Raw genomic sequence first — 922,746 nt, 5'->3', positions numbered from 1 at the left:
ATCCATGAGGACTTCACCAAACATGTTGCCCCCGACATGGTTGTCAGGGCCCTCGAGAGGCTACACAGCTGATGGCCATCAAAGGCAGAACCAACAGCCCCTACGTGCCGCCAACGTTTTCCACAGAAAATCCTGTCAAGCCCCAAAACCACTTAACCCCATCAAACAAAACCACTTCCAAGTGGCAGAGTAGTTTCTCTAATTCTGTACAATAGAAATAGTGACCAGAAAGCCCCGGGCGAACCCGGGGCTTTCCCTTTTAGAATCAAGATTTTGAGCATTAAACCCTTTGGTTGCAATATCTTAGCGAACGCAAATTCGCTAAGCCATTGCAACCATTTGACTTTTAACGCGACACGGGGGGAGGGGGCACCCCCCCCCCACAGCGACCCCAAGGACTCGCCAAGGAGAAGCCATGAAGATGAAGGTCCAGCTCTGCCGCCACCTCAAGACCAACGGAACCCAGTGCCAGTCCCCGGCCATGCAGTACGGTGGTAGCTCGTACTGTTACTTCCACGACCGCCTCCACGAACGCCACAAGCGTTTCCGCTATACCGAGGAAACCAAGGGGTACCTCATCCGCGGCCGCCACATCCAGCTCCACCCCGTCGAAGACGCCGAGTCCATCCAGCTCGCCATCTCCCTCGTGGTCAATGCCCTGGCCACCGGAGATCTCGAACCCCAGCGCGCCACCGCGCTCCTCTACGGCCTGCAGCTCGCCTCCACCAACGCCCGCACCCTCGCCCCCAAGCCCAAGCCCGAGGAAATCGTTCGTACGATCGCGACCTCGCCCGACGGCCTCGACATCGCCTTCCCCTCAACCTACCTCGCCCTCACCCCCGACAAGGAAACGGCCGAGCGCCTCCAACGCGAATATGACTTCATCAGACTCCACGGCCTGAAGGAGGAAACCGCCGCCCTGCCCGACGACACAGCTTGACCGATTTCGTCGCAGAGACTTTTCGAAGATGAGGGCGTTACTCGCTGAGTTTGGGTGGGTTTATCCCGCGTCGCCTGATGAGTTCATCCTGCAATTGATGGAGAACCTCCTTTGGCGAAAAACTACAACCACAGTGGGCAAGGATGGGGGTCTCAGGTGCGGGCTTGAGGTGTTTCTTGACCTCGGAGATGACGAAGGAGTTCTGCTTACCACACTCTGGGCAGGGGAGGACAAGGGTTCTGGGTCCGCGTGGGAACCGAGGAAAATGGGGGAAGAGGCTCTTTGCCATCGGTATGCTCTCCAACCTTTGCCACGTAGACCGTTCTGGAACCACGCTACCATTTAGTCGCCAATCTCACTGAACGGCTTACCCCGGAAGGCGGCTCCAATGCCGAGCAAAACCAAGAAGGTCACCAGGACCACAGTGCCGATCCGGTCGGCCAGATCGAGCGTCCAGAGTTCCCGCACCACGATGTAGGGCAGGACGAGGAGGAATATCATGGCGACCACAGCCGAGGATATAGAGAACCGCCGACGTTTCATGGGTGGCAGCATAGAGGGAAGCACTAGAATAGCGCAGTGAATCAGAACATTACCGTACATAAAGCCAAATTCGATGCCGTCCTTCAGAGGCTCATCGCCAGTCCACCAACCAGCATGGAAGCTGCCAAGGCAGTCCCAAAAGTTAGAAAAGACGGGCAGTTGAAACGGACGAAGACGACTTAGAACTTTGTCAGTTCCTCGATACAATCTGCGCGCAGCAGGGAGTCTACCCACTCATGCCGTTCTCTCAGGACACGCTCACAACTATCAACGCTTCGCTCGTACGATACACTTCGGCACAAACGATATCGAAGTGCCTTTCATCGTGTGCGGCAACGGCGGTCACAATGTAAATCGCATGGTGAAAGGCCGCCGCGGAGAGCCTGCTCAGGAGCCTAACTACGGCGCAGACGTCAGCTACCTGGAAGCCAGGAAACCCGCGGTCCAGGCAAAGAAGCTCATCCTGAAACACTATGACGACACGACCTATGGATATCTGAGAGTGACTGTCGACAAAGAACACCTGACAATTGGTTTCCATCAAGTCTCCAAGTCAAGCGTCACGCAATCTCGCGTCGACCTTGTCACTGTAGATCTCGCAAAGCATCAGGTGGTTGCCAACTGACCGGTCTTCCCCAAATCAATATCTCTAGCTCGAGAGAGACAAAACTCAAAGCACACCAAATGAAAAAGCCCCATCTTCGAAAAGATGGGGCTTCTAAATTAATGCCGGCGATCACCTAATCTCCCACACACTTTCGCGTGCAGTACCATCGGCCCAACGAGGCTTAACTTCCGTGTTCGGGATGGGAACGGGTGTGACCCTCGCGGTAAACTCACCGGCAAACTTGAGAAATCTCGCTCGCGCGATCTTCCACAACTGAATAGATTGAGTAGACGTTACTTGGTGTATAACTACATGGCTTGTGTCGAGAATCATCAGAACAGCGAACTAACAAACGCTCACTGCGCAGAGTAAATTCTATGGACAAGCCGAACGGGCGATTAGTACTGGTAAGCTACACGCATTACTGCGCTTCAACCTCCAGCCTATCAACCAGGTGGTCTTCCTGGGCCCTTCATTTCCCTTACGGGTTGGGAGATCTCATCTTAGAGCGTGCTTCCCGCTTATATGCATTCAGCGGTTATCACAACCGAACTTCGCTACCCAGCCGTGCCTTTGGCAAGACAACTGGAACACAAGAGGTTCGTCCATCCCGGTCCTCTCGTACTAAGGACAGCCCTCTTCAAATCTCCTACGCCCACAGCAGATAGAGACCGAACTGTCTCGCGACGTTCTGAACCCAGCTCACGTACCGCTTTAATAGGCGAACAGCCTAACCCTTGGAACCTTCTACAGCTCCAGGATGCGATGAGCCGACATCGAGGTGCCAAACCATTGCGTCGATATGAACTCTTGGCAATGATCAGCCTGTTATCCCCGGCGTACCTTTTATCCGTTGAGCGATGGCCCTTCCATACAGAACCACCGGATCACTAAGGCCTGCTTTCGCATCTGCTCGACTTGTAGGTCTCGCAGTTAACCACACTTATGCCTTTGCACTCGACGGTCGATTTCCAAACGACCTGAGTGTAGCTTCGCGCGCCTCCGTTACAATTTAGGAGGCGACCGCCCCAGTCAAACTACCCGTCTTACTATGTCCCTCTCCCGGATCACGGGAGTAGGTTAGAGTCACAACAATCGCAGGGTGGTATCTCACCGTTGGCTCCACCGAACCCGAAAGTCCGATATCAAAGCCTCCCACCTATCCTGCGCAGCAATTGCCGTAACCCATAGTAAAAGTATAGTAAAGGTGCACGGGGTCTTTTCGTCTAGCTGCGGGTAACCGGCATCTTCACCGGTACTACAAGTTCGCCGAGCAACTCGTTAAGACAGTCGTACGATCGTTACTCCATTCGTGCAGGTCGGAACTTACCCGACAAGGAATTTCGCTACCTTAGGACCGTTATAGTTACGGCCGCCGTTCACCGGGGCTTCAATTCAAAGCTTCGCCTTGCGGCTAACCTCTCCTTTTAACCTTCCGGCACCGGGCAGGAGTCAGCCCCTATACGTCGTTTTAGACTTTGCAGAGACCTGTGTTTTTGTTAAACAGTCGCCGTACGCGCTTCACTGCGGCCCACCCGGGCTTGCACCCAGGGGGCGACCCTTCTCCCGAAGTTACGGGTCTAATTTGCCGAGTTCCTTAACAAGCTTTCACTCGAGCGCCTTTGGATATTCTCCTCGTCTACCTGTGTCGGTTTGTGGTACGGTTCCCAATCTCTCTCCTTAGAGGTTTTTCTTGGCAGCATGAAATCGGCAGCTTTCAGCCATTCGGCTTACTGCTTTGCGCCTCACTGTTAAGTCTCTCCGGATTTGCCTAGAGAAACCAGCTTACGCGCATCGAGCCCCATAGCCATAGGAGGCCCTGCTTATCCTTCTGCGTCACCCCATCGTGCTAACGAAAAACTGGGAGGTCCGGAATATTAACCGGATGTCCATCGTCTACGCCTCTCGGCCTCGACTTAGGGACCGCCTAACCCTGAGCGGATTAACCTTCCTCAGGAAACCTTAGACTTTCGGCGGGAAGGGTTCTCACCTTCCTTATCGCTACTTATGCCGGCAGGGTCTCTTCTCAACGCTCCATCAGTCTTCTCAGTCTGACTTCATCGCTGTGAGAATGCTCTCCTACCACGCACACCATAGGTGTGCATCCGCTGCTTCGGTATACAGTTTTAGCCCCGTTGTATTGTCGGCACCGGACCGCTTGACCAGTGAGCTATTACGCTTTCTTTAAAGGATGGCTGCTTCTAAGCCAACCTCCTGGCTGTCTGAGCGTTCCGACTTCCTTTCCCACTTAACTGTAATTTGGGGACCTTAGCAGGCGGTCTGGACTGTTTTCCTCTCGACTGTGAAGCTTAGCCCCCACAGTCTGACTCCCGGGCTGGTTGTAATTGGCATTCGAAGTTTGATTGGATTCAGTAAGCCGGAAAGCCCCCTAGTCCATCCATGTCTCTACCACCAATCCAAATCACCCGAGGCTAGCCCTAAAGCTATTTCGGAGAGAACGAGCTATCACGGAATTTGATTAGCCTTTCACCCCTACCCTCAGCTCATCCGAGCTTTTTTCAACAAACACCGGTTCGGTCCTCCAATGGGTGTTACCCCATCTTCAACCTGGCCAAGGGTAGATCATCCCGCTTCGCGTCTATTCCTGCCAACTTATCGCCCTATTCAGACTCGCTTTCGCTGCGGCTCGCTCACGCTTAACCTTGCTGACAAGAATAACTAGCCGGCTCATTATGCAATAGGCACGCGGTCAGACATTCCCTTACGGGCATAGTCCTCCCACTGCTTGTAGGCACACGGTTTCAGGTACTTTTCACTCCCCTCAATGGGGTGCTTTTCGCCTTTCCCTCACGGTACTGGTTCACTATCGGTCAGAAACGAGTATTTAGCCTTACGGGATGGTCCCCGTGGATTCAAGCAGGGTTTCTCGTGCCCCGCCTTACTCAGGTACCTGCTTCGAGTCTGGATCAATTTCGTCTACGGGTCTGTCACCCTCTATGGAGCCCCTTTCCAGAAGCTTCGACTATCGACCAGATTGGTAACTCTACTGTTGCAGGCCCTACAACCCCCGAACTACCGAAATAGTACGGGTTTGGGCTGTTCCGATTTCGCTCGCCACTACTTTCGGAATCGAGGTTTCTTTCTCCTCCTGGAGGTACTGAGATGGTTCACTTCCCTCCGTTCGCCTATTCCAACCTATGAATTCAGTTGGATATACCCAGGTTTTGCCTAGGTGGGTTTCCCCATTCGGAAATCTCCGGATCAACGCCTGTGTGCGGCTCCCCGAAGCTTATCGCAGCTTGCCACGTCCTTCATCGCCTGTTTCTGCCAAGGCATCCACCGTGCGCCCTTAGTAGCTTGACCATAGAATTTACTCGCACGCAGCAGAGCAACTACCTCTGCGACTTACAGAGCAATCTACGTTTGTCCATTCGCCTGTATCGCCCAACCAGATCTTCAACTTACTGAGACCTAATCGTCGATACGAATATTCTAAAGACACTCAACACTGATTGACAGCTTTCTCCGGAAACAACCCGAAGACATGCTGCTCAGCCTTGTAGTTATATTTACCCAATCTATTCAGTTGTCAAAAATCGTCGAGCGAACCGCATCGCTGCGTTGTCGCTATCGCGCCCTCAGGCGGCTCGAGCATTCCTGCTCAAGGTTCAAACTCCGCTTTCGCAGAGCCTCAACCTCAAGCAGACATCGCTTGATAAAACCAAACTTCGAGAGTTGGATGGTGGAGCTGAACGGGATCGAACCGTTGACCCCCTGCTTGCAAAGCAGGTGCTCTCCCAACTGAGCTACAGCCCCATCACCATCAGTTTACCTGATGGCTGCGATAAAAGTGGTGGGCCTGGGTAGATTCGAACTACCGACCTCACCCTTATCAGGGGTGCGCTCTAACCAACTGAGCTACAGGCCCGGCACCGCGCCGATGCCAGGCATCGAATCGCATGCTGCTCTGTTGTTGAACTCGCGGATACCGCGGCTCAAAGTCGAGCTCTCTCGAAAAGGTTTCGAGGACACAGTTGAACGTGCGAGGCAGCTACGCTGCCTCTGACCATCGATGTTGAAGATATCGACAAAGAGAAGGTTTAGTTCAGGCTCATCTCCGGTAAACGTAATGACCGGAGACGGTACATGACAACATCCCAGACTACTCAATCTCAAGGATTGCTCGCGATCGCGAGACGTAGCTGAGTGCCATGACGTTCTCTCTTAGAAAGGAGGTGATCCAGCCGCAGGTTCTCCTACGGCTACCTTGTTACGACTTCACCCCAATCATGAATTACACCTTGGGCGGCTGCTCCCTTGCGGTTAGCGCACCGACTTCTAGTGCAACCCACTTTCGTGATGTGACGGGCGGTGTGTACAAGGCCCGGGAACGTATTCACCGCAGCATGCTGATCTGCGATTACTAGCGATTCCAGCTTCATGGAGTCGAGTTGCAGACTCCAATCCGAACTGAGGCCGGCTTTTTCCGATTAGCTCCCCCTCGCGGGTTTGCAGCGGTTTGTACCGGCCATTGTAGCACGTGTGTAGCCCTGGACATAAAGGCCATGAGGACTTGACGTCATCCCCACCTTCCTCCCCGTTATCCGAGGCGGTTTCGCCAGAGTGCTCAACTAAATGGTAGCAACTGGAGATAAGGGTTGCGCTCGTTGCGGGACTTAACCCAACATCTCACGACACGAGCTGACGACAGCCATGCAGCACCTATATACAGACCCATTGCTGGGAGACGATATTTCTACCGTTGTCCTGTACATTTCGAGCCCAGGTAAGGTTCTTCGCGTTGCGTCGAATTAAACCACATGCTCCACCGCTTGTGCGGGCCCCCGTCAATTCCTTTGAGTTTCAGCCTTGCGACCGTACTCCCCAGGCGGATTGCTTATCGCGTTAGCTTCGGCACGACAGGATTGGGTACCTGTCACACCAAGCAATCATCGTTTAGGGCTAGGACTACCAGGGTATCTAATCCTGTTTGCTCCCCTAGCTTTCGCGCCTCAGCGTCAGTTATGGTCCAGTGCGCCGCTTTCGCCACAGGTGTTCCTTCCGATATCTACGCATTTCACCGCTACACCGGAAATTCCACGCACCTCTCCCATACTCAAGCCCGGCAGTTTCTCATGCAGACTTCGAGTTGAGCCCGAAGATTTCACATAAGACTTGCCAAACCGCCTACGCGCCCTTTACGCCCAATAATTCCGAACAACGCTTGCCCCCCTCGTATTACCGCGGCTGCTGGCACGAAGTTAGCCGGGGCTTCTTCTTCCGGTACCGTCATAATCGTCCCGATCGAAAGGAGTTTACATCCCAAGGGATTTCATCCTCCACGCGGCGTTGCTGCGTCAGGGTTTCCCCCATTGCGCAAAATTCCCCACTGCTGCCTCCCGTAGGAGTCTGGACCGTGTTTCAGTTCCAGTGTGTCCGTGCGCCCTCTCAGGCCGGATACCGATCATCGTCTTGGTGGGCCATTACCCCGCCAACTAACTAATCGGCCGCGAACTCCTCTCCAAGCGCATTGCTGCTTTGACTCGTAAGTGTTATGCGGTATTAGCTAAGATTTCTCTCAGTTATTCCCCACTCGGAGGTAGATAATTCACGTGTTACTCACCCGTGCGCCACTTTACTCATGGATTGCTCCACTTTCTCGTGCGACTTGCATGTGTTAGGCACGCCGCCAGCGTTGATTCTGAGCCAGGATCAAACTCTCGTTTAATCTTGGTGTGTCCGCTCCCAGGACGGAGGTCCGGGAGTCAGACGCCCCCACTCGCTCGAAAGGAGTGGAGGATATAACTAGTGAGAATGACTAAACCAAATTTCGCATCATCTCACGACTGGCACGTTCAACTATGTTGTCAAAGATCCTGACTGCATCCACCTAAGCGGGCAGCTTTGGATCAAGGACCTACTCGGCTCAAAGCCTGAGTCGTGTCCTCGAACTTGTTTGCGCTGTTGTCGTCTTGATTTGCCGCTCGCAGGGCCCTCTTGCTTGCCTCTGCACATACCTCTCTGCGGCGTTCGACGTTTTAGCGAACTTTCCAAGATTATCGAACCTTGCAGTTCGTGTCAACCACTTTCTCACTTTTTTCTGAGAGCGGTTTTGCTCTCAGAAAATCGCTAGCGGCGACCTCAATCGGTCCATAGTTCGCTCAGCACAAGATGTCAAAACATCGAAACGGCGCATAATCTGCCGCGGGACCTAAGTCCCTTGAAAACTTTTACTTGCAGTGGCTTGGGTTTGGTGGCGGCTGGCACTCAGGCTCATTGCCGGATCAAACGCTTGGACTGCGCTCCGTCTTCCCTGCTTACGGCCTCAAAATAGCGCCCAGGTGCGAAGCTGTCTTACTCACTCAGAGTACCGTGCTTTTCACTTCCGTGCAAGCCCGTTTCCCTTTGTGACTTCCCGAGATTATCGTGCTTTTCACTTCCGTGCAAGCCCGCATCTCGTTGCGACTTCCTGAGATTATCAACGGACGCCCTGCTGTGCAAGCTCTCAGCCTGTTAATATCTCCAATTTCCTGATGAAAACTGCGTTTCGACCAATAACGACGCGGCTTTAACAATCTTGAAAAATCTTACTGGCCACCTCTGGCCCCATCGTCCTACAATCCCCCCAATGCCTGAGCCCCACGAAATACAGGAGTTCTCCGAGCACCTCAGGGAAGCCAACGAGGGCGGCGGAGGATCGATTAGATCCATCTCGCTCGCTATCTCCGTCCTCGCCGTTCTCGTCGCCATGGTCACTGTACTCGGGCATCGCACCCACACCGAGGCCGTCCTGATGGAGGCCCGCGCCAGCGACACATGGAACGAGTACCAGGCCAAGAAGATCCGCATGGACAACCTCCAGGTCACCACCGATATTCTCGCCCTCCAGCCCTCCGGCGATCCCGCCCGCGTAAAGTCCAAAATTGACGAGTACAACGCCCACATCGCCAAGTGGAAGTCCGATCTGGCCGAAGAGCAGCAGCAAGCGCGCGAGTACGAAGCAGAGGTCTCCAGTGCCGAGAAGAAAGCCGCCCGTTACGATCTTGGCGAGGCCCTCCTCCAGATCGCCGTCGTCCTCTCGTCCATCACGCTCTTTACGCGCAACCGGACCTACTTCGTCCTTGGGATTGCTCTGGGAGCCACAGGGCTCCTTGTAGCGAGTTCAGCCCTGCTCGTCCATTAGGTAGGTCTGGTGTGAACTACCGAGCTATCGCACTCGGAAGCTCTGCAGCATCGCCGTAAAGACTGGCCGCATCGCCTCGAAATCAGGCTCCGGCGCAATAAAGACCAGGTAGCTCACGTCGCCATCCGGACGTGCGACCGTCACCAGCCAGTCCCGCTCAGCAAGGGCACTCCCTCCGTCGACCACGGGAGACTTTCCACGAAGCTCAACCGAGTTTCCCATCCGCCCATTGACGTTGATGGACGAGATCCGGCTCGCCTGCTGCAACCCGCCGTTGTCCCGGCTCAACTGTTGCGCCAGCGCCTTCGTCGCCTGCTCCAGCGAGTTCGCATCCCCCACGCCACCCTTCCACCTCGCGCCGTCGATGACCACGCCGTATGCGATCCCTGCCTGCCCGGCGCCATTCTGCGGCACCAGGGCTACGCTCCCGTTCTGGCCGGTCCCCTTCTGCCAGCTTGCGGGACAGCTCACCGCAAACCCGCTCCCCTGAATCGTCACGAAGTTATCGCTCAGCCCCAACGCGCTGCGACTCAGCCTCACACCAGTGCCGGAGGCTCCAGTCGCCTGCACAGCCTGACCAGCGATCACCTGCGCGGGTCCGCCCGCCACGGCTGCATAGTGTCCGGTCTGCCGCCACGCCCCCGTCTCCACCTCTTTCGCCGTGTAGACCTGCTCCTTCATGGCCAGGGCCCGCACCCGCGTGAATTCAGCAGAGGTCACCTTCGGGTTCTGCTGCGGGGGCAGCGTCGCAATCTCAGCCGTCACATATTGCGTGCGATTCCCAGGATTTGGGTGGTCGCTCAGCAATTGCGCTCCGCCCTGTCCGTACTTAGCTTCAATCGTCTCGAAGAACTGCGGCATTCCGCGTGGGTCGTAGCCGGTGTCGTATAGAATTCCGGTCCCCAGCAGATCGGCCTGCTTCTCGTAGTCGCGCGACATTCGCAGAAAGCTTAGGCCGGTTGCAATGCCGATTCCCTTTGTCGCCATCGAGCCCAGCGCACCGTCTCCCAGAAGAATCGCCGCCCCCAGCTGCCCCAGTCCTGCAAACGTCCCAATCTGCTGCTGTTTGGTGAGGTTGCAGGTCGAGTGGCGCATCACTACGTGCGAGGTCTCATGTGCCATCACCCCTGCCAGTTGCGCCTCGGTCTCGGCCGCGCGAATCGTCCCCATGTTCACGAAGATCGATCCGCCGGGAAGCGCAAAGGCGTTGATCTCCTCACTGGCGACGACGTGGAAATCGTACGGCCACTTGTACCCCGGAGCATGGGCAACCAGCCTGGCTCCAAGCTGCCGGACATACTGCGACACCGGCGAGCTGTCCGGCAACACCGGCATCTGCTGAAAGACCTGCGCTGCCACTTTGCGGCCTTCCGTAATCTCCTGCTCCTCGGTAAAGGCGTTCTTGCAGGTCACCGGTTGGAACCGTGCCCATGCCGACGGCATGCCAATACAACTCAGCAGGACCAAGCCAGCTAGAAAACGATTCAGTCCCCTTACCCGATCCATGCTTGCCTCCGAAATTTATGAGATGCGCAAACCCGCCGTGACCCTCAGTCATCCCGGATACACTCTATCGAACCCGGCTAGTCGTCTATGGGTAGGTTAAGAATAGTTCGTTGCTGGCTCTTCGTGGGAGCGTCGTGAGGTCTTTGTAGGAGCGGAAAACTCAATAGAAAAGCCGCCCTTTCGAGCGGCTCCTATAGGGAAGGACAAGACTTAAGCAGCAAGTTTTCTGCGCACAACCCCGGCTGCCCCAACGATTCCCGTGCCGAGAAGCAAAAGAGAACTCGGTTCTGGCGCATCAGCGGTTGTCAACCCATCCAGGAGGACGGTACCTGAACCGTCGGCCTGTATGGAGACGAACTCGTCGCCCGTTATAAAGTTGGGAGTCGTAAATGGATCAGAGCCCGGATCAGGGAAATCCCCACAGCCGCCTAGGACACCAAGCGTGTTCGAAAAGCAGAGATGGAACCCTTCAACATTCTGCGTGCTGCCGATCAAAAAGGAAAATGGACCTGAAATGTTGGCGAGATCCAGCTGGATGAAGGTCGTGCTCGTAATCTCATTGTCGCTGTTGCGGGCGATACCCAATCCGTGCTCTGACCCGCCTTGATTCTTTGCATAGAGCAAATTACTTCCACCAAAGGCGTATGCCGTCACGCTGTTTGGGCCGGGGTTATAGACTTGTGAATGACCGAGGGTAACGTTTGGACCTCGAAAGTCAATTGTGTCTCCGAAAGCGGTGCCAGCGCACACGGTTCCTAGAGCCAAGGCGACTGCAAGACTTAACTTCATAAGTGACTTCTCCGTTTGGGTTTATCTGTCTGTGTGTCAACAGAAACCTACATGCTTCTTTCTTAGGAAGGCATTTCGTAGGCCAACCCCAACTCGATCAAAACCTGCAAGCATCGCCCCTTGTAAACTATTTATAATGTGAAGGATAGATACATGTTTGGCCCACTGCGCAGCACCTATCCCTATACGCAACCGTTTTGCTAATTTGCAGCATCTTGCGGTCCCTTCCCCGGGAAAGGGGCATCCATTTTCGCTAATCCGGATTACGTCGGTTTCAGCAACTCGACGGAGACAGCTCCCGTTTATGTTTGCGGGGTGGCTCAATTGGCTCCGCCATTATTTGCGAGCGAATGAAACCCGCAGCCGATCGAGAATTCCGTCAGGGCCCAAAACCGCCAGGCTCTAGTCACGACGGCTTGGTAATCACACCGAGGTCTGCCATCCCATTCACGAAATACTGCACCGCCAGCGCCACCAGCAGCAAGCCCATGATGCGCACCAGAATGCGAATTCCCGTCTCACCCAGCGCCCGCGCCACGCGGTCCGAGTTCCCCAGCACCAGGTAGCAGACCACTGCCGTAATCGCAATCGACGACAAGATCGCCACCATCTGCCACTTCGTCTGCGCCTGCCCCACCAGCACCATCACGCTTGTAATCGCGCCTGGCCCCGCCAGCATCGGAATCCCCAGCGGAACGATCCCCGCATCCTCCTTGCTTGCAGCCTCCGTCGCCTCTTCGCTCGACTCCTGCGTCGCCGACCGCTTCGCCTCCAGCATGTCCAGCCCGATCAGCAGCAGAATCACGCCGCCCGCGATCTCAAACGCCGGCAACGTAATCCCGAACATTTTGAAGATGTACTGCCCGCCCAGCGCAAACCCGCTCAGAAACACCAGCGCCGTCAGCGACGCCTTCCACGCCATCCGCCGCCGCCGCGCCTGGTCGCTCCCCGCCGTCACCGCAAGAAAAGTAGGCAGAGCCGCAAACGGGTCCACCAGAAAGAAGATCGAGCTCAGCGCAAGCACGGAGAACCGCACATACACTGACTTTTCCAGCAGCGAAAGATCAACAGAATGAGGATTGAACATCACTCTTCATTCTCCCATGCGGGTCAGCGAGTTAGCGAATCAGCAACATAGCAAGTCAGCAAGTCAGCGAAGCCATATGACTCACCAAACCCGCACCAATCCGGTCGACTCTCCGGCTTGCCGCCCCTGACTCGCTATAATTTAGCCAAGGAGCCTACATGCCCGTCCAACCTACAGCAAACATCTGGCACAACGGCAAACTCATCCCCTGGGACAAAGCCCAGATCCACGTGATGAGCCACGTCGTGCACTACGGATCCTCTATCTTCGAGGGCATCCGCTGTTACACACAGCCCTCAGGCGCCAGCGTCTTCCGCCTGCAGGAGCACATGCAGCGCCTCATCGACTCCGCCAAGATCTACCGCATGCCGCTTCCCTACACCGTTGACCAGCTCTCGGCTGCGGTCATTGATGTCATCGAAGCCAACGGAATCGCTCCCTGCTACGTCCGCCCCATCGCCTTCCGCGGCTATGGCGAAGTCGGAGTCAATCCGCTCAAGTCGCCCGTTGAGGTCTACATCGCCAACTTCCCCTGGGGCAAGTACGTTCACGGCAACGACGGCGCCGACGTCTGCGTCTCCTCGTGGTCGCGCCTCGCGCCCAACACGATGCCGTCGCTCGCCAAGGCCGGCGCGAACTACATGAACTCGCAGCTCATCCGCATGGAAGCCGAGATCAACGGATACGCCGAAGGCATCGCGCTCGACGTCAACGGCTATCTCTCCGAGGGCTCAGGCGAGAACCTCTTCCTCGTCCGCAACGGCGTCCTCTACACCACGCCGCTGGCCAACTCTGTGCTTAACGGAATCACGCGCAACTCCGTCATCACGCTGGCAAAGCAGCTCGGCATCGAAGTCGTTGAGCAGGCGCTGCCCCGCGAGCTCCTGTACATCTGCGACGAAGCCTTCTTCACCGGAACCGCCGCCGAGGTAACACACCTCCGCTCCGTCGACCGCATCCTCGTCAACGACGGAAAGATGGGCCCCATCACCACCGCGCTGCACGACGAGTTCTTCAACATCGTCAACGGCCTCAGGCCCGACCGACACAACTGGCTAACGCCGGTGAACGTCAAGGTCGTCGAGACGGCAAACGTATAACTCAATTCCAGATAAACGAAACGAGGCGGCCCTTACAAGCTGCCTCGTTTCGCTTTTGCACTCAGTTCTTTCGCACGTCAATGCTGTCGCTCTTGTCGTTGCCTTTCTTGTTGTCATTCCGTAGCGCAGCGAAGGAATCTGCTTTTGTACCACTCACTAACTTCTCTCGAAGCTAACTCCCACAAAAAATAACCTACAAAAATCCCGGGTAGCTACTTGCTATTTCCCCAACACCTATTCAAAGTAACTCCTGCGCAGGAGAAGCCCGATGAACATCAAATCGCACAACACGATGCGTAGGTCCCCAGAGAGAGTCAGCCTCTGCGGCGATCGCCGGGCATGGTTCCTGCTTGGTCAGAGTTACTAAGCCCAGCTCCTACGCTAGACCGAACGCACAACCAGCATTCCTGAGTGGCGAAAAGGCCAGTTCCTTCGACCTGTCTTCTCGCTCATTCCCTGGCATAGCATCGCTCGTAGTTTCAACTAGGTTCGACCTGCGGCGTAGATAGCAGTTGCTTCGATCGCAGGTTCGTTTCCTGTCACAAACGTAAGTTTGTGCAGCTTAGCGGAAGAGCGCACTGTTATCGCCTGTTCCCCAGCCAATGACTACCGGTCAACTCCCGGTTAGAAAGAAGCCTTGCCATGAGCAAGACCTACATCAAGAACGGAACGCCCGTCGGCTCAGAGTCGTTGTGCAAGACCTGCTCTCGCGCGCTGATCATCACCGGCTACCGCGAGTCCGAGCAGATCACCGTCTGCTGCTACGTCGAACCGAACATCATGCTGCCCTTCACGGTCCACGAGTGCACCGGCTACTACGACAAGAACCGGCCCACCTGGCAGCAGATGGAGAAGCTGGCCATCGATGTCACTCCCGCGCCTCTCAAGCCGGTCGGTTTCAAGGTCGGCGTTGGCTTCCACGAAGCCGCAACCGTCCGCACTCGCATCAACGTCGACGTCGATCAAGACGACTTTGACGAAGACGACGACTAACCCATTCGCCAGTGGCGAAGACAACGGCTAACCAACAACCCAGGCAGGCCGGAGACACCTCCGGCCTGCCGCCTCAAACTTCTTGAATGAATTGAAAGTGGGCGTGCAGCTACCCCTTCATCAGGTTCTTCGGGAAATTCCTGATCCCGAGAACATGGAAGTCCTTGAGCCCGCGCTTCAGCACGTAGACGAGCCGGTTGTTGCCATTCGGATCGGTCGGCATCAGGAAGAAGCCGTCCTCGAGCACAAAGTCCCGCGTGTTGCCGATGATCCCCTCGATCATCTCGTTGTCGTAGAAGTACACCCTCACCCAGAGACCAGGCGTAATCGGCGAGTGCTCATGGAAATGAAGCGCCTTATGACTCTCATTGCCATCGAAGGTCTTTACGAAAAAGACCGCCTTCGCTTCGCTGGTCGCAATCTCTTCCACCTGTTGCGTATCGAGCAGCTTCAGGCGAACAGAGTCGAGGCGGAACTGGGGATCGTTTCGCAGCAACTTCTCGATCGACCCCAGTTCACTCACGTCCGCAAACCCACGGATCGTCCGGTCTTCAAAACGGAGGATAACCTTGTATGCGCTGTCCGCCGCAGCCGCAGGGCCCTTCGACGCTACGACGCGCGATTCGGAGGCGTCAGATCGTACTGCTTGATCTTGTACAGCAGCGCTTTGTAGCTTATCTGCAGATCGTTTGCCGCTGCCTTCCGGTTCCATCCAGTCCCCTCCAACACCTGTGCGATCGCCGCGGACTCAGCGTCACCCTTCAGATTCTTCACGAGCGCCTTCAACCCGGCGCCCGATGGCTCTGCGGTGACAGCGGCAGCCGCCTGCGCCTGTGGTTCAGGTGCAAGCTCTTCCATAATCGCATGCTCATCCCCAAGAACGAGATAGCGGTTCACTACATTTTCCAGCTCTCTCAGATTGCCCGGCCAGTTGTGCTCAGATAACGCATTCAACAGATTCTGCGAGAACGGCAGCGGATTGCGGCCGTACCGCTTGGCTCCCTTCCGCATAAAGTACTCCGACAGCACCGGAATCTCATCGCGGCGTTCACGTAGAGGAGGAATGCTCAGCGTGAATCCATTCAACCTGTAATAGAGGTCCTCGCGGAAGGTCTTGTTCGCCATCGCTTCCTTCATATTGATATTGGTCGCGGCGATCACGCGCACGTCAACCTTCATCGGCGAACGGCTTCCCAGCCGGGAGAAGGTGCCATCCTGCAGCACCTGCAGCAGCTTGGCCTGCAGCAACGCGGGCATCTCGCCGATCTCGTCCAGGAAGATCGTGCCTCCCGTGCAGATCTCGAACTTGCCCGGCTTGGTCTTGATCGCGCCAGTGAAGGCGCCCTGCTCGTAGCCGAAGAGCTCGCTCTCCAGCAGGTCCGCCGGCACAGCGGCGCAGTTGACCTTCAGGAACATCTTCTGGCTGCGGGCCGACATCATGTGCGTGAACAGCGCGAGGATCTCCTTGCCCGTTCCGCTCTCGCCCAGAATCAGCAGAGGAATGTCCGCCCGGGCGACCAGTGAAGCCTGCGACTCCAGCTCGCGCATCCGCTTGCTCGACCGCACAAACGAGTGCGTCTCGTTCAGCGGAATCTCACGCGGAGACTCGGTGGCTCCGTTGCTCTTCGGCACGCTCGCCAGGTGCTCCTCGATGGCCTGCTCGATATCGCTGCCCACGAACGGCTTCATCACGATTGCGCGCACGCCGAGACGGATCACCATCTCGAGATCGCGCAACTCCGCCGAGCACGACAGCACGATTACCGGAAGGTGAGGCTTTGTGCACCGGATGTGTGTCAGCAATGGAAGCGGATCGCGGCTCCCATGCGTCGCCAGCAGCAGCAGATCAGCGTCATCCTTGCCCTCGAGACGATCGAGCAGAGACTGCTCCTCGGAGAAAAGGCTGAGGGAATATTGATCACCCAGGGTCAAGCGGAGATAGTCAAGGACCGCCAGGTCAGGTTCGAGGATGAGAATCTGGGACCGCTTCTTCGCGCCCGATTTGAAACCAGAGACCGTATACGACAGCGATGCAGACATACAACACCCCTATGTGCCGGTCTGGATCAAGTTCGTCCAAACCTTGCGAGACTCGTAGACTCACGGACAAACCGCCCGCCTACGTGAACCATTGGTTCCACCCCCGCCGGGAAAGTGGGGAGGAAATCTCCCACGGCGTGTTTACTCTGCGAATTCTAGCCCGAGTTAACTAAACAAAGACACAAAAATGTTAAGAATTTTGCCGACAAAAGAGATAAACGTTTTCCCATCCCCTCTGTCGGTATGGCCTAGCTTACATGCAAACGACCTCATAACCGAGCGAAAAAGCGCTAATTTTCCTCAAAGTTACCTTTTTGCAAGACGTGGAGGTGACCGCGAAAACCCCTGTAAACGTGAGGTTACGGGCAACCCTTTCATGCGCATCTTACAAATAGATGGTTCCGGGCCAGCTTTCCTCAACCGAAAACTTGCCCCCACCCGCGAGATTGGTGCTCAACGTGCACATGTGAAGAGTATTGCAGTGTTGCGGTACTGCACCTTCATCGACAGGAAAACATGACCTTGGTCTCCAATGCCGAATCCGCCGTCTCTTTCAGCCTCCCCCCGCTCGATATCATCTTCGGCAAGACGCCAGCTATGCAGGCGGTCCGAAATAAGCTGGAGAAGGTAGCAGAAACCGACGTACCCGTTCTAATTCAAGGGGAAAGCGGCACTGGAAAGGAGCTCTGCGTCCGGCTTCTTCATGCCCTTTCACTCCGTGCGCGAGGCTCCCTGGTTAAGGTGAGCTGCCCGGCCATCCCGCACTCCCTGATCGAAACCGAGCTCTTCGGCTACGAAAAAGGAGCCTTCACCGGAGCCATGGCCACCAAGCTCGGCCGCGTCGAGCAGGCGCACATGGGAACTCTTTTCCTGGACGAGGTCGGCAGCCTCGACCTCGGGGTCCAGTCCAAGCTCCTGCAGGTCCTTCAGGACGGAACCTTCGTCCGCGTAGGAGGGCATGAGCCTCGGAGCATCACCACCCGGCTGGTCTCCGCCGCTAACAGCGATCTCCGCAACCAGGTCGAAGACGGCACCTTCCGCCTGGACTTCCTCTTCCGCATCAATGCGGTGACAATCAATCTTCCCCCGCTGCGGCAGCGCATCGCCGATCTGCCGATCCTGATCGACTACTTCATCGAGCACTACGCCAAGGTCTTCCACCATACTCCCGAGCTGCTCTCCAAGAGCGCCGTCCGCATGATGCAGAGCTATCACTGGCCCGGAAACATTCGGCAGCTCGAAAACCTGATCCGCGGTTACGTCCTGATCGGCAGCGAGGAGGCGCTCGTCGCCGAGATGATGCCAGAGACGCCACGCGACGGCATCACCACGGAGCTCGATCTAAGCGAGCCCGTCTCCCTGAAGAACATCACGCGGAAGGCCACGCACGACCTCGAGCGCCAGATCATCCTCAAGGTCCTGCAGGCCAATAGCTGGAACCGCCAGAAGACCGCCAAATGGCTCCAGATCAGCTACCGTTCGCTTCTCTATAAATTGAGCGAGATCGGCATGCCGGAGGTTCCGCCACGTCCCCTCCGCATTCCCACCCTCGTCAAGAAGAGCGAGCCCCGCTCCGTCAAGACCGCAGCTTCGCGAAGCCGGGTCTTTTGAAACAGCAGGAGGGCGAAGAGGCTCAGGCATCAAGCCTGGGCCTCTACTCTTTGCCGCCTACTGCGAGCCCTGACGCCGGATGATCGTCTTGATCGTCTCGAACATGATCAGCAGATCCAGTCCGAGAGTCATGTGTTTGATGTAGTAGAGATCAAACTCCAGCTTCTCCCGGTTCTGTTCCAGCGTCGAGCCGTAGCCGAAGCGCACCTGCGCCCAGCCCGTCAGCCCGGGGCGGATCATATGCCGGAGTTCAAAGTAGGGGATCTTCTCCACAAGCAGAGGAACAAACTCGGGGCGCTCCGGCCGCGGGCCGACAAACCCCATGTCTCCCCGCAACACGTTCCACAACTGCGGAACCTCGTCCAGCCGTACCTTTCGCATGAACCGGCCGATTCGCGTCACGCGCGGATCATCCTTGGTAGCCCACTTGGCGCCGGCCGCCTCGGCATCCGTACGCATGGTGCGAAATTTGTAGACCGAAAAGTTCTTCCCGCCCAGCCCCACTCGAACCTGGCGGAAGAAGATCGGCCCCGGCGAAGATAACCGGACCATCAGCACCACGAACGGGAAAAAGGGAAGAAACAGAAGCAGCCCGGTCGCCGCCGCCAGTGTAGAGACGATGCGCCGGGCGATCTGCTGCGAAGGCTTGATGCGAAACCCCTCCGCGTAGATGAAGCTGCTCGGCCGCAGGCTATCCAGGTGCAGCTTGCCTGTGAGTCTTTCGAGCAGCGTGGCCGCCTCCTCAATGACGACCCCGTGGAAGCGCAGCTTCAGCAACTCATTGATCGGCAGCTCTCCGCGCCGGTCTTCCAGCGCGACAATCACTCGATCGACCACAGGCTTCGGAGCCAGGAAGGGAGCCAGCGCAGAGGTGAACGCCTGCTTGCGTTCACTCTTTCCCAAAGCCGTCTCTCCCCAGCCGACGACCTCCATGCCGACGTCCTTGCGCGCCCGCAAAGTCTCAACGACGGCGCGGGCGCGCTCCCCGCCACCCAGCACATACACCCGCTCGCGAAAGATCTCATGCCCGATGATCCACTCATACGCGCTGCGCCACATGAACAGCGCCACCGTAAGGAAGACAAGGCCCAGCACAAGAACGTAATGTCCGATATCAACGGCCGGAAACAGGTAGAGGACCGCTGCAAGGAGAAAGGAGATAAATCCAAGCACCAGCAACAGCCGGAAGTAGATCTCCCATCGGGCCGAGATCCGCTGCGGCTCGTACAGGTCGAAGTAATAGGAGCAAAGCAGAGTGAGGACCGTAAGGGCAAGAATCTTCAGCGCCCCGTACTCGTAGTTCAGGACGAGGTAAGTATCCGGTCCCAGGCAGATCGCGGTGGCCAACAGAAAGGAGCCGCCAGCCAGGAGAGCCTCGCACAAGAGCAACACAAACGTGCGAGTGGAGTAATACACATTGAAGAGCCGAATCATTTAGGCAACTGACTCCCTGCTAGCTGCTGCTGTGGCCATATCCGTAATAGCTGTTCAGGTCCGGAGGATTGTCGGACGCATTGAGGACGAAACCGAGAACGTTTGCGGCCTTCATCTCACTCTGCGCCCGCTGTGCAACAGCAAACTTCGTGACTCCATGACGCGCTACCAGAAGAGCGCCATCGCAGGCGCGCGCCAGGTTCACGGCATCCGAGACAGGAAGCACGGGGGACGAGTCAACCACAATCCAGTCAAAGTAAGGCGAGACGCTTTGAATCAGTTCCGCAAAGCGAGGATTTCCTGAGAGGTCCGCGGCTTTGTCGCCTCCGTTTCCTCCCGGAATGAACGTGAGATTTGGCAGCGCGGACGCGCGGTCCTTATCCTGGACCTGGGCCCGCTGCATCACGTCTGATATCTCCGCTCTGCCCGCCAGGTAGTCCGCCAGTCCCGGACTGGACGTAGTCCCAAACACCTCGTGGAGCGAATAGCGGCGCATGTCCCCATCAATCAACAGCACTTTGCTGCTCTTGTGTCGCGCAAGGCTGATCGCCAGATTCGAAGCGACGAAGCTCTTGCCCTCCTGCGGGAGTCCACTCGTAATCAGAATTGACTTCAGCGGCTTGATATCGCGAAGCTCAAAGAGCCTCGACCGCAGGCTGCGAAACTGCTCCACCGCAGAGCCGCGTTCCATCAGAGCCGGGAGCCGGTTGACGAGCGGAGCCCACGGAAGCTCGCGAACTCCCTCCAGATCGCGCGTCAGAGCAGCTGACGTGACCACGGGCGCGTCCTCCAGCATGGTCTCCGGCTCCATGCGGTCCGCCACTGCGGTCTGCCAGCGATGAGGCTCCTGCGCAACTTCGTCCTGCAGGGGCGCAGGCGATGCAGGAGATTGCTGCTGAACGCCACGCTCTGTCTTCCGCTCTGATTCTGCCTTTTGCAGTGCTTCGTATATCCGGCTCATCGATCTTGCCTTCCGTTAAAGTCACGATTGAAAGTTGCGACTGCTCCCGATCCCTCTCCGGCCGCAGTTCGCATCAGAGGATCTCTCCCGTTCAATGCTGCTGGAGAGATCAAAAATGGCTGTGTTTCCAATTCAAGCTCCAGTGCAACTCCTTCGACGATCGCAGGAGTTACCTGCTTCACCTGCTCCACAAAAGCCACAACCAACGAGTGTTCACAAACCAGATTGATGACACGGGGAATCCCGCGCGAATAACGGTGAACGCGCTCCAGCGCCTCCTGCGAGAAGATCATCCACGACGCGCCGGCAATCCGCAGCCGCTCGCCGACGTAGGCAAACGTCTGCGTCTCCGTCAGAGACTGCGTCCTGCACCACAGCGAAACGCGCTGCCGTAGCTGTCGTACGCTCGGATGCTTCAGCTTCTCCTCAAGCTCGGGCTGCCCGGAGAGCACAATCTGCAGCAGCTTCTCCGAAGACGTCTCGAGGTTGGTCAGCAGGCGAATCTCTTCCAGCAGGTCCCATGACAGGTTCTGCGCCTCGTCGACCACCACAACACAGGTCTCCTCCATCCGGAACCGTTCAATCAGCCAGCGATTGAGCTGCAGCAGCATCCCGGACTTGGTCCGCGTCGTCGGAACAACGCCGAAGTCCGTCAGGACGAAGTCGAGAAAGTCCAGAACGTCGAGCCGCGGGTTGAAGACGAACGACGTCGAGATCCTTCTGTCCTGGAAGGAACTGAGCGCGCGGCGCAGCAACGTCGTCTTGCCCGTGCCTACCTCGCCCGTCAGAACCGTAAAGCCCTTCCTCGCGGAGATGCCATACTCCAGGCACGCGAGGACCTCCCGTGTATGCGGCATCATGTAGAGGAACCGCGGGTCGGGACTCGTTCCAAACGGATTGCTCTGCAGCCTGAAGAAGGTCTTATACATCGTTATGAACCTGAAGACATCGCTGGCTTACTGCCGGCAGTAAGCGTTGGTTTTCGACGGCCAAAGCCAAATCGCCGCTTCGGTCCGGCCATATCCTCCTGCTCCGTGAACGCAATCACGGCGAGCGTAGGAAGCTTGGTAAAGGCCCAGATATCGCGTTCGCTCCGCACTTCGGTGTTGCGGTACTCCAGCAGCGCGCTGACCAGCAGGCCGAGCAAAGCGCCTGCAAGGAGCCCACCGCCCAGAAAGATGGCGCGATTGGGAGACGTCGGCGCTTCCGGAAGATTCGGCGCATCCATCACCTTGAACTGCTCGCCCTGCTGCCGTCGTTCCAGGTCCGTCGCCATCTTGGATTGATTCATCTTCTTCAAGAGATCGTCGTAGAACGTCTGAGCTGTCTGATAGTCGCGGGTCAGGTTCTTGTATTGCTCCTGAACCATCGGGCTGGCCTGAATGCGGTTCTGGTACATGGCAATCTGGTCCTGGAGCTTCGCCTGATCGCGCTTCTTCTGCGCAATTCCCATATCAAGCGAATGGAGCTGCGCTCGGAGCTGCTGGATGCTTGCCGGCTCTGGGCCGCTGACGGTGGGAGCCGCCGACTGCGTTGCAGGGGCCTTTTCCATCTCCGCCCGCAGATCTTTGATCTTCCGGCGCACCGCGACAACATCCGGATAGTCATCTGTATAACGGGCCGTCAGATCTGCCTCCTGGGTCTGCAGCTGTTGCAACTCCGCCTGCTGGACCTGAGGCTGCACTTTCGTCTGTGGAGCCTGCAACTCGCGAACCTGCTGCGCTAGAATCGTCTCGCCGTAGCTCTTGTCCTGCTCCATGCGGGACAAGGCCTGGGTCGTCGCATCAAGCTGCGTGTTCAAAGTCATCAGCATATTCATGCTGGTGCTCTCGTCTCCAGGCAACTTCCCCATGTAGGTCCGCTGAAAGTCAGCCAGTTTGGCGTCCTGGTCGTCCAGGTTCCGCTTGGCATCCTCCAGTTGCCCCTTCAGAAAGTCCGTTGTCCCCATAGCCGACTGCTCGCGGTCTCGCAGGTTCTGGCTCAGGAAGAGCGAAGTAATCTCGCTGCACACCGATTGCGCCGTGTGCGGATCGCCCGCCTTGAAGGAGATGAAGAATCCAGGCAGGCCATTCGCTCTCGCAATCTGCGACTGGATGGGCTTGATGTCAATGTCCTTGCGGACCTTCTCAATGCGCTCATCCATCCCAAGCTTGTTTGCGCCATAGAGATTGAAGCGTTCAATGATCGGCTGCAGTCTGGAGCGGCTCAGAATCTGCTCCTGCATCGACGACAGGCGGGCGTTAAGGTCCTCCGAGACCACCGGCTTCACGTAGTCATCCGGAACCTTCTGCTGCTCGATCAGAACCAGAGTCTGTGAGACGTACACCGGCTGCACAAAAAACGTAATCGTAAACCCCACCAGAGCCAACAACAGCATGGGGACCACAATCACCCACCATCTACGCTTCAGAATCGCTGTGTAGTCCTGCAACGTCAAAACACGATGACCAAGCATTGCCTTACTCCTTAAAACTGCCCGAGCCGGGTTGAGCGAGGGGCATAGGTGATGCCGATGCCGATGATGTTGGCAGTTCCATTGAATACATTCGGCACTGCGGCCGAGGTGAGAGAGTTCGATTGATTCTCAATCGTGTAACTCGCATAGCAGGATGCGTGCCTGCCAAGCGCGCGTGTCACCTGAACTCCCCCGTAAACGCTGTTGTAGGTCCCCCTGATTCCCAAAGCAGCATTGATGGTGGGGCTCTGAATCAGTCCCTCGCTGTGGGAATAGCCTAAAGTGGCTGTGGCCTGCCACAACGAGCCGAACTCTCGCATGAGCGACGCCCCGACGACGTTGGCAATCGTGCCCTGCTGGACTCCGGAACCGCCGTTAGCCCCGCGGATAAAACTCAGCGCCGCCGACGTCACTTTGCGGGTGTAGAAAAGGCTGGCCGTGGAGCTTACCGTCAGCCTCGATGGCGCCACCGCCTTGTTGGATGAGGTGATCGATTGCGGCCCGGCCGACAGGTTCATGCTGAGCGACCGCGTCAACAGTCGCTGATAGGAAAGATTGATCCCACGAGACTGGAAGGAGAGGCCGTTGAGGCCATACGCATTACTCACGTCGCCATAGTACGTACCGTACGTGAAGATCGAGTAGCTCGCATTGACGCTCACTGTATTGCGCGCATCCAGGCGTCGATTGAGTGCCGCAGTGCCTCCAACCGAAGTCGTGTCCAGACCGACGCCATCGAGAAAGCGCAGAATATCCCAGTTGCCCGTTCCGCTCACCGAGGTAGACGCTCCGAGCTTGCGCTCGATGGTTCCCGACAGCCCGTTGCTCAAGCGCTTGCCGTAGCCGGTGAGAATTCCTCCCGCCGGTCCCGTCGCGGGCCCCACCAGTGTTCCCAGATCGCCAACACCCGCAATTCCCGAATAGCCTGTCGTCGGCGACTGGGGAAGATAGCTGACCGAGTCCGAGACTCCGAAGATCCAGTGCCGGGTCACGAGCTGCTGCGTAAGCGCAGCGTTCTGGAATGTCTGAATCCTTTGCCCGCTGTAGCTCGTCACCAGAAGACCGCCGGTGTACAGAAGGCTGAACGGCCGGTTCTGGCTCGACGATATATAACCTGCGCTTCCCGAAAAACTCGTCGTGTAATCCGTCGTTGAGCTCGTGTACAACCCATGCTGGATAATCTCCGAAGCGCTCAGTGAATAGTGCACGGCACCGTCTGTCACCGATGCGCCCTGCGACGGCGAGAGAGCGGAGCCTCCCGAAGCCACAGCCGTCGGCGTCGCCTGCCCGTACGAGGCCGCGCTCATGGACATCATCGCCGTAAGTATCGCAATCCCTGTCTTCATTCGAGTCCTCATGGAACAACGATCGTGTCACCGGGAAGCAGCGTAATGTCCTGGTGACTGTCGCCCTTCAGTGCCGCTTTATAGTTGAAGGGGATCTTCTGCTGCTTGCCCTGCGCGCCGCGAAGAATATAGATATGCTTCGAATTCGCGAACGGGGTCAAACCTCCCGCCGCCGAGATCGCCTGCAGCGGAGACATACCCGCCGTCAAAGGAACCGGGCCGACGTGGCCCACTTCGCCAATCAGAAAGATGCGCTGGCTGTTCACCGCCGTCACCACCACGGAGACGCTCGGGTCCTGAACGTACTTCTTGAGACGCACAGAGATGTCTCCCGCCAGCTGCATCGGCGTCCTGCCAGCTGCGGGCATGTCCCCAACCAGCACAAGCGAGATCATTCCGTCCGGCCGCACCGGAATCGTCCCGGACAGCGTCGGTTCTCTCCACACCGTCACCTGCAGAACGTCTTCGGAGCCAATGACATAGGTCGACGGATCAGCAAGCGCCGACTGGACTGGCTTGTTTGCAGCCGGTGGCGCCGGCGCAGCGGCAGCGGGCGAAACCGACCCAGCCGGCGTCTGCGGTTGCGCATTACTCTTTATCGTCACGATCAACAGAAACAAGGCCGCATAGACCGCATAGACATAGAGCCGATTCATCAGGTAACTCCGTTTATCCATTGCTTCTATCTTCAAGAAAATCCATCCCTGCAATTTGAACATTCGTTGTAGACTTGCTGACACTGAGAAGTGGCCAGTCGAACGACTTTGCGTTAATGAAGTCAGTACTGTGGGGTATCGAGAAGTACGTTTTGGGGAGCCCGCAGAAGACATATTGAACCAGTAAGCACGACAGGTTCCAAACTCGTATTCCCGAGGAACAACGAGGACCCAAAAGACGCATTTTCTAAAGAACGTAGCCTAGGCATGGTGTTGCCACGCTCCAATGTGTCTAAAACTTTACTTCTTATGCGGCAGCCTACCAGCAACTGTGAAATGTTTTTCCTATTTTTGTGGACTGTTTTACTGCTACTTGGTACTGAATCAGGATGCTACCGCGGATAAAAGGGTAATCTCTCGGGTGGAATAAGAATTGCTTAAAGGTGAATCGTGAAGTATACCCTTCAATCGTCTGGAACTCCTGGAGCTCCACTAGACGCATTCGCCACAACGGGTTCCGTGGAGACACGGCCGCTTGAACCCGCTGAAAATACAGGGGATTCGCTGACGCTCTTCCAGCGCGGCCGGCTCCCCACCCTCGTCATCATGCTTCTGCTCGTCGCGATCTACTACCGGATCGCCGGCAAGCTCATCTTCGACTGGTACGATCTCCCGGACTACTCCCATGGCTTCCTCGTTCCCTTGTTTTCCCTCTTTCTCCTCTGGGAAAACCGGGCAGCCATCCGCAATACCCCCCTCAAGCCTTCATGGGGAGGTATTTGGCTCATTCTATTCGGGATACTAGTCCTGATCCTCGGCGTCTACGGCGCTGAGCTCTTCCTCTCCCGCGTCTCATTCCTCTTCGTCCTGGCCGGTCTCATCTGGAAGCTGCTGGGTCGCCCGATGCTCAAGGCGGTAAGGTTTCCACTCCTTGTCCTGTTGCTCGCGATTCCCTTCCCCCAGATCGTCTTCAATCAGATCACCTTCCCCTTGCAGCTCCTGGCTTCGAAGGTTGCCAGTGCTGTCCTCCCATTGTTCGGAGTGCCGGTCCTCCACGAAGGCAACGTCATCGAGCTCCCGGCCATGAAGCTTGAGGTCGTCGAGGCCTGCAGTGGAATCCGCTCGCTCATGAGCCTCTTCACCCTCGCAGTCTTCTACGGCTACTTCATCGAGAAGGCAACCGCCCGCCGCGTGATCCTTGCTCTGGCAAGCATTCCGATCGCGGTCGTCGCCAACGCCGCCCGCATTACCGGGACCGGCCTTTGCGTCCAGTACTGGGACCCCAACAAGGCTATGGGCTTCTTCCATGAGTTCTCCGGGTGGGTTATCTTCGTCGTCTCTCTCGTGTGCCTCTTTCTCTTCCACCGCATCATGCGTCTCTTCTCCCCTCGCAAATCTGAGGCGAAGGTGACTTCCTTATGACATCTCCCCGTTACTGGACAGTTGTTCTGCTCCTCCTGGCGACAGCGATCATGCTGCACAGCCGCGGCGACGTCGATCAGGTTCCCGCCAGTGAGCCCCTGAGCAAGATGCCCCAGACCATTGGGGCATGGACGAACACTCGCGATATCCCGCTCGACGACGAGGTTCTCGCCATTCTCGGCAAAGGCGACTTCCTCAACCGCGTCTACGCCAGCCGCTCCGGCGGCTCAACCGTTGCTCCTGCAGAACCGGTCAATAGCACAGCTCCAATCAGCCTGTTCATCGGCTACTTCCCCACCCAGCGCACAGGCCAGTCCATCCATTCTCCTCAGAACTGTCTTCCCGGATCCGGCTGGACCTTCGAATCGCAGAAGTACGTCGAACTCACCGCCCAGAACGGAAAACCCTACCGCGTTGGAGAGTACGTTATCAGCGACGGCAACAGCCGGCAGTTTGTCCTCTACTGGTATCAAGCCCACGGCCGCAGCATCCCCAATGAGTACGTCGCCAGGGCCTACATGATCGCCGATGCCATTCGGCTCAACCGCACCGACGGCGCTCTTGTGCGGGTCATCTCACCTATCCTGCCGACTGAGCCGGTCAACGCTGCCCGCGACCGGGTCGTCGCCTTCACCAGTCAGTTGGCTCCCATCCTGCCAAGATTCATTCCAGACTAGCCGCATCCACCCTGGCGACTGACGCCAGGCTTCGAAATTCGCAAGGAATTTGTAACTAAAGGACACTGCAATGAGAAAGCTACCGATCCTGAGTCTTCCGATCACTGCTTCACTGGCTGCAACGCTTCTGCTCGGCGCTTCTCTCGGCTGCCATCGCGATCCTAACGTCGTGAAGCAGAAGTATCTCGAGAGCGGCAAGCGTTACGCGAACGATGGGAAGTACAAGGAAGCGACGATTCAGTTCGCCAATGCCCTCAAGATCGATCACAACTTCGCCGAAGCCCATTACCAGCTTGCCAAAACCTTCCTCAAGACCGGGTCTGGCGCGCAGGCATATGTCGAACTGAGCCGCACTGTGGACCTTCAGCCAAGCAACGTCCAGGCCCGCATTGATCTCGGAAATGTCCTGCTTAGCGGACGACAGCCGGCGCGGGCCAAGGAGCAGGCCGACGCGGTTCTGGCGCTCCAGCCCAACAACGCTGACGCCTATGCTCTCCTCGCTGGAGTCGCTACGGCCGGGGGCGATCGCGCCACCGCAATCGAGCAGATTCAGAAGGCCATCTCGCTCGACCCGGGCAAGAGCTCGTTCCATGCCTCGCTCGGGCTCCTGCAAAGCTCCGATCCTTCTACAGAGGCCTCCGCTCTGGACCAGCTCAAAAAGGCTGTCGATCTCGATCCGAAGAGCGCAGGACCTCACATGGTGCTCGCCGGTCTCCTTCTGAAGAAGGGCGACACCGCCGGCGCGGCCGAACAGGCAAGGGCCGCGGTTGCAGCCGATCCCAAAAACCTGATGGCGCGTTCTACCCTCGCCGACCTCTACACACGCGCAGGAGACACCGCAAAGGCGGAGGAGGCTCTTCATCAGACGGCCGAAGATCTCGGCGATACAAAGAGCGGCGCGCAGCTCCTCCAGAGCTACTACCTCGCAACCCATCAGGTCGATCACGGAGTCGACGTCTACTCCAAGCTCGTCGCAGAGCACCCCAAGAGCACGGCTCTTAAGGTGAACTACGCAAAGCTCCTCATCGCCCAGAAGAATATCTCCAAAGCAAAGAACACGGTTGCCGAGCTCGTCAAGGCAGACCCCGGTGACGCCGACGTCGCCTTTCTCAACGGCATCCTCCTGCTCAACGACGGCAAGACCAACGAAGCCTTCAACGTCATCCAGAAGGCATCGAAGAACAACCCCGAGAATCTCCAGCTCAGGCTGCTGCTTGGCAGCACTGCCGTGGCCAAAGGTGACATTGCAACCGCCGAACAGAGCTACCGTGACGCCACCCGCCTGAACCCCCGGAGCCTCGAAGCCCAGAACGGCCTCGCTCAGGTCGCTCTCAATCGACAGGACTTTACACTCCTCACCCAGGTTGCCGAAGCCACCCTCGCCGTTGCTCCTCAGTCCTCCATGCCCTACGTATGGCGGGGACTCTCCGAGGCCAGCCAGAAGCAGAACGACAAGGCCGGAGCCGACTTCCAGGAGGCGATCAAGATGGACCCGAAGAACTCGATCGCCTACTACGAGCTAGCTCAGATCCGCCTCGCCGAGAAGAAGGTCCCCGAGGCCCGAACCCTGCTGCAGCAGTCACTCGATATCAATCCGGAATCCTCCCGTTCCCTGCGCCTGCTCGTCGTGCTTGATCTCTATGACAAGCAACCCGCAAAGGCAATCAGCAGAACGCAGGCCCAGATCGCCAAGGCTCCCAACAACAGCGATTACTACGACGAACTCTCCGACCTCCAGCGAATCACCGGAGACGGAAAGGGCGCGCTCGCCAGCGCCGAAACAGCGATGAAACTCAACCCCTCCGACGATGCAGCCGTCGTGGCCTACACCCGCGCACAGCTGACACTAGGCAATACCGGCGTCGCCGTCGATTCCTGGCAGAACTGGATCAAGACACACCCCAACGATGCGCGAGCCTACGCCATCCTCGGCTTTCTGGAAGAGGCGCAGGGCAACCGCGACAAAGCCGTCGCCGCCTACAAGAAGTCTCTCGAGATCCAGCCAGAGCAGGGAGTCGCTGCCAACAACCTCGCCTACCTGATGCTCGACAACGGCGAGAACGTCGACGTAGCCCTCACACTCGCTCAGACCGCGCGCCGCATCATGCCGAACTCACCCAGCACGGCGGACACTCTGGCCTGGGCTTACTACCACAAGGGGACCTACTCCTCGGCGCGCGACCTGCTCGAAGACGCAATCAAGACTGAACCCAACAACGCCGCGATGCACTACCACCTGGGAATGGTGTACAGCAAACTCTCCGACAAAGCCGACGCAACGCTTCACCTGAAGAAGGCAGCGGAACTCGCCCCCAACAGCCAAACCGCAAAGGACGCCCAAAAGGAACTCGGCTCACTCAGCTAATCCGTGAGTCACGGCTCGACTTCCGCCGCTCCGGTCGCCATGACCTTGTCGTTCCGGCCGGAGCGAAGCGGAGGCGTCGCACTCACATCTTCTTCCTGATCGCCTCGCTCCACGTCTCTCGCGCACCCGGCTCCATCGTCTGAGCCACCCTGAGCGCTCTGGCATAAGCCGCGTGTGCCTCCGGTCCGCGCCGGGCCGCTGCGAGCGCATCGCCCAGCGCCATTTGTGTCTGCAACGCATCGGGAGCAATTGCAACCGCCTGCTGTGCCTCAGCCAGAGCCTCGTCTTTCTTCTGCTGCTTCAGCAACTCAGCCGAGCGCAGCACATGACTCATCGCGGAAGCCAGCGGAACATGAAACCCACCCTCAAAGACAAGCACGCCATCCTGGATCATCGCCGACGGCTTCAATCCCTGAAACTCGCGATACGGATTCATGACATTCGACCCCGCCTCGAACCACGTCAGATCGCCTGCACTGAGAAACACAGGCCCCTGGATTACCGGCGGCACCGGATACTGCATCTTCGACCAGATCGCGTCCGGCGTAGGCAGCGGCCTGCACGGAATCCCATAGTCCCGCGGCCGCAAAAACGGATCGGCAAAATAAGCGAACCAGCACTCCTTGATTCCCTTTTCATCTGTGTACTTCTTCACGGCAAGCAACTGCTGCGCCCAGTCCGTATTCGAGTCCGTCAGCACTTTGTGAGTCTGCGAAGGCCCTCCCCACAACTCGTTCGAGTAGGCCATGTAGTTCGGATAAGCCCGCGCCGTCGAGACGACATGCGCCATCAGCAGCACACCCACAACCGCGGCCCATCCTCTGCTCCATCCGTGTGTCTCTGCTCCGCTGCCACGCTCAATCCACGCCCAGCAGCCTCCCGCAGCAAAGACGCACAGAAACGCGTAAACCGGCAAAATATGCCGCGCGCCGATGTTCAGGCTCGAGCCCATCGCCACCCACAGATACACACCCGCAGGAACCAGCACGAACAGAATCTCGCGCCAGCGGCGTAGCTTTCCCGCAGCTAGGGCCGCAAACGCCAGCAGCGCCAGCGCTAGGAACCCAAGCGTTGATTTGATCACCAGCACAGCCGGAAAGTAGAACCACACTCCGTGGTCATACACTCTGCCGAAGATAAAGCTTGGCATGCCGTTCGCCATCGCCCGCACATCAGCCAACCCGTACAGATACGACTCCGGCAGAATATGTAACTTGGAAAGAAACAATATCCCCTTCGCTTCCACAGCCTTCAGCGGATGGACATACTCTGCCAGCGAAGGATCGAGCCGCAGCGCACCCGGCCGCGCGTCGTAGCGGAAGCCGTAGAAACCCCACAACACCACAACCGCGATCCCGGCCATCGCGGCAAGCGCACGGCACAACCGCACAGCGCGTCTCGCCCGAGTCTCATCCACAGCGACTCCACTCTCCGGAAACCGGAAAGCCACCTCCGCCGCTGCCAGCAGCCCCACCATCGGCAGCAACAACACGGCCGAGTGCTTCGTCGCCAGCGCCAATCCTGCGGCCAGCCCCGCAACCACCATCCGCCCGACAGACGGCGATTTGCAGTACCGATAGAACGCATACACCGTCGCCAGAAAGAAGCACGACACGCCGACGTCGGTCGTCACCAGCGCACAATGGGCCAGCACATTCGGCTCAAACACCAGCAGCGTCAACGCGAGAAAACCCGCTCCAGCGCCGAACATCTCCTGCGCCGCAAGAAAGACCAGCAATCCTAACAGCATCGCGACGATTCCCGTCGCCATCCGCGCGCGAAACGTCAGCGTCTCCGCACTATACGCAGGCCCGCTGCCAAAGAGCATGTCGCGCCCATCCAGATACGCCTCATCCTTGAAGAAGCGATGCTGGTCGGCAGGCACATGTAGTGGAAGCCCCAGCAGAGGCACGGTCGCCAGCATCTTCATCAGCGGAGGATGCTCCGGATTCAGCCCATAGTCATGCGTCTTCCACGACATGTACCCGGCAAAGATGTGGTCGCCCTCATCCCACGTCAGCGACTCCTGCTTCACCACAGTGACAAACTGCAGCGCAAACACCAGCAGCAGAAGCGCCACCCCACCCACTACAAAACCACGACGCGACCACAATCTCATACGCGCCATAATAAAACGATTTAGGCCATCTCCGTCCAGTGTCGCGGCGCATGTTTGATTAGCCCCGATCAACGAAACAAGGCCGGTCCCGCTACGCGTTCAATCAATAAAAATAAAACGGCGGAGAGCATAGGCTCTCCGCCGCTCCTCTAAGACAGAGGAAAGGGTTAGAAGTTCAGCTTCAGAGCAAACTGCCCGAAGCGACGTTCGTCGTTCGCGCCATTGTTTGCCCCGATACCGCCCTTGGAAGCAAGAATCGCGTTGCCGCCGTTGGCAACGTCAAACTGGCTCTCCTGGAGGTACAGGTTGTGATGGTTGAGAATGTTGAAGCCCTCGGCGCGGAACTCCATGTTGAACCGCTCCGTAAGCTGGAAGGCCTTGCTGACCGACGCATCGAACTTCCACGCGCCAGGCCCGCGGAAGGCGTTGCGTGCAGTCATCGTCGCCGGGTACGGACCCCAGTCGGAGTATCCAAGAAGAGCCGGATTTCCCCAGGAGTTCGCGTCCGGCAGGTTTCCAAGCACGTAGGTGTTGCCGCCAAGATTGCCCGCAGTCCCACTCAGTGGGTTCTTGAACGTCCTTTGCGAAACCACACCCTTGGGAGTGTAACGGACATAGTTATAGCCGGAGTCGTTGTTGGTGCTGTCGTAGTAGGTGAACGGTGTGCCTGTGCGCACCGTATAGATCCCCGTCACCTGCCAGCCGCCGAACGCCTCATTCCTCAAGCTGCGCTTGCTGCCCCCAAAGTACGGAGTACGGTACATAGGTGCGAGGACGAGGCGGTTCCGGACATCGAGGTCGCTGTTGCCGCGATCGAGCGCCGGGTTGAAGGGGTTCGTGTAGCCAAGGTTGAATGCGTTGCTGTTGGCTGATGTCTCAGAGAAAGTCGAGCTCAGGTCGTCCAGCGTGTGCGAGTAGGTGTAGTTCGCCACAACGCTGAGGCCTGTGTGGTGCAGGTTCGTGCTCTGGAACTGAACGTTCATGCCCTGGTAGTACGAGTCGCCGTTCGATCCACGATTGTTGATGTTGGAGTACTGCGGGTTCAGCCGCGTGAGCTTCTGATACACGGACCCTGTCGAAGGATCGATGCGTCCCTTCGGATCGGTGACCGGATCGCCAAGCATCGCGTTGCCGCTGCCCAGCCCGTTGTAGTTCTTGATGTCGTACAGGTGAAGGCCACGCGAGCCGGTGTACTGGAGAGACACGACCGTGTTAGGAGCAAGCTGCTGTTCGATCGCTGCGCTCCAGAACTGCGTCTGCGCGGTGCGGATGTTCTGGTCGACGTTCCGGAGGCTGGTTGGAGGCAGAGGAACGTTCCCCGAAGCGCCCCCAAGCGGACCCGCGTTGTTGCTCGTCACGGTCGTGTTGTTCACAACCACAACCGCATAGTTCGGGGGGTTCTGGATGATGTTGAAGGTGACGTTGCCAAAGTTACGCTCGTAACTGATGCCGTAGCCGGCGCGGAACGAAGTCTTTCCGTTGCCGAAGACATCGTAAGCGAAGCCCACGCGAGGAGAGACCGTGCCATACTGCGGCTTCCACAGGCCGCCGCCGATTGGGCTCTTCGGGCTGGTGTAAACCTGACCCGAACGGATCTGCGCTGCAAGGCTCGAACCCTGACCAAAGAAGAAGTTTGAGTCCAGACTGCGGTTGTTGTTGTGCTGCACGCCGAAGTACTCGTACCGCACACCGTAGTTGACCGAGAGCTTCGGAGTCGCTTTCCAGGTGTCCTGTGCGTAAGCTGCCCAGTCGTGGAAGCGGTCGCTGCGGGCGAAGCTTGGGGCTGACGCCGGCAGATTGATGGAGCAACCCGGAGTCTGCGTCAGGGCGCCCGAGTACGGGTCCTTCACGCAGGGCAGTGCGCCGTTCGGATTGACTGCCGCCTGGAACTGATACAGGTTTCCGTTCTGCAGCGCCTGAAGTCCCTGGGGCAGATTCTTTCCAAGCGTCTCGCTGGCCTGTGCGTAAGCGCCGTACGCGTTGTTGTCCTGGATGTAAAGGATCTGCGCACCATACTGCGTGGCGTGCTTCCCTTTCACAAACGAGAGATCCTCGTTGATCTGGACCGTGTTCTGCGGACCGCCGTACGGAAGGCCGCCGTTTCCAGGATTCGTGTCATAGAAACCGGGAAGCGTAATGTTGGTGCTCGTTCCCGGGATCTGTGCGTTCGACGACACGATGAGCGTCGGCACATTCTGCAGAGCAGTGTTGTAGGAGTTGGAGGTGTTGAAACGGCTGAAGCTCGCCTTCGTAATGCTCGAGAGGGACGGACTGAACTCGTGCGCCACATTCAGAAGATAGGCCGAGTTCTTCAAGCTCTCTCCGACGTTGTACTGAGCGTAGGGAGAATTGAACACGGAACCCGACTGATCGATCTCGTTGTAGTCAACCCAGCGGAAGAACATCTGCGTCTTGTTGCTGAAGTTGTAGTCCACACGGCCCACCAGGTTGTAGGTGTTCTGCGGAACACCACCACCCGCGTCCGCAGGAGCGTTGTAGCCGACGATACCGAACGCCGGCGTCGATGCCGGTACTCCGCTGATGCCTGCTGCGCCTGCCGAGACCGTGCTGATGTACTTGGAAGGAGCATTCGTGCCGTACTTGCTGAAATAATCCTGGACATTCGGTGCGCTGAGCGCCAGGAACTGCGGCGTCGGAATTGCACCCTTCAGGCTCGCAGAGCTGCGAACGCGGGTCCATTCTCCGCTTCCGAAGAAGAAGAGCTTGTCCTTCAGGACCGGGCCGCCCACCGCGAAACCAAACTGGTTGCGTGTGTACGTTCCCTTGGGGAGGCCAGTCTGCGCATTCGTGACCGTATTGGCCGTGTAAGCCGAGAGCCGGTTGAACTCCCATACCGTGCCATGGAATGCGTTGGTGCCTGTTCTCGTCGTGACGTTGACGACTCCGCCAGAGGCGCGGCCGTACTCAGGACCGAAGTTGCTGGTGACCACCCGGTATTCCTGCACAGCGTCGACAGGAACCTGAATTCCAACCGAATCGCCAAAGACGCTCATATTCTCCGCTCCATCCAGAAGAATCTCGGTTCCGCTGGAGCGCTGGCCGTTCAGGCTGAACCCGACGCCGCGATTGGTGGAATTCTGGGACCCACCGCCTCTTCCATTGCTGTCCGGCGAGGAACTATCTCCACTGGAGACGTTTCCGGAAAGTGCAACGAAGTCGTACGGATTGCGGGTAAGGCTGGGAAGCTGTGAGATCTGGTCATGGCTGACGACCTGCGAAAGCTCCTGGGTCGTCGTATTCACCTGAGCGATACCATCGGCAGCAACCTCCACAGTGGTCGTCGCCTCACCCACCGTCAGCCTCACGTCAACGGTCAGCTTTCCGCCTACCGTGACCTCGACCTTGGATACAAACCGGTTGAACCCGGCCCCTGTCGCGGACAACTCATACAATGCTGGGGAAAGACCGGTGATGACATAGTCTCCAGCCGCGTTCGTCGTCACGCTGCGAGTAGCATTCGTGCCAAGGTTCTTGACCACGACCTGGGCGCCGGGAATCATAGCGCCAAGGGGGTCGGTTACCGCTCCGGCGATCTGGCCAGTCTCCTGCGCTCGTGCCACAGGAACCAAACCCAAAATGATCGTCAGAACCACACTCAAGAGAAGCGATGCTTTTTTTTCAAAGAGCCCGCCGAACATTGTTCGGTTGATACGTAACAAGGGGAGTTCTCCAGTCCTGGGTTATTACAAAAAAATCACTCCGCTGAAAGATTTCAACGAAAAGTTACAAGATGGTAACGATCAAGCAACTCAGTGGCCAAACAGGCCCATTGGTGACAAAGGGCTTATTTCCAGGGATGAATGGCAATTCATATTATTTTTATAGAACAATCCCGAATTTCATAACTACGACGCATCTCTGGCTAGAGCGTCAGTTACCGGAGCAGACTCAAAGCTAAAGCCGCACTCCTCACCCTCTCGGTTCTCGGCTTCTACGCGACCGCCATCACTTTCCACCGCGCTCACGGACCTTGTTGGCCTGCCAAACGCAAAAAGAATGGGGAGGTCATAACGACCTCCCCATGAGTTCTGGGACACTGCTGTTTTTCTTCTCAGAAGGTGAACTTCACCGCCAGACGAAGCGTGCGTGGCAGCTGATACGACAGCGGCTTGCCATACAAGCTGTTGATCGTAATTGGCTTGCCGTGCTGGTTGTTTTGGCCGTTTAGGCCGTTCAAGGCATCGCTCACACTGTACGGATGCTCCGCAGCCGCGTAGAACGCCGTGCCTTTGGTGAGGTTCAGTCCACCAGGCTTACCGTACTGCGTGCCTCCGCCGTAGGTCGAATCAACCTGCTCGTTCAGCGCGGTGACCGAGTGCTCGTTCAAGAGGTTGGCAAACGTCGCCGTGAACGACAGCGCCTTCGCCTCGCTGATCTTGTAGGCCTGCTGGAAGTTGAAGTCCGTCTGGTTGTACCAGGGCATCCGGAACGTAGTCGGATTTCCAACCGTGACAACTCCAGTGCTCGCGTCCTGGGTGATGTTCGCCCACTTGCCACGGTTGAAGACCTGCACCGGGAACGCGTTATAAGGCAGACCGATGTCCATGTAGGTCGTGTTCGGCGAACCCTCGTAGAGCGTCTGGAAGATACCGAGGTCTGTCGTGAACTTCCTCAGGAAGCCAAGCTCGTAATAAGCGTAGCCCTTGAACGTGTTCGGACGGTCCGTCGGCAGCAGGCCGCTGGACGAGCCTCCCATCGAGTTGTACTGGAAGTACGGCTCGTCGAAGGCGCGGCTGTTGTTCGGAGAGTTACGGCCACCAACTCCGCCATCCGAGATATCCGAGCTCGTCAGGCCGGTGTAGTTGCCACGGAGGTGGCTGTACGTATACGAGACAAGGCCGTACCAGTGGTCGCTCATCGCCTTGGTGACGCGGAGCTCCATGCCGTCATAGCTGCGAGCAGCCGGAACCAGCTGGTTGGGAGGCGTCTGCCCGTTCGAGGAGGCGCAGCCCGAGGGGTCCGAGCCATACAGGAAGTTGCAGAATCCCGTATAGTTCGAGGCAACGTCCTGACCGGGGTTCACCACAACGAAGGTCTCGCCCACAATCGGGTTATAGATCGCGGCGTCTTCAATCACGTGATCGAGACGGCGCCGGTCATAGCGGGCCTCGAACGCAATGTTCCGCGAAACCTGATAGTCCACGCCGAAGACCGACTCATGCTGACGGTAGGGCTTCAGGTTGGGAGCAACACCTTCCTGCAAGGCGCTGCAGGTCGAGCAGGTCGTCGGAAACGCGCGATTGTTCAGGTTTTCGATAAACGTCAGACCGGCAGGCGTCTTGCCGCCACCGAAGTTCGCCTCGTTCGTGGCGTCCGCACCACTGCAATAACGATGGTTGCTGTCGAACGCAAGGTTGATCGAGCCCAGATCGGAGGTATTCAGGGCATAAGCGCAATTCTGCCAGTACTGGCCACCGAACGAGCTGATCGCGAGGTTGAGCTTCATCTGGTCATAGAACACGCCATAGTCGCCGAAGACCTTCATCTTGCCGTTCCGGAAGACGTCCCAGGCTGCGCCAAGACGGGGAGCGATCTTGTCCGTCCAACTGAAGTTGATCGGCTTCGCCGGAGCTCCGGCGCCAACAGCCTCACCCGGCAGGTACTCCTTGTCGAACCGGATGCCGAGATCAAGCGTCAGGCCGTGACCAACAGTCCAGGAGTCCTGGGCGAACAAGCCATGGTTGTAGCTGACCGCGTGGCCGCCCGTACCGAAGTCGTATGCAATGATGTAACCGTACTGGCCACCGCAGTTGCCGTTGTACTTCGCTTCGAGCGTGACGCAGACCGCATCTCCTTGGGGACTTCCGGCGGAGTAGGACTGGTTTCCAGCGAACACCTGGAAGTAAGGCACGTTGTTGGTCTGGCTGATGATGTTCGAGAGTCGGTTCAACTGATAGCCGAACTTGAAGTTATGCGTCCCAGCCCATCCGCTCTTGAAGAAAGCCACGTCCTGGTCGAACTGGACTCCCTTGCTCGCGTTGTAGCCCGTGTAGTTCGGATTCAACGCGATGTTCTGTGCATTGAGACCCTGCTGCAAGGATGCCGGCAACGGCTTGCCGTAGGCGTCGGTCGCGCCGTCGCTCGACAAACCGCTTGTCTGATAGATGTAGGCAACACCCGTCCGCGGATATCCGAAGTCGTGGTAGTTCTCAAAGTAGTAGCCGAAGCGCGACGTCGACACAATGTTATGCGTCAGCGTGATGTCCGCGCCGGTGTTCACCGTCAGATTAGGAGCGACAAAGCCCAGCGAGTGAGCATAGACCGAAGGATCGTTGCCCGCCGAGGTATTCACGATGCCGTTTGAGGAGTCGCGAAGAGGAAGGTTCTCGCCATTCTGGCGCTGCAGCTGATAGAGCCACGAACCGAAGACGCGAATCCGCTCCGAAACCTTGGCGTCAATGCGAGCCGTCGTATAGTAGGTGTTCGTGTTCTGGCTGAAGGGAAGGATTCCAAGACCCTGCGAACTGTAATCAACCTTGCGCGCCACCCTGTTCAACTCGGGGTTGAAGCCGGCGAAGAAGAACAGGCGATCCCGCATGCGCGAGGAGAACGGAAGCAGCGGCCCACCGACGGTAAAGCCAGGGAAGACGTCGCTGAACTTGTCCTGCTTGTTCTTGTAGCTCACAAAGTTCGGGTCAAGCTTACCCCAGCTGGTCGGGGTCTGCGAGGCCGAAGGATCTAACTCTGACGTCGGGCTCGGACCCGCGTCCATCGCCTGGGTCTCAAACTGCGTAAACACGGACCCGTGATAGTGCGTCTCGCCCTTCTTCATGATGACGTTGACGACGCCGCCGAGCGAACCGCCGTGCTCAGCCTCAACGCCCGAACTCTTGATCTGGACTTCCTGAATGAAGTCGAAGGGAACGTTGGTGTGAGAGTAGCCGCCGATAAGGTTGGCCGTCTCCTGGCCTTCCACAAGGTACGAGTTCTCCGAGTCGGAACCGCCCGCCACCGAGTAGCCAAATGAGTTTCCGTTGCTGCCGTTGCCAGGAGAGACGCTGCCGCTCCCGTTCGTCGTCGTGTTGCCCATCAGCGGCTCATTGCGCGCCGCCGGAGCAAACTGAATCACCGACTGGTACGAACGCCCGTGCGGAACCTCCTGCACAACGTCCTGCGTGATGTTCGTCAGGGTCGTCGTCGTTGTAACGTCGATCGCGGGAGAGTCAGTGTTCACCTCGACCACCGTCTTCTCCGCGCCGACCGTCAGCGTCAGATCGACCGAGGGGAGGTGGCCCACCTCCAGAATCAGTCCCTCACGCTTAAGCGTCGTGAAGCCCGCAGAGGAGACCGTAATGGTGTACGGTCCGGGCGGAAGGTTTGAGAAATGGTAGTAGCCCTTGTTGTCGCTCGTCGTCGCCTTGCCGCCCACTAGCGATGGGCTGGCTACTGAAATCTCGGCATTGGGAACGACTGCGCCTGTGGCATCCTTCACGGTGCCTTGCAGACCCGCGGTTGTTTCCTGACCAAACAGGAATGTGGATGCGAATAAAATGCAGACACTAAGGATATAGAGCGGAAGCTTCCAGGACCTCAGATTCATGAAGAGCCTAAAGGCAATTCAGCCTCCAAAATCATCTAATACCGGATACTAACCATAAAGCACCTATTTACATAAACTTATACATATAAAACAGGCATGGGCTCAGGAATTAATCTACAAACAAACACAGAGCAACCAAGCTGTAACTTGTGACCAGCAGTCATATGCAAGGGACGAACCGCCCAAAACCAGGGACGAACTGAAAATTTCCTTTAGACCCAAACTCTCGCGGCTAGTTGCGCCACAAAGGTCGTAGGAGCAAAATACTTTCGAATTACCTCACTAAAGACTCCCGCGAAGCACCCTCCAGCCCAATGAACGTCAATTCATATCGTTTTTTCAGCAATCTACAGAAAACAGAATACTTACCGGAATCTCCCTCCCCAGTACACACGAGGATTCCCTCGCCGAGCTGAACGCCCCCACCGCAAAGACCCTCTATAATAGATAGACGTACATGGCAGACGATCAGAATCCGCAACTCCCGCTAGGCCCCAACTCAGACAACCCAAACGGCTCGGACGGCTCCAACGTCCAGGGTCCGGGCGCGGCCTTGCTCCTCCCCGTCAATATTGAAGACGAGATGCGCCGGTCGTATCTCGACTACTCCATGTCCGTCATTATCGGACGTGCGCTCCCTGACGTCCGCGACGGCCTCAAGCCAGTGCATCGCCGCATCCTTTACGGCATGCAGGAGATGGGCCTCCAGTTCAATAAGAAGTACACCAAGTCCGCCAAGGTCGTCGGCCACGTCATGGGTAACTACCACCCCCACGGCGACTCCGCCATCTACGACACCATGGTCCGCCTGGCCCAGCCATTTTCCCTCCGCTACACCCTCGTAGACGGCCAGGGCAACTTCGGCTCCATCGACGGCGACCCACCCGCCGCCATGCGGTACACCGAGTCGCGCCTCACCCGCATCGCCGGTGAGATGCTCGCCGACATCGACTCCGACACCGTCGACTTCGCCCCAAACTACGACGAGTCCGCGCAGGAGCCCACGGTCCTCCCCGCGCGCATCCCCAACCTCATTGTGAATGGCTCGGGCGGTATCGCCGTCGGCATGGCGACCAACATCCCGCCGCACAATCTCACCGAAGTCATCAACGCCTCCATCGCGCTCATCCAGAAAGAAAAGTCTGACCACCGCGCCGACATTGCGCTCGTCCTCGAGCACGTCAAAGGCCCCGACTTCCCCACTGGCGGCTACCTCTACGGACGCGCCGGTATCGCCCAGACCTACAACACCGGCCGCGGACGCTTCATCATGCGCGCCAAGGCCGCCATCGAGAACGTCTCCGGCGGACGCCAGGCCATCATCGTCACTGAGATTCCCTACCAGGTCAACAAGTCCAAGCTCATCGAGCGCATCGCCGAACTCGTCAACGAGGGCATCATCACCGACATCGCCCGTGACGACTTCCGCGACGAGTCCGACCGCGCCGGAATGCGCATCCACATCGGCCTCAAGCGCGGCGCCGAAGCCCAGATCGTCCTCAACCAGCTCTACAAGCACACCCAGATGCAGGAGAGCTTCTCGATGATCTTCCTCGCCGTGCACAACGGCCAGCCCAAGGTCCTCCCGCTCGACCAGGCCATTCGCGCCTTCCTCGACCACCGCATCGAAGTCGTCCGCCGCCGCACCGCCTTCCTCCTCGGCAAGGCCCGCGACCGCGAGCACATCCTGCTCGGCTACCAGATCGCGCTCGACCACCTCGACAACGTCATCAAGATCATCCGCCAGTCGGCATCGCGCATCGAAGCCCGCGAGAACCTCTTCAGCTACTTCTCCAACAAGCGCATCAACCTCCGCGGCACCGAGCTCGCCGGAGTCTCCCTCGACCCCGCGAAGTACAACGTCGACATGACGTACTCGCAGACCGGCACGCTCATCCTCAGCTACCGCCAGGTCGACGCTATCCTTGAGCTGCAGCTCTACCGCCTCACCCAGCTCTCCATCGACGAGCTGCTCAAGGAGCTCAAGGAAGTCCGCGACAACATCGCCGAGTTCGAGTCCATCCTCGCCTCCGAGAAGAAGCTCCGCAAAGTCATCGTCAAGGAGCTCGAAGAGGTCCGCGACAAGTACGGCGACGAACGCCGCACCCAGATCCTCGACGAGACCACCGAGATCCAGCTCGAAGACCTCATCGCCGACGAGCAGGTCGCCGTCACCGTCTCCCACACCGGCTACCTCAAGCGCACACCTATCTCCACCTACCGCCAGCAGCGCCGCGGAGGCACCGGACGCCTCGGCATGAAGACCCGCGAAGAGGACTTCGTCGCCCAGCTCATCGTCGACTCCACACACGCCTACCTGCTCTGCTTCACCAACACCGGCCGCGTCTACTGGCTCAAGGTCTACGAGATCCCCGACGTCGGAGCCGCAGGCAAGGGCAAGGCCATGGCCTCGCTCGTCGCCCTCCAGCCCGGCGAAAAGGTCGTCACCATCCTCGGCATCCGCGACCTTACCGAAGTGGGCAAGTTCATCTTCTTCGCCACCCGCAACGGCACCGTCAAGAAGACCCCGCTGCCCGACTTCTCCAACGTCATGGCCCGCGGAATCATCGCCATCGGGATCGACAAGGACGACGAGCTCATCGGAGTTCGTGTAACCGGCGGCGACGACATCGTTCTCCTCGCTACCCACGAGGGCATGGCCGTGCGCTTCTCCGAGGCCTACGACGCCGAAAAGAGCGGAGGCCTCCGTCCCATGGGCCGCAACGCCGCCGGAAACAAAGGCATCACCCTCAAGAAGGACGACTACGTCATCGGAACCGCCGTCACCCCATCCCCCGAGTACCGTGACAAGCGACGCGACGAATTGGCCGCCGAGAAGAAGCTCACCGCCGAACTCGTCAAGGTCCGCGCCGCCATCGCCGCCGCCTCCGAAGCTCTGCAGGAGGCTCGCGAGGCCTCCGACAGCGACAAGGAAAGCGAGCAGGTGAAGGCCGCACGCCGCAAATACGACGAAGCCTACGAGAACCGCGACAAGCTCGACGAAAAGCTCGGCCTCAGCCCCTGCCTCATCCTCTCCGTCTCCGAAAACGGCTACGGCAAGCGAACCAACGTCGAAGAATATCGCCTTACCAACCGCGGAGGCTCCGGCGTCATCAACATGAAGACCACCCCGAAGATCGGCAAGGTCTCCAGCATCAACCTCGTCGACGAGACCAGCGAGCTCATGGTCATCAGCCAGTTCGGCAAGATCATCCGCATCGACACCAAGTCCATCCGAGCCGCCGGCCGCTCCACTTCAGGAGTAAAACTCCTAGACCTCGACGCCGACGACAAGGTAGCCGCCGCCGTAGTCATCCCACCCGACGAATCCAAATCGGAACCGGAGACGGGTACGCTGCTACAGTAAAAGCATGTCAAAAGAAAAACCGAGGTTCCAGATTCGTGTGTGGAGAAATCAGGAAAAATTCTTTATTTCTGCCGAAAATCCACTTAAATCACCTGTCTCTGTTCACATCCTTCTTGCCGCCTCTGCCCGCTTGTTCACAAATTTGAATCGCATTCCGGCTGTTCTTTCAATCCCACCGGGATGGAAGACCATCGCTCAGTTGGACATCAATTTACTCGGAGATGACCCCAGCATGGTGGAAGCATGGAACTCCAATATAACGGTGACGGTATCTGAAGCGACAGGAACGCAGGTCGACCCAAACAGGATGACAATCGTAGCGAAAGATGTGGAGACCGCCTCTTATTAATTAGAGGCTTCTACAGATTATCTTGCTCGAAAGAGAATAGCCTCGGCCGGATTTTTCAGAGCAGACAAAATATTCTCAGCGATCTTTTCGATTAACTTGTTGCCCCAAAACGGATCAGTCATATCGTAATAAATCACCCTAACGTGACGAATATCGAATGGAACATCCTCCTCGTTGGAGGACACAAGGACAACCGGTTTTTCTAATGCATGAGCAATCCCGAGTTCATACAATACATTCGGATTTCTGCCTGTTAACTCGGCCACAAGTATTCTTGCCGTATGAATACCGTTCCAAATCTGATCTATTATTTTTCCCGTCCCATATATTTCAGCGTCCGCCCGTATCGCTCTAAGTTGGGCTTTTTCTATAGCTGGCTTATATATGCTTGCATAATAGCCGCCGAGTGGATCGGCAAAGGGCATCATGACGAAGCACGTATCAGAAGCACTGATACTTAGACCCTTCGAAAGCTTTTTTATCTCCTCTGTGACGACTGAAGATGACGTTGAAGGTGATTCGGTTATATCGAGAACCCTTTGCTTACCTCCAGCAACATCTTCGAGCAACTCCGCTTCCTTCAGAGATTTCACGAATACTTCTATGAAATCGATCGCTCTTTCTTTTGGCACCGAAAAAGAATCAATTGCCGTATTTAGCAGGAACTGTTCTTCCGGAAGGTTTTCACCTCTGTAACGTTTGTAAAAGTCGGAAATGACAGGAGCATTCAAGATAGCTTGGCGCAGTCCGTCTATTCGGTCATTTGCCGCTTGTGGACGAAGAATCCGTCTCGCTAATTCGGTGGGCCTAACCTTACCTGGGGATGGCCTTTCAAGCAGACCGTATTTGAGCGCAGAGCTTATCTCAACCGCAATTTCGCCACTCCAGCCCAACTTCGCAAATTTTGCTGCGTCGCGATCCACACATTCACCGCCGGCGTTCTGGTCAAGAATTCCAGCTGGAATTCTCAGGCAGTTAAGGATCGTATGCTTCGGAAAGGCGAGTGCTCCGCGCTTGAGCCCCGCTCCATTGTCAGAATCCCTTTTCTTAGAGGGCTTAGAAGTACGCTTTCTCGCCACTACCCTTTTTTCGCGCTTTTGGAGAGTTCGAGGCTTAGCTTTGGATTTCGGGTTATCTAACTCAGAAACAGCTTCCGTCTCATTAGATTGTTCTTCAACCATGGGCAGTCCCTTCGTCCGTAAATATTCACAGCCGGGTGCCCCATCTTCGCACCGAAAGCGCTAAGATGAGGCAATTTTCGCGGCAACGAAAATCCGGATACTACGCTGACACTCGGCCATCGTGCTCGGATTAAACATTACTTCGCAATCATTTCTGCGCTGAGGTGAATGGAACCGCTGGCAACAACCATGTTCCGCGTCCAGTCTTGGTATCCTGTTTTCTTAACAACGATCTGGTGTTTGCCAGGTGTCAGATTGATCGTGGATGGTGTATTTCCGACAAAATTCCCGTCAACCTCGATGTCACAGTTTGCGGCATTTGCGTCGACGGTTACAGCAGACTGAGCCGCGGACGCCGTTTGTACCCCACCATATCCACCCTGACCGTACCCGCCCGCGCCATAGCCTCCAGAGGCCGGCTTCAGTTCGCTAGCGTGCGCACTCCAGTGTGTCTGGATCGCGGAACATGCATCCTCTACAGCACCACCAACCGAAAGAGTCGACTTGCTAAAGATTGAATCACCGGTCTTCTGAGCAAACACGGCAATCTTATCCTTGTGAGCGAACACGCTCTTGCCGCCTTCGTGGTCCAGCTCAACAACATAATTGCTCGCGTCGACGCGATTGTTAACCAGTACCTGTGGGCATTTCTGTCCGAAAGTCTTGATGATCTCAGCGGTCTGAGGACGTGCTCCACCGTAGGAGGAACCTCCGAAAGACCCATTTGAGCCGCCAGCGCTCCCGCCGGCCGACCAGGAGTTGCTATCGGTGATGAACACTCGCGGCTTATCGGCGTCGGATGGTGAAGCAGTTGGTTGTTGAGTGAAGGCAGAATTACTAAAGAAAAGTACTGCAGCAAGCACAAAAAGGCGGTTCATTTCTAGCTGACCCTTTCTCTATTGTTGGGGCCAGTTAAACCTAATTGCAAAAAAGAAATTGCACAACCACAAAATCCTTACATTCAATAGATTAGGCGAGCGGGTGGCCCACCCATCAAACCCAGCCAACAAATCGGGTGCCCCATTCATCGCGGCCTCATCGCGATGGGTGGGTTCCGCTCTGCCCTGAGCGCAGTCGAATGGGCGGGAGTGGAGGCGTAGCCGGAACGACTGAATCGCCTTTCTCTCCCCAGACCCACACTTCAAATCCGAGCGGATGCCGCGTGCCCCATCCTTCGCGCATTTTGCGAAGGGTGAGAATGTACAATCGCCACCATGCCAAAAGAAGAGATCCGTCTCGGCCAGTTAGTCGTCCGATTCCTGCTCGACGGTCCCGCCTCCAACAACTCGATCGCGATGTTTGAGCTCGACGTCCCCGCCGGAGCCAAGGTCCCAATCGCCCACAGCCACGACGCCTACGAAGAGACCCTCTACGGACTCGAAGGCGTCCTCACCATGACCGTCGACGGCCGCCCCACCGAGCTCGGCCCCGGAGACGTCCTCTGCATCCCCCGCGGAGTCGTCCACCGCTTCGACAACTTCCACTCCACCACTTCCAAAACACTCGCCGTCATCACTCCCGGCATCCTGTCCCCGGACTACTTCCGCGAGATCGCCGCCGTCGCCCGAGCGGCCGCAGCAGCCGGAACCCCACCCAATCCCGCAGCCATCGGCGAAGTCATGCGCCGCCACGGCCTCACCCCCGCAGTAAGCCAACCGCGCGCTTCAATGTGAAAAAAAATCCCCAAAAATTCCTGTCAAGCCCCCAAACCACCCAACCCCATCAAACCAAACGACTTCCCCGTGGCAGACCAGTTATCCAAATCCGCTATACTTAAATCAGTTGACCAGAAAAACCAAAAGCCCCGGCCAAGCCGGGGCTTTACCCATTAGGAATGAATACTTTGCCACACATCATCCTCAAAAACTCAACAAAACCAATACTTTGCATCAACTGGAAAAACGAAGTCCGGACCTAAAGCATTTCGATTGAAGACTTTGCACACATTAAGGTAGGAGGGGGGGGTATCTCCATCGCTCCTGAAACGACACGTCAAATTGCGCAAGCTCCTCACATCAGATACCTTCATCTCGCATCGAGAGGTGCCGGTATGACATCGCGCAGCGCCTTACATCTCTCATTCCAAGCCGGACTCTGTCTGCTCCTGACCGGGGCCCTCACCGCAACCCAGCTCGCGTGCAACCGCGGCAAAATCCCGCAAGGACTCCCTACCTTCGAGTTGAAAAGCGCCAGCTTCTCCGGCGACACCATCCCGAACCAATACTCTTCCTGCGGCGGCGAGGCAAACGACTCTCCCGTACTCACCTGGCAGTCGCCGCCCGCCCGCACCCAAAGCCTCGCCCTCATCGTCACCGACCCCGACGCCCCCATCGGAAACTTCACCCACTGGGTCCTCTACGACCTCCCCCCGGACACGCGCGAACTCCCCCAGGCAATCCTGAAAAAGGAACAACTCCCCAACGGCTCCCGTCAGGGCGTCAACGACTTCGGCGAGATCGGCTACGACGGACCATGCCCACCCGACCCCTCCGCCCACCGTTACGTCTTCGATCTCTACGCCCTCGACACCAAACTGAACCTCCCCGCAGGAGCATCGAAGAAGCAGGTCATAGCCGCAATGAACGGCCACATCCTCGCACGCGGCCAACTCACCGGCCGCTTCCAACGCTGATTCGGGGCAAGGACGGGCGGCCCACCATCCAATCGAACCCGGAAACCACCGAAGAACAGGAGGCCTCAAAATGAGCACCAAAGATCCAGCAGCACCTGGTTTGAAGGAGAGAGCCGTACAGGAGTTCAAGGACTATCTCATCATTTCCTTGTATCTGGCCTTTTTCTTCTGTGCCCTCGTGGCCTACACCAACCTGCTGATGAGTAAGTATGACGTCACCCCTCTGAACTACACCTTCGGGATCTTCAATGCTCTCGTCATCGGCAAAGTCATCTGCGTTGGAGAAATGGTGAACGTTGCCAAGCATGCCGAAGCCAGACCGGTGTATCAGTCTGTTCTCATCAAGGCAGTCATCTTTAGCCTGCTGGTCCTCGCCTTCCACTTCGTCGAGGAGTTCGTCAAACGCGTCATTCGCGGCGAGCCTTACGGAACTGTCTGGCACCATCTCAACCCCGACCAATTAATCGCCCGGTCGATCATCATATTCAGCACGTTCATCCCTCTCTTCGCCTTCATGGAACTTCGCCGCGTGATGGGCGAGGAGGAGTTCTACGCGCTGTTTGTCAAACGCGCGGACAATCCGGGCCTCTCCGCCAACTGACCCTTAGGTCGGATGACTCGGGTGTCCCACAGAAAACCCTGTCAAGCCCCCAAACCACTCAACCCGTTCCCCATCAACAACATACGAGTGGCAGAGTAGTTCCCTCAATCCTATACAATAGAAACATAGCCACAAAACCAGAACGCCCCGGCCAACACCGGGGCTTTTTCCTTTTGGAATGAAGACTTTGCGAGCGAACCGCAAACAAAAACCCAGGAGAATCAATACTTTGACGATCAGCCAAACCCGAAGTCCGAACCTAACCCAAATCGAATGAATATTTTGCACAAATTGCCGGGAGGGGGGTACCTATCGCGCTCCACCCCGAAGCGGCTGCAAGTCCTGGTCCATCATCCCGGCCAGATCACGCGCCAGGTCAGACCCCTTCGGCTCGGTGTACGTCCCAAGCTCGCCCTTCAGCTCGACGTCCTTCTTCGTGCTCCCAAGATCCTCCACGCACGGAGTCGACGTCATATACGACGCCGTGAAACCAATCGTTCGCTTCCCCAGCGTCTGCTCCTGGATCACCACATGCAACGCCCGGTCGGCGCTCGCCGCCGTCTCCACCAGGTCCACGCCTGCCAGCGAATGCACCGCCTGACGAATCTCCACTGCGCGCTGCCCGGTCGGATCGTCGCCCGCAACGGTCACCAGCACCCGCACCCTGCCCACCACCACCGTGCCTGCCGGCGAGCACGTCAACACACCTTTTTTCGAGACCTGCGCCGCACTCACCAGCGCATCCAGTTGGGCCTTCGTCAGCCGGTTCAGCCCGACAGCGTTGAAGTCGCTCGCCGCAACTCCCAGCGCCTGCTGCACCGCTGGAGTCCACACCGCCACGTTCTTCGTCGTCGTCGTCGTCGAACTCCGCGGCTTATGACTCGCCGTCTGTCCCGAAGCCGAAACCCCGGCAAGAACCGCACCCGCCACGAAAATCCTAAAGAGACCAAACCCCGTCATCAGCCTTCCCTTCCCGAACCTCAACGATAGACCACATCCCACATCCTTTCGATGCAGAATTCAGCCATCCCGTCGGCATCCAACAGATATGAGAGAAGGGAGCCCTCCAATGAAGCCCCTGCGACTCAGCTCTCTCGCCCTCGCGGCAACGTTGCTTCTCACCGGCTGCACGCCCCCGCCCAGGCCGGTACCCACACCGCCTCCCCGTCCCACTCCAACTCCAACCCCGAGGGCTGACACCCGCCTCTTCTCCGGCGATTCAGGGTTTGGCGGCATCCTGCGGAATGATCGCTCCGGCTCGAACCCAGCGCTCGACCGTAGCAATGTCAGCATCCGATAACTTCGACCTCGGCGGCATCGGCATCGGGTCGTCCTGTGGCCCCTCATGCCGGATCAGCCGCACCAGCAGGCTCTTCGCCGGATCGCCCGGCACGATCACAGCGCCGTCATGGCCGCCTTTGAGGATTCCGGCCCTCGTTGCGAGGCTCAAGCCGCCACGATGGTTCATCCCGCCGTGGCAGCGGTAGCAGTTCGACTCAAGGATTGGCTGCACCTTCGCGGTGTAGAACTCCTGCTTTGCGGCCTCTTCGTCCGCCGCGGCACGCGTCCTGCCAGGACGCAGGGTGAATGCCGTCACGGCAAGAGCCACCAGAGAAAAAACCCGAACTGCCTTCATCAATCCTCCAACCCGCCCGTTATAGAAAAGTACACAGAATCGCCTTGATTACTTACGCTGGAGGCGAGCTCTCTCTAGCATAAAAGATGCTCTGGCGTTCCGCGCCTCCAGAAACACTGATGCGCCTGAACGTCTTCCAATCTGCCGCTTTGGTCTTCGCAGGGCTCTTACTGATGCCCGCGACGCTGCTCGCCAAGCCAGCGCACCACGTTGCGCGTCACGCCGCGCATCACTCTGCCGCTGCGCCGACGGCCGCGAGAAAGCGCACCCACGAGAGAGCGGCCGACGACGCCGCAGCCAAGCCTCATAGACGGCGCAAGAAGAGCCGGCGCCGCCAGCAGGACACACTAGAACCAGTCAACATTAGCCGCGTGCGTGCCCGCTCACACGCGCAAGCTGCCGGAGACGCAACTCACCTCGCCTCGACCGAAGACGACGCCGCTCCCTTGAGCGCCGCCGACACAGCTCCGCGCAAGGCGACCTCTGAGGACTTTGTCCGCGCAGCCTCCGGTCTTCCGGCCGAGCCTGACAACACCGGAAAGTCCGCCACGGGAGTCTCGCGTCCGCAGGAGGACAACGAGGCGGCCCCGCGCACGCCTGCGACCGGCACAACGCCGCCCGCTGCCGAGCCCTCCGCTTCGGAGGCGAGTGTTCGCCGTCAGGCAGTGAAGCCAGCGCAAGAGGCCAATCAGGACGACGCGTCAGCCCCAATCGTTCAGCCGACGCTCTATAACCGGCGTGGCCGTCTCATCGTCCCTCCGCCTCTCAAGGGCTCGCATGAGATCCTTGTCCGGCAGAACGTGGTCGCAGACAGTGAGGGTCTCAGTCGCATCAAGGATGACGACGACCTGAACGACATGCGCGCGCAGCGGCTGCTGGTCTCGTTGCCCGTCAGCAACACCCTGCAGGTGGATGATCGCCTTCCCGCAAACCGCCGCTATTGCAGGCCGTGGACGGCTCGGTTTCTCGCTTCGCTGGCGCAGGCGCACTATGCGCGCTTCCACACGCCGCTGCAGGTGAACTCGGCAGTTCGCACGGTGGAGTTTCAGCAGCGGCTGCAGCACGTGAATGGAAACGCCGCGCCCGCAGAGGGCGAGACGGCATCGCCGCACCTCACCGGGCAGGCAGTCGACCTGGCGAAGCATGGCCTGTCGATGACGGAGATCGCCTGGATGCGCGGATATCTGCGTCCGCTCGTGCAGCAGGGAAAGATCGACGTCGAGGAAGAGTTCCAGCAGAGCTGCTTCCACATCAGCGTGTACAAGCGGTATCTGCCGTCGCCCGCAGCAAAGACTCCCCGGCGTGACGTGGCCACGACGCGGCACGGAGGGACAACAACAGCTTTGGCGGCTGCTATTCGTTAGCCAATTTTCTGCAGGTGAGTGAAGAGAGCCGCGCATTCAGCGCGGTTCTCTCTTTTTTGCGGCAGCATTTGCTTTATGCGCGCCGGCCGGCTCGCGCTGGCCGGTCTGCCAGCTCAGGAAGGCAGCGTCGAGGGCCTGCATGTTCCGAATACCGTCGGAGCCTGGGGCTGCGAAGCTTCCTTTGCCTTTGAGGGCCTGGGCAAAGCTATCGAGCATGCGGGTGTAGCCGTCGCCGTTGTCAACCGTAGCCGTCTCGATGACCTCTCCGGCGCGACGCATGACGAGGTCGACCGGGCGATCGACGGTGAGGCCGTTTTCTGCGATGAGCACGCCGTCGGAGCCGGTGATCTCGACCAAAGTGCGGTACGGCGCGCGTGCGCTGCAAGTGATATTGGCGAAGACGCCGCCCGTCATCTCAAGCTGAAGCGAGGCGATAGCTTCGACTTTTTCCCGCACGTGGAATCTACTGGCCAGTGTGCTGATGCTTCGTACATCCTCGCCAAGGACGAAGCGAAGCGCGTCGATGCAGTGCACTCCGACGTCGGCGATGGGGCCGCCGGTCGCGAGCGTGGGGTCCATGATCCACTTGCGCTGAGAGCGATCGGCTGGATAAGCGAACTCGGCGTGAGCAAGCTGGGGTCTGCCGATGTGACCGGCCTTGATCCTGTCGCGCATCCACTCGAGCGAGCGGTTATAGCGGAAGTTCTGGGCGACTCCGAAGAGAACGCCGGCCTTCTCTGCCGCGGTGTTCATCTCGCGGGCCTCGGCAGCATTCATAGAGAGTGGCTTCTCGCAGAGCACGGCCTTGCCGCTTCGAACAGCGAGCAGAACGTCGTCCTTGTGCATGGCGTCGGGCGAGGTGATGAGGACGACATCCACCTCCGGCGAGGTGCAAAGCGCCTCACGCGTTGGGAAGTTGTGCGGGATGCGGTACTCGGCGCTGTTCAGCGTGGCGGCTGCCTGGTCGCGGCGCCACATCCCCGTGAGCGAGGCGTAGCGACAGGTCGGGAAGGCGGGAAGGAGACGGCGAACGGCATGATGACCGAAGCCCAGGATCGCGAAACGAACGCGTGGCGATGGCATTGAAGTTGTTCTCTCTCCACCTGGGAGGGTGCTTGATTCATCTTGTCATATCTTGCGTTTCCTTGAGTGAGAACACGAAGAAATGAGCTGCCGCAGTTGTGACAGTGAAGGAACTGTCACAGGCCATTAATGGAGGCCAAGGCAGCTATGCGCGTGTCCCTAGCGGAAAGCTGCCGGTGTAGGACCCGCCCCCGGGCGTTGCTTCCGGGCTCTTGTGGGGGGCAGCGCTTGGCCATGCAAAGAACATTTTGTTGGTCCGGTCGTCTACCGGCATCCTTTGCCCTGTTTTTCCGCTTAAGAGGTTAGGAAGGGGGGAGGAGAATATGTCGAACCATTCATCACACTTCGGATTCTGCCTGCCCTATCACGGCATGCGTTTGGCCGCATTTCTACTGACCACGGTGTGCGTCATGCAGACCAAGGGCTTTGGAGCCGCCGTCGGTGGTGCCGTCCTTCGCCTTCTCTGGCCCTCCTGCCGCAAGTTCGTGCGATCATGGGCGCGGCAATCGTGTCCGTTCTCTTCGAGGCGTAAGACGTACCAGCTTCTCTCCGACGACTCGCTGGACAGGATCGAAGCGGTGGCTCTGCCCGGAGTGCGAGACAGCATACCTGGCATTGGTACAAGCCGCTAGTGGGCGGCGTTCTTGAAGATCTGCTCGGCGAAGAAGTTCTCGACCTTGGACTGGTCGCGAAGCATCTCGAAGTAAGCGGCCTTCAGCAACTGCGAGCGGCCGTCGCGGAGCTGCTGGCGGATGGCCTGCTGGACGCGAGGGTCGTTGAGGTCGCGCTGGCCCGCCGGCTCGCGTGAGATGAGCTTGTAGATGGCATAGCCGATCGGCTTCTTCGTCTGCCCATCGATCAGAGGAAGTATCTCGGTGACCTGGCCGGCCTTCAGCTTCGAGATCTCGGTAAAGATCGCGGGATGGTCCGCGTGCAGCCTGGATTCGGGCACGAAGCCAAGGTCGCCGCCACTTGACGCCGCCTCAGGGTCTTCCGAGAAGTTCGCAGCCAGCGAACCAAAGTCTTCGCCGCTGTCGAGACGGCTCTTCAGCGCCTGAATCTTCTTCTTCGCCTCAACGTCATTGGTCGCCTTGCTGCCCTGCAAGTTGACGGGCTGCTGCGACGGCACAGCGGTGACCTGAATCTGAGCGAGGTGGTACTGCGTCTCGATGAGGTTGAACTCGGCCTTGTGCTTGTTGTAGTAGCTGGTGACGTCGATGTCGGTGACCGTGATCTTGGAGTCGATCTCCTTGGTGAGCAGCTTGTTAATTGTGAGGCTGCGGCGGATATCGTGCTTGACATCGTCGAGGGCGTGATTGGAGGCCTTCAGCTTCTCCTGGAACTGCTCCTCGGTATAGGGCGCCTTCATCTCAGCGAGCTTGGCGTCAACCTCTTCGTTGGTGGCCGTGAGGTTCATTTTGGCGGCGCGCTGCTCGACGATCTCCTCGTCGATGAGATTGCGGAGGACGCTGAGGCGGAGCGCGTCGGCCTGTTCGGGCGAGGGCTGCTGCTGAGATTCGCCGAGCTGGCCCTGATAGGCCTTGTCCATCTCGGTGTGCATAATCGCCTTGCCGTTGACCGTCGCGACAACGTCAGCACTGTGGCCGCGATTGCAGCCGGCGATGGGCAACAGGGCCGCTGCCGCGGTGAGCAGCGCAACAGAATGCAGTGTGCGGGCCGAAAACCGTGAGGGAGAATTAGCCTTTGCTTCAGTCAACCAGTTCGTCACGTAAAAACTCTCCTGCATTCATTAAATGCTAGTTTCCGGGCTTGCCAGCAGGGGGTACCTGCGGCGATGGGACGGGCGCAGCCGGAGGAGGGGGCGGCGGCGGTGTCTGACCGGATGCAACCAGAGCATTGTCAATCATCTTGTAGACATACTCAAGGGGCACGGCGCCCTCGAGCTTTTCTCCGTTGATGAACAGCGCGGGAGTCGAGTCTACCCCAAGCTGCGTGGCCTCTTCGATGGAGGCCTTCACCGCGGAATCGTCCTGCTTGGCGATGCAGGCGTCAAGCGCGACGGAGTCGGCCTTCAGGCGTTTGCCCTCGTCGCGGGTGAGCGTGTCGAGGGTCTCGTGGGCCTTGGCGAGGCTCTTCTGTTCTCCGCCCATCTCGGCTGCGTGGGCGTGGATGTAATCCACGAGGTCCCAGTAACCGGCGGGGTTTTGCGCAGCGAGGCAGTTGGTGTCGATGGCTGCACGCATTGCCCAGGGATGTTGATCGAGTGGAAAGTCGCGGTAGACGATGCGGACCTTGTTTCCGTACCTATCCAGCAAAGCCGGAAAGAGCTGCGCATGCATCTTCGCGCAAAACGGACACTCGAGGTCGTCAAAGCCGACGATCAGGACCGGCGCATTGGAAGGACCGCCGCGCGAGGGACGTCCCTCGCCGCTGACCAGCGTCCTGGGGTCTTTGCTGATGTCGAATTTGTTGAACTGGGCCAGCGACTTGTTGTCCTTCGAGAGAAGGAAGGTCATGGGCTTGGAGGTCTTGCCAGCGGAGAAGAAGGTGACGGTGATCTCGTCATAGCCGGGAACGCTGCTTGGATTGCGAGGGCCGATGAGAACGTCGTAGTCCGGAGGCAGGCTGGCGCGCGAACGAATGAGCACCTCGACGCGGCGGGCAAGATCGGGAGGCAGCCTGTCGCCGCTCGCGGAGGCAGGCTGTCTGCCGGCGGAACTGGCAGAAGACTGACCGTTTGCGGCCCCCTGCAGATGGAGAGGCACCTGGGCGTGACATCCGGCAGCGGCCAGGGTAAAGGCAAAGAGCAGTGGAGAGAGTTGCTTCAAACCGGTCAACACAGAACCTCGCCCGATTATCTCACGCGGAGGCTGGCGGAATGTTCGGAACCCAGCCAGCGATCTCGAGACTCAGAAGAGCCGCTCGGCCCGGCGAAGATTGCCGGCTGAGCCGATGTTGGCCAGCGTGAGGTTGAACCGGTAGGCGTTCTCGTTACGGACCGAGCCCAGCTCGTACTTGCGATACTCCACGCTGAAGCCGCAGCAGTCCCAGTTCCACGAGGTCTGCAGTGCGCCGTACTGCACGGTGGAGAGACGGAGATCGAGCCCAACATTGGCAGCAACGCCAAGGCCCTTCCGTGTAGGGGCTCCGTAGCCGAGCAGGAGCCTGACCTGATTGAAGTCCGAGACCGGCGACGAGGTCCCCTGGCTCGAGCCGAAGGGCTGCGTGTAGAAGCGGCCGGGAGCGTTGAGCCGCGCATAGCTGAAGCCGGAGAAGACGTTGCCCTCGTGGAAGTCGATCAGGACGTTGTTGGAGGTGAACTTCCTCGCTCCGGTATCGACATCGAAGTCCCACTCGAGGTCGAACTTGTCCGAGGGCTGAAGGCGGAGCCGCGAGATCAGAGGAGAGATGTTGCGCGGCTCGGTGAGAAAGGCGATTCCCGAGAGATCGAGCGTCGTCTGGAAGATGTTACGCCGTTTGGCTACGACCGCCCCCCCGAAGGTCGGGTCGAAGAAGTACTTCTGGGTGACCTTCCAGCTGATAAGCTCGCGGTTGCGGCAGGGAGCGGAGGGTGCTTCATAGCTGGTGTCGTAGCCGGGTGCGGCGGGCATGGCGAGCGCGTTTCCCTCGCTGGCCGCGCAGGCGCCGGCCTTCTTGCGCTGGCGCACAAAGATCCGCTGCACCACTCCGTACTGCACTTCGTTGGTGTTGCTGACGATATCGGAGTCGTCAAAGCGAAGGATGTTGGGGAAGTTGTCCACGCCTGTGACATAACGGTAGGTGACCTCGGGCTGAATGGTGTGCTTCACGTCAGAGCCAAAGAGCCTGTGCACGAGGGGCGAGCTGAAGGTGCGCTCGAGGACGGGCGCACGCACATCCATCTGCAGTTCCAGATCGGCGCGGTTGACGGCGCTGACCGTCTCGACGGGTATCGGCGAGGTGTAGGGAGTGTGCCGGCCACGGGTGTAGATGGTCTCGCGCACGCCGATCGAGGGCATGAAGCGCCAGCCATCGGCGCCGAGAGGAAGCGCGAGCTGCGGGTGCAGGTCGAAGCGCCCGGTGAGGCCCGTCGTCGAGAAGTTGGGCTGGACACGCTTGAGCCCGGCGAGGGAGCCGTCGGCGCTCCAGAGAAGATGCGATCCTCCGATGGGGTGGTCTGTGGTCGCAAGATCGAGTGAGGGAGCGTGGAAGATGTGGATCTCGCCCTCAGGGAGCGTGGCCGTCGCGACCTGTTTCAGCCCCTGGTAGCGATCGGCGCGCAGTGAGACCGAGTAGCCGTCGGCCTCGTGGGTGGCGTAGCCGATCGAGAGGATGTCGCTGGAGACTGCCTGGTTGAAGTTCTCACTGAAAGCCTCGCGATAGGCGAAGGAGCTGAGGTACTCGAGATCGGCGGCGACGCGCGTCTGATCGGAGAAGTCGTAGCGGCCGGAGAAGACAACATCCTCGCCGCCCTGGTTCACGTACTTGCCGCCGGTGTAGTAGCCGCGATCGAGCAGGCCGTTGTAGTGGGCCGTGGCGAAGTTGTTACCCAGGCCGCGATAGCGGAAGGTCGCCGACTGCTGCCATCCGCGGCGCGAGAAGTACTCGGCTCCCACGGTGAGGTCGGTGCTGCGATTGATCGCCCAGTAGATCTGCTCGCCAAGGACAATGCCCTTCGTCGAAGTATCTCCGATGACCGGAATCAGAAAACCACTCTGACGCTCGGTGGTGTCAACCGGATGCGACACGTAGGGCAGATAGAGCACCGGCATATTGATCACGCGGAAGACGCTGTTGCGCGCCGTGGCCTTGTCGCCATCGACCGAGAAGCGGCCGGCGAAGAGCTGCCAGTCCGGGTTCGGAAGCTGGCAGGAGGTCACCGAACCGTCGTAGATCTCATACTGCTGCGGGCCGGTCTTGACGACCAGGCGGCCGGCGAAGAGGAATGGATTGCCGTTCGAATAGATGACGCGGTGTTCGGAGTCCTTGAGTCCGACAGAGCCAGTGACGTCATAGAAGCGTCCGGTCTGCTGCTTGAGATTCATAGTGCCATGGCTGGCGCGGATGATCTCGTGGTTCTCGCCGCCAGTGGCTTTGAGGTGGCCCGCGGCGTTCAGTTCCTCGGTGGAGCTGTCGTAGTCGATGTGGTCGGCCTCGATGCGGCGGTCCTTGTAGGTGATGACAGCGTTGCCGTCGAGGGCATAGCGGTTGCCGGTCTTCGACTGCCGGTCGGACACGATGCTGACCAGCGTAGTGCCTTCGGTGTCCGGGAGGACGACAGCCTCAGGGTAGCGTTCCAAAGACGCCGCAGGGTCAGGGACATCGGGCAGCGCGGTCGGCGCCGGAGAGGCCTGAGTTGCCTGACTCGGCACCTCCTGCGCAATCAGCCGCGACTGTGGATGACTTGCCTGAACCAGCGTGATAGTTATCAGGAAGTAAACGGCCCTGAAGGACAGAGATGTGCGGGTTCGGGCCTTGCGGCTGATGAGGCCTTGCGGCAGCAGAAAAGAGCCTCGGTTCGGTTCGGGTTCGAAGGTTGTGAAACGCACCACTCTCTGAGGCTAAACGATTTCAAGGAAGCAGGTTTGGTTTTGAGCGCCATGAGCTCAGCACAGCGAGAGATACAGCCAGTTGACGAAGCCAGTGTTGAAACGGAAGCTTATGAGCCGTTTGCGCTGAAGCAGCAGATCGCCGAAAAAGTCGCCGCGCACCGCGCCCGCAGAACGCAATCGACCGGGCCGCAGCTAACGACGGCGGCGGCTTCCGGTTCGGCCGCTAAGGCCCGCTCGGCGCGCATCGCCGCGGCGGTCGCGGAGCGCTACGCGCAGTCGCAGAGCTACCGCGCTTTTCTGGCTGAAGAAGCCGAGAAGGCGATCCGGCAGGCGGAGGCCGCGGCCGAAGTAGCCCGGCGCAGCGCTGAGGCCGTTGTGGCCGCGCAGTATGAGCTGCTGGCCGAGCTCGACCAGAACACCGCAGAGCCGGCTGCTCCGACATTTGTTCACGATCCGGTGAAGACACCCGCTAGCGCGGGAGCAGCGCCCGTCGCTCCGAAGGCCCCTGCTCCAGAGGCTGCGGTCCCTTCCGTTGGATTGAGGGTGCAGCTCTTCGAGGATGTCTCGCTGAGCTCGCCGCAGCCAGTGGTCGCAGCGCGTGCCGGGCAGGCTCCTTTCATCGACGACGACGAGCGGATGGCGCTTGATGAGGAGATCGCCTTCCGGCAGTCTCCTGTCTTCGAGGAGACGGTCCCTCCGGTCGAGATTCCGGCCAACCTGATCGAGTTTCCCCGGCAACTGGTCGCAGCGCGGCGAGCGCGGCCTCGCCTTGCCGAAGGGCCTCTGCGCGACGAGGCAGACCACGCGCCGGATGCCTCGCAACTCCGCATCTTCGAGGTGGAAGCGACGCAGATCTCGACCGCGCCTGTGGTCGAGTCCGCCGCGCCGGAGTGGTCTTCGATCCTGCTGAGCGCGCAACCGGAGCCAGTGATGGTCCAGGCAGCGCTGGAAGAGCAGTACAACCCGGCGATGGTCCCGCAGACGGCGCCCCTCAGCCTGCGCCTGATGGCAGGGATCGTCGACGGCGTCCTCGTGACGGCGACCGAACTCATCTTTATCGCAGTCTTTGCATTGACCGCGAATCACTTCAGCCAGCCGGGAACGCTGCAACTTACCCCACAGGCGGCAGCCATCGCGGCCATGGGGACGCTGGCGATCCTCGGTCTGCTCTATCAGCTCCTGTTCTTCACCTTCTCGGAGGCGACGCCGGGAATGCGCTACGCCCGCATCGGGCTGTGCACTTTCTCGGACGACAACCCGACTCGTGCGGCAATGCGCCGCCGCATCTTTGTGCACCTGCTCTCGGCCTGCCCGCTTGGAATGGGATACCTGTGGGCTTTGCTCGACGATGACCGGCTCGGCTGGCACGACCGCGCCACGCGCATGTACCAGCGCAGCTATTAGGCCAACGACTCACTTCTATCAAACCAAAAACAGCAGAGGCCCGATGGGGCCTCTGCTGTTTTTGGTTGTGACGCTTTGGTTAGAAGGTCGTGCTGACCGTCAGGCGGAAGGTCTTGCGCGGTTCGCGAAGGTGGTAATCCGCTCCATACAACTGCAACGCCTCCTGATAGGTGAACTGGCCAGCGCCTGAATCCGGGAAGAGGTTCTTGAAGCAGGCCGTCGATCCCGGCGGGCAGGTGTTGGGCAACGCGAGCTGCTGAGGAACGGTCTTGTAGAGACGCAGCGGGTTGTACGCATAGTAGATCCGGAACGGCGCGTTGACGATCGGCAGGATGACCTGCAGCTCGGCGCCGTTCGACATGCGCGGCACGTAGTTGGTGCCAGGCAAAACCTTCAGAGGATTCGGGAAAGAGACCTGCTGGCCGCCGAAGCAGGCGCCGTTGACGAACTGCGGGCATCCGTAGAGCGGGCTTGTGATCGTAGCCTGGCCAGCGACGCTCTGGCGAAGCTGGTCGGCCCGCGCGTCGAAGGTCAGGTTGAAGTCCGTGAAGAATGCAAACGTCACCTGGTTGATGATCGGGATGCGGTACTCAAGGTTGCTCGTAAGGCTGGTGTCGCCTCCGACCGAGACCAGACGATAGATCGGCAGAGGAATCTGGACGTTGCCGAGCAACGGATTGGTGGGATCGCGCGGAACCGTGGTCCCATCCGGGTTCGTCAGGTTGAACATGACCTTCGTGGGGATGAGGGTGTACGGCGAGGCCGAACGGATGTCGAAGCCGCGGACGTCGGACTCGCCACCACCGTAGATACGGTTCGTGGGAGGAGCCACCTCGCCGCCGAAGCCGGAGATGTGCGCAATCTGCACGCGATAAGCCAGAACGTTGTGGCCCTCGCGATTTATCTTCAGCCCCTTGATGGGATAGAACTGCCGGTACGTCGCCACCGGCTGGACGTACTTGACGTTGCCGCCCACGCCGGCGACCTGCACGGCGACGTTCAGGTCGCGGCCAGAGTGTGGCCCAACCGCGCGGTCGAGGCTCGAGTAAGTGAAGCTCGGCGTGAGAGTCGAGGTAATGATGCCGGTGAGCTGGTTCGGTCCCTGCACGCCGGAGCGGAAGGCGAGCGCCTGGAAAACATTGCGCGTGTTGTCGTTGAACACCGACACCGACGACCGCGACAGAGCATACGACAGGCCGATGCGCGCGACGCCGCTATGCGCCCAGAGGTGACGCAGCGGCTCGCCGGCCGAGAGAGTCAGGCCCGTCGAAGACTGGTTGTAGTTGGTCAGCAGCGACTGCTGCGCCGTCGTCAGGTTCTGGCTCTGATTGCTGGAGATCGAGTAGGCCTTGGCCGGATTGAAGTCGTACTTACTGGTGAAGACCTGAATTCCCAGCGAGATCGGCTTGTTGCGGAAGTACGGCTCCGTGAAGCCGAAGCTGAGGTTACGCGACAGATCGCCTACGTTGGCCTGCACCGAGAGCGTCTCGCCCAGGCCGAGGAAGTTGTTGGTCTCGTAGTTGAGGCCGATGAAGGTTCCCGACAATCCGCTGATGCCGCCGTTCAAACCGATCGAGTTCTTGCCCTTCTCCTTCAGCTTGAGCAGCAGGTCGACGGTCTGGCTGTCGGCGTTCTGGCGGCTCTCGGAGTCCTGATCGGCCTTGAGCGGCTCGAAGTAGTTGAGCTGGTTCAGGCGCAGAATCGAGAGCTCCCAGAGCTGGTTGTTATAGACCTGCCCCTCTTCTAGCAGCAACTCGCGGCGGATTACCTTGTCACGCGTGATGGTATTGCCGCTGAACTCGATGCGCGAGACGTAGAAGGGCTTGCCCTCGTCAATGTCGATGTTCAGGCTGATCGTCTTCTTCGCGTCGTCGATCGCCGGAATCGGATTGCCGACAAAGTTGATATAGCCGAGCTGGCCGTAGGCCTTGCGGAGCTGCTCGATGCCCTTGCCGAACTTGGAAGCGTCAAACCATTCGCCGTCCTTCTGGGCGAACTGGGCGCGGAGGACCTTGGTGTTGGTCACAGCCTTGTTTCCGCTGAAGGTGATTCCGCCAAGGCGATACCGCTCGCCCTCCTCCACCGGCATGAGGATATCGATGCGCTTTCCCTTGGAGGGCCGCAGCGTGAAGGGATTCAGTCCGCCGGCGTCGCGAACTTTCGTCGTGGGTTCGCTGGTCAGCGCCTTGAAGTAGCCGCGATCACGATAGGCCGCGCGCACGCGCTCGGTGTCCTCGTCGAGCTTGCTGGCGTCAAAGGTGCGGGCAAAGAGGTTCTCAAGAATGATGGAGTGCGGAATCCCGATGGGTTTCAGGTTCTTCATTGCGGCACGAAGTGTGCGGTTGTTCAGGTTGTGATTGCCATCGAAGGCAATCTTACCCACCTTCACGGTCGGGCCTTCCTTCACGCTGAAGGTAAGTGCGACGGCCGCCGGAGGGATTTTCTTGATCTCGGTCCGGACCGTGGCGAACTGGTGTCCATGCGCGGACAGCAACTCCTTAATAACGACCTCGGCCCGCTTGATCTTGGTGGGGTCGTACTGGCTCTCAACGGAGAGGCCGACCTTCGCCTTCTTGAAGGCATCCAGAACGTCGGATTGCGAGACGGCGCTGAGGCCCTTGTAGTTGATCTCGCGAATGGTCGGCTTCTCGAGAACGAAGATCGTAAGCTGGAGGCACTTGCCTGTGGTGCCCGGGCTGCGCTCGATGCGAACATCCTCGAAGTAGTTGCTGTTCCACAGCGAGTTGAAGTCGCGTTCGACCACCGCGGGGTCATAGACGTCGCCCTGGTGCGAGAAAATCCGTGCCAGAACCGACTCCTTGGGAATTCTGCGGTTACCGATCACCTGGGGCTGGCACAGTGTCTGCGCAGCCTGGTCCTGCGCACGGAGCGCCGGTACCGCGGCAGCCAGAAGCGTCGTAAGAAACAGGGCCTTAGCGATGCGGAAGCGGCTGGAGCGCGGGCGCACGGGCTTGGTCATGCAATTCAGGGAGCTTCCGCTCTCTCGATCTACGGTAAAGATACGCACACCCTCACTGCTTGAAAAAATCGCACCCCGCGAATTCCTTGTGGGGAGATTCCGATTATATGGGAGCAGCCATTGGGTTAGCGAGTTCACCCGCCGATTCATCTACTGATTCTTTTGGCCCATAGCCGTCCCGGAAGGGCGAAGACAGGCAAAATGCTCCCAGGCCCGCGTGCAACGCAGCGCGGACGTAAGATAGTAGGACATACGAACACTAGTGCAGGAGCGCAACGCAATGGCGCAGGCAGAGATTGCCGTAAACCGCGGACTGGGATTGAGCGAGCTCGCCCCGCGCATGGTGCAGTCGGAGATCCGCGCCATGAGCGTCGAGAGCGACCTCGTGGGCGGCGTCAACCTCGCCCAGGGCGTCTGCGACACCGAGGTTCCTCCCGTAGTCGCCGAGGCCGCGATTGCGGCAATCCGCGAGGGCCACAATATATACACCCGGCTCGATGGAATTCCCCGCCTGCGCCGTGCCATCTCCGACAAGGTGGAGCGAACGCTGGGGCTGGTCGCCGACCCGGAGCGCGAGGTGCTGGTGACCAGCGGCGCAACCGGAGCCTTCCACGCCGTGGCCATGGCGCTGCTCAATCCCGGCGACGAGGTCCTGCTCTTCGAGCCGTTCTACGGCTATCACGTGGGAACCCTGAAGTCGCTGCGCGTCTCCCCGGTCATCGTGCCGCTGGAGGGTAGAGACTGGCGGCTGGACCTCGCGCAGGTGCGGGCGGCCATTACGCCGCGGACGCGGGCCGTGGTGGTCAACACGCCGTCGAACCCCGCAGGCAAGGTCTTCACCCGGGCTGAACTCGAAGGGCTGGCCGGTATCGCGCACGAGTTCGACCTGTTCGTCTTCACCGACGAGATCTACGAGCACTTCCTCTATGGCGATGCGGTCCATGTGAGCCCGGCCACAATTGAAGGCATGCGCGAGCGGACGATTGTGATGTCCGGCTTCTCGAAGACCTTCTCAGTGACCGGTTGGCGAATCGGCTACATCATCGCCGACGCGAAGTGGATCGGGGCGATCGGGTACTTCCACGATCTGCTGTACGTGTGCGCGCCATCGCCCTTCCAGCACGGCGTGGCCGCGGGGCTGGAGCAGCTCGGGCATGGCTTCTACGCGAAGCTGGCGCTCGAGCACGAAGAGAAGCGCGCGATGCTGGTGGACGCGCTGCGTGCCGCCGGAATGACTCCGCACGTCCCCGACGGCGCCTACTATATTCTGGCCGACGCGAGGGGGCTGCCCGGCGCCACCGCGGCCCAGAAGGCCCGCGCGCTGCTGGCGAAGACCGGCGTGGCAGCCGTGGCCGGCTCTGCATTCTTCCGCGCGGGCAAGGGCGAAGACCTGCTGCGCTTCTGCTTCGCCAAGAAAGACGAGGACCTGCGCGAGGCCTGCCGCAGGCTGACGAAGTAACAGACGGTACAGCGCTCCTCTCTTCGGGAACGATTTCCAGTAGAATTTGCGTTGGCGCAACAGCGCACGAGGAAACGAGTTATGGCATCAGCGATGGCGAGTATCGAAGCGTTGAAAGGAACCCACCTGGAGTTGAAGAAGCGGATGGAGAGGTCGGTGGACGACTTCCGGGCGCACCTGCTCGCGGCGCGCACGGGACGCGCGAACGTCCACATGCTCGACCAGGTCAAGGTGGACTACTACGGCACGGACACCCCGGTCGCACAGATGGGGCAGCTCAGCACGCCAGAGCCGACCCTGATCCTAGTGCAGCCCTTCGACATGAGCATGATCGGCGCGATCGAAAAGGCGATCCGCACCTCGCCCGTGGGACTCAACCCGATGTCCGACGGCAAGGTGATCCGCGTTCCCGTCCCTCCGATGACCGAGGAGCGGCGCAAGGAGGTCGTCAAGCAGCTCAACAAGACGCTCGAAGACCACAAGACCGCGATCCGCAACATTCGCCGCGACGGCAACGACCTGATCAAGAAGGCCGCCAAGGACAAGCTCATCTCCGCCGACGACGAGAAGCGCGCCAACGAAGAGGTTCAGCAACTGACCGATGCTGAGATCAGGCGAATCGAAGACCTCTTCAAGGCGAAGGAAAAAGAGATCATGACCGTCTGAAGAGATTCAGTGATCACCAAAACAAAGAGGCCGGGCGAGATGCCCGGCCTCTTTTGCTGGAAGAGAGTGCGGCTTACACGCCCTGATAGACCAGCTTCACGAACATCTCCGGCTGCACGAAACCCTTGCCCCACTTTTCGTCGAACTGCGCAGTAGGCTTGGCTGCGACCGCCTCGTCTACCGTCTTACCCTGCTTCTTGAGGGCAGCAACCTTGTCGCGGATGGCGGTGAGCATGTCGAGCGACTGCGAGAGCTGGTCCTTGTCGCCCACAGGGCCGTGGCCGGGGATGACTATCGTCGATCCGGTTCCGGTGGCGAGGTTGCGCTGCGTGGCGCGGATCATGCCGTCGATGTGGCCGCCGGTGGAGTAGTCGATGAAAGGATAGACGCCGTTGAACCAGGTGTCGCCGGTGTGCAGCACGTCGGCGTCGGTAAAGAGGACGGAGATGTCGGTGTCGGTGTGGGCCGGGTCGTAGTGACTCAGCAGCAGCGTGGCTCCGTTGGTCGTCAGCGTATCGGTATCGGTAAAGATCTTGGTCGGAAGAGCGTCCGCGGGCAGCGCGGGAAAGGTTGCGTTGAAGGCAGCGATGACCTGCGGGCTGCTAAGGCGTCGGCGCGTCCTCTCGTGCGCAATGATGGTCGCCCCGGCCGCGTGCATCCACAGGTTGCCGTCGGTGTGGTCCCAGTGCCAGTGCGTGTTGACCAGGTGCTGAATGGGGTCGGGGCTGATGGCGGCGAGGGCCTCGGTGATCTGCGGCTTAGAGGTCGAGATGCCCGCGTCAACCAGCAGCTTGCCCTCAGGCCCAGGCAGCACAGCGATGTTTCCGCCAGAGCCAAGCAACACGCTGACGTTGCCTTGCAGCTTCTGTGTTGTAATCTTCGCCGTGGCTGCGGCAGCTCGCCCATGAACAACCATCTCGGGCTCCTGCACGTCCTGCTGCGCGAAGAGATTGCGCGGAGCGAGCCACGCTGCTGTAGCGGCGGTGGCTGAGGTGGCGAGGAAGCGGCGGCGGGTGATCATGGCTTCAAGTGTACGTCGTTCCCTGTTCCCCAGGAGCGGTCTTCAGGGCCCTTAGCCGGTCGTGTGGTCCACGATGATCTTCCAGCCCTTGTCAGTCTTCTCGAAGACGAGCGAGAAGATGCCCTCGGCGTTGCCGCCGTCCTTCTTGCCGCGCTCGAGATGATACTTTCCAATGGCGACGGCGAACCGCTCATCGAGCGGGTGCACCTCAAGGTCCGAGAAGCCCAGCGTTCCCATCGCAGCCTTGGTGGGATAGTCGCGGCGATAGGCATCGACCATGCCGGCAAAGCCGCGGTTGACGATGTTGGTGATGAAGAGCGTGTCGGGCGAGTCCTTGTACGCCTGAGAGAAGGCCTCGAGATCGCCGCGGTTCCAGGCCGCCTCCTGCGCAAGCAGCACCTTGACCACGTCGAGCTGCTCATGGCTCACGGTCGTCAACTGTTGCATGTCCTGCGCGTGCAGACAACAGGGGGCGAAGATGACTGCAAGAACTGCGGCAAAGAGGCAACGGCGAAGCATCACGGAATCACCTCGGAGGATTACCGACCACTGTAGCAAATGTGCTGTCCGTCGTTGAGAATCCCTCAGGGACCTTTCAGGCGCTGGTTTGGCGCGGGGTTACGCGCACCATTGGACTAAAATAGAGGGATGAGCACGAATCCCACTGTCGCGACGCGCGTGGTTCATGCGGTCTGCTCGCATGACTGCCCGGACTCGTGCGGCGTTCTGGTGACTGTGGACGAACTGACCGGCCGCGCGGTGAAGGTGCAGGGCGATCCTTCGCATCCGGTGACGCGCGGCTTTCTGTGCGGCAAGGTTGCGAAATATCTGGATCGCGTCTACTCGCCCGACAGACTGCTCTATCCGATGCGTCGCAAAAAGGGTGTTGCGAAGGGGCCGCTCGAAAAGGGCCGCGAGGCTGAAGCGTTTGAGCGCATCTCGTGGGACGAGGCACTTGATGAGATTGCTGCGCGGTTGACGTCGATTGCAGCAGAACATGGTCCGGAGAGCATCCTTCCTTACAGCTATGCCGGAACCATCGGGCAGCTTGGCTACGGATCGATGGACCGCAGGTTCTTTCACCGGCTGGGAGCCTCGCAGCTCGACCGGACGATCTGCTCGACCACGGGAGGCACGGCGCTGTCGAGCGTTTACGGCGTGAAGCTGGGAACGCCGCCCGAAGACTTTGCACACGCCGGGTTGATCATCGCGTGGGGCGCGAACATTCACGGCAACAATATTCATCTGTGGCCCTTCATCGAAGAGGCGCGGCGGCACGGCGCGAAGCTGGTCGTGATCGACCCGTACAAGACGCGCACGGCGGCGCTCGCCGATGAGCACCTGGCGATCAATCCCGGAACGGACGCGGCGCTCGCGCTGGGGCTGACGCACGTGATTCTGCGCGACGGTCTTGAGGACCGCGAGTACATCGCAAGTTGCACGCACGGCTTCGAGGAGCTGCGCGCGCATGCGCTGAAGCCTGAGCACGCGCCTGAAGCAGTTGCTCGCGTGACGGGCATTGCAGCCGAAGCGATCGAACGGCTGGCGCTTGCTTATGCCAACTGCCTGCGCGCGACCGGCAAGCCTGCGGCGATCCGGCTAAACTATGGCATCCAGCGCAGCGAGAACGGCGGGACGGCCGCGCGCGCGGTTGCGATGCTTCCGCTGCTGACCGGCGCATGGCAGCATCGCGGCGGCGGATTGCAGCTCTCGACGTCGGGCTCGTTTCCGTTCAACTCAAAAGCACTGCAGATGCCCGAGCTGATGAACGCGAGTCCGCTGGGACGCGTGGCCCGCGTGGTGAACATGAGCCGGCTGGGCGAGGCGCTGACTTCGGCGGACGCAGGCGTTGGCGGGCCTCCGGTGAAGGCGATCTTTGTTTACAACTCGAATCCGGCGGCGATCGCTCCGAACCAGAACGATGTGCTGCGCGGGATGCGGCGCGACGATCTGTTCATGGTGGTCCATGAGCAGTTCTTTACTGACACGGCGGACTACGCGGACATTCTGCTGCCTGCTCCGACGTTCCTGGAGACGAAGGACGTGCAGGGCGCTTACGGTCATCTCTACGCGCAGGTCAGCGAGCGGGCGATCGCTCCGCTGGGCGAGGCGCGAAACAACGTCACGCTCTTCGGCGAGCTGGGCCGCAGGATGGGCTTTTCTGAGGCTTGCTTCGACGATCGCGAGGACGAGCTGATTGACCAGGCGCTCGGCTCGCAAGACCCCTGGTTTGCGGGCATCACGCGCGAGCGGCTTGAGCGCGAAGGTCACGTCCGGCTGCCGCTTCCGGCGAACGAGTCCGGTGAAGTGCTTCCCTTCTCCACGGCTGCGTGGTTCCACACGCCGAGCGGGCGCGGCGAACTGGTTCCGGTTCCGGTGTTTGTGGCTCCGGCGGAGTCGCGGGCGAACGCGAAGGAGTATCCGCTGGAGTTTCTGCCGCGCAAGGCGGACAACTATATGAACTCGACCTTCGCTAACCTCGGTGTCCATCAGAAGATGGAGTCGCGTACAGCGGGCGTGCTCGAGATGCATGCGACGGACGCTGCTCCTCGCGGTATTGCGACGGGCGACGAGGTCGAGGTCTTCAACGGGCGCGGACGCATTCTGCTGCGCGCGGTTGTCGATGGCCGCGTAGGTGCGGGCGTTGTGGCGGCGCGGCTGGACTGGAACAAGCTCTCGCGCGATGGCGCAAATGTGAATGCGCTGACGAGCGAGCGGCTGGCCGATATCGGCGGCGGCCCTACGTTCTACTCGACGCTGGTCGAGGTCCGGAAGGCTGGGTAGCGAGTCAGCTTTGAGGGTACCCCCCTCCCCCCTGTTTTTGCGTAAAATATTCATTTTATTTGGTTTAGCTTTGGACTCCCCGTGCAAGATATTCATAATAAACAAGTTATAGATCAAGATATTGAATTCAAATGACTTAGTGGCGGAAAAGAGAGCCCCGGCTTGGCCAGGGCTTCTTTCTTTACGTGCTGGTTTTATTTTAGCGGCTTGAGGAGAACTACTCTGCCACTTGGAAGTGGTTTATTTTTATGGGTTTAGATGGCTTTGGGGCTTGACAAGCATTTTTTCTGAGGTTTTGGCTGATTTACTTCTTGTAGGGGTAATAAATCACTTGACGCACAGGCGTCAGGGCGTTACCTCGTGGCTAGTCTGGGGGAAGGTCGGCTTTGGCCTTTAACTTCATGGCTTTACCGTCCCCCAGAAGGGATGGACAATGACGCATGGCTAGTTTCAAAGAGAGAGTCGCGCAAGGCTGGAAGGAAATTCGCGGAAACCTTGCCGTTGAATTGGCGAAGTGGATTGGAGGCTCTACGGTGATAGGGGCGATCTTCAAGGCCATATCGCAAGCTGCTCACCGGATCCCGGTGGACTGGGTGCTGTTTGCATGTCTGCTCATACTCGGAGTGCTGCTAATTGTCTTTTCTCTTTACCGTAAGGGAGAGCAGAAGCAAGAGCATCTCCCAGTTTCTTCTACGGCAGCTTTGGCATCTCCCCCTGACCACGCCGACGCCGATCAAATGCGGAGGGTGGAAGCCGGGCACAAGGCCGACTTGTGGCGAGCGCAGGAGAGCCGAAGACTATGTGACGAAGAGAGGCGCGAAGCTATAGGGCAGCTGGAAGAGGTGAAGGCGGTAGTTTCTCCGTTCCAGCTTGAATCCCTTCAGCTAGCCAAAGAACTGCGTGACCTCTACGCCAGTTTGGGGCCATATCCCAATGACATTCTTGATCCTAACGAAACAGATCCCGCGAAGGCGGCGGAAGCCATGGCTGCTCGCTCGCTGAAGAAGATCAAGTGGCAACAGAAACTCCTCTATGCATATACGGATAAAGATTTTGGGAAGAGAATAACTTCTCTAATGCATCGGTTGGGAGAGCGATACGATGACCTTCCACTGTGGTGGACATCAGACCAAGCGGAAAAAATAAGTCCAACCGAGAATGTGCTGCCCAGGATGGCGCAACAGATGGAAATGATTGTGGTATGGATAAATCGTAGAGAACGGAACGAAGTTCACCTACTCGGATGCAAACATGAAGCACCAATACCATGAAGGCCCGGAAGCGAAAGAGAGGTTCGAGAAGTTTTCCGCGTCCTTGCCGCCACTTAGTGTGAGGTAGCACTGCCAGCGCCGGTAAGCTCGTTGTATGTGAGCCTCTTTCCTGCGACCTGTGAGAGAGCCTTGTTGAACCGCTGCTCGTCCGTCTTATTCTGGCGGTTGTTGAACCGGAACATCTGCTCGTCAAGATAGCGGTCAAGGTGGAATGGTTCGACAGCTACATAGGTTCCTGCCAGATTGCGCTTCATCAGCGACCAGAAGTTTGGGGCATCCGGCGGTTGGCACTCGGCGGGCTAACCCTTCAAAGCAACAGACAGCAAAGCATCGGGCGGCCTAGCGACTTGCTTTCCAACCCTTCCTCACCCCAGTGAGCAAGCTCTCTGGGGACCCGATTCACGATGAGACTGCGAAGGATGGGGCACCCAGGCGTTCGACTGCCCCCCGCATTGTCGCGATGAATTGACAATTCCCTTACAATTCCCAGACATTTGGTTCGGTGCAACTGGCTACTATGCAACTGGCTAATATTCGACCTGACTTGGTATCCCAGTCCGCAGGGGCAGCCTTGCGTCTGCGGAAGAAAGCGAGTGCGTCGCGATGCGAAATGAAGGCCTTCTCTCCATCGTAGCCTTCGCTGCCATATGCCTGCCGGCAGCGGGACAATCGTATAAAGTGACCAACATTGTTTCGGACGGCTCCGTGCCTGCCACGACGATGGACGCCAACTTCATCAACCCGTGGGCCGTCACCTCCAGCCCAGTGTGGTGGATTAGCGCCCAGGGCACCGGCTTCGCCTACATCGTTACGCCCGCTGGAGCCATTCCCTTCAAGGTCATCGTACCGGCCGCGTCCGGGGCGGTAGGTGCGACGGGTATGCCTGCCGGCGCCGTCACGACGGCTGGAGCCACCGGGATGGTTCTATCGAACGGCAGCAAAGCCAATTTCCTCTTCTCGACCCTCGACGGCACAATCTCGGGGTGGAACAGCAAGCTCGGTTTTGCCAACTCCATCTGCGAGATCGTGATCAACAACCACGCCTCTGCCTACACGGGTCTGGCGATCCTGAACATCGCCACCGGCGGAGTCACCACCAACAGCTATATCCTCGCGGCGAACTTCGAGGGTAACGCGATCGAGGTATACGACAACACCTTTAAGCCGACGAAGCTCGCCGGCAGCTTTACCGATCCGAGTCTTCCCCCGGGCTACTTTCCCTTCTCGGTGCACGTTTTAGGCACGCAGGTCTTCGTCACCTATACGTTGCGTAACATTGCCAACTACGGAGCGGGTCCCGGCCATGGCGTCGTCAACGTATTCGACACGACGGGGAAGTTCGTTTCCCGCGTGCTTACCTTCGGCAATCTCAACGCGCCCTGGGGAATCGCCTTCGCCCCCGCCAACTTCGGCATCTTCAGCAATGATCTGCTCGTTGGGAACTTCGGTAATGGAATCATCAACGTCTACGACCCTAAGACGTTTGCCTACCTCGGGCAACTGATGGACGCTACTGGTAAGGCTCTCACCTACGGCGACTTGTGGGAGCTTCTTCCGGGCGGCACGACTGTCACCGGCACGACTTCCGTCAGCGGCGGCGATACCAGCACGGTGTATTTCACCGCCGGACTTGCCAACATGGCCCACGGTCTCTTCGCCGGGATCACAAACACGACAACGGCCGGCGGTACACCCACCTTCGGCTTCAGCGCTTCCGAAGGTGCGGCCACAGTCACCGCAGGCAACTCGACCCAAGCCAACGTCAGTGTCACACCCGTGAATGGTTTCAGCGGATCCGTCAGCCTGGCCTGCAGTGGTTTGCCAGCAAAAGCCACCTGCACTTTTTCTCCCTCGTCGCTCACCGTGTCGCCTACTGCCCCCGCGACGGGCACCGTCACCATCCAGACCACGATGTCCACTACAAGTCGGCTACAGCGACATCTTCGGAGCACGTACGCCGCAGGGATCACTTCAGCACTGCTTTTGCCTTTCGCGTCTATCCTGGCGATTCGGCGCCGGCGGTCACGCGGCAACGGAGTTTATGCCATTCGTCTGCTGGGTGTAATGCTTCTGTTCGTTGCGGTCGCAGGACTCATCGCGGGTTGCTCCGACAACAAACACACTGTGCCAGGTACCCCTGCAGGACAATCGACGGTGGTCATGACCGCCAGCGCCGGGTCAGTCATGCAGCAGACCTCCATCGCACTTACCGTGCAATAGATATAGATATGGCGGTACACAACATCCGCTGCTCGAACCGTCTATCGTAGCGTTTCGAGGACCTTCTTTGCGGTTTCGGCTCCCTGGATGGGGAGGGTTGGGTCGTTGAGCACGCCTAGTTGTTTGAGGACAGAGGCCTGATCCCAGTAGATGTGTTCGTGGGCGAGTTTGCCATCGCGAAAGTGGACGATGGCGACTAGCGGGACCTCGACACGGCGGCCGGTGGGAGCGATGCCGGGGAGCATCCAAGGCATCTCGATGGTGTGGGTGAAGGAGAAGATCATCTCGTCGACGAGCTGGTCGGCACCGACGGTGCGGGAGACCGGGGTGAGGGTGGTGTCGGGCGGCATGCAGGGGATGAAGTCGTGGCCGTAGAAGCCGCGGAGGGCCTCCTTGCCGTAGCCGCCAGTCATGGTGGGGATGTGGTTGACGTAGGCGTCGTCGACCATGGTGTCGAGGGTGGACTGGAGATCGCGGGTGACGAATTCGTGGCGGGTGTGCTCTTCCCAGAGGGATTCCAGCTCTTGTGCCGTCATGCGTGGGAGTGTAGGCCCGCATGACGGACGTGACAACAGTAGAGGGTTAGCGGCTGAGCTTGACGGCGAACTGCGCGACGCGCGGGTCGGTGGTGGTGCTGGTGATGCTGCCGAAGGCTGCGGCTCCGAATGAGCCGTTGGGCTGCGAGAAGGCGGGGGTGTTGGTGACGTTGAAGAGCTCGGCGCGCAGCTCGACGTCGGTGCGCTCGCCGATGCGGGTGTGCTTGACCAGAGCGAAGTCGGCGTTGCGATAGGCGGGGCCGCGGACGGGGTTGCGCGATGCGTTGCCGAAGGTGAACTCAGGCGCTGTGGCGAAGGCGGCGGTGTTGAAGAAGTGTGCCGGGGTGCGCTGGCCGGGCGATAGAGCGGGGTTGGCGGTGAGGTTAGGGCGCCGCAGGACGACTCCGGCGAAGCTGTTGAGGTTGGTGGCCTGGGTGACTGTGACGGGCATGCCGCTCTGCAGGCTGACGATGGCGTTGAGGGTCCAGCCACCGAATGCTTTCGTGGCGAGGCCGTGGCCGGCATAGCGGGGGAGCTCGTAGACTCCGCTGATGGCGAAGACGTTGGGCATGTCGCCGTTTGAGGAGTCGCGCTCGAGATAGGGACGGTAGGTGTCGGCTGCGATGAGCGACGAGCTGTTGGGGGACGAGAGCACGGTGGAGGAGAAGACGGAGGATGCGTCGTCGATTAGCTTGGAGTGGGTGTAGCTGAAGAGGAAGGATAGGCCGTGGCTGAGGCGCTGCTCGGCCTTGGCTTCGATGGCGTTGTAGTTGGTGGTGCCGCTGTTGTTGCGGTAGATGGCGACGTTCTGAAAGCGCGGGTAGGGTTTGAGGAGCTGGGCCGCGGCCACTTTAGGACCTCCGATGCTGCTGGATGGGGGGATCAGGCCGTAGTAGGGGTTTGTGACCTGCGCGGTGAGTGCGGTGGGGTTGGTGAGGCCGGTGGCGAGCTGCGCGGCGGTGAGTTGGTTGAGGTTCGCGTCAGGGATGCCAACGTGGACGATGTGCGAGCCGACGTAGGCGATCTCGACGGAGAGATTGTTCGTGATGGAACGCTGCACGGCGAGGTTCCACTGCTGTACGTATCCAGAGCCGGCTTTGCGGTTCGCGGTGTAGACGCTCTGGCCGAGACCGGCGTCGGGCGTGAGGGGAATGGGTGTGACGGTGGGGCCCTTCGAAAGCTGGAAGGCCGGGACGAAGCCGTCGGTGGTCTTCTGCTGGACGTTCTGGATGAAGGGATACTGCGGCGTGGTGAAGGGCGTGGTGATTCCGCTCTGGTCGATGAAGACGATTCCGAAGCCGGTGCGGAGGACGGTTTTGGGATCGACGGCGAAGGTGAAGCCGAGGCGCGGGGCCACGTTCGCCCAGTGCAGCTCGCGGGCGGTGCGAGGGTAGCCGTTGACGCCGAGGTAGTCGAGCTGCTGGGTGGCGAGGTTGAAGACGGCTCCCTGGTTGCGGGTCTCGGTGGAGGGGAGATGGAGCGTCCAGCGTGCGCCGATGTTGAGGGTAAGACGCGGGGATATGCGCCAGTCGTCCTGGGCGAAGAACTCGTAGATGTAGTCGCGGGGGCGGATGGTGCGGTTCTGGAGGTCGATGGAGAAGGTGTCGACCTGGCCGAGGAGGAAGCCGGCGAGTGCGTTGCCGCCGGTAGAACCTTTGGCGCCGGTGGTATTGGTGCCGGTGTTGGTGAAGGAGAAGGAGCCGGTGGGGTTGGGAGGTGAGATGGCGTTGAGCTCGTAGCGGCGCATGTCGGCGCCTGCCTTGAGGGAGTGCGCGGCGTGGGTGAAGAGGACGGTGTCGATGAGCTCGGAGACGGAGGTCTGGTAGCGGGCGGAGGTGCTGGCGTTGGCTCCGAGCTGCTGGAAGCCGGTGAGTGTGAAGAGGGGCAGCACGTTGTTGAAGGAGGCGTTGGTGGGGATGCCGGGGATTCCGAGCGCGTCCGATGCGGTGCTGCTGAGAGTGGGGCCGGACTGCGTGTTGCCGCGGCGCGTATAGCCGAGGCGGACGTCGTTGACGACGCTGGGGGAGAAGGTGTGGGTCTCGCTGAGGACGATCTGCTGGCCGAGGATGTTGGAGAGTCCGCCGACGTTTCCGGTGCCAATGACCGAGCCGCCGATGGCTCCGGAGCCCTCGGGGAGCGGGGTCACGGGCTGCTCGACCTCGTTGTAGTAGGTGTAGCGGGCGAAGCCGCGGTCGCGGCTGCCGTGCGCGGCGTCGATGCGGAGGTCGAACTGGTTCTGGTGGTCGTCGTCGTTTGCGGTGCGGGTGAAGTTGTTGGCTGCTCCGCCGCTGGTGGGGAGTGGGTAGCGCGCGAGAAGCGCGACGGCGGCGGGATCGAGCGGCTTGTCGATGACGTCGTTGGGGAACTCGGTGCGGATGACCTTGCCGTTGACGACCTGCGTGGTGGTTGGATCGTAGATCTTTGCGACGCCGGTGAAGATTCCCCGGCGCTCGGCGAGCGTTGGCACGGTCGAGATGCGGGTGACGCCGATGCGCTGCTTGATGCCCTGATAGTCGCCGAAGAAGAAGAGGCGGTCGTGCAGGATGGGGCCGCCGATGGTGCCGCCGTAGAGGTTGCGGCGATACTCGGGCTTGCGTGCGGCGCTGCCTGCGAAGTAGTTGCGCGAGTTGAGGGCTTCGTTGCGGAAGAACTCGTAGAGGCTGCCGTGGAACTGGTTGTTGCCACTGCGCGTGGCGACGTTGACGACTCCGCCGTTGAATCGGCCGAACTCCGCGGGAACGTTGTTGGCCTCGATGGTGAACTCGGCGATGTCGTCGATGATGGGGAAGAAGGCGACCTGGCCGGGCTCGGGCTGCAGGGCGGAGATTCCGTCGTAGAGGTACTCGTTGGTGCGGGGACGGCCGCCGTTGATGCGCGGGAGGAGGGTTCCGGGTGGCAGTGCGACGCCTGGTGCGAGGGTGCTCAACTGGACGAAGTTGCGCGAGTTGAGGGGGAGCGCGACGACGGTGCTTCCGGCTATGGTGGTGGCGATGTCGCTGGTGGCGGTCTGGAGCAGGGGCGCGTCGGCGTTGACGGTGATGGTCTGGTTGTCGGGGCCGGGTTGCAGGGCGAGGTCGAGGTTCACCGTCTGGCCTACGGTGACGGTGATGCCATTGCGCTGAAGGCGAGCAAAGGAGGGGCGATCGACGGCGATGCTGTAGGTGCCGGAGTTCAGTTGGGTGAAGTCGTATTCGCCCGCATCGGTGGTCGCGGCGTTCTGACGAACGCCGGTGGCGGTCTGGGTGAGCGTGACCTGCGCGCCGGAGATGGCCGCACCGGATGGGTCGCTGATCCGGCCCTTGAGCTCACCTCGAACCTGCGCGCTCACGGGCGCGGCGACCACACAGGTAGCGACCAAAGACAGCACAATTTTGGTCGTAATAATTCTAGTCATATCGTCTCATCGATTTTAGACGATTTTAATCGAGGTCACTTTTTGAAGCCGCGCCATGCGCAGAAGCCGGAAGGTAGTAGAAAGGCTGGTCCACAGGTACTGCGGGGATGACGGAAAGGATGACCGGAGTCGGAGTTCGCTCCGATCCACGCATCGCAATTACGGAGTAGAAGAGTTCGGGGCGGCGCTTTCTTTCAGGAATCGGATGAGGTCGCGGCGCTCCTGCGGCTTTGCTACGTGGAAGTCCATGTTGTTTCCGGGGAGGTAGGCGTCGGGGTCGGTGAGCCAGCGGTCGAGGGTGAGCTCGTTCCAGACGATGTGCGCATTTTGAAGGGCCGGGGAGTATGTAAAGCCGGGCGCTTGTCCGGAGGTTCGTCCAAAGACTCCACTGAGATTGGGGCCTTCGCGGTTCTGGGCAAGCGAATGGCATCCGGTGCAGCGCTTCTCGAAGACGAGCTTGCCCTGGACTGCGCTGCCTTCGGTGGGGAGCGGCTGGCTTGGGTCTGTTGCGAGCGGCGACGACTGATGTGCCCACTGGGTGAGGAGCTGCAGGTCGGCCGCGGTGATGGCGGAGTTGCGGTGGATGTTTCGGTATTGGGGCAGAGGCATCTTGCCGGCTCGGGTCTGCTGGATGATCTTCGCCTGGAGGGTTTGCTGCTGGTCTGAGGTGTAGGTGTCCCACGCGGAGAGGTCCATGTGTTTGCGGCCTTCGAGGATGTCACGCTCCATGAACCACGAGATGGGCGCGAGGCGGCCGTAGAGGGGTGCTCGAGTCTGAGTGGAGTGGCAGTCGGCACATTTGGCAGTGAGAAGATCGCGCACCTGAGGCGGTACAGAGGAGTGTTCCATGATGGGTGCGGGCGAGGGGTTGGGGGTATAAAGGCCCGCGTCACCGAAGGGGTGAACGCGGGCGAGTAACAGCGAGGACAGCAATGCAGTGGCACAGACGGCGGAGATGCGGAGGCGGGTCATACTGTTTCCGCGAGTGAGGAGTCGACGAGGGCGAGGTGGCTTTGCCGGGCGATGTAGCGGACCTGGGTGATGCCGAGGACGCTGCGGAGTTTGCCGGCAGGGACGACCATGGGTCCGGCGCTTGGAGCCTTGCCGGGTGCGGGTTGTGGGAACGCTGTCGAAGTGGCGGTGTGGAAGGCTACGTTGCCTTCCACCTTCTGGACGACCTGGTGGATGTGTCCGTTGAGGACGGTGACGGAGCCGAAGCGCTTGAGGTAGGAGAGGGCCTCGGCGCCGTCGGCAGTGCCCCAGCCCCACTCGGGATAGACCATCCACAGAGGGAGGTGGGCGAAGATGACGATGGGGGTGGAGGCGGAGAGCGAGGCGAGATTCTGTTTGAGCCACGTGAGCTGCTCGGGGCCGAGCTTGCCGAGGGCGTCGATCTGGAGGCAGTTGTTGAGGCCGATGAAGTGCACGCCTTTGTGGTTGAAGCTGTACCAGCCGCTGCCGAGGGTCCCTTTGCCGAAGCGCTCGCGATAGAGGGCGCCGTCGTCGGACGCGGTGTCGTGCTCGCCGGGGACGTAGAAGATCTGGCCGACGCGGGCGGCTTTGACGAGCTGCTCTGCGGTGTCGAACTCGGTGGCGCGCGAGGCGTGGCTTATGTCGCCGGTGTGCAGGAGAAGTTCGGGCGTAGTGTGAAGTGCATTGATTTTATCGATGGCGAGCTTGAGGGTTCCGGTAACGTCCTGATTGGCGGCTTTGTTGAAGCCGATGTGGCTGTCGCTGATCTGGACGAAGCTGAAGCCGGCCGCGGCTTGGAATGCGGAGCCTGCGGTTGCGGCAAAGAGTCTTGACGTGGGAACGCCGCCGGCCATCGTCCAAAGCAGACCGGTACCGGCCCAGGCCATGCAGGAGAGGAAGTTGCGGCGGTCGATTCCGTCGCTTGCGGGCTGGGGCTCGGATATGGGTTGGGATGACGTGGGTTCGGATATGGGCCCGGATGTGAGTTCGGATGTGGGTTCGGATATTTGAGGCCGTGTTCGTACGGGTGTAACGTTGTCGTTGTCCTTCATCGGATAGAACCTCCGCACATGCAAACTGGACTGTGCATGGTTTATTCCGTTGATATTTCTTGGAAGAGGACGGAATAAATTTGCGGGCTGGCAGTTTTCATCTTTGGAGCGAGGGCAGATATCTGCTGAGCGATGACGCTACTGCCATGGAAACGCGCGGCGCGTGAGAACGGTCCTCAACCCAGTGGGTTTGAGGATCTCGCGGCTCCGTTGCTGCCTGCTCTGTACAACCTTGCCCACTGGCTGGCGCGGAATCCGGCTGATGCAGAGGACCTTGTACAGGAGACGTTTCTCAAGGCTCTGCGGGGGTTCAGCAGCTTTGAGCCGGGGACGAACTTCAAGGCGTGGATCTTTCGGATTCTGCGGAATACGTATCAGACGTCGCGGACGGGATTAGCTGCGATGCGCACGGTGGCTCTGGAGGATGAGCTGGAGAGTAGCGACGCGGGGCCGCCGCTTTATCCTGAGGGCGCGATCGAGCGGGAGACTCCGGAGAGCAACCTGATCCGGCTGAGCGACCGGGCAGCGGTGGAAGAGGCGATGGAGCAGTTGCCACCGAGGTTGCTCGAGGTGATTCTGCTGTGCGATGTGGAAGAGATGAAGTACAGAGAGATTGCAACGGTGCTGGAGATTCCGATGGGTACGGTGATGTCGCGAATTGCGCGTGCGCGGATGGCGCTTCGGCAGGAGCTTGGCCGAAGGAGGGAGACGCGAGTATGACAGAGCATCTGACGCCGAGCGTGCTGAATCTGTTTGCCGATGGCGAGCTCTCCTCTGATCAGGTTGCCGGAGTGAATGAGCATCTTGCCGCGTGCCAGGCGTGCACGGCGAGTGCGCTGTCGCAGATGGTGTTGAAGTCTACGGCGGCGCGGGCTGGGAGTCGTTACGTAATTCCCGGAGATCTGCAGAAGCGGTTGTTGCCCCAGGCCTCGGAGAAGGCTTCAGAGGTTGAAGGCACGCAGAGTCGCGGTGTGCGGGTGACGGAAGCTCGAAGAGCCATGAGGTTTGGCCTGCTGGGTTGGGCAGCGGCGGTGGCGCTGCTGCTGGTCTCGGTGGGCATCGTATCTTTGCAGCGGGGTGCGGTGGCACGTGTCGATGAGGCGGCGCTGGTGACTGAGGTGCTCGATCAGCATATTGGTACGCTGGCGGCGAACCAGAAGCCGCAGGTGCTCTCCTCGGATCGTCACACCGTCAAGCCGTGGTTCCAGGGCAAGATCCCTTTCACCTTCAATCTTCCGGAGGGGTTGCCGGAGGATACGAGGCTGGATGGGGCAAATCTGGCTTATCTGCACAATCAGCCGGTGGCGCAACTGCTGTACAGCATCGGGAGGCATCGGGTGTCAGTGTTTGTGCGGGAGCGAGGAGGGGCGAGTGTACCCGGCGAGCTTGTCACGGAGCACTCGGGCTTCCATATAGTCCGTGTCGACACTCCGGAGCTGGAGTTTGTGGCGGTAAGCGATGTGGATCCGGGCAGGCTGCGCGGTCTGGTTGCTGCTATCGGGAAGGCGCAGATGAAGGGACAGTAGCGGAGAGTGTCTCCAAGCGGGCCTTGTCGATTTGGAGGAGAAGCTATTGACGGGCGGATTTCTGGAAGGAGGCCGGCTCGAGCGGAGGTTGCGCGGGCGCGGAGGAGGACTGCACGGGGATCTCGGCTGTGGCGGCGAAGCGCGTGGTGGGGAAGGCGTTGGGGTAGTTCTGCTGGATGTAGTTGATCATCTGCTCGCGGACAAGGCAGCGGAGGTCGAAGCTGTCGCTGGAGTTGCGGGCGCTGACGAGGCAGCGAAGCTCCATGGTGCGGTCGGTGAGATTGGTGACCTGGAGGCCGCAGACATTCTTGTCCCAGAGAGGTGAGGACTCTGCGATGCGCTTGAGTTGCTGGCGGAGGTCTTCGACGGGGATGGAGTAGTCCACGTAGAGGAAGGCGGTGCCGAGGAGGTCGGTGGCCTCGCGTGTCCAGTTCTGGAAGGAGTTTTCGATGAAGTAGGACAAGGGCACGATGAGGCGGCGGAGGTCCCAGATCTTGACGACGACGTAGGCAGAGTTGATCTCTTCGATGCGTCCCCACTCGCCCTGGATGACGACGACGTCGTGGATACGGATGGGCTCGGTGAAGGCGATCTGCAGACCGGCGAAGAAGTTGGCGGCGGTGGAGCGGGCGGCGGTGGCGAGGATGACGGAGGCGACTCCGGCGGAGGCGAGAAGGCCGGAGCCGTAGTGCAGGATGCGGGGGTCGTTGAAGGTCCAGAGGAGCGCGCCGATGTCGATGATGACGACGAGGGCGATGAGCATGCGGCGGAAGAGCTGGAACTGGGTGTGGACGCGCCGGGCCTGGATGTTGTTCTCCGCGGTGAGGTCGTAGCGGCGGAGCATGATGGCCTCGAAGACGTAGATGCTGCCGACGGCGAACCAGCCGAGCGCGACGACGATGGCCATGGCGATCCCTTGGCGGAGGATGGCGTAAAGGTAGTCGGGCACGCCGGGAACGAGGGGAAGAACAATGGCGAGACAAGTGAAGGAGAAGATGGAGCGCGCAGGGCGGCTAAGGTGCTCCCGAATTCCCCAGCGGGTCGTCTGCTGCTCCTCTTGCTTGCGGAGTACGCGGAACAGGATGTAGTGCCCCAGATTGGAGACAACAATGCCAGCGCAAAGGACAAAGATGGCAAGGAACCAGGGGTGCCGGAAGTTGATGTGAGCGAGCATAGTAGAGTGGGCTGCGGCCAGTTTCGCACAGCTACTTGTTGAGGATGATGCGAGCGAGGGAGCGGTTGCTTGTGGGCGCGCCGCTCAGCGATGAGATTGGAGGTAGTCGAGACCTTCGAGGACGGTCTGCTGGAGGGCGATGCGGTGGTCGGAGTAGGAGTGGTCCGTGGCGTAGTGGACCTCATTGACCTCGGGGTCACCGATCTTGCGGAGGTTGGCGACCAGGGCGTCGCTGGCATCGGCGAGGCCGTCATCTGAGGTGACGACGAGGACGGGGCGCGCGGAGAGCTTCGGCGCGAGGTCGGGGAGGTTCCACTTGGCGGCGTTGGCGAAGAGATCGCGGGCGAGGGACTCGGGGGTGCATCCGGCGAGTGGAGCGATGCCCTCGGCGGCGAGGCCCTGCTCGATGCGTGGGAGAGCGGCCTCCTGCTGGTTGGCCTTGACGACGGGGAGGGCAAAGCCGGCCATGTTGGCGGCAGAGATGAGGCCGAGGCCACGGATGGCGGGGTCGACGGCGGCGACGTTGGCGGCGACCATGCCTCCCATGCTGTGTCCGATGAGGACGATGTATTTCGGATCGGAGCGGAGTTTGGCTGCGTTGGCTGGATCGCGGAGGTAAGCGATGGCGGATTGCGTGTCCTCGATGGCGTGGGTGAAGGAGAAAGATCCGGGCGAACCCCAGGCTCCGCGGTAGTTGAAGTAGAGGACGTCCCATCCGGCGCGGCGGATCGCCTGGGCGAGGTCGAGGTTCTTCTCATTTCCGGGGAAGCCGTGAAGAAGGATGACGATGGGGTGCGGGCCGGGACCGGAGGCGACGTAGACGATGGCGTTGAGGAGCGCTCCGTGGCTGGGGAGCTGGAAGGATTGCATCGCGGCGGGGTTGGCCTTGTCGGGGGCGGGATCGGTGGTGATGGCTGCGGGGGCCTGGGCTGCGGCAGCGAGTGAGGCGCAGAGAAGTGCGGCAATGGCGATGAGTTTGCGAGTGGGCATGCGGTGATTGTAAAGAGAGTTCCAGTGGGTTTAATGATGAAGTTGCGAAAGCCGCAACTTCATCGGGCCACTGTCGCATTCACGGTTTTCTGCAGCGGCGGCACCTATGGGTTCAGAAGAGACTTCCCGTAGCCCACAGGAATAGCGAAATTCGATCCGCCGAACTCACGCACCATGGCGAAGTTAATTCCTATAACTTTGCCCTCATTACTAAAAAGAGGACCGCCAGAGCCGCCCGAGGTGGTTTGGGCATCATAGACAATCTTGTCAGGCAGCACGTCGCCGATATGCCCCTGGGTGGTGGTAGGCCTGATCAGGTTGCGGCGGGCGAGCTCTTCCATCACCTGCTTCGGATCACCTTTGGATGCAGTCGCAATGGACTGGAGCGTCTCAGCGCCTGCCCGAGCCAGAATTGCATCAAGAGCAGTCGGATATCCAAGCAGCACGACGGGCCCTCCACTGACGGCCGAGCCGCGGCCCTCGGCAAGAGTTATCTGTTTGATTCGCAGTCCTGAGACATTTCCCCTTACGACAGCAACGTCCGCGGTAGAGGAAATCCTCTCCGTGTTGATGGCAATGCCGTGTGGAACGCCGGGGAAATATGCTGTCATCTCAACAATCGCTGGCTCAAGCCCTTGACTTAGCAGTTCCTTCAAATCGTCGTTCTGCCACCAGGGCTCGGCCACATGATGATTGGTGAGGATTTGTCCGCCGGCAGAGGCGAGAAACCCAGTACCAAAAACATCCAGGCGTACTTCCGGACCATCTCCGTTGAGGCTCAGGAGTGGGTTGTTGTGTTCATCGGTCGTTGGCTCGCCACTGCTCGTTAACCCAGCGTAGTGCAATCTCAATCCGCTAGTGTGGTCGCGGAAGCCAAGCACAACGTGAATGAGGCAGACACTCGGCTCATAGGACTGGATAATCGTCTGCGCAACCTTGCCCTCGGACTCGAGCTTCTGAAGGCGGCCTTCTACTACGGTTAATTGATTTTGCAAAGCGGAAGCGTCTTCTGCCTGGCTACTTGCGATTTGCGCTCTCAGATCTTCGCTCTTCTTCTTAAGTTGGAGCTTTTCTGGATCTGTCGCCAGGGATGGGCCGCGTTGCCCGTCTTCAAGGGCCCGACGCGAGCGCTCCATCAACTGTTGCTGCGTCAGCACGCCAGTCTGCAATCGGGTGAGCGCAGCATAGACCCGAGTATTCTGCTGCTGGGTGCGACGGTAGAAGAAGAAAGCGGCCAGGCCGGCAACGATAAGAACGGCAACAATCACAACGCCGCCAACTCGCAGCGTCCGCCGTTCTTCGTTGACCGCTGTCACCACCTGCTGGGTAGCGTTTCGATTCTCTTCGGCTTTGCGCAGCCGCTCTAGAGACTCGTCCTCGACGAATTTGTTCCGCAGTTGCGAGCGCAGACGGGACAGCAATTCGTGTGGGTCGAAGGGCAGTGACAGCACATCGTCTGCCCCGAGATCCAACCCCCGAGTCCGTTCGGCAGACTTGCCTGGAGATAGCATCACAACGCGTATGTTCCGCGTGCGCTCGGAACCCTTGATTTCAGAAAGAAGGTCACAGCAGTCGAGCTGGGGAGGATCGGCACCCATGACAACTGCGTCGGGATTGAAGGCGAGAACTGCCTTCAGTCCTTCCCGGTAGTCGGTCGAGACCTCATATCCCGCATCGCTCAGCACCATGACGATGTGTTCCCTGAGAGCATCGTCAGACTCCACCACCAGCAACTTCCCTGCCTTGTCGTTCATAAATCCTCTTCCTTAGGCCCGAATTACTCTGGTCGCGAAAACGGGGTACCTCCAAGAAATCTACTCCTTTCCTTTGTTGAACGCTTAAGAGCAAAGGTGGGTAAGTTCGTTAAGTTTATGAGCTCAGCGAATTGCTCATTCGCCGTCTAATTTGGTACCAAAGCTACGCTCAAGTCTCTCAAAATGCTGTGTTGACGGAAGCCAATGCTGTGAGTCCGAGGCCGCGACTGCAGTCTGTGGCGTAGATGATCGTCGTCGAGGTCAACCAGGCGGGGGTGTAGGCGTTGCAGTCTCCTGAGGTGAGCACACTCTCGTGGCGCGAGACTGTGTCGAATGAGACAAGCTGCCAGCGGTTGCGCCGTAGCTCTGTAAGAGCGACGAGACGCTCGTCCGGCGAGATCGAGAAGGACGCGATTTCTTCGTCCGCCGAGAAGAAGGGGACGGGTTGGTTGCCAGGGACTACGGTGAAGAGTCCCATGCGGCCGCGATGCTTCGCTAGGAAGAGAAGAGCGCCGGAACGCAGGAAGGATGCGCTCCGGACGTCGTAGTTATCGTCCTCGACGATGTGCGTCGGTGAATTTGGCGGCACAACACTCGCGCGGCCTTGTGGCTCGTCGAAACTCGACATCCAAAGACTGCCACGCCCTTTGGTTTCCCGAACAAAGGCGAGGGTAAGACCGTCGGCAGATAGGGCGGGTGACTCCGCGTCCTGGGCCACGAGCGATGCGTCAGAGGCGCGGACGATGCGTGAACCGGCGGCATCAGCAAGCTCCAGGAGCACGGAATGGTCTACGCCGATGGCATAGGTGAGTTGGTCCGGGGACTTCTGCGCCCTGGCTTGGGGAGTGAGTTGGCGGCCCTGCTTGTCGAGCACGCGGTAGCCATCGGGCAGCATAGCGACGAAGAGATAGCCATCTCGTTCAGGGCGTGGCTGAGTTGCGAGGTAGGGCGTCGAAGGCGCCGGAATGCGGTGACCCATCTCCTGCTGTCGATGGAAGAAATGATGTCGGTAGCCGGCGATGCTCAACATCAAGGCCACGGCAGCGGACACGAGCAGCAGGGCGAGGCGGGACGTTGAGTGCTTGCCTGATCCGCCGGAAGGATATCTCCACAGGCAGATAATGAAGAGCGCGGAGAATGCGATCCCGAGCCAGAGACGGGAGAAGGCAAGCGATGTTGCCATGGCGGCGCCGAGATGCGGGGAAGGCTTAACGAGGTCAGCCGCAGAGATGAGGAAGTAGAGAGTGACTGCGAGGGCCGCCAGTCGATTTTTGTTTCGTCTGAGAAGAGAGTCGACGAGCAGGACGATGGAGAGGATCATCACGACAAAGTGATAACTGGACGGAACGGGCGACAGAACAAGGAGAGCGATGAGGAAGGCTGACCACTCCAGCTGCTCGCGGTCAGGCTCGGCAGGCGCAGGCCGAAGCAGAGCGAACAGTGGAAGGAAGATCGTCATCTGCCAGAGCGGATACAGGATGGCGTAGAGGGAAGGCGAATCAAGGGGCGGCGCTGGATTGAGCTCAGGCTCGAAGAGAAAGAGTCGGTGAAAGAGCGCGGCGCCGGATGCGGCGTGAAGATTGTAGGGATCGAGCACCTCTCCCTGCATGCTTCGCGGAAGGATCTGAGTGGCGTAGGTATAGAGCAGACCCCCGCCCATCCACAGACTTCCGACGGCGACGATGATGACGGCCGTGCCGAGTGTGGAGAGTGCCGCGCGCCACTGCCGCTTCCAGAGGAAATAGAGGAGGAAGAGCAGAGGGTACACCTTGAGCGCACCGGCAAATGCAACACATGCGCCGCAGGCGAGCTCCTGGTCGCGGTGGTGAAAGTAGTAGGCCAACACCAGCAGGAATAGTACGAGCAGATGCATCTGCCCGTAGAGAAAGCTGACGCGCAGCGGAAGGACGGCCAGCAGGCAGAGCAGCCAGATGCGTCGGCGGCCTAGCGACGTCGATCGGTGCAGCAGCTCTGCGCTTGTTGCAAGAAAGATCAGGTTGGCGACAATCCAGATGCGCTTCGCGTTGAGGGCGGAGAAGATCGACAGCGGGACGATGGGAAGCGCGGAGAAGGGCGTGAGGCCGGCGAAGCCGACGAGGCTCTGGTCCAGACCCCAGTGGTCTTTGATTCGCTGGAGCCATACCCAGTCGTAGATGCGGTCGAGGCTGTAACCCTCGCGAAGCAGGCGGGCGACGAGATAGTAGTTGGGGAAGTCGGTGTTGAGCGCCTGCCATGCGGGGAGGATGCCCTTCCAGAAGAGGAAAATGGCGAGCGCCGCGCACAGTGCAGTTTCAAATCCTGGCTGAAATGAGAGCTCGTGCTGAAAAAGCCCTTGAGATACGGGCCTGTCGCGCGTGATTTCGCTCGCCATATGGTTTGAGCTTATGCTGCGTGGCACGAATTTTGAGATGAAGGCAAGAAAATTTACATCTTCAAGACAAGTCGATTCCTGGACTTACGATGCGGTCGGGAGATCTCGTTTTAGGAACTGTTTTGAACGGACAGCCTAAAATAGAAGTGATGGCTTTTACAGAACAGTACGATGTTGTCGTTGTCGGCGCGGGGCATGCCGGCTGTGAGGCGGCGATGGCGGCGGCACGCATGGGGCTGCGGACGGCGCTGTTTACCCTGAACCTTGATCTGATCGCGCAGATGAGCTGCAATCCGGCGATTGGCGGGATCGCCAAGGGGCATCTTGTGCGTGAAGTCGACGCGCTGGGTGGTGTGATGGGCGAGGTCGCCGATGCGTGCGGGATTCAGTTCCGACTGCTGAATACGAGCCGCGGGCCGGCGGTGTGGTCTCCGCGGGCGCAGTGCGATAAGGCGCTGTATCGCGTGAAGATGCGCGAGGTGCTGGAGGGCCAGAAGAATCTCTTTATCAAGCAGGCTGAGGTAGTGGACCTGATTGTTGAGGAGGCGGCTGGACATTCTGGACGCTCCGAGCAAAATGCGGGGGTTCTTCGCTCCGCTCAGAATGACGATCATGTGGTTGCTCACCCCAGAGTTGTGCGTGGGTTGAGGCTGCGGGATGGACGTGAGGTTCGTGCTGCGGCTACGGTTGTCACGACCGGGACGTTTTTGAATGGGCTGATTCATTGCGGCGAGCAGCAGTACACGTCTGGGCGCAGCGGTGAGCCGGCAAGCGTGTTGCTCGGCGAGAACCTGAAGAAGCTGGGGTTGCGCCAGTGCCGGCTGAAGACAGGCACGCCGCCGCGGCTGGATGGGCGGACGATTGACTGGTCGCGGTTTGAAGAGCAGCCGGGGGACGATGATCCTACGCCGTTTAGCTTCAGGTCAGCGGGTCGACTGGCCAGCACGGCGGCGAGTCATCACGGCAGCGAGACGGCTCGGTGGACGCCGCAGCTGCGGCAGGTGAGCTGCCACATCGCGTATACGACGGACGAGACGCTGCGGTTGATTCGGGAGAATGTGCACCGGTCGCCGATGTATACGGGGCAGATTGCGGCGATTGGGCCGCGCTATTGTCCGTCGATCGAGGACAAGATCGTTCGCTTCCCGGACAAGACGAAGCACCAGTTCTTCCTGGAGCCCGAGGGACTGAACACGCATGAGGTCTACATCAACGGCATGAGCACGAGCTTGCCGATGGAGGTGCAGGCGGCGATGGTGCACTCCATTCCAGGGCTTGAGAACGCGGAGATGCTGCGGCCCGGATATGCGATTGAGTACGACGCGATCGATCCGACGGAGCTTGATCGCGCGCTGAAGGTGAAGAGCTACGAGGGGCTGTATCTCGCCGGGCAGATCAATGGCACGAGTGGATATGAAGAGGCCGCGTGCCAGGGGTTGATGGCGGGGATCAATGCGGCTCTGGCGGCGAAGGCAGCCCTGAGCGGAGAGCCTGTCGCGGCGTTCACGCTTGATCGCACGGAGGCTTACACCGGGATTCTGATCGATGACCTCATCAGCAAGGGCACGAATGAGCCCTACCGGATGTTTACTTCGCGAGCGGAGTTCCGGCTGCATCTGCGCATTGATAACGCCGATCGCAGATTGACTCCGCATGGGCGTCGGCTGGGGCTGATCGACGATGAGGCGTGGGCGGAGTATGAGGCGAAGCAGGCTCGGGCGCAGGTGTTCGGCGCACTGCTGCAGGCGACGAAGGTGAAGGTGGAGGAGCTTCCGGCTGCCGTGCGCGCGAAGATCGAGGGCACGAGCGGCTCAAAGTTTGAGGGGGGCCAGACCTTTGCGCAACTGCTGAAGCGGCCGGAGGTGACGATTGAGGAGCTGGCTCCGGCGCTGCGCGGAGTGATGGTGCAGGCAGGCGAGCTGGCAGGTTGGATTGCCGCGATGGATGCGACGGGCGGCGAGCGGCTGCCGGCTTGGGTGCGGAACGAGATGAAGACGGTCGAGACGGAGATCAAGTTCGCGGGGTATCTCGACCAGCAGCGGCGCTCGATGGAGAGGTTGAAGCGCGCGGAGCAGCAGGTGATTCCGGAGTGGTTCGACTACGGCGCGGTGAGCGGGCTCTCGCGTGAGATGCACGAGAAGCTGACGCGCGTGCGTCCGCAGACGATCGGGCAGGCGAGCCGCATCTCGGGTGTGACTCCGGCGGCGGTTAGTTTGCTGCTGGTGTACATCGAGATTCAGGGGCGGCAGCAGCAGCAAGTCGTTGCGTGAACGCGGGCTTAACTCTATCAACGGCCTCATTTGTGACCTTCGGGGACATACCGACATCTAAAGAATGATTGTTAAGGTCCGGAGGAGACGCGATGAAGAAATTTGCGGTTTGGCTGCTGTTTGCGGCTTTGGGAGTTGTGCTCGCGGGCCTGCTGACAAGAGGAGGACGAACGATGGCGATTGCAGCAGAGAGGAAGGAGCCGATTCCGGCTCCTGTAGTGAATGAGCCGGCTAAGGGGCATAGCGAGACGGCGGTCTTCGCCGGCGGATGCTTCTGGGGTGTGCAGAGCGTCTTTCAGCGCGTGAAGGGCGTGACTGCGACGACGGCGGGATACTCGGGCGGGACGAAGGCAACGGCGAACTATCGCGATGTGTCGTCGGAGCAGACGGAGCATGCCGAGTCCGTGAAGATCGTGTTCGATCCGTCGAAGGTGAGTTACGGCACGCTGCTTAGGATCTTCTTCTCGGTCGTGCATGATCCGACGCAGTTGAATCGGCAGGGGCCGGACGTCGGGACGTCGTATCGCTCGGCGATCTTCTACACGACGCCAGAGCAGCAGAAGGTTGCGGCGGCTTACATCGCGCAGCTCGACGCGGCGCATGTGTTTCCGAAGAAGATTGTGACGCAGCTTGTACCGCTTCAGGCGTTCTACGATGGCGAGGACTATCACCAGGATTATGCCGAGAAGAATCCGGACAACCCGTACATCCAGGTTTGCGATATTCCGAAGATCGCTGGACTGAAGCAGCAGTTCCCGGAGTTGTTTGAGGAGTACACGCGGAAGTAACGCCGGTGCAAATCTCCGGCTTTGTGTGGAATACCGAAGAAACGGGTGGGCTATCAACAAAGGAGCGGCGATTTCCTCGCTGCTCCTTTGTTGTTTGTGTGTGTGTGTTCGCTGAGAATAGAAACATCCCATGGCTTCCTTTGCACAACTGACCGCTAACGACGATAGTCTTCCCTCCTCCGTACACGCCGAGACCGCGATTCTCGGGGCGATGATGCTGGACAGCCTTGCGATCAACGACGCCACGGCGCGGCTGATCGCCGATGACTTCTCGCTCGACTCGCACCGGCGCATCTATGGCGCGATCATGGAGCTTGCGACCCTGGGGCATGGCGTGGACTTCATCACCGTGCGCGAGGTGCTGGCGAAGAAGAAGGAGCTGGACTCGATCGGCGGGCCGGCGTATCTCACGTTTCTGACTGAGGGGATTCCGCGGAACCTCAACATTGAGAGCTACGTCCGCATCGTCAAGGACAAGAGCCTGCTGCGGCAGCTGATGAGCATCTTCAGCGAGGGGGCGACGCGCGCGTCGGACCAGTCGGAAGACGCAATCAACGTGCTGGGCGACGTTGAGGCGCAACTCTCGAGCGTGGCGGACAGCGCGATTCAGCGCGGGTTTTCGGGAATCGGCGAGATTGTGGCTTCGTCGTTCGGGTCGATCGACAAGCTGTATGAGCAGGGCCGCGAGATCACAGGCCTCGCCACGCACTACATCGAGTTCGACCGCATGACGAGCGGGTTGCAGGAGTCGGACCTCATCATCATTGCGGCGCGTCCTTCGATGGGCAAGACTGCGTGGGCGATCAACATCGCGCAGAACTCGGCGGTGAAGGATGGCAAAGTGGTCGCGGTGTTCTCGCTCGAAATGTCGAAGGAGAGCCTGCTGCGGCGTCTGCTGGCGAGCGAGGCGATGGTGAACTCGCGCAAGATCCAGACGGGCTTTCTTCCCAAGGAAGACAAGGGCAAGCTGCTGGCCGCGCTCGAGCGGCTGATGGAGTCGAAGCTGTTTATCGACGACACTCCGGGCATCACGCTGGCGGAGATGCGCGCGAAGGCGCGGCGGCTGAAGCAGCAGGAGGGCGCGCTCGACCTGATCGTGATCGACTACCTGCAGCTCGTCACCGGAGGCTCGTCGGGCCCGGGCAAGAAGGGCTTCGAGAACCGCAACCAGGAGGTCTCGGCCGTCTCGCGCGGACTGAAGGCGCTGGCCAAGGAGATGAAGGTTCCAGTGATTGCGCTGTCGCAGTTGTCGCGTTCGAGTGAGCAGCGCGGCGGCGACAAGAAGCCGATGCTCTCGGACCTGCGTGAGTCCGGCTCGATCGAGCAGGATGCCGACCTCGTCGCCTTCATCCACCGCGATTCGTACTACAACAAAGACGAGAACGGCGATGAAGATCCGGAGTCGAAGGGCAAGGCGGAGATCATTATCGCCAAGCAGCGAAACGGCCCGACCGGGAGCGTGCATCTTGCCTATCTCTCGGACTTTACGCGGTTTGAGAACCTGACTGAGGGTGGGTTCGGCGGCGGCGGTTACTAGCTTCCGGAGTTGTGCATCCTGATCGATGAGGTTCATACTTCAGCGGGCAGGCGTTTATGGCTATCCGACACGCTGGGACTCCGGGATTTACGGACGATGGCTCGCATTGGCCGGCGGCGGTGGCTTCGCTGGCTGTGGGGGCTTTTTTCTTTTCGCTCTGGTTCTGGCTGCTGCCTTCGTGGCTGGGCTTTCAGGTTGAAGCCGAGAGGGCCGCTCCATGGCGGTGGATTGCGGTTGTGCCTTCGGTGCTTGGGTTTGCGGTCGCACTGCGCTGCGTGTGGGACTTTGGCTGGACGGGACATGGAACGCCCGCGCCGTTTGCCCCGCCGCGGAGACTGGTTGTGGTGGGGTTCTACCGGTATGTGCGGAACCCGATGTATGTGGGGTTCTTTATGGGGTGGGCCGGGCTGTGGGTGGTCTTTGGACGCGCGAGCGCGTGGGCGATTGCCTTCGCCATCGTGGCTGTGATTGGCGTGAATCTGTTTGTCATGTTTTATGAAGAGCCGCATCTGCGACGGGTCTTTGGTGCGGAGTACGAGGAGTATTGCAGGAACGTGAACCGGTGGGCTCCGAGGCTGCATCCGTGGCGAAAATTGGACTGACCTCTACCCCTGAGCCTGCACTTCATCACAAAATCTTGACCCTACTGACATGAGGCTGTCAGCATGGGTTCGCTATGCTCCATGTTAGAGAGAGAACGATCAGAAGGAGCATGTCATGAGCACCCAGACGCCAGAGCAGGCCATCGCGCAGACGCCAACCGAGACGGCCGTGCGGACCCATGCGATCAACTGGTTCGAGATTCCGTGCGACGACCTCGACCGCGCCACCGAGTTCTATGAGACCGTGCTGGGCGCGAAGATGCATCGCGAGAGCCAGTCGGCGAGGTCGATCTTCGCCACGGACCCGACAGGCACCGGCGGCATGCTGGTGAAGCGCGGCTACCGCAGACCCGGCCGCGGCGGGGCGCTGGTGTACCTGAACTGCGACGGCATTCTGGACGCTGTGCTTTCGCGGGTGGCGCGGGCCGGAGGGCTGATCCTGATGCCGAAGACGGAGGTTCCGGGCGGGTACGGTCACTTTGCCTGCATGAGAGACTCCGAGGGAAACCACATCGGGCTGCACTCACACTAAGATTTTGAGATGCGACGTGCCGACCGCCTCTTCCGCATCGTGCAGTTTCTTCGCCAGGGCCGCCTGCTTACGGCGCAGATCCTGGCGGACAAGCTGCAGGTCTCGCAGCGCACCATCTACCGCGACATTCAGGACCTGCAGCTCTCGGGCACTCCAATTGAAGGCGAGGCAGGCGTGGGCTATACGCTGCGCCGCGATATGGACCTGCCCCCGCTGATGTTTACTCGTGGCGAATTGACGGCTCTGGTGCTGGGCGCGCGGCTGGTGCGTGCCTGGGGCGGCTCAGAGAACGTAATAGGAGCGACGCAGGCGCTACAGCGCATCGAAGCCGTGCTACCGCCGGAGCTGCGCACCGAGTTCGACTCCATCCTGCTGTACGCACCGGGCTTTCGGATGCGGCAGCCTCTGCGCGATAGGCTCGATGCGCTGCACAGCGCCTGCAAATCGCGCCGCGTCGTCTCGTTCGGATACGCGCGCGAGGACGGGGAGCGCAGCCACCGCAGCGTGCGTCCGCTGGCTCTCGCATTCTGGAGCGGCGTGTGGACGCTGATGTCGTGGTGCGAGCTGAGGGACGACTTCCGCGACTTCCGGCTCGACCGCATGGATGAGGTCGAGGTGCTGGAGCGCACGTTTACAGCTCACCGCGGCCAACGGCTGGAGGACTATCTGAAAAAGGTGATTCCGGACGCGGCGGAGCGCAGGCTCTACATATCGCCCGGAGTTCTTCCCTAGCCGCCGCTATTGCTGACTCTGCGGCAGGAGCGCGCGGCCGGCCTGTTGCATAGCAGCGGCGGGCAGTTCGGGCGCTGTGACGTGTCCGCCGAGGTGCGCCGCGATGTTCGGCGGCCATAGCGGATCGGCTGCCGCGACCGCGCTGAGCGAGACGTCGGGGATCTTCGTGCCGATGCTGGTGTTCATCGCGTCGATGAAGGTGTTGGCGACGACGGCGTAGCCGGTGTTGGTGGGGTGAATGCCATCGAGCGTGAAGACTCCGCCGAGGAAGCCGGTGGTTCCGGTGTATCCGTTGATGGTTACGCCCTGAGACGCGATCTGGGTGAAGAGTGCGTTGATGTCGACCAGCGTGGCTCCAGCGGCCTTGGCCTGTGCGGCGATAACCTGGTTGTAGGAGGCGACCTGCGCCTTGACGGTGACGGCCTCTGCGGCAGTGAGGACGCCGGCATCGCTGAGCTTGGTGGTCTGATGATGGGTGAGGATAGCGGTGATCTCCGTGAGCCCCTGGGGGGTTACGAAGTCTCCCGGGGAGATTCCAAAGAGGGCGCTGAGCACAGCTGTGGGCAGGCCGGTCGCGGCGGAGTACTCACCCAGCACGAGCGCCGCGGGCGTCAGGTAGGGCACCAGGGTGACGTCAGGGACATTGCCGATCACCAGATGCGCGCTGGTCTGCGTGGACAACTGCTGCATGAGCTGTGTGTACTGCGCGGTGAAGTTGGCCACCGAGGTCATCGCTGCCGGCGTGCCCGTGAGAGCGGCGACCAGCGCGTCGTTGTTGCCGATCCAGAGAAAGATTGTTGTCGGCTGCATCTGGATCGCCCAGCCGAGCTGGCTGTAAGTCTGTCCGTACCCCAGCCCGGGGAAGCCCAGCACGAGCTGGTTAATCTGCTGCTGGCCCGGAGCGGGATTCACCAGCGGCACCGTGCTGAGAACGTCGTTGACGAAGGCCCCCGGCACAGCAAGGTCGGTGGGCTGCGCGGCGAAGTTGTCGCGGCCGGTTGTCGTCCCCGAGACCGGCGTGATGACCGGCGGAGGCCCCAACGAGACAAGTTGCAGCACGTTCGGCGCGCCGGGATAGGCGATGAGCGGCTGCACGATGTTGAACTTCGCCTGCGCTGCCACCACCGGCGCCCAGCCATGGACCTGCTGGGTATCCAGCAGTGAACCACTCTGGAAGCCGGCGGTCAGGGAGTCGCCAAGAAAGACGGTCGTCGTGAAGTTGCCTGCATTCTTCGCCTGCGCAGCCTGAATCGCTTCAAGCGGGTTGGAGCTTCCGCTGGAACAGCCGCTGAGCGACAGGGCGAGTGCTGCAAACGTGGCGGAGAGGAGCGATGCTGAACGAGTATTCATTTTCATGACGACAGACGTATCCCTTCAAATGGAGCAGCACGGCACTTTGCCGGACGTGGCTTTGTATCACACCAGAGGTGCGATGGGGAATACGTGATTCAGTCCGGTAGTGGGTCAGTTTGACACTATGAGATGGAGTTTCATAAACCGGCATGATAGCTTCCGGTTTGCCCGTTAACCGACCGGAATTGGCATACGATGCGCTGCTTGGAACATTCCTGGTGAACTGAATTCGGTGTCGAGTATGATATGAATCTCGCAGCGTGCGATCGTTCTTGGCCGCGCCTGTGGCTTCCCTGTTCCTGATTCTGACGCTACGCGGCTTTTGCGATTCATTCGGAAGAGGAGAAATACATGCACGTTCGCGTAGCTTTGCGAGGTAGCCTGATCACTCTTGTTGCGGTCTTGCTGGGAACGCCTTCGCTATGGGCGCATTCAAAAAAAGGCACGCCTGCTCCTTCTTTAGATACTCTGAAACTGCTGCAAGCCCCTTTGGGAGCGAGAGCAGACTGGGCAAGCCTCAAGGGTAAGGTTGTGGTGCTGGAGTTCTGGGCCACCTGGTGTTCTCCCTGCGTGGCGAGCCTTCCGCATCTCAATCAGCTTGTGGAGTCGCTCGATCCGGCGAAATTCCAGTTCATCTCCATCGACGACGAGGACCTGAAGGCCGTACAAACCTTTTTGACCAGGAAGAAGATGTCTGGCTGGGTTGGCGTCGATGCTTCGGGCGCCGTCTTTGCCCGGTATGGAGTCGAATCAAGGCCGACGACCATCATCGTCGATGGAAATGGGAAGGTTGTCGCGGTCTCAGAGATTGATTCAGTGACTACCGCCGATCTGCAGGCAGTGGCAGAAGGAAAAAACGTAGCGTTCAAACCGCCGATGGAGATCACCGAGGCAACCGTTCCATCCAGCCCGGATACCGAGCGGCCTTTATTTGCCGTGTCTGTTAGTAAGGCTTCGTCCGATGCAAGGACGACCCTGATCAAACATCCTCCAGCCGGATGGGACTTGCTTGGAGAGGACGCCGATAGCCTTATAACGGACCGCTTCAACGTATTCGAAAATCGCTACGTTCTGAAGGACCCGCTGCCAGAAGGGCGCTACGATCTCCGCGTGAATTCTGTTGACGTGCCCCAGACTGTGAGCGATTCGGTTGTCCAGCAAGCCGTCCTCGCCGCTTTGCATTTGCAGATCCAGTCAAAGACGCTGACCAGACAGGCGTATATTCTCCGGGCCACCGATGCGAGTAAGAAACTATTGAGTCCGTCGGCTTCGACACACGCGGTGAAGCGAGGCTACTGGCACGGCATCTTTATTCTGATGAACGGGACGATGGACGATCTGGCCTATCTGCTGGCAACCGGGCTGGAGAACCCTGTATTGAACGAGACAGGCATCGACGGCACCTATGATGCACGATTCAAAGTTGCCGGGGGAGACGTGGATAGCCTGAATGCCGTCCTCAAAGAGACTCTGGGGCTGGAGCTTGTCCCGGGCAACCAGGAGATGCCGATTACCGTGCTCGAAGTGAGCAAGCAGGAGATGAGTAAGCCGTCCCCATCAACGAAGACACAAGAAGTCAAGCATTAAGGGCGCGCGTATTGGCATCAATCGGCGGGTTGGGCTCAGTGGGTGCGTACAGGCCAATGCGTTCATTGGCAAGTTCCGGGCGTGTTGTCGGCCACTCGGAAATTGGCACATTACTTCACCGCTGAATTCGCAAAGCCATCAGACCGTGTCCGGCTCCATCTCGGCAAGCAAAGAGCGCGCACGGTCAAGTGCCGCTTGCACATGCGGCAGGATGTTCTCCCTTCCGACCCGCTCTACAAACTCCGACTGCTCCAGCAGCTTCGCGGGCTGAGACCGCGCGCCGCAAAGCAGGAGCATTCTTCCGGTAGCGTGCAGCCGGTCGGCGAGCTGCTCGATCGCGTGCAGTCCGGTTGCGTCCAACGCTGTCATGTTGCGCAACCGCAGGATCACAACCTGCTCAAACATCTCCAGATCCTTCGTCGCCTCGGTCAGCTGCTCGGTCGTGCCGAACAGAAACGGGCCGTGGATTCGGAGAATGGTGATCTCTGGGGGAATGTCTTTGTCCTGCAGGATGTGCGGCTGCCCCTCGCGCAGGTACTCGCTTGTCACAGGCTCCACCGTCGTGGTCTGGGCGATGCGATAGATATACAGCAGAGCCGCAAGAGCCATGCCAACTCCAACCGCAACGGTGAGATCGGCAAAGACGGTCAGCGAAAACGTCGCCAGCCACACTGCGATGTCCGCTTTCGTAAGCCGAAGAATGGTGCGGATCTCGCGCCACTCGCCCATGTTGTAAGCCACGACAAACAGCACTGCAGCCAGCGAGACCAGAGGCACAAACCGGGCCAGAGGAGCCGCCACTAACAGAATCCCCAGCAACGTCAGGGCATGGACCATCCCTGCCACCGGCGTCTGCGCGCCCGACCGTATATTCGTGGCGGTACGTGCAATCGCACCTGTCGCCGGGATTCCGCCGAAGAGCGGCGAAGCCAGATTCGCCACGCCTTGCGCCACCAGCTCCATGTTGGAGTTGTGGCGATCTCCCGTCATGCCATCGGCCACAACCGCCGACAACAGGCTCTCCACCGCGGCCAGCATCGCTACAGTAAACGCCGAAGGCAGCAGCGGAATGACATGCGCTGCCTCAAAGTGTGGCCAGGCAAATCTGGGAAATCCCTGTGGAATGCCGCCAAACTTGGTCCCGATCGTCTCCACCGGAAGATGCAGCCCCACCACAGCGAGCGTACACACCAGCAGCGCGATGATCGATCCCGGGACCCGTGGCGCAAGCTTTCGCAGCGCCACAATGATCGCCAGCGAAATCACTCCTAACGCCAGTGTTCGCCCATCGATCGTCTGGATGTGCGTCAGCAGGATCTTCATGCGGCCGAGAAAATCGCCGGGGACGGGAGGCGTCCTGAGGCCCAGAAAATCCTTAATCTGCGTTGAGGCGATCAACAGCGCGATTCCGTTGGTGAAGCCGATCGTCACAGGACGCGGAATAAACTTCACGGCCGCCCCAAAGCCGGTTGCGCCCATTACGATCAGCAGCACTCCCGCCATTACGGTCACGAGCGCGAGGCCGGCGATCCCAAAGCGGGCTACGATTCCAGCGACAATCACGACAAACGCGCCGGTAGGTCCGCCAATCTGCGTCCGTGAGCCTCCCAGGGCTGAGATCAGAAAGCCGGCGATGACCGCGGTATATAGCCCAGCCTGCGGCGTTACCCCGGAGGCGATGCCGAATCCCATCGCCAAAGGCAAAGCGACCAGACCTACCGTCACACCGGCGATCAGGTCGTGTCCAAACATTGCCGCCGTGTAGCCGCGCAGACTCTGGATTGAGCGGGGAAGCCATTGTTCCGGAACTCTCATCGCGATGACTCCATCAGGTCGCTCTCCATCTCACCCAGCGCCTCCATCGCCTCGCCGACATGCTTCTGAAAGTAGCGCCGCATCAGCGCCAGCACTTCGAGGATGATCGGATCGCGGACCGAGTAGAAGACCTGGTTTCCGGCCCTCCGGTTCGCCACGATCTGCTTCGCCCGCAGGACGGCAAGGTGCTGGGAGACGTTGGCCTGTTCCATGCCAAGCTTCTCGATCAGGATCCCCGCCGAGAGCTCCCCTGCGCTCAGCAGCTCGATGATGGCGATGCGCGTCGGATGGGCCAGCGCCTGGAAGATGTCTGCCTTAAAACGCCGAAGGGAGTCGGGCATGTGAGACCACCTATCAAATATCGAATATTCTAATTTACTAATATAGCTGATCCGTCAGGTCAGTTTGAAATTTGAGGAATCCGCAGTTATTGGGAACCTCGTTTTCGAGGAACTTCGCCGGCGACAGAGACACGATAGTCTCCGAATAGCCGACCAACCACCAGGAATGCCACAAGACTCCCTGTTCCGGTTTCGATGAGTGACTCGCCCTGATGTTATCGCCATTGAGATCAGGAGCGATAAGCATGTCGAGATGGCAAGCTGGTCAACCAACGTTTGTTGACCTCTGAGACGTGCTTCGCACAAGACAGACGATGTTCATTCGATCTTAACAAGTATTGAATTGACCCCTCTTAGCGCCCAGCGTAGAATCTGCCCGTCGCGTAAGTGATCTTCCCTTGCGACTCTCGTCGGCCCTGGTCTCTCCAGAAATCTATCGACCCCCTCGATCTCCCAGGAATCCACCGGCTACCTGATTCATTGCACTAAACCGGCGCCTCATCGAGAGCCCTCATCCGCTCTCGAAAAGCTGTCTACGCATGCTGCATCCAGCTAAAGAGGCCCTGAAACAGGGCCAGGTCAACCATTGTGCAAACTCTCAGTTATCTCCGGTGTGGGTGCCATACCGGCTTCGGCCTCTCCGAATTTCACTCTCAGCAGCAACGAATTTCATCGATTGGAGGATAGACAATGAAACGCAGAGATTTTCTGAAAACCACCGCCGCCGTCGCCGGCGCAAGTGTAGCCAGTCGCCTGGGCTTCGCTAAAAACACAACTGAACCGGGCCCGCAACCCAACATCCTCTTCATCCTCGTCGATGAGCTGCGCTGGCCAACAGTCTTTCCCATGGGCGTCAATGACGCGGAGAACTACTTCAAGCGCTTCATGCCCAACCTGTACAAACACATCTGGAAGAAAGGCGTAAAGTTCTCCAACTATTACACCGCGGCATGCGCGTGCACGCCCTCTCGCGGCACCATCATTACCGGCCTCTACTCCCATCAGAGCTGGCTCATCGGCACCATCACCACGAATCCCAACGTTCCGGTCCTCAATCCTGCTTATCCTACCTTCGGCAAGCTCCTTCAGGCAGCCGGCTATACCACGCCATACTTTGGCAAGTGGCACGTCTCCGTTCCTAACGGCCCCAGTGACACAGCCCCCTACGGGTTCGCCTGGGACAGCCCCCCGGACCCCACCGGATACAACTTGCAGGGAACCTACGGCGCCCCCGCCATGCCCCCTGATACTCCCGTGTTCAACAACGACGCCTACACCACCGGCCAGGCCATCGCCTACCTCGAGAACGTCAAGACCACCGATGCCCCATGGTGCCTGACCGTCGGCTACGTCAACCCGCACGACCGCGAGTTCTTCCCCGCCGGCACCGAGTTCCTCACCTTCACCAACCTCTTCGCGAGCTACAACCAGAACAAACCTACAAGCGCCCAGCTCAAGCAGGTCGTCGACTATACCAACACCCCGCCGATCGTGAACTGGGACACCAACGCGACCAAATCCCCACCCCCCTTCGGCTACCCCAACCTTCCGCCCAACTGGCAGGACCCCAGCAACTATGCCGCAGCCGGAAAACCCACCACCCATACCTACATGCAGCTTCTTCAAGAAGCCGTCTGGGGAGGTGTTACAGCTAACCAATCTCAGCAGGGATTCCAGGTCCTTCCTTACCCCGACGGACCCCAAGGGCCCACCGGCTTCGGCGTAGGCTTCGCGCCGTTCACTTATTGGCAACGCGGCCTCGACAGCTACACCCAGATCACCAAGTTCCTCGATGATCAGATTGGCGACCTCCTCGGTGAGCTCAACAAGCTGCCGCAGAGCATCATCGACAACACCGTCATCATCTTCGCCTCCGACCACGGTGAGTACAACGGCGCACACGGCTTCGTTCAGGGCAAGATCGGAACCGTTTACGAGGAGTGCATGCACATTCCGCTGATCGTCATGGATCCCAGCGGCCGTTTCACCGACGATACCAACGTCATCCGCACCGGCCTCTGCTCCTCCGTCGACCTGCTGAACATGTTCGTCACCCTCGGCAACAAGGGCGACACAACCTGGCTAACGCAGTCTCCCTATAACCAGATCTACAACAACCGGCACGACATGTACTCCATGCTGAAGTCGCGCTTCGCTCCCGGCCGGTCTTACCTCCTCTTCGCTACCGACGAGATCGCTCCCGGCTACTTCAATTTCAACGGGTCCCCAACCAACATCCTCGCCCTCCGCACTGAGGACACCAAGGTTGGTGCCTACTACGACTGGTTCCCTCTCTCTACCAAAATCAATCCCGCGACCGTGCAACTCGAGTTCTACGACTACTCCACCAAGGCCGGCCAGCTCGAGCTCAACAGCGACCCCGACGACCCCCGTGCCGAACAGGGCTACGACGCGCTCGTCAACAACTACCTTCCCAATGAGCTCGCCGCGCATCTGCCCGGCAGTCCACTCGATCCAACCTCGCTGCGCTTCCAGCAGATCAAATCCGAGATCGCACACGTAGCATTCCGCGACCTCATCGCGCACCAGCCTCCTCCCACATGGCAAAGTGGCGGCCTCAGAACGCTGCTCGGCTACGGTGGGCAATTCTAAAGAGTCGGCTACACCGCACACACTCACAGGGAGGCGCTCATTCCGCGCGCCTCCCTGCTTTCTTTCTGTTCAGCGCTGCGAGACGCCCTATTTGCTATGGCGCCTACTGGAAGTTCTCCGCCATCGCGATGGAGCTGTGGAAAGTACCCTGAGCGATGAATACAGTCCGTCCATCGCGCGAAGCGGCTAGATTTGCCGTCCACGGGATAGGGTTCTTCTCGAGTTGCATCACCGGTGTAAGCAGGCGCGTCTGGAAGCTGTAGAACATGACCGTGGGCCTGGGGAACGCATCAGCATCGAGCAGGTAGAGTCCCGCCTCCGTCACCGCAAAATGGCCCCAGTAGCCAAGATGTAGCGCGTCAGTTATCTGCTTTTCCTCTCCTCCGCCTACCGGTGTGCTCCAGATGCCTCCGCCTTCAAACTTCGAATAGTAAATAGTCTTCGCATCGTAAGCTTCGAAAGCTGCAAAGCCGCCGTGATGGGTCACCTGAGTCTCTCGTCCGGTCGCGAGATTCTGCCCCCAGACCTGCCAGCTTCCAGTGCGGTTGGAGGCGAAATAGACGGCGGTCCCATCGCGCGACCACCCAGGCACAACATTTTCGTAGTTGCCCGATGCGATCAGGTGCAGGTTGCGGCCTTCGGAGTCGATCAGATAGATCTGGCCGTGTGTCGCCGTGTGATGGTCGACGGCGATCCATTTGCCGTCGGGCGACCAGCGAGGGGTGCCGGAAAAGCCATTGTCGAAGAAAGTCATCTGCAGCGGCTTGCTGCCATCCGCGGCTGTTCTCCATACCTCGCATTGCCCCGAACGGCAGCTCTCAAATGCGATTTGTTGTCCATCGGGCGACGGCTGCGGCGCGGAATTCCAGCCGGCGGACTCGATGATCCTGTTTCGCGAAACAACCTGTCCTCCCGGGCTGGAGAGCGCCGTACGCCATATCTCCCAGGAACCCTCGCCCGTTGGATAAAGATATGCCAATCGTCGCCCGTCCCGCGACAGCGCACCCGTTGCCGGATAAATGGTTGCAGGCTCAATCGCGCCGCCTGCTGCGGGGACTCGCCAGACCCGGCCAAGTCCGACTCGACTCGAGTTGAAGATAAAGATGATGTGTTGTCCGTCTGACGACCACATTAGATTCCCCACTCTATTACCTTCGTGGGTCAATTGCCGTAGATTTCCTCCCGAGAGCTCGACAGTGTAGAGCTCAGACCGGTTCGGTGTGGACATTCTGCTGAAAGCCACGGTCTTGCCATCCGGGGAGATGGCAGGGAGCATATCCCCCGGCTCACTGTAAAGTGGAGGAGCGGTCAGGCACCGCTTCTCTCCTGTTTCCAGGGAAAACACCACAATGCCTCCTGGACCGTCAGGCACACAACGATCCACAATCAATAGCGATCTTCCGTTGCCGATCCACTTCGGGTATCCAGCCCTGCCAAAGTGGCATACAACGTCGGTGAGTTTGCGCTCCGGACCACCCAGCGCCGGAACCGTGAAGACCCCACCACCGCGGTCATCGCAGCGGCCGAAGGCGATCTCCCGTCCGTCTGGCGACCAGTCCGCGCAGCAGATATAACCACTGCTGGTGTGGGTGAGCCGGAGCGGACTCTCCCCGCCGACCAGTTGCACGTATAAGTCACCCTTAACCGGATTTTCGCCGTCCCACATGAAGGCAATCTTTTCCCCATCCGGCGAGAAGGCCGGCCACCTAACCTCGCCCGGAAAGGTGGTAAGCAGGACGAAGTGCATCCGCGATGCTGTGGTGTTACCAGCGGGCCGAATTGCATTTCCGCGGGCCTCGCGATCGCGAATCGCGCGGTAGACAAAGAATCCTGTGACGAGGATTAGAAGTGCGGCCGCGATCGATCCCGGAACAAGCAGTCTCTTCGGCAATCTCTCTCTTCGATCCGAAGGCTGCTCGACCTTCTCTTCCACTCGATCTTCGGCGGCAGTTTGGATCTGTGAATGATCGGGGCTTATCCGGTCTCCATTGGTTCCCCTCGGCGGTTCCGATTCCTTACGGCTGTTCGCCGGTTGCGGCTCAGCCGTCTCAAGCCCTTCGAAACCATCTTCCGCAACCTTCACATCGCACAAAAAGCGATAGCCGACGGTAGGCACCGTGGCGATGTAGCGCGGCTCCCGCGTGTCATCCCCAAGCAGACGCCGCAGCAACGCTATACTCCGCGTCAGCGAGTTTTCGGTCACGGCGGAATCGTTCCAGACCGCATCCAGAAGCTCGTCTTTCCCGATCAACCTGTGGGGATTGCGAACAAGGAAAAGCAGGACTCGAAATGCCTTCGGCTCAACCGGCAACACCTCGCCCGACTTAACGATGCGGAACTCGCGTTCTCGAACCTCCACATCCGCGAAGGTGAAAACAAAGGACTTGTGCGCAATCACGAATTCATCACCCCCATTCAGGGAATGATCATGAACCCATCATGACCATGCAGGGACACGGCCGCAAAGTTCTCCCAGCCTATTCGGCTGAGGAGATCTCCGATGTCTACCTTCAAATGGATCGCTTCCATAACACTCGCAACGACGATCCTGCCCGTGCTTCACGCAGAACCACACCGCCCGGGAAATGCCGCTAGTTTACGCTTCCGTGTCGTCCAGCGCTCCCTAATGATTGTTCCGGTCGAGATCAACCACACCGGTCCGTACGACTTTCTAGTGGATACAGGCGCCCAGGTCACCGGCGTCGATCCAGCGCTGGCCGCCGAACTTCACTTGAAAATCGAGGGCATGACAATGCTCATCGGCGTCGGTTTCCGCGCGCGTCCTTCGTTCGCGCACCTCGACACACTGGAAGCCGGCTCGCATGCTATAGCAAACCCTCTGGTTGTCGTTCAAAACATCGAGCATCTCCAGGCAGCCGATCCGCGCATCCGCGGAATTCTTGGCGGTAACTTTCTGAGGCATTTCGACCTGCTCATCGACTACGCCAATGGCTTGCTTTACCTCGACGAAACGAAGCTGATGCAGCCTGAAGTGAAAGGGAAACATATCGCGCTGGTGATGCCGCCTCATTCCGAAGGCGGGGGTTTGGTCACAGAGCGCCTCATCATCTCGATCCACCTGTCCCGCATTCCTGGCAGGCCACTGCTCCAGCTACTTGATTCCGGCGCGAATGTCCCGTTCTTGTTCGACTCTGGCAAAGACATGGTGGGTGGATTCTCGGTAAGTGCGCAAATACGCGACCGCGGTCCAGACGGGGCAGAACGCGTCTTTGCCGTCCTGCCGCCTCAAGACATGCAGATCGGCACACTAACCCTTCATCAATTATCCTTCGTAACCCCCACGGTCACGAGGAAAGATCTCCCCAAAGTAGAAGAGGTAGATGGGCTCCTGCCAACCGCGCTCTTCCGACGCGTCTACATCAGCTACGCGGATCGCTTTGTCATCCTTGAGCCGTGGTAGGACAAAAAATCCTCGGGTCGCCGGAGGTAGTCAACTATTGCAAAATCACTTTCCTACGAATGGAGCTGAGTTAAGAAAGGCCCGCCTAGCCAGCGGGTAGTGGGTCGGTTTGAAATTTGAGGAATCCGCAGTTATTGGAACGTCGTTTTTCGAGGAACTTCGCCGGTGACAGAGACACGATAGCCTCCGAATAGCCGACAATACTGGCAACAACAAGAGGTGGCGCTGGCAAATGAGGATCAAACGTGGAAGAGAGGTAGCACGGAACATGAGTTGTCCCGTCGGCTGAGTGCAGCGAAGCATCTAACCGATGTATCGAGTGCCACAACCGCCAGCTATCGCACACAGGTGCAACGCCCCGCTTGCTATTCCTAAAGAATGATTGGTGGATCACTTCGCAATGGTAAAGGACCGTTCTGGGCGGATGGACCGGCAATCCAGAAGTTTCGTGGAACCGGGTCGAAATGTCCGGGTTGCCGACAATACATCCGTTAGGTAGTCAATGAGTGCATTGCCCTTCTCAGCGAGTGAATAATCGCCGATACACTCACCGAGATTCTGCGGAACTTGGCTTTAAAGAGGATTGTGAGGCCCTGAACGTCAGGACATGGACCTAAATGCAAGAAGAAGCCCGTCTTTCGGACGGGCTTCCCTTTCTTCCTACTGTTTCTATTTTAGGAATTGGCACAAAACCAGCCGGTGTCCCTGATATTGAGACGGCGGTTGTGACCTTTATCGATCGAGCTTCAGATGGTCACGACGGTTCTTTTGCCAGCATTCCTCGTTATCGTCCGTGCAGAAGGGCTTCTCTTTGCCGTAGCTGATTACGCGAATGCGGCTGGCTTCCACTCCATCGTCGGTAAGAGCCTTTCGGAGTGACTGCGCACGGTTGTCTCCCAGGGAGATGTTGTATTCGGCCGAGCCGCGGTCATCGCAGTGACCCTCGATGAGGATCTTCCAGCCGGGGTGGCTCTTCATGAACGATGCATCCTGCACGGTGGTCGATTTATCGGCGGGACGGAGGTCGTACTTGTCGTAGTCGAAGTAGGTGTCGCGAATGTTCTGCGCGAACAACTCTTCGTCGGTCGAGGATGGAGGTGCGGCGGCCCTGGCCGGAGGCGGGGTTACGGTGATTCGCGTAACGGCCTGCACGGGCACACCACTGGCTCCGGTGGCGGTGAGGGTGTAGTCGGTCGAACTAGCGGGAGTGACGGTGCGCGAGCCGTTTGGCGGAACGGTTCCGAGGCCGGTGATGCTTACCTGGGTCGCGTTCGTCGTGGTCCAGGTGAGAGTTGAGGACCCGCCTTGCTCGATGGCTGATGGACTCACCATGATGTGGGCAGTTGCCGCGGGCGGTGGCGGGGGCGGCGGCGCAAGAGGCGCTGATGCGACCTTCTTGTGGCATCCCGAAAGGACTAGAGTTGTTGCAAAGAGAAAGGCTGCGGAGCGCAGCTTGAGGCGATGGACTTTCATTCTTAAATCTCCCTATTTTTCATGTGCTTATAATTTGTCGTTGTACCGGCAGGATGTGTTCCAAGGCTAAGTAGTCGGGAGCGACGAACAAGGCGACCAGTGATCCGGGTTCCGTCAAGCACCGCAGCTGGTTGCACTGAACTCGTTGCTTTGAGGGACAACTCTTTGCCGATCGCTGGGATCAGGCGCTGACAGAACCAGAAGGCTCCGGAGAGAAGCCGCTAGGCGAGGGAGGGAGGCGGAGGATTGGAAAAGACGGAGACGGAACGGGCAAAGATCTCAGACAGGAGGGGCGGAGGCCCCGGCTGGTCTTTGAGAATCTGCCAACCGGGCGACGCAGCCGACTCAATGGCGATGAACCAGCCGTGATCCCTGGCGACCACGCGCAGATGGGACCGGCCCAGATCAAGGCATTCATCGAAGGTTTCGAGGTTCTGCTCGTTGGCGTCGAAGAACGCAATGGTGGCGGGATCGTCGGTCGTCGAGGAGTGATATTGCGCCACCCTGGAACCGAGGCGCCATGCAAATAGCGAGAGGCACAGGAAAAACAACAGCCAAGTGGTAGGCCTAGTCAGTCTTGCTTTCTCAGGCTGTGACAAATCTGAGTCCACCTCGTGCGCCGGGTTCAAATACCACAATAACATGGTATTCCTAGCTCTTCCTGCACATTCGCGGCACGCTCTTCCTCCCGTATTGCCGACCAACTGCCCAAAATCACCGAAATGCGCTGAAGAAGCGGCCTTTTGTTCCAAGCTGGTGTACAGTGTCGAACATGTTTCGATTCATTGCTATCCTCGTCCTTCTGACTTCTGGCCGAGCATTGGCTAACAAGGATTATCGGCAAGAGCCCTGTAAGAAGCCTGAGACGGCCCAAAGCTGCGTACATGTCCATGGGAGGCTTTCGGCTGGCAACGGCACGCCCTCAACTAGGCTCTGGCAAATCGGAACCCACCACATCTACGGCATCTACAGCAACCGATATGGCTTCACCCACGACAGTCAGACACTCGACAATGAAGTGCCCGAACTGCATTTCGCGCTACCCAAAAACACACCCAATTTAGGTGGGTGGAGAGTCTACGGAGACTTCGAAGTCTGCCCTTTGGAACCTCCTATCCAAGGCCACATGCAAGCCGTATGTATCGCTAGTGCCGCCCATATCGTCACGCCAAAGCAATGACGCGAGGTTGTTCTCGAACCAAGCTTGCGGTTCACGCGGAAGGTCCCAGCCATCAGTGAGCTTGCCTACGTGTACTGGGAGCATTACCGGCAACTCGGAAACAATCGTGCCGGTTACGAAACTCCATCTCACAGTGTCAAACTGACCCGCTGCTCGCTAGCGGCACGTTCAAATTTCCACAGCCCAGACTTGACGCCCCTGATAACCTTAAAGCAGGAACAAAAAGAAGCCCGGCCACCAGGCCGGGCTTTCTGCTTCCTATCAGAGTGGCATAAAACGTGCGTCGCGAAGTCCGGACTTAAAGTATCTACTTTGAATATTTTGCATACTTCAGGTGGGGAGGGGTACCCGGAAGGTAGGATGAAGGAGTGAACAGTTGGGTGGAGCTCTCAGAGAGCAGGCTGGCGGCGAACTATCGCGCGCTGGCCGAGATGGCCGGTGTTGAAGTAATGGCCGTTATCAAGGCAGATGCATACGGACACGGAGCCCCGGCGTGCGCACCAGCACTGGCACGCGCCGGGGCCCGATGGCTCGGCGTGGCCGACGTCGCAGAGGGAGTTGCAGTGCTCGCTTCGCTGGCCGGAGTCGAGCCGCGTCCGCGAATCCTCATCATGAGCGGCCTTCTCCCCGAGGACGCTCCCGCCATCGTCGAGCACGACTTTGCCCCTGTGGTCTGGACGCTTCCGCAGCTTGAGAGCCTCGCCGTGACAGTCAGCCGCGCGGGTGCAGCGCCTCTTGGCGTTCATCTCGAGATCGACTCCGGCATGTCGCGGCAGGGTGTCGCTCCGGGGCCCGAGTTCGACGGCATTCTCGCGTGGCTCGTTGCGCATCCACAACTCACGCTCGAGGGCCTGATGACCCACTTCGCTTCTGCGGAGATCGCGGGCTCTCCGCAGACGACGCTGCAGCGCGAGCGCTTCGAGCAGGCGTGTCGCGCAGTTGCAGCTTCGGGATTGCGTCCTGCGTGGGTCCACGCCGGAAACACCTCAACCATCGACAACGGAGCCGAGGCCGATCCGATGGCGTGGCTCGCTCGCGTGGCGCGCACACTCAGCGCGCGTCCCATGGTGCGCAGCGGGATCGGCCTCTATGGCTATTCCCTTCCCATCGAACGCGCTCCAGGCTTCAGCGGCCCGGTTGCGGCGCGCGTCCACGACAGGCTTCAGCCGGTGATGACGTGGAAGACACGCGTCATGGCCCTGAGCGATGTCGCCCCGGGCGAGGCCGTCGGGTATAACGGCGCCTTCATCGCGCAGCGCGCCATGCGCCTGGCGCTGCTGCCCGTGGGCTACTCGGACGGCCTGCGGAGGTCGCTCTCAGCAACGAACGGCAGCACTGGCGGCTGGGTTCTCATCAACGGCCAGCGCGCAAATATCGTTGGCCGAATCTCGATGAACCTCACCGTTGTCGATGTCACGGGACTTAGTGGTGTCAACGTCGGCGATGAAGCTGTTCTGCTGGGCGATGGCATCACCGCCGACGATCACGCGAGCATTGCCGGCACGATCTCCTACGAGATTCTCTGCGGAGTCCGCGCCAGGCAGCGTCTTGCGTGAGGCAGGGCTGAGCCTACTTAGGCAGCGTCTGCTCTCCGGCGATCTCAAACTTCGCGCTTTGACTCCCCGCCTCGGGCTGCGATCCTCCCAGCGAGACGAGATACTCGCCCGGGACGATGACTCGGTTTCCCTTCTCATCGACTTGGCCGAGCGAGCGCGGATCGAGCGTGAGCCCAACTTGCGCCGTCTGGCCGGGGTCGAGGTGAACGCGCGTGAAGCCCGCCAGCACACGCAGCGGCGTCTCAAAGGCCTTCGGCTGCGTGAGGTACAGCTCGACGACCTCATCGCCGGCGACCGAGCTCGTGTTCTTCACATCGCCTTCGACCGTGACGGGCTCGCCCGCCTTTACGCTGGCCGCTGAGACCCTGACGTTGCTGTAGGCAAACGTAGAGTAGCTGAGGCCATAGCCGAATCCATAGAGCGGCTTGCCCGCGAAGTAGCGATATGTGCGGCCCTTCATCGAGTAGTCCTCGAATCCGGGCAACTGGTCGAGCGACGAGTAGAACGTCAGCGGGAGGCGCCCCGCGGGATTGTTGTCGCCCGCAAGCGTCTCGGCGATGGCCGTGCCGCCCTCTTCGCCGGGATACCACGCCTCGAGGATCGCCTGCGCGTGCTCGGCGGCCCAGTTGACTGCGGGCGCGCTGCCGTTCTCGAGCACGACGATGAGCGGCTTGCCCGTTGCGGCGACGGCCTGCAGCAACTCCTGCTGCACGGCCGGGAGATCGATCGCCGTGCGATCACCACCGCTGAAGCCCGCAAGCTTGACCGGCATCTCCTCGCCCTCAAGTGACGGCGACAGTCCAACGAAGGCAATCGTCACGTCTGATTGCTTCGCTGCCCGCACGGCCTCCTCGCGCAGCACGCTCGCTGGTGCCTGCCATGTGAGGTCGATGCCAGCCGAACCGGTGCCGTGCAGATACTCGACTCGGATGGGGTGCGGCTTCGTGTCGGCGAAGTGCACGGCAGCATCGACAGCCGCACCGCGTTCACCGGTCTTGCCCTTGCTTTCCAGAATCAGCTTTCCGTCGAGGTAGAGCCTGAAGCCCTCGTAGTTCTGGCACGTGTAGCAGTAGTTCACGCGCGCGCCCAGCTTGTAGTCGCCGGCGGCGGGCGGCGTCAGCGTGCCGGTCCAGCGCACGGAGTAGTTGTTGCGCGAGAGGCCTTCGACGGGAACAACCTTGTCCCAGTTGAAGTTGATGTTGCGGTCGTTGCGCGTCAGCACGGGCGTTCCGCTCAGGTCGGCCGAGTTGAAGTACTCGCCTGTGAGCCCGCCGCCCTCACCCTTAGCAGGGTGCAGCGCGGTGTGCTCGATGGGCATGGCCAGCCCTTCCACCAGACTCGAGCCCTGCGCATAGCTCACCTTCGCAGACGAAAAGCGCTTCTCGATTCCGGCGACCGGATAGACCGGCGACGGGGGCGTTCCGTTGTAATTGCCCTGCAGCGATTCCACCAGCTCCGCCGTTGGGCCTATGACAGCGATTCGCGCGATGCCGGGCTTCAGCGGCAGCATGTGGTCCTGGTTCTTCAGCAGCACCATCGACTCTCGCGCTGCCTGCAGGGAGAGCTGGCGATGCTCCGGAGAGTTGTTCTCTGTCATTGCGATGCGTCCGTAGGCGTAGCTCTCCGGCGGATCGAACATTCCCAGCCGGAAGCGCGCGGTGAACAACCTCCGCAGTGCGGTGTTGAGCTCTGCCTCGGTGATCAGGTTCTGGTGCACGGCATCGACCAGCGCGGCAAACGCCTGCCCGCACTCGAGATCGGTGCCCGCCTTTGCTGTTGCGGCTGCGGCGCGCGCCATGCCTGCCGCGTAGTGGTGGCCGGTGTTGACGTCGGCCACGGCGCCACAGTCGCTCACCACATAGCCGTCGAAGTGCCACGCGTCACGAAGATGATCCCGCAACAGCATCGTGTTCGCGCACGCCGGAGCGCCATCGATGGCGTTGTAGGCGCACATCACCGACTGTGCGTGCGCCTCCGTCACCGTTGCGCGGAAGGCCGGCAGATACGTGTCTTCAAGATCGTGCGGCGAGACATCCACGTTGAACTGGTGGCGCAGCGGCTCCGGCCCGCTGTGCACGGCGTAGTGCTTCGGCGTCGAGACGACCTTGAAGTACTTCGGATCGTCGCCCTGCATGCCGGTTACGAATGCCACGCCCATGCTGCCGGTGAGGAACGGGTCTTCGCCGTAGGTCTCCTGGCCGCGCCCCCAGCGGGGATCGCGAAAGATGTTGATGTTCGGAGCCCAGAAGGTGAGACCGAAGTACATCTCATAGTGGTCGTTGCGCATGGCCTCGTTGTACTTTGCGCGGGCCTCGGTCGAGATGGTCCGCGCCATCGCGTGCACCAGCCGCGTGTCCCACGTCGCCGCCATGCCGATGACTTGCGGGAAGTTGGTCGCGTAGCCTCCGCGGGCGACGCCGTGCAGGCCCTCGTTCCACCAGTCGTACTTCGGCACGCCCAGCCGCGGAATCGCCGGAGCATGGTCGCGCATCTGCTCGACCTTCTCCTCAAGCGTCATGCGACCGATCAGATCATCGACCCGCTGCTCCACCGGCAACGCCGGATTCATAAACGGAAGCGATCTCACATCAGGCTGCTGCGCGTGCAGCGAGATCAAAAAGACTGTGAGCACAGCGAGGAGACGCGAGAAAGAGCGGACGCTCAGGCGAGTCATGAAGGCATCAAACTCCTGTTAGTAAATCGTTTCAGTAGCGAGCCTGCCAATTATATGGGGAGCCCTAAGGGCGCGCATCATAAGATTGATGGAGATGCGAAACATTCGGGTTCTGATCATGCTGCTCGGCCTTATGACGTTCATCCCCTCACTCTTTGCACAGGCGGCCCCGGGGACTGCCGAGCAGACATTGCTGCAGTTGACGAACCAGAGCCGGGCCCAGCACGGTCTTCCGCCTCTGGGGTGGGACGCCGCTCTGGCGCGTGCGGCGCGAGGGCATGCCATTCGCATGAGTCGTGAACCTGGAGAGATCGAGCACCAGTATCCCGGCGAGCCCGAGTTGACGACGCGCGCGTCGCAGGCAGGCGCGCACTTCACCACCATCTCGGAGAACATCGCAGCCGCAACGGCCGGCGTCGCAGAGATCGAACGCGGGTGGATGAACTCTCCCGTGCACCGCGCCAACATCCTGAATCCGCGCCTGAATGTGGTCGGGATCTCCGTCATCGATGTTCGCGGAACGCTCTACGCCGTGCAGGACTTTGGGCGAAGCAATCCCGTGCTGGGCCGTGAGGAGATCGAGAGCCTCGCGCAGCAGGCCCTGCGCGAACGCGGCATCAGGGTAGAGCCGTCGGCCGCGACCAAGCAGGCCGCCCGCAGGAACTGCGAGTCGCCAAACAGCCCCACCACGGGCGTGCTTCTCGCGATGCAGTGGGACGGCCCCGATCTGAGCCAGTTGCCCACAACCGTGCTACAAGGGATGCCACAGGTACGCGAGCACGCAGTCGCCGTGGGAGCCTGCCCAAGCACGCGAACCGGCGAGGGCTTCACCACATATCACCTGGCTGTGCTGATGTATTAGTCGCCGCTACGGAGAAAACCACCAATAGATATTGCTTCCGTAATACCTCTGTTGCAGGTGCGACCGGCGGGCTGCGGGCAGTCCGTCGCGGATGACGTAGATCATGTCGTAGAGCACGAGGACGCTATCCGCGAAGTACGAGTGTCCCACGAACCCCGGGTCGACGGCAGAGGCGTCGATCGTCTCGACGGGGGGAATAATCGTCAGGGTTCCGCTCTGTCCTGCACGCGCATAGTGGTTGAAGAATTCAGACCACGCCAGCGCCTGGTCTTTTGAGGAAGCGTAGAGAGTGATGTGGTCTGCGGCAGCCTGCACAATCGGAATCTGTTGTACAAAGTGAGAGCGCGCGACATCCGGGGCCGCGAGAACGACCTGGCCGAAGTGGATCTTGTCCTTCTCGCGAATCATCGTCTCCACGGCGTTCAGCAGAGCGCGATTCCCCATGCTGTGGGCGATGACATGCATTGTCGTGGCGCCGGAGCGCGCCTGCACATCCTCGAGGAAGTCGATCAGGTGCTGCGTGGTCCATTGCACGCTCTCCTCATCCGCAAGATAGCCCTTCCACGTGCCGCGAGAGGGCCAGCTGTAAAGGATGGGAGTTCCGGTAAATTCCATATCGTAGGTGATCTGAGCGGTGCGAAGCGCAGCCTCCTGAAACGTATTGTTGTAGCCGTGAATGAAGATCAGGACCTCTTTGCGCGGAGCTGCCGCTACTGCGCCGCTCACATCGGCGAAGAACTCCTCCTTGCTCTCTGCGGCAACATGCTCGAGAACGATATGTTTGGCCGGGTTCTCAGGAAGTTCGATCTTCCAGAAGGAAAAAGGCCGCTCCAGTTCGCCCGGCACATGCCCCGGCGGAATGCTGACGGTCAGGGAACCATAGGCCAGTGAGTTCGTTGCGTTCTCATCCGGTCCGTAGGCGACGCCCTTTACCGTCGGGTTCGTAGTTGCGCGGTCGGTCGCATAGAAGACGCGGACTTTAACGATGCTCCTTTTCTGCTTGCCGCCCTCGCCCACGCCCACCTCCGCGGGCGGTGTCGCCGCTGCGGAGGCCGTCGCCCTCGTGCGGGTCACCTTCACAGTCGAGACATCCGCAGTCTTCACAGAAGGCTTCTTCGGCGTGCCCGAGCCAGGTTTGGATGGTAAAGTGGCAGACGCAGACGCCGACGACGATGATGCAGGCGCCCGGCTCGCCGATGGGGCGGAAGATGATGAGCCTGTCATGCTGCTCTCAGTCGTTGAGCTGGACTTTCCGTGGTCGCGCTTCGGCGAAACGGAGTAATTGCTCTTGCAGGAGAGTGCGCCAGCAAGGCAAAGAGAGAGAACAGAGGCCAGAATCCAACAAAGGCGGGTAGGAGTGCGCAACATAGGAAACCCTCCTGCGGCAAGAAGGACGCGCCAGCAGAGGATCTCGGGCGCCTCCCCTGAAGATTGTTGGGCCCAATGCAACTATGCTGCTGAAGCGATGAATTAGCAAGCATCTTTTGCGGTTCATCACGATGAACTGCGCAATCGGACGATGCAACTCCGTCGCCATTTGCACCCATGCCACGCACCCCTTAACATCTCTTTAGATACAGAGAGGAACCCGATACATGGAAGCCACTAACCTTGCTGCGCGCCGAACGGAAGACATCGCGCTTGACCTGCTGAAGTTCATCGCCGCGCACGCCAACGTCGGAGCCAAGGGCCCCGGCTCGACCGGCTTTGTCCCCTCCCCCACCGCCAAACCCGAGGAGCAGATCAACCAGCTGCTCGAGCTCTATGGGCGCTGCCGCCAGGCTGTTGAGGCACCCGTCAAGTAAGTGACTCCCGCAACTCCACTCCGTGTGGCCGTCGTCGGAGCGGGAGTCTTCGGACGCAACCACCTTCGCGTCTATCGCGAGCTTGAGCAGGCCGGGGCTGATGTTCGCCTCGCCGCCGTCATCGACCGCGACGACGCCGCGGCACAGGCCGCTGCGGAGAAGTTCGGCGTCCCCGGCTTCAGCTCCATCGAGGCCTGCCTCGCCGGGACGCAGCTCGACGCAGCCTCTGTCTGCGTCCCCACGGTGGCACACGCCGAATCTGCTGCACCGCTGCTGACCGCCGGAGTCGATCTGCTGATCGAAAAGCCGCTTGCCGCGAACCTCGAGGACGCCGACCGCATCCTCTCGCTCGCCTTCGAGCACAACCGCATCGTTCAGACCGGCCACCTCGAGCGCTTCAACCCCGCTGTCACCGCCGCGCGGAAGCACCTCCACCAGCCGATGTTCTTTGAGGCGCACCGGCTCAGCATCTTCACGCCGCGCTCGCTCGATGTGGATGTAGTGCTCGACCTCATGATCCACGACCTCGACATCGTCCTCTCGCTGGTGGACTCGCCGGTGCGCGAGGTCCGTGCCGTCGGGCTGCCTGTGCTCTCGCGCAAGGTCGACATCGCGAACGTCCGGCTTGAGTTTGTGGACGGCTGCGTCGCCAACTTTACGGCCAGCCGCGTCAGCACCGAGCGCGTCCGCAAGCTGCGCTTCTTCCAGCCCCACCAGTACCTCTCGCTCGACTTCGCACGCCAGGACCTGTTGATGATCGACGTCACAGCTGCGGCCAAACTCGACCCCGCCCAGCTCGCGGCGATGACGCAACTCCTGCAGGCATCGCAGCAACCCGGCAGCCACCCCTCGCCCGGCCTCTCGCTCTCGAAGGTCCCGGTCGAGCCCGGCGAGCCGTTGCGCCTTGAGATTGCGTCCTTCCTTGAGGCTGTCCGCAACCGCACTGCGCCGCTGGTCACTGGCGAAGACGGCCGCCGTGCCCTTGCGCTCGCGCTGGAGATCAATCGCGCCATCGCCGACCACGCCCGCCGAACCGGTCTCTGAGCCAGAGGTCCTGCCACCCGGCGAGACCACAGACGCAGGAGCAAGTTCATATCTTTCAATAGATTGCATCCCTGCGAAACTTCCCTCACCCGGAATGCGTCATACTAAACACCATGACAGTTCAGGAGCTACAGACGGATCTGTACGCGCTTGAAGAGCTCTTGCTCCATCCTGACCGTACTGCCGACCGCACGATGCTTATCCCGCTGCTCGCCAGTGACTTTAAGGAGTTCTGCACGACAGGCCGCGTCACCAACCGCCAGGAAACCATCGACGATATGCTATCGTCCCACGGTCGCGCGGCCACCATCCACTACTATGTCGTGACGCCGCTCTGCGACAACGCCGCCCTGGCCACCTACCGCCTTACCACCGTCACCTCCGTCTCCTACCGGTCGTCCCTGTGGGTGTACCGAGACAAGCGCTGGCAGCTCTTGTTCCACCAGGGAACGGTCGTCGCGTGAGCTTTACTTCTTCTCTTCGTGGTACTCCTGCTCAGTGTTGATGCTCCAGAGCGCCGCTTTGTCCACGTGCCCCGCTACAATCCCATCCACCACGGCCATCGCGGTCAGCATGCTGTGGTCCTGATTGTTGTACTTGTGCATCCCGTTCCGGCCCACTAGAAAGAGGTTCTCGAACGAGTCGGTAAACTGCCGCAGCTCGTCGAAGCGGTCGTACGTTCCAAAGTAAGCCGGGTACGTCTTCGGAACCCGCACCACATGGCCGTCGCTGACGTCTTCCGCGTTGAGTATCCCGATCTTCGCGACCTCGGCGATGGCAAACCGCTTCAGGTCCTCATCGGGCATCTTCCACAGATCGTCCGTGTCGTAGCAGAAGTACTCGAGCCCAATCCACACCTTCGACGGGTCTGCCACGAGATAAGGGCTCCAGTTGTTGAAGATCTGCAGCCGTCCGAGGAGAACATCCGGCTCCTGCACGTAGATCCACGTGTCCTTCAGCAGGCCTCCGTCATGCTCCCTCACCTTGAGCCGGTCGGCCAGCAGCCCGACGGTGATGAAGTCGCGATACTGCAGCCCTTCGCTCACCTCGCGCACGTTCTGCGGCACGGGAGCATCTAGCGCCTTGACCAGCTCCTTCATCGGCATCGTCGAGAAGAAGTAGTCTCCTGCGAAGGTCTGTCTCTCTCCGGCGCCGTTCACGGCCTCAATCGAGACAACCTTGTCTCCCTCGCAGTGCACTCGGTCCACGCGCCAGCCCATGTGAATCTCCCCGCCTCGCTCGCAGACCAGATTCGCCACATGCTCCCAGAGCTGTCCCGGCCCGAACTTCGGATACATGAAACGCTCGATCAGGCTTGTGTCCGTGGACTTCTGCTTCAGGTCTCGGGAAGGCTGCCGCTTGAAGGCCTTCTTCACGAAGTGCTTCACGGCTGTCGTCAAGCTCAAGCCCTTGATGCGCTGCGCTCCCCACTCCGCGCTGATCTTGTCGCAGGGAGTACCCCACACCTTTTCGGTGTAGCTCTTGAAGAAGGTGAGATAGAGCTGGCGACCAAAGCGGTTGATCAGAAAGTCTTCGAGGCTCTTCTCCGGCTTGATCTGGCTTACGCGCGACATCATGTAGCTTGTGCCGACCTTGATCGTTCGCGCCAGGCCGAGATTGCTCAGCGTCGTCGCCGTCAGCGTGATGGGGTAGTCGAAGAACTTGCGCAGGTAGTAGATGCGGCTCTTGCGCGGACGGATGAGCATAACGAGATCGGACGTGGGAGCAGCAGCACTGACGATGCTCGCAGTGTGTCCGTGCTCCGAGGGGTGCGGCTCGCCCGTGGGCCCGGTCTCGTCGGTATCGGTCTCGATGACGATGGGGCCAGCGCCGCGAATCACCGGCTCCTGCGTCAGATTCGCCGGAACCGCAACCAGGCGGCGATTGCCCTGGTAGCTGATCTCCTGCTCCGACTCCGTTCCGTTGCCGTTGTTCAGCTCAGGAGGCATCAGATCGATCCACCACTGCATCACTCGGTCGCTCTTGGAGAAGAACCGGTGGCCGCCGATATCCATGCGGTACCCCTTGTACCGGATGGTTCGCGAGATTCCGCCGATCTCGCCGGAGGCCTCAAGCACAATGGGCTTCACGTCGGTTCTGCGCAGCAGCTCCAGCGCTGCCGTCAACCCGGCCGGACCCGCTCCGATGATGATCGCTCTCTTGCTCATCCAGATTTCAACTATACGGTGACCGAACCCTATTCTTCAGGGATTGTCGTGTTTCCGGCACACTGGAGCATTCGCCAGATCGGGGTCTCATTGCGGCTGGAGAGAGGCGGCCTCATTCCAGAGACGCACCCTCTTCGCGATACGTTTGCCAAGGCGCAACGACGGCTCCTCTACCAGAACGCAGAACACGTGCGACACCAGCAGGACGGAAGCAAGGTAGATGATGGCCAGAGTCGTCCGCGATATCTTGCCGCAGAACAGATATGCGCCGGTGCCGGATCGGGTGCCGGATTAATTTTCTGGATGCGGTACTATTCGGAACATGACCCAATGGGAACGATTCAGGGTGTGGCTGCTCCCCTCCTCCCCCAACACTGGCAACAACAGAATCGATAGGCTGGACGGTCTTCGAACCGTCGCTATCCTCATGGTCGTCTGCTTCCATACGACCCGCCTTGGCCCCCCGTTCGGCTACAGCGGCGTTGACTTGTTCTTCGTGCTCTCCGGCTACTTCATCACCGGGATACTCCTGGGGACGAGGAGCAAACCGAACTACTGGTCTCGCTTCTACATCCGGCGAATCGCCAGAATCCTGCCGCCAGTTATCCTTTTGCTGGCGCTCTATGTCTTGGTCACAAAGCATGTTCAACCGCTTACCGTTCTGGGATATGGGCTATTCGCTGGCAACCTGACGAGTCTTACCCGCTTCAGTAGGGCCATGCTGAATCCTCTGTGGTCATTGGCGGTTGAGGAGCACTTCTACCTGCTGTGGCCTCTGGCCGTCGCGTTCTTTCGTAGGCGCACTCTCCTTATGTTGCTTCTGGCAATCCTCGTCACAGAGCCGATCCTGCGGGCAATGGCGACTCCCCACTTCGATTCGTGGGCCTATATCTACTATCTGACGCCATTTCGACTGGACAGCTTGGCGGCTGGAAGCCTCTTGGCGTTGCTGACGGAGGCGGGAGCCGCGTTTCCCTGGCAGCGTTGGTGTGGCTGGGCAGTGTTGGCGCTTTCCCCCTCCTTTCTTTTCTGCTCCACTACCGTTCGCGATGTGAACTCGGTGACGTACAACGCGCTGGCGTATTCCTTTTTCGCGGCCATCTACTTCTGTCTGGTTGCATGGGTACTCATGCTGCGCCGCGGCGTTGTCTACGATATTCTCTCTAGCCGTCCAGTCACCTACCTCGGTCGCATCAGCTATGGGGTCTATCTATTTCACATTCCCGTCAATCAGGTGATGTTACGAGCCCTACACCGCGATCCGTCCCCGGTTGACCTGATTCTAACGCTGGGTCTCGCGTCAGTAATCTACTTCGTGATGGAGCGGCCGATCATTGCGTATGCCCGGAGGCTAACCAACGATGTCCAGAAGAGTTTTGCGGAGTCGTTTAGTTGATTAGATTTGGCGCCCAAGCCACTCTTCTTCAAACTCGTCCTCATTGCAGAACCACCCATAGACTTTATTGTGATACATCCGGGTTTTAGAGACGACCGCGACGCACTGCTGGCAGGTCGCCGTCTCCGAATAGTGTTGTGGCCAGAACCAACGCAGGAAGCGATCTAGCATCTATTCACCTGTCGAGGATGGAGGCTTGCTCATATCATAGTAACTCATCATCATCGGGCCGCGAGACGCTGGTAGGCGAGCACGGCGATGGGAGAAAGCGGGGACGTCGCTGGCGGAGGAATGACTTACTTGGGCTGCGCTACCTTGAACTCGAGGCCGTTCTTACCGGCATCGATAGTGACATGGTCGCCGTGCAGCACCTCGCCGTCGAGGATCCTGATGGCCAGCTTGTCCTGCACCATGCGCTGGATCGCGCGCTTCAAAGGCCGCGCTCCATACGCACGATCGTATCCGGCCTTGAAGATCGCCTTGCGCGCCGCGTCCGTAAGCTCGAGCGTGATCTTGCGGTCCGCCAGCAGCTTCTGCACGTCCTTCAGGCGCAGATCGACGATGTGCGTCAACTGCGACTCGTCCAGCGGACGGAAGACAACGATGTCGTCCACGCGGTTGAGGAACTCCGGCCGGAAGTTCTGCCGAAGCACCTCCATCACGCGGCCTCGGGCCTCTTCGAAGCCCTCCGGGCCTGCGGCCCACGCCGTCGACAACTTGTCCGCACCGATGTTCGACGTCATGATGAGCACGGTGTTCTTGAAGTCGACTGTGCGGCCCTGCGAGTCGGTCAGCCGGCCATCGTCCAGCACCTGGAGCAGGATGTTGAAGACATCCGGATGTGCCTTCTCGATCTCGTCGAAGAGGACGACGGCGTATGGCCGCCGCCGGATCGCCTCGGTTAACTGTCCGCCCTCGTCGTAGCCGACGTATCCCGGAGGCGCACCGATCAGCCGCGAGACGGCGTGCTTCTCCATGTACTCGCTCATGTCGATCCGCACCATCGCGGTCTCGTCATCGAAGAGGAACTCAGCCAGCGCACGCGCGGTCTCTGTCTTTCCTACGCCTGTGGGCCCAAGGAAGATGAACGACCCTATCGGACGTTTTGGGTCCGATAGGCCAGCCCTGGACCGGCGAATCGCATTCGCAACCGCGCTCAACGCCTCGTCCTGTCCAACGACGCGCTCGCGCAGACGCTCCTCCATCTTCACCAGCTTCTGCGTCTCGCCTTCGAGCATCTTATTGACCGGGATTCCGGTCCACTTCGAAACAATCGCAGCGATGTCCTCCTCGTCGACCTCCTCCTTGAGCATCCTCCGCGGAGCCACGGCTTTGGGTGCGCCATCTCCCACTGGGGCATGGGAGGCAGACGCAGCATCCTCGCGAACTGCCGCATCCTGCAGCGCGGTCAGTTCGCGCAGTTCCTTCTCGAGGTTCGGAATCTCGCCATACTGCAACTCCGCAGCACGCTGCAGGTTTCCCTTGCGCGTCTCCTCCTGCATCTGGAAGCGCAGGTCCTCAAGCTGTTGCTTCAGCTCGGCGATACGACCGATTGCGCCGCGCTCCTTCTGCCAGCGCGCACGCAGCGCGGCCGCGGTCTCCTTCACCTCGGCCAGCTCTTTCTCCACGATCTCCAGCCGCTCCATGGAGTTCGGATCTTTCTCGCGCTTCAACGCCGTCCGCTCGATTTCGAGAGATGTGGCGCGGCGCTCCAGGTCGTCGATCTCAACCGGTACGCTGCCAATCTGAATCGCCAGCGCAGCCGCCGCCTCATCGACCAGGTCAATCGCCTTGTCGGGAAGAAAGCGATCAGAGATATACCGGTGCGATAACACCGCTGCCGACACAATCGCCGAGTCTTTGATGCGAACCTTGTGGTGCGCTTCGTACTTCTCCTTCAGGCCGCGCAGAATCGCAATCGTGTCCTCGACGTTCGGCTCGCCGACGTAGACAACCTGGAAGCGCCGCTCGAGCGCCGCATCCTTCTCGATGTACTTGCGATACTCGTTGAGCGTCGTCGCGCCAATCGCGCGCAGGTCGCCGCGAGCCAGCGCCGGCTTGAGCATGTTGCTCGCGTCCATCGAGCCCTCGGCCGCGCCCGCGCCGACAAGCGTATGCAGTTCGTCGATGAAGAGGATGATCTCGCCGTTCGAGCCCTCGATCTCCTTCAGCACAGCCTTCAGGCGGTCCTCAAACTCGCCGCGGAACTTCGCCCCTGCGACCATCGCTCCGAGGTCGAGCGCGCAGACGCGCTTGTTCTTCAGAATCTCCGGCACGTCGCCCAAAAAGATTCTGCGAGCGAGTCCTTCGACGATGGCCGTCTTGCCGACTCCCGGCTCGCCGATCAGCACCGGATTGTTCTTCGTCCGCCGCGAGAGCACCTGGATGACACGGCGAATCTCCTCGTCGCGCCCGATCACAGGATCGAGCTTGCCTCGCCGCGCAAGCTCGGTGAGGTCCTTGGCGTACTTCTCCAGCGCCTGAAACTTGCCCTCGGGGTTCTGGTCCGTCACACGTTGCGAGCCGCGGACCGCGCTCAGCGCCTTGAGGATCGCATCATGCGTCGCCCCGAAGCTTGCCAGCGCACTCTGCACGCCATCGCCCTTCTGCTTCGCCAGCGCGAGCAGAAGATGCTCGGTCGAGACGTAGTCGTCCTTGAAGTTCTCCGCTTCCTTGAAGCCCTGCTCCAGAACCTTCTGCAGCGCAGCCGACAGTCCGGGTTGCGCGCCTCCCTGCACCTTCGGCAGCTTTGTAATCGCCGAGTTCACCCCGCTCAGCAACTGCTCCACCGGAACCCCGACCTTGTCGAGTACCGGGATCACCACTCCCTCGCGGTCCTCGAGCAGCGCCGCCATCAGGTGAAGCGGCAGCACCTCAGGGTTGCCGTTCTCCGCGGCATGGCCCTGCGCCCCCTGGATCGCCTCCTGGGACTTCACTGTCAGTTTTTCCCACTTAATCGCCATTCAAATCCTCCACACACTCCGACCCCCAAATACTAGCCGGGCTTATTCTTTTGATGCCTCACTGGCTATAAAAAACGGGAGACCGTTTAGCCTCCCGTTCCGGAATCGTTCGAACGAACCTTAGGCCGCTGACGCCTCTACCTGCTTGGGCTCCGGCGTGGAACCTACTGAGATCTTCACCTGCTTTGGCTTCGCCTCCGCCTTCTTGTTAAGGGAGATCGTCAACACGCCGGCGTCGTAAGAAGCCGCGATTGAATCGGTGTCCACCGTCTGCGGAACAGTGAAGCTCCGAACGAAGCTGCCATAACTGCGCTCGATGCGGTGAAAGTTCTCTTCCTTCTCTTCCTTCTCGAACTTCCGCTCACCCTTGACGGTCAGAGTCTGGTTTTCCAGACGGATGTCCAGATCCTCCTGCTTGATGCCCGGGACTTCGAGCTTCAGCACGACCTTATGGGCATCCTCATAGACATCAACCGGGGGAACAAAGTTTCCGGTTGAAAGGCTCTCGGTCTCGCCAGAGACACGAGGGAATTCATTGAAGATTGAGTTCAGCCTGTGCTGCAGCAGCGCCACGTCGCTCAGCGGCGCACGAAACGGAGCAAATCGAGTGATCGTCATACCTTACATCCTCCTGATAATTCCTTAGATTTGTCGCCGGTTGACCGGCCAGCTATCTATAAGACGCATGATTAGCGTAAAGGTTGCATATTATTTGATACAAACACACTCATATATTTCACCCAACGCCCGTAACCCTTTATCCCTCAATTGTGGGAGATACTTTCCCACCCTGCTCGGATATGCTTGGCCCAGCGCGAAAATCGCTCGTATCTCGCGACCTCCCGGGGACTTAGCCGGTTGGCGCGACTCTCAGGACCACTTTCTGTGAAGCGCTTGCTGCCCATCCTGCTACTGGTTCCCGCCCTGTTGACAGGGTGCGGCGTAACTCCTTCCCAGCTCGCGCCGCCCGTCGCGACGAGCCACTCCCTCAGAGGAGGGGTCCACGGTGGACAACAGGGGGTCGCCGGAGCGCACGTCTATCTCTTTGCAGCCAACACCGCAGCCTACGGCGCGGCGAGCCTTCCGCTACTCATCCAGTCTGATCCGCGCGTCTCGACCGATGCTCTGGGGCCTTACGTAACCACCGATGCGAATGGCAACTTTTCCCTCTCCAGGGGATACGTCTGCTCAGCCGGACAAGAGGCCTACGTGCTCGTCATGGGAGGCAATCCCGGGCTTCAGTCAGAGGTGACCAATCCCGGCCTCGCGATGATGGCCGTGCTGGGGCCATGCCCGAGCGATGGCAATCTGGGCGATAACGTGCCCTACCTTGCCGTCAACGAGGTTACGACCATTGGAGCGGTGTACGCGCTCTCCGGGTTCATGACGGATCTGACCCACGTCAGCTCCGGACCATCGGCGGCCTCAAAGCAGGGGCTTGCCAACGCCTTTGCCACGGCAGGCAATCTGGTCAACGTCGGCGCCGGAACCGCCAACGATCAGAACCTGGTCGGCAACGGCTCGGTGCCGCAGGCGGAGATCAACACACTGGCCGACATCCTGGTCCCCTGCGTCAACTCGGACGGCACAACCTCGGCCTGCTCCACACTCTTCAACAGCGTACGCGCGGCGGGCGACACCTCCACGATCGCCGACACCGCGACCGCAGCCTTGAAGATCGCACGGAACCCGGCCCTGAACATTTCCGCGCTCTTCAACCTTGTGCCCTCCGCCGCGCCCTTTCAGCCGACGCTGGCCACGGCGCCGAACGACTGGACGATCGGAGTCACCTTCTTCTCCGAGAGCATGGGAGGGCCATACTATCCTGCCTTCGATTCAGCCGGAAACCTCTGGGTGCCTTCGTACACGGCCAGCGCCCTGTTTGAATTCGACCCCTTGGGGACGCCGCTCGACGGAGGGTACGGCTTCAGCGGAGGCGGGCTGAACGTGCCCTTTGCCGTGGCCGTGGACTCGCTGGACAACGTCTGGGCGGTGAACTTCTGGCCCCTCGGCTCGTCCAGCGTCTCGCGCTTTCGCGGCAACGGTTCCCCGGTGACCTCGGCAGCCTACGCCTGTTCTTCGGCCTGCTACTTCCCTGCCGTTGACGCCTCCGGAAATCTCTGGGTCTCAGGCCAGACTGCCACGACGGTGCTCAGCCCGGGCGGAACGAAGGTCGCCACCTTCCTCGCCAACTCGTATAACTCCGGGATGGCGATCGACTCGGGCGGCCACGGGTGGACCCTGGGCCACAACCAGGTCCTCTACCGGTTTGACTTGTCGACTGGAGCTTCCACGCAGTTCTCCGAGTCCGTCACGGCGGCCTCGGGCAAAGATCTGACACCTATGGCAGTGGATGCCTCGAACCATCTTTGGCTTGTGAGCAACCGCAACAACGCCATCGGCAAGCTCAACAGCAGTGGAACCCTGATCTCCCCGCCCGGAGGTTACACCGGCGGAGGGTTGAAGGGCCCTGCGGGGATTGCCGTGGATGGCTCGGGAAACATCTGGGTCGCGAACCGCGATGGCAACTCCATCTCGGCCTTCACCAACACCGGCACGGCGATCACGCCTTCCACCGGGTACCAGGCGCAGTATGTCAGCGGCCCGCGTGGGATCGCAGTCGATCTCTCGGGGAACGTGTGGGTCGCAAACTTCACCTACAACTCGGTGACGGAGTTTGTCGGCGTGGCGACTCCCGTAAAAACTCCTATCACGCCCTCAATGCTGGGACAGCGCCCGTAGTCGCCAGCCAGCCGCTAGGCGTAGACGCCGATCAGCCTCAACTGCTCCGCAGAGTACCCGAGCAACGAGAGCTGCTCGAAGGTGACGGTCCAGGTAGTGGCTGGATTCACGGGAGAGGCGATCTCCTCGGGCAGCCCTGCGCGACGCAGCCGGTTGAGAAGCTGGATGCTGTCTTCGAAGTGGATGGCGGCGTAGCGGGGATCGGCGATTCTATCGTCCGGAGGCATGCACCGGAGAATGCGCAGCGGATGATCAACGTCGAACCGAACCTGGCAGGTGTGCATCGCGCTCGCGGGTCTTCGTGGCGAATGGTAACACCAAAAACCCCGATGCGGCTACTGCTCGCATCGGGGCTAAACGCGGAGTAAGAGAGTCTCGTTACTTGGGATTGTTGTTATCGGCGTTGACGACCAGCAGCGCATCAGAGACCGGCGTGAAATCGCTGTGGAACTGGCCAACGTGCGAGAAGACCACCTGCCGATTGGGGTTGATCAGGAAGGTCGAGGGATAGACTGTCTCGTCCGTCGCGTTCCAGCGCAGGCCATACAGGTTAGTGAAGCTGTAGTCAGGATCGAGGACGAGGTGAACGTTGGAGGGCAGCGCCACACTTCCCAGGAGAGATGCGGCGTCAGAGGCGAGGTTCTTGTTCGCGGCCCCGGGAAAGACAACGAGCATCTGCGCACCAAGCGCGGCAAACTGCGCGGCGTACTGCTGGTAGCTATTAAAGATCTGCTGCGAAAACGGGCATAGATAGCCTGGATATCCACGCAGAACGACGAGAACCACCGGGCCTCCGCTCCTGGCAAGAGAGCTTAGAGTGATGGCGCTGCCGCTGAGTGTGGGAAGGGTGAAGTCCGGCGCGGTCTGGCCCACAGCCGGGGGCGCGGCTACGGCCGGAAGCGAGACAGCAAGCAGAAGGACGGGGAGGAGGAACAATCTGCGCATGCTCATACCAGAGATTGTAGGAAGACCCACGGGTGGCTGTAATACAACTTTCGGGTGCAGGGGAGGGGCAGAGATGGCGGCTGGGTTGCTTCCACGGGGCATTTGCCTCATTCCAGAGGGGGTACCGCTCCTGTAGGAGTGGAGTACTCTTGGGGCAAAGGAGATCGCTCAGGATGAAAGCTGCTCGAATTGGCCTGCTCGCGGGTCTGCTGATGGGGGTAACGCTCTCCGGAGCCGCGCAGCAGGACACAAAGACACTGGCTGCCCAGCGGGCCGACATGACGTGGCTCGCGCTCGTCGACTCCGAACAGTACGACCAGAGTTGGAAGGATGCCGGCCCCGCCTTTCAATCGGCCGTGACGCAGGAGAAGTGGACTGAGACCATCAAGCGAGTCCGCGATCAGATGGGCAAGCTGGTCGTCCGGCGGCTGAAGAGCGCCTCCTACTCGAAGTCACTGCCCGGCGCGCCTGACGGCGAGTACGAGGTCATCATCTTCGAGACCAGCTTCGAGCACAAGCAGGTGGGCTACGAGACGGTCATCACAAGCGTCCAGAAGGACGGCGCCTGGCGCGTGGTGGGCTACTACATTAAGTAGGGCTAGAACCTATCCCATAAATAAATTGACGAGCCGGTTTGGCCCGCCCTCGGCATAACTTCCGGATTGCCGGTGATACGTCGGGTTCATGGTTGCGTTCTGAATTCCGCGTTGGCGAGCGCCCTTTTTGCTCACAAACAGCGAGGTGGGCAAAAAACGCAAATTATGACGCGTTCGGCAACAGTACAGTTCTGTTCAGCATCTCTAGTTCCTAAAGCGAGGGCGTGGCAACTGCGATTTCGGTGCCAGCGTTGAGCGGCAGTGGGCCCGTATGAGAGAGTCGTAGCTCCCCTATTACGACCACCACACGGATGCCCCGCGACCGTTAATGCCCATGCGGAATGACGGAGGAACAAGAAGATGAGCAAAACTACTTGGCTGGTCACTCCTGTCGTGAGCGCGATTCTGACCCCGTTGCTCACTGTATCTGTTGCATCCGCTGCGACGGTCACCCAAACGAATGTCAGTCCTACCGCGGCTCATTTTCCGCAAAACAAACAAAACGAGTCACCGATGGCGGCCAATCCCATCGACGCAAGTAACGCGATCAGCGGGGCGAACGACGAAATCCAGGAACCGGACTGCACGCCCGCGACTGGAGGCTCTTCCAGTTGCCCCTTCTCTCCCACAGTGCAGACCACCGGCGTCTATGTGACCAAGGATGGCGGCAGTTCGTGGTCGAAGACAATCCTGGATTGGAGCAGCGCGAATCTCCGCTCCGACGGTGATCCGGTCGTCGCATTTGGTCCCAAGCCCAATGGGACCGGCGGCTTTACATATGCTAACGGTGCGCGCGCCTACTTTGGATCGTTGGCCGGAGTTCTGGGCGTTTCCTCCGCATCACCACAGGAGTTCATCGCCGTGGCGACGTCGGATGATCGTGGCACGACATGGAGCGCGCCTGTCGTCGCCACCTCGCGGACGAATCCGGTTGACTTCAACGACAAGATCGCGATCTGGGTAGACAACAACCCAACCAGCCCCAACTTTGGAGTCGTGTACGTCAGCTGGACGCTCTTCAGGGGCGTGGGCAACTTTGGCAAATCGAACACCTTCTCTCCTGAGCCGATCATGTTCGCGCGATCCACTGATGGCGGGCAAACATTCGAAAATGCGAAGCAGTTGACGCAGGCAGCGAACAATGGCTCCGTGGGCGGACGGCAAGGTTCGACGATTCGTTCGGCGCCCAATGGCGACGTGTTCGTCTTCTGGGATGGTGCCCTGAAGGGTCAGAGCGCGATCCTCGCCGCACGTTCGACCGACGGTGGCGTCAGGTTTACGCGACCGTTCCTCGTCAGCTTCAAAAACGATGTGCCATCACCGTTCCCCGGCGCTAGTTTCCGCACCGACAGCTTTCCTATGGTGGACATCGATGCATCGGGAAACCTCTTCGTTGTGTGGACGGATTCCACCAACGGTCACAGCGTCGTCAAACTGGCGAAATCGACGGACAGCGGAGCGTCGTGGGACGTGAGCGTTGCGGCGGACGTGACGGGGCGCAGTGCCTTCTATCCGGGGGTCGCGGTTAGCGCAACCAACGTCTTTATCGGCTTCAACGCAATTGACGACAAGCCGGCAGGTACCGCGCCCGGTGCGGGTGTCGTGTTCTATGACTCCTACTTTGTGCTCTCAAGCGATAGTGGCGCGTCCTTCGGCTCGTCAGTGAAGATCAGCACGGTAAGTTCGGATCCGGATGTCTCGACGACAAATGGGTTGGGCTCGCAATTCTTGGGCGATTACAACGGCGCGGCTGCAAGTTCGGATGGCTCGTTCTGGTTTTCGTGGACCGACACGCGCAACGGTGCGACGTGCTCCGCGATTGACGCATGGCGTGCGTCCGGATTCACGACGACAAAGCCCAACATCTACGATTCGTGCTCGCCAGGCTTTGGCAACTCCGATATTTTCGTTGCACATGTAACGCCGTAAAGCAGGTAAGAGTCTGGGACAATCGGCGGGCCGGCAAGGGTCAGTCCCAGCGCAAGCACCTAAGCTGAGTGGCACTTCCTCCAGGCGGGTGCCCTCAGCATGCAGTTCTCGAATTGGCTCCCTATTGTCAATCAGCGCCACAGGCGCAAAATAGGTCGCATCGAACCAGTTCCGAACGGATGGTCGGCAATACGGAAGTAATTCTGCCAAGTTTCGCCGACCAGAGGCAATTATGAGATGGGTTCTAGTCTCTGGTGCCTCGTCCGGCATAGCGGTAGATGGCGCATAGCTCGTCGCCGGTCGAACCGTACTCTTCCTGCTGGGCGATGGCCTCAAGGTCCGCAGCATGGTCCTCGGGCGACATGGCGACCTGGCCCTGCCAGAGCTTTCGGAAGCCGGGATGGCGGTCGAGCGTGGCGACGTGCTCGGCGTTGACGTAGAGGATGTCGAGGTCGCCGGGGCGTCGCGCAAAGGCGCTCTCAATGCGGCGGAGGAGCGCAGCGACGACGGGGTCTTCAAAGGGATGGAAGAGAAAGACGACCGTGGGGGTGGCAGGTAGCTCGAAGTTGAGGGCATCCTCGTGCACGACGCGGATTGGGGAGATGCGCTGCGCGGTGGAATCGGTCGCGTGTGCATGGGTCCACAGATCGACGTTATGCTGAGCGATCGCAGCCATCGAAGCGTTCAGCTCGACCCCAACTACCTCGCGGAAGCGGAACTCGCTTGCGAGCAGAACGGCGCGGCCCTTCCCTGCTCCCAGGTCGAGAAAGGTGTAGGTCGCGGGCGGATGCGGCGGCGGCGTCTCGCGCCACTGCTCCACGAGCGCGCGAAGGATGCTCGGCGCGACGCCGTAGTAGGCGGTGACGTGGTCGTCATTCGGGTGTCCGGTGAAGAGGTCAGCGGCGGGGACAAGGCCGCTGGTGTCGGTACCGTGAATCTGGTCGAAGGGATGAATGGGTTTGGTGGTCGCGCGAAGCAGGTCGCGCGGACGCTTTGCGACAGGTGGCGGATCTTTCTGCGGGGCGAGTTGGGCCTTTTGCTTGGGCATGGAGTCGCTTCAACGGATCTGAACCAGGTTAGGGTTGCCGTCGAGGCCTAAGATGCGGCGGCCCGCAGGAGTGATCTGCAGCGGAGTCCACGGCGGTTCGTTCAGGATGACGACGATCGTCTCGCCCGCTTCTTCCAACCCGGCGAGACGGTTCTGGATCTGCGCGGTCACTTGGGCAGCAGCTTCATCGGTTGGACTGGTCAGCACAAGCTCAATATAGATGCGATGTTTCCGCGGAACCCCAGGGATTCCTGCGCCCGGAGCCTCGGGGTCGTGCTGGATGCTGATCGAGCGGACAAGGCCAAGATCAACGACGTTGCACGGCAACGCAGGGTCGTAGCAATTGCGCAGCGCGGAGAGGATTTGGGCCTCGGTGAGCATGAGATGTTGCAGCTTTCCCCCATAAAGTAGTGTACCCTCCGCCATTGAGGACGGAGGGCAGGCATCACAGGACAGCCTTCAGAGGTTACTCAACGCGGTAGCGAATTTATCCGCAATCAGAGGGAAGCCGTTTTCGTTCGGATGGAGCTCATTCCCCCATACCTGCTGGTACGCATCGTCTGCCAGTTTGGTAGACAAGGTATTTCGCAGATCGACGTGGCGAACATTGGCAAAGTCAGCCAGTTGAGGAAGCGTCTGAAGCATTGCGTTGAATCTGTCGATCAGATCGTGCATGGCATCAGTATTCTGCTGCAGATCGCCAAAGCGCTTCTCGTTGAAACCGGGCTGCAACCACGGTCCCGGCAGCGGCCACAAGCCCAGAACGCCTCTGCCGTCAGGAACGGGGTAGTCGTAACCGTGAATGAGAACAGGCAGGACCTTGCCCAGCGAGGAACTCTTGCAAAGCTGATTCACGCCGGAGAGCATCGCGGTGTAGGCCGCCTTCAGCCGCTGGTTGATCAGCCCATCAATCATCTCATCGTTCCAGCCGGCGATTACGGAGTCCTTGCTGTTCAGCAGCATGCCGAACTCTTTGCCTGCGATATCGTTGCCGCCCCCGGAGATGAGTACCGCCTGGGGCACGGCTCCCTGATCGAGGACCTCCTCCAGGCATTCCTGCAGCTTGTAAAGCTGCGAGTCGTGCTCAACCATGGCCTCAATCCTGTCTCCCGCATGTGCCGCAGAGCGAACGGTGTAGCCATAATGTTCTTTCAACTGCTCCAGGATGTCTCGATCGAAATAGTCGAACCATGAGTCTCCGGCGGCGATCAGGAACCCGGTTGTTTGATGTGCCGTATCGACGAAGCCCACTGCCGGCTGAGCAAAGCCCGACATCTGAACATTGAACCTGATCGGGCTGGTGTGTTTTGCGATTGCTGCTGCACGGTTGGCACGCGCAATCTTACGGCGTGCGAGAACTGCATCGGCTGATTTTTGACCATTTGCGATTGCATCGATGATGTGCTGCTCTGCCATGAATCACCTCGACCGCATCTTCGGCCTTTGGCCCTGACCCTGTGCGGAGTTGCGGCAAGACTAACAGCAGGCAGCAGATTGGCGTTGCCTTTTTTGCCATCGATTTACAAGAACTTTCGCAGCAGGAGAGGATCAGTGCTTGCGTTCAACCAGATAGTTCGCAACCGCCTTCAGCGGATTGGCTGCCTCTCCAAACGGTGCGAGAGCATCGAAGGCGTCGGCGATAAGCTCCTCGGCATCCTTCAGCGAGCTGTCGATCCCGAAGACGGCGGGCCACGTGGCCTTGATGCTGGCCGTGTCCTTGCCGGCGGTCTTGCCAAGCTCCGCAGAGCTCTGCGTCATGTCGAGGACGTCGTCGACGATCTGGAAGGCGAGGCCAGCCTTTTCGCCGAAGGTGCGCAGGCGGGAGATGGTGTCTTCGTGGCCGGCGGTCTTAGCGTTCGCGAGGCCGAGCAGGCCACCCGAAACGATGCTCGTGGTGATCAGCGCGCCTGTCTTAGCGCGGTGGATGGACTCCACCAGTTCGGCGGTGGGCTGCTTCCCTTCCGACTCGATATCGACGACTTGGCCGCCGATCATTCCAGGAGGAAGCGGACTGTGGGTGCCGACCCCGGTGCCGATGGCAAGCGAGACCTCGCGCAGAATCGCAACTGTCGTGGCCGGTGGAATAGGAAGCGCAGCGATGGTCTGGAAGGCGAGCGTCTGCAGCGAATCGCCCGCGAGGATGGCGATGGCTTCGCCGAAGACGACGTGGCATGTAGGCTTGCCGCGGCGCAGGTCGTCGTTGTCGAGCGCCGGCAGGTCGTCATGGATCAGCGAATACGTGTGGACCATCTCGATGGCCGCGCCGAGGTCCGCCGCGCCTTCGGGGATATCCTTGCCGCCTGCGACCATGCGGGCGGCCTCCATGCAGAGGATGGGACGGAGGCGCTTGCCTCCAGCAAACGTGCTGTGCCGCATGGCCCGGTGGATGGAGTGCGGAAGCGTATCGGTCGCGGGCAGCAGGCGTTCGAGGGCGTCGTCAGCAAGCTGCGCGCCGGATTGAAGCAGGGCGTGTACGTTCGGAGACATCAGACCTTGATGATAAATGCTAGAACGCTGGCGAGGTTCTGCGGAGTCGCAGTCCATTGAGCCAGATGAGGATAATCACTCCAAGTGAAAGCACACTGATGCTGTCGCCGAGGGTGTGGTCCGGGCCGTTGCTCCAGGTGACACGGACGTGTGCAGGGCCAGCAGGGAGCGGAATGGCGATGAGTCCGTCATCGCGACTGACCTCCTCCCGAACCTCTCCGTTGACCTTGACGCTCCACGCGGGGTAGCGGCGCAGGTCGAGGATAAGGGTCTCGGGGGAGGTCAGATTGAGGTCGAGGGCGAGCGGAGCCGGGCTGGCGGCTTGCGTTGCCGCGACGTCAGGTGCTGGCGCGCTCGGGTCAGGCGATAGCCACCACGACGGATCGGTGTGCGCGAGCGAGTCGTTGTCGGCGGTGGTGGGAGTGTACTCGTCCGTTGGGTCGGTGCCGGGGTTGGCCGAGCGGAAGAGTGCAAGCCGCGCCGCGACGGTGTCCTCGGAGTCGCAAGGCTGGCGAAAAGCCCGGTAGGACGGAAGCGCAAGCGCAACAGCGGCCAGCAGGGCCACCATGGTCGCCATCGCCGGGGTGAGCCTGATACGGGAGAGCGCAGCAGCGAGCGCAATGCCAAAGACAGCGGCGAGGACAGCGAGAAACCGCCACGGGAACTGCAGAAAGGCAAGCTCAGGAGTGTAGCTCCAGAGCGGCGCGGAGACCGGGGTGAGCAGGACGACGACGACCAGCGCGAGGACAGCGAGCGGCAGTAGAGGCTGCGCCTCTGGATTCAAGGCGGGCTCCGGCTGGCGGCGGCTGCGGGCGGCGAGCAGCAGCGCGGCGGCAGAGAGACCGATCACGATGACGGCAACGACGGAGGCAGTGTGCAAGACGAGGTCATGGTCGGGATCGCTGGTGTGGCCGAAGAGGAAGTTGTCGCGGAAGCTCATGCCCGCGATCGTGGCCATGGCGGCCTGGACCCAGCGGCGCTCATACGCGGCGGGCACGATGTAGAACGCAGCAGAGCCGAGACCGAGCAGCGCTCCCGCCACCGCGCTCGCGGCAAATCGGGCGCAGTCGCGCAGGTTGTGTCTACGGCGCCACGTAAGAGCGAGCCGGACGATCCCAACGAGCGCGACGGCATAGCAGCCCATCACCGCCGCCGGCGCATTCGTGAGCCACAGCAACGCGATGGGAATCGCGACGCGCAGCACGGAGACGCGTGGGCGCAAAACAGAGTCGAGCGCGAAGGGGAGGATCGCCGCTGCGAGCAGCTCACCATAGGCCGTGCGCTCGTACGCGGTGAAGAGCGTGTAGGGGTTCGCAAGATAGACCACAGCGGCCAGCAGCGCGGCGGCAGGCGGCACAGACCGTCGCACAACGGTGTGCAGCGCGAGTCCTGCGGCGGTCAGCGCGAGCCAGGTATAGACGATGGGAGTCCACGTCCACGGCAACACGAGGCCGAGCAGTGCGCCGAGCATCCACGAGAGCGGAGGGTAAAAGACGAACCGCGGCTCACCCGCTCCCCACGCAGGCGTGAAGGCCCACTGCGGATAGAGTGTCCCGTGGCTGAACTGCCGCGCGGCCTCAAACCAGTTGAGGAGGTGGAAGTCGAAGTCGTGGCCGCAGGAACAACCGTGCACGATGAGAGGGTGGATGGCGAAGAACGCGACCAGCGGAATAAGGATGTAAGGGAGCCGGTCGCGCTTCATGGGTTGAGAGTATCAACAAAGGCTGCTTGCGGAGCCTATTCGGACGATGCCTCGTGCTCTGCGGAGGCGACAAGCGAGAGACGCGGCTGCCAGTCATCGCTGATCAGCGGGCGCGGTTGGATGGCTGCTGGCTTGATCTCCGGTAGCTCCTGCTCTCCGATCTTCAACTCGCGTAGCCGGCGATTAATCGAGAACAGCCCACCCTGGCCCTCGGCGCGGATGAGCATGTCGTCGTACGCCTTGCCTGCGTTGCGCAGCGCCTTGCCCAGCGCGTCGATGGAGGCGTGCAGGCCGGCGAGCTTCGACTGCACTTTGAGCGCCTCGTCGCGAATGAGCGCGGCATCGCGCGCGATCTGCGACTGTTGCCAGCCATAGGCGACCGCCTTCAGCAGCGCGATGAGCGTCGTCGGAGTCGCGAGCAGCACGTTGCTCTCAGCACTGTGCTCCAGCAACGAGGGGTCCTGCTCCAGCGCGGCGCTGAACAACACCTCGCTGGGAAGGAAACACACGACGAAGTCCGGTGAGTCCGGGAACTGCTTCCAGTACGCCTTGCTGCACAGCGAGTCGAGATGTTTGCGTACGTGGGCTGCATGCGCGGCGAGATGGGCGGCGCGCGCCGTCTCGTCCTCGGTGGCGCTGGCTTCGAGGAAGGCGTCGAGTGGCGTCTTGGCATCAACAATAATGCTGCGGCCATTGGGCAGCTTGACGACCAGGTCAGGACGGATCGCCTGGTCCTCGCCCTTCACGTACTTTTCGACGTCGAAGGAGGCGTACTGCACCATGCCCGCGAACTCGACGCAGCGGCGCAGCTGCATCTCGCCCCAGTTGCCGCGCGCCTTCGGAGCGCGGAGCGCCTGCACGAGCTGCGTCGTCTCCTTGCGCAGGTCGGCGTGCGAGCGCTGCATGTTCTGTATCTCCGTGAGCACGGCCTGGTAGGCTCCCTCGCGTTTCGTCTCCAACTGCTGGGTATGCGTCTCCAGCTTGCTCAGCGACTCCCGCATCGGCTCGAGCAGCTTCTCGATCGAGGATTGTTTTTGCGAGAGGTCTTTGTCGGCCTCGGTCTGCTGCTTTTCGAGCTCTCCTTTGGCGAGCGCGAGCAACCGCTTGCTGTTGGCGTCGAGGGCGCTGGCAGCCAGCGCGTCGAAGCTTGCCTTGAGGTTCTTCTCCACCTCAAGGAGGTTCTGAATCTTCTCGTCCGCCGCCTTCTGTCCGGTCTCGAGCTCCGCCCTAAGGGCTGCGGCGCTCTCGCGGGCGGCGGCTGCGGCTCTACGCTCCTCGGCGAGCTCCTTCTCACGCAGGGCGAGCGACTGCTCCCTCGCCGCAAGCGTCTCGCGCAGGTGTGTAGCCTCCTTCTCGCGCAGGGCGCGGTCAGCCTGAGCGACGGCGCGTGCGGCCTGCACGCGGCCATTCACCACCAGCCAGCCGATGACAACACCGGCGACACAACCGAGGAGGAACCAGAGCATCTGCATCCCCTCAATTTACGCTTAATCTTCGCCATCCCCAAGCTAAATCTTCACGGGGTAGCCCGCCAGGTACTTAGGGTCGAAGTGATCGAACGTAGCAGCGATAGGCTTGTGCTCTCCGTTTCGAAACGGAGATAATCCCTCGCGAATCTTGAGCTTCGGGGCCTGAGCGGAGTTTTTGTGTTCTCCCCGGGGTGTCAAACGCGGGCGACATGCTTAAAAGCAGATGGGCGATGGTGATAGCAAATACACTTACTTCGATCAACTGCCCTAATCAAAGACCCTTGGGTGCAGGAAAATGCACTCCCCGGGAGCAGAAGGCTTCCCCGGAAATGAAGAACTGGCATCCCCTTGCAGAAGACCGGAACAAGGAAATCCGGAAGATCTGTTTTGGACTGTGCAAGTTGCGGCATATCTGCTCGTTGCCGGGACGCGCCAACGTTGTTGCGCGCCGCCCACTTTGCTTTACACTCGAAAAGGCGCTCAGTATTCTTGAGGTTTGCGGGGACGTGCGCCCGGACTTTTCTAAGGCAAGACAGGAGATACGACATGGCAGCAGTGGATGAGAAGGTAAAACAGATTATCGTCGAGCAGCTTCAGGTGGATGAAGCCGAAGTGACCCCCGGCGCAAGCTTTCAGGAGGACCTTGGTGCCGACTCCCTCGACGTGGTCGAGCTCGTCATGCAGTTCGAAGAAGCCTTCGATATCCAGATCCCCGATGAGGACGCCGAAAAGATCAAGACGGTGAAGGACGCCGTCGATTACATCGAGAAGAACCAGAAAGCGGCAAAGTAAACCAATGGAACAGCGTCGTGTTGTTGTAACCGGCCTCGGGCTGATCTGTGGCGTAGGCAACACCGCGCCCGAGGTCTGGGCCGGCCTGCTGGCGGGCAAGAGCGGCATGGCCGAGATCAAGGCGTTTGATCTCACCGGTCATCCCGTCCGCTTCGCAGCCGAGGTCAAAGACTTCGACCCGCTGAAGTTTATCGAAAAGAAAGAGTCCCGGAAGATGGGCCGCTTCATTCACTTCGCGCTGGCCGCGGCGGAGGAGGCGATGCAGCACTCCGGGCTCAAAATCACCCCTGAGAACGCGGACAACATCGGCGTTCACATCGGCTCGGGAATCGGCGGGTTCGACGTTATCGAGCGCGAGCATACCGCGCTGATGAACGGCGGCCCGCGCAAGATCTCACCCTTCTTCATCCCTGCCTCCATCGTCAACCTCGCCGCCGGACACGTCTCCATCCGCTACGGCGCCAAGGGCCCGAACGAGGCGACTGCGACGGCCTGCACCACCTCGGCGCACTCCATCGGCGATGCCTTCCGCATCATCCAGCGCGGCGACGCCGACGCGATGATCGCCGGTGGGGCCGAAGCCGCCATCACGCCGATGGGCGTAGGCGGGTTCGCCGCCATGAAGGCGCTCTCCACCAAGAACGACGATCCCGAGCACGCCTGCCGCCCCTGGGACAAGGACCGCGACGGGTTCGTCTGCGGCGAAGGAGCAGGAATCCTCATCCTCGAGGAGCTCGAGTTTGCTAAGGCGCGTGGAGCGAAGATTCTCGCCGAGATCATCGGCTACGGCATGTCCGCCGACGCCTTCCACATGACCGGAATGGCGCCGGAGGGCGAGGGCTGCGCGCGCTCCATGAAGCACGCGTTGCGGGTTGCTGGAATCGAGCCGGACAAGATCGACTACGTGAACGCGCACGCCACCTCGACTCCGCTGGGAGATGCCATGGAGTCGAAGGCCATCGAGACCGTCTTCGGCGAACGCGCACTGAACCACACCCTTCTGGTCAGCTCCACCAAGTCGATGACGGGCCACCTGCTGGGCGGCGCCGGAGGCCTCGAGGCGGGCATCACCATCCTCGCTATGTGCAACCAGATCGCCCCGCCGACCATGAACCTCACCGACCCCGACCCCGAGTGCCGGCTGAACTACGTTCCCAACAAGCCCGTATCGGCGAAGATCGACTACGCGCTGTCGAACTCCTTCGGCTTCGGAGGAACCAACGGTTCGCTTATCTTCAAGCGCTGGACGGAATAAGCAACAGATTCAGTCACAAATCAAAGCTACGGCTTCGGCTGTGGCTTTTTCTTTCGCTACATCGTGGGGCCGGTCACGCGCCACGGCGAGACCGTGTTCCACTTCTTCAGCTCCTCCCTTGCCCAGGCGTTCGTCTTGTCCTTGTGGCATGAGGTGCAGGGATTCGGAATGTTGGCCTGCTCCGTGAGTGTGGGCGTGATGAAGCGGAAGGTGTGGCTGGCGACGTAGTTGTCCTTGATGGTCTGGGCGATGAGCGGCATGTGGCAGGCAACGCACTCGCTGCCCTTGCTGCCTTCAGCGTGGTGAGTGTGCTCGCTGACGCTTGTGCGCAGACCGGCCGGGTTCTGAACGTTGGGAGCGTGGCACTTGAGACAGAGCGCATTCCCCTTCCTCAACAGGAGACGGGGGTTGTCGTTGTTGTGGACCTCGTGGCAGTCGAAGCAGCGCATCTGGCGGTGGTACATCGTGCTCTGCACGAAGTCATTGCCCTGCATGCGGTTTTTGTGGGCGGTGAGGTCGGCGTACTGAAAGAAGTTGGTGACTCCCGGCTTCAGCTCCTCAAGCTGCCAGTAGTCGGCGAGGCGTTCACCGGGCAGGAAGCCTACGGGCCAGTCATACCGCTTGCCCGCAAAGCTCTCCTTCAGCGGCCTTCCTTGGCTGTGGCACTGGATGCAGGTGTCATTCCCACGCACGTAGTCGAGGGTCTCGGGATTGACGATATTCTGCCGCGTCGGTTTGGCCACGTGCGCGCTGCCGGGGCCGTGGCACTTCTCGCAGCCGACGTTCCACTCGGTCACCGCGTGCGTTTCGATGTTGTAGTTCACCGAGTGGCAACCGTCGCACAGCGGGCCGGTAGGCCGTTCGAAGTTGCTCTCGCCGTAAAAGGGGACCCACCAGTCGGTACCTTTTTCGACGTGATACGGGAGCCACCTCTTCTTTGCGACGTCCCACTGCGCGGGCTCAGGGTAGTAGTCGTTGCCGCGCTTGGTGAAGAACCGCTGCTTCCACCCGCTGCCGTAGACGAACGCGACGTCCTTCAGGTCGAAGGTGACGAGCGGGTCAGCATGAGTGAAGTCCGCGAGAACGGCGTCCGGATGCTCCTTCGGATCGCGCACGACATTGGCCATGCGGGTCTGCTTCCAGCCGGTGTACTCCGCCTCGTGACATCGCTTGCAGCTCGCTGAGCCGACGAAGTGAGGTTTCGCTTGAACACTCTGCGTCCATCCACACGCAGGCATCGCCATCAGCAGCGCGAGCAGCCGCAGGGAACATCTCATCAGACCCAACCCTCCGCTGGTTCGAGCCTAACTGGTCGCCGCCGTTATTCCAACCAGAACCACCATCCCCACCAGCCACCATCCCACAATCACGGTCGCGGCCTTGCCTCGCGAGATCTTCGCCACAATCGCCGTGCCGACGATCAAAAGCGCGAGCTGCCACAGCCCGATGATGTCGAAGAAGCTAAGGAAGACTTTCAGCCAGGGCGCAGCGTCGGGCATGTAGTACGCCAGATTCGTCCCCACCGGGTTGCGAAGGTCAAAGGACTCCGCACTGCCCCCAAGCAGCAGCGTGACAATGCTCAGCAGGCCGATCAGCAGCCGGGGCAGCCCCGCGTACATGCACACCGCGAACATCTGACCATAGGTCGTCCGCGCGCCAAAGCCAAAGTTGACGCTGGCCCAATAGAGCAGCGCCGCGGCCGCGACAAAGATGAGGATGATCACGAACGACAGATACGTGGTGTAGCGGGTCACCGCACCGGCCACGCGAAGCTGCTGGGCCTTCTGCGCCTCGGTGAGGGTTGAGAAGCTCTCTTCCTGCTTGGGGCTCTGGTGGATCTGGTTCTCGGCGGCGCGTTCAAATCCCACCTGACGGTCAATAACAAAAGCCATAGCCAGTGTGACCACGACCATAAGCACGAACGGCAGCCACCAGCTTGCGCTCCGCAGAATGTCAGTGAAGGTCTTGTTGGGTGCGACAAAGGTATCAACGACACGCTCAACCTGACTAAGGCCTGCTCCCTGCCCGTCCACGGCCACATCTACGCTGTCAGTCATCAGCCCTCCTCAAGAAGTTACCGACGCTTCCTCACTGCCGATCAAAAATCCCGTAGCCGGATTGTAGCTTGCCGCCCGTTGTCCAGGGGAGGTTCGTTATATTGTTACGCATGCGTTGCAAGCAATTCCTGGCGATCTCTGTCTGCACTGTTGCCCTCCTCACACCCTTTGCTCCCGCGCAGTCCGGACTCTCCGCGGCTCCCGCGGAAGGGGTGCTCCAGCGCCTCATGCCTCAGCTGGCTCCGCAATTTCAACTGGCCGTCACCCCCAGGCCTGATCGCAAGGATTACTTTCGCATTACAGGCACGCGCGGCCATATCCGGGTAGAGGCAGCTACGCAACCCACTCTTCTGTATGGAGTCAACTGGTATCTGAAGTACGTCGCCCACCTGCAGGTTTCACCAAACGGCCTCCAGCTTGGCCCCGCCAACTTTGTATTACCCGCCCCTTCGTCCCCAATCGAAAAGACCGCTCTCTATCCCTGGCGCTATGCACTGAACGAGAATGTTGACGGTTATTCGGCCCCCTACTGGGACCAGAAACGCTGGCAGCATGAGATCGACATCCTGGCTCTCACCGGTACAAACGCCATCCTGATCGAGCGCGGCACGGACCTTGTCCTCTATCAGACCTTCCGTGACTTCGGCTACTCTGATCAGGCGATCCGCGATTGGATCGTGGAACCTGCCCACCAGAACTGGCAGCTCATGGGCAACATGTGCTGCTTTCAAGGCCCTATCTCGATCGAACTTCTGAAGAAGAGGTCAGAGTCGGCAAAGAAACTGATTGCCGAGTTGCGCAGCCTCGGCATCACTCCAGTCTTGCCCGGATACTACGGCATCGTCCCGGCGGACTTCGCCTCATTGAACCCCGGAGCACACGTCATTACCCAGGGCGATTGGAACGGCTTTACCCGCCCCGGCTGGCTCGATCCTCGCGACCCGCACTTCGACAAACTCGCTGAATCCTTCTATCGCCATCAGCACGATCTCTACGGCGATTCTGCGATCTACGACATGGAGATCTTTCAGGAGGGGGGCACCGCGGGCGACGTTCCAGTCTCGGAGGCCGCAGGAAAAGTGCAGCAGGCGCTTATGCGGGCCCACCCCGGAGCGCTCTGGATGCTGCTCGGCTGGCAGCAGAATCCTACACAGGAGTTGCTCTCGTCGATCGACACCAGTCATGTCCTCGTCGCTGAAATTGAACAGGGCCGCATTCCGCGCGAGGACCGCGACCGGGAGTTTCGAGGAGCATCCTGGCTCTATGGCGGCCTTTGGGAGTTTGGCGGGCGTACTACCCTGGGGGCTGCTCTCTACGACTACGCCGTTCGCCTCCCGCAGATGGCCAAACGCCCCGGCAGCCGCATCGTCGGGACCGCTATCTTTTCTGAAGGCCTCGACACCAATCCTTTCGCCTTCGATCTCTACACCGAAATGGCATGGCACACCGATCCCGTTGACTTGATCCAATGGACGGATGCTTACGCGGTACGCCGGTATGGAGCAGACGATCCACACGCCCGCCGCGCCTGGCAGATTCTTCTAAACACCGCCTACGGCTATCGCGCCGACGGCAACATGCAGCACGGCGAGCGGGACGCCGCACACGATTCCCTCTTCAACGCTCAGCCTTCCTTGAAATTGAAACACGCCGCCACGTGGTCGCCTGACGTTCTCCGGTACAATCCAGCCGACATCGTCCCTGCGCTCACTGAACTCCTCCAGGTCGCTCCCGCATTGCGATCCCAGGAGACCTACCGCTACGATCTCGTCGACGTAGCCCGGCAGGTCATGGCGAACGAAAGCCGCCGACTATTGCCATTGATTGACCAGGCCTACGAGTCCAAAGACAAAGCCGCGTTCGCCAGACTCACACAAGAATGGATGCGCGACATGCAACTCCAGAATGATCTACTCGAGACCAACTCTTTCTTTCTGCTTGGCAGATGGCTCTCCTTCGTCCCTCCGTGGGCCTCATCTCCCCAGGAGACGGATCGCCTCAACTACGACGCGCGCTCGATCCTCACAACGTGGGGAGACCGCAGGGCCAGCGAGTTTGGACTCCACGAATACGGCAATCGCGACTGGGCCGGCCTGACGAGTGACTATTACATGCCTCGCTGGCAGATGTACTTCGACTCCCTGTCCGCCTCACTTGCCACGAGTGAACCTCCAAAGACTATAGACTGGTATGCCTTTGGCGACCGATGGAACCATAGCCGAAAAGCTTACACTGCCGACCCGCAAGGCGATCCCTACGTCGCCGCACTTGCGATCGCGCGTACCCTTCATCTTCTCCCTAGCCAGACGCACGCGGCGGAGCGATAGCCCATGACAACGACCAGCGCACCTTCGACCTTCACCATCCCATCGCTCACGGCGAGACCACCGAGACTCATCAGTCTCGACGTCTTACGTGGCCTCACGATCGCCTTCATGATTCTCGTTAACAACAACGGCAACGAAGCCGCTGCCTATTGGCCGCTCAAGCACGCGGACTGGAATGGGTTCACCCCGACCGACCTGGTCTTTCCGACCTTTCTGTTTCTTGTCGGCGTCTCGACCGTCTTCTCCACTGCCTCGCGGCTTGCCCAGGGTGCAACGCGGCGGTCGCTGTTTTTGCACGTCGTTCGTCGGTCCGTCATTCTTTACCTGCTCGGCCTCGTAGTGAACAGCTTTCCCTACTTCCATCTGCATACCATGCGCTTCTATGGAGTGCTCCCCCGCATCGCAATCTGTTACCTGATCGTGGCCTCGCTCTATCTCATCAGCCTTGGCTGGCGCAGCCAAACGGGCCTGGCAGTCGCTGCGCTCGCGGGGTATTGGATCCTGATGCGCTTCGTTCCCGTCCCCGGGCATGGCCTCCCCGGCCATGACATCCCCCTGCTCGACCGCGACGCCAATCTCACCGCCTGGCTCGACCGCCAGATCTTTCCGGCCTCCCACCTTTACGAACGCACGCGCGACCCTGAGGGACTTCTCAGCACTCTGCCCGCGGTCGCTACAACTCTCTTCGGCGTTCTTACCGGTCTATGGTTACGCACGCAGCGCTCACTGACTGCTAAAGCTGGAGGAATCGCCATCGCTGGCGTTAGCAGCGTTCTTTTGGGAAGCCTATGGAACCTCTCCTTTCCCATCAATAAGAAGCTCTGGACCAGTTCCTATGTTCTCTTCGCGGGCGGTCTCAGCCTGCTCCTCCTCGCTCTCTGTCTCATGATTGTGGACCTGCCCGAAAAGAGCTCACTCAGGCCACGCTCCGGTTTCCTGATGCCCTTCCTCGTCTTCGGGACGAACGCCATCTCGGCCTATGTCCTATCGGAGCTCCTTCAGTCGACGCTCGGGAGCATTCACCTGCATCACGGCCTCAACCTCCAGCAGCTACTCTACCTTGCCATTCAGCGCGTCGTACCGGGCCCGGCAATCGCCTCCCTGCTCTACTCGCTGGGATTCGTCGCAGTCTGCTGGCTCTTTATGGTCATACTCTACCGTCGCAATATCTTCATCAAGGTCTAGCCGGTCGATCCGCGATAATCTCTGCCGTGGCTCTTCTTGTCGTCGTTCCGTCCAGAGCGAAGCGAAGGAATCTGCCGTTGTCCGTAGCGGGCGTTCACTCAACCACCGCAAGGACGTCGCCCGAGCCCACAGTATCGCCCACAGCAATGCCGACGCTGACGACGCGCCCCGCCTTGGGAGACTTCAGTTCGTTCTGCATCTTCATCGCCTCGATGACGACGACGCCCTGATGCTCGGCGACCTCGTCCCCCGGAGCGACTAGCACCCGCACCACGCGACCCGGCATCGGCGCCTTCACGGGACGCGGCCCCGCCGCTCCACCGCCTGCGCGTCGCCGCCCGGCCAGCGAGCGCGGGTCGTCGAGCTCGAAGGTGCTCCTGCGGCCGCCGACGATCACCGCGTCGCCATCGAGCACGCAGCGATACTGGCGCCCTTCAACAACCAGCGACATCACGCCGGGCTCGAGCATGCACGCATCGAACGTGACGGGAACGCCGTCGACGAGGCACTGCCGCTGGTCTTCGGCGGACGGCGACGGAAGATCGATGCGCCGCTTTGTTCCATTGAGGACGATCCAAAGGGTCATGCGCGCAGCCCCTCCCGGCGGCCGGCATCGGCCCACCGGCTCTCCGGCAGCGAGGCGGTCTCAGCAGGCGCGCTCCGCTGCATTGACGCCGTGAGCAGAGCCGCCGCCAACGCCACGATCTCCTCTGGGGCCTCCGTGACCTCGTCCGAGTTGGAGACCGGGTCCGCGGCAAGCAGTAGCTCGAGGTAGCCTGTGTCGATGCGCGCCGCACGGAAGTCCGCATCCTCGAGGATGCGGCGGAAGAACGAAATATTGGTGCGGATGCCGCCGATGACGTACTCGCCGAGAGCGCGCAACATCCGGTCGATGGCGACCTCGCGAGTCGCCCCGAAGGCGACCAGCTTCGAAAGCATGGGATCGTAGTCCAGCGGCACGACCCACCCCGGATAGACCGCGCAGTCCTCGCGGATGCCGGGACCTCCGGGCTGCACGAGCCGCGTGATCATGCCGGGTGAGGGGAAGAAGTTGTTTTCCGGGTCTTCGGCGTAGATGCGGCACTCGATGGCGTGGCCACGGAGCCGCACCTCCTGCTGCGCAATGCCGAGCGGCTCGCCCATCGCGACGCGAAGCTGCATCTGCACAAGATCAAGCCCGGTGACCATCTCGGTGACGGGATGCTCGACCTGCAGGCGCGTGTTCATCTCGAGGAAGTAGAAGTTCAGCTCCTCATCCACCAGAAACTCGACCGTGCCCGCATTGACGTAGCCGGCTGAGAGCGCAAGCCGCACCGCAGCCTCGCCCATCCTGCGGCGCAGATCGTCGCTGACGACAGCAGACGGCGCCTCCTCGATCACCTTCTGGTGGCGCCGCTGCACCGAGCACTCGCGTTCGCCGAGGTAGACGCAGTTGCCATGCGTATCGGCGACGATCTGGATCTCGATGTGGCGCGGCCGCTCGATGAGCTTCTCAAGGTAGACCTCGCCCGAGCCGAAGCTGCGCTCGGCCTCGCTGCTCGCCGCCGCATAGGCCCCAGGAAGCTCTTCGGCGCGGGCGACGGCGCGCATTCCCTTGCCGCCACCGCCGGCCGCGGCCTTCAGCATGACGGGATAGCCGATGCTCGCCGCAACGCGCACCGCCTCCTCCACCGAAGCCAGCCCTTTGACGCTTCCGGGGACGCGCGGCATCTGCGCCGCATCCGCGGCCTGGCGCGCCCGCGTCTTCGAGCCAAGCTCGCGCATCGCCGATGCCGGTGGCCCGATGAACGTGATACCTACGCTCTCACACGCCTCCGCGAAACCGGCATTCTCGGAGAGGAAGCCGTAGCCGGGATGAATCGCATCGGCTCCGGAGCGGCGCGCGATCTCGAGGATGAGGTCGCCACGCAGATAGCTCTCGGTCGCCGGAGCCGGTCCGAGCCGGTAGGCCTCGTCGGCCTCAAGCACGTGCAGCGCTGCGCGGTCGGCGTCGGAGTAGACCGCAACGGTCCGCAAGCCCATCTCGCGACAGGCGCGCATCACGCGCAATGCAATCTCTCCACGATTGGCGATAAGGACTTTTTTCATCGGCATTCGCAAGCGCCAATTTTACGCTATGACCAAAGAAGAGAGCCTCCCGCTGTGGGAGGCTCTCTGGCTTCGCGAAAGAAACAACGGTCTACTGCAGCGATACGCCGCCGCCGGCCTTCTCTTCCTTCTTGCGCTCGTTCTCCTTGCGGGCTCCCATGGCCTTCTGGATCCACTCGTCGGCCTTGGCAAGATCGGCCTTGCGGGCCGCGTCATCGCCGCACTCAAGATCGGCCTTGCGCCGGTAGGTGAGCTGCAGGTACTGCATGGCGTCGTCGTAGGTCGGGTTGATCTCGATCGCCTTCTGGAGATACTGCAAGCCCTCATTCACCAGTTCGGTGTTCGCCTGCTGCAGCTTCTGACACGCGCCCTTGCTCTTCTTGGCGTTGCCGTTGCCATCGTCCGTCAGGCCATCGGCAGCAAGAATGTTCAATGCGCTCTTGTACGCCAACGCCCAATCAACAAAGCCCACGGTATAGTGAGCCTCTGCATCGTTCGGAGACACGGCGATGACCTTCTTCTCGTACTCCTTCGCCTCATCGAATTTCTTCGTGTTGCGATAGATCGAAGCGATCTGCTTCAGCGCTGTCACGTCGCTCGGGTCGTGCGCCAGCACAGACTGGAATCCGTCAATCGCCTTCTGCGCGGTCTTCAGGTTCTCCGGAGTGTCGAGGTTCGGCACAACCTGGTAGGCATAGGCCGTTGCGAGATACAGCCTCGCCTGCTCATACTTGGGATCGAGCTCAATCGACGTCTGAAAGTGGTTGACGGCCTCTTCGTAACGGGCGTTTTTGAACGCCGCAATACCTTTGTTGAGCTGGTCGCGCGCCTTCAGGCGGTTGCATCCGGTTACAGAACTAAGCAGAAGCGCCAGCATCGCGGCCGTAACCGGAATACGTGCAGTCAATTTCATGGGACGTGGTATCTCCTTCTCCTGGGCGCAAATCAACAATCCTACGGGGCGGTTATATGGATGAAACAGTTAGTCTGCCGTCTGATTGTACTGGCATACAACCTTTGGTGACCAGAGGTTGTAAGACCATTTGTGCATATATCTATTATCTCTCGACCAGAGCGTCCGCCGGAAACATCGCCCTGAAAAGGCTCGGGCGGCCGCCATCATAGCCGAGCCGCCCGTGAAGACACAATTTTCTAAGCCAGCGGACTACTGACCAGCCTCAACCCGGGGGGTAATGAGACCGATATTGTCCACGCCTGCCTGGTGACCGTAGTCGATGACTTCGGCGATCTTGCTGAAGTCAAGGTCCTTGTCGCCCTTGACGAACATGACCTTCTCAGCACGGTTTGCGAAGATCTCCGTCAGCTTCGGCTCGATGTCAGCCTTGTTGAAGGCCTGCTCGTTGATCTTGTACGACGGGGCCGCGGCACCATTGGACAGAACCTGCACCACGATCGTGCGGGTGTTCTCTGGCTCTGCGGTCTTGTTCTTCGGCGGCTGAGGCACCAGTGTCTCCAGCCCCTTCGGGGTCACCGGCACGATGACCATGAAGATAATCAGCAGCACCAGCAGCACGTCGATCAACGGCGTCACGTTGATGTCAGAGACCGCTCCACCTGAACTTCCAGAAGTCATTCCCATAACAAAATCTCCTTCAATCCGGACGGCAGCTCCTCAGGAGCTGAATGCCTTCCTGGGGTCGTTGCTACTTAGTCTCGCGCTTTTCCGTCAGCAGACCCAGCTGGCTGACTCCGGCTGCACGAATCCCGTCCACTGCGTCCATGACCTTGCCGTAGTTAGCACGGCTGTCGGCGCGCATGTAAACCTCTTTGTCGGTCTTGCCCTCGAGCTTCGCGGCAATCTTCGAGCCGAGATCATCGAGAGTGACCTGGTCGCCGCCGAGGAACGTTCTGCCGTCGCGCGTCACCGCCACGACCACGGCATCTTCCTTGTTGGCGTTTTCCATCACGATGGCGGCATCGGCCTTGGGAAGGTCGACGTTCACCTTGTTGTTCAACATGGGAGTGATGACCATGAAGATGATCAGCAGTACCAGCATCACGTCCACCATCGGCGTGACGTTGATATTGGAGTTGACCTTCTTGCCCTCTTCCCTCTTTGCCATTGCCATAATGTTTGCTCCGTCCGGTTAGCCTGATTTGCTCTGCCTGCTGGATCTCTCTGTTCTCCGGATGCCGTTCGCTTTGACGGCATCCGGAGACGCTGGAGATCAGGATTCTCACAGGCCCGCTTTGCGCTGCCGAAGCAGACTTACCGGTGGCTCTGCTTGATGAAGTAGTCGACCAGTTCGCTCGAGCTGTTGTCCATCTCGACGTCGAAGGCCTCGACCTTGTTGGTGAAGTAGTTGAACGTCATAACGGCGGGGATGGCCACGAGCAGACCGAAGGCGGTCGTAACCAGGGCCTCAGAGATACCGCCGGCGACTGCGCCGATACCGGAGGTCTTCTGCGTCGCAATCTGCTGGAAGGCGTTCAAGATACCAACGACGGTTCCGAACAGACCGATAAAGGGGGCCGTCGAACCGATGGTGGCCAGACCACCGAGGCCGCGCTTCAGCTTGGCGTGAACGATTGCCTCAGAGCGCTCGAGGGCGCGCTTGGAGCTCTCTACCTGCTCAGGGGTGATCGCGCCGCCCGAACCGAAGCTGCGGAACTCCTGCAGGCCGGCGGTGACAACCTCGGCCAGGTGCGACTTCTTGCTGCGGTCAGCGATCTTGATCGCCTCATCGAGGCGGCCGTCCTTGAGGGCGCCGGCAACCTTCGGGGCAAACTCACGCGACTGCTTGCGGGCAGCCGAGAAGTACAGAGCGCGATCGATGATCACGGCCAGCGACCAGATCGACATGATGAAGAGGATGACAACAACTGCACGGGCAAGGTTGCCCATGTTGCCCCAGAGCTGCAGAGGGCTGAATCCAACCTGCGCCTCTTCAAAGAACATGGCGAGGGACGCGGGTGCATGAGCGAGATTGGTAAGATGAGCGAGAATCACTGAGTATTTCCTCCTGATGGAACTCTAACTTTCTGAATCCGGGTCGTGCACTCCCCAAACGGGTTACGCCTGTGGAGCGCGGAGACAAGGGTCGTTGCGGTGAAGGTATGGCTCAACCGCCGAAGTTGAAGTTGACGGTAATCGTCGTCTCTACCTCGGTGGGTTCGCCGTTGAGGACGTAGGGCTTGTAACGCCAGTTACGGACAGCATCGAGCGCGCTGGCGCGAAGCATCTCAGGACCACTCATCACTTCCAGCTTGTCGATCGTGCCCTGCTTGGAGATGATCGCGTGCAGCACAACCGCTCCGGAGACGTGGGCTGCCTTGGCGATCGGCGGATAGACCGGCTTCGGCTGCGAGATCGCGTTACCGGCAACCACACCGCTCGACACGCGGATCGGGCCCTTGGGCTTCTCAACCTTCACAACAGGCGCGGGCGCAGTTCCGATGCCGCCCATCACGCCGCCAGGGACGCCAGAACCGCTGCCCATGCCCGCCATACCAGCGACACCAGCCATCTGCGGAGGAGGCGCAGCCTCTTCCTTCAGCATCTTAATGTCCTTGGGGATCTTGGTTGGCGCATGCAGACCCTGATCGATCTCCGAAACCATCTTGATGGGTTTGACCACCTGCGCCGGCGGAGGCGGCGGGGGCGGAGGAGGAGGCGGAGGTGGCGCCGTCAACATGGCGGTCAACGATGTCTTGGGAAGCGCCTCGGGGTACAGCAGGGGGATCAGAATAAGCGTCGCAAGAATGGCAATGTTGAACGCGAAGGTCGCGATCATCCAGTACTTCGACTTCGTCTTGATCTTGCCGCCGGACTCCATCAATGAATCTTCAAACATATGCTGCCTCGCTTTGGTGGAGAAGAGCTATTGGTTTATAGACACCACGCTCTTCCAATTTGTTCCCGATTTTTAACCCAAAGTTTATGCTTTTTTGAAACTCAGGCCCTGGCGCGTTTGCCAGCTGGAAGCGAAACCGCCTTGCCCCTGCTGGCTCGCCAATCTTGGTATGCAACCAGCATCGGCGCAGCGACTGCAATGGATGAGTAGGTGCCGATCAGAATACCGACAACCAGCGCAAATGAAAAGCCGTGCAGCACCTCGCCGCCGAATAAATAAAGGGAAAGCACCGTCAGAAAGGTCAATCCCGAGGTCAACACGGTCCGGCTCAGCGTCTGGTTGATGCTGCGGTTGACGACCTCAGACAGCGTCTCGCGCCTGGAAGTGGCCAGATTCTCGCGGATACGGTCGAAGACCACGATCGTGTCGTTCATCGAGTAGCCGATCAGGGTCAGGATCGCCGCGATGACCGTCAGCGTAATCTCCTGATTTGTAAGGCTGAACGCGCCCACCGTGATGAGCGTGTCGTGGAACACCGCCACCACCGCCGCCACGCCATAGATCAGCTCAAAGCGGAACCACAGATACACCAGCATTCCGATGAGCGAGTAGACGGTCGCCAGCCACGCCTGCTTCTGCAACTGCTTGCCGGCCGTCGGCCCCACGATCTCCACCTGCTCGATCTGGAACTTCGAGTCACGGTAATTCGCATTCAGCGCATTCTCCACGCTCTGCCGTCCGACGTCGTGCGCCTGGTCGCTCGCCGACGCAATCGGCAGGGCGATGATGACCTTGTTCGCCGCATGGCCACTGGGATCGCTGACACGCTGGATGCTGGCATTATGCACGCCGCCGCGGTCGATCGCCTGCCGGATGTGGTCCTCGTTCGGGTTCTGGTCGAAGGCCACGCGAATCTGCGTGCCGCCCGTAAAGTCCACGCCCTTCGGGATCCCATGCCAGAACAGCATGCTCAGCACGCCGGAGACGGAGAAGATCAGAGAGAAGCCCAGGAAGTACCACTTCTTCCCAAGCCAGTCGATATTAGTGCCACGAAAGAATTCCACGTTACCTTCCTCAATCCATGCGGCGCTTCCCGCACCGTCCTTCACTTGCTGACTCGCTAACCCGCAGGCTTGCTGGCCGCTCCTATATCGAAAGTGCCGCCCCGCGCTCCTTGTTCTTCAAATGCGAATCGAAGATCACGCGCGAGACAAACACCGCTGTAAAGAGGTTCGCCAGCAGGCCGAACGTCAGCGTCACGGCAAAGCCGCGCACCGGCCCCGTGCCGAACAGAAACAGAATCAGCGCCGAGACGATCGTCGTCACGTGCGTGTCGATGATGGTGATCCAGGCGTGCGCGAAGCCCTGCTGCACGGCCGAGGCCGCCGCCTTGCCCGCGCGCAGCTCCTCACGGATCCTCTCAAAGATCAGCACGTTCGAGTCGACGCCCATACCAATGGTCAGGATGACGCCCGCGATGCCCGGCAGCGTCAGCGTAGAGCCCGTGAAGCCCATGAATCCAAGCAGGATCAACAGGTTCAGGATCAGCGCCAGGTCGGCATTGATTCCTGAACCGCGGTAGTAGATCAGCATGAAGATCATGACCGCAGTCATGCCGGCCACCGCCGCAATAACGCCCTGCCGGATCGACGCCTGGCCCAGGCTCGGCCCCACACTGCGCGTCTCCAGGAACGAGATCGAAGCCGGAAGCGCACCGGTGCGCAGCATCAGGCTCAGATCGGCCGCCTGCTGCTTGGTGAAGCCGCCAGTGATCTCGCCGCGGTCGCGAATCGCCGACTGAATTCCCGCGACCTCGCGGACCCTGTTGTCGAGAACGATCGCCATCGAACCCGGCGAAGCGCTCGAGCTCGAGTGCTCGCTCGTGTACTTGTAGAAGCGGTCACCAGCCTCAGTCGTCAGGGTGAAGGTGATGTTCGGGCGGCCGTTCTGGTCGTTCGAAGGCTGCGCATCGCGGAAGTCCGTGCCTTCCACCTCGCTGACGCGCTTCAGCAGCCAGACCTGCTCCGGAGATTCGGCAGTCGCGGATCCCTTCACGAGCACCGCATCGGGAGGAATGACGCCGTTGTTGGCCTGCAGGGCCTCCTGATCGGTCGCGTACGGGCCGCCGGCGACTGCGTGAATCTCAAGCTTGGCCGTCGACTGAATGATCTCCTCGACGCGGCCAGAGTCAGAGATACCCGGCAGCTCGACCAGGATCTGGTTCTCGCCAAGGCCGTACTTCTGGATGATCGGCTCAGTGACGCCCAGCTTGTCGATGCGCTCGCGAATCGTCTCGATCGAGGTATCGACCGTGCGCTCGCTGAGCGACCGGATCGCTGCCTGCTTCATCGTCAGCGTCACGGTTCCATCGGCAGCCGTCGTGGCCTCGTAGTCGCCATAGGTGTTGCCGCTAAAGACGCCGCGCGCGTCCGTCATCTTCCCGATGGGAATGCCGCTGACGGTGATCTTCTCCGGATGCGTCGAGTCGGTCTTGCCCGCCGTCACGCCCGAGATTCCCGCCGTCTGCAGGTCCTGCGTCAGTCGCACCGCGTCGCGGTCGGTGGCCGATGCAACCGCCTCGGCCACGTGAACCTCAAGCACCAGGTGCGTGCCGCCCTTAAGGTCCAGTCCCAGGTGGATACGGTCCGTAATGGACTGCTTCAGGCTACCGTGGGGGATTCCCACGATGCCGAAGCAGAAGATCACCAGAACCGCTACGATGAATGCCGTCTTGCCGGCCAGATTTTTACCCATGATCTTGATTGCCTATGCCTGATTGCGTGATTTGAAGGAGCAGCCCCTGTCGCCCGTCACCGGGCCTCCCTGCTGTTCCTGTCTCTTCCTCATCCGTTCGAAAACGGTCGAATATCTTTTGCCGCTCCTTAATTACTTCCTTGCCGCCTACGACGCCTGTTCGTCAGTCGTTACCGCGGCGATCGAGTTCTTCACAAACTCCAGCTTGACGCCGTCTGGCTGAACCCGCAACACCACGGCGTCGTCCTTCACCGTGAGAATCGTCCCGCGGATGCCGCCGTTAGTCGTGACGCGGTCGCCGGCCTTTAACTGGCCCAGCATCTCCTGCCATTTTTTCTGCTTCCGCTGGTTGGGTACGATCATCAGAACGTACAGCACCACAAAGAACAGCACGGGTAGCGCAAGCCCGCCGAGACTGCCAAGCCCGGACGGTGCGCTTTGAAACCAGATTGCCAACATCAAGCGCTCCATTTCTTACAAAGCAACACCCGCTCGAGCGCAAACGTCCGCACGACCGTGCCCACAGGCCGAAATAGGGTGCCTAGCCCTTTAGCATCGCGTAACCGAAACCCCATGTCAAGGAACCCCCGCCCGCCTTAGTATTCGGAGGGAGCGCAGGGCTTCAGCCCTGCTAAAGATCAACAAGTTATGAGGGGGCTTTTAACCCCGGGCCTTCGTCTCCGCAATCGCCAACTGTATTTTCAGCACCCTCTACAGCTTCTCCGGCCACTCCTTATCCGGACTCACCGGAAGCGGCTGATCCATCCCAAGATTCTCCGCGCTAATCTCCGCAAAGATGAAGTTCTCCGGAGCCACCGGACAGCCCGCAAGCCTCCGCAGCATCGCCAACTGCCCGGCATGTGTCATCGCATCCGAAAACGGCCCCTGCAGCATCACCTCCGGAGTAATCCCCTGGAACTCCGTCCCCGCCTCCAGATGCCGCGCCAAGTCCTCCAGAACCCCGTGGAAATCGGCGATCGCCTCAGCAAACTCCGCATGCACCCGCGGCCGGTAGCTGCCCCCTATCAGATAGGTCCGCGCATACCCCAGCACGCTGTCCATATGACGAACCAGCTCATGCGGAGTCCGAACCTTCAACCCCGCCTTGAAATCCCCGAAACCCTCCGGAGCATCCCGCAGCGCCTTCTGCGTCCTGTAGGCCAGCGCTGCCAGAAAATGCCGCAGCATCATCCTCTTCTCATCCATCTCGCGCCTCTCACCTTGACTCGTGCCTATCGTTATACAAAATCCCTGCCCCTCTATAATTCCGCTCATGCCAAACCCCGCCGAGCAGGACCCGCGCGTCTACTTCGCCGCCGAGCGAACCCTGCTCGCCTGGATCCGGACCGGCGTTGCTCTCATGGCCTTCGGATTCGCCATCGCCCGCTTCGGCTTATTTCTCCGCCAGATGCAGGCCGCCCGGACCGCCACGACCGCTCACAGCATCTGGGGCTCGCCCCTCACCGGAGTCGTTCTCATCGCCCTCGGCATCCTCGTCAACGTCAGCGCCTCCATCAACCACGTCCGCATTGTCCGGCAGCTAAGCTCCGGGACCTGGATTCCCGGCAAGATCTCAAAGACCGCTATCATCCTCTCCGCCCTCCTCGCTGTCCTCGGCACAGCCATGGCAATCTACCTTCTCCTCATCCACTGAACGCCTGACGCCCTCTCGCCCGCCCTTTGCTTCCCCTCGACGCCAGTCCCGTTGCCTTACCCCTACGCCCTCCAAAAAAATGAGTCACTTACGCCAGACCAACACTCAGATACCCGGAGGCTGCCGCATGAATCCCATGGTCCCCCCAACGATCCCGCTCCCCGAAGCCACAGCCGCCCACCGGGCCGCCTTCCGCCAGCTCCACGAGAGCGGCTTCTTCGTCATCCCCAACCCCTGGGACGTCGGAACCGCCCGCATGCTCCTCGCGCTGGGCTTCAAGGCGCTGGCCACGACCAGCTCCGGCTTCGCCTTCAGCCACGGTCTTCCCGACACCGACTGGGCCGTGCCCCGCGACCTCATGCTCCAGCACATCGCCTCCATCGTCGCTGCCGTTGACCTCCCCATCAACGCCGACTTCGAAGCCGGCTACGCCCACGCCCCCGAGCAGGTCGCCGAAAACGTCCGTCTCTGCGTCGAGACCGGCGTCGCCGGCCTCTCCATCGAGGACGCCACCGGCGACTCCGCCAAACCGCTCTACGATCTCCCCCTCGCCACCGAGCGCATCCGCGCCGCCCGTGAGGCCGTCGGCAACTCCGGAATCCTGCTCACCGCCCGCGCTGAGTGCTTCCTCGTCAACTGCCCCGACCCACTTGCCGAATCCATCCGACGCCTCCAGGCCTACGCCGAAGCCGGAGCTGACGTCCTCTACGCCCCCGGAGCACGCACCCGCGAGCAGATCCAGGCCATCGTCGCCGCCGCCCACCCCAAACCCATCAATGTGCTCGTCACCTCCAGCACGCCCATGTCGCTGTCCGAACTGGCAGACCTCGGAGTCCGGCGCGTAAGCACCGGCTCCGCCCTCGCCCGAGCCGCCTGGACCGGCTTCCTAAAAGCCGCCCGCGGAATCGCGCACGAAAACACCATGGCCGGACTCGACGGAATCACACCCTTCGACGAGATCAACAACTTCTTCCGCAAAGACCTCGCCTGCCGAGCCATCGAAGAAGCCGACAAAACGTAAAACAGAAAATCACCACAGAGAAGATTCAGACGAAGCAGACGTGTGGATGGATCAACTCGCAGATCATCCGCGCCAACGGCGGCTTCGCTTAATCCCCCACATCTTACCCAACGAAGAAGCGGACAAACCCTAAAGCTGCACGCGCCAAAGAGTGACGGTGCAGCTTCTGGATCTGTCCGCAACCTCAGCCGATGCAACCTAGAAGACGAAGCGCATCGAGAGTTGAGCCTGCCGGGGATCACCGACTCCGACACGCAGGAAGCCGCTGAAATCGAAGAGAGGCACCGAGCTCAGCGGGTTGAGATTGTTCTTGTTGTTGAAGGTGTTGAACATCTCGACGCGAGGAACGAGTTCCCACTTTCCGTCATGGAACTTGAAGGGACGAGCCACGCCGAAGTCGAGCACGAAGAAGGCATTGTCTTTGCGAAGGTGGTTGCGGCCGCAGTCGATGCCGTTGACGAAACGCGTCAGCGAGTTGTTGAAGCTGCACGGCGCTCCGGTTCCAGTGCCTAAAACGTTGTCGGTCTGCGGTTCGGCGGAGTGCTGCTGGATGCGAAGGTTGCCCTTGAAGCCCCAGGGTAGATCCCCAAGTGCGAACGCGTTGAACTTGTGCGCCTCATCGCGGTCCGAGAGGGAATACTCTGACGCAAGATTGTAGAGGTTGGCGTAACGGAAGGTGAATGGATCGCGCTCGTTGGAGTCGTCGTCACGGTCATGCGAGTAGGTGTACTGTGCTTCGACCTGGAAGTGGTGTGTGAAGTGCTTCCGAACCCCGAAGGTGACACCGCGATAAAGCGACTTGGCATTGCTGATGGTATTGGTGACCTGGCCAAGCTCCTGGCCTTTTATCAAAAACGGCGCGGGGCCCGCGTAAGACACGGTGTCAGAATCGCAGGCGGGGCCGCACTTACCGGGAAGTACCGCGGTCGGTCCCACGTTGGGATTGACGAAGCGCGTCAGATACACGCCCTTCGAGTCCGTGAAGTCCACGAAGGCCACGAAGTCCCGGAAGATCTGCTGCTCGTAGCCGACGTTGAACGCAAGGATGCGGGGGTTGTGGTAGTTCCTGTCGAAGACGGTAACTCCGGCAAAGGGGCAGCCGGTAACAGGACAAGGGGAGACGGGAAGACCCTGGCCGTAGGTCGGATTGCCGAGTCCCGAGAAATTTGTGAGGGTCTGTTGCTGCACGCCGTTCGTGGTGATTGCTCCGACTTGGGTCAGCATGTTCTGCCGTGCGTAGAAGATTCCGGCGCTGCCGCGAAGCACCGACTTGCCGCCGCCGACGATGTCATACGCAAAGCCGAAACGCGGCTGAAACTGCGTCTTCTGATTGGGAATGTGGCCTGTCGAAGGAAAAGGTATGGGTAAGGACGAATTGTTGATGTACGGTCCATACAGCGTCTTTGAGGGCGCGACCACCGGATCGGGGAAGATCTGCGCGTCCCACCGCAGGCCGTAGTTGAGGGTCAGCCGCGGCAACACCTGCCAGGTGTCCTGAGCAAAGACTGCCGGCTCATGGTTGCCGATGTCGGAATAGCCGGCCTGCTGGACCGTCTGTCCTGCCCGCGTGCCCGCATCCTGAAGGTACAGGAGAAGCGGGCTGCCGAAGTTCGTCGTCCCTGCCGGGCAAGACGCTGGAGCTGTGACGTAGGAGCCGTCAGAACATGACTGCGTGTTCGGCCCAAAACCGTTGCCTGCACTCGCTGCCGTTGCGTAGTGCAGGAAGCCGACGGTGTCACCGAAGATGTAGCGGCCCAGAGCGAACCCGTCGAAGATCTGCGTATTGTGGCTGTAAAGATATTCGCCGCCAAACTTGAGCGTATGCTTGCCGACGATCCAGGAGAAGTTGTCTTTGAAATCCAGATGGTAGAAGGTCTCGCTGGCGCCCGGTCCCAGGAAGAACGGCTGGCCAAACCGGAACGACGGAAAGAATCCGATGCCCGTATCGCCCACCGCGTTCCCGTTGATCGCCGACCGCGGACGCGTCTCATGCCCATAGGTCACGTGCGCCTCGTTCAGGTGTCGCTCGTTTAGCGTCGACGTCAGGTTAAAGTTGAGTGTCTGGATATGGGCCCCGCCTTCCACGCCGTTGGCAGTCGTGCCATACGTGGCGACGTCGAAGGTCTGGTTGGGATTTCTCGAATAGTCAAAGTTGTAAGAGCCGAAGAACTGGTTCTTCGGGTTAATCGAGTAGTCGATGCGGCCGAAGAACGCCCCGTTGTGGACCACGTGATCGACAGGCAGGCCCTCGTTCTGATTGAAGTTGGTCTTGTAGAAGTTGAGCAGCACCTGACGTTGGCAATCGCCGTTAGCGGCGATCTGCGCTTCAGTGATGTTGGAGCGAAACACGGGATTGGACACCGGGCAAGGGCTCGAGGCCAGAGCTTTTGCGTTATAAGTGCTCAGGTTCGTCCGCAGTAGGTTTTCGTCGATGCCCTCGGCCGCCCCGAAGAAGAAGAGCTTGTCCTTGATGATGTGGCCGCCCGCGCTGCCGCCGAACTGCTCGCGATGAAAGTTCGTCAGAGGCGTGCCGTCGGAAGTAGCGGCCGTCAAACCCTCAAGCCGCTGGTAATAGAAGGCGCTGCCATGAAGGTCATTGGTACCGGACTTCGTGATGACGTTCACGACACCGCCACCGGTCCGGCCGAACTCCGCGTTGGCGCCGGTGGCCACAACCTGAAACTCCTTGACAGCTTCAAGAGTGATATCGACTGCCGCGCGCTGGCCGCCCGACTGCTCGCCGAAGAAGCCGTTGTTATAGTCGCCGCCATCGAGGCTGATGTTGTTGTAGATGCCGCGCTGCCCGTTGATGTTGATCTCGTCGCCGTCCGGCCCCTGCGAGATGCTGACACCCGGTGTCAGGGTGAGCAGGTCCTCGAACTTGCGGCCGAGAACTGGCGTCGTCGCAATCATCTGCTCCGCCAGTGTCGTGGTCGAAGAGGTCGTAACAATATCCAGCAATGGCGCGGAGGTCACGATGATCTCGGTCGTCGTCCCCGCAACCTGCAGCGTCATTCTGAGCGATATGGTGTGGCCTATCAAAAGCGTCAGGTTCTCCTGGATGGTCTGGGCGAATCCAGGCTTCGAGATCTTGACAACATAGGGCCCCGGTTGGAGAGAGAGGAACTCGAAATGACCTGATCCGTCCGTGACCGCCTGATGAGCTACAGCGGTCTCGACCTCGTCCGCCTCAACCGCAACGCCAGGAACCATCGCCCCGCCTGCGTCCACAACATCACCCACAATGCTTCCGTTAATCGCCGTTGCCTGAGCACACAGACCCACCGTCCCGATCCCGAACAACAGGATCGCGAATAGAGAGAGTTTTCTTGAAAGATTCGTCATTTGGGCTCCTATAAATTACTGCAATATTCCGATGTGGTTCAGCCATGCAACGTGCGACTGAAAGAATCGTTGAACAATGACCGGTTCCGGCTACGCGACAGCCTTCCAGGAACAACGCGGAAGTGAGAGACCGAAGAGCGGTCCCTCAAAAAACGACTTCGTAGCCACTTTTGTTTGTGAAGACACTATCACTTAAGTATAAGAAAATGAAGAAAAATTGAGATCGCCCCCCACAAAGGCCCATCTCAGGCCCACAGACCACCTAACTCCCTAAAAGCAAACCACTTCCGAGAGACACGCCCCTAGCTACTCGCGCGTGAGTGAATTGCCAGCGAGCGATGGGTGAGCGTACGAAATTTGCCGTACAAGAGGTGTTCGCAACCTGAGGAGGACTAGCGTCACCCAAGCTCCGCCCAAAGGCTAGGTAGAAGGTTCAACTCTTGGATGTCAGCTGAACTGTGATCGCGGCGCGATCCACATCGGCTGGAAAATTGCTAATTTGAGTCGTCCCCAGGCTGCGGGACCGCATCTGGTTGATCAAGAAAAAAAGTCACAACCTCTTCGAATACTTCTTTCCCAACATTCACCGCGCGGTGGACGCGATTGCTAGGCTCCGCCCAATCTACTTCGCCAACAGAAATCTTCCACGGCTGAGTTTCTCCGCCGTCGCGGAACTCTATGTTCAGGAGGGCACCGCTCAGGACGACGGGCACTCGATGAAAGGGTCAGGATGACATTGTGAACAAATAGGAATGAAAAAGCCCCAGTAAAACTGAGGCTTTTCGTTTTTCCTTTTCCAGCCAGTCTGCCGCCGGTGGCCGGGGGTCACTCTTTTACACTACTGAGAGTTGGGTGCGCTATCGGGCAGAGGGAGTTTTTGCCTGGATGAAGGCTGCGCATTGGAGTTCGCAGCCTGATCCGTGGCTGGCGCAGGATGATTGCCTCCATTGGCCATCGCAGCCAGATCCGACTGCTGATACTTTGGCGCGCTGACGTATCCGTGGATGTGATCCTTGCTGATGCTATTGATGACGATCTCGACTGGCCGCTGGCTGTCGGGTTGATAGAACATGACGGGCTGGTAGAGATTGACATGCTTCTGAGACAGGTTGCGATCATCCACCATCAACTGCAGGTCGGCATACTGATGCTTGGTGTCGGCTTTTCTCAAGCTTATGCTTATGGCGCCTTCGCGCTGGAACTGCTTAGATTTCTGGAGGTCGAACTCAGAGTAGTTGCGCTCGCCCTTCTTCTCCAGCACGACAAGCTCGTCATGGGTGCGCGCAATCGATCCGGTCAGCTCGGTGCTGGTGTTTGCCAGATTATTGCGGGTATCCTCGATCGCCTTGCCCTGGGCATCTACCTGCGATTGCAGCTTTTTGAAGCGCAGGTCCGCGGCACTGGCATGATGAGTTGCATGAGGATGGCTGGTCGCCATCGCGACGGAAGGTGCTGACGGTGCGGCGGCCTTTGCTTCGTTGCTTACGGCAAGCGCATTCACCTTTGCGGCGAGAGCATCCATCTGGCCCTTCGTGGCGCTGAGTTGGGCCGTTACCTGGCCATTCTGTGCTGCCAAGGTCTGCGCGCTGTGGTGCTCATGTACGGCGTAGCCAATGCCTGCTCCGGCGACAACCACTGCAACGATATAAGGGACCACGCGCTTCGCAACCGGCGCAACCCCTGTAATAAGGGAATCTTCCATAACGTGCCTCCGGAGACACCTCCTTATGGAGACACCTCCCTATATAGATAAGCACGTTCGATTCCACATCACTGAAACTGCAAGTTATTGGCTGCCTGTGGGTTCCAGTCTATGACGCTACGAGACCTCGGGCAGAAAATTCTCGACCGCCAGAAATTCTTGCTGGCCGACGGGACAAGCCATGTTCCGTGCCGGGCGAATTGGCCGCAGAAGCTCCACTGAGTGTCCACTACCTTTTAGTGGACACCTCGGAGATGAGATTAAGAGACTTCGGCAGCCATGTTCCAGGGCAACAGTTCCTCAATCCGGCTGAGGCGTCCGGCCTGCATCTTAGGGTCCTGGAACATCATCTCCACCTGATCACGGATGCCCTTGATTAGTTTCCGAATCTTTAAGAGTCTGCGGGCTTCTGGAGAGCCCTCGCAGAGAATCATATTGATAGCGCACATAGCCGCGACGCGTCGACTTGCATATCTGCTTGCGTGACGAAATGAGTGTATGCTCCGATCGTTTGATGGAATCCGTAAGGAAGGAAAACGGAACATATGAGCTTTCAGCCTATTGAGAATTACGGCGTTATAGGCAACATGCGGTCGATTGCATTGGTAGGCATGGACGGCTCGATCGATTTTCTCTGCTACCCGGATTTCGATTCGCCCACTGTATTTGTTGCGCTGCTCGATGCAAACGAGGGTGGCCGGTTCCAGATTCAGCCCCAGCTCACGAACATGCGAATACGCCAGCTCTATTTGCCGGATACAAACATTCTGCTGACGCGATTTCTTGCCGAGGAAGGTGTAGCCGAGTTGACGGATTACATGCCGATTGAGAAGGACGTGGAACAGCCGAATGAAATCATTCGGACGGTCTCGGTGATCAGAGGCAACGTACATTTCAAAATGCATTGCCAGCCACGATTTAACTATGCAAGATCAGCGCACCGGACGGAAATCGCGGAGCGCTGCGCGACGTTCTTCCCGATCGACGATATTTGCCCGCCAATGGCTTTGTACTCCACTGTTGCTTTGGAGCAGCACTCCGAGGACGTAATCTCACACTTCGACTTGCAAGCCGGCGCAACCGCAACCTTTGTGCTCGGTGGACTCCGTCCCCGCGATCAACCACCTGAGATGGAGTTTGTAGGGCAGCGCTTCCAACAAACAAGCGGCTTCTGGAAGACATGGATTGCGAAATCGAAATACAAGGGTCGCTGGCGAGAGATGGTCAACCGCTCGGCTTTGATGTTGAAGTTGCTGATTAGCCGAGAGCATGGTTCATTAATCGCAGCGCCTACATTTTCTCTGCCGGAGAGTATTGGGGGAGTGCGGAATTGGGACTATCGCTTCACGTGGTTGCGAGATGCGACATTCTCGCTTTATGCACTGATTCGACTCGGATTTGTCGAAGAAGCGGAGGCATTCATTGAATGGCTGAAGGGGCGGCTGGGTGATAACGCGGAGCGAGGACCATTGCAAGTAATGTATGGAATCGATGGCAGACAAAAGCTCGACGAGCTGACGCTGGACCACCTGAGCGGGTACGAGGGTTCACGGCCAGTACGCATCGGAAACGCCGCTTATCAGCAGCTGCAATTGGATATTTACGGTGAAATGATGGACGCCATTTACCTGGCAAATAAATACGGCGATCCTATCTCATATGCCGGATGGCAGGATGTTCAGCGCATCCTCGAATGGTTGAGAAAGAACTGGCAACGGCCTGACGAGGGAATATGGGAAGTTCGCGGTGGAGGAAGAGGATTCCTCCACTCTCGCGTAATGTCTTGGGTTGCCTTCGATCGCGCTTTGCGTCTTGCACAGAAACGCTCGCTTTCGGGCCCTCTCGATGAGTGGCAACGCACGCGAGACGAAATTCGGAACGACATCTTTACGAACTTCTGGGATGACCGACTCCAGTCCTTTGTGCAAGCTAAAGGGACGGAAGATTTGGACGCTTCGGCGCTGCTGATGCCAATGATGAGGTTCATTAGCCCCGTGGACCCAATGTGGATCTCGACTCTGAGAGCCATAGAAGGAAGACTGATCGAAGACACGCTTGTCCGTCGCTACGACGTGAAACGCACACATGTAGACGGCCTTCCGGGTGAGGAGGGGAGTTTCATCGCGTGCTCGTTTTGGTATGTGGAATGCCTGGCCCGTGCTGGTGACCTGGAGAGGGCCCAGTTATTGTTTGAAAAGCTCTTGGGATATGCCAATCATCTCGGCCTGTATTCGGAGGAACTTGGTGCGAATGGGCAACATCTTGGGAATTTCCCCCAAGCGTTGACACATCTTGCGCTGATCAGCGCGGCAACCTATCTTGACAGGGCCCTCTCGGGAACAGGAGAGACGGTGTGGCGCTAGATCCCGAAATAGGCTCCTTCCCCGTGTTCAATGTTGAATAGGAAGCAAATCACAATAGAATGTGAAGCAACATTAGGGGTCCGTAGAACCGGAGTTATCGAGCCCGGCTGAAAAACAGTTAACCCTGCCGACCACAAACGGAGACACACGCACGGATCGTTTCGGAGACAGGCGCTCGCGTAGCCCATCTACCCTACCGAGCACGCGCCCTATACCTACTGGGTGAGGTCTATCGAGCAGGGGAATCAGGCCAATACGTCGAATTCTCCGCTATCGTGGTCGCACCGGCTACCGAGATGGCAATCCGCTCGCCGTAGCTGACTCCGAGATGCCTGAATTGCTGCGTCACTTGGGATTGTGGCAGCCTGGCGAGGCGTTGCCTGTTCCTGCCCACTTGCCCCCAAGGATGCCATCATCTGTTTATGCGGCAAGGCGAAGAGTGGTGCAAGCGATGAGTGTGGTCGGTCTGCACGCCAGCCATACCTACTGATCGTTGCTGGCGTATTGTCGGCTATCCGGAAGGAATCACTGGGCCGCGAAGCCGGCTAGTCGGACAAGCACCATCATTCTCAGTTGCCGATAACAGGCCTCTTCATGAACTGGCGCTACCCGGAATCGACCAACGGATCGCACCCGTCGTGATCTGTCTTGACTTTGCCGCCGGACTAAATCTGCAAGCGACTCATTCCAACGCCCTTACAACTGCATTCCCAAAATTTCTCAGCAAAAACCCATGTCAAGCCCCCAAACCACCTAATCCCATAAAAACAATCCACTTACGAGTGGCAGAGCACTCCCTGCCATATTGCTAAAATAGACCTAGCAGAAAAAAGCAGAAGCCCCGGTCACCCGGGGCTTCTGCTTTTTGCGCCGCTAACTCCTTTCGATGGAATATTTTGACCCCTAACCCCTTTACCATGAATATTTTACGAGCCAGTAACCACATTATGTTGCTGAAACAAAACAACTTAACATCGCTACATAGGGGGAGGGGGGTGGGGGGTGCCCAACAGCCGCTCCGCCAGCTTCTCCACCGTGTTCTCCGGTTCCTCGCAGATGCCGCTATGCACCGGCGAGACCTGGATGATCGTGCTGCGCGGCGAGACCAGCCAGTGGAAGCGCTCCCTCTGCGACAGCTTCGCGATCGGCCCCGCCGAAGGATCGCCCGCCGCGATCTTCGGGATAGCCTCCAGGTGCTTCCGCACCAGCTCCACATCGAGCTGCGGCCACAACGCCCTGAGCCGCGCCTCGTCGACGAAGACGCGCGCCTCCAGATACCTCCGCTCGAGGCAGAAGACGATCACGCCCGCGTTGATGAACTCCTCGCGCTCCACGCGAGGCACAACGCGCACCAGCGCATAGTCAAACGAACTCGGCACGGGCACGTTTCGCCTCCTCCACAAACTTCGACGAAGCCTTCAGCCGACGCAACAGAAAATCCAGATATATGTGCCGCTTCTCGCCGGCCGCAAGACCGTCGTTCTCTCGCAACAGCCACTTGTCGGGCACAGCTTCCAGCACCTCCTCGAAAAACTCGGATCCCAGCAGGCCGTGCGCTTTCTCGTCCGCCTGATCGAGCGAGCGCGCCCACGGCAATAGAATATGGTTCCTGCTCTCGCGGAACGGGCTCTTTGCCTTCTCCAGCATCGTCTCCCAGTCGTGGTGATAGTAGAGCGCCGCGCCGTGGTCGATAAAGTAGAGCTCGCGGTGCCAGTTCAGCAGGTTGGCGTTGCGCGGCGTGCGGTCCACGTTGGCCACGAACGCATCGAACCACACCGCCAGCGAAGCCGTCGCAGCGTCAGCCTTGTCTCCGGCCGCCGGATCGAACATCGTCGAGCCGGGCAGATAGTCGAGCCCCACGTTCAGCCCGACGCTAGCCTTCAGCAGATCGCGAATCTCCCGGTCTGGCTCGTTGCGGCCAAGCGCGGCGTCCACCTCGACAAACACCAGTTCCGGAACATCAAGCCCCAGCGCGCGGCCGATCTCGCCCGCCACCAGCTCCGCCACCAGCGCCAGCGGCCCTTGTCCCGCGCCGCGAAACTTGAGCACGTACATCCCGAGATCATCCGCCTCGATGATCGCGGGCAGCGAGCCGCCTTCGCGCAGCGCTGTAACGTACTGTGTCGCCCGAACCGTCCGCAGCTCCATCCGCTCCAGTGTAGCGGCTCGCGCATGCTGTCCAGGCTGGATTTATGCTTCTCGCATGGCCATCAGCAACGACATCGAACTCATCCAGCGGCAGGAGGCCGAACTGCACTTGCCCCGCTTCGACCACGACACCGCCTGGAGCCTCGGAACCACGCTGCGCGATCTCGCACTCGCGCGCAACCACAGCATCGTGATCGATGTCCGCCGCTTCGGCCAGCCGCATCAGCGGCTCTTCTACACGGCCCTCGACGGAACCACGCCGGACAACGCCCGCTGGGTCGAGCGCAAGGTCAACGTCGTCGCCCGCTTCCACCGCAGCTCCTATCAGGTCGGCCTCTACCTCGAGCACCTCGGCAAGAGCTTCAGCGAACGCTACAACCTTCCCGAGGAAGACTACGCCGCACACGGCGGCTGCTTCCCCTTGCACGTCACCAACGCGGGCGTAGTCGGAGCTGTCACGGTCTCCGGCCTGCCCCAAAGCGAAGACCACAACCTCGTCGTCGAGGCGCTCTGCCTGCACCTCGGGCGCGAGTACGCCTCGCTGCGCCTATAAGCGCTCGCACATCCCACAAAAGTCGCGGCGACAAGCGAGCGATGTCTGTGATCTTATAAAGCCTCTCATTCGAAAGCCGATACGATCTGTATGTTGACTCGAGCATCCACGCGACCTGGCATGTACCTGGGCTCAGCGCTCATCGTCCTTGCCCTTGCGGCGGCGCTGGGAGGCTGCGGCTCAGGCATCCTCTCGTCTGTCTCGACGAATACCTCTCCGGTGGGAGCCACTCCCATCCGGCATGTCGTCATCCTCATGCAGGAGAACCGGACCTTTGATAACCTCTTCAACGGCTTTCCCGGAGCCGACACCGTCCAGACCGGCATGAGCCACGGGAAACCAGTCCCGCTCGTGCCGGTCTCGCTGACCGATCCGCGCGACCTCGGCCACAGCCACCCCGACTGGTGGAGGGATTGGAACAACGGCACGATGGACGGCTTCGCTGTACGCGGAAGCAGTCCGACCGCGGCCTACTCCTACGTGCCGCATAACGAGATCGTCCCCTATTGGACGCTCGCCCGGCAATATACCCTCGGCGACCGCATGTTCCAGTCCAACACCGGCCCAAGCTTCGTCGCCCATCAGTACATGATCGCCGCGCAGTCCGGCAACACCTCGGAGAACCCGAGCGGCGGAATCTGGGGATGCGATGCCGCGGCCAACTCCCGCGTCGCGCTCGTCGGCCCCAACGGCACCGACCTGCCGGGAGTCTACCCCTGCTTCGACTACCAGACGATGGCCGACCTGCTGGACGCAAAGAATATAAGCTGGCGCTACTATGCCCCCGGCGATGGGCAAAACGACTACTTCGCCCTCTCCGCCTTTCAGGCCATTCGCCACATCCGCTACAGCTCCGACTGGAGCGCCAACGTTATCGCGCCCGAGACCAGCATCCTGAGCGATATTGCCAAGGGCGAGCTGGCCGCGGTCACCTGGGTTATCCCTTCGTTTGCGCACTCCGATCATCCGGGCTCGCGAAGCACCGAAGGGCCGGACTGGATCGCCTCTATCATCAACGCCATCGGCGCCAGCAAATACTGGGAGTCTACCGCCATCTTCATCGCATGGGACGACTGGGGAGGCTGGTACGATCACGTCTCTCCGCCACAGGTCGACAAGATGGGACTCGGCTTCCGCGTCCCCGTGCTTGTCGTCTCGCCCTACGCCCGGCACGGCTACGTCTCGCACGTTACGCACGAGTCCAGCGGCTTCCTCAGCTACATCGAGGCCATCTACGGCCTCCCCAGCCTGGGCGCGCGCGACGCTTCCGCCGACAACTTCTCAGACTGCTTCGACTACACACAGCCGCCGCAACCCTTCATCCCGCTCCACACCCAGCGCACCGTAGAGTACCTCATCCACGAAGGACCCTCAGGCCCGCCTGACGACGACTAGACCCGGCCCGGCTCGCAGCAACGAGGATCGCAGCCATGCACCTTCCTTCCCTCAACCCGATAAGCCGCGCGCACCTCGACGCCCTCGTCTGGGCCTCCGGCCTGCTGCTGCAATCAATGCTGCTCACCGTGCTGTTCACGCGTGGACTGGCGCGCCGCGCTCCTTACTTTACTGGCTTGATCGCGTTCTATCTGGTGCGTTCCGCGACGCTCTACCTCACCTACGGCCTCCTGAATGCTGAGGCATACCGCAGCCTCAATGACCTCTCGCAATCGTTCGAGGTCCTGGCCGACTTCGGCATGGGAATCACGTTCGCGGCCTTACTCGTCTGCGTGAAGAACTACTCTGAGGGCCACACCCGTGCTTCCCGCATTCTCGTTGCTGTCGCACTGGCCATCGCTGCCGCTACGCTCACCGAACTCACCGGCCATGTTCCCCGCGCCACGGTGCAGCCCGACCGCGCGCAGATCTTCTTCGCCGTCTTCCTCCTTCTGCTCTGGAGCTGGAGCGTGATCCTCCGCACCGTCGCCGAGCCCACTCGCTCTCTTCTGCGAGGATTCGCCCTCTACAGCGCAGCCAGCTTCGCCGCCAGTCTGGGCCGCGCCCGCGCCTCGCTCCACCACAGCAACGCGGAGTATGCCGCGTGGTCGTACGGACTGGCATTGGCCTATCTGGGGGTTGTTGTCTTCTGGATTCTCCATCTGCTCCGACTCCCCGAAGAGGATCCTGAACTCATTGTGGAAGCTGCCGTAGTTAAAACAGACACTGTCTTTGCGGAGAGGTGCAGGCAAGATTGACACTGTTCCCTTCAGCCTGCACAGTCCAGTCGCTTCGTATCCGACTTCACTGCCCCGGCAGCGACAGCATCAGCCGCACCAGCTCCGTTTGGCGGCGGGCGCCGGTCTTAGTCAGCACGCGTTTCACGTGGAACCGTGCCGTCTCGAGCGTGATGCCGGACCTCGCCGCTATCTCGCCGACCTCTCTGCCGCCGGCCAGCATGTCGGCGATCCGAGCCTCGGCCGGCGTGAGCCCGAAGAGGCTACGCAGAATGTCGCACCGGGAGGGCATCGCCGCCTCCGGATCGCTGACGAAGACCAGCGCCGCCAGTTGCCCGTAGTTGTCCAGCAAATGCGACTGGTAGGGAATCACCGTCACCCGCAACGAGCAGCGCCCCGGCCTGCGGCTTAGCGACAACGAACCGCCGGACGAGACTCCGATTCGTGCCCCCGCCGCGACGGCCTCAGAGAGCTGCGCCTGCAAAAGGCTGTTCTCTTTCGGAAAAGTAGCTGCAAGGCGTCCGTTGATCAGCCGGATTCCGTCTCCGTTCGCCGCGATCTTCTCCGCCTGCCGGTTCGACAGCACCACACTTCCCTGGCGATTTACCCCGAAGACGGCATGGCCGAACACATCCAGTCCGGCCTCCAGTCCCTCGGCATTCAACCGCAACTGCGACATCTTTAAATGCAGCATCAGGGCCCGCTGCAAATGCGGCATTAGCGTCTCGAGAACAGTTCCTTCGCGGTCTTCAAATGGGTTGTTATGTTTGGGCCGCATAAACGTAACATACGCAGGCTCCAGACCGCCCATAGGGATCTTCAGCCCCATGGAGTAGTGCATGTTATTCGGCTCAAAGTAGTCATTGTAGAACTCTGTCTTTTCAAACTCGTCGTTCGGCACCGCTCGATGGGCATAGCGAGCCGTGCCATTGGGAAACATGGCATCGCACCGCTCCGCCAGCACATTCACCGCATGGTAGTGCTCCGCGTAGGGCACCAAAACCTCAGGATCCATACGTGCCAAACACGAGACATTGGGCGTGGCTGGATCGGGAAAACTGGCAAACAGCAACGACTCTCTGCCCTGTATCGTTTCGGCTATCTGGTCCAGAACAACCGGCCAGAGTGAAGCGTCATCAACCGCGCTGTAGACCAGTTCGATCAGTCCAAGCAGCTTACCGATCCCACCAAGCACCTCTTCCGGATTCTCGTACACCTTCATCCTCGGCTCTGAAGCTCTGCACTAAACGCAGGACCGTCCGTGAAACAAGTTTTAGGGGAGTTTTCCGATTGTGCCACAGATATCTCCCATATGGGAGATGCCATTGCGTGAATTGTTGGGAAAGATAGGAGGACGCTCAATACCACTCTTGGAGAACTGCCTTGCGATCGATATTCCTGTCTGCCTCGCTTCTCATCCTGCCGGTGCCGCCATTCGCCATCCTGCTCGCCTGCGGTTCACCCGCCGTCTTTGCCCAAACCCCGGTATCGCCGAAGCTCTTTGCTATCGAGCCAGCGGTCGCGGCTTTCAGCAGCAGCGTTACGACCAATACGACGGATACGGAAACAGCATCCGACAAGCAGACGCCGGTCCTCACCTCCGGCGCTCACCTTGTCGCCCCGACCCGGCCGTTCTCCACTGTAGGCGCAGCCGTCTCCGTAGGGACGCTTGGGATTGGAGGCCAGGTGGCGGCTCCACTCTCACAGCGAACGAACCTGCGGGTAGAGGGCAATTTCTTTTCCTACAACAGCGCAACTTACACCAATGACGGCATCAACTACACAGGAACCCTGAAACTCCGTTCCGTCGAAGCATTACTGGACTGGTTCCCGTTTGGCGGCTCGTTTCGTGTGAGCCCCGGGGTGCAACTTTACAGCGGACTGAGCGCGGCCGCAAACCTAGCCGTGCCATCCGGCCAATCATTCACGCTCAACCATACATCCTATGTAAGCAGTACCTCTGTTCCAGTCACTGGAAACGCGGCGCTCACAACTCGTACGGCATCGCCGATGTTCACCTTTGGATGGGGCAATATCGCTCCCAGGCACGGACACATCAGCGTTCCCCTTGAGCTGGGATTCGTCTATCAGGGCGCACCGAAAGTGTCGATGGTTCTCGCAGGCAAGGCATGCAATCCTTCCGGCTTGAACTGCCGCGATGTGGCGACGGACACCGGTATCCAGTCCAACCTGGCCGCACAGCAAAAGATTGTCAGCGACGATATTGGCCAGTACTTCCGGTTTTACCCTGTCATCTCCATCGGCTTCGGCTACAAATTTTAGGTTTCACCATAAATATCTCCCCACAATGGGAGATGCGATTGCGTGAGTTGTTGAGAAATCCTCCCCAATTTTAGAAGTGGAGATTGAGTCAAATGATCAACCAAAGTAAGTGGATCTTCGCTGGAATCCTTTGTCTGGCGTTGCCCATGTGTAATCCCGCCCTTGCCGATACCTTGCCACCAGCCACCGCCACTCAGATTCTGACAGTTATAGGGGGACCGGTCGGCGGTGGCGGTGTGTACCAGGGATTCTCGCCATATGGCGATCTGGTCGTCCACAGTGCCGGCTTCATTGGCAGCTCAAGTGCGGCTACCGCAGAAACCCAGGGCGGCGCCGACCCGACGGCAATGAGTCGCGTGACCATCTCAGGGCAACCCGGCGGAACTGGACCAAGTCAGAGTTTAGACTCCAGGACGATCATCCGGTACGAGCTTGAAGTCAACGGGCCCGCTGGAACCGTTGGGGTCAACGTCGCAGGTGCGGGAGACGCCTATGCGTCTGGCGCGTTCTCAAACCTTGGCTCCGAGGCCATCTTTACCGTCTCGCCTGCGAGCGGTCCAGCAATGATCGATGACATGGCTTGCGCGGGCGACACGTCCAGTCTGGTCAACCCCTGCTCGGGTAGCACCAGCTTCAACGTCAATACGACATTGCAACTTCAAACCAACACCGCCTATGTCGTAAACCTCTTGACCGAATCCCATTTCTCGATTGTCCTAAGCGGCGGTAACCCTAACATAGGGTACCTGGAGACCTTTGCCGGAATAGATCCAACCTTCACTCTTGCCACCACCGACCCTGACTACAGCCTCAGCTTCAGCCCCGGCTTAATCCCCGACACGACACCAACCCCCGAACCATCCAGCCTTGCACTGCTGAGCACAGGTGCCCTCGGCGCTTTCTGCACGTTTCGGAGGAGGCGTGGCAGGTACCCCATATCGCGGCGACTTGAAGTGTGCGCTACGGCCAAAGCCTGACACAAAACTGAACGGATCGCTACAAAACAGCCCGCTCCGCGGCATTTGCCAGTTCCGCCCGCACCCGCTCCATCGTAGCCAGGTAGAAGTGCAGGTTGTGGATGGAGTTCAGCGAGAGCCCCAGCGGCTCACCCGCAACAAACAGATGCCGCAGGTAGGCACGCGAGTATCTGCGGCACACCATGCACCTGCACGCCGCGTCGATCGGCCCCTGGTCCTCGGCGTACTCTTTGCGCTTGATGTTCATGCGCACGACGCTGCCGTCGGCCTCGCGCGCGAAGAGCAGACCGTGGCGTCCTGCGCGTGTCGGCAACACGCAGTCCATCATGTCGACGCCCATCTTCGCGTATTCCTCAATCTCGTCTGGATAGCCGACTCCCATCACGTAGCGCGGCTTATCCTTCGGAAGCAATTCGAGCGTGCGGGCGATCATCTCCCGCGTTACCTCGCGCGGCTCACCCACGGCAAGACCGCCGATCGCGTAGCCGGGAAAGTCCATCTCCACCAGCCGCTCGGCAGATTCCTTGCGCAGATCGGCGTACATGCCGCCCTGCACGATTCCGAAGAGGCTCTGCGTCGCGCCATTCAGCACTTCGTGCCACGGCACGCGATGCGCATTCGCGGCGAAGTGATCGTGCGACCGCTGCGCCCATGCGTGCGTCAGGCCCATCGACTCCTTCGTGCGCTCCCAGCTCGCCGGAGTCTCCACGCACTCGTCGAACGCCATGGCGATGTCCGCGCCAAGAGCAATCTGCACATCCATCGAGTGCTCGGGCGAGAAGAAGTGCCTCGACCCATCGAGATGCGACCGGAACTCCACTCCATCCGGCGTCACCTTCCTGAGTTCACTCAGGCTGAAGACCTGGAAGCCGCCAGAGTCCGTCAGCATCGGCTGATCCCAGCCCATGAACTTGTGCACGCCGCCCAGCCGAGCGATCAGCTCATGCCCCGGCCGCAAGTACAGGTGATACGTGTTCGCCAGGATGATCTTCGCGCCGCTGCCTTCATCGCCCAGCGTCTCCAGAACACCCTGCTCCACCGCCTTCACGCTCGCTGCTGTTCCTACCGGCATGAATACGGGCGTCTCGACGACTCCGTGCGGCAGCGCAAGCCTTCCTCGCCGTCCGCCGCTGCCGGCCGTCCGCAAAACTTCAAACTGTAAAGCCATCTCTTCATTTTACGTTTGGCCACGTCGGCCTTCGCAGAGGGCCACCGAAATCTACAAGTCAGGGGAATTGGAACGCGCTAGACTAACGCTCAAATCACCGCCATGCCCGATCTCCCGGACAACCCGGCAACAGAACCGAACCCCATGCTCAGCGAGCCCGAGTTAGTCTCACCGTTCGAAGGCTCCGCTCTGATGCCGCATCCTCCAAAGGGCCGCCGCGCCGCCGCGGCCTTCATCTTCCTCACCGTCTCGCTAGACATGCTCGCCCTCGGCATGATCGCGCCGGTCCTGCCGCGCCTCATCGAAGGCTTTCTCCACGGCAACACGGCCAGCGCCGCGCAGATGCTCGGCCTCTTCGGGACCGTCTTCGCGGTCATGCAGTTCTTCTGCTCGCCTATCCTCGGCTCGCTGTCGGACCGCTTCGGCCGCCGCCCCATCGTGCTGCTCTCGAACTTCGGCCTCGGCTTCGACTATCTCCTGATGGCCTGGGCTCCCGCGCTGCACTGGCTCTTCCTCGGCCGGCTCATCTCGGGCGTCACGTCGTCGAGCATCCCCACCGCCATGGCCTACATGGCCGACGTCACACCGCGCGAGCGCCGCGCCGCCGCCTTCGGCATGTTGAGCTCGGCCTTCGGTCTCGGCTTCGTTCTCGGCCCCGCTGTCGGAGGCATCCTCGGCAACATCAACCCGCGACTTCCCTTCTGGGTCGCAGCCTGCCTGAGCCTCGTCAACGGCCTCTACGGCATCTTCGTGCTGCCTGAATCACTCTCCGCGGCAAACCGTACTGCCTTCTCCTGGCGTCGCGCCAACCCTGTGGGTTCGCTCACGCTGCTGCGCCGCCACTCCATGCTTCTGATGTCGAGCGTGCTTCTGCTCGGCTACATCGCGCAGCAGTCGCTGATGAACGTCTACGTCATCTACGCCGATTACCGCTACGGATGGACCAACCGCACTGTCGGCCTGTCGCTCGCCGTCATCGGAATCTGCAGCGCGATCTACGGCGGGCTGCTCGTCAAACCCACCGTCGCGCGCCTCGGCGAACTACGCACCATCATGATCGGACTTGTCGGCGGCGCGCTTGGCTACACCGCCTTCGGACTCTCCCGCACAGGACTGCTCTTCTGGTTCGGCATTCCTCTGCTCAACATGATGTCGCTGACCTGGCCCTCGGCGCAGAGCGTGCTCTCCCACAAGACCAGCCCCTCGGAGCAGGGCCAGCTTCAGGGAGCCATCAACGGCCTGCGAGGCATCGCCGGGCTGATTGGCCCTGGGACCTTCACCTGGATCTTCAGCAAATCCATCGGAGCCGACGCGTTGATTCGCCTGCCGGGCTCGCCGTTCTTCTTCGCCGCATTTCTGCTTCTGGCCTCGCTTCTTCTCACGCGGCTAAGCGAAGCACCGCAGCGTCCTCACGCCTGACGCTTCTCGCAACCTTTGCTCAACGTCAGCGCGGCGCTCGCTGAGGCAGCCGCAGCCAGCCCCCCTGCGACCCACACCACCACGCGAAAGCTTGCAACAAAAGCTTCTTCCACAGCTGCTCTGCCAGACGAGTCGCTCGTCTTAATCGCGCCCAGCTTGATCCGCTGCGACTCTACCTGCTGCACAACCTCCACCGAAGCACCAGCCCGCTCAAGCCCATGCGAGAGCGATGGAGCGAACACATGGAAGAAGACCGGTGCAAGCACCGCCAGCGCCAGCAACGCAGCCACTTGCGAAACGGCGTTGTTGACTCCCGATGCGACACCCGTCCTGCTCTCATCGACCGAACTCATCACCACCGTCGTGAGCGGAGCTACGCTCACCGTCATCCCCAACCCCAACACCAGAACTCCGGGAAAGTATGTCGTCCAGTACGACCCACCGACCGATGGCCGCGCCAGCAGCACAAAGCCCACCGCTGCGATCAGTGGACCAGTGATTAGCGGAAGCCGCGCGCCGTGTCGTGAGATTAGCCCGCCCGCCCAGCGCGACAGTAGAAACATCAGCAGGATCAACGGCAGCAGCGAAGCCCCGGCGGCCGTCGGCGAATATCCCTGCGCCTGAATCAGATTGAGCGGAAGATAGTACAGCGCTCCGCCGAACGCTGCGTAAAGAAAGAACGTCAGCAGATTCGCTCCGAGAAAGCTACGGCAGCGAAAGAGCTCCAGCGGCATCATCGGAGAGCTCGACCTTTGCTCCGCCGACAGAAACGCGGCCAGCAACATGACCCCTACGATGCCGGCAAGCCACACCCAATGCCCGCCATGCGAGCCCTCGATCAGCGCATACGTAACGCCGCTAAGCCCACCTGTCGCCAACGTGACGCCCGTCCAGTCAAGATCCCGCAATCCACGTAGGGGCGATCTAACAGCAATCTCCGGAACCCTCTTCATAACAATCCACACCGCCACGAGCGCAAGCGGCACATTGATAAAGAACACCCACCGCCACGATCCATGCTGCGTCAACCAGCCGCCCACAACCGGCCCGACCGCCGTCATCATCGATGCGAAGCCCGACCACGTCCCAATGGCCCTGCCTCGCCCGTCCGGCGGAAAGCTCGCGCTCAACAGAGCCAGGCTGTTCGGCACGAGCAATGCGCCTCCCACTCCCTGCAGGCTTCGCGCCGCGATCAGCTGTCCTATGTCTGAAGCAGAACCGCACCACACTGAGGCCGCAGCAAACAAGACAACTCCAGCAACAAATACCCTTCTCACTCCAAGCCTGTCGCCGAGTGATCCGCCCACCAGCAGCAGAGCCGAAAGAAACAGTCCGTACGCCTCCACCACCCACTGCGCCTGCGTTCCGCTTGCGCCTAGCCCCGTTTGAAGCGAAGGCAGCGCGACGTTCACTACCGTGCCGTCGATGAACTCCATGCTTGAGCCCAGCACCGTCGCCGCCAGCACCCACGCTCCGTTGCTCACCACGGTCGTTCGCAGAGGCTTCGAGAGAACCTGTGCGTCATCGCACGGCAGTCGTCCGCAGTTCATCCAGCGCTCCTCTCGTTTGCTGGCGCAGCTTGGTTCAAGCTACACCATCCCTCGAATGCAAAAGAAAAAGCCAGCCGCTTGGAAGCGGCTGGCAGGGAGGAAGCGTTTCTTGTGGTTCTAGAACATCACCTTGAGACCGAACTGAATGATGCGCGGCTCAAACGTGCTCGTGATCTGCCCACCGCTCGTGGGAGTGCCGGAATTCGCAACCGATCCATTCGAGCTGAACGACTGCAATGTTCCACCCAGACCGCTGCTGGGGAGATACAGATTGGTGTGGTTGAAGATGTTGTAGAACTCCGTGCGGAACTCCACCTTCAGGCTCTCGATGGGCGTGCTGAACTTCTTGTTCGCCGCGAGATCCGTCTGGTAAAACGCCGGCGTGCGCCCGGGGTTGCGTGATGCATTGCCAAACGGACTGAGCAGAGCGCCGGAGGCGCTCTTCGTCGCTGGCAGCACGAATGCGTTGTAGTTGATGTAGTTCACATAGCCAGTACCTGCAGATCGTGAGGAGCGCCCCTGCGTGACCTTCTGGCCCTGAACACGGTTCGGGCGATACTCGTTGGCGCCGCGATACGTCGCCCCGATCTGCGGGGAGGCTGCAGTTGCGGAGTTCGGCGAGTAGACCAGGTTGAAGGGGGTTCCCGCCTGCGCGGTATTGATGGCACTGATCTGCCATCCGCCCAACACGCTGTCGATAAGGCCGTTGGCGCCGCTGAGGTACTTACGCCCGCGGCCAAAGGGAAGCTCGTACACAAGACTCGTGACGTTAGCGATTGGAAGGTTGTAGTCGGACTGCGAGTAATCAGCCCTGATGTTGTTCGCGTCCTGAGGCGAAGGCGTATTGCCTTCGAGCGATGCGCTGGCGTTGTCCAGCGAGTGCTCCCAGCTGAATGAGTTCAAGAGAGTCAGGCCGCCGACCATGCGCTGCTCATAGCGCACCTGCAGCGCGTTGTAGTTCGAGTAGAACTCATTCACCGCCGCCGTGATGTCGCTCGGCCAGTTGGCATACGGCCGAGTGAAGCCCAGCGACGGGTTCTTCTGGTTCGCATTCAGGAAGCCCTGCAGCTTCAGCCCATGGTTTCCGACGTACGCAACATCGAGAAGGATGTTCTTCGAGAGCTCGCGTTGCACGCTGAGGAAGTAGCTCTCGACGTAGCTGTCCCGGGTGTCCTTCGGGACCCAGGTGATGTTGTCGGTGGCTGGGTTGAATGTCGTCACCAGAGTGGAGGGGTAGCCCTGGTCGGCGGTGACGTAGCAGTTTGTGGCGGGAGCTCCATTCGGACACTTATTCGCCGGGTTTGGCGCCAGAGACCCCGTCTGGGGCACCGAGACAAACAGCGCCTGCGGAGCGTTGATCGCCAGAATATCGCCCGAACCAGCGCGCGTGTAGTGCACGAAGTTCATGCCGAAGCCGCCGCGAATCGAAGTATTCGCCTGAGGCGCATAGGCAAAGCCGACGCGCGGGCCGAAGTCATTGAGATCGGGATTGACCAGCGTGCTGCCGTAGACTCCGCCGCCATGGTACGGCGTGATGCCGTTCCCCGCCGTGGCGCCGGGTGAAAGGGTCAGCACGGTCTGCGAGATGGGGTCGAAGTTAGAGATGTAGTTGTGCTGCTCCGAGTAGGGCGAACCGTACTCCCAGCGCAAACCGAGATTCAGCGTCAGCTTCGGAGTCACCTTCCAGTCGTCCTGCGCGTAGACGCTTTGCATCGTTTGGCGGAGATGCGCGACGAAGTAGTTGGCCAACGAGTACGCGCTCGTTGTGCCGAAGAGGAAGTCCGCCCAGTACGTATCCGAAACCGTCGAACCGGACGCGCTATATCCGCCGCCGTACGTGTAGGAGCCGTAGAGTGGATTGTTGTCGTTGACGGCCATCCAGATGTGCTCGTACTCGTAGCCGAACTTCAGCGAGTGCTTGCCACGAGCCCAGGTGAAGTTGACCTTGGGATCAATCAACGCGGGGTTCTGCCACTGCGGATTCGTGCTCTGCCGGCCAAACCCGGTAAAACCGGTGATGCCGATCGAAGGCAGACCGCCAGCGACAACCGGGTTGCTGGGCAGCCCTGGAATCGTGAAGGCGTTGTTGCCGATCGATAGCGTGTACTTTCCGGCCTTCGTGCGCGAGAGCCCGAGACGGGCGTCAATGATCTTGTCCGCGCCGATGAGGTGCGTGTAGCCCAGCGCGACCTGCTGGTCCAGAATCCTGATCTTGCCATTCGTCTGGCCGTCCAGCGGAAGAGGAATCGTCGGATTGTTGACCGCATTTTCCTTGCGGTCACTGATGCGCAGGAACCACGAGCTGCTGGGGTTCTGCTGGTAGTCGAGGCGAAGGTCGCCCTTGTCTGCATTGTCGGTAAAGGGAGCCTGCACTGCATAGTCGTTCGAAGCCAGGCCGGTCGAAGCCAGACCGCTCACCGGAAGCCCGGGGATTTGCTTGAAGTACGAGACAATCTGCCGCGAGAGCGGATTGATCGCTGCGGCGGGGATCGGCGTTCCCGCCGCGTAGACAGTGCCCGTCGTGGGGTTCTTCACCGGCACCACGAGGATGCCATTGAGCTCATTTTGGGTCGGCAGCGTAAGAACGCTGAGGGGCTTGAGCGTCTGGCGGAAGCCCTCGTAGTCAAGAAAGAAGAACAGCTTGTCGTGAACGATGGGGCCGCCGACGTTCATGCCGAACTGGTTGCGGTTGAACGTGGACTTCTTGAAGGGAACGACGCTGCCGGTGTTGCTCACAATGTTCGGCTTGAAGAAGCCGGCTGCGTTCAGGTCCGTGTTGCGGATGAACTCGTACACCGCGCCGTGGAAGCGATTGGTGCCGCTTGCAGACGCCACGTTGATCGTCGCTCCCGAGGATCGGCCGTACTCCGCGCTCTCGTTGTTGGTGACGATGGCGAACTGCGCGACCGAGTCTGGCGGGACGGCGATGATCTGGTTGTCGAAGCCCTGATTGCTCTCGCCGTAGGCGTTATTGTCCATACCGTCCAGCAGATAGTTGTTGAACATGCTGCGCTGGCCGTTGACGTTGTACGCACCGGCGCGAACAAGGCTGCTGATCGAGCTGGTGGTTGCTGCCGTTGGCGCCTGACGCGCTCCCGTCACCAGCCCCAGCAGGTCGGAGTAGTTGCGGCTCACCAGCGGAAGCGCCGCAGACTGGTACTGCGTCACGATCTGTTCGCGCTGACTCGTGTCGGTCTCCACCTGCAGCGAGACGCCCGTGACCTCGACCGTCGTGCTCGTCTCGCCGACCTTCAGCGTCAGGTCGATGCGCTGGCGCGTCGCCACGGAGACCGTGATGTCGGTCGCCCGCGACGATGCGAAGCCGTACTTCGACACGTCCACGTTGTACTGGCCAACACGCAGTTCAGGAACCTCATAGTCGCCGCTGTCGTTGGTCGTCCTCGTGCTGACAATGCCCGTCGCGCTATTTGTAACCTTCACAGTTGCACCCGGAACCACAGCTCCTGTGGCGTCGTGCACCGTGCCCACGATGCTGCCGTTTTCGTACTGCGCCAGCAGTGCGACGGGCAGAAGAAAGAGGCACACAAGTGCCAGAAGGAGAAGGATGGATTTGCGCATGGCTACAAATCTAGCCACGTAATATGTCGCAGACTTCACTGGATGATGAATAGAGTGTTTCATCGAGCTCTCCTTAAATGGAGCGCCTCACGCGCGCCCAGTCATTTCGCAGCGTCAGACGTCCGCAGAGTCTCCGGAACCAGCTCCGTGCTCAGGGACTTGCCGCCGCTTGTCAGGTAGTAGGTGGGGATATTGGGATGCTGCTCCTCCACCAGAATCAGCGTCCGAAAATCAAAGCTCTGCACCTCGGCACGCGACTCCATATGGTTGCTCACGATTGCTCCGCACAGCGCATTCACAAACGCCTGCGGCCCAACAGTGTGGTTCCTGTACTCCTCTGGATCTTTCGCTCCCGCCGGAACCGGAAGGTTCTCCGGCAGAAGCTTGGTCTCCATGTTGAACCGCACGTGCGCCGCGTTCTCAGCCCGCTCCTTCGCATGCGCCTGGCCCCGACCCGGGCCCTTGCTGTAGTACTCCACGTAAAAACTCACAAACCGGAAGAGCTGCGCCGCGTATGTCGGAACATACGGGCTGATCAACCCCTCCTTCTTCGCAAACGCCGCCGCAACCGGCGACAGCGAAAGGTCGTTCTTCTGGTCTGGCCCAAAGTAGAGCTTGTCGCAGACGAAAGTCTTCTGCGCGTCCGCGCTCGAGATGTCGCGCAGATACACGCGGTTCTCCATTGTGTACGGGGCGCCATCGGCTCTGCGACACGAGCGCGGACTCAGAAACTGGTCATGCCATATCAAGGAGACGCCATCCTTCGTCACGCCCGTGTCCGTCTCGAGCGTCGTCGCCAGATGGTCCAACCCCGCCTCGAACGACGGCAGCGTATTCTCCGGCCGCAACCCGCGCCCTCCGCGATGCGCCGAGACATCGAAGCTCTCCAGCGCCTTCTTTTGCGCTTCAGTCGCCGCCGCGCGCTCTTCGGTAAGAACCTGCTGCAGAATATCCGGCCGGTCCGAGATGATTCCGTCCACTCCCATGCGAATGAGCTGCCGCATCTTCTCCGGCTCGTTCGTCGTCCACGGAACGACCTTGAAGCCCGTCGCCTGCAGCTCCTTCAACGGGACCTCGCCGTTCAGCACTGTCGTGTCCTGCGGAGAGAGCACTGGCTGTAGCGCGCCGTGCGCCTTCGCATGGTCTCCCGCCTTGGTCATCAGTTGCAGGTACGGATTCGTCTCTTGCGCCAGCATCGTCGTCGCCGTCAAACCAGCGCAGAAGACTGCGCCGCATAGAATTCGTATGGCCATGAAACCACAGAATCCTACACGAACGTTATGTAAGCGTTAACGGAAATCAGATTTGTGACGGCCCGGCCTACTTCTTACCCGCCGGAACCGCCTTGCCAGACCTCTTGCCAGCGCGCTTGTTAGACCGCTTCAGCCATCCCACCAACTGCTTCCAGTCGGCCTCCGTCTGGTCCGCATACACCTCGCCGAACCGCACCACACCCTCGTCAAACCGCGGTGCCTTGCCCAGGTAGCCAGCCAGTTGCTGGCAGTCGCCCGACCGCGCATGGCCGCGTGCCAGCAACTCGCCACACACCTCGGCGTACTCCATCAGGCTCGTCGCTCTCAAGTCCTCCACCTGAATCGATGCCTTGTGATCATTCAACTGCCGCACCAGGTAGTCCCGCCCATCGAGCGTTGTCCAGCCCAGAAACGGGTCTGACTGCACCTGCATCGCGCGCTCTCCTTCCACCACGCGACGCCCCTGATGACTCGACTCTTTCCATGCGCCATGCAGCTTGCCCACATACGGCGCATACGCCGAAGATACCTCTTGCTTGATCTGTAGAAAGAGCGGATCGTTCGCCCCGTTGCCCTGCAAGTACACGCAATAGTCGCGCAATCCCACCGAGCCCGTGCCCACGACCTTGAATGAGACATCCACTGGCCTATACTGTGCCAGCAGCCGCCGCCGCTCCGGCTGCAGGTTCACTTCGTAAGACTTCAGTGCGGCGAGCACCTTGTCGGCCATCGCGCCCGTCAACCGCGTCAGTACAGGCGGCGATGTCTTGAAGACCCTGTCCTGCGTCGTCGTCTTCGCTGCAGCCTTAGCCGATTCTTTCTCCGCAGCGGAGTTCTTCGTCACCGTCTTCAATTCTTTTGCAGCCTGCTTCTTCTTTCCCGCAACAGCAGCGTTCTCCTGACCCCGCACCTCTGTCAGCGACATCAGCGTATGCATCGGAATCGCGCGCTCCGCCAGCCGCAGAATCCCCTCCAGGGTCGCGATATCCCTCAACCGGTGCACCTGGTAGCGCGCCATCTCAATCACCGGCAATTGCGCGAACTCCAGCATGCTCATCCGGTACCGCTCGGCAAATACCATCGCCGCGTCGCGGCAGTGCACATTCTTCGACCCCGCCTCACGGCCGGCGAGAACCAGGCTTGCCGCCATCCGCTTCACGTCCCACTCAAAGGGCCCTGCGATCGTCTCATCGAAGTCGTTGATGTCGAAAACCAGCCTTCCATCCTGCGCCGCGTACGCCCCCAGGTTGCGCACATGCGCGTCGCCGCAAAGCTGGCACACGATCCCCGTGTTGCCCACCAGCGACAGGTCATACGCCATCACCGGAACCGCGCCGCGAAAGTACCCGAACGGCGAGGCGGCCATGCGCTCATACTTCAGCGCCACCAGCGATGGCACCCTCTCGCGCATCGAGGCCTCCATCAGCTTCAGAGGACTCTCCTTACGCTTCTTCCCATCCCAGCCGCCGTGTTCCAGGCGTCGAATCTGCTTGCGCCGCTTCTGCCCCAGAGCGCGACGCTCCTGGGGCTCGGGAGACATGCTCATAACTCGTTCCTCTCCAGCAAAAATCAGCAGTTCAAGCCTACGCCTCTCAAAACACTTTTCTTAGACAAAAAGAAGAGGCGCCTCAAGCGCCTCCGGAGAGCATTTCATTATGCAGAAGCAGAATAGATCTCCTCCGATCCCATGTCATGGCCCAAAGGTCGGGCCATCCATTCCATCTTTTGGTGGAGATCCCTCACTCAAACCTCCACCGCGCACCCCGCCATCAGAAGTGATGCGACAAAGTCACGATCACGGTGTAGTCGGCAAAGAACGCATCGCCGTTCGGGGTGTTGTTCTCAATCTCCGGCACGCTCGGCGGTCTGTTCCTGTACAGCGCCCACGGCCCGTTCACTGAGAGCGTCGTCTGCCGCACATTCAGCATCAGCCCCGGGTCGAGCGAGATGATCGTCCCCGGCCTGCGAAATCCATCGCTCGCGCCCAGCAGATCGCGAACGGGAACTCCTTCGCCGCGAACCCCCAGGCTCAGCGCCAGCCCGCGCACCCTCGGAACTCCCTGCGACACCCCCAGCCTGTACAGATACTGGTCCGTCACCGACATCACGCCCTGCCCCGGCTGCTTACGGAACGTCGGCACCCCATTTGTATCCCGCGGATTGAACAGATACTGCCCTTGTCCGTAGAGGTCCGCCCTGCGCCACAGGTTCTTGTAGCCCTGCGTCCCCAGCACGAAGCCCCAGCCCCCGTCGCCCGGCTGCATCGACTGGTCGGCCGTCGCCTTCACGGTCTGTCCCTTGTACAGCGCCGAACCTGTCGCATCATCGATGCCCGTAGGAATCTTTACCGATGCACTCACCGCGATGTTGCCGCCGTTCTCCGCCGGCGCCCGGAAGATCCATCGCTGCGCTCCCAGCGTGAGATCGCCAATCCCGCTCACCTGGTAGATCCCGCTCGGCGAGTAGAGCTGGTTGCGCGTGCCGTCAAAGACCGGAACATCCGCGATGAGGGTCCACTGCTTGTTGAGCTGGTACTCCAAGCCGATGTCGAAGATGTTCTGGTGGTTCCTTACCGCCGTCGGCCGCGGGACCTCCTGGTCGCCGATGAAGTACTTGTTCGAGTTGAAGACGCGGTACCCGATGTCGACCGTCAGGTTATGAATCGACCATCCCTGCCGCGACCCGCCGTCATACAGCTTCACCAGCTCATTCATCGAGCGCTGGTTCGAGTGCGCCGCGACGCAGCCCTGCGCCAGCGCTCGTCCACTCATCCATCCCACCATAGCGATCGCAATCAGCCACGCCGTGCGTTTCTTCATCGCTGCCTCCAGAGTTGAAACCTGCACCCTCATCTGCTGCTGTGAAGCAGAGCTGAGCGAATCTGTTTTTGTGTGCGTCACAACCCTAGACGGTTGACCATCATGCCGTCTTCCACCAAAAGGTGGGGTCCCATCTCCACCTCACCCACGTCAAGCCGTACCGTTGTCGTACGGAATGCGCAGCCCGCCTAGCCCACCCGGCAGATCAGGCACTTCAGATAGTTCGTCTCCGGCAGCGTTAGCACATCCGGATGGTCCGGAGCCGCGCCCCGCACCTCCATCACCTGCACCCTCTTGCCTGCATCCGAAGCAGCAGCCGCCACCACTCCGCGAAACTCCTCCGGAGAGACATGGTGCGAGCACGAGCACGTCACCAGCGTCCCGCCCTCCCGCAGCATCTTCATCGCGCGCAGGTTCAGCTCCTTGTACCCGCGCAGCGCTCCCTCCACGGCCCGCTTCGACTTCGCAAACGCGGGGGGATCGAGCACGATCGTATCGAACCGCTGCCCTGTCGCGTCGTACTCCCGCAGCAGCTCAAACGCGTCGGCCTCAATCCAGTCGACCTCTGCCACCATTCCCGCATTAAGCGTCAGATTGCTATCTGCCACTTCCAGTGCCGCGCGGCTCGCGTCCACCCCCGTCACCCGCTTGCAACGCTGCGCCAGATGCAGCGCAAACCCGCCCTGATACGTGCACACGTCGAGCGCCACGCCTTTTGCATACCTGGCTGCGGCCGCATAGTTCAGCCTCTGATCGAGAAACGCTCCCGTCTTCTGCCCGGCCCCGGCGTCATAGTTGAACCTGACCCCATTGATCGTGAATACCGTCGTCGTCTTCGCCACTCCGCTCGAATACAGCGGCTTGTCCGATGGGGCCGCCAGCTCTTCGAGTTCCCGAATCCTTGGGTCCGGCCGCTCCCACATCGTCGCCTCAGGGAACCGTTCCTTCACGACCTCCACCAGCACGCGCCGGACGTCTTCCTGCGCCGTCCCCTGCGTCAGCAGTTGCAGAATCACAAGGTCGTTGTACCGGTCCGCCACAATCCCCGGCAGCCCATCCGCTTCGGAGAAGATCAACCGGCAGGCATCTCCCTCTGCGACCAGGTCCTCCCGCAGCCGCAGAGCCGCGCCTGCCCGTTCTCTGAGTGACGCCAGATACTCCCCGCGCCCCACCGGCGCCGCACCCGACACCATCCTCACCGCAATCTGCGACGCCGCGCTATACAGTCCGCTTCCCAGCGGAATCCCGCGGCCATCCAGCACAGACACCAACGACCCGCCGGCGATCTCCACCGCTCCCACCGCAGGCACCAGCGTCTCCACATCCGACCGGTACACCCACAGGTGCCCCGCCCGGAGACGATCCGCTGCCCGCCGCGCTATCACGGCCGCCGGCCCATGCGCCGCGCCCTCAGCCACACGCGGCTCAGAGGCCCGCGCTCTCTCCATATTTCGTCGAACCATACCTTTCGTATGGTCGCACAATCACACCGCAACCCACCGGAGGAGCAATCCGACGGACGCCTAGGGACGCTGGCCCAGCGCCGTGTTCTGCACCGCAAGCGACAGCGGCGTCACCGCCGGAGCCGCCACGCCAACGATCTGCGTCACCATCCCTGTCCCCGCGGTAGTCGACCCCAGGTTTGCCACCCACACGCTCCCCGAGCGATCGATCCCCAGCCGGACAGGATTCTGCAGCGCCGCGCTGCCAAATCCCGAGCTCCCCGACTGCGCCTTGCCCGTGCTCAGAAACTCCGAGACGCTGCTGCTCCCCGAGTTCACGAGCCACACATCTCCCAGCCCATCCAGCCCCAGGTCGATCGGCGAGTTCATCCCGCCGCCAAAGTACGGGCTTCCCGCGACCGCCGCGCCGTCGCTCGTCAGCCGGCTCAGGCTGCTGCCCACGCGGTTGGCTACCCACACGCCGCCCGCCGAGTCCACAGTCAGCGCAAACGGCCCGCTCAGTCCACCCGTCATATAAGGCGAGCCCGGAATCCCCCCGCCTGAGTTGCTCATCACGTCAATGGAGCTCCCCGCACTGTTTGCCGTCCACACGTTGCCCAAAGTGTCGAGCGCCAGCGCCGCCGGCGGTCCCGACGCGCCCGTGGGGTAGCCCGCCGCCGGAGACAGCACCGCGCCATTCGCGCTCAGCTTGCTCACCGTCGACGTATTGTTCGCGATCCACACGTTGCCCGAGCCGTCGAAGGCCAGCGCCCCCGGCCCCTGAATCCCGCCGCCCGTGAAGGGGTTCGACGACACGCGACTGCCGCTGCCGTTCAGCTCCGTCACACTCGAGCCGATCGTGTTCGTCAGCCACGGGTCGTCAAACGGATCCAGCGCCATCCGCGCGAAGACCGACCCCGACTGCGGAAAGGTCCCCGAGATGCCGTTCACGTTCAGCACACTCACGCTCGAAGAGCTGGCCGTGTTCGTCAGCACCCACGCGTTGCCCTGCGAGTCGATCGCCAGGTCGCTCGGCGTCTGCAGGGCAGGCGAGTTGTAGTTGATCGAGAGCGTCCAGTCCGGCGGCGCGGACGTCAGAGCCGGCTGGTACGGAGCCGTCGGGGTATACACGCTATAGATCGAGCTCACATTGTGGCCCGGGTTCTTCGCAATATCCAGCGCCGCGGCGATCGTGTCCGTCGGGGTCGCGCCGCCCGAAGGCGTCGCCGCGGTAAATAACTTCCCGCAAGCCGCCGTCGATGCCGTGCTGCCATTTGAGTTGATGCACGAGGCCAGAATCGCACTCAGTGTGTTGATCTCCGTCACCGGAACCGTCGCAATCGAAGGAGCCGTACCCGGAGCCGTGCCTGTATTTACGCTCACCATGCTTTGAGCCGTGGCAAACGCGTTCAGCAGCCCTTGCACATTACCCGCACTCGTGCCCACGTGCGCATAGTCCAGCATGAAGGGAGCCAGCGACCACACCGCCGACACCGTCGTCAGCTCGCTCACTACAAAGTAGCTCGTCGGCGTCAGATCGCCGCACTGCCCGATTAACGCCATCATCGCCAGCACCGGGTTATTCGTGCCCGTCGAAAGCCCCGGGTTCCCTCCCGTCACCACCAGGTACACCGGAGTCGAGGCCGAGGGACACGTATACGCCCCCGTAAACGAGAAGTTGCCATTCGCGTCCGTGGTCACCGTGCGGTTGAACAGCGGCGTCGAGGCCGAGCCATATCCAGTCGTTCCCGGAGAGTAGAGCTGAAGGTTGGCATTCGCCACCGGCTGTCCGCCGCCGTGCACCACTCCCTGCAGCGCCGCGCCCGTCACGGGAAGCGAACCACGCGAAGAAGCTGCTCCACAACCCGCCAGCCCGGCGCAGACAATCGCCGTCGCGGCAACAAGAAATCCCGTGGAAGACCATGATTTGAAAGAGTGCATGGGGGGAGGCTCTCCTTTAGAAGGTGGTTCTGACCAGAAGGAGAACACGCCCCCACCTGGGGTCCAATGACCCATAAGTTGCATACTATAGATAAAGCAATCGCTGATGCCCTGCCCCCACACAAGCCCCTCGGAGAACGCGTGCAAACCTGCGATGTAGTAGTCCTGGGAGCAGGCGCCGCCGGTCTCATGTGCGCCATCGAGGCCGGACGCCGCGGCCGTCGCGTCCTCGTCCTCGACCACGCCGACCGCATCGGCAAGAAGATCCTCATCTCCGGCGGAGGCCGCTGCAACTTCACCAACATCAACGCCCGGGCGGAGAACTTCCTCTCCGCCAACCCCCACTTCGCCAAGTCCGCGCTCGCCCGCTACACCCCGGCGGATATCCTCGCGCTCATCGAAAAACACGGCATCCCCTGGCACGAGAAAACCCTCGGCCAGCTCTTCTGCGACCGCTCCGCCCAGGACGTCATCACCATGCTCGAGCGCGAGTGCGCCGCCGCAAACGTCGAGATCCGCCCTGGTACGCGCATCCTCTCCGTCTCCCGCGACACCGGGTTCCTCATCGAAACACTCGCCGGCCCCATCCGCACCTCGGCCGTCGTCGTCGCCACCGGAGGGCTGTCGATCCCAAAGATGGGAGCCACCAGCTTCGGCTACGATCTCGCCCGCCAGTTCGGCCTCCGCATCGTCGAGTGCCGCCCGGCCCTCGTCCCCTTCGTCTTCAATCCGGAAGACTGCAGCCGCTGGTGCGACCTCACCGGCCTCTCCACCGAGGTCATCGCCTCCGCCCAAACAATCGCGGCCACCATCACCGCGCGCGGCCTTCACCCCAGCTTCCGCGAGAAGATGCTCTTCACCCACCGCGGCCTCAGCGGCCCCGCGATCCTGCAGATCTCCTCCTACTGGAAGCCCGGCGAACCTATCACGCTCGACCTAGCCCCCAACTCCGACGCCAGCCCTGAAGTCTTCGCCCCACTCCTAACCACCAACGCCCGCCGCGATCCCGCGACCGCGCTGCAGGCCCTTCGTGCCGCGCTCCCCGCGCGCCTCGCCGAGCGCTGGCTCACTCTTAACCCTCCTGCGCGCTGGACGAACACCGCCCTCGCCGACTCAGAGCGCGACCTTCATGAATGGCAGATCACCCCCGCCGGAACCGAGGGCTACGCCAAGGCCGAGGTCACCGCCGGAGGCATCGACACCAACGAACTCGACTCGAGCACCATGCAGAGCAAAAGAGTCCCCGGCCTCTACTTCATCGGCGAGGTCGTCGACGTAACCGGCTGGCTCGGCGGCTACAACTTCCAATGGGCTTGGGCCTCAGGAGCCGCCGCCGGCCGCGCCATCTAGCTTTTGCCCTTCGCTTTTGCATTTGCCTCTCGCCTTTTGGTTGTCATCCCTGAGCGAAGCCGAACGGGGATCCGCTTTTCGTCCTTGCTGTTGCGCGGTAACTGTAAATATTGTGAGACTTCCATCAGAACTACCCTAATCAAAATCATTTTGACGATTTTGACCGTTTCACGCGCATAATGATGCAGCGGAGACGACCTATGAAGTTGCGTTTTGTGCAGGTTCTGGCTCTTTCCTTAGCCTTTGCGAATTCCGGATGCCCCTCCACTCTTCGGGCGCAGGAGGCGTCAGTCGCTCCGGATACCGAAACGGATCGTTGCGTGAGATGGATGAAGGCAACGGTATCTGGCGAAACAACAAGTATCCTCAACCCCGCCGACTTCTGTTCAGGTGTTAAAAAGGGGAACGTAGGCGGCTGGTATTCAATACGGAAATGCGGCGACCCAACAGCTCAGCTCACGAATACAGCTCCCAGGTATTGTTCGTCGTCTGGTCAAATCACTGGGGATGAAGCTTGGGCGGCCGGATTCAGCTCCTCGTCGATCGATGGTCGCGAACTTCTAGACGAAGTCCCCAATACCACGAGGGACCCGCAGCATACCGCAGTTGTGTTTTACAGCAGAACAGCAGTATGGATGGAAGGCCTCAGGGTGCCCGCAGGAATGTACGAACTTATGCCATCCAAGTCGCCCGAAGGGTGGAACCTTGCCGTTGCCAGGCAGGAGGAAGCACCGAGCGGTACCAGGCATCCGCTGGGAAGCGTCAGTTTGAAGGGGACAGCGTCTAATGACCGTACAGGGAAGTACCTCGTGATCTCAACCAAACCTTGGTCCGAGAGGTGCCCCGGTCCGTCCCCGGATACCCACATTCGCGAATTACATTTCATGTACGGGAGCACTGATCTTTTCGTGTGCATCCGCCCGGACCAGGCGCGCCTGAGTCAACAAGCGTATACGATGCAGAGCCACCCCCCTACGAGGTAGAACTATTCGACAAAGAACAATGAGTCGCCAAAAGATGTGGGATTCGCGTGATGTTCGGGGCGACTCACAGAAATCCAAACGCCTACTGCACCACCAAAGTTAGATTCACCGTGCGTACCAACCCCGCACTAGCCCCCGAGACCACAATCCCATAACTCCCCGAAGGCGTAGCCGAAGACCCACCTGGCCCTCCCGGACTTCCCGACCCCGGAATCAACCTCCCCGACCCGCACCCCGCAGCAGCCATCACCACACACAGTAGCAACGCCGCCAGCCGCTTCCGTCGCAAGGCCAGCAGCCCAACCGGCATCATCAACGCGAACCAGAGCGCCTTTCTCACGGTCGCGGAGGAAGACGTCGTCGTCACCCCTGTCTGCACTGTTACCGAAACCGTCGTCTGTGCCCCAAGCGTCGCCGTCCCCGGCGTCACCGTGCACATCGCATTCGCCGGAGCCCCCGAACAGCTCAACGTCACTATGCCGCTCACGTTCCCGCCCGAGCTCAGCACCAGCGGAAACACCGCGCTCTGCCCGCTCGTCACCGTAACCGACGCCGCACCGTTCGCCCCCAGCGTAAAGTCCACGCCCGCCCCGCTCAGCTGCAGCGACTGCGGCGAAGCCGGGGCATTATCCGTCACCACCAGGCTCCCGGCCCGCGCCCCGCCCGCCGTCGGGGTAAACACGACCTGCACGGTACAAGCCGCGTTCGGCGCCAGCGTCGAGCCGCAGCTATTTCCACCTGCCGCAATCGCAAAGTCCCCCGTCACGCTCACGCCGCTGATCGACAGCGGCAACCCGCCATTGTTCGTCAGCGTCACCGTCTGGGCCGCCGAGCTTAGCCCTACGCCCGTCGCCGCAAAGCTCAGCCCCGACGCTGGCGCCAGCGACACGCCCGGCGGAGCCACCCCCACGCCGCTCAGCGCCACCGTCTGGGTCCGGTACTCATCCGACACCGTCAGTACGCCGTTCTCCTGTCCCACATTCCTCGGGTTGAAGACCACATTCATTTCGCAGCTCGCATGCGCATTCAGCGAGTTTCCGCAGCCGTTCACCACGCTGAAGTCCCCGCTCGTCGAGGCCGCGATCAGCGTCAGTGCCACATCTCCCGTGTTCGACAGCGTCACCTGCTGGGCCGCAGACGCCATGCCAAGCTGCTGCGCTGCAAAGGTGAGCGCCCCGGGCGCAAGTCCATCCGTCGCAGGCAGCGTCCCCGTCCCGCTCAGCGCCGCCGTCTGGGTCCCCGCGTCATCGGTCACCGTCAGCGTTCCCTGCCGCGCTCCCGAAGCCGTCGGCTTGAAGACTACCGCCACCGTGCATCCCGTCTGCGCCGCCAGCGTCTCCCCGCACGTATTCGCCGCAATCGCAAAATCCCCACTCACCTCCGGAGTCCGCAGTTCGACCGCGCTCCCGCCGGTGTTCGAGACCGTCACATTCATCGCATTGCTTGCCGCCCCCACCGTCGTCGCAGGAAAGCTCACCATCACCGGACTCAGCACCACCGCGCCCGCAGCCGTTGCCGTTCCGCTCAGCGCCGCCGTCGCCTGCCCGCCCGCAACGTTCCCATACACCGTCAGCACGCCCGCGCGGCTCCCCGTCGCCGTCGGCAGAAACCTCACCTCCACCGTGCAGCTCCCGCCCACTGCAATCGACGTGCCTGCGCAGTTATCCGTCTCGCTGAAGTCCCCCGTGACCGCCACCCGGCTCACCAGCAGCGGCGCGTTTCCGGAATTTGTAACCGTCACAGTCTGCGCCGCGCTCGCGGTCCCCACCGCCTGACTCGCAAAGCTCAGCGACCCCGGACTCACTGTCATCCCCGGCTGCGCCGCCGTCGCCGCCGTCAGCAGTGGAATCTCCCAGATTCCGCGCCCATACGTCCCCGCCCGCAGCTCGCCCGCACGCCCATCCCCCGTGGCCATCCCCTGCGCCGCCGCGAGTTCCACTACCGGAGCATTCGGCAGCCCCGTCCCATAAACGCTCCAGCAGTTCGCCATCGAACAACTTATAACTTGTGTAGTTACATAAACCCCAGTGTCCATCGCCACGTACACCGTATTGGCATCATTCGGGTCCACGACCACGCTGTTTGCCGGAGCATTCGGCAGATTGCTCGTGATATTCGTCCAGTGCGCCCCCGCATCCGCCGAGCGGTAGACTTTGGGCGCATTAACCCCGTTCCCCGAAAACCCCATGACCGTCGCATATACCGTCCCGCCCGTCGCATCGTGTCCATCCACCGCAATCGACGACACATCAAACCCACCCGGATTGAACACTCCCTGGTCCGCCGCATCGTTGCTCACCGGCGAGGCCGCCAGGTCCGTCCACGCCGTCGCGCTGCCCGCCGTTCCCGCGTTCTTCGTCCCAAACAGATGCCCGCCTGCGCTCCCACCGCCATCCAGCGCCCCGGCCATCCCTGCGTAGATTACCTGCGACCCCGCATTCTGCGGCGCCGTCGCCCCGCTCACCGCGCCTCCGGCCGTCAGCGACCGCAGCACCGGATTCCCCGTCCCGCACGCCGTCCCTCGAGTCCCGCCCAGCAGCCTGCTGATCGCGTTCGACCCCGACCACAGCACCCCGCTCCCCGCCGGCCCGCGCCAAACCCTGCACGTCCCTACAATCACATCCGAGTCCAGCGCCGGATCGAGCATCCACGGAGCATCAATCGCCGATGCGTCCTCATCCACCTGCGCCGCCCCAATGGTCGGAGCCCCCGCAAAGTCAGCCGCCCCGCACCCGCTCCCGTTCGAGCACTGCCGGATGCTCACTCCCGCCGCCGTCGAAACATACCACTGCGACGGCGCACTTGGGTCGATCGCCACCAGCCCGCCCTCGCCCGCCGAGACCTGCGGCCACGCCCCTCTCGCCGCCGCAGAACCCGTCGCCGCAGTACCAATCGCGCCCAGCCCCACCAGCAACGTCCCCGGACTCACCGGGTCCTGTGCAAAGCTCACCACCTGCGCCAGCGACCCCAGACCGCCGTTCAGATTGTCAAAGTGACTCGCGTCCGTAGCCGAGCACGGCGTCCCCGACTCGTTCACTCCATCGACCGACCGCCAAAGCCCGCCATCGTTCCCCACAAATACCAGCGGCTGCCCCGCCGTCGCCATCGTGGCAATCGCATGCTGCGCCGGAGCCACCTTCGCCGGAGCCGCACACCCGTTCAGCGCATTCGTCGTATTCCGCAACACGCATCCCGCCGCCAGCGAGCAGCGATAAAGGTCCACCGTCCCCGCATACAGCAGCGTATCCTGCGCTCCTCCCGACCCTACTCGCACCGCCGCCAGTCCAAGATCATAGTCGCCCTGCAGAATCGCCGTGCTCCCACCGCCTGCCTCCAGCGCCGCCGAGTTCAGCCGCTTCCCGAACGCCACATTCCCGGTACACCCCGACCCCGTCGAAGCACACACGTCCTGCCAGAGCCCCTGATCTAGATTCCCGCCATCCACCGTCAGGGCGAACATGTCTCCTGTCACCGGCTCGACCGCCAGCGCCCCGCGAAAGATCGGGCACCCCGGGCTACCCGCCAGCTCCGGATTCGACGGACACGCCGCCATTGTCAGCCCCGTCCCCGGCTGCTGCGTCAGCCGCGTCCACGTCACACCATCGACCGACTCGTAGTACCCGTGGTACCTCACCGCCGCATAGAACCTCTGCCGCACCGGATTCCACGCCACCGCCGTTGCCGCATTGCCTCCATGGTTCCCGCCCGTCGGGAGTGGAGTCTGCACTGTCGCGCTGCCATCCACGAGCACGCCCATCTGCCACGTCGCGCCGGAGTCCGTCGAGTAGTACAGCCCCATCACGCTGTCCGTCCCGTTCACCGCATTCACCAGCACGCCTTCAGCCGCCTGCGACACCGCCGCCACCACCGTCCCCGGTGATGCGGTGCTCCAGGCAAATCCCGCAAGGCCCAGCCCCACGAAGCTGTAGCTGCTCGCCCCGCCCGCCGCATTCCGTATCAGCGTCCACGTCACGCCGCCATCGACCGAGCGCAGCAGGCCGCTGCCATAAAACGAGTCCGTCGCATCGTTTGGATCGCCCGTCCCCGCGAGCATCACGCCGTTAGCCACGCTCAGGGCGCCGATGCTCAGCGAAGGAATCGCCGCCGTCCCCGCATTCGCGCTGAAGACCGGCAGCGTATCGGTCAGCGGAGAAAACGTCACACTCCCCGCAGGCCCCGCCGCATTGGTCGACTTCCACACTCCCCCGCCCGTCGTCCCTACATACACCGTGTTCCCCGAGGCATCCGCCGGATCGATCGCAACCGAGGTCACCCTCCCAGTCACATTGCCGTAATTGAGGCTCGCCACCTGCCCCGGCCCCACCGCCTGCCACGCCGCACCCAACCCCGTAAGCCGAGGCTGAAGCCTCTGCTGACTCAGCAGCATCGCATGCTGCGCCCGCGCCTCCATCAGCGCCTGCGCGCCCGGCGCCGCATTCGCCATCGTGCGCCCGCGGAGAAACCGTTGCGCCCGCTGAGCCGGAGCCGCAGTTCTCACCGCTGCCTGACCTTCAACCCCCGTCCCCATCTGCGGCGACTGCCCCCACGCAGACGCAGCCAACCCGCAAACCATCAGCGCAACCAGCCGCGCCAATGCGGCGCAGCAACGGCGAGATTCTATTGGAAGGGAAGAGTTCGGGCCCATTGAAGACACGTGTGCGGCTCTGCTGATGTCTGCCTCGATGCTCAAGGCTCAATCCGCTTGCGTCAACATCGAATGCAGATTAAAAACCATACCCGCCCCAGAAGCGATAAGAGGTCTCTCATCTTTCCGCATATCAGTGAACAGGGCTTCAGATAGCTCTGAGCCGTCAGTTCCCCAACAGGCGGGGGACTCACAGCCCCGCAGCCAACACCTCCCTGACTTGCTGACTCCCGACTCGCTGACAATGCTAGGCTGGCAATGATGACTTCACCGCCTCACCGCAGGTACTGGATGGCCATCGGCCCGGCCACTCTTCTGCTGCCCTTTCTCGCGGCCTGCGCCAGCCCCGGACCGCCGCGGCCGCCATCGCTGAACCTCGCCAGGACCGTCACCGACCTCGCCGCCGAGCGCGTCGGCGACGAGGTGAATCTCCGCTGGACGACGCCCTCGAACACCACCGACGGCCTCGGCGTCAAAGGCCCGCTGACCGCGCAGATCTGCCGGGAGACGGCTCCCACGCGGCCACACCCCATCTGCACTCCCGTGACGCGGCTGCACGTCAAGCCCGGCCCTTCGCAGGCAACCGACGCGCTGCCCGCAGCCCTGACCTCCGACCCAGAAACGCTGATCGCCTACCAGGTGCAGATCTTCAACGCGAACGACCGCGCCGCCGGCCCGTCGCACCCGGCCTACGCCGCAGCCGGAGCCGCGCCGGCGCCGGTCGAAGGCCTCCGCGCGGAGCCCTCGCGCGAGGGAGCCACCATCGAGTGGCAGCCTCAGCCAGCCTCCGCCTCATGGGTCGAGCTTGAGCGCACGCTGCCGCCTGCCTTCAGCAAGACCGGAACACCAGCGAAGCCCGCAGCCCCGAAGTCTCCGCTGCGGCTAAGCCCCGACGAGCCCGCCAGCCTCCGCCTCCAGACCCCGAAGGACGTCTCCGACCGCGGCGGAACGCTCGACCGCACCGCGCGCAAGACCGAGACCTACAGCTACCGCGCCCAGCGGGTCCGTTCCGTCACATTCGAAGGCCACACCGTTGAGCTGCGCAGCGCCCCCTCCGGCGCTGTCACCGTCCGCATCGCCGACACCTTCCCGCCGCAGCAGCCCGCGGGACTAGCCGCCGTACCCGGCGAAGCCGCCGGATCGATCGACCTTTCCTGGCAGCCGCTCCCCGACACCGACCTCGCCGGATACCTCGTCTACCGCCGCGCCGCCGCCGGATGGCAGAAGCTCACGGCTAGCCCCGTGGTCGGCCCGGCGTTCACCGACAGCACCGCAACCGGCGGCCAGGCCTACACCTACCGCGTGACCGCCATCGACACAACCGGAAACGAGAGCCAGCCCAGCCACGAGGTCGAAGAGACCGCGAACCAGGAATGAAGCAGGAACCTCCCGCACTGCACACCAAGGAGCAAGATGAAGTACTGCCGATATCTCTCGACTGAAGGAGCGGACCGTATCCCGCGCTATGCCCTTGTGGAAGCTCGCGAAGGCATTGTCTGGGCCGTCCGCCCAATGGAGCCTCCGCCGGAAGACCTTGCTGCCCGTCTCGCGCCTCCTCCCGGAGAGTTCCATCCAACGCCGCTCGCCGGCCTCGAGCTTCTCGCGCCGGTGACGCCCTCGAAGATCCTCTGCATCGGCCGCAACTACCGCGAGCACGCCGCCGAACTCGGCAACGAGGTCCCCAAAGAACCGCTGCTCTTCCTCAAGCCTCCATCGTCGCTGCTCGCCTCCAACGGCATCATCCGCATGCCCGCACTCTCCAAACGCGTCGACTACGAGGGCGAGCTGGCCATCGTCATCGGCCGCCGCTGCTCGAAGCTCGGTCACGGCGAGGACGTCCGCCCCTACATCCGCGGCTACACCATCGCCAACGACGTCACCGCGCGCGACCTCCAGAAGAGCGATGGTCAGTGGACCCGCGGCAAGGGCTTCGATACCTTCTGCCCCGTAGGCCCCATTGTCGCTATGCAGGGTCCGGACGAGATCGACCCCATCGGGCCAGAGGAGACAGGCGGCACACCCGTCACCGTCACCACACGGCTCAACGGCGAGGTCAAACAGCACGGCTCGACGGCCGACCTGATCTTCTCCATCCCGTTCCTGCTGCGCTACATCTCCACCGCCATTACACTGGAGCCAGGCGATATCATTCCGACAGGCACACCCGCCGGAGTCGGCCCCGTCCAGCCCGGCGACGTCGTCGAAGTCGAGATCGACGGCCTCGGAGTCCTTAGAAACACATTCACAGCAGAGTAATCCTCCAGCGAGGAGCTATTGCAACGCAACCCGGCAGAGCTTGCTAAAATCAAATCAAAGCAGCGAAGGAGCACACAATGGCATCGTTACTCGAACAGCTTCGTGGCATGACCACCGTTGTCTCTGATACCGGCGACATCAATTCTATCCACCAATACAGGCCGCAGGATTCGACCACGAATCCTTCACTCATTGCAGCCGCTGCTGCGATGCCACAGTATCAATCGATCGTCGATGACGTCCTCAAGCAGGCACGTGAGTCATCCGGCCCGAAGGCGTCGGACAAGGAAGTTGCTGCGGCAGCCTTCAAATCGCTTGCCGTGGCCTTCGGTCTGAAAATCCTCGAGATCATCCCGGGCCGCGTCTCCACGGAGGTCGACGCCCGCCTCTCGTACGACACGGAGAAGTCGATCGCGACCGCCCGCGACATCATCGCGCAATACGAGAAGGCGGGAATCTCGCGCAACCGCATCCTTATCAAACTCGCCTCCACGTGGGAGGGCATCCGCGCCGCCGAGATCCTCGAGAAGGAAGGCATCCACTGCAACATGACGCTGCTCTTCGGCCTGCACCAGGCCGTCGCCGCCGCCGAGGCCGGCGTCACCCTCATCTCGCCCTTCGTCGGCCGCATCCTCGACTGGTACAAGAAAGACACCGGCAAGGACTACCACGGCGCCGACGACCCAGGCGTCCAGTCGGTCACGAAGATCTATAACTACTACAAGCACTTCGGCTACAAGACCGTCGTGATGGGCGCGAGCTTCCGCAACACCGGCGAGATCATCGAGCTGGCCGGCTGCGACCTGCTCACCATCGCACCCAAGCTGCTCGGCGAACTCCAGTCGACCGAGGGAACGCTCGAGCGCATGCTTGACGCCGAGAAGGCGAAGAGCATGAATATCGACAAGATTCCGATGGACAAAGCCACCTTCGACAAGATGCACGCCGCCGACCGCATGGCGAGCGACAAGCTGAAGGAAGGCATCGAAGGCTTCTCGAAGGCGCTCGAAGACCTGGAGGTCTCGCTTGTGAAGCGGCTCTCCGAGATCGGCGAACCGGCTACTGCTCGCTAACCTTCCACAATCTTCAAGACAAAAGACCGCGCTTAGGCGCGATCTTTTTGCTGACAGCATGGGATTTATCCGCGTCCGGCTGCTCCGCGTTCTTTCCTCCTGTGCGATTCACCTGAATCGAAAGTCAGCTTTGTTGAATGCGAGCATCCGCAGACACTCAGGCCTCTTTTGCCGATGCGTTGAATGTCGCGGCATTCTTACTGACGAACTCCCGCACGCTCAGCGGCCCTTGCCCCGTTAGCGTGAGCACGTCGTCCGACATCCGGTCGTAACGTCCCGCGCGGTGCAGATCGGCCATCGTCGCGAGGTGGTTCACCAGGTGAACCGGCAAGCCGAGTTTGAGCAGCGCGTCGCGCCACGGCTCGACGGGAATGTCCTGAAAGGTGATGGTGCGGCCAAGAGCCTTCGAATACTCCTGTGCATAGAAATGCATGTTCTCGGACTGCGGGCCGGTCAGGTGATAGGTCTTGCCGATGTGCGGCTGCGGATTGACGAGAAGGGCGGCGAGTACACGTGAGACGTCTTCCACCGAGACCGGCGAAGTCTTGCCGTCGCCGAACGGGAGTTTGATCTGATTTGATTGTTTGACTGACTCCGGAGTGAGAATCAGGAAGAAGCCGTCGAGAAGCACTGTGGGCCGCACGTGTACGACGGGGAGACCGGACCAGTTCAGCGCCTGCTCGGCGAGCCAGTGCTGCTTGTGCTGCGGGCTCGGGGTGGTTTCGGTAATGCTCATCTGCGCGAGCGTCATCTGCGACATATTGATGAACGCCTTCACGCCGTGATGCTTCGCCACCGCCGCCGCATTGACGGTTGCCTCCAGGTAGGTATCCGAAACCGACATGCCGAAATACATCGTCTCGACGCCGGCAATCGCCTTGTGCATCGAATCGAGGTCTAGCAGATTGCCGACCACGACCTCCGCGCCCATGTCACGCAACGCCTGCGCGCGTTCGTCTTCCTTTCGCACCATCGCACGCACCGCTTTGCCTTGCTTCAACAACTGTTCGGTGACCGTGCGCCCTACCGCGCCAACGCGACCCGCCGCGCCGGTGACCAGAATGGGATTTGCCATGTTTCTTCCTCCTATGCGTTTACCTCAATCGAAAGACAGATTTGTTCCATGCGAGCGTCCACCAGCAGGAATAGATGCGGTTGTGATAACTACACGCTTTGTAGCAGGGGTGTGGAGTGCGGTGGGCCCGAGATCCTTAGTGCACCCGAAAAAGCAGAGTACTTCTGCCCTCTCGCAAAGGGTTCGTCATGGCGAATTATAGGCGTCCGGCTGCTCCGCCAAACGGCGTTCCCGTGAAGCCCCCATCGACGAACAGTTCGACGGCCTGCACATAGGAGGAATCATCCGAGGCCAGAAAGAGCACGGCCTTCGCGATCTCCTCGGCCTCGCCCATTCGGCCGAGCGGAATGAGCTTCGAGAGTTGCTGTTCGAGTCCGTTCAGCTGTTCCTGCGTGCGGCCATTGCGGCCCCAAATGGGAGTCTTGGTCGCTCCGGGAGCCACAACGTTGACCCGGATGCTTCGCGGAGAAAGATCGGCCGCGAGCGACCGGGCCAGCGCGCGAAGACCAGCCTTCGAAGCCGCGTAGGCCGCATAAGCGGGCTGACCCAGCGTTCCGATGACCGAGCCGTTGAGGATGATCGACGCGCCTTCATTGAGATAAGGCAGCGAGTCCTGCACGGTGAAGAAAACCGAAGTGAGGTTCGTGCTGATGATCTGTTCGAAAAGCTCTTCGGTGGTGGTGCCCGCCGGAGTATTGCCGCCAATACCGGCATTGGCGAAGACAACATCCAGCCTGCCGAACTGGTCGGCGATCTGCTTGAAGACCTGCTTGCGGGCGGCGGAGTCAGTCACATCCGCGCGAAAGCCATGTGCGTTCGCACCAAGCAGCTTGACCGCCTCGTCCAACGTCTCCTGGTTGCGGCCAGTAATGAAGACCTCTGCCCCCTCTTCGACGAACAGCTTGGCCGTCGCGAATCCGATACCGCTATTGCCCCCGGTGATAAATGCCTTTTTGCCTTGAAGTCTCATTGCGTCTTTTCTCTCCTGAGGATTACTTGGAAATCTTGCAGCCAGGGTTTTGATGTAAGCAGGTAGTTTCAAGATGCAACTAGTCTTGATAAAATGACTCCATGAGGTTGCTATGAAGCACAAGTCGAATGAAACCAGCTTTTGCCCGGTGGCCCGGTCGCTGGATGTCATCGGCGAGTGGTGGTCGCTGCTGATTGTCCGCGACGCCATGAGCGGAGTGAAGCGTTTCTCCGACTTCCAGCGCAGGCTCGGCATGGCGAAGAACATCCTGAGCGCGCGGCTGAAGCGGCTGGTCGAAGCCGACGTGCTTCAGGTCGTCCCAGCCTCGGACGGCAGCGCCTATCAGGAGTACAAACTCACCGAAAAAGGGAGAGCGCTATTGCCGACGCTCGTTGCGTTGGGCCAGTGGGGAGCGCAGTTCATGTTCTGCCCCGGCGAGACGCACAGCAGGCTCGTGGATGCAAAGAATCACAAACCGCTCGCGAAGCTTGAGGTACGAAGTGCAAGCGGCGAGTCACTCGGCGTAGACGATATCGATCTTGTCATCGATACGCCGACTAACCCGACGTAAAATCTGTCACGATTCCGTCAGCGAATCACTCCAGAAAAAGATGCGCCGGAGGATGCCCCCGGCGCATTTGTTCCTAATTAGAAGGACTTTGGTTCTACTCGGCCGACGAGTTCCAGCGCAATCCAAATATGACACTGGGATGGTAGTACTCGCGCTGGATGGGATATTGCTTGCTTCCCTGGTAGAAACCGAAGACCTCGTTGCTGAGGTTCAGCCCGGATACGACGAGCTGAAGTGCCTTCACCAAACGATAGCTGCCTTGTACGTCGTACTGGGTGTGTGCGTAGAGGTAGACATCGCCTCCGGGGCCCTTCAACCCGATAACCGGATCTTTGATGGCGGTCGCATCGCCGGAGTAGTTGTAGGCATAGATGTTTGCGTCGTTATGGCTGAGGCCAAAGCGCCCTGAGAAGCGCGCTTTGTCGTAGGTCATGCCGACGTTGTACGTGTTGGGCGCCTGGCGTTGGAGGGACGGGTGATCGGGTCTGCCGCCGCCGAAGCCGGTGGGGAAGTTGACCTGTGAACTGGTGTAGCTGTAGTTAGCCGAAACCCCGAGGCCATTGAACAACCCCGGCAGACGAGACAGCCGTTGCTCCACCGCCGCCTCGAAGCCAAGAATATGGCCGTTCGGGCCGTTGATCGCCTGGTTTACGCGGTAACCATTGAACGGGGAGGTGGGATCACTGATCACGAAGGCAGTGGGGTAAATCGGGTTGGAAAGGTCCTTGTAGAAGAACCCCGCCTGCACCTGTCCGAGAGACTTCGAGAAATGCTCCACCAGGACGTCGTAGTTGTTCGCGCTGGTCGGCTGCAACCCCGGATTGCCTCGTACCAGGCTGGGAGGGGTCGTATTCGGGTCAACCTGCTGCGACGGCACAATGTCGGAAAAGTTGGGCCGCGAGATGCCTCGCCCGTACGTCGCACGCAGTGTGGTGTTGTTGTCAACCCGGTACTGCATCTGGACACTTGGCAGGATGTTGATGTAGCCCGAACTTCCAGTGATCGGAACCGTGGAATCATACGCCCCATTGTTCAGCAGTACCTGGTTCGCATTGTAGGTAGTGTCCGTGGCTTCGATGCGGAGTCCGGCCTGGAACCTGAACCTGCCGATTCCAATGGTGTTCATCGCATAACCTGCGTACACGCGTTCGTTCGCTGCGTAGACGGCAGGATCTGACTGGATACGGCTAGCGTCCACGTCCACCGGCCCCAACGCTCCGGGCGTCTGGTTTAGTTGCCTGACGATCTTGTTGTAGTCCGTGAGATGTCCGAACTTATAGGAGTTGTCGTAATAGTTCGGTGCTGTCTGTACGCTCAGCAAGTTGCTCAGCGGAATAGGGGACGGCGATTTGTAGATCTGATCGTTCTGGAACTGCGTCTTGTGCGCGTTCCGTATCTTGATGCCTAACTCCAGCGTGCCGTAGTGCGATGCAACGTTGTAGCTACGCGCAGCCGAAAGCGCGCCTTGGAAGTTGAGTTGTGTGCTGTGGTAGTGGGGAATAAGGGTCTTGCCGACGGTGTACTGCGTTGGATCGTAGATGGACGTTCCTGCCAACGACATCCCGTTGGGCGCATTGAACTGTGGCCGGCGTGGATTGCTGAAGTCGCCCTGGAAGTCCACGTTCGGACCGTTGAAGTTGGTCGTCGGAAAATCCTGCCCTCCGATATTGTGCGATCGTGAGCCTGCGAATTCATAGGTGATCAGTGTTGCTCCTCCGATCTCCTGATGGAGTCCCGTCAGCACGCTGAAGATCTGCTGGTCCGGCCGCCGGATATAGTGCCGGAACGCCATATTGCCGGCAGAGCATTGTGGCAGAGAGGGGTTCGCGGCGTTGTAGGCGTCGCATTCCGCTGAAGTGTAAAAGTTCGCTTTGGAGCCGCTAACGGAGTGGACCATGTTAATGGTCGCGCCAGTGGCGTCGGTAAAGCTGCTTCCCGTCGGAGAATAAACCCATGTGTCTCCGTAGTCATGGAAGTCCGAGTACAACCCCTTCACATAGGCGTTCACCTTGTCGTTGAAGTTGTAGTCCATGCCGCCGGCAAAGCCGTAACGAGTGCGGTAGTACTTGTAAGTGCGAAGGTCCGCTGTCGCGAAATAAGCTACATTGTTTCCGTTATCATCCGTACCCGCTACCGGCAAAGGCTCCAGGTCGTCGATGCCGCGTCCATTGAAGTCATAGGTCGTGCCCAGCAGGAATCCAAACTTCTTCTTCGCGCCATACCTCCTTCCGTACGTCGCGTCGAAGGAATTGAGCCAGCGACCATCCTGGATCGGCGTATAGCCGCCCTGTGCTCCGATCGTAAACGTGGGCCGGTCACCCGCAGACTTGGTCACCAGATTCACCGAACCGCCGATGGCATCGCCATCCTGGTTCGCTGACAGCGTCTTATTTACCTCGATGCGATCCACGAGACTGGACGGGATGACGTCGAGTTTGATGTTGCGGACATTGCCTTCGGGAGAGGGAACGTTGACGCCATCGATGGTGGTGTTGCTAAGGCGCGGCTCGGTTCCACGGATCTGAACGTACTTGCCTTCGCCCTCATCGCGTTCCAGCGTCACGCTTGGAAGACGGCCAACCGCGTCAGCGATGTTCGTGTTGGGGAGACTGGTGATGACCTGAGCGGGAAGGACCTGCACAATGTTTTCTGCGGTTCTCTGGATGTTAATTGCTTCGGCTTGACCATGTAAGCGCTCGCCGGAGACAAGAACCTCATCGGTCTGCGAACCAACCTTCAGCGCGGAGTCTACTTTCGTCACCTGTCCGCTAGAGACCGTTACGGCAGTAGTAAGCGACCTGAACCCGATATAGGAAACTGAGAGGGTGTACTCACCCGGAGCCACGTCGGTGATTTTGAATTGACCCTGGGTATCTGATACAACCTTCTTTCCCAATGGCAAGAGTTCGACGAGGGCACCCGGCAGTACGGCTTGACTCGTGTCCGTAATGGTGCCGGCAACAGCGCCCTTCCCAGTCTGTCCGCTTGCTCCTGTGATGCACAGCAAGCTAAGAATGAAAAGCATGCACACGGCACTGGCAATATGTTTTGCAGGAACTCTGAAAGACATGGTGACTCCACGACTTCTTGAATGATTGAAGGGGTTGATCTCGGAGACGTCGTGCTCGGTGTCTTGCATGCTTCCATGACTGATCGAGAAGCAGCAGAGGACTTTCCCAACGCTAGGCACTGTACTTTGCACTAGAGTTAATATCCGGTGACAAGCGCATAAAGCCCTCTTAAGCTTGATTTAAGCTTCGATTCCGCTGGAGCGTCTTTGCGTGGGGATCTTGAGCTGATTGATGCGTCGGCCGGGCCTGATCGGACTCTCTAGCGCGAGAGCTGCTGCGCAAAGAAGTTCGCCATCAGGCCGTAGGCCTCTTTCGTTTCAGGCAGACTGACATCATTCCAGAAGGCGTGGGGGAGGCCTTCAAAGACGACGAGGCGAGCGTCGTCTCCGCTGCGCAGAAAAGCGCGATGGAGGATTGTCGTGCCACTCAACAGAAGGTCACGCCCACTGGTGATGAAGAGCGCAGGCGGCATACCACGGAGGTCGGAGTATAGGGGCGAGAGCACTGGGTCTTTGGGATCGGTTGAGCCGATATACTCCGGGAGAATCGGCTTGCCGTCAGGCAGCGGCAGCGCGCCAGTCAGGCCGCTAAGGCCGTACATCGCCTCAGAGTCTCCAGCCTGGCTGAAGTCGCCCATGCCGGAGAAGACGCCGAGCGCGCCGGGCAGCGGCAGGCCGAGCTGCTTCAGCCGCACGGCGACCTCGGCCGAAAGAATCGCGCCGGCGGAAGTGCCGTACAGAGCAATATGCGCGGGCTTGTACGTCTTCAGCAGTTCACGATAGACGGCGACGGTGTCATCGACGGCCGCGGGAAAGGGATGTTCCGGGGCGAGACGGTAGAGCACCGAGACGACGCGCGTATGCGTCAAGTTCGCCATCGGAATGCTCTCAGTCAGAGAACCCGAGTCCACGCTGAAGCCGCCTCCGTGGACATTGAGCAGCACACGATCGGGATGCTGCGGAGTAGCATCCAGCGGAGTCACATCGCGCACCGGAACCCCGCCGATGGTCGCATCCTTGATATTCACCGGATACATCTTCCGCGAAGCCTCACCCGCACGAGCCTGCCACGCATCCGTCCCCGCACGCCGCTGCGCCAGCGTCTCCTCACCGCCACGATCAGCCCGCCGCAAAACCGCCTTCGCCTCCTGACTCAGCGACGGAGGCACGGGAATCACCCGCGTAATGTGCGCCGTGCCGTCAGTATCCAGCGTGCTCGTGTTCGTCTGCGGAACAGACTGCTGCGCTCGCAGCATCGAGCCACAGAGAAGAACTGGAGCAATAGAAAGAAGAGAAACTGGTCGCGGGAGCATGCCACAAACGATATCAGCTTCGCTATTCCGCAACAGCCCCGAAATGGTTAATCGTGCTCGGTGGAGTCCAGCAGGCGCTAAGATGGGCAATTTCGCCGCCGCGAAAACCCAATGCTCTAAAATCCTTCTCGTGCCCGCGACGCTCAGTATCCGTGAAGCTCCTGAAGGCCTCGTCTTTCAGACCCATGAAGCAAGAAATCTTGGTCGACTTCTGCTCAGTCTTGCAGTCACCGGCGCCTTTGGCTTTTTCCTGTTTCGATCAAGCGATTCAATCCTTCTACGGGCAGCTTTCGGTATATTCGCAGCGTTCAGCATCGTCCGCGATCTCATCAGCCGCTTCCGAGGTACCCATGTGACGTTAACCGTTACGAATCTCGACCTGATCAGCACCGGCCACGCCCCCGACGGATATAGTCCGTCCTCCATCCCCAGAGCCTCCATTTACAACCTCGAGTTCCGCGAAGCATGGGGAGGAGGGGGAGAAGACGCGCCACACCCAAGTGGCCTCTACGTCGAACACCAGGGAGTCCTCCACGACCCAGTCACCTGCGTCCTCCCCCACATCGACAGCACCCAGACCGACCGAGCCATCGAAACCATCCTCCGCCGCTTCCCCGACACCGAAAGCCTCGCACCCCCAAGGAAGGCCTACCCATCCGACCTGACGACCCTCAACTTGAACAAATGAATTTAGGGGCCCACCCATCAAACCAAGCTACTAAATCGAGTGTCCCTTTCATGGCGCGGTTTTATTGCGACATGGGTGGGGTCCTCGTTTCAATATGGCCAAATGTTTGGAGACATCATTCAATTTCCACAACCCGCGCTTGACGCCACTGATAACCTTAAATTGAGGACAGCAGAAAGCCCGGCAACCGCCGGGCTTTCTGCTTCTATGAAGAATGGCACGAAACGTGCGCTTGGAGGTCCAAAGCTAAAGCATCTGGTTTGAATACTTTGCACAAAAACAGGGGGAGGGGAGGCCCCCAGCCGTAACGCACGGACAACCGGCAACGAGACTACAAGATGTACCGCGACAGGTCCTGGTCCTTCACGATCGTGGCCACCTGCTGGCGGACGTACTCGGGATCGACGACGATGACCTTCTCCGTGCCTGTGCTCGTCTGGCGCTCGATGACCGGCAGCGGCGGCGCAGCCACCTGGCCGGCTGACGCTGCGACCTGAGCGACGACGCCCTCTTCGGTCGCCTCGGCGCGCGGGCTCTTGAAGAGGTCCGGCGCCTGGAAGCTGATCTCGTCCAGCACGCGCTCGAGGATGGTGTGCAGGCGGCGCGCGCCGATGTTCTCCGTCGTCTCGTTGACCCGGAATGCGAACTGCGCCATCTCTTGAATCGCCTCTTTGGTGAACTCGAGCTTCAGCCCTTCCGTCTCGAGCAGCGCGGCCGACTGCTTCACCAGCGACGACTTGGGCTCGGTAAGGATGCGGACGAAGTCTTCGACGGTGAGCGACTGCAGCTCGACCCGGATGGGGAAACGGCCCTGCAGTTCAGGGATGAGGTCGCTCGGCTTCGAGACGTGAAACGCTCCCGCAGCGATAAAGAGAATGTGGTCGGTCGAGACCATGCCATACTTCGTGTTGACCGTCGTGCCTTCGACGATCGGCAGTATGTCGCGCTGGACTCCTTCGCGCGAGACGTCGGGCCCGTGTCCGCCCTCGCGCCCGGCGATCTTGTCGATCTCGTCGAGGAAGACCATGCCGGAATCCTCGACGCGCTCGACAGCGAGCCGCGTGACCTGGTCCATATCGACGAGGCGGTTCTCTTCCTCCTGCACAAGGTAGTCGAATGCCTCGGCGACCTTCATCTTGCGCTTCTTGGTGCGCTGGCCGAAGAGCCCCGGGAGCATGTCCTTGAGGTTGATGTCCATCTCCTCGGTGCCCTGGTTGGTGATGATCTCAAAACTCGGCGTGTTGCGGTCGCGGACATCAAGCTCGACGATGCGCTCGTCCAGCTTGCCCTCGCGGAACTGCTGTCTCAACTTTTCTCTGGTCCGTTGCTCTCGTTCACCTGGCTTCTCGTCGCCTTCAGGCGTTACAGCGGGAAGCTGGATGACATTTGAGCCGGGCTCGTGCGTGACCGCCGCGGCGGTGGCTGCGACAGGCGTCGGTGGAAGCAGCAGATCGAGCAGGCGGTCTTCGGCGCCAAGCTCGGCCTTGTCCTCGACCTCCTCCATCTTCTCTTCGCGCACCATGTCGATGGCGATCTCGACCAGGTCGCGCACGATGGACTCGACGTCGCGGCCGACATAGCCGACCTCGGTGAACTTCGAGGCCTCAACCTTGAGGAACGGCGAGTTGGTGAGCTTCGCAAGCCGCCGCGCAATTTCCGTCTTACCGACACCCGTGGGCCCGATCATGATGATGTTCTTCGGCATGATCTCGTCCGCCAACTCAGGCGCGAGCTTCTGGCGGCGCATGCGGTTGCGCAGCGCGATGGCGACAGAGCGCTTGGCGGCCTGCTGACCGACGACATACTTGTCCAGCTCGGCGACGATCTCGCGTGGAGTCATCTCATCGAGTGCGAGGGCCTGATCTTCTGCGGTTCCGGGTAGATAGATTGCCATGATGCGGGTACTCCGTATTCAATAGAGCGTTGGACGCGGTCAGAGGATGATACGCGAGCGACGCTCTCGCGGTTCGTCTAAGCCTTCAACTCTTCAATCGTGAAGTTCAGATTTGTATAGATGCAGATATCGCCTGCAATCTTCATGGACTTCTCCGCAATCTCACGCGCGCTAAGCTCTGTGTTTTCCATCAGGGCGCGTGCAGAGGCCAGCGCGTAGCTCCCGCCGGAGCCGATAGCGCATATTCCCTCATCAGGGTCGATCACGTCGCCCGTTCCCGAGAGCATCAGGGTCTGGTTGATGTCGGCCACGATCAACAGCGCCTCCAGCTGGCGGAGCATCTTGTCGGTGCGCCAGTCCTTGGCCAGCTCGACGGCGGCGCGGCCCAGGTTCCCGGCGTACTGCTCCAGCTTGGTCTCAAACCGCGAGAAGAGCGAGAAGGCGTCGGCCGTGGAGCCAGCGAAGCCGGCCAGCACCTTGTCCTGGTACAGGCGGCGGATCTTCTTCGCCGAGTGCTTCATCACCGTTGCCCCCAGCGACACCTGCCCATCGGCCGCCATCACGACCGAGTCGCCCCGCCGCACGCAAATGACGGTGGTGGAACGGATACGGCGGCCTTCGCCGAGATCGAGAGGGTGGGCCAGGCTGGACGGAGGGATGCTCAGGGGGGCGGAGTCCTGAGACAAGGGAAGAGGCGGGTTTTTAGGCACGTCCCCAGTATATCGCTCTGGCCGCAGCGCAAAGAGGAGAGCCGCACAGCGGGGCCTCCTCTGGGCTGGGCCGGGGACTCCGTGTGCAAGTATCCCCGCCTATACCCTTTACGGGGCATTGATCCCGCAGGTAGCCAATTTAGACTATGCTTTCTGCCAGGGGAACTGTGGATTCGTTGATTCCAGGTTATCTGTCTTTGCAGTTGCGCTCCCCAAGGAATGTGGCTGCGTTTGTCACCGGAGCGGCCGCAGTCGCCGGGGTCACGTGGTATCTGCTGCGCCGTCCGCGGCCTACCGCCGAGGAGATGGAGCATCTGCGGCGGGAGCAGCTTGCCGCGAGCGGACGCATCACCGACGGCAGCATCATCGACGCGCCCCACAAGCAGGAAGACCCCGCAGCCGCCCAGCAGGTCATCGTCTACAACTACCGCATCGGCGGAGTGAGCTACGAAGCAGCGCAGGACGTCAGCGCCTTGAGGGAACTCGTGCGCGACGTCCGCACTGACCTTCCCATTCAGGTGCGCTATGCGCCGCACAATCCGGCCAACAGCATCGTCGTCTCCGAATCGTGGAGCGGCCTGCGCCTCAGCGCCGATGCTCCCCGCCCCGTCCTCGGCATCCATCGCGAGATCGAACAGCACCAGAAACAAGCGGCTAACGGTCATTGAAGCCCGCTTGCAGCGGAGAATACACTTAAGCCATGCACATGGTGGCCACACCGAGCAGAAGGATGCAGAGGGTCCTGCAGCTTTCCATGGGATTGACGGCGGCCTACGTCGCTGCCACGTTCTTCTTTGGCCTGCGTGCGCACTCCCTGGCCCTGATCTCCGAAGCCGGACATAACCTCAGCGACCTCGCGGCGATCGCCCTGTCGTTCGTCGCAGTCTACTTTCAGGCGCAGCCTGCGACCGAACGCAAGACCTTCGGCTACCAGCGGGCGGGCGTCCTGGCGGCCTTCGTCAACGCCGCAACCCTGGTCGTGCTCTCGGTGTGGATCGCGATTGAGGCGATTCACCGCATGACCGCTCCCGTAGCCGTGCAGCCGAAGCTGATGATGTACGTCGCAGCCGCGGGCGTCCTGATGAACGGAACCGTGGCGACGCTGCTCTGGAGGTTCTCGCGCGACGTGAATATCCGTAGCGTCTTCCTTCACATGCTGGGCGACACGCTCTCGACCGCCGCGGTGATCGCCGGCGGCGCTGCGATCCTCTTCACCGGGCTGACGTGGATCGACCCGCTGCTCTCCATCCTGATCGCCGCAATGATTCTCTGGAGCTCCATCGGAATCATCCGCGAGACGCTGAACATTCTGCTCGAAGGCACGCCCCGCAGCCTGCAGCTAGGCGCCGTGCGCGAGGCGATGCAGTCGGTCACGGGCGTACTCGACGTGCACGACCTCCACGTCTGGAGCCTCGGCTCGAACTCACACGCGCTGGCCAGCCACGTCACCATCGCCGAGATGCCGATGTCCGAGTGCTCGAGCATCCTCACCGACATCAACTGCGCGCTCCGCGACCGCTTCCACATCACCCATACGACGATCCAGTTCGAGATCACAGGCTGCGAGACGACGGATGGATGCAGCGCTCCACCGCCGCGGGAGGCCGTCGGCGCACATGGCCATCACCACCACCACGGCCACGATCACGCGCACTAGGCTGCAGAAGCTTCTTCTGGGCACGGACGCAGGGGCGCAAGCGGCCGAGAACGTCCTCGGCCGCATTGCCTACGGCGTCTCTAGCTGACGAAGCTTTGCCCTTTCGAGGCCCGGGTTCAGTCTTTAGACCAGCTTCGCGTCGAGCGTGATCTCCGCCTTCAGCACCTTCGACACAGGGCAGCCGGCCTTGGCCTTACCGGCCAGTTCGTCGAACTTCGCCTTGTCGATACCGGGAATCTTCGACTTGTTGGTCAGGTGAATCTTGGTGATGGTGGGGGCGTCATGGAGATCGAGCGTAACGACGGCTGAGGTCTCGATGGTGTCAGGCTTGAAGCCGGCCTCAGTGAGTTGCGCGTCCAGCGCCATGGTGTAGCAGCCGGCGTGGGCTGCGGCGATCAGCTCCTCCGGGTTGGTTCCGACGCCTTCGGCGAATCGGGCCGCGAAGCTGTATTGCGTATTCGACAGCGTCCCACTCTGGGTTGAGATCGTGCCTTTGCCCTCTTTCAACGTGCCGTGCCAGATGGCGCTTGCGCTACGTTCCATAGTGCTCTCCTTGTCTGTTTTTTTGCTTCTGCAACAGTACATGGTTCGATGCGTTCTGCGCCCGGACAGCTGTTGAAAATTTCGCAAACTCAGATAACCTTACGGAGATGCCGCCCGAAACACATCCCGAAGCACCGGCTCAGCAGCCCGCGACCTGCCCGCTCACAACGGAGCACCACCAGGTCTACTGCCCCACCTGCTCCTCGCGCCTCGAAGACCGACGCTGCAAACTGGTGTGCCGTACATGCGGCTACTTCCTCAGTTGCGCAGACTTCTACTAGACCCATCTCATAAATCTTCATGGAACAAATCGAACACGCGAGTCATCGAACTGGCCTGAAGAGTAGAGATGCCGTGTCCGGTGTTGCCGTGTCCGGACAGGCTTGCCATCTCGAATCTCATACTCCGTGATGCGGTAGGCAGTTTCGCAAGCTTCACACATGCCTTCATGCAGGTTGTCCCAAACTCTGACGTGGAGCGGGTCAGCCGCGAAAACGTCGACAATTCCGCCGGAAAACATCGGAAGGGTGGATACCTCATAACCCTGTGCGGATGGAACCACCACGACCACAAGGGCCGGACTGGTCACATCGCCCGTATACTGCATCGTGACGAAGTAGATTGGACCTTCACTCGCACAGGCATGAGTCACGGCAACGGTCCTAAAACTCTCCGAGAACTCAGAATCTTCGTGCCGAAACTCCGGCAGTGCCCGGAGCGTGACGCTCTGCATCCACTTTCCGTCCCGTGCAATCACAAAGCCGAGATCGTACGGTCCGATTGTAGTCCCGGGATCTTCATGTGACCGTATCAGGAGTGAGTCGGAGGAGGACAGGGAATACTTAAACCGGACAAAGTCCCGGGGCCTGCTAGCTGCCTTCATAGCAGGGATTGGCAGCATTGTGATGTGGTTCGCACATTGAGCGAGAGCAGGTGCAGTAGTAGCACCTATAACGATGAGCCCACTGAGAAAAACGAGGTTCCTGAACATACCGGGTACTCGTGAGTCTACGCGCAATATTGACCTGAAGATGCCCGGAAGTATGCTGAGGACAAATAGACCATCTGGAGTCGACTTACGAGATAGGTTCTAGTCTCATCCACCTCTGCTAACGTTATCTCCGATGGCAAATCGCGTTATCGCTTCCGCAAAGGCATTTTCAAGACTTCTCCTCGCGGCAACACTCACGGCCTCCGCCGCCCCTCCCGACGCCGTGCAATGGGTAAACCCGTACATCGGCACCGGCTCCGGCCCCATCGGCTACGGCGGCACCATGCCCTTCGTCACACCGCCCTTCGGCATGACAGACTGGACGCCGCAGACACGCCAGAACAAGCTCAGCATCGTCTCCTACAAATACGAAGACACCAGCATCTCCGGCTTCATGGGCACGCACCAGCCCGCAATCTGGATGGGCGACTACGGCTACGTCACCCTGATGCCCGAGATCGGCGCGCTCAAGACCACACCCGACGACCGCAAACTCGCCTTCACCCACGCCGACGAGATCACGCGGCCCGACTACTACTCCGTGTCCATGGACGCCAGGAACGGCAAGCGCATCCGCACCGAGATGACCGCCACCGAGCGCTGCGCCTATCTCCGCTTCACCTTTCCAGCCGGGGAAGCCGCTCGCGTTCTCGTGGAGGCATCACGCCCCGGAGTCGAAGGCAGCGCGAGGGTGGACACCGCAGCCCATGAGATCACCGGCTACAACCCCGACCGCATCGACCGCGACCTCGGCCCCTTCACTCTTCCCAACTTCAAGGGCTACTTCGTCGTCCAGTTCCACACAGCCTTCAGCAACGCAAAAGCCTACGGCCTGGAATCCGATGGCGCACGCGGGGCCTACGCCGAGTTTCCGGGCGGCGGAGTCGTCGAGGTCCGCATCGGAACCTCCTTCCTCAGCATCGAGCAGGCCCGCGAGAACCTGCGCCGCGAGATCCCCGCGTGGGACTTCGACGCCGTGCAGAAAAAGCTGCGCGCCACCTGGAACGAGAAGCTCAGCCGCGTCAGCCTCGAAGGAGCGAGCGAAGACCAGCGCCGCATCGTCTACACCGCGCTCTACCACGCGCTGCTCTACCCGCGCATCTTCTCCGAGTACGGCCGCTACTACAGCGCCTTCGACGATCAGGTTCACGAAGGCGAGTCCTACACTGCCTACTCCATCTGGGACACCTTCCGCGCCGAGAACTCCCTCCTCACCCTCACGGCCCCCGAGCGCATCCCCGGCATGGTGCAGGCGCTGCTGCAGAACTACAAAGAGGGCGGCTGGATGCCCAAGTGGCCCAACCCCTCCTACACCAACATCATGATCGGTACGCACGCCGATTCGCTCGTCGCCGAGGCGATGACGAAGGGCTTCAAAGGCTTCGACTACTCGACCGCATGGGACGCCGTCTATAAGGACGCGATGACTCCTCCCGACGGCGACACCACGCGCCGCTGGGCCGACCGCGAGCCCCACACGCCCTACGAAGCGCGCGGTGGCCTCACATACTACAAGCAGCTCGGCTATATCCCCACCGACAAGACCGACGAAGCCGCCTCACGCACCATCGAAGACAGCTACGACGACTGGTGTGTCGCTCAGGTAGCAAAGGCCCTGGGCAAACAGAGGGACTACGAGTTCTTCCTCAATCGATCGCTCAACTACAAAAGCCTCTTCAACCCAGCCATCGGAATGATGCAGGGCAAGACATCCACCGGAGCATGGGCGCCCCTCGGCGGAGACCGCGACTCCGACACCAACCGCTCCGCCTCAGGGTGGACCGAAGGCAACACCTGGGTTTATACATGGTCGCCGCTGCACGATATCCCCGGAGTCCTGGATCTCATGGGCGGCCGCGACAACTACAACGCCAAGCTCGACGAGCACTTCGCCGGCCACCACAACGTGCACAGCAACGAGCCCAGCCACCATTACGGCTACCTCTACGACTTCAGCGGCCAGCCCTGGAAGACTCAGGCGAAGGTCCGCGAGATCGCCAACGCCGAGTACGTCAACCTCCCTTCGGGCATCGACGGCGACGACGATTGCGGCCAGATGTCCGCGTGGTACCTCTTCACGGCCTTCGGCTTCTATCCGGTCAATCCCGCCTCAGGCGAGTACATGATCGGCAGCCCGCTCTTCAGTCGCATGTCGATGCGGCTGGCGAACGGCAAGCTATTCACAGTCGTCGCAAAGAACAACAGCGCAGCGAACATGTACATCCAGTCCGCGAGGCTCAACGGCAAGCCGCTCGCAAAACCAGTAATTCGCTACGAGCAGATCATGCAGGGCGCAACGCTGGAGTTCACGATGGGCCCCGCGCCCTCGAAGTGGGCAAGCGAGTGGCATCCGAAACCAATAGCGTCAGCCGGCGCCCGCTGACGCTACTTCTCCGACGCCTTGCGCGCGGCCTCGAACTCGTCGCCCGCGTTCCACCGAATGCCGTGCGGCGCGGAGATAGCCTCCCAGCCCAGCTCCATGCCGAAGCGGTCGAGCTTCGCATTGCCCCGGAAGTCCCAGTCCTCGTGATAGTTGTCGCTGAAGTTGTGGTAGTCGTGCTCGACGAAGTCATTGAACTTCTTCGCGCCCCACGTAAGATCGTGCCCCTCAAACAGCTCGCCCTCTTCGATCGAGAACGCCGGAATCCCGACACGCGACAGGCTGAAGTGGTCTGAGCGGTAGTAGCTGCCCGCCTCGGGATGCGCGTCGGGAACGATCCCCAGTTCAAATCGCTTCGCCGTAGCCTCCACTGCGGGGTAAAAGTCCGTGCGCTGCGCTCCGTTCACGTTTACCTGCTGCGGAATCCCGAGCGGAAGAAGCATGTCGTAGTTGATGTCGAGCGCGATCTGGCTCGCAGGGAGGGGAGGATTCTGGCCGAGGTACTCCGATCCGAGCAGACCCTGCTCCTCCGCCGTCACCGCCGCAAAGATGACCGAGTGCGGCGGCTTGATTCCCGATGTCGCCCCCAATTGAGACCAAGCCCGCGCCATCTCCACCACCATGCCGCACCCGGTGGCGTTGTCCGCCGCGCCGTTGTAGATGTTGTGGCCAGCCATCCCCGGCTCAAAGCCGAGATGATCGAAGTGCGCCGTGTACATCACCGCCTGATCGGGCTTGTGTTCCGCAATATTCGCGCCCGGAAGAATGCCGACGACGTTGGGCGACTCAAAGGGACGCACGGTGCTCTCCACATGCGCCTGCAACCGCACAGGCAACTCCACTGCCTTGAAGCCCTTCTTCCCCGCCGCTGCCATCTCCGTATCGAGGTCCATGTGCGCCGCCTTGAACAACTGCCGCGCCACCTCAAGCTGAATCCAGCTCGCCGCCTCGAGCTGCGGATCCTTGTCATCGCGCAGATATGTCTTCTCGCTCGTGTTCGAGTTCTTCACCACGTCCCAGCCATAGCTCGCAAGATCGGTGCGATGAATAATCAGCGCGCCCACTGCGCCCTTGCGAGCGGCCTGCTCGAACTTGTACGTCCACCGCCCGTAGTACGTCAGCGCCTTGCCACCGAAGAACTTCGGATCATCTGACGGAGGATCGCCCACGATGCACAGAATCACCTTGCCCTTCACATCGACACCAGCATAGTCATCCCAGTTGAACTCAGGGGCAGTGACCCCATAGCCAACGAACACAATCGGCGCATCGATATCCACGGTCGGAGTCAGCGTGCGGTTGCTCACCGTGTAGTCGTCGCCGTACTTCAGATCGTAGGAGTACAGCTCAATCGACACCCCACCCTCAGGCTTCTTCGGAACGAGCGAGAAGTGCGTCTTGTCGGCGATGACCTTCATTCCGACGAACTTCACCTGCTGCAGATACGTCCCGTTGTCGCCGCCCGGCTTCAAGCCATCGAGCGCGAACTGCGTCGCGATGTACTTGGCCGCGAGTTCGCTGCCGCGCAGCCCCGGGCCGCGGCCCTCCAGCAGATCGTCGGAGAGAAACTTCACGTGTGCGCGAATCTTCTCTCCGTCGATCGACGCTTCGGCGGCCTTCACAGCAGGCGGAATCGACTGCGCCACAAGCCCGGGAGCGAACGAGAGGAGTGAGAGGGTGACGGCAGCGGCGAAGTGAATCTTACTCACGTGGAATCTCCTTGAAATGACAAATCTGCTCCGTCCAAAATCCTACCCGGACAGTCTACTCGCGGGAAAGCTACTCGATCTCTTCCGGCTCAGGCATACGAACGGGGCTGACGTCCATGACGTCGAGCCGCCGCAGCACCTTGCGGGCGAGTCCGGTCAGCGGCAGCGAGCTGAGCCTGCCGGTGCGGACCCAGCGCAGGTCTTCTCTTGCGGCGGGAACGGCACGGCGCAGCGCACGGTCGCGAGGGCCACGTGGAGCGTAGATCTGCACATAGTAGTTCGTGTTCGTGATCGCATGGCGCAGCCGCAGGATGGGCTCGCGGCTCTCCACCGCGTCCTGCGAGAGCGGCGGCAACTCGTACATGCCGGGCATCAGCGAGAGGTCCTCCGCGCGCTTCTCGAGCAGCACCTCGGTGACGGTGCCTCGCTTGCGCAGGCTCAGCAGATACGCCGCGGGACGGCTGCGCTGCACAGTGCGCGGAGTGGCGATGTGCTCGCCGCGCGTCCTGCACATAGCGAAGACAGGGCAATGGAGGCACAGCGGCGCGCGAGGCAGGCAGATCGTCGCGCCAAGCTCCATCATGGCCTGGTTGTGATCACCGGCGGCGTTGCCCCTGCCGTCGAGACGGCGCCGCGGAACCAGGGCGCCAGCCTGCTGCTGCAGGAAGGAGCGGCTGGCAGCGGTTCCGCTGGCGGCGCGGCCGGTGAGACGAAGCAGAACGCGCTCCACGTTGCCATCGACGACAGCGACGCTCTCACCGAAGGCGATGCTCGCGATGGCGGCGCAGGTGTACTCACCGATGCCGGGCAGCGTGCGCAGCTCAGCGGCGGTGCGTGGCAGCACGCCTCTACGCTCCTTCACGATGAACTGCGCGGCCTTGTGGAGCAGCCGCGCGCGGCGGTAATAGCCGAGCCCGGACCACGCGGCGAGAACATCGTGCTCGCCCGCGAGCGCGAGAGCCAGAATCGTCGGAAACCGACGAAGAAAACCCTCATAATGCTCGATCACCGCGGCGACGCGCGTCTGCTGCAGCATCACCTCGGAAACCCAGATGCGATACGGATCGCTGGTGCCGCGCCACGGCAGCGCGCGCGCATGGCTGCGATACCAGCTCATGAGCTTGCGCCGAAAGAGAGCGGGTTCCAGTTCGGTCGCAGGCTGCGGGGAGGCCCATCCTTCGAGTTTCTCCACGGCGGCAGATCGGGCGGGTGCGTGCATTCGGTCGAAAATATAGCGTGAAAGCCAAGGCTACACTATCGAGGCATGAGGTCGCGACGACACCGGTTGCTGCGGCGAGACTTCCTCACGCTGGCCGGACTCGCACCCGCATAATCGCGCACATAGTAGAAGGGTGGGAGAGTATCAATCAGGCCTGCGGTTTTCTGCATAACCTGTGCTCTCGCCACCCTGTCCAAAAAACAACTTCGGATTGCCGACATTGTTCCTCCCTTTACCCAGTTAAAGCAAGTGCCAGACGCCGGGTGCCCAGGCGCAGCGACGCCACATACTTCGACTGCAGGCCAGACCAGCAAATCCAATCCTGAAAATAGTCGCCGTAAGCCCCTTGATTTCCGTGCATAACAGGCCGATACTTCAAGCCCACTCCCCAGGGCCAGCGATTCCCGCGCATTAAATGTCTAACCCAAGCGAAAGGAAAATCCATGCCTCAATATTTAGTGCAAGTCGCATATACCTCCGAGACTATGGCTGCCTTGGTCAATAACCCGCAAGACCGCGTCGCAGTCGTCTCCAAGGCCGTGAAGAAGCTAGGCGGAAAAGTAGTCGGCGGCTGGTTGTCGTTCGGAGAGTACGACACTGCCCTCATCACGCACCTGCCCGATAACGTCTCAGCAGCAGCATTTTCCATTGCCGTCAGTGCCGGCGGCGCCTGCAAGAGCGTCAAGACGACACCGTTGCTCTCCGTCGAGGAAGGGATCGAAGCGATGAAAGCCGCTGCAACTCTCGGCTATAAACCGCCCGCCGCATAGAGCCACACACACCTACAGCCAGCGATCACGTGGCTCCTCCTCGTAACTGTGGAGCCACGCGAAGGCATCACATCACGCATTCACACTTCGCACGAGCGAATCCACCAGAGGCAACTGGCCCTTCAGAATCCGCTCTCGCGCCTCAGCAATTGAAAACCACTCGCCACGATCCACCTCCGGAAACTCCACCAGACGTCCCGACCGCGGAGGCCACTCCATCTCGAACACGTTGCTCTTCAACTCGCCCGGATCACACTGACCCTCAAACGCCCACGCCGAGACAACCTTCCCGCCTGCCTGCTTCACCGCACCCAGCTCAAGAAAATCCCCCTGCGCCACAAATCCGGTCTCCTCCTCGAACTCGCGCTTTGCGGCCTCAAACGGCTCATCACCCTCCGCATATTCGCCCTTTGGAATGGACCATGCCCCAAGATCCTTCTTCGCCCAGAACGGCCCGCCCGGATGCACAAGAAAGACCTCCATCTCGCGATCCCGCCACCGATACATCAACAATCCCGCGCTCAGCTTTGGCATGCGCGCTCAGCCTTGGCACGAATGATCTTCACCACGCTCCGGCCACCCTCAGCAGTTCTGATCGTTCACTCAGCCGCCACGATCACTACAGCAACCAGCGAGTCCGCGCATCCGTAGTACAGGAACCATCTCTTCTCGAAGAACACAAGCCCTTCGGCAAAGGTCGTCCCCGCCGCATACTGGCCCGTTTTCTCATACGGCATCATCGGCTTCAGCACCGGTTCGTCCGTCTGGGCCAGCAACTTCGCCGGATCGCTCCCGCTGAATAACGCCTCGCCCGCGGCATAAGCGTTAGCCCCAATCCCCGCGTCGCCATCCACCGAGGCGTTCTTGCCGTTATAAACAACAACAATTCCCGCCTTCGTCAAAATCGGCGGTGGCCCGACCTCCGGAAACGAGCTGTCGAAGTGCCCCGCACGTGGACGCAGCACCTCAACCGGCGCGCCCTTCGCATCCTCCACCGGAGTCCAGTCAATCAGGTCGCTCGATGTAGCCAGATGGATCGCCCCCTCACCCCAGTACATCCAGTACCTTCCGCCCACTCGCGCGGCGATCAGCCGCCCTCCCGCAAGCTGCGTCACGATCCCCGCCGACTTATATTTCAAGTCTTCATACTTTCCATTCGCAGCTTTGGCAAAAGCAGGTCCATGCTTCGTCCAGTGCGTAAGATCCTTTGAGGTCGCAATCCCCACGCTGTAGGTCTTCCCGTTCCACTGCGTGTAGGTCAGCACATAGGTACCATCCTCTGCCTCGACGATGCGCGGATCCTCCACCCCGCCCGGCCACTCTCTCGCCTGCTGTGTATCCGGCGCCGGATAGAACACCGGATCGGCGCGCCGCGTAAAGTGCACTCCGTCCGCACTCTCCGCCAGCCCCAGCCGCGACGTATGGCCGCCAATCGACATCGAACCCGACGCATCCTCCGCGCGATACAGAACATACACCTTGCCGTCCCTAACCACCGCTGCCGGATTGAACGTGTGCAACGCCTCCCACTTCACCGCCGTCTTCAGCATCGGATCGACGAACGTCGACTCCGGCCGCGGCGTAATCACTGGATTCCCGTTCGCCGGCCGGGTGAACGGACCAATCTCCCATCTCTCTTCTGCGTTCTGAGCATGCACCGCCAGAGCGCAGGTCAAAAAAGCCGCCGACAGCCATCTCTCTCGTCTCTTCTTATCCATAATCAGTGTCCGGAAGATCACAGCGCCCGCGCCCCGTCAGCAGTTCTGATACTTCCAGTTGCGCTGCTTGCCCTCGGCGATCCACTCGACCGCCTGCGCCACGCGCTTCTCCTTCGTCTCGGCGCGCTTCGCCTCGGTGATCCACTCCACGTACTCGCGCTGAGCACTAGGGCTGAACTCCGCGAAGACCTTTGCTGCGGTCTTGTTCTTCTTGAGAGCTGCGGCGAGTTCGGCGGAAACTTCGGGCGCGGCCTTCGGTGTCGCCGGTTTTGTGCGCACCATCGTCCTGCTGCCGCCGTCGACGAATGCCGCAGCCTGGCGGATGTAGCCCAGCATCGCCTTGTCCGAGGGAAGGTCTTTGAGGCTGGTGAGCCTGCCCAGCGAGCCCATCCCGTCCTCCGCCTTCAAGCCATCCTTCTTCAGCACCGCGGCGATGTCCGCCCCGTGCAACCCGAAGCTGCAGTGCTGTTTGAACGCCGCCATGTTGCCAAGGTTCTGTCCGTGGTAGACGAAGAAGGGCATGCTCCACTTCATCGCCTCCTCGGCCTCAGGGCATGCCTTGTGGAACAGCTCGCGCAGGTGATTCAGGATGGGCTGCGCGAAGGGCGCGGCCTTCTCGATATAAGCGTCAACCTTCGGATGCATGGCAGGAGCGGCAGTTTTCATGACGCGAACAGTCTATAACAGTGCCCTGGAAGCCATCTGTTCAAAGCCAGTGGCCAAAGCCTGCGCCGAAGGTTGAACATGTCAGCGAATACTTTGCCGCCCGCCTGCATTTCGCCGCTTATCGAAACCACGAGAGCCAGGGAACCAACAGAAGTGGCGGGGGTCAGGAGATCTCCATGAAGACCAGAACAGACAACTCCATCTCGCGCCGTTCGTTTGTATCGCTGGGATGCGGCGCCGGAATCGCGCTCGTATCCCGTAAGGCCTCCGGACTAGCCTTCGCAAAGCGGCATGACGACGATGCCCTCCTCGACGATCTTGCCGAGCGATGCTTTCGCTACTTCTGGGATGCAAGCGATCCGGAGACCGGAATCTGCATGGATCTCATCCACGGCGACCCCGCCGACAACGCGCGCAAAGGCGACCAAAGCCGCGGCAGCACAGGTGTCACCGGCTTCTGCCTTACCGCTATGTGTATCGGGGCGGAACGCAAGTGGATCTCGCGCGAGCAGGCAAAGGATCGCGTCCGCAGGGCCCTGCGCAGCTATACAAACGGCAAGGTCGTAGCCGAGCATGGGTGGTTTTATCACTTCATCGATGTACACACCGGCCAGCGCTGGCGAGACGTTGAGATGTCGACCAGCGATTCCATCTGGCTGCTTGCCGGCTCGCTCACCTGCCGCCAGTACTTTCACGAAGACCACGAAATCAACGATCTCGCGGCCTTGTTGTACAGCCGTTATGACTTTCCCTGGATGACGAACGGAGATGGCAAGCTGCTCTCCCACGGCTGGCGTCCTGAAGGCTTCATCAAGTTTCGCTACGAGAAGTACAGCCAGCTCGCGGCCATGTACCTGCTCGGAATCGGTTCGCCCACACACCCGCTGCCTCCGGATGCGTGGTACGCATGGGGGCGCGAACCGAACAGCTACGGCCAGTACCACTACATCGGCAAATCACTCCTCTGGACTTATCAATACCCTTTCTCATGGTTCGACTTCCGCAGCCGCCGCGAGAACCGCGGAACCAAAATGGACTGGTTTGCGAACTGTCAGACCGCAACCCGCGCGCATCGCGAGTGGTGTTACACCGATCTGGCAAAGGAGTTTCCTGGATACACCCAAAACATCTGGGGGATCACCAGTTCGTCCAGCCCCACCGGATACAGGGCGTGGGGTGGGCCTCCGCGACAGTCCACCATTGATGGCAGTGTGGTCCCATGCGCGCCGGGTGGTTCGCTGATGCTCACGCCCGACATATGCATACCGGCCATGCACGCTATGAAGGACAAGTACGGAGACAAGATCTGGGGCAAGTACGGCCTCGCCGACGCCTTCAATCCCGGCACGGGTTGGGTCGCTTCCGACACGCTTGGCCTGGACGCCGGAATGACGCTGCTCAGCGCAGAGAACCTGCGGCACAGTAGTGTCTGGAGCTGGTTCATGGCCAATCCCGAGCCGCAAAGAGCCATGCAGCTTGCAGGCATCGAAAAAATCTAGCCCATGCCTACTCACGCGGTCGCGGGCCTCGCCATTGCGAGCAGTCGAATTCCACCCGCAACTCGCTGACTTGCCGGCTCGCTGACTTGCTGACTTGCTCGCCTTATAATCGCCCGATGGCAAGCTCTCGCCCTCCCGATCGCATGGATGGCCCCATCGTTCGCCTCAATCGAGAGAGTCCTTATCTGCGTCTTCAAAGCGCGACGGTCTACGTTCGCAATCAGGACCTGAGTCTCCGGTTTTACGTTGACCAGCTCGGATTCCGTGTTGCCTATGATGTTGAGATTGAACCTGGATTTCGATGGGTGGCCGTTGCACCTCCGGACGGCGACGCGGTTCTTGCAATCGTCGCCCCTTTGCCCGGCGAGGAAGAATACAACCTTATAGGCCGTGCCAGGCATGTCGCTTTCCTTACTGAAGACGTCGCTGCCAAATTCCAAGAATGGTCTGAACGGGGAGTCCGCTTTCTACATCCGCCGAAGGTGCCCAGTTGGGGCGGCATCTTCACCGTATTCAAGGATCCGGATGGGAACGGTTTTGCACTGGCTGGTTTCGATTATTTGACGCGGCAAGTTGAAGCGCAACGCCGTGCGGTGACCGAGAAGTTTGAAGCGGAACGCCGCGCTGCCCAGGAACTGGAAATCGCAAAGCAGGTCCAGGCAAGACTCTTTCCTCAAATGCTCCCTGCCCTCAGGACACTCGACTACGCGGGTGTCTGTATCCAGGCTCACGCGGTCGGTGGCGATTACTACGATTTCATGGTCTTAGGCCGAGGACGGCTGGGGCTGGTGATCGGCGATATCGCAGGGAAAGGAATCGCCGCCGCTCTCCTGATGGCCAACCTGCAGGCGAATATCCGCAGTCAATCGGCGATCGCTTTGGATGACCCGCAATGCGTGTTGCAGTCTGTGAACCGTCTCTTTTACGAGAACACAATCGACAGCGCCTACGCGACGCTCATCTTCGCCGAATACGATGACAACCTTCGGCGCCTGCGTTACGTAAACTGTGGGCATCTCCCGGCTCTTGTCCTCAGGCGCGACGGCACAGTGGAACGGCTTCATTCCACATCCACGGTCCTGGGGCTCTTCCCTCAATGGGAGTGTTTGTTCAGTGAATCCCAACTGTCTTCGGGAGATATTCTCGTCCTCTACACCGATGGTGTGACAGAAGCATGCAACGATGCAGAAGAAGAGTTCGGCGAAAACCGCCTCATCGAAGCGCTGCGGCGATATCGTGACCAGCCAGCGGCAGAACTGCTGGCCTCCGTCGCCACCGAGGTCCAGCGGTTCTGCCCGAATAGCCAACGCGACGACATCACCCTCATCGTCGCCAAATGCAGATGATTCCGAATGGTCGGCCGAAAGGGGATACCCCTACGCCGTATCCCCCGGCTTAGCCTTCGCCGCCACAGGCTCCGGCTTGACCGGGTACGGAGGGCCTTTGGTGAGGACCTGCTGGAGCTCCTGGTCGTAGTCGTAGATGTCGTCGAAAAAGTTGACGGAGCCGTCGTCTTCAGCCCACGCCGTCGCATAGAAAATCACAATCGGGAGCGGCGTCTTGAGCGCGATCGTGTGGTTGTCCGGGCCGTTGAGCATCGCCTCGTGAACCTTGTCGAGATCCCAGTCTTCGTGGTCGATCTGCTGGCTGTCGAGAACCCAGGCGGCCAGCTCATCGGCCTTCTGCACACGAACGCAGCCGTGGCTGAAGTCCCGCCGAGACCTCTCGAAAAGAGAGAGAGCCGGCGTCGAGTGCAGGTAGATGTCGTACTGGTTCGGGAACATGAACTTGACGAGGCCCAGCGAATTCTTCGGGCCGGGCTTCTCGCGGACCATCACGCCGCCCTGCGCAACCTGCCGGGTCGTGTAGCTGGTAAGCACCTGGCCCTTGCTGTTGACGACCTCGTAGTTATGCGCCTCGAGATACCCGGGGCCGGCGCCCTTCAGGTGCGGCACCAACTCCTTGCGCGCGATGTCGGTCGGCACGTTCCAGTAAGGCCGGAAGACCAGGTAGCGCATCATGTGAGCGAAGACGGGAGTCTCGTGCTCGCCAACCACCTTACCGACGACGACCTTCATGGTGAAGTCGAGCGTGTGGTCGGCAGCGTAGCCGCGCAGGACGAACTCCGGCAGGTTCACGATCAGCCGCGGATTGATGTACTGGTCCGGCAGCCAGCGCCAGCGCTCGAGCGAGTCCTGCAACTGCGTGACGCGGTCGCTGAGCGGTACGTTGAGCGAATTGATGGTCTGGCGCGTGAGCTTGCCATCCTCAGCGATGCCGTGGCGGTGCTGGTAGCTCAGGACGCCTTGCGAGAGCTGCCGCGTGAAGAGCTTCGGCTGGGGGTTCTGAACCTCCGCGGCGTCGATGTCGCCTTCGAGCTCGAGGCGCTTGAGGAGCTGCGGCGCGGCGGGGTACCCCTGGCCGGGTGAGAGCGGCGCGGCAACCGTGGGGAGCGGAAGGTCGTCCTCCTCCTGCTGCTGCTTCGCGAGCTGAAGGTAGCGGGCCAGCGCCTGTTCGGCAAGGCGATACTCGTCGGAACCGGGCTCGACGGTGGAGATGAGCTTCGGCACCTCGGTCACATCGACGGCGTTGTCCGAGACAAACTCAGCGAGGTTGTACTTCTTCTGCGCGACGTTAATGTCGAAGTTGAAGTGCTGCGGGTTGACCCGGCCCATGCGCAGATCGGAGATGTACCGCATCACCGAGATCGTCATCGCGATGTCGAACTGCGCGACGGCGTCCTCGGCCTGCGGGGAGAGCGAGGCGAGGCGCGCGGGCCAGCGGGAGCTGTCGTAATCGTCAGGGCTGAGGCCCTTGGCATCGGCGTCCGCGAATGCCCTGATGAAGCCGAGGGCGGCGGCAGTCGGCTTGCCGTCGCGGGTCCACGCGATCTCGTAGTTGCGGTCGTCGTAGAAGGTTTTGACGAGTGGCTGGTAGTCGGAGATGTTGGGCCAGCGCAGAAACGACAGCTGCGTGGAGGCCACGAGCGGCTGCAGGTTGTCCGAGTAGTCAGTGGTGTTTGGCGCCGAGGTAGTCTTGCGAGGCTTGCGGCATCCGCCCGCGAGCAACAAAAACGTCAGGACGCACACAGTGCCTGCACGTCGAATCGAGATCTTCATAGCAGAGAGCGGACCATCCTTAGGGCGGGAAAACTGTGCCTCGCGCTCGACTATTATGCAGGACTTTCACCGGAATGCAAGCACACGACAAGAGACTGCGCAGATGCAGCCGGAAGTCCTGTCTTGTTAAGGGCACGGCTTCAGCCGTGCCGCAGGCGCTGACCAAAGAAAAGGGGCTTTAGCCCCTGAGGGCCCCCAGAAATGGCCTGAGCTACCTCGCTATGACAGGTAGCAGGCTGACGCAGACAAGCGCCTGGGTGGCCAGAACGGCTCCGCTGAGACCAAAAAACATCCTCCGGGACCTGGTCTCGAGGGCATCGGCGAAGACCCCGCCGACAAAGGTGAACAGGAACGGCAGCGCCCAGAGCCACGGCGTGCTGACCACCTGCGTGGTGACCAGAGGAAAGAGCAGCAGCGTCATGATCAGCGGCACGGTGTTGCCGAAGTAGCGGCAACGGGGGACTCCGACGTAGAGGATTGCAGCGACGAGAGTCGCCGCGGCGATCGGAGCGTTGCCGAAGCTGAGGAAGAAGCCGCGAAGGCCATTGAGCGAGAACCAGAAGCGTCCCGCGCCGCCGGTAAAGACGTAGCTGAAGGACGCAAGCCGGAAGGCGTAGAAGGCGAAGAGAATCACCAGCGCGCCCACGGCCGAGAAGACCAGCGTCTGCATGACGTAGCTGCGGCGGCGCTCGGCGAGATACATCATCAGCACGATCGCGGCGACGAAGCCGATCATCGCGGCAAGCAAATGCGCCGCAGCCGTCAGGCCGAGGGCTGCGATGAGAAGGGCGATTCGCGGACGCCACTTGTCCTGCGGCCCCTGCATGGCGTGAGCGACGCCAATCGCGGTGTAGACGAGGCCGTAGAGCCCCCACATCGCGAGCACGTCGTTGTTGGGAGTAACGGCGTAACGGACGACCTCCGGACAGAAGCAGTAGAGGCCGAGCGCGAAGAGGCCGCCGTCGTTGCCGAACAGACGCCGCGCGACCCACCACAGGCCGGCGCCGAGCCAGACGGCGAAGAAGACGAACGGCAGGTGCATCAGCCAGGTGATGCTGCCGAGCTCGTGCCGCGCCTCCCAGGTAGAGCCGTTGATCGAGCTGGAGGCGTAGAGGCGGTCTTCGGGCGGGCGAAGCCGGTCAACGGCAAGAAGCGTGAGCCGCTGCGCGGTGAGCGGAAGGCCGGCGGCGCGGTAGGCGAACGTGCCGTCGCCGTTGAGGTTGCCGCAGCTCGTAAAGTAGCCGGCGAGCGGCGAAGGCCTCTCCCACATCTCGCGGCCGCAGCGGGCGTAACGGTAGTCCTCGGGCGAGAGCTGCTGCCGGTTAACGACCCAAAAGCACTCAGCGAGGAAGCACAGCAATAGCAGTGCAGCGAGCCATTGCGGCCGGCCGATGGTAATCTTCAGAAACTTCAAGCCTTGCCCTTCTCTGTTACGAGGTCCATCACGAAGCGAAAAGCACTAACACCTGCTTCTATCGTATCGTGAGATATGCAGTCGCTTTCCTTTCTCCCAGGCCGCGCCTTTCTTTCCTCCGATTCGCCAACCGTTCCGTGGACAGTAGTGTTTGAGGATGAGGGCATCGCGGCGTACTTCTATGCCTGCGACCGCTCGCAGACGACGCACGAGGAGAGGATCCTCGACGCCATGCTGATCTATAACGTCAGCGCGCTGCAGAACCCCGAGAATGAGCGGCTGGCCGCGGTCGAATGGTCGCGCGACGGCCTGCAAGCGGTGCTGTACCTGGACGGAACCGCGCAGGCGCTGTTCGACTTCGCGGCGCGCGAGGGCTACTGCCGCCTGAACTTTCCAAACTTCCTCAGCGAGCCAGGCGAGGCCTGGCGGAAGTCGTCGCACGCCTGGTCGGAGGCGGCGTTTGAGAGGTTCGAGGCGAACCTCTACGCCTGAGCGACCGCGGATTGAACGGATTAGAACAAAGAAGTGGAGAGACCCAGGCTGCGATGCTGATCTCTCCATTTGATCGTCTTGCTTTAAATCCTGTTTTTAAATCCGCGCTTATCCGTGTGAATCCGTGGTCGGCTCGGTGAGCGGAAGCTCCATGAAGACGTTGGCGCGGACATACGGCGACTGCTTCGACGGCAGGTGGCGGAAGCCCAGCGATTCGTAGAGGTGGATTGCGTTCGCGAGCTTGCTGTTGGTCTCGAGGTAGAGCTTTGTCGCGCCCATGGCTCTGCCCTCTTCAATGGTCCGCGCCAGCACGCGGCGGCCGAGACCGCGGCCTTGATACTCCTCGGCGACAGCCATCTTGGCGACCTCTAGCACTCCAGGCCCGATGGGGATGAGTGCACAGCAGCCGACGGCTGTGTCACCTGCCACGGCCATGATGATCTGGCCGCCGCGACGCAGGATGTAGCCCTCAGGGTCGCCGAGCATCTCGCGGTCGTGCTCCTCGAGACCGAAGTGCTTGCGGATCCAGGCCTCATTCAGCGCACGGAAGGCCTCGGCGTCCTGTGGCTGAAAGAGGCGCAGTACGATGGGCGCTGCTTGCATAGAGAGATTCTCGTTCGATGGTATGTCGGACAGAGTGAGCGTCGATGCCATGGCTGGGTTTCCTCTAAATCCGAGGCTAGGCGGATTGCAGTGATATGTCCAATATCTTGTTTGTTGCGATTATGATGTTCTGAATATGGATCGCGATATCGAACTGCGCCATCTGCGGTACTTCGTCGCTGTAGCCGAGGAGCTGCACTTTGGCCGCGCGGCACAGCGGCTGAACCTGGCGCAGCCTCCGCTATCGCAGCAGATCCGCAAGCTCGAGGATATCCTTGGCTATCCGCTGTTTGCACGTACCTCGCGCGCAGTAAGGCTGACGGCTGCGGGCGAGGTCTTTCTCGATCGCGCGCGGCGCACACTGCGCAATGTGCAGGAGGACATGGACGAGGCGCGCAGCATCGGGCGCGGCGACGTCGGCTTTCTGCGGGTTGGATTTATCGGATCGGCCATGCTGACGCCTCTGCCGGCGATGCTGGGTCAGTACCGGCAGAGGTATCCGAAGGTCCAGCTTCGGCTGCACGAGTCCTTCTCCTCGGCGCTGCAGCAGTCGCTGCTGAAGGGCGCGCTGGACGCGGGGTTTCTTCGCGACGGCGATCCGCTTCCGGGGCTTGCGATCGAGCCGATGTTCTCGGAACCGTTTGTCGCCGTGGTGCCGGTAACGCATCCGTTGGCGAGCCACAAGAGCATCTCTGCGGGGCAACTGCGCGATGAGCCGTTCGTCTTCTTCACGCCTGCGGCAGGCAGCCGCGCGTATAACAAGACCGTCGCGCTGTGCCTCGAGCATGGCTTCCGCCCGAACGTGGTGCAGGAGGCTCCGCAGTGGCTTACGATTCTGCGACTGATTGGGGCCGGACTGGGTGTGACCATTGCGCCGGCGTGCGTGAAGCAGATCGCCTCGCCGGCGGTGTGCTGCCTGAGCCTGCGAGGCGCAAAGGTCTGGAGCGACATCGAACTCGCTTACCGGCCGAACGACGATCGCGCAATTCTTACGAGCTTTGCTGCGATTGCCCGGGAGAGCTTTCAGGCCGCCCCTCAACGTTCGAAGCGGCGAGAGGCGAAGGCAGGCTAGCCAAGAAAAAGCTTCTCGACCTCAAGCCAGTTCTTGACGCGCTTGAAGTCCTTGACCTTCAGGTTGTGCGGCGAGGTGTAGAGGATGCCCTCCCCCTGGAAGCGACGAAGCTGACGCGGGTTGTCGTCGATCAAGTACTCGGCGCGCAGGATGCCCTTGTCGCCGCAGTAGACGATGTGCGACGGCGGGATGAAGGGAAAGTTCCGCTCGAGCCAGCGGTATTTCTGGTGGAAAGACGTAGGGACCTCCATCGCCGCGGTGGCGATGAAGACCTCGTAGGTCTTCTGCAGCCGCTCGAGGACACGCTGCGACTCAGGCATCACAGCCAGGTGCTCGAAGAAGTCCTCAGAGCGAAGGTATCCCTCAAGCACGGGATGGCGGTCGACCGAGACCACGTCCCACAGCCACTTACCCTCGAGATCGGCTGCGGAGATCTTCTCGTCGTAGTCGCGGTTGTAGCGCCGCAGATGCTCGCTCAGAGCATCTGCCATGACCTCATCCATGTCGACACAAATTCTCTTCAAAGCGCTCTCACGATCGAAGCAGCGATGCTCTCGTTCTGGACACTCTTCTTCTGCGGGGCGTCGCGTGCGGGGTCCCAGTAAAGCAGGCGGCCGCAGCTCTCGCAGGTCAGCATCGTCTCGTTGTTGCTGCGCTCGCGCAGGTCGTTCCAGCGCTGCGGACGAACCATCATCTGGCAGGCAGAGCACTTTTGGTCGATGCCCTCGGCGAGTCCGGTTCCCCTCGTCTTAACGATGCGGTCGTACATGGAGAGCGAGTTTTCGCCGATCTCGGGACGCAGCGCGGTGCGGCGGGCTTCCACCTCGTCGAGCGCCGTCTTGTCGTGCGCAAGCGTCTCTGCGGCCCGGGTGCTGTGGTCGGCGTGGGCCCGCTCCGTATTGGCGAGGGTCTCTTCGGCGTCAACCTTTGCGGCTTCGAGCTGCTCACTGCGCTCCATGCTCTCGAGTTCCTCGTCTTCGAGGCGCCGCACTTCGCCTTCCGCAAAGGCGATCTCATGCTCGAGAGCGGCCGCCTGCGCGGTGGTGGTAACGATGTCCATCTGTTTGCGCAGACGCGCGGCCTTGTGCTGGTGGTCCTTGATCTCCAGTTCGAGCCGGCGGCGCAGGGACTCTTCTTTGGCGAGGCTGCTCACGGTGGAGTCGAGCCCAGCCTTCGCCGCCTTGACACGGGCCGCCAGCTCCGCAGTGCGCTCGGGAAGCGCGGCGATCTCCTCCCGCAGGCGCCTGGCCTCAACGTCAAGCCCCTGCAGCACAATCAGCTTCTCAAGATCCGGATGCATTAGCGTCCCCTTTCGTGAGTAGTTGGCACGAGACCTGCTGCGGATGCACGATTCACGCAGAGGCACAATGAACCCCGCTCGTGCGGGGAAAATCGAAGTCTAGCACGGCGGCTCGCGTCTTCGAACCGGGGGTGCGGCGAGAGGTTCCTTTTGCGTTGAGAACACGGACACGATAGAGCATAATGAGAGGAATTGTGAGGCGCTTGCCCGTGCACGATTCTGGGGCAGCAAGTGCGCCCTTTGCATCGCTGACGGGCTGGATCTCCTTCCTTGGGTCTTTTCTCTCTGTAAATTCTCCCAAGGGGCGGTGCCTGCAATGCAACTTTGGAACGACTACGAAGGAAGAACGATCGCGAAAGCGTATCCCCTGGACAAACTGCTTCGACCGGAAGGTCGCAGCGCATTCTTTACTACGACAAACGGTACGGGCAGACAGTCAGTCATTCGGCTGATCGAGGCCCACTTTGATGAATCGGAGATTCTGCGCCGGTGGCGGGTCATCTCCGAGATACAGCAGCCCAACCTCGTCGGAATCCGGAAGTTTGGCGAGGCGGAGCTCGACGGAACTGCTCTGGTGTATGCCGTCATGGAGCCGACCGAGGCGAATCTCTCTGAGGTGCTCGCAGCCCGCACGCTGACGGTTGAGGAGGCGCGGGAGCTTGCCGAGAGCCTGATCGACGCGCTCCAGGCGCTGCACGAGCGCGGTCTCGTGCACGAGCATATTCAGCCCGAGAACATCTTCGCCGAGGGCGAGACGGTGAAGCTCCGCAGCGACTGCATCCGCGAGGCGACAGCCGGGCTGGACGAGGGAAGCCCTGAGGCCGCCGAGAGAGTGGCGCGCGACGTGCACGATCTGGCCGTCGTCTTGCTCGAAGCGATGACCGGACGCCGCTCCCTGCAGGGCTCGGCCACCGTGCTGCCGACTCCGTTCGATGGAATTATCCGCAATGGACTCAGCGGCAAGTGGGGACTGGCACACATGGCAGCGGCGCTGCAACCGGCGCGACCCACGACACCTGCTGCGCCGACGACGATTCCATCTGCAGTTACCTCTCCGAAGGCGGTGGCGGCGACGATCGCTGAGCGTCCGGCTGCTCCGCAAGCCGCGGCTGTCTCAGCGAGGATTGCCCCTGCACAAGCCCCTGCACAACAACCGATGAGCGAGCGCAGGGCCGTACAACAGCCCGTCGCGCAGCAGCCCGTCATGCAACAACCTGTTGGGCGAAGGAAGGTCGAGCCGGTACGGCCCAGCATTGCGCCCGATGTGCGGCACCGCATCGTCAAACCGGTTGTAGAGAAAGATTGGTTGAGAAACAAAAAGACTTGGCTGGCCGGCGCGGTTGCAGCCCTGGTGCTCTTCCTCGGCTGGTATCTGTTGCGCGATGGAAATAAGGCGGCGGAGCAGACTCCCATACCAGCCACGACGACGAACACGCCGGCACAGAAGACGAGCACTCCGGTACAGGCTCCGGTGCAGACAACACCGGTGCCTGTGCGGACGCCGAAACCCACCGCAGCAGCACTGGCCGAGGCAGCGGGCAACGCGGCCTCCGCACGCCCGCAGCAGTGGCGCGTTGTGGCCTACACCTACAACCACGAAGACCAGGCACAGAAGAAGGCCGCCTCCATTGCAAGCCGCAATCCTCAACTGAACCCGCAGGTGTTTTCGCCTTCGGGGCGCGCGCCTTATCTTGTGACACTCGGCGGGCCGATGAGCCGCGATGAGGCTGCCGCCTTCAGGAGGAAGGCCGTCGCTTCCGGCCTCGCTTCCGACACCTATATCCAGAACTTCCGCCGCTGATAACCGGTTAACTGACGGGTAACCAACAGTTGACGGGAAAGTTCCGCGGAAAAAGTGAATCGCGGCATCCTGGGCGGAATCGAAATAAAAGTCCCATGTCCACGACCACCCTTGAGCTCCCCAGCGGGCAACTAGCTGGCGCACATCCCGAGTCCCACACGGTTGATCGTCCGTGGCGGCCCCGCGTCAATCCGTGGATCGTTGCGATGACGGTTACGCTTGCGACGTTCATGGAGGTGCTGGACACCTCCATCGCCAACGTCGCGCTGCCGCACATCGCAGGCGGGCTCGGCGCCACGCAGGATGAGGCGACGTGGGTGCTGACGGCGTACCTGGTGGCCAACGCCATCATCCTTCCAGCCGGCGCGTATATGACCACCTTCATCGGCCGGAAGAAGTTCTACATGATCTGCGTTGCGCTCTTCGGAATCTCGTCAGCGCTCTGCGGACTGGCCCCCTCGCTTCCGCTGCTCGTCTTCTTCCGCGTGCTGCAGGGTATTGGCGGAGGCGGCCTCGCGCCCTCAGAACAAGCCATCCTCGCCGATACTTTCCCACCTGCCAAGCGCGGGCAGGCCTTTGCGATGTACGGCCTCGCCGTCGTCGTCGCCCCCGCCATCGGGCCTACACTCGGCGGCTACATCACCGACAACTTCGACTGGCGCTGGATCTTCTTCCTCAATGTTCCGATCTGCCTGATCTCACTCTTCCTCACCTCGCGCATCGTCGAAGATCCGCCATGGGTCAAGACGCAGGTCGCGCAGGCACAGAAGGGCGGCATCAAACTCGACACGCTCGGCTTCGGACTGCTTGGACTCACCTTCGGCTCGCTCGAGTTCGTCCTCGACAAGGGCCAGGAGGACGACTGGTTCAGCTCGAAGATCATCACCTTCTTCATCGTCACCATGATCGTCGCCTTCATCACCATGATCTGGTGGGAGCTCAAGCAACTGCGCGACGGTCACCGTCCCATCGTCAACCTCACGCTGTTCAAGCGGCGCAACTTCTCCATCTCGTTTCTGCTGATGTTCGTGCTGGGCTTCTCCTTGTACGGCACCACCATCCTGATCCCGCAGTTCGTCCAGACCTTGCTCGGCTACACGGCTGAGCTCGCCGGCATGGTCCTGTCGCCTGCAGGCTTCATGATGATGGCGATGATGCCCGTCGTCGGCTTTCTCTCCAGCAAAGTCGACCCGCGCAAGCTGATCGCCTACGGCTTCTCCATGCTCACGCTCGCTCTCATCATGATGCACACCATGGACCTCAACATCAGCTATGGACGCCTCGTCTTCCTGCGTGTCTTCCAATCCTCGGGACTTGCCTTCCTCTTCATTCCGATCAACATGATCGCGTACATCGGCGTGAAGCAGTCGGAGAACAACGACGTCTCCGGGCTGACGAATCTTGCCCGCAACATCGGCGGCTCGTGCGGAACAGCCTTTGTGGCGACGCTGCTGACCCGGCGCGCGGCGGCGCATGAAACGAACATGACCCGCAACCTCACGCCGGGCAATCCGGCCTTTGTGGATCAGGTGAGGAGCCTCAAGACCACGTTCGGAGGCGGCCACGGAGGGGGCAATCCGTTCGTAGGCTCGGGCTCACACAAGGCGCAGGCGTGGATCTACCAGCAGATGCACCACCACGCGGGGATGCTCTCGTATCTCGATATCATCCAATACCTCGCGGTCTTCTGCGCGTGCATGTTGCCGCTGCTCTTCTTCATCCCCCGCCCACCGAAACACGTGGAGGTCTCAGCCGGGCACTGAAAACAATTACCGCTTGTAAGACCTCACTTAGGCAAATACCTGGGCGGGCTTTACTCTGGGCTGTGCAACATTTGCGTTGCATGCGAATATGGTGTCTACCGCCACAGAGAGAACCGGGATATGCCACCAGAGAGACGCAAGCCGAGTCACGCGGAGATGGACGTCAGACCCCTGGACAAGATGGGCTTTGTGCCTCTCTACTTCCAGATCCAGCAGGAGCTGATCAAGTCCATCGCCCAGGGACGGCTAAAGGAAGGGACGATGCTCCCCTCCGAGGACGAGCTCTCCCGCAAGTACGACGTCAGCCGGATGACGGCCCGCCAGGCCTTGCAGGGCCTCAAGCTCAACGGCCACGCCTACAGCGAACGGGGACGCGGAACCTTCGTCAGCCGCCCCAAGCTCGAGAAGAACATCCTTCATCTTCAAGGCTTTACCGAGGAGATCGAGCAGCAGGGCAGAACGCCCCACTCTCGCATCCTCGAGCGGACCATCCTGCCCGCGACCCCGGAGCTTCAGATAAAGCTTCAACTAGGCCCCGAGGAGGAGATTCTGTCCCTCACCCGCCTTCGCATCGCCGACGAGGAGCCGGTGGCCCTCGACATCTCGCACCTTCCGCTCTCCCGCATGCCCAGGCTGCGCGATATCGACTTCACGACGAATTCCATCTACCGCTCTATCCGCGAACAGCACGGCATCCGTCTGGCATGGGCCGACGAAATCATCGAGGCGATTGCAGCCTCCAGCGAAGAGGCCGAACTCCTCGGTGTGCCTTGCCATTCGCCAATCCTCTCCATTCAGCGGGTCGTCTTCTCGGCCGAGAAACTCCCCGTGGAAGTCGCCTGGACAAGGTATCCCGGCAGCCGGTACCGCGCCTCCATCCACCTGCCCTTCACCGCCTAGCACCAGATCTGAGCAAGTCTAAAGGACCAGCGACGTTACCTTAGCGGCCTTTGCGTTCGCAGCTGCCGTTGCCCTTGCGTTTGTCTCTGCCGTTGCCGTTACCCCCTGAACCAAACGGGGTCCCGTCCCGCCTCAAATTGCTCCGTTTCTGGCGTTCTACCCGCACCGCTGCGATACTGTAAGACGTCTAATCCAGCTAGAGATGGCACTCACGCTCTCCAGACCGACCTCCTTCGAACGCACGCTCGCCAGCGCGCGCTCCACCATGATGTTCAGCGAGATCGTGCTCCTGGCCATCGATAGCTTCCGCGCCAGCAAGGTTCGCTTCCTGCTCACCATGCTCGGCATGATCATCGGCTCGGCCTCTATCATCCTCGTCGTCACCCTCGGCCTCACCGGCAAGCAGTACGCCCACAACCTCATCTCCTCCATCGGCCCCAACATGATCGAGATGCAGTACAACGGCGGCAGCGTGGTCGGGCCCGACAACACCACCACACCCGACTTCATGACCCGCGACGACATGCAGGCCGTCGTCGACCAGGTTCCTGGAATCATCGCCTCCTCGCCCATGCTCGAGGACCACGACCGCGTCAGCATCGGCGGCGGCGTCGTCAAGGAGACCATGATCCTCGGCGTCTCTCCACAATATAAGGAGGTCCGCAATCTTGTCGTCCTCGGCGGCCGATTCTTCGACGACCAGGACGCCCGCTCCCACACCAAGGTCGCCGTCATCGTCGCCTCCTTCGCCAACGAGCTCTATGGAAGCCCGAAAGCCGCCGTCGGACGCTCCGTCAGCATCCACGGCATTCCCTTCGTCATCATCGGAGTCTTCAAAGAGAGCGTCGAAACCTTTGGTACCTCCGAGATCAGCGACCAGACCATCCTCATCCCCTACGAGGTCGCCCGCTACTTCACCGGAACCAACACCGTGAAGCAGATCTTCTTCACCATGAAGGACTCGAGCCTCGTCCTTCCTGCCTCGCACGAGGTCCTCGACATCATCAAGAGCCGCCACCGCGCGACCTCCGTCTACACTGCCTTTAACCTCACCCAGGTCCTCGGCGTCATGGACAAGATCGCCAACATGCTCACCATCGTCCTCACGCTGGCCGCCGCCATCACGCTCATCGTCAGCGGAGTCGGCATCATGAACAGCATGCTCGCCAACGTCGCGGCCCGCATCCGCGAGATCGGAATCCGCAAGGCCATCGGAGCCACCAGCCGCGAGATCCGCCTTCAGTTCCTCACCGAAGCCGTCTTCCTCTCCCTCTGCGGAGGCTTCGTCGGAACCGTCCTCGGCCTCGCCATCCCGCTCTCCATCAGCTTCCTCACGCCCTTCAAGATTCCCGTCTCTCCCTGGTCCGCGGTGATCGCCCTCGGAACCTCAGTCCTCGTAGGAGTCCTCTTCGGAACCCTCCCCGCCAACCGTGCCGCCCGCCTCGACCCCGTCCAGACCCTCAAATACGAGTAAGCCCCTCTGCTTGTCATTCTGACCCTGAGCGCAGCCGAAGGGGAAGAATCGTTAGCTTGTCATCCTGAGCGAAGCGAAGAATCCCGGTATTTCGCTTTTCCGCGATCGGGGGATTGCCCCTCATCCCAATCGCGTCACAGCTTTTGCACATCCTCCCCAGCCTCCAGCATCTAAAGTGAGGCATGTACAACGCCAAAGCCTACTCCGCCGCCAGTTCGACTTCGCCGCTTGCATCCACTACGATCGCGCGGCGCGATCCAACCGAGAACGACGTCCAGATCGAAATCCTCTTCTGTGGAATCTGTCACTCCGACCTCCACCAGGCCCGCAACGAGTGGAGCGGCGCTCTCCCCACCGTCTATCCCTGCGTCCCCGGCCACGAGATCGTCGGCCGCGTCACCAAAGTCGGCTCAGCCGTTACCAAATTCAAACCCGGCGACCTCGCCGCCGTGGGCTGCATGGTCGACTCCGACGGAACCTGCCCCGAGTGCAAACAAGGCCTCGAGCAGTTCTGCCCCCACATGACCCTCACCTACAACTTCCCCGACAAGCACACCGGAGGCGTCACCTACGGCGGCTACTCTGACTCGATCGTCGTCACCGAGCGCTTCGTCCTCAAAGTCCCCTCGAACCTCCCGCTCGCCGGAACCGCGCCTCTCCTCTGCGCCGGAATCACCACCTACTCGCCCCTCCGCCACTGGGGAGTCACCAAGGGCAAAAAGGTCGGCATCGTCGGACTCGGCGGACTCGGCCACATGGGCGTCAAATTCGCTCACGCTCTCGGAGCCCACGTCGTCCTCTTCACCACCTCGCCCAACAAGAAAGACGACGCTTTCCGGCTCTGTGCCAACGAGGTCGTCATCTCGACAAACGCAAACGAGATGGCAAAACACGCAGGCAGCTTTGACTTCATCCTCGATTGCGTCTCTGCCGACCACGACATCAGCGCCTACCTCAACCTTCTTCGCCGCGACGGAAACCTCACCCTCGTCGGCGCGCCCGAAAAGCCACTCTCCATCCCCGCCTTCAGCCTGCTCTTCGGCCGCCGCAGTCTCTCCGGCTCGCCCATCGGCGGCATCGCTGAAACCCAGGAGATGCTCGACTTCTGCGGCAAGCACAACATCACCGCCGACGTAGAAATCATCCCTATCCAGAAGGTCAACGAAGCTTACGACAGGCTCGTGAAGGCCGACGTCAAATACCGCTTCTCCATCGACATGGCTTCACTCAAATCCGAATAACCAGTCCGAATAACCTGTCCGAATAACCAGGAGCAACGAGAGAAATTGCCGTCAAGTTGAAAGGCGGGAGTTCGGCTCTGCGGTCCTCCGCTGAGCCGGACTCTACCTGGGCAGATGACGCATAAATACCGCGGTCAAAACAAACGGAAGCGCCGCTCCAAGAGCAATCACGGCAAGCACAGCCCACGACCACGGATGGCCGAAGTTCAGCGTGTATCCAATACCAAAACGCTTCGGCACCAGAAGCGCCGGATCGTCGCGATTGGAATAAAACAAGCCATTCCACGCCTCATCCGGCGGCCTTTGCCCCTTCGGAGCCAGGAGCAGAACAAGCGAGATCACCACGAGGGACAGAACTATGCCAAGAATGATCCAGACCGGAACGACGGCTAATCGGTGCGGCATAATCGCTCTCTAATCGCACCCATTGTAGCCCGCAGATAGGATCGCCCCTCAGGAAACCGTCCCCACCTGCACCGGCAAAGGAGCCCCTTCAAGCGCAACGAACCTCGCCGGCTGGCAGCAAGCGCGGCTCAACCGGGCCTCATCGCCCTGCATCACAGCCTCTTGCTCCAGCGAGGCCAGTACTGCGTCGAGAATCGACGCCGCAGCCACATCCCCCGGCCGCACCATCCTGTAGTGCATCCACTTCCCATCTCGTCGTGCATTCACAATCCCAGCTCTCCGCAGGTAAGCGAGATGCCGCGAGATCTTCGGTTGACTCTGCTCCAATATCTCGACGAAGTAGCACACGCACACCTCGCGCCCCCGCATCAGGTTCAACAACCTGAGGCGTGTCGGGTCGGCAAGTGCTGCAAACAGGCGAACCAGGTCAAAAGGTTTAGCACGGCGGCTCATGCCGAAATTATATACGCCTTGACAGATATATCACGTCGGAATACATTTGCCTTAACGTATACGAGGACGCGAAACCATGGACACCCAATCCGCCATTCGCGAAAAATACGGCTCCATCGCCCAAAGCGTCACCACCACAGGATCGCAGGCCTGCTGCGACCCCGCGCTCCGCTGCTGCGACCCCATCACCAAAGACCTGTACAGCAGCTCAGAGCAGGGCACCCTCCCCGAAAAGGCCGTTCTCGCCTCCCTCGGCTGCGGCAACCCAACTGCCCTCATCGACCTCAAGCCCGGCGAGACCGTGCTCGATCTCGGCTCCGGAGGCGGAATCGACGTCCTTCTCTCCGCCAAACGCGTAGGCCCCACCGGCAAGGCCTACGGCCTCGACATGACCGACGAGATGCTCACCCTCGCCCGCGAAAACCAGCGGCAGGCAGGCGTCGCCAACGTCGAATTTCTCAAAGGAGAGATCGAGAACATTCCCCTCCCCGACAACTCCGTCGACGTCATCATCTCCAACTGCGTCATCAACCTCTCCACCAACAAAGACCGCGTCCTTCGCGAGGCCTTCCGCGTCCTGCGTCCCGGCGGACGCTTCGCCGTCTCCGACGTCGTCGTTCGCGGCGAAGTCCCCGAGTCCGTCCGCAAAAGCATGCTCCTCTGGGTAGGCTGCATCGCCGGTGCGCTCGAAGAGCAGGAGTACCGCGCCAAACTTCAGTCCGCCTGCTTCGAAAACATCGACCTCGAGATCACCCGCACCTACAACATCGAGGACGCCCGCCACTTCCTCACCGAAGCCGGAATCAACGTAGACGAGATCGCCCCACAGGTCGAAGGCAAATTCGTCAGCGCATTCGTCCGCGCCACCAAGCCTCAACAATCCTGCTGCGGCACAATTAACGGCCCAGCCTGCTGCGCCAGCACTCCACCGTCCCTCCCATAAACCCGCGCCCTTAGCGCATAACTTCGCGTACTTTGCGTTCGTCTTATGCCAATACCCACGCCGCAACACTACAACATCCTCTTCCTCTGCACCGGCAACTCGGCGCGCTCCATCATGTCCGAAGGCATCCTCAACCATCGCGCCAAAGGAGCTTTCACCGCCTACAGCGCAGGCAGCCATCCCTCAGGAACCGTGCGCCCCGAAGCCCTCCACCAGCTCGAACTCGCGGGAATCCCTACCACCGGCTTTCGCAGCAAATCATGGGATGAGTTCGCCGCACCCGGCGCGCCGCAGATCAACTTCGTCTTCACCGTCTGCGACAACGCCGCCCACGAGGTCTGCCCCATCTGGCCCGGACACCCCATGACCGCTCACTGGGGAGTCGCCGATCCCGCCGCCGTCAAAGGCACCCCCGAAGAGATCGAGCGCGCCTTTCACGACGCCTTCACCCACCTCGACCGCCGCATCAGTCTCTTCCTCTCTCTTCCCCTATCGACCCTCGAAGACATGGCGATCCAGAGAGAGATCGACCAAATCGGCCGCCAATGAAGCCTGACTTACTGCGGCGCGTCGCTGCCGAATTTATCGGAACACTCTTTCTCCTCGCCGCCGTCGTCGGCTCCGGCATCATGGGTGACCGCCTCGCCGCAGGCAACGTAGCCATCGCACTTCTGGCAAACTCGATCGCAACCGGCACGGCCCTGGTCGCCATCATCCTCACCTTCGGCCCCATCTCCGGCGCACATCTCAATCCAGCAGTAACGCTGGCGGATGCCTGGCAGGGCGGCATCGCATGGCGCGAAGCTCCCGCCTACCTCCTCGCCCAGCTCACAGGAGCCGTCGCCGGAGTCGCCATCGCACACCTGATGTTCGGCCTCCCGCTCTTCGCCGCCTCCACCCACGCAAGAAGTGGCCCCGCGCAACTCATCAGCGAGTTCATCGCCACCTTCGGCCTGCTCGCCGTCATCTGGGGATGCGCCCGCCAACGCCCCTCCGCCATCCCGTTCGCAGTAGGAGCCTACATCACCGCAGCCTACTGGTTCACATCCTCGACATCCTTCGCCAACCCCGCCGTCACCCTCGCCCGCGCCCTCACCAACACCCTCGCCGGAATACGCCCCGTCGACGTCGCACCCTTCATCGCAGCCCAACTCACAGGCGCCCTCGCCGCAACTCTCCTCTTACGATGGCTGGCCCGCTGAAATCCTGAGCCATCTGGATGTACGAGAGTCCGACGCGAACCTCAACCCCTCAAGCCTTCACCCCCACAACCATCGAGTCCGGCCCCATGAGGTGCTCCACGTACGCCTCGCTGAACCCGGCCTCCTTCATCCATCCAATGCACTCCGCGCCCGTGTAATCGAACCCTCCCGCAGTTTCGATCAGCATGTTCAGGCTCATCATCAGCCCAAACGCATTCTTCCTCCGGTCGTCGTCGATGATCGCGTCATACACCACCAGCGAGCCTCCCGGATTCAGCGCATCGAACGCCTTCTTCACCAGCATCTTCTTCTGCCCAAGATCCCAGTCGTGCAGAATGTGACCCATCGTGATCACATCCACCTGCGGCATCGCATCCGTAAAGAACGACCCCGGCTGAAACCGCACCCGGTCGCTCACCCCATTCTCCTCGACGTACTCCTCAAAGATCGGCCCGCACTCGGCAAGATCGAACCCGATGCCCTTCAGGTGCGGATTCTTCAGCACAATCTGCGTCGCCAGATCTCCCTGCGCCGCGCCCATGTCAGCAAACGTCTTGTACTTCGCCCACGGAACCTTCGCGGCGATCGCCATATTCGCTCCACGGCTTATCCCCGTCATCGCCCTCAAGAATCCCCTCAGCCTCGCCGGATCGGCATACAGTGCCTCGAACGGCGAAGCATTCGCTCCATTCTTCGACTCATTCTGCTGCTGCCCCGTCCTCAACGCCTCCGTCAGATGGCTCCAGAACCCGTACAGCCGCACGTTCGCCATCTCCAGAACCCCGCCAATGTAGCTCGGCTTCCTCCGGTCCAGGAACAGGTCCGTCTCCGGAGTGTTCGAGTACGTCTCGCCCACGCGCTCCAGAAATCCCAGCGCCACCAGCGCATCCAGAAAATCCCGCGCCGACCGTGGATGCAGCCCCAGCCGCCTCGCCAGCCTCTCAAACTTCTCCGGCCCCTCGGCCAGCTCCGTAAACACGCCCATCTCCACCGCGCTCAGCAAAGTCTTCGACTCCCAGAACGCGAGACCTGTCTGCATGATGTGATCCGGTGTCGGACCCACGCTTCCCTCCTCGTATTTTTCGGGAGGATGGCCTTCTCCCGTTCAGAGCACAAAACCACCCGACCGCAACTCGTGTAGTTCCAGTCAAATAGCGTTGTCAAGCCGTTGAGGCTTCCACCAAAATGCACTCCTGCCCATAAATCGATAAAAATAGACAAGTTATCCGCCAAAAATAAGCCTCGTACATATGGCAGAACCAGGGTGCCCCATTCGTGCCGCAGTTTTATCGCGGCATGAGTGGGAATGAATCCCGCATCCCAGCCCGAAAGTGCATATGCTTTTACATCCTTTCTGGCATGATGGTTGGGCATCTACTCTACCGTAAAACTATGACGAAAAAGAAGCCCAACCTTGCTCTCGCCGCGACTGCGCTTCAGGAGCATTTCCCCGGCCTGCCGTTGGAATCACTCGTCTCGTCCAATCGGACATTCCCGATAACGTCGCGCGTCGATCTGCAGCGCGCTCTTGATCAAGTCTTTCAAGACTCCCAAACAAAGCTCCACGGCCTGCACGCTCGGTATGCGCATGAAACAATCACCGTCGCTCATCTGCTCATCACCGATCAATTTCCTGTCGTCCTCAGCCCCATCCAGCAAGATGACGTCGATTGTGGCGATGCAGTCCCGACTCGCTGCCTGCAACGTGCGCTCTGGCTTGCAGAGTCCGATGGAATCCGCTTCGCCTGCCTCCTCGGCCCTGCCGTCCAGTTCGGACGCGGAACTGGAATTCATTTCGAGATCACTGTGCCTGCGGGAGAGGAAGCTGCTCAATTCGTCAACAATCTCTTCGCTCACATTCAGAAAAAGGTTCACGAAACAGCCTCCTATCGCGGCAAAGTAATCTCGCTTGAATTCATGCCGGACTTCTCAGGAACTGCAGGCAACATTCGCGTCCATAAACTCCCACGTATTTCTCGCGAGAATGTGATCCTTCCGACCAGGACACTCGAACTGCTGGAGCGAAATGTCACTGGCTTCGCTCAACAGCGAACCGAACTTCAGCGGCTCGGCCTGCCCGTCAAGAAGGGACTGCTCTTCTACGGCCCTCCGGGAACCGGCAAAACCTACACCATCCAATATCTGGCGACGCAACTTCCGGACCATACCACGCTCCTCATTACTGCAGAGCACGTTGCGCTTCTGGATCAATATTTCCAACTCGCAAGGCATCTTCAGCCAGCGGTAATCGTCCTCGAAGACGTCGATCTCATCGGTCGGGCCCGTGAGACGATGGACGGAGCATGCGAGGAGTCCATGCTCAACAAACTGCTCAACGAGATGGACGGTCTTCGCGAAGACGCCGAGATCTTCTTCGTTCTCACAACCAACAGGCCCGAACAACTGGAAGCCGCCCTCGCCTCCCGCCCTGGCCGCATCGACCAGGCCATCGAATTTCCTCTTCCCGATGAGGTTGGCCGCCGTCAGCTAATCCGGCTCTACTCCCGCGGCCTTGTCATCGCGGATGAACTCGCACAGACGGTCGTAAAGAAGACGAGCGGAGTAAGCGCCGCCTTCATCAAGGAGCTCATGAGACGCTCCGCGCAGTTCTACCTCCAGGCAAAGCGCACCGGAGACCTCACCCAGCAGGACGTAGACGATGCCCTCGACGAGATGCTCTTTGCCGGAGGCTCTCTGAACCGAAAACTCCTCGGAGCGTTCGGGAGTGAGCTTTCTCATTGAAATAAAATGATTTAACAATTTGTTTGCCGAAAATGCCAACAAAATCGCATGTCAACCCCCAGGATCGGCTAAACCAATAAAATCCAACAACTTCCGAGTGGCATAGTAGGTCCCCCAATTCCGCTAAAATAGAACCAGAGAGAAAAGAATGAGCCCCGGACACAACCGGGGCTCTTTCATTTAACCCACAACCCATTTATTTCCAATATTTTGACACCTAACCCCTTTAGATGGAATATTTTGCATAGTTGGTCCAAAGCTAAATCACTATTTATGAATACTTTACACAAAAACAGGGGGGAGGGAGGGGATGCCATTCAGAGACAAAAAGACGCACCCGGCATCCCAGGCCAAAGGCCTGCGAACCAGGTGCGTCTTGTCTCGAAAAACCGAGAAAACTACTCAGTCGCAACGGCGGTGGTGATGGCCTCAGCCTCAGGCTGATCGCCCTTCACCACAACCTTCACGTGGCTGGTCACCTCGCGGTGCAGCTTCACCGGAACGTAGTACTCGCCGATCGTCTTCAGCGGATCGTCGAGCGCGATCTTGCGGCGATCGATCGTGTAGCCCTTCGCCTCAAGCTCATGCGCGATGTCGCCCGAGGTCACCGAGCCGAACAGGTGGTCATGCTCGCCCACCTTGCGCTCGAACACCAGTTCGACCTCGTTGAGCTGCTGCGCCAGCGCCTCGGCGTCGACCTTCTCCTTGGCGGACTTGCGCACAGCCGAAGCCTTCATCTGCTCGATGACAGCCTTGTTCGCTTCCGTTGCTTCAATCGCAAGCTTCTCCGGCAGCAGGTAGTTGCGCCCGTAGCCGTCGGCGACCTTCACCACATCGCCGCGATGCCCGAGCTTCAGTACGTCTTCCTTAAGAATTACTTCCATTGCAATCTCTCCGGTTCTGTCTGGCGTCGCTCTCCCGAGCCGCCGTCCTTGAAGTTAGAAGCGCGCGGCAAAGGCAAGCAGCGCGATGTTGCGCGACTGCTTGATCGCCTGGCTCAGGCGGCGCTGGTGGCGCGTGCAAACGCCCGTCAGGCGGCGCGGAACGATCTTGCCACGCTCGGCAACAAACTGCTGCAGCAGGCGAACGTCGCGGTACGAGATCGCTTCGATCTTCTCCGTGCAGAACTTGCAGACCTTCTTGCGGCGGAAGAACTTCCGTCCGCCAGGTCCGCCGGGACCACCAGGGCCGCCCCCCGGACGCGGCCCGCGAGGTCCGCCAGGGCCGGAAGGACGCGGCGTCGGAGCGCTCTGCTCAGTGGAATGCGTGCTGTTGATTTCGTCAGCCATCTTCAATTTCCTCTCAGTCTTCGTTGTGCCTGCCTGCGCTCCAGACACGCTCTGGTGTCTCTGGATAACTCGATCTCCTCAACGAGGGTTCGAGCAGAAGCGCCGGTCGGCGGATGATGATGCCTCATGCGCTGCCGAATCCATCCGGCAACGCCAATCCCAAAGTCCCTTTAGACGGCGTGAGCCTCGGCAGCAGCAGGAGTCACAGCCGCGTGCTCCGCGGCGCTCTCGACCACAGCAGGAGCCGCAGGCTGCGCGCTGCGCTTCACCTTCGTGTCGCGAATCGCCTTGACCTTCGCCAGGCGCTTCTCTTCCTCGTCGATACGGACCGTGATGAACTTGATCACCTGCTCGGACACGCGCAGACGTCGCTCGATCTCAGCGATCAGCGAGCCGGCAGCAACGACGGTCATCAGGACGTAGAAACCGTCATTGAACTTGCGGACCGTGTAAGCCAGCCGGCGGCGGCCCATCTTCTCCGTGCTCTTCAGCTCGCCGCCACCATCGGTGACGTTCTTCTCAAAGCCTTCGATCAGCTTGTCCAGGTCTGCCTCTTCAACGTCCGGACGAACGATGAACATAACTTCGTAAGTGCGACTCATGCGTTTCACTTCTTTCTGCGAAGTTCTGCTTCGCACCGCGCCGGCGTCTGTTCTGCCAACCCGGTATGGAATCTACTGCGTTGTACTGCTTTGCAATTCTCTAGAACTACTTCTCTGCTTACTGCTTTTCCTTCGACTCCTCCGAGCCAGGCTCATCGGGTCTCCGGTTGAACTCACTCATCGCGGCGCTGACGCCCTTCGTCAACACCATCTCCACCGCGCTCTTCACGCGATCGAGCACCTCATCCAGCACCGCAAGCTCCTGCTTGCGCATCGGCGAGAGCAGATAATCGCTGCCTCCCGCCCTAACCTGTTGCCCGCCCTCTCTGCCATCGGCCAGCGCGGGCTTGCCGACGCCAATCCGAATCCGCAGCCACTCTTCGGTTCCAAGCGCTCCCGAAACCGACTTCACTCCGTTGTGCCCGTTCGCCCGTCCATTCTGACGAATCCGAATCGTGCCCAGCGGCAATGCCAACTCGTCGTAGAGGACAATCACATCCTCCGAGACGTTCTCAATCTCCAACTCACGAACCAGCGCGGCCACTGAAAGCCCGCTCAGATTCATGAAGGTCTCCGGCTTGGCCAGCAGAACATCCTGCCCTCCCAGCTTCACCTTCGCCGTCAGCGCTCGTCCCCGGCGGTTTGCCATCACCACGCCGCAATCCTCCGCGATGCGATCAACCGCCAGAAAACCCGCGTTGTGAGGTGTGAACTGATATTCGATCCCAGGATTTCCCAGCCCGACAATCAGCTTCACGCGAACGCTTCCCTTCCAAACAGCACGCGAGCGGCCCCGAATCTCAGGGCCGCCCTCGCATTACTTCTTCGCAGCCGGAGCAGCAGCTTCAGCCGTCTCAGTCTTGCCCTTCTTCGCGACCTCAGGCTCAGTCGGAGCAGCTTCCACAACCTCAGCCGGAGCCTCTTCCTTGACGATCCCGACGTGCGCAACTGTCGCATTCTCATCCGCAAGGAACTTGATGCTGCCTGAGTGAGGAAGATCCGAAACGTGGATCAGACCATGCAGAGGCATGTTCGTCACATCGACATCGAGGTGGCTCGGAATGTCTGCCGGCAAGCACTCAATCTCGACCTCACGCATAACGTGCTCGAGGATTCCGCCATGGTTCTTCACGCCATCAGGAATTCCAACCAGCTGGATCGGCACGGAGACGCGCATTGCCTTGTCCATCGCGATCCGCTTCAGATCGATGTGCAGCAGCTTGCCCTTGATCGGCTCATGCTGCCAGTCCACAATCATCGCCTTCGTTCCCGCGCCGCCCTCGATCGTCAGATCGAAGATCGTGTTGTGGCCCGACTCCGAGTGCAGAATCTTCGTGATGACCTTGGGGTCGACTGTGACCGCCACAGGCTCCTGCCCCGCGCCATAGACGACCGCGGGAATCTTGCCCGCGACGCGAACGCGGCGAGCCGCATTCTTGTTGAACTTACCCTCGCGAGGAGTCGCGACCACTGCCTCTACTGCCGTTGATGCTGCCATTGTCCTTCATCCTTTCGGGCACAAGGTTGAGCCTTGCTCCCTTTACTGATTCCCGGTCCCGCTGCTAACTGAACAGCGTGCTAACACTGGTCTCCATGTGAATGCTCTCGATCGCCCTGCCCAGAAGCCCGGCAATGGAAAGCACCTTAATCTTTCCCACCTTCGCTGCATCTTCCTGCAGCGGGATGGTGTTCGTCACGACCACCTGCTCCAGCCGTGAGTTCATAATCCGCTCCACCGCCGGGCCCGAGAGCACAGGATGCGTTGCGCACGCATAAACCTTTGCCGCGCCCTGTTCCAGCAGCGCATCCGCCGTCTTCACCAGCGTTCCGGCGGTGTCGATAATGTCGTCGAGGATCAGACACGTCCGGCCCTCTACATCGCCGATGACGTTCATCACCTCGGTCACATTAATGTCGGTCCGTCGCTTATCCACGATGGCCAACGGTACTTCCAGCTTCTTGGCGAAGAATCTCGCCCGCTCCACGCCTCCCGCATCCGGCGAGACCACCGTCAGGTTCGGAAGGTTCATCTCCCGGAAGTAGCTCACCAGCACCGGGCTGGCGAACAGATGATCCACCGGAATATCGAAGAACCCCTGGATCTGTGCTGCGTGCAGATCCACCAGCAGAGCCCGGTTCGCACCGGCCCTCTCCAGAAGGTCTGCCACCAGCTTCGACGTGATCGCCACCCTCGGTCGGTCCTTGCGGTCCTGCCTCGCGTAGCCGTAATACGGAATCACAACCGTGATGCGCCCGGCGGATGCGCGCTTCAGCGCGTCGATCATGATCAGCAGCTCCATGAGGTGCTGATCCACCGGCCAACACGTAGGCTGCACGACAAAAACGTCCACTCCGCGGACGTTCTCCAGCAGCTGAAAGTGAACCTCGCCGTCGGAGAATCTCTGCAACCGGGTCTCGCCCAGCGGCACACCGACGAACTTGCAGATCTCCTCAGCCAGAGGCTGATTCGAAGATCCGCAGAAGATCTTGAAGCGCTTTGGCTCGGGAATCCGTCCCGCGCGCTTCGGGCTTGTTTTGGCCTGTCCGCCGGGCTGACCCTGCGCGGAGCTGGCTGGCACAGGCTGGGAGATCGTCTCCGTCTCCTCAACCTGCACTATAGGGGAAAGAACTGCAGTCGTGTTTTGTTCGCTCACGTTGAAACCCTCCAGGTTGGTTGACCTTGGTTAGTTCCTGCTGCTTCGTCTACCAGGGCCTTGTTGCGGCCCCGTACTTCCAAAAATCCTTGTTGCGAATCCTCGAAAAACCTAAGACTTCTCTTCCTTCAAACCTCGACTCTGTGCTCCCGGCCGTTTCTTCTTTTTATTGTCTGCGGCCGGCAGAACTTGCGTCGTTCAACTCTTTCGCGGCAAGTTGTTGCCGCCTGAGAACCCTAAACCTTGCTCCTCGCATTCGACGAACGACTTTTTTGGTTGGGCGACTAGGATTCGAACCTAGACAAAGTGCGTCAAAGGCACTTGACCTACCGTTAGTCGATCGCCCAGCAAACGGCCGTGGTTCGTTTCACCCGGCCGGGTCACCCTGCGAACATTCTCGTCCAGTAATCCCGGCGAGGCAAGGTCTTCGTAATCAGAGCCTTGGTCCCTGCCTCCTGGACGCGCCGTTGAGCCGCTCGTGCATCCGCCTCGGACCGGTAAAGTCCAAACAGAGCCGAACCCGAACCCGAGAGCGCAGCATAAAGCGCAGACTCCGAGCCGGTACCCATCAATTGACGCTTGATTTCACGCAAGGAGGGATAAGCAGGAAAGACGACCCGTTCAAAGTCGTTTTCAACCCCGGTGCGGACAAGCGAGAGAAGGGTATTCTCCGCCAGATCATCCACTTGGCCGCTCTGAGACTTGTCAGAACCTCCCTGCTTGTTTCCAGGGTTCGAGCCACGGATAATACCGGAAGTGCCTAGCTCCGCATACAGAGATGCGTAAGCGAGACTCAACTCATCTAGTCTATCGGGCTTATCCCCACGAGTCAACCCAGCCTGTCCAGCGACCGATCCTCGCTTTGTTAAGGGCACGGCTTCAGCCGTGCCACTACCATCCCCATCAAACGAAGGGGCTTTAGCCCCTGAGGTACCAGCCACCAGCGCATCCCAGTCCCGAAAAGCCTGCGGAGTCGAAACCCCAACCTCCGGAACCGCTACCACGCAGAAAACACTGGGCATATCCGGCAGAGGAACCACCATCTCCCCGCGCCCAAGCCCCAGCACCGACCCTCCAAGCAAGAAAAGCGGCACATCCGACCCCACCTCACCCGCCAGCCGCAGTCGCTCGGCTCCGGCCAAGCCTCCTGAATCCGGCCCCACCCCCAACTCCCGCTCCAGCCCGATCAGTGCCGCCGCCGCATTCGCGCTCCCGGCCCCCATCCCACCCTGCACCGGAAGCCGCTTCTCTATATAGATAGAGACCTCAGCCGCCAATCCCAGCCGCTCCAGCCCCCGCTCGACCATCTTCCACGCGGTATTCCGCCCATCCACAGGAACCCGCGCATCATTCGTAGTCAGCGAAATCTTTGTAGCCCCCGCCCGCCGAGCCTCGACCGTCACCACATCATGCAGCTCCAGCGTCTGGTAGACGGTCGTCAGCCCATGAAACCCATCCGGCCGCACCGGCCCAATCGCCAACCCCAGGTTGACCTTCGAATACGAACGAACATGCGTAGACATAGACACCTATTTTAGGTGTCAAACAGGTCTTGGAACGAAGCTTTACCGGTTCGATCTGAGTTATCCCCTGTCCCGCCCTCACCACATTCGCCGACCAGCACATGGTAGTAAACCGTAAGACGTGCACTGTACCCTTGTCACCGTACTGAGCGTGCTCTGTTACGCGGGAGTCGAACCCGTAGGCCTCGGCTCTTCGAAGCCACCATGAGTGCCAGCTTTACCCCTGGCAGGGCTTGTGCTCACTTCGACGAACGAAGTTACCAACTGCCTCAGATCAAATCCGTCTTCCAGTTCAACTCCTGCAATCGCGTATCAACATCGCGAAATTGCTTTGCGAGTTGATCCACCTGCTTTTGCAATTGACCAATCGGTACGGTTGCAACAAACTTCACCTCCGACTTCGAATACCGATCCTGGCGTGTGCTAGCTGCATCGGCAATTCCAGTAAGCAAATCCCTCTTTTTACCGAGAACATCCCTGGTCGCAATCGCATCCGAAATCGTCTGCGTGTCATTGAAGGCCGTCCTCGCGTTCGTTCGATTGATCGCACTCACTAACTCCAGCAGGCGGCCAAACACACGCTCGATTTCCACCAACAGCTCCGCTGTATCTTCCGCCGGAGCTTCACCCTCTTGAACTCGTGCCGACCTGATGAGACGCTTCTTCAACTCTTCCAACCGAATCTGGCAGTCGCTGCGTTCTGCAAGCGCTTCAGCTAATTTCAATTTCGACCTCCTGAGACTCGGCCAGTCTAATGTATAAACGCATTCAGCCTGAATATTTCAGAATATCTGGAAGTTCACCACAACATACATCTCAACCGTGACCGGCTTCCCATTCTCCATCGCCGGCTTGAACCGATACTGCTTCACCGCCTCAATCGCCCTCTCATCCAGTCCCAATCCCATCCCGTGAACCACACGCACGTGCGTCGGCTTCCCATGCTCATCCACCCATAAGTAGACCGACACATCTCCCGACACTTTCGCCTTCCGCGCCTCCTCCGAGAACTCCGGCTCAACCAAGTACAGCACCTCAGGCGCAGTGACCGATCCGCCCACATGCCGTAGCCCGCCCCCTGTATTTCCGCCTGTGCCCGGCCCAATCCCCGGACCATCCCCCGGCCCAATCCCCGTACCCCGTCCATCGCCCATCGACGCACCCACGATCGGCGAGTTCGGCAATCCCAGGTTCGGCAGCATATTGTCCGCGAGCTTCAGGTCCTTCTGCACCACAACACTCGGTTCTATTGCTATCTTTGGCGCAATCTTCGGCGGCTGCATCGGCGGAACAATTTGCTCCTGCTCTAGCTTCGGGAGACGCCCCTTGCTCACCGGAGTTTCCCCATGCTGCCCCCCTCCCCCTCCCATCTGCTGTGCAGCCTTCGCGACAATACGCAACACTGGAGCATCCATCAGCGGAGTCACGCTCCGTACCGGATCCGTTTCACGAATCTGCGCTCGCACTACGAACCCTATAAGAAGAATCGCCATCGCATGTGCGCCTAACGCGTAAGCTGTCGACGAGTAGTTCCGCTCAACAGCCATCCGGTTAATCACTGGCACCTCCCGCGACTCCAGCACCAGTGGCGGCAATCTGTCAGGAGCGATCAACTCGCGCAGCCCACGCCAAAGCGAAGCGACGACGTTCTCCTCCTTAATTCCTCCTGCCAATAGCAACGAGTCAGCCAGAGCATCCTGACCTACTTCTAAAGCGCTCCACCGTCGCGTCAACCTCTGCTCCAGACCTTCCATCGGATCAGGATTCGCAACCTCGCACAGCACCGTATTTAGCAGCTCATCGAATTCGATCTGATCATTCATCGTTGCAACTCCCTCATGGCCTCAAACCTCTTCCGTAGCTCCGCCTTCGCTCGCATCACCCTCGTCCGCACCGTCCCCTCAGGAATCCCCATCACCACAGCCACCTCAACCGAGGTCATCTCTTCAATCGCGCTCAGCACCAGCGGCCTTCGCAAATCCTCCGGCAGCCGATCGATCATCTGCCGCAACAACTCCCGCTCATCGCCGCTCGCAGCTAACTCTTCAGGGCTCTCATCCAGCGAAGCAATCTCCACCTCCGCGACATCGCGATCACCTTCACCACACCGCGGCAACTTATCCAGCGCTACCCGCCAAACCGTCCGCGCCAGAAACGCCCTCTCGTCCTCCATCCGCCGCCATCCACCACCGCGATGCAGCTTCAGAAAGGCCTCCTGCACCGCATCTTCGGCGTCATGCGAATTGCGCAACAGGCTATACGCCACCCGAAACATCCGTCGCGCATTCCGCCCCACCAGCGCGGCAAACTCCTCCACAGCGGCCATCTCTTCATCCTTCACAGCCAGCCGCTCCCTCTGCGCATGCCGCGTCCACTCTGCCGCTATATCCATTCCGCCTCGTCCCACTCACCCTCTAAGACCTTTCCCGCTGCGAAACTGTTCACTTTTTTTCATCTCAGCGCCACCGAACGGCGACCTATGTGGAAAATCCGCTGTCAAGCCCCCAGAAACCCCAGGTCTCCGTAGATTTCTCCATAACCCGCAGAATCCAAATGACTTCCTCAAGAAAAATAAACCCGTCGAATGTGGCAGTTAGTTTCGTCTGACTCGGTACAATTAAAGAAGCAGCAAAAGAAGCCCCGAGACAACCCTTCGGGGCTTCCTCTTTTAAATCAATACTTTGGCTGAAGTACACATGCCTCATCTAATGGAATCAATACTTTAGCAGCCATATTTTAGTGAAGTCCAGATCTAAGTTATGTAAATTGAATACTTTGCGCAAAAACAGGTAGGAGGGGAGGAGGTACACCACGACAGCACAGGCACGGAAAAATCGAATCCAAGCTATGCTGGCCTCAGCACCCCGCTCAATCCAGGCCCGGAGTAATTCTTGCGTCCAGCGACCCTTCGCACCTCTGTCTCCCTCCTCACCTTCACCACCCTCCTCGCCTCCGCGCAGGCCCAGCAGCCCAACGTCGAACCCACCCGCGCCCCGCACGCGATGGTCGTCTCCATCCACCACTCCGCCTCGGACGCCGGAGTCGAGATTCTCAAGCAGGGCGGCAACGCCGTCGACGCAGCCGTCGCCGTACACTTCGCCCTCGCCGTCGTCTATCCCTTCGCCGGCAATCTTGGCGGAGGCGGCTTCATGCTCATCCGCGAAAAGCACGGCCCCCATGGATTCAAGACGCACTTCCTCGACTACCGCGAGAAGGCCCCCGCCGCCGCCACCCGCGACATGTACCTCGACGCCGAGGGCAACGTCGTCTCCGGCATGTCGCTCGTCGGCTACAAGGCCAGCGGAGTCCCCGGCTCGGTCGCCGGCCTCGCCTACGCGCAGAAGCACTTCGGCAAGCTCACCCTCGCCCAGGACATGGCGCCCGCCATCCGCCTCGCCACCGAAGGCTTCGTCCTCTCTGCAGCCGAGGCCCGCAACCTGCAGAGCAAGAACATGACGCTCTTCCCCACCTCCGCCAAAATCTTCCAGCGGGACGGCGACTTCTACCGGGAGGGCGACACCTTCAAGCAGCCCGAGCTCGCCGCCACCCTCACCCGCATCTCCAAAGACCCCGGCGAGTTCTACCACGGCGCCATGGCCCATCAGATCGCCGACTTCGAGAAGGCCGGCGGAGGCCTCATCACCGCCGAAGACCTCGCCGCCTACCAGGTCAAGGAGCGCAAGCCCATCCGCGGCAAGTACCACGGCTACGACCTCATCACCGCGCCGCCGCCCTCCTCCGGCGGAATCATCCTCGTCGAGATCCTCAACATCCTCTCCGGCTACGACCTCAAGAAGCTTGGCCCCGGAGGCTCAGAATCAACAGACCGCAGCGCCGCGCAGGTCCACATCATCACCGAAGCCTTCCGCCGAGCCTACATGGACCGCGGCGACTACCTCGGCGACCCCGACTTCAATACTCTCCCCCTGAAGCAGATGGCGAACATGAAGTACGCCGCCGCCTGGCGAAGCTCCATCGACCCCACCAAGCCCACGCCCTCGGCCTCGCTCGTCCGCCCCGCCGGCTTCATGCCTCCGCCGCCTCAAGCCACGGTAGTAAAAGAGTCCACCGAGACCACACACTTCTCCATCGTGGATAAAGATGGCAACGCCGTCTCCAGCACCACTACCCTCAACGGCGGCTTCGGCTCCGGAGTCACCATCGAAGGCCTCGGCTTCCTCATGAACAACGAGATGGACGACTTCACCTCGAAGGTCGGCGAGCCCAACGTCTACGGCCTCATCCAGAGCTCTGCCAACTCCATCGCTCCCGGCAAGCGCCCGCTCTCCGCCATGACCCCCACCATCATCACCACGCACGGAAACTGGCTCAAGCACGGCAAGCTCGCCTACGTCATGGGAACTCCCGGCGGCTCGACGATCATCACTACGGTTGCCAACGACATCATCAGCACCATCGACAACGGCCTCAACATCCAGCAGGCCGCCGACGCCCCGCGCTTCCACCACCAGTACCTTCCCGACCGCCTCGACCTCGAGAAGAAGTTCCCCGTCCCACCCGCCGAAGCGCTCGCCGCCATGGGCTACACCATCAACCGCCTCGCCGTAGCCGACGAGAAGAACCCCGGAGTCTGGGGAGACAGCGAACTCATCGCCGTAGACCCCAAGACCCACGAACTCCTCGGAGGCCACGACTCCCGCCGCAGCTACGGCAAAGCCGCAGGCTACTAGCCCGGGCCACGAGACTCAAACCAGCCAAGCGCCGGGTGCCCATCTTCGGCGCGGCCTCATCGCGCCTAAGGTGGGTTCGCAGGATGCACAGGTACGCGAGCGTGCCTTCTCCATCTCATCGACCGCAGGGATGCGCCTCTTCCGAACTTTCTGTACTATCACCTGAACAACGAGCACTGCACCCGGCCATCCCCAGGAGGTCCACCGTCATGCAGAGCACGACCCGCCGCCGCTTCCTCCTCACCACCAGCGCCGCCCTCGCCACAACCACACTTCGCAACACTCCCGCCTTCGCCGCACCGCGCGCCACACCCGCTCCATCACCCGACGAAGTCCTTCGCCTCCTCCAGGAAGGCAACGGCCGCTTCGTCGCCGGAGCCATCACCCACCCCGGCCGCACCCCCGCTGACTTCAAGCCTCTCGCCGCCGGCCAGGCCCCCATCGCCACCATCATCGGCTGCGCCGACTCCCGCGTCCCTCCCGAGATCCTCTTCGACCTCGGCGTCGGCGATCTCTTCGTCGTCCGCGTCGCCGGAAACTACGTCTCGGGCGCCGGAGCCTCCGTCAAAGGCTCCGTCGAATACGCCGTCGCCGAACTCGGCGTCTCCCTCATCCTCGTCCTCGGCCACTCCCAGTGCGGAGCCGTCAAAGCCGCCATCCAGCACCTCCACGATAAGGACGCGCTCCCCGGAGCCATCAACGACCTCGTCAACACCATCAAGCCCGCCGTCCTCGAGAGCGAACACCTCCCCGGCGACCCGCTCGACAACGCCATCCGCGCCAACGTCCGCCGAGGCGTCGAGCGCCTCAACACCCTCCAGCCCGTCATCGCCCCCGCCATCAAATCCGGAAAACTCAAAGTAGCCGGAGCCGTCTACGACCTCTCCACGGGCAAGGTGGAAGTGCTCTAACCAAGACTGCCGCCGCAATAACCATCAACACCGCGACCCTCTCGCGCTAAGCTGGTTGCGCGTGAACGCCACCCCAAACAGCACGGCAGGGCCGCCGCCGAACCACCGCCCCGACGGCGACACGCTATGGCAACGCAACAACTGACCCCGCGCTCTCAACAACCTCCGCGAACCTATATCCTTCTAAGCAACTCAGCAAATGGAGAACCTCGCCTCTTGAATCGCCTCATCCTCTCCGGCATCCTCATGGCAGTCCTCTCGCCTGCGACCCTTCCCGCCCAAACCACCTTCACCAACACCCTCCTCCCCCAGCCCGCGCACCTCACCGCCAGCTCCGGACGCCTTCCTTGGACCACCTCCATCACCATCGCCATCCCGCATCACCGCAGCGCCCGCCTCGAAGCCGCGCTCGACCGCACCCTCGACCAGATCCAGGAGCAGACCGGCATCGCCAAGCCCACCATCACCACCGGTGAAGCCACCCTCACCCTCGACGTCGACGGCCCCGGCCAACCCGTCCAGTCCCTCGACGAGGACGAGTCCTACACCCTCACCGTCACTCCCACCTCCGCCACCCTCCACGCTGTCACCACCATCGGAGCCATCCGCGCTCTAACCACTCTCCAGCAATTAATCCAATCCGACGGCCACACGCAGTTCCTCCCCGCCGTCCAGATCGAAGACTCCCCGCGCTTCCGCTGGCGAGGCCTCATGATCGACGTCGGCCGCCACTTCGAACCCGTCGACGTCATCAAGCGCAATCTCGACGCCATGGCCGCTGTCAAGCTCAACGTTTTCCACTGGCACCTTACCGAGGATCAAGGCTTCCGCATCCAGAGCAAGCTCTACCCGATGCTCACTGGCCGCGGTTCCGACAAACTCTTCTACACCCAGGCACAGGCCCGCGAAATCATTGCCTACGCCCGCGCCCGCGGAATCCGCGTCGTCCCCGAGTTCGACATCCCCGGCCACACCCGCTCCTGGTTCGTCGGCTACCCCGAGCTCGCCTCTGCGCACGGCCCTTACACGATCCGCCGCGAGTTCGGAATCGACGACGCCGCCATGGACCCCACCCGCGAGTCCACCTACCAGTTCCTCGACAAGTTCCTCGGCGAGATGGCCACCCTCTTCCCCGACCCCTACATGCACGTCGGCGGCGACGAGTCCAACGGCCAGCAGTGGAAGCGCAACCCGCGCATCCGCGCCTTCATGCGCGCCCACCAGCTCTCCGACACCGCCGCGCTCCAGACCTACTTCAGCCAGCGCGTCCTCAAGATTCTTCAGAAGCACCACAAGCACATGGTGGGCTGGGACGAGATCCTCAATCCCCAACTCCCCCCCGACGCCGTCATCCAGTCCTGGCGCGGTCAGGACTCACTCTTCGAAGCGGCGAAAGAAGGTCACCAGGCCATCCTCTCCCAGCCCTACTACCTCGACGGCATGAAGTCCGCCGAGACTCACTACCTCTCCGACCCCATCCCCGCCGCCTCCGGCCTCACGCCTGAGCAGGCGAAGCTCATCCTCGGCGGCGAAGCCTGCATGTGGGGCGAGCACGTCAACTCCCTCTCCATCGACTCCCGCATCTGGCCCCGCACCGCCGCCATCGCCGAGCGCCTCTGGTCCCCGCAGTCCGTCACTGACGTCGACGACATGTACCGCCGCCTCGACATCGAGTCCGTGCGCCTTGAAGCCCTCGGCCTCACCCACATCTCCCACGCCGGAACCGCCCTCCGCGATCTCGCGGGAAGCCCCAGCATCGAAGCCCTCTACGTCTTCGCCGGCGTCCTCGAACCCGTCAGCTTCGGCGAGCGCTACGACCAGCAGCACACCACTCAGCTCACCCCGCTGAACAACCTCGTCGACGCCGTGCGCCCCGACCCACCCTCGCGCCACCGCTTCGCCATCCTGGTCCTGCAGTTCCTCCAGCTCCCGTCCAACCCCGGCCCCCGCACCGCGCTGGCTGAAACCTTCCGCTCCTGGCTCGCCGCCGTCCCCACCGTCGAGGCCCAGATGAACACCTCACCGCGCCTCGCCGAAGCCCGCCCTCGAGCCGAGCAGCTCGCCGCCCTCGCCAACACCGGCCTCGAGGCCCTCAACTACATCTCCAGCGGATCCAAACCACCTGCCGACTGGAAGCAGACCAAACTGGCCCAGATCGAAGCCGCCGAGAAGCCGCAGTCCATCGTCCGCTTCCCCTTCCTCCCGGCCCTCACCGACCTCGTCAAAGCCGTCCCCGACAAATGACCAGGTTTCGCAAGATTCTCGGGTGCTGGGGTGCCAAAGAATCCCGCCTCCCAGCCACCTCAATCCTCTGTCGTTGCCTTCCCCACAGCCGGGTGCTCCATCTTCGGCGCGCTGTGCTCCATCTTCGGCGCACACGACGCACAAATACCTTATCCTTCGCAGCTTATGGCGAAGGTTGGGACGTACAGAACTTCAACGTGAGTTCGCAGGATGCGCAGTGTGGGCCAACCGTCACCCTGCCTGGCGCATCCCCAGCTCGGCCCCCACGCCTGCGGAAGGCCTGCGTTCAGTCAGCGGTTCAGCCCTGCTCCGGCAGTATTCACATTCGGAGCGGTGCACCGAGATGCACCCTTCGACTCGAAGAATCTCCGCGTTCGCACGCAACGGTTCGCGGCCATCCATAGACATGGCGACGAGACAGTCGCGGCGCCGGCGGGCCTCGACCAGCTGGTTTACAAGCCGATCCATCTGTGGGCATGGATTTTCAAACATAAAGCCCCGCACGATCGCTGCCGTGCTCTGCCAGAACGCTGCAAACTCACAAGAGGCATCAGTGTGTTGCGGAAAAACGCAGGAACCAACACTCAGTGAAAAAAGGGAGCGCCGACAGCAAGTTTCAAGAAACCTTACATCAAAAGATGCCAGGTACGCGGAAATGGATGCCGCCGGATGCCCCACAAACCTGCTCATGGCTGCCCTGTTCGCAGCCTCTGCCTTCTCTCTTCCTCGCTGGAGCGTTACCCTCTACAAAACATTCAGCTCCGGAGCAAACAGGGCCTCAAAGTGCGCCCGGCAGGCCCAGATCAGAAACACCTCAAGCACCGCCGCAAACAGCCCCGGCCCGATTCCCGCGGGATAGAACGTAATGTGGAACAGCAGGATGACGACAATAATCGGCCCCAGAAGAACCAACCCGATCGGCACAAACCTGCCGATCAGCAGCAACGTTCCGCCAACGATATACAGCACGCCGAAGAACGTAAACCACCCATGCTGAAACATCAGCCCCAGCAGCGCACCGCCATCGCCCGTCGGCGCTGCCATGTGGATAAAGTTCAGATAGACATTCAGCCCGAAGACGACAAACATCAGGCCCAGCAGAAACCGCGCAATCAGAATCGCGATCTTCACAGCCGCACCCCCTCACAGCAGCGGTCTCACAGCTCGCCACAGTTCGCACGAAACGGAAACCGTTGAGTGCGTTGAGTATATCCCCACGGACTTCAGAGCCCTTACTGGTGGTTGATCTTCGGAGCAAACAAAGCCTGGAAGTGCGCCCGGCAGGCATAGATCAGGAAGACCTCCAGCGCCGCGCAGAACAGCCCCATACCAATGCTCGCGGGTGCAAAAGTAATGTGGAACATGAGGATAACGACGAGGATCGGCCCCAGCAGCACCAGCCCGATCGGCACAAACCGGCCGACCAGCAGCAACAGGCCTCCAACCACATACAGCAATCCGATGAAGTAGAACCAACCGTGCTTGAACATCAGCCCCAGCAGTGCGCCGGCGTCTCCCGGCGGAAGCTGCATAGGCATGAAGGGTCGAAAAACATTGAGGCCGAAGACGACAAACAGAAGGCCAAGCAGAATCCGGGCAATCAGCACAGCGATCTTCATTTGACAGGCTCCTCCGCAGCTCGTGGAATCGCAAACAGCCTCGCTCAGTTGCACAAGACCGAGGTCGTTATTTACGGTCGAGTAAGTATATGTCCAATCCAGTCAATCCATCGGTGCTTTTATCACTCCCCGGACGAGTCGCCCTCATCACCGGAGGCTCGCGCGGCATCGGAGCCGCCGCCGTCCGCCTCTTCCGCCAGGCCGGAGCCAAAGTTGCCTTCAGCTACCTCACGCACAAAGCCAAAGCCCACGCCCTCGCAGCCGAATGCGGAGGCGACGAGAACTGCATCGCCCTCCGCCAGGAACTCGCCACCGCCGAGGACGGCCAGGCCCTCGTCGCTGCCACCATCGCCGCCTTCGGACGCCTCGACTGCCTCATCGTCAACCACGGCATCTGGCCGCCGCACGACCAGCCCATCGCATCGATGACCGCCGCGCAATGGCGCACAACTCTCGGCGTCAATCTCGACAGCGTATTCGGCCTCGTCCAGTCGGCCGTCGCCCAGATGCAGCAGCAACCGCAACTCGACGGGGCAAACGCCAGAGGCCATATCGTCCTTGTAAGCTCTACCGCCGGCCAGCGCGGCGAGGCCTTCCACGCCGACTACGCCGCCAGCAAAGGAGCCCTCATCTCCCTCACCAAGAGCCTCTCCAGCGAGCTCGCCCCGAAGGGAATCCTCGCCAACTGCGTCGCTCCTGGCTGGGTCCGCACCGACATGTCCGCCGCAGCCTTCCAGCACCCGGAGACGTCCAAGAAGGTGCTGGCCGCCATCCCCCTCGGCCGCCCCGCGCGCCCCGAGGAGATCGCCGGCCCCATACTGTTTCTCTGCACCCCGCTCGCCGGCTTCATCTCCGGCGAGATCTTCAACGTCAACGGCGGAGCCGTACTGGTAGGCTGACAACGCAGGGAGCGGAGGCGCACGAATCCGAAGAAGCCTACGAATCCGAAGAAGCGTACAAGTCGGAGGGAGCGCACGAATCGGAGGGAGCGCAGGGCTTCAGCCCTGCGAAAATCCCGGCGAAGGCAGAAGGGCTTTAGCCCCGGTCACGCGCCACAACCCCTGAAGTCTAAAGGAGCAACAACCCGGAATGAAGCGACCCGTTCTTTGCCTGCTCATTCTCTGCGCGCTCGCCCCATCACGCGCCCACGCGCAGGCCAGCAGCATCCCCAGTGCCCAGCCCACGCAGCCTTCCGGAACCGACGAGCAGCGCGGCCGCGCCATACTCAACGAGATGGTCGACGCCCTCGGAGGCCCCGCCTGGCGCGAGCGACACGACATGCAGGCCGCCGGACGCACCGCCAGCTTCTTCCACAACCAACCCAACGGCACCATCATCGAGTTCGACTACTGGCGCCGCTACCCCAACTACGGCCAGACCGACGCCGAGCGTTACGGATTCCTCACCGACAAAAGCATGATCTTCCCCGGGAAAAAGATCGACGTCGTCCAGATCTGGACCCGCGCCAACGGCTACGAAGTCACCTTCAAGGGCCGCACCGAGCTTCCCAAAGACCAGGTCGAAGACTACGAGCGCCGCAAGGCCCACTCCGTCGATGCCATCATCAACACCTGGCTCAAGACGCCCGGCGTCATGGTTCTCTCCGAAGGCACCTCGATGGTCATGCGCCGCATCGCCGACAAGGTCACCGTCCTCAGCCCCAACAACGACGCCGTCACCCTCGAGATCGACGCCAGCACCCACCTCCCGCTCCGCCGCACCTTCCAGTGGCGCAACGTCACCTTCAAGGACTACGACGAAGACGTCGAAGAGTACGACGACTACCACACCGTCGACGGCCTTCCCACCGCCTACACCCTCACCCGCTACCACAACGGCGACATGGTCAACCAGCGCTTCTACACCAAGGTCCACTACAACCTCGGAATCCCCAACGACATGTTCGATCCCGACCACGTCATTGTGAAGAAAAAATAGCCCCGGCTGGCGGTTTATACTCAGGTTTGCTATGAGCGAATCGCCCACCACCCTCGCTGCCGCGCCGGAAACCGCGCCCGAGACGAAGAAGACGATGGACATCATCGAGATCATGTCCATCCTGCCGCACCGCTATCCCTTCCTCCTCATCGACCGTGTCGTCGAGATCGAGCGCAAGCAGCGCATCGTCGCGATCAAAAACGTCACGTTCAACGAGCCCCACTTCCAGGGCCACTTCCCCGACTATCCCATCATGCCCGGCGTCCTGATGGTCGAAGCCATCGCGCAGGCCGGCGGCGCGCTTCTCCTCACCGAGATCCCTGACCGCGACTCCAAGCTGATGGTCTTCACGAAGATCGAAAACGCCAGCTTCCGCCGCCCCGTCACTCCGGGCGACCAGCTCCGCATCGAGGTCAGCGTACTCAACTGGCGCACCCGCGCCGTGCGCATGCAGGGCAACATCACCGTCGACGGCAAGCTCGTCTGCGACGCCATCGTGATGTGCCAGGTCGTCCCGCGCGTCGCACCGAAGCCCGCAGCCTCTGCCTCCGAGGCCGTGCCCGAGTGAGCATTCACCCGACAGCGATCATAGCGCCCGGAGCACAGATCCCCGAAAGCTGCAGCATCGGCCCCTGGTGCACCATCGGCCCCAACGTCATCCTCGGTGAAGAGTGCGAGCTGGTCTCGCACGTCGTCCTCGACGGCCACCTCACGATGGGAAGCCACAACCGCGTCTTCTCCTTCGCCTGCCTCGGAGTCGCCCCGCAGGACCTGAAGTACAAGGGCGAGCCCACGCGCCTCGAGATCGGCGACAGGAACGACATCCGCGAGTACGTTACCATCTCGCGCGGTACCACAGGCGGTGGGGGAATCACGCGAGTGGGAAGCGGTTGTCTCATCATGGCCTACACGCACATCGGCCACGACTCTCAAATCGGCGACGGCTGCATCCTCGCCAACGGAGCCACGCTCGCTGGCCACGTCACCGTCGAAGACTACGCCGTCATCGGCGCGCTCAACCCCATCCACCAGTTCTGCACCATCGGCAAGTACGCCTACATCGGCGGCGGAACCACCATCACGCAGGACGTCCTCCCCTACTCGCTGACCTCGATCGAGCGCAACAACCACGCCTACGGCATCAACAAGGTCGGCCTCGAGCGCCGAGGCTTCACTCCGGAAGAACTGAAGCAGCTTCGCGCCGCCTACCGCCTTCTGCAGCACTCCAAGCTCAACACCTCCGAAGCCCTCGCCGCCATCCGCGAGAAGATCGCCTCAGGCGAGTTCGGTGAAAAGGTAGCCTACCTCGCAGACTTCATCGCAAAGAGCGAACGAGGCGTGATCAAATAATCTTCGTCTGAGCGGACCTCTATGACTCCTCTGTCTTTACTCCGTCTCTTCTTCGCGACCCTTCTCATCACGTACAGTTCATTCGCCCAAACAACACCTCCCATACGAGTAGCCATTGTCGGCCTCGTCCACGGACACGTCCAGGGCTTCCTCCACGATCTCTCATCGCACCCGGAGATCACGCTCGTAGGCATCGCCGAACCCGACGCAGCTCTTCGCCAGACCTACATCAACCGCACGCATCTTCCCGAGAAACTCTTCTTCTCCAGCGAAGCGGAGGTGCTCAAGAGCACGCACCCGCAGGCCATCCTCGTCTACACCTCCATTGCCGGGCACCGCGCTGCCATTGAGCAGGCGGCTCCATTGCATATCGCCGCCATGGTCGAGAAGCCTCTCGCTACTACCTACGAGGACGCGCTCGCCATCCAGCACCTCTCCGAGCAGTATCACGTCCCCGTCCTCACCAACTACGAGACCACGTGGTACGCCTCCAACACCGCCGCTTACGACATCCTCGCCAGCGGCAAGATCGGCGACCTGCGCAAGCTCGTCGTCCACGACGGCCACCGCGGCCCCAAGGAGATCGGCGTCGGCCCCGAGTTCCTCTCCTGGCTCACCGACCCGAAACAAAACGGCGGAGGCGCACTCTTCGACTTCGGCTGCTACGGCGTCGACCTCGCCACCTGGTTCATGCACGGTGAGCTGCCTCTTACCGTCACCGCCGTCACTCTGCACATCAAACCTGGCGTGTATCCAAATGTCGACGACGACAGCACCATCATCCTCACCTACCCGCACGCCCAGGCCATCATTCAAGGCTCATGGAACTGGCCCTTCGACCGCAAGGATATGGAGGTCTACGGCGCAAAGGGCTTCGTCGACACCGTCTATCTCAACAGCGCGCACGGCGACAACATCCGCCTTCGTCTACCCGGCGAAACCTCTGAGCGCACCGAAACCGCGCCACCACTCACAGCGCCGCACGACAACTCACTCAACTATCTCGCCGCCGTCCTCTCCGGCAAGCTGCAACCGCAACACGACCTAACCTCGCTCGATACAAACGTCACCGTAGTCCGCATCCTCGACGCCGCCCGCCGTTCCGCCCAAACCGGTCGCGCTATCCGTCTTGCTGACGAAGCTGCGGCAAAATATTAACCTGGCGAACATTAGCCTCAATGAACTCCTGAACAAGATTCGCTGCGATCATTCCTCGCCGGCTGTTCAGGTGAGCGCCATCGGTGTGAAAGAGCCACCCATTCATTCGACGCCCGCGCCATTTCCCGGTACATACGACGGGATTGAGAAGCTGTGTACCAATGGGTCGGCATCTCGGCGCCCCACTGCGCGGCTCTTGCTCTTGAGAAGCACTCTCAGTGAGCTGCGATCGCAAAATTCCTTAATTCCGCTATCCATTTGCTGCGACAGGTGGAGTTGAACTCACGTGTGGTGAAAATATCTTGCCATTTTGTACTTGACAAAATTCAGGAAGACAAACGATAGTCTTCAGCGCAGAAAAATACGGACTGTGTAGGTTTTGTAACTGGTTCTAAAGATTGGCGTGCGGTTTGCGCGCCAATCTCGTGGTGAAAATGCTGAGTCGTGAGTCCATCACAGGAGCAAAATACATGATCTTCAAACGGTTCATGGCGGCGGCCGTGGCACTGGCGGCAGTCATCGTCTTCGGCAATCAACGGTCGCAGGCACAGGTCTACAACACAACCTGGAGCGACGAGTTCAACGGAGCCTACGGCTCCCCTAACACCTACAACTGGTTCATGGAGACGGGGAGGGGCAACCCCGCCGGGTGGGGCAATAATGAACTCGAGTACTACTGTCCATACGGCAACAACACATATCCCTGCAGTTCAAGCAACCCCAACGCCTATCAGGACGGCAACGGCAACCTGGTCATCGCAGCCTTCCCCGTGGGCAGCACATACACGTCAGCCCGTATGCGCACGTATCCGAACGTCTCGACACAGTACGGCTTGATCGAGTCTCGCATGCAGTTGCCGTATGGCGACGGACTATGGCCCGCCTTCTGGATGCTCGGCAACTCCATCTTTAGCGGAACGCAGTGGCCGGCGTGCGGCGAAATCGACATCATGGAAAACGTCCCGCAGATGGGCAACAGCACGATCCAGTCCAGCCTGCACGGAGCCAATAACTTCAACACCGGCAACCAGACGCACGTGTCTTCGCCGATCAACAGCGCGTACCACATCTACGGCGCTAACTGGTTCCCGCAGACCGTGCAGTTTTTTGTGGATGATTACACCCATCCGTTCGTCACTCTGACGCCGAGCAGCAGCGGCGGCACATGGGAGTTCGACAACGGCAACTTCTTCCTGCTCTACAACCTCGCGGTTGGCGGTAACTGGCCAAACCCCGGACCGGACGCCAACACTCCATGGCCGGCGACGATGAAGGTGGACTACGTCCGCGTCCGCAAATGGCAGGGCGGCGCGGGCTCGATCAACTCCGGGGCCTGGTACCAGGTCATCAACCAGAACAGCGGTTCCTGCATGGATGACACCGGCTTTGGCACCACAAATGGCACGACGGTGCAGCAGTGGCAGTGCGGCACCGACCAGGTCAACCAGGAGTGGCAACTGGTGCCCACCGACAGCGGCTACTACAAGATCATCAACCGCAACTCCGGCCTGGCGCTCGACGACACGAACTGGTCCACTTCTCCTGGCACCGGCCTGCAACAGTGGGCCTACGGCGGTGGCGCGAACCAGCAGTGGATGCCACAGCAAGTCGGCGCGAACTTCCAGCTTGTGAACCGCTACAGCGGCCTCTGCGTGGATGTGCCCGGAGCATCGACCCAGAACGGTGTGCAGCTCGACCAATACACCTGCAACGGTACGGGCGCACAGATGTTCCAGCTCGTGCAAGAACCGTAATGCTTGTGCGGGCACGGGTCGATGAGCCCGTGCCCCTTTCCTACCTTTCTACGGAACAAATCTACGGAACAAACCTATGCGTTATCGCGTCTCTCTTCCTGTATTCGCTGCCGCCCTCTGCAGCGCGCTCGCCCTCGGCGCGCAAACATCGGACACCCATCGTGCCAGGTCCCAGGGAGCCAAGACCCAGGACGCCGGAGATGTCGCGGATGCGGCACGCGCGCTCGTGCAACAACAAGCTCGAGCGGTGCAGTCAATCGACCGTTTTGAGGTCTCCCATCAGGTGGACATCACGAGCGTCACGCCGCACTACAACCAGACCACCCACGCCTATATAAAGACGTGGGTGCTGCGGCCGGGGCATGTCCGAGCCGAGAGCCAGCAGTACCAGCGCAGCGAAACAATCGTGTCCGACGGCTCAACGACGTGGGTCTACAACGGTGGCGACCGGATGTATTCGAAGCGGGCCGGAGGCGCCCCCGCGGCACTCTTCTCGAACGCCTTCCCGGGGCTGGCGCGGCAGTTGAGCAACGCAAATCTGCCATCGGTGACGACGTCGGCGAAACTCGCGGGAATGGAGCCACTGACGATTGCGGGCCGCAGCTATCCCTGCGACATCGTGGACGTAAAGGTCTTACAGAGCGCCTCGAATGGAACCCTGCACGACAACACGCTGCGCCTTTGGGTCTCGCGAGAGTACAAGGTTCCTCTCAAGGTGGAAGCAACTTTCGTCGGCGCCACTCCGCAAGACAGCAAAAGATATTCCGACTACGTGACGGACTTCGGACCCAACCAGAACATTCCGGCGTCGGTATGGAAATTCGATCCCCCAGCCGATGCGCTGCAGATGGCAGGAACGGCGGAGTGAGCGCGCAACACAAGGCGTAACCGCCGTCATGCTTTAAAGTAAGCGAATGCAAAAACTCGGCCTCATTGCCGGAAACGGCCACTTCCCATTCCTCCTTCTCGACGCCGCACGTGCCCACGGACTCACCGTCGTCGTCGCAGCCATCAAAGAAGAGACTGACCCGGAGATCGACTCCCGCGCCGCAGCCGACCCGAACATCCACGTGCACTGGCTCTCCCTCGGCGAACTCTCCCGCCTCATCGAGACCTTCCAGGCCGAGGGAGTCACCCGCGCCGTGATGGCCGGGCAGGTGAAGCACAAGCAGATCTTCTCCTCCATCCGCCCCGACTGGCGGCTCGCCAAGCTGCTCATGAGCCTGCGCACCCGTAACACCGATATGCTCCTCGGCGCGGTCGCGAAAGTCCTCGCCGACGAGGGTATCGAGCTCATCAGCTCCACCCAGTACCTTGAGCCGTTGCTCGCCAAGCCCGGCGTCCTCACCCAGCGCGCCCCCGACGAGGAGGAGCAGAAGGACATCGCCTACGGCCACACGGTAGCTCGCGCAGTGGCTGCCTACGATCTCGGCCAGACCGTCGTCATCGCCGCGCAGGCCTGCGTCGCCGTCGAAGCCATGGAAGGCACCGACGCCACCATCGAGCGGGCCGGAGCACTCTTCCGGACTCTCGAACACGACGAGCCCACCGGTGAGACCACCCTTCGCCGCTCCCTCACCGTCGTCAAGGTCGCCAAGCCCAATCAGGACATGCGCTTCGACGTCCCCGTCATCGGAGTCCGCACCATCGAGACCATGCGCGCCGCCGGTGCCACCTGTCTTTCCATCGAAGCTGGCCGCACTCTCCTCTTCGACCCCGAAGCGATCCTCGCCGCCGCCAACAACGCAGGCATAACCATCGTCTCCGAACCATGAGGGGCAGCGCGTTCCTCTTCATTTTTCGAAGTACCATAACTGCCATGAGAGCTTACGGGATCTGCCTGCTCGCAACATTCGCGTTCCACGCAATGCTTGCCCAGTCACCGCCAACAGGCAGAGTTACAGGGCATGTAACCTGCTCTGACACTCACACTCCTTGTCGATTTGGCACTGTCACCATCCAGAGCGCTCCAGCGACTAATGCGAGCGGAGTTTCATTACCACAACAGACTCACTCCTACTCCGTTGAAACAGACATTGATGGTGCGTACCAGATCGACGGCGTCGTTCCTGGGGACTATTACATCCTCGGCATGCTCGCTGGTTACATCTCACCATATGACCTTGTGATCAGTGAGTTTCAGGGCAATCCCTCTCTCACAGCTCAGGGCGCCGATGCAGCTCTTTCACGCATTACAGTCGAGCCGGGTACTACGGCTATTGCCAATCTAAGTCTGTCACGAGGTGCTTCGCTTAGCGGCACGGTTCATTACGACGATGGTGGCCCAGGCATCGATGTGCGCGTTCATCTCTATCGCCGTGATGGCAATAGACAATGGAAGATATTCCATAGCAGTGCCGGCAAGGGTGCTATGGCTCCACTCGGATTCGACCCACAGACCGACGATCGAGGACGCTTTTATCAGCCTGGGTTGCCTCCAGGAAGATACATCGTTGAAGTCAGTCTGCCCGAGGCTGTCGCTCTTCCTCAGAACATCCTTAACAACCATTCAGTAACTGCCGTACTTACCACACAGAACGCTCTGCGCGTTTACAACGGTAATAAGTACAGACTTTACGACGCCATGCCTATCGAGCTCCATGAAGGTGAATCCCGCACTGACGTCGATATCACCATCCCCACTACCGGGCTGCATTCACTTCGAGGCACTGTCACAATCAAGCCCGACGAGCGTGCCGTTACGTCGGGCGAGATCACTCTACTGGACCCCGAAGACGGAACGACACTACGTTCGGTATTTATCTTGGATGGGAGTTTTGTCTTCAATTACATTCCTGAGGGCTCATATCTTGTTCGGATAGTGACGCACGCAAGTAAGCAGGACAGCGGCGCTACGAGCACCGGAGAAACCCTGACAAGCCCGCTCGTCGTCGAAAGCGATATTCCTAATCTCACATATAGCCTTACTCCAAAGCATTAGAGCCGCTCTGTTCGATATAGAACTAGCTGGTCAAGCGCCCCGGAAGCGGAGGACCTACGCCTTGCCTCTTATCTTCGCCGCCCACCACCGCGAGCCCACCAGCAGGAACCGCCAGTCCTTGAAGAACTCCGGCGGCTTGCCCTCGAACGCGTGCCCGATGAACTGCAGCGCCCATCCCACCACAAACAACCCCACCGCCCACCACAGAACTCCGTGCCACACGATCGCGACGACGAACAGCGCGAGCGACAGGATGATCATCGGAATCCCAAAGGTGTGGGTCAGCCTGTTCAGCGGATGCTGATGGCTCTGTGAATACTCGGCGATCCAGCTCTCCCAACTACGTCCTCCAAGCATGCGCGGAATACTAAACCTCTCCGGCCACTGGAGGCCACGAAAAACCGCCGGTTCTGTATTTAGAAGCCCCCCAAAAAATCGCCACTTTCGTGCGTCCAAAATAGATGCATATACATCTACTGCAATAACACCATGACTGAGCTCCAAATCCCGGCCCTTCCCTGCACTTGCGCCACTCTTCGCCGAGCCTCCCGCGCACTCACCCAGATCTACGAAGAGGCGCTCCGGCCCACGGGCCTGCGGTCCTCGCAATTCACCATCCTGCAGGTGCTTACCCTTGCGGGCGATGTGACGCAGGGGCAGCTTGGCCAGATACTCGCGATGGACAGCACGACGCTGACCCGCACACTCGCCATCATGATCCGCGAGGGTTGGGTGACAAAGCGCCACGGCGACGACCGCCGCGAGTGGCGCATCAGCATGACTTCTGAAGGCAAGGCCCTGTTCAAGCGCGCGCTCCCCTTATGGGAGCAAATCCAAAGCAAGCTGCAGAGACAGCTCGGCAACTCGCGGTGGGAGCAGCTCATGGCTCTCGCCGATACAGTCACCAACGTAGCAACAACTGCGCCGGAGACTTAGCGGCGCAAGGAGACGCGTCATGACCCACACCCAAACCACTCACGGCCAAACCAATTACAGAAGCGTCGTGGCCTGGCTCATCGCAGGCTGGTCTATATTCGCCGTCACTGCATCGTCGTTCCACCTGTACCAGACCGCTCCAGGACAGCCGCCCATTGCGTTACTGCTCGCGGTTCTTGTTCCGATCTCGATCTTCACGATCTGGTATCTAACGTCGAAGCCATTCCGCGAATTCGTGCTCTCCATCGATCCGCGCACGCTCAGCACAATCCATTCGTTTCGATGGGCGGGATTCGTCTTCGTCGTGCTGTATGCGTACGGAATTCTGCCCGGCCTGTTCGCTCTGCCCGCGGGATTGGGAGACATGGCGATTGGACTCACGGCATTGCCGGTCGGTGCGCGGCTGGCGGCCCAGCGCTCGCGCTCGGGCTTCATCCGATGGAATTTATTTGGAGTCGCGGACCTCGTCAATGCGCTCTCGCTCGGCGCAGCCGTTGGCATTCTGGAGCCGAATGGGATCCCCACAGCGCCGATGACGGTGCTGCCGATGAGCTTCATCCCCACCTTCGGTGTACCGCTGTTTCTTATCATCCACATCATCTCGATCGCACAGGCAAGGCGCTGGCCGGCTGAGAACTACAGCGGCGTTACAAAACAGCCTGGTCTATCCGCGGCATAAAAACTTTTCAACTGACTGGATGATGGGACACCGCCATTCAAAAAACCACAGGAACGACCAACCCAAGAACCAATCCAGGAACCGAGGCTAACCGATGAAATTTATGATCGCTTTTCTCATCGCAATGCTACCGGCAGCGTGTACAGCGCAATCGCAGCCCGCGGCCGCCTCAGGCGTGCCCGGCGTAGCCATACCTAAAACCACCGAAGTGCTGGTCATTCTGACTCCTAGGCAGGGCGTAACCTCTCAACAAATCATGGCTGTCATCCCGGAAGAGGTTCGGGCAACCGTGAAGCTCTACCTCGACGGGAAGATCCGCGAGTGGTATTCGCGCGGCGATGGCAAAGGCGTCGTCTTTCTGGTCGACGCGAAGACCGAGGACGAGGCACGAGCCGTTATGGAAACGCTGCCGCTCGCGAAGGAACAGTTGATGGATTACCAGTACATTCCGGTCGGACCCTTGATGCCGCTCAGGGCATTGATGGGCCCAGGAGCGCAGCAGTGACTCTCCTCGCGATAGAGCGGAGTCCGCTCAACAAGCAGACTCCGCCTGCGTTTCCACTCTCTGCCTTTACGCCGCCAGCGCCCTTACCTGCTCCAGCGCCGGCTTCGAAGCTGCCTGAGCACAAGCAAGAAAGGCGGAGTCCGCTCGCTCCCATCGAGCGGACTCCGCCTTCTTGTCTTCAAACGTCTTTTGCTCTTGCTGGAGAGCAACGCCCAGGCTTAGGCAGCCAGTGCGCGAACCTGCTCCAACGTCGGCTTCAGGAACGACTCGCGATCGACAGCGCCCATCATGATCTGGGCCGCGCCGCCGGCGGTCACAAACCGCACATCGGTGATTCCGATGAAGCCGAGCACCGCGCGCAGATAAGGCTCGACAAAGTTCATCGTGCCGGCAGGGGTTCCCGCCTCATACACGCCGCCACTGGCAACCAGAACCGTTGCCTTCTTGCCCTGCAGCAGGCCCTGCGGTCCGTTCGCGCCGTAGGCGAAGGTCTTTCCGCTGCGGACCACCTGGTCGATGTAGAGCTTGAGGACCGACGGAATGCTGAAGTTGTGCATCGCAACACCGATCACGATCTCATCGGCCTTCTCGAGCTCGGCAATCAGAGCGTCCGAAGGCGCAAGCACGGCCTTCTGCTCCTCGGTGCGTCCGCCCTCGGGCGTGAACGCGGCGCCAATCCACGTCTGGTTCAGCGGCTTCGACGGGTTAGCCGCGAGGTCGCGCGCGATCACCTTACCGGCGGGGTTCTTCGCCTGCCAGGTCTTCACAAACTCATTCGTCAGCTCGCGGCTGATCGAGCTCTGCAGCGGACTTGAATCGACATGTAGCAGCGTAGCCATAAATCTAAATCTCCTTTGTGCGACAGAAGCCGTCTAACCAACGGGTGTCGTTAACAGAGTAGACGACAATTGTCGATTTAAGATTCTTTTTTCTTCTGGTAGCCTCTAATCGTTAGAAGTTATGCCTATCTCAGACTGCGAAGTTCGTGACCCGCGCATCCGCCGCACCCGGCAGCTCCTACAGGGAGCACTGCGCAACCTCATGGAGTCAAAGAGCTTAGACGAGATTTCGGTGCAGGACATCACCGATGCCGCGACAGTCAACCGCGCCACCTTCTACGACCACTACACCGACAAGTTCGCCCTGCTCGAAGCCATGATCGCCGGCGGATTCCACCACCTGTTGGCGGAGCGCAACGTCGGCTTCGACGGAACCTGCCCCTCGGCCGCCAGCGCCATCATTCTTGCCACCTGCGATTACCTCGTCCAGAGCCAATCCGGAGGCGACTGCACCAAGCAGCGTGCCTTCGACCCTCTCATCGACGCGGCCATCGTCGCGGCCATCCGCCGCACCATCCTCAAGGGCGTCGAGAACCAGCCCCTCCAGAACCCCGCCCTCACCCCCGAGATCGTCGCCACCGCTGCAAGCTGGGCGATCTACGGCGCGGCAAAGCAGTGGTTCCAGACCCCCGACCGCCCTCCCGCCACAGAGATCGTCGGGCCCATCCTCGGGATGGTCGTGCCGATTCTGAGCGAGACAGCAAGGCCTCCAGTCAGCGAGCCAGCCGTCCATCAAGCCAGCGAGTTAGCCAGCCAGTAAATCAACCAGTTAGCGTCAAAGACCCTGTCACTCCGGACGGGAGGACTTTGTCCGTGCTTCGGCTACAACAAAGGTCGAACTATGGAGCTGCCGTCCTTGTATGTGCTTCTAAGGACGGCGCACATCCGGTAGAGTGCTTGTGCGTAAGGAAAAGGCTGCTAGCCGGGGCCAATGAAACTCGTTAGGTTCTCGCCAGTGTGGCCGCTGAAATAGGTAGGCAGCCCTTCCTGGAGGCACTGAAATGATGGAACGGATCGAAGCAGCGTCGCCAAGTCAAGATAACAAGGCCACCTCAGCGTTCGATGACATCAAGATCCACGTGAAGTTCAAGCTCTTCGCATTGTGGTCTGCCGTGATGTTCTTCTACATCTATGGAGACTACTTCGAGCTTTATCAGCCTGGGAAACTGCAGGAAATGATCGTCGGAAGGATGGCTCTCGGTGCCGTCTCCCAGGGGGTCCTATTGGGGATGGCTGCGGTCATGGCAATTCCGAGCCTCATGGTGTTTCTGTCACTCGCCTTGCCTCCACGTGTGAATCGCTGGATGAATATCATTTTTGGCACGGTCTACACAGTGATCATGATTCTGGCGATGAAAGGTGGCTGGCACTTCTATGTCTTTTTCGCATTAGTAGAAATCACACTGACAACACTCATCGTCTGGTACGCATGGACCTGGCAGAAGCAGCCAACCCGTTAATCCCTTCCAATTCGCAACATACAGAGTGGGAAGTCCAGAGTCCTGCCACTGGATCAAACGCAACCAACTGATTCCATAGCCCACCCGCCGGAGAGCCGTCCTTTGAATCTCTAGCTTGATATCAAGCATCTCTATATCAAGCTATGTCGAACCCAGCACAACAACCCGACCTCAGCGGCATCCATCTCTGGCTCGTCCTCTGGAAGGCGGCTCGAGCCTTGGAGGCCCACTCCACCCGCAGCATTGCGCGCTTTGAGATGGGGCCCTCGGACTTCGGCGTCCTCGAAGCCCTGCTCCACAAGGGACCGCTCACCGTGAAGCAGGTGGGCGAAAAGGTCCTGCTCACCAGCGGGTCGATGACCACTGCAGTCGATCGCCTCGTCGCACGCGGTCTTGTGACTCGCTGCGACGACGCCACGGACCGCCGCGCGCGAATCATCAAGCTCACGCCCGAGGGCGGCGCGCTCATCGAACGTGCCTTCGCCCAGCACCGACAGGAGATGGAGCAGGCAGTCGCTGGCTTCAGCGACCCGGACCGCGCCGTTCTTCTGCCGCTTCTCCGGAAGCTAGGCCGCGCCACCGAACAGAGTTTTTGAACACGAAGCAGCAATCGGGAGCCTCGAACGGGCCCCGGAAGGAGCAACAACGACCATGACAACCGCAACCAGCACCAGCCAGAAGAAGGTCCTCGGCATCTATCGCCCCGGCTCGAACCACTGGGTCGGCGACGGCTTCCCTGTCCGCAATCTCTTCCCGTCCAACGGGCTCGAGAGCGAGGTCAACCCCTTCCTCATGCTCGACTATGCCGGCCCGAAGTACTTCAAGCCCGCCAAAACCGCGCGTGGCGTCGGCGAGCACCCGCATCGCGGCTTTGAGACCGTCACCATCGCCTACCAGGGCTCGGTCGCACACCGCGACTCCGCCGGAAACTCCGGGGTCATCTATCCCGGCGACGTCCAGTGGATGACCGCCGCCTCCGGAGTCCTGCACGAGGAGATGCACGAGGCCGACTTCACCAAAGAGGGCGGAACCTTCGAGATGATTCAGCTCTGGGTCAACCTTCCCGCGGCCGATAAGATGTCCAAGCCGCGCTACCAGGCCATCACCAAAGCGCAGATCCCCGTCGTTCCCTTCGCCAGCGGAAGCCCCAATGGAGGCTTTACCCGGATCATCGCCGGCGAGCTCAACGGACGAAAGGGCCCAGCGAAGACCTTCACCCCCGTCAACCTCTGGGATGTCGAACTCAAGGCTGGCGAGCGCGTCGAACTCCCGCTGCCTGCGGGCCACAACGCCTCGGTCGTCCTGCGCAAGGGCGACGTGAAGCTCAACGATGCCGCACTGACTGGCGAAGCCCTGATCGCGACGCTCAGCCCCGAGGGCGAGTCCATCACGCTCGAGGCCGTCGCCGACACGTCGCTCGTCATCCTCACCGGCGAGCCTATCAACGAGCCCGTCGCCAGCTATGGCCCCTTCGTGATGAACACCCGCGAGGAGATCATGCAAGCCGTCACGGACTACAAGTCCGGCCGCTTCGGCCAGCTCAACTAAGCTGCTGCGAGCAACACGTCTGGTCAAATTTGGGCCGGTCCGGAGAGATCCGGGCTGGCCTTTTCTTTTATCCCTTCGCCTTCCGCTGCTGATACTCCACGCTCCGCCGCACACCCTCTTCATACGAGGTCTTCCTGATCCCTCCCAGCAGCTTCGTCAGCGCTGAATCATCCATCAGCACCGGAGCCGTCTGCAGGTACTGCATCTCCACCATCTCGCGCATGAGGGGATTGAACAGCCCCACCAACCGCAGCGTCATCACTCCTGCCACGCGCAGCTTCGGCTTGCGTCCCGTCACGGCGAACGCCATCTCGGCCATCTTGCGCTGCGTCGTCGCGCCCGGCCCGGCGAGGTTCCACCACCTCCCGTAGGCCTCCGGCTTCTCGGCCAGCGCCAGCACCACCGGCCCCACGTCCGGCACGTACACGAACTCGTGCGGAGTATCGATCGGCCCGATCATGTTCGCTGTCCCGCCGTTCGCCGCAGCCGTGAATACCCCGTCCAGAAAGCTCTTCGTCACCCCAGGCCCGTAGAAATCCGGCAGACGTAGGATCGTCGCCTGAATCTTCCCGGCCCTGTGAGCCGCCAGAAGAACCTCCTCCTGCTCCTTGCGCTTCCGGCCCTTGTACGTCTGCGGATTCCGCGGATGCTCCTCCGTCACCTTCGCCGTCACCGGAGCGCCGTACGGATACACTGTCCCGATCAGCACCACGCGCTTCACACCCTCGGCGATCGCACCGTCCAGCGTCTTCTGCATCACCATCGGATGCTCCTCAAACCGGTGGTACGGAACCCCCACCAGGTAGATCAGCGTCTCCACGCCCCGCGCCACGGCTCGCACCGAAGCCGCATCGTCCGGGTTCCACGTCACAATCTCCGCTTGCGGGTTGCCGCCAAACGCCTCGGCCAGGCTCGCCCTGTCGCGGCCAACTACACGATATCCTTCGCCCCGGGCCTCAAGCGCATCCGCAATGCCGCGCCCAAGCGCCCCGGCGGCTCCAAATAAAGCGATCTTTCCCATACATCCTCCTCGTTTTCTCGAGAATATGAACGCCATTCATAAAACTGAACATCGTTCACCAAACACTGTTCAGTTTATACTGACCCCAGCGCCTGTCAAGAAAAACCATGAAAACCCAGCAACGCCGAGAGAAGGCCCGCCAGGACATCCGCCAGAGCATCCTCGACGAGGCCCGCGAGATCATCACCCGCGAGGGCTTCGCCGCCCTCACAATGCGCAAGCTCGCCGAGCGCGTCGACTACTCTCCGGCCTCCATCTACATGCACTTCCGCAACCGCGACCAGATCGCCAAGGAGATCAGCCGCGTCAGTTACGCCGATCTCCTCGCCACCCTTACCGCGGCCACCACAGACGCCATCGCCACACCCGCTGCCCGCTTCCGCGCGCTCTGCCACGCCTACGTCAGCTTTGGCCTCAAAAATCCGCAGACCTACTCGCTTATCTTCATGGAGGACCCCGCCTACCTCACCGCCGTCTTCGCCGAACAGTCCGCCGACGACCCCGCCACCCGCTCCTACACGCTGCTCGTCGAGATCGCGCAGGACCTCATTGCCGCCGGATTCCGCGCCAACAAGGCCACCCCCATCGAGTTGGCCGAGACCATCTGGGCCGGGCTCCACGGCATCGTCAGCCTCAAGCTCACCTGCCCCGCCTTCCCCACCTCACCCGCCGAGACCCTCACCAGCCTGATGGCCGACACCTTCCTCCAAGGCCTCGCCACACCCACACCAGCCAAAAAGCACAACCGACCTGGAATAAAACCGTCGGCTTGACCCTTATCTTTCTTGAGATTTGCATCGATGAGACTCTTCCACTGCGCCCTTGTCAGCATCACTGCTGGGATCACCGCTGGGATCACCGCATTGCTGTGCGTCGCGCAGATTTGTGCCCAATCGCCTACCGCCGAAACACCCGAGGCAAACCCCGGCCGTCCGACCGTCTCAACTCCCGCGACGTTGACTCCCGTGGGATACCTGCAATTCGAGAATGGCGGCCTCTATGCCAACACCTCGCCTGAATTCGACACTCGATTCGGAATCAACCAGGTCACCAAATTGACCGTTGCGTCCCGGCTTCAGTTGCTTGCCTTATCCGAGCCGCACGTCCATGCCAACGGAGCGACTGGAGATGCCCTTTCGGGGAACCGTCCCGGCGAAGTCTTCGCCGGAGTGCAAGCAGTTGTGTTGCCAGGGGAGGGCCACAAACCCACCATCAGCCTCAGCTACATCCGCCGCCTCTACGAAAGTCCCGCACCGGAGGTCGACATCGGGACCTTTCGTCAGAGCGCGCTCTTTCTCTTGAGTGAAGATTTCGGCGGTTTCCACTTCGATATGAACGGTATCTTTTCCGAACAGGCCCAAGGCATCGTTCGTCGCGGGCAGTTCGGTCAGACCCTCTCTGTCTCTCATCCGCTCGGGCCGTTCACCGTGGCTGGAGAACTCTGGCACTTTACGCAGCCACTCATCCGCGGGAATGCTGTTGGCAACCTGTGGGCGCTCTCCTACCCAATCAGGAAGAATCTGGTGGTAGACGCCGGATTCGATCATGGCCTTACCTCCTCCTCAACCCAATGGGAGGGCTTCGCAGGCTTCACCTACCTTCTACCTCACCGGCTTTGGAGGTCTCATGGTGAACAATAGAGGTAGAGGCAACACGATGACACAGACATCGCATTGCCAGCCGGCAGCGGAGTACGGCGGCAAACCAGATGCGCGTCGCTATGTGTTCGTGCTCCAGGCGATCACCATCGGCTGGATGCTCGTCGAGGGCGGTGGCTCGTTTGTCGCTGCGGCCAGAGCGCGCAGTCTCCCGATAGCAGCCTTCGCCTCGGACAGCTTCGTCGAGCTTCTTTCAGCGGTTGTCATTATGCTTCAGTTCGGCAAGGCCTTCAGAGTCTCAGCTCTCAGGGCGGCTCGCATTGCAGGCGGCCTGCTCTTTCTCCTTACGGGAGTTATCGTTATGCTTGCTCTGCTTGCTGCCCGTTACAAGGTAGTTCCAGAGCGCAGCTACCTGGGTATGGGGATCACCTTGGGTGCACTTCTCATCATGCCGATTCTGGCGGTGTTGAAACGCCGCCACGCAAATGCGACCCGCAATCGCGCCTTGGCTGCTGACGCCGTGCAGTCTGCGACCTGCGCCTATCTTGCCGCGATCACGCTTCTATCCCTGCTGCTTCAGGCAATACATCCGCTTTGGTGGATCGACTCGGCAGCCGTTGCCTGCCTGATCCCTCTGCTGCTGGTTGAGGCTCGCCGCGCGTGGAAGGGACAGGCTTGTGGGTGCTGCTGACGCAAATCTTTTTCTCTGGTCCGGCTGAGAGAGCAGGCTTCTGAAGGACAGCCCTCCAAAAGCCACGAAATAAGCCATCGACCCGCTTTGATCTCAGGAGTCAAACTTCACGCCGGTAAGGTCTTCGCTCAAGGTCCACAACCGTTCCGCTGCCTCCGGATCGATTGCATAAGCGCCTTCGGCAACGCCTTCAAGCGAGTGATGGGCAAAGCTCCCAGGCGGTATCAGCGCGAAGCTACTGAGCATGGTATGTTCTCACTAAATGAACCGTAGGCACTTTCTCAGCTCCTCTGCCGCACTCGCTGCTGCGGCGTGCTCGTCATCTCTGCCTCTGGCCGCGCAAACGAATCCTGCCGCTTCTCCAGACTCAGCTCAGACCCCGGACGCCCTGAATCCGGGAGGCATTCGTGTCGCAGGCATCCGCATGGTTCCCGTATTCGGAGGCAAGTACAAGGTCTGGACCAAGCGGATGGGCGCAGGTCCGGTGAAGGTGCTGTTGCTGCATGGCGGCCCAGGCTTCTCGCACGATTACCTCGAGGCGATGGAGTCCTTTCTACCGCAGGCCGGCATCGAGATGTACTACTACGACCAGCTTGGCTGCGGCAACTCTGATCGGCCGGACGATCCCACACTGTGGACGCTCCCGCGCTATCTCGCTGAGGTCGAGGAGGTCCGCCGTGGTCTCGGCCTCGACCACTTCGTTCTCTACGGCCACTCCTGGGGCGGCATCCTCGCGATCGAGTACGCGTTGAACTTCCCGCAGCCTCTGCGCGGACTCGTCATCTCCAACATGACTGCCGGCATCCAGTCCTACCTCAAGCGGACCGCTGCCCTGAAGACGCAGCTTCTTCCTCCCGCAACCCTGACGCGGTTCAACGCGATGGAAGCAGCAAAGGACTACGACAATCCCGAGTACCAGCGCATCGTCATGGACGATCTGTATACGAAGATGATCTGTCGTCTCCAGCCCTGGCCCGAGCCCGTCACTCGCGCCTTTGGCCGGGCAAACGACAAGATTTACAACCAGATGCAGGGGAAGAGCGAGTTCGAAGTTACGGGAAATCTTCGCGACTGGGAACGCTGGGACCGTCTGCACGAGATCAAAACGAAAGCGCTCACCCTCGGTGCGGCCCACGACGAGATGGATCCGGCGGACATGCAGAAGATCGCATCACTGATGCCTAACGCCACATCCGCCATCTGCCCCAACGGAAGCCATCTGGCAATGTGGGACGACCAGGCCACCTACTTCCATCACCTTCTTGCTTTTCTGAAAGCCGTCTAGCTCCGGGTCTCTCCGGCGTGATGCCTGGCAGTCTTCATCAACGTCAACTCATAGGCATCCGCTGTCGTGGGTAGCGTGCCTGGCGCAGCCACGCCGAAATGCACAGCCAGAACAAGCAACAGAATAGAGTAGAACCTACCTCATAAATCAGCAAGCTGTGTTTGCTCGCACTCGGTGAACTTCCGTATTGCCGGTAATACGGCAGCTACCGCGCTGAGCGGCACTGAAGCCGGATGTCGAACTTCCACGCGATGAGACAATCGTCCCATGTCGACTGGAATGTTCATGGGTATCCGCGGCTCGTACACGGAAGATTCCCGAGGTCTCGCGGACACCCTAGTGAAAGCGATCAACGAGGTACTCGCGGCGAACCGATTTGCTGCATACATCGATCCTGACCCACCGCCAAATGTCTACATCGGACACATGTTTGGGCGTTCAGCCCTCGATCACCACTCTTCCCGTGTCCTAATCGAGGTCGCATATCGGGGCACCCAATTGATGAACAGTGCCCATCTCGCCCTCGTCCGCGACAACCCCTACAGAGTGGTCTTCGTGCCTGCGAAGCTCCGGAAACCCTACGAGACCAAGTACCAAGAACGGATAGCGGGGAACATGATTGCGATATGGGTCGGTTCGCTCGATGGACTGCTGGAAGAACTCGGCTGGCTCGCTGGCGATCTTGGCATACCAATTGAAGACGGACAGGTTTCTGACCAGACCGCAGCGGCAATCAATGATTACCAACCCTTCCGCGAAGGAGACTCAATGGAACTCATCGAGGACTTTAGAACAGCGTGGCTGGCGCTACATGAAGGTGCTCGATTGGCGAAAGAGGCTGGGGTCGCACTAACACTGGCAGGGTGAATAGCGGGATAACGAGCGTGTTGTCGGCAATCCGGAAGTAATTGTGCCAAGCTTCACCCACCAGAGGCATTTATGAGATGGGTTCTAGACTGGTCGGTCTATCGATTCAGAAGATTCATCCCTGGCGCTTACTAGCTTTCCGAGCTGCGGCCGAACCACAAGAGGCTTCCTTGCGAAGGTTGCAGGTTATGCTCAACGCAGCTAAATTAGCAGCGAGAGTTGGAACTGACATGAAAGGGCCCGTCCCAATGGAATCCGCCTCTGCATTCATCGACCAGAAGATCAAGGAACTTGGAGACTGGCGCGGGAAGACCCTCGCTCATCTCCGTCAGCTCATCCACGATGCCGACCCCGACATCCAGGAGGAGTGGAAATGGGTGAAGCCCGCGTCGCCCGGCACCCCCGTCTGGTCCCATGACGGCATCGTCTGCACAGGGGAATCGTACAAGCAGGTCGTGAAGCTCACCTTTGCTCGCGGAGCCTCCATCGAAGACCCGAAGACGCTCTTCAATTCCAGCCTGGAAGGGAACGTGCGGCGTGCGATCGATCTCCGCGAAGGGGAGAAGATCAACGAAGCTGCCTTCAAGCAACTCATCCGCGCCGCGGTGGCGGCCAACTCCGCAGCGCGCGCTCAACGGGTAGCCAGGAAGAAATAAGCCCGGCTCTCAGGGGTATGACGTACAAACGGCCTTTCGCAACAGAAGGGGAGTTATATGCTTCAACCCACGGAAGGCCGTTAGCTGTCCTTGCGATAAAGGAGCTCGCGGATCGCCTTTCTCCTGGCCTCGTTCGCTTCACTCTGGGCCTTGCGTTCGTCGGCGTCCATGCGGCGCTTCGTTACGGGGTCTATTACTTCATCGGAGGCGCTGCACTCCGGGCACCGATTGGCGAAACCGGGCTTATCCGGCTTCAACTCGAACTCTTCTGAACAGATGACACAAACTTTGATGGGAAAAGCCATTTCATCTCCATAATAAAATCCGATAAACCCATCGACAAATCCACCGATAAACACATCGGCAAACCCATCGACAAATCCATCATGGCGCGTCCATTCCCTCTCGATCTTCAGCAGGAATGCGCGACGCGCCGTTCGCGCTACTCCGTGCTTCCCGTCACAAAAAGCTGCTCCGGCTTAGCTGCAATCACGCGATACAGCGCGAACTGCCGCGAGCTCTGCCCGCGCAGCTCAAACAGCAGGCTCGCGCGGTTGCTCGCCTCCGCGTCGACCGCATCCACCAGCAGCATCCTCGGCGTGCGGTCCAGATGCACGGAGTCCGTCACGCTCGCCATCGCCAGATTCAAGTCGCCCAGGCCTCCGCCCAATCCATTCGCCTGCGCTACTACCGTCACATACCTCAGCTCCGCGCCCACGCCATCCGTGTGCGCCATGTACACAAAAATCGGATCACCCCCATAGCTCAGCGTGAAACCACGCAGCTCGTCATCGACCAGCGCCACCCCCACAGGAGCCGCGCTCGTCTTCGCCCCCGTCCCGTGCGCCCTCGTCCCGTTTGCACCCGTCCCGTGCGCACCCGCCCCGCGCGCTGCCGCCGTCTTCGTCGCCGCCGTCTTCGCCGCCGGAGCGGACGTGGCCACCGAAGCAGCCCGCGTCGCCGTCTTCGCCGGAATCCCGCGCTTCAACACCGGAGCCCCCGGGTCCGCCTCCGCCGTCGCAGCCACCGCCGAGGAGTCCGCGGCCTTCGCACTCCCCGCAGTCGCCCCCGTTCCCGACCCCGACCCCGAAGCGCCACTCGCAATCGCGACCGGAGCGGGCCCGCTCTTATACGTCGCCAGCTTCGCCCGCGCCAGAGCCTGCATCTTCGCCAGCACCACCGCGCGCTCCTGATCGTCCTCCCACGCCCGCGCAAACACATGCGGCTGCCGGTTCGCTGCGTCCGACACCGCCACCATCTGGTGCATGTCCGCCGGAATCCCCTTCAGCCCCGGAAGGTCCTCGTCCCGCATCGACCCCGGCGCCTTGCCGTGGTGCAGCGTCGGCCGGTCCGGATCGTCATTCAGCGCCAGCCCCGCACCGCCGCTCACCGAATTCCTGTCCTTCGCCTTCTTCGCCTCCTCCGGCGACCGCCGCTTCAGCGTAGGCCGATCCGGATCGTTGTCCTCCGGGCTGTTCCCGCCGGCCGCGCCACTCCCGCTCGAAGCCGTCGAATCACCGCCACTCGAATCATGCCGCTTCATCGTAGGCCGGTCAGGATCATCCGCCGTCGAGCTGCCAGACGCAGACCCCGAGTCCGTCTTCGTCCCTGCATCCGGGCTCTTGATCACCAGATGTGGTTTCCCCGCATCCCCACCCGAAGCCACAATTACCGGCGGCGTCTTCGAGGGCTGCAGCTTGTTCACCGCCACCAGCGGAGAAGCGTGGTAGACCCCATAGCCCAGCCAGCCATCCTCAAACAGCACATCGCCCGCCGCATCCGTCGCCTGCACATGCCGCGCAAACGACAGCTCCAGCGTCCCCTTCGGCTCGCCGCTCGACTCCAGCTCGTAGACGTTCCCCGTCAGCAGAGCAAACGGAACCGGCCGCGAGACGTACACTCCCGCGTCCCGGTACTCCCCCTCGATATAGATCGACACCGGAACCAGCCGGCTCGCCTTCGGTCTGGCCAGATCGCCCGTCCACTCATACACGCCCACCGCGCGCACCACCTGCTCAGGCTTGGCGACCTTGTGTGTCTGTCCCCACGCCGCATCGCCCGCAGCACACCCTGCCAGCGAAACCGCCAGCCCCAGCCAACCCATCCTCACGCCAAACCCACTCTTCCTCATACGCCTTGTCAGAAGTTTAGACGCTCACTCTCACCCCAAAGTCCACGCCTCTCCGCTCCGTTACTATGGCACTCAGTGAACCCGCCGCTCCTCCAAGTCGAAAACCTCTCCATCGCCTTCGGCTCCCGTCCCGCCGTCGACAGCATCTCCTTCCACATCAACGAGGGCGAAACCCTCGGCCTCGTCGGCGAATCCGGCTCTGGAAAGTCCGCCACCTCGCTCGCCGTCCTGCGCCTGCTCCCTCCCAGCGCGACCATCACCGGCTCCGTCGCCTTCGCCGGCTCCAACCTGCTCACGCTCTCCGAGGACGCGATGCGCCGCCACCGCGGACGCGACATCGCCATGATCTTCCAGGAGCCCATGACCGCCCTCAACCCGGTCATGCCCATCGGCCAGCAGATCACCGAGGCACTTCAGGTCCATCACCGCAACCTCTCTCGCACCGCCATCCGCGACCGCGTCCTCGAAGCCCTCCACGAGGTTGCTCTCCCCGACCCCGAGCGCCGCCTCCGCGACTACCCGCACCAGTTCTCCGGAGGCCAGCGCCAGCGCATCCTCATCGCCCAGGCACTCATCAACCGCCCGCGCCTCATCATCGCCGACGAGCCCACCACCGCGCTCGACGTCACCGTGCAGGCCCAGATCCTCGCGCTGCTCAACCGCCTCCGCCTCTCGCACAACCTCTCGATGCTCTTCATCTCTCACGACCTCGCCGTAGTCTCGCAGGTCGCCGACCGCGTCGCCGTCATGCACCGCGGCTCAATCGTCGAGCAGGCCCCCGCCCGCGAGCTCTTCCGCTCGCCGCAGCACCCCTACACCCGCCGCCTCCTCGCCTCCGTCCCCACCATGCAAACCGACCGCACCCAACCGCTGGCCACTCTCGCCTAAGTATCAAACCTGATTTGTGTTTGAAGGTATTCAAAGCAATCTGCCCGTCTGACCGAGTACCTATGAATCTCTGAACATATGCCGACATATCGGGACCGACCCGGTCCAATGAGTGCATTAGCGATTTGGCACTCGTCGAGCTCGTCCAAATCCAAACTTCCGTATTGCCGACAATACGTCCGCTTCGCAGTCAATGAGTGCATTGCCCTGTTGTCACGAGTTGAGTAAAGGCCGGGTGCCGGATAATTTTCCGAATGAATGCCGGCCAGCCGTTGCCTTCTAGCCTATTTGGAAGTTGCTCAAGGCTGCTCAAGGCTGTACGCTGGCACGACTCTCCGCATTTCAAGTTGAGGTCCGCATGACGACTTCCGTCGAAGCTCTTCCGCAGACGCCACCAGCGTCGAGGAAGATGGCTGCCGTCCTGAATCGCTGGTTCTATTTCGGTATGACTCTCCTGGCAACCGCTATCGTGGCATACGGTTTCGCGAGACGGATTGAACCGCGGTTGCTTGAGGGGCCGCCACGCCCGGTAATCCTTTGGGTCCATTCCATTCTGTTCTCCCTCTGGATGGCGTTCCTTATTGCTCAGTCGGCACTGGTACGGGTGCGCAACATAACGATGCACCGAACGTTAGGGTGGGGCGGGGCCGGACTGGCAACGGCGATGACGGTGGTGGGCGTTGTCACGTCCGTTGTGATGACTCGTTTTGAGCTCCAGTACCTGAATGCTCACCCGCTTTTCGCGCTGAACGGCATACATCATGACGGGCTTGCGCGCATGCGCCTGGCCGCGCAGCTGGGTTCTTTGTGGAATATCGCCTGCTTCACTGCGCTGTTCTGGCTGTCTGTCTACTGGCGAAGGAAACCGGAGCTGCACCGGCGGCTAATCCTACTGGCGACCTGTATGCTGCTGGCGCCCGCCTTTTCGCGGTTTCCGCAGCCGTTCGCGCACTACTCCTATTACTGGGTTGCCGCCGTGATTTTACTGGGCGTGGCCCGCGACCTTATCGTCACCCAGCGGGTTCATAGGGTCTACTATTGCGTGCTGCCCATCCTCATCGTGGGACAGCAGTTCGTGGAACACACAATGCTGGCGGAGCCTGCGTGGTGGATGCGGATTGCTAGCTTTATCGTGCGATAGAGGCAAGGACATCGAGATCGTTGCCGGCTGGGCAGGAAATGCGGTGATCTTAACTCAGGTGGCGCATCATCGCCGAGTCACTCACCGAGATTCTGCGAAACGCGGCATTTTGGACGTATTACCGGCAATGCGGAAACTTCGATCTCAATTATTGCCACCAGGGCAATGCACTCATTGAACGCGATTTGGACAAAGTCAGAGAATAGGTAACGACAAACGCGCTTGTGTGGATGAATCGGTGGCAGAATGACAAGACATCATCAAAACATCTCCACAAGGCAACAAGTCTTTCCGGCGAGCAGACGTATTCCCGCCGTCACATGCTCTGCCTGTAACCTATTACCCATGCCGTCACGCACCACCTCCCCCTCCCTCTTCGCCGAAGCCCCCCAGCCCGCCTCCACCGCGCAGCCCTCCCATGGTTGGATCAACGCCCACTGCGACGGCGGAGCCCGCGGCAATCCCGGCCCTGCCGGCTACGGAGCCGTCATCACCGGCCCCAGCGGTGAGCCCATCGCCGAGCTCAGCGAGTTCCTCGGCGTCCGCACCAACAACTACGCCGAGTACTCCGGCCTCCTCGCCGTCCTCCAGTACGCGCTCGACCACAACCACCCCCGCCTCCGCGTCGTCTCCGACTCCGAGCTCATGGTCAAGCAGATTCAGGGCAAGTACAAGGTCAACTCCCCAGACCTCAAGCCCCTCTGGCAGGAGGCCAAATCCCGCATCGCCCGTCTCAAGGGCTTCGAAATCTCCCACGCCCTGCGCCACAAGAACAAGGACGCCGACCGCCTCGCCAACGAGGCCATGGACCGCGGCATGAAGAGGCCCCACGCCCCCGGCCAACCCGCCCCCGCACCGCTCAAGGCCACGCCCTACCCACAAAAATCCGAAGCCCCACCCAACCCAGACCAGCCTCCAGCCCAAACGCCAGCCCAGCCCTCAACCCAGTCCGGCACAATGCTCCGAGGCTTCACCCGCGACGGAGTCATCCACATCCTCGGCGGCCACAACCTCCCCAACGGAATCTTCGTCAAGATCATCCGCGAGTAGCACCTTTTGGTTGTCATTCCGACCATCATTTTTGGTTGTCATTCCGAGCGAGGCCGAGGAATCTGCTGTTCGCCTGGAGAGCCACCAAAGCTCGGGCGCCCCATTCATGCCGCAGCCTCATCGCGGCATGGGTGGGAAATAACCACGCCTCCCAGCCACAGAGCCGCTCACCTTTCTGGTTGTCATTCCGAGCGAAGCCGAGGAATCTGCTGTCCGCCTGAAGAGCCACCCACGCTCGGGTGCCCCATTCATGCCGCAGCCACATCGCGGCATGGGTGGGAAAGAATCCCCTATCCCCACCCGGCCTTTGCCTTTCCTGTCCTAGACAGCCACCTGGACTCATAAGCCTCAACTAGCCCCTCGCCCCCACTCCATTCCCCCTGGCCCGAGCGAGCTCTCCCATCGGCCGCAGCGTCGTTGCTCCATTTCCATTCCGCCGATGCCCATTCACCTGTGTCTCCGGCAGCGTCACAATCACCGTCATTGCAGGAGCATCGCCAACACACGAGTAGCTGTGCACCGTCCCTGCGTCGAAGTACGCTGAATCCCCTGGCTCCAGCGTGTGCGCTGTCTCCCCGTGCCGCACCTCCAGCCTTCCCGACATCACAAACAGAAACTCGCACCCCGCATGCTGATGCGCCCGTCGCTCACGCCGCGCCTTGCACGGCAGAAACTCCGCATAGTACGGATCGAGCTGTCGATCCGGAACCAGGTACGCCAGGCTCTCAAAGAAGTACTCCGGGTCCCCCACCCCGCTCTGTGGCAACCGCACCCTATCCTTCCGCCGATGCAGCCGGAACAACGCCGTCGGATCAGGCTCAAAGAAATAGGTCAGGTCCTTCGAGAACACCATCGCGATCCGCGCCAGGTTCCGCAGCGTCGGGACCACCCTCCCCGTCTCCAGCTGCGACAGATAGCTTGCCGAGAGCCCCGTATGCCGCCCCAGTTCCACCAGCCCCATCGACCGCTTCAACCGCAGTGCCTTGATGCGCTCGCCGATGCGCTTCTGCGCAATCAGGTCCTCCACCACCTCGCCATCGACATATACCTTCCGCGGGTCGTGACCCTGACCCTCCCCTTCCATCGCCGTGCCAGGAGGCAACGAAAGCTTCTCAGAACGCGAATCTGCACGAGACGAAGAGAAGGTCACAAGCGGCCTGCCTCAAAAAAACAGATTTGGTATGCAAACAGATGTTGCGACGCCATCAAATGGATGTCCACCCCACTGCATTTAAGGCCCTGATCACGTTCACCTTCGCGCCCTTCGCGTTTTGCCTTTGCGCCCTTTGCGTTCGCCTTTGTCTTTGCCGTTGCATTTTATTGTCACTTCGCAACGCAGCAGCCTGCCCTGAGCGAAACTCCTGTCAAGCCCCCAAACCACTCAACCAAAACAAAACAAACCACTTCCCCGTGGCAGAGTAGTTCCTGTCAATCCATTAAAATAGAACTAAGAACAGGCTCGCCCCGGCAGGGCAGTTCAACGAACAACTAACAACCAGCAACTAACAACCGTATTTTCAATACTTTGATACCTAACCCCTTTGAATGGAAGACCTTACATTCAAGGTCCAGATCTAAAGCCAATAGAATGAATATTTTGCACGAAAACACCCCAGGGGGGAGTACCCCCTGAAGATGCTACCCTCGGAGATGTCATGAAGATCCTCGTCATCGGCGGCGGAGGCCGCGAACACGCCCTCGTCTGGTCTCTCCTCAAATCCCCCTCCGTCACCGAGGTCGTCTGTGCCCCCGGCAACGGAGGCATCGCCGCCATCGCCCGCACCGAGCCGGTCAGCGTCAACGATCTCACCGCCATGATCGCCCTCGTCGAGCATGAGAACCCCGCCCTCACCGTCATCGGCCCCGAGGTCCCGCTCGCCCTCGGCCTCGTCGACGCGCTCCAGCGCCGCCACCACCGCGTCTTCGGCCCCACGAAGGACGCCGCGCAGCTCGAATCCTCGAAGGCCTTCGCCAAGTCCTTCATGCAGCGCCACGGCATCCCCACCGCCGCCTACGCGCTCTGCACCACACTCGACCAGGTCCGCGAGGAGCTCCTCCGCTTCTCCCTCCCCGTCGTGGTCAAGGCCTCCGGCCTCGCCGCCGGCAAGGGCGTCGTCATCTGCCACACCCGCCTCGAGGCCGAGTCCGCCGCCGGCGAGATCTTCTCCGGAGTCCTCACCGGCGCTCCCGACCCTGAGATCGTCCTCGAGGAGTTCCTCACTGGCGAGGAGGTCTCCTTCTTCGCCCTCTGCGACGGCAAGCACGCCCTGCCCATCGCCACCGCGCAGGACCACAAGCGCGTCGGCGAAGGCGACACCGGCCCCAACACCGGAGGCATGGGAGCCTACTCCACCGACGGACTCCTCACCCCGGCCATGACCCACTGGGTCACCAGGAACATCGCCCAGCGCACCGTCGACGGCATGAAGTCTGAAGGCACACCCTTCAAGGGAATCCTCTTCATCGGCCTCATGATGTCGCCGCGCGGCCCCATGGTCCTCGAGTTCAACACCCGCTGGGGAGACCCCGAGACCGAGGCCATCGTCCTCCGCCTCGAAACCGACATCCTCGACCTCTTCAACGCCTCCATCGACGGCAACGCGCAGGGCCTTCCCATCCGCCTCAAGCCCGGAGCCAGCGCCACCGTCATCGCCGCCAGCGGAGGCTACCCCGGCAAATACGCCTTCGGAAAGCCCATCAGCGGAGTGACCAGTGAAGCCGCAGACGGCGTCGTCATCTTCCACGCCGGAACCGCCATCAAGGACAACCAGCTAGTCACCGCCGGAGGCCGCGTCCTCGCCGTCTCCGCCGCTGCTCCCGATCTGGCAACCGCGCTGGACCGCATCTACACGCGCCTCGAAACCATCTCGTTCGAAGGCATGCACTACCGCCGCGACATCGGCTACCGCGCCTTGAGAGGAGAATAGAAGCATGAGCGAACCCATCCTCACCGCGCAAGACGTCCTCAAGTGGTACGAGACCACCTCCGACCACTGGCGCAAGTTCCTCGCCGAGCACCCGGACATCCTCGCCATTCCCTGCGACATCGCCAACACGAAGACCATCGCCGAGTTCATGCAGCACATCGTCGCAGTCGAACTCCGCTACGCCGAGCGCATCGCCCACATCCCCGAGACGCCCTACGAGCAAGTCGCCTACGACTCGGTTGAAGCCCTCTACGCCACCCACGACCGCGCCACCCAAATCTTGAAGCGAGCCCTCGCCGCGAATCACGACTGGAGCGAGATGATCGAGTTCCAGACCCGCTCCTACGGTTCCCTGCGCGCCTCGCTCAAGACCATCTACTTCCACGCGCTGCTGCACAGCCTGCGCCACTACGCGCAACTCGGCACGCTCGTCCGCCAGCACGGCTACAAACCCACCTGGCCCGGCGACTACCTCTTCATTGGAGTCGAGCGAGTCTAGCTTCTCTCTTGGTTGTCATTCCGCAGCGCAGCGGAGGAATCTGCTTTTCGCCTTACCGAACCGCCACCGCAGGCAGAATCTCCGACACATCCACCCACGACGTCGGATAGTCGCCTGTGTAGCAGGCTGTGCAGTAGCCATTCGGTGTCGCGTCGCCGCTCGTGCAGCTATGCAGCATCCCTTCGAGCGACAGGTACGCCAGCGAGTCCGCCTCGATGAACTGCCGTATCTCCTCGACGGAATGGTTCGCCGCGATCAGGTCCTTCTTGCTCGGAGTATCGACGCCATAGAAGCACGGCGAGATCGTCGGCGGACACGAGATGCGCAGATGCACCTCTTTCGCGCCCGCGGCCCGTACCATCCGGACGATCTTCCGCGACGTCGTTCCCCGGATGATCGAGTCGTCGATCAGGATGACGCGCTTGCCCTCAAGCAGCGAGCGCACCGGATTCAGCTTCATCCTCACGCCGAAGTCGCGCACGCGCTGCTCCGGCTGGATGAACGTCCTGCCGACGTAGTGGTTGCGAATCAGCCCGAGGTTGAACGGAATCCCCGACTCCGCCGCGTAGCCCAGCGCTGCCGTCACGCCCGAGTCCGGCACCGGCACCACGAGGTCGGCAGGCACGCCCGACTCACGCGCTAGCGTGCGGCCCATCAGCTCGCGGCTCTGCTGCACCCAGCGGCCAAAGATCTTCGAGTCCGGCCGCGCGAAGTAAACGTGCTCGAAGATGCAGCTCGCCTGCTTCGTCGTCGTGTCGAAGTACCGCGAAGTCACTCCATCCTCGGAGACCATCACCAGCTCGCCCGGCTTCACATCGCGCTCGTACTTCGCGTGCAGCAGGTCGAACGCGCACGTCTCGGAAGCAAACACAAACGTGTCCGGCGCGCCATTGACGCCGGGAATCCTACCCATCGAGAGCGGACGCAGACCATGCGGATCGCGCGCGGCGAAGATGCGGTTGCGCGTCATCATCACGATGGAGAACGCGCCCTCAACCTGCGAGAGCGAGTCGGCGATGCAGTCGACCAGCGTCGTCTGCTTCGAGTGGGCGATGAGCTGCACAATGATCTCGGAGTCCGACGTCGTCTGGAAGACGGCGCCGTCGCGCTCAAGACGTTCCTTCGAATTGCCAAGATTGACGAGGTTGCCGTTATGAGCAATCGCGATGAGTCCCTTCGTGCTCTCGACCGCAATCGGCTGCGCATTCAGCAGCGCCGAGTCGCCCGTCGTCGAGTAGCGCGTATGCCCGATCGCAAGATAGCCCGGCAGCTTCGCCAACACCTCATCGGTGAAGATCTCCGACACCAGGCCCATGCCCTTGATGTCGTTGACCTCCTGTCCATCGGCCGAGGCAATCCCCGCCGACTCCTGCCCGCGATGCTGCAGCGAGTACAACCCCCAGTACGTCAGCCGAGCCGCATCCGGATGGTTGTAAATCGCCATCACGCCGCACTCTTCACGCAGCTTGTCGAAATGTCCGTCAGCTTCGCACAGAGTCACGTCGTCCTCAGCGAACATCGCTTCTTGGTTGTCATTCCGCAGCGCAGCGGAGGAATCTGCTGTTCCAACAGCATTCAACGCCATAAGCTCATCCTGAATCAGAAGGTCGCTCATGCCGTCACCACCTCTTCCGCGAGTTGAGCTTCGATCGCGCCGGAGTAGGAGTGGCTCAGCTCCGTCACCAAAACCGAAATGATTGGTTCCCTTTCCCATTTCAATTCGAAAGTCTTTTCTGCCGTCATTCCGATGGGGAGTGCGACGTAGTGCTGTACATCAGCTTCGATCCGACGGATCACCTCGTCAGCATTCTCGGCAGGGCATGTAAGAACAATCGAACCAACCTGTTCTCTAAACAACGCTTCTGTTGCGGTCTCACCGCCGCCATCTGCGTGCAACCAGGCGTCAACTCCAATTCCACTACTGATAGACGCCTTCGCAAGAGCAACTGCAAGGCCACCACTACCGATATCTGTAGCGGAGGAGATAAGTCCCTTATCGGCAAGATCACAGAGCATTTCGTTGCAGTACCTAGCCGCATTCAGGCTAAAGTGCGGCAGTGTTCCATATAGAGGCGCCCCTATAGAACGTGCAAATTCTGAACTCCCAAATTCTTGTGTAGGGTCCTCACCCTGGACATTCGAGAAAGCTACGATGACCCGCTCACCGGGACGTTTAAAGCTAGCCGGCACAGCCTTCGTCACATCATCAATAATCCCAACCACTCCAACCACCGGAGTCGGATAGATCCCCACGCCCTTCGTCTCGTTGTACAGCGAGACATTGCCGCCAGTAATCGGAGTCCCTAGCGCTGTACAGGCCTCGGCGATGCCATCGATCGCCGCCGAGAGCTGCGCCATAATCTCGGGCTTCTCGGGATTGCCGAAGTTCAGGCAGTTGGTCGCGGCCACGGGAGTCGCGCCCGTACACGCGACCTTCCGCGCAGCCTCGGCCACTGCGTGCATCGCGCCGAGCTTGGGGTCGAGATACGTCCAGCGGCCGTTGCCAGCCAGAGCCATCGCCAAACCACGATCGCCTGTACGTTCGCCGATTCCCGGCCCGTCCGTATGGCGGCTCGTGCCCTTGATGCGAATCACGCCGGCTTCGCCGCCCGGGCCCTGCACGGTGTTGGTCTGCACCATCGAGTCGTACTGCTCGTACACCCAGCGCTTGTCGCAGATGTTCGCGCTCGCCAGCAGCTTCTTGAGGTCGGCGGTGTAGTCGCGCGGCTGGGTCAGAGCTTCGAGAACATGCGCTGGAGGATCGAGTGGCACCGGAGCCTTCCACGTGCCTACCGGGCGGTGATAGACCGGAGCGTCGTCCGTCAGGCTCTGGTTGGGAATGTTCGCCACCAGCACGCCGCCCTGCGTAATGCGCATCCTCGGCTCGGCGGTCACGTGGCCCACGATCGAGGCGTCGAGCCCCCACTTCGAGAAGACGTCCAGCACCTCGGTGGCGCGGGCCTTGTCGGCGACCAGCAGCATGCGCTCCTGCGACTCCGAGAGCATGATCTCGTAGCTTGACATGCCGGTCTCGCGCTGCGGTACGCGGTCAAGTTCGACGGTGAGGCCGAGGCCGCCGCGCGCGCCCATCTCGCAGGTCGAGCAGGTGAGGCCAGCCGCGCCCATGTCCTGAATGCCGAGCACCGCGCCCGTGGCCATCGCCTCAAGGCAGGCCTCGAGCAGCAGCTTCTCCATGAAGGGATCGCCCATCTGCACGTTGGGCCGCTTCTGCTCGGAGCCTTCCGTGAACTCCTCGCTGGCCATCGTTGCCCCGTGGATGCCGTCGCGGCCCGTCTTCGCGCCCACGTAGATCACCGGGTTCCCTACGCCGACGGCCTTGGCGTAGAAGATCTCGTCGGTCTTCACCAGCCCAAGCGCGAAAGCGTTCAGCAGCGGATTGCCGGAGTAGCACGGCTCAAAGCGCGTCTCGCCGCCGAGGTTCGGCACGCCAAAGCAGTTGCCGTATCCCGCGACGCCGTGCACTACGCCGGTCGCCACCTGATGGTTCTTCCGCCGCAGAGCCTCATCCGGCTCCGCCTCGTCGAGCGGCCCGAAGCGCAGCGAGTCCATCACGGCCAGCGGACGCGCGTTCATGGTGAAGATGTCGCGCAGGATGCCTCCGACGCCGGTCGCCGCGCCCTGGTAGGGCTCGATGTAGCTGGGGTGATTGTGCGACTCGATCTTGAAGGCGCAGGCCCAGCCATCGCCCACGTCGATGATGCCGGCGTTCTCGCCCGGTCCCTGCACGACGCTTCCCGGCCCAGTCTTGCGCGCACCTTTGGTCGGCAGCCGCTTCAGGTGCACGCGAGAGCTCTTGTAGGAGCAGTGCTCGGACCACATCACCGAAAAGATGCCCAACTCGGTAAGGCTGGGCGTGCGGCCAAGTGCTTCTTCGATGCGCTTGTACTCGTCTGGAGTGATGCTGTGCTGCCTAAGCAGCTCCGGGGTAATGGTCGCTGGGGAGGGTGTGCCGGACAGGGTTTCCGCTTGCAGATTGGCCATGGCTCGCTGTGTTAATTGTCGCATGCATCGAGCCAAAATCAGCTCGCGCGCTAAACCCCTGTGCTTCCAAATCCCTTCGCGCCGCGCGCTGCGACGCCCAACTCCATAACCTCTTCAAAATCAGCCTCGATGCGCTGCACGATACGGAGCTGCGCGATCCTGTCTCCGGGTTTCACAGAGATGGCAACCTCGCCGAGGTTCGTCACCACCACGCGAACCTCCCCACGATAGCCGGGATCGATCACACCGGCGAGCGTCGTCACGCCGCGCATCGCCAGTCCGGAGCGGTCCTCCACCAGCGCGCCGTGCGTCGGCGGAAACTCCAGCGCCACGCCGGTCGAAACCGCCACGGTCGCTCCCGGCTCAATCACAATCGTTTCAGCCGCATACAGATCGGCGGCCAGATCGCCGTAGGCTCCCACGTGCGCGTAGCGCGGCAACTGCGCCTCCGGCTTCAACTTCAATACCTTGATCGGAACTCCCATGCTGCAACACCCTCACAATCAGAAAATCTCAACCGATCATCTCCATCCCAACAGCTAAAATCAAATCACGATGTTCGAACGCCTTTCTACCCCAGCGAGCAAGCTCGCCAGGGGCCCCGTTTGGCACTGGATGAAGGCTGAAAACGCCCGCGCTGAGGGTGATCCCCGTGCACCATGGCGCCTCTTCTGGGTCGCGTTTCTCATCCGGGTCGCTTACATGACGCTGGCCCACACCTACCGGGTCCGCCCCTTGGACGACCACTTCCACTTCGCCTGGGAGGCTGGCCGCATCGCCCGCTCGGTCGTCACCGGACACGGCTATGGAAGCCCCTTCGCCACTGCTTGGCTCCCCTATACCGGCCCCACTGCCTGGGTTCCACCCGTCTACCCTCTGCTCATCGCTGTCGTCTTCAAGCTCTTCGGCGTCTACACCAGCGCCTCAGCGTGGATGCTGCTCGCCATCAACTGCGCCTTCTCTGCAGCCACCGCACTGGCCGTCTGGGAGATAGCCTTTCGCTGCTTCTCGCGGACAAATGCCGTATGGTCCGGCTGGCTCTGGGCCCTCTACCCCGCGGCCATGCAGTATGCCGTCCGCTGGTTCTGGGAGATGAGCCTCACCACGTTCCTCTTTGCTGCCGTCCTCGTTCTCACCCTTCGCATGCGCGGTGTCAACGCCAACGCGGAGTCTCCACGTATCGAAGAAAACTCCAGTCAAACGCGCCAGTGGCTCCTCTTCGGCCTGCTTTGGGGAGTTATTGCACTCACCACCTCGACGCTGCTGCTGTTCCTTCCTGTTTGTGGCCTCTGGATTCTCATCGGCACCCGGCATCGCCCCCACGCGCTGCGTAATGCTGTCTTCGCAGGCATCGTCTGTCTCGCATGCCTCACTCCGTGGGAGCTGCGCAACTACAAGGTCTTCCACGCCTTCATTCCGATTCGCGGCAATCTCGGGGTCGAGACTTACCTCGGCAACGGTCCAGGCTCCAACGGCTTCGTCATGGCCTATGACCACCCCACGTTTGCCCCCGACCAACTCCGCCTCTACGCCTCCATGGGCGAGGTGCGCTATGCAAAGTTTCGTGGCGACCTCGCACGCGCATACATCCGCGCTTGTCCCGCACACTTCCTCGCGAATACGCTCAAGCGCATCTACTTTTTCTGGGTGAGCGTTCCGTCGGACGCACGGTGGGCGCTCGAGCTGCCGCGCGTGATCAGCTACAGCTTTATCAGCCTCGCCGGTCTGCTCGGCCTTGCGCTCGCGCTCTATCGCCGCGTGCCGGCCTCCGGTCTCTTTGCCTGGATTTTTTTTCTGCTTCCCATCCCTTATTACACCGTCTTTGTGCAGGCCCGCTTCCGTCACCCGCTTGAGCCTGTTATTACTGTCCTCGCCGTCTATCTCTTTCAGTCGGCCACACCGCGCCACGCGCAGGCGCAAAACGTATGACCCAGCCCACCAGAAACGTCCTCGTCACCGGAGGCTCCGGCTTCTTCGGCGGAGTCCTCAAGCGCCGCCTCCTCACCGAGGGCTACGCCGTCACCAACATCGATCTCGTCGCCGACTCCGACTCCCACCCCGCGCTCACCAGCGTCCAGGGCGATATCCGCGACACCGCGCTCCTCAACGATCTCTTCGCGAGAGGCAACTTTTCCGCAGTCTTCCACTGCGCCGCGCTTCTCGCCCACGACACTATCAACGAGAACGATCTCTGGACCTCCAACGTCGACGGCACCCGCAACCTCGCCCTCGCCTGCCACGTCCACAAGGTCCATCAGATGGTCTTCACCTCCACCAACTGCCTCTGGGCCTCGAACCTCGGCCACGAGGTCAGGGAAGATGAGCCTCCCAATCCGGTCGAGCTCTACGGCCGCTCCAAATTAGCCGCCGAGCACGTCCTCAAAGAGTGCCAACACGGCCTTAACGTCATCATCATCCGCTGCCCCACCATCATCGACAGCGGCCGTCTCGGCCTGCTCGCCATCCTCTTCGAGTTCATCCAGGACAACAAGAAGGTCTGGGTCGTCGGCTCGGGCTCGAACCGCTACCAGTTCATCTACGCGCAGGATCTCGCCACCGCCTGCATCCAGGCCATGGACTACCCGCACTCCGACCTCTTCCACATCGGCTCCGAGAACGTCTGCTCGCTCCGCGAGGTCTACGAGGCGGTCATCCGCGACGCCGGCACGCGCGCCCGCGTCGCCCAACTCCCCAAGGCGCCGACCATCGCCGCCATGAAGCTCGCGCACAAGCTCGGCGTCTCACCGCTCGGCCCCTATCACTACCGTATGATCGCCGAGGATTTCATCTTCGACACCACGCGCATCCGCGAGCGTCTCGGCTGGCGCCCCACCCTGACCAACCAGCAGATGATGATCGAGGCCTACCGCTACTACGCCGCGCAGCGCAAAGAGATCCACGCTCGCAAGGACGTCTCCGCCCACTCCAAGCCGGCGTCGATGGGAATCATTCGCCTGCTCAAGTGGTTCTCTTAGCGTCGCTTATCTAAGTTTAGGGCGACTTTTCCACAAAGATGGTAAACTGGTACCTGATCGTAGAATCCGATCTGGTGTTCTTCCTTGTTCTGGCACGTCCTGCTCTACACGCGAACAATCCCACATTGAGTTCAGCGGTACATCAACAAGCAGTCAAGGAAATATGTCATGGAACAAGGTACAGTAAAGTGGTTCAACGATGCGAAGGGCTTTGGGTTTCTGAGCCGCGCTACAGGCGATGATGTGTTCGTTCATCACACCGCCATCCAGGGCAACGGCTTCAAAACCCTCCAGGAAGGTCAGGCCGTAGAGTTCAACGTCGTGAAGGGCCCCAAGGGCTGGCAGGCTGAGAACGTCAAGGCCCTCTAACAAAGTTTTATGTATCGGAAAAGGGCGTGCCTCATGGCCGCCCTTTTTGTCTCCCCGGAAAGACGGAACGCGACTCGGTTGCATTCCGCTTCCTCCTTCAACTCACGCCCAGATCCCTAGAGGTTCTTTATGTCCACTATGACGCCCGGTAGATACCAACTGAAGTCCCTCCACGAGGAGATCGATCTCTTCGACCGCAAGCTGGCGCACCTGCTCAAGTACGAAACCTTCCCCTCCGATGCGGAGCGCGACATCGCCGCAGGCAAGATGGCCGCCAAGCGCGAATTGCTCGTACGCAAGGCGCAACAGATGGCCGACGACGGCATTGAGTTCAACCAATCCGAGCTCCCGAAATCCCTTCGCTCCGAGGGGACAACCGACACGCAGGGGAATCCCCCATCCGCGCGAAAGAGCGCTGCGAGATCTCTCCCGGCGCATGCTTCGCCTTACGCCGGAACTTCCCTTGACTGCGGGCCAGAGCTCGAGGCTTACAAGCAGAGCAAGGCAAAGCGTAAAACGCGGGCCTCCTGATCGACAAAGGACGTCTCCGCAGAGCATCACCGCTGGTTCATCTTCGCCGCGCGATAGCCCTTGGGCAGCGCCGAACGCAAGATGACCAGGCGCAGAGAGCCACGCCGCCCCATCACGCGCTGCGATCGAGATAGGGATTGAGCCGCCCGGTCAGCATCAGGCCGAGCATGCGGAAGTCCCCCAGGAACGACCACAGCGGATGCCCAAACGTCGCTGGCTTGTTGCCTTCAATCAGGAAGTGCCCCGTCCAGGCAAATCCATACGCAACAACCGGCGACAGAAGCGCATACCACGGATGATGCGTAGCGAAGGCCGCGATGACGACGACGATCCCGCTCACCGTTCCGATGGCATGCAGCAGGCGATTCCCCGGGTGGCTATGCTGCCGCACGTAGAAGCGAAAGAAGCTGTCAAAATTTGGAAATTCCGAAGATTCACTCATGCGGCTGGAAGTTTATGCCCGCATAACGGGGCTGGCAAGGACATTGGCCGAGAATCCAGCGACCGGCGGATCACTGCGCGTTCATCTTAACAACTCGATAAATCCGCAGGCGGCTCAAACAGCTTGAAAACGGCGCGCATGAAATGAGACTCGCGAAGCTCGGGTGAATACAGCCGACTTCCCGGTACTTATCCGAATCGGTGAGGGCATCGGCGATTTCTCGCTCAGATTGAAATGTCCGTGTTGCCGACCATTCGCCCACGATTTCGGCTAAAGCGTTGGGTGATTTTGAACTTGTTCCCGATTGGAGCTGTTAGCATGCACGCATGAATCGACGAGATTTTGTCACCACTGTGTCTCTGGGTTTGGCGACACGTCTGCCAGTTTTTGCCGAATACGGCGTAGGCGATGTCGAAGCGGGTAGCCCCAACGCGAATGTTACTGGTCCAACCTCCAGTCGGACGACAAGTCCTAGTGGCCGGCTGGAATTTGCGTCGGCGTTGGAAGCTGCAGAGGCGGTTCGCAAAAAGCACATTTCGTCATTCGAGCTGACGCAACAAACCTTCGCGCGGATCGACAAATTCAATCCACAACTGAATGCATTTGCGTATCAGCTTCGCGAAGACGCGCTCGCGCGGGCGAAGCAAGCGGATGAAGCGCAGGCAGGCGGGAAATCGCTCGGCGTCCTTCACGGCGTGCCGGTTCACGTGAAGGAAAGCTTTGCGGTGGCGGGGCGTCCTTGCACTTGGGGGATTCCGGCGCTGAAAGACTCCAAGGCTCCGAGCGACTCGGAGGTGGTGACGCGGTTCCGGGGCGCGGGGGCCGTGCTGATTGGGGCGACGAATGTTCCGATCGCGCTGGGCGATTGGCAAAGCTACAACCAGATTTATGGCACAACGAACAACCCGTGGGATTTGAAGCGATCGCCGGGAGGATCGTCGGGCGGGACGGCCTCGGCGCTGGCGGCAGGCCTCGGATACCTGAGTGTGGGCAGCGACATTGGGGGATCAATCCGCGTGCCAGCGCATTTCTGCGGTCTGTACGCGCACAAGCCGACGCTGGACCTAGTAGACATGCAGGGCCATTTGCCTGGCGGGCAGCACCAAAATCCAGGTTTCTCGACTCTGCTTGCCGTGGGCGGGCCGCTGGCGCGCAGCGCGGAGGATTTACTGGCGGCGTTGCGCTTTCTGGGCGGTCCGGCGGACTACTCCGCGAAAGCGTGGAAATGGGAACTGCCCGCAGCGCGACACGAAAGTTTGCGGGAATTTAGGGTCGGCTACGTGCTGGACGATCCATATTGTCCCGTAACTCCGGAAACAAAAGCAGTACTGGAGAATACGATCCAGAAACTTGAGAAAGCGGGTGCCACGCTGAAACGCGGCTGGCCCGCAGGATTCAAGATTGAAGAGCTGAACCGGAATTACAGGTTCCACCTGGATGCGTTCATGTTCAGCGCTGAGACGGCAGAGCAGCAAGAGGCGGAGCGGAAAGAGGCAGCGGCGAGCGGTAAAGTAGTGCCGGGCCTGGCGAGCTTTGCCGACTGGCAACAGCAAAACTTCCGGCGGCTGGGATATCGCGCGCAGTGGCAGAGTTATTTCGATGAGGTCGACGTGTTCCTCTTACCCGTGGCCTTCACCACGGCGTTTGAGCATGACCACAGCGAACCGCAGGACAAGCGCAAAATTGCGACGGTGGATGGCCCGCGTGACTACGCCGATATGTTGCGTTGGATCGCGCCCGCTACGCTGACAGGATGTCCGGCCACGATAGCACCGGTCGGGCATGGCGAGGGCGGCTTGCCCATCGGCCTGCAAATCATGGGACCGTATTGGGAAGACGCCACGCCGATTGTCTTTGCGAAGCTGCTGGCGCAGGTACTGGGCGGATTTGTAGCACCCTCCGGTTACGAGGGGTAGGGCACGGTAGCGATACACGGCCGACCAGCGGCGCTGGTACGGAACGGGCCGATAGTCCGTCCAGTTGATCCGGAATTCCCCTCCCCCGGTTTTTGCCCTTCGCCGATTGCGGGCGGTTAACCGGCAAACCGGAACATTCGACCTCAATTGACGACTTCAGGGCTATTGCAACCTCTCGCAGAGTCAATACAAGCCGACTTATCGTTCCTGCGAGCGCGATTCTCCTTGTTCGTCACTCGACCTGGCCAAGTCGCCCGGGATTCTATGTGCAAAGAGGCGCTTGTACTCGAAGAACATGGCGGTGCGCCAGGCGACGATCATGCCGAAGGCAAGAATGAAGAACAACCCTGCGGTCTGCTGCACGGAGATGATCTTACCGACGTAGTCGCGCGCCAGGTAGCGGACGGCGAATAGGATGAGCACGACCATGAAGAAGACCTTGGATCGGTGCATCATGACCGTGTCCTGTTTGAGGACGAGCCGCGAGGTGCGGATGAGCGGGTAGGAGAGCACTAGGGCGCCGATGAGGAAGGCTGCGAGCGCCCAGGCGAGAGGAACGCGGAAACCCGATACGACAAACATCGAGAAACCGGTGGCCATGCCTAGGGGCGGAAAGACGATGGTCTTGAGCGTGACCTGCCGGCTCCCCTCGCGAAGCCGCCACACCAGCACACCAATGAGGCCCAGCAGAGCAACAACCGCCGAGGAACCTGGAGCGAATATCATCATTTCCATTTTACGGTGGGCCGTGGCCAACGATGGTGACGGAGACGAAAACGGGCTGGGGGATTTTCGTTTAGCGGTCGGTAGAGATAAGCCGACTTCCGAGTTCGATTTTCCGAGCCTCAGAGCATCGACCAGTGGATAGAGAAGCCGTGACTCGGAGAGCACCGCTTGCGCCTTATCGTGCGCCAGCAATCCACAATTCACAGGAGCCCTGTGGATTACAGCAACTCCTCTAAGGCCGTGCGAGTATTGCTTCGACGAGTCTCTTTATTTCGGCCAGCGCCTCCCTCAGCAGGTTGTTTTCGACGCCAAGCCGAGTTGCCAGCATGGAATTTCCCTCTTGAAGCTGTTTGAGCCTCTCGATCTCCTCCAGGGCGGCGCGGAGCTTGGATCGCAATTGTTCGACTTCCTGGGGAGCAACATCGGCACGGATGATGTCACCCGCATAAGGAAACTCCTCAAATGGCTTCCGCTCTCGCTTCGGCTCCTCTCGCGTGAGGGGTTCAAACTGCTTGCAATAGCATTTCCACCAACTGCACACGATGGCTGCATGCTGCGATTTGCGATGACCGCACTTGCAAAGCTCTTCGCTCACTTGCTTTCCTCCCAGTGCGTCCAGGGAGTGCACCATGATGGTCCCACGAGCCTTCCGCAGATGCAAGGCGCACCTTCGCAGGGGCCGACCACAGTTGCAACTGCGATTCAGAGAGCATATCCAATGGGCCGAAGGTCATAACCAGCTTGGTCAAGTGGGGGCATTCATCCGCGCATTGCCCGAAGACAAGTGGGTCCATTTGGGAGAGGTATAGATGCACGAAAGCCGCGGCGGTAGAGTGGCTGTCGGGGAGGATACATGGACGACCTGAACTACTTGGACTTGAGCAAACTGACGCCTGAGCAGGTAGCCGGGGCGAAGCTTCTGGCGTATCGGGCCGCGAGTTGGGCCATCGACAATGCGATTACGAAGTTTACCCCGGAGCAACAGGCGAAGATTCACGCGGCGGCGTTCCGAAGTTTTTTAGAGAAGACACTGGCAGAGGGTTTGGCGCGATCGTTGGCGTATCACCGGCAATACGGAAGTAACCCCGAAATGTCCGTATTGCCGACAATACGGACATTACTCAACAAGCGCGTTTCTGAGGACTGATCTGACATATGTCTCACTAGTCGGCTGTCGAAACCAGCGGATGAGAATTGTCAGGCCGAAGTAGAAGATCTGCTCATATCAGGCTGACTCTTTCGGAAAATCTCGCTGCACCCCGGATCCCATGGGAAACGATGCGCTTTATCGGGCCAGAAGAGTTGAAGAGCCGGAAAATCGGAGCTTTCGTAGAACCACATAGTCCACGTTAGGGTCTCCCTATATCGCAGTGGATTGACCCGTCGGAATACGCAGGAATAGTCCTCCAATAGGTCGTGTGATTGGTCACCGTCGCCATACCGCATTCCACCGCTCACCCGCTTGCCGATGTCATTAATCAATCGATGCATTATGTCCGGTGGTAGCCCGAAAATAATGATCTCGGGGTGTTGATATCGTTCATATAGACCAAACGAGTAAGCGAAGCCTGGACCCTCACTGTCCTCGGCAATTTTATTAACAAACCAACCTGTAGCCTCCAACCTTTGGAGCACATCTCTCTCGTGCTCGGTCAAACCGGGATCAGTACTGTGCCGTGTCATTTATCGATGATAGACGTCATGCCACATAGCGATCCCATATGTATGTCCGGAAACTGCCCCGATTAGTCCGGTGAAGTCGGCTTATGGGAAGTGATGCTTGCCGTATGACCGGCAAACCGGAAGTTTCGACCTCAACCTCTCGCAGAATCGGTAAGGACAAACGCGCTTCGCTTCACCGATCTCGGCCAACGGTTCTGAGGTAAATGCCAGTGCACTCATCGAAGGAGAGCCACAATCTATCCCAAAGGAGGCATCTCTCCGCCCGATCACTGTCCGTTCATCTTCACAACACGGTAATCCGCAGGCGGCTCGAACAGCTTCGGATCGGGTTCGCTCTCGTTGATATTGCTCACCACAAAGTTCTGCTTCTGCGCGCCAAATCGCGGATCGAACCGCTTCGTGATGATGTTGATCTGCAGCCGCGGCGAGTACCAGAACTCTTTCACGATCGGCTCAGTCTTTTGATTCCCGACCACACCCGCGTTGAGAGTCGTGACCTCGCGCGAGCCAACCACATCAAGGTCATCGATCATTCTCTTCCCCAGATCCTCGCGCGTCACCGATCCTCCGCCATTCGGCAGTGGCCCGGCAGGCTCCATCCTCACCGACTCCGGTGCATAGTACCGAGAGACATAGCACGTCTTCTCCTGCGTCCTGCAGGTATAGATCTCGTGCCGGCTGGGGTCGGAGTAGTCGAGCTGTACGATAGACGTCGCCACCTTGTCGCCGTTTGGAGCAAAGAACCGCCGCTCCTCAAAGATGCGCCCGGAGCTGTCGCGAGCTACCGTCCGGTGATTCCAGTTCGTCTGCGAACTTCCATCGCTCAGTATCTTCGTCAGCTCTGTCGTTACCGTCGCCGTGAACGGCGCATTCGTCGTAGGCAAGATGATCGTCAGAGTCTGGATTCTCTCCCTCGTTCCGCCATCCAGGGCATGCATCGTTGACTGATCCTGCGCCCCCGCCATGCAGCACGCAATTCCCGCGGTGCAAAGAACTCCAAAGACCAACCCAGACACCAAAGGCAGCCGCATCCTAGCTCCTCGTGTAGATCCCAAACAGTCTGCCACGAAAATGTCGGTGTGAGATGAACATTTAGTTCGATTTATCCTTCCACCGGATTTGGCGCAATGCGTCGACGACACCCTGCAGGCTAATCCTGCTTCCATCCATCCCCATGCGTTCAACAGCCCATGTGAGGTATTCGATGATCTCCGCGTCACTCCCACCAGTGGTCAGCAACTCAAAGACGTGACCGATGTAGCCGTCATATTCGTCGCGAGGCCACTCTGGGTCATCCATGACACGTATTGGGTCCCACACCTCAACGAAGACCCTACGAATCTCAACACGCACTTTGCGCGACTCTTCTTTGGCGATGATCGGGTAGCGAACGCCCATCGGCGCATTCTACGGTAGCCCCGTCAACTTCGCCTGCTACTAGGCCGCGTAGCTGCAGCGCGCTGCCGCAATCTCATTGCGGACAGACAGGGGACATGCCGAAAAACCTGTCAAGCCCTCCAGACACGATTCCCACAGCACCAAAACTCGCAACCCCATCCAGGCCATCAACTTACAGCCGGAAAATCTTTCGTCGGCAAGTGGCAGAGTAGTTTCCATCCATTCGGTAAAATAAATACAGCAGAAGACAAAAGAGCCCGGCCGAGCGCCGGGCTTTCGCTTTTAGTGCAGAACCACGGTTACCGCGTTACGCCTGTAATCGTGTGACCGCGCCAACGGCGCGTCCAATACCAGCATGGGAGAAACCCATGGAAAGGCAGGTCAGAGAACGAGGGCTGAAAGCCCGCACTATTCGGCTTCAGACTCTATCCCCTGTTTCACCGCCACGTAAACCATTTTATTCGAATACTTTGCGCATCGGAATGCCGGATTTCCCATGCTTTTCGGTGTCTGGCAGTCCAATTGCGCCCGAAGTCCGAACCTAAAGTATCTGTTTTGAATATTTTGCACCAAAACAGGGGGAGGGGGGGTACAACCTATCACGCCAACCCGGTAGACTCCGCCTGCTCCTGCGCATGGTAGCTCGACCGCACCAGCGGCCCCGACTCCACATGCTTGAAGCCCATGCCCAGCGCTTCGTGCTTGAGGAAGGCGAACTCGTCCGGCGTGTAGTACCGCATCATCGGCAGATGGTCGCGTGAAGGCCGCAGGTACTGCCCGATGGTCAGGATGTCGACACGGCGATCTGCCAGGTCGCGAAACACGGAGAGCAGTTCGTGGATCTCCTCGCCCATCCCCACGATGATGCCCGTCTTGGTGACAATCTCTTCGCCTGTCTCGGCGGCGATCTCCTTGGCGTGCTCCAGAAACCGCAGCGACCTCTCATACCGGCCGCCCGACTTCGCCACGCGATACAGCCGGGGCACCGTCTCGATGTTGTGGTTCAGGATCTCCGGCCTCGCCGCGACCACAAGCCGCAGCGACTCCTCATTCCCCTGGAAGTCGGGGGTGAGAATCTCCACCCTGCAGCCCGGAGCCTGCAGCCGAATCTCCTCGACCACCTTCACGAACGCCTGCGCCGCACCAACATTGTCGTCGTCGCGATTCACGCTGGTGATGACCGCGTGGTGCAGCCCGAGCTGCGCGACGGCGTAGGCCACGCGCCGGGGCTCATCAAAATCAATCGGCTCCGGCTTGCCCTTGGGAACCGCGCAGAATCCGCACCGCCGCGTGCAGAGGTTGCCGAGCATCATGAAGGTCGCGGCCTTCTGGTTCCAGCACTCTCCAATGTTCGGGCACTGCGCGCTCTCGCACACGGTATGGAGGTTCAGCTCCCGCGCCATCTTCTTCAGGCTGTGAAAGGTTTCGCCCATGGGGGCCTTCGCCTTCAGCCATGCAGGCTTCGGCGCGGGCTTCCTCGGCGTAAGGTCGATCTGGACAAGCTCTTCCTGTATCGTTGCCACCGGCGGAGTCATCCCTTTCATTGTACCTGCCTGTCCGCCGTTTCCCCCCGAAATGGCCGCTAATCGAAGCTCACCGTCTTGCGGCGGATTCCATCATCGCAGCCGCTCACGCACCTCAGTCCTCACCAGGTAGAGGAAGAAGACCAGCGCGAACAGAGCCTGCACCAAAAACGGAAAGATGTGCAGCTTCGCAAAGACAAAGAAGTTCCCGAGGCTCAGCGTGAGGCACCCGGCCAGCACCAGCGCCCATCCCCAGCGCCTAAGCCGCAGCAGCCCGAAGATTCCCGCGGCGAACAGCGTGCAGATCGCCAGCACGCCATACTTCCCGCCGCCTGTGCCGAACTGCCCCCGCAGCGCGGCAAAGGCGTTCACCATCGTCATCACCAGCAGGAACAGGCAGATGCCCGCGACTCCGGGCAACATGCCATGCGCGCGCGCTTCCAGTTTTTTGATCTCGTCTGAATTACTCATTGGGTCGCTCATAACGTATGCAGATACCTCAGCAGATCGTCCAGGTCCTGCTGGTCAATCGTATTCCCCATTGCCGGCATCAGTCCGTGGCCGTGCTGAATCGTGTCCGTGACGCGCTCGTCGTTTGCAGGTGCGCCGCTGTGCAGATACTGCTTCTTGTAGATCCCAATCAGCGGAGGCCCGTTCAGCGGAGCGTCCTGACGGTCGTTATGGCAGCGCGCGCACTGCGTCTGAAACACCGCATGACCATGCATCTGCTGCGCATTCAGCTCCGACAGCGGAGTTGGCGGAGGCACACGCCTACATCCCGCCATCAGCGTCACGGCCATAGCGGCCAGCAAAATCCTCGATATCCTCACAACTTCTATTCTCGCATCTCGCGACTGAGGCCCCGAGGCGTCAGTTCGCCGCCGCAATGGCCGCCACGATCTTGTCCATCGCCTCGCGGTCGGCGCTCGACGCGGGAGTGTGGTTCCCCACCATGATCGAGAAGATCACCGTCTTCCCGCTCGCGCAGTCGAGATAGCCGCTCAGCGCGCGCGCCTCGCCCAGCGTCCCCGTCTTCGCAAAGACATGGTCTTTCAACGGAGCCTTGCCGAACCGCTCCACCAGCGAGCCGTCCTCGCCGCCTATGGGCAGCGAGCGGCGCCAGTCGGCGAACCACGGCTGCGTCGTCGCGTACTGCAGCAACCGCACCGTCGCCCGGGGAGCCACCAGATCGTGACCGCTCAGGCCTGAGCCGTCGAAGAAGACGAAGTCATCCTTGTCGATGCCCGCATGCTCGAGAAACGCCCGCACCACGCGCGCTCCGCCGACCGTCGAACCATCGCTCAGCACTGCGGCGCCTGCGTTATGCAGGAACATCTCTGCGTGGAGATTCTGACTGACCTTGTTCGTCACCACGACGTCTTCGATCAGCGTCGGCGAGGTGTGCCGCGCCAGCACGCTCGTCCCTTGCTCCGCCGGCCTCTGCGGCGCGTAAGTCTTCGACCAGTCCATCGTTGCCAGCGGCTCATGCGAAGCTTGCATGAACCCCGTCGAATCCGTCGAGATGCGGTGCCGCGCCCGCGCTACGCCCGTCACCACAATCCCACGTGCCTCCAGCATCGACTTCAGAGCGGCAGCCGCGTACTCCGCCGGATCGATGATCGCGACTTCCTCCTCATCCGGCTGCGCGTCCACTGCAATCGACCCGTAGATCCGCAGCACCTTCGAGCCCATCGCGCGCTGCATGTCCACGTGGCTGCCGCTCTTGGCCGCGCCGGTCACCAGCGCCGTTGTGTCGATGGTGTAGTACGGCGCAATCGGATCGATCGTCACTGTCGGCGGCTTGCCCGGCGCGTCTCCCGGCGTCACAGTCACCTTGATCTGGTTATCGTTGATCGACAGCGCGGAGATGGGCGCTCCGTATCCCCACACCGTGTCGTCGATCGACCAGTCCTGCGGATAAGGCTCCCACGGAAACAGCGTGTCGTCTCCCACCACATCGCCGTTCACGACCTTCAGGCCCGTCTTCGCGACCTGATCGGCCATCTCGTCCAGATACCGCAGCGCAGGCGGCCCCAGCGGAGGAGTCTGTCCCGGAGCCAGCTTCGGCCGCATCGACGGCGGAACATAAGGAATCTCGCGCCCCGAGAGGTTCGCATCGCCCGAGCCCACCAGCACGACGTCGCCGGTGAGCTTGGTCGCTCCGTTGAAGACGCCTCGCGCAACGATCTTCGTCTCAAAGGTCGTGTTCGCGCCGAGCAGTGCGAGCGCAGTCGCCGTCGTGAACATCTTCGCGTTACTCGCCGGCTGAAAGAGCTGGCCCTCGTTCAGCGAGTAGATCGGCGTGCCGTCTATTGCCGTCACGTCGATTCCCCAGTGCGCTCGCGCCACCTGCGGGTCGTCCAGCAGGGCCGCGATCTGCTTCGCCATCTCGGAGCACGGCGCGCTGCTGCCAGCCTTGCCCTTCGCACCAGTGCATCCTGTTTCCTGAGCGCGCGCTACGCCTGAACACACCACCAGCAACGCCACCGCAAACCGCATCCATCTCGCCATATCCGCGCAGTCTAGCAGGTTGTCAGTTGCCAGGTGTCAGGTGGTGCGTGGCGGCCGGACAACTAACAACCTGTAACTGACAACCTGCAACTCCAACTAGAATTCCTGCATGCCGTTTCTGCCTCGCCCGAGCTACGACTGGCATCTCCGCTCCCGAACTCTCGCTCTCGGGCAGCGGACGATCATCATGGGCATCCTCAACGTCACGCCCGACTCGTTCTCCGACGGCGGCTACTTCTACTCGGCCGAGAACGCCCCCGAACGCGCTCTGGCGCACGCCATCCGGCTGCTCGACGAGGGAGCGCAGATCCTCGACATCGGCGGCGAGACGACTCGGCCCAATGCCACTCCACTCACCGCGAACGAAGAGCAGGCGCGCATCCTGCCCGTCATCGAAGCCATCCTCGCGCACCGCCCCGAGGTGATCCTCTCGGTCGACACCTACCACGCGGCAACGGCGAAGCGCGCCGTTGAGGCGGGAGTCGAGATCGTCAACGATGTCAGCGGGTTCCTCTGGGACACGGAGATGGCCGCGACCTGTGCGGCGCTGCGCTGCGGCCTCGTGCTGATGCACACGCGCGGAAGGCCGCAGGAGTGGCGCGAGTTGCCTCCGCTGGCTCCGCAGGCCGTCGTGCCGATGGTGCTGAACGACCTGGCGCAGCGGCTCGATGAGGCGACGTCCGCAGGCATCGCGCGCAACCGCATCGTGCTCGATCCCGGGGTCGGCTTCGGCAAGCTCCTCGACGAGAACTATCCACTGCTCTCGCACTTCGACGAGCTGCAGGAGCTCGGCCTGCCGCTGCTGCTCGGGGCCTCGCGCAAGGGCTTCCTCGCGCACACGATCGCGTCGCTGCATGGCCAGGGGCCACCAGCCCAGGAGCCGCCCGCAGTCGACGCGCGGCTGCATGCAACCATCGCCGCAAGCGTCGCCGCGATCCTCAACGGAGCACACATCGTGCGCGTGCATGACGTGCTGGCTGCGGCTGAGGCTGCCGCCGTGGCCGATCGCATCCTCTCGCTGCTCTGACCAACGCGCGCGTCGATTGGCGCGACGCGCGCGAATCGGGTACAAGGGTTGAGAGGAATGTCTGGTACACGACTGAGATGAAGATTCTCACCTCCGCAGAGATGGGGGCGGCCGACCGGCGGACCGCCGAGGAGTTTGGCGTTCCGCTGAATACGCTGATGGATAACGCCGGCTCAGCGGTGGCGACGTTCTGCCTGGCGGAGTATCCGGCGGCGCGGCGCGTTGTCGCGTTGTGCGGCAAGGGAAACAACGGCGGCGATGGCTTCGTCGCAGCGCGGCTGCTGGCGGCGAAGGGACGCGACGTTACAGTTGTGCTGCTGGGGCGCGCCGCCGAGGTAAAGGCAGGAGAAGCCGCTACGGCTCTCGATCGGCTGAGGTACGAGGCTTCGAAGGTCGCTCTGCTTGAGATCGAGGACGCCTCTGAACTCGCACCACTGCTCGACGACTGCGATCTGCTCATCGACGCTGTCGTCGGTACGGGCTTTCAGCCGCCGCTGCGCGGGCTTGCCGCTGCGGCGCGCGATGTTGTGAACCGCACGTCTGTGCCCGTCGTTGCGGTCGATCTGCCCTCGGGTTGGGACGCTGACTCGATGGAGCAGAGCGCAGAGGGCGCCTATCGCGCCGATGCCGTCGCCACATTCACGGCTCCGAAGATGGCTCACGTCTTTGGACACTTGACGAGCGCGACGTTTGGGCCGGTCGTCGTCGCTCCGATTGGCTCGCCGGAGGCGGCGGTGCAGTCGGGCTCGGGGCTCACGTGGGCGGGCTCGTCGAAGGCAGTTGTGGAGCGGCCTCGCGATGTGGACGCCAACAAAGGCCGCTTCGGCCATGTGCTCATCGTCGGCGGAAGCTACGGGACAGCCGGCGCGCCTTCGATGGCGTCGCTGGCGGCGATGCGGACCGGCGCGGGACTGGTGACGGCTGCGGTTCCGGACAGCATCGTCGGGCTGGTCGGCGGGGTCGCGCCGGAGCTGATGGTTCGCCCGCTGCTGCAGGGGCCCGAAGGTGCGGTCTCGCTGAGGAATCTCGCGGGCGACAGGCTCGCGGCGCTGCTGGAGCGTATGACCGTCGTTGCGGTTGGGCCGGGGCTCTCGCAGAAGGGCGAGGCTTCGGCGGTGGCGCGCGAGCTGGTGGCAAAGACGCGCGTGCCGATGGTGCTCGACGCCGACGCGCTGAACGCCTTCGCCGGGCGCGCCGAGCTGCTCGACGGCGCGGGGCGCGTGCTGGTGCTGACTCCGCATCCGGGCGAGATGGCGCGGCTCGCCGGGCTGACCGTCAAGGAGGTCGAGGCCGACCGCATCGGGCTTGCGCGCCGGTTTGCTACGGCGCACAAGGTCACGCTGGTGCTCAAGGGCTGGCGAACGCTGATCGCGCATCCCGACGGCAGCATCGCCGTGAATACGACGGGGAATCCAGCGATGGCGAAGGGCGGCAGCGGCGACATCCTGACCGGCATCGTCGCGGCGATGCTGGCGCAGTATCCCGATGACGTTGCCCGCGCGGTGGAGACGGCGGTCTACCTGCACGGTCTCGCGGGTGATTTCGCCGCGCAGGCGATGGATGAACATACCGTTCTCGCGACAGACACAGTGCGCCATCTTTCGGATGCGTTCCGCTCTCGCGTGACCGACGCGAATCGGCTCACGTGGATCACAGGACTTCGGATCGCAGGACTTCGGATCGCAGGGCTTCGGAGCGTGGGGCTGCGCGCATGAGCGTCACGCCGAGCTTTACTCGCGAAAAGCGGTTTCGCACGCGGTCGGTTTCAGGGACGCTGGCGCTGGGCCAGACGATCGCCGAGATTCTGTCGCCTCCGCCGAAGCTGGTCGTGCTGCGCGGCGATGTGGGCGCAGGCAAGACGACGCTGGTGAAGGGCATCGCTGCGGCGCTCGGCGCGGCCCAGGAGGAGGACGTGACCAGCCCGACCTTCACGCTCGTCCACGAGTATGCCGGGCCGAAGGTGCGGGTCTATCACCTCGATCTCTACCGGCTGGAGACCGAGAAGGAACTCGCTACGCTCGGCATTGAGGAGATGGAGTCCCAACCCGACGCGCTGGTTCTGGTCGAGTGGGGCGAGCGCTTCGAGAGCATCGTCAGCCGCGCCGACGCCGAGATCGCCATGGAGCACGGCGAGGGCAATGAGCGGCTGCTGATGGTCCGGTGGCGGTAGGTACCCCCACCCCTCCAGTTTTCCGTCAAAATCTTCATTCTATTGGCTTTAGGCTTGGACTTCGACTGCAAAATATTCTATCTAAACGACTTACCGGCAAAGTATTAAAAGTAAATGGGTTATTTAGGTAAGAGAGGAGAGCCCCGGTGTTGGCCGGGGCACTTTCCTTTTTCTCACTGGTTCTATTTTAGCGGATCAGGGGAAACTACTCTGCCACGGCGATGTGGCTTGTTTTGTTTGGGTTGGCTGGTTTGGGGACTTGACAGGATTCTATGACCTCCGCTGAAGGCCTGATGCGGATAGATTCATGCTGGCGGTATCGCAGATTTCGGGGAAGAGACTGACTTATGCAGAGTTGACCGGCAAGGTGTCGGAAACGGAAGTTTTCTAACGTTCGCCTATCGAAGAACGGATTTTGGATGATGCGGCAGAACCGAGGGAAGAGGAGCCTTTAGACAGCCTCTTCCCACTCTCTTTGTGCGCACCAATGCGCGCCTGCATCTCGCTCTTTGACACCTTGAGAATATCCCGCACCGCTGCAGTGAAGCGCGCAAACTCGGGGGTATCAGGAGGAGTTTTCATTTTATGCAGCGGGTGAGATAACGAACGAATCAGTTATGGAATGCGCTCCCAGTGCTCCGAGCAGCTGTAGGTCATCGTTCCGATCAACAGATGGATGAGCCTGCAACCAACTGCTGATCTCAGGCCGACGAAGGTCTGGTAACCTCTCCTTGAAAAACAACGGAAGCTCGTCGTGTAATGACTCGCCGCTCTTCTGCGGCAGCCCAGGAAGCGGAGAAAGATTCATCTCTTGAAACGCATCCAAGTAACGAAACGAATACTTCCGATCAACCTTCTTCAACTCTGCGACGACCCTGCCATCGTAGGAAACGAGGAGCGTGGGTGGCGGCGTTTTGTACGACATTTTGGACCTTGATGCCCACGGATTAAGCATTGTTTCCCTCCTTTATGAGATGCTCTAAAGCTTGTTGGCGAACCAGCAATAACCGCACAATCAGGCGAGCCCGGCGCTTTGTGAACACACGTCGAAACGGGTGTTGACGTAACAGGTGGCCTGCCGTGCGTTCTATATCGACACGTATCTTTGTGTAGGCACGCAATGTCACCTCTTTATGCTGCGAGAGGAGGTAGCGTATCAGGTCTACATGCGTGCATTTGCCTTTTTGTCCTACCGATTTTGGTAGCCCAATGCGCGGATGCGACTTTAGGACGTACCGCTGAAAGTCCCCCTCGTTGGACTCCAGTATTTCTAGACTATCATCAGTCTTGTCCCATAAAAGGGCTCTCGCTGAGTCGTAAAGTGGAGCAAATTTATATTCGGCAGGTAGCGTAGCGGTCCGTAGAACCCCCCAATTTCGAGGATGACGGTCCATTGCACCTGTAAGAGCGTCGAACACGAGCATTTCCACTAGCGATGCAAACACGGTATCGGCATATTTATCGCACACTTGATAGATCATGTCTCGGACAAAATCGATGTCGTAGATGCCCTGTTGCCGGGAAGCGGTGTTAATCCGCTCAAGCTCAAACTGATCTGCAAGTCCAATTTCCTGTACTAAGAGGCTTCCGTGCAACAATTGATCGGCTGGATCTGTTCTAAACGAACGACTTACGAAGTGAAGACTCTCGTCCAGTTTGGCTATACCGCTATGGGCCATGCCGAACCCTAACAACATTCCTAGTTGATTATTGAAGAGTTCCGTATAGGTTTCTATATGCCCATTTTTATGGGCAAATTTGGCTATATAAGCTCCTTCAGGACTTCCGTCCTTTGACAGAAAGCATTTGGTAGCTGCCCCCGCCATGCTCATCACATGCTCGCCACTTGCCTGATAGCCCTGAAATCTTCGTGGTAAGCCCCAGGTTGCACCCCTCCGCCCAACCCGAACAAAGCGAGTAGGAAGTCCCTGGCGATAGGGGGACATCATCTCTTTTTTGGTCATGGGGCCAAGCTGCGTCAGGCCGTTCACTTGCAATGACACGTCCGTGTAATCTCTCTCGAACCTTTGGGTTAGCTAGTGCGAGGAGCATATCAGTCGGTGCGCTTTGGTGCATCAAGTATGTTTGTACCCGGCGATGTGGCTTGTTTTGTTTGGGTTGGTTGGCTTTGGGGCTTGACAGGATTCTAGGCCTCCTCTGAAGGCCTGGTCGGGGTTGGCATCGCGGTCGCTACGCCCTGCACGGTCGCAGTTGAAACCGGCGTGATATGCTCAGGCACTCTTTGAATTGGAACTCGACTTGCCGATTTGGCACGCAAGGAGATGCCATTTGTGTCGATGACCAAGCACGTGGTTGCTTCATCCTCCGCCCCTCGTCTGGCGGATGAGGCCGTAGGCCGGTCGGCGGTGCGCAAGGCGAGCTGGCGGCTGCTGCCCCTTATCGCTCTCGGGTACGGCATGGCCTTCATGGACCGCGTCAATATCAGTTTTGCTGCGCTGCAGATGAACCGCGATCTGCACTTCAGCGCAACGGTTTATGGCTTTGGCGCGGGGCTCTTCTTTGTGAGCTATGCCGCGTGCGAGATCCCATCCAACCTGCTGCTGTTGCGCTTCGGCGCGCGGCGCTGGCTGGCTCGAATCATGGTCACCTGGGGAGCGCTGGCTGTCGCAATGATGTTCGTGAGGACGCCGGGCCAGTTCTACGTGGCGCGGTTCTTTCTGGGCATGGCGGAGGCAGGCTTCTTTCCCGGAGTGCTCTACTACCTCATGCAGTGGTTCCCGCCGGATATGCGCGCCCGGGCGGTGAGCCGCTTTTACGTCTCACTTCCGCTGAGTTCGGTGGTGATGGGTCTCCTTGCGGGCGCGCTGCTGAACCTGCAGGGACGCCTCGGTCTGGCAGGCTGGCAGTGGCTCTGCCTGGTCGAAGGCCTGCCTCCGATTGCGCTCGGTATCGTCTTCCTGTTTTGCCTGCCCGATACTCCGGCACACGCCGCATGGCTTGATCCAGAGGAGCAGGAGTGGCTTCTCACGCAAATTCGAGAAGATGCGGCTGCGGGAGCTCACACAGAGGGTGTCGGCCGCGCGCTGCTCGACCGGCGGGTCTGGCAGCTCGGTGTGCTCTGCCTCTGCCTGCGCGGCAGCATCTATGCCTATACTTTCTCAGCGCCCGTCATCCTGAAGAAGCTCACCGGATTCAGCGTTACGAATGTCGGCTTCCTGATCGCCGCCATGAACCTGCTGGGTGGAGCCGGCATGATCCTGAACGCCATCCACTCCGATCGTGCTCGCGAGCGTTATTGGCACGTCATTGTTCCGTTTCTGGTGATCACTGCCGGCTACTTCGTCAGCGGCCTCTCCATGCTGCCGTGGCTCGCGGTTCCGGCGCTGGCAGTTGCAGTCATCAACAACAGTTCGCTGGAGGGTCCGCTGTTGTCGATCCCGGCAATCTTCCTCAAGGGAAGAGGGGCGGCGGCAGGCATCGCAGCGATGAATACGATCGGGATGCTCGGCGGCTTCCTCGGTCCTTACTGGATGGGATTGGCCAGGGACCTCACAGGCGATTATCAGCGCGGTTTGCTGACGCTGACCATCCCGAGCCTCGCTGCCGCCGCAATCATGTTTGCGATGCACCGGAGCTCTCAGAGACAGCGGGACGCGGCAGCAGGCTGAAGTGGGTTCACGATCACGGACGCCCATAGCCGATACCTCATCCGTTGCCAAGTCATTACTCGCATGGATACCGCGCACGTCCGCGCGATCTGTGAGGCTGCCATGCGTGAGTACGGGGTTCCCGAACGCATCCGAACCGACAACGGCGTGCCGTTCTCTGGGACTGGTATCCTCGGTCTCTCGCGTCTTTCGCTGGAATGGCAGCTTGGGGCTCCGCATCACGGCAGTTGCACAACGGAGGTAGTAGCTATGAATGAGCAGTTCTTTCCTCGCATGTTGAGAAGTGCGCGCTGCGGAACCGTCCTTCTCTCACTTGCATCGATTTCACTGCCTTCACAACCTTGCAGGGCTCAGGTCTCAGCCAGCCATCCTGTCAGCGACACTCAGGACGCGATCCCTGAACCTGCGATCCCGGCGATCTTGAAAACTTTTGAGACCTTCGAAGTTGTAGGGATGCCAGCGGCTCATGGACAGAAAGATATCGACGACTTCATCCTGTCCCTCATTCGTGACCCACGCTTTCCGGCATCGGTGAACGACATAGTTGTTGAATGTGGCAATGTGCGGTACCAGCCGGTTCTTGATCGGTACATCGCCGGCGAGGATGTTCCGTTTACCGAAGTCCAGCATGTCTGGCGAGACACGACGGTCCAACAAATGTGTGGAGCATCCGGCTTCTACGAGCAGCTGTTTCCGCTGGTTCGCTCGCTTAATCAACGGCTTCCTGCCAGAAGCCGCCTGAGAGTTGTTGCCGCAGATCCGCCGATCGATTGGGGCAAGATTTATACACACGAAGACCTCACGTCGTTTTTCGGCCGGGATGAAAACCTCGCTTCTGTGCGAGAAGGAAGCATTGCTTCTGTGATGGAAAGAGAGGTGCTTTCTAAGCATCGCAAAGCCCTGATGCTCTTCGGAGTCTTTCATCTGGTGCATGGAGGCGGCCCGGGAGAAGGGGATGCGGTCACGAGGTACGAGCGTCACTACCCCGGCAGGACCTTCGTGATCAGCGATTTTGGATACTACGGCACCGGCAACGAACCGCTTGGAGAAATGAACGCTCCGGGTGGGGTGTGGCCGTCGCTTTTGAGAACAAAGAACAGCAGCCTAGGCACGTTAGGCCTTGACTCATTCCTTCCATCGCCGATTACAACTGACCAGAACTGCAACGCCATCGATGCATTCTCGAGCAAGCCATCCAAGACCGTTGCAGATCAGATAGATGCTTTTCTCTATTTAGGTCCTCAGAAATTACTACTGGCCGAACCCCTTCCAGCGGATATCGCTCTTGATCGGGCCTATAGATCCGAATGGCTGCGCCGAATGAAAGTTGCTGGCCTGCCTGTCCCTTCGACATTAGAAGAGCTCGATGTTCAGATCGTTGCGAGTGCGGCACACCCTGTGTTGACTCCTGCTCCCAGACAACCGGTTTCACAAGAGACGAAGTTGAGGATAAGGCAAGACTGTCTGAGCAGAAAGCATCCTACCGCAAACACAGCGAAGTGAAGGTGAAGAACTCCTCATCGTGAGGTGGTTCTAAACAGCGTTGATTACATGAGCAAATTAATAACGTGAAACGCTCATCTCGTCAGTAATGGAGGGGCCGTGACGGCCCTGCGGTAGACGAGCGTTGGGAGATATTCTTATCTCAGACCGGGCCTGCCCAGCCTTTACCCAGAACCAGAGCCACTTTTCCCGCAAGGGGCTTGGCCGGGGAGCTGGTGCAGAAACAGCATCGCGACGACCCCAACCGCGGGTCCGGCGGCGAGCGGCAGAAAGCTCCAGCGCCAGCCGATGTGCGCTGCGAGTATCGACGTGAAGCGAATCGAGACGAGGGTCAGGGTGAAGCCGAGGCCGAGTTGGAGCGCGAGCGCGGTTCCGACGTAGCTGGGGTCGCTTAGCTCTGTCGCCATGGCAGAGAACTGCGCGGAGTCGCCGATGACGGTGATTCCCCAGAGGACGGCAACCAGCAGAAACAGCCAGAGCGGGCCGTCGAAGACGAGACCGATGACGACGGCGCAGAGGCCGGAGAGCGTCATCATCAGGCCGGCAGCGAAGGTGCGGCTTGTGCGATCGGCCAGCAGCCCGCCGAGAACCGCTCCCACGACACCGGAGGCGACCACAATGAAGGTCACGAGCGATGCGGCTTTTGCGCCAGTCAGGCCGAGATGAGGCCCAGCGGCCCGCGTAAAGGCCAGGAACCAGCCCCACATGGCGTAGAGCTCCCACATGTGGCCGAAGTAGCCGAGATTGGCGAGGGCGAGCGGCCGGTTCCGCAGAACAACCCCCATGTAACGGGGATTGAAGACGGCTTTGCTGAACGGAAACGGGCCCTCCGCCGCAAAGAGAACGATGAGCGCGGCGCCCGCCAGCGTGCATGCGGAAGCTGTGATGACGACGGCCTGCCAATCTACGCGGTCGGTAAGAGAACGAACGAGGTGGGGGAGCGATGATCCCAGGGTCAACGCTGCGATGACGAGGCCGAGCGCGGTGCCTCGGCCGCGCACGAACCAAGTCGATGTGAGCTTGAGAGCCGGTGGGTAAATACCGGCGAGCGCCACGCCGGTGACGAAGCGCGCAGCAAGCAGCCAGCTGGTTGAGGGCACCCAGAGCAGGCACAGATTCGCCGATGCCGCTACGAGGGCGCTCACCGCCATCAGCTTGCGCAGCGGAACCAGGTCGGGAAGGCTCACGAAGCTGGAGAGCAGCGCTCCGGTGACGAAGCCGAGCTGGACTGCGTTGGTGAGCCAGGAGACCTGGGCGGGAGAGAGGCGCCAGAGCTGGATGAGCTCCGGCGTGATGGCTGTCGCGGAGAACCAGGTCGTCATGCAGAGGACGACGCCAGTGCAGATCAACGCGAGCATTCGCCAGCGCGCATGATCGCTAAGTCCTTCTGTGGGCAACGCAGGACTTAGCACGAAGTCAACCTCTTTGCGTGGAATGGCGAATGTGGTCGCGGTGCCTGAGCCACTGTTGGGCCCGGACTGAATCAGTATATTTGGGAGCCCTTGACCCGAGTTGGCTGCCGAGATTGGATGCTCGGACTCTGAAATATGACGAGAGATAGACGCTAAACAGGAGACTCGGAAGTCGGCCAACCACTAAAGACAATCGGTTGTCTTCAGGTCTTCCCTTGTTTTTTGTTCTTGACAAGATTTGAAGCGCGATGGTTCTATGATCGGCGGTCGATATTCGGCCAGAGTTCGAACTAACTGATTTTGCCCAAGGAGACGTTCCATGAACTTTCGGAAGTCCGCAGTCAGTAATGCCCTCTTGCTCTGCGCATTGTGCGCGGCGTTCTGCTCCCCAGCGGCGGTCCAGGCCCAGACATGGGTACATCCCGGCATTGTGGTGAGCCAGCAGCAGCTGGATGCAACCCGTGCTGCATACCAGGCAAATAATTCTGTCATCGTCAGCCAGGTGAACAAGGCGATGAGCAGCAGCTATGGCTCATTGAGCTACACGGTGCAGGGGCCGTGGCCCGGTGGCATCAACCAGTGCGGAGCCTTCTCGCATCCCAATAACGGATGTCAGGAGGCGGACAACGACTCCAACGCGGCTTATGTGCAGGCTCTGCTGTGGTACATCACGGGCAACCAGACCTACGCGAATAACGCGATCAACATCATGAACACCTACGCGAACAACTTCATAGGGTACGCCGGGACCAACGGACTTTCGTGCCCGAGCGGCACGGATTGCTCGAACGGGCCGCTGCAGTCGGGGTGGGACTCGCAGAAGTGGCCGCGCGCGGCGGAGATCATCCGCTGGGGCAAGCCCGGCGGCAATGGCTCCGGATGGTCTTCTTCGAACATCCAGGCCTTTACGAACATGCTGAATAACGTCTACCTGCCTGTGATTCAGAACGGATCGGGCGTGAACGGCAACTGGGACATGTCGATGATCGACGGTATCATGCAGATTGCCGTGTTCACGGAGAACGCATCGCTGCTGGCGACGGCGCGCTCGTTCTGGCAGGGGCGCGTGCCTGACCTCTTCTATCTGCAGTCTGTCGATGGAGGCTTCCATGCACCTTCCCCGCGTGGCAACCCGAGCTGGTATGGGCAGACGGTCTTCGACTCGTCGACCACGAACGTTGCGCAGGAGACCTGCCGCGATCTGACGCATACGGAAGACAGCATCGCCGGAACCATCAACGCTGCGGAGACGGACTGGATCCAGGGCGGCTCACTCTACCAGGACACCGGCAGCGCAGCCCAGCAGCGCATCGTCGGCTCGATAAATGTGATGGCAGGCTTTGAAGGCCAGGGGGGCGGTCAGAACGCGCTCATCACGGCACCCACAAACTACTGCACCAGCTCTGGTGCGACGCACATCGGCCAGATCACGCTCGGCTCTGGCTCGACGTACGCGATCGGCTATAACCACTACCACAACCGCCTGAACGATCCGAACCTGGCGGATGGCTCTGGATCGAGCGGCCTGCATGGCACGGCGAATGTCTATAACTGGATCCAGAACGGGCTGCTGAATCTGTCTCTCACGGGCGATTATGGCAACCATATGACGCTGTTCGAGGCCCTGACGCACTCAACGAATCTGTGCCAGACGGTGGGCAGTTCGTGGAGCAACACTTCGTTTGCGGCGCAGACGGGGACCTTTACGGCGACGTTCAACGCGACTCCCTCGGGGAGCCCGATCAATACCGTTATGGGCCTGAGCAATGGGCCGCAGACCGTCTACACCAGCCTGGCGGCGATCGTGCGGTTCAATCCCTCGGGGTTCATCGACGCGTATAACGGCACGGGGTACAGTGCAGTCTCGACCATTCCTTACTCGGGCGGCACGATGTATACGTTCGAGTTCGACGTGGACGTGGCGGCCCAGACCTACACGGTCTGGGTGACTCCGCGAGGCGGCACGAAGACCCTGGTGGGGTTGAACTTCGTGTTCCGCACCAGCGCGCCGACCTTGAACAACCTGTCGCTGTATGCGGCGGCTGGCACGAACAATGTCTGCGGCTTTACGGCGACTGCGAGCGGCCCCTCGTGCCAGAGCGCGAGCACCACGTGGAACAACACGCCCTTCACGAGTGAGTCGACTACCTTCACGGCGACCTACACGGCGACTCCTTCGGCGAACCTCATCAATACCGTGATGGGCCTAACGGATGGGCCGCAGAGCGCCTACACCAGCCTGGCGGCGATCGCGCGGTTCAATCCCTCGGGGTTCATCGACGCGTATAACAGCACGGGCTACCAGGCGGCCAACAGTATTCCGTACACCGGTGGGACAACCTACGCGTTCGAGTTCATCGTGAACGTGCCGGCCCAGACGTATACGGTGTACGTCACTCCGGCGGGAGGGACGACGACGCTGGTCGGCCAGAACTACGGCTTCCGGCTGAACGCCCCTACCTTGAACAACCAGGCGCTTTATGCCGCGGTGGGTTCCAACAATGTTTGCAGCTTCACCCCAAGCAATTATTGACAGGTAAGCGTTCTACTGGAAACGACGAAACCGGCAACCGGACCAAGTGTCTGGCTGCCGGTTTGTTTTTACCGTTGTCTGGTTCGGTGACAGTCGCGGGCATTCACAAATTGAGGAAAAAGACAGGGGCCATGGATGCGAGCGCTGCTCCGGCCTGCAGTGCGAGTACATACAGCGTCGATCTTGGAGCCCGCGGCAGCCACTTGATGGCGAAGAAGACCAGTATCGGCATCTGTCCCGCCATAAGCAACTGCCAGAGGTGGGCGGCGGTCCCTTCGTCTGGTTCACGAACAAGGCCATGCCCGTAATGGAGGACGTTGTAGATTGCGGCGACAAACACGACTGCCAAGGCTGTAAGGGACATTGCGAGGGGGAGAAAGGCACTCGGGTGTTTCAGGATGGCGCGAAAGGAATTGGGATCCTGGTTCATGCTGCCTCCCTGGGTTTATTTTGTTTGAGATGCGTGGTTTGGGGGGGGCGACAAGGATTTCTGCTGGGTTTTGAAGCTTTTTCTTGATGGAATAGATTTTGTCCGCTTGATCGTTCGATTCCGGTCGCTACGCCTTTCGAGCCTCGCTTAAGCCGTCGACAGGAGGCCAATGGCGGCCTGAACATCTCTTCGGGGATATCTTCGATGCAAAGCCGCCTGGTTCGCCGGATCATTCTGATCGCTGGACTGTTATGCTTCACGGTGGTTGTGGGTACCGCCGGCTTCAAGCTGATAGAAGGCTATACGTGGTTCGACGGCTTCTACATGACCATCACGACGATCACGACGGTCGGCTATCAGGAGCTGTGGCCTCTCAGCCATGCTGGACGGGTCTTTAATTCGTTCCTGATTCTGTTTGGAGTGAGCGCCATGTTCTTAGCGGTGGGCGCCATGACCCAAACTATCATCGAGCTCGAGTTACAGGATCGCTATGGCGAACGCAGGAAAAGACGCATGATCAATCACCTGCACGACCACATTATCGTCTGCGGTTTTGGCCGTGTAGGCCGGAACGCCTGTTATGAACTTCAACGGGCAGACGCTCCCTTCGTGTTGCTTGATCGCAATGAGCAGCGTGTTGCAAAGGCGGTGAACGCTGGAATGCTTGCCATTGTTGCGGATGCGACGCAAGATGACAGCCTTCGCGAAGCAGGCGTGACCAGAGCAAGGGGACTGATTGCCGCTTTGCCCTCCGATGCCGAGAACCTCTTCATCATTCTCTCGGCAAAGACTCTGAATCCGAGGCTGACTGTTGTAACCCGGGTCTCTGAAGAAGAAGCCGGAGAAAAATTGCGCCGCGCAGGAGCCGACACTGTCTTTACTCCCTATGCGATGGCGGGACGCCAACTTGCTGACGCATTGCTGCGACCCCATGTGGTTGAGTTCCTGGACTTCGCCAGAGGCGACATAGGGCCAAAGGTCACGATGGAAGAAGTCTGCGTCGCGTCCAAGGGTGAATTCACAGGTGAATTCACCAGGAAGACTCTGGGGCAGCTGTTGGAGTCGCGGAAATCCGGAGTGATCGTGCTTGCGGTTCGTAAACAAGGGGGCGAAACAATCTTCAATCCCCCCGCTGAACTCGAGATCTCGGCCGGTGATTTCCTGATCGTCATGGGTGAGCGGTCGAGCTTACAAAAGCTTGAACAGATTCTTACCAGCTAGTACTCGGGGGGGTGGTTCGGACATGCGCATTCAAACTTGGCCACTACGCGGAAAAACGGGTAATGTTCAGGTTGGTTTGGCGATGAACTTGTGCTACAGCGTCGCGGCAATCTGTCCGAGATGCCGACTACACGGACAAGTGGCGAAAAGCGCGTTTCCCGAGACTAGAACCTATCTCATAAATTGACGAGCCGGGTTGTCCCGCCTCGGCATAACTTCCGTATTGCCGGTGATACACCCAGGACCCCGAAATGCCAGCTAATTGGTTCTGGTGCTATGGTCTTTGTCGCGGATAATAGGTGCGCCTGGTCGTTCTTTTACGCGGAGGAACTGAGCAAGCATTCATTCGGACAAAGAGACTATATCTGGAATCTGGGATCAGCGTTCTAGGTTGATGTAGCCGCCAGCGGCGGTGAACTATGGCGATACTAGTGTCAAGCCCCGATAGGAAGAACTCATGGTGGCATTCCCTGCCTATCATGCAGGGACTCCTGCCTTTGAATAAGGTTCAACTCGGTTCCGACATCATGGCCGGCATCACGCTCGCTGCGCTGGGCATTCCAGAGGTAATGGGATACACCAAGATCATCGGCACACCTGTGATCACTGGGCTCTACACGATCTTCCTGCCAATGGTGGTGTTTGCGGTCTTCGGGTCTTCGCGGCATCTGGTGGTCAGCGCAGATTCTGCGACGGCGGCGATGGTATTCGCGGCGCTGACCGCTCTTTCCTTTGTTGCCAATACTCCGCGATACATCGAGCTTACCAGTCTCATCGCACTCGTTTCTGGAGCCACACTCCTTCTGGCCAGGATCCTTCGTCTTGGCTTCCTTGCTGACTTCCTCTCTCGAACAGTGCTTGTCGGCTTCCTTACGGGTGTCGGCGTGCAGGTTGCAATTGGTCAGATACACGAGATGCTCGGCATCGAAGCAAACGGCCACGGGTTTCTTCGTCAGACTCTCTTCACCTTGCGGCACCTGAACGAAACCCATCTGCCAAGCGCGCTTATCGCACTGACGGTTGTGGCCGTCATTGTAGGATTTGAGTTCCTCGCTCCACGTTTCCCCGGCGCTCTTATCGCCGTAGTCGGCATGACCGCAGCAAGCGCCATCCGCAATTGGGCCGGCCACGGCGTACGTGTAGTTGGAAACGTCCCGGGCGGCCTTCCCCATCTGAGCGTTCCGCATATTACGCTCTCAGACGTGATGCTGGTTCTGCCGATCTCCTTCTCGTGTTTTATCGTGATCCTCTCTCAAAGTGCCGCCACATCGCGGGCGTACGCTTTGCGCTACCGCGAAAACTTCAGCCAGAATGTCGACTTAGTTGGTTTGTCGCTGGCCAACCTAGTCGCGGGCTGCAGCAGTACGTTTGTCGTGAACGGCAGCCCGACCAAGACAGCAATCGTGGACTCAGGAGGCGGCCGCACTCAGTGGGCTCATCTCACTACCGCTGCCGTTACGCTTCTCGTCCTGCTGTTCTTGACGAAGCCGCTGAGTTATCTTCCCAACTCCGTCCTCGCTGCGATTGTTTTCATGATCGGCGTCAAACTGATCGATCATCGTGGTCTCGCGGAAGTTTGCCGCGTGAGTCCAACAGAATTCCTTCTGGCTTTGATCACAGCGGCAACGGTTGTCTTTTTCGGTGTGGAGCAAGGGATTCTGCTCGCGACGGTAATGTCTTTGCTGATGCATGTGCGCCACGGCTACCGGCCGCATACCGGCGTCGTCGTGCGGGACAGTACCGATCACTGGCGAATTGACGACCCCGTCCCCGGAAGGGAAGCCGAACCCGGTTTGGTTATGTTCTGGTTTGGAGGGGGCCTTTTCTACGCCAATGCAGCATTCTTTGCAGACCAGGCTCGGAGACTTGTGCACGATTCACCGGCGGCCGTGCGATGGTTGGTGGTTGACGCCAGGGCCGTTACAGAGATGGATTTTTCCGCCGGACGCGCCCTTCTTGAACTCTTCGAGGACCTGAAAAAGGCCGGTGTAGCTCTTGCCTTCATTGTCGTCCCCGTGCGACAGCCGCGAGTCCTTGAACGTATGGGGCTGCTGGAACTCATCGGCTCGAACCGAATCTTCGAATCCCGCTACGAGTGTGTTCAGGCGTACTTGTCGGAGACGGCAGCGAAACCACAATCATAGCCCTAGAAAGGGTTTAGTCGGCAATCCGGAAGTAATTCTGCCAAGCTTCGCCGACCAGAGGCATTTATGAGATGGGTTCTAATCAATTCCATTGAACTTCTCGCTTGCCCGCTATTCTTTAGGTGTAAGCTCTGGACATTGCTCGTAGGAGGCTGCATGGCTTCAATCACCGGGATTGGCGGTGCATTTGTCCGAGCGAGGGATCCAGAACAACTCTATGGGTGGTACGAACGGCATCTCGGCTTATCGAGGTCAAAAGGGTTCTTCGCGTTTCCTGCCTCGGCGCAACGTGCTCAGATTGTCTTCGCCTTCTTCAGCCAAGACGATGAGTATTTCCCTGTGGTACAGAAGGCAATGATCAACCTCCAAGTGGATAACCTCGATGGAGTGCTGGACCGTCTGACAAACGAAGGCGTCGCGGTCGATCCCAAACGCGAGAGCTACGATTTCGGCAGATTCGGCTGGTTCACCGACCCGGAAGGAAATCGTGTCGAGCTTTGGCAGCCTGTTGCTGCTGGTTGATGCAGAGACCGACCCCGTTGGTCCTCTAGCGTCTCGAATGTTTCCGATGATGGCGGTTGGCAATTAGAAGCTGATTTCGGAGGGCAGGTCTGCTGCTTTCTATAGCCTTATGCCATTCCTTCGACCAACACGTGCAACAGCAGGCATATCCCTTTCCCTGCGCCTCGCTCGGACAGTTGGCGGCTTGGCTCGATATTCCTACTTATCGTGCAGATGAAGCTAGCGCCCGGGAGTTGGGATGAGGTTCGGGCCAGATCGGTTTTTCGGAACTCTCTACCCAGGGAAGCTGGTGTTGCTCCTTCAGAAGGTGGAATTGAAGCAATGAATAGTAATATAAAGACGCGCGTCGCCCCGCCTGTCGAGTAGAGGATTGCCTATCCGGACGGTCATGCTGGACGCGAGATGGTGCCGAGGCGTCACCATGATCGAATCGTCTGATTTTCGGGTGGCGAGAATACCACTCAGCAACGGAGCCGGCCACATGCCCGCGCTCGGGTTTGGCACCCTGATTCCCGATGCAGCCGCGACGATAAGTGCTACCAGAGACGCGCTGGAAGCCGGATTTCGACACTTCGATTGTGCGGAACGATATCGGAACGAGCGTGAGGTAGGCGAGGCGTTGCAGGCGGGACTTGCCGCTGGAGGGATCGCGCGCGAAGACATCTTTGTTACCACAAAGTTGTGGAACTCCAATCACCGGCCCGAGCGCGTCGAACCGGCTTTCGAAGCGAGTCTGGACAGACTCGGGCTCAAGTATCTGGATCTCTATCTCATTCACACTCCATTTGCGTTTCAACCGGGGGACGAGCAGGATCCGCGGGATCAAAACGGCAATGTCCTTTACGACCGCGGCGTCACTTTGCTCGACACCTGGAGGGCGATGGAAAGTCTCGTAGACCATGGCAGATGCCGGGCCATCGGACTGTCTGACATAACCTTGAACGGACTGGTGCCCATCTACGAATCTGCGAAAATCAAGCCAGCCGTGGTCCAGGTCGAAGCACATCCGTATCTGCCGGAAACGGAGCTTCTGGAATTCTGCAAGGAGAAGGGCATTGTGCTTTTGGCTTTCGCGCCATTGGGTCACGGAATAAGGCCGGGGCCGCTCGAAGATCCAGTCATTTCGGCAATCGCCGCGCGAGTTGGAAAGACGCCAGCGCAGGTGCTGCTGGCCTGGGCGGTGCAGCGCGGCACGGCTTTGCTTACCACGCCTAAGACTGCGGCCCGCGCGCGGGAGAATCTCAACATCTCTGCCCTTCCGGAAGACGCGTTTGACGAAATCAATCGAATTCAGACTAGACAGAGGTTCAATGAAGTAGTGAAGACCGGCAGCCCGGGTTTCATTCCACAAGGTAGTTGAACATGAAACCCAAACAGCACCTGGAGCAGTCCATGCAAGAGGAGCAAATACGTAAAGCCCTGAACGCGCACTGGGACGCGTCGGCAGCCGGAGATGCAAACGCGGAACACGATATTTACGATGACGACGCCATTTGTGACTATCCCCAGTCAGGCGAGCGAATCCTCGGGCGAAGCAATTTGCAGGCCGTGCGGAGTCATCATCCCGGCAAGCCGTCAGGTTTCAACGTCAAGCGAATTCTCGGAAAAGGTGATCTCTGGATCACGGAATACACAATCACCTACCAGGGGCGCCCAGCATACACAGTGAGCATTATGGAGTTCCGCAACGGTAAGGTCGTGCACGAGACACAGTATTTCGCAGATCCCTTCGAGGCGCCGGCCTGGCGGAGTCAATGGGTTCAGCGGATCTCCTGACGCCGCATTGAGGCGAGATTGAACCCCGATCGGTGGCTGAACTTTCCCTACTTTGATGATGGCCCGTCAGAAGTTATGGCGGCAACTCGCAAGATCCATCTCCCGCCCGGGACTATTCAAACGCCCAGCACCCACGTCTCAGAAGCGAGATGTGTCCCTCTCGTCCCGAACTCGCGGCGTTTCCTTGCAGGGCACAAGATTCGTTTATTCCTGACGATCGATGACCAGAACAAGGACATCGATATGCCGTTGGGATTCCGACACGTCAGCATCGGTACGAGTTCTTTTCTTCATCGCGATTACTGCCTCCCCTATTGAGGTGAGCTAACACGGGGCGCTCCGCTAGAGAGTAACCGTGGAGGAGTCAGGATAATCAGAGAGATGCAGAGCAGTGCGATTACGATCAGAGGCAGCAATTCGGAGCGCAACTGTTTCTGTTGGTAAGCTTGGACAGCCATGATGGCGTCGTGAGCGAGAGTTCCCCAACCAGGGAACGCAATTAAACTGCGGTGAGCTTGGGGCATTTTCGCCGCCAGGAGCAGGAACACCCCAAGCACAAAATAAACAGCGAGCATCATCTGATCGCCGTAAGCAGACTGATCATGTCGTGGAATCGATGTGAACAGCGGATAAATGCCCGCAACAAAGAATAAACCACTGAGCACCAGCAGGACCTGCAGCAAGCGTCGTCGCAAAGGCACCTCAAAACGAGGATCTAAAAGAAAAATCGCTGCTTGAAACGGTATTATCCCAAATCAAGCATTTCAACCCCTAATTGACCCTCCGGCCGGAAAACGGTACACTCATTAAGTTTGGCGCTGTAGCCGGTGTGTCTTAAACCTCAGGCTGCAGGACAATTGGTTGGCCGACGGTCCTGAACGAGACGGACCGGGTTGGCCGGGCCGGTTGGCTGATGCAGTGCTCCTGTATGCGCCCCTTGCAGCACAATCCATGAAGAAGGCGGTTGGCGCTTTGTGCGCTACGCTTTAGAGGTTTGGTTATGTACGCAGTTATCCGCACCGGCGGCAAGCAGTACCGGGTCGCCCCTGGCGATACGTTGAAGATCGAGACCACAGCGCACCAGGAAGGCAACGTCGAGTTCTCGGACGTTCTGGCCGTCAGCGGGGCAGAGGGTCAGTTTGAGAGCGACCTGAAGGGCGCCAAGGTGACCGCGACCGTGCTCGGCGAAGGCCGCGGCGACAAGATCCTGGTCTTCAAGCTGAAGCGCAAGAAGCAGTACAAGAAGATGCAGGGCCACCGCCAGGACTACGTCGAGGTCAAGATCAACGAGATCGTGGTGGGCGGCAAGTCGCTCAAGTAAGGCAGCTTTTCGCTGCCAGCCTCTAGCTCTTAGCTAAAGGCTAGATGGGATTGAGAGTTTAGATTTCATGCGCAACGCCTTTGGGCGGCGCGAAAGAGGCAATCGAGATGGCACATAAAAAAGGTTTAGGATCTTCGAAAAACGGCCGCGACTCCAATGCGCAGCGGCTCGGCGTGAAGCGGTTCGGCGGCCAGACGGTCACCGGGGGCTCAATCATCGTTCGTCAGCGTGGGACCCCACTGAAGGCCGGCGCCAATGTGGGCCGGGGCAAGGACGACACCCTGTTCGCCAAGATCGACGGCGTGGTGAAGTTCCAGGATCGCGGACAGCTCGGGCGGTTTGTCTCCATCGAACCTGTCGCGTAAGAGATTCTCCAGCATGAAGAAAAGCCCTGCTTCGGCAGGGCTTTTTGTTCCCTCAAATCTAGGCCGCCCGCGCCGCAGGAGCGAAGCCATCGCAGCCGCTGATCGGCGAAACCTTCAGGTGCAGCCCGGCGTGCTTCGGATGCCCGCACTCATCCAGCATGTTCAGCGGCGCCTCCTTCTTCTTCATGATCGTAATCAGCACGGGAGTCGACGGATGACCTTCACCGAAGTGCGAGCAAAGCCCGCACTGGCCGGAGTGAAGCGATTCCATACCTTTCATAACCGACCTCCTGCATTGCTTGGAGACCGGAACTGCCTTCATCCGTTGCCTCGGGCAATTCGTCACAAACTTTCTTCGGGAGTTTCGCGCCGGAAATACTGCCGATCTGTAAATCCATGGCCGATAAGTAATTAACTGTTCTTCGGCTCACGAGCCCTTAATCACACTATGGAACTCTAACCAGAACAGAGCCGTATCCCACTCTGCACATTTGCGAAGCACTTTCCCGGAGCTACACGTTATGTCATTCGCAGATCCCGTCTACACAGCACGCATGGACGACCGTCAGCGCGCCTGGTTCTACGCCGAGTACCAGCACGCCCGCCGCGACGAGGTGATCGGCGTTCTGCTCGCCCTGTTCCTCGGCTGCTTCGGAGTCCACCACTTCTACCTGAGCCGGAACGGCCTCGGAATCCTGTACCTCTGCTTCTTCTGGACCGGTATCCCCACCCTCGCCGGCTTGGTCGAGGCGTTCTTCATGCCTGGCCGCGTCCGCGAGTACAACGCCCAGCAGGCAGACTACATCGCCCGCCATATCCTCGCCAGCGCCTACGCTTACGCGCCGCCGAGCTCCACGCCTACTCCCTGTGCCGCCTGCGGAGGCCCCGTCGAACCGATGGCCGCCTTCTGCCCGCACTGCGGCCACGCGACCAGCAACCCCATCCACGCGGAGCAGGCTGAAGTAGGAACGGTCTGAAATCTGACCCGGCTCTTCACCGGCCTTACTGCCAGGCGACCTCGCTCTTGTCCACGTGGTCGAACTCGACGAACGGCTCGCCACCATCGCCGGTCTGCACCAGGACGGCCGCGCCGTTCACCGTCACGCTCCCCGGCTTGCCGAACCGCCAGCGCACGATCATGTGGGCCACCGAGTCTCCCGCGATGGTCAGCGAGTTGTCGTGGCGCACCACGGTCCTTCCCTCGAAGTCCTTAATCGTTGCGTTGCCGGTTGCGTCGCCGCCGCTGATCAGTTCCCCGCCTATTAGCTCGTAGACGCGGCGGTCGTCCATCGCCTTCACCTGTGTATTCCCGCTCTCGCTCTGCGGGACCAGCGTCATCACGTCCTCGGGAATCTTCGGAATCACTGCTCCAGCGCGGGCGTAGACGGGGATCGCGTCTATCGGAACCTCTGCCACGACCGTCTTTGCGCCGGTGAGATGCGCGCCTGTCCAGTAGTCGACCCACTCGCCTGCAGGGAGATAGACGACTCGCTGCGTGCCCTCGTTCACCACAGGAGCCACCAGCAGATCGGGCCCAAAGAGATACTCGTCCTTCGCCTGCCGTGCGCGCTCGTCGTTCTGGTAGTTCAGCACGAGCGCCCGCATGATCGGCATGCCCGTCTTCGCCGCCTCCTGCGCCGCGGCGTAGCGGTACGGAAAAAGGCTCATGTGCAGGACGGCGAACTTGCGATACGTAGCAAGAGCCTGATCCCCGTAATCCCACGGCCCGAGGTTCGTCTGCGACAACACCTCCATCGCCGGCGAGAAGGCTGCGTACTCCGTCCAGCGCTGAAACAGCGTCGCATCGGGAGCTGAGGAGGTCTTCAGGTAGCCGCCCAGATCGGAGGTCCAGAGCGGCATGCCGCTCAGCCCCGCGCCCAGTCCAGCCGTCACGACGGTGGGCAGACCGTTCTCCGGGCTGAAGCTCGACTCGTTGTCTCCTCCCCAGAGCAGCCCGAGGCCGTTCGCTCCCTGCGTCACGCTGCGAGCGAACAGAACGCCGTTGCCCTTCAGGTCCTTCTGGATCAGCTCCTCCATCGCGTTGTTGTAGAGCACGGCGTAGCGGTTGCGCATCACGCGCGGATCGGTGCCGTCGGCGAACTTCACCGGCGCCGCCACAAAGCTTCCCTCGGCGTCGTCGTCCTTGAAGCCGTCCGCTCCTGCTTTGATCGCCTGGCGAACCTGGTCCTGCCACCACAGCTTCGCCGAAGGGTTCGTGAAGTCGATCAGCGAGCCCAGCCCCTTCCACCAGCGACCAACGTAGGGCGTCCCGTCGGCGGTCTTCACGAAGTAGCCGTTGCCCGCTGCCTCGTCGTAGTTCTCCGATTTTTCGGCCATCTTGCCCGCAAAGCCAGCCTCTCCCGGCGAGTCCGACTTCACATTGATCCACGAGGTATGCCACAGCACTAATTTGTAACCGTTGTCGTGCACATACTTCACCATTGTGGGTGCGTCTGCAAATTGCGCCGGGTTGAATTTGTAACTGTTATAGGCCGTTGTCCACGGTGAATCGATAAGGATGATACTCGCCGGGAGACCCAGCTCGCGGTTTTTGTCGACGTCCTGTTTCACTTGGGCGTCGTTCTGGTGATAGTCGCGGCCGGTCCACGGCGCAAACGCCCAGTACGGCGGCAGGATCGATCGCCCGGCCAACTCGGTGAAATGGTCGAGGATCTTCGGGAACTCAGGCCCGGTGAACAGCACGATGCGCAGCTTGTCGGTCGCGACATCGACTATCACCTCATGCTCGCTCGAGGCGTTCATGTCAAAGGTCGCGTCAGACGTCGTATCGACCCAGAGCCCGTAGCCCGTCGTGCTCATGTAGAACGGCATCGGCTTGTAGGTCGACGAGCCCTTCGCATGCCCGTTGTCGGTTGAGCTGTTCCGCACAATCGTATGGCTGTGGTTGAGCGCGTCGAAGTGCTCGCCCAGGCCGTAGTAGTTCGCCGCATCGCGCACGCGAAACCGCCAGTAGCCCACCGTGTACGCGATGCTCGTAACTTCGACGACGCCAGGCGAGAGCTGCCTGAAGTGAAGCTGGCTCGCCCGCACACGCTCGCCCTCGAACTCAAAGTCGCTCAGCAGGAGCTCTGGGGCAGCGGCTCCCGCGGCCTTCTGACTACCGGGCAGCGTCAGCGCCACCGTGTACATGTCCTTGCGGACCAGCCCCTCTACCGGAGCCTCGGCCGTGCGGCCGGACTGCGCCATCGCCGTCGCAGGCTGCCCTGCCGGTGCTGTTGGCGATACCGGAACATCCTGCGGTTGCTGCGCGCCAGCCGCGCCTGCCGTGAGAGCAATCCCCATCACCACGGCCATCAGGCCCCGCCCCGTCCGTCTCGCCATCACCATCGCCAAGCTCGCCCTCCACAAACCTGCTGCCCATCAGGCGACTCTTCCGGCTCCGGCGTGCTGCCTGTGGCAAAGAAAAAGGCCCCATGGATGGGACCTCTTTCTTCACTTTCAGTTGTATCAGCATCTCCTGATGTTGCTGCAAAGCTCACATGCCAGGGTTATCGCTGTGCTTAACTGCAGCCTCGTATCCGTTCACGAAGCTGTCGCGATAGGCCTCGCGAGCTGCGCCCTTGACGGGAGGATGCAGGTACAGGTGCGACGACTTGGCGTCGATCTTGCGCTTTGCTGCCCGGTCCAGCTTAGCCGCCTCGATACCGTCGCGGTAGCCCTGCTGCGCCTGTTCGGTGCCGGCAGGCGGGGTGTTCCAGTCCTGGACGTTTTGAGCAGCCTGGTTGGTCTGAGCGATTGCCAAAACCGGCGAGCTGCTCACGAGAGCCACGGCAAGCAGCGGCGATGCAATTCGAATGAGCTTCCTCATGTTCTATTTTCCTCTTGCGTGAAGGAAAAACGCCTCCTTCAGGCCGAGAGGAAGCTATCACGGGTCAATTCGCAGCGCAACTCGGCGCACCAGACTGGTTAGTGGGTCAGTTTGCATTCAAGTGTCCGAGAAGCCCGTTACACATCCACTTGGATCACGTTCCTCTGGAGTGCTCACTTCACGCTATGGCCTGCTATCGCCAGTTGACACTCAACGTCCGGTTTGCCGGTTACTCGGGAGTGACCGTAACTTCCCATTAGCCGACATCTCGGTACAAATCCGGTGTCCATGAGTGCCTCGGCGATTTGGCTACAAATGAGAGCCGATTTTTTTCACTCTCGGAACACATCACTCGTAAGAGAAGCGAAGAGCTGCAAACCTAGCCACCTGCAGAACCCCGAAGATCGGTTTCAATACAGCGCAAGGCGATTTCAGCCACACGCCGCAACTCTGCCCTTGTTGCCCCGTTGGCAGCTTGAATGCCAAGGCCCGCCATTACCGATGAGAGGTAGCGGGCAAAGTCTGCGGGCTGGATCTCTCGAGGGAGCTCGCCCTCAGACTGCGCCTGTTGCAGACGCACCTTCAACGCGGCTTCACCGCTTTTTCTCCACTCGATCATCGTCTGCTTTACAGGTTCCGTATCTGTGCTGCATGCCAGTGCCCCCTGGATCATAAGACATCCGCGAGGATTGCCGGGGATCGAGAGGAACTCCGCGGTTCCCAGGATCAGCCCCGCTACGACTTCCCGCAGCGACGGCTGAGCGAGAGCTTGCCTGCGATGAGCCAACCGTCCCTCCCGGTAGCGCTCCATGACCCTGCGAAAGAGTGATTCCTTGTCGCCAAAAGCGGCGTACATGCTGGAACGGTTGATTCCCATGGCTTCGGTCAGGTCGGCCATGGTCGCGCCTTCGTAGCTCTTCTCCCAGAAGACCCGCATCGCAGCTTCAAGGGCGGCGTCTTCATCAAACTCGCGAGGCCGCCCCATCCTTACTTCCACTGCCGTTGAAGTGTTCATACGGGATTGGACGCACTTCTGGAACGAAAGGTTGAAAAATATGAAACCATCTCGCCTCGGGAACATCTGAAACGATGAGTCCAGAAGTTCGGACACTTCGAATCAGAAACAGGAGATCAAGATCATGCCCGCGTTACAAGGAAAAATTGCCGTCATCACCGGGGGCAGCACCGGTATCGGACTTGCTACCGCCAAGCGCTTCGTGAAAGAAGGAGCCTACGTCTTCATTACGGGCCGCCGACAGGCGGAACTGGACAAGGCCGTTGCCGAAATCGGCAGCAATGTGACTGCCGTCCAGGGGGACGTTTCCAATCTCGACGACCTGGACCGGCTGTACGAGGAAGTAGCTACAAAGAAAGGCAAGCTCGATGTGCTGTTTGCGAATGCGGGCATCGCGGAGCCGAAACCGACAGCAGCCGTGAGCCCGGAAGACTACGACAAGACTTTCGACATCAACGCGCGCGGAGTTTTCTTTGCGGTGCAAAAGGCCTTGCCCCTGATGAAAGAGGGCGGATCGATCATTCTGACCGGCTCCGGGCTCTGGCAGAAAGGTGTTCCGATCTATCCGACTTACGCAGCTACGAAGGCGGCTCTGCGGTCGTTTGTGCGCACCTGGACGGCGGACTTGGCAGGCAAAGGAATCCGCGCCAATGTGATCAACCCTGGCCCCGTCGAGACACCTATTCTCAAAGGTCAATTTGGCGAGAACACGGAAGCGATGAAGGAACGGTTCAAGACGATGGTTCCGATGGGGCGCATCGGGAAGCCTGAGGAGATTGCTTCGGCAGCGGTGTTCCTGGCTTCGGACGAGAGCAGCTACATCACTGGAATCGATTTGCCGGTCGATGGCGGCCTAGCGGCCGTGTGAGTAATTCTTCTACCACTGAACCTCGACGCGACTTCCGCGCGGCGCTATTGCGCCGCACGAGTCGGATGTCGAATGATCCAGCACAAGCAACCAAGGAGTTCCTTAACAGGTGATTTTATGAGTACGTCGAACACAACTTCAAAGATCGGTGCAGTTTTCTACATTATCTGGGCCTGCTTGCATCTTCTGGCCGCATATTCGGTATACGTGCTTGCCCGGTCATTGGATTCGTCAATGGTACAAGGCCGAGTATTCCAAGATGCATGGAACCTCCTCTTCTTTTCGATCATCGCCATTTCCGTGGCTGCGACGTTGAACTGGAGGAACAGCGTCTGGGGGTATTGGATCAACATCGCTACTGTCGGCATCGCGGATACCGGCTTTATCTTCTTCGTCCTTGTTCCCGGTTATGCGCCCGTCTGGCCTGGCATTCTGGGCCCGGTATTTTGGGTGCTAGCGACGATTTTCTCGACAATCGCTCTACTGACGCGAACCAAAGGCGCGACACGGAGTTTTATGGGCGACAACACCGAACTTACGCACCCGTGATAGTTGCGGTTCGTTATCGAGTCGCCCCTAAACGACAGGTCGAACGAGTGCTGCAATTACAGCAGGGCCGCAATCACCGGTGGCCAGCCGATCTGGGCCGAGGAGGAGAATGGATGAAGAGCAGCCGCCGCGCTCCGATGATGGCGCGGCGCTCCTGCAGCCCTCTATCAAGGCAGTTCGCAAACGTACTTGTCTTTACTTAACTCCTGGTTTGTCGGCAACTCGGAAGTTGGGTTCCATCGACCAGTCAGTTGTCGGCAAATCGCCTTCTCCAAACTGACCCATTACCCGCCAGACTGGTTAGCCCGCAACACCGCAGTTTTCGAGCAGCAATCGTTACATATTGGTGTGGCCGGCGCGCATCTCTTCGTTGAGGCTCGGCTTGATGAACTGAAGTACGTCGGCCAACTCCTGCTCATATTGGGCTCGGCGGCTTCGCCGAACTCTGACGGTATCGCCCGTGTAGCGCTCGAAAGTCCGAGTCCCCCAATCCCGCCCGGAGGATGGGTCGTAATAGATAACGGACGATCGCTGCGGATCCCCGATGTGGCCAAGACCCTTCGTCCACCTTGGCTTCCCCCCGACTATTTCCGCATCGAGCTTTCGTGGGCAAAGTTCGCGGGCCTGGCCGCACTGCTCGTCCCAATGGTCCCCGCGCGGCTCAAGGAGTGGGCCTACGCGGGCTTCGCCATCAAGCTCGTCTCAGCGCTCATCGCGCCGGCTCCAAACGCGCTTGTCAGAAGCAACGAATTGCTCATGAGAAGTCGGCTTCTCGTTACTAATCGACGAGTCATGAATCTTCCGCACGACCTTTTCGACCGTCCCCTCGCGACTATAGCGGACGGGACTTAGTTGGACCGCACTGGCTTTAGCAATTGTCATTTGCAATCGCGACACCAGCGTGCGGGGGTCACTCCCATGCGTTGTTTGAAGGCACGCTGGAATGCGGCGTCGGACTGATAGCCTGCTGCCTCTGCTACAACACTGACCGAGGCAGACGATCTTCGTAGCTCATCAGCAGCCAGAGTCATGCGGATATCCATAGGCTTTGCGCTGCATCCAGAGGCCGGCTTCAGGGCCGTCGAGTAACAGCCAAGGGTCGCGACACCAGGTAGCAGGAGACGATCCATCATTGCGCTTAAGCAACGATCTAGCGCGGGAATTTCCTTATTATCGCGTGACCTCCCCTAATCCGTTAGGCCGTTAGAGGAGTTGCGATGAAGAAACCGCGTACGTTGTTGGTTCTCTCAGTGCTCGCACTAGTTAGCGCGTCAGTTGGTATTTCGCCAGTCACCGGACGACGTCAGACACAAGGCGAAACTATTGAGCTTCAGGCGACTGCCAATTCCAGTTCGCTTGATCAGCAGATTGCTCAGGAACTCGCCTTGATTCACGACAGTGAGCATCAAGGGCTCGAGCCGCTGATGATGGGAAGGTTATGGGCGAAGCTTGCGTCGGACTACCAAGATGAGTCCGCACTCGGGCGGGCCGAGGATGCTTACAACCATGCCCTTCCACTGCTTGAGCCTTCATCGTCAGAGAGAGTGGATTACGCAGTTGTGCTCGACAACCTGGGATCGCTGTACGGCATGATGGGCAATTATGACGCCTCTGAACGGTGCTGCAAGCGCGCGCTTGCGATTCGCGAGAAGCTCGGCGACCCACTTGAGATTGCGCGCGGTAAGGTACATCTGGCCGGACTGCATGTTGCGATGCATAAGTACAAAGGCGCACGGCGGGAGGCGCTGGAGGCTTACAACGAGATGGTGGCACTGAAGAATCCCGACACCGACGACATCGTTGCGACGCTATTTACACTGACCTATGCGACGTGCACGCGAGGCGGCTGCAGTGATTCGCTTGAGTACGCGCGAAAGGCGTGGTCGCTCGCCAGGGGCGCGTTCCCGGCCGACTCGTTGCAGGTAGGATTGGCGCACATGGCGCTTGGGTACGCGGAGTGGAAGGCGGAGATCAAGGATGGTCCGGATGAGGAAATGCGGAAGGGCATCGAGATCGTGAAGGCACGGGCACCGCAGAATAACGCCTATCTTCTCAACGTGCTGGAACAGTACAGGGTGTATCTGGAGGCGGTGCATCGTGAGCCCGAGGCGAAGCAAGTGGCTGTGGAAGAGGCTCAGTTGAAGAAACAGAGTGGTAAATGCGCTAATTGCACGGTAAGCGTGTATGGCCTCGATCACGGGCCCTGATTCGGTTGTGTGAGAGCTGCCTGGCAGCCTCTTTCAAGGGCTGAAGAAACTCCCCCTTTACTCCTGCCAATTCGGATTATTGACGAGAAGCCAACATGTCGGTACCAATCGGCTCGCCAATATGTCGCATTTCTTTCCAAACCTTGAAGGGGTGAATTCGGGACGCGGTTAGGCTTTGCGCTGCATCCAGAGGCCGAAGTATTGCTTGCGTTGCAATCAATTGCATCAGAGCCTCGCCCCGCGCGCGGCAGGAGCCCCAGTCAAACGTCGTCCGGTTGACGTCGGCGGGGATGGTCTTTGACTTCATTTCATCACGATCCTTCCTCGGCCCTTCACCAGCAACCCCTTGCGTTGCCACTCGCTCAACAGCCGACTGACGGTAAAGACCGTGACATTCGCCTGGTTGGCCAGTTCCTCATTGCGGATCATGAGTTCAATCCCTCCGGGGACCTTCTGCCCGATCTCTCGCGTCGCCTTTTCCAGCACCCGCTCGACTCGCTCGCTGGCGGTCTCGTGGCTCACGGCAACGTGGAGGTCGCGGTAGTGCGCCAGATAATCGGAAGCGATCAACAGCGCGTTTTCCAGCAGCCTCGGGTAGCGTCGCGCCAGCAGAAGGATCGCACTGCGCTCCCACACCAAGGCTAAGCTATTCGCCACCGCCTCCGTGCTCACCAGATAGCCCATCGGCTTCTGCACCAAGGCTCTACCCCCGGAGATCTCACCCGGCAGAACCGAGTCCACCACGATCTTGTCTCCCTCCCGGGTCGTAGTGAAATGCTGCGCGCGGCCTCCGAGCAGCAGGAACACCTCGTCCGCGCTTTCCCCCTCTTGTGCAATGACCGCGCCTGCCCACAGCCGTCGCAGCCTGGCTGCCTCCAGAACAGCCGCCACCTCGCGTGGGGCTAACCCTTCCAGAAAGGTCGGGGCGAGTTCGCTCACACGGGCCGCAGCCTCAGCGGCGGTCATGACGCTTGCGCCTAGCTTCGCCGTCATCGCACGGCTCCCTTCCGCTGGGCCAGCTTCTCCAGGGTCAGGTCAGGTACAGGTAGCCGCAGGTGCCGCACTGGCCCGCGTGGTTGTAGCCATGGAACCGCTGGTGTTTGGTCTCGGTCGTCATGGCTCATTCCTTTGAGCGGCAAAGTCGATGGTACTCCTCCTCCGACACCTTCCGAAGCTGCCGCCGGCCACGCCTACGACAAGGCCGCGCTGCTCTACACGGGCTACACGCCCCGCTGAACTTCCCGTCGAGGAAGGCTCACGGGTGAGGTATTCCTTGCTTAAGCGCAACGACGGCATCCAGTAAGTGCGAGAGGATCTTGGTAGCCCCCCCCAATTAGATGGGCCACCTTTCGGGAGGGTGGCCGCTTTTTTTTAGTACGCCGCGTGCAACCTGCCGACCGGCGCCTTGTTCCGATAGGTTCCTATAAACGCGCTTATATTCCACTATTCGCAGAAGGTGCTGAGCTGGGAGTGATCACTGAGTGTCCGACCGAGACCGTCGCAGTTTGGATCTTATCGCTATTCAGCGGTAAGTCCCTCGCGACGCCAGCGTGCAGGGGTCACTCCCATGCGTTGTTTGAAGGCACGCTGGAAGGCGGCATCGGACTGATAGCCCGCTGCCTCTGCTACAACACTGACCGAGGCAGACGATCTTCGCAGCTCATCAGCAGCCAGGGTCAAGCGGATATCCATCAGCAGATCTGTGGCCGAGCGTCCCATGCTTTGCTGGAAGTGACGCACGAAGGTTGCCCTCGACATATGGCAGAGCCGGGCCAGTTCGGGCAGGGTCCAGGCGTGCCCCGGCTCCTGCAGCATCGCCGTGAGAGCGGGCGCGAGCCGTGGCTGACTGACCACGGACAGCAATCCGGTGGGCACGGTCTTTGATTCGCTGGCAACGCGCAGGGCCAGAGCAAACATGGCTGCGGATAGCGCATTCAGCATGGCGTGTCCGCCTAGGCTTTCGTGAGTTGCCTCTGTCCTCATCAACGCGATCAGAGCTGCCAACTGCCCTCCGGCCTCGGTGCTGTGACCGCCTGAACGAACCACGAGATCATCCGGCAGGTAGTCGCTCAATAAGCGATCGTGAGGCGGAGTAAGGATGAAGCGCCCGCACAGCATGTCGAGCGAATCTCCCGTTCCTTTGTTCTGATCGATGATCAGGTTCATGATTACGTGCGGGTGCGCCGGAACAGGCGGCGCACCGCTGCCGTCGTGCAGCGTATGGGCGCGGCCGTGGGGGAGCAACAACATATCGCCTGTACGGAGCCGTTTCGGTGGGCCCCCGGCGGGATCTTCCAGCATGGCCGACCCTTCGACCACGAGGTGATAGGGGATCTCGCCCGGGCTGGATTGCGCCATAACCAGCCGCCATGGAGCGGCATAAAGGCAGCGGACCTCGAGGCGGCCGCTGACAGGGACGATGTCCAGAAGTCGACTAAGCCAATCCATCTGTGAGGTTATCCTCGGTCAATCCTGCATGAGACGAAAAAGCATATTTATGAGCTTCTACGATCTTGTTCATCTCATTAGATCGTCCTAGAGTGGGGTTCATAGAAACGAACTCGAGGGGTTCGAAAGGATCGGCAAAAATGAACTTCCTTATTAAGACCCTTAGGCAAGTCCGGGCCCCTCAGAAAGGATCTAGCTTACAAGTTGGTTCGCACATCGATGGTGATCAAACCACTTCTTCTTCGGGTATCAGAAGTGGTTTGATACGAAGCACAGGGTCTGATCCCATTCTTTACCCATGGACCTCTGATCTTCTGGATGTACTCGGTCTTCGGAAACGTTGCCTTCCTGATGAAAGACGTAGTTCTGCTCGCAGTATCGATCTACCTGCTGCAGGAGGATGTTTCGAGGGTGGTTGCCGAGGAACCGACTCTCGTTGAGGGCAAGGCCGCGAGCTGAAGTTGATGGAAACACATGAAGCCGCGGCCTTTGCGTCAGGGCGGTCCTTCCGGGGCCGCCCTTCTTTTCTGCCGGGTGCCCATTCATGCCGAAGGCATGAGTGGGACATTCGCACGACGCGCGAACCGCCTCGCTTATGGCCGACGCGTCGGAGTAGCGTTCATCCTGTCGCTAACGCTTCTCAACGAGAGATAAATCGCCAAGTCACTCAATGAGAAACGGAGCCACATTGCCGTATAGAGGCGGCACCTCGGACAAATTGCGCCGACGCTGTGGCACAAGTGCACGCCAATCCAAACTGGCCCACTACCCGCCAGACTGGTTAGCCCGCGAACACCGGAGTTTTCGCGCAGCAATCGTTACATATTGGTGTGGCCGGCGCGCATCTCTTCATTGAAGCTCGGCTTGATGAACTGCAGGGCCTCGGCCAACTCCTGCTCATACTGGGCCTTATGCCCCATCAGCGCCTCGGTCGGCGTGGCGAACTCCGTGTCGGCTGCGAGACGGATCAGGCCTTCTCCCGCAAGCGCCTGGACGGTCTTCTTCAACTCATCGACCGTCGAGTCCAGATACTGCGCGTCGCGGGGATCGAGCAGCCACACCGGCTCGCCTCCACCCAGAACTCCCGAGAGCCAGAAGGCCTTCGCCGCCAGGAACAACTGGCGCTGCGCCTCGTTGGTGTCGTTGAAGATGAACTTCTTCCGCTTCTGGCTGTAATAGCGCGTCGTCACCGGGACCGGCTGGCGGTTGCCGCTCTTCACCAGCTCGAGTTGGCCCTGATCCATCGTCTTGCGGACCGCGTTATAGATGAAGCTTTCGGCGAAGGGCTGCTCGAGCGCCGGAACAACCTCAGCGAAGGTGCGGGTCATCGAGGCGGCGATCTTGGCGTGCAGTGCGCTCTCGTTGCCGTCCTCCAGCCGCGCCTCGCCGTGCACGATGTATGTGTCGGCTCCCGAGGTCGAGGCGTGGAACGGCCACTCAAATTTGCCGAAGCTCAGCGGAAGGCCATGGAGGGTCAGATAACAGTCCGGCCGCGGGTTCTTCAGCCGCTTGGCGGTCTCTGCGAGGTAGCTCTCGACGACGCTCTTCAGGCCGGCTCCGTTGAAGTCGAAGGCCGCGCTCAGCTCGAGAACCTGCGTCTTCGCCGTGTTCGCAGCCAGTGCCAGCGTGAATCGCGTTGTTGGTCCGCCCGAAAAGTCCTTGCCTTCGCCGGTCGCAACCACGACCAGCCCTGCTGCCTTCGCCGCCGCCTCTACCTGTGCTGCCAACACCGTCTGCGTTCCTGTGCTCATATGCCTGTTCCTTTTGCGTTTTCCGTAACCTTTCTATTTTACCGCCATGGATCAGCTTTTCTTGGGCGAAACGCTGTAAGGTCAGTAGCAGCGTCAGCGATTTTCATTGCAGAGAAGAGATTCGGATGGGAAGCTTAATCCGGACGAAAGGCATCTCGAAAATCATGATCAAGCGTTTGATGTTCCTGTCTCTATCTACTCTTCTCCTTGTCGGCTCCTCTTCATCCCAGACGACGGACGCAAATCCGCATAAGAAAAGCGGCAACGAGACCCTGCCATCGATCGTCATCGCGGGCCTTGACGCGTATAAGGCGAAAGGCCCAGAGGAGGCCGTCCGGACTTGGATCAAGGACAGTCCCATCGACGGTAGCAGGGAGGCTTTAAGCCAGTCGAATAGCTTGAGGCAGATTCAGGATTTCTACGGAAATTTCCAGTCTTATGAGGTCATCTCGATTCGAGATTTGTCGCCACGTACGCAGGTAATCTGCCTCGTTCTCGACTATGAAAAGGGACCTCTCTTTGCAAAGTTCACTGTCTACAAGGCAAGCCAAGCGTGGATTCTGACGAATTTCAACTTCAACACGAAAGAAGAGGCCATCCTTCCGCCACAGCGATAAAGGGCGGAACACTTGGTCGCTCGCGTAAGCTCGCCCCACTGGAGGACTCCGCATTGCGTGCTCGTTCGTTTGCAGCACTGACTTTTGTTCTCGCCACCGCGCTCCACGGACAGGCTCCCGCTGTCGCGAAGTACATCAAAACAAACGCCTCACACATCCGCCTCACTCACGTCCGCGTGATCGACGGCACAGGAGCCGCACCCCTTGAGGACCGCGACGTGATCCTCGAAGACGGCAAGATCGCAGCCATCACCGCCAGCGGCACGACCGCTGCCGCTGCAGGCGAGACTGTCCTCGACCTCCACGGCGACACCGTCCTCCCCGGCCTCGTCGGCATGCACGATCACCTTTACAACATCGCCCGGCCCAACCTCACACCCACCTCCTTTGACCCTCCCGTAATCGTTCCGCAGATGTCCTTCTCTGCACCGCGCATGTATCTCGCTGCCGGAGTCACCACCATCCGCACCACCGGCTCCGTCGAGCCCTACACCGACCTCAACCTCAAGCGCGAGATCGACGCCGGCCACCTCATCGGCCCGCACATGGACGTAACCGGCCCATACCTCGAAGGCTCGCCCAGCCCGTTCATCCAGATGCACAACCTCACCGGCCCTGACGATGCTCGCGCGACCGTCGATTACTGGATCGCCGAAGGAGTCACCTCCTTTAAGGCGTACATGAACATCACCCGCGCCGAGCTCAAAGCCGCCATCGACGAGGCGCACAAGCACGGCATCAAGGTCACCGGACACCTCTGTTCCGTCACCTACCCCGAAGCTGCTGAGCTGGGCATCGACAACCTCGAGCATGGCTTCTTCGTCAACACACAGCTCGACCCCGGCAAGCAGCCCGATAAGTGCCCCGACACAGACGGCACGCCCACGCTCGTCCACATGGACCCCGACGGCCCCGAGGCTGCAGCTCTCATCCACACACTCGTCGAGCACCACGTCGCCGTCACCTCCACCCTTCCCGTATTCGAGCCCGACGTCGCCGGACGCCCGCCGCTGCGTCCCGCCGTCCTCGCCGCCATGTCTCCCGAGGCACGCGAGGACTATCTCCTGATCCGCTCTCGCCGCCTCGAACATCCGCTCCCCGACGGAGCAACGCTGCTCGCTCACGGCATGGCGCTCGAACGCCGCTTCGTCGCAGCTGGAGGCCTCCTCATCGCCGGCCCCGACCCCACCGGCAACGGCATCATCCTCCCCGGCTTCGGCGACCAGCGCGAGCTTGAGCTACTGGTCGAGGCAGGCTTCACACCCCTCGAAGCCATCCGCATCGGCACGCTCAACGGAGCCATCTATCTCAATCGTCAGGACCACATCGGCTCCATCGCCACGGGCAAGAACGCCGACCTCCTCGTCGTCAAAGGCAACCCCGCCGCCAACATCGCCGACATCGAAAACGTCGAGATCGTCTTCAAGGACGGCATCGGCTACGACTCCGCCAGGCTCTTCGACTCTGTCCGCGGCGACTACGGCCGATACTGACCGCGCAAGCGAAGGTCGTAAGCAACTTAGGTGAGGACAAAATGATCGCCAAAGTTGTAAGGATCGTCGAACGTTGCACAACACCCATAAAGTGGAGTACATCGCGGCCTTAGAACGTCAATCTGGAGCGATCGGCGGAGAGGCTTGCATCAAGGCCAGAAAGCGAGGATGTTCGCGCACAAAGGAAAGGCCTGGGTCCCTGTGGATCCATTCTCTGTGGCCGAAACCATGACGAAAGGCCTTCTCCAGGCAGTCGAGAGCTTTATCTGCCTGCTTGAGGCACGCATAGCTGCAAGCGACGGTGTAGAGGATCAACGGTTCCTCGGGAGCCATAGACAAGGCGCGCTCGGCCCACTCGAGAGAGCGGGCGTGGTCGCCGATCCCGTAAAAACACCTGGCTCCCATGGAGACGGCACGCGCATCATCGGGGTGGAGTTCGACGTAACGTTCGAGAACCTGCAAGCAATCCCGACAAGCCTCGGCCGCTTCTTCCATGCGGCCCAACGCGGTATAACAGAGGCCGCGCAGTGAGCGGGTCGCGTAGTCCTCCGGGTTGATCAAGCCGGCCCTTGCGAATAACGCCGCGGCTTTTTCATATTGCCCCTGGGCAAAACACGATCGGCCATAAAAGTAATACGCTTCGAACAGGTGAGAATTTAGCTCGATGGCCGTCTCAAATTCCTTGTCGGCGATCTCGTAGTTACCGGACAACGACTCTGCGAAGCCGTGCGAGGCCCGGGCTTCAGCAGACTGTGGGTCCAGTTCAACAGCGCGGCGACTGGCTGAAACTGCTTCTCGCAAATTGTCTTCACTGGCTTCACACCACATGTACAGGAACGAGCAGCAATCCCCCACTCCGGCGTATGCGCGTGCGTAACCCGGATCAATGACGATGGCGCGGGCGAACATCTGCCGGGCAAATTCCAGGCCTTTCCGAAGCATTTGACAGTAGAACTGGCGGCCACGGAGGTAGTAGTCGTAGGCTTGTATGCTGCTGGTTGGGATCTTCTCGATCTCGTGCCTTTCTCTTTCGGTAAGCGTCACGCGCAGAGCACGCGCGATGTTTTGGGCGATTTCATCCTGAATGGCAAAGACATCTTCAAGCTGACGGTCGTAGCGCTCGGCCCACACAGAGTGGCCGGTGCGGGTCTCGGCGAGTTGGGCAGTGATACGAAGCCGGCTGCCAGATCGGCGGATGCTGCCTTCGAGGACATAGGCCGCGCCCAGGTGCTGGCCAACCTGCGTCACTGGCAGCGGTTTGTCACGAAAAGCAAACACTGCCGAGCGGGGGAAAAGGCGGAAATCCTTGATCTTCGCCAGCTCTGTGATGACATCTTCGGTCATACCGTCGCGAAAGTACTCATCCTCTTGGGTGCCGTTGAGGTTTTCGAAATAGAGCACGGCTAGACATTTTCTCGGCTGGAGCGCCGGATCGGCAAAGCGACGAAGTGCGTCGAGGACTTCTTCCATCGAGGCGCAACGCTGTTCGACTGGTTTTGCCAGGCAGCGGTCGATGAGTCTCTCCAACTCCGGAGAGATCTCCGGGAGCAGGCTGCGCAGGGACGTGGGAGGTGTTCGCAGGATCGCGTGTCGAACGTCGATGGGCGTTTCACCGTTAAAGGGAAGGCGGCCCGTCAGGCATTCGTAGAGAAGAACACCGTAGGAAAAGATGTCGCCTTGTGCACCTGCTGGCGCTCCGCAAAGTTGCTCAGGGGACATATAGGGAATTGTGCCGCCGACAATATCTTGCGTTGAACTTGTGGTGGAACGTGTCTCCTCGGTTTCATCTGCCGTGTGGATCCGCTGGGCGAGCGTGGCCAGTCCGAAATCGAGAATTTTTACGTGCGACCTTGCGTCGAGCATGATGTTGGCGGGCTTGATATCGCCATGAAAAACGCCGGCGCGATGAGCCTCTCCCAGGCCTTCAGCGATTTGCCGGGCGACGTCCGGAAACTGTCGAGCCTCCAGCGCACCATAACGGAGGATTTGTTTCAGCGTCGCCCCGGTCACCAACTCCATCGCAATGAACGGGGAGCCTTCTGACTTGTCCATCTCGTAAATAGTCGCGATGTTGGGATGGTTCAGGTGCGAGGCGGCCTGAGCTTCTTTGAGAAGGCGTCTGCGGGCCCGGGGGGTGGCCGCTGCGTCTGCGGGAAGAAACTTCAGCGCGATCTCACGGCCGAGCGTCAGGTCCCGGGCGCGATACACAACGCCCATTCCACCCTCACCGAGTTTGGCGAGGATGCGATAGTGCGAGATGGTCTGGCCGATCACATCAGCAGGCTTCCCACCCTTGAGTGCACAATGTTAGGGAAGCTCAGAATCGAAAGTCAAAGCGGACAACTTCCTGTTCAAACCTCGCACGTTTCGCGCCGGCGTAGAATCACTCGAAAGCAATGGTCACCCGTCGTAGCGCCCTGGTCTCCCTTCTCATCGGCTCCCTCTCGCCCCGCCTTCTTATCGCGGGACCGGGATCCGCTCTCCCCGACCCATTCCTTGCCATCGAGCAGAAGAGCAGAGGCCGTCTCGGCTGCGCCGTTCTCGATACCGGCTCGGGCAAACGGATCGGCTATCACGCCGACGAGCGCTTTCCCATGTGCAGCACGTTTAAGTTCCTCGCCGCCGCGCTCATTCTCAAACGTGCCGAGCAGGGCCACGAACATCTCGACCGCCTCATCACCTTCACCAAGGCCGATCTCCTCGCGTACGCGCCCGTGACGCAACAGCACCTCGCCGACGGCATGACGATTGCGCAGCTCTGCGAGGCTGCCATCACGCTCAGCGACAACACGGCCGCCAACCTGTTGCTCGCAAGCTTCGGCGGCCCGCCGGCGTTCAACGCCTTCCTCCGCTCCATCGGAGACTCCGTCACTCGCCTCGACCGCATCGAGCCGTCGCTCAACGAGGCCGTTCCCGGCGACCCGCGCGACACGACGACTCCCTCGGCGATGCTCGACAACATGCATCGCGTCCTCTTCGGCGACGTCCTCTCCTTCGACTCGCGCACCCTGCTCACCAACTGGCTCCTCGCCAACAAGACCGGCGACGCGCGCCTGCGCGCAGGCCTGCCGCACGACTGGCGGGCCGGCGACAAGACCGGCTCCGGAGAACGCGGGACGACAAATGACATTGCCGTCCTCTGGCCGCCACACCGCGCGCCCGTTCTAGTGACGGCTTATCTCACGGGGTCCAAGCTCGACAGCGACGGCCGCAATGCCATCCTCGCCGACGCAGGCCGCGCCGTCGTCAACACCATCCAGCCCGCCTAGCTCTCACGTAAGGCGAGTTGTCCATTGCAGGTTGCTAGTTGCCTGTTCTCAGCATCCAAGTGCTCGATTCTGGACAACCTGCAACTAGCAACCTGCAACTAACAACTGCCCATGAAAGCCGCCATCTTCAACCGCACCGCCACCGGGCCGTCTCTCATCATCGAAGACGTCCCGCGCCCGCAGCTTACTCCCGGCCACGTCATCCTCCGAGTCCTCGCCTGCGGAGTCTGCCGCACCGACCTGCACATCTTCGAAGGCGACCTGCCTCCGCTGCGCAACGACCATATCCTTGGCCACCAGGTTGTTGGCGAGATCGTCGAAGGCGCCCCGCCTGAACTCCTCGGCACGCGCGTCGGAGTCTCCTGGGTGGGAGGCACCGATGGCTCCTGCCCCTTTTGCAAGCGCGGCGAAGAGAACCTCTGCGACAACATCACCTTCACGGGCTACACGGTCAACGGAGGCTACGCCGAGTACGTCTCCGCCCGCGCGGACTTCGTTCACCCGCTGCCCTCCATACTCGACAACGCCCAAGTCGCAGACGCCGCCCACGTCGCCCCTCTGCTCTGCGCCGGCATGATCGGCTTCCGCAGCCTTCGCGTCGCCGGCACGCAGCCCGGCGAGCGCGTCGGGCTGTTCGGTTTTGGTGCCTCGGCTTCTCTTGTGATCGCAGTTCTCCGCCACTGGAACTGCGAGGTCTACGTCTCGACGCGCGGCCAGTCGCACCGCGAGCAGGCCGCTCAGATGGGAGCGGCATGGGTCGGCACCGAGAATGACCGCCCTCCCGTCGCGCTCGACCGCGCCGTCACCTTCGCGCCCTCAGGCGACGTAGTCGTCAGCGCGCTCGCGAGCCTCCGTAAGGGCGGCATCGTCGCCATCAACGCCATCCATCTCGACCGCATCCCGCAGTTCGACTACGACAAGCTCCTCTGGGGCGAGCGCCAGATCCGCTCGGTAGCCAACATGACCCGCGCCGACGCCCGCGACTTCCTCGCCATCGCCGCCGAGATCGGCATCCGCCCCCGCGTCCGCACCTTCCCGCTCGACCGCGCCGCCGACGCCCTCCAGGCCGTCAAACACGAAACCGCCGAAGGCCCGGTCGTCATCCTCCCCTGACCGGCAAATGCACGACCACGGATTCACACGGAAAAACGCGGATAAAAACAAGCAAGAGTTTTTTTGATCCGCGCTCCTCCGTGCCGATCCGCGGTCGGTCTTTATGATGGAAGCAGCATGAATCTCGCCGCACTCACCACGGAAGCCCGCAATCCCCGCACCGAGCACATCGACCAGCTCCCCACCCTCGAGATGCTCACCGTCATCAATCAGGAAGACCAGAGCGTTCCTCTCGCGGTCGCCATAGAGCTGCCTCACATCGCCAAGGCCGTCGACGCCATCGCCGAGCGCTTCGAGCGCGGCGGACGCCTCTTCTATATCGGCGCCGGAACCAGCGGCCGCCTCGGCGTGCTCGACGCCAGCGAGTGCCCACCCACCTTCTCCGTCCCGCCGACGCTCGTGCAGGGACTCATCGCCGGCGGAGACTCCGCGCTGCGCAAATCCAGCGAAAAGTCCGAGGACTCCCGAGAGCAGGGCGCAGCCGACCTCGCCTCCGCAGGCTTCTGCGCCAATGGAGCCCCGGACACGCTCGTAGGCATCGCCGCCAGCGGCCGCACTCCCTACGTCCTCGGCGCGATGGAGCACTCGCGCAAACTCGGCGCCCTCACCATCTCGCTCACCTGTGTCGCAGACTCCCAGATGGCGGCGCTCGCCGACATCGCCATCGCCCCGGTCACCGGCCCGGAAGTCGTCACCGGCTCCACGCGCCTCAAGGCCGGAACCGCCACCAAGCTCGTCCTCAACATGCTCTCGACCGGCGTGATGATTCGCACCGGAGCCGTCTACGGCAACCTGATGGTCAACGTGCAGCCAACGAATGAGAAGTTAGTGGACCGAGCCCATCGCATCATCACCGACGCTACGGGAATCGACCGCGCAGCCGCTGCAAAACTGCTCGAAGAGGCAGGCAACGTAAAGGTCGCCATCGCCATGCAGAAACTCGGGCTGGACCGCTCCGCTGCGGAAGCTGCCCTTAGGAATTCTAATGACCGTCTAGGATTGCTGCTGCGAAATCTCCCCAGCTAAATTCGCGGATAATTATAGACGGTTTCGGAACAATCTCTATTGCTATGGACATGTCGGAAAGGAGGTGTCGGAGACAAACCTCGGCACCCCATAATCCTTGATGTGCTTCGCGTCAAGCGGCTTTGTGCTTTTGTTCTCTTGCTGCGCTTCGTCGCAAGTCCGTTCCTCCAACCGAAATCTCGATAGGTACAGGTACGTTTGCAAATACACTCCGATGTAATAGTGCTTACCCGCTACGAGATCAACCTTCAGGTGCCCCCCAGTTTCTGGTCTCGGTATCATCCACGAATTTGCAGAAAAGGTGTGTGGGCCGGGGTCAAGATTAAACGTAACAAAGCGATCGAATGTAAGCATTGCGAGTTGATTGTATTCGTCCATAATCCTGCCTGAAAATTTCCCGTATTTGTAACCAGGCATTGCGGATTTCAGAAAATTTCCGCTGGCGTAGAACGTAACTTTTACTTGCGGGGGAAGGGTGGGAGTGCTCTGCGCAGACGAGGATATAACGGCCGACACAATGCACATTGCAAGGCTTGAAAATCGAAGCAAAGGGTTTTGTCGCACTCAGAGTCCTAGCTGCCAGTTGTAAGGTCGATTATTTCCGAATTCTAATTCTGTTAAGGACAAAAGAGCCAAATATATCAAAACAGACTTAGTTTTCTCGGCATCTCAATCCCCAGATGCTCATACGCCAGCCGCGTAGCCACCCTTCCACGCGGCGTGCGATCCAGAAACCCAATCTGGATCAGGAACGGCTCATACACCTCCTCCAGCGCGTCCTGCTCCTCGGCAAGCGCCGCAGCCAGCGTATTCAGCCCCACCGGCCCGCCGTCGTACTTCTCGATGATCGTCCTGAGCAGCCGCCGGTCAAGCTCATCGAAGCCATGCGCGTCCACTTCGAGCAGCGTCAGCGCCGCCTGCGCGGTGGCTCGGTCGATCTTCCCCGCGGCCCGCACCTGCGCGTAGTCCCGCACGCGCCGCAACAGCCGGTTGGCGATTCGCGGCGTTCCCCGCGAGCGCATCGCGATCTCCGCCGCGCCGTCCTGATCGATCGGAACCCCCAACACCTCGGCAGAACGCTCCACCACAAACCGCAGCTCGTCGTCGGTGTAGAACTCGAGCCGCAGCAGAATCCCGAACCGCGACCGCAGCGGCGACGAGAGCAGCCCCGGCCGCGTCGTCGCCGCCACAAACGTGAACGGCTTGATCTCCATCACGTGCGTGCGCGCCGCCGGGCCCTGCCCGATCATGATGTCCAGCTTGTAGTCCTCGAGCGCCGTGTACAGCTTTTCCTCAAGCACCGGCTGCAGCCTGTGAATTTCGTCGAGAAACAGCACCTGCCGGTCGCGGATGTTCGTCAGGATCGCCGTCAGGTCGCCCTGGATCTGCAGCGCCGGGCCGCTCGTCTGCTGATACCCAACTCCCAGCTCATTCGCAATGATCGTCGCGAGCGTCGTCTTGCCCAGTCCCGGAGGCCCGAAGAGCAGCACGTGGTCCAGAGCCTCGCCGCGCGACTTCGCCGCCTCCAGCGCAATCGCCAGTTGCTCCTTCGCCTTCTCCTGCCCGATGAACTCCGCCAGCCGCGTCGGCCTCAGCTTCAGCTCAAACGCCGCATCCTCATCCACACGCCCGGCGGAGACCAACCGTTCCGCCTCCTCCGACCGCGCACCCCGGTTCAGTTCAATCTTCGTCTTGTTCTTCGCAAAATCCACTCAAGGCGATGGTAAGGCGAACATCCCCGCGAAGCAAACTCCAATCCCGCGACCGCCTCAGTTCCAGCAACAGAGCGGTGTGGGGTGCACTCCGAAGCAGCGCGAGGGACCTTACAACCGCGAAACCACAAACAGTCCGCCCGAGATCGTAAGCAGGTCCTCGATCACTGCCACGACAAAGTCCGGCAGATTCATCTGCCGCACCAGCCCGCGCCGCATGTAGTATCCCGCATAGGCTCCCACGATTCCGCCGGCCGCTCCCAGCGCGGCTCCGGCCACCAGCCCCGCGCCCGCTCCGACCGCCACCGCCGCGCCCGACAGTCCTCCGGTCACGATGCGCGCGACCAGCCCCACCGGGCCTGTTCGCGGCGGGGTGCTGGGCAGCTTGTCCATAATCAGCTCGACGATCGCCAGGATCAGAAAGAGAATCATTGTCAGCCGCGAGCCGAAGAACCGCATCGGCGTTTCGGCCACATGCAACCAGCCCATGTAGGCGCCAGCGCACACAATCGCCGGGGCCATAAACGAGCGCAGACCGGCAACACATCCGATCAGAAAACACAGAAACAAGACAGGAAAATTCATGGGCCACACCACCTTCTTTTCAGCGAGCATGGAGCCGCACTCTTTGAAACACAGCAAGGGGATTGCCGGGGCCCAAGCGTGGCGACGAGCTTCCACGCCAACCTCAAGTGTCTGGCATTGTCTTCCAAATCAACAGAAAGCGCAAAAGGTTTTCCTTTTTTGCATTCTCAAAAACAAAACGAGCCCCTCCTCGCGGCAGGTGAGAAGCCCGTTCGTTTACTGCAACAGGTCGGCGGCACTGGCGATGAAGAACGTCACCGCGTCGTAGACCCGACGTAACCAGCGAAGTAACCCATCATGGATCCAGACGGTGGCGTCACCGACTTCGGTGGAAGACGCTTAGAGCCCCAGGTCGCTCAGCTCTGGATGGTCGTCCGGCCTGCGCCCGATCGGCCAGTGAAACAGCCGCTCCGCCTCCGTGATCGCAAGGTCGTTGATGCACGCGTACCGAGCCTTCATCAACCCCTGCTCGTCGAACTCCCAGTTCTCATTGCCGTAGCTGCGCCACCACTGTCCCTGCGCATCGTGGCACTCGTAGGCAAAGCGCACCGCGATGCGCGCGCCATCGAACGCCCACAGCTCCTTGATAAGCCTGTACTCGAGCTCGCGCGACCACTTCCGCGTCAGAAAAGCGACGATCGCCTCGCGCCCGTTCACAAACTCCGAGCGGTTTCTCCACCGGCTGTCTACCGTATAAGCCAGCGAAACCGTCTCGGGATCGCGCGTATTCCACCCATCCTCCGCACGCCTCACCTTCGCCGTCGCGCTCTCCCGCGTAAACGGAGGCACCAGACTCACCTGCGTACTCACAGCCATACACTCCTCCTGTTGCGAACTACAACGTTCTACTCTACGCCGGAATTTCGCATCGGGTACGAAGCTGTAAGCAACCACCAGTAAGTCATTTCCGGATTGCCGACGACTCGATGCCTTCTCCACGCATACTCTTTACCGATAGCGCCAGATTTCCCTGACGTACACGACCAGCCTCATGGCAGCCCGCAGAACCGCTTAGGCGCTGCAGGCTGCTGTTGCATTCCACAAAATTGTTAAGCGACTTCAGCAAAGGAAACCCTGGGGAAGTCGATGTCAACGCCGGTCGCGATGTTGAAGTAGTTCGTCAGCACGTTCAGGGCGACGTGCGCGATAATCTCCGCCACTTCGCCATCTGAATAGCCGGCAGCTCGAACGGCGGCCAGGTCTGCGTCTGTAATCTGGCCTTTGGACTCAAGCACCCGCTTGGCAAAGGTGAGGGCTGCGGTGGTGCGCTCGCTCCCGCCGCGGCCTTCGCGGCTCTCGATGAGCTCTTCCGGCTTCAGTCCCACCATCTTACCGATGGCCGAATGAGCCGACAGGCAGTAATCGCATTGATTCTGCTGGGCCGTCACCAGCGCGAGCCGCTCGCGAGTCTGCGCGTCCAGAAGACCGTGTCCCAGGGCTCCACTGAAGGCCAGATAGCCTTCGAGCACGGCGGGTGCATTGGCCATCACCTTCGTCATGTTGGGGACAAGGCCGAGCTTTCCCTTGACAGCGTCAAGCAGTTCCTTGGACTTCCCGGTTGCGGTGGATGGGTTGATTGCGGTGAGACGTGACATAGTTGCTTCTCCTTAGCCCGGCTGGGCAGTTTCGGTGTTACACTCTCTTAGATACCGACCGTTCGGTAAAGATTCAGAAAAATCTCCCCCTGTAGAATGTTTGTGAATCCCTACCGAATGGACGGTATCTATTGATACAGAGGTAATCAGATGGCGCACCGGACGATCAGCGATGACGAGTTTTTAGATAAAGCCCTCGACCTGTTTCGAACGTATGGTTTCCACGGCGTCAGTCTGAGTATGCTCGCGGAGGCAACCGGCCTTGAGAAGGCAAGCCTCTATTACCGTTTCCCCGGCGGGAAAGATGAAATCGCCATGGCCGTCGTTTCGGGGGTCACCGCGGGCCTTCAGGAAAAGGTTTTTGAACCGTTGAAGGGCGAAGGGTCGCCCCGAAAGCGTATCAGCATCATTACGGAAAATTTGCGCGGATTCTACTCGGACGGGACAAAAGCCTGCGTCATCGAAGTTCTCTCCATTCCTGGCGGTAGCGAACAGATGATCGCAACCGTCAAAGCAGCTATGCAGGCATGGATCAAGTCGTTCACAGAGATTGCTCGGGAAAGCGGCCTTGCCCCTGCATTGGCCCGCAGCCGAGCAGAAGAAGCAGTCCTCAGGATCGAAGGCTCCTTAGTGTTATCGCGCGTTCTCGGAGACAACGGCCACTTTCAACGAAGTCTAAAGCTGCTGCCGGAGCTTCTGACTGTAAGTTAGGCCAGCTCAACGAAGCATTCTCGCTCATCATTCCTCCTGAAGCTTGTTTTCCCATAGCGTCAAATGCGCTATCCGGCGGCGGAGTCTCATCACTCCTTCTGCCCAGCAGCTAACATATCGCTGATGAGCTCCTGCCAGGAATTCGTTGACACGCCTCCCGACGCAATCCCCGTTCGAGGCTTTCTCCACCGGCCCGCCAAACCCCTCGGCGACGCTCTCATCCTCACCCACGGGGCCGGAGCAAACTGCAACGCTCCCCTGCTCCTCGCACTGGCCGAAGCCTTCTGCGACGCAGGCGTCACCGTCCTGCGCTGCAATCTCCCCTTTCGCCAGCAACGTCCGTACGGCCCGCCTCCACGCGGCAGCGCGGAGCGCGACCAACAGGGACTCCGGGCGGCGATCGCCTCCATCCGCCGCCAGACCTCAGGCCGCATCTTCCTCGGCGGCCACTCCTATGGCGGCAGGATGGCCTCCATGCTCGCCGCCGCCGAACCCTCGCTCGTCGACTCCCTGTTGCTCCTCTCCTACCCGCTGCATCCGCCGCAAAAACCCGCCGACCTGCGGACAGCGCACTTCCCCAGCCTGCGAACCCCAGCGCTCTTCGTCAGCGGCACCTGCGACGGATTCGGCTCCATCGACGAGATCACTTCCGCGCTCAAGCTCATCGAAGCGAAGACAGAGCTGCTCCCCATCAACGACGCGGGCCACGAACTGATGACAAAACGCAACCGCGATGACCTGCCGAAAATCGTGGTGGAGGCATTTCGGCTATTCGCACGCACAAGAACTCATTCTTGACGCTCCGTAGCACTTGTACTATTGTTCTGGCTCAAGTCTCTGGGTCTCGCAAAATTCTCTTTAGCAAAATGCACTATCGGCAAGGAGAGGAGAGCAATTATGCCCGAAACTCCGGCGGAAGTCCTGCAACTCGCCAAAGAGGCAGTCGTCAAAATTGTGGATTTGAGGTTCGTCGACCTGCCGGGAGTCTGGCAGCATTTCTCAATTCCTGTCGAGGACCTGGATGGCGATCTTTTTGAGGAAGGGATTGGCTTCGACGGATCGAGCATACGTGGATTTCAGGTCATCCACGAAAGTGACATGTTGCTCGTTGCAGACCCCAGGACCGCTCGCGTGGATCCGACGCTCGAGATCCCGACCCTGAGTTTGATCTGCAATGTCCTGGACCCTGTTACGCGTCAACGATACAGCCGCGACCCGCGATACATCGCCCAGAAAGCCGAGAATTATCTCAAGAGCGCCGGACTCGCAGACCTGAGCTATTGGGGTCCGGAGTTAGAGTTCTATATCTTCGACGACGTCCGCTACGACCAAAATGCCCATTGCGGCTACTACTACATCGATTCGGATGAAGGCATCTGGAACGCGGGCCGCGAGGAGAATCCGAATCTCGGATACAAACTGCGGCACAAGGAAGGCTACTTTCCGGTTCCTCCGGCCGACACCCTGCAGGACGTTCGCTCCGAGATCATGCTGAAGCTGAAGGCGGTAGGTGTACACGCCGAAGTTCATCATCATGAGGTTGGCACTGCAGGGCAGGGCGAGATCGACATGCGGTATACGACCCTCACTCAGATGGCGGACAACGTGATGTTTTACAAGTACGTCATCCGCAACGTCGCGAAGAAGCATGGCAAGGTTGCCACGTTCATGCCCAAGCCGCTCTTCGGCGACAACGGCTCAGGCATGCATGTCCACCAGAGCCTGTGGAAGGACAAGACAAATCTGTTCTTTGACGAGAAGGGCTACGCCCAGATCAGCCAGACGGCGAAATACTACATCGGCGGTCTGCTGCGGCACGCATCCGCGCTGCTCGGCCTGTGTGCGCCGACCACCAATTCATACCGGCGGCTGGTCCCTGGATTTGAGGCTCCTGTGAACCTGGTCTATTCCCAACGCAACCGGTCTGCAGCCGTGCGCATTCCTGTCTACTCCAGGAGCCCGAAGTCCAAGCGTGTCGAGTTCCGCTGTCCGGATCCGGCGGCCAACCCCTACTTGTGTTTCGCGGCCCAGCTGATGGCCGGTCTCGATGGAATCCGCAATAAGATCGATCCGGGCCAGCCCATTGACAAGGATCTCTACGAGCTTGAGCCCGAGGAAGCAGCGAAAATCACCAGCACCCCAGGTTCGCTCGGCGAGGTACTAGACGCGCTGGAAAAGGACCACGACTGGCTGCTGGAGGGCGACGTGTTCACGCCAGACGTGATTGAAACGTGGCTGAGCTACAAGCGGGAACGGGAATTAGCCCCAGTAAACCTACGTCCGGTTCCGTACGAATTCTTCCTCTACTTCGATCTCTGAGCCAGGTCTCGTTCCGGGTTCGAGACTACAACCCATCTCATAAATGCCCCTGGTCGGCGAAGCTTGGCAGAATTACTTCCGGGTTGCCGACCATACTTCCATTACGCATGCGCGCTGGCTGAACTAGAACGCTTTGCTCTCGCGCCAGAATGCCCAGAGAGCGTTGGAGAATCACTCTCTGGTGTACGCGTTTGCTCTCCAGGAATTCCTGCGCACTCGAACAGCCCAACTCACAACGCCAATGGCAAGTGCGAATAACCCACAGTTGATCAACAAAGTTACTATCGCAACCAGAACATCATCAGATAGGGTCAGTCTTGTCCGACGAAGCACATAGGAATCGAGCCACATGGCAAGTGGTCCGCCGGGCAGTAAAGGTTGTATAAAGAGCCGACCCAAAGAGTGCCGATAGTGGTAAGGCAGTGGGATAAAGAGGTGAAACAAACCTGCTAATTGCAAGGCGAGGTAAATACTCCACCATCGAAATTTTCTTGCTCTTAGCATAGTCGCTTACAGTTCCCTAGCACGAAATCCTATTACTCACGCTAACTCCTTGTAAAATAGCTAATTAGTGCCAGTCTATTTCGAGCGGGACGATTTAAGGGAGACGCTTGTCGGTGCAGGCTTTCAGCAGAACTCGCCCGCGTTTTTCACTTGGCTCGCAGTTGTTGTGATGATCAGAACCGAATACAGCCTGCTGTAGCCGGGTCAATAGCCCGAACACACGAGTAGCCGAGAACTCATCCATCCAAGGAAGTTTAGCGTGTCCTGCTGCGGAGCTGGGCAGAGGAGTCTACGGGCGTATCACCGGCAATACGGGAGTTCACCGAGGCCCAGCGAACCCGGCTCGTCGATTTTATGAGATAGGTTCTCGCTTCCGGTATCCTGCCTTACGAACCCCCGCTAATCCGCACCAGGTCTGCAGCCTCCAGCACCTGTTTCGGCGCGCCGTTCCTCGCGATCCGCAGCATCGCCTTGCCCAGCTCTTCGGTCGAGATCACATACCTCCGCGCCACTTTCACCAGCAGCGGATACATCGGGCTCAGCACGTCATAGAACCTCTGATACAGCTTCGTCTTTGACTCGATCCCATGCAGCGGCTGTATATATCCGGGCCGCAACATATACGCCGCCCTGAACCCAAGCCCCAGCAGAGCATTCTCCGTCTCGCCCTTCACCCTCGCCCACATCTGCCTGCTCTTCGCGTTCGTTCCCGCGCCCGAGATATACAGAAACGTCATCGCTGGATTCAGCCGAACCAGCGTCTCTGCGATTGCGAGCGTCAGGTCGTAGGTCACGCGCCGGTACTCCGCCTCGCTCATCCCCGCCGACGAAGCTCCAAGGCAGAAGAGGCAGACATCGTATCCACGCAACTGCTCCTCAATCGGAGCCAGGTCGTGCAGGTCCTGCTGCAGAATCTCGTTCACCTTCCCATCCGAGATCCCCGCGCAACTCCGCCCCACCGCCAGAACCTCGCTCACTCCGTCATCGAGCAGGCACTCGCGAAGTACACCCTGCCCCACCATTCCCGTCGCGCCAAACAGAATCACCTTCATCCTTTGATCCTTTACCTCGCAAGGGCCTCAGCGATCGCCTTCTCCGCCAACGGAGACATCATCGCGTATCCCTTCGACGTTGGATGCACGCCATCCTTCGCAAGCTCCAAGTCCAGTCCGCCCTGCGCGTTCGCCATCTTCGAGTAGTAGTCCAGATACACCAGCCCCTCGCGCTCGCACATCGCCTTCAACCGCGAATTCATTGCGCGAATCTGCTCCGCCGGCCGCGCGCCTGGCTTCCAGCCGAAGTGATCTGCAGGCAATATCGACGCGATCACCACCTTGATCCCGTTCGCCCGCGCAATCGCAATCATCGACTCGAAGTTGTCCTCGATCATCTGCGGCGTCGAAGGCCCCGTATTCCCAGCAATGTCGTTCGTGCCTGCAAGAATCACGACCACCGCCGGCTTCAGTTGCACCACGTCCTGCTGGAACCGCACCAGCATCTGCGGAGTCGTCTGCCCGCTGATCCCGCGCCCCACATACGGCCTGCCGGGAAAGAACTCGTCAGGCTTCTGCGCCCACGCATCCGTAATCGAATCACCATAAAACACCACGCGCTTCTCGTCCGCCGCCCCGCCTTTAGCATCCTGAGCAGACAGCGCTGCATTCGCCTCCCGGTACCTTCCAAGCTGCGGCCAGTCGTCCAGCTTCTTCTGCATCGCGGCGATCTGCTTCGCCGCATCGGGCTCAATCGAAGTTTGGGCCGAAGCCTGCGCCGCTGGAGTCGACACCACCCCCGTCTGCCCCCACAGCGTCCCCGCCAACACCAACGTCACACAAATCCAACGCATTCAATCCCTCCCAGAAAAACTCCGCGCCTATCCTACTTGAAGAGCCCTCAATACCTCTTCCTGTTGTACCCTTTTGACTAAGGATGCAGACCGGAATCTCCACCCTCGTCTTCCTCTCCCAGCGCCTCCACCCCGGCCTGCTCGACGCGCTCCAGCGCAGCGGAGCCCGCACCATTGAGCTCTTCGCCGCGCGCCACCACTTCGACTACACCGACCGCCCCACCGTCCGTGAGACAGCCAACTGGTTTCGCGACACCGGCCTGCGCGCCACGCTCCACCAGCCCATCTTCACCCCCGAGCTCTCCGAGCGCTGGTCGCGCCACGTTCCCGCCACACTCTCCCTCATCTCGCCCGACAAGTCCCAGCGCATCGAGGCCATGGACGAGGTCAAGCGCGCCCTCGAGACCGCCGAGCAGATCCCCATCTCCGCCATCACACTCCACCTCGGCCTCAAGGACGACCCCTGGAACACCCTCGCCATCGATAACTCCCTCACCGCCATCGAGCACATCAAGGCCTTCGCCCACCCGCTCGGCGTCAAGGTGCTTATCGAGAACCTCCAGAACGAGGTCACCACGCCTGAGCACATCCTCGAAATCCTCCACATCGGCCACTTCAACAACGTCGGCATCACCCTCGACGTAGGCCACGCGCACCTGAGCGACACTGGCATCGACCACGCGTTCGAGCTCCTCCGCCCCCGCATCGCCGAGCTCCACCTCCACGACAACCACGGCCTGCGCGACGAACACCTCTGGCCCGGCACCGCCGAAATCGACTGGACCAACCTCGCCCGCCTCACCGCCACGCTCCCCGCTGAAGTCCCCGGCATCCTCGAGATCGCCCACGAGCTCAACGAAACCGCCGACTCCGTCACAAAGAAGGCCACCGAAGCCTTCGATCAGCAAGCCCGCAACGTCGAAGACCTGGTCGAATCCAACCCCTCCTGACCTCCTGAGCAAACCCGCCAATCCACCACCCCTAAACGTGTCATCCTGAGCGGAGCGCAGCGTAGTCGAAGGACCTGCGGTAGTTGTTGCGGTTGCCGTTGTCTGTTCTAGATCCCTTCCTGCTAAGTTTTCGGACGTATAGCCCTGCTCGCCGACCTTAATCCAATCATGCCCAACACTCCTACTCCCCACGAAAGAAACGGGCTAGAAAAAATCCACAGGTATGGAGAAGTCGGCACCGCAACAGATTGGGATGAGAAAGAGAGGATAGATCTCGACTCATCGACAGACATCCTCGCGCGTTCCTTATTGAGCAGCCTTCCATCCTGCGAAAATGAATATTCGTACGCGCTAGTACGCACCTCGATGACTCCGTCCGGCGTGCTGCCTACAATGAAATCTTTGCCACCAGTGTCCACACTCCAGCCAAATAGAAATCTCCATTGAGAGTCATAGAGTTGTACTCTAGAAGCTGGCACAAGCGGAACCACATAGATGCCATCTGGCGTTTTTGCTACACCTTTCACATTGCCAGCGGGCCACTGAAAGGAGTTTGGGAGCGGCAGCGCGCCCGTACCTACCAGCGACTGTGCGAGAAATCCTCCCATACCTACAAGAACAAGAAAGCCCGTTAAGCCAGTCAACCAGCCGAGGTTGTGCCGACGAACATTTCTAATCTCACGAGATATTCCCCGAATCGTTGTGAAGATAAAAAATGCTGAGAAGAGCCACAGCACGGTCCTGGAAAACGTAACGGACATTGTTTGAGGAGTTTATATCAGGCTTAAGCTGGCTCTACTTCACTCAGGGCTACCCCCTCGAAAAGATGGCACACTAGGGCGCGAATCCTCAGCGCAGACGGCAGTGCATGCCGCCGTATTCGCCCGTCTCCTCAAACCGTCGCGCCGCGGCATCGTCCGGGTTGTACTTCAGCGCCAGCTGCACCAGCTCTCGCGCCGCCGCCCCGCCACCCTCCGCGCAGCGCAGCGCAGCCAGGCTAAGCACCGCTGCCGTCTGGCCCGGATTGTGCTCTGTCACCTCTTTCAGTAGCGCCTCCGCATCTGCTACAGCCCCGCTCTGCGCCTCCAGCACGGCAAGGTCCGTCAACGCCGTCGCATCATGCGGATCCATCGCCAGCGTGACTCTGTACTCCGCCTGCGCCTTCGTCCTGTCGCCGCCGATCTGCGCCAGATACCCAAGCTCCTCGTGAACCACGGCATCCGCGTGTCCGAAAAACTCCACCTTCTCCAGCAGGCTCTTCGCACGCATATAGGAGAGCCTGTCGTCCCGCTCTGCAAACTGCGTATACGCCAGCCCTCGCTCGCGATCTCCCGCAGCCCCCTCGCCCACGGCCACAAGATTCACCGCGCCTGTGAAGCGTGCCACGCCATCGCTCGCCGTCTGCGTCACTGCCTTGGTCTTCGCCCGCGGCCTCGCCTCGATGTCGTGATCCGTCAGCTGCTCATGAGAGATATCCGCCGTGTCCCGCGTAGGCATATGGCACGCCACGCAGTCCGGCTTCTCCGGGTGGTGGCCCTTCGCGTCGAACCCGGGCGCAGTATGGCATTGCAGGCACCGCGCGCGAAAGTACGCCACCCGCTCCGCGGCCGGCGGCAGGCTGTGCGGATCGTGGCACGTCGTACACGTCATCCGCGCGCCCACAGCACGCCGGCACGCGCTTCGCAGCAGCGCCTCATACTGGCTGCTCGCCCGCAGGGCTGACGTCGCCGAACTCGCGTTCACAAAATACACCGCCGTCTCCGACAGGTCCTGCCCCGGTTCAAAGCTTCGCAGCGAGCGCCCCGCCCGCTGGATCATCACATCTCCCTCCAGATGACACTGCAGACACACGCTGTCCTGCTGCTGTGGCGTCAGCGTCCCCAGCCGCAGCATAGGCTTCCGTCCGCCCGAGGCCACATGCGCCTCCGCGTCTCCGTGGCACGCCGCGCACCCCACTCCGCCCTGCCGGAACGGCGCGCCGGCCCACGCATTCCGCGCAAACGGCAGCGGCTCCGCCACACCCGTAGCATGGCAGTGCAGACAGTTCGGCTCCACCTGAAGCGCCAGAGGCGCTCGCTCCGCGTTCTCATACGCCGGAGCCATGTCGTACTTCGACCTCCTGCTGTACCAGTTCACCGGAGCCTCGAACCACAGGTTCCCACCCTCCAACGGCCTCGCAAACAGATACGTCCGTCCCCGCCGTCCCGATCCGATGTAGTACACCAGCCGTTCCTCGCCGCGTAACGCCTGTCCCGACGCAGGGCGGTCACGCTCGTAGCGCAGGCGAGCCTCCCCGTCCTTGCTGTCCAGCTGGTAGTTCACCTTTGAGCGCTCATGAAAAAAACTCCCGCGGATCAGCCCGTCCATCGCCCACCCGCTTCCCCGCGCCATCGTCGTCTCTTCCCAGCTCGCGTAGATGTCCGCGTGGCACGCGGCGCACCGGCGGTCCGGGTCGTCCCCGCCGGCCATCCCACGCGACGGACGCCCCATCACGACCGTCAGCACCACCATCATCCCGAGAACAGCAGCCGCCACAACAGGGATCGACCGCAGCCCAGCCCACCACCCGCCGGTGCCCAAGCATCGCACGGGCCCTTGCCCCCGATCCCCGGAAGGCATCCGCACAGCCTGGCGACTCCTTATTTGCCGCTGCCTGATTAGACGAGGTTTTTCTCCGGCGCGTCACTGCCCACATCTCGCCTCTAAGGCGTAGATTCTGCAGGATGCCCCTCCGTGAACATCCGCGGTCGCCAATCCGGTACTCTTTAACTGGAAGGTAGAAACCGCACCATGAGCGAAACCGCCGCAGCCACTCCCGCCGTAGCCACCATCGCCTCGCTAGCCGCCCACGAAGGCCAGACCGTCACCCTCCGGGGCTGGCTCTACAACATCCGCTCCTCGGGCAAGCTGCTCTTCCCCACCTTCCGCGATGGCACCGGCACCATTCAGGGCATCGTTCCCAAGGCCGCCGTCTCCGAGCAGGTCTTCGAGACCCTCAAGAGCCTCCAGCTCGAGTCCTCCCTGACCGTCACCGGCAAGGTCCGCGCCGACTCCCGCGCACCCTCCGGCTACGAGCTCGACGTCGAAAACATCGAAGTCATCTCCCCCGTCTCCGCCGACGACCCCTTCCCCATCACCCTCAAAGAGCACGGCGTCGACTTCCTCATGGAGCATCGCCACCTCTGGCTCCGCACTCCGCGCCAGTCCGCCATCCTGCGCGTCCGTGCCACCATCATGCGCGCGGCTTCAGAGTACTTCGACACCAACGGCTTCATCCGCACCGATCCGCCGATCCTCACCCCCAACGCCTGCGAAGGCACCTCCGAGCTCTTCGAGATGGACTACTTCGACTCGGACAAGGCCTACCTCACGCAGTCCGGACAGCTCTACATCGAAGCCACCGCGCTCGCCCTCGGCAAGGTCTACAGCTTCGGCCCCACCTTCCGCGCCGAAAAGTCCAAGACCCGCCGCCACCTCACCGAGTTCTGGATGATCGAACCCGAGGTCGCCTACATGGACCTCGAAGGCGACATGCAGCTCGCCGAGCAGTTCCTGCGCCACATCGTCAGCCGGGTCCTTGAACTGCACCGCCAGGACCTCAAAACCATCGGCCGCGACACCGCAAAGCTCGAAGCCATCATCATCCCCGGCGCCTTCCCACGCCTCTCCTACGACGAAGCCCACGCCATGCTCGAAGAGGCCTACAAAGCAGGCAAGATCGAAAACCCGCACAAGTACGGCGACGACCTCGGCTCTCCCGACGAGACCTACATCAGCTCGCAATTCGACAAGCCGGTGATGATCCACCGCTACCCCGCGGCCATCAAGGCCTTCTACATGCAACCCGACCCCAAGGACCCCACCAAGGCCCTCTGCGTCGACGTCCTCGCCCCCGAGGGCTACGGCGAGATCATCGGCGGCTCGCAGCGCGTCGACAGCTACGACCTCCTCAAGCAGCGCATCGAAGAGCACGACCTCCCACTAGCCGCCTTCCAGTGGTACCTCGACCTGCGCAAATACGGCTCCGTCCCCCACGCCGGCTTCGGCATGGGAATCGAACGAGCCGTAGCCTGGATCTGCAGCCTAGACCACGTGAGAGAGACGATACCTTTTGCGAGAACATTAAACAGAATTTACCCCTAGATGTTCTACTCAGGTAGATTCACTGGGGCGTTGCTAACGTGACTCAAACAACAAGTGTGATTCTAGGATCTGCTGGCATCGGTGCGCTGACGTCGAGTCTCATCACCTTTATAGGCCAGATATTGGAGCGCCGAGCTCGACAAAAAGAACTCTTGATTTCAAAAGCCATCGACTTGGCACAGCTTCAAGTCAAGTTTCTTCAGGATGCTTCACATGCGATGCAGACGAGAGTTCAAATCTACCCGTACATCGTCTACGCACGCTGGTACCACAAAGAATTATCACTCTTGCATAAGACCAATTCTCTCTCGCAAGAAATCGAAATCAAGTATGCGGATTTCCTTAGGTCAAAAAATCATTTTGGAGTCGCGGAATAGAGTCCTCAGTCACCCGAGAACTGAATTATGACGAGCATAGGAAAGGTCGCTAGCGCGATCAATGATCTCGCTACCAAGCATCCGTTTGGCAGATTTCAAGAGCTACGGAAGCAAGTACAAGGCAAGAAAACGACCAGATCCGTTATTTTCGATATTTCAAAGCCTAGTGTGAATGAAGACGAAGGTTGGGCATTTCACACTGGCGGTCGAGAAGAACTCCAATTCAATATTGGTTTTGAGAAAGAAGAGAATAGGTTTAGATTTGGTGTCGCCTTCTCATTAGAAACCAGTAGATCGTTACCAAGCATCGATCCTCTACTACCAAAAATCGAAAGATTTAATGAATTTGTTCGGCTTAACTCAACGACACTGGAAGGCTTCCGGATGTGGGTCTGGAGGCGAAGATCGATCATCAAACGCGATACCGCAGTCCGGCAGATTACTGATGATGAGATCGAGACGCCAACCTTTATTTTCTTGGGAAAAGCAGTTCCGCCTTCCCATATAGACATCTCAGAGATACTGGACTGTTTTGAGCAGTTATTGGCTCTCTATTGCTTCGTCGAAACTTCATCTGCGGAAGCCAGCCAACTGGTAGCCGTTCCTGGCGATTTAGCCTTCTCATTCGAGCAGAGATTGACTTTAGGTGATAGTGAAACTTCAAGAAATGGGAATCAAGATAAGATCAACGTCGCATTGCGTTCGAACCAAATCAAACGCCGGCTCTGTGAACAATTGAAATGCAGATCAGACATTAAACTTGGTGACGAGTTACCAAGCGGAAACGGTGGAAGAATCGACCTTGTCTGCTTGTTACCATCCGGCGAGTATGACTTCTACGAAATCAAGCCTGCCGTATTAGCGAGACACGCCATAAGGGAGGCTCTGCCACAGCTGCTGGAATATGCTTACAGGCGCGGCGGCAAAGAACCTCGTCGGCTCATCGTTGCCTCGCAAGCCCCTCTCGATGACATTTCATCGGAGTTTCTAGCATCCCTTCGAGCTAAGGGCTTGCCAATACACTACGAACAGGTTTCGATATCCTAAATATAAGCAGGGTGGTACCGATCTAAAATCGGTGGGTGGACGCATGGCCCACATCTAAGATCGGGTGTCCCATCTTCGGACGGGTGGCCCACTTCTACCTTCGCCACGAAATCGGGTGCCCCATATCCGGGCGGGTTGGCCCATACATCAAACCAACGGATACCTCGGGTGCCCCATTCATGCGGCCTCACCGCATGAGTGGGTCATTCGCGCGAAAGCGCGAACCACCTGCTCCACCTCGCCAGCATCTTGCAGAAGAATCTGTATCCCGAAGCTCCTGCCGCCTGTCTATATGCCAGCAGCCTCCATCACATTTTTCCACTGGGCTTCGACTATCGCTGTCACAATGGGTGGACTCTTTCGTTCCACCTCAAACTTCATCTCCAGAATCGACCTTGAATTGTCGACCGACACGAAGTCGATCCTACGCCCAAGCACTTGCAATAATTGGGCAGCAGCCTCCGGCACAGCGATCAAACTCTTGGCCATATCGTCGATACGATGAACAATCGCATGCTCACCAGCCTCTTGAGCAGCCGTCGCGCGAGATACCATGCGGTCCACAAGCAATCTCGGATCGTCACAGAAGACTAGTTCCAGCAAAACACGCCAGCCTGCTTCAATAGCCTCATTGATATGCCTTTCGACACTGTTCATCTCGTCGGGCCTGACCTCATAGACGATACCGACGCCAGGCGGATAGGACGCACCGGTGCAAATAGAAGTCTTTCCCGCGCAATGAGCTCCGATCACAATCACCACCCAGCGTTCAGAGTCAGCCTTGGCCGCCGTAGTCTCGCTGACGGCGACAAAACGCTCACCAATCTTATCTATAAGCGCCATCTTGTTCGGTATTCCACCGTAGCACAGGGCCGGGTGGCCCATACATCAAGGACGGGTGGCCCACATCTAGCTCGCCGCAAAATCCAACTCACCGCGAATCTGGGTGCCCCATCTTCGCGACAGCTTCATCGTCGCTAAGGTGGGGCATTCGCGCCAAGCGCGAACCGCATTTCAAACCCTGTAACGACCGCACTCCACGAGTCCCCGCCGGAAAGTCCTTAAGCTGCACAAGAGCAAAACTTCCACCTAACCTCTGTCCGAATCTCCGGGACCACCTCACCCTAATCGAGCCAGGCCACATCCCTTGAGCTTCACCCATGCCGCTTAAGCGCCGCAAGATCAACAGGGCTTGAGATCAACGCCTTCCCTCCGCGCCGCAATTGAGACTTTCCACACCTCTACCCTCGCCATCCCCACGCCGAAGAGAGTAATTTATCTCTGCACGCTAGTACGTCGTACATCGGAATGAGGCACTCGGCGGCCCTCAACCGTTCGACGGTTCCGCACTCACGAAAGAGCGACCGAACCATACCGCCTGCCGCGTGCACGCCGTAAACCTCCACCTCCAACCCACATTCTTGAGGTGAACATCAATGGCAGAAAAAGTCTCGTACATTCCCCAGGGCTACAACTCCGTCACGCCTTACTTGATCGTCAGGGGCGCCGCGCAAGCCATCGATTACTACAAGAAAGTCTTCGGAGCCACCGAAATCATGCGCATGCCCGGCCCCGACGGCAAGATCGGTCACGCCGAGCTCAAGATCGGCAACTCGCACATCATGCTGGCCGACGAAAATCCCAGCATGGGCGCGGGATACACCAGCGCTGCCACCATCGGCGGCAGCCCGGTGAGCCTCTACGTCTACCTTCCCGACGTCGACGACGTCGTGAAGCGCGCAACCACAGAGGGCGCGAAGCTCCTCAGGGAGGTTAAGGACCAGTTCTACGGAGATCGCTCCGGCTTCATCCAGGATCCCTTCGGACACCTCTGGGGCATCGCCACCCACATCGAAGATGTCTCACCCAAGGACATGCAAGAGCGCCTGAAGAAGGTCATGCAGGCAGCCTAGCTCGCTCCAGCCAGGTGGCAGGGCAGTCACACCCTGCCTCCCTGGCCAACAAGTTCCTGGTTCAAAGCTGATTGGCAAATGCCTTCAACCCGGGGGAAGGGGGTCACTGCACCCTGACCTCATCCCCTGCATTCTTTTTTACCCAGGTCGTGTTATCCCCAGACTCGTACTGCTCGAAATGAATCTTGTCCCGTCCCGTGAAGACGTTCTCGGTCCGGTAGAAGACCTGCTTCCCGCTGTCATCTTTCCCCGAGCCCAGAAAGGTCCAGTGATCTCCAACAATCGTAAGGTCACCCCGCCCATTTGCCTGCCCGTTCGCAAGCACCGGCTGCGTATGAAACTTCGTCGGATCATCCGTAGCAGTAAACACGACTAATGCCAGCGACTTCCCATTCACTACCTGCTCGCACGCATAGAACGCCGTCCCTTCAGTGCAATGGTTGACGATCGTATCCGGCTTGCCCTCACCGGCCATCGTATGAGCCGCAACCAGCGTCCACGTTCCTTCATACACCCTGATAGGTGCAAACGCCGCACTCGTAGCAGCCATCATCAGCAACCAGAATCCCATCAGCATCGCGATGCTCCTTCTTGCTCCTGTCTAATGAACCAACGCCTGGGCGGCCCACACCTGAACACAGATGGCACTTTTTCCACTAGATGATTACTTTTTCCCCACTAGAGTGCACTTTTGTGCATTACCCGTTCAGCAAAAATGTTCTAAACGGCTCATTTTGCGTACGAATCAGTTGGAACCTCAAGTGCAGCAAGCGAAAGTAAGAGTAAGCCCAAACGGGCAATACATATTACCTTCGAAGGCTTCTGTCGAAGCCTGTCGGCAACCCTTATCTCGACCGAGGGAGCCAGTAGCTGGCATTCGGCATGAACCTGACTGGTGAGCGCCGCCGATCTTTGCGTTTTTATAAATCGGTGCGGAACCACACTACCGTTCGGGCTGCCTCGAATTCGGATTTTTCAAAAAATCTCAAGGAGAAAATGCGAAAATGACGAACGCGAAGAAACCCTTAGGTATAGCGATTCTCTCACTTTTGGTTACCGGAATGGCCGCGGCACAGACGCCCAGCTCGAAGGCGACAGCGGCCTACACCTCAGCAGTAGGGTGCACTGTGAGCAATGCCTCTAACATCGGGACGGCGCCGCTGAGCTGTCACGACATATTTAGCGGCGCGGCAGTGGCCGTCACACCAGACAACTTCGTTCCCGTCATGGACGCAACGGTCAAGGTGTCCAACAGTACGTCCCTGTTTGTTTCGCCTTCTATGGTTACCGGCCTCTACACCAGCACTACGACGAGGACGAAAACCGGCAGCACAAGCACCGCCACGGCGTTGGGCGGCGTTTACGAAAGGGCAGTCCTGCTCGACGGAGCGGGCAACGTAGTTGCAACCGCCTATCCGGTGGCCGCCTGCGAGGCGGGCATTCTTGGCTGCCAACCCATCGGAGGGGCGTACGGGGTCACAATCGATTCCCGCGTCCAGACGCTGACCCAATCCTTGAGCGACTGCGTGGTGACTGTCGGAACTACCACCGGCAGTTGCAGCTTCACATCGACGATCGGGCTGGTTCTGCAAACTACCAGCGCGCACACCTACAACTTCATCTTTCCGAACGTAGGCGTTGGGACGTATACGGTTGAAATCCAGATGGCTGTCAACTCCAACGCGCAGGTTACGGGCACCGGCTCCGCCGTCGGCGCTGCTGCGTTCGGTCTGGGGTCGATGACGGTCGATGTCGTTCGACTGGTTCACGACTTCTCGTTCTAGTTCGGTCCATATCTAAACAGCCGGGTGCCCCATCCATCGCGCCTCTTGCGATGGGTGGGACATCGAGCGAAGCTCGACCGCACTCTTTTCCCCGCCTCTCCTACGACGAAGCCCACGCCGTCTGTACTCTTGTGGTTTCTACTTAGCCGCCGGAGTGCTCTTGGCGGTAGTCCCGGGTCTCCATTGCGCTACTGACTGTAGCTAAGGGTGGAGGGATTGGTCTTCCCAAAGGTCAGATACCACCCCGCTCCCAATGGCCCTCCCGAGGGAACGACGACCTCGAACATGTGAGTGCTCACGTCATAGGAACGTACCGATCCTGTATCTGGCCCATTGCCACTGATTGGGACGAAGAGCCGTCCCCCAGGGCCGAACAACAGAGCCTGGGCGAAGGCACGCGGCGCACCCGCTGTGTCGAGCTCGATCTGGCCCACATAGGTGCTGCCATGAAATATAAGGATTTTGTCGGTATCGCTTGAATTGGCTCGAAAGCTCGTAATGTAGAGATCGCCATCGGGACCAAAGACCAGTCCCTCGGGCCGGTTGAGCTCATTCACGCAATCGCAGGTGGTACCACCGCTGCTGCTAATGAGCACGTCCTTTAATGCCCCCGTGGCTGGGTAGAACCGCAGAACTTGTCCTCCCAATCCCGTGCGAAGGTCGGGAAAGTTTGACACGTACAGGAGACCGTCAGGCCCCAGGACCACGGCACGTGGATGGAACTCAGCACCCGAGGGCAATGCCCCCGCAGGTGGCGTTAAAGCACCGATCAGTTGCCCGGCAATCGAATATTTCAGCAAGCTACCAGGAGTCGGAGGCGCGTTCTTGTTGGGTTCGTCGGTGAGATTGGCTACGAATAGATCGTTAGTCGAAAGAATCATTCCACGGGGCGCTGTTGGCGCATTAGGGTCGCTGTTGGACACAATGGGGTTCAACACCGCGCCATCCTGGCCGTACTGCAGAATCTCCCCAGGTGCGGAAGTAGTGGTGAACTGAACAGAGACAAGCAGGTTACCCCCAGAGTCAAAGATCAAACCTCGCGGTCCCTTTAGGCCACCCAGCGAATGTTTCACGAAGACACCCTGGAATGCCCCGGAGGTGGCATCGAATTGTTTCACTGTGTTATCATTCACGTCCCCGACAAATAGAGAGTCGGTAGCTTGAGCATAGCTTTGGATGCCGGCGAGCCCTGCTATTAGGACAAGCAGTGCTACCCTGATCACAACTGCTAACCGCCAATGTGTGGAGTGGTTTTTCATTACAAATCCCGCCTTTCGATAGAAGTTGAGTTCGGTTTTTGCTAATGGATAGTGACTGTCGGATTCGCCCTACTGAAAATTTCAGTTGGGTTCTTCTTCCTTCGCGGGTGATGGTGGCCACGTCGGTTGCGGGGGTGGGGGGGGCGCGCGGCTCTCCTTTCGGGAGACGTCGTGGCGAGCGTCATCGAACCGATGTGCATCCATGGCCCCGGAGGGGACTTGGCTTATCAATTTGGGAACCGGAAATTGTAACCCTGAGTTGGGAACCCGAAATTGTAACCCTGAGTTGGGGACCGGGAATTGTAGCCTGGGGTGAGGAGAGAGTGACTCTAATCACGAACTCCCCTTGGTCGGCCGCTGCCGATACAAGAGGCAGAACGATGCGCAAATATATCCGAATCTATTTAGTCAGTCAAGGTTATTTGTGCAATTTTCATCGAAAATGTAACTCGGTCGAAACTAAATTCGACTTGGTCAAGGAACAGATGATCTGGACGGGTGGCCCACACATAACCATCTCGCAGCCACGACCTCAAAACCAGCCAAGGACGGGTGGGCTGGGTGGCCCATATCTGCACAAAACTTACCAATTGGATGCCCCACATCTGGCGGCCTTATCGCCAGATGTGGGCCATTCGCGCAAAGCGCGAACCGCTTACTCCACTTCACCTCCGTCCTCAAACAGAAATCCAATATCCCTCTTCCATGAAGCACTCGGACGACCCGAACCACATCATCGGACACAAGGTAGTACACCCGTATGGCATTCCGTTCTGCCCCGATTTCCACACCCACCCTTGACACCCCTGATAACCTTAAATCAGGAACAAAGCAAAGCCCGGCACACCGCCGGGCTTTCTGCTTTTCATGACTTTGGCATCAGAAGTGCACAGGTAAGTCCAGACCTAAACCATCTGGATGGAAGATTTTGCACGAAAAGTAGGGGGGAGGGGTACAACACGCCATGATAACGTCAGCTTCTCCGCCCGCTCACGCCCATCCGGCGCAAACAACGGCTCAACCCGAAATATTACTCAATTCCTGCGATAGCTTTGTTCTGCAATACCCTCACCACGACACGCCGATTCTGAGCCTCCGCTTCAACGGTTTTGTTGGTGGCAACCTGATGGGTCTCTCCCATTGCACCTGGAGCAAGCATGTTGGTCAGAGGAATATGGCACTGCTGCAGCAGGAAATTGGTGACGCTGTTGGCGCGGTTTTCGCTTATCGTCTGGTTGACCGCGGCGCTGCCACTGCTAGAGGCATAGCCCTTCACCTCGATCATGTAGCCCTGAACCGTCTTCGCCTTCTGCCCCAATGCCAGGAGCGGGGAGTTGTACTGAGGATCAAGCTTGGACGATCCGTTCGCGAACAGAACCGTGACCTCGTCCATGATGTAGTAGTCGTCCAATTGGCCGAAGCGTGCTGTATTCGCCTCAATCGCGGCCTTGTTTTCGGCGATCTTCCTCTGTTGTTCCGTCAGTTCCCCCCTGTGTTTTTCGAGCTCTGCGTTCTGTCTCGCCAGCTCTTCTTTGTGCTTCGCTATCTCTGCTTCGTTCTGCTCCGCCTTCATCTTTGTTTCATGCATACCAGCCTGGATGACCTGGGCTCGCTCCAGATCGTTACCCTTGAAACTGACCGATGTCGCAACCAGCTGACTATGAGCGTCGTGGAACCCCTGCACTTTGACCGGAAGTCCCGGGATGAGGGCGGCCATCGACATCTCCTTCTTGCGCGCCTTAAACATCCCTTGTACCTGACCTACACTCGTGCCTTCCGTCAGCTGGACAGCGAGGTTCGGATCCCCGCTGGTCTCCAGGATCATCGTGGGACCGCTGCGTGCTTTGATCACGCCTTCAACCTTGATGTCCTGGGAGTAACCCACGGTGCTCGCTAAAGCCAGTACGGCGAGAGTCAGGATTCCGACGAGTGCGGAGCTGCGTTTCTTGCTCGCTTCCATAATGGTTCCATCCTTTCATTTCGCTCGTTCGAAGATTCGGCATCTCTGATCCAAGGCAACGAAGAGATCCTCTGCTATCGAAGCGATGGATAGAGGGTTGCCGGGCCGGTCGAGTCGTCTCTTCAATCCATTGAGCCGGCAAAAGAGGCGGACACCGACGTCTACGGAGAGCGCTCGGCGATCAAGATAGACCTGCCGTTTTCAGCCAGTCAACTATCGAAACCCCTAGTCTTCTGGGCAAGCACCTCACTGAGAACGCCGTCACTTACGTCAAGCTCGTGTAGCGAACCACATGACAAATCGTCCGTAAAGTCGTCCAATAGTGTTGGAGCGAAACCACATACCCATGAACGGCTACCGCCTGAACAACAGTTACCCCACCATCATCGACGTCCCCCGCGAGGAGACCTCCTCGCTGCTCGCCAAGGTGCTCGGCATCACCTCGCTTGGCTTCTTCATCACCTCCGTCGGAGTCGCCACAGCGCCTGCCTGGGGAACCTTCGTCGGCTTCATCGTCGTCATCGGACTCGTCTTCGCCATCAACCTCACGCGCAAGGCCAGCCCTGCTGTCGCGCTCGGCCTCTTCCTCACCCTCACCTACTTCATGGGATGGGAGATCGGCCCGCTCATCCAGCGCTACATCCACACCTTCGGCAGCAGCATGGTCTTCAACGCCGCCGCCACGACCGGTTGCGGCATGGCCGTCATGGGCTGCGTTGCCTACCTCTTCAACATCAACTACCGCCGCATCGCCGGCATCGGATTCGCCGCGCTGCTCCTGCTCATCATCGCCGGCATCGCCAGCATGTTCTTCCACTTCCTCTCGCCGGACACCTACTCCTGGCTCACCCTCGGCATCTTCTCCCTGCTCACCGTAGGCGACTTCGCCCGCATCCGCGCCGGCGGAGACGGCCTCTCCGCCGTCTCGCTCGCTCTCTCCATCTATCTCGACGCCATCAACATCTTCCTCGCCGTCCTCCAGCTGATGGGCGGGCGCCGCAGAGACTAAGCATCGCCCCACCTTCCTCAAACCCGCTTCGAGATGTCATCCTGAAGAGATGAAGCGTGCAAGCTCACTGAATATCCTCGCCGCGTCGCTCCTCCTCCTCACCCTTACCACCCAGGCCGAGGAGAGGGGCTACTGGCGAGCCGCAAGCAACACCGCCCGATCCATCACCGGCGACATCACCCTCGCCGACGAAAAGCTGACCATCAACTTCTCCACCACCCCCATCTCCCGCGTCCGCGACCTCAACGCAACCGAGCTCGCCGCCGTCTTCGACACCGACTCCAACGCCGCCCGCACCGGCAGTCTCTACCGCCTCAACATCCCCGCCGAGAAGAAATTCCTGCACAAAAACTCCCTCTGCGGCTCCGAGGATGTTCATTGGATGGTCACCTACGCGGCAAGAAACTCCCTGCAGCTCGCCTTCTTCTCCGGAGAGAAGCCGCCCGTCTTCACCTTCGACGCAATCTCGAACTCAACCGACCTGTGCGGCACATTTACTTATGTAAAGTGAGTCGCGCGACGCCTAGCAGCGCATCGAATACCACAGCCTCCCGCTCGCCGCCTTCTGGCTCTTGAGTTCGTGATGGCTCATTCAAGCTGTCCCGGATCGCCCAGCGAGTACTGAGCGGCGGTCATGATGTTCCGGGGGCGGATGTGCGGCGACGCTACGTCCGCAGCCTCGAAAACCTGCGTGGACCGGGTGCCAGTGTACATGGCGAGCAACAACGATGCTCATCAATTGACGTGCAAGGACTGCAGGTCCATGATCGTAGCGAGGTCGGCTCGTCGGAGCCCGGCCTTCAATCCGTCACCTGTCAGCTAATGGATTTAACCTGCTTTAACTTGGCAGGTGACCAATCCGCTAGGAGGTGGCCCATGACAAGCCTACTCAAACTACTTACACTCCCTGCAATTTTCCTGGTACCCCAAGCAACCCTCTGGGGCCAGGAAATCGTTGTGCCGGCCGGAACCATCATGCAATGCACGTTGGAGGACGCAAACCTCTCGTCGAAAACCGTTGCACCCGATGATCCCATTCTTTGTGATACAGGAACCCTGCGTGAGTTCGGTGTTTCTGTGTTTCCGCGAGGTGCTTACCTGCAAGGCCGATTCGCGGAGGCTCGTGACCCAGGACATCTCTGGGGTAAGGGCTGGATGCAACTCGAATTCGATCACATAATATCGCCTAGTGCTGAATTACCTATCTCGACAAAAATAACCTCAGTCTCTCACCTGAAAGTTGATGTCGAGGGAAGAATTCACGGGACTGGCCACGCGCGCCGCGATGCTATCGAATGGTCGATTCCGGTCCTGTGGCCGGAGAAGCTTGTCACCCTTCCAAACCGAGGTCCCCGGCCAGTCCTGAAGCACGAGGCCCGCATCACTCTCAAGTTAATGCAGGATCTCGCGGTTCCGCAGGAAGTTGTGGGACGCGAGGCTCGGCCGCTTGTTCTGCCCAGTGCCTTCCGGCGTTCACCAGCAATATCGGTTCCGCAGGAAGTTGCGAGACTCGAGGCACGGCCACTTGTTCTGCCCGGTGTCTTCCGGCCTTCAACAGCAATGACGGACCCAATGGTTCGTCAAGCATCGATGGTCTCGACATCCGGACAAGATCGGGCGTCGGCAGAGGGCACATTCTTGATTCTGAAGGACGGCAGCAGCAAATTCGTCAAAGACTACTGGTTTGACTCCGGTCGGACAATCCAATTTCTTTCAGTCGCCGGAAAGACCGGGATTTTCCCAATTGAGGCTCTCGACTTCGATACGACAGTAAAGGTAAACCGGGAGCGCGGGGTGGCATTTGTGATGCGCTTCAAGGAGGAGGTACAGTAGCCCAACAGCCGGTGGCTCACATCTAGAATCAGTCACCAACACTCGGGTGCCCCATCTTCGCGACGGCTTCATCGTTGCCAAGGTGGGGCATTCGCGCAAAAGCGCGAACCCCTTTGTGATCGACGTGCTGCGCCAGATGCAGCTCCGCGACGAGCGGCCGTCTCCTCCTGCGTCTCGGTGCGCGGCCGGCTCTGGCGCTGACAGTGATGGTCCCGGTGACTTGCTTGCCGTTGTGCTCCAGCAAATTGTAGTCGGGCATATACGCGAGAGTTGCATAGAAGCTCTTCCATCTCACTACCCAATCATCACGTAATCCACGTATCGTGGAATCTATGCTCATCCGCACTACATTCCTCGCAGCGATCCTTCTCGCAAGCACCGTTCCAGCACTCACCCAAACCACCCCCAACACCCTCTCGCCCAAAGAAAAATCCGAGGGCTGGCGCCTTCTCTTCGACGGCAAGACCACCAACGGCTGGCGCAGCACCCATGGCCCAGCCTTCCCCGCCACAGGCTGGGAGGTCAAGGACGGCCTCATCACCGTCACCGAGCACAGCGGCGAAGAGGGCGGCAACGCCGGCGACATCATCACCACTCGCAAGTACGACAACTTTGAGCTCTCCGTCGACTTCCGCATCACTCCCGGAGCCAACAGCGGCATCAAGTACTTCGTCAACCTCAACATGACCCCAGGTCACGAAGGCCACGGCTCCGCCATCGGCTTCGAGTATCAGATCCTCGACGACGCCCTCCACCCCGACGGCAAAAAAGGCAGGGACGGCGACCGCACCCTTGCCTCCCTCTACGACATGATCCCCGCCGCAAAAGACAAACCCACAAAGCCCATCGGCGAGTGGAACACCGCCCGCATCGTCGTCAACGGAGCGCACTGCGAGCACTGGCTCAACGGAGTGAAGGTCGTCGAGTACGAACGCTTCACCCCACAGTTCCGCCAGCTCGTCGCCGATAGCAAATATCACGTCTACCCCAACTTCGGCGAAGCCAACGACGGCTACATTCTGCTGCAGGACCACGGATTTCCCGTCTCCTTCCGCAACATCAAAATCCGTGAGCTTCCGCCGGCTCCCGCGAAGTAGACGACTTCGTAGGCTCGTCCTATTGAATCTGCACCAGCCGAATACCCACCTTCGCGACGGCTTCATCGTCGCTAAGGTGGGTATTCGCACGAAGCGCGAACCGCTTTCCTCCCGGGAAAAGCTACTTCTCGCTGCTGGGCGGCGCCAACCCCTTCAGGCGCAGATACAGCGCCAGCGTCGCATACTGCTCGTTGTCGTGCGAGACCGTCCCCCAGGGCCAGCCCCACGCGCGACCGCTTCACCGGCCCTGCCTGAAACAAATCGCGTTCAAGCGAAGAATCAGGAATACGCTCACCAGAACCAGCACCGCTCCCACCAGCGTCCGTCCGCCAACATGCTCGCCCGCAACAAAGTATCCCAGCGAAATCGCCACCACCGGATTCACATACGCATAGCTTGAGATCTCCGACGCCGGCATCCTTCCCAGCAGCCACACAAACGCCGTAAACGCCAACAGCGATCCGCACGTAATCAGATACCCCAGCGCCAGCGCGGCCCGCAGCGACAAATGCGGAAACGGATGCAGCTCGCCAAACAGCCCCGACAGCACCAGCAAACCACCGCCGCCCAGCATCATCGCCGCGCCCGAGGTCAGCGGCCGCGAATCCGGCAGCTTCATCTGCCGCTGCAACACCGAGCCCAGACACCAGCCCGTCGTTCCCAACAGAACCGCCACGCACGGCACCAGCGCAACGTTCTTAGCTCCGCTCGGTAGCATCAGCACGCCCACTCCGCAGAACCCCAGCACCGTCGCCCCCAGCAGGCTCCAGCGAAACGCCTGCTGCCGCAAGACAACCATCTCAAGCACAATCGTGATCAGCGGGACCGTCGCCGCCAGAATCGAGGTCACCCCCGATGTCAGATACTTCTCCGCCCAGAACAGCGGCCCATACTCCACCACAAACATCAGCAGACCGATCACCGCAAGATTGCGCCACTCAAGCGCCGTCGGGCGAGCCTTCCCTCGCAGCCGCATAAAGCCATACAGCAACACACCCGCGGTGAAGAACCGCGCTCCCGCGGCAAACAGCGGAGGCACCTCAAGCACCGCGACCCGTATCGCCAGAAACGTCGTCCCCCACAGCACATAGATCGCAAGGAACGCCATTACGACTCGAACGTCGAACGATCTCTTCGGAGCACCAACACTAACCGATGTGTTCGCCATAGGTGGTTACCACTTTACGAGTCGCCGGATAACCTGTAAAGATGCTTTAGGGGGTTATCGATCAAATAAGTGACCAAGCCCTTCCAACTCGTCGCCGGCCATCCCGTCCTCGACCTCGTCAACACGCTCGACTGGCGCTTCCGCTCAACCGGCCCGGAGGAGCTTCTCAACACTTACGACGACCTTCTTCGCTTCGCCGAGCAATCAGGGATGCTCACTCCTCGCCAGACGCAGCGCATTCGCCGCGAGTCAGGCGGCAGCGCTACGCAAACCCTGCAGTCGGCAAGAGAGCTCCGCGAAGCTGCCGCACAAATTCTCTACGCCATAATGGGTGACCGAACTCCCCCCGCAGCCGTGACAAAAAAACTCGATCACCACATCCGGGCAGCACACACACATCGCAAGCTGCGCTGGAACCAATCCCGCCTCGAACTGAGCTGGTCCGGCAGCGAGTCTGACCCGCAGTTTCCCATCTGGCTCCTGGCGCAATCTGCCTCCGACCTCCTCACCACCCAGGCCGCCGAGATGATCCGCGCCTGCGACAACCCCGAGTGCCGCTGGCTCTTCCTCGACACCAGCAAAAATCACTCACGCCGCTGGTGCGACATGAGCCTCTGCGGAAACCGCATGAAGGCCCGCCGCTTCAAGGCCCAGCACAAGGCGTAACCCCGCGCCATGCACTATCCTATATAGGACAGCCTCATACGGCTCCCAGCGCTTCATCTCAAAGGAACCACTCTCTTGCCATTGAACTGCGGAATCGTCGGCCTGCCCAACGTGGGCAAGTCCACCATCTTCAACGCGCTCACCTCGGCCAAGGCCCAGGCCGCCAACTACCCCTTCTGCACCATCGACCCCAACACGGGCATCGTCACGGTGCCTGACGAGCGCCTTAGCAAGATCTCCGCGCTCATCGTTCCCAAGTCCCTCGTCCCCACCACGATGGAGTTCATCGACATCGCCGGCCTCGTCGAAGGCGCGAGCAAGGGCGAAGGCCTCGGCAACCAGTTCCTCGGCCACATCCGCGCCACCGACGCCATCTGCCACGTCGTGCGCTGCTTCGACGACCCCGAGGTCGTCCACGTCGCCGGAGCCATCAACCCGCTCCACGACATCGACATCATCAACACCGAGCTCCTGCTCGCCGACCTCGAGACCGTAGAGAAACGCAGCCAGCGCGTCGAAAAGCTCGCCCGCAACACGCAGGACGCGAAGATCAAGACCGAAGCCTCCGCCGTCGCCAAGCTCAAGGCCACGCTCGAAGCCGGCAAACCCGCCCGGGCCGCCGACCTCACTGACGACGAGCGCACGGCCTCGCGCGAACTCTTCCTCATCACCGCCAAGCCGCAGCTCTACGTCGCCAACGTCGACGAGGCCGGGCTCGCCAATGGCAACGCCTACACCGAAGCCGTCGAAAAGCGAGCCGCCGAAGAGAACTCCCAGGTCGTCCGCATCTGCGGAGCCCTCGAAGCCGAGATCGCGCAACTCGATCCGCCCGAACGCACCGAGTTTCTCGAGTCCGTCGGACTCCACGAGCCCGGCCTCGACCGCCTCATCCACTCGGCCTACCGCCTGCTCGACCTCATCACCTACTTCACCGCCGGAGTCCAGGAGGTCCGCGCCTGGACCATCCGCCGCGGAACCAAAGCCCCCGGAGCCGCCGGAGTCATCCACTCCGACTTCGAGCGCGGCTTCATCAAGGCCGACTGCTACGCCTGCGAAGACCTCTTCAAATACGGCAGCGAACAAGCCGTCAAAGAAAAAGGCCTACTCCGCAGCGAAGGCAAGGACTACACCGTCAAAGACGGCGACATCCTCTTCTTCAAGTTCAATGTTTGACGCCGTCGCTCTCGCACGGGATCACGTCCTCAATTGATCGTAAGTGCGATCGTCAACGGCGCAGGAACAGAAACTCCCGTAGCTGTTGTCGTGGCCGAAATCGTAACCGTGTAGCTTCCCGGTGTGGTTGGACTAGGACCAGATGGCGTAGACGACCCTCCACCTCCGCCGCATCCGGGGAGCGCTGTCAATCCAGCCAGCGCGATAACCGCCATCGCTAATACGCGCCAACTCCGGCGGCGAACCGGAACCAGCCACAACAACGCGCAGAGCGTAATCGCGCCGGGGCGGTCCCAACTCTGTAGACGGGAACTGGCTACCGGCCGGGCAACGCTGTTGATTGTAACGAGCGATGAACCGGACTGCGCATTTAGGCTGATCGAGATACTGGGGTTGCCCAGAGTGCACGTTGGCGCATTCGCCGCTCCGCTGCCGTTATACGAGACGGTGCACGCCAGGTTAACCGTTCCCAGGAAACCCAGAGACGGAGTGACGCTCACGGAATAGGAGTTCCCGGTCGTCGCTCCCGCAGTAAACGACAGGGTCTGCGTCGCTGTGGTCATCTTGAACGTAGCCGGTTGTGAAAGAACCGTCTGGCTGATTGCATTCGAAGTTGATGGTTGCCAGTAGCTATCGCCCGAGTAAGCGGCAGTGACCGTATACGTCCCTGCAGATGGAAAGATCACTGGCTGTGGAGATGAAAAAGAAAACGGAGAACCCTGAGCTAGCCCATTCACATAAAACTGCAGCGTGCCGGTGGGGCTTGGAGCTGTCGTTGTTGTTATGGAGGGACCAATCGTAGCCACGTAATAGCCTCCTCCGCCAGCTCCGATACTTTGACTCAGTGGGTAGCTCAATCCCTCCAGGTGGGTAACTGATACTGCTCTGATGACCGCATAAGAAAGCGCTGACGAATTCGACGGCGAATACACCGCATCACCCTGATACTGTGCGGTCACGGTATAAGTACCGATCGTCGGAAAGCTCAGCAGCGGAGTCGTCGCACTGCCATTCACCAGCGTCACCGTCGCAACATAGTCTCCATAGTTCGTGCCGAGCACCAGAAAGCGCACGTTCCCCGTAGGCTTCGTCGATCCCGAACCCGTCACCGTCGCCGCAAAAGTCGTCTTCGTTCCCACCGGAATCGACGCGTTGAATACCGAAACTGTCGTGGCAGACGTGAGCCCCGTCACCACAAGCGCAAAGCCAGGCGCCGTCGAAGCCGCATAGTTGCTGTCGCCCGAGTAAGTCGCCGTAATGTAGTACGTTCCGGCCGAGGGGAAAGGCAGCGCTGCTGTCGTTGCCGTTCCCGACGACACTGTCACTGGCGCGCCAAGCGTGTTGCCGTTCGCGTAAAACTGAACCGTCCCGGTCGGCATGCTGGACGTTTTCCAACTGACTGTGGCCGTGAAAGTGGCCGTCTGCGTGTCGGAGATGGTCGTCGCGCTTCCATGGACCGCGAGCGTCGTGGCCGCAACTCCCGGATGCGAGATCGAAGCCGCAGCCGCCAGAAAGTTCGCCACGTCCAGCGATCCAAGCCCCGTCGCCTGATCATAGCCGGTCGTCAGAGCATAACCGGCGAGCCCTCCCGTAAGGCTCATGGCAGATGGAGTGCTGTTATTGCACGTGCTCGGAGCACCGAGCGAGCAACTATAGATTCCGCTGCTGGCTGGTGTCGCGTCATGAAAAGCACTGGGATTGCTCGCTGCAACCTGGTAGAGCAGAGGGTTGAGGTTACCCTGCGCTCCACCCATCTTCTGATTCAGAATCGCGGCCACCCCGGCCATGGAGGGCGCAGCATTCGACGTTCCGGCAAAATCAATGAAGTAATTTGAGGCGCAGTCTCCGCCTGCCGCCGCGAAGCAGCTGTAATACCCATCGTGGCCTGCGCTGGGAAAACTGACGTCGGGAACGTCCCTTGCCTTGTCGGCAGGAACCCCCGGTCCCGTCTGCCATAAGGGCTTCGGAACATACACACTCGCCCCTCCTCCGCCGCTGAGGACGGGATAGCCGCCGATAGAAGACTGGTACATCGCCGACTCGTTCCACGCACCCTCCGGAATATATCCCAGCGCCGAGACGAGACCGGGACCGTTGGTCGAGGACCAGTACTGCAATGGGTTAGCGAAATCCACCAGCTCCGTCCCGCCCACGCACGTGGCATACGAACTCGAACAGATGTCGTTGATGCTAAGAAACTGAGTCACCGGAGCAAGATCTCCGCCAATATCGCAGCCGGCAGCTCCCGAGTCTCCCGATGACACAAAGACCGATATCCCCTCACTCGCCGCCTGCGAAAACAACGCGTCCCACAGCGCCACAGCGGACACGCCGTTGTATGCCTCGCAGCCGCCGAAGCTGATATTCATCACCGGATCAAGCAGCGTCTGGACCTCGTACTGCGCCGCGATATGGAGTCCGTTGTAATTGCCCGCAGTCCCGCTGACGACGAGATCGACTTGCGCTCCGGGCGCTACGCCAATCACTCGCTCGACGTCCAGCGTTGCCTCGGCCTGGTCTCCGTCATTGGTCGTTCCGGGATCGACGCCACTGGTCGGAATGACGACATTCGGAACATTCGTCCTAAGCCCGGTCTTGTTCTCAAACTCAGTAATATCGCTCGCGGCAACGCGCGAGCGGCCGATCACGGCCACCTTCTGTCCGGCGCCATCATACCCGGCGCTGTAGACCGGTTTCAGGTCGAAGATCGTCGCAAAATCGCCCGGTGTGATGAAGTGGCTGCCGTTGCTGGAAGTTGCCTGCGGATGGACGCCGCCCGCATCCGTCTTCGCCGAAATCGATCGGGCCTCGCCATGGTGCGCTGGGCGTATCTCCGCCTCGGCAAGCCCTGAGATAGAACTGACAACCGGAACTAGAGCGCTGGGAATCGCCGGCTCCGCCGTTGCCGACATATGCAAGCTGCCACTCTTCTCGAAATAATGGAAATCCGTGGCCAAAGCCGCCGCCACCGAGGAAGCGGAGCCCGAGACGCTGACGAACATGCCGCTGGGAGCTACCTCTTTCACAGCCAGGCCCTGAGAGACAAGCCATTCGCGCAGCGCATCCAGATCATGCTGCGTAGGACCGTACTGTTCGCCCACCTGTTGCGGTGTCAGCCACTGGTGATAACGCGGCGAATTCGGGTTCTGCTGGTCAGCGAGAAGCTGCTCAAACTGCGCCTGCAGCTCCGGCGAACGTGAAAGCACAAACGTAATGTTCAACTCCGTGTCAGGCCGCACGGCTCCGCGATCGCGGGAACTGGAGGCCCAGCCGGGGACGTGCCCCTCAAGCCTGGTGCTCACCCTTGCGTCAGGGCGAGCGGTAACGCGGTCCCGTTGAACAGAGTTCCTCGCTTGAGGAAAGGACAGGCTAGGATACAAGGCAGTACAGAGCAAAACAAAACAACGGAAAAGCACTGACATACGGCTCCGCTACAGTTTTTTCGGTGAAGAAACTCTATGACACCTGAGCTGGAATTCATAGCCTAAAAATCAGCTTTCCCATATGCATAAAGAAGCGGCAGAAAGGCGAGCCGCTCGCCGCCCCGCATTACATCCCCTTCGGATAACGGTCGCTGCAGCACAGCTTTCGTATCGGCAACTGCGGAGCTTGCTTCTCCGTTCTTACTTCGACCGGCCCCCATTGCCGCCGCTCGACCCACCGCTGGGCGCGCCACTGCCCGCGTGCGAAGCTGCGCCGCCCGAAGCATTCCCTCCCGTCGAATGGAACGATCCGCCCGAAGGAGACGAAGGCGCATGGTTCTCATGCATGCCTCCATTTGGCGATCCGCCATTCGGAGAGCCCTGCCGCAGAGCCACCGGCGCGCTATTCATCGGGTGTCCCGGAGTTCCCGGCGCCCCCTGCGGTCCTCTCGGCTCCACGTACACCGGGATGCTCGCGGATCCATGATGCTCCACGCCGCTTGCGATTCCCTTCAACTCTCCCAGCGAGCCGCGCGGAACGCCCATCCCAGCCGAGTTCTTCTGAAAGACGAAGTTGCCCGGCTGGCCCTCCTTGGAAATCACAAGCGGAGTCCGGTTCGCCATCACCAGCGTCGAGATCGGCGTAACCGGCGGCCGCGGAGGTCCCACAACTCCCGTGTTCGACACAACTTGTCCTGTTTTGCCTGGCAGAGGTTGTGCAAACGTATTTGTTACATTATTCAACCCGCGCCAGCTACCTCCCGGCTGCCATCCCCATCCCAGCCCCGAACAATACGTCCACGCGCCCGAGTGATACGGCAGCCATCCCCACGGATACGGCGAAACCCACGAGTACCCCGCGCCCGGATAATAAGCCCACGCGCCGTTCCCGTATGGGTCCCACGCTGCACTCGCAAAATACGGCTGCCACAATGCCCCGCATCCCGAGTTCACGAAGCTCCCATAGTAGTTCAGGTCGCTCACACCGTACCCATAGCCGCCGCCCTTAAACGCGTTCCCCCTGGCTGCATATCGCTTGTGATAGTCCACCTGGTCCTTGTCCCAACCGTCGTACGTAGCCGCCGCGACCTTCTTCGTCACCTCTACCTTGCTCGCGTCGGTCGCATCCAGCGTCGCGGACTGCTTCTTCCCCACCATCGTCGTCGCGCCGCCGGACTGTACCTGAACGTCGCCCGCAAACACTGACACCGCCATCTTCGGCCACGCGATCTCCACGCGCAGATGCGTCGAAGGCGTCACCCTCATCGCCGCCTGCCCTGCCTTCAGGGTGAACTCGTTGTCCTGCGTGTTCTCCAGGCTCACATACACCGTCCCGCGCACGACATTCACCGTCGAAGCCTTCGCGCCACCGCTCCGCAGCACCAGCAGCGGAAACTCCACCCGCGAGTCCGGAGCCAGCCGCATCGTGCTTCCGTCCTCAAACTCCACCTCGGCATAGCCATCATCATCTGTCTGCAGCCGCGAGCCTTCGACAATCGGCATATTCTGCATCGTCGGCTCGTAGCCCTTGCCCGTACCGCGGTCCATCGCCAGCGTGCCCTGCGCCTCGCTCAGCCGCACAATCCGCACGTGCGAGTCACCCGCCGCAGCGCCATTGTTCTCCTTCGCCGCCGCAACAGGCTGCGCACTCTCGTTCGACTGCGCCGCACTCACCTGCGCCGTGCTCTCCTGCGTTGCACTCGCACTTGCAGTCTGTTCTGTTGTGGAAGGCTTGTCCTGAGCCGCCAGCCCACCCGCCAGCCCCAGCAACATGCCCATCTTAATTAAGGTTGCGATTGTTCCAGAGCCAATCCTCATACGGTCACCGGCCCTTCCGCCCGCCGACTACTCCAGCAGGCGCACAAAGTATACGCCCGCCGCAGCGGACCGGTCGCGCAACCCCTCGCCCGATCCGCCACGTCCCGCCATCACGTCCCGCCCGTTACATCCCCTTCGGCCAATGCTTCGTCGCCTCCAGCCCGTCCCCCGTCTCCAGCAGGCTCTTCAGACTCGAAAGAATCCCCGGCCAGCCGTTCGAAACGCTCTCCAGAAACTTCGACTCTGGAACGTCGATCGTGTGGACCACAGTAAGCTTCACCGTCTCGCCCTTCGGCTCAAGTTCAAAGACGCACCTCGAATAGCCCTCGGCCTTCATCTCTGGAATAAACTCGTTGCGCCACCGCAACACCAGCCGCCTGGGCTTATCGATCTCCACGACCTCGCCGCTATCGGCCACGCGGCCATCGGGGATCATCAGCTTCCACGGCGAGCCTGCCTCCCACGCCGTATCGTGCCAGCACTCGCACCAGTACTGCCGTGTAAACTCCGGCTTCGTCAGCGCCTCCCACAGCTTCTCAGGAGTCGTACGGATATACGTCACATATACGAATTTGTCGTTGCTCATTGCTCTCTGCTCCTTTTGCCTTCCAGGTTCTTCTTGAGGTCACTAAGCGCGCTCAAACGAGCCCGCTCATACTTGCCAATCCAACGCTCCGCAATCTCGCTGATGGGAACGGGATTCAGGTAGTGCAGCTTCTCCCGGCCGTGCTTGCGCGTCGCCACAAGATTCGCCTCCTCCAACAAAGCAAGGTGCTTCGAGACGGCCTGCCGCGTCATATCCAGGCCCACGCACAGCTCGCTCAGCGTCTGGCCATTCTTCGCAAACAGACGGTCCAGCAACTGCCTCCTGCTTGCATCGGCCAGCGCCTTGAAGACTGCATCCGCATCCATCGACTACAGACTATAGGCAACCAAATGGTTGCATGTCAAATTGGAAAACGTTAGCCCGCGCAAAAAGAAAGTCCGCCCCGAAGGGCGGACTCTCCGCATCCACGTCAGCCAGCTATTGGCATCCGGTGTACGCAAGCGTCGCGACCGAAGTCGAGACCCCTACCACCGGAGTCACAGCCGGAGCCTTCAGCTCGCTGTTCGTGCAGTCCGCGGTCCCGCCTGATGCCGGAACCGTCGCCAGTCCATCCACGATGTACGACGCCGGAAGCGCGCTCGGCGTCAGCGTAATTCCGCTCGAAGAGTACGTTCCCACGAACGCCGGCCCGGCCGACGTCTTCAGGTTGTAGCTTGTGCAGTCCGTCCCCGCCGGGCAGCTCAGATTGTTCGCCGTCGCCAGCGCAACCTGCACGCTCGAGTAGCTTGGAACCAGCGGCACCGTCACGGTCAGAGAGCTCGCCACGGTCTCCAGTGTGCTGATCTGAACGTGGGCGGCCGTGCCGGCGGGCGGGTTTGCGCCGTTCTGCGTTGTCACCTGCCCCTGTAGCACAGCCGCCCCGGCCGAAACCCCCGGCAGCGCATGCAGCGCCACAGTCGAGACCGTCGAACCCGTCGTGACTCCCGTCACCACGGTCGGCGAGTACACCACGCCCGTGCTGTCCCGCCCCACAATCACAACATCGTAAGTTCCCGAAGGAAGCGGGCAGAACACGAACATCCCATTCGAGTCCGTCATCGTGCTCATGAACACGCGATCGATGCCGTTCGCGTCCTTCTGCTCCAGCGCAACTGTCACCACGCCATTGATCTGGCTTCCCGTCGCGCTGTCTACGACTGTGCCGTTGATCGACGTGCCTGCAATGCTGCTCACCTCGCCGGCATGCAGCACAGGCTTCAGCTGGTAGGTCCCGTCGCCGTTCTGCACAATCGAGTCGCAGGTGTCGAAGTCGATGTCCAGGTCCTTAGTCTGTCCCGCGCCGACATGGAATCCACCGTTCGCAATCTGCCCCAGCGGAATCTTGATGCCTGTCTTCGACTCACTCGAGAGCTGCAGAGGATACGTACTGCCATCGTTCAGCACCACGCAGTTCAAACCGTTTGTGCACGCATCGCCCTTGCCGCTGGTCAACGAGGCCGTGTCCGCAAGAATCACGCGAATCTGCTGGTAGTTGCCCGGCTGCAGTTGTTGCGTTGCTCCCAGCGTCGCCAGAAAGCACTGGTTGTTCGCCTGTCCCAGCAGGTCAATCTGCACAGGAGCCGCGGGCAGGTTTGGCGTCAGGTCCACCCAGCCCGCATCATTCGCCCCGGCGTGCGCGCTCGTGTGGGCCTGAATGTCGGCGACCGTGATGTACACGTGCGCGTAAGGTCCATTGGGGGCTGTACATGTGGAAGGATCGCTGATCCTCACCGAAGCCGTCCCCAGCGTGCTGTTGCCCGTCGGTGTCGACGAAGAGTTGATGCCGCTGCTGCAGCCGGCAACAATTGCGATCGCCAGCGCGAGTGTTCCAAAAAGAATGGAGAGAAGAGTGGGGAGGCGCAACAACTTCGAGGTACTGGTATCTCGATTGGTAGACATGGGGGCCCTTTCGGTGAACCGAATATTGTCTTCTGCCGCGACCCAGAAAGCCGAACCTCTGGGGAGGTAAGTTCTGCTACGCAAGCACTTCAGGCGCGATGCTCGGTGCGTTTTAGAGCGTAGTACTCCACGCGCGCCACCCCTAATGAACCAATTTGGAACCATATCCAGCAATGACCCTTTAGTCGTACACCCACCACAACTTAAGGACACCGGCGTGCCCTCGCCCTCTAACGGCGAAAACGGCCGCTCAGAGGGTGTTTTTGCCGAGCAATTTCATCTCCAATCTGGACTTTTCCCCCACCCCGGCTCGCACTAATTCACAACCTTCCGTGCCGTCGCGTTCGCCTCTGCGCCCTTAAATCTCCTGCGCCTTCACGCCGCCGTGCAGACGCTGATCTCCCGAGGCCGAGGCATCGCCCGAGACCGCATACGCCACCGCCGCTCCGACCAGCGCAGGGATGATGAACGCATGGCCTCCCGTCGCCTCCGCCACAAAGACCACCGCCGCAAGAGGAGTCTTATACCCCGCCGCGATAAACGATGCCATGCCAACCGCAGCATAGAGCCCGAGCGAAGGGCTGTGCACCACCGATTGCGCAAAGGCCGTCCCAATCGTGCCGCCTGTCAGAAACAGCGGCACGAACATCGCGCTCACGCCACCCGAAGCCAGCGTGAAGAGCGTAGCCGCGAGCTTCAGCACGCTGAAGACAAGCAGTTGCAGCGTGCTGTGATGCTTCTTCAGGACCTCGCCCACTGCCTCGTAGTTCGGGCCAATCGGCATCAAAGTCCCCGGATACATGTGCAGAAAGAGCCACCCACACACTCCCGTCAGAAAGCCTCCGATCGCGAGCTTCTGCCAGTGCGGCAGGCTCCACTTCACCACGAACCTGCGCGCGCGGCGGAACGTGATGACATACGCCATCGCGACCAGCCCCACAATCAGGCCAAGCAGCGCGCTCCAATAGAGATCTCGCCGCGTAAACCCGGCGATGCCTTCGAAGTTGAACAGCGGAGCTCCGCCCATAAACGAGCTGAGCGTCACAAACGAGCAGACCGACGCGATCAGCGAAGGCACCAGCGCCTCATGCGCCAGGTCATCGCGGTAAGGCATCTCCAGCGCGAAGACGATCCCCGTCAGCGGCGCGCGAAAGATCGCCGACATTCCCGCCGCCGCACCGCAGATCAGCATGATGCGGCGGTCACGGTCCCGAAGACGCAACCGCCGCAGCTTTCCCCACAGCCATGACCCGATCGCGGCCCCGCCGTAGATGCTCGGCCCCTCCAGCGCCGTGCTGCCGCCGAACCCCACTGTCGTAATCGCCGCCAGCAGCTTCGGCAGCATCGGCCGCAGATTCACCACGCCATCGCGCTCATGGTACGAGCGAATAATCTCCTCGGTAGAATGCTCATCCGGCGACGGAGTCAGATACTGCATGAGCAGTCCAGTGATGACGAAGCCAACCACCAGCCCGGGAATAATCGCCCAGTGATGCCGCAGGTAGAAGCCCAGCACCGCAGGCCACATTCTTCCAAGCAGCAGCTCCGCAATCGCCGTAATCATCAGCCCGCTCGTCACCCCGATGATGGGAGCGATGATCAGCCATTTCCGCAGGTCGCGCTCATACACCTTCCTCAGGTCTTCGCGAACCAGCGCAGGCAATCTCCGGAAGAACGGATGCCTCATGAACCATCTCTGCGTCGCAGTCTCTCCTGTCTTCGTCGTCATGCCCGCTCGCCTCTGCCTGCGCCTGCAAGGGAGCGCCGTCGCCTGCGGCGAGTGAGAAATCCTGCCCGGGTCCGCTTAATCTCCTCCTGATGAATCGCCGTCAGCGCGGCGAGCACCTCTTCCCCGCGCTGCGTCAGCGAGACCACCACGGCGCGCCGGTCCGCCTCGCTGCTCTGCCGCCGGACAAGATCGCTCTGAATCGCGCGCTCCACCAGTCCCACGACCGAGTGGTTCTTCTCCTGCAGAAACTCCGCCAGCTCAGAGATCGTGGCCGACCCCGACCCGTTAAATCCGGCGATTCCCAGCATCAACTGGTGCTGCTGCGGAGTCACACCGCACTCCCGCGCCGCATCCTCGCTGAACCGCAGAAACTTGCGCAGGTTATAGCGAAACCACGCAAGGTCCTGAACAGTCTCCTTGTCGATCCAATGCTTCGTCTTCAAATCCATGCACCCCGGAGGCGGTAGCTAATGCCGCGGCAACAGCAGCACTAACCAAATTATATCGCAATGCGATGTAATTCAAATCGTACTGCGATCCGCCTTCGTTCGCACGTTTTCACCTACGGATAGCTCGTCACCTTCGGAGTCACCCGCGGCTTCGGCACCGCAGCCCCGCCTGCGTCGTTGATCACGTTGCTGATCTCGCCCTTGTCATCCAGGGCCACCGTGATCATGTGATGAAACCGCACATTCGGGTCCTTCGGAACCTCGATCGCCCGCGTCAGCACGACATCCGGATGCCGGAAGACACTGTAGATTCCCAGCCCCCACGCCTCATGACTCGTCACCCCATCGGCCACCTTGTACGACGCCCATCCATTCGTCCCCAGCCCGCTCGTATAGCTCTTCTGGTCGGGAGGATCGTAAGGAATCTCCGACTGATAAAAATACGTCCGCCCGCCCTTGCCGTTCCACAACACCTGAAACTGCTGGTGGTGCTCGACGAACAATCCATACGCCGTTACGTCGTTGCCATTCACCACGAGCCCGTGCGCGCTCACATTGCTGTCCCAGCCCACGCCTCGTCCATGGTCTGCGCGCCATATCCACGTGTGGTCGACGATCGTGTCATTGCTATTGATCTCCAGATTCGCCACTGCGCGCCCCACTCCCGCGCCACCGACGCGAAAGAACACATCCTCCACGCAGATCGGGTTCTTCTCATGGCTTGCCCTGCTACCCTCCGGACCCACCTCCAGCAGCACCGGAGACTTCGTCTCTCCCGCATCGAACAACAGCCCCGCGACGATGATGCCATCCACGTCCGCCGTCGTCATCGCCGCTGTGCCCTTCACGGGCTTCAGCGTAGCGAACCCCAGCCCGAGCACCACTGTATTCGGCTGCGTCACGTGAATCGCATCCGTCAGCTCATAGATCCCCGGCGTCAGCAGCAGATTCTTCCCCTTCGCCAGCTGCGCATTGATCGTCTCCGCGGAGTCCACACCCGCCCGAGCGATATAAAACTTCTCCATCGGAATCGTCGTTCCCGGCGTCGCGCCGCCATGCCACGTGATCCCCGCACTGTTCCTCCGCAGCGAAGGAACCCGCACGCCATACCTGCCAGCCTTATCCACGACAAGAAATGGCTTCTCCCGCACCACCGGCGTCTCTCCAACCTTCGTATACGGCGGTTGCGGCCACTCCCCCGCCGGGGCCTGCGGAACACCGACAAACACCATGTTCCAGTTCGAACCCGTCCAGCTCTTCCACTCACTGTTCCGCGAGATCCATTGTTGCTGCGTCCCCGACCCCACATTCCCGTCCACCAGCGTGTCCGACATCCATCCGCCGCTCGCCCAGCCCCTCTTCTGGTGCAGCACCATATCGCCCTTCACATGCATCCGCCGAAACGCGACGGCCTGCGACACCGCCCACTGCATCGTGCCGTCCTCCGGCGTCACCGAAAAGCCCTCCGCCGCCCTCCAGAAGGTCGTTGTCGCATTGTTGTTCCTGCTCGCTGCGTCCACATGCACATTGCCTGAGATATGTACGCTATCGGGCGACGCACCCAGCCCCAGAGCCTGCGTGTAGAACCCCACGGGGAGATCCACCTTGTACTCGCCCGGAAGAAATAGCAGCGCATTGCGCTCCGGCCCGAACTCGTTGTGCTGCTGCACCGCGTAGACCTTGTCGATCTGCGCCTGGATCTCCTCCGCCGGCATCTGCGGCGAGAAGACCATCACGTTCGGCCCAAAATCCAGCCTCGAACCTGGCCCCGACCCTGGCCCCAAACCTGGCTTATCCCCACCGGCCGCCAACACCGTCCCCGCCGCGCACGCCAGCATCCCCAGAACCAGACCAATCTTCATACGCTCCCCGCAAGGCGTCGCCACTCTCATCTCTCGACTCTCCTTCTCAACTCCCGCTGAAGCAAGCACTTGCGAATCAAACTCAGCGGCAATACTGACACGAACATTTCTCTAAAGGGCTAAGATCCTATTCCGGAGCCGCGCTCGCACTTTGCGTCCTTTGCGTTCACCTTTGCGCCCTCCGCGTTCGCCTTTGACGTTGCCACGCATGTTGTCACTTCCGCAATACAACGGAGGAGTCAGCCTCTCCCTCGAACAAAAAGCGTGAACCGGAGTCACTCGACTCCGGCCCACGCTGGTTTAGCCGACTATTGGCATTGAGTGAAGGGCAACGTCTGTACGGTGAGCGAGAAGCTGCTCACCAGCGGATAGGCCTGCGACTTCAGTTCGGATGGGGAGCAGTCCGGCACAACGCCGCCACCAGGCACAAATGCCAGGCCATCAACAACGTACGTCGCAAGCGGCGAGCTCTGCGTCAGCGTCACTCCGCTGGCAGAGAAGGCGCCGACATACGGGCCTCCGGCAGCAAGCGTCATCGAATACTTCACGCAATCCGTGCCCGTTGGGCAGCTGGACGACGCCGCAGTCTCCACTGCAAGCTCTGCCGAAGGCTGCTGCGCATTGGGAACCAGTGGAATCGTAAAGGTGCCGGTCCCCACCGTTTCCAAAGCGCTCAGGTCAATGTCCGCGACCGTGCCGCTGTTCGCGCTGTTCTGCGACGTCACCGTCCCTGCAAGAGCGGCGCTCCCCAGCGTTCCCGCCACCCCTGCATAGAGGTTGACGTTCCCAGTGGTCTCGCCGTTCGCAATGGAGGTCACGATCGAAGGCTGGTAGGCAACTCCGTCAGCCCGCTCGCCCACAATCACCACGTCATACGTTCCTGCCGGGATCGGGCAGAAGACGAAGCTGCCATCCGCGCCTGCCAGCGTCGACATCACAATGCGGTCCACACCAGCAGCGTCCTTCTGTTCCAGGGCCACCAGCACGGTTCCGTTTACAGGGTTGCCGGTCGTCTTGTCCAGCACCTTGCCGTTGATCGAGGTAGAGGTGGTGCTGACCTCGCCCGCATGCAGTACCGGCTTCAGGCGATACTCTCCATTGCCTTCCAGCACGATGGACTCGCACGTATTGAAGTCGAGGTCGAGATCCTTCGTCTGGCCTGCCGCTATATTGAAGCCGCCGGAAGCAATCTGCCCCGACGGAATCTTGATTCCGGTCTTCGATTCGCTCGAGAGCTGCAGCGTATGCACGCTGTGGTCAGCCGTCAGCACCACACAGTTGGCCGAGCTCGTGCATAGGCTGTTTGGGATGTTCGCGCCGTTGTCGGCAAGGATCAGCCGGATCTGCTGATAGTTCCCCGCCTGAAGCTGCTGCGCGTCTCCCAGCGTCGCCAGGAAGCACTGGTTGTTCGCCTGTCCAAGCAGATCAATCTGCTTAGGAGACTTTGAGAGATTGGGGGTCAGGTCCTTCCAGCCGGGATCGTTGTCTCCGGCCGTGGAGCTGACGTGCGCCTGAACGTCAGTGATCGTCACATAGACATGAGCAAAGGGTCCGCTCGGACCCGCACAAGTAGCAGGGTCACTAATGCTTACAGTAGCCATTCCCATCCCTGTGCCTGTGCCTGAAGAGCCACTGCTACTGCACGCTATGATTCCAACCCCAGCAAGCAAAAGACTGGAGAACAAGAGCAAAGCCCACATTTTGTTGGTCATTATTATTTTGGCAGCGCACTAGTCCGCGCTGCTTTCTACCTCCAATTGGTAATCTTCCTAACCAAATAGAGGAACCAGGGCCCACAACCAGCGATACCGAAGATCAATGTATTGCCAGCAAATCAAAACACCAGCAGAAAAATACGTTGCTGGATAAGTCCAAAGCAGACTATATCATCTGCCTTTCATTTGATTGATTACAAGTGACCTGGGGTTGGCAATCGGCTTTAGATTTCGGCGCCCTATTTAAGAGGGCGATTCCGACACCCGTATTTTTGCCCTTCCTTTGGCGCCCTGTTGCGCCCCTTGCGTGTGCCTTGGTCGTTGCCATTGTTCCGGCTATCCTTGACGTCGATCCGAAGCAACGCTCATTGTTGCTCGTACACCGGGCCCACGCGCAATCAACAACATAGAAGGCGTAAGGCAATGGCAACGAAGAAGTCCATCAAGGTCGGCCCGCTGAAACAGAGCGAACTCGAAGAGGCCAACCGCATCGTCCGCCTGGCCTTTGGAACCTTCCTCCGATTGCCCAACCCATCCGACTTCCTGGACGATCGCAATTTCCTGACGCCGCGCTGGCGCTCGCCCAACGTCAAAGTGATCGCGGCGCGCGATGGTGGCCGCCTGATCGGATCGAACGTCGTCACGCGTTGGGGATCGTTCGGCTTCTTCGGCCCCCTCACCGTCCTGCCGGAGTACTGGGACCACGGCGTTGCCAAACGCCTCCTCGAGGCAACGATGGCAATCTTCGACAGATGGGGCGTCCGCCATACCGGGCTGTACACCTTCGCGCACAGCGCCAGGCACGTAGGCCTGTACCAGAAGTTCGGCTACTGGCCGCAGTACCTCACAGCCATCATGACCCGCACGCCGGAAGCAACTTCAGCGCTCGTGGCTAGGCCCCCAAACGCACCCCCAGACATGCCAACGTTGCTGTCAACCCTCACCAGGAACCAGCGCGAACAAGCCATCCAGGCCTGCACGAAACTCACCAAGAGAATCCATAAGGGGCTCGACCTCGCCGCAGAGATCCGCGCCGTGCTTGCGAACCATACCGGCGACATCGTGTTGACCTACAAGCGCGGCGTTCTCGATGCCTTCGCCGTCTGCATGAACGGAGTTGGATCCGAGGGCGGCGCAAAGATCTGCTACGTCAAATTCGGAGCTGCACGCAACGGCTCGGGTGCGGGAGAACGCTTCGACAATCTCCTGAATGCATGCGAGGCATTTGCCTCTTCGCGCGGAGCGGCGGTAGAGGCAGGCGTGAACCTGGCCCGCGAAGATGCCTACCGGCGCATGCGCTCCCACGGATATCGCACCTCCATGCAAGGTGTCTCCATGCAGCGTCCACACGCAACCGGCTTCAATCGGCCCGACGCCTATGTGATCGACGACTGGCGCTAACTCGCCGCCCAGGTTCCCTAAAACCGCCACAAATGCCCGCGCCGTGATGGCAAATGCAGCGGAAGGCATGAGATCCGAACCACAGGAATCTGCTTGTTCGCTGACTCGCTGACGAAATTCCACAGAAAGTCCTGTCAAGCCCCCAAACCACTCAACCTCATCAAACCAAACCACTTCCGCGTGGCAGAGTAGTTCCTGTCAATCCATTAAACTAGAACTAAGAACAGAGCCTCGCCCCGACAGGGCAGTTCAACGAACAACTAACAACCAGCAACTAACAACCGTATTTTCAACACTTTGACCCATAAACCCTTTGGATGGAATATTTTACAAAAGAAGTCCAGCCATAAACCAAATGAAATGAATACTTTGCACAAAACACCCAGGGAGGGGGGGTACCCCCCTTATTCCCGCGCGAAGTTCCACCCCAACCGCTGCGCATCTTGTCGGAGACTGAAGATAAGAAAATGAACAGAAAAACACCAAAGAAGTCTTTGCCAAAACAACGAATCGGCATCCTCTTCGGCGGCCGCTCCGGCGAGCACGAGGTCTCGCTCCTCTCCGCCGCCTCCATCCTCAAGGCCATCGACAAGAAAAAATACGACGTCGTTCCCATCGGCATCACCAAGCAGGGCCGCTGGGTCACCGCACACGATGCCCAGGCGCTCCTCACCGGCAAATTCCCCGCCGAAAACCCGCGCCTCGCCGGCGACCCCGAGGCCACTCCCACCGCCGCCGTCCTCAAGCGTGGTGACGAAGCCATCATCATCCCGCCGGTTCCCGCCGAATCGCTGCAACCGTTTGGATTGGGTGCCCCACACTTGGCGGTCTCATCGCCAGATGTGGGCTCGTCGGGCAGCTCAAGTCTCGACCTCGACGTCATCTTCCCCGTCCTCCACGGAACGTTCGGCGAAGACGGGACGATTCAAGGGCTGTTTGAACTCGCCGACATCGCCTACGTCGGCTCCGGAGTCCTCGGCTCCGCCGCCGCAATGGACAAGGATGCGATGAAGAAGCTCTTCTCCGCCGCCGGCCTCCAGCAGACGCCGTACCTCGCGATGCTCCGCAGCGAGTGGCGCGCCGACCCGCGCAAGGCCACGCGCCTCATCGAAAAGTCGCTGAAGTACCCGCTCTTCGTGAAGCCCGCGAACCTTGGCTCCTCCGTCGGAATCAGCAAGGTCCACGACCGCAGCGAGCTCGCCCCCGCGATGGACCTCGCCGCCAGCTACGACCGCAAGCTCGTCATCGAACAAGGCGTCGGAGGCCCCGGAGCCAAACCCCGCGAGCTCGAAGTAGCCGTCCTCGGCAACGACTCGCCCGAAGCCAGCGTCGTCGGCGAGATCGTCCCCGGAGCCGAGTTCTACGACTACGAAGCCAAGTACCTCTCCGACACCAGCGTCCCCATCATCCCCGCCAAACTCACCGCCGCCGAATCCAAACAGATCCGCCAGATGGCCATCGCAGCCTTCAAAGCCTGCGACTGCGCCGGCCTCGCCCGCGTCGACTTCCTCATGGAACCGGCAAGCGCCGCGGCAAAGGGAAAGAAGAAGGGAAGCAAGACAAAGCCTCGCATCTACCTCAACGAGATCAACACCCTCCCCGGCTTCACCAGCATCAGCATGTACCCCAAACTCTGGGACGCCACCGGCGTCCCCTACAAACAACTCATCGACCGCCTCATCCAACTGGCCATCGAACGCCACAAAGAAAAACAACAAACCACCTTCACCCGAACATAGTTCGAAAAATCAAAAGCGTGTCATCCTGAGCGAAGCTGCTGACATCGTCAGCAGCGCAGTCGAAGGACCTGCGGTCGCCGTTGTTCTTGCTTTTCTGGTTGTCATTCCGCAGCGCAGCGGAGGAATCTGCTTCTCGCCTTTGTCTTGCTTAAGGGCACGGCTTCAGCCGTGCCGCCAACGCCAACCAAAGAGAAGGGGCTTTAGCCCCTGAGGTACGCTTCAGACAACACGTCAGACAACACGGCTGTGAACATACCCGCCAGCCGTAAGCGCCGCCAGCAGTTCATCCACCTGCTCGCGCCCTCGCGTCTCAAGCGTGATATCAATCGTCGTATCGCCAAGATTCACGCCGTAATAAGCGCGGTTGTAGAGCGTATCGACTATGTTCGCGCGATGTGCTGCGATCAGCTTCGTCAGCTCGGCCAGCGCGCCGGGCTTGTCCAGCAGATGAATCCGCAGCCGGATCATGCGGCCATCCTGCACCAGACCGCGCTCGATAATCCGCGAGAGCAGCGTCACATCGATGTTGCCGCCGCAGACCAGCACGCCTGTGTGCTTGTTCTCAAGCGACGTCTTCTTCTGCAGCAGCGCCGCGAGCGCCGTAGCGCCCGCACCCTCGGCGAGCGTCTTCTCGCGCTCCAGCAGCATCAGAATCGCCGACGCGATCTCGTCCTCATCGACGGTCACGATCTCGTCGACATATCTCTCGACGACCGGAAACGTGACCTCTCCCGCGCGCCGAACCGCAATACCATCCGCGATCGTCGTCGCCGGATCGATCGTCACCGGACGATGCCGCTCCATCGCGACCGCCATCGAAGGCAGCCGCGAGGTCTGCACTCCAACGACGCGAATATCCGGCCGCGACTCCTTGATCGCGCACGCAATTCCGCCGATCAGCCCGCCGCCGCCGATCGGAACCACCACCGCCTCGAGCTGCGGAATCTGCTCCAGCAGCTCCAGCCCAATCGTTCCCTGGCCGGCCATCACCGCGCCGTCGTCGAACGGATGGATGAACGTCATCTCCTGCGCCGCGCAGATGCGCCGGGCCTCTTCATAAGCCTCGTCGTAGTTCGCGCCGTGCAGCACAACCTCGGCGCCGAACCCGCGCGTCGCCGTCACCTTCACCAGCGGGGTCGCCAGCGGCATCACAATGACCGAGCGAATCCCGCGCGCCGTCGCGTGATACGCCACGCCCTGCGCGTGATTGCCCGCGCTCGCCGCCACCACGCCGCGCGCGGCCTGCTCCGGAGTCAGCAGCGCGATGCGGTTCAGCGCGCCACGCTCCTTGAACGAGCCGGTCATCTGTAGATTCTCGAGCTTCAGATACACCTGCTGCCCAGTCAGAGCCGACAGCATCTGCGAGTGCGCGCACGGCGAGTAGTAGATCGCTCCGCGCAGCCGCTCGCGCGCCGCGTGTACATCGGCAAGGCTGATACTCAGTTCGCTCACTGCTTGCTCAGTCGCCCTCAAACGCCTCTCCTCCTCACAGACTACCCAATCCTGTCATCCCGACCGGAGCGGCGCAGTTTCATCGCGCTGCGAAGCGGAGGGATCTGCTTCTCAACCCATGCAGTCGACCGTCTATCGCCGCGCGCGAAAACGGTTCGCTTGCTCGAACTCCTCGCGCAGTCCCGGAGTCCGCAGATTCTCCCGCACATGCATCAGTCTCTGTTCCAGCGCCAGCAGCGTCTCAGCGATCGGCTTCGTGTTCGTCAGCGCGACATCGCGCCACATGCTGTACGGACTTGCTCCCAGCCGCGTCGTCTCGCGCAGTGCGCGCCCGCCGATGGCGGCAATCTCCGGAGCATCGCCGAACTCCTCCTCGAGCAGAGCGGACAGCGCCGTCGAGAGCATCTGCGGCAGATGGCTCACCCACGCGCACAGCTCGTCGTGGCGCTTCGCGTCCATGTCCAGCATCCGCGCGCCGATAAAGCCGATCCAGCTCCGCCACTGCGCTTCGAGCGCCGTCGGCTCTTGAGTCGCTGGAGTAAACAACCACATCGCGCCGTTGAACAGCCCGGCCTCAGCCAGCATCGCCCCGCCCGACTCCTTGCCCGCCATCGGATGCCCGGGCAGAAACACTGCCTGCCCTTCGCCGCCGTACAGCGTCGCGGCAAATTCGGTGATCTCGAGCTTCGTGCTGCCCACGTCCGTCACAAGCTGCCCCGCGCTCACCACCGGCGCGAGGCGCTGCATCCAGTCCTTGATCGCGAGCACAGGAACGGCGAGCACAATCACGTCCGCCTGGCGGGCAAGCTCCAGCGCGCCCCAATCATTGCCGGCGACGCCGTCGACCGCGCCCATCTCGCGCGCGGCCCGCAGCTCCAGCGAACTCTGGTCCCATCCATCGATGCGCCCTGTGAAGCCCGCAGCGCGCAGGGCAAGGCCGGTCGACGCGCCGATCAGCCCTGTCCCGATGATGAGTACCCGCTCCACTGCCCCTTCAACCATGCTCTACGCGACCGCTCTTCCGACCACTGGAGCAAGCTGCCGCAACTGCGCCACGAGCTTATTGAGCTGCTCGGGATACAGGCTCTGCGCGCCGTCGCTCATAGCCTTGTCGGGATTCGGATGCATCTCCATCAACAGGCCGTCTGCGCCCGCGGCGACCGCAGCCAGCGCCATCGGCGGAACCAGGTCGCGGATGCCGACGCCGTGCGACGGATCGCCCAGCACCGGAAGGTGCGTCAGCTTCTTCAGCACCGGAATCGCCGAGATGTCCATCGTGTTGCGCGTGTAAGTCTCATAGGTGCGAATTCCGCGCTCGCAGAGCATCAGGTCGTAGTTGCCGCCGGAGAGGATGTACTCGGCAGACAGCAGGACTTCTTCGATGGTCGCCGAGATGCCGCGCTTCAGCAGCACCGGCTTGCGCACGTTGCCAAGCTCGCGCAGCAGGTTGAAGTTCTGCATATTGCGCGCCCCCACCTGGAAGCAGTCGATGTACGGCAGCATCAGCTCGATCTGCGAGATCTCCATGACCTCGGTGATGACCAGCAGGCCGGTCTCGTTCGACACCTCGCGCAGCAGCTTCAGCCCTTCGAGCCCCATGCCCTGGAAGCTGTACGGCGAGCTGCGCGGCTTGAAGGCTCCGCCACGCAAGAACTTTCCGCCCGCCGCGGCGACCTGTTTCGCGCTCAACAGGATCTGCTCCCGCGACTCCACCGAGCACGGCCCGGCCATCACCACGACTTCCTTGTTGCCGACCACGACGCCGTTCGGGAACGTGACCTTCGTTCCCTCGGGCCGGAAGTTCCGTCCCGCCAGCTTGTATGGCGACGAGATGCGATACGCATCATGCACCCCGGGCAGGACCTTGAACTCCGCCACGTCAAAGTGATCCGGCGTGCCCACGCCCGCCAGAATCGTCTGCGCCGCGCCTGTCGTGCGGTGAACGCTGAAGCCGAGCTCCACCATCCGCTCGATCACTATCTGAATGTTCTCTTCGGTTGCATGGTCCTGCATCGCTACGATCATCGTCTTCGCTTCGCTTTCCTGATGTCACAAAATTTGGCTACAAATCTCTTTACTTCGGGTTCTGCTTCTGCAGTCCCCGCATTACGTCGATAATTCGCTGGTACACATCCACAATCTCGGTGTCCGACAGCGGCCCCTGGTTCACGCGGCTGACATGATCGAAGACGTCCTGCTCGCGCTTCGGCTCGTAGACTGGCAGACCTGCCTTCTGCTTGAGCTCGCCGATCGCCCGCGCGGCCTCGGCCCGCTGGTTGATGAGGCGAACAATCTGCTCGTCCAGCCCGTCAATCTTCTGCCGCCAGTCTGAGATCTCCATCGTGTGCCCTCTAACTGCAACGCCTTCCGTCACATGGTTTTGCATTCGATTCATGATAACCGGCGCTCGCCGTGCGCCCGCCCGCATCTGCCTGCATCGCGATCATGTCTGCAGCCCCGCAATAAACCGTCCCACCGCGGCGGGAGCCTCTGCAGGAGCGGTCTTTTCGATCAGCGCAACAATCGCGCTGCCAATCACCGCTGCATCAGCGAACTCGCCAACAGCCTTCACGTGCTCGGCGTTCGAGATGCCGAAGCCCACCGCAATCGGCAGCTTTGTAAACTGTCGCAGCCTGCCGACCAGCTCCGAAGCATCGCCAGCTATACTCTGCTGCGTGCCTGTCGTTCCTGTGCGTGAGATGGCATACACAAAGCCCTGCGAAGCGCCAGCAATCGCCGCAAGCCGTGCATCCGGGCTCGTAGGAGCCGCAAGAAACACCGGAGCCAGCTTGTTCGCGTGCATCGCTTCGAGATACTCGCCAGCCTCTTCGACGATCATGTCCGTCAGCAGGACGCCATCCGCTCCCGCTTCAGCGGCCTTTTCGCAGAAGGTCTTCATCCCCATTCGCACGACGGGGTTCAGATACGAGAACAGCACCAGCCCAGCCGAAGGCCGCGCCGCGCGAAGCTCCTTTGCCAGTCCCAGAACATCCGTCAGCCGAGTCCCATGCGCAACTGCGCGCTCGCTCGCCCGCTGAATCACAGGGCCATCGGCGAGCGGGTCGCTGAACGGCACACCCAGCTCAATCACATCCGCGCCGTTATCAATCGCAGCCAGCGCGATCTCCCGCGTGGTAGCAAGGTCCGGATCACCCGCAGTCAGATAAGCAACGATTCCCGGTCTTCTGTTGAACGCAATCGCCACTTACGCACCCCTCAAATCGAGTTCCCTTGCCAGAATCCCCATGTCCTTATCGCCACGCCCCGACAGATTCACCATCAGCACATCCGTCTTTGCCATCGTCGGAGCCAGCCGTATCGCCTCAGCCACCGCATGGGCGCTCTCAAGCGCCGGCAGAATCCCCTCCGTCCGCGCCAGAGTCACCGTGGCCTTCAGCGCAGCATCGTCGGTGCACGAGGTGTACGTCGCGCGGCCTGAGTCATGCAGCATCGCGTGCTCCGGTCCGACGCTCGCATAGTCCAGCCCCGCAGACACCGAGTGCGTCGCCGCAATCTGCCCAGCGTCGTCCTGTAGCACGTAGCTGTACGTCCCCTGCAGCACGCCCGGAACTCCGCCTCCCACCTTCTGAAAGCGCGCTGCGTGTTCTCCCAGCGCCGTTCCGCGTCCACCTGCCTCGACGCCGATCAACTGCACATTCGCATCATCAAGAAACTCGTAGAACGCGCCAATCGCATTCGACCCACCACCGACACAAGCGACCACCGCAGTCGGCAGCTTGCCCTCCTGCTCCATAATCTGCCGCTTCGCCTCTTTGCTGATCACGCGATGAAAATCCCGAACCATCGTCGGGTAGGGATGCGCCCCCAGCGCACTCCCCAGCACGTAGTACGTCGTCCGCACATTCGTCACCCAGTCGCGCATCGCCTCCGAGATCGCATCCTTCAAGGTCGCCGACCCCGCGCTCACCCCGCGAACCTCCGCGCCCAGCAGCCGCATGCGATACACATTCAGCTCCTGCCGGCGCATGTCCTCCTCGCCCATGTAGACGACGCACTCCATGCCGAGCAGCGCGCACACCGTAGCCGTCGCCACCCCATGCTGCCCCGCGCCCGTCTCCGCAATAATCCGCTTCTTCCCCATCCGCCGCGCCAGCAGCCCCTGGCCGAGAGCGTTGTTGATCTTGTGCGCGCCGGTGTGCAGCAGGTCCTCGCGCTTCAGGTAGATCTTCGCGCCGCCGAGCGTCTCCGTCAGCCGCTTCGCAAAGTACAGCGGAGTAGGCCGCCCGCAGTAATTCCGCAGCAGATCATCCAGCTCCGCCTGAAACGCCACGTCCTCCTTGGCCTGCGCATACGCCGCCTCAAGCTCCTCGAGCGCCGCCATCAGGGTCTCGGGCACATACCTCCCGCCGTAGACGCCGAACCGCCCCGCAGCCGACGTCACAGGTCCCGCCGGATTAACCATCGCCGCCATCGAGCTCATCACGCCTCTCCTACTCCCTGCTTCAAAAACAAAAGCCGCAACCTTGTCGGTCGCGGCTCGTGTGGATATCGATCTCGTCTGAAACTTCAGCTTGCCTTCAGCTATCTCTCAGAGGAACCTACTCCGCCGATGCCGCTACCGTGCGCCAGTAGCGGTAAATAAAGCTGATAAATCGGCTGGAGGAGATAATCATCTTGTCTTTGAGGATACATCGGCCCTTCATTCTACGCAACATTTGAATTTGGCGCCTCTCGCCAAGAGTGAAAAAAAGAGCCTTTGAAGAAGCATATCTGTGCTTCGAATGGCCGCTATTGGATTCAGACAGATTGGAAGCGCGTCCGTAAGAAGTCGACGCCCATCTCGTTCACACGATCTAAGACTACGAACAAAGAAACACAGAATAGCTACATGGAACGTAACAATCAGGGCCAGCAACGGAAGCCATAAAAAACTCAACATTTGTAGCGCGATGATTGCCGGAACAAGAACGAGCATCGTTGCACTTTGGGCAAACACCATCACGCGTAACGATCTCAGATACCGCGCCGAGAATCGATCAAGACGCGACAAAGTTGAACCGATAACTTGATCTGAAATCGATCCTTGTTTGAGAACGACAAACCCTGGTACGAACGGTAGGGGATTTGAAACACATGGAAGGCGGCGAAGCAAGGTGAAGCTCAAAGAAGTATGTTTCCACTCCTTCCATCCACCTAACAACGAACGACTAAAGGCAATATCTTCTTCTTTGAGCCAATGGACACACTCGTAACCGTACATCGCGTAGATCGCGACGATAAGGTCGATATCAATACGAGTCATCGTGATCGGAACTTATCGTGCCAGAGCTGATTTCCTGTTGATTGGCAGCAATTGACGAATTGGCATCCTTTCCAAGGATACGTTGTTTCAAATTTGAGAAGAATCTCTTTATTGCGCTGCCTAGCGCCACAAGACCTACTAGGATGAACTTCCACAAAGCAGCAATGCCAGCCAAAAGTTTGGACAACAGGCCAGTCTTCACCACAGCGGCAGCCGCACCACCGGCAATGAGTGCTGTCAACCCATAGCTCGCTACTTTGTCGCCTTTTACGAACTCGGAATACCGGCTTCCGGCAGAAAAGCTAAAGCCGTTCAAGAGCTGCTGATATGCAGGAAGAACTTGGTCAAGCTGTGACGGATCTAGGACCAGGTCGACACTCATCGCACCGCGCCGTCCTAGGATGCGCGTTGAGTAGTTAACAGTCTTGCCCTCCTTATCATCCTCTCCATTTCCAAGCGTTGCCCAAGTAAGGTTGTGAGTTTTCTCTTCGTAAAAGGGCGGCTGCTGCCATCCCGTAAGATGAAATGCCGCCCAACCTTTCTCTCTCCGAAACTCATTGCCTCTTTCGGTATTTGCTTTTAGCGAAGCCAGTATTTTGTCCGCATCAAGCGACGACTTTTCGCTATCGGAGATGTATCCAACTTCATCGAAGTCAAATATCAAAAACCAGCTGCCCTTCGAATCATCCTCTTTGCTAATCGGAATGATTAGACCCAGTTCACCACTGGAAGACGGATTATGCGTCAACTCCATGAATCGCCGGGTGCCGGCACTGTCAGTGAAGGCATATCCCTCAGGGATTTTAATTTCGGCGACTTGCCCCAAATGTGCTTGATAAGGCCCCTTGTGCCACTCGATACCAGTTGGAGCATCCGACTTTGGATCATCGAACGCAAGTGCTTTGTGCCCAAAAGGAGTAAAGAGCAAAATCACTAACGAGAAGCAGAAAACAACCCAAGAAAACCGCAAGTGTAGTTTCATCAATGTCCCCGTACTTGAGTCCCTATGACACTACAACGAAATTGTGCAGAACGTGTACATAATTCTTCCTGAATGCGGAGCCATAAGCATCCTTGACTGCTCCGCGGTTCAAAAGTGGCTCAGCCTAAGTGAGTGTGCCGATTTCTCATGAGTTCTCACGGCTCAAGCACAAACTTCTTTATCCCGATCTTCGCCCCCTCCCGCCAACGCGCCGGAGCCGACCGCACCACCACCGTAATCTCATCGAACTTCACACCCTCCATCCGGCTAGGCACTACATACGAAAGCCGCTCCTCCACCGGAGTATCGCCCCGCGCACCTGCCGGCGTCTGGCGCGACTGCATGGACGCCGATCCCAGGTAGTAGCCTCTCGAATCCGGCGTTCCCTTACCCTTCACCCACAGCTCCAGCGCAATCGCTCCTTCTCGCTTGTCTGCATTCTGCACCACAATGTCGATCCCGCCGCAGCAACTCAGGTCCATCGGCGGATCCAGTCTCTGGTGAGCCTCCATCAGCAGCGGATACCAGTCCGTCGACCGTACCGTCGCCTTCAACGAGCTCCCCTGTACCACCCGAGCCGTCGGCCTCGGCCTCTTATCCGGAGACTTGAAGTACCAGTAAGCCCCATCGAACGGAATCTCGATCGCCTGCGGCAGCCGCCCTGTAAAAACCGTGGCCTCCTCCTTCCTCACCGGCAGCTCGATCTTCTTGTGCTCCTCCTTCGGCGTGAGCAGAATGATCCCCGAATACCCATCATCCGTTCCCGCCGCCCCTCGACTCGCCGGAGTCCCGCTCTCCTTCAGCATCGGAGTTATCGCCCTCGAAAGCGGCGGGTTCCTCAAATATGGCAGCAGCACCACCAGTGTGGATACGAACGCCAGCGCCAACGCGCCAACCGCACGCTTGTTCGAAGCCTCACCACTTCCACCGCTCCTCGCCCTCCACACCAACAGCGTCACGCACATGCCCGCAAGCAGCGACGCCCACCGAAACGAGCTCATCGCCGCCACTGTCGCCGTTAGCTCCACCAGCAATGCCAGCCCAAGCGAAGGCAGCAGCACCTTCGGCCACAACTCCGAATCGAACTGAAACGGATACGTCAGCAGCCCGCGGCTCTCCTCACGCCTCGCCGCCAGCGAGAACCCCGCGTCTGCAGCATCCCCCTCATATCGCCGTAGATAAAGCGCTCCTGTCGCCATTAGAAAGCATCCCGCGAGCACCGTCACCAGCGAAGGCGTCCACAGAGCGAATATCCACGCCGGCACCCAGATCGCCGTCACCCACGTAGCCCGCAGCGTCATCCCCGACACCCGCAACGGTCCCTTCGATAACACTGACCTCATCCCGAGGACCGCCAGCGCCACCAGCACCGACACCGCAATCGCATCGAACAACAACCCACCCGCAATCACCAGCAGCTTCCTGGGAGGAAGCGATCCCAACCGTGGCACTGGGAAGAACAGGCACAGCAGCATCACCGCCACCAGCCCCGCCAACATCGCGCCGCGCACAAACGGCCTCGCGCCGGCCTCGTCCGCCTCCGGAGCCTCCCGCCACCTCTCCCATCTCAGCCAGCGCAACCCTCGCAGCACGCGGAGTCCTCAGCACCTGAAGGACGAGCATAGCAGGCAATTTGTCGCAGGCAATACCCTACTCCACCGGCGACCGCTTCCCCCAGCTGAACCGCCGCCCGATGATCCCCTTCACAATCAAATGGTCCGTCCCCGCCGTAGGCCCCACACCTACGCCGAAGTTGATCTCCCACTTCGGCGAGACATTCAGGTCGGTCACGGCGAAGATCTGCTGCTGCTGGTTGTGCAGCGAATCGAACGCCCCCAGCCGTCCGTAGTCTGCGTAGTACTCCACGCCGCCGCTGATCTTCTTCGAGAAGTCGTACCCCACCTTCACTCCCGGGGCGAACGCGACCCCCAGCTTCACATCCGGCCCGTGCCACGTCCGCTCCAGCGCCGGATTCACCGAGAAGTACCATCGGCCGATCGACTTATCGACGATAGGCCGAATCTCCCACGTCCACGTGTCCGGCGAATACGCCGCCCGCTGATACCCGATCTCCGTCGAGAGGCTCACTCCCACAGGCCAGTGCCACGAGTCCGGAGCCCGCACCCGCGGGCGTATGTGATCACCCACCCACTGCACTCCGTGGCCGTCCTGCCAGCTCGTGAAGACGTAGAAGCCTACCTCCGACCAACTCGTCAGCCCCTGCGTAATCTCCAGCGTCTCGTGCAGCTGATGGTTCGTCGGATAGACGCCATCGACGACATACTTCTGCCCCTCAGGCGTGAAGTTCGAGTGCAACTCAACCATCGTCGTCTTTGGAGCAACCGTGTCCGCTCCATACACCTGGATCTCATAGTTGCCCTGGGCGAGCGCGGGAAGTGAGGCAAGCAGGAAAAGCGCAACAAGAAACGAAGCCAGACGCATAGAGAATAGACGCGGCGCGAGCCGTTGCAGACTCATCTCAACCTCACGCATATCGAAAGAGCATCATGAAACCCATGTCCATGTGGTCCTGTTGATGACAGTGGAAGAGCGTCAGCCCCGGATGGTCCGCCGTAAACTCCACCTCCGACTGAGTCCCTGCCGCAACCAGAACCGTGTCCTTGCGAATCCCTCGCGTCTCATGCCCGGCCATCCGCTTCAGCTCAAACGTATGCCGATGCAGATGCACAGGATGATCGTCCGTGCTTTTGTTCTTGAAGACCAGCCGGTACCGCTGCCCCTCGGTCAGCGTGATCGTGTCGGTATTCGGAAACGACTTGCCGTTGATCATCCATTTGTCCATCGCACCATGCCCGGCAAACTTCGACTCAAACACCAGCGGAACCTCAACCGCCTTCGCATCCCCCGAGGCCGCATCCTTCGCAGTGCCGAACTGCAGCCCGAACTGCAAATAGTCCCACACAAGATCGTTCGGCTGCTGCCACTGCGGCTTGCCGCTGCGGCCCGCATACTCCACCACGGCGCCCATCCCCGCGGCCATCACGTGTTTGCGAACCTCGCCCAGCACCCACACGCCCGGATTGTTCATCTCGACCTCGACGCACACGCGCTCTGCCGGTGAAAGCCGCAGCATCGGCACCACCTTCGGCTGCGGGACAGCATTCCCATCCAGAGCGACCACGCGCATCGAATGCCCCGCGAACGCAATCCAGTGCGGCTCCGTCGCGCTGCTGTTGAGGACATGCAGCAGCACGCGCTCGCCCTCTTTCACCCGCAGCGGCTCGCCAAACCCCAGCGTGCGCCCGTTGATGGTAGAGACGTCATACGCGGGACTCATCGATCCATCGCCCCCGCCGGCGAGGCTCGCACCCCAATCATGCAGCCCGAGAAAAAACTCCTGATCGTACCGCGCCACATTCTCGCGCGGTTCGATCATCAGAAATCCATGCTGTCCCGTGTACTGCCCCTTCCTGAAATCGCTGCCCGCAGACGTATGCGTGTGGTACCAGCGAAACCCCGCAGGCCGCGGCGTATACGTATATCGCGCCTTCCCGCCTGGAGCGACATGCGGCGTTCCCTCTTCCATCGCGCCATCCACATCCGACGGAAGAAACAGCCCATGCCAGTGCACAATCTCGTCGTTGCCGCTGTGGTTCGTCACATCGACCGTAACCGGCACGCCCTCCTTCAACCGCAGCAGCGGCCCCGGAACCTGCTGGTTGTACGCAAGCGTCTTGATGAAGCGCCGAGGCGAAACCTCAAGTAAAAATGGAGCAATGTCGAGTGAGAAATCTGACTCAATCTCGACCGTGTAGTCTGCTTCCGCCAGCGAAAAGGCTCCCCTCGGCAACATCGTTGCTGCCGCCGCCACGCCAGAGAGCTTCAGAAGTCTTCGCCGAGTGACCACACCTGATCTTAACGCCAGACCCTTAACCAGGTCTTAAGACCTCTTCGGTAGATTCAACTCGTATCGTGCATGCTTGAGTTCGCCGATGCGAACCAGTGCTCCCTTGTTCACAAGATCAACCAGATCGCGCGTCGTCGTCGCCGTAGAAGCCCCGGTGATCGTGCTGTAGTTGCTCGCACTCAACCCGCCCTTGAACCCATCCGGGCCCTCCCGCAGCATCCGCAGCAGCGCCTTCTGCTGTCTCGCGTTGATCTGGTCTCGCAGCCGGTCCAGCAGCTTCGTCTTCTCGATGAGGAACTCCACTTGGGCGATCGTTCGCTGCTGGGCCTCAACGGCGATCTCGGCAAACCAAGCCAGCCAGTCCGTGGTCTCATTGCTCTTGTTTGCCTGCTCCAGTGCATCGTAATACCCCTTGCGATGCGCGAGTATCGTGGCCGCTAAAGCAATGAGGACAGGCTGCCCGAAGCTCTCTCCAATCGCCTTCTCTGAGATCGCCCGTCCAATGCGGCCGTTGCCATCCTGAAACGGATGGATCGACTCGAAGTACAGATGCGCCAGGCCGGCCCTGGTGAGCGCAGGGAGAGACCTGTCGCCTCGCGGCGACGTGCGGTTGAACCATGCCAGAAAGCGTCGCATCTCCGAAGGAACCTGCTTCGAGGGCGGCGCCTCAAAGTGCACCCTGGGCGCGCCGGCCACACCGGAGACAATCTGCATTGGCTCCGGGCTCAGGCGATAGCGTCCGATCTCGCTGAGATCCTTTCTGCCGCCCGCCATCATCCTGTGCCAGCGAAACAGCGTCTTCCCCGAGAGAGGCTCAGAGAAACTGCGGCATAGATCGACCATCATCTCGGCGATGCCCTGCTCGGCCGCGGTTGCACTGCGCCTCTCGTCCTTCAAGCCAAGCTGCCGCTGAATCGACGACTGAACGCTTGCCCGGTTCAGGATCTCGCCCTCGATCTCCGACGTCGTCACGGCCTCGCCGCTCATCGTCTCTACGCGAAGCTGGTCCTGCTGCTCCTCACCAAGATGCCTTACGGTTCCAATGAGAATGCCCGCACTGACAAGAAACCGCTCTTCCGCCGGAGCCATTCTGGAGCGGTCCCACGTAAACTCCTGCCAATCCCCTTTTTGCCAGTTCCAGAGCAAGTTCGTGGGCATGATCGATAGAAACCTCTCCTATCGATCATAATAACCACACAATTTGATCGATAGCGATGCTTTTTATCGATCATCTCCATCCTTCACCTACAGAATCAGATCTTCGCTGCACGTCCCCCCAACCCGCCGCAGCCGCTCCACCGGGCGGTTCAGGCGCCGCGGGTCCACGTCTCGCTCCCTGGATTTATGTGTCACTATGTGCTTTCAGCGCAGCTTCTTACCCAGCCCATCCATTAAAATCCGCAGATAAAATCCGCAGATCCAGGCAACCATTCTTCAATCGACACAAATGTATCTTCGCCCTCCAGGCGAACCATCGTCATCGCCCTCCTGTCCAATTAACAGGCAAAAGCAAAAGGAGGAAGGCATGAAAATCCGACACTCGGCAGCTCTCATCGCTCTGACCGGCATCCTCAGCCTGCCGGCCTCAGCATTGGCCCAGCAGGACAGGGAAACCTCTCAGGCCGCGCACGACCGTGCGGTCCGCGAGCAAAACGCCCACGACAAGCGGCACCACACCGGAGCCAAAATAATCGGTGGCTCTGCTGCTGGCGGAGCCGTTATTGGCGGGCTTGCCGGAGGAGGCAAGGGCGCCATCATCGGCGGAGCCCTCGGAGCAGGCGGCGGAGCCGTCGCCAATAAGGTCCGCAAAGATAAGGACGTAAAGAAGCGCGAGCGTGAGGAGCGCGAGAATCCTCCGCGCTAATTTATCGCTCTATCGCCTTGGCAGATTCAGTGAATAGCGCGCATGCCTCAACTCCCCCGTTCGGAGCAACGCGCCCTTCTCGACCAGATCGACCAGATCGCGCGTCGTCGTGGCGGGCGAAGTGCCGGCAATCGTGCTGTAGTTGCCGGCGCTCAGCCCGCCTTTGAACCCATTTTGACCCTCCCTCAGTATCCTCAGCAGGGCCTTTTCCTGTCTGGCATTGATCTGGCCACGCAGGCGGTCGAGCAGCTTCGTCTTCTCGACCAGGAACTCCACTTGGGCGATCGTCCTCTGCTGAGCCTCGATCGCGATACCGGCAAACCATGTCAGCCAGCCTGTGACTTCGTTGCCTTTGTTTGTTTGCTCCAGGGCCTCGTAATAGTTCTTGCGATGCGCGAGTATCGTCGTAGCCAGAGCGACAATCACAGGCTGCTCGAAGCTCTGCCCGATTGCCTTCTCTGAGATCGCCCGTCCAATGCGCCCATTGCCATAACCCCCTTGTTTCTATTTTTAGGAGTTACCATTTAGGTTAACGATTTCTCAGTAAGTGTCAGTTTTCCTCACCTAAATATGTGCTTGCGTATACACTTCTGAGAAATGGCGGTAAGCGATCGGGAACTGAATCATCAGTACAAAATGCAGGTATTGCATACGCTGAACGCAGTTTGGCAAGGATTCGTTCGTTTTCTGTGTGTGCTTACTTTTTGTGTATGTGTTTATTTAACGATTCGTGAACTAGCGGGTCGGCAGACGTTAGCCGATTTAAAGTTCAACGCAATAGCCAATTTTTCCGCTAATAAGTGGTTTGCTTTTGTCGCACCCTGGGGGCTTGCGGGAGTTTGTTCAGTATGGGCCGCGGGCGAACGAAAACTCCGCAAAAGTCATACAAAGCGGATTGCAAGCGAGAGTTCTGAGATGCAAAAGAAAATTGACCCTAGTCGAAGATCCAGCAGTCTAAGTAAGAAGGGCGAGACCCGCCCGGAGGACATGTGAATGCAGAGCCCTATTTATCTAATGAGCTGGGTGTCAGCCGCATGCGCCATTTGGTTGGTTTGGAGCTTAGGAATAAAGCCGCTGGTTCTGGACGCTTATCGCGAGCGCCTGTTCGAGTTGCGTTTCCAGTTGTTCCAACTTGGGGTGGATGGAAAGCTTTCTTTCAACAGCGATACATATCGCACCTTAGAGACGCTTCTTTGTGGGCTGCTACGATTTGCACATAGAGTCACACTGGTCACATATGCGTTATCTCGAATAGAGCAAGACAAAGCTAAAAAAGAGCCCGACCATGGCAACCTCTCGCAACAAATCACGCTGAAGATCAGCCGTACTGATCCAGAGGCTCAGGAGAAGCTGTACAAGCTTATGAATGAGTTGCGCGATGCGATTTTTCTTTACATTGCGTTTTCATCGATATTATTCATGCTGATTGCTGCTGCTTTCGGGATAGCCCAACTTTTGGGTCTATGGCATCCCGAAAAAACAAAGAAAGAACTTACCGGTGTTATTGAAACAGAGGCATACAGGACTGAGGCGAAACGTCACTTGACCTTACAGCACGCGTAGCCCAACATCGCTTCTCAAATGTGGGACGATGCCACTTTGGGGCCAAAAACTGTCAAGACCCCTAACCTGTGTAAAAACCGCTCATCCCCCTGCAAACAACACAAAAACGGCAACTTACGCAGCGAAATAAACTTGAACAAAATGGCATAGTAGTTCCCCTCAATCCGATAAAATAGAAACAGAGAAAAGCCCCGGATTAACCAGGGCTTTTTCTTTTTAATCAACTGACACTAACTACCAGCGACCAACAACCGTATTTTGAATACCTTGCACACCCGCCATCCCGAATTCCTTTGATTTTACGGGTTCGGCATGCCAATTGCGTACGAAGTCCAGACCTAAAGTGTCTGTTTTGAATATTTTGCACAAAATGGGGGGGGGAGGGGGGAGTCAACCAGCAACCAGCAACTAACAACCAACAACGAATCAGATCTTCTGCACCCGCTGCACGTCTCGCACCCCCGGAACCCGCCGCAACCGCTCCACCAGGCGGTTCAGGTGCCGCAGGTCCAGCGTCTCGATCACGAAGTCCACCACCGCCGTCGCATCCGGAGCGGGCTTCGAGTCCACGCTGCGAATGTTCGTCCCGTCATCCGAGATGATCGCCGTGAACTCCTTCAGCATTCCCGTGCGGTCGTCGCAGAGCACCGTCAGCTTCACCGGATACGTCTGCGCCTTCGCGGCACCATCCGCCGCATGCATCGGGGCCCACTCCACCTGAATCCTCCGGTCCGACTCATACAGCAGGTTCTGCACATTCGGACAGCTTCGCGCATGCACCGCGACGCCCTTGCCCCGCGTCACGTAGCCGATAATCTCCTCGCCGCGAATCGGATTGCAACATCGCGCGCGATACACCAGCAGATCGTCCTGCCCCTCCACCTGCAGCGAGTCCGACCCCTTGCCGAAGTAGACCCGCTTCACCGCTTCCGACATCTGCCCGACGGTATTGCCCACCGGAGCCCCGCCTGCAGGGGCCTCTGGTGCCGCCGTCGAGCCGGGCTCCAGTTGGTTGAGCACCTGACGCGCCGAGTACTTGCCGAAGCCCACTCCGGACAGTAGCTCCGTCTCGCTGCTCAGCCCGTAGTGCGCCGCGACCCTGTCAAAGTCCGCCGTCGCGAACTTGTTCAGCGAGAGCTTGTATCTGCGCGCCTCGCGCTCCAGCAGCTTGCGGCCGATCTCGAGCGCCCGCTGCCGCTGGTGCTCATTCAGCCAGTGCTTGATCTTGTTGCGCGCCTTCGAGCTCTTGGTGAAGCTCAGCCAGTCGCGGCTGGGTGTGTGTCCCGCCTGCGTCGCGATCTCGACGATGTCGCCGTTCTTCAGCCTTGTCCGCAGCGGAACGATCCTGCCGTTCACCTTCGCGCCCACCGTCGTGTTGCCAACCTCGGTGTGGATCGCGTAAGCGAAGTCGATGGGGCTTGCGTCCTTGGGAAGAACGACCACCTTGCCCTTCGGCGTGAAGGTGTAGACCTCCTCCGGGTACAGGTCGATCTTCAGCGTCGACATGAACTCGTTGGGGTCGGACATCTCGCGCTGCCACTCCATCAGCTGCCGCACCCACGCGAGGCGTTGCTCGTCCTTGGCGCTCACGTTGTCCGAGGCCTTGTACTTCCAGTGCGCCGCGATTCCCTCCTCGGCGACGCGGTGCATGTCCTCGGTGCGAATCTGCACCTCGAACTGATGCCCACCCTCTGCGATCAGCGTCGTGTGCAGTGACTGGTAGAGGTTCGGCCGCGGCATCGCGATAAAGTCCTTGATGCGCCCCGGAACCGGCCGCCAGATCGAGTGCAGCAGCCCCAGCAGCGCATAGCAGTCCTGCACTGATTCCGTGATCACTCGCACCGCCAGCAGGTCGAAGACCTGGTTCACCGGAATCTTCTGGTCCTGCAGCTTCTGCTGGATTGAGTAGAGCCGCTTGATGCGCCACTCCACCCTGCCGTGAATCTTGAACTCCTTCAGCTTCGCCTCAAGCTGGGCGACGATCCTCTTCAGGAACTCCTCGCCTGCCGCCCGCAGCGAGTCGACTTCGTTCGAAACCTGCTCATACGCGAATGGATCGACGTAGCGGAACGCCAGGTCCTCAAGCTCGCCGCGCAGCTTACCCATGCCCAGCCGGTGCGCCAGCGGAGCGAAGATGTCCAGCGTCTCGCGTGCGATCTTCTGCTGCTTCTCAGGCTTCAGGTGCTCGAGCGTCCGCATGTTGTGCAGCCGATCGGCCAGCTTGATGATGACGACGCGAACATCAGTCACCATCGCCAGCAGCATCTTGCGGATGTTCTCCGCCTGATGGTCTTCACGGTTCGCAAACTTGATCTTGTCCAGCTTGGTGACGCCCTCGACGATGTGCGCCACCTGCTCCCCGAACCGCTTCCCGATCTCCTCCGAGCTGACGTCCGTGTCCTCGACCGCATCATGCAAAAGGCCCGCCGCGATCGCCGTCGAGTCCATCTTCAGCTCGGCCAGAACCTGGCCCACCTCAAGCGGGTGGATCACATACGGCTCGCCGCTCGCCCGCTTCTGTCCCTCATGCTGCTGCAGGCAGAACTCCCACGCCTTCCGGATGATCCCCAGATCATCCGCAGGCCGGTTTGCATGGACCGTTTCAAGCAGCTTCTGAAACTTTTCGTCGATGATCCTGACCTCGTCCGCCGCGATCCCCGCGAGGTGCGACCCTGCTGACTCCTCTGCTGGAACAGCGGCAGCCTGCACCTCCGGCGGGGCAGCCGGAGGCTTGCCAGACGGAGCCGGGTGTGGCTCGACGTCCGCACTGCGGGCGGGTTTCTCCGGTTGGCCCTTGGGATGAATGTGAGGCTCTGGCTTAGGGCCGACCCGGGGAGAGGCCGGGTTAGCGAATGCCATAGCCTATTATAGGCCGCGCGCTTATCGCGCTCCAGCCTGAACTTACGCGGGCAGCCCGGGTGCCCCATCCATGCCGCAGCCTCATCGCGGCATGGGTTGGAATGAGATCCGACCTTCGGAGCTATTCCGTACTGTCGACGTGGAGCACATCCAGCTTCTGAGCCTCGTTGTGGCTGATCTCGAAGGAGCGGGACCAACCCGGGCCTGCATCTTTGGGGATGGGATCGAAACGGATTCCGGCTTGAGAGAGAGCCGTCGCGGCTTGCGACTCGTTATCGAACTCTCGCTCACGAGTCTCATACCCATGCTCTTCGCCGATGACGTCGCAAGAAACGATGAGCCGCTGGGTCTGATCCTTACGGGAAAGCTTGCAGCGGAAGACTGCCATAAAACCTCCAGACCAGCTCATGCGTCGGTCTACTCAATCTGTACCGATGCCCCGTACCGATGCGTATACCGGCACATCGCACTCTGCATCCTCGTACTCGACGCGGAAGGTCGACCATTCCTTGCCCGTGTCCCAGACAAGCTCAATGAGATTGCGAGCCAAGGCGAGCTGCGCCTCCGTTATAGACCCATCAGGGGTATAAATTCCAGCCACCCGCTCCTGCAGTACTCAGTGGCCACGCGGAGGAGCGTGAAGTCACTGGTCCGTCTGCTTTTTCGCCCGTCCCAGCAGCAGCGTCCGCTCTCGCGCATTCCGCGTCAGTGAAGCCGCCCGCTCAAACTCCGCCCGCGCCTCTGCCACGCGCCCAACCTTCGCCAGCAGGTCGCCCCGGACGCTGGGCAGAAGGTGATAGCTCTTCAGCGACGGCTCATCCTTCAGCGCATCCACCAGTTCCAGCCCGGCCTCCGGCCCATACGCCATCGAGACCGCGACCGCCCGGTTCAGCTCCACCACCGGGGAGGGCATCAACTGCGCCAGACCGCTATAAAGCATGACGATCCGCCGCCAGTCCGTCTGCTCCGCCGTCAGGGCGCGCGCGTGGCAGGCCGCGATCTCCGCCTGCAACAGGTATGGCCCCGGCACACCGATGAGATCTCGGGCCCGCTCCAGCGCCGCCAACCCGCGTCGAATCAGCAACCTGTCCCACAGCACCCGGTTCTGCTCCAGCAGCAACACCGGCTCGCCGCCCGGCCCGGTCCTTGCGCCGGCCCGCGACGCCTGAATCTCCATCAGCGCCACCAGCCCGTGCACCTCCGGCTCACGAGGAACCAGCTCCGCCAGAACCCTCCCCAGCCGCACCGCGTCCTCGCACAGCCCCGGCCGCATCCAGTCGTCCCCGGCCGTAGCCGAGTAGCCTTCGTTGAAGATCAGATAGATCACCTGCAGCACCGAGGCCAGCCGCGCCTCAAGCTCGCTGCCCCGCGGAACCTCGAACGGGACCTTCGCCTCCGATAGAGTTCTTTTGGCCCGCACAATTCGCTGCGCCACCGTGGCCTCCGGAACCAGGTACGCCCGCGCGATCTCATCCGTCGTCAGTCCGCCCAGCAGCCGCAGCGTCAGCGCCACCCTCGCCTCCGCCGAGAGCACCGGATGGCACGCCGTAAAGATCAGCCGCAGCAGATCATCGCCCACGTCGTCCTCGGCCGCGTCCTCAATCTCCTCCGCCGCACGCTCCTGCTTCTCTTCAAGCTCGCGGCCAATCTCGTCATGTTTCTGCTCGATTCGCTTGTTCCGTCGCAACAGATCGATCGCCCGGTGCTTCGCCGCCTGCATCAACCACGCGCCCGGATTCTCGGGAACTCCCGCCTTCGGCCACTGCTCCAGCGCCGCTACCAGCGCATCCTGCGCCAGTTCCTCGGCGAGCCCCACGTCGCGCACGATGCGCGCCACTCCGGCAATCACCTTCGCCGACTCGATCCTCCACACAGCCTCGATCGCGCGATGGGTATCGGTAGCCGTCACAGCTACCGATCACACCATCTTCGCTTCCCATACGCAACCGTCGACTATTTCCTCGCAGCCAGCTCAGCGCGCTTAAGCTCTTCCCTCTCCACCATCTCCGGATAGACTTCAGCGAAGTCAGCCGCTTCGTAGACCTGCCGTATCTCAATCTCCGAATCGACCTTGAACGGGTTCGGACACCGCTTCACCCACTCAATCGCCTCCTCCAGTGACTTCACCTGCCACAGCCAGAACCCCGCGACCAATTCCTTCGTCTCCGCAAACGGCCCGTCGATCACCTCGCGCTGCTTGCCTGAAAACCGCACCCGCGCGCCCTTCGAACTCGGATGCAAGCCCTCCGCAGCAAGCATGATCCCGGCCTTCAGCAGTTCTTCGTTGAACTTATGCATCTCAGCCATAATCTTCGGATCAGGCAGCGCTCCGCTCTCCGAATCTTTCGTCCCCTTCACCATCACCAGAAATCGCATCGTCCTCTCCTTTTCATGTTTGGGGGCCGGTTCACTGACCCAACACCGACCCACGTCCATGTTGTCGGCGAAATCAGAAGTTCGATTTGCCAGCACTCACTGTGGGACCCTCCGTCGGGCACTCCCCATCCACTCGCTCATGGAGCTGCCGTATCTCTACTTCTCCATCGCCCGCAAACTTCATGAAATCCTGCGCCCCCAGAATCGCCTCCGCTTTCGACTTGGCCTGAATAATCGCCAGGCCCGCAACAACCTCCTTGGCCTCGGCAAACGGCCCATCTGTCACCGTCACCTTGCCCTTGTCGAGCCGGACCTTCGCTCCCAACCGTGTAGGCGCACATCCTTCAGTCGCCAGCAGCGCGCCGGACTTCATCTGCTCTTCGATGTACTTGCCCATCTTCTCCATCTCTGCAGGGCTCGGCGGTCCGCCTTGCTCTGCCTTTGCGACATCAGCAGGCTTATACAAACATAGAAACCTCATCGCTCTCTCCTTTTCTCGTGATTCTGTCGTTGTGGTTGAAATCTCACGCCGTCTGCTCGCAGTTCACCATCCAAGGCACGCCGTACTTATCCGTGACCATGCCGAACGCGACCGACCAGAACGTCGCCGCCAGCGGCATCGTCACCGAACCGCCCTCGGCCAGCGCATTGAAGACCTTCTCGGCATCGGCCTTGGTCTTCACCGTCACCGAGACTGAAGACCCTTGCGGCTTTGCATAATGTCCCGGAGGCGCATCCGACGCCATGATGGCCTCGCCGCCTACCTCGAGCCGCGCGTGCATGATCTTCTTCTTCCACTCCGCGGGAACATGCTGCTCCGCCGGAGTCCCTTCATGCGGTAACATCGCCATGATCTTCCCTCCCAGCGCCTTCTCATAAAGCTTGAACGCCTCTTCACAGTTGCCATCGAAGTACAGATAAGGATTGATCTGCATCGTCTTGCCTCCACTACAACAAGGTTGATAACTGTTATGGCTGCAACTATCCGGTACAGAACCTACGCCATCGGGCGCTCATGCGCGATCATCCACGATGTGCCGAACTTGTCTCTGAGCATTCCGAACCGATACGCGAAGAACGTCTCCCCAAACGGCATAAAGATCTGACCGCCATCGGAGAGCAGCGCCCAGACACGCTCCGCCTCCTCTGTGCTGCCGAGGCTCAGCGACAGATACACGCTTCGCATCGGCTGAAAGTTCGCCTCAGGAGGAACGTCCGACGCCAGCAACTCCGTCTCTCCAATCAACAGGCGAGCGTGCAGAACATCTTTCGCGCGCTCCGGAGGGACCTTAGCCGCCGGATTCTCGCCCTGGAGCATCATCATCGTGATCTGGCCGCCAAGATGCTGTTCGTAGAAGCGGAATGCCTGCTCGCAGTTGCCGCCATAGTTCAGATATGTGAGTAGTTTCATAAGCTGTCTTTCCCTCGATTCGCTGTTTCAACTGCCTTCTACCCATACGTCGAACGAAGACATGCAGAATCGACACGGCCTGCAGATTATTTTGAAAAAAATTGAGGCGGCCCCGAAGGACCGCCCGTGAGACTTCTAACTTCCATTTAGGTCAGGCTCTTGCCAGCTCCCGCTCGCTCACCAGTACTTTCGCGTCAGCGGCGATTCGCTTCGAGGCATGGCTCCGCAGCTCTTCAGCGAGGTCAGCGGGGAAGTCAGAGGCCTCCGTCACCTGCCGGATCTCGATCTCCGCACCCTCCGTCAGCGCAGGACACCGCTTCGCCCATGCGATGGCCTCCTCCATCGAGCCCACCTCCATAAGGACGAACCCAGCAATCATCTCCTTCACCTCGGCAAACGGCCCGTCGGTCACTGTCATCTTGCCCTGGTTCAGGTTGACCCGTGCGCCCTTCGAGCTCCGCGTCAGCCATTCACAATCGAGCAAAACACCCGCAGCACGCATCTCGTCGTTGTAGCGTCCCATTGCGGCGAGCAGCTCTTTGCCGGGCAGCGCCCCGGACTCAAGCTCTTTGTCCATCTTCCGCATCACCATAAATCGCACAGCAATACCTCCGTAGAGCTGCCTTGGAAAAAGCCCCTACTTCTCTGATGCAGCTTTCAGGTTGTTGAGACCCGTCTCAAAATCCTTCCCTATCGCCTTGTCCATATTGAAGAACACGCCCATCAGCTTTGCCAAGTAGTTGTTCTTACCCTGCATCATCCATTTCACGCTGGTGGTATCGCCCTCCGGCTCCAGGGTGAACTCCGTCACGTTGTGGCCCTCAAACGGCTTGATGAAGTCCAGTTTGATCGTCACGTGGTTCGAAGGCGCGCTGTCTGTGATCTCCATCCGCCCCTGCCCCACCTTCTTGTTTCCTTCCCACGTATACACCGCACCCTTGCCGCGATCGGGACCGCTGAAGCTCACCTGCATTGCCGGATCGAGCTTCTGCCACGGCGACCAGACCTGCCACTGGTGGAAGTCGTTGATCATCGGATAGATCTTCTCTGGCGTGGCCTGAATCGTAATCGATCGCTGCACAACCAGAGTCCCCGGCCTGGTCGCTGCATAGAGCAAGATGGTCACGACTAGAACAAGAATCACAACAAGAATCGTCTTCATGCCTGCCTTCTCAGGAAATAAGTTCAAGCCTAATGGGCCGAGAGGATAGCGGACGTATCACGATCGCTTCGAGACCATGACTCCGTGCGGACAAGCATCGCGCAAAATGGCGCAATCTGCATCTATTTTTTTCGCAAAAAAGAAAACGGAGGCAGCCTGGGCCGCCTCCGTCTCCAAGTCTTCCCGAGTCTTACCGGAAGTTCCGTTCGCTATGACCCTCCGGCTGAGGCCGGCTCTCCTGTCTGGGCTGGCTCTGGGGAGCCGCCCGCTGCTGCGGCTCCGGGTGCGCCTGCTGCTGGTACTGCGGCTGCGGCTGCGGACGAACCTGTTGCTGCTGCCACTGCTGCGGCTGCGGACGACCCTGTTGGTATTGCGGCTGCTGTACCTCCGGACGACCCTGCTGCTGATACTGTGGCTGCGGCTGCGGACGCACTGGCGGCTGGTACTGCGGCTGCCTTATCTCCGGACGATCCTGCTGTTGATATTGTGGCTGCTGACCCTGCGGACGCACCGGTTGCTGCGGTTGCCGAACCTCCGGACGATCCTGCTGCTGGTACTGCGGGCGCACCGGCTGCTGGAATTGCCCTTGCGGCTGCACCTGAGGGCGAGCCTGCTGCTGGTACTGCCCCTGCTGACGAGGCTGAACCTGGGGTTGCACCGGCCGTGCCACCGGACGAATGATTCCCCGGTCTGCCTCAAATGGCTTCGCCGAGACCGTCATCGCCGGACGCCCGCGATTCTGCGAGTAGAACTGCGACCGGTTCTGCGCCGATGCGATCTGGTTGTGGACCTGCGCGCTCATCGGTGGAATTCTCGTCTCCCGCAACGCAGCCAGCTCCGTCGGCCGCGGCTGCACCTGGAGACCTCCCCGGCCGCCGTTGTACGACACACGCGTGACGTTGTTCACGACCACCGTCCGGTTGTAGACGTTGGTGACCCGAGTGACGTTGACGCGGTTCACCGTGCGGTTGTAGTAGAAGTTGTTCCCGCGCCAGTAGCCGCCGTAGTAGCCGTACCCGGTATAGCCGCATCCGTAGTTAATGCCGCCATAGAAGCCGATGTGCAGACCCCAGTAGCCGTGGTACCAGCGGTACCGTCCGCCCACCCAGTACCAGTAGCCCGGAGTCCACAGTGCGCCCGAATACGGAGCCACCACCCATGCTCCCGGAACCCAGTAGTAACCGTACGGCGACCAGTACCAATACCCTGGCGTCCACATATAGTTCGGCGCCGGGGCCTCCGGCTGCTCATACTCCGGCAACGCCGGCGGAGGTTGATCGGTCTCGAGCGCAGCCTGCCCCGCATCGACCGACTGGTCGTTGCCGTAATCCGGGCCCTGCTGATCCTCGTCGCCCTGCTGGTTATTGTTGCCCTGCTGATCGTCGTAGCCTTGCTGATCGTCGGGCGGCATGTTCGGCTGCTGGCCCGTCTGCTGGTAGACATCGGCCTGCTGCTGGCTCTCGTTCTGGATTACCTGCCCGTTCCGATAAATGGGAGCCGGGGACTGCTGCCCCTCCGGGTATGTCTGAGGAGCCTGGTCCACGGCCGGGGCTGGCATGCTCTGGTCTGTCGACGCATTCGGGTCCACCGGAGCCATATTCACCGCTGCCGGATCCGGCCCGGCATCGTCCTGCACCTGCGCCACCGCCATCGATTGGCTTCCCAGCCAGACGGCGCCTGCTACCAATATGGTCGTCGCCGCGGCCTGCCAACGATAAAGCAGTTTCGCCTTGTTCCGTGTCGTTTCCATCCTGCGTATCCCTTTCTGTGCCCTTCCGCCGGCCGCTCAGCTCGGTCTATCCCAGCCAGCCCGCTTCTTAGTAAACTCGAAACTTCGCCCTAAGATGCGCCCGGCATCCCCATCAATCCCGCAAATCCATGATCGCCATCATCTTGGCGCGCACCCCACAAGCGGCGCACCGCGAGGCTATCACGACACTACCTGCCTGTCCCCCTGAAAAGAGCCTCCCGCATCCTTATCAGAATTAGAACGCATCGACATCGAGGACGTCCCGTTGGTGTCCAGGGATGCAAAAAAGGAAGAAGCTCTCCTAAGAGCGTCCTTACCTTCGTGGACAACCCGGGTGATATAAATGGGCCTTTCGCGTGACCTGGCTGCTGGACTCGCTGAATTCCCTGCTCTCAATCTTTCTGCTTGTTCGCATTGGACGTGAACTTGCGCAGGACGAACTCCTGTAGCAAAGCGTTGGCGACTCGGCCGCCGGTATTGAGGAGAGTGCTGTAGATGACCAATCCCGCTCCGCGCTCGCTCTCTGGATAGTAGAGATTTGTTAAAGAGGAAGCGATCAGATCGCCGCCGATGCTTGAATAATTGAACTGCCAGCGGCCATTGTCTCCCTTGCATCTGAATGGACTTGACATCGCGTGAAGCGCACGAGATTTTCCCGTTCCCGTGCCTTGGTAGAAGTAGCGCGGGTCCTGATGCAGAAGAGAAGGAAGAACAGCGCCGCCGATCATAATATTGGAGAAGCTATCCGCAAAGGCAGCACCGAAGCGCTGACCATAGCCCTTTGCACCTTGCTGGTAGTCGTGGTGGTTACCTGCTTGATCGAGTCCTGCGACGAATAGGTCGCCGGCGATGCTGATTACATCCGTTCCGGCCTTAAAGGCGAGCTCGTACTTCAGCTTCGTCGTAAGCGGTACGGTGTTCTTGTCATAGGCAACATAGAAGTTGGGAATGATGCCAAAAACACGCTGCGTCTCTGCGACCTTAGCCTGCTCGATAGCGAGTTGCTCGACCGTGGCGGCGCTTACTGTAGTCACCACCACGGATATCTTGAGCTTGATATCAGTCAGAGCGAACGCCTGCCCAGGGTTGAGGATGACGGGGGGCGAGGTCCAATCTGAGAATCCCTTTGCGCTAATAGTGATCTTGTAAGAAACTGCCGGGTTGAGATTCTTAAGCTCAAAAAATCCTGTCTTATCCGTTGTAACCGTATAAGGATCGCTCGAAGCTGGTTCATCCACTTTGACGATTGCCGCAGGAATAACGGCGCCATCAACATCAGTCACGATGCCGTTGATGCTTCCGCGCTGCGGCTCAGGCCCGACGATCGGTTGACCTCGCACAGCGATCGGAACGGCACAAACAATAAGGCTAATGAGGAGTTTACGGAGGCGCATAGATGTACTCCTGCGACGTCCCACTACGGTATGAGGTTTTGCTTAAGGCCACGGCTTCAGAGCCTGTCACTGAGCGAAGCCGAAGAATGCCGTGAGCACATGAACGATGAACGACTCTTAGCCCTGAGGTCAGTTCCCTACTACCCCAAAAAGTTAGATGCGGCAGCATCTTCGCGCGCACCCTACAAGCGGCGTACCGCGAGGCTATCACGACCATACTCCGCGGGCTACCTGCCTGTCCCCCTGAAAGGAGCCACCCGCATCCTTATTAGAATGCATCGACATCGAGGACGTCCCGCCGGTGTCCAGGGATGCAAAAAAAGGAAGAAGCTCTCCTAAGAGCGTCCTTACCTTCGTGGACAACCCGGGTGATATAAATGGGCCTTTCGCGTGACCTGGCTGCTGGACTCGCTGAATTCCCTGCTCTCAATCTTTCTGCTTGTTCGCATTGGACGTGAACTTGCGCAGGACGAACTCCTGTAGCAAAGCGTTGGCGACTCGGCCGCCGGTATTGACGAGAGTGTTGGAGAAGACCAATCCCGGTCCGCGATTGCTCTCAGGAAAGTAGAGATTTGTTAAAGAGGACGAGATCAGGTCGCCGCCCATGCTTGAATAATTGACCTGCCAGTGGCCGTTGTCTCCCTTGCATCGGAATGGACTCGACATCGCGTGAAGCGCGCGAGATTTTTTTGTTCCCGTGCCCTGGTAGAAGTAGCGCGGATCCTGATGCAGAAGGGAAGGAAGAATAGCGCCGCCGAGCATAATATTGGAGAAGCTACTTGTATAGGCAGCACCGAAGCGCTGACCATAGCCCTTTGCACCTTGCTGGTAGTCGGGAGTGTCAGCTGCCTGATAGATCCCTGCGAGGATTACGTCGCCAGCGATGCTGACTGCATCCGTTCCGGCCTTAAAGGCGAGCTCGTACTTCAGCTTCGTCGTAAGCGGTACGGTGTTCTCGTCATAGGCAACATAGAAGTTGGGAATGATGCCAAAAACACGCTGCGTCTCTGCTACCTTAACCTGCTCGGTAGCGAGTTGCTCGACCGAGATTGCGCTTACTGTAGTCATCACCGCGGATATCTTGAGCTTGATATCAGTCAGAGCGAACGCCTGCCCAGGCGTGAGCACGACAGGGGCGGAGGTCCAATCTGAGAATCCCTTCTCGCTAACAGTGACCTTGTAAGAGACCGCTGGCTTGAGATTGTTAATCTCAAAAAATCCAGTCTGATCCGCCGTTACCGTGTGAGATTCGCTCGAAGCTGGTCCATCCACTTTGACGGTTGCCGCAGGAATACCGGCGCCCTCATCATCAGTCACCGTGCCGTAAATGCTTCCCCGCTGCGCCTCAGGCCCGGCGATCATCTGTTGACAGCGCGCAGCGATAGGAACCGCAAAAAGAATAAGGTTGAAGAGGAGTATTCGGAAGCGCGTAGATGAATCCAGCGACGTCCATTTACGGAACTGGGTCAATTTGAGGTTGTCCTTTAAAGTCACGATTCAGAGCCTGTCCTGAGCGAGGCTGAAGGATCATGAGCGTATGAACGATGAACAGGACTTAGCCCTGATGTCAGGGCTCCGCTATACCTGGGTTTAGATGCAGGGGCCTCTCTGAAAGGTTCTGGCGTTCACAACTCTAAAGAAGAAGAATTACGCAAATACAGGAAAAATATCAGGTTATGAACCGGCTCGAAGTCACGCCTCGGCTCGGGTTACGTGACCCGCCTTTGAACACCGGGCGATCCATTCCCGACGCCCGATGTCCCGCCCGATGTCCCGCCCGATGGTCCGCTCTCCACAGTCGCCGTCTCACCGTGTTATGCCGTCTCTGTCTGATCTGCCGGCTAGTCAGCAGACTGACCTGCTACCCAAGGCTCCTCCGTCGCAGTAAAATATCTCCGATGGCAGGCCGCCTTCCGATCCGGTTGAAGCGCTTCCGCCACGGTCGCCCTGACCGCGGACGCTGCTGATCCTGCACCCACACTCCACTCGCATCAAAGTTTGATAGCCTTCACCCGTCGCCGTCCCTGTTGCTATATCCAGACGGCCCCACCTCGCGCGCCACCTCGGCGCACTGGAGAACGACGCTCATGCCTACCCCACACCCTGACTCCTTCAAGAGCAAATCCACTCTGAAGTCCGGCTCGACCGACTACTCCATCTTCCGCCTCAAGGCCCTCGCCTCCACAGGCGTCGACCTCACCCGCCTGCCGTTCTCTCTCAGAATTCTTCTCGAAAACCTCCTCCGTCACGAAGACGGCCGCTCCGTCACCGCCGACGATATCAAGTTCCTTGCCAACTGGGACCCCGCCGCCGAACCCTCGCGCGAGATCGCCTACATGCCTGCGCGCGTCCTCATGCAGGACTTCACCGGCGTGCCCGCAATCGTCGATCTCGCTGCCATGCGCGACGCCATGAAGACCCTCGGCGGCGACCCCGAGCGCATCAACCCGCTGCAGCCTGCAGAGCTCGTCATCGACCACTCCGTGCAGGTGGATGAGTTCGGCAACACCCGCGCCTACGACCTCAATGCCGCGCTCGAGTTCCAACGCAACCGCGAGCGCTACGCCTTCCTCAAGTGGGGACAAACCGCCTTCCGCAACTTCTCCGCCGTGCCGCCGGGCATGGGAATCTGCCACCAGGTCAACCTCGAGTACCTCGCGCGCGTCGTCTTCACTACCGCCGACAACGTCGCCTACCCCGACACCCTCGTCGGCACCGACTCCCACACGACGATGATCAACGGCCTCGGAGTCCTCGGTTGGGGAGTCGGAGGCATCGAAGCTGAGGCCGCCATGCTCGGCCAGCCCGTCTCCATGCTCGTCCCGCAGGTCGTCGGCTTCAAGCTCACCGGCAAGCTCAAGGAAGGCACCACCGCCACCGACCTCGTCCTCACCGTCACGCAGATGCTGCGCAAGCTCGGCGTCGTAGGCAAGTTCGTCGAGTTCTACGGCCCCGGCATCGCCGAACTGCCGCTGGCCGACCGCGCCACCATCGCCAACATGGCCCCCGAGTACGGAGCCACCTGCGGCATCTTCCCCGTCGACGCCGAGACCCTCAACTACCTCCGCCTCACCGGCCGCACTCCGGAGCAGATCGCCCTCGTCGAGGCCTACTACAAGGAGCAGGGTCTCTTCCACACCGCCGACGCTCCCGAAGCGCGGTACTCCGCGACGCTCTCGCTCGACCTCACCACCGTCGAGCCCTCCGTCGCCGGCCCCAGGCGTCCGCAGGACCGCGTCACACTCTCAAAGACCGCGGAGAGCTTCAAGGAACAGCTCCCCTCGCTTCTCGGCCCTAACGCCAACAGCCGCACCGTCCGCCAGCTCCTCCGCTGGGAGGGCGAAGGCGGCCACGCCTCGCTGAACGGCGACCTCGCCTCCGCCACCGGAGCGCCCGCGCCGGTCGTCGTCGCGCCCACCGTTCCCGTCGCGACGCTTGAGTCCAACGGCGGCAGCGTCGCCGTGCTCGACGCCCCGCAGGTCTCCATCCGCGGCCGCTTCGGCGTAGACCCCGAGCCATACCTCGACCACGGCTCCATCGTGATCGCGGCGATCACCTCCTGCACCAACACCTCGAACCCCTACGTCATGCTCGCCGCTGGCCTGCTCGCGAAGAAGGCCGTCGAGAAGGGCCTCTCAACGCCACCGTGGGTCAAGACTTCGCTCGCCCCCGGCTCGCGCGTCGTCACCGACTACTTCGTCAAGTCCGGCCTGATGCCCTACCTCGATGCTCTGCGCTTCCAGATCGTCGGTTACGGCTGCACCACCTGCATCGGCAACTCCGGCCCGCTGCCCACCGATGTCTCTAAATCCATCGAAGAGCACGGCCTCGTCGCCGTCTCCGTCCTCTCCGGCAATCGCAACTTCGAGGGCCGCATCTCCCCTGAGGTCCGCGCCAACTACCTCATGAGCCCCCCGCTCGTTGTCGCCTACGCACTCGCCGGGCACATCGGCCACAACTTCGACGCCGACCCGCTCGGCAAGGACAAGAACGGCAGCCCGGTCTTCCTGCGCGACATCTGGCCGACGCAGGCCGAGGTCGCCGCCACCGTCGCTTCCTCCATCGACTCCGAGATGTTCCGCCACGAGTACTCCACCGTCGCCGACGGCGACAAGAACTGGCAGAACCTCAAATTCCCCGCCGGCAACACCTACGGCTGGGAGGGCGACTCCACGTACATCCGCAAGGCTCCGTACTTCGACGGCATGAAGTCCGAGCCTGACGCGGTCGAGGACATCCACGGCGCCCGCGTCCTCGCAGTCCTCGGCGACTCCGTCACCACCGATCACATCTCGCCAGCCGGCTCCATCAAGCTCAACGGTCCGGCAGGCAAGTACCTCACCGAGCACGGCGTCAAACCAGCCGACTTCAACTCCTACGGCTCGCGCCGCGGCAATCACGAAGTGATGGTCCGCGGAACCTTCGCCAACGTCCGCCTGCGCAACAAGCTCGCCCCCGGAACCGAGGGCGGCGTCACCCGCCTGCTCCCTGAAGGCACCGGCATGTCGATCTACGACGCCTCCGTCGAGTACGCCAGGCGCGGAACTCCGCTCGCCATCCTCGCGGGCAAGGAGTACGGCTCAGGCTCGTCACGCGACTGGGCAGCCAAAGGCCCGAGGCTGCTGGGAATCCGCTTCGTCATCGCCGAGAGCTACGAGCGCATTCACCGCTCCAACCTCGTAGGTATGGGAATCCTCCCGCTGCAGTTCCTCCCCGGCAAGAACGTAGAGTCGCTGCACCTCACCGGCGAAGAGATCTTCCGGCTCGGAGCCGCCCCGGGCGAGCTGAAGGCGATGCTCGACAGCAAATTCGCGGACGGCCGCACCATCACCGTCATCGCTGAATCTGAAACCGGCAAGACCACGGAGTTCTGCGCCACGGTCCGCATCGACACCCCGCAGGAGATCCTCTACTACCAGCACGGAGGCATCCTGCAGTACGTCCTGCGCCAACTCGCCGCGAAGAACTGAAGCAGCGCAAAACTCACGCAGTGAAAGCGAAGAGGCCCGGAGTCATCCGGGCCTCTTTTGCTGTTGTCGTTGCTCTCTCAAACAGCCCCATCCAATCGGGTGCCCCATCCATCGCAGTCTCATCACGATGGGTGGGAAAGCAAACATCATCCTGGCCACGGAAGGGCCAGGTCACGGCGCCTTCAGTCCGCCTGTAGCGTCCTCGGATAAATTCTCTCCGCAATTTTGCGACTCAGTTCCGTCCCGAACCGTCTATCATCGCAGCATGAAGCGCTATATCGTCTGGTTGCTTCTGGCCCTCGGCGGCGCCATCTTCACTGCGGCGTCCGTCATCAACCTCATCGGGCACGTCACCGAGATCCAGCAGGCAGCCCCCCAGCTCACGCAGAACACGTTGTGGCGTCAACTCGCCACGGTCTCCTCCGTACGCAACTGGACCGTCATCTCGCTCCTGCTCGAAGTCCTGAGCCTCGGCCTCTGGCTTGAGTTCGCCAGCGCCTGGAACCGCGTCTCCCCTTCCCGCGTCGCCAGGCTTCGTTACATCATGGCAGGAGCCGCGGCACTCCTCGCGCCGTGCATCCTGCTGACCATCTTCGCGCTTGTGTAGCTCAGCGAACTAGAACCCGTCTCATAAATGCCTCAGTGTTGACTCTTTGGTGCCGATCCCATAGCGCCAACCTTCCGTATGGCCGACAACACTTCCAGAACCCTCGCGCCCCCGAAATACTTGTTGCTAAACAAGACTCCCAGATACGCCTGGGTGGCCCAAACACAGCTCTCCGATGGCACAATGATCAAGTCCATGGCCATCACCTTTCCCGTAGAAGTTTGTTTGATTGGAGCTGTCGGCAGCTTTTACCTGGGATTGCGTCTACGCAAGTTCAGGGTGCCCGATATTCCTCCAAAATCACGTGCTCATCTTTCCCGCGAAGAGCGGCAACACAAGATCAAGGTCGCTGAACGGATAGCCTACGCGAACGCGGTGCTTATGCTAGCGGGAGCCGCCTTGATTTCCTGGCTGGCAGGGTGAACGGGGGAGTATAACCGGCAAACCGGAAGTATGCTGAGGGCGGGCAAACCGTCTGGATTCGATTTATCAGACAGGTTCTAACCTGACAACGAACAACTAACAACTAGCTCGCCGGCTCCACGAGAAACTGCTCAATCTTCCCGTCTGCGGTCGTATACGTCGTCAGCCTGACGCCTTTGCCGGCGAACGCCACCTTGAACGACCGGAACGTCATCCCCCCGCGCAGCGACTCGCCATCGAGCGCCACGCTCTGGATCGCGCCCAGCGGCCCCAGACTGCTGGCAAAGTCGCCAATCGTCTCCTTCGAGAAGTAGAACCTGCAGTTCTCCGTCAGCAGACCTGGATCGATTTTGCCCTGCTGCAGCCCCGCCAGAATCTCCTTTGCCTGGGCCTCCGCAGCGGGGTTCTTGACGGCTTCGGTTGACGTGGCTCCCCCGAACACGATCGTCATGATTGCCCGTGCCATCATGACGGCCGCCGGATTCGCCTCCTGGTTCGTGAGCACCGCGACCGCCAGCTTGTCATCCGGATACACCAGATTCTCTGCCACAAAGCCGCCCACCTCGCCGGCGTGCTCAATCACTCTGTGTCCATCCTTTGCCTTCACGTCCACGCCCAGCCCGTAGTGCGTCCCGGTGCCGTCCTTGAGCTTCATCTCCGTCTCAAGCGCGTCATAGCTCCGCGGCTTCAGCAGGGAGCGATTGATCTCGCTAAGGTCCCACTCCAGCAGCGTCCGCACCGGCATCGACAGCGCGCCGTCGGCGAAGTACCAGCCCGGGGCCTCAAGGGTCGCTGGCCGCAGCGGGCCTAAGGCATTCCTCATATACCCGCGCGGCTCCATGCGGTCGCGGTCCGTGTCCAGATTCAGAACCTCCTTCAGCCCAAGTGGCCGCAACACACGCGCCTCCAGGAACTGCCAGAACGGCTCGCCGCTCACCTTCTCGACAATCAGCCCGGCCAGCACAAAGTTCGTATTGCTGTACTGCCACTTCGTCCCCGGATCAAAGTCCAGCGGCTTACCCGCCCACTCATGCACCACGTCGATCGGCCTCGTCGCCTTCGTCCACGCGGGAATCGTGTAGTCCTGCGGCGCATAGTCCTCATAGCCGCTGGTGTGGGTCAGCAGGTTCCGGACCTTCACCTCGTTGGCGCGCGTCAACTCCGGAAACCACTTCGACACCGGATCGTCCAGCGTCATCTTGCCATCCTCGACCAGCAGCAGAATGCACGCAGCGGTGAACTGCTTGCTGATCGACCCGATCGCGTAGTGCATCTCCGGTGTCGCCGCCAGCGTCGGCGCCGCGGCAGAATTCATCGCCCCATCGCTCCCCAACCGCGCCGCGCCAAACGCCGCCGTGTACACCACCTTCCCGCCGCGAACGATTCCCACCTCCGCGCTCGGAACACCGCTCTCCTGCATCACGCGATGGACCTCGGCCTCTACCTTCGCCTGCGTCGCGTCATCCAGCTGCTGCGCTCGCGCCGCCCCGCACATCGCTCCCAGAACCAGAACAACCCCGCAAACCTTCGCCGCTACGCTCCTGGCCATTCTTGCTCTCCCTTCGGATAACTTCTAATGTTCTCTTCTTGTTACACCAAAAACGTCCCCAGACACACCTCTTCGGTGCAAGCACGCGAATCTGGCCTGGGGACGACTGCAAAAATCAGCTGAAGCTTACTGCTGGGGAGGGCGAAGCGAAGTCGAGGCGCTCAGCTCCGACGAAGCGGGAGCCGTCGCTTTCGAGGAGTCGTGCGAGGGCCCAAGTCCGAGCTTGATGATGGCGCGCGAGTCCGGAATCAGCTTGGTCTGCCAGCCGTTGTCCGACTGATACTTCTGCATCGCCGCCTCGGTCTGCGCGTCCCAGTGGCCGCTGGCCTGCCCCGAGAGGTAGCCGAAGCGGATCAGCGCCGTCTGGATCTCCGTCGCGCGGCCGTCGTCAATCGAACGCTGCCCGATCATTCGCTTGGGGGTACTGGCAGTAGCCGTCGAATGCTTCTTGAAGAAGCGGTGCGAGGTCGGACCTCGTCGCGGATGTGCCATGGCCACGCTCGGAAGCGCAGTCGTAATCATAAGAACGGTGAGCAGAACTCGACCTGCAAACATTGCCGGGAAACCTCAAAACAAAAGATAGTTATCCAGAATTCTTATCCTGAATCCGCTCTTCGACTAACAATCTGCCATCGAATCCTAGTCCCAGACCAGCTCAGGTGCAACAAAAAAGGTCGTCCATTCGGGATTGCGGTCCTGGCTGCAACCCGACCGACGACTCTAGCGATTGAAAATAAACAAGTTGTATGGGGAGGGGGAGGAACCATCCTCCCCCTCCCTTGCTATCTTAACCTACGGAAGCGTGCCGCCCACGTAGGAGTTCCCGCTGTTCTTCTGCGTGGGGTTGTGGATCACGAAGACCACGTCTTCCTTGGACTTAAGGTCGTTGACGATCGTCCGGAAGCTGGCCAGGTCGGTCACCGGCTTCTTGTTGATCTCCGTGATGATCGCGCCCTTGCCGAGCCCGATCTCATCGGCGAACGAGCCCGCCTTCACGTCGGTGACGATCACGCCGCTGTGGATTCCCGTCCGCTGAGCAATCGTCGGCGGAATCGCGTCCACTCGGATCCCGAGCTTGTTCTGCCCGGCGTCCGACTCCTGCGGATTGGCATTTTCTTCGTTGTCGCCGCCTGTGATGTCGGCGTACGTCTTCGCGCGGTCGCCGATCACGACATTCGCGGTCTGCTGCTTGCCGTTGCGGAGGTAGCCGAGCCTCACGCTCGAGCCAACCCTGCGGGCAGAGATGTCGTTCACCAGATCGTCGCCGTCCTTGATCTTGCGGTCATCCACCGAGACGATCACGTCACCCGGCTGCAGTCCTGCCCTGGCCGCGCCGCCGTTGGCAGTCACCGTGCTCACCAGAACGCCATTGGTGAAGCCATACATCCGTCCCACAGCAGAGCTCAGCGTCGGCTGGAAGCTGATGCCGATCGAACCGCGAACCACCTTGTGCTCCGGTCCGATGAGCATGTTGTAGACGTTGGCGATCGTGTTCGACGGCATCGCAAAGCCAACGCCCTGCGAACCCATCGACTGCGTAAAGATCGCCGTGTTCATGCCGATCACGCTGCCGGACATATCCACCAGCGGGCCGCCCGAGTTGCCCGGGTTGATCGCCGCATCGGTCTGGATGAACTTCTGGAACTGTGACTGCGAGACACCGCTCGGGCCGGGCTCATCGATCGAGCGGTTCTTCGCCGAGACGATGCCCGCCGAGACCGTCTGCGAAAGTCCGAATGGGCTGCCGACTGCCAACACCCAGTCGCCCACCTGCGCGCCGTCCGAGTTGCCGAGCTTGATCGTCGGCAGAGGCTTCTCCGAATCGATCTTGATCACGGCGATGTCGGTGTCCTTGTCGACGCCGACCACGTGCGCCGGACGGCCCTCGTTGTCATTGCCGTTGTCCGGATCGGTCGAGAGCCGCACATAGATCTTGTCGGCCTTGTCGATCACGTGGTTGTTGGTGATGATGTATCCGCGTGGATCGACGATGAAGCCCGATCCAAGCGCGCGGCGCTCGCCGCCGATGGGGTTGCCGTCATCGTCGCCATCGCCACCGCCCTGACCGCCGAAGAAGCGGTTGAAGAAGTCCTGCATGTCGCCCTGCTGCTGGTCCTGGTCATCCCCTTGCGGAGGGCGCTGGCCGCGCCGGTGGACGCGAGCGTTCTGCTTCGGCAACGATTCTGTATTGATGTTCACAACGGCCGGTCCGACTTCTTTCACGACCTGCGAGAAGCCGTTGGAGAGTGTGCTGGGAGCGGGAATCGCCAGAGGCTTCGCATCGGAGCTGTTGACCGCCTGCTCCTTGCCACTCACGCCATGCGTGAGAACCGAGCCCACCAGAATCCCGGTAGAGAGCGTCGCGAGAAGCGCAAACGTCGTCGTCAGACGCTGATTTCGGATGCGATCCAGCAGAGTTGGAGAAGTGCTTGTCGGAGTTTCCATCTGTAAGTCGTAACCTCGTTAGTAGTACAGTTCGCCCTGAACCGTCGAAGAACAGGCGAAGAGTTAAGTATATCTGGGCAGAAGCCCTCGGTCGCTTGCCATTCGCTTGCGTGCCGTTCGCTTGTTAGACAGGCTCTACGGGCCTTCCAGTTGTTTAGACGCGAGGAGCATGCAAATGTATTCGCACCCTCACCCGCACACCCGGCACAGCAGAGCTCTCAGGTCAGCGTAAGTCCTTTTACGACGCCGGATGCGCGGCCACCGGCTCTGCAGACGGCAAAAGCTCAATCACGGCAATCCCCGCCAGAATCAGCCCCGCTCCAGCCAGTGAACGGAGACTCATTCGTTCGTGCAGAAACAGGAACGACGTCAGCCAGGCAAACACCGGCTCCAGCGTAAGCAGGATCGCCGTGTGGGTCGGCGGAAGATGCTGCTGCGCCCAGCTTTGGATCGTGAACGCCGCAGCCGTCGCCAGCACGCTTGTGATCCCCAGCGCCAGCACCAGCCGCGGAGTCACGCTGAGGTACAGTCCGCCTCCCAGCGGAAGCGTTATCGCCATCACCACGGCCGCCGCGCCGATCTGCAGCGTCGCAAGCTGCCCCGCCGGAATCCGCTTCGACGTGTGGGCAAGCGACAGCAGATGCCCCGCAAAGGCAAGCGCGCAGATCAGTGTCAGCAGATCCCCTGGCCCGATGCTGGTGAAGAGATTGCCCCACGAAGTCCCTGCCGGAGTCGTCAGCAGCAACAGCCCCGCAAACGCAAGCAGCGCTCCCGCCCCGGCCGTCCATCGCGGAGTGTGCGTTCCCTCCGGCCGCAGTGCGGGGAACACCGTGAGCAGCGGAACAAAGACCACTACCAGCCCCGTGATGAACGCCGACTTCGCCGCCGTCGTACGCGCCAGGCCCAGCGTCTGAAACTGATATCCCGTCGCCAGAAGCGCTCCGACGATCAACCCCGAAAGCAGCACGCGGCGGTTAAGCCTTTGAAGCACACGACGATTCACCGCCACCAGCACCAGCGCCGCCAGAGTCATGCGAAGCAGATTGAAGACCAGCGGAGACGCATCGTGCAGCGCATCCTTCACCAGCGCAAACGTTGCTCCCCACACCATGACGACGCCGAGCAGAAGCAGGTGCGCGATTGCGGAGGGGCTCAGCCGGCGCACGTCACTATCTCCCGCAACGGCGCAGGGTAAGACCCGCAAATGCGCTGACTGGAAAGGGGTTCACTCGGTCGAGTGTACCCCAGCCGTGATCTGGGTCGTCGCCAGCAGCGTGAGCAGAACGCGCCGCAGCGCCGTCTCGCGCTGCGTGGGGTCGTACCACTCCTGCAGCGTGTGAATGTTGCCCCCCGCCCCTCCCGTGCCGAGCGCAATCGCCGGTATCCCCAGCGACAGCGGGATGTTCGCGTCGGTCGAGCCGAGCCGAGGCTCAGTCCGAAGATTCAGATGGCGATCGACCGCGCGCAACGTCTCGAGCAGAACCGAGTCCTCGGCGAGCATCGCCGCCGGGCGGGCGCCAATTCTCTCCATCTGCACACTCGGTGCACCCGCGACGCCAGCCGGCGGCAAGCTCCCGGCCACCGTCTCCTCGAAGATCCGCCGGATCGCTCCCGCGACCATCTCCAGAGCCGCTGGATCGGTCGAGCGCAGGTCAAGCAGCGCCGACGCCGACGAGGGAATCGAATTCACCGAAGTCCCGCCCGCGATGTGCCCAACATTAATCGTCGTCGGCGGAGTGGCCGGAAGCGGAAGCGCATCGATCGCCGTCAGCGCACGGCTCAGCAGCATAATGGGATTCGGCGTGCCCGCATCGCTCCACGAGTGGCCGCCGGGCCCCGTCACCGTCACGCGAAAGCGCAGGCTGCCCAGCGCGCGCGTGACGACAGCCGACGTCCCGCTGCCCTCCAGTGCAATCGCGGCAGCGATGCGGTCGCGGTACGCTCCGCGCCCGAAGAGATGCCGCATCCCGCGCAGGTCGCCCTCACCCTCTTCGCCCACATTTGCCGCAAACAGAATCGGAATCGGCGGCACAATCTTCGCAAAGCGCAGTGCCGCCGCGATGCCGAGCAGCCCGGACAAACCCGCCCCGTTGTCGCAGATGCCCGGAGCATAGATACGCGCGCTGTCCGCCTCTTCCATCGGCTCGCACGGAGTCCCCGCAGGAAAGACCGTATCCAGGTGCGCCGAGATCAGAATGCACGGCGCCTCGCGGTCTCCGTCCTCCGGAGCCAGCTCAGCCAGCGCATTGCCCTCCTGGTCGAGGTGCACATTCGAGAGCCCCAGCGCATGAAACCGCTCCAGAAACCACGCCGCCCGTTCCGATTCGCCAAACGGCGGCGCAGGAATCCGCACCATCTCAAGCTGCCAGCGCCGAAGCTGCAGCTGATGCAGATGGAGCCAGTGAAACGCCCGATGCACCGCCGTAAGCGCCGCAAGCCGCACGATCCGCTGATGTGCCGAGAGAGACATCTGCTCTGAGAGTAGCAAGTCAGCGGTCGGTAGGTCAGAAACAGCGGCAGCGGCATTCCGAAGCGCAGCAGGGATATGACCTGTCGCTTAGTAGTGCGCTGCTTCGGTCTCGCCGTTTGGCCAGGCGAATGGAATGTTGTCCACCTTAACATTCGTGGTCGTTGGGCTTTCCGGAGCGGAATGCCACACAGGAAGATTTACTTCGTGGGTTCCGGAATAGAGATGGTGATCTTATTTGACTTGAAGCACTCCGGACCTTCGCGTTGCGTGGCGCAATAATATCCGACCACGGTGTATGTGCCGGGAGCGAGCTGGTAGTCCATGTCGAGGTACCCGACCATGAGGTTTTTGGACCCGTGAGCTGGGATTACATCCTTCGGCGGCCCTGTACTCGGGATGCCTCGAGGTAGTGTGGGGGTGTAACAGTCGAGGAAGAAATTGACATAGCATCCAGTATCAGTCGTGGGAGCGCGTTCCCCGGTCTTGCTGTTGAACACATCGTAGAACTGCTGGGGGTTGACGTAGACCAGCTCGTGGTCGGATATGTTGTGAATGACGGCCCGAATCGCGATGAACGGTTGCGGGGAGTTGCTGGCCGTATTTTTGAACTGGATGCCGGGCTCGGGTGCCACCTGCTGGATTACCTCCCTTGCGAAGGGCGAGGATTCAGCGATTTCGCGGTGGACCGCGCCGCGCCGCTCGTAGGCCGGACTGGGGTGCCCAGTTATCGGTGCCTCCTGTATGCCTGACGCGATGAAAGCCAACAAAACAAGAACGCTCTTCATGCTCCTATTCTCCCTGCGTCATTTGGTATTGAATTCGCCAACAGTATCAATTTCGCCACGAAGACCCGGGTGCCCCATCCATCGCAGTCCTAGGTGCGCGCGGCCTCCCGGCGTTTGCGTCGCCGATAACCGGGAGTGATGTATTCAAAGTCCTCGAGGCTGAAACCGATGGGCGTTCCGCACTTCAGGCAAACGCGATAGCTCTTGCCATCCTGGGTGAATGGGAGGGCCGAGTGATGACGCTCCGGATGACTGCAGCCGAAGATGAGATTGATGAGTTTCTCGAACATGCTCTGGGCTCCTTGCCAAGTGTGGTGGGACAGAGCCCAGCCAAGGTGAAACAGGCGATGTGCAGCTCCGCGTAAGCAAGCCTGCAAGGATAGTGGCGATGATAACGCCAAAGACCCCGCCCACAACATAACCAATTCGGAACCCTGCCGGAGACTCCACTGATGCCTTGCTAAAAGCCGCACAGCGGCTGCCACTCTGCCGAAGGCCCGAGCGTAGTCCGCAGGACGAAGCGACCCGCGATGCCAATCGCGCCACATAAGGTCAATTAGAAGTAGATCTAGTTCTCCGGCCTTATCAGATATCTACTCTCCCGCAGATGCCGATGGAGGTTGGCCAAATGGAAGAGGTATTGATGAAAGCCTGCCGCCATCAGCTTCATCATCCTTTCCCTCTTTCCCACTGCCGCCATGAGATAGCATTCTCTGCCTATGGCTGAATAGAACTCAATGTTGTGCCGGTCCTTGTTTTGGTTTTGAAAGAATCCGGCGTAGAGAAGAATGTGCGCACCGGCTGACTCCATCCAGAGAGGGTTCTTCGCGCGGGTGAGCTGCCGCATCATCAGTTCAGCAATCTGGGTCAGATCCGCGAACTGCCGGAACTCCAGATCGCTGGGGTTGTAATCCCGAGAGAGGATCTCCCTCCGATCTACCGATTGCAGGCAGAAATGACCAAGCACGCTTGCAAGATAGACGCCCGTAGAGTCGCGAATCTGCGACCACTGCTTACTTCCTATCACTTCATGAAGGTGTGAGACCCAGAAGTTAAGAGCCTGCTCTTCCGTGACACCATATAGCTCCTCAAAATCGTGAGTAGATGGCATATCGGTAACCCCCCAAGCCCTGGGTTTTCCCAACAATATGCCTATTTTCATCCTGTGGAAATATTTAATTTGCGCGCTGCATCCAGCAGAGCACTTTCGCCTCGTACACGGCTGAATTCGTCTATTCTCGCCTAATGCAGAAAAGCGGTCGGTCGAGCGTCATGCGGAGTGGACGAGATGGGACAAAGCATAAAGAAATCGAGACACAGTTCCGTACAGAGATGATGACTTTCATCGAAACAGGGAACGACCTCAGCACCGTCGCTTTGAAGGGTCAACTCTATGTTGAGTATTGGCTGAATGAAGTGATGCTTGCTACGTGGGGTGACAAGGCTTCCGAGATGGTGAACCAGTTCGCTTTTGCGAAGAAAATTACTATTGTCAAAGCAACTGGACTTATCGACAATACGCCGAAACACTTACAGCCTTGTCTGAGAGGAAGATTTACTTCGTGGGTTCCGGAATAGTGATGGTGATCTTATTTGACTTGAAGCACTCCGGACCTTCGCGTTGCGTGGCGCAATAATATCCGACCACGGTGTATGGGCCGGGAGTGAGCTGATAGAACATGTCGAGGTTCCCGGCTTTCACATTTTCGATAGATCCGTGAACTGGGATTACATCCTTCGGCGGCCCTGTACTCGGGATGCCTCGAGGTAGCGTGGGGGTGTAACAGTCGAGGAAGAAGTTGCCATAGCAGCCGGCAGCTGTGGTGGGAGCGCGTTCCCCGGTCTTGATATTGAACACGTCGTAGAACTGCGCGGGGTTGACGTAGACCAGCTCGTGGTTGGATATGTTGTGGATGACGGCCCGGATGGAGATCTTGAACTGGTTGCCGGGCTTGGGAACGACCTGCTGGATTACCTCCCTTGCGAAGGGCGAGGATTCAGCGATTTCGCGGTGGACCGCTCCGCTCCGCTCGTAGGCCGGACTGGGGTGCCCGGTTATCGGCGGCTCCTGTATGTATGACGCTACTAAGGCCAATAAAACGAGAACGCTCTTCATGCTTCTATTCTCCCTGCGTCAATTGGTATTGAATTCGCCAACAGTATCAATTTCGCCACGAAGACCCGGGTGCCCCATCATCGCAGTTTCATCGCGAAGGCTGGGAGTACGATTTCACCACTGACGCCTTGCTTAAGGGCACGGCTTTAGAGCCTGTCCTGAGCGGAGTCGAAGGATGCCGAAAAAGCCGCCGCGCGGCGGCTACCACTCTGCCGATGGCCGGAGCGAAGCCCGAAGGGCGAAGCGACCCGCGATGCTATTGGCGCCAAGTCGTCCAAGGGAAAGCGCCTAATACTCCACATCCAACAAAAACAATCCCTGCGGAGGAGCCGTAGGCCCAGCCGCCGGCCTGCTCCGCGCCGCCAGAATCGCCGGAACCGCCCCCGCCGGCGTCCTACCGCGCCCCACGTCCACAAACGTCCCCACAAGATTCCGCACCATGTGGTGCAGAAACCCCGACCCCGTCACCCGATACACCAGCAGTTCGCCATCGCGATGCCAGCCGGAGCGATGAATCGTCCTCACCGCCGTCTTCACCATCACCGACGAGTCGCCCGCGTCGCCAAGATCATCCTCGTCTGAATCTTCGCCATTATCACGCGCCGCCAGATCAGGGTCCGTCGCGGCAAACGAAGTAAAGTCATGCGTCCCCACAACGTGCGCCGCTCCTTCATTCATCGCCGCCAGATCGAGCGGCCACGTACAGTTCCACACATAAGGAGCGAGCGTCGGCGGACAGATCGCCTGCGTCGCAATCCGGTATTCATACGTTTTGCGCACCGCACTGTGCCGCGCATGAAAATCCTCGCCCACCTCTTCAACCCGAACCACCCGAATGCTCGGCGGCAAAGAATGATTCAGCGCTCGCTGCAGGTTCGACCCCGGAATCGGCGACGCCAGCGTGACCGACGCCACCTGCCCCAGCGCATGCACACCCGTATCCGTACGGCCCGACCCCTGCGGCAGCACATGCTCGCCGGTGATCTGCTGGATCACACGCGCCAGAGTGCCCTGCACGGTAGGGAGGTTCGGCTGTATCTGCCATCCGTTATAAGGAGTGCCGTCGTAGGCGAGGGTGAGCTTCCAGTGAGGCATCGGGACTAACTGCACCCTACCACGCGACCATCGTCCCCAGAAAACCTTGTCAAGCCCCAAATCCCACTAAGCATCACAAATCAAGCAACTTACGCATGGCAGACCAGTTTCCCCAAGTTGGTACAATAGAAGTAGGTAAGGCCTGGGAATCCTAGGCCTCTTCTATTTTGTCCGTAAACCATTTGAATAGAATACTTTACCAATAAGTTATTTCGATAGAAGACTTTACCATGCAAGTCCGGACCTAAGCCTAATCGATTGAAGATTTTGCACGAAAACCGGTAGGGCGGGGCACCCCTAAAACTCAACCCTCAGCCCCACCTGCACCTGTCGCTCGCCGGAACTGCCCGCCGAGGCCGCGGTGAAGGTCCCGAAGGGCTGCTGATTGAGCCCTTCGGTCGCTATCGCCGCAGCATCCTGAAAGATCAGCGGCGTGACCCCGGCCACCGGAGTGCCGACGAGAAACGCACGCTGCACGATGCCGGAGTAGTTGACGTGATTGGCCACGTTGAAGACCTCCGCGAAGGCCCGCGCATGGACGTGCTCAGTCATCGGAACGGTGCGGCTGAGCCGGAGGTCAAGGTTCGCCGTATCGGGCAGACGCAGCGTGTCGCGTCCAACGGTGGGAAGGTAGACCGCGCCGCCCGACCCGTTGATGCTCTCGCGGCCGCCGCTGAGCCGAGTGCCGCCGAAGATCTCGTAGCTGTAAGGCCGGCCGCTCCGCTCGGTGAAGATGCCTGCGATGCTCCAACCGCTGCCCGCGCGCTGCAGCCACAGTTCTGGCACGCGGAGACGTGGCGTCCACACAGCGCTGGCGACGAGCTTGTGAGGAAAATTGAGCCGCGAGAGCCCCTTGTCGTACGCGACGCTGAACGGGTCGGTCTGGTTGTTGATTCGCGGCGCAGCGCTGCTGCTCTGGCCGTAGTCGATAGCTTTGGCCCACGTCCATGAGGCGCGGAAGTCGAGCCCGCCGCGGCTCCTGCGCCGCGCCTCAAGCGAGAGCGCGTTGTAGCTCGCGTTGGTGTTCGAGACGATGTCCGTCACCGGCCCATAGTTCGCGCTGATGCGCTGCGTGTAGACCGGCAGCACAAACCTCTCGCCGTCCCGCACGCCCACCGCGCCGGTTCCGCCCTGCAGTTGAAAGACTCTGGTCGCCGTAGACGGAGCGATGTTGATATCGACCGAGTTGGGAAGCTGCCGGTCGAGGTTGACGAGATACGCCGCGCTCGCCACAACTCCCGCGCCCACCTCGCGCTCGACCGAGAGGCTGCCCTGCTCGACCATCGGCAGGCGAAATCTGCGATCGAAGACCGTCGCCGTCGTCGTCAGGCCGACCGCTGCCGGCGGAGTCGTGACATAGGAGCACGCATATCCAAAGCCCTGGCTCACCGCCTGCGGACAGTATGTAACCGTGGAAGGCGTAATTCGTACGTGGGTGGTCGAGGACCCGGTCGCGGTGTTCGCCAGCGCGCTCTCGATGGTCGCTCCCGGCAGAATTCCGTAGTAAACCCCATAGGCGGCGCGCACAACGCCATGGCCTGAGCCGAGCGGCTCCCACGCGACGCCCACGCGCGGCCCGATATTGTTGCGGTCCTCGGGAAAGACGCTCGTCGCTCCCACGTGACTAAAGACGGCGTCCAGCGCTGCGTTGGGCTGCTGCGGCAGTGGCTCGAGCTCGTACTCGTAGCGAAGCCCGAGGTTGAGCGTGAGCGAAGGGCGAACGCGCCAGTTGTCCTGCACAAACGCGGCCCACTCCTGCGTGCCGAACGAGACCTCCGGCTGCCCGAAGCTCTGCGTGTAGGAACGAAAGCAGAACTCATGCACCGGCGCGTGGATCGACGGACAACCGCCGCTGGGATACGCATTGACGTTGAACGTGTAGTCGGTGATCCAGTCGACCAGGCCCCCGGCGTGCCCGCTGGTTGTCCCGCTGTCGTAGTGGAAGGTCCCCTCGGTGTTGTTGAGCGCGTCGATGCGATCATGCACGGCGCTGAAGTCGAAACCCGCCTGCACGAGATGCCGTCCGTGCGCCCACGAGACGAGATCGGCGGCCTGCAGCCTGCTCTCCTCGGGGAAGGCTTTGCGGCCCAGCGCAGCGGGCGTGCCGAAGATGAACCCCTGCGGGCCAATCGACACCTCAGGCGCGTAGCCTCCGGGGCCAATCGCCGGCTCCTGCGGCAGCGGCGGTTGCGGAAGCTGGTACTGCAGCTCGTGCCCGTAGGCGACGCGCAGCTCATTCGTCACGGCAGGTGACGCGACCCACAGCCAACGCACGAGACCCGCATCCACGCTGGCGTATGCGCTGCCAAAGCTCGCTCTGCCACGATCGACGACAGCTGAGGTTCGCAATCCAGCGGGCGAGCTCGAGTGTGCGCGGTTATACTGCGCGCTCAGCCGGTGCCTTTCGTTCGCTTGCCAGTCGAGCTTGCCGAAGTTGATCGTCTGGCCGCTGCGGCGAGCGAGCGTTCCGGTGAGGCTGTCGAGGTAGCGCAGCGCCGCATCGGTCTTCGCCGCGCTGACGCCGCGGTGGGCGAGCAGCGCCTTCTGGGTTGCGGTGAGCGAGAAGAAGGCTGGGTCGGCGGGTGAGGAGATCGCCGGAAAATTGCGCCGCCGCTGATCGTACGCGTAGAAGTAGAAGAGCCGGTCACGGATGGCAGCTCCGCCAACACTGCCGCCGAACTGCTGGCGGAGATCGTGCGGCTTGACGGCCGCGCTCACCGGCGCGCCTCTGTTGTAGTGCGTGGCGATGGAGAAGGGATTCGTGGCTCCCCATGCGCTCTCGCGCGCGCTGTAGAAGCCGGTGCCGTGCAGCGTGTTTGCGCCGCCGCGCGAGACCGTCGTGATAATCCCACCGGAGCCGTGGCCGTAGAGCGCAGTCTCATCCTGCGAGCTGATGCGGAACTCACGCACAGCCTCCTGCGAAAAGGTGTACGCTGTGCCGGTGTGGCGGCGCGCGCCCTGGTTGAGCCCGACGCTGCCGGTCTCGCGCTGCTGCTCATCGCTGCCCTCTTCCGCGGCTGCGCTGTCGGCTCCGCGAGGCACGGCGTTGAAGCTCTGGTCGCTGTTCATGCCGTCGATGGCGGTGCTGTTCTGCGTGACGGCAAGGCCGCGGAAACTGAGCAGGTTGTCGCCCTGCTCGTTGGGGTTTGCGGTGGGAGTGAGCAGCGCGGCGTCCTGCCAGCGGCGGCCAAGGGAAGGCAGTTGATTGAGCTCCGCCTGGGTCACGACGCTTGTGATCGCTGTGGGGGGCGCGGGCGTCACGCCTTTTGGTGAATCGTCTTCCGGCGGCGTCACCGTGATGTTCGTCGAGACGCTGGCAGCAGGCAGATGCACCGGAACACTCGTGACCGTGCCGAGTTCAACAAGGACGTTCTGGAGGGTGACGATCGCGAATCCCGGCGAGGTGATGGTGATCTCGTAGTCGCCGGGAGGAAGGCGTGCAGCGAGGAACTCGCCGCGCTGGTCGCTGGTGGCCTGCTGCTCGAGCGCAGTCGCGGGATTGCGAAGGCGGATGCGCGCACCCTGAATCGCGGCGTTGCCCGCGTCAACAACGGAACCCGAGACGGCCCCGTCAACCGCGGTCTGGGCATAGCCGGCAACGCCGAGCCCGAACAGCAGCAACCACAGGAACCTCAAAGCAGCCGCGCCTGACTCCGCGCGGCATGGACCAGCCCGCATGCTTTACCCGTGAATCTTGGAGTAACCGCAGAGTACCGGAATTGCGGTGAATTAGAAAGCTGCCGAAATGAAAAAAGCGGAGGCCGAAGCCTCCGCTTGGTGTGATGGAACCGGGCTAGAACGTCAGCCGGGCCGCGAGTTGGACCTGACGCGGACTGTATGCGAAGTTCGAGTTGGCGTTTTGCGGCGTACCGGCAGTGGGGTTATAGGCCAGCGTATTGACTCCACTAACCGTGCTGAACGTGTATCCGGTCGTACTGACCGAGGTCACGTTCTGGTGGTTCGCCAGGTTGAAGGCTTCGCCGATCAGCTCGAGGTTGTACTTCTCGCGGAAGGTGAAGGTCTTCTGCGCACGAAGGTCGACCACGGCGGTACGGGGATACTGGCGTGTATTGCGGCCAAGCTGCGGGATGTAGGTAACGCCGGTTGCTGCGAATCCCGAACCGTTGGCCGTGTAGCATCCCACGCCCTTTGCGTCGCAACCAGGCGCCGAGCCCGCAACCTGGTTGGGAACGAAGCTGCTTGTGTTGAGTGAGAAGGGGAAGCCCGACTGCATCTGGAAGACCGGCTTGAGCGACCAGCCATTTGCCAGATACTTGAGATAGCTGTCCTTGCTGACGCCGGGCAAGTTGAGGATCGCCCAGCCGACGAAGCGGTTGGGGATGTTGAAGTTGGAGTTGCCGTAGTTGGCGCGAGCGTTGGCGTAGGGGTCAAACCAGTTGTTGGTAGTCGGGTTCGTCGACTGGTTCTGGTTGAAGTCCAGCGCGTGCGACCAGGTGTAGTTCGCGTCGAATGTAAGCCACTTGGAGGTGCGGTTCTGAATCTCGAAGGTCAGCGCGTTGTAGCTGGAGTTGATGTTGCTGACGACCTTCGTGATCGCACCGAAGTTGGGGTTGAGCAGCGTGCTGATGGAGCCTGCAGAGGTCTTCTGGGCACTGGCGTAGACCTTGTTCGTAATCGATCGACAACCCAGCGGGCCGCAGTTCGTATCGGCCAGCCCATTTGGCCCGGTGACTAAAACGGTAGCCTGATAGGTCGCAGCCGGGTTCAGGTTGACGTTGAGGAAGTTCGGCAGTTGGCGTCCGAGCGAACCAACGTAACTGACGGAAAGAATGTTGGCTTTGCCGAGGTCCTGTTGCACGGCGAGATCGTATTCATGCGCATTTGGGCTCTGGAAGTGCGTGTCGAAGTACTGGATTGCCGGAGCGGAGTTGGCGGCGACTTTAGGAGCCGACGTCAAGGCGTTCGGTAACGATGGTCCGGTTGTGTTGTTCAGGGCGTACTGCACCTGACTGGCTGGCGAACCGGTGTTGTAGTAGACGTTCAGAAGGATTGAGTTGGGGATGCGGCCATAGAAGGCACCGTAGCCGCCACGAATCACTGTCTTGCCCTGGCCAAGCGGGTCCCATGCGAAGCCGATGCGTGGGGCGATGTTGTTCTTGTCGCTGAACGTGTTCGAGACGGCGGGGAATGCCGGGTTGGCAAGGGCAGCGTACGGAGAGGGAATTATCTCGTAGTCGTAGCGAACCCCAAGGTTCAACGTCAGGCCCGGCCTGAGCTTCCAGTCGTCCTGAACGAAGAAGCCGAGATCAGTCGTGGCCAGATCAAACGTGGTTGGCCCGAAGCCCTGATTCCAACTGCTGTAGCAAGGGTTGGTGCCCTTCGCCGTGGAGCGGTTGGCATCGCAGACACCCCTGCTGCCGGCAGGCCGCGCGATGTCGGACAGATAGTCCGTGTAGCTCGAGTAAGTGACCTGCCCGTTACTGTGGTAGAGGTTGTTCTGCAGGTCGTAGTTGTGCAGAACGTCGGTGCCGAAGCGGACGGAGTGCTTGCCGAGAAGATAGGTCGCGGTGTCGCCGATCTGCCACTTGCGCTCATCCGGATACTGCGGACGGTAGCCGTAGTAGGGTGAACCGAGAGTAAAGCCGTTGGAGCCGCCGAGAGAGACTTCGACGGGAACGCCGCTGGCTGGCGTGAGGTACTGGGTGGTGTAGGCGGTAGGCTTCTGGGCGGTCTCGTAGTTCAGCTCACGGCCGTAGCCGTAGCGGATCTCATTCGAGAGACGCGGTGAGAAGAGGCTGTCGAGCTTGGCCACGCCGTAGTCCAGTTTTACGAAGTCGTTGCCGAAGCTGTCGATCGCGTACGGGTTGGTCGCCTGCGTCTGCACGCCGCCGGGCGAGTCCCAACGGAGACGGTGGAACAGGAAGCTAGCGCGATGCTTGTCGGTAACGACCCAATCGATCTTTGGCGTATTGATAACCTGGCTGCCGGTACGGCGCACCGGACCGAGGTCACCAAGCAACGCCTGGAGGCCGGAGTTGTATAAGGTAGTCGCAGCCGAAGCCGTCAGGCCGAGGCGGTTCTGGAGTGTGGTCAGACTTGTCGCAGAAGGAGCTGCGAAGAACACGCTGGGCGAACCAGCCTTGCCGGTGCCCGGGAAGTTGCGGCGGTACTGGTCATATGCATAGAACCAGAAGAGCTTATCCTTAATCAGCGGACCACCCACGCCGAAGCCCCAGTTCTTGCGCCAGTCCTTCGGCTTGTACCGAGTGGTGTAGAAAGAGTTCGTCGTCGAGTTGTAGTAGGTGTTCGTCGTGTATGGGTTGAATGCACCCCAGGTGTTGTCGCGGTCGTAGAAGTAGATCTCGCCGTGGAGATTGTTTGTGCCGCTCTTGGTGACGGTGTTGACGACGCCGCCTACGGCACGGCCAAGGTCGGCGGCATAAACGCCGGTGTTGACCTGGAACTCCGCGACTGCGACCTGCGAAGTGGAGTAGCCAACGCGAGTGCGTCCGCGTTCTTCGGCATAGAAGCCCTGGTTGTCGTCGATGCCGTCGATCTGCACGTTGTTCAGCAGCGGGCTCATGGCTCGGAAGCTGATCAGGCCAAAGCCGCTCGGCGAGTCCGCCGTCACGCCCGGCGTCAGGAGCGTAAGGCTGCTCCAGCGGCGACCATTGATCGGCAGGCTCTCAATCTCCTTGGTATCGAGGTGACCGCCGTAGACCGGCGAGTCGAAGTTGAGCACGGGTGCCTCGGCTGAGACCTCGACAGTCTGCGCGGTCGAGCCGACAGTCAGGCGCGGGTTTACAGTGGTGACCTGGTTAAGCTGAACGATAATGGAGCTGGTCTTCGAGCTGTTGAAGCCGGTCGCCGTCGTGGTGACGGAGTAGGTGCCGGGTTGAAGCAGCGGTGCCTTATAGAAGCCGCTATCATCGGCGGTCAGCGGTATATCGGCGCCGGTGCCATCGTTATGCACATGGATCTGAGCGCCGGGAATCGCAGCGCCTGTCGAGTCGGTAACTGCACCTGAGATAGCTCCATCGGTTGCGGACTGCCCGAACGCCGGAGAGGCTACGAGGCAGACAGTAGCTACAAGCAGTAATTTTCTTAATTGGATCATCATCTGGTTTCTCCTCAAGGAAACTACTTGCCGGCCGTGCGTTTTTTCGCTATCGGCGACGGCTTGTTGCCCAAACTCGTCTTGTTGGATTCTTTTCAAGGTCGCACACTGCGGTTAATAACCGGTTACGACTGCAAAGTGGGTTTGGTTCACTTTGCGCATTCCTCAAAAGCCGTGTTGTGACCCGTCGATGAATCGACATTAAGCGGCCACGCTCGCAAATTCAGCAGTCTTTCGAAGACAGACAGTCTACCGCGCTGGCTAGTACACTGAACATAGAGAAAATGTTCATTGATGAGGCACGAATTCGGGTGAAGGCCGGCGACGGCGGCAACGGTTGCATGGCCTTCCGGAGGGAGAAGTTCGTGCCCCGAGGCGGTCCTTCGGGCGGCGATGGCGGCCATGGCGGCGATGTCCGCATGAGCGCGACGCTGAGCCACAACACCCTGGTCCACTTCAGGTTCAACCCCGAGCACAAGGCGGCACGCGGCGGACATGGGCTGGGGTCGAACTGCTCGGGCAACGCCGGCGAGCATACGATGCTGGAGGTTCCTGTAGGAACCCTTCTCTACGACAATGACACCGGCGAGCTGATTCACGACTTCACCCACCCCGGCGAGACGATCGTGATCGCCAAGGGTGGGCGCGGCGGGCGCGGAAACCAGCACTTTGCTACCAGCACTCATCAGGCTCCGCGCGAGCATGAGCTGGGGCGGGCGGGTGAGGAGCGACACTACCGTCTGGAGCTTCGGCTGCTGGCCGACGCCGGGCTGGTAGGTTATCCCAACGTCGGGAAGTCGACGCTGATCTCACGGCTCTCGGCGGCGAGGCCGAAGATCGCCAACTACGCCTTTACAACGCTGGAGCCGAATCTCGGCGTCGTAAAGGTGGGCGAATGGCCACACGAGCAGTCGTTCACGGTGGCCGACCTGCCGGGGCTCATCGAAGGCGCACATCTGGGTGCGGGACTGGGGATCCAGTTCCTGAAGCACATTGAACGCACGAGCGTCATCGTGCACCTCGTGGACGTGTCGGACGCGAGCGCCGCGGCAGGAGGAAACGACAGGCCGGACCCGGTGGAAGACTTCAAGGTCATCACCGAAGAGCTGAAGAGCTTCGACCCGGAGTTGGTGAAGAAGCCGACGATTGTCGTGGCCGCGAAGATTGACGTCGCCAACCCGGAGAAGCTGAAGAAGCTGACGGCGATGGCGAAGCGGAAGAAGCTGCCGTTCTACGCGATTTCGGCGGTGACCGGCGAGGGCATCGACAAGCTGAAGTATGCCATCGCCGAGGTGGTGGCCGAGCACAGGCCGGTAAAGCTGGAGCAGGCCGAGGCCGAGCCGGCGAAGCTGAAGCCGCACTATCCGCCTCCGCCGCCAAGCGCGGCGCGACGGCGCTGAGGAGCCAGTTGGGACTGTGGTTCGGCTCAGCAGAACGGTGCTAAGTGACGGCCCTGCTGCGATAGGCTCAAAGGAGAGGCCCTCCCATGAAGCACTTCCGCACACTGCTTGCGATCTTATTTGTCACCGCCCTCCTTCTCGCCATTCCGCGCCGCACCGAAGCGCAGACCGCCATCTATGGCGGATTCAGCGGAGCTAACATAACCTCAGGCCCGACCTCGTCGGCTTACGGCGGCATGGTCGGACTGTACGCGCAGAGCGGCCACTACGCCTACTTTGGCGGTGACTTCCGCGGCACCTTCCTCTCCCGCAACGGCTTCAACTACTTCACGGGAGCGCTCGGACCCCGGCTGGCCTTCAAACCGCCCGTGTTGCCACTTAGGCCGTACATCGAAGGGTTGGTCGGCGTCGCCAGCTATAACGGCGGTGGGAACTCATCGAGCAGCAATCACCTGAACTATCAGGCCGTCGTTGGGGCCGATTGGACCCTAGTGCCGCACATCGACTGGCGCGTCCTTGAATACGCCTACAGCGGGACGAACGGCGGTCCGTTAAGGGCAAACATCTTTTCGACGGGGCTCGTCGTCCGGCTGTGGTAAACGCAGCGGGTCGCCAGCGGGTCGCCCTCTTCGGGGGGACGTTCGACCCGCCCCATCACGGCCACCTGAGCATCGCACAGGCCGCGGCGGACGCCTTCGCGCTGAAGAAGGTCCTGTTCACACCCGTGGGCCACCAGCCACTGAAACCCGGTGAGAGCGCGGCTCCGTTTGCCGACAGACTGGCCATGGTTCGGCTGGCGTGTGCAGAGGATTCGCGGTTCGAGGCCTCGGCGATCGACGCACCGCATCCCAACGGCTCCCCCAACTACACCGTTGAGACGCTGAACGCGCTGAGGCGCGAAATGCCGGAGGCGGAGCTGTTCTCCGTGGCTGGCGCGGACAGCTTTCTGACGCTGCGGCAGTGGCGCGAGCCGGACCGATTGCTGGAACTCGCCGAGTGGATCGTGGTGAGCCGTCCGGGGTCGCCGCTGCGGGAGCTGGCCGGGCTGGACTTGTCGGCGGAGCAACGGAAGCGGGTGCATCTGGTGGAGACGGTGCACGAGGAGGTCTCGGCGACCGAGCTGAGACACCGGCTCGAGGCGGGAGAGGACTGCACCGGTCTAATCCCGGAGGCAGTGGCGCGCTACATCGCGAAGAACCATTTATATAGATAGAAATAAGACGTTGCTAATAAAACGTTGCTGAGTCCGGTTGCCTGCCTATGTACCACTTTGGGACATTTTGTATTCATTCTTCGAGAGAATCTGCGACTGTAAGTGGTGATCTTCCGTAGAAAGCCGATAGGGACATAAGACGGTAATAGCCGCTTGAGTCAGATCGGAGAGTTTATTAGCGACGTCGGTACGAAACTACTGGGCACCATCGGTGTCTACTCTGAGAACCAGAGGCGTAAGCCCGTTTCCTATAAGCACCAAAAGGAATCAGTCATGAGACGCAAACTGACCTATTATGCGGCAACTGCCGCTCTCTTTCTGTCACTTGGAATTCTCTTCGAACGGCCGGCATACGCCTACGTGGACCCGGGCTCAAGCCTGCTGGTCTACCAGAGCGCAAGCGCTGTTATCACCGGAGCCCTATTTTACTTTCGCCGGCGCATTAAGGCCCTCCTCGGCATATCTTCTTCCGGCACCGACAACACCTCCGTCAAGTAGGCCGAGTCATGGCCAACCTGAGGGCGTTTCCCTTTCTGCCGACGTTTCGTGACCCCGCAGGCAGCGTCGAGCTTCGCTCGGACGGGGCGTATCGGAGCGTTCATGCACCGTTCGACACCGAGATTCTGTCGTTTCTTGCACTGCCGATGGCCTCGCAGCTGGTCGCCGACGGCAGGCTCGTCGCCAGCGAGATCGTTGTCACCGAAGACACGGAGTCGCTGGTGCTGCGGCATCCGCGCGTCTCGTTCCAGTCCTATCCGTGGGAGTGGCCTCCCGCGCTGTGGCTGGCCGCCGCCGAGCTGACGCTGAACCTGTGCCGCGACCTCCTGAAAGAGGGCTGGCTGCTCAAGGATGCCACGCCGCTGAACGTGCTCTTTCGCGGAACCAGACCTGTCTTCGTGGATGTGCTCTCGATCGAGCGCGCCGCACCGAACCGGCCGCTGTGGCTGGCCTATGGGCAGTTCGTCCGCACGTTTCTGCTGCCGATGCTGGCGCACTCGCAGCTCGGCTGGCCCCTGCAGGTGATGCTCACGCGCCGCGACGGCTACGAACCGGAGCAGATCTTCAACGCGCTCTCCTGGCCGGCACGGTTGCGTCAGCCGGCGCTCTCGGCCGTCACGCTGCCCTCGCTGCTCTCGGGAATATCCAGCGGTTCGAGTAGCCTCGCCTCGCGCACCGTCAGCGACCCCGACGTCGCGCGGCAGGTCATCCTGAAGACGTTGCGCACCCTGCTCGACCAAATGCGCAAGGCCGCGCCCAGCCGCCGCGACTCCACGTGGTCAGATTACGTCGAGACCGCAAACCACTACAGCGACGACGACCACGGCAGAAAGAAGGCCTTCGTCGCCAAAGTACTGGAAGCCTGCGCTCCGGAGCGCGTGCTCGACGTAGGGTGCAACACCGGCGTGTACTCCATGCTGGCCGCCGATGCGGGGGCCGAGGTGGTTGCGATCGACACCGACCCCGAGGCCGTCGACCGGCTCGCCACCGCCTTGAAGGACGCGGGCCGCAACATACTTCCGCTATGCGTCGATCTGGCGCATCCCACTCCGGCGACCGGCTGGCAGAACCGCGAGTGCGCGTCGTTTCTAGGCCGCTGCGCCGGACAGTTCGACACCGTGATGATGCTGGCCGTCATCCATCACCTGCTGCTGGGAAGCCAGATTCCGCTGGGCCGCATCGCCGCTCTGGCCAGCGAGCTGACGTCGCGCAACCTGATCCTCGAGTGGGTCCCACCGGCCGATCCGAAGTTCCAGGAGGTGCTGCGCGGCCGCGGCGCGATCTACGCTCACATCACCGAGGCCGCCTTCCGCGAGGCCTTCGCAAGGCACTTTACCGTGGCCAGCGAGCAGACGCTTGCGAACGGACGCATCCTGTTCCACTTCGAGAGAGGCTAGCTCCATGAAGATGACCCACCCGGCGCTGGTCGCTCTGGGAGCGGCGACCCTCTGCGCGTCGGCCCTCGCTGCTCCTCTCATCTCGTCGTCGCACGAGTTGATCTATCACTTGAATGGGCCCGCAACGGGCGTCTTTCTCATCGTGGCGATGAACTTTGCTGCAGCGTGGCTCCTCTTCACTGGATTATTTTTGTTGGCCCACCGATCGAGCCGATTGCGTACGGCAATATGGTCGCTCTTTCTGCTGATCATGCCCTGGGTGCTGCTGAAGGCCTGCGTCATGATCACCGGATGGAAGATGCGGCACGGTATGATTCTGGGCGTACAGGCTGCCTTCCTGCTGGCTCTCGGTGTTGCATCTCTTTCCTGGCGGCCGTGGTTGCGATCCCGCTTTGAAAGCCTGCTGCCGTTCTTCTCAACCGTGCTCGCATTTCTCGCGTTCACCAGTCCTCTGCTTGCAGGTCAGGTCGCGTGGTCTGCCTGGCAGGCTCGCGCGCTAAACCGGCCACGGCCACTGCATCAACAGCAGACGGCGGCAATAGCATCGCCGGGCATGCCGGCCGCTTCCCAGCAATCTACGAGGCACCGCATTATCTGGCTGCTCCTGGATGAGCTCTCTTACGAGCAGATCTACGAGCATCGCTATGCTGGTTTGAAGCTGGATGGATTCGACCGGCTTGCCGCGCAATCGACCTTGTTTACGCAAGCGGTCGCTCCGGCGAACGCGACTGCGATTGTGGTTCCGGGAGTGATGACCGGAACTCCCATCGACCAGGTCAAATCCTCAGCGTCCGGCGAGCTGCGTGTCCACGTTGCGGGAACTCATGGATGGCAGCCGTTCGACCCGCACAATACTGTCTTTCAGGATGCCCTGGACTCGGGCTACAGTACGTCGGTGGCCGGTTGGTATAACCCCTACTGCCGCATCCTTGCGCCAGTGCTCGACCGTTGTTTCTGGTCGTCGCACTCTTCGTTTCAGGTGCTGCCCGACGTTGACGAGAATCGACCGCTTGTCGACCTCCTTCTTCTTCCCGCTCAACATTTCTTTTCGAGTATGATCTCCGCCCTGCAGGGAAAGACGTTCTCTGGCCGGAATGCCTCTCTGGCAGCCGAGATGCACATCGCGGACTATCGGGACCTGTTCGCGGCCGCTGACAGGCTCTTGTCGGATTCGTCCGCCAACTTTACCTACCTGCACATGCCGGTGCCGCACCCCGGAGGCATCTACAACCGCCAGACGTCGACCTTTACAACCCATGGCAACTCCTCCTACATCGATAACCTCGCACTGGCCGATCAGTACGTCGCCCATCTGCGGCAGGTTCTGGAAGAGCGGGGCGAGTGGGATTCCTCAGCGGTCATCGTCATGGGAGACCACTCATGGCGAACGGCCCTGCTCTGGGAAGCAAGCCCCGCATGGACACCCGAAGACCAGACCGCGAGCCACGGCGGTCAGTTCGACGACCGTCCCGCTTACATCGTAAAGCTGCCCGGGCAGCACTCTCCGGCCCGCGTCGAAGAGCGCTTCGCCACGCTGCGCACACGCGCTCTGCTGGACGGCGTTCTGAAGGGACAGCTGAAGACTCCCGCAGAGCTGGCCGCCTGGGCTGCTGCACAGCAGTAGAGCCACCTTCGCCCTCATGAACGCATCCCATCTGACAGCGCGTTGGCATCCACCGGCGTGACCCGCTACCATGGAAGCTCAAGGAGCCGCATGCCCTCAATTGAAAGCAACCAGCTCTTGCTGGCCGCCACCGCCGCTGCCGAAGACAAGAAAGCCGAAGACCTCCGCATCCTCGCCCTGGATCCTTCTGAGAGCGGCCTCACCGATTACTTCCTGATCTGCAACGGGACCAACGATCGCCAGAACCTCGCCATCTCGGACGAGATCGAGCTGCGGCTCAAGCGCGAGTTCGGCGTGTACCCCAACTCCGTCGAGGGCCGCCGTCAGGCCGAGTGGATCCTGATGGACTACGTGGACTTCATCGTCCACGTCTTCTCGCCTGAGAAGCGCGCCTTCTACGGCCTTGAGCGGCTGCGCAAGTCCGCAAAGACGCTCAGCGTCGACGACATCAACGCTGAGGTGAAGGCGATGGTGGCGGCAACACGCGCCAAGGCTCCGACGAAGGCTGCAGCAGAGAGGGCCGCGACCCCAAAGAAGGTTGCACCTAAGAAAGTAGCCGCAAAGAAGACGATCGCGAAGAAGGCCACAAAGCCCGTAGCCGCCAAGAAGACCGCGGCGAAGAAAGCCGCTCCAAAGAAGGCTGCCAAGAAGACGTCTCCGAAGAAAGCCCTGGTCAAGACACCAAAGAAGCCATCATCGAAGAGCAAGAAAGCGATCCGCTGAGACCGGGGCCAGCTCGTATTTCATTTACCTTTCAAGAGGCCGTTCCCGGCATCTGGTGCACAAAGAAAGAGGCGCTCCGAGGAGCGCCTCACTAGTGGTGCGGTGACATCTAGAAGACAAACTTCGCCCACAACCGGAAGGCCTGGTTTGTAGGTTCACGTTTGCTCACCTTGTCGAGATAGACGACATTGCCGACCTGCAGAACGTTGTTGTTGAGGGGGAGGACATTGTTGTGATTTCCTACGTTCTGCCCTTCTCCGCGAAACACGAACTGCGCTCCTTCGAGATGAGTAAAGGGTGCTGGAACGGCTTTTTCGAGAGCTACATTCCAGAAACTCTGACCGGGATTCTCAAAGCTGTTGCGCCCGATCTCCTGGCTCAGGAACGACCCATGGGGGACGAGGAAGTGCACCTGATCAGTAGTCACAGGATGTAGCACTCTCTGCGTGTTGTAGAGGGCTTCGTCGTAGTAGACGCCCGGCTTTCCCCCCTTGAGATAGTAACCGTCGATTCCGGCCGTTGTGATCGGGGCCCTCCGGTTTCCGATCAGGGGCCTGTCGTTGGCCGAACTGCCGTCGCCGTTGGTGTCACGTCCCCCCAGGTTGAACGAGCTGTAGGGACCCGATGAAAACTGAGTGGTCCCCGAGATCGTAATGTGGCGAGTGAACGCGCTCAGCAGCAGATTGGCGGCGCGATTATCCGAGTGCAATCCGGGAGGCGAGTAGACATACTCAAAGGAAGCGACATGCCGCCTGTCCCATACCGAATTGCCCCAGTCCTGATGCAATCCGTCTCCGGCCAGGTTTGCCGAATACGATGTGGGCGAGGCAAACGTAGCAAAAACCTCTGACGCATCGTCCAGATTCTTTGCGAAAGCGTACGATGCCCGGAAGAAGAGACCGTGAACAAAGTTGCGCGAGACCTCGACCTGAGCGGCGTTGTAGTTCGAGTCGGCCCGGTTATCGCGGATGTTGATCGCATTCCTCGTCGGATTCAGTCGGGGCTGGCCGATTCCGCCGAAGTAGTTCAGCTGCCGGTTCGAGAACAGCTTCTCTCCGCGCGCGCCAACATAGTTCACCGTCAGTTTGATCGCTGCCGGAAGCTCCCGTTCCACGCCGAAGTTATATTGGTACGTCAGAGGATTGACCAGGTTGCTCGCCACACTCTGGACCAGGGAGTGCAATGGATCGAGGACCGGTGTGATCAAATCAAGCTGCCCGGTTGCATCCGGCAGACCACCGGGCGCGTTGGACTGCCTGTTACCAGTCGGAGCATTTGGTGAAGCCTGAGCGGTGTTGATGAGGATGTTGGTGAAGTCGTTGTCATAGAAGACCCCAATTCCTCCATGAATGACCGTCTTGCCGTCGGAGAAGAAGCCGGTGTTTGGCACAAAGGCGAACCCTATGCGCGGCCCGATGTTGTTCGTGTCCTTCTGCACCTTCACGACCGTGTCGATGGGAGCGTACGGATTGTGAGGATCGACTGCAGGGTACTTGAGCACATTGTCCGGCACCGTAACGTAGTCATAGCGGACGCCCAGGTTGACCGTGAGCTGTGGCGAGAGCTTGATGTCGTCCTGAATAAAGGCGCCGATCTTCCAGAGATGTGGATCCACTCGCGTCGGTCCAAAGGTCTTCCGCGCAAAACCAGAGGTTCCAAGCTGGTTGTCGAGGAAGTTGTCAACCGCTGACAGGCCGTTGCTCGCGGTCGTTCCACCGGCGTTGAAGTCGAGCTCGCCCAATGCGAGCTGCGCCACGAGATCAATCTCAAGATCCCGGCCAACGTCAGCGCCCATGCGGAGAGACTGTTTGCCCTTTGTCCAGCCCACCGTATCCTGGAACTGATACAGCTCCTGCTTGCGGCCCTGGGGAATATTCTGAGAAATTCCCAGCACAGGAAAATTGTTGTCCAAAAAGTTCAGGTTAAACGTCTTGGATAGTGGGTTGGCCTTCGCCTCCGGCGTCAGGTCAAAGAGGAAGCCGAGCCGAACCTCCGAGGCCCGAAATTCGTTCAACAGGTGCGGTGTGAAGACGTGCGTCCAAGTCACCTCGGCCAACTCTACAGGACCACCAACCTCGCCGTCGAAACCAGGAAGACCGGAGGTGTTCAATGAAAGGTCAGGAGAAAAGTTCGAGCGATCGTGCAGATAACGCACTGTGAACGTGTCGCTCGGCCGGGGAATAAAGTCGATCCGGTAAAGCCATTGCGTATCGGGCTGCTGTTGCGTCACCGGGGGCCGGAGAAAGTTCGCGGTCGTGAGGGTACAGCCGCCCCTGCATCCAGGCCGGTCGCTGATCGGAATGAGTTCAGGAGGCCCGGTGGCGATGCTCTGGTTGGCATACTCCTTCAGATAGCTGCCGCTGTTCAGCAGCCCCTGCAGCAGCGCAACCTGCTGTCCGCCGATAGCCGTCAAAAGATTGTAGCCCTGCTGGTCAGGAAGCTCGATCGTATTCGGCGTATTGCTCTTTCCGTAGAAGCGCGTCCACTGCGATCCGCCAAAGGCAAACAGCTTGTCCTTCCAGAGCGGCCCGCCCAGCGTAAACCCGAACTGATGCTGGTTGAAGCGCGCCTTCGGATTCGGGCTTCCCGGGGGGAAGGGCTTGCCCTTTCGGGTAAGTCCATCCAGCGCATTCAGGCCTGAGCCGGAGTAAAGCTCGAAGGCCGTCCCGTGATACTTGTTGGTGCCGCTCTTGGTCACCAGGTTGATGATCGCCCCACCAGACCGGCCATATTCAGATGAGGATGAGTTTAGTAGCACTGTTGTCGATTGATACATGTCAGGCACCTGGGGATTGAACGATTGGCCGCCGATGCCAACGTCATTAATGTCCTGACCGTCGAGCAGGTAATTGTTGCTGCGGGGTCTCGCTCCGTTCACGGTGAGCTGCGTGTAATTTCCGGCAATGCCGCCCAGATTAAGGTTCGGGTTGACCAACTGCACGCCTGGAAGCGTCGCCACCAGTTCGAACGGACTCAGCGAAAAGATCGGCACCGTCTGCAGCTCTTTGGTATCGACGGTTCCCGAAAGCTGGCCGTTCTCCCTGTTGATCTCGTTACTGATGGCCTCTACGCTGATCGTCTCGCCGACCGAACCGACGTTCAGGACCGCGTCATATGTGGTCACCACCGAGGGAAGCACCTTCAGGTCGGTAATCTCCTCGGCGCGGAACCCGGTCATATCGACGTGGATCTTGTACGTACCCGGGTTGATGGCTTCCACACGATAGGCGCCGGTCGAGGCCGTCGTGGTAGTTCGGGTCTCGGTTGTATCCTGGTTCGTAACCGTCACTGTGGCGCCCGAAATCACCGCACCCGAGGCGTCCCGTACGACGCCAGCGACAATTCCCTTGCTGGTCTGCGCGAGACCAGCGCCAACCAAGACGAAGAAGAGGAACATTGTGACTACTAGACTGTTAGAACGCATAGGTCGACTCCTGAAGTTCTAATGGAACTTGCAAATCTGGACCTTTGTTCTTGGGTTCTCGCAAATAAAGTCAGCTCAGCAGGACTTCGCATAAGCTCACCTATGGCCCGTTTTAGCCGCCTTCTTCCAGCCGCCGTACTTGGCCTGTGTACTTTCGCCCGTTATAGTGTGCACGTTACGTGCCATACGCACAGCTACAAGAATTGCCATGATTTCCAGTTGATTCTGCAAGAATCCCCAGATCACCTCGAGTGAAAACGCCTGAGAGAAATATGGAATCCTATAATTTGGGGACAAGGAGTCGAATTTTCCGGATGAGCGTTTATTTCCAGAAATGAAGATCACCCTAGCTGCTGTGGTTCCTCGACGCTCCCGAACCAAGTCCGAACCCTCGGACCGCCTGCTGGCCGACTACCTCGAGCGCACGGCCCGCTACACCCCCTGCGACTCCCAGCTCTTCGACACCGAGGGGGCGCTGCTCGACTGGCTAACCCGCCAGCCCGGCCGCTCGGCCGCCCACGCCATCCTCCTCGACAGCCGGGGCAAGCAGCTCTCCTCCGAAGAGCTGGCCGGCACGATCGGCCGGCTTCGCGACGATGGCACCCAGCGGCTCGTCATGGCCATCGGCCCGGCGGACGGCTGGTCCGACGCAGCCCGCCAGCGCGCCGACCTGCTGCTTTCGCTGGGCCGCATTACGCTGCCCCATCAGCTCGCGCGCGTGGTGCTGGCCGAGCAGGTCTACCGCGCCTTCACCATCCTTGCCGGACACCCGTACCACTCGGGCCACTGAAGGCCACGCCCGGGGGGGCTTACCTTCGGCCCGCTCTTCTCCTATGCTGTCGGTATGGTCGAAACCTCTCGTCGTGGACTCATCCTTATTAACACAGGCCCAGGCAAGGGCAAGACCACAGCGGCCCTTGGCACGGCTTTTCGCGCCGCAGGCAACGGCATGCGGGTGCTCATCCTGCAGTTCCTCAAAGGCTCCTGGCACTACGGCGAGCTCGACGCCGCCGAAGCGCTCGGCAAAGCGCTCGGCACTCCTGAAGGTCCCGCGTTCGTCATGAAGCAGATGGGGCGCGGCTTCGTGAAGGTCGGCGGCGCCGAGACCGATCCCGAGGATATCCGAATGGTCGAAGAGGCGTGGAACGAGGCCGCCGCGGCGATCCTCTCCGGCGAGTGGGACCTCGTTGTGCTCGACGAGATCAACTACGCGATCGGCTACAAGATGCTCGACCCCGAGAAGGTGGCCGAGGTGTTGCGCGCCAAGCCCGAGATGGTCCACGTTATCCTCACCGGACGCAACGCGCACCCCACACTGGTCGAGCTGGCCGACACGGTCACCGAGATGCGCGAGGTCAAGCACGCTTACCAGAAGGGGATCCTCGCGCAGCGCGGCATCGAGTTCTAACACTCGAGCTGACTCTGAGCTGAACACGACTGGAGTGTTCTGAGGATGAGGTGCGTTAAGGATTCGGCAGTCTGAAGTCCACACGAACCGTCGTATTCACCTCGACCGGTTTTCCGTTCAGCATGTAAGGCCGGTAGCGCCACCTTGAGACCGCCTCCGTTGCCGCGCTCCGCAGCCGCGGATCGCCCTCGAGCACGCGCAGATGGCCGACGCTGCCATCCTTCGCGATGGTGGCCTCGAGCACAACCCGCCCCTCGACGTGACTGGCTTTGGCAGTCTCGGGATAACTAGGCACACGCGATGACGCGAGACGCGCCTCCATCACAGAGGCCGGCACGTTGACCGCTGCTTCGGCCTCGCCGCCTGCGCTTGACGTGATGCTGGCGTCCTCATGCGACACGCCAATACGATCTGAATCCGGGGACTGCACCGGGGGCGGCGGCGCACTCGCTTCAGGCGATGGTACAGAACGGAACTTTTCCGCACGCCTGCCTGCCGCGCCGTTTCTTGCGGCTCTTTTCGGCTCCGGCACTCTCGTGGGCTCCACCACTCCCGCCGGCGCCGACGTCTTTGTAGCCTCCGGCGCCGAAGGGGTGACTACAGGCTTAGGCACTTTTGTCGAGTCAAGCACTTGAGAGGTCGCCGCAGGCTCACTTGAAGCCCGCGTAGAGGAGACCACGCCTGCTGCTCCCTCCGCAGGGGCGGGAAATTCGTGCCACGTGCTGAGACGTATCAGGATGAGGCAGACAACCAGTGCGCCCAGCATGGCCCAGTACCAAGCCGCGTCGCTGCGTTTGGCCGGCGGCACAGCGTCCTCCTCCAGGAGTTCCACGTTCGAAGACGTTCGAGGCGCGGCAGGCGCCCTATCCTCCGTTAGAATCAGCCTTGCTCTGGCTGTCTGCTGCACGGACCGCACGAGCTCTTCCACCGTCTGTGCAGGCCGTTCGGGCTCCACAGGCGTTCTTGTAATCGGCACGGGGTCTCGTACAAACTGCACAGGCACTACGGGCTGCAAAGGCTGCCGCGCAGACTGCGGCCCAGTCTGACGAGGCCTCTCCGCTTCTCTCTTTGGCCTGTCGATTGGCACAGGCTCCTCGATCGACGTCTTCGGAACCGGCAACGAGTCCTCCCGCGAAGAACAGGGGGAAGGCGATGGCGTTGCGTCCTCGGGGGGAGATGGCGTCGCCGGCGCTGATGCGCGAGGCTGCCATTCGCGGTGCGCCTTGCTGTCCTCAAAGGTGTCGAGGGTCCGCCTTAGCTCAACGCCGCTGCGCATCAATCGCGACAAAGCCTCTTCCAACCGATATCGCTCAGGGGCAAGAGCTTCGGGGAGCCCGTGATCTACAGCTGGCCCTGCTGGCCGCGAAGGCGGTGGCGGGTTCAGCGGGTTGTGCACATCCACACCCGCCAGCAGACTTACCAGTTCGTCGACCTGCCCGCTTTGCTGCGGTCCTGCCGCGCGAACCTCAGCAACCTCGCGGCCGGTCAGGCTCTGAAGAATGACGCCTAGAAGCCGGTCACCCGATAACTCGTGCTCGTCCGCGTCCCTAAGCTTTCCGGTGAGAGACCAGAAGTCCATGGCAAGACGCTTGTTCTCGCGCAATTGATCGAGGAAGCCTCGCAGATCATCAGGCGATCCGAAGGCAACCCCATGCATGTCGAATACAGACTGAATCTTCCGGATGCAGGGATCGACTGGCCTAGAGCTACTTCCGGCGCTGGGCTTCGCGTTGGGTCGCGACAACATGCGACATACCTGGATGCAATGATAACCTCAGAAGCCCCGTCTGTGGGCGTAAGTTACATCCCCAGCCATACAAGAGACATACGGACGAACGATGAGGCCAAGTCGGTCCCCGTCGGCCTCAACCGGCGCGCGGATTGCCCATCAGGTTCGACGATATCCTTGCCGTCTCCGCGCTTCAGTACAATAGTCGAGGCACTCTGGAAGGCATCGAACGCATGAGCTGGTTCAAACGCGAAGACAACGAGATCCTCAACGTCGAGCAGAGGACAGTCCGCACCGAAGGTCTCTGGGTGCGTTGCCCCCACTGCCGCCAGGTCATCTTCAAGGCGGAGCTCGAGGCCAACCTGCAGGTCTGCCCTAAGTGCGGCCACCACTTTCGTTTCGACGCGCGCTCGCGCATCGACAAACTGCTTGAGCCTGGCTACCAGCTCGTCGATCTCGACCTGCGCTCGACCGACCCGCTCGAGTTCACCGACCTGAAGCCCTATAAGAAGCGCCTCGTCGAAGCCCAGAAGAAGACCGGCCTCAACGACGCCATCGTCAACGCCGTCGGCAAGCTCGGCCCACATGACGTCGTCCTCAGCGCGATGGAGTACAGCTTCATCGGCGGCTCCATGGGCTCGGTCGTCGGCGAAACCATCGCCCTCGCGGTCGACCGCTCGCTCGCGACCCGCCATCCACTCATCATCATCTCGGCCTCAGGTGGAGCGCGCATGATGGAGGGCATCGCCTCGCTGATGCAGCTCGCCAAGATCTCCACCGGCCTCGCAAAGATGGACGACGAGAATATCCCCTACATCTCCGTGATGACGGACCCCACCACCGGCGGCGTCACCGCGAGCTTCGCCATGCTGGGCGACCTCAACATCGCCGAGCCCGGCGCGCTCATAGGCTTCGCCGGCCCGCGCGTCATCGAGCAGACCATTCGCCAGAAGCTCCCCGATGGCTTCCAGCGCTCCGAGTTCCTGCTCGAACATGGCTTCCTCGACGCCATCGTGCCGCGCAAGGAGATGAAGCAGTACCTCATCCAGGCCCTCACGTGGATGAACGTTTCAACTCATCCGACCAACTGAGTACGACCACGGATTCACACCGACGAACACGGATAAAGAACTGATTTAAACTGCCCGTCTGGTCCGCCGATCTGCGCGCATCCGTGGCCGCTGCCTGTACCCTGAAACCATGGAGCATGCACGTCCATCCCGCACCGCGCTGCGCGTAGCAATGCGCCGCGCCGCGCACCAGATCTACGACGCACAGCCGCTCGTCTTCCCCGACCCCATCGCCGTCCCCATCCTCGGTAACGCGTACCTCCCCGAGGTCGAGCGTACGGCGACCAAGCTGCACAAGCCCTTCTCCGTCGCCCTCCGCGCCTTCCTCGTAGCGCGCAGCCGCTACGCCGAGGACATGCTCGCCCGCGCCGTCGCCGACGGAGCCACGCAGTACGTCCTGCTTGGAGCCGGACTCGACACGTTCGCGCACCGCAACCCTCACCCAGACCTGCACGTCTTCGAGGTCGACCATCCCGCTACGCAGCAGTGGAAGCGAGAGCTTCTCGAAGGCGGCAACCTTCCCACGCCGCAGGGCCTCACCTACGCACCCATCGACTTCGAGCACCAGACGCTCCCAGCGCAACTCCTCGCTGCGGGCTTCGACCCACACGCCCGCACCTTCTTCGCCTGGCTCGGAGTCGTCCCCTACCTCACGCATGCGGCCTTCCGTGCGACACTCGATTTCATCGCAAAGTCCCCTGCAGGCAGCGGCGTCGTAATGGACTACAGCCAGCCGCGCTCCGCGCTTCCCTTCTTCGAGCAGCTCGCGCACGACTCTCTCGCCTCGCGCGTCCAGCTCGCCGGTGAGCCGTTCCAGCTCTTCTTCACCCCCGAAGAGATCGCCCTCGAACTCACCGCCTTCCGCGGCATCGAAGACCTCGGCACGCCGGAGCTCAACGCCCGCTACTTCTCGAAGCGCACCGACAACCTCAAGCTCCTCGGCTCCGCCGGCCGCCTCCTCAGTGCGTGGACTTAGCGCTGTCAATCGTGGGATGAGACGACCGGTCAGGTCACTTAGAAAAGCGGTACGCAACGCCCTAGCCGCGTGCCCCATCCTTCGCAGCTTCATCGCGGGCTTCGGACCGATCTATTAATTGGGTGACGAATTACGGTTCGGTGCGACCAAGACTATTGAATTGCGCTCTAAAGTACTCCGCTTTGGTTTGGTTATGTGCCGATGTGGCCGCCTGCAAAGCTCCCGCGACAGAACCTCGCCTCCCTGGTGCGATCGCGAGACACCTCTCAAACTCGTTCAGGGCAGCCCCACCCTGTCCAACCTGCAGCAACAGCTCGCCCAGCTGCTCGCGGGCGGGAATAACCGGCCCAGGGGTGATTGGCAGCTTTTCGATCGCATCCTCCTTGTCAGCCGCAGCACGCATCTGTTGTACGGCCTCCTCATTCTTCCCTAACGCGCGAGACAGCCAGGCTCTTGCCTCCTGAATTTGAATGTCGACCTGCTCCGCCCAGTAGGTGTGGCCAGTCTTTTGTAGGTCTTCGAACACCCGCTGCAGCTTATCGATCTCAAGTTTCACGCTGCCTGGCTTACCCTCACGAGCGAAGCCTACCGCACGTGACCAGAAGACCATAGCTTGCACCTGCGGCGGCGAATCAGTAAATGGCTCCAGCACAGAGGCCATTGCCCAATCGTTTCTCTCCACGGCATAGCGCACCGGAATTGCCGTCCCAGCATATCCAATCTTGAACGTGTCGACGGGCAGCGCGGTCATCCGTTTCACCTCGAGCCGAATTCGGTCCGCATCTTCGTGGCGTCCCATCTGCAGATAGGCGTACACCAGGTAGTCCATCGCATGCAGCTCTTCACCAAGGTCACCTTGCTCATGAGCCGCTGCCCGCGCTGCAAGGTTGGAAGACACCGACTCCTGCCATAGACCGAGCCTGGTGTAAATGTGCGACGGCATATGAAGCGCATGCGGAGCGGAAGGCGCAATCCTGGCATAACTCCGAGCTGCTTCCAGACCCTGAGCAGCCATCTCCGCATTGTCTTCAGCGTGGATCAGATAGTGAACGATTCCCGGATGTCGCGGATACCTCTGGTTGAGTGGCTCAAGGACAGCTACTGCCCGCTTCTGGTTGGCGTGCGTCCGATCCATCGCCGACGCGGTCGCGAGCAGAGAAAGCGCATAGAAGACCTGGGCTTCGGTGTCCGTTGGGAAACGGCTCGCCACCTGCGCCATCGACCGCTCGTAAGCCACAGCTCTGTCGCGCAAAGGGACACGGTCGGCATCTGCATAAAACGTTGAGAGAGCACCGATCAACATACTCTCCCGCTCAAGAGGGCTTCCGAGCTGCTTCGCCTCCTGCATCTCGGAGAGACCCTTCTCCGTATCAGACTGTGTGATCTGCGGCTCCCATAGCTGGTGGTAATACGTCATCGCAATGCCCCAATGTGCCATAGCGCACTTCGGGTCAGACGCACTCACATCACGGAAGGCCTGCCGCGATACCTCGTAAGCGAACGAGTGAAGGAGCGCGACGCCACGCTGAAACTCCTGCTGGACCGCTGGATTGCACGAAGTCGGGAACGAGACACTACCGAGCTTTTCGGGCGCAGGATGGCTATGTGTCTCCTGCGCGCTACCACGCGGCGGAATCGTCAGAGCCAGAGCGAATACTGCTATCGAGATGTTGCAGCTAACCCTCATGACTTACTCCCGGCCGCTGGAATCCGGCAAATCCCATTTGCTGCGCGCTACTAACCATACTCACGATAGGCGGATTTACAACGACTAAATCGTAAATCTTCCCGCAAAAGAGGAAGCGGCGAGAGCATTTTGCCCTCGCCGCCTTTCACTGCCTTTGAATCAGCCGCTACTTCGCCTCAGGCGCAGCCGCGTTCGGATACATCCCAGGAACCGGCTGGCTCTTCTGCTGATCGAGCTCCGGATGCGGGAACGGCTTGCGCGGCATCATCGCCTCGCGCTCGCTCGTGTTGTAGAGGAAGATCGCCTCGATCACCGCAGCCTGTTCGAGGTCCGCCGCATGCAGCCGGTCATAGCTGTCCATGTCCGAGTGATGCGTGCGGGTCTCGTAGTCCATCGGGTCCTGGATGTACTGGAAGCCCGGCAGACCAACTGCATCGAAGGAGAGATGATCGGTCCCGCCCGTGTTGCGGTAGCTGACCGTCGTCACGCCCAGGTCCTTCAGCGGAGCGATCCACTGCGCGAAGATCGGTCCGATGGCGTAGTTCTCCTGCGTGTACACGCCGCGGACCTTGCCCGTGCCGTTGTCGAGGTTGTAGTAGGCGTCGAGCGTCTCCCACTCCTTCGTCGTCGTCAGCTTTCCGCGCCGACGCATGAAGGCGGGCATGCTCGCCGGATCGGGATGCTCCGGCTCGGCAAAGGTGCCGAAGTGCTGCTTCACGTAGCCCTGCGAACCGAACAGCCCCTGCTCCTCGCCCGACCACAGCGCGATGCGAATCGTGCGCCGCGGCTTCACCCCCAGCGCCTTCAGGATCCGGACTGCCTCCATCGCGACAACCGAGCCCGCGCCGTTGTCCGTCGCACCCGTGCCGGAGATCCAGCTATCGAGGTGGCCCCCCACCATCACCACCTGGTCCTTCAGCTTCGGATCGTTCCCCGGAATCTCGGCCACGGTATCGAATCCGTGCTCGTGGTCGCCCGTGAACTTCGTCTCAATGTTCAGCTCCACCGTTACCGGAACGTGGTTCTCCAGCAGCCGCGCCACCCGGTTGTAGTGCTCGATCATCATCACGGCGTTGGGAATCGTGACTGCGTTCTCCTTCACCTGTGCACTGCGGGCAAGGTTCGCGCCGTTGTCGTCGAAGATGATTCCCGCGCCGCCGCCGTTGCGGCCATCGCGCGAGGGAGTGATGATTGCGGCCACTCCCTCTTCCGTCATCATCTTCATTGCCGCCGTGCGAAGCTGCTGCAGCCGCGCGCGGTCAGCGATCATCTGCTGCAGATTCGGAACACCTTGCCCGTCGCTCACCGGGTACTTCTCCATCTCCGCCAGCTGTTCGTCGGTGTAGCGATGGAAGAGCGGATCGGTGATGTCAGGCGTCGTGCGCAGCGCGCCGAAGAGCACAATCTTGCCCTTCAGCTTGCCCTTGTATTTGTCGAGTTCCTTCGCGTCCTGGATGTTGATATAGACCGCCTCGCCCGTGACCGGTCCATTGGTCGCTGGAGACCAGGGAGCGGCCTGCAGCCACAGCGGCTCTGGGTCGGGAGTGATCATTCGTCCCCACGTGTTGATCTGCTGCCAGCCCATGCCGAACTCGCCCCAGTCCTCAAGGTGCGCATTCGTGAGGCCAATCTTTGTCAGCGTCTCCTTCGTCCAGTCGTTGGCCCTGGCCATGTTCGGTGAGCCCGTAAGCCGCGGCCCGATGCCGTTCGTCAGCGCGTCGGCAAAGTCCATCACGTGCGAGTGCTTGAACCCCTCCTCGCGAATCCGCGCGTACATCGTCAGATCGATGCTTTCCGTAGCGGGCTGTGTGCCGTAGTACGAGGGCGCCGTCTCGATTGCCTCCTTCTTATCGGCGGCGACGGATGGAATAGCAAGGCCTGCGATGGCAGCCGAACAACAGCTCCAGCGCGCAAAGGTGCGTGCGAATGACATGCGTGGTGGTCCTCCCGGAAATTTGCAGCTAGGTGCGAAGCATAGCAGGAGGACGCACTTGCAGGCGAAAATGTTTCGCGCCTGATGAAAGGACAACCCGCAAAAATGTGACGAGCCGCACTATCCGCGCCGGAGCATCCGCCGCACTCGCAGCGTTCCCAGGTAGCCCCACGCCGCCGCCAGAACGACAATCCCCACCGGCAGACCCACATCGCGATAACTCACCGCGTAGTCCACCGCATGATGTCCCGACGAGTTGTAGAACAGGATGCTTATGATCCCCACAAACGTCGCCGCGAAGAACGCCATGAAGCCCGTCGCCGCCCCCATCAGCAGCGTGGCGAACCAGCCCAGGTCCCCCAGCGGAACCCCCAACAGCCTGCCCTGTCCCGTAGCCTGACCCGTCTTTTGCGAGGCGACCTGGCCTCCGTTCTGCGATGCTTGCGTCATACAAGTAGAATACTGCGTTATGACAGAAGGTGTTCAGAGCGGACTGGGCGGACTCGTCCAGGCAACACAGGTTGCGCGAGAGACGGCCGTGCGCAGGGCCTCCAACGGAATCAACTACGCCGCGTATGGCGACACGCACGTTGACCCCAAAGACCTTGAGCGCATGGTGGAGGCCGTGCCCACAACCATCACCGCCGCGCTCCAGCGCAAGCACTACTACTTCGTCCCGCTTGCTCTCAGAGAGAGCCGTTCCAGCGAGCCCACGCTCATCTCGCCCGTCTACACGCCCGAGCTGAGCGACCAGGCCATCTGCCACCGCAACGTCGCGCTCGGCGACGCCGAAGGAGTCTTCATCTCCACGCGGCTGCTAGGCGACCGCTTCGCCCTGGCCTTCGAGTTCTTCATCAACGCCGGCCACGCCTTCGTCGATGCCGCAGGAGTCCCCGAGAGCTTCGACCAGCTCGCCTGGGCCCAGGCCGTCGCCGATGTGCGTGGAGAGACCAGCCAGGATGCGTGGGAGAGCCGCAACCTCGCCCTCGCTCCCGAAGCCCGCCTCGGCCGCGTCGACGGCAGGCTCATCGTCGACGAGAAGGCCCGCACCAGTTTCCTCGAGTCGTCGTTCTCCGACGCCGTCGCGATCTACCTGCTCTCGCTGGCCATCGACTTCGACTACTCCGAGCTGCGCGAGCGCGAGTACCCGCTGCTCGCCCCGCAGGCTCTGGCAGAACGCCTCCGCCTCATCGCCAAACTCTTCCCACCGAACCCCAACTACGAGTTCGCCATCCGGTACCGGCGTCGCGCCTGATTATCCCCCCACCCCGACAAAAGTGTGCAAAGTCTTCGAAGTAGAGATTTTAGGTCCGGACTTCGGCGATCAGTCTCCCAGGTTAAATGTGAAGCCCGGCGGATGCCGGGCTTCTTGTTTCTCCTTACTTAAGGCTAACAGGCGCGTCAAGGGTGGGGTGTGGAAATCGGGCCGGCGTCCATCCATGCAGCATTTGACTGGCGCTCGGTTGTCCCGGCATGGCACTCGAATATTTGTGGTGGTTTGAGATTTGGAGGGTGGGCCACCCGCCGCTTGACTAGTATCTCGAACGCCAATCATCATTAGACCAACTTCGGGACCAATGATTAAGGTTCACCAAAATCATGGCTCTCTTCATTGTCCGTCACCATCACGAGCCGAATCGCTGTCCTGCCACTGATCCGTATATGGGAGCGACCCTCCTTAATTACCTGAGCCGCCCCAACGTTCGTAAGCACGGAGTCAGTATCCAGGGCGAAGCCATCGTCCGTGGCGAGCACACGCTGTACATGATCGTCGAATCGAGCGACGAGGCTCATGTACGAGAGTTCATGCAGCCTTTCACGATGGCAGGCAGCCTCGACGTCTACCCGGCAGCGACGTGTGCCAGTGTGGTGGCGAGCGGCGGCTGCGCAGCTGCGATGCCAGGCATCGATGCAGCCGTGCCCGCAATGGACCCGGAGGAAGCTTGCCAGCAGGCAATCGACGGAGGATTGGTCGTTCACCGTGCTCATCCGCTCAACGCCGAGACCTCCATTCCCGCATTGATCGGCAGCGTCGTCATGCCGAATCCGCGATTCTATGTTCGTAACCACTTTCAGATCCCCAGGCTAGACCAGTCAAGCTGGCGCCTAAAGGTGGGTGGCCTGGTCGAACGCCCCCAGAGCCTCAGTTTGCGCGACCTTGTGAAAATACCCACGCAGAGCTCGTTCGTCACATTGGAGTGCGCTGGAAATGGCCGCTCAATGCTGGATCCGCGTGTGGATGGAGAACAATGGGACTTAGGAGCAGTGAGCACAGCCGAATGGACGGGCGTGCCGCTCGTGGAGGTTCTTGACCGGGCGGGCGTAAAAGCAGGCGCGATAGAGGTGGTGTTTCGTGGCGCTGACAGCGGCAAGCTTGATGCCAATAGCGAAACAATTCGCTTCGAACGCAGCCTGAGCATAGACGACGCCCGCGAATCTGAGGCGCTGCTTGCCTACGCCATGAGCGGAGAGCCGCTCCCTATCCAGCATGGCTATCCGCTCAGGCTCATCGTTCCCAATTGGTATGGGATGGCGTCGGTGAAATGGCTCACCGAGATTGATGTGATCAGCGAGCCGTTTAGGGGTCATTACCAGACCGAGGCTTACTGCTTTGAGTGGCAGCGCGGCGGGCAATTAGTGAGAGAGCCGGTGTCGCTGCAACGAGTGCGGAGCCTGATCACCGAGCCGGAGCCGAACACCGAGGTTGAGCAGGGCGAGTTGCCTGTTCGCGGTGTCGCATGGTCCGGAGCGGCACCTATCGCCCGGGTCGAAGTCAGCATTGGCGGTGGTCCCTGGCAGGACGCCCACTTAATAAGCGAACGGAAGCGGCACAGCTGGCAGGGCTGGGAGCTTCTCGCGCGGCTTGAGCAGCGGGGTTCCACAGTGATTTCCGCCCGGGCGACAGATATGGCGGGCCGAACACAGCCCGACTTGCCAGAGTGGAATCGTCTCGGCTATGGGAACAATGCCATTCAGAAAATCCGTGTCGATGTCCGGTAGACGTGGGCCACCCTGTGCGGCCCTGTCGAGAGGTCGTTGCGAAACTCAGTTCAGGAGATGGTAGAAAAGACGCATTTGCTCTCGCTGACGTCCCTTTTCTAACAATGTAGAAGTGGCTGTGCTGAGGCGTTACGAGGAATTGCAAATGGCCCCAACCGGGCGACCATGGGCAACTTCCGGTTTGCCGGTCATACTACCGCAACCACTGAAATTGATGCTGAAGCGATAATTTGCTGACAGATCAGCCGATCAATCAGGCGATAGGCTGCACCGATTCCGTCTAGATCCTCGACGAGCGGAACTGGCGGGATATCAACCGAAGTCCTGATGCTCTTTCCACAAAACTGGCCACGGTTTTCTCGGTGGCCCGCAGACGAAGATATCGGGGTGGTATTTGCTTTCTTCGTTCTTCACGCCTTCACTGTTGCCGTTATGGCCGGCGAGGCGGCAGCCGGTAAAGATGGTGTCAGCCTGTTTTTGACTGATGCCTAAGGCGATGATTGTGGTGGGCGGCGGGCTGGGATAGCCGCGCAGCCATGCGGAGTTGGTGGTGCTGATGGGCGGCGGGAGGTGGTGAGCCGGGCCGAGAATTTCGATTGCGCCCTGCTCGCCGTAGTTGCCGACGGTGATGCCGAGATGAGCCTGCTGATCCGGGGGTAGGGAATCGCGAATCGATGCGACGGTGCGCACCAGTTCTTCCCAGCCGATCTCTTCGCGCAAGTCGGGGCTTTTATCCAGAGCGAAGTCGCGCAACGGGCCGCTGGACGCGACCGGGACGAGCATCGCAGTGATGTAAGCACCAACAGCGAAGAGCCCCGTGAAGAAGACGGTCTCTACAGTGATGCGCTGCCACGCTCTGCGTCGAGCCAGCCAGCGCTCAGCGGTGACCGCGCCCATCGCGACCAGCGGAGGGTAGGCCTCGGCAACGTAGTAGAACCGGCCTTTGCCCGCCCAGAAGAGAAAAAGAGGAACCATGTACATCCAGGCCAGCATGCGGTAGTGACGATCGGCGAAGAACGCAATGAGTCCGAGGACCCACACGGGCGCGGCGAACAGGTTGACGTTACCGAGGAACTGGCCTTTCAGGAAGCCCTCGGCGCGGCCTTCGGCGACGTCGCGCGCGTGAATGTGCTGCAGGAAGTGATAGGAGATGAGGTCGTGTCGCGCAAGCCAGATCAGATTGGGAGAAAAGAGGAGCAACGCAATGCTCACGCCGCCCCAGAACCACGGCGACGTGAAGTATCTGCGCGTACGAGTGAGGACGAGGCCGGCGAGCAGTCCCGCGATGAAAAATGCAATCGCATACTTGGTAAGCAGGCCAAATCCGAGTGCGGCGCCGATAGCAAGCCACCAGCGCGGATTCTCGGTCTTCAGCAGGCGGATCGTGAACCACGCGGCCAGAACCCACCAGAAAATGCCAAACGAAGTGTATTGAAATTCTGTGGCTTCGAAGATAGGGAGCGGCGACAAGCCGACGGCGAGGGCGGTAGTGACTTGCGCGAGGCGATTGCCGCCAAGGTCGCGCGCCATGAGGCCGGAGACGATGACGACACCGGCTTGCGCGAGCACTGAAGCGAGGCGGAGGCCGATGAGCGAACGTCCGAAGAGGTGCATGCTGACGCTCTCAACGAAGGGCGTGAATGGAGGATATGCTACGAATCCCCAGTCGAGGTGGCGTGCATCGCTCAGAAACTGCAGTTCATCGCGGTGAAAGCCGTAGCGGCCGTTGGTGAGGATGTGAAAAAGCGCAAAGGCGGCGGCGATGGCGACGAGGATCAACCGGTCACCGGTGCCGGTTGCCATAGAAGGCGCAGCTTTCTGTTCGGCGGCGAGAGGAAGCATGCGGGCGGCGGCGTCTCCTTGAGAGAAGGTTACGTCGCGGCGAGGATATCAGTTCCGTGGAACGCAAAGGGACCAAAGGCTCCAGTGGAATGGACTCGGGTCGCTGACGTTGCCTCCGACATACGGGAAAGATAGCACGGAGGGGACTGATCTGTGCTTTGAGGCAGCTTTGGGAACGACCTCACATTTTCATCACACGGCTGGGATTGTCGCCGAATCCTTATAAATTGGGCCCCTTGATGCGCCTCGATCTGGGTCCTTGGTGAATTGTCGGCAAGCCGGAAGTTACACCGGCGATGAGATGGGTACGCGCATAGAGTTTGGTAACAGTCCGTCGAGCACCCTGACTACCGGAGGAGCAGCTTCAACCACTGCCAGACACAGAATCCCAGCCGGGGGCAGACGACAAGCCGGTCATCACTGGCGAGGTGATCACGCTTCAATCTGACGAATCGCTAGCCTGCGAATGCTCGTCATGTCACCGTGCCTTGACCACAGATATAAGCACCGAGGAATCGATAGGACAACGATCGTGCATTGCCCACGAGACAAAGCTCGATCCCTCCATCAGGCTCAGCACCTCATAAGCCTTCTTTGCCGTATCCGTCTCAACGGGGATCTGCCCACGTGCAACAGCTTGGTCAAGGATTTTGGTCAACCATTTGAGCTGCATGTCGAAGAAGTAGTAGGTGAGCTTCTGTAGACGCTCAGGCAGCACCGCCATCTCTGCAGCCAATGCCCCGCACAGAGGCAGTCTGCCAACAAGGAGGCCGTCCTGAAAGCCACGGGTGAAGGCTGACAGTCGGTCTACCAAGGTGTCGCTCTCCGCCTCGATGCGTTCGAACTCCCTTTGGACCCGCTCAATGTAGCCCTCGACAATAGCAACGCCGAGATCCTCCTTGGTCGGGAAATGGTGGTGAATACTTGCCTTTCGGATCCCCACCTCGTCGACAAGGTCCGCATAGCTGAAAGCGGCATAGCCCTTCGAGCGCATCATGTGCTCGGCGGCATTGAGCAGTGCATCGCGGGTTCCTACGGACATCCATTCACCTCTTCCACTGACTTGTAATCGCTTTCGGCGCGGAACACAGCAAACGCGTAAGTATTCTACCAACTAGTCGGTATAGACGGCAATGCACGTGCGATTTCGCCAAGTTGATCTGGAGGCAAGCTCTCCCAAGCGGACGGCGAGCCGAGAGGGTTGTAATCCTACCGACTAGTTGGTAGTATTTCTCCTGTGGTTCTGTTGTACTGCGCGGTCGTCGTGGCCGCCACCGGTATCCGACCCTCGGTTGGTCGGCCCAAATTATTTTTTGCTGGAGTCATCCCCATGTTCGACTGGAAAGAGACGATTCAGAACATCAATATTCGCCTCAAGGAACTGTCAACGCGCACGCCAGATACCCTCCGGGGCTCAGCCCTTCTGGCCGGTGCGGGCGCCAAGACCAACCACCTGAGTGCCAAGACGCGTGAACTGATCGCGTTGACCGTCGCGGTTACCACTCGCTGCGATGGCTGCATCGCCATGCATGCAGCCGAGGCCGTGAAGCTCGGCGTGTCTAACGAGGAGATGGCAGAAGCCCTCGGCGTTGCCATCAACCTGAATGCTGGTGCTGCCATGGTGTACAGCACACATGTGCTCGACGCCATGGACAAGCTGAAGCAAGCCTAACCACTATCCACGTAGACAGGAGTTCATCTTATGCTCAAAGGAAAAACCGCATTGATCACCGGTGGTGCTTCAGGCATCGGATTGGCCGCCGCAAAGTTGATGCACGCTAACGGTGCTCGCGTTGTCATCACCGGAAGGGATGCAAGCAAGCTGGAGGCCGCACGCCAGGAGATTGGTGAGGACGCGCTTGCGCTGCAAGTTGACGTGCTCCGCCGCGAAAGCCTTGTGACTATGGCATCGAAGATCAAGGAAGCGTTCGGCGGCTTAGACGTGTTCTTTGCCAACGCCGGCGTGGCCTACGTTACTCCGCTGGCGACGACCACTGAGGAGGCCTATGACACCCTTATGGACTCGAACGTCAAATCGGTATTCTTCTCCCTCCAGGCGGTAGAGCCCATCTTGCGCGACGGTGCTTCCGTGATCCTAAACACCGCTTGGCTCAACCAGGTGGGCGTTCCCGGTCGTGCGGTTCTGTCCGCCACCAAGGCAGCCGTGCGCTCGTTTGCACGATCGTTCTCGGCTGACCTGTTGGAACGGCGGATCCGCGTCAATGCGGTGAGCCCCGGCCTCATCGACACTCCGATCCTGCGCGGCGTTGGACAGTCCGAGCATCCGGGTCAGACTGACGCCGAGTTCAAGGAGTACCTGGCTGGTGCAGCAAAACTGATCCCGATCGGACGTCTGGGTCGTCCGGACGAGATCGCGGCAGCGGTGCTGTTCCTGGCAGGCGACGCGTCGAGCTACATGCTCGGCTCCGAGTTGGTGGTCGACGGCGGCTTCGCCGAACTCTGACGAGCGCGAATCGCCGCAATTCACCGGCAGGGTGATCGCAGCTCTCTATGAGTCCGATAAGAGGATGAAGCTCTCAGGCCGCGCCTTGATCGGCGCGGAACTGGGCGCATCGGCGGCAACGCCCCGCCGTCCTACCGCGACACGATGGGCGGCCCGCCGGAGCTGCACGCGACCCTCACGTCGTGACTGGTCGAGAATAGAAGCGGTATGGTCACAATCTGCTCCGGAGCCCAAAGCTGATAAAGTGACTCCATAGCGCAGGAGTCACGCATGCCCCTTATCGTCACCTGCAAACACTGCGGCCAGAAGAACCGCATCCCCGCCAAGCACCTCGCCGACACCGGCAAATGCGGCAACTGCAAAAATCCCCTCCCGCCCGCGAGCGAGCCGCTCCACACCGATCCCGCGCTCTTCGACGAGATCGTCGCGCAGTCCACCGTTCCCGTGCTCGTCGACTTCTGGGCCGACTGGTGCGGGCCCTGCCACATGGCCGCGCCCGAGGTGGCGCGGACCGCCGCCAACACCGCCGGCCGCGCCCTTGTCCTCAAAGTCGACACCGAGAAGTACCCGCAGCTCGCCGCGCGCTACAACGTCCGCGGCATCCCCAACTTCGTCGTCTTCCGCAACGGAAAACTCATCGCCCAGCAGGCTGGCGCCGTCGGCCACGAGGTCATGGAATCCTGGCTCAACGGCGCCGCCTGATTCGTCTCTTCTCGCGAGAAGAGAGGCCCCGGCTCAAAGCCAGCGCCTCTCTCGTTCCATCAGACTACCGGTCAACCTTCGGCAGCTCCATCAGCATGCCGCCGCTGCCGGTCTGCACGCTCGGCAACTGCCCGTTCCAGCGCTCGATCAGCTCCTTCTGGTTCTCGATCTTCCTGAGCTCCAGAAGCTGCGGCGTCAGCGAGCTCTGGCGAATCCTGTTCGCCTCGGCCTCGCCCTGCGCGCGCGTCACGTTCGCCTTGGCGTCGCCCTCGGCCGCGGCGATCTGCTTGGCCGCCTCGGCCTGGGTCTTCGCCAGCTCGTTGCGAGCGCGCTCCGCATCCTGAATCGCCTGCGCCTTCGACGTAATCGCCGCAGCAATCACCGCCGGAACCCGCGGCGCTCCGATGAACCCGAACTGCTGAATCATCACACCCACAGGCTCCATCTTCTGCTGGATCAGCGTCTCGACCTTGCGCAGAAACTCGGCCTTCTGCTCGCCATAGATCTGCTCTACGTTGTACGTCGAGGCAACCTCGTTCAGCGAGTTGCGGACCACGTCGCGCAGAATTCCATGCGTGAACAGGTCAAGATCGTTGACGCGATACTTCACATAGAAGTCCGGCACGCGCTTCGGGTCGATCGCATAGCTCAACGAGACGTCTGAGTAGATCTCCATCCCCTCCTTCGAGTTGAAGCTCATCTCCTCGTTCGTCGCGCGGCCTTCATTCAGATCATGCGTCCACTTCACGGTCTGCACAAACGTCGGGAACTCGATGATCTGGCTCCGCAGCGGGCTGTAGAACACCCAGCCCGTGCGAATCGGGATCTCCGAAGGCCCGCGTTGCGAGCCGCTCAGCACAACCTCCACGCCGACGTAGCCCGCGCCGATTCTCGTGATCGTCGCAATGTAGTTGAAGAAGATCATGCAGCCGATCAGCGCCACAACAGCCACTGCGCCGAACTTCGTCAGCTTCCTCATCCGCTGCAGATGCGCGTCGTCTGTGCCCCGGCCGCTGCCGGGGGACATTACCTCGCCAAAAAGAGTCATTTGAGTTTCCAGATTCGTCCGAGCGCAATAAAACCGCCCACTGCCACGCTAAGCAGAAGGCCCACGCCCACCATAACAGCTCGATCACTCGGCAGATTGAGTTGGTGGAACCCCGTCACCATCACTTCGAAGAGAAGCAGCGCGACGAGAAGAGTGAGGACTAACTTCCAGAAGAGCAACGCCATCAGGTCCCTGGCCCATCCTTTCACGGCCCAACAACCGTCAAAACGCACAACCGCACAACACTATACCGCAGTAGATAAAAAGTCCGTAACGACCGCGTACTCGCGTTCTCACCTATGAGATGGGGCTTACACCTCACTCACTCCTGGCCCGTAACAAATCGCTTGAGCGCCTGCAGCCCCAATTCCCTGTCCCCCGTGACCAGATAAGCAAGCACCGCCCCCTGAAACAGCTGCAATACTGTCTTTACCAGCTTCTCGTCGTCAGAAAACTTCAACAGCAACTCCACCCATAGCCGCTGCTGTTGCAGATAAAAATTCCTCGCTTGCTTCGATCCGCCCCACGCTCTCCGCGTCAGGTCCATCACGAGCAGAAGAACGCCTCGCGCCTCGGGATGCGTCGTCTGCTCCCACAGCGCGGAGATCGCCTGCAGTAACGTCGTTCCCGGCGGAAACGCATCTGCTCGAAACCTTGCCCGCAACTGGTCTTCCAGCAGAACAACAGCCGATCTCTCGATAACCTCTTTGCCCCCAAAGTAGTGGATCAGCATTCGCTTGCTGACCCTGACACTCTTTGCAAGCTCATCGAGGCTAAGATCGAGCGTGCCCGACTTTACGAAGGAGGCCAGACACTTTTCCAGAATCTTTTCTTTCCCCAATCGAGGCCGAGGGGGCTTGACTTTCGGACGCATGTACCATATGGTACATGCGATAGATGTACCACGTGGTACATATGAAAGGAGAACCGATGCGCCTCTCCAATGTCCTCTTCTTTCTTACCTTCGGACTCGTCTTCTGGATTCTGGGCACACTCCTGTCTCAGGTGCGCGGACATATCGTCTTTGAGACGACGCTGGTCCGTTACTGGATCAGTTTCATTGCGACCCCGATCCTCTCCACTGCCGTCTGCATCCTCCTGCTCAGATGGCGTCACATCCCGGTGACACAATGGGCTGTAGCCGCGCTCCTCATCGCGATCCCCGGAATGATCGGCGAGGCGGTCCTGCTCTCGCACTTTACTGCCTTCATGCCGAAGATGCAGCCGACCACTGCAGGCCGGTTCGGAGCGTTTCTCTTTGCCACTTATGCATTCTTTCTTGCCATCTGCGAGCTCGTCACTTTGCGGACAGGAGGTCCACCGCTCGCCCCCTGAGGAGCTGCGACGAGTCCAACCTACCCCGTCACCACACCCATCGCCAGCACCGCGCATAGCACAGCGATCACGTCCTCTACCAGTCCCACCTTCCAGTCCGCGATACGGTTCTTTACGACGATGTCCTTCCTTGCGTAAAAGCCGCAGAACGTCCCGGCCAGCGCCGTCAGCACGCCGAGAATCACTCCCTCGAAGCCTGCACCATTGAGCCCCGTCGCCACGATCGCACCGATCAGCCCACCGAAGAACAGCCGTACCGCCAGCGCTGCCGACATCGTCCTGTCAGGCATCGTTGGAAGCTTGTCCCCGATGTACTCGCCCACCGCCAGCAATGTAAAGACAATCGCCACCCACAGCTTCGCCGCCCAGGACGCCCACGAATCATCCAGCGGCAGATCCCCCCGATAGGCAAACCAGCACAGCACCATGATCGGAGTCATCGGCCGCAGCCCCGTCACAAAGCCCAACAGCGGAATCGCCATCAGCCAAGACAACACCGCCATAGCCATCGACTTTCACCCCCGACCGACCGCAGACTCTCGTCGCTCAAAATGCCGAGAACAAGGTACAACGTCCGCGCCTCAAGGGGAATGTATTTCCCCTAAAAGGCGCCTCCGTCGGCAATGACGTTGCTGCGGCTGCATTTGTCGCACCCGGGCGTCCCGATTGTGCCCACAATCCGCCGAGGGGTCGCGGCTCCGGCGTCTCAGGCCTGGCGAAGCCACCCATACAGCGGAAACTTCTCCGCCAGTTCCCCTACCTCGCCCCGTATCTTCGCCAGCACGGCAGGATCGGCGCGATGCTCCAGGGCCTGCGCGATCCACCCTGCGATCACGCGCATCTGGGCCTCCTTCATCCCGCGCGTCGTCAGCGCCGGAGTGCCGATGCGGATTCCGCTCGGCTTCAGCGGCGGGTTCGTGTCATACGGAATCGCGTTCTTGTTCACCGTAATCCCCGCCACGCCCAGCGCCGTCTCGGCCTCCGAGCCCAGGATCCCCTTCTGAAAGACATCCACCAGGATCAGGTGCGTGTCCGTACCGCCCGAGATAATCCGGTACCCTACCCCAGCCAGCGTCTCGGCCAGCACCTTTGCGTTCTTCACCACCTGCGCGGCATACTCGGCGAACTCAGGCTGCAGCGCCTCCTTGAAGGCCACCGCCTTGGCCGCGACGATGTGCATCAATGGCCCCCCCTGTTGGCCGGGAAACACGCTGCGGTCGACATTCGCGGCAAACTCCTGCTTGCACAGGATCAGTCCGGCCCTCGGCCCGCGCAGCGTCTTGTGCGTCGTCGTCGTGACGATATGCGCGTGCGGAACCGGCGAAGGATGCACTCCGCCCGCGACCAGCCCTGCGAAGTGCGCCATATCGATCACCAGGTATGCGCCAACCTTGTCCGCGATCTGCCGCATCCGCGCAAAGTCGAACTGCCGCGGATATGCACTGCCCCCGCCGACGATGACCTTCGGCTTCTCGCGCTCCGCCAGCGCCTCAAGCGCGTCGTAGTCGATCGTCTCGGTGTCCTTGCGCACCTGGTAGCCGACGATGCGGTACAGCTTGCCTGAAAAGTTCAGCTTGTGCCCATGGGTCAGGTGGCCGCCGTGCGCCAGATCGAGCCCCAGAATGCAGTCTCCCGGCTGCATTAGCGCCATGTACGCCGCGGCGTTCGCCTGCGAGCCCGAGTGCGGCTGCACATTCGCGTGCTCCGCGCCGAAGATCTGCTTCGCGCGGTCGCGGGCGATGTTCTCCACCACATCCGCATACTCACAGCCGCCGTAATACCGCTTGCCGGGATACCCCTCGGCGTACTTGTTCGTGAAGACCGTCCCAGCCGCCTCCAGCACTGCGCGGCTGACGAAGTTCTCCGAGGCGATCATCTCCAGCCCTTCATGCTGGCGGTTGATCTCATTGGCTATCTGCGTGGCGATATCAGGATCAGAGGCTGCAAGGGAGGCATTCAGATCAATGGGCATATGCTTTTCATTCTAAGCGACACACATTCCCCCGGAAATGCACCGTAGCTGATAGTGGGTCAGTTTGAATCTAGTGGATCAGTTTCCGACAAGCCCGTTTATCGAAGATATGCAGTTTTGCCAAACGATTGATCAGCCAATTCATGAGTTGCCGTCCTTTCTCTTGAGGTGGCCCAGCCACCTATTTTGGTTTAACGATTTTGTTTTCTTTAGTCGCAACGACCCTAGCTAGTCTGGCAAAGGGTCGCGTGGTCGATTTGACGAGGTGCCTCTATGCTGCTCTCGCAAGCCACAGTCAGGAATCTGATTTGGATCGAGAAATTCTGCAATAGTGTCGAGCAACCGATAGACCGGCATCCCCTTGTCAATGCATCGTGCAAACAGCACGCGATCTTCAGACGAAAGCATCTCCACGCAGCCCGTCAGTAGCACGACCGGAAACCTCGCGCCCAATGCTCGCATGCGTAGCAATAACTCCCTGCCATTTAGCTCCGGCATATCAAAATCCAGGATCGCGAGATCGAACATGGAGAGATCGGAGCGTAGAGCTGCAAGCGGACGATCATATAGAACGACTGAGTAACCGTGTTCTCTCAGAATCTCTGCGCGTATCGACGTGCTTACGATGTCGTCGTCGACGCAAAGAATGCGACCGGTCTTCGACCGATCTGGCCAGGACTCGGTTGGGCCTCCGACTTCTACGGTCATTACGGTAATTCCATCGGACAGCGTTTCTGTGGTAAGCGCTTCGACGAGGGGCATAATTCCCTCCTTCATAAGACTGGAGCGTATGAGACCGAGCGGTCGCATGTTTTTTGGTTCGGGCTCATTTTCCCTGGTAGACCGGCTTTCGGCCTTCCGGCCTTCTAGAAAGTCCTGCGTGTGGAAAAGGTCTCCAAATTGCGCGTCGAGTTTTGACAATGCCTCTTCCTCAGTCTGATATTCCTGAATTACCCATGTCGTGTGTTCTCCTGCTTCTTGTCGTTCTTCCGCTGAACGATAAGTTCTCATTCCGCGAGATCTCTGTAGCCAGCCCGTCATTCATTCCATTGCCGCACTGGCATAACCAGGAATAGCTCCGTGCGATTCGGCAAATGCGTCACGTAGGGCATTCCGTTCGTTGCGTCACGATTGAATCCTTGAAACTCGTCTGGGTTGGGACCCACAATCATAAGGTGTGGGCCAACGTGAAAATCATGGCCGGAGCCACCTTTCGCCCATTTCCAGAGGCCGAGATACATGTACGAGATGCCTACCCGATCAATGTGCGGCGTGCGGCCGGCAAGGCTGTCCTGCGTCCAGCGCAGGAATATCGGGTCGTAGCACCCTGGCTCTGTCTTGAATGCGGAGTCGATCGCATCGTGCGGATACCCAGGGATAGCCGGGAGACAGGTCCATTCGTTCGATCCTTTGCGAAGTAGCCGGTATTCACCTCCGGGCGCCGAGGGCCAATCGAGCACGGTCGCGTCCCTGGTAATGAATGCGGGACCGGCGCGCAACGCGTCCGCGATCTTCTCGGCGTCAGTCACAGGCAATCGATCTGACGACTGAGCGGAGGCAGTGATTGCCTTCAAAAGAACAGCTATAAGTACCTTCGTCCAAACGTTAGTGCGGGTCATGTGTCTCTCCTGTTTTGAGGCCCACGCTCTTGTCCGGAACATGTAGACGGCGCGGGTAAAGATGTTGCTTTTCTATTAGACGCCCAGGCGTGAGATCTGCTTCATGCAATGTTAGAATGTCACTCATGCGTGACGTGCATTTACGTAACCTGGATCTGAACCTCATACATCCCCTCTATGCGCTTTTGGAGGAGTGTCACGTCACCCGTGCGGCGAAACGAAGTTTCTTGAGTCAGTCAGCGATGAGCAGGGCGTTGGAGCGGTTACGCGATATGTTCGGAGACCCTCTCCTTGTTCGCAACGGTCGCAGGTACGAGCGGACGGTGCGGGGAGACCGTGTGCTGCGAGACTTGGAGTCGCTCATGCCCCGGCTTGAGGATATGGTGCGGGGAGAACAATTCGATCCAAGCCGAAGCCGGGAAATATTTCGCTTGGCCATGAGCGACCATGCCTCGATGATTGTGCTGCCGTCGCTCTTGGCGAGCGTGAGGAAGGCAGCGACTCACATCAAGTTGGAAGTGTCTGCGGCTGGGGCTGAGACTTATGAGGATGTCGCGGCCGGAAGAATTAATACGTTTCTTTGTGCAGAAGAAGCGCCGCCTTCTTTGGAGTCCGAAATGCTTTTTACCCTAGATTTTGTTTGTCTCGTTGGCGCGGCTCTGCCGGTTCGTGCCCGTCGTCTTACGCTGAAACGATATCTGGAATTTCAGCACGTCCTGGTCGAGATAAGGGAGGGGCAACAGGCTTTAGTGGATCGCGCTCTGTCGCAGGTTGGCGCAAAACGGCACGTCGCGTTCACTCTGCCATTCTTTGTGCCTGCGATTTTTGCCATCGCACAGACTGACTTGATTCTCACCGTGCCGCGCAAATTGGCAAAAATCATTGCGGGAATGGCTGGTGTGCGCGTCGTGGAAGCGCCTCCTGAGATCAAGTCCTTTCCGTATTTCATGGCATGGCATCCGAGACTCACCAATGAACCCGCTCACAAATGGTTTCGTGAACAACTGAGATTGGCTGTTCGCACTTTCTGAGCAATTCGAAGCTGACATTCGTCGAGTTAGGACTAAAGGGATTTGAGTGAATGGACGTGAGAATCGATACCCTAGCCGGCGATTCCGGGCGGATAACGGGCAAGCCGGAAGTAATCCAAAATTGGCAATATCAGGTCAAAGCACTCATTGAGGTCAGAAGGCCGGCGACGACTCGGATTAGTACTCATAAACGCGCTAGTGTTCACTAACTTACAGTGGGGGACTTGCCACTTGTCCGTGTAGTTGGCTAATCGGAAACTGACCCACTACCCTTTGCTATTTCGCTGTGGCATTCTGCTCCGCCAGCCGCTTGAACGCCTGATACACAAACGACCCCAGGTACCACCCATCCAGATACTTGTATGGAGTCTCGCCTGTCGTGTAGTGCCCGCATGGCAGCACCTTCGAGACATAGTCCACGCCGCAGCGATCGAAGTTCTTCAGCACATCCAGCGAGAACTTGCGGACGAACGTCAGGTCGTACGTCGCATGCACTACCAGCACGCGCCGCGGATTCGTCGCAAATCGCTCCATATATGACATCGGGCTGATGCTGGTGAAGATCTCCCGCATCTGCTCCTGCGTCATCCCCGCCTGCTCAAAGGCCTCGCGGATATGCCGCGTGCTCTGTCCCGTCCAGATCACGTCGCCAAACCAAGTCGAGGCGTGGTTGAACGCACAGACCTTGATCCGCGGATCGAACGCCGCCGCTATAAACGCATAGCAACTGCCGAGGCTCGTCCCCAGCACGCCAAACTGCTCATAGCCCTGCTCGGCAAGCCAGTCCAGGCAGCAGCGTATGTCGATCGCTGCCTGCCGGCACGCCTCGATCGTCCTTCCCACATTCGAGCTCACCGCGTAGTCCGAGCGCTCCAACTCCTGCGGTCTGCGAATGTCGTGGTAGGGCTTCGAGAGCCGCAGCGCCGAGATTCCGAACCGGTTGAAGAGCGTGCACAGCGCGTTGTGGCTGAAGGCGTCCGCATTCCACTGCGGCAGAATCACAATCGCCTGCTTCGGCTTGCCCTTCTGTTTTTCCGCTGGCGCGGGATACCACCGCGCATTCACCACATCATTCTCGGGATAGCGTGTCGTGACCGGCGAGGTGAAGCGCAGAAACTCAGCCTTCTCAAGCTCCCCGTTCTTCGCCAACCGCTTCAGCTCTGCGTCCTGCTTCAGAGTCTCGGGCCGCACATTGGTCGGAAACAGCTCGGGATGCCGCGTCTCCAGACGAAAATCCTGCGGCGTCTCGTAGGCGAAGAACTCCTCCGCGTTCTGAACAATCTTCTGATTGAGCGCGACCATGCGCTCGAACTCGGCGCGATCGAAGGCCGTCACCTTGGCCGGGCTATTTGCCGAACCATTGGCCGAACCATTGGCAGAGGAAGCAGCGCCGTCCGGCGGAGCCGAGCCGTCGAGCCAGTCAAAACCCCACTCCAGCGGCCTGACGATACGATTGGTGTCGCGAGTGGTAAGCGCAGTCTCCCAGGAGTACATCCACTTCGCGTAAAGCTTTCCGAGCATCTGTTCAAGTCTACCAAGCCAGACAGTTGCAGGTTGTCAGGGATTGCTGACAATCAGAGTCAAAGTTGGGAAGGCGAGGCTCCCTGTCTCGTCGACGCCTTCAATCGCTGCATGAAGAAAGCGCTGCTCGCCAATGAGGTGAACAACGCAAACATTAGATAGGGTGGAAGGCTTTGCAAAAACGTGTGAGCATACGGCTTTGTAAAGTAGTTGAGACCGAGGCTGACGAAGATCACAATTACAACTGGCTCAAGATACATGCGCCACGGCGTGGCAAGCAGCTTATCGACGCTCATCAGGCAGACGTACGGAACAATAAAGAGAATCGTCGCGCCAAGGGTTACGACGCCAGTTGAGACGATCCAGATGAGCGCTATGGAAGCGAAGGAAGCGAGGTCAGCGAGCGGTACATGAGGCTTAGCTCTTAACAGACCGATCGTCTGTGATACGAGCAGCAGAAGCCACACGCACGCCCAGCCCTTAGCCGCCGATGTTAGGGCCGTCTTCGCTCGCCAGAACGCACCCATCACTTGCTCCTGTTCAGAGTCTATAAAAGCCCTCACTGACTTTCGACTTTATCTCCTTGAATAGATGTTGCTGAACACATAAATAATGCAAACTGATTCCCACAAGCTGACAACTGGAACCCTACACCTAACAACCTTGTCACTAAACCTCCGCCACCACCATGCAAACCCGACCCACCACATAGTCCGCCGGCGACTCCCCCTCCCTGAGCCCGATCAACTGCACCGGAAACTCCCGCAGAAACGGCCGGAGGATCAGATGCCGCTCGTCGAAGTCCACATACCGCAGCATCAGCATCGACCCTGACCGGACCGCGTAGATATTCGGCTGGCTCGCCCGGTAAGGCGCCAGTGAGTTGTAGTGGCGATCGATCACCGCCAGCGCCCCCACTGCCAGCACCGGAGCCATCGCCGCCGCCTGCTGCGCATCCACCCTCACCGCCACAAACCTCTCCCACTGCGTCCGCCGCGGAGCCGGCTTCGCTCTGTTCTCCCTAAGCCGCGCCCCTATCACCGGAACCGTCTCGATCACTACTGCACCTGCAATCCGCGCATCGTCCATCGCCGTCGAGGCTGAGACCACCGGAACCGCCTCAACCGGCTCCGCCTCCCGCTGCGACGCCCCAGCCTCCAGTACGATCGGCAGAATCTGCTCGATCGTCAGGTTCTGCGACGTCAGCACGCGGTCCAGCCCCTCCAGCGAGAGGGCGCGTTTGCGGTTCAGAAAGTTCGAGATGTGCGCCTGCTGAAATCCCGCCTGGCTGGCCAGGCGGCTGCCGGTCAGGAGACCGCGCTCGATGCGTCGCTGCAGTTCGAGGCGAAGCAGTTCATGCAAGTCTTGGAAATTCATAGGTCCGGGTTCTCCGTGGTATCCCATATCATTTAATGATACGAAGATTAGGCGAAAATTTAGCTTTGTGCAATAACTTTATCATCCTAAGATGCTGTATATCGACAGTTTAGGTTGAAACTGTACCTGAGGAAAATAAGGGTATTGACACGTTGTTTGTCAAAAGCTATAACCTTGAAACTTCCTCTCGTGTCCCGAAAGCGAACAGGCGCCGAAGAGAACGCCTCACTCGCCCGCCGGGTCATGGAGGGGGTAAAAGCTGAACTTTTCCCAAGGTACGACAACCACAGACCGCCAACCGACAAATGGGCCGATCGCATGGGCAACAGAGCCGTAGAGTCTCCCCCCCAAAGCAGTTCGGCCCCACAACAACCTGAGTAAGCCCATTCGACCGCTGAAAACCGTGAGGCTTGCCGGGGAGACCTACGCCTTTGAAAGGGAATGGAATGAAGTATCTGCGCTTGGACTTGAAGGTATGTGAAGGGTGCGGGGCGCTGTGGCTCCGCAGGGACGCGGCAGACGGGCTCTACTGCCAGGGCTGTGCACGACGGCTGGCCGAGTTTCCAAAGCCACGCAAGAAGCACGCGGGAGGCCGCAGACCGCGACCAGCCCATGTTTCGCGCTGCAGTGGAGGTGCACAGTGAGCGCGGCCCTGGCGATTCTCCCCGTAATCTGGGCCACCTTCGACGAGCAGCAGCACCCGGCGGCCCCCGCTGCGGCCGAGGTCGAATCCGGCCTCGCCTTCTACCGCAAGTACACAGAGGCGCTCCTGCGCCGGTACGTGAAGCTGGCCATGGAGGCCGGAAGGGCGCCCTCGCTGCTGGGCCGCGAACTCTTCCGAGGCAACGTCACCCACTACCGCGTGCAGTGGTTCGACGACGTGGTCATCTTCGTCCACGACGTCGAGCGGTGCCTCGCCACGCTCGATCAGGAGCAGCAGACTCTCATCGACCGCATCGCCCTGCAGGAGTACACGCACGGCGAGGCCGCCGAGCTGATGCGCCTGCCCATCCGAACCCTCATCCGCCGGTACGAGCGCACGCTCGACAACCTCACCCAGATGTTTCTCGAACGCAAACTCCTCGAACCTCTGAAAAGCTGTCAATAGGGGCAAGTGGTGGAAAATCCTGCAACTCATTGAAACAATTGCGAATATATTTGCCTGGAAAGTGGCAGAGTAGTTTCGGTCACTTTGTTATTCTGGATAGGTAATCAAGAAGTGAGACGGGAGAGCGCCTTCGGGCCGCTCTCCCGTTTGCTTTTAAGGCAAGTTGCCTGTTGCAGGTTGTTGGTTGCAGGTTGCCGGCTACTGACAACTGGCAACCTGCAACTGACAACTGAGAAGGAGGTGGCATGACAGAAACGCAACGGCTGCATCGGCGGCCAACCAGCGGGCTGGGGCGTCCGGCGGGGATGGAGTTGCGCGCCATGGCGGTGGAGTTTCCGGTGGTGCACGGGCATCCCAACCGGCTGCCGTTCGAAGGCGTGCTGACGCTGGTGGATGTCGCCAGCGACAAGGCTCCGAGCGGCGCGCGCGGCCACAGGGTCATCCTGACCCGCGAGGCAGCCGAAACGGCGCTGCCCAGCCTGCTCGGAATGGCGGTGGACTACAAGGCAGGGTGGGACGGCCACGACGCCCGCCAGAAGTGCGGCATCATCACCGCCGCCGAGATCGAAGGCAACCGGCTCACCGTCGCAGGCTACCTCTACGCCCGGGACTACCCCGAGATGGAGGCCCAGATCCAGTCCGACGGAGCGATGGGGATGAGCTACGAGCTGGCTGACGCTCACGTGGAGGACCTGCGGTCCTCCATCTGGACGCTCACTCGCGCGACATTCACCGGAGCGGCAATCCTGCTGCGCGAGAAGGCCGCATACCGCAGCACGAGCTTCCGGCTGAGCCAGTCACTCAGAGAGAAGCACGGAGTGAAGCGCTCATTGCTTCCTCATCCAAACTCCGGTTCCTGAATCGGGATCTCCTAGCACCCAGTACAGATCATAGGGTTTCGAGCGACCAGCGATTTCCAGAAAGGAGTACGAGCCGGATTCGCATGATGCCGGTGCATTGTCGGAAGTAACCATTAGATCAAGATGCTGATTTTCATCCGGACCAGTCCATCTTCCCGAGCCGGAAAGAGTGCATGTGCTCGTAATGGAATCGTTCGGCAAAGCTCTCACACGCATCGTACCGTCGCTCTTCAGTTCGAGGACAGCATCGGGACCAGTCTTCGCGCGATCCCAATGGCGCTCTGATTCGACATACCTGCCTATGAGGTCCTCTCGCAGTGGGGTATGACGTGGGCGATTCCAGATTGCTGGCGGACCAATAATTGCTCGGGCAAGGTTGTTCGCTGCGAAAAACAAAATGAGCAGCATAGGTGCACCAACGACCAGAACAGGCACAAGGAGAATCAGCCACCATTTCGAGATTGGCCTGCCGAACACTTGCATGATCGGAGTCTAGCTTCACTTGATCCCGGTAACAATACACAACTCAGAAAACACACCAAAGGAGAAGGAATGAGTTTCATAAGCGTTCTTGAAACGGTTGGAAAGGGCTTCGAAAAGGGCCTGAAGTGGGCGATGACGTACGCGATCCCGGTAGAGCGGCTGGTTGGGCTTCTCTTTCCGGCCACCGCGCCGGTCGCCGCCGAGGTCACCGATGCAACGTCGCTGATCCAGAGCGCCGTGCTGCTCGTCGAGCAGAAGTACGCAGCCTCCGGCGTCCAGAGCGGTACCGGCGCGCAGAAGCTCACCGAGGTGCTTGTCCTCACCGAGCAGACCGTCACCGCGCTGCTCGCCAAGGCCGGCCTGCAGGTGGATTCGAACTACGTCTCGAGCCTGGTCTCGGCCGTAGTCGCAATCCTGAACGTCCAGAAGGCCCCGGCAACAAGCGAAGCGAAGGCTTAACAACACAGCGACAGGAGTGAAGATGGAGACGAACAACGAACTCGCAACTACAGTAGAACGCCTCGCCGCCGCAGCGAGCCTTCTCGAACAGGCAGTCGAGAGGCTGGCCGAGCGCCAGCGCGACACCGAAGCCTCGATCGGCCGCATCTCGGCGACGGTCGAAGCAGAGGTCGAGGAGCGGCTGGCCGCAGCCGAAGCCCGGCTTGCCGCAGCGGATGCAAAGATCGCCGAGCTGCAGGCCTCCGCGGCACAAACTGTTCCTGCAACCGTTACAAATGGCCGCAAGACCCTGCCCGTGGGCATGGCGACGCTGCTGGCCAAGCAGGGAGTGACAGTGGATTCGCTCGAGGCAGGGGCTCTCGACGCGGCGCTGACCAGCCTGAGCCTGGAGCAGAGGATCGCCGTGAAGATGCAACTGGTGCGCGCCGGAATGCTGTCGTAAGCTGCGCCGGAAGCATGGGTGAGTCGACAGGTGGGACAAATGGGGGCATGGGCGTGGCCGAGGCCGCGCCCTTCTTTTTGAAAGGGAGAATGATGAACGCGAAGTTTACTGATATTCACGCGACAGCGGACTACATCGGACCTGGCGCAATTGAAATTCCGTTGTATCAGACGGAGATCACGGACCTGGTGCAGCGCCGTGGCGTCTTTGGGAGAAGGATCAAGCAGGTCCCGGCAACGGGTCATCCCTCGCGCTTCTTTGAGGAGACGGCGATTCCCTCGCCTGCGGCCTCCTCGGGCTTTGTCGATCCGCGCAACATCATCGCGCCGATCGTCAGCCCCACGCGTATCGAGCGCAGCGTGCCGCTGAAGGCGCTGGTCGCACAGATCAACTACAACCTCTTCGACATCGAGCTGGGCCAGCAGCAGAGCCAGTTCGCCTACCTGCAGGCCAAGGACCTCGCCGACACCGTCGAGGGCGTCCTGCGCACGCACGACGTCGCGCTCTGGAACGGCACCGACACCAGCCTCAGCTCGCCGACCACCGCGCAGTACTTCGGCGCCGCCGGGCAGATCGCTGCGGGCGGCAATACCGCCACCATCGGCACCAGCCAGAGCATCGTCGACGGTTTCAAGTCTACCGTCGCCCAGATGGTCTCGAACTCCTCGTTCGGCGTGCGCCCCACGGCGATCTACGCCAACCCGGTGCTGCTCGACCTGATCGACCGCGAGATGAAGAGCGAGTTCAACGTGGTCCTGAACACCATGGACATCGGCGCAGGCTTCACCGTGAAGACGCTCTCCACCCAGGCGGGCGAGCTTCCGCTCATCCCCGAGTGGACGCTGGGCTACACCGGAACTCCCGGCTCCGGTTCCTCCGTGCTTCCGGCCTACATCGTCACCGAGGACCTCATCGAGTACCACTGGCTCGGCGACGCAAACCCACGGGTCTTCCAGCTCGGAGTTCCCGGGTCGCTCGCCTCGCAGTATGTGGTGGTCAAGTTCGGCGGCGTCGTGGTGAAGGGCGCCAACTACGCCCACTACCAGGTGCTCGTCGATCGCTAACGCATAACGTGTCATCCCGACCGGAGCGGAGGGATCTGCTGTTTTGAGCGTAGAGGCATTTGCAGGGACCGGCGAAGTCTATGCCGGTCCCTGTTTTCTTTTTGAGAGGAGCTATATGGCTTACCTACTTCCCGCCGAATACCAAACATACGGGCTGGATGCAGAGACGACAGACGACTGGGTGACGATGGCCTCGTCGCTCATCGAGGCGCACTGCAGGCGGCCCAGCCTGCTGGTGACGCAGTATGTGGAGCGGATGCGCTTCTCCGCAGGCGCGCAGACCGTGCGACTGAGCTATCGCCCGCTCGCTGCGGCCGCCGGAGCGGCATCGCCACTGGTAGGCGTGCGCGTGCGCTACGGAAAGCCAAGGCGCGGCGAGATACCTGATCCATTCCGCGAGCAGATCGCGTGGGCGTTCAGCGTTCCGGGAAGCTGGAACACACTGGACACCTCGCACATCGACGTCAACATGGCCACCGCAGAGCTGACCTTCCCGCAGAACTACCTGGGGCTCGGCTACAACGAGGCCGAGATCACCTACACCTCCGGGCTTGCGACGATTCCTGCCGCAGTAAAGATCGCCTGCGCGCAGATTGTGAAGAACGCACAGGCGACGCCTGCGCTGAACGTGAAGGCCAGCCGCGTGGACACCGTGCAGATGCAGTACTTCAGCGGCGCTCTGATCGACCCGCAGGTGCAGGCACTGCTCAGGCCCTACGTGGCGGAGAGGCTGGGGTAACGCAATGACAGATCTGTCGAGAACGGGGTGCGCAGCCCAAAGGGCCGCAGATGTACTGTTTCGCGCGGCGCACGGACGCGCTGTAATGTTGCGAACCCCCGCTCCTGCAACCGCAGGCAGCCTAGCCGAACAGCTTGGGTTGGCGACTCCCGAGTTTCAGGACGTCGAGCTGGCTCCAGTGGTCTTTCGCAGGGCACGCGCGAAGATCACCGCGGGCAAGCCAACGCAGCGGGAGATGCTCGTGTCGGCTACAGCAGTGGAAGCGCTAGTGGGAAGCCTTGGATTCGCCTCGGCGAGTGCGATGTTCGCCGCAGCATTCGGCGTGCTCGTCGATGAGGCGCTGCTGGTGATCGCATCGCTCAGTGAGATTGAGGCAGGCGGAGCGGTCTGCGGCTACAGGCTTGTGCTGCGCGAAGCTGTGAAGCTGGAGGTCTAGCAACCCCGCGATCGGTGTACCGGGTCGGCCTATTTGCTACAGAAAGGTTACGTATCTATGCAGAACGCCAAAGACACGTTTTTCATAACGCTACAGAGCAGGCTTGCTGCGTTGAATCCCGCGCGCACCATCGTCGTGCGCGGCGTGACGCGGCCCGGTGTGCTGGTGGACGAGAACGAGCTGGTGACCGCGACCAAGCCGCCTGACGTCTTCAGGCTGCTGTGGACAGGGACAATCGTTGACACGAAGGCTGGGTTGCCGCTCGTCGCGATGCAGTGCGAGATCCGTTACACCACCGACGGCAACGCAGGCAACGGCGGCATGGACCGCGGCCGTCTACTCGCTCGTATGGATGCGGAGTTGGCAACAGCTGTCGGAGCAGCTCCGCAGAACGCCGCGAAGATGAGCTACGCCGCGACAACTCAGGGCGGAGCCGCAACGGCGATGGCGACCAATATCTTCTGGGGCGATGCGGTGTTTGGCAAGGTCGTGGTCGAGGGAGAGCGGCTGGAACGTACGGCAACGGTAGAGGTCTTCAGCTATCAGGAAGCGGGTGAGCTATGAGCACGACTGCAGTGGTAGCGGTGGCTCCGATCACGCGGCGCGTGAGGGCCTACTTCGCGCCGGTGAATCGCGCGACGCAAGCTCCCTCGATCTTTGACGCAGCGCAGACAGGCACCTTTGTGCTCGACACACCGCCTGCTCCGTGGATCGACCTGGGATGGTGCACGAAGTTTGCACGCAGAAACGGCGTCGGGACGAAGAGTGGAGTCGTCGCGCTGAGAACCGGAGCACCGGCGATGACGACATGCCAGGTGCGGAGCGAGGTCGAAGCGACCGTACAGCTTGAGTTTGAGAGCTGGGGCAAGCTGCAGATGGCGCTGGCCTCCGGCTCGCAGCAGATGAATCTGCTCTACCCCGCGGCTGGCGCGACGGCGAACGGCAGCGGAGGGACAGCAGCCGCGGCGGTTCCCCTTTCTGCCGGCTCGACGGCGACCTCGCTAAACGTGGGAACGGCAGCGGCGGGATTCTCCGTTGGCGATTTGGTCTCGGTGGATATGGACTACACGGGGCAGACGGGCTTCGTAGGCAGTGGAGTGAGCGCGGCGTATGTGACGGCATCAGCGAATGTCGCAAGCGACGTGAACTACATCCGGCGCGTCTCGCTGAACGTTGGGCGCGTCGTGGCAATTACGAATGGCGCGCTGACGCTGGCTGCGCCGCTTCCTGCAGGGACACCGTCGACAGGGATGCAGGTGAGCCGGCTGCTGGGCTTTGTCGATCGCGAGGGAGGAACGTTCTTCCAGGAGTGGTCAGGGCTCTTCGTGATGGACGGCGAGCAGGGCGACCGGATGATCTTCCACTATCCGCGCCTGCAGACGATGCAGGGCGCGGCGGAGATCGCCGAACCTCTCGCGGCGCCGCTCGAGCGCGTGCGGCTGAGCGGAGCATTTCGCGCGCTGCCCGTGAAGGATGCGAACGACGGAGAGATGGTGTTGTGCTTCCGGAGCTACCTGCCGGCAGCGATGCGAACGGTTTAGTGAGGACGAGGAGAGAACGATGAGTTGGAAGCGAAGAGGATGGACGACGCTGGTCGGAATGCTGCTGGCGGTTCACGGTTTGCTCATGTGGCTGACAGTCATGGCCGGCGCACAGATTGTGACCACCCAGGTTACAGATACGATCTACCGCGCAGACGGCACGCCCGCCACAGGAACCGTGCTGGTGAGCTGGCCCGCGTTTACCAATGCCGTAGGCGAGTCTGTGCCCAGCGGCAGCACGTCGGTGACGATCGCGGCCGGAGGCTCGCTGAGCGTCGCGCTGGCTCCGAATGCAGGTTCGACGCCGATGGGAAGCTACTATACAGCGGTGTACCACCTGGACGACGGGACGACGAGCCGCGAGTTCTGGGTTGTCCCCGCAAGCCAGGCGCCGGTGCACCTGAGCGCCATCAAAAGCTCCGTGCTGCCGACCTCCGTGGCAATGCAGACCGTGAGTAAGAGCTACGTGGATACGGCGATCGCCGCTGCCGTCGCAGGCCGCCCCCTAGACCAGAGCAATCCCTACGTTCTGAAAGCCGGCGACACGATGACAGGACCTCTCGTGCTGCCCGGTGATCCAACGGCTCCGCTGCAGGCTGCCGGGAAGCAGTATGTCGATACGAGCATCGCAGGGCTCACTGCAGGACTCGCGCAGAAGGTCTCGACTACGCCTCAGTCGACCCAGACCGTCGCTCAGCCGGCCGGGTCAAGCCTGCAGGTGAACAACCTGAACGGTGTGGAGTACGCAAGCCAGTATCAGAATGGCCGCAACAACAACGGCATCGCCAATGCCACGCAGAGCACCGACTGCGCCAGCGGCTGCGAGGTGAAGGCCGAGCAGAGCTACAGCGGGAACGAAGGCTACAATCCCACTGACTGGAAGAGCCAGACCCACGTCGAGGACGCGCGCCAGGGGCAACGCAGGGACAGCTATCTGAATCCCGAAAGCGTCGTCGCGCCGGGCGTCGAGGCAGGCCAGGTGATCGACGTGACCTCGACCCGCAGCGGCGCGGTAGTGCATCAGCTTACGGGGACTGAGGACCCAGCATCGATTGGTCTGCAGATTAACCATCACGTTCCGGGCGGCGGATCGAACCAGTTTCCGCAGAGCATCGACAACGGCAACCCGCCATACTTCAAGAGCGGATACAGCGCGTTGATGGTGAACGGCACCTACAACTCTCAGGGACAGCACGTGCTGGCTCCCATGGAGACGGACTGCTTCGGCGTGGGCGACTGCCTCATTGGATCGCAGTTCCTCTTCGCCTCGGGCGGCTTTCGCGATAACGCCGATGAGGGGACGCACCCCTTCGATCTGCAAGTCCGCGAGGACTCACGTGTCTTTGCGGGCAACTGCACGACGGGATGCACGACGGGCTCCACTGCTGTGACCGTGACGCCGAGCCAAAACCCAGGGACCCAGGGGGACGGGCGATACCTCATCGACACCAACTCGGCCAAGGTTCTCACTGCGGGCCAGTTGACGGGGACGGGCGCGTCAGGCCCGAATGCGTCGGCAGCGTTCAGCGGAACGACGTTTCCCGTGAGCACCTTCTTCACGATCGCTCAGGCGATCCCATCGCAGGCCAACGACGTCGCTCCCGGCACGGTGACGGTTGCGATTGCCACCACGGGCGTGCCCTCCGGCTTCGCTACGAACACTGCGGCGGCCCCTGCCGGCAGCGGTGTGGCCTGCATCGCCGACCCAACTGTGGCCGCGAACGGAGTCGAAGGCTTTGAGACCGCCAGCTACACCGTTGTGGATGGAACTCATCTGCAGCTGGTCCTCAACAAGGCGCACGCCACGCAGGCAACGGTGGCCATCGGCGGCCTGTGCGGTTATGGCCTCGAGCAGACGGTGGATACGGCCAACGGAATCCGGCAGGTCTTTCCCGTCATCGGCTCCTACTCGGCGACAGGCCTGTACTACGCGGGCGGCGCAACAGCGGTAATCGGAAAATCGAACACCACCTCTGCCTTCCAGAACCTCTCGCTGCCCATTGCCTCTCTCGGACGCAGCGGCAACACCGTGACCGTCACGGCGGCAGGCTTTCTGCCATTGGACGTCAGCGGGCTGAACCTGACGGTCTCCGGCGTTGCGGACGCAAGCTACAACGGAAGCTTCGTGGTGACGACGACGGGGTCCAACACCCTTACCTACGCGCAAAGCGGGCCTAACAGCACCAGCACCGGCGGAACCCTCTCGCTGCTGACCGGCGGGTATGCGCTCTATCCGATGGCCGAGGTCCTCAGCGTGATGAACCCGGCGAACAAGCGCGTGGATGGATCGATGACCCTCGCGCCGAACACTGTAGCCTGGGCCGCAAACGATTCCGTCGAGGAGCCGCACTACTACCAGCAGAAGGTCGCTCCCGATCTGGAGTTCATCGGGCAGACGATCCCACGGCCGCTGTCGTTCCAGCGGGCTGGCCTGCAGTACGAGGGTAACAACGGCCCGGGACTGCAAGGGTGGACGATCACCAACGCCACGCCGGCAAGCAGCTACTTCGGCAACGGAGGGACCCATGGCCCTCCCGACATGGCTTATGAGGCCAGCGGCATCTGGAAGCGCACCATGGTCGCGCAGGCGGGCGAGCAGAGCGTCTTCACCATTCACTGCAACTCGCACGGCTGCGGCAAGTGGAACTCCGGCTACAACCTCTTCGAGCTGGACTCGAGCGTGGCCACCGATGTCATCGGATTTCAGCCGTTGACCAGCACGCTGACGATGTCCCTGCGCGGGACCGGCTACACCTTCGCGCCGCAGGGCTTCACCGCCGGAGTCATCAACGCAACCACGGTGAACGCGACGACGCTGAATGGCGCGGTAGGCGCGGCGCAGCTTCCCGTCTTCCAGGCCTCTGGCAGCGGGCACGCGCAGGGAGTTGTTCCTGACCCCGGCGCCACCGCCGGCACGGCACGGTATCTTCGCGAGGATGGCACATGGGCCGTCCCGCCGGGATCCGGCTCGCAGTTAGCCATGCCGGCAATGCTGCAGGCGATGCCCGAGCGGGCGCACCTGCTGGGTGAGTACCTGCTCAACGAAGGCACAGGCACTGTTGCCGACGACACCAGCGGAAACAACAACAACGGAACGATCTCTGGTGCGACGTGGGAGGGTTCCGCTGACCTCAGCTTCACGCCGGGCCAGTACATTCAGCTGCCCGTCGCTCTCAACCAGACGAACACCTGGCAGTTTGCGATCTACTCGCCGCCGTTTGGCAACAGCGGCTCAGCCTCGCAGATTCCCACCGATGACTCGACGTCCTTCGGGCAGAACCCGTCGCTGCTCTGCGGAAACGACACAGCGCATACCTGCCTGATCGCCAGCAGCTTCTTCGGGCCCGTCTCGCACCGGTTCATGGCGTTCAACACAGACTCGACCGAGGCGAGCGAGCCGCTTCCGGCAGGCTGGCACATCGTGACCCTCGTCAACGGCCAGGGCGGCCAGAAGGACCACTGGTACTACGATGGCGCCGAGGTGAATGGTTACGCCGCGCAGAGCAGCGGGGCCTTCACGCATCCTTCGTCGGGCAACTACCAGATCGGCGGATCGAGCCAGTACACAGGTAGCTGGTTCACCGGCAAAATTGCGGCAGTGTGGGCGTGGAGCACATCGCTGTCCTCGACCGAGGTGCAGACCGCGGCGCAGAACGCCGTGAGCTACGTCCAGAGCAAGGGCGCCGCGCCCGCATACCGGCCGATCATCCACGATGCCCCGCTGGTGATCGGCGGCATCGACTCGCGCACGGCGGGACTCGGAGTCTCTGCGCCGTGGATCTCGAACCTGTCGCTCGCCGACCCGACCTACACGACGCTGGACCTCGGCTTTTCCGGAACGACGGTCTTCGACCATCTCGCGATGTTCGATCTGATGTACGCGCCGAGGATCAACGGACGGTCAGGCCCGACGATTGACGTGTTCTGGGGCGGCGTGAACGACTTCTCCACGACGATGACGGCGCGCCAGGTCGCAAACTCGCTCAAAGGGATGGTGCAGAAGGCAAAGGCAGCCGGCGCGCGAGTCATCGTTGCGACGGAGATCAGCTCTCACTCCACCGGCAACGGCGACACCATGAAGAACGCGCTCAACACCATCGTCCGGAGCGAGGCGCTCACGCTTTGGGGGGCAGACAACGTCGCCGACCTGGCAACGGTGCCTCAGCTCGGAGCCGATGGCGCTTCGAACAACGCCACCTACTTCAGCTCGCAGCTGCATCCGACGGACGCGGGCGAGGTCTTCGTGACTAGTGTGATGAGCGATGCCGTCAACGAGCTTATCGGCTCAACCGAGACCAGCCGGCACGCGACGGCGGCCTCGTCCTACCAGGAGCTCGCAGGCGACCGCTTCCTCGATCTGACGGGAACGTCAGCACAGAGCGTGAGCCTGCCGGACTGCATCGGCTACTCGCTGCCGCGGCAGATCGTGAACCTGGGCACGGCTGCGGGCACGGTTGCGGCAATCAACTCCGAGACGCTGACCGGCAGCAGCACGCTGGCCATCGGGTCGAGGGCGATCTTCGTGCCGGTACCCGGCGCGTTGAGCACAGGCGGCTGCCACTGGGAGCGAACACAGTAGAGCACGGAAGAGGCGGGCTGGAATAAGGCTCGCCTCTTTCCGTTTGTGCTGGGATCGTCATCAGGAAATGCACTGAGGTATGTCGAGCCTCAAAGGACAGCAAACGATGGAGATGGAGACGATGCAGGACACAGAGACTGGGTGGGATGTCGCGCGACTGGTGGAGTTGGGAAAACAGATCGAGGCCGAGCCGGAGAGGATCATCGAGCTCGCCGAGGAGTATCTACGCGTGCGCGACCGCGAAGGCGGGCTGCGGCCCCTCAAGGCCAACGCCGCGCAGCGGGCCTTCGAACAGGAGCGGGGGCAGCACAACATCGTGCTGAAGGCCCGGCAGATGGGAATCACGACGTGGGTGGCCGCAAGGTTCTTTCTGAAGACGATCACCACACCCGGCGTCCTGAGCGTGCAGGTGGCGCAGACTCGCGAGGCTGCCGAGGGAATCTTCCGCATGGTGCAGCGCTTCTGGGAGTGCCTGCCCGAGGAGATGCGCAAGGGGCCGCTGCGCCGGAGCCGCGCCAACGTCGGGCAGATGTGCTTCCCCGGACTCGACAGCGAGTTCCGCATCCTGAGCGCAGGCGACGAGGGTGCGGGTCGCGGCCTGACGATTCAGTACCTCCACTGCAGCGAGCTCAGCCGGTGGCCGGGCGACGCGCAGGAGACGCTGGCCGGGCTGCGTGCGGCGCTCGCTCCGCACGGCGAGCTGGTGATGGAGTCGACTCCGAACGGCGCGTGCGGGTGCTTTTATGAAGAATGGGGAAGGGCGGCCACGAACGGAACGGTGCGCCACTTCTTCCCCTGGTGGAAGGAAAGTGCATATGTATCCGATGCGGTCACAAATTTTACGGCAGCGGAGAGCGCCCTGATGGAGGCCCACGGCCTGACCGCGCAGCAGATCGGCTTCCGGCGCGGGCTTGAGGCGAACTTTCGCAGGCTGCGCGCGCAGGAGTTCGCCGAAGACGCGGAGAGCTGTTTCAAGGCGTCTGGCGAATGCTGCTTCGAGGTTGCTGCCGTGGAGCGGCGGCTGGCCACGGCTCCGGAGCCAACGGGCGAGCCCCGCCGCAACGGAGCGCTGCTGACATGGTTTCCTCCTCTGCCCGGCAGGGAGTACATCGTGGCCGTGGATACGGCAGGTGGCGGCTCCGACGGCGACTACGCAGCGATCCAGGTGATCGATCGGGAGAGCGGGCTGCAGTGCGCGGAGCTGCAGGAACGGCTCAGCCTCCTGGAGCTGTCGCGCGTCGCGGCAGATCTCGCGCGCGAATACAAAGACGCGGTGATCGCCGTGGAGCGCAACAACCACGGCTCGGGCGTGCTGGCGTATCTCAGCAGCTCGGAGCACTATGCGAACGTCTACGAGTCAAACGGAGTCACCGGCTGGCTGACGACGGCAGCGAACAAGCCCGGCATGGTGAGCCTCATGGGCGCGCTGCTGGTCGAGTCGCCGGAGATCTTCTGCAGTCGCCGGCTGCTCACCGAGTGCCGGACGTTCATCACGATGCCCGGAGGCCGCATGGGAGCCGCGAACGGAGCGCACGACGACTGCCTGATGGCAATGGCCATAGCCCAGGCTGTCCGAGCAGAGACGCTGTGCCGCAAGCGCTAGTGGCAGGTACCGTTGTTAGTTGCCAGTTGTTAGTTGTTAGTGGCGAAAAGCAACGACTAGCAACCTGCAACTAACAACCTGCAACTTTCCTCTGTATTCTGTTGGCTGTGGAGGGCTCTTGGCGGTACTGGCAGTGCAGGCGATTCGTCGGATGCGGGGTGGCGCGCAGAGCCAGCTGATGCTGGGGGCCGACGGCAGGCTTTGGGTGGTGAAGTTTCAGAACAACCCTCAGCACCTGCGCGTGCTGGCCAACGAGTTCATCGCAACACGGCTGGCCGCCGCCGCCGGGCTGACGGTTCCGGCCTGCGATGTCATCGAGGTGAGCGAGTGGCTCATCGCCAACACACCGGGCATGATCGTAGAGCAGGGACGCGGCGTGACGCAGCGTTACACCGCGGGACTGCAGTTTGGCTCGCAGTTTGTCGGCGGGCTGATGCCCGGCCAGGTCGTCGATTATCTGCCCGAGCAGCAGCTCGACGAGGTGCGCAACCTGCGCGAGTTCGCGGGGATGCTGTGCATCGACAAGTGGACGGGCAACTGCAACGGCCGCCAGGCTGTCTTCGAGCGCAGGCCGCGCGAGCGCAAGTACCGAGCGACGTTCATCGACCAGGGCTTCTGCTTCAACGCAGGCGAGTGGACCTTTCCTGACGCGCCGCTGCGTGGCGTCTACCAGCGCAACCGCGTCTACGCCGGCGTGAAGGGGTGGGAGAGCTTTGAGCCGTGGCTGAGTCGCATAGAGTCGATGCCGCCCGAGACGCTTTGGCAGATCGCCGAGAACGTTCCGCCAGAGTGGTACGGCGGCGACACTTCGCTGATCGAACGGCTGATGGAACAGATGCTGATGCGGCGCTCACGCGTGCGGGAGCTGGTTGGTGCGTTTCGGGACTCGAACCGGCGTCCGTTCCCGATGTGGGACACCGGAGCGAGGGTGATCGTGCCACGGCAGTTCGCCGATGTGGGCGAAGTCGGAAAGTTTGTAATGTAGAGGACAAGTAGTTCGTTGCTGGTTGTTAGTTGCTGGCTGAATGGTGTTTGAATTGCTACGTGTTTGAAGTGGTTGTCGGCTGTTGGTTGTTCGTTGCCTTTCGGAGGTTGATTGCCAGAGCGTATCCAATGCGAGTTCTTCCTCATCCGCTATGTTCCGGATGTGGTGAAGGGCGAGTTCACCAACATCGGTGTGCTGCTGCGCGAGGCCGGTCCTTCGTCCGGCCGCGACGAGAGCGCGGTGGTGCGTTTCACCCGCGACTGGAGCCGCGTGCGCTGCATGGACGCCGACGCGGACATCGGGCTGCTCGAGGCTCTCGAGGGCGAAATTGCCGAGCGGTTGAGGCACAGCGCGACCGATGGAAAGCCGGTGATGCAGGTACTCGAAGACACGCTCTCGAACTCGCTCCAGATCACCGAGGCCCGCGCCGCGCTGGCCGAGAGCATCCCAGCCGAGCTTGAGCAACTGATGAAGATGTACGTCGAGCCCCTGAAGGTGAAGGCGGAGCGGCGGCGCACGGGCCGCGCTGCAATCACCGCTGCAATGCGCAATGAGTTCGAGCGTGCCGGAGTGTGGGGGCTGATGCGCAAGCGTATCGCGGCGTCGCTCTACACGCGGCCAGGAGATCCGATGAAGATCGACTGCGGGTACAGGGCTGAACTTCAAAGAGCAACCGCGGGTGGAATTATCCGGATGTTCCAGGCGGTCTCGCTCGAGGGCGACGTCGAATCCGCAAAGGGTCTGGCCTTCTCGGCTCCACAACTTCGCGAGGGAGTGCAGCGAGTCGAAGACGCGCGGCTTGAGCTGACGGCGGTCGTCGAGCCGCTGCGCAGCGTCTCCAGCGCAGAGGACGAGGCGATGGAGCGATACCGCTTCGGCGTCGAGGCTATGGAGCAGCAGGAGATTCGCGTGGTGACCGTGAGCGATCTCGCCAGAGTTGCAGAGACGGCCAGGGTGGAGCTGAGAGTCTGAGGGGCAAGCTGGATTAGCTTTCCGTTCGTAACGGTGTCTTGTTAAGGGCACGGCTTCAGCCGTGCCGCAATGTGCTGTCTTGAATGCGGCTTTAGCCGCTGAGGTCAAGGCGCAGCCTACGGGCTGCGCTTTTTATTGCGCGAAATAAATCAGAGAGAGGTGAAAGACATGGGAGTGCGAACCACGATGAAGGAGATGTGGCGGCGGCTGGCGGGAGTCGAGGCCTCCGCCGGGGGTGCAACCGAAGGCGTCAGGAAGACAGCGATGCTTCCTGCGATCCTGACGCCCTACAATCCAGCGGGGCGACTGGGTCAGAATGCGCTGCCCAAGCCGACTCCGGCGAACCTGCGCAAGTTCGCCGAGACGCCGGTGGTGCGGCGTGCGATCAACGTCGTGAAGGACAAGATTGCGAGCATGGACTGGCAGGTTCGCGTGCGCCGTGGCTACTCCGCCGCGAGCATTCCGGACGCCGCAGAAAAGATCAACGTGCTGCGCCGCTGCCTCGAGGAGCCGAATGCGTCCGACAGCTTCCGCGTGCTGTGGGAGCAGGTGATCGAAGACCTGCTCGTCGGCGGCTTCGGCGCGGTCGAGATGGAGGCGACCGGCGATGCGCTGCGGCCATTTCACCTGTGGGCCGTTGACGGCGCGACCATCCAGATCGACAGCAAGTGGAACGGCGACCCTGCGAAGCCTCGTTACGCGCAGGCCACCGGGCTTGGCCAACTCGGTCTCAATAAGGACGCCCTGGTTCCACTGCTCGACGACGAGCTGATGTACCTGCGGCTCAATCCGCGCACGCACACTCCGTTCGGACTCGGCAGGCTTGAGGTCGCGTTCGAGACCGTCAACCAGTTCCTGAGCGCGAACCGCTATGCCGGACGGCTCGCGTCAAACTCCGTCGTGCAGTACGCGCTGTGGCTCAACGAGGCGACGCCCGAGCAGCACGACCGCCTCATCCGCTGGTGGCAGGACGAGATCGAAGGCACCGGCCGCGTGCCGCTGCTGAGCTGCGAGCAGAAGCCCGAGGTGCTGCGCTTCGCCGGCGGAACCGACGCCGACCTGCGCCTCGCGTGGCAGGAGATGCTGATCCGCCTCATCGCCAACGCTTTCGAGCTGCCGCCGATGCTGCTCGGCCTGCAGCACGACGTGAACCGCTCGACTGCGAGCGAGATGGCCGACGAGGCCTTCCAGAGCGCGATCGTTCCCGTAGCGAAGCTCGTCGCCGAACACATCACGCGCGATCTCTTCGCCAAGAAGCTCGGCTGGCGCGAGTTCGAGTTCTGCTTCAACGACCTCGAAAGCCGCGACGAGATGGAAGAGGTGCAGATCCAGAAGGCGCTGCTCGAAGCAGGCGTTCTCACCGTGAATGAGGTCCGCGAGATGCGCGGGCTGAGCCCATTGCAGGCGCAGACAGATAGCACGAGCGAGGTGACGCAGTGAGAGTGACGATCGACAACCTGGACGGAGCAGGCGCGCTGGACTACAGCGCCGCTCTCTCCGCGCCCTTCCACTCCGGTGAAACCCCGCTGAAGATCGAGCGCGTGCTCAACGCTCCATCGCGGTGCACCGCAATGCTGGACATGAACGCGCTTGGCCTTCCCGTACCTGCACGGCGGGGCCGCATCGTCGTCACCGCCGACAGCGGAACCGTACTGTTCACCGGCTATCTCGCGACCGAGCCCGAGCGCGTCTACGCGGGCGTCGCGACCGCGGGGCTCGTGTATCGCGTGCTCATCAACGCCGTCAGCGACGAGTGGCTGCTCGACAGGCAAGCCGTTCCGCTGAGCGGCCCGGGGCTGGCGCAGCCGGCCGGTCAGGTGCTACAGACGCTGACGAACCGCGTCGGCGCGGGCCTCTTCAACACGGCGGACGTGACCGGCGCGGCCTCTATTGGCGTCTTCGAGCCACAGTCTACGCAGAGCTGGTCGGAGAACGCAGGCGCGATCGCGGGGGCATCGTACGCGGCTTATCGCGTGCTGAACGGCGCGCTGAGCCTTGCACCCGCAGGCTCCGTGACTCACACGCTGAGCGACGGCGACGGTTCCCTGCAGATCGCCGCGCTGAAGATCACCTCCGTGAGGGAGCTCGCCAACGACGTCACGCTGAGCGGCGAGATGGAGCCAGCGGCCTACATCACCGAGACCTTCGCGGGTGACGGAACGACGAGCGTCTTCCAGCTCACTGAAGCTCCATTTCGCCCGAAGCGCACCGCGAACTCCTCCAGGCTGCTGAGCGACAGCTTCAACACAGGCGTCTTCAACACGCAGCTCTGGCAGGTTTCGGACTCCGGCTCGCACCTCGGCTTTAGCGCCGCTGGCCTCGCGATGAACGGAGGCAACGGCTTTGACGGGCAGACGACGCTTACCGCCATCGATCCCGTGGAGCTTGGCGGCTCGCTTGTGATTGAAGCGGGCAGCGTCCAGCTCGGCGCGCCCAGCGACGGCGTACTCTGCGGCCTCTACCGCGGCGCAACCGAACGCAACAACTGCTTCGCCGGATACAACGTCCGGCAGTCCGGCGGAGCCACGGTGGTAGTCCCGTTCGTGAACGGCGCTGAGGTCGGCACCGTCTACACGCTGCTCAGCGGACACACCTACACGCTGCGCTTGCGGCTGCACTCGGTCGAGATGCAGCGCGTGGCGCAGACCTACTACGCAAGGGTCGATGGTGCGCTCCAGGCCTTTGGCGGCGGCATGGTAAGCGCGCCGGTGTCGATCGTCTTCGAGCTGCAGGACCTCGGCGCGGCCTCGAACTCTCCCGCGACGGTGCTCTACGACGGAGCGATAGCAGGCTCGGTGGAAAGCTCCCCGGGTGCCTGCACCTTCGTTGCAGTCAATAGCGTGCAACTTACCGGCTCGATGGGCTATTGCCGCATCACGCAGACCGGCTCGGCGTGGGTGGTGAGCACGCTGCCCAACGGAACGAAGATGACACGATTGATCGGCGCCGCTGGCGAGGGCGTGGACTGCAAACTATCTGCCACTGGAAAAGTTACATTCTTTTCAGGCCGCGTGCCCGTCGCCGGAGAGCTCGTCACCGTGACGTACCGCAGCAGCAGGCGCTCCGTCGCCCGTCTCAACAACGCCGCGAGCGTAAGTGCTGAAGCGGCCACCGGCTTTCCCGGCACAGCACGCTGGCTGGGCAAAGTGCTGCACCCTGCGGCGCGCAGTGCGGCGGATTGCGAGAGCGCCGCCCAGGCGGTGCTCAGCTTTGCGACCAGCCGCGCGGCTGCGGTATCAGGCACATACTCCGCTCTGAATCCCGCTGCAGACATCTGGCCAGGTGATGTGTTGTCGCTCTCCTCCGGCGGCCAGAGGATGAACGCCATCGTACGCAAGGTCACCATCGAGGACGGCATGGCAGCGCCCGAGGTGCTGGACTACAAGATCGCCTTCGCCAACGACTGGGCCGAGGCGCTGGGGATGAAGTTGTCCGAGGCAATCGCAGCCGACGCGCTGCTGCCTGCGGCTCCGTCGGCTGCACCCGCCAACGTGCTTGCGAACCTGCAGCAGTTGCAGGTGGTCAGCGCGACAGCAACCGCCCTGCAGGTGGACGCCGGAACGGCTCCACCCACTGGCGGCGGCTTCGAGGTGCGGCGCAGGGACTGGAACTTCGGGCCAGGAGTCGATCAGGACCTCGTCCTGCGTAGTCCGGTGCAGAGCTTCTCTATCCCGCGCGCGGCACAGGTAGAGCAGTACTACGTGCGGATGTACGACGGCTCGACGCCGCCCGTGTACTCGCGATTTTCAAGCGCAGTCTTTACAGATCTTCCGGTCTCCTCGGAGTGACCGGAAGCAGGGAGATAGCTTATGACGGAGTTCGAAGCGCAGGTTCTGGGGGACCTGCGCGTGCTCAAAAGCCAGATGGACCAACTGATGGGCGTCGGCCAACCCGGCCGCATCGTGCATCTCGAAGAGCGCGTCGAGCGGCACGACCGAAGCATGCAGCGCCTGAAAGGAATCATCGCAGCCAGCAGTGCGCTGCTGACCATGCTGCACCTGGCAATCGACTACTTTCGGCGATGAAGACAGCCGACCGCGGATTGACGCGGAGGTACACGGATAAAGACAGTACTGATTTGTTTTGGTTCCTAATCCGCGCCTATCCGGGTTGATCCGTGGTCGAACCATGACCGATCTTCGAAACGTATAATCTAGCCATGGACTCGAGGCCGTTGGTGGGAGTTGTGATGGGAAGCCGCAATGATTATGCGGTGATGCGCAAAGCTGTCGAGATACTGACCGAGTTCGGTGTGCCTCACGAAGTGCGCGTCGTCTCGGCGCATCGGACTCCCGATCTTCTCTTTGAGTACGCGGCTACCGCAGCCGAGCGCGGCCTGCGCGTCATCATCGCTGGAGCAGGCGGAGCGGCGCACCTTCCGGGAATGCTCGCTGCCAAGACCGTCGTCCCCGTGCTGGGAGTTCCGATTCCGGCGACTGCGCTGCAGGGCATGGACTCGCTGCTGAGCATCGTGCAGATGCCGAAGGGAGTTCCCGTCGGCACGCTCGCCATCGGCGCGGCTGGCGCGGCGAACGCAGGTCTCTTCGCAGCCGAGATTCTCGCCACAACCGACGCTGCGCTGCGCGAGAAGCTGGTCGCGTGGCGGGCAGCACGCCGCGATGAGGTGCTGGAGCAGGTCGTCGGCGAAGAACCGGCAGCAGAGGCAGGCAAGGCGTGAGCGGCATCTCTTCGACGGCGCAGCCGATTCTCTCCGGAGCCACCATCGGAATCTTCGGCGGCGGGCAGCTCGGCCGCATGACCGCCATGGCCGCGCGCGCCATGGGCTACCGCATCCAGGTGCTCGACCCCGACCCCGCATGCCCGGCGCGCTTCGTCGTCGACGGCTGCATCGAGGCCGGATGGGACGACGCCCGCGAGGCGGCGAATCTCGCGCGTGGATGCGACGTCATCACGCTCGAGATCGAGCAGATTTCAACGCACAGCATGGACGCCGCCGCGAACTTCGCGCCGGTGCGACCAGGCCGCGCGATGCTGGCCATCATCCAGGACCGCATCGAGCAGAAGAACTGGCTGCGGCGCAACGGCTTTCCCGTAGGCGACTACCGCGCGGTCCACACGCTTGACGAGCTGCGCTCTGCGATTCGCGAGCTTGGCGGCCGCTGCTTCTGCAAGAGCGCGACCGGAGGATATGATGGCCGCGGCCAGGGCAAGGTGGGCTTCAAACCCGGCGCCGGGCCTGAGATTGAGGAGGCCGAGCTGGGCGGTGCGTGGGAGGCTTTGGGAGAAGGCGCAGGCGTCGTCGAGAGGGCCATCGACCTGGAGCGCGAGATTTCTGTGCTCGTCGCACGCTCGCCGCACGGCGAGGTGAAGGTCTACCCTGCGGCATGGAACCACCACGAGAACCAGATTCTCGCCTGGAGCGTGATGCCCGCGCCGCTGGCTCACGCGATGGAGACCGAGGCGCGAAGAATCGCCGAGACACTCGCCGACACCTTTCAGCTCGAAGGCATTCTCGCGGTCGAGATGTTCTGCACCACCGACGGCAAGCTTCTCGTCAACGAGCTGGCCCCTCGCCCGCACAACAGCTACCACGCGAGCGAGCGAGCCTGCATCACCAGCCAGTTTGAGCAGCTGGTGCGCGCCGTCTGCGATCTTCCGCTCGGCGACGTCGACATCATCAAACCGACCGCTATCGCCAACCTGCTCGGCGACCTCTGGCTCAACCACGACGGCACCCCACGCGAGCCGCACTTCGACGCCGCGCTCGCCATTCCCGGAGTAAGCCTGCACCTCTACGAGAAACACCGCCCACGCAAGGGTCGCAAGATGGGCCACCTGAGCGCAGTCGGCGCGACGTCCGACGAGGCGGTGAAGCTGGTGCTTCAGGCGAAGACTCTACTGTAGCTTAGGTTACTTGCTAAGCACGCTTCGCGAGGCCTCCGTGAGATTTGTGATACTCTGGTGCACCGGGAACATCGAATAAGTATGGCAGCTGCTGAGGAGATCAACCATGAATGGTCATGACTTAGAGCGAGTTCTTTCTCTGATCGATGAGAACATCGGTGCTAATCAGGTCCGTCTTCGGTCCGAGATCATCCAATTCATCCAGGATCACGAAGACCAGGTTCTGGATCAGTTACGTATGCACGAAAGCGCGTCAATTCCCACGTCGTTGGGCGAGATCACTCTAAATCTAAGTGATCTTCGCGAAGCAGTCGCCTAGTGCTTGCATAGTTGTCAGCACTCTGATCGCAGTTTACCTGTTCGGACCTGACCTGATTTCAAGATGGATACAGGGATTCGTTGTACCGCGCAAAAACCTTGTACTGAGCAGAGGAGAGGAAGTTACCCACGCAATCTTGTGGGCCGCTATTCCTCTTGCGGTGGCGGTAGTGTGGGCAGTGTGGACCGGCAAGCTTGCCCAATGCGGTAGCGTATCGGATCTTCAAACGGTATTTTCAGGGTTATACAGCGAGAAGTTTTTTCAGGAGCATCGCGTCGAATTCTTCCAGAGCCTCCACTCTTTTTTCTGGATGAATGTTTGTCTCCTTCTAAGGCTCTACTGTCTTGTTGTGGGTTTTTCTCTACTTCTAAACGTTCTCATTCGCCGCTATAGCACCATAAGGAATAAGCTTCCAGCGCCCTGGATGAAGACCGTCTTGGCGACAATCGTGCTACCTCGCGCGTCGGAGTGGCACGTTTTGCTCTCTGACATGCTTCTTCCCTCCAAAGATCTGACATTGAGCGCCGACGTGCTGACGAAGGGTGGCGTTCTTTATCAGGGAAGAGTGCAGGAAAAGATGCTAAGCGCCGATGGGAGTCTGCACAGCATTACGTTGAGCAATCCCAGAAGGTTCCTTAGGGAGCAGTTTCAGAAAGAGAAAGAGACGGCCCCAACTGTGAAGAGTGAGGATTTCTGGCGCGACATACCTGGGAACCTTTTCATCCTCATGGGATCTGATATCACAAATCTGAATTTGAGATATGTCCGTGAGAAGGTGCTCTTTGGCCCTCCTTCTCCTGAGGAGATTGAGGTCCTGAGACGGTTGCTCACCCGTCTGACGGAACCAGCAGGGCCAGCAAGCTATCGGCCGCAGCCGACAACATATGCAAGTAACGTGGAAGCCCCTGATGAACTGCCGCCCACTTCTTAAGAGAACTCGACTGAGAGCGTCCTTCTCTCTCCGCGTAGCACTCAACCGATATCTTCGTTCCAGTTCTCCAGATTCGCCTTGAAGTCGCTCATGAACTTGCCGGCGTCGCCGCCGCCAATACGATGAGCTGGCTATTCTGCTAAGATCTGGACCTAAATTTCATCGTTGATCTGGCCTCAGGCTCTGCCCGCAAAGTCACGCGTTTCGGTCGATACCTTTACCTTCTCGCCCTCTTTGATGAAGAGCGGAACGCGAATCTCCAGGCCAGTCTCAAGCTTTGCGACCTTAGTGACGCTGCCGCTCTGCGATGCTCCGCTGAGACCGGGTTCGGTCTCGGCAACGGTAAGGTCGACGAAGATCGGCAACTGCAGGCCTATGGGGCTGCCGTTGTACTTATGCAGCTGAATCTCGAGGCTCTCGATCAGGAAGTCGGTCGCGTCTCCCACCATCGATTCTGTCAGCGTGAGCGTCTCGTAGCTCTGCTGGTCGAGGAAGTGATAGCCGTCGCCGTCACTGTAGAGATACGTCGCCGGGACCAACTCGAGGTCCGGCTCCTTGAACTTCTCACCCGCCTTGAAGGTTTTCTCAAAGACAGCGTTCGTAAGTAGGTTGCGCATCTTCAGGCGCACGAGAGTCTGACCGCCCCGCGCGGTCGGCGAGCTTACATCTGCTTCCATGCAATAGAACGGGGTGTTTTCGTGCTCAAACAGCGTCTTGCGTTTGACGTTGATCGCTTCAATTAATGCGGCCATAAACTCCTCAACTGCAGGTCGGCGATGAACAGCGATGGCAACCTGGTCTTTCTATAAAAGTATAGGAGGAAGATCGTATCGAAAGACAAAAGCGGCAACCCCCGTATTGCACAAATCAAAGCGGTGCCGCGTTTTGACTCTTCCAAATCTCTCCGTTACCTTTCTGTATCTCACATGCTCTAACAGGTATGAGACCTGAGGCGAGATAATCGCCCTGCAAAGGAGAAGCGCTATGTTTGATATGAAGAACCTCGCCCAACTGAAGAAACTGGACGAAAATGCACCGGAAGTCATGAAGGCCTTTTGGGCCTTCGACAAAGCTGCGTTCCAGCCCGGAGCAATCGATGAGCTTCACAAGCAGTTGATGGCGGTGGCAGTTGCATTGACGACCCAATGTCCCTATTGCATTGAGCTCCATCTGAGGGCCGCGCAGAAGGCCGGCGCGACCGACCCGATGCTGGCGGAGACAGCGACAGTTGCCGCGGCTATGCGTGCAGGAGCCGCAATCACCCATGCATCGCATCTCTTCAAGCCCCACTCCCAAGGCTGACAGCCAGGTGCGGTTTGCGCGACCCGCACCTATCTGAGAACGAATGACGAAGACACAAAAGCGGCAGCCCCGTGGGGAGACTGCCGCTTTCTTCTTTGCGAAGACTGCGCCGAAGGCGCTTCGCGCCGTCCGCGAAGGACTAGCCGATGTCTTCCGACCAGTTCTCGAGATACGCCTTGAAGTCGCTCATAAACTTGCCCGCGTCGGCGCCGTCGACGATGCGGTGGTCGAAGCCCAACGTGAAGCGTTGGATCGAGCGGATGGCGATGAAGTCGTTGCCTTCTTTGTCCGTGATGACCTCGGGCTCCTTGTTCAGGCCGCCGATGCCGAGAATCGCGCTCTGCGGCTGGTTGATGATCGGCGTGCCGAACTGCTCGCCGAAGATTCCCGAGTTGGTCAGCGTGAACGTTCCGCCCGAGATCTCGTCCGGATTGAGCTTCTTGCCGCGGGCGCGATCAGCCACATCGACAATGGCGCGCGCGATGCCAAGGAAATTCTTCTCCTCGGCCTGCTTGATGACCGGGACGATCAGGCCCCAGTCCAGAGCGACGGCAATTCCGACGTTGATGTTCTTGTTGTAGCGGATCGCGTCGCCTTCGACCGAGCCGTTCACGATCGGGTGCTTGCGCAGCGCGTAGATGGCGGCACGCGTGATGAACGGCATGTACGTCAGCTTCACGCCGTTGCGCTGCTCGTACTTCGACTTCTCCTTCTCGCGCAGCTTCACGATGCGGGTCATGTCCACCTTGAAGACCGTGTGGACGTGCGGGCTGGTGTGCTTGGACTCGACCATGCGCTGCGCAATGATGGAGCGCATCTTGGTCATCGGCACCAGCTCGCCCGGCAGCGGAGCAGCAGCAGGCGCTGGCGCAGCAGGCTTGGCAGCAGCGGGAGCAGGAGCAGCGGGAGCAGGAGCAGCAGCAACTGGTGCGGCAGCAACCGGCTTTGCGCCGCCCTCGAGGTGGCCGAGGATGTCGGCCTTGGTGATGCGGCCCGAAGCTCCCGTGCCCGGAACATGGCTGAGATCGACGTTGTTCTCCTTCGCGATCTTGCGGACCAGCGGCGAGGAGCGCGCGTGCTCGGCAGATGCCGCGGCAGCAGCAGCGACTGGCGCAGGTGCGGCAGCGGGAGCAACAGCAGCCGGAGCGGCGGCGGCTGCCTTGGCTGCGCCTCCGCCGATGACCGCAACGACCGTGTTGATCGTCACTGTCGTGCCCTCGGGGACCTTGATCTCGGTGAGCGTGCCGGCGACGGGCGAAGGAATCTCCGCGTCGACCTTGTCGGTGGAGATCTCAAAGATGGGCTCGTCGCGCTGAACCGTGTCACCGACCTTCTTGAGCCATTTGGTAATCGTGCCCTCGGTGATGGACTCGCCCATCTGCGGCATCAGCACCTCGGTGCCAGGACCAGCAGCCGGAGCGGCAACCGCAGCAGCGGCAGGCGCGGAAGCGGCTGGAGCAGCAGCGGCCGCAGGTGCAGCAGGTGCCGGAGCGGCAGCCGAGCCGCCATCCTCGATCACGGCGACGATCGTGTTAATCTGCACCGTCGTGCCTTCGCCGATCTTGATCTCCTTCAGGGTTCCGGCGGTGGGAGAGGGAATCTCGGCATCGACCTTGTCGGTCGAGATCTCAAACAGAGGCTCGTCGCGCTGGACGCTGTCTCCGGGCTTCTTCAACCACTTGGTGATGGTGCCTTCTGTGATGGATTCGCCCATCTGGGGCATAACTACGTCTGTCGGCATGGTGATTCTTTTCTCCCTCAGGGGGCTGGGGGGCCGAGGCTGGACAGGAGTCCTTACCGGCCCGGTGCGCAATCGAGCATACGTTTGGGATTATACGGTGGCAAGCTGGCGTCTGGCGCGGGCAGGGTTCGATTACCGGACAACATGGCCGTTCAACGGCCTGCCTCCGAGGCCGCCAGAAGCTCCTCAAGCGACTCAATCCACAGCATCTGCCGCTCGAAGACCCGCCCGAAGTTGCGCGCCGTCGAGTGGATCGCCGCCTGCATCGTGGTCTCATGCTCAGGCCCGGCCTCAAGCTCAAGGCTCGTCACCTCGCGATCGGTGATGCCGCACGGCACAATCCACTCGAAGTCGCGCAGGTCGGTCGTCACGTTCAGCGCGAAGCCGTGCGAGGTGACTCCCTGCGAGACGTGCACGCCGATGGCCGCGACCTTCTTCTCCAGCACGCTGCCGCCGGCGATCGTCCACACGCCAGTGCGGCCGCTAATGCGCTGCGCCATCACGCCGAAGTCATTGCAGACGCGGATCAGCACCTCTTCGAGCATCCTCACATAGTCCACCGGCCCCAGGTGCGGGCCTTTCTTGCCGGGCAGATCGCCGCGCAGGTCGATGATGGGATACCCGACGAGCTGTCCCGGCCCGTGATACGTCACATCGCCGCCGCGGTTGATCTCATGCAGCTCAATCCCACGCTGCGCGAGAAACTCGTCTGACACAACGACATTCGAGCGGCTCGAATTGCGCCCCAGCGTCAGCACCGGAGGATGCTCCAGCAGCAGCAGCGTGTCGCCGATCAGCCCCTGCTTGCGAGCCGCGATCACGCGCTGCTGAATCGCAAGCCCCTCAGCGTAAGGGACGCGTCCGAGATGGAGGAGGTGAATGTACATACACTTCAACTTGAAGAAATCAAACCAGCCGTTGGAAGAGCCGGGAGTCGAAGTCGGCTCTCGTCGTTCGCACTATCTTTATTTGAGCAGCAGATGGGTGCTCAGGATTCAGCAGGACGTTCCAGGTATCAGGCATGATGGCGGAAGGCACACGGGCTAAAGCGGTACGCATGGAGCGCAGCCAATTGTCGCCGAGCTCCTGGGTCAACTCAGGGAGCTCTTTCCAGTTCTTGCCGGTTGCTTCGATCGTTTCCATTTTGGTGTCGTCCGGGACTGCGATCTGCATCAAGTCATAGAAGCGCGGCCATGTTATCTGGTTGAGTTCCATGTGAACCAGGGCTTCGATCAAAGCGCCGGCGGGCGACTCGGCCAGATAGACGATCCTTCTGCCGGCGGTGTGCCACCGCGCGGAGTAGTGGAGACCGCCTTCGCCGGTGAGTGAGTTGAACTTGCTGATTCGCCAGAGATTCATCGTTAGGCGAACATGCCATGCTCAATCTGGCCGAGCATCTCCTCAACCATACGGCCGCCGAGATCGGTGCGAAGCATTTGAAGGGGAGTGCGGCCTTCAAAACGCCGCTTCGACTCGTTCAGCCAGTAGAGCGCCTTATCTTTGTCGTCGAAGACCCGCATCGCCTGGTCGTAGACGCGAATAAGCCTGGCGAGTTTGTCGGATTCATCCGAGGTCAGCGCCTCTTTACGGGCTTTGCGGTGCTTTAGAGTTCGCGCCGGAATGACGATGTCATAGATATCTTTGAGTTGCATGCCGGATGCGGTAACGAAGCTTGTCATCGTCTCCACAGGAACGCCGGCCTCGACGTTCTTGAGCGAGAGACGCAGAGCGCTCATCGTTCGTTGAGGCCGTGATACTTTTGGCGATTTTGCGGCATGCGCCATGGGGACATTATGCCATAACTACGTCGGCATAATGTCCCCATATTATTTCTTCCTGTCTGTCCGAGCGGCTTGGCTAGACGTTGATCGCCTTGCCTTCCACGCTTGAGAACGCATCCAGAAGCGCCTCGGCCACCGTTGGGTGCGCGTGGATGGTGAACATCATCTCCTCCACCGTCGCCTCCAGTTCCAGCGCCGTGACGGCCTCCGCGATGATCTCCGTCGCGTTCGGCCCGATGATGTGCACGCCGAGGATCTCGCCGTACTTCGCATCCGAGACCACCTTCACGAAGCCGTCGTGCGCGTCCAGAATCGTCGCCTTCGAGTTGCCGACGAAGGGGAACTTGCCGACCTTCACGGTGTAGCCCTTCTCCTTGGCCTGCGCCTCGGTCAGGCCCACGCTGCCGATCTGCGGCTCGCAGTACGTGCAGCCCGGGATGCGATTGCGGTTCACCGGCTTGGCATACTTGCCGGCGACGCGCGCTGCGACCACCAGGCCTGCCATCGAGCCGGAGTGTGCCAGCAGCGGCATCCCCGCGACGATATCGCCGATCGCATAGACGCCCGGCTCCGTCGTCTCCATCCACTCGTTCGTGACGATGAAGCCGCGGTCCGGCTTGATACTCGTCTTCTCAAGACCGATTCCCTCGGTGCGCGGCGCGCGGCCTACAGCCACCAGCACCTTCTCGGCCTGCTTTTGCTGCGGCTTGCCGTTCGCGTCGATCCACGAGACGTGAGCGCCGTCCTTATTCTTCTCGATCTTCACGTCCTTGATCGACAGGCTCACATCGATCTCGCGCTTCTTGAACTGCCGCAGCAGTTCCTTCGAGACCTCCTCGTCCTCTACTGGAACGATGCGAGGCAGAATCTCGAGCACCGTCACATCGGCTCCAAAGCTCTTGAAGACTGACGCGAACTCAACGCCCACCGCTCCCGAGCCGATCACCACCAGCGACTTCGGCATCTGCGGGACCTTGAGGATCTCGAAGTTCGTCAGGATGGTGTCGTCCGGCTGGTAGCCCGGCAGCATTCGCGCGTCGGAGCCGGTTGCGAGCACCACCTTCTCGGCCTTCACGGTCTCGGTCTTGCCGTCGGGCAGCTTCACGTCGACGGTGAAGACGCCGTCCTTTGCCGGGCCGGTCAGCTTGCCGAAGCCCTTGAAGGTCGTAATCTTGTTCTTCTTCATCAGGAAGTCGAGACCCTTGACGTGGCGTGAGATCACGTCGTCCTTGCGCGCCAGCACGCCCTTCCAGTTCAGCTTCGGAGTCACGCCGTCGATGCCGTAGCGTTCGGCGTGCTTCAAGTGATCCCAAATCTCGGCTGAGAAGAGCATCGCCTTGGTCGGGATGCAACCCCATAGCAGGCAAGTCCCGCCCAGCCGGTCATTTGCGTCCACCAGGGCGACTTTCAAACCATACTGCGCCGCGCGGATACCGCAGGTGTAACCTGCAGGTCCGCCACCAAGAACCACTATGTCAAAGATCGTTTCAGCCAAAGGTATCTCCATTTCTGCTACGCAAACATTCTAGATTACGCGAGCTGTCAAGCGCCTTTGGGAGCACGACAGGCTTGTGGACAGACCTGTTCAGGCTGTTGACAGTTCCCCACAACCCTGTGCCCACGAACGTCTCTTCGGGTTTGACATTCCCCAGTTCTGCGCTTATATCTTTCTCGCTCCTGTTACAGGGCCCTTTCTTACACGCCAACTCCCCATGGCGGCGCAATCTAAATCTAAGGAGAACCTCTATGCGCACGTTCGTAGTCTGCTGTTCTCTGCTGTTGGGCCCTGTCTCAGTCCTCGCGCAATCCCATCCCGAGATGGTCGCCGAGGTTTCCGTCACCACACCCAAGACCGGCATGACGGCCCAATGGGAGACCGGCCGCAAACAACACTCCGCCTTCCATGCCTCGCAGAAGGACATCTGGAACATCTTCGTCTGGGAGATCATGACCGGTGAACGAAGCGGCTCCTACGTCTCGGTTTCCCCAGGACATCACTGGAGCGACCTGGATGCCCGGCAGGCGTTCGACAAACTCGACGGCCCCGACGTCGCGAAAAACATCCTGCCCTACTCCACCAGCACCACGCTCAGCTACGCCGTCCTTCGTGACGATCTCAGTCTCACCAAACCGCCTGCCACTCCCGCGCCGCTGCGCTCCGTTACCTATTACAGCGTCATCCCGGCACACGTAAATGACTTCACCGACGCCGTCAAGAAGATCAACGCGGGCATTCAGAAGACCAACTGGCCCGCCAAGCCCTCCCGCTGGGCACAGCTCGCCTACAGCGGCGAATCGCCCTCCTTTGCACAGATCGTCGACCGAGCAACATGGGCCGATCTGGAGCCTCCAGAAAAGACACTGACAGATGCACTCAAGGAGGCTTACGGCGACGACGGCCCGAAGCTGCTCGATCAGGTCCGCCACAGCTGCTCCAAAATCTACAGCGAGCTGCAGGTCTACCGCGCCGACCTGAGCTACGTCGCCAAGTAGCCTCTGACCTAAGCACACACTGAACCGCTCGGGTGCCACTCATGCCGCAGCAACATCTCGGCATGGGTGGGTCTTTACAAACTTTTTACGCAATCGCTACTCCCTTTTTTGTGCCAGTATTTCAGCTAGAGCACAATTGGCGCATTGCGTTCAACGACATAGTCCAGCTGAGGCGAGTCGATGATGAAGATGAGATCGGTCTTGCGAACCCTTGACCCCCACAGTGCGTTAAATTAAAATTGCTTAATCACATCGGACCGCGTGTCCATCTGCGAATGCGATGGTCACTCGAGAGTGAGTGACCTGCCGCTGTCCTGTGAAGATGTCGACAGCGTGCCCGTGTGGCGGGAGACTTCCATTGGGCCGGTGGCAGTGGAGGAGAATGTCCCGTCGAGAAACGAGACTGTGACATTTCGTGAGACTTCTCATCGACAACCTCCTGTCGATGGGCTGAATCGCATCCGTAGGATGGCCATGTCTGCCATTCTTCATCTATCTCGCCGAAGACGAAGCAGTCATCCATCGCCATGCGGCGATAGCGGATTCTCCTGCGTCTAAGGTTACAGAGATGACAGCGTTGCACAGGTAAGTGGGTCCCCACGAGAGCATTTACAAGACCGACCACATTTTCATGAATACTCGGCTCTCATCTTTCGATTGCCACAAGGAGTCAAAATCAATGTAAGACCTGAAGGGTGTAGAAGCAGATGAATCACAAGCAAACGACTGATGTCTTACGCGTCCAGCTGCATCGCTTGTCGAGATTGTCTCAACGCGCTCTCGACTGCTCGATCAAAGGGTTTACGCATGGCAATTCCGATTTCAGCTGTCGCGCTTGCAGCTCCGAGCACGAGCTTCAACAGTATCACCAGTGCATCGAACGTCTTTGCCAGCGCGTTATCGCAGAGAAGCCGCACGTTCCCTCAGACCTTCGCTTTGCGCTGGTAGCGATGCGGCTGCGCTGTGCTCTCGAGACCACCTGCAGAGCGGCGGCACAGATTGGGCATGACACCACGCCTTACCTCGAAAACAACGGCATCGCGCAACGTGCGGCCCTGGTTGAATTTGGCGACCTTGTTAACTGCCTGATGCGGCTGTGCATTGTCGCACTCTTCACCAAAAACGGCACGCATGCCATGACGGTTCTTCAAAGCCGGGAAGCGTGGCGACACTGCGAGCGAGTCTTCGATGATTTACGCGAAGAGATCGATGAAAGAGCCGAGGCGCAGAAAATCTCCGAGCTGGCGATTGCACGGAGCCTCGGCGTCGTCGCACGACAGACCCATGAGATGGCAGACGCAATCCTCTTCTGGCTTGAAGAGAGAGCCGGCGGTTTCGAGGCTGGCGGGCACGATGCCGTAGCAGAACCTGCGCGCAGGTCCCCTGCACCTGCTGCAGAATCCACGCCGGACTGTCTCTCTGCCTAGGCTATGTTTCCCATCCCAGCCGGTAAGTAAAGGTGTCCGGACGGGCTACCTTCTGCACCGGGCCACGCCTTTTCGCGATAACCTTGCCCATAGCCTCCGACGGTTGGAACCTGCCCCCGGAGGCAGGGACACACCATTGCGCCTGACTGCTGCCGTTCTCCTCCTCGTCCTCACATCATCCAATCACGCGTTCGGGCAGGCAAAGCCCACGCCCGCACCCTCGCGCGTCATCATCGACACCGACATTGGCGATGACGTCGACGATGCCTTCGCCGTCGATCTCGCGCTCGCCAGCCCCGAGTTGCAGGTCCTCGGCATCTCCTCGGCCTGGGCTGACACCGCCCTGCGCGCGCGCATGCTCGACCGCATGTTGTGCGAGACCGGACGCACAGATATCCCAGTCCACACCGGCGTCCCGACAAAGTCCACGACGACGTTCTCACAGGCGCCGTGGGCCAGCGCAGGAATCGAGCATCCCCACAGCGACGCCGTCGCATTTCTTCTCGAGCAGATCAACCGCTATCCGGGCGAGATCACCCTGCTCACCATCGGGCCGCTCACCAACATCGGCGCGGCCATCGACCGCGACCCCGCGACCTTCCGCAAGCTCAGGCGCGTCGTCATGATGGGAGGCTCCATCTACCGCGGCTATGGCGACTCCCGCTACACAACGCCACCCCCGCCTGACGCCGAGTACAACATCGCGATGGATCCAGTCGCCGCGCAGAAGCTCTTCCACTCCGGCGTTCCCATCTACATGATGCCGCTCGACTCTACGCAGTTGAAGTTCGACGAGACACGGCGCGCGCTGCTCGCAACGATCAGCACACCCATGACCGACACGCTGCAAGTCCTCGTCGCGGAGTGGCAAAGAGGGGCCAACCAGATCACTCCCACGCTGTATGACCCAGTCGCGGCCGCCTATGTGGTCGATCCCGCAACCTGCCCTGTTACACCGCTGCACATAGAGATAGACAACAAGGGCTTCACGCGCCCAACACCAGGAACCCCGAATGCACAGGTCTGTCTTGAACCGAAGGAAGACGCCTTCTTCAAACTCCTGATGCCCCGCCTGCTGCAGCAGAGGCTATCAGGCGATCAAGCTTGCACCTCGCTCATCAAGAAATGAATCCAGGTCTTCTTCTTCGCCATCGCTTCCAGCAGCGCCACAGCCATGCCGTTGTACGGAGTCGGAATCCCGTGCTTTCTTCCCAGCCGCACGATCACGCCGTTGCGCGCATCGATCTCTATCGCTCTGCCCTCCATCAGGTCGGCGTGCAACGAGTTGATGCCGTCCGGAGCTAACCTGCGATACGCCGCAAGCACCTCATCAGGAACCGCATCTCCCAGCTTCGCGCCCTCGGCGCGCCCCACCGCAATACACTCCCGCACAATCTCCAGCGCAACCTCGCCAATCGCGTCGTCACGCATCACGCTATTCGGTTGCAGAACAAGCGCTGAGAGCACACCCGCCGCGTTGTGGCACAGTTTCCTCCACGCAACCGTCACCCAGTCCGGCACAGTCATCGCATCGGCGGCGCTCCCGCGAAACAATGCGACAAACTCGCCGCCGGGCGCACTGTCAGACACCTTCAAACTCATCGGCCCGCGCTGCACAATCAATTCAGGCGACCGACGCTCCGCCGGGCAATCCACAATCACCGGCACAATCCTGTCGATCGGCACATACGGCGCAAACCGCTCGCGATGCTCCACGCCATTCTGCACCACAGCCACCGGAGCGCCCTTCGCACACAACCGATTAAGCCACGTCGCCGCACCCGCCACGTCGTAAACCTTGGTCGCGACCATCACCCAATCGACCGCCTGCGCCTCCGCAGGGTCTGTGATCACCGTAGCATCAATTCGCATCGGCCCACTCGGCGTCTCCACCACAAGCTCTCTCAGCGGCCGGTGCACACACAACACCAACTCATGCTTTCCAGTCGACTGCAGTAGCGAAGCCACGACTCCACCGATAGCTCCCACCCCAACGATTGCAATTCGTGCCATCTCAATCCTTCTTTCGCGCGCTCTTTTCGAAGATAGCCGCCGGAAACATTCGCTGGCAACCGCGCCACACTTGCGCGATACTGTGCCATGGCGGGCGCGACGCTTATCCCGGTCAGCGAGTACCTAAGCACCACCTACAGGCCCGACCGCGACTACATCGACGGCGAGTTGAGGGAGAGAAACGTGGGAGATAGACCACACGCAGTCATGCAGGCCCTCCTAGCGACCATCTTCAATGTCAACCGCCGAACCTGGGGAGTCGTCGGAATGACGGAGCTGCGCATCCAGACCTCCGCAACACACTTCCGGATTCCCGGCCTTTGCATTCTGCGCCGCAGTGACCCGGTAGAGGATGTCGTCCGTACAGCACCGCTCATCTGCATCGAGATCATTTCGCCGTCCGACACTCTGAGCGCCTTGCAGGAGCGCGTGGATGACTACATCGCAATGGGAGTCGACAACGTCTGGGTGATCGACCCGCTCAGCCGCCATGCGTACGTCGCTTCCAGCAAAGGGTTCGAGACTCCCTCCGATGAAGCGTTCTCGGTGCCGGGAACCACCATTCGCATCGCGCTCGAAGAGCTCTTCGCAGAGTTCGACGAGATGCAGCAGCAGAGCTAGTTACCCCAGCACCTTCGCCGCATCCTTCGCAAAGTAAGTCACGATAAAATCCGCCCCCGCCCTCCGAATCCCCAGCAGCGACTCCATCATCGCCCGCTGCGGCTCCAGCCAACCCTTGGCAAACGCCGCGCAAAGCATCGAGTACTCCCCCGACACCTGGTACGCGCCCATCGGCACATCGAACCGCTGCCGCGCCTCGCTGATCACATCGAGATACGGCATCGCGGGCTTCATCAGCACCATATCCGCACCCTCGGCCAGGTCGAGCTCAATCTCGCGCATCGCCTCGCGCAGGTTCGCGCCGTCCATCTGGTAGCTCCTGCGGTCACCAAACTGCGGAGCCGAATCCGCCGCCTCGCGAAACGGCCCGTAGAACGCGCTCGCGAACTTCGACGCATAGCTCAGCACCGGCGTCATCTCCAGCCCCGCCGCATCCAGGGCCTCGCGCATCGCCGCCACGCGCCCATCCATCATGTCGCTCGGAGCCACAATATCCGCGCCAGCCTTCGCCAGCGACGACGCCGTCTTCGCCAGCAGCTTCACACTCGAATCGTTCTGAATGTCGTAATGATCGCCATCACGCACGACTACGCCGCAGTGTCCATGCGATGTGTACTCACACAGACACACATCCGCCATCATCACCAGCGAATCCAGCGTGCGGTTCTTCTTGAACGCTCGCAACGCCGTCTGCACGATGCCATCGTCGGCCCACGCGCCAGTTGCCTGCTCATCCTTCTCGGCCGGAAGCCCGAACAGCAGCAACCCTCCGATGCCAAGCGCGGCAGACGCCTCGGCCTCCTTCACCGCCTCGTCAATCGACAGGTTGAACACGCCCGGCATCGAGCTGATCTCTTTGCGGACTCCCTCGCCGGGGCAAATGAACAGCGGATAGATCAACGCTCCGGGAGTGAGGTGCGTCTCCCGCACCAGCGACCGCATCGCCTCGGTACGGCGCAGCCGCCGCATACGCGTAACAGGAAAGTTCATGCCTCTAGTCTACGGCGAGAAGACGCGACCACGGATCACACGGATTAAAACGGATAAAGACCAAGACATGGGGAGAATCGACATATCTTCACGTGATATTGCCGCCAATCGATGTCAGGTCTTTGTTCTTAAATCCGCGTTCCTCCGCGCCAATCCGCGGTCGTGTCTCGCTCAGCTCCGGTCCGCAATCGCGTCATACTCCATCCCCGAGACTCCCGGGGCCAGCACCCACAGCGTATAAGTCCCCAGCGCCGTCCCGAGGGGGAACTTCAGCAGCGCCAGAATGGCCGCGATAATCGCGAGCGTCCTGCCCCACGGCCTGCGCGTCAGCAGGCTATAGCCCGCCAGAAACGCCAGCACCGAGGTCACCAGCAAGACCATCATGAGCACCGGCATCATGACCATCCACGGCGGCCCGTGCATGCCTCCCCAGCGGCCAACCGTCCAGCCGCCACCACCGAAGTACCGCCACGCCATCGTGCGCACAAAGAACAACGCCGCCAGTCCCGCCAGAATCCTGTACACCCCGAAGATGCACCACAACGTCCCCAGCGTCTGCAGATGCCTCTGCACCCGCGGCGCCGCAACCATCGGCGGATAAGGCGGATACCCCGCGGCCGGCTGCGACGGCGGCGCGACAGCCGCAACCTGCGCTCCACACTTCGGGCAAAACCGAACCTCTGGCCCGACAACACTTCCGCACGCCTGACAGACCATACACCACCTCCGGGGACCTTACGACTCCATCCCAGCTTCCGGGCCCGATCCACACTCTCAGCTACGCACGCGCGCGCCAGCCGGTTCCATGCGCGATTACGATAATAGACGTGAACCAGCCGGATTTATTGCCGAGTATCCCCTCCCCGCTCGCCGAAGCCAGCGCCGCCGCGCTCGAGTGGCCCCGCCTCCGCGATCACATCGCCGGCCGCACGTGGAGCCCCGTCGGCCGCGCCTGGACGCTCGCCCTCACGCCCTCCGCCGATCTCGCCTGGATCGAGACCCAACACCAGCGCACGCAGGAGATGCAGTCCTTTCTTGCTGCGGGAGGCACGTACGACTTCCACGGCCTCTTCGACCCCACCGAGCTCCTCGACAAGGCCCGCATCGACGGAGCCGCCCTCGAGGCCCTCGAGATCCTCTCGCTCCTCACCGTCGTCGAGCGCATCAGTGCCTGGCGAAACCTAATCTTCCCCACCACAAAATCGGGGGACGCCTCCAATCCGTCTTTGTTGTCATTCCGTAGCGGAGCGGAGGAATCTGCTTCTTCTTCGCACGATGCCCGGGTGCCCCATCCTTCGCAGTCTCATCGCGAAGGGTGGGATAGTACGACCTATCCCCGCCACGAAACACGACCTCCCTCTGGAATCGCTGCCCTCTCCGCACCCCTCCGCGCCCACGATCTCAACCCGCTCCTCAACCAGCTCCGCGGCAAGATCGAGCCCGACGGCTCACTCTCCGACGACGCGTCTCCCGAGCTCCGCCGTATCCGCCGCGCCATGGAGCGCCAGCACCGCGCCATCGAAGAGAGCCTGCGCCGCTCGCTCCGCAAGCTGACCGACGACGGCAGCACACAGGACTCCCTCATCACCATTCGCGGAGAACGCTTCGTCATCCCCGTCCGCGCCGAGTTCAAGCGCAAGGTCCCCGGCGTCATCCACGGCTCGTCATCCTCCGGTCAGACAGTCTTCGTCGAACCTCTCGACACCATCGAGCAGAACAACGAGCTCGTCCGCCTGCTCGACGAAGAGCAGTCCGAGATCCACCGCATCCTCGTCGCCCTCACCCGCGCCCTCGCGGCAAGCGCCACAGCCATCTACCTGGGCACTGCCATCCTCGCCGAGGTCGAATCCCACACCGCCCGCGCCCGCTTCGCCATCGACCTCCGCTGCACGCGCCCCGTCTTCGCTAACGGAGCCACTGACGAACGGGTGCCCCACCTTCGCGCCGAAGGCGCTAAGGTGGGTTCGCAGGATACCAAGGAAGAACCACAACTCTCCCTCACCGCAGCCCGGCACCCACTCCTAGAGCTCCGCATGCAGGCCGAGGACAAAGGCGCATCGCCAATCCCCTTGACCCTCACGCTCCCCAACGATGCGCGCCAGCTCATCATCAGCGGCCCCAACACCGGCGGCAAGACTGTCTCGCTCAAGACCGTCGGCCTGCTCTCGCTCATGGCGCAGGCCGGAGTCCCTGTTCCCGCCGAAGAGGCGAAGCTCCCGCTCTTCACCGCCATCTTCGCCGACATCGGCGACGCGCAGTCCATCGAGCGCAACCTCTCCAGCTTCTCCGCGCACGTCGTCAACCTCGACCGTATCTCGCGCGAAGCGACCTCGTCCTCACTTGTTCTGCTGGACGAACTCGGCTCAGCCACCGACCCCGAAGAAGGCGCGGCCCTCGCGGTCGCCGTCGCCGAGCACTTCCTCCAACTCCGCGCATGGTGCTGTATCACCACGCACCTAACCTCGCTCAAGGTCTACGCCGCCAACCACGCCGGAGTCCTGAACGCCGCCGTCGGCTTCGACGCCCAGACCCTGACTCCGACCTACCAGCTCCGCCTCGGAGTCCCCGGAGCCTCTGCCGGCCTCAACATCGCCGCGCGCCTCGGCCTCTCACCCGCGATCATCGCAGCCGCACGCGCCCAACTCACCACCCAGACCGCCGACATCGGAGCCTTCCTCGACCAGCTCCACTCGCAGCTCACCGCCGCAACAGAAGAGCGCAACTCGCTCCGCCTCAGGGAAGCGCAGCTCACACGCGACCGCGCACGCCTCGAGACCGAGGGCCGCGCCGAACAAAAGGCCCGCACAAAAGAGCTCGAGGCCAAGCTCAACTCGCTGATGGAAGACTTCGCCTACCAGATCCGAGAGACGGTGAAGTCCATCGACGACAAGGCACTCTCGCAGAAGATCGCGCGCAACTCAGCCACTACGCTCGCGCGCCTGCGCCGCGAGTTCTCCGAGCAGTTCAACTCCACCGTCGTCGCCCACACTACAGGAGCCGACAGGAACGACCCCAACGCGCGCCCGCACGTCGTCAAAGGCGCGGCCGTCGGCGACGTCGTCAAGCTGAAGTCGCTCGGCCGCCAGGCCCGCGTCGAACGCGTGATCGACGCAAAGACCTTCGAAGTCTCCATGGGGCCCATGAAGATGCGCGTCCCCATCGACGACATCGCCGAAGTGGAGCAGGTCAAATCAGTCACACCCCTCGAAGCCGCGCGCAAACGCGGCGGCGTCACCGTCTCCACCGCGCAGGACCCCGACTACACGGCTTCAGAGATTAACGTCATCGGCCGCACCGCCGACGAGGCCCACGACGAGGTCGAGCGCTTCCTCGACCGCGCCTTCCTCGCTGGCCTCCCACGCATCCGCATCGTCCACGGAACCGGCATGGGCATCCTCCGCCGCACCCTGCGCGACTACCTCCGCAACCACCCCCACGTAGCCAACGTCACCGAGCCGCCACAAAACCAGGGCGGCCAAGGGGCGACCGAAGTCGAGCTTCGGCAGTAATTCTGAATTAGGGTCTAGAGAGTTGAGACTTGTGCAAGCTTAGAGCGTATGAGATCGGCCGCTTTGCGCAATTGGGCTCTTTTTCCTTCAAATCGATCCCAAATGACCTTATCTAATCGGCCTCCATGATTCATCCCGCGCGCCGTCCTGGATGGATCGTACTGCGAAAAATTGTGCATTTTCAAAGCGACCCCATTTGGATTCCGAAATTTGTCGTCGACTTTGTCTGCAGAACGAAGCGCATTGAGGGTTTCACTAAGCGCCACTATTTTTGGATTGCTTGCAGAGATATCGGACGTCCGCATGTCAAGGTAAGCATCGAGGGTCAGAATGAGTTCGTCTTCTGTCCATTTGGGATTACGAGTCTTAGTCATATGGCAAATAATGGTCCTTCTCAACGATGTAAGTAGCACTCCAACACCTAAGGTTAGCCGAAATGTAAACTAACCTAGTTCTATGAGCCCTCTCGTCGAACCCGCCTGGCTTGCCGACCGTCTCCAAGATCAAAACACCGTAGTCCTCGACGCCACACTCCCGCCCGTCGGCGTCACGCCCCCAGTCGATACGCGCTCGCGCTACGTCGCCAAACACATCCCCGGCGCGATCTTTTTCGACATCGACGAGCACTCGGACCACTCCACATCGCTGCCCCACATGCTGCCCCAACCCGAAGTCTTCTCGCGCAGCATGTCGGCCCTCGGCATCGGCGACAACTCGGTCATCGTCATCTACGAGCAGGATGGCGTCTTCTCCGCGCCTCGCGCCTGGTGGATGCTCCGCACTTTCGGAGCGCAAAACGTCCACATCCTCAACGGAGGACTAAACGCCTGGATCGCAGCCGGCCTTCCCACCGCGTCCGGCGAAGTCCATCGCCCCGCAGCAACCTTCCACGCAAAACTGGACCACGATGCTGTAAAAGACTTCGCCCAGGTCCAGCAGATGATCGCCGAACACACACAGGGCCACACCCAGATTCTCGACGCCCGCTCTGCCGCACGCTTCACCGGAGCAGCCCCCGAGCCGCGCCCCGGAATAAGCTCCGGCCACATGCCCGGAGCGACCAGCGTGCCCTTCACCGAGCTGGTCGAAGAGGGCCGCCTCAAGTCGCCCGAAAAACTGCGCGAGATCTTCTCTTCAAAGAAGGTGGACCTGCAACAGCCGATAACCACCACGTGCGGGTCCGGCGTTACTGCCGCTGTAGTAGCGCTCGGTCTCGAGGTCGTCGGAGCAAAGCGCGTTACCCTCTACGACGGCTCCTGGGCCGAGTACGCCCAGCACCCAGAAGCAAAGATCGAGAAAACCAGTTAGCTCGCGACGTCGGCACTACAACACAATCCTCATCTCATTTGTAGCCCGGAATCCCATCTCCTCATACATCCGCCGTCCGGCATCGCTCGCATGCAGCACCACTGTATCCACATCATGCTCGTAGCACCACGTCATCGCCACCTCCACAAGATGCCGCGCCAATCCGCGCCGCCGAAACGCCTTCTCCGTGTAGACGTTCAGCAGATACCCCCGCCGCTTCGCACGTCCCACCACATGCGGAGGCCAATCCATCAACCATAGCCCCGCACCCGCCGCAATCGCGCCATCCGCCGCAATCGCAAACCAGCCCAGATACTCTTCTGCTGCAAGCTTCTCTTCAACCCAAGGCCCAAACCTCGCTGCCATCTCATCGAGCGCAGCCTCGCCAGCCGACCGCATCTCCTTGAACATAGCCCGTCGATGCGCCGTAATCACCGCCGCATCTTCGACCGACGCGCGCCGTATCGTAAGCCCCTCTGCCAGACTCATCCTTCCGTTCTCTCACACCCAGCACATGCAAGTCACTGCAGCAGGAATACCCGACTCGCAAGCCACGAACCTTCGGGTGCCCATTCCTTCGCGGGCTTCATCGCGAAGGGTGGGAATCGATGCTGCTGCCTCCCCTGAGGCCGCTCCAATAAATTCCCAACTCCAGCCAACCAGTGAATTACGCTGGTGTCCTGAGTCATCGCCCCCTCTATAAGCTGTCATCCCAACCGGAGCGCAGCGAAGTGGAGGGATCTGCTTTTCATTTCACCGCTAGTCCTGATCCACATGGAGCGGACCGAAGCCCAATGAAGACTACTCTCCTCGTCCTCGTCTGCCTGCTGACGTTGCCATCCCGCGCCGAAGACCCTGGCATCCGCCGCCTCGACGGCACAAAGATCTCCATCGCCGACGCCGAGGCTCTCGCCCGCCGCACCCTCGCCGAAAATCACGTCACCGGAGCCCAGATCGCCGTCCTCAACCGCGGCCACCTCGTCTGGAGCGCCGCCTTCGGCCTGCGCAGCCGCGACCCCGACCTCCCCATGCAGCCCACCACCACTACCTGGGCCGCCTCCATCACCAAGAGTGTCTTCGCCACGTACGTCATGCAGCTCGCGCAGAGCCGCCAGTTCCCGCTCGACATTCCCATCGTGCACCTCATGCCGCACCCGCTCGACAGCTACGAACCCTACCGCGACACTGCCTCCGAGATCGCCCACGACCCGCTCTTCGGCACCGTCACGCCTGTCTACCTTCTCTCCCACACCGCCGGCTTCGCCAACTTCAGCTCGCTCGAGCCCGACCACAAGCTCCACATCCACTTCATCCCGGGCTCGCAATTCGCCTACTCGGGCGACGGGATCAACCTGCTGCAGTTCGTCGTCGAGCAGCAGCTCGCCAACAAGCCGTTGGACGAGCTTATGCAGCAGTCGCTCTTCACGCCGCTCCACATGGACCACACCAGCCTCATCTACAAAGAGAGCTTTGCCGGCAACATCGCCGACCGCTTCGACTCCGACGAAAAATTTATCTCGCACCCGCGCCGCGCCCAGCCCCGCGCCGCCGGCTCCATGACGACCACCGCCAACGACCTCGCCACCTTCCTCACTGCGCTCCTCTCGACTGAGAAGAAAGACCAGCACATCCTCACACCCAAGGCCCTCCACGCGATGCTCACGCCCAACATCGCCATCATGACGCAGCATCAGTTCCCCACCTTCGACGAGACGGAGGGCGCGGAAGGCCCTGTCGTCGGCCTCTCCTATGCGCTGGGATGGGGCGTCCTCGCGCGCACCCGCTACGGCCCAGCCATCTTCAAGGAGGGCCACGGCGACGGCGCGCAGAACTACCTCATCTGCTTCGTGCGCACGCGCGATTGCATGATCATCCTCACCAACAGCGACAACGGCGAGCTGGCCTTCCGCCCGCTGCTCGAAGGCATCCTCGGCGACACCGTCACGCCGTGGGAGTGGGAGGGCTACACGCGCGAGGCAATCCTCGCCTCGCGCAAGCCTCACTAAGAAGCAGTGATTGCCTATCGCGAACTTTGACCAGGCCTCCGCGAGCATCTCCGCCACTTACTCTTAGGTGTCCTCCTAATCGTCGTCACCATGTCAAGGTGCAGGTGTCCAGAGGACAGCATGGGACAACTGGTTGGTGGCCGTAGAAGAGCCGACCACCTGGCCGCGGTTGTTGATGCCGAGAGCCTCGCTGAAGTTGCCACCGGGGAGAGTGCCGAGGTCAACCATCACCCCGTCGTGAAATAAGAACGCGTGCGTATTCCCGCTCGCGGTGGACGAAAAGCCGACCACCTGGCCGCGGTCGTTGATGCCCGCAGCGCTGCTGAAGTTGCCACCGGGGAGAGTGCCCAGGTCGACCATCACCCCGTCTTCAAACAAAAAGGCATGCGTCTCCCCGCTCCCGGTGGACGAAAAGCCGACCACCTTGCCGCGGTTGTTGATACCGGTCGCGCCGCTGACGTTGCCGCCGGGGAGAGTCCCGAGGTCGACCATCACCCCGTTTTCAAACAAAAACGCATGCGTCTTCCCGCTCGCGGTGTCCGCATAGCCGACCACCTGGCCGCGATCGTTGATGCCAGTNTTCAAACAAAAAGGCATGCGTCTCCCCGCTCCCGGTGGACGAAAAGCCGACCACCTTGCCGCGGTTGTTGATACCGGTCGCGCCGCTGACGTTGCCGCCGGGGAGAGTCCCGAGGTCGACCATCACCCCGTTTTCAAACAAAAACGCATGCGTCTTCCCGCTCGCGGTGTCCGCATAGCCGACCACCTGGCCGCGATCGTTGATGCCAGTAGCGAAGCTGAAGCTGCCACCGGGGAGAGTCCCGAGGTCGACCATCGCCCCATCCCTAAACAAAAAAGCATGCGTCTTCCCGCTCGCGGTGGGCGAAAAGCCGACCACCTCGCCGCGGTCGTTGATGCCGGTAGCGGTAGCGTTGTTCTCACCGGGGGTACCGAGATTGATCATCACTCCATGGTCAATCAAAACTGGATCTTCGAATAAAGCCGTGGCGCCCGAAAAGCCGACCACCTCGCCGCGGTTGTTGATGGCATTCGCCTGGCTGAAGTCAGCACCTGGGAGAAGCCCGAGGTCGACCATCGGTCCGTCTTCAAACAAGAAAGCATGTGGTTGAAATAACCCGTTAGTCTCCGACTCTCCGACCACTTGGCCGCTATCGTTGATGCCCCTGGCGACGCTGAAGAAGCCATGGGGGAGAGTGCCTATATCCTTGATGGTGAAACTTTGGCCGGCGGCTGTCTGCAATGCGGCAACACAAAGCAGGGCGAAAACGACGAGGATGCGGCCAAGGTAGTGGCCGCTGCTAAAGCGCTTCGATGGGGATTCCATGATGAACTCCTTTCAAGAGTAAAGGCGATGGGTAAAGGGGAGCCGCCCTGCGTCGCATCACATTTCCAGCAACGGTCGATAGGTCTTCGCGTTCCGGAATGCGCCACGAAGGGAAGAACAGAGTATTCCGGACCGCAGCCTCCGGATGTACGCCAGCCCACACAACCCTGACGAACTTCGGTAACCACAGACGAGGGTGCGGCCGGCCCCACCGCTGGAGAGGCGGCAGTGTCCCCCTTCCATCGTGATGACTTTTCAAGGGGTAAGTGTGCAGATGGCAGCGTGACCAGACCCGCTCGCAGTGACCAGGTCACCGGCCACCTGACCGCGAATGTTGATGCCGTTCGCTAGCTTGAATGTGCCACCAGGGAGAGGGCCAAGGTCGACCATCGCCCCGTTGTCAAACAGGAAAGCATGGAACGAGCCCCCGCTCGCGATGTTCGAAAAGCCGACCACCTGGCCGCGGGCGTTGATACCGGTAGCTTGGCTGAAGTTGCCACCCGGGAGTGTGCCGAGATCTTTCATCACCCCGTTGTCAAATAGAAAAGCGTGGGACGCCCCCCCGTTAGCGGTGTTCGAGGCGCCGACTACCTGGCCGCGGTCGTTGATGCCGGTAGCTTGGCCGAAGTTGCCACCCGGGAGAGTGCCAAGATCTTTCATCACCCCGTTGTCAAACAAAAAAGCATGGGCGATTGCGCTACCCGTGTTCGAAAAGCCGACCACCTGGCCGCGGTTGTTGATGCCGGTAGCTTGGCTGGAGTTGATACCGGGGAGTGTGCCGAGGTCTTTCATCACCCCGTTGTCGAACAAGAAAGCATGGGACACCCCGCTCGCGCTGCTCGAAAAGCCGACCACCTGGCCGCGGTTGTTGATGCCCAAAGCCTGGCTGGAGCTGTCACCGGGGAGAGTGCCAAGGTCGGCCATCGCCCCGTTTTCAAACAAAAACGCATGAGCGAATGCGCTCACTGTATTCGAAAAGCCAACCGCCTGGCCGTGGTCGTTGATGCCATAAGCGATGCTGAATTGGCCACCGGGGAGAGTGCCAAGGTCTCTTATCGCGCCGTTGTCAAATAAAAATGCATGGAATGAGAAGGTGCTGCTCGATGTGGTCGCTTCGCCGACCACCTGGCCGCGGTCGTTGATGCCATGAGCTAAGCTCGATCGGCCGCCGGGGAGAGTGCCTAGATCCTTAATAATCGTGCAACTTTGGCCAGAGGCAGGCTGCAATGCGGCGACACAAAGCAGGGTCAGGACAATGAAGATGCGGCCAAGGTAGTGACTGCTGCCAAATCGCTTCCATGGAGATTCCATAAATGAATTCCTTTCAGAGGCGATGGATAAAGGGGAACCGCCCTGCATGGAGTCCGCATCCGGAGTGCACACGAAGGGAAGAAAACAGAATATTCCGCGCGGCAGCCTCCCGCTGTACGCTAGCCCACACAATCCTGATTAACTTCGGCAAGCACAATCTGCGACACGAATGGCTTCGGCCGCAAGACTGTGCTTGTTTCGTTACTTGTCTCTTCTTAATCGGAGCTGATCGGTGTTAAGCCTCGCACTCAGGATCAGTGAAGCAGGTTAAACGTGTTCGAGGCGTCATCCACAAAATAGACGCCATCAGAGTCCGCAGCCAGACCAAACAGCGCGCCTGCTCCCGGCGGTGGGCCTCCGGTGTTATCGACGAGTACGACTGCAACCTGGATGCCGTTTTGCGGATCGACTTCAACGAGGTTGCCGTCATTGCCGTTCGCGGCCACAAGGTGATGGTTCGGCGTGAACGCAAGTCCCAGCGGGTCGTTGAGCGCCCTGCCCTGAGACACCGTTTGGCCGCGATTGGAGGCACTGCTCCGAGACAACGCATCGGGAACCGCCGCAATCCGATTATCCAGACTGTCCGCGACGTACAGAATCCCTGTGTCGCCATCAAACGCGACCCCCGTCGGGCCAATCACCAGCGCTGCCGGATCGGTGCGCTCAGGGAACTTGTCGGCGACGACGGTGCTATCGAGCAGCTCCGGCGCCTCTCCTTCGGAGATGCTGAGCAGCAGGCGGACGACCGTCCCGCCATCAACAACCTTGCCATTTGCTGCCACCGTGCCATTCAGCACGTTGGTCACGAACAATGCCACGAGGTCTCCGCCATCCACAGCCGTCATGTCCCACGGACCATTAATGTGGTTCCCTGAAAATGTCTCAACCACGTTGCCCGTGCTATCCAGCACAAGAAGACAGCCGCTCCCGATGGTTGCCGAAGTGCCATCGGTCGTAGGCAAACTTCCGACGATCACGAACCCGCTGCGCAGCGCCACCAGCGCCGTCGTCAGCCCAACGCCTCCGGGGCACGACACCTTGCTCGCATCGATCTTGGCGAAGAGACTGAACGTCCCGTCGGGAGCAATCTGCACAATCGTTGTGCCAGTCCCCTGCAGGTTCGAGCCGTTGTTGAAGTTGCTGATGAGGAACCGTCCCTGAACCAGGCTTCCCTTGCTTACTGGAACCATGGCAACCCCATACGGGTTAACGTCGCCATTGGCCGGCACGGTCGTGCTAAGAGTGGTTACGGTGTTGAGGCTCCCGATGAACGAGCTCTTTGCGGCGAGCGCGCTACCATCGGCGGCGGCCACGATCCATAGCAGCAGGCCCAGCACATGGACTCGTGGGGAGAGTGTGCGGCTTGGTTCCATATCTGTCCTCCTCGGCGACGCGGACACCACTCCACGTGATCAGAGACATGCGGTCCCATCGCCGGGGAGCAGTCTAGATTTTTCGCAGATGAGCGTTGTCACAGAATTGTCGAAACGCTGTAATTTTTCGGGTGCCAGAACGACCCAGAGGGATTCGCTACACCCTCGAAGGAATCCTCGCCTGACGTTTCCGTGGCAGTGATCCCAGCGGTGCTTATCAGTCCTGGGTGGCGGCGCAAAGAGGAACAATCGTTTGTCTATTGGGGAGGAGACAAAATATTGTTTGACAGCCGTCTAGAATGGGTGGTAGAAGATGCGACGCTGAAGATCAGGAGTAGATCTTCGCTCCCGGATTTGCGTTTGCAGTGGCAGCGGACAGGTATGTGGGTGCAAACGGGCCTTCCAGACACCACACGAAGGCACGCATAACCCCTCGCGTGTCCCAGTGGTGTTCGCACTGACACAAACTTCTATTTTGAGGTCGCCCACATGCATCTACGCATCGACTGCACAGGTATCAACTGTGTTCGCCCCCGAGCCATTCACAACACTCAAACCGTCCACACCCCGAAGGGGCAAGACAGCCTTCGGCCACTACGTCGAATGCTCCTCACTCTTGCTGCAGTCCTGGCGCTGACAGCAATGGGTGCTGACAAGGCATCCGCGCAGCTCAGTATGCTGCAAACCAGCGGCCGCTCCATTGTGAATGCAAGCGGCCAGAAGGTTCCTCTGATGGGAGTGAATCTGGGCGGATGGTTCATCATGGAAAAGTGGATGTGCCCGCTCGATAGCGGCTCGCTTCCCGATACATTTAGCGTGATGCAGGAGCTCGACAACCGCTTTGGCGTGGCAACTGAGCAGAGCCTGATCAAGACATACCAGCAGAACTGGATCACGACCACGGACCTGGACAACATCAAGAACGCTGGATTCAACGTCGTGCGGGTCCCGGTGTGGTGGGGACAGTTCTACCTCCTGAATAACGTCTCTAACTCAGGCTGGCGGTCGGATGCCTTCGATATGCTCGACTGGCTCGTCAACGCCGCAGGCGCGCGCGGACTCTACGTGATCATCGATATGCACGGAGTGGTCGGCGGGCAGAGCACATCCGACGATACCGGCCAGGCAAATCAGAATCAGTATTGGACGAACGGCAACGACCAGGGAAACACTGCCTGGATGTGGTGGCAGATTGCGAGTCACTATAAGGGGAATCCAACGGTTGCCGGCTATGACCTGATCAACGAGCCAACAGGTGCGCCCAACAACAGTGCAGTCATCAATGCCTACAACAGCCTGTACCAGAGTGTCCGCTCTGCAGACCCTTCGCACATCATCTTCATGGAAGGAGCATTCGGTAACTGGAACTGGAGCATGTTGCCCGACCCCTCCCAGAACGGGTGGACGAATGTCGTCTACGAAATGCACGAGTACAAGTTCAACGGATCGCAAGCGCAAGTAGAGCAGGGCGCGACGAACCAGGTGAATGACTTCAATAACCACGCCAGCTATAACGTTCCCGGCTATATCGGCGAGTTCAACGATTTTGGCTACCCGGCCGCATGGCAATTTTCCGTGAATGCGTGGAACCAGGCCGGCCTGAGCTGGACAATGTGGGCGTACAAGGCGACCCATGGACTGAATCCGGACAGCTGGGGTTTTTACGATCCGAGCTACTGGCCGCCAACGCCAAACATCTCCAGCGACTCGTCGTCGACGATTGCTGCAGATTGGCAGCAGTGGGCCACGACGAATAGCTTTACGTTGAATACATCCATCGGCCTCAGCGGAAATGTGAACGGAGCAAGTGTGAGCACCAGCTCCTGGTTCAACGTCGTGAACCAGAACAGCGGATCGTGTGTCGATGCCGCAGGCTGGGGCACCACGAATGGAACCATCGTGCAACAGTGGAGCTGCGGCAACCAGCAGTACAACCAGGAGTGGCAATTCCAGTCGCAGGGAAACGGAATCTACAGCATTGTGAACCGGAACGCCCCCGGTGAGGTATGGGACGTCACAAACCGGGGAACATCGAATGGCAGCTTGCTGCAGCTGTGGAGCTACGGAGGAGGTTCAAACCAGCAATGGATGCCGGTCTCGCTTGGCAACGGCAGGTATAAGTTTGTTGGCGTGGGCAGCGGAAGGTGTCTCGACGTGCCCGGAGCCTCAACCGCGAATGGCGTGCAATTGCAGATCTACGACTGCAACGGCACGGCAGCGCAGTCGTTCCAGCTTTCCTCGCAGCCTTGATCGTCCGCATCCCCAGACGATTTTTGAGAGCCACCCATTGAAATATGGGTGGCTCTTTGCCTTGATAGCAGCTTGCCATGACGTTGCATCAGGAAGCGAAGTAGCAAGAGAAAAGGCTGGACACTGCTGAGGAACGCAGCATCCAGCCTCGGTTAGTGGAACTGTTAGTAGGAGAGGCGGAGGGCGAGCTGCATCACGCGCGGGTCACCCGAAAGGGTCGTGATCTGGCCGGCCGCACCGCTGGAGAAGTTGTTGTTCGGTTGGCCAAAGAGAGGTGTATTGCCGACGTTGAAGACCTCCCAACGGAACTCGACGTTGGCCTTTTCGCGGATGGGGAACTCGCGCAGCAGCGCCGCATCGAAGACGTTCGTGTGCGGACCACGGAGCGTGTTGCGACCGCTGTTCCCAATGACGCCGGGGGCGGGGAGCGAAAACGCATTCGTGGCGTTCGGGGCAAGCGTGGCGCAGGCTCCATTCTTCGAAGCGAAGTACCAGCAGTCCGGACTGTGAACGAGCGTGGGTTTGCCGATTACGTTCAAAGTCGCAGTCGCCTGACCGTAGGGATCCAGCGCGGTAGCGAGCGTACCGCCTCCGTTGATGGTGAAGGGATGGCCGCTGTAGAACGTGTGGACGCCCGAGGTACGGAAGCCACCGAGGATGGCGCTGAGAACTCCGTGGCTGGCGAAGGTCTTGCCCTTGCCGAACGGAAGTTCGTAGAGGTAGTTGGCGGAGAAGCGATTCGGGATATCGAAGTCGCTGTTGCTGTACCAGGCGCCGTAGTTCCTGCCGTCCGGCGGCGCTCCTGAGTTGCTCTCGAGCTCCTGCGGAGTGTTGTCAAGGCTGTGGGAGTAGGTGTAAGCCGTGCGGAAGCTGAAGCCATTGCTGAAGCGACGGGTTAGCGTCGCCTCAAGGCCGTTGTAGTTTCCGAATCCGATCGAGTTGGTGTATTCGATGTAGCCGAAGTTAGCGAAAGGAACCTTGCTCGGTGCGCCAGGGGCGGCGATGCTGGGCTGGTTGAGATCTCGGATGACGTCGAGATGGGTGGACTTCGTGCCGACGTAGTTGATCTCGGCAGTCAGTTTTGCCGGAAGCTCCCGCTGCACCCCGAAGCTCCACTGCTGCACGTTTGGAGCAGGCGCATGTGGGTTCATGGTGCGGAGATGGAAGGACTGAAGATGCGTCAGGTCGATCGTCGACGGATCCAGAAAGTTTGAGGGAAAGCCGTTCTGGGCAATCAGAGCCGGAGTCGTGGAGTTCGAGGCAACCGCCGGCGTCTTGTTGATGAGGAAGGGTGGGTTGAGCGCAAGCTGGTTCTCGCTGCCGAAACGCTCAAACATTGAGTAGTAATAGCCGTAGCCGGCCCGAATGACAGTCTTCGCATCGGGAGAGTAGGAGATGCCGAAGCGTGGGCCGAAGTTCTTGTAGTTCGGGTTGATCAGCGCGCGGTCCTTCAGAGACCCGCTCTTGGCTAAGACCAGCCCGCCTGCTCCCCCGTTGGCATTGGGGTCGAAGTTGGCCTGCTGGTTCTTGCCTTCCAGGGCCGGGCTGGCGAAGTCGTAGCGGAGCCCAAGGTTGACGGTAAGGTTCGGCAGCAGCTTCCAATCGTCCTGAGCGAAGCCCGAGACCATCCAGAGCCGCTGGTCCACGAAGTGGACATTGGTCAGCTGCGTCGACTGAGCGAGACCGAGCAGTCCGTCCGCGTAAGAGAGGCCACCTGCAACGCACTGATTGTTCGCGCCACCGCGTTGGCAGCTGAAGATGCCGGTGAAGTTGAGATCGCCCCGAGCGCCGGGCTCATCCTGGAAGATGTTGCGCATAGGAGCGTAGACCGTGCCGCCCAGCTTGAGCGTGTGCTTGCCCAGCGCCAGTGAGACCGTGTCGACCGTCTGGACCTGCTGCGGCGTCTGCGATTTGGGAAGGAAGTCGGGCGAGCCGATGAAGGTGAAGTTGGAGAACTGTGTCAACGGCACGCCACCGGCGACAGCTGGGTTGTTGGGGATACCGGGAACAAACTCGTCCGCAGCATTCAGGCCGAACGGATCCTGCTGGGCAAGCGAGCGATTTCGGATGAAGCCCAGATGAAACTCGTTGAGAACGTTGGGAGTGAAGATGTGGGTCCAGCCGATGGCTGCGCTGTGGGAGTAAATCTTCTGGCGGCCGAACGCCGAGGTCGTGGTGCCGTCGGCGATGCCTCCGTAGTTGCCGGGGATGAAGCGGGAGCGGTTGATGTAGCTGTAGCGGACGAAAACTGTGTCGGCTTTGGAGGCGATCCAGTCAACGCGGCCGTCGTAGCTGTCGTTGTTGTCGCTCAGGCCGGCGTTGCGGAAGTAATTATTGAGCTGGCCCGGCTTGTTAGGCTGCGGAAAGAGGGCGATGATCCCCTGGACGGCCTTGTCGAGCCGCGCAAAGGGAATCTTATTGTTGGCGAAGGGTTGGTTCGTCTGGGGGTCGTAGATAGTGGGATATGGTTTCAGGCCGAGTAAAGCCGCGGTAGCGGGACTGAAGTCGCCGATGCGCTCATTCGGCAGAGGCACGGTCGAGGTGCGCGAGACGCCTTGCTTGATGCGGGTGCCTTCGTAGTTGAAGAACGCGAACAGGTGATCGTGGATGATGGGTCCGCTGACGCTTCCGCCGAACTGATGCTGATTGTTTTGCGCCTTGCGGACTTTTTGGCGTTTGGTGAAGTAGTCCGTCGCGTCGAAGAAGTCGTTTCTCAGATATTCAAACGCAAGGAAATGAAAGTCGTTGCTGCCGCCCTTCGTGTTGACTGAGAGAGCAGCTCCGGGCGCGCGGCCATACTCGGACGAGTAGGGATTCGTGACAATTGTGAACTGCTGGATTGTGTCAACCGAGGGATGCGCGGCCTGCGTGCTCAGCTCCTGAACGTTCTCCGAGATGGTGTTGTTATCGATGCCATCGAGGATGAAGTTGTTCTGAAGCGAATGGACGCCGTGGACATTAAAGCTGCCGGTGCGTCCAGCGCTGGTGGCGCCGCTCTGCTGCGTGAAGCGATTGATCTGCACACCGGGAACCGTGCGAAGAAGGTCGTCCCAGTTGCGCTGATAGAGCGGCGTCTGCTGGATGACGTCGCTGGTGATCACCGTGCTGATGGAGGCGTCGTCTGGCGAAAGCGTGCTGCCGTCGGCGCTCACACTGACCGTCTCCTGCGAAGAGCCGACCCGCAGCGTAAAGTCGCGGCGGCCCTTCCGGGCGCCGTCCAGTTGGACCTCCTCGCTCATGCCTGCGAAGCCGGCGCCTTTAACGGAGACGGTATAAAGACCGATTGGAAGTGATGGGAAGTTATAGTAGCCGGCGCCATCTGTCTCGTCCGTGCGGGTCAGACCGGTCTCTTTATTTGTGACTGTGACGGTGGCGTGCGCGATGTCGGCTCCGCTGGGATCGACAACGAGACCTGTGAGGCTCGAGGTATTGATCTGAGCGTGCGCGGGGATCAGGCCGGCCAGAATGCAGACCACGGCCACAAGGGCGCGGTGACAGAACGATTGAGTTCTCATTGTGTGAGGTAGCCTCGGGAGTTAAGGGAGTTCCGACCACTCCTAAAAATGATGAAGACCCAGACTGGGTATCGTGTCGGTTGTCGGATACGTCAACGCTAACTGGAAGGAGTTAATGGAGAATGAATGAGAAGTGAATCGAAGAGAAAACACAACCAACCACGAAAAGGCCCGGCATCATTAAGCCAGGCCTTTGCATTGTCTCTCGCGCCGAAGGCGCTTCTTTGTGGTCCTACGCGCAGCACTCAGATCCGCATCGGCATCAGGATGTACCGGTACTTCACATCCTCATTCCCATCCTCGGGCCGCATCTGTCCTGCGCTCTGCGCGTCCTTGAACTCCAGCCTGACCTCGCCGGTGTTTCCTGTCGCCTTCAGAAAGTCCAGCAGGTACTGGCTGTTGAACCCCACCACCAGAGGATCGTAGTTATACGGAGTCTCAATCGAGTCCTCCGACTCGCCCGCCTCCGACGACGACGACGACAGCTTCAGCTCATTCTGCTCCAGCCGCATCTTGATCGCGCCCGAGCGCTCATCGGCAAACTGCGCCACGCGCTGGATCGAACCCATCAGGTCCTCCGAGCGCACGATCACAAACTTGTTGTTGTCCCGCGGAAGCACGGCCTCGTAGTTCGGGAACTGCCCCGTCAGCTTGCGGCTCGTCAGCACACGTCCGCCCACACGGAAGTACAGCGTCTGCTCGTCCTCGCCGAACTCCAGCGTCTCGGCCTCCGTATTCGACAGCAGCCCCGCCAGCTCGCTCAGCGCCTTTCGCGGAATCAGCGTCTTCTTCTCGCCGCTCACGCCCTCCAGCGTCTCTCCCAGCTTTTCGATGTGCGCCAGCCTGTGGCCATCGGTCGCCACCATCGCCATCGACTCCGCCTTCAGCACCAGCAGCGCGCCGTTCAGCGTGTAGCGGCTCTCTTCGTTTGAGATTGCGAAGATCGTCTTCGCAATCATGTCCTTCAGCGCGGCCACCGAGATCTTCACCGCGCCCGACGCCGGAAACTCCGGGACCTGCGGGAAGTTCGCTCGCGCCATCCCCACCATCTTCGTGTTCGAGCGCCCCGCGCGAATCTGCACCCAGTGGTTGTCCATCAGCTTGATGGAGATCTCGCCCTCGGGCAGCAGCTTGATGTAGTCGTACAGCTTGCGAGCCGGAATCGTGCACGCGCCCGGCTTCTTCACCTTCGCCGCGCAACTCGTCCGCATGCTCTGGTCCAGATCGGTCGCCGTAATCGCCAGCCGGTCGCCGCTCTCGCTCTGCGTCGCCTCAAACAGAAAGTTCGACAGAATCGGAATCGTCGTCTTTCTCTCCACCACCGACTGCGCCGCCGTCAGCTCGCGCAGAAGCTCCGCGCGTGAAACGGTGATCTCGAGGTTGCCCGTGGGGGCGGTTGCGGTCATCTCGGACTCCTGGGTAGCGGTCGTCGTCACTGTGGTTCTCTCCGTCGTTGGCATTCGGGGTTGCTGGCCAAACTGTACACCGAATCGTGCTCTGCGTGCAGAGCACAACCAGGCTCCTCTGCGCCGGCATCACTCGCCTGCTTGATTCTAGGGTCACACCCGTCCCCCATGCGACACAAATCTTTGTGGAAAGCACGTCCATTGTGTGGCTCTCCCTCCCGATGTCGTTTTGGTTGGCATTCCGAAGCGCAGCGGAGGACTCTGCTGTTTCCCCAAGGCCGCCACTCCTGCTCGGGTGCCCCCTTCACGCCGCCTCCTCATCGCGGCATGGGTGGAAAGGCACAATCGCCCCGGCCGCCCAAAACCCAGACCGGACCACCACCAATGTCAAGACGGGACGCGATGAGTTTTAAAGACTAGTTAAGTACTCAAACTCTATAGATTCCCCGTAGCCTTAACCGTTCGCTGCTGAAAAGTGGATAACCTTCCCATCTTCTTTCGCTGCATGAATTTACCCACCGTCCCGGTTTTAGAAAACTCGTCCCTCCATCTCGCAAACTTCGGATCGCCGGGACCACCCTACGCATTGCGCCCTCGTTTATCCCACTTCTTCACAGCCCACATCCACACTGCACCGGGAAGACTGCGTGCGTCCCGTGGGAATGCTCCCCAAACAAAATGAAATCAGTGACTTTGCCCGCCCACTTTTCCCACATCTCGCTCCAATCCCGGAGGATAATTAGTCCGAAACCCAAACGGCGGAGTCCCCTATGCGAGTCGCTATCTTCGGAGCAAGCGGCGCCACCGGAAGTCTCCTCACCAGACGCTGCGTCAAGGGAGGCCACCACGTGACTGTGCTTGTCCGCAGCCGTGAGTTTCCCTACTTCGCCGGCCACGTCTGCGTCGTACACGGCAGCGTCTTCGATCCCCTGGCCGTCGCCGACACCGTCCGTGCCGCCGACGTCGTCTTCTCCACCCTCGGAGCGCGCTCGCTCCGCCGCGAGGACGTGCTCGAGCGCGCCGTTCCCCTCATCGTCCAGGCCATGCAGGAGACCGCCACGACTCACAAGCCCGTTCGCCGCATCATCGTGCTCGGCTCCGCCGGGGCCCTCCCCGACTCGCTCGACTTCCAGCCCGCCTGGCGCCGCTGGATCGTCCAGAAGATCATCTACAAGACGGTGCTCAAGTGGCCCGTTGCCTCGCAGGTCTTCCAGTACAAGGCGCTCTCCACTAGCGGCCTCGACTGGACAATGGTCATGCCCCCCATGCTCACCAACGGACCGCTCCGCGGCCGTTGCTGCGTCGACGGCGACGCCCTTCCCCTCAACGCCACCCACATCTCCCGCGCAGACGTAGCCGCCTTCATGTTCCAGCAGATCAACTCCCCCCAATGGATCCGCAAAGGCGTCTACATCTCCTACTGACTCCAGGCCGAACTGGAAACCAGTCCCGTTGTCCTCGCCTTCGCCGTTGCCCTTCTGGTTGTCATTCCGAGCGAAGCCGAGGAATCTGCTGTTCGTCTGGAGGGCCACCCACGCTCTGGTGCCCCATCCTTCGCAGCTTCATCGCGAAGGGTGGGAATCAGGACCTCTGCGGAGCGCGCCCATCGCGGTCTATTTCACACTCCGAGCCGCCACCCGCTCCTTCACCTCGCGCTCCACCCTGCCGAGATCCTGCTTCACCAGCTTGCCGCGCTCCACCACCAACTCGCCCCCCACATACACGCGCTCGATATCCGGCTGGCTCGTCACAAACACCAGCGTCGCATACGGATCGAAGACGTGCCCCAGTTCGCCGGGGTCGATCACCAGAAAATCCCCCATCTTGCCCATCTCAAGACTCCCCAATTTGTCCGCGACTCCCAGGACATCCGCGCTGCCCATCGTATGCAGCCGCAGAACGTCATACGGGCTCATCACGCCCGCGTTCTCATACTTGTCGCGAATCGCATACAGCCCCGTGCGCATATTCTCGAACGGGTCCGCCAGATCTGCGCTCGCCTCGCCATCCACCCCCATCCCCACGCGCACCCCGGCCTTCAGGTACGCAGGAATATCCGCAACGCCCGATGCCAGCCGGCCGTTCGACAGCGGATTCCACGCCATCGCCGCGCCCGCCTTCGCTGTGGTCGCCACAATCGCCGCGTCCGTGTGGATGAAGTGCCCGAAGATCATCCTGTTGTTCACGAGGCCTGCGTCCGTGAACCATGGCCAGATCTTTTCACGGTCCTCCACCTGCGTCTCCGGCTGTTCCAGATAGTGGCTCTGGTTCCCAAGGTTGAACTCCTTCATCAGCGCGGCCTCCATCACCGCCTGCTTCGCAGTGCCATCGAACGCGGTCCCGCCATTGATCATCACCGAGAGCAGCCTGTCGCGCGCCTGCGGCTCTTTGTTCATTGCCGTTTGTGTCGCCGTCCAGTCCAGAAACGTCTTCAATTGCTCCCGCGCCACTTCCAGCGTGTGGGTCTCACTCACTTTCCCTGGCTCCCATCCATGCACAAAGCGAATCCCCGACTCCATCTCTCCGCGAAACACCTGCTCGCTAAACAGCTCTTTCCCCGCCCGCGTGTGCCCGCTGTAGTTGAAGTTGTAGGCCGCCGTCACCCCGTGCAGCAGATGATCGAGTCCGCCCTCCAGCGTGAACCAGTACAGGTCCTCATCTGTGGCATGCACGACCTGTCTGCCATACAACTCGTCGATCCATCCCAGCAGCGTCTTGTCCGCCGCCAGCCCGCGATACGCCGCCTGCCACAGGTGGCTATGCGCCGAGATGAACCCCGGGATCACCCAGTGTCCCTTCGCATCCAGCACCGTCGTCGTCTTCAGGGAAGCAGGAGGCTCACCCTTGCCCACCGCAGCGATCCTGCCATCGGCCCCTACCGCGATGTATCCGGTGAACGGCTCCCGCTGCGAAGGCGCCATCGTAAACAGGTACGCATGCGTCACGACCAGCCTCACCGGAGCCTGCGCCGCCGCTCCCAGCGGCATCACCATCCCCAGCAGACACACAACAGCCATCAGGAAAGAACGCAAAATGGAGGTCATACCCCTTCTTTATCCCGCGCTCGTCGAGAAAACAAGAAAATTTGTAACAAAGTCAGTCCGTTCCCCATCACTTATGCCGTCGTGGCGTCCTTCGCGCTCTATCGAAGAGCGCCACTTCTAAAGACAATCAATGAGCACGCGATACTCGCTGATTCCGGTTAGAGGGTCGTCCTCCGGATGCGCAGGATTGAAGCTGGAATTGAATTCGAGCTGAAGGGTGATGTCTTCGTAACTGCAATACCAAACGGGCGAACCGATTCTTTTAAGAAGAATGAACTCATCTTTAGGATACTGACCATACTCGTAATTCGGCCTGAACGAAATGGAGCGACTGCGAAGTTCGTGTTCGACATCGATACGCTGCATCCCCGGTTTCAGGAAACTCGAATAAAGCGGGAGCTGCGCAGAGTAGATAGCTTTCTCCTCAGCCTTGATTCGCCGTTGGTCCACGGAGTAATCGAGTGCACCGACCGCAAGTAGGGAAATGAGAACCAGTGGCACCGCGAGAATGATTTTCGTGCGCCTCCTCATTGGTGGACCTCCGCGACGATAGATACGCAATCATACCCAAGGAGTTCCACTCCAACGCCCAAACGCAAAAAGGACCAACTCCACGAGTTGGCCCTTCCGCTAACACTAGCTGCTGACCGGCTAACTTCCTAACTCAACGTCTCCATCAGCTTATTCACGGTCCGGTTCAGATCCTTATCCGTCCGCCGCTGCTCATCGATCTTCGCAATCGAGTGCATCACCGTCGTATGGTGCTTGCCTCCGAACTGCCTTCCGATCTCCGGCAGCGAAGCCTCCGTGAGCTGCTTCGCCAGATACATCGCAATCTGCCGCGGAACCACAACCTGCCGCGAGTTGTTCTTCTGCTTCAGCTCAGCCACGCGCATCCCGAACTGCTCGGCCACCGTGCGTTGAATCGTCTCGATCGTGATCTTCCGCACCTGCGTATCGATGAACTGCTTCAGGCACTGCTGCGCGACCGCGAGCGAAATCTCCACGCCGTGCATCGAGCACCACGCGATCAGCCGCACCAGCGCGCCCTCAAGCTCGCGCACGTTCGTCCGCACATTCGACGCGATGAACATCGCCACGTCCGTCGGAAGCTGAGTCTGCTCGTTCTCCGCCTTCTTCTGCAGGATCGCGACCTTCGTCTCAAGATCAGGCGGCTGAATGTCCGCGATCAGCCCCCACTCAAACCGCGACCGCAGACGGTCCTCGAAGTCCGCGAGCTCCTTCGGTGGCCGGTCGCTCGCAATCACAATCTGCTTCATCGACTCATGCAGCGCGTTGAACGTATGGAAGAACTCCTCCTGCGTGCGCTCCTTGCCTGCGAGGAATTGGATGTCGTCGATCAGCAGCACATCCACGTTGCGGAACTTGTCTCGGAAGCTCGTCATCTTCTGGTACCGCACGCAGTCGATCATCTCGTTGGTGAACTTCTCGCCGCTCACATAGCAGATCGACGCATGCGGCTGCCTGCGCTTCACGTCGTGACCGATCGCCTGCATCAGGTGCGTCTTGCCCATCCCAACGCCGCCGTACAGAAACAGCGGGTTGTACGCCTTCGACGGCCTTTCGGCGACGGCCTGCGCCGCCGCGGAAGCGAACTGGTTGCCGCTCCCGATCACAAACGCGTCGAAGACATATTTCGGATTCAGATTCGCCGCCGTATTCCAGTCAAACCGTGACTGCTCCGGCCCGGGCGCCGCCGTCGCGCCCGTCGTTAGCGTGCCCGGTCGGTTCTGCCGCGGAGCGCTCTGGCTGTGGCTCGGCACAGCCGCAAACCCGCCGTCCTCACGGACCTTCGGCTGCCTCGCCTCCGGATCAGGCGCTGTAAACGCAACCGACTCAATATCGAGACCCAGATTCTCGATCGCCTCCTGGATCAGGTCCGCATAGCGGTCACCAATATGTTGAAAGTCGGAAGAGGGAACCCGCACAAAGAGCTTCTTACCCTCAAGATGAGAAAATCGCGTCGGCTTCAGCCATGTTTCGTATGACTGACGATTGATCTTCTTTTCAAGAGCAGCGAGAATGCGGACCCAGTAATTCAGTACGGCAGTTGCCGTAGGAACGAATGACATTCTTTTTTCCTTTTATTTTCTTCCCTGTTCCAAACCCGGATGCACGCACGTTGAAGCTCCTGGAAACCATAAAAAGTCAGAGCGGCAAAACAGACGTCCCTCCCACCAGTATCAGGCAGGTCGTGACGTGTCCGTATTTGCCAGAATTCCCGCCGCTTGATACCGAGGTCATCGGAGTGCGGAGTGGATTAATAAAACAAGTAAAGGCAGAGTGCGGAACACCTGGTAGTGCAGAAAAAAGTCTTACTAAACGGACTCGATAGTAGCACGGATTTCCACGCCCTTTTCAAGCGGAATCTTTGAAAAAAAATAGTTGCACCATTCTCGGTGAAGATGTCCAAATCGTGTCATTTCCGCACACAAGAAATCGTGCGATGACTAGCGTTAGCCTCTATTCCTAAACCGGTTCTTGTGTTACCCGCCAAGAAGAATTTCCAGCCAATCGCGATGCCGCACCGGACCGGCGGGAACACCAATCTGACGACCCCAAAGAGCGACCACGGATGCGCGCAAAGGAACACGGATTTAAGCAAATACGCCAATCTAAAAAGTTGGCCCGCTAATTCTGTATCCATTCCTAAATCGATACGTAGCGTTGTTTGGAGAGAGACTTCCGTTCTGCGTTCCGTCTTTGATTCCGCGCTTTTCCGTGCCCATCCGCGGTCGCCCCGCGTTCTCCCTGTGAAAATCCCGTCCGATCAGGTACAATCAGTAATTGCTGCAATAGCTAAAAAGATCCGGCAGGAACACTCCTGCCCTCAGGAGTTAGTTTCATGCCGAAGCGTACATTTCAACCCAACCGCCGCCGCCGCTCGAAGACCCACGGCTTCCTCAGCCGCATGAAGTCCAAGGCTGGCGCCGCCGTTCTCAGCCGCCGCCGCGCCAAGGGCCGTCACAAGATCGCTGTCAGCGCTGGTTTCCGCGACTAACCCTCAAGATTCCATGGGGGAGAAATTCTCCCAAACCTTTTTTCGAAACGTTTTCAAAGGAGCCACTCTTTGGAGTGGCTCTTTTCGCGTTGCTGCCCCATCTTCTTTTTTTGCAAAAAATCTGACGCAGTGTTTTCCGCCACTTGCTCCAAAACACCGTCACTTACGGCACTTCCTCGCCGTCGTGCAAGGGCAACCATCCATCATGCTCTTGCTCTCCTACTCTTCTGTCGGCATCGCGAAAGCGAACGAAGTGCCTTGTCGGCAAACCCAGGAGAAATAGATCATGGATCAGCCCAACAAGCAGCAACCACCGAGCAAGCAGGGAATGCCTTCCAATCCGCAGCGCAGCCAGTCGGGTCAGCAGCAGACCCAGCAAGGCAGCAAGCCCGATTCAGGCAGCTACAACGCCCCGAGTCAACGCTCAGACCAGAGTGGCCAAGCTGCTCCGTCCGACAAGAGATAGCACGACTCACGCGAGGGCCCGCCGAGGGGATGGAGGCGGGCCCTTCGTGCCTCATGTGTTGTGCCCTCACGTAAATTGGCGTGATGCCTTCGTATCCCGCAACTCTAAGGTTCTGCCCCACTCCGCCGATAAGAACAAAACAGGAGTGCGCTCTATCGTCAAACGATGACCGCAGTGTTCAAGCTGAACCTCCGCCCGCGCCATGACCGACTCTGCCGAAGCCCGAAGGTCTCGACGTTACTCTTGCCGTGGTCCGATCCAGTTCCGCATCCACAACTGGCAGATCACCGGCAAGCTCATCAATCTCTGTCTCGAGGGCTGCCTCATCCGTCCCAACACAGAGTTGAGCCTCGCTGTCGGCGATCAGTTCGATCTTCGTTTCGAGGTGAACCATCTTACCTTCCGCGCGCAGTGCGTCGTTCGCTGGATTGCTCAGGATCAACGGCTCGGAGTCGAGATCCTCATGATCAGCGAACGCGGTCGCACTCAGCTCATCGACCTTCTGGAAGAGCTCGCCGCCACGCCGCTTCTCTCCTCTTCTGACACCTCCGCATCAATCTGAGCACCATGTCCACCCGTCAAGAACGGGTGCCCATCTTCGCGACTGCTTCATCGTCGCTAAGACGGGCTTCGCAGGATGCCCGGGTGCCCCATCCTTGTCGCAGTCTCATCGCGACAAGGGTGGGAAAGCACAATGTTCGTCCAGCTACAACGGATGCTCCCTCCTTCGCGACGGCCTCATCGTCGCTAAGGTAGATTTGCAGGATGCCCGCACCCATCCTCCGTGAAGGGTACGATAGAGCTGGCAGAGAATGACCGCTCCCTCCCGCAGCTCCATCTTCCGGCTCCGCAAACACGCTGACTACCAGCGCGTCTACAAATCCAGCCGCAAGCAGTTCGCGAAACAGATGAGCTATTTCTTCACCCTGCGCGCCTCCGATGACGTACAGCTCACCACGCCACGCATCGGCCTCACGGTCGGCAAGGTGATGGGCAATGCGGTCGACCGTAACCGCATCAAGCGGCGCATGCGCGAGGCCGTCCGCAGAAACCTCCCCGCGCTCACCGCGCCAGTCGACGTCGTGCTCCACCCACGCCGCAGCGTCATCGACCTCGACTTCGCCGCACTCGACCGCGAGATCGCCGGCATCTTCCGCACCATCCAGAAGGCCGCCGAAAAATCGACCACAGATCAACGCGGATGATCACGGATCGAGACAGACGTCTTTGCCGTTGCCCTTACCGTTGTCCTGTTCGCCACAACCACTCGGGAGCCCCATCCTTGTCGCAGTCTCATCGCGACAAGGGAGGGAAGCAAACCGCCAGACCCATCGCCGTTTCTTCGCAGCCCTTCGCGTAACCTTAGCGTCCTTTGCGTTCGCCTTCGCCTTTGCCTTTCTGTTGCCCGCCAACATCTTGCCCGATCCATCCAATCGGTATAAATCGGTATTAAGCCTTTGCCTCCCTCCGACCCCAACCCGTCCCTGGCCATCCGCGCCGCCTACTGGACTTACAAAACCATCCTCTCGCCGATCCTCCACGCCATCAGCCCGTCGCAGTGCCTCTACCGCCCCACCTGCTCCGAGTACGCCTACGTCGCGCTCAGCCGCTTCGGACTCTTGCGCGGCTCCTGGCTCACCCTGCGCCGCCTCGCACGCTGCCACCCCTTTGCCAAGGGCGGCTTTGACCCAGTCCCCGAGATCAAAAAGACTTAGCCCCGATCCGCACCCAGAAAAACCCGACCACGGATCGACGCGGAGGAACACGGATAAATGCTTTAGAAATGGATGGATTGTGAGTGCGGTTGCTAAGTGACTCTCACACCAAAGATAACTCGCTTTCGATCCGTGCTTTTCTGTGTCGATCCGCGGTCGCCAGGCTTTTCGGGTGGTCCCAGCGCGTCCCCGGCCCCACCCCATCCGTCAGACCATTTACCATTGGAGATGTACGTCTACGCCCCGCGCGGGCGCGTCTCACTAAAGATAGGATTCCCACCCTTGGCAGAGTTCAAAAACCCCAATCAGTCGGGCGGCACGCAGGACAGCCGGTCGTTCCTCGTCATGATCGTCGTCATGATCGGCGTCTTCTTCGGTCTGCAGTACTTCCGCGCGAAGAACACGCAGCCCACCGTTTCGCCCAACGCTCCTGCCGCTACGCAGAGCGTCGCCGCTCCATCGGCCGCTCCCACGACGGCAACGGCCGCGCCCGTCTCTGCTGCCAATCCATCCGTCCCCGTCGTTCAAGCCCAGGCTGAGTCCGCCACCGTTGTCGAGAACGAGCTCTATCGCATCACCTTCTCCAACCGCGGCGGCCAGGTCACAAGCTGGATTCTTAAGCAGTTCAAGGACGTCGACGGCAACCCGCTGAACCTCGTGCACGGCCAGGCCGCAGAGAAGTTCGGCTATCCGCTCTCGCTCTACACCTACGACTCCGGCCTCACCGAGACGCTCGGCAAGGCGCTCTACGTCCCCTCGGCCACCGGCAAGCTCGCCGCGCCCGGCTCGCTCACGTTCACATACTCTGACGGCTCGCTCGAGGTCCGCAAGACCTTTACCTTCGACGAGACCTACGTCATCCACGCCGACGTGCAGGTTCTCCGCAACGGCCAGCCCATCCGCGCCCTCATCTCCTGGCCCGGAGGCTTCGGCGACCAGTACAACGCCCAGACCTACTCCAGCGCGCAGGTCGACTACTCCCGCAACGCGAAGGACGAGCACATCGCCGCCAAGAAGGTCTCCGGTGGCGAAACCGTCAACGGGCCCTTCGACTGGGCAGGCGTCAGCGACTCCTTCTTCGCCGCCGTCTTCCTCCCTGACGCTCCCGCCAACGCCACCGTCGCCACGCTGAACAATCAGCTCGACGTAGCCAAGACCATCCGCCGCACCGGCTTCGGCTCCGGCTCGCCCGCCAAGGGGTCGATCGATGTTCCCATCCTCGGCGCCGCGCTCGGCGATCTCAGCGGCCACACGCAGGCGCGCGTCTTCGTCGGCCCCAAGGCCATCAGCGTCCTCAAGCATATCTACGCCACGCCCACCAGCGGCCGCAAAGTCTCGCTTGAGCCTCTGCTCGAGTTCGGATTCTGGGGAGCCATCGGCAAGTATCTCTTCCTCGCCCTCCAGTTCATCCACAACCACATCGTCGCCAGCTGGAGCGGCTCCTGGGGATGGGCCATCATCATCCTCACCGTCATCGTGAATATCCTCATGCTGCCCTTCCGCATCAAGACCATGCAGAACGGCCTCAAGATGCAGCGCATCCAGCCCCAGATGGACGCCATCAAGAATAAGTACAAGCACCTCAAGGCCACCGACCCCAAGCGCAACGAGATGAACATGGAGATCATGAAGCTCCAGAAGGACCATGGGGTCAACATGTTCGGCGGCTGCATTCCCACGCTCATTACGCTGCCGTTGCTCTGGGCCTTCTTCACCATGCTTCCGCGTGTCGTCGAGCTTCGCAACGCGCACTGGCTCTGGCTGCCTGACCTGCAGTCTCCCGACCCCTGGCACATTCTTCCCATCGTCATGGTGGTCAGCCAGATCCTTATGCAGCTCTACACTCCGTCGCCCGGAGTCGATCCCCAGCAGCAGAAGATGATGGCCTTCACCATGCCCGCCGTCACCGGCTACTTCGTCTGGAACTACGGCTCGGGACTCGGCCTCTACTGGGCCGTCGGAAATCTCATCAGCATCGCCTCGCAGATGGTCATGAACCGCACCTCGCTCGGCCGGGAGATGCGCGAGATCGCCGAAAAGCGCGCCCGCCGCAAGGCCGGAACAGGCAAGGCTTCGCCAGCCACGATTCAAGGAAAACGCTGACCATCATCACAACGCAACACACGACAGGGCTCCTCATCGGAGCCCTGTTCCTTGTTGCCGAAAGATGAGCTAACCCTGTTCAGGCACTCTTGGCAAGCCACTCGTCAAACCGAATCGTTCCGAGCTTTGCGTTGCCTTCGGGAATGAGCGCGCTTTCGGTCACCTTTATGCCGTAGTACCGCGCTTCAGGGTCAGCGACAACTTTGCGCGGATCCTTGCTTGCGGCCAGACCTCGCCGGATAAGCTCATCCATACGAAACTTCTCCGGCCCTCCTACCTCCACGATGCCATTCGCCGGTGGGCCGACGGCAACCCGGGCTACCGCACTGGCAACATCGTCAGCGGCCATCGGTTGGATAAGCGCAGGTGGCAGGTGTACCTCATCGCCCTTCATGGAGAAATCGGCAATGCCCTTGACGAATTCATAGAACTGCGTCGCGCGCACGATCGAATAAGGGATCTTGGAAGCCTTGATCAGATTCTCCTGGGCGATCTTTGCGCGGAAGTAGCCGCTCTCCAGCAGACGTTCTGTTCCTACCACGGACAATGCAACGTGATGTTTCACGCCCGCAGCCGCCTCTTGAGCGAGCAGATTACGAGTCGAGGTCTCGAAGAAATTCATCACCTCCGCGTCTTCCCACGACGGCGCATTCGACACGTCGACAACTACCGATGCGCCCTTCAGCGCCTCGGCCAGCCCTTCGCCGGTTAGTGTGTTCACGCCCGAACTGGGGGACGCCGCTACCGCTTCGTGCCCCTGCTCGAGAAGTTTGTTGACAACCCTCTTTCCAATGAGTCCGCTACCGCCAATGACTACGATTTTCATGACTGATCCTTTCTTCATGCTCTCAATCGAGCACGTCTTAAAAACCTCCCTCTCGGAGAGGAGTGTTTGATCTTTCGAGATGGTGGATACCTGGTCTGCCGTCGAACTACTTCACCGGAGTCAGAATAGGCGCGCCCTTGTTTTTGACAAGGAATACGATGAATTTGGCCGGTTTGGTGTTGCTCGCATTACGGCCAACGATGTGAACGTCGTCAGGTCCCTCATAGAAGGTCTGTCCAGGTGTCAGAGTGACAGGCTGTCCACCTTTGACCTGCATCACAATGGAACCCTCGAGCACGTAGACAAATGCGGAAGCATTGTGCCGATGAATGGGGTCTTCACTGCCAGGAGGATATTCCACCATGATCATCACTGCTTCTTTGCCCGGAGAGTCCGCCAAGTCTTTCGACATCAGCGGAGTGACCTTTGCCTCCGGCTGCGCCATCAGCGTGCCCGACAGAACGCACAGCAGCATCACGATTGTTTTCAATAGATGACTCCTTTCTCCATTAGCCCGAAGCGCTGCTGATGCTGCAGCGGGCTCATGTGTTAGCAAGGACCTGGCAGAGGAGCGTTTTGTGACAGGAATTCTCTGAATGCCGGAGATAAATGCGCAAACTATTTGCCGCAATGCGGCTTCTGTGACTATAGATGCTGGTTTGAAGCTTCGAGTGATCGTGAAATCCTAACAAGCTTTGCCGGATTCATGACCCACAGGATCTGGCCGATGCCTTGCGGCGAGGCATCTACAGTGGCGAGCACAACGATAACCCCGTCGCGCATGATGAGCGCGGAAGGCTTCCCATTCACCTGTGTCCACGAAAGAGTCGTATTCTCCCAGAAACGCGAAGGGAAGCCGGCAACGAACTTCGCTACGCGCTCCAGCCCAAGAACAGGAACACGTGCCGCTCCTATCACTCCGCCACCATCGGTGATGGAAACAACGTCCTCGGCAAAGATCTTCTTCAGACCGGTGAGGTCTCCGTTTTGTGCTGCTACAAGAAAGGCCTCAAGAAAGCGCCGTTGTTCAACGGGGCTCACCTGCGTTCGCCGCCCGTCGGCAATGTGTTTGCGCGCGCGAGTGGCCAACTGGCGCGTATTCGCCTCCGTCAGTTGAAGGATGTCAGCGATATCACGGAAGGAGTAATCAAAGGCCTCGCGAAGAACATAGGCGGCGCGTTCATTGGGCGAGAGCTTCTCGAGCAAGGTCAGCACCGCCAGCTCCAATGCTTCACTGCGGTCTGCTCCCAGGGTAGGGTCGGCGGTGGTGTCGACCGGCTCCGGCAGCCACGGGCCAATATAGGTCTCGCGGCGAGAGCGGGCAGACTGCGCGAGATTAATCGCCAGCCGCACCGTCGTCGTTACAAGAAATGCCGTCGCATCCCGAACGACGCTGCGGTCGGTCGATTGCCAGCGCAGCCAGGCCTCTTGCACGATGTCCTCCGCCTCCGCGGCAGTACCCAGCATGCGGTAGGCGATGCCGAACAGCCGTGACCGCACGCTGAGAAACGCAGAGGTAGCTTGATCGAGTGCGTCGGCACCGTCTGCATGCTCCGGCTGCATCTCTCCTCCTCGAATTGAGGTCATAGGATTTCCCTGTCCCTGTACTCGCTCGCGTTAACGCCTTTGTGCAACGTTACGGACGCTTCGCCGGGCACCCCACATCTCGCCTCTGAGATGTGGGATCATTCGCGCAAAAATCCGGGTCCCCAGTCAGCTCGCTGACTTGGTAGAAATCGCGGATCGCCTTGCTTAAGGGTACGGTTTAGCCGACACTGAGGCAAACGCTGACCATCATCGCAAAGCAACGCCACAGGGCTCCGCCGTTTGTCTCGGTCGAAACACTCTCCCGCTTAAATCCGTATACTTGAGGCACTCTCATGGAAGACTCAGAAGCAAGAAAGAAGAAGGTAGCTGACTTCCTCCAGACCCTCACCTCCTCAGGCCGTCTGAATCTGAGGTTCAACATCCTTGTCAGCGACGGCCATGTGCAGCCCGGGTCGCCGGTCACAGTGGAAGTGCAACCCCATTCCAGCGACCCCGCCGTTACGGCATCTCCTGCTCCCACCCCCGAAATCTCAGTCGAACTCTCCGGCCCTGACGTCTCTCTGCTGCTCGCCCACAATGGGGAGCTTCTCTTCGCCATCGAGCACATCGCCGCCAAGATCCTCCGCTACGAGCACGACGAGCACGACCGCATCTCCTTCGACGCCGACAACTTCAAGGTCCTCCGCCACCAGGAGCTGCGCATGGCTGCCGAGGCTGCCATCGACCGCGTCCGCCGCACCGGCCAGCCCTTCAGCTTCGCGCCCATGAACTCGCGCGAGCGCCGCATCCTGCACCTCGAGCTGGCCTCCTCAGGCCTCAAGACGGCCTCCTCCGGCGAGGGCATGCGCCGCTTCGTCGTCCTCTACCCCGAGGGCGAAGTGCCAACCGAGCAACCCACCACCGCCGACCGCACAAAGGCCATCCGCAGCACCTTCCGCCGTCGCTGAAGGCTACCGCAACCCTCCCAACCACAAAGCCACTCGCCTTTTTGCTTGTCATTCCGACCATCATTTTTGCTTGTCATTCCGAGCGAAGCCGAGGAATCTGCTGTTCGCCTGGAGGGCCACCCACGCTCAGGTGCCCCATCCAGCGCAGCTTCACCGCGATGGGTGGGAAAGCAAGCCGCCAAACGCCACCTTTTACGCCAACCCGCCTCTAACGAATCGCCGCCATCGCAGCCCGGAACAGCGTCTCAAAGTCCTTCGCAGCCTCCGGGTCCTTCTCAATGGCGCTCTCGACCGCCTTCTGTGCCACCGGCCGCGCATAACCCAGGTTCACCAGCGCCGACAGAGCATCATCGCCCAACGGCGTGTGATACCCGCCGCCACCCGCGGCCACCGGCACAGCCATATCTTCGAGCTTGTCCTTCAACTCGAGCACCACGCGCTCGGCCGTCTTCTTCCCGATGCCCGGAATCTTCGTCAGCGTTGCATGATCGCCCCCGCGAATCGCCACCACCAGCCTCTCCGCCGAGATCCCGCTCAACACCGTAATCGCCAGCTTCGGCCCGATTCCTGAGATCGTCAGCAGCCGCTCGAACAGCCGCTTCTCCTGCATCTCCGCAAAGCCAAACAACGCAATCTGGTCTTCGCGCACATGCGTATGAATGTGCAGCGCAGCCTCCGCGCCCTCGCCCGGCAGCTCCGAGAACGTAGAGACGCTGATAGCGACGTCGTACCCAACGCCGCCACAATCCACAACAACCTGATTCGGAGCCTTCGAAAGAACCCGTCCGCGAAGATAAGCAATCATGCTTCGGAGATTGTAACCGCCTGCCTCGCGCCATGCGGCTCAAGGTTAGGCAGGAATCCAGTCAACAATCCAATCGCCGGCAGGTACGAACACACGTGATACACGAAGAGGATGCTCGTTGAATCCGCAAGCTTGCCCAGCGCCGCGGCCCCGATGCCGCCCATGCCGAACGCTACTCCGAAGAACAGCCCGGAGATCATCCCCACGCGGCCCGGCAGCAGCTCCTGCGCGTACACCAGAATCGCCGAGAAGGCCGACGACAGGATGAAGCCGATGATGACCGACAGTATCGCCGTCAACGGGAGACTCGCATACGGAAGCACCAGCGAGAACGGCAGCACTCCCAGGATCGAGATCCAGATAACAAGCTTGCGTCCATAGCGATCGCCCGCCGAGCCGCCGATAAGCGTTCCTGCCGCCACTGCCGCAAGAAAGACAAACAGCAGAATCTGCGACTCGCGCACCGAAACATGGAAGCGCGTGATCAGATAAAACGTGTAGTAGCTGGTCAGGCTCGCCAGGTAGAAAAACTTCGAGAAGATCAGCGCCATCAGCACAGCGATCGCCGAACCAACCTGAAACCGCGAGAGCGAGAGATGGCTGTGGCCCTGCAAACTCGCATGGCTCTTCGCAGCCGTATTGCGCGTCTTATACCAGCGGCCCACGCGCAGCAGCACCATAATGCCGACCAGCGTCGGAATCGTAAACCACGCCATCCCGCGTTGTCCGCGCGGAAGCACGATCAGCGCCGCGAGCAGCGGCCCGATCGCTCCGCCGGTATTGCCTCCCACCTGGAAGAACGACTGCGCAAACCCATGCTTTCCCCCTGAGGCCATCCGCGCAATGCGCGAGCTCTCCGGGTGAAAGATCGCCGAGCCAATGCCGACGAAGCACGATGCGATGAGCAGCCACGTGAACGTAGGAGCGAACGCCAGCAGCACAAGCCCGACAAGCGAAAAGCTCATCCCGATCGAGAGCGAGTAAGGAACAGGTTTGCCATCTGTGTACCGCCCGATGAGCGGCTGCAGCAGCGACGCAACACTCTGGTAGGTCAGCGTCAGCAGCCCGAGGTGCGTGAAGTCGAGATGAAACGAGCTCTTCAGAATCGGATAGATCGAAGGCAGCAGCGACTGCACCAGGTCGTTCAAAAGGTGGCAGAAGCTCACCGCCGCAAGCACGCGAAACAAAGTGCGCGTAGCTTCAGTACCCTGAGCCTTCGGCTCAGACGGCCCGATAACATCAACAATGTCCTGTGCAGGTGAAGGGGAGTAGGTTGTCTCGCTCATGGGGTCCTACCACTATTCTAGCCAGTTAAGAAAACACCAGCCACAAAAGCAAAAGCTGCCTAGCCCGGTGAAGACACGCGGAAGAGCGTACGCGAAGCATTGTCGTGGCCCGGCGCCTTTAGCTCAGGCGGTCCGATGACATCGACGATGTCCGATGCAGGAGTAGCAGGGGAGTAGGCTGTCTCGCTCATTTTCTCCTAGTGATTTTTTGTGTTGTCGTGTTAATTTCGTAGACCTCCCCGGACAATCAGGAAGGCACGATGGAAAGTACTGGATTATTCCTTCTTGCGGTCTCTTTGGCTGCCGTCGTATGCGTCGCGTTTCTTTCTCGGTTGGGCCGTTCCCCGGGCTCAACGTTGCCGAACAGCACGGAGGAAGCGCGAATCACGCCTGACCCGCCACCCCCCGCGAAGCAATTGGTCGGTAATGCAATTGATTGGGACAAGGTAGCGCAGGAGATGATCGAGCGCCAGCATGCGCATGACCTAGCGTTCAAAGAAGCGCTCGAGAAAAAGTATGGTCCAACGGATAAAAGTTTCCATACGAAAATCGCAGGCGTTTCGCACAAGAACGAAGACGGTACTCGGCGAAGGCGAATCTTGGAAGATTGCAAAGTGGGCGATATGTTAACGCTCATCCACGAACCAGACAATCCCTACGATCCCAATGCCCTCGCGATCTGCACAGATGACGGGTGCCAGCTTGGCTACATTGAACGAAGACTTGCTGGCGAGATCGTCCGCGACGTCCGTCGGCACGGTCCAAGATGGGTCATCATGTTAAGTCATTTCAATCATCATCCTGAAACCTTCCAGATTGTGGGTGCGACCCTGTACGTTCTACGGTTGGTTGAAGCCCCGGTGATTGCGTCATGAACGCATCTCGACCCTTGCGGCATTGCGATTCTGCTAGCTCCATGAAGACAAAACTGCCCTTCAATAATTATTCCCGAGCGAATCCTCCCCTCGCACGTCTGTCAGGATAGATGGGACTTATGGCATCGATCGAGGAATGCAGTCTGGTGTTGTCTTCCATAGAGAACGTAGGATCGGAGATCGACCTTACGGCTCTTGTGGAGACCTATTCCACGCTGCTATTCCGCGTAGCCCACTCCGTTCTGCGCAGCCGGGCCGAGGCCGAGGACGTAGTCCAGGACGCCTTCGTTCGCGTCCTCGAGCATCGCCGCTCTCTGCCCGCGGTGCGTGACATACGCGTGTGGCTCGTCCGCATCACATGGAATCTCGCCATCGATCGCCGCCGCCGCATCCGGCCCGAGCAGATGGATGAGAGCTTCGCCCAGACTCTCGCCGCCACAAGCGTCCCGGCCGACGAGGCCCTCAACGAGGCCCAGCGAATGAACGCCGTTCTGCGTGAGTTGGAACGACTGCCCAAAGCAGAGCGCCACGTTCTGCTGCTCTCCTCGCTCGACGAGTTGAGCGTGGCTGAGATGTCAAAGATTTTGGGACGAAGCGAGTCTGCCATTCGAGCGCTGCTCTTCCGCGCAAGAGCGCGGCTACGCGAGAGGCTCGAGAAAGGAGAGAGCAAGCGATGAGCAACTCCGAAGAAACAATTGAAAAGGTGCTCGCGGGCTTATGTGCCGCCCATGCGTCTCCCGGAATGGAGCGCCGCATCATGGAGGCTCTACAGGCTCACGCACCGGCTCAGTCTCGATCAGCCCCCGACCAATTGATACCGATGGACCGGTTGATACCGATGCGGCCAGGTATCCCGGCTCGTCCGGTTGCACTATGTGGCGTCGCTCTTGCAAGCATGATCGGCATCGTCATAATGCTCCCCGCGCTCCACCCGCACGGACACGCTCCCGCATCCTCAAAGTTAGATCGCTCCCCCGCAGGGTCGCTGCCTCCAGCGCCCCCGGAACTGGTCGTGAAGACGACACAACCTCCTCAACCAGCGGCAATCCTGCGATCAGCGAGAGCGACAAATCCGCGGAGAGCAACCACCGCTCGCAACATGGACTCCGTTGCTCTTGACGAGACGCGTGCCGCCAGCCAGCCGCCTCCGCCGCTGCCTCTTACCCAGCAGGAGAGGCTCCTGCTGCGCATCGTGCACAAAGGCGCCGCCGTAGAACTCGCCTCTTTGAACCCAGCTCTGCGAGCCGCACGGGACGCGCAGGAGGAAGAAGAATTTCAGCGATTCTTTGAACCACCAAAGACGGCGGATAACGAATGACATCGAATTGCACGAAAGGGAAACGAAATATGAAGCTTGCCAGCGGAATCTTTAGCGTGACCTTGGCCCTGGTCTTGGGTGCCTCGACTACATGGGCGCAGACTGAGCCTGCCGCCGCAAAACCAAACCCTGAGCCTGCCGCCGCGAAGCCGGTCCCAACCTCGGTCCAGACCTTCACCCTCACCAACGTCAGCCAGCCGCAGGAGGCCAACGAACTCCTCACCGCGCTCCGTAACCTGCTCGACCCGCGCGACAAGATGACTCTCGTGCCGTCGGGGAACGCCATCATCGTGGAAAGCACGCCCGACCAGCTCGTGCTCGCGCGAAAGATCCTCAACGACCTCGACCAGCCCAAGAAGTGGTCGCAGTCGAAGATGACGTATCGCCTCACCTACACCATCACCGACATAGACGGCGGCAAGCGCGTCGGATCGCAACACTACTCCATGGTCGTCGTCACCGGACTGAGGACACAGCTCAAACAAGGCGCCAAGGTGCCGGTCGTGACAGGGTCTTACAGCACGGGCAGCTCCCAGGTGCAGCAGCAGTTCACCTATCTTGATATCGGAATGAACTTCGACGCGACGCTGGATGAGTTCGCTAACGGAGTCAGGCTGCGGACAAAGGTGGAGCAATTAAGTGTCGACGAAGAGAAGTCGGGCATGGGCCCGCAGGACCCTGTAGTACGCCAGACCGCACTCGAAGGCACATCGTTCCTGACCCCAGGCAAACCGCTCGTCCTCGGATCGCTCGATGTCCCCGGCACCACGCGGCATCTCGATATCGACGTAGTCATGGAACTCGTTCAATAGGCTTTTCTCAGAGTCACAACCGCTCGGGTGCCCCATCCTTCGCGCTTTTGCGAAGGGTGGGAACGAACCCTCTATCCCAGCCAAAATCCGCATTTGTCTTGTCTAGGCGATCATTCCTCTAGGCGACACGTAAGCCCGCTTGTACTCTGTCTGCATGATTCTCGGAAATAGAGATCGCTGGTGGAACCGGGATATCAAGCTTCCTACAAAGCCCATATGGATCATTCTTTGCCTCGTTCTTATAGCGAGTTGGGGTTATGAATCTCTTGGGACCGTTTTGGAGACTTGCGCTTGGAGCATCGTGCATCGATCGACTGTTACATACGACGGATTCAACATAAAAGTGCCGTGGATGTGGAAGGAGGCAGAAGAGCCCGCAGGTCAACGAGCGATTTCGCTAACACTTGATCGAGCTCGATTTGGAGCCGCGAAACCTCCTGAATTCATTTCCATCCGCAGAGATCCGTCACTTGATTATCATCAACGTCTTCATCATCAAAACGTACAAGTGATGACGGAAAATCTTCAGACTCTGGCTTCGAAATTGGGAACAGACTTCAGGTTAGAGTCACTACCGCTGGATTCAGATATTGCCGCCCATTATTCGTGCATTTCCCCTAACCTCGGTAAGCTCCCCGCGTGGCAGGTTTCATGTTCTTCCAAGGATGACCTCTGGTCGGTGGATCTCTTCGGCCCGAGAGCAGATGTTCCTGATTTGATCGCTCTTCTCCGTAACCTCTCTTCCGCACAAAAACAGTTAGTGTCGCGGTAACTGGATATGCATATCGCTAGCCATCAAAAATTTGATGACCCGGGGACCGTTTTTGCGATCTCCGGGGCCACATCAGGCAGACGGCTTGTAAGCCTAATTCTGTTCTAGGCGATCATCCTCTAGTTTGCGGCTGTGGTTATCGGGGCCGATATCACGTCAGCACTGCCAACGGGAAGCGAGGAGCGGTGCGGGCTTGTTTCCATGTTGGCCTTTCCGTCGGCCAGCGCCGTAATGGTGAACAAGTAAGTCTTCCCGGACGCCAGCAGATTGGGCGGTATTGTCATCGAGGTCTTTGCCGTGCTCAACGTTGTTGAGGAAAAATATCCGACTGTGCCGCCGCCCACCAATGTTGCTGGGCTCAGGATGTCAACGCTATAACCGTACGGTGCGCCAATCGCGGGCGGGTCCCAAGTGAGCGTCACAGTCGTGCCGTTGATTGTTGCGGCCGCGAAGAGGTCGGCGCCGTTGATCTTCGGGTTCTGCACCGCTGAGATCAGCGGTTTGACTGTCGCGGTTGGCAGTGAGGTGGTCTGGCTATTGGTCAAATTGATGTTCTGGGTTGTGCCTCCGGGCACCGGAACGTCCACCGAACCACTGTGGCAAACGCGGAAGGTGCGTCTCCAGGTGATGGGGAATGGATCACTGTATTGGACAGTCCCGGCTTCCACATCGGTTGTCAAAGGCGGATTCGTGAAGAAAGGCGGATTCGTGGCGCAGGAGCGTAAGCTGAAGATAGAGGTGCTGTTCTCCTTGGTCCAAATGAGATCGATCGGGTTTGAGAGCGACACGTTTGGGCCGTCGGCGGAGATATAGGGTAGTACGGAGAGGTAGAAGGCGCCTCCCACAGCGGTTGGCGCGGTTGGCGCAATGTGGTCAAACAGGGGCGCCCACGCGGAACCTTTGACGCTGAGGTTGATCGATGCCGGAACTGGATGATCCAGCGCTCCACTGATCGTGTTGGTTCCGCCGGTCGTCAAGGACAGGTTCGAGAGCGTAAGTGCGGGGCCCAGTACGTATCCGTTCACAGACCCAAACGCAGCCGGTTCGTACTGCCTTACGAACGCATTCTTTATCACGGAAAAATCGAGGTTACTGCCAATCCCAAATCCTCCGAAGAATGTGGTGGAACCCGCATTCGTCGAAGCCAAATAGTGCAGCGCGCCCAATTCGGGAGTATCGACCTGCAACAGCCCTCTCGTAGCTGTCGCCTCCAGAGACGTGAAATTGAAATTGATGTAGGTCGTCGAAGTGGTTGGAGCAGCGCCGTTGGTGACTGGAAAAAAGAAGTCGCTGCCCACATCGAAGGTGCTGCTGCTGGTCCAGTACGTATCGCGCAGTCCAAGCCTCAACCAGTAGTATCCGGCGGGGACATTGGGAATCTCAAAGGCCCCATTCGCACCGGCGGTTCCAGAGAGTGACTGGAAGGAGCCATCCTGTTGCGGCACGAGCGCTGCAACAGGGTAAGGGTCCGGGCGACTCCAGTCGAAAGGAGCAGTTGTTGAGCCGCTTTCATTCCACAACGTATCGATACGGCTGATGCGGATGGTACCGGATGGCGTCACCGCCCAGGACTGTGTCGCCGATGCTCCGCCTGACGCGGTCGCAGTTACGTTGAAGTTGTTCAGGACCCGGGATTGTTGCGCCGTGGGTGTCCACGAGACCGTATTCCCGCTGAGCGTCGCGCCGCTCGGGGCGTTGGTCAAGGAGAACGTAACCGCGGTGCCGCTTGCCGCGAGCTGGTAGGCGTAAGGCGACCCCTCAACAGCCTGCGTAACCGGCGTGCTGCTGAATACAGGCGCGGGCGGTGTTGTGTTGTTGCTGCAGGCTGTTAGCAGAAGGAGTATCAGTGTGACAAGTACGACATGGTAGCGCGGCATCGGTACTCCTCTGTGACGCGGTGGTGACGCCAGTTCAGTTTCAGGGCGGCATTGTCGAATTTCAAGAAAAATGTTGATGGCCCCGGGACCGATTTCGCGATCTCCGGGGCCACATCATGCAGACGGCTCGTAAGCCGAATTCTGTTCTAGACGATCATTCCTCTAGGCGACGCATTACTGCGCCGCTCCAGCAACCTACCCGCAGGTTTCGGCTATAGCAACTAAGCAGAAACGAAGTTTCTGGATTAGCTGCCGATCTCTCCGCCTGGGCGCATCGGGCCGATACGCCGCTGCCGCCTGGAGAGTAGCGGCAGCATCCCTGCCTATTTGGTCTTGCTCCGTGTGGGGTTTACCCTGCCGCGTTCATTACTGACCGCGCGGTGCGCTCTTACCGCACCTTTTCACCCTTACCTTCGCCGCTTGCGCTGCGGAGGCGGTATGTTCTCTGTGGCACTGGCCGTCCTGATGCCTTCAAGCATCAGTCCCGGACGTTATCCGGCACACTGCCCTGCGGAGTTCGGACTTTCCTCCCCCGCCCAACGTCCTCGCGGACCCGAGCGGCAGCGATCATCCGGCCGCCTGCTCCTCCAGTGTACCTCTTTTGCCCAACCTACACACTCGGCTACACCGCAACCGAGAACCCGGACGCCTTCGACGTCCTTCTCAAGATCGATACCGGCTAACTCACACTCATCCCCGCATCCACATCCAGCACAAGGAGCGCCCCTTGCACCAGCAGGGAATGGATCTTGAGCGCAGTGAGCGAGAGAGCGTATCCGGTCGCTTCAGTCGAGCGATTGAGCAGCTGCCGCATCAGGTCCGCCGCGTTCACCTTCATCTGCTGCGGAAGCTTGTGGCTCAGGAACGGCATCAGCAGAAAATTCAGCTCGTGCGAGTCGCTGAGCTTCTCAATGCGAGCATCGCGAAAGCCAATCGTCTCTCCCTCGGCATCGGGAACCAGCGAGACGTCCACATCACTGTTGAGCGTGAGTCCAATGCATGCGCCATGCACCGAGGTCCCCAGCTTCGACTTCGTGTGCACATGCACCACCACGCGATCGTCCTTGAACGTGACGTGCGGATCATCGGCATACACGTAGCACGAAGAACCAGCCTTGCCGCGCAGATAGTAGCGTCCATCCGGCCCGTTGAAGAGCTGCGTCTTCAGAGTGCGCTCCAGCGCCTGCGGCGTAACTTTCACCTCAATCGCCGAAGCGCCAGAAGCCGCACCAAACAAAACCCCACACAAAACCAGAAGGCCAGGCAGAAAGCGGCGCATATTTTTAAGCATACCGGCAACCGATAACGGCGCTAACAGGAACTTGATTTGAGCTTCGAAGATTACTTCCCACAAGCCGACTTGTCATTACTGACCCACGCCCGCGCGACTGTTCGCTGCTCAGGACTGACTTGTCAGCGACTTGAGAGGGTGTTTTTCAGCCCAAGCTCAATTGGTGGACCGAGCTCTTCCGCCTGCAGATCTGGCCGTTGGTGCATCAGGGCCACTTGCGCAAGGTGGTAGTGATCTGCTGCTTCACGCCATTGTTGCTGCATAGCCAGTACATCGGCTAGCTGGAGTTGTACCCTGGGTGAGTCCGGTGCGAGCGTGGCAGCTTGTTGCGCGAGTTGTAATGCTTGGTCTATTTGCCCGGCGTGCGCCAGTTCTCTGGAGCGGCGAACATCTACCAAGGCTGAGGCGAGCGGGACAGAAAAGGTTCCGCGATAAACGTATACGCCGTCTTGAAGGATAGCGACAGGGTGCAGCTTATGGAACGCGTCGTAGGGATTAAGAGCTCCATCGCCGGACTCCACGCCATCGAGAACGCTTTCGCTAATCAGCACGGTGCCCTCGATCTGGGGCGGGACGGTCATGGGCAAGTTGAGCCACCATAGGGCGCTGGGCGTGGGCAGACGTTTGCAATGTATGCCGTAGTCTATCGGCTGCACTGCGCCGTCTGGGAAGTAGGCGAACCAGCAGTTTGAGATGTGATTCTGATCCAGATACTGCTTCACGGTCTTGAGCTGCTGGCCCCAGTCAACGTTGGCGTCGCTTAGGTAGCGACGTACCTGGAGCGGACCACCCCATGCCTCGTTGCCATAGGCCATGTAGTTCGGAGCGATCCGCATAGTGGTCACGATCTGCCACATAACCAAGACCGTGGCCAGCGCAGCCCATCCGGATCCTCGGCGCAGCAGCATGGCGGCTGCGGCTCCCGCGATGATGTAGAGAAATGGATACACGGGCATCAGGTGCCTGGCACCTATGTCGAAGTGTGACGTTGTAATGACGGCAAAGTAGACGCCCACCGGAACCAGCAAAAAGATCAGCTCCCGGCCGTATCCCTGCTTGGAGCTGCGCAGCGCCAACGGAGCAAGAAGTAGCAGGATCAGCAGCGGAAGAGTGGATTTAATCAGAAAGGCCAAGGGGAAGTATTGCCAGGGACCATGCCTGTAAACGCGTCCCAGGAAGTAGCTTGTGTACTCCCATTCCGTGTGTTTGGTATTTGCCAGTCCCCAGAGGTAGGCCTGCGGTAACAGATGGAAGCGAGCGAGAAGAGCAAGCTTTGCCCCATCGCTTTTGTGCGGCATTGATGCAAGATAGGGCGCCAATGAGGGAGAGAGGTCCAGACCCACAGTAGCCGGCGCGTAGCGAAACCCGTAGAACATCCAAATGACGAGGCAAGCGCAGACCAGAATCGCGATGGAAGCGGCCAACAATTTTCCAAGCACAACAGCGCTGCGCTTGCGGATGCCCTCCGCCACCGCAATCACGAGCAGCATGGGCGCGATCAGGATTCCGGTGAACTTCGCAACCATGGCAAGTCCCGCGAGAAGACCCGCAGCGAGCAGCCACTTCCAACCCGGCTGGATTGCGAAGCGATAGAAGGCATACACACCGGCCAGGATGAAGCAGGCACTACCCATATCTGTGGAGATCAGGGTGCCGTGCGCAAGGACGTTGGGATCAAAGACGAACAGAAACAATGCGCAGAGGCCAGCTAGTGCACCAAAGAAGGTCCGCCCTGCTGCATAGGTAAGCAGCGCTGTCGTTAGGCTAAACAGCATACAGGCCATGCGGGCCGGAAAGAGCAGACGGTCGCCGCCATTGCCGAAAACAAAGGCCCGGCCAGCCAGAAATGCGTTCTGCGTTTGGGAAGTGCTCAATTGCCCCGGCAACGAAGGATGTAAGTGTAGAAGGGGCAGGGCGGCCATCACCTTCACAAGCGGTGGCACCTCGGCGTTCGCCCGGTAGTCGTGCCTGGTCAGGATCGCGTAGCCGTCATAGAGGTGGTGCGCCTCGTCCCAGTTAGCGGAAAAGAGTCGTGCAACATGGACCAGCTGAATGGTGAGCACGCAAAGTAAAAGGCCAGCCAGAACCAATACAATCGTTTGTCTAGGCGAAGTTGATGTGCGCGTATCAGATCTTTTCTGCATGCGCACAAGCATACAGTCACATCAGTCCTCACAAACGCGCTTGTGTTGGCTGAACAGGTTGCTGCTCGAGGTCGGGTAGGCAAAGCCCAACTCACATTCTCTGAGCAACGCGTCAGATGGTATGTTCCAGGTCTGACGCGTTGCGCGATTCGAGAGCCCGTAGCTGAGGACATAACAGGAGCTACCTGTCGTCCTCTCCCTCTCTTTCTCGACTGGTTAAGAAGTTGTCGACGACAAAATTGGCGACCTCACGACCCAATCGACCGCCAGCGTTCTCGTCAAAGCTGAAATGTTGTCCCGCCAAAACACGGCTGAAGGATGCTTCGTCGAACGCCGCGGAGAAGCTCGTGAATGAACGTTCTACCCCAGGTAGAACCTCTGACGTCACGTTGAGATCGAAATCGTCCCTCTTGAAGAAGGAGTCCAGCACCTCTGCCCCGGCAGCACTGATCGTAGCGTGCGCACCTGGGTAGGACGGATCCGGGGCGGTGTTCTTGCCGCCTTCCGGCAGCCACGTCGTGTCAACTACCGTCTCTGGATTGTTGTCGGTATCGGCAGCACGAATGGCGGTTACCGGACGCCAGAAATTGTACGTGTATTTGGCGTCGTAGAAAGCGATCACACTATCAGCGAGGCTAAGGTTCAGCAAGGCAAACAGGCGGGCACTCTCAGCCGTCGTCAAGCCATGCGCCACCGAGGCCGTCTGCGTGATCTCATTCCAATAGTTCTGAATGGCCCCATTCCAGAATTGGCCAATTAACATTTCGTCAGCCGTCGCCGTCGTGCTGTCGAACATTCCTAACGATTTGACCTGATTGAAAGCATCGCTGTAGCTATCGCTGATCAGCGCCGGAGGCGGACCAGGGCGAAACTGGTTCGCATGCTCAAGGGCAAAAGGGGTCACGTGAGACCAATGCGTGAATTGCGGTTGTGGAGGGAAATTTGGCGGTGTCGACTGGTAGTCTCCCGGGGCGTTTCCAAAATCATAGGGAATCGGATTGGAATTCGCGCCGTCCGTGCTTCGTAAGGCCAGGATTTGGTCCGCCACTGTCTGCCCTATGTCAATGCCTACAGCTTTGTCCTGTCCATCCGGAATCTGCGCCAATGATTGCTGAAGTTCGGCATCGAGTGTGGCCTTGAATGCCGGATACAGCGCAACCAGCACTTCGTGCGCCGCAGCGTCTGCTGCTGCTTCGAGGGAAGCATCTCGTTGCGGGCGTGCTAAACGGATGAGATACGGCTTGTGACTTCTGTCAATAACATTGACCGCGTCATAGATCGCAGCATGCATGATCGCGAAACTGCGCGTCGCGTGGACGGTTGGAGGCTGTGCTCCCCGAGTACGAACGATGACCAGGAGGTTTTTGTTCCACTGGACAACCGGGTTGACTGCCTGATCGGAGGATCGATCTCCTCGATCCTGATCGCTTTCAGCTCTCGCTTCACTACCCTCCATCAGGAGGGTAGTGAGGCCGGCAAAAAGCGCAAGTGCACACAAGACTCGTGCCATTTTCATAGATCTCCCTTCTCTTACGTGGGCAGGAATGCGGACTCGAGTGGCAGAACACTCAGCGAAATTCTGAAGCTCCGAGACTGTGCCCACTCAGATAACTGGCGATGGGTTCATTTATTCCCGCTGAAACACAGAAAGCTACAGCGGGGGCGGAAGAGAGTAGAGGAGGTATAAGCCGGTCGTCGCTAACTTGTCAGCAGACTAAGTGCGATCGAAGAATCTTCGCCAGGAGCTGCACGATGGCGTCGGGTCGTCGTGGTTCGGTCGAAGGAATTACCCTCACAATTCACGTTGTGCCGCATCCGCCTCGCTGGCTAGTTGCCTTACCAAATGAAAGAATTCATTGGACTGGCCAGCGAAGAGCAGATCATCTGTGAAAGCCTTGATCGTTGCCACCGCGCCCCCATTCTCTGTCAGGGACGGTCGGATGACTGAGCAAGGGGGCAGCTTCTCTTGTTTGAGGAAGTCACACGGTTCAGGCAGGATCAGATTCGTCTTGGTTAGTTCCGTTGCCGGTGCATTCAGGTCCGGGAAGGTTAGCCCGGTCTCCGGATCGACGAGCCCAGCTAGAGGTTGCGCCACCGCGTTGCCGGCCTTGTCGTGCCAGAGCGAGAAGTGGTCTACTTCGACACCGCCGATGCTGACCACGATTCGCAGGACCTCAAGATCGCTGGCTTTGAGCGCCATCGTTGTATAAAGGCTCGATCCACCCTGCTCGATAAACGCAAAATGAAACCCCGCCGTGTTGGCGATCGCTTGCATCCGGCGGGCCGCTGGAGTTACTGGAGGAGCAGGCTGTGCAGTGTTGGGAGGAGTGTCAGTGTCATTCAGGGGAATTGCGGGCTCGTTCGTAATGGAGAACGGCCCTTTGAAAGTCGCGCCGAGATCTGGATTCTCTTTGCTGCGGTAGCGCGTGTACCAACTCAGATCCACATTGAGATTCAGCAGGTTGGTGAGCCGCCCGATTTGTTTTGCCCCGGTCGCCTGGCTGCTTGGCAAAGTCCTGAACTGATCGAGATTGACCTGCTCCTCGCCCTTAGACTCCAAGTAAGCGTTAAGGAACGCGGCGTGACTCAACTCATCGTCTGTGTTGTCGCTGATGTATTGAGGCATATCGCCATCGAGATTCTGAAGAGCCGCGATGTATGCTGGATTGCCTCCGTTGACTCCTCCGAGCTCGTTGTACTGTACCCAAAGATCACTCTCGATCAGCTCTACCGCGGCTAGAAACCGGAGGATAGCTGCATCTCCCCGCGAAAGTTTGCCCCCGTGCTGGGGTTCTGACGCATGAGCCTTGGCTTCGGTGAAGAGCGCCCCAGCCGGTAACAGCACGGCAGCCGGTACTGCTGCGGTGGCCATACCCATCCCTTTCAGGAACGACCGTCGCCGCACAACGCGGCCAAACTTTTCGTTAGCGTCCTCTGTCAACGACAGAGAACCAGGCTCAGATGACAAGGTGGATGGTCGGATTTCCGTCTTCATGCGTTTCCTCTCCGTTTTTGCAGTGATGTTGCGCCGGGACCCCAGCCAGTGGGTTAAATTCCTGGAACGATGAGGTCTGTTCGTCCAACAGGTGGCGTCACAGCGTCTTCTGCAGGTGCTAACTGAGTTCGCGTGGATTTATTCCAATAAATCGCTCCAGCCGGTGGCGAACTGTCTCGCAGAGAGTGGTTGAGACAATTCTCGAACGTTATGAACTCGATAGTGGCCAGGAGCAAAGCGCGCCGAAATCGGTCTGGGCCATTCTTTTCTCCGCACCCGCCTCAACCCCGGTGCATCATTAAGAGGAATGCCCACCCACTTCTCCCCCGAAGCCCTCAAGTTCCTCCGCGGCCTCAAGCGCCACAACGATCGCGCCTGGTTCAACGAGCGCAAGCCCATCTACGAGCGCGAGGTCAAGGCCCCCATGCTCGCGCTCGTCGCCGCCGTCAATGAGGCGATGCTCGCCTTCGCGCCCGACAACGTCCGCCCCCCGCAGAAGGCCCTGTTCCGTATCTACCGCGACACCCGCTTCAGCCCCGACAAGCACCCCTACAAAACGCACCAGGGAGCCTGGTGGGCGCGCACCGGCCTCGAGAAGACCTCCGGAGGAGGCTTCTACCTCCACGTCGGAGCCACCGAGGTCGTCATAGCCGCTGGCGTCTACATGCCCGAGCGCGAACAGCTCCTCGCCATCCGCCGCTACCTCGTCGACCACCACGCCGAATTCCGCAAGATCCTCGCCAACAAAAAGCTCCGCTCGCTCATGCAGCCCTTCGAAGGCCTGCCACTCACCCGCCCGCCCAAAGGCTTCGCCCCCGACGACCCCGCGATCGACCTCATCCGCTGCCGTCAGTGGGGAGTCCTCGCCAATCTCCCAGCCGAGGCCGCAACGCAGCCCACCTTCCTCAAAGAGGTCATCGTGCGCTTCAAAGCTGCGGCCCCCATGGTCGAGCTCCTCAACGCTCCGCTCATCCCCAAGCCGCGAAAACCGCTCTTTTAATCGACCACGTAATCGACCACCGATCATCACGGAAGAACACAGAGAAAGAGTCTATCCGCAGGATCCTTCGCTTTTTTGCTTGTCATTCCGAGCGAAGCCGAGGAATCTGCTGTTCGCCTGGAGGGCCACCCAGCTCCGGCGCTCCATCCTTCGCAGGCTCATCGCAGGATCCTTCGCGTCCTCTGCGTCTACCTTCGCGCTCTCTGCGTTCGCCGTTGCCCTTCTGCTTTGTCAATCCTCAGTCGCCCGATTGTTCTTCCATAGGCTCCAAAATGCCCCTAAAAACCTCTAAAACCCCCTAAAACCAAGAAAAAAACGAAAAAACCTGTGGAAACTGGTGAAATCTGATTGACAAAGCGTGTAGAAAGGATGAAGGTGAAATGCGGTACGGTTCCCCGCACCCGCATGAACATTGACGATTTCGCAGAGTTCCACCATGCGGCAGCGAAGATGTTGCTTTACGGGCCAAGGCGAGCAAGTCCGATGCATCACACTTTGATTACGTAAGAAGGAGTAACACACATGGCAAAGGGATTGACCAAGACAGCCCTCGTCCGTCACATGGCGGAGAAGCTCGAACTCACCAACAAGCAGACCACCGCGTTCCTCGATCTGCTGGCCGAGACCGCAGTGAAGGAGACCAAGAAGAACGGCGAGTTCACCATTCCTGGAATCGGCAAGCTGGTGAAGGCGGAGCGCAAGGCTCGTCTCGGCCGCAACCCGCAGACCGGCGAGACCATCAAGATCAAGGCCAAGACCGTGGTGAAGTTCCGCGTCGCCAAGGTTGCCAAGGACACCATCGCTCCGGCGAAGAAGTAGTCACACAAACGCCGCCGGCAGCGGGCAAGCGCCGTGCGGCGTAGGGCCCTCCCCATTCGTTTATGCGTGCAGCCTCAGGCTGCCAGCACCAGAGTGTGTGAGTGCATGAAGTCAAACCTCAGCCCGTTGTCCCTCCCAGGGGGCAGCGGGCTCTTTTTGTCCAACTACTCTTTCCAGTAGTCATTCCGACCACTTTTTCCGTTTGTCATTCCGACCGGAGCGAAGCGGGGTGGAGGAATCTGCTCTTCTCTTCCAGAGCGCACACAAAGCTCGGGTGCCCCATCCTTGTCGCAGCCTCACCGCGACAAGGGTGGGAAGTAGGGAGTCCACCGCCACGCATTTCGTTTTGCTTAAGGGCACGGCTTCAGCCGTGCCGTACCTGTCGCAACAAGAAGGCGGCTTTAGCCGCTGAGGTACGCTTTCTTCTCCGGCCGTCGCCGGGTGCCGATCGCTTGTTAAGCCTTTTCCGCCTGCCGAGGCAGAAGCGCCCGAACCACCAGCGCGACCCCCAGCGAGATCAACACTCCCTGCGTCATCAGCGAGGCGTTGTACTTCCATCCGACAACCAGCCACGTAAGAAAGAAGCCCCAGTAGTAGATCTCGGCGGGGAAGGCCGTCTTCCAGTGCGCTTGCATCTCCGACTGCGGAACCCGTGGCGTGAGCGCCGGAACAATCCGTGGAACCCGCGCCCGATAGGCCGTATACGCATCGCCAAGCTTCGCCGTCAGAAATGGCTCCTCGCAGGCAATGAGCACAAGCTCGAGGCCTGTGACGAACACCAGAGCGAAGATCGCGCCGCTCGGAGGCATCAGCAGCGCAAGGCCAAACGTGTGCACGATGGTGCCGAGATAAAGCGGATTCCGCAGATACCGGTATGGCCCGGCCGCCACCACGCGGTCGCCGTGCAGCAAGGGCGACTGCACTGTGGCGTATCCGATATAAGCTGCGGCCCACGTGCGAAGCAGCGCCGCCGCCAGCGCGCACCCCGCCCCGAAGACCAGAAACGCAACCGTCGCCGCAGAGAACGAGAGCCAGTGATTACGCGCCGTCCACGTCGAGAGCAGAAGCCACGTCGAGCCATTCGCGTCGAGATCGAGCCGCAGCCACCTATCCCACGGCACGGTAAAGGCAAGCAGAAAGATCACAGCATGAACAAGAAGGCGATAGCGGAATACGAAAGCGGAAGGTCTCATGTCTGCGCCAGACGCGCAAAATCCTCTCTAGCAAATAACGCAATGCATCAATTCTAGTGTCTCGCTCAATCCACTGCTCGCAGACCCTCGCAACTGCCGGTGCGTCCTTCGCGCAACCTTAGCGTCCTTCGCGTTCGCAGTTGCCGTTGCCGTACCCGCCGCCGAGCTCAAGCGGAATAGCCGCGCCTGCCCTAGAGCCAACGTGCTTCGTAGATTCGCTGTACAGTCCAGCCATAAAATCGCCGTTGGAAAAATCGCTTACACGGTTAGTACCGAAGGACAGTACGGCCTGCAGCAGCTAACACCCAATCGATTCATATTGTTTCCAAACGGCAGGATCATCGGTTACATAAAAGATTGGCTCCATCTTTCTATGTTCGATGATTTCTGTTATGCCGTGGACAGTTATCGCTTCATAAGCCGGGTAACCAGAGGGAAATCCTTGTGGGGGATTTTCTAGCTCGAAAGGCGCTCTGCATCTCATCTTGCCATTTTCTTTCTTCAGAATATGTCCATTCTTATCTCGGAATATAAATTGCGCAGTTCTCCATGGCACAGCGTAATAGTTCATAGTGAGCGAAGCATTGGCGCGTGTAAGTTCCGGTGGGAGTGTAACCCATTTCGGCAGTCTCGAATCGTTTGCCAACGTGAATGTGGCTTCGGGGAACAATTCACATCCCTTAATAGTAAGGAAGACAATTACTAACAATATCGCCAACAATCGATACCGTTTGATGCGCTGAATCAGCGTAGCCATTTGCCAGTTGCCTCTACTTGTGAATTACTTAGCGTCTATTATGCAGCCCACCACTGTCGGACTGGGTTGCCGACATCTGACTGAGCCACCAATTGGGTGCCCCATATCTGGCGTTTTTCGCCAGATGTGGGCCAATCGCGCAAAAGCGCGATACGCTTTTTCCTCTTCTGTTCCGACTCTCGATAAGATTCATCCATGCCGTCGGGCCTAAGTCGTTATCAACATGAAGGCGACGATCACTTTATCACTTTCAGTTGTTACCGCCGGGGACCTTACTTCACGGTTACTGTTCTAGTTGTCATCCCGAAGGGGACTGCTGTTGCCTTTGAGGTTGTCACTCCGCACCTGAGCATGTAGGTCGTTTCAGAACGTCCACCAGTCCTCGGTTTCGCCGTCCTTCATCCCAAACAAGCGCTTTACGTCTGGATTTAGAAGGTAGCCCAGCATGAGGAGATTTATAACAACTCGGTTACAAATTGGGAGCGGCACCAGCCTTTGATACAGTTCTGCTCATGCGCTCCCCGATGGTTCCGCAAAATCTCAAGCGAAGGATCCTGAAAGACGGTCTTCGCAAAAATGAGCAGCGCGACGACGCCTTTCGGCGCATCATTCGTTCTGTCCCCAAGGGCAGAGTTTCAACCTATGGCAAAGTCGCTGCTGCCGCGGGCTATCCCTTGTACCACCGAGCGGTCGCACGGTTGCTACGCAATGCTCCTCTCCACGGACTGCCCTGGCAGCGCATCGTCGGTGCCGGCGGCGAGATCAAGCTGAAAGGTGAAGCTGCAGCCGAACAACGCCTTCGGCTCACTATGGAGGGCGTAAAGTTTCGCGGCAAGCGCGTCAATATGGAAATCTATGAACACCCAATTCGCAGTTGGGAGACGCACGATTGACGATTCTGTAAGGGGAGCAGCCGCACTCGCCCATACTGCGCCGCACAACGATGCTCGCCCCAGGAAAGAGAAGATACCTGATCTCCTCCACCTTGCGCCGCAGCACAAGAAAAATATGTAACTAAATTAGTTACATAAATAAAAAAATCACCTGATATCTGAAGAACTCAAGCATCGCCACCCAGTCCACCCGGGTTTAGATATGGGCCACCCAGCCATGGCTACCGAGTCCCATGTGCTTCCTACAGTTTGCGGTGTTCATTTTTGGGTAACGCAATAGAGGGAGCCTCAGGAACAGGAGTTTTGCTGGTAATCGGCAATACTGAATGTAGATCCATTCCGTCGGCTGACGTTTGCTTCTCTCTAAGATGCTGGGCAGAGTCTACCTCATACACCCGTACTTCCGGTCGTTCTGGAGCAATCGGATCAGATGCTTGACACAGTGCATTGTATGAATCGTGCAAGAACTCTTGCGATGAGCCGTTCAATAAGAGTTCGATACCATTCTTCGTGTAAATGAGACGCAAATCTCCCTTTTCAGGGCCGTCCTCTATCGCGGAAACACCATCTAGAACACATAAGAAACTGAACACCGCCAACTCTGCTGCTTCACGTATGACCGTATTGACGAACGCCTTATCTGAACTGGTAAGGTTCCCGTACCACTTCGAAAGCGTCACATCTCGTTCTCGAGGCTTTCTGCCAGGTGGACGCTCAAGATTTGCCACGGTTCCGAATACGGCGGCATCGCTGGTTTGGACCTTTAGAGCATTTACAAACTCAGAGTTCGTCATGCTTTGCTCCTAGACTCATTGAGTCTTATTCATCTCAGGCCACTGCTGTTTGTTTTGCTGGATCAGCTTTTGGATTTGGGTATTCGGTGTGTTTGTAGTCTTGCGAAGATCTCTCACATCCTTTGCAAGTTGATCTCTAGGGGAACGAGTTTCTTCGCCGGGGTGCCCCATCCATGCCGCAGCTTCATCGCGGCATGGGAGGGGCATCGCACGTTCACCCGCCGAGCGCAGTCATGATCGCATCAAAGTCCTCAAGCCCCGAGTACTCGATAATCACCTTGCCCTTGCCCTTCTTGTCTTCGATCCTCACCTTCAGTCCCAGCCGCCGCCGCAGCGTATCCTGCGCCTCGCGAACATTGGGGTCCTCCGGCTGCTGCGCCGCCTTGTCGGCCTTCTTCTCCTTGGCCTCCGGATTGATCAGCCCCTGCACATAGCTCTCCGTCTGCCGCACCGAAAGCGACAGCGCCAGCACCTTCTGCGCCGCCGACGTGATCAGCTCCGGCGAGTCCAGCGCCAGCAGCGCCCTCGCATGGCCAAAGCTCAACTCGCCCGTCTCCACCTTGGTCTGCACGCCCTCCGGAAGCCGCAGCAGACGAAGGAAGTTCGCCACCGAGGCCCGATCCTTGCCTGTGCGCGTCGCCATCTGCTCCTGCGTCAGGTGGAAGACCTCGCTTAGCCGCTGATACGCCCGCGACTGCTCCATCGGGTTCAGGTCCGTCCGCTGCAGGTTCTCGACGATCGTCATCTCCAGGACCTGCTCGTCCGGAACCTGTCGCACAATCGCCGGAATCGTCGTCTTTCCCGCCTTGCGCGAGGCCAGCAGGCGTCGCTCACCGGCGATGAGCTGATACTTTCCTCCTATGAGCGGCCTGACAAGAATAGGCTGCACAACTCCCGTCGCCGTAATCGACGCCGCCAGCTCCGCCAGTTGTACCTCATCGAAGCGGCTGCGCGTCTGCCACGGGTTGCGCTCAATATGGTCCAGCCCAATCTCCAGCGGCTTGCCCGCAACCTCCACAGGAGCGGCGGCAGAGGCAGCAATATTGACGGGACGCTGCGGTAGAAGGGATTCCAGGCCCTTTCCAAGGGCGCGGCGTTTAGGGTCCTGAGTAGCTGTTGGCATCTGTATCTCTATCTCTGTGTTGATCAATTACTTGTAGAAAGCGATTCGAAAACGAGCAGCTTGTCCGAATTACTTCGTATACGGCCAGAACCGGACCTTCTTATCCTTCTTCGTAACCTTCGCTGCAGCCTCTTCGGCCTCCGCTTCGGCCTTGCGCTTGACGGCCTCGGGGCTCTCAACGTTGTTTCGCGTCAGAATCTCCTGGGCCAGCTCGTGGTAAGCCTCGGCCCCGCGCGATCGCGGATCGTACAGCGCGACCGGCTTGCCGTGGCTCGGAGCCTCCGCCAGCCGGATGTTGCGCGGGATCGTCGTCTTGAGCAGCTTGTCATTAAAGAACGACCGCAGGTTGTCGGAGACCTGTTGGGAGAGGTTCGTCCGGTCGTCGTACATCGTCAGCAGAACGCCTTCGAGCGCGAGCGTCGGATTGAACGCCTGCGAGACGCGGTCGAGCGTGCTCATCAGCTCCGAGATCCCCTCCAGCGCAAAGTACTCCGCCTGCATGGGAACCAGCAGCCCATCCGAGGCCACCAGGGAGTTCAGGGTCAGCAGGTCGAGAGCCGGCGGGCAGTCGAGCAGAATAAAGGGGTAGTTGGCTCGGACTGGCTCAATGGCCTCACGCAGCCGGTACTCGCGGCGCTCCAGCCCGACCAGCTCAATATTGGCGCCAATCAGATTCTTGCTGCCGGGGACCAGCGACAGGTTCTCGATCTCCGTGGGAAGAATGATCTTATCGGCCGGGACGTGGCCCATCATCAGGTCATAGACGCTGGCGCGGCCGTCCTCGCGGCCAAAGCCGAGGCCTCCGGTGGTATTGGCCTGGGGGTCGCAGTCGATCAGCAGCGTGGCGAGTCCTTCGAGCGCGAGCGAAGCGGCGAGGTTGATGGCTGTAGTGGTCTTGCCGACGCCGCCCTTCTGGTTTACGACCGCAATCACCCTGGAAGGGATCGCCTTCGGGGTCTCATCCTTCGGGGTTTCATCTGCGAGAGCCACCGCGCTAGGCTGCTCCGTCGTTTGCACCGGGCGGGGTTTTTTGTTGGCTGGGTGAATCGTGATCATCGGCTTAGTTGAAGGGTATAGAGACCCGAGTCCTGAGGCAATGCAAGAGATTTGTGGAGAACCCGTGCGGTTGTGGAGAACCTGTGGAAGACGGGAAGCGACGCAATATCTACAGGAGTTGCGCGATGGGCCGTGTGGAAAACTTTTGTTCCACGTGGAACATTTCTGCTGAGGCCCGATACCGATTCACACCGATGCCCCCGATCAAATGCCAGTGAGATCTGGATGAACTCGCTTAGTGCGGCCAGGCCAATAGCCAGGAGAATCCCTGCCATTTTCTAATCGGTGAAATCGGTACAGATCGGTGCTAAAGCCTATCGGTGCAGCTTTAACAAAACGATGGCCCCGAAGATGAGGGTTCCCATCACAATCTCGGTCACACGATAGTCAAGCATCTTGTGGAGCAAAGGCGGGTAGGTGAGAACGAGTTGGCTGTTGTTCTCTGAAATGGACCCGTTCTCCTCGGTATAGGACTTCATAAGTTCTCCCAAAAGCGGCGTAGTTCCTTGGTTAAATAGACTTCGGCTGCAACTTCTTGGGGAGGACCCCTATCACTAAGGGTGTAGCTGTTTATATCAAAGGTTCATCGGCGCAACAACAGGAATTTTGTGGCAAAAAAGAAACAAAGGTGTGGCTATTCCAAAACGGAACCCGCGGCGGAGCACAGGTTACGGGTGTGCGTGCCGGGCTTCCGCCGCGCAAATGTTCCACGTGGAACATTCAGGAGCGAGTGACACGGAGAAGGACGGCCGAATCCGTGTTGGGGACTGGGATGGACGGCCCTGCGCTGAGGCCTGCGGGCAGGACTGGCTGAGCTCCGGCGAGCAGCACAATCTGGTGGGTGGCGCGGGGCTCGGCGGCAGCTATTGCGGCGGCCATGTCGTCTACGGCCCGCAGGGTTACAGTGTGGAAGCGGCGCTCTGCGGGAAGGGACTCGGCGCGGGCAGCCCAGACCTCGACGTTCGGCAGTGCAAGGGTACGGACGGCCTCTCGGAGAAACGTAGCCTTCTTGTTCTGGGACTCCGCCAGCGTTACGCAGATCTCCGGCCGCAGCAGAGCGATGGGAAGCCCGGGAAATCCGGCCCCGGAGCCGAGATCGAGCAAGGTATCGGGGTCGCCAAGGTTCCGCGCCGCGAAGAGGCTCTCGCCGAAGTGGCGCCGGACAATCTCCTCGGGGGAACGGATCGCCGTGAGGTTCGTCCGGGCGTTCCACTTGAGCAGGAGGTCGAGGTAGGCCGAGAGTTGCGGGAGAAGTGCAGGCGGTGGATCGAGATACGGGGCCAGGAGGGTGGAGATCGTGGATTCGGACAGAGCTGCCATGCCGAAACTAAGTATCGCAGAACGGGCGACCGCGGATCGACGCGGAGAAGCGCGGATTAGAGGCCAGAACCGTGAATGTTCCACGTGGAACATCTGAGCAACTGTGCTGCTCCCGAAACGAAGGGCGTGGTTCTGTACCGTCCGATGCGCGCCAGTGTTCCACGTGGAACATTCAGACAAGTCTTATCCGTGTTGATCCGTGTTGATCCGCGGTCGGGCTAGCTGGCGACGGAGGTGTGGATGGGGCGCGGCTTCCAGGCGGCGGCTTCGGCGATGAAGCGCTCGAAGATGGCGCGGGAGGCCGGGCTGATCTCGTAGCTGCGCTCTGGGTGCCACTGGACTCCGAGGACGAAGTGGGCGCCGGGGTGGTGCGGGTCCTGGCCGCCTTCGACCGCCTCGATCACGGCGTCCTGGGGGCAGCGGGCGGTGACGCGGAGCCCGTCGCCGGGGATTCCGATGGCCTGGTGGTGGCTGGAGTTGATGGGAAGCCGGAGAAAGCCGTCCTCGACCGGGGCCTCTGCTGGGGGAACAATGCTGCCGAGGGTGGAGTCAGGGGCGATGGCGGCGGAGTGGGCCACCGCGACGGTCTTCCCGGCGGGGTGGTTCACCGGCATCGGAGTCAGGTGCTGGACGAGGGTCCCGCCGCGCCAGACGTTCAGCGACTGGATCCCGAAGCAGATGGCGAGGATGGGCTTGTAGAGGTTGTGGGCGTCCTGCAGGAGCAGCTCGTCGACGTTCTCGCGGGCCGGGTCGGCGGGGTTGCACTCGGGGATCTGGTCCTGCCCATACTTCTGCGGATTGACGTCGGCCGGGGAGCCGGGGAGAAGGACTCCCTGGCAGGTGTTAATAAGGTCGGCGGTCTCGCGCGGGGTGGCGTTCAGGGGAATCTCGACCGGCTCGCCACCGGCACGGGTGACGGCCTCGGCGTACTGGGGCCAGGACCTTCCGTTGTAGTCAAGGTTGAGGCTGGTAGGGATGGGGATGGCGATGCGCGGCTTCATTCTGATTGGATGATACGGCGGTTCTGCCTCAGGCGGAAGCGAGCCGTGACAGAAGCCGCTGCCGCTCGGGGTCTTCGACGAAGGCAGCGTTCAGAGCGTTGCGATTGCAGGTGAAGAGATGGTCCGGCGTCCATTGGAAGTGCTCCCGGAGCTGGGCGTACTCCTCCTCCAGCGTGATGTTGGTGATCGTGCGGCAGTCGGTGTTGATGCCGAGGGAGACTCCGGCGCGGAAGAGCTGATCCACGGCGTGCTCTTCGTAGGAGGGAGAGGCGCAGGTCTGGACGTTGCTGGAGGGGCAGACTTCGAGGTGGATGCGCTCGCGGCGGAGGTGCTCAACCAGGGACGCGTCCTCGATGCTGCGGACGCCGTGGCCGATGCGGGTGGGCTGAAAGGCGCGGAGGGTCTCCCATACGCTGTCGGGTCCGCGTGCCTCGCCAGCGTGCGCGGTGCGATGGAGGTTGTGTTCGAGTGCATAGCGAAACGCCGGGATGTGCGCGTCAATGGGAAAGCCGGCCTCGTCGCCGGCGATGTCGAGGGCGACGACCCGACTGCCCTGGAAGCGGCGGACGAGCTGCGCGGTGAGCAGGGACTGCTCGGGGGTGAAGTGCCGCAGGGTGCAGAGGATCAGGCGGGCCTCAACACCGGTAGCGGCGATGCAGCGCTCGGTCGCGCGATCGACGGCGGCCACCACCGCGGCGGGGGTGAGGCCTTTCTCGAGATGGAGCAGGGGCGCGAAGCGGATCTCGGCGTAGATGACTCCATCGGCGGCGAGCTGCTGGAAGATGTCCTCGGTGACGAGCTCGAGGGCGGCTTCGCTCTGCATGAGGCGAAAGCCTCGCGGCGCGCGGGTGAGGAAGTCGGCCAGACTGGTGCAGCGGCGCGGGGCGATAAAGCCGGTTTCGAACTCGGCGCGGGAGATCGAGGGATCGAGGCGGGAGACTGCTTCGAAGCTCAGAGAGCAGTCGAGGTGGAGGTGCAGCTCAACTTTCGGGAGATGGGACATGTGGGATTTTATCGTGGAGGTTGTAGCTGTAGAAGAGCTTGAAGTTCTTCTGAGGTATGGGGGCGAGCGGAGAGGGGGCTGCTGTTAGTCTGGCTGAGCATGGCACGACTGAGGAGTCCTGAAAAACGCGCCGCGATTCTTCGGGCGGCTGTGAAGGAGATCGCTGAGGGCGGACTGGGCGCGTCTACGGCGAAGATCGCAAAGGCGGCAGGACTTGCCGAAGGCACGCTGTTTACTTACTTCGCGAATAAAGAAGAGCTGCTGAACGAGCTTTATCTGGAGCTGAAGAGTGAGGTGTACAGCAGGATCAACGCAGATTTTCCGCAGAAGGCGGGGCCTGAACGCCGTGCATGGCATGTGTGGTCGAGCTTTCTCGACTGGGCGATCGAGTTTCCGGCTAAGCGGAAGGTCTCGGTGCTGTTGAATGTGTCGGACCTGATCACGTCGGAGACGCGAGCGAGAACCTCGGAGCACCGGGAGCTGATCGATGCGACGCTGAGCGAGTTGGACGGGCGCGGGGCGCTGAAGGGTCTGCCTGCGGGGTTCGCCGCGGCGACGATATTGGCGATGCAGGAGGCGACGATAGACTTCATTACAAAGCACCCGAAGCGGCGTAACGAGTTGACGGAGCGGGTATTTGCGATGGTGTGGCGGGCCCTGAGGTAGAGATTTTTGCCGGTCGAGAATAAATGAGCAACCACTTGCTCATTTATGAATCCTATCTGCAGGAGGATTTGGTCATGGCGAAGGTTTGGTTGATTACGGGAAGTGGAAACGGTTTAGGGCGCGATATCGCCGAAGCCGCGCTGGCTGCGGGCGACAGCGTTGTGGCCGGCGCGCGGCGGACTGAGGAGCTTGCTCCGCTGGTGGCTCAGTTTGGGGAGCGCGTGAAGCCGGTGAGGCTCGAGGTGCGCGATGAGGAGGCCGCAAAGGCTGCGGTGAAGCTGGCCGTGGATACGTTTGGCCGGCTGGATGTGCTGGTGAACAACGCGGGGTATGGTCAGCTGGGACCGTTTGAGCAGATGAGCGCGGAGGACTTCAAGGCCGTGGTGGACACCTGCTTCTACGGCGTCGTGTACACGACCCGGGCTGCGATTCCTATAATGCGAAAGCAGAAGAGCGGCCATATCTTCCAGATCTCATCGATCGGGGGGCGTCTCGCCTACGGAGGAAATACGCCGTACCACGCTGCAAAGTGGGCTGTCGGCGGGTTCAGCGACGCACTGGCGATGGAGGTTGCGCCGTTTGGTGTCAAGGTGTGCACACTGGAGCCGGGCGGCATCCGGACGAACTGGGCACGGCGAGCAGGCCAGAACATCCCTGAGTTTCTGCCCGAGTACGAGGCTTCCGTTGGACAGATTTTCAAACTTCTACGGACCATCGAGGGACGGGAGGAGGGCAACCCGCGCAAAATCGCCGAGCTGACTGTACAACTGGCAAACAGCGACGACGTCCCCGTGCGGCTGATCCTGGGTGTGGATGCTGAGAAGCGGGTGCAGCAGGCGGAGGCCGCGCGTGCGGCGGAGGCTGAAAAGTTCCATGCTCTCACGGTATCGACCGTGTTTGAGGACGCGGAGTCTATCCTTGATCTGATTAATCGTTAGGCCGGGCCAGCAAGATTGCGGGTTCTTCCATTCTTCGGGTCAAGCGCCTGAAGAATGGAAGTAACAAGCTGCGAGTAGTGACTAGGAGATAAGCTATCACTGCGTGTGTTGGAAGTATGTGTCGGTGATGATGTCGAAGACGCGCTGTGTAAGGCACTAGAGGGGAAAATTGTTTTGCGCGGTTTGCGTTCTGGAAGTCTGGATGAATATCCGGGCAAGTTCCAGAGCCATGGGCCACACGATCACCATCGTTACCAGCCAGCCGGACCTTGAACGGATGGGGCCCTGCGCCGCGCTATAAACAATCAGGCAGAGCGCCGCGTTGGCAAGGTAAGCGGTGTTGAGACCGACATAGCAGGCGCGGGTAGGAAATATGTCGCTTCGGTGCCGGAACAAAAGAATCGCGCTGGCGATCTCGATGCCAAAGCCCGTACCGATGATTGCGAGGCGTTGCCATTCACTTGTTCCAGCGCGGTGCAACAGGAATGGCACCTCAACCAGGATCGTCCCGCAGATTGAAAGGCCCACGGCAACCCAGCTAAAGCGTCGTCCTGCAGAGGTGGACAGTTGCTTTGAAAGGAACGAGCGCAGGCGTAGCCAAATCATGGGAAATGCAAGAAAGAAAGGTGCTCCTACGAGCGCGTGCGACCAGTTACCTTGATTGCCTGGAACCCTCAGCATCACTGTGTCCAAGGGGGACGTGTTCAGTGCGAAAGGGAGAAATACGACGGCTCCGGCTAATAACGAAACCAGCAGCGCAGCCGCATTGAACAATGCCGGGGCACGCCCTTCTTCCAATTGAACTGCCGTGTACTTCTCCTCAAGCATGGTCGGCCATTCTAGATCATTGCTGTGAGGCAACCGGGACGACGGAAATTAACACCGATATGCGTCCGCGCTGCGGACGAGATTTCGAAAGCACATGCCTAGGGAGCGGCGACGAGAGCTGCGGTTGCGGCGGGCCTCAGTTCTTTGATCGTGAGTTCTTTGATGGTGTAGCCCGGTGGCGGAGAGAACGTGGCGGGGTCGGGTTCGCCGAGATGAATCTCTTCGACTTCAGTGGTTGTGCCGCCTCGCCGGGGATCATCGCTCATGGCCTTCATGGTGATACCGAGGTCTCCTGATGTCCAGGTCTCGTTGATGATCTCGATTGGCTGAGTGTTTCCTTCATCGCCTGCCGGAATCGTTCGGACTGTTCTTGTGCCAGTGGCAGAGACGCCCTGGAAGGCGCTGCTTCCGAGGCTCTCGCGGCGAGTCTGGGACTGCACCACTTCTACTTCTCTCCGAATCCTGTCGGCGTTTGCTGCTGCTGCGGCCTTCACCTCTGCCTTGACCTCCTCTGGCGGATCGGAATGGGTGATGTGAGAGATGGTTGCGATGTTGAGTGCCGTGTTGTTCGTTTGCCAGCGCGTCGTGGTCTGTCCTGAAGGATCAGTCACAGTGACCTGAATCTGTTGATGGCGATGGCCGTCGTCTCCGATGTAGCAGCCGAAAGGCGTCTCGAGCAGGGTCTTCCCGGAGGAGTCGCGGGCGATGTGGTACCGAACAGTGCCGTGAATGGAGTTTCCGTCAGAGAGTCTCTGGTCGAAGGTTGTTTCTACGATGGCTCTGAAAGGTGGACCGTGCGGAGCCGACAAGATAACGGCGGGTGGGATTGGTGCGCTCATGTTGCCTGCTCCGTTGAAGAGGCAGAGCTGTGTGTCCTGTGATCTTGCGGGCGATGAAGCGAGTAGGAGGAGAGATGCTGCGGTGAATACCCTGCACGTCTGCGCGTTGAGCATGGTGGCCTCAGGGGTGGTCCGGTCGCAAGCCTTGAAAAACGAAGACAGTGTACACGAGGGCTTTCTGTCGGGCCCTTTCAGTGGTGAGACCTCGTTTGCTGTAGCAGATCTTCCTCAGTGAGGAGCTTTCCGGGAGGGATCGATGGCCTTCGATCGGTCGAGGTGAAGCAAGGCGAAGACGAGCAGTACTGCCAGCCCAATGACGGCCGGCAGGAAGATCGAAAAGTTGCCTTGCATAGCCTACCCATGACATGTGCATGCGCGTATGGAGTGCCTGCCAACATGATGTACGCGCCCGTGGGCTGAGGCGGTGCTTACTTCGTGCTGTGCTCGAAGTAGGTAGCGGTGATTGTGTCGAAGACTCGCTGGGTGAGTGCGTCGGCGTCGCGGGTGATGAGGCCGGTGGTGGGGATGGGGTCGCCGATGATGATGGCCAGAGGGCGCGGGTTGAGGTGGTAGGTGTGCATGGGGAGCAGCTCATAGGTTCCGACGAGCGTGATGGGGTAGATGGGAACCTGGGCCTTGATGGCCATGTAGGCCGCTCCGGAGACGAAGGGCTTGGCCTCGCCGTCCGGGGTGCGGCCGCCTTCGGGGAAGATGACCAGCGGGAGGCCGTGCCTGAGGGTCTGGACTCCGCGGTTGAGGCTGGCGACGGCGTTGCGCGCGCTGGACTGATCGACCGGAACCTGGCCGGAGTGGCGGAGGTACCAGCCGATGAAGGGGATCTTCCAGAGGCTCTGCTTGGCGAGGATGCGGAACTGGAAGGGAAGCTTGGCGAAGAGGACCGGGGTGTCGTAGTAGCTGAGGTGGTTGGCCGCGTAGACGGCGGTCTCCTGGAGATGGAGCTTTTCGGCCCCGATGAGCCGGATCGGCGAGAGGCTGAGGATGAGCAGCGAGCGCGCCCAGAGGTGCGCGATCCCGTGCTGCTGGCGGCCGGACTTGTCCCATAGACCGCAGAGGAGCGAGATGCAGCCGAAGAAGGTCGTCGAGAGGGCGATCAGCGGCATCAGGACAAGGTAGGTGAGCCAGCGGAACAGGGGCGACCGCGGATTTTCACGGATAGGCGCGGATGAGGGTTCACTCCGCTGCGCTTCGGTCGAAATGACAGGATCCTGTGGGGTCATGCGGTATGGAGGACCTCATTGAGGACGAGCTGGCGAAGTTCGCCGACGAGGTAGATGGAGCCGGTGGCGAGGATCAGGCCGTTCGGCGGAGTGAGGCGGCGGGCCTCGGCGAGGGCGGCTTCGATGCTGGCGGTGGCGGTGGCGGGGACGTCGAGGGAGCGAGCGGCGGCGAGGAGATCGTCGAGCGAGGCGGCGCGCGGGTTGTGGATGGGGGCGAAGAGGACGTGGTCCTTCCATCTTGAGGGGGGGCGGTCGGCGCTGGAGTCGAAGAGCGGCAGGAGGATCTGGGTCATCTCGCGGATGTCTTTGTCGCGCAGGCAGGAGAAGAGGAGGGTGCGGGGCTGCTCCTCGGGGAGCTGGGAGATGGCGGCGCGGAGCGTCCAGGCGCCGGCGGGGTTGTGGGCGACGTCGAGAATGAGCGCAGGGCCTTCGGGGAGGCGGATGAGCTCCAGACGGCCAGGCCAGCGCGTGTTGCGGATACCTTCTTCTATCTGTTGGTTGGTGATTTTGTAACTATTACTGTTGCTTATTAACGATTTGTAACTCATTGGGTTACGTAATTCTTCTGCAGCGGCAATGGCGAGGGCGATGTTGCGCTGCTGGTGCTGGCCGAGAAGGGGAGAGTCGATCTCGAGGGGTTGGCCGGCGAGCGTGAGGGAGTAGCGGTTGCGGGGGAGGGTCTGTGATTCCCACCCTTCGCGGTGAAGCTGCGAAGGATGGGGCACCCGAGCTTCGCTCAGGACACTCTTATCTTCCTGATCGGTGGCAATGGGAGTGTGGGGGACGTAGGGGGCGGCGCTGATGGCGTGGAGGTCGAGCGTGGCGGCGACTTCGCCGATGGCCTGGTTGGCCTCGGGGTGCTGGGGGATGGTGATGAGGGTTCCGCGGGGGCGCAGGATTCCAGCTTTCTCGCGGGCGATCTCGGCGATGGTGTGGCCGAGGTAGTCCTGGTGGTCGAGGGAGATGTCGGTGATGATCGACAACAGCGGCTCGACGATGTTGGTGGCGTCGAGGCGGCCTCCCATGCCGACTTCGAGGATGGCGATGTCGATTTGTTGCTCCGCGAAATAAGCGAAGGCGAGGGCGGTGAGGGTCTCGAAGAAGCTGGGGTGTTGGGGCAGCGCGGCTTCGCGGACGAGGCGCTGGGCGGTGTCGTCGACGCGGAAGTAGAGGCGGGCGAAGTCGTCGTCGGAGATGGAGGTGCCGCTGACCTGGATGCGCTCGTTGACGCGGGAGAGGTGAGGGGAGGTGTAGAGCGCGGTACGGTAGCCGGCGGCGGTGAGGATGCTGGCCAGCGAGGCGGAGGTCGAGCCCTTGCCGTTGGTTCCGGCGATCAGGACGGAGGGGAAGGTGGCCTGCGGATCGCCGAGCGCGTGGGCGAGGATGCGCATGTGCTCGAGGTCGAACTTGCGGCGGGGGGTAGAGGGCGAGGTTGGGGCTAGCTCGTGGCCCAGGGCGTAGAGGTGATCGACCGCCGCGGAGTAGGACATGGGGTTATTCTAGTGCTTCTGAGATGGTGCGGGTGTGGGGTGTCCGGCACGGCAAAAGCAGGTCCCCGTTCGACTTCGCTCAGAGCAGGCTCTTCGGGGATGACAACCAGAAAGACAAGGGCAACAGCAAAGGCACCGAACGCAGGCGCAAAGTTACGCAAAGGGCGCGTGGCGCGGTGGCGGGAGTTTGAGGGGGTAGCCGAGAAGGTTCCGGGGTGACGGTTTCGGCACTATCCCACGAAGGTGGGATGGGCATATAACGCAAACGTTGGAGCGGTGACCAGAAGGTGGGATGTTGAGGCTCGTTTGCTGGTCGCATAGTGGGGAGACGCTGGCTGAGCGGGGCCGAAGAAAGAGACCTCCGCGCCCCGCGGCCCTGAAGGCAGCAGCAACCTTCGGGGAGAGAGGAGATGTGAGAATGCGACTTGCTTTGGCTGTATCGGCTTTTCTTATCGCCGCGGCACCCTTTTTTGGGCGGTGGAGGGCCAATGTCTGGTTAAAGAAACATATGCCGGCTCAGCACGTTGAAGCCGAAACTGCCGCCATCAAGACGGCGTAAGTCACCAAAACGTTTTTCCTGTCCTGTGGGATCGTGTCCTCTCATGAGGTGCGGTCCCTTTTTTACGTGCCGGTGGATTGGACCTGCCGGGAGTTCGGCACAAAAAGAACGGGCCGTCGTAGGACGGCCCGAGCTAAGGAAGAAGAGCGGGTTGTGTAGTGTTCTCTGTACTCGAAGTGATTGCCGACGCTAGCGGCTGCTGCGGACTGTGCGGTGGAGGCCGGTATGGCCCCCGAGCAGGGCGGCGCCTGAATATTGAGGCGGGCCGGCCCAGTCTGGCATGTTGAAAGGAGCGTCGGGGTGGGCCGATGCTGTCTGGTCGGTGGTGTGCTGATGGCGGAGCTCGGCCCCGACGATGGCGCGCATGGTGGCGCGCTCGGCGGGCGAGGTGCGCTCCCAATAGAGGCGGAAGCCCTGGTTACAGATGCTGCACTGAATATCGTGGGTCGAATCGGCCTTCTTGAGGAGAACCTGCATTACGGATTGTTGTCGCGAACCGCGGGGGCCCGGCCTTTCGTCATCGGAAGTTGCTCATGGATGGGAGGGCTGCCGCCGCATGAGGATGTTCCAAAGTAAAACGTTTGATCGAAAAAAGCCAATACAACAGAAGTGACAGTTCGTGGGGATATGTAAACGTACGGTCAAAGCGGATTCCTTCCCCTTCGGCTTCGCTCAGGGCAGGCTGATGCGCTACGGAATGACAGCCAGAAAAACAACAAAGGCAACTGCGAACGCAAAGGGCGCGAAGGTTTCGCAAAGGCCGCGAAGGTTTCGCAAAGGCCGCGAAGGTTTCGCAAAGGCCGCAGAGGCAAGAAGAGTTGGTGTGGGGCGGGTAAAGGAAATATGGGCAACTCCTGATTCGTAGTCCGAAGGCACCTGCGACGGAAAAATCACCATGCTTCCGCACCAACCTTGATGTTGCCTTTCTGGGCGTGGATTACTTGGCTGTTCCGCGCGCTTTTCACGGTCTTGAGATGGTGTCACCTACTCCCGATGAAATCCGGCATCTAGAGGTTCTCCTTGGTAAGGCCATTGCGCCGGACAACATCAAGATTTTGGCATCCGAAGGAAGGCGATTCCCGGTCGTGGCAGCTAGGTTCTCGGTCTCTGAAAATGATTGGGACATCTTCGAATCGCCATTTGAGTTTCGATCCCAATTTCGATCCACGCCATAAGAGATCGGGAGAAATACGCCATACGGCTCTCTGCCATGACCAACACCCTCCGGTGTTCCAGACAGTTTGCTGCGCATGTTGTCTCACGCTGTTTTCGACAATCCGAACACGCCATCGCGGGAAACGTGAACACACCCATTAGCAGGGCTGGCCTACTTTCCACCGTGCGCACCAAACTAAATCTTCTGGCGCTGTCTGAGAAGAGCGCGGTTCTCCGAGTGGTAATACGGAGAGGTTAGAAGGTAGCTCCTCCGAGGAGCGCGGCGGCGGAGAACTGCGGCAGGCCGGGCCAGCTGGGAATGTTGAAGGCGGCCTCAGGGTGACCGTCGCCGGAGTGATGGTCGCGAACGGTCTGCTGAATCTCGGGGAGGGTCACTTCCTGCTGATCGCGGCTGGAGCGTTCCCAGTAGAGCAGAAAGCCGCGGCCGCAGATCGGGCAGTAAAGGTCGGCGGAGCTATCGGACGGTTTGCAAAGAACCTGCATGGAGCCTCGTTGATACGGTGTGTCGGTTAACTGGCGTGATGGCCCATCTGTGATCTTCGCTATGCCGAAGGGTGAGGAACAGGCCTGGGTGCTCTTGTTTTGGATGCGAACGCGGGGCAGAAAGTTGGTGCAGTGAGAGCAAAGGAAATATGCTTAGAGCGATAGGCCCTTATGAGTGAACAGCAGATCAAGATTCAGCTTCCTGATGGCTCCGTGCGCGAGGTTGCGCGCGGGACGACTCCTTATGACATTGCGATGAGCATCTCGCCGCGGCTGGCCGCTGCGGTAGTGGTGGCGAGAGTGAAGACGCTGACGAATCCCACCCTTCGCGATGAGACTGCGAAGGATGGGGCACCCAGTTCTGTGGCTGAGGAGCAGGGGTCGGAGGCTGCGATGTATGGGGCGGCAGAGTCAGGCGAGAGCCTGGTGGACCTGGCGGCTCCGCTGACGGAGGACGTTGCGCTGGAGCTGCTGAAGGAGACCGACGAGGCCTCGCTGAAGGTGGTCAGGCACTCGGCGGCGCATGTGATGGCGACGGCGATTCTGGAGCTGTTTCCGGAGACGAAGCTGGGGCATGGGCCGGCGACGGACTCGGGGTTCTTCTACGACGTTTATCGCGAGACTCCCTTTACCGAGAGCGACCTCGCGGCGATTGAGGCTCGCATGGCCGAGGTGGTGGCGCGCGACGAGAGGTTCGTGCGCGTGGAGGAGTCGCGCGAGAAGGGCTTGACGGACTACTCGGCGCAGGGCGAGTTCATGAAGGTTCACTTCATTGAGAAGTTCACGAAGCCGGGCGATGAGATCTCGCTGTATCGCAACGGCGGCTTCACGGACTTCTGCCGCGGGCCGCATGTGCCTTCGACGGGAAGGGTGAAGGCGTTCAAGGTGACGTCGATCGCCGGGGCGTACTGGCTGGGCGACGAGAAGAATCCTCAGCTGCAGCGCGTGTATGGCACGGCGTTCTTCAATGACAAGGATATGGCCGCGCACTTCAAGCGGCTGGAGGAGATCAAGGCGCGCGACCATCGCGTGCTGGGCAAGCAGCTTGATCTGTTCAGCATCCAGGAGGTCGCGGGAGCGGGGCTTATCTTCTGGCATCCGAAGGGCGGGCTGATCCGTAAGACGATGGAGGACTGGATGCGCGATGAGTGCATCCGGCGCGGCTACGAGATGGTCTTCACGCCGCACATCATGCGTCGCGAGCTGTGGAAGATCTCGGGGCATGAGGGGTTCTACTCGCAGAATATGTATCCGCCGATGGAGCTGGACGACGCGGAGTACAGGCTGAAGCCGATGAACTGCCCGGGCCACATCCTTATTTATAAGAACTCGCCGAAGAGCTATCGCGACCTGCCGGCTAGGTATGCGGAGCTGGGGAATGTGTACCGCTATGAGCGGTCGGGCACGATGCACGGACTGCTGCGCGTGCGCGGCTTTACGCAGGACGACGCGCATATCTTCTGCACGCCGGAGCAGATTGAAGGCGAGATCGCGGATTGTGTGGAGTTTGCCGAGAGCGTGTTGAAGACCTTCGGGTTCGCTGAGTTCAAGATCGAGCTTTCGACGTGGGACCCGAAGGAAAGAAAGAGCTATGTGGGCTCGGATGAGAACTGGGAGTTTGCGGCGGGGTCGCTGAAGAAGGTGCTGACGGCGAAGGGGATTCCGTATAAGGAGATTCCGGGCGAGGCTGCGTTCTACGGGCCGAAGATCGACATCAAGCTGGTGGATGTGCTGGGGCGGCTATGGCAGCTCTCGACGGTGCAGTTCGACTTCAATCTGCCGGCGCGGTTCGAGCTGGAGTACACGGGCGAGGACGGCGAGAGGCATCAGCCGGTGATGGTGCATCGCGCGCTGTTCGGCAGCGTGGAGAGATTTTTTGGCGTGCTGATTGAACATTACGCGGGGGCGTTTCCGCTGTGGCTGGCTCCGGTGCAGGTGGGGCTGGTGCCGATCTCGGAGAAGCACCTTGAGTATGCTTCGCGGGTTAAGAAGCAGCTTGAGGCTGCTGGCTTGCGCGTGGAGCTCGATGCCCGCAACGAGAAGATGAATGCGAAGATTCGCGAGTTCACGCTGCAGAAGGTTCCGTTCGTGCTGGTGATGGGGGACAAGGAAGCGGCGAGCGAGGCGGTGAGCGTGAGGACTCGGGGTAAGGGAGATGAGGGGAGTGTGGCGCTGACAGCGTTTTTGGAGCGGGCTAAGGGATTGGTTGAGAGCCGTGGAGTGGCGCTGTAGCGATGCAGACGATCCGGCTGGAGACGCGGATCGCTGCGCCTGCGCTGCGGTGCTTTCTGCTCTCGCTAAATATCGATCTGGTCATGAACACTACGGCACGAACACGGGAACGCGCTATTGCTGGAGTGACGCATGGGCTGATTGGCGCGGGTGAGTCGGTGACGTGGGAGGGGCGGCACTTTGGTCTTCGGGTGCGTCACACGAGCAAAATTGTGAGCTATGAGCCTCCGTCATTCTTCTGTGACGAGATGACGGCGGGAATCTTTAGGAGCTTTCGTCATGAGCATCACTTTGCTGAGTCGGATGGCGAGACAGTGATGCGGGATGTGCTGGAGTTTGCGGCTCCTTTGGGCTTGCTCGGAAGATTGGCGGAGTGGTTGGTTTTGCGGAATTACATGCACGACTTTCTTGTTGAGCGAAATGCAATGATCAAACAAGTTGCGGAGTCGGATCGGTGGCGGCGCTACCTTCAGTAATCGAAACGTACCTCAGCGGCTAAAGCCGCGCCCTTAAGCAAGGCAGTTTTCGAGGCTGAAATTTAGATAGCAAATCCTGCCGCTTGTGTGCGAGAGTGGGGCAACAGAAGAGTAGAGATGTGTCCTTCGTGAAAGCAAGGGGGATTGCCGCCGCGTGTTTGTTGTGCGGGATTGTGTTCATATCAGGGCTCCGCTGGAGCGGTGTTTTCTGCTGGCGGCCGATCTTGAGCTGGTACGTCGGACGGTGCGGCTGCGCATTCTTGATTCCAGCTCGACGCGCAGCTCGGGCCAGGTCGTGGAGGGCGATCGCATCGTGTGGGTTGGGTGGAAGTTCGGGCTGCCGGTGGTGCACGAGAGCGTCATCACGCGCTATGAGCCGCTGACTCTGCTGCTGGCGACGATGACGCGGGGCCGCTTCAAGCGGTTTCAGCATGAACATCACTTCACGGAGATCAGTGGGCAGGTCCTCATGACCGAGTCGGTGCGGTTCTCGCTACCGCTGGGTCGGCTGGGACGGTGGGTGGGCCGCCAATATTTTGTGCCTCGCATTACGGAGATGCTTCGGGACAGGCAGACGCTGCTGCGGCAGGTCGCCGAGAACGGGGAGTGGACGCGGTATCTGGGTGAGGGAAAAGAGCCGCAAGTGTGCGCGAAGGAGTAAGGCCAGGTTCTTGCTAACCGCAGCTGTTGGACTCCATCATCCCAGATGGCCGCTGGCTCCGAAGTTCTCAATAAACGCGTACCCTAGCAGGAGTCCTGTGAGCACGAGGCCGAGTCCAATTGCAGCCAGGTTCCAGGATCTCACCCTCAGCTTAACTACCCTGATCCGCTCACCCGCCTCTTCCTCCCGGCCGACGCTTACCAAGGCCGCCAGATTCAACAGGACACAGGAAGCCAGTGTGCCCAGCAGCACGATGGGCGAGATGATGTTGAATGCTGCGGCCTGTCCGGGGCGTGAGAGCCAATGCTCGATTGGCGTAAAGAACCAACCGATGCCCCACTGATTGAGCAGGCATGCGCAAACAAAATAGAAAGGTATCAACAGCAGAATGAATCCAATCCCCACTGCTGTTGTGTAAGGCGGTTCCTGGCCAGGATGTTTGCGCCAGGCACCAGTCACTATGTTGCGTAGGGTTGCGTTCGACATAGCCGTCATCCCTCCTACGATCCATTCCAAGCGTGGCCAAAAGCCACTTATTCCGTCGAGCTCCGAGACCACTGCACGTCCCCACTCCCGCTGTTCCTTCGGAAGCGCATTCATGGCCCGCTTCAACCACGACTGAGCTTTTGTGCGTATCCGTGTGAGAAGAGTCTCGGGCACGTCGTCAGACCTCGTTGCAGATCGGACGCGTCAGACGTGCAGGCACGGACGCGTCTTTCGTTGCGGCGCGGGCCCCCGATCGACCGTCCTGTGTCAGGCGATACATATGCCGGGGCGGCCGGCCGGGTACGCTCGATTCCTCCCATCGCGTCTCCAGCCACTCGGCATCGCTGAGACGCATGAGGATGGGGTATAGGGTTCCGGCTTTCAAGCCGGTTTCTCTGCTCAGGTCGTACCCATAACGCCATTGGCTGGCGCGCTCCAAAAGTGCGGACAACAAGATTCTAGTCTGAGCCGATAAGCGAATCGTGTGTGCCACGGTCAGAAATCTATATATATAGACTTTGCTTTGTCAAGACGTTTTGGCAAACGCAGGCGTGGGAGAGAGCTGCTTCTTGAATTTTTCTGTGTGGCGGGTGGCGGATCTGCGGCTTTCCGCATCTGACTTAGCATCTAGAAAACTGAGGTGCAACTTTGAAGGCTGTTGTTCTGCGGGAGTATGGTGGTCCGGAAAAACTGAAGTTGGAGGAGTGGGCCGATCCGGTGGCGGGGGCGGGGCAGGTGCTCGTGCAGACCGCTGCCGCGGGCATCAATCCTATTGATTACAAGCTGCGCAGCGGAGCCATGAAGGCGTTTATGCCGCTGGAGTTTCCGGTGATTCTGGGCTATGACTTCTCCGGCGTGGTGAGCGCTGTGGGGCCGGGAGTGACGGGGTTCGCTGTCGGGGACAAGGTCTTTGGCCGTGCAGGCGCGTGCTACGCGGAGCTGATTGCCGCCGGTATCGAGGGTGTGGCGAAGGCTCCGGCGAATCTGGACCTGGTGGACGCCGCTGCTCTGGCGGTCATCAGCAATACGGGCGAGCAGATTATCTCGCGGGGAGCGAAGGTTCAGGCTGGCCAGAGGCTGGTAGTGACCGGGGCGCTGGGATACGTGGGCCGCGTTGCGGTGTTTTACGCGAAGCAGGCCGGGGCTGCGGTGATTGCCGCGGTCCGCGGGGCGCGGGCCAGAGAGGCTGCGTTGCTGGGAGCCGATGAGGTCCTGGCGCTGGATGACGAGGCCGACATGCGGCGGCTGGGGATAGTCGATGCTGTGGCCGATACGGTTGGAGGCCAAGTTGCAGAGAGTATGCTTGGAAAGGTGAGGCCGGGCGGGGTGTTTGCGACCGTCGTCGGGCCTCCGGAGAACGCGAAGCTTTACCCGACGGTGAAGGTTGAGATGGTTTCTTCAGCGCCGGACCCTGCTTCGATGCTGGCGGTGGCCGAGGCGGTTGCGGCTGGGCGGTTGGCGCTCCCGATTGGCCGCAGGGTTCCGCTGAGCGAGGCTGCGAGCGCGCAGGCCGCCGCGGAGAATGGCGGGATAGGAAAAGTTCTTTTGCTTGCCTAATGGATTGGTTTTGATGGATCTTTGACAGCACCTCGGTTCCGGATGGGTAGGGGCTATGAAGACGATTCAACTGTCGATCTGGGTGGATGCACCGGTAGAGCGATGCTACCGGCTCGCAACGAGCGCAGGGTTTCACGCGGACCTGACAGGCACGCAGCGCGAGGCGGGAACGGGTGGGCTGAAGCCGGGAGATAAGCTGCGGTGGCCGGGGCGCTTGTTGCGGATCGAACTCAACTATGTGACCCGCATCGAGGTGTTACGGCCCTTCGCTTACTTTCTTGAGGTCCTTGAGAGCGGCGTATTCGGAAGACTGGAACATGAGCACCACTTCACAGCGGTCGATGACGGCACGCGGGTGCGGGACCTGGTGAGGTTTGAGGCCCGCCCGGAGCTGCGCAGAGCCGTGATGGCACCGTTGCTGGCCCGGTATCTCCTCTCGCAGTTGAAGGACCGCAATCTGATCCTGAAGCAGGTTGCAGAGTCGGATGCGTGGAAGCGTTATCTGGAGCCGTTAGCTGAGAAGGCGCCGATTCCCGAGGCTGCTCCGCGTGCTGAAGTTCCTGAGGCGCCCAAAGCTCCTGAGGCCCCGCCAGTCTGGCCGGCATCCACCAGCCATTCGACGAAGGGCCGTAAGATGGCGGCGCGACGCGCCTGAATTGACCGCCTTATTGCGAGCCGGCGGAGGGGTTAACTAAGACTGCAACTGTGCATTTCATTACACACGCAACGTGGAAAACCCTTTCCCCTTGTTTTGCGAGATTGCACAATTTTGCAGCACTTTAGGGGAAATGGAGTTGCCCTAAGCGGCTTCTAAAAGTGGCCACCGAATTGCTGTATTCAGGGCATAGTTTGAATTACGAGCGGGCTCACCCCGCTCAGGACCCTGGGTACACTGCATGCGTCGCTTGGCTTATGTCTTGGTTCTCTTTCTGGTTAGCATCACCGCCGCGAAGGGCGTACACGCCTCGACGGACTGTGAGAAGTGGCTGACTGACTATAAGAACTCGCTGAAGCACTCGCCCACCGTGAAACGGGCAGCCGCGGCTCATCGCCGGATGCACCGCTATGCCCACCGCAAGATTGCTGCATTGAAGAAGCCGACGACGACGCCTGCAAAGCCCAAAGTTCTGCCGGCGCGTCATCTGCGCCCGAGGATGTCGCGGTCCGAGATGCTGAAGAAGTTCACACTCTCCTGCGGTGACCTTCCGCTGGACGAGCCTGATGGCGGAGATCTTGAGCCTGTAGCCATGCCGGACTTCATCTTTGCGCAGGATACTGCGGAGCCGATTGATCTGGCTCAGGGCAACGACGGCGGCCTCCTTCAGTCGTATCCGCCCCCGGTGTTTCCTGGCGGCGTGTCGCCGTCGTATCCCGGCTTCCCTTCTGCGCCTCCGATTGGCGGCAGCGGTTTCCCCCCGGGCGGCAAGACGCCCCCGAATGTACCGCCAGGTGGTGGAGGAGATCAGCCTCCTCCGGGTGGCGGCGGCGGGACGCCCACGCCGACGCCTGAGCCGAGTACGGTTGTGTTTCTTCTTACGGGACTCTCCGGTGTGGTCAAGGTTGCGCGTCGCCGTCGCGCCTCGTAGTTGGTCGTAGAGGTTACAACTTGCGCGAGCTTGAGGTTGCAGGTCGGGCTCGCGCAATGCATCACCTGACTTAATGCAAGGCCTATTTCTTTGAAAGCTTATTTTTCCTGATTATTACCATAGTAATTAACATCTTGTAACAATTTCTCCCAGGTCGAGAGCATCGAATCTTCCGCGAAATCCTTTGGTATCTTGCGTTTTTAGCGGATTGCCCCAGTCGTTTCCCAAGAAAATCATCTGTGTGTGTTGTCAAAAGACTGTGTTTTCGAGGCGAGTGTCTTCCCGAATTGATTTTGATTAGGCAAATTTTTGCCTAAATTCTGTTGTCAAAGTAATAAGGCGGTGATTACCTCTTAATCGGGCAGCCTAGTTACCTCGGTAGTAAGGTAGATGACCATTTGGAGGGACGTGGCTGAGCCAGTGGCCGATGGAGCGGCTTTCGAGCGAACAACATGACGTGATTCGAAAGCCCAACTGACAATCGGCGGAAATGGAGCATCCTGTGAGCAGTATTTATTCCTTTCTCCTTCACTTCTTTGCGGTGGTTGTTTCTGCGTTTCAAGTTTCGCCGGCTACAACGGTTCGGGTTGCAAGCCACGCGGTTCCCGGGCATGCCCACGTCGTTGAGGCGGCGGTTCGCGCTCCGGACAGCGGGTACTGGCATACGAGCGGAAACCTCATCCTCGACCAGCAGAACCGGACGGTGCGCATTCAGGGCATCAACTGGTATGGGCTTGAGACGGTGCGCCAGGTCCCGGGCGGGCTGACCCAGCAGGACTACCGCGCCATCCTGCGCACGATCCGCGAGAACGGCTTCAACACGGTGCGGATTCCCTTCTCCAGCCAGATGGTGGAGAGCCCTGTGGTCCCCGAGGCAATCAGCTTTGAGAACGATCACGGGCCAATCAACATGGACCTTCGCGGTTTGACCTCGCTTGAGATCCTGGACCGGATCGTTGAAGAGGCCGGGAAGCTCGGACTGAAAGTGATTCTGGACAATCACCGCTCGGAGGCCGGCGACAGCGCGGAGGCGAGCGGGCTCTGGTATACGGCGGAGTATCCGGAGCAGGCGTGGATCGCGGACTGGCAGCGGCTGGCGCGACGCTATCTGGGCAACTCGACGGTGATTGGCGTCGATCTGCGGAACGAGCCGCACAATGCGAACTCGGGCGGAGCGTGCTGGGGCTGCGGGGGCGAGCGTGACTGGCGGCTGGCGGCAGAGCGCGGCGGCGATGCGGTGCTGCGGGTGAATCCGCGGCTGATCGTGTTTGTCGAAGGCGTCGATGCGTACAACAACGACTTCTACTGGTGGGGCGGAAACCTTGAGGGCGTCCGGCGCGCGCCGGTGCGGCTGGCGGTCCCGAGGCAGCTGGTCTATTCGGCGCACAGCTATGGGCCGAACGAGTACCAGCAGAAGTGGTTCAACGCGGAGACGACCCCGGCGAGCCTGGAGAACGTGTGGGACAGGCACTGGGCGTATGTGAGCCGGGAGGGTATCGCTCCGGTGTGGCTGGGCGAGTTCGGGACGACGAACAGGACGGAGGACATCAGCGGCAGCGCGCCGGGTTCGGAGGGACAGTGGTTCGGGGCGCTGGTCGCGTTTCTGGGGAGGAACCCTGAGCTGAGCTGGAGCTCGTGGGCGCTGAATGGAGAGGACGCGAACGGTCTGCTGAGCTCGGACTACAGCCTGGTTGCGGCGAATCCGCTGAAGATGCAGCTTCTGGCGGGGCTTGAGTCCCCTGCCCTTTCGCCGCGGCCTTTGACGCCTGCAGTTTTGCGGGTGCAGAGCCAGACTCAGGTGGCGTACCAGCCGGCTTATGCTGCACCGCAGCCTGCGTATGCCGCACCGCAACCTGCTTATGGAGAGCGCGTGGGTGGGGGCGTCGTGCGTCAGGCGGCGTACGAGGCGCCTGCGCACGGAGTTGCGAATGCGGGAAGCCCGGCTGCGTGTCACGTCAGCTATCGCAATGTTGCCGATACTGGCTATGGCGCGACGGGAGTGATCGAGATCGAGAACCTCTCGGGCAGGCCGATCGCCGGCTGGACGCTGCTCTGGGAGTATGGCGGCACGCAGCAGGTCGAGGAGGCCCGCAACGCGCGGTTCCTCCAGAGCGGCGACACGGTCGAGATGACGAACACGGGTGCGAATGAGGTCATTCCGGCAGGCGGGAGCGTCGCCGGCATCGTGGTGCAGACGAGCTATCGCGGGGCGAACCGGCAGCCGGTGAAGTTCTATCTGAATGGTGGGCTTTGCGGGTAAACGGCAAAGGCGAACGCAAAGGTGGCTAAGGCTACGCGAGGAGTGCAAAGGTTGCGGTGAGGTGTCCGGCGGTTTACGCTCCCATCCATGTCGCGGTAAGACTGCGACATGGATGGGCCACGCGTGCATGAAGGGGGAATTCATGTCGATGAAACGCCGATCGTTCCTCTGTTCGTCCGCCGCGCTCGCAGGAGCCGGTGTGCTTGGCTGGGTCGATAGCCGCGCTGATCAGATCCATCCGCACCGCGTCCATGCAGCATCGCTCATGACCGATTGCGCTAACCGCTTTCTCGCCGCGCTCAATGCCAATCAGCGCGGCAAAGCGACATTGCCGTTCGATTCCGGCGAGCGCATGAATTGGCACTTCATCCCGAAGGAGCGCAAGGGCCTGCCACTGATTGAGATGACACCCTATCAGAAGCACCTCGCCAGCGCGTTGCTGGCGGCCGGGCTGAGCCAGACTGGCTACATCAAGGCCGTGACGATCATGAGCCTGGAAGATGTGCTCAGGATCATAGAGAGCGACAGCGGCGAGCATCGCAACCCGGAAAAGTACTATTTCTCGGTGTTCGGCACTCCCTCCGACAGCGGCATGTGGGGCTACCGGGTCGAGGGCCACCACCTCAGCCAGAACTACACCGTAGTGAATGGTAAGGCTATCGATGGTCCGAGCTTCTTCGGCGCCAACCCTGCCGAAGTGCGGCAAGGGTCGCGGAAGGGCCTGCGCACCCTGGCCGGGGAGGATGATCTTGGCATCGAGCTGATCCGTACCCTCGATGAACAGCAGCAGAAAGTCGCGATCGTGGACCCAACCGCCTATGCGGACATTCTGACCGCGGCCAGCCGGAAGGCGGCGATTCAGGGCCAGCCGTCTGGCCTCTCCGCTTCCAGGATGAACGCCAACCAATTCGACGCGCTCATGGCCCTCATGGAAGAATACGCCCGCAACGTGCCCGATGAGCTTGCCGATGGCCGGGTATCGCAGATCAACAAGGCCGGCAGAAATATCTACTTCGCCTGGTCCGGGGGCATCAATCGAGGCGACCAGCACTATTACCGCGTTCAGACACCCTCTTTCCTCATTGAATTAGACGACACGCAGGACAACGCCAACCACATCCACTCCGTGTGGCGCGACTTCACCGGCGACTTTGGCGAAGACCTGCTCCAGCAGCACTACCAGGCCAGTCACCAGAAGAAGTAGAACCGCCAAAACAGGTTGCGCTGAGAGCCGGAATCTCTGGTAAAGGTCCCGTGACTGTTGTACGGGAACCGCGGCCGCGCCATAAGCGGCCGTGGTCTGATGTTCCCGTTAATGAGATGGGCGGACCTTTTGCATTCGAACCTACGATTTACCGCAGGAATCGGTGCAGCCCTGACAACTCTGGCCCTACTTCCACTCCCAGATCTTTGAGACTGTGGCGCCAGTGGTGTCTACCTCGTATTCGAAAGCCCCGCAGGCGTTGTTGAGACGGGCAAGCCTCTGGGACGTTGTCCGGAAAAATAGCATGCCACGGTAGCTCACTGTTCCACCGGGGCCGAAATGGCCCACGCCCGTTCCCGTCCAGGTGACGGCCTCGCCATCCGAGGTCGTGTTCATTCCCTGGCCGTGGCCAAAGAGGGAGCCATCCGGACGGACGGACGACGTATAGGAGCCAATCCCTGTGGTGGAAACGCCGAGCAACTGGCCGCTGTCTTCAAACGAGACTTCTGCAGTAGGTGGGTCGACGGAAAGAACGCGCCTGACTAATCTTTTGCCTGTGGTTTCGCCGATCTTTTCTCCGATCATGAAATAGACCTCATCTTTCATTGAGAATTAAGTGGTTGTTCCCGGGGTGGGCAATTCTATACCCCGGCAACTGAAAGATGGTCTGACAGAGGATGCATTCTTTTGTGAAGTTCTAGCTGCCTCCATCCAGCTGGCCCCATTCCGCCTGGGGCAAAATTTGTAAGATACCGGCAAGCCCTTCGAGGAGGCACAAGTGATGACAAACTCCGACAATAAGAAGCTGCTGGCTGCCCTGGAGGCTAACTGGCAAGCCGAGATGGAGGGTCACTATACCTACACGGCCTTCGCCAAAGGCGAAGTCGATCCGCAACGCAGGAACGCTTTGCGAGGTCTAGCCGCTGCGGAGAAGCATCATGCCGATCTGTGGGCTGGACGCATCCAGGAGCTGGGCGCCCCAGCACCCCAGTACACTCGCGACCGGTCGGGTCAGGCCGACTCGTTGGCAAATCGAGTGGGAGGGACTGATCTGGCCCTGCGCCGACTCGAGATCGACGAAGGCCGAGACATCGCCAAGTATGGAAAGCAGCTGAAAGCCCTGGGCGACCCACCCAGTGTTGCAATTCTGGAGGAGGTGATTGCCGACGAACGGGAACACTATCAGACGCTAGGCAACCTGATCCGTTCGCGCCGCCCTCTGCCTGTAATGCCTCCCGAGCAGGCGCAGGAGGCGCTCGATGATCTGCTGGCCGCCCGCGACAAGGGTCATGCGCAAGCGGCAGGCTGGGTTGGAGACGCAATCTACGGCATCAACGATGGCCTTGGGTCGATCTTCGGCATTGTCTCCGGCGTCTCGGGAGCGACACTGGGCAATAGCCACTTTGTTCTCATTGCAGGCTTGGCCGGTATGGTTGCCAGTGCGTTATCGATGGGGTCAGGAGCGTATCTCGCCGCAAAAAGCGAGCGAGAGATCTTCGAGGCCGAGTTTGCAAGGGAGCGCGAGGCCGTCGAGGACAACGAAGCCGAAGCGCGTGAAGTCCTTTCCCTCAGCTATCAAATCCGAGGCTTGCCGGAAGAAGACGCGGAACGCTTCGTCGATCAAATCGCAAAGGACAAGGAACAACTCATCAAGGCACTCGCCCGGGAGCGTCTCAACACGACGGAAGAAGGGTTGAGTAAACCGATGGTCTCCGCCGTCTCAGGAGCCATATCCACAGCCATTGGGGCCTTGATCCCGATCATTCCGTTCTTCTTTATGGCGGGTATACCAGCGGTGATTGCCGCCGCAATCGTCTCGCTGATCGCACATTTTGCAGTAGGAGCAGCAAAGTCCCTCATGACCATCCGCTCCTGGTGGAGCAGTGGTCTTGAGATGACTTTTGTCGGAGCGGTCGAAGGAGTCGTGACCTACGTCATTGGAATTGGATTGGGGAAGATTGGAGGAGGCCAGTAATCCTCGTCAAAACGCATCTTTGGAGATGTGGCTGATGGGCATGCGGTTGCTCTTCTGCTCTCCCTTCTGGAAGCATTTCAGGACATCGTCGAGGGTGAGCATGCCTTCGAGTGCGCCTCGCACGGCGCGGTTTGCGACCGGAAGCAGAGGCCAGCGGCTGAAGTGCGGGAGCGTGTTTGCCAGTGGCTGATCGGGGAAGATGAGCGGCGTGCGCTCGTCGCCGAGGCGCTGTTGCAATGGGACGTGCGCCGTGGGATCGTTGTGGGTTTTCGCCTCGGCGGAGATTGCCTTCAGTTCGTCGTGTGTCGCGGAGTACCAGCGGCCGTCGCCGCACTGCACCAGCACGGCCGGAGCGCCGGTGGCTACTTTCTGTTGTGCCAGTTCGTGCTTGAGGTTCCAGAGCGTCTCCGCACCAGGAAGGATGGGGACGGAGACGGGTTGCAGGGCGTCCTCGATGCGCAGGTCGGTCTCTTCCCTCCTCTCTTCCATTGACGGAAGAATGAGTCCGTCCTGGTGGGTGAGGACCTCAAAGACGGGGACGGGCTGCAGGCTTCGCGAGATGAGGTACGCGATGGTGTTGGCGAGAATGACGGGCAGGATGATGGTGTAGTTCTGGCTGACCTCGAGCACCATGAAGACGGAGGTGAGCGGAGCGCGCAGGAAGGCCGCGAAGAGGACTCCCATTCCGACCAGAGCGTAGGAGCCGATGGAGCCAGTGAGGTGGGGGAAGAATATCTTCTCGAAGGAGCCGACCGAGGCCCCGAGCATCGCCCCGATGAAGAGCGTGGGGGCGAACATTCCGCCGGGGGTACCGCTCGAGAACGAGAGGGTGGTCGCGATGATCTTGAAGAGCGCGAGCAGCAGCAGGATCTTGAGGGCGAACTGCGCGTGCATGGCCTGGTCGATGGCCTCGTATCCGGCGCCCATGACCTGCGGGAGCCCGAAGTAACCGATTCCGCCGACGAGGATTCCGGCCAGCGCGGGCTGCATCATCTGGAACCACGCGGGTTGCGCTCGCAGGGTGGGGCGTAGCCAGCAGAGCAATTTCGTGAAGAAGAGCGAGGCCGCGCCTCCGACGACTCCGAGCACCGCGTAGGCCAGAAGCTCCTGCGGGTTTCGGAGGTTCACCACGGGAATGCGGAACAACGGCTGTGCTCCCCAGAACCAGCGCGCGACGAAGACGCTGGAGACGGCGGCGAGCACGATGGAGCCGAGCACCGCGGCCGACCATTGGCCGATGACCTCTTCGATGACGAAGAGGATGGCGGAGATGGGAGCGTTGAACGCTGCCGCAAGACCGGCCGCTGCGCCTACCGGAGCAAAGAGCCGCAGCCTCTCGCGCGAGAGGCCGAAGTGTCGGCTGAGCAGCGAGGCGACTCCGGCGCCGACCTGCAGCGACGGGTCCTCGGGGCCGAGCGAGTGTCCACTGCCGATGGCCAGCGAAGAGAGCAGGAACTTGCCGATCATCGTGCGTGCGGAGATGTATCCGTTGTGGATGTAGAGGGCGGCCTTGGTCTGGTTGACTCCGCTGCCGCGGACGTTCGGGAAGAGGTAGCGGGTGAACAGCGCGATGACGACTCCGGCAGAGGCGGGGGCTAGGATCAGCCTCATCTGGTGCGGCCCGGGCGCGGAGCCCTGCAGCAGCACGGTCAGCCACTCGATCGCCATGCGAAAGGAGACGACGAGCAGGCCGGAGATGACTCCGATAAAGATGGAGAGAAGAAGGAAGAGCCTCTCTTCGCGGATGGGCAGCAGGCTCGCCAGGTCCTGTTTCGGCTGCGCTGCGGTTGCCGTGGCCGTCGTGTGATCTGCCATAGCTATTCGGGCTCTCCATTCTTGCGGGCGGGAGTTCGCGGCCGTCCCAGCATCAGCAGCAGGGCGTCGTCGCCGGTGGGTGCGCCGCAGACCTGCGAGGTCACGCTCTCGGTATCGAAGATGAGCTGCGCCATGGTGTCCTGCGCGGTGGCGTTGCCAGTGAGCGCCATACGGCTGGCTCCGGCGGCTGCCTTCCATCGGATAAGGAGGTCCTCCAGGGGGTCGGCCGCTGCGGCGGTGGAGATGGACGCGTTGCGTGGCGAGGACTGCTTCGCTGCGCACTCGTTCAGCCTCGCGCGCGCGATCATCTCTGCTCGTTGAAGATGATCGGCGCGGTCCTTTGTGGGAAGCTCGCGCGAGAGCGAAAGCTCAGGCAGGCGCTGGGCGTTGCGGGCGAGAGCGGCGAGCTCGTCGCGGTTTTCCCGCTTCCTCTGCACGTCCAGCTCGTTCCAGACCATGGGTTTTGCGGGCATGCATTCGAGGGCACGCGTGAGCAGATCGTGCGCTTTGGCGTAGTCTCCCTGCGTGTAGGCCTCGCGTCCCGCCTTCTCGAGCGCGGCCGCGTTGTGGGGGTCGTCGGCGACGGCCTTCTCGTAGTAGACGAGTGCGTCGTGGGGGTCGCCTGCGGCCAGCAGCTGGTCGCCGAAGAGGAGGTTGAGTTCGGCGGTGTCGGGTGCGTTGCCCGCTGCGACGAGCAGTTCGGCGCGCGCAGCGGCGAAGTCGTGCCGCTCGGCGAAGTAGTCAGCGAGTTCGAGGCGCACGGAGCGGCGCCGCTCGAGGCCGTCGCCGTGCCAGTCGCCGAAGATGGCGGCGCGGTAGTCGTCGATGGCCTCCTGGGCGTTTCCGCGCTTGCGTGCGAGTCGCGCCAGTTCGAGGTTGATGAAGCCGTCGCCCGGACGCGACTCGCGCAGGTTGAGGAAGTAGTTGGTGGCTTCGTCGATGCGGCCTGACTCGGCGAGCGCCTCGGCCAGCAGCAACTGGTACGAAGGCTCATCGGGCTTGTAGCCGAGCGCGACTCGCAGCGCGGAGACGGCGAGGTCGGGTCTTCCCTGCTGGATGGCGGCGCGTCCTCGCTCGGACCAGCGCACGGCGAGGTCCTCGCGGTGGGTCTGGAAGGAGCGGAAGAGAAAGAGTGTTACGCCGAAGAGCGCGGCGGTGGAGAGCGTCAGGACCAGGAAGGATAGGCTGTCACGCAGGATGAGCCCGCGCACGGTCAGTCCGGCGGTCTCCAGGCTACTGTTTCTCGGCGAATCGGCGGGAATCAAAGGCCTACACCCTTGATTCCAGTCTAAGCCCATCTATGCTCATCTAAGCCAATCGGGGGGCTTCGGCGGGATGACTGTGCGGATACATCGCGCTGAAGTCAGCAGGCCGTTATTTCAGTCGTTGTAGCAACTCCTGCACTGTAAACCGAAGTACCGGGTGCATCATCGTGGGTGCGATCTCGGCGAGAGGCTCGAGGACGAAGCGGCGCTCGTGCATCGCGGGATGGGGCAGGGTCAACTCGGGGGTGGAGATGACTCGGACGCCGTAGAGCAGGAGGTCGAGGTCGATGACTCTGGGGCCCTTGGCGACTGCGCCGGTGCGGTCGCGTCCCATGGCGCGCTCCACAGCGAGCAGTTCGCGGATGAGTTGTACTGGCTCGAGCGTGGTCTCGAGAAGCGCGGCTGCGTTGATGAAGCAGGGCTGGTCGAGATAGCCGACGGGATCGGTTTCGTAGAACGAGGACACGGCCTTCACCTCGCCCAGCGATGCGAGTCTCCGGGTTGCTTCGCGCAGGTTTGCGGCGGGGTTGCCGAAGGGAGAGGTGAGGTTTGAGCCTAGTGCGATTGCTGCTGTCTTTTGATTCATTAAAGTGATGTGGCCCTGTGGCTGAGTCTAAATGGCGAGGCGGAGATAGAAGCAGATCCCCCGTTCGACTTCGCTCAGGGCAGGCTCTTCGTGGATGACAAGAAAGGCAACGGCAAACGCAAAGGTCGCGAAGTTGGCGCGAAGGTCGCGGAGGCTTTTGTGGGGACTAGGCTGTGGCTGGGTGGAGGACTGCGGAGGTTCTCTGGGGCACGGGGACTTCGTCGTAGCCGTGGGCGAACTCCCAGGCGGAGCGGTCGCTGAGGAGGCGCTGCACCAGGGCGGTGTGCATGGCGTGGCCGGCGCGCTCGGCGACGACGTGGCCTTCGATTCTGCGGCCCGCCAGGGCGAGGTCGCCGATCAGGTCCAGCACCTTGTGGCGGACGAATTCGTCGCGGAAGCGGAGGGGGCCGTTTTCGACTCCCTTGCGCGTGAGGATGATGGCGCTCTCGTTGGAGACGCCGCGGATGAGCCCCATATCGCGCAGCATCGCCTCGTCTTCCTTGAAGCCGAAGGTGCGCGCGGGGGCGATGAGTTTCTCGTAGTCGCCGGTTGCGAGGTCGCCGGTGAAGCGCTCGTGGCCGATAGGCGCGGGAAACTCGATGGTGTAGTCGATCTGGTATCCGCGGCCGGGATAGACGCCGATGAACTTTCCACCGTCGCGGACCTCGACTTCTTTGAGGATGCGCATGTACTCGCGCTTGCGACGCTGCTGCTTAACGCCGATGGATTCGAAGGCGCGGACGTAGGGCAGCGCGCTGCCGTCGAGGATGGGGACCTCGAGGTTGTTGATCTCGACGATGACGTTGTCGATGCCGGTGCCGATCAGCGCGGAGAGCAGATGCTCGGTGGTGGAGATGAGCACGCTGCCGCGCATGAGGCTGGTGGCGTAGCTGACCTTGGCGACGTTGCGGCCGGTTGCGGGAATCTCGAAGTTGTCGAGATCGATCCTGCGGAAGACGATCCCCGAGCCCGCGGGCGCAGGGACAAGGCGCATGGAGACCGGTGCGCCGCTGTGCAAACCGACGCCGCTGAACTCCACCGCAGACCGGATTGTTCGCTCAAAGTGAGCTTCCGATACCACGGAACACATTCTCCACTACAATTCTTTCCAAAAGCCTACAAGGGGATTGCCACCTGTCCATGTGGTAAAAAAGCCACACTTTTGTGGCGGAGTCTCCCCGGAAATTCCGGGCTAAGACATCTGATTTCAAGGGTATAGATGAGCACAAGCGAGATTGCAGCCAGTGTCGAATTGAGCAATAGGTGGTTTCATGAGCGTCTTCGGGAGCTGGTTCTTCAGGAGTCGCCAAGTGAAGACAGGGCGGCAGTTAACGCAGCCGTGGAGATGGTAGAGGGGTGGGCTGGCGAGCTGGGCGGCACGGCGCGGAGGCATAGCCAGAAGCAGTTTGGCGACGTGCTGGAGCTGCGGTTCGGACCGGCGCGGTCGCGGCGCAAGCCTCTGCTGTTGCTGGGGCATCTGGACACGGTGTGGTCGATGGGCACGCTGAAGACGATGCCGTGGCAGGAGAAGGACGGCCGGTGGTTCGGGCCCGGCGTGCTGGACATGAAGGCCGGGGTGGTGATGGCGCTGACGGCGGTGAAGGTGTTGAAGGAGCTTGGGCTGGACCGTCCGGTGACGCTGCTGCTGAACAGCGAGGAGGAGGTCGGCAGCCCTGTTTCGCGGCCGATTACGGAGCGGCTGGCGAAGAGTTCGGCGGCTGTGTTTGTGCTGGAACCGGCGCAGGGGCTGGCCTACAAGACGGCGCGCAAGGGCGTGGGGCAGTATGTGGTCCGGGTGAAGGGCGTCAGCGCGCACGCGGGCGTCGACTTCGAGAAGGGCCACTCGGCGGTGCTGGAGCTGGCGCGGGTGATCGAGACGATCGCCGGGTTCACGGACCTGAAGCGGCAGATCACGGTGAACTGCGGAGTGATCGGCGGAGGCACGCGGTCGAATGTGATCGCGGCGGAGGCGTTTACGGAGGTCGATGTGCGGATCGCGAAGGCGGGCGATGCGGCGCGCGTCGACAGGCTCTTCCGGAGGCTGAAGGCGACGGACCGGGCGTGCAGGCTTGAGGTCACGGGCGGGGTCAACCGTCCGCCGATGGAGCGCAAGGCCGGGACGGTTGCGCTGTTCGGCCAGGCGCGGGGACTCGCGGGCGAGCTGGGCTTTGCGCTGGACGAGGCGTCGACCGGCGGCGGCTCGGATGGCAACTTCACGGCTGCGCTGGGAGTTCCGACGCTCGACGGCATGGGCGCGGTGGGCGAAGGGGCTCATGCGGTGCATGAGAATGTGGTGGTCGAGCACCTGGCGCCGCGGACGGCTCTGCTGGCGGCGATGATCGCGGCGGTGGATTAGCGGGTCAGGTGGGTTCGGCTTGCTGGGGTCAGACTCGAGATCGGTTCGGATGCGATCCCCGCCATCATGGAGTTTGTCCCCTTTAGGCGTTCACGTACGGCTGATAATTACGAAGGCGCTTTTCGAGCTTTCGTCCGAGTTCGACACAGGGCCTTTCTATGAGTGCGTAACTCAGCACTGCAATCAGCGGCAAGAACGACGCGACGATCGGAGCGAGGACGCCCCAGCGTGGCATGAGAAAGACCTGTTGCCAAACATAAACGCTGTAGGAGCAGAGGCCCAAAAACCGGAGATGTTTATATTCCAGAAATCTTGACATCAGGGAATTCTCGGCGGAGACGGAAGTTGTCCCAATGAGGGCAGCAATCGTGACCGACTCAGAAAGCGGCAGAAGAGTCTGGAACTTGTAAATGTGGAGACACAGAGAAGCTAATCCCAGAGCGACGACCGGCCTCGCGAATCTTTGAAAGAAGGCGCGGACTTCAGCTGACTGGATGAGAAGCGCGAGCGAGCAGCCGACGAGCAGCGCATCGACTCGCGCTTCTGTGCGGAGGAAGTTGTAACCTGAATCGTAGGAGCTCCAGTGCCACAGGCGCCAGGCTGCGCAGCCCAGTGACGCAGCAATGGCAAAGACCAAGGATTTTCGCGCACCGAGCACGATCAAGAATAGCGGCCAGAGCAAATAGAACTGTTCTTCGATTGAAAGCGACCAGAAATGGCACGTGAGAACGGGTACACCTTCGAAAGCCCCGTAGTTCCTATAGAAAAAGAGGCAACCCCAAAAATCCCGCGTAACCATTCGCTGATGGATCAATAAGCCAAAAAAAGCTACCGCCAATAGATACAGCCATGCGCACGGCATCAGTCTGAAGAATCGACGCAGGTAGAAGGATCTGAGATGATCAACCTCTTTCTCTGCCTGGAGCCGCGTGGTGATTAAATACCCACTTAGTACAAAGAAGATCGTGACACCGTGCTGTCCCAGATCCATCCACGCAAAATGCCAGGCATGGCGCAGTAAGCTCATTTGTAGATGAGTGATCAGCACCATCAGGATCGCGATGCCGCGCCACCCGTCGAGGGTGGGGATGCGCTTCATGCAAGAAGCGTGCAGCTCAACATAGAGCCTTCCTGGCTTTCCGGGGAGGCCACCAAATTAGCACGCTCCGTCCAAATTAAAAAGAGAAAACCATGTTTTTCGCGGCCGCGCTGGCGGCGATGATTGCGGCCGTGGAGTAGCGGGTCAGGCGGGTTCGACTTCCTGGGGGTCAGATTTCAGATTGGTCTCAGTCGTTTCGTGAGCGCTGCGGAGACGAGCTTCGAGCCATCTGCCGAGCGCGATTCCAGGTCGCTCGATTAGGGAAAAGCTTGCGATTGCGATCAGTGGCAGTATAGCGATGCCAATGGGCCCCCAGTGGGGCACGAGGAAGAATTCCTGCCAGACGTACAGGCTGTACGAAAGCACTCCCAGGAATTTGAGGTGCTTGTATTCGAGCACTCTTCCGGCTAGCGAGGAGGGAGCGAGTGACGTGCATGTGATCGCAAGACCTATGAACGCGGATTCCGTGAGAGGAACAAAAGTTTGATAGTTATAGATGCAGAGGCAGGTCGCGAGAAGGGAAGATGCCAACGGGATGCCGACGTTTTGTTGGAGTTGTCTCCTGAAAGGCTCGTGGCTATTGAGGATCGCGAACAGGCAGCCCGCCATGAGCGCATCGATCCTGACTTCAGTGTGCAGGTTGTAGATGCCACCTGAGAGATGATCCCAGTGGTGGAAGCGATAGGCCGCGCAGGCAAGGGCGACACTGAGTCCTATCCAGAAGGCTTTTCGTTTGCCTGCGAGGAAGAGCAGGAAAGGCCATACAAGATAGAACTGTTCTTCGATCGACAACGACCAGAAATGTGAGGTCATCGCGTTCGCACTCTGCTCGGGGAGATAGTTGCGGAAGAAGAACAGGCACGCCCAGACGTCCTCGCCGATGATATGGAGTTTGAAGGCAAGTCCGAAGAGCGCGACGAAGGCAAGATAGGCCCACGCACAGGGCATCAGGCGGAAGACGCGCCGAAGATAAAAGCGTCGAAGACCGATCTTCTCTTCAGCGAGAAGCCTGGACGTGATCAGGAATCCACTTAGCACGAAGAACATGCTGACGCCGTGCTGGCCGAGATCCATCCACTTGTAGCGCCACACATGGCCCAGCAAACCGCTTTGCAGGTGTGTGACTATGACCATGAGGATTGCGACGCCGCGCCAGCCGTCGAGTGTTGGTATCCGCTTTGTTAGCGCCATAGTTGGCTTTTCATTCCTCGGTCATTTCGCCTTTGACTCGTAGATCAGGTGGCAGATCTCTTCGCGTGAGCCGAAGCGCTGCGGCATCGGTTTGCTGGGAGACAGGTTCGAGATTGGCGGGTGGGGGCCCCGGACCTATCTCGCCTGGTTAGGCGATGCCCCCGAGCCACAGCAACCAAACAATCCATGCTACGAAGAGAATCAGCATAAGAGAGAATCGGAGCCACCTGGGATAGCGAGGCTCTTCAAGCTCACATCTGGGGCAGCTTGCTGCTGCCTCATCCAGTACAGCTCCACATGCAGAACACGCAGCCATAAGGATTACCTCTCTGCTTCCTTGAAGGTTGTTGGTTGACAGAAGCCGCTTAGCACGAAGAACAATGTGACGCCGTGCGGGCCTATCCAATGAATTTTCTCAGCGAGGCTGCCGTGATGCGTAATGGTCAGATGGTCAACCACCACGATCAGGATTGCGATGCCGCGCCAGCCGTCGAGTGTTGGTATCCGCTTCGTTAGCGTCATAGTTGGCTTTTTATTCTTCGGTCATTTCACCTTCGATTCGTAGATCACGTGGCAGATCTCTTCGCGTGAGCCGAAGCGCTGCGGCATGGCTCCGCAGAAGATGTGGGTGAGCGTGTAGCCGGAGCCTTGCAGGCGCTGGATTTTGGGGTCTGAGGAGATTTGTGGCGGATCGGAGGCGTGGGCTCCGAGGGATTCGACGACGATCATGGGCGGGTGCTGGCGCAGGAGGTCTTCGAAGGCGTTGGGCTGCCGCTCGTGCGTGCTCCACCACCAGTAGGGCCTTGGGTGGTTGAAGAAGATGCTCTTCGAGAAGTAGGGCGCGAGGCCGACGGAGACGAAGGCTACACGGTCCTCGTCTCCCGCGTAGGTGAGGCCGATCGGCTCGCCTGCCTCGACGTATGGGGTGAGGAACTTTGCGGTGGCGAGGTCGGGCGAGTAGGGCCGGGTGAAGTCCCAGGCGACGGCATAGGCGGTCCAACCGATCTGGATGGCGATGAAGCAGAGCAGTCCGGCGGTCAGCACGATCCTTCGTTTGCGCGAGAGCGGAGGCGTGGAGAGGAGGGCAGGGTCCTCGGCGATGATCCAGAAGATGGCGATGAGCGTGGGGACGATGAGGCCGGCGTGCCAGAAGGAGAAGGCGTATCCCGAGAGGCAGGCGAGGGCCGCGACGGGAAGGAGATACACGAGTCGATGATGGCGTTCGAGCCACCAGAGGACTCCTCCCCAGAAGAAGAACGCCAGAAACACGGGCTGGGTGAGGCCGAAGGCGAGAGAGTAGAGCGCCGCGACAAGGTAGGGGATGATGGAGTTCGCGAGCCCGCCGCCTCCCCAGAGCCTGACGAAGTAGAGGTCGTGGGGAGGCCAGATGGTCCAGACGGCGAAGCCGAAGAAGGCGAGGAGCAGGGCGGCTGCGGTCCACACGGGGCGGCGCGGCTGGAGCCTGTCGGCGCGCCAGCGTTCGAGCACGTAGGCCAGGGCGAGTCCGCCGGAGATGCCGATCAGGTGAACGGCGATGTTGCCGAGCAGGCCAAGCAGCAGCGCCACGAGGAGAGGGCTTCGGCGCCAGACGATTGCGAGGGCAAACATCAGCAGCGGGGCGAGAACGTAGCCTCGGGCGACGACCGCGTACTGGTACGCGAGGAAGAATGTGAAGGGCAGGGTGAGGCGGAAGAGACGCGGGAAGGGCGCGCGGAAGATGAGCAGCGAGACTCCGGCGAGTGCGATGGCTCCCGCGACCCAGTGCATGCCGGTGTAGCTGACGCCAAGATGAACGAGGCCCGAGAGCAGCAGATGCCAGAGGCCGGGGTGGCCCTCGTAGCGCAGGTAGGTTTTGAAGAGCGTGGTGAGCGGGAGGCTCCGGGCTAGCTGCCAGGCCTGCGCTTCGTCGACCCAGGGCTCGTGGTACGGGATGGTGGAGCCGACGAGGGCGGCGTAGGCCGCGAGCGTCAACCACTCCGGCCAATGCGACGGCAGCTTCCTGCGATGGACTGGGTTCGGTTCCGTCTCCTGTTGCATCCGCTAGGGCTTCCTCTCGAAGATGAGGTGGCACATCTCTCCCTGGATGACGAAGCGATAGGGTTGAGCGCCGCAGAAGGCGTGGGTGAGGACGTAGCCGTTGTTGTGAAGCAGGTCGACCTTGGGGCCCGACAGAGGGAGAGACGCTTCGTAGGAAGGCAGGCTGCCGTACTGCTCAAACTCCGCGACGACGAGAGGAGGGTGTTCGTTCAAGGCTGCGGGGAAGGCGGCTTCCGTCTGGTTCCGCGTGCTGTAGAGCCAGAAGGCCTCTTTCTGGTTCATAAAGATGTTTTGCGGGAAGTAGGGTTCGAGGCCGACGTCGAACAAGGGCTGTTTGGTTCTGGAGCGGATGTAGGTGACGGCGATCCTGTCTCCGGCCTTGACCCTCGGGGCGAGATACTGCGCGGCGGCGAGGTCGGGAGAGTATGGGTGTCCGTAGTCATACGCTACGGCGTATGCCGTCCATGCGAGCTGAACGGCGATGGCGTAGAGCAGGATGGTTCGTGTGGCCAGCGCCTCCCATCGGGGCGGTGGTGAGCAGGCGCGGGTGCTCTGACGGGCTATCCAGAAGAGTGCGATGAAGGTGGGGACGAGCAGACCGGCGTGCCAGAAGGACATATAGTGCGTCGCAAAGATCTCAAAGGCCGCGAAGGGGAGGAGATAGAAGAGCTGTCCCTGCTGGCGAAAGCGGCGCACGATGAGGATCCAGAAAGGAATGGAGAGGATGCCGGGTTGGATGATTCCGAGGAACAATCCCAGAATGCCGCGGGCTACCTCGATCAACAGCCTGTTCGGGAGGGTGTCGTTTTGCTCGTCGCGAAATAAGAAGACGTCGTGGGGAGGCAGCGCGGTGTAGATCGCGAAGGCGTAGAGGGCGAGGAGAACGGCGGCTGCAATCAGCAGAGGCTTGCGCGGTTGGAGCCTTCCTTCGCGGCGCAGTTCGAGGATGTAGACCAGGGCAAATCCTCCGGAGAGGACAGCGACATGGAGCGCGATGTTACCGAGCAGACCGAGCAGCAGCGCCAGGAAGATGGGGCTTCGCCGCCAGACGATCGCGAGGGCAAACATCAGGAGGGGGACGAGAACGTAGCCACGGGCGACGACAGAGTACTGATACGCAAGAAAGTAAGTAAACGGTAGGGCGAGCCGGACGTAGCGCGGGAACGGGGCGCGGAAGACGAGCAGCCAGACTCCGAGGAGTGCGATGGCTCCGCAGACCCAGTGCATTCCGGTGTAGCTGACGCCGAGATGAATGAGGCCCGAGAGCAGCAGATGCCAGAGGCCAGGGTGGCCCTCGTAGCGCAGGTACGTGTGAAAGAGCGTGGTAAGTGGCACGCTGCGTGTGACCTGCCACGCCTGCGCTTCGTCGGCCCAGGGCTCGTGGTGCGCGATGGCGACGGCGACGAGGTCCGCATAGGCGGCGAGCGTGAGGCACTCGGGCCAACATTTCGCTATGGAGGCGACAGTGCGCTCCCGAGAGGGAGCAGAGGTCTCCGGCTGACCGACTTGAACATCGCTCATCGCTGCGCCTCGCTTGATTGGGAACTAAAGTATAGGCGGCGTGTTTCGCTGTAAGTCAACAGGAAAGTATCGCAGAGGATGATCTAGAGTGGCGGGCGGGCCTCGCTGGGGCCTTCCTCGGCTTTGGCGAGGAGGGCGATGGTGCGGGCGAGTTGCCACGCCTGCGCTTCGTCAGCCCAGGGTTCGTAGTGCGGGATAGTAAAGGCGACGAGAGCCGTGTAGGCCGTTAGCGTGAGGTACTCGGGCCACTTAGTTGTCACAATCTGCTTCATGAAATCCGTGCTCGAATCATTGGCAGGCGGCATGTTTCTAGCTGCAGAACGGGAGAGGTGTGATGCGACGGACGGCGATCAGACGGCGCTTCGTGCTAATCTCCGCGATTACTTTCCACGAGAACTTCGTTGAGGAAGATACGGTTTGATCGAACCATGTACTGTCGGGGCTGTCGAGCACAAGAAAATCCGAGTGTGAGCAAAGAAAATTTGTTTGATCGAGGATGTTGGAGGCGTAATAACCCTGACTTCGATACGCGCGCGTCAGATGAAAATCGCCAACCGCTGACCGCTGACCATGCAAAGCTGTTTCCCCATCGAGAAGGTAGACGTAACGTTGACGAATGCTGGAATAGCGCAGCAATACAAAGAAGTCGTGCTGGTCCGCAGCGACGATCGGAAGGTTGTTGCCGGCTGCTTCTTCAACGTGAGGCACATCAAGTCGTTTTTCGGGCGCTATGTAAGCCGATATTACCGGAAGAGTCAGGAGAGCCGCGCATACCAGGAGAATGTACCTGCCTTTGAGGAATCGAAATGAGAGAGATGTGAGCAAGATCGCCAATCCGATAAGGCTTGGCAACATATATCGATAGATAAAAATAGGGCTTCCTGCATAAGAAATCGCGACGAAGGCTAACGGAGTGACCAGAAAGAGAGATCCGAGAATCAGCAGTGCACGTTGCGCGTCGTTCTCCAAGCGAAGGCGAGTCACAAGCGCGGCAATCTGCACGGCGAGAATGCAGACGAAAACGATAATTTCCGCAGCCCCAAAGATTGTTGGAGACGCAGACAGAATGTGCTCCGCAGGAACCTCGAACATGCCAAACGTATAAAAGATGACAACATCGATCAACGTAGGTAAAGAAATCCAACTGCGGGGGCGACCGACCTCGATTGCTGCGTGTATCGCAGGAATCCAGAGCAGTAGCATGAGCCATCCGCTGGCGTGGCAGAGATAGACCAGAGGCCGTAGTCGCCGACGGAAGGCATCGAATAGAACGAGCGCCACAAGCATCACGGCGCCATAGATTATGGCGAGAATATGCGTGAGTACAAGCGCCGCCTGAGACGCAGTCAATAAGAACAGCGCTAACCTACTTGGTGAGGCGGGCAGGGCCGCGCGCAGGTACGCGGCAACCGCCAAGGCTGCAACAAGTATGTACAAGCCATAACAACGGCCCTCCACGTTTTGCATTGAGATAAAGGCGGAGCCACACCAAACCGTGAGGACGCCGATCGCAACTGGTCTGGACGGCCAGCACTGGCGCAGCGTCGTAGCCAGAACGAGCATTGCCGCGCACATCGCAACAGAGGAATAGAGTCGAAGCGACAGGTCGCTGTGGCCGAAGATGTGCGCCCAAGGCCAGGCTGTCAGGTAGAACAGCGGCATCTCTGCTGTGCCCATGTGACGCAAGGCATGGAACAGGTGCGTAAAGGATGGATCGCTTGCTTCGGTCCGGGTGAAGATCTCATCGACCCACTGCTGCTTTCTTGGAGACCAGAGGATACAGGAAAGAAGCAGCGACACAGTCGCCGCGCCATAGAGCAGCAGTTCTCGACGCGAGTTGCCTGTCGCCGGTTGACGCATCCCTGGTCGCAGCAGTTTAGCAGCGACCGATCTCGAAACACAGAAATAAGATGAGCGGAGCCGATTTGGTCATAGCGGCGGGCGGGCCTCGCTGGGGCCTTCCTCGGCTTTGGCGAGGAGGGCGATGGTTCGGGAGAGGGGCAGGCCCATGACGTTGAAGTAGCAGCCCTCGATGCGGGGGATCCAGCGGGCGGCGTAGCCTTGGATTCCGTAGGCCCCGGCCTTGTCGAGCGGCTCGCCGCTGGCGAGGTAGTGGACGAGCTCGTCCTCGTCGATGAGGTCGAAGAAGACCTGGGTAACCTCGACGTCGGAGACGATGGCTCTGTGGTTGATGGCGGCGACTCCGGTGAGGACCTGGTGGGTGCGGCCGGCGAGGCGCTCGAGCATGTGGCGCGCCTCGGAGGGGTCGGCGGGCTTGCCGAGGATGTGGCCGTCGAGGACGACGACGGTGTCGGCTCCGAGGACGGTGATGGGGTCGTCGGAGGAGTCGGCGGCCTTGCGGCGGTCCCAGACGGCCTGCGCCTTTTCGACGGCGAGGCGCTGGACGTACTTGGCGGGAGGCTCGTTGGGCTGCGGCTCTTCGCTGATGTCGGCGTGCTCAACGGTGAAGTCGAGGCCGGCCTGGGAGAGAAGTTCGCGGCGGCGCGGTGAGGATGAGGCCAGGATCAGCATGACAATTTGAGGGTATCGGAATCGGGCGGCAATGCAAACGCTGAGTTTGCAGAAGCGCGGCCCTCCAGGGAAATGCGATTTTTTTGACGATAACGCGGGGAGGGCGGCGTAAGATGGCTGCCAAGCCATGACCCAGTACGACGCCGAGGACAGGGTCACTCCAATGCGCGAGGCTGAGCGCATCGGCAAACGTGCGCGCGGTAAGCGTGGGTTGGTCCTCGTTGCGATCATTGGGAGCATCGTTCTCCAGTTCATCCCGACCTGGCAGCTGCAGAGCAGGAACTCCCGCATCATGCGTGATTTTGCCGACCTGTACGCAGGGGGAGTCATTGTGCGGGAAGGAAATGGCAGCCGCCTTTACGATCCCGCTCTGCAGCTTCAGGTTGAGCGCGAGCGGACGATGCGCCCCGACCAGATCGGGTTTCTTCCCTACGTCCATGCACCGTATGAGGCACTGCTCTTTGCGGCGCTGTCGTTGTTTTCCTATGCGACGGCGAACTGGATATGGTGGGTCTGCAATGTTGTCCTCTTCTTTTCTACGATGTTGCTTCTTCGTCCCTTTCTGCCGCGCCTCGAGGTTCACTTCGAACTTGTACTTCTGGCGCTCGGAGCGTTTGTTCCGCTGCAGATGGCTGAGGCGCAGGGGCAGGATTCGGTCCTGTCGCAGTTTCTCTGTACGGCGGCCTTCGTCTGCCTGGTACGCGGGAGGGAGTTTTTCGCGGGAGCTGTTTTGGGCCTTGCCTTGTACAAACCACATCTCGCTCTTCCGGCGATCCTGATCCTTGTGCTTGCATCAAAGGAGCGGGTTCGCGTCTTCGCGGGATTTAGCGTGGCCTGTCTCAGCCTTGTACTGCTCTCGATTGCTGTCGTGGGCTGGAAGACGGCGCTCGCGTATCCGCGAGTCCTTGCGAACGTGAAGGCAGTTGATCCAACCGCGATGGCGAGTGTCTACGGCCTGTTGCATGCAGTTTCAGGTGCGCTTCTCTCCGATGGTTCCGTCGTCCTGGTCGTGGGCGCTCTTACGGCGGGTGTTGCTGCTTCGACCGCGTGGATTTTGTATCGCAGCCAGCCGATCACGAAGCTGACCTATGCGCTGCTGATGACGGCCGTGTTGCTGATTGCGTATCACACCCATCTCCACGATCTGATACTGCTGGTATTGCCGCTTCTCGTCGCTGTGAACTGGCTGATTGAGGTGGGCCTGCACAATCGAACGCAGCGGCTGATAGCTGCCTGTGTCGCGGTTTTATATGCGTTGCCGATGATCTATTGGTATCCGCCGCTCTATACCTGCGCGATCCTGGTCTTCTTTGCGGCATTCTTATGGGAGGCCTGCGATGGCAGGAATCTTCTTCGACCGCTTCAGCCGCAGAGGAAACAAGCGCGCGTATGAAGTTTGGTTGCTGACTCTGTGACGAATCGTAATGCGTTGACGGGGTTACGGGAGTATCTTCAGTACGCATTCCAATATTCAGTTCCGGAGGACGACTTGAAGAGATTTGTCTTTTCCGCTCTGGCCCTTATCCTTGTCAGCATGACTCTTGCATCGACCGCGCAGGCGCAGCAGCCGCCTATTATCGACCGCCAGCTTTTCTTTGGAGAGATTCAGATTGCCGGGGCGCAGATCTCGCCCGATGGGCAGTGGATCTCGTTTCTCAAGCCATACAAGGGAGTTCGCAATATCTGGGTGAAGAAGGCGAGCGAGCCGTTCGACAAGGCTCGTCCGCTGAGCGCGGAGGCTACGCGGCCAGTGGGAGGGTATTTCTGGTCGCGCGACTCGAAGTATGTGCTCTACGCGCAGGACAACGCGGGCGATGAGAACTTCAACGTCTATGCCATTGACCCCACAGCGGCGGCGGATGAGAAGACGGGCGTTCCGGTGACGCGCGCGCTGACGAACCTGAAGGGCGTCCGCACGCAGCTCGTCGCCGCTCCAAAGACGAAGCCGGACATTCTGTACATCGGGCTGAATGATCGCGATCCGCGCTGGCACGATCTGTATGAGTTACATATCTCGACGGGCGAGAAGACGCTGGTGCACAAGAACACCGAGCAGATCGCCGGGTGGGACTTCGACCATGACGGCAATCTGCGCATGGCGGCGCGCACGAACAAGGCCGGCGACACGGAGATTCTGAGCGTGACTCCGGAGGGGTTCAAGCAGGTGTATAGCTGCTCGGTGCTGGAGCAGTGCCACGTGACGGGCTTTACCCCGGACAACAAGCTGGCCTATCTGGTTACGAACAAGGGCGAGCTGAACCTGACGGAGCTGGAGACGATCGATCCTGCGACGGGCGCGACGGCGAAGGTGGAGAGCGATCCGGAGGGGCGCGTCGATCTTGATGGCGTGACGACGTCGGAGGTGGACTACCGCATTCTGTTTACGCAGTACGAGGACGCTCGCTACCGTCAGTACTTCCGCGACAAGGAGTTCGAGAAGGAGTACCACTGGCTGCAAGGGAAGCTGCCGGGCAAGGAGATCGGCCTCGGTGCGAGGTCCAAGGACGAGAGCGTCTGGATTGTGAATGCGTACAGCGATACGGAGCCGGGCGAGACGTATGTGTGGGACCGCAAGGCAAAGACCCTGGCGCTGCAGTACCGCATCCGCGAAGAGCTGCCGCGCGCGTCGCTCTCGGAGCGCAAGCCGTATAGCTACAAGTCTTCCGACGGGCTGGAGATTCCGGCGTACCTGACGCTGCCGAAGGGATTGCCGACGAAGAACCTGCCCCTGATTGTGTTGCCGCATGGCGGGCCGTGGGGGCGTGACTCGTATCGCTACGACACGTTCGCGCAGTTCCTGTCGAACCGCGGATATGCGGTGCTGCAGCCGAACTTCCGCGCGTCGACCGGCTACGGCAAGAAGTTTCTCAACGCGGGCAACGGCGAGTGGGGCCGCAAGATGCAGGACGACCTGACGTGGGGCGCAAAGGCGCTGATCGCCGATGGGACCGCAGACCCGAAGCGCGTGGGGATTGCGGGGGGCTCGTACGGAGGCTATGCGACGCTTGCGGGAGTGGCGTTTACGCCGGATGTGTACGCGGCGGCGTTTGCGATTGTGGCTCCGTCGAATCTGATTACGCTGCTCGATGCGATACCGCCGTACTGGGAGGCGGGGCGAAAGCAGATGTACACGCGTATGGCCGATCCGACGACTCCGGAGGGCAAGGCGCTGCTGGTTGCGGAGTCTCCGCTGACGAAGGCGAAGTCGATTGTGACTCCGCTGGTGGTGGTGCAGGGCAAGAACGATCCGCGGGTGAATATCCGCGAGAGCAACCAGATTGTGGCGGCGGTGCGGGACAACGGCAAGCCGGTGGAATACCTGGTCGCGCCGGATGAGGGCCACGGCTTTGCGCGGCCCATCAACAATCTTGCGATGGTGACGAAGATGGAGGAGTTCTTCGCGCAGTATCTGGGCGGGCGCTACCAGAAGGATGTGACGCCGGAGATTGCGGAGCGGTTAAAGGTGCTAATGGTCGATCCGAAGACGGTAAATGGTGAGGTGACGCTGAAGAGCGCACCTGTGGAGGCTAGTAAGTAGGGGCGGTTGAGGAGATTGTGCCTTCCCATCCTTGTCGCGATGAGACCGCGACAAGGATGGGGTACCCGAGCGATTGTGGCTCGTTAGCCGGCTTTTTGAATCGTGATGTGGGCCTGCATGGTGTGAGTGGTGCCCGGCGCGAGCGTGATGGCGTTTGCGGCGGCGTTGACGGTTTCGACGCAGAGCATCTCGTGCCACTCGTCGGGGCCCATATCGGCCATCTCTTTCCAGGGGTTGAAGACGACGGTGGTGTTGGAGTTGGTCTTGGCGACGGTGATGCTGCGCCTGCCGGGTACGTCGCGGATGACGCACGTGGCGGTGGTGTTCTCGTAGATGCGGTCGGTGAAGGCCGTTGGGGTGAAGGGCGCGTTCGCGGCGGGCTTCACGCGGAAGTTGTCGGTCTTGTCGATGAAGGGCGTAGGCCCAAGGCCGGTGACGGTGGCCTCGTGGACATCGACGACGGCGAAGTAGGTGTGGAGCGCCTCTTCGAAGTGGAGCGGCTTGTCGCTCTCGTTCGCGACGGTCAGCGCCATGGTGAGCGACGGCCCGATGGTGAGCTGGAAGGCGAGTTTGAAGCCGTCGAAGCCCATCTCGCGGCTGAGATCGCTGGGGCCGAGCGTGAAGGTGAGGTGGAGGTCGTCGCCCGAGAGTGCGGCGAAGGCCAGCGTCCAGTCCTGGATGCGCGCGAAGCCGTGCGAGGGGCCGGGCTTGCCCTGGTAGCGGTTGGGGTTGGAGTCGGTGGCGAACCAGGGGAAGGCGATAGGCACGCCGCCGCGGATGGGCTTACCGGGGACGAAGTCGCTCTTGCGGCTGAGGAAGAGCGCGGGCTGCTGGCCTGTGGGCTGCCAGTGCGTGATGTGCGCTCCCTGCAGGTAGATGGTGGCCGAGGCCGCGGGTGAGGTGACGTTGGCGCGGACGAGGCCGTTGTGCTTGTCGAAGCTGAGCACACCGGGGATGGCGAAGTGTTCGTTGAGCTGTGCAAGGTTCATGTCGCTCTCAAGTGTAGCGTTTGCGAGACAGTTTGTTTTGAAACGGTTGATGACCCGGCTGTGCCCCGGTGACCATCGATTGTAATCTCCACAAAACGGTGAGTGGCCGCGAAGGGAGGGCCGGGTTGTTGCCGTATGTCTCTGATGTTTAGCGAGATGCGGGATTTCGCGAGAGAAGTGACAGCCCGGGCGCCGAGGATGGCATCCAATCGGGGAAGGTGAAGTGTGTAACGCGGTGGGAAGCGAGATGAGGATGAATACGGTCGAGGCAGATAAGGTTGAAAGGAACGTTCACGCGGTCAAGCAGGTTCGTTCGTTGTGCGACATGCATCGAGTTCCCTTCGGTACGCTGGAGAACCTTGGTGATTTGATTGCGAGCGTCAAGGAAGACAGGCACTTCGCGATGGATTTCTGGGCGTTGGTAGGCCGGTTGAGCGCCCGCGAGAGTGGTGAGTTAGGCGACGACGAGATGCTGGAGGTGATCGTAGAAGGTGCGGCGGGAGCCGGGGTGGCGTCGCTGCGACCGGAGGAGAGGGCAAGGGCCGAGGAACTGAAACAGATGCTGGCAGGCGTGGACGTGGCCCAGCCGGCTGAGTTGCCCCATGCGATGTCGGAGCCCGCTGCTGCTCTGCTGGGTGCGCAGAGCAGCAGCCAAAGAACTGGCGGACCGGGTGCGGCGGTGGTCGTGCTTCCGGAGAAACCGGGGCGGGAAGAGACGCCCGGTACGGTGCGCGAGGGCACGCGAGCGAGGCTGGCGGCCAGCGAAGATGTGTCGGCAGCACGACGATCGATTGGAGAGGTGTTATCGCGGCTGGAGCGAACGACTACGGAGCTGAGGGAGCAACTTGCGGCCATCGATGAGCAAATAGGCAAGGAGCAGATAGGCAAGCCGATTGATCGGCAGAGGGAAGAAGTGGAGTCTCCGAAAGCTCCGGAACAACGAGGCGCGGAGCCGGTAGAACTGCGCAGGCTGGAAGAGATCGCGGTCACCGAGCCTTTGCCGGAGTCCGTGAAGGTCACTTCAGCGCTCAGGCCACCGCGTTCGCTGGCGTCGCCGCGAGTGCCGCCGCTTGGTCAGACGGAGCAGACGGAACAGAGAAGGAATGATCGCGAGCGAGAAGTCTTCGCACCTCGGCCGGCGGGTACGCTATTGCATCGCGGGGTCGCGGTGCTGGAGGAGGATGACGACCCGTCTATCCCGGTTCCGCTGGCAGGTTATGCGCAGGAGAATGGTGGAACTGCCGGGCGCCGCGTCGTGGCAGCGGTGATGCTGCTGGCGCTGGCCGGAGGAGGGATCTTCTTTGCGCGCTCCAATGCTGGCCGTGCCGTGATGGAGCGATATCGTCCGGCGCTGCATGCGCAGTTTGACGGAGTGATCAGGCGACTGGGCGTCCTGAAGCGTGAAGCGACCGGGCGTCGGGACGATACCCAGAACGACACCCGGAAGGATGCGACGACGGGAAGCGGGGCCGCGCCTGCGGCGCCTGCGCCATCTGTGGCGCCTTCACATCCGGCGCAAGACGTGCCGCACAACGCTCCCGCTGTGGCTCCAACTATAGATGCTGCGAACGCTACCGATGCTGCGAACGCGAGCCAGAGCCGTCGAACGAGCAGCGGGATCGGGAAAGCTGTCGCTGCGCCGAAGACTGGAACCGCGGCGCGGGTCGAGCCAAGGGACCGGGAGGGCCGCGAGACGGATGCGGGCCACAGAAGAGTGACCGAAGTGGCGAGCGCACCGGTGGGGGTGGGAGCGGTTGAGGACGCGAGCGTGATCAAGGTGGCACCCTCGGTGATGGCGAGGCACCTGGTGGCGTCACGTGTTCCGGCGTATCCGGTGACGGCGAAGGCCGAGGGCATCGAGGGGCGAGTGGTGATGGAGGCGGTGATCTCGAAGATTGGAATGGTGGACCACGTGCGCGTAATCGACGGGGACCGTCATCTGCGCTCGGCGGCTGAAGAGGCGGTGCTGAAGTGGCGCTACAGGCCGTATCTGCTGAACGGCCGGCCGGTCGATGTGGCGACGCTGGTGCGGGTGGACTTCCGACTTCGTGGGCACAACAGGTGACGTAGCCGCCGCGCTCGGCGGCGGAAGTGGCTTAAAGCGCCTCATGTATGCTCTCTGCACCGGTTGAGGTGCCGATTTATGGATGCTCTGAACACTTTTCTGCTGATGGTAGTTTTCATCTTCGCGATTGTGATTCTGGTGGCGGTGCTGAAGACGCTGTTCACGGTCCGCACGGCGACGGCTGGAGTGGTGGAGCGGTTCGGCAAGTTCAACCGCATTCTGCGGCCCGGGCTGCATGTGCTCGTTCCCTTTGCGGAGCGCGCTTTTGTCGTCGATCTGATGGTCAAGCAGGTGCAGTTTTCGGTGGAGACGAAGACGCACGACAACGTCTTTGTTCAGATTCCGGTGAGCGTGCAGTACCAGGTGCTGGACGACAAGATCTTCGACGCGTTCTACAGGCTGTCGAGCCCGCAGAAGCAGATCGAGTCGTTCGTCTTCAACTCGATCCTGGGGCATGTTCCCAAACTTACTCTCGATCAGACGTTCGAGCAGCAGTCGGGCATCTCGGTCGCGGTGAAGACGGAGCTGGACTCGATTATGTCGGGGTTTGGATTCAACATTCTGACGGCGCTGGTGACGGACATCATCCCGGATGTGAAGGTGAAGACCGCCATGAACGACATCAACGCAGCACAGCGCGCGCAGGTGGCGGCGCAGGCCCGCGGCGAGGCAGACAAGATCCTGAAGGTGAAGCAGGCCGAGGCCGAGGCTGCCTCGAAGGCGTTGCAGGGACAGGGCATCGCGGCGGAGCGGCAGGCGATCATCGACGGGCTGCGGTCGTCGATCGAGCACTTCCGCGAGGCGGTACCGGGCGCGACGGCCGAGGATGTGATGGCGCTGGTGCTGCTGACGCAGTACTTCGACACCCTGAAGGATGTGGGAACTCGTGCGGGGACGAATACGCTGTTTCTGCCGAGCAATCCCGGCGCGGCGAGCGACTTCCTTACGCAGATTCTTGCCGGCCTGCGTGGGGGAGGCAATGGCCCACATCCAGCTCCGACGACGAGAGTGGTTCAGCCTCCGCCACCCGTCACAACGTAGCGGATTTGTGACGAAACGGTGCAACCGGCGCGGGTCTGCCGCATCTGGCTGAAATAGCTTCAGGAACTGCCGCAGGTGTGCTGGGAGGTAGGTCTGATGAGTCGATTGAGCGAGCAGTCGCAGGGGCACATCCATGCGTATCAGCGGACGGCGGATGGGTTTGGCGTGCAGCTGCGCAGCGACTCGAGCGGCGTGCTCGAGATGCCGGAGTTTCCCAATGCGCTGATCTCGATCCACATAGGCCGGGCGGCGCGGATGTCGTGCAGTCGCGCGGGCGTGAGCCACACGGGCTCGGGGGTGCACGGCGATATCGATATCATCCCTGCCGGGGTTCCGGCACTGTGGCGGATGCATGATGAGAACGACAAGGCCCTTATGATGAGCCTGCCCCCGGCTATGCTGGAGACAGTCGCTGAGGACAATGCCTTCGGCGTGCACGGCGTGGAGCTGCGCAATCGCTTCATGGTGCGCGACCGCCAGCTGGAGAGCATCGCCTGGGCGATGAAGAGCGAGCTGGAGATGGGATCGCCTTCGGGAGAGCTGTTTCTCGATGGGTTGGCTCAGTCGGCTGCTGCGCGATTGGTTGCGGGGCATAGCTCGATAGCAGTCGAGGAGCGGCGATACGGCGGTCTTGATGGCCGAAGACTGAAGCGCACACTTGAATTTATCGAGGCGCATCTTGCCGAGGCGCTCTCTCTATCGCGCCTGGCCGCGGTGGCGGAGATTAGCGTCTCGCATTTCCGCGCAGGCTTTCGCGCGTCGGTTGGCGTTGCCGTGCACCAGTATGTGATTGAGCGCCGGGTGGAGCACGCGAAGTCGCTGCTGATGGGCGAAGGACAGACGATTGCCGAGATCGCGCTGGCCGCGGGCTTTACGCACCAGAGCCACCTTGCCCGGCATATGCAGCGCGCGACAGGATTCTCTCCCCTGCAGATGAGGCGGATCTTCGCCGAACGCATGGTCCTCGACGTAGCTGAATAGTTTCAGAAGATTTTTTCAGCAGATTGTGCTCTTCTCCAGCGGCCTGTGTGCGACGCGGCGCGCGGGCCTAAGGAGAATCGTGTTTGTAGCCGTTGGTTCGGCTGCAAGTGCGATGAAGGAATGGAGAAGACATGATGCGACGAGAGTTTTTACGAGGAACGTTTGGCGTGGCGGGGGCGAGCCTGCTCTCGGAGGTGGCGACTGGGTTGAGCGGCGGAGGCGCAGTGGTCGCCGCTCCCAAGTCGAAGATTACCGGCGGAACGATTGACCTGAGGGAGTTCCACCGCATGCGGCGTTTTGCCGACCTGTCGATGGGGCGCATCGCCTATGTCGAGCGCGGCAAGGGTCCAGTGGCGCTGTTTCTGCACGGCTTTCCGCTGAACGGCTACCAGTGGCGCGGCGCGCTGGAGCGTTTGTCGCCATACCGGCGCTGCATTGCGGCGGACTTCATGGGCCTTGGCTACTCCGAGGTTCCAGAAAATGCCGACATCTCGATCCCGGCACAGGCTGACATGCTGGCGGCGCTGCTCGACCACCTCAAGATCGACGAGGTCGACCTAGTGGCGAACGATTCGGGAGGGCTGACCGCGCAACTGTTCGTGGCGCGGCATGGCTCGCGCGTGCGGTCGCTGTTGCTGACCAACTGCGACGTGGATGAGAACAGCCCGCCTCCGGCGTTCCTGCCCGTCATTCAACTTGGGCATCAGCCGGGGGCGGCCGACAAGTTTATCGCGCCGCAGGTGGCCGATAAGAACTTCGCGCGGACCGACAAGGGTCTCGGGATTGCCTACACGCATCCGGCGCAGCTCACCGATGAGGCTATCGACTGCTATTTTGGGCCACTGGTTTCATCGCCGGCCCGCAAGGAGCAGTTCAGCCGCTTCTTGCTTGCGCTTGAGCCGAACTTGCTGGTGCCGATTCGCTCGCAGCTGAAGGAGTTCCGGAAGCCCGTTCACATCGTGTGGGCGACGGACGATATCTTCTTCGGCGTCGAATGGGCTGAGTGGCTGGACCGTACGCTGCCGGGCTCGCGCGGCGTGCGGCGTGTCGAGGGAGCGAAGCTTTTCTTCCCGGAGGAAATGCCGGACGTGATCGCCGAAGAGGCGAAGGCGCTCTGGGGAGTCTCGCGGTCGCCGGGAGGTTCGTTGTGATGCGGGTCAGCGCTTCTCGGACGGCGTGATGTAGCCGTGCTCGGCGAGGTGCTGGCCCATGGCGTCGTACATGGCGGTGTCCTGCGGCTGCCATGTGGCGAGGCCGTCGACGTAGCGGTTGTACATGCTGAAGGCGGCGGCGATGAGGACGGTGTCGTGAAGCTCGAGGTCGGTTGCGCCCTCGGCGCGGGCTCGCGCGATGTCGGCTTCCGTGACGCACTTGCCTCCCTGCTGGACTTTTCCGGCGATGGCGAGGAGGGCTTTGAGTTTGGGCGAGACGTTGGCCTGCTCGAAGTTGACGCGGACTTCGTTGACGAGCGTCCAGTCGTTGCCGAGATGCGCGGCTGCTGCTGCTCCGTGACTGGTCTGGCAGAAGAAGCAGTCGTTACGGCTGGAGACGTAAGTTGCGATGAGCTCGCGTTCGGCGGGGGTGAGGGTGCTGGGGCCGTGGAGCAGGACGTGGGCGAGTTCGCGCATGGGCTTTGCGGTCTCGGGGCGGAAGGCGAAGCCGCTTGTGATTCCGGGCAGACCTTCTGGAAGAGCAATGTGGGGCACGGTGTTTCTCCTTGGGGTTAGCGGGTGGCGGGTTCGGGGATGTACTCGCGGCTGATGGCGACGTAGCCGTCGCGGGCGACGCGCTTGCCGCGCTCGCGGTACATGTCCTCGTCGCGGGGCTGCCAGGTGTCGAGGCCGTCGACGTAGCGGTTGAACTGCAGAAGGCGGCGGCGATGAGGACGGCGTCGTGGATCTCGGTATCGGTTGCGCCCTCGGCGCGCGCCTGCTCGATGTCGGATGAGGTGACCTGCTTGCCGCCTTTTTGTACTTTGCCGGCGATGTTGAGGAGCGCTTTGAGCTTCGGCGAGATGTCGGCGTGGAGGAAGTCGGCCTTGACTTGTTTGACGAGGGCTTCGTTGCCGTCGAGGCAAGCGGCGGCTACGGCGCCGTGGATGGTCTGGCAGTAGTAGCAGTCGTTCTGCGAGGAGACGTAGGTTGCGATGAGCTCGCGCTCGCCGGAGGTGAGGGAGTTGGGGGCGTGGAGGAGGACGTCGACGAGATCGTTGAGGGGGCGGGCGGTCTCAGGGCGGAAGGCCATCGCGCCGCGGATGCCGGGGAGATCGGCGGGGAGATTGATGTGGGGCATGCGTGCGGGTTCCTTTCGAGGGTAGTGGCCGGTGGCGCTTTTTGCGTCGGCGTAATGCTACGCGATGGGTGGATAAAGCGGCATCCATCGAAAGGTTGAGGCAGGTCGTGACGCGGCCCTTAGGTCTGCGATACTCCCATTGATGGCCTCTGCGCCCGCCATTCCGTCTGACGACACGATCGTCGCTGTCTCAACTCCGCCCGGCCGCGGCGGCATCGGCATTGTGCGACTTTCGGGCGCCGAGGCGCGAGCGATTGCAGAACCCATGCTTCGTCTGCGTCATCCTCTCGCGCCATCGCAGGCGCGGTTTGCCGAGGTGCTGGATGGGGCGACGGGTGAGGTGCTCGACGAGGCCGTCGTCACGTTCTTCGCGGCCCCGCACTCGTACACGACGGAGGACGTCGTCGAGATCGCGGCGCACGGCTCGCCGGTGCTGCTGGAGTATCTTGTGCGCCGGGCGCTCGAGGGCGGGGCGCGGCTGGCCGCTCCGGGCGAGTTCACGCAGCGCGCGTTTCTGGCGGGGCGGCTTGATCTCACGCAGGCCGAGGCCGTCCACGACCTGATTGAGTCCTCCACGCTGCATCAGGCGCGTGTGGCGGCGCAGCAGCTTGGAGGCGCGCTCTCGCGCAGGATTGCGCCGACGAAGGACTCGCTGATCGCGCTCATCGGAACGCTCGAGGCCGGCGTTGACTTCGCCGAGGACGACATCGACGTGCTGCCTACGCCGAAGATTCTTGCACGCATCGATGAGATGCACGAGCCGCTGGCTGCGCTGGAGAGCACGTTCGGATACGGGCGTGTGGTGCGCGATGGTTTCACGATGGCGATTGTGGGGAGGCCAAACGCGGGCAAGTCGTCGCTGTTCAACCGGCTGGTGGAGCGTGACCGCGCCATCGTCACGGCGACTCCGGGGACGACGCGCGATCTTGTGACGGAGCGGGTCTCGCTGAACGGCATTCCTGTCGACCTGGTCGATACGGCTGGGCTGCGGCCTGCCACCGATGAGGCTGAGTCCATCGGGATCGCGAAGTCGCGCGAGGCGATGGCGGATGCTGACCTGGTGCTGCTCGTCGTCGATGCGACGGCGCCGCCGCATCCTGAGGACGAGGCGACGATTGCGGCGCTCGTCACGCGGCCGATGCTGATTGCGCTGAACAAGTGCGATCTGGACGGCGGCAGCGCGAGAGTTGCGTCGAACATTTCTCCGGGCATTTCGCCGGGCGGGGCTTCGCGGGAGCATGAGGTCATCCGAACCTCCGCGCTGACGGGCGAAGGGATTCGAGCGCTGCGGGAGGCGATTCTGCGGCTGGTCAGCAGCGGCGCGCCGGCCTCAGAGAGCGCGTTGGTGACGAACCTTCGCCAGCAGCAGGCGATCTCGTCGTCGCTGGCCGCGCTGGCGCTGGCGCGCGAGGCTGCCAGTTCGGGGATTCCTCATGAGATGGTGCTGCTCGATCTGTATGAGGCGCTGCGCTCGCTGGATGCGCTGACGGGAGCGACGACGACGGACGATATCCTGAACCTGATCTTCAGCAGATTCTGCATCGGAAAGTAAAGCAATGTCCGAAACGTTAAAAAGCAAGCCCTCCTCCCCGCGTGATAGAAAGCTGTTGGAAGCGACCCACGATAATCCACCCAAGCTTGAGAGCAACGACTATGAAAGATCTCTTTGACCCCACCCTGGTAGAAGACATAAAGCAGCGCATCATGCGCCTCCATCCTGAGAGTGAGCGGCAGTGGGGCAATATGACCCTCGCCCAGACGCTCGCGCACTGTACCTCTGGCATGCAGATGGCGATGGGCGTGATCAACCCCAAACGTGCATCCTTTCCCGCCAACGTCATCGGCCTGCTTATCAAGCCGCTGGTCTTCGGTGACGACAAGCCCATGCGCCGCAACTCACCCTCCTCACCGGAGCTCTTCTCGGCGGACCCCACACAGTGCGACCTCGAGCGCGAACGCGCCCAGCTCATCGCAGCTATCGATAGCTTCGCCACCAAGGGCGCAACATGCTGCTCCCATCACCCACACCCTTTCTTTGGTCCGCTCAAACCGCAGCAGTGGGCCATCCTCATGTACAAACACGTCGACCATCATCTGCGGCAGTTCGGCGTCTAACGCGGCCCCCATTTAGCGGCAGGCCAGCACCGATACGTCCTTGGAAGGACTAAGACATTTCGGTCATCAGGGCGGTGCTTGAATGCAGTTTTACCTGTGCCGCGACAATTCATACTGCCGTAACAAAGCTCGGCGGAGCGGACTCTTATACTCGCGCGTATGTCTGACACAGGATTCTCGTACTCCACCTCTGAAGGCACGAAGCCGGGCACGGCGATTCTGAAGCTTGCTGGTCCGCTTACGCTGGCCAATATCTTCGGGTTGCAGGACGAGCTTCGGAAGGTCAAGCCGGAGTGCCTGATCATGGACCTCACCGGCGTTCCCTTCATGGATTCGGCCGGGCTCGGAGTCGTAATGAATTACTACGTCAGCTCGCAGAAGGATGGCCGAAAGCTCTTTCTTACCGGGGTGAACGACCGCGTCTCCGCGCTGCTGGAGATGACGAAGGTGGATGGCGTCCTGAAGGTGTGCGGCTCCTTGGAGGCCGCTGAGGCGCTGGCCTGAGTCTTTACGTCCCACCCGTGCTGTCTCGGTAGAGAAGCGGGTTTCTCCGCTCCGCTGTGCGATGAGGCTGGCACTGCTGCACCCCAGCGAGCAAGAATGCTCGCTGGGACCCCGCTGCTCCGGTCGAAATGACAGAGGTTGAGTTGGTTGGCCTGTCGCCCCCGTGGAATGACAACTGAGGAGCAACGCTTTCTGTGCAATGACTCGGGAGTTCAGTCGGCCTTTGCCCTAAAGACAGGGCAAAAACCCAGATGGTTCTCTCCTGAAGTGCAAGTTCTTGCACATGGGCCTTCTGTTTAGGCAGATAAGCCGCAGAAAATGGGCTGACCCTCGCGTTTTGCTTCGGCATGGAACGTGCAGGAAAAGGTTAAACATCGGTTCACCTAACTCAGGTACAGGGCTAACTGGGCGGTCGGGCCCTTCCTCGGAGGACATGTAGAGATGAAAGTATTTCGCTATTTATTCGTAGCAATTCTGGCTCTTGGTTTCTCGGGCCTTGCCAAAGCCGACGTTGTCGACTTCCACATGGGCGTTTTGGACCCCCCATCGCAGTTGAACTATTCGGACATCACAGGAAACACGTTCCCGGTCACCTTCGGCGCCTGTCCCGACTTCCTGTCGGACGCCGGAATCACCGGCTGCTTCACAGGACTGAACGACACGAGCTTCACCTTCACCAGCTTGAACATGATCTTCACCAACGGCCCCGGCTTGGGCGGCCAGCCTGCGACCTGCGACACCGCTGTCCCGGGCAGTGTCTTCGGCGGGGCGGACTGCTTCCTCTCGCCCGACGGCACGCACTATGTTCTGGACTTCTTTGGTGGAAGCGGAATCGCGCCCGACACGTTCTTCTTCATCACCGAGACAGGGCCTGCTCCGGACGCCTTCGGCACTGGCGAAGCGATTGCCAACGTGCCCGAGCCCGGCACGGTGCTGTTGTTCTCGACTGGCATCATAGCGATGTTTGGCCTTCTGGCGATCCGGCAGCAGAGAGGCTCTGTTCTCTCGGCCATCCGGACCCGCTTCTAAGGCCGTATCTGCCTGGTTTCTCCACAAGGGAATCCGCGCCTGCGGGTGCGGATTCCCTGTTTAACCTGGGTGGACGCTCGATTCCCTAACGGGTAGCTCAGGCGAAACACGCCTGTGCACTCTCTTGCGCGAGGACGATGGGCCGGGTGTACTCTTTGTTATCGTTATCCGCAACGCTGCCTTTGGAAGTGAGCCCTATGCGTCGCATCGGTTGGATCGTGGCGTTGTTTCCGCTGCTGTGCGGAGTTCCAGGTGCGTTGCGCGCGGAGGCTGCTCCGGAGAAGCCCGCAGTGGCGGCGAAAGCCCAGACGGCCGGGAGAGCTCCGGCTGACAATGCGATTCGTGTGAAGCTGGGCGAGTCTGCGGTGGAGTTGATGGGCCCGTGGAAGTTCCACACCGGCGACGACATGGCGTGGGCGGAACCGGCGTATGACGACTCCGGCTGGGCCGACATGGACCTTACTCCGCCCCCGGGCACGGCTGATGCCAGCCTTGGCACCAGCGGATACATTCCGGGCTGGACGTCGCGGGGGTACCCCCATCACGCCGGATATGCGTGGTATCGGCTGCAGGTCGACGTGGAGGGCGCCACCCGGTCGCTCGCTCTGAAGATGCCTGACAACGCGGACGATGCCTATCAGGTCTTCGTCAACGGCCTGCAGATCGGCGAGTTCGGAACATTTGCGGAGAAGAACGTCACCGCATACAGCACGCTGCCGCAGGCGTTTCGTCTGCCCAAGGGACTGCGCAATGGAAAGGCTACGATCGCCATCCGCATGTGGATGGACTCGGCCACTCCGTTTAACAGTCCGGACGCCGGAGGGCTGCACGGGCCTCCTGTCCTGGGCTACGCCACGGTCATCGCCACGCAGGTCCAGCTCGACTGGGACGATATCGCGCACGGCGTAGGCAGCGGGTTTCTTGAGGGCCTCATCCTGATCATGGCGCTGGTGATGGGGCTGGCGCTCTTCTGGCTGGACCCGCAGGAGGACGCCTATCTCTGGCTCTCGGCGGTGTGCTTCGTCACGCTGCTGGGCAACGGAGTTGTCCTCTCGGTGAACTTTATCCCGTGGATTGGCCAGACGTCGGGAGTCATCCTCAACGATGTCATCCTCACGCCGCTGCGGATCGGTCTCTGGGTGCTGTTCTGGGCTTACTGGTTCCGGCTGTGGCAGATGGGGCGGCTGCACGCCATTGTCTGGACGCAGGTCGCGCTGCTGGCCGTGGGCACGGCGATGCTCCGGCCGCCGCTTTACGGACAGCATGTTCCCGTAGAGGCGGCGGGATACCTTGTGCCGCTGCTGCTTGCCATCAAGCTGGGTCTCGGCGTGGTGCTCTTCGCGGTGGCTTACCGGGGATTCAGGCGGCAGAGGGCCGAGGGATGGATGGCCGGTGTCGCCATCCTGCTGGTCGTCGTCGCCAACTACCAGCATGAGCTGCGCCTGATTCACGTGCGCACGACAACCTCTCTGTTTGGGTTCGCCATCTCGCTGGGAACGGTTGCCACGATCCTCTCGCTCCTGCTGATCACGGTGATGCTGCTCAGGAGGTTCATCGAGTCGCAGGCCAGGAAGGAGCACTGGAAGCTGGAGATCGAGCAGGCGCGGCACGTCCAGCAGGTGCTCATCCCGGAGATGCTTCCGCAGATCAAGGGGCTCAGCATCGAGAGCGAGTACCGGCCGGCGCGCGAGGTCGGCGGCGACTTCTTCCAGATTCTTCCTGGCGAGGAGCCCGGCACGGCGCTCATCGTCGTGGGAGACGTTACGGGCAAGGGGATGCAGGCGGGCATGCTGGTCGCGCTGATTGTGGGATCCATACGCACGGCGGCGCAGAACAGCTCGGACCCGCAGCGCATTCTCAGTCAGGTGAACGACCAGCTCTGCGAGCGCGAGCACTCGAGCGCAACGTGTGTCGTCCTGCGGATTATGCCGGATGGCATGGTCCATCTGGCCAACGCAGGGCAGCTTCCGCCGTACCTCAACGACAAGGAGGTCGAGATGGAGGGAGCGCTGCCGCTCGGCATCGTGCCGGAGATGGAGTTCCCGGTGGTCTCGTTCCGGCTGGAGGAGGGGGATTCGCTGATCCTGATGTCGGACGGTATCGCCGAGGCGCAGGATGCGCAGGGGCAGCTCTTCGGTTTTGAGCGCGTCAACGAGCTGCTTCGCCAGCCCATTACCGCGGCGGAGATCGCGAAGATCGCGCAGGACTTCGGCCAGGAGGACGACATTCTCGTGCTGCGAATCCAGCGCGACGGGCAGCCGCGGCAGGATGCCCGGTCAAGTACGGAGATGGTGGCGCATTAGAGGCTGGGGCTCAAAGCCCAGCTTCGGTTGAAAGGAAAGGATAGGGAGTTGGCTGGGAGATTGCGCTTTCCCATTCATGCCGCGATGAGGCTGCGGCATGAATGGGGCACCCGGCAGGCGGATTCTAGCGGAGGAGCCCATAGGGTAATGAAACTCGTCCGATACGACTCACCGGAAGTAACTCGCAGCATCGCCTCGACGGGGGCGCGGGCCTGCTGGGGTTGGTCCTTACCGACCCTCATTTGCATCGCAAGTGTGCCGGGCCTGCTGATTGCCGTTATCGCGAGCCTGATTGTTTCGGTACGCGCGGCGGCTTGGTTCGGCGTGCCCGTTGTTCTTGCCTTGAACGGTTATCTGCTTTGGCGTGGAAGGTCCCCTCGCCTGAATTGGGTCATAGCGGGTTGCGCTGATCGGGTTTTCGTTCGTCTGTTCGTGCAACGTGGGAGGGGCCGGGCTGACATACAAGAGCCGGATGTACTCATGTTCGAAGCGCCCGAAATTGCTTCGATAAGGGTCCGAATTGTCGAAGTGTTTTTATATGGGCCTAAGCCTAAAATTGTCGAGTGGTTGGTGATCGAACCTGCTCAGGCGGTCGCGCAAGACATTTCCCGTCACATCCGTCCGTTGCTCAAGCCAGATGATCGGGGTAAGCAGGTATACATAAGCAATGGAGAGGGATGCCTCACCATGAATTGGCAACCGTGCCGCCCTGCTCTGCGGGTATTTCTTCAGCAAGTCGTACGGGAATGTCCGTCCGTTGTCATAGCCCCCGAAGAACGTTCTGAGTTGGATTTGAAGGGATTTGGCAGCATGGGAGTCGGGAGAAACCGAATGCACAACAGCGTCAGCTGCTGGTCCAGGCGGGACGTCTTGGATTCGGTTGCGAATGCGCACAGCGGATAAGTCAGTATAAGCACATGTCGTTCCGGAAGGCTTCGGCGTACCTGGCGGAGATTGAGCGAGAGGAACCCGGGACAGGACACGATTCTGAGACCCGGGATAACGTCACGATGCAGGATCTTCATCTATGACGGCCCTCGCGACATGCACAATCGATTCTTGACTAGGCCGAGAATGCGGCACAGGCCGATTTTTCGTCTGGATGCAGCTTGGTGTACTTGGTGATTCCCACCATGGCGAAGACCTTTTGGAAGTGCGGCGAGAGGCCGAAGGTCTGGATGGACTGGCCGCTCTTGCCCGCTGCGATCATCATCTGGATGATCAGGGCGATTCCGCTGGAGTTCAGGTACTCGACGTTGGAGAAGTCGAGGAGGATGTTCTTTGTTCCTTCGGCCATTCCCTGATAGGTTCCGAGCACGGCGGCCTTTGACGCGCTGGTGATGTCTCCCGAGAAGCGGAGGACCGTGGCGGTGACTCCGGAACTGCACTGCACCTCTTCCATCTTCACCTGCGTAATTTTCTCCTGCATCTCTACTCTTCCCTTCCTCTCGGACGCTTTTTATTGCTTCGACGGATGAAGCCGGATGACCATGCGGGCGTAGCTGCCCTGCGGCGGCGCGCTGACCCATTCGACCTCATCGACCAGCGATTCAATCAAAAACATTCCCATGCCGCGGGGTTCTTCTTCCTCGTGCATCTTCTTGTCGATGTCGGGCGGGATGGCCTTTTTCTGCGGCCCTTCGCCTGTGTCGAGAATCTTGACCTCCAGAGCGTCCGTGCTCATCGACATGATGACGCCGACGACCAGGGCCTCATCGAGCTTGTTGCCGTGCTCCATGGCATTGATGCAGGCTTCGGCGACGGCCGTCTTGAGGTCTTCGATGCGTTCTTCGCCGAAGCCCATCAGGTGGGCGACGCTCGCGGCGGTGTTCATGGCAACTTTCTCAAAGCCGAGCCGGGAGGGGAGGCGGAGCTCGATGCTGCTGCGGTGTTCTTCCATTTGGGGGCCGTCTCCGTTATGGGTTGCGGAACAGTACCAGCGCAGTCATATCATCTGACTGCTCGCCGCCGCCAGAAAATCCCTCTAAAGTGTTCCAAATTGTAGACAGGGTGCGCTCCGGGGTCGGTTCCTTGCAGCCGAGAAAGGCCTGCATCAGCCGCGCCTCTCCGAACTCGTCTTCACCGTGGAAGACCTCGGTCATGCCGTCAGTGTAGACCAAAAGCCTCGTACCGGGGCTAAGAGTGAACTCTTCCGGTACATAGCTGGAGAAGGGCAACATCCCGATCGGCGTTCCGGAGGCGGCGATCTTCCGGAAGGTTCCGTCGGCGGCCTGCAGGAAGGCCGGATTGTGCCCCGCGTTGAGGACCTCAAGGGTGTGGGTCGCAGGGTCCAGACGTAGCAGAAACGCCGTGACATAGCGGCGTCGCGACTCGTCGCCCTCGCCGTAGTGCAGCAGGTTCATCTTGGTGGCGATGTCGTAGAGGCTGAGTTTGGCGTGCACCATCGCGCGGAAGGCGGAGCGGAAGGACGCTCCCACGAGCGCCGACGCCAGCCCCTTGCCGGCGACGTCTCCCACGACGATGACGACCTCGCCCGAGGGCATCTCGACGAGGTCGAGGTAGTCTCCCCCAACCTCGTAGCAGGCGGAAGAGCGCGCGGCGAGGCGATATTGCGGGATCTCGGGCATTCGCTGCGGAACCAGGCTGAGTTGCACCTGCCGCGCCGAGGCCAGGTCGCTTTCGACGCGCTGCCACTGCAGCGTGCGCTCGTGGAAGCGCGCGTTCTCGATCGCCACGGCGGCCTGCACGGCGAGGGATTCGAGAAAGTCAGTCTCGTCGAGGTCGAGCACGCGGCCCTCGGGTACCAGAACGACCAGGTCGGTGAAGAGGTGGCCGGTCTTGTCGCGCAGGGAGAAGCGGAGGCATCGCTCGGCCTCGACGTCGTCCGCTTGCGGTGCCGTGTCCGAGCTGATCGCGGCCTGCAGGGCCAAAGGCACGTCGCCATAGGTGTCGGGGAAGGTGGTGAAGAAGGCGCCGGTAAGCTCAAGCTCGCGCACGACGATCTCCAGCACGATGTGCAGGACTTCCTCGAGCTGAATCGTCGAGTGAATCTGACGGCTTGCCTCGAGAAGGGCCTGCAGGCGGACCACCTGCTGCTGGGCCAGAAGCGCTTCACTGGTTTCCATCGGGCGTGCTCCTTGCGCACACAAACGGCTGCCGCACAAGTATATGCGTGAAAGCCGGGGTCATGGATGGAAACACGCCCTGGGTAGTGGGTCAGTTTGGATTGGCAGTGCACTTGTGCCACAGCGTCGCTATCTTACCGATGAAAGTGATTGGTTAGATTAGCGACTTGCAATTAAAACGGGCCGCCGCTGCACAGGGCAGAAGGCCTCCGGCATGTAATCTTATCCGACCAGCACCTAAACACACCCGGGGGTAGGAATGCCATTTGCTGTTATTCGATGGTTCTTTTGTGCGTCGCTGTTTCTGTTAGTTGCTGAATTGAATTCACAAGCTACCGCTCCTCGGAGCGACGCGACCGGTGTGCGTCACGGCTCCTGGAAGGTCCTCTACGAAGAGAATTTCGAAGATCATGCACCCCTGTTCAAAACGGGTTCGCCTCGCTGGGTAGCTGATACTTATCAAGATACGGACGAGTTCTCCGATGGTGGCGCACATTTCAAGCGCCTGGGAGTAACGCCGCCGGTGGCATTTCGCGCCGAGGGACCTTTTGGAAAGGGCGATTGGCTGAGTGTTGCAGCATACAGCCGCTCTAATCTCACGAAATTCAGTGACCTTTTTGAGGTAGTTCCGGATCCGGCCGACCCCAATAATCATGTGCTTAAGATTTCATCCCCCAGGCACACCGATGGAACAGTTGTTCGTCCGACGACCGCACTGCCAAAGAAGTACCGGGTTTGCCTGAAGGTGGGCTTTGCTTCCTTTGGAGACGGCAAGCCTGGGGCAACCAGTCTGAATGGCTATGCCGGAGGCGAAACCGACCAGCCCTGGTTAAACGGAGATGCGACGCTCGAGAATGGTTTTTACTGGCTCACCATTCTGGACGCGACTCCAAGGCCGCACAACAATCTTTGGATTCATCACCATCGCAAGGTCACGATCGATTCGGACAACAACAAGGAAGCCTGGACCAATATCTGGGAGGGCAAAGACTGGGTAGCTGACGGTCAGCACCCGATCATGATGTTTGGCATAGACAAGAATGGTAACGACGACGACAGCACAGGCCGTCCTTTTCTCTCCTGGTCCAACGGTGCTCTTCAGTCCTCGGGCGCCATTCGCGCGGTGGACGCGTACAAGGACAATACCTGGTATTCAGCCTGCATCGAGCGCAATGAAAATGCCTTTGTGCTAACCACCTCCGGCGACTTCAAGTGGGGCGGACAGCAGACGTATGTGGGGACAATACCAGTGCGCTCCGTGTATGAGGCAGGCGAGGGAATTCCAGACTTCTTCATGTTTGGCGATCCTCACAACAACTATTACCGCGGTTCGGTCTATTACGACGACATCAAGCTGGAGGCCTGGCAAGAGTAGAGACAGTAGCCTAACTGCCTTTTGTGCCGCTTCCCGTTGGCATTCGCGATGACTAAACCACATCGATGACGATAAGGGTGATGTCATCCTGCTGGGCCAGCGAGGCAGGTTGCCATAGGCGTATCTCAGAGAGCAGTTGATCCGATAGCTCAGAAGGCGGGCGCGACGCATTGTTGCGAACGACTTGTTCAAGCTTCCGGTCGCCAAAGGAATCGCCGCTGGCATTCTCAGGTTCAATCACGCCATCGGTGTAAAGCAAGAAGCGGTCACCTGAGTGGATCGGCAGGTCACAAACGGGATAGTCGGGATCCGGGAGGACTCCAAACAACAGGCCATTGCTTTCGATGCGTTCCAGCTTACCTTCCCGCCAGCGGAGAAGTGGCGGGTGCCCCGCCGCTGAATACAATGCCTTGCAATTCTCGGGATCAATCCACAAGTAGGCCACCGAGATAAACTGACGGCGCAGTTGCGCGGAAAGGACATGGTTCAACCCGCTCAGTACTGCTCGCGGGTCGTGTGCGCAGGGGATGACCGATTGCATGGCCACCTTGATCATGGACGCGATAAGCGCCGCTGGCACGCCGTGGCCGGAAACATCAGCCACCAGGACGCCAACCCGCTTCTGATCGACAGGAATGAACTCGTAGAAATCTCCAGCGACCGCAGTCATAGGACAGTAAGCAGCGCTGATAGAAAGGTTGCTAATTTCGGGAACGCACCTCGGAAGAATCGAGGTCTGTATCTCGCGCGCAATAGCGAGTTCGTTTTCAACCGAGAGCAAGCGGCGCTCGCTCGCAAAAACCAGTTGCAGAGCAACGTATCCAAACGCGAACAGAAGAATTGCGAAACCGAGGTGGTCCAGAATGTGGCCCAAAATGTGAGGGATCTCGAAACTGAGGAGATGCGCCAGGTTAGCAAACAGGGCCTCAATGGCAAAAACGAGCATGCCGATGGCCAGAACGCCGCGGTCGGGCAGAACGAGGTACTTCCTAGATAATCCTGGCACTGCGACGACAGTCGTCAGGACAAGGAGCATGCAGGTCGCGAGCAGGTGATGGTAAGGCATCAAGTTGCCGTTCGAGCCCGTGAAAACAAAGAAGCCAATGGCGGCGATAGCGATCACCAGCCCGACGGAAGCAGCTGCCTGAATGAGGAGCCGCAGTCTGCCGAGGCTCAGTTCCAAAAAGGAGAGCAAAGCAACAACTACGATCAGGTAAGTCATCGAAGTGTTGGCATACGGAGCGCTGATCTGAAGCCAGCGCGGCGAGGCCGCCAGGACAGCCGGCGATTCACTCAGTTGCATCGCGCCGTACATCGCGCTCCAGATTCCCAGCCAGACAAAGATGCGTACGCCGCTCCGTCGGCGAATTGCAGCAATGGACCAGGCCGCCAACCCGATAAACAGGAAAACCGCCCCTGAAATGATGTCAGCGAGCTGGTCGCGGAGCATTGCCAGGACTTGATCTTCCAACCGCCCACCTCCCAGACATCGGCAAGATATCAGAGTCGACGTCGATGTTGATGCGAGTAGTTTGCTTCTGGCAGTTCGAGGGTTCTTCGGCAAACACAGGCGATCCGGGCGGATCACGGGCAAGCCGGAAACAATCGTGCCGGTTACGAAACTCCATCTCATAATGTGAAACTGACCCACTACCGATGGAACACGCCCCGGTGTTCCTCCGGGCCGCGGCGTACTTCCCCACCCATGCGCAAACAGCGCGCATGGATGGGGCACCCGGAAACAGCGGTTTCCTCGCTGCAACAGCTACGGGTTGGTTGGTGTCTGTGGGATTCCGGCGACTGGTATGTTGGGAGCCAGCAGGTAGTTCACTCCATCGACTGTGCCGTTGCCGAGCACGAGGTTGTAGCCCTTCTTTGTTGTAGTGAGCCCGCTGCCGCACAAGTATATGCGTGAAAGCCGGGGTCGCGGATGGAAACACGCCCTGGGTAATGGGTCAGTTTGGATTGGCAGTGCACTTGTGCCGCAGCGTCGCTATCTTACCGATGAAAGTGATTGGTTAGATTAGCGACTTGCAATTAAAACGGGCCGCCGCTGCACAGCGCAGAAGGCCGCTATCGTCCGGGCAAAGGCAAACAGCGAAGGGCGCTACGCCCTAAGTCCGATTCCCTGCTCGCGTGCCGCTCGCAGGCGCACGACCTCGTCCAGGATGCGCTCGGCCATCTGCGCCTTAGTCATTACCGGCAGCGCCACTGCCGTCTCTGCTGTGAGGAACGTGCCTGCGTTCTGGTCGGAGTCGAAGCCGGTCTCGGAGCCTGAGACGTCGTTCACCACCAGCGCATCGGCCCCCTTGCGCTTCAGCTTTGCGCGCCCGTTGACCAGCACGTCCTCGGTCTCGGCGGCGAAGCCGATCACCAGCGTGCCCGGCCGTCTGCGCGCGACGATCTCCTGCAGAATGTCCGCCGTCGGCTCCAGCTTCAGCGTTCTCGGGCCCTCGCGCTTCAGCTTCTGCGTGGCAACCTCGGCCATGCGATAGTCGCTCACCGCGGCGGCCATCACGACGAGGCTCGCCTCGCCCAGCCGCTGCATCACGGCAGTCTCCATCTCCTCCGACGTCACCACGCGCACCAGCTCGCAGACCCCGGCAGGAGCCTCTAACGCCGAGGGCGCGCTCACCAGGATCACCCGCGCTCCGCGCCGCTGCGCCGCCTCGGCGATGGTGTAGCCCATCTTGCCGCTCGAGCGGTTGCCGATAAATCGCACAGGATCGATCGGCTCGCGAGTGCCTCCCGCTGTCACAAGAACTGTCTCGCCAGCGAGGTCCTTTGTCGCTGGAGTCTTCGAGAGCACCTCGCCGACCGCCGCTACAATTTGAGACTCCTCGGCCAATCTTCCGCCGCCGACCATCCCGCAGGCCAGATAACCGCTACCCGGCTCGACGATGGTTGTGCCGCGCTCGCGCAGCGTCGCCAGGTTCGCCTGCACGGCCGCGTGCTGCCACATCACCACGTTCATCGCCGGAGCGAGGATGACCGGAGCTGTCGTCGCGAGATACATGGTCGAGAGAAAGTCGTCCGCGATGCCGTGCGCGAACTTCGCCACGATATCGGCAGTCGCGGGAACGACGACGAGCGCCGCGGTCGTCTGGGCCTCGTTGATATGTTCGATGCCCGACAGCTCGCCGCCGCTCGCGCCCGCGTCCTCGCTCCACAGGCTGCTGATGACCTTGTGGCCCGTGATGGCGGCGAAGGTCAGCGGCTGCACAAACTCTTCGGCGGCGCGCGTCATGACCACGTGCGGGTCGAAGCCCGCATCCTGCAGTTGGCGCACGACCTCCACGGCCTTGTAGGCGGCGATTCCGCCGCAGACCCCCACCGTCACTTTGACCCGATCGACGCTCATGCTGAGGCCTCCCCCATCTATTAATACGCCTCCCGCCGCCTGCTTCCTACGCCTTGGTCGCTGGACCCGGAGCGCGATCCGACCTTAGCAGTATGCCGAGAGGTTGCTTAGAAGAAAAAGGCCGTACGCAACGTCAAGGCACGATTGGCCGCGGTATTGCCTGTGAATGGTGCGTTGAGTGAGATGGACTTGCCGAAAAGTGGTGAGGTAAGCACACCCACCGGTGGTCCGGGATTGTTGGTATTCAGAAGGTTGTCGGCAGTCAATCCAAACTGCAGGCGGTAGGGCCGAGGCTCGACCTTACCTCCAGCACCTGCGGCGGGACGGGGACCAAGGTGAAAGTCCTTATGCACAGACATCATCAGATAGGTGAAGCTGGGCGCGCGGCCATAGTTCATCGGGATGATGGTCTGGCTCGGAAGGGGATCGGTGTCGAAGTTGCCAAACGCCGTACGCACGACCGAAGGGCGAGTAAGGTCAGTGGCAAATGCTGGCCGGTCGTTGTAGATGGAATCTCCGTTGTTGTCCCGGCCAGTTGTGATGTTGAAGTCGGCATGCGAGCGCGCCACAAAGAAGAGGTTAATCCACGTGTCCCAGCCCGGAGGACGCACGTTCACTCCGCAAAAAAACTTCCGCGGCGAAAAACCTGCATAATCTCCGAAATCGGCGCCGACGTTGTAAGAGTTCGACGCGAAGCTCTGCGCTCCGCCGACATCAGTCTTGTCGTGGTCTATTGAGAAGAACACAAATGCATCGATCCACTTCGCGGGGTGAAAATTCCCATTGATGTTCACGTCGTGTCCGCGGCTGATTCCGTCTGACGAGAACTGGTAGATGTTCTGCGTCCCGCCGTACGGACGAACCCCGGTGCCGGAAAATGGAGCGTTCACGTTCAGCGATTCCAGTTCGTGGTACTGCCGGCGCGGATAGTAACTGACTGCAAGGCTGCCGAACTTGCCGAAGGTGTGCTCCGCCATAATCATGCCCTGCAATTGCACAGGCGAGTGCAGCCGTGGACTGAGACGATAGACCGATGGCGTTGTGCCGGCGTCGAAGCTCGACTGCGCAGGAATGGTGGGATAGAAGTCCGGATTGTTGACGATGTACACCTGCTCGGTGACGCCGTTCTCGCGAACCGAGGTGAGCAGGTCGCCGGAGGCAAACCGCTTGTAAAAGATTCCAAAGCCTCCCCGCAGCACAAGAACCGGCTGCTTCGCGTTCTTCCGCTTGATCGCATAGCCGAAACCGACCCGCGGGCCAATATCGAGGTGGTCGGGGATGCCCGACTGGCTTTCCAGGCGCAGACCGTAGTTCAAGCTGAGATCGTGTGTTGCTTTCCACTCATCTTCCGCATACACGCCCAGGTCGCCCGTGATCAGCGAGGCACTTGGGGTTCCGACGTTCAGCGTGAACTGCGAAGCCCCATCGCCTTTCGCGCGGATGTCTGAAGGACTAAGACCCTGCTGCAAATCCAGCAAGGTGTTGCGATACGTATCGATGCTGGAAAAGATGAACTCGCCGTTATATCCCGCGGTCGCCAGGTTGGCCTCACGCAGGAGGCGATAGCGCACGCCGGCGCGGACCAGGTGCCTGCCTTCGTCGAGCGTGAAGTACTCCTGCAATTCCAGTGGGTCCTGGTTGTCGTGCAATGCCTGATTGGGGCTGCCGCCGCTGGAAAACGAGCCCTGCACGATGAGCGTCGGATCATTCGACACTGAGTCCTGCCGCTGACGCGTGCGGATGTACTGGAGCCCGGAGTCCAGCACCAGCTTGGGGCTGAAGATGTGTGTCTCCGTGAGTTGAAGCGTTTGCGTCCGGCTGTGGTTTGAGTAGGCCTGGCTGGGCAGGACCAGCAGGCCCACGCCCGCTGCCGGCTGCGTGGTGTTCGAGAAGGTATAGCGCCCGACCAGCGTATCGTTAGTGCCGAGCTGATGGTCAAGGCGCACGGAGTAGGTTTGCGCGACCGCCTCATTGGCGACCGGCTGCGACACTGTCATCCGGTTCAGGTTCGCGTCCAGCGTTACGGCGTTGACAATCTCATTCTGCGACAGGTCGCTGCGCTCTCCCGAGAGGTAGAATGAGCTCTTCTTCCCCAGCGGACCATTCAGGCTGGCTACCAAGTAGTCATTGTTGTACGGAGGCTGCGGGCCGGTGTAAGGATTGCGTGCATTGAGCGTGCTGTTGCCGTAGAGCACTTCCAGGCTTCCGTGCAGCTTGGAAGAGCCGGGCTTGGTGAATATCTCAATGCGGCCGAGCCCGAACCGGTCGCTCTGCGTTGAAAAGGGATTCTGGTTGATGTGGACTTCGCGGATGCTCTGCTTGGGCGGCATGGTGCCGTTGGAGAAGCCGTCGACGTAAAGCTGCGGCGGCAGGTCGGGGCTGCTCCCGGCGAGCGCCTGCAATTGCTGCTGCATCGCCGCTGGATCGTCGGAGAAGGTGTCCAACTGTTGTCCGCTGAAGACAAGAGCACTCTTGTTCGAGCCGGCGTCTGTGCCTAGGCCGCTTTCACTCGGAACGTCAACTTCCTCGGCTACGGTGGCGATTTGCAGGGTTATCTTCAATGGGACCGGATGTCCGGGCGAGACGGTCAGGTTGGTTCGCAGGTAGGGCCGGAAGCCGGGCGCCTCCACGAGCAGATCATAGTTTCCAGGTTGGGTACTCAGCGAGAAATGACCTCGGCTATCCGTGTTAGTCGTTTGTTCCCCTGCGGCGCCTCGAAGATGTAGAGTCGCGCTCGTAAGAACGGCGCCGGAAGGATCGAACACTGTGCCGTTCACGGTTACAACGACGGAATTTTGAGAGCGAGCGCTTTGTACCGCACCGAGAAACAGCGACCAGCAGGCAAAGGCGGCGACTGACGCCAGCTCATGCCCGCCTCTCCGTCGCGGTCGGGACCAGGTGCCAAAGCATGAATGTCTCACAACATACAGAGCTTTCAGGATGGCCCACGATGAAGACTCCTCCGCGTGATCGTGATTGGCATCATAGTACCCCAATACACTGCTCCCGACGCTTAAATCGCACGTAATAAAGCAGATGCGAAGGCGCGGGAGGGGAGGAAACGGCGATACTCTCACCACAGCGGCAAGGTTTTCGCGTATGACTCCGAGAACGGTCGATTTTATTGGGGGATTTGGGGATTCCTGCTGCCCGGGCGGTTCTTCAGGAATTGCGCTACTTCATCGTCTCGATCGCAATATTTTCCGGAATCTTCAGCTCGAACTGGTCGTCGTCGAAGTGCCCGTTCAGCGTCAGCTTTGTGATCGCCACAGTCAGGCTGTAGTGGTCCTTCGGGCGCTCGATCCTGATGCTCGTCGGGAAGGGAGTTTCGCCGTAGAACTGGTATTTGCTGTAGTAGGCCTTGGTGACCACCTGGCCGTTTTTGTCGTAGATGTCCTGCTGGTAAGGCAGCAGGTCGGTCGAGTTGATGTGAATCACGCGCAGCGTCCGCACGGTCTGGCCCTCGGGTTTGGCCAGAATCTGCAGCGCGTAGGCGGGCTCCTCGATCAGGTCCTTCTTCTTCTTCTCGTTCTCGATGATCCGGATGTCGGTCGTCATCGAGATGATCTCGTCTTTGCCCGGCCCCTGGATGAACATCGAGTCGAAGAAGACGTCCGGCCGCAGGTTCTCCAGTCCGTTCTTCGAGTGCGTCGAGGCCGTGTTGTTCCCCACGTACGCCTTATGCCGCGACGGAACCAGCAGCTTGAAGTTGTCCCCGTCGCTCACCATGTCCAGCGCCTGCGTCCGGACCAGCGGGACCAGCAGCAGCACACGCAGGTACTCCGGCTTCCGCATCAGGATGTACCCGGCGAAGCTGAGGGACTGCGTCTCCTTGCCCTCAAGGTTGCCGCCGGTGATTCCAGACATCTCCACTGAGGCGTTAAAGGTGTGGAGATCGGCGTAGCGACGGCTGAGCTGGTCCGCCATGTGGTCCAGCGAGGTACTGATCACGACGTCGGCGACGCGGGTCTTCGGCACGATGCGCGTATGGCTCAGGCAACCCGTCAGCGCCGGAGTCAGGCACAGCAGTCCAGCGGCCACACCACTCCACTTTTTCTTCATGAGCACGAACTTCAAGTATATCTGTCTCGGAATGTCAGTGTTATGACGTCTTAGATGATCGAGGGGAGAACGTGGGTGCGGAATTTCTTCCCGTGACCCCCTCCTGGGCGACCGTTACCCGGACTCGAACCCTACCGGCCCTCGGCCTTCCTGTAGGCCGCGACGTTCTCATTGTGCTCCTTCAGGTTGGCCGCGAACCGGCTGTGGCCCGCCGCATCGCTGACAAAGTAAAGGTAATCGGTCTTCGCGGGCGATAGCGCAGCCTTCAGCGCCGCAACTCCCGGATTGCAGATCGGTCCCGGAGGCAGTCCCGTGTGCGCATAGGTGTTATACGGCGACGGAGACTTCAGGTCCGAGGCGTAGATCGTCCCGCGCCAGCGGTTCTCGAGCAGCGCGGCGTAGATCACCGTTGGATCCGTGGCCAGCGTCATTCCCTTCGCCAGCCTGTTCACGAAGACTCCGGCGACGAGTGGCCGCTCGGCGTCCTGCCGCACCTCTTTCTCGACCAGCGATGCCATCGTCACCACGCGCGGCACGTCCTGCATGACGCCCAGTTGCCCCGCAACCTGCCGGAATCGCCGCACCATCGCGGTCAGCATCTGCACCGGTGTCGTGTGGTGCGGAAAGCGGTAGGTGTCGGGGAAGAGATAGCCCTCCAACGACTCCGGCGTTCGGCCCGCCGTCCACTCCGCGATCAGCTCAGTGTGCTGCCGCTCGGCCGCGAGAAAGTCGTCGCGCTTGCCGAGTCCCGCCGCCTCTACGGCTTCGGCGATGTCGAAGATGTTGTAGCCCTCGGGGATGGTCAGGCTGATCGTGTAGACATCCCCGCGCGCGATCCTGTCGTAGACCTCGGTCATGGGCGCGGGATGGTCGAAGCGGTACTCGCCCGCCTTGAGGCTGCGGCCTCCGCGCACGGCCGCGACCGCCCGCAGCACCGCGAAGCCGTACCGGCTGCGGATGACTCCCGCCTGCTCGAGCTGCTCGCCGATCGCCTGCGTTCCCGTATGCGGGGCGATCTCGACGAAGGTCTCTTTTGCTGGCCCGAACGGCGTGTGCACAAGCCAGAAGGCGAAGCCGGCCAGCAACAGCAGAACTACAAGCAGGGTCCCGAGAAACTTTAACATTCGCCTCCGCCGCGGGCTGGCCATCGCGCCCGCCGTCGCTCCATTTTAGGGTAGGCTCAGAGGCCCAAGGCTACAGGTCCCTACTCTGCTGCCCCCTATACTCAAACCTGTGGAAGATCCCGCACAGCATCCCGTTGCCACCCCGCGCATTATGGCCCTCGACGTCGGCGACCGCCGCATCGGCATCGCGCTCTCGGATCCTCTCGGCTACACCGCGCAGCCGCTTCTGACGCTCCACCGCGCCACATTGCGCGCTGATCTCAAGTCCGTCGCCCGCCTCATCCGGAAGCACGCGATCACCGAAGTAGTTGTGGGCAATCCGCTGTACATGTCCGGCGACCAGAGCCCCCAGGCGGCCAAGGCGCAGGCCTTCGCCCAGGCCCTCGCCGACCATCTCACCCCAAAGGGAGAAACGACAGGAGAGACGCCTGGCCAGCCTGCTCTGCCCATCCACCTGTGGGACGAGCGCCTGACGACCACGCAGGCCCACCGCCACCTCGACGACGCCGGGGTCTCCCGCGGCCAGGCCGGGCGCGACGAGCGCAAAGGGATCATCGACCAGGTCGCCGCGGTGTTGATTCTACAGGCTTTCCTTGATGCCAGGGCCTCCTCGGCCCGTTGATGGAGCCATCGGCCCTGCTGCCGCATCGTATAATGGTGGCTACACCCACACGCGCCCATGGCGGCACGCGGTAGAACTATTGTCCGCACAGCCCGGCGCGATCCGGAAGGCAGAATGCCCGAACAAATCATGAAACGGCTCGAAGAGGAGATCAAGCAGCTTGAGTATGAGCTGACCACCGAGCTTCCAGCCGAGATTAAGAAAGCTGTCGCCCTCGGCGACCTCAGTGAGAACGCCGAGTACCACATGGCCAAGCAGCGCCAGGTCTTCGTTAACGCGCGCCTCGGCCAGCTCAAGAAGCGCATGGGCGAGTTGGCGATGGTCAACCTCGTCAACATCCCCCATGACAAGGTCGGCTTCGGAGCCACCGTCACGGTCTTCGACGCCCATAAGAACGAGGAGATCGAGTACAAGCTCGTCACAAGCGAGGAGTCCGACGTCTCTAAGGGGCTCATCTCCACCACTTCCCCGATAGGCCGCGCCATCCTCGGCAAGAAGGTTGGCGACACGACAACGGTGGTCACGCCCAACGGCAAGCGCGAGCTCGAGATCCTCAAGCTCGTGACCATTCATGACGAATCGGTGTAGTGTTTGCTTGCAGTCCCCACGCGGGGCTGCCAGAGGGTTTAGGCAAAGTTGACTTGGACAAGCGCATTCGGCAAGGGCAGCGGTTGGCTGCTGCAGAAGATCGTCAACGGTCTCGCTCTATCCCGCATCTCGCCGAACACCCTCACCTTCATCGGCCTCATCATCAACATCATCGCGGCCATCTTCTTCGGCTACGGCAAGGGCGCGAACTCCAACCGGATGTTCCTCTACGCCGGGCTCACCATCATCGGGGCGGGCATCTTCGACATGGTGGACGGCCGCGTCGCGCGCCAGACCAACCAGGTCTCCATCTTCGGTGCCTTCTTCGATTCCGTAATCGACCGCTACTCCGACGTCGCCATCTTCTTCGGTCTACTGGTCTACTACGCGCGCGGAAACCGCCTCTTCTATGTCGGGCTGGTGGCCTTCGTCATGACGGCCTGCCTGATGGTCAGCTACACGCGTGCCCGCGCCGAGGCGCTGATCGGAACCTGCAAGGTCGGCTTCATGGAACGGCCGGAGCGCATCGTCTGTGTCATCCTCGGAGCGCTCTTCAACCGCTGGGGAGTCATGGCCGCCGCGCTGTGGGTGCTTGCCGTCTTCTCCACCATCACGGTCATTCACCGCATCCGGTATACGTACCTCGAGACCGAGCGCATGAAGAGGCTCGCCGCGCAGGCCGAGCAGCACGCTCAGGTCAGCATCCGCTAAGATACCCCCCATCGAATCATCGCAGTCTGTCAGTCACTTCTGGGCGAAGCTGGGATACTCTCTAAGCCATGCAGACGCTCCAGGATCTCGGCGTTCTCTACGCAGGATTGGCCAGCTACCTGGGTTTCTGGTACTGCTCGCCAAAGGCCGCGGAGAGGAGTATGACTCAGGCCGAGAAGATTGGGCTGGGCCTTATCGGCGTGGTCGGCCTGCTCGGAACACTCCTCGTCCTCTTCCGGCTTGACGTGCAGTAACGCGCCCGCCGGATCACGACAAAAGATCACGACAGAATCCGCTGCAGCACATTCGACTTCGCCAGATCGATCACCTCGTCGCCGCGTCCGCTCAGCACCGTGCGCGCTGCCCACAGCGAAAATCCCTTCGCCTGCTCGAACGTAATCGTCGGAGGCATCGAGAGCTCCTGCCGGTTCACCATCACCTCCACCAGCGCGGGTCCGGGGTAGGCCAGCGCCGCTTGCAGCGCGCCCTCCAAGTCGTTGGGGTACTCCACGCGAGCGCCGTGCATCCCGGTTGCCTTCGCAATCTCGGTGAAGTTCGGGTTATCCAGCTCGGTTCCGAAGTTCACGATTCCCGCCGCCTTCATCTCCAGTTCCACAAACGCCAGCGTGCCATTGTTGAAGCACACGATCTTGACCGGCAGCTTCAGTTGCCGCAGCGTCAGCAGGTCGCCCAGCATCATCGCGAGTCCGCCATCGCCTGAGAGCGTAATCACCTGCCTGTTCCGGTGCGAGGTCTGCGCGCCGATCGCCTGCGGCACCGCGTTCGCCATCGACCCATGCGTGAACGAGCCCAGCAGCCTGCGTTTGCCGTTCATCCTCAGATAGCGTGCCGCCCACACCGTCGGCGTCCCCACATCGCAGGTGAAGATTGCGTCCTCGCTCGCCAGCTTGTCCAGAACACGCGCCACATACTGCGGATGGATCGGGGTCTTGTTGTTGTCCGGCCCGGCCAGATCGTCAAGTCCCTCACGGACCTTCTTGTAGTCCTTCAGGTGCTGGTCGAGATGGCTCCGGTCGGTCTTCGGGTTCAGCAGCGGCAGCAGAGCCTCGAGCGTGTCCTTGACTGTACCGACGAGTCCCAGGTTTACCTTCGCGCGCCTGCCAATCTGGCTGCCGCGGAGGTCGACCTGGATGATCTTCGCCTTCCCGGGATAGAACTGCTGGTACGGAAAGTCCGTCCCCAGCATCAGCAGCGCATCGCACTCCTCCATCGCGTGGTAGCCGGAGCTGAAGCCCAGCAATCCCGTCATCCCCACGTCGAAGGGATTGTCGAACTCGATGAACTCCTTGCCGCGCATCGCATGAACCACAGGGGCCTTCAGCGCATCGGCCACCGCGATCAGCTCATCATGCGCGCCCTTGCACCCAGCTCCGGCAAGAATCGTGACCCGCTTTCCTGCGTTGAGAATCTGCGCCGCCTCGCGGAGCTCCGCATCCCCCGGCCTCATCACCGTCGCGGGCCGCTTCATCGGCAGAACTGCAGTCGTGTTTACAGCATCATGCAGAAAGACATCTCCCGGAATCACCAGCACTGCCACGCCCGAGTTCGTAATCGCCGTGCGCATCGCAATCTCGAGCGCTCGCGGCATCTGCTCGGCAATCCCCACCATCTCGCAGTAGTCGCTGCATTCCTTGAATAAGTTCTGTGGATGCGTCTCCTGAAAGTAGTTGCTGCCAATCTCCACGCTCGGAATATGCGCCGCCAGCGCCAGCACCGGCACGCGCGAGCGATGGCAATCAAACAACCCGTTGATCAGGTGCAGATTGCCCGGCCCGCAGCTCGCCGCGCACACTGCCAGCTCGCCCGTCAGGTGGGCCTCCGCGCCTGCGGCAAACGCCGCACCCTCTTCGTTGCGCACATGCGCCCACTCGATCGTGCCATCCCGCCGCAGAGCGTCGGTAAACCCATTCAGCGAGTCTCCGGGCAACCCATAGACCCGCTTCACGCCGGCATTCTTCAGGCTCTCCACGACCACGTCAGCCACAGTCTTCGCCATCGCATGCCTCCCCTGCTGAGGCTGTGCCGCATCGCAGACTGCCTCAGGCCGAAAATCATCCGCCTGGTCGATAAATGCCGCCTAACCCCTCTCGGGTTGCTCAGTCATTGCATTCAGGAAGAACGCTCGATGACCTGCTGCTCACCCGCAATCAGGGCAAGATCGGCCATGTCCAGGAAGAGGCCATGTTCCACGACTCCAACCATGGAATCGATCTTCGCCGCGATGCCGCTTGGGTCTTCAATCAACAGGCCGGAGCAGTCGAGAATCAGATTCCCTTCGTCCGTGATGTAGCGTGTCCCATCCCGATTCACTCGAATCGTTGGCGTGAAGCCTAGCTCTCGAAGCGAGTCGCTCACCAACGGAGTCGCCATGGGAATCACTTCAACGGGCAAGGGAAAGCGGCCCAGCTTCTCGACCTGTTTCGACTCGTCGGCGACGACGACGAACCGCTTCGATGCGCTGGCGACGATCTTTTCACGCAGAAGTTTTCCACCGCCGCCCTTGATCAGCGCGAGCCCGGGAGCAACTTCGTCGGCTCCGTCGATCGTGAGGTCGAGGCTACGGCACTCATCAAAATTGACGAAGGGGATTCCATAGCTCTTCCCCAGGCGCTCGCTGTCTTCCGAGCTTGCGATCGCCCGAATCTTCAGGCCATGGTCGCGCACTTTTTCTCCAAGCAGCTTGATCCAAATCGTCGCCGTCGATCCGGAGCCCAACCCAACCGTCATTCCGGATTCGACCAGCTCCAGAGCGCGTTGCGCCGCACGCAGCTTCAAGGCCGCCTGTTTGTCAGTGTTGCCAAGTGTCGCCATCGCCATCCCTCGCCTTATTTTAGGCAACAACGCAGTCGCCCATATTTCAGTCCGCGACCATCACAATAGGCCGGGTCCGCGGCAGCACGCCGCGATACGCCGCCAGCCCCATCAGAAGCAGCGCACCCACATAGACACCGAGCTTCACCAGGGTCCCCATCTGCGGCAGCGCCTTCCACACCCCCAGTAGCAGCGTCTGCGCCACGGTCACAGCCCACACCGAACCGTAGAAGCACCTCCGGTCCGTGCCCTCACCACCGGTCGAGAGGCCAACGCGCGGCAACCTGCCCGCGGCGCCGAGCAGCAAAATCACTCCGCACAACGGCAGGTAGCCATAGCCGTAGATCTGCTTCATGTACCAGACGCCGGTCGCCGCCGCGATTATCAGCCCGCACAGGTTCAGCAGTCCAAAGCTGATGACCGCGTTCCACGCGAACGTGTAGCACACGCGCCGATAGAGCGGGTTGGGCTTGTCCTCGTCAAAGCGCAGGATATACGGTCGTGGCTCGACACCCGGCAACCGCTCGCGCAGACCCGCCACTCCCGTCCCGGCCACCACTGCCATCAGCCACGCCAGATTGCCCCACCCAAATCCATGCGCAAACAGAGTGAAGGTCAGCGGTCCCGGCGCCAGAAAAAACACCCAGATCCATATGGGCCAGTGCGCCAGCCGGTACAGACGCGTATTCGCCTCTCGCATCTTCCGCGCCCGGGCGTATTCCACCTTCCCGCTATAACGCATACGCGGGAGTCTCGCAGAGGTTACGCAGGCTCGTCAATCAGCAATGGTGTGAGCGATCAACTCATCTACTGACCATTGAAGAGCCGCAGCCGCGAGCTGGCTACATTCTGCACGGAGGCAACGACAGGTGGAAGAATCTTGTATGGGACAACTTCGTCCGGGTGAGCTGCAAGGCTTGCTGTCAGGCCGCTCCTCCAGGCCACCCGCAGTTCGGTATTCATGTGGACGATGTTGATTCCGGCGGCGATCGCCTTGCGCAGGTCTTCGTCATCGGTTCCTGAGCCGCCATGCAGCGTCAGGAAAACCTTGGCGGCACTCTTGATCTGCGAGATTCGCTCGATGTCCAGGCGCTTTTTCGTCTGTCCTTTGACCATACTTTTGAGCATTCCGTGCATGTTGCCGACCGCGGGAGCCAGGATATCGATTCCAGTGGCTTCGACGTACTGTCTCGCTTCTTCCGGACTGGTGAGGCCTTTCGACAAGTCAGGAGCGACCTCCTTGATCTCAGAGCCGGTTCCGATGTCGCCAATCTCTCCCTCGACGAGGATGGAAGGGTTGATTGCCTTGAGCGCCTCGACCGCCTGTTTTGTCTGCTGCACATTCTGCTCAAAGGGAAGTGCGGAAAGATCGAACACGATGGCATCAAATCCAGCCCTGGCGGCCTCCTCTGCTTTTTTCAGCGAGTGCGTGTGATCCGCATTGAGGAAGATGGGGAAATCAGACTCCTCGCGCATGCTTCGCACAAGTGCCGCGAGCTGACGGTCTCCCATGAATTGGCGCTCACCCTCAGAGGCGCCAACAATCACCGGGACCTGCACTTCTCGAGCGGAGGCAAAGACTGCCTTCAATAGAACGAAATCGGCGATGTTGAAGTGGCCAACCGCCACGCCTCGCTGCTGCGCCTTCTCCAGAAGATTTCGTAAGTCCTGCATGGATCACACTCCTTTGCCAGCTATCCTCCGGCACGTGTCTGTCAGGCACAAATCTCCTAACAAGTCACGTGGAGAATGGCGTTTGCCCTGGAATCCTTTTCCATGAGCCCGAGCGCCTCACTGGTCGGGACGATGATCAATTCGACATGACGGCGTTTCGCTTCAGCCTTCACTTCCTTCATGACAGGCAGATTGCCGTACGCTCCGGTGCCGATCACCAGCCGCTCGCATTTCCAGGGGATCTTTTCCCCGATGGAGAGAGGCGTATGCCCAAACTCATCGCGGAATTGCTTGGAAGGCGCTTTCTTGCGTTTGCGGATCTCTCCGCGGTCGATCACCACGTCCTGCGTGTATGCGCTGCCATCGATCTGAAGGGTGCCAAAGGAGAATTTGTTGAAGTGCATAGGCGCCTCCTCGTGCCGCTGTGTTCAGCTCTTCTTCGAGGTGATGGCAGAGAAGGCAGACCAGCTCTGTTCTACCTCGTGACTTCCGCAGCACGGGCAGGCGGTCTTTTCCGCGTCATGCTCTGCGAGGGTCAGAACCTTTTCGAATGTCTTATTGCAGGCTTTGCAGAAGAACTCATAGTGGGGCATAGCAACCTCCCACGGTCTTTGAATGGTTCAGCGATTCTAGACCCACCGCTGGAGCAGGTTCAACATGGAGCGGTCGATTCGACGCAAGTGGTGTCTTTGCCTCGGGAAAGTACATTCCGCGTACACTGCTGGCGTATGGCGCTGGCGATTGAGAAGATCTCTGCGATTACTCTTCGGGTTGTGAACATGAAGGCCTCCGTGCAGTTTTACCGAAACGTGCTCGGCATGGAGCTGCTTTACGGCGGAGAACAGGCGAGTTTCTCCTCACTGCGAGCGAGCGATTCAGAATCTGCAATTCTGAACCTCGAGCAAGGTGACAGTGTGCCGCGGTGGGGCCGCATGATCTTCCACGTGACCGATGTGGATGAGTTCTGGACACATCTGCGGGAGAAAGGATTTGATCCTGAAATCCCGCGGGATGCGTCCTGGGGAGAGCGCTATTTCCACATGCTCGATCCGGATGGCCACCAGCTGTCGTTTGCTCGGCCCTCTAATCTGTTGTTCCCATAGCTGCGACTCCCGCTCGGGCGCCCCCATTCATGCCGCCGCCTCATCGCGGCATGGGTGGGAAAGAACCACACCTCCCAGCCACAAAACCTCTAACCTTTTTGGTTGTCATTCCGACCATCATTTTTGGTTGTCATTCCGAGCGAAGCCGAGGAATCTGCTGTTCGCCTGGAGGGCCACCCACGCTCGGGTGCCCCATCCTTCGCAGCTTCATCGCGAAGGGTGGGAATCACGGATGCCCGCCATGCTAATCTCAACCCGGATGCCCCCAACAGCGAATCACCCCAAGAACAAGCTTTACTACGGCGACAACCTCCAGGTCCTCCAATACATCCCCGACCAATCCGTCGACCTCATCTACCTCGACCCGCCCTTCAACTCAAGCCAGGACTACAACGTCCTCTTCGCCGAAAAGGACGGCACCCGTTCCGCCTCACAGATCACCGCCTTCAAGGACACCTGGGAGTGGAACGAAGAAGCGGCCCGCTCCTACGAAGAGGTCATCGAACAAGGCGGTCGCGTAGCCGACGCCATGCGAGCCTTCCGAACCCTCCTCGGGGGCTCCGACATGCTCGCCTACCTCGCCATGATGGCGCCGCGCCTCGTCGAGCTACGCCGCGTCCTCAAGGAAACCGGCTCCATCTACCTCCACTGCGACCCCACCGCAAGCCACTACCTCAAACTCCTGCTGGATGGCTGCTTCGGAGCCGAAAATTTCCGGAGCGAGATTATTTGGAGACGGAGCAGCGGACACAACAAGCTAAGCAGGCAATTCGGCCCTATCCACGACACGATCCTTTTCTACGCGAAATCGGACGCCTCCTACTTCCGTCCAGGCGTGAGGCCAGTCTCTCGCGGTTACGTACGCGAATGGTTCACGAATGAAGATGAGGGCGGCCCATTCCGGACGAATATGCTGACAGGACCAGGAGTAAGGACAAAGGACAGCGGTAAACCCTGGAACGGCTTCGATCCCACGACGGTCGGTCGTCATTGGGCTATTCCTCTAAGTCTCAAGCCTCTGCTTCCGGAGGAAGCGGCAGAGTGGACCACACAACGCAAGCTTGACTTTCTCAATGACGCGGGCATGATCTACATCCCGAGAAATGGGATGGGACAGCCGAAATACAAGCAATACCTCGGGTCAGGGATTCCGTATCAAGATATTTGGGCATGCCAGCCATACACCGAGGGAACGCTTTTCGGAACAGAAGAAAGTATTGATGCTGATGTGAAATGGCTTGGCCACGAGGCCGAAAAACTCGGGTATGACACTCAAAAGCCCGAGGGCTTACTCGAACGCATATTAAACAGCAGCTCTCAAGAAGGCGACGTAGTGCTCGATCCCTTCTGCGGTTGCGGAACCACCGTGCAGGTCGCGCAAAAACTCAACCGCCGCTGGATCGGCATCGACATCACCCATCTCGCAGTAGGCCTCATCAAGACCCGTCTCGACGACTCCTTCACCCCCGAAATCCGCAAGACCTACGAAGTCATCGGCGAGCCCACCGACGTCGCCGGTGCCCAACAACTCGCCTCTGAGAACAAGTTTCAGTTCCAAGCGTGGGCTCTAGGACTAGTCGGTGCAAGAGTGGCGGACAGTGACAAAAGAGGAGCGGATCGCGGAGTAGACGGGCGAAAGAACTTCCACGACGACAACACCGGAAAAACGAAGCAGATCATTTTCTCCGTAAAGGGAGGCCAGAGCGTAGAAGACTCCGAGTTGCGCGATTTAGCGGGTACACTCGCTGCGGAAAGTGCCGACATCGGCGCGTTTATCTCTTTAGCCGAACCGACGAAGCCCATGCGCAAGCGCGCCGCTGAAGCCGGCTTCTACACTTCCTCAGACGGCACCAAATACCCCCGCCTCCAACTCCTAACCATCAAGGGCCTGCTCGAAGGAACCCAGCGCCTCGAACGCCCCCTGCACGTCCGCGAGGTCACCTTCAAAAAAGCCCCCCGCTCTCGCCCAGAAGTCGCCGCCAACCTCACCCTCAACCTCACCGGTGATCCCGGTGAGTGAGATTGCATACTCACATATCTACCCGCAGAGGAGTATTACCTACGCCCATGGAAGACCTGTTCATTACCATCTTCGTCGCACCCTCCGAAGTAGCAAAACTGATCCGCGGCCGCTACGTCTGCCTTGTGCGTCACGACGGGGAGGAACGTTGGTTTACCGACGATTCCCTCGTTAGCCTCTCGGGCGAACTTTCGGCCTACGAACTCGATTGGCCATTCATCGAGAGAGAGCTGCTTGACAAAAACGCTTGGCGGTTGAGCTAGCCGGGTGCCGGGTGCCCCATTCATGACGCGGCTTTTTCGCGTCATGAGTGGGTTCCACTCTGCCGAAGGCCGGAGCGAAGTCCGAAGGACGAAGCGACTGATCTATTGCTTTTCTGCCGTCTAACGCGCCACAAATTCATAGATCTAAGAGAATAGCTATCGATGATCGCTCAAATCCGGCCAAAATCGCATGTCAAGCCCCAAAATCATCTAAGTCCATAGAACAAAGCAACTTCCAGGTGGCAAACTAGTTCCGGCGAGTTGCTAAAATAGAAGTAGATCAGAGCCCCGGCCAGCCGGGGCTTCACTCTTTAACCCGCAACCCATTTGTTGTGAAGACTTTGAATCCTAGGCCCTTCTAATGGAATACTTTACGCCGCAAGTCCAAGCCTAAGCCTATTTGATTCAAGATTTTGCACAAAAACGGGGGAGAGGGGGGCATCGCTCGACCCCGCTTCCATACAATGCTCAGAGAGATGAAGCCGCAACCGACACTGCTGATCCACGGCGGAGCCTGGGCCATGCCCGACGACGCCATCGCCGCCCACGAGGCCGGCATCGCCAACGCCCTCGCCGCCGGCTACCGCCTCCTCGAGCGGGGAGCGAGCGCCGTCGACGCGGTCGAGACCGCCGTCGCCGTCATGGAAGACGACGAGACCTTCGACGCGGGGCGCGGCTCATTCCTTACCCGCGATGGACGCGTGCAGCTCGACGCCCTGCTGATGAACGGTGCCAACCTTCGCACCGGCGGAGTCGCCTGCGTCGAGCGGCTGCGCAACCCCATCCACGCGGCGCGACTGGTGCTCGACTACAGCCCGCACGTCTACTTCGTCGGGACGGGCGCGGAGCGGTTCGCAACGCAGCACGGCATGACGCTCGTCGACAACACGGAGCTCATCGTCCCGCGCGAGCGTGAGCGGCTGATGGCCTTCCAGAAGGCCGAGCTCGAGGGCGCGAAGGACACCACGTTCTCCGGGCCGCCCACGCTGGACAAGGAGAAGGGGGAGCCGTCCGAGATGGTTCCTGACCCGACGGCGCACTCGCACGACACCGTCGGGGCGGTCGCGCTCGACCAGCACGGCAACCTCGCCGCCGGGACCAGCACCGGAGGAACGCTGTCAAAGGCCCCCGGCCGCGTCGGGGACTCCTCGCTGATCGGCTGCGGCTGCTACGCCGACAATCTTTCAGCGGCGGTCTCGCTCACCGGCTGGGGCGAGCCGATCATGAAGCTCGTCCTGGGCAAGTGGGCCGTCGACCGCGTGGCCGCAGGCTCGTCGCCGCAGGAGGCCGCGGAGGCTGCGATCGACTACCTCTACGACCGCCTCCAGGGCCACGGCGGAATCATCCTGCTCGGCCCGGACGGCCGCATCGGCCTCGCGCACAACACGCCGCGCATGGCCTGGGGTCTGCAGACCCCCGAGGGCTCACGGCTCGGTGTGACGCGGAATCCCTGACAATAGCAACGACGATGAACGACTCACTCTTCACCGAGCAGACCGGACCGCAGAAAGGCTACGACGACCGCCTCCCGCACATCCACCGGCTTCTGCTGGGGCACTTCGGCCAGCCTCCGGCGCGCGAGTCGTCGGACCCGCTCTCGCAGTTCATCTACTCGCTGCTGGCCACGCGGACGAAGACGGAGCTGACCTACGCGGTCGTCCGCCATCTGCGCGAGCGCTTCGGCTCGTGGGAGAACCTGCGCGACGCTCCGTTGCCGGAGATCGAGCAGGCCATCTCCAACGTCACCTTTCCGGAGCAGAAGGCGCTGCAGCTCAAGGCGGCGCTTGAGGCGATCACGGCCCGCGTCGGCGAGCTGACGCTGGACTTCCTCGCGCGCTACCGCACGGACAAGATCCGCGCGTGGCTGGAGCAGTTCCCCGGCGTCGGCCCGCAGATCAGCGCGGCGGTGGTCAACTTCAGCACGCTGCGCCGGCGCGCGCTGCCGATCGACGCGAACCACCTGCGCGTCGTTCAGCGGCTCAGCCTGACACCGCGCGCCGATGCGGCGACGACGGAGGAGCGCCTGATGCGCCTGGTCCCCGAGACGTGGACCGCCGAGATGCTCGACGAGCACCACGCGCTGGTCAAGAAGCTGGGCCAGACGCTCTGCACCTTCGACGGACCGAAGTGCAGCCAGTGTCCTCTGCTAAAGCTGTGTCCTTACGGCCGGCGGCAGGTGGAGGCTGGCGGGGGCGGACGAAGTGCCGAAGCAGGCACAGATTAGTACGAACCTCTTGCCTAGTGAATGCCCATTCATGTAGAACATCGCGTCGCAAAGATTTGCTTTTCTGCCGCTGCGAAACGTTCGCAGTCATGGGTGCTTACAAGGGGTCTTGTCTATGATGAAACGTCGTTTGCGGCTCTCTCTTCTTTCGCTGGCCACAGCTCTGTCGCTTGCACTGTTGTTCGATCTGCAGGCGGCGTCGGCCCAGAACGTAGACTCGGCGCAGCTCAGCGGCGCGGTCCACGATCCTTCGGGAGCTGTGGTTCCGGGCGCGACCGTCACGATTACTGACGACTCCAGGGGCTACGTGCGCACGACGACGACCAACGGTCAGGGCAACTACCTGCTGCTGCTACTGCCTCCGGGAACCTACACCGTGACGGCGACCGCGGCTGGGTTCGCGAAGCTGACCGGGAACCACGTCGTGCTCACCGTGGGCGAGCAGGCCGAGCTGGCGCTGAACCTCTCCATCAGCGGCAGCGAGACGGTGAACGTGGACGCAGGTGCCGACATCATTGAGACGCAGCGCAGCTCGCAGTCCACGACCGTCGACCAGGTCCGCATCAATAACCTTCCCATCAACGGTCGCAGCTACATCAACTTCACCCTGACGAACTCGCAGATCGCTCGCGATGCAGCGCCTGCAGTCGGAGCGATCCCGACCAGCGGGCTGAACTTCGGCGGCGTGCGCGCCCGCTCGAACTCCATCAACGTCGATGGCGCCGATGCAGGTGACTACATCTCCGGTGGAACGCGTGCGACGGTCTCGCAGGACGCGGTGCAGGAGTTCCAGATCGTCACCAACGGCTTCGCAGCCGAGTACGGGCGCGCGTCGGGCGGTGTGGTGAATATCGTGACCAAGTCGGGCACAAATGCGACGCACGCGAGCGCGTATGGCTTCCTGCGCAACCGCTACATTCAGGCGACCAACCCGTTCTCGACGGTCAATCAGCCTGCATATACTCGCGTGCAGGCAGGTGGCACCGTGGGCGGCGCGATCGTTCCGGACAAGACGTTCTACTTCTTCTCGGCCGAGATCACGCGGCGGCAGGAGTCGGGCTTCTCCGACATCGGACGCAACAACTTCGGCCTGACGAACATCGACGTCAGCAAATTCTACGGCGCTCCTGCGGGTGCGCTGACGATTCAGGGGACACCGGAGCAGAAGGCGTTTCTCTCGGCCGCGCCTGCGGCGACCCCGGGGATCCGGCAATACGTGGCGCTGGTCGGCTCGAGCTCGTCGCTTGCGCTTACGGGCAAGAATCCTGCGTTCCTCGCGCCGGTGATCGGGGGGGCCAACTTCGTAACGTCGGGCCAGGCGACTCCGGGTTCGTATGTTCCGCTGAACAGCCTGATAGGCAACTTTCCGGTGACGGAGAAGACAGAGGTGTACTCACTGCGGCTCGATCACAAGCTGACGAGCAATCAGCAGATCTTTGTGACGGCGGGCATTAGCCCGAGCTACATCACCGGAATTCAGGAGAATGCGGCGAACCAGAACCTCGGCGAGAACTCCTTCTCGCGCACGGCGACTCAAACGTTCCACGACTTCGCTATCGCCGGTCACTACACGTACCTGATCGGCGCGAACAAGGTGAATGAGCTGCGCGTGCAGTATGCGCGGCATCCGATCCGGTTTGCTCCGACGAGTTCGACAGGCGGCAGCGGCGTAGCGGTGAACATTCCCGGCTTTGCCTACTTCGGCAAGACGCCGTTCTCGGTAGTTGATCGCATCGAGAACCAGTCGCAGTTCGAGGACAACTTCACCTATACGCGAGGCCACCACACCTTCAAGACGGGAATCGATCTGCGCTATATTCCGATCAACCTCAAGCAGGGACAGCTCTACGGCGGAGGCGATTACACCTTCGCCGGGCTGGGCGCGACGGACATCTCACCACAACTGGCGGGGCTTCCGGGCTTCTCGCCGATTCAGGCGTACGGCCTGGGGATTCCGCAGTCGTTCGCGCAGGGCATCGGGCGGACGACGTTCAAATACGACCTCAAGGTGCTGGGAGCGTTTCTCGAGGACAGTTGGCGCATGACAAGCCGTCTCACGCTGAACGCAGGCCTGCGCTACGACGTCGAGGCCTTCCCGACGCAGGGTGCGCTGAACGCCAACACCTACGCGGCTGAGCGGGCTTTCGGGGTCCGCCAGGGGATTCGGCTGCAGGACACGAACTTCGCTCCGCGCATCGGCGTAGCGTACGACGTTCGCGGCGACGGCACGACGGTGGTGCGGGGGAACTACGGACTGTTCTACGACCGCGCGCCGGGCAATCTGGAAGCGCAGTCGAGCGTCTTCAACTCGACGACGGTGCCTCTGACGATCCTCGCTGGCGGAGCGCCGTGCACGGCGGCGAGCACAATCAGCCCGCTGAACCTGAACGCGACGAATACGTTCCAGGGCTCGCTATCGAATCACAACTGCCTGCCCGTTCCAGGGCTGAACTATCTTCCTGGAGAGCAGCGCTTCGATCCGAACAACACGGCTTCGGTCTTCGTGAACCAGAACTTCCTTGCGAGCGGATTCCCGCTGGCGATTCTGCCCTCAGGCCTGCCCGCGGACCTGCACTATCAGACGCCGTATGTGCAGCAGATCTCGTTCGGCATCGAGCAGGATCTGGGTCACGACCTCTCGCTGAATGTGGCGTACAACTCGACCGGCGGACGGCACCTGAACCGGCCGGTGAACGTGAACCCGGTGAATCCATCGTTGCTGGTGGCGAACTGGCGCGCGGCGGTGGCGGCGGTGAAGGCGGGCACGGCATCAGTGTTGCCCGGAACTCCGGTGACGGCGGTCGCAGGGCCGACATCGAATCCACTGACGGTGGCGACAGCGAGCGGCACCGTGCCATGCGGACTTGGGCCGGGCGGGCCGTATGTCGCGCCTCCGCTGCTGAACTTCTTCCGCAAGTCGGGGCTGAACGAGTCGCTGGCGCCGTTCCTGGTGAGCGTGGGTGCGGGGCAGTGCGTTGCGCTGGCCAGCCAGATTGCGGCGAGCGAAGGCCTGGGCGTCGGCGTGCCGGTTCCGTTCGGCGATATGTCTCCCAACCTGACGACGGGGACCTCGAGCTACAACGGCCTGAGCGTAAACCTGAGGAAGCGCTTCTCGACGCAGTATGAGTTTCTGGTGAGCTACACCTGGTCGCACGCGATCGATGACTCGACCGACGTCGTCTCGACCTCGGACTCTCCGCAGAACAACTTCAACCCGAACGCGGAGCGCAGCAACTCGACCTTCGACCAGAGGCACCGGGTGGTGATCTCGGGCGTGTACAACTCGGGACGGCTGGGCGGCACGGGTTTTGTGCCGGCGGTGTTCTCGAATGTGACGGTGGCTCCGATCTTTGAGGTGTCGTCAGGAAGGCCGTTCAACATCCTGACGGGCACGGACGCGAACTTCGACTTCAACCCGCTGACGGACCGGCCGAACGCGGTCTCGCCGACGAGCGGTGTGACGGGCTGCGGAACGGCTCCAGTGCTCTCGAAGTACTCGCCGACGGGGGCGTTCAACCTTCCGTGCTACATCGACGCGCCGGCAGGAGCGGCAGCGGGGAGCAGCTACTTCAACGGCAACCTCAGCCGCAATGTGGCGACGAAGCCCTATACGGTCTTCACGGACCTGCGGCTGGCCAAGGCGTTCACCTTCGCGCACGAGACCTCGCTGCAGCTTACGGCGGACGTCTTCAACCTGATCAACAAGAACAACACGCTGGACGTGAACCTGCTGTATACCGCGGCAGGACAGGAGACGGCTGCGAGTGATCCGCGGCAGTTCCAGTTTGGGGCCCGGTTGTCGTTCTAGGGAGGGGGTACCCCGTCCCCCTTGTTTGGAGCAAAGTCTTCATTACAGGTGATTTAGGTTCGGACTTTGAGTGCAAATTCTTCCATCTAAAGGGCTTAAGGGTCAAAATATTGAAAATAAACGTGTTAACGGTGAAATGCCCGGATTCGGTCCGGGCATTTTCCGTTTCTATTTCTATTGTAGCGAATTGAGGAAACTGCTCTGCCAGCTGTAAGTTGCTTCGTTTGTTTGAGATGGGTGGTATTGGGGCTTGACATGCGATTTTGCGGGGGTTTTGAGGGTTTTATTTTGAGGCGAGGAGCGATGCCTGAGCCGCTCGGCAACTGGTCAACACAAGCGCTTTATCATTACTAATCGGCCTTTCGGCGCCTAAATTATTCTCAATGAGTGCTAAGGCCAGAAGTCAACAGTTGAGCCAAGGGTCACTTATGCGGAAAGGCGACTATTCGGCCGAGCGGCGAGAAGCCTGTTCTAACCAAGCCTTCGCCGCCAGCCTCAGCTGTATCTCGCGCATGACGATTGTCAAAACGGCAACTTCCTATTTCGCCTGCACCAGCTCCGCAATAACCGCAGCAAGTTTATCGAGTATCTGGTTCCAGCCCTCCATTTGACCGCTATTTTTCGCGCTCTCCATGGGTTCATTTCCAATGAAGGTAAGTTTCGTCTGGCCGTTTCCGAGATCCTCAAAGATGGTCACGTCGTACGCACCGTCTATAGCCTCATGTTCTATTCCTAATTGCGCAGGCTCGATCTTGTTTCCCTTCGAGTCGGAAAAGTACATCAAGGAAACGATCTTCTCGTATGGAACAATCTCGTGGTATTCAACCGCATTCCAGAACTCCTGCCCATCCGGCGACTTCATGCAGCAGAGGAATTTTCCTCCAACGCGAAAATCCATCTCGCAAACGGGCGCAGTAAAGCCCTTCGGTCCCCACCACTGCATCACGTACTTCGGGTCTGTCCACGCCTTCCAAACCAACTCGCGTGGGGCATCAAAAACTCTTGTAACGACCATCCGCTCAATTTCGCTAACCGTGTTTTCTGTCATCTCTGGCCTCCTCTTTCTTCATTTGATTTACAACGACATCCAGTTTGTCGAAACTCTCTTCCCAGAATCGGCGATAGCTAATCGCCCAGTCGCTGACCGTCTTAATCGCCTCTGGCCTAAGCGTGCACACACTCTCTCGTCCACGCTTCGTCTTGATTACAATCCGCGCCCGCACCAGGTAGGCAATGTGTTTTGAAATCATCTGCTGCGAGAGTGCAAACGGTTCCGTCAATCCATGCACAGAGGCAGGCCCATGGGAGAGTCGTTCGATCATTGCCCGGCGGGTTGGATCAGACAAAGCCGCAAATGTTGTACCCAGGTTATCCACAACCATATAGTTGTGGATAACCTGGGTAATGTCAAGTGTGAATTTGGCGATTCTTGATTTCTGTTCCCTGATCTCTGAACTCTGACACCAGCGCTGATTGATACTCTGCGCAGGTGGGCGAGCCGGCAAGGGTTTGGCGCTGGCATCAGGGGCAGGAGGAATGCGGATTGTCTCTGGAACCTTCTCGGTGTCTCACCGCCCTGTTGGGCAAGTGATCTTTGCCAGACGACTCACTAGGACCTACGCGGTGAGTGGTAAATCGCCAAACCACTCATCGAACACTGCGGGCGGAATTTTGGACTTCGGAGTTCTAGGAGGGTGACGGTCAATCCGGAAGTTGAGGTCAGTTGGTGCTAACAGGGGCAGTGCACTCCTTCAGCAGGCTAAATTGTGGTGCCACGAGGCGAAATACAGGTTCTTCGGCTTCGTTCAGCCTTGAAACAGGGAACTTTGGGGTGAGTTGCGTGCGTAGATGCTTGTGGGCGGCTGTAGACTGGACGCTCCGAGAGAGCGCTATGGAATTCAAAGAAGCCTTGATGATTGCCCTGCAGTCGCTATGGGCGAATAAGTTGCGCACGATCCTCACGCTGCTGGGCGTGGTGATTGGGGTGGCCAGCGTCATTGCGGTCGTGACGCTGGTGAACGGGGCCAATGTGTATGTCGCCAGCAAGGTGAACAAGTACGGCGCGGATGTGTTCACTATCAGCAAGCAGCCGCAGATCCTCACCAACTACAACGAGTATGTGAAGTGCCTGAAGCGGAAGAACATTCTGCTGGACGATTACAGGTACCTGGCGGACAACTGCAAGCACTGCTCGCAGGTGGGCGCGCAGCAGACGACCTTGGGCAAGATCGTCTTCGGGACGCAGTCGAGCACAGATACGGTGATACGCGGCCAGACCTATGCGATGCCCGAGATGCAGAACCTGAACGTCGTGCAGGGGCGCGGCTTCACACCAACCGACGATGAACATGCGTCGCACGTGGCGATCATCGGGTCGGACATTCAGGAGAACCTGATGAAGGGCGACGACCCGATCGGCAAGGAGATTCGGGTGGACGGCTCGCCTTACACGGTGATCGGCCTTGGCGAGAAGCAGGGCAAGACGCTGGGGCAGAGCCAGGATAACTGGGTGGCGGTGCCGCTCTCGGCATTCCAGAAGACGTATGGCACGGCGAAGTCGGTGACGATTTATGCGAAGGCGGGTGGCGGCGAAGGCGCGCTGGAGAGCGCGACCGATGAGGGGAGGGTGCTGATGCGCGCGATCCGACACGACGCTCCGGGGCAGGAGGACAGCTTTACGCTGGAGACGAGCGACACGTTTGTGGGGCTGTGGAAGAACATCAGTTCGGGGTTTGAGGCTGTGGCCGTGGCGATTGCGGCGATCTCGCTTGTGGTGGGCGGAATCGTCATCATGAACATCATGCTGGTGAGCGTGACGGAGCGGACGCGCGAGATCGGCGTGAGAAAGGCGCTGGGAGCGCGGCGCGGAGACATTCTGATTCAGTTTCTGATTGAGTCGGGCACGATGGCGCTGGCGGGCGGCGCAATTGGCGTCATCGGCGGCATGGTCGTGGCGCAGGTTGTGACGGTGCTGCTCGGGTTCCCGTCGACGATTGCGGTCTGGAGTATCTTTGCGGGACTGGTGGTTGCGGCGAGTGTTGGGATTTTCTTTGGCGTGTATCCTGCGCGGAAGGCCGCGGATTTGGACCCGATTGTGGCTTTACGTTCTGAGATTTGAAGGCATATGCGGAAATATAGCTTGTTGGGGTTTACATCGCTTGCCATATCAATCGTTTCACTGACTACGTTCGTATTCGTGGCGATAAAGGGTCTGCAGGCGGGACTAAATTATCCAAATTTTCCGGATTGGTTTTCTCGCCCAGTCTGGAGATGTTTTAAAGCTTCCTTTCTGGCAATCGGCGTGAGTTTTATTGCGGTATTTCTTGATCGAAACAAAATTCCGTCGATATCAGCGTTTGTGCTGTCAGTAGCAAATATTTTTTTGATTGCATGGTGCACTACAGCAGACTAGGAATTGGATGGTGAGGCGATGAATGCTGGCGATCAGAAGGAAGCGGTGAAGATGGCGTTGGACCAACTGCGCGCCAACAAGCTGCGGTCGGGGCTGACAATTCTGGGGATTGTGATCGGCGTGGTGACGGTGATTGCGATCTCGTCGGTGATTAATGGGCTGAACTCGAACGTCTCCGCGTGGGTGGCGACGATGGGGACCAACGTGCTGTGGGTGTTTCGGTTCCCGGTGATTGGGGTGCGGCCGACGACTGAGATGCTGACGCGCAAGCAGCTGACTATGGACGATGCGCTGGCGATCGCGCAGCTTCCTCATGTGGTCGCGGTGTCTCCTGGATTGCAATACCGGAACCAGCAGTGGGGCCAAGGTTCGGTGACGGCGAAGTACGGAACGCGGAAGTCGGAGAATGTCTCGCTCGAGGGCGATACGCCTTCGGTGACAACGGTGTATGACTTTGACATTCATCAAGGGCGGTACTTCACCGAGCAGGATGAGGAGCGTGCGACCGACGTTGTGGTGCTGGGGCACGATACGGCCGATGACCTCTTCGGCGGTCAGGAGAACCCGATCGGCAAGGAGATAACGGTTGACGGCAGGACCTTTACGGTTGTCGGGACGCTGGAGAAGAGGAGGGCTCCGTTTGGCGGCGGAAAGAATCCTGACGACAACTTTGCGTACTTTCCGGTTACGACGTTTCACAAGCTGCATCCCGAGGTGCTGGATTACTGGGTCAGCGTGAAGTTTGACGATCAGAAGAACAAGGCCACGGTGATTGATGAGATTACAGAGCTGCTGCGGCGGAGGCGGAAGGTCCGGAATGAGGCGGAGGACAACTTTGCGATCTTTGGCTCGGACTCGCTGACGCGGCTGTGGCAGCAGATTACGGGAAGCTTGTTTCTGCTGATGTTTGGGCTCTCGGCCGTGGGGCTGATGGTGGGCGGCGTGGGCGTGATGAACATCATGCTGGTGAGCGTGACAGAGCGAACCCGTGAGATCGGCGTGAGGAAGGCGATCGGCGCGACTAAGAAGGTGATTCTGGCGCAGTTCACGCTGGAGGCCGTGGCGCTGTGCGCGCTGGGGGGGATCATCGGGATTCTGCTTGGTGGTGCGCTGGCGTTGGGGCTGAGGTACATCCTGTCGTCATTGGTGTCGCCGTGGTGGGTGATTGCGGCGTTCCTCTGCTCGTGCACGATCGGACTGGTGTTCGGGATATACCCGGCGTGGAAGGCGGCGAACCTGAACCCGATTGATGCGCTGCGGTATGAGTGATTCTCTGATAGAAGATTCGCAGGGAGAAAAAGGCGAACGCAAAGGGCGCTGAGGAAGACGCAAAGCACGCCACGGCTACCTTCGCGGCCGTGGCGTGCTTGCGTGGCGTTCTTTGCGTTCAGCGCTGTTTGTGCTCCGGTTGGGAGGAGCGCGAAGATGAATCTCAAAGACGCAGAGGCGATAGACTGGAAGGATGGTGGCTGTTGTTGTTGAAGGGGTGACGGCGCTGCTGGCGCTGGCTGGCGGGGCCTACCTTGTGCTCGCTCTTTGGGGAGCGCGGGATTTCAATCGTGCGTGGCGCGCGCGTGATGTCAATGCGGGGTTTGCGCCGGATGTTTCGATCCTGAAGCCGGTGAAGGGTGTCGATCACCGGATGTTCGAGGGGCTGGAGAGCCACTGCAGGCAGAGGTATGCGGGGCGGTTCGAGATTGTGTTTGGGGTGAGCAGCCTGGATGATCCAGCCGTCGCGGAGATTGAGCGGCTGCGGGAGGAGTTTCCTGAGTGCGCGATCAAGCTGGTGGAGTGCAGCGAACGGCTGGGGACGAGCGGCAAGGTGAGCAACCTGGTGCAGATGCTGCGCGAGGCGAGCTTTGAGTTTGTGCTGATCAACGACAGCGATATTCGGGTGGGGCCGCATTATCTGACGCGAGTGATGGCGGGCTTCAGCGACGCGAAGGTGGGGATGGTGACGGCTCCGTACCGCGGGATGACGGCAGATCGTGGCGCGACGCTGTGGACGAAGCTGGAGGCGCTGGGGATCGCGACGGATTTCTTTCCGGGCGTGCTGGCGGCGCGGTGGCTGGAGAAGGGAATCCGCTTCGGCCTAGGGTCGACGCTGGCGATGCGGCGGGAGTCGCTGGCGAAGGCCGGGGGCCTCGAGCCTCTGGTGGAGTGGCTGGCCGACGACTACGAGATGGGTGCGCGAATTGCGGCGGCGGGGTATCGCGTGGAACTGGCTCCGGAGGTGGTGGAGACGACGGTGCCGGCGTATGCGTATCGAGGGTTTGCGGACCATCAGCTGCGGTGGGCGCGGTCGACGCGGGACTCGCGGAAGGTGGGATATCTAGGGCTTGGCATCACTTACGCACTGCCGTGGGCGATGATGACGTGCGTGGCGAGCGGGTTTGCGCTGTGGAGCTTTACGCTGTTGAGCGTGGTGGCTCTGGCGCGAGTGGCGGTGGCGTTGAGCGTCGGCGTGGGCGTGCTGCGGGATGCGCAAGTGCTGCGCGATCTGTGGCTTCTGCCGGTGCGGGACTGCTTCGGGCTCGCGTTCTGGCTGTGGAGCTTCGCGGGCGACACGGTGGTGTGGCGCGGCGAGCGGTTCCGGCTCAAGGACGGGCAGCTCAGCAGAGTTGCGAGCGAGGGCTGAGGTTGGTGTGAAGGCCTGAAGCAGTTCGCAACAATTTAATTTTAATTGCAGTTCGTCACAAACTCGGGGAATTCGTCTCATGAGTGCGTAACAGAAGGCATCACTCGTTGTATGAGCTGCCATCTGGAGGTGCTTTATGGCGTCCTCGTCCAGGTTACGTTCCAGTAGGTTGCAGAGTCTGGGGTGCTTCGCACTCTTGTTGTGGCTTACATGTCGCGCGGATGCCTTTCAGTCAGGCGGGCTTGGGTCGCTGACGCTGGAACAGAGAGTTGCGCGTGAGAATCAGCTGATACGGGCTGGCGAGCGGTCAGGGCTCGATCCGCTTAACCTCGGGAGGCTATGGGGACATCTAGCCTCGGACTATGAAGATGAGGCGGAGTTTGAGAAGGCGGAGGCCGCGTATAACCATGCGCTGCAGCTCTTTGAGCACCTGCCGGCCGGAGCGAAGGACTATGTGGTGGCGCTGGGCAATCTCGGCTCGTTGTATCTGCTCACGCACAGGAACGACGAGGCGATGAGGTGCCGAAAGCGTGCGCTGGCGGCCCGCGAAGCGATGGGGGACAAGCTCGAGATTGCGCGAGGCAAGGAGCTTCTGGCGGAGGTGTATCTCGCCGAACACAAGTACAAAGAGGCGCGGCAGACGGCGGAAGAAGCCTACGACTCCATGGTTGCACTGAAGGACTCCAATAGCAGCGAACTTGTCGCGACGCTGATTACACTTACGTACTCCAGTTGCATGCGTGGGCAGTGCGCTTACGCGGTGGACCGAGGGCGGGAGGCGAAGTCGCTGGCTCTGAGTGCGCCCGAGGCTGATTCGTTGCCGCTTGGCGAAGCCCGGATGGCGCTGGGCTACGCGGAGTGGAAGGCAGGAATGAAGGATGATCCGGATGCGGAGATGCGCGAGGGAATTCGGATTCTCCGGAGATGGATGACGCCAGGGCATCCGTATGTGCTTGGAGCGATGAGGCAGTACAGCAAGTATCTGAATGAGACGCACCGCACGGTGGAGGCAAAAGAGGTTGCTGAGGAAGAAAAGAGGATGAATACGGCACAGCAGTACACGTGTGCCAACTGCACCGTGAGCGTGTATGGCCTGCGTGTGCGCTAAGGTCCTGGTCGTGTTGCCTGAGTTGCGGGTTGATCGCAGCGCGGCGTAAATTGCTCTGAAGCGCGACTCATCCGCTATTTTCTGACGTTTCGTCACAAACGAGCAAACGAGACAATCTGGGCTGCGTACTAGGACATGGGTCACCTGGCTCTGCCGGAGGTGATTTATGGCGCGTCCTGCGTTAAGTCTTCCGTCTATCGGTTCACAGATTGTGGCGTGGCTCGTGGGCGCTTTGGTTTGCGCCGCGTCGTATGGTGGTGCGGCGTATGGGGTTGAGGCGCAGACGGCGGTTTCGCAGTCGCCTGTGACGCTTCCGGAGCGGGTAGCCGCGGAGGTGGAGGCGATTGATGCGGCGGCGAGGGCGGGTATGGCTCCGCTGAAGCTGGGCAGGTTGTGGGCCCGTCTTGCCTCGGACTACGAGGACGAGATGGACGTTGTGAGGTCGGAGGACGCGTACAACCAGGGGCTGCGGCTACTGGATGCGGCGGGGGCCAGGTTGGACTACGCGGTGGTGTTGGACAACCTGGGATCGCTGTTTCTGATCGAGGGCAACTACGTCGAGGCGGAGCGTTGCCGCAGGCGTTCGCTGACGGTGCGTGAGGCGCTGGGCGACAGGCTGGAGATTGCGCGGGGCAAGGCGCATCTGGCGGAGGTGGAGCTTGGCCGGCACAGGTATAAGGACGCGGCTCAGGATCTCGCGGCGGCCTATAGCGAGATGGTGGCGCAGAAGGATCCTGATGCGGAGGAGATGGTTGCGACGTTGTCCTCGCTGGTCTATGCGGAGTGCGGGTACGACAGCTGCGTCGGCTCGCTGGAACACGCAAGGGAGGCTCTACTGCTGGCACACAAGGCTTTTGACGCCGACTCGCTGCCGGTGGGGCAGGCGCACCTGGCGCTGGGTTACGCAGAGTGGAAGGCAGGGATGAAGGAGGGCCCGGAGGAGGAGATGCTTGAGGGCATCCGGATCATGAAGGCGCGTACGTCGCCGACGCACCCCTATGTTCTGGCAGCGCTGCAGCAGTACCGGGCGTATCTGGAGTCGGAGCATCGCGGGCCGGAGGCGAGGGAGATCGCGGCACAGGTGTCGCAGATCGAGGGCGTGAGGCGGAGCGAATGCATCAACTGCACGGTGAGCGTGGACAGGCTGCGTGGGCGGTGAGGAGCCGACGAATCCAGGTACCTGCTTTCAGCTGAATTGGGTTGGTCGACGGGGATCTCTTTGTCTTGGCTCCATCCGCAAGACTTCTCATTATCGATGCAAAATATTGCAGCTTCAATGTTGATTGAGGGCGAAGTTCTTTCTATTCCAACACTTAGATATGGCAGCTGAAGTGCTTTGAACTCGTCTAGGGTGCCTCGTGTACCTTCAATTCCTGCTATCGGAGCCTTTCAGCCCATGAGAAAGTTGATTGCCTTTTTTGCGCCTGTCTTGTTCTCTATCACCGCATTTGCGCAGCAAACGCCCTTTTCGGTCAGTATCACCGTCGACGAGCAGGGTAATGGTCTTTTCACGAACTCAGACAAATTCAGCACTGGGCTGAACGGCACATTGCAGAATGATCCGGGACCGGGTGGTCTCGCAAATGTGCTGACCTACAGTCTGTTGAATCCGCCGAGCCTGGTTTCCGGAGACGTCCTTTTGACCGAGGGCGAGGGCTTTCTGGATTTGATCCGGTTCAATGCCTCCAACGGGACCCTGGTGTTTTATTCCGACAACCTCGACGGCTTTGACAGCCTTGGGGATACCTCCGGACCTCCTGAGGGGTTTTACGAAAATAGCATCAGCATTCCAGAGGTGGGACCCGAGGGCAACAACTTCGCGCTGTATACGCCGACTGAGGGGCAACCTGGCTTTGTTGCTGGAGTGGATGTGAACTACAAGTTCATCAGTGACAATGATTCGCCGGTGCCGGAGCCTTCGAGCCTGGCTCTCATGGGGACCGGTCTGGTTGGAGTTGCTGGCGTTCTGCGCCGGCGCTTCTGCGCGTAATGCAACCTGGATGACTCGCAACCGGAGCTAAACAGCTCCGGCTGGGGAGCTTCGGCAGACAGGAGGCCACCTTTGCGGGCGGCCTCCTGCATTTGTGGTGTACGTCAGTAGGGGTTGGGTTGGTTGCTGAGAATCTCTTTGCCTCCGCTCTGCGCGATGAAGTATGTCTTGCCGGGGAGTTTGGGGAGCGGTTCGCTCAGGTCCTGCCAGAGGAAGACGCGGCGGGTGTCGTCGGTCCATTTGAGCGAGAGGGAGAAGGTGTCCTCGAAGATAGGCGGGGCGTCGGGGAAGTAGCTGCCGTACCAGAGGTTGGACGAGCGGCCCTCGTAGATGTGGATGTCGTTGCGGCGGAGGTAGAAGCCGAGGGTGCTGGCGGCCTCGTACTCGCCGTGGATGACGATGACGTCGCCGCGCTTGATCTCGGGCGCGATGGCGTCGGCGAGCTGCTTTGAGGTGAGGACGGGGGAGAAGGTCCGCAGGCCGAGGTGCGCGGCGAGCAGGAAGACGAAGGCTCCGGCGGCGAGGGCGAGGTTGGCGGCGTGGGGACGGTAGTCGCGGCGCAGGAGCCAGGCGGCAAGCGTTCCGCCAAAGAGCCCGATGGCGGTGAGGACGAGTGGAGTGCGAAAGGCTCCCATGGCCTGGGCGTTGAGGTCTAGGAAATGGCCGAAGGAGAGCGCGTAGTCGCCGGGGTTCTGCTTGAGGAGGCTGGCGAGGTCGGTGTTGGGGCTGGGGGGTTGCGTGTGGATGACGAAGAATCCGGCGGCGAGCGCGGCGACGGAGCCGAAGACGAGCATGACGACGGCGATGCGCTGCCCGGAGGCGGTGAGAGGGTTGGGGACGGAGAAGGATTCGGCTTCGTCGGCCTCGTCGTTGAGCCACGCGGCGATGAGCAGGATGAGCGCGGGGAGCGCGGGGAGGACGTAGTACTCCTGGCGGGTGGAGAGCGAGAAAAAGAGCAACGGGACGGCGGCCCATATGCCGAGAAGCAGGAGAGTCGATTGCTGCGGATCAAGGGAGACGCGCATGAAGCCCTTGCGCCAGGGAACCCGTCCGACAGCGTGGAAGACAAAGGCGCTCCAGGGCATGAGCCAGACGAGGAGGAGTCCCCAGAAGAGGAGCAGCGGGACGGTGTCGTAGTCGCGGGGGACGCGGAGGTTGAGGTAGCGGAGGAGGTGTTCGTTGACGAAGTAGAACCAGAACCAGCCGTGGACGTTTCCGTCGCTGGGGAGTGGGACGTTCCAGTGGCCGTGGGAGAAGGTGATGCTTCCGGGGCTTCCCTGCGTGGGGTTGGCGAGGCCGATGAGGTAGTGCCACGGCGCGGCGATGGCTAAGAAGATGGCGGTGCTGGTGACGGGATGGAAGCTGAGGAGGCGTGCGAACGCTCCGCGCAGGCCGCGGATGAGGAGAAGGTGCGCGGCGACGATGGCGATGGGGAAGACGATGCCGATGAGCCCCTTGGTGAGAACGTTGAGGGCGCAGCAGGCGGCAAAGGCGAAGCAGAGGAGGCGGTTGGGGGGAGCGGTGGAGTCGCCGGATATTCTGCGAAACCCAGGTCTCAGAGGCGAGACCTGGGGCACCCGGTTTTGTGGCGCGCTGGAGGGTACCTGGTTTTGTGGCTGGTCTTGCTGTTCTGTAAGCCAGTAGCAGAGGAGGGCGAGGGTGAGCCAGAGGCACACCATTGCGTCGGGGATGGCGATGCGGGTGAAGATGAAGATTCCGAAGCTGGAGAGGAGGATGAGGCCGGCGTAGAGGCCAGCGCGGTGGCCGGAGGTCGGTTGCTCAGGACTGCCGGATTGCTCAGGGCTGCCGAAGGCCCGGTGGGCGAAGAGTTCCACCGCGAACGCGAGCGCGAGGACGGTGAGGGCGAGTGGGAGTCGCGCTGCGGCGGTCTCGGTGCCGAACAGTTTGAAGCTTGCGGCCATGCTCCAGTAGAGGAGCGGGGCCTTCTCGAGGTAGCGGATGCCGTTGGCGTAGAGGGTGGTCCAGTCGTGGCGGAGGAGCATCTCGCGGGAGACCTCGGCGTGGACGGAATCGGCGTCGTCGAGCAGCGGCGGCGTGAGCAGCGCGAAGCTGCAGTAGAAGAAGAGCCAGAGGGCGAAGAGGATGAGGCGGTTGCGGCGCGTCGGGGTGAGCGTCAGAGGCACGTGACCAGTGTATTGCGCGACCGCGGATTGACGCGGATAGGCACGGATCAAAGGCAACTCGGTGTTGGGCCTTTTTCTTTATCCGTGTGTCTCCGTGTCGATCTGTGGTTGAGTTGGTGTGGCGGCGGAGCAGGTTTGTCGTAGACTCAGGCTGACTGATGATGCGTGATCTGGTTCAAGTGAATGGTGTTGCCGGGCCTCCGGCGGAGCTGATCTTTGGGGACTGGTACCCGGCGCTGCGTGTGAGCGGGCTGCGAAGGGGGAAGATGACGCGCGCGTTGCTGCTGGGCGTTCCTCTGGTGCTGGGCAGGAAGAACGATGGGAAGCTGTTTGCGATGCGTGATCTCTGTCCGCATCGTGGGATTCCGCTGTCGGCGGGGTGGTTCGACGGCGAGACCGTGCAGTGCAAGTATCACGGCTGGAAGTTTGAGCCGTGCTCCGGGCAGTGCAGGGAGATTCCTTCGCTCACGAAACACGAGTCGCTGGAGCCGGGGAAGATCTACGCGGGCGCGTATCCGTGCGAGGAGCGCGATGGGTATGCGTGGGTGTACCTGCCTGAGCCGGGCACGGGACGCGCGGGCGAGGCGCTGCCTCCGGTGCCGGAGTTGCCTAAGTTCTCGGAGAAGTATCGCAGCGCGCACCTGGTGGCTGACCTGCCGTGCAACGTGGACCACGGGATCATCGGGCTGATGGACCCGGCGCATGGACCGTTTGTGCATCAGGCGTGGTGGTGGCGGAGCAAGGCGAGCATCCACGAGAAGGAGAAGACCTTCGAGCCGATCCCGCAGGGGTTCAGGATGTCGTCGCACGCTCCGAGCGCGAACTCGGCGCCGTACAAGCTGCTGGGCGTGTACGGCGAGCCGATTACAACGACGATCGACTTTGTGTTGCCGAACCGGCGTTATGAGACGATCCGGGCGGGAAGCAAGTGGTTCGCCAGCCTGACGACGGTGACTCCGGTGACGCCTTCGACGTGCAGGATCGATGTGATTGCGGCGTGGAACATCTTCTATCGCGTGCCATTTGTAACTTCCATCGCTACGTTTTTCGGCGCGCGTTTTGTCCGGCAGGACCAGCAGACGATGATCGAGCAAGCCGAGGGGCTGCGGTTTCATCCGGGGCTGATGTTGATCGACGACGCGGACAAGCCGGCGAAGTGGTACTTCGCGCTGAAGCAGGCGAGGATGAAGGGGACTGGCGAGCATCCGTTGACCGGGCCGGTGACGCTGCACTGGAGGAGCTGAGGCGATGGGCGAATGAGGTCGCCGGAAAATCGCGAAGGCGAGTTAGCCCTGTCCTCTGAGGCGGTCCTGCTGCTTGGGATTGTGGCGGGGTTCTGCTGGTTTGCGCTGCTTGTCTTCTCGCACACGGCGACGCTGGACTTTTCGGCGCTGTACGCGGCGGGTGGGCTGATCGTCGAGGGACATCGGCGGCAGCTCTTCGATCTGGCGACGCAGGCTGAGTTTCAGCGCAGAGTTCTTGGCATGCCGGCGCCGCTGCCATTTCTTCACCTTGCTTATGAGGCTTTGATCTTCGCTCCGCTGGCCCTGCTGCCGTTTCGGCTTGCGCTGTGGGTGTGGAGGCTGATGTGCCTTGCAATGCTTGTTGGGTCGTGCCGCTCGCTGGGTGAGGTGTTTTATGCCCGGCGACGGGACATCGCTCTGCTTGCGCTGGCGCTCTTTCCTGTTGCGTTGGCCATTGTGCAGGGACAGGATTCGGTTCTGTTGCTGCTGCTGTTTTCCGGCGCACTTGTGGCGGTGGAGCGCAGGAAGGACGGGCTCGGCGGAGCGCTGCTGGGGTGCGCCTTGTTCAAGCCGCAGCTTGTGCTTCCCCTTGCCGTGATCCTTGTGTTGAAGCGAGGTGCGCGTTTTGCCTGGGGCTTGCTCGCTGCGTGCGTGGCGTGCGTGCTTCTCAGCCTGGCTATCACCGGTATGCGGGGCTGGCATGAGATGGTGGACCTGATGCGTTATGCAGGCTCGGCCGCGGGGGAGGAGATCGGTGCGACATCATGGGCCCGGCCGAATCTGCGTGGGTTGCTTGACCTGTTGGGGATGAACGCGAAGACGACCGTGGAGTTGGCCGTGGCGCTGTCCGCGATTCTTCTGCTGGCGGTGGCTTGGCGGTTACGCAATTGCAGCGATGCTCGCAGCCTGTTTCCGCCGATGATCGCGCTTACCCTGATCGTGAGCCTGAACGTGAACCTGCATGACTTCACGCTGCTGCTGATCCCGGTGATGGCGATGCTGGAGACGGGAACGCGGCGGGCTTATCTTTGCGTGGGAGCGTGCTTCTGTATGCCGGTGCTTATGTTTATGGGGCACCTTGTTTTCTTTGTGCTGCTGGTTGCTGTTCTGGTGGTTACGGTGACGGCGCCGCTGACTGAGGAAAGACAACAACGTGCGGTCAACACTTGAGTTCTACCAGCGCCGCGCCGTACGGTCAGAACGTGCGGACGCCCTGTTCGGTGACGAGCTGGTCGACCTTGATGCTCATTGCTTCGCCCAGTTTCTTGAAGCCCTCTTTCCATTCGTCGGTCCAGTAGTTGGCTCCGCCGCGGCGGAGAAGGTCGTTCCAGATGTTCTGGGCCTGCCAGAAGTTGACCTCGAAGGGCAACGCTCGCAGCGTGGTGGCGATGACGACGGCCTCGTCGAGCGCGCTGCTCATTGTGTTGTCCCCGGAGGCCGCGGCCTCAAGCCGAATCATCGCGCGCTTCATGCGCTGGCCGCCGATGTAGCTGAACTGCTGCGCGTTGAGCTCGATCTGGTTGTGCTCAGCGCGGGCGACCAGATCAGCGATGAGATCGGCGTTGAAGGGCTCGGCGTCGAGGGCGTGGCGCAGGCTGGAATTAATGGCGTAGTTGGCCGCGATGGCGAGCGCGGGCGGCGGCGTCATGCCGGTCTCGGTGAGGAAGTCGAGCAGCGAGGCGTGGTCCTCGTAGATCTTGCGCAGTGAGTCCTCGGTCTCGGCGAGGGTCTGGTTGAGGATGATCTGGACGATGCGGTGCTGCTCGTCGGTGAAGAGCGAGGTGAGCGAGTAGCCGGTGGTTCCGTGGAGGCCGTTGTCGTGGTCCGTGGCCCGGCGCGGGCCGAAGAAGCGGTCGATGAGGCGGATGACCTCGGGGAGGTTCGCGCGGCGGGTGGCGGAGCGGACGTCGGCCGAGAAGGTGGCGAAGGCGGCGAGCTCCTGCTCGGCGGCGGGGTTGAAACGGCGGACGGCGGCGGAGAGGTTCTGGTCGCCGAGGTGAAGGACGGCGAAGCTGATCTCCTCTTCTTCCTCGGTGACGCGCGAACGGATGCGTGCGCGGCCGAGGGCGACGCGTCCGCGGCCGGAGCTGAAGACCTCGTGGCTCTCGCGGTGGACATCGAAGCAGAAGATCTCGCCGTCTTCAGGGTAGGGCCGGAAGATGGAGCTGATGGCGTAGTGCGCGCCGACCTGATCGAGGCCGATCTTCATTCCTGTGACGTAGCGGCGGTAGACTTCGGCGCCGTCGCCGATCTCGGAGATGTTGCTCTTGCCCTCGGAGAGGATGGCGAGGAACTGGTCCTCGAGGTCGGCTCCGGGTTCGCCGAAGAGACGCTCGGCGAGCTGGAGGACGCGGCCGGCGTAGGCGATGACCTGTGCGGTCTCGATGCCGGAGATCTCGTCGAAGAACCAGCCGCAGGAGGTGTACATGAGCTGGGTGTGGCGTTCGAGCTCCATGAGTTCGAGCGCGGTGATGCGCTCTTCCTGCGAGAGCTCGTGGCGCTGGTGCGTGGTGAAGAATCTGTCGACACTGGGCTGGGAGCGGTCGAGGATGACCTGGATGTAGGCGTCGCGTGCAGCCCAGAGGTCCCGGAAGAGCTCGGCGGAGAGCTTTTCGGCGAGCGGCGTGACCGCGTCGCGGAGCGTGTCAAGGGCCTGGCGGAGCGGGGCGCGCCACTGCTGGTTCCAGCCGGGCTTGCCGCTGTTGCAGCCGCAGTCGGAGCGCCAGCGCTCAACGCCGTGGAAGCAGCTCCACGAGGTGTCCTCGACGATTTCGGCCTGCCACTCGGGGGGGAACTTCGCGAGGAACTGGCCGTAGTTGGTGAGCCGCGCGAGGTGGTTCTCCTCGATGTGGCGCATGGCGTAAGAGAGCGCCATCTCGCCGTGCCGGTGGTGGTGGCCGTAGCTTTCGCCGTCGGTTGCGACGTGCGAGAGCTGGGCGCGGTGAGCTCCGTCCGGAGTGAAGGTGGAGGTGAGGCGCGTGGCGAAATCCACGCCCGAGTTGAGCAGGCCCTCGAAGGCGATGGCGCGGGAGCCGGGGCCATCGTAGAAGTAGACGGCGATGCTGCGGCCTTCGTCGAGCGGGACGAGGTAGGGGCGCGTGGTGTCGACGGTGGCGTCAGGGGTTTCGATCCAGGCGGTTCCGGCGGAGATGTGGCCGATCTCGCCGACGGCGGGCGGAGTTGCGGTTGTGTCTCCCATCTTCGGCGATGCGACTCCCGGGGCAGGCGCGGGGATGGGCCGGATGCGCGCGCACTGGTGCGGAGCGAGGATGGTGAACTTGATTCCCTCCTGCGCGAGGAGGTCGAGAACCTTGCGGTTGACGGCGGTCTCGGCCAGCCACATGCCCTCGGGCTTGCGGCCAAAGCGGAACTTGAAGTCGGCGATGCCCCAGCGGATCTGCGTGCGTGCGTCGCGCTCATTGGCCAGCGGCATGATGATGTGGTTGTAGCCCTGCGCCATGGCAGAGCCGTGTCCTCCGTATCGCTCTGCGGAGACCTGGTCGGCGTCGAGGATCATCCGGTAGGTGCGGGGGGCGTTGTCGTTGAGCCAGCTCAGCAGCGTGGGGCCGAAGTTGTAGCTCATCCGCGCGTAGTTGTTGACGATGCGGATGATGAGGTTGTCGCTGTCAGTAATGCGCGAGGCCCCGTTGGGGGCGTAGCACTCGGCGGTGATGCGGTCGTTCCAGTCGTGATAGGGCGCGGCGGAGTCCTGCACCTCGACGGTCTCGAGCCAGGGGTTCTCGCGGGGCGGCTGGTAGAAGTGGCCGTGGACACAGACGAAGCGCTCGGACTGCGGTTGCGGCTGGGGCTTCGCGTGGGCTCGGGACTTAGCCATGGTGCTCTCAGAGTTCTTCAGTGTTCTTAGACTCCTCGCGATAGAGGATAGGCTGGACGCGGTAATGCAGCAACGCGACGAATGGGGGATGTGAGGTTGCGGGACCCTGATGGCTTAGATTCATTGCAGCGCCAACGGTTTGCCTCCGGAGGTGTCTCCGGGGCTTTCCCCGGGACGCCGGCGGCCGGGATGGAGACGGAGATCGAGGAGAGTGCTGAGAGCGATGGCGAGCAGGTAGGTGGCGATGTCTTTGAAGGAGAAGAAGCGGCCGAGGATGAGTCGACCGGCGAGGGTAAGTCGGAAGGCGTCGATGGTGGACTGGGGCACGAGGCGGGAGAATTCGACGGCAAGTGCGCTTGCGGTTGAGATGGCCGCGAGTGCTTTCGGAAAGAGCGTTGGTAAGAGTGCTGCGATGAACCAGTAGAGCGCGACCGCCCAGAGGAAGGAGCCGAGATACTTCGAGAAGAACCACGGCAGATGGAGCGGGGCGTAGCGGACGGCTATACCGATGGGGACCGTAATCAGCAGGAAGACGAGTGCAGTGAGTGAGCGTCGCGAGCTGGAGATAGTGGCGCGCCTGTTTGTGATCAGGCGCGCCCTCTGAAGATCAGGGTCGGGTGCCGAGGGAGTTGTTGGCGACGGCGTAAGAGAGCGGTGTGACGACTGGCTTCGTCACGCCGATGAGCTGGATGAGCTTATTCGAACCGAGGAGCCAAATGTTGCCGGAGCCATCAAATGCAAGGTCAAGCGGGGCTCCCGGGAAGGAAAAGGTAGTGCCGCCGGCGTATGTGATGCTTCCACTGGAAATCTTGTAGCTTTGCAGGGTGTAGGTTGTTGTGGAACCGCTGGTGGTGCTGGTCATAAACCAGGCGTGGCTCTTGCCGTCGATTGCCATCGCAATTCCGGCAGTGGAGCCTGTGTTGACCGGTGAGCCTGGGACAGCGGTCCCGGCGCTGGTAATCGCTCCGAAAGACCCATCGGAGTTGAGGAACCAAAGGTTGGAGGAAGAGTCAAAGGCCATACCGACCGGGCTGGAGACTCCACCCGCGGAAATGGGCGAAGAGGGGCTGGCGACTCCGGCGGACGAGAACACGCTAAAGCCAGTTGTGCCCGCGTTGCCGACCCAGGCGTTGCCTGCGGGATCAAAGGCGATGGGGCTGAGGCTTCCATGATTAAGGCCGCCTCCTGTATAGGCTGCGTTGTAGGCACCGGCGGAAGAGAACTGGACAAGGCTCGTGACCGAGCCGTTCAGTGTTGGGACCCAGAAACGGCCAGTGGGGTCGAAAGCAAGGAGGCTCGGGGTGTTGAGTGTGGGGCTGGAGCTTGAAGCTCCGGTAATGAAGGTCCCGGAGTTGGTGAAGCCGCTAATGGTGTTGCCTCCATTGTTGGCGGCCCAGACGTTGCCGGAGGTATCAATGGCGATGCCGGTCGGGCTATTGAGACTGGAGTCGGTGTAGCCGCCTGCGGGAGATAGTGCGACGCCAAGCGGGCTGAATTTGGAGAGCGACGGAGTGTTGTTGGTGGTCCAGATGTTGCCCGAGCCGTCGATGGCGAGATGCTGCGCGCCATTGATTCCGCCGCCGTTGAAGGCGATCGAAACGATGAAATCGCTGGGAGCGGAGGTGAGGCTGGGATTGAAGGGGGGCGAAGGAGGTACGAGGCTGTAGAGATTGGCGACATTGGTCAGCGGGTTGTGCGCGATATTGATGGCTGCCATCGCTGTATCCGTCGGCGTTGTCGAAGGGTTGCCACCGCTGGGAGCGTAGTTGAAGAGTGAGCTGCATGCAGTGCTGGAGGGGCCGGTGGAGTTGATGCAAGCAGAGAGAATGTTTGCCAGAGTATTGATGTCGGCCTGGGGAACGCTTCCGTTGCCTCCGGGCGTCGTGGTGTAGGCTGTGCCGGTGGCGATGTTCGCAAGGTTCGAGGCGGTTGCAAAGGCGTTGGCGATTCCGGTTTTGGCGAGCGGCGTTCCGGAGCTGGCGACGTGAGTGGGGTCGCTGGCGAATCCGAGAAACGCATAGGCGGCCGCGACTGTGGTGACTTCGTTGATAGAGACAAAGGGAACCGAACCTGAGAAGTTGCCTGAAGCGGGGCAGGTGCCGAGGACCGCCATCAGTCCGGCGGCGGAGTTGGGGCCAGCGCCGGGGTTACCGCCGAGCGCATACAGGTAGGCCTGGTCGCCGGCCGTGCAGGTGTAGTCGCCAGTGATGCTGAAGTTGCCGTTTGCGTCGGTGGTGACGTAGGTGCCGATGGAGTCAGTTGCGGCTCCGGCGGCAGAGCTGTTGAGGAGGCTGACCGAGGCGTTCCCGTAGGCGGTAGTATCGGACCGGAACAGGTAGACGTGAGAGCCGGAAATGGGCTGCTGTCCCCCGTGGACGTTGCCGTGGATGCTGCGGCCTGTGGCAGGGGTGGAGGTCGTCGCGGTGTTGTTGAGCGAACAACCACTAAGCAGAAGAGATACGGCAAGCGCGGAGCAGAGAGCAGGAATGCGCAAAGGGGACTCCCTTAGAGGAGATTTTTTTGAAAATGGAAAGGAAGGGCCCGGGACAAGTGTAACGGCATCACTGTACTAGCCATCGATTTTGCTGGGCAAGCAATTTACGCGTAAAGGTAGCTGAATAGATACGGCGGCGTTTTGGCGCTTTATGGCAGCTTCACTCCGGTTGTTTATATTTGCCGTTGGCGAGGTCGCAGGCTCGCCAGAGGTACCAGCTTGCGACGGAGCGCCAGGGCTCCCAGCGTCTTGCTCGCTTGTGCATCACGTCGGGTTTGGGAAGAAGATCGGGTGTGACCTTCTGGGTGGGCTTGAGGCTGAGGAAGGTGAGCGCGAAGCCTTTGCGGACGCCGTAGTCGGCGACGGGAAAGATGTCGGGGCGGCCGAGGCGGAAGATGAGCAGCATCTCAACGGTCCAGCGGCCGATGCCGCGCACCTGGGTGAGGTGCTCGATGATGTCCTCGTCGGACATGCGGCGGATGCGCGCGAGTGTGGGCACCGTTCCGTCGAGGGTCTTGGCGGCGAGATCGCGGAGCGCGAGGCTCTTGTTGTGCGAGAGTCCGGCGGCGCGGAGCTGCTCGTTGGGAGCGTCGAGAAGATGCTGCGCGTCGAAGTGCCCCTTGCCGTGAGTGGGGTGGAAGCTCTCAACGAGGCGGCGATGGATGGTGGCGGCGGCCTTGCCGTGGAGCTGCTGATAGATGATGGACTCGACCAGCGCCTCAAAGGGCGAGAGTGTGCTCGAAAGCCGCATGGTGAAAGGGCCGGCGCGCTGGATGAGCTTACCGAGTTTTGGGTCGGCGGCGGAGAGTTCGGTGAGTGCGAGGGCGGCATCGTACTGCGGGGCGCGCGGGCGGGCGATGGGACGAGGCATGTGGATGACGGTAGCAGAGGCGGGCATCTGCTGCGAATGTCTCCGAGGTGGAAACTCGGACTTAAACGGTTCGCATTTACAAGTGCGATACCCATCTGGCAGGGTGGATATGTTGTAGTGGTCGAGCTCCTGAAGGCAGGCAGATACGAGATATTGTGCAGCTAATGTTTTCGCGTGTTTCGATAATCGATTTTCAGGCGCAAAAACAGTTGCGAGTATCGCACGACCTCTTTCGAGGAGTGTTTTCCGACTGCTATACTCGGAATTCCTGAGAGAAGGAAGTTTTATTTGACGCAGCGTTGACCGCAGAAGTAACCCCGCCGGAATGGAATCGCCCTCCCGATACAGTTTCGGCAAGACTATAGCCTAAGTAGCACGATCTGAATTTCACCTCACCGGCTACAAGCCAGGTAAAAGAAGAGGAAGCAGGAAAGCACTCATGGCGCAAGTTTTTGACCGCAGTTCGAACGCGCTGGCCAGGATGAGCCTTGTCTTGACGGGCCTGATCGTCATCGCGCTCGGTGTAACGCTGGACCAGTTGCAACGGTCGCCGTGGGTGACCAAGCAGGGCCAGCGGCCGGACCAGCCGATTCCTTTCAGCCACAAGCACCACGTCGAAGGCCTTGGGCTGCAGTGTCAGTACTGTCACACGTCTGTCGAGAAGAGCTCGTATGCGGGCATTCCTCCGACGAAGACCTGTATTAACTGTCACGCGCAGATCTGGACCAACGCCGATTACCTGGAGCCGGTCCGGCAGAGCTGGGCTACGGGCGCGTCGATCCAGTGGATTCGGGTGCACGACCTTCCGGACTTCGTCTACTTCAATCACGAGATTCACGTGAACAAGGGCATCGGCTGCGCCAGCTGCCACGGCAGAGTGGACGAGATGCCGCTGATGTACCAGGAAAACACCTTGCAGATGGAGTGGTGTCTGAACTGCCATCGCAATCCCGCGGCGAACCTGAGGCCGACCTCCGAGATCTACAACATGGCATGGGCTGGTCCTTCGAGCGACAAGCCGGTGTGGTGCGGCTCGACCGGTAAGGCCGGACCGACGGCTGGAGCTGTGAGCTGCACGACGACTGACCCGAGCAAGGGCGGGCCTGAGCTGGCGGCGCTGCAGGCCGGTCCGGCGGCGGGTGGAGCGCAGGCTGTGAGCGATGCTCCCGCAGCGGCGATCGCGGTTCCGGCGAGCTACACGAAGTTCACCAATCAGATGGATCTGGGCAAGTACCTGACGGCGCAGTATCACATCCGCACCCCGAACGAGCTGTCCAGCTGCGAGACGTGCCACCGATGAAGACGACCGGAATGAATACGACTGGGATTGGAACAGAGCAGACGATGGCCGAGACACCCGCAAAGATGGAAGCTCAGGTCGTGACCGAGATTGCCCCGGCGAAGGCGAGGATGACCCTCGCCGAGGTCCAGGAAAAGCTGAACGGCAAGACAGGTCGGCGGTTCTGGAAGAGTCTGGATGATTTGGCTGAGACTCCCGCTTTCCAGGAGATGATGCAGCAGGAGTTCCCGCGGCAGTCGACCGAGTGGGTCGACGCGGTGAGCCGGCGCGGCTTCCTGAAGGTGATGGGCGCGTCGATGGCTCTGGCCGGACTTGCCGGTTGCACCAAGCAGCCCGACGAGCCGATCTATCCCTATGTGAAGCAGCCGGAGGACTTGGTCCTCGGCAAGCCGATGCACTTCGCGACGGCGCACCCGTTCCCGACGGGCGCGATTCCGGTGCTGGTAAAGTCGGACTCGTTCCGTCCGATCAAGGTGGACGGCAACCCGGAGCACCCGGTCTCGAAGGGCAAGTCGGACGCCTTCACGCAGGCCACGCTGCTTGATCTGTACGATCCGGATCGCTCGCCCGCTGTGCGGAATCGTGGGGAGCGCTCGAGCTGGGCAGACTTCCAGAACACCTTTGCCACTGCCGTGAAGAAGACCGGCAATGGGCAGGGCGTGTACTTCCTGAGCGAGACCATTACCTCTCCCACGGCAGCCGCACAGTGGAAGCAGGTGCAGGCTAAGTTCCCGCAGGCGAAGCTGGTGCAGTGGGAGCCGGTAAACCAGGACTCTTCGCGTACGGCCTCCAAGTTGGCCTTCGGCGGCTACACCGACGCGCGGTACAAGCTTGAGGAAGCTGATGTGATCCTCTCGCTCGACGCAGATTTCCTCGGCGGCATCGCGCATCCGGGCTTCCTGCCCCTGGCTGCGGCTTACGCTGAGCGGCATCGCTACGAAGAAGACAAGACGATGAACCGGCTGTACGTCGTCGAGACGATGCCGACGGTCACGGGTTTCCGCGCCGAGCACAGGCTGGCGTTGAAACCAAGCCAGTTAGCGCAGTTTGCCGATGCCCTGGTCTTCGGGACAGCTCCGCAGGGCCTGACAGCGGACCAGCAGAAGTTCTTCAATGCGCTGCTTGCGGACCTCAAGAAGAATCCGGGCCGAGCTGTTGTGATTCCGGGTGAGCAGGCTCCGGCTTCGGTGCACGCCGCGGCTTATGCGCTGAACACACTGATCGGCGCAGTGGGCAAGACGGTCGTCTACACCGAGACGGTGAATCCGCTGCCGACCGAGCAGGGTGCCGACCTGAAGGCCCTGGTGGCCGACATGAACGCGGGCAAGGTGCAGTGGCTTGTGATTCTGGGCGTCAACCCGATCTACTCGGCGCCGGGGGACCTCGGCTTTGAGAGCGCATTCGACAAGGTTCCGGTGACAGTGCATCTCGGCTCGCACGTGGATGAGACGGGCGCGATCGCGACGTGGCACGTCAATAAGGCGCACTACCTCGAGAGCTGGTCGGATGCGCGTGCCTACGACGGCACGATCACGATCATCCAGCCGATGATCGATCCGCTGTATGGCGGCAAGACTGTGCATGACGTCTTCCAGTCGCTTCTGGACAACCCGCAGGCCTCGGCCTACGACGCGGTGATGGCCAACGCGAAGACCTACATCAAGGGCGACTTTGCCGCAGGCTGGCGCAAGGCGCTGCACGATGGCTGGGTTGCGGACACGGCATTTACGGCGAAGGCTGGAGTTCCGGCGAGGGTCACTTCACTGCCGGCCAGCGTGCCTTCCTCGGCGAGCGGCTATGAGGTCTCGTTCCGCCCTGACCCGTCGCTGTATGACGGGCGTTACTCCAACGTCGGCTGGCTGCAGGAGCTTCCCAAGCAGGTCACGAACCTGAGCTGGGACAACGCTGCGCTGATGAGCATGGGCACGATGGCAGACCTGAAGGTCGAGGAGACCGAGCTGGTTGAGCTGAACCTCGACGGCCGCAAGGTCGTGGCTCCGGTCTTGATGGTTCCGGGTCATCCTGACGGCGCGATTACTGTGCATCTCGGCTTTGGCCGTCGCGAGGCGGGCCGTGTGGGCTCGGGCGTCGGCTTCGATGCCTACAAGCTGCGCACCTCGGGCGCGCTGCTCTCGGCTGCGGGAGTGACGGCGACGAAGGTCTCGGGCACCTACGACCTCTGCGTCACCAAGGTCCACAACGTCGAGCATCGTGGCGCATTCGCACAGCACGATCTCGAAAAGCCGCTCTCTGACACGGAAGGGACCTACTCGCTGGCCGGACATGAGGCAATGGAGCGGTCGATCATCCGCTACGCCACGGTCGAAGAGGCGAAGAAGAACCCGAAGTTCGCCGAGGACGGCGCCAGCGGCACGCTGGTCAACAAGGTTGGCTACGGTCCGCAGGGCGAGGCTCCGAAGCACGACGAGAGCTTCTTCCCTGACGCATGGAGCTACAAGAAGACCGATCCTTCGACCCTGAAGGTACAGAACGCGTGGGGTATGTCGATCGATATGAACTCCTGCGTCGGCTGCAACGCCTGCATCGTAAGCTGCTACGCGGAGAACAACATCCCCGTCGTCGGGCGCGAGCAGGTGAAGGTTGGCCGCAACATGCAGTGGCTGCGCATCGACACCTACTTCGAGGGCGATCTGCATGCTCCGAAGGCGCACTTCCAGCCAATGGCCTGTCAGCACTGCGAGAACGCGGGCTGCGAGCAGGTCTGCCCGGTGGGTGCGACGGTGCATACGCCGGAGGGCCTGAACTCGATGGTCTACAACCGCTGCGTGGGCACGAGGTACTGCTCGAACAACTGCCCGTACAAGGTCCGCAGGTTCAACTTCCTGCTGTACTCGGACTTCGACACCGAGAGCCTCAAGTTCATGCGCAACCCCGACGTCACGGTCCGCTCGCGCGGCGTGATGGAGAAGTGCACCTACTGCGTGCAGCGCATCGAAGCGGCCAAGATCACCGCCGACAAGGAGAACCGCGAGGTTCGCGACGGCGAGATCGTGACGGCGTGCCAGCAGGCCTGCCCGACCGACGCCATCGTCTTCGGCAACATCAACGACAAGGGCAGCAAGGTATCGAAGCGCAAGGAGACCGAGCGCGACTACCAGGTGCTGACCGACCTGAACTATCGTCCACGCACAACCTACACGGCTGGCGTCATCAACCCGAACCCGGAGCTGGCATAAATGGCGACCAAAACTCCCATCAATGACCCGATGATTGACCCGCGTACAGGCGAGTACGCGGTCATCACGCCGGGGCATACCTTCAAGTCGGTGACGCAGAAACTCGCCGGCCTGGTGCTGACGTCGAACACTCCGCTGGGCTGGTTCTTTGGCCTGATCGTGGCGGCCGGCATCGCGCAGGGCGTGGTGATCGGGTGCACGTGGCTGTTTTTGAAGGGCGTCGGAATCTGGGGCGTCACGATGCCGGGCGCCTGGGGATTCGCAATCATCAACTTTGTGTGGTGGATCGGTATCGGCCACGCCGGTACGCTGATCTCGGCCATTCTCCTGCTGTTCAAGCAGACGTGGCGCAACTCGATCAACCGCTTCGCCGAAGCGATGACGATCTTCGCCGTGGTCTGCGCCGGCATGTTCCCGCTGATCCACGTCGGCCGCCCGTGGGTGAGCTACTGGCTGTTCCCTTACCCGAACACGATGAACGTCTGGCCGCAGTTCCGCTCGCCGCTGGCGTGGGACGTTTTCGCGGTCTCGACCTACGCGACGATCTCGATTGTCTTCTGGTATATGGGCATGATCCCGGACTTCGGGACGCTGCGCGACCGCGCGAAGATGCCGTTCGCCAAGTACTTCTACGGCCTGCTCTCGCTGGGCTGGCGCGGATCGACGCGGCACTGGATCCGGTTTGAGACGGCTTCCCTACTGCTGGCGGGCCTTTCGACGCCGCTGGTGCTCTCTGTACATACGGTCATCAGCTTCGACTTCGCTGTGGCGGCGCTTGCAGGGTGGCACACGACGATCTTTCCGCCCTACTTCGTCGCCGGCGCTGTGTACTCCGGCTTCGCGATGGTTCTGACGCTGGCGATTCCGATCCGCAAGTTCTACCACCTGGAAGACCTGGTGACGCTGCGCCACCTGGACAACATGGCGAAGGTCATGCTGGCGACGGGCTCGATCGTGGCCTACGGGTACGGCATGGAGGTCTTCATGAGCTGGTACTCGGCCAGCCACTGGGAGTTCTTCATGATGTGGAACCGTATGTTCGGGCCGATGGGCTGGGCGTACTGGATCCTGATCCTGACCAATATCGCGATCCCGCTGACCACGCTGTGGTCGCGCAAGCTGCGCGTGAATGTGGGATACCTGTTCTTCCTGTCGTTCGTCGTAAACACGGGCATGTGGTTTGAGCGATTCGTCATCGTTGTGACCAGCCTCTATCGCGAGTACCTGCCGTCGAGCTGGGGAACCTACACGGCGACGAAGTGGGACTACATGATCTTCATTGGAACGTGGGGTCTGTTTACCTTCCTGTTCCTCCTGTTTGTCCGGTTCCTTCCCATGATTCCGATGTCGGAGATCCGGATGATGCTGCCGCATACCAAGATCACGCGTCGCGGAGCAAATGCTGAGACCGTAAGCGAGGAGCTGACCTAATGCCGCCGAGAGAGGGAATCTACGGAATGCTGGCGGAGTTCAATACTCCGAGCGAGCTGGTGCATGCGACCGAAGAGGCTCGCCGCGCAGGATACCGGCGCATGGAGTGCTACACGCCTTATCCGGTGGAAGAGGCAGCCGAGGCGTTGCACTTCCACAAAAACCGCGTGCCTCTGGTCTGCCTGCTGGGCGGGTTGATGGGCGTGACGACGGCGTTCCTGATGGAGACATGGATCTCGGTGTGGTCCTATCCGCTGAATATCGCGGGGCGTCCGCTGTTCTCGTGGCCGGCGTTCATCATTCCGGCGTACGAGTGGACGATTCTGTTTGCGGGGCTTTCGGCTTGCTTCGGGATGATCGCGTTGAACGGGCTTCCGCAGCTCTATCATCCGGTCTTCAACGCGCCCAACTTCCGCAACGGCGCGACGTCGGACAAGTTCTTCCTCTGCCTGGAGGCGACGGACCCGCAGTTTTCGCCTACTGGGACGAGGGCGTTTCTTGAGCAGTTCGAGGCGGTCTCAGTGGTGGAGGTCGACCACTAATGCGAAGTGCAGAGAATAGGGAACAGGGAGTAGGGAGTAGCGTGCTGAAACTCAACAAACTCGCGGGATTTGGTGCGATGGCGGCGACTTTGGTTCTCGCCGGATGCCGGCAGGACATGCACGACCAGCCGAAGTTCTTCCCGCAGCGCGGCACCTCCTTTTACGCTGACGGCCGCTCGGTGCGTCCGCAGGTGGCCAACACCGTGGCTCGCAACCAGCTCCACGAGAACTCGTACTTCTACACCGGTTTGGTCGACGGCAAGGAGGGCAACGAGATGCCCTTCCCGGTGACGCTGCAGGTGCTCCAGCGGGGGCAGGAGCGGTACAACGTGTACTGCACGCCTTGTCACTCGCGCGTGGGCAACGGCGCGGGAATGATTGTCGAGCGTGGCTACGCGCAGGCGGGAAATTTTCACACGGCACGGCTTGAGGCCGCTCCGCTGGGGCACTTCTTCAACGTCATCAGCAATGGCTACGGTGCGATGCCTGACTACTCGGCGCAGGTGGCCCCCGCAGACCGCTGGGCCATCGTCGCGTACATCAAGGCGCTGCAGTTGAGCCAGAATGCAACCGAAGCGGACGTCGCGCCGGGAGCTCACGTCGAGTCGATGAAGAATATCGCCGACCGCGAGGGTCTGCCTGAGTCCTTCGCCGGGGAGTGGACCGTTCCTGCAACCGCAGTGACGGGCACGCCCGACGGTCAACCCCTGGTCCTTCCCTCCCCGGGCGCCGGAGCGTCGGGCAAGGGAGCGGCGCCGGCCGCAGCCAAGACTCCGGCCGCAGCAGCACAGCAGCAATAACCTCGGAAGCTTCCGAATGAAGGCTTGAAACGCATGTCACTTGGACACGAACATCACGGAGACGCAGGGCACCACGATCAATACGGTCCCCGTCCGCTTCCCGACTCGCTTGCGCCGCCCGAGGTGATCTCGGCATGGCGGACCCGGCTGCTGATGGTTGCCGTCGCAGGCGTGGTGCTGTCGATTCCCTTCCTCTTCGTTTCGGGCGGGCGCACCCACCTGCTGCGTGCCTACCTGCTGGGCTACATGATCTGCTTCGGCTTTGCGGGCGGCGGCCTTGCGATGCTGATGCTGCAGTATGTCTCCGGCGGCAAGTGGGGCCTGGTGCTGCGGCGGCCGCTCGAGGCCATGTCGCGCACACTCTGGCTGGTGGCTGCGATGCTGGTCCCGGTGCTGGTGCTTATGAAGCACCTCTACCAGTGGGCGGCGTACCCCAATGCGCAGGCGACCGCGTGGGCTTTCGCGCACGGTATCATGAGCAAGGAGCAGCAGCTCACGGCCAATGCCAAGCACGCGATGCTGAGCCCCGGTCCGGCAATCGTCCAGTCGGTGTTCATCTTCGCGGTCCTGCTGACCTTCATGACGCTCCTGAACAAGTGGTCGCTGCAGCGCGACGCCGACCCGGCGGCCGGCACGCAGACGAGCTTCGATCGCTGGCGCGTCAAGTTTGAGAACCTGTCGGGCATCGGCATCCTGATCTTCGTGATCCTGATGACCGATGGCGCGATCCTCTGGATAAAGTCGCTGGACGTAACTTGGTACTCGTCGATCTATGGGCTGCAGTTCCTGGTCGGTGAGGGCTATCAGGTGCTGGCGCTGGGGATCCTGACTGTGATCCTGCTCTCGCGCTACGAGCCGATGAAGACGCTGCTGCGCGTCACCGAGCAGCACGACCTCGGCAAGTTTACTTTCGCGTTTGTGATGCTGAACATCTATCTCTGCTTCGCGGAGTTCCTGATCATCTGGTCGGGCAACATCCCGGACGAGATTCCCTGGTATCTCGCGCGCATCCACGGCGGCTGGTGGACCATCTGTTCGCTGGACTTCATCTGCCACTGGCTGATTCCCTTCTGCCTGTTACTGTCGCGCGATCTGAAGCGCAACAAGAAGAAGATGATCTGGCTGACGTCGTTCATGCTCTTCGCGCGCTGCCTGGATATGTTCTGGCTGATCGAGCCGAACTTCGCCGACGCGGCCGGCAACCTGCACATTACCAACAACCTCGGGATCCTTGCCTACATCACGGTTCCGGTGGCGGTGCTCTCGGCCTGGGGAGCCTACTTCCTGACGCAGCTCAAGTCGCGTCCGCTGATGAACACGAACGATCCGCATCTCGAAGAGATTCTGGAGCCTGAACATGCCCACTAACGAGTACGATCTGAACAAGCACGGGGCGCATGGCGCTGACGAAAGCCCGGCTAACCCGGACTCGCCGGGCTATGAGATTACCGACGTCAATGTAAACGGCATCGTGGTGTTCCTTTCCGGACTGGTAGGTTCGCTGGTGGTCTTTTTCCTGGTCTGCTTCCTGTTGGGCAAGCTGATTAACTATCAGCTCGTCAAGTCGGACGGGCCATCGGATAAGTGGCACGAGCTTTCGTCGTTCGCTGGTGCGGCTAAGACGGGCGGCAAGCGCGAAGACCTCGCGTCCAACCCCGAGTTGCAGCAGCGTGAATTGCAGCAGATTACGAAGACCTTTCCGGCGCCGCGGCTGGACCTTGACGACGGCAACCAGGCGACGGCCGATCTGCACGCGCGCGAAGACCTGTTTCTGAACTACTACAGCAGGTCGGAGAACGAAAAGGGCATCCACATCCCGATCGAGCGTGCGATGGAGTTGATCGCGAAGCGCGGGCTTCCGGTGAACGCACATGCCACAACCGAGCCGCTGATGGCCGGCGACGCGGCCCCTGTGGTTCAGGCTCCGTTGACGGATGGATTCGCCCGCACTGGCTACGAGCTGCAGACGATTGAAGCGCGCGAGCAGAAGATGGACTTCTACCGGGCAGAGGGCGCACATGCCGAGCTGACCGGAGCGAAAGAGAAGTAAAGAATTAAGGAGAGGCTTGTTTCAGGAGTCGATATGAAGATCTGGCGGACAATTCGGGGTGGTTGGCAAGCGGCGGCTTTGGTCTGCGCGCTAGCCGTTGCGCCGCTGTCTGCTCAGGTTTCGAGCTATGGCGACAAGCAGAGCGGCGAGAACTCGGGCGATCAGTTGCCTCAGATTCTGCAGAAGGTAGGCGTCTCGCAACACCTGAACCAGCAGCTTCCGCTGGATTCGCAGTTTATCGATGAGACGGGCAAGCAGGTTAGTCTAGGAGACTACTTCGGCAAGCGCCCTGCAATTCTGACGCTGGTGTACTACAGCTGTCCGATGCTGTGCTCCGAGGAAATGGACGGTCTCTCGGGCGCGTTGGAGATGGTGCATCTCACGCCGGGCAAAGACTTCGACGTGATCGTGATCAGCATCGACCCGGGCGATACACCTGCCGACGGCGCAAAGAAGAAGGCGTACTACCTGAAGCGTTATGGGCATCCTGAGACGGCGGCAGGCTGGCACTTCCTCACCGGGCAGCGTCCGGCGATCGACGCGGTGACCGACGCAGTCGGATTCGGCTACGTTCGCGTACCGGGCCCGGACGGCAAGCTGACACAGTTTGCGCACGCCAGTTCGATTGAACTGGTTACACCCACCGGCAAGCTTGCACAGTACTACCTCGGCGTGGAGTACTCGCCCAAGGATATGCTGCTGGGGCTCGTCGAGGCCTCGGGCAACAAGATTGGTTCTCCGGTCGCGAACATCCTGACCTACTGCTATCACTATGACCCGCAGACCAACAAGCACTCGCTGATCGTCGCGCGCGTGGTGCAGCTTGGCGGAATGGTCACGGTGGCAGGTCTGGGCGGATTCATGTTCCTGATGTTCCGCAAGGATTTGAAGCTTGGGCGCGACCACGATTTGACGAAGAAAGAGAATGGATAAAGGGTAACGATGCATATCAGTCCCGTACTGTGGCAATTTCTGATGAAGTGGCTCACGAGCTCGGCGCTGTTTCCGCGCGAGGCGTCGACGATTGCGCCTCAAACGGATGCGCTGTACTTCTTCCTGCTCCTGATCACGGTGATCGGCCTGGTGCTGGTGGGCGGGCTGGTCTTCGGCTTTGCGATTCGCTACCGCCAGGAGAAGAGCCCGGTGGCCGAGCAGATCGAAGGCTCGACGCTGCTCGAGGCGACGTGGACCATCATCCCGCTGGCCCTGTTCCTCATCTGCTTCGTGTGGGGCGCGCTTCTCTACTTCCGTATCTATAATCCGCCGACCAACGCGATGAACATCTACATCGTCGGCAAACAGTGGATGTGGAAGGCCGAGCATCCCGGCGGGCAGCACGAGATCAACGCGCTGCACGTTCCCATGGGGCAGCCGATCCAGCTGACGATGATCTCGCAGGACGTCTTCCACAGCTTCTCGATCCCCGACTTCCGCGTGAAGCGTGAGGTGATTCCGGGACGCTACTCGACGGTGTGGTTCAACGCGACCACTCCGGGCACGTACCACATCTTCTGCACGCAATACTGCGGCACCAAGCACTCGGGCATGATCGGCGAGGTGACGGTGCTGACACCGGATGACTACAAGAAGTGGACCGAGAATTCGACCAGCGGCATGTCGCTGGCGCAGAACGGCGAGCGACTGTTCGCCAGCATGGGCTGCAACGCCTGCCACTCGGGCAGCGCCGCGGCTCGCGGGCCGAACCTTGCGGGCGTCTTCGGCTCGAAGCTGCAGCTGACAAACGGCTCTGAGGTCCTGGTCAACGACGCGTATCTGCGCGATGCGATTCTGAACCCGTCGCAGCACGTGACTGCGGGCTTCGCGCCCATTATGCCCACCTACCAGGGGCAGATCAGTGAAGAGGGCCTGATCGATCTGGTGGAGTACATCAAAACCCTGCAAACCAACTACCGCGTACAGCAGACGCTGACCACGTCGGAGTCCAACCAAGCGGCGCCGATAACGCCAGGGGTGGTGAAACCATGAGCGCAACCAGTTCAACCATCGTCAACCTGCCCGACCAGACCACAGCTACCCTGCCGAAGCGGAACTACATCAACGCTGAGGACGGCATGCTGAGCTGGCTGCTGACTGGCGACCACAAGCGCATCGCGATCCTGTACCTGATCTCGATCACGTTCTTCTTCTTTATCGGTGGCGCGTTCGCGGGCCTGATTCGTCTGGAGCTGCTGACCCCTCAGCCTGACCTGGTGGCGTCGGACACCTACAACAAGCTCTTCTCGATGCACGGCATCGTGATGATCTTCCTATTCCTGGTGCCATCGGTTCCGGCGACGATCGGCAACTTTGTGCTGCCCATCATGATCGGCGCAAAGGACCTGGCCTTCCCGAAGATTAACCTGTTGAGCTGGTACCTGTATTGGATCGGCGGTCTCTTTACGCTGGCCGCACTCGTTCTCGGCGGCGTCGACACAGGCTGGACCTTCACGACTCCGCTCTCGACGCACTACCTGAACACGCACGTGGTCACTGCCGGGCTGGGAGTCTTCATCATCGGGTTCTCCTCCATCTTCACGGGTCTCAACTTCATCGTGACGATTCACAGGATGCGCGCGCCTGGCATGACGTGGTTCCGCCTGCCGCTGTTTGTGTGGTCCAACTACGCGGCCTCGATCCTGATGGTGCTCGGAACTCCGGTCCTGGCCATCACCCTGGTCCTTGTGGTGCTTGAGCGCACAATCGGCATCGGCGTCTTCGACCCGACCAAGGGCGGCGACCCTCTGCTCTTCCAGCACCTCTTCTGGTTCTACTCGCATCCCGCGGTCTACATCATGATTCTTCCGGGCATGGGCGTGATCTCGGAGGTCATCTCGACCTTCAGCAGGAAGCGCGTGTTTGGCTATACAGCGGTCGCATTCTCCTCGGTGGCCATTGCGCTGTTTGCGTTCTTCGTCTGGGCGCACCACATGTTCATCATGGGCGTCTCGAACTACTCGGCGCTGGTGTTCTCGCTGCTGACGATGCTGGTGGCCGTCCCTTCGGCGATCAAGGTCTTCAACTGGTCCTTCACGATGCAGAAGGGCTCCGTCACCTTTGAGACGCCGATGCTGTATGCGTTCGGCTTCCTCGGGCTGTTCACCATCGGCGGCATGACAGGCGTCTTCCTTGGCTCGCTGGGCATGGACATTCACCTGACTGAGACGTACTTCATCGTGGCGCACTTCCACTTTGTGATGGTGGGCGGTATGCTCATGGCGTTCCTGGCGGGGATCCACTTCTGGTGGCCGAAGATGACGGGCCGGATGTATCCGGAGTCGCTGTCGAAGCTGGCCGCGGTGACGACGTTCATCGGCTTCAACCTGACCTTCCTGCCGCAGTTTGTCCTGGGTTACCTTGGCATGCCGCGCCGCTACCATGCGTACCCGCCGGAGTTCCAGGTGCTGAATGTGCTGTCGACGGCTGGCGCGACAGTGCTGGGCGTGGGCTACCTGCTTCCGCTGCTGTATCTGGGCTGGTCGCTGAAGTATGGCGCTATTGCAGGCAACAACCCGTGGCAGGCCACCGGGCTCGAGTGGCAGATTCAGTCTCCGCCGCTGACCGAGAACTTCATCGAGACGCCGGTCGTGGATTACGAGGCTTACGACTACGAGTGGCTGGCCAACAAGACCCAAAATGAGGTGACGACCGTTGGATAACGCGACTACTGTAGTAGCAATGCAACCTCCCGCCGCCGTCGACGAGCACGAACACGTCTCGCTGCCGCAGCACCGTCATCATTTCGAGACGGAGGAGCAGCAGCGCGAGGCCGGCACATTCGGCATGTGGCTCTTCCTGCTGACGGAGATCATGTTCTTCGGTGGGCTGTTCTTTTCGTACTTGTTGTACCGCAACTGGTACAACCCGGCCTTCGTAGCGGCGTCGAACCAGCTGAGCATACCGCTGGGCACGGCCAACACGGCAGTGCTGATCACGTCAGGCTTTTTCATGGCGCTTGCAGTGTGGGCAGCCGAAATGAAGAAGAAGAGCCTGTTGGTGCTCTTCCTGGTTCTGACAACACTCTTCGGCGTGGTCTTCCTTGGCGTGAAGTACTTCGAGTACAAGGAGAAGTGGGAGAAGCACCACATTCCTGGCGAGCACTTCGACATCTCGGAGTTCGTCAATCCTCCAAGGGACGTGAAGACGGGCAAGCTTGTTGAAGAGCCGCTGCCTCCGGATATGGCGCAGAAGACGCAGGTGTTCTTCTCGCTGTACTTCGCGATGACCGGAATGCACGCGCTGCACATGATCATCGGCGTTGGGTTGCTGCTATGGTTGATCCCACGGTCGCAGCGGGGTGACTTTACCGCGGGGTACGTGGCTCCGATAGAAAACTTCGCGTTGTACTGGCACTTCGTCGATATTGTGTGGATCTTCCTTTTCCCGCTGCTGTACCTGATCAACCGACACCCCGTTTAGCGCCTCCCGGCGTGCAGCCAGATGCGATGGCTGCGAGGAGAAAGAGCAAACATGACTGAGCAGCACTTCCACGATCCAGCGAACGTGACCAACCCGGAGCACGCCGAACATCACATCGTCACGCCGAGGACGTATGGCATCGTCTTTGGCACGCTGCTTGTCTTTACCGGCATCACCGTCTGGGCGGCGTTCATCAACCTCGGGATTCTCAATCCCATGATCGCGCTGGCCATCGCTTGCACCAAGGCGGTGGTCGTCATCTTGTTTTTCATGCACGTGTTCTTTCAGTCGAAGCTGATCAAGATGACGGTCGCGGCGGGGTTCTTCACCTTCCTGATCCTCATCACGATGACGCTTAGCGACTACATCAGCCGCGCGTGGGGACTCTGGTAGCCGGTTCGTCTTTGTGAATGCTGGAGATGCGGCCTGCGGGCCGCATTTCTTTTTTGAGGCTGCGGAGTATGGGCACCGGGATTGTTGGTGGTTCGTCGTAGCGCTACGGGCAAACAGCAGATTCTTCCGCTGCGCTGCGGAATGACAACCAGAAAGGCAAAGGCAAACGCAAAGGTTACGCGAAGGTCGCAGAGGCGATAGGGGCACCCGGCGGTGTCCGAACCGCGATTGTGTTGCGGTTCAGGAGGGGCGGCGGGCGAGGGCTACTCGGGGGATGCCCTGTAGGTCGTTGACGAAGGTGACCCCGTGCCAGTCTGCGAGCAGGGCTGCTATGGCGTTGCGCTGGCCGTGACCTATCTCCATCGCCAGCAGGCCGCTGGGGCGGAGCGCGGCGTGGGCCTGGGGGATGAGGCGGCGGTAGACGTCGAGGCCATCCTCGCCGGCGAAGAGCGCGGTTGCGGGCTCGAAGTCGCGGACCTCGGGGTCGAGCGTGGCGCGGTCGGCGTTGGGAATGTAGGGCGGGTTGCTGACGATGGCGTCGAAGCTGGCGTCCGCAGGCAGCGCGGACAGAAGGTCGGACTCGAGGAAGCGGATGCGGTCTTCGAGGTGGTTGGTCTTCGCGTTGATGCGCGCGATGTCGAGTGCCGCCGGGGAGCTGTCGAGCGCGGTCAGTTGCGCGTGGGGCAGCTGTGCGGCGAGCGCGAGCGCTATGGCTCCCGAGCCGGTTCCGACGTCGGCGATGGTGACGGGGCGGTCGCTCGGCATATGCAGGAGGACGGCCTCGACGAGGTGCTCCGTCTCGGGCCGCGGGACCAGCACAGCGCCGGTGACGTGCAGGTCAAGCCCGAAGAACTGCTGCTGGCCGGTGATGTACTGCACCGGCTCATTCTGCTTCCTGCGTTGGATGCTCTGCTGATACTGGGCCAGCTCTTCGGTGGAGAGCTGACGGTCGGGGTGGGCGAGGAGCGTGGCGCGCGAGATCTTCAGGGCGTGCAGCAACAGCAGCTCGGCGTCGCGCGAGGCGCGCTGCTGCCGGTCGACGGCAGGGCGACGGCCTGCGAGCTGGGTACTGGCGAGATCGAGGGCCTGGCGAAGGTTCATGCGGACCTACTCGGACCGGATCATAAGAAGGTTGTCGTCAGCCGCGCGTGTGCGCCGAGCGAACTGTAAGCTGCAACCCGGGTCTGGATTTCGTGTCCCTTTCGATGCTCGCTGCACTGGCCCCCCCCTCCCCGTCATTTTTGTGCAAAATATTCAAAGCAGATGCTTTAGCTTTGGACTTCACACGCAATTTGCGTGCCAAGCCTTTGAAAGTCAAGGAATTCGGGTCTGGCTATATGCAAAGTCTTCATGGAACAAGAGTTAGTCTAGGCTATTCTTCATACAAAAAGGAGAGTCCGACCCCTGCCGGACTCTCCTTCTCCTGATTTAAGGATAGCAGGGCCGTCAAGGGCAGGGTGTGGAAAGCGGGTCGCGCTCTCGCACGATGGCCCACATCTGGCGATAAGACTGCCAGATATGGGGCACCCATTTTGTGTTGTCAGATGTGGGCCACCCAGCCCACCCAATTGTGGCTGTCAGTCAGATGTGCGCCACTCAGTCCGGGTTCGGGTTTGGATGTATCCTGCTTTCCCACCCTTCGCGATGACGCCGCGAAGGATGGGGCACCCGAGTTTTTTGTGGTTGGTTGAGAGTGGTAGGGTGGGCCACCCCGCCATCCGGGTTCGCGGCATTCCTCAGCCGCAGAGAGAATTTTTTCTTTCACAAGGCTCCCATTATGCTACAGTTAGCGACTACAACGCGAACCGTACTTTTAGGGTCAGCAAAACGGAGGTATGTGAGCTATGAGCCGCTTTGTCATACCGAAACGTCCGGGTATAGCCGCCGGATCGACAGAGCCCCCCGACAGCTTCAGAGGAAGACTGGTTAAGTATGTTCCGGCAGAGATTGTCGCCATTTATACCAGCGTTGTCGGTGGAGTGATCTCCTCCAAGCCCGATGCGCACGTCGCTCCATGGATCGCACTCGGGCTTATCGTGGCCTTCCTTCTAGGCACGTTCGCCTATTTCTGGTTCAAGGCACCCCCCGGGGTGGTTCGCAATGCCCAGCTGATTGCTTCCCCGGTGGCATTTCTGGCACTTGCATATCCAATCGCTGCTCCGTTACTTGGCAGTTGCTTTATCGGCTGGGTAGCGATTGTAGGCCAAGGAATAGCAGCTCTTTTCGCCTGGATAATAGTGCCGGAGGAGAAGCCGGCTGCAGCCGCACCAGCGACTTTTGCAGCTGCCCCACCGCCAACACCAGTTGCACCACCAGCCGGCCCTACCCAAGGGTGAGTGCCTCATGCATCAATTGCGGCAGTATGTCGATAGGATTGAGGGACTGGCAGCATTCGCTACCGAAGCAGCCGCCAATCCAGCGACCCAAGGCGTCGTGCTTGACGTCAATCCCATCTGGCTTGCGGCGTATCGCCTGGCACGCACCGGATTGCGTGCCGACGCGTTCGTGTTGCATTGGTCGCTATGGCCGGTGTTTCTGCGGGAAGAATTAGCTCGCTCGCAAGGCGTCGAAGGGGACACAATCGATTTCGGCTGGACTGACAAAGCTGGCCGAGTAGAGAACTTCATCCGAAACTTGATGGAGGACTACCATAAGCCCATTCCGACATCTTCGTTCCCGTTTATGGTTAAGGTCATTGCCAAACCTGCGGGTACGGAGTTGGCTGACGCGCGAGCGCGACTGGTTACCCTTACCGCATCCCAGAATTTCTTCGCATTGGTCGAAACACGCCCTCTGGGCAGGCTTGCGGCATCCTCAGGCGATCCCTGCCTCGCGAACGGGGTGCCAGGAACAATAGGCGGGTTCCTTCGTGATCTCAACACGGTCGATATTTATGCCGCAACCTGCGGTCACGTCGCCTCGAAAGGAACCAGCGTAACGGTCTCAGGAACTCATATCGGCACCTGTCGCCACTCGCATGCACCGAATCAGCTCGCACCAGGGCAATCGTGTTCTCCGGCGTGTACGGGAGCGAATCGACTCGATTTGGCTCTTATCGATGTTGGAAACGCGACCGTGGCCAACACTGTGACTGGCAAAGCAGCGCAAATCGTATCCCGTCAAAGCATTGTCATGCGGGGCGGAGTGTCGGGCGTCAACACGTTTGAAGTCGGCGGGGTGGTGATTACGTATTGTCCGGGGAACAGCAATGTGTGTTTTGAGAACCTTTTCGAGGTGCGCCCGCCTTCATCCGGGGGAATCTTAAATCCACGGCTACGGACTGTACTGGCGACGGTTCCCACTCAAGGAGACTCCGGAGCCTGGGTGGAAACGTCATCTTCGCAGGAGTGGTGCGGTATTCTCGTCGCCGCCGACTCGCTTATGGGGTATGCGCTGGAAGCTGACGATGTAATCACTGAGGCAGGCATAGCGTTTGGCACACAACTTCAGGTAGTTTAACTGGCTTGCCCGGCGAAATCTGTCCATGTTCAAGATTCGGAATTTGGCAGGCGGATTCTGGATACCAGAATATCGCGAAGTCGCCGCAGGGATTGCTAGGGACTGGGTGGCCCCATCTGACTACATGAAGGCGACGATGACTTTATCACTTTCAGTTGTTACCGCCGGGAACCTTACTTCACGACTCCGTACTCCAAAGACACTTTCCTTGATTCCCTCGAACTCACTCGCCGCGACTACCGCTTCGAGGGTTCTCGGCTACGTAGTGATGCCAGAGCATATGCATCTTCTGGTCAGTGAACCATCCGATCATGAAGTTCCACTCTCGAAGGTACTGCAAGCTCTCAAAATCTCAGTCTCCAGGCGTTTGGCTCCCAGACCGTTCTGGCAGAAGCGCAATTACGACTGCAATGCTTTTACCCACAATAAGCGCGTCGAGAAACTGAAGTATATGCACCGCAACCCGATCAAGCGAGGTCTGGTCGAACGAGCTGATGAGTGGCGCTGGTCCAGTTACCGTCATTACCTTCTGGACGAACCTGGTCCAGTGCAGATGACTCGACTTTGATTGGAAAGGATCGCGGATTGGAGATGGATCGCGCTGTCGCGCGATTGGCCCACATCTGGCGATAAGACCGCCAGATATGGGGCACCCATGTTGCGTTGTCAAATGTGGGCCACCCAGCCGGAATCCTAACATGGTCGCAGAGATTCTAATATCAATAAATTGCGCGGGTGCCCCTGGCCTCCGCGTTGGCGCCATCATGCCTCAGCGGCTAAAGCCGCTTTCCTACTTCGTCATTTGCGGCACGGCTGAAGCCGTGCCCTTAAGCACGACGGATCGCGCTTTGCGCGATTGCCCACATCTGGCGATAAGGCCGCCAGATATGGGGCACCCGATTGTGGTGGTGAGGTGTGTGTCGCCCGCCTGACGCGCCCGAAAATCCCTACCGCAAGAGCTACACCCATTGCCTCGATTTTCGACGAAAATACCTGTATCCGAATCGACACTCTCTCATCCAATTCGATGATTGTCGAAATATCAATCGTTGAAGGAGAGGACGTCGTGGCCGCACTCACAGGAAAAGTAGCCGTAATCACCGGGGGCAACAGTGGAATTGGCCTCGCCACCGCAAAGCGTTTCGTCCAGGAGGGAGCCTACGTCTTCATCACCGGACGCCGCAAGCCAGAGCTCGATAAAGCCGTCGCGGAAATCGGCAAAAGCGTCACCGCCTTTCAGGGCGACGTTTCCAACCTCGACGACCTCGACCGCCTCTATAAGCTTGTCGCCGAAACCAAGGGCAAGATCGACATCATCTTCGCCAACGCCGGCATAGTCGAGCCCCTCAAGACCACCGACGTCACCCCCGAGCACTTCGACAAAACATTCGACATCAACGCCCGCGGTGCCTACTTCACCGTCCAGAAGGCCATCCCCTTCCTCAACGACGGCGCCTCCATCATCCTCAATGGCTCCGGCGCCTGGCAGAAGGGAATCCCCATCTACAGCACCTACTCCGCCACCAAGGCCGCGCTTCGCTCCTTCGTCCGCACCTGGGCGGCCGAGTTCGGCTCTCGGGGCATCCGCGCCAACGTCATCAGCCCGGGCCCCATCGAAACGCCTATCCTCGATAGCCAGTTCCCCACCAAAGAAGCCGCCGACGCCCTGCGCGAGAACTTCAAGACCCAGATCCCTCTCGGCCGCATCGGCAACCCCGAGGAGGTCGCCTCTGCCGCCGTTTTCCTCGCATCTAAAGAGAGCAGCTATATCTCCGGCATCGATCTTCCCGTCGACGGCGGCCTCGTCTCGGTCTAACTCACCTGCGGCCGCTGACCCGAACCATCAACAACACGCGAAAGGCGCTCATGTCCCAGAACACTCTTTTCATCGACACCGTCCTCAACTCGTGGAAGCAGGCAATTGAGCGAGCCACCAAAACCTTCGACTCTCTTACCGCCGAGGACCTTCAGCGCGAGATCGCGCCGGGCAGGAATCGTGCCTACTATCTGCTCGGCCACCTCACCGCAACCAGCGACAGGCTCATCCCCCTGCTCCGCGTCGGCGACCGCCTCCACCCCGAGCTCGATGAGGCGTTCCTGGAAAATTCCGACCGCAGCCGGCCCGACCCGATCTCCGCACCCGAGCTTAAAAAAGCCTGGCACGAGGTAAACGAGAAACTCACCGCCGCCCTTACAAAGCTCAAGCCCGAAGAATGGCTCGAACGCCACGCTGCGGTCTCCGAAGAGGACTTCGCCAAGGAACCGCTTCGCAACCGCCTCGCAGTCCTCATCTCCCGCACCACCCACGCTGCCTACCACCTGGGCCAGCTTCGCCTCGCCCAGCCAAACTAACCCGCTCTAGCTCGTCGTTGCAAAGCGAAGCCACCCACGATTTCCTCATGGGTGGCTTTGCGGTTCTGATGTCGTCGGTCGTGCCCCATCCGGCGGCATCCACGCAGGCTCCGCTGTTTTGGTTGACGATGTTGAACCAGGAGCCGTTATCGACGGTCGCGCTGTTCTCAATTTCCGCTGAGTCCAAGAGATGTGTTCAGGCCGAATGAGTTTGTTGTCTTCCATTGCTGCCAGTCGGCGGTGATGGTCGAGGCCGAGTCCGTCGAGATGTTTGGTGTCGTCGGCCAGTAGGTGGGATCGTAAAAGCCCCAGCTATCCGGGTTCAGCCCATGTGTGGCTTTATACGCCCACATCGTCCAGCTCAGGCCACCCTTGTTGTACGCGCTTACGGAGAAGTTCCACGTGCCTGAGCCGTAGCCGAAGTCGTTGAACTCGCCGATGTAGCCCGGGACGTTGTAGTTGGCATGATTGTTGAAGTCGTTCACCTGATTGGTCGAGCCCTGTTCCACCTTCGACTGCGAGCCGTTGAACTGGTACTCGTGCATCTCATACACGACATTCGTCCAGCCGTACTGCGAAGGGTTTGGGAGCATGTTCCAATTCCAGCTTCCCCACGTGCCTTCCATGAAGATCATGTGGTCGGGGTCGGCGGAGCGAACGCTTTTGTATAGGTTGTTGTAGGCGTTGATGACGTCCTGATCGCTCGGGGCGCCGGTCGGCTCGTTCATCAGGTCGTAGCCGGCGATGGTTAGATTGCCCTTGTAGTGGTTCGCAATCTGCGACCACATGTAGGCGGTGTTTCCCTGGTCGTCGCTGTTCGTCCAGTATTGGTTGGTGTTCTGCTGGCCGGTATCGCCAGAGGTGCTCTGGCTGCCAACGACGCCGTGCATGTCGATAATGACGTAGAGTCCGCGCGACGTGGCGTTAGTGACGAGCCAGTCGAGCTCGGTGAAGGCATCGGAGCGCCAACTGGCGTTGGAGACGTTATTGATCGGATAAAACTGACCCCACCAAACCGGAACGCGAACGACGTTGAAGCCGGCGTTCTTGATGTTGTCGAGATCGGTTGTCGTGATCCAGTTCTGTTGATACGTCGTGATGAGACTCTGCTCGGTGGCGACGCCGAAGCGGTTATCGAGCTCCTGAATCACGCTGTAGGTGTCCGGCAGCGAGCCGCTGTCGAGCGGGCACATCCATTTCTCCATGATGAACCAGCCCCCGAGGTTCACCCCCGTCAAGGGAACAACCTGTCCGTTTGCGTTCACGATTGAACGGCCGCTGGCGTGCAACATGGTCATCTGTGCAGGGGATGGTGCAGGGGGTGGCGCCGGGGATTGGACAGAGGATTTGCCGCCGCTGCATCCGACTTGCAGGAAGAGAATGGCCGAAAGGGCAATCAGCGTATGGCGAATGCCGCCTGGGCCCTTGCGGACGGGCTGGAGTTTGACGCCAAATCCAGTGCGGGCAGAGCAAGCGTCTCTAGAGACAGGTAGATGCATTTCGATGACCTCGTAATTTTTGAGAGACTGTGCGAAGGACACACGACCAGCGTGACCGGCCTTGTGTCCTGTCTGAGGGCCAGTACTCAACCTGGTACTTTTCCGCAGGGAATCTTCAACGGTGGACTTATATCAACTGGTCAAGCGGCCTGTCAACATAAAACCCTTTGAAACAAACGTTTGTTTTACAGTCCAACAGATCATAAGAACAGCCAGGCCTGGCTCCCCCCTGATTCAAAGGGAGACGTTACTAATTATTCTTTCGCCACTAGTCTTGCGGGGATATTTACCTTTGATCAAGGGCGCCAAGCCGCACGCGGTGGGCGCCGCAAGTTCATCGTCCGCGGCTGCTTAGGCTGACGAGTGGCGCCGAAGACGTGGAGACGCGGATGAGGCTGACTCAGGAGCTATGTGGACAGGGCGCGGATGAGCGCCGGGTCGGCGAGTCAGCGGGTCAGTTGGACGCTGTTTCAAGCGGTGAGTCGAAAGACCGATGAACAGCTCCGCTGCTAAAATCGCTGCCTATGGCAGCTACTGAGCATCCTGTGTCTCACGACCAAAAGGCTACGCCGCACATGACCCGACTTGCCGAGCTGGCTGCCCGCCATGCCATCGCCGAAGAGGGAGGAGGCCCGGAGCGCCGCGCACGTGAGGCCGCCGCCGGCAAGCTGTCCGCGCGGGAGCGCATCGACCTGCTGCTCGACGAAGGCAGCTTCGAGGAGACTGACAAGTTCGTCACCCATCGGGCAACGGATTTTGGAATGGCCGAGCAGCGCGTTCCCGGCGACGGTTTCATCACCGGGCACGGGCGCATCCACGGCCGCGTGGTCTTCGTCTTCGCGCAGGACTTCACAGTCTTCGGCGGGTCGCTCTCGGAGGCGAACGCGGCCAAGATCGTCAAGATTATGGACATGGCCATGAAGGTGGGCGCGCCGGTCATCGGGCTGAACGACTCGGGCGGTGCGCGGATTCAGGAAGGCGTCGTCTCGCTCGCGGGCTACACGGATATCTTTCTGCGCAACACGCTCTCGAGCGGAGTGGTGCCGCAGATCTCCGCGATTCTCGGGCCGTGCGCAGGCGGCGCGGTGTACTCGCCCGCAATTACGGACTTTACCCTGATGACCGAGCGCACCAGCTATATGTTCGTCACCGGGCCGGACGTCATCAAGACCGTTCTCCACGAGGACGTGACAAAGGACGCGCTGGGCGGCGCGGTGACGCACAACGAGGTCTCCGGCGTTGCGCACTTCATGGCGCACGACGACCAGCACTGTCTCGCCACGATCCGCGAGCTGGTCAGCTTTATTCCGTCGAACAACCTCGACGACCCGCCGCGCAAGCATACCGACGATCCGGCTGACCGCGCCGACGCCGCGCTGGACACGATCATCCCCGATGAGAGCAACCAGCCCTACGACATGGTGGACGTCATCACGCGCATTGTCGACCGCGATGAGAGCGGTGAGGGCTACTTCTTCCAGGTTCACGAGCACTTCGCGCGCAATCTCGTCGTCGGCTTCGCGCGCATGAACGGCCGTCCTGTGGGCATCGTCGCCAATCAGCCAGCCGTGCTCGCAGGAGTCCTCGACATCGACGCCTCGGTCAAAGGGGCGCGGTTTGTGCGGTTCTGCGATGCCTTCAACATTCCGCTGCTTACCTTCGAGGACGTTCCCGGCTTCATGCCCGGCACGCGGCAGGAGCACGGCGGCATCATCCGCCATGGCGCGAAGTTGCTGTATGCGTTTGCGGAGGCGACGGTCCCGAAGCTCACGGTGATCACGCGCAAGGCCTATGGCGGGGCCTACTGCGTCATGAGCTCCAAGCATCTGCGCACCGACGTCAACCTCGCGTGGCCGACGGCTGAGATCGCCGTCATGGGGCCGGAGGGAGCGGTCAACATCGTCTACAAGCGCGAGCTCGACGCGATCCTCCGCCGCGCCGAGGCCGTGATGCCGCAGGGCGTCTCGCTCAGCGAGGAGCAGAAGCTTGAAGTCCTCGCCGAGGCCCGCAAGGAAAAGGTCGAGGAGTTCCGCGAGCGCTTCGCCAACCCGTATGTCGCCGCCGAGCGCGGCTACGTCGATGCGGTGATTCGCCCGAGCGAGACGCGCCGCCGCCTCAACACCGCACTCGACATGCTGGCGACCAAGCGGGAGAAGAATCCGCCGAGGAAGCACGGGAATATACCGCTGTGAAGAAAGCAGGGAGTAGGGGATAGGGAGTAGGGAGTAGCGAAACTCGACCAAACTCACATCTGTTCACTACTCCCTATTCCCCACTCCCTATACCCTTTTGTTCATGCCTTCCAAACCTATCTCCGCTGCCAACGCTGAGCACTACACGTGGGGCAACAACTGCGACGGCTGGTACCTGGTCCGCACGCCCGAGCTCAGCATTATTGAAGAGAGCATGCCTCCCGGGACCAGCGAGGTGCGCCACCACCACGTCTGCGCGCGCCAGTTCTTCTTTGTGCTTGAAGGCGAGTTCACGATGGAGATCGAGCGCCATGAGTTCACCCTGCGCGCAGGGGAGGGAATCGAGGTCTCGCCCGGCCAGGCGCACCAGGCCATCAACCGAAGCGCCTCACTGGTGCGGATTATCGTCACCAGCCAGCCTCCCAGCCACGGCGACCGCGTGGAGAATTAGGGCGGAGCTGGACGAGGTGTTCCGGTGCTGGTGGGCGGGGGTGGGCGCAGAGAGTAACGCAAGAATGGATTTAATTGAAAATTCTTGTTGACCTTTTCTGTTTGCCCCTGTAGTTTCACCTGCATATCTTGAATTGTCTGCGGGCGTTCCAGCGAACGTTCCTGCATGAGCGGACATAGCAGCAGTGTGCCCGAGAGCACGCGCGTGTGTCTGCGTATCAAACCCGCACGATGTACTGCGGCTCGCAAAGTATGGGCCAAGGACATTGGACGGGGAACACCTCCGGCTTGGAGCTATCTCGGCCGGAACCTGTTTTCTGAGAGGTACCACAGATGATGCTTCCCATCGTGCGGATGGCGCGCCGCGCTGCTTCCGCACTGACGCTTCTGCTAGTCGTTTTCGCCCTTCTACCTGCTGCGTACGCGCAGGAAACCACCGCTTCAATCGAAGGCACCGTGAGGGACAAGACCGGTGCTGCAATCGCCAGCGCCACGGTCACCGTCAGCGGCGATAAGCTCATCGGCATCAAGACGATCTCCACTGACAAGTCCGGTTACTATCGCTTCGATAACCTTCCACCGGGAACCTACAACGTTCTGGCCACCGCGGCAGGATTCGCCGAGCTTAAGCGCGAGGGCCTCGTCCTCCAGACGGGCCGTATCCCGACCGTGGACCTAAATCTCTCGGTCGGCTCCGAGCAGACCGTCGTCGAAGTCAGCGCCGAAACGCCTGTGATCGACGTGACCTCGTCGCGTCAGCAGACGACCGTCAGCAAAGACGAGATCGACTACGCTCCCCGCGGCCGTTCTTACCAGTCCGTAATTGCCTTCGCCCCCGGTGCACGCAACGAGCCGCTGCAGGGAGGCTTCCAGATCGACGGTGGCGCAACGGCTGAGAATTCCTACCTCGTCAACGGCATGGAGACCGGCAGCATGGTCACCGGCAAGTCGGCCGCAAACGTTCCCTTCGAGTTCGTCCAGGAAGTTCAGGTCAAGACCGGCGGCATCGAGGCCGAGAACGGCGGCGCGCTTGGCGGCGTTGTCAACGTTATCGGCAAGCGCGGCGGCAACACCTGGCATGGCAATGTGTGGATGTACTATGAGGGCGACCCCATGGACTCCAGCTATGCGACAACTCCTCTGAGTCAGTACGACAACGTCGCTAGCCACCAGGGCGTAACTCTCCGCTCCGATCCGCTGGGTACTTACTGCCCCGCTGGAACAACGAGTAAGAATTGCAATGGTGTTGCTCCCCGTTCCGATTACGCTGCTCAGTTCTATACCCCCCAAAAAGACCACTTCCGGTACATTCAACCTGGCTTCGACGCAGGTGGATATCTGAAGAAGGACCGCCTCTGGCTGTGGATTTCCTCCGCGCCCCTGGTTCAGACCCAGCGCCGTATCGTTAACTTCACAAACCCCAACTGCGCCGCGGTCGGTTGCCCAGGCATACGCCAGTTCAACTACAGCGAACAGACCTACTTCACCGCCGCCCGCGTCGACCTGAAGGTCACAGAAAAGATCCGCCTCTACGGTGGATGGCAATACGCCTTTGACCGTACGACCGGCAGTAACTTGGTGGCCGGCAGTAACTTCCCCACTGCCGACTCGATCTACGGCCAGTACAATTCCGCGACAGCAAACCCGGTTGACTCTTACCAGGGCGCCATCGGCTCAGTCTCGCCCAACGTTATCTATACGGCTGGAGCTGACATCACCCTCACCTCCAATCTGGTTTCGACCACGCGGTTCGGCAACTTCTTCCAGAACTATGCCGACCGCGGACTTCCACAGGGAGATCGTTATCTCTGGGTGGGTAACGCCTTGGCATCCCAAACCCCTCTTGATGTCACGTCGACCCAAACTCTCGGTACGGCGAACCCGAATGCTGTGAGGTCGAGCGGTAACTACAACATCAGCACGAACCTGGGTTATCAGTACAACGCGAACTCCCGCACCACGTTCAATGAGGATCTCGCCTACTTCAAGAAGGGCTTCTTCGGTACTCATAACCTCAAGGGTGGCTATCAGTTCGGCCATTTCTACGAGAACGTCAATCAGATCTTCACCAACGATCTCGTCCGACTCACCTATGGAAATACCTACGCTCCGGGTACGTCCCTGGGTGCAGCGAACTGCGCAACCATTGTTGCCCAGAACACTACGAACTATGGGACTCCAGGCGGCAATTCCAGCGGCTGCCAGGGAAACTGGGGCTATGTCAACATTCGCGATGGCAATGAGATCACCGGAAAGGCGAGCAGCAACAACCACGCCTTCTACATCCAGGACTCCTGGCAGGTCTTGAAGGGCTTCACGGCAAACGTAGGCGTGCGCTTCGAGCACGAGAAACTGCCCTCCTACAACAAGTTTCCCTCCGGCATCGACTTCGGCTGGGGCAGCAAGATCGCTCCCCGTATCGGTGGCGCCTGGGATGTCTTCCAGAACGGCAAGCTCAAGCTCAACGCGAGCTACGCCGCCTTCTACGACGTCATGAAGCTCAACCTCGCCATCGGATCCTTCGGCGGCAACTACTGGCACGATTGCGTCTACGCACTCGACACGCCGGACTTCTCCAAGGTCAAGCCCGTCAAGGACGCAACCGGGCACTATTGCCCCACGGGCGGGGCCGCTGTTCAAGCGAACTTCGCTGGCGGCTCGACTCCGTCAGGGCTGCGCTTCATCGAAAACCAGGACTTCCGTATCCCATCGAACGATCCTTCGCAGGGAGCCGCGGTCGACCCCAACATCAAGCCCTACAAGGAGCACGAGGCAGTTGCCGGGGTCGCCTATCAGATCAGCCGCGACTGGGCCGTTGAGTCCCGCTTCACCCGCCGCCGTCTCGATAGGGTAATCGAAGACGTAGGCTACATCGGACCCGACGGCGAGGCGTTCATCATTGCCAACCCCGGCTTCGGTACAGATGCCGGCGGAGCCACCACGAACTGCCCCACCTGTAAGCTGCAGCCCAAGGCGGCGCGCAACTACGACGCGGTCGAGTTCCGCTTGACTAGGACGGCCACCCGGCACTGGTTCGGTCAGTTTGCCTACACCTACAGCCGTCTGCGCGGCAACTACAGCGGTCTTACCAGCACCGATATCGCCGACGGAGGCGGTGCCCGTGCCAATCCCAACAACAACCGTTCCTTCGACGAACCCCAGTTCCAGTTCGATGCCTATGGCAAGCCCTCCGATGGTCTGCTGGCTACGGATCGTCCCAACTCCTTCAAGGGCATTGCTTACTACCGGTTCAGCACCTGGAAGCGCAATGAGCCCAGCATCGGTCTCTTCCAGCAGGCGTCTTCGGGTACTCCTATCAGTACCTTCGCCGACGTCAACGGCTCCGCCGGCAGCTACCCCGTCTACGTCGAGGGCCGTGGCAAGTGGATTGATATAACCCGCGACGTACCGACCGGCAACTGGGTCTTCGGCAAAACCTACACCCGCCGTACCCCGTGGTACACCCAGTCGGATCTGTCCCTCACTGACTCGTACCGCGTCAGCGACGCCCATGAGGCATGGAGGCTCGGCTTCGAGGCGCAGTTTACCAATCTCCTCAACCAGAAGGCGGCAACCGTCTACCAGTCCCGCGCAAACGCGAGCGGTGGCAGCAGCGCCAACTACATCCTGCCTGCAGGGTCGACGGCCGGCAACCCGAACTATGGCATCCTCGAGAACGGGTATGACTGGAAGACGATTGCCAACAACGGCAATGGGCTTGCTTCCAGCAAAGTCAATCGTGGACCTCTGGTGCTCAGCAATCAGTACGGCTTGCCGAGCGGCTGGCAGGCGGGTCGCTCCATCCGCCTGAAGGTCAACTTCACATTCTAGCCCTCAACCAACCTCAAACGGGAACGGGGACCGCATTAGCGGTCCCCGTTTTCGCTTGTAAGTACGTCCGGCGATCTAACGAATCAAACTACGTTCTCAAGTCGAGCCCCTACTTGCCGGTATCGATCTTCAGGTTGATAACGAACTCGTTCTTGCTGTCGAACGAGCTGATCGTCTTGACCGGGCTCTTCTTGCCGTTGGCCTCTGCCCACAGCTCGTAGTCGGTGTTTTGGGCGAGCTGGCCGAACCGGTATCCGCCCACGTCATCGGAGATGTAGCTCTTCACCGCGAGGGAGTGCGTGTCCTTCAGGTAAACGATCGCGCCGTTCACTCCGGCGTTCGCCTTGTCCAGCACCTTGCCCTGAACGACGCGCTGCGTGGGGCCGTGTTGCGCAAACGCAGGAGCGGGGTGCGCTGCGACGGCGATCACCGCCAGCGGGGAGCCAACCAGAATCACGTTGCAGGCAAGAGAGCGAAGCAGAGAGGAGGACGCTTTCATACGGTCAAGTATACGGCTACTCCTTGAGGCGCAGCTGCTTAGACGTGGCTACAACTTAGGTGCAACTTGGATTTGGACGGACGAATGCTACTCGTCGTCCTCCTCGCGCATGCGAGGTGTATCCTCGTCGTCGTAGCCTGCCTCATCGATCGGAGCCAGCTCCAGCGGGTCGATCGAGACGACCTCCAGATCTACGCCGCACTCCTCGCACTGCAGGGTCTCGCCCTCTTCCACCTGGTCGGTGTCGACATCGATCGGGTTATCGCACTCCGGACATACAACTGCCATGATCGCCCCCCTCTAGGCTTCGGGTCCGGCACCGCCTCCCGGATGAGAGGAGAAAGCGCCATCAAACTGTCCGCTATTTTTTTAGCGTTCTGGCGGCTCCGCGTCAAGGTTACGATGGCAGTGGCCCGTAGATTTCGAGAAAGGAAGGACTTTGGTGAAAACGAAGCTTCGCTCTTTTGGTGGCCGCTGCCTGCCGGTTGCTGCTGCCATGCTGTTCGGCTTACCAGTTCTCTTTGCGCAGGCAGGAGCTCCTGTCGCGCCCGCGCCCGCCGATCCGGCCATCGCAGCGGCGTTGCGCCAGGTCTCGCCCGATGGCGTTCGGGGCACGATCGAGAAGCTCGTCAGCTTCAACAACCGCAGCACGCTCTCCAGCATGGAGACCGACCTCAACCCTGGCACAGGCGTCACCGCCGCCGCCGACTGGATCGAGTCCGAGTTCGAGCGTATCTCCGCCGACTGCGGCAACTGCCTTGAGGTCAAGCGTGACGAGTTCATCGAGCCGCCGCAGACCGGCCCGGCCTCGCGCATTCTCAAGCCAACGAAGCTCACGAATGTTTACGCCATCCTTCGCGGCAGCGATCCCGCGCAGGCCGCGCGCATGGTGCTCGTCACAGGCCACTATGACTCGCGCAATTCGGACACGTTGAACACACACGATCCCGCTCCAGGCGCCAACGACGACGCAAGCGGAGTCGCCGTCTCGCTTGAATGCGCGCGTGTCCTCTCGAAGCTGAAGTTTCCCTCGAGCATCGTCTTCGTCGCGGTCGCGGGTGAGGAGCAAGGCCTCAACGGCAGCCGCCATCTTGCAAAGCTTGCAAAGTCCGAGGGCTGGCAGCTCGAGGCTGTTTTGAACAACGACATCGTCGGAGGCGACATTACGCCCGGCGCAACCGGTCAGGACAAGTCCGCCGTCCGCGTCTTCTCCGAGGGGATTCCCGCTGCCGCTACGCCAGAGCAGACGCGCGCTCTCATCAGCCTCGGCGCTGAGAGCGACTCGCCCTCGCGCGAGCTCGCCCGCGCCGTCGCCGATGTCAGCACGACGTACTTCGCTCCGACGCAGCACCGCCTTGACGCCGGAACGCCTCCCGGCCGCCCGCGCAGCAACGCGATCAGGCTTGAGCCGGCGTTTCACCCGGTGCTCATCTTCCGGCGCGACCGCTTCCTTCGCGGAGGCGACCACACCAGCTTCAACGCCGAGGGCTTCGCCGCAGTCCGCTTCACCGAGTGGCGCGAGAACTTCAACCACCAGCACCAGAACGTCCGCGTCGAAGACGGTATCCAGTATGGCGACCTGCTGCAGTACGTCGACTTCAACTACGTCGCGAGCGTAGCGCGCATGAACGCCGCGACGCTTGCCACGCTCGCCTCGGCTCCTGGTAAGCCGCAGGATATCCGCGTGCTGACCAGTGCGCTCGATAACGACACCGAGCTCACCTGGAGCGCGCCGGCTGGCATGCCCGCGGGAGCTAGCTACGAGGTCGTCTGGCGCTCGACCGACTCCCCTACCTGGACGACCTTTGTGAGCGCGGGACGGGGAACCAGCATCAAGCTGCCCGTCTCTAAAGACAACGTAATCTTCGGTGTACGCAGTGTCGACGCGGCCGGCCACCGCAGCCCCGCGGTCACGCCCATGCCCTCACGCCCGTCGCGGGACTTCGGCCAACTGCAGACACCACCCCGCTCCTGAGCACTCCTCCCGGCGCTGTGGTGAAATAGAGGTAGACGATGCCGCGGTCCAGTCCCACCACGTTGTCCTTACCGCCCTTCAGTGGCGCTACGCGCAGGCTCGTTCTGCTCAACGTCGGAGTCTTCTTCGCGCTGGCCATCGTGGCGTGGGTGTCGTCGTCCATTGGCAGCATGCTCCTGCGCCACCTCATCCTGGAGCCGCTGGCTGTCGTGCACGGAGAGGTGTGGCAGCTCGCCACCTACTCTGTGATCGATCAGGGTATCCTCTCTATCGTCTTCAGCATGCTTACGCTGTGGTTCACCGGCGCTCTGCTCGAGGGCGCTTATGGCAGCCGCTGGCTCGCCGAGCTCTACTGGAGCTCAGTCATCGGCGGAGCGGCCATCGCCACGGCTGTCTCCTTTACCCACATCTTCGGCATGCGGCCGGATGTCGTCGCGGGCAGCGCCTGGACCGGCGTATTCGGCCTGCTCGTCGCCATTGCGATGCTCTTCGGCGACCAGGAGTTCTACCTCTGGTTTCTGATCCGCGTCAAGGCGAAGTACCTGGTCGCGATCTACATTCTCATCGCGGTCGCTACGCTGCTCAAACAGGCGAACAGCTTCGGCGCGCTGATGCAGCTTTCGGGAGGCTTCTGCGGCTTCCTCTTCGTGCGGTTCGCTCCACGTCGCGGCTTTGCATTCGGTGTCTCGGAGCGCTTCTTCGGTATTCGCAACGGTTACTACCGCTGGAAGCGCCGCCGTGCAGCCCGCAAGTTCGAGGTCTACATGCGGAAGCAGAACCGCGAGGTCCATTTCGACAAGGACGGCCGCTATGTTGACCCCGATGAGCTGCGCCGCGACCCCAACGACAAGCGCTGGATGAATTAGAAAGTCATCGCCGAACTAGAGAGGCATCGCTGAAGAGGCAGCCAGCAACCGGCCGCCTGACATGCGCTGGATAAACTAACCGCGCCCCTACGGCGCAATCCACAACGAAGCTACTTCGTCATCGCGGCAGCCGTCTTCTCCTCGAGGCCCTGCCCTATCCTTATCGCCAGCCGTTCGATATCACGTTCGCCGAGATACTTCTCGTCATACACCCCATTTCCCTGAATGACCCGCGCAATGCATCCGGTCCATCCCGTCTGATGGCTCGCGCCGATTCCCGCCCCATTGTCGCCCTGGAAATACTCATAAAAAAGGACATTATCGCGCCAGTACGGATTCGTCTGGAACTTCTCCGCGCCTCCGAACACCGGCCGCCTGCCTTCGCCATCTCTCGCAAAGGTCCCAATCAGCCTCTCTCCCAGCTCCTTCGCCACCTGAAACAGATTCATCTGCTTTCCTGAACCTGTCGGGCACTCCACCGTGAATGAGTTGCCGTAGTACGCGCCCAGTCGCATCAGCGCCACATACAGCAGGAAGTTCACCGGCATCCACACCGGCCCCCTCCAGTTCGAGTTCCCCCCAAACATCCCGCTATCCGAATCCCCCGGCAGGTACGAAACCCTCGACTCCTGGCCCGCAATGGAGAACACAAACGGATGCTCCGCGTGGTAGCGCGACAGCGCCCGTATCCCATACGGCCCGAAGAATTCGTTCTCATCCAGCATCTTCGTCAATATGCGGCGCAGCTTGTCTTCATTCACCGTCGCCAGCATCCGTCTCCCCGCCAATCCCGGCGCGCCGGGCATATGCAGGTTTGCCGCCAGCTCAGGATGCCGCTCCATAAACTCGTTCGCCCGCTTAACGAAGGTTGGCAGCTTCTCCCGCAGGTCTTCCTCGAAGATCGCCACTGCCGTCAGCGGCAGCAGTCCCACCATCGACCGCACTTTCAATCGGAACGACTGTCCATCCGGCAGCCGCAGCACATCGTAGAAGAAGCCATCCTCATCGTCCCACATCGCGTCTTGCTGTTTGCCCATCCGGTCCATCGCCCCAGCAATCCACATCGTGTGCTCGAAGAATTTCGAAACGAACTCCTCGAAAATCGGGTAGTGCAGCGCCAGCTCCACCGCAATCCTCAGCATCTGCTGGCTAAAGAACACCATCCACGCTGTCCCATCCGCCTGTTCCAGATGCCCCCCACCCGGAATCGGCGCGCTCCGGTCGAACACGCCGATATTGTCCAGCCCAAGGAACCCGCCCTCAAACAGATTGTTCCCCGAGCGATCCTTCCGGTTCAGCCACCACGTGAAGTTCACTAGTAGCTTCGAGAACGCATACGTAAGAAACTCCAGGTCCCCTTTGCCGTCGTTCCGCTCCTTGTCGCTCATGTATATCTGCATCGTCGCGTACGCATGCACAGGCGGATTCGTATCGCTGAAATTCCACTCATACGCCGGCATCTGTCCGTTCGGGTGCATATAGTCGTTCCGCAGAATCAGCCTCAGCTGTTCCTTCGCAAATTCCGGATCCACCACTTGGAATGCAAGCATGTGAAACGCCAGGTCCCACGCCGCATACCACGGATACTCCCACTTATCCGGCATCGAGACGATGTCGTCGTTGTACATGTGGAACCACTCGCCATTGCGCACGCTCTCGCGAACCTCCGGAGAGCTCCATGGCCCAACCTTGTGCTCTCTCAGCCACACATTCAGGTCATAGTAGAAGTACTGCTTGCTCCACAACATCCCCGCCAGCGCCTGTCGCATCACGAGCGCACGATCCGGATCCGCCTTCACCGCGGCCGGGGTAATGCTCGCGTAGAATGCGTCCGCCTCCTTCAACCGATCCGCAAATACCGAGTCGAAGTTTGCAAACGGCTTCGCCTCCGTCTTCTCACTCGCCCGCACCATCCGCAACCGCACGACCCTGGTCTCGCCTGCTCCAACGTTCAGCGTGTAGTGCGGAGCAGCCTTTGTCCCTTCCATCGCCGGATTCACCGCATCGGCCTGCCCATGCACTAGAAAGTTGTGGAACGCATCCTTCACATACGGCGAAGCGTTCTGCGTACCGAACAGCTTCATATTATTGGTCTCATTCTCCGTAAACAGCAGCGGCGCATCGCCCTCGCAGTACAGGCAGTAATCCGCCAGCGACTCCTGGAACAGCGGGTCGGTCAGATGCGCCAAGATCACACTAAACCCATCTCCCTTCTTCCCCTTCAGTCCCGGCTTGCTCCCCGCATTCGACCCCATCCAGGTGTTGCGAAACCACAGCGTCGGCAGCAGATGCAATGTCGCCGGTTCCGGCCCTCGGTTCACCACGCTGATCCTGACTCCCATGTCCTCCACGCCCGCCTTGGCATACTCCACAAACACATCGAAGTAGCGGTCTTCGTTGAAGATGCCCGTGTCCAGCAACTCGTACTCCAGCTCTCCCTTCCCGCGCTGCCTGTTCGTCTGAACCAGGTCGTTGTACGGGTAAGCCGCCTGCGGATACTTGTACAGATACTTCATGTAGGAGTGCGTCGGGGTGCTGTCCAGGTAGAAGTAGTACTCCTTCACATCCTCGCCGTGGTTGCCCTCGCTGTTCGTCAGCCCGAACATCCGTTCCTTCAGAATCGGGTCCTTGCCGTTCCACAGGGCAATCGCAAAGCACATCACCTGATGGTTGTCGCACACTCCGGCAATGCCGTCCTCACCCCACCGATACGCTCGCGACCTCGCCTGGTCGTGCGTGAAGTAGTTCCACGCATTCCCATCCGCGCTGTAGTCCTCCCGCACCGTTCCCCACTGCCGCTCACTCAGGTAAGGTCCCCACTTCTTCCAGGGAACCAGCTTCGCAGCATCCTCGTTCAGCCTTCGCTGTTCGTCAGTTATCATCGGTCCCTCCACCGGTTTTAGCCCATGCGCGACGGGCCCATTTCGCGCGAGCACCCGACAACATCCTAATCCCCCAAAAACACAACAGTCTCATCAAGCGCGAACAATTTACCCGACTTCCTTCGCCGTACGCTTACTCCGCACCACAGTCTTCAGATGCAACTCGTGCATCTTCCGGCATTGCTAATCGGCCAGGAGTGCATCCTCCATGCGTCTTCTTCACTCGGGCATATTGCGCAAGATGGTCCGGGCCTTTCGCTTCTTCAGCCTTACTTAATGCTCGATCGCTAGCATTCGTATATGAGCTTGAGGCTTCGCTGCATGACGCTTGTGGTCCTCGGCGGAGCCCAGTGGGGCTTAGCCCAGACTGCTTTTTCTGTACGTGGATCTGTTCTGGACCCTACTGGCGCCGGAATCTCCGGAGCAACGGTTCAGCTAGAGACATCTGATGGAGCGCTCGTCAGCCACTCCCAGACGGATCCGAAAGGAGATTTCGGCCTTCTCAGGGTTCCTGGCGGCAACTTCTCCCTCGTAGTTCCTGCCTATTCTGGATTCGCCTCGCGAACTCTCCCACTTCACGTCACCGGCAACGTCTCCGGAATCCAAGTCGCGCTCAGCGCCGAAGCCGTCTCGCAGGAGATGACCGTGGGGGCCGACCAGTCGCTTTCCACAGACGCCTCTGCGAATCGAGACACAATCACCACCACGGGAGACGAACTTCGCAAGCTGCCGGTCTTCGACCAGGACTACATCGCAGCTCTCACGCCGTTCCTCGACGCCTCCGCCGGCTCCTCCGGGGGCACCACCATCATCGTCGACGGCGTCGAGATGAAGAACGCAGGTGTCTCGGTCTCAGCTATCCAGGAAGTTCGCGTCAACAACGATCCCTATTCGGCCGAATTTTCCCGCCCCAGCCGAGGACGCATCGAGATCATCACCAAGCCCGGCTCCCCCATCTTCCACGGCGAAGCCAACTTCACCTTCCGCGACTCCATCTTCAACGCGAAGTACTACCCCGCAACTGTCAAGCCGCCTAAGTCCCACCGCATCTTCGAGGGCCACGTCGCCGGGCCCGTCGGACACGGCGGCCACACCAGCTTCATCTCCTCCGGCACGTTCCGCCCACGCAACATCGGCGTGGTCGTCGACGCCATCAGCCCCAACGGCCCTGTCATCGAGAACGTGCTCACCACCAACCGCGACTATCAGGCCTCCATGCGCGTCACCCACGACTTCTCGGCCAACCACCGGCTATCGCTGGGCTACAACGTCGAAGGCAGCTACTACACCAACCAGGGCGTGGGCGGCATCACTCTCCCGGAGGCTGGCTACAACCAGATCTCCCGCGAAGACGACGCCATCATCAACGACCGCATCATCATTACGCCCAATCTCATCAATCAGCTTCAAATCACCTTTGAGAAGGATGAGGACGTCACTAAGAGCGTGACCGACGCGCAATCCATCCAGGTCAGCGGCTCTTTCATCGGCGGCGGAGCGCAGGCTGACGTCGCCAAAACGGAGAACACAATCCACGTCAACGAAGTCGTTACCTGGAGTCACGGGAAGCACTATATCCGTGCAGGCGTCCAGTTGCCCCAGTTCAGCCGCCGCGCCGTCGACGACCACAGCAATCGTCTCGGCACCTTCAAGTTCTCTTCTCTGGCGAGCTACGCCGGCAACGCCCCTTACGTCTTTACCGCACAGCAGGGAGTAGGACGCGGCTTGTATTGGATCAATGAGTTCAGCTCTTTCATTCATGACCAGGTGAAGCTCAGTCCAAGACTGCAGCTCTCACTGGGACTTCGTTACGACTGGCAGACCTTCATCCCGGACAACAACAATCTCGCGCCGCGAGTCTCACTTGCATACGCGCCCGGCACGGGAAAAACAATCGTCCGCGTGGGCACTGGAGTCTTCTACGACCGCACTGGCGGCGATTTTCCCTCCATAGTCAAGCTTCATGACGGCGTAGTGCTTCACTCCGTGCAAATTCAAAACCCCTCGTTCCCTTCCTCCTCGGGGGCGAGCGGCAGCAACCTTCCGACGAACCTGGTCCGTTTTGATCCTCACGTACGAACTCCGTATGCGATTCAGTACAGCTTCGGCGTGGAGCGGCAGTTGCATAAGTCCATCACCCTGACCGCTGCCTATCGGGGACAGGTCCAGATCAAGAGCTTTCGCTCCCGCGACGCGAACGCTCCCATCCTTCCGCCAAATGCCAGCCTCACCGCCGATTATCCGCGCCCCAACCCGAGCTACGGTCAGATCCAGCAGATCGAGTCTGGAGGCCGCACGCTTTTGAACGCACTCGACCTCTCGTTCCGCGGTCAGGCTGGACGTTGGTTCTCAGGGCAGGCCCAGTACACGCTCTCGCGCTTCGAAGGCAACACAGGCGGCATCAAAATCTTTCCCCAGGACCAGTACCATCCAAATGACGAGTGGGGCCGCTCCGATCAGGACCGTCTTCAGCGCTTCAACCTGATGGGCAACATCAATCCCGACCACTGGCTCTCGCTGGGCGTCAACGCCACACTGTACTCAGGACTTCCTTACACCGAAACCACCGGCGACGACTACTTTCATACCGGCCTCGGCAACGCGCGTCCCACTGGCGTCGGCCGCAACACACTCGAGAGCGGCGGAGTCGCTTCGCTTGATCTGCTCTACAGCCACGACTTCTTTCTCACCAAAGCCAGGGACGACAAAGCCAGAGTCCTCTCCGCCGGTGTCTCCGCCTTCAACGTCCTCAACCGTACCAACTACACCAGCTATATAGGGACCCTTAGCTCGCCGCGCTTTGGGCAACCAACCGCAGCTCTTGCGGGCCGTCAGCTTCAGTTCTCTCTCGGCTATCGATTTTAGGTCAGCTTCGAGTCGACGCCGGAATCCCTAGCCCCGGCTCACGATCTTCAGATGCAGCTCCTTCATCTGCTGCTCGCTCACCAGAGTAGGCGCATCCACCATCAGGTCGATCGCCTTGGCGGTCTTCGGGAAGGCGATGACCTCGCGCAGGCTCTGTGCGCCCGCGAGAATCATTACGATGCGCAAGTTCGAGGTCTACATGCGGAAGCAGAACCGCGAGGTCCATTTCGACAAGGACGGCCGCTACATGATCCCGACGAGCTGCGCCGCGACCCCAACGACAAGCGCTGGATGAATTAGAAAGTCATCGCCGAACTAGAGAACCGTCGAATTAGAGAGCCATCATCGAAGAGGCACGCGTCCGCTCAGCCCACCTTCACATACGTCGTATAGGGCAGGTCACCCATCGACGTGAACGGCAGCATCGTCACCGGCCCATTCGCCGAGCTCACCTGCCACTGCCGTTCGCTCACCCGCTTCGCCGCCAGCAGTTGTTCCCGCGTCACCCTGGGTACCGGACCCTCCTGCTTCTGTTTCACCGCCATCAGCACCAGCGGTCCGCGCAGCAGCGCGACCGTATCCGGGTGCTGCGAATCGATCGTCTCGAGCCTGACCTTCAGCGGAAGCTCCAGCTCCACGCGGTCTCCGGTCTTCCACTCGCGCCGTATCGCGGCAAACTGTCCTGGGACCGCCAACCCCTTCTGCTGCTTTCCGTTCACAAAAACCGACGCTCCCTCCGCCCATGACGGAATGCGGAAGTTGATTGTCAGCTCCGTGGGCAGAGAACTCGTCACCGTGAAAGCGACATGGTCCTCGTAGGGATACTCGCCCTCCTGCGTCAGCGAGAGTGCGACTCCGTTCTCAGTCCATCGCAGCGTCGAAGGCAGGTAAAGATTCGCATACACAGCCTGCGGCCCGCGAAAATACGTATTGATCCGGTAGTCCGCCGCCACCTGCGGGAGCGTGCCCGAGCAGCATGCCCAGTGGGCTTCTTTATAGACCCGCTTCCCGTTGAAGTTGCAGTCGGCGTAGTAGAAGTTCTCCCCGTTCTCCTGTAGTGGCTTCGCGCCCAGCACGGTGTTGTACATCATGCGCTCCATGCTGTCGCCGTAGCGGGCATCGCGGGTCACGCGCAGCAGATACCGCGTCAGCTTGAAGTGAGCATACGAGCCGCACGGAGTCTCAAAGCTGTGGTGGGTTTTGGTCAGGCTGTCGTAGACATCGCTGCTGCCCGGCGCGCGCAGCAGCTCATCCGGACCCCACCCGCCCGTCGCAAAGCTCTGCTCCTGCACCATGGCAAAGGCATTCTTAGCTGCGCGCAGATGCTTCTCGCTTCCCGCCACCATGTACGCCATCATGGCCGAGTTCAGGGAGTTCACATAACTGTACGCGTGCCTGCCATTCAGCACGTTCTCATTGCGTGAGAGTGGATCGAACCAGATCTTGTCATGGAGGTACGCAAGTCCCAGGTCGTAATACCGCCGGCCCGCGCCGCGCTGGTAAGCCAGAAACATGTTCTCCGGATTGGTGTAGGACTCGTCCCAGGTCCACGAGACGTCATGCGGATCCTTATCCGGCCGCCACATAACGTCATGTTCCACAGCATGCCCCGGCAGGTGCGGCAGCGCCGTGTTCGTTGTCTGCTCCAGAATCGCCAGCGCCTGCGGGTCCTTCACGTACGTGTGCGAATCGAGCAGTCCAAGCAACAGCTTGTCATAGGTGTATGCCGGAAAGCGGCTCTTCTCGTAGAAGTCCCCCGCGATGGTCTGCGCATACAGCCGGTTCAGCCGCAGAACCTTTTCGCGCGTCGTCTCGTCTCCGGTAATGGCATAGACGCGCGCCAGCGCCGACACCCATTGCCCAAAGGTGCACCCCGGAGCGAAACCGGCGTCAAAGTTCTTGAGATGGTCGTAGTCGGGATTGTATTGGTACCACCCTCCAAGGTCCTCGCCCGGCGCGGGCATCCCGGACATCTGCCGGAAAGGCTTCAGCAGGCTGTCCTCGCTCAGCGCCATCAGCACATCATGGGTGGTCCACAGCTGCGACTCGTGCAGATCGCTCGCGAGGATCACATCGCCGTAGCCAAACTCTGCAAGCGGAGCCGCCCCAGGGGCCTCCGCACCCCACGCCACGCGGCCCAACAACCCATTGCTGGCAACCGCCGCAGCCGCCAGAGAACCCGCCTGAAGAAACCCTCTGCGTGAAATCCCCACCATCTTCTCTGACTTACACATTTAGATGAGCCGCCTCCGAGTTGCCCGCAACATCATGCAACAGCGACGACAGAGTTGTCATCATCCACGGCAACGTACTGCGCACCAACCCTGCGTCAGATCGCTGGGTCCGGTCAATCGTCGCAACTAAAAGAGCGGATATCTCAATCCTAGCTTCGCGAAACGATCTTCAAATGCAGCTCCTTCATCTGCTGCTCGCTCACCGGAGTAGGCGCATCCACCATCAGGTCGATCGCCTTGGCGGTCTTCGGGAAGGCGATGACCTCGCGCAGGCTCTGTGCGCCCGCGAGGATCATTACGATGCGATCCAGCCCCAGCGCGATACCGCCATGCGGGGGCGTGCCGTACTCCAGCGCGTCGAGGAAGAAGCCGAAGCGCTCCTTCGCCTCGGCGTCTGACATGCCGAGCGAGCGGAAGATCTCCGCCTGCACGTCCTGCCGGTGGATACGGATCGACCCCGAGCCCAGCTCCGTGCCGTTGAGCACGATGTCGTAGGCCAGCGCGCGCACCGCGCCCTTATCGTTCGTCAGCTTGCCGGACTTGATGTCGTCTTCGTGCGGCGAGGTGAAGGGATGGTGCGCGGCGACCCAGGTCCTCGTCTCCTCGTCCCACTCGTACATGGGGAAGTCGGTGACCCACAGGAACCTGTAGTCGGCCTCGGTGCCGGTCTTGGTGAAGCGGCCGTGCTGGTCGGCGAACTTCTGCGCGAGAGTGAGCCGCAACGCGCCGACGCGCTTGTAGATCCACTGCGGATCGTAGTTCCACTTCTCCGGCGTCCCCAGCTTCGGCGTGATGACGATGATGAGGTCGTCGTCAGCCACTCCGTTCTCGAGCGTGGGCTCAGCCGCCAGCCTTGACTCAATCACATCGGCCAACGGCGCGAAGGCAGGGTTCGTCTTCAGCCGCGCCACATCGAGCGAGTCGAGCCCGCAGTCGCCGAACTCCTTGCGGATGTCATCGACCAGCGCGCGCCGCTGCGTTCCGCTTAGGCCGCCGGCCTTCGGAATCACGAAGCCCAGCACTGGCAGCTTCTGCTCGATCTTCAACTGCTCGCGCAGCTCCGGCGTCAGCTCATCGGTCAGCTCGGTCAGCGCGGGAAGCCGCATGTCCGGCTTGTCGATGCCGTAGCGGTGGATCGCCTCGTCATAGGTCATCTGCACGAACGGCGCCGTCAGCTCGATCCCGGCTGTGCGGAACGCAGCCGTGAGGAAGCCCTCGACCACGCGAAAGACCGCATCCTGCGTGGGGAAGGTCATCTCCAGGTCGATTTGGGTGAACTCGGGCTGACGGTCGGCGCGCAGGTCCTCGTCGCGGAAGCAGCGCGCGACTTGAAAGTAGCGGTCGAAGCCGGAGATCATCAGGATCTGTTTGAAGATCTGCGGCGACTGCGGCAGCGCGTAGAAGTGGCCTGGATGCACGCGGCTCGGAACGAGGTAATCACGCGCGCCCTCCGGCGTCGAGCGCGTCATGAACGGCGTCTCGATCTCGAGGAAGCCGTTGTCCGACAGATATCCGCGAATCGCCTGCGCCACTCTGTGCCGCAGCGCGAAGTTGTCCTGCATCTCGCTGCGCCGCAGGTCGAGATAGCGGTACTTCAGCCGCACCTCTTCGTTTGCAATCGCGTCCTCGGCGGGCGAGAAGGGAGGCGTCTTCGCTTCGTTCAGCAGCAGCATCTCACGCGCGACCACTTCGATTGCGCCGGTCGCCATGTTCGGGTTCTCAAGCCCCGTGCCGCGCCGCCGTACGCGGCCCTTCACGGCGACGACGTACTCGGACCGCGCCGCCTCAGCCTTCTCATGCGCAGCGTTCGAGACTTCCTTATCCAGCACCACCTGCGTGATGCCTGTCCGGTCCCGCACGTCGAGAAAGATCAGGTTGCCGTGGTCGCGCCGCCGGTTCACCCAGCCCATCAGCACCACGTCTTGCCCAGCGTTATCCACGCGCAACACGCCACACGTGTGCGTCCGCTCTAAACCACCTAAAAAGTCTAGTGTCACAATGCTTCCTATTGTACGAATTTCCGTGCAGCTATCCTTACAGCCGTACGGACTAACCCTTCAAAAGTACCGCCAGCTTGGCCCGTGCTACTTTCGTCTGCTCACCCGAGGCAAAGTCCTTTACGGTCGCGATACCCGACGCAACTTCGTCCTCGCCAAGAATCACAATCTTCCGAGCCACCTTATCCGCCGCGTCAAACGACTTCTTCAACCGAAAGCTCCCATCGCCTACCTCAACCGCCAGCCCTGCGCGACGCAGTTCGCGAGCCAGCTCCAGCGCCGCGGCATTCCGCTCCACGCCCATCGGAGCGATATACGCGTCCAGCTTCTTCGAGTGCGCCTTGGTAGCCTGAGCGTGCAGCGTCAGGATCAGGCGGTCTTCGCCGATAGCGAAACCAATCCCAGGGGCCTTCGGTCCGCCCAGCATCTCCGAGAGCCCGTCATACCGGCCTCCGCCGAGCAGAGCATTCTGCGTTCCCAGCCCGCTGCCGTCGGGCACCGTGAACTCGAAGGTTGTCCGCGTGTAGTAGTCCAGCCCGCGCACCAGCCGCGGATCGACCACGTAGGGGACGCCACACGCGTCGAGCGCCGCCTTCACCTGCGCGAAGTGCTCCCGCGAATCCTCACCGAGATAGTCCGCAATCTTCGGCAGTCCGTTGATGATCTCCTGGTCGCCCTCGTCCTTCGAGTCCAGCACGCGCAGTGGATTCGTCTCCGCCCGCCGCTGATTGTCCTCGCACATCCGATGCTTCACCGGAGCCAGCGCCTCGCGCAGAGCCACGCTATACCGCTGTCTATCAGCCGTCGACCCCACCGAGTTCAGCGCCAGCCGCCAGCCCTTGATTCCCAGCTCATCCAGCAGCGTGGCGAGCATCTCCAGCACCTCGGCGTCGCGCACCGGGCTCTCGGAGCCCGACGACGCCGGCCCGATCACCTCCGCGCCGATCTGCCAGAACTGCCTGTACCGCCCGCGCTGCGGCCTCTCGCGACGGAACTGCGGGCCGATGTAGAAGAGCTTCTGCAGCGAGCCGGTCTCGCCCATCTTGTGCTCGATGTAGGCGCGCACGACGCCCGCCGTATTTTCTGGTCGGAGCGTCAGGCTCTGGCCGCGGTCGCTCTCGGCGCGGCCGCGGTCCTCCCACGTGTACATCTCCTTGGAGACGATGTCCGTCTCCTCGCCCACCCCGCGTGCGAACAGCTCGGTCGTCTCAAAGACCGGCGTGCGAATCTCGCCAAACCCATACCGCGCAAAGACGCTCCGCGCCGCGGCCTCCACCTTGTTCCACAACTCCGTCTCGGGCGGCAGGAGATCCCGCGTGCCCCGCACTGCCTTCAAAATAGCCATTCTTTCCAGTGTAGCGAATCCGGCCGAATTCTCAGGCCTTCGCCGCGTCATCGCATCGGAACCGCCCAGATCGAGCCGGTCAGCCGTTCACTTTCGCAGCGAGCCTGACCGCCTCCGCCAGATAGATCTTCGTGTAGTCCAGATAATTCTGCGCGTACATCAGAATCAACTTCCGGTCTTCTTCGCCGAGCGTCTTCTTCACCTTGCCCGGAACGCCTGCCACTAGTGAGTTCGGCGGAATTGCTGTCTGTTCCGGAATTACTGCACCGGCGGCGATGATCGACCCCTCGCCGATACGCGCATTGTTCAGGATCACCGCGCCGATCCCTACCAGCACTGCGTCCTCGATCACGCATCCGTGCACTGTGGCGTTGTGGCCGATTGTCACCATCTCGCCGACGATCACCGGGTACTTGTACCGCATCCCGTGGAGCACCGCGCAGTCCTGCACATTGCTCTCTGCGCCGATGCGGATCGAGTTCACGTCTCCCCGCACGACGGCGTTCATCCAAACGCTGGCATGGTCACCCAGAGTGACATCACCGATTACCTGTGCCGAGGGGTCGACGTAGCAACTGGCCGGTATTACCGGAACAACTCCTTGGTAACTCCGAATCATGCTGGCGATTCTACTCTGCAGCCCGTAGGCCGAGAGGCAATGCGGCTCCACTTGCACCCAAGCGGCTAAATGTGAGCAACTTGCGTGCCATTCTTCATCCGGAGGGTCTGGAGTACCCGGGTGCTAGTCCTCGGGCAAGGGAGGCCGAATTTCCAAAAGACGCCCTTGACGCGCGTTTCTTCAATGATTTATGGAACAGGAACGACCGAAAACAGGGTATCCTGAGATGTACCCCATCGGGACCGTTTGGAGGTGTATTTTTCGTGGCAGAAGTACGTGTACAAGAGGGCGAACCCCTTGAGAATGCCCTGCGCCGTTTCAAGCGCAAGGTGCAGACCGAGGACATCATCAAGGAGGTCAAGCGCCACTCTTTCTACCTCAAGCCCGGCGAAAAGAAGCGCGTGAAAGAAGCGCTCGCTCGCAAGCGTAATCGCAAGAAGGTCCGTAAGGAGCAGGACTAAAACAGGCTCCCACTGTGTCGGCCGTCTCCGCGTTTTCCGAGAATTGGAGACGGCCTTCCCTCACCAGCCAAGGACTCCCGCCGAGGCTGGCAACAACTGAAACCGGCGCCGGAGTACCGGCCCGCTCTGAACCACTCCGCGCATTCGCGGATCCCGGGCCCCAGCAACCGAGAAGTCGAGAAGTACCAAGACCCCATCCAGGTTGATTGCTCGGAAGACTTTCTCCTTTCCTCAGGGTCACGAGCCTTCAGCCTTGCTTTCCGCATCACGGGAGACGCGGCTATGGAATTCGTAGATCGGCTACTGACATGTGCAGACTGTGGCTGTGAGTTCATCTTCACTGCCGGCGAACAACTCTTCTTCTTCGACAAGCAGTTCAAGAACGACCCCAAGCGCTGCAAGCCGTGCAAGAGCAGGCGCGCCGGGCTGCGTGCCGGATCCGGCCCAGCCGCGGCGGGGATCTCACGCACTGAGACCCGCACCCACTGCTCCGAGTGCGGCATTGAGACCACTGTCCCCTTTAGGCCAACGCAGGGGCGCCCTGTACTCTGCCGCCAGTGCTTCCAGAACAAGCAGCGTGCTGCGGAGTCATCCCCAAAGCCTGTAGCCTCCGTCCCCGCCGCGTCGCCTGTATCCGCTGAGCTGATGGCCGCCGCTGCGCAGGCACCGCGAGCCTGAACCTCGGCTTGGCCGTCTCCACCTCCATCCAATACGATTGGGTGCGGAGACTGCCATGTCTGTTGTTGCCGTACCCCTTGCCGCGTCAGATCTCGTACGCGCCCGCACCCGTGTTGGAGACTTCGAGCTCACCGTCTGCACGGACGGGACCTACCGGCTCGACGGCGGAGCCATGTTCGGCGTCGTCCCCAAGCCACTCTGGGAGAAGCGCGCTCCCGCCGACGACCAGAACCGCATCCTCCTCGGGTTGAATACTGTCGTTGTCCGGACGGGCCAGCACACCGTTGTCATCGAGACCGGCATCGGCAACAAGCAGAACGAGAAGATGCGCGAGATCCACTGCAACCAGGAACTGCTGCCGCGATCCCTTGCCGCCGCCGGCGTCCGCCCGGAAGAGGTCGACATCGTCATCAACACTCATCTCCACTTCGACCACTGCGGCTGGAACACGACACTCCACTCAGACGGCCGCGTCACACCGACGTTCCCGAACGCGCGCTACTTCGCGCACCGCGGCGAAGTCGAGCATGGGCACCTGCAGCTTGATCGCGACCGCGTCGCCTATCTCTCGCCCAACTACGACCCGCTCGTCGAATCCGGTCAGATGACGCTGCTCTCCACGGACGGTATCCGCGCCAATCCGCAGATCGTGCCCGGCATCTCGGTCGAGCTCTTCCCCGGTCACACCCGCCAGCTCATGGCCGTCCACATTGAGTCGAAATCGCACGGGGGAGCCACCGAGCACGCCTGCTACATCTCCGACCTTATCCCCACCAGCGCGCACCTCGACCCCACCTGGGTGATGGGCTACGACCTCGACCCGCTGGAGTCCATCTCGCAGCGCAAGCGTTTCTATCAGCGAGCTATTCCCGAGAAGTGGCTTGTTCTGTTCACCCATGACCATGCAACACCGATGTCCCACATCACAGTCAACGAAAAAGGTAAACCCGTCGTCGCAAAATGAGCTGTTGAGGTTTTTGAGAAATGTGCCGAAACATCAAAATGCTTTTCAACTTCGATCCTCCCGTCACCGACGCTGAGGTTCGCAACGCCTCTCTTCAGTTCGTCAGAAAGATCAGCGGCTTCAACAAACCGTCAAAGGCTAACGAGGCGGCGTTTCAGGCTGCAGTGGATGGAGTAGCTGCTGTCTCCACGCAGCTACTCGCCGCGCTTGAGACGCATGCACCTCCAAGGAACCGCGAAGAAGAGGCAGCTAAGGCCAAAGCGCGCGGCGCGAATCGATTTCGGCCTGAGACTGCGTGAGCGTCGTCACCGGGCTTTGCTTACGCCTACATTGAGCAGGACGAGCGTATTCGGATTCAGGTCCAGGGTGAGAGTGCTGTCTTGCAGGACGTGGCGTTCGGGTGGAGGCAGGGCGGTTTCGCGATTCAGCTGCTTAACCTGGGCAGGGGATGGATACACTGGGCTTCCCATCGCTGCGTACGGTTTGAGTACGTTGCTGTGGTCCTCGTCGACGCGCTGAAGAGAGACGGGCGCGTCTTTTGCGAGACCGTTGATTTGCAGCGTGATGCGTCGCGGCGCAGCGGGCTGGTCGACCGCGGCGAGGTTCCACACCGCGATCGCGAGAGAGCCGTCCGGCAGGCGGGTGACGATTGCGTTGTGCGAGGGGTTCGCGATGCGCTCGGTCCCGAGCTGATGGAGCAGCGCGTAGTCATAGAAGCTCGCCTTGTTGATGCCTCCGGTAGCGCGAAGGCCAAACTGACCTTGAAATGACCGTGGCGCCGGACCGCCCTCTTCGAAGACATCGGAGAAGGTCCAGAACGAGAGATAGTCGACATGGCCGTCGCAGGTGCGAATGGCCTCAGCGAGCGCTGGGCCGACGTATGGCGTGTCGCGCAGCTGGTTCATACCGGGAACGTTCCACTCGGTCCAGAGCAGCGGAAGATGCGGCATTGGCGAGGCATCAATCTGACGGCGCACCTTGGCGACAGCGGCACAGGTGCGGTCTTCCTGCGGAATGACCTCGTTGGTGCCGAGGAGGCGTTCTACGGGCTCGTCATCGTAGGCGTGCGAGGAGACGAAGTCGACGGGGACGTGGCTCGTCGCGGCGAAGCTGAGGAACTCAGGGACCCAGGTAGCCGCAGCGGTCGCTGGGCCGCCAACGCGCAGGCGAGGGCTGACGGATTTCAGCGCGCGCGCGGTGTGGGCGTAGAGGTCGAAGTAGGATTCCTGACGCGGAATCCCACCCCAGAAATCGATGTTGGGCTCGTTCCAGACCTCGAAGTACCATTGCGCGACTTCCTCAATGCCGTAGCGACCGACGAGGTTTTGCGCGAGCGCACGGATCAGGTCATCCCAGCGCTCCATGCTCTTGGGCGGCGAGACGTTCTGCTTGTACCAGAAGGGATGAAGAGCATCGGGGTTGAAGGCGAGCTTCCTGGGCATGAAGCTGATCTCGACGACCGGACGCACGCCCTGAGCAAGCAGGCTGTCGTAAATCTGATCGACATAAACGAAGTTGTAGACGGGATTGCCGTGCTCGTCTTCGTTGTAGACGCCGAGCTCATCGTGCAGGATGGCGTGGAAGCGAAGGTAGTGCAGGTCCGTGATTGCTTTCACTGCGGTGAGGTCGTTCTGGTAGCTCTGGCGCAGGGCCAGCGCCGCACGGCCGGAGCCGAACATCTGGTCCCAGAAGTGAGGGAAAGGTGTGGCAGTAGCGCGGGCGTCGATGGTGATCTGTTCAGGTTGCTGGGCGTTGGCGTGTGAGGGCGCGCCGAGACCGGTGACAAGGAGAAGTCCAGCGGCACAAAGGCTCGGGCTCCTGAGGATACGCATCATCTTCTTCCCGCTTCGTTCGATCTCATCTTGACTGGTCTTTGAAAAAAGAGGGTGCTCATTCGGGCACCCTCTTTGGCCACAGGCAGCCCGGCATCAGCTTAGAAGCTGAAGCGGAGCTGGAAGCTGATGGTTCTTGCCCCGAGGGCAGTAGTATCCATCCCGAAGTTTGCGGCGTTGATGTTGTTCGAGACGCTTTGTGGATTGAGGTTCAGAAGGTTGAACAGGTTCAAGAAATCAGCACGGATTTCGAACTTCGCATTCTCACCAAGAACGCGAGTATTCGGAAACCCGAATCCCTTGGTCAGCGAGAGATCAAGATTCCTGTAATTCGGACCATCGAAGGAGTTGCGCGACGAACCTGGTAGCGGAGGCAGTGCCATATTTGGCGCCGGGAAGCCAGTGGGGCTTGCCCACGTTACAGCCGATTGAAAATTCGGCACGGAGAAGTACTTGTTGGAATAGGCGACAACCGTGGAATTGCCGTTGACAGCTGCTTGCGTTTTCTGTTCTCCCGTCAGAATCCCGGCGAAGTTGCTTCCCTTCTTGAAGGCATCGTTGCTGTGCGAGTTTCCTGCTCCGCCAAGATAACGGCCGCGCACGTTGAAGTAACCGCAAAGTTGACAATACAGTGATTGCGTTATCCCGTAGGTAGGTGACCATGGAAAACCCGTGTGAAGGTTCAGGATTCCGCTGAGCGTCCAGGTGCCAAGGATCTTTTCAAGCCATGCCTTATCTCCACGGAAGATCACCGGCTGCCACAGGCCAAAGAGCTTGAAGGACTTGCCAATGTTGTAGTCGGAGCGCCCACGGGAAAAGGTGGGATTGTAGGGATAGTAAGGGTCTTCTTCAAAGGGGCCCGAACCGTTATCTATGCTCTTCGCCCAGAAGAACTGCGCGTCGACGGAGAAGCGATGCGAAAACGAGTGCCTCAATTCCGCGAGGAACTGATTGTTATTGGAAGTACCGTCGTTCCCGTAGTGGTCCAGGTTCGTAATAAGCGGGTTCAACGGCACGCCTTCCACCAGGCCGGCGGCATTTTGATTCACCTGCGTAATCAGATAGCGCGACGAACTGCCCTGGTAACCCACCGAGGCGACGAGCTGGTGGCCCAGGTCGTACTGGACCTCCAGGGAATAGTGGTGGCTATACGCGGTGGGAAGTCCGCCGACAGGATCACCGAAGCTAGTGACACTCGCACTGCCCGTTGTCGGAAGGAACGCCGAGTTGTAGGTGGTAATGGTGTTAGGATTCGACGCGAAACCATTCAAGGAATGCGGGTTGCTCGAAATTCCATAGAGAATCTTTCCACCATTCGGACCGGGGTTGGTAGGACTGGCGAACGAAAAGCTATAGAAGCCCTGCGATGGCGGATTGAAACCCGCATTCGCCGAGATGGCGATCTCTTGCTGGTTGTAGTTCAGCCCATATCCGCCGCGCAGCACGAGCTTCCCGTTGAGCTGCGTCGGGCTCCAGTTGAAACCTACCTGCGGTCCAAAGTTGAGTTTCTGCGGATTCCACAAATCTCCGCCTTGCTTCATATGAATGCCCGTAAAGAGGTTTGTGCCTCCACCTAACCGGGCGACGCTCAGGGTGTTCTGCTTGTTATGGAGGGCGCCAAAATACGAGTACCGCAGTCCGGCAAAGATCGTCAGGTTTGGCAGGGCCTTCCAGGAATCCTGAACGAAAAATCCATATATGTTCTCACGGTCGTCTTGCCGGTTTCCTCCGGGAAACCCGGTTACCGTGTTGAAGTTGCCTTGCTCTAACTGCGGAGCATCGTTGAGAAAATCCCAGACGTTGTAGAAGTTATAGAACGGCCGCCCGATGGGATTGTTGAGGTAACGCAGATTGGTGAACTCCCCACCGAACTTGATGGTGTGGGGGCCGAAGACCTTGGTAGCGACATCCTTGTAAGTGTACGTCCACTGATTCAGAACGCTCCCCAGGTTGGTGCCGAACTGATTGAGCGTAATCGAGCCGATCTGGTTGATTGTGGCCTGCGGCAATCCAACCGGCTGCGTGGGGTTGTCTGCGATCTCATTCCAGCGCCAACCGGCAGCGTTCGCGCGCGCTTCGTTGAGGAAGGTTGCGGAGATGACGCGATTCCAGATCACAGCAAAGGCGTCGTTCGTCTGATTGTGAGTGAACAGGTTGTAGTCACGGGCGCCGCCGTTGTAGAACGTGTTCGAAAACGGAACCCAGTAGATGGTGAAGGAGAGGTGGTCTTTCTTGGTGGCGTCTGCATCCATGCGGCCGTTGTATTGCTTGTAATTGGAGGAGGAGGGGAAGGCGACGCCGTAGTCAGCAATGTCCGCCACATTCGACAGACCACTCCCCACTCCTGGATTCGGGGAGGTGCCTGTTGCCGTCGGATCCTGTGTTCCCAGAGGAGACGTGAGCGGAGAGCCGATGTTCAGCCCCTGGCCGGCAATGGTACGGCAGTTGACGCCTTCCACAAGACCGATGTTGCCGCATGTCTCACCGGCGGTAATGATTCCAGTGGTCCTGACAGCTGATCCCGGAAAGGTCAGGAACTGCGAGGCGATGCTGCCGGTGCGGGCCAGACCGTCGAAGGCCGGCGTTTCGTACCAACCTGTGCTTATGGTGGTCGAGCTATTCGGCGTTGTCTCATACGCAAAGAAGGCAAAGATCCTGTTCTTCAGGATGGGGCCGCCGATGCTGCCGCCATACTGGTTGAAGCGAGCCGTATCTTTGATTGGTTTACCCACTCCGGTAAACCGCTGGTAAGCGTTCAGACCTGGCCTGTGAAGCGCAAAGAAGAGACTCCCATGGAGTTGATTGGTCCCGCTCTTCGAAGTGACCATCGTCTGCGCACCGCTGAAACGGCCGTTCTCAGCGTCGTAATCGTTCGTGACGATTCTTACGTTGCTGATCGAGTCCTGGTTAGGCGTGATGACCGTAGTACCGCCCCACACCGCGCTGACCGTGCTGATTCCGTCGATCGAAATGCTGTTGGCCTCGTACTGCTGGCCGTTGGAGTTGGCCTGGGGACCGTTTTCCGTCGGGGGCTGACCTCCTGCGCCGGAACCGCCCGGGCCCTGATTGCCGGGGGTGTTATAGACACCGCCACCAGCAGCTTGCGATCCGTCGCTGACAACACCAGGTACCAACTGGGTCAGCGTGAAGACATCGCGATTGACTGAGGGCAGGTGTTCAATATCGTTGCTGGTGACAGTGCCGCCGATATTTGCTGTCTCTGTGTCGAGCGCGGGAATTGACTCGGCAGCCACGTTGATCGTGGTGGCTGCCGCGCCGGGATCGAGCTGCAGGTTGATCGAGTTGGCTTGCTCAGGGGTGATGGTCAGATTCTGGATGGCCTTGTCCTGAAAGCCGGTGGCTGAGGCAGAGAGGGTGTAGTGATCGGGCCCCAGGGCGCCGAAGTTGTACACGCCCGCGCTGTTTGAGGTCGTTGTCCGAGTGTTATTCGTGTCGTTGTCTTTGAGCGTGATAGTGGCGCCGGGGATCACTGCGCCATCAGGATCCAGGACGGTGCCCTGAATTGAGGCGCGGAACTGCGCCTGTACTAGTTGGGAGCTAACGAGAAGTGCGCCCAGCGCCAGGCAGAGACGCACAAGCGCGCGCGGAGAAAATAAATGGCTGTCCCTTGTCTTTGAGAGATGCATATACGTCGAGCCTCCTGAGTAAACGATTTCTCAGCAACGGGATATGTTGGGCCAACGTTCTAAGCTGCCGGACACTATGCTCCCGCCAGAAAACAGATGTCAAACGGGATCGCCCAAACAAGGCCCCGAAAACTGTGTGCCCAGTCACAGCTGATAACGCTTTACATTTGGCTCTCCGCGGGGGCAGCAGAACTCGCGGCTGAATGTGCAAGTATGATCGCTGCAGCAGCCGCCCAGGAGGCCATTCATGGGCTCTCCTGATTCGCTTCGCCGCTCGAATCACGTGAAAATTCTGATTTGCAAAAGTTTGTTTTGCGGCTAGTCTATGTCCGACGTGAGGCACCCATGGCTAGATCTTCTGCTAATCGGGCCAGCGGTTTCGGCAGCACACTCCGACAGGATGCGTGGTGGGTTGAAATTTTGCCGGTGGTCGCAGTTCTAGGCCTGTTCACCGTCTACGCCACCTTTCGAGCCTTCGAAGGGAGGTTCTACGAGTGGGGGCCTTACCTCTCTCCGTTTTATTCTCCGCTGATCGATCCTGAGCACCATTGGTGGCGGCTTTCTCCTGCCCTTCTGGTTCTGATCGGGCCGCTCGGCTTCCGCGCGACCTGCTACTACTATCGAAAGGCGTACTATCGGGCTTTCTTTCTGGATCCGCCGGGTTGCGCGGTCGGCGAAGGAAGGAAGGGTGCGTACCGTGGTGAAACCTCCTTTCCTTTCATTCTTCAAAATCTCCATCGCTGGTTCCTTTATCTCGCAATTGTGTATCTCTTCTTCCTCTGGCGAGATGCAATTCGCGGTTTCTTTTTCCAGAACGGATTTGGCGTTGGCGTGGGTTCACTCGTCCTCCTGGCAAATATCTCTCTGCTGACTCTCTACACTTTTTCTTGCCACTCCCTGCGTCACCTGGCGGGAGGAAAGCTCGATTGCTTCTCCTGCACGGCATTCGGCGGCCCGCGACACACTACCTGGCGATGGCTCAGTTGGTTGAATGAACGCCACATGCTCTTTGCATGGATGAGTCTTTTCTCCGTGGGTCTGGCCGATCTCTACGTGCGTGTGGTGTCTGCGGGTGTCCTGAGGGACTTCCGGCTGCTATGAACTCCAACTACGAAACCCACGAGCACGACGTACTCATCATCGGCGCCGGCGGGGCGGGTCTTCGAGCCGCAATCGAAGCCTTGGCCCAGGGTGTGAGTGTCGGCGTTGTGTGCAAGTCTCTGCTCGGCAAAGCGCACACGGTTATGGCCGAAGGCGGTATCGCCGCGGCGATGGCGAACGTTGATGAGGCGGACGACTGGCGCACGCACTTCCGCGACACGTTGCGTGGCGGGAAGTTTCTGAACAACTGGCGCATGGCCCAGCTCCACGCTACGGAAGCCCCTGAACGGGTGCGCGAGCTGGAGCAGTGGGGAGCGCTATTCGACCGCACCGAGAATGGCGAGATCCTGCAACGAGCCTTCGGCGGCCATACGTTTAAGCGGCTGTGCCATGTCGGTGATCGCACTGGACTGGAGATGATCCGCACCTTACAGGATCGCGGCGTGCACCTGGGCATCGACGTATATATGGAGTGCACGATCACGCGGCTGCTCAAAGACGGCGACCGTATCGCCGGGGCCTTCGGCTACTGGCGTGAGCAGGGCCGCTTCGTCATCTTCAAAGCCAAGTCTGTGGTCATCTGCACTGGAGGCATCGGCAAGGCCTGGAAGATCACGTCGAACTCCTGGGAGTACACAGGCGATGGCATGGCGCTCGCCTATGACGCGGGCGCCGAGTTGATGGACATGGAGTTCGTGCAGTTTCATCCCACCGGCATGGTATGGCCACCGGGAGTGCAAGGCATTCTGGTGACTGAAGCCGTGCGCGGCGAGGGAGGGATCCTTCGCAACAAGGACGGCGAGCGCTTCATGGAGCGCTACGACCCAAAGAAACTTGAGCTCTCTACTCGCGACGTGGTTGCGCGCTCCATCTACACCGAGGTGCGTGAGGGCCGCGGAACCGAGCATGGAGGCGCATTCCTCGATATCTCTCACAAGCCGGCCGACTACGTAAAGCGCAAGCTACCCAGCATGTATCACCAGTTTCTCGAGCTGGCGGATGTGGACATCACGAAGGGCCCCATGGAGGTCGGCCCGACGTGTCACTACATGATGGGGGGCATCCGTGTGGACGCAGAGACTGCACAGGCATCGATCCCGGGGCTGTTCGCGGCGGGAGAAGCAGCGGTCGGGCTCCACGGAGCAAACCGGCTCGGCGGCAACTCACTCTCCGATCTGCTGGTGTTTGGCCGGCGAGCGGGATTGGCGGCCGCAGAGCAGGCCAGGCGATGTGCAGCGCCCACGATCGATTCCTCGCAAATCCAGGAAGCGGAACGTAGTATGCTAACGCCCTTCGAGCGGCCTGATGGCGACAGCCCCTACGCCATTCACGAAGACCTGCAGGGCGCCATGCAGAGCCTCGTCGGCATCTTTCGCAACGAAGAAGATCTCCGCCAGGCTTTGTCACAGCTCGAGAAACTGAGCGAGCGCGCAGCTCGAGTGCGCGTTGAAGGCTCGCGGCTCTTCAATCCGGGATGGCACCTCGCGTGGGATCTGCACAGCATGTTGACCGTCGCTGAAGCAGTGACCCGAAGCGCGCTTGCGCGCCGGGAGAGCCGTGGTGCGCACAGCCGCATTGACTACCCGGCTCTGGACGATGCATGGGGAAAGAAGCATAATGTCGTGGTCAAGAAGGCTGGCACGATGACCCTCGTCGAAAGCCCTGTCCTTGAGATGCCCGATGATCTGAAGCAACTGTTTGCAGAAGAGAGCGCACCAAAGTAGCGGAGGCTGACGATGGCTCAGGGCTCATTCGCAGAAGCGACGTTGCGGGTCTTCCGGGGCGACAGCAAAGGTGGAGCGCCCGCGGACTATCGTGTACCTCTTGTCCCTGGAATGGTCGTGCTCGACGCCCTGCACTCCGTTCAGTCGCACCAGGCACCCGACCTGGCCGTGCGGTGGAATTGCAAGGCGGGCAAATGTGGCTCGTGCTCGGCCGAGGTTAATGGCCGGCCGCGGCTCACCTGCAAAACGCGCATGGACTCTCTCCCTCTCGATCAGCCCATCACCATCTTCCCCATGAAGGCCTTTCCAGTGATCAAGGACCTCGTCACCGACGTCTCCTGGAACTTTACCGTCAACAAGAAAATCCCACCCTTCAGCCCACGCCCAGGCGTCGCGTGGAAGATGTATCAGCGCGACGTGGACCGCGTGCAGGAATTTCGCAAGTGCATTGAGTGCTTCCTTTGCCAGAACGTCTGCCACGTACTGCGCGAGCACGGCAAGCAGGAGCAGTTCGGAGGGCCACGGTTCTTCGTGCGTACGGCCTCGCTCGAAATGCACCCGCTCGACGGCGTCTCCCGAACACGCGTGTTGAAGGAGAACCTCGGTATTGGGCTTTGCAACATCACGAAATGCTGCACCGAGGTGTGCCCTGAAGATATCCATATCACGGACAATGCCATCATCCCGCTGAAGGAGCGCGTGGTGGATGAGTTCTATGATCCGCTGCTGATGCTGGTCCGTAAGATACGCGGCGCTAAGAAAGTTTAGGCGTAGAGGAAAAGACCATGAAATACGAGCTGAAGCACATTTCAACCGCGGGGATCGCCGAGGCTGTTTCAAAGGCAGAACTCTACCGTTGCCTCAACGAACCGGAAGAGGCAGAGTCGATCTGTCGCGATATCCTGGCCATCGATCCGCGGCATCAACTTGCATTGCGTTTGCTGGGGCTTGCCCTTACGGATCAGTTCAACGGCAGTGGGTCTGATCGTTACCTGGAAGCGGAAAAAACCTTCCAGCAGCTCACTGATCGTTACGAACGTCTCTACTACGCGGGCATCCTGTACGAACGGCGGGGGAAGGCGCAACTCCGCGCCGGACAGCCACCTCATATGCTCCTGCCGCTCTTCGAGGAAGCCCTGCGCGCGTTTGGAGAGGCTGAAAAACTCCGTGCTCCGGGAAACGACGATGCGATCCTTCGCTGGAATCGCTGCGTGCGCCTCCTGCAAACACCATCCTACGTATGGGAGCAAGAAGGCGCTCCGCTCGAGGCCCAGGACGCGCCGCCGACATATAAGTAACTCTGTGGCAGTCTCTCTAGAAGACCGTCTGTTTCAACCATCCCACACCCCTTCGCAAGGGCAAACTCGTTGATTTTATGGATTTTGCCACAAGCGGGCGGTTATCTATCCGTTCTCCCGGCACCACATGAAAAATTTGAACCGGACACGATCACCTTACGAGAGCTGAAGAGGCAAGGATGACCGTCCTACAGCACCCGGGTCGGCTGCAGGGCGGCGGGCATCTCTTCGGAACAACTCCTCATCAATTGACTAGCGACACAGCCGCAAGCGATGTAGTTGCGGGACGGTGTTTTATGGCTGCTTTTGCCGCCCTGTTCGTGTCGCAGCCGGACTAGGGTGATATCTGTCTGGCAGCTCTGGGAAGGTGAGTTGGCCGCTGCCCTGGGGGACATACCTGCGTCTGATAAATATCGCGATTGCGAATCTCCCAAGGGCTTAGGAGCGCTTTGAAAGACTTGAATGCTGGGACTCCATGGCGTGACAGGCTGCTCGCACTTCGAAATGTGCCTATGGTCCTCCGCATCCTCTGGGAGTCGGGACCGGTCGTCGTATCGTGGGGGCTTGGACTGCGAGTCATCCTTGCAGTACTTCCCTTCGCAGTCGCCAAGGTTGCTCAGTACATCATTACCGGCATCGCGGGGGTCTTGCGCGGCGGTCCTCTGCCCTCCCATTTCTGGGGCTTAGTCGCAACTGAGGTCGCCCTCAATATCTTTCTAGGGCTGATCACGCGGGCCATCGACTATTCGGATTCGCTCCTCGCGAATCGTTACACCCAGCACGTCAGTGTTCGCGTCATGGAGCAGGCTGCTCGGCTTGACCTGACAACTTATGAAAACCCTCTTTTCTATGACCGCCTCGAGCGGGCGCGAGTGCAAGCGACCGACCGTCTGGCGATGATCCAGCAGATGGGGCGTTTGATTCAACAGGTCATAACCACCCTGGTGTTTTCTGCAGCCCTGGCGTGGGCCTCCCCGTGGCTGATCCTGTTGCTTGCCATTGGCGTCCTTCCGTCGTTCCTTGGCGAAACCCATTATGCATTTCTGGGCTACGCCAAAAACTTTCGCCAGACCCCAGCTAAGCGGCAGATGGACTACCTTCGCCAAGTGGCCGGAAGTCGCGAAGGCGCCAAAGAGGTAAAGCTTTTTGGGCTCAACAAATTCTTCACCGGCAGATTTCAGGCTCTTGCGAACCAGATCTACAACGAAGACGTTGCCCTTTCACGATCGAAGCTATTTGTCGGCGGACTGCTCGGCATCCTCGGAACATTGGGGTACTACGGAGCCTATGTGTACGTTATCTGGCGAACGCTCGGAGGGGCTTACGACATTGGGCAGTTTACTTTCTTGACTGCTGCAATTCAGCAGGCAAGCTCCAATCTGCAGCAAGTCTTCTCCACCGCTTCCGGTATCGCCGATCAAGCCCTCTTCCTCACCGACTTGATTGCTTTCTTCGAGATGGAGCCGACCGTGCAATCCAAACCCAATGGATTGCCTGCACCGAAGCCGATTCAACATGGCTTCGAGTTTCGCAATGTTTCCTTTGCCTATCCCGGGACCGAGCGGAGAGTTTTAAAGAACTTCTTTCTCACACTTTCGCCAGGAGAAAGGATCGCTCTGATAGGAGAAAATGGCCAGGGCAAAACGACTGTGGTCAAGCTGATCACGCGGCTCTACGACCCCACGGAAGGACAAATCCTGTTGGACGGAGTCGACCTGCGCGAATATTCACTTGAAGATCTTCACCGGCAAATTGGCGTCATCTTTCAGGACTTCATGCGTTTCGAGATGACTGCGCGTGAAAATATTGCCGTAGGCCGTGTCGATCAGCAGCATCAGCAGGACGAGATTGAACTCGCCGCTCAAAAGAGCCTTGCTGATACGGTCGTGAGCAAGCTTGCCGGTGGCTACGACCAGATGCTTGGCCGCCGCTTCGAGGGCGGTGTCGAACTCTCCGGCGGAGAGTGGCAGAAGATGGCCCTTGCCCGCGCCTATCTTCGCGACGCCCAGCTGCTCATTCTGGACGAGCCAACTGCAGCCCTTGATGCGCGCAGTGAGCTTGAAGTCTTTGAACGATTCGCCGAATTGACCGAAGGCAAGATGGCCCTGTTGATTTCGCACCGATTTTCTACCGTGCGCATGGCCGATCGCATCGTGGTACTGTCCGGCGGCCGCTTGATTGAAGAAGGCAGTCATCAGCAATTGATGGCCAGAAAAGGACTCTACGCCAGCATGTTTGAGATGCAGGCCGCAAGCTACAGGTAAGCTCTTCCCGGCATCTTACCCAACAGGACCAATCAGTTAAGCGAACCGCATCCCCTGCCTCGGCGGCGAACAATGTTAAGAAAGGCATCATGGCACCGTTTTCAGGAGAACCAGTCACTTCAGAACACGCGTTGCCACCGACTGCGCCAACGCTGGACTTGCCGACTGCTGGTTTGCCCGAGAAGCCACCAGTATCGGACGCGGAGTTGAAGCAGCGGGCCGAGGCGCTCAGCAGACAATGGAAGATGATGCCCGCCAGTCCGAAGGCGGGAGGCTTGCCGGCGCGACTCGTGCGGCTCCAAACGCGACTCACAGAAATCCTGCGCGCCTGCCGCAAAACGGCTTCGGGACAGGAGCTGACTCCGCAGCTTGAACTGCTGGAAAGCACGCGCATGTTGGAGTCGGCGTTAATCGCTGGAGATGACACGATTACCAGGTTCGCCTCACTCCCTCATGTACTCGTAGAGGGCGATAAAGAGTTACCAAGAGCGGTTAACCTGGCGGAGGGATATCTCTCCGCAGCTCAGGGAATATGGTCGCCTGAATCTCTCACCGTCTATGTCCGGCAGGCGCAACAGCGCGACGCACTCCTGCTCGAGGAGGTGACGGTCCTGCCACAGGCGCTCAAGCTGGCACAGCTGGAATACATCCTGGATCGTGCCGAGGAAGCCTTCAGAGCGGGCGAACTACCGCCTATTGAGAGATCACCCTTTTCCGCAATTCTCCACAGCATGCGACGGTTGAACCAGTTCGAATGGCGCAATGTGCTTGAACCGCTGATCGAATTTGACGCCATCCTTCGAGAAGACCCGGCCGGCGTCTTCGCACAGATGGAGGACGAGACCCGCCACACATACCACATGCGGGTCGCGGAGCTGGCGCGGCACGCCGATGCAAGCGAGGTCGAAACCGCTCAGCTTGCTCTCGACCTAGCGCGCCAGTCCGCGCAAACTCCCGACTCGGATCCCCGCCGCGCCTGCCGAACCAGGCATATCGGCTATTACCTCTTTGCCGAAGGCCTGCCTCTGCTCGGCCAACGAATCGGTTATCTTCCCCCAGCCATCGAACGGCTAGGCACCTTTCTGCTCAGCTGGAAAGAGGACATCTACATCCTCGGCATCTTTACGCTTTCCTGCCTTCTCATCGTCGCCCTTATCGCGCCTCTGGTGCCGCATAACGCATTCTGGCCAGTGATGGGTGCGCTGCTGCTTGCGCTCGTGCCCGCAAGCCAGGGCGCAGTCGATCTGGTGAACAACGCAGTCACCGCCTTGGTGAAGGCCCATTCGCTTCCGAAACTCGACTTTTCCAAGGGCGTTCCTGAAGACAGGATCGGCCTGGTTGTCGTCCCTACTCTTTTATTCAACGAGACACAGGTTCGCGAACTATTCGACGAGTTGGAAGCTCGCTACCTCTCGAATCAGGATCCGAATATTCACTTTGGACTATTAACCGACCTGCCCGATGCCAAGGCCCGGCCACTAGACGAGGATTCCAATCCGCTGGCAGCATTAGCTGCGCAGTGCGTCGTTGACTTGAATGCAAAGTACGGTCGCGAGAAGGGCGGCTCCTTTTTCCTCTTGCACCGCCATCGTGTATTCAACGCCCGTCAAGGGGTTTGGATGGGATGGGAGCGCAAGCGTGGCAAACTCCTCGATCTCAACAGATTCCTATTGCAAGAGTACGACAGCTTCCCACTAAAAGCGGGTCCACTGGAGACTTTAGAACGCGTTCGTTACGTCATTACGTTGGACTCCGACACTCAACTTCCGCGAGGAACGGCCGCACGCATGATCGGCACGATGGCGCATCCTCTGAATCAAGCCATCATCGATCCGAAGTCGCGACTTGTGACCGCGGGGTACGGCATACTGCAGCCTCGCGTAGGCGTCAGCGTCTCCTCCGCATCGCGCTCCCGCCTGGCATCTCTCTACTCCGGCGAGACCGGCTTTGATATTTACACCCGCGCTGTCTCCGATGTCTATCAAGACCTATTCGGAGAAGGAATCTTTGCCGGCAAAGGAATCTACGAGGTCAGCATCCTGCACGAGGTGTTGGACCGCCGCTTTCCCCGAAATGCCCTTCTCTCTCACGACCTCATCGAAGGCTCCTACGCTCGCGCCGGTCTCGTCACCGATATCGAAATCATCGACGACTACCCGTCGCACTATTCCGCTCACACTCGCCGAAAGCACCGCTGGGTCCGCGGAGACTGGCAGATCGCACGCTGGCTTTTCAGCCGTGTGCCGGACGAGTCCGGAAAACTTGTTGCGAACCCGATCAACACCATCTCACGCTGGAAGATTCTGGACAATCTGCGGCGCAGCCTGGTCGAGCCAATCACCTTTCTCTTGTTCTTGCTTGGCTGGTTCGTCCTCCCGGGTGGAGCGCTCTATTGGACCGTGGCCGCTCTCGTCCTTCTGCTTCTCCCAGGCTTTGTTCAACTGGCCTTCAATTTGGGCCGCGCTTTGTTGAAGCTAAGTTTCGTTGGAGCGCGCGAAGCTATTTCCACATTTGCATCGTCATTCGGATTTGCGATTCTCAACCTCACCTTTTTGCCCCACCACATGTTCCTCTCGCTCGATGCGATCATCCGGTCGCTGAGTCGCAGTCTGGTATCGGGCAAACGTCTCCTCGAATGGGAGACAGCGGCACAGGTTGAGTTCGGTGGCTCTAAAAATTCATTGGATGTCTATCTGCAACTCTCATCGATCGTGGCTCTTGTTATCGCGCTTGCCCTCGCAGTCACTCAGATCCAGTCCTTGTTCGCGGCAGGTCCTATTTTGCTGCTTTGGGCGATTGCACCTCTCGTCGCGATCTGGCTCAACTCGCCCCCAGGCCAACAGGAAGGGCCGCTCGCGCCAAAAGACAGACTATTCCTGCAGCAGCAAGCGCTTTCTATCTGGCGTTATTTCCATGAGTTTGGCGACGAAAGAAACCACTGGCTCATTCCGGATAACGTGGAAGAAAAGGGCGCGCTTCAAATACGAAAGTTGTCCCCCACAAACCTGGGGATGCTCCTGAATGCACGGCAGGCGGCGTATGAACTCGGCTTCCTGACGCTCCCCGAGTTCGCCAAGGCCACCCTCGGCACCCTCAATACATACGACCATCTCGAGAAGCAGCGTGGGCATATCTACAACTGGTACGACATCGAAACGCTGCAGCCAATCGCCCCATTGATCGTCTCCACCGTCGACAGCGGCAATCTGACGGCATCTCTCTATACCCTGCACACAGGCGCGCTCGATCTACTCAAGCGTCCGCTCCTGAATGTCGAACTGTTTTCGAACCTGAAGCAGATGCTACCCAGCTCTACGATCCCGGCAGCCGAAAGCACCGACGCCCCGCCACATCCAGAAGATTCCGACGCCACAGCGATACGGGCCCAGGTGCGTTCCCTTCTGCAGCAGACGGCCGCACCGGCCCTCTCCATCCCGATAGAGGACGATCTGTCTGGCACAGGCCGTGGAGATTGGCTTGTGCACGAACTATCACGCCGCCAGCTCGCGTTGTCTATCTTCGTGCAGAACTATATGCCGTGGCTTCTCCCTCAATTTGAGGCCCTCTTTGCACTGCCCGAGCTCAGAGAAGTCGAGAACAGGTACGTCCCTACCTTGCAGCAGGCCGCAGACTGCGCGATCGACTTGGATTCGAGAATTGCAGTGGCGCTTCCTTCCCTGCCACCCGACTCTCCACTCGCGGCCTCCGCTGCATCCTTACGGTCTTTGCTGCCTGAAGCCGCGCAACGCCTGAAGCAATTGAAGGCGGACATCGCCAAAATCGCGTCCGAAGCAGAGCGTCACGCCGACGCCATGCAGTACAGCTTCCTCTTTGTAGAGTCGCGCCAGCTTCTCTCCATCGGCTACGACGGAGTCGCCGGCGAGTTGCATTCGGCATGCTACGACCTCCTCGCCTCCGAGGCGCGCATCGCCTCCTTTCTCGCTGTCGCCCGCGGAGATATCCCTCAGAAATCGTGGTTCCGGCTTGATCGCTCTCATGTCCTCGTCTACGGACATCCCGCCCTTCTCTCATGGACCGGGACTATGTTCGAGTACATGATGCCTGCCCTGTGGATGCGCACCTTTCCCGACACCCTCATTTCGAGTTCGCTCGAGTCTGCCGTTCGTATTCAGCGTGAGCACGTGCGTAACATTCCATGGGGCATCTCAGAGTCGGGCTTCGCCAAGAGAGATCCTCACGGAAGGTATGCCTATCAGGCGTGGGGCATTCCGGCGCTGGCTCTGAAGTATGGAGCGGAAGATGGGCCTGTCATCTCACCCTACTCCACCTTTCTCGTTCTTTCCGTCCTTCGCAAAGAGGCCATTGCGAACCTTCGGCGAATGGACGAAATGAATTGGATGGGTAACTACGGTTTCTATGAGGCAGCCGACTATTCCCAGGGAAAGCAACCGGAGCTGGTACGGTCCTGGATGGCGCACCACCAGGGAATGTGTCTTCTGGCACTGGCCAACTTACTCAAGGACAACATCGTGCAACGTTGGTTTCACGGAACTCCTCGCGTCCGTGCGGCCGAGCTCCTGTTGCACGAAAAATCCTTGAGCAAGGAGACGCTGAAGGAACTCTCGAAGCGATCGAGGTTGCGACCTCTTGACAGTTGAAGATCAGTGCAGTTGGCGGAGGTGCGCCGCCAATGCTTCCAGGTCATCCTGCTTTAGATCTACAGGTATCATGCCGCCTAGGGGGTCTCCTCAGACGTCCGATTGCTCGGATTACCGCTGCGTGTCCACTGGCTGACGATGAGCGCTCCAGTTCTGAACAGCACTGCCGATCTCCGAAACCTCCCTCACAAGCGAGTTGAGTAGCGCATGCGCATCTGTACACCGCGACAGGTTGGCGCTCTGTCCTGCCCACAGAGGGAGAAGATCGGTCCTCCCCGCTTTCTCAGCCGGTATCGACAGGTGCCGGACGAGTGCGCGTTGAAGCGGGTAGGGAAGGATCTCGGTGTCCTTGCGATTGAGTTCATCGAGAAGCCGATTTTTGATTCCACGGGCAAGTCTCCCCGTGAATCCACGCGTAAGTGCGGTTTGCTTCGCTTGGCCACTGAGGAGAGCGTTGCGATGATGCACGCTCGCACCGGATTCTTCACAAGCCAGAAAAGCCGTGCCGATTTGTACTCCCTCGGCTCCCAGAGCAAAGGCTGCGACGATTCCGCGAGCATCGGCGATACCTCCGGCGGCAACCACGGGGACCGAAACGGCGTCTACGACTTGAGGTAGGAGCGAGAACGTTCCGGTGAGCGAATCTTCGGAGCGAAGCAGGAAAGAACCGCGATGTCCGCCTGCCTCAAAGCCTGAAGCGACGATCACATCGCCCCCCGCCTGTTCAATAGCGATAGCTTCGTCCGGCGTTGTTGCCGTTCCGATCGTCACGATGCCTTGCGCGCGGCATTCGTCGAGGACCTCTTTCGGTGGGATTCCAACGATGAAGCTGAACACGGGTACTTTTGCATCGAGCAAGACCCGCACCTGGTCTTCAAATTTGACCGGAACGTAGGGCGTGTATGTCGGGAGCGTGCCGCCCAGGGCTTGGATGTGTGGGGCGATGGCCGCGAGGCTTCGTGAAAACGCTTCGCTGCCAGAAGTACGCGCGCCTTCGTCCTCCATCGAGACCCATAAGTTCATCGCGAATGGTTTCGAAGTCAGTGAGCGGATTTCAGCGATTACATCTTTGATTGCGGAAGGGCTCAAGCCATGCGCTCCGAAGGAACCGAGTCCTCCAAAATTCGAGACGTTCGCTGTCAATCTCTGCGTCGACAGGCCACCAAGAGGGCCTTGAATGATTGGGTACTCGATTCCCAGCCGAGAAGAGACGCGAGTCTTGTTCCACTGTGGTGACGAGCTAACGGGTTGCTGCCCCATAATTGCCCTCCAGAAGCAACAGGCAGAGACGCATTGGCCTCTGCCTGCTCTTTACTACTGTCATTTGACCTCGAACAGGACCTCGACCGCTACAGGCATCCCGAGGGGAAGACTGGCAACGCCGAGTATTACCCGCACCGATGTCTTCTCGATGCCAAAGACATCTCGAAACAGGTCCGACGCAGCGTCTGCGACCCTGGGCTGATCGAAGAAGTCGCCGTGGGTTGCGATGAATACTCCCAGCCGGACGACGCGAGTGACTCTGTCGAGTGAGCCGAGGTGTTCCTTTGCGGCAGCGAGGGCGTTCAAGGCCGCAGTGTAGACAGCATCACGTCCGGCCTCGGCGTCGAGCTCTTTTCCAAGCCGGCCAAGGTACTTCGGCTTGTGATCCACAACCGGGAGCATCCCGCTTAAGAAGAACAGATTACCCGTCTGTACAGTCTCGACGTAAGTGCCAAACGGCGTCGGCGGGGCTGGGAGTTGAATGCCAAGGTCCTGCAGCCGGCGATCTGCACCGCCCGGCTGCGAACCCTTAGTGCTTACCACCGGCCTACGTGCGCACCGCCGTCCACGTGCAGCACCTCCCCGGTGACGTTGCGAGCTTCCGTCAGATAAACGACAGCCTCCGCGATGTCCTTGGAGTCGGAGATCGTGCCCATGGGTGAAAGGGTTTTCAAGAAGTCCTTCGGGTTGTCCTTGTGCATAGGGGTGTCGACAATGCCAGGCGCGACCGCGTTGAAGCGGATGTTGTTCTTCGCGTATTCGCTTGCGAGGCCAATGGTAATCGCATTAAGTCCGCCCTTGGTGATCATCGAAAGCGATGCTGGAAGGCCCGCAATGGGGTTGTCGATCAACGACGCCGTGATAGTAGTCACGCTGCCGCCGGTGCCCTGCGACAGGAGCTGCTTGACTGCGAGCTGGGTGATGAAGATGAACCCGTCGAGGTTGGTGGAGACGAGGCTGCGGAACTCGTCGGGGGTGTAGTCCGTGAAGGGCTTGGCTATGAAGATACCCGCATTGTTGACGACATGGTCGATCGAGCCGAACTTACTGATCGCGGTTTGTGCGATCTTCTCCGCCGTCGCTGCCTGACCGATGTCTCCGTCGACGAGTGCGAGGTTTGGCGACGGCGCGAAGCCGGCCTTGGAAACGCTGCGCGAGGTTGCTACGACGTTATAGCCGCGATCCAGAAACGCCTGGACAACGGCTGCTCCGATGCCTTGCGAGGCACCGGTTACGATGACTGTCTTTTTGTTTGCCATATTTACTCCTCATTGTTTCTCGCAGTGGCTGAAATCGAGCCCTGCGTGGTGTCTCACTTCAGATCGGGAATAAGCCTGCCCGGTGATATGGGCAGATCACGTCCGTGAAAGGTGAGGCTTAGACCAGGTTGACCTTGACGTTGATGTTGCCGCGTGTGGCCTTGGAATACGGACATACCTGCTCCGCGCCGTCCACGAGGGCCTGGGCGAGTTCGCGGTCTAATCCAGGCAGGCTAACGCTGAGGCGAGCCTCAAGAAAGTAATCACCGCTGGTTGTGCCCAGGTCTACTTCGGCGTCGAGGGCTACATCAGCGGGCAGCTTGATTTTCTTTGCGGCAGCCACGAGATTGAGCGATGACAGAAAGCAGGCGGACCAACCGGCGGCGAAGAGCTGCTCGGGGTTGGTGCCGGTGCCAGTACCGGGGCGCGAAAGCTTCACGTCGAGGTGGCCATCCGAGGTGCGCGATGTTCCTTCGCGACCACCCGCTGTGTGGACTTTTGCGGTGTAGAGTACCTTTTCGATTTTCGTTATGTTGGACTCACTTACTTGAGCGAGTTGAGGCATATTGAATTCCTTTCCGGGGAACTGTCGTATCAGGTGACCGATTCGTTTTGGATCAGCCCCTGTGTTTCGGCAACCACTAAAATCCTGTGTTTACCGTTACGACTAAAACAGATTCTGTAACCTATGAAAGGATTCTTAAATAGTTACACTTTAGTCTCTGCAGAGTTGGGTATCCTGCCATTCCTGCCAACTGCAACTGCTGAAGAACCTGCTCCCCGCTTCCTGCAGGCCGAGCTGATGTGTCTGGTTACAATAGGCGACGCTGTAGCGTACACGAGATCAAATCACTGCTTAAGGAGAAAGGCGACACCATGCACTCCGGGCCCACTGGTGCGGCTGCTGGGCCGCAGCAGTTTGACTTCGTCGCCAGATTCTTCCAACGCCTGCAGGGATTCTTAAAAGTTCCATTTGGAGCCTGGTACCTTTTCAAGGTCCTGCGATTCCTGCCGGGAAGCCTGGCGAGTGGGATTCAGTTCTTTGATTCAGGTACTTTTTTGCCGGTTGCTTCCCATGGTTGATTGAGAAGAAGCTGGCCTTGCACAGAGGCGTGGATACGGAAGTAAGACCGCAATTCGCGACGCAACATCATGATCGCCGGGCACGCGCTCGAAATGCCGCCACTTTCGCCCTGTTGCCGCAGGACTGTGGGCTGCACCAGCGTCTCCGGTGAGCCTTGGTACGGTCGTAAAACCACAGCACGCATTGTCCGCCTTCGCAGTGACGAACCAAATCAAAGTCTGCATGAGACAGCAGTTCCGCTACCGACTCAGCAACCGGTGCCAGGTACTGTTCAACCGTCTTCTGGCGGTACACGCGCTCGAAGTGAAGATCTCCTCGCGACTTTGCGCTGAGAACGCAATGACTGTCTGAGTGTTCAAGAAAACCATTGAGCTCGTCCAGCCGGAGCGTCTTCTTTGCTTTTCTCGCCTCCACTGCTTTCCGGGCGATCTCTCTTAAGCTGCGTGCCTTTCGAAGGAGAACGCCGTCTGGCCATGTTGCTGATGGTGGAGTATCGCGCAATCCCTCCCGGACAATCCATGCGGAAACGTCTTCATCGCTTTGCCAACTGTCGGTCAGTTCACTCCCCATCATACGAAGGGTATTGATGAAGTTGAGGGCTGGATGATCGCCCACAGACTCGGGAGGAGAAGCAACGTACTCCGTTTGCGGTACTCCGGTCTTCATTGGCCACTCCTTTAAAAGCTGTAACTTTCTTGCATCCATATACAGGTTACACGAATCTGTTCTAGTGTGACAGTCGGCTTCCTGGATATAGCGCTACGAGAGATTGTTACGGCCTCGCGGCATTTGTCCTAGGGCGACTCACAGAGGCTGGCCGCGATGCATTGAATGGAGGTTGAAGATGCAGGCATCTACTGAAGCCATGGAACCGGAATTGACTGCGCGCCATCTCGATCGGGAGGGCGGATTGCAATCACTGGTCTGGGAATTGATCGATCGGCTGGGGGAAGATCCGGCGCGCGATGGGTTGGTGGATACGCCGGATAGAGTGGAACGCTCGTTGAAGTCCCTTACCAGCGGATACCACAAGAACCCCGCTGAGCTCTTGCGGGGCGCATTGTTCGATGTTGAGTATGACGAGATGGTTTTGGTTAAAGATATTGAGTTGTATAGCCTCTGCGAGCACCATCTCCTTCCGTTCTTTGGCACAGCACACGTTCCATATTTACCCCAAGGCAAAGTCATTGGACTCAGCAAAGTCGCGCGTGTGGTAGACGTGTATTCCCGACGGCTCCAGGTGCAAGAGCGCTTAACCACAGAAATCGCGGAAGCCATCGAGCAGGCGATCAACCCGGCGGGAGTGGCGGTCGTCATCGAGGCGCGCCACCTCTGCATGATGATGCGCGGCGTACAAAAGCAAGAATCATCAACCATGACGTCCTGCATGAAGGGAAGTTTTCGCAACCCTGAGACCCGCAACGAATTTCTTAGCCTGATTCAGAAGCAATCTTCCTAAGGAGGCTGACATGTCTAAAATTGCTACTTCAGTTGCGTCCGAAAATCGGAACGTACGCGTCTTCCACAAAACGATTGAGGCGGACGGTCTCAAGGTGTTCTATCGGGAGGCTGGTCCCAAAGAGGCTCCAGTCCTCCTGCTTTTACACGGCTTTCCAACCTCTTCGCACATGTTCCGCGAGTTGATGCCCATTCTCGCTTCTCGGTACCGTGTCATCGCTCCCGACCTTCCCGGCTTTGGCTTTACTGAGGTCCCCGTAGAACGCAAATACAGCTATACCTTCGATTCCTTTGCAAAGACCGTGGAGGCGTTTGTTGACGCTCTGGGCCTGAAGCGGTATGCCATCTACGTCTTTGACTATGGCGCGCCAACAGGCTACCGCCTCGCGGTGGCGCACCCTGAGCGCGTGACGGCCATCATCTCGCAGAACGGTAATGCCTACGAAGTGGGACTGAGCGACGGCTGGAGTCCGATCCAGAAATACTGGAAGGAGCCAACGCAGGAGAATCGTGACGGCCTCCGGAATTTTTTGACCTTCGAGGCCACCAAGTGGCAGTACACGCATGGGGTGGCCGATCCATCGGTGGTGGCTCCCGAGTCCTATACGCTCGACGCGGCTTTGCTGGAGCGTCCAAATGTCAAAGAGATTCAACTCGATATCTTCCTGGATTACGCCTCGAACGTCGCGCTCTACCCAGCCTTTCAGAAATACTTCCGTGAATCAAAGCCACCAGTTCTGGCGATCTGGGGCAAGAATGACCCGTTCTTTCTTCCTGCAGGAGCAGAAGCGTACCGTCGCGATAACCCGAACGCGGCTGTGAAGCTGTTGGACACCGGACATTTCGCGCTCGAGACCCATGTGGAAGAGATCGCCGACGAAATCGATAAGTTCTTGAGCCGTTCGCGCGCTCGGAGATAAGTTTGCTAAGGGAGTTTCTTCTGGGTAGCAACTCTGCCAGATCGGCGCCGGCCGACCGGCTTGCCGTAAATAATCAACGTCGGGCGCGACCTTGAAGACAATCGTCAGAAGTGTCTACTTGGACGAATTCCGATCTGGTTTGAAGGATTTATTTCCCAGACCTCGAAATAACGTTGAGATGATTGCTTCTGCCACTTCGCGGTCGAGAGGCGCATGGCCAGCCATCAGACGTAGAATTGCTGGACCATAGATCAAGTCAAGGACGAGTTCTCGATCCAAAGAACGATCGATCTCCCCTCGCTTCACGCCACGATCAAAAATGGCTCCGACCGCCTCACGTCTTGGTTTCAGGAAGCGCTCGCGAAACAGAGACGCAAATTCCTTATCGCTCTGTCCTTCCGCCAGGAACTGGCCAAAAACGCGTCCAGTCAGGCTGGTAAAGAAAGTAATCAAGGAGTGAAGCTGCTCTCTAAAATCACTCTCTGCCGATCCAGTATCCGGGGTTGGCACCATTCGGTTCATCTTTCTCAAGAACGCATCGAGGGCAACGTAGGCCTTACTCGGCCACCATTTATAAATTGTTGCCTTGCCGACACCCGCTTTTCGTGCGATCTCTTCGATCGTGATGTCGCGTAATGGCTTTTCCTTCAGCAGACAAAGAGTTGCCGTCAAAATGGCTTCCTTCGACTCCTCACTGCGCTGACGACCGCGATTCTTTGACTCGGCCATCGGCATCTGGCCGGCCTCAGCCAGCTTCATTGCGCCTGAGCTGTGCCGCGTTTCAGACGCGCCCATTTCTTTCCCCCCAAGAACATCTGTTGCTACTCCCCACCAAGCTCATGAATGGAAACCCTTTCATGCCCGAGATTATATTCCGCGCTGCATTAACGCGTGTAACGTTGTATCAATCTCTTAGCTCGTTATCAGCATCTATTTTGGGTAACGCGGACGGAGCGACACGCTACGCGGCAAGTCGAGGTTTTCATGATTGCGGGCACCTGCGAGCCCGTGCGCAAATTTTTGAATCTTCCGCGCCGCCTTCAGGATCAAACCAGTGGGGTCAATTTCTATACTATACGTCTAGTTTCTAGCTCGGGTCAGAAACTATGTGTCTAGGCTGACCTTCAAGGGGATACGCAATGTGGATCATCAGAATCGCGCTGAACAGGCCTTATACGTTTATCGTTCTGGCGCTCCTCATTCTGATTCTGAGCCCGGTGGTGATCCTAAGGACCCCCACGGACATCTTTCCGAGCATCAATATTCCCGTCGTCGCTGTGGCCTGGACTTACACAGGGCTAAGTCCGGAGGAGACAGAGGGGCGGATTACCACAGTCTATGAGCGCGTTCTTACGACGACGGTCGACAATATCGAGCACATCGAATCCACAACAGTAAACGGAACTGCGATCGTAAAAATTTATCTGCAGCCGACCGCCAGTATTGATCGGGCGAACGCGCAGATTACAGCGGTCTCGCAGACGATCCTTCGCCAATTGCCTCCCGGCTCTCTACCTCCTCTCATCGTCAATTACAACGCGTCAACTGTTCCCATTCTGCAGCTTGGCCTTTCAGGAAAGGGCCTGACCGAGCCGCAGCTGAACGACATTGCGCTGAACTTTCTGCGTACCCAGCTTGTAACCGTTCCTGGTGCTTCGGTTCCGTATCCTTATGGCGGCAAGCAGCGACAGGTCATGGTCTATCTCAACCCGCGCCTGTTGCAGGCCAAGGGGCTCTCGCCGGCCGATGTGCTCACGGCGCTGGGAAGCCAGAACTTCATCCTGCCGGGCGGAACGGCCAAAATGGGGGAATTTGAGTACGACGTCGATCTGAATGCCGATCTAAAAGCTGTTCCGGAGTTCAATGATCTTCCGATCAAGACCGTCGGAGGCTCGGTCATCTACCTTCGCGATGTAGCGACGGTTAGCGACGGCTTCGCGCCGCAGACGAATGTGGTCCGCCAGGATGGAAATCGCGGCGCCCTGGTAACAGTGCTCAAGGCCGGAGATGCCTCTACGATCGATGTTGTCAATGGTGTCCGGCAGATTCTTCCACGCGTGGCTCAGACGCTTCCCCCCGAGTTGAAGATCCAGCCTCTTTCCGATCAATCGATCTTCGTGCGTGGCGCCATCAACGGTGTGATTCGAGAAGCGGTAATTGCTGCTGCGCTCACCGGCTTGATGATTCTTATCTTTCTGGGAAGCTGGCGCAGCACGGTAATCATTGCGATCTCCATTCCACTCTCGATTTTGACGTCGGTCATGGTTTTGAGCTTTCTGCACGAAACCATCAACATTATGACGCTCGGTGGACTGGCGCTGGCCGTTGGCATTCTCGTGGACGACGCAACTGTCACAATTGAAAACATCGAACGATACCTCGAGGAGGGTGCCGAGCTGCACGACGGCATCCTCGACGGCGCGGCGCAGATTGCTGTTCCTGCCCTGGTTTCAACGTTCTGCATCTGCATCGTCTTTCTGCCGATGTTCTTCCTCAGCGGCGTAGCGCGCTATCTGTTTGTTCCTCTCGCTGAGGCGGTCATCTTCGCCATGCTCGCCTCCTACATTCTGTCGCGCACCCTGGTGCCTACGCTGGCAATGTACCTTTTGAAGACGCACAAGCACCGGGATGCGAATTCCCGTAGCCCGTTCGCTCGCTTCCAAAGAGGTTTCGAGCGTCTATTTGAGAAAGTCCGCTCGTCATATTCTTCCTTGCTCGCTCGGCTTGTCTCCGTTCGAGTCTTCTTTGTTCCAGCGTTCCTTGTCGTCTGCCTTCTGGCCTTTGCGCTGATTCCGTTCCTTGGGCAGGACTTCTTTCCCGACACCGACAGCGGGCAGTTCATCCTGCATATGCGTGCGAAGACAGGAACTCGGATCGAGGATACCGCGCGCCTGGCGGATCAGGTCGAAGGCAGCATTCGCGAGACGATTCCATCCGCCGAGATGGACAACGTTCTCGACAACATTGGCCTGCCTTACAGCAACATTAACTACATCTACAGTCGCTCGGGTCTCACGGGTGCAGCCGATGCAGATATCCTCGTTTCGCTTAAAGAGAAACACCACCGGACCGCAGACTACGTAAGTACGCTGCGCGATAAGCTTCCCCGCGAGTTTCCCGGCGTCACGTTCTATTTCCTGCCGGCCGACATCGTCACCCAGACGCTCAACTTCGGTCTCCCGGCGCCGATCGACATACAGATCGACGGTCCTGATATTGCCGGGAATCAGCGCGTCGCCGACAAGATGCTTGGCGAACTAAGTCATGTCCGCGGCATTGCCGATCTTCGTATCCAGCAGCAATCCGACTATCCCAAGCTTCATGTGGTGGTAGACCGAACCAAGGCGTTGCAAGCGGGATATACGGAGCGCGACGTCGCTAACAGCATGTTGATCTCGCTGAGTGGAAGCTTTCAGGTTACGCCGCAGTTCTATCTGAACCCGAAGAACGGCGTCTCGTACAACCTGGTGACGCAGACGCCTCAATACGACATCCAGTCTGGTCAGGATCTCGCAAACATTCCGCTGAGCAGCGCGAGCCAGAAGAAGCCGGGAATACTGGCAGACGTAGCCTCAATTCAGCGAACCAGCGAGCTGGCCTCCATCAATCACTACAATATCCGCCGCGTTGTCGATGTTTATGCCGCAGTGCAGGACCGGGATCTGGGCGCGGTGGGCCGCGACGTGAACCGCATCGTTGATGCCAACCGTAAATTGCTTCCGCGCGGGAGCTTCGTTAAACTGCGCGGCCAGTATGGCACGATGCGTACTTCTTATACGGGACTGATCGGCGGGCTGGGCTTTGCGATCATCCTGGTGTACCTGCTGATTGTGGTGAACTTCCAGTCCTGGCTCGATCCATTCATCATCATTACGGCTCTGCCTGCAGCGCTGGCTGGAATTGTCCTATTCCTCTTTATAACGCACACGACGCTGAGCGTTCCCGCATTGATGGGGGCGATCATGTGCATGGGCGTAGCCACGGCCAACAGCATTCTCGTTGTTTCCTTCGCGAAGGAGCGGCTGCTTCACCACGGTGATGCAATGATGGCGGCCATAGAAGCGGGAGCGACGCGCTTTCGTCCCGTCATCATGACGGCCCTGGCAATGATCATTGGCATGATCCCAATGGCGCTTGGTCTGGGAGATGGAGGCGAGCAAAACGCGCCCCTGGGCCGCGCCGTGATCGGTGGCCTGCTCTGCGCCACAGTGGCCACGCTGGTCTTTGTGCCTTCAGTTTTTGCTCTCCTGCACGGGCGATCCGCATCAGCTGATGCACAGCCTGCAACGGAGCACAGCAAAGAACCAATTCACGCATAGTCGCGGCGCAGAACGAATGGAGACAAGAAATGAACCCCACCGAGACGAATCCGGATGAAGTTTCCCAAAGCGGAGTGCAACCCGCTGCTCCGTCGGCGCAAGAACCGCTATCGCCACGGCTGTTCATTGGACTGGCGGTGGCCGCCCTGCTGCTTGGTGTCGTTATCTACACAGGTATTCACCAGCGGGTCCTGGCTGAAAGCAACCTAGGCCGCACGACGGAGCGCGCGGCGGTTGCGACGGTGACGGTCGTTCAGCCAAAGTCGGGCGCTGCTTCGCAGGAGATAGTATTGCCGGGCAACACGCAAGCGTTCAACGATACGCCCATCTATGCGCGGACCAACGGCTATCTCAAACGCTGGTACGTCGATATCGGAGCACACGTTAAACAGGGTCAGCTTCTCGCGGAGATCGATACGCCTGAAATCGATCGGCAGTTGGAGCAGGCTCGTGCAGATTTGAAGAGCGCACAGGCAAACGAACAGCTGGCCTCGATTACAGCGGCTCGCTGGCAGAACCTGCTCAAGACGAACAGCGTCTCCAAGCAGGAGACCGATCAAGCGGTCAGCGATCTGAGCGCCAGACAAGCAGCAGTCGATTCCATGACGGCGAACGTTCACCGCCTGGAGCAACTGCAATCCTTCGAGAAGATCTACGCTCCTTTTGCCGGTGTGATTACGGCGAGAAACACGGACATCGGCGCGCTGATCAATGCTGGAGCTGGCGGCGTGCCGCAAGAGCTGTTCCATATGGCGGCAGTAAATAAGCTGCGCGTCTATGTTGCTGTGCCGGAAGTGGACTCGAAGGCCGCCCAAACTGGCGCCAAGGCCGCGCTGACACTCGATGAGTTTCCCGGAGAGACTTTTCAAGGCACCATTGTGCGCGATTCCGATTCGATTGATCTTGCCTCGCGAACATTGAACGTCGAGGTCGACGTCGACAACCCTCAGGGCCGTATCAGGACCGGTGCGTATGTTTTTGTGCATCTGAAGGTCCCTGACGGCGCGCAAAGCGCAGCTCAGTCACTTGTGATTCCGGCCAACACCTTGCTCTTCCGCTCAGAGGGGCTGCGAGTGGGTGTGGTTCGCAACGGCCATGCTGAGTTGATCCCGATTACGATCGGCCGCGACTATGGATCTACTGTGGAGGTGATCACCGGCCTTCAGCCCACGGATCGAGTCATCGTCAATCCATCAGACTCCCTCACGGCTGGAACTCCTGTTCGAGTGAATGCGCCGCAGACGGAAGGCTCCAAGTGAAAACGCGTTTCATTCCAGTTCCGTTGTTCTTGATGAGCTTGCTTCTCGCGGGGTGCATGGTAGGTCCAAAGTACGTGAAACCGACGGTACCTATGGCTCCGGACTTCAAAGAGCAGCCGCCTGACTCGTTCAAGGAGAGCGGCGCCTGGAAGCCAGCGCAACCGGGCGATCAGACGATTCGCGGAAATTGGTGGGAGATTTTTGGTGACCCGCAGCTCAACGCACTTGAGGATCAAGTAACGTCTTCCAACCAGAACCTGAAGGTGGCTGAAGATCGGTTGCGTCAGGCGCGCGCAGCGATACGCTTTAATCGGGCGTCACTGGCGCCGACAATATCCACTTCGCCGAGCATCGTCGGCAAGCGGGAATCTGCAAACCGGCCTTACTTTCCTCCTTCACAGGCGAACAATGGCACGGGCGACTTTATCCTACCATTCGATCTTTCTTATGAGGTGGATCTATGGGGACGCGTGCGCCGCACGATCAGCGCATCGCGTGAGGAAGCACAAGCAACCGCGGCCGATCTACAGACTGCCAGCCTGAGTTTGCACGCGGAGTTGGCGGTAGACTACTTCGAACTGCGAAGCGCCGACGCCCAGAAACAACTCCTGGACGACACAGTGAAGGCGTACACCGACGCACTCAAGTTGACGCAGAATCGCTTCGACGGTGGGGCGGCCCCCAGGTCGGACGTTGCTCAGGCTAAGACGCAACTGGAAGCAGCACAGGTGCAGGACACCGACATCACAGTAATTCGCGCGCAGTTTGAACACGCCATTGCCACGTTGATCGGAGAACCGCCGGCTCAGTTCAGCTTGCCGCCGTCACCGCAAGTAAAGCTCCAGCTGCCAGTCATTCCTGTAGGTGTGCCTTCGAGCCTGCTCGAGCGTCGCCCCGATATCGCTGCAGGCGAACGCCGCGTGGCGGAAGCCAACGACCAGATCGGCATTGCGCGCGCCGCATTTTTCCCAACGCTGACGATTGGCGCGACGGGCGGGTTCGAGGGGACGTCGGCGGCGAACTGGTTGACCTGGCCGAGCCGGATGTGGGCCGTCGGTCCGCAGCTGTCACAGACTCTCTTTGACGCTGGCCGTCGCCGGGCAACGTCCGAGGCAGCAACTGCAAATTATGACGGTACAGTGGCGACGTATCGTCAGACGACGCTTACTGCATTTCAGGAAGTGGAAGACAATCTGGCAGCGCTGCGCATCCTCGAGAACGAAGCACAGGAGCAACACCAGGCTACTGCGTCAGCGCAGGAATCACTTCAACTTTTCACGAATCGATATGAGGGTGGAGTCGATAACTACCTTCAGGTGATTACTGCTCAAACTACTGCCCTGGCTAATGAACGCAACGATATCGACATTCAGCGACGCCGAATGGATGCCAGCGTCCTGCTGGTGAAAGCGGTCGGCGGAGGATGGGACACTTCGCAGCTGCCCAAGTACTAGTCTGCCGCAGCAGGTTCCACCTGCTCCGCATGATGCTTCTTGCCTCGTGACATATCCAGCTCCTTTTGGCAACGTACAAAACTCGCCGGGCCTCCAGGTTTGACGTCGGGCGGTTGCATGCGGAAAACGTTGCGCTGGGGCAGAGGTGAGTTCGCTCAAGACTGCCGCCATCGCCAGCACTTTGGAATCAATAAGTTGTAAACCATGTATTGCCACATCGTGTTGCCAGAAGTGCCCGGCCTTCCCATCGCTTGCCATTAGAGTCCAGCTGTCTATACAGTGGTCAACCTCAGGAATGCAGGCGATGACAACGGCGGAGACACATTGGCATTCTGCGTCAGCCGTTGTGGGTCTGGAAAACCAGTCGAGTGAAGGAGGGCCCGTAAGACAAATTCAAATGGAGGTGCACCAATGAGAGGACGCATTGTCCTATACAGTTTGTTCGTATTTCTCATAAGCAGCTCGTTAGCCTTTGCGCAGGATGTTAGTTCCAAAATCACAGGTACTGTGGCCGACGCATCGGGCGCCATAATATCCGGCGCGGATGTAACAGCACGCGAGACGTCGCGAGGCATCGTTTACCCAACCAAGACCAACGCAGCCGGCGTTTACTATTTGTCTCCACTTCCGGTTGGCAATTACGAGTTGAAGGTCGTCGCTGCTGGGTTCACCACGCAAGTTTACCCAACCTTTGACCTCATCATGGACCAGACGGCGCGCGTGGATTTCAAGATGACCGTCGGCGATACCACGCAAGTTATTGAGGTATCAGCCGCTGCGCCCTTGCTGCAGACGGATCAGACCTTTATGGGCACGGTGTTGGACGCCAGAGCTAACGTCACGCTTCCCCTGGCGACCCGCAACTATAACCAGCTCACTCTGCTTTCGCCGGGCGCAGTCAGCCTCAACCCTGGCGCTTTCACTAATGCGCAGGCAAGCTTTCAGGTTGGCCGTCCCTACATCAATGGCAACCGCGAGCAGACAAACAACTACATCATCGATGGCATTGACAACAACCAGATCGACAACAACGACGTGGCCTATGCGCCAAGCGTTGATGCCATTCAGGAGTTCAATCTCATCTCACAAAACGCACCAGCCTCCTACGGCAACTATCTGGGTGGCATTGTCAGCGTGACCCTGAAGTCCGGAACCAACCAGTTTCACGGAAATGTTTTTTGGTTCATTCGCAACGATGCGCTAAATGCAAATACCTGGAAGAACGGCTTCACCAAGGGACAACCTCACGTTCCCGGCCAAAACAATTCCGATGGCACCGGCCTCAAGCCGCTCCTTCGCTGGAACGAGTTTGGTGGAAGCATTGGCGGTCCAATCCTCAAGGACAAGCTATTCTTCTTTGCCGACTATCAGGGTTCACGATTTGATCAGCCTGCGACGTCGGTTCCCTTTACGGTCTTCACTGTGCGTGAACGGGCGGGCGACTTCGGCGAGCTCTGCAAGGCAGGCTTCAACGCGAGCGGCCTCTGCAATAACCTAGGTACTCAACTCTACAATCCGTTCTCTGCGTCAACGCCCGGCGGCCGGCAACCCTTCCTGAACAACAAGATCCCTTCTACTCTTTTCAGCTCGGCCGCTTCGAAGATCCTCACCTCCAACCTTTACCCTGGTCCGACGAATAGCTTTATCACCGGCAACCAGATCAACCTCAAACACTCTTACACCAACAGCGATCAGGGCGACATCAAGATCGACTGGGTGGCCTCTGAGCAGGATCACATCTACGGCCGCTATTCTCAGCAGCACATCGTCAACCCCACCACCAACAGCCAGCAGCTGTTAGGTAACTCGGACAACGAGTTTCCCCTCTATAACGGCGTCCTTGACTACTCGCATACCTTTAGCCCCTCCTTGCTCAACGCCTTTCGTATAGGAGCCAGCTACTTTCCCGTAACGGAAGGCTACGTAAATCCCACCGGTCAGAACCTTCCGCAGGTCTTCGGCATCGCCGGTACTGCACCGAATCAGACCTTCCTTCCAATGCAGATGTTCCAAGGCGGGAACAGCAACGGCCCGGAGCTAGGCAGCAATAACCTCATCTCCATCTTCCACGACACGGTTGCGCAGATTGAAGACACCTTGACGATCGTGCACGAAAAACACAATATCAACGTGGGCTTCGAGTACTACAACTACCGTGCGAACGTTCTCTACGTCGGCAACTCCGGACTTGCCGGACAGTTCTTCTACGACGGCTCTTTCACCAGTAATCCATCCATCGTTGTTCCAGATCCAACCAACCCCGCCAAAACGATCAGCCCCATCGGCATGGCCGAAGCTGACTTCCTGCTAGGCCTTCCTCAAAACGTCGGTCTTGGATCAGGCAGTGGCCGCAGCCTGCGCAACAGCCTGGTCGCGGCCTTTGGACAGGATGATTGGCGCATCTCACCCAACGTAACGCTTAACCTCGGCCTTCGCTACGAAGTCGTGACACCGCGAGCCGAATCGCACAACCAGGCGACAAACTACGGCCTCTTCACCGGGACCGTCATGCTCGCAGGCCAGAACGGTAACTCGAAGGCTCTCTACAGTCAGTACAACGGTCCCACCAACTACCAGCCACGTATTGGCGTCTCCTGGCAGCCGAGATTCGCCAAGGCCACCGTAGTCCGGCTGGCGTGGGGCATGTCCAACTTTCTCGAGAGCACTGGGACAGGCAACCTCCTGTTTCAGAATCCGCCCTTCGCGATTCCCCACAACGTGACCTATAACGGAGCCTCAGTCGCTCTTCCCGGGAGTACCCTCGATCAGGGCTTCTCGACCTTCCCGTCCTCGGGATGCACGGCCGCCGCTGCCGTCGCGGTTTCGCCGCTCTGCTTCTCGGGTACCGGCATTCACGCATTCGATCCCCACAACATCCGGCCCGCGGTTTCACAGCAGTACAACTTTACGGTACAGCGCCAGTTCGGCAACGCGTCAACTTTCCAGATCAGCTACGTCGGCCAGAAGACAGACCATCTCATGACGATCGCGCTCATCAATCAGAAGGTTCTGCTGCCAGGTGGTGCCATTGCTCCCAGTCCCTATCTCAGTCCCACACTGCAGGGTCTAATCGGTCAGGCTCGTTTGACCGCATCGACTGGCTACTCCAACTACAACTCTCTTCAGGCCAGCTTCCAGCAACGTCTGAGCCATGGGTTGGAATTTCAGGCCAACTATACTTTTTCCAAGTGCCTCGGCAACTCCTCTGGATTCTATGCGCAATATGGCGACACCAACCCTGCCCTGACGCAGGCCGGCAACAACCACTTCTTCTTCCAGGACACGTACCACCCGGAAAGGGACTACGGCAGATGTGACCAGGACGTAGTCAGCAGCTTCAACGGCTTCGTCACCTACGACCTGCCCTTCGGACGAGGTCGTATGTTTGCCTCCAACGTGGGTCGCGTTACCGATACGATCATCGGCGGCTGGCAGGTGAACTCCATCCTCCAGCTTCACACCGGATTCCCCATCACTGCCCAGGCGGCAAACAACTCTGGAGTCATCACCGGATTTCCCAGGGCTAACTGCACAGGCCACCCGAAGGAGACTCCATACAAGAGGTCGACCGATCCAAACAACCCGGGTTACTTCTGGTTCGATTCGGGTTCTGTATCGCAACCTGGTCTCGGGACCTTCGGCAACTGCCAAGTCGGCAGCTTCCGCGGCCCCGGCCTGCAGGGAGTTGATTTCAGCGTTGCCAAGACCTTCCAGATCGTCGAGCACCAGAGTCTGCAGTTCCGCGCCGAAGCTATCAACGCTCTGAACAACCCAATCCTTGTGGCGCCGAACTCCAGCATCGGTTCCACCTTCGGTCTGGTCAACAACGCGCAGGGAGAGCGCCAACTCCAGTTTGCATTGAAGTATAGCTTCTAGTTTTCAACTCGCAGCAGGTCACAATAATCGCAAACACTACAGGAGCAGAAGGGCACTAGCCCACCTGCTCCTGCAGCAACGCCGTCCGCGGCCTCGGCACCTCAGTTGGGCATACTCAATTGAGTGGGAATACGGCATCAACCCGCTTCTGGATTCGCAAGGCGAGCGCATGCACCTGATTGCAAGACGACCAGCTGTGCGACTATCTGACACGGGAGTATCCCACCGCAAGGCCAGCGGACGTTTTCTCGCCGCTGACTGGACAGAGCAATAGCTCGGGCTGTCACCCATTCCACGCTCTTCGCCTCAACCTCAAATTAAGTTTTGATTTTCCTTAAGCTCAAGTGCGGGACACAGGTGGTGACGCGCCCTGAAGATCTCGAAATTCGTGCAAGGCCAAAGCCGCCTTACGCTCGATAGCACAACTTGAACCGTCGATGTATGCACTACCCGCTACTGGACGGCGAACGTGCTGCTAACGACGGTTGGGTTAGCGATGCCACTGAGGGTTGCAGTGAAGGTACTTCCGCTACCTGTCTTATTCCCGCTGATGGCAATATTGCTGAACGTCGCGGTACCACTTATCACCCCAACGGAGGTCGTAGAGCCTGTCTTGAATGCGTCGCTTCCAGGCGGGTTGAAGTTGACATTGAACGTCAACACAACGTTGCTGGCGCTCGACGTCAAATTGCCATATTGGTCCTCGACGAATACTGTCATTGCCGGCGAGATGGTCGTGCCGCGAGTAATAGAGCTGGGCGGCTGTTGACCCCAGACGAGTTTGTTCGCCGCCGCGGCGTTCACCGTGAAGCTACTGCTGGTGGTGCCCGTAAGGGATCCGTCTGTGGCCGACAACGTGAACGACCCGCTCCTGGTTGGCACCAGATTCGAGAACGTCGCCACTCCCCCTGACGCCGCCACCGTCAACGTTGACCCGCCGCTGAGAACGCCGCCACTGCTGATCGCTATTGTGACATTCGAGCTGTTGGTGGTCACGAGGTTGCCGTTGACGTCCCGCACCTGTATGGTGACTGCTGGGCTGACCGCGCTTCCTGCCGTTGTCGTCGATGGCTGCGTGGTGAAGGCCAACTGCGTCGCCGCACCCGCAGAGAACACGATATTGCCACTCGTGACGGGTGTCAGACTCGTCTCCCCTGCGGTTGCGGTGGCGGTCAACGTCATCGTGTCCGACTTCGAATAGACCGGTGTTGAGATTGTCACGCTGTTGCCGCTTGTGGGAATCGAGCCTGTGAGGGTCCCGCTCAACGTGCCGCCGCCCGATGCCTTGCTCAGCGTAATCGTCGTGTTGCTGGTGGGACTGACCGGGTTGCCGCCGGCATCCTGCGACTGTACCGTCACGCTGAACGCTGTCCCCGCCGTCCCTGTGCTCGGTACCGTTGTGTACGCCAGCTTCGTCGCAGCGCCCGCCGAGATGTTAAACGCGCTGCTAGTAGCTCCAGTTAACGGGCTGCTGCTGGCCGTCAGGGTGTAAGCGGTTCCCGCCTTATTGATCGATAGATTATTAAACGTAGCAACGCCATTGACGGCCGATTGCGTCAACGTTCCGCTGAGAGTCGCACCCGATGTCCCTGTGCCGCTCGTAATGCTTATGGTTACCGAAGCTGTGCTGCCGGTGTCTAAAAGGCCATTACTGTCCAGCACCTGCACTGTCACCGCCGGGGAGATGGGGGCGGCCGATGTTGTGTTGGTGGGCTGGGTACTGAACTTCAGGGAGGCGGGTGTATGCGGCCACACCACATAAGCCGATGGAATCGCGGCGGTGGGGTTGTAGGCACAAACGTAGTTGTTCGAAGATGTGAAAGGAATGCTGGAGAGAGGGATGTTGTTGTACTCTCCGGAAGTGCTATAGGTTGTTGCGCCGGTGATAGGCGAGGTGCAGGTATTGGTACTATCCCCCCAGAGGCTCCCCGTTCCTCCTGTCGCGAGCCGGATCCACAGAGAGACACTAGTGGTGCCATTCGTGGTCAACTGAACTGCCGGGGCCACCTGCACTCCGAGGCTCGCGGTGCCGGTCTTCGTATTCTGCGCGAAGAGAAGGATGCCACTCGCCAGGAAAGCCACGGCGACAAGGACGGCGAGCACGCTGTTTTTGCGCGGTCCACGAGCCACACTGCGACTCCAAGCCCCCCTGTCCACCTCCTGCCTGCCGATATGTCGTCCCGTTGTCATCGCCCTATTCCATTCCCAATCTGTTCATCGTCGGCTGAAGGGACAAAATCGACCATTGCCGATGTTTCAATTCCTCAACCGCCTACTTGCTCCAGCCGCTCAATACGTCACCTTAGTGACGGGGGGTGCTGCTGCCGGGTGTGTTTACGTGAATCTCCTGTTTCAATATCTCCCGGACCGGCTTCTGCGCCTGGGGCTTGATCTTTAACTCGAATCCTATTGTCGATGCCGGGCCAGTACTTGATGCGACCACCGCCATGCGCGCGGGGGAGGCCAATATGTAACCTTCGGGAAGCGTCTGCACATCGATCTCCACCTCGTACCGTCCCTCGCCCAGGTTGTAAAAGGAGAAAGTGCCGTCCCCATAGGGCGTGGTGTAAAGCTTCGTACCCACGAGACGGAGCACTACGTTCCCAATTTGCACATCCTTGGGTGCCACAATCTTCCCGGTGAGATTCGCCAGGCGCAGTACGTCGAAATCGGTGCGAGCAATAGTGCGCGGCACCACGCTCACATGCGCGACATCGGCAGGGCCCGGCGCGTAATCGGCCGGGAGTTCTTCCATGTTCAGTTCCACCTGATGCAGCCCCTCGGGAACGTCGGCAAACGCATAGCGACCCGTGGTGTCGCTGACCGCGGTACGGTTATGGTCGAGGATGATAGTGACATTTGGGGCCGGACGCGCTCCGGCCAGCGCTGCTTCCATCACGAAACCCTGGATACTGCCCACCAGGGGCGCTTGCGCAGCGGCATACTGCTGCATGGTGCTCCCCTGGTCCAGTGCTTTCCCCCAGGAGTAGCGCTTGCTGATCCTGAAATAGATGCTCCGTTGATTAAAGTCCGCCAACTGGGTGTTCAGGCCCTGGTCGCTGTTGCCAAAAAGGAAGATGTTCGCGGGATTCAGGGACGTTAGGAGTTGGTTCTTGAAGGCCTCAAAATGGAGAGACCAACCATTGAAGAGCGGGGCGCTTAGTCCTACCACGGTGCTGCTGACCGAGTTCGTGCTAAACACACTTTGGTTGACCAGGTCGTTGCCCTTTTCCACATACCCGTAAACAGAGATCTTCTTGATGTTGGCCTGGATCGATCCGCGAAAGAAGAGAGTATTTAAGTTTTGCGTCGATGATTGCGAGCTTTGCAGTCGGGTGGCCCCGCCCAGCACCAGATGTTTCCAGGTGAACGTGTCCTCTATCTCCTCGAAGCGTTGCGACTGCGGCAGGGAGTTGGTATTGAGCTTCATGTCGATCAGGGAGAACCGCAGGTTGTGACGTCGGAGGGGGCGACTGACGGTCAAGCTGATCTGGAGGTTATTTGATGGGAGCGCAATCGGCTGCGAAGGGTCGAGTTCCGTTAGACGTAGAGAGGTGAGAGAGGCGCCGGCGCTGAATTTCCAGGGCAGCGTAAAAGAAGCGCCTGCTGTATACCCGGAACTGGTGAAACTAGGCACGTGGGGGTTGTTCTCCAGATTGTTGGCGTAAGCGCTGGCGGAGCCGTAGAGTTCCACCCTTCCAAGCGGCCGATAGTGCCCTTCCACATATGGACCTTTGCGATCGCCTGCGAAGTAGCCAAGCAGCGGCATGTACGAAGTGCTTTGACGCACATAATTGGCGCGGATACTGAACTTGCTGGTCTCCCACGAGGGACCAATCAGGAGCGAAAACGGCTGCTGCCCCACCAGCGACGGCGTGAAGCTCGAAGCTCTGCCGTAACCTGCTTCGCCATAGAATTTCAGGTGCTCGCTAAAGCGGTAGGTCGACTGAACAGTAACGCTGTTGGAACTCTGGAAGCTGTGGCCTGGAGAGAAGTAGGTGGGGTCTTTGATTAGCGCGCTCGGGTTGGTCTCCAAGTTCAGGAAGCGCACGCCGAATGCCAACCTCGTTCCAACCTTCTGCTGCATGGAAGCACCGATGACCCGCTGCGGCAGTATGAAACGGAAGGGAATGCGCGGGCCTTCGAGCACAGTGTCCTCACCCGCGAAGAACTGATACGTTCGGTCGGTGCGCCGCATGGCGATTTGCACTCCGCGGCCAGCGATTTCGGGCGTGTAGACGTTGGAGAAGGGGTTCTCCACCAGATACGAAGAGAAGTGGAAGTCGCCGCCTAGAAAGTCCCAGTGCCAGCCCCAGATGGGAGCCCCTTGCAGCCCCATGAAGAGGCTGCCAGCGCGAAAGCCGTCGCCGCCGTACCCTTCGACATTGGTGGTAATCAGGCCAAGGCCTTTGATGAACTGGGTGGAGTTCTCGGCTATCCCGGAGGTCTCGGTCAGTGGCTGCCCGCTTCCGGTCAGATAGTAGCCCTGTATGGCCACCTCCGCCTGTCCGGCGGACTCCTGTGCCCGAATTTCACTACAGTGGAACATAGATACCGCCAGAAACATCAGGATCGATGGACAACGGGCGATGCATGCCAGACGATCAACTCTTTTCATCGGCATCATTCACCATCCGCACTCGTTTCTGCTTCCCGAATGTCTTTCGCTAGATCGCTTCCCAAATCGGTGAACACCTTGCAATTGCTCTCGCCAGTTGCTTCGAATCTCTGGCGTGTCTACCTATCCCTTCTCGGTGAAACGGTATCGCGTATTCCGTAAAACAAAACTCTTACTTGGACGCTGGCTTGGCTGGTGATGCCGGAGGCGCGGCGTCCATCGCCACATCCGCCGTCCCTTCCTGGATCTCACCCGTTCCGATGTCCACGTTCACTCGCAACTTGTAATGCCCGGCTCGCAGGTACGTCTTGAGCGGGAAAATCACGCGCTGGCTGCGCTCTCTCAGAACCGCCATAGACGGGAAATCAGCCGTCTCCACAGTCTTGCCTTCCGCATCCACCACATCGAGCTTGCCGGTGGGCCGGAAGTACATTCGACCCGAATTCTCAAGCACCACCACCGCCTGCCAGCTGCCCTTGGGATCATTGGTGTCTTTGATGGCTTGAGCGGGGGGGCCTTCTGCGGGCGCCGACGGGGGTATCGCCTCGAGCGTGATCTCCTTGAGGCTGCCGAGAATGGGAGGAGCGCCGACCTGGATGTAAAAAGCTGTCACGATGCGCACCTCCATATGCATTCCCATCCCCTGTGCCGCTGTCTCGTCGGCTGGGCGCAGCGTGGTAAAACCGGCGGCGCAGTTGTAGCTGCCTTCTGGCGTGTCTGTCGGCACCCGGATGGTGTAACGCACCAACAGCGATCCCCCTTTGTCGAGCTCGATCTCCATGGGGTTCAGGCTTAGCCAGTTCTTGCAGGAGTAAGCGGCCTCGTGTGGAATGTCGCGCTCAAACTGTGGTGTGTCCGTGGCGTCGATATAGAAGTCGTCAACCTCGGCCCGAATGCGGACCTTCGCGCCCGATTCGCTGCTGAGTTTAAGTGCGCCGGAGACCTGTTGACCGGGCGCGATTTTCAATTCAGTCCTCATGGGCACCAAGCCGAGGCCCATTTGCGCCCTTACGGGCAGGGCGAGACCGAGCCCACAAAAGGCCAAAAAAATAATTACTGCGCATTTACGGTGTACGAAACGATGAGCGGACATGTATTTGCTATGAACCTCCATGAGTCTGTCAACTGGTAGCTAAGCACCACGGTGAAGTTGTGCGAACTGGAATTTCCCTCATTGCCGCTTGCCACTGACTGACCCGGGAGCGTGTTGGAGAGGGTAGTGAAATTGCTTACGGTGCAGCCGGCGCTAGATTGCCCCCCGCCATCAACCGATGCCGAAATGCACCTGAGGCTGACAGCGGATTCTGGCACGGTGGTGCAGCCGCTGAAGCTCGACGAGCTTGCGCCGACCATTAAGGTCCAGGTCTGCCCGTTCTTTCCGTGAGTGATATTCCACGTGAGCGTGGCAACCGAGCCACCCGCGATTGTGCCTCCAGGGTTATTCGCCGTAAATGGAATAGTGTTTGGCGTGGCCCGCAATTGGCTGACCGCGCTAAAACCGCTATCCAGGGGATGGCTCACAGACGCTAAGGCCGGGATGGGTTGGCGCTTGGACGCCGCAGGCTTTTGCGACCACGCCGTCCCGGCAGTCAACATGAACACACCCCTTGCAGCAAACAAGATGCATTTACGCATACCGGCCTCCCTTCTTTATTTCTTCGCTACCAAAGGTAGGGGCAGCCCGTGGCTCCGTGGAGGCAGTGCCAGGAGCTCCCTACCTGCGGTGCAACCCGTTATGTAGCACTGATCGTGTAAGTGGCGACTGCACTGTACGATCCGGCCTTGTAAGAGGGGTCGTTGGTCAGAGACCAGGACGTCGAAGCGCTGTTCCCTGTCTTGGCGGATTGAGTCGTGGCTCCAAAGGTCACTACGCTCGTGGCACTCCCCGTGGAAGCAGTCTGCGCCGTAGCACAGGCTGTTGCCGATCCGGTAACCGGAGCCGCAGCAGTGCAGGTATAGGTCAGAGCATCACCGGAAGTGGGTGGATTGGCAACCGAAGGGCCGCCACCCACGCCACCCGTGCTGAAATCGGTCGTAATTTGCACGGTAATGGTTCCTGCAGTGATGGTCCGGACATAGTAAGTGAGCGCGGTGGTAGATGTGTAGTTCCCGAATATCCCACTTGACGTGAAAGCAGGACTGGAGTTGACAACGATGGCCGCCTCCGCTCCCACATTCACGGAGAGATTCGCGGTCGCCGTCGCGCTCTGCGCGTAGCTCACTGACGACGCGAGCAGCATGATCGGCACAAGCATCAGAAGTTTCTTCATGGCTTTATTCCTTCCTTTGTTCGCAGCTTTCGCTGAGGTTAAAGTTGTCACGATGCACTAATCGTGAAAGTCACGGTTGCGCTATAGGTTCCCGTCTTGTAGATTGGGTCGTTACTCAAGATCCAGGCGACTGAGGCGGTGCTTCCCCCAGTGCCCGTATGAACATCCGTCCCAAAGGTGGCCAAGTTCGTCTGGCTGCTCGTAGAAGCGGTCTGAGTACCGGTGCAAGCCGTTCCCGGACTGGCCACCGTACACGTGTAGGTGAGCGTGTCGCCGACCGTGGGTGGGGAACCCACCGAGGGGCCGCCGGCCGGACTGAAGTCGGTGGTGACTTTCAAGGTAATCGTGCCGCCTCCGCCAGTCGCGGTCGTGCGGACAAAGTAGGTCAGGCCAGTACTACCGGTGAATTGGCTAAAGTTGGAACCACCCGCCGTCAGGGGTGTGCTGCCGTTGGTGATAGTCAGGGCCGCCTGAGGCCCTATCGTAACGCTGACGGTAGTAGTCCCAGTGGGAGCGCCAGATTGTGCGTGCGCTCGCGATGCCGTCAGTAGTACGGCGAGCGCCAGAAACGGTATGGTTCGTATAATGCTTCTCATAGTTTTCAACTCGCGCTGATTGTCCAGGTTAAGGTTGCCGAATAGGACCCCGTCTTATACTTGGGGTCATCTGTAAGAATGAAAGTTACGTTCGCCGAGTTCGGGTCGGCGGTACTGCAAGGTGCTCCGCCGCCTGTACACGCCGAAGCGCCTAGCGAAACAACAGACGTTGCTGTAGTAGTGCTCACCGTCTGGGTACCAGAGCAGGAAGTACCTAAACTCGCCCCGCTGCAGGTGTAGGTGAACTTATCTCCCGCACTGGGCGGTGTAGAGATGGACGGCCCCCCAGCTGGCATAAAGTCAACCGTGGCCTTTACCGTAATAATCCCTTGACCCATACCTTGACTGGTGCGTGCCCGATAGTTAAGGGTCATGGTGCCGGAAAAGGCATTGAAGGTAGTGCCGGTCTTCGTAAGCGAAATCTGTGAGGCTTGAGTGAAAAGCCCGCCCAACGGGACGATGGTGGCTTGCAACGTCTGCGTTGCCGTTGCTGTATTTTGTGCCAGTGATGGAATAGGCACGAGCAGAATGGAAGTTCCAACATTCAGGAGGTATAGGCACATCTTGGCCAGACAAAACTTGCCACACAACTGCATGACTTGTACCTCTGTCCTTTCCGCGCAGTAATTTATGTGAAGGACTTAGCAATCGCAGTGCCAATAGTCGTAAAGCCATATTCTTTAAATGTTTCACTTGAAGTATTTACATTTTGTGCGATCATGCTCTTGCCGTAAGAGGCAGGTGCCGATGCAGGCTTATTCGCAGGATTTGCGCGACCGGGTGTTGCGGGCGCTGGATCGCGGAGACCGGCCCACGGAGATTGCCCGGCGGTTCGAGGTGAGTCGCATCTGGGTCTACCATGTGCGGGCGCGGGTTGAACAGACGGGAGAACGCAGCAGCTTTCCAATCGGCGGCTATCGCCGCTCGCGAGTGGCGGAGATGGAATCCGTGCTGCGCGCGTGGATCGCAGCGGAACCCGACTTGACCCTGGCCGAGTTACAGCAACGGCTGATGCAGCAGGGCGTTTCGATCAAGATAGGCGCCTTGTGGCATCAGTTGAATAAATGGAATCTCACCCGCAAAAAGAACTCGGCACGCCACGACCAAGAGCACAAAGACATGCAGGCGTCGGCAAGCATGGAGTGAAGGTCAGACAATCACGTACGTCAACAAGTTTGGTGCTGTTCGAGAGGACTTGTCTGCTGCCCTGTTCGCCGGATCTCAGCTGCTCAAAAACCTATTTACCCAAACTCGAAACCCTGCTCCTCAAAGCCGCCAAACTCTCCTCCCTAAGCGAAAGCACAAACCACTTTGGCCCCCTGGTTTTGTATACAGGTAGATTAGAACGCTCCAGAAGTCAATAACTTGTGGGGACGCAATAGCCAAAGCAGTGTAAAGCGTTGTACACAGGGCTCTGCAAAGAGCAGCATGTTGATACGCAACACAGGAGTAATTTCCACCGGCAACTACCTAATCTGCGGCCGTAGGTGGTCTGCCCGACACCAGCCACTTCAACTTCGCGTTCTCCTGCTCCAGCTCCTTCAGCTGTCGCGCATCACAGCAGCCCCATGCCACGCAGATCCCTTCTCGCGGCGAAAACGCCGTCCTATTCTGCGATCTGCTAGCGTACGATTTTTACGTTTTGTGTAGCGACCCCATCTTCGAAAAGGTCCGACTCACGATGGAACGCCGGGCTACACTCTCTATCACATTGTTCACCCCGTTCCGGCTTGCTCGAAATCGGAGACAAGCGGGCTTGGACGGTATTCGGAGGGCACACATGAATCGAGAAATGGCTTTGAAGATCGTGTTGGCGCTGGTGGGATTGCTCTTCTTGGCTTTGTTTTACCCCTTGGCGGTGTTCCTGCGGCAAGAGCCCGCGTTGTCGATGATGCTCAGCCTTTACGTCACGCTCGGCGTTTTCTTGCTTCTGGCAATCCGCAACCCGTTGGCGAGTCGCAGCGTGATCGCCTTCACCGCATGGTCCAGCTTCGCTCACGCCGCCGTGATGGGCACGCAGGCACTGCGCAACATGATTTCACGCGGAGAACTGATTGGTGTGGCTGTTCTCATCGTTATCGGCGCGGCCTTGATCGCGCTCGCGCCAGCGAAGCACCCTGCGGAGCCCGCCTGATACCGCAGTTTTATCAACCCCACTGACGGGAAGTCGCCGTACTTTAGAGGTGGCCCGCCAGCTCGTCCGGTGATCATAGTTCCCGGATCACGGTCTATTCGAAAGTGAACCTCAGCGAATGGACTACTTTCTGTTTGCCGACCAACCACCCGGAACTAATTCGAGGTCTTTTTCCGCCGCACTTCATCCAGCACTTCTTCTATCGTAGCTTTTCCTGACATGACCCTCGCCATGTTCGTGTGGGTTCTCCGGTTGGAAATGGATTCCCTAAGCAGGTCGCGCTTTACGTCCGCATAGTCAGGACGCGTTCGTGGCACGACGCATCAAATGCTTCTTCGAATCCTATCCATCCATGATGGATGAATGCGTCGGCAACCTTGGAGTAATTCTCAGATCCCAGGGTTTTTGGGCCAGGGATCGATTCGAGATCCTCGACAAGAGCCAGAAGCTGTATCGTGAGAGGGTCGGTAGGCGGGTGAGCCAGCGAGTCCAGAAACCATGGAAGTTTCTCCTTTCGCTCGGCCCGTTCCTGACGCATGTGCTGAATGTACTCAAGTTCATGCGGTGCACTTCTGTTGGTCGGTTCCAGATCCAATGAGCGCCGGTAGGCGGTCTCAGCATCATCCAGACGACCGAGGTCGATCAACGCCGAACCTTGCCCGCGAAATGCCCGTGAGATTTGCGACGCCGGAGCCCAAGCACGGACAAGCGTGGCCTCTTCGTAGCACCTCAATGCTTCGCTATGCCGTTTCAGACGGTTGAGGATGAACCCCTTTTCGCTCCACAGACGTGGATGATCTGGTTCGATTGAAATCCCGCTTTCCACGCATACCAGAGCGTTATCGAGACGCTGCTCCTCAGCACAAACCACAGCCAGTTGCCACCATGCCTTAGAGTAGGAGGGCGCTATCCATACGAGGGTTCTTCCGTGTTCCGATGCCCGCTTCCCTGTATATGCGAAAAACTCCTCCTGATCCCAAAATGCGAACTGGAGGACATCCTCGCCTTCCCGAGCCGCTGTCCAGCCTGCAGGCATATCGGCCAGTGCGTTCTCCAACAGCTCGAGGGCCTCGGACCACCGGTGGCCTGCAATCGCCTGAGCTGCCAATTCATTGAAATCATCTGCCTCCCACATTCTAGTTATCCCTCCGATAGAGCCAACAATTAGGGAGTTGCAATCTGAACCGCGCACACAACTCAAGAAGTTCGGCACCATCGTGGGCGAACTGTACGGGTTGAGTGTCTATTGCGGACTCATCGCACTATAACTCACGGGTCTCCTTAGGAAGACGAGTAACTCCAATCGCTATAGATCAGTGCCGCACCATTCTCTCGAAGCCACCTGAGCAAAGCCCTCTAAACCGGCACTCGCTACATTATTCGCTACAGTGCCAGCATCGACTCATGCTTTCTTCCTGGAAACTACGAACGGGTTCGCAGTTTCGTGTCGGGTGAGTTGGGGGTATGGGTAGCTCAGCACATCCTATTGAGTTGGGAAAGGTCATATTCAATCAGGTGCGAGAGAATTCGCTCCCAAGTAGGAGCAAGAATGGCGCGGATGCGCGAGGTCGTGACGAGTGGGGGTTTCAGCCAGTTCCGCCGCGCAAGCGAAATGCCGTTCAATCTCGTCTACGAAGCTCGACCGTGAGGGAGCGGGGTGAATTCGTAATCAGCAGGTCAACGGCTCAAGTCCGTTCGTCGGCTCCGGCCTTCTTATTCAATCAGCAGCGATATATTCGCTGACGAAGTCCTCTACAACGAAGCGATCCAGTTCCACTCCGCGCTGGTCTTCGACCATCCAAACGTGCGAAAGAAACGTGTCCTCGATCATGCGGTTGTATGGTCCAAGTTGCCCCATGGGCCTTGTATGGCCTTCTGTATCAATCCAGAAGATTCTGAGTGTTTGTCCGCTGTTATTCACCAGTTGAAGCTCGGCGGTCTCGTGGCTGGTTCCTGACAGAGCGAGCTTAGACACACTACGCGCACGAATAGCCTCAATCGCGGCAGGCCGCTCCATCCCGCTATAGATGTGCTGCAAGAGAGCGTACCCGCCTGGATCATATTGGCGTAACCCCTGCGGTCCCGGCTCTGGAAAGCGATTCGCTGCGCGAGCAAACTCACCGTGACCTCCGAAATACCACATCGAGAGCTGCGCCCAATACTCCTGCGGATTGGTCGCTGCGGCGGCTCCGCCCCAAAGCCCCGTGATGATGGCGTTCCGAAACTGAGCTTCGATGTGCTTCCTGATCTTCGCGTCGAAGCCATACTGCGCGATGCTCAAAGCAAACTCGTGCGTGCATCGATCCAGATCGCTGTCCGACGCCACCTCATTGCAGGCGCCGTAGATCCCCACGGGACTTTGGGGGCTCCTTGCTACACCTTCGGCATATTTTCCTACGTACTCTGGCAGAGAGGACATATTCTGCCCTGCACCGACGAGATGCAGCTCGACCCCTCGCTGCATTAGATTCTGCCGCGTAACGTCCGTCCTGGCGAGCATTCGCTGCACTCTGTCGCACGTAGCAAGCAGCGCTCGATCCTGCACTGCGGCCGCTCCGCGGATGAAGATGCCATTGCAGTTCACGAGCTTCGCATAGAAGCCAAATTGGGGAGAACTGAGTTGCTCAACAACCGGTTTGTCCTCGATGGCCTGCGCCTGAATCCATCGCTCTGTCCCGTCAAAGATCAGCATCAGGAACAGACCCACCCGCAATCGCCAATAAAGCTTCGGTCGTCGAGAAACCACCCGCATTTCGCCTCCACAGTGCAGCAGGCGTTCCCGATGATAACCCTGTCCCAAAACGGCACCCAGTAACACGAACGTTGTATATCGGGCGGCACAACCCAGGGCTAGCATCAACCGCGTAAATAGCCTCGATTGAAGGATGGCAAGGTTATGCCTATTTTTCGCCCCCCCTGTCAGATCGTCAATCGCTTCCTGAAACCTGCGTCGGAAACGGCGTGCTATCTCGTTTGCTCGCCAGGACGCGTAGCCGTTGGACGAAAGCCGAACTGAGAAGTCCCGGAGAGTCTCCCCTATGCCGAGCCGCAATAACAATCTCTTTCTCAGAAGTCTCTGTACGCTTGCAGTTCTTCTGCTCATTTCACCTGCCGCGTTTTCTCAACTGAATTCCAGCACTGCCAGCGTCTCTCTGACAGCAACCCTAGGCGAAAGCCTGACGATCTCCGCAACTCCCAGCGCTGTCAACTTTGCCCTCGTCGCGGGCGGAATAGCCGCAGGCAGCTCACCAGTTGCCATTACGACCACATGGGTCCTTGGTTCCGGCCGGGCGAATGTTGTACTGGATGCTTATTTTTCCAGCACATCGGCTGCACTTACCTTTGCTGGGCCTCCTGTCTCGAATATCCCTACATCCGCGGTACTTGGACAGGTCACAACAGGAACTCCGACTGCCTTCACTTCGTTCACGCAGACTGCAGCCCTCGGTACGGCAGGAGCTGGCCTGACTCTCTTCACCCAGTCGCTCAGCTCAGCCAATCGCGCCTCGTCGCGGACCGATAACCTCAACCTGGAGATCAACCTCGCGTCGTTACCGCAGCTTCCGTCGGCAACATACACAGGCACGCTAACCCTTCAGGCGCAGGCCCTCTAGCGAGGGTTGCGTCAGCAGGATTATCCGTCTTCCGGATGGTTCAAGGAGGTGTGCTTATGCTTCTACGGCTTATTCCCGCCGTCTTGTTGCTCAGCGGAAGTCTGCTTGCACAGAGCGTTCAACCGGTCATCGTGGAATACAAGGGCAAGGCCGATGGCAAAGTGGCGCTGACCAACAACACCACCTCGCCCATGGTCGTGGTGCTGGAGCCAAAAAGCTTCAGCATCACGCCAGAGGGCAAAGGAATCTTTCGCGACCTCGACAGCAACATCCACGTGGATCTGTCTTCGATGAGTGTGCGTCTGCAGCCCAAACAGACGTACTACGTCTTCTACAAGGCAACGGCAGACAAGCTGCCGGCCTGGTTCACCTTGTATGCGACGTTCTCTTCGCCGCAGCATAGCGATGGTCTGGACGTACGCCTGATGCTTCCTCACACCGTCTACCTCTACCAGAAGCAACCCATGGTCGAGTCCGGCGTCCAGGTGAAAGAACTCTCGTACAACATTGAGACGCGAAGACTGACTTGTGAGATCGAGAACGACAGTGCCGCTCTCACGCGAGTCCAGTCGGTTCGCGCCACGGGCGACCATGCCTCCGGAGAACTTTCCGGCTTTCCGCTGCTGCCCGGAGGGTCCAGACACATCGAGATGGACTGGAAAGAGAGCGTCCCACCAACCCAGATCGATTTCCGGTTTGAGCACTTCAACTTGAAGCGTCCCGTCGTCGCGTCGTTGAACTAATGAACCTCGCGAAACACATCGAGGCGAGACTGAGGTTCGCGGTCGCCATATTCATCATGGCGACCGCCGAAACCTGCCTTCGGGCGCAGGTCGTCGAACTGAGCGGTGGCACCTCAACGCTCTATCAGTCGCAGGGGGGCACGGTGACGGTTCACGGAAAAGGCTACAGCGCCGCAGCCGGTGCTGGAATGATCAACGGCCAGTTCTACAGCGGAGCGCAGTTCGTAAAGAGCACGGAACGAGCATCTTTCATTCTGGGCACCGACACCATCCCCTTCGATCTGCCAACCGATGTCTTCGAAGGCGGGCACTACCTCACTGCAGTGGGCCTCGGCATGCGCACCAAAGTGGACAGCGCAGGCGTTTACACCTTCGTAGGAGAGACCTCGACAAACTTCAACAGCCCTTTCTTCGCCGGTACAAAGGCCGAGACCCCCGCCGCCATTCTCTTTGCGACAGGCAAAGTCGCCCCGCAGTGGACCGCATCGACCCGCATCATCATCTCTCCGCTGGTCACCATCATTCATAGCTTTGCCTACGATTCAGAAGACGGAGTGAAATTCGCCATATCAGGAGGCGTGGGCTCCGGCCAACTCTACCTTGCATCGAGCCTGGCGATCACCCACCCGCTCTACGACCTGAAGGCCGCGTACATCGAGTCAGGAGGTAAGTTTCGCAGGGCGAATGTCGCCGTCCCGCTCACGGCCGAACCCGACAGAGACAATGTGCTCCTCACCATTCGGCCAGCGAAGTGGATGAGCCTCAGCGCAGGCCGCCAGAACTATCTCACTCCCGTCTATCAGTCGCCGAATAATGTACGCAGCTCAGTGAACCAGGCCTCGGGGAATCTGGAGGTTGCGGGGTTTGGACTGTCGGCGATGATCTTCCAATCGACATACAACAACACCGGCAATGTAGCGACGGCCTACTCAGCAGGCCGCGCCATAGGCTCACGAGTCCATGCCCAGGCCACCTATCTGACGAGCAAGTCAGACAACTCACAGAAGACCGACTCGCTCATCACCAACCTTCAAGAGACACTCACGCCTCGCTGGAGCATCTCGCAGATGGTCAATACTTCAGACGGGCACAACACATTCGGCTTCGGAGGTTCGTTCCTCTCCAACTTCGCAACGCTCAGCGCGGACTACCAGACCTACTACGTGCCCGCGAGGATCGACGCGCCGTTTGAAGAGGCCCTCATCGTGAACGCTCAGATTCATCTCTTCGGCAGGCTGACACTCAACGGAGGCACCTTCGTCGGGCCAGATGGCCGCCTGCTCTACACAACGGAGGCAGAGGGCACGGTATCACGTGAAGTAGGAGCTACGTCCGGCGCACTGGAACATCACGTCATCGGCGGCATGGTGATTCGCGGCAGAGTTCTCGACTCTTCTGGACAGCCGGTGATGGGGGCAGCGTTGCTGATCGATCAGCTGCCCGTGTACACCGACTCTCGCGGGTACTTCTACGTGCGGGAGCGCAAACCGCACGAACATCCTCTTACTGTGCTGGTCGATCAGTTTCTAGGTGGCGGCCTGTATCGTGTCGTCTCAGCGCCGTCTGAAGTAAAGAGTAATACGAGCGATCAGGCCGAAACTGTCATCCTGGTCGAGCGAATCACATCGGCGAGGCGCTAAAGCGGTGGCACAATACTGGCGAATCGCGTTGCTGAGTTCCGCACTGCTGGTGCTTCCTGCCCCGGCCCAGGTGACGCGCGTCAGCGCTGTGAAGCCACGCCCACTCTTCACCGGCTTGCTTTCGCTCTCCGCCTCACCCTCAGCTGTGAACTTTTCACTCGTGTCGGGTGGAGTGGCACAAGGTTCAAGTCCCATTGCCGTGTCGACCTCATGGTTCATTGCCTTTAACTCCACCGTCAATGTCTACGCTTACTTCACAAGCTCCACAGCAGCGCTCTCCGGTAGTTCGCCGGTCGTGAACATCCCATCCTCTAACGTTCTCGGCAAAGACACAACAGGAATTCCAACGAGCTTCACAGCCTTCACTCAGAGCAATCCGCTTGGCGGAGCAGGTGCCAGCCTCCAGCTCTCCACAACAAGTGTCCCTCTTGGCATCTTTGGCAGCCATACAGACAACCTGAGCCTTGAGATCGACCTCACCAGTCTCCCCCAGCTTCCTGCAGCCACCTACACCGGAGTGCTCATGGTGCAGGCGCAGGCTTTTTGAGCGTGGCGCTACAGTGGGATTTTGCGCCAAGAATGCCTTGAGATCGCGTTTCCCCGGTGTTACTAATCATGAAACCATCGAATACCAACAGCCAACTGCCCGGTCTTCGTTCCGGTGCGTTTTTGGGGAGTCACTCTTGAAAAAGCCCAAAGACAGGTAACCAAACGCGCTCCGCCAACTTCTAATATTCAATCGTTGGGAGTGTTCTAGAAAGCCCCGAAATGGAGTTACCTGCGTGTTTGATATCACTCATTGCGGGCTACTAGTCGCTTTCCTAAATGCTATCTCGCAGTCGCGGACTCACTTACGCTCGGATTCCTCCGCCCATCCCATATTGTGTTGCCTCGTGTTGGCAAGTTGTTTGATTGCTCAACTCTCTGACAGAAGTCGACCGGCTGCGGCTTTTGGAGGTACTACCGATGAAACTAAAGTTCAGGAGCTTTCGCCCTTACTTGCTGGTTGCCCTCTCGGCACTCTTGCCAGGCTTTGCCAATGTTTCGCTGCAGGCGCAGACCGATACCGGCCGTGTGACCGGAGTCGTTGAGGACGCCACCGAGGCCATCATCCCCAGTGCGACCGTCACCGTAGAGAACACACAGACGGCAGCTACGCAAACCACCACGACCGATAGCGGCGGTAACTTCAACTTCTCCGCATTGCCGCGCGGCCTATACAAGATCACTGCCACGATGAGCGGATTCCAGACGACGATCCAAAACTTCGAGCTTCAGGTCTCCCAGACCCAGACCATCACCTTCAAATTGAACATCGGCGGCTCCAGCGAGACCGTCGAAGTCAGCAGTGCCGCACCGATTATCGACCTCGGCACCTCCTCCGTTGGCGAAGTCATCGCCGGCCGGCAGGTGACCGAGCTTCCGCTGAATGGACGTAACTTTACCCAGCTGGCCCTGCTGACTCCCGGCGTCACCCGCGGCAACTACGGCAACAGCGCCTCCGGTGTAAATGGCGACGCCGAAACCTTCCGCAACAGCTCCTCTGGTGGCGGCTCACTCTCCACCAACGGGCTCCGCCCTCAGGCCAACAACTTCCTCCTCGACGGCATCGACAACAACGAAGGCCTCGTTAATACCCTCGAATTCTTCCCCAACGTTGAAGCCACGGAAGAGTTCCGCGTAAACACCAGCACCGCCCCGGCCGAGTTCGGCCGCGCCGGCGGATCCATTGTTCAGACCTCCATCAAGTCTGGCTCGAACGCCTATCACGGATCAGCCTACTGGTTCGCCCGGTCCAGTCTCTTTGACGCCAGCCCCAACTACCAGTTCCTCGGTGCAGCGCCGACGCCCCCGCGTCCCTTCAAGCGCAACACCTTCGGTGGCACGCTTGGAGGTCCGGTGTATTGGCCCGGCAAGTTCAACTCGAACAAGGACAAGCTCTTCCTCTTCGGTGACTACTCCGGCGTGCGCGAAAGCACTCCGCTGAACCCCCAGATCGTCACGGTACCGACAGCACTGATGCGCCAGGGCAACTTCAGCGAACTACTCGGCACTGGTGCAACGCAGGCACCTTCCGTCTGCGGCATCCCAGGCGTGAAGACCGTTGTGGTCAACGGCGGCATCTACGATCCAACCACGTGCCAGCAGTTCGCAGGGAACATCATTCCGGCAGGCCGTCGCAACACAGCCGCCGTGAACTACCTCAACGCCTATCCGCTGCCGAACATTCCCGGTACGACGAACGGCGCCCAGAACAACTACCGCACCATTCGTGTTGACACGCGCCACACCAACACCATCGACGGCCGCCTCGACTACAACATCGGGAACAACGATCGTTTCTTCGCGCGCTTCAGCTATGACAACAGCAACTTTAGCCGCACCTCTGAGTTCCCGGCCCTGCCCGCTGGCTTCGCCTCCGGCGCCAACTACGTGCACGCTCGCGGTTATGCCCTGGGCGAAACCCACACCTTTGGCCCCAACGTCGTCAACGAGTTCCGCGCAGGCTATAACCGCTACACCTTCGCCAACGTGCCTGTCTTCACCAATGTGCCGATCTCGGCCAACCTCGGCATCGTGAACGCCAATCGCAACCCTCAGTTGGGCGGCGGAGCACTCATCGGCGGCAACGGCAGCCAGCTTGAGTACACTGGTGACTACGGCACCTACAAGGTGCCTGAGAACACCTATCAGATCAACGACGCAGTCACCTACAACTTCAAGAGCCATGTCTTTAAGTTCGGAGGCAACGTGATCCGTCGTGAGGTAGCCTACTTCCGTCCTATCGCCGGTAAAGGGTACTTCCAGTTGAGCAATGGCGACTTCACCGGCTACGACCCCTCCGAGGTACTCGCAGGCTTCGCCGACAACTATAGCATCGGGGCGCAGAGTGGCTTCTACGGCACACGCAACTACGAGGTGGGCATCTTCGGACAGGACGACTGGAAGGTCAGCCACCGTCTGACCCTGAACCTCGGCATCCGCTGGGACATCATCACCAATCCCTTTGAGATGCACAACCGGCAGGCCGCCCTTAATCCCAACAGCCCCAGCAACAACCCGACGGAGTTCATCGCCGGACAGAACGGGATAGGACGCTCCATCATCAACAACCGCTTCAACAGCTTGGCCCCGCGTATCGGCTTCGCCTACCAACTCGATGATAAGGGCAAGACCGTGCTACGTGGCGGCTACGGCATCTTCTATTTCCTCGACCGTGGCGGCATCGACAATCAGCTCGGACAGCAGGTGCCCTTTGGCGGCAGCACAGCCTACTTTGCCACAAAAGGCTATCGCATCGCCTTCACCGGCCAGAATGCGCTGAACGGATCGTTGAACAGCACGCAGGCTACCAATGCTTTGCCCCTGCCCACCACCTCGCAGCTCCCCGGGGCCAACGTCTTCGCGGTCAACCTGACGGAGAAGCTCCCCACCGTCCAGCAGTACGACCTTCAGATTCAGCGGGAGCTGACCACGAAGCTGGTAATGACCATCGGGTACGTCGGCAACATCTCCACGCACTTGGCCACGGGCTACAACTACAACAGCAAACCCTTCTCTACGTCGGCCACTACGCCTACGGCATTCCCGACGCTCGGCCAGGTGGTCTACCGTCTGAACGACGGCGTCAGCCACTACGACAGCCTGCAGGCACAGTTGAACTACCGCGCCTCCAAGGGCCTAACGATGACCAGCTCATACACGTGGGCGCACAACATCGACAATAGTAATGGCTACCTCGGCTTCTACGCCGTCAGCGATCTATACTTCTACGATCACCGTCTGAACAAGGGCAACAGCACCCTGGATCAGCGGCACGTCTTCGTTGCCAGCGCGCTGTATAACCTGCCGTTCGGCCGCGGCCAGAGGTTCGCCGGCGACGTAAGCCGCGGCGTCGACTACGTCATCGGCGGATGGCAGTTCAACACCATCGTGACTGCGGAGACGGGTACGCCCTTCAGCGTTACCTTCCCGGTCTACGGTGGCGGCACCAGTATCCGCGCCGACCTCACTGGAGTCCAGCCGATCTACTTCCACAGCATCTCCGGCTACTACCTGAACCCCGCCGCTTTCAGCAAGGTCGCTCCAGTAGGGCGCCAGGGGAACTCGGGACGTAACCAGTTCTTCGGCCCCGGAATAGCCAGCGGCGATCTCTCACTCTTCAAGACATTCAGCATCACCGAGCGTTTCAAGAGCGAGCTGCGTGCCGAGATCTTCAACTTAACCAACACGCCACAGTTCACCAACCCTGACGGCAACATCACGGATGGAAACTTCGGTCGTGTCACTGCAACGCGTCAGGCCTCTGAGCGTCAGATGCAGATGGCCATTCGCATACTCTTCTAAGAAGCCGGCTAACCGGCATGGGCGCCGCAGCAACAACAGCGGCGCCTTTCTCTTGTAACAATTTCGGAGCCCCTCAATTATGCTTCATCGCTTAACTACCACCGCTGCTGCCTCACTTCTCTTCTGCTGCCTGCTGCTCAACGCGCAGGCTCCGCGCATCGACAAGGTCGATCCACCCAACTGGTGGATCAACATGCCCGCTCCCATGCTGCTTGTAAACGGTGAGCATCTCTCTGGCGCGCGCTTCACCGTGGGCGGATTGCCGATCGAACACACGTCGATCTCGGAAAACGGGCACTGGGCCGAGCTATGGCTAAGCAAAGATGCAACAACCGCCGGCGAGATCACGCTCAAAGCGGAGAATCAACAGGGCAGGGCACAAGTGCCCTTCAAATTTGAAGCGCGCCGCACGACCGGCGACGGCAACGCTGGCTTCTCCTCACGCGACGTCATGTATCTCATCATGACCGACCGCTTCGCCGATGGAGACCACGCAAACGACGGTCCTGATGCAAAGGACTCCGCCGACAGTGCAGCCGCCAAAGCAGAACGCGCCAATCCTCGTGGCTGGCATGGAGGCGATCTGCGCGGCATCATCGATCACCTCGACTATCTCCAAACGCTCGGCATCACCACCATATGGATCACGCCCATCTATCAGAACCACAGCCCCGAGGCCTATCACGGCTATCACGCCACCGATATGTACGCCGTCGATGAGCACTACGGTTCGCTCGACGATCTGAAAGCCCTCAGCAAAGCCCTTCACGAACGCGGCATGAAGCTTGTGCTCGACACCGTGCCAAACCACGTCGGCCCACGCCATCCCTGGGTCGACGACTCACCCGAACCAACCTGGTTTCACGGCACCAGAGCCAACCATACCGCGGCCATCATGGACTTCCAGCCACTCACCAATCCATACGCTCCATGGCGCGACAAGCGAGACATCACCGAAGGCTGGTTCGCCAATGCTCTGCCCGACAACAACCAGGAAAATCCTTCCGTGGCAAAATACCTCATCCAGAACGCCATCTGGTGGACCGAAGAAGCGAGCCTCGATGGCCTGCGAATCGACACCTTCCCTTATGTCGGCCGCGAGTTCTGGAACCAGTTTCATTCCCAGCTCCACGCTCTCTATCCCAGCCTCACTGCCGTCGGCGAGGCCTCCAACCCCGATCCGCAGATCGTCTCCTCCTTCGCAGGCGGAGTCACCCGCATCGGCGTCGATACCGGCCTCTGGTCGCCGCTCGACTTCCCACTGCATTACGCCATCCGCAATGCCTTCACCGGCAGCACTTCCATGGAGGAGTTGGCGAAGGTATTGCGCCAGGACGCGCTCTATCCGCATCCCGAGCGCCTGACACCATTTATCGACAACCACGACCTCATTCGGTTTGCCAGCGAACCGGGTGGAAGCCTCGCAGCCAATAAACTCGCGATGGCTTTTCTGCTCACCGTGCGCGGTATGCCGCACTTGTATTCCGGCGATGAGATCTACATGCAGGGGTCCCAAGACCCCGACAATCGCCGCGACTTTCCAGGCGGCTTTCCCAACGACAAGAACGATGCATTTCAGTCATCCACACGCACCCCAACTCAAGCTGAAATGTTCGATTGGACGCGCAATCTCCTCTCGCTGCGTAAAAAAACTCCAGCGCTCCTCACCGGTAGCATGCAGATTCTTTACACGTCGTTTGATTCGATTGTTTACGTACGCACCGAGGAACCACAGCGTATCCTGATCGCAATTCACCGGGGTAAAGAAGGTACTGTCTTGCACGTAAGCGCCGCAGAGACCGACCTCGCCGGTCATCCAACAAGTTCACAACTCTTCGGTGAAGGGATGATTCACGCTGAGGCAGAGGGTATTGCGATTGAACTTTCTCCGAACGGAGTACTGATTTCATCAATGCACTAAGAAAGTGCGGATTGCTTGTATGAAATTTTGAAGGAGACAAGACGAAATAGCGGGCGAACAGTCGTTCGAACCTGAGTTTGAAGTGCGTTGTGTGATCCTGGCCTTCGTCCAGAAGTCTCAGCACCGTCGGGTTGTAGCCGCTACGGTTGTTTGGGGTGGTACGCGAAACAGCCACCGGGAGCAAATGACGCAATACGAACTCAGACTCCACCGGCTAGCGGAGGGTTCGTAAAGGGGCGGCCGCTGATCAGCGACCGCCCCGACGGCTTTTGGGGTTATCAGATCGGACAGCACACGCCAGCCGCCGATCACAACTCATTGGGGCTTTTGTACGTAACGCGTTCGATTTGGCGGAACGTCATTGGCGAACCAAAAACCGAGAGATCAAAAGCTCCCGTTCCGTCATTCCACAAGTCGCTGACAGGCTGGCAGCGCACCGAAAGATGTGCGGGAATCCTTTCGCTGGCCCGATCTTTGTCAACAGCTTAGGCAGACCACTCGACCTAGATGGCCTATACCAGCGCGTTATGAGAGAAGTGCTTCATAAAGCAGGTATCACTTGGAAGGGCTGGCATGGTTTCCGGCGCGGCTTGGCATCGAATCTGAATAGGCTAGGTGTAGATGATTCAATCATTCAAGGCATTCTGCGTCACAGCACAGTGGTGACAACCCAGAACCACTACATCAAGACGGTAAGCGCAGACTCCATAGCGGCAATGCGGCGGCCAGATCCTGGAGAAACGAGTCCAGAACTTCACGTTCTTCTGTCGTCATATTCAGATTCTTGCACTTTACAACTGAACTGTTAGTGAAAGAGTCAGGCCCCCATGTTGCCTTGGGAAGCCGCCACTGATCGGGCAAAGGTGGCGGAAGAGGAGGGATTCGAACCCCCGATACCCTTTCGAGTACGCCAGTTTTCAAGACTGGAGCCATCAACCACTCGGCCACTCTTCCTTATTTAGAGTCTAGTACGTCTCGAGGACCTCACGCAAAGCTGAAGTGTCTCGGTCACGTCTTTTCCGTTAGTCTTTCAAGCCAGCTTTGTATGTCAGATTCACGCCATCCTACGGCTCTCGCACCGAGCGAAACTTGTTTGGGAAAGGTGCCCCGCGCGATCTGAAGATAGATCGAGCTCCGCGACAAACCAGTGAGCTCGATAACAGTACGTAAACGGGGGATTCTTGATGCCATGCATGTCGCCTGCAGAGAGAGAGGAGAGAACCCAATGAACCCCAAAAAGCAGTTGCATATTGGTTGCACATTCGAGTGCCGAACTGCCAAATGGCACCCGAATACGAACACATACCATTACGCTAAGTGATTGATCCCGCGTTAAGGAACTCAGGCAAAGCGGTTTTCAAGACCGCCTGTTTCAACCACTCACACATCCCTCCGCGGGCTTCGCAAGGCGAGTGCTTCTGTTCACGGATAGCAGCAAACTGGTTGATCAAAGTGCAGCGCTTGGCGGCTTGCCTCGCCTTGGCGCCGTATGCCGTGTGTGTTAGCGCCGCTTCATCCCCAGCAGGCTGAGGAAGAAGCTGCCGAAGATGGCTTCGACTCCCAGCATGAAGCAGGTGGCCGAGGGCAACGTGAGCCTCAGCATGCGCTGCGGCGAGAGGTTGCCGAAGCTAGCGGCGTGCCAGACGTGCAGCGCGTAGCCGAAGATCCCTGCTCCCAGCAGCAGAAGGGCGCAGCCGAAGAGAAGGCCCTTTTCGAGATTTACGTACTGAAAGATACGCTCGAACTTCGGATTGGGAGGAAGGAAGCCCTCCTGCGTGCCGAAGACCTTGGCGCTGACGGCGAAGACGGAGATGTGCGCCCCGATGAGGACGAGGCCGAGCGCGTAGGTGAGGGTGTCGACGTCGAAGGTCCAGCGGCCGATGGTCTGCGGGCCGGGGATGAGCCACAGGGAGATCACGAGGCCGATGAAAAAGGTAACGATTCCGGGCAGAAGGAAGAGCCAGCGCGGGCTGTAGAGCAGAAGGAAGCGCAGGTGACGCCAGCCGTCGCGCCAGGTGCGGAGGTGTGGAGCGCGGGTGCGGCCGTCGGGCGAGAGCGTGGTGGGGACCTCGGTGATGCGAAGGCCGGCGAGTGAGGAGCGGACGACCATCTCGCTTGCGTACTCCATGCCGGTCGTGTGGAGGTCGAGGCCGACGATGGCGTCGCGGCGCATGGCGCGGATTCCGCAGTGAAAGTCGCCGACGGGGATACCGAAGAAGAGGCGGCCGATGAAGCTGAGGACTGGGTTGCCGAGGTACTTGTGCAGTGGCGGCATGGCTCCTGGCTTGATCTCGCCCTTGAAGCGGTTGCCCATGACGAGGTCGTGGCCTTCGTTGAGCTTGGCGAGGAAGCGCGGAAGATGGCCGAAGTCGTAGCTGGCGTCCGCGTCGGCCATGAGGACGTATTTGCCGCGTGCGTTGGCGATGCCGGTCATGAGCGCGGCGCCATAGCCGCGGATGGGGACGTCGATGACGCGGGCTCCCTCGGAGCGGGCGATCTGCTGGGAACCGTCGGTGCTTCCGTTGTCGGCGATGAGGACCTCGCCGTCAACATTGTTGTCGCGCAGCGCAGCGACGGCTTGGCGGACGCAGAACGCGAGGGTCTCTGCCTCGTTGAGGCAGGGCATCAGGATGGTGACGGTGAGATCGCTCATAGGGTCTTCAGCGGCCAGCGACAGCCGTGGGTTGCTCGGCGGCCTGGGTATCGAGGTTGAGGGGAAGGGCGTAATAGGGCGTGTTGCCCAGCTCGCGCCAACCGGCGGTGAGGGGTGTGGCTCCCGTCATGGTGCCGGGGTCGAAGTAGCCGATGAGAACTTTGGCTCCCTGTTGGCGGAGGGTCTCGATGGCCTGGTCACGGTTGGGGACAGCCGCCAGCGAGGCGTAGAGATGCGGTTCGGGCTGGTAGATCTCGGTGAGGATACGGACGCCGGCGAGGCGGGCCCAGTAGATGTCGTACATGCAGGCTCGGGTTCCGATGCAGGCGATGGCGTCTCCGGAGCCGACGCCGAGGGCGTTGAGGCCGCGGGCGGCGCCGAAGATGTCGGGGTCGTACCATCCGCCGGGCGATTTGGCTCCGGAGAGGTGACGGCGGAAGTCGAGCACGATGCGTGTGGATTCACCAACAGCCGTCAGCGCTGTGAGCAGGGCGAGGGCGGCGACGGTGCCCGAGAGCGCAGGACCACGTTCGGAGCGGGCGGGCCGCAACGAGGCGAAGAGGGGAAGCGCAACGGCGAGGTAGCCGACGGTCACGTAGCGCTCCTCGACGTTGACCATGCCGTAGATGACCCAGACGGCGATCCCGAGGGCGAGCGGCACAATCCAGAATCCGTTCCCGGAGAGGCGGCGGCAGAGGTCGGGGCGGGCCCCCAGCAGCAGGAGCACCGCGAAGACGGCGAGCAGCTCGGGATGGTTGAGCAGGTAGCGGACCGTGAGCTCTGTGTTGCGCGTGACGGAGCGCAGTTCGCCGCGGGGGTTGAAACGGGTCTTGATCTGGTCATTCCAGTAGGTGGTGTCGAACCAGTCGGGGTAGGTCCCCCAGGGCATCTGCTTGTAGCTGAGGACGAGGGGCGAGGTCATCAGCACCTTTTCCGGATGCTTGAGATGCACCTCAGCCGAGCCATAGAGCTGGGGCTGACCGTTCTGGAGGTGCATCTTCTCGGTTCCGCCGACGTACCAGGCGTAGTTGAGCGTTCCGGAGTCTCCGAAGTCGAAGCGGCCCTTCTGGTGGGAGAGCGCGGCGACGTAGGGTCCAGCCACAATGCCGAAGCAAACGAAGGCCAGAGCTCCAGCGGCCGCGGCCCGTACGGGAGAGTGACGCTGCCAGAGCGCGCGGAAGACGAAGAGAGCCAGGATGGCAAGCAGGCTGAAGAAAAAGGCGAAGGACTTGGTGAGGTAGGCGAGTCCGAACGCGACGCCCATCAGTGCGGCATAGTGCAGGCGCTCCGTGGCGAGATGGCGTAGCAGGGCAGCGAGGCCGAAGAGCAGCAGCGCCTGCAGCAGCGCGTCGGGGCGGACTTTGCCCAGGCTCAGTTCACGCTGCGAGGCGACGACCAGCACCGCGAGGCCGAGGTAGCGCAGCGCATAGCGGTCTAGCAGGAAGGAGGCCTTGTTTGCGGGAGAGATTGCGGTGGCGCGGCGATCGCGCAGAAGGATGACGGCGTCAGTGAAAGCGACGACGGCGAGCATCTCGATCAGGAAGATGCCAAAGTTAATAAGGTAGTAGGCGTGGAGTTCGGTGTAGCGCGTGGTGTGGAAGAGGCGCTGCCCAAGGGCGAGTGTGGCGGGATAGAGCGGGTGCCAGTAGCCGTTGACGATGCCGGCCCACTGGTGCCCGCGCATAAGGTCGGCGATGTCCATGTACGCGACACCGTCGCCGTCGATCTGGTAGGGGTCCCAGAGCGCGTAGCCGAACGTGGCGAGTGCTACGAGCAGGCAATAGCAAGGCCAGAGGCGGCGCAGCCAGCTATGGAGTGGGGAGAGCTCCGGCTGAGATTCGGTCATGCGACGATGTGGACTCCTCGGTGAGGCTTTCTTCAATCATCGCAGATGAGAATCACGGCTGGGAGAAAAAGAGGCTGCCGCGTCATTCGGTTGACATCGCACTCTACGCGATCTGAGTCTGCTCGATGCCTGACAAGCCCCGCGACAGGTCTGTATACTCCTCAGCCGTATGGCGTTGATTGAAAACATCCTCTTTCCGGTGAACTTCTCGCCCTCCTGCGTTGCCATGGCTCCTTATGTCAAAAGAGGAGCGGCTATGTTTGGCGCCAAAGTGTCGCTGGTTCATGTCGTTGATCCTGCGAGCTACAACGGCCTCGAACTGTACTTACGGGCACCTGTCGAGATTGCAGAGGAGCATATGGAAGTTGGCAGGGAAAGACTCGATTCATTTCTCACCGCGGAGTTTCCCGTCGACCAGTGTCCGAGAATCCTGGCTTCAGGAGATGCAGCGACACAGATCGCGCAAGTTGCGAGAGAGGGCAAATTCGATGTCATCATCATGCCCACGCACGCCGGCCTTTTCAGACAAATGCTGCTCGGCTCAACGACAGCCAAAGTGCTCAATGACGCGGACTGCCCGGTCATGACGAGCAGGCATGCTCAGACGATTGCTCCAAGGCCTTTGGAACATCGGGAATGGGTGTGCGCGATTGGCCTGGGCCCCCATTCGGAAAAAATGCTTCGCTTTGCCAGCCGCGCAGCGGCGGAAGCGCGCAGCAAGCTCACGATTATTCATGCGGTGCAGGCTGGAAATCCGAACCTGCCGGTTCAACTGGATATTGAAGAGCAGGCAGACTCTGCCGAAAGGCAGCGGGCGAGCCGCCGCATAGCCGATCTTCAGCGGACTGTTGGCTCGGATGCTCCGGTTCGGATTGCAATCGGCTCCGTCAAGGAGGCCCTGCTTGAGGCCGCCCGGCAGTCGGATGCCGATGTGCTCATGATCGGAAGAAGCCCTCGGCCCGGTGCTCATGGCCGCATGCGGGACCTGACCTACGCCATGGTCCGCGACTCACCGTACCCAGTGCTCAGCGTTTGATGGTTGGCGACGATAAAACCGTAGCAAAGATGGGGCACCCAGATTATCGTTAGCGTCAGATGTGGGCCACCCCAGCCCTTGAAGGATATACTCAGCAGCGCTACACGATATTCTTCTCAACGCCGCGCCAAATCGCTGATTCCCTGGGTGCGCGGCATTTCGATTTGGTCAAATTTCGAATGGTGCAAAAAGGAGATGCTTATGGCGAAGATGCGTGCTGTGCAGGTTCCCAAGGCGGGTGGCGAGTGGGAGTTGGTGGAGCGGGAGATTCCGGAGCCGGGGCCGGGAAAGGTTCGGGTGAAGGTGCAGGCGTGCGGGATCTGCCACAGCGATTCGGTGACCAAGGAGGGGTTGTTTCCGGGGATCCAGTATCCGCGGGTGCCGGGGCACGAGATCGTCGGCGTCGTGGACAAGCTGGGCGAGGGCGCGAAGGGATGGAAGGTCGGGCAGCGTGTCGGCATCGGATGGCACGGCGGAAACTGCGGGTACTGCCATAACTGCCGGCGTGGAAACTTCTTCGCTTGCACGAATGACCTGCAGGCGACGGGCGTGAGTTTCGATGGGGGTTATGCGGAGTACGTGGTGGCGCCGGCGATAGGGCTGGCGGAGGTGCCGGAGGGATTGAGCGCCGTGGAGGCCGCTCCGTTGATGTGCGCGGGGGTGACGACGTTCAATTGCCTGAGGAATGCGGGCGCTCGGCCGGGCGATGTGGTTGCGGTGCTGGGGCTGGGCGGACTGGGACATCTGGGCGTGCAGTATGCAGCGAAGATGGGGTTCAGGACGGTGGCGATTGCGCGCGGCGTGGACAAGGCCGAGCTGGCGAAGAAGCTGGGCGCGAACGTGTATGTCGATAGCCAGACGCAGGACCCGTCGGCGGAGCTGCAGAAACTGGGGGGAGCGAAGGTTGTGCTCGCCACGGTTACAGATGCAGGTGCGATGGCGGCGGCGATGGGCGGGCTGGGGGTGAAGGGGACGTTCATGCTTGTGGGCGCGGTGCCGAAGGTGGAGGTGCCGGCGATCCAGATGCTCCTCAACTCGCAGAACGTTCATGGGTGGTACTCGGGGACGTCGATCGACTCGGAGGATACGCTGAACTTCAGCGTGCTCGAGGGAGTGCGCTCGATGAACGAGGTCTACAAGTTTGCTCAGTACAAGGAGGCGTACGACCGGATGATGAGCGGGAAGGCCCGGTTCCGGGTGGTGATGACGATGGAGTGAGGTCCCCCCTCCCCTGCGTTTTTGTGCAAAATCTTCATTCTGGACAACTTAGGCTTGGACTTCGGGGCTAAAGTATTGATTTTTCATGATGTGTGGCTCTAAAGTCTTGAGGACAAAGAAGATGGCCCCGGAGAGCTTTCCGGGGTCATCTGGTTTTCTACTTACTTTTTAAGTATAGCGGGTGGAGGGGAATGAATCGGCAACCGAGATCGCTTTTGTTTTGATGGAGTTGTGCGGTTTTGGGGCTTGACAGCGTGTTTTGCTGGGGTTTTGGGGCAGATATTTTGTGGATGAAGGAGCGACGGTTCGAAACCGCCAGACATGGGGCACCGCTATCGTGGTTCGGTCAGATTTGGCCCACCCGTCCCAGGCAGGCGAGTTTGCAGGAGATTTTGGAGCCGGATCTTTGTGGCAGGCCAGTCGTTCATCGTAAAGGAGTAATTCACAGTGTCGCGAACGAAGCCATCACGCATCACCGTGTGGCAGCGCAGGACTCCGTCGCGGACAGCGCCGAGCCGTTCCATGGCACGTTGCGATCGTACATTTCTTGCATCCGTATTCAGTTCGACTCTGTTTGCCAGAAGCGTTTCAAAAGCGTGATTGAGCATTAAATACTTTGCCGCTGTGTTGATGTGTGTCCGCCGGTAAGCTGCTCCCAGCCAGGTCTTTCCCAGTTCGAGCCTCTTATGTTCTGGCACGACCCGGTAAAAGCTCGTTGTACCGACTGCGGACTGACTCGCTTCATCGATGATTGCGAAGTTCATCTCCGCGCCGCGCTCATTGGCATCCATAGCGGTTCCTATCCAAGCCTGCAATTCGTCTTTCGATGCAAGGTGTGCAAAGGTCATGTACCGCCAGATATCCTCCTCTGCAGACCAAACAGAAAGCTGTTCGAGATGTGAGTAGTCAACGGGAGTGAGACGAACAGAATAGCCTTCGAGAACCACTCGTTGCAGGGGCCATTGAAAGCGGCGGTCAGGAGGACTTTGTGTCGGCATGTTGACGGCATCCTTTGCTTTTATCAAGCGTGTTCTCGCGTCAACACCGATGGGAGTTGCGAGCTGTTCGCAATTGATATCGGCCAGCCTATGGTCTTCATATCGATATTAACCTCAGGATCACCCTCATGCCGACTGACAGGCGACAGAGAAAGCTGGCCCATGCGATTCGGCTGAAGATCAGTCCGATTGACGGGGGCAGGGGCGGAGGGGGTCGCGCATTCGCGCGAATGACCCACTCATGCGATGAGCTTTATGTATGGGCCACCCGCCCTCAGGAGGTATAGACTCGAATGACTACAGACTTGCGGGCGCTCGCCTGCGAGTTGCTCCAGACGCTGCAGTTCATCTGCGACTTCAGATCGATGACGCAAATCGACGACACAATCTGATGCGCCGTAACGGAACGGGAGGCATGTATGCGTTCGGAAGCCATTTTTCGCGCAAAAGAGACGATTGCGAATAGGTACCAGCTCTGCCAGATGGCATCGAAGACCACCCGCACGCTCCATATCCCATCGAGAAACACGCAGGAGACGATCAACAGCGCGTTTGCGAGGATTGCGGATTCGAAGGAGTCACCGGTTGGAGGTAAGGTGGCCTGATTCACTTCAGGCTACGGGAGCGTTGGAGAGGCAGTTCGAGCTTCGCTCGAATGATCCCACTCATGGTGCGGTGAGGCCGCGCCATGAATGGGCACCCGGCACCCGTCCTTTCGGCTCTCACCCAAAGATGCTATATCGGTGTTGCCGCACTCTCCCCTAACTTGGACCGAAGCAGGGTGTTCCAGTGCCCACAAAGGAGAATAGACATCCCATGGTAGATCAGGGTTTCGATGCCGGACCATCTTCAGTTTCAGATCCAACTCGCCAGGGTTGGGCTTCAAACGCCGCTAGATCAGCGTCTTCCACCTCTTCGGTGGGCCCTCAGAGTACGATCGGCAAATCACTGATCATCAAAGGGGAGATTAGCGGCTCAGGATCTGTCCTTATCGAAGGGAACGTGGAAGGCTCCATCGATCTACCGGGCGATCGCGTGACGGTGGGCCGAAACGGTCGAGTTTCCGCAAATATCTCAGCGCAGGATATCGTCGTTCTCGGCGAGCTGCTGGGCAACTGCAATGCAGGCGATCATCTCGATATTCGCAGTCAGGGTTCCTTATCGGGAGATGTCGTGGTATCGCGCATCTCCGTTGAGGACGGAGCCTATCTGACCGGAAGCATCGACATACGAAGAGAATCGGCGTTTGAGGCAGGAGAGCACGAGCCGATTGAGCCATCTCATGTGAATTGACCTTTGTATCGGGTTAGGGAATCACTCACGACTTAGGTAATGGTGCAGGTCGCGCTGTCGCGCGATGCCCGCATCTGGCGATGAGACCGCCAGATATGGGGCACCCGATGTGTCGTGGTTTGCTCAGATGTGGGCCACCCGTCCTTCAGGCTGCGGGAGCGTTGGAAAGGCAGTTCGAGCTGAAGCTCGAATGATCCCACTCATGCCGCGATGAGGCTGCGTCATGAATGGGGCACCCGGCGATCGTCAAATGCCTCAGGTTTTCAGTTTTGGAATGATTTGTTCTATGACTCGCTTCTGACCTTTGGGTGTTAGAGCTACTTCTCCTGCAGTGCTGGCGGCCCTAATCTCGTTCGTTGAAAGAAGTCTTGACAGTGCGACTGTGAAAGCTTTGGCGCCGCTATTTTTAGCCTGTTTGGCCAATTCGTCTCGGTTCAGTTTATGTGCAGTCGCATGATTGAGTAGTAAGAGAATTTCGACCGGGGCGCTCACTGTGTGGTCAAGAACGAGCGGGACCCCCTCTAATTCGTGGATTAGAGAATACTCAAGCTGAACAATCTGTGCGATGGTTTCCGCTATTACAGCCTTGTCTTTCTTCCAAGCGATGCGCAGGAATTCTGCAAATATCCATTTTGATACATGGACTGTGAGCATTGAATCCATGTAATCGGCTTTGTAGTGTGGTGAAATGTGTACCGAGCCCCGCGAAGATCGAAACTTGTAGACAAGTGAAATTGCTCGACAGATGAAGATGCGATCCGCATGGATTAACGCATGCGGTCGGAGTGCTTTTTCGTCTTCAATTTTTTCGCACAAGTCCTTCGGTAATTGGCTATGAGTGACTGTACCGGTATCGAGCTGATAGCAAGCTCTGGCAACAGCCTCACAAAGTCTGCCTCCGTCGAGTTCGGTAGGTTGCCAATCTCCGGCCAAATAGCGCTGTTGCATCTCGACGTAGCTCTCGACGATTGCTTCGGCAAAAGCGGGGTCAACATTTTTTTCTAGTTCTGCGATGAGCTGTTTCGACGTGAGCGGCATTAGGCCTTTTTCTTCTTGCGTGCGCCTCGGGGTTTCGGGGTATATCTATCGGGATTCCATTTATCTTCGATGTTGGAATCAAGGGTTTCACCAAGAAACTTGGTCGCTTCTTCCCGACCTGGCGCGGTGAGTTTTATGCTCTCTTCACCATCACTCGTGATTCCTATTCGCTTACCGAGCCATTTACTCACGTTCCCTGCTCGATCCCAGACCTTTGCCGACTTGAGCAGCTGTTTTACTTCGGCTTCTCGAGTTGAGGTTCGCCCTTCAATTTCACGTGCGTACAAGGCCAAATAAGTTAGCCGCTTTGCAAAGTCAGAAAAATTAATCGCCTTAAGACGATTGTCGATCAACTCCAACGAGTCGCCTTTTATGGACAGAATCCTCGCAATACGGTCCTTTTCACCGTTTGGCTGCCCGGTTGGGGGACTGACGGGAGGTAAATCGTGAACTATATCAGCATCTTGCTGCGCAGCGGTCCCATTTGCGGGCAGTGTTCTGCTGTCAAGGTACTCAGGGTCTCTAGCAATTTGTCGATTTGAAGAGCTAACTTTTTGGGTAGCAGCCCTATGAGCAAAAAAACCGCCTAGAACTTCGCCGAGTCCATTTATGGCGATATCGCTCAGGTTGGCGCTGAATTCTCGGTTATTTCTGTCTTCCCGATAGTTCAATGTATTCGAGCCTTGCGCCAAGGGTGAAACTGGTCGCGCGCCGTCTGCGCTTACACCAATTCGTGTTCCGCACTCAACACAAGCAACTGAATCGGGCTCGAGAACAGCCTGACAGCTCATGCATCGCGCCTGACTTCCGCAGAACTTACAGAAAAAACCGCGGGCAGATAACTCTTTAGTACAAGTCGGACAAGTCATATGTTTGTTGGATTACGAATATCAAAATACACCCAAAGGCTATGAGTAACTACAGGTTTCTTGATTCGCTGCTGATGAGATTTGTCTAGATTGGACAAATACTGCTTGATTTATAGCTGGCGGGGAAGAAAAGACCAAGAGGCCGCGATTGCTCGCGGCCTCTTGGTGTTGCTGAGTTGATGTTGGGTTAGACCTCTTTGACTCCGTCGACAAACGCCTTCAGCTTGCGTGAGCGGCTTGGGTGGCGCAGCTTGCGGAGGGCTTTGGCTTCGATCTGGCGGATGCGCTCGCGGGTGACCTGGAAGGACTGGCCTACCTCTTCGAGCGTGTGTTCGGAGCCGTCTTCGAGGCCGAAGCGCATCTTGATGACGCGCTCTTCGCGCGGCGTCAGGGTGCGGAGGACCTGCGAGGTGTACTCCTTGAGGTTGACGCTGATGACCGCGTCGGACGGCGAGACGGCCATGCGGTCTTCGATGAAGTCTCCGAGGTGCGAGTCTTCCTCTTCTCCGATGGGGGTCTCGAGCGAGATGGGCTCCTGCGCGATCTTGAGGACCTTGCGGACCTTCGCGACGGGGATGTCCATGCGGCGGGCGATCTCTTCCGAGGACGCTTCGCGGCCAAGCTCCTGCACGAGCTGACGCGACGTGCGGATGAGCTTGTTGATGGTCTCGATCATGTGGACCGGGATACGGATGGTGCGGGCCTGGTCCGCGATGGCGCGGGTGATGGCCTGCCGGATCCACCAGGTGGCGTAGGTCGAGAACTTGTAGCCGCGACGGTACTCGAACTTGTCGACCGCCTTCATGAGGCCGATGTTGCCCTCCTGAATCAGGTCGAGGAACTGCAGGCCGCGGTTGGTGTACTTCTTCGCGATGGAGACGACGAGGCGAAGGTTGGCCTCGATGAGCTCGCGCTTGGCGCGCTCGGCGTCCATGTCGCCCTGGATCATCTCGCGCTGGGTGCGCTTGAGGTCGGCGATGGTGATTCCGGCGTCCTGCTCGAGTCGCTCGAGGTCGGTGCGGCAGTTCTTCTGCTGGCGCTTGTACTCCTTGCGCAGCTCTTCGGACTTGGAGGCCTCGAACTTGGTCTCGAGGGTCTTGATCTGGCGCTCGAGGGTTCGCATGGAGTCGACGGTCTTGTTGACCTTGTCGAGCAGGCGCTTCTTCTCGGCGTTGGTGTACTTGAGCTCGCGGACGATGCGGTTGATGTAGACGTGCTCGCGGCCGATGAGCCAGCGCAGCTTGCGCGTCTCCTTCGCCTTGGCCTTGGCGTCCTTGCCGGGGACGGCGGCGAGCTTCTCCTCGAGCATGTGAATCTTCTTCTGGTGCTTGAGAAGGACGTCGATGCGGCCCACGGTGGCCTTGACGCGCGCCTGCAGGATCTCTTCGGTCAGCTCCTCCTCGTCGAAGGTGACGACCTCTTTGATGTTGCGGACGCCGCGGCGCAGGTCTTCGCCCAGCCCCACGATCTCGCGGATGACGATCGGCGAGCGGGAGATGGCCTTCATGACGCGCATCTGGCCGCGCTCGATGCGCTTGGCGATCTCGACCTCGCCCTCGCGGGTGAGCAGCGGGACGGTTCCCATCTCGCGCAGATACATGCGGACGGGGTCGTTGGTCTTCTCAAGGGTTCCGGGCGAGAGGTCGAGCTCAACGTCCTCAGACTCTTCGCCGGCCTCGGGTTCGTACTTCTCCCGGTCGGCGTACTTGTCGCCCGAGAGGACGTCGATCCCCTGGGTGTTAATGGTGGTGAGAAGGTCGTCGAGATCGTCGGGGGTGGTGATATCGCCCGGCAGCAGGTCGTTGACCTCGCCGTAGGTCAGATAACCCTTTTCCTTCCCGGTCTCAATGATCTTGTCTATGTCTTCTTCGTACTTGTCGATTTCTTCAGCCACGGCAGTGCGCGCTCCTGCAAAAGATTCTTTTCATGGGATGCCCGCCTGAGTGTCCACAGTAGTATCCGGGCGGACGAATCCCTGGGTTGTTGCGGTAATGGGCAGGGAGCAAGTTGCGGTTGGAACCGCGTTGGCAAGCCCGATGACCTATCGGAGGTCAGGGCATTCGAAGGCACACGTCCCCAGCGAATCACAGGATACCACACTATTTAGACGTTTTCTGAAGCAAAAAGATTCGGCGGGGGTGTACGAAGCGGTTCGCCGCGGGCTCCTCCCTGATGGCTCGGGCAGCGGCGAAGGTGGATGTCCGTGCCGTTGGAGCCGTAATCGTGCCCGCAGTGGCTGCAGCGAAGGTGGTAGATGGTCTGACCAGGGAAGCTCTCGGAGGGAAAGCCCGTCCGGGAGATGACGATCTGGCCGTGTTTGTTGCGGTATCCGGGGTCGGTGGTCTTGTAACGGGTCATTTTTCAGGGGAATTGATGCGAGTCGCGGCTAAAAACATGCACAAAATAAATGGCTTAGATGGAGTGATGCTGTAAGCAAGGATCAAGCTAATTGATTTTAGTTTAGTGGCGGCAGGTGGTGTTGTTTGCCTTCGCGATCCCGAGGAAGCTAATGCTCTTAGGGGCCAGAACAACCCTTCCGTGCCCCTCGGCTCCATAAGTAAGCGCTGGCAGATTCACCGCTCAAGTACGAGCACAGTCGGTCCCACACCGTGTGATCCGCTTGACAGGGCACCCGGCTCAGGGAGGAGAATTGGCCCCTCTCCTGCCGAAGGACTGTTCTCGCAACAGCACGCCCCAAAGAAGTCCGACGGGAGTTCGGCCCAACTCAATCTGATCGAAGTCTTGTGGAGTCTCGGCTTGTGCTCCGGCATTGCAGGAACACAAGTAAAGACCATAGCTCCGTCGTCCTTTCCGGTTCAAAACCAGGAGGTGCATATGACTAAGAAATTCGTCGTGGTATTCATCGCCGTTTCGGTTTTGCTCGGTGTGGCACCCTATGTTCTTGTGCCGCCAGCCTGGGCGAAATCGACAAGAAGCTCTTGGGAGCAAGCGAATCCCATGAACAAGGCACGCGCATTTTTTGTGGCAACGGAACTCAAGGATGGCAATATCCTCGTGGCCGGCGGCTTCGACGGAACTAGCAATCCTTCCTTCTTCGCCGATAGCGAGATTTACGACAGACACACAGGTTCCTGGAAGCTGGCCGCCGCCATGCATGTGGCCCGCGCCGCGCATGTCGCCGTGAGGCTTGAAGACGGCCGTGTGCTGGTTATTGGCGGTTACACTGTAGGCTTCAATCCCCTTAGCAGCGCCGAGATCTACGACCCCTCCACCAATATGTGGTCGTTAACAGGCTCGATGAATGACGCGCGTGCCGAGGACTTCACAGCAGAGTTGCTGCCGGGTCACAAGGTCCTGGTTGCTGGTGGCTTCGGTAAGTCAGGTGTACTTAAGTCCGCCGAAATCTACGGTGAAGCCAGCGGAACCTGGACGCGCACATCCAGCATGAACGTTGAGCGCGCCGAGTTCGCGACCGTCGTGCTCCGTGGTGAAGGTCGTGATGAAGGCAATGATGGTGATGACAATCGCCGTATCCTGGTCATTGGCGGTTACACAAACGCCGGCCCCATACCGACCGCAACTGCCGAGATCTTCGATTCAGCTACCGAGATGTGGACACTGACAGGAAGCATGAACATTGGCCGTGCGGACGAGGCAGCGGTGCGTCTCCGTGACGGCCGAATCCTGGTCGCTGGAGCTGCGGTGGACTCAGTGCCGGATGCGACCGCCGCTGCAGAGATCTTCGACCCAGATACCGGACAGTGGGCTACGACCGCGAGCATGACATCTCCGCGCGATGAGGTCGAGTTTGCCGGGGTTCTTCTACCGGACGGCCGGGTGCTCGTGCCGGGCGGCTTCACGGCTCTGGATACGCCCGTGTCCAGCGCTGACCTCTATGACCCAAAGTCACGGACCTGGACACAGGCCGGCTCAATGAGTGTTTCCCGCGGTGGTCACGCCGTCTTGGTCCTACGCGGCGATCGAGGAGTGTTGGTAATGGGAGGGCTAAACAGCCCGCCCGCGGCAACCGCCAGTGTAGATATTTTCCACGAAGGAGAAGATGAATAAACAACCTTGTTGTCGTAGGGGTGTGTGGGCAGCGCCGCTCGACCGCATTGGATTCGTCTTGGCCCTTTTCGATCTTTCCCGTCGCCGCAGGATCAAAAATGCGCCGCAAGGATACGCGACCAGCGCTTGTCCCAGCGATGCTGATCCGAGAGGTGATGTGACAGGAGAAGTTTGCTGTAAGTTGCTGAAAAGGATGGAGCCGATGAGCAGGAGACGGACCGGTGCCCAGGTTCGGTCATTAATTTCTGGGACAGGAGACTAGACGGTCTCTTCGGGCGGCTCGAAGGTGGGAGTAGTGCGCCGCAGACGAGCAAGTAGTGCAGCGGGGCGCAAGGATTGCGGGTAGCTGAGCATGCTGGCGAAGAAGCCCTCGAAGGTGTCGTGCGCAATCTTAAGCGATTCGGGCAGGACGTAGACGGTCATGATCAACTCAGACACAAGCAGGGAGCCCGCCGCCCCATAGAGGCCGTAGCGTTTCGCCATCAGATAGGTGAGCACGACGGTGATGCTGGTGGCGACGAGGTAGCGTGCCGCCAGCCTCTGGTGCTGGTTGATGGCCGAGACCAGCGTGGAGCTCGTGGACCAGAGCGCGTAGAAAACGACGACAAGCAGAAGCACGCTGAGGAGCGTCCGGCTGGGCGGGACGTGACCACCGGTCCAACGGTGGAGGAACCATGGTCCGGCGAGGAGCATCGCCGCGACGACGATGACGGCGATGATGAGCGCCATCTGGCAGGCGAGACGGTGAAGCCTGCGGATGAGAGGAATATCGTTGGCGCCGAAGGCGTTCGACATCTCGGGCCAGAAGGTGGCATTGACCATCTGGACCATCTGCAGGGCGACGCGCGAGACGGTCCGGGCGGTGCCGAAGATAACGACCGAGGTGGGGCCAAGCGCGTACCCCACGGCCAGCAGGGTTCCCTGCAGGTTGAGGGCGTTGCCGATGGGGAAGGCCATGAAGGCGAGTGCGGGAGCAGCGAGGCGACGAATCTCGGCGAAGCTCGCGTGGGACCACCCGAAGCGTATCCAGGGGATATCTCGACGGACCATCAGGCAAAGGACAAAGGTGAAGGCTCCATTGGCCAGCGCAAACACGAGGGCGGTGATGCGCGCTCCACCACCAAGGCATACGGGAACCAGCATGATAGTGAAGGCTGCCAATGAGGCGCAGCTCTTGATGAACGAGCCGTAGGGGTAGCGTCCGATGCAGCGGTAGGCCGACTGCAGCAGCGTCTCGAGCTGCGCCAGCAGAACGGAGCAGCCTAAGTAGAAGATGATCCACTTGGTGTCTGTGGAGCCGATCGTGTGCAGTTTCAGGTACTTCGCCGCGGGAAGGAAATAGACCGCGATGCCGAGCAGAAGCATGCAAAGCGAGCAAATGACGGTGATGAGCCACCAACAGCTCTGGAAGACGCGTAGAGCACCCTCGCGGTCGTCGCGAGCCGTCATCATGCTCATCTCGTTGCCGGCGACGCTGCCGAAGCCGACGCTGCTGACGCCGAGATACGTCGGGACGGCGCTCACGATCAGCCACTCGCCATAGAGAGGCACGCTCCAGAAGTGCAGAAAGACGGGAACCTGCACCAGTTGAACGATGGTGTATGCGAGCTTGCTGATCCAGTTGGAGAGAAAGCCGAGGGCGAGACGGCGCTTGGTACCTTTGTCGATGGCCGTATCCTCCGCAGTTTTCGCTTGCCTAAGCCGCGTCCACTCACGGCGTCTGGTCAGCTGACTAAGGCGATTGTAACAAGCCGGGATGACAGCACTGTGAGCGGATCACGAACTCGGGCGGCTAGAGTTCGCGGAGTCTGCGGTCGAGTGCGAGGCGCTCGTTCATGAGGCGCGTGACCATCTCCTGGTCGCCGCGGCGGTCGGCTTCGGCGATGGAGGTGCGGATGTTGCGCTGGCGGCTCTCGATGTGGCGGCGCTCGAGTGTGTGCAGGGCGTTGGCGACGAGCTGCGCGATGGAGTGGTTGGCAGAGCCAGGGTCGTCGCTGTGCATCAAGGCGCGAGCCAGCAGGGCGCGGGTCTCCTGGTCGGGGGCGGCGTCGAGAGGATTGGGCGGAACGGGCGCATTGGCCAGGGCTTCGAGCAGCGGAGCCGCGGGCATGCCCTCGAACCAGTCGGAGTGCTGGGAGAGCTGGTCGGCCGCGAGCGTGCGCGCGGGGTCGCTCTCGGGGAGCACGAGCGCGCGGAGCAGGACGCGCTCGGTCTCGCTGGCGGGGTCGGTGGAGTGTGAGCGGACACTCTCGACGCGCTGCGCGGCGGCCTGCTTCAGCTCCTGGCGAAGGATCACGGAGTCGATGCCGAGCTTCTGCGCGGCGTCGGCGGCGAACTCGTCGCGCTGGATGCGGTTGGGCATGCGGCGGATGTGCGGGAGGAGGAAGTTCATCGCCTTCACCTTGGCCTCGGCGGTGCGGCCGGGGAACTGCTGGCGGGCGCGGTCGATGAGGTAGTCGGCGTGGCGCTTGGCTGTCCGCAGCGCCGCCATGTAGGCCTGCACCCCCTGTTCGCGGATGAAGCGGTCGGGGTCGAGGCCGTCTTCGAGCGCGACGACCTTGACCTCGAAGTCCTCTTCGGTGAGCAGGGCGATGGACTTCTCGGCGGCGTTGGCGCCTGCGGTGTCGGGATCAAAGTTGACCAGGACGCGCTTGGTGAAGCGGCTGAGCAGCCGCACCTGCATCTCGGTGAAGGCCGTGCCCGAGGTGGCGACGACATTGCGGATTCCCGCCATGTAGACGGAGATGCAGTCCATCTGCCCTTCGACGAGAAGCGCAAAGTCGTTGGAGCGGATGTCTGCCTTGGCCTTGTCGAGATTGAAGAGCACCTGGCCCTTGGAGTAGAGCGGGGTCTCGGGCGAGTTCATGTACTTGGGCAGAGGGCGGCCCTTGTCGTCGACGGCATCGAGAGCGCGCGCGGTGAAGGCGATGGTCCGGCCCTGCTCGTTCGCGATGGGGAAGGTGATGCGCTTGCGGAACTTCGCGTACATCTGCCCCTGCGATCCGTCGGCCTGCTCCTTGGCGGCGAAGAGCCCGCTGGCTCGCATCGTCTCTTCGTTGAAGTGGGGCTTCAGCCGCTCGCGCATATCGTTGTAGTCGTCGGGCGCGTAGCCGATGCGGAACTTCGCGATGGTCTCGGCGGTGACGCCACGGCCGCTGAGGTACTCACGGGCGCGGGCGGCCTCGGGGCTCTTGAGCTGCGCCTCGAAGTACTGCGTCGCCGCTTCGTGGATGTCGAGGAGCTGCTTACGGAGTCCGGCCTCGCGCGCCTCTTCGGGCGAGGAGAACTCGCGCTTCGGAAGTGGAATCCCCATCTTGGTCGCGACGGAACGCACGGCCTCGGGGAAGCTGACGTGCTCCATCTTCATGACGAAGGTGAAGACGTCGCCCTTCTCGTGGCAGCCGAAGCAGTAGAAGTAGCCGTGGGCGGCGTTGACCGAGAAGGAGCCGGTCTTCTCCTTGTGAAAGGGACAGAGGCCGGTGTGGTTCTGCGCGCCGGTCTTGCGCAGCTTCACGTACTCGCCGATGATGCGCACGATATCGGCCTGCTGCTTGACGAGTTGAGAGAAGTTATCGGACACCGGAGAACAAACTCAGTAAAGTATGAGTGTAGTAGATGCGTCCTGGCCCAGGCTGCCCTGGTGGGAATGAAGCGGAGAGGTTGCCTGGCCAATGCGACTTTTGTTGCAGAGGGTTAGCGGGATTTTCCTTGTCCGCGAAAACTTCCCTACCGAAGATGGGTCTGTATGTGCGTGGTCAACCTGGGCGGGCTGTACGCGGCTCGCTCCAAAATCTGGCAGCGCCTTTCCTTTTGGCGCTGCTCTCCTCCCCGAGGTAAAGGAATGCGATCTCTCAAATCAATTCAGAAAATTGCAGTAGTGACTGTGGCAGCGGCGACGCTGGCGTTTGTCCCAGCGGCTTCCTTTGCGGCCGTCGATGTTTCGATTGGCGTCTCGGTGGGCACGCCTCCGCCGGTACTGCCTGTCTACACGCAACCTCTCAACCCTGGCCCGGGTTATATCTGGACGCCTGGCTACTGGGCGTACGGTCCTGATGGCTATTACTGGGTTCCCGGCGTGTGGGTTCTGGCTCCCGTCGGCATGCTGTGGACGCCGCCTTACTGGGGGTGGGACGACGGGTCGTATTTCTTCCACCCCGGCTACTGGGGTCCGCATATCGGCTTCTACGGCGGCGTGAACTACGGCTTCGGCTATGGCGGCGAAGGCTATGAGGGCGGCTACTGGAACCACGGCGTCTTCAACTACAACCGCACGGTGAACAACATTAACGTCAACCAGGTGACGAACGTCTACAACAAGACCGTCATCGTCAACAACTACAACCGCGTGAGCTACAACGGCGGACAGGGCGGTCTTCAGGCTCGCCCGAACGAGCATGAGAGGGCCGCGGTTCGCGAGCAGCACTTCCAGCCGACGTCGAACCAGATGGCCCATGAGCAGGCGATGCGCGCGGATCGCGGACAACTCGCGTCGGCGAACGGAGGACGTCCCCAAACGATGGCGATGCGTACGGTGAATGAGCGCAGCGCGAACCAGCAACAGCGTTTTGACCGGCAGCCGCAGACGAACCAGCCGCAGCAGCGTGCTGACCGGCAGCCACAGGTGAACCAGCAGGTGCAACATGCTGATCGGCAACCGCAGATGAGCCAGCCGATGCAGCGCGTTGACCGGCAGCCGCAGATGAGCCAGCCGCAGCAGCGTGTTGACCGTCAGCCGCAGATGAACCAGCCGCAGCAGCGTGTTGACCGTCAGCCGCAGATGAGCCAGCCGATGCAGCGTGTTGACCGTCAGCCACAGATGAGCCAGCCGATGCAGCGTGTTGACCGTCAGCCACAGATGAGCCAGCCGATGCAGCGTGTTGACCGGCAGCCGCAGATGAGCCAGCCGATGCAGCGTGTTGACCGTCAGCCACAGATGAGCCAGCCGATGCAGCATGTTGACCGGCAGCCACAGATGAACCAGCAGGTCAGTCACGAAAACCAGAACGATCACCAAAGGCGGTAAGAGTGCTGTCCTGACTTTGCTTCGCAAGAGCGCAAGGCGGCCGTACAGAGTCTCTGTCGGCCGCTTTGCTTTTGGCGCATTTCCCAGCTCGCGGTCAGTGAGGCGCAGGCGGGTCCTACAATAGCCCTGAGTGCTCCACGTGGAACAATCCGACCGCCTCGTTGTTGTGCTGGTTCGTGCGCGGAATCCGAACAATATCGGTGCGGTGGCGCGGGCCATGCATGACTTCGGCTTCCGGCACCTGCGCGTGGTGAACGATTACACGGTCCCGCTGGAGACGGCGCGCTCGGCGGTGGATGCCTCGGCGGTGGTGGCGAACGCAAGCAAATGGGACAGTGTTGCGAGCGCGGTTGCCGACTGCACGCTAGTGGTTGGCACGTCGGCGGTCGGCGAGCGGGCGCTGGAGCATCCGCTGCATGCGCTGCCTGAGGCAGCAGAGGCGATCGGCGCTGAGCTTTCCAGCGAGAGTGGGCGCGTGGCTCTGCTCTTTGGCTCGGAGAAGACAGGGCTCAGCAATGAGGAGCTGAGCCATTGCCACTGGCTGCTGACGATTCCGATGGAGCAGCATGAAGGGATTCGTCATCCATCGATGAACCTGGGGCAGGCCGTCGCGGTGTGCCTGTACGAGCTTGTGCGGAGTCCTGGTGAGCACGGGGCGAAGGGAGTCTCTCGCGCGGCCGAGGCAGGAGAGGTCGAGCGGCTGCTTGCGTCGTTTACGGAGATGCTGGAGGCGACCGGCTACACGCGGCGTCATCCAGCGAACTGTGACGAGGCGCAGATCAGGCGGCTGGTTCTGCGCATGGGACTGGCGGCGAGCGATGTGCCGGTGTGGATGGGGATTGTGAGGCAGGTGTTATGGAAGGCGCGCGGCGGATGACCTGCAGTGCGCGTTGCCGTCCAATGCAGTGGTGGTTGTAGACTGGCGAGGCTTGCACAATCTCAACAAGAGAGAATCGGTTTGGAGGGTTGAAGGGATGTCTTTGGTTCGAGGTCTGACGACGGCGACCGCCGTGGTACTGGGATTGGGTTTGACGGTTGCAGCCGCGGCGCAGGGCCGCCAGCTCACCATGGCCGACTATGCGCAGGCCGAGAAGTTCATGAACTACAACGTGAACCCACTGGTCTTTCACGGCGTCGAGCATCCGGCGTGGATCTCGGCTGGCCGCTTCTGGTATCGCGATCTCGGTCCGGAGGGAATCACCTATGTGATGGTCGATGCGGCGAAGGCGACGAAGAGCGCGGCCTTCGATCATGCGAAGCTTGCCGCCGCGTTGACGGCCGCAGGTGCGCGTGGGGAGAAGGACCCGCATCATCTCGTCCTTGCCGATCTCGACGTGAATGGCGAGGTTGTTCTGGTCTCCGCCGGGGCGAAGCAGTATCGCTGCGACCTGAGCGGCGAGGGGAAGTGCGCGGCGACGTCGGTAACCCCTGTAGCGCGTCCGGCATTCGGCCGTGCGCGCGCCGAGGCGATCGTCTCGCCGGACGGCACGAAGAGCGCGTTCCTTCGCAACTACAATCTGTGGGTGCGGGACCTTGCGAGCGGGAAAGAGACGCAGCTCACGACGGACGGCGTGAAGGACTTTGGCTACGCGACCGACAATGCAGGCTGGCAGCGGAGCGACAATCCCATCCTCGTCTGGTCGCCCGACTCCAAGAAGATTGCGACCTTTCAGCAGGACCAGCGCAAGGACGGCGAGATGTATCTGGTACCGGTCACGAACGGTCATCCGCAGCTGCAGGCGTGGAAGTATCCGCTGGTCGGCGACACGAACGTGACGATGATCGAGCGCGTGATTCTCGACGTGGGCTCGGCGAAGGTCATCCGCCTGAAGATAGAGCCGGACCAGCACCGCTCGACGATCTGCGATGACATCAGCTGCAATGGCGGCGGAGGATGGGACGACGTGCAGTGGAGCGACGACAGCGCGCACCTCGCCTTCGTCTCCACCTCGCGCGACCATAAGCAGGAGTGGTTCCGCGTGGCCGACGCTGCGAGCGGTGATGTGCGCGACGTCTACACCGAGACGGCGCCGAAATTTTTTGAAAGCGGCAACGACAAGGTCAACTGGAAGTATCTGCCGAAGTCGAACGAGTTTCTGTGGTTCAGCGAGAAGGACGGCTGGGGACAGATGTATCTCTACGACCTTACGACGGGCAGGCTCAAGAACCAGATCACGCACGGCGAGGGCAACGTCACGCAGGTCCTGTACGCCGATGATGATTCGCGCAAGCTGTATTTCCTTGCCGTGGGCAAGGAGGCGGGGCGCGATCCGTACTTCGCGCACTACTACAGCATCAACTTCGACGGCGGCGGGATGACGCTGCTGACGCCGGAGAACGCCGATCACGTTGTGACCGCATCGCCCGATGGCCGCTACTTTGTCGATGCGGCATCGACGCCGACGCAGCCGGAGACGACGGTAGTCCGCGACAGCACGGGCAAGGTCGTGGTCGAGGTTGCGAAGCAGGACATCTCGAAGCTGGTAGCGACAGGCTGGGTTCCGCCGACGCCGATTACGGTGAAGGCGCGCGACGGCAAGACGGACCTGTACGGATTCCTCTTCAAGCCGACGAACTTCGACGCATCGAAGAAGTATCCCATCGTGAACCACGTCTATCCCGGGCCGCAGACGGGCTCCTGCGGTGGGCGGAACTTTGCGGCGGCGCATGGAGACATGCAGTCGCTGGCGGAGCTCGGCTTCGTGGTTGTCTGCATCGATGGCATGGGGACGCCGTGGCGCTCCAAGACATTCCACGAGTTCTATTACGGCAACCTCGGCGACAATACGATTCCCGACCAGGTGGCGGGGATGAAGCAGCTGGCCGCGAAGTATCCGTGGATTGATCTGGATCGCTCGGGAATCTACGGGCACTCCGGCGGAGGCAACGCGACGGCGGCGGCGATGTTCAAGTATCCGGACTTCTTCAAGGTCGGCATCGCGGAGAGCGGCAATCACGATCAGCGCGACTACGAGGACGACTGGGCGGAGAAGTGGGCCGGGCTGCTGGTGAGGTTCCCGGACGGAACGACGAACTACGACAGCCAGGCGAACCAGTACTTTGCCAAGAACCTCAAAGGCCATCTGCTGCTGGCGCACGGGACGATGGACAACAACGTTCCGGTGAACAACACGTTGCTGGTGGTGGATGCGCTCATCAAGGCCAACAAGGACTTCGATCTGTTGCTGATTCCCAATGTCGCGCACGGCTATGCCGAAGCTTCGCAGTATATGGCGCGGCGGCGGTGGGACTACTTCGTCCGCAACCTCGCGGGTGATACTCCGCCGCGCGAGTACCAGTTGAAGCCATGGGCCGAGGCTCAGGAGGCGCTCCATCACGCGGGCGGCCCGGGCGACGAAGATCAGTAACGGCGATCAAGCCTGAAGCATGGCGAGGACGTCGTCGTGCTTCAGGCCGCGTTGGCGCAGCGTGTGGATGGCGAGCGCGCCGTGCCGCTTGGCCAGCCGCGTGCCGTGTTCATCGACCAGCAACCGCGTGTGGAAGTACGCAACAGCAGGGAGTGAGAGGGCGCGCTGCAGCAGTATCTGGCGCGCGGTGGACTTCAGCAGGTCGGCTCCGCGCACGACTTCGGTGATCCGCATTGCGGCGTCGTCGACGACGCAGGCTAGCTGGTAGCTGGGCAGGCCGTCCTTTCGCCAGACAAGGAAGTCGCCGAAGTCTTTGCCTGTGGTCAACTGCTGCGCTCCCATGTTGCCGTCGATGAAGCGAATTGCCTCGCCATCAGGGACGCGGAACCGGTAGTTCATCCCTGACTGCAAGGTTCGTGGCGCGTTGCTGGTTGGACGGCATTTGCCGGTGTAGACCGGTTCGTCGTCGGTGTCTTCGTGCGGTGCCTGCATCATCTGGGCGAGCTCGCGGCGACTACAGGTGCATGGGTATGCGTGGCCGGTTGCGAGCAGTTTTTCGAAGGCCTCGCGGTAGAGTGCGAGGCGCTGGGACTGCACGATCATCGGCGGAGTCCACTCGATGCCTAGCCAGGCTAGGTCTTCGAGCATGGCATCGACGAATTCTTGTTTCGAGCGCTGCGGGTCGAGGTCCTCGTTGCGTAGTAGCAGAGTGCCGTTGTGCCCTCGCGCTCGAAAGTCCGCAGTCCAGAAGGTCGCAGCATGGCCGAGATGCAGCAGGCCGGTCGGTGATGGGGCCAGACGGCCGACGTAAGAGGTTCTCACGAAGAGATAATACTGTTGAAGGAAGTTGGATTCTTCACCTCTAAAATACGAAAACACAATGAGTGATACTCAGATCGAAATCTTGCAGCAAGAAATGTGCCGACGCTATCAGACGGGCTACGTTGGCGCCTTCAATGAACAAATGTCGGGTTTCGCGACCGCAACGGGTGGCCTTCTCCCGATAAATGGACTAAGACATCCATTAGCCGGCGGAACCACGGGATGGTACATCTGGTGCGGTGAGGAGTTCTCTAGCCGAAGAGATTTCTTCCAACCCATCCACACCAAGCATATTTACGAGAAATATCCTTCAATTGCTCCACTGCTTGGACTACCACCGGGCTACCGATTCCTTCAGGCGGGCGACTATATCGATGTATGGTTCGATCCTCTTCTGTTGAGTGTGTAGCATTATTTGCTTTACATGTAATCCACACCGTACTGCACGGGGATTTGGGTGAAGGCGATGCGGGTTGGGGCGCTTTCGCGCGCGGGCAGCATTCCGGCGAAGTGCAGCGTGGTGTGGCCGTACTTGAGGTTCAGCTTGTCCATGGTGGCGGAGAGCTGGGTGCGGTTGTTGGGGTCGGGGAAGAGTTCGTCCTGGTGCTCGTTCTCCGGGATGAGGTCGCGCAGCGTGACGCCGACGAAGAATGGCTTCTGGAAGGCCTCGCCCTGCGGCCTTCGCGCCCAGATACCGCGCAGCACTTCGAGCAGGGTCAGGGTGTCCTGGCACTCGCGGAAGCGCGCCTCCATACCCCAGCCGGAGTGCTTGATTCCGCTGAAGTGCCGCTTTGACTTCATCTGCTCGGCCTGCTGCCTGGTGAGTTGATACCGGATCGTCACGGCCATGGAGCCGGTGTAGAACTTCTCCATGCGGAGGCGCATGGCGGCCTTGTGGAGCAGCTTGTTGGCAACGGCCCACGCACCCGCGTCGGTGCGGAACTCCGGCGCCATGATGTGCGAGTGGCCGAGCGACTTCTGGATTCCGCTTGGCACGGGAGCGCCGTCGTCGCCGGTGTCGTCGCCGCGCAGCCAGTGGAAGAGCCGGTCGCCCCACACGCTGTCCCAGAGCTTGTGCATGCCGTTGCGGTCGAGCGCGAGAAGCTGCTCCATCGTGGTGATGCCCTTGTTGTTCAGCCGTACCTCGGTCCGTGCGCCGACTCCGGGCAGGTCGCGAAGCTCCAGATGAGCAATTGCCCTTGGCAATTGCGATGGTAGAAGTCCGATGAGGCCGTCGGGCTTCTGCATGTCGCTGGCGATCTTGGCGAGGTAGCGGTTGGGGGCCATGCCGATGGAGCAGCGGAGGGCTTCGCCTACGTTTTTGTAGATGGACTGCTTGATGTCAAGGGCGATGCGGCGCGCGCGCGGAGGCTCCTGCTCGCGGCCCATGAGCTCGCAGACCATCTCGTCGATGGAGGGCGTGTGGGCGACGGGGCAGCAGAGCTCCACGGCCTCGGCGATGGCTTTGGAGTATTTGGCGTACTCGGTGTGGTTGCCCTCGATGAGCACGATCTCGGGGCAGCGTTGTTTTGCTTCGCCGACCTGTGTGCCGGTCTTGATGCCGAGTGCTTTGGCCTCGTAGCTGGCGGCGATGCAGCAGGTGGTGTCGGCCATGGTGGGGACGACGGCGACGGGACGGTTGCGGTACTCCGGGTGCAACTGCTGCTCGACCGAGGCGAAGAAGCTGTTGAGGTCGATGTGGAGGAAGCCGAACCTGTCGGGTTGGGGGGCGCCAGACATGAACCTAGCCGGATTATATTCGCCCTTTGTTTGCCAGCCAAGGTATGTGCCCCCTCCCCCTGTTTTTGTGCAAAGTCTTCTAAACAGATACTTTAGGTCCGGACTTGTTGTGCAATCCGATTGCCAGACTGCGGGAATCAGGGAAATCCGATGTAAGTGGTGTGCAAAGTCTTCTAAAGACGGTTGTTAGTTGCTGGTTGCGGGTTGTTAGTTGAAGAAAAAAAGCCCGGTTTTTGGCCGGGCTTTTTGCTTCTGTTTCTATTTTAGCAAGTTGAGAGACCTGCTCTGCCACGGCGATGTGCTTTGGTTTGTGGAGTTTGAGTGGATTGGGGGCTTGACAGGGGCTTTTGCTGGCGTTTTCGAGGGATAAGCCGCGATGAATTGGGTACCCCTCGGGTCAGTGGCCGTGTCTTGAATGGGGCATCCGATAACTTTGTGGCTCTGCCGGCGAAATGCGGGGATTCTTCCCGTTCGACTTCCCATTCGACTTCGCTCAGGGCAGGCTGCTCAGGGCAGGCTGCTGTGCTCAGAATGACCGGGGTTGGGACTCTTGGGCGCCGTGTGATTCTGGATCTGGGATGGTTTAGGGATTAAGGTTTGCCTTCGGCAGAGCGGAGCCCACTCATCGCGCGAAAGGCTGCGCGATGAATGGGGCACCCGGCTGGAGAGGCACAGCGCGGTGGCGGGGGATGATCGGACTTTTCGGTTTTATCAGATGGATATGGGGTTGTTGCGGGTTTGAGGGCAACGATCAACGGAGTCGACTTCTGAGGACTAACCCATGTCGATTAGGCGCTACGACGTGCGATCCTCCCAGTCTACCCACTCGACTGGATGGGTGATGAGATAGGCGCTCACCGCTTCGTCAAGGGTCGCGAAAAAGGTCTGTTCGCCGAAGCGCGTGTATAGCCCGAAACGTTTCAGCTTGTCTTTCACCGGGTCCTTCATCTCAGCGAAACACAACTCGATGCCGTTGGCGTGCAGGGTGTCGTGGAGTTCGCAGACAGCATCGGCTGCGGTGACGTCGACGCTGGTGACCGGCTCCGCCGCGACAACGAGCCAGCTGGCCGGCGTCGGTGAGCTGGCAACGGCATCCAGGACTCGTTCCTGGAAAAGCTGGGCGTTCGCGAAGAAGAGCGGGGCATCCCAACGGAACAACACGAGCCCCGGGATCAACCGTGCCTCTGGATACCGGGTGATGTCGTGATAGCCCTTGACACGATCGACGCGGCCGAGCACGGCCGAATGCGGGCGCCAGCCGTCCCAGAGGAACTCAATCACGGCAATTACGATCGCCACCGCAATGCCCGGAATGGCGCCAAGAACGGCGACACCGGCGAAGCAGGCCATTGAAAGCCAGAACTCCCAGCGCTGGATGCGATAGATGCGGCGCAAATCGGACACTTCGACCAGGCCGATGGCCGAGGCGATGACGACAGCGGCCAGGGCGGTGTGCGGTAGATCCTGGAGCAGCTCGGGCGCGAGTACCAGTAGCAACGCGATCGCGAGCGCGCCAACGACCCCCGTAAGCTGGGTCCTGGCGCCCGCCGCCTCGGCTACCGGTGTGCGCGAGGAGCTGCTGCTGATGGGGAATCCCTGAAAGAAGGCCGCGGCGAGGTTGGAGACGCCGAGGCCCACCATCTCCTGGTTCGGGTCGACGGGCGTATGCAGACGCGCCGCATAGGTTCGAGAAAGCACGCTAGTGTCCGCGAATGAGACGAGGGCGACCGCGATGCCGCCCATGATGATCGGTACCATGTCGTCGACTGGTACAAGTGGAAGGCGTGGCGAGGGCAATCCCCGCGGTAGCGGACCGAGCACGGACACGCCGGCACGTACTGCGAGGTGGAAGGCCGCGACCACCACAGTAGCAGCGACGACGGCGATCAGGATGCCAGGGACGCGTGGCCAGCGCTTCAGTAGCAGTATGATGGCGAGCGTGCTGGCGCCGATGGCCAAGGCCGCGACGTTCGTGCTGCCTGCGAGCACCTTATTGACGATTTCCCAAGTTTGGCGAATGGGTCCGTGTGCACTGACAGAGAAGCCGAAGAGCTTCGGGACCTGGCTTAGCAGTACCGTCAGCGCGATGCCGTTCATGTAGCCGTAGCGGATCGGCTTCGAGAGCAGTTCGGTGACGAAACCCAGACGCGCAAGGCCCGCGGCGACGCACACAACGCCTGAGACGATTGCCATCATTCCGGCCAGCGGGACTGCACGTTGCGGGTCGCCCGCCGAAAGTGGCGCCACGACTGTCAGGATCACGGCGGCGAGCGAGGAGTCAGGTCCCAGAACGAGGATGCGGCTCGGACCGAACAGGGCGTACGCGAGTAGCGGCACAATAGTCGCATAGAGGCCGTTGATACCCGGTAACCCGGATGCCTCGGCGTACGCAACACCGACTGGCACGAGCATGGTCGTCATGACGAGGCCAGCGACAAGGTCGTGCCGCAGCCAGGACGACTGATATCGACGCAGAGTGTTCAACCCGGGGAGCCAGCGTATCCAGCCTAGATTCGCCAGCATTGCATGGCGGGCGATACGGCCCGGTTCTGTGGTGTCGGAAGAGAGCGGGTCAGTCATGGCCGCGCAGGTCAAGTGCCGAGAAGAGACGCTCTTTCAGGAATCAGGTCTCATCCATTCTAAGTTCTAAATATTCTCACCCTACAGTGTTTAGGAGCAAGGGCCTATAGTGCGATGAATGGGGCACCCGGCTGGCCCAGGTGCCGCATAGGGCGTCGCGCAGCAGGGTCCAGCTCAGGGAAGCTTGTCGAAAAAGAGATAAAGGGCGGCGATTCGGCCGTCGCGGGCAATGATGAAATCAGTCCCGGCGTAACCTGGCGCCTCACCAGGGCGGCCTGATACCCATGGGACCCGTCCGCCATTGCCCACTTCCTCGGGCTCGGCGATTGGCTGATATCGAAAGTCAGGGTGAGTCGCCTTGATGGCGCCAGCGATGCGATCGATCTCGTCGCGGCCACGGTAGACTCCCTTGCTGGGGTCGTAGAACACGGAATCTTCGGTGTAGAGCTCGTCGATGGCCGCGCGCCGGCGCGCGGGGTCATTTTCACCGAAGACTTCCTGAAGATTGCGGGTCAGCAAGGTCGATATGCTGTGTGACATGGATTGTGTCCTCCTGGGATCGAGTAGGCGCGATATCTCGATCCGGAACGGCTCTGTTACAGATGAGGCGGGTCAGACTGCGGTTTCAGATTTGTGGCCGGGTTTCGATTTCGGATTTGCCTTCGGCAGAGTGCAGCCCACTCATCGCGCGAAAGGCTGCGCGATGAATGGGGCACCCGGCCAATGTGAGCAGGCAGCAGTTCCCGACCTACGATGTCGTGCTATGCTGGCCGCGTTATGCGCCTTTTATTCGTTCTGCTCTTTGTTCTGCTTGCCCCGAACTTATCGGGCCAAGCCAATCTGTCCAGCGGCTCCGCTTCGTCTGTCTCGGACAATGCAGCATTGACAGAGATGTACACCGTCGATCAAAAAGCGCGGGAAGGAGATCATATTGACTGGGGCAAGTTGTCGAAAGACGACGCGCAACGAAGAAAAGACGTACAGCACCTACTGGCGGCTGGTGAGGTACGGACAGGGAATGACTATTACCATGCTGCGATGATCTTCCAGCACGGCCAGAATCCCGACGATTACTTATTGGCTCACGTGCTCGCCATGGACGCCGTTGCGCAGGGCAGCAAAGAGGCCCGGTGGCTTTCCGCAGCTACGCTAGATCGGTATCTGCTCTCTATCTGGCAGCCACAGGTCTTCGGCACACAGTTCCACGGCGGGTATGGCTTTGGGCCAATGACACACGACAGGATTAATCCCGAGATTGTTAGCGACTCTATGAGAGCCGCCACCTGTGTGGTGTCATCTGCACAGCAGCAGAAGACGCTTGAAACGGCCAACCACGGTGGCAGCTTCGGTAGTACGCAATTGAAGGAGCAATGTAAGTAGGTTTGCTGTCTTTCGCGATGGCGTTGATAGGAGCGACCGGGATAAGAGGGGGAAAGCTTTGAGGGTGGGGGCGCGGTGCGATTGGAATTTGTGGTGGGGGAGATTTCGGATTTGCCTTCAGCAGACGGAGCCCACTCATGTCGCCATGAAGCTGCGCCATGAATGGGGCACCCGATCTTAGATATGGGCCACCCAGCCCAGGATGGGAAAATGTCAGGATCGGCATCGCGCAAAAGCGCTACCCAAGTTTATTGCGGCAGTCCCACGCGGCGCACAAGGTCTTGAAAGCGTGGGTCAGAGCGGAGGGAATCAACCCTCAGATCAGCCTTTAGGAAGTAAGGAATGTCTGGCGATCTCTCTTGATAGGCCTTTTCCAGATATTCGAACGCCTTGTTTTTGTCACCCAGTCCAGCGTAGATCGTTCCAATCATGTAGGGCGAGACATAGCTAGTCTTCGACTTTTGTATGAATTCTCGAAGTATCTTTTCCGCATTAGCCCTTTGGCTTGTCGCTGCATAAGCGTGTGCCAATCCGGCGCTCGGGTCTGTGTCGCCCTGCGATAACTCGACCGCCTTCTGATATTCAGGAATGGCTTCCGGCAGCTGACCTGACCCCTCGTAACCGACGGCAAAAAAGTAATGCCTTGACCAATTCTCCGGACTCAATGGCACGGACCGTCGGCCAATCTCAACCATCGCCTTGTAATCACGCAAATGATAGTAGATCACTGACTCGATGTTGGGAGCCCAAGCGGGACTGAGTTCGCGCACTTTTGCGACCTCAGCCAGCGCCTCAGCGCGTCTGCCACTCCAGCCCAGGTAGACTGCGAGATTAGCATGACCATCTCCGTAGTTGGGGTTTAGCTCAAGCGCGTAATTGAACTCTCTTTCGGCAGTTGGCCAGTCCCACTCATACCGCCAACTCAGCCAACCAAGTGTGGTATGGGCCTCGCCCAGTGTTGCATCTAGTCGCAACGCTTTGTTAAGTGCCTCCTTGGCGGGCCGATAGGCATCCTGGGGAGGCACCCAGCGAAAATCACCTAGGCTCTGATAGCAGTCTGCTAGCCCTACGTAAGCCAGTGCAAAGCCCGAGTCTTGCTGGATGGCCTCTTCAAAGTAACGCTGCGCATCCTTGATTGTATGTGGCGTCGAAAAGCTTGTAGTCTCCTGAAAACGTCCTTTTAGATAGGCTTCATAGGCCGCCGCATTCACTTGCCGAGCGGTACCGAGTCTGGCCTGCTGTTGACGGGTCAACTGCACGCGAACCCGTTGCGCTATGTCCTGGGCGACCTCACTCTGCAACTTCAGGACATCCCCAAGGTCACGTTCATAAGTCTCTGCCCACATGTGCTGGTCCGTGGGCGCATGGATCAACTGCGCCGTTATTCGTACCCGATTGCCTGAACGCATTACTGATCCTTCTACTATGGCGTCGACATTCAGTTCCTTCGCAATTTCTGGCAAAGTCTTGTGCGCCCCCTTGTACTGCATAGCAGAGGTGCGGGAAATCACCCGCAAGGAACCGATCTTGGACAAGTCGGTGATGAGTGCATCTGTCATGCCATCAGCGAAATATTCCTGCTCGGGATCATGTGAGAGGTTTTCAAGCGGCAGAACGGCTATGGAGTTGATTCGCGTCCCAGGGCGCGCAATATAGAATCGTGCTCCTAACGCCAGCAAAAGAATGATCGCCGCAATGCTGACAGCAGCTGCCACCAAACGGACATACGACAACTTCGAAGCTGCAGCCGGCCTGGCTTCCACTTCTGGCTTTACAGATCCTGTGTCGCGCTTCAGCCGCTGCAAATCCGTTTGAATATCAGTAGCGTGCTGATACCGCAGATCACGGTCCTTCTCCAAAGCTTTGGAAATGATCTCTTCCAGCTTAGGCGGCAGATCGGGGTTCAGCCGCATCGGAGGAGGGGGAGCCCGGTTGAGAATGGCTTCAAAAATCACTCCCGTGCTCTCGCCACGAAATGGCAGAATGCCAGTTGCCATCTCGTACAGCACCACGCCGAAGCTGAACAGGTCGGTGCGGGTGTCCAGTTCCTTTCCCCGCACTTGCTCCGGCGACATATAAGCTACCGTCCCCAGCGTGCTGGCAGGACTGGTCAAATACTCTTCGTTCGCCGTTGCCGCTGTGGCTCCGACTGCTGCAGGTTCGGATTTACGCTGGACGACTTTGGCTAGTCCGAAGTCCAGCATCTTTACTTGTCCACGTTCAGTAACGAATATGTTGGCGGGTTTGATGTCGCGATGAACGATGCCTTTTTTGTGGGCGGCGTCGAGCGCATCGGCGATCTGGATGCCGATATCGAGCAAGCTCTCGGTGTCCAGCGGGTGTCCAGTGATCCGGTGCTTGAGGGTCTGCCCTTCCAAAAACTCCATGACGATGAACGGCTGACCTTCGTGCTTGCCGATCTCATGGATTGTGCAGATGTTCGGATGATTCAGTGCCGAGGCAGCACGTGCTTCACGGCGGAAGCGTTCCAGAGCACTCGGATCCTTGGCAACCTCAGCGGGGAGGAACTTGAGGGCAACGAACCGGCCGAGTTCTGTGTCTTCGGCCTTGTACACCACTCCCATCCCACCGCCGCCCAACTTCTCGACGATGCGGTAATGCGAGATGGCGCTGCCGATGAGTTGGGGAGGGGTGGCCATTGTGCGGAAATGTTAGGTCGGAACTTGGAAGCGGTCAAACAGGACCCGGCTGGGGTGGCCCGCCCTTCCACTCTCAACCAGCCACAAAAGTTCGGGTGCCCCATCCTTCGCGTTTTTTGCGAAGGGTGGGAAGGTACACTGCTCGCACAGCTATGCCAACCGGCCTGAGACGCCACAGCATATCAGACAGATACACTTCATCACTTTTAGTTATTACAGGCGTCAACCCTTCCTCGAAGCCAGCGCTGCGAAAGACGCCGTGCAAGAGGTCCTCGAGGGGACCCGCAAGCGGACAGTCACAGAACAAGTAGTCCGCCACCGACGTTATGCCGGGGTTTTCTGAATAGTTCTTGTGGCGATCGAAGGGCGCTGTCGAGAAACAGGCCCTTCGAGTTTAATTTTCGGCCACGTTGACGCAAAGCGAGATTTACGCAGTGGTGGTTTCTGCCTTCAGTTTTTCGGCGACATCGTGGGCTATGAGGGCGTCGATGGTGGGTTGGAGCATGCCTTCCATGACCATGTTGAGCTGGTGGGTGGTGAGGCCGATGCGGTGGTCGGTGACGCGGTTCTGCGGGAAGTTGTAGGTGCGGATCTTCTCCGAGCGGTCGCCGGAGCCTACCTGCTGCTTGCGGTCCTTCGCCTGCTCCTGGTGGATGCGCTCCTCTTCGACTTCGTAGAGGCGGGCGCGGAGGACGCGCATGGCCTTCTCGCGGTTCTTGATCTGCGACTTCTCGTCCTGGCAGCTTACGACCGTGTTGGTGGGGATGTGGGTGATGCGGACGGCGGAGTAGGTCGTGTTGACGGACTGGCCTCCGGGGCCGGAGGAGCAGAAGGTGTCGACGCGGAGGTCCTTGGCTTCGATCTTGATGTCGACCTCTTCGGCCTCGGGGAGCACCGCGACGGTGATGGCCGACGTGTGGACGCGGCCCTGCGTCTCGGTCGCCGGGACTCGCTGCACGCGGTGCACGCCGGACTCGTACTTCATCTGCGAGTAGACCTTGTCGCCCTCGAAGATGGCTGTGACCTCCTTCATTCCGCCGCCGATTCCGGTCTCGGAGGTGGAGAGGACTTCGACCTTCCACCTGTGCTGCTCGGCGAAGCGGAGGTACATGCGGAACATCTCGGAGACGAAGATGGCGGCCTCGTCGCCGCCGGTTCCGGCGCGAAGCTCGATGATGATGTTCTTGTCGTCGTTGGGGTCCTTGGGGAGGAGCATGACCTTGAGCTCCTCTTCGACCTCGGCGAGGCGCGGCTCGAGGGTGAGGAGCTCGGTCTGGGCCATCTCCTTGATGTCGGGATCGGAGTCGGCGAGCATTGTGCGCGCGTCGGCGATACCCTGCTGGATGGCGCGGTACTCGCGGAGCTTCTCGACGGTAGGCTCGAGGTCGCGGTGCGCCTTGGCGGTGGCGGAGAACTTCTTCTGGTCGGTGACGAGCGTGGGGTCGGCGAGCTGGCGGCCGAGGTCTTCGTAACGGGCTTCGAGTTGGTCGAGGCGGTCGAACATGATTTTTCCTTGTAAGGCAGGGAGTAGTGAATAGGGAATAGGGAGTAGAAAGCGTGAGGGCGCAGCTAGGCAAAGTCGTGACGGGTGGGGGCCACGCGGGAGGAAGACACCGGGTTTGCGGATGCGCGCATCACTCTTATTTGATGTTACTCCTGTTGTGGCGGGTTCAGGCGCAGCTTTAGGGGAGAGGGCTTGAAATGGCACGGCTTGCGGCGTTGGCGGACCTGGCGGAGCGGTTGGCGGGTGAGTCGGGCCGGCTGAAGAAGCGTGCCGCCATCGCCGAGGCGATCAGGGCTGTGCATGAGGCTTCGCCGGGGAGCGAGGATGCGGGGCTCTTCGCGCTCTATCTTGCGGGGACTCCGTTTGCCGAGGCGGATTCGCGGAAGCTGAATGCGGGTGGGGCATTGTTGTCGAAGGCTTTGCTGGAGGTGAGTGGGGCTACTCAGATTGAGTTGACTGCGGCTTATAAACGGCATGGGGATCTGGGGGCGGCTGGGTTTGATCTGTTGTCCAATTTGAAATCTGTGACTCGGAAAGAACCCACATCTGGCGATGAAGCCGCCAGATATGGGGCACCCAGTTCTTCGGCTGGATTGACGGTGGCGGCGGTAGCGGAGGCGTTTGCCGGGATGGCGGTTGCGAAGACTACGGCGATTCGGGCGGGGTTGGTGGAGGGGTTGTTGCGGCGGGCTAGTCCGTTGGAGGCGAAGTATCTGCTGAAGCTGATGATTGGCGATATGCGCATTGGCGTGAAGCAGAGTTTGGTGGAGGAGGCGATTGCTGCTGCGGCTGAGGTTCCGGTAGCTGCGGTGCGGAATGCGGTGATGCTGGAGGCGGATTTGGGTGCGGCGGTTCGGCGCGCATTCGCCGGGACGCTGCAGGATGCGCGGATGCGGTTGTTCCACCCGTTGGGTTTCATGCTGGCCTCGCCGGTGGAGTCGCCGGAGGAGGCGGTGGAGCGTTTTTCGGTGGGCGAGGGTGGCGATGGGAAAGGGAAAAGCAGATCCTCTTCGGGGATGACAAACAAAAAAGCGAAAGCAAAGACTAAAGCAACCGCAGGTCCTTCGACTCCGCTTCGCTCCGCTCAGGATGACACTTCTGTCGGGGGCGGGTCCGCCGAGGATGGCGTTGCTTTAGATATTCAGACGGTGCACATTGAGGCGTTTCTTGAGGACAAGTACGACGGCATGCGCGCGCAGGTGCATTGCGGCGATCCGCAGCAGCCGGGAAGGGTGGCGATTTATTCGCGGAATCGCGAGGATGTGACGGAGAGTTATCCGGACCTTGAGGAGGCGTTCGCGCGGGTGGGTGAGGCGTGTGTGGGGCCGCTCATTTTTGATGGAGAGATTCTTGGGTGGGATTTGAAGGAGGCGCGGGCGCTGCCTTTCGCGGTGCTGGGGCAGAGGATCGGGCGGAAGCGCGTGTCGAATGAGTGGCGGCGACAGGTTCCGGTGATCTTCATGGCGTTCGACCTGATGTATGCGGATGACGAGCTGCTGCTGGAGAGGCCGCTGCGGGAGCGGCGGAATCGGCTTGAGACGGTGGTGGAGAAGCTGGTGGAGGTGGTGAGGTCTCCGCTGGCGGTGGATGAGAGGAAGAAGAGTGCGCAGGGGTTCATGTTTGCCGAGCCTGAGGAGGAGGGTGTCGAGCGGCTGCTGCTGGCTCCATCGCGACTGGTGGAGTCTGCGGAGGACATCGACCGCGCATATGCTGAGGCTCGCGCGCGGGCGAACGAGGGCGTGATGCTGAAGGCGGCGGAGTCGGTGTATCAGCCGGGGCGGCGCGGGCTGGCGTGGATGAAGATGAAGCGCGAGCTGGCTACGCTGGATGTTGTGGTGACTGGCGCGGAGTTCGGGCATGGCAAGCGCGCGGGGATTCTGAGTGACTACACGTTTGCCGTGCGTGGAGCAGATGGCGAGCTGCTGAATGTGGGGAAGGCGTACTCCGGGCTGACCGATGTTGAGATCGCGGAGATGAGCGCGTGGATGATGGAGCACACGCTCGAGGACCGTGGGTTCTTCCGTACAGTGGAGCCGCTGCGAGTGCTGGAGGTCGCGTTCAACAACATCATGCGCAGCCCGCGCCATGCGAGCGGGTTTGCGCTGCGCTTTCCGCGGATTGTGCGGATTCGGGATGATAAGCCTGTGAACGAGATTGACACGGTGGAGCGAGTGGAAGAGGTGTACCAATCGCAGGTGGACAAGCCGGTGGAGTCCGAGACGTGAAGTTCGATCCGGTGAAAAAGACGTTATTCTCAAACTGCAGTTTTGGTTCGTAACGCGGAGGCATCTTATGTATCGCTCGGCTTTGGCAGTCTTGATTGCAATTGTTTTGTGGGGTGGTTCTGCTTTCGCGGAGAAGAGTCCTATGACCGCAGATGAATCTGCGATAAGGGCGGTGTTTGCCCAGCAGGCCGTTGACTGGAATCGCGGCGACCTGGACGCATTCGCGACTGGTTACAAGAACTCGCCCGACATTTTGTTCATCGGCTCGACGATCAGCCGGGGTTATGCAGGGATGCTGGAGCGATACCGGACCGTCTTCTCCACGCGCGAGAAGATGGGGACCCTGACCTACAGCGATGTCGAGGTGCAGACGCTCGATGAGCGATTTGCGACGGCGACCGGCAAATTTCATCTGGAGCGCACGGCTGCAGGTGGCGGCGATGCGGGCGGGTCGTACATGCTGGTCTTCGAGAAGACACCGAAGGGCTGGAAGATTATTCGGGATGTGACGATACCTTCCCCAAAGCAATAGGTTTGATATCGGTTTTATTGGCATGGCTGTGATGCGTCGCAGCCGGTAGCCGAGGCATCATATGAGCCATGGAATATAGACAGCTTGGCAAATCGGGAATGAAGGTGCCGGAGCTTTGCTTCGGCGCAGGAACGTTTGGATCTACAACCGAGTTCTTCAAGGCGTGGGCGGAGACCTCGCAGGAAGAGGCGGACCGCATGGTGGGCATCTGTATGGATGCGGGGCTGAACTTTTTTGATACGGCGGATGTCTACTCGAACGGCAGCAGCGAGACGGCGCTGGGCAAGGCGCTGAAGCATCACAAGCGCGAGGACGTGCTGATCTCGACCAAGGCGACCTTCCGCTTCGGCGAGGGGCCGAACGATGTGGGATCGAGCCGCTACCACCTGGTCCAGGCGCTCGAAGGCAGCCTGAAGCGGCTTGGCACGGACTATATCGATGTCTACCATTTGCACGCGTTCGATGCGACGACTCCGGTGGAGGAGACGCTGAACACGCTGGACAAGTTTGTGCGCGAGGGCAAGGTGCGTTACATCGCGTGCTCGAACTTCTCGGGATGGCACCTGATGAAGTCGCTCAGCGTGAGCGAACGGTACGGATGGGCGCGGTATGTCGGGCACCAGGTGTATTACTCGCTGATCGGGCGAGACTACGAGTGGGAGCTGATGCCGCTGGCGCTGGACCAGGGCGTGGGCGCGTTGGTGTGGTCACCGCTCGGGTGGGGAAGACTGACGGGCAAGATTCGCCGCGGGCAGCCGCTGCCGAAGGACAGCCGCCTGCAGACGAAGGTGGTTTTCGAGAGCGGTCCGCGTCCGGATGATGAGTACGTGTACAAGGTCGTCGACGCGCTGGATGAGGTTGCAAAGGAGACGGGCAAGACGATCCCGCAGATTGCGCTGAACTGGCTGCTGCAGCGCCCGTCAGTTTCGACGCTGGTGATTGGCGCTCGCAACGAGGAGCAGTTGAAGGCGAACTTCGGCGCGGTGGGTTGGAAGCTGACGGCGGAGCAGATTGCGAAGCTCGATGCGGCGAGCGATCCGAAGCTCGCCTACCCGTACTGGCACCAGCGCCAGTTTGAGGAGCGCAACCCGAAGCCGGTGTAGGCAACTGCACAGCAATCCATGCAAAGGAGCGAGGCATGCGTCTCGCTCCTTTGTTCATTTAAGTCACTCTTCGGAAACACCTTTCTTCCGGTATTGCAATCTGACGATTATGGATTCTTTATGGATTACTAACGGTTTCCTTATCCGGTGATGGCTAGCATCAAGAGCTGGTCAGCACGGGTGTGCGAGGGGGCCAATCGCACAGGATGCCAGAAAGGAAGAAGTGCAGTGAAAATCAAAAATGTATTACGCGAGTGGACCTCCATGACGAGGATCGCCATCGCGGCCACCTTGATTCTGGCTACGATGAATCTTCGAGCACAGAGCTCAGACCCAGCGCCGCAGCATAACAATGAGGACCAGCGCACAGCGCAGGATAAAAAGATCGAGGCGCTGCAACAGCAGTTGGAGCAGATACAGAAGCAGCTCCTTGAACTGAAGCAGGCCGGTGCCGCCGCGCCGGAGACGCATCACATAACAACAGCAAAAGCATCCGCTGCCTCGTCTTCTCTCGCAGAGGCAGAGCCAGAGATCACGGACCCCCAAAATCCCAAGTCGGAACCGTTCGCCTTTGCCGACTTTACGTGGCTGAACGGCAATGCCCGCACAAAAGACACACCCTACGCCACGAAGTTCTTCACGCCGGAGATTCGCTCGGACGTCAACTACACGTACGACTTCCGCCATCCCACGGACGACACGATCAGCGGCTCAAGCGAGATCTTCCGCTCGAATGAAGTGCATGTGACGCAATTTGGCGTCGGCGGCGACTTTCACTACGACAACGTACGCGCGCGGCTGATGACGCAGTTCGGCCTGTACTCCCAGACGACGCCGCGCAACGACGCCAGCCCTGCGCGAGGACAATGGAATCTCTCCGATGCCTATCGCTATGTGTCGGAAGCCTACGGCGGCTATCACTTCAATGTGCAGCACGGTGTCAACGTCGACGCCGGCATCTTCATGTCGTACGTCGGACTATTCTCGTACTACCAGTTTGACAACTGGGCCTATCAGCCATCGTATGTTTCGTCGAATACGCCGTGGTTCTTCAATGGCGTGCGCGTGCAGTGGTTCCCCACGGCGAAGTTGAAGATCGAGCCGTGGTTCATCAACGGCTGGCAGTCTTATGGCCGCTTCAACAGCAGGCCGGGCATCGGCGGTCAGGTTCTGTATCGGCCGAACGGGAAGTGGTCGATCCTTGGCAACCAGTATGCGGTAGGACGCGATACGCTTGGCGTCCACGGCCGGACACGCTTCCACAGCGACGACAGCGTCGAGTACAAGTACTACGACCGGCCGGAGTCGAAAATCAGCAAGGCGGCGATGTCGCTGACGGGCGACATAGGCTGCGAGCAAGGCGGCGGCGTAAACTGCTTCGGCAATAGCAAGCATGGTTTGAAGCAGAGCTTCCTCGGCTTCATGGTCTATAACCGCCTGTGGTTCGATCGCGACCGCTACGCTGTGACTATCGGTGGTGGACGTATCAACAACCCCGGCCGCTACCTGGTGCTGCTGCCGCCGATCAACGGAGCAACCGCAGCCTCGGGGACGCCGTACTTCACGGGGAATCCCGGCGATCCGTTCAAGGCGTGGGACGTTTCGTTCACGGCAGACTACATGCCGAGCCAGTACTTTACCTACCGGCTGGAGTACAACCATCGCGCGGCGAACGTGCCGTACTTCAGTGGGCCAGGAGGCGTGACGCCTCCGGGAGGAAACACCGGCGCGCCGGGCTCGGTTGTGCCCGGATGGTCTCCGGACCTTCGCAACAGCGAGAACCGCATGACCGCAGCGTTCCTTGTGAAGTTCTGATGTGGTTCGTGAGTTCCACGTCAATCGCCGCTCTCTCCTTTGGAGAGAGCGGCACTTTCTTTCTTGTAGAGAGCGGGTAGAGCCGTCTTCGACGCGGTAGCGGGCCCACCCTGTGCGGGCTCGACGAGCCTGTGCTGGATAGCGGGACTGTCTCCGCAGCGCAATGAGAGGCGAGGTGGATGCTACTTCGCCTGGCGAGGTGGGCTGGCGATGGGCAGCCGCCAGTTGCGCTTGATGGCTCCCATGCGGAGTCCGAAGCAGAGGAGCGCGCCGGCGATGGCGACAGGCGAGGAAGGAAGATGCAGCATATTGCCGAGCACCACAACTGCCGCGCCAGCCAGCGCGGCGACGGCATAGAGCTCAGCGCTGAGGACTGCGGGGACTTCGGAGACGAGGATGTCGCGCACCATGCCTCCGCCGATTCCAGTGAGCATGCCGAGCAGCGAGGCTGCGACAGGGCCCAGGTGAAAGGCAAGCGCCTTGAGCGTGCCCGCGACAGCGAACAACGCGAGGCCGACTGCATCGAAGAAGAGGACCAGGCTCTGCAGGCGGTTGATGGCCGGATGCCAGAAGAAGGCGGCCAGGCCAGCGAGCACGGAGACCCCTACGTAACGCCAGTCGTGAATTGAGGCGGGCGGAATCGCGCCGATGAGAACATCGCGAGTAATTCCGCCCGCGGTGGCCGAGGCGAAAGAGAGCACCAGAACTCCGAAGAGATCGAGCCTGTGTTTGACGCCCGCCATGGCTCCGCTGAGCGCGAAGACGAAGGTTCCGACGAGGTCGACCACTACCAGAAACGTGCTAATCAGGACCTTTTCATTCGCGATGGGGATAATCATTTCGCTCCTAGCCAGAGCCAGCGTCTACTCGTCGACGCCGATGTCCTCGTTCCAGAGGCCGGGGTTCTCCGCGATGAAGCCCGACATCATGGTGATGCACTCCGGGGAGTCGAGGTCGATGACCTCGATTCCCAGCGAGCGCAGCCAATCTGCCCCTCCGGCAAAGTTCTTCGACTCGCCCACGACGACCGTTCTGAAGCCGAACTGGCGCACAAGGCCGCTGCAGTACCAGCAGGGAGAGAGCGTGGTGACCATGATGAGGTCGCGGTAGCTGCGCTGGCGGCCGGCGCGGCGAAAGGCGTCGGTCTCGCCGTGGATGGAGGGGTCGCCCTGCTGGATGCGGCGGTTGTGGCCGCGGCTGACCAGCGTGCCGTCGCCGCGGAAGATGGCCGCGCCGATGGGCAGGCCTCCTTCGGCGAGCCCGATGCGGGCCTCTTCGATTGCGGTCTGAAGCATGGCCTGATAGTCGGGTTGCGTGGGCGAGTGGTCCATATTCCTCAGCTTATCGTGATCCGCAGATGAAATGAGAAACGGCAAGCGATGGAGAGTGCGCTCCCCTTGAATCTGCATGAAGAAATTGACCTGGGGAAAAATTAACCTGGGAAAAAAGGCCCGGTGGAGAAGCAACAAGTATCGCGGAAAAAGTAGTGTTCGCGATGCTAGTAGTGGTGCAGTTTGAAATCCACAGGGTTGGCACGTTTGCTTGCGAAGTAGGATGATTGACGAATGGGAAAGAAGAGATTTCATGTCATCGGCTGCAAAGACCCAAAGTGTTTATTCCCTGCCGTTCTAGGCGAATTCGATTCTGCGGAAGAGGCCGAGAAGTTCCGGAAATCTGCGGAATTAATGGGATGGCTACGAACAGCAGTCCACGATAGGCACCTAAATCAGATTGTGGAAGCAGATCAGTCCCTTGCGTCTAAGCCCAAAAAGAAGACCCGCGAGGACGTAAATTAAGCCGCTGCGCTGATCGTCAGGGAAGCGACAGAGCGCGACTAATTCGCTTTCTGGGCTGTCGGGTTTTCTCGGAACAAATTCAAGACCTTATCATTGCCTGCCTACCCGGCTCTATAATCCCCTGGGTGCGCGCAACCTTATCAAAACCCGGTGTGAAGTGGCGTGGATTCCGGCCCGTGGCCTATTCCCTCGCACTCAGCGCGCTGGAACTCCCGCTGAAACAGATCAAGGGCACTGGGGATCAACGGCAAGAAGAGGATATTACGTTAGGAAAACTGCTAAAGGACATTGAAGGGCAAGAATTTCAAATCGACGATCAGCTCACCGCAATCGACGTTACCACGGAAACGGGCAGCCTGGCTCTGCGTGGCCCGAACTTCAATCTTAAGTTGGCTAACACAATTCTTGAGTTACGGAAAGAGGGGATCAAGCCCCTTGCCGCAAAGTGGTTCTGGTGGGACAAAGACGACTCTAGTTCTGATCCGGTCATCTCCTACGTGTTTTTTGTGGTTCACGACGAAGAAGACAAAATAGTGCGCGAAGAGGTTCGATTTCTGGATTATCCCGGAAGCGGATTCGACCCTGCCGTGTTTGAATCCATCGATAGCCCGCCATTTTGGAGCAGCGAACCGAGGTGGGATTTGGCTTGGGCGGCTTACTGGTACCGACGGTTCTACAAGGAGACGAAGGTGGGCCAGCTTATGGTGCTCCGCCCGGACGTGCCGGTGCTCTACTACTACCCTGAAGGTCGGCCATGGTACAAACGGCGTATCCTGCAATGGGAAGTCCGCGTCCTACTATTCCTGTTCGGCGTCGGCGCGCTCTTGGCGCTCCTTTTCTAGTTCGGTAAGCATCGCGGCTATCAAGGGAAGGCGTTGCGGAGCGGATAGCTCCGCTGGGGTGGGTAGCGAAGTGAAGCGCGTAGAGCCGCAGCGAGGGAGGGTTGCTCCTCCGTCGCTTGCCGTTTGGTGGGGTTGAAGTTGGGTTAGAAGAGCAGCCGCAGGGACATCTGAATCTGCCGCGGGCTGCCAATGGTGTGGGTGACAGTGCCGAGTCCGGACGGGCAGTTGTAGAAGCCCGCGTTGGTAGCATCGCAGGCAGTGGGCAGAACCGGAGTGCCTGCCGCCGGGAAGCCGTTGTAGTTCTGGTTTTGCGAGACCTCATTGCCGGGCACGTCGAAGCTGCTGGTGTTGGTCAGGTTGAAGACGTCGAAGGTGTACTTGAGGCTGTACCGCTCGGTCAACCTGGTCATCTTGACGAGCGAGGCATCTGCGCGCTTCTGGAAGGCCTGGCGGAAGATGTTGCGCTGGCCTGTGGTGAAGTTGGTCTCATAGGGGTCGGAGGTAGGAACGGCGCCGCCCAGGCCGCCCGCGCCGATCAGCGGGACGGTAAAACAGGAGGCCTTGAGGGCGGGTGGTCCGAAGGCTCCGGAGTGTCCGGTCGTCGCGTTCTTCGCATTGCAGCCCGGGGCCAGCGGGACGACGGGGTTGGTGATGCCGTCGCTGACGCCGTAGTAGATGCTGGCGATAGCGCCGCTGAAGTCGATGACGCTGTAGGGCTGGCCGCTCTGCAGGACGGTAAGGCCCACGATAGACCAACCATTCGCGAAGTAGCTTGGGAGGTTGTGTTCGTGGACGAAGTTGGGCAGCACGTAGACGTAGTTGAAGTTGATGACGTGGGTGCGGTCGAAGTCGGCCGAGGCGTAGCCGTCGCGAAGGTTGAGCGGGTTATTGCCGTTGTAGAAGAGGCCCAGGCCGCTCTGTTCGTCGAGCGCGTGGGAGTAGGTGTAGGAGGCGGCGACCTGGAGGCCGTGGCTCATGCGCTTTTCGATATGCGCCGTGAGCGCATTGTAGGCATCGACGCCTGCGGCTCTGTAGTCGATGGACTCCGCCGCGTAGCCGATGTAGGGAACGCGGTGGTCGACGTTGCCGCCCTCGTAGTCGGCGCTATAGGGGTTGCCGTTGGGCAGCGTGGCTCCGAGGACGTTGTAGCCGTAGGAGTAGGTTTCACCGTGGATCGCGTGAGTGGGTGAGGCGATGCCGGGTTGGTTGAATGGGACCGGGACGACCTGGTGGCGGCCGAGGTTGCCGACGTAGCCGAGCTCGATGGCCAGGTCATTGCGGGGCTGCCATTGGATATCGAGCGTGTAGTTGTAGGTGTAGGGCAGCTTGTTGGTGCGGTCATAGACGCCAAGCGATATGGGCTGGCCGCCATTGTTGATGCCTGCAATGTTCGGCAGGTAGTTGCTCAGGTCGGACGACTTGGGGTTGGTGGGAGCCGGGCTCAGAACGTTCGTGTAGGGATTGGCCAGGTTGCCCGTCGAGGCAGTCGGTGCAACGGTCGGCGGGGCGAAGGGATCGCCGCCCGGGGCCAGTCCGCCGCAGGTAGGTATGTAGTAGCTGTAGAGGGTCGCTGTCGGGCAGCTCTGCGCGGTCACGAAGGGCAGCTGCTGATTGACGCCGAAGGGTCCGCCGGTGACGGTGCCGATAGCATAGCCGGGCGAGAGGTAGCTGAAGAGCTCGCCGCGGTCGTAGTACATGCCGAGGCCCGCGCGGACGACGACCTTGCCGCCGAACTCCTGCGGCTGCCACGCCATTCCCAGCCGGGGGCCGAAGCCCCACTGACGGCCGGTCAATGTGGTCGAGCTGACGCCGGTCGTTCCGTTGGTGTTGTTGCCGGCGATGATGAAGCCCGGGTTGACGATCGTGTCTGACGTTGCGTTGTAGTTATAGAGAGTGGGATCGAAGTTGAAGATGCGGCCGTATTTTTCGGTGAGGCCACCATCCCAGTCGTAGCGCAGACCGGCGGTCAGCGAAAGCGTGGGAGTGATCTGGAACTTGTCCTGGACGTAGCTTCCCAACTGGTTGGCCCGATAGTAGCGGCTGGCGTTGCCTTGCAGGAAGGAGCTGACATAGAAGGCAGTTGAAGAGCTGCCGGGGGTCACATAGCCCTGAGCGTAGGCGCTTAGATCGTCGGTGGCGACGGTGCCCGTGCCGGTGCGGTGGTCGATGGTGTTGAGCTGCGTATAGCTGTAGCTGGCGCCGAAGCTGACGGTGTGTTTGCCCAGGGTCCAGATGGCGTTGGCGGAAGGCTGCCACCGGTTCTGGAATGCGCCGGTGTTGGGAGCCTGCCCTTCTGCGTTCGGGCCGATGTTCAGAATCCCGGTGCTCTGAAGTCCTGCGTTGTACGCAGCAGCTCCGAGCACGTTCACAATCGAGACTCCGGGGAAGTAGTGTGAGCCGAACGTATTGATGGAGACCGTGCCGAGCGAGCCGCCGGGAATCGCGCTAGGGAGGAAGGGCTGCTCATTGTCGACCCAGGTCTTCTCGCGGATAAAGCCCAGCGTCTGCGTCGTGCTGAGATTGGATTTGACGAGGTAGGTATTGATGATGGAGAAGACCTGCGCGCCGGAGTCGAGGTGCTCGGTAAAGCCCGGGACGCTGGAGTAGGCGTAAGGCGCGGTGGTGGGATCGTGCTGGTAGTAGTACTTCAGCGAGACGGTGTCTTTGTTGGTGGCGTTGTAGTCGAGGTTGGCTACCGCCATGTCGGCCTTGAAGGTGCCTGTGCCGGGAAGAAAGGCGTTGAAGGGATGCGCGGGAGTGAGACCGGCTCCGCTGTCGTTGGGGATAAGCCATTTGCCGGGTTCGCCGGGAAGCGCGGGTGCGTTGAACAGGGCGAGAGCGGTGCGATCGATGTTCCCGGCGGTGAGGCCGGAGCCGAAGTTGTTGTTCACGATACCGGCGAACCCTGCGGCGTCGCGGTTGGTATCGGAGAGGCCAGCCGGCACGGTGAGAAAGTCGTCGCCGATCTCCTGGTCTGCGACCCGCAGATGCTGGTAAGCCACGAAGCCGAAGAGCTTGTTCTTGATGATGGGGCCGCCGAAGGTGCCTCCGGCGAGATAGCGGTGCAGCGCCGGGTTCACCAGCCTGGGGTTGTTCGCAATGATCGGGTCGTTCTTAAAGAAGAAGGGCGCTGCATTGATCCAGTTGGTGGCGCGCTGTCCATAAAGGGTGCCGTGGTAGGAGTTGGACCCGGAAGAGGTATTCATGTCGATGTGCGCGCCGGAGGTGGAGCCTTGCTGCGCGTCGTACATGGAGGCGTTGACGCGGATCTCCTGGATGGTGTCGGTGGCGGGAGTCGGGATGGCGTTGCCGATGGAGAGGTAGACCGAGGCAACCGACTGAATCACGCCGCCGCCGCCGGTGCTGGTGGAGGCTCCGGTGCTGTTGATGACGCGCGCCGAGGAGACCTGGCTGGTGCTCTTGCCGTTAAAGAGGTTGCTGGTGTCCACGCCGTTGAGTGAGAAGCTGTTGCTGGTATCGCGCTGGCCGTTGGCCCAGATGGGAGGATTGCCCAGGCCTGAGAGAGCGCCGGTGCCCCCAGGCAGTTCCGCGCTCAGCCCCGGCGACAGAGTCGCCGCGGGGAAAGGGCTCCCCGTCGGCAGCGGGATCGACTGGAGTTGCTGCTTGTCCATAACGTAGCCGTTGGTCGTATCGACGGCGTTCAACAGGGGCACGGCATCCACACTAATGACGGTGTTGACCGCGCCGACGTTCAACTGCGCGTTAATGGTTCCGGTGCGGTCGCTCTGCACCGGGATGGCCGACATTCTCTGCGTCTGGAAGCCATCCCTGACGAACGAGAGCGTATAGGTGCCGATGGGAAGGTTGGCGAAGTCGTAGAAGCCGTTGCTGCCGGAGGTCTGGGTTCGGGTCAGCCCGGTCTGCTCGCCCACGACCGTGACGACCACACCCGGCAGAACCCCGCCCTGGGCGTCGGTCACGACACCGGTAATTCCGCCCAGTGTCTGCTGGGCGATGAAGCGCGCCGGGAAGACCATCATTATGGCGAGAAGCGCAAGGGAGAGAACGACTGAGATGCGTACTTTAAGATGCAGCACGGCACTACCTCCGAAGAAGCATTACGTTGTTTTGTGATTTGCTCGGAAAGAGCTGGAAGCTTCTGCTGCGTCGTGGCAGCCGAAAACACTGACAGTTGTTATCCGGGGATCCGGTTAACTAACGGTTAAATGAGTGTTTAGACGAAGTTAGCAAAGTAAGCATGGCCACGCAAGGAAATTCATCCCGTCATCGAAGAGATGGAGAAGGAACGGGCCTGCGACGTTTCAGAACGGTATACCAGGCGACTCCAAGCAGGAGATAAACAGCGTAGATCAAGGGCAGATAGCGGTATGGAGCCGGCGGAATCGGATAGATCGTCCCCAGAATCGCAGCCAGCATGGCCACTGTGGCGACGACGGAGAGGGCGACGCCCCACCAGCGGGGCCGTCCATGGCGGCGCAGGTGGATCGGCACGGCTACGGCAACCAGGGCGTACGCCGTCAGGAAGCCGAAGACGGCGAGCGCGCCCATCCAGCCGTAGATGTCCGCGCCGCTGACGCCTCGGCCCGCGAGCCAGGCGACCGGCAGCAGGGCAAGCACGGCTGCCAGCAGGCTGGCGGCTGCCGGAGTCTCGTTGCGCGAATGGGTTCGGCTAAGGCTCGCGTGGGCAAGGCCGTGATGCGCCATCAGCATCAGCACGCGGGCCGCGGCGATGATGCAGGCAAGCGTCGCGGCGAACATGCTGACCAGGACGCCTGCGTCGATGATGGGCCCGGCGATGGGCAATCCTCCCTGTGCCGAGAGAAATCGCATCGGAGCGTTGCTCTCGCCGAGGCCGGTGGGAGAGCTGTGGAAGCCGAGCGTTTCGCCGTAGGTGCAGACGATGAAAAAGACTCCAGCCAGAGCTGCGCTGCGGATGACGGCGCGGGGAATATTACGCAGCGGCTCGCGGGCCTCGGAGCCGAGAGTCGTCGCACTCTCGAAGCCGACAAAGCTGAAGATGGCCAGCATGACGCCGAGGCGGATCCCGGAGGCTGTCGTGCCCTGCAACTGAAGCTGCGCGCGGTCCAGATGCAGCCCGTGCTTCCACAGCACGAGCGCCACCACGAGCGCGATGAGGCAGACCGAGGTCGCCTCGATCCACAGCATGATCTGCGCCGAGACCTTGACGTCGCGATAAGCGATGGCGAAGGCGCCACCTGCTGCCACGACGGCGAGAAGCGCGCCCGGAACATGCGGCCCAAGCCGTCCGAGGAAGAGATAGGAGGAGTTGAGGAAGCCTCCAATCACGGACGAAGCCGTCATGATGTAGGCGAAGAAAAGTGCCCACGCAGCGATCGCCGCAAAGATAGGAGGCAGGGTGTCGCGGGTGTAGGTATAGAGCGAGCCGGGCGAGGCGGAGTCGCGCGCGAAGATGGAGATACAGAGCGACATCAGCAGCATCCCGGCCATGGCGATCAGATACGCGAGCCACGTTCCGTTGCCGGCCAGCGCAAAGACGAGCGGAATCGTCAGCGTGGGAGTCGTACTTGGAGCCATGGTGGAGATCGACTGGGCCAGAACCTCCAGTGGCGAGAGGACCTGCTGCCGCAGCCCATAGCTGGGCGCGCTCTCGCCGTCAAGAAAAGGAGAGACCTTCTCGCGTATCTCAGTCGCTGAAACGTCCATGCAGACCTTACCCGATAGAGCTCATGCCGCTCCTTCGGCAAAAGCTCGATAGGGAGCTATGGCATGAGCGGTTGAGATGTGAGTGAATGCTTAGCTTGAGTGTGGGGCAAAGGAGAAGATGCGTCAACTCATGGGAGAGGGGTCCCAGCGACCAAGTAAATTGTCTTCAAATTGTCACGGCTTTGTTATTTGATGTCATGCGGTGGTCTTTGGCGGTCTCTAGCTGTACCCTGAAGCCCGCAGATAGATAGAGTTAAGTGTCGGAAGAGTTGTCAGGATGAAGTAAAGGCATCCTGGGATGGAAGGCAATCATGGCTGCGAACACAATTCTCGTCATTGAGGACGACCCGAGGATTCAGAAGGCCCTGCATCGTCAATTCACGACCGAGGGCTATGAGGTCCATCTCGCCGGAGATGGCGAGCAGGGACTGGCGAGCTGCAAGAGCTTGAAGCCTGCTGGCGTCGTGCTCGATCTGATGCTGCCGACGATGTCCGGGCTGGAGGTCTGCAAGGGCATCAAGAAGTGGTCTCCGACTATGCCGGTTGTGGTGCTGAGCGCGGTCTCGGAGGTCGCGGACAAGGTACTCCTGCTTGAGATGGGCGCGGACGACTACGTGACCAAGCCATTCAGCCCGCGAGAGCTGATGGCCCGGGTCCAGGCCGCCATCAGGAGAGCCCAGCGGCCGGCGGTCAATGACCGCGTCACGTTTGGCAACATCGCTGCTGATTTTTCGGGCATGGAAGTGTTCAAGGACGGCGAGTCGGTTTCACTGACCGCCCATGAGATCAAGCTGCTCCAATACTTCGTGGAGAATCCTGAGCGCGTCATCACCCGCGAGGAGCTACTGAACGACGTCTGGCACTATACTTCGTACCCAACGACGAGGACGGTCGATAACCACGTCATGAAGCTGCGCCAGAAGCTGGAGCCTGATCCTGCCAAGCCCATCTATTTCCGTACGCTGCACGGCATCGGCTACAAGTTTGTGCGCGGCGACTAGTACAGCAGGCGAAACCCGAAGCGGGAGAGGACAAGGTTGATGGACAGGCTGCGAATGAGAACGACGCTGCTCGTTCCGCTGATCCTTCTTTCGGTTGGCTGCAGTCTCGTCAGTCTGCTGGTGATTCGCGTGATCGTCGAGAGGCAGATTACTGCGAGCCTGGCCTCCGATCTGCAGCACTCGGTGAGGACTTATCAGAATCTGCAACACCAGCGCAGAGAGGTACTGTCGCGCGAGTCTGCCCTGCTGGCCGATCTGCCTCCGCTGAAGGCCCTGATGACTGCGGGCGACGTACGCACCATCGAAGACGGCGGCACCGAGTTCTGGCAGCTCAGCGGAAGTGACCTCTTCGCCTTGCTGGATCCAGGCGGAAAGCTGATCGCTCTCTACACTCGCGGGCCAGCTCTCGATCGGACGCTGGTAGAGCGGCAACTGGAACGGTCCGCGCGCGCGCCGGAGCCTGCGCTGCTGACACTCGGCGATCGTCTTTATGAGGTCGCGCTGGAGCCCTTGTGGTTTGGGAGCAGCGCGAGCGGCACGCAACTAGGCTCGGTTGCGGTCGGCTATGCGATCGATACGCAGGTAGCGCGCGAGGTGAGCGAAGCCGCCGCCGCCGATGTTGCGTTTGTCGTCGATGGGAGAGTGGTTGTCAGTACGTTGAAGCCCGAGCTGCAACAGCAGCTAGCCACGCAGGCCGGAGCACTCTCCGGGCTTACGAATACCGACCGGAGGATCCGGCTGGGTGGCGAGGATTATCTGGTCGCATCGGCAAGCGTCGCGGCCGGCCAGCCGGAACACGGCGCGGTCGCCGTGCCCAGACTGGTCGTGCTGAAGTCCTTCCAGCAGGCGAGCCAGTTGGTGCATGAGGTCAACCGGTGGGTGCTGACTCTCGCGCTGCTCACGCTCCTGGTGGGAATTGGTATCTTCATCTCGATCTCCCGCACGCTGACGCATCCGCTGGCAGTGTTGCTCGGAGGTACGCGAGCCCTGGCGAAAGGAAACTTCGACTATCAACTGAGCGAAGGCGGCGTTGAGGAGATACGGGAGCTGAGCCGGGCCTTCGAGCGGATGCGGGTCGAACTCCGTCACACGCAGGCTGAGCTGATCGATTCTGAGCGGCTCGCAACCATTGGAAGAATGGCGAGCTCAATCTCGCACGATCTCAGGCACTATCTCTCTGCCGCGTACGCCAACGCGGAGTTTTTGAGTGATGGGAAGATTCCTCAGTCCGAGCGCGACGACCTGATGGAAGAGGTACGCATGGCGGTGCAGGGCATGACGGACCTGCTCGACTCGCTTCTCCTGTTCACGCAGACGGGCCGCGCTCTCTATCCTGAATATCAATCGCTGGACGCCGTTGTTGAGAGCGCGGCCAGCATGGTTCGCTCCCACCCGGCGTCTCGTGACGTAAAGATCGTGCTGAACGGGCTCGCTCCCCTGATGGCATGGATCGACGCGAAGAAGCTCGGCAGAGCCGTCTACAACATCCTGTTGAACGGGTGCCAGGCGGCAAGACGAGGCAGCGGACCTCCCACGGTCACTCTTAGTCTACTTGTCGGTGAGATGAGCATTCGTATTCAGATAGCAGATAATGGCCCCGGCGTTCCCGAAGCCATTCGGCAAAGCATCTTTCTGCCATTCGTCAGTCAGGGGCGGGAGAGTGGAGTTGGCCTGGGACTTACTCTTGCGCAGCAGATTGCACAGGAGCACGGCGGCAGCATTGAGCTGAGTGAGGCGAGCGGCCCCGGAGCGGTCTTCACCATCGTGCTGCCGAAGAGTGCTTTACGGAAGCCTGAGAACGGTCCGGAGAAAAAGACCGAACGAATACAGGCGCATACCTATCGATGAGGGACAAGATGAGAGACCTTACCTGCAGACTCTTCGTTTGGCTTCTGGTGTGTTCAATGTCCACAATGCTGCAAGGACAGGGAGACCCTCAGGCTGCTGGTGAATCGTCCTCGGTCGCTGAGAGCAGCGCGGCGCAGCTGGTCCACAAGCTGGAGACGATCTCTTCCACTCTTGCAGCGACGCGCCAGCAGCTGGAGCAGTCCCAGAAGCAGATTCTGGAGCTGCAGGAAGAGCTCACCCAGGTGAGGCAACAGCTCGGAGCGCAAGCGTCAGGTGGCAGCAGCAGCCCTGACTCAGCGAACCCGCAGACCGAGAAAAATGACCTTGAGGAGCGTGTCGAGACGCTTGAGGAGCAGGTAAAGCTTCATGACCAGGTGAAGCTGGAGAGTGCGTCGAAGTATTCGGTGCGAGTGAGCGGCCTTGTTCTGTTCAACTCCTTCGTCAATCGAGGGACAGTCGACAACATCGATCTCCCCTCAATCGCCGTTCGGCCGGCGGCTGACTCAAGCGGAAGCGCAGGAGCAAGTCTGCGTCAGACGATCCTTGGGATTGAAGCCTTCGGCCCGCGCATAGCGGGCGCGAAAACGTCAGCAGAGCTGAACCTGGACTTCTTCGGAGGGATTCCCTACAGCAACTATGGCACTGCGGGGGGCATCGTTCGCATCCGCACGGCAAGCATTCATCTTGACTGGAAGAGGGATTGGCTGCGGGCGGGCATGGAAGGGCCGCTGATCTCGCCGCTTTCGCCGACGTCGTACGCGACGGTTGCCGAGCCGGGACTGGCCTGGGCAGGAAATCTATGGACGTGGGCCCCGCAGTTGCGCTTCGCGCATCAGTTGTGGGAGTCGGAGGACAGGCAATTGCAACTGGAGCTTGGATTGTGGGACCCGCCTGCTGCCGGGTACAGCCAAACGGATGTCTTTCGCGGCCCCAGTCCGGGTGAGCGTGCGCGGCAGCCAGCCTACGAAGGGCGAGTCTCGTATGGTTCAAAGGCCGACGGGCTGCAGGTCGGGCTTGGGGGATACTACAGCCGGCAGAGGTACGCAATCACAACGAGCAGCGACTACTCCGGTGACCCTCACAACGACGCATGGGCCTTTACGGCGGATTGGCGTATTCCACTGCCGCACCGGTTCGAACTGAGCGGCGAGGGCTATCGTGGCCGCTCGCTCGGTGGCCTTGGCGGAGGCGTCTATAAAGACGTTTTATACGGAACCGATCCGGCATCGGGTCTTGCGGTCATCCGCGGCCTCAATGACATCGGAGGGTGGACGCAGCTCAAATCCCGCATCGGGCAGTTGTTTGAGGTGAATGCCTCCGCAGGCGTGGACAATGGCTTCGCGGGTGACTTTCACTCTCTCGTGCTGCCTGCGACGGCGAGCGCGACGCAGCTGCGGGCACGGAATCGAATGGTCGTTGGTAACTTGATCTACAGGCCGAAGACTTATCTGATTCTTTCGCCGGAGTATCGGAGGATATGGACCTGGCCGATCACCGGGAGCAGAAACACGGCCGATGTCTACACATTTTCCTTGGGATATCAGTTTTAGGAGAGCATTGTGCGCTGGACGTTTTGTTCGAGGTTCGTTTGCGCTTCTATCGTCTCGATGGCCATTCCTGCACTGGGGCAGGGAGCGGATGTGTCGGCGAAGATCGTAGTTCACGAGGAGCGGCGATCCGGAGACCCACGCAAGGGTCCAGTTTCCTCGGACGTAGTCGTCTGGTTGTCGCCGATGCAGCCGCTGCCAGCCAGGATTTCGGCCCCGCCGCACGCTCCCTACAGGCTGCTGCAGAAAGGTAAGCAATTCACTCCGCATCTGCTGATCGTTCCAACTGGCAGCAATGTTGAATTTCCCAACGCCGATCCCTTCTTTCACAACGTGTTTTCGCTGTTCAACGGCAAGCGCTTTGATCTTGGCCTGTATGAGTCGGGAACGAGTCGGTCCGTGAGATTTGATCGCGAGGGTGTGTCCTACATCTTCTGCAATATTCACCCGCAGATGGGCGCAGTGGTCCTGTCGCTGAGCACGCCTTTCTATGTGGTTTCGGGAGCAGACGGCGAAGTGGTGATTCACGGGGTTCCTCCGGGAAGCTACCGGCTGCAGGTCTGGAGCGAACGCGCGAAGCCCACGGCGAATGAGCTTCCGCGAACCGTGCGTGTCTCCGGCGACAGGGTCAACCTCGGCGAGATCGTTCTGGAGGCCGCTGCGAGTCCCTTGGCCGACCACAAAAATAAGTTCGGCGAGGATTACCATCCGGAGCCCGGTTCGCCGTACTAGCTGCATGGAGTGTGAATCAACCCGGAATATCGTCGAGGACCGGCACGGACTTCCGGTGGGGCGTCTTCTGCAGGTTCCAGAAGAGCGTGGCTGCGAGCAGCGCGAACAGCGCGATGGCCCGCAGGACTGAAGGGTAGCCATAGCGTGCGAAGGCCTGTCCCGCGAGCGCTGCAGCGATAATCTGCGAGGTCGAGATAGCGAGGCTGTTGGAGGCTGAGGCTCCGCCTCGCTCTTCGGAGGGGACCATGTTCATAAGCAGGCTGTAGAGGCAGGGTTCGTTCATCCACTGAAAGGCGCAGAACACGGCGTAAGCGGCGGTCGCGGCGAGTGGATGGCTGATCGAGGCTAGGATGAGGAGCACAAGAGAAGCTGCGATCTGCGTGGAGACGATTCCCGTGATAAGTCCCCAGCGACGGAAGAGAATGGGAGCGGCCAGCACAGCGGCGATCTGCACCACCTGTGAGATTGAGAAAGCGTTGCCGATCTGATGCATCGTCATGTGCAGGTGGCGCGCGAAGTAGACGTTAGCGAGGGGAGAGAATGAGCCGGTGACGAGGCTCCAGACAAAGATGGCCGGGAGATAGCGGAGCAGGAACGGGGAGAGCGCAGGCCGCAATCGCTGGGTGGCAGTCGCGCGAACAAAGCGAAGCCTTGTCGCGGGCCAGATGCCGAGTGCCACAATACCGCACGAGAGGAGAAGGACGATCTGGGCCGGCTGACGCGAATGCAGGAACAGGTGATGCTGGGTGAACCAATCAGGTAGTCGACTGCCTGCCATTCCGCCGACGGCTCCAAGGCCGATACCGACAGCGAAGAGAAGACTGAAGGCCGTTGGGCGCTGCTTCTCGCTGGTGAGCTGTGCAACGGCTGGTGAGAGGCAGACGGCCCACGCCGAGAGCGTGAATCCCGCGAGAAAGGCCAGAGCCAGCTGTGCAGTGAACGAGAGCAGAAGTGCCCGCATGGAGCTGATGGCGATGGCAGAGCAAAAGCATGTGAGCAGGACCGGACGCAGGCCTATCCGCTGAACGAGCCTGCCCGCAGGGATGGCTCCCGCAAGGCTGCCGGCAGCCATCGCGCTGGTGATGAGACCGAGGTTCCGCTCGGTGTAGCCGTTGCTGATGAGAAAGAGATTGAAGAGGAAGAAATAGATCGAGAGCCCAAGGTTGAAGAAGAACGAGGAAGCCAGAAAGAGCAGGAACTGCGGAGAGAGTTGGTGCCGTGAGAACCACCACTGAAATCCGCGCCAGAGCGCGCTGAGGTCGGCCCGGGCATACGTGTTCGAGCGGGCGCCCAGATAGGCGATGTATTGCAGCCAGCGATGGTTGCCGTTTGATTGGACGCGTCGCTTGTTCCTGGTCTGCACGGCGGGTGAGTCGACGGAGGAGATCTGAGCCGGAAAGAAAGCCCGTTTGAGGATCGTACCCCTCTCCCGCGCGGATGAGAGGAACGTCATGTGGAGCCACACAGCGTCTTTATTCTGGCGGAACATGTTCTCGAGGCCCGTGCTGGAGAAGCGGTTGAGCCACTGAAGCTGAGAGGGATGAAGACTCGCGATTGCGTTCTCTGCCTGAAGGTGCAGCTCGCAGCCGAACCAGTCGCGCGCGTAGTAGAAGGCGATTCCTTCGAAGGCTCGCAGCGAGGCGTCGTGCATCTCGGCCCACTTCGCCCAGAACACGTCGTCGCTCGCGTGAGCGTGAAGGAAGACGGCCAGCTCACGAACGAGGTGGATGATCCAGTCTCCGCGAAGGATGTTGCGAAGGATGTGCAGCGCGAGATAGCCGAGCTGATCGACGGGATGGAGCGCGGAGAACGTGAGGCCTTCGACCGCGCGTGTGACACGCCGCTCCCAGAAGCCGTTCACCGGCACGGAGAAGAGAGCCGCCGGCTCGTTCCATAAGTAGAAGTGGAGATCGATTCCGAGAGGCATCTCCGGATCGTACGGATTCCCCTTCCATTCCCATTTGCCGGGGCGGACCAGCGCAGGCACATGATCGGCACGTCCGTCCCTGGGTGACTGCGCGGAGCTGTAGCCGATCGCCTCAAGCGCGGCCTGCGCGGCGGCGACCTGTCCCGGAGGGCAGAAGAGGTCCAGGTCGGACTGCGAGCGGAGGCGCGGAGACGCAACGTAGTTGGGGGCCTGCGTGAAGCCCTTGATGACGATGTGCTCGACGCCTGAGCCGTGCAGCGCCTCAGCCGCTTCACGGTAGACGTCCTTGATTCGCTCGAAACGCTGTGCATTGTCGGCCAGGTTGGTTTGGAGGCGCTCGACAACCCAGCACGGAAATCCATCCATCGAAAGCTGCGCCAGCGGTAGTGCGAGATGTGCGATGTCGCAGAAGGCAAGCAGGCTCTTCCACTCGTCATCGGAAAGGCGCCTGAGAGGCGCAAGGTCCGGATCACTCAGGCGCAAAGCGGAGAGTAACGCCGCCACCTCATGCGGGACGTGCGCAATCTTCTCGATATCTCGAGCGGGCGCATTCATTTAGGGGCCTAGCTTCCTGTCAGCGCGAGCGTGTTGAGCCGGTCGATAGCCCAATCCAAACCTGTGTAGCGAAGCTCAAAGATCGGAACCTCGAGCAGATGTGAGAGCGCTGCTTGTTGCGCGGCGCGTGTTGAAGCAGTGTCGTAAGGAAACTGCTGGAACCAGGCATTTGCTTTCTCCCACGGATACGGGACGAGTTCAGGGGTCCGTACGTTGCTGCGATTGAGAAAGACGATGGATTGAATGCTTGCGGACTCCGAGGTGAGAAACCCTGGGAGCTCTGCCGTTGGGATCTCGATGGAGGGCTTGCCGGTCGCGCGTGGCGTGACGGTGCGGCCTTCCAGCTCCGGGAAGAGTTGCGTGCCGGAATCGCGGAGCCGGAGCTGATGACAGTTGCCCACAATGGTTCTGTCGCAGTCGAGGAGGAGATAGCTGGAGTCATCGCTCGTGAAGGTCCAGCCAGAGCGTGCGCCGGCAAAGGCGAGCGAGGACTTGCCTGCTCCGGAGTCGCCGCAGAAAAGCATGCCGTGCCCGGAGACAGTGACACAGGCAGCGTGCAGTGGTGTGGCGCGCAGTGCGGCGATCATGCACAGCGCCGCACATTCAAGGAGGTGATAACGAAGGTAGAGAGGAGACTCAGCCGTCTGCGGAGTGATCCATCCGAAGGAGAAGCCGGTGTGGAGATCGCAGTGAATGAAGTTGTAGGCGTCAGCGATGTGAGACATTAGGTGGCCTCGAGCGCGGCAGACCGGAGCAGGAGGAAGCGAGGAAGAAGCATCGGCGTCGGAGGCGACGCCGAGACAGATTGTCAGCGGTGTATGTGCGGATCGCCTCTGGAAGCGGCCCCAGCTTTCTCTGGCCGCAGCGAGAACTGCATGCGAGTTGGTGGCTACCTCCACAGGAAAGCCGAGCGGGAAAAAGGTGGCGCGCAGCGGAAGGCCTGCCTTGGCGAGAATCGGGTCGACTGCGGTTGGCAGGAGCGGTTCCGTTGCGGTGCGGCGTGTCATCATGCTCTGTATTCTCCGGAGGGAAGAGTAGGTGGCATCGGCTTCGAGTTGTGTTGTGCGCGATTTACTTGGCATATTCCTCACCGGAGTAAGCGCGTGGTTCGCCGAGGCTGCCGGCGGGTGGAAGATGGCGAAGGTAGACGACGATGGCCCACATATCGTCCCCGCTGAGGATGCCTTTTGAGGCTGGCATGCCTGAGGGCGAGATGCCGTTTTCGATGATCCATTTCAGTTGCCCGTCGGTGTATCGCTGGACCTCAGTCGATGCAAGCGACGGGATGGGCGGCGAGATGCTCGCGGCAAAGGGAACGCCGGTGTTCTGCGCGTCGCGGCCGTGGCAGACGACGCAGTAGAAACCAAAGGCATGCTTGCCGGCTTCGATGCTTTCGGCCGTGGCAGCGATGGGGTTCTTGTCGTGCGTGCCTTTCACCGTGATGTTGCGCTTGGTCCACTGCATAACAGCAGTCTCAGCACGGCCAGGCGGAGTGGCCCTGCAGCCGGCGAGGGCGAGTGCGGCGCATCCGATGACGGCAACGAAAGAGCGGCGCATCGACTATTCCTTAACATGGACCACAAAAAGCATCTTTCCGTGACCTCCGCCGCAGAAGGTGCCGCACTCGCCGCGGAAGTCGCCTGTGCTGCTGGGCGTAACGATGACGTCTTCGGGATGGCCTTTGCTGACCACCTGGTTAATCCTGAGCCCGGGAATCAAAAGGCTGTGGGTAACATCGTCCGAGATGAGGTGCAGCGTGACCGTCTCACCGGGTTTGAGCGTGATCTCCGACGGGACAAAAGCAAACCGGTGCGCATGGACCTCAATTGTGCGGTTGGGCGTCTCCGCGTGACACAGAGGGAGAGCCTGTGTCATAAGGCCACCGATAAACAATGTAAGCAGGCTTCGATAAAATTTCTTCACTTCGGGTCTCCGTTTCCTGGGGTATGTTGGTCTGCGATTGTTCTGCGACTGTCCTGTGGTTGCTTGGCAGATCAAGGTGCCATGTACTTCAGCAGAAGCTCTTCGTCGCGGCGCGAGAGGCGCGCGCGCGAACGCATGTGCATGATCACTGTTCCGGTTAGACGAGGAGAGAGAGCCATAGGCGGCATGTGGCAGCGAGAGCAGTTGGCCTTAAAGACATCGTCGCCGGTGCGTTGGTCATTATGCGTCTGCGAAGTGGCGGTCTGGCCGCGCGCTGTTGAAGGTAACGCGGTCTTTGATTTCTCCTCGGCAACGGCAAGGCCGGCCAGAGACAGGGCGATGAAAGTACAGAGGATGACCCGCTTCATTTCTTCCTCCCCGGCCACAGCGGAAATAGGAATCGGTACGTAAAGCCGAAGTTCCAGACATTAGCGTCGCGTTGCGAGCTGAAGCTTCGACCGTAATTGGAGATCAAGCGGAGGTCGTCGCGCACGTAGTAGTTCAGGCCGAAGTCGACACGCTGTGTGTCCACGCGCGGGAGGGAGTTCCCTCCGCCGTTCGTGGGAAAGAACTGCTGCATGCGGCCGACGATCTGGGTCTTGCGGAAGAAGGCCGGAATGGGAGCCTGCTGCAAGAGATAGGCGGATTCGATCCAGTAGCCGCGGCCGTTGTAGCTGTAGTCGCCCTCGGCCTTGATATCGAGTGGCACGGATGTCGGCTGCCAGGTGACGTAAGTCGCCACGCTGTTGATGTTGCGGTCCTGCAGAAAGCGCTGATAGGAGACTCCGGCTTCGAGGCGGACGCGGGTGAAGTAGATGCTCCAATCGCCGCCAGCGGTGCGCGCTGCCTCAAGCTGGTGTATATCGCTGCGAGCGGAAAAGTAGCTGGTGTACTGGATGGAGTAGGCGGGGCGCTGCACGACCACTCCGCGCAGCATGAAGCCATCGCCAGCGCCGCTGTTGCGCGTACCGATGGCGGCGGTGATGGGGGCGTCCTGCAGGTTGCGGATCCAGAACGGAACGAGCCGGTCATTGAAGAGGCCGAACGGGAGCAGATACTTTCCTGCGGTGAAGGTGACGTGCGTGTTGGCCAGCCAGTCGATCTGTGCGAAATCGACGGTCGTGAAGACCTTGCCCTTGAACGGGCCGTGTGTCTGTTCCTCACGCTGGAAGAAGCCCGTGAAGTCAGTGCGGGATTCGAGCAGCACGTGCGAGCCAAAGGGCACAAGAAGGACAGGAGCGATCTCAGGTACGAGGCTGGTGACACCGCCGTTGACGTTGTGGATGTAGCCCGCGCCTCCCGAAATAACCGGAACATAGCCGGCGTGGTTCTCGGGGGCGGGTGACTCCTGCGCAGCGGCGGAGACCCAGAACCCCGTGCACAGCGCGAGAGCTTGCGTGAGGTGAGCGAGCTTTCGTTGAATTCGGATTCGCACGAGGGCCTTCCCGCCGCTTATTGTGGTCGATCACCTGCGCGAGAGGCAACGTCTCCAGCACGGTGAACGAGCTTGAGTATAGGAAAGGCGCGTAGGGCGATTTGTCATAGCATTGTCAGCGGTTTGTCAAAGTCTGCCGAATGACAAAGATTGCGCGAAATGGAGACACAATCGTGACAAATTCGGCAGGGTGCGTGGCCAATACTTGGTTCTCGAAGGCAGAATCCACACAAGTGTTGAGGCATGATCATGCAGAGTTCAATTAGGCGGTGCGCTTGGATTGCACGCGCAGTTGTTTTGCTGATAGCGAGCAGCGCGCTCCGTGCGCAGACGCCGGGCACCGGCGCGATTGCAGGAACCGTGACCGATCCCTCCGGCGCGGCGCTCGCCAAGGCTCAGGTGACGGTGGTCAACGAGGAGACGCATGTTGCGCGGCGCGCGATGGCCTCAGTAGAGGGAGTATTTCGGGTCTCGCTGCTGCTGCCGGGGACGTACTCGATCTCGGCGGAGGCTGCGGGATTCGCCGTGGGGGTCATGAAGGGCGTGCAGGTGAACGCGAGCGAGACGGCGACGGCGGAGCTCAGGCTCGCTGTGGGAGCGACAAGTCAGAGCCTCGAAGTCACCAGCGATCCAGACCTGGCGCAGCTTGAGAACTCAATGCTGGGGCGCGTCGTCAATGAGGAGACGATCCAGTCGCTGCCCCTTGCAAACCGCAACTACACGCAGATCATCGCGCTATCGCCCGGAGTCGTGGTGGAGCTGGCCAATGCCGCGGCGCTGGGGAGGAACAGCCAGAACGTCTCTGCGAACGGGAACAAGACGACGTCGAACAACATTCAGTTCAATGGCATCGACGCCAACAATCTGTCGCAAAACTCAGCCACCGGATATCAGGCCGAAGTAGGCACCGCGATTCCGGCTCCGGACACGATCGAGCAGTTCAAGGTGCAGACCAGCGGGTTCGACGCTGGCTATGGCAGAGGCGCAGGCGCCAACGTCGACGTCATCAGCAAGGCTGGCGGCAACCGGTGGCATGGCAGCGCATGGGAGTATCTGCGCAACGATGTGCTGAACGCGAACGACTTCTTCGCCAAGCAGAACGGACAGCCGAGGCCGGTGCTGAAGCAGAACCAGTTTGGATTCACGATCGGCGGGCCCATTCGGCGCGATAAGCTGTTTTTCTTTGCCGCGTACCAGAGCTCGACGCAGCGCAACGGCGATTCAAGCCTCTCGCTGGTGACGGCGATTCTTCCGCAACTGGGGAGCGATCGCTCCGCCGCGGCTCTCGGCGCGCAGTTCTGCCCGGCAAATCATCCCGGCAATCCCGGCTACCAGACGTTCGCCGGCGGTGCGCAGATCGCCTGCGATGGATCGAACATCAATCCGGTCGCATTGAAGTTTCTCAACTTTAAGTATCCAAATGGCCAGTATGCGATTCCGAGCCCTCAGACGTTGCTGCCGGCCGATTCGGCGAGCTTGCCGATCGGCGAATCGACCTTCTCGATCCCGGCTAAGTACCGCGAGGACCAGTACACGGGAAATCTCGACTACGTCGTGACAGAGAAGAACCAGCTCGCCGGCAGGTTCTTCTACTCGCGTGCGACGACGAACGAGCCGTTTTCTCCCTTCGGCGCGACCGTGCCGGGATGGGGAACCAACGAACTCGACCAGAACGACATGTTTGTTCTCGCAGACACGCATGTGTTCAACTCCCGCGTTGTGAACGTCGCACGCTTCGGGTTTATACGCTTTGACGGCATCGCTGTGATCGCCCAGCCCATCAACGCCTCCGATGTCGGCATGGCTACGCCCGGAGACCTGCCCGAGACTCCCGGCCTCACGATCGATGGTCTGTTCACCATCGGTACGGCGGGCCAGCCCCACTACTACCAGAACACCAACACCTATGTGTGGCAGGACACCGTGTCCATCACGCACGGGCTGCACAGCCTGCGCCTCGGCGTCGAAGCCAAGCGCCACGAGGTCGACGTGGACGTCCCCTTTGTGAGCGATGGCTTTCTGGAGTTCCGGACGCTGCCCGACTTTCTGGTCGGCCAGAACGCCACACAGAACGGCAGCACGATCAGCAACATCTTCGCCTCGACCGCTTCGTCGGGCATCTTCCGCAAGGACGAGCGCTACACCGACTTCGCCGGCTTCGTGCAGGACGACTTCAGGCTGAACCCACGACTAACGCTCAACCTCGGTCTGCGTTATGAGATCTTTGGCCCGCCGTCGGACACGCACGGCAGGCTCCCAACCTTCGACCCCACTATCGCTTCGCTGTCGGTTCCAGAGAGCGGCTCCTTGAGCGGCTTCATCCTGCCGGCGAACTACAAGGGGCCGCTGCCGCAGGACGTGATCAAGTCATCGCACAACGGGCTCTGGGCCGCGAACTACAGCGATATCTCGCCGCGCATCGGCTTTGCGGCCAGAGTGCTGAACTCGCCTCTGCTCGTGCTTCGCGGGGGCTACGGCATCTACTACGACCGCATGTCCGGCGATCTCGCCGAGCAGACCGTCGGGCAGCCTCCGTTCTCCTTCAAGCAGTCGTTGCAGGGCGCTCAGAACGCAGGCGCGTCGTTTGCGAACCCCTATGTTCCGGCGCTGCCGCCAAACTCGAGCTTCCCCATCTTCCTGCCGCGCGTCCCCGGTGGAGGCCTATCGCTGGCGGCGATCGATCCGCGCCTGCACGATCCTTACATCCAGCAGTACAACCTCAACCTCCAGTACGAAATCTCGCAGAACCTTCTCCTGGAGGTCGGCTACGTCGGCGCGAAGTCGACGCACGTTCCGGGCTGCATCGAGTTCAATCAGGCGCTGCTGGCAAGTCCGCAGAGTCCGGTGAACGGAGAGACGACGAACACGCTCGAGAACATCGTACAGCGCCTGCCCTACGAGGGAATCGCGCAGGGCTCCTATACCTGCAAGACAGCTTTTGACACGCGCTACAACGGGCTTGAGACCAGCGTGACGAAACGGCTCTCGCACGGCCTCGAGTTTCTCGGCAGCTACACGTGGTCGAAGAACCTCAATACGACGAGTGGCTCAGGCGGGCTGTCGAACTTCGAGCTTGGCTTCCTGACCAACGACCAGCACAATCAGAGCCAGGCGCGCGGGCTGGACGACTTTGATCGTACGCATCGCGGCGTGCTCAGCCTCGTCTACACCACTCCACGGCTTGCCACCGCGCCGATGGCCGTGCGCCAGGCAGTCTCCAACTGGCTGCTTTCCACGGTTACAGTGGTGGAGTCTGGAACCCCAGTGACGGCGATTGACAGCAACGCGGGCAGCATCTACGGGAACCTCTCCGGCTTCAATCGCGCGGAGTGCACGGGCATCAATCCGGGCACGTCGGGTTCGCTGTTCTCGCGCCTCAACGGGTACCTCAATCCTGCCGCCTTCACCGATGCGCCGGCCATCGGCGACGGCACGGACTTCGGCAACTGCGGCGTCGGAATTCTGCGTGCACCGTGGCAGCGGAACATCGACTTCGCGCTGGAGAGGACCTTCCCTCTCCGCGAGGCCGGCACTTTGAGGTTCCGCACAGAGTTCTTCAACCTCACCAACACGGCAAACTTCGGCGGGCCGATCAGCAACCGCGTGGCCGGCGCGGCGTTCGGACTGATCACCTCGACCACCGCCAACCCGAGAATCATTCAGTTTGCGCTGAAGTATGCCTTCTGACGCGAGTCTGTGAACAGGAGATACCCCCTTCCCGGGTGTTTTTGCGTAAAATATTCATTGCATTGGCTTTAGCCTAGGACTTGCAGTGTAAGGTATTCTATCTAAACGGCTTGTTGTCAAAGTATTCAAAATAAACGGGTTGCTGGGAGTTGTTGGTTGCAGGTTGCCAGTTGCGGGTTGAAAAACAGGAAAGCCCCGGTTATGCCGGGGCTTCTTCTATTTCTATTGTAGCAAGTTTGGGGAACTACTCTGCCACGGCGATGTGGTTTGTTTTGTTTGGGTTGAGTGGTTTGGGGGCTTGACAGATTTTCTGTGGTGGCCCACTGGGTGACCTGCTACATGGTTGGATTTTTGGGGTCAGGATTCGCTGCCGCGAAAATGGCCCACCTTAGTCGCGATGAAACCGCGCCGAAGATGGGGCACCCGATCGTGGCAGGGTCAGATGTGGGCCACCCAGCCCATACGCGGTATTGGAAGAACGTGAAGGATTGACATGAAAATCGCAGTTTCTAATAGGCGAATATCTTGATGAAAATAAAGCACTTGAAAGTGTCCTCTGCTTCGCTCAAAATGAGTGGCTAGGGAACTAAAATGGCGCATTGGGTAGATCAAATCGCAGAAAAGCAGATTCATGGCAAGAGTGTCGCGGAGGCTCGTCTTCAGGCTAACGCTGCTTCGTCTTTGCGAGTTCAGGCGAGGATACTGGAATACTGGCATCAATTGGTGCTGGAGCTAAAGGAAGCCGAGCGGAAACTCCAAGAGAACGCCGGTCTCCATATCGCCGCCTCTGTCTCTGTCCACGTCGATCCGGAGTTTGAGAACAAACTTCGCATCAATATCACACAGATGGGCTTTCGTCCCGAGATCACGTATACCGACGTGTTTCATTTAATAGGTCAGCAATTCATTCGCTGTCATACGTTGCACGGCGATACATTCAGGCTGCCTTTCGGAGAACGCGGCGACGGGGCAATCGGCTTGTATAGCGAGGACGGTAGAGGTGTCATGATGACGCCAGAGAGAGCGGCGCATTACATCGTAGAACCGATGATTAAGCGGGTGCGTGGGGAATGAAAAAGAAACCCATTCCCGATCCAACGCCCGAAGCCTTCCACGATCTGCTCGGCCGCGCAGCTACGACCGTAGTGCCAGCTTCGCCTCCCGCGCCGAAGGGCAAACCTGCATCGTCGTCCACTCCGCCAAAAGGCGAAACATAGGGTACATGACTTTGCTTCGCGCGATTGCCCACCTTAGGCGCGATGAAGCCGCGCCGAAGATGGGGCACTCGGTTTTTTGACTAGAACCTATCTCATAATTCAGCAAGCCGGGTTCGCTGGCCTCGGTGAACTTCCGTATTGCCGGTAATACGGCAAGAACGCCATCGATGAGTGCGTTGGCGATTATGCGCGAACCGTGAGTCGATTCGGGCTTGATTATGATGATCTGGCGGCAGAGAGCAAACTCTTGTCAATGATTTGGAATACGAGCGAGGGTCGAGTCCACGATGAATATCTTTGAGGGTAAGAATCTGACTAACGCGTACTTATTCGCATATCTCTGCGCTCTGTTGGTACCCCAGATCCACAGTCAAACGGCTCAGTCTGCTCAACAGCGTATGCAGGCTGTGCAGGGTCGCCTTTCTCGGTACGTCGCCATTCGCGGCGGCAAGACTGACGATATGAATCTGGACTCACAGATGAAGGCGCTCGGCGTTCCCGCAGTGAGTATCGCTGCCATCCGAAATGGCGCGATCGACTGGGCGCGGGCTTATTGCGTTTGCTCCATTGAAGGCGTGCCCGTATCGACAGAGACATTGTTCGGAGCGGCTTCCATTGCGAAACCCGTTACGGCCTTTGGAGTACTCAAACTTGTGGAACAGGGCAAGATCGATCTGGATGCGAACGTCAATCAGTACCTGACACGATGGAAGATTCCGGACAATCAGTTCACCGTGAAGCAGAAGGTCACGGTCCGTGAACTTCTCAACCACACTTCGGGCATCGGGACACATAACGGCGAAATCTATGACCCTAGTTCACCGATACCCACACTGCTTCAACTTCTGGAGGGTGAGAAGCCCGCGAGAACGCCGCCAGTTCGTGTTGAGGCCGTCCCAGGCACGAAGTTCGCTTATTCCAACGGTGGCTATCTCGTGCTTTCCCTGCTGATCGAAGATGTCACGGGAGAATCGTTCGCCCCATACATGAAACGAACTGTGCTCGACCCGATCGGGATGAAGCACAGCACCTTCGACGCGCCACTTCCGTTGAAATGGCGCGCGCGTGCGGCCACAGCCTATGGAGCAGACGGAAAACTGTCAGTCCCTCCATCAAAGTTCGTGGAACCGAACTTGGCTGCCGGTGGGCTCTGGTCCACAGCTACCGATTTGGCAAAATTTCTCCTGGAAGTTCAGAGCGAATACGACGGACAATCGCACAAGGTCCTTCAGCAGCAAACCGTACGCATGATGGTTTCGCCTGACAAGGGCATTACCTCACCCAGGCGATGGGGGCTTGGTTTCGAAGTCGGTGGTAGCCAAGAAAATCCTTATATCCGTCACGAGGGGTCAGCATTTTTTCAAGACGACATGGTGGAGTATCTCGACGGCAACGGCATTGTCGTAATGACCAGCGGCGGTGGAGGCGGAGAGCTCGCAGAAGAAGTCATTCGCAGTGCAGGAACGGTATATGACTTTCCCGATTTCAAGTCAATTGAACACTCTGTTGTGGACCTTCCGGCCTCTATTATGGGTGCTTACGTCGGAACCTATGCCTATATCAAGGTGGCTCTGGAGGACGACCATCTTACGGCAGAGATTCCGTCTGGATCGCCCGCCGCCCGGCTTTACCCGGAATCGCCCACGCGGTTCTTCGTCCTTGATGGACCGCAGGAACTGTCTTTCCTTTACGACTCGCAGCAGAACGTCACCGGCGTGGAGTTTATCACTCCCATGGGTCATCATCGGCTGGACAGGAGTCCACAGCACTGAAGTCGCAGTGGTAAATCGTCGGTCCTTCTCAACTGTTGGGAACAGGGCAATGCGCTCATTGACCGCGTAGCCGGTGTATTGTCGGCAATCCGGAAGTAATCGTGCCAAGCTTCACCGACCAGAGGCATTTATGAGATGGGGTTCTAGCCTAAGAGTTCGAGGAGGGCGGCTTCGTCGAGGACTTTGACCCCGAGGGCGTTGGCTTTGTCGAGTTTGGAGCCGGCCTCTTCTCCGGCTACTACGTAGTCGGTCTTCTTGCTGACGGAGCCTGAGACTCGGCCTCCGGCGGCTTCGATCTTTTCTTTTGCTTCCTCGCGGGTGAGAGTGGGGAGCGTGCCGGTGAGGACGAAGGTGAGGCCTTCGAGCCTGGTTCCGCGGACGCGCTTCTCCGCGGTGAAGGTGAGTCCGGCTTTGCGGAGGCGTTCGACGAGATCGAGGTTTTTCCTGTTGTCGAAGAACTCGCGGATGGCCTCGGCGACCTTGGGGCCGACGTCGTTGATGCGGGTGAGGTCTTCAACGCTCGCGGCGATGAGCGCGTCCATGCTGCCGAACTCCTCTGCGAGGGCCTGCGCGGTGCGCTCGCCGACGTGGCGGATGCCGAGGCCGAGGAGGACGCGGTTGAGCGGCTGCTTCTTTGAGTTTTCGATCTGTTCGAGGAGCGAGTCGGCTGTCTTCTCACCGATGCGTTCGAGATGGAGGAGGTCTTCTTTTTTGAGGTGGTAGATGTCGGCGAGGGAGTGAACGAGGGCCTTGCGCGTGGGAGCTTCGGTAGGCGCGTCGCCGTTCTGTCCCATGGATGCTTCGGCTTCATGCTCGGCGATGGTGTGGCCGAGGAGTTGCGAGACCATGACTTCGCCGAGGCCTTCGATGTTCATGACGGAGCGCGAGGCGAAGTGGCGGAGCTCTTCTTCGAGGCGCGCGGGGCAGCTGGCGTTGATGCAGCGGAAGTCGACCTCGCCCTCTTCGCGGACTAGCGGGGTTTTGCAGCGCGGGCAGTCGGCGGGGAAGGTGATCTTGTGGCGGGCGGTTGTTGCGTTGGGTTCCTCGACGACGCGGGTGATCTTGGGGATGACGTCGCCTCCGCGCTCGACCTCGACGAGGTCGCCGATTCGGACGCCGAGACGCTCGATCTCGTCGGCGTTGTGGAGCGTGGCGCGGGAGACCGTGGTGCCTCCGACGAAGATGGGCGCGAGCGCGGCGACGGGCGTGACCTTACCGGTGCGGCCGACCTGGAAGAGGACGTCGTCGAGGCGCGTGGTTGCGGCGCGCGCGGGGAACTTGTAGGCGATGGCCCAGCGCGGAGCCTTGCCGGTGAAGCCGAGGCGGCGCTGCTGCGCGGCGGAGTCGACCTTGATGACGACGCCATCGATCTCGTAGCCGAGGGTGTCGCGGAGGGGCTCGGCGTTTGCGATGAAGTCGAGAACTTCGTCGATGGTGTTGGCGGTGCGCCAGTGGGTGTTGACGCGGAGACCGATCGTGGCGAGGGCCTTGAGGGTCTCGGAGTGGAGCGGGAGGAGCGGCTCGCCGTCGCGGAGGAGGAAGTAGGCGTAGAAGTCGAGGCGGCGCTGCGCGACGATGTTGGGCTCGAGGGTGCGGATGGTTCCGGCGGCGGCGTTGCGCGGATTGACCGCGGGGGCGAGTCCCTGGGCTACGCGGTCTTCGTTCATTTTGACGAAGGCGGTCTGCGGGAGGATGACCTCGCCGCGGACTTCGAACGATGCAGGCAGATGAGCGGCTTTGAGTTTTGTCGCGGGGATGCTGAGCGGGACGGAACGGATGGTGCGGACGTTGGTGGTTACGTCCTCGCCGATGGTTCCGTCGCCGCGGGTGAGGCCGCGTTCGAGCTGGGCGGCTCCGTGTGCGGCTGCGGAGTAGTGAAGCGCGAGCGAGAGGCCGTCGAGTTTCAGCTCGCAGACATAACTCGGCGGGTCGCTGGCGGGGAGGGCGTCGCAAACACGCTTGTCCCAGGCGCGGAGCTCGTCCTCGTTGTAGGCGTTGTCGAGCGAGAGCATGGGGCGGGAGTGCGCGACTTTGGCGAAGCCCTCGCGGGGCTTGCCTCCGACGCGCTGCGTGGGCGAGTCGGGGGTGATGAGCGCGGGGTGGTCGGCCTCGAGCGCCTTGAGACGGTTCATCATCGCGTCGTACTCAGCGTCGGAGATGGAGGGCGAGTCGAGGACGTAGTAGAGATGCTCGTGGTGGCGCAGCTCGTCGCGGAGGGAGTTGATCTGTTGTTCGGGCGTGGCCGCCATGAGGAGGATTATAAAGTTCGACCACGGATGATCGCGGATAAGCACGGATAAGAACAGAGACAATTGTTTTAAATCCGTGAACTCCGTGATGATCCGCGGTCGGTTAGCCGTGTTTTTGCGGAATGAGATCAGTCGAAGTCGCGGAGGTTGGGTGGGATCCAGCGGGCGCGGGCTTCGGTGGAGTGTACGAGGTCGAAGTCGTAGTACTCGCGGAAGATGTGGCGGTCGTGGGCGTAGCGTTCGACGGCGAGCGCGGCGAAGTCGGCGCGGGTGATGGGTGCGGAGTCGCGGACAGTCCGAAGGAGGCGGTCCAGGAGCTTGATCCATGCGACGGTGATGGTCTCGTGGTATCCGCTGGTGGGGGTGTTCTGGCCGCCGACGGCGAGGTTGTAGCGCTTGATACGCTCGCGCATGAGATCGGTGGCGAGCGCCGGGCCGTGGGCGTGGACGTAGCAGGCTCCGGTGAAGAGATGGGCGCTGTGCGTCCAGCGGGATTTGGGGAGCGTGCAGTCCTCGAACGCCGCGAGGAAGGCGTCGATCTCGGGCTCAGTTGTGGGGAGGGGGTGCATCCCTTACAAGGATAGATGACGCTTGGTCTCGAGATTTTGAATTCGCCCATATTGCGAGAATCGACGATGGGAATGAGGAAGATGATACGCTGATCTCCCGCACTGACAGGCCTTTTGAAAGGAGTTCACGATTCCGCATATGACGGTATCTCAAATCTGGAAGAGTACAAAGTTCACCATCGAACGCAGCCAAGGCAAAGTGCCCGGGACGGTGATCTTCCGGTTGTCCGGACCTTTTACGGCGCGCGACATGCACGGCTCGCTGTCGCCGATTGCGCTCCGCAACACCTTCGAGTCGGAGGCAGACGGCGGGAGCGAGGCGGTTCATATTCTCGATCTGACCGAGGTGCCGTACATGGATTCCGCCGGCCTCGGCATGATCGTCAGCCACTATGTGCGGTGTCAGAGCAAAGGGATTCGGCTGTTTGCTGCGGGAGTGAGTCCTCGCATTCTGCAACTCTTTCAGATGACGAAGACGGAGAATCTGTTTCCGATGATTGCGAGCGTCGAAGAGGCCGATCGGCCATAAGCGCGATTTATTGCGTTGGGGTCAGTGGCTCAAACGCTCTGCAATCTCCCGAACTCGCGACTCGGGGATGCCATTTCGCTGTTCAGATTGCAATTGATGTTCGCCAATAACCTCGATATATGGTCGCTCGCCTACCGATCTCGTGTGCAAGCGGATGGGCAACCCAAGAGTCTCATGCTCATAGATTGAAAGATGATTTGCCAGAAGGCCGCTGTAGGGTGGTGTGGTCTCACGTCCTTCTTGATGCCACTTTTCACTCATGCCAAAGAAATCGCTCGCCTGAACCTCAACCCAAACCAGCCACGCGAATGGCTCCTGCTCTCCAACAACTGGAATTTCTAGGCGGCCAATTACGAAGCATCTCGGTTTATCACCATCTGGGAAGACGCACTGGTCCGTGCCTAACTCTCCGTCCTCTTGTCGGGATGCTGTTGCGCGATTCCACGCGTCAGGTGCTTCGGGTCCGGGTCCCCAAACATATGGAGGACCAGGATGGGTCTCATTGCAAACGCTACAGGTATAAGACATGTCAGGCTGAATATATCAGCCAGTGTTGCGGAGTCCCGCGCTGATGCCATTGATCGTCGCGCTGATGGCGCGGTTGAGTTCGGGGGAGTCGGGTTGGCCTTGTGCTATGGCGGCTCGCTTGCGTCGGATGAGCTCGACCTGGATGAGTGACATCGGGTCGACGTAGGGGTTGCGCAGGCGGATCGAGCGCTCGAGGACGGGGTTGGTCTCGAGCAGCGTCTTTTGTTTGGTGATGGCGAGGAGCATGCGGCGGGTGAGGTCGAACTCGGCTTCGAGGGTGGTGAAGACGCGGTTGCGGAGGGCTTCATCCTCGACCAGCGAGGCGTAGAGGTGGGCGATGCCGAAGTCGGATTTGGCGAGCGCCATCTCGACGTTGCGGAGGATGTCGATGAAGAGCGGGAAGCCACAGGCCATGGATTGGAGGAGTGCGAGATTGGTGGATTGGGGAATCTCTCGTGTGGATGAATCCTGCAAACCCGGTTCGGTGGCTGGGATGCTGGATTCTTTCCCACCCTTGTCGCGGTGAAGCTGCGACAAGGATGGGGCACCCGGGGTGTTGTGCTGGATGAAATGCTGAAGGGCGTGGCCTACGCCGAACCATGCGGGGACTAGCTGGCGCGACTGCATCCAGCCGAAGACCCAGGGGATGGCGCGGAGGTCGGCCATGGTCTTCTTGCCGGTGCGCTTGGCGGGGCGGGAACCGATTCGGGCGTGTTCGAGCTCGGCGACGGGAGTGGCCTGCGTGAAGTAGGTGAAGGTGTCGGGGTTGTCGACGATGTGCTTGCGGTAGAAGTCGTAGGAGACGGTGGAGAGCTGCTCCATGGCGGATTCCCATTCGGGGGTGATCTCGCCGGTGAGATGAGGGCAGGGGGTAGGGGGTAGGGAGTAGGGGGTAGAAGGCGCTGTGTTGGCTGTGTTGGTCTGGTGCTGGAGGATGGCGTCGGGGCGGGCGAGCGCGTCGAGTGAGGCGGCAATCATCAGCTCCAGATTGCGCTCGGCGAGGACGACGTCGGAGTATTTCCAGTTGAGGACCTCGCCCTGCTCGGTGAGGCGGAGCTCGCCGGTGAAGCTGTCGACGGGCTGGGCGTAGATGGCGCGGTGGGTGGGCCCGCCGCCGCGGCCGACGGTTCCTCCGCGGCCGTGGAAGAGGCGAAGGTGCACGCCGCAGTCAGACGCGACCTCGTGCAGCGCGCGGTGCGCCTTCCAGATCTCCCAGGTGCTGGTGATCATGCCGCCGTCTTTATTGGAGTCGGAGTAGCCGAGCATGACCTCCTGGTTGTGGCGCCAGCTGGCGAGCAGGGGCTGGTAGGCCTCGCTGGACCAGAGCGCGCGCATGATGTCGGGTGCGTTCTGCAGGTCTTCGATCGACTCGAAGAGAGGGACGGGCATGAGGCCGGGGTCGGAGTCTCCGGGGTCGAGGGAGCCTTCGACGCGGACGCCGCCGATGCGCGCGAGGCGGATGACGTTGAGGACGTCGGCGGCGCTGGTGGCTCCGCTGATGATGTACTGGCGGATGGCCTCGGGAGGGTACGTGAGCTTGAGCTCTGCGATGGTGCGGAAGGTCTCGAGGACCTCGGCGGTCTGGGGGGAGAGGGACGGTGGAAGCTGGAGGGTGGGCTCTGCCGCCGGGTCGGAGCAGCCGGCGATCTCGTCTATGGCGGTGGCGTGGACGCGCGCATGCTGCCGGATGTCGAGGGTCTGGAGATGGAGGCCGTAGGTGCGGACTTCGACGAGCAGCGGGTCGATGAGGAGCTCGGCGAGGCGCTGGCCGCGGTTTTCGACGAGGCTGTTGCGCAGGACGGTGAGATCGCTGAGCAGGTCGGCGGCGCGGGTGTAGGGTGCGAGCGCGGGATTGAGCGGTAGAGGCACGGCACTCTGCGGCGTGGCTCCGAGACGCATCATGATGCAGGCGATGAGCAGGCGCAGGTACTCGAAGTGGAAGCGCTCTTCGAGGGCGCTCTGGCCGGCGGCGCGGAGCTGCGAGAGGTAGTGCTTGAGGAGCTTGTCGACCTCGTCGGAGACGGGGACCTGCTGGGTGGAGCTGCCGAGCTGCTCGAACACATTCTGCAGGCGGCGGCGGTAGTGCGTGAGCAGGAGCGCGTGGGCCATGGCGAGCGCTTCGCGCGTGGTCTGCGGGGTGACGAAGGGGTTGCCGTCACGGTCGCCTCCGATCCAGGAACCGAAGGAGATGAGTTGCGGGAGGTCGGCGATGGAGGGGGTGGCGGCTTGTAACTTCTCCGGAGAGGTTCGTGGCGCTTCGGACGAAATGCGGGGGTTCTTCGCTCCGCTCAGAATGACAGCTTCGCCTGCGGCCGGGTATTCGGAGTGCAGCGCGGCGGCTACCTCGGTGTAGAGGACGGGGAGGGTGTCGAAGAGGCTGGTCTCGTAGTAGTCGAGGGCCATGCGGACCTCGTCGCGGACGGTGGGGCGCGCGCTGCGGACGTCGTCGGTCTGCCAGAGTGAGGTGATCTCGGCGGTGAGCTCGCGCTCGAGCGATTCGAGCTGCGGCTCGGGAACGGGGATGCGGTCGAGCTGCTCGAGGATGTCCGAGATGCGGCGGCGCTTGAACATGACGGAGCGGCGCGCGACCTCGGTGGGGTGCGCGGTGAAGACCGGCGTGATGCAGATGTGGGAGAGCAACTCGCGGGTCTGCGCGGCGTCGAGGCCAGCCTCGCGGAGACGGCGGAGGGTTCCGCGCAGCTCTCCGCGCTGGGGCGTGCCCTGCTGGTTGAGCCTGGTGGAGAGCCGGCGGCGCTTGCGGTGGTTCGTCTCCGCCAGGTTGATGAGCTCAAAGTAGAAGCTGAAGGCGCGGGCGAGCCGGTAGGCCGTGGTGAGGTCGTTGGAGTGCTCGTGGACGCGGGCGAGGGCCTGGTCGAGGAGGCCGCGTGCGGCGGTGGAGTCGCCGCGGGAGGCGGCTTCGCGGCCGGCGATGGCGGTGCGGCGCAGGTCTTCGACGGCGGCGAAGAGGGAGTCGCCGGACTGCTCGCGCAGGACCTCGCCGAGCAGCATCCCGAGCGAGCGGACGTCGCGACGCAGGGGAGCTTCCTTGAGCTCGCCGGTGGGCGCCTGCAGCTCCGCGAGCCGCTGCGGCCAGGTGGATGGAGACCAGAGAGACGGCATGCTTTGATTATGCCTTGCGGGAAGGCAGCTTTTTGCTGGTGGGCACGGAAAACAAAAAGGCACGGCGGATGCCGTGCCCCGATCAACCTCTACTGTGGTGCGCAGGTTTGCGCGCTTACATCACGAGAGCGATCTGCTCGAGCTCTTCCTTCATGCGCTGGACGTTGTATCCAGCGGATTCGAGCCGAGTGGCGGTGCGGCGGGCGGCGTGGTTGGAGACGCCATAGCCCTTGCCGGCAAGATAGATAAGGATGAGATCCGCGGCTTGCCAGGAGTCAAGTCCTGCGTGCAGAAGCTCTTCGCGCAAGCCAGTCAGATCTGCTTCGGGAAACTTTTCAATCTCGATTGGCTTGGCTTGAATCATGGCCCGGTCCTCCTGACGATTAACCTTCTATTAATATTACCTTCCACTCATTAGACGCAGGAGTCAGCGCGAGGATACAAGTTTCGGCGACGCTGTTACGCGGGTCGAAGCCGTGAGAATAGGTATGCAGAGCGGGGAGGGGCAAGTTCCCTGTTGTGAATGGTTTTTAGCTGGCTCGCTCGGCGAGGAGGACAGGAATGCCGTCGAGAATGGGATAACGGCGCGCACAGCCGATGCAAACGACGTGGCCTGACTCGAGACGCAGAGCCTGGTGGCAGACAGGACAGACGAGGCGGCTAAGGTCTTCCGGCGTCATGGGGCGCTGGGGCATGTATTTATCTTACGTTGGAGAGCGTTGCGGCCAGAGCAGCAGATTCCTCTGCTGTGCGGCAAAAAGGCGAACGCAAAGGGCGCAAAGGCAAACGCAGAGGGCGCAAAGGTGAACGCAGAGGGCGCAAAGGTGAACGCAGAGGGCGCAAAGGTGAACGCAGAGGGCGCAAAAGGCAAGACGGCTCTGCGACGCGGCTGTGACGTGGCGTAGACAAAGAGCGTGGTTTGCGGCGGCACGATACCATTGAGAGTGGTATGAAGAATGTTCCGCGCTTGTTAGATGGTGTTGCGATTGCCTCGGCGATCAAGGCCGAGGTGGCCCTTGAGGTGAAGGAGCTGGCGGGCAAGGGAGTTGTTCCCGGGCTGGCTGTGATTCTGGTGGGGCATGTTCCCGCGTCGGAGATTTACGTTCGCAGCAAGGTGAAGACCTGCGGCGAGCTGGGAATCTACAGCGAGATGCTGACTCCGCCGGAGAGCATCACGACCGACGAGATGCTGGCGCTGGTGGCAGAGCTGAATGCGAGGCCGGAGATTGACGGCATCCTCATCCAGCTTCCGCTGCCGAAGCATGTGGACACGAAGCGGCTGCTGGAGGCTGTCTCGCCCGATAAGGATGTGGACGGCTTCCACCCGGTGAACGCGGGAAGGCTGCAGGCCGGGCAGCCGGGGCTGGCTCCATGCACGCCGGCGGGGATCATCGAGATTCTGAAGCGAAGCAATCTGCCGATTGCAGGGCAGAACGCGGTGGTCGTGGGGCGGTCGGACATTGTGGGCAAGCCGGCGGCGATGATGCTGCTGAACGCTTCGGCGACGGTGACGGTCTGCCACAGCAAGACGCGCGATCTGCCGAAGATCACCCGCGAGGCAGACTTGCTCGTGGCGGCGATCGGCCGCGCGGGCTTCGTGACTCCGGAGATGGTGAAGCCGGGCGCGACGCTGATCGACGTGGGGATCAACCGCGTGACCGATGCTGCGGAGGTGAAGGAGTTCTTCGACAGTGATCCGGCGCGTGAGGCGACATTTGCAAAGCGCGGCTCGGTGGTCGTGGGAGATATTCATCCGAAGGCGTTTGAGATTGCGGGCGCATACACGCCGGTTCCGGGTGGCGTGGGCGCGCTGACGATTGCCATGCTGATGCACAACACGGTGAAGGCGGCGAAGCTGCGCCGCGGCATCGCGATGGAGAAGTAGCCGGGATGCTGCGCGTCGGGCTCACGGGCGGGCTGGGCAGCGGGAAGTCGACGGCTGCTCGCCTGTTTGCTGCGCGCGGGGCGCATGTGCTGGCAGCCGATGAGATCGGCCGTGAGATGATGCGGCCGGGCGAGGCGGTCTACAAGGCCATCGTCGAGCACTTCGGCAAGAGCGTGGTTGCGGAGAGCGGAGAGCTGGATCGCAAGGCGCTGGCGCGGATCTCCTTTGAGGAGGGCCGCGTCGAGGAGCTGAACGCGATTGTGCATCCGGCGGTGATTGCGCGGCAGGCGAAGATGGCGCGGGAGATCGGTGCGAAGGAGCCGGCGGCGGTGGTGATAGTGGAGTCGGCGCTGGTGTTCGAGACAAAGCATGGCGATGCCGAGGGCGAGACGGGAGAACCGTGGCGGAGCCGGTTCGATTGCATCATCCTCGTGACGGCATCGGAGGCGGTGAAGGTCGGGCGCTATGTGCAGCGCGTCGGCGGGGATGCACTGAGTCCGGAGCGTCGCGCCGAGTTTGAGGCCGAAGCGCGGCAGCGGCTGGCGCGGCAGATTCCCGATGAAGAGAAGATTCCGCTCTCGGACTTTGTGTTGGAGAACGACGGGCCGGCGGAGGACCTGGAGTTGCAGATAGAGCAGTTATGGCCGGTGCTGCGGTTTGCGGCCGAGGCCGGACATCTCCGAGAGGCCGGATTTGGGCCAGTCTCGAACTGATGAATTCAGGTCAAACTCGATACAATTAAGAGAGATATTCGCTCGCTGCCTTTTCCGGCACGCTGCGGGCGGCGAAGGAGTTCCAGGTTCGTCATGAAACTGCGTCCTGTTCTGCTTGTTTTGCTTCTTCTGGGTGGCTTCTACTACGTGACGACTCACGTGGCGGCGACGGGATCGGCGGGCCCGTGGCTGCATCACGCGATGGGGGTCTCGAGCGCGTCGGGTGCGAAGACTTCGACGTTGAGCGAGCCGATGGGCAGCCTTGAGCTGACGCAGGCCGATGCGGCCCCGGCGTACGACACAGAGGAGCAGCAGAACATCGCGGTCTACAAGAAGGCGCTGCCTTCGGTGGTGAACATTACCTCGACGGCGGTGGCGTTCGACTTCTTCTACGGGCCGGTTCCGCAGCAGGGCCAGGGATCGGGGTTCATCCTCAATAAGGACGGCTTGATCCTGACGAACAACCACGTCATCGACAACGCGCAGCGCGTCGAGGTGAAGCTCGCTGACAAGCACACGTACAAGGCGCAGGTCCTAGGCGTGGACAAGAACCATGACCTGGCGCTGCTGAAGATCACGGCGCCGAACCTGGTTCCGGCGACGCTGTCCGAGTCGAACGGCCTGGTGGTGGGCCAGCGCGTGTATGCGATCGGCAACCCATTCGGGCTGCAGGGAACGATGACGCGCGGCATCATCTCGGCGATCCGGTCGATCCGCGGACCACAGGGCAACCCAATCGAGGACGCGATTCAGACCGACGCAGCTATCAATCCCGGCAACTCGGGCGGTCCGCTGCTGAACTCGAAGGGCGAAGTCATCGGGGTCACGACGCTGATCGCCAACAATGGTGCCGACCAGAGCTCGGGAATCGGGTTTGCGATTCCGATCAACACCGCGAAGGCAGTGCTCGACGACTTTGCAAAGTATGGATACGTTCGGCGGCCTTCGCTCGACGTTGTGACGCTGCCGATCGGGCCGGACATCGCGGAGCAGATTGGCCTGCCGGCCGACTACGGGATTCTGATCGAGCGCGTGCTGCCGGGCGGCGCGGCGGAGAAGGCCGGCCTGCATGGCGGAACGCAGCGCGCATACCAGGGGAACACTCCGGTGATGCTGGGCGGCGACCTGATTGTGGGGATGGATGGGCAGGAGATCGCGAGCCCGCAGGACCTCTCGGCGGCGATGAACTCGCACCGCGCGGGCGATACGGTGACGGTGACGATCTTCCGCGGGCAGCGCCGCATGGACGTGCAGGTGAAGCTGGGCGACGCGAAGAATCAGCAGGGGCAGCTCGGACAGCGAACGTAGGGCGATTTCTCCCTGAAAATCAGTGGTGCCATGGGCAAACCGCAGGTCCTTCGACTGCGCCTCTCGCGATAAGGCCGCGAGAGGCTTCGCTCAGGATGACACTCTCTAGAAGAGATCAGAATACGGCCTAGCTGGCTTCGCAGCGGTCGACGAAGGGGAGCGGCGCGGGTTGCGGCGCGTGCGCGGGGAAGAAGCTGGATTTGTCGCGACCGGCGAGCGTGGCGCGTGCGCAGCTCATCACGACCTTGCGGAAGACCTTGAGGGCAGGGGACTCGTTGCTCTGCATGGAGACGAGCCCGAGCTGGAACTCAGCGAGGCGTTCGGCGAAGGGCAAGACCGTGACGTGCGGGAATCCGCAGGTGGCCATGGAGGCGGTGGAAATCGCAACGCCCTCGCCTGCTGCGGCGTAGGCGAACTGCACCGAGCACGACTGCGGCGACTCGATGATGCGCGGCGTGATGCCGAAGGGCGCAAGCAGGTTGTGCAGAAAGGGCTGATGAAAGCGGCAGTCCTTGAGGCGCGAGGCGATGATGGGGGTGCTGCGCAGGTCCTCCACCGAGATGGCGCGCCGCGTGGCGAGCGGGCTTAGGCGCGAGACGATGCCGACCAGCGGCTCCTGGCAGATGGGGTCGAAGCGCATGCCTTTAATGGGAAGCGAGCCGACCATGAGGAGCGCATCGATCTTGCCCTCGGGCAGGCGTGCCATCATCTGCTCGGTGGTCAGCTCGGTGACTTCGAGGTCGAACTCGGGATAATCGGCGGCGAGCGTGCGAATGACGGCGGGGAGAAGGATGAACTGCCCAACCGGGCCACAGCTTATGTGGAGGCGCAGCCGCGTGTGCAGGCCGCTGAGGCAGTCCTGCGCCGCGTCAACGGTGTCCATGATGCTCTGGGCGTACTCGCGGAAGGCGACGCCGGCGTCGGTGAGGCGCACCTGCTGGCGGTCGCGCTTGAAGAGCTTGACGCCGAAAGCCTCTTCCAGCGACTTGATCTGGAAGGTGATCGTCGGTTGGCTCATGTAAAGCGCGCGGGCCGTCTTGCCGTAGTTAAGCAGATCCGAAAGCGTCAAAAAACACTGCAATTGCCTGATTCGAAAGTCCAACATGAGGGCCTCGGCGTAAAAACCAGGGTGCTCTGCTGCGGGCTGATGACAAGCAAAGTGAAGATGCTATTGAGTTGTGGGCGTAGGGTTTGGAGCGGCTGGAAACGGCGTGGTTTAACGCAGCCGTAACGTCATAGTAAAACCTGCTGCGGATTTGTCAACGAAAACCGCTTTTAGCGGATAGCACTGTGCGAGAGCGCGGTGGCCGGAATCGGCGCGAGCTCGATCCCCGGCCCCTGCCACAGCACAGCGAAGCCGTCCTCTCCCGTGCTGTGCGTCATCGCAACGTGAATGCGATGTTTGCCTGCACGCAGAGCGATGCTTCCTTTTGTCGGCTGAACCGCGTTGCCCTCCGAGCCGCAGACCTGCGGCCACGGCGCGGGGCTCGTCGCGACGGGAGCGGAGTCGATCTTGATGCTGCCTGCATCGTTCGAGAGCAGCGTGAAGGTGTACCCACCGTCGGCGGGCACATCGAGGAAGCCCTCGAACACTAAACCGTAGTCCCCGGCGCGGTGGCGCATGGTGGTGCTCAACTGATCGCTGAAGCCTAAGTAGACTTCGCTTTTCTGCACGAGATTTGCAAGCGTGAGCTGTGCGCCCTCGAAGTAGCTGTAGCTCAGGCCGGGTTCGGTCTTCACAACTGCGGCAGCGTGTTGCAGCGAGTCTGCGACGACGATGGGCTCGTAGGCCCAGCTCACGCGGCCGTTCTCGTCAATGGTCTCAAGCAAAACGCGGAAGCGCCCGGAGCGATCCAGGAGGGTTCCTTCGTCGTCTGGGAATGCATGCTTTACGCTTCTGCCGCGGGCGTGCGTTCCATCGCCGAAGCTCCAGAGGTAGGAGACGATCTTCGCGTCGCCGGCCCGCGATGTACTTGCGTCGAAGTGCACGGCGCGATGCGGAGCGATGAGCCCACGCGAGTAAATGAAGGCGGCGTGCGGGCCCTTCACTTTGTTGAAGGTTGGAGCCGAAGCTCCGGACTCGAGCTCCAGCGGAACGTCCTCAGCCTTCTCGACGAGTTTGTTCGCGAGCGTTACGTTGTCGAAGGTGACGCCTGACACGCTGCCCTTGAAGACGGACGGAACGAGCGAGGGCGATTCGAGCGCAAAGATGTCGCGGAGGTAGACGTCGCTGATCGAGGGCGAAGGCTGGTGGAGTTGCACCAGCGAGTACCAGTCGTCCATGCGGATGTTGTTGAACGTGAAGCCCGAGGGGTGCCCTGTGCCTCCGGGGTCGGCCCAGATCTCCAGCAGCGCGAACGGCACCCCGCAGCCGCCGAGGCCCATGTGGAGCACGTCTGTGTTGCGCATCTCAAAGGTGTGGCTTTCGAAGCTCTTGTGCGGCCACGCTGCGCGCACGACGTTCGAGATGCTGGTGGAGAGCACGCTGTCTTCGATGAGGATGTTGCTGACCAGGTGTCCGGGGATGGACATGGCTTCGGGGCTGTAGCCCTCCCAGTTGCCCTGCATCGCGAAGACGTCGTCGGCGGCGCGGAAGAAGCTGTCGCTGACGATGGTGTCGCCTCCGCCGAGCCAGTCCATGCCGTCCTGGTTGGCGTTGCTCGTGCTGCCGCCGACGACCTTGACGTTGTCGAAGAGAATGTCGCGCGAGTCCTTCATCTGGATCATCCAGGTGCGGCTGCGCACGACGCAGGTAATGCCCTCGATGGAGATGTGGTGCGCGTTGTCCATCACGATGGCGTGCCAGTTGGGCAGGTGAATCCAGCCATCGTCGTCGTCCGGTTTCTGGGGGCCGTCGTATAGGATGATGCCGCGACCGAAGACGCGGACGTTCTCGACACCCCACAGGTTGAGGCTGCCGAGGATGACGGCGCCCGGGGCGAGGTAGATGTTGTCGCCGCTCTTCGCGTCGATGTTCTCATGGTGCAGTCCCGGCCCGTAGTAGCGCAGCCCCGGCGCGGCGGCAGCGGGCGGGTTCGTCTCCGGCTTGTTGGCGAAGAGGAAGAGCATCTCCGCGCCGTCGAGGTAGTCGCCGGGCCGCGTGATGGAGAGCTTGGCCGGGTGATCGAGCCGGAACGTGATGGTCTTCCCCTTGCGCGCCGGACGGATGCCGAGCCGCCAGGGCTGCACCTCAACGCCGCGCGCCCAGTAGTCGTCTGTCTCCGCCGTGATGGAGATCTGCGTGGATTTCGCTACGTCGAAGTTCACGAAGTAGTAGTTCGCCGCGGCGTGCGCAACGTCAACCGGCTGACCGTTGACTGTGATGAGGAAGTGCGTCGTAGAGATCTCCGCGGGCAATGCCTGAGCGGCGATTTCCTGTGGCAGAAGCGCGGCCATTGCGACAAGCCGGAGCGATGCTGCGACGAAGGGAAGGAGCCCTCTGACCGAGAATGCGCCGCGCTGCACGATGAACCGCTCCTCCTGCTCTTGAAGCGCTCTGCGTGACTACAGTAGCACGCTGCGTCCAGGGACGCGGTGCATGGTAAATGAGTGGCAAATCTGCGGCACTGCGAATACGATGGAGCAGATCGACGACGCCTCAAATCAAAACAATCGAATCCATGGACCGACGCGACTTCCTCAAGACGACGAGCACACTTCTGGCTGCGAGCGCGCTTCCCGGCGTTCCTGCCCTGGCTGCAACGAACTCTGCCACTGGCCGCACAATTCTTCCGCTCAATCGCGGCTGGCGCTATCACCCGTCGAAGGTCGAGGGCGCGCACGCGGTTGACTTCGACGATGCCTCTTTCGAGCGCGTTGTCGTTCCTCACACCAACGTCAAACTGCCGTGGCATAACTTCGACGACAAGACCTACGAGTTCGTCTCGACCTATCGCCGCCGCTTCAAGACGCCGGCCGAGGCGCAGGGAAGGCGCGTCTTTGTTGACTTCGAAGGCGTGATGACGGCCTCGACCGTCTGGATCAACGGCGTCTCGCTGGGCGAGTACAAGGGCGGCTTCACGCCGTTTTCATTCGAGCTGACGCCGCACCTCCGCGCCAGCGGCGAGAACGTTCTTGTCGTGCAGGTGGACTCCACCGAGCGTGACGACATTCCTCCCTTCGGCTACCAGATCGACTACCTCACCTTCGGCGGCATCTATCGCGAGGTCTCGCTGCGCATCGTGCCTGCGACGTACATCGATAACATCTTCGCGCGCACTCGCGATGTTCTCAGCGGCAAGACCGCGCTCGATGTCGATTGCTTCCTCGCGGGCGCGCCGTCTGCAGGGCTGACGATCGAAGCCGAGCTTCGTGATGGCGACCGCGTCGTCGCGAAGACGTCGCACGCCGCGAGCTACACCGGTGCGGCTGATCCGAATGCAGGAGCGAACCCAGCGACCTCCGCCCCCGTCTATAACTCTGCTGAAACCAAGACCGATCCTGCGCGGCAGACCGTATCGTTCGAGGGGCTTGAAGGAATTCAGTTGTGGGACCTCGACAGCCCGCACCTCTACACCGTGCACGTGCGCCTGCTCGAATCAGGCCGCGTCGTCGATGAGGACACGCGGCGCATCGGCTTCCGCGAGGCTGTCTTTACCGATCACGGCTTCTCGCTCAACGGAAAGATCGTCAAGCTGCGCGGACTCGACCGTCACCAGACCTTCCCGTTCGTCGGCCAGGCGATGCCTGGGCGCGTCCAGCGCAAGGACGCGAAGATTCTGCGCGAGGACCTGCACTGCAACATCGTCCGCACCTCGCACTACCCGCAGTCGCGGCACTTCCTCGACTGCTGCGACGAGATCGGCCTGCTGGTGCTCGAGGAGATTCCCGGCTGGCAGCACATCGGCCCGGAACCGTGGAAGCAGATCTCGATCGACAACGTCGGCCGCATGATTCGCCGCGACTGGAACCATCCTTCTATCATCCTGTGGGGGGTGCGCATCAATGAGTCGCGCGACGACCACGATTTCTACACGCGCACCAACGCGCTCGCGCATCTGCTCGATCCTACGCGGCAGACAGGTGGTATCCGCTACTTCCAAGAGTCGGAGTTCCTCGAAGACGTCTTCACCATGAACGACTTCGGTTTTCCGCTGAAGAAGCCGAACCATCCGCGCTATCTCAACACGGAGTTCGTCGGCCACACCTACCCGACCAAGACCACCGACGACGACGAGCGCCAGCGCGAGCACACGCTGCGGCACGCGCGCATCCACAACCAGCTCGCCTCCGACCCACAGTATGCAGGCGGCATCGGCTGGTGTGCGTTCGACTACAACACGCATGCGAACTTCGGCGCGGGCGACCGCATCTGCTACCACGGCGTCATCGACATCTTCCGCGAACTGAAGCCCGCCGCGGGGTTCTACAAGTCGCAGTGCGATCCCGCGAAGGAGATCGTGCTCGAGCCCGCGTTCCACTGGGCCAACAGCGACGAGTCGACGAATTTCACGAAGGCAGTCATCTGCTCCAACTGCGATCACCTGAAGCTCTTCGTCCGCGAAAAGAGCCTGGAGAGCAATCCGTGGCTGCCGCTGGTCGAGCTTGATCCCGACCGCACGGAGTTCGAGCATCTCGCCTATCCGCCGTTCATCTTCGACCGCACGAAGCATGACTCAGACATACTCCGCGGCTGGGGCGATCTGCGCATCGACGGCTACCTCAACGGCAAGCTCGTTGCGTCGAGGTCTCTTTCCGGCAGCGGGGCCGACCGCAAGTTTGCGCTGGTGGCCGATGACCTGACGCTCGCGGCCGATGGCGCTGATACGACCCGGGTCGTCATGCGCGTGACCGACGAGTTCGGAGCCGTGCGGCCTTACGCGAACGATGCCATCGTGCTGAAGCTCGAAGGCCCGGCCGAGTTGATCGGCGACAACCCCTTTGCGCTCGTCGGTGGAAGGGCCGCGGTGTGGATTCGCGCGAAGGAGCAGGCAGGCACAGTGCGGCTCACTGCGACACACCCCCGACTCGGCTCGCAGACCGTCGAGATCACGCTGACCAGCGCGCCGCCGGAGCACGTTTAGCCGCGCGCCCGGCCTGAAACGGAGGCAGCTTGAATCACTGGACCCAGCTTCCGAAGCAGGTGCGCACGCTCGCCGCCTCAACGCGGGGCTCTGTTCTGCTCGAGACGTCGCGCTTCGACGCGGAGAACCAGCGCAGCTATCTCTTCGTAAACCCGGTCGAAGTCTTCGCTGCGCATAGCCTCGACGACATCCCCGACCTCTTTCGCCGTATCGAATGGGCTCTCGTGCAGGGCCTTCACGTCGCCGGATACCTCAGCTATGAGTGCGGCTATCACTTCGAACGCTTCAACGAACCTCCGCTGCTGCCGCAGCTTCCGCTCGCATGGTTCGGCGCCTATGTACAGCCCTTCGTCTTCGATCATTCCAGCGGACGCTTCGAAGGCCCCGCGCCTGACCTCTCCCATGCCCCGGCGCCGGAGCCGATACCCGCCGCCTTTGCCGCGAACGCAGAGCTGGCCATCACAGAGGACGAGTACAGCCCAAAGATCGAGCGCATCAAGCGCTACATCGAGGCCGGCGACACCTACCAGGTCAACTTCACCGATTCGGTGACGGCGTACACTTCGCACTCAGCCTCTCAGGCCTTTTCCGCGCTCTCGGCCGCGCAGCCGGTCTCGTACAGCGCGCTGCTCAACGTCGCGGGGCACCACATTCTCTCGCACTCGCCGGAGCTGTTTTTTCGCATCGACAACAGCGTGGCAGGTCGCCGCATCGCGACTCGGCCCATGAAGGGAACGATGCCGCGTGGGCTCGATCTCCACGACGACGAACTGGCGGCGCAGCGGCTGGCCAGCGACGAGAAGAACTGCAGCGAGCACATCATGATCGTCGATCTGCTGCGCAACGACCTTGGGCGCGTCTGCGCGGCGGGCAGCGTGCGGGTTGAGGATATCTTCACGGTGGAGCGCTACGCGACACTGCTGCAGATGACCTCGACAGTCTCGGGCACACTGCGGCCGGGCCTCACCTGGTACGAGATCTTCCGCAGCCTCTTCCCCAGCGGCTCGATCACCGGCGCGCCGAAGATCCGTACGATGGAAATCATTCGCGAGCTGGAGAGCAGTCCTCGCGGCGTCTACACGGGCTCGATCGGCCACATCGCGCCCGATGGCTCAGCAGCGTTCAACGTTGCTATCCGCACGCTCGTGCTGAAGGATGGCGTCGCGCACATGGGCGTAGGCGGCGGCATCGTCGCCGACTCCGCCGCCGAAGACGAGTATCGCGAGTGCCTGCTGAAGGCGAGCTTCCTCACGCGTGCACGCCACGACTTCCAGCTCATCGAAACCATGTGGTGGGATGGCACCGGCGTCCCGTTGCTCAGCCTGCATCTTGACCGGCTGGAGGCATCCGCGCGCTACTTCGGCTTCGTCTTCGACAGCGACGCCGCGAAGACCCGCATCGACGAGACGACGCGCGGTTTGCCTGCAGGGGAGGGCCATCGCCTTCGCCTGCGCCTCGCTGCATCGGGCGAGCTCAGCGTGACTGCCGCTGCGTTCGTGCCGGACGCGGCGCCGATCACAGTGCAGATCGCAGACAAGCACACGCGCTCGAACGACGTCTTTCTGCGTCACAAGACGACCCACCGCGAGCTCTACGACCGCAGTTTTGCCGAGGCGCAGGCCGCGGGCGTCGACGAAGTGATCTTCCTCAACGAGCGCGGCGAACTCACCGAGGGAGCCATCAGCAATCTCTTTCTCGAGAGCGGAGGCCGGCTGCTGACGCCTCCGCTCGCCTCGGGCGTCCTGCCCGGGGTCTACCGTCGGCTGGTGCTGGAGACGAACCCTCGGGCCGAGGAGCGGGTCCTGACCATTGCTGACCTTGAGTCCGCCGACGCCGTCTATCTGTGTAACGCGCTGCGCGGAATGAGGCGCGTAAAGTCTTTGGTTCGTGGAGCATCCAAATCCCGCAATTCAGACACCGGTTGAAGAGGCCGCAGGTGGGAGCAAGCCAATCCAGAGGTTTGTTGATTAGTATTTACATGCTCGTGATTTATTGAGCATGATGATTGGTTTGTGTTGGACTTTTGTAGACTGCAGCAGGGGAGTGAAGTTATGACGTCTGAGACAGGAATTTTGCAGAAGCTTCTTGAGAAGATCATCGGGCCGGAGCGGACCGGCAAACTCTTTCAGGTCCTCGTCGTTCATCCGGACCTGGTTGCCGCCGGCGGCCCTGAGGTCTCGCGCGCCGTCCTCGCGCAGGCGTTGAACATGCTGCTCTTCGAGGAGCTTCTCGAGCGTGTGCCCGCTGCAAAGACCTATGTCGAGCACTGTCTCAGCAAGGGCAACACCGTGATGCACGACCACGGCGCCGTCCGCACGGTCGCGCTGGAGCACATGGGGGAACTCCCCGCCGGACAGGAGGCGATCACGCGCATCCTGCGGCCGCTCGGCTACGCGCTCAACGGCGTCTACCCGCTGGAGCGGCTGCGCATGACGGGCCGGTCGCACGCGCAGGTCGATTACCCCGAGGACATCGCGCAATTTTTCATCAGCGAGCTGCACCCCGAGCGCTTCTCGCCAAACTTTCAGCAGGCTGTGCAGCGCGTGACGTCCACCTCGGTCGATCCGCTCACCCCAGAGGCGAACGCGCTGCTCGAGAAGCTTCAGAGCAACCGCTCGCTGAGCCTCGACGAGAGCGCGGAGCTGCTTCCGGTGCTGGTCAAGGTCTTCGACCGCCAACACGCCGAGCCTGGGATCGTTGACTACGAGACGCTGCTGGCCGAGTCGCCTGAGATGGCCTGGATCTCCACTGAGGGCAATGCCTTCAACCACGCCACCGACCGCGTCCCTGACGTGGACAAGCTCTCTGCCGAGCAGAAGGCGCTGGGCCAGCCCATGAAGGAAGCCGTTGAAACCTCGCAGTCCGGCCGCGTCCGCCAGACAGCCTTCCACGCCGCGCGTGTGCTGCGCGGTTTCCGCTGCGGCGACGGTACCAGGATTGAAAAGGAGGTCCCGGGCTCGTTCTATGAGTTCATCACGCGCCTTCCATTGCCTGAAAAGGACGGCAAGCGCGCGCTCGACCTCAGCTTCGACAGCTCGAACGCGCAGGCCATCTTCAAGATGACGGCGAACGCAAAATAGCGTTTCGCCGTCCACTGGTAGTCTTGATTGCAGAGAGTACGTTCGATCTATGTCCACGACGACATCGCCTTTTGTTCTCCTCCCCAGCTCGCACGTTCGTGCGAGCGAGACCTTTCCCGCTGCACCGCAGATTGAGCAGGAACTGCGGCAGAAGGTTCGTGGAGAGGTTCGTTTTGACGCGGGCTCCCGCGCTCTGTACGCCACCGACGCCTCCAACTACCGCCACGTTCCCATCGGCGTCGTCATTCCGCTCGACGAGGACGACGTCGTCGCCACGGTTGAAATTTGCCGCCGCTACGAAGCGCCGCTGCTCTCGCGCGGAGGCGGCACCTCGCTCGCCGGTCAGGGCTGCAACTTCGCCGTTATCCTCGATTTCTCGAAGTACATGAACAAGATGGGCCCCGTCGATCCGGCGTCGCACACCGTCCATGTGCAGCCGGGCATCGTGCTTGACCGCGTGCGCGAGGCGGCGGAGAAGTTCGCCCTCACCTACGCGCCCGACCCCGCGACGCACAGCCGCTGCACCATCGGCGGCATGATCGGCAATAACTCCTGCGGCGTTCACGCGCTGATGGGAGGCAAGACGGTCGATAACATTCAGTCGCTCGACCTGCTGCTCTACGACGGAACCCGGCTCACCGTCGGGCCCACCAGTGACGAGGAACTCGCGCAGCGCATCGCCGCCGGCGGCCGCGTCGGCGAGATCTACGCCGAGCTGAAGCGCATCCGCGACACCTACGCCGACCTCGTCCGCGCGCGCTTTCCGAACATTCCGCGCCGCGTCTCCGGCTACAACCTCGACGAGCTGCTGCCGGAGAACCACTTCAACGTCGCCCGCGCACTCGTGGGCAGCGAAGGCACCTGCGCCGTTATCCTCGGCGCGACGCTCAACCTCGTCCAGAGTCCGCAGTTCCGCACGCTGGTCGGTGTAGGCTTCGCGGACGTCTTCCTCGCGGCGGACCACGTGCCGCTCATCCTCACGCACAAGCCCATCGGGCTTGAGGGCCTGGACGGCCTTCTGCTCGATTCCCTGCGCCGCAAGCACAAGGCGCTCGACGACATCGCGCTGCTGCCCGAGGGCGAAGGCTTCCTCCTCGTCGAGTTCGGCGGAGCCACCCAGCAGGAGGCCGACGACCGCGCCCGCAGCTTCGCGCTTGCCATCAAGAGCGTCGCCGTGCCGCGCATCTACAACCACGAAGAGGCGCACCGCGTCTGGACGGTCCGCGAGTCCGGCCTCGGCGCCACAGCCTTTGTCCCCGGCCGCAAGACCGGCTGGGAGGGCTGGGAGGACGCCGCCGTCGATCCCACGCAGCTCGGCTCCTACCTGCGCCATCTGTACGCGCTCATGAAGGAGTTCGACTACCACAGCCCCATGTACGGCCACTTCGGCCAGGGCTGTGTGCACATGCGGCTCAGCTTCGATCTCGAGACGTCTGAGGGCATCCTCAAGTTCCGCGAGTTCATGGACCGCGCCACCGACATCGCGATGGCGCACGGCGGCTCAATCTCCGGCGAGCACGGCGACGGACAGGCCCGAGGCGCGCTGCTGCCTAAGATGTTCGGCCCGGAGCTGATGGAGGCGTTCCGTGCCTTCAAGCGCATATGGGACCCCACTGGCCGCATGAATCCCAACAAGCTCATCGATGCGCATGAGCCGCACGAAGACCTCCGCCTCGGCGCCGACTACAAGCCGTGGCAGCCGAAGACGCACTTCGCCTTCGCCGAGGACAGCGGCTCCTTCGCGCAGGCCACGCTGCGCTGCGTCGGCGTCGGAGCCTGCCGCAAAAAAGACGCCGGAACCATGTGCCCCAGCTACATGGCCACCAACGAGGAGCTGCACTCCACACGCGGCCGCGCGCACATGCTCTGGGAGCTGATGCAGGAAGAGGTCCTCCCTGACCAGTGGAAGAACGAGCAGGTCCGAGAGGCGCTCGACCTGTGCCTCTCCTGCAAGGCCTGCAAGAGCGAGTGCCCGGTCAGCGTGGACATGGCCACGTACAAGGCCGAGTTCCTCGCCCACCACTACGAAGGCAAATCGCGCCCGCTCGCGCACTACGCCTTCGGGCGCATCGACCGCTGGGCACAGCTCGCGTCGTACGCTCCGGGCCTCGTCAACTTCATCAACAACGCGCCGGTCATCCGCAGCGTCCTCAAGTCGCTGCTGCACATCCACCCCAACCGCACCTTCCCGCGCTTCGCCAGGGCGTTCACTCCCGACCGCCGCGTCGCCGCGGACCCGCGCCATTACCCCGAGCGCCGCGGCTCAACGGCGAAAGAAGCTCCCGAGGTCTTTCTCTGGGCCGACACTTTCAATAACTACTTCCACCCGGTGACGATGCGCGCCGCACACCAGGTCCTGACCGGCGCGGGCTTCCGTGTCTCCACGACCAACCAGCATCTCTGCTGCGGCCGTCCGCTGTATGACTTCGGGATGCTCGACACGGCGAAGAAGTATCTCCTCAAGGTGCTCGACGCGCTCACGCCGCAGCTTGCCGCCGGAACCCCCATCGTCGTGCTTGAGCCGAGCTGCGCCTCGGTCTTCCGCGACGAGCTGACGAACCTTCTTCCCAACGACCCGCGCGCCGCCAAGCTCAGCAGCCAGGTCTTCCTGCTCAGCGAGTTCCTCGTGCGCTACGCCCCGGACTACAAGCCGCCGAAGATCGACCAGAAGATCGTCGTCCACGGCCACTGCCATCACAAGGCAACGATGGGAATGCAGGACGAGATGAAGCTGCTCCGCGCCACCGGCGCCGAGGTCGAGCTGCTCGACTCAGGCTGCTGCGGCATGGCCGGGCCATTTGGATTCGAGGAAGACAAGTACGAGGTCTCGCAGACACTGGGCGAGCGCGTGTTGTTGCCCGCGGTCCGGAACAACACCGGAGCCATCATCGTCTCCGACGGCTTCAGCTGCTGCGAGCAGATCACGCAGAACACCACTGCTCGACCGAAGCACTTAGCCGAGGTCCTGGCGCAAACAGACCACTAACCGATACCCCCACGGCTGTCATTCTGAGCGCAGCAGCCTGCCCTTAGCAGCCTGCCCTGAGCGAAGTCGAATGGGAAGTCGAACGGGAAGAATCCCTGTATTTCGCTTCGAGTACCACGAATGCATGGGTGCCCCATCCTTCGCGTTTCTTGCGAAGGGTGGGAATGTAAACTGCCAACACAAGGGAAGCACAAAAGCGAAGGGCGATCTCTCTTGCGAGAGACCGCCCTTTCTTCCGATTTTTCGAAGATCCGGTTCGGAACCAGATCGCAACGCCTTGTCATCTCGGACTTGCCCGGTACTTGCGAACCGAAGCCCGCCTTTCCCGTCCACCTCCGTTATCACACACGTTGCAAGAGCTCTCTCGGTTCTATCTCCCTGCGCTCGGTTGCCCGCTCACTTGGTTGAATTCCCATCCGGTTCCTCTGATTTCCCTTGCGGGTCCTCTGAATCCCCTTCCGAGTCCTCGTTGATAGCTCCTCGTTTACTCTCTCCTCCGGTGAAAGGAATAGTACTCTGGAACGCACATGAATCAAGGGCTTTTTGAGCACTTTTTCTTGTGAAAAAAAGCGCATTCTGTGGAAATTGTGGAATTCGTCGAACCAGCGCTCGTGTGCTGCGTCTCCCGCTTTCAGGACATGGAGCACTCGCGCTCAGCATGAATCGTCTTTGTCCCGGCCCAACAGACCCCCCAAAATTGCCGCAGCTTGAAAGAGGCGTCGGATCAAATCGCAGCGTATCATGAGCCGAACGGAACGAAAGCCGGGTGCCCCATCCTTCGCGCCTTTGCGAAGGGTGGGAGTGGAAACTGCTCGCACCCGCCCCACGTAAGTTTGTGTATCCTGTCTCCGCTGCGAATATCTCGACCGAGGCTAGCTGAGAACACCATGCGATCTTCGCTCACGTGTGCAATACTCGCCGCAGTCTCTGCATTCCTTCTGAGTGGCCTACCCGTGCAGGCACAGGATTCATCGCCCTGCATAAGATTCGGATTCATGCCGGTTACTACCATTGATTCCGGACAGAAGGGACCTCCGTTCAGTGCAATCGTCAAAGGGACGTTCGACCAGAAGCTCGGCGATGGAAACTCCATTCACGGCATCGTTCGATACCATGTCGCCCGCGACTCCTCTGGTAAAACGATGACCGAGATACCGACAGTCTGTTACGTCGGAGAGGATGGTCACGCACATCAGGCGTACCAGATCAACGTCCATGATCCAGCTACAAGAACTTCAGAGAATTGGAGACTGGACAACACCGCGCCAAGAACTGTGAACATCTTCCATCTAATTCCGCCGGAAAAGCTATCGCAGTCCGATCTGGCTGCCGCGGCTGCCAACAACCGCGTCAGGCGGGCGACATGGATGGCTGGAAGGCAGACCGAAAAGCTTGGTAGCCGCACATTTCAAGGCGTCTCGGCAGACGGCATCAGAACGACTCACACAATTCCGACAGGAGAAGAAGGAAACGCGCTCCCATTGGAGGTGATGAACGAGAGCTGGACTTCGAAAGAGCTTGCCATAACCATGATGTCGATCTATGACGACCCAAGACAAGGCCGAACAACCACCGAGATCGAGGAGCTTCACCAGGGTGATCCCGACCCAGCTATCTTTTCCCCGCCTGAGGGTTACACGGTCAAGGACCATCCCCCCGCCGCTTCTGTCGCAGCCGCTCAATAGGACTTGCGAAGAGGTCGCATAGGCGCGTAGTGAAGCGAAGGGAACTGCTTTTGTCTTTGCTTTTCTTGTTGTCATCCCGAAGGGGACCTGCCTTTCCCCGCGTCCTTTGGCGTTCGGTGTCCCTCACCCAGTCCCTGAATGCCCGACCCTCACAAACCCCAGCAAATCTCATGTCAAGCCCCAAAATCACTCATCAAACACAAAATAAACAACTTCCACGTGGCAGAGCAGTTCCATCCAATCCCGTAAAATAAGACCAGAGAGAAAAAAGAAGAAAGGCCGGGCGCAAAAGTCCGGCCTCATCTCCTTCAAAATCAATATTTTTACCCATAAAGCCTTTGAATGCAATATTTTAGCCTGATCAAACCAGGCTATCTCACTGTAAACAGGCAACTTGTGAAATTGCACCGGGGGAGGGGTGGGGGCCCCTCAAAAGAAATAACAGAAAGCAAGTAGCATTGAAGCTGCATGACCATCCAGAAGGAAGTAGCCCAGCTCCTCGACCGATTTGGCGTTCCCGCCTCCGCATACACCGGCGGCAAGCTGCCTGTAACGACTCCCATCACCGGCGAGACCATCGCGCAGGTCGCCACCATGAAGTCGCCGACCGACGTCATCGCTGCCGCGCACAAGGCATTTCTTGAGTGGCGCACCGTCCCCGCTCCCCAGCGCGGCGAGCTCGTCCGTCTTCTCGGCGAAGAGCTGCGCGCCGAGCGCGAATCTCTCGGCCGCCTCGTCACCATCGAGGCAGGCAAGGTCCTCTCCGAGGGCACCGGCGAGGTGCAGGAGATGATCGACATCTGCACCTTCGCGACTGGCCTCTCGCGCCAGCTCGCCGGCCTCACCATGCCGTCGGAGCGCGCTGACCATCGCATGATGGAGTCCTGGCACCCGCTCGGCGTCATCGGCGTCATCTCGGCCTTCAACTTCCCCGTCGCCGTCTGGTCGTGGAACGCCGCGCTGGCGCTGGTCTGCGGCAACTCCGTCGTCTGGAAGCCGTCGGAGAAGACGCCGCTCACCGCGCTCGCCACGCAGGCCATCTTCGAGCGCGCGGCAAAGAAATTCGAAGCAAAGTTCGGCAAAGTTCCCGCGAACCTCTCCTCGCTGCTCCTCGGCGACGCCACAGTCGGCCAGCAGCTCGTCGATTCACCGCTGGTTCCGGTCGTCTCCGCCACCGGCTCGACTGCGATGGGCCGAGCGGTTGGTCCGAAGTTGGCCGCACGCTTCGCCCGCGCCATCCTCGAGCTTGGCGGCAACAACGCAGCCATCGTCTCCCCCACGGCGGACCTCGACCTCACGCTCCGCGGCGTCGCCTTCGCGGCGATGGGAACCGCCGGCCAGCGCTGCACCTCGCTGCGCCGCCTCATCGTGCACGACTCCATCTACGACGCGCTGCTGGCGAAGCTCAAGAAGGTCTATGGCTCCGTCGCGATCGGCGATCCTCGCGAGCAGGGAACTCTCGTCGGTCCGCTCATCGACGAGCGCTCCTTCCGCGCCATGCAGCAGGCGCTAGAAGCCGCCCGCAACGCCGGAGCCACTGTCACCGGAGGCGAGCGCGTGCCGCAGCCCAAGAGTCCCAACGCCTTCTACGTCCGCCCCGCGCTGGTCGAGATCGACCGCCAGACCGACTTCGTCAAGCGCGAGACCTTCGCGCCCATCCTCTACGTGCTCCGCTACAGCGACTTCGCCGAAGCCATCGCGCTCCACAACGAAGTTCCGCAGGGGCTCTCCTCATCCATCTTCACGCTCAACATGCGCGAGGCGGAGATCTTCCTCTCAGCCACCGGCTCCGACTGCGGCATCGCCAACGTCAACATCGGAACCTCCGGCGCCGAGATCGGCGGGGCCTTCGGCGGCGAGAAGGAGACCGGCGGCGGCCGCGAGTCTGGCTCCGACGCCTGGAAGCAGTACATGCGCCGCACCACCAACACCATCAACTATGGCACAGAGCTTCCGCTCGCCCAGGGTGTAAGCTTCAACATCGACTGACGCGACGCAGCAAGGTAATAGAATCGCGCAAAGAAAAAACGGCCGCCCGAAGAGGATTGAGGGCGGCCGCTTTCCTGTGAGCCATCGTCACTCTCGCAGCGCGGATTTCTTCCCCGCGAGCCTGCCATCCATATCGGCCAGCACGTAGGCCATGACGGAGAGCATCGCTGTGTTCTTCCGGAACGAGTCCGGATCGACCTTATCGAGCGTATCGGCCTCGGTGTGGTGCCAGTCGAAGTAGTGCTCGCCGACTGTGCGCGGGCTTAGGGAAGGAACGCCGTCGGCGACGATGGGCGCAATGTCCGACCCGCCGCCTCCGGCCGAGACCGTGTCCGCGCCGATGGGGGCCAGAAGCGCGGCGATGTCCCGCAGGTATGCAAACGACTGCCTCTCATCCGGGGTGAGAGCGCGCGCGTCGAAGCCCACGCGCTGAGCTGCCGCCGGCGCTCCGGGGGCAGGCGGAGTTGCGCGGTGGAGCAGGCCGCCGAAGCCGCCGAAGCTGCCGTAGCCCATGCCCAGCGGCTTCTCCGCGCCACCGTCCATCTCGATCGCCGCGACCTGGTCGCCGATCCTGTCGCCGACCAGCTCACGGTATGCGCGCCCACCCGCGCCGCCGTTCTCTTCGTTGACCCAGAAGACGAGGCGGATCGTCCGCTTCGGCTTCAGGCCGAGCTTGTGGATCAGCGATACAGCCTCAAAGGCCGCCATGATGCCCGAGCCGTCGTCCTGCGCGCCCTGGCCCACGTCCCACGAGTCGATGTGGCCGCCCAGCACGACGACCTTCTCCGGGTGCTCGCTGCCGACGATCTCGCCGATAACGTTGCCAGCCTTCACGTCCGGCTCCATGTGCGCGTCCATCTTCAGGTGGACCTCGAGCGGGCCATCCTTGGCGAGCCGCTCGATCAGCAGCGCGTCTTCGGCGGAGATGGCTGCCGCGGGAACCTTCGGCGCCTTCTCGTTGTAGACCAGCGTGCCGGTGTGCGGAATTTGGGTCACCAGTCCGGTGGCCGAGCGCACCAGCACCGCCACCGCACCTTTGGCCGCGGCGCGCGACGGGCCAGCCGTGCGGTAGACCGAGTTGACGCCGTAGCCGTGCCAACCCGGGTTGAAGACGACGACCTTGCCCTTCACCTGTGCGTCCGGCAGCGCGTCCAACTCAGCGAAGTCGTGCACGAAGACCACCGGCGCGGTGATGCCTTGCTTCGGCGTTCCCACGCTCATGCCGAGTCCCAGCATGTGCAGCGGCCTGGTGATCGGCCCGGCCTCGCCCTTGTAGAGCAGAGCGCCGGACTCTTCGCCGCGGACCCAGTGCGGAACCATCACCGGCTGCACGCGCACATTTTGCAGTCCGGCCTTGCGCATCAGCTCGGTTCCCCACTCCACGGCGGTGTTGAGCTGCGGGCTTCCGCTCACGCGCTTGCCGATGTGGTCGCAGAGGTAGGTCAGCGCGGCGTAGCCGTCGTCGTCGTTCGCGGCGGCGGCAAGAATCCTGTCCGCATCCGCCTTGTACTTCGCAGCCAGCGGCCCGGCCTCGGCAGGCATCGTGGCGGGTCGCTCTCCGGGAGCGCCCATCTGGGCAAACACGGGCTGCGCCGCAAGCAGAGCAGCCCCGGTCATCAAAGCAGTCCAGCGCTTTATATTCATCTCAAGTCCTTGAAGATCAGAAGGTGGTCAGAAAGTCGTGAAAGGATCACCCTCAAAAATAGTACAGGCTGCTTCGCCCTCATCGTGCGCGCCTCTCTCACGCAGAATCCGTTAGCATCAAAAATATCGAGTGCGATGATCTCATCCATGTCGAAACTTCGGCGCTTTGCCCTGCTCGCCATCGCTGCCCTCGCTACCGCCGCCTCGGCCCAGACGCTCGCTCGCCCCGGCTGGGCGGGCTCCGGCTTGAACGCCGAGCCGTGGTGGAAGCGCGCTGTCGTCTATCAGCTCGACCCGCGCAGCTTTTCGGCCGAAGGCCTGCGCGGCATCCCTCCGCGGCTCAACTACCTGCACGCGCTGGGCGTCGATGCGATCCTGTTGACGAACACCTCCGGCGCCATTGACCCGGCGCTGGGCACGATGGACGATCTGGACGATCTCATCCACCAGGCCAGCAGCCGCGACATCCGCGTGCTGCTCGAGCTCGACCCGCACGCGCCCGATCTGCCTGCCGTCGCGCGCCTCTGGCTCAACCACGGCGTTGCCGGCTTTCATCTGCCTGGAGGCACGCCGGACCAGGTCGCCGATCTGAAGAAGCTCATCCACTCCGTCGTCGGGCAGCGCATTCTGCTGGGAGATGTGGGCCCTGACGACTCCCAGAAGGGCCGTGACCCCGGATCGCCGGAGCTGCTCACGGACCCGCGCGCCGCAACGGTGCCGCAGTTCACCGCGGCCGCCGTTCGTCCAGGGGTTGAAGCAGCGCAGGCCCTGCTGCAAGCAGGCCGCGCCATTCCGCTCGTGCTCAGCGACGGCCCCGGCTACACGCGCAGCTTCAGCCGTTACGGCGACGGCACGCACGATATCGATATCGCGAAGACGCTGGCCGCGATTCTGTTTGCGACCGATGCAGCGCCGCTGGTCTACTACGGGCAGGAGCTGGGTCTCGCGTCCGCGCCTTCGCAAGGCGATGCTCCGGAGATCCACTGGGACGCGCCGCCGAAGGTCAAGCCTGCGCCTGGGCAGCCGCCACCGCCGCCACCACCTTCGATCTCGCCCAACGGACCGAATGCTGCTCTCGAAGACGCCGATCCGGCGTCACTGCTGAATTGGTATCGCCAGTTGAGTGCGCTGCGCCACACCAACCGCGCCATCAGTTCCGGCGCGCAGATTGTTCTCAATCACGACGACCAGGACGTCCTCGTGTGGGTACGCAAGCCGCAGACGGTGTCTTCGCTCACGCCGCCTGTCGTTGTGATCTTCAATCTCTCCGCGCAGCCGGTGACGCTGTCGCTGAAGGCGGACATGCAGAGGCTGCATCTGCGCGGCAGCTTTCTGCGCAGCCTTCTGCGCTCGGACAACGGCATGGGAGCGATGCATCTCGACGGCATGACGCTTGCGCCCTTCACGGTCTATCTCGGAGAGCTTCGCTTCTAGGCCTTCGACTCGGCGAAGGTTCGCTCGGCGTTGGGCAACGCCGTCCAATAGCCGTCATACACGCGGCCGAAGACCGCATCCCAACTGCAGCCCAGGGCATACTCTCTTGCGCCTGCTCGCATCGCATCCAGCCTTGCGCGGTCACGCACCAGGCTGGCGATCGCCTCCGCGAACCCTGCATCCGGCCTCACGAATCCGGTCACGCCGTCGCGTACGATGTACTTTGGCCCGCCGTCGAGAGTCACGATCGCCGGAACGCCGCTCGCCAGCGCCTCCAACACGACGTTGCCGAAGGTGTCGGTGTGCGATGGGAAGACGAGGATGTCCATATCGGCATAGGCGCGCGCGAGGTCCGCGCCGCGCAGCACTCCCGCGAACTCAGCCTTATGCAGCGTTGCGCGCATCGCGGCTTCTTCGCTGCCATGTCCGACGATCAGGAACCGCACGTTTGTGATCCCCATCGCTTCAAGCTCGTGCTCTGTCTTCGCCAGGAGTGCGACGTTCTTCTCAACCGAGAGCCGGCCGACGTACCCCAGCACAACCGTCTGCTCGGTCAGTGCGCGCGTCCGCAGCGAAGGCGAGAACTGCTCCGTCTCGACGCCGCGCTGCATCAGGTAGCACGGCCTTCCCGTCTCGCGCTCCAGCATCGCGCACAGCTCTTCGTTCGGCGCGTAGAGCACCTTCGCCAACCGGTAGAACCGCGAGGTCGCCCAGAGGGTACCGCCCTCGATGTTGCGCTCGATGGCGTCGCCGCTCTGCTTTGCGAGCCGGTCGGTCAGCCACGCCATCCGTCGCGCAGCGTACTCGTGCACGTTGGTGTGCCACGAGGCGGCGAGTGGAAGGTTCATCTCCCACGCGAAGTATGCGCCGAAGATTCCCAGCTCGCTGGGGCCGGTGATGTGGAGGATGTCCGGCTGAAAGCGCTTCAGCTCGCGGCGAATCGCGCCCACGTGCCGCCAGAAGAGCGCGTCGAACTCGAGGTCCTTCTCCATCCGCACGGAGGCGCGGCTGCGTCCGAGTTCGAGCGTCCGCAGTTCGCCGGACTGTTCGAAGGCATCGGCCCGCCCGCCTGCGCGCACGCACAGAAACGGCAGACCATGCCGCTGCGCATAGGTGACGAAGTTGCGGCTGGTGTGGGCCACGCCGTTGATTTCGTGGAAGGAGTCCGGAAAGTAGGCAACACGCGGCACACGCATCCGCTCCAGAGTATCCTCCGTTTCGCCGCGGCTCAACAGAATTGCCGCGGCGGCTCAGGATGCCTCAGGCATCCTGCCTGGCAAGTGTCGCGCGCATCTCGCCGGTATTGGACCAGGCGAGGCGAAGACCGCGCGACAACGGCGCAGCCCCCATCAGGCGAACTCCGCTGAGGATTCCGCGCAGATACAGCGGCGCGCGTCCCGTCGTCCATAGCTCCGAGAGCGGCCGGATGACTCCGCGAGCGTCGGGATGGTACACGCGCTCATCCCAGCGCCGCGAGCCCTCGGGGAAGTGCGGATAGTCGCGGATGGCGTCCAGCGTCGACTGCAGAATCCTGTGCTTCCACGGCTCGGCGTACTGCGGCATAAAGAGCACATGGCTCTGCCGATCGCGGCGGACCTCATGCACAAACTCCGCGAAGCTGGCTGCGTGCGTCAGGTTCACGTTGGCGTTCGGCTCCACGCCGTGGCGGTCGCCGCCGCTGATCACGAGCTGGTTCCACTTGCTTGCCAGCGTGGCCGTCTCGCGGTTCTCCTTCCAGTCGCGCAGCCCGTTCAACTCAAGCGCGTGGAGATACTGCCCATAAATTGCAAGGAACCCGTTGACCAGAACCTCGTGCCGGTCCTTGCCCACGCGGTAGAGGTCCCACAGCGGATGATTGAAGACGATCAGCACACTCGGAAGTTCGTCCAGCTCGGCGAAGATTGCGCGCAGCCGCTCGGGAGTCCGTTCCTCCGCAGAGGCAGCGGTGAACTCTTTCAGGCGCGCCATCCACGCGACGCTCGCAGCGCTGGGAAGATTGTGAATGCCAAGGTGGAACGCCGTCTCGTGAAACGGCACCGTCCACTCCAGCGAGACCGGGATGTGTCGCGCCGAGGGAACCGACCGGAGCAGCAGTGGAGCATTGATGTCGTCGTGGTCGGTCAGCGAGACCAGCGCCGGCATCTGCAGCCGGTTCTCGATCTGGTTGCGCTCGAGGTCAAAGGCCAGCCGCGGCGTCAGCGGCGGAGTCCAATAGCTGCGCGCGTAGTCGGGGCGGATGCCCGAGAGCCGATGGCTGCGCTGTTCGCACCACCGCATCAGGGGCTGCAGAATCCCCCAGTCTGTCGAGAGCTCTGCGATAAAGTCCAGCGTCTCCTGCGACTGGTTCGTATGGCTGTGCAGTGAGACTCCGGCGGAAAAACCTTTCGCGGCGTCCGGCTCGCGCCACAGGTACGAGATGCTCTGACTCATCTGGCCTCCATGCAGGGCGACCTGCGAGGCCAGTATGGGTAGCCTTTGTAAAAGCCATATGACTGCACCAAGAATGAGGCTTCAATATTTCGAAGTCGTGGTAACTGAGATGGTTACAGCCGAGCCATCGAAAGACTTCGACCGTGGATCAGTATGGATAAGACGGATCCCTGCAGTTGGCACGATATATCGGTGCGCGGTTCGAGGGCGCTACCGCGTCTTCGCGATGTCTGGCCCCAGCAGCTCCTCGGGGTTGGGCGCAGGCTGTGACGCGTCGAGCTCCTTCTGCCGCGCCTGCTGCTGCCGCCGCTCAAACTCAGACTCAAGATGATTCTCCGTCAGCCCCTTCTTCAGAATCTCGAAGGCCTCCTCTGGCGTGTCGGCGAAGTGGAACAGGTCGAGGTCCGAGACCGCGATGGCGCCCTTCTCGGCCAGGATGTCGAGGTTGATCACGCTCTTCCAGTACGTCGAGCCATAGATGACGACTGTGATCTTCTTCGCCAGCTTCCTCGTCTGCACGAGCGTCAGCACCTCGAACATCTCGTCCAGCGTTCCGAAGCCACCAGGGAAGATGATCAGCGCCTTCGCCAGGTAGGCGAACCAGTACTTGCGCATGAAGAAGTAGTGGAAGTCGAAGTTCAGCGCCGGAGTGATGTACGGGTTAGGTTGCTGCTCAAACGGCAATTTAATGTTCAGCCCAACCGTCTTGGCTCCTGCCTCGTGCGCGCCTCGGTTGGCCGCTTCCATGATCCCCGGACCACCGCCCGAGGTGACGACGAAGCGCTGTCGAGGACCGGGAAGCTTCTTGGCCCACGTGGCCAGCAGGAAAGCGAGCTTGCGGGCGTCCTCGTAGTAGGCCGCCATCTCGATCGCGGCGCCGGCGCGCAGCAGCCTCTGTCCGGTCACCTCGCCGCTCTCCAGCTCTTCGAGTCCTGGCGGTTGCTCTGCCGCTGGAGCAGGCATGGTCGAGCCTGTGTTCTCCAGCAGCTCAAACTCTGCGCGAGCGACATCGAGTGCGCGAAAACGCGCCGAGCCGAAGAAGACGACGGTGTCCTGAATCCGCTCGCGGCGGAAGCGCGTCATAGGCTCCTGGTATTCGGCCATGATGCGCAGTATGCGGCCATCGGCTGAATTGATGAAGTCCATGTTCTCGTATGCGAGCGGGGCTGGCTCCAGGGGTTCCAGGTGTTCGGGCGTCTGTTCGGCCATGGTCATTCTTGTCTCCCAATCCTTCTAGCCGCGATAGTCGCGGTAGTGTACGGCCTCAGAGATGCCGATCCAGATATCCAGCAGGCCGAGACCCGAGATGATACCGCGTACCGCGCCGTTGTGCAGAATCGCGCTCAGCCACGGCCGCGCCAGGATGAACATGTTGCGGTCCCACACCCGCGGCCACCACGGCAGCACCATCACCAGCACGCCCAGGTACACGCAGAAGAGCACCAGCACGAACAGCGACAGACGCTGAAGCCACACGGGCGCCATCCGCTTCGGGTTCTCGCCGTTCGGCTGCGGTGGCGGCAACACGGCGGGGGAGGGATCCGGAAAGAGTTGTGGCTGACCTGGCATCAAGCTCTCTTGATTGAAAGTAGCAGAGCCCTTCGCCGTTGTCTCTTTCTTCACGTGCCTAGGGAGTTGCTCTTGTTGCGTCCTTATTCAACATAGGGGGTTTATCTGCGTTCCCCGTGAATATCTGCGGTCGATGCGAAAATAGAGAGGAATGCTCCAGCTCATCTCGGCCGGCAAACGGTTCGGCCCCAAACTCCTCTTTGAAGACGCCAACTGGCTCATCACGCCCGATGAGCGCACCGGCCTTGTCGGCGGGAATGGCACCGGCAAGTCCACTCTGCTCAAGGTCCTCGCCGGCGTCGAGTCGCTCGACTACGGGCAGCTCACCCGCGTCAGGGGCATGACCCTCGGCTACCTCCCGCAGGACGGCCTCGCTCTGCGCGGCCGTACCGTCTTTGAGGAGTGCCTGTCGGTCTTCGACCATCTTCATGCGCTTGAGGCAGAGTCGATTGAGCTGACCCACACACTGTCGGAGGCCGACCCGAAGTCCAAGGAGTACCTCGCTGCCGCTGAGCGATACTCCGACATCGCCGATCATCTCCATGTCCACGACGTCTATACGCTCGATGCGCAGGTGGGCGCCGTGCTCGGCGGCCTCGGCTTCTCGAAGGAAGACTGGAACCGCAACACCGAAGAGTTCTCCGGCGGCTGGCAGATGCGTATCGCGCTTGCCAAGCTGCTGCTGCAGAAGCCCTCGTTGCTTCTGCTCGACGAGCCGACGAACCATCTCGATCTCGAATCACGCAACTGGCTCGAGACGTATCTGCACGACTATCCCAACGCCTTCATCCTGATCTCGCACGACCGCTACTTCCTCGATGTCACCGTCAACAAGACGATCGAGATCTGGAACAAGCGCATGCACACGTACCACGGCAACTACGAGAAGTACGTCACCCAGAAGGAAGAGCGCCGCACGCAGTTGATGGCCGCCTACAAGAACCAGCGCGACCGCATCGACGCGCTCGAGGCCTTCATCAACCGCTTCCGCTACCAGGCCACAAAGGCCAAGCAGGTGCAGTCGCGCATCAAGGAGCTGGAAAAGATCGAGCGCATCGAGGTCCCCGAGGAAGAGGCGACGATCCACTTCACGATTCCGCAGCCACCTGCCTCGGGCCGCACGGTCATCGAGGTGCAGAACCTGACGAAGGTTTATCCGACTCCCAACGGCGGCGAAAAACTTATCCTCGACAACCTCAACTTCACCATCGAGCGCGGCGACCGCATAGCGCTGGTCGGCGCGAACGGCGCAGGCAAATCGACGCTCATCCGTTTGCTCAGCGGCCAGGAGGATCCCACCAGCGGCGCTGTGCGGCTGGGCCACAACGCGCTGGTCGACTTCTTCGCGCAGGACCAGTACAAGGTCCTCGACCCTAACGCCGTCATGCTCGACGACATCGCTGCCGCCGCGCCGAAGGTGCCGGTGGTTGAGCTGCGCAGCCTGCTTGGCTGCTTTATGTTCTCCGGCGACGACGTCTTCAAGAAGCTCGGCGTGCTCTCGGGCGGCGAGCGCAACCGCTACGCGATGGCCAAGATGCTCGTCTCGCCGTCGAACATGCTGCTGCTCGACGAGCCGACGAACCACCTCGACCTCCGCGCCAAGGACGTGCTGCTCGACGCCATCAAGAACTTCACGGGCACGGTCCTCTTCGTCTCGCACGACCGCTACTTCATCGACGGCCTGGCGACGCGCGTCTTCGAGGTCGAAGACCGCCGCGTGCACATCTACCCCGGCAACTATGAGGACTACCTGTGGCGCAAGCAGGGCGGTCCGGATCAGATGACAGCCAAGATCACCGAGGAGATCACGCAATCGCTCTCGTCTGTGCCGGTTCCGGCGCCGGTTCCGGCTCCTGCGCCTGCGCCTGAAGCAGCTGCGGCTTCCGTCAAGCGGCTGAACCCGATCAAGCTCAAGCAGCTTGAAGACCGGCTCCGCTTCGCGGAGGAAGAGATTTCGCGCCTTGAGTCCGCCATTACCGCAGTGGAAGAGCGTCTGGGCAACTTCACCTCCGCCGAGCAATCCCAAAGGGACGCCGCTGAACTCGACCACCTACGGACCCAGCGCACCAATCTACTTGCGGAATGGGAAGAACTCTCCCTCACTCTCGAAGAGCAACAAACCGCATGAGCTACAGGGAGCAGGGACGGGCGCGGCCCCGGTTGAGTCACTGTAAGTCAAAACGAGCACGCGGTTAGCCGGCGATCCTGGAATAAGAGATCGTCTGTCTCTGTTTCGAGGTGTCACGTCTCGAGACCTGGTCAGTGATTAGGCGGGCTGGACTGATCAGACTAGAATTCTCCGGAATTCGGAGAGTGGTTCATGAAAGGAATCCGATTTGACTGGCGACTCAAGGACGGAATCGCTGGTCCCGGCAATCTGATCGTTCTCCTTGCCGTGCTCTTTTGCTTTCCGCTAGTCCTTCGCGCGACCGGGGCCCTTGCACTCTCCTCGATCGGTCCGCAAGACTCACAGCACACCCCTGCGCTGCTCCGATTCTGTTTCGTGGTAGCTGCGTTTCTGTGGATCTGCTTTGCGATCGCCCTCTTTGGTATTCGAATTCGCGGCACCTCCAGCTTTCAGGACGTTATTGGGAGAACATGGAACAGCTGGCAGGCAGTGACGCGGGGCGTAGGAGCTGTCCTTTTAACTCTCGTGGCGATGTTCGCAGTTGGGAATCTGTCGAACACATTCCTGGCGCCGTTTCAGCATGACGCCGCCGCTACCCGAGCGATGGTCGCATACAACACGACTGAAGCCCTTGCATTTCTAGTTTTGGCCTTGACGGCAGGTTTCGTAGAAGAGTTTGTCTTTCGAGGGTATCTTCAGCGGCAGTGCCAGGCCGTATTCGGAAACACAGTGCTGGCCTCCGCGCTCCAAGTTGCGCTCTTTGTGCAGGGACATTTCTACCAGGGTTGGATACGCCTCATTCCGGTACTGCTCATTGGTGCCCTATTGACCGGGGTCGCACTCTGGCGCAAGAGTCTTATCCCGGGGATGATCGCACACGGTTTGGGTGATAGTCTGGTGGCCTTGCCATACCTTATTCGACAGCTGTGATAAGAGGAGCCGGCACCGCGGAGGTTCTGTGACTCGCGCGTTATTTGTTGAGTGCAGTCATGGGCAGTTGTCCGCTGCGATCAGCGCCAATCGCTCCTGACCGAATGGGAAGAACTCTCCCTCACCCTCGAAGAGCAACGCACCGCCTGACCTTCACGAAGAAGTCGTCACTTCGTGTACTTCGGAAACCACGTAACCTGCACCGCGATGCTCGTATCGCTCTGCTGGCCTGGCTTGTAAACAGGAGCCTTCCACCGCTCGTACTGCAACCAGCCGCGAACTTCAAAATCCGTATGAACTCTCTTAATTGCGGAGACTAGAAAAGCATTCTGGGTCGTGCCATCCGGAATAAAATCCTTCGCCGCTTTCGCATTGCGATAGGAAATCTGAACCTGCTCTTCAGGAGAAAGGTGGTACGTAATCCACGCCTGTCCTCCTTTAGACTCGCGGCCAATCCAGTCGCCCATAATGAACCCTTTGTTGGTGTAACCCTGCTTTTGTACTTGCTCGTAATAGAGGAATTGACCGGCATTGCTGCGGCTGGTCGGCGGATCCGTGCTTACCCCCTCCATCCGGAAGTCAAGCTGCTTCAGTCCCGGAAAATGTGACAGGTAGATGCCCGGACGAATGGCGGCGCGGCGCGGCGCACTGATGGGATTTACGTCATCGTGCGCGAACGAATCGGTATACAGGGTCAACCATTTGCGCAGATATGGCAGACGATACGAAAAATCAAACGCGCCAAAACGCGCTCCGGGGTCGTCTCGAGAGAACTTCTCCTGCGCCGAGACATTCGCCACACTGAAGAAACTCTTCAAAAAGCTATGGATGGTAATCGGAACATGGCCCTTACCTCCCCATATGACGGTTCGCTCAAAGCCGAATTCCAGATTCTCAGTAGGTTTAAAGCTGACCTTCTCAAGGTGCATCCAGGGAGCATTCGGTACAGAGTGCCCTTTCAAACTGCCTACGAAGAACTCATACCGAAACGGACCGGTGAAACGGGAGAGAAGCGGAATACGCAAAGGCTCAACGCGGTCAATCTGAAACGCATAGATATTTTCAGAATTGTTGCTGTAGGCAAGGCTGCCGCCTTGAGCCGGCCCCAGCCAATGATCGCTCTTCCCAAAAGAAATTTCATGGTTCAGAAGAAGATAAGAGACGTTCGCCTCAACGATCCGGAAGTCGTTTGTCGAAGGAATCGGCCCTGAAGGAATTGTGTCCTGATGAGGATTATCCGCGAACGCGATGCCATCGTTGTTCGAAAGCAATGTGCTCAGTTGGTTTGAATAGCCGCTGGCACTGGGAGCGTGCTGATATTCCCCTCGGAAATACAGAGCAAACCGCTTATATTCACTCCGCGTGCTGAAGCCCGTAATGTTGTTGAAGCCTTCCTCGTAAGGACGACCGTAGTCGTTCGTAATCGTCTGGCCAAGGTGAAAGCTGTCACGCAGCGGAGTGCCGGCTATACCCAGCATTCGCGTATAGGCGCTCTCAAGCACAGCATGCGGTTCCCGCGGCCCATTGAACTGATCAACATCAGGCTCCAGTTCCCGTTCCACGGCATGATAGATCGTGCAGGCTTCATCGCTCTCGTCAACATCGGCCATCTTGTCGGCCGTCTCGCCAAGCATGTGCACGATACTCCATCGAGTCCAGGGACGCAGGCCGAGGTAGGCAGTATCGAGATAACCAAGCCCTTGCAGACGAACGAGAGCAGGATAGATCCAACTGTCAACCGGCACATAGGTCGAGCCCAAAGGGGAATAGAACTGGCTGTTGAAAGCCAGTGTGTCCTTACAGCCACTTGTCTGTGCGAAACAGTTGGTGAAGAGAGCACTGAGAAAAACGACAGTGCAGACATAAGAGACAAATTTCTTCATCCTGCTCCCAAGGGCCGCAAGCCAGGTGCCATATATCTGACCATACCAGAGCAGTCGCGCTGCTCGGATGCGTTGCACTTGTCTTTCTGGTTGTCATCCCCGCAAGGGATCTGCTTCCCACCCGAAGCTGCTACCGGCCGGAGCGGAGCCGTTCCGCCAGCCGCTCCGGCAGCCCTGCCAGCAGGATTCGTCCCTGCGCGGCGGTTACATCGTATGGCACGCGGTGGTAGATAATCTCGGCGGCCTCGGTGTCGTAGATCGCGAACGCCGCTCTCCAGTCGTGGTCGCGCGGCTGGCCAACCGAGCCCGGATTGATCAGGTGGCGCGTTCCCGGAGGAATCGGCAGCGCCCACGTATCGGCTTCGTCGCGGCTCTTGTAGCGCGGGCGGACCTCGTGCCAGTCATGCGCTTTCTGCGAGAAGCCGCCCTGCAGGTGGGTGTGGCCGATGAAGGTGATCGCCGTGGACTGCTGCAGCGGAGCCCATGCGTCGCGCATCGTCAGGATGTATTGGTCCTCGTTGAGCGGCGAGCCGTGCGCCAGCGAGACTCCGGCGATTCCGGCAGCCTTCTCGAGATCGATTGGCCCCTGGGGAACGGCGGCCAGCCACTCGCGGTTCTCCTGCGTCATCGCTTCGCGGGTCCAGTTGGCCGCCGCCCGCGCCACCGGGTTGAAGCCCAACGCCGAGGTCAGCCCACAGCAGACGCGGTCGTGGTTGCCCCTCACGTTGAACTGCGCCTTCTCCCGCATCAGCGCGATGGTCTCGTTGGGGCTGGCGCCATACCCGACCACATCGCCCAGGTTCCAGAGAGCGTCGAAGGGAGCCGCCGCCTCAAGCACTGCGTTCAGCGCCTCGAGATTGGCGTGGATGTCGGAAAGGATCAGGGCACGCATGGAATCGGTTTTTTGGCTTCGCGGCCAAACCCTTAGTCTACACTGCCTTCTGCCACTTTCGGGGGATGCGGGGCCGGGCCAGGGGAGGGAGGCGTTCCGGCGGTGGCGGAGACGTTCTCCAGATGTTTTCCCGACCCCGTTTTGACAGCCTGCTTACCTTTATCCCCGACCCGAGGTCTATAGAAGTGGAAAGCGCATTACCTGACTCCGGAGTCAGAACGTATGGATGAAGCGATCGGGATAGACCTTGGCGGGGAGTTGGCTTCTCCGCTTGCTGTAGCTCCTCGTGGACGGCGTCCGAGTCCCTTTGCTCTCGGATACAGGCCGGGCAGTGCTGCCGGGGCAGTAAAATCGTTGCCAAGCATGGCCAAGGCAGCGACCCAACCCGGCGCCCGTAGCGGCAAGCTTACGCAGGAGCAGCTCCAGGCCCGCGCTCAGCAGCGCATCGAGGACGACGAACTGATCCGCGAGGCGCAAAAGGGGCATCGTGCGGCCTTCGACGCCCTCGTCCGTCGCTACGACCAGAGCGTTCTGCGGCTCGCCCTGCACATGCTCGGCAACGAGCAGGACGCGCAGGACGTGCACCAGGAGGCCTTCATCAAGGCCTATCGCCACCTGGGGAATTTCCGGTTCGAGTGCAGCTTCTACACCTGGCTGTACCGCATTGTGACGAACCTGTGCCTGGACCAGCTTCGCCGCCGCAAGAGCCGCCGCGAAGACCCGGCCACCGTCGTCGATTCAAGCGGCGACGAGATGGACCTGCTGGCCAATATCTCCGACGAGCGGGCGATGTCGAATCCCGCCCGCGAGCTGGAACGCAAGATTATGGGCGAGCGCATCAACGAGGCGCTCAGCAAGCTCACCCCGCGCGAGCGCACGGTCTTTGAGCTGAAGCACTACCAGGGTTTGAAGTTGCGCACGATTGGAGAGATGTTGAGCACCACGGAGGAGACGGCCAAGAACACGCTCTTCCGCGCCACGCGAAAGCTGCGGGCCAATCTCGCTGAGCTGAAGGGTATCTCGTAGCAGCAGGAACGAAAAAACGATGGGCGAGCAGAACAGACCCGAATAGAAAAACTTTTTGAGGCTAGTTGAGGTAAAGACCAATGAAGTGTGAAGCAACAAGGGACAACATTCTTCTGGCGTACTACGGCGAGCTCCCCGATGAGCTGGCCGGCCCGTTCGAGCAGCACCTCGCCGAGTGCGAGGAGTGCCGCGCCGAGCTGAATGCGATACACGCCCTCGAGCAGCGGCTTGCGCTTCTGCCCGTGGTTGAGCCTTCGCCGAACCTGATCGCCCAGAGCCGCCTGCGTCTCGACGAGGCGCTCGATATGATCCCTCCGCATGGTCTCTTCAGTCGCCTGCGGACGAACTTCTTCGCCTGGGTCGGCCATGTTCGGCACGCGCCCGCGCTGGCGACGCTCCTGCTTGGCGTCGGTTTCCTCGGCGGCAATTTCGTCGACAAGTACCAGGTCGCCCACCAGCCCAGGCCGAAGGCTCCCGTGATGTTCACGAACCAGACCCAGGGGGCGATCGCCAACATCACCGGCATCGTCGAGACGCCCGACTCCGAGCTCGTGCAGGTGCACTACAACCGCGTCGTTCCGGAGACGATGGAGGGCTCGCTCGACTCGCCTGAGATTCGCGATCTGCTCCTCAAGGGAGCCACAGCCTCAACCGAAGGCATACGTTCGCAGACGGTCTCGCTGCTCGCCAGCGAGTGCAAGGCCGGCCACTCCTGCACCTCCGGCGATGACGGCAAGGGCATCCGCAGCGCGCTGCTCGTTTCGCTGCGTTATGACAAGGATGCCGGCGTCAGGCTCAAGGCCCTCGAAGGCCTCCAGCCGTACGTCGGTCAGGACCAGCGCGTCCGCGACGCCGTTCTTGAGGCGCTGATGCGCGATCCCAACGCACAGGTGCGGACCGCCGCCATCGGTCTGCTTGAGCCTGTCCATCAGGACTCCAGCGTCCGTCAGGTGCTGCGCACCGTCTCCACGCAGGACGAGAACCCTTACATCCGCACCGCGTCGTTCAACGCGCTGCAGGATGCAGGCTCGATTCAGTAAACCCATGCAACGTTCAAGGCATGGTCAGGACGTGAGGTACACAACGATGAAGACCCGGGTTGCAATCGGAGCTCTCATCCTGCTGGCGGCTGTGGCAGCGGTCACCCCCGGCTTCGCCGCCGGCCCGCCCAGTCGAGGTACCCAGGGCTACCTCGGTGTCGATCTCCGCGACATCACTGAGGACCAGCTGGCCCCGCTCAAGCTCAAGGAGACCCGCGGCGCCGAGGTCATCTCGCTCGATCATGACGGCCCCGCCTGCAAAGCCGGCTTGTTGGTCCACGACGTCATCCTTCAAATGAACGGCCAGATCGTCGAGGGCGAAGAGCAGCTTCGCCGCATGCTCCGCGAGACCCCGGCGGGCCATCAGGTGACCCTCCTCATCAGCCGCGACGGCCAGCAGCGCACCATCACCACGCAGCTCGCCAACCGCGAAGATGTTGAGCGCCAGGCATGGGAGCAGCACTACACCGTCCCTGAACCGCCGGATTCTTCATCGGCCTACTTCCACGCAGGCAGCGGCTTCTTCAAGGCGTCGCCGCCCTCTTCGCCGGCCACCGGCGCACTCAAGGGCTCGCGCGGTCTGCTTGGAACCAACATGATCGTCAGCGCTGCCTACACCGGAGCCAAGCTTGAGGTCATGGGCCCGCAACTGGCCGAGTTCTTCGGAGCCCAGGGGGCCTCCGGCCTGCTCGTCCGCAGCGTCGATCCGCAGAGCCCCGCCTCCGATGCCGGCCTCAAGGCGGGCGACGTGGTCATCAAGGTCAACTCCGTCCCGGTTACCAGCGGCACCGACTGGATCAAGACAATCCACGAGAACCGCGGCAAGCCCGTCAACGTGGTCGTTCTCCGCGACAAGAAGGAGAAGGCCCTCACTCTCACGCCCGATGCGAAAAAGCGTTCCTCGCTTGAGCCGGGCATGGACCTTGAGGAGTTCTTCGGTTTTGGCGACGAGGCACAGCAGACCCGCGCGATCCTGGCCCAGCTTGAGCCCATGATCGACCAACTCACCGGCAAGATGGCTGCCGAAGTTCAACCCTCTGTGGAGGCAATGCGCAACTCCGCCGAGATGAAGCAGCTCATGGACAAGATGCACAACCTCACCGCCGACCCGCAGTTTCAGCGGCAGCTAGAAGAGGCTCGCCGCCAGATCCAGGCCGCCGCGGAGGTCATGAGCCAGCAGATGCAATTCGACATGCCGGTCTTCCACCACATGGATTAGTGACTATGCAGCTCTAGTGGGCCGCCGGTTCGTCGACTGGCTTCACCGAGCCGCAGTCGGGACTCTTGTAGACATAGGAAGAGGTCGAGGTCCACTCGACGGCGCCCAGCGGCATCGTGCCTGTGAAGTGGACTTTGGTCGTGGTGTGGTCGGCATCCGCCCATGACGACTCGAGCGCTCCCTTGCCGTCCATCTTTCCGCTGCAGACCATGTCGGCGGTCGTGCCGGTGAGATTCTTGACGACGTTGGTGAAGTGGCAGCCAGCCGACTGCGGAGTAATGGCCCCGTACTTGTCGAGCTGCTCCTGCGTGACGCAGACCTGCGTCGTGCGCGGCGCACCACCGGCACCTGTCGGCTGCTGGAAGGTCATCGTCGTAGTCACCTCCCATAGTCCGGGCTTGCGGGTCTGGGCCTGCGCGGTGGCTGCGATGGCAATAAGGCAAAGGGTGAGTGAAGTAATACGAAGCCCCGTCCGGAGCATGGATGGAAGCATGGATCTCTCCCAGATTCGAGTGCGTGAGGGCCCGTGCGCGCCTTAACTTTATGGCAGAGCAGGGGCGGAAGAAAGAGAAAATCCGTGCCACCCCGAATACCTTGTGCGTCCCCCCCCCGCGCGACATGAGGTCGCCCTGGGACAGGGCATCCGGGTAAAATGGTGGAAGATCATGTCTTCCACGAATCCGACCCCTGACCTGAAGCCAGTGAAGCATTCTATGTCTCTCCGGCGGCGCTGGCAGGCCGTCACGCGCAAGGCCCGCGAGGTCCGCTCCATCGGGTCCGCCATCAAGTCGACGGAACACCCCTACATGGCGCACATCGTGCCTATGCGACGGTGCAACCTCTCCTGCACCTACTGCAACGAGTTCGACGACTACTCCGACCCCGTGCCACTGGACGAGATGCTGCGCCGCATCGACCATCTCGGCCGCCTCGGAACTTCGGTCATCACCATCTCGGGTGGCGAACCGCTGCTCCACCCGAACCTCGACGACATCATCGCGCGCATCCGCTCGACTGGCGCCATCGCCGGAATGATCACCAACGGCTATCTGTTGATGCCCGACCGCATCCAGCGGCTCAACCAGGCCGGGCTCGACCACATGCAGATCTCGATCGACAACGTCATGCCTGACGAAGTGTCGAAGAAGAGCCTCAAGGTCCTCGACAAAAAGCTCCAGATGCTGGCCGAGCACGCCGATTTTCACGTCAACATCAACTCGGTCGTCGGCGGAGGCATCGCCAATCCGCAGGACGCCCTGACGGTGTCGAAGCGTGCTCTGGCGCTGGGCTTCAGCTCCACCATTGGGATCATCCATGACGGCTCCGGCCAGCTCAAGCCTCTCGGCGAGGCCGAGCGCCGCGTCTGGGACCAGGTCCGCCGGCTTACTCGCCGCAGCTACTCCCGCTTCAATCACTTCCAGGAGGCGATCGCCAACGGAAGCACGAACGACTGGCGCTGCCGCGCGGGTGGGCGCTACATCTATATTTGCGAGAACGGCCTTGTCCACTACTGCTCGCAGCAGCGCGGGTATCCGGGAGTTCCTCTGGCGAACTACACCACGGAGGACGTGAAGCGTGAGTTTCTGACCGAGAAAAGCTGCGCACCGAGCTGCACCATCTCCTGCGTCCATCAGGTCAGTTACATCGACCACTGGCGCGCCCCGCAGAACTCCACCGTGACTCCGAACTCCGGCTCCCACAAGCCCGAAGCTGAGCTCGTACAAATCCAATAGCCGAACCGCAATACGTTGCGACTACTGCCGGTTGTCTTCGTCGACGGTGATGTTCCCCGGAAGATCGAGCGCCACCACGCCGAACTTCGTTCCTGAACCTTCTGGGTCGATCGCGACAATGTGCTGGTGCTGCTTCGACCCTGTCTTAAGCTCCATCTTGCCCGAGGTATCGGAGTTGACGTTGACCTTGGTCTTTCCGTGGTCGTCGTCGCAGGTCAGGCCCTCCTCGGTGCGGGTGGGCGTGCCGACGGGCTTGTCGTTGCTGCACTGGATGACGGTCCCGAAGCGCTTCAGCGCGTCGCGATAGAAGGCTTGCACCTTGTCCGGCGCGTCCGGAGTCCGGTAGCTGGCCGCCTTCACGCGCAGGTGGAACTTGCCGAAGCTCAGGTTCACGTCTGCTGCGCCGTTATTCTTATCCTTCTTCACCAGCTCCGCGCCGGGATAGATCGGCAGGCCCAGGCCATCTTCCACGGCCGAGTCGTTGGTCTTGACCTGCAAGCCGCCGAACGGCGTCGCAATCTTTACGTTGTCGCTGTCACCCTGCCTGCTGGAGTTGAACCGGCAGCCGGTCATGGTCAGCATTCCTCCCATTACGACCGCCAGAAGCGCTTGTTGTACTCGCATCTCATCCTCCGCACTTAACGATACGCCTCGGGCGGCCTCGCGGTTCCATGCCTGCGGTGACCGCGCTCGGCAGCCGGGGCACTGCATTCTTGCGGTGTAACGGCAGGAAGTTGCATAGCCTCGCAACTCTCGCCCGTCTCCGAGCGCGTTCTCACAAAAAAAAGCGTGTCAGCAAACTCCGGACACCGCAGTGACTATCCTATACTTGAGTGCAAGTATTTCTGGAGCTTCGGCATGGCGCAGCACCAGCAAATCCGCAGAGAGCCGCCTTCCGGATCCGACATTCCGGACAAGCTGTACTTTCGCATCGGCGAGGTCGCCCGCCTTTGCGACGTTCCGGCGTACGTTCTGCGTTTCTGGGAGAGCGAGTTTCCGCAGCTCAAGCCGCATAAGGGCGGCACGGGCCAGCGGCTCTACCGCCGTCGCGACGTCGAGACCGCGCTCCACATCAAGAGCCTTCTGTACAACGAGGGTTACACCATCCCCGGCGCGCGCCAGGTCATCAAGACAGAGCAGAAGCAGAAGGCCCCGCAGCTCGCGCTCGGCATCGATCCCGGCGCGGTCAGCGTACAGCAGATTCGCAAGCTGCAGAAGGACCTCAGCGACCTTCTGGCGCTCCTCTCCAAGGCCCCGGCCCGGCCCGCTGTCCATCCCATCCGCGCGCCTCGCCAGGCAGCGCCACCCCGCCGCGCTGGCGTAGAAAAGCTCTTCGATCTTCAGCCTCAGCCCGTCGATCCGAAGGACGACCCGAAGTCCTGAGCCGGTTTTGCAATCCTGAGCCCGGCTCCCTTACAACCGGATAAGCCCGGCGTGGATCGCCCAGAGCGACGCGCTTGCCACGACGATCCAGAGCGCGACTCCCTGAATCATCGGCCGCACTCCCACCTGCCGCAACGTCTCGCGCGAGATTCCAGTGCCGATCAAAAAGAGCACTACTGTCAGGCCCGCGCGTCCCAGCCGGTTCAGGCCGCTGAAGAGCGGAACCGATGTGGGAATCCACCGCGGAACATAGCTGGCCAGCACGGCCGCCACGCAGAAGTAAAGGATGAACCACGGCAACTGCACCTTGGCCTTGCTCTTCCGGAGCATCGCGGTGCCGATGGCCAGCGGCACGATCCACAGCGCGCGAGCGAGCTTCACTGTCGTCCCCACGGCGAGCGCCGTCGGCCCATACTTGGCTCCGGCTCCCACGACGGAGCTTGTATCGTGAATCGCCAGCGCCGACCACAGCCCGAACTGCGTCTGCGAGAGATGCAGCGCGAGCCCGATGAACGGAAACAACAGCAGCGCCACCGAGTTCAGCACGAAGACGGTTCCGAGCGAGACCGCCATCTCCTCTTCGTCCGCCTCAAGCACAGGCCCCATCGCGGCGATGGCGCTGCCTCCGCAGATCGCCGTTCCCATGCTGATCAGCAGCGACTGCGTCTTGCCCACAGTGAGTATCTTGCCCAGCAGAATGCCGAGGCTCAACGCAACGGTGATGCTGATCGCTGTATAGAAGAATCCCGACTTGCCCGCGTGGACTACTTCCTTCAAGTTCATCCCAAAGCCCATGCAGACTACCGCCGCCTGCAGCAGAAACTTCGAGAGGTGTTTGCTCTCCCGGTGGAAGGGATGGATCGCCATCAGGCCGAAGACAAGCCCCAGCGCCAGCGCAAACGGGGGGCCGATGAGCCCGCTTGCCGCGAGAATGATTCCGATGAAGAAGAGGTTCTTTGTCATTACGTCTTTAAGCATCGACCCCCGAAGGGGTTGAGTCGAGACGTACTTTTGCATCACCAATAAGCTGATCTTATCGGCCCGATTTCTCCGGAGTTGCGACGGCGGCCAGCGCAAATCGCTGGAACACGGCTGCGGCTCCTGCCGCCTCCGTGCCGGCGAGGCGCACAAAGCTGAAGTCGCGCACAATCTGCAGCCCTTTTATCCGCACAACCCTCACGGACCCCAGCCGCAGCACCTTGGTCACCGACCAGCGCGAGACAAAGCCCACGCCCAACCCGGCCTCTACGCCGGAGATGATCGCCTCGGTCGAGTCCAGCTCCATCGCCACCTGCAGCGACTTCAGCGGCAGCCCCGCATGCTTCAGCGCGCGCTCCACCACGCGCCGGGAGCCTGAGCCCTGCTCGCGCAGCACCAGGGGAACTTTTGCCAGCTCCGCGACATCGATCGACCCCTTCAGCGCGGCCCACGGATGGTCCGGGCTTGCGATAAGCACCATCTCATCGCGCGTCATCCGTTCTGTCTTCACCTCGCGCCGCATCGCCGGCCCTTCAATCAGCCCGAGGGCTACGCGCTCCTCGGCGACGACCTGGACGATCCGCTCCGTGTTGCCGCTGACGACCGAGAGCTTCACATGCGGATACTGGCGCAGAAAGGCTCCCAGAATGTGCGGCAGAACATACTGCGCCACGGTGGTCGAAGCCCCGAGGCGAAGCTCGCCCGCCACCTCGTGGTTGAGCGCCGCCAGCGCGCGCTGCGCCTCGGCCATGGTCTGCGCGGCGCGGTTGGCGTACTTGAGCAGGACGCGGCCTGCCTCGGTCAATGCGATCTGCGTTCCGTGGCCTTCGCCGCCTGCGCGGTCAAAGAGCCGGACGCCGGCCTCTTCTTCGAGCGCGCGGATCTGCTGGCTCACAGCAGGCTGGCTGAGATGCAGCACCTCGGCCGCTTTGCGAAAGCTCAACCCCTCTGCGACCGTTCGAAACACCTTCAGCCGAAAATTCTCCACGTCCTCTCCTCGCCCGCGAACCACCCACGCTACCCACAGCATAAGTCTCCGCTTGCGTTTAGCCCGATAGAATCATCTCAAGCCGCGAATCCAGTGAACGCAACCGACGATCCCAACTCGACCCCCGGGCCACTGCAAGCCCCAGTTCAAGCTCCGCAGGCTCCGCGTGCCGGCGAGACAGGGCTCCGGCGCAGACTTCTGGCGTTTCTTCACCCCTCGGCCTCGCACAGCGCGTTCTCGGCGACGCTGCTTCTCATGCTCTCGACGCTTCTCTCCGGCGTCCTTGGCCTCGTGCGCCAGAAGTACATCAACTACATCTTCGGAGCGGGCCCGCAGACCGACGCCTACAACGCCGCCTTCCAACTCCCCGACATGCTTGCGTATTTCCTCGTCGGCGGAGTCGCCTCCATCTCGCTCGTCACCATCCTCAACCGCTATCGCGCGGAGGGCGACGAGGCCGGCGGCGATCGTGCGCTGTCCATCGTTCTCAACGCGATGATCGTGGTCCTCGGCGCCGGCATCGTGCTTGCTGAGGTCTTCGCGCCCTTTTACACGCGAGTCGCCTTCCGTGGCTTCGATCCTTACCAGGCCGCGCTCTGCACCTCGCTGACGCGAATCCTGCTGCCTGCGCAGCTCTTCTTCTTCATCGGCGGTGTCATCGGTTCGCGGCTGCTCGTCCGCAAGATCTTTATCTACCAGGCGATCACGCCGCTCATCTACAACCTCGGCATCATCCTCGGCGCTGTCTTTCTTCATCAACGCTTCGGAATCTACTCGCTCGCCATCGGCGTTCTCGCTGGGGTCATCGTCGGGCCTGCGGCTCTTACGGCATTCGGGGCATTTCGCGAGGGACTGCGCTACCAGCCCATTCTCAATCTCCGCCATCCGGCATTTCTGGAGTGGCTTCGACTCACGTTTCCCCTGATGATTGGCGTCTCGCTAGTCACAGCCGACAAGTGGATTCTGGCCTACTTCGCGTCGAACGACACAGGCGGAATCTCGCGGCTCACCGTGGCCAAGACGCTCTTCAATGCTCCTATGGGCATCCTCGGCCAGGCTGCCGGAGCGGCGTCGCTGCCGTTCTTCTCCGCGCTCTTCAGCCAGAATCGGCTTGGCGAGTTTGCCGTCGCGGTCAATCGCTCCGTCTCGCGCGTCCTGGCCGCGTCGTTTCTGCTCGGAGCCTGGATGATCGCGCTCGCCTCGCCCATCGTCGATCTGTTTCGCGGAGGCTCATTCACGCCGGCCGACGCGCAATCGACCGCGCTTTACTTCACCATCTTCACGCTATCGATCGCGTTCTGGGCGGCGCAGGGAATCTACGCACGCTCCTTCTACGCCGCAGGAGACACGGTCACTCCCGCGACTGCAGGATGGGCCGTCACGCTGCTCTCGATCCCGGTCTACAGCCTTCTCTTTCGCAGCGCGGGAATCACCGGCCTCACGTTTGCCTCGAATGCCGGGATCGTCGTCCAGACGCTGGTGCTCGCTCTGCTGCTGAATCGCAAAGGACTGGTTCGGCTCTCGGGTCTGGAGTTCGGCGAACTGGCGCGCGCTCTTCTCGCGGCGGCAATCAGTCTCGCGGGGGCTTACGCGATCGCGCATCGCGTGACTGTTTCGCACAGCCATCTTCGCGACATCGAAGTGATTGCCCTCGGAACGCTCGTGTGGGCGCTGCTTGCTGCGATGGTGCTTCGCCTCTCCGGCTCGGCGCTCCTGCAGCAGCTCCGCTCGCGTCTATGAGTCGAAAGCCTGGATTCGAAACGCCTACTTCGCGTCCTCGTACTCCTCATGCCACGCCGTCTGGATCGCCTCCAGAATGCTTTCGTTCGACTTCGCCGGATCGCCCACGAACCCGGGCAACTCGGTGACGTACTTGTGCAGATCGGTAAACCTCACTGTGTAGGGATCGATCTCGGGATACTTCTCCTGCAGTTGAATTCCAATCTCCTCGGAATCGGTCCAGTTGATCTCGCGCGGCATCGGCACTCCTCCTGACGCTATTCTACGGCGGGCAGATGACAGCTCGACGAACGGCCTCCGCAGGAGATCATCCAATCGACGCAGTGATAAGGAAGAGAGCTACAGCGAAGGCGTAGGCGTCAGTTCCGTGTGTTAAAAGTGGATTTAGCTGACTTCTGAGCGGGGTCTGCGGTCAGTCGTTCTTGACCGCTACGGCGGGCTTGCCCTCCTGCACGTAGTTGCGGTTCCACTTGGGGATCTCAACGACATACGTCCCCGGTTTCTCGATCACGGCCTGGCAGCCGAGCCGTGAGTTCAACTGCAGGTCGGCAGCCGTCTCCATGCGGTCGAGTTCCTTATCCTCGGGCTCGCTGATGCCGTTCGCCCCGTCTTTTACCCACAGGTGACAGGTCGTGCACGCGCACACGCCGCCGCATGCATGGTCCAGAAAGATATCGAAGTTCTCCGCGACGTCGAGGAACGACATCGGCTCTCCGTGCCCTTCGTACGGCAGCGAATCGAATGGAAACTCCACGGTCCGGCCTTCAGGCTCAAACGTCACCCTCACCATGCCTTCGCCCGCGGGCTTCGACAAATCCACAACCTGATCCTTATTGATTTCGCCCATAACTTACTTCTTTATCTCACTCAATAACTTAATCTTCTGTCGACTCTCCGGCCGTAGCCGTTTCCTTCACTGAATCTTCAATTGCCTCGGCCGCCGCATCCGTGCTCAGCACCTGCGCCTTTGCGAAGGGATGCGGCGCGGTGGGGCCTTCTCCTATGCTCTCACCTGCGGCCTGCATCGTCTTGCCGCCGATCGCGCCGGATACGGCTGAATCCATCATCAATTCGGCGAACCGCCGCGTCGCTACGTCCAGCCGCTCGATCGCCGCGCGGATCGCCTTGTGGTCGTCGCCCTTCACCGAAGTCTTCACCTCTGCCTCGGCCTCGTCAATCTTTGCGACCTCGCCTGCGCTCAACTGCTGCCATGAGGCGTGGCTGCGGCCCTTGTCCACAGCCGCCAGGATCGTCTCGGCCTCGTTCTTCGCCTCGATGACCTGCCGCACGCGGATGTCCTCCTCGGCGTTGTCGAACGATGACAGGATCATCTCCTCCACCTGCTCGTCGGTCAGCCCGTAGGTGGGCTTCACCTCGACCTCGGCCTCTTTACCGCTGCGCTGCTCGCGCGCGCTCACGTGCAGGATGCCGTTGGCGTCGATCAGGAACTTCACCTCGATGCGCGGCAGCCCGGCCATCATGGGCGGGATGCCCTTCAGGTCGAAGCGTGCCAGGGACCGGCAGTCCTTTGCCAGTTCGCGCTCTCCCTGCACCACGTGAATGGCCACATTTGTTTGCCCGTCCACGCCCGTTGTGAAGTGCTCGGTCGCGCTGGCGGGAATGGTCGAGTTGCGCTGGATGATCTTCGCCACCACGCCGCCCAGAGCCTCGATGCCCAGCGACAGTGGAGTCACGTCGAGCAGCAGTAGGTCTTCCGTAGCCTTCGAGCCGCCGGCGAGAATCTGCGCCTGCACAGCAGCCCCCAGCGCGACAACTTCATCGGGATTCAGCTCGGTGTGCGGCTTCTTGCCCCGCGCGCTCAGGCCGAAGACATCATCCACCAGCTTCCGCACGGCCGGAATGCGCGTCGATCCGCCGACCAGAACCACTTCGTCGATCTGCGCCGGATCGATCCCGGCGTCCTTCAGGGCCTGCTTGCAGGGGTCTGCCGTCCGCGCGATCACACCGGCGATAAGCCTTTCGAACTGCTCGCGTGCAATCTCGCGGGTATAGCGTCTCCCGCTCGGGAGCGTCACATCCAGCCGGGCTACTTCATTCTCCGAGAGCCAGATCTTCGCCTCGATTACCGCCTTGCGGATCGACTGCACCGCCTCGCCGTTGTGGCGAAGATCTTCGCCCAGATCGCCGGCAATGTCGTCCAGCGCAATCGCAATCAGCAGGTTGTCGATGTCGTCGCCGCCGAGGTGCGTATCACCGCCGGTCGCGACGACCTCGAAGATTCCCTCGTGCAGCTTCAGGATGGAGATATCGAACGTCCCGCCGCCGAAGTCATACACCGCGATCAGCCCGTCTTTGTTCTTGTCCAGCCCATAGGCCAGAGCGGCCGCCGTCGGCTCGTTCACCAGCCGCAGGACCTCAAGCCCCGCGATACGTCCTGCGTCCTTCGTCGCCTGCCGCTGCGCATCGTTGAAGTAGGCAGGAACCGTAATCACGGCCTTCGTGATCGGAGCCCCGAAGTACCGCTCCGCGTTTCTCTTGAGCTGTGTCAGCACATACGCCGAGATCTCCGGCGGAGTCATGGTCAGCCCGCCAACTTTGAGCTGCAGCACCTCGCCCGGCTGCAGCCCATCGGCAAGCTTGAAGGGGAAGAGCTTCAGCTCGTCCTGCACATCCTCCACGCCGCGTCCCATCAGCCGCTTAGCCGAGTACACCACGCTGCCTGCATCTTCGAGCAGCGTCTGGTGCGCCGCGTTTCCCACCACAACGCCGTTGCCGGTCACCGCCACCACCGACGGAACCAGCCGGTCGCCGTCCTCACCGGGAATGACCGCAGGGGTATCTCCCTGCATATAAGCCACAAGGGAGTTCGTCGTCCCAAGGTCAATCCCTACAACACGCTCTTCCGCCATCCATTCAATCCTTTAGTTTCTATTGTCCTACAATCGCAGCATTGCGGCGTGCCGCCACAATTTTGGATGCCGCGCCAACTGAGGTCGATTCCATGAGCAGCCAAGCCAAAGCCTGTACCTCCACCGTCATCCCCAGCCTCCGCTACCGCGACGCAGTGGCGGGCATCGACTGGCTCGTTCGCGCCTTCGGCCTCGAGAAGAAGGCGGTCTACATGGGCCGAACAACACAGTCGCCCACGCCGAGCTCACCTTCGGCAACGGCATGATCATGCTCGGCTCGGCCTCGAACGAAGGCGAATACGCCAAGCTCATGGTCCAGCCAGACGAGATCGGCCTGCGCGAGTCCAAGGGCATCTACCTCGTCGTCTCCGACGCCGACGCCATCTACGCCACGGCAAAGGCCGCCGGGGCCGAAATGGTTCTCGACATCCGCAATATGGATTACGGCGGCCGCGCCTTCACCTGCCGCGATCCCGAAGGCCACCTCTGGAACATCGGCAGTTACGATCCCTGGGAATCCTAAACATCTTCGTGACGAACTGTGACTACGCAGGCCAGCGCCCGTGATACCGTCAGCTTATGGAGCTGAACCCGTACGCCAGGTTCCTGGGAGACGCCGATCCCGTCGTCGTCCTCACCACCACCTCCGAGCGGCTGCACGCCCTCATCGACCCGCTGCCCCCGACGCGCGTCAACGAGCAGCCGGCGCCGGGCAAGTGGAGCATCCGCGAGATTGTCTCGCACCTCGCCGACTGCGAGGTTGTCTTCTGCTTCCGCCTGCGTCAGACCCTCGCCGAAGACCACCACATCATCCAGCCCTTCGACCAGGAACGCTGGGCCCAGCGTTACGGCGCGTATCAGATTGACCAGGCGCTGGCCCTCTTCGAAGCCGCCCGCAACTGGAACCTTCGCCTGTTGACGACCGTCCAGGAAGAGGACCGGCACCGCCACGTCACGCATCCCGAGCGCGGAACCATGACCTTCTGGACCATCGTCGAGACCATGGCCGGCCACGACATCAACCACCTCCTGCAAATCGAACACCTCGTCGCCAAGCCATAAACTAGTTGGCAGGCATGTCGTCACTTCCCGCACTTACCGCCGCCGCTTCCGTCGCCGCAGCAGGCCTCGCCTGGGCCGCACTCGCGCCGCAGTCGCAGCTCTTCGGCCCAACGCTCATCGCTCCCGACAGGCCCAACGAGATCGCGCTCACCTACGACGATGGCCCCAACCCCGCCGCCACCCCGCGACTGCTCGAAGTTCTCGCGCATCACGACGTCCGCGCCACCTTCTTCCTGATCGGCCGCTTCGTCCGCACGCAGCCCACGCTCGTCCGCGAGATCGCCGCCGCTGGACACCTTATCGGCAATCACTCGACGACACACCCCTGGCTGCCCTTCATCTCCAACGCACGTATCCGCGCGGAGCTCACCGGCTGCAACGCCGCGCTTGAAGACACCCTCGGTGCGCCTGTGCGCTACTTCCGCGCTCCCCACGGAGCACGCCGTCCTTACGTTCTCAAGACGGCTCGCCGGCTGGGCCTGACTCCAGTGCAGTGGAACATCATCTGCGGCGACTGGAACCCCATCGGCCGCGATGCAATCCTCGCCCGTGCCACCCGAGGCATCGCGCGCAACCAGCGCGACGGCCGCGCCTCTAACATCGTTCTCCACGACGGGGGGCATCTTGCGTTGAATGCGCCTCGCATGGCGACAGTCGAGGCCACCGACCGTTTGCTACAGCAACTTCCACCCAGCCAGGTTAGCTACGTCACCGTCGACGCTTGGGCGTGATTGAGGTTCTATTGCCGACTCAACTCTGCAACGCCGTTCGCGCCGCAACCAGCGTCGCTTCCACCTCAGCTGTGCGGTGCGCTGTTGAGACAAACGCCGCCTCAAACTGGCTCGGCGGCAGCCACACCCCCGCCTCCAGCATCGCTCGGTGAAATCTTCCGAAGGCCGCCGTATCCGACTTCGCCGCGCTGGCAAAGTCTGTCACCGGCTCACTGGTGAAGAACCAGGTGAACATCGAGCCGACGCGGTTCGTCGTCAGGGGCACGCCAGCCTCGCGTGCGACTGCAGCCACTCCGTCAGCGATCGCCGCAGTCGTCTTCTCGAGTTGCGAGTAGATCTCCCCCTCGCGCGCAATCAATTCCTTCAGGGTTGAGATCCCCGCTGCCATCGCCAGCGGATTCCCGCTGAGCGTCCCGGCCTGGTAGACCGGCCCCAGCGGTGCGAGCTTGTCCATCACATCGGCCCGCCCGCCAAACGCGCCGCACGGCAGCCCTCCGCCGACGATCTTGCCTAGCGTCGTCAGGTCGGGAGTGACCCCATACCGCTGCTGCGCTCCGCCCAGTGCCACACGAAACCCCGTCATCACCTCGTCCAGAATCAGCAGCGCGCCGTCCTTCCGGGTCAGCGCACGCAGGCCCTCCAGATAGTCCGGTGCGGGAGGAATCGTTCCCGCGTTCCCAACTACTGGCTCCACGATCACGCAGGCGATCTCGCCCGGCCGTGCCGCAAACGCCGCCTCCACGGCATCGAGATTGTTGAACGGCAGCGCCAGCGTATGCATCGCCGTCTCCTCCGGCACGCCCGCAGACCCCGGGATTCCCAGCGTCGCAACTCCGCTGCCCGCTTTTACCAGCATCGCGTCGGAGTGGCCGTGGTAGCAGCCCTCGAACTTCACGACGAACTTCCGTCCTGTAAACCCGCGCGCCAGCCTGATCGCCGACATACAGGCCTCTGTCCCCGAGCTGACAAACCGCAGCTTCTCGACCGAAGGGAAGCACCGCCGCACCAGCTCGGCCAGATCGCCCTCAGCCGCCGTTGAAGCCCCAAAGCTCGCGCCGCGCGCCGCCGCCTGCTGGATCGCCTCCACCACCGGCGCAAAGGCGTGCCCCAGGACCATCGGCCCCCACGACCCGAAGTAGTCGAGGTAGCGATTGCCGTCCTCATCAAACAGATAGGCTCCCTCGGCCCGGATCACAAACGGAGGGTCGCCCCCCACAGAACGAAACGCCCGCACCGGCGAATCCACTCCTCCCGGCAAAAGCTTTTCAGCACGAACCTGCAACTCACGCGAGCGATCCAATCTTAAACCCATGCCTTCAAGTATAAGAGTCACAAGGGCCTGCTCCATGACCGAAGCCGAACGCAGCCAGCTCGTCTCGCGTCCCGTCCTCCTCTACGACGGCGTATGCGTCCTCTGCAATGGGGTCGTCCACTTCCTCCTCCGCCGCGACGCCCAGGGCGTCTTCCGCTTCGTCCCGCTGCAGAGCCCGCTCGGAACCGAACTCCTCGCCGCGCCGTCACAACTGGACGGGGTCATCCTCCTCACCGAGACCCTCACCGCCGCCCAGAAGATCCACTATCGCAGCGACGCAGTCGCCTCCGCGCTGGGCATTCTTGGAGGCCGCTGGGCCATCCTCGGCCGCACGCTCAGACTCATACCCCGCCCACTGCGCGAGTTTGGCTACGGCCTCATCGCCCGGGTGCGCTATCGTCTGTTCGGCCGCTACACCACCTGCCCCATCCCGTCGCCCAGCGAGCGCTCCCGAATCCTCGGCCTCGACCAGTAGACTGGTCACTAAGACCATCGTTTTCAGTCCCGTAATTCTCCCCTGCTAGACTTAAGATTCCTCGATTCGAGCACGCAAATCCCTGGAGAGCACCTTGCCGGAGACCTTCCTCACCCCTGACACCATCAACGCCGACAGTACCGCGGCCGTCAAAAAAACCTCTGCGAAGTCGGGTGCGGCCAAGAAGTCCATCACTTACGCCGAGGCCGGCGTCGACATCTCCGCCGCCGACCGCAGCAAGCATCGCATCAAGATGCTCGCCCGCAAGACCTTCAACAAGCAGGTGCTTAGCGAGATTGGCGGCTTCGGCGGGCTCTTCGGCCTCGACCTTGAAAAGTATCCCAATCCTGTCCTCGTCTCCTCCTGCGACGGAGTCGGCACCAAGCTGAAGGTCGCCTTCGAGCTTGGCATCCACCATACTGTGGGCCAGGACCTCGTCAACCACTGCGTCAACGACATCGCCGTGCAGGGAGCCACTCCGCTCTTCTTCCTCGACTACCTCGCCACCGGCAAGCTTGAGAACTCCATCGTCGAGACCGTGGTTCAAGGTCTCTCCGACGCCTGCCGCGCCAATGGCTGCGCCCTCATTGGCGGCGAGACCGCCCAGATGCCCGGCTTCTACTCCGATGGCGAGTACGACCTCGCCGGAACCATCATCGGAGCTGTCAGCCGCGACAGAATCATCACCGGCGACGCTATTCAGGTGGGCGACATTCTGATCGGACTGCCGTCGAACGGCCTCCACACCAACGGCTATTCGCTTGCCCGCAAGCTGCTGTTCGACGTAGCCAAGTACGGCCCCGACCAGTACGTCAACGAGCTCAAGGACAAGACCGGCGCCGCGCTCATGCGTGTCCACCGCAGCTACCTGGCGATCATCAAGAAGCTCACCCAGGCCGATGTGGTCAGCGGCATGGCCCACATCACCGGCGGAGGCATCACGGAGAACCTCCCCCGTATCATCCCCAAGGGCATGGGTGCGCAGGTTGATCTGGCTTCATGGAGCGTCCCGCCGCTGTTCGAGCACCTGCAGAAGCTGGGCAACGTCGAGCAGGACGAGATGTTCCGCGCCTTCAACATGGGAATCGGACTCGTCGTCGTCGTCCCGGCCGAAAAGGTGAAGAAGGCGAAGGCGATCCTCAACCGCGCCAACGAACGCCACCACATCATCGGCCGTATCGTCCGCGGCGAGCGTAAGGTCAGCTACAACTGACCTATCAGTCGTATAGCCATCAGAACGGTTCTCTGCTTCACTGCTCTTGATTGTCATTCTGCCGCAAAGGACCGTTAACTCTGAGCGCAACCAGGGACCCCCGAGCTTTGCCCCTCAAGCCGCAGAACTGCTGGCTGAAGGGCGCGCTGGTGCTTGCGCTCTCTCTGATCTGCGGTCCGGTCGCTCAAGCTGGCGCACAGGAGCTGCTGCAGTCATCCGCGGCTGGCTCGGAACTCCCCGAGACCCCCACCCCCCGGATGCTCGCGACCATTGCCGGAACCGTCACCGACCACGACGGAGCAATCGTCCCCGGCGCGAAGGTGACGCTTGGTCGCGAGGGCCAGCCACCCGGACGAACGGTGGCCACAGACGCCGACGGGCGATTCTGCTTCGCCAACGTCACGCCCGGGCCGTTCACGCTCTCGATCTCGGCCACTGGATTCGCTTCCCAGCAGACCTCAGGACAGGTGCAGGCGGGCCAGAGCTATGAGGTCTCCGCAATCTCGCTGACTGCGGCCACTGCCATTGAGGTGCAGGCCGTCACGCAGCGCGAGCTGGCCGAGGAGCAGGTGAGGATCGAGGAGAGGCAGCGCGTCCTCGGTTTCATCCCGAACTTCTACGTCAGTTACGAGCCCAACCCCATGCCGCTTGCCCCCGCACAGAAGTTTGAGCTTGCATGGAAGGCGTCGTTCGATCCCATCAACCTCGGAATTACCGGGGCCGTCGCTGGAGTTCAGCAGGCTAACGATGACTTCGACGACTACGGGCAAGGCAGCCAAGGCTACGCCAAGCGCTACGCCGCCTCCTACGCCACCTCCTTCGCCGGCACCTTGCTCGGCAACGCCGTTCTGCCGATTCTCTTCAAGCAAGACCCGCGATATTTCTATAAGGGCACAGGATCCACGCGGTCACGCGTTCTGTATGCCATCGCCAACGCAGTGATCTGCAAGGGCGACAACGGCCGCTGGCAGCCCAACTACTCCAGCATCCTCGGCAACCTGGCGGCAGGCGGCATCTCGAACCTCTACTATCCGGCCGCCAATCGTGAAGGCGCCCGCCTTACCTTTGAAGACGCAGGAATTGGCATCGCTGGCAGCGCAGTCGCGAACGTCTTTCAGGAGTTCGTCGTCCGCAGGCTTACGCCTCACGTCCACAACTCGGCGATGCTCAATCCCTGAGCCCTCAGTCTGATCTTTCTTCACAAGGCCGCATAATAAAGATGGCTTCAAGCCACAAAGCGCATGAAGAAACTAGGTATTCTCCTCTCCGGACGCGGCTCAAACTTTCTCGCCATCCATCGCGCCATCGCTGAAGGCCGTCTCGATGCCGAGATCGCTATCGTTCTCTCCAACAAGCCTGACGCGCCCGGCCTTGAAGCTGCCCGCGCACTCGGTCTCAAAGCCCTTGCGATTCCCCAGCAGGGCAAAGGCACCGAGGCCCGCGCCGCCCACGACGCGCTGATGCTCGCCGAGCTGTGGGCGCATAACGTGGACCTCGTCTGCCTCGCAGGCTACATGCGCATCATCTCGCCCGCCTTCGTCGCGGCCTTCCCGAATCGTATCGTCAACATCCATCCGTCGCTGCTGCCGGCCTTCCCCGGCCTCGATGCGCAGCATCAGGCCTTCGACCATGGCGTCAAAGTCACGGGCTGCACGGTCCACTTCGTCGACGAGGCCGTCGACCACGGCGTCATCATCCTGCAGCGCGCCGTTCCGGTTCACGACGAGGACACCGCCGAGGCCCTCGCCGCGCGCATCCTCGAGCAGGAGCACATCGTCTACCCCGAGGCCATCGCCCGCGTCCTCAGCGGCGACTACGCCATTCAGGATCGCCGCTACCTCCGCCGCTCAAGCTAGTCGCCCCGTGGCGAGTGCGTTACTTCAGAACAATATCGAGACCGCTGCCGGTATCGTCTACCGTGAATGCTGTCTCGTTCGAGTCTGGAGCCAGAGAAACGGAGCTGCCGTTGACCGTTGCGGCGGTCGCGGCGGAGCGCCAGCCGTAGACCTCGATGCGAAGCTGCTTCCACCACGGTTGGTAGCTGCCCTGGTGCGCTCCGATGTGAATGTGGAGCTGTCCGTCTTCGACCTTGCAGGTTGAGTCCATGCGAAGGTACGCGCCCTGACGGAAGGCGAAGGAGATGCCGTCGTCCTGATACACGGTTCCGCTGCAGTTTTCATTCTGCGAGTGCGGGGCATAGACGCGCAGGGTGAGCGGCCCCTGCGGCGTCTCCTCCGTGCTCTGCACCAGCGGCTGAAGGGGAAGAATCGAGCCTCCGCGCACGTAGACCGGGAGAACTTCGAGTGACGGAGTGATGAGGAGCGGCCGCGCTGGCTGAGTCACTGCCTCGGATTTGTTCGCGTTGGCCGTTGCAAGAGGCTGTTCGGCATCGCGGCTTGAGGTGGTGGTGATGTGCGCGGCGAGTTTGCCTGTCCAGTAGTCGTACCAGTCGCCGGGGGGCAGGCGGAGTTCGTAAGCGTCTAACTCGTCAGGATAGGGCGAGGCCGCGACGAGTAGATCGGGTCCGAAGAAGAACTCGCCTGACGCGTCGAGGTCGAGCGGATGGCCGTCGGGGGTGGCGTTGGGGAACTCCACAAAGAGCGGGCGCACGATGGGGACTCCGGTGCGCGACATCTCTTCGGCCAGCGTGTAGAGGTAGGGCATCAGGTGGTAGCGCTCTTCGATGTAGCGGCGGCGAATCGCCTCCTGTGCGATGCCGTGGACCCACGGTTCCTGGTCGCCGGTTCCTTTGGCGGTGTGGTCGCGGTCGATGGGCTGGAAGGTGCCGAGCTCGAGCCACTTGGTCAGCAGGTCGGGTTGCGGAGTTCCAGCGAAGCCTCCGACGTCGGCGCCGCTCATACCGAAGCCGCTCAGGCCGAGGTTCAGCAGCATGGGAGTGGTGAGGCGGAGATGGTTCCACGTTGAACTGTTGTCGCCTGTCCATGTGGCGGCGTAGCGCTGGCCTCCGGCGTAACTGGCGCGCGTAAGGACGAAGGGCCGCTCATTCGGATTGATCTTCAACAGGCCGTCGTAGGTGGCTCGCGTGTTCTCCATGCCGAAGATGTTGTGGATCTCAAGGTGAGTGGCCGTGCGCGGAGCGAAGCCGGGCTCGTCGATGCGGTGCTGCACATTGTCGGGCATGGTCTTCGTGGGGACGTTGAAGATGGCCGGCTCGTTCATGTCGTTCCAGAAGCCGGCGATGCCCAGCTTGGAGAAATCTGTATAGAGGGTTCCCCACCAGGCGCGCGAGGAGGCTTGTGTGAAGTCCGGGAAGACGGCCGGGCCGGGCCAGACGGCTGCGGTGTAGACGGAGCCGTCTGGGTTCTTGACGAAGTGGTCGCCCGCAGTGCCGGTGTCATAAGGTGCGTAGTTCTGGTGGGGCAGATTGGCGATGTGCAGGTCGGTGATGGCGACGACGTGGAAGTGCTCCGCGGCGAGTTGCTGAATCATCTGCGCGAAGTGAGGGAACTTGACGGTGTCGACGGTGAAGGGGCGGTTGTTCTGCTGGTAGTCGATGTCAAGGTAGAGCGCGTCGGCGGGAATCTTCTCTTCGCGGAGCTTGTTGGCGATCTCCATCACGCGCGACTCGGGGTAGTAGCTGTAACGCGACTGCTGGAAGCCGAGCGACCAGAGCGGCGGCAGAGGCGAGGGGCCGGTGAGCCATGCGTAGGTCTCAATGACCTTGCGCGGCGTTGGGCCATAGAAGAGGTAGTAGTCGATGGGGCCGTCGGGCGCGCCGAAGCTGTAGGCGTTGGAGAGCTCCTTGCCGAAGTCGAAGCTGGAGCGGAAGGTGTTATCGAAGAGGACGCCCAGCGCGCGGCCTTGGGTGAAGCTGATGAAGAAGGGGATGCTCTTGTAGATGGGGTCAGTGGATTCCTGGTAACCGAAGGAGTCGGTGTTCCAGTCGGTGAAGGCCTGGTTGCGACGGTCGAGCGGGCCGACTTTGTCGCCGAGGCCGAAGAAGTGCTCGTTGGGCTGCATCACTTTATAGAGGCGGAAGCTTGAGCCGTGATACTCGACGGGGCGAAGGTCTTGCTGAAGCAGATGCCCGGCGAGGTCGGTGACGCGGAGCGTGCCGTCGCGGCGGTCGAGTGAGACACGGAGCGCATCGGTGTGGAAGCCCACGGCCTCGCGCGAGGAGTCCGGCTGAACCGCGCTGGTGGCCGTGCGCGCGGCGGGAAGAACGGCCCATGAGGCGTCCTCGGGAAGCCTGCCGTTGCGGCCGATGCGGACGCGGATCACGTCGGGACGGAGCGCCGTGATCTGCATGACGGCCCCATTGACGGTGACGGCGAGGCCGTTGGGCAGCGGTGAAGTCTTTTCTATGTGATTGAGAGTGAGGGCGGACTGGTCGGGAGTGGGAGTCTGCGCTTTGGCGGCAGTAGTGAAAGTAAGCGCAAGAGCAAGGGCAAGGATGGTGTGGCGCATTAAGTCTCCCTAAAACGGCTGCATTTCAAATGTAATTATTTGCGGCTATGAAATGTTGAGGGGAGATGGTTTTTCTCGCGATGAAGTACTGCTTTCGGCTTCGTCAGCCAATCGAGACATGTTGGACCGGTTTACGCGTGAGATTCGCGTATTGGCTGGACTGAATCATCCGAACATCGCCGCTCTGTATACGGCGTTTCATCACGATGGCCCGATTGAAGAGGTTGAATTTCAGGAGAAGTCTCATGGGCTTGAACAGGGAGCCGGGCTATGTGGTTCTGTCTATGACAAGCAGGGTACAGTCATCTCGTGGCGGCGCGCCGCCACTGAAGCGGTGCATGGAAGTGAAGATGGCGTGGACGGGCTCAGCGGTTGCCAGTTCGCGCTTAAGCTTCGTTGGGCCGAATTGCTCTCCACTGGAGTCTTCCGCCTCAGTGATACCGTCGCTTAACAGTACCAACCTTGCTTTTGGAGGAAGGGTGAGCGTGATGGAGTGGAAGGTTGCGTTGTGAAGGAGGCCAACGGGAACGTCACCATCGGTGATTGGCTCGACGGTTCCGTCTTCGTGGACGAGAAAGGGAGAGACATGACCGCCGTTGACGAGTTCGACCTGCCCTGAGGGCCTGTAGTGAAGGGCGATGAGAGTGACGTATCGTTGCCCGAAGACGCGACAGCAGAGGAAATCATTGACGGTGGCGACGGCGTTGACGAGCGAGGAGCAGCCTTTGACCTGCGCGTACATCATCCCGTGAATGATGGCGGCGAGGAGAGCAGCGGGCATGCCTTTGCCGGAGACGTCGGCGACGATGGCGACAAAGCCATCATTGCCATCGCTGTCTGAGCTGACCGGGATGACGTCGTAGAAATCGCCCCCGACCTCAGTGCACTGGACGGCGCGAGCCATAAGGTTTGCGTAGGGGAAGGTGGGGAGCTCGCGAGGGATGATGCTCTGCTGAATCGAAGCGGCGATCTCCAACTCGTTGCGAAGCAGGTCGGCGGCGCGCTGGGCCTGTACCATGCGGGCGTTCTCGACGAGTGTGGCCGCTTCCGTAGCGATGGCGTGGAGAATGTCGCGGCCGACCCGGTTGAGAGTCCCGGTGTGGAGACGGCTGTCGAGGTAGAGGATGCCGAGGAGATTGGTGGAGGCACGGCCCCGGAGGGGAATGGCGATGGCGCTGCGCAGGTCGTGGGCGACCATGCTCTCGCGGCTCACGGGCTGGCCCTCCCCACTGACATCACCGATGAGATATTCCTGACCCGACTGCGCGGCGTCGCGGAGGATGGACCGCGAGATTTTGGAGTCGTCGACGAGAGGCTGGCCTTCGCAGTTGAGGCCGGTTTCGAGGGTGAGGTTGGCGGGGCTATCTCCTAGGAAGACGAAGCCGCGCTCTGCGCCGGTGAGGCGCAGGGTGTACTCGATCATGGTGCTGAGGACGTCCTGGAGGACGCGGGTATTGTTGAAGCTTTGCGCCGCCTGGAGGAAGAGGGAAAGCTTTTCGAGCTCAGTACTGGAAGAGCCAGTTGAGAAGAGGGTGAGCAGGTTGCGCGTCGAGGACGTCCGCTGATCGAGCGCAGTGAGGAACACAAGCGTGATGTTGGAGAGACCGAGCTGGATGCGGTCACCCGATTGCAGGCGTGCTGTTTCGCGCCGGATACCGTTGATGAGCGTGCCGTGGCGGCTGCCGAGGTCCTGAAGGAAGTAACCGTCTTCATCACGATGCAGGACGGCGTGTTGGCGGGAGACCTGCGTATTGGACAGGAAGAGGTTGCTTCCCGGTTGACGGCCGATGGTGAAGGGTACTGTGTCGATGTTGACGGTTCGCGAGTTCTCGCCCTCGTGGATGACGAGCCGTACTGGGAGCTGGCTGAGTTCCATTGGACGGGCCGTGGCGGGCGCTGTCCTTTAGTGGAGGTGACCGGGCGCCCGGGGACTGAAGCGAAAGTCTATCACCTGCGTCTGGCCCCAGGCCGTATTGCGAGACAGGCTCACGGTTTGGAAGGGGCGGCTCAGGCCTGTTGAGGGTGGACGGCCCATGGTGGTAGCATCCATTCCCCTCGGGAAGCCCCGGTGGCCGGGTGCTGAAGAGGGGCCGCTCGCTGCGGCGAAGAGGGAGGACTCCAGTATGAGGGTTTATTCAGGAAGCGAGATTCGTAACGTCGCTGTTGTGGGGCACGCGCACTGTGGAAAGACAAGCCTGATCGCCGCAATGCTGCATGCAGCGAAGATGACTCCCGAGCTGGGGCGAGTCGAAGATGGCTCCGCGGTGACGGCGTACGACGAAGAGGAGGTCGCAAGACAGACGACGATGGCCAACGCCGTCGCGTTCGCCGAGTGGGAAGGCGTGAAGATGAACCTCGTCGATACGCCCGGGTTCCACATGTTTGCGCATGAGGCGCGCGCGGCGATGATGCCCGTCGAGACGGCGCTGGTCGTGATCAACGCGCGCTGCGGCGTGGAGACAATGACCGATCGCGTATGGAAGTACGCTGGCGAGGTCAATCTGCCGCGCATCATCCTGATGAACCAGGTCGATCATCCCAAGGCAGACAGCAGGGTAGGACGGATGCAGATGATCGAAGACCTGCAGCAGCGATGGGGACGCCAGGTGGTTCCGGTGCAGTTGCCCATCATCGATCAGCACGGCTTCCACGGAGTCGTGGACCTTGTGACGATGAAGGCGTTTCTCTATGAACCCGACGGCAGCGGGCGCGGAGAGGTTGGGAAGATTCCCGATGCCATGGCCGCCGACGCCAAGGCAGCGCACGAGGCCCTGGTCGAGCTGGTCGCCGAAGGCAAGGACGCGCTCATGGAGGAGTTCTTCGCAGTCGGCACGATCCCCGAGGAGCATCTGATCACTGCGCTGCACGAGGCGATCCGCGAGGACAGGATCTTTCCCGTGCTCTATGCGAGCGGCCTGCGCAATGTGGGCACGGACCATTTGCTCGACTTTCTTAAGGTCTATGCGCCGTCGCCGCTGGAGCGTGAGCCGGTGGCTGCACGAGGTCTGAGAACTGCCGGAGCCAATGGAAGCGCGGGACTTCCGGCCGAAGAGATTGTGATGCGCAAGGTCGACGACAAGGAGCCGCTCGCGGTCTTCGTCTTCAAGACGATGTCAGATCCGTTCGCGGGAAGAATCTCCTTCTTCAAGGTCGTGAGCGGCGTGTTGAAGAACGACATGACGATCGAGAACTTCACGCGCCATGAGGCAGAACGGTTCTGCCACCTCTCGACGATGCAGGGCAGAAAGGCAGTGGAGGTTGCGGAGCTGCACGCCGGCGACATCGGTGCCGCTCCCAAGCTGCGCTCGACGCTGACCGGCGACACGCTCGGCAACAAAGCCAACGAGGTCCTCTTTGAGCCGGTGCCGATGCCGGATGCCGCGATGACCTATGCCATCGAGCCGAAGTCGCGGGCCGATGAAGACAAGCTAGCTCCTGCGCTGCACCGTTTGATGGAAGAGGACCCGATGGTGCGGTTTTACCGCGATCCGCAGACGAACGAATTTCTGGTCGCCGGCGCGGGGCAGCAGCATATTGAAGCGATCGTCTCTAAGTTAAAGCGGCGTTATCACACGGAGGTGACGCTGAAGGCGCCCAAAGTTCCTTATCGCGAGACGATTCGCGGAAGGGCCGAGGCGCAGGGCCGTCACAAGAAGCAGACCGGCGGGCACGGGCAGTTTGGAGACTGCAAGATTCGTATGGAGCCGCTGCCGCGGGGAAGCGGGATTGTCTTTGAGAACGATATCTTCGGCGGCGCGATTCCGCGGCAGTTTGTCCCTGCGGTCGAGAAGGGAATTCAGGAGTCCGCGGGGCGCGGCTATCTGGCCGGATACCCGATCGTCGACATCAAGGTGACCGTCTTCGATGGAAGCTACCACGAGGTCGACTCCAGTGAGATGTCCTTCAAACTTGCTGCGCGGCTTGCGTTTCGCAAGTGCATGGAGCAGGCCAAGCCGACGCTGCTGGAGCCGGTGATGCGCGCCGAGATTGAGGCTCCGGACGAGTTTGCAGGCGCGTTGATCGCCGACCTCAACGGACGGCGAGGCCGCGTACAGGGAATGGACAGCGCAGGCGCAGGCACGGTTCTAAGGGCTGAGGTCCCGATGGCCGAGATGCTGAGCTACGGCTCCACGCTGACGTCGATCACACAGGGTCGAGGCAGCTTCCGTATGGAACTGGACCACTACGATGTAGTGCCCCAGCAGGTCTCCGAGAAGATTCTGGCCTCCGCCAAGCGGCCGGTTCACGACGAGGAGGAATAGGCCGCCGATTCAGCAAAGAGCAGGTTTCTCAGAGGTTTGGGCGAGCCTTTGTGAGTGTCTTCAGGCGTTGCGGAAGCCGCACAGCTTCATGGCCTTTCCTGGTTCTGGATTCTGCATGAAGGTCTTCCAGATGAGTCCACTGCGCAGGTTCTCCGCCATGATGACGCCGATGCCGAGGTCGATTCCGAGCACATCGGGGTCGTACCACGCGAGGGCAGGGTGGAGGGCGTCGCAGGGGCCGTAGCGGCCCCAGGCATCCTTGCCGTATTTCTCCTTGAGCGAGCGCAGGACGCGCATGCACTCGCGCGGCAGAAAGGGCAGCGCTCCGGCAGCGACATAAGGCACGACGGACCCGTCGACCGGCCCCATGAGCGGAGGTCCTCCCCAGGCCGTGTAGCCGTGCATCCAGTCGGAGGCGGAGACTCCCCAGTAGTCGTCGGTGTAGCCGCGATGGAGGCTGAGGAGGAAGGCCCTGTGGGCGCGGGTGGCGGTGACGGAGTTGGCGAAGTAGTCGGCGTAGGCGTCGCGCTTGCGGGAGAAGTCGAACCAGGCTTGCGAGTACATGTGTACGAAGAGCGGATCGTGTCCGCTGATGTAGCTGTACGGGCCGTAATGCATCCTGGGGCGTGAGAAGGCGTCCCAGCAGGAGGCCGGAATGGGGTTCTTCTGCGCGCCGATCGCGAGCAGGTAGAGCATCATCATCTCGGCGTAGTGGTCCCAGCGCGGGTCGAGGAAGCCTGTCGCAGGAAGCCAGGCCAGTGCGAAGGTTTTGCCGCCGTTGAGCATCCAGGGCCAGTCGATGCGGTCATAGATTCTGGTGGCGAGATCGGTGATCTTCGGATCGTTGAAGTAGGCGCGGCAGGTGAGGATGCCGCAGAGCAGAAGCGCGGTATCGATGGGCGAGACCTCGCTGTTGAGCAGCGGGAGTCCGGTCTTGACGTCGTTGAAGTGATAGAAGAAGCCGTGCTCGTTGGGCATCGGCCTGAGGTGGAACTGCAGGGTTGCAGTGACGCGCTGGCGAATGCGGTCCGAAGGCAGATACTTCCGGTAATCGGCGATGCAGAGCGCGGTGAGGCCGAAGCCTGTGGCTGCGATGCTGGCGGCGAAACGATGGTCGCGTTCCCCGGTTGCGGTCTTGTTGATGGCGCGGTCGAGGACCTGCCCGTTGTAGGGATCGGCCTGCTCCCAGAAGTAGAGGCAGGCGCTGCGCTCGAGATCGTCGAGAAAGGCCTCGTCATCCTGACTCAGTCTGCTGGAAGCGGGTGGCGCACCGGCGAAGGCGTGGGCCAGAGGCGGAGCGGAGAGCCCGGAGAGGAGAGATCCGGCGAGCAACCTGGTCGCGTCGCGGCGAGTGATGCGGTTCGAGCCGGATCTCATGGTTGTGCCGTGTCTCCTGGAGTCATCTTGCTTTGCTGATGTAGACGAGGACGAGCCCCTGCGGTGGGATCGAGATGGTCATGCGTCCTGCACGGAGCGATGTGGCTTCAGGTGGAGCAGGCTGTCCGGCTGCGCGAAGCGAGGTGATCTGCTCGCGGCTGGGGAAGGCAGGCCGCCCCATGGCGTCGTAGGCTTTGACGACGTTGCCGTGATCGGCGTCCAGCCGCGTGATTTTGACCGCGGCGTCGGGAGCGACTCCCTTCAACGTGAGCGTGAAGGTCTTTGCCTCGCCCGGCGTCGCGGGCGGTGGAGTGTAGGAGGCCCCGGTTCCATACGGAGGCGCGTAGTTCCACAGGGCGAGGACGAGCGAGCCGCCGGCGAGCCGCGTTGCAAGGGCAGAGTCTGAGTTGACGGCAAGGCGGCGGTCGCCGAGTTGGTGCAGCATGGCGAAGGCGTTGAAGGCCGGCTTGGGGATGCTGTTCTCGGCGAGAAGGCCAAAGCCGCCGTAGAATGGCGTTCGAACGACGCCCTGCTCTTCGAAGACGTCGGAAAAGCTCCAGTAGCTCATGGACTCGGTGAGGCCGTCGCACTGGCTGATGGTGGTGGCGAGCCACGGCCCCATGTAGACCGAGTCGGTGACGTCGGGCTCATTGGCGTAGCTGGCGTTGTACTCACTGAAGATGAGCGGCGTGTGGGGAAAGGCCGAGGCGGCGATCTCGTCGTGCACCTTGCGGACGCTGCGGCAGACCATGCGATCGCGTGGGATCGTCTCATCGCTATGGAAGACGTCTTTAGCGGTGTCGTTGGCGTAGACGTGCGTGGAGACGAAGTCCACGGGAATGTTGCGGTCGTGGCAATGCTTGAGGAAGTCAGCAACCCATGCGGCCTGCGCGGTGGAGGGCCCGCCGACGCGGAGACGCTGGTTGACCTTCTTGATGGCGAGCACAGTGTGGTCGTAGAGCTCGAAGTAGGTGGACTGTTTGGGATTGCCTCCCCAGAAGTCGATGTTGGGCTCGTTCCATACCTCGAAGTTCCAGTGCGAGACCTCGTCGAGGCCGTAGCAATCGACAAGATGCTGGGTGAAGGCGGTGATCATCGCGTCCCACTCCGCGTAATCTTTGGGCGGCGAGACATTCTGCTTGTACCAGAACGCGTGCAAGGCGTTGGGATCAGAGGCCATCTTCTTCGGCATGAAGCTGAGCTCTACGAAGGGGCGGACGCCGTTGGCGAGCAGGCCGTCGTAGATCTGGTCGACGTAGGAGAAGTTGTAGATTCCGGCGTTTTCTGGTGCTTCAGCGGTCGCCTTGGTCATCTGGGCGAACTGGATGGGCTTGCGATCAGGGTCGTAGAGCCCGACGTCGTCCATGAAGATGCCATGGAAGCGAACGGAGTCGAAGCCGGTCGCCGTTTTTACGGAGCGGAGATCGTTGCGGTAGTCCTCGCGGAGCGCGAGGATGGCGCGGCCGGAGCCGAAGGTCTGCTCCCAGAAGTGGGGGAAGGGCGTGGCGGGCGCGGCGGCGTCGATGACGATGGTCTCGGAGGGAGCGGATGCGGTCTGGGCGCTGCCCGCGGACCCGGCGAACAGTGCGGAGAGGAGAAGAAGCGCGTGCGTGGCACGGAGGCAAACGGAATTGAGCTTGATTGCGTTCGAGACTGTCAAAACGACCTCCCTTTCTTGTCGGCTGTTCGATCAGAGCCGTTCTTTGAGCGGTTCAGGGCCAACCCGCGACGAGCGAAACAAGTCGCATCATTTTATGCTGCTGAGACGCCGCAGGTTCCGGGTGGTCGAGGGGCCTTCTGCTGGGCCGGCGCTAATTCGGTTCGGAGGCTTTGAGAACGCATGCCCTTCTTCCATCGTAAATTGTTGGGGAGATGCGAAGGACATTGCTAAGGCAGTCGCGACGCTGGAGGCGAGGTCAGCTTGTTCGAAATTGGAAAGCTGTTGAAGGCTGCGACTGGGATCAATCGCAAGCGGCAGGTGAACTTGGCTGTAGCGGTTTCAGCAGAGAGCCGGCTGGTTGCGGAGGGTAACAGCGGGTGCGGAGAGAGCAAAGCGAAATCTTATTCGTGAATGGGAAAAAGCCAAGGACATACCTTTGTGCAGGTGAGTGTCCTCTAGACACGGCCCGATAAGAAAAAGTTGCGCGCAACTGGGTGGATGAATGAGTGTTCAGTGAGATGTAAGGCAGGAGGCAGGTCATGATGCTCACGAATGTAAAGGCGATGGTTGCGAAGGCGATGACGATGGGTCTGGTGGCTGGGGCGTTTGCGCTGGCATCACCGGCGAAGGCACAGGCACAGGTCAGGATCGGCGTGCAGTTCGGGTATCCGCCGGTTGTCTATGGATATGCGCCGGCGTACGCGTACCCGCCGGACTACTACGCTCGCAGGGACTACTATGACCGGCTGCGTTATGAGGAAGAGCGCCGTGAGGAGATTGCTCGCCGCGAGGCCTGGGAGCGGCACGAAGCCTGGGAGCGCCATGAGGCGTGGGAGCACGACCGTGACCGCTGGTTCGACCGCCACGGTGATCGCGACTGGGATCGTGACAGGGATCGCGACTGGGATCGCGACAGACGGTAAGTGAACGAGGTTATTGCGGCCGGTGCGGGGATGTCTCCCGCGCTGGCCATTTCTTCGCAGGGATTGATTAGGGTTCGAGTGGCTGGTAGTAGCGGGTCTCGGGATGGACGCAGCCCTGGCAGAGGATGGGGCCGCCGGTGGGTGCTTCGCGGTCGTAGTTGATGCCTTCGCCGCAGATGGAGCAGGCGATGCGCGCGGATTTGTAGCCGGGCCTCTCACGCGGGTGGAGCGGGACGCGGACCCACTGCTCGCTGAAGAGCTCGGCATCGGGCAGTTCGCGGTAGGCGAGCATCTGCTGCTGGTTCTTGTTTTCGATTTGCGGGTAGAGTTCGCGGGCGCGCTGTTTGGAGGACTCGAGCGCGGCGAGGCGAATGGCCTTGTAGGTGGGAGTGTCGCCGAGTGGTTCAATAGTGGCGCTGAGGTCGACGAAGGTGGCGGCCATCTTGCCCCAGTCGCGGAACTTGATGGCGCGCTTGCCGAGACGGCAGCCGGTGACGACTCCGATGGCATCGGTGGCGCATCGGTCGATCTCGACGAAGGTGACAAGACGCTTGCGGTCGGCTCCGCGTGGGTCGTCGATGCCGAGGAGGCGGCAGCCGAGCATGGCCATGCGGACGCCGAGAATCTGGCCAGCACAGAGGTGGCCGTGGGCTATCTCTGCTTCGCGTAGGAGGTCGTCGAAGGACTGCATGGGGTGATGATAGCTCCGGGGCGCGAGGTGCGGCTCGCCGATAGTATTGTTGCAGGGGACCCGCGTCGCGATGTTCCAGAGGAGGATAGGCGGTGGAGGTTCTGTTCAAATACTTTGCCCTGGGGTTCAGCGCGCTGCTGCCGGTGGTGAACCCGCTGGGGTCTGCTCTGGTGTTTCTGGGGCTGGTGGGTTTACAGACGGAGAAGGTTTACAAGTCTTTGGCGCGGCAGATCACGATCAACATGGTGCTGTTCTTCGCGGTGACCGAGCTGGTGGGCTCGTATGTGCTGGAGTTTTTCGGGATCTCGCTGGAGGTTGTGCAGCTGGCAGGCGGGATGGTGGTGACGTCGATCGGGTGGCAGATGCTGAACCAGTCGGATGCCGGCATAGCAGCGAAGGATAAGCAGAGCGGGGCTGGCAAGAGCGAAGACGCAGCATACAACTGGGCTGCGAAGACGTTCTATCCGCTGATGTTTCCGATTACAGCGGGGCCGGGGAGTCTGGTGGTGATGCTGACGCTGAGCGCGCATGCATCGAACAGGAAGCTGAGCACCAATGTGCTGGCGCATGTGGGACTGATGGTGGCGGTGCTTCTGCTGAGCATACTGGTGTATCTGTGCTACGCGTATTCGCCGCAGATTACGCGTAGAATTTCGCCCGCGACGGTGCAGGGGATCCTGCGGGTGGTGGCGTTCATTCTGCTCTGCATCGGGGTGCAGATTGCCTGGCATGGGCTGGAGCCTCTGCTTGATGGGTTGATTAGCCAAGTCAGGGCTTAGTCGCAGACGTTGAAGGCCTGCGCTCGGGGCCCGGTCGAAATGACTGCTGGAACGGCGACAGAGCAGCTTTAATCGCGGGCGGCGGCGTCCAGGATTCTGTGATGGCCGCTACCAGCTTGCCGCGGCCCTTGCGGTTCGGGACGTTGCCGGCGTAGGCATCCGCGGCTTGCGAGAGCGGGACGACGGCGTCGACGAAGGTCCGGAGCTTGCCGGTGTCGAGGAAGTGCGCGACCTCCATGAGCTGGCGCTGGTTGGGCTGGACGAGGAAGAAGGCCTTTTTGATGCGCTCGTTGGTGGAGTTCGCGCTGTCCGGCGTGATGGTGACGGCGAAGCGGCCGGGCTTGATGAACGGGAGCGAGCGCATGAGAGTGTCGCCGCCGACGGTGTCGAAGACGATGTCGACGGGCCTGCGAATGACGTCTTCGAACCTTTTAGTGTGGTAGTCGATGAGCTCGTTGGCGCCGAGCTGCCTGAGGAGGTCGAAATAGTACGGCGAGGCCGTGGCGATGACGTGGGCGCCGTGCAGGTGCGCGATCTGGACGGCAAAGAGGCCGACGGAGCCGCCGCCGCCATGGATGAGGACGCGGTCGCAAGGGTGGAGATGGCCATGATCGAAGAGGCCCTGCCAGGCAGTGAGAGCGCTGATGGGGACGGTGGCAGCTTCAACGGGCGAGAGCGTGATGGGGGCGGGTGCGATAGCGGCGGTGTGGGCAACGCAGTACTCGGCGAGCGCTCCATCGGCGTACCAGTCGTTGGTGCCGTAGATGGGCTGGCCGACGGTGAAGTCGGCGACGCCTTCGCCGAGGGCGGCGACGGTGCCCGAGAACTCGTGCGAGGGAATGGCGCCCTCGCGCGGCGCGCCGGATTTCAGGTGGGTGGTGGGGTACCAGAGGGGTTCGGTGCGGATGATCCCCGCGGCGGTGACGTGGACGAGGACCTCGCCGGGGCCGGGCTGGGGCTGGGCAACGACGGCTTCGATCAACTCGGGAGATGGGGTAGTCGCTACCAGGCGTAACGCCTTCATGGGGTTCCTCCGTTAGAAGTTTGGATGACTCAGCAGTGGCCAAGTCTGTCCGGTCAACTTTCAAAAAGAGAAGGATTGGCTTTGCGACGAAATGCGGGAGTAGATTTTTTGCCCGCTGGCACGATAGTACGTCAAGATGGCCAAAGGAGAAAATGGAAATCACGGTGGCGGGAGCGGTCGGATAGGAGTGGCAGTGACCAGGATGAGATTGCTTTTGGCCTCCATGCTTGTTCTTTGTGAGGCATCGCAGCTTGCCCGCGCGGCGCAGGCGGGCGGAAAGACGGAGTCGGGGCTGGCGACGGTATACAGCCACCGGCTGGATGGTCACAAGACGGCTAGTGGAAAGATCTATCAGCCGGGCGCGATGACGGTGGCTCACAAAACGCTGCCGTTTGGCTCGAAGGTGAAGATTACAAACAAGCGGAACGGGCGCAGTGCGGTGGCAACGGTCACCGACCGTGGGCCAGCGCAGCCGGGACGCGTTCTCGATGTGTCTCCGGCCGTTGCGCACAGCCTTGGAATGCATCGAGGTGGGGTGACGCCGGTAGACGTGGAGGTTCAGAGTGCGGATGGGAGGTCGTCGCTTCGTTGATGGCCTCGCATTTTGTTGTCGCGCCTACGATTTGCGTGGTTGAGGGACGGATTCGGGAGTAGACTTTGAATCCGCCAGCACGATGAAACCTGGGCTCGCAGCGGACGGAGAGGAATGGCTATGAAAACGAAACTACTTCTGGGCCCTTTCGTTGTTCTCATACTTAGCGTGACACCGCAGGGTGCCAGAGGGCAGGCGGCCGCGGAGTATGGCCTGACTTCGGCTTCGAGCGCAACTTCGACTTCCAGCCTGGCCAAGGTTTACAGCCATGCGCTGGATAAGACGGTCAGCGGCAAGATAGATCACATAGATCACCCAGGTGCGAAGACCGTCGTACACAATACGCCGTCGGCAGGCTCGAAGGCGAAGGCTACGAATAAGCAGAATGGACGTAGTACCGTTGCAACGGTGACCGACCACGGATCAAGCCAGGCAGGACATATTGTCAGTGCGCCTCCTGCAGCTTCGGACAGCTTCAAAATGAAAATATACGGGGCCGAGTCGACTGAGGTGAAGGCACCCCCTCAGTAGTGGCTGGTTCCTGTCGTGAATGGGAGGCCATCGCTGTGTCGATGGCTTCCCATTTTTTTGCGCAGTTATGAAAAATCTTCCCTGACGGTGCCTGCACGTGAACCATGTTCTTGCGGGGCTCGCAGTTACTGCTTGTCGTACACCGCGGTGCTGGACACCTTTTTGCCAGACGGGTCGGTTCCTGTCACGTGCACTGTGCGGCTCTTGCCGTCTGCGGATACGACGATGCGGGCACTTGTGCCGACTTTGCCGTTCTTCTTATTGCTCAGGCTCAGAGTGTGATCGTCGATCTTCATATAGGAACGCGCGTCTACGGAAGGATCGCCGGTGACCGGATAGTCTTTGCCATCGAACTTGCCGGTCCACTCGGTGTGGAGCGGCTTACCATCCTTGTCGGTTCCGTCCGTGGTCACTTTTACGCTGTCGCCCGCGGCCTCGTAGACGACAGTCGTGAATTTCGTCACCCCTGCTGGAAAGTTCGACTTGGCCTCATTGAGTTTCCAGGTGCCCGTGTGCGGGTTGGCGGCGAAGCCTACGGCTGTTCCGACAAAAAACAACGCCAGAGTTAACAGGAGGGTCCTAACTTTCATGTACTTCTCCTTTCCCGAGGAACAATGCAACGCCTGCTTCTCGGCAGCACGAGACTATACACCCTCGGCTGTACCGCTAGCAGCAACTTGCCTTGGAATTCACGGGCCAGAAAGGAGATGATCAGTGCCGTCGTCGGTGTTGTCACCCTCGTCGATGAGGGAGGAGGTTCCGACGATGAGAGGTGGTCCCGTAAGCTTCCACGATGCCGTCATTCGAGAACAATCTTCAATGCCGGCTAAACCTCTGAAGTATTATCAACGTAAGATGGCTTGCCACGGTTAGGAGCACTGTGGGATGCGAGTTGCGAAGCTGACACGATTATGGGCTGAACTCATACCGGTCGTAAGCGCCGCTACGCTGATCCTCGGTTGCGATGGTGCGGGTAAGCCTGCGAATCCGAAGCCAGAAGCCGCAACGGCCGGAGTGGAGCAGCAAGCCAGTGGGAAGGCGCCTCCCATTCCCGAAGCCGGTTCGCTGGCCCGCCCCAGAACTCTCCAACAGGTTGGTGTCCCCGCCGCCGCGACTCGTGCGGCAATACCGCCTGACAATCCGCAAACCGCCGAGAAGATTGACCTCGGCGAAAAACTGTTCTTCGATGGTCGTCTGTCGGCTGACGGGACCGTGGCCTGCAGTACATGTCATGATCCCGATCACGCTTTTACCGACGGGAGGCCTGGCTCGATTGGTATCAAGGGCCGCGTTGGCCAGCGCAACGCACCCACCATTTTGAACGCACTTTACAACAAGACGCAGTTCTGGGACGGCCGTTCGAAGACACTTGAGGAGCAGGCCGCTCTACCGATCATCAATCCCATTGAGATGGGCCAGCCCAGCCTGGATGCGGCCGTGGCGCAGATCGCAGGTATCGAAGAATATCGGCAGGCATTCAAACGCGTTTTCGGTCGGCCGCCCAACGGCCCCGACCTGCAGCGCGCCATCGCATCCTACGAGCGAGCACTGCTGTCGTTTGATTCTCCCTTTGATCACTTTATCGCTGGCGACAAGAACGCTATCGATGCCGCAGCGATGCGCGGCTGGGAGCTATTCAACACCAAGGGCCGCTGCAATAAATGCCACGCGCTGACGGAAGAGAAACGGGATGTCACGAACTTCAAGGATGATGACTTTCACAATATCGGTGTCGGGATCATCCGACATAATGTCGTCGCGCTTGCGGGCCAGGCGGAGCATCTCATCAACTCGGGCGATACGGGGGCCATCGATCAAGCTGCCATCCAGACGGAGATGTCAGTGCTCGGCCGCTTTCTGATCACCAAGAAAGAGTCTGATATCGCGTCTTTCAAGACTCCGAACCTGCGCAACGTAATGGTCACAGGACCCTACTTCCACGACGGCTCGCAAGAGACCCTTTGGGACGTGGTGGACCACTACAACAAGGGCGACGGCTTGCAGAATCCCTATCTCGACCAGGACCTTCAGCCGCTAGCCCTGAAGGAAGCGGAAATCGACGATCTGGTTGCGTTCATGGCGTCGCTGACGAGCGCGGATTACAAGGAACAGGGGATCAGGGAACTGGCGCGTCAGCGCGAAATCTCTCGGACGAAGCGACCGCAGCGAGACACGGCGAGAGCCTTCGGCCCGAAAGCGCCTCGGCCCGAGCCGCCCCGTCCGTGATCCAGCGCGGTCGTAGACTCGAGCCGGCCCACAGCCGCTAGCCCGCGCCAGCACCCGCGCGACACCGAAGGATCCGCCGAACGCCTCGAGGAACTCCTCCAGGCAGGTCAAGTCACTTGACATTGAGATTCTCATGGGGATAGTATCCGCGCGCAATTTCCCAGCGTTTGGGCGGCCCCGGGAGAATGTTGCCCCAACTTGCGTCGTCTACGCGGCAACTACGAACAAGAATGATGCTAAGTGCGCGCACCTCTTAGGTTGCGCCTTAGGCGAAATCACGCGGAGGATACACCATGATACGAAAGAATATATTGACGATCCTGCTGTCGGCGGTGGCCTGTACGACAGCTTTTGCGCAAAACCCGCCGTTTGCGAACGGCACGTTCTGTACGCAAGGGAAGGGTTACTACAGCAACAATGTAGTGCCAGCCGCGGAAGACCTTCAAACTGTCCAAAACAACTACCCGGAATTTTCTTCTACTCGTGTCGCTGGATCCTCAGCACCAGGAAACCTCTACCAGTGGGTGCCGACTGGCACTCTAGTGGACATCGGCAAGGGGGTACTCCTCGACTCGGCCTATGTTGATTTGCGTCAGGCTCTGGGGGCGAATGGCAAACCCGGCGCATTCTCGATGAATGCTACGAACGCGACCGACATGGGCACGGCAGGAACCCTTGCCACCCAGAGAGTGGCATTGGGCTTGAACGCCGACTTCAGTTATGCCAACGCCATGGTGCTGCCCGTGGGCTTCAACGTTCTGAACCTTACCAACACGGGAGGTCTGACGCTTGATGGCCAGCTGCTAACTACGACACAAGCCGACGCATTAAATGGGCGTGCTGTTCTTGAAGTTTTGGATGCTGCCGACAGTACTCTCGGGACGGGGCAACCGGCCTTCCCCCTCTCCTTTGGACAATTGACGGACCTGCTCGGCCTCTTGAATCAGTCCTTCGCGGGCTGCCAGCCATCAGCATTTGCGCAGAGCTTCCTATATCAGCCGTATATCACCAGCCCCAGCGGTGCGTTCTCTGGACGGAGGCCAATAGGGAATGCGGGATTCGCTCTCCGACCCTCGGCCGGGACCTTCCACGGGGAAATCGTGAACGTCGGACGTGGATGCAACGTCGATACGTATCTGGCTAACCCAAACGGTAAGATCGCGCTAATCCAGCGGGGCTTGTGCACGTTCGTCGAAAAAATAACTAAGGCGAAGGCCAATGGTGCGACGGCCGCAATCGTCTACAACAGCAGCGGCCACGTCCTCTCTCGCGGAGAGGGCGTGTTCGAGATGGGTGGTGGCAGCCAGCCAACCTGGCTCCATATTGCTGACCCCGCCACTGACATTCCGGCGGTCTTTGTCCAGCGATCCACCGGGTTGGCGCTTATCAACAATTCGGGAGGAGGCACTACTCCGGTAACCGTATTCGTTAAGGAGTGACAGCTCAGGATCAGTCCAAAGGGTCTCGCAGCAAAATCCGGGACTCTTCGGCGGTCTGTGAGGAGTAGCCGCTGCGAGGCGGCGACGCAATTAGTTGGAGTCGTCGTTGTCGCCTTCTTCGACGATGGAGGAGGTTCCGACGACGTCGTAGGTAGTGGCGTCGCCGCCGGTTGGCTGGATGGTGACGCGCAGAGGGAGGCGCGTCCACTTCGCGGGTTGGCAGACGGGGACGAAGTGGTTGAGTTCAGGCCATTTGCCGATGAGCTTCTGCACGACGGCGCGGCGGGCTCCGAGCTGCGCAACGATGGCGTATAGGCTGCCGCCTTTTGTGGTGGTGTTGGTGCCGCAGTAGGCGGCGTAGTCGCGGAACCATACAGCGTTGGAGACGACGGGGTCGAAGTCGGGAAGGTGCAGCGCGGTAATGTGGCCGGTGACGCGATCGACGGTGATCCAGGAGCCGGGCTGCCAGATCCAGTGCGGCACGGAGTCGGTCGGTAGCGCGTCGTTGATACGAAGGGCGCGGCGGACGGCGAAGGTGCGGTCGGTGATGTCGTGGATATCGCCGGTGGTCCAGTCTTTCTGGCGGTCATCGACGAAGAGGGGGCGGACTTTGAGGGTGGAGGTCTCGTCGGATTTCTCGTCAGGCGTGGCGTCGGGCTGCGTGTAGGGCACGCGGCGAGCGGCTCCGAGAGAGACGGTATGGACTTTGGGGGCGGATGCGAAGAGAGGTTCCAGGGTGAAGGCGGAGAAGCTCAGCAGAAGAAGGCCGCAACGGATTTTCAAGGGACGTGTTCACCGGGGGAGGTTGGGCGGCCTCTGTAGCCCAAGGCCGCTGTGCTGGAGATGCCGATGCGCGAAACCCCGCGCGCCGAAGATAGGCGAGTGGAGCCATGCTACTTGAGGGCGTCGGATTTGCAATAGGGAGTTATTCGGGAACATGGCCCTTTCGGGGGAGTGGAATAAAAGGGGTTACGTGGGGAAGATATTTCTTGTCGAGGGGAAAGAGATTCCGGGGTACTGAAGATGGTTCAAAAAACTGTGGAATAGATTGTGAATCGTGCGTCATTTGCGGGCGGGAGCAGCGTAGTATCGTGGAAAGAGCGCGTGAGCCGTTGCGATAGCGAGTCTCTGGACCGCGGACAACAACGGAGAATTTCTGAGCAGTCACGAAAGGACATAGACAAATATGTGGAAACCGAATCAGCCGGGAAGCAATACCCCCCCAACTCCTGAACCGTCGCGGCCGACTCCTCCGGTGGCGAGCTTTGAGACATCGCGCCCGGCGACGACGAGCACTCCTACTGGAACGGGTGTGTCCACCGGCGAACAGGCAACGATCGGCAAGTCGCTGGTGGTAAAGGGCGAGCTAACGGGTTCAGAATCGTTGTACATCGACGGCAAGGTCGAAGGTGCGATCAACCTGCCTGGCAACCGGGTGACAGTGGGCCGCAACGGCCAGGTCGCCGCCAACATCGTTGCTCGCGAGATTGTTGTTCTGGGCAAGGTCCGGGGCAACTGCCAGGCGAGCGATCGCGTGGACATCCGCAGCGAAGGCTCGCTGACCGGCGACGTGATCGCGGCGCGCATCTCGATTGAAGACGGCGCGTTCTTCAAGGGCGGCATCGACATCCGCAAGCCGGGTGGCACCGATCTGAAGGGCGGAACGGCCCAGCCGGTCGCTGTGGCGGAGCCAGTCGCGGTCGAGGCGTAAGAACTCATAGAGTGCGAGTGGCCCCGGTGATGATTCCGGGGCCGTTCTACATCTGGGGGCCTTTGTTCAGTCCACGACGGCGCGGTGCAGGGCTGTGCGGGCGAGCAGCCGTGTGGAGTCGAGCGTGGGCAGGGGCGAGTTTGCGTCGTTCATGAGCAGAGGAATCTCAGTGCAGCCCAGGACGACGGCGTCGCAGCCGTTGTCCTTCATGCGCCCGATGATCTGCTGGAAGGTTGCGATGGCTTCGGGCTTGAAGACGCCATAGACCAGCTCCTCAAGGATGATGCGGTTGATCGCTTGGCGTTCGTCGGCCTCCGGGCGCAGATATCCGAGGCCGTGCGCGGTGAGCTTGCGCGGGTAGACCTCGCTCTCGACGAGGTAGCGGGTTCCAGTGATGCCGATGCGATGGAAGCCGCGCTCGGCGGCGTGGGCGGCGACGACTTCGGCGATGTGCAGCCAGGGGAGCGGAGACCGCGCTTCGAGCAAGGGAAGCGCATGGTGGATGGTGTTGTCCGGGCAGATGAGGAAGTCGGCGCCGATCTTTGCGAGTTTCTCTGCGGAGGAGAGCATGATCTCGGCGACGCCCTGCCAGTCGTCGCGGTAGATGCACTGCATATAGCTGGCGAGGGAGTAGGTGTGCATGGAGACCTCGGGATGAGCGTGCGGGCCGAGGAGCTGTGCGCCTTCCACGCAGATGGTTCGATAGCAGAGCGCTGCGCCCTCGGCAGAGCAGGCAACGATTCCGATGTGCTGGGGCATGAGGTGATGTTACAGCGACGGAGATTCGCTAGAGATTGCGCAGGATCGTGAAGAGCGCCGCAATGGCGAGAGTAGCGTAGACGGCGGGTTGTGGCGGCTGAGGCAAGCGGAAGGGTCTGCGTTGCAGGAAGCGCAGGTACGCGAGCGCGAGCCATGCGGCGAGGATGGGCAATGCGAGGGTGAAGAGGGCGTTGAGGCGGAGCGCTTCGGTGAGATGGCCGTGGAGGAGAGCGGCGAGAGTGCGGGTGGCTCCGCAGCCGGGGCACTGGAGATGGAGAAGCGCGTAGATAGGGCACCGCGGATAAAAGCGCGATTGCGCGGGCGGGAAGCACAGCAGCATGGCGGCTGCAATCGTGAAAGGCACGATGGGCGCAGCTGCTCGTGATGCTGTGGCGATGCGGCTGCGCGTGATGGGGCGGGGGAGCATCAGTAGGCGGGAGGGTAGCGAAGGCCTCCGCGCTTCATGCGGTTGATCTCGTTGAGCTTGTACTGGAAGTAGATTCCGCCGAAGAAGAAGGTCATCACGGGATTGAAGCGGACGCCGAGCGGTTCGGCTGTGTTGTAGTGCTGTTCGAGGGTATCGCGAAGGCTGAAGCGGGCGATGAGTCGGATGACCCAGGCGATGACGCCAAGGCTGAGGCCGAGGAAGTTAGGGTGGACGATCTCGTGGCGCATCGCGGCCATGGCGTTGCCGAACGAGGAGCCGAAGTTAGCCACAATAAAGACCAGAGCGATGATGTAGTAGATGAGCGCCTTGCTGGCGGGCTCGATACGGCGGGCCCATGCGGCGAGGATGAGATTCCAGACAACCTGCATGAGGCCGCAGGTGAGGACGTCGATGAGCAGTAGCAAGCCCCAGTTGAGGTCAGGAGGCTCTTGATAGGGAACCGCGGCGGGGTAGGCCGGTGCAGCGTAGGCGGGTTGCGCCGCGAAGCCGGAGCCTGCGCTCGGGGGCGTGGGCGGAGCGAGGATCTGCGAGACGGGGACCCAGTCCGGCATCTCTTCGCTCTTGGCGAGATCCGTGAGAAGGACGTTGCCGGAGGCGAGATAGCGCTGGAGGTCTTCGAGGGTGTAAGGTCCGTAAAGCTGGCCTTCGCGTGAGATCTGGTAGGGCATGAGCGCTCCTGTGAAGCTCAAGACAGATGAAAACACGGAGCGGGCCGTACGACAAAACAATTTTGCAGATACGAAGTCACGATCGTTCCTATAAGAGTAGATTGCGTATTTAGAGCGTTGAAGGGAGATGTTCCGATGGATCGCCGTGCGCATTGGGAAGAGGTCTATCGCAGGAGACCTGCAACCTCGGTGAGCTGGTACCGGCCTCACCTTGAGTTGTCGATCGCGCTGATTGAGCGCGTTGCGGAGTCGAAAAGGGCGGCGATTCTGGACATCGGAGGCGGCGCGTCCACGCTCGTGGATGACTTGCTGGCCGCAGGGTATGAGGACATCTCCGTACTCGACGTGGCGGAGCCTGCGCTGGAGGTTGCGCAACAGCGGTTGGGAGAGAGGCGCAAGGACGTGACGTGGCTGATGGCCGACTTTCTGGAAGCCAACCTCGACTTGCAACGATACGACGTCTGCCATGACCGGGCCGTATTTCATTTTCTGAACGCGGTCGAGGATCGAACAAGGTACTTCGAGCAGGCGGAGCGGATTCTGCGGCCGCATGGAACGCTGGTTCTGGCGACGTTCGCGCTTGATGGTCCGGAGCGATGCAGCGGGCTGGACGTCTCACGATATGACGAGGCTGCGCTGCGCGACGCTGCGGTCGCGGGTTTTGAGCTGATGGAGTCGAGAAGAGTGAGCCATCGCACACCAGCGGGGCAGACGCAGGAGATGATGTACTTCGTGTTGCGGCGAAGTGCTCTATCTCCTGCGTCAGGTTGAGGGCGCGACGCAGTTGTATATCTGAAAGGCCGCTATTTTGCGGCGAGTGGTGCGGTGCGGTCGAGGTCGAGGTTGAGCTCGAGAACGTTCACGCGGGGTTCGCCGAGGAAGCCGAGCTGGCGGCCTTCGGTGTGGCGGGCGACGAGCTCGATAAGGGTGCTCGGGGGGAGATTGCGCTCACGGGCGACGCGGGGAATCTGGAAATCGGCCGCGGCGGGGGTGATGTGCGGGTCGAGGCCGGAGGCTGAGGCGGTGACGAGGTCGACAGGGATGTCGGCGTTGGGGTTGTCGGACTGGAGAGCAGAGGCGTCGCCGGCTACCCGGTCGATGAGTTTCTTGTTGGTGGGGGCGTAGTTGGAGCCGGAGGAGTTGGCGGCGTCGTAGCCGTTGCCCGCGGCGGATGGGCGCGAGTGGAAGTAGCCCGGCGCGGTGAAGGGCTGGCCGATGATACGCGAGCCTACGACTTGGCCATTCTGCTGAATGAGCTGACCGTTGGCCTTGTCGTGGAAGAGAAGCTGCGCGACGGCGGTGACGGCGTACGGGTAGATGACGCCGAAGATTACGGTGGTGACGATGGTGTAGAGGACGGCGGTGGTGAGATGACGGCGCATGGTTCTTTTCCTTAGGCCAGGTGGATCGCGGTGATGATCATGTCGATGAGCTTGATACCGACGAAGGGAGCGATGATACCGCCGACTCCGTAGATGATGAGGTTGCGGCGGAGGAGCGACTCGGCCGACATGGCCTTGTAGCTCACGCCGCGCAGCGCGAGCGGGATGAGCGCGATGATGATGATCGCGTTGAAGATGACGGCGGAGAGGATGGCCGACTGCGGCGTCTTGAGGTGCATGACGTTGAGCGCGCCGAGCACGGGGAAGGTCGCGGCGAACATCGCGGGGATGATGGCGAAGTACTTGGCGACGTCGTTGGCGATGGAGAAGGTGGTCAACGCTCCGCGGGTCATGAGGAGCTGCTTGCCGATCTCGACGATCTCAATGAGCTTGGTCGGGTTCGAGTCGAGGTCGACCATGTTGCCAGCCTCTTTCGCGGCCTGCGTGCCGGTGTTCATGGCGACGCCTACGTCGGCCTGGGCGAGCGCGGGGGCGTCGTTGGTGCCGTCGCCGGTCATGGCGACGAGCTTGCCCTCGGATTGCTCGCGCTTGATGAGGTCCATCTTGTCCTTGGGCTTGGCTTCGGCGAGGAAGTCGTCGACCCCTGCCTCACGCGCGATGGCGGCGGCAGTAAGCGGGTTGTCGCCGGTGATCATGATGGTCTTGATGCCCATAGCGCGGAGCTGGGAGAAGCGCTCCTTCATGCCGCCCTTGACGATGTCCTTGAGGTGGATGACGCCGAGGGCCTGGCGGTTTTCGGCGACGACGAGCGGTGTGCCTCCGGCGCGGGCGATGGTCTCGACCATGGCGCGGAGCTCTTCGGGCAGCTTGCCGCCGTTGTCGTTGAGGAAGCGGGCTATGGCGTCGGTCGAGCCTTTGCGGATGACGCGGCCGTCTAGGTTGACTCCGGACATGCGCGTCGTCGCGGAGAAGGGAACGAACTCAGCGTTGAGCTCGTGCAGCTCGCGGCCACGCAGGCCGTAGAGTTCCTTGGCGAGCACGACGATGCTGCGGCCCTCGGGGGTCTCGTCGGGGAGAGACGAGAGCTGCGCGGCGTCGGCGAGTTGGTCTTTGCTGACGCCGGGCGCGGGGATAAACTCGGCGGCCTGGCGGTTGCCGAGGGTGATGGTGCCGGTCTTGTCGAGCAGCAGCGTGTTGACGTCGCCGGCGGCCTCGACCGCGCGGCCCGACATCGCCAGGACGTTGTGCTGTACGAGACGGTCCATGCCTGCGATGCCGATGGCAGAAAGCAGACCGCCGATAGTCGTGGGAATGAGGCAGACGAGCAGCGAGATGAGCACGAAGACGGTCTGCGGCGCGGTGGAGTAGATCGCGATGGGTTGCAGTGTGACGACGGCGAGCAGGAAGATGATGGTGAGCCCGGCGAGAAGGATGTTGAGGGCGATCTCGTTGGGGGTCTTCTGGCGCTCGGCGCCTTCGACGAGGGCGATCATGCGGTCGAGGAAGGTCTCACCGGGGTTGGAGGTGATGCGGACCTTGATCATGTCGGAGAGGACGCGCGTGCCTCCGGTGACGGCGGAGCGGTCGCCGCCGGCCTCGCGGATGACGGGGGCGGACTCTCCGGTGATGGCGGACTCGTCGACGGAAGCTACGCCTTCGTAGATCTCTCCGTCGCCAGGGATCATGTGTCCGGCGACGACGACGCAGCGGTCTCCGGCACGCAGAGCGGAGCTGGGGACGTTCTCTGTGGTGCCATCGGTACGCAGGCGAACGGCGGTGGTCTCTGACTTGGCGCGGCGGAGGGCGTCGGCCTGGGCCTTGCCCCGGCCCTCGGCCATCGCCTCAGCGAAGTTGGCGAAGAGGACGGTGAACCAGAGCCAGAGCGTGATCTGGAGGTCGAAGCCGAGCGCGTTACGATGCGCGGCGAGGTCGCGGAAGAGATAGATCGTCGTGATGACGCTGCCGATCTCGACGACGAACATGACGGGGTTCTTCATCATCGTGCGCGGATTGAGCTTGGCGAGCGCGTCGACGAGTGCGCGGCGGACGATCTTTGCATCCCAGAGTGAGCGTTTACGTGAGGTCATGAGTGTTGGTCCGGTTCTTTCTACTTAGAAGGTCTTGCCTGCGTGCATCAGCAGGTGCTCAAGGATGGGGCCGAGCGAGAGCGCGGGGAAGAAGGTAAGCGCGCCGACGATGAGGATGACTCCGACGAGTAGCACGGTGAAGAGCGGCGTGTGAACGGGGAAGGTTCCGGGCGACGGCGGGATGAGCTTCTTGCGGCCGAGGTTTCCTGCGACGGCGAGCATCGGGACGATCATGCAGAAGCGCCCGACGAGCATGGCGGCAGCGAGCGACAAGTTGTACCAGTGCGTGTTGGCGTTGAGTCCGGCGAAGGCGGAGCCGTTGTTTGCGGTGGTCGAGGTGTAGGCGTAGAGGATCTCGGAGAGTCCGTGCGGCCCAGCGTTGGCGAGCGACGACAGGCCGAGGTTCGGCATCATCAGCGCGACGGCGGTGAGGCCCAGGATCGAGAGCGGGAAGATGAGCACATAGAGCATGGCCATCTTGACGTCGTAGGACTCGATCTTCTTGCCGAGATATTCGGGCGTGCGGCCGACCATCAGGCCGGCGATGAAGACCGCGAGGATGACGAAGACGAGCATGCCGTACATTCCCGCGCCAACGCCGCCGAAGATGACCTCGCCGAGCATCATGTTGACCAGAGGGACGAGCCCGCCAAGGGGCATGAAGGAGTCGTGCATGCTGTTGACCGCGCCGCAGCTTGCGTCGGTGGTGACAGTGGCGAAGAGCGCGGAGTTGGCGATGCCGAAGCGGACCTCCTTGCCCTCCATGTTGCCTCCGGGCTGCAGCGCGGAGACATGCTGGTCGATGTGCATCGTCTGCGTGTGGAGCAGCGGGTTGGGCTGCGACTCAGCCCAGTAGGCGACGAAGACTCCGACGAAGCAGAGCGCGGCCATCGCGGCGTAGACGGCCCAGCCGTGAGCGGGCGAGCGCGTCATGCGGCCGAGCGTAACCGTGAGGGCCGCGGGGATCAGGAAGATGGAGAACATCTCCAGAAAGTTCGAGAACGGAGTGGGATTCTCAAACGGATGCGCGCTGTTGGTGTTGAAGAAGCCGCCGCCGTTGGTGCCGAGCATCTTGATCGCTTCCTGCGAGGCGACCGGGCCCTGCGCGATGGTCTGTGTGGTGACGGTTTGCGTCGTCGTCTTGCCATCTGTGCCTGTCGTGGTTACAGATTGCGGCTGGACGAGCTTGGCGGAGTCGTAGGGGCGGAAGTTCTGGATGACGCCCTGCGAGACGAGCAGCAGCGCGTAGATGAAGCAGGTGGGAAGAAGTACCCAGAGCGAAGCGCGCGTTGTGTCGACCCAGAAGTTGCCGAGTGTCTTCGACTCACGGCGCGCTATGCCGCGGATGAAGGCAATGGCGAGCGCGATGCCTACAGCCGCAGAGAAGAAGTTGTGATAGGCGAGGGTGAGCATCTGGGTGAGATAGCTCATCGTCGTCTCGGGGACGTAGGACTGCCAGTTGGTGTTAGTCGTGAACGAGGCCGCAGTGTTGAGCGCGAGATCGGGAGCTACGGCCGCGAGATGCTGCGGGTTGAGCGGAAGGATGTGCTGCAGCCGCTCGATCGCGTAGGTGGCGATCATCGTCACGAGGCTGAAGAGCAGCATCGCGATGCCGTATTCGGTCCAGCGCATCTCGCGGTTCTCATCGATGCCCGTGAGGCGGTAGATGAGCCGCTCGATCGGGCGGAAGATGGGGTCGGCGAAGGTGCGCTCGCGCTCGAAGACGCGAGCCATGAAGGTGCCGAGCGGTTTGGCGCAGACGAGAATCAGGAGGAAAAAGAGACAGATTTGAAACCAGCCGTTGGCGGTCATTGAAGGGGCTTTCCTGGTGAGGTACCTATAACTTGGCTTAGAACTTTTCCGGACGCAGAAGTGCGTAGACGAGGTAGACGAGCAGCGCGACGGTGACGGCAGCGAGCAGAGAGACTTCGAGCATCAGCGAGTCTCCTTTGCGCCGAGGCGGTTACAGCCTGCGATGTAGGCGATGGCGATAAGGAAGAAGGCGATGCTCGCGATGAGACAACCGAGATCCCACATGGTTGTTACGCTCCAGTTTTCAGGCGTGCGCTTATGCGTGCGCGCCATGCCTATGAAACAAGGTGGGGCGTAAAGAGTGGGTAGGAAAGTTATAAAGAATTTGTAAAGACGCTACTTGTGCTCCGGTTCGGAGGCGTTGTAAATCACGCGACCATTGAAGATAGTGAGATCAACGCGGGTGTTCTGGATTTCGACGGGGTCGATGTGAAAGATGTCGCGGGAGAGGACGACGAGATCGGCGAGTTTGCCGGGCTCGAGTGAGCCTTTGACCTTCTCGTCGAACTGCGCGTAGGCGGCGCCGACGGTGTAGGCGTGGACGGCTTCGGCGACGGTGATCTTCTGTTCGGGGATCCAGCCGTTGGGGTTGAGATTGTCGAGGGTGCGGCGGGTGACGGCAGCGTAGATTCCCATGAGCGGCACCATGGGGGCGACGGGCCAGTCGGAGCCGAAGGCGAGCGTCGCGCCGGAGTCGAGGAGCGAGCGGAAGTCGTAGGCGAAGTGGATGCGCTCGGGGCCGAGCCGCTTCTGGGCCCAGCGGCCATCGTCGATAGCGTGGTAGGGCTGCATGGAGGCAATGACGTGGAGCTGGCCAAAGCGCGGGATGTCCTGCGCGGTGAGGTGCTGGGCGTGCTCGATACGCAGGCGGCGGTCGCGCGGGCCGTCCTCCTGCTCAACGCGCTGGTAGAGGTCGAGGATGGTGCGGTTGGCGCGGTCGCCGATAGCATGAATGGCGATCTGCAGGCCGGCCTGATCGGCGCCCTTGATGTCGGCGTACATCTGGTCGGCGTGCTGGAGCTCGTCGCTGGCGAGGCCGCTGTTGGCGGGCTGGTCGTCGAAGGGCGCAAGGAGCCACGCAGTGGTCGAGCCGAGAGAGCCGTCGGCGAAGGCCTTGAGACCGCCGACCTGGACGAGGCCGTCGCTGAAGCCGGCCTGGATGCCGGTATTGGCGAGGTTGCGCCAGTCGAGCAGGCGGAGGTTGACGGACATACGGACGTTGAGGCGACCCCCGCGTTCGAGCGACTGCAGCGCGCGGAGGTGGTCGGGGCCAGAGGTGTCGTTGGTGTCGTTGGCCATCTCCTGCACGCTGGTGACGCCGTTGCGCGCGGCCTCGTGCTGCGCCGCGAGGATGGCGGTCTCGGTCTGGGCGAGCGAGAGCGGCGGAATGGCACGGTAGATAAGCGTTGTGGCCGCGTCCTTGAAGATGCCGGTGGGGTTGCCATCGGCGTCGCGGACGATGACTCCGCCGGGGACGTCGGGTGTGTTGCGGTCAACGCCGGCAAGCTTCATGGCGACTGCATTGGCGAGGCCCATGTGGCCGTCAAGGCGTTCGATGAAGACGGGGTTGTGCGCCGTGACATCGTCGATGAGCTGATGCGTGGGCAGCACGGCGGGCTTCCAGCGCTCGTGGTCCCATTCGCCGTTGGTGATCCATGCGCCGTCGGGCTGCGTCTTTGCGAAGGCGGCGACTCGCTCGCGGAACTCAGCCTGCGATGCAGCGTCGCGGAGCTGCACGCTGGCAAGGGCCTCGCCTCCGGCGATGAAGTGGACGTGGGCATCGTTGAAGCCAGGAACGACGCGGCGGCCGTTGAGCTCGATGACTTGTGTTGAAGGGCCGGCGAGGCGCAGGATGTCGGCCGATGTGCCGACCTGCAGGACGTGGTTGCCGTCGAGGGCGATGGCCTCGGCCTCGGGCTGCGTGGGGTTCTCGGTCCAGATGTGGCCGTGGACGAGAACGAGGCTGGGGTAATTCTGGGCGCTGGCTGGGATAGCGGAGAAGAATGCAAGTGCGGAGCAGAGGATGAGGCGGTTGAGCATTCGGGCGTACCTGCCTGCCGAGAGATGACTGTCAGGGTGAAACAGTAGCAAAACGTCTAGAAGTCGTCGTTGCCGGTGGGGCGGAAGCGATAGCCGATCCAGGGCTCCGTGAGGATGTACCGCGGCTCGTCGGAGAGCTCGATCTTCTTGCGGAGCTGGCCGATGTTGACGCGGAGATACTCGGGTTGGTCGGCGTTGGTTCCCCACACGGCGTGGAGCAGCGCCCTGTGTGTGAGGACCTGGCCCGGGTGCCGCGCAAGCACGACGAGGAGATCGAACTGCTTGGGAGTGAGGTGGACGTCCTCGCCGCGGACGATGACGCGGTGCTGCGGGATATCGATGACGAAGTCGCCGTGGGAGATGACGGGCTTGGCCGTGTTGGCTGAGGCCTGAACGCGGCGGAGCTGAGCTCGGACGCGGGCTTCGAGCTCCTGGATGCTGAAGGGCTTGGTGACGTAGTCGTCGGCGCCAGCGTCGAGGGCCTCGATCTTCATGCGCTCCTGGCTGCGAACGGAGAGGATGATGATGGGGACCTGCGAGACGGCGCGGAGCTCGCGGCAGAACTCGACGCCGTTCATCTCCGGCATGGCAACGTCCGTGATGACGAGGTCGGGCTTCCACTCGTGCGCGGTCTCGAGACCCTGAACGCCGTTGGTGGCCACGCGCAGCACGTAGCCCTGGGTGGAGAGCGCGGTACGAAGGACGCGCGTGATCTGCGGCTCATCGTCGACGATGAGGATCTTCGCGTGTTGGTCGCGATCGTTCTGGGTCATTCGCGCTCCGGGCGTTGGGTGACGATGTGGACGTCGACGTTGGGCGATTCGCTGAGGAAGTGCTGGATGGCCCAGTAATAAAGATACTTGCGCAGGCCGCTGACGGCGGTGCGCCCGAAGATGACGTGGGTGATGCGCTTCTCGCGGACGAAGGTGGCTACGGCGTGGGCGATGCTCTTGCCTTTGACGACGTAGACCTGCGCGTCGAGGTTGCGCGCGAACTGGAGGTTGGCGTCGAGGGTGCTCTGCTCATCCTTGTCGCGATCTCTGTCGGTCTCGATGTGTAGCACGTAGAGCTCGCCGCCGACGCCCTCGGCAACGCGGGCCCCGCGCGCAATCAGCGCCTGCGAGGCGCTGCTGGAGCTGATGCAGACCAGGACCCGCTCGCGCACGGCCCAGTTGGCCGTAATGCGCTTTGCGTCCATGTATGCGGTCAGGTTGCGGTCGACAGCCTTGGTGACGTGCTGCAACGCCAGTTCACGCAGGGCGATGAGGTTGCCTCGGCGGAAGAAGTTGGCGAGGGCCTTTTCGGCGCGGTCGTGGCCGTAGATGTCCCCGCGGCGCATACGCGTCTGCAGGGCCTCGGGAGTGAGGTCGGCCATCACGATCTCATCGGCGCGCTGGATGAACCAGTCGGGCACGGTCTCACGAATCTGGATGCCGGTGACGCTCTGCACTGTAGGCGCGACGCTCTCGATGTGCTGGACGTTCATGGTGGCGAGCACGTCGATATTGGCGGCAAGCAACTCGAGGACGTCCTCGTAGCGCTTGCGGTGCTTGCTGCCCTCGATGTTGGTGTGGGCGAGCTCGTCGATGAGGACGATCTGCGGCTTGCGGGCCAGGATGGCGTCGAGGTTCATCTCCTCGAAGAGAACGCCCTTGTACTCGATGGTGCGGCGGGGGACCTGCTCGATCTGGGCGGCGAGCTCGGCGGTCTTGGGGCGGCCGTGGGTTTCGACGACGCCGATCACGACGTCTTCGCCGCGCGCGTGGCGGCGGATGGCCTCGCTGAGCATGTTGTAGGTCTTGCCGACGCCGGGAGCGTAGCCGAGGAAGAGCTTGAAGATGCCGCGCGTCTTCTCGGGCGCTACTTTTTCAAGCCATTCTTCAGGGCTTTTGACTGGCGGGCTGGATGGTTCACGTGTGGGCATACGGGTAAGATAGGTTCGTGCGACGCTCGGTGAAGTGGAGTCTGGTTCGTTATGGCATTTCGACGGCTGCCGTCGCTGCCATTGTAGCGGTGTATTTCCGTTGGCCGCATGTCAATGAGATGACGGTGGCGTTTACGCTGCTGATCGTGATTCTACTGGTCTCGGCGAATTGGGGCCTGCGGCATGCAGTCTACCTGTCGTTCCTTGCCTCGGCTGCGTTCAACTACTTCTTTCTCCCCCCGGTCCTGACTTTCACCATTCGAGACAACAGGAACTGGGTGGCACTGGGAACCTTTCTGCTGACGGCGATTGTTGCGAGCCAGCTTGCGGAGCGGGCACGAGAGGAGGCGGCGATCTCGCGGCGGCGGCAGCGGGAGGCCGAGCGGCTCTACGACTTCAGCCAGCAGATGCTCGTGAAGGGCAACGTTATCGCCCTGGTGAACGCGTTGCCGCAGATGATTGCCGCGACCTTCGATCTGGCGGGTGCGGCGGTGTATCTGCGAGAGCGGGACCGCGTGTACCGGTCGAGCCCGGACTATATGGACGTGACGGCGGCGGAGCTTCGCGATACGGCGTTCTCGCGCGACCATTGCTGCGAGGACGAGCGCAATGTGACGCTGGTCCCGATTCTGCTGGGCCAGCGGCCGATCGGCGCGCTGGGAATTACCGGCGGCCGGACTTCGCCCGAGGCGCTGGACGCTGTGTGCGGGCTGGCGGCGATCGCCATCGAGCGGGCGGGCGCAGTGGAGACTCTGACTCGCGTAGAGGCCGCGCGTGAGAGCGAGAGGCTGCGCAATGCGCTGCTCGATTCGGTGGCGCATGAGCTGCGGACTCCGTTGACGTCGATTACGGCGGCGGTCACGAGCCTGCAGACGGCGCCGCTTGATCAGGAGCAGCGCAGAGAGATGATGGAGGTGATCGAGCAGGAGGCGGCTCGGCTCGATCGGCTTGTGGGGCAGGCGATGGAGATGGCGGAGCTGGACGCCCATGCGATCTCGCTCGATCTGCGGCCTCACTCGATGCGCGAGGCTGTCGATGCTGCGATTGAGGAGTTGGAAGGGCCGCTGAAGGCGCATCCAGTAGACGTGCGGCTTTCGGATTCGCTGCCCAAGGTAGAGATGGACCTCGAGCGGATCGCCAAGGTGCTGCAGCATCTGCTGGAGAATGCAGCGAAGTACTCGGCTGATAGCAGTCCGATCTTTGTTAGCGCCGAGGTTGCGAAAGGCAGGCTCTGCACGAGCGTGGCGGACCGCGGCTCGGGCGTCGATGACTTCGAGCGCATGATGATCTTCGACAAGTTC

780 protein-coding genes, 4 tRNA genes, 3 rRNA genes, 1 other RNA gene and 3 pseudogenes (1 of these 791 running past the window's edge) are annotated in these 922,746 nt (G+C 60.4%); 377 read left to right on the top strand and 414 right to left on the bottom strand.

What is annotated here, in order from left to right:
* The first annotated feature begins 415 nt into the window (after nt 1-415).
* Entirely contained in the window at nt 416-940 is a 525-nt protein-coding gene (locus tag OHL16_RS11890; RefSeq protein WP_263367338.1) for a hypothetical protein, read from the top strand.
* Between the two features lie 342 nt (nt 941-1,282).
* Here OHL16_RS11890 and OHL16_RS11885 read toward each other — a convergent pair whose 3' ends face one another.
* Nucleotides 1,283-1,483 (bottom strand): hypothetical protein, encoded by a 201-nt coding sequence (locus OHL16_RS11885; RefSeq protein ID WP_263367337.1) that lies wholly within the window; start codon nt 1,481-1,483, stop codon nt 1,283-1,285.
* A gap of 313 nt (nt 1,484-1,796) precedes the next feature.
* Between OHL16_RS11885 and OHL16_RS11880 the strand changes: the two genes are divergently transcribed.
* On the top strand, nt 1,797-2,108 hold the full coding sequence (locus tag OHL16_RS11880) for a hypothetical protein (protein WP_263367336.1): 312 nt from the start codon (nt 1,797-1,799) through the stop codon (nt 2,106-2,108).
* A gap of 102 nt (nt 2,109-2,210) precedes the next feature.
* Here the strand turns inward: OHL16_RS11880 and rrf are convergent.
* From rrf to OHL16_RS11855, 5 genes are all read right to left on the bottom strand, one after another.
* A 5S ribosomal RNA gene (gene rrf, locus OHL16_RS11875) occupies nt 2,211-2,327 on the bottom strand.
* A 140-nt stretch (nt 2,328-2,467) separates the two neighbouring features.
* A 23S ribosomal RNA gene (locus OHL16_RS11870) occupies nt 2,468-5,414 on the bottom strand.
* A 377-nt stretch (nt 5,415-5,791) separates the two neighbouring features.
* Nucleotides 5,792-5,867: transfer RNA gene (locus tag OHL16_RS11865), tRNA-Ala, on the bottom strand.
* A gap of 35 nt (nt 5,868-5,902) precedes the next feature.
* A tRNA-Ile gene (locus OHL16_RS11860) sits at nt 5,903-5,979 on the bottom strand.
* Nucleotides 5,980-6,279: 300 nt separating this feature from the next.
* Nucleotides 6,280-7,779, bottom strand: a 16S ribosomal RNA gene (locus OHL16_RS11855).
* Together the 16S, 23S and 5S rRNA genes with 2 tRNA genes alongside form the textbook arrangement of a ribosomal RNA operon.
* Nucleotides 7,780-8,679: 900 nt before the next feature.
* Here OHL16_RS11855 and OHL16_RS11850 point away from each other — a divergent pair.
* On the top strand, nt 8,680-9,234 hold the full coding sequence (locus tag OHL16_RS11850; RefSeq protein ID WP_263367335.1) for a DUF4337 domain-containing protein: 555 nt from the start codon (nt 8,680-8,682) through the stop codon (nt 9,232-9,234).
* Nucleotides 9,235-9,258: 24 nt separating this feature from the next.
* Here the strand turns inward: OHL16_RS11850 and OHL16_RS11845 are convergent, their stop codons facing one another.
* The 3 genes from OHL16_RS11845 to OHL16_RS11835 form a co-directional block, all read right to left on the bottom strand.
* Nucleotides 9,259-10,677: a M48 family metallopeptidase gene (locus tag OHL16_RS11845; protein WP_263367334.1), complete on the bottom strand. Its 1,419-nt coding sequence runs from the start codon at nt 10,675-10,677 to the stop codon at nt 9,259-9,261.
* A gap of 273 nt (nt 10,678-10,950) precedes the next feature.
* Complete coding sequence (locus tag OHL16_RS11840) at nt 10,951-11,529, bottom strand: PEP-CTERM sorting domain-containing protein (protein WP_263367333.1); 579 nt, start codon at nt 11,527-11,529, stop codon at nt 10,951-10,953.
* Between the two features lie 406 nt (nt 11,530-11,935).
* On the bottom strand, nt 11,936-12,616 hold the full coding sequence (locus tag OHL16_RS11835; protein WP_263367332.1) for a MarC family protein: 681 nt from the start codon (nt 12,614-12,616) through the stop codon (nt 11,936-11,938).
* Between the two features lie 158 nt (nt 12,617-12,774).
* Here OHL16_RS11835 and OHL16_RS11830 point away from each other — a divergent pair, with 158 nt between their 5' ends.
* Complete coding sequence (locus OHL16_RS11830) at nt 12,775-13,716, top strand: branched-chain amino acid transaminase (protein ID WP_263367331.1); 942 nt, start codon at nt 12,775-12,777, stop codon at nt 13,714-13,716.
* A gap of 642 nt (nt 13,717-14,358) precedes the next feature.
* Nucleotides 14,359-14,709 carry a hypothetical protein gene (locus tag OHL16_RS11825; protein ID WP_263367330.1) on the top strand — a complete coding sequence of 117 codons (351 nt, stop codon included), beginning with the start codon at nt 14,359-14,361 and terminating at the stop codon, nt 14,707-14,709.
* 109 nt (nt 14,710-14,818) lie between these two features.
* On the opposite strand, the gene OHL16_RS11820 is transcribed toward OHL16_RS11825, so the two are convergent.
* Nucleotides 14,819-15,421: a DUF6982 domain-containing protein gene (locus tag OHL16_RS11820; RefSeq protein WP_396127174.1), complete on the bottom strand. Its 603-nt coding sequence runs from the start codon at nt 15,419-15,421 to the stop codon at nt 14,819-14,821.
* A complete protein-coding gene (locus OHL16_RS11815; RefSeq protein WP_263367328.1) occupies nt 15,319-16,749 on the bottom strand; it encodes a sigma-54-dependent transcriptional regulator in 1,431 nt (476 codons plus the stop codon). The genes OHL16_RS11820 and OHL16_RS11815 overlap by 103 nt, the downstream gene beginning before the upstream one ends.
* A gap of 516 nt (nt 16,750-17,265) precedes the next feature.
* Here OHL16_RS11815 and OHL16_RS11810 point away from each other — a divergent pair.
* Entirely contained in the window at nt 17,266-18,360 is a 1,095-nt protein-coding gene (locus OHL16_RS11810; protein WP_263367327.1) for a sigma-54 interaction domain-containing protein, read from the top strand.
* Nucleotides 18,361-18,417: 57 nt separating this feature from the next.
* Here OHL16_RS11810 and OHL16_RS11805 read toward each other — a convergent pair whose 3' ends face one another.
* The 6 genes from OHL16_RS11805 to OHL16_RS11780 are packed head-to-tail and all read right to left on the bottom strand — an operon-like array spanning nt 18,418 to nt 25,233.
* Entirely contained in the window at nt 18,418-19,794 is a 1,377-nt protein-coding gene (locus OHL16_RS11805) for a TIGR03013 family XrtA/PEP-CTERM system glycosyltransferase (protein ID WP_263367326.1), read from the bottom strand.
* 19 nt (nt 19,795-19,813) lie between these two features.
* Nucleotides 19,814-20,755: a CpsD/CapB family tyrosine-protein kinase gene (locus OHL16_RS11800; RefSeq protein WP_263367325.1), complete on the bottom strand. Its 942-nt coding sequence runs from the start codon at nt 20,753-20,755 to the stop codon at nt 19,814-19,816.
* Nucleotides 20,752-21,684 carry an ExeA family protein gene (locus tag OHL16_RS11795; RefSeq protein WP_263367324.1) on the bottom strand — a complete coding sequence of 311 codons (933 nt, stop codon included), beginning with the start codon at nt 21,682-21,684 and terminating at the stop codon, nt 20,752-20,754. The genes OHL16_RS11800 and OHL16_RS11795 overlap by 4 nt, the downstream gene beginning before the upstream one ends.
* Nucleotides 21,685-21,686: 2 nt before the next feature.
* Nucleotides 21,687-23,210 carry a GumC family protein gene (locus OHL16_RS11790; protein WP_263367323.1) on the bottom strand — a complete coding sequence of 508 codons (1,524 nt, stop codon included), beginning with the start codon at nt 23,208-23,210 and terminating at the stop codon, nt 21,687-21,689.
* A gap of 11 nt (nt 23,211-23,221) precedes the next feature.
* Nucleotides 23,222-24,556: a hypothetical protein gene (locus OHL16_RS11785; protein ID WP_263367322.1), complete on the bottom strand. Its 1,335-nt coding sequence runs from the start codon at nt 24,554-24,556 to the stop codon at nt 23,222-23,224.
* 8 nt (nt 24,557-24,564) lie between these two features.
* Nucleotides 24,565-25,233, bottom strand: a complete 669-nt coding sequence (locus OHL16_RS11780; protein ID WP_263367321.1) for a polysaccharide biosynthesis/export family protein — start codon at nt 25,231-25,233, stop codon at nt 24,565-24,567.
* Between the two features lie 429 nt (nt 25,234-25,662).
* Between OHL16_RS11780 and xrtA the strand changes: the two genes are divergently transcribed.
* The 3 genes from xrtA to OHL16_RS11765 all read left to right on the top strand — a co-directional run bounded on the left by xrtA (nt 25,663) and on the right by OHL16_RS11765 (nt 29,676).
* Nucleotides 25,663-26,634 carry an exosortase A gene (gene xrtA, locus OHL16_RS11775; RefSeq protein ID WP_263367320.1) on the top strand — a complete coding sequence of 324 codons (972 nt, stop codon included), beginning with the start codon at nt 25,663-25,665 and terminating at the stop codon, nt 26,632-26,634.
* Nucleotides 26,631-27,311, top strand: a complete 681-nt coding sequence (locus OHL16_RS11770) for an exosortase C-terminal domain/associated protein EpsI (protein ID WP_263367319.1) — start codon at nt 26,631-26,633, stop codon at nt 27,309-27,311. The genes xrtA and OHL16_RS11770 overlap by 4 nt, the downstream gene beginning before the upstream one ends.
* A gap of 70 nt (nt 27,312-27,381) precedes the next feature.
* The gene (locus OHL16_RS11765) at nt 27,382-29,676 is read left to right on the top strand and encodes a tetratricopeptide repeat protein (protein WP_263367318.1); all 2,295 of its coding nucleotides are present in this window, start codon (nt 27,382-27,384) and stop codon (nt 29,674-29,676) included.
* An 82-nt stretch (nt 29,677-29,758) separates the two neighbouring features.
* Here the strand turns inward: OHL16_RS11765 and OHL16_RS11760 are convergent, their stop codons facing one another.
* From OHL16_RS11760 to OHL16_RS11750, 3 genes are all read right to left on the bottom strand, one after another.
* Nucleotides 29,759-31,795, bottom strand: coding sequence for an ArnT family glycosyltransferase (locus tag OHL16_RS11760; RefSeq protein ID WP_263367317.1), 2,037 nt, complete (start codon nt 31,793-31,795; stop codon nt 29,759-29,761).
* Nucleotides 31,796-31,962: 167 nt separating this feature from the next.
* Nucleotides 31,963-35,409, bottom strand: coding sequence for a TonB-dependent receptor (locus tag OHL16_RS11755; RefSeq protein ID WP_263367455.1), 3,447 nt, complete (start codon nt 35,407-35,409; stop codon nt 31,963-31,965).
* A gap of 458 nt (nt 35,410-35,867) precedes the next feature.
* On the bottom strand, nt 35,868-39,248 hold the full coding sequence (locus tag OHL16_RS11750) for a TonB-dependent receptor (protein ID WP_263367316.1): 3,381 nt from the start codon (nt 39,246-39,248) through the stop codon (nt 35,868-35,870).
* A 565-nt stretch (nt 39,249-39,813) separates the two neighbouring features.
* Here OHL16_RS11750 and gyrA point away from each other — a divergent pair.
* Both gyrA and OHL16_RS11740 read left to right on the top strand, forming a co-directional pair.
* A complete protein-coding gene (gene gyrA, locus OHL16_RS11745) occupies nt 39,814-42,723 on the top strand; it encodes a DNA gyrase subunit A (protein WP_263367315.1) in 2,910 nt (969 codons plus the stop codon).
* Nucleotides 42,724-42,727: 4 nt separating this feature from the next.
* The gene (locus tag OHL16_RS11740; RefSeq protein ID WP_263367314.1) at nt 42,728-43,072 is read left to right on the top strand and encodes a hypothetical protein; all 345 of its coding nucleotides are present in this window, start codon (nt 42,728-42,730) and stop codon (nt 43,070-43,072) included.
* A 17-nt stretch (nt 43,073-43,089) separates the two neighbouring features.
* Here OHL16_RS11740 and OHL16_RS11735 read toward each other — a convergent pair whose 3' ends face one another.
* A complete protein-coding gene (locus OHL16_RS11735; protein ID WP_263367313.1) occupies nt 43,090-44,253 on the bottom strand; it encodes a TIR domain-containing protein in 1,164 nt (387 codons plus the stop codon).
* Nucleotides 44,254-44,390: 137 nt separating this feature from the next.
* Nucleotides 44,391-45,131: a PEGA domain-containing protein gene (locus tag OHL16_RS11730; RefSeq protein ID WP_263367312.1), complete on the bottom strand. Its 741-nt coding sequence runs from the start codon at nt 45,129-45,131 to the stop codon at nt 44,391-44,393.
* A gap of 336 nt (nt 45,132-45,467) precedes the next feature.
* On the opposite strand from OHL16_RS11730, the gene OHL16_RS11725 reads away from it, so the two are divergent.
* The 3 genes from OHL16_RS11725 to OHL16_RS11715 all read left to right on the top strand — a co-directional run bounded on the left by OHL16_RS11725 (nt 45,468) and on the right by OHL16_RS11715 (nt 47,486).
* On the top strand, nt 45,468-45,926 hold the full coding sequence (locus OHL16_RS11725) for a cupin domain-containing protein (RefSeq protein WP_263367311.1): 459 nt from the start codon (nt 45,468-45,470) through the stop codon (nt 45,924-45,926).
* A 377-nt stretch (nt 45,927-46,303) separates the two neighbouring features.
* A complete protein-coding gene (locus tag OHL16_RS11720) occupies nt 46,304-46,885 on the top strand; it encodes a YbhB/YbcL family Raf kinase inhibitor-like protein (RefSeq protein ID WP_263367310.1) in 582 nt (193 codons plus the stop codon).
* A gap of 70 nt (nt 46,886-46,955) precedes the next feature.
* Nucleotides 46,956-47,486, top strand: a complete 531-nt coding sequence (locus OHL16_RS11715) for a hypothetical protein (protein ID WP_263367309.1) — start codon at nt 46,956-46,958, stop codon at nt 47,484-47,486.
* A 309-nt stretch (nt 47,487-47,795) separates the two neighbouring features.
* Here the strand turns inward: OHL16_RS11715 and OHL16_RS11710 are convergent, their stop codons facing one another.
* Together OHL16_RS11710 and OHL16_RS11705 are read right to left on the bottom strand one after the other, a co-directional pair.
* Complete coding sequence (locus tag OHL16_RS11710; protein ID WP_263367308.1) at nt 47,796-48,416, bottom strand: hypothetical protein; 621 nt, start codon at nt 48,414-48,416, stop codon at nt 47,796-47,798.
* A gap of 289 nt (nt 48,417-48,705) precedes the next feature.
* Complete coding sequence (locus tag OHL16_RS11705) at nt 48,706-49,122, bottom strand: c-type cytochrome domain-containing protein (protein WP_263367307.1); 417 nt, start codon at nt 49,120-49,122, stop codon at nt 48,706-48,708.
* An 86-nt stretch (nt 49,123-49,208) separates the two neighbouring features.
* On the opposite strand from OHL16_RS11705, the gene OHL16_RS11700 reads away from it, so the two are divergent.
* Nucleotides 49,209-50,486: a DUF5715 family protein gene (locus OHL16_RS11700; RefSeq protein ID WP_263367306.1), complete on the top strand. Its 1,278-nt coding sequence runs from the start codon at nt 49,209-49,211 to the stop codon at nt 50,484-50,486.
* A 36-nt stretch (nt 50,487-50,522) separates the two neighbouring features.
* Here OHL16_RS11700 and OHL16_RS11695 read toward each other — a convergent pair whose 3' ends face one another.
* The gene (locus tag OHL16_RS11695) at nt 50,523-51,569 is read right to left on the bottom strand and encodes a Gfo/Idh/MocA family protein (protein WP_263367305.1); all 1,047 of its coding nucleotides are present in this window, start codon (nt 51,567-51,569) and stop codon (nt 50,523-50,525) included.
* A 323-nt stretch (nt 51,570-51,892) separates the two neighbouring features.
* Between OHL16_RS11695 and OHL16_RS11690 the strand changes: the two genes are divergently transcribed.
* Nucleotides 51,893-52,201 (top strand): hypothetical protein, encoded by a 309-nt coding sequence (locus OHL16_RS11690; protein ID WP_263367304.1) that lies wholly within the window; start codon nt 51,893-51,895, stop codon nt 52,199-52,201.
* Here OHL16_RS11690 and OHL16_RS11685 read toward each other — a convergent pair.
* The 3 genes from OHL16_RS11685 to OHL16_RS11675 form a co-directional block, all read right to left on the bottom strand.
* Nucleotides 52,198-53,298 (bottom strand): SurA N-terminal domain-containing protein, encoded by a 1,101-nt coding sequence (locus OHL16_RS11685; protein WP_263367303.1) that lies wholly within the window; start codon nt 53,296-53,298, stop codon nt 52,198-52,200. The genes OHL16_RS11690 and OHL16_RS11685 overlap by 4 nt on opposite strands.
* 28 nt (nt 53,299-53,326) lie before the next feature.
* Complete coding sequence (locus OHL16_RS11680; RefSeq protein ID WP_263367302.1) at nt 53,327-54,370, bottom strand: DsbA family protein; 1,044 nt, start codon at nt 54,368-54,370, stop codon at nt 53,327-53,329.
* A 69-nt stretch (nt 54,371-54,439) separates the two neighbouring features.
* Nucleotides 54,440-57,058 (bottom strand): LPS-assembly protein LptD, encoded by a 2,619-nt coding sequence (locus tag OHL16_RS11675; protein WP_263367301.1) that lies wholly within the window; start codon nt 57,056-57,058, stop codon nt 54,440-54,442.
* A 51-nt stretch (nt 57,059-57,109) separates the two neighbouring features.
* Between OHL16_RS11675 and OHL16_RS11670 the strand changes: the two genes are divergently transcribed.
* Nucleotides 57,110-58,465 (top strand): RDD family protein, encoded by a 1,356-nt coding sequence (locus OHL16_RS11670; RefSeq protein ID WP_263367300.1) that lies wholly within the window; start codon nt 57,110-57,112, stop codon nt 58,463-58,465.
* Nucleotides 58,466-58,544: 79 nt separating this feature from the next.
* On the opposite strand, the gene bamA is transcribed toward OHL16_RS11670, so the two are convergent.
* On the bottom strand, nt 58,545-61,445 hold the full coding sequence (gene bamA, locus OHL16_RS11665) for an outer membrane protein assembly factor BamA (RefSeq protein ID WP_263367299.1): 2,901 nt from the start codon (nt 61,443-61,445) through the stop codon (nt 58,545-58,547).
* Nucleotides 61,446-61,725: 280 nt separating this feature from the next.
* Between bamA and OHL16_RS11660 the strand changes: the two genes are divergently transcribed.
* Nucleotides 61,726-62,904, top strand: a complete 1,179-nt coding sequence (locus OHL16_RS11660; RefSeq protein ID WP_263367298.1) for a pyridoxal phosphate-dependent aminotransferase — start codon at nt 61,726-61,728, stop codon at nt 62,902-62,904.
* Nucleotides 62,905-62,985: 81 nt separating this feature from the next.
* Entirely contained in the window at nt 62,986-63,570 is a 585-nt protein-coding gene (gene frr / locus OHL16_RS11655; protein WP_263367297.1) for a ribosome recycling factor, read from the top strand.
* A gap of 73 nt (nt 63,571-63,643) precedes the next feature.
* On the opposite strand, the gene OHL16_RS11650 is transcribed toward frr, so the two are convergent.
* Nucleotides 63,644-64,591, bottom strand: a complete 948-nt coding sequence (locus OHL16_RS11650; protein ID WP_263367296.1) for an MBL fold metallo-hydrolase — start codon at nt 64,589-64,591, stop codon at nt 63,644-63,646.
* 51 nt (nt 64,592-64,642) lie between these two features.
* Nucleotides 64,643-65,110, bottom strand: coding sequence for a YybH family protein (locus tag OHL16_RS11645; RefSeq protein ID WP_263367454.1), 468 nt, complete (start codon nt 65,108-65,110; stop codon nt 64,643-64,645).
* A gap of 129 nt (nt 65,111-65,239) precedes the next feature.
* Here OHL16_RS11645 and OHL16_RS11640 point away from each other — a divergent pair, with 129 nt between their 5' ends.
* Together OHL16_RS11640 and OHL16_RS11635 are read left to right on the top strand one after the other, a co-directional pair.
* On the top strand, nt 65,240-67,375 hold the full coding sequence (locus OHL16_RS11640; protein ID WP_263367295.1) for a molybdopterin-containing oxidoreductase family protein: 2,136 nt from the start codon (nt 65,240-65,242) through the stop codon (nt 67,373-67,375).
* Between the two features lie 440 nt (nt 67,376-67,815).
* On the top strand, nt 67,816-68,646 hold the full coding sequence (locus OHL16_RS11635; protein WP_263367294.1) for a hypothetical protein: 831 nt from the start codon (nt 67,816-67,818) through the stop codon (nt 68,644-68,646).
* Between the two features lie 53 nt (nt 68,647-68,699).
* On the opposite strand, the gene OHL16_RS11630 is transcribed toward OHL16_RS11635, so the two are convergent.
* Nucleotides 68,700-68,903, bottom strand: a complete 204-nt coding sequence (locus tag OHL16_RS11630) for a hypothetical protein (RefSeq protein WP_396127194.1) — start codon at nt 68,901-68,903, stop codon at nt 68,700-68,702.
* Between the two features lie 346 nt (nt 68,904-69,249).
* Here OHL16_RS11630 and OHL16_RS11625 point away from each other — a divergent pair, with 346 nt between their 5' ends.
* Nucleotides 69,250-70,866, top strand: a complete 1,617-nt coding sequence (locus OHL16_RS11625; protein ID WP_263367293.1) for a TIGR03118 family protein — start codon at nt 69,250-69,252, stop codon at nt 70,864-70,866.
* 41 nt (nt 70,867-70,907) lie between these two features.
* Here the strand turns inward: OHL16_RS11625 and OHL16_RS11620 are convergent, their stop codons facing one another.
* The 4 genes from OHL16_RS11620 to OHL16_RS11605 form a co-directional block, all read right to left on the bottom strand.
* A complete protein-coding gene (locus OHL16_RS11620) occupies nt 70,908-71,402 on the bottom strand; it encodes an ester cyclase (RefSeq protein ID WP_263367292.1) in 495 nt (164 codons plus the stop codon).
* Nucleotides 71,403-71,448: 46 nt separating this feature from the next.
* Nucleotides 71,449-74,796 (bottom strand): TonB-dependent receptor, encoded by a 3,348-nt coding sequence (locus OHL16_RS11615; RefSeq protein WP_263367291.1) that lies wholly within the window; start codon nt 74,794-74,796, stop codon nt 71,449-71,451.
* A gap of 159 nt (nt 74,797-74,955) precedes the next feature.
* Entirely contained in the window at nt 74,956-75,768 is an 813-nt protein-coding gene (locus OHL16_RS11610) for a heme-binding domain-containing protein (RefSeq protein ID WP_263367290.1), read from the bottom strand.
* Complete coding sequence (locus tag OHL16_RS11605; protein WP_263367289.1) at nt 75,765-76,820, bottom strand: metallophosphoesterase family protein; 1,056 nt, start codon at nt 76,818-76,820, stop codon at nt 75,765-75,767. The genes OHL16_RS11610 and OHL16_RS11605 overlap by 4 nt, the downstream gene beginning before the upstream one ends.
* A gap of 132 nt (nt 76,821-76,952) precedes the next feature.
* On the opposite strand from OHL16_RS11605, the gene OHL16_RS11600 reads away from it, so the two are divergent.
* Together OHL16_RS11600 and OHL16_RS11595 are read left to right on the top strand one after the other, a co-directional pair.
* Nucleotides 76,953-77,540 (top strand): sigma-70 family RNA polymerase sigma factor, encoded by a 588-nt coding sequence (locus OHL16_RS11600; protein ID WP_263367288.1) that lies wholly within the window; start codon nt 76,953-76,955, stop codon nt 77,538-77,540.
* A complete protein-coding gene (locus tag OHL16_RS11595; RefSeq protein WP_263367287.1) occupies nt 77,537-78,346 on the top strand; it encodes a zf-HC2 domain-containing protein in 810 nt (269 codons plus the stop codon). The genes OHL16_RS11600 and OHL16_RS11595 overlap by 4 nt, the downstream gene beginning before the upstream one ends.
* A 43-nt stretch (nt 78,347-78,389) precedes the next feature.
* Here the strand turns inward: OHL16_RS11595 and OHL16_RS11590 are convergent, their stop codons facing one another.
* The 4 genes from OHL16_RS11590 to OHL16_RS11575 form a co-directional block, all read right to left on the bottom strand.
* A complete protein-coding gene (locus OHL16_RS11590; RefSeq protein WP_263367286.1) occupies nt 78,390-79,520 on the bottom strand; it encodes a mechanosensitive ion channel family protein in 1,131 nt (376 codons plus the stop codon).
* Between the two features lie 84 nt (nt 79,521-79,604).
* Nucleotides 79,605-80,510 carry an alpha/beta hydrolase gene (locus OHL16_RS11585; protein ID WP_263367285.1) on the bottom strand — a complete coding sequence of 302 codons (906 nt, stop codon included), beginning with the start codon at nt 80,508-80,510 and terminating at the stop codon, nt 79,605-79,607.
* Nucleotides 80,511-80,614: 104 nt separating this feature from the next.
* Complete coding sequence (locus tag OHL16_RS11580) at nt 80,615-82,264, bottom strand: trypsin-like peptidase domain-containing protein (RefSeq protein WP_263367284.1); 1,650 nt, start codon at nt 82,262-82,264, stop codon at nt 80,615-80,617.
* A 178-nt stretch (nt 82,265-82,442) separates the two neighbouring features.
* Entirely contained in the window at nt 82,443-84,635 is a 2,193-nt protein-coding gene (locus OHL16_RS11575; protein ID WP_263367283.1) for a glycosyltransferase family 87 protein, read from the bottom strand.
* Nucleotides 84,636-84,784: 149 nt separating this feature from the next.
* Here OHL16_RS11575 and mnmG point away from each other — a divergent pair, with 149 nt between their 5' ends.
* The 6 genes from mnmG (at nt 84,785) to OHL16_RS11545 (ending at nt 91,096) form a co-directional block, all read left to right on the top strand.
* Nucleotides 84,785-86,905 (top strand): tRNA uridine-5-carboxymethylaminomethyl(34) synthesis enzyme MnmG, encoded by a 2,121-nt coding sequence (gene mnmG / locus OHL16_RS11570; protein ID WP_263367282.1) that lies wholly within the window; start codon nt 84,785-84,787, stop codon nt 86,903-86,905.
* Between the two features lie 173 nt (nt 86,906-87,078).
* On the top strand, nt 87,079-87,693 hold the full coding sequence (gene msrA, locus OHL16_RS11565) for a peptide-methionine (S)-S-oxide reductase MsrA (protein ID WP_396127193.1): 615 nt from the start codon (nt 87,079-87,081) through the stop codon (nt 87,691-87,693).
* Between the two features lie 130 nt (nt 87,694-87,823).
* Entirely contained in the window at nt 87,824-89,230 is a 1,407-nt protein-coding gene (gene dnaB, locus OHL16_RS11560; protein ID WP_263367280.1) for a replicative DNA helicase, read from the top strand.
* Between the two features lie 56 nt (nt 89,231-89,286).
* Nucleotides 89,287-89,832, top strand: a complete 546-nt coding sequence (locus OHL16_RS11555) for a methyltransferase family protein (protein ID WP_263367279.1) — start codon at nt 89,287-89,289, stop codon at nt 89,830-89,832.
* A 115-nt stretch (nt 89,833-89,947) separates the two neighbouring features.
* Nucleotides 89,948-90,364 (top strand): VOC family protein, encoded by a 417-nt coding sequence (locus OHL16_RS11550; protein WP_263367278.1) that lies wholly within the window; start codon nt 89,948-89,950, stop codon nt 90,362-90,364.
* Between the two features lie 9 nt (nt 90,365-90,373).
* Nucleotides 90,374-91,096, top strand: coding sequence for a helix-turn-helix transcriptional regulator (locus OHL16_RS11545; protein WP_263367277.1), 723 nt, complete (start codon nt 90,374-90,376; stop codon nt 91,094-91,096).
* A 6-nt stretch (nt 91,097-91,102) separates the two neighbouring features.
* Here the strand turns inward: OHL16_RS11545 and OHL16_RS11540 are convergent, their stop codons facing one another.
* Complete coding sequence (locus OHL16_RS11540) at nt 91,103-92,452, bottom strand: SGNH/GDSL hydrolase family protein (protein WP_263367276.1); 1,350 nt, start codon at nt 92,450-92,452, stop codon at nt 91,103-91,105.
* 348 nt (nt 92,453-92,800) lie between these two features.
* On the opposite strand from OHL16_RS11540, the gene OHL16_RS11535 reads away from it, so the two are divergent.
* A complete protein-coding gene (locus tag OHL16_RS11535; RefSeq protein ID WP_263367275.1) occupies nt 92,801-94,036 on the top strand; it encodes a redoxin family protein in 1,236 nt (411 codons plus the stop codon).
* 138 nt (nt 94,037-94,174) lie between these two features.
* On the opposite strand, the gene OHL16_RS11530 is transcribed toward OHL16_RS11535, so the two are convergent.
* Both OHL16_RS11530 and OHL16_RS11525 read right to left on the bottom strand, forming a co-directional pair.
* On the bottom strand, nt 94,175-95,851 hold the full coding sequence (locus OHL16_RS11530; RefSeq protein ID WP_263367274.1) for a SulP family inorganic anion transporter: 1,677 nt from the start codon (nt 95,849-95,851) through the stop codon (nt 94,175-94,177).
* Nucleotides 95,848-96,192, bottom strand: coding sequence for an ArsR/SmtB family transcription factor (locus OHL16_RS11525; protein ID WP_263367272.1), 345 nt, complete (start codon nt 96,190-96,192; stop codon nt 95,848-95,850). The genes OHL16_RS11530 and OHL16_RS11525 overlap by 4 nt, the downstream gene beginning before the upstream one ends.
* Before the next feature lie 690 nt (nt 96,193-96,882).
* Here OHL16_RS11525 and OHL16_RS11520 point away from each other — a divergent pair.
* Complete coding sequence (locus OHL16_RS11520; RefSeq protein WP_263367271.1) at nt 96,883-98,805, top strand: sulfatase-like hydrolase/transferase; 1,923 nt, start codon at nt 96,883-96,885, stop codon at nt 98,803-98,805.
* A gap of 103 nt (nt 98,806-98,908) precedes the next feature.
* Here the strand turns inward: OHL16_RS11520 and OHL16_RS11515 are convergent, their stop codons facing one another.
* Entirely contained in the window at nt 98,909-101,203 is a 2,295-nt protein-coding gene (locus OHL16_RS11515) for a winged helix-turn-helix domain-containing protein (protein WP_263367270.1), read from the bottom strand.
* Between the two features lie 102 nt (nt 101,204-101,305).
* On the opposite strand from OHL16_RS11515, the gene OHL16_RS11510 reads away from it, so the two are divergent.
* Nucleotides 101,306-102,226 carry a retropepsin-like aspartic protease gene (locus tag OHL16_RS11510; protein ID WP_263367269.1) on the top strand — a complete coding sequence of 307 codons (921 nt, stop codon included), beginning with the start codon at nt 101,306-101,308 and terminating at the stop codon, nt 102,224-102,226.
* A gap of 732 nt (nt 102,227-102,958) precedes the next feature.
* Here the strand turns inward: OHL16_RS11510 and pal are convergent.
* Complete coding sequence (gene pal / locus OHL16_RS11505) at nt 102,959-103,699, bottom strand: peptidoglycan-associated lipoprotein Pal (protein WP_263367268.1); 741 nt, start codon at nt 103,697-103,699, stop codon at nt 102,959-102,961.
* Nucleotides 103,700-103,920: 221 nt separating this feature from the next.
* Nucleotides 103,921-104,202: a hypothetical protein gene (locus OHL16_RS11500; protein ID WP_263367267.1), complete on the bottom strand. Its 282-nt coding sequence runs from the start codon at nt 104,200-104,202 to the stop codon at nt 103,921-103,923.
* A 1,045-nt stretch (nt 104,203-105,247) separates the two neighbouring features.
* Here OHL16_RS11500 and alr point away from each other — a divergent pair.
* The gene (gene alr / locus OHL16_RS11495; RefSeq protein ID WP_263367266.1) at nt 105,248-106,435 is read left to right on the top strand and encodes an alanine racemase; all 1,188 of its coding nucleotides are present in this window, start codon (nt 105,248-105,250) and stop codon (nt 106,433-106,435) included.
* 13 nt (nt 106,436-106,448) lie between these two features.
* Here the strand turns inward: alr and OHL16_RS11490 are convergent, their stop codons facing one another.
* Nucleotides 106,449-109,109, bottom strand: a complete 2,661-nt coding sequence (locus OHL16_RS11490) for a glycoside hydrolase family 3 protein (RefSeq protein WP_263367265.1) — start codon at nt 109,107-109,109, stop codon at nt 106,449-106,451.
* Nucleotides 109,110-109,203: 94 nt separating this feature from the next.
* Here OHL16_RS11490 and OHL16_RS11485 point away from each other — a divergent pair, with 94 nt between their 5' ends.
* Nucleotides 109,204-109,971: a CAP domain-containing protein gene (locus OHL16_RS11485; RefSeq protein ID WP_263367264.1), complete on the top strand. Its 768-nt coding sequence runs from the start codon at nt 109,204-109,206 to the stop codon at nt 109,969-109,971.
* A gap of 6 nt (nt 109,972-109,977) precedes the next feature.
* Here OHL16_RS11485 and OHL16_RS11480 read toward each other — a convergent pair whose 3' ends face one another.
* Entirely contained in the window at nt 109,978-111,075 is a 1,098-nt protein-coding gene (locus OHL16_RS11480; RefSeq protein ID WP_263367263.1) for an alpha/beta hydrolase, read from the bottom strand.
* A gap of 43 nt (nt 111,076-111,118) precedes the next feature.
* Between OHL16_RS11480 and OHL16_RS11475 the strand changes: the two genes are divergently transcribed.
* From OHL16_RS11475 to OHL16_RS11460, 4 genes are all read left to right on the top strand, one after another.
* Nucleotides 111,119-111,253 carry a hypothetical protein gene (locus tag OHL16_RS11475; RefSeq protein ID WP_263367262.1) on the top strand — a complete coding sequence of 45 codons (135 nt, stop codon included), beginning with the start codon at nt 111,119-111,121 and terminating at the stop codon, nt 111,251-111,253.
* 313 nt (nt 111,254-111,566) lie between these two features.
* Entirely contained in the window at nt 111,567-111,776 is a 210-nt protein-coding gene (locus OHL16_RS11470; protein ID WP_263367261.1) for a hypothetical protein, read from the top strand.
* Nucleotides 111,777-112,820: a Gfo/Idh/MocA family protein gene (locus OHL16_RS11465; RefSeq protein ID WP_263367260.1), complete on the top strand. Its 1,044-nt coding sequence runs from the start codon at nt 111,777-111,779 to the stop codon at nt 112,818-112,820.
* Between the two features lie 113 nt (nt 112,821-112,933).
* On the top strand, nt 112,934-113,284 hold the full coding sequence (locus OHL16_RS11460) for a nuclear transport factor 2 family protein (protein WP_263367259.1): 351 nt from the start codon (nt 112,934-112,936) through the stop codon (nt 113,282-113,284).
* A gap of 3 nt (nt 113,285-113,287) precedes the next feature.
* Here OHL16_RS11460 and OHL16_RS11455 read toward each other — a convergent pair whose 3' ends face one another.
* On the bottom strand, nt 113,288-114,988 hold the full coding sequence (locus OHL16_RS11455; RefSeq protein ID WP_263367258.1) for an NAD(P)/FAD-dependent oxidoreductase: 1,701 nt from the start codon (nt 114,986-114,988) through the stop codon (nt 113,288-113,290).
* Between the two features lie 346 nt (nt 114,989-115,334).
* Between OHL16_RS11455 and OHL16_RS11450 the strand changes: the two genes are divergently transcribed.
* A complete protein-coding gene (locus OHL16_RS11450; protein WP_263367257.1) occupies nt 115,335-116,384 on the top strand; it encodes an acyltransferase family protein in 1,050 nt (349 codons plus the stop codon).
* Nucleotides 116,385-116,680: 296 nt separating this feature from the next.
* On the opposite strand, the gene clpB is transcribed toward OHL16_RS11450, so the two are convergent.
* Both clpB and OHL16_RS11440 read right to left on the bottom strand, forming a co-directional pair.
* Nucleotides 116,681-119,347, bottom strand: a complete 2,667-nt coding sequence (gene clpB, locus OHL16_RS11445) for an ATP-dependent chaperone ClpB (protein ID WP_263367256.1) — start codon at nt 119,345-119,347, stop codon at nt 116,681-116,683.
* Between the two features lie 120 nt (nt 119,348-119,467).
* The gene (locus tag OHL16_RS11440; RefSeq protein WP_263367255.1) at nt 119,468-119,965 is read right to left on the bottom strand and encodes an Hsp20/alpha crystallin family protein; all 498 of its coding nucleotides are present in this window, start codon (nt 119,963-119,965) and stop codon (nt 119,468-119,470) included.
* A 267-nt stretch (nt 119,966-120,232) separates the two neighbouring features.
* On the opposite strand from OHL16_RS11440, the gene OHL16_RS11435 reads away from it, so the two are divergent.
* Entirely contained in the window at nt 120,233-122,089 is a 1,857-nt protein-coding gene (locus OHL16_RS11435) for an NHL repeat-containing protein (RefSeq protein ID WP_263367254.1), read from the top strand.
* A 14-nt stretch (nt 122,090-122,103) separates the two neighbouring features.
* Here OHL16_RS11435 and OHL16_RS11430 read toward each other — a convergent pair whose 3' ends face one another.
* Nucleotides 122,104-122,373 (bottom strand): hypothetical protein, encoded by a 270-nt coding sequence (locus OHL16_RS11430; protein ID WP_263367253.1) that lies wholly within the window; start codon nt 122,371-122,373, stop codon nt 122,104-122,106.
* Nucleotides 122,374-122,467: 94 nt separating this feature from the next.
* Entirely contained in the window at nt 122,468-123,040 is a 573-nt protein-coding gene (locus tag OHL16_RS11425; protein ID WP_263367252.1) for a redoxin domain-containing protein, read from the bottom strand.
* A 167-nt stretch (nt 123,041-123,207) separates the two neighbouring features.
* On the opposite strand from OHL16_RS11425, the gene OHL16_RS11420 reads away from it, so the two are divergent.
* Complete coding sequence (locus tag OHL16_RS11420) at nt 123,208-123,630, top strand: DUF4019 domain-containing protein (RefSeq protein ID WP_263367251.1); 423 nt, start codon at nt 123,208-123,210, stop codon at nt 123,628-123,630.
* A gap of 360 nt (nt 123,631-123,990) precedes the next feature.
* Complete coding sequence (locus tag OHL16_RS11415; protein ID WP_263367250.1) at nt 123,991-125,559, top strand: sialidase family protein; 1,569 nt, start codon at nt 123,991-123,993, stop codon at nt 125,557-125,559.
* A 244-nt stretch (nt 125,560-125,803) separates the two neighbouring features.
* On the opposite strand, the gene OHL16_RS11410 is transcribed toward OHL16_RS11415, so the two are convergent.
* The 6 genes from OHL16_RS11410 to rmuC form a co-directional block, all read right to left on the bottom strand.
* Complete coding sequence (locus OHL16_RS11410) at nt 125,804-126,607, bottom strand: class I SAM-dependent methyltransferase (RefSeq protein ID WP_263367249.1); 804 nt, start codon at nt 126,605-126,607, stop codon at nt 125,804-125,806.
* Nucleotides 126,608-126,616: 9 nt separating this feature from the next.
* The gene (locus OHL16_RS11405) at nt 126,617-126,988 is read right to left on the bottom strand and encodes a metal-sulfur cluster assembly factor (RefSeq protein WP_263367248.1); all 372 of its coding nucleotides are present in this window, start codon (nt 126,986-126,988) and stop codon (nt 126,617-126,619) included.
* Between the two features lie 78 nt (nt 126,989-127,066).
* Complete coding sequence (locus OHL16_RS11400) at nt 127,067-128,023, bottom strand: SGNH/GDSL hydrolase family protein (RefSeq protein WP_263367247.1); 957 nt, start codon at nt 128,021-128,023, stop codon at nt 127,067-127,069.
* 132 nt (nt 128,024-128,155) lie between these two features.
* The gene (locus OHL16_RS11395) at nt 128,156-129,094 is read right to left on the bottom strand and encodes a polyprenyl synthetase family protein (RefSeq protein WP_263367246.1); all 939 of its coding nucleotides are present in this window, start codon (nt 129,092-129,094) and stop codon (nt 128,156-128,158) included.
* Nucleotides 129,095-129,113: 19 nt separating this feature from the next.
* A complete protein-coding gene (locus OHL16_RS11390; RefSeq protein ID WP_263367245.1) occupies nt 129,114-130,796 on the bottom strand; it encodes a 6-pyruvoyl-tetrahydropterin synthase-related protein in 1,683 nt (560 codons plus the stop codon).
* A gap of 35 nt (nt 130,797-130,831) precedes the next feature.
* Nucleotides 130,832-132,262, bottom strand: a complete 1,431-nt coding sequence (gene rmuC / locus OHL16_RS11385; RefSeq protein ID WP_263367244.1) for a DNA recombination protein RmuC — start codon at nt 132,260-132,262, stop codon at nt 130,832-130,834.
* A gap of 549 nt (nt 132,263-132,811) precedes the next feature.
* Here rmuC and OHL16_RS11380 point away from each other — a divergent pair.
* Nucleotides 132,812-133,057 carry an acyl carrier protein gene (locus OHL16_RS11380; protein ID WP_020715918.1) on the top strand — a complete coding sequence of 82 codons (246 nt, stop codon included), beginning with the start codon at nt 132,812-132,814 and terminating at the stop codon, nt 133,055-133,057.
* A gap of 4 nt (nt 133,058-133,061) precedes the next feature.
* A complete protein-coding gene (fabF, locus tag OHL16_RS11375) occupies nt 133,062-134,312 on the top strand; it encodes a beta-ketoacyl-ACP synthase II (RefSeq protein ID WP_263367243.1) in 1,251 nt (416 codons plus the stop codon).
* Between the two features lie 56 nt (nt 134,313-134,368).
* Here the strand turns inward: fabF and OHL16_RS11370 are convergent, their stop codons facing one another.
* Together OHL16_RS11370 and OHL16_RS11365 are read right to left on the bottom strand one after the other, a co-directional pair.
* The gene (locus tag OHL16_RS11370; RefSeq protein ID WP_263367242.1) at nt 134,369-135,589 is read right to left on the bottom strand and encodes a cytochrome c3 family protein; all 1,221 of its coding nucleotides are present in this window, start codon (nt 135,587-135,589) and stop codon (nt 134,369-134,371) included.
* 27 nt (nt 135,590-135,616) lie between these two features.
* Nucleotides 135,617-136,369 (bottom strand): YIP1 family protein, encoded by a 753-nt coding sequence (locus OHL16_RS11365; RefSeq protein WP_263367241.1) that lies wholly within the window; start codon nt 136,367-136,369, stop codon nt 135,617-135,619.
* Nucleotides 136,370-136,479: 110 nt separating this feature from the next.
* Here OHL16_RS11365 and OHL16_RS11360 point away from each other — a divergent pair, with 110 nt between their 5' ends.
* Together OHL16_RS11360 and OHL16_RS11355 are read left to right on the top strand one after the other, a co-directional pair.
* Entirely contained in the window at nt 136,480-138,696 is a 2,217-nt protein-coding gene (locus OHL16_RS11360; protein ID WP_263367240.1) for an alpha-N-acetylglucosaminidase, read from the top strand.
* 3 nt (nt 138,697-138,699) lie between these two features.
* Nucleotides 138,700-139,881, top strand: coding sequence for an acyltransferase family protein (locus OHL16_RS11355; protein ID WP_263367239.1), 1,182 nt, complete (start codon nt 138,700-138,702; stop codon nt 139,879-139,881).
* Nucleotides 139,882-139,975: 94 nt separating this feature from the next.
* On the opposite strand, the gene OHL16_RS20130 is transcribed toward OHL16_RS11355, so the two are convergent.
* From OHL16_RS20130 to OHL16_RS11300, 11 genes are all read right to left on the bottom strand, one after another.
* Nucleotides 139,976-140,503 carry an acetyl-CoA carboxylase biotin carboxyl carrier protein subunit gene (locus OHL16_RS20130; protein WP_317891056.1) on the bottom strand — a complete coding sequence of 176 codons (528 nt, stop codon included), beginning with the start codon at nt 140,501-140,503 and terminating at the stop codon, nt 139,976-139,978.
* On the bottom strand, nt 140,464-141,975 hold the full coding sequence (gene accC / locus OHL16_RS11345) for an acetyl-CoA carboxylase biotin carboxylase subunit (protein WP_263367238.1): 1,512 nt from the start codon (nt 141,973-141,975) through the stop codon (nt 140,464-140,466). The genes OHL16_RS20130 and accC overlap by 40 nt, the downstream gene beginning before the upstream one ends.
* Before the next feature lie 85 nt (nt 141,976-142,060).
* Nucleotides 142,061-142,882, bottom strand: coding sequence for a tetratricopeptide repeat protein (locus OHL16_RS11340; protein ID WP_263367237.1), 822 nt, complete (start codon nt 142,880-142,882; stop codon nt 142,061-142,063).
* Nucleotides 142,883-143,134: 252 nt separating this feature from the next.
* Nucleotides 143,135-143,569: an ExbD/TolR family protein gene (locus OHL16_RS11335; protein WP_263367236.1), complete on the bottom strand. Its 435-nt coding sequence runs from the start codon at nt 143,567-143,569 to the stop codon at nt 143,135-143,137.
* A 64-nt stretch (nt 143,570-143,633) separates the two neighbouring features.
* A complete protein-coding gene (locus tag OHL16_RS11330; protein WP_263367235.1) occupies nt 143,634-144,059 on the bottom strand; it encodes an ExbD/TolR family protein in 426 nt (141 codons plus the stop codon).
* Nucleotides 144,060-144,199: 140 nt separating this feature from the next.
* Complete coding sequence (locus OHL16_RS11325) at nt 144,200-144,940, bottom strand: MotA/TolQ/ExbB proton channel family protein (protein WP_263367234.1); 741 nt, start codon at nt 144,938-144,940, stop codon at nt 144,200-144,202.
* Between the two features lie 112 nt (nt 144,941-145,052).
* Entirely contained in the window at nt 145,053-145,784 is a 732-nt protein-coding gene (locus OHL16_RS11320) for an energy transducer TonB (RefSeq protein WP_263367233.1), read from the bottom strand.
* Between the two features lie 101 nt (nt 145,785-145,885).
* Entirely contained in the window at nt 145,886-146,848 is a 963-nt protein-coding gene (secF, locus tag OHL16_RS11315; protein WP_263367232.1) for a protein translocase subunit SecF, read from the bottom strand.
* Nucleotides 146,849-146,930: 82 nt separating this feature from the next.
* Entirely contained in the window at nt 146,931-148,538 is a 1,608-nt protein-coding gene (gene secD / locus OHL16_RS11310) for a protein translocase subunit SecD (protein ID WP_263367231.1), read from the bottom strand.
* A gap of 147 nt (nt 148,539-148,685) precedes the next feature.
* Nucleotides 148,686-148,997, bottom strand: a complete 312-nt coding sequence (gene yajC, locus OHL16_RS11305) for a preprotein translocase subunit YajC (RefSeq protein ID WP_263367229.1) — start codon at nt 148,995-148,997, stop codon at nt 148,686-148,688.
* Between the two features lie 252 nt (nt 148,998-149,249).
* Nucleotides 149,250-149,744: a hypothetical protein gene (locus OHL16_RS11300; protein WP_263367228.1), complete on the bottom strand. Its 495-nt coding sequence runs from the start codon at nt 149,742-149,744 to the stop codon at nt 149,250-149,252.
* Between the two features lie 67 nt (nt 149,745-149,811).
* Here OHL16_RS11300 and OHL16_RS11295 point away from each other — a divergent pair, with 67 nt between their 5' ends.
* Complete coding sequence (locus OHL16_RS11295; protein ID WP_263367227.1) at nt 149,812-150,192, top strand: YidH family protein; 381 nt, start codon at nt 149,812-149,814, stop codon at nt 150,190-150,192.
* Nucleotides 150,193-150,319: 127 nt separating this feature from the next.
* Nucleotides 150,320-151,213 (top strand): isocitrate lyase/PEP mutase family protein, encoded by an 894-nt coding sequence (locus tag OHL16_RS11290; protein ID WP_263367226.1) that lies wholly within the window; start codon nt 150,320-150,322, stop codon nt 151,211-151,213.
* Between the two features lie 198 nt (nt 151,214-151,411).
* Here the strand turns inward: OHL16_RS11290 and OHL16_RS11285 are convergent, their stop codons facing one another.
* Together OHL16_RS11285 and OHL16_RS11280 are read right to left on the bottom strand one after the other, a co-directional pair.
* Nucleotides 151,412-154,558, bottom strand: coding sequence for a TonB-dependent receptor (locus OHL16_RS11285; RefSeq protein WP_263367225.1), 3,147 nt, complete (start codon nt 154,556-154,558; stop codon nt 151,412-151,414).
* A gap of 838 nt (nt 154,559-155,396) precedes the next feature.
* Nucleotides 155,397-156,260, bottom strand: a complete 864-nt coding sequence (locus OHL16_RS11280) for a hypothetical protein (RefSeq protein WP_263367224.1) — start codon at nt 156,258-156,260, stop codon at nt 155,397-155,399.
* Between the two features lie 545 nt (nt 156,261-156,805).
* Between OHL16_RS11280 and OHL16_RS11275 the strand changes: the two genes are divergently transcribed.
* The gene (locus OHL16_RS11275; protein ID WP_263367223.1) at nt 156,806-158,623 is read left to right on the top strand and encodes a glycoside hydrolase family 15 protein; all 1,818 of its coding nucleotides are present in this window, start codon (nt 156,806-156,808) and stop codon (nt 158,621-158,623) included.
* 977 nt (nt 158,624-159,600) lie between these two features.
* On the opposite strand, the gene OHL16_RS11270 is transcribed toward OHL16_RS11275, so the two are convergent.
* Entirely contained in the window at nt 159,601-160,008 is a 408-nt protein-coding gene (locus OHL16_RS11270) for a DUF3037 domain-containing protein (RefSeq protein WP_263367222.1), read from the bottom strand.
* Nucleotides 159,986-160,771, bottom strand: coding sequence for a HipA family kinase (locus OHL16_RS11265; RefSeq protein WP_263367221.1), 786 nt, complete (start codon nt 160,769-160,771; stop codon nt 159,986-159,988). The genes OHL16_RS11270 and OHL16_RS11265 overlap by 23 nt, the downstream gene beginning before the upstream one ends.
* A 55-nt stretch (nt 160,772-160,826) precedes the next feature.
* Between OHL16_RS11265 and OHL16_RS11260 the strand changes: the two genes are divergently transcribed.
* From OHL16_RS11260 to OHL16_RS11250, 3 genes are all read left to right on the top strand, one after another.
* The gene (locus OHL16_RS11260; RefSeq protein ID WP_263367220.1) at nt 160,827-161,324 is read left to right on the top strand and encodes a heme-degrading domain-containing protein; all 498 of its coding nucleotides are present in this window, start codon (nt 160,827-160,829) and stop codon (nt 161,322-161,324) included.
* Between the two features lie 90 nt (nt 161,325-161,414).
* Nucleotides 161,415-162,719 carry a phospholipase C gene (locus OHL16_RS11255; protein ID WP_263367219.1) on the top strand — a complete coding sequence of 435 codons (1,305 nt, stop codon included), beginning with the start codon at nt 161,415-161,417 and terminating at the stop codon, nt 162,717-162,719.
* Nucleotides 162,720-162,754: 35 nt separating this feature from the next.
* Nucleotides 162,755-163,516 (top strand): hypothetical protein, encoded by a 762-nt coding sequence (locus OHL16_RS11250; protein WP_263367218.1) that lies wholly within the window; start codon nt 162,755-162,757, stop codon nt 163,514-163,516.
* A 46-nt stretch (nt 163,517-163,562) separates the two neighbouring features.
* Here the strand turns inward: OHL16_RS11250 and OHL16_RS11245 are convergent, their stop codons facing one another.
* Nucleotides 163,563-164,717, bottom strand: coding sequence for a helix-turn-helix transcriptional regulator (locus OHL16_RS11245; protein WP_263367217.1), 1,155 nt, complete (start codon nt 164,715-164,717; stop codon nt 163,563-163,565).
* A gap of 161 nt (nt 164,718-164,878) precedes the next feature.
* On the opposite strand from OHL16_RS11245, the gene OHL16_RS11240 reads away from it, so the two are divergent.
* Nucleotides 164,879-165,778, top strand: coding sequence for a hypothetical protein (locus OHL16_RS11240; protein WP_263367216.1), 900 nt, complete (start codon nt 164,879-164,881; stop codon nt 165,776-165,778).
* Between the two features lie 92 nt (nt 165,779-165,870).
* Entirely contained in the window at nt 165,871-166,755 is an 885-nt protein-coding gene (locus OHL16_RS11235) for a PEP-CTERM sorting domain-containing protein (protein WP_263367215.1), read from the top strand.
* A 19-nt stretch (nt 166,756-166,774) separates the two neighbouring features.
* Here OHL16_RS11235 and tgt read toward each other — a convergent pair whose 3' ends face one another.
* Nucleotides 166,775-167,923 (bottom strand): tRNA guanosine(34) transglycosylase Tgt, encoded by a 1,149-nt coding sequence (gene tgt, locus OHL16_RS11230; RefSeq protein WP_263367214.1) that lies wholly within the window; start codon nt 167,921-167,923, stop codon nt 166,775-166,777.
* A gap of 102 nt (nt 167,924-168,025) precedes the next feature.
* Between tgt and OHL16_RS11225 the strand changes: the two genes are divergently transcribed.
* Nucleotides 168,026-169,342, top strand: coding sequence for a TCR/Tet family MFS transporter (locus OHL16_RS11225; RefSeq protein ID WP_263367213.1), 1,317 nt, complete (start codon nt 168,026-168,028; stop codon nt 169,340-169,342).
* Here OHL16_RS11225 and OHL16_RS11220 read toward each other — a convergent pair.
* From OHL16_RS11220 to OHL16_RS11190, 7 genes are all read right to left on the bottom strand, one after another.
* Nucleotides 169,333-170,892: an MFS transporter gene (locus tag OHL16_RS11220; RefSeq protein ID WP_263367212.1), complete on the bottom strand. Its 1,560-nt coding sequence runs from the start codon at nt 170,890-170,892 to the stop codon at nt 169,333-169,335. The genes OHL16_RS11225 and OHL16_RS11220 overlap by 10 nt on opposite strands.
* A gap of 117 nt (nt 170,893-171,009) precedes the next feature.
* The gene (locus OHL16_RS11215; RefSeq protein ID WP_263367211.1) at nt 171,010-174,534 is read right to left on the bottom strand and encodes a TonB-dependent receptor; all 3,525 of its coding nucleotides are present in this window, start codon (nt 174,532-174,534) and stop codon (nt 171,010-171,012) included.
* Between the two features lie 38 nt (nt 174,535-174,572).
* Nucleotides 174,573-175,724 (bottom strand): glycerophosphodiester phosphodiesterase family protein, encoded by a 1,152-nt coding sequence (locus tag OHL16_RS11210; RefSeq protein WP_263367210.1) that lies wholly within the window; start codon nt 175,722-175,724, stop codon nt 174,573-174,575.
* 67 nt (nt 175,725-175,791) lie between these two features.
* On the bottom strand, nt 175,792-177,270 hold the full coding sequence (locus tag OHL16_RS11205; RefSeq protein ID WP_263367209.1) for a DUF2252 domain-containing protein: 1,479 nt from the start codon (nt 177,268-177,270) through the stop codon (nt 175,792-175,794).
* 223 nt (nt 177,271-177,493) lie between these two features.
* Nucleotides 177,494-178,543: a hypothetical protein gene (locus tag OHL16_RS11200; protein ID WP_263367208.1), complete on the bottom strand. Its 1,050-nt coding sequence runs from the start codon at nt 178,541-178,543 to the stop codon at nt 177,494-177,496.
* Between the two features lie 188 nt (nt 178,544-178,731).
* On the bottom strand, nt 178,732-180,006 hold the full coding sequence (locus OHL16_RS11195) for a class I SAM-dependent rRNA methyltransferase (protein ID WP_263367207.1): 1,275 nt from the start codon (nt 180,004-180,006) through the stop codon (nt 178,732-178,734).
* A 60-nt stretch (nt 180,007-180,066) separates the two neighbouring features.
* The gene (locus tag OHL16_RS11190) at nt 180,067-181,926 is read right to left on the bottom strand and encodes a hypothetical protein (RefSeq protein WP_263367206.1); all 1,860 of its coding nucleotides are present in this window, start codon (nt 181,924-181,926) and stop codon (nt 180,067-180,069) included.
* A 141-nt stretch (nt 181,927-182,067) separates the two neighbouring features.
* Between OHL16_RS11190 and OHL16_RS11185 the strand changes: the two genes are divergently transcribed.
* Nucleotides 182,068-183,276: a BaiN/RdsA family NAD(P)/FAD-dependent oxidoreductase gene (locus tag OHL16_RS11185; RefSeq protein ID WP_263367205.1), complete on the top strand. Its 1,209-nt coding sequence runs from the start codon at nt 182,068-182,070 to the stop codon at nt 183,274-183,276.
* A 1,065-nt stretch (nt 183,277-184,341) separates the two neighbouring features.
* Here the strand turns inward: OHL16_RS11185 and OHL16_RS11180 are convergent.
* Nucleotides 184,342-188,853 carry a choice-of-anchor D domain-containing protein gene (locus OHL16_RS11180; RefSeq protein WP_263367204.1) on the bottom strand — a complete coding sequence of 1,504 codons (4,512 nt, stop codon included), beginning with the start codon at nt 188,851-188,853 and terminating at the stop codon, nt 184,342-184,344.
* 342 nt (nt 188,854-189,195) lie between these two features.
* Between OHL16_RS11180 and OHL16_RS11175 the strand changes: the two genes are divergently transcribed.
* The 3 genes from OHL16_RS11175 (at nt 189,196) to OHL16_RS11165 (ending at nt 192,233) form a co-directional block, all read left to right on the top strand.
* Nucleotides 189,196-190,281: a fibronectin type III domain-containing protein gene (locus OHL16_RS11175; protein ID WP_263367203.1), complete on the top strand. Its 1,086-nt coding sequence runs from the start codon at nt 189,196-189,198 to the stop codon at nt 190,279-190,281.
* A 36-nt stretch (nt 190,282-190,317) separates the two neighbouring features.
* The gene (locus OHL16_RS11170; RefSeq protein ID WP_263367202.1) at nt 190,318-191,160 is read left to right on the top strand and encodes a fumarylacetoacetate hydrolase family protein; all 843 of its coding nucleotides are present in this window, start codon (nt 190,318-190,320) and stop codon (nt 191,158-191,160) included.
* 77 nt (nt 191,161-191,237) lie between these two features.
* Nucleotides 191,238-192,233, top strand: coding sequence for a transaldolase (locus OHL16_RS11165; protein WP_263367201.1), 996 nt, complete (start codon nt 191,238-191,240; stop codon nt 192,231-192,233).
* A gap of 157 nt (nt 192,234-192,390) precedes the next feature.
* Here OHL16_RS11165 and OHL16_RS11160 read toward each other — a convergent pair whose 3' ends face one another.
* Both OHL16_RS11160 and OHL16_RS11155 read right to left on the bottom strand, forming a co-directional pair.
* Nucleotides 192,391-193,308 (bottom strand): NmrA family NAD(P)-binding protein, encoded by a 918-nt coding sequence (locus OHL16_RS11160; RefSeq protein WP_263367200.1) that lies wholly within the window; start codon nt 193,306-193,308, stop codon nt 192,391-192,393.
* Nucleotides 193,309-193,504: 196 nt separating this feature from the next.
* Nucleotides 193,505-194,278: an SDR family oxidoreductase gene (locus tag OHL16_RS11155; RefSeq protein ID WP_263367199.1), complete on the bottom strand. Its 774-nt coding sequence runs from the start codon at nt 194,276-194,278 to the stop codon at nt 193,505-193,507.
* A gap of 112 nt (nt 194,279-194,390) precedes the next feature.
* Between OHL16_RS11155 and OHL16_RS11150 the strand changes: the two genes are divergently transcribed.
* The gene (locus OHL16_RS11150; RefSeq protein ID WP_263367198.1) at nt 194,391-194,849 is read left to right on the top strand and encodes a winged helix-turn-helix transcriptional regulator; all 459 of its coding nucleotides are present in this window, start codon (nt 194,391-194,393) and stop codon (nt 194,847-194,849) included.
* Nucleotides 194,850-194,943: 94 nt separating this feature from the next.
* Here OHL16_RS11150 and OHL16_RS11145 read toward each other — a convergent pair whose 3' ends face one another.
* Both OHL16_RS11145 and OHL16_RS11140 read right to left on the bottom strand, forming a co-directional pair.
* Nucleotides 194,944-197,874: a TonB-dependent receptor gene (locus tag OHL16_RS11145; RefSeq protein WP_263367197.1), complete on the bottom strand. Its 2,931-nt coding sequence runs from the start codon at nt 197,872-197,874 to the stop codon at nt 194,944-194,946.
* A gap of 305 nt (nt 197,875-198,179) precedes the next feature.
* On the bottom strand, nt 198,180-199,175 hold the full coding sequence (locus OHL16_RS11140; RefSeq protein WP_263367196.1) for an alpha/beta hydrolase: 996 nt from the start codon (nt 199,173-199,175) through the stop codon (nt 198,180-198,182).
* A 409-nt stretch (nt 199,176-199,584) separates the two neighbouring features.
* Here OHL16_RS11140 and OHL16_RS11135 point away from each other — a divergent pair, with 409 nt between their 5' ends.
* Entirely contained in the window at nt 199,585-199,920 is a 336-nt protein-coding gene (locus OHL16_RS11135; RefSeq protein ID WP_263367195.1) for a hypothetical protein, read from the top strand.
* A gap of 331 nt (nt 199,921-200,251) precedes the next feature.
* On the opposite strand, the gene hslU is transcribed toward OHL16_RS11135, so the two are convergent.
* Together hslU and hslV are read right to left on the bottom strand one after the other, a co-directional pair.
* Nucleotides 200,252-201,814 carry an ATP-dependent protease ATPase subunit HslU gene (gene hslU, locus OHL16_RS11130; RefSeq protein WP_263367194.1) on the bottom strand — a complete coding sequence of 521 codons (1,563 nt, stop codon included), beginning with the start codon at nt 201,812-201,814 and terminating at the stop codon, nt 200,252-200,254.
* A gap of 77 nt (nt 201,815-201,891) precedes the next feature.
* Nucleotides 201,892-202,524, bottom strand: coding sequence for an ATP-dependent protease subunit HslV (gene hslV, locus OHL16_RS11125; protein WP_449506060.1), 633 nt, complete (start codon nt 202,522-202,524; stop codon nt 201,892-201,894).
* A 146-nt stretch (nt 202,525-202,670) separates the two neighbouring features.
* Between hslV and OHL16_RS11120 the strand changes: the two genes are divergently transcribed.
* Together OHL16_RS11120 and OHL16_RS11115 are read left to right on the top strand one after the other, a co-directional pair.
* Nucleotides 202,671-203,192, top strand: coding sequence for a DUF3592 domain-containing protein (locus tag OHL16_RS11120; RefSeq protein WP_263367193.1), 522 nt, complete (start codon nt 202,671-202,673; stop codon nt 203,190-203,192).
* Between the two features lie 62 nt (nt 203,193-203,254).
* Complete coding sequence (locus OHL16_RS11115; RefSeq protein ID WP_263367192.1) at nt 203,255-204,181, top strand: cation diffusion facilitator family transporter; 927 nt, start codon at nt 203,255-203,257, stop codon at nt 204,179-204,181.
* 123 nt (nt 204,182-204,304) lie between these two features.
* Here OHL16_RS11115 and OHL16_RS11110 read toward each other — a convergent pair whose 3' ends face one another.
* Nucleotides 204,305-204,724, bottom strand: a complete 420-nt coding sequence (locus OHL16_RS11110; RefSeq protein WP_263367191.1) for an OsmC family protein — start codon at nt 204,722-204,724, stop codon at nt 204,305-204,307.
* Between the two features lie 298 nt (nt 204,725-205,022).
* On the bottom strand, nt 205,023-205,715 hold the full coding sequence (locus tag OHL16_RS11105) for a hypothetical protein (protein ID WP_263367190.1): 693 nt from the start codon (nt 205,713-205,715) through the stop codon (nt 205,023-205,025).
* 133 nt (nt 205,716-205,848) lie between these two features.
* Here OHL16_RS11105 and OHL16_RS11100 point away from each other — a divergent pair, with 133 nt between their 5' ends.
* Nucleotides 205,849-208,098 carry a GH92 family glycosyl hydrolase gene (locus tag OHL16_RS11100; protein WP_263367189.1) on the top strand — a complete coding sequence of 750 codons (2,250 nt, stop codon included), beginning with the start codon at nt 205,849-205,851 and terminating at the stop codon, nt 208,096-208,098.
* Nucleotides 208,099-208,100: 2 nt separating this feature from the next.
* Here OHL16_RS11100 and OHL16_RS11095 read toward each other — a convergent pair whose 3' ends face one another.
* Nucleotides 208,101-209,804 (bottom strand): M28 family peptidase, encoded by a 1,704-nt coding sequence (locus OHL16_RS11095; RefSeq protein ID WP_263367188.1) that lies wholly within the window; start codon nt 209,802-209,804, stop codon nt 208,101-208,103.
* 70 nt (nt 209,805-209,874) lie between these two features.
* The gene (locus OHL16_RS11090; protein WP_263367187.1) at nt 209,875-210,996 is read right to left on the bottom strand and encodes an A/G-specific adenine glycosylase; all 1,122 of its coding nucleotides are present in this window, start codon (nt 210,994-210,996) and stop codon (nt 209,875-209,877) included.
* A gap of 470 nt (nt 210,997-211,466) precedes the next feature.
* Between OHL16_RS11090 and OHL16_RS11085 the strand changes: the two genes are divergently transcribed.
* On the top strand, nt 211,467-211,793 hold the full coding sequence (locus tag OHL16_RS11085) for a GYD domain-containing protein (protein WP_263367186.1): 327 nt from the start codon (nt 211,467-211,469) through the stop codon (nt 211,791-211,793).
* Nucleotides 211,794-211,865: 72 nt separating this feature from the next.
* On the opposite strand, the gene OHL16_RS11080 is transcribed toward OHL16_RS11085, so the two are convergent.
* From OHL16_RS11080 to OHL16_RS11070, 3 genes are all read right to left on the bottom strand, one after another.
* Nucleotides 211,866-212,327: an NUDIX domain-containing protein gene (locus tag OHL16_RS11080; protein WP_263367185.1), complete on the bottom strand. Its 462-nt coding sequence runs from the start codon at nt 212,325-212,327 to the stop codon at nt 211,866-211,868.
* Between the two features lie 65 nt (nt 212,328-212,392).
* Nucleotides 212,393-213,511: a glycoside hydrolase family 130 protein gene (locus OHL16_RS11075; RefSeq protein ID WP_263367184.1), complete on the bottom strand. Its 1,119-nt coding sequence runs from the start codon at nt 213,509-213,511 to the stop codon at nt 212,393-212,395.
* A gap of 36 nt (nt 213,512-213,547) precedes the next feature.
* The gene (locus OHL16_RS11070) at nt 213,548-214,177 is read right to left on the bottom strand and encodes a YdeI/OmpD-associated family protein (protein WP_263367183.1); all 630 of its coding nucleotides are present in this window, start codon (nt 214,175-214,177) and stop codon (nt 213,548-213,550) included.
* 176 nt (nt 214,178-214,353) lie between these two features.
* Between OHL16_RS11070 and OHL16_RS11065 the strand changes: the two genes are divergently transcribed.
* Both OHL16_RS11065 and OHL16_RS11060 read left to right on the top strand, forming a co-directional pair.
* Entirely contained in the window at nt 214,354-215,676 is a 1,323-nt protein-coding gene (locus OHL16_RS11065) for a glucoamylase family protein (RefSeq protein ID WP_263367182.1), read from the top strand.
* 143 nt (nt 215,677-215,819) lie between these two features.
* Nucleotides 215,820-217,022 (top strand): PP2C family protein-serine/threonine phosphatase, encoded by a 1,203-nt coding sequence (locus OHL16_RS11060; protein ID WP_263367181.1) that lies wholly within the window; start codon nt 215,820-215,822, stop codon nt 217,020-217,022.
* A gap of 30 nt (nt 217,023-217,052) precedes the next feature.
* Here OHL16_RS11060 and OHL16_RS11055 read toward each other — a convergent pair whose 3' ends face one another.
* Both OHL16_RS11055 and OHL16_RS11050 read right to left on the bottom strand, forming a co-directional pair.
* Nucleotides 217,053-218,795: a L,D-transpeptidase family protein gene (locus OHL16_RS11055; protein WP_263367180.1), complete on the bottom strand. Its 1,743-nt coding sequence runs from the start codon at nt 218,793-218,795 to the stop codon at nt 217,053-217,055.
* A gap of 211 nt (nt 218,796-219,006) precedes the next feature.
* Nucleotides 219,007-220,209: a hypothetical protein gene (locus OHL16_RS11050; protein ID WP_263367179.1), complete on the bottom strand. Its 1,203-nt coding sequence runs from the start codon at nt 220,207-220,209 to the stop codon at nt 219,007-219,009.
* 75 nt (nt 220,210-220,284) lie between these two features.
* Between OHL16_RS11050 and OHL16_RS11045 the strand changes: the two genes are divergently transcribed.
* Nucleotides 220,285-220,701, top strand: a complete 417-nt coding sequence (locus OHL16_RS11045) for a DUF2251 domain-containing protein (protein WP_263367178.1) — start codon at nt 220,285-220,287, stop codon at nt 220,699-220,701.
* Between the two features lie 108 nt (nt 220,702-220,809).
* On the opposite strand, the gene OHL16_RS11040 is transcribed toward OHL16_RS11045, so the two are convergent.
* On the bottom strand, nt 220,810-221,355 hold the full coding sequence (locus OHL16_RS11040) for a GNAT family N-acetyltransferase (protein WP_263367177.1): 546 nt from the start codon (nt 221,353-221,355) through the stop codon (nt 220,810-220,812).
* An 85-nt stretch (nt 221,356-221,440) separates the two neighbouring features.
* On the opposite strand from OHL16_RS11040, the gene OHL16_RS11035 reads away from it, so the two are divergent.
* Nucleotides 221,441-222,376, top strand: coding sequence for a LysR substrate-binding domain-containing protein (locus tag OHL16_RS11035; RefSeq protein WP_263367176.1), 936 nt, complete (start codon nt 221,441-221,443; stop codon nt 222,374-222,376).
* Here OHL16_RS11035 and OHL16_RS11030 read toward each other — a convergent pair.
* Nucleotides 222,373-222,879, bottom strand: coding sequence for a 5' nucleotidase, NT5C type (locus tag OHL16_RS11030; protein WP_263367452.1), 507 nt, complete (start codon nt 222,877-222,879; stop codon nt 222,373-222,375). The genes OHL16_RS11035 and OHL16_RS11030 overlap by 4 nt on opposite strands.
* A gap of 17 nt (nt 222,880-222,896) precedes the next feature.
* A complete protein-coding gene (locus OHL16_RS11025) occupies nt 222,897-223,676 on the bottom strand; it encodes a zinc ribbon domain-containing protein (RefSeq protein ID WP_263367175.1) in 780 nt (259 codons plus the stop codon).
* Nucleotides 223,677-223,992: 316 nt separating this feature from the next.
* On the opposite strand from OHL16_RS11025, the gene OHL16_RS11020 reads away from it, so the two are divergent.
* The 5 genes from OHL16_RS11020 (at nt 223,993) to OHL16_RS11000 (ending at nt 230,855) form a co-directional block, all read left to right on the top strand.
* Complete coding sequence (locus tag OHL16_RS11020; RefSeq protein ID WP_263367174.1) at nt 223,993-225,477, top strand: protein kinase domain-containing protein; 1,485 nt, start codon at nt 223,993-223,995, stop codon at nt 225,475-225,477.
* A gap of 95 nt (nt 225,478-225,572) precedes the next feature.
* The gene (locus OHL16_RS11015) at nt 225,573-227,240 is read left to right on the top strand and encodes a DHA2 family efflux MFS transporter permease subunit (protein ID WP_263367173.1); all 1,668 of its coding nucleotides are present in this window, start codon (nt 225,573-225,575) and stop codon (nt 227,238-227,240) included.
* Between the two features lie 120 nt (nt 227,241-227,360).
* Entirely contained in the window at nt 227,361-228,140 is a 780-nt protein-coding gene (locus OHL16_RS11010; RefSeq protein WP_263367172.1) for a GntR family transcriptional regulator, read from the top strand.
* A 202-nt stretch (nt 228,141-228,342) separates the two neighbouring features.
* Nucleotides 228,343-229,614, top strand: coding sequence for an ABC transporter permease (locus OHL16_RS11005; protein ID WP_263367171.1), 1,272 nt, complete (start codon nt 228,343-228,345; stop codon nt 229,612-229,614).
* 182 nt (nt 229,615-229,796) lie between these two features.
* Nucleotides 229,797-230,855, top strand: a complete 1,059-nt coding sequence (locus OHL16_RS11000; RefSeq protein ID WP_263367170.1) for an NAD(P)-dependent alcohol dehydrogenase — start codon at nt 229,797-229,799, stop codon at nt 230,853-230,855.
* Between the two features lie 102 nt (nt 230,856-230,957).
* On the opposite strand, the gene OHL16_RS10995 is transcribed toward OHL16_RS11000, so the two are convergent.
* Both OHL16_RS10995 and OHL16_RS10990 read right to left on the bottom strand, forming a co-directional pair.
* Nucleotides 230,958-231,260 (bottom strand): DUF5808 domain-containing protein, encoded by a 303-nt coding sequence (locus OHL16_RS10995; protein ID WP_263367169.1) that lies wholly within the window; start codon nt 231,258-231,260, stop codon nt 230,958-230,960.
* Between the two features lie 48 nt (nt 231,261-231,308).
* A complete protein-coding gene (locus OHL16_RS10990) occupies nt 231,309-231,713 on the bottom strand; it encodes an ArsR/SmtB family transcription factor (protein ID WP_263367168.1) in 405 nt (134 codons plus the stop codon).
* Nucleotides 231,714-231,789: 76 nt separating this feature from the next.
* Between OHL16_RS10990 and OHL16_RS10985 the strand changes: the two genes are divergently transcribed.
* Genes OHL16_RS10985 through OHL16_RS10975 form a run of 3 tightly spaced genes read left to right on the top strand, consistent with a single transcriptional unit; the run spans nt 231,790 to nt 233,858 of the window.
* Nucleotides 231,790-232,656: an arsenite methyltransferase gene (locus tag OHL16_RS10985; protein WP_263367167.1), complete on the top strand. Its 867-nt coding sequence runs from the start codon at nt 231,790-231,792 to the stop codon at nt 232,654-232,656.
* A gap of 45 nt (nt 232,657-232,701) precedes the next feature.
* Nucleotides 232,702-233,205: an arsenate reductase ArsC gene (locus OHL16_RS10980; RefSeq protein ID WP_263367166.1), complete on the top strand. Its 504-nt coding sequence runs from the start codon at nt 232,702-232,704 to the stop codon at nt 233,203-233,205.
* Nucleotides 233,202-233,858 carry an MIP/aquaporin family protein gene (locus OHL16_RS10975; protein WP_263367165.1) on the top strand — a complete coding sequence of 219 codons (657 nt, stop codon included), beginning with the start codon at nt 233,202-233,204 and terminating at the stop codon, nt 233,856-233,858. Before OHL16_RS10980 ends, OHL16_RS10975 begins: the two co-directional genes overlap by 4 nt.
* 49 nt (nt 233,859-233,907) lie before the next feature.
* Here the strand turns inward: OHL16_RS10975 and OHL16_RS10970 are convergent, their stop codons facing one another.
* Nucleotides 233,908-234,921, bottom strand: coding sequence for a methyltransferase (locus OHL16_RS10970; RefSeq protein WP_449506059.1), 1,014 nt, complete (start codon nt 234,919-234,921; stop codon nt 233,908-233,910).
* A 329-nt stretch (nt 234,922-235,250) separates the two neighbouring features.
* Between OHL16_RS10970 and OHL16_RS10965 the strand changes: the two genes are divergently transcribed.
* On the top strand, nt 235,251-236,600 hold the full coding sequence (locus tag OHL16_RS10965) for an AAA family ATPase (protein WP_263367163.1): 1,350 nt from the start codon (nt 235,251-235,253) through the stop codon (nt 236,598-236,600).
* Nucleotides 236,601-236,998: 398 nt separating this feature from the next.
* On the opposite strand, the gene rplI is transcribed toward OHL16_RS10965, so the two are convergent.
* From rplI to OHL16_RS10910, 11 genes are all read right to left on the bottom strand, one after another.
* On the bottom strand, nt 236,999-237,484 hold the full coding sequence (rplI, locus tag OHL16_RS10960; RefSeq protein WP_263367162.1) for a 50S ribosomal protein L9: 486 nt from the start codon (nt 237,482-237,484) through the stop codon (nt 236,999-237,001).
* Between the two features lie 54 nt (nt 237,485-237,538).
* On the bottom strand, nt 237,539-237,889 hold the full coding sequence (gene rpsR, locus OHL16_RS10955) for a 30S ribosomal protein S18 (RefSeq protein ID WP_263367161.1): 351 nt from the start codon (nt 237,887-237,889) through the stop codon (nt 237,539-237,541).
* A gap of 170 nt (nt 237,890-238,059) precedes the next feature.
* The gene (rpsF, locus tag OHL16_RS10950) at nt 238,060-238,491 is read right to left on the bottom strand and encodes a 30S ribosomal protein S6 (RefSeq protein ID WP_263367160.1); all 432 of its coding nucleotides are present in this window, start codon (nt 238,489-238,491) and stop codon (nt 238,060-238,062) included.
* 118 nt (nt 238,492-238,609) lie between these two features.
* The gene (gene pth, locus OHL16_RS10945) at nt 238,610-239,248 is read right to left on the bottom strand and encodes an aminoacyl-tRNA hydrolase (protein ID WP_263367159.1); all 639 of its coding nucleotides are present in this window, start codon (nt 239,246-239,248) and stop codon (nt 238,610-238,612) included.
* A gap of 60 nt (nt 239,249-239,308) precedes the next feature.
* Nucleotides 239,309-239,989 carry a 50S ribosomal protein L25 gene (locus OHL16_RS10940; protein ID WP_263367158.1) on the bottom strand — a complete coding sequence of 227 codons (681 nt, stop codon included), beginning with the start codon at nt 239,987-239,989 and terminating at the stop codon, nt 239,309-239,311.
* 64 nt (nt 239,990-240,053) lie between these two features.
* Nucleotides 240,054-241,082 (bottom strand): ribose-phosphate diphosphokinase, encoded by a 1,029-nt coding sequence (locus tag OHL16_RS10935; protein ID WP_449506062.1) that lies wholly within the window; start codon nt 241,080-241,082, stop codon nt 240,054-240,056.
* A gap of 336 nt (nt 241,083-241,418) precedes the next feature.
* Nucleotides 241,419-241,492 (bottom strand) — tRNA-Gln (locus OHL16_RS10930).
* A 33-nt stretch (nt 241,493-241,525) separates the two neighbouring features.
* On the bottom strand, nt 241,526-242,668 hold the full coding sequence (locus tag OHL16_RS10925) for a 4-(cytidine 5'-diphospho)-2-C-methyl-D-erythritol kinase (protein ID WP_263367157.1): 1,143 nt from the start codon (nt 242,666-242,668) through the stop codon (nt 241,526-241,528).
* A gap of 269 nt (nt 242,669-242,937) precedes the next feature.
* On the bottom strand, nt 242,938-243,393 hold the full coding sequence (locus OHL16_RS10920; RefSeq protein WP_263367156.1) for a DIP1984 family protein: 456 nt from the start codon (nt 243,391-243,393) through the stop codon (nt 242,938-242,940).
* A gap of 57 nt (nt 243,394-243,450) precedes the next feature.
* Entirely contained in the window at nt 243,451-244,491 is a 1,041-nt protein-coding gene (locus tag OHL16_RS10915; RefSeq protein WP_263367155.1) for an energy transducer TonB, read from the bottom strand.
* Nucleotides 244,488-245,060, bottom strand: a complete 573-nt coding sequence (locus tag OHL16_RS10910) for an RNA polymerase sigma factor (RefSeq protein ID WP_263367154.1) — start codon at nt 245,058-245,060, stop codon at nt 244,488-244,490. Before OHL16_RS10910 ends, OHL16_RS10915 begins: the two co-directional genes overlap by 4 nt.
* Before the next feature lie 499 nt (nt 245,061-245,559).
* Between OHL16_RS10910 and ggt the strand changes: the two genes are divergently transcribed.
* From ggt to OHL16_RS10895, 3 genes are all read left to right on the top strand, one after another.
* Nucleotides 245,560-247,359 carry a gamma-glutamyltransferase gene (gene ggt, locus OHL16_RS10905; RefSeq protein WP_263367153.1) on the top strand — a complete coding sequence of 600 codons (1,800 nt, stop codon included), beginning with the start codon at nt 245,560-245,562 and terminating at the stop codon, nt 247,357-247,359.
* A 209-nt stretch (nt 247,360-247,568) separates the two neighbouring features.
* Complete coding sequence (locus OHL16_RS10900) at nt 247,569-248,270, top strand: carbonic anhydrase (RefSeq protein WP_263367152.1); 702 nt, start codon at nt 247,569-247,571, stop codon at nt 248,268-248,270.
* Nucleotides 248,271-248,486: 216 nt separating this feature from the next.
* Complete coding sequence (locus OHL16_RS10895) at nt 248,487-250,514, top strand: beta-N-acetylhexosaminidase (protein WP_263367151.1); 2,028 nt, start codon at nt 248,487-248,489, stop codon at nt 250,512-250,514.
* Nucleotides 250,515-251,258: 744 nt separating this feature from the next.
* Here OHL16_RS10895 and OHL16_RS10890 read toward each other — a convergent pair.
* Entirely contained in the window at nt 251,259-251,645 is a 387-nt protein-coding gene (locus OHL16_RS10890; protein ID WP_263367150.1) for a DoxX family protein, read from the bottom strand.
* A gap of 101 nt (nt 251,646-251,746) precedes the next feature.
* Nucleotides 251,747-252,133, bottom strand: a complete 387-nt coding sequence (locus tag OHL16_RS10885) for a DoxX family protein (protein WP_263367149.1) — start codon at nt 252,131-252,133, stop codon at nt 251,747-251,749.
* Between the two features lie 89 nt (nt 252,134-252,222).
* Between OHL16_RS10885 and OHL16_RS10880 the strand changes: the two genes are divergently transcribed.
* From OHL16_RS10880 to OHL16_RS10840, 9 genes are all read left to right on the top strand, one after another.
* Nucleotides 252,223-253,032: an SDR family NAD(P)-dependent oxidoreductase gene (locus tag OHL16_RS10880; RefSeq protein WP_263367148.1), complete on the top strand. Its 810-nt coding sequence runs from the start codon at nt 252,223-252,225 to the stop codon at nt 253,030-253,032.
* Between the two features lie 190 nt (nt 253,033-253,222).
* Nucleotides 253,223-254,071, top strand: a complete 849-nt coding sequence (locus tag OHL16_RS10875; RefSeq protein WP_263367147.1) for a hypothetical protein — start codon at nt 253,223-253,225, stop codon at nt 254,069-254,071.
* A gap of 31 nt (nt 254,072-254,102) precedes the next feature.
* Nucleotides 254,103-254,639: a 3-hydroxyacyl-ACP dehydratase FabZ gene (gene fabZ, locus OHL16_RS10870; protein WP_263367146.1), complete on the top strand. Its 537-nt coding sequence runs from the start codon at nt 254,103-254,105 to the stop codon at nt 254,637-254,639.
* A complete protein-coding gene (lpxA, locus tag OHL16_RS10865; RefSeq protein WP_263367145.1) occupies nt 254,636-255,421 on the top strand; it encodes an acyl-ACP--UDP-N-acetylglucosamine O-acyltransferase in 786 nt (261 codons plus the stop codon). The genes fabZ and lpxA overlap by 4 nt, the downstream gene beginning before the upstream one ends.
* A gap of 21 nt (nt 255,422-255,442) precedes the next feature.
* A complete protein-coding gene (locus tag OHL16_RS10860; protein WP_263367144.1) occupies nt 255,443-256,579 on the top strand; it encodes a Gfo/Idh/MocA family protein in 1,137 nt (378 codons plus the stop codon).
* A gap of 470 nt (nt 256,580-257,049) precedes the next feature.
* Entirely contained in the window at nt 257,050-258,333 is a 1,284-nt protein-coding gene (locus OHL16_RS10855) for an RICIN domain-containing protein (RefSeq protein WP_263367143.1), read from the top strand.
* Nucleotides 258,334-258,409: 76 nt separating this feature from the next.
* The gene (locus OHL16_RS10850) at nt 258,410-259,201 is read left to right on the top strand and encodes a LolA family protein (RefSeq protein ID WP_263367142.1); all 792 of its coding nucleotides are present in this window, start codon (nt 258,410-258,412) and stop codon (nt 259,199-259,201) included.
* A 46-nt stretch (nt 259,202-259,247) separates the two neighbouring features.
* Entirely contained in the window at nt 259,248-260,108 is an 861-nt protein-coding gene (locus OHL16_RS10845; RefSeq protein WP_263367141.1) for an LpxI family protein, read from the top strand.
* A gap of 44 nt (nt 260,109-260,152) precedes the next feature.
* The gene (locus OHL16_RS10840; RefSeq protein ID WP_263367140.1) at nt 260,153-261,274 is read left to right on the top strand and encodes a carboxypeptidase-like regulatory domain-containing protein; all 1,122 of its coding nucleotides are present in this window, start codon (nt 260,153-260,155) and stop codon (nt 261,272-261,274) included.
* 54 nt (nt 261,275-261,328) lie between these two features.
* Here the strand turns inward: OHL16_RS10840 and OHL16_RS10835 are convergent, their stop codons facing one another.
* Nucleotides 261,329-261,631, bottom strand: a complete 303-nt coding sequence (locus OHL16_RS10835) for a DUF962 domain-containing protein (RefSeq protein ID WP_263367139.1) — start codon at nt 261,629-261,631, stop codon at nt 261,329-261,331.
* A 132-nt stretch (nt 261,632-261,763) separates the two neighbouring features.
* Here OHL16_RS10835 and OHL16_RS10830 point away from each other — a divergent pair, with 132 nt between their 5' ends.
* The 3 genes from OHL16_RS10830 (at nt 261,764) to OHL16_RS10820 (ending at nt 263,394) form a co-directional block, all read left to right on the top strand.
* Nucleotides 261,764-262,210 carry a MarR family winged helix-turn-helix transcriptional regulator gene (locus OHL16_RS10830; RefSeq protein ID WP_263367138.1) on the top strand — a complete coding sequence of 149 codons (447 nt, stop codon included), beginning with the start codon at nt 261,764-261,766 and terminating at the stop codon, nt 262,208-262,210.
* Between the two features lie 19 nt (nt 262,211-262,229).
* Nucleotides 262,230-262,889 (top strand): hypothetical protein, encoded by a 660-nt coding sequence (locus tag OHL16_RS10825; RefSeq protein WP_263367137.1) that lies wholly within the window; start codon nt 262,230-262,232, stop codon nt 262,887-262,889.
* A gap of 94 nt (nt 262,890-262,983) precedes the next feature.
* A complete protein-coding gene (locus OHL16_RS10820) occupies nt 262,984-263,394 on the top strand; it encodes a hypothetical protein (protein ID WP_263367136.1) in 411 nt (136 codons plus the stop codon).
* 218 nt (nt 263,395-263,612) lie between these two features.
* Here OHL16_RS10820 and OHL16_RS10815 read toward each other — a convergent pair whose 3' ends face one another.
* Nucleotides 263,613-264,233, bottom strand: a complete 621-nt coding sequence (locus OHL16_RS10815; RefSeq protein WP_263367135.1) for an FMN-dependent NADH-azoreductase — start codon at nt 264,231-264,233, stop codon at nt 263,613-263,615.
* Nucleotides 264,234-264,354: 121 nt separating this feature from the next.
* Between OHL16_RS10815 and OHL16_RS10810 the strand changes: the two genes are divergently transcribed.
* The 4 genes from OHL16_RS10810 (at nt 264,355) to OHL16_RS10795 (ending at nt 267,241) form a co-directional block, all read left to right on the top strand.
* On the top strand, nt 264,355-264,993 hold the full coding sequence (locus OHL16_RS10810; RefSeq protein ID WP_263367134.1) for a TetR/AcrR family transcriptional regulator: 639 nt from the start codon (nt 264,355-264,357) through the stop codon (nt 264,991-264,993).
* 241 nt (nt 264,994-265,234) lie between these two features.
* On the top strand, nt 265,235-265,693 hold the full coding sequence (locus tag OHL16_RS10805) for a DUF6326 family protein (protein WP_263367133.1): 459 nt from the start codon (nt 265,235-265,237) through the stop codon (nt 265,691-265,693).
* 143 nt (nt 265,694-265,836) lie between these two features.
* Complete coding sequence (locus OHL16_RS10800; RefSeq protein WP_263367132.1) at nt 265,837-266,289, top strand: MarR family winged helix-turn-helix transcriptional regulator; 453 nt, start codon at nt 265,837-265,839, stop codon at nt 266,287-266,289.
* 55 nt (nt 266,290-266,344) lie between these two features.
* Nucleotides 266,345-267,241: a pirin family protein gene (locus tag OHL16_RS10795; RefSeq protein ID WP_263367131.1), complete on the top strand. Its 897-nt coding sequence runs from the start codon at nt 266,345-266,347 to the stop codon at nt 267,239-267,241.
* Between the two features lie 67 nt (nt 267,242-267,308).
* On the opposite strand, the gene OHL16_RS10790 is transcribed toward OHL16_RS10795, so the two are convergent.
* Nucleotides 267,309-268,262 carry an NAD-dependent epimerase/dehydratase family protein gene (locus OHL16_RS10790; protein WP_263367130.1) on the bottom strand — a complete coding sequence of 318 codons (954 nt, stop codon included), beginning with the start codon at nt 268,260-268,262 and terminating at the stop codon, nt 267,309-267,311.
* A gap of 107 nt (nt 268,263-268,369) precedes the next feature.
* On the opposite strand from OHL16_RS10790, the gene OHL16_RS10785 reads away from it, so the two are divergent.
* From OHL16_RS10785 to OHL16_RS10775, 3 genes are read left to right on the top strand one after another with little or no spacing between them, the layout of a single operon-like run.
* Entirely contained in the window at nt 268,370-269,035 is a 666-nt protein-coding gene (locus tag OHL16_RS10785) for a TetR/AcrR family transcriptional regulator (RefSeq protein ID WP_263367129.1), read from the top strand.
* A 27-nt stretch (nt 269,036-269,062) separates the two neighbouring features.
* Nucleotides 269,063-269,902 carry a hypothetical protein gene (locus OHL16_RS10780; RefSeq protein WP_263367128.1) on the top strand — a complete coding sequence of 280 codons (840 nt, stop codon included), beginning with the start codon at nt 269,063-269,065 and terminating at the stop codon, nt 269,900-269,902.
* Between the two features lie 16 nt (nt 269,903-269,918).
* A complete protein-coding gene (locus tag OHL16_RS10775; protein WP_263367127.1) occupies nt 269,919-270,551 on the top strand; it encodes a cation diffusion facilitator family transporter in 633 nt (210 codons plus the stop codon).
* Between the two features lie 93 nt (nt 270,552-270,644).
* On the opposite strand, the gene OHL16_RS10770 is transcribed toward OHL16_RS10775, so the two are convergent.
* Complete coding sequence (locus OHL16_RS10770) at nt 270,645-270,797, bottom strand: hypothetical protein (RefSeq protein ID WP_263367126.1); 153 nt, start codon at nt 270,795-270,797, stop codon at nt 270,645-270,647.
* A gap of 16 nt (nt 270,798-270,813) precedes the next feature.
* Here OHL16_RS10770 and OHL16_RS10765 point away from each other — a divergent pair, with 16 nt between their 5' ends.
* The 3 genes from OHL16_RS10765 to OHL16_RS10755 all read left to right on the top strand — a co-directional run bounded on the left by OHL16_RS10765 (nt 270,814) and on the right by OHL16_RS10755 (nt 273,359).
* Complete coding sequence (locus OHL16_RS10765; protein ID WP_263367125.1) at nt 270,814-271,836, top strand: proline iminopeptidase-family hydrolase; 1,023 nt, start codon at nt 270,814-270,816, stop codon at nt 271,834-271,836.
* A 267-nt stretch (nt 271,837-272,103) separates the two neighbouring features.
* Nucleotides 272,104-272,703: a hypothetical protein gene (locus OHL16_RS10760; protein ID WP_263367124.1), complete on the top strand. Its 600-nt coding sequence runs from the start codon at nt 272,104-272,106 to the stop codon at nt 272,701-272,703.
* A gap of 248 nt (nt 272,704-272,951) precedes the next feature.
* Nucleotides 272,952-273,359, top strand: coding sequence for a DUF1801 domain-containing protein (locus OHL16_RS10755; protein ID WP_263367123.1), 408 nt, complete (start codon nt 272,952-272,954; stop codon nt 273,357-273,359).
* Nucleotides 273,360-273,439: 80 nt separating this feature from the next.
* Here OHL16_RS10755 and OHL16_RS10750 read toward each other — a convergent pair whose 3' ends face one another.
* Nucleotides 273,440-273,664, bottom strand: a complete 225-nt coding sequence (locus OHL16_RS10750; RefSeq protein WP_263367122.1) for a hypothetical protein — start codon at nt 273,662-273,664, stop codon at nt 273,440-273,442.
* A gap of 137 nt (nt 273,665-273,801) precedes the next feature.
* Complete coding sequence (locus OHL16_RS10745) at nt 273,802-275,469, bottom strand: hypothetical protein (protein ID WP_263367121.1); 1,668 nt, start codon at nt 275,467-275,469, stop codon at nt 273,802-273,804.
* A 96-nt stretch (nt 275,470-275,565) separates the two neighbouring features.
* Here OHL16_RS10745 and OHL16_RS10740 point away from each other — a divergent pair, with 96 nt between their 5' ends.
* The 3 genes from OHL16_RS10740 to OHL16_RS10730 all read left to right on the top strand — a co-directional run bounded on the left by OHL16_RS10740 (nt 275,566) and on the right by OHL16_RS10730 (nt 278,569).
* Nucleotides 275,566-276,378: an ATP-binding cassette domain-containing protein gene (locus OHL16_RS10740; RefSeq protein ID WP_263367120.1), complete on the top strand. Its 813-nt coding sequence runs from the start codon at nt 275,566-275,568 to the stop codon at nt 276,376-276,378.
* Nucleotides 276,379-276,736: 358 nt separating this feature from the next.
* Nucleotides 276,737-277,519 carry a hypothetical protein gene (locus OHL16_RS10735; RefSeq protein ID WP_263367119.1) on the top strand — a complete coding sequence of 261 codons (783 nt, stop codon included), beginning with the start codon at nt 276,737-276,739 and terminating at the stop codon, nt 277,517-277,519.
* 345 nt (nt 277,520-277,864) lie between these two features.
* Nucleotides 277,865-278,569 (top strand): ribonuclease HI family protein, encoded by a 705-nt coding sequence (locus tag OHL16_RS10730; RefSeq protein ID WP_263367118.1) that lies wholly within the window; start codon nt 277,865-277,867, stop codon nt 278,567-278,569.
* Nucleotides 278,570-278,921: 352 nt separating this feature from the next.
* Here OHL16_RS10730 and OHL16_RS10725 read toward each other — a convergent pair whose 3' ends face one another.
* Nucleotides 278,922-279,671, bottom strand: coding sequence for a helix-turn-helix domain-containing protein (locus tag OHL16_RS10725; protein WP_263367117.1), 750 nt, complete (start codon nt 279,669-279,671; stop codon nt 278,922-278,924).
* A 553-nt stretch (nt 279,672-280,224) separates the two neighbouring features.
* Here OHL16_RS10725 and purD point away from each other — a divergent pair.
* On the top strand, nt 280,225-281,496 hold the full coding sequence (purD, locus tag OHL16_RS10720; protein ID WP_263367116.1) for a phosphoribosylamine--glycine ligase: 1,272 nt from the start codon (nt 280,225-280,227) through the stop codon (nt 281,494-281,496).
* 4 nt (nt 281,497-281,500) lie between these two features.
* On the top strand, nt 281,501-281,995 hold the full coding sequence (locus OHL16_RS10715; protein ID WP_263367115.1) for a DinB family protein: 495 nt from the start codon (nt 281,501-281,503) through the stop codon (nt 281,993-281,995).
* A 52-nt stretch (nt 281,996-282,047) separates the two neighbouring features.
* Here OHL16_RS10715 and purF read toward each other — a convergent pair whose 3' ends face one another.
* From purF to dut, 3 genes are all read right to left on the bottom strand, one after another.
* Nucleotides 282,048-283,514, bottom strand: a complete 1,467-nt coding sequence (gene purF / locus OHL16_RS10710; protein ID WP_263367450.1) for an amidophosphoribosyltransferase — start codon at nt 283,512-283,514, stop codon at nt 282,048-282,050.
* Nucleotides 283,515-283,606: 92 nt separating this feature from the next.
* Nucleotides 283,607-285,997 (bottom strand): phosphoribosylformylglycinamidine synthase subunit PurL, encoded by a 2,391-nt coding sequence (purL, locus tag OHL16_RS10705; protein WP_263367114.1) that lies wholly within the window; start codon nt 285,995-285,997, stop codon nt 283,607-283,609.
* A 50-nt stretch (nt 285,998-286,047) separates the two neighbouring features.
* Nucleotides 286,048-286,482, bottom strand: coding sequence for a dUTP diphosphatase (dut, locus tag OHL16_RS10700; RefSeq protein WP_263367113.1), 435 nt, complete (start codon nt 286,480-286,482; stop codon nt 286,048-286,050).
* A 70-nt stretch (nt 286,483-286,552) separates the two neighbouring features.
* Here dut and OHL16_RS10695 point away from each other — a divergent pair, with 70 nt between their 5' ends.
* The 4 genes from OHL16_RS10695 to OHL16_RS10680 all read left to right on the top strand — a co-directional run bounded on the left by OHL16_RS10695 (nt 286,553) and on the right by OHL16_RS10680 (nt 289,872).
* The gene (locus OHL16_RS10695; RefSeq protein ID WP_263367112.1) at nt 286,553-287,926 is read left to right on the top strand and encodes an ArnT family glycosyltransferase; all 1,374 of its coding nucleotides are present in this window, start codon (nt 286,553-286,555) and stop codon (nt 287,924-287,926) included.
* On the top strand, nt 287,923-288,972 hold the full coding sequence (locus OHL16_RS10690; RefSeq protein WP_263367111.1) for an NAD-dependent epimerase/dehydratase family protein: 1,050 nt from the start codon (nt 287,923-287,925) through the stop codon (nt 288,970-288,972). The genes OHL16_RS10695 and OHL16_RS10690 overlap by 4 nt, the downstream gene beginning before the upstream one ends.
* 168 nt (nt 288,973-289,140) lie before the next feature.
* Nucleotides 289,141-289,341, top strand: a complete 201-nt coding sequence (locus tag OHL16_RS10685; RefSeq protein ID WP_263367110.1) for a cold-shock protein — start codon at nt 289,141-289,143, stop codon at nt 289,339-289,341.
* Between the two features lie 129 nt (nt 289,342-289,470).
* The gene (locus OHL16_RS10680; protein ID WP_263367109.1) at nt 289,471-289,872 is read left to right on the top strand and encodes a hypothetical protein; all 402 of its coding nucleotides are present in this window, start codon (nt 289,471-289,473) and stop codon (nt 289,870-289,872) included.
* 112 nt (nt 289,873-289,984) lie between these two features.
* On the opposite strand, the gene OHL16_RS10675 is transcribed toward OHL16_RS10680, so the two are convergent.
* Entirely contained in the window at nt 289,985-290,314 is a 330-nt protein-coding gene (locus tag OHL16_RS10675) for a DUF962 domain-containing protein (RefSeq protein ID WP_263367108.1), read from the bottom strand.
* A 326-nt stretch (nt 290,315-290,640) separates the two neighbouring features.
* Between OHL16_RS10675 and OHL16_RS10670 the strand changes: the two genes are divergently transcribed.
* Nucleotides 290,641-292,230, top strand: a complete 1,590-nt coding sequence (locus tag OHL16_RS10670; RefSeq protein WP_263367107.1) for an amidase — start codon at nt 290,641-290,643, stop codon at nt 292,228-292,230.
* Nucleotides 292,231-292,428: 198 nt separating this feature from the next.
* Here the strand turns inward: OHL16_RS10670 and OHL16_RS10665 are convergent, their stop codons facing one another.
* Nucleotides 292,429-292,959 carry a CcdC family protein gene (locus OHL16_RS10665; protein ID WP_263367106.1) on the bottom strand — a complete coding sequence of 177 codons (531 nt, stop codon included), beginning with the start codon at nt 292,957-292,959 and terminating at the stop codon, nt 292,429-292,431.
* Between the two features lie 229 nt (nt 292,960-293,188).
* Nucleotides 293,189-293,353, bottom strand: a complete 165-nt coding sequence (locus OHL16_RS10660) for a hypothetical protein (protein WP_263367105.1) — start codon at nt 293,351-293,353, stop codon at nt 293,189-293,191.
* Between the two features lie 456 nt (nt 293,354-293,809).
* On the opposite strand from OHL16_RS10660, the gene OHL16_RS10655 reads away from it, so the two are divergent.
* Nucleotides 293,810-294,103 (top strand): hypothetical protein, encoded by a 294-nt coding sequence (locus tag OHL16_RS10655; RefSeq protein ID WP_263367104.1) that lies wholly within the window; start codon nt 293,810-293,812, stop codon nt 294,101-294,103.
* Between the two features lie 50 nt (nt 294,104-294,153).
* Here OHL16_RS10655 and OHL16_RS20305 read toward each other — a convergent pair whose 3' ends face one another.
* The 7 genes from OHL16_RS20305 to dacB form a co-directional block, all read right to left on the bottom strand.
* Nucleotides 294,154-294,639, bottom strand: a complete 486-nt coding sequence (locus OHL16_RS20305; RefSeq protein ID WP_396127172.1) for a DUF4262 domain-containing protein — start codon at nt 294,637-294,639, stop codon at nt 294,154-294,156.
* Nucleotides 294,640-294,905: 266 nt separating this feature from the next.
* A complete protein-coding gene (locus tag OHL16_RS10650; RefSeq protein WP_263367103.1) occupies nt 294,906-295,670 on the bottom strand; it encodes a hypothetical protein in 765 nt (254 codons plus the stop codon).
* A 61-nt stretch (nt 295,671-295,731) separates the two neighbouring features.
* The gene (locus OHL16_RS10645; RefSeq protein ID WP_263367102.1) at nt 295,732-296,037 is read right to left on the bottom strand and encodes a hypothetical protein; all 306 of its coding nucleotides are present in this window, start codon (nt 296,035-296,037) and stop codon (nt 295,732-295,734) included.
* 599 nt (nt 296,038-296,636) lie between these two features.
* Nucleotides 296,637-297,572, bottom strand: a complete 936-nt coding sequence (gene lipA / locus OHL16_RS10640) for a lipoyl synthase (RefSeq protein WP_263367449.1) — start codon at nt 297,570-297,572, stop codon at nt 296,637-296,639.
* An 81-nt stretch (nt 297,573-297,653) separates the two neighbouring features.
* On the bottom strand, nt 297,654-298,031 hold the full coding sequence (locus OHL16_RS10635) for a hypothetical protein (RefSeq protein ID WP_263367101.1): 378 nt from the start codon (nt 298,029-298,031) through the stop codon (nt 297,654-297,656).
* Between the two features lie 8 nt (nt 298,032-298,039).
* On the bottom strand, nt 298,040-298,372 hold the full coding sequence (locus OHL16_RS10630) for a c-type cytochrome (RefSeq protein WP_263367100.1): 333 nt from the start codon (nt 298,370-298,372) through the stop codon (nt 298,040-298,042).
* Nucleotides 298,373-298,430: 58 nt separating this feature from the next.
* Nucleotides 298,431-300,059, bottom strand: a complete 1,629-nt coding sequence (gene dacB, locus OHL16_RS10625) for a D-alanyl-D-alanine carboxypeptidase/D-alanyl-D-alanine endopeptidase (RefSeq protein WP_263367099.1) — start codon at nt 300,057-300,059, stop codon at nt 298,431-298,433.
* Between the two features lie 121 nt (nt 300,060-300,180).
* Between dacB and folP the strand changes: the two genes are divergently transcribed.
* The 3 genes from folP (at nt 300,181) to tsaE (ending at nt 303,268) form a co-directional block, all read left to right on the top strand.
* On the top strand, nt 300,181-301,098 hold the full coding sequence (gene folP / locus OHL16_RS10620) for a dihydropteroate synthase (RefSeq protein ID WP_263367098.1): 918 nt from the start codon (nt 300,181-300,183) through the stop codon (nt 301,096-301,098).
* Between the two features lie 77 nt (nt 301,099-301,175).
* Nucleotides 301,176-302,813: an NAD(P)H-hydrate dehydratase gene (locus tag OHL16_RS10615; protein WP_263367097.1), complete on the top strand. Its 1,638-nt coding sequence runs from the start codon at nt 301,176-301,178 to the stop codon at nt 302,811-302,813.
* On the top strand, nt 302,810-303,268 hold the full coding sequence (gene tsaE, locus OHL16_RS10610) for a tRNA (adenosine(37)-N6)-threonylcarbamoyltransferase complex ATPase subunit type 1 TsaE (RefSeq protein ID WP_263367096.1): 459 nt from the start codon (nt 302,810-302,812) through the stop codon (nt 303,266-303,268). Before OHL16_RS10615 ends, tsaE begins: the two co-directional genes overlap by 4 nt.
* 583 nt (nt 303,269-303,851) lie before the next feature.
* Here the strand turns inward: tsaE and OHL16_RS20300 are convergent.
* Together OHL16_RS20300 and OHL16_RS10605 are read right to left on the bottom strand one after the other, a co-directional pair.
* Nucleotides 303,852-304,193 carry a HipA N-terminal domain-containing protein gene (locus tag OHL16_RS20300; RefSeq protein ID WP_396127191.1) on the bottom strand — a complete coding sequence of 114 codons (342 nt, stop codon included), beginning with the start codon at nt 304,191-304,193 and terminating at the stop codon, nt 303,852-303,854.
* A gap of 22 nt (nt 304,194-304,215) precedes the next feature.
* A complete protein-coding gene (locus tag OHL16_RS10605) occupies nt 304,216-305,232 on the bottom strand; it encodes a HipA domain-containing protein (protein WP_263367095.1) in 1,017 nt (338 codons plus the stop codon).
* A 333-nt stretch (nt 305,233-305,565) separates the two neighbouring features.
* Here OHL16_RS10605 and OHL16_RS10600 point away from each other — a divergent pair, with 333 nt between their 5' ends.
* Both OHL16_RS10600 and OHL16_RS10595 read left to right on the top strand, forming a co-directional pair.
* Nucleotides 305,566-306,897 carry an MFS transporter gene (locus tag OHL16_RS10600; protein ID WP_263367448.1) on the top strand — a complete coding sequence of 444 codons (1,332 nt, stop codon included), beginning with the start codon at nt 305,566-305,568 and terminating at the stop codon, nt 306,895-306,897.
* A gap of 249 nt (nt 306,898-307,146) precedes the next feature.
* Entirely contained in the window at nt 307,147-308,400 is a 1,254-nt protein-coding gene (locus OHL16_RS10595) for a hypothetical protein (protein ID WP_263367094.1), read from the top strand.
* Nucleotides 308,401-308,564: 164 nt separating this feature from the next.
* On the opposite strand, the gene OHL16_RS10590 is transcribed toward OHL16_RS10595, so the two are convergent.
* Nucleotides 308,565-309,758 carry an MFS transporter gene (locus OHL16_RS10590; protein ID WP_263367093.1) on the bottom strand — a complete coding sequence of 398 codons (1,194 nt, stop codon included), beginning with the start codon at nt 309,756-309,758 and terminating at the stop codon, nt 308,565-308,567.
* A 373-nt stretch (nt 309,759-310,131) separates the two neighbouring features.
* Here OHL16_RS10590 and OHL16_RS10585 point away from each other — a divergent pair, with 373 nt between their 5' ends.
* Entirely contained in the window at nt 310,132-312,345 is a 2,214-nt protein-coding gene (locus OHL16_RS10585; protein ID WP_263367092.1) for an alginate lyase family protein, read from the top strand.
* Nucleotides 312,346-312,448: 103 nt separating this feature from the next.
* Here the strand turns inward: OHL16_RS10585 and OHL16_RS10580 are convergent, their stop codons facing one another.
* Nucleotides 312,449-312,775 carry a hypothetical protein gene (locus tag OHL16_RS10580; protein WP_263367091.1) on the bottom strand — a complete coding sequence of 109 codons (327 nt, stop codon included), beginning with the start codon at nt 312,773-312,775 and terminating at the stop codon, nt 312,449-312,451.
* A 204-nt stretch (nt 312,776-312,979) separates the two neighbouring features.
* Between OHL16_RS10580 and OHL16_RS10575 the strand changes: the two genes are divergently transcribed.
* The 5 genes from OHL16_RS10575 (at nt 312,980) to OHL16_RS10555 (ending at nt 318,438) form a co-directional block, all read left to right on the top strand.
* Nucleotides 312,980-313,996 carry a potassium channel family protein gene (locus OHL16_RS10575; protein ID WP_263367090.1) on the top strand — a complete coding sequence of 339 codons (1,017 nt, stop codon included), beginning with the start codon at nt 312,980-312,982 and terminating at the stop codon, nt 313,994-313,996.
* A 497-nt stretch (nt 313,997-314,493) separates the two neighbouring features.
* Nucleotides 314,494-316,140, top strand: coding sequence for a SulP family inorganic anion transporter (locus OHL16_RS10570; RefSeq protein ID WP_263367089.1), 1,647 nt, complete (start codon nt 314,494-314,496; stop codon nt 316,138-316,140).
* A 156-nt stretch (nt 316,141-316,296) separates the two neighbouring features.
* Nucleotides 316,297-316,662 (top strand): VOC family protein, encoded by a 366-nt coding sequence (locus OHL16_RS10565; protein ID WP_263367088.1) that lies wholly within the window; start codon nt 316,297-316,299, stop codon nt 316,660-316,662.
* A gap of 421 nt (nt 316,663-317,083) precedes the next feature.
* A complete protein-coding gene (locus OHL16_RS10560; protein ID WP_263367087.1) occupies nt 317,084-318,022 on the top strand; it encodes an aldo/keto reductase in 939 nt (312 codons plus the stop codon).
* A gap of 2 nt (nt 318,023-318,024) precedes the next feature.
* Entirely contained in the window at nt 318,025-318,438 is a 414-nt protein-coding gene (locus OHL16_RS10555) for a nuclear transport factor 2 family protein (protein ID WP_263367086.1), read from the top strand.
* Between the two features lie 311 nt (nt 318,439-318,749).
* Here the strand turns inward: OHL16_RS10555 and OHL16_RS10550 are convergent, their stop codons facing one another.
* Nucleotides 318,750-319,133, bottom strand: coding sequence for a DUF6632 domain-containing protein (locus OHL16_RS10550; RefSeq protein WP_263367084.1), 384 nt, complete (start codon nt 319,131-319,133; stop codon nt 318,750-318,752).
* A gap of 305 nt (nt 319,134-319,438) precedes the next feature.
* Between OHL16_RS10550 and rplU the strand changes: the two genes are divergently transcribed.
* Together rplU and rpmA are read left to right on the top strand one after the other, a co-directional pair.
* Entirely contained in the window at nt 319,439-319,759 is a 321-nt protein-coding gene (gene rplU / locus OHL16_RS10545; protein ID WP_263367083.1) for a 50S ribosomal protein L21, read from the top strand.
* Nucleotides 319,760-319,866: 107 nt separating this feature from the next.
* Nucleotides 319,867-320,124, top strand: coding sequence for a 50S ribosomal protein L27 (gene rpmA / locus OHL16_RS10540; RefSeq protein WP_263367082.1), 258 nt, complete (start codon nt 319,867-319,869; stop codon nt 320,122-320,124).
* A 58-nt stretch (nt 320,125-320,182) separates the two neighbouring features.
* Here rpmA and OHL16_RS10535 read toward each other — a convergent pair whose 3' ends face one another.
* Nucleotides 320,183-320,404 carry a hypothetical protein gene (locus OHL16_RS10535; protein WP_317891055.1) on the bottom strand — a complete coding sequence of 74 codons (222 nt, stop codon included), beginning with the start codon at nt 320,402-320,404 and terminating at the stop codon, nt 320,183-320,185.
* Nucleotides 320,405-320,645: 241 nt separating this feature from the next.
* Between OHL16_RS10535 and OHL16_RS10530 the strand changes: the two genes are divergently transcribed.
* Complete coding sequence (locus OHL16_RS10530; protein WP_263367081.1) at nt 320,646-321,101, top strand: TM2 domain-containing protein; 456 nt, start codon at nt 320,646-320,648, stop codon at nt 321,099-321,101.
* A gap of 25 nt (nt 321,102-321,126) precedes the next feature.
* Here OHL16_RS10530 and OHL16_RS10525 read toward each other — a convergent pair whose 3' ends face one another.
* From OHL16_RS10525 to OHL16_RS10515, 3 genes are all read right to left on the bottom strand, one after another.
* On the bottom strand, nt 321,127-323,472 hold the full coding sequence (locus tag OHL16_RS10525; protein ID WP_263367446.1) for a TIM-barrel domain-containing protein: 2,346 nt from the start codon (nt 323,470-323,472) through the stop codon (nt 321,127-321,129).
* Nucleotides 323,473-323,620: 148 nt separating this feature from the next.
* Nucleotides 323,621-323,953: a hypothetical protein gene (locus OHL16_RS10520; protein ID WP_263367080.1), complete on the bottom strand. Its 333-nt coding sequence runs from the start codon at nt 323,951-323,953 to the stop codon at nt 323,621-323,623.
* Between the two features lie 379 nt (nt 323,954-324,332).
* Complete coding sequence (locus tag OHL16_RS10515) at nt 324,333-324,968, bottom strand: TetR/AcrR family transcriptional regulator (protein WP_263367079.1); 636 nt, start codon at nt 324,966-324,968, stop codon at nt 324,333-324,335.
* Nucleotides 324,969-325,092: 124 nt separating this feature from the next.
* Between OHL16_RS10515 and OHL16_RS10510 the strand changes: the two genes are divergently transcribed.
* From OHL16_RS10510 to OHL16_RS10500, 3 genes are all read left to right on the top strand, one after another.
* Nucleotides 325,093-325,836 carry an SDR family NAD(P)-dependent oxidoreductase gene (locus OHL16_RS10510; protein WP_263367078.1) on the top strand — a complete coding sequence of 248 codons (744 nt, stop codon included), beginning with the start codon at nt 325,093-325,095 and terminating at the stop codon, nt 325,834-325,836.
* 72 nt (nt 325,837-325,908) lie between these two features.
* Complete coding sequence (locus OHL16_RS10505) at nt 325,909-326,385, top strand: hypothetical protein (protein ID WP_263367077.1); 477 nt, start codon at nt 325,909-325,911, stop codon at nt 326,383-326,385.
* Nucleotides 326,386-326,574: 189 nt separating this feature from the next.
* Nucleotides 326,575-327,237 carry a DoxX family protein gene (locus OHL16_RS10500; RefSeq protein WP_263367076.1) on the top strand — a complete coding sequence of 221 codons (663 nt, stop codon included), beginning with the start codon at nt 326,575-326,577 and terminating at the stop codon, nt 327,235-327,237.
* Between the two features lie 26 nt (nt 327,238-327,263).
* On the opposite strand, the gene OHL16_RS20295 is transcribed toward OHL16_RS10500, so the two are convergent.
* Nucleotides 327,264-327,416: a helix-turn-helix domain-containing protein gene (locus OHL16_RS20295; RefSeq protein WP_396127170.1), complete on the bottom strand. Its 153-nt coding sequence runs from the start codon at nt 327,414-327,416 to the stop codon at nt 327,264-327,266.
* A 186-nt stretch (nt 327,417-327,602) separates the two neighbouring features.
* On the opposite strand from OHL16_RS20295, the gene OHL16_RS10495 reads away from it, so the two are divergent.
* The gene (locus tag OHL16_RS10495; protein ID WP_263367075.1) at nt 327,603-328,592 is read left to right on the top strand and encodes a tetratricopeptide repeat protein; all 990 of its coding nucleotides are present in this window, start codon (nt 327,603-327,605) and stop codon (nt 328,590-328,592) included.
* A 76-nt stretch (nt 328,593-328,668) separates the two neighbouring features.
* Here OHL16_RS10495 and OHL16_RS10490 read toward each other — a convergent pair whose 3' ends face one another.
* From OHL16_RS10490 to OHL16_RS10475, 4 genes are all read right to left on the bottom strand, one after another.
* A complete protein-coding gene (locus OHL16_RS10490) occupies nt 328,669-328,899 on the bottom strand; it encodes a hypothetical protein (protein WP_263367074.1) in 231 nt (76 codons plus the stop codon).
* Complete coding sequence (locus tag OHL16_RS10485) at nt 328,896-329,585, bottom strand: Crp/Fnr family transcriptional regulator (RefSeq protein ID WP_263367073.1); 690 nt, start codon at nt 329,583-329,585, stop codon at nt 328,896-328,898. Before OHL16_RS10485 ends, OHL16_RS10490 begins: the two co-directional genes overlap by 4 nt.
* Nucleotides 329,586-330,110: 525 nt before the next feature.
* Nucleotides 330,111-331,040: an AraC family transcriptional regulator gene (locus OHL16_RS10480; protein WP_263367072.1), complete on the bottom strand. Its 930-nt coding sequence runs from the start codon at nt 331,038-331,040 to the stop codon at nt 330,111-330,113.
* An 818-nt stretch (nt 331,041-331,858) separates the two neighbouring features.
* A complete protein-coding gene (locus OHL16_RS10475; protein WP_263367071.1) occupies nt 331,859-332,791 on the bottom strand; it encodes a hypothetical protein in 933 nt (310 codons plus the stop codon).
* Between the two features lie 125 nt (nt 332,792-332,916).
* On the opposite strand from OHL16_RS10475, the gene OHL16_RS10470 reads away from it, so the two are divergent.
* Nucleotides 332,917-333,408: a hypothetical protein gene (locus tag OHL16_RS10470; RefSeq protein WP_263367070.1), complete on the top strand. Its 492-nt coding sequence runs from the start codon at nt 332,917-332,919 to the stop codon at nt 333,406-333,408.
* Between the two features lie 53 nt (nt 333,409-333,461).
* Complete coding sequence (locus OHL16_RS10465; protein ID WP_263367069.1) at nt 333,462-334,901, top strand: amidohydrolase family protein; 1,440 nt, start codon at nt 333,462-333,464, stop codon at nt 334,899-334,901.
* Nucleotides 334,902-335,018: 117 nt separating this feature from the next.
* On the opposite strand, the gene OHL16_RS10460 is transcribed toward OHL16_RS10465, so the two are convergent.
* A complete protein-coding gene (locus OHL16_RS10460; protein ID WP_263367068.1) occupies nt 335,019-337,175 on the bottom strand; it encodes a protein kinase domain-containing protein in 2,157 nt (718 codons plus the stop codon).
* Between the two features lie 122 nt (nt 337,176-337,297).
* Between OHL16_RS10460 and bla the strand changes: the two genes are divergently transcribed.
* The 3 genes from bla (at nt 337,298) to murQ (ending at nt 340,309) form a co-directional block, all read left to right on the top strand.
* Entirely contained in the window at nt 337,298-338,170 is an 873-nt protein-coding gene (gene bla, locus OHL16_RS10455; RefSeq protein WP_263367067.1) for a class A beta-lactamase, read from the top strand.
* Nucleotides 338,171-338,281: 111 nt separating this feature from the next.
* On the top strand, nt 338,282-339,283 hold the full coding sequence (locus tag OHL16_RS10450) for a zinc-binding alcohol dehydrogenase family protein (RefSeq protein ID WP_263367066.1): 1,002 nt from the start codon (nt 338,282-338,284) through the stop codon (nt 339,281-339,283).
* A 117-nt stretch (nt 339,284-339,400) separates the two neighbouring features.
* Nucleotides 339,401-340,309, top strand: coding sequence for an N-acetylmuramic acid 6-phosphate etherase (gene murQ / locus OHL16_RS10445; protein ID WP_263367065.1), 909 nt, complete (start codon nt 339,401-339,403; stop codon nt 340,307-340,309).
* Nucleotides 340,310-340,950: 641 nt separating this feature from the next.
* Here murQ and ruvB read toward each other — a convergent pair.
* Nucleotides 340,951-342,021, bottom strand: a complete 1,071-nt coding sequence (gene ruvB, locus OHL16_RS10440) for a Holliday junction branch migration DNA helicase RuvB (protein WP_263367064.1) — start codon at nt 342,019-342,021, stop codon at nt 340,951-340,953.
* 111 nt (nt 342,022-342,132) lie between these two features.
* Nucleotides 342,133-342,606, bottom strand: coding sequence for a DUF4126 family protein (locus tag OHL16_RS10435; protein WP_263367063.1), 474 nt, complete (start codon nt 342,604-342,606; stop codon nt 342,133-342,135).
* A gap of 78 nt (nt 342,607-342,684) precedes the next feature.
* Here OHL16_RS10435 and OHL16_RS10430 point away from each other — a divergent pair, with 78 nt between their 5' ends.
* Complete coding sequence (locus OHL16_RS10430) at nt 342,685-342,885, top strand: hypothetical protein (protein ID WP_263367062.1); 201 nt, start codon at nt 342,685-342,687, stop codon at nt 342,883-342,885.
* Between the two features lie 60 nt (nt 342,886-342,945).
* On the opposite strand, the gene OHL16_RS10425 is transcribed toward OHL16_RS10430, so the two are convergent.
* Together OHL16_RS10425 and OHL16_RS10420 are read right to left on the bottom strand one after the other, a co-directional pair.
* Complete coding sequence (locus OHL16_RS10425) at nt 342,946-343,422, bottom strand: nuclear transport factor 2 family protein (RefSeq protein WP_263367061.1); 477 nt, start codon at nt 343,420-343,422, stop codon at nt 342,946-342,948.
* Between the two features lie 233 nt (nt 343,423-343,655).
* Entirely contained in the window at nt 343,656-344,201 is a 546-nt protein-coding gene (locus OHL16_RS10420) for a carboxymuconolactone decarboxylase family protein (protein WP_263367060.1), read from the bottom strand.
* 150 nt (nt 344,202-344,351) lie between these two features.
* On the opposite strand from OHL16_RS10420, the gene OHL16_RS10415 reads away from it, so the two are divergent.
* The 3 genes from OHL16_RS10415 (at nt 344,352) to glnA (ending at nt 347,231) form a co-directional block, all read left to right on the top strand.
* A complete protein-coding gene (locus OHL16_RS10415) occupies nt 344,352-344,912 on the top strand; it encodes a TetR/AcrR family transcriptional regulator (RefSeq protein WP_263367059.1) in 561 nt (186 codons plus the stop codon).
* A 123-nt stretch (nt 344,913-345,035) separates the two neighbouring features.
* A complete protein-coding gene (locus tag OHL16_RS10410) occupies nt 345,036-345,710 on the top strand; it encodes an alpha/beta hydrolase family protein (protein ID WP_263367058.1) in 675 nt (224 codons plus the stop codon).
* Between the two features lie 99 nt (nt 345,711-345,809).
* Nucleotides 345,810-347,231, top strand: coding sequence for a type I glutamate--ammonia ligase (glnA, locus tag OHL16_RS10405; RefSeq protein ID WP_263367057.1), 1,422 nt, complete (start codon nt 345,810-345,812; stop codon nt 347,229-347,231).
* A gap of 890 nt (nt 347,232-348,121) precedes the next feature.
* On the opposite strand, the gene OHL16_RS10400 is transcribed toward glnA, so the two are convergent.
* Together OHL16_RS10400 and OHL16_RS10395 are read right to left on the bottom strand one after the other, a co-directional pair.
* Nucleotides 348,122-348,787, bottom strand: coding sequence for a Rossmann-fold NAD(P)-binding domain-containing protein (locus tag OHL16_RS10400; RefSeq protein ID WP_263367056.1), 666 nt, complete (start codon nt 348,785-348,787; stop codon nt 348,122-348,124).
* Between the two features lie 11 nt (nt 348,788-348,798).
* The gene (locus tag OHL16_RS10395; protein ID WP_263367055.1) at nt 348,799-349,581 is read right to left on the bottom strand and encodes an SGNH/GDSL hydrolase family protein; all 783 of its coding nucleotides are present in this window, start codon (nt 349,579-349,581) and stop codon (nt 348,799-348,801) included.
* A gap of 83 nt (nt 349,582-349,664) precedes the next feature.
* On the opposite strand from OHL16_RS10395, the gene OHL16_RS10390 reads away from it, so the two are divergent.
* Nucleotides 349,665-350,531 carry a sugar phosphate isomerase/epimerase family protein gene (locus OHL16_RS10390; protein WP_263367054.1) on the top strand — a complete coding sequence of 289 codons (867 nt, stop codon included), beginning with the start codon at nt 349,665-349,667 and terminating at the stop codon, nt 350,529-350,531.
* Nucleotides 350,532-351,380: 849 nt separating this feature from the next.
* Here OHL16_RS10390 and OHL16_RS10385 read toward each other — a convergent pair.
* Nucleotides 351,381-353,120, bottom strand: a complete 1,740-nt coding sequence (locus OHL16_RS10385; RefSeq protein WP_263367053.1) for a tetratricopeptide repeat protein — start codon at nt 353,118-353,120, stop codon at nt 351,381-351,383.
* A gap of 201 nt (nt 353,121-353,321) precedes the next feature.
* Here OHL16_RS10385 and asnS point away from each other — a divergent pair, with 201 nt between their 5' ends.
* The 3 genes from asnS to OHL16_RS10370 are packed head-to-tail and all read left to right on the top strand — an operon-like array spanning nt 353,322 to nt 356,098.
* Nucleotides 353,322-354,674 (top strand): asparagine--tRNA ligase, encoded by a 1,353-nt coding sequence (gene asnS, locus OHL16_RS10380; protein ID WP_263367052.1) that lies wholly within the window; start codon nt 353,322-353,324, stop codon nt 354,672-354,674.
* 38 nt (nt 354,675-354,712) lie between these two features.
* A complete protein-coding gene (locus OHL16_RS10375) occupies nt 354,713-355,051 on the top strand; it encodes a hypothetical protein (protein ID WP_263367051.1) in 339 nt (112 codons plus the stop codon).
* A gap of 27 nt (nt 355,052-355,078) precedes the next feature.
* A complete protein-coding gene (locus OHL16_RS10370) occupies nt 355,079-356,098 on the top strand; it encodes a hypothetical protein (protein WP_263367050.1) in 1,020 nt (339 codons plus the stop codon).
* Between the two features lie 288 nt (nt 356,099-356,386).
* Here the strand turns inward: OHL16_RS10370 and OHL16_RS10365 are convergent, their stop codons facing one another.
* Entirely contained in the window at nt 356,387-356,941 is a 555-nt protein-coding gene (locus OHL16_RS10365; RefSeq protein WP_263367049.1) for a hypothetical protein, read from the bottom strand.
* A 593-nt stretch (nt 356,942-357,534) separates the two neighbouring features.
* On the opposite strand from OHL16_RS10365, the gene OHL16_RS10360 reads away from it, so the two are divergent.
* Nucleotides 357,535-358,011, top strand: coding sequence for a VOC family protein (locus OHL16_RS10360; RefSeq protein ID WP_263367048.1), 477 nt, complete (start codon nt 357,535-357,537; stop codon nt 358,009-358,011).
* 103 nt (nt 358,012-358,114) lie between these two features.
* Here OHL16_RS10360 and OHL16_RS10355 read toward each other — a convergent pair whose 3' ends face one another.
* Nucleotides 358,115-358,582, bottom strand: a complete 468-nt coding sequence (locus OHL16_RS10355) for a hypothetical protein (RefSeq protein WP_263367047.1) — start codon at nt 358,580-358,582, stop codon at nt 358,115-358,117.
* Nucleotides 358,583-359,015: 433 nt separating this feature from the next.
* Between OHL16_RS10355 and OHL16_RS10350 the strand changes: the two genes are divergently transcribed.
* Complete coding sequence (locus OHL16_RS10350; protein ID WP_263367046.1) at nt 359,016-359,795, top strand: hypothetical protein; 780 nt, start codon at nt 359,016-359,018, stop codon at nt 359,793-359,795.
* 188 nt (nt 359,796-359,983) lie between these two features.
* Here OHL16_RS10350 and OHL16_RS10345 read toward each other — a convergent pair whose 3' ends face one another.
* Complete coding sequence (locus OHL16_RS10345; protein ID WP_263367045.1) at nt 359,984-360,913, bottom strand: NHL repeat-containing protein; 930 nt, start codon at nt 360,911-360,913, stop codon at nt 359,984-359,986.
* A gap of 1,171 nt (nt 360,914-362,084) precedes the next feature.
* Nucleotides 362,085-363,014, bottom strand: a complete 930-nt coding sequence (locus OHL16_RS10340) for an OmpA family protein (protein WP_263367044.1) — start codon at nt 363,012-363,014, stop codon at nt 362,085-362,087.
* A gap of 346 nt (nt 363,015-363,360) precedes the next feature.
* Here OHL16_RS10340 and OHL16_RS10335 point away from each other — a divergent pair, with 346 nt between their 5' ends.
* The 3 genes from OHL16_RS10335 (at nt 363,361) to OHL16_RS10325 (ending at nt 365,856) form a co-directional block, all read left to right on the top strand.
* Nucleotides 363,361-364,023 carry a Bax inhibitor-1/YccA family protein gene (locus tag OHL16_RS10335; RefSeq protein WP_263367043.1) on the top strand — a complete coding sequence of 221 codons (663 nt, stop codon included), beginning with the start codon at nt 363,361-363,363 and terminating at the stop codon, nt 364,021-364,023.
* A gap of 49 nt (nt 364,024-364,072) precedes the next feature.
* Nucleotides 364,073-364,534, top strand: coding sequence for a hypothetical protein (locus tag OHL16_RS10330; RefSeq protein ID WP_263367042.1), 462 nt, complete (start codon nt 364,073-364,075; stop codon nt 364,532-364,534).
* 365 nt (nt 364,535-364,899) lie between these two features.
* Nucleotides 364,900-365,856: a hypothetical protein gene (locus tag OHL16_RS10325; protein WP_263367041.1), complete on the top strand. Its 957-nt coding sequence runs from the start codon at nt 364,900-364,902 to the stop codon at nt 365,854-365,856.
* Nucleotides 365,857-365,884: 28 nt separating this feature from the next.
* On the opposite strand, the gene OHL16_RS10320 is transcribed toward OHL16_RS10325, so the two are convergent.
* A complete protein-coding gene (locus OHL16_RS10320; protein ID WP_263367040.1) occupies nt 365,885-366,151 on the bottom strand; it encodes a hypothetical protein in 267 nt (88 codons plus the stop codon).
* Nucleotides 366,152-366,188: 37 nt separating this feature from the next.
* On the opposite strand from OHL16_RS10320, the gene OHL16_RS10315 reads away from it, so the two are divergent.
* The gene (locus tag OHL16_RS10315; RefSeq protein ID WP_263367039.1) at nt 366,189-366,953 is read left to right on the top strand and encodes a 3-keto-disaccharide hydrolase; all 765 of its coding nucleotides are present in this window, start codon (nt 366,189-366,191) and stop codon (nt 366,951-366,953) included.
* A gap of 238 nt (nt 366,954-367,191) precedes the next feature.
* Here OHL16_RS10315 and OHL16_RS10310 read toward each other — a convergent pair whose 3' ends face one another.
* Nucleotides 367,192-368,121, bottom strand: coding sequence for an EamA family transporter (locus OHL16_RS10310; RefSeq protein ID WP_263367038.1), 930 nt, complete (start codon nt 368,119-368,121; stop codon nt 367,192-367,194).
* Between the two features lie 69 nt (nt 368,122-368,190).
* Between OHL16_RS10310 and OHL16_RS10305 the strand changes: the two genes are divergently transcribed.
* On the top strand, nt 368,191-368,787 hold the full coding sequence (locus OHL16_RS10305; RefSeq protein ID WP_263367037.1) for a CGNR zinc finger domain-containing protein: 597 nt from the start codon (nt 368,191-368,193) through the stop codon (nt 368,785-368,787).
* Between the two features lie 75 nt (nt 368,788-368,862).
* Complete coding sequence (gene ychF, locus OHL16_RS10300; protein WP_263367036.1) at nt 368,863-369,960, top strand: redox-regulated ATPase YchF; 1,098 nt, start codon at nt 368,863-368,865, stop codon at nt 369,958-369,960.
* A gap of 29 nt (nt 369,961-369,989) precedes the next feature.
* Here ychF and OHL16_RS10295 read toward each other — a convergent pair whose 3' ends face one another.
* From OHL16_RS10295 to OHL16_RS10255, 9 genes are all read right to left on the bottom strand, one after another.
* Nucleotides 369,990-373,262, bottom strand: a complete 3,273-nt coding sequence (locus OHL16_RS10295) for an Ig-like domain repeat protein (protein ID WP_263367035.1) — start codon at nt 373,260-373,262, stop codon at nt 369,990-369,992.
* A 321-nt stretch (nt 373,263-373,583) separates the two neighbouring features.
* On the bottom strand, nt 373,584-375,200 hold the full coding sequence (locus OHL16_RS10290) for a DUF6600 domain-containing protein (protein ID WP_263367034.1): 1,617 nt from the start codon (nt 375,198-375,200) through the stop codon (nt 373,584-373,586).
* A gap of 124 nt (nt 375,201-375,324) precedes the next feature.
* A complete protein-coding gene (locus OHL16_RS10285; protein ID WP_263367033.1) occupies nt 375,325-375,786 on the bottom strand; it encodes an SRPBCC family protein in 462 nt (153 codons plus the stop codon).
* Entirely contained in the window at nt 375,783-376,112 is a 330-nt protein-coding gene (locus tag OHL16_RS10280) for an ArsR/SmtB family transcription factor (RefSeq protein WP_263367032.1), read from the bottom strand. The genes OHL16_RS10285 and OHL16_RS10280 overlap by 4 nt, the downstream gene beginning before the upstream one ends.
* A gap of 112 nt (nt 376,113-376,224) precedes the next feature.
* Nucleotides 376,225-377,685: a DUF4382 domain-containing protein gene (locus OHL16_RS10275; RefSeq protein WP_263367031.1), complete on the bottom strand. Its 1,461-nt coding sequence runs from the start codon at nt 377,683-377,685 to the stop codon at nt 376,225-376,227.
* Between the two features lie 358 nt (nt 377,686-378,043).
* A complete protein-coding gene (locus OHL16_RS10270) occupies nt 378,044-379,414 on the bottom strand; it encodes a chloride channel protein (RefSeq protein ID WP_263367030.1) in 1,371 nt (456 codons plus the stop codon).
* Nucleotides 379,411-379,857 carry a MarR family winged helix-turn-helix transcriptional regulator gene (locus OHL16_RS10265; RefSeq protein ID WP_263367029.1) on the bottom strand — a complete coding sequence of 149 codons (447 nt, stop codon included), beginning with the start codon at nt 379,855-379,857 and terminating at the stop codon, nt 379,411-379,413. The genes OHL16_RS10270 and OHL16_RS10265 overlap by 4 nt, the downstream gene beginning before the upstream one ends.
* A gap of 119 nt (nt 379,858-379,976) precedes the next feature.
* Nucleotides 379,977-381,725 carry a coagulation factor 5/8 type domain-containing protein gene (locus OHL16_RS10260; RefSeq protein ID WP_263367028.1) on the bottom strand — a complete coding sequence of 583 codons (1,749 nt, stop codon included), beginning with the start codon at nt 381,723-381,725 and terminating at the stop codon, nt 379,977-379,979.
* Nucleotides 381,726-382,033: 308 nt separating this feature from the next.
* Nucleotides 382,034-383,326 carry a DUF4382 domain-containing protein gene (locus tag OHL16_RS10255; RefSeq protein ID WP_263367027.1) on the bottom strand — a complete coding sequence of 431 codons (1,293 nt, stop codon included), beginning with the start codon at nt 383,324-383,326 and terminating at the stop codon, nt 382,034-382,036.
* Nucleotides 383,327-383,863: 537 nt separating this feature from the next.
* On the opposite strand from OHL16_RS10255, the gene OHL16_RS10250 reads away from it, so the two are divergent.
* Nucleotides 383,864-384,841 (top strand): GNAT family N-acetyltransferase, encoded by a 978-nt coding sequence (locus tag OHL16_RS10250; protein WP_263367026.1) that lies wholly within the window; start codon nt 383,864-383,866, stop codon nt 384,839-384,841.
* A gap of 467 nt (nt 384,842-385,308) precedes the next feature.
* A complete protein-coding gene (locus OHL16_RS10245) occupies nt 385,309-386,580 on the top strand; it encodes a D-alanine--D-alanine ligase family protein (RefSeq protein ID WP_263367025.1) in 1,272 nt (423 codons plus the stop codon).
* A gap of 231 nt (nt 386,581-386,811) precedes the next feature.
* On the opposite strand, the gene OHL16_RS10240 is transcribed toward OHL16_RS10245, so the two are convergent.
* From OHL16_RS10240 to OHL16_RS10185, 12 genes are all read right to left on the bottom strand, one after another.
* On the bottom strand, nt 386,812-388,053 hold the full coding sequence (locus tag OHL16_RS10240; protein WP_263367024.1) for a threonine ammonia-lyase: 1,242 nt from the start codon (nt 388,051-388,053) through the stop codon (nt 386,812-386,814).
* 111 nt (nt 388,054-388,164) lie between these two features.
* On the bottom strand, nt 388,165-389,034 hold the full coding sequence (locus OHL16_RS10235; RefSeq protein WP_263367023.1) for a prephenate dehydrogenase: 870 nt from the start codon (nt 389,032-389,034) through the stop codon (nt 388,165-388,167).
* A 3-nt stretch (nt 389,035-389,037) separates the two neighbouring features.
* Complete coding sequence (gene aroF, locus OHL16_RS10230; RefSeq protein WP_263367022.1) at nt 389,038-390,057, bottom strand: 3-deoxy-7-phosphoheptulonate synthase; 1,020 nt, start codon at nt 390,055-390,057, stop codon at nt 389,038-389,040.
* 49 nt (nt 390,058-390,106) lie between these two features.
* Complete coding sequence (gene pheA / locus OHL16_RS10225) at nt 390,107-390,373, bottom strand: chorismate mutase (RefSeq protein ID WP_263367021.1); 267 nt, start codon at nt 390,371-390,373, stop codon at nt 390,107-390,109.
* A gap of 102 nt (nt 390,374-390,475) precedes the next feature.
* Entirely contained in the window at nt 390,476-391,237 is a 762-nt protein-coding gene (gene trpA, locus OHL16_RS10220) for a tryptophan synthase subunit alpha (protein ID WP_263367020.1), read from the bottom strand.
* Nucleotides 391,238-392,473: a tryptophan synthase subunit beta gene (gene trpB, locus OHL16_RS10215; protein WP_263367019.1), complete on the bottom strand. Its 1,236-nt coding sequence runs from the start codon at nt 392,471-392,473 to the stop codon at nt 391,238-391,240.
* A gap of 219 nt (nt 392,474-392,692) precedes the next feature.
* Nucleotides 392,693-393,295 carry a hypothetical protein gene (locus OHL16_RS10210; protein ID WP_263367018.1) on the bottom strand — a complete coding sequence of 201 codons (603 nt, stop codon included), beginning with the start codon at nt 393,293-393,295 and terminating at the stop codon, nt 392,693-392,695.
* Nucleotides 393,282-394,277, bottom strand: a complete 996-nt coding sequence (locus OHL16_RS10205) for a DUF2167 domain-containing protein (RefSeq protein WP_263367017.1) — start codon at nt 394,275-394,277, stop codon at nt 393,282-393,284. Before OHL16_RS10205 ends, OHL16_RS10210 begins: the two co-directional genes overlap by 14 nt.
* A 155-nt stretch (nt 394,278-394,432) precedes the next feature.
* On the bottom strand, nt 394,433-395,869 hold the full coding sequence (locus tag OHL16_RS10200; protein ID WP_263367016.1) for a hypothetical protein: 1,437 nt from the start codon (nt 395,867-395,869) through the stop codon (nt 394,433-394,435).
* 58 nt (nt 395,870-395,927) lie between these two features.
* On the bottom strand, nt 395,928-396,755 hold the full coding sequence (locus OHL16_RS10195) for a hypothetical protein (RefSeq protein WP_263367015.1): 828 nt from the start codon (nt 396,753-396,755) through the stop codon (nt 395,928-395,930).
* A 7-nt stretch (nt 396,756-396,762) separates the two neighbouring features.
* Nucleotides 396,763-398,109, bottom strand: coding sequence for a multicopper oxidase family protein (locus OHL16_RS10190; protein ID WP_263367014.1), 1,347 nt, complete (start codon nt 398,107-398,109; stop codon nt 396,763-396,765).
* A 69-nt stretch (nt 398,110-398,178) separates the two neighbouring features.
* Nucleotides 398,179-399,303 (bottom strand): Fic family protein, encoded by a 1,125-nt coding sequence (locus OHL16_RS10185; RefSeq protein ID WP_263367013.1) that lies wholly within the window; start codon nt 399,301-399,303, stop codon nt 398,179-398,181.
* A 367-nt stretch (nt 399,304-399,670) separates the two neighbouring features.
* Here OHL16_RS10185 and OHL16_RS10180 point away from each other — a divergent pair, with 367 nt between their 5' ends.
* Nucleotides 399,671-400,009, top strand: a complete 339-nt coding sequence (locus tag OHL16_RS10180) for a hypothetical protein (protein ID WP_263367012.1) — start codon at nt 399,671-399,673, stop codon at nt 400,007-400,009.
* A gap of 9 nt (nt 400,010-400,018) precedes the next feature.
* Here OHL16_RS10180 and OHL16_RS10175 read toward each other — a convergent pair whose 3' ends face one another.
* The gene (locus OHL16_RS10175; protein ID WP_263367011.1) at nt 400,019-400,435 is read right to left on the bottom strand and encodes a Fic family protein; all 417 of its coding nucleotides are present in this window, start codon (nt 400,433-400,435) and stop codon (nt 400,019-400,021) included.
* A gap of 567 nt (nt 400,436-401,002) precedes the next feature.
* Here OHL16_RS10175 and OHL16_RS10170 point away from each other — a divergent pair.
* Nucleotides 401,003-401,572 carry a hypothetical protein gene (locus OHL16_RS10170; RefSeq protein WP_263367010.1) on the top strand — a complete coding sequence of 190 codons (570 nt, stop codon included), beginning with the start codon at nt 401,003-401,005 and terminating at the stop codon, nt 401,570-401,572.
* A 426-nt stretch (nt 401,573-401,998) separates the two neighbouring features.
* On the opposite strand, the gene OHL16_RS10165 is transcribed toward OHL16_RS10170, so the two are convergent.
* From OHL16_RS10165 to OHL16_RS10105, 13 genes are all read right to left on the bottom strand, one after another.
* Complete coding sequence (locus OHL16_RS10165; protein ID WP_263367009.1) at nt 401,999-404,431, bottom strand: RelA/SpoT family protein; 2,433 nt, start codon at nt 404,429-404,431, stop codon at nt 401,999-402,001.
* 121 nt (nt 404,432-404,552) lie between these two features.
* The gene (locus OHL16_RS10160) at nt 404,553-404,819 is read right to left on the bottom strand and encodes a hypothetical protein (RefSeq protein WP_263367008.1); all 267 of its coding nucleotides are present in this window, start codon (nt 404,817-404,819) and stop codon (nt 404,553-404,555) included.
* A 33-nt stretch (nt 404,820-404,852) separates the two neighbouring features.
* On the bottom strand, nt 404,853-404,981 hold the full coding sequence (locus OHL16_RS10155) for a hypothetical protein (RefSeq protein ID WP_263367007.1): 129 nt from the start codon (nt 404,979-404,981) through the stop codon (nt 404,853-404,855).
* Nucleotides 404,982-405,074: 93 nt separating this feature from the next.
* Nucleotides 405,075-406,340 (bottom strand): RNA polymerase sigma factor, encoded by a 1,266-nt coding sequence (locus OHL16_RS10150; protein ID WP_263367005.1) that lies wholly within the window; start codon nt 406,338-406,340, stop codon nt 405,075-405,077.
* A 44-nt stretch (nt 406,341-406,384) separates the two neighbouring features.
* Nucleotides 406,385-406,807 carry a YciI family protein gene (locus OHL16_RS10145; RefSeq protein ID WP_263367004.1) on the bottom strand — a complete coding sequence of 141 codons (423 nt, stop codon included), beginning with the start codon at nt 406,805-406,807 and terminating at the stop codon, nt 406,385-406,387.
* Between the two features lie 73 nt (nt 406,808-406,880).
* Nucleotides 406,881-407,288, bottom strand: a complete 408-nt coding sequence (locus tag OHL16_RS10140; protein ID WP_263367003.1) for a YciI family protein — start codon at nt 407,286-407,288, stop codon at nt 406,881-406,883.
* 43 nt (nt 407,289-407,331) lie between these two features.
* The gene (locus OHL16_RS10135) at nt 407,332-407,742 is read right to left on the bottom strand and encodes a VOC family protein (RefSeq protein WP_263367002.1); all 411 of its coding nucleotides are present in this window, start codon (nt 407,740-407,742) and stop codon (nt 407,332-407,334) included.
* 62 nt (nt 407,743-407,804) lie between these two features.
* A complete protein-coding gene (locus tag OHL16_RS10130) occupies nt 407,805-408,218 on the bottom strand; it encodes a VOC family protein (protein ID WP_263367001.1) in 414 nt (137 codons plus the stop codon).
* 151 nt (nt 408,219-408,369) lie between these two features.
* Nucleotides 408,370-408,810: a YciI family protein gene (locus OHL16_RS10125; RefSeq protein ID WP_263367445.1), complete on the bottom strand. Its 441-nt coding sequence runs from the start codon at nt 408,808-408,810 to the stop codon at nt 408,370-408,372.
* Nucleotides 408,811-408,855: 45 nt separating this feature from the next.
* The gene (locus tag OHL16_RS10120) at nt 408,856-409,380 is read right to left on the bottom strand and encodes an SRPBCC family protein (RefSeq protein ID WP_263367000.1); all 525 of its coding nucleotides are present in this window, start codon (nt 409,378-409,380) and stop codon (nt 408,856-408,858) included.
* A gap of 190 nt (nt 409,381-409,570) precedes the next feature.
* Nucleotides 409,571-411,130: a YXWGXW repeat-containing protein gene (locus OHL16_RS10115; RefSeq protein ID WP_263366999.1), complete on the bottom strand. Its 1,560-nt coding sequence runs from the start codon at nt 411,128-411,130 to the stop codon at nt 409,571-409,573.
* Nucleotides 411,131-411,522: 392 nt separating this feature from the next.
* Nucleotides 411,523-412,524, bottom strand: a complete 1,002-nt coding sequence (locus tag OHL16_RS10110; RefSeq protein WP_263366998.1) for a carboxypeptidase-like regulatory domain-containing protein — start codon at nt 412,522-412,524, stop codon at nt 411,523-411,525.
* Between the two features lie 426 nt (nt 412,525-412,950).
* Entirely contained in the window at nt 412,951-413,994 is a 1,044-nt protein-coding gene (locus tag OHL16_RS10105) for a carboxypeptidase-like regulatory domain-containing protein (RefSeq protein ID WP_263366997.1), read from the bottom strand.
* Between the two features lie 617 nt (nt 413,995-414,611).
* On the opposite strand from OHL16_RS10105, the gene acnA reads away from it, so the two are divergent.
* The 3 genes from acnA (at nt 414,612) to OHL16_RS10090 (ending at nt 418,524) form a co-directional block, all read left to right on the top strand.
* Entirely contained in the window at nt 414,612-417,494 is a 2,883-nt protein-coding gene (acnA, locus tag OHL16_RS10100) for an aconitate hydratase (protein WP_263366996.1), read from the top strand.
* A gap of 265 nt (nt 417,495-417,759) precedes the next feature.
* Nucleotides 417,760-418,101, top strand: a complete 342-nt coding sequence (locus OHL16_RS10095; protein ID WP_263366994.1) for a hypothetical protein — start codon at nt 417,760-417,762, stop codon at nt 418,099-418,101.
* 195 nt (nt 418,102-418,296) lie between these two features.
* Complete coding sequence (locus OHL16_RS10090; protein ID WP_263366993.1) at nt 418,297-418,524, top strand: hypothetical protein; 228 nt, start codon at nt 418,297-418,299, stop codon at nt 418,522-418,524.
* Nucleotides 418,525-418,627: 103 nt separating this feature from the next.
* Here OHL16_RS10090 and OHL16_RS10085 read toward each other — a convergent pair whose 3' ends face one another.
* From OHL16_RS10085 to OHL16_RS10050, 8 genes are all read right to left on the bottom strand, one after another.
* Complete coding sequence (locus OHL16_RS10085; RefSeq protein WP_263366992.1) at nt 418,628-420,073, bottom strand: serine hydrolase domain-containing protein; 1,446 nt, start codon at nt 420,071-420,073, stop codon at nt 418,628-418,630.
* Nucleotides 420,074-420,199: 126 nt separating this feature from the next.
* Entirely contained in the window at nt 420,200-420,628 is a 429-nt protein-coding gene (locus OHL16_RS10080) for a peptidoglycan-binding domain-containing protein (RefSeq protein ID WP_263366991.1), read from the bottom strand.
* Nucleotides 420,629-420,865: 237 nt separating this feature from the next.
* Nucleotides 420,866-422,518: a trypsin-like peptidase domain-containing protein gene (locus tag OHL16_RS10075; protein WP_263366990.1), complete on the bottom strand. Its 1,653-nt coding sequence runs from the start codon at nt 422,516-422,518 to the stop codon at nt 420,866-420,868.
* A gap of 238 nt (nt 422,519-422,756) precedes the next feature.
* Nucleotides 422,757-423,683 (bottom strand): DMT family transporter, encoded by a 927-nt coding sequence (locus OHL16_RS10070; RefSeq protein WP_263366989.1) that lies wholly within the window; start codon nt 423,681-423,683, stop codon nt 422,757-422,759.
* 60 nt (nt 423,684-423,743) lie between these two features.
* Nucleotides 423,744-424,988, bottom strand: a complete 1,245-nt coding sequence (locus OHL16_RS10065; RefSeq protein WP_263366988.1) for a M20/M25/M40 family metallo-hydrolase — start codon at nt 424,986-424,988, stop codon at nt 423,744-423,746.
* 197 nt (nt 424,989-425,185) lie between these two features.
* A complete protein-coding gene (locus OHL16_RS10060) occupies nt 425,186-425,773 on the bottom strand; it encodes a hypothetical protein (RefSeq protein WP_263366987.1) in 588 nt (195 codons plus the stop codon).
* Between the two features lie 89 nt (nt 425,774-425,862).
* Nucleotides 425,863-426,063, bottom strand: a complete 201-nt coding sequence (locus OHL16_RS10055) for a hypothetical protein (protein ID WP_263366986.1) — start codon at nt 426,061-426,063, stop codon at nt 425,863-425,865.
* 278 nt (nt 426,064-426,341) lie between these two features.
* Complete coding sequence (locus tag OHL16_RS10050; protein ID WP_263366985.1) at nt 426,342-426,884, bottom strand: hypothetical protein; 543 nt, start codon at nt 426,882-426,884, stop codon at nt 426,342-426,344.
* Nucleotides 426,885-427,105: 221 nt separating this feature from the next.
* Here OHL16_RS10050 and OHL16_RS10045 point away from each other — a divergent pair, with 221 nt between their 5' ends.
* Nucleotides 427,106-427,351, top strand: coding sequence for a hypothetical protein (locus tag OHL16_RS10045; RefSeq protein ID WP_263366984.1), 246 nt, complete (start codon nt 427,106-427,108; stop codon nt 427,349-427,351).
* On the opposite strand, the gene OHL16_RS10040 is transcribed toward OHL16_RS10045, so the two are convergent.
* From OHL16_RS10040 to OHL16_RS10025, 4 genes are all read right to left on the bottom strand, one after another.
* Nucleotides 427,329-427,889, bottom strand: a complete 561-nt coding sequence (locus OHL16_RS10040; protein ID WP_263366983.1) for a hypothetical protein — start codon at nt 427,887-427,889, stop codon at nt 427,329-427,331. The genes OHL16_RS10045 and OHL16_RS10040 overlap by 23 nt on opposite strands.
* 288 nt (nt 427,890-428,177) lie before the next feature.
* Nucleotides 428,178-428,984, bottom strand: coding sequence for a tRNA pseudouridine synthase A (locus OHL16_RS10035; protein ID WP_263366982.1), 807 nt, complete (start codon nt 428,982-428,984; stop codon nt 428,178-428,180).
* Between the two features lie 297 nt (nt 428,985-429,281).
* Nucleotides 429,282-432,605: a TonB-dependent receptor domain-containing protein gene (locus OHL16_RS10030; protein WP_263366981.1), complete on the bottom strand. Its 3,324-nt coding sequence runs from the start codon at nt 432,603-432,605 to the stop codon at nt 429,282-429,284.
* A gap of 172 nt (nt 432,606-432,777) precedes the next feature.
* Nucleotides 432,778-436,065 (bottom strand): TonB-dependent receptor, encoded by a 3,288-nt coding sequence (locus OHL16_RS10025; protein ID WP_263366979.1) that lies wholly within the window; start codon nt 436,063-436,065, stop codon nt 432,778-432,780.
* A gap of 281 nt (nt 436,066-436,346) precedes the next feature.
* Between OHL16_RS10025 and obgE the strand changes: the two genes are divergently transcribed.
* The 7 genes from obgE to rsfS all read left to right on the top strand — a co-directional run bounded on the left by obgE (nt 436,347) and on the right by rsfS (nt 442,917).
* Nucleotides 436,347-437,462, top strand: coding sequence for a GTPase ObgE (gene obgE / locus OHL16_RS10020; protein ID WP_263366978.1), 1,116 nt, complete (start codon nt 436,347-436,349; stop codon nt 437,460-437,462).
* Nucleotides 437,463-437,548: 86 nt separating this feature from the next.
* Nucleotides 437,549-438,061 (top strand): hypothetical protein, encoded by a 513-nt coding sequence (locus tag OHL16_RS10015; RefSeq protein ID WP_263366977.1) that lies wholly within the window; start codon nt 437,549-437,551, stop codon nt 438,059-438,061.
* Nucleotides 438,055-438,675 (top strand): nicotinate-nucleotide adenylyltransferase, encoded by a 621-nt coding sequence (gene nadD, locus OHL16_RS10010; protein WP_263366976.1) that lies wholly within the window; start codon nt 438,055-438,057, stop codon nt 438,673-438,675. The genes OHL16_RS10015 and nadD overlap by 7 nt, the downstream gene beginning before the upstream one ends.
* A gap of 273 nt (nt 438,676-438,948) precedes the next feature.
* A complete protein-coding gene (locus OHL16_RS10005) occupies nt 438,949-439,173 on the top strand; it encodes a hypothetical protein (RefSeq protein WP_263366975.1) in 225 nt (74 codons plus the stop codon).
* 8 nt (nt 439,174-439,181) lie between these two features.
* Nucleotides 439,182-440,570 (top strand): class I SAM-dependent methyltransferase, encoded by a 1,389-nt coding sequence (locus OHL16_RS10000; RefSeq protein ID WP_263366974.1) that lies wholly within the window; start codon nt 439,182-439,184, stop codon nt 440,568-440,570.
* A gap of 4 nt (nt 440,571-440,574) precedes the next feature.
* On the top strand, nt 440,575-442,194 hold the full coding sequence (locus OHL16_RS09995; protein ID WP_263366973.1) for a sulfatase-like hydrolase/transferase: 1,620 nt from the start codon (nt 440,575-440,577) through the stop codon (nt 442,192-442,194).
* A gap of 90 nt (nt 442,195-442,284) precedes the next feature.
* The gene (rsfS, locus tag OHL16_RS09990) at nt 442,285-442,917 is read left to right on the top strand and encodes a ribosome silencing factor (RefSeq protein WP_263366972.1); all 633 of its coding nucleotides are present in this window, start codon (nt 442,285-442,287) and stop codon (nt 442,915-442,917) included.
* Nucleotides 442,918-443,026: 109 nt separating this feature from the next.
* Here the strand turns inward: rsfS and OHL16_RS09985 are convergent, their stop codons facing one another.
* Nucleotides 443,027-446,341, bottom strand: coding sequence for a TonB-dependent receptor (locus tag OHL16_RS09985; RefSeq protein ID WP_263366971.1), 3,315 nt, complete (start codon nt 446,339-446,341; stop codon nt 443,027-443,029).
* A gap of 334 nt (nt 446,342-446,675) precedes the next feature.
* On the opposite strand from OHL16_RS09985, the gene OHL16_RS09980 reads away from it, so the two are divergent.
* Both OHL16_RS09980 and cobO read left to right on the top strand, forming a co-directional pair.
* Complete coding sequence (locus OHL16_RS09980; RefSeq protein WP_263366970.1) at nt 446,676-447,131, top strand: 23S rRNA (pseudouridine(1915)-N(3))-methyltransferase RlmH; 456 nt, start codon at nt 446,676-446,678, stop codon at nt 447,129-447,131.
* Nucleotides 447,132-447,185: 54 nt separating this feature from the next.
* On the top strand, nt 447,186-447,749 hold the full coding sequence (gene cobO, locus OHL16_RS09975) for a cob(I)yrinic acid a,c-diamide adenosyltransferase (RefSeq protein WP_263366969.1): 564 nt from the start codon (nt 447,186-447,188) through the stop codon (nt 447,747-447,749).
* A 55-nt stretch (nt 447,750-447,804) separates the two neighbouring features.
* Here cobO and OHL16_RS09970 read toward each other — a convergent pair whose 3' ends face one another.
* Nucleotides 447,805-449,496, bottom strand: a complete 1,692-nt coding sequence (locus tag OHL16_RS09970; RefSeq protein WP_263366968.1) for an energy transducer TonB — start codon at nt 449,494-449,496, stop codon at nt 447,805-447,807.
* A gap of 215 nt (nt 449,497-449,711) precedes the next feature.
* Here OHL16_RS09970 and accD point away from each other — a divergent pair, with 215 nt between their 5' ends.
* Both accD and OHL16_RS09960 read left to right on the top strand, forming a co-directional pair.
* Entirely contained in the window at nt 449,712-450,569 is an 858-nt protein-coding gene (gene accD, locus OHL16_RS09965) for an acetyl-CoA carboxylase, carboxyltransferase subunit beta (RefSeq protein WP_263366967.1), read from the top strand.
* 109 nt (nt 450,570-450,678) lie between these two features.
* A complete protein-coding gene (locus OHL16_RS09960; RefSeq protein WP_263366966.1) occupies nt 450,679-451,524 on the top strand; it encodes a class I SAM-dependent methyltransferase in 846 nt (281 codons plus the stop codon).
* 130 nt (nt 451,525-451,654) lie between these two features.
* Here the strand turns inward: OHL16_RS09960 and OHL16_RS09955 are convergent, their stop codons facing one another.
* From OHL16_RS09955 to OHL16_RS09945, 3 genes are all read right to left on the bottom strand, one after another.
* Nucleotides 451,655-453,211 (bottom strand): hypothetical protein, encoded by a 1,557-nt coding sequence (locus OHL16_RS09955; protein ID WP_263366965.1) that lies wholly within the window; start codon nt 453,209-453,211, stop codon nt 451,655-451,657.
* Nucleotides 453,212-453,377: 166 nt separating this feature from the next.
* A complete protein-coding gene (locus OHL16_RS09950) occupies nt 453,378-455,144 on the bottom strand; it encodes a M20/M25/M40 family metallo-hydrolase (protein WP_263366964.1) in 1,767 nt (588 codons plus the stop codon).
* Nucleotides 455,145-455,264: 120 nt separating this feature from the next.
* Nucleotides 455,265-455,594 (bottom strand): hypothetical protein, encoded by a 330-nt coding sequence (locus OHL16_RS09945; protein WP_263366963.1) that lies wholly within the window; start codon nt 455,592-455,594, stop codon nt 455,265-455,267.
* A gap of 19 nt (nt 455,595-455,613) precedes the next feature.
* Between OHL16_RS09945 and OHL16_RS09940 the strand changes: the two genes are divergently transcribed.
* Both OHL16_RS09940 and OHL16_RS09935 read left to right on the top strand, forming a co-directional pair.
* Nucleotides 455,614-456,399, top strand: a complete 786-nt coding sequence (locus OHL16_RS09940; RefSeq protein ID WP_263366962.1) for a hypothetical protein — start codon at nt 455,614-455,616, stop codon at nt 456,397-456,399.
* Between the two features lie 344 nt (nt 456,400-456,743).
* Nucleotides 456,744-458,144 carry a sulfite oxidase gene (locus OHL16_RS09935; protein WP_263366961.1) on the top strand — a complete coding sequence of 467 codons (1,401 nt, stop codon included), beginning with the start codon at nt 456,744-456,746 and terminating at the stop codon, nt 458,142-458,144.
* Between the two features lie 312 nt (nt 458,145-458,456).
* Here OHL16_RS09935 and OHL16_RS09930 read toward each other — a convergent pair whose 3' ends face one another.
* Together OHL16_RS09930 and OHL16_RS09925 are read right to left on the bottom strand one after the other, a co-directional pair.
* A complete protein-coding gene (locus tag OHL16_RS09930; RefSeq protein ID WP_263366960.1) occupies nt 458,457-459,986 on the bottom strand; it encodes a glycosyltransferase family 39 protein in 1,530 nt (509 codons plus the stop codon).
* Between the two features lie 478 nt (nt 459,987-460,464).
* Nucleotides 460,465-461,028: a TetR/AcrR family transcriptional regulator gene (locus OHL16_RS09925; protein ID WP_263366959.1), complete on the bottom strand. Its 564-nt coding sequence runs from the start codon at nt 461,026-461,028 to the stop codon at nt 460,465-460,467.
* A gap of 288 nt (nt 461,029-461,316) precedes the next feature.
* Between OHL16_RS09925 and OHL16_RS09920 the strand changes: the two genes are divergently transcribed.
* From OHL16_RS09920 to OHL16_RS09910, 3 genes are all read left to right on the top strand, one after another.
* Nucleotides 461,317-461,658: a carboxymuconolactone decarboxylase family protein gene (locus OHL16_RS09920; RefSeq protein WP_263366958.1), complete on the top strand. Its 342-nt coding sequence runs from the start codon at nt 461,317-461,319 to the stop codon at nt 461,656-461,658.
* Between the two features lie 30 nt (nt 461,659-461,688).
* The gene (locus OHL16_RS09915; RefSeq protein ID WP_263366957.1) at nt 461,689-462,450 is read left to right on the top strand and encodes an SDR family oxidoreductase; all 762 of its coding nucleotides are present in this window, start codon (nt 461,689-461,691) and stop codon (nt 462,448-462,450) included.
* Nucleotides 462,451-462,720: 270 nt separating this feature from the next.
* On the top strand, nt 462,721-463,152 hold the full coding sequence (locus tag OHL16_RS09910; RefSeq protein ID WP_263366956.1) for a thioredoxin domain-containing protein: 432 nt from the start codon (nt 462,721-462,723) through the stop codon (nt 463,150-463,152).
* A gap of 64 nt (nt 463,153-463,216) precedes the next feature.
* On the opposite strand, the gene OHL16_RS09905 is transcribed toward OHL16_RS09910, so the two are convergent.
* From OHL16_RS09905 to OHL16_RS09895, 3 genes are all read right to left on the bottom strand, one after another.
* Nucleotides 463,217-464,200: an SPFH domain-containing protein gene (locus tag OHL16_RS09905; protein WP_263366955.1), complete on the bottom strand. Its 984-nt coding sequence runs from the start codon at nt 464,198-464,200 to the stop codon at nt 463,217-463,219.
* The gene (locus OHL16_RS09900; RefSeq protein WP_263366954.1) at nt 464,197-464,385 is read right to left on the bottom strand and encodes a hypothetical protein; all 189 of its coding nucleotides are present in this window, start codon (nt 464,383-464,385) and stop codon (nt 464,197-464,199) included. Before OHL16_RS09900 ends, OHL16_RS09905 begins: the two co-directional genes overlap by 4 nt.
* A 137-nt stretch (nt 464,386-464,522) precedes the next feature.
* Nucleotides 464,523-465,074, bottom strand: coding sequence for a TetR/AcrR family transcriptional regulator (locus tag OHL16_RS09895; RefSeq protein WP_263366953.1), 552 nt, complete (start codon nt 465,072-465,074; stop codon nt 464,523-464,525).
* Nucleotides 465,075-465,130: 56 nt separating this feature from the next.
* On the opposite strand from OHL16_RS09895, the gene OHL16_RS09890 reads away from it, so the two are divergent.
* On the top strand, nt 465,131-465,535 hold the full coding sequence (locus tag OHL16_RS09890) for a DUF5367 domain-containing protein (RefSeq protein ID WP_263366952.1): 405 nt from the start codon (nt 465,131-465,133) through the stop codon (nt 465,533-465,535).
* 20 nt (nt 465,536-465,555) lie between these two features.
* Here the strand turns inward: OHL16_RS09890 and OHL16_RS09885 are convergent, their stop codons facing one another.
* From OHL16_RS09885 to OHL16_RS09870, 4 genes are all read right to left on the bottom strand, one after another.
* The gene (locus tag OHL16_RS09885) at nt 465,556-466,038 is read right to left on the bottom strand and encodes a DUF4126 family protein (protein ID WP_263366951.1); all 483 of its coding nucleotides are present in this window, start codon (nt 466,036-466,038) and stop codon (nt 465,556-465,558) included.
* Nucleotides 466,039-466,241: 203 nt separating this feature from the next.
* Nucleotides 466,242-467,507 (bottom strand): serine hydroxymethyltransferase, encoded by a 1,266-nt coding sequence (locus OHL16_RS09880; RefSeq protein ID WP_263366950.1) that lies wholly within the window; start codon nt 467,505-467,507, stop codon nt 466,242-466,244.
* A 228-nt stretch (nt 467,508-467,735) separates the two neighbouring features.
* Entirely contained in the window at nt 467,736-468,518 is a 783-nt protein-coding gene (locus OHL16_RS09875; protein ID WP_263366949.1) for a response regulator, read from the bottom strand.
* 26 nt (nt 468,519-468,544) lie between these two features.
* Nucleotides 468,545-469,126, bottom strand: a complete 582-nt coding sequence (locus OHL16_RS09870; RefSeq protein ID WP_263366948.1) for a hypothetical protein — start codon at nt 469,124-469,126, stop codon at nt 468,545-468,547.
* Between the two features lie 116 nt (nt 469,127-469,242).
* On the opposite strand from OHL16_RS09870, the pseudogene OHL16_RS20290 reads away from it, so the two are divergent.
* Nucleotides 469,243-469,446, top strand: a pseudogene (locus tag OHL16_RS20290) (LysR family transcriptional regulator); the annotation flags it as partial.
* Nucleotides 469,447-469,488: 42 nt separating this feature from the next.
* A complete protein-coding gene (locus OHL16_RS09865; protein ID WP_263366947.1) occupies nt 469,489-470,157 on the top strand; it encodes a LysR substrate-binding domain-containing protein in 669 nt (222 codons plus the stop codon).
* 276 nt (nt 470,158-470,433) lie between these two features.
* Here the strand turns inward: OHL16_RS09865 and OHL16_RS09860 are convergent, their stop codons facing one another.
* The 3 genes from OHL16_RS09860 to OHL16_RS09850 all read right to left on the bottom strand — a co-directional run bounded on the left by OHL16_RS09860 (nt 470,434) and on the right by OHL16_RS09850 (nt 473,055).
* On the bottom strand, nt 470,434-471,678 hold the full coding sequence (locus OHL16_RS09860) for an alpha/beta hydrolase family protein (RefSeq protein WP_263366946.1): 1,245 nt from the start codon (nt 471,676-471,678) through the stop codon (nt 470,434-470,436).
* A 59-nt stretch (nt 471,679-471,737) separates the two neighbouring features.
* The gene (locus OHL16_RS09855; protein ID WP_263366945.1) at nt 471,738-472,205 is read right to left on the bottom strand and encodes a hypothetical protein; all 468 of its coding nucleotides are present in this window, start codon (nt 472,203-472,205) and stop codon (nt 471,738-471,740) included.
* A 142-nt stretch (nt 472,206-472,347) separates the two neighbouring features.
* Nucleotides 472,348-473,055, bottom strand: a complete 708-nt coding sequence (locus OHL16_RS09850) for a helix-turn-helix domain-containing protein (RefSeq protein WP_263366944.1) — start codon at nt 473,053-473,055, stop codon at nt 472,348-472,350.
* 640 nt (nt 473,056-473,695) lie between these two features.
* Here OHL16_RS09850 and OHL16_RS09845 point away from each other — a divergent pair.
* The 19 genes from OHL16_RS09845 to OHL16_RS09755 all read left to right on the top strand — a co-directional run bounded on the left by OHL16_RS09845 (nt 473,696) and on the right by OHL16_RS09755 (nt 495,441).
* Nucleotides 473,696-474,163: a hypothetical protein gene (locus OHL16_RS09845; RefSeq protein ID WP_263366943.1), complete on the top strand. Its 468-nt coding sequence runs from the start codon at nt 473,696-473,698 to the stop codon at nt 474,161-474,163.
* Between the two features lie 245 nt (nt 474,164-474,408).
* Nucleotides 474,409-475,023, top strand: a complete 615-nt coding sequence (locus OHL16_RS09840) for a hypothetical protein (protein ID WP_263366942.1) — start codon at nt 474,409-474,411, stop codon at nt 475,021-475,023.
* Between the two features lie 552 nt (nt 475,024-475,575).
* On the top strand, nt 475,576-475,965 hold the full coding sequence (locus OHL16_RS09835) for a hypothetical protein (protein ID WP_263366941.1): 390 nt from the start codon (nt 475,576-475,578) through the stop codon (nt 475,963-475,965).
* 22 nt (nt 475,966-475,987) lie between these two features.
* Complete coding sequence (locus OHL16_RS09830) at nt 475,988-476,407, top strand: hypothetical protein (protein WP_263366940.1); 420 nt, start codon at nt 475,988-475,990, stop codon at nt 476,405-476,407.
* Between the two features lie 14 nt (nt 476,408-476,421).
* Nucleotides 476,422-477,471: a hypothetical protein gene (locus tag OHL16_RS09825; protein ID WP_263366939.1), complete on the top strand. Its 1,050-nt coding sequence runs from the start codon at nt 476,422-476,424 to the stop codon at nt 477,469-477,471.
* A 115-nt stretch (nt 477,472-477,586) separates the two neighbouring features.
* The gene (locus tag OHL16_RS09820) at nt 477,587-478,210 is read left to right on the top strand and encodes a hypothetical protein (protein WP_263366938.1); all 624 of its coding nucleotides are present in this window, start codon (nt 477,587-477,589) and stop codon (nt 478,208-478,210) included.
* An 85-nt stretch (nt 478,211-478,295) separates the two neighbouring features.
* Nucleotides 478,296-478,646 (top strand): hypothetical protein, encoded by a 351-nt coding sequence (locus tag OHL16_RS09815; protein ID WP_263366937.1) that lies wholly within the window; start codon nt 478,296-478,298, stop codon nt 478,644-478,646.
* A 57-nt stretch (nt 478,647-478,703) separates the two neighbouring features.
* Entirely contained in the window at nt 478,704-479,210 is a 507-nt protein-coding gene (locus OHL16_RS09810; RefSeq protein WP_263366936.1) for a hypothetical protein, read from the top strand.
* Entirely contained in the window at nt 479,207-480,187 is a 981-nt protein-coding gene (locus tag OHL16_RS09805) for a hypothetical protein (RefSeq protein ID WP_263366935.1), read from the top strand. Before OHL16_RS09810 ends, OHL16_RS09805 begins: the two co-directional genes overlap by 4 nt.
* Nucleotides 480,188-480,206: 19 nt before the next feature.
* Nucleotides 480,207-484,766: a GDSL-type esterase/lipase family protein gene (locus OHL16_RS09800; RefSeq protein ID WP_263366934.1), complete on the top strand. Its 4,560-nt coding sequence runs from the start codon at nt 480,207-480,209 to the stop codon at nt 484,764-484,766.
* Between the two features lie 79 nt (nt 484,767-484,845).
* Nucleotides 484,846-486,369 (top strand): phage terminase large subunit family protein, encoded by a 1,524-nt coding sequence (locus tag OHL16_RS09795; protein ID WP_263366933.1) that lies wholly within the window; start codon nt 484,846-484,848, stop codon nt 486,367-486,369.
* Nucleotides 486,370-486,487: 118 nt separating this feature from the next.
* Nucleotides 486,488-487,354 carry a HipA domain-containing protein gene (locus OHL16_RS09790; RefSeq protein ID WP_263366932.1) on the top strand — a complete coding sequence of 289 codons (867 nt, stop codon included), beginning with the start codon at nt 486,488-486,490 and terminating at the stop codon, nt 487,352-487,354.
* A 111-nt stretch (nt 487,355-487,465) separates the two neighbouring features.
* A complete protein-coding gene (locus OHL16_RS09785; protein ID WP_263366931.1) occupies nt 487,466-488,326 on the top strand; it encodes a DUF3037 domain-containing protein in 861 nt (286 codons plus the stop codon).
* A 168-nt stretch (nt 488,327-488,494) separates the two neighbouring features.
* Complete coding sequence (locus OHL16_RS09780; protein ID WP_263366930.1) at nt 488,495-489,766, top strand: phage portal protein; 1,272 nt, start codon at nt 488,495-488,497, stop codon at nt 489,764-489,766.
* Complete coding sequence (locus OHL16_RS09775) at nt 489,763-492,114, top strand: hypothetical protein (RefSeq protein ID WP_263366929.1); 2,352 nt, start codon at nt 489,763-489,765, stop codon at nt 492,112-492,114. Before OHL16_RS09780 ends, OHL16_RS09775 begins: the two co-directional genes overlap by 4 nt.
* Nucleotides 492,115-492,135: 21 nt before the next feature.
* A complete protein-coding gene (locus OHL16_RS09770) occupies nt 492,136-492,351 on the top strand; it encodes a hypothetical protein (protein WP_263366928.1) in 216 nt (71 codons plus the stop codon).
* A gap of 164 nt (nt 492,352-492,515) precedes the next feature.
* On the top strand, nt 492,516-493,004 hold the full coding sequence (gene purE / locus OHL16_RS09765) for a 5-(carboxyamino)imidazole ribonucleotide mutase (protein ID WP_449506058.1): 489 nt from the start codon (nt 492,516-492,518) through the stop codon (nt 493,002-493,004).
* Complete coding sequence (purK, locus tag OHL16_RS09760) at nt 493,001-494,191, top strand: 5-(carboxyamino)imidazole ribonucleotide synthase (protein ID WP_263366926.1); 1,191 nt, start codon at nt 493,001-493,003, stop codon at nt 494,189-494,191. Before purE ends, purK begins: the two co-directional genes overlap by 4 nt.
* 293 nt (nt 494,192-494,484) lie before the next feature.
* Nucleotides 494,485-495,441, top strand: a complete 957-nt coding sequence (locus OHL16_RS09755; RefSeq protein ID WP_263366925.1) for a hypothetical protein — start codon at nt 494,485-494,487, stop codon at nt 495,439-495,441.
* Nucleotides 495,442-495,617: 176 nt separating this feature from the next.
* Here the strand turns inward: OHL16_RS09755 and OHL16_RS09750 are convergent, their stop codons facing one another.
* Entirely contained in the window at nt 495,618-496,193 is a 576-nt protein-coding gene (locus OHL16_RS09750) for an elongation factor P (RefSeq protein WP_263366924.1), read from the bottom strand.
* A 232-nt stretch (nt 496,194-496,425) separates the two neighbouring features.
* Between OHL16_RS09750 and OHL16_RS09745 the strand changes: the two genes are divergently transcribed.
* A complete protein-coding gene (locus OHL16_RS09745) occupies nt 496,426-496,743 on the top strand; it encodes a carboxymuconolactone decarboxylase family protein (protein WP_263366923.1) in 318 nt (105 codons plus the stop codon).
* A gap of 139 nt (nt 496,744-496,882) precedes the next feature.
* Here OHL16_RS09745 and OHL16_RS09740 read toward each other — a convergent pair whose 3' ends face one another.
* The 5 genes from OHL16_RS09740 to lpdA form a co-directional block, all read right to left on the bottom strand.
* On the bottom strand, nt 496,883-498,484 hold the full coding sequence (locus OHL16_RS09740; RefSeq protein WP_263366922.1) for a 2-oxo acid dehydrogenase subunit E2: 1,602 nt from the start codon (nt 498,482-498,484) through the stop codon (nt 496,883-496,885).
* Between the two features lie 152 nt (nt 498,485-498,636).
* Nucleotides 498,637-499,371, bottom strand: a complete 735-nt coding sequence (gene lipB / locus OHL16_RS09735) for a lipoyl(octanoyl) transferase LipB (RefSeq protein ID WP_263366921.1) — start codon at nt 499,369-499,371, stop codon at nt 498,637-498,639.
* Nucleotides 499,372-499,390: 19 nt separating this feature from the next.
* Nucleotides 499,391-499,843, bottom strand: coding sequence for an RES family NAD+ phosphorylase (locus OHL16_RS09730; RefSeq protein WP_263366920.1), 453 nt, complete (start codon nt 499,841-499,843; stop codon nt 499,391-499,393).
* A 2-nt stretch (nt 499,844-499,845) separates the two neighbouring features.
* Nucleotides 499,846-500,220 carry a type II RES/Xre toxin-antitoxin system antitoxin gene (gene parS, locus OHL16_RS09725; RefSeq protein ID WP_263366919.1) on the bottom strand — a complete coding sequence of 125 codons (375 nt, stop codon included), beginning with the start codon at nt 500,218-500,220 and terminating at the stop codon, nt 499,846-499,848.
* A gap of 121 nt (nt 500,221-500,341) precedes the next feature.
* The gene (gene lpdA / locus OHL16_RS09720) at nt 500,342-501,760 is read right to left on the bottom strand and encodes a dihydrolipoyl dehydrogenase (RefSeq protein WP_263366918.1); all 1,419 of its coding nucleotides are present in this window, start codon (nt 501,758-501,760) and stop codon (nt 500,342-500,344) included.
* A 251-nt stretch (nt 501,761-502,011) separates the two neighbouring features.
* Between lpdA and OHL16_RS09715 the strand changes: the two genes are divergently transcribed.
* The 3 genes from OHL16_RS09715 to OHL16_RS09705 all read left to right on the top strand — a co-directional run bounded on the left by OHL16_RS09715 (nt 502,012) and on the right by OHL16_RS09705 (nt 505,314).
* Nucleotides 502,012-502,758 (top strand): hypothetical protein, encoded by a 747-nt coding sequence (locus tag OHL16_RS09715; RefSeq protein WP_263366917.1) that lies wholly within the window; start codon nt 502,012-502,014, stop codon nt 502,756-502,758.
* A 950-nt stretch (nt 502,759-503,708) separates the two neighbouring features.
* Nucleotides 503,709-504,185, top strand: a complete 477-nt coding sequence (locus tag OHL16_RS09710; protein ID WP_263366916.1) for a hypothetical protein — start codon at nt 503,709-503,711, stop codon at nt 504,183-504,185.
* Nucleotides 504,186-504,321: 136 nt separating this feature from the next.
* Nucleotides 504,322-505,314, top strand: a complete 993-nt coding sequence (locus tag OHL16_RS09705; RefSeq protein WP_263366915.1) for a nucleoside hydrolase — start codon at nt 504,322-504,324, stop codon at nt 505,312-505,314.
* On the opposite strand, the gene OHL16_RS09700 is transcribed toward OHL16_RS09705, so the two are convergent.
* Complete coding sequence (locus tag OHL16_RS09700; protein ID WP_263366914.1) at nt 505,284-506,198, bottom strand: 2-dehydropantoate 2-reductase; 915 nt, start codon at nt 506,196-506,198, stop codon at nt 505,284-505,286. The genes OHL16_RS09705 and OHL16_RS09700 overlap by 31 nt on opposite strands.
* 87 nt (nt 506,199-506,285) lie before the next feature.
* Here OHL16_RS09700 and OHL16_RS09695 point away from each other — a divergent pair, with 87 nt between their 5' ends.
* Nucleotides 506,286-506,819: a Uma2 family endonuclease gene (locus OHL16_RS09695; RefSeq protein WP_263366913.1), complete on the top strand. Its 534-nt coding sequence runs from the start codon at nt 506,286-506,288 to the stop codon at nt 506,817-506,819.
* Here OHL16_RS09695 and hemB read toward each other — a convergent pair whose 3' ends face one another.
* The gene (gene hemB / locus OHL16_RS09690; protein WP_263366912.1) at nt 506,820-507,809 is read right to left on the bottom strand and encodes a porphobilinogen synthase; all 990 of its coding nucleotides are present in this window, start codon (nt 507,807-507,809) and stop codon (nt 506,820-506,822) included.
* Nucleotides 507,810-507,980: 171 nt separating this feature from the next.
* On the bottom strand, nt 507,981-508,526 hold the full coding sequence (locus tag OHL16_RS09685; RefSeq protein ID WP_263366911.1) for a zinc ribbon domain-containing protein: 546 nt from the start codon (nt 508,524-508,526) through the stop codon (nt 507,981-507,983).
* A gap of 110 nt (nt 508,527-508,636) precedes the next feature.
* On the opposite strand from OHL16_RS09685, the gene OHL16_RS09680 reads away from it, so the two are divergent.
* On the top strand, nt 508,637-511,318 hold the full coding sequence (locus tag OHL16_RS09680) for an endonuclease MutS2 (RefSeq protein WP_263366910.1): 2,682 nt from the start codon (nt 508,637-508,639) through the stop codon (nt 511,316-511,318).
* A gap of 14 nt (nt 511,319-511,332) precedes the next feature.
* Here OHL16_RS09680 and OHL16_RS09675 read toward each other — a convergent pair whose 3' ends face one another.
* Nucleotides 511,333-511,692, bottom strand: coding sequence for a hypothetical protein (locus OHL16_RS09675; protein ID WP_263366909.1), 360 nt, complete (start codon nt 511,690-511,692; stop codon nt 511,333-511,335).
* Nucleotides 511,693-511,774: 82 nt separating this feature from the next.
* On the opposite strand from OHL16_RS09675, the gene sseA reads away from it, so the two are divergent.
* Nucleotides 511,775-512,626: a 3-mercaptopyruvate sulfurtransferase gene (gene sseA / locus OHL16_RS09670; RefSeq protein ID WP_263366908.1), complete on the top strand. Its 852-nt coding sequence runs from the start codon at nt 511,775-511,777 to the stop codon at nt 512,624-512,626.
* A 15-nt stretch (nt 512,627-512,641) separates the two neighbouring features.
* On the opposite strand, the gene OHL16_RS09665 is transcribed toward sseA, so the two are convergent.
* Nucleotides 512,642-513,115, bottom strand: a complete 474-nt coding sequence (locus tag OHL16_RS09665; protein ID WP_263366907.1) for a GNAT family N-acetyltransferase — start codon at nt 513,113-513,115, stop codon at nt 512,642-512,644.
* A gap of 305 nt (nt 513,116-513,420) precedes the next feature.
* Between OHL16_RS09665 and OHL16_RS09660 the strand changes: the two genes are divergently transcribed.
* Complete coding sequence (locus OHL16_RS09660) at nt 513,421-514,632, top strand: serine hydrolase domain-containing protein (protein ID WP_263366906.1); 1,212 nt, start codon at nt 513,421-513,423, stop codon at nt 514,630-514,632.
* Between the two features lie 93 nt (nt 514,633-514,725).
* Here OHL16_RS09660 and OHL16_RS09655 read toward each other — a convergent pair whose 3' ends face one another.
* The 5 genes and pseudogenes from OHL16_RS09655 to OHL16_RS09640 form a co-directional block, all read right to left on the bottom strand.
* Nucleotides 514,726-515,142, bottom strand: a complete 417-nt coding sequence (locus OHL16_RS09655; RefSeq protein WP_263366905.1) for a hypothetical protein — start codon at nt 515,140-515,142, stop codon at nt 514,726-514,728.
* Between the two features lie 9 nt (nt 515,143-515,151).
* Nucleotides 515,152-515,229 (bottom strand): annotated as a pseudogene (locus OHL16_RS20470) (hypothetical protein); the annotation flags it as partial.
* A pseudogene (locus OHL16_RS09650) lies at nt 515,228-515,977 on the bottom strand (hypothetical protein); the annotation flags it as partial. The pseudogenes OHL16_RS20470 and OHL16_RS09650, both read right to left, overlap by 2 nt.
* Before the next feature lie 255 nt (nt 515,978-516,232).
* Nucleotides 516,233-517,336, bottom strand: coding sequence for a hypothetical protein (locus OHL16_RS09645; RefSeq protein WP_263366903.1), 1,104 nt, complete (start codon nt 517,334-517,336; stop codon nt 516,233-516,235).
* A gap of 206 nt (nt 517,337-517,542) precedes the next feature.
* Nucleotides 517,543-518,661 carry an SMP-30/gluconolactonase/LRE family protein gene (locus OHL16_RS09640; protein WP_263366902.1) on the bottom strand — a complete coding sequence of 373 codons (1,119 nt, stop codon included), beginning with the start codon at nt 518,659-518,661 and terminating at the stop codon, nt 517,543-517,545.
* 489 nt (nt 518,662-519,150) lie between these two features.
* Between OHL16_RS09640 and OHL16_RS09635 the strand changes: the two genes are divergently transcribed.
* Complete coding sequence (locus OHL16_RS09635) at nt 519,151-520,911, top strand: cellulase family glycosylhydrolase (protein ID WP_263366901.1); 1,761 nt, start codon at nt 519,151-519,153, stop codon at nt 520,909-520,911.
* Between the two features lie 164 nt (nt 520,912-521,075).
* Here the strand turns inward: OHL16_RS09635 and OHL16_RS09630 are convergent, their stop codons facing one another.
* Together OHL16_RS09630 and dnaN are read right to left on the bottom strand one after the other, a co-directional pair.
* Nucleotides 521,076-524,426 (bottom strand): TonB-dependent receptor, encoded by a 3,351-nt coding sequence (locus OHL16_RS09630; RefSeq protein WP_263366900.1) that lies wholly within the window; start codon nt 524,424-524,426, stop codon nt 521,076-521,078.
* Nucleotides 524,427-524,671: 245 nt separating this feature from the next.
* A complete protein-coding gene (dnaN, locus tag OHL16_RS09625) occupies nt 524,672-525,832 on the bottom strand; it encodes a DNA polymerase III subunit beta (protein WP_396127190.1) in 1,161 nt (386 codons plus the stop codon).
* A 770-nt stretch (nt 525,833-526,602) separates the two neighbouring features.
* Here dnaN and OHL16_RS09620 point away from each other — a divergent pair.
* The gene (locus tag OHL16_RS09620; protein WP_263366898.1) at nt 526,603-527,256 is read left to right on the top strand and encodes an NAD(P)-dependent oxidoreductase; all 654 of its coding nucleotides are present in this window, start codon (nt 526,603-526,605) and stop codon (nt 527,254-527,256) included.
* A 189-nt stretch (nt 527,257-527,445) separates the two neighbouring features.
* Here OHL16_RS09620 and OHL16_RS09615 read toward each other — a convergent pair whose 3' ends face one another.
* The 3 genes from OHL16_RS09615 to dnaA all read right to left on the bottom strand — a co-directional run bounded on the left by OHL16_RS09615 (nt 527,446) and on the right by dnaA (nt 530,969).
* Nucleotides 527,446-528,876 carry an amidohydrolase family protein gene (locus tag OHL16_RS09615; protein WP_263366897.1) on the bottom strand — a complete coding sequence of 477 codons (1,431 nt, stop codon included), beginning with the start codon at nt 528,874-528,876 and terminating at the stop codon, nt 527,446-527,448.
* Nucleotides 528,877-528,993: 117 nt separating this feature from the next.
* Complete coding sequence (locus tag OHL16_RS09610) at nt 528,994-529,407, bottom strand: hypothetical protein (protein ID WP_263366896.1); 414 nt, start codon at nt 529,405-529,407, stop codon at nt 528,994-528,996.
* Between the two features lie 128 nt (nt 529,408-529,535).
* A complete protein-coding gene (dnaA, locus tag OHL16_RS09605) occupies nt 529,536-530,969 on the bottom strand; it encodes a chromosomal replication initiator protein DnaA (RefSeq protein ID WP_263366895.1) in 1,434 nt (477 codons plus the stop codon).
* A gap of 773 nt (nt 530,970-531,742) precedes the next feature.
* Here dnaA and rpmH point away from each other — a divergent pair.
* The 6 genes from rpmH (at nt 531,743) to yidC (ending at nt 536,182) form a co-directional block, all read left to right on the top strand.
* A complete protein-coding gene (gene rpmH / locus OHL16_RS09600) occupies nt 531,743-531,898 on the top strand; it encodes a 50S ribosomal protein L34 (protein WP_263366894.1) in 156 nt (51 codons plus the stop codon).
* 286 nt (nt 531,899-532,184) lie between these two features.
* Nucleotides 532,185-532,364: a hypothetical protein gene (locus OHL16_RS09595; protein ID WP_263366893.1), complete on the top strand. Its 180-nt coding sequence runs from the start codon at nt 532,185-532,187 to the stop codon at nt 532,362-532,364.
* A 202-nt stretch (nt 532,365-532,566) separates the two neighbouring features.
* Complete coding sequence (locus tag OHL16_RS09590) at nt 532,567-532,926, top strand: PilZ domain-containing protein (RefSeq protein WP_263366892.1); 360 nt, start codon at nt 532,567-532,569, stop codon at nt 532,924-532,926.
* A 250-nt stretch (nt 532,927-533,176) separates the two neighbouring features.
* On the top strand, nt 533,177-533,569 hold the full coding sequence (gene rnpA / locus OHL16_RS09585; RefSeq protein ID WP_263366891.1) for a ribonuclease P protein component: 393 nt from the start codon (nt 533,177-533,179) through the stop codon (nt 533,567-533,569).
* Nucleotides 533,570-533,821: 252 nt separating this feature from the next.
* Nucleotides 533,822-534,079 carry a membrane protein insertion efficiency factor YidD gene (gene yidD / locus OHL16_RS09580; RefSeq protein ID WP_263366890.1) on the top strand — a complete coding sequence of 86 codons (258 nt, stop codon included), beginning with the start codon at nt 533,822-533,824 and terminating at the stop codon, nt 534,077-534,079.
* Between the two features lie 282 nt (nt 534,080-534,361).
* Nucleotides 534,362-536,182 carry a membrane protein insertase YidC gene (gene yidC, locus OHL16_RS09575; RefSeq protein ID WP_263366889.1) on the top strand — a complete coding sequence of 607 codons (1,821 nt, stop codon included), beginning with the start codon at nt 534,362-534,364 and terminating at the stop codon, nt 536,180-536,182.
* A 79-nt stretch (nt 536,183-536,261) separates the two neighbouring features.
* Here yidC and OHL16_RS09570 read toward each other — a convergent pair whose 3' ends face one another.
* The 3 genes from OHL16_RS09570 to OHL16_RS09560 form a co-directional block, all read right to left on the bottom strand.
* Nucleotides 536,262-537,008 carry an SDR family oxidoreductase gene (locus tag OHL16_RS09570; RefSeq protein ID WP_263366888.1) on the bottom strand — a complete coding sequence of 249 codons (747 nt, stop codon included), beginning with the start codon at nt 537,006-537,008 and terminating at the stop codon, nt 536,262-536,264.
* A 106-nt stretch (nt 537,009-537,114) separates the two neighbouring features.
* Nucleotides 537,115-537,483 carry a cupin domain-containing protein gene (locus OHL16_RS09565; protein ID WP_263367444.1) on the bottom strand — a complete coding sequence of 123 codons (369 nt, stop codon included), beginning with the start codon at nt 537,481-537,483 and terminating at the stop codon, nt 537,115-537,117.
* A 170-nt stretch (nt 537,484-537,653) separates the two neighbouring features.
* Complete coding sequence (locus OHL16_RS09560; RefSeq protein ID WP_263366887.1) at nt 537,654-538,595, bottom strand: RNA polymerase sigma-70 factor; 942 nt, start codon at nt 538,593-538,595, stop codon at nt 537,654-537,656.
* 293 nt (nt 538,596-538,888) lie between these two features.
* Here OHL16_RS09560 and OHL16_RS09555 point away from each other — a divergent pair, with 293 nt between their 5' ends.
* A complete protein-coding gene (locus OHL16_RS09555; RefSeq protein WP_263366886.1) occupies nt 538,889-539,503 on the top strand; it encodes a Jag family protein in 615 nt (204 codons plus the stop codon).
* A 208-nt stretch (nt 539,504-539,711) separates the two neighbouring features.
* Here OHL16_RS09555 and ruvA read toward each other — a convergent pair whose 3' ends face one another.
* The 3 genes from ruvA to OHL16_RS09540 are packed head-to-tail and all read right to left on the bottom strand — an operon-like array spanning nt 539,712 to nt 541,785.
* On the bottom strand, nt 539,712-540,308 hold the full coding sequence (ruvA, locus tag OHL16_RS09550) for a Holliday junction branch migration protein RuvA (RefSeq protein ID WP_263366885.1): 597 nt from the start codon (nt 540,306-540,308) through the stop codon (nt 539,712-539,714).
* Complete coding sequence (locus OHL16_RS09545; protein WP_263366884.1) at nt 540,305-541,594, bottom strand: MFS transporter; 1,290 nt, start codon at nt 541,592-541,594, stop codon at nt 540,305-540,307. Before OHL16_RS09545 ends, ruvA begins: the two co-directional genes overlap by 4 nt.
* 59 nt (nt 541,595-541,653) lie before the next feature.
* Nucleotides 541,654-541,785, bottom strand: coding sequence for a hypothetical protein (locus tag OHL16_RS09540; protein WP_263366883.1), 132 nt, complete (start codon nt 541,783-541,785; stop codon nt 541,654-541,656).
* A gap of 69 nt (nt 541,786-541,854) precedes the next feature.
* Here OHL16_RS09540 and OHL16_RS09535 point away from each other — a divergent pair, with 69 nt between their 5' ends.
* The 5 genes from OHL16_RS09535 (at nt 541,855) to OHL16_RS09515 (ending at nt 545,371) form a co-directional block, all read left to right on the top strand.
* A complete protein-coding gene (locus OHL16_RS09535; RefSeq protein ID WP_263366882.1) occupies nt 541,855-542,469 on the top strand; it encodes an HIRAN domain-containing protein in 615 nt (204 codons plus the stop codon).
* A 119-nt stretch (nt 542,470-542,588) separates the two neighbouring features.
* Nucleotides 542,589-543,146, top strand: a complete 558-nt coding sequence (locus tag OHL16_RS09530; protein ID WP_263366881.1) for an RNA polymerase sigma factor — start codon at nt 542,589-542,591, stop codon at nt 543,144-543,146.
* Nucleotides 543,143-543,787: a hypothetical protein gene (locus tag OHL16_RS09525; protein WP_263366880.1), complete on the top strand. Its 645-nt coding sequence runs from the start codon at nt 543,143-543,145 to the stop codon at nt 543,785-543,787. Before OHL16_RS09530 ends, OHL16_RS09525 begins: the two co-directional genes overlap by 4 nt.
* 29 nt (nt 543,788-543,816) lie before the next feature.
* Nucleotides 543,817-544,599 (top strand): secretin N-terminal domain-containing protein, encoded by a 783-nt coding sequence (locus OHL16_RS09520; protein ID WP_263366879.1) that lies wholly within the window; start codon nt 543,817-543,819, stop codon nt 544,597-544,599.
* A 301-nt stretch (nt 544,600-544,900) separates the two neighbouring features.
* Nucleotides 544,901-545,371, top strand: a complete 471-nt coding sequence (locus OHL16_RS09515) for a hypothetical protein (RefSeq protein ID WP_263366878.1) — start codon at nt 544,901-544,903, stop codon at nt 545,369-545,371.
* A 119-nt stretch (nt 545,372-545,490) separates the two neighbouring features.
* On the opposite strand, the gene OHL16_RS09510 is transcribed toward OHL16_RS09515, so the two are convergent.
* The 6 genes from OHL16_RS09510 to OHL16_RS09485 all read right to left on the bottom strand — a co-directional run bounded on the left by OHL16_RS09510 (nt 545,491) and on the right by OHL16_RS09485 (nt 553,678).
* Nucleotides 545,491-547,248, bottom strand: coding sequence for a hypothetical protein (locus OHL16_RS09510; RefSeq protein ID WP_263366877.1), 1,758 nt, complete (start codon nt 547,246-547,248; stop codon nt 545,491-545,493).
* A gap of 114 nt (nt 547,249-547,362) precedes the next feature.
* An RNA gene (gene rnpB, locus OHL16_RS09505) (RNase P RNA component class A) lies at nt 547,363-547,831 on the bottom strand.
* Nucleotides 547,832-547,927: 96 nt separating this feature from the next.
* Complete coding sequence (locus OHL16_RS09500; RefSeq protein ID WP_263366876.1) at nt 547,928-548,539, bottom strand: hypothetical protein; 612 nt, start codon at nt 548,537-548,539, stop codon at nt 547,928-547,930.
* Nucleotides 548,540-548,661: 122 nt separating this feature from the next.
* On the bottom strand, nt 548,662-550,695 hold the full coding sequence (locus OHL16_RS09495; RefSeq protein WP_263366875.1) for an ArnT family glycosyltransferase: 2,034 nt from the start codon (nt 550,693-550,695) through the stop codon (nt 548,662-548,664).
* Between the two features lie 169 nt (nt 550,696-550,864).
* Nucleotides 550,865-552,199: a vanadium-dependent haloperoxidase gene (locus OHL16_RS09490; protein WP_263366874.1), complete on the bottom strand. Its 1,335-nt coding sequence runs from the start codon at nt 552,197-552,199 to the stop codon at nt 550,865-550,867.
* Nucleotides 552,200-552,475: 276 nt separating this feature from the next.
* Entirely contained in the window at nt 552,476-553,678 is a 1,203-nt protein-coding gene (locus tag OHL16_RS09485; protein ID WP_263366873.1) for a ferritin-like domain-containing protein, read from the bottom strand.
* 307 nt (nt 553,679-553,985) lie between these two features.
* Here OHL16_RS09485 and OHL16_RS09480 point away from each other — a divergent pair, with 307 nt between their 5' ends.
* On the top strand, nt 553,986-554,678 hold the full coding sequence (locus tag OHL16_RS09480; RefSeq protein ID WP_263366872.1) for a DUF2461 domain-containing protein: 693 nt from the start codon (nt 553,986-553,988) through the stop codon (nt 554,676-554,678).
* A gap of 522 nt (nt 554,679-555,200) precedes the next feature.
* Entirely contained in the window at nt 555,201-555,497 is a 297-nt protein-coding gene (locus tag OHL16_RS09475) for an HU family DNA-binding protein (protein WP_263366871.1), read from the top strand.
* Between the two features lie 455 nt (nt 555,498-555,952).
* Here OHL16_RS09475 and OHL16_RS09470 read toward each other — a convergent pair whose 3' ends face one another.
* Both OHL16_RS09470 and OHL16_RS09465 read right to left on the bottom strand, forming a co-directional pair.
* Complete coding sequence (locus tag OHL16_RS09470; protein WP_263366870.1) at nt 555,953-556,690, bottom strand: methyltransferase family protein; 738 nt, start codon at nt 556,688-556,690, stop codon at nt 555,953-555,955.
* A gap of 298 nt (nt 556,691-556,988) precedes the next feature.
* Entirely contained in the window at nt 556,989-557,447 is a 459-nt protein-coding gene (locus tag OHL16_RS09465; protein WP_263366869.1) for a hypothetical protein, read from the bottom strand.
* Between the two features lie 512 nt (nt 557,448-557,959).
* On the opposite strand from OHL16_RS09465, the gene OHL16_RS09460 reads away from it, so the two are divergent.
* Entirely contained in the window at nt 557,960-558,340 is a 381-nt protein-coding gene (locus tag OHL16_RS09460; protein WP_263366868.1) for an MGMT family protein, read from the top strand.
* 242 nt (nt 558,341-558,582) lie between these two features.
* On the opposite strand, the gene OHL16_RS09455 is transcribed toward OHL16_RS09460, so the two are convergent.
* The 7 genes from OHL16_RS09455 to add form a co-directional block, all read right to left on the bottom strand.
* Complete coding sequence (locus OHL16_RS09455) at nt 558,583-559,134, bottom strand: hypothetical protein (RefSeq protein WP_263366867.1); 552 nt, start codon at nt 559,132-559,134, stop codon at nt 558,583-558,585.
* Nucleotides 559,135-559,348: 214 nt separating this feature from the next.
* The gene (locus OHL16_RS09450; RefSeq protein WP_263366866.1) at nt 559,349-560,257 is read right to left on the bottom strand and encodes a ParB/RepB/Spo0J family partition protein; all 909 of its coding nucleotides are present in this window, start codon (nt 560,255-560,257) and stop codon (nt 559,349-559,351) included.
* Between the two features lie 69 nt (nt 560,258-560,326).
* Complete coding sequence (locus OHL16_RS09445) at nt 560,327-561,247, bottom strand: ParA family protein (protein ID WP_263366865.1); 921 nt, start codon at nt 561,245-561,247, stop codon at nt 560,327-560,329.
* A 380-nt stretch (nt 561,248-561,627) separates the two neighbouring features.
* The gene (locus OHL16_RS09440) at nt 561,628-561,792 is read right to left on the bottom strand and encodes a hypothetical protein (RefSeq protein ID WP_263366864.1); all 165 of its coding nucleotides are present in this window, start codon (nt 561,790-561,792) and stop codon (nt 561,628-561,630) included.
* A gap of 241 nt (nt 561,793-562,033) precedes the next feature.
* Nucleotides 562,034-562,633 (bottom strand): 16S rRNA (guanine(527)-N(7))-methyltransferase RsmG, encoded by a 600-nt coding sequence (gene rsmG, locus OHL16_RS09435; protein WP_263366863.1) that lies wholly within the window; start codon nt 562,631-562,633, stop codon nt 562,034-562,036.
* Between the two features lie 218 nt (nt 562,634-562,851).
* Nucleotides 562,852-563,634 carry a gamma-glutamyl-gamma-aminobutyrate hydrolase family protein gene (locus tag OHL16_RS09430; RefSeq protein ID WP_263366862.1) on the bottom strand — a complete coding sequence of 261 codons (783 nt, stop codon included), beginning with the start codon at nt 563,632-563,634 and terminating at the stop codon, nt 562,852-562,854.
* Nucleotides 563,635-563,662: 28 nt separating this feature from the next.
* Entirely contained in the window at nt 563,663-564,637 is a 975-nt protein-coding gene (gene add / locus OHL16_RS09425) for an adenosine deaminase (RefSeq protein WP_263366861.1), read from the bottom strand.
* A 99-nt stretch (nt 564,638-564,736) separates the two neighbouring features.
* Between add and OHL16_RS09420 the strand changes: the two genes are divergently transcribed.
* Complete coding sequence (locus tag OHL16_RS09420) at nt 564,737-565,303, top strand: TetR/AcrR family transcriptional regulator (RefSeq protein WP_263366860.1); 567 nt, start codon at nt 564,737-564,739, stop codon at nt 565,301-565,303.
* Between the two features lie 74 nt (nt 565,304-565,377).
* Nucleotides 565,378-566,241, top strand: a complete 864-nt coding sequence (locus tag OHL16_RS09415) for an SDR family NAD(P)-dependent oxidoreductase (RefSeq protein WP_263366859.1) — start codon at nt 565,378-565,380, stop codon at nt 566,239-566,241.
* A gap of 156 nt (nt 566,242-566,397) precedes the next feature.
* On the opposite strand, the gene OHL16_RS09410 is transcribed toward OHL16_RS09415, so the two are convergent.
* From OHL16_RS09410 to OHL16_RS09385, 6 genes are all read right to left on the bottom strand, one after another.
* Nucleotides 566,398-567,069, bottom strand: a complete 672-nt coding sequence (locus OHL16_RS09410; protein ID WP_263366858.1) for a hypothetical protein — start codon at nt 567,067-567,069, stop codon at nt 566,398-566,400.
* 98 nt (nt 567,070-567,167) lie between these two features.
* Nucleotides 567,168-567,908 carry a hypothetical protein gene (locus OHL16_RS09405; protein ID WP_263366857.1) on the bottom strand — a complete coding sequence of 247 codons (741 nt, stop codon included), beginning with the start codon at nt 567,906-567,908 and terminating at the stop codon, nt 567,168-567,170.
* A gap of 428 nt (nt 567,909-568,336) precedes the next feature.
* A complete protein-coding gene (locus OHL16_RS09400; RefSeq protein WP_263366856.1) occupies nt 568,337-569,146 on the bottom strand; it encodes a lysophospholipid acyltransferase family protein in 810 nt (269 codons plus the stop codon).
* Nucleotides 569,143-570,636: a bifunctional folylpolyglutamate synthase/dihydrofolate synthase gene (locus tag OHL16_RS09395; RefSeq protein WP_263366855.1), complete on the bottom strand. Its 1,494-nt coding sequence runs from the start codon at nt 570,634-570,636 to the stop codon at nt 569,143-569,145. Before OHL16_RS09395 ends, OHL16_RS09400 begins: the two co-directional genes overlap by 4 nt.
* Nucleotides 570,637-571,384: 748 nt before the next feature.
* Nucleotides 571,385-571,672, bottom strand: a complete 288-nt coding sequence (locus tag OHL16_RS09390) for a hypothetical protein (protein WP_263366854.1) — start codon at nt 571,670-571,672, stop codon at nt 571,385-571,387.
* Nucleotides 571,673-572,605: 933 nt separating this feature from the next.
* Nucleotides 572,606-572,854, bottom strand: coding sequence for a hypothetical protein (locus OHL16_RS09385; protein ID WP_263366853.1), 249 nt, complete (start codon nt 572,852-572,854; stop codon nt 572,606-572,608).
* A 171-nt stretch (nt 572,855-573,025) separates the two neighbouring features.
* Here OHL16_RS09385 and thrS point away from each other — a divergent pair, with 171 nt between their 5' ends.
* The 3 genes from thrS (at nt 573,026) to OHL16_RS09370 (ending at nt 576,223) form a co-directional block, all read left to right on the top strand.
* Nucleotides 573,026-575,086, top strand: coding sequence for a threonine--tRNA ligase (gene thrS, locus OHL16_RS09380; RefSeq protein ID WP_263366852.1), 2,061 nt, complete (start codon nt 573,026-573,028; stop codon nt 575,084-575,086).
* Nucleotides 575,087-575,088: 2 nt separating this feature from the next.
* Nucleotides 575,089-575,562 carry an SRPBCC family protein gene (locus OHL16_RS09375; protein ID WP_263366851.1) on the top strand — a complete coding sequence of 158 codons (474 nt, stop codon included), beginning with the start codon at nt 575,089-575,091 and terminating at the stop codon, nt 575,560-575,562.
* A 154-nt stretch (nt 575,563-575,716) separates the two neighbouring features.
* On the top strand, nt 575,717-576,223 hold the full coding sequence (locus tag OHL16_RS09370; RefSeq protein WP_263366850.1) for an SRPBCC family protein: 507 nt from the start codon (nt 575,717-575,719) through the stop codon (nt 576,221-576,223).
* A gap of 36 nt (nt 576,224-576,259) precedes the next feature.
* Here OHL16_RS09370 and OHL16_RS09365 read toward each other — a convergent pair whose 3' ends face one another.
* On the bottom strand, nt 576,260-576,709 hold the full coding sequence (locus OHL16_RS09365; protein ID WP_263366849.1) for a hypothetical protein: 450 nt from the start codon (nt 576,707-576,709) through the stop codon (nt 576,260-576,262).
* Nucleotides 576,710-576,887: 178 nt separating this feature from the next.
* Nucleotides 576,888-577,202 carry a PadR family transcriptional regulator gene (locus tag OHL16_RS09360; protein ID WP_263366848.1) on the bottom strand — a complete coding sequence of 105 codons (315 nt, stop codon included), beginning with the start codon at nt 577,200-577,202 and terminating at the stop codon, nt 576,888-576,890.
* A gap of 155 nt (nt 577,203-577,357) precedes the next feature.
* On the opposite strand from OHL16_RS09360, the gene OHL16_RS09355 reads away from it, so the two are divergent.
* The 5 genes from OHL16_RS09355 (at nt 577,358) to OHL16_RS09335 (ending at nt 583,316) form a co-directional block, all read left to right on the top strand.
* Nucleotides 577,358-578,266, top strand: coding sequence for an NADP-dependent oxidoreductase (locus OHL16_RS09355; protein WP_263366847.1), 909 nt, complete (start codon nt 577,358-577,360; stop codon nt 578,264-578,266).
* Nucleotides 578,267-578,321: 55 nt separating this feature from the next.
* Nucleotides 578,322-578,921: an SRPBCC family protein gene (locus tag OHL16_RS09350; RefSeq protein ID WP_263366846.1), complete on the top strand. Its 600-nt coding sequence runs from the start codon at nt 578,322-578,324 to the stop codon at nt 578,919-578,921.
* Nucleotides 578,922-579,171: 250 nt separating this feature from the next.
* Nucleotides 579,172-579,852, top strand: coding sequence for a PEP-CTERM sorting domain-containing protein (locus OHL16_RS09345; RefSeq protein WP_263366845.1), 681 nt, complete (start codon nt 579,172-579,174; stop codon nt 579,850-579,852).
* A gap of 502 nt (nt 579,853-580,354) precedes the next feature.
* Nucleotides 580,355-582,112 carry a cellulase family glycosylhydrolase gene (locus OHL16_RS09340; protein ID WP_263366844.1) on the top strand — a complete coding sequence of 586 codons (1,758 nt, stop codon included), beginning with the start codon at nt 580,355-580,357 and terminating at the stop codon, nt 582,110-582,112.
* 142 nt (nt 582,113-582,254) lie between these two features.
* Nucleotides 582,255-583,316, top strand: a complete 1,062-nt coding sequence (locus tag OHL16_RS09335; protein WP_263366843.1) for a DUF3500 domain-containing protein — start codon at nt 582,255-582,257, stop codon at nt 583,314-583,316.
* 186 nt (nt 583,317-583,502) lie between these two features.
* On the opposite strand, the gene OHL16_RS09330 is transcribed toward OHL16_RS09335, so the two are convergent.
* The gene (locus tag OHL16_RS09330) at nt 583,503-583,901 is read right to left on the bottom strand and encodes a hypothetical protein (protein WP_263366842.1); all 399 of its coding nucleotides are present in this window, start codon (nt 583,899-583,901) and stop codon (nt 583,503-583,505) included.
* Between the two features lie 196 nt (nt 583,902-584,097).
* Here OHL16_RS09330 and OHL16_RS09325 point away from each other — a divergent pair, with 196 nt between their 5' ends.
* A complete protein-coding gene (locus OHL16_RS09325; protein WP_263366841.1) occupies nt 584,098-585,291 on the top strand; it encodes a VIT1/CCC1 transporter family protein in 1,194 nt (397 codons plus the stop codon).
* Nucleotides 585,292-585,297: 6 nt separating this feature from the next.
* Here the strand turns inward: OHL16_RS09325 and OHL16_RS09320 are convergent, their stop codons facing one another.
* From OHL16_RS09320 to lpxC, 4 genes are all read right to left on the bottom strand, one after another.
* Nucleotides 585,298-587,106, bottom strand: a complete 1,809-nt coding sequence (locus OHL16_RS09320) for a chloride channel protein (protein ID WP_263366840.1) — start codon at nt 587,104-587,106, stop codon at nt 585,298-585,300.
* A 2-nt stretch (nt 587,107-587,108) separates the two neighbouring features.
* Nucleotides 587,109-588,371: a tetratricopeptide repeat protein gene (locus OHL16_RS09315; protein WP_263366839.1), complete on the bottom strand. Its 1,263-nt coding sequence runs from the start codon at nt 588,369-588,371 to the stop codon at nt 587,109-587,111.
* 109 nt (nt 588,372-588,480) lie between these two features.
* A complete protein-coding gene (gene folK, locus OHL16_RS09310; protein ID WP_263366838.1) occupies nt 588,481-588,957 on the bottom strand; it encodes a 2-amino-4-hydroxy-6-hydroxymethyldihydropteridine diphosphokinase in 477 nt (158 codons plus the stop codon).
* Nucleotides 588,958-589,123: 166 nt separating this feature from the next.
* Entirely contained in the window at nt 589,124-590,038 is a 915-nt protein-coding gene (gene lpxC, locus OHL16_RS09305) for a UDP-3-O-acyl-N-acetylglucosamine deacetylase (protein ID WP_263366837.1), read from the bottom strand.
* 138 nt (nt 590,039-590,176) lie between these two features.
* Here lpxC and OHL16_RS09300 point away from each other — a divergent pair, with 138 nt between their 5' ends.
* Complete coding sequence (locus tag OHL16_RS09300; RefSeq protein ID WP_263366836.1) at nt 590,177-591,313, top strand: M20 family metallopeptidase; 1,137 nt, start codon at nt 590,177-590,179, stop codon at nt 591,311-591,313.
* Between the two features lie 82 nt (nt 591,314-591,395).
* Here the strand turns inward: OHL16_RS09300 and OHL16_RS09295 are convergent, their stop codons facing one another.
* The 8 genes from OHL16_RS09295 to OHL16_RS09260 form a co-directional block, all read right to left on the bottom strand.
* A complete protein-coding gene (locus OHL16_RS09295) occupies nt 591,396-592,412 on the bottom strand; it encodes an acyltransferase family protein (protein ID WP_263366835.1) in 1,017 nt (338 codons plus the stop codon).
* Nucleotides 592,413-592,556: 144 nt separating this feature from the next.
* Nucleotides 592,557-593,603, bottom strand: coding sequence for an acyltransferase family protein (locus OHL16_RS09290; RefSeq protein ID WP_263366834.1), 1,047 nt, complete (start codon nt 593,601-593,603; stop codon nt 592,557-592,559).
* A 321-nt stretch (nt 593,604-593,924) separates the two neighbouring features.
* Entirely contained in the window at nt 593,925-594,125 is a 201-nt protein-coding gene (locus OHL16_RS09285) for an acyltransferase family protein (protein WP_263366833.1), read from the bottom strand.
* Between the two features lie 21 nt (nt 594,126-594,146).
* On the bottom strand, nt 594,147-595,640 hold the full coding sequence (locus OHL16_RS09280) for a hypothetical protein (protein WP_263366832.1): 1,494 nt from the start codon (nt 595,638-595,640) through the stop codon (nt 594,147-594,149).
* A gap of 3 nt (nt 595,641-595,643) precedes the next feature.
* Nucleotides 595,644-597,161: a hypothetical protein gene (locus OHL16_RS09275; protein ID WP_263366831.1), complete on the bottom strand. Its 1,518-nt coding sequence runs from the start codon at nt 597,159-597,161 to the stop codon at nt 595,644-595,646.
* An 83-nt stretch (nt 597,162-597,244) separates the two neighbouring features.
* A complete protein-coding gene (locus tag OHL16_RS09270; RefSeq protein WP_263366830.1) occupies nt 597,245-597,466 on the bottom strand; it encodes a hypothetical protein in 222 nt (73 codons plus the stop codon).
* Between the two features lie 4 nt (nt 597,467-597,470).
* Nucleotides 597,471-599,021: a hypothetical protein gene (locus OHL16_RS09265; protein ID WP_263366829.1), complete on the bottom strand. Its 1,551-nt coding sequence runs from the start codon at nt 599,019-599,021 to the stop codon at nt 597,471-597,473.
* 69 nt (nt 599,022-599,090) lie between these two features.
* The gene (locus tag OHL16_RS09260) at nt 599,091-599,693 is read right to left on the bottom strand and encodes a Maf family protein (protein WP_263366828.1); all 603 of its coding nucleotides are present in this window, start codon (nt 599,691-599,693) and stop codon (nt 599,091-599,093) included.
* A 127-nt stretch (nt 599,694-599,820) separates the two neighbouring features.
* On the opposite strand from OHL16_RS09260, the gene OHL16_RS09255 reads away from it, so the two are divergent.
* On the top strand, nt 599,821-601,086 hold the full coding sequence (locus tag OHL16_RS09255; RefSeq protein ID WP_263366827.1) for a glycosyltransferase family 87 protein: 1,266 nt from the start codon (nt 599,821-599,823) through the stop codon (nt 601,084-601,086).
* Nucleotides 601,087-601,182: 96 nt separating this feature from the next.
* Nucleotides 601,183-603,231, top strand: a complete 2,049-nt coding sequence (locus OHL16_RS09250) for a S9 family peptidase (protein WP_263366826.1) — start codon at nt 601,183-601,185, stop codon at nt 603,229-603,231.
* An 83-nt stretch (nt 603,232-603,314) separates the two neighbouring features.
* Here OHL16_RS09250 and OHL16_RS09245 read toward each other — a convergent pair whose 3' ends face one another.
* On the bottom strand, nt 603,315-604,220 hold the full coding sequence (locus OHL16_RS09245; protein ID WP_263366825.1) for a D-hexose-6-phosphate mutarotase: 906 nt from the start codon (nt 604,218-604,220) through the stop codon (nt 603,315-603,317).
* A 247-nt stretch (nt 604,221-604,467) separates the two neighbouring features.
* On the opposite strand from OHL16_RS09245, the gene OHL16_RS09240 reads away from it, so the two are divergent.
* The 4 genes from OHL16_RS09240 to OHL16_RS09225 all read left to right on the top strand — a co-directional run bounded on the left by OHL16_RS09240 (nt 604,468) and on the right by OHL16_RS09225 (nt 609,458).
* On the top strand, nt 604,468-606,285 hold the full coding sequence (locus OHL16_RS09240) for an energy transducer TonB (protein ID WP_263366824.1): 1,818 nt from the start codon (nt 604,468-604,470) through the stop codon (nt 606,283-606,285).
* A 78-nt stretch (nt 606,286-606,363) separates the two neighbouring features.
* Complete coding sequence (locus OHL16_RS09235) at nt 606,364-607,326, top strand: SPFH domain-containing protein (RefSeq protein ID WP_263366823.1); 963 nt, start codon at nt 606,364-606,366, stop codon at nt 607,324-607,326.
* Nucleotides 607,327-607,422: 96 nt separating this feature from the next.
* Nucleotides 607,423-608,307: a helix-turn-helix domain-containing protein gene (locus OHL16_RS09230; RefSeq protein ID WP_263366822.1), complete on the top strand. Its 885-nt coding sequence runs from the start codon at nt 607,423-607,425 to the stop codon at nt 608,305-608,307.
* A gap of 131 nt (nt 608,308-608,438) precedes the next feature.
* Entirely contained in the window at nt 608,439-609,458 is a 1,020-nt protein-coding gene (locus OHL16_RS09225; protein ID WP_263366821.1) for an alpha/beta fold hydrolase, read from the top strand.
* Nucleotides 609,459-609,464: 6 nt separating this feature from the next.
* Here the strand turns inward: OHL16_RS09225 and OHL16_RS09220 are convergent, their stop codons facing one another.
* Both OHL16_RS09220 and OHL16_RS09215 read right to left on the bottom strand, forming a co-directional pair.
* Entirely contained in the window at nt 609,465-609,935 is a 471-nt protein-coding gene (locus OHL16_RS09220; protein ID WP_263366820.1) for a carboxymuconolactone decarboxylase family protein, read from the bottom strand.
* Nucleotides 609,844-610,599 carry a carboxymuconolactone decarboxylase family protein gene (locus OHL16_RS09215; protein WP_263366819.1) on the bottom strand — a complete coding sequence of 252 codons (756 nt, stop codon included), beginning with the start codon at nt 610,597-610,599 and terminating at the stop codon, nt 609,844-609,846. Before OHL16_RS09215 ends, OHL16_RS09220 begins: the two co-directional genes overlap by 92 nt.
* A gap of 142 nt (nt 610,600-610,741) precedes the next feature.
* Between OHL16_RS09215 and mnmE the strand changes: the two genes are divergently transcribed.
* The 5 genes from mnmE (at nt 610,742) to OHL16_RS09190 (ending at nt 616,550) form a co-directional block, all read left to right on the top strand.
* Nucleotides 610,742-612,151 carry a tRNA uridine-5-carboxymethylaminomethyl(34) synthesis GTPase MnmE gene (mnmE, locus tag OHL16_RS09210; protein WP_263366818.1) on the top strand — a complete coding sequence of 470 codons (1,410 nt, stop codon included), beginning with the start codon at nt 610,742-610,744 and terminating at the stop codon, nt 612,149-612,151.
* A gap of 101 nt (nt 612,152-612,252) precedes the next feature.
* A complete protein-coding gene (locus OHL16_RS09205) occupies nt 612,253-612,714 on the top strand; it encodes a DUF1569 domain-containing protein (protein ID WP_263366817.1) in 462 nt (153 codons plus the stop codon).
* A gap of 159 nt (nt 612,715-612,873) precedes the next feature.
* Nucleotides 612,874-613,218 (top strand): STAS domain-containing protein, encoded by a 345-nt coding sequence (locus tag OHL16_RS09200; protein WP_263366815.1) that lies wholly within the window; start codon nt 612,874-612,876, stop codon nt 613,216-613,218.
* A 441-nt stretch (nt 613,219-613,659) separates the two neighbouring features.
* On the top strand, nt 613,660-614,247 hold the full coding sequence (locus OHL16_RS09195) for a PEP-CTERM sorting domain-containing protein (protein ID WP_263366813.1): 588 nt from the start codon (nt 613,660-613,662) through the stop codon (nt 614,245-614,247).
* A gap of 197 nt (nt 614,248-614,444) precedes the next feature.
* Complete coding sequence (locus tag OHL16_RS09190; RefSeq protein WP_263366812.1) at nt 614,445-616,550, top strand: PP2C family protein-serine/threonine phosphatase; 2,106 nt, start codon at nt 614,445-614,447, stop codon at nt 616,548-616,550.
* 1,063 nt (nt 616,551-617,613) lie between these two features.
* On the opposite strand, the gene OHL16_RS09185 is transcribed toward OHL16_RS09190, so the two are convergent.
* The 3 genes from OHL16_RS09185 to OHL16_RS09175 are packed head-to-tail and all read right to left on the bottom strand — an operon-like array spanning nt 617,614 to nt 619,636.
* Nucleotides 617,614-617,979, bottom strand: coding sequence for an STAS domain-containing protein (locus tag OHL16_RS09185; RefSeq protein WP_263366811.1), 366 nt, complete (start codon nt 617,977-617,979; stop codon nt 617,614-617,616).
* 30 nt (nt 617,980-618,009) lie between these two features.
* The gene (locus tag OHL16_RS09180; protein WP_263366810.1) at nt 618,010-618,450 is read right to left on the bottom strand and encodes an ATP-binding protein; all 441 of its coding nucleotides are present in this window, start codon (nt 618,448-618,450) and stop codon (nt 618,010-618,012) included.
* A gap of 16 nt (nt 618,451-618,466) precedes the next feature.
* Nucleotides 618,467-619,636 (bottom strand): PP2C family protein-serine/threonine phosphatase, encoded by a 1,170-nt coding sequence (locus OHL16_RS09175; protein ID WP_263366809.1) that lies wholly within the window; start codon nt 619,634-619,636, stop codon nt 618,467-618,469.
* A gap of 259 nt (nt 619,637-619,895) precedes the next feature.
* Between OHL16_RS09175 and OHL16_RS09170 the strand changes: the two genes are divergently transcribed.
* On the top strand, nt 619,896-621,011 hold the full coding sequence (locus tag OHL16_RS09170) for a hypothetical protein (protein ID WP_263366808.1): 1,116 nt from the start codon (nt 619,896-619,898) through the stop codon (nt 621,009-621,011).
* Nucleotides 621,012-621,063: 52 nt separating this feature from the next.
* Here OHL16_RS09170 and OHL16_RS09165 read toward each other — a convergent pair whose 3' ends face one another.
* The 6 genes from OHL16_RS09165 to mltG all read right to left on the bottom strand — a co-directional run bounded on the left by OHL16_RS09165 (nt 621,064) and on the right by mltG (nt 629,558).
* On the bottom strand, nt 621,064-622,482 hold the full coding sequence (locus OHL16_RS09165) for a PP2C family protein-serine/threonine phosphatase (protein ID WP_263366807.1): 1,419 nt from the start codon (nt 622,480-622,482) through the stop codon (nt 621,064-621,066).
* A gap of 294 nt (nt 622,483-622,776) precedes the next feature.
* Nucleotides 622,777-622,914: a hypothetical protein gene (locus OHL16_RS09160; RefSeq protein ID WP_263366806.1), complete on the bottom strand. Its 138-nt coding sequence runs from the start codon at nt 622,912-622,914 to the stop codon at nt 622,777-622,779.
* A gap of 204 nt (nt 622,915-623,118) precedes the next feature.
* Nucleotides 623,119-624,372, bottom strand: coding sequence for a bifunctional phosphopantothenoylcysteine decarboxylase/phosphopantothenate--cysteine ligase CoaBC (gene coaBC / locus OHL16_RS09155; RefSeq protein WP_263366805.1), 1,254 nt, complete (start codon nt 624,370-624,372; stop codon nt 623,119-623,121).
* 107 nt (nt 624,373-624,479) lie between these two features.
* Nucleotides 624,480-627,149, bottom strand: a complete 2,670-nt coding sequence (locus OHL16_RS09150) for a TonB-dependent receptor (RefSeq protein ID WP_263366804.1) — start codon at nt 627,147-627,149, stop codon at nt 624,480-624,482.
* Between the two features lie 397 nt (nt 627,150-627,546).
* Nucleotides 627,547-628,434, bottom strand: a complete 888-nt coding sequence (locus OHL16_RS09145; RefSeq protein WP_263366803.1) for an outer membrane lipoprotein-sorting protein — start codon at nt 628,432-628,434, stop codon at nt 627,547-627,549.
* Between the two features lie 131 nt (nt 628,435-628,565).
* Entirely contained in the window at nt 628,566-629,558 is a 993-nt protein-coding gene (gene mltG / locus OHL16_RS09140; RefSeq protein WP_263366802.1) for an endolytic transglycosylase MltG, read from the bottom strand.
* A gap of 109 nt (nt 629,559-629,667) precedes the next feature.
* Here mltG and ruvX point away from each other — a divergent pair, with 109 nt between their 5' ends.
* From ruvX to OHL16_RS09120, 4 genes are all read left to right on the top strand, one after another.
* On the top strand, nt 629,668-630,180 hold the full coding sequence (gene ruvX, locus OHL16_RS09135) for a Holliday junction resolvase RuvX (RefSeq protein WP_317891054.1): 513 nt from the start codon (nt 629,668-629,670) through the stop codon (nt 630,178-630,180).
* Between the two features lie 114 nt (nt 630,181-630,294).
* Nucleotides 630,295-630,768 (top strand): GreA/GreB family elongation factor, encoded by a 474-nt coding sequence (locus OHL16_RS09130; protein WP_263366801.1) that lies wholly within the window; start codon nt 630,295-630,297, stop codon nt 630,766-630,768.
* Between the two features lie 48 nt (nt 630,769-630,816).
* Nucleotides 630,817-631,479, top strand: a complete 663-nt coding sequence (locus tag OHL16_RS09125; protein ID WP_263366800.1) for a CDP-alcohol phosphatidyltransferase family protein — start codon at nt 630,817-630,819, stop codon at nt 631,477-631,479.
* A 68-nt stretch (nt 631,480-631,547) separates the two neighbouring features.
* Nucleotides 631,548-631,733 carry a hypothetical protein gene (locus tag OHL16_RS09120; protein WP_263366799.1) on the top strand — a complete coding sequence of 62 codons (186 nt, stop codon included), beginning with the start codon at nt 631,548-631,550 and terminating at the stop codon, nt 631,731-631,733.
* Between the two features lie 26 nt (nt 631,734-631,759).
* Here the strand turns inward: OHL16_RS09120 and poxB are convergent, their stop codons facing one another.
* From poxB to OHL16_RS09090, 6 genes are all read right to left on the bottom strand, one after another.
* Nucleotides 631,760-633,496 carry a ubiquinone-dependent pyruvate dehydrogenase gene (gene poxB, locus OHL16_RS09115; protein ID WP_263366798.1) on the bottom strand — a complete coding sequence of 579 codons (1,737 nt, stop codon included), beginning with the start codon at nt 633,494-633,496 and terminating at the stop codon, nt 631,760-631,762.
* Between the two features lie 113 nt (nt 633,497-633,609).
* Complete coding sequence (gene rpiA, locus OHL16_RS09110) at nt 633,610-634,317, bottom strand: ribose-5-phosphate isomerase RpiA (RefSeq protein ID WP_263366797.1); 708 nt, start codon at nt 634,315-634,317, stop codon at nt 633,610-633,612.
* Nucleotides 634,318-634,357: 40 nt separating this feature from the next.
* Nucleotides 634,358-635,053, bottom strand: coding sequence for a hypothetical protein (locus OHL16_RS09105; protein ID WP_263366796.1), 696 nt, complete (start codon nt 635,051-635,053; stop codon nt 634,358-634,360).
* Between the two features lie 65 nt (nt 635,054-635,118).
* On the bottom strand, nt 635,119-635,985 hold the full coding sequence (locus OHL16_RS09100; RefSeq protein WP_263366795.1) for a class II fructose-bisphosphate aldolase: 867 nt from the start codon (nt 635,983-635,985) through the stop codon (nt 635,119-635,121).
* 56 nt (nt 635,986-636,041) lie between these two features.
* Nucleotides 636,042-636,389: an MTH938/NDUFAF3 family protein gene (locus tag OHL16_RS09095; protein ID WP_263366794.1), complete on the bottom strand. Its 348-nt coding sequence runs from the start codon at nt 636,387-636,389 to the stop codon at nt 636,042-636,044.
* A 24-nt stretch (nt 636,390-636,413) separates the two neighbouring features.
* On the bottom strand, nt 636,414-636,578 hold the full coding sequence (locus OHL16_RS09090; RefSeq protein ID WP_263366793.1) for an FmdB family zinc ribbon protein: 165 nt from the start codon (nt 636,576-636,578) through the stop codon (nt 636,414-636,416).
* 135 nt (nt 636,579-636,713) lie between these two features.
* Here OHL16_RS09090 and OHL16_RS09085 point away from each other — a divergent pair, with 135 nt between their 5' ends.
* The 6 genes from OHL16_RS09085 (at nt 636,714) to OHL16_RS09060 (ending at nt 645,403) form a co-directional block, all read left to right on the top strand.
* The gene (locus tag OHL16_RS09085) at nt 636,714-637,088 is read left to right on the top strand and encodes a VOC family protein (RefSeq protein WP_263366792.1); all 375 of its coding nucleotides are present in this window, start codon (nt 636,714-636,716) and stop codon (nt 637,086-637,088) included.
* A gap of 241 nt (nt 637,089-637,329) precedes the next feature.
* Nucleotides 637,330-639,108, top strand: coding sequence for a DNA methyltransferase (locus OHL16_RS09080; RefSeq protein WP_263366791.1), 1,779 nt, complete (start codon nt 637,330-637,332; stop codon nt 639,106-639,108).
* A 47-nt stretch (nt 639,109-639,155) separates the two neighbouring features.
* Nucleotides 639,156-639,371 carry a hypothetical protein gene (locus OHL16_RS09075; RefSeq protein ID WP_263366790.1) on the top strand — a complete coding sequence of 72 codons (216 nt, stop codon included), beginning with the start codon at nt 639,156-639,158 and terminating at the stop codon, nt 639,369-639,371.
* Nucleotides 639,372-639,835: 464 nt separating this feature from the next.
* Nucleotides 639,836-640,825: an isoaspartyl peptidase/L-asparaginase gene (locus tag OHL16_RS09070; protein WP_317891053.1), complete on the top strand. Its 990-nt coding sequence runs from the start codon at nt 639,836-639,838 to the stop codon at nt 640,823-640,825.
* A gap of 14 nt (nt 640,826-640,839) precedes the next feature.
* A complete protein-coding gene (locus OHL16_RS09065; protein ID WP_263366788.1) occupies nt 640,840-641,595 on the top strand; it encodes an endonuclease III domain-containing protein in 756 nt (251 codons plus the stop codon).
* A 115-nt stretch (nt 641,596-641,710) separates the two neighbouring features.
* Nucleotides 641,711-645,403, top strand: coding sequence for a TonB-dependent receptor (locus tag OHL16_RS09060; RefSeq protein WP_263366787.1), 3,693 nt, complete (start codon nt 641,711-641,713; stop codon nt 645,401-645,403).
* A 538-nt stretch (nt 645,404-645,941) separates the two neighbouring features.
* Here the strand turns inward: OHL16_RS09060 and OHL16_RS09055 are convergent.
* Nucleotides 645,942-646,451 (bottom strand): SRPBCC family protein, encoded by a 510-nt coding sequence (locus OHL16_RS09055; RefSeq protein WP_263366786.1) that lies wholly within the window; start codon nt 646,449-646,451, stop codon nt 645,942-645,944.
* Entirely contained in the window at nt 646,432-646,908 is a 477-nt protein-coding gene (locus tag OHL16_RS09050) for an ArsR/SmtB family transcription factor (protein ID WP_263366785.1), read from the bottom strand. The genes OHL16_RS09055 and OHL16_RS09050 overlap by 20 nt, the downstream gene beginning before the upstream one ends.
* A 386-nt stretch (nt 646,909-647,294) precedes the next feature.
* On the opposite strand from OHL16_RS09050, the gene OHL16_RS09045 reads away from it, so the two are divergent.
* The 6 genes from OHL16_RS09045 to OHL16_RS09020 all read left to right on the top strand — a co-directional run bounded on the left by OHL16_RS09045 (nt 647,295) and on the right by OHL16_RS09020 (nt 654,551).
* Nucleotides 647,295-648,521, top strand: a complete 1,227-nt coding sequence (locus OHL16_RS09045) for an ABC transporter permease (protein ID WP_263366784.1) — start codon at nt 647,295-647,297, stop codon at nt 648,519-648,521.
* Nucleotides 648,522-648,833: 312 nt separating this feature from the next.
* On the top strand, nt 648,834-650,084 hold the full coding sequence (locus OHL16_RS09040; protein ID WP_263366783.1) for an ABC transporter permease: 1,251 nt from the start codon (nt 648,834-648,836) through the stop codon (nt 650,082-650,084).
* A 193-nt stretch (nt 650,085-650,277) separates the two neighbouring features.
* Nucleotides 650,278-651,453: a bacteriohopanetetrol glucosamine biosynthesis glycosyltransferase HpnI gene (hpnI, locus tag OHL16_RS09035; RefSeq protein WP_263366782.1), complete on the top strand. Its 1,176-nt coding sequence runs from the start codon at nt 650,278-650,280 to the stop codon at nt 651,451-651,453.
* A 199-nt stretch (nt 651,454-651,652) separates the two neighbouring features.
* Nucleotides 651,653-652,561 (top strand): tetratricopeptide repeat protein, encoded by a 909-nt coding sequence (locus OHL16_RS09030; protein WP_263366781.1) that lies wholly within the window; start codon nt 651,653-651,655, stop codon nt 652,559-652,561.
* Between the two features lie 166 nt (nt 652,562-652,727).
* Entirely contained in the window at nt 652,728-653,720 is a 993-nt protein-coding gene (locus tag OHL16_RS09025) for a hypothetical protein (RefSeq protein ID WP_263366780.1), read from the top strand.
* 237 nt (nt 653,721-653,957) lie between these two features.
* On the top strand, nt 653,958-654,551 hold the full coding sequence (locus OHL16_RS09020; protein ID WP_263366779.1) for a PEP-CTERM sorting domain-containing protein: 594 nt from the start codon (nt 653,958-653,960) through the stop codon (nt 654,549-654,551).
* Nucleotides 654,552-654,655: 104 nt separating this feature from the next.
* Here OHL16_RS09020 and OHL16_RS09015 read toward each other — a convergent pair whose 3' ends face one another.
* Nucleotides 654,656-656,752 carry an ArnT family glycosyltransferase gene (locus OHL16_RS09015; protein WP_317891052.1) on the bottom strand — a complete coding sequence of 699 codons (2,097 nt, stop codon included), beginning with the start codon at nt 656,750-656,752 and terminating at the stop codon, nt 654,656-654,658.
* 101 nt (nt 656,753-656,853) lie between these two features.
* Here OHL16_RS09015 and OHL16_RS09010 point away from each other — a divergent pair, with 101 nt between their 5' ends.
* Together OHL16_RS09010 and OHL16_RS09005 are read left to right on the top strand one after the other, a co-directional pair.
* Nucleotides 656,854-657,939, top strand: coding sequence for a Rieske 2Fe-2S domain-containing protein (locus OHL16_RS09010; protein ID WP_263366778.1), 1,086 nt, complete (start codon nt 656,854-656,856; stop codon nt 657,937-657,939).
* Between the two features lie 12 nt (nt 657,940-657,951).
* On the top strand, nt 657,952-659,109 hold the full coding sequence (locus OHL16_RS09005; protein ID WP_263366777.1) for a glycosyltransferase family 87 protein: 1,158 nt from the start codon (nt 657,952-657,954) through the stop codon (nt 659,107-659,109).
* A 25-nt stretch (nt 659,110-659,134) separates the two neighbouring features.
* Here the strand turns inward: OHL16_RS09005 and OHL16_RS09000 are convergent, their stop codons facing one another.
* The 4 genes from OHL16_RS09000 to OHL16_RS08985 all read right to left on the bottom strand — a co-directional run bounded on the left by OHL16_RS09000 (nt 659,135) and on the right by OHL16_RS08985 (nt 665,139).
* Nucleotides 659,135-661,774 carry a DUF3536 domain-containing protein gene (locus tag OHL16_RS09000; protein ID WP_263366776.1) on the bottom strand — a complete coding sequence of 880 codons (2,640 nt, stop codon included), beginning with the start codon at nt 661,772-661,774 and terminating at the stop codon, nt 659,135-659,137.
* A 120-nt stretch (nt 661,775-661,894) separates the two neighbouring features.
* The gene (locus tag OHL16_RS08995; RefSeq protein WP_263367441.1) at nt 661,895-662,251 is read right to left on the bottom strand and encodes a ribosomal maturation YjgA family protein; all 357 of its coding nucleotides are present in this window, start codon (nt 662,249-662,251) and stop codon (nt 661,895-661,897) included.
* Between the two features lie 130 nt (nt 662,252-662,381).
* A complete protein-coding gene (locus OHL16_RS08990) occupies nt 662,382-664,268 on the bottom strand; it encodes an NHL repeat-containing protein (protein WP_263366775.1) in 1,887 nt (628 codons plus the stop codon).
* Nucleotides 664,269-664,428: 160 nt separating this feature from the next.
* Complete coding sequence (locus OHL16_RS08985) at nt 664,429-665,139, bottom strand: DNA-3-methyladenine glycosylase family protein (RefSeq protein ID WP_263367439.1); 711 nt, start codon at nt 665,137-665,139, stop codon at nt 664,429-664,431.
* Nucleotides 665,140-665,578: 439 nt separating this feature from the next.
* Here OHL16_RS08985 and OHL16_RS08980 point away from each other — a divergent pair, with 439 nt between their 5' ends.
* From OHL16_RS08980 to OHL16_RS08925, 12 genes are read left to right on the top strand one after another with little or no spacing between them, the layout of a single operon-like run.
* Nucleotides 665,579-666,439 carry a cytochrome c3 family protein gene (locus OHL16_RS08980; RefSeq protein ID WP_263366774.1) on the top strand — a complete coding sequence of 287 codons (861 nt, stop codon included), beginning with the start codon at nt 665,579-665,581 and terminating at the stop codon, nt 666,437-666,439.
* Nucleotides 666,436-669,636, top strand: coding sequence for a TAT-variant-translocated molybdopterin oxidoreductase (locus OHL16_RS08975; protein ID WP_263366773.1), 3,201 nt, complete (start codon nt 666,436-666,438; stop codon nt 669,634-669,636). Before OHL16_RS08980 ends, OHL16_RS08975 begins: the two co-directional genes overlap by 4 nt.
* Nucleotides 669,637-671,067, top strand: a complete 1,431-nt coding sequence (gene nrfD, locus OHL16_RS08970; RefSeq protein ID WP_263366772.1) for an NrfD/PsrC family molybdoenzyme membrane anchor subunit — start codon at nt 669,637-669,639, stop codon at nt 671,065-671,067.
* Nucleotides 671,067-671,609 (top strand): DUF3341 domain-containing protein, encoded by a 543-nt coding sequence (locus tag OHL16_RS08965; protein ID WP_263366771.1) that lies wholly within the window; start codon nt 671,067-671,069, stop codon nt 671,607-671,609. The genes nrfD and OHL16_RS08965 overlap by 1 nt, the downstream gene beginning before the upstream one ends.
* Complete coding sequence (locus OHL16_RS08960; protein ID WP_263366770.1) at nt 671,609-672,409, top strand: c-type cytochrome; 801 nt, start codon at nt 671,609-671,611, stop codon at nt 672,407-672,409. Before OHL16_RS08965 ends, OHL16_RS08960 begins: the two co-directional genes overlap by 1 nt.
* A gap of 33 nt (nt 672,410-672,442) precedes the next feature.
* A complete protein-coding gene (locus OHL16_RS08955) occupies nt 672,443-673,777 on the top strand; it encodes a hypothetical protein (protein WP_263366769.1) in 1,335 nt (444 codons plus the stop codon).
* Complete coding sequence (locus tag OHL16_RS08950) at nt 673,767-674,459, top strand: hypothetical protein (protein ID WP_263366768.1); 693 nt, start codon at nt 673,767-673,769, stop codon at nt 674,457-674,459. The genes OHL16_RS08955 and OHL16_RS08950 overlap by 11 nt, the downstream gene beginning before the upstream one ends.
* Nucleotides 674,460-674,492: 33 nt before the next feature.
* Complete coding sequence (locus OHL16_RS08945) at nt 674,493-675,392, top strand: SCO family protein (RefSeq protein WP_263366767.1); 900 nt, start codon at nt 674,493-674,495, stop codon at nt 675,390-675,392.
* Nucleotides 675,393-675,401: 9 nt separating this feature from the next.
* Nucleotides 675,402-676,445 carry a cytochrome c oxidase subunit II gene (coxB, locus tag OHL16_RS08940; RefSeq protein ID WP_263366766.1) on the top strand — a complete coding sequence of 348 codons (1,044 nt, stop codon included), beginning with the start codon at nt 675,402-675,404 and terminating at the stop codon, nt 676,443-676,445.
* Nucleotides 676,442-678,115 (top strand): cytochrome c oxidase subunit I, encoded by a 1,674-nt coding sequence (locus tag OHL16_RS08935; protein ID WP_263366765.1) that lies wholly within the window; start codon nt 676,442-676,444, stop codon nt 678,113-678,115. Before coxB ends, OHL16_RS08935 begins: the two co-directional genes overlap by 4 nt.
* Nucleotides 678,108-678,875: a cytochrome c oxidase subunit 3 family protein gene (locus tag OHL16_RS08930; protein WP_396127167.1), complete on the top strand. Its 768-nt coding sequence runs from the start codon at nt 678,108-678,110 to the stop codon at nt 678,873-678,875. The genes OHL16_RS08935 and OHL16_RS08930 overlap by 8 nt, the downstream gene beginning before the upstream one ends.
* A 51-nt stretch (nt 678,876-678,926) precedes the next feature.
* A complete protein-coding gene (locus OHL16_RS08925; protein WP_263366764.1) occupies nt 678,927-679,268 on the top strand; it encodes a cytochrome C oxidase subunit IV family protein in 342 nt (113 codons plus the stop codon).
* A 240-nt stretch (nt 679,269-679,508) separates the two neighbouring features.
* Here the strand turns inward: OHL16_RS08925 and prmC are convergent, their stop codons facing one another.
* Entirely contained in the window at nt 679,509-680,369 is an 861-nt protein-coding gene (gene prmC / locus OHL16_RS08920; RefSeq protein WP_263366763.1) for a peptide chain release factor N(5)-glutamine methyltransferase, read from the bottom strand.
* A gap of 1,242 nt (nt 680,370-681,611) precedes the next feature.
* Between prmC and OHL16_RS08915 the strand changes: the two genes are divergently transcribed.
* The 4 genes from OHL16_RS08915 to OHL16_RS08900 all read left to right on the top strand — a co-directional run bounded on the left by OHL16_RS08915 (nt 681,612) and on the right by OHL16_RS08900 (nt 685,079).
* Nucleotides 681,612-682,727, top strand: a complete 1,116-nt coding sequence (locus OHL16_RS08915; protein WP_263366762.1) for a hypothetical protein — start codon at nt 681,612-681,614, stop codon at nt 682,725-682,727.
* Between the two features lie 25 nt (nt 682,728-682,752).
* Nucleotides 682,753-683,295, top strand: coding sequence for a transposase (locus OHL16_RS08910; protein ID WP_263366761.1), 543 nt, complete (start codon nt 682,753-682,755; stop codon nt 683,293-683,295).
* A 498-nt stretch (nt 683,296-683,793) separates the two neighbouring features.
* Nucleotides 683,794-684,543 (top strand): SDR family NAD(P)-dependent oxidoreductase, encoded by a 750-nt coding sequence (locus OHL16_RS08905; protein WP_263366760.1) that lies wholly within the window; start codon nt 683,794-683,796, stop codon nt 684,541-684,543.
* A gap of 50 nt (nt 684,544-684,593) precedes the next feature.
* Nucleotides 684,594-685,079, top strand: a complete 486-nt coding sequence (locus tag OHL16_RS08900) for a DinB family protein (protein WP_263366759.1) — start codon at nt 684,594-684,596, stop codon at nt 685,077-685,079.
* 167 nt (nt 685,080-685,246) lie between these two features.
* On the opposite strand, the gene OHL16_RS08895 is transcribed toward OHL16_RS08900, so the two are convergent.
* Nucleotides 685,247-686,578 carry a glycoside hydrolase family 5 protein gene (locus OHL16_RS08895; protein ID WP_263366758.1) on the bottom strand — a complete coding sequence of 444 codons (1,332 nt, stop codon included), beginning with the start codon at nt 686,576-686,578 and terminating at the stop codon, nt 685,247-685,249.
* Nucleotides 686,579-687,153: 575 nt separating this feature from the next.
* Between OHL16_RS08895 and OHL16_RS08890 the strand changes: the two genes are divergently transcribed.
* The 3 genes from OHL16_RS08890 (at nt 687,154) to OHL16_RS08880 (ending at nt 693,051) form a co-directional block, all read left to right on the top strand.
* Complete coding sequence (locus tag OHL16_RS08890) at nt 687,154-688,770, top strand: acyl-CoA carboxylase subunit beta (protein ID WP_263366757.1); 1,617 nt, start codon at nt 687,154-687,156, stop codon at nt 688,768-688,770.
* A gap of 103 nt (nt 688,771-688,873) precedes the next feature.
* Nucleotides 688,874-689,221 carry a cupin domain-containing protein gene (locus OHL16_RS08885; RefSeq protein ID WP_263366756.1) on the top strand — a complete coding sequence of 116 codons (348 nt, stop codon included), beginning with the start codon at nt 688,874-688,876 and terminating at the stop codon, nt 689,219-689,221.
* A gap of 332 nt (nt 689,222-689,553) precedes the next feature.
* Nucleotides 689,554-693,051, top strand: a complete 3,498-nt coding sequence (locus tag OHL16_RS08880) for a TonB-dependent receptor (protein ID WP_263366755.1) — start codon at nt 689,554-689,556, stop codon at nt 693,049-693,051.
* 109 nt (nt 693,052-693,160) lie between these two features.
* Here the strand turns inward: OHL16_RS08880 and OHL16_RS08875 are convergent, their stop codons facing one another.
* Both OHL16_RS08875 and OHL16_RS08870 read right to left on the bottom strand, forming a co-directional pair.
* Nucleotides 693,161-693,550, bottom strand: a complete 390-nt coding sequence (locus tag OHL16_RS08875) for a carboxypeptidase-like regulatory domain-containing protein (RefSeq protein WP_263366754.1) — start codon at nt 693,548-693,550, stop codon at nt 693,161-693,163.
* Between the two features lie 87 nt (nt 693,551-693,637).
* Nucleotides 693,638-693,838, bottom strand: a complete 201-nt coding sequence (locus OHL16_RS08870) for a hypothetical protein (protein ID WP_263366753.1) — start codon at nt 693,836-693,838, stop codon at nt 693,638-693,640.
* A 154-nt stretch (nt 693,839-693,992) separates the two neighbouring features.
* Here OHL16_RS08870 and OHL16_RS08865 point away from each other — a divergent pair, with 154 nt between their 5' ends.
* Together OHL16_RS08865 and OHL16_RS08860 are read left to right on the top strand one after the other, a co-directional pair.
* Entirely contained in the window at nt 693,993-695,525 is a 1,533-nt protein-coding gene (locus tag OHL16_RS08865) for a M28 family metallopeptidase (protein WP_317891051.1), read from the top strand.
* A 38-nt stretch (nt 695,526-695,563) separates the two neighbouring features.
* Nucleotides 695,564-696,391: a rhomboid family intramembrane serine protease gene (locus OHL16_RS08860; RefSeq protein ID WP_263366752.1), complete on the top strand. Its 828-nt coding sequence runs from the start codon at nt 695,564-695,566 to the stop codon at nt 696,389-696,391.
* A 110-nt stretch (nt 696,392-696,501) separates the two neighbouring features.
* Here the strand turns inward: OHL16_RS08860 and OHL16_RS08855 are convergent, their stop codons facing one another.
* Nucleotides 696,502-699,273, bottom strand: coding sequence for an MGH1-like glycoside hydrolase domain-containing protein (locus tag OHL16_RS08855; protein ID WP_263366751.1), 2,772 nt, complete (start codon nt 699,271-699,273; stop codon nt 696,502-696,504).
* A gap of 321 nt (nt 699,274-699,594) precedes the next feature.
* Between OHL16_RS08855 and OHL16_RS08850 the strand changes: the two genes are divergently transcribed.
* Nucleotides 699,595-702,138, top strand: a complete 2,544-nt coding sequence (locus OHL16_RS08850; protein ID WP_263366750.1) for a TonB-dependent receptor — start codon at nt 699,595-699,597, stop codon at nt 702,136-702,138.
* A 27-nt stretch (nt 702,139-702,165) separates the two neighbouring features.
* Here OHL16_RS08850 and OHL16_RS08845 read toward each other — a convergent pair whose 3' ends face one another.
* The 5 genes from OHL16_RS08845 to OHL16_RS08825 form a co-directional block, all read right to left on the bottom strand.
* On the bottom strand, nt 702,166-702,324 hold the full coding sequence (locus OHL16_RS08845) for a hypothetical protein (protein WP_263366749.1): 159 nt from the start codon (nt 702,322-702,324) through the stop codon (nt 702,166-702,168).
* A 179-nt stretch (nt 702,325-702,503) separates the two neighbouring features.
* Complete coding sequence (locus OHL16_RS08840; protein ID WP_263366748.1) at nt 702,504-704,372, bottom strand: glycoside hydrolase family 127 protein; 1,869 nt, start codon at nt 704,370-704,372, stop codon at nt 702,504-702,506.
* Nucleotides 704,373-704,521: 149 nt separating this feature from the next.
* Nucleotides 704,522-706,369, bottom strand: a complete 1,848-nt coding sequence (gene aspS / locus OHL16_RS08835; protein WP_263366747.1) for an aspartate--tRNA ligase — start codon at nt 706,367-706,369, stop codon at nt 704,522-704,524.
* Nucleotides 706,370-706,421: 52 nt separating this feature from the next.
* The gene (gene hisS / locus OHL16_RS08830) at nt 706,422-707,714 is read right to left on the bottom strand and encodes a histidine--tRNA ligase (protein WP_263366746.1); all 1,293 of its coding nucleotides are present in this window, start codon (nt 707,712-707,714) and stop codon (nt 706,422-706,424) included.
* A 79-nt stretch (nt 707,715-707,793) separates the two neighbouring features.
* A complete protein-coding gene (locus OHL16_RS08825) occupies nt 707,794-708,333 on the bottom strand; it encodes a gamma carbonic anhydrase family protein (RefSeq protein ID WP_263366745.1) in 540 nt (179 codons plus the stop codon).
* A 263-nt stretch (nt 708,334-708,596) separates the two neighbouring features.
* Between OHL16_RS08825 and rpsU the strand changes: the two genes are divergently transcribed.
* The 4 genes from rpsU to OHL16_RS08805 all read left to right on the top strand — a co-directional run bounded on the left by rpsU (nt 708,597) and on the right by OHL16_RS08805 (nt 710,735).
* On the top strand, nt 708,597-708,794 hold the full coding sequence (gene rpsU / locus OHL16_RS08820; protein ID WP_014267628.1) for a 30S ribosomal protein S21: 198 nt from the start codon (nt 708,597-708,599) through the stop codon (nt 708,792-708,794).
* Between the two features lie 282 nt (nt 708,795-709,076).
* Nucleotides 709,077-709,472: a zinc-ribbon domain containing protein gene (locus OHL16_RS08815; RefSeq protein ID WP_263366744.1), complete on the top strand. Its 396-nt coding sequence runs from the start codon at nt 709,077-709,079 to the stop codon at nt 709,470-709,472.
* A gap of 55 nt (nt 709,473-709,527) precedes the next feature.
* Nucleotides 709,528-710,436 carry an MBL fold metallo-hydrolase gene (locus OHL16_RS08810; RefSeq protein ID WP_263366743.1) on the top strand — a complete coding sequence of 303 codons (909 nt, stop codon included), beginning with the start codon at nt 709,528-709,530 and terminating at the stop codon, nt 710,434-710,436.
* A gap of 20 nt (nt 710,437-710,456) precedes the next feature.
* Nucleotides 710,457-710,735: a DUF2277 domain-containing protein gene (locus tag OHL16_RS08805; RefSeq protein ID WP_263366742.1), complete on the top strand. Its 279-nt coding sequence runs from the start codon at nt 710,457-710,459 to the stop codon at nt 710,733-710,735.
* 6 nt (nt 710,736-710,741) lie between these two features.
* On the opposite strand, the gene OHL16_RS08800 is transcribed toward OHL16_RS08805, so the two are convergent.
* Both OHL16_RS08800 and OHL16_RS08795 read right to left on the bottom strand, forming a co-directional pair.
* Nucleotides 710,742-712,271, bottom strand: a complete 1,530-nt coding sequence (locus tag OHL16_RS08800; protein ID WP_263366740.1) for a GH39 family glycosyl hydrolase — start codon at nt 712,269-712,271, stop codon at nt 710,742-710,744.
* Nucleotides 712,272-712,369: 98 nt separating this feature from the next.
* The gene (locus tag OHL16_RS08795) at nt 712,370-715,915 is read right to left on the bottom strand and encodes a carboxypeptidase regulatory-like domain-containing protein (protein WP_263366739.1); all 3,546 of its coding nucleotides are present in this window, start codon (nt 715,913-715,915) and stop codon (nt 712,370-712,372) included.
* Between the two features lie 345 nt (nt 715,916-716,260).
* Here OHL16_RS08795 and OHL16_RS08790 point away from each other — a divergent pair, with 345 nt between their 5' ends.
* The 7 genes from OHL16_RS08790 (at nt 716,261) to OHL16_RS08760 (ending at nt 726,921) form a co-directional block, all read left to right on the top strand.
* Complete coding sequence (locus tag OHL16_RS08790; protein ID WP_263366738.1) at nt 716,261-717,016, top strand: succinate dehydrogenase; 756 nt, start codon at nt 716,261-716,263, stop codon at nt 717,014-717,016.
* Nucleotides 717,013-718,740: an FAD-binding protein gene (locus OHL16_RS08785; RefSeq protein ID WP_263366737.1), complete on the top strand. Its 1,728-nt coding sequence runs from the start codon at nt 717,013-717,015 to the stop codon at nt 718,738-718,740. Before OHL16_RS08790 ends, OHL16_RS08785 begins: the two co-directional genes overlap by 4 nt.
* Nucleotides 718,741-718,752: 12 nt before the next feature.
* Nucleotides 718,753-719,508, top strand: coding sequence for a succinate dehydrogenase/fumarate reductase iron-sulfur subunit (locus OHL16_RS08780; protein WP_263366736.1), 756 nt, complete (start codon nt 718,753-718,755; stop codon nt 719,506-719,508).
* A 17-nt stretch (nt 719,509-719,525) separates the two neighbouring features.
* Entirely contained in the window at nt 719,526-720,038 is a 513-nt protein-coding gene (locus tag OHL16_RS08775; RefSeq protein WP_263366735.1) for a hypothetical protein, read from the top strand.
* Between the two features lie 179 nt (nt 720,039-720,217).
* Nucleotides 720,218-720,376, top strand: a complete 159-nt coding sequence (locus OHL16_RS08770) for a hypothetical protein (RefSeq protein ID WP_263366734.1) — start codon at nt 720,218-720,220, stop codon at nt 720,374-720,376.
* A gap of 174 nt (nt 720,377-720,550) precedes the next feature.
* The gene (locus OHL16_RS08765; RefSeq protein ID WP_263366733.1) at nt 720,551-722,302 is read left to right on the top strand and encodes an ABC transporter ATP-binding protein; all 1,752 of its coding nucleotides are present in this window, start codon (nt 720,551-720,553) and stop codon (nt 722,300-722,302) included.
* An 89-nt stretch (nt 722,303-722,391) separates the two neighbouring features.
* The gene (locus OHL16_RS08760; protein WP_263366732.1) at nt 722,392-726,921 is read left to right on the top strand and encodes a glucoamylase family protein; all 4,530 of its coding nucleotides are present in this window, start codon (nt 722,392-722,394) and stop codon (nt 726,919-726,921) included.
* Nucleotides 726,922-727,032: 111 nt separating this feature from the next.
* On the opposite strand, the gene OHL16_RS08755 is transcribed toward OHL16_RS08760, so the two are convergent.
* From OHL16_RS08755 to OHL16_RS08735, 5 genes are all read right to left on the bottom strand, one after another.
* Nucleotides 727,033-728,181 carry an NAD(P)H-dependent flavin oxidoreductase gene (locus OHL16_RS08755; protein WP_263366731.1) on the bottom strand — a complete coding sequence of 383 codons (1,149 nt, stop codon included), beginning with the start codon at nt 728,179-728,181 and terminating at the stop codon, nt 727,033-727,035.
* Between the two features lie 60 nt (nt 728,182-728,241).
* Entirely contained in the window at nt 728,242-728,727 is a 486-nt protein-coding gene (locus OHL16_RS08750) for a RidA family protein (protein WP_263366730.1), read from the bottom strand.
* Nucleotides 728,721-729,443, bottom strand: a complete 723-nt coding sequence (locus tag OHL16_RS08745) for an SDR family NAD(P)-dependent oxidoreductase (RefSeq protein WP_263366729.1) — start codon at nt 729,441-729,443, stop codon at nt 728,721-728,723. Before OHL16_RS08745 ends, OHL16_RS08750 begins: the two co-directional genes overlap by 7 nt.
* Nucleotides 729,444-729,561: 118 nt before the next feature.
* A complete protein-coding gene (locus tag OHL16_RS08740; RefSeq protein WP_263366728.1) occupies nt 729,562-730,008 on the bottom strand; it encodes an organic hydroperoxide resistance protein in 447 nt (148 codons plus the stop codon).
* Between the two features lie 585 nt (nt 730,009-730,593).
* On the bottom strand, nt 730,594-731,193 hold the full coding sequence (locus OHL16_RS08735) for a CGNR zinc finger domain-containing protein (protein ID WP_263366727.1): 600 nt from the start codon (nt 731,191-731,193) through the stop codon (nt 730,594-730,596).
* A 178-nt stretch (nt 731,194-731,371) separates the two neighbouring features.
* On the opposite strand from OHL16_RS08735, the gene folE reads away from it, so the two are divergent.
* The gene (gene folE, locus OHL16_RS08730; RefSeq protein WP_263366726.1) at nt 731,372-731,986 is read left to right on the top strand and encodes a GTP cyclohydrolase I FolE; all 615 of its coding nucleotides are present in this window, start codon (nt 731,372-731,374) and stop codon (nt 731,984-731,986) included.
* Nucleotides 731,987-731,996: 10 nt separating this feature from the next.
* On the top strand, nt 731,997-732,905 hold the full coding sequence (locus OHL16_RS08725) for an alpha/beta fold hydrolase (protein WP_263366725.1): 909 nt from the start codon (nt 731,997-731,999) through the stop codon (nt 732,903-732,905).
* 114 nt (nt 732,906-733,019) lie between these two features.
* On the opposite strand, the gene OHL16_RS08720 is transcribed toward OHL16_RS08725, so the two are convergent.
* On the bottom strand, nt 733,020-733,664 hold the full coding sequence (locus OHL16_RS08720; RefSeq protein ID WP_263366724.1) for a TetR/AcrR family transcriptional regulator: 645 nt from the start codon (nt 733,662-733,664) through the stop codon (nt 733,020-733,022).
* A gap of 380 nt (nt 733,665-734,044) precedes the next feature.
* On the opposite strand from OHL16_RS08720, the gene OHL16_RS08715 reads away from it, so the two are divergent.
* The 4 genes from OHL16_RS08715 (at nt 734,045) to OHL16_RS08700 (ending at nt 743,813) form a co-directional block, all read left to right on the top strand.
* A complete protein-coding gene (locus tag OHL16_RS08715; protein ID WP_263366723.1) occupies nt 734,045-737,224 on the top strand; it encodes an efflux RND transporter permease subunit in 3,180 nt (1,059 codons plus the stop codon).
* Between the two features lie 29 nt (nt 737,225-737,253).
* Entirely contained in the window at nt 737,254-738,483 is a 1,230-nt protein-coding gene (locus tag OHL16_RS08710; RefSeq protein WP_263366722.1) for an efflux RND transporter periplasmic adaptor subunit, read from the top strand.
* Between the two features lie 32 nt (nt 738,484-738,515).
* Complete coding sequence (locus tag OHL16_RS08705) at nt 738,516-739,937, top strand: efflux transporter outer membrane subunit (protein ID WP_263367436.1); 1,422 nt, start codon at nt 738,516-738,518, stop codon at nt 739,935-739,937.
* A 411-nt stretch (nt 739,938-740,348) separates the two neighbouring features.
* On the top strand, nt 740,349-743,813 hold the full coding sequence (locus OHL16_RS08700; protein ID WP_263366721.1) for a TonB-dependent receptor: 3,465 nt from the start codon (nt 740,349-740,351) through the stop codon (nt 743,811-743,813).
* A gap of 453 nt (nt 743,814-744,266) precedes the next feature.
* Here the strand turns inward: OHL16_RS08700 and OHL16_RS08695 are convergent, their stop codons facing one another.
* The 3 genes from OHL16_RS08695 to OHL16_RS08685 all read right to left on the bottom strand — a co-directional run bounded on the left by OHL16_RS08695 (nt 744,267) and on the right by OHL16_RS08685 (nt 749,398).
* On the bottom strand, nt 744,267-745,943 hold the full coding sequence (locus tag OHL16_RS08695) for a beta strand repeat-containing protein (RefSeq protein WP_263366720.1): 1,677 nt from the start codon (nt 745,941-745,943) through the stop codon (nt 744,267-744,269).
* Nucleotides 745,944-746,115: 172 nt separating this feature from the next.
* The gene (locus OHL16_RS08690) at nt 746,116-748,362 is read right to left on the bottom strand and encodes an MSCRAMM family protein (RefSeq protein WP_263366719.1); all 2,247 of its coding nucleotides are present in this window, start codon (nt 748,360-748,362) and stop codon (nt 746,116-746,118) included.
* A gap of 241 nt (nt 748,363-748,603) precedes the next feature.
* A complete protein-coding gene (locus OHL16_RS08685; RefSeq protein WP_263366718.1) occupies nt 748,604-749,398 on the bottom strand; it encodes a hypothetical protein in 795 nt (264 codons plus the stop codon).
* 252 nt (nt 749,399-749,650) lie between these two features.
* Here OHL16_RS08685 and OHL16_RS08680 point away from each other — a divergent pair, with 252 nt between their 5' ends.
* Nucleotides 749,651-749,815 (top strand): hypothetical protein, encoded by a 165-nt coding sequence (locus OHL16_RS08680; RefSeq protein WP_263366717.1) that lies wholly within the window; start codon nt 749,651-749,653, stop codon nt 749,813-749,815.
* A 349-nt stretch (nt 749,816-750,164) separates the two neighbouring features.
* Here OHL16_RS08680 and OHL16_RS08675 read toward each other — a convergent pair whose 3' ends face one another.
* The gene (locus tag OHL16_RS08675) at nt 750,165-750,701 is read right to left on the bottom strand and encodes a hypothetical protein (RefSeq protein ID WP_263366716.1); all 537 of its coding nucleotides are present in this window, start codon (nt 750,699-750,701) and stop codon (nt 750,165-750,167) included.
* A 47-nt stretch (nt 750,702-750,748) separates the two neighbouring features.
* Nucleotides 750,749-751,297 (bottom strand): hypothetical protein, encoded by a 549-nt coding sequence (locus OHL16_RS08670; RefSeq protein WP_263366715.1) that lies wholly within the window; start codon nt 751,295-751,297, stop codon nt 750,749-750,751.
* Nucleotides 751,298-752,044: 747 nt separating this feature from the next.
* Between OHL16_RS08670 and OHL16_RS08665 the strand changes: the two genes are divergently transcribed.
* The gene (locus OHL16_RS08665; protein WP_263366714.1) at nt 752,045-752,443 is read left to right on the top strand and encodes an IS630 transposase-related protein; all 399 of its coding nucleotides are present in this window, start codon (nt 752,045-752,047) and stop codon (nt 752,441-752,443) included.
* Between the two features lie 634 nt (nt 752,444-753,077).
* Nucleotides 753,078-753,431, top strand: coding sequence for a DUF6632 domain-containing protein (locus tag OHL16_RS08660; protein WP_263366713.1), 354 nt, complete (start codon nt 753,078-753,080; stop codon nt 753,429-753,431).
* 283 nt (nt 753,432-753,714) lie between these two features.
* On the opposite strand, the gene OHL16_RS08655 is transcribed toward OHL16_RS08660, so the two are convergent.
* Together OHL16_RS08655 and OHL16_RS08650 are read right to left on the bottom strand one after the other, a co-directional pair.
* Nucleotides 753,715-754,566, bottom strand: coding sequence for a tetratricopeptide repeat protein (locus OHL16_RS08655; RefSeq protein WP_263366712.1), 852 nt, complete (start codon nt 754,564-754,566; stop codon nt 753,715-753,717).
* Between the two features lie 582 nt (nt 754,567-755,148).
* Nucleotides 755,149-756,177: a VHL beta domain-containing protein gene (locus OHL16_RS08650; protein WP_263366711.1), complete on the bottom strand. Its 1,029-nt coding sequence runs from the start codon at nt 756,175-756,177 to the stop codon at nt 755,149-755,151.
* Between the two features lie 292 nt (nt 756,178-756,469).
* On the opposite strand from OHL16_RS08650, the gene OHL16_RS08645 reads away from it, so the two are divergent.
* From OHL16_RS08645 to OHL16_RS20285, 7 genes are all read left to right on the top strand, one after another.
* On the top strand, nt 756,470-757,045 hold the full coding sequence (locus tag OHL16_RS08645) for a hypothetical protein (protein ID WP_263366710.1): 576 nt from the start codon (nt 756,470-756,472) through the stop codon (nt 757,043-757,045).
* Between the two features lie 56 nt (nt 757,046-757,101).
* The gene (locus tag OHL16_RS08640; protein WP_263366709.1) at nt 757,102-757,788 is read left to right on the top strand and encodes a hypothetical protein; all 687 of its coding nucleotides are present in this window, start codon (nt 757,102-757,104) and stop codon (nt 757,786-757,788) included.
* A complete protein-coding gene (locus OHL16_RS08635) occupies nt 757,788-759,428 on the top strand; it encodes a carboxypeptidase-like regulatory domain-containing protein (RefSeq protein ID WP_263366708.1) in 1,641 nt (546 codons plus the stop codon). The genes OHL16_RS08640 and OHL16_RS08635 overlap by 1 nt, the downstream gene beginning before the upstream one ends.
* Nucleotides 759,429-759,456: 28 nt before the next feature.
* Nucleotides 759,457-759,975, top strand: coding sequence for a hypothetical protein (locus tag OHL16_RS08630; RefSeq protein ID WP_263366707.1), 519 nt, complete (start codon nt 759,457-759,459; stop codon nt 759,973-759,975).
* Nucleotides 759,976-760,394: 419 nt separating this feature from the next.
* On the top strand, nt 760,395-763,775 hold the full coding sequence (locus tag OHL16_RS08625; protein ID WP_263366706.1) for a TonB-dependent receptor: 3,381 nt from the start codon (nt 760,395-760,397) through the stop codon (nt 763,773-763,775).
* Nucleotides 763,776-763,854: 79 nt separating this feature from the next.
* Entirely contained in the window at nt 763,855-765,696 is a 1,842-nt protein-coding gene (locus OHL16_RS08620) for an alpha-amylase family glycosyl hydrolase (RefSeq protein WP_263366705.1), read from the top strand.
* A gap of 269 nt (nt 765,697-765,965) precedes the next feature.
* Entirely contained in the window at nt 765,966-766,505 is a 540-nt protein-coding gene (locus OHL16_RS20285; RefSeq protein WP_396127165.1) for a tyrosine-type recombinase/integrase, read from the top strand.
* Between the two features lie 55 nt (nt 766,506-766,560).
* On the opposite strand, the gene OHL16_RS08615 is transcribed toward OHL16_RS20285, so the two are convergent.
* The 4 genes from OHL16_RS08615 to OHL16_RS08600 form a co-directional block, all read right to left on the bottom strand.
* Nucleotides 766,561-766,650 (bottom strand) — tRNA-Ser (locus OHL16_RS08615).
* A gap of 54 nt (nt 766,651-766,704) precedes the next feature.
* Complete coding sequence (locus OHL16_RS08610; RefSeq protein ID WP_263366704.1) at nt 766,705-766,887, bottom strand: helix-turn-helix transcriptional regulator; 183 nt, start codon at nt 766,885-766,887, stop codon at nt 766,705-766,707.
* A 310-nt stretch (nt 766,888-767,197) separates the two neighbouring features.
* Nucleotides 767,198-768,349 carry a glycosyltransferase family 2 protein gene (locus OHL16_RS08605; protein ID WP_263366703.1) on the bottom strand — a complete coding sequence of 384 codons (1,152 nt, stop codon included), beginning with the start codon at nt 768,347-768,349 and terminating at the stop codon, nt 767,198-767,200.
* Between the two features lie 7 nt (nt 768,350-768,356).
* Nucleotides 768,357-770,195, bottom strand: a complete 1,839-nt coding sequence (locus OHL16_RS08600) for a hypothetical protein (RefSeq protein ID WP_263366702.1) — start codon at nt 770,193-770,195, stop codon at nt 768,357-768,359.
* A 169-nt stretch (nt 770,196-770,364) separates the two neighbouring features.
* On the opposite strand from OHL16_RS08600, the gene OHL16_RS08595 reads away from it, so the two are divergent.
* Entirely contained in the window at nt 770,365-771,231 is an 867-nt protein-coding gene (locus OHL16_RS08595) for a universal stress protein (RefSeq protein WP_263366701.1), read from the top strand.
* A 201-nt stretch (nt 771,232-771,432) separates the two neighbouring features.
* A complete protein-coding gene (locus tag OHL16_RS08590) occupies nt 771,433-772,449 on the top strand; it encodes an alcohol dehydrogenase (RefSeq protein ID WP_263366700.1) in 1,017 nt (338 codons plus the stop codon).
* A 332-nt stretch (nt 772,450-772,781) separates the two neighbouring features.
* On the opposite strand, the gene OHL16_RS08585 is transcribed toward OHL16_RS08590, so the two are convergent.
* Together OHL16_RS08585 and OHL16_RS08580 are read right to left on the bottom strand one after the other, a co-directional pair.
* A complete protein-coding gene (locus OHL16_RS08585; RefSeq protein WP_263366699.1) occupies nt 772,782-773,447 on the bottom strand; it encodes a GNAT family N-acetyltransferase in 666 nt (221 codons plus the stop codon).
* A gap of 274 nt (nt 773,448-773,721) precedes the next feature.
* Complete coding sequence (locus OHL16_RS08580) at nt 773,722-774,057, bottom strand: hypothetical protein (protein WP_263366698.1); 336 nt, start codon at nt 774,055-774,057, stop codon at nt 773,722-773,724.
* A 206-nt stretch (nt 774,058-774,263) separates the two neighbouring features.
* Here OHL16_RS08580 and OHL16_RS08575 point away from each other — a divergent pair, with 206 nt between their 5' ends.
* Nucleotides 774,264-774,740 carry a bactofilin family protein gene (locus OHL16_RS08575; protein WP_263366697.1) on the top strand — a complete coding sequence of 159 codons (477 nt, stop codon included), beginning with the start codon at nt 774,264-774,266 and terminating at the stop codon, nt 774,738-774,740.
* 255 nt (nt 774,741-774,995) lie between these two features.
* Here the strand turns inward: OHL16_RS08575 and OHL16_RS08570 are convergent, their stop codons facing one another.
* From OHL16_RS08570 to OHL16_RS08555, 4 genes are all read right to left on the bottom strand, one after another.
* The gene (locus tag OHL16_RS08570; protein WP_263366696.1) at nt 774,996-775,778 is read right to left on the bottom strand and encodes a hypothetical protein; all 783 of its coding nucleotides are present in this window, start codon (nt 775,776-775,778) and stop codon (nt 774,996-774,998) included.
* The gene (locus OHL16_RS08565) at nt 775,778-776,569 is read right to left on the bottom strand and encodes a hypothetical protein (protein ID WP_263366695.1); all 792 of its coding nucleotides are present in this window, start codon (nt 776,567-776,569) and stop codon (nt 775,778-775,780) included. The genes OHL16_RS08570 and OHL16_RS08565 overlap by 1 nt, the downstream gene beginning before the upstream one ends.
* Nucleotides 776,570-776,834: 265 nt before the next feature.
* Nucleotides 776,835-778,541, bottom strand: a complete 1,707-nt coding sequence (gene rpoD, locus OHL16_RS08560; RefSeq protein ID WP_263366694.1) for an RNA polymerase sigma factor RpoD — start codon at nt 778,539-778,541, stop codon at nt 776,835-776,837.
* Nucleotides 778,542-778,750: 209 nt separating this feature from the next.
* Nucleotides 778,751-779,005 (bottom strand): hypothetical protein, encoded by a 255-nt coding sequence (locus OHL16_RS08555; RefSeq protein ID WP_263366693.1) that lies wholly within the window; start codon nt 779,003-779,005, stop codon nt 778,751-778,753.
* A gap of 477 nt (nt 779,006-779,482) precedes the next feature.
* Here OHL16_RS08555 and OHL16_RS08550 point away from each other — a divergent pair, with 477 nt between their 5' ends.
* The gene (locus OHL16_RS08550) at nt 779,483-780,676 is read left to right on the top strand and encodes a Kelch repeat-containing protein (protein ID WP_263366692.1); all 1,194 of its coding nucleotides are present in this window, start codon (nt 779,483-779,485) and stop codon (nt 780,674-780,676) included.
* Nucleotides 780,677-780,934: 258 nt separating this feature from the next.
* Here the strand turns inward: OHL16_RS08550 and OHL16_RS08545 are convergent, their stop codons facing one another.
* Nucleotides 780,935-782,260: a lipopolysaccharide biosynthesis protein gene (locus OHL16_RS08545; protein WP_263366691.1), complete on the bottom strand. Its 1,326-nt coding sequence runs from the start codon at nt 782,258-782,260 to the stop codon at nt 780,935-780,937.
* A gap of 208 nt (nt 782,261-782,468) precedes the next feature.
* Nucleotides 782,469-784,256, bottom strand: coding sequence for a DNA primase (dnaG, locus tag OHL16_RS08540; protein ID WP_263366690.1), 1,788 nt, complete (start codon nt 784,254-784,256; stop codon nt 782,469-782,471).
* A 261-nt stretch (nt 784,257-784,517) separates the two neighbouring features.
* On the opposite strand from dnaG, the gene OHL16_RS08535 reads away from it, so the two are divergent.
* The 3 genes from OHL16_RS08535 (at nt 784,518) to OHL16_RS08525 (ending at nt 789,067) form a co-directional block, all read left to right on the top strand.
* Nucleotides 784,518-785,699: a YXWGXW repeat-containing protein gene (locus tag OHL16_RS08535; protein ID WP_263366689.1), complete on the top strand. Its 1,182-nt coding sequence runs from the start codon at nt 784,518-784,520 to the stop codon at nt 785,697-785,699.
* 139 nt (nt 785,700-785,838) lie between these two features.
* Nucleotides 785,839-786,576 carry an RNA methyltransferase gene (locus OHL16_RS08530; RefSeq protein WP_263366688.1) on the top strand — a complete coding sequence of 246 codons (738 nt, stop codon included), beginning with the start codon at nt 785,839-785,841 and terminating at the stop codon, nt 786,574-786,576.
* A 97-nt stretch (nt 786,577-786,673) separates the two neighbouring features.
* Complete coding sequence (locus tag OHL16_RS08525; RefSeq protein WP_263366687.1) at nt 786,674-789,067, top strand: S9 family peptidase; 2,394 nt, start codon at nt 786,674-786,676, stop codon at nt 789,065-789,067.
* Nucleotides 789,068-789,073: 6 nt separating this feature from the next.
* Here the strand turns inward: OHL16_RS08525 and gluQRS are convergent, their stop codons facing one another.
* On the bottom strand, nt 789,074-789,889 hold the full coding sequence (gene gluQRS / locus OHL16_RS08520; RefSeq protein ID WP_263366686.1) for a tRNA glutamyl-Q(34) synthetase GluQRS: 816 nt from the start codon (nt 789,887-789,889) through the stop codon (nt 789,074-789,076).
* 58 nt (nt 789,890-789,947) lie between these two features.
* Here gluQRS and OHL16_RS08515 point away from each other — a divergent pair, with 58 nt between their 5' ends.
* Entirely contained in the window at nt 789,948-790,298 is a 351-nt protein-coding gene (locus OHL16_RS08515) for an immunity protein Imm33 domain-containing protein (protein ID WP_263366685.1), read from the top strand.
* Nucleotides 790,299-790,309: 11 nt separating this feature from the next.
* Here OHL16_RS08515 and OHL16_RS08510 read toward each other — a convergent pair whose 3' ends face one another.
* From OHL16_RS08510 to OHL16_RS08500, 3 genes are all read right to left on the bottom strand, one after another.
* Nucleotides 790,310-791,629, bottom strand: a complete 1,320-nt coding sequence (locus tag OHL16_RS08510) for a Y-family DNA polymerase (protein ID WP_263366684.1) — start codon at nt 791,627-791,629, stop codon at nt 790,310-790,312.
* Between the two features lie 795 nt (nt 791,630-792,424).
* The gene (locus OHL16_RS08505) at nt 792,425-794,152 is read right to left on the bottom strand and encodes a SulP family inorganic anion transporter (protein WP_263367435.1); all 1,728 of its coding nucleotides are present in this window, start codon (nt 794,150-794,152) and stop codon (nt 792,425-792,427) included.
* A gap of 231 nt (nt 794,153-794,383) precedes the next feature.
* A complete protein-coding gene (locus OHL16_RS08500) occupies nt 794,384-794,749 on the bottom strand; it encodes a nuclear transport factor 2 family protein (protein ID WP_263366683.1) in 366 nt (121 codons plus the stop codon).
* Nucleotides 794,750-794,986: 237 nt separating this feature from the next.
* Here OHL16_RS08500 and OHL16_RS08495 point away from each other — a divergent pair, with 237 nt between their 5' ends.
* Complete coding sequence (locus OHL16_RS08495; RefSeq protein ID WP_263366682.1) at nt 794,987-795,589, top strand: hypothetical protein; 603 nt, start codon at nt 794,987-794,989, stop codon at nt 795,587-795,589.
* Between the two features lie 248 nt (nt 795,590-795,837).
* On the opposite strand, the gene OHL16_RS08490 is transcribed toward OHL16_RS08495, so the two are convergent.
* Together OHL16_RS08490 and prfA are read right to left on the bottom strand one after the other, a co-directional pair.
* Nucleotides 795,838-798,249, bottom strand: a complete 2,412-nt coding sequence (locus OHL16_RS08490) for a protein kinase domain-containing protein (RefSeq protein ID WP_263366681.1) — start codon at nt 798,247-798,249, stop codon at nt 795,838-795,840.
* Nucleotides 798,250-798,676: 427 nt separating this feature from the next.
* Nucleotides 798,677-799,753, bottom strand: a complete 1,077-nt coding sequence (prfA, locus tag OHL16_RS08485; RefSeq protein ID WP_263366680.1) for a peptide chain release factor 1 — start codon at nt 799,751-799,753, stop codon at nt 798,677-798,679.
* A 197-nt stretch (nt 799,754-799,950) separates the two neighbouring features.
* On the opposite strand from prfA, the gene OHL16_RS08480 reads away from it, so the two are divergent.
* From OHL16_RS08480 to OHL16_RS08465, 4 genes are all read left to right on the top strand, one after another.
* A complete protein-coding gene (locus OHL16_RS08480) occupies nt 799,951-801,978 on the top strand; it encodes an ATP-dependent DNA ligase (RefSeq protein WP_263366679.1) in 2,028 nt (675 codons plus the stop codon).
* A gap of 142 nt (nt 801,979-802,120) precedes the next feature.
* On the top strand, nt 802,121-802,510 hold the full coding sequence (locus OHL16_RS08475; RefSeq protein ID WP_263366678.1) for a YybH family protein: 390 nt from the start codon (nt 802,121-802,123) through the stop codon (nt 802,508-802,510).
* 68 nt (nt 802,511-802,578) lie between these two features.
* Nucleotides 802,579-803,613 (top strand): aldo/keto reductase, encoded by a 1,035-nt coding sequence (locus OHL16_RS08470; protein WP_263366677.1) that lies wholly within the window; start codon nt 802,579-802,581, stop codon nt 803,611-803,613.
* A gap of 228 nt (nt 803,614-803,841) precedes the next feature.
* Complete coding sequence (locus tag OHL16_RS08465) at nt 803,842-805,428, top strand: porin (RefSeq protein WP_263366676.1); 1,587 nt, start codon at nt 803,842-803,844, stop codon at nt 805,426-805,428.
* A 182-nt stretch (nt 805,429-805,610) separates the two neighbouring features.
* Here the strand turns inward: OHL16_RS08465 and OHL16_RS08460 are convergent, their stop codons facing one another.
* Together OHL16_RS08460 and OHL16_RS08455 are read right to left on the bottom strand one after the other, a co-directional pair.
* Nucleotides 805,611-806,267: a trimeric intracellular cation channel family protein gene (locus OHL16_RS08460; protein ID WP_263366675.1), complete on the bottom strand. Its 657-nt coding sequence runs from the start codon at nt 806,265-806,267 to the stop codon at nt 805,611-805,613.
* 24 nt (nt 806,268-806,291) lie between these two features.
* Nucleotides 806,292-806,759 (bottom strand): nucleoside deaminase, encoded by a 468-nt coding sequence (locus tag OHL16_RS08455; RefSeq protein ID WP_263366674.1) that lies wholly within the window; start codon nt 806,757-806,759, stop codon nt 806,292-806,294.
* Nucleotides 806,760-806,993: 234 nt separating this feature from the next.
* Between OHL16_RS08455 and OHL16_RS08450 the strand changes: the two genes are divergently transcribed.
* Nucleotides 806,994-807,224 carry a hypothetical protein gene (locus OHL16_RS08450; RefSeq protein WP_263366673.1) on the top strand — a complete coding sequence of 77 codons (231 nt, stop codon included), beginning with the start codon at nt 806,994-806,996 and terminating at the stop codon, nt 807,222-807,224.
* Between the two features lie 176 nt (nt 807,225-807,400).
* Nucleotides 807,401-808,066, top strand: a complete 666-nt coding sequence (locus OHL16_RS08445; RefSeq protein ID WP_263366672.1) for a hypothetical protein — start codon at nt 807,401-807,403, stop codon at nt 808,064-808,066.
* Between the two features lie 143 nt (nt 808,067-808,209).
* On the opposite strand, the gene OHL16_RS08440 is transcribed toward OHL16_RS08445, so the two are convergent.
* Complete coding sequence (locus OHL16_RS08440; RefSeq protein WP_263366671.1) at nt 808,210-812,124, bottom strand: TonB-dependent receptor domain-containing protein; 3,915 nt, start codon at nt 812,122-812,124, stop codon at nt 808,210-808,212.
* 187 nt (nt 812,125-812,311) lie between these two features.
* Nucleotides 812,312-813,733 carry an APC family permease gene (locus tag OHL16_RS08435; RefSeq protein WP_263366670.1) on the bottom strand — a complete coding sequence of 474 codons (1,422 nt, stop codon included), beginning with the start codon at nt 813,731-813,733 and terminating at the stop codon, nt 812,312-812,314.
* A 311-nt stretch (nt 813,734-814,044) separates the two neighbouring features.
* Here OHL16_RS08435 and OHL16_RS08430 point away from each other — a divergent pair, with 311 nt between their 5' ends.
* From OHL16_RS08430 to OHL16_RS08415, 4 genes are read left to right on the top strand one after another with little or no spacing between them, the layout of a single operon-like run.
* Nucleotides 814,045-814,734: a response regulator transcription factor gene (locus OHL16_RS08430; protein WP_263366669.1), complete on the top strand. Its 690-nt coding sequence runs from the start codon at nt 814,045-814,047 to the stop codon at nt 814,732-814,734.
* Between the two features lie 54 nt (nt 814,735-814,788).
* On the top strand, nt 814,789-816,582 hold the full coding sequence (locus tag OHL16_RS08425; protein ID WP_263366668.1) for a sensor histidine kinase: 1,794 nt from the start codon (nt 814,789-814,791) through the stop codon (nt 816,580-816,582).
* Between the two features lie 56 nt (nt 816,583-816,638).
* Nucleotides 816,639-818,132, top strand: a complete 1,494-nt coding sequence (locus OHL16_RS08420; protein ID WP_263366667.1) for a PspA/IM30 family protein — start codon at nt 816,639-816,641, stop codon at nt 818,130-818,132.
* 9 nt (nt 818,133-818,141) lie between these two features.
* Nucleotides 818,142-818,861 carry a cupredoxin domain-containing protein gene (locus OHL16_RS08415; RefSeq protein WP_263366666.1) on the top strand — a complete coding sequence of 240 codons (720 nt, stop codon included), beginning with the start codon at nt 818,142-818,144 and terminating at the stop codon, nt 818,859-818,861.
* 16 nt (nt 818,862-818,877) lie between these two features.
* Here OHL16_RS08415 and OHL16_RS08410 read toward each other — a convergent pair whose 3' ends face one another.
* The 6 genes from OHL16_RS08410 to OHL16_RS08385 form a co-directional block, all read right to left on the bottom strand.
* Nucleotides 818,878-821,343, bottom strand: a complete 2,466-nt coding sequence (locus tag OHL16_RS08410; RefSeq protein ID WP_263366665.1) for an MFS transporter — start codon at nt 821,341-821,343, stop codon at nt 818,878-818,880.
* An 8-nt stretch (nt 821,344-821,351) separates the two neighbouring features.
* Complete coding sequence (locus OHL16_RS08405; protein WP_263366664.1) at nt 821,352-822,353, bottom strand: phosphoenolpyruvate carboxykinase (ATP); 1,002 nt, start codon at nt 822,351-822,353, stop codon at nt 821,352-821,354.
* A 61-nt stretch (nt 822,354-822,414) separates the two neighbouring features.
* Nucleotides 822,415-822,900, bottom strand: a complete 486-nt coding sequence (locus OHL16_RS08400; RefSeq protein ID WP_263366663.1) for a c-type cytochrome — start codon at nt 822,898-822,900, stop codon at nt 822,415-822,417.
* A gap of 3 nt (nt 822,901-822,903) precedes the next feature.
* Nucleotides 822,904-823,266 (bottom strand): cupredoxin domain-containing protein, encoded by a 363-nt coding sequence (locus OHL16_RS08395; protein WP_263366662.1) that lies wholly within the window; start codon nt 823,264-823,266, stop codon nt 822,904-822,906.
* A gap of 71 nt (nt 823,267-823,337) precedes the next feature.
* A complete protein-coding gene (locus tag OHL16_RS08390; protein WP_263366661.1) occupies nt 823,338-823,634 on the bottom strand; it encodes a hypothetical protein in 297 nt (98 codons plus the stop codon).
* Complete coding sequence (locus OHL16_RS08385) at nt 823,631-824,701, bottom strand: hypothetical protein (RefSeq protein ID WP_263366660.1); 1,071 nt, start codon at nt 824,699-824,701, stop codon at nt 823,631-823,633. Before OHL16_RS08385 ends, OHL16_RS08390 begins: the two co-directional genes overlap by 4 nt.
* A gap of 249 nt (nt 824,702-824,950) precedes the next feature.
* Between OHL16_RS08385 and OHL16_RS08380 the strand changes: the two genes are divergently transcribed.
* From OHL16_RS08380 to OHL16_RS08365, 4 genes are all read left to right on the top strand, one after another.
* On the top strand, nt 824,951-828,388 hold the full coding sequence (locus OHL16_RS08380) for a TonB-dependent receptor (protein ID WP_263366659.1): 3,438 nt from the start codon (nt 824,951-824,953) through the stop codon (nt 828,386-828,388).
* A gap of 591 nt (nt 828,389-828,979) precedes the next feature.
* Entirely contained in the window at nt 828,980-829,462 is a 483-nt protein-coding gene (locus tag OHL16_RS08375; protein ID WP_263366658.1) for a hypothetical protein, read from the top strand.
* Nucleotides 829,459-829,605 carry a hypothetical protein gene (locus OHL16_RS08370; RefSeq protein ID WP_263367460.1) on the top strand — a complete coding sequence of 49 codons (147 nt, stop codon included), beginning with the start codon at nt 829,459-829,461 and terminating at the stop codon, nt 829,603-829,605. Before OHL16_RS08375 ends, OHL16_RS08370 begins: the two co-directional genes overlap by 4 nt.
* Before the next feature lie 287 nt (nt 829,606-829,892).
* Nucleotides 829,893-831,377 carry a beta-lactamase family protein gene (locus OHL16_RS08365; RefSeq protein WP_263366657.1) on the top strand — a complete coding sequence of 495 codons (1,485 nt, stop codon included), beginning with the start codon at nt 829,893-829,895 and terminating at the stop codon, nt 831,375-831,377.
* A gap of 143 nt (nt 831,378-831,520) precedes the next feature.
* Here OHL16_RS08365 and ligA read toward each other — a convergent pair whose 3' ends face one another.
* Nucleotides 831,521-833,626: an NAD-dependent DNA ligase LigA gene (ligA, locus tag OHL16_RS08360; protein WP_263367434.1), complete on the bottom strand. Its 2,106-nt coding sequence runs from the start codon at nt 833,624-833,626 to the stop codon at nt 831,521-831,523.
* A 128-nt stretch (nt 833,627-833,754) separates the two neighbouring features.
* Nucleotides 833,755-834,195 (bottom strand): hypothetical protein, encoded by a 441-nt coding sequence (locus OHL16_RS08355; RefSeq protein ID WP_263366656.1) that lies wholly within the window; start codon nt 834,193-834,195, stop codon nt 833,755-833,757.
* 139 nt (nt 834,196-834,334) lie between these two features.
* Between OHL16_RS08355 and OHL16_RS08350 the strand changes: the two genes are divergently transcribed.
* Entirely contained in the window at nt 834,335-834,724 is a 390-nt protein-coding gene (locus OHL16_RS08350; RefSeq protein ID WP_263366655.1) for an STAS domain-containing protein, read from the top strand.
* Between the two features lie 21 nt (nt 834,725-834,745).
* Here the strand turns inward: OHL16_RS08350 and OHL16_RS20280 are convergent, their stop codons facing one another.
* The 4 genes from OHL16_RS20280 to OHL16_RS20275 all read right to left on the bottom strand — a co-directional run bounded on the left by OHL16_RS20280 (nt 834,746) and on the right by OHL16_RS20275 (nt 839,052).
* Nucleotides 834,746-835,252 (bottom strand): DUF2199 domain-containing protein, encoded by a 507-nt coding sequence (locus tag OHL16_RS20280; RefSeq protein WP_396127164.1) that lies wholly within the window; start codon nt 835,250-835,252, stop codon nt 834,746-834,748.
* 15 nt (nt 835,253-835,267) lie between these two features.
* Nucleotides 835,268-838,372 (bottom strand): phosphoenolpyruvate carboxylase, encoded by a 3,105-nt coding sequence (locus OHL16_RS08345; protein ID WP_263366654.1) that lies wholly within the window; start codon nt 838,370-838,372, stop codon nt 835,268-835,270.
* A 115-nt stretch (nt 838,373-838,487) separates the two neighbouring features.
* The gene (locus OHL16_RS08340; RefSeq protein ID WP_263366653.1) at nt 838,488-838,736 is read right to left on the bottom strand and encodes a hypothetical protein; all 249 of its coding nucleotides are present in this window, start codon (nt 838,734-838,736) and stop codon (nt 838,488-838,490) included.
* 166 nt (nt 838,737-838,902) lie between these two features.
* Nucleotides 838,903-839,052, bottom strand: a complete 150-nt coding sequence (locus OHL16_RS20275; RefSeq protein ID WP_396127189.1) for a Trm112 family protein — start codon at nt 839,050-839,052, stop codon at nt 838,903-838,905.
* Between OHL16_RS20275 and OHL16_RS08335 the strand changes: the two genes are divergently transcribed.
* The 4 genes from OHL16_RS08335 to OHL16_RS08320 all read left to right on the top strand — a co-directional run bounded on the left by OHL16_RS08335 (nt 839,008) and on the right by OHL16_RS08320 (nt 842,278).
* Complete coding sequence (locus tag OHL16_RS08335) at nt 839,008-839,277, top strand: hypothetical protein (RefSeq protein WP_263366652.1); 270 nt, start codon at nt 839,008-839,010, stop codon at nt 839,275-839,277. The genes OHL16_RS20275 and OHL16_RS08335 overlap by 45 nt on opposite strands.
* Nucleotides 839,278-839,321: 44 nt before the next feature.
* Nucleotides 839,322-840,257, top strand: a complete 936-nt coding sequence (locus OHL16_RS08330) for a bifunctional 5,10-methylenetetrahydrofolate dehydrogenase/5,10-methenyltetrahydrofolate cyclohydrolase (RefSeq protein ID WP_263366651.1) — start codon at nt 839,322-839,324, stop codon at nt 840,255-840,257.
* A gap of 5 nt (nt 840,258-840,262) precedes the next feature.
* A complete protein-coding gene (coaE, locus tag OHL16_RS08325) occupies nt 840,263-840,970 on the top strand; it encodes a dephospho-CoA kinase (RefSeq protein WP_263366650.1) in 708 nt (235 codons plus the stop codon).
* 93 nt (nt 840,971-841,063) lie between these two features.
* Nucleotides 841,064-842,278, top strand: coding sequence for a S1C family serine protease (locus OHL16_RS08320; protein ID WP_263366649.1), 1,215 nt, complete (start codon nt 841,064-841,066; stop codon nt 842,276-842,278).
* Nucleotides 842,279-842,405: 127 nt separating this feature from the next.
* On the opposite strand, the gene OHL16_RS08315 is transcribed toward OHL16_RS08320, so the two are convergent.
* Both OHL16_RS08315 and OHL16_RS08310 read right to left on the bottom strand, forming a co-directional pair.
* A complete protein-coding gene (locus OHL16_RS08315; protein ID WP_263366648.1) occupies nt 842,406-843,383 on the bottom strand; it encodes a LysR family transcriptional regulator in 978 nt (325 codons plus the stop codon).
* Nucleotides 843,384-843,553: 170 nt separating this feature from the next.
* A complete protein-coding gene (locus OHL16_RS08310) occupies nt 843,554-845,743 on the bottom strand; it encodes a PKD domain-containing protein (protein ID WP_263366647.1) in 2,190 nt (729 codons plus the stop codon).
* 155 nt (nt 845,744-845,898) lie between these two features.
* Between OHL16_RS08310 and OHL16_RS08305 the strand changes: the two genes are divergently transcribed.
* The 6 genes from OHL16_RS08305 (at nt 845,899) to amaB (ending at nt 858,041) form a co-directional block, all read left to right on the top strand.
* Complete coding sequence (locus OHL16_RS08305; protein WP_263366646.1) at nt 845,899-848,301, top strand: glycoside hydrolase family 2 TIM barrel-domain containing protein; 2,403 nt, start codon at nt 845,899-845,901, stop codon at nt 848,299-848,301.
* A 29-nt stretch (nt 848,302-848,330) separates the two neighbouring features.
* Nucleotides 848,331-850,226, top strand: coding sequence for an aminodeoxychorismate synthase component I (gene pabB / locus OHL16_RS08300; RefSeq protein ID WP_263366645.1), 1,896 nt, complete (start codon nt 848,331-848,333; stop codon nt 850,224-850,226).
* A gap of 126 nt (nt 850,227-850,352) precedes the next feature.
* Complete coding sequence (locus OHL16_RS08295; RefSeq protein ID WP_263366644.1) at nt 850,353-851,381, top strand: DUF1338 domain-containing protein; 1,029 nt, start codon at nt 850,353-850,355, stop codon at nt 851,379-851,381.
* Between the two features lie 49 nt (nt 851,382-851,430).
* Nucleotides 851,431-854,367 (top strand): FAD-binding and (Fe-S)-binding domain-containing protein, encoded by a 2,937-nt coding sequence (locus OHL16_RS08290; RefSeq protein WP_263366643.1) that lies wholly within the window; start codon nt 851,431-851,433, stop codon nt 854,365-854,367.
* 995 nt (nt 854,368-855,362) lie between these two features.
* Nucleotides 855,363-856,052, top strand: a complete 690-nt coding sequence (locus OHL16_RS08285) for a hypothetical protein (RefSeq protein WP_263366642.1) — start codon at nt 855,363-855,365, stop codon at nt 856,050-856,052.
* Nucleotides 856,053-856,520: 468 nt separating this feature from the next.
* On the top strand, nt 856,521-858,041 hold the full coding sequence (amaB, locus tag OHL16_RS08280) for an L-piperidine-6-carboxylate dehydrogenase (protein ID WP_263366641.1): 1,521 nt from the start codon (nt 856,521-856,523) through the stop codon (nt 858,039-858,041).
* 87 nt (nt 858,042-858,128) lie between these two features.
* Here the strand turns inward: amaB and OHL16_RS08275 are convergent, their stop codons facing one another.
* Nucleotides 858,129-859,685 (bottom strand): M20/M25/M40 family metallo-hydrolase, encoded by a 1,557-nt coding sequence (locus tag OHL16_RS08275; protein WP_263366640.1) that lies wholly within the window; start codon nt 859,683-859,685, stop codon nt 858,129-858,131.
* Between the two features lie 147 nt (nt 859,686-859,832).
* On the opposite strand from OHL16_RS08275, the gene OHL16_RS08270 reads away from it, so the two are divergent.
* A complete protein-coding gene (locus OHL16_RS08270) occupies nt 859,833-861,119 on the top strand; it encodes an alpha-amylase family protein (RefSeq protein ID WP_263366639.1) in 1,287 nt (428 codons plus the stop codon).
* Here OHL16_RS08270 and OHL16_RS08265 read toward each other — a convergent pair.
* From OHL16_RS08265 to OHL16_RS08250, 4 genes are all read right to left on the bottom strand, one after another.
* Nucleotides 861,116-862,315 carry a glycosyltransferase gene (locus OHL16_RS08265; RefSeq protein ID WP_263366638.1) on the bottom strand — a complete coding sequence of 400 codons (1,200 nt, stop codon included), beginning with the start codon at nt 862,313-862,315 and terminating at the stop codon, nt 861,116-861,118. The genes OHL16_RS08270 and OHL16_RS08265 overlap by 4 nt on opposite strands.
* Before the next feature lie 64 nt (nt 862,316-862,379).
* Nucleotides 862,380-863,549: a hypothetical protein gene (locus OHL16_RS08260; RefSeq protein ID WP_263366637.1), complete on the bottom strand. Its 1,170-nt coding sequence runs from the start codon at nt 863,547-863,549 to the stop codon at nt 862,380-862,382.
* Nucleotides 863,550-863,759: 210 nt separating this feature from the next.
* A complete protein-coding gene (locus OHL16_RS08255) occupies nt 863,760-864,758 on the bottom strand; it encodes an LOG family protein (RefSeq protein WP_263367433.1) in 999 nt (332 codons plus the stop codon).
* A gap of 24 nt (nt 864,759-864,782) precedes the next feature.
* A complete protein-coding gene (locus OHL16_RS08250) occupies nt 864,783-865,172 on the bottom strand; it encodes a hypothetical protein (protein ID WP_263366636.1) in 390 nt (129 codons plus the stop codon).
* A 97-nt stretch (nt 865,173-865,269) separates the two neighbouring features.
* On the opposite strand from OHL16_RS08250, the gene OHL16_RS08245 reads away from it, so the two are divergent.
* Nucleotides 865,270-867,246: an ABC-F family ATP-binding cassette domain-containing protein gene (locus OHL16_RS08245; RefSeq protein WP_263366635.1), complete on the top strand. Its 1,977-nt coding sequence runs from the start codon at nt 865,270-865,272 to the stop codon at nt 867,244-867,246.
* Between the two features lie 192 nt (nt 867,247-867,438).
* The gene (locus OHL16_RS08240) at nt 867,439-868,176 is read left to right on the top strand and encodes a CPBP family intramembrane glutamic endopeptidase (RefSeq protein ID WP_263366634.1); all 738 of its coding nucleotides are present in this window, start codon (nt 867,439-867,441) and stop codon (nt 868,174-868,176) included.
* 167 nt (nt 868,177-868,343) lie between these two features.
* On the opposite strand, the gene OHL16_RS08235 is transcribed toward OHL16_RS08240, so the two are convergent.
* Both OHL16_RS08235 and OHL16_RS08230 read right to left on the bottom strand, forming a co-directional pair.
* On the bottom strand, nt 868,344-870,059 hold the full coding sequence (locus OHL16_RS08235) for a capsule assembly Wzi family protein (protein ID WP_263366633.1): 1,716 nt from the start codon (nt 870,057-870,059) through the stop codon (nt 868,344-868,346).
* Between the two features lie 130 nt (nt 870,060-870,189).
* Nucleotides 870,190-870,951 carry a metallophosphoesterase family protein gene (locus OHL16_RS08230; protein ID WP_263366632.1) on the bottom strand — a complete coding sequence of 254 codons (762 nt, stop codon included), beginning with the start codon at nt 870,949-870,951 and terminating at the stop codon, nt 870,190-870,192.
* Between the two features lie 222 nt (nt 870,952-871,173).
* Between OHL16_RS08230 and OHL16_RS08225 the strand changes: the two genes are divergently transcribed.
* The 3 genes from OHL16_RS08225 (at nt 871,174) to OHL16_RS08215 (ending at nt 874,236) form a co-directional block, all read left to right on the top strand.
* The gene (locus OHL16_RS08225; RefSeq protein WP_263366631.1) at nt 871,174-871,977 is read left to right on the top strand and encodes an RNA polymerase sigma factor; all 804 of its coding nucleotides are present in this window, start codon (nt 871,174-871,176) and stop codon (nt 871,975-871,977) included.
* A gap of 80 nt (nt 871,978-872,057) precedes the next feature.
* Complete coding sequence (locus OHL16_RS08220; protein ID WP_263366630.1) at nt 872,058-873,017, top strand: HEAT repeat domain-containing protein; 960 nt, start codon at nt 872,058-872,060, stop codon at nt 873,015-873,017.
* Between the two features lie 46 nt (nt 873,018-873,063).
* Nucleotides 873,064-874,236 (top strand): PDZ domain-containing protein, encoded by a 1,173-nt coding sequence (locus tag OHL16_RS08215; protein ID WP_263366629.1) that lies wholly within the window; start codon nt 873,064-873,066, stop codon nt 874,234-874,236.
* A 13-nt stretch (nt 874,237-874,249) separates the two neighbouring features.
* Here the strand turns inward: OHL16_RS08215 and OHL16_RS08210 are convergent, their stop codons facing one another.
* On the bottom strand, nt 874,250-874,729 hold the full coding sequence (locus OHL16_RS08210; protein ID WP_263366628.1) for a DUF3617 domain-containing protein: 480 nt from the start codon (nt 874,727-874,729) through the stop codon (nt 874,250-874,252).
* Between the two features lie 172 nt (nt 874,730-874,901).
* Here OHL16_RS08210 and OHL16_RS08205 point away from each other — a divergent pair, with 172 nt between their 5' ends.
* Entirely contained in the window at nt 874,902-875,969 is a 1,068-nt protein-coding gene (locus OHL16_RS08205; protein ID WP_263366627.1) for a radical SAM protein, read from the top strand.
* 21 nt (nt 875,970-875,990) lie between these two features.
* On the opposite strand, the gene OHL16_RS08200 is transcribed toward OHL16_RS08205, so the two are convergent.
* Nucleotides 875,991-876,593 (bottom strand): hypothetical protein, encoded by a 603-nt coding sequence (locus OHL16_RS08200; protein WP_263366626.1) that lies wholly within the window; start codon nt 876,591-876,593, stop codon nt 875,991-875,993.
* Between the two features lie 234 nt (nt 876,594-876,827).
* Here OHL16_RS08200 and OHL16_RS08195 point away from each other — a divergent pair, with 234 nt between their 5' ends.
* The gene (locus tag OHL16_RS08195; protein ID WP_263366625.1) at nt 876,828-877,352 is read left to right on the top strand and encodes a MerR family transcriptional regulator; all 525 of its coding nucleotides are present in this window, start codon (nt 876,828-876,830) and stop codon (nt 877,350-877,352) included.
* Between the two features lie 30 nt (nt 877,353-877,382).
* On the opposite strand, the gene OHL16_RS08190 is transcribed toward OHL16_RS08195, so the two are convergent.
* On the bottom strand, nt 877,383-878,315 hold the full coding sequence (locus OHL16_RS08190) for a YeiH family protein (protein WP_263366624.1): 933 nt from the start codon (nt 878,313-878,315) through the stop codon (nt 877,383-877,385).
* A 70-nt stretch (nt 878,316-878,385) separates the two neighbouring features.
* Nucleotides 878,386-879,318, bottom strand: a complete 933-nt coding sequence (locus OHL16_RS08185) for a LysR family transcriptional regulator (RefSeq protein WP_263366623.1) — start codon at nt 879,316-879,318, stop codon at nt 878,386-878,388.
* Between the two features lie 93 nt (nt 879,319-879,411).
* Between OHL16_RS08185 and murJ the strand changes: the two genes are divergently transcribed.
* Nucleotides 879,412-881,058, top strand: coding sequence for a murein biosynthesis integral membrane protein MurJ (gene murJ / locus OHL16_RS08180; protein ID WP_263366622.1), 1,647 nt, complete (start codon nt 879,412-879,414; stop codon nt 881,056-881,058).
* 24 nt (nt 881,059-881,082) lie between these two features.
* Here murJ and iscX read toward each other — a convergent pair whose 3' ends face one another.
* The 3 genes from iscX to hscA all read right to left on the bottom strand — a co-directional run bounded on the left by iscX (nt 881,083) and on the right by hscA (nt 883,928).
* Nucleotides 881,083-881,298: a Fe-S cluster assembly protein IscX gene (gene iscX, locus OHL16_RS08175; RefSeq protein ID WP_263366621.1), complete on the bottom strand. Its 216-nt coding sequence runs from the start codon at nt 881,296-881,298 to the stop codon at nt 881,083-881,085.
* A 172-nt stretch (nt 881,299-881,470) separates the two neighbouring features.
* A complete protein-coding gene (locus tag OHL16_RS08170; RefSeq protein ID WP_263366620.1) occupies nt 881,471-881,905 on the bottom strand; it encodes a 2Fe-2S iron-sulfur cluster-binding family protein in 435 nt (144 codons plus the stop codon).
* A 28-nt stretch (nt 881,906-881,933) separates the two neighbouring features.
* Nucleotides 881,934-883,928 (bottom strand): Fe-S protein assembly chaperone HscA, encoded by a 1,995-nt coding sequence (hscA, locus tag OHL16_RS08165; RefSeq protein ID WP_263366619.1) that lies wholly within the window; start codon nt 883,926-883,928, stop codon nt 881,934-881,936.
* A gap of 92 nt (nt 883,929-884,020) precedes the next feature.
* Here hscA and OHL16_RS08160 point away from each other — a divergent pair, with 92 nt between their 5' ends.
* From OHL16_RS08160 to OHL16_RS08145, 4 genes are read left to right on the top strand one after another with little or no spacing between them, the layout of a single operon-like run.
* A complete protein-coding gene (locus OHL16_RS08160) occupies nt 884,021-884,194 on the top strand; it encodes a VOC family protein (RefSeq protein ID WP_263366618.1) in 174 nt (57 codons plus the stop codon).
* Complete coding sequence (locus OHL16_RS08155) at nt 884,191-884,451, top strand: VOC family protein (protein ID WP_263366617.1); 261 nt, start codon at nt 884,191-884,193, stop codon at nt 884,449-884,451. The genes OHL16_RS08160 and OHL16_RS08155 overlap by 4 nt, the downstream gene beginning before the upstream one ends.
* Nucleotides 884,452-884,507: 56 nt before the next feature.
* Nucleotides 884,508-884,990 carry a DinB family protein gene (locus OHL16_RS08150; RefSeq protein ID WP_263366616.1) on the top strand — a complete coding sequence of 161 codons (483 nt, stop codon included), beginning with the start codon at nt 884,508-884,510 and terminating at the stop codon, nt 884,988-884,990.
* A gap of 14 nt (nt 884,991-885,004) precedes the next feature.
* Complete coding sequence (locus OHL16_RS08145; RefSeq protein WP_263366615.1) at nt 885,005-885,721, top strand: polysaccharide deacetylase family protein; 717 nt, start codon at nt 885,005-885,007, stop codon at nt 885,719-885,721.
* Nucleotides 885,722-885,740: 19 nt separating this feature from the next.
* Here OHL16_RS08145 and hemL read toward each other — a convergent pair whose 3' ends face one another.
* Nucleotides 885,741-887,033 carry a glutamate-1-semialdehyde 2,1-aminomutase gene (hemL, locus tag OHL16_RS08140; protein WP_263367432.1) on the bottom strand — a complete coding sequence of 431 codons (1,293 nt, stop codon included), beginning with the start codon at nt 887,031-887,033 and terminating at the stop codon, nt 885,741-885,743.
* Nucleotides 887,034-887,067: 34 nt separating this feature from the next.
* On the opposite strand from hemL, the gene OHL16_RS08135 reads away from it, so the two are divergent.
* The 4 genes from OHL16_RS08135 to purN all read left to right on the top strand — a co-directional run bounded on the left by OHL16_RS08135 (nt 887,068) and on the right by purN (nt 890,577).
* Nucleotides 887,068-887,508, top strand: a complete 441-nt coding sequence (locus OHL16_RS08135) for a thiol-disulfide oxidoreductase DCC family protein (protein WP_263366614.1) — start codon at nt 887,068-887,070, stop codon at nt 887,506-887,508.
* A 124-nt stretch (nt 887,509-887,632) separates the two neighbouring features.
* Nucleotides 887,633-888,721, top strand: coding sequence for a phosphoribosylformylglycinamidine cyclo-ligase (gene purM / locus OHL16_RS08130; protein WP_396127188.1), 1,089 nt, complete (start codon nt 887,633-887,635; stop codon nt 888,719-888,721).
* 107 nt (nt 888,722-888,828) lie between these two features.
* Nucleotides 888,829-889,899, top strand: a complete 1,071-nt coding sequence (locus tag OHL16_RS08125) for a carboxypeptidase-like regulatory domain-containing protein (RefSeq protein ID WP_263366613.1) — start codon at nt 888,829-888,831, stop codon at nt 889,897-889,899.
* Between the two features lie 63 nt (nt 889,900-889,962).
* Complete coding sequence (purN, locus tag OHL16_RS08120) at nt 889,963-890,577, top strand: phosphoribosylglycinamide formyltransferase (RefSeq protein ID WP_263366612.1); 615 nt, start codon at nt 889,963-889,965, stop codon at nt 890,575-890,577.
* 19 nt (nt 890,578-890,596) lie between these two features.
* On the opposite strand, the gene OHL16_RS08115 is transcribed toward purN, so the two are convergent.
* Both OHL16_RS08115 and OHL16_RS08110 read right to left on the bottom strand, forming a co-directional pair.
* Nucleotides 890,597-893,149 carry a glycoside hydrolase family 31 protein gene (locus OHL16_RS08115; protein ID WP_263366611.1) on the bottom strand — a complete coding sequence of 851 codons (2,553 nt, stop codon included), beginning with the start codon at nt 893,147-893,149 and terminating at the stop codon, nt 890,597-890,599.
* Between the two features lie 268 nt (nt 893,150-893,417).
* Nucleotides 893,418-895,025, bottom strand: a complete 1,608-nt coding sequence (locus OHL16_RS08110; protein WP_263366610.1) for a SpoIIE family protein phosphatase — start codon at nt 895,023-895,025, stop codon at nt 893,418-893,420.
* A gap of 247 nt (nt 895,026-895,272) precedes the next feature.
* Here OHL16_RS08110 and fusA point away from each other — a divergent pair, with 247 nt between their 5' ends.
* Nucleotides 895,273-897,411: an elongation factor G gene (gene fusA, locus OHL16_RS08105; RefSeq protein WP_263366609.1), complete on the top strand. Its 2,139-nt coding sequence runs from the start codon at nt 895,273-895,275 to the stop codon at nt 897,409-897,411.
* A gap of 60 nt (nt 897,412-897,471) precedes the next feature.
* Here fusA and OHL16_RS08100 read toward each other — a convergent pair whose 3' ends face one another.
* Both OHL16_RS08100 and OHL16_RS08095 read right to left on the bottom strand, forming a co-directional pair.
* Nucleotides 897,472-898,788, bottom strand: a complete 1,317-nt coding sequence (locus OHL16_RS08100) for a glucoamylase family protein (protein ID WP_263366608.1) — start codon at nt 898,786-898,788, stop codon at nt 897,472-897,474.
* A 22-nt stretch (nt 898,789-898,810) separates the two neighbouring features.
* Nucleotides 898,811-900,448 carry a GH39 family glycosyl hydrolase gene (locus OHL16_RS08095; RefSeq protein ID WP_263366607.1) on the bottom strand — a complete coding sequence of 546 codons (1,638 nt, stop codon included), beginning with the start codon at nt 900,446-900,448 and terminating at the stop codon, nt 898,811-898,813.
* A gap of 539 nt (nt 900,449-900,987) precedes the next feature.
* Between OHL16_RS08095 and OHL16_RS08090 the strand changes: the two genes are divergently transcribed.
* On the top strand, nt 900,988-901,371 hold the full coding sequence (locus tag OHL16_RS08090) for a hypothetical protein (protein WP_263366606.1): 384 nt from the start codon (nt 900,988-900,990) through the stop codon (nt 901,369-901,371).
* A gap of 67 nt (nt 901,372-901,438) precedes the next feature.
* Here the strand turns inward: OHL16_RS08090 and OHL16_RS08085 are convergent, their stop codons facing one another.
* Entirely contained in the window at nt 901,439-902,062 is a 624-nt protein-coding gene (locus OHL16_RS08085) for an FmdE family protein (RefSeq protein WP_263366605.1), read from the bottom strand.
* A 92-nt stretch (nt 902,063-902,154) separates the two neighbouring features.
* Between OHL16_RS08085 and OHL16_RS08080 the strand changes: the two genes are divergently transcribed.
* Nucleotides 902,155-902,841, top strand: coding sequence for a MarC family protein (locus tag OHL16_RS08080; RefSeq protein WP_263366604.1), 687 nt, complete (start codon nt 902,155-902,157; stop codon nt 902,839-902,841).
* On the opposite strand, the gene OHL16_RS08075 is transcribed toward OHL16_RS08080, so the two are convergent.
* Complete coding sequence (locus OHL16_RS08075; protein WP_263366603.1) at nt 902,831-903,865, bottom strand: NADP-dependent oxidoreductase; 1,035 nt, start codon at nt 903,863-903,865, stop codon at nt 902,831-902,833. The two genes, OHL16_RS08080 and OHL16_RS08075, sit on opposite strands and share 11 nt — an antisense overlap.
* Nucleotides 903,866-904,067: 202 nt before the next feature.
* On the opposite strand from OHL16_RS08075, the gene OHL16_RS08070 reads away from it, so the two are divergent.
* Together OHL16_RS08070 and OHL16_RS08065 are read left to right on the top strand one after the other, a co-directional pair.
* On the top strand, nt 904,068-904,457 hold the full coding sequence (locus OHL16_RS08070) for a septal ring lytic transglycosylase RlpA family protein (protein ID WP_263366602.1): 390 nt from the start codon (nt 904,068-904,070) through the stop codon (nt 904,455-904,457).
* Between the two features lie 120 nt (nt 904,458-904,577).
* A complete protein-coding gene (locus tag OHL16_RS08065) occupies nt 904,578-904,988 on the top strand; it encodes a septal ring lytic transglycosylase RlpA family protein (protein WP_263366601.1) in 411 nt (136 codons plus the stop codon).
* Nucleotides 904,989-905,113: 125 nt separating this feature from the next.
* Here the strand turns inward: OHL16_RS08065 and OHL16_RS08060 are convergent, their stop codons facing one another.
* Nucleotides 905,114-905,578, bottom strand: a complete 465-nt coding sequence (locus tag OHL16_RS08060; RefSeq protein WP_263366600.1) for a hypothetical protein — start codon at nt 905,576-905,578, stop codon at nt 905,114-905,116.
* Nucleotides 905,579-905,873: 295 nt separating this feature from the next.
* Between OHL16_RS08060 and OHL16_RS08055 the strand changes: the two genes are divergently transcribed.
* Nucleotides 905,874-907,214, top strand: a complete 1,341-nt coding sequence (locus tag OHL16_RS08055; RefSeq protein WP_263366599.1) for a cytochrome-c peroxidase — start codon at nt 905,874-905,876, stop codon at nt 907,212-907,214.
* 293 nt (nt 907,215-907,507) lie between these two features.
* Nucleotides 907,508-908,653 carry a PA domain-containing protein gene (locus tag OHL16_RS08050; protein ID WP_263366598.1) on the top strand — a complete coding sequence of 382 codons (1,146 nt, stop codon included), beginning with the start codon at nt 907,508-907,510 and terminating at the stop codon, nt 908,651-908,653.
* A gap of 90 nt (nt 908,654-908,743) precedes the next feature.
* On the opposite strand, the gene OHL16_RS08045 is transcribed toward OHL16_RS08050, so the two are convergent.
* Nucleotides 908,744-909,436 carry a hypothetical protein gene (locus OHL16_RS08045; RefSeq protein WP_317891049.1) on the bottom strand — a complete coding sequence of 231 codons (693 nt, stop codon included), beginning with the start codon at nt 909,434-909,436 and terminating at the stop codon, nt 908,744-908,746.
* Between the two features lie 403 nt (nt 909,437-909,839).
* Between OHL16_RS08045 and OHL16_RS08040 the strand changes: the two genes are divergently transcribed.
* Nucleotides 909,840-910,364 carry a bactofilin family protein gene (locus tag OHL16_RS08040; protein ID WP_263366597.1) on the top strand — a complete coding sequence of 175 codons (525 nt, stop codon included), beginning with the start codon at nt 909,840-909,842 and terminating at the stop codon, nt 910,362-910,364.
* Between the two features lie 66 nt (nt 910,365-910,430).
* Here OHL16_RS08040 and OHL16_RS08035 read toward each other — a convergent pair whose 3' ends face one another.
* The 3 genes from OHL16_RS08035 to OHL16_RS08025 form a co-directional block, all read right to left on the bottom strand.
* Nucleotides 910,431-911,123, bottom strand: a complete 693-nt coding sequence (locus OHL16_RS08035) for an aspartate/glutamate racemase family protein (RefSeq protein WP_263366596.1) — start codon at nt 911,121-911,123, stop codon at nt 910,431-910,433.
* Nucleotides 911,124-911,151: 28 nt separating this feature from the next.
* The gene (locus tag OHL16_RS08030) at nt 911,152-911,487 is read right to left on the bottom strand and encodes a DUF2752 domain-containing protein (RefSeq protein WP_263366595.1); all 336 of its coding nucleotides are present in this window, start codon (nt 911,485-911,487) and stop codon (nt 911,152-911,154) included.
* 62 nt (nt 911,488-911,549) lie between these two features.
* The gene (locus tag OHL16_RS08025; protein WP_263366594.1) at nt 911,550-912,239 is read right to left on the bottom strand and encodes a DUF4339 domain-containing protein; all 690 of its coding nucleotides are present in this window, start codon (nt 912,237-912,239) and stop codon (nt 911,550-911,552) included.
* Nucleotides 912,240-912,374: 135 nt separating this feature from the next.
* Here OHL16_RS08025 and OHL16_RS08020 point away from each other — a divergent pair, with 135 nt between their 5' ends.
* Nucleotides 912,375-913,010 (top strand): class I SAM-dependent methyltransferase, encoded by a 636-nt coding sequence (locus OHL16_RS08020; RefSeq protein ID WP_263366593.1) that lies wholly within the window; start codon nt 912,375-912,377, stop codon nt 913,008-913,010.
* A 32-nt stretch (nt 913,011-913,042) separates the two neighbouring features.
* Here the strand turns inward: OHL16_RS08020 and kdpC are convergent, their stop codons facing one another.
* The 7 genes from kdpC to OHL16_RS07990 all read right to left on the bottom strand — a co-directional run bounded on the left by kdpC (nt 913,043) and on the right by OHL16_RS07990 (nt 921,445).
* Entirely contained in the window at nt 913,043-913,621 is a 579-nt protein-coding gene (gene kdpC / locus OHL16_RS08015) for a potassium-transporting ATPase subunit KdpC (protein ID WP_263366592.1), read from the bottom strand.
* Nucleotides 913,622-913,632: 11 nt separating this feature from the next.
* Nucleotides 913,633-915,669, bottom strand: a complete 2,037-nt coding sequence (gene kdpB, locus OHL16_RS08010) for a potassium-transporting ATPase subunit KdpB (protein WP_263366591.1) — start codon at nt 915,667-915,669, stop codon at nt 913,633-913,635.
* 24 nt (nt 915,670-915,693) lie between these two features.
* Complete coding sequence (kdpA, locus tag OHL16_RS08005; RefSeq protein ID WP_263366590.1) at nt 915,694-917,481, bottom strand: potassium-transporting ATPase subunit KdpA; 1,788 nt, start codon at nt 917,479-917,481, stop codon at nt 915,694-915,696.
* Between the two features lie 37 nt (nt 917,482-917,518).
* Nucleotides 917,519-917,605 (bottom strand): K(+)-transporting ATPase subunit F, encoded by an 87-nt coding sequence (gene kdpF, locus OHL16_RS20270; protein ID WP_396127187.1) that lies wholly within the window; start codon nt 917,603-917,605, stop codon nt 917,519-917,521.
* Between the two features lie 212 nt (nt 917,606-917,817).
* A complete protein-coding gene (locus OHL16_RS08000; RefSeq protein ID WP_263366589.1) occupies nt 917,818-919,521 on the bottom strand; it encodes an amidohydrolase in 1,704 nt (567 codons plus the stop codon).
* Between the two features lie 56 nt (nt 919,522-919,577).
* Nucleotides 919,578-920,294 (bottom strand): response regulator transcription factor, encoded by a 717-nt coding sequence (locus OHL16_RS07995; RefSeq protein ID WP_263366588.1) that lies wholly within the window; start codon nt 920,292-920,294, stop codon nt 919,578-919,580.
* On the bottom strand, nt 920,291-921,445 hold the full coding sequence (locus OHL16_RS07990; RefSeq protein ID WP_263366587.1) for a universal stress protein: 1,155 nt from the start codon (nt 921,443-921,445) through the stop codon (nt 920,291-920,293). Before OHL16_RS07990 ends, OHL16_RS07995 begins: the two co-directional genes overlap by 4 nt.
* A gap of 17 nt (nt 921,446-921,462) precedes the next feature.
* Between OHL16_RS07990 and OHL16_RS07985 the strand changes: the two genes are divergently transcribed.
* A protein-coding gene (locus OHL16_RS07985) for a sensor histidine kinase (protein ID WP_263366586.1) crosses the window boundary here: on the top strand, nt 921,463-922,746 show its 5' portion. It continues 162 nt past the right edge of the window; 1,284 of the gene's 1,446 nt are visible here — the first part of the coding sequence; the start codon lies at nt 921,463-921,465; its stop codon lies beyond the right edge, outside the window.

This window comes from Edaphobacter bradus (genome assembly GCF_025685645.1).
GTDB lineage: Bacteria > Acidobacteriota > Terriglobia > Terriglobales > Acidobacteriaceae > Edaphobacter > Edaphobacter bradus.
This window is presented reverse-complemented; position numbering and strand designations above follow the sequence as displayed.

Bases quoted from the DNA above. Each gene is read 5' to 3' on its own strand.
- OHL16_RS10980 (WP_263367166.1), top strand. From the start codon at position 232,702: ATGCCAATACCCACGCCGCAACACTACAACATCCTCTTCCTCTGCACC.
- OHL16_RS09190 (WP_263366812.1), top strand. From the start codon at position 614,445: ATGCGTCGCATCGGTTGGATCGTGGCGTTGTTTCCGCTGCTGTGCGGA.
- OHL16_RS11360 (WP_263367240.1), top strand. From the start codon at position 136,480: ATGCGTTGCAAGCAATTCCTGGCGATCTCTGTCTGCACTGTTGCCCTC.
- OHL16_RS10410 (WP_263367058.1), top strand. From the start codon at position 345,036: ATGAGCTCCTGCCAGGAATTCGTTGACACGCCTCCCGACGCAATCCCC.
- OHL16_RS10000 (WP_263366974.1), top strand. From the start codon at position 439,182: ATGGCCAACCTGAGGGCGTTTCCCTTTCTGCCGACGTTTCGTGACCCC.
- OHL16_RS11805 (WP_263367326.1), bottom strand. From the start codon at position 19,794: ATGATTCGGCTCTTCAATGTGTATTACTCCACTCGCACGTTTGTGTTG.
- OHL16_RS11770 (WP_263367319.1), top strand. From the start codon at position 26,631: ATGACATCTCCCCGTTACTGGACAGTTGTTCTGCTCCTCCTGGCGACA.
- OHL16_RS08625 (WP_263366706.1), top strand. From the start codon at position 760,395: ATGAAACTAAAGTTCAGGAGCTTTCGCCCTTACTTGCTGGTTGCCCTC.
- msrA (WP_396127193.1), top strand. From the start codon at position 87,079: ATGGCGATTGCAGCAGAGAGGAAGGAGCCGATTCCGGCTCCTGTAGTG.
- OHL16_RS09850 (WP_263366944.1), bottom strand. From the start codon at position 473,055: ATGAATTTCCAAGACTTGCATGAACTGCTTCGCCTCGAACTGCAGCGA.
- OHL16_RS09840 (WP_263366942.1), top strand. From the start codon at position 474,409: ATGACAGAAACGCAACGGCTGCATCGGCGGCCAACCAGCGGGCTGGGG.
- OHL16_RS11085 (WP_263367186.1), top strand. From the start codon at position 211,467: ATGCCTCAATATTTAGTGCAAGTCGCATATACCTCCGAGACTATGGCT.
- OHL16_RS10120 (WP_263367000.1), bottom strand. From the start codon at position 409,380: ATGAAGACGATTCTTGTTGTGATTCTTGTTCTAGTCGTGACCATCTTG.
- OHL16_RS09100 (WP_263366795.1), bottom strand. From the start codon at position 635,985: ATGCAGGACTTACGAAATCTTCTGGAGAAGGCGCAGCAGCGAGGCGTG.
- OHL16_RS08320 (WP_263366649.1), top strand. From the start codon at position 841,064: ATGAAACTGCGTCCTGTTCTGCTTGTTTTGCTTCTTCTGGGTGGCTTC.
- OHL16_RS08315 (WP_263366648.1), bottom strand. From the start codon at position 843,383: ATGTTGGACTTTCGAATCAGGCAATTGCAGTGTTTTTTGACGCTTTCG.
- OHL16_RS09450 (WP_263366866.1), bottom strand. From the start codon at position 560,257: ATGCCAACAGCTACTCAGGACCCTAAACGCCGCGCCCTTGGAAAGGGC.
- OHL16_RS09440 (WP_263366864.1), bottom strand. From the start codon at position 561,792: ATGAAGTCCTATACCGAGGAGAACGGGTCCATTTCAGAGAACAACAGC.
- OHL16_RS08305 (WP_263366646.1), top strand. From the start codon at position 845,899: ATGGACCGACGCGACTTCCTCAAGACGACGAGCACACTTCTGGCTGCG.
- OHL16_RS09185 (WP_263366811.1), bottom strand. From the start codon at position 617,979: ATGCAGGAGAAAATTACGCAGGTGAAGATGGAAGAGGTGCAGTGCAGT.
- OHL16_RS09900 (WP_263366954.1), bottom strand. From the start codon at position 464,385: ATGGCGTTGCTCTTCTGGAAGTTAGTCCTCACTCTTCTCGTCGCGCTG.
- OHL16_RS11105 (WP_263367190.1), bottom strand. From the start codon at position 205,715: ATGTTCAGGAACCTCGTTTTTCTCAGTGGGCTCATCGTTATAGGTGCT.
- OHL16_RS11320 (WP_263367233.1), bottom strand. From the start codon at position 145,784: ATGTTTGAAGATTCATTGATGGAGTCCGGCGGCAAGATCAAGACGAAG.
- OHL16_RS10195 (WP_263367015.1), bottom strand. From the start codon at position 396,755: ATGAGTCTGCAACGGCTCGCGCCGCGTCTATTCTCTATGCGTCTGGCT.
- OHL16_RS11850 (WP_263367335.1), top strand. From the start codon at position 8,680: ATGCCTGAGCCCCACGAAATACAGGAGTTCTCCGAGCACCTCAGGGAA.
- OHL16_RS11060 (WP_263367181.1), top strand. From the start codon at position 215,820: ATGGATGGCCCCATCGTTCGCCTCAATCGAGAGAGTCCTTATCTGCGT.
- OHL16_RS10090 (WP_263366993.1), top strand. From the start codon at position 418,297: ATGGCCATCACCTTTCCCGTAGAAGTTTGTTTGATTGGAGCTGTCGGC.
- OHL16_RS10425 (WP_263367061.1), bottom strand. From the start codon at position 343,422: ATGGCTGTGAGTACGCAGGTGAGTCTGGTGCCTCCGTTTACGCGGGAG.
- OHL16_RS11100 (WP_263367189.1), top strand. From the start codon at position 205,849: ATGGCAAATCGCGTTATCGCTTCCGCAAAGGCATTTTCAAGACTTCTC.
- OHL16_RS08050 (WP_263366598.1), top strand. From the start codon at position 907,508: ATGATACGAAAGAATATATTGACGATCCTGCTGTCGGCGGTGGCCTGT.
- OHL16_RS08425 (WP_263366668.1), top strand. From the start codon at position 814,789: ATGAGAACGACGCTGCTCGTTCCGCTGATCCTTCTTTCGGTTGGCTGC.
- OHL16_RS10015 (WP_263366977.1), top strand. From the start codon at position 437,549: ATGAAGCACTTCCGCACACTGCTTGCGATCTTATTTGTCACCGCCCTC.
- OHL16_RS10535 (WP_317891055.1), bottom strand. From the start codon at position 320,404: ATGAAAGGTATGGAATCGCTTCACTCCGGCCAGTGCGGGCTTTGCTCG.
- OHL16_RS10340 (WP_263367044.1), bottom strand. From the start codon at position 363,014: ATGGAAGCGAGCAAGAAACGCAGCTCCGCACTCGTCGGAATCCTGACT.
- OHL16_RS10520 (WP_263367080.1), bottom strand. From the start codon at position 323,953: ATGAGGAAGCTCATTCGAATTGCATCGCCGCTGCTTGCCGTGGCTCTC.
- OHL16_RS09560 (WP_263366887.1), bottom strand. From the start codon at position 538,595: ATGACCTCAATTCGAGGAGGAGAGATGCAGCCGGAGCATGCAGACGGT.
- OHL16_RS08225 (WP_263366631.1), top strand. From the start codon at position 871,174: ATGGATGAAGCGATCGGGATAGACCTTGGCGGGGAGTTGGCTTCTCCG.
- OHL16_RS09170 (WP_263366808.1), top strand. From the start codon at position 619,896: ATGCCATTTGCTGTTATTCGATGGTTCTTTTGTGCGTCGCTGTTTCTG.
- OHL16_RS10605 (WP_263367095.1), bottom strand. From the start codon at position 305,232: ATGACCAAAAAAGAGATGATGTCCCCCTATCGCCAGGGACTTCCTACT.
- OHL16_RS08135 (WP_263366614.1), top strand. From the start codon at position 887,068: ATGACCGAAGCCGAACGCAGCCAGCTCGTCTCGCGTCCCGTCCTCCTC.
- rpmH (WP_263366894.1), top strand. From the start codon at position 531,743: ATGCCGAAGCGTACATTTCAACCCAACCGCCGCCGCCGCTCGAAGACC.
- OHL16_RS08495 (WP_263366682.1), top strand. From the start codon at position 794,987: ATGCGCCTTTTATTCGTTCTGCTCTTTGTTCTGCTTGCCCCGAACTTA.
- purL (WP_263367114.1), bottom strand. From the start codon at position 285,997: ATGGCCAATCTGCAAGCGGAAACCCTGTCCGGCACACCCTCCCCAGCG.
- OHL16_RS11640 (WP_263367295.1), top strand. From the start codon at position 65,240: ATGAGCACGAATCCCACTGTCGCGACGCGCGTGGTTCATGCGGTCTGC.
- OHL16_RS09595 (WP_263366893.1), top strand. From the start codon at position 532,185: ATGGATCAGCCCAACAAGCAGCAACCACCGAGCAAGCAGGGAATGCCT.
- kdpB (WP_263366591.1), bottom strand. From the start codon at position 915,669: ATGACCTCACGTAAACGCTCACTCTGGGATGCAAAGATCGTCCGCCGC.
- OHL16_RS11795 (WP_263367324.1), bottom strand. From the start codon at position 21,684: ATGTATAAGACCTTCTTCAGGCTGCAGAGCAATCCGTTTGGAACGAGT.
- OHL16_RS11830 (WP_263367331.1), top strand. From the start codon at position 12,775: ATGCCCGTCCAACCTACAGCAAACATCTGGCACAACGGCAAACTCATC.
- OHL16_RS10365 (WP_263367049.1), bottom strand. From the start codon at position 356,941: ATGGCGCTTATAGATAAGATTGGTGAGCGTTTTGTCGCCGTCAGCGAG.
- OHL16_RS08980 (WP_263366774.1), top strand. From the start codon at position 665,579: ATGGCGCAAGTTTTTGACCGCAGTTCGAACGCGCTGGCCAGGATGAGC.
- OHL16_RS08955 (WP_263366769.1), top strand. From the start codon at position 672,443: ATGTCACTTGGACACGAACATCACGGAGACGCAGGGCACCACGATCAA.
- OHL16_RS11490 (WP_263367265.1), bottom strand. From the start codon at position 109,109: ATGACTCGCCTGAGCGTCCGCTCTTTCTCGCGTCTCCTCGCTGTGCTC.
- OHL16_RS11525 (WP_263367272.1), bottom strand. From the start codon at position 96,192: ATGCCCGACTCCCTTCGGCGTTTTAAGGCAGACATCTTCCAGGCGCTG.
- OHL16_RS10335 (WP_263367043.1), top strand. From the start codon at position 363,361: ATGAACGGCTACCGCCTGAACAACAGTTACCCCACCATCATCGACGTC.
- OHL16_RS09070 (WP_317891053.1), top strand. From the start codon at position 639,836: ATGCTCAGAGAGATGAAGCCGCAACCGACACTGCTGATCCACGGCGGA.
- OHL16_RS07995 (WP_263366588.1), bottom strand. From the start codon at position 920,294: ATGACCCAGAACGATCGCGACCAACACGCGAAGATCCTCATCGTCGAC.
- thrS (WP_263366852.1), top strand. From the start codon at position 573,026: ATGAGTGAACAGCAGATCAAGATTCAGCTTCCTGATGGCTCCGTGCGC.
- OHL16_RS08575 (WP_263366697.1), top strand. From the start codon at position 774,264: ATGGTAGATCAGGGTTTCGATGCCGGACCATCTTCAGTTTCAGATCCA.
- OHL16_RS10780 (WP_263367128.1), top strand. From the start codon at position 269,063: ATGAGACTCTTCCACTGCGCCCTTGTCAGCATCACTGCTGGGATCACC.
- OHL16_RS11550 (WP_263367278.1), top strand. From the start codon at position 89,948: ATGAGCACCCAGACGCCAGAGCAGGCCATCGCGCAGACGCCAACCGAG.
- hemL (WP_263367432.1), bottom strand. From the start codon at position 887,033: ATGGGTTTAAGATTGGATCGCTCGCGTGAGTTGCAGGTTCGTGCTGAA.
- OHL16_RS11590 (WP_263367286.1), bottom strand. From the start codon at position 79,520: ATGCTCGCTCACATCAACTTCCGGCACCCCTGGTTCCTTGCCATCTTT.
- OHL16_RS08950 (WP_263366768.1), top strand. From the start codon at position 673,767: ATGCCCACTAACGAGTACGATCTGAACAAGCACGGGGCGCATGGCGCT.
- OHL16_RS10495 (WP_263367075.1), top strand. From the start codon at position 327,603: ATGAAGAAACCGCGTACGTTGTTGGTTCTCTCAGTGCTCGCACTAGTT.
- OHL16_RS11235 (WP_263367215.1), top strand. From the start codon at position 165,871: ATGATCAACCAAAGTAAGTGGATCTTCGCTGGAATCCTTTGTCTGGCG.
- rpsR (WP_263367161.1), bottom strand. From the start codon at position 237,889: ATGGCTGACGAAATCAACAGCACGCATTCCACTGAGCAGAGCGCTCCG.
- OHL16_RS08100 (WP_263366608.1), bottom strand. From the start codon at position 898,788: ATGAGATCCGGCTCGAACCGCATCACTCGCCGCGACGCGACCAGGTTG.
- rnpA (WP_263366891.1), top strand. From the start codon at position 533,177: ATGACCGCTCCCTCCCGCAGCTCCATCTTCCGGCTCCGCAAACACGCT.
- OHL16_RS08020 (WP_263366593.1), top strand. From the start codon at position 912,375: ATGGATCGCCGTGCGCATTGGGAAGAGGTCTATCGCAGGAGACCTGCA.
- OHL16_RS11695 (WP_263367305.1), bottom strand. From the start codon at position 51,569: ATGCCATCGCCACGCGTTCGTTTCGCGATCCTGGGCTTCGGTCATCAT.
- OHL16_RS11820 (WP_396127174.1), bottom strand. From the start codon at position 15,421: ATGGAACCGGAAGGCAGCGGCAAACGATCTGCAGATAAGCTACAAAGC.
- dnaB (WP_263367280.1), top strand. From the start codon at position 87,824: ATGGCTTCCTTTGCACAACTGACCGCTAACGACGATAGTCTTCCCTCC.
- OHL16_RS11380 (WP_020715918.1), top strand. From the start codon at position 132,812: ATGGCAGCAGTGGATGAGAAGGTAAAACAGATTATCGTCGAGCAGCTT.
- OHL16_RS08240 (WP_263366634.1), top strand. From the start codon at position 867,439: ATGAAAGGAATCCGATTTGACTGGCGACTCAAGGACGGAATCGCTGGT.
- OHL16_RS10170 (WP_263367010.1), top strand. From the start codon at position 401,003: ATGCAGAGCCCTATTTATCTAATGAGCTGGGTGTCAGCCGCATGCGCC.
- OHL16_RS10480 (WP_263367072.1), bottom strand. From the start codon at position 331,040: ATGGATTGGCTTAGTCGACTTCTGGACATCGTCCCTGTCAGCGGCCGC.
- OHL16_RS08060 (WP_263366600.1), bottom strand. From the start codon at position 905,578: ATGAAAGTTAGGACCCTCCTGTTAACTCTGGCGTTGTTTTTTGTCGGA.
- OHL16_RS09000 (WP_263366776.1), bottom strand. From the start codon at position 661,774: ATGGCTAAGTCCCGAGCCCACGCGAAGCCCCAGCCGCAACCGCAGTCC.
- OHL16_RS11720 (WP_263367310.1), top strand. From the start codon at position 46,304: ATGACATCGCGCAGCGCCTTACATCTCTCATTCCAAGCCGGACTCTGT.
- kdpF (WP_396127187.1), bottom strand. From the start codon at position 917,605: ATGCTCGAAGTCTCTCTGCTCGCTGCCGTCACCGTCGCGCTGCTCGTC.
- OHL16_RS09555 (WP_263366886.1), top strand. From the start codon at position 538,889: ATGGAAGACTCAGAAGCAAGAAAGAAGAAGGTAGCTGACTTCCTCCAG.
- OHL16_RS09920 (WP_263366958.1), top strand. From the start codon at position 461,317: ATGTTCGACTGGAAAGAGACGATTCAGAACATCAATATTCGCCTCAAG.
- OHL16_RS08025 (WP_263366594.1), bottom strand. From the start codon at position 912,239: ATGCCCTACCAGATCTCACGCGAAGGCCAGCTTTACGGACCTTACACC.
- OHL16_RS09285 (WP_263366833.1), bottom strand. From the start codon at position 594,125: ATGACGCTAACGAAGCGGATACCAACACTCGACGGCTGGCGCGGCATC.
- OHL16_RS09090 (WP_263366793.1), bottom strand. From the start codon at position 636,578: ATGCCCCACTATGAGTTCTTCTGCAAAGCCTGCAATAAGACATTCGAA.
- OHL16_RS08490 (WP_263366681.1), bottom strand. From the start codon at position 798,249: ATGGCCACCCCTCCCCAACTCATCGGCAGCGCCATCTCGCATTACCGC.
- OHL16_RS11420 (WP_263367251.1), top strand. From the start codon at position 123,208: ATGAAAGCTGCTCGAATTGGCCTGCTCGCGGGTCTGCTGATGGGGGTA.
- OHL16_RS10515 (WP_263367079.1), bottom strand. From the start codon at position 324,968: ATGAACACTTCAACGGCAGTGGAAGTAAGGATGGGGCGGCCTCGCGAG.
- OHL16_RS10505 (WP_263367077.1), top strand. From the start codon at position 325,909: ATGATCCAGCACAAGCAACCAAGGAGTTCCTTAACAGGTGATTTTATG.
- OHL16_RS09795 (WP_263366933.1), top strand. From the start codon at position 484,846: ATGTCGAGCCTCAAAGGACAGCAAACGATGGAGATGGAGACGATGCAG.
- OHL16_RS10800 (WP_263367132.1), top strand. From the start codon at position 265,837: ATGTCGAACCCAGCACAACAACCCGACCTCAGCGGCATCCATCTCTGG.
- OHL16_RS09710 (WP_263366916.1), top strand. From the start codon at position 503,709: ATGCGGCTGCGCTGTGCTCTCGAGACCACCTGCAGAGCGGCGGCACAG.
- OHL16_RS10280 (WP_263367032.1), bottom strand. From the start codon at position 376,112: ATGGATGCGGATGCAGTCTTCAAGGCGCTGGCCGATGCAAGCAGGAGG.
- OHL16_RS09525 (WP_263366880.1), top strand. From the start codon at position 543,143: ATGAGCAACTCCGAAGAAACAATTGAAAAGGTGCTCGCGGGCTTATGT.
- OHL16_RS11265 (WP_263367221.1), bottom strand. From the start codon at position 160,771: ATGGAGCTGCGGACGGTTCGGGCGACACAGTACGTTACAGCGCTGCGC.
- OHL16_RS08915 (WP_263366762.1), top strand. From the start codon at position 681,612: ATGCATCAATTGCGGCAGTATGTCGATAGGATTGAGGGACTGGCAGCA.
- OHL16_RS09495 (WP_263366875.1), bottom strand. From the start codon at position 550,695: ATGCTTGTGCGCATGCAGAAAAGATCTGATACGCGCACATCAACTTCG.
- OHL16_RS10650 (WP_263367103.1), bottom strand. From the start codon at position 295,670: ATGCGGCTGCCTTTGGTGTCTGGGTTGGTCTTTGGAGTTCTTTGCACC.
- OHL16_RS10730 (WP_263367118.1), top strand. From the start codon at position 277,865: ATGCCGTCACGCACCACCTCCCCCTCCCTCTTCGCCGAAGCCCCCCAG.
- OHL16_RS10490 (WP_263367074.1), bottom strand. From the start codon at position 328,899: ATGAAGTCAAAGACCATCCCCGCCGACGTCAACCGGACGACGTTTGAC.
- OHL16_RS09535 (WP_263366882.1), top strand. From the start codon at position 541,855: ATGGAAAGTACTGGATTATTCCTTCTTGCGGTCTCTTTGGCTGCCGTC.
- OHL16_RS10775 (WP_263367127.1), top strand. From the start codon at position 269,919: ATGACACAGACATCGCATTGCCAGCCGGCAGCGGAGTACGGCGGCAAA.
- OHL16_RS08435 (WP_263366670.1), bottom strand. From the start codon at position 813,733: ATGGACGTTTCAGCGACTGAGATACGCGAGAAGGTCTCTCCTTTTCTT.
- OHL16_RS08040 (WP_263366597.1), top strand. From the start codon at position 909,840: ATGTGGAAACCGAATCAGCCGGGAAGCAATACCCCCCCAACTCCTGAA.
- OHL16_RS09095 (WP_263366794.1), bottom strand. From the start codon at position 636,389: ATGCACTTCAACAAATTCTCCTTTGGCACCCTTCAGATCGATGGCAGC.
- OHL16_RS10750 (WP_263367122.1), bottom strand. From the start codon at position 273,664: ATGGCTTTTCCCATCAAAGTTTGTGTCATCTGTTCAGAAGAGTTCGAG.
- OHL16_RS10130 (WP_263367001.1), bottom strand. From the start codon at position 408,218: ATGAAACTACTCACATATCTGAACTATGGCGGCAACTGCGAGCAGGCA.
- OHL16_RS10975 (WP_263367165.1), top strand. From the start codon at position 233,202: ATGAAGCCTGACTTACTGCGGCGCGTCGCTGCCGAATTTATCGGAACA.
- OHL16_RS08965 (WP_263366771.1), top strand. From the start codon at position 671,067: ATGCCGCCGAGAGAGGGAATCTACGGAATGCTGGCGGAGTTCAATACT.
- dnaA (WP_263366895.1), bottom strand. From the start codon at position 530,969: ATGTCATTCGTTCCTACGGCAACTGCCGTACTGAATTACTGGGTCCGC.
- OHL16_RS08925 (WP_263366764.1), top strand. From the start codon at position 678,927: ATGACTGAGCAGCACTTCCACGATCCAGCGAACGTGACCAACCCGGAG.
- OHL16_RS08290 (WP_263366643.1), top strand. From the start codon at position 851,431: ATGTCCACGACGACATCGCCTTTTGTTCTCCTCCCCAGCTCGCACGTT.
- OHL16_RS09510 (WP_263366877.1), bottom strand. From the start codon at position 547,248: ATGCCGCGCTACCATGTCGTACTTGTCACACTGATACTCCTTCTGCTA.
- OHL16_RS11415 (WP_263367250.1), top strand. From the start codon at position 123,991: ATGAGCAAAACTACTTGGCTGGTCACTCCTGTCGTGAGCGCGATTCTG.
- OHL16_RS11110 (WP_263367191.1), bottom strand. From the start codon at position 204,724: ATGGAACGTAGCGCAAGCGCCATCTGGCACGGCACGTTGAAAGAGGGC.
- OHL16_RS10530 (WP_263367081.1), top strand. From the start codon at position 320,646: ATGTCATTCGCAGATCCCGTCTACACAGCACGCATGGACGACCGTCAG.
- folE (WP_263366726.1), top strand. From the start codon at position 731,372: ATGCAGGCATCTACTGAAGCCATGGAACCGGAATTGACTGCGCGCCAT.
- OHL16_RS09405 (WP_263366857.1), bottom strand. From the start codon at position 567,908: ATGAGCGCACCAATCCCACCCGCCGTTATCTTGTCGGCTCCGCACGGT.
- OHL16_RS08430 (WP_263366669.1), top strand. From the start codon at position 814,045: ATGGCTGCGAACACAATTCTCGTCATTGAGGACGACCCGAGGATTCAG.
- OHL16_RS09740 (WP_263366922.1), bottom strand. From the start codon at position 498,484: ATGCCGACAGACGTAGTTATGCCCCAGATGGGCGAATCCATCACAGAA.
- OHL16_RS10255 (WP_263367027.1), bottom strand. From the start codon at position 383,326: ATGGCTACTGTAAGCATTAGTGACCCTGCTACTTGTGCGGGTCCGAGC.
- OHL16_RS11470 (WP_263367261.1), top strand. From the start codon at position 111,567: ATGGAAGCCACTAACCTTGCTGCGCGCCGAACGGAAGACATCGCGCTT.
- OHL16_RS11835 (WP_263367332.1), bottom strand. From the start codon at position 12,616: ATGTTCAATCCTCATTCTGTTGATCTTTCGCTGCTGGAAAAGTCAGTG.
- OHL16_RS08090 (WP_263366606.1), top strand. From the start codon at position 900,988: ATGATGCTCACGAATGTAAAGGCGATGGTTGCGAAGGCGATGACGATG.
- dut (WP_263367113.1), bottom strand. From the start codon at position 286,482: ATGGGAGTTCCGATCAAGGTATTGAAGTTGAAGCCGGAGGCGCAGTTG.
- OHL16_RS11025 (WP_263367175.1), bottom strand. From the start codon at position 223,676: ATGCATCCGGATCTTGAGAAGCTGATTGTGCTGCAGGGGCTTGACGTT.
- OHL16_RS10770 (WP_263367126.1), bottom strand. From the start codon at position 270,797: ATGCTCAGTAGCTTCGCGCTGATACCGCCTGGGAGCTTTGCCCATCAC.
- yajC (WP_263367229.1), bottom strand. From the start codon at position 148,997: ATGTTGGCAATCTGGTTTCAAAGCGCACCGTCCGGGCTTGGCAGTCTC.
- OHL16_RS10915 (WP_263367155.1), bottom strand. From the start codon at position 244,491: ATGAATGATCAGATCGAATTCGATGAGCTGCTAAATACGGTGCTGTGC.
- OHL16_RS09180 (WP_263366810.1), bottom strand. From the start codon at position 618,450: ATGGAAGAACACCGCAGCAGCATCGAGCTCCGCCTCCCCTCCCGGCTC.
- rsmG (WP_263366863.1), bottom strand. From the start codon at position 562,633: ATGGCAGCTCTGTCCGAATCCACGATCTCCACCCTCCTGGCCCCGTAT.
- OHL16_RS11170 (WP_263367202.1), top strand. From the start codon at position 190,318: ATGAAGTACTGCCGATATCTCTCGACTGAAGGAGCGGACCGTATCCCG.
- OHL16_RS11330 (WP_263367235.1), bottom strand. From the start codon at position 144,059: ATGGCAATGGCAAAGAGGGAAGAGGGCAAGAAGGTCAACTCCAATATC.
- OHL16_RS10675 (WP_263367108.1), bottom strand. From the start codon at position 290,314: ATGAGTGAATCTTCGGAATTTCCAAATTTTGACAGCTTCTTTCGCTTC.
- OHL16_RS11010 (WP_263367172.1), top strand. From the start codon at position 227,361: ATGCCACCAGAGAGACGCAAGCCGAGTCACGCGGAGATGGACGTCAGA.
- OHL16_RS11785 (WP_263367322.1), bottom strand. From the start codon at position 24,556: ATGAAGACAGGGATTGCGATACTTACGGCGATGATGTCCATGAGCGCG.
- OHL16_RS08190 (WP_263366624.1), bottom strand. From the start codon at position 878,315: ATGACAAAGAACCTCTTCTTCATCGGAATCATTCTCGCGGCAAGCGGG.
- OHL16_RS09045 (WP_263366784.1), top strand. From the start codon at position 647,295: ATGGAATTCAAAGAAGCCTTGATGATTGCCCTGCAGTCGCTATGGGCG.
- OHL16_RS10790 (WP_263367130.1), bottom strand. From the start codon at position 268,262: ATGGGAAAGATCGCTTTATTTGGAGCCGCCGGGGCGCTTGGGCGCGGC.
- OHL16_RS11455 (WP_263367258.1), bottom strand. From the start codon at position 114,988: ATGAGCAAGAGAGCGATCATCATCGGAGCGGGTCCGGCCGGGTTGACG.
- OHL16_RS10615 (WP_263367097.1), top strand. From the start codon at position 301,176: ATGAAGATTCTCACCTCCGCAGAGATGGGGGCGGCCGACCGGCGGACC.
- OHL16_RS10670 (WP_263367107.1), top strand. From the start codon at position 290,641: ATGAATCGACGAGATTTTGTCACCACTGTGTCTCTGGGTTTGGCGACA.
- OHL16_RS09730 (WP_263366920.1), bottom strand. From the start codon at position 499,843: ATGAATCTCTGGCGAATCAGCAAGTTCAACTCACTCACCGGCGAAGGC.
- OHL16_RS08480 (WP_263366679.1), top strand. From the start codon at position 799,951: ATGGCACGGCTTGCGGCGTTGGCGGACCTGGCGGAGCGGTTGGCGGGT.
- OHL16_RS09500 (WP_263366876.1), bottom strand. From the start codon at position 548,539: ATGCTTAAAAATATGCGCCGCTTTCTGCCTGGCCTTCTGGTTTTGTGT.
- OHL16_RS09980 (WP_263366970.1), top strand. From the start codon at position 446,676: ATGAAGATCACCCTAGCTGCTGTGGTTCCTCGACGCTCCCGAACCAAG.
- OHL16_RS11765 (WP_263367318.1), top strand. From the start codon at position 27,382: ATGAGAAAGCTACCGATCCTGAGTCTTCCGATCACTGCTTCACTGGCT.
- OHL16_RS11285 (WP_263367225.1), bottom strand. From the start codon at position 154,558: ATGACGAATCTTTCAAGAAAACTCTCTCTATTCGCGATCCTGTTGTTC.
- OHL16_RS10115 (WP_263366999.1), bottom strand. From the start codon at position 411,130: ATGGAAACGACACGGAACAAGGCGAAACTGCTTTATCGTTGGCAGGCC.
- OHL16_RS09860 (WP_263366946.1), bottom strand. From the start codon at position 471,678: ATGCTCGGAAAGCTTTACGCGAAGTGGATGTACTCCTGGGAGACTGCG.
- OHL16_RS09485 (WP_263366873.1), bottom strand. From the start codon at position 553,678: ATGAAGACGGAAATCCGACCATCCACCTTGTCATCTGAGCCTGGTTCT.
- OHL16_RS08455 (WP_263366674.1), bottom strand. From the start codon at position 806,759: ATGGACCACTCGCCCACGCAACCCGACTATCAGGCCATGCTTCAGACC.
- OHL16_RS11070 (WP_263367183.1), bottom strand. From the start codon at position 214,177: ATGAAAACTGCCGCTCCTGCCATGCATCCGAAGGTTGACGCTTATATC.
- OHL16_RS09890 (WP_263366952.1), top strand. From the start codon at position 465,131: ATGCGCCTCTCCAATGTCCTCTTCTTTCTTACCTTCGGACTCGTCTTC.
- OHL16_RS08065 (WP_263366601.1), top strand. From the start codon at position 904,578: ATGAAAACGAAACTACTTCTGGGCCCTTTCGTTGTTCTCATACTTAGC.
- OHL16_RS09065 (WP_263366788.1), top strand. From the start codon at position 640,840: ATGAACGACTCACTCTTCACCGAGCAGACCGGACCGCAGAAAGGCTAC.
- OHL16_RS09820 (WP_263366938.1), top strand. From the start codon at position 477,587: ATGGCTTACCTACTTCCCGCCGAATACCAAACATACGGGCTGGATGCA.
- OHL16_RS10910 (WP_263367154.1), bottom strand. From the start codon at position 245,060: ATGGATATAGCGGCAGAGTGGACGCGGCATGCGCAGAGGGAGCGGCTG.
- OHL16_RS08345 (WP_263366654.1), bottom strand. From the start codon at position 838,372: ATGCCGTCTCTCTGGTCTCCATCCACCTGGCCGCAGCGGCTCGCGGAG.
- OHL16_RS09350 (WP_263366846.1), top strand. From the start codon at position 578,322: ATGAAGACGATTCAACTGTCGATCTGGGTGGATGCACCGGTAGAGCGA.
- OHL16_RS09020 (WP_263366779.1), top strand. From the start codon at position 653,958: ATGAGAAAGTTGATTGCCTTTTTTGCGCCTGTCTTGTTCTCTATCACC.
- OHL16_RS08605 (WP_263366703.1), bottom strand. From the start codon at position 768,349: ATGAGCGATCTCACCGTCACCATCCTGATGCCCTGCCTCAACGAGGCA.
- OHL16_RS08195 (WP_263366625.1), top strand. From the start codon at position 876,828: ATGGCGCAGCACCAGCAAATCCGCAGAGAGCCGCCTTCCGGATCCGAC.
- OHL16_RS08400 (WP_263366663.1), bottom strand. From the start codon at position 822,900: ATGCGCCGCTCTTTCGTTGCCGTCATCGGATGCGCCGCACTCGCCCTC.
- OHL16_RS08565 (WP_263366695.1), bottom strand. From the start codon at position 776,569: ATGAGCTGTCAGGCTGTTCTCGAGCCCGATTCAGTTGCTTGTGTTGAG.
- OHL16_RS08390 (WP_263366661.1), bottom strand. From the start codon at position 823,634: ATGAAGCGGGTCATCCTCTGTACTTTCATCGCCCTGTCTCTGGCCGGC.
- OHL16_RS09750 (WP_263366924.1), bottom strand. From the start codon at position 496,193: ATGGCCGCATTAATTGAAGCGATCAACGTCAAACGCAAGACGCTGTTT.
- OHL16_RS10840 (WP_263367140.1), top strand. From the start codon at position 260,153: ATGAGAGCTTACGGGATCTGCCTGCTCGCAACATTCGCGTTCCACGCA.
- OHL16_RS09395 (WP_263366855.1), bottom strand. From the start codon at position 570,636: ATGTCCTACTCCGCGGCGGTCGATCACCTCTACGCCCTGGGCCACGAG.
- OHL16_RS10900 (WP_263367152.1), top strand. From the start codon at position 247,569: ATGCAGAGCACGACCCGCCGCCGCTTCCTCCTCACCACCAGCGCCGCC.
- OHL16_RS10080 (WP_263366991.1), bottom strand. From the start codon at position 420,628: ATGTTTGCAGGTCGAGTTCTGCTCACCGTTCTTATGATTACGACTGCG.
- OHL16_RS08285 (WP_263366642.1), top strand. From the start codon at position 855,363: ATGCCGGTTACTACCATTGATTCCGGACAGAAGGGACCTCCGTTCAGT.
- OHL16_RS09105 (WP_263366796.1), bottom strand. From the start codon at position 635,053: ATGCGTTATAGCGGGAAGGTGGAATACGCCCGGGCGCGGAAGATGCGA.
- OHL16_RS10555 (WP_263367086.1), top strand. From the start codon at position 318,025: ATGAAACCCAAACAGCACCTGGAGCAGTCCATGCAAGAGGAGCAAATA.
- OHL16_RS08375 (WP_263366658.1), top strand. From the start codon at position 828,980: ATGGCGCATTGGGTAGATCAAATCGCAGAAAAGCAGATTCATGGCAAG.
- OHL16_RS09470 (WP_263366870.1), bottom strand. From the start codon at position 556,690: ATGAGACCTTCCGCTTTCGTATTCCGCTATCGCCTTCTTGTTCATGCT.
- OHL16_RS09235 (WP_263366823.1), top strand. From the start codon at position 606,364: ATGGATGCTCTGAACACTTTTCTGCTGATGGTAGTTTTCATCTTCGCG.
- OHL16_RS08525 (WP_263366687.1), top strand. From the start codon at position 786,674: ATGTCTTTGGTTCGAGGTCTGACGACGGCGACCGCCGTGGTACTGGGA.
- OHL16_RS10655 (WP_263367104.1), top strand. From the start codon at position 293,810: ATGGACGACCTGAACTACTTGGACTTGAGCAAACTGACGCCTGAGCAG.
- OHL16_RS08880 (WP_263366755.1), top strand. From the start codon at position 689,554: ATGATGCTTCCCATCGTGCGGATGGCGCGCCGCGCTGCTTCCGCACTG.
- bla (WP_263367067.1), top strand. From the start codon at position 337,298: ATGGTCACCCGTCGTAGCGCCCTGGTCTCCCTTCTCATCGGCTCCCTC.
- OHL16_RS10310 (WP_263367038.1), bottom strand. From the start codon at position 368,121: ATGGCGAACACATCGGTTAGTGTTGGTGCTCCGAAGAGATCGTTCGAC.
- OHL16_RS11165 (WP_263367201.1), top strand. From the start codon at position 191,238: ATGGCATCGTTACTCGAACAGCTTCGTGGCATGACCACCGTTGTCTCT.
- OHL16_RS11825 (WP_263367330.1), top strand. From the start codon at position 14,359: ATGAGCAAGACCTACATCAAGAACGGAACGCCCGTCGGCTCAGAGTCG.
- OHL16_RS11260 (WP_263367220.1), top strand. From the start codon at position 160,827: ATGGCCATCAGCAACGACATCGAACTCATCCAGCGGCAGGAGGCCGAA.
- OHL16_RS10350 (WP_263367046.1), top strand. From the start codon at position 359,016: ATGACGAACGCGAAGAAACCCTTAGGTATAGCGATTCTCTCACTTTTG.
- OHL16_RS11810 (WP_263367327.1), top strand. From the start codon at position 17,266: ATGACCTTGGTCTCCAATGCCGAATCCGCCGTCTCTTTCAGCCTCCCC.
- OHL16_RS09855 (WP_263366945.1), bottom strand. From the start codon at position 472,205: ATGGGTGCGTTCTGGCGAGCGAAGACGGCCCTAACATCGGCGGCTAAG.
- accD (WP_263366967.1), top strand. From the start codon at position 449,712: ATGAGCTGGTTCAAACGCGAAGACAACGAGATCCTCAACGTCGAGCAG.
- OHL16_RS08260 (WP_263366637.1), bottom strand. From the start codon at position 863,549: ATGAGTCAGAGCATCTCGTACCTGTGGCGCGAGCCGGACGCCGCGAAA.
- OHL16_RS10815 (WP_263367135.1), bottom strand. From the start codon at position 264,233: ATGGCTACGCTGCTACATGTCGATTCAAGTCCGCTGCAGAGCTCGATC.
- OHL16_RS10095 (WP_263366994.1), top strand. From the start codon at position 417,760: ATGAAGCGCTATATCGTCTGGTTGCTTCTGGCCCTCGGCGGCGCCATC.
- tsaE (WP_263367096.1), top strand. From the start codon at position 302,810: ATGAGCGTCACGCCGAGCTTTACTCGCGAAAAGCGGTTTCGCACGCGG.
- OHL16_RS10470 (WP_263367070.1), top strand. From the start codon at position 332,917: ATGGGAAGCTTAATCCGGACGAAAGGCATCTCGAAAATCATGATCAAG.
- OHL16_RS10325 (WP_263367041.1), top strand. From the start codon at position 364,900: ATGACAAGCCTACTCAAACTACTTACACTCCCTGCAATTTTCCTGGTA.
- OHL16_RS08295 (WP_263366644.1), top strand. From the start codon at position 850,353: ATGACGTCTGAGACAGGAATTTTGCAGAAGCTTCTTGAGAAGATCATC.
- OHL16_RS11845 (WP_263367334.1), bottom strand. From the start codon at position 10,677: ATGCCGTCGGCATGGGCACGGTTCCAACCGGTGACCTGCAAGAACGCC.
- OHL16_RS08370 (WP_263367460.1), top strand. From the start codon at position 829,459: ATGAAAAAGAAACCCATTCCCGATCCAACGCCCGAAGCCTTCCACGAT.
- OHL16_RS10645 (WP_263367102.1), bottom strand. From the start codon at position 296,037: ATGGGCGTTCGCTACCCGATCATCGCCAAAGAAGAGTCGCGCAAAGTG.
- OHL16_RS08795 (WP_263366739.1), bottom strand. From the start codon at position 715,915: ATGCATCTCTCAAAGACAAGGGACAGCCATTTATTTTCTCCGCGCGCG.
- OHL16_RS09930 (WP_263366960.1), bottom strand. From the start codon at position 459,986: ATGCTTCCTCTCGCCGCCGAACAGAAAGCTGCGCCTTCTATGGCAACC.
- OHL16_RS09910 (WP_263366956.1), top strand. From the start codon at position 462,721: ATGCCCCTTATCGTCACCTGCAAACACTGCGGCCAGAAGAACCGCATC.
- OHL16_RS10845 (WP_263367141.1), top strand. From the start codon at position 259,248: ATGCAAAAACTCGGCCTCATTGCCGGAAACGGCCACTTCCCATTCCTC.
- OHL16_RS08935 (WP_263366765.1), top strand. From the start codon at position 676,442: ATGAGCGCAACCAGTTCAACCATCGTCAACCTGCCCGACCAGACCACA.
- dnaN (WP_396127190.1), bottom strand. From the start codon at position 525,832: ATGACCGCAACCGCCCCCACGGGCAACCTCGAGATCACCGTTTCACGC.
- OHL16_RS08205 (WP_263366627.1), top strand. From the start codon at position 874,902: ATGTCTTCCACGAATCCGACCCCTGACCTGAAGCCAGTGAAGCATTCT.
- OHL16_RS09055 (WP_263366786.1), bottom strand. From the start codon at position 646,451: ATGACAGAAAACACGGTTAGCGAAATTGAGCGGATGGTCGTTACAAGA.
- OHL16_RS11430 (WP_263367253.1), bottom strand. From the start codon at position 122,373: ATGCACACCTGCCAGGTTCGGTTCGACGTTGATCATCCGCTGCGCATT.
- add (WP_263366861.1), bottom strand. From the start codon at position 564,637: ATGTCCCATCTCCCGAAAGTTGAGCTGCACCTCCACCTCGACTGCTCT.
- OHL16_RS10185 (WP_263367013.1), bottom strand. From the start codon at position 399,303: ATGCCCACGAACTTGCTCTGGAACTGGCAAAAAGGGGATTGGCAGGAG.
- OHL16_RS10420 (WP_263367060.1), bottom strand. From the start codon at position 344,201: ATGTCACGTCTCACCGCAATCAACCCATCCACCGCAACCGGGAAGTCC.
- OHL16_RS11520 (WP_263367271.1), top strand. From the start codon at position 96,883: ATGAAACGCAGAGATTTTCTGAAAACCACCGCCGCCGTCGCCGGCGCA.
- OHL16_RS11575 (WP_263367283.1), bottom strand. From the start codon at position 84,635: ATGGCGAGCGAAATCACGCGCGACAGGCCCGTATCTCAAGGGCTTTTT.
- OHL16_RS10025 (WP_263366979.1), bottom strand. From the start codon at position 436,065: ATGATGATCCAATTAAGAAAATTACTGCTTGTAGCTACTGTCTGCCTC.
- glnA (WP_263367057.1), top strand. From the start codon at position 345,810: ATGCCCGAAACTCCGGCGGAAGTCCTGCAACTCGCCAAAGAGGCAGTC.
- OHL16_RS09480 (WP_263366872.1), top strand. From the start codon at position 553,986: ATGCCCACCCACTTCTCCCCCGAAGCCCTCAAGTTCCTCCGCGGCCTC.
- OHL16_RS10875 (WP_263367147.1), top strand. From the start codon at position 253,223: ATGAAGCGACCCGTTCTTTGCCTGCTCATTCTCTGCGCGCTCGCCCCA.
- OHL16_RS09290 (WP_263366834.1), bottom strand. From the start codon at position 593,603: ATGGCGCTAACAAAGCGGATACCAACACTCGACGGCTGGCGCGGCGTC.
- OHL16_RS11080 (WP_263367185.1), bottom strand. From the start codon at position 212,327: ATGCCAAAGCTGAGCGCGGGATTGTTGATGTATCGGTGGCGGGATCGC.
- OHL16_RS08640 (WP_263366709.1), top strand. From the start codon at position 757,102: ATGCTTCTACGGCTTATTCCCGCCGTCTTGTTGCTCAGCGGAAGTCTG.
- OHL16_RS11215 (WP_263367211.1), bottom strand. From the start codon at position 174,534: ATGAAACACTCTATTCATCATCCAGTGAAGTCTGCGACATATTACGTG.
- OHL16_RS09770 (WP_263366928.1), top strand. From the start codon at position 492,136: ATGACGGAGTTCGAAGCGCAGGTTCTGGGGGACCTGCGCGTGCTCAAA.
- OHL16_RS09865 (WP_263366947.1), top strand. From the start codon at position 469,489: ATGCCCCGGCTTGAGGATATGGTGCGGGGAGAACAATTCGATCCAAGC.
- OHL16_RS08890 (WP_263366757.1), top strand. From the start codon at position 687,154: ATGACCCGACTTGCCGAGCTGGCTGCCCGCCATGCCATCGCCGAAGAG.
- gyrA (WP_263367315.1), top strand. From the start codon at position 39,814: ATGGCAGACGATCAGAATCCGCAACTCCCGCTAGGCCCCAACTCAGAC.
- OHL16_RS10075 (WP_263366990.1), bottom strand. From the start codon at position 422,518: ATGGAAACTCCGACAAGCACTTCTCCAACTCTGCTGGATCGCATCCGA.
- OHL16_RS09955 (WP_263366965.1), bottom strand. From the start codon at position 453,211: ATGAGGGTTAGCTGCAACATCTCGATAGCAGTATTCGCTCTGGCTCTG.
- OHL16_RS11585 (WP_263367285.1), bottom strand. From the start codon at position 80,510: ATGCCCACTCGCAAACTCATCGCCATTGCCGCACTTCTCTGCGCCTCA.
- OHL16_RS09230 (WP_263366822.1), top strand. From the start codon at position 607,423: ATGAGTCGATTGAGCGAGCAGTCGCAGGGGCACATCCATGCGTATCAG.
- OHL16_RS08110 (WP_263366610.1), bottom strand. From the start codon at position 895,025: ATGGAACTCAGCCAGCTCCCAGTACGGCTCGTCATCCACGAGGGCGAG.
- rmuC (WP_263367244.1), bottom strand. From the start codon at position 132,262: ATGCTCTGGTTCCTCCTCGGTTGTGTCGCCGGTGTTGTCATCGGCTGG.
- OHL16_RS11355 (WP_263367239.1), top strand. From the start codon at position 138,700: ATGACAACGACCAGCGCACCTTCGACCTTCACCATCCCATCGCTCACG.
- OHL16_RS08810 (WP_263366743.1), top strand. From the start codon at position 709,528: ATGTCTGTTGTTGCCGTACCCCTTGCCGCGTCAGATCTCGTACGCGCC.
- ligA (WP_263367434.1), bottom strand. From the start codon at position 833,626: ATGGCGGCCACGCCCGAACAACAGATCAACTCCCTCCGCGACGAGCTG.
- OHL16_RS08000 (WP_263366589.1), bottom strand. From the start codon at position 919,521: ATGCTCAACCGCCTCATCCTCTGCTCCGCACTTGCATTCTTCTCCGCT.
- OHL16_RS11335 (WP_263367236.1), bottom strand. From the start codon at position 143,569: ATGGGAATGACTTCTGGAAGTTCAGGTGGAGCGGTCTCTGACATCAAC.
- purE (WP_449506058.1), top strand. From the start codon at position 492,516: ATGGGAAGCCGCAATGATTATGCGGTGATGCGCAAAGCTGTCGAGATA.
- OHL16_RS10045 (WP_263366984.1), top strand. From the start codon at position 427,106: ATGATGACTTTCATCGAAACAGGGAACGACCTCAGCACCGTCGCTTTG.
- OHL16_RS11615 (WP_263367291.1), bottom strand. From the start codon at position 74,796: ATGACTAGAATTATTACGACCAAAATTGTGCTGTCTTTGGTCGCTACC.
- OHL16_RS11200 (WP_263367208.1), bottom strand. From the start codon at position 178,543: ATGAAGAAACGCACGGCGTGGCTGATTGCGATCGCTATGGTGGGATGG.
- OHL16_RS08450 (WP_263366673.1), top strand. From the start codon at position 806,994: ATGGGAAAGAAGAGATTTCATGTCATCGGCTGCAAAGACCCAAAGTGT.
- OHL16_RS09280 (WP_263366832.1), bottom strand. From the start codon at position 595,640: ATGCAACAGGAGACGGAACCGAACCCAGTCCATCGCAGGAAGCTGCCG.
- OHL16_RS10635 (WP_263367101.1), bottom strand. From the start codon at position 298,031: ATGAGTAATTCAGACGAGATCAAAAAACTGGAAGCGCGCGCGCATGGC.
- OHL16_RS08055 (WP_263366599.1), top strand. From the start codon at position 905,874: ATGCGAGTTGCGAAGCTGACACGATTATGGGCTGAACTCATACCGGTC.
- OHL16_RS09800 (WP_263366934.1), top strand. From the start codon at position 480,207: ATGAGTTGGAAGCGAAGAGGATGGACGACGCTGGTCGGAATGCTGCTG.
- OHL16_RS08705 (WP_263367436.1), top strand. From the start codon at position 738,516: ATGAGCTTGCTTCTCGCGGGGTGCATGGTAGGTCCAAAGTACGTGAAA.
- OHL16_RS11300 (WP_263367228.1), bottom strand. From the start codon at position 149,744: ATGGATGAGAAGAGGATGATGCTGCGGCATTTTCTGGCAGCGCTGGCC.
- OHL16_RS20275 (WP_396127189.1), bottom strand. From the start codon at position 839,052: ATGACGCCGGAAGACCTTAGCCGCCTCGTCTGTCCTGTCTGCCACCAG.
- OHL16_RS08275 (WP_263366640.1), bottom strand. From the start codon at position 859,685: ATGAATATAAAGCGCTGGACTGCTTTGATGACCGGGGCTGCTCTGCTT.
- OHL16_RS10250 (WP_263367026.1), top strand. From the start codon at position 383,864: ATGGCAACGAAGAAGTCCATCAAGGTCGGCCCGCTGAAACAGAGCGAA.
- OHL16_RS10565 (WP_263367088.1), top strand. From the start codon at position 316,297: ATGGCTTCAATCACCGGGATTGGCGGTGCATTTGTCCGAGCGAGGGAT.
- OHL16_RS11535 (WP_263367275.1), top strand. From the start codon at position 92,801: ATGCACGTTCGCGTAGCTTTGCGAGGTAGCCTGATCACTCTTGTTGCG.
- OHL16_RS10395 (WP_263367055.1), bottom strand. From the start codon at position 349,581: ATGCGTTGGATTTGTGTGACGTTGGTGTTGGCGGGGACGCTGTGGGGG.
- OHL16_RS09945 (WP_263366963.1), bottom strand. From the start codon at position 455,594: ATGACGCAAGCATCGCAGAACGGAGGCCAGGTCGCCTCGCAAAAGACG.
- OHL16_RS08860 (WP_263366752.1), top strand. From the start codon at position 695,564: ATGCCGCGGTCCAGTCCCACCACGTTGTCCTTACCGCCCTTCAGTGGC.
- OHL16_RS10585 (WP_263367092.1), top strand. From the start codon at position 310,132: ATGAACTTTCGGAAGTCCGCAGTCAGTAATGCCCTCTTGCTCTGCGCA.
- OHL16_RS11015 (WP_263367173.1), top strand. From the start codon at position 225,573: ATGTCCACGACCACCCTTGAGCTCCCCAGCGGGCAACTAGCTGGCGCA.
- OHL16_RS10990 (WP_263367168.1), bottom strand. From the start codon at position 231,713: ATGAGCCGCCGTGCTAAACCTTTTGACCTGGTTCGCCTGTTTGCAGCA.
- OHL16_RS08475 (WP_263366678.1), top strand. From the start codon at position 802,121: ATGACCGCAGATGAATCTGCGATAAGGGCGGTGTTTGCCCAGCAGGCC.
- OHL16_RS08985 (WP_263367439.1), bottom strand. From the start codon at position 665,139: ATGCCTCGTCCCATCGCCCGCCCGCGCGCCCCGCAGTACGATGCCGCC.
- OHL16_RS10885 (WP_263367149.1), bottom strand. From the start codon at position 252,133: ATGAAGATCGCTGTGCTGATTGCCCGGATTCTGCTTGGCCTTCTGTTT.
- OHL16_RS09520 (WP_263366879.1), top strand. From the start codon at position 543,817: ATGAAGCTTGCCAGCGGAATCTTTAGCGTGACCTTGGCCCTGGTCTTG.
- OHL16_RS09700 (WP_263366914.1), bottom strand. From the start codon at position 506,198: ATGGCACGAATTGCAATCGTTGGGGTGGGAGCTATCGGTGGAGTCGTG.
- OHL16_RS09275 (WP_263366831.1), bottom strand. From the start codon at position 597,161: ATGAGCGATGTTCAAGTCGGTCAGCCGGAGACCTCTGCTCCCTCTCGG.
- OHL16_RS10165 (WP_263367009.1), bottom strand. From the start codon at position 404,431: ATGGCATTCGCTAACCCGGCCTCTCCCCGGGTCGGCCCTAAGCCAGAG.
- OHL16_RS11800 (WP_263367325.1), bottom strand. From the start codon at position 20,755: ATGAGCCGGATATACGAAGCACTGCAAAAGGCAGAATCAGAGCGGAAG.
- OHL16_RS09940 (WP_263366962.1), top strand. From the start codon at position 455,614: ATGACAGAAGGTGTTCAGAGCGGACTGGGCGGACTCGTCCAGGCAACA.
- OHL16_RS10760 (WP_263367124.1), top strand. From the start codon at position 272,104: ATGTCGACTGGAATGTTCATGGGTATCCGCGGCTCGTACACGGAAGAT.
- OHL16_RS11280 (WP_263367224.1), bottom strand. From the start codon at position 156,260: ATGGAAGATTCCCTTATTACAGGGGTTGCGCCGGTTGCGAAGCGCGTG.
- OHL16_RS11815 (WP_263367328.1), bottom strand. From the start codon at position 16,749: ATGTCTGCATCGCTGTCGTATACGGTCTCTGGTTTCAAATCGGGCGCG.
- OHL16_RS11670 (WP_263367300.1), top strand. From the start codon at position 57,110: ATGAGCTCAGCACAGCGAGAGATACAGCCAGTTGACGAAGCCAGTGTT.
- OHL16_RS08600 (WP_263366702.1), bottom strand. From the start codon at position 770,195: ATGACCGAATCTCAGCCGGAGCTCTCCCCACTCCATAGCTGGCTGCGC.
- OHL16_RS08900 (WP_263366759.1), top strand. From the start codon at position 684,594: ATGTCCCAGAACACTCTTTTCATCGACACCGTCCTCAACTCGTGGAAG.
- OHL16_RS08735 (WP_263366727.1), bottom strand. From the start codon at position 731,193: ATGAAGACCGGAGTACCGCAAACGGAGTACGTTGCTTCTCCTCCCGAG.
- OHL16_RS10595 (WP_263367094.1), top strand. From the start codon at position 307,147: ATGAATGAGCAGTTCTTTCCTCGCATGTTGAGAAGTGCGCGCTGCGGA.
- OHL16_RS11365 (WP_263367241.1), bottom strand. From the start codon at position 136,369: ATGACTGACAGCGTAGATGTGGCCGTGGACGGGCAGGGAGCAGGCCTT.
- OHL16_RS09410 (WP_263366858.1), bottom strand. From the start codon at position 567,069: ATGCTTGAGGAGAAGTACACGGCAGTTCAATTGGAAGAAGGGCGTGCC.
- OHL16_RS09365 (WP_263366849.1), bottom strand. From the start codon at position 576,709: ATGTCGAACGCAACCCTACGCAACATAGTGACTGGTGCCTGGCGCAAA.
- lipA (WP_263367449.1), bottom strand. From the start codon at position 297,572: ATGACTCCGCCGGTGGCAACGATACAGGAAGAGCTTGTCCAGATCGAC.
- OHL16_RS08875 (WP_263366754.1), bottom strand. From the start codon at position 693,550: ATGAAAGCGTCCTCCTCTCTGCTTCGCTCTCTTGCCTGCAACGTGATT.
- OHL16_RS08765 (WP_263366733.1), top strand. From the start codon at position 720,551: ATGGTCCTCCGCATCCTCTGGGAGTCGGGACCGGTCGTCGTATCGTGG.
- OHL16_RS10210 (WP_263367018.1), bottom strand. From the start codon at position 393,295: ATGACTCGTATTGATATCGACCTTATCGTCGCGATCTACGCGATGTAC.
- rplU (WP_263367083.1), top strand. From the start codon at position 319,439: ATGTACGCAGTTATCCGCACCGGCGGCAAGCAGTACCGGGTCGCCCCT.
- OHL16_RS09010 (WP_263366778.1), top strand. From the start codon at position 656,854: ATGATGCGTGATCTGGTTCAAGTGAATGGTGTTGCCGGGCCTCCGGCG.
- OHL16_RS08215 (WP_263366629.1), top strand. From the start codon at position 873,064: ATGAAGACCCGGGTTGCAATCGGAGCTCTCATCCTGCTGGCGGCTGTG.
- OHL16_RS09665 (WP_263366907.1), bottom strand. From the start codon at position 513,115: ATGAGTCTGGCAGAGGGGCTTACGATACGGCGCGCGTCGGTCGAAGAT.
- OHL16_RS09810 (WP_263366936.1), top strand. From the start codon at position 478,704: ATGCAGAACGCCAAAGACACGTTTTTCATAACGCTACAGAGCAGGCTT.
- OHL16_RS08805 (WP_263366742.1), top strand. From the start codon at position 710,457: ATGTGCCGAAACATCAAAATGCTTTTCAACTTCGATCCTCCCGTCACC.
- purF (WP_263367450.1), bottom strand. From the start codon at position 283,514: ATGTTCGCTGAGGACGACGTGACTCTGTGCGAAGCTGACGGACATTTC.
- nrfD (WP_263366772.1), top strand. From the start codon at position 669,637: ATGGCGACCAAAACTCCCATCAATGACCCGATGATTGACCCGCGTACA.
- OHL16_RS10415 (WP_263367059.1), top strand. From the start codon at position 344,352: ATGGCGCACCGGACGATCAGCGATGACGAGTTTTTAGATAAAGCCCTC.
- hemB (WP_263366912.1), bottom strand. From the start codon at position 507,809: ATGAACTTTCCTGTTACGCGTATGCGGCGGCTGCGCCGTACCGAGGCG.
- OHL16_RS10245 (WP_263367025.1), top strand. From the start codon at position 385,309: ATGAACAGAAAAACACCAAAGAAGTCTTTGCCAAAACAACGAATCGGC.
- OHL16_RS11140 (WP_263367196.1), bottom strand. From the start codon at position 199,175: ATGCTGCGAGCGCAGCAGTCTGTTCCGCAGACGAACACGAGCACGCTG.
- OHL16_RS10965 (WP_263367163.1), top strand. From the start codon at position 235,251: ATGACGAAAAAGAAGCCCAACCTTGCTCTCGCCGCGACTGCGCTTCAG.
- OHL16_RS10825 (WP_263367137.1), top strand. From the start codon at position 262,230: ATGACCCACACCCAAACCACTCACGGCCAAACCAATTACAGAAGCGTC.
- OHL16_RS10040 (WP_263366983.1), bottom strand. From the start codon at position 427,889: ATGAAGAGCGTTCTCGTTTTATTGGCCTTAGTAGCGTCATACATACAG.
- OHL16_RS11760 (WP_263367317.1), bottom strand. From the start codon at position 31,795: ATGAGATTGTGGTCGCGTCGTGGTTTTGTAGTGGGTGGGGTGGCGCTT.
- OHL16_RS10435 (WP_263367063.1), bottom strand. From the start codon at position 342,606: ATGAATTTTCCTGTCTTGTTTCTGTGTTTTCTGATCGGATGTGTTGCC.
- OHL16_RS08365 (WP_263366657.1), top strand. From the start codon at position 829,893: ATGAATATCTTTGAGGGTAAGAATCTGACTAACGCGTACTTATTCGCA.
- OHL16_RS09255 (WP_263366827.1), top strand. From the start codon at position 599,821: ATGACCCAGTACGACGCCGAGGACAGGGTCACTCCAATGCGCGAGGCT.
- OHL16_RS10665 (WP_263367106.1), bottom strand. From the start codon at position 292,959: ATGATGATATTCGCTCCAGGTTCCTCGGCGGTTGTTGCTCTGCTGGGC.
- OHL16_RS11530 (WP_263367274.1), bottom strand. From the start codon at position 95,851: ATGAGAGTTCCGGAACAATGGCTTCCCCGCTCAATCCAGAGTCTGCGC.
- OHL16_RS10560 (WP_263367087.1), top strand. From the start codon at position 317,084: ATGATCGAATCGTCTGATTTTCGGGTGGCGAGAATACCACTCAGCAAC.
- OHL16_RS08700 (WP_263366721.1), top strand. From the start codon at position 740,349: ATGAGAGGACGCATTGTCCTATACAGTTTGTTCGTATTTCTCATAAGC.
- OHL16_RS08035 (WP_263366596.1), bottom strand. From the start codon at position 911,123: ATGCCCCAGCACATCGGAATCGTTGCCTGCTCTGCCGAGGGCGCAGCG.
- OHL16_RS11000 (WP_263367170.1), top strand. From the start codon at position 229,797: ATGTACAACGCCAAAGCCTACTCCGCCGCCAGTTCGACTTCGCCGCTT.
- OHL16_RS09610 (WP_263366896.1), bottom strand. From the start codon at position 529,407: ATGAGGAGGCGCACGAAAATCATTCTCGCGGTGCCACTGGTTCTCATT.
- OHL16_RS09905 (WP_263366955.1), bottom strand. From the start codon at position 464,200: ATGACTCTTTTTGGCGAGGTAATGTCCCCCGGCAGCGGCCGGGGCACA.
- OHL16_RS09335 (WP_263366843.1), top strand. From the start codon at position 582,255: ATGTCGATGAAACGCCGATCGTTCCTCTGTTCGTCCGCCGCGCTCGCA.
- OHL16_RS08220 (WP_263366630.1), top strand. From the start codon at position 872,058: ATGAAGTGTGAAGCAACAAGGGACAACATTCTTCTGGCGTACTACGGC.
- OHL16_RS08815 (WP_263366744.1), top strand. From the start codon at position 709,077: ATGGAATTCGTAGATCGGCTACTGACATGTGCAGACTGTGGCTGTGAG.
- OHL16_RS11700 (WP_263367306.1), top strand. From the start codon at position 49,209: ATGCTCTGGCGTTCCGCGCCTCCAGAAACACTGATGCGCCTGAACGTC.
- OHL16_RS10810 (WP_263367134.1), top strand. From the start codon at position 264,355: ATGCCTATCTCAGACTGCGAAGTTCGTGACCCGCGCATCCGCCGCACC.
- OHL16_RS10755 (WP_263367123.1), top strand. From the start codon at position 272,952: ATGGAATCCGCCTCTGCATTCATCGACCAGAAGATCAAGGAACTTGGA.
- parS (WP_263366919.1), bottom strand. From the start codon at position 500,220: ATGAGCGCTCTGCGTCTCTCGCTCAAGAACGTCGAGGCCGGCGTTCCT.
- obgE (WP_263366978.1), top strand. From the start codon at position 436,347: ATGTTCATTGATGAGGCACGAATTCGGGTGAAGGCCGGCGACGGCGGC.
- OHL16_RS09540 (WP_263366883.1), bottom strand. From the start codon at position 541,785: ATGAGCGAGACAGCCTACTCCCCTGCTACTCCTGCATCGGACATCGTC.
- OHL16_RS11620 (WP_263367292.1), bottom strand. From the start codon at position 71,402: ATGACGGCACAAGAGCTGGAATCCCTCTGGGAAGAGCACACCCGCCAC.
- OHL16_RS11595 (WP_263367287.1), top strand. From the start codon at position 77,537: ATGACAGAGCATCTGACGCCGAGCGTGCTGAATCTGTTTGCCGATGGC.
- secD (WP_263367231.1), bottom strand. From the start codon at position 148,538: ATGGGTAAAAATCTGGCCGGCAAGACGGCATTCATCGTAGCGGTTCTG.
- fabZ (WP_263367146.1), top strand. From the start codon at position 254,103: ATGAGCGAATCGCCCACCACCCTCGCTGCCGCGCCGGAAACCGCGCCC.
- OHL16_RS11035 (WP_263367176.1), top strand. From the start codon at position 221,441: ATGGATCGCGATATCGAACTGCGCCATCTGCGGTACTTCGTCGCTGTA.
- OHL16_RS09455 (WP_263366867.1), bottom strand. From the start codon at position 559,134: ATGACGAACTCTGAGTTTGTAAATGCTCTAAAGGTCCAAACCAGCGAT.
- OHL16_RS09780 (WP_263366930.1), top strand. From the start codon at position 488,495: ATGGGAGTGCGAACCACGATGAAGGAGATGTGGCGGCGGCTGGCGGGA.
- OHL16_RS09175 (WP_263366809.1), bottom strand. From the start codon at position 619,636: ATGGAAACCAGTGAAGCGCTTCTGGCCCAGCAGCAGGTGGTCCGCCTG.
- OHL16_RS20300 (WP_396127191.1), bottom strand. From the start codon at position 304,193: ATGTCGTACAAAACGCCGCCACCCACGCTCCTCGTTTCCTACGATGGC.
- OHL16_RS11605 (WP_263367289.1), bottom strand. From the start codon at position 76,820: ATGAAGGACAACGACAACGTTACACCCGTACGAACACGGCCTCAAATA.
- OHL16_RS20305 (WP_396127172.1), bottom strand. From the start codon at position 294,639: ATGACACGGCACAGTACTGATCCCGGTTTGACCGAGCACGAGAGAGAT.
- OHL16_RS08230 (WP_263366632.1), bottom strand. From the start codon at position 870,951: ATGCGTGCCCTGATCCTTTCCGACATCCACGCCAATCTCGAGGCGCTG.
- OHL16_RS10235 (WP_263367023.1), bottom strand. From the start codon at position 389,034: ATGGTTGAAGGGGCAGTGGAGCGGGTACTCATCATCGGGACAGGGCTG.
- OHL16_RS09145 (WP_263366803.1), bottom strand. From the start codon at position 628,434: ATGAAGAAAAAGTGGAGTGGTGTGGCCGCTGGACTGCTGTGCCTGACT.
- OHL16_RS08550 (WP_263366692.1), top strand. From the start codon at position 779,483: ATGACTAAGAAATTCGTCGTGGTATTCATCGCCGTTTCGGTTTTGCTC.
- sseA (WP_263366908.1), top strand. From the start codon at position 511,775: ATGAGCCCTCTCGTCGAACCCGCCTGGCTTGCCGACCGTCTCCAAGAT.
- OHL16_RS08790 (WP_263366738.1), top strand. From the start codon at position 716,261: ATGGCTAGATCTTCTGCTAATCGGGCCAGCGGTTTCGGCAGCACACTC.
- OHL16_RS11730 (WP_263367312.1), bottom strand. From the start codon at position 45,131: ATGAACCGCCTTTTTGTGCTTGCTGCAGTACTTTTCTTTAGTAATTCT.
- OHL16_RS09195 (WP_263366813.1), top strand. From the start codon at position 613,660: ATGAAAGTATTTCGCTATTTATTCGTAGCAATTCTGGCTCTTGGTTTC.
- OHL16_RS08740 (WP_263366728.1), bottom strand. From the start codon at position 730,008: ATGCCTCAACTCGCTCAAGTAAGTGAGTCCAACATAACGAAAATCGAA.
- OHL16_RS11020 (WP_263367174.1), top strand. From the start codon at position 223,993: ATGCAACTTTGGAACGACTACGAAGGAAGAACGATCGCGAAAGCGTAT.
- accC (WP_263367238.1), bottom strand. From the start codon at position 141,975: ATGCCGATGAAAAAAGTCCTTATCGCCAATCGTGGAGAGATTGCATTG.
- rpmA (WP_263367082.1), top strand. From the start codon at position 319,867: ATGGCACATAAAAAAGGTTTAGGATCTTCGAAAAACGGCCGCGACTCC.
- OHL16_RS08555 (WP_263366693.1), bottom strand. From the start codon at position 779,005: ATGACCCGTTACAAGACCACCGACCCCGGATACCGCAACAAACACGGC.
- OHL16_RS10360 (WP_263367048.1), top strand. From the start codon at position 357,535: ATGGCAGAAAAAGTCTCGTACATTCCCCAGGGCTACAACTCCGTCACG.
- OHL16_RS09385 (WP_263366853.1), bottom strand. From the start codon at position 572,854: ATGCAGGTTCTTTGCAAACCGTCCGATAGCTCCGCCGACCTTTACTGC.
- OHL16_RS11150 (WP_263367198.1), top strand. From the start codon at position 194,391: ATGAAGCACAAGTCGAATGAAACCAGCTTTTGCCCGGTGGCCCGGTCG.
- OHL16_RS08655 (WP_263366712.1), bottom strand. From the start codon at position 754,566: ATGTGGGAGGCAGATGATTTCAATGAATTGGCAGCTCAGGCGATTGCA.
- OHL16_RS09815 (WP_263366937.1), top strand. From the start codon at position 478,296: ATGTTGCGAACCCCCGCTCCTGCAACCGCAGGCAGCCTAGCCGAACAG.
- OHL16_RS11740 (WP_263367314.1), top strand. From the start codon at position 42,728: ATGTCAAAAGAAAAACCGAGGTTCCAGATTCGTGTGTGGAGAAATCAG.
- OHL16_RS08610 (WP_263366704.1), bottom strand. From the start codon at position 766,887: ATGGCATCAAGAATCCCCCGTTTACGTACTGTTATCGAGCTCACTGGT.
- OHL16_RS11645 (WP_263367454.1), bottom strand. From the start codon at position 65,110: ATGCTTCGCCGTTGCCTCTTTGCCGCAGTTCTTGCAGTCATCTTCGCC.
- iscX (WP_263366621.1), bottom strand. From the start codon at position 881,298: ATGCCGCGCGAGATCAACTGGACCGATTCCGAGGAGATTGGAATTCAA.
- OHL16_RS08170 (WP_263366620.1), bottom strand. From the start codon at position 881,905: ATGGGCGAAATCAATAAGGATCAGGTTGTGGATTTGTCGAAGCCCGCG.
- OHL16_RS09490 (WP_263366874.1), bottom strand. From the start codon at position 552,199: ATGAAAATGGCACGAGTCTTGTGTGCACTTGCGCTTTTTGCCGGCCTC.
- acnA (WP_263366996.1), top strand. From the start codon at position 414,612: ATGCCTACCCCACACCCTGACTCCTTCAAGAGCAAATCCACTCTGAAG.
- purN (WP_263366612.1), top strand. From the start codon at position 889,963: ATGAAGAAACTAGGTATTCTCCTCTCCGGACGCGGCTCAAACTTTCTC.
- OHL16_RS10260 (WP_263367028.1), bottom strand. From the start codon at position 381,725: ATGAAGATTGGTCTGGTTCTGGGGATGCTGGCGTGCGCGGCGGGGACG.
- OHL16_RS11625 (WP_263367293.1), top strand. From the start codon at position 69,250: ATGCGAAATGAAGGCCTTCTCTCCATCGTAGCCTTCGCTGCCATATGC.
- OHL16_RS08405 (WP_263366664.1), bottom strand. From the start codon at position 822,353: ATGATGACACGCCGCACCGCAACGGAACCGCTCCTGCCAACCGCAGTC.
- OHL16_RS09985 (WP_263366971.1), bottom strand. From the start codon at position 446,341: ATGCGTTCTAACAGTCTAGTAGTCACAATGTTCCTCTTCTTCGTCTTG.
- OHL16_RS08670 (WP_263366715.1), bottom strand. From the start codon at position 751,297: ATGAGAAGCATTATACGAACCATACCGTTTCTGGCGCTCGCCGTACTA.
- OHL16_RS08690 (WP_263366719.1), bottom strand. From the start codon at position 748,362: ATGTTCCACTGTAGTGAAATTCGGGCACAGGAGTCCGCCGGACAGGCG.
- OHL16_RS09300 (WP_263366836.1), top strand. From the start codon at position 590,177: ATGAGCACAAGCGAGATTGCAGCCAGTGTCGAATTGAGCAATAGGTGG.
- asnS (WP_263367052.1), top strand. From the start codon at position 353,322: ATGAGCGAAACCGCCGCAGCCACTCCCGCCGTAGCCACCATCGCCTCG.
- OHL16_RS08330 (WP_263366651.1), top strand. From the start codon at position 839,322: ATGAAGAATGTTCCGCGCTTGTTAGATGGTGTTGCGATTGCCTCGGCG.
- OHL16_RS09895 (WP_263366953.1), bottom strand. From the start codon at position 465,074: ATGCGTCCGAAAGTCAAGCCCCCTCGGCCTCGATTGGGGAAAGAAAAG.
- OHL16_RS10690 (WP_263367111.1), top strand. From the start codon at position 287,923: ATGACCCAGCCCACCAGAAACGTCCTCGTCACCGGAGGCTCCGGCTTC.
- OHL16_RS11295 (WP_263367227.1), top strand. From the start codon at position 149,812: ATGCCAAACCCCGCCGAGCAGGACCCGCGCGTCTACTTCGCCGCCGAG.
- OHL16_RS08825 (WP_263366745.1), bottom strand. From the start codon at position 708,333: ATGATTCGGAGTTACCAAGGAGTTGTTCCGGTAATACCGGCCAGTTGC.
- rpsF (WP_263367160.1), bottom strand. From the start codon at position 238,491: ATGAGTCGCACTTACGAAGTTATGTTCATCGTTCGTCCGGACGTTGAA.
- OHL16_RS11485 (WP_263367264.1), top strand. From the start codon at position 109,204: ATGCGAAACATTCGGGTTCTGATCATGCTGCTCGGCCTTATGACGTTC.
- OHL16_RS10140 (WP_263367003.1), bottom strand. From the start codon at position 407,288: ATGAGGTTTCTATGTTTGTATAAGCCTGCTGATGTCGCAAAGGCAGAG.
- OHL16_RS11705 (WP_263367307.1), bottom strand. From the start codon at position 49,122: ATGAAGGCAGTTCGGGTTTTTTCTCTGGTGGCTCTTGCCGTGACGGCA.
- OHL16_RS08145 (WP_263366615.1), top strand. From the start codon at position 885,005: ATGTCGTCACTTCCCGCACTTACCGCCGCCGCTTCCGTCGCCGCAGCA.
- OHL16_RS10065 (WP_263366988.1), bottom strand. From the start codon at position 424,988: ATGTCTCTCTCGGCACATCAGCGGATCGTGCGGCTTGCGGCGCTTACG.
- OHL16_RS11145 (WP_263367197.1), bottom strand. From the start codon at position 197,874: ATGCTTTTCATTCTTAGCTTGCTGTGCATCACAGGAGCAAGCGGACAG.
- OHL16_RS10795 (WP_263367131.1), top strand. From the start codon at position 266,345: ATGACAACCGCAACCAGCACCAGCCAGAAGAAGGTCCTCGGCATCTAT.
- OHL16_RS11735 (WP_263367313.1), bottom strand. From the start codon at position 44,253: ATGGTTGAAGAACAATCTAATGAGACGGAAGCTGTTTCTGAGTTAGAT.
- OHL16_RS08745 (WP_263366729.1), bottom strand. From the start codon at position 729,443: ATGGCAAACAAAAAGACAGTCATCGTAACCGGTGCCTCGCAAGGCATC.
- OHL16_RS08085 (WP_263366605.1), bottom strand. From the start codon at position 902,062: ATGCAGTCCTTCGACGACCTCCTACGCGAAGCAGAGATAGCCCACGGC.
- OHL16_RS08840 (WP_263366748.1), bottom strand. From the start codon at position 704,372: ATGTGTAAGTCAGAGAAGATGGTGGGGATTTCACGCAGAGGGTTTCTT.
- OHL16_RS11540 (WP_263367276.1), bottom strand. From the start codon at position 92,452: ATGAAAATGAATACTCGTTCAGCATCGCTCCTCTCCGCCACGTTTGCA.
- OHL16_RS09205 (WP_263366817.1), top strand. From the start codon at position 612,253: ATGAAAGATCTCTTTGACCCCACCCTGGTAGAAGACATAAAGCAGCGC.
- amaB (WP_263366641.1), top strand. From the start codon at position 856,521: ATGACCATCCAGAAGGAAGTAGCCCAGCTCCTCGACCGATTTGGCGTT.
- OHL16_RS11370 (WP_263367242.1), bottom strand. From the start codon at position 135,589: ATGAGATGTTCCCTGCGGCTGCTCGCGCTGCTGATGGCGATGCCTGCG.
- OHL16_RS20295 (WP_396127170.1), bottom strand. From the start codon at position 327,416: ATGACTCTGGCTGCTGATGAGCTACGAAGATCGTCTGCCTCGGTCAGT.
- OHL16_RS07990 (WP_263366587.1), bottom strand. From the start codon at position 921,445: ATGCCCACACGTGAACCATCCAGCCCGCCAGTCAAAAGCCCTGAAGAA.
- OHL16_RS09200 (WP_263366815.1), top strand. From the start codon at position 612,874: ATGTCTGACACAGGATTCTCGTACTCCACCTCTGAAGGCACGAAGCCG.
- OHL16_RS08635 (WP_263366708.1), top strand. From the start codon at position 757,788: ATGAACCTCGCGAAACACATCGAGGCGAGACTGAGGTTCGCGGTCGCC.
- OHL16_RS09805 (WP_263366935.1), top strand. From the start codon at position 479,207: ATGAGCACGACTGCAGTGGTAGCGGTGGCTCCGATCACGCGGCGCGTG.
- OHL16_RS10850 (WP_263367142.1), top strand. From the start codon at position 258,410: ATGCGTTATCGCGTCTCTCTTCCTGTATTCGCTGCCGCCCTCTGCAGC.
- OHL16_RS09390 (WP_263366854.1), bottom strand. From the start codon at position 571,672: ATGCAGGTTCTCCTCAAGAAGGCCGATTCGACCCACGATATTCAGTGC.
- OHL16_RS09570 (WP_263366888.1), bottom strand. From the start codon at position 537,008: ATGAAAATCGTAGTCATTGGCGGTAGCGGACTCATTGGAAAGAGGGTT.
- OHL16_RS08665 (WP_263366714.1), top strand. From the start codon at position 752,045: ATGCAGGCTTATTCGCAGGATTTGCGCGACCGGGTGTTGCGGGCGCTG.
- OHL16_RS08760 (WP_263366732.1), top strand. From the start codon at position 722,392: ATGGCACCGTTTTCAGGAGAACCAGTCACTTCAGAACACGCGTTGCCA.
- OHL16_RS09040 (WP_263366783.1), top strand. From the start codon at position 648,834: ATGAATGCTGGCGATCAGAAGGAAGCGGTGAAGATGGCGTTGGACCAA.
- OHL16_RS10995 (WP_263367169.1), bottom strand. From the start codon at position 231,260: ATGCCGCACCGATTAGCCGTCGTTCCGGTCTGGATCATTCTTGGCATA.
- OHL16_RS10765 (WP_263367125.1), top strand. From the start codon at position 270,814: ATGAACCGTAGGCACTTTCTCAGCTCCTCTGCCGCACTCGCTGCTGCG.
- mltG (WP_263366802.1), bottom strand. From the start codon at position 629,558: ATGTTAAAGTTTCTCGGGACCCTGCTTGTAGTTCTGCTGTTGCTGGCC.
- OHL16_RS10315 (WP_263367039.1), top strand. From the start codon at position 366,189: ATGCTCATCCGCACTACATTCCTCGCAGCGATCCTTCTCGCAAGCACC.
- OHL16_RS09635 (WP_263366901.1), top strand. From the start codon at position 519,151: ATGCATCTACGCATCGACTGCACAGGTATCAACTGTGTTCGCCCCCGA.
- hscA (WP_263366619.1), bottom strand. From the start codon at position 883,928: ATGGCGGAAGAGCGTGTTGTAGGGATTGACCTTGGGACGACGAACTCC.
- OHL16_RS11780 (WP_263367321.1), bottom strand. From the start codon at position 25,233: ATGGATAAACGGAGTTACCTGATGAATCGGCTCTATGTCTATGCGGTC.
- OHL16_RS10160 (WP_263367008.1), bottom strand. From the start codon at position 404,819: ATGGCAGTCTTCCGCTGCAAGCTTTCCCGTAAGGATCAGACCCAGCGG.
- OHL16_RS08460 (WP_263366675.1), bottom strand. From the start codon at position 806,267: ATGATTATCCCCATCGCGAATGAAAAGGTCCTGATTAGCACGTTTCTG.
- OHL16_RS08855 (WP_263366751.1), bottom strand. From the start codon at position 699,273: ATGATAACTGACGAACAGCGAAGGCTGAACGAGGATGCTGCGAAGCTG.
- OHL16_RS09265 (WP_263366829.1), bottom strand. From the start codon at position 599,021: ATGCGTCAACCGGCGACAGGCAACTCGCGTCGAGAACTGCTGCTCTAT.
- OHL16_RS09995 (WP_263366973.1), top strand. From the start codon at position 440,575: ATGAAGATGACCCACCCGGCGCTGGTCGCTCTGGGAGCGGCGACCCTC.
- OHL16_RS08070 (WP_263366602.1), top strand. From the start codon at position 904,068: ATGAGATTGCTTTTGGCCTCCATGCTTGTTCTTTGTGAGGCATCGCAG.
- pal (WP_263367268.1), bottom strand. From the start codon at position 103,699: ATGAAAGTCCATCGCCTCAAGCTGCGCTCCGCAGCCTTTCTCTTTGCA.
- hpnI (WP_263366782.1), top strand. From the start codon at position 650,278: ATGGTGGCTGTTGTTGTTGAAGGGGTGACGGCGCTGCTGGCGCTGGCT.
- OHL16_RS09830 (WP_263366940.1), top strand. From the start codon at position 475,988: ATGGAGACGAACAACGAACTCGCAACTACAGTAGAACGCCTCGCCGCC.
- OHL16_RS10285 (WP_263367033.1), bottom strand. From the start codon at position 375,786: ATGAGCAACGACAAATTCGTATATGTGACGTATATCCGTACGACTCCT.
- OHL16_RS08160 (WP_263366618.1), top strand. From the start codon at position 884,021: ATGAGCAGCCAAGCCAAAGCCTGTACCTCCACCGTCATCCCCAGCCTC.
- OHL16_RS10050 (WP_263366985.1), bottom strand. From the start codon at position 426,884: ATGCCATCTACTCACGATTTTGAGGAGCTATATGGTGTCACGGAAGAG.
- OHL16_RS10600 (WP_263367448.1), top strand. From the start codon at position 305,566: ATGACCAAGCACGTGGTTGCTTCATCCTCCGCCCCTCGTCTGGCGGAT.
- OHL16_RS10275 (WP_263367031.1), bottom strand. From the start codon at position 377,685: ATGTCTACCAATCGAGATACCAGTACCTCGAAGTTGTTGCGCCTCCCC.
- OHL16_RS10880 (WP_263367148.1), top strand. From the start codon at position 252,223: ATGTCCAATCCAGTCAATCCATCGGTGCTTTTATCACTCCCCGGACGA.
- OHL16_RS08675 (WP_263366716.1), bottom strand. From the start codon at position 750,701: ATGAAGAAACTTCTGATGCTTGTGCCGATCATGCTGCTCGCGTCGTCA.
- OHL16_RS10145 (WP_263367004.1), bottom strand. From the start codon at position 406,807: ATGCGATTTCTGGTGATGGTGAAGGGGACGAAAGATTCGGAGAGCGGA.
- OHL16_RS11065 (WP_263367182.1), top strand. From the start codon at position 214,354: ATGAAGACCAGAACAGACAACTCCATCTCGCGCCGTTCGTTTGTATCG.
- OHL16_RS08645 (WP_263366710.1), top strand. From the start codon at position 756,470: ATGCCGAGCCGCAATAACAATCTCTTTCTCAGAAGTCTCTGTACGCTT.
- OHL16_RS11075 (WP_263367184.1), bottom strand. From the start codon at position 213,511: ATGGATAAGAAGAGACGAGAGAGATGGCTGTCGGCGGCTTTTTTGACC.
- OHL16_RS09465 (WP_263366869.1), bottom strand. From the start codon at position 557,447: ATGGCTACGCTGATTCAGCGCATCAAACGGTATCGATTGTTGGCGATA.
- OHL16_RS09220 (WP_263366820.1), bottom strand. From the start codon at position 609,935: ATGCGCGAACTCGCCCACGTCCTGCTCCACGGCCCCAGCACCCTCACC.
- OHL16_RS09545 (WP_263366884.1), bottom strand. From the start codon at position 541,594: ATGAGCGAGACAACCTACTCCCCTTCACCTGCACAGGACATTGTTGAT.
- OHL16_RS09620 (WP_263366898.1), top strand. From the start codon at position 526,603: ATGCGAGTCGCTATCTTCGGAGCAAGCGGCGCCACCGGAAGTCTCCTC.
- OHL16_RS10135 (WP_263367002.1), bottom strand. From the start codon at position 407,742: ATGCAGATCAATCCTTATCTGTACTTCGATGGCAACTGTGAAGAGGCG.
- OHL16_RS11040 (WP_263367177.1), bottom strand. From the start codon at position 221,355: ATGGCATCGACGCTCACTCTGTCCGACATACCATCGAACGAGAATCTC.
- OHL16_RS11410 (WP_263367249.1), bottom strand. From the start codon at position 126,607: ATGCCCAAGCAAAAGGCCCAACTCGCCCCGCAGAAAGATCCGCCACCT.
- OHL16_RS10985 (WP_263367167.1), top strand. From the start codon at position 231,790: ATGGACACCCAATCCGCCATTCGCGAAAAATACGGCTCCATCGCCCAA.
- OHL16_RS08975 (WP_263366773.1), top strand. From the start codon at position 666,436: ATGAAGACGACCGGAATGAATACGACTGGGATTGGAACAGAGCAGACG.
- kdpA (WP_263366590.1), bottom strand. From the start codon at position 917,481: ATGACCGCCAACGGCTGGTTTCAAATCTGTCTCTTTTTCCTCCTGATT.
- OHL16_RS11155 (WP_263367199.1), bottom strand. From the start codon at position 194,278: ATGAGACTTCAAGGCAAAAAGGCATTTATCACCGGGGGCAATAGCGGT.
- OHL16_RS11030 (WP_263367452.1), bottom strand. From the start codon at position 222,879: ATGGATGAGGTCATGGCAGATGCTCTGAGCGAGCATCTGCGGCGCTAC.
- OHL16_RS08505 (WP_263367435.1), bottom strand. From the start codon at position 794,152: ATGCTGGCGAATCTAGGCTGGATACGCTGGCTCCCCGGGTTGAACACT.
- hisS (WP_263366746.1), bottom strand. From the start codon at position 707,714: ATGGCTATTTTGAAGGCAGTGCGGGGCACGCGGGATCTCCTGCCGCCC.
- rpiA (WP_263366797.1), bottom strand. From the start codon at position 634,317: ATGGCGATGGCGACACTTGGCAACACTGACAAACAGGCGGCCTTGAAG.
- OHL16_RS11250 (WP_263367218.1), top strand. From the start codon at position 162,755: ATGCACCTTCCTTCCCTCAACCCGATAAGCCGCGCGCACCTCGACGCC.
- OHL16_RS08380 (WP_263366659.1), top strand. From the start codon at position 824,951: ATGCAGAGTTCAATTAGGCGGTGCGCTTGGATTGCACGCGCAGTTGTT.
- OHL16_RS08590 (WP_263366700.1), top strand. From the start codon at position 771,433: ATGGCGAAGATGCGTGCTGTGCAGGTTCCCAAGGCGGGTGGCGAGTGG.
- pheA (WP_263367021.1), bottom strand. From the start codon at position 390,373: ATGGAGATCTCAGACTGGCGGCAGAAGATTGACGGGCTGGACGAGCAG.
- OHL16_RS10005 (WP_263366975.1), top strand. From the start codon at position 438,949: ATGAGACGCAAACTGACCTATTATGCGGCAACTGCCGCTCTCTTTCTG.
- OHL16_RS11405 (WP_263367248.1), bottom strand. From the start codon at position 126,988: ATGCTCACCGAGGCCCAAATCCTCTCCGCGCTGCGCAATTGCTACGAC.
- OHL16_RS08895 (WP_263366758.1), bottom strand. From the start codon at position 686,578: ATGCATCTACCTGTCTCTAGAGACGCTTGCTCTGCCCGCACTGGATTT.
- OHL16_RS08870 (WP_263366753.1), bottom strand. From the start codon at position 693,838: ATGGCAGTTGTATGTCCGGAGTGCGATAACCCGATCGATGTCGACACC.
- OHL16_RS08500 (WP_263366683.1), bottom strand. From the start codon at position 794,749: ATGTCACACAGCATATCGACCTTGCTGACCCGCAATCTTCAGGAAGTC.
- OHL16_RS10370 (WP_263367050.1), top strand. From the start codon at position 355,079: ATGACGAGCATAGGAAAGGTCGCTAGCGCGATCAATGATCTCGCTACC.
- OHL16_RS10400 (WP_263367056.1), bottom strand. From the start codon at position 348,787: ATGAAGGTGATTCTGTTTGGCGCGACGGGAATGGTGGGGCAGGGTGTA.
- OHL16_RS09240 (WP_263366824.1), top strand. From the start codon at position 604,468: ATGAGGATGAATACGGTCGAGGCAGATAAGGTTGAAAGGAACGTTCAC.
- OHL16_RS11225 (WP_263367213.1), top strand. From the start codon at position 168,026: ATGCCCGATCTCCCGGACAACCCGGCAACAGAACCGAACCCCATGCTC.
- OHL16_RS11840 (WP_263367333.1), bottom strand. From the start codon at position 11,529: ATGAAGTTAAGTCTTGCAGTCGCCTTGGCTCTAGGAACCGTGTGCGCT.
- OHL16_RS09885 (WP_263366951.1), bottom strand. From the start codon at position 466,038: ATGGCGGTGTTGTCTTGGCTGATGGCGATTCCGCTGTTGGGCTTTGTG.
- OHL16_RS08595 (WP_263366701.1), top strand. From the start codon at position 770,365: ATGGCGTTGATTGAAAACATCCTCTTTCCGGTGAACTTCTCGCCCTCC.
- OHL16_RS09215 (WP_263366819.1), bottom strand. From the start codon at position 610,599: ATGCCCCACATCAATCTCCCCGCCGATCTCCCCGGCATCCGCGGCGCG.
- OHL16_RS08660 (WP_263366713.1), top strand. From the start codon at position 753,078: ATGAATCGAGAAATGGCTTTGAAGATCGTGTTGGCGCTGGTGGGATTG.
- OHL16_RS08885 (WP_263366756.1), top strand. From the start codon at position 688,874: ATGCCTTCCAAACCTATCTCCGCTGCCAACGCTGAGCACTACACGTGG.
- aroF (WP_263367022.1), bottom strand. From the start codon at position 390,057: ATGATCGTAGCGATGCAGGACCATGCAACCGAAGAGAACATTCAGATA.
- OHL16_RS08585 (WP_263366699.1), bottom strand. From the start codon at position 773,447: ATGCCGACACAAAGTCCTCCTGACCGCCGCTTTCAATGGCCCCTGCAA.
- OHL16_RS10035 (WP_263366982.1), bottom strand. From the start codon at position 428,984: ATGCCTCACTGGAAGCTCACCCTCGCCTACGACGGCACTCCTTATAAC.
- rsfS (WP_263366972.1), top strand. From the start codon at position 442,285: ATGCCCTCAATTGAAAGCAACCAGCTCTTGCTGGCCGCCACCGCCGCT.
- OHL16_RS10820 (WP_263367136.1), top strand. From the start codon at position 262,984: ATGAAATTTATGATCGCTTTTCTCATCGCAATGCTACCGGCAGCGTGT.
- OHL16_RS10685 (WP_263367110.1), top strand. From the start codon at position 289,141: ATGGAACAAGGTACAGTAAAGTGGTTCAACGATGCGAAGGGCTTTGGG.
- OHL16_RS10855 (WP_263367143.1), top strand. From the start codon at position 257,050: ATGATCTTCAAACGGTTCATGGCGGCGGCCGTGGCACTGGCGGCAGTC.
- bamA (WP_263367299.1), bottom strand. From the start codon at position 61,445: ATGACCAAGCCCGTGCGCCCGCGCTCCAGCCGCTTCCGCATCGCTAAG.
- OHL16_RS08620 (WP_263366705.1), top strand. From the start codon at position 763,855: ATGCTTCATCGCTTAACTACCACCGCTGCTGCCTCACTTCTCTTCTGC.
- OHL16_RS11400 (WP_263367247.1), bottom strand. From the start codon at position 128,023: ATGGCAGAGCAGCACATCATCGATGCAATCGCAAATGGTCAAAAATCA.
- prmC (WP_263366763.1), bottom strand. From the start codon at position 680,369: ATGAACCTTCGCCAGGCCCTCGATCTCGCCAGTACCCAGCTCGCAGGC.
- OHL16_RS08570 (WP_263366696.1), bottom strand. From the start codon at position 775,778: ATGCCGCTCACGTCGAAACAGCTCATCGCAGAACTAGAAAAAAATGTT.
- poxB (WP_263366798.1), bottom strand. From the start codon at position 633,496: ATGGCGAAGACTGTGGCTGACGTGGTCGTGGAGAGCCTGAAGAATGCC.
- OHL16_RS10270 (WP_263367030.1), bottom strand. From the start codon at position 379,414: ATGACGACGAAGACAGGAGAGACTGCGACGCAGAGATGGTTCATGAGG.
- purD (WP_263367116.1), top strand. From the start codon at position 280,225: ATGAAGATCCTCGTCATCGGCGGCGGAGGCCGCGAACACGCCCTCGTC.
- OHL16_RS20280 (WP_396127164.1), bottom strand. From the start codon at position 835,252: ATGTCTTATACCTGTAGCGTTTGCAATGAGACCCATCCTGGTCCTCCA.
- OHL16_RS09645 (WP_263366903.1), bottom strand. From the start codon at position 517,336: ATGCAGGGCGGTTCCCCTTTATCCATCGCCTCTGAAAGGAATTCATTT.
- OHL16_RS11045 (WP_263367178.1), top strand. From the start codon at position 220,285: ATGCAGTCGCTTTCCTTTCTCCCAGGCCGCGCCTTTCTTTCCTCCGAT.
- OHL16_RS09695 (WP_263366913.1), top strand. From the start codon at position 506,286: ATGGCGGGCGCGACGCTTATCCCGGTCAGCGAGTACCTAAGCACCACC.
- OHL16_RS09130 (WP_263366801.1), top strand. From the start codon at position 630,295: ATGCCCGAACAAATCATGAAACGGCTCGAAGAGGAGATCAAGCAGCTT.
- OHL16_RS10575 (WP_263367090.1), top strand. From the start codon at position 312,980: ATGCAAAGCCGCCTGGTTCGCCGGATCATTCTGATCGCTGGACTGTTA.
- coaBC (WP_263366805.1), bottom strand. From the start codon at position 624,372: ATGAGCGTCGATCGGGTCAAAGTGACGGTGGGGGTCTGCGGCGGAATC.
- OHL16_RS11545 (WP_263367277.1), top strand. From the start codon at position 90,374: ATGCGACGTGCCGACCGCCTCTTCCGCATCGTGCAGTTTCTTCGCCAG.
- OHL16_RS11600 (WP_263367288.1), top strand. From the start codon at position 76,953: ATGACGCTACTGCCATGGAAACGCGCGGCGCGTGAGAACGGTCCTCAA.
- cobO (WP_263366969.1), top strand. From the start codon at position 447,186: ATGGTCGAAACCTCTCGTCGTGGACTCATCCTTATTAACACAGGCCCA.
- OHL16_RS11555 (WP_263367279.1), top strand. From the start codon at position 89,287: ATGGCTATCCGACACGCTGGGACTCCGGGATTTACGGACGATGGCTCG.
- OHL16_RS09715 (WP_263366917.1), top strand. From the start codon at position 502,012: ATGCGCACGTTCGTAGTCTGCTGTTCTCTGCTGTTGGGCCCTGTCTCA.
- OHL16_RS11175 (WP_263367203.1), top strand. From the start codon at position 189,196: ATGGCCATCGGCCCGGCCACTCTTCTGCTGCCCTTTCTCGCGGCCTGC.
- OHL16_RS09320 (WP_263366840.1), bottom strand. From the start codon at position 587,106: ATGGCAGATCACACGACGGCCACGGCAACCGCAGCGCAGCCGAAACAG.
- OHL16_RS09330 (WP_263366842.1), bottom strand. From the start codon at position 583,901: ATGATCGGAGAAAAGATCGGCGAAACCACAGGCAAAAGATTAGTCAGG.
- OHL16_RS08200 (WP_263366626.1), bottom strand. From the start codon at position 876,593: ATGCGAGTACAACAAGCGCTTCTGGCGGTCGTAATGGGAGGAATGCTG.
- OHL16_RS10680 (WP_263367109.1), top strand. From the start codon at position 289,471: ATGTCCACTATGACGCCCGGTAGATACCAACTGAAGTCCCTCCACGAG.
- OHL16_RS09640 (WP_263366902.1), bottom strand. From the start codon at position 518,661: ATGGAACCAAGCCGCACACTCTCCCCACGAGTCCATGTGCTGGGCCTG.
- OHL16_RS09880 (WP_263366950.1), bottom strand. From the start codon at position 467,507: ATGCCCATTGATCTGAATGCCTCCCTTGCAGCCTCTGATCCTGATATC.
- OHL16_RS11210 (WP_263367210.1), bottom strand. From the start codon at position 175,724: ATGGCCATACGAATTCTATGCGGCGCAGTCTTCTGCGCTGGTTTGACG.
- OHL16_RS10475 (WP_263367071.1), bottom strand. From the start codon at position 332,791: ATGAGCACAGGAACGCAGACGGTGTTGGCAGCACAGGTAGAGGCGGCG.
- mnmE (WP_263366818.1), top strand. From the start codon at position 610,742: ATGGCCTCTGCGCCCGCCATTCCGTCTGACGACACGATCGTCGCTGTC.
- OHL16_RS09475 (WP_263366871.1), top strand. From the start codon at position 555,201: ATGGCAAAGGGATTGACCAAGACAGCCCTCGTCCGTCACATGGCGGAG.
- ruvA (WP_263366885.1), bottom strand. From the start codon at position 540,308: ATGATTGCTTATCTTCGCGGACGGGTTCTTTCGAAGGCTCCGAATCAG.
- OHL16_RS10735 (WP_263367119.1), top strand. From the start codon at position 276,737: ATGACGACTTCCGTCGAAGCTCTTCCGCAGACGCCACCAGCGTCGAGG.
- OHL16_RS08340 (WP_263366653.1), bottom strand. From the start codon at position 838,736: ATGATTCAAGCCAAGCCAATCGAGATTGAAAAGTTTCCCGAAGCAGAT.
- OHL16_RS11715 (WP_263367309.1), top strand. From the start codon at position 46,956: ATGAGCACCAAAGATCCAGCAGCACCTGGTTTGAAGGAGAGAGCCGTA.
- OHL16_RS09005 (WP_263366777.1), top strand. From the start codon at position 657,952: ATGAGGTCGCCGGAAAATCGCGAAGGCGAGTTAGCCCTGTCCTCTGAG.
- OHL16_RS08710 (WP_263366722.1), top strand. From the start codon at position 737,254: ATGAACCCCACCGAGACGAATCCGGATGAAGTTTCCCAAAGCGGAGTG.
- OHL16_RS09685 (WP_263366911.1), bottom strand. From the start codon at position 508,526: ATGGTCTGTCAGGCGTGCGGAAGTGTTGTCGGGCCAGAGGTTCGGTTT.
- OHL16_RS09935 (WP_263366961.1), top strand. From the start codon at position 456,744: ATGGCTCTCTTCATTGTCCGTCACCATCACGAGCCGAATCGCTGTCCT.
- OHL16_RS08355 (WP_263366656.1), bottom strand. From the start codon at position 834,195: ATGCACCCCCTCCCCACAACTGAGCCCGAGATCGACGCCTTCCTCGCG.
- OHL16_RS08470 (WP_263366677.1), top strand. From the start codon at position 802,579: ATGGAATATAGACAGCTTGGCAAATCGGGAATGAAGGTGCCGGAGCTT.
- OHL16_RS11790 (WP_263367323.1), bottom strand. From the start codon at position 23,210: ATGCTTGGTCATCGTGTTTTGACGTTGCAGGACTACACAGCGATTCTG.
- OHL16_RS08510 (WP_263366684.1), bottom strand. From the start codon at position 791,629: ATGTCTGGCGCCCCCCAACCCGACAGGTTCGGCTTCCTCCACATCGAC.
- OHL16_RS08245 (WP_263366635.1), top strand. From the start codon at position 865,270: ATGCTCCAGCTCATCTCGGCCGGCAAACGGTTCGGCCCCAAACTCCTC.
- OHL16_RS09085 (WP_263366792.1), top strand. From the start codon at position 636,714: ATGGCGCTGGCGATTGAGAAGATCTCTGCGATTACTCTTCGGGTTGTG.
- coaE (WP_263366650.1), top strand. From the start codon at position 840,263: ATGCTGCGCGTCGGGCTCACGGGCGGGCTGGGCAGCGGGAAGTCGACG.
- OHL16_RS09675 (WP_263366909.1), bottom strand. From the start codon at position 511,692: ATGACTAAGACTCGTAATCCCAAATGGACAGAAGACGAACTCATTCTG.
- OHL16_RS11580 (WP_263367284.1), bottom strand. From the start codon at position 82,264: ATGAACGACAAGGCAGGGAAGTTGCTGGTGGTGGAGTCTGACGATGCT.
- OHL16_RS09825 (WP_263366939.1), top strand. From the start codon at position 476,422: ATGGGTGAGTCGACAGGTGGGACAAATGGGGGCATGGGCGTGGCCGAG.
- OHL16_RS10860 (WP_263367144.1), top strand. From the start codon at position 255,443: ATGACTCCTCTGTCTTTACTCCGTCTCTTCTTCGCGACCCTTCTCATC.
- OHL16_RS10390 (WP_263367054.1), top strand. From the start codon at position 349,665: ATGCAGACCGGAATCTCCACCCTCGTCTTCCTCTCCCAGCGCCTCCAC.
- OHL16_RS09970 (WP_263366968.1), bottom strand. From the start codon at position 449,496: ATGTTGTCGCGACCCAACGCGAAGCCCAGCGCCGGAAGTAGCTCTAGG.
- OHL16_RS10835 (WP_263367139.1), bottom strand. From the start codon at position 261,631: ATGCTTGGAGGACGTAGTTGGGAGAGCTGGATCGCCGAGTATTCACAG.
- OHL16_RS11890 (WP_263367338.1), top strand. From the start codon at position 416: ATGAAGATGAAGGTCCAGCTCTGCCGCCACCTCAAGACCAACGGAACC.
- OHL16_RS09960 (WP_263366966.1), top strand. From the start codon at position 450,679: ATGGAGCATGCACGTCCATCCCGCACCGCGCTGCGCGTAGCAATGCGC.
- OHL16_RS10110 (WP_263366998.1), bottom strand. From the start codon at position 412,524: ATGCGCCTCCGTAAACTCCTCATTAGCCTTATTGTTTGTGCCGTTCCG.
- OHL16_RS09925 (WP_263366959.1), bottom strand. From the start codon at position 461,028: ATGTCCGTAGGAACCCGCGATGCACTGCTCAATGCCGCCGAGCACATG.
- OHL16_RS09060 (WP_263366787.1), top strand. From the start codon at position 641,711: ATGATGAAACGTCGTTTGCGGCTCTCTCTTCTTTCGCTGGCCACAGCT.
- OHL16_RS08350 (WP_263366655.1), top strand. From the start codon at position 834,335: ATGACGGTATCTCAAATCTGGAAGAGTACAAAGTTCACCATCGAACGC.
- OHL16_RS10055 (WP_263366986.1), bottom strand. From the start codon at position 426,063: ATGTTCGAGAAACTCATCAATCTCATCTTCGGCTGCAGTCATCCGGAG.
- OHL16_RS09260 (WP_263366828.1), bottom strand. From the start codon at position 599,693: ATGCTGATCCTGGCCTCATCCTCACCGCGCCGCCGCGAACTTCTCTCC.
- prfA (WP_263366680.1), bottom strand. From the start codon at position 799,753: ATGTTCGACCGCCTCGACCAACTCGAAGCCCGTTACGAAGACCTCGGC.
- OHL16_RS09745 (WP_263366923.1), top strand. From the start codon at position 496,426: ATGTTTGATATGAAGAACCTCGCCCAACTGAAGAAACTGGACGAAAAT.
- OHL16_RS08715 (WP_263366723.1), top strand. From the start codon at position 734,045: ATGTGGATCATCAGAATCGCGCTGAACAGGCCTTATACGTTTATCGTT.
- OHL16_RS11255 (WP_263367219.1), top strand. From the start codon at position 161,415: ATGTTGACTCGAGCATCCACGCGACCTGGCATGTACCTGGGCTCAGCG.
- OHL16_RS09870 (WP_263366948.1), bottom strand. From the start codon at position 469,126: ATGACCCGCACTAACGTTTGGACGAAGGTACTTATAGCTGTTCTTTTG.
- OHL16_RS11395 (WP_263367246.1), bottom strand. From the start codon at position 129,094: ATGTCTCCGAACGTACACGCCCTGCTTCAATCCGGCGCGCAGCTTGCT.
- OHL16_RS09835 (WP_263366941.1), top strand. From the start codon at position 475,576: ATGAGTTTCATAAGCGTTCTTGAAACGGTTGGAAAGGGCTTCGAAAAG.
- OHL16_RS10125 (WP_263367445.1), bottom strand. From the start codon at position 408,810: ATGGTGATGCGGAAGATGGACAAAGAGCTTGAGTCCGGGGCGCTGCCC.
- kdpC (WP_263366592.1), bottom strand. From the start codon at position 913,621: ATGCGCCGTCATCTCACCACCGCCGTCCTCTACACCATCGTCACCACC.
- OHL16_RS09915 (WP_263366957.1), top strand. From the start codon at position 461,689: ATGCTCAAAGGAAAAACCGCATTGATCACCGGTGGTGCTTCAGGCATC.
- hslU (WP_263367194.1), bottom strand. From the start codon at position 201,814: ATGGCAATCTATCTACCCGGAACCGCAGAAGATCAGGCCCTCGCACTC.
- OHL16_RS08265 (WP_263366638.1), bottom strand. From the start codon at position 862,315: ATGCGTGTGCCGCGTGTTGCCTACTTTCCGGACTCCTTCCACGAAATC.
- OHL16_RS10830 (WP_263367138.1), top strand. From the start codon at position 261,764: ATGACTGAGCTCCAAATCCCGGCCCTTCCCTGCACTTGCGCCACTCTT.
- OHL16_RS08115 (WP_263366611.1), bottom strand. From the start codon at position 893,149: ATGCGCCACACCATCCTTGCCCTTGCTCTTGCGCTTACTTTCACTACT.
- fusA (WP_263366609.1), top strand. From the start codon at position 895,273: ATGAGGGTTTATTCAGGAAGCGAGATTCGTAACGTCGCTGTTGTGGGG.
- OHL16_RS09325 (WP_263366841.1), top strand. From the start codon at position 584,098: ATGACAAACTCCGACAATAAGAAGCTGCTGGCTGCCCTGGAGGCTAAC.
- OHL16_RS10580 (WP_263367091.1), bottom strand. From the start codon at position 312,775: ATGAACCAGGATCCCAATTCCTTTCGCGCCATCCTGAAACACCCGAGT.
- OHL16_RS11660 (WP_263367298.1), top strand. From the start codon at position 61,726: ATGGCGCAGGCAGAGATTGCCGTAAACCGCGGACTGGGATTGAGCGAG.
- OHL16_RS08235 (WP_263366633.1), bottom strand. From the start codon at position 870,059: ATGAAGAAATTTGTCTCTTATGTCTGCACTGTCGTTTTTCTCAGTGCT.
- OHL16_RS08210 (WP_263366628.1), bottom strand. From the start codon at position 874,729: ATGCTTCCATCCATGCTCCGGACGGGGCTTCGTATTACTTCACTCACC.
- OHL16_RS11005 (WP_263367171.1), top strand. From the start codon at position 228,343: ATGGCACTCACGCTCTCCAGACCGACCTCCTTCGAACGCACGCTCGCC.
- OHL16_RS11690 (WP_263367304.1), top strand. From the start codon at position 51,893: ATGTCGAACCATTCATCACACTTCGGATTCTGCCTGCCCTATCACGGC.
- OHL16_RS09075 (WP_263366790.1), top strand. From the start codon at position 639,156: ATGGAAGACCTGTTCATTACCATCTTCGTCGCACCCTCCGAAGTAGCA.
- murQ (WP_263367065.1), top strand. From the start codon at position 339,401: ATGAATCTCGCCGCACTCACCACGGAAGCCCGCAATCCCCGCACCGAG.
- OHL16_RS10590 (WP_263367093.1), bottom strand. From the start codon at position 309,758: ATGCTCGCGTTGATCTGCACTGGCGTCGTCCTCTGCATGACGACCTGG.
- OHL16_RS10510 (WP_263367078.1), top strand. From the start codon at position 325,093: ATGCCCGCGTTACAAGGAAAAATTGCCGTCATCACCGGGGGCAGCACC.
- OHL16_RS11120 (WP_263367193.1), top strand. From the start codon at position 202,671: ATGCTTTCTGCCAGGGGAACTGTGGATTCGTTGATTCCAGGTTATCTG.
- OHL16_RS11290 (WP_263367226.1), top strand. From the start codon at position 150,320: ATGAATCCCATGGTCCCCCCAACGATCCCGCTCCCCGAAGCCACAGCC.
- OHL16_RS09615 (WP_263366897.1), bottom strand. From the start codon at position 528,876: ATGACCTCCATTTTGCGTTCTTTCCTGATGGCTGTTGTGTGTCTGCTG.
- OHL16_RS09430 (WP_263366862.1), bottom strand. From the start codon at position 563,634: ATGAAGCCGCGCATCGCCATCCCCATCCCTACCAGCCTCAACCTTGAC.
- OHL16_RS08155 (WP_263366617.1), top strand. From the start codon at position 884,191: ATGATCATGCTCGGCTCGGCCTCGAACGAAGGCGAATACGCCAAGCTC.
- OHL16_RS11190 (WP_263367206.1), bottom strand. From the start codon at position 181,926: ATGCACTCTTTCAAATCATGGTCTTCCACGGGATTTCTTGTTGCCGCG.
- OHL16_RS10940 (WP_263367158.1), bottom strand. From the start codon at position 239,989: ATGGCAGCATCAACGGCAGTAGAGGCAGTGGTCGCGACTCCTCGCGAG.
- OHL16_RS08150 (WP_263366616.1), top strand. From the start codon at position 884,508: ATGGAGCTGAACCCGTACGCCAGGTTCCTGGGAGACGCCGATCCCGTC.
- OHL16_RS08270 (WP_263366639.1), top strand. From the start codon at position 859,833: ATGTCGAAACTTCGGCGCTTTGCCCTGCTCGCCATCGCTGCCCTCGCT.
- OHL16_RS09225 (WP_263366821.1), top strand. From the start codon at position 608,439: ATGATGCGACGAGAGTTTTTACGAGGAACGTTTGGCGTGGCGGGGGCG.
- OHL16_RS11650 (WP_263367296.1), bottom strand. From the start codon at position 64,591: ATGATCACCCGCCGCCGCTTCCTCGCCACCTCAGCCACCGCCGCTACA.
- OHL16_RS10805 (WP_263367133.1), top strand. From the start codon at position 265,235: ATGATGGAACGGATCGAAGCAGCGTCGCCAAGTCAAGATAACAAGGCC.
- OHL16_RS10525 (WP_263367446.1), bottom strand. From the start codon at position 323,472: ATGGTGATGGCGAGACGGACGGGGCGGGGCCTGATGGCCGTGGTGATG.
- OHL16_RS09630 (WP_263366900.1), bottom strand. From the start codon at position 524,426: ATGAGAACTCAATCGTTCTGTCACCGCGCCCTTGTGGCCGTGGTCTGC.
- OHL16_RS10085 (WP_263366992.1), bottom strand. From the start codon at position 420,073: ATGGCCAGGAGCGTAGCGGCGAAGGTTTGCGGGGTTGTTCTGGTTCTG.
- OHL16_RS11460 (WP_263367259.1), top strand. From the start codon at position 112,934: ATGACAGTTCAGGAGCTACAGACGGATCTGTACGCGCTTGAAGAGCTC.
- fabF (WP_263367243.1), top strand. From the start codon at position 133,062: ATGGAACAGCGTCGTGTTGTTGTAACCGGCCTCGGGCTGATCTGTGGC.
- OHL16_RS10785 (WP_263367129.1), top strand. From the start codon at position 268,370: ATGAAAACCCAGCAACGCCGAGAGAAGGCCCGCCAGGACATCCGCCAG.
- clpB (WP_263367256.1), bottom strand. From the start codon at position 119,347: ATGGCGATTAAGTGGGAAAAACTGACAGTGAAGTCCCAGGAGGCGATC.
- OHL16_RS11440 (WP_263367255.1), bottom strand. From the start codon at position 119,965: ATGACGATCACTCGATTTGCTCCGTTTCGTGCGCCGCTGAGCGACGTG.
- rplI (WP_263367162.1), bottom strand. From the start codon at position 237,484: ATGGAAGTAATTCTTAAGGAAGACGTACTGAAGCTCGGGCATCGCGGC.
- OHL16_RS08800 (WP_263366740.1), bottom strand. From the start codon at position 712,271: ATGATGCGTATCCTCAGGAGCCCGAGCCTTTGTGCCGCTGGACTTCTC.
- OHL16_RS10450 (WP_263367066.1), top strand. From the start codon at position 338,282: ATGAAAGCCGCCATCTTCAACCGCACCGCCACCGGGCCGTCTCTCATC.
- OHL16_RS09460 (WP_263366868.1), top strand. From the start codon at position 557,960: ATGCGCTCCCCGATGGTTCCGCAAAATCTCAAGCGAAGGATCCTGAAA.
- OHL16_RS11340 (WP_263367237.1), bottom strand. From the start codon at position 142,882: ATGAAATTGACTGCACGTATTCCGGTTACGGCCGCGATGCTGGCGCTT.
- OHL16_RS08960 (WP_263366770.1), top strand. From the start codon at position 671,609: ATGCGAAGTGCAGAGAATAGGGAACAGGGAGTAGGGAGTAGCGTGCTG.
- OHL16_RS09080 (WP_263366791.1), top strand. From the start codon at position 637,330: ATGCTAATCTCAACCCGGATGCCCCCAACAGCGAATCACCCCAAGAAC.
- OHL16_RS11220 (WP_263367212.1), bottom strand. From the start codon at position 170,892: ATGAACTGCGGACGACTGCCGTGCGATGACGCACAGGTTCTCTCGAAG.
- OHL16_RS08515 (WP_263366685.1), top strand. From the start codon at position 789,948: ATGAGTGATACTCAGATCGAAATCTTGCAGCAAGAAATGTGCCGACGC.
- OHL16_RS10205 (WP_263367017.1), bottom strand. From the start codon at position 394,277: ATGAAACTACACTTGCGGTTTTCTTGGGTTGTTTTCTGCTTCTCGTTA.
- OHL16_RS08850 (WP_263366750.1), top strand. From the start codon at position 699,595: ATGACGCTTGTGGTCCTCGGCGGAGCCCAGTGGGGCTTAGCCCAGACT.
- OHL16_RS09875 (WP_263366949.1), bottom strand. From the start codon at position 468,518: ATGAGAACTTATCGTTCAGCGGAAGAACGACAAGAAGCAGGAGAACAC.
- OHL16_RS11195 (WP_263367207.1), bottom strand. From the start codon at position 180,006: ATGGTTCGACGAAATATGGAGAGAGCGCGGGCCTCTGAGCCGCGTGTG.
- lipB (WP_263366921.1), bottom strand. From the start codon at position 499,371: ATGTACATTCACCTCCTCCATCTCGGACGCGTCCCTTACGCTGAGGGG.
- OHL16_RS08725 (WP_263366725.1), top strand. From the start codon at position 731,997: ATGTCTAAAATTGCTACTTCAGTTGCGTCCGAAAATCGGAACGTACGC.
- OHL16_RS09660 (WP_263366906.1), top strand. From the start codon at position 513,421: ATGAAGACTACTCTCCTCGTCCTCGTCTGCCTGCTGACGTTGCCATCC.
- OHL16_RS08255 (WP_263367433.1), bottom strand. From the start codon at position 864,758: ATGGCCGAACAGACGCCCGAACACCTGGAACCCCTGGAGCCAGCCCCG.
- OHL16_RS08075 (WP_263366603.1), bottom strand. From the start codon at position 903,865: ATGAAGGCGTTACGCCTGGTAGCGACTACCCCATCTCCCGAGTTGATC.
- OHL16_RS10715 (WP_263367115.1), top strand. From the start codon at position 281,501: ATGAGCGAACCCATCCTCACCGCGCAAGACGTCCTCAAGTGGTACGAG.
- tgt (WP_263367214.1), bottom strand. From the start codon at position 167,923: ATGGCTTTACAGTTTGAAGTTTTGCGGACGGCCGGCAGCGGCGGACGG.
- coxB (WP_263366766.1), top strand. From the start codon at position 675,402: ATGCATATCAGTCCCGTACTGTGGCAATTTCTGATGAAGTGGCTCACG.
- OHL16_RS09245 (WP_263366825.1), bottom strand. From the start codon at position 604,220: ATGAACCTTGCACAGCTCAACGAACACTTCGCCATCCCCGGTGTGCTC.
- OHL16_RS09400 (WP_263366856.1), bottom strand. From the start codon at position 569,146: ATGACCCCACAGGATCCTGTCATTTCGACCGAAGCGCAGCGGAGTGAA.
- OHL16_RS09295 (WP_263366835.1), bottom strand. From the start codon at position 592,412: ATGAAGCGCATCCCCACCCTCGACGGGTGGCGCGGCATCGCGATCCTG.
- OHL16_RS11205 (WP_263367209.1), bottom strand. From the start codon at position 177,270: ATGAGCATGTCTCCCGAGCCCCAGGAGCGTCGCGCTCTGGGGCAGAAG.
- OHL16_RS11115 (WP_263367192.1), top strand. From the start codon at position 203,255: ATGCAGAGGGTCCTGCAGCTTTCCATGGGATTGACGGCGGCCTACGTC.
- OHL16_RS08780 (WP_263366736.1), top strand. From the start codon at position 718,753: ATGGCTCAGGGCTCATTCGCAGAAGCGACGTTGCGGGTCTTCCGGGGC.
- OHL16_RS10330 (WP_263367042.1), top strand. From the start codon at position 364,073: ATGAAGCGTGCAAGCTCACTGAATATCCTCGCCGCGTCGCTCCTCCTC.
- OHL16_RS09565 (WP_263367444.1), bottom strand. From the start codon at position 537,483: ATGCTGCTGTGCGTTCTGTCGGGCACGCTGATGGCGCAGCCGGAGGCA.
- OHL16_RS11055 (WP_263367180.1), bottom strand. From the start codon at position 218,795: ATGAAGATCTCGATTCGACGTGCAGGCACTGTGTGCGTCCTGACGTTT.
- OHL16_RS09590 (WP_263366892.1), top strand. From the start codon at position 532,567: ATGACCGACTCTGCCGAAGCCCGAAGGTCTCGACGTTACTCTTGCCGT.
- mnmG (WP_263367282.1), top strand. From the start codon at position 84,785: ATGGCTTTTACAGAACAGTACGATGTTGTCGTTGTCGGCGCGGGGCAT.
- OHL16_RS10925 (WP_263367157.1), bottom strand. From the start codon at position 242,668: ATGTCTACGCATGTTCGTTCGTATTCGAAGGTCAACCTGGGGTTGGCG.
- frr (WP_263367297.1), top strand. From the start codon at position 62,986: ATGGCATCAGCGATGGCGAGTATCGAAGCGTTGAAAGGAACCCACCTG.
- OHL16_RS09025 (WP_263366780.1), top strand. From the start codon at position 652,728: ATGGCGCGTCCTGCGTTAAGTCTTCCGTCTATCGGTTCACAGATTGTG.
- OHL16_RS10485 (WP_263367073.1), bottom strand. From the start codon at position 329,585: ATGACGGCGAAGCTAGGCGCAAGCGTCATGACCGCCGCTGAGGCTGCG.
- OHL16_RS10355 (WP_263367047.1), bottom strand. From the start codon at position 358,582: ATGGGATTCTGGTTGCTGATGATGGCTGCTACGAGTGCGGCGTTTGCA.
- OHL16_RS11610 (WP_263367290.1), bottom strand. From the start codon at position 75,768: ATGACCCGCCTCCGCATCTCCGCCGTCTGTGCCACTGCATTGCTGTCC.
- OHL16_RS09530 (WP_263366881.1), top strand. From the start codon at position 542,589: ATGGCATCGATCGAGGAATGCAGTCTGGTGTTGTCTTCCATAGAGAAC.
- OHL16_RS08420 (WP_263366667.1), top strand. From the start codon at position 816,639: ATGTCCACAATGCTGCAAGGACAGGGAGACCCTCAGGCTGCTGGTGAA.
- OHL16_RS08410 (WP_263366665.1), bottom strand. From the start codon at position 821,343: ATGAATGCGCCCGCTCGAGATATCGAGAAGATTGCGCACGTCCCGCAT.
- OHL16_RS09415 (WP_263366859.1), top strand. From the start codon at position 565,378: ATGGCGAAGGTTTGGTTGATTACGGGAAGTGGAAACGGTTTAGGGCGC.
- folP (WP_263367098.1), top strand. From the start codon at position 300,181: ATGCCGTTTCTGCCTCGCCCGAGCTACGACTGGCATCTCCGCTCCCGA.
- OHL16_RS09375 (WP_263366851.1), top strand. From the start codon at position 575,089: ATGCAGACGATCCGGCTGGAGACGCGGATCGCTGCGCCTGCGCTGCGG.
- OHL16_RS11245 (WP_263367217.1), bottom strand. From the start codon at position 164,717: ATGAAGGTGTACGAGAATCCGGAAGAGGTGCTTGGTGGGATCGGTAAG.
- OHL16_RS08535 (WP_263366689.1), top strand. From the start codon at position 784,518: ATGCGATCTCTCAAATCAATTCAGAAAATTGCAGTAGTGACTGTGGCA.
- OHL16_RS10180 (WP_263367012.1), top strand. From the start codon at position 399,671: ATGAAAATCCGACACTCGGCAGCTCTCATCGCTCTGACCGGCATCCTC.
- OHL16_RS11725 (WP_263367311.1), top strand. From the start codon at position 45,468: ATGCCAAAAGAAGAGATCCGTCTCGGCCAGTTAGTCGTCCGATTCCTG.
- OHL16_RS09120 (WP_263366799.1), top strand. From the start codon at position 631,548: ATGCAGACGCTCCAGGATCTCGGCGTTCTCTACGCAGGATTGGCCAGC.
- OHL16_RS11885 (WP_263367337.1), bottom strand. From the start codon at position 1,483: ATGAAACGTCGGCGGTTCTCTATATCCTCGGCTGTGGTCGCCATGATA.
- dacB (WP_263367099.1), bottom strand. From the start codon at position 300,059: ATGCGGTTTGCGGTGGCGTTGCTGGTGGTGTGTTCAGGCGTAGCGCGC.
- OHL16_RS09270 (WP_263366830.1), bottom strand. From the start codon at position 597,466: ATGCCGCCTGCCAATGATTCGAGCACGGATTTCATGAAGCAGATTGTG.
- OHL16_RS08770 (WP_263366734.1), top strand. From the start codon at position 720,218: ATGACCGTCCTACAGCACCCGGGTCGGCTGCAGGGCGGCGGGCATCTC.
- OHL16_RS11425 (WP_263367252.1), bottom strand. From the start codon at position 123,040: ATGAGCATGCGCAGATTGTTCCTCCTCCCCGTCCTTCTGCTTGCTGTC.
- OHL16_RS11635 (WP_263367294.1), top strand. From the start codon at position 67,816: ATGGCTAGTTTCAAAGAGAGAGTCGCGCAAGGCTGGAAGGAAATTCGC.
- OHL16_RS10060 (WP_263366987.1), bottom strand. From the start codon at position 425,773: ATGAAGAGCGTTCTTGTTTTGTTGGCTTTCATCGCGTCAGGCATACAG.
- OHL16_RS11275 (WP_263367223.1), top strand. From the start codon at position 156,806: ATGAGCTTTCAGCCTATTGAGAATTACGGCGTTATAGGCAACATGCGG.
- OHL16_RS08755 (WP_263366731.1), bottom strand. From the start codon at position 728,181: ATGGGGCAGCAACCCGTTAGCTCGTCACCACAGTGGAACAAGACTCGC.
- OHL16_RS11510 (WP_263367269.1), top strand. From the start codon at position 101,306: ATGTCTACCTTCAAATGGATCGCTTCCATAACACTCGCAACGACGATC.
- OHL16_RS08775 (WP_263366735.1), top strand. From the start codon at position 719,526: ATGAAATACGAGCTGAAGCACATTTCAACCGCGGGGATCGCCGAGGCT.
- OHL16_RS09420 (WP_263366860.1), top strand. From the start codon at position 564,737: ATGGCACGACTGAGGAGTCCTGAAAAACGCGCCGCGATTCTTCGGGCG.
- OHL16_RS08945 (WP_263366767.1), top strand. From the start codon at position 674,493: ATGAAGATCTGGCGGACAATTCGGGGTGGTTGGCAAGCGGCGGCTTTG.
- OHL16_RS08785 (WP_263366737.1), top strand. From the start codon at position 717,013: ATGAACTCCAACTACGAAACCCACGAGCACGACGTACTCATCATCGGC.
- OHL16_RS08910 (WP_263366761.1), top strand. From the start codon at position 682,753: ATGTTCAAGATTCGGAATTTGGCAGGCGGATTCTGGATACCAGAATAT.
- OHL16_RS08720 (WP_263366724.1), bottom strand. From the start codon at position 733,664: ATGAAGCTGGCTGAGGCCGGCCAGATGCCGATGGCCGAGTCAAAGAAT.
- OHL16_RS11390 (WP_263367245.1), bottom strand. From the start codon at position 130,796: ATGAAGCGCGACCGGCTCCCTTACATCCTTATTCCGCTGGTCGCGTTC.
- OHL16_RS10695 (WP_263367112.1), top strand. From the start codon at position 286,553: ATGTTCGAACGCCTTTCTACCCCAGCGAGCAAGCTCGCCAGGGGCCCC.
- OHL16_RS11160 (WP_263367200.1), bottom strand. From the start codon at position 193,308: ATGGCAAATCCCATTCTGGTCACCGGCGCGGCGGGTCGCGTTGGCGCG.
- OHL16_RS09950 (WP_263366964.1), bottom strand. From the start codon at position 455,144: ATGTCATTCGCACGCACCTTTGCGCGCTGGAGCTGTTGTTCGGCTGCC.
- OHL16_RS10290 (WP_263367034.1), bottom strand. From the start codon at position 375,200: ATGAGGATTGGCTCTGGAACAATCGCAACCTTAATTAAGATGGGCATG.
- trpB (WP_263367019.1), bottom strand. From the start codon at position 392,473: ATGAGCTCGATGGCGGCGATGGTTAATCCGGCGGGACCTGTGACGTCG.
- folK (WP_263366838.1), bottom strand. From the start codon at position 588,957: ATGAATCAAAAGACAGCAGCAATCGCACTAGGCTCAAACCTCACCTCT.